The following is an 878,083-nucleotide window of genomic DNA, read 5'->3' as shown; positions in this document are numbered from 1 at the left end:
CCTGTCGCAATGTTATTTATAACAAAATTATAACATTTCATTTACGAGGTTATTGAGCCTTCTGGCTCAATACGCCGCAGTTTATGGCAGGAGCATAATCACAATGACAGAAAGCATGACATCACACGGGACGCTGGCTCACAGTGATACCCGAAGAAGGGTATGGGCAATCATCAGCGCCTCTTCAGGGAATCTGGTTGAATGGTTCGACTTTTACGTCTACTCATTCTGTTCACTCTACTTCGCACATATTTTCCCATCCGGCAACACCACGACACAGCTGCTACAAACGGCTGGGGTTTTGCCGCAGGGTTTTAATGCGACCCATCGGGGCTGGCGTTCGGCCGTATTGCGGATCGTCGAGGGCGTAAGGCCTCGATGCTGATCTCGGTGTGTATGATGTGCTTTGGCTCGCTGGTGATCGCCTGCTTACCGGGATATGAATCGATTGGCACCTGGGCACCGGCGCTACTTTTGCTGGCCCGCTTATTTCAGGGATTATCGGTGGGCGGTGAATACGGTACCAGTGCGACCTACATGAGCGAAATTGCCCTGGAAGGCCGTAAAGGTTTTTACGCCTCATTCCAGTACGTCACGCTGATTGGCGGTCAACTGCTGCCATTCTTGTGGTGGTGATCCTGCAGCAGATTTTGACGGACGAACAACTTCATGCCTGGGGATGGCGAATTCCTTTCGCAATGGGGGCCGTGCTGGCGATCGTCGCACTTTGGTTACGCCGTCAGTTAGATGAAACCTCTCAGAAAGAGGTCCGTATGCTGAAGGAGGCGGGAACATTCAAAGGGTTATGGCGTAACCGCAAAGCTTTCCTGATGGTGCTGGGCTTCACTGCGGGCGGCTCTCTCAGTTTTTATACGTTCACCACCTATATGCAAAAGTACCTGGTGAATACCACCGGCATGCACGCCAACGTCGCCAGTGTGGTCATGACCGCGGCGCTGTTTGTCTTTATGCTCATACAGCCGATCGTCGGTGCGCTCTCGGACAAAATTGGCCGACGTACCTCAATGCTCATTTTTGGCGGATTATCGGCATTATGTACCGTTCCCATTCTGACAGCGCTTCAGCATGTCTCTTCACCGTATGCCGCCTTTGCGCTGGTTATGGTGGCGATGGTGATTGTCAGTTTCTATACCTCCATCAGTGGGATACTGAAAGCCGAGATGTTCCCGGCGCAGGTCCGCGCGTTAGGGTAGGGCTCTCTTATGCGGTAGCCAACGCGGTGTTTGGCGGATCGGCGGAGTACGTCGCGCTGTCGCTTAAATCATGGGGAAGCGAAACGACATTCTTCTGGTACGTAACGGGAATGGGGGCACTGGCGTTTGTTGTCTCCCTGATGCTGCATCGCAAAGGGAAAGGCATTCGACTTTAATAGCGCGCCATCTGCCATACGGCATAGCCGGTCGTTGCGCCGGCGACATCCCAGGCGAAATCTTTCCAGCTCCAGCCGCTCCCTGCGGGGCGGCTATCCCACAGTTCTTTGATGCCCCAAGACCTACTGAGAACATCAACCCGATCGCCGCGCTACGATCCGGCTGTATCCCTGGTGCTGGGCATATTCATTACCGCTGCGGACAACATCGCGGAAGCGAGGAAATGCTGTGCTTTGTCCTGTCCGGACCAGCTATCGTTAGCCATATGGCTACAGCCACTCAGGAAGAGCACACTCAGTACCAGAGGAATACGCATCAACGGGCTCCATAAAAAAGCCCTGCGGGTGACAGGGCCTGGATATTACAGAATACGGCTGATAAGTCGGTCGATACGGATACGACGTAAGCGGCGAATAAGCTTGCGAACTTTTACCGGATAATCGGCAATGCTCTGCAGTTCGCGGTAGTGATTCACCACGGTCGTATGGGTGCGAATCAGCTCCAGCTCGCGTTCACGTTGGGCGGCTAACTCATGCTGCGGGTCATGAATCAGGATAGCGTTTTCCAGATCCAGTCGCCATGCGCGCGGGTTCAGGTTGTTACCTGTCAGCAGCATCCACTCATCGTCGACCCACATGCCTTTGAGATGGTAACTATTGTCTTCATCTTTCCAGAGACGCACAACCAGCTGGTCAGTGTTGACGTAATACTGTAAGCGGCTCAGGAAACGACGCAGGTTAATCTCATAGAGATAGGGCAGCGCACCAATGATTTTGAACGGCTGATCTTCGGGAATGAAGAAGTCATTTGCCGTTTTATCACCCACGATGATTTCCACTTTTTTACCCTCGCGCAGCAGCTGAATGATATTACGCACCAGCACGGCAGGAAGGTTGAAGTATGGCGTGCAGATAGTCAGCTTCTGCTCCGCACACGGCATCAGATGGAAGATCGTTTTGTTCAGCAGGCTTGATTTGCCGAGCCCTACCAGCGGGGTAACGGATAACTCTTCGTTGTTCGCATCGCCCTGGAAATGATAGACCGCATCGCGCAGCTCCTGGCGGAAGGCGCGAACATCGTTTTTGATCTCCGGGCTTTTCGGACGCTCGGGATCGTCAAGACGATTAACGCCGCGGCCATGAACCAGATTTTTATCAACCCAGTTGAACATGATATCGGCCATCTGCGGATTACGGATCAGATGGTAGCGGTCGTAGCGATATTTATCGAGCTGATGAAGGTAGACATCATTGAGGCTGGCGCCGCTGTATAGCACGCTGTCATCAATGATGAACCCCTTGAAATGAAGAACGCCGAGCGCTTCACGGGTATTCACCGGGACGCCATAAACAGGCACGTCAACGCCAGGATTTTCCTGCGCCGTGCGGCAATACCAGTCAGCATTGGTGTTTGATGCAGCAGCGCCAATACGGCCACGCTGAGCGCGATGCCAGTCTACCAGCACGCGAACATCCAGTTCCGGACGCTGACGTTTGGCTTCATAGAGCGCGTTCAGGATCGCGCGCCCGCCTTCATCCTGTTCAAGATACAGTGCCACAATGCAAATGCGTCGCGTGGCGCTGGCAATCTTTTCCAGAAGCGTCTCCCGAAAATGAGCGGGAGCGTAAAAGAACTCTACATCATCAACTGACTGAGAAATCTTCGGTAGTTGAGCAAGGTGTTGTTGATGTTTATTACGCTTAAATTTTGACAACATCACAGTGCGTTTCTTCTCTGTTCATTGAAGGGTTGTCTGTACTATGCAAACAACATAAGCGGACAATGATACCACCAGTCCCGTCCAAAGTGGGTAACATTTCCAGTAGCTTACTCGCGTTTGTCTGCTGATGTCAGACTGAGGGATAAGGCAACAATACCTTCGTCCAGCTGAATATCAACGTCAAACCCAAGTTTTCGCGCCAGGGTCACCATACCGCGATTGTTAGGCATAGTAATGCCATTAAGGCGTAACAATCCGTGATCTCGCGTATAACTGATGAGTTTTTCCAGCAGTCGTCTTCCCAGGCCCAGACCTTTAAGATCGGAGCGCACCAGCACGGCAAACTCCGCATCGACGTTATCCGGGTCAGAAATCGCACGCGTGACGCCGAGGATCTCATCACCCTTATCGGCGCGACGAACGGCAACAAACGCCATTTCTCGATCGTAGTCGATCTGGGTCATATTGGCTAAATCATCGTGGGTAAATTCGTTGATTTCGCTAAAATAGCGATAATAAAGATCCTCTTTCGTGACCTGAGAGATAAAGGCCCGCAGCTGGGGCTCATCTTCCGGCAGAATAGGGCGGAACAGGGCGCGTTCCCCATTTTTCATCTCAACCCACTCCTCCAGCTGCAGGGGATACGGGCGGATCGCCAGACGGCTCTCGCTGTCTCCTTCGAATGGCGCGATATCCAGGGTCACGTCCAGCGCCGTAAACTCATTGCCGGAGGCGAGCAGCGGATGAATGTCCAGCCGCTGGATCTCGGCACAATCCACAATCAGGTTAGAGACCTGTACCAGGAACTGACTTAGCCCGGCAATATCAAGCGGACGTAGCGCGCTCCGGCCGCGGATCTTTTTGCTTTTAATCGCCTGGATGATCAGATAACGCGCCAGGTTCATGTTCAGCGGCGGTAACGCCACCACGGCCTGCTCCTCCGGGCGCCACTCCACGCCGCCTTCACCCAGCATGATGAGCGGGCCGAAAACGGGATCGTGTTCGACCACCACGCGTAACTCCTGAGCGCCTGCGCGGTTAGCCATGCTTTGCACCAGCAAGCCGTGGATCCTTGCCTGCGGCCAGGCCATTTTGACCCGATCGAAGATGGCATCGGCTGCTTGCTGCACCTCTGCCGCCGTCCGCAGGTAGAGCATCACCCCCTGAACGTCAGACTTATGCGGAATATCCGGGGAGCGCAGCTTCAGGGCAACCGGATAGCCAATCTGCTCGGCAATATGCACGGCCTCAGCGCTGTCGCTGGCGATCCAGGTCGGCAGGGTCTGCATCCCGTAGCTGCCCAGAATGGGCTGGACCTCATGCGTATCCAGCGACGTCGCACCTTCTTCAATCGCCTGCTGCAACAGCCGGTGAACGTCAACGGTATTGGCCGTCAAATTCCCGGGCAACGCCGGCGTCTCGCGGAGCTGTTTCTGGTTGCGGCGATATTCCACCATATGCATAAACGCGGTTATGGTGCCTTCCGGCGTGCGGTAGGTTGGCAGTCCGGCTTCGCTGAACAGGCGTCGCGCCTCCTGCGAAGAAAACTCACCGCACCAGTTGGTGAGCAGGGTGACATATTTGCCTCGCGGATGGTTGCGCACGGCCTCAATGAGCGCGCGCGCGCTTTCGCTGCCCGGCGCGACCGCGCTGGGGGAGTGGATAATCATCAGCGCGTCGAAATCCTGGCTATCCAGCAAAATGGAAATGGCCTTGATATAGCGCTCGCTGCTGGCATCATCGCGTAAATCAAGAGGATTGCCGGGCGTCACGCTGGTCGGAAGCGCATCTTTCAGGCGCTGCAGCGTCTCTTCACTCAGCGTGGCCAGCTTGCCGAAGCGCCGCCACAGCTCATCCAGCGCGAGTGCGGCAGGAGCGGCGCCGTTACTGACAATCATTAACTTCTCGCCGCGCAACGGGCGCATATGGCTTAACGTCTCAACGGCGGAAAAAAGCTCGTGCGTATCCTGTACCCGCAGCAAACCCGCGCGCTGAATAGCGGCGTCCCAGGCGGGATCCATGCCGGAATGCGACTGCAGCAGACGCTGAGCCGCAGGGCTGCGCCCGCTTTTGATTACCAGGATCGGCTTATTGCGCGACGCGCTTCGCGACGCCGAGACAAAACGACGCGCGTCGCTGAGGTGCTCAAGATAAAGCAGGATCGCACTGGTTTTACCGTCGCGCGCCAGAAAATCCAGCAGCTCATCAACGTCGATATCCAGACTGTCGCCGAGAGCAATGAAGTAGGAGAATCCCATTTCACGCTGCTGCGCCCAGTCGAGGATGGTGTTCGATACCGCAGCCGACTGCGAGATAAACGCGAGCTTGCCTTTGCGGATCGGAACCGGAGAGAAGCTGGCATTTAAGCCCTGCCAGGGGGCGAGCAGGCCGAGACTGTTTGGTCCAAGAATGCGCATTTGATAGCGACTGGCGCAGGCCAGAAGCTCGGCTTTCTGTTCAGGCGGAGACGAGAGAATAATGCAGGTTTTACAGCCTTTCTTGCCGAGCGATTCCAGCAGCTCCGGATTCCGTTTCGCGTTTGTACACAGTACGGCCAGATCCGGTACGAAAGGCAGGCTCTGTACATCAGGCCATGCAAGCACTCCCTGAACCGCCTTATACGCTGGCGTGACGGGCATGACGGGGCCATTAAATCCCCCGGCCAGCAGGTTGCGCATCATCAGATAGCCAGCACGATCCGGTTTCATTGATGCGCCGATGACGGCAATGGATTTAGGACGAAGTAGCGCTTCTAACCCTCGCTGGCTCATGCAGGCCTCCTGTGAATGCAAGCGACCTGATGATTTTAAACGCTTTCCGTCTCGGCTGCTGTGACGCTGCCCTTATGAACGGTTTTTCCTGCCAGATAGCGTTCCCGGAAACAGGAGAAATGGTTGCCCAGGGCGCCAGCCGCAGCGGTATCACCCGCCAGATCCAGAAGCGCAATGGCCACTTCGGCGGTGCAGTATTGCCCGTCAGCATGCGCTTCACGCAGGCGGTAGGCGGAGACGCGGGACAGATCGACAGAAATCACCGGCAGTGCGTCGAGATAAGGGCTTTTGCGAAACATTTTTCGCGCTTCGGTCCAGGTGCCGTCCAGCATAATAAACAACGGCGGTTTACCGGATGGCGGCGTCGAAAGCACCTGGCGATCGACACCTGCATATGACGCGGGGAAAACGACCATCGGCTGATAGTCCGGGCTTGCCACTAAGTCGAGCAGGGCCTGAGGGGGCTCCGTGCGGGACCACTGAAACGCCGCGGTATCCGGCAGAATATCGGCAATCAGGCGACCAGTATTGCTGGGCTTCATCGGCTCGGTATCAAACATGACCAGACAAAAACGGCTCTGTGCCGAACTTGGGGTCAGCGTCTCGCACAGGCAAACCTTCAGCGGCAGCAGGCAACGCTGACAGCGGCGAATACGGTTTCCGCGCGCGAGGAACGGACGGGTGGCGCGCGCAAGGCGTTCGGCGCGTAATTGAAGAACAGCGTTATCAGTCATGGGCGAAATGCAGGAAAAACCCTATTTTCGCAGAGGCGGGAACGGGGCACAAGATGTGCCCCGTGAATGTTACAGTGATTCGTTAAGCCAGCTATCAAACGGGGCTTTAGGCACCGCACCGTTGAGCATGTCGACCACTTCACCCTTTTTGAAAATCATAATCGTCGGGATGCTGCGAATGCGAAAACGGGCGCTCAGTTCAGGTTCAGCTTCAGTATTGACCTTAACGAAACGTATTTTCCCGCTGCGTTCTTCGGCCACGTCTTCGAAGATCGGCGCGAAGCTTCGGCATGGGCCGCACCAGGGCGCCCAGAAATCCACTACGACAGGCAGATCGTCCTTGAGGAGTTTGTCCAGCGTAGCACCCGTCGCGTTAATGACATCGCCATCAAACAATTCATGGCCACAACGTCCGCATTTCGCACCATCTTCAATCCGATCGTCCGGAATGCGGTTAAGAGCCTGACAGTTGGCACATACGGTATTCATAACTAACCTCTGATAGAGCCGTGGGACAGCGGCAAGACGCCGATAATGTTTCTAATATGTTACATATTATCAATGAGCCTGTTTGAAACAACAATGCGTTTTATTCAATGAGAACAATAGTCACAGGCTTTTGTACGAAATTATGGCTATGCGCTGGCACATCGGGTAATCTGCGCGCTTCGCGCAGCGCTGGTGGAGAAAAGCATGAACGACGAAATGAAAAACAAAAGCGGCAAGGTCAAAGTGATGTATGTCCGCAGTGATGATGACTCTGATAAACGCACCCAAAATCCGCGTACCGGAAAAGGTGGCGGGCGTCCGGCGTCTTCTCGTGCAGACGGTGGCCGTCGCCCCGCCCGCGATGACAGAAACAACCGCGGTGATGACCGCAAACGTGATGACCGCAAGCGTGACGATCGCAAACGCGATGACCGTCCGCGGGATGACTTCTCACGTGATAACGCCTCCCCGTGGCGCACCGTTTCTCGTGCCCCTGGCGACGAAACGCCAGAAAAGGCCGATCACGGCGGTATCAGCGGTAAAAGCTTTATCGACCCGGAAGTGCTGCGCCGTCAGCGTGCGGAAGAGACCCGCGTGTATGGCGAGAACGCCTGCCAGGCGCTGTTCCAGAGCCGTCCTGAATGTATCGTCCGCGCCTGGTTTATTCAGAGCGTAACCCCGCGCTTTAAAGAAGCGCTGCGCTGGATGGCGGCAAACCGCAAAGCCTACCACGTGGTTGATGATGCCGAGCTGACCAAAGCATCCGGTACCGAACACCACGGCGGCGTCTGCTTCCTGATCAAAAAACGTAACGGCACCACCGTGCAGCAGTGGGTCAGCCAGGCGGATGCCGATGACTGCGTGCTGGCGCTGGAAGATGTGGGCAACCCGCATAACCTGGGTGCGATGATGCGTAGCTGCGCGCACTTTGGCGTGAAAGGCGTACTGTTGCAGGATGCCGCGCTGCTGGAATCCGGTGCCGCGATCCGTACTGCGGAAGGCGGAGCCGAGCACGTACAGCCGATCACCGGCGACAGCGTGCTGGATGCCCTTGAGCAGTTCCGTAAAGCGGGTTATTCCATCGTGACTACCTCGAGCCATGCCGGTACGCCGCTGTTTAAAGCGACGCTGCCACGCAAGATGGTGCTGGTGCTGGGTCAGGAACGCGATGGTCTGTCTGATGCAGCGCTCTCCAGTGCGGATCTGAGCGTCTCAATCGATGGGACAGGCAATGTGGAAAGTCTGAACGTATCCGTTGCAACCGGCGTACTGCTGGCCGAATGGTGGCGTCAGAATAAGGCATAAGCCTCTTCATGTGCCGGGCCTGACCCGGCACATTCAAATACTACTCGCTCTCTGCCGGTAACACAGGCATCCAGTCAATTGGCGTTTCGCCACGTTTTTCCAGCCATTCGTTCGCCAGAACAAAATGATTACTGCCAAAGAAACCGCGATGTGCAGACAGCGGTGACGGGTGCGGCGCTTTCAACACGTGATGACGCTGGCGGTCAATAATCGCCCCTTTCTTCTGCGCGTGCGATCCCCACAGTAAAAACACGACCCCTTCACGGTGTTCGTTGATCAGGCTGATGACTTTATCGGTGAACGTCTCCCAGCCCAGGCTGGCATGCGAGTGCGCCTGGCCGGCCCGCACGGTGAGTACCGTGTTCAATAACAGCACGCCCTGGCGCGCCCAGCTTTCCAGGTAGCCGTGGTTTGGTCGGGTAAACCCGGGCACGGTTCCTTCAAGCTCTTTATACATATTGAGCAGAGAAGGGGGGATCGCCACGCCCGGACGTACGGAAAACGCCAGCCCATGCGCCTGGCCCGGACCGTGATAGGGATCCTGGCCCAGAATGACCACTTTCACATCGCTCAGTTCGGTGTAGCGAAAGGCGTTGAACACATCTTTCTGCGGCGGGTAAATCGTCTGTCCGGACTGACGCTCAGCCGCAACGGTGTTGAGCGTATTGATAAAATAGGGCTGCTGCTTTTCTTCTGCCAGCACGTCATGCCAGGTTAAAGGTGTCGTCATCTCGCTCTCCTGCGAATCTCAATCTCTGACTAGCTTACCTGCTAAAGCCCGGTGAGCAAAATTCCACGCCGAAATGTGCGCTAAGTCGCTAAATTTATGTTGAAAATGTGCAGGTTAAATTGAATTGGTAAGGTCGTGAAATTGATCTAAAGCAATAAATTCAAACCACACTCTTTATGTGGTTGGTGTTTTTGTTGATTTAAATCAATAAATCACCGGGGTGTGAATGATATATATACACACAAGAAACAATGGTTTTACCAATTGGCCGCGAGAGGCCGACATCAGTTAATGTAGCCTAGGGAGGCAACACATGATTACAGGTATCCAGATTACTAAAGCTGCAAATGACGATCTGCTCAACTCTTTCTGGCTGCTGGACAGCGAGAAAAACGAAGCGCGCTGTGTCGTCGCGAAAGCGGGTTTTGCTGAAGATGAAATCGTGCCGGTGAGCAAACTGGGCGAAATCGAATACCGTGAAATTCCAATGGAAGTGAAGCCAGAAGTGCGCGTGGAAGGTGGTCAGCACCTGAACGTAAACGTACTGCGCCGCGAAACGCTGATGGACGCGGTTGAGCATCCAGAAAAATACCCGCAGCTGACCATTCGCGTGTCTGGTTATGCGGTACGCTTCAACTCTCTGACCCCAGAACAGCAGCGCGACGTTATCGCGCGTACCTTTACTGAAAGCCTGTAAGGCTTCAGCTACGGGGGGAATAAAAAAGCCGGGGATTTCCCCGGCTTTTTTTACTCTTCCGTTTTTGTCTCTGGCGCGGCAGAGCTTGGCTTACGGCGCTTACCAATATTTTTGGTGTCGCGGTGACGCTGCTTCACGCGCGGTTTCTCTTTTTCTTTCTCTTTTCTCTCAGCACGTTTCGCGAGCGCTTTCTTGGACGGTTTACCCGTCATTTTTTCACTCGGCGCACGTGTGGTTGGGCGCAAGCCATCAATAACCCGCGCTTTCAGCGGCTCGTCAACATAGCGGCCAATTTTCTGCAGCAGCAGGTAGTCATGCGCTTCGACCAGTGAAATCGCAATACCTTTGCGGCCCGCGCGGCCGGTACGGCCAATACGGTGCAGATAGGTATCGCCGCTGCGCGGCATATCGAAGTTAATGACGTGGCTGACGTCAGGGATGTCGATCCCACGAGCGGCAACGTCTGTGGCAACCAGCACGTTAACGCGACCGTCGGTCAGGCGCTTAATGCCTTCAGTACGCTTGATCTGCGCCATCTCGCCTTCAAGATAGCAGTTGTTGATCCCGGCGTTACGCAGCATTTCTGCCAGCTCGTGCACGCGCTCGCGCTTACGGACAAACACGATTGTGCGCAGCGCATCTTCCTGCTTCAGCAGGTGTTTCAGCAATTCGACCTTGTGCTCAAGGTTGTCCGCGCGGTAGTACCACTGGTGGATCTTCTTACGCTCACGGGTGGACGGCGTCGCCGACACTTCTACCGGATCTTCCAGCAGACGCTCTGCGAAGTCTTTAATCGCTTCCCCTTCAAGGGTGGCAGAGAACAGCATGGTCTGGTTACGCCAGCGCGTTTCCCCGGCAATGTGCTCGATATCCTGTGCGAAGCCCATGTCCAGCATACGGTCGGCTTCGTCGAGGATCAGCGTTTCAACCGCGCGGCAGTCGAAGTTCTCTTCTTTAATGTACTGCAGCAGGCGGCCTGTCGTCGCAACGACGATGTCCTGGTTTTCGCTGAACACTTCGGCGTGGTTCATATACGCAACGCCGCCGGTGATGGTAGCGATATCCAGATGGGTATTTGCCGCGAGTTCACGCGCGTGATCGGCCACCTGCATGGCCAGTTCGCGCGTCGGCGTCAGGATTAAAATACGAGGCGGGCCAGATTTTTTACGTGGAAAGTCGAGCAGATGCTGCAACACAGGCAGCAAATAGGCTGCAGTCTTCCCCGTACCGGTTGGCGCAGAACCGAGCACATCGCGGCCCTCAAGCGCAGGCGGAATGGCCGCTGCCTGAATGGCGGTCGGGCGTGTGAAGCCTTTGCTCTCAAGTGCATTGAGCAGGCTTTCATCGAGTTCAAGTTCGGAAAAAGTCGTTACAGTCATGTTCTACCTCTGTGTGGGGCGCTGATTATAGACGTTACGGCTGTAATCTTCATCTGTTTGTATGGATATCGCTTTTCGGCCACTTCGCTTTCCCCTATGCTACTCCAGTTTCACTTAGAAGGTTGCCCCGACATGTCTCAACTCAAAGCGCAACTGCGCCGCGATGGTTTTACGTTTAAACAATTTTTTGTCGCTCACGATCGCTGTGCCATGAAGGTCGGTACAGACGGTATTTTACTGGGAGCGTGGGCGCCTGTCGCAGGGGTTAAGCGTATTCTTGATATCGGCACCGGCAGCGGGCTGGTGGCATTGATGCTGGCGCAGCGCACGGAAGAGCATGTCACCATTGATGCCGTCGAACTGGACGCGCAGGCGGCAGAGCAGGCGAGTGACAATATGGCCGAATCGCCCTGGGCAGCCCGCATGAAAGTGGAATGTGCGGATGTGCTCGCCTGGGCGCCTGAACAAACCGCGCGTTACGATTTGATCGTCAGCAACCCTCCCTACTACGAGCCCGGCGTTGAGTGCGGGACACCCGAGCGTGAACAGGCGCGTTATACCGGTTCCCTCGATCATAAAGCGCTGCTCACCAGCGCGGCCGAACTCATCTCCGAAGAAGGATTTTTCTGCGTGGTCCTGCCAGAGAGTACCGGCAACACGTTCATCGGTATCGCGCAGGAGATTGGCTGGACGTTGCGTCTGCGTACCGATATTTCGGATACGGAAGGCCGACTGCCGCACCGCGTGCTGCTGGCGCTCTCGCCGAAAGAGGGTGAATGCTTTAACGATCGAATGGTGATCCGTGGGCCAGACCAGCGTTATTCCGAAGATTACACTGCCCTGACCCAGGCGTTTTATCTGTTTATGTAAACCTGCGGGGCGAGGATCGACGGGCCGGATTCAGTAAGCTGATCCGGGTAGTCCAGGGTATAGTGCAACCCGCGGCTCTCTTTACGCATCATCGCGCAGCGAACGATTAGCTCGGCAACCTGCACCAGGTTGCGCAGCTCCAGTAGATTATTCGATACGCGGAAATTGGCATAATACTCGTCAATTTCCTGCTGCAGCATAGTGATGCGGCGCAACGCGCGTTCAAGACGTTTCGTGGTGCGCACAATCCCCACGTAATCCCACATAAACAGCCGTAGCTCATGCCAGTTGTGCTGGATCACGACCAGCTCGTCCGGGTTATCCACGCGGCTTTCATCCCAGGCAGGCAGGCGCTCTGTTTCGCGGGCGTAGGGCATGCGTTTCGTGATGTCTTCTGCGGCAGACCAGCCGTAGACCAGGCACTCCAGCAGCGAGTTAGAGGCCATACGGTTCGCGCCGTGAAGTCCGGTATAGCTGACCTCACCAATAGCATAAAGACCATCCACATCGGTACGCCCATGATCGTCAACCATCACCCCACCGCAGGTGTAGTGGGCGGCTGGCACAATGGGTACCGGATCGCGGGTTAAATCGATGCCAAGGTTGAGCAGTTTTTCGTAAATCATCGGGAAGTGCTGACGAATAAACTCTGCTGGCTTGTGGCTGATATCAAGATACATGCAGTCCACGCCAAGACGCTTCATTTCATGGTCGATGGCGCGGGCAACGATATCGCGCGGGGCCAGTTCGCCACGGGCGTCAAAGTCCGGCATAAAGCGGGTGCCGTCAGGGCGTTTCAGATAGGCGCCTTCGCCGCGCAGGGCTTCCGTCAGCAGGAAGTTGCGCGCCTGAGGATGGAACAGGGCGGTTGGATGAAACTGATTGAACTCAAGGTTCGCCACCCGGCAGCCGGCGCGCCAGGCCATCGCGATACCGTCTCCGGAGGCAATGTCCGGGTTCGTGGTGTACTGATACACTTTAGAGGCGCCGCCCGTGGCCAGCACCACAGCCTTCGCCTGGCAGGTTTCCACCTTCTCTTTATTGCGGTTCCACACCCAGGCGCCCACCACACGACGCGTGCCCGGCAGGCCAATCTTGTCGGAGATAATCAGATCAACGGCATTGCTTCGTTCAAGCACCCGAATATTAGGATGGCTCAGCGCCTTGCCGACCAGCGTGGTCTCCACTTCTTTTCCGGTGGCATCCGCTGCGTGCAGGATGCGGCGGTGGCTATGGCCGCCTTCGCGCGTCAGGTGATAGCTCTCTTCACCGTTGGGTTGAACCTGCGTATCGAATAAGACGCCCTGGTCGATGAGCCACTGAACGCAATGGCGGGCATTGCTGGCGACAAACTCTGCGGCGTGCGCATCCACGATCCCGGCCCCGGCAATCAGCGTATCGTCGACGTGGGAGGCAATGCTGTCTGTCTCATCAAACACCGCGGCAATCCCGCCCTGGGCATAAAACGTGGAACCCTCGCTTATCGGCCCTTTACTCAGAACGATAACGTTTTGATGCTCCGCCAGGCGTAGCGCCAGAGAGAGACCGGCAGCACCGCTGCCGATGATCAGTACATCACAATGGAGTTCAGGTGTTGTGTTCATGATTGTTGTTTAATTTACTAAACAGTGTTGACTCAGAATAGCACCTGAATGCGATTTATCGCACGTTTTTTTTAACGGGTGTTGCAATGGCTAAACGCGTAAGCGGAGGTAAACGGAGGGTAAATGAGTGAAATTATTTTGCGAAGCAGATCGTTAGCGTCAGATTTTGTGATGAAATAAAGACTGGGTTGCGTTACTCTTCTGGCGGGAAAAAGATGTTTCTTGTCAGAAAGTGGTGCGTATCGTGAACAGACTTATAATGAGAGAAAATGAACAGTCTGCGGCGCGATGAACAAAAACAAAGGCGTTACGGAACTTATTGAAGATCAGACACTCTAATTCGGTGCTTGCTCAAAGTGCGGTATTTTTAGAGTGGCGTTTCGATAACGCGTGGAATTTAGGTTTGGGGAGACATTACCTCGGATGAGCGAGCAGTTAACGGACCAGGTCCTGGTTGAACGGGTCCAGAAGGGAGATCAGAAAGCCTTTAACTTACTGGTGGTGCGCTACCAGCATAAGGTGGCGAGCCTGGTTTCCCGCTATGTACCGTCAGGTGATGTGCCTGATGTGGTGCAAGAGTCTTTTATTAAGGCCTATCGCGCGCTGGATTCGTTCCGGGGAGATAGTGCTTTTTATACCTGGCTGTACCGTATTGCGGTCAATACGGCAAAGAATTATCTGGTCGCTCAGGGCCGTCGTCCGCCTTCTAGTGATGTGGACGCAATCGACGCCGAAAACTTCGAAAGTGGCGGCGCATTGAAAGAAATTTCGAACCCTGAGAACTTAATGTTGTCAGAAGAACTGAGACAAATCGTTTTTCGCACGATCGTGTCGCTCCCGGAAGATTTACGCATGGCAATTACGTTACGGGAGCTGGATGGTCTGAGCTATGAAGAGATAGCCGCTATCATGGATTGTCCGGTCGGCACGGTACGTTCACGAATTTTCCGTGCGCGAGAAGCTATTGATAATAAAGTTCAACCGCTTATCAGGCGTTGACGATAGCGGGATACTGGAAAAGGTATTAGGCATGCAGAAAGAAAAACTTTCCGCTTTAATGGATGGTGAAACGGTGGATAGTGAGCTGCTCAACGAGCTGTCTCATTCTCCCGAAATGCAAGAGACCTGGGAGAGTTACCATCTCATCCGTGACACCCTTCGCGGTGACACCGGCGAGGTTCTCCATTTCGATATCTCAGCCCGCGTCATGGCGGCGATTGAGAATGAGCCTGTTCATCAGACCACTCCGCTGATTCCTGAAGCTCAACCCGCACCTCACCAGTGGCAGAAAATGCCATTCTGGCAAAAGGTGCGTCCGTGGGCCAGCCAGCTTACCCAAATGGGTGTGGCTGCATGCGTATCGCTTGCAGTTATCGTTGGCGTCCAGCACTATAATACTCAGTCTGAAACTAATCAGCAGCCAGAAGCGCCAGTGTTTAACACACTGCCGATGATGGGCAAAGCCAGCCCGGTAAGCCTGGGCGTACCGGCTGATGCTTCCGCCAGCGGCGGCCAGCAACAGCAGGTTCAGGAGCAGCGCCGTCGCATTAATGCGATGTTGCAGGATTACGAGTTGCAGCGTCGTCTGCACTCTGAACAGCTTCAGTTTGAGCAGGCGCAGACACAGCAAGCTGCTGTGCAGGTGCCGGGAAACCAAACTTTAGGAACGCAATCGCAGTAATGAAGCAACTTTGGTTCGCCATATCTCTGATGGCGGGTAGCCTGTTCTTCTCTGCCAACGCCTCGGCTGATGTATCATCCGGGGCGTTGTTGCAGCAAATGAATCTGGCCAGCCAGTCACTCAATTACGAGTTGGCATTTATCAGCATCAATAAGCAGGGCGTCGAGTCGTTACGCTATCGCCATGCCCGTCTTGATAATCAGCCGCTCGCCCAGCTTTTACAGATGGATGGCCCGCGTCGGGAAGTTGTCCAGCGTGGTAACGAAATCAGCTATTTCGAACCCGGCCTGGAGCCTTTCACGCTCAATGGCGACTATATCGTTGATTCCCTGCCGTCACTCATTTACACCGACTTCAAACGGCTTGCCCCTTACTACGATTTTATTTCGGTAGGGCGTACGCGTATTGCGGACAGACTGTGTGAGGTGATCCGCGTTGTCGCCCGGGATGGAACGCGCTACAGCTATATTGTCTGGATTGACGCGGAAACCAAACTCCCCATGCGTGTAGACCTGCTTGACCGTGACGGTGAAACGCTGGAACAGTTCCGCGTTATCTCCTTTAGCGTGAATAACCAGGTTGGCAACAGCATGCAGAATCTGGCTAAGGCCAGCCTGCCGCCGCTGCTTTCCGTTCCGGCAGGCGATTCCGTTAATTTCAACTGGGTACCTGCCTGGATCCCGCAAGGATTTAGCGAAGTGTCCAGCAGCCGTCGCCAGCTGCCAACGATTGAAACGCCGGTGGAATCACGCCTCTATTCCGATGGTTTGTTCAGCTTCTCGGTGAATATCAATCGCGCAACGGCAAACAGCACTGAACAAATCCTGCGTACCGGGCGCCGTACGGTGAGCACAACGGTACGCGATAATGCAGAGATCACCATTGTGGGGGAACTTCCTCCGCAAACGGCGAAGCGCATCTCCGACAGCATTAAATTCAGGGCCGCACAATGATCAAAGAATGGGCGACGGTAGTCTCGTGGCAAAACGGCATTGCGCTGGTGAGCTGCGATGTAAAAGCCTCATGCAATAGCTGCGCATCCCGAGCCGGTTGCGGCAGCCGCGTGCTGAATAAGCTCGGGCCGCAAACCTCGCACACGATTTCTGTGCCGAGCGAACAGCCGCTGATGGCCGGGCAGAAAGTTGAACTCGGCATCGCGGAAGGCAGTCTGCTCAGCTCCGCCATGCTGGTCTATCTCTCTCCGCTGCTCGGGCTGTTTATCATGGGCGGCGTTTTCCAGATGCTGTTTGGCACCGACGGAGCCGCCATGTGCGGTGCCGCATTAGGTGGTCTGGGGGATTCTGGCTTGCCAAAGGCCTCTCCCCGACGCTTGCCGCGCGCGAGGAGTGGCAGCCTGTCATTCTCAGCGTTGGGCTGGCGCCAGACCAGCTTCGCGTTGAGACGCTCTCTTCTGAGGCCCGGTGATTCATCGGGCTTTGTCATTTTTACGTCTTAAAACAGAAAACGTCCTTTCTTCACGCTATACCTGGCGCTAAGTCCATTTCCAGGTAGCGGAGATGTAGTGTAGAATGCTGCGTTTTCGCACTGAAAAACGTCAGGCTAAGAACAGCGGCCTCCAGGAATTCGTAAGGCATAATTATTTAACTATATGAAGAACATACGTAACTTTTCGATCATTGCTCACATTGACCACGGTAAGTCGACGCTGTCTGACCGTATTATCCAGATTTGCGGTGGCCTGTCTGATCGTGAAATGGAAGCCCAGGTTCTGGACTCCATGGACCTGGAACGCGAACGCGGTATCACCATCAAGGCGCAGAGCGTCACGCTGGATTACAAGGCGGCTGATGGCGAAACCTATCAGCTGAACTTTATCGACACCCCAGGCCACGTTGACTTCTCCTATGAGGTTTCACGCTCGCTCGCGGCCTGTGAAGGCGCGCTGCTGGTCGTCGATGCCGGGCAGGGCGTTGAAGCCCAGACCCTGGCAAACTGCTACACCGCGATGGAAATGGATCTCGAAGTTGTGCCGGTTCTGAACAAGATTGACCTGCCAGCCGCCGATCCTGAGCGCGTCGCGGAAGAGATTGAAGATATTGTCGGCATTGACGCGACCGATGCCGTGCGCTGCTCTGCGAAAACCGGCGTCGGCGTGACCGACGTTCTGGAGCGTCTGGTACGTGATATTCCGGCCCCGGAAGGCGATCCGGATGCCCCGCTACAGGCGCTGATTATTGACTCCTGGTTCGATAACTATCTGGGCGTTGTCTCCCTGGTGCGTATTAAAAACGGCACCATGCGCAAAGGCGACAAAATCAAGGTTATGAGTACCGGACAGGTCTATAACGCCGACCGTCTGGGTATCTTCACGCCAAAACAGGTTGACCGTACCGAGCTGACATGCGGCGAGGTAGGCTGGCTGGTGTGCGCCATCAAAGACATCCTCGGTGCGCCGGTGGGCGATACCCTGACAGGTGCGCGTAACCCGGCAGAAAAAGCGCTGCCAGGCTTTAAAAAGGTGAAGCCGCAGGTTTACGCGGGCCTGTTCCCGGTCAGCTCTGACGACTACGAAAACTTCCGTGATGCGCTTGGCAAACTGAGCCTGAACGATGCCTCCCTGTTCTACGAGCCAGAAAGCTCAACGGCGCTGGGCTTCGGCTTCCGCTGCGGCTTCCTCGGCCTGCTGCACATGGAGATCATTCAGGAACGTCTGGAGCGTGAATACGATCTGGACCTGATCACCACCGCGCCGACGGTAGTGTATGAAGTTGAAACCACCTCGAAAGAAGTGATCTACGTCGACAGCCCGTCCAAGCTGCCGCCGCTGAACAATATTCACGAGCTGCGTGAGCCTATTGCCGAATGTCACATGCTGCTGCCGCAGGAATTCCTCGGTAACGTCATTACGCTGTGTATTGAGAAGCGCGGCGTGCAGACCAATATGGTTTACCACGGTAACCAGGTCGCACTGACCTACGAAATCCCGATGGCGGAAGTGGTACTCGACTTCTTCGACCGTCTGAAGTCCACCTCCCGTGGCTATGCGTCACTGGATTACAACTTCAAACGCTTCCAGGCCTCCAACATGGTGCGTGTGGACGTGCTGATCAACGGCGAGCGTGTGGATGCGCTGGCGCTGATCACCCACAACGACAATGCGCCATACCGTGGCCGCGAGCTGGTTGAGAAGATGAAAGATCTGATCCCGCGTCAGCAGTTCGATATCGCGATTCAGGCGGCCATTGGCAACCACATTATCGCGCGTTCTACCGTGAAACAGCTGCGTAAAAACGTTCTGGCGAAGTGCTATGGCGGTGACGTCAGCCGTAAGAAAAAGCTGCTGCAGAAGCAGAAAGAAGGTAAGAAGCGTATGAAGCAGGTCGGTAACGTCGAGCTGCCGCAGGAAGCATTCCTTGCCATCCTTCATGTTGGTAAAGACGGCAAATAACCCTAAGGAGTTGGCATGGCGAACATGTTTGCCCTGATCCTGGTCATTGCTACCCTGGTGACAGGTCTGCTGTGGTGTCTGGATAAGTTTATCTTCGCCCCAAAACGTCGTGAGCGTCAGGCTGCCGCACAGGCAGCCACTGGCGATGGTATTGACGCGAAAACCCTGAAGAAAGTCGGTCCGAAACCGGGCTGGCTGGAAACGGGCGCCTCGGTGTTTCCGGTGCTGGCGATTGTGCTGGTGGTACGTTCGTTTATTTACGAACCGTTCCAGATCCCATCAGGTTCAATGATGCCAACGCTGCTGATTGGTGATTTTATTCTGGTAGAGAAGTTTGCCTACGGCATTAAAGATCCGATCTACCAGAAAACGCTGATCGAGACCGGTCATCCGAAACGTGGCGACATCGTGGTGTTCAAATATCCGGAAGATCCGCGCCTGGACTACATCAAGCGCGCGGTAGGTCTGCCGGGTGACAAAGTGACTTACGATCCGGTTGCGAAAGAAGTCACCGTTCAGCCAGGCTGCAGCTCCGGTACTGCATGTGAAAACGCGCTGCCAATCACTTACTCGAACGTTGAGCCAAGTGATTTTGTGCAGACCTTTGCCCGTCACAACGGCGGCGAAGCGAGTAGCGGATTCTTCCAGGTACCGAAAGGCGAAACCAAAGATAACGGTATTCGTCTGGTTGAGCGCAAAGAGACGCTGGGTGACGTGACGCACCGTATCCTCACCGTGCCAATCGCGCAGGATCAAGTGGGTATGTACTATCGTCAGCCGGGCCAGCAGCTGGCAAGCTGGATTGTACCGCCAGGCCATTACTTCATGATGGGTGACAACCGCGATAATTCTGCGGACAGCCGTTACTGGGGCTTTGTGCCGGAAGCGAATCTGGTCGGTAAAGCGACCGCAATCTGGATGAGTTTTGAGAAGCAGGAAGGCGAATGGCCGACCGGCGTACGCCTGAATCGTATTGGCGGAATCCATTAATTCTCACTAAATGAACGTGTAGCCGCGAATTAACGCGGCTACATGAATTATTTCACCGATAAATCTCTTCGAACTAACGACATCCCCTGTCGTTGTGTATAGAATATTCCCCCGAAGTTTAAGGTTGGCCCTGCAAGGGTGCCACGGCACACGAAACCGCGTTGGTTTTCTCAGGTCGGTTTCGTGTGCTGCATTTTTGACGCATTCATTTATTGGTATCGCATGAACCCCATCGTAATTAATCGGCTTCAACGGAAGCTGGGCTACACTTTTCATCATCAGGAGTTGTTGCAACAGGCATTAACCCACCGCAGTGCCAGCAGCAAGCATAATGAGCGTCTCGAGTTTTTAGGCGACTCTATTTTAAGTTTCGTGATTGCGAATGCGCTTTATCATCGTTTCCCGCGCGTGGATGAAGGTGATATGAGCCGCATGCGTGCCACGCTGGTTCGGGGTAATACCCTTGCGGAAATCGCGCGCGAATTTGAGCTGGGCGAATGTCTGCGTCTTGGGCCGGGTGAGCTGAAAAGCGGCGGCTTCCGTCGTGAATCTATTCTTGCCGATACGGTCGAAGCATTAATTGGTGGTGTGTTCCTGGACAGCGATATCCAGACCGTCGAAAAGCTGATCCTGAACTGGTATCAGACCCGTCTGGACGAAATCAGCCCGGGCGATAAACAAAAAGATCCCAAAACGCGTCTGCAGGAATATTTGCAGGGCCGTCATCTGCCGCTGCCATCTTATCTGGTGGTGCAGGTTCGTGGCGAAGCGCACGATCAGGAATTTACCATCCATTGCCAGGTCAGTGGCCTGAGTGAACCGGTGGTGGGCACAGGTTCAAGCCGTCGTAAGGCTGAACAGGCTGCCGCCGAACAGGCGTTAAAAATGCTGGAGCTGGAATGAGCGAAGAAAAGACCTATTGCGGATTTATTGCCATCGTCGGACGTCCGAACGTCGGCAAATCCACCCTGTTGAATAATCTGCTTGGGCAGAAGATTTCTATCACCTCGCGTAAGGCGCAGACCACGCGTCACCGCATCGTCGGTATCCATACTGAAGGCGCGTATCAGGCGATCTACGTCGATACCCCGGGCCTGCACATGGAAGAGAAGCGTGCCATCAACCGTCTGATGAACAAGGCGGCGAGCAGCTCGATTGGCGACGTGGAGCTGGTGATTTTCGTTGTGGAAGGCACCCGCTGGACGCCGGACGACGAGATGGTGCTGAACAAGCTGCGTGACGGCAAAACGCCGGTCATCCTCGCCGTCAACAAAGTGGACAACGTGCAGGAAAAAGCCGATCTGCTGCCGCATCTGCAGTGGCTCGGTAGCCAGATGAACTTCCTCGACATCGTTCCGCTGTCTGCGGAGACGGGGCTGAACGTGGATACCATCGCGGGCATCGTGCGCAAACATCTGCCGGAAGCGATTCATCACTTCCCGGAAGAGTACATCACCGATCGCTCTCAGCGCTTTATGGCGTCTGAAATCATCCGTGAAAAGCTGATGCGTTTCCTGGGCGCTGAACTGCCGTACTCTGTGACGGTGGAGATCGAGCGTTTCCAGAGCAACGAGCGTGGCGGCTACGACATCAACGGCCTGATCCTCGTTGAGCGTGAAGGGCAGAAGAAGATGGTGATCGGCAATAAAGGCGCCAAGATCAAAACCATCGGCATCGAAGCCCGAAAGGACATGCAGGAGATGTTCGAAGCGCCGGTTCACCTTGAACTGTGGGTGAAAGTGAAATCTGGCTGGGCCGATGATGAGCGTGCTCTGCGCAGCCTCGGTTACGGCGAAGACCAGTAACACAAGACGACGAGCATATGGATGGATGGCAGCGCGCCTTTGTCCTGCATAGTCGTCCCTGGAGCGAAACCAGCTTGATGCTGGACGTCTTCACGGAAGAGTCGGGCCGCGTGCGCCTTGTTGCAAAAGGCGCACGTTCCAAACGTTCTAACCTGAAAGGTGCCTTACAGCCTTTCACGCCGTTGCTGGTCCGCTTTGGTGGGCGAGGGGAAGTCAAAACCCTGCGCAGCGCCGAAGCCGTCTCCCTGGCGCTTCCTCTCTCCGGCATCACGCTCTACAGCGGTCTGTATGTCAACGAACTCATCTCACGCGTTCTTGAACATGAGACCCGCTTCTCTGAACTTTTCTTTGATTATCTGCACTGTATCCAGGCGCTGGCTGGCGCAACCGGTACGCCCGAGCCTGCGCTGCGGCGTTTTGAGCTGGCGCTGCTGGGCCATCTTGGGTACGGGGTCGATTTTCTGCACTGTGCGGGCAGCGGTGACGAAGTGGAAGACACCATGACCTACCGCTACCGTGAAGAAAAAGGCTTCATTGCCAGCGTCGTGATCGACAACAGCACCTTTACCGGGCGTCAGCTCAGGGCGCTTTATGAGCGCGAGTTTCCCGATCAGGATACCCTGCGCGCAGCAAAACGCTTTACCCGGATTGCCCTCAAGCCGTATCTTGGCGGCAAGCCCTTAAAGAGCCGCGAATTATTCAGGCAGTTTGTGCCGAAACGTTAACGTTTTTCCCCCTCACCCCAGCCCTCTCCCGGAGGGAGAGGGGGAGGGAAATGAACCAAAATACCGAGGATTGTCATGGCTGAATTACTGTTAGGCGTCAACATCGATCATATCGCCACGCTGCGTAATGCGCGCGGCACGGCGTATCCCGATCCGGTTCAGGCGGCGTTTATCGCTGAACAGGCTGGCGCCGACGGCATTACCGTTCACCTGCGAGAAGACCGTCGCCACATCACTGACCGCGACGTTCGCATTCTGCGTCAGACGCTGGACACCCGTATGAATCTGGAGATGGCGGTCACCGAAGAGATGCTCGCCATTGCCTGTGAGACCCAGCCGCACTTCTGCTGCCTGGTGCCGGAAAAACGCCAGGAAGTCACGACCGAAGGCGGTCTGGACGTGGCCGGCCAGCTCGACAAAATGCGCGATGCCTGCAAGCGCCTGGCTGATGCCGGTATCCTGGTTTCGCTGTTTATTGACGCCGACTTCACCCAGATTAAAGCGGCAGCCGACGTGGGCGCGCCGTATATCGAAATTCACACCGGCTGCTATGCCGATGCCAAAAACGATGCCGAGCAGGCGAAAGAGCTGGAGCGTATTGCTAAAGCGGCCACCTACGCGGCGAGCCTGGGTCTGAAGGTCAATGCCGGTCACGGCCTGACCTACCATAACGTGAAGGCCATTGCCGCCATCCCGGAAATGCACGAGCTGAACATCGGTCACGCGATCATTGGGCGCGCGGTGATGAGCGGCCTGAAAGAGGCGGTCGCGGAAATGAAACGCCTGATGCTGGAAGCGCGTCAGTAATGGCCATTCTGGGCTTAGGCACCGATATCGTGGAAATAGCCCGCATTGAAGCGGTGATCGCCCGCAGCGGCGATCGCCTCGCAAGGCGCGTGCTGAGCGATAACGAATGGGCCATTTGGGAAGCGCATCAGCAGCCGGTGCGTTTTCTGGCGAAGCGTTTTGCGGTAAAAGAGGCGGCCGCCAAAGCCTTCGGGACCGGCATTCGTAACGGTCTGGCGTTCAACCAGTTTGAAGTGTTTAACGATGAGCTGGGTAAGCCAAGCCTGCGTTTATGGGGCGAGGCGCAAAAGCTGGCAGAGAAGCTCGGCGTGAATCACGTCCACGTGACGATCGCGGATGAACGCCACTATGCCAGCGCTACGGTGATCATCGAAAGTTAAAGTTTGTCCGCGTGGTGCATCAGGACAAACTTATCCCACAGCTGCTCTTCGCTCTCGACGTGTGCCGGATCCTTCAGGATGGTATTGGGGATCGGGCACACTTTCTGACAGGTCGGTGTCTCATAGTGGCCGATGCATTCGGTGCAGCGGTCGCTGTTAATCTCATAAATGCTGTCGCCCATCGAAATGGCCTGGTTCGGGCATTCGGGCTCGCACATATCGCAATTAATGCATTTTTTGGTAATTAACAGCGCCATCAGGAAATTCTCAGAAACAACACAAACTGGGCGGGCATTATACGCGTCAAACCAGTTTCTTTACCAGTTCTTCGCTGTGGCGAATGCGCTCGGGCGCACGCTCCAGATCCTGCTGCACCAGTGCCATAAACAGCAGGTCCGTCAGCATCATTTGTGCGCTGGTGGACGAGATAGCCGCGCTGCGCGTGGCCTGTTCCTCGGCAATGGTATATAAACAGCGCGTGGCCCGCTGCTGTAGGGCATTCGGCGTAAAACCGGTGATTGCCAGAATTTTACCGCCGACGCGCAGGACTTCGTCGGTGGCCATGTTGATCTCGCGGCGCTCGCCGGAATAGGAGATCGCCAGCAGCAGATCGTCAGGATCCATCGCCTGTACGGTCGCCAGCAGGGCGTGCATATCCTGCTCGACGATGGCGTTAAGGCCAATTTTTGTCAGCTTCCAGCCAAAGTTACGCGCCACAAGTCCGGACGCGCCGATGCCGGTCAGAACGATCCGCCGCGCGCCGCGCAGCATCGCCACGCTCTCCAGCAGCTTCTCTTCCGTATTCACATCGAGCGTCGCATGCATGGCCGCCACGTTCTCTTTGATCAGCTTTTCGCCGACCAGCCGCATCGGATCGTCTCCGCGGATCTGATTATGCACCGGCATGGACTGCGGGTTAGGGTTACTGACCAGCGCTTCACTGATCGCCAGCTTGAGGGCGGGGAATCCCTTAAAGCCAATCTTCTGCGCAAATTTCACCACGCTGGACTGGCTCACCCCGGCTTCACTCGCCAGCTGCTGCGAGCTGAGATGGCGCGCGTGGTCGGGTTGAGAAAGCAGAAAATCCGCCAGCTTCTTGTCGCTTTGGGCAAAGCCTGCGTAGCGCTGGCGAATGCGAATTAAACAGTTCATACGGTCTCCTGGCGAAAATGTGATTATCTGCGCAAATACGGATTTTGCTCGCCTGAATGAATTTTATATTCCATTATAGTGTGATTATTATGAATTAAAAATTCTTGAGGTACAAAAATGAATCTTGGCTCACTTGTTTCTGAAACACGTAACCCGCAAACCATGGATCTGGATGCGCTCTCCACCCTGGAGCTGGTTAACCGCTTTAATCAACAGGATACGCTGGTCGCGCAGGCAGTGAAAGAGACATTACCCGAGGTGGCGAAAGCGGTCGATGCGGCTGCGGAAGCCCTCAAGACCGGTGGACGCATTATTTACATGGGGGCGGGGACCAGCGGCCGTTTAGGGGTCCTGGACGCGTCAGAATGTCCGCCAACCTTTGGGGTCCCGCATGGTCTGGTAGTTGGGCTGATCGCCGGTGGCCCCGGTGCGCTGCTGAAAGCCGTTGAAGGGGCGGAAGACAACAAACAGCTGGGTGAGGATGACCTGAAGGATCTTAATCTGACCGCGAAGGATCTGGTGGTCGGGCTGGCGGCATCCGGGCGCACGCCGTACGTGATTGGCGGGCTGGAATACGCCAACCAGACCGGCTGTACGACGGTCGCCATCTCCTGCAACCCTGGCTCACCGATTGCGCAGGTGGCCGCTATTGCTATCTCGCCAGTTGTCGGGCCGGAAGCGCTCACCGGCTCCACGCGCCTGAAATCCGGGACCGCACAAAAGCTGGTGCTCAATATGATCTCCACCGGCGCGATGGTGAAGTTCGGCAAGGTGTATCAGAACCTGATGGTGGATATGCAGGCCACCAACGTCAAGCTGGTGGACAGAGCCTGCCGCATGGTGATGGAGGCGACGGGCGCAGGCCGCGAAGAGGCGGAAGCGGTACTCAAACAGACCGATCACGATGTTAAACCGGCCATTTTGATGATCTTAAGCGGGCTGGATGCGGCGGCCGCAAGAGCCAAACTCGATGCGCATAACGGTTTCTTACGGGCGGCATTAGAACACTAACAGAGGCGTGTATGGACAAAACAGCAGCGCTCGCCAGCGGTATCCTGCAGGGGATTGGTGGGGAACAAAATATTCAGCGTCTCGAAAACTGCATGACGCGCGTGCGCGTCGAGGTGCATGACGACGACCAGCTTGACGTGCCGCGTCTGAAGCAGCTTTCCGGCGTCAGCGGCTACGTGAAACAGGGGCAGCAGCACCAGCTGATCGTCGGCCCAGGGAAAGCGGCGCAGGTTGTCGATGCCATGCGCGCGCTGATGGGCGTGAGTGCGAGCGTATCGATTGACGATGCTGAACGCACCAAAGCCCAGGCAAAGGCGAAATACAAAGCCCCGATGAGCGACGCGCTGCGACAGCTGGCAAACGTCTTTATTCCGCTGATCCCGGCGTTTATTGCCTCAGGCCTGATCACCGGGATCATCAATATCCTCAAGCGGCCGGATATTGTGGGGGATTTCGCCACGCAGTATCCGAACCTGCTGGGGATTCTCGGGATTTTCGGCAGCGCGGTGTTCGCCATCATGAACATTCTGGTCGGGGTGAATACCGCGAAGGTGTTTGGCGGATCGCTGGCGATGGGCGGGGTGATGGCGGGCATCTTGTCCAGCCCGCAGCTGGCGCAGATCACGCTGTTTGGTGAGGCGCTTCAGCCGGGACGCGGCGGGGTGATCGCGGTGCTGCTGGTGGTCATCCTGATGTGCTGGATCGAGAAAAGGCTGCGCGCGGTTTTGCCCGGCTCGATTGAGCTTATCCTCAACCCGCTGCTGACCACGCTGATTACCGGTAGCGTAGCGATTGTCGCCCTCCAGCCGTTAGGCGGGTGGATCTCTGAGGCCATCGCCCACGGTGCCTCTCTGGCGATTGACCGCGGCGGCCTGTTAGTGGGCGCGGTGCTGTCGGGTACCTTCCTGCCGCTGGTGCTGACCGGCCTGCATCAGGGGCTGGTACCGATCCACGTCGAGCTGGTGCAGGCGCACGGCTATAACGCGCTGCTGCCTATCCTGTCGATGGCGGGTGTAGGGCAGGTCGGCGCGGCAATTGCGGTACTGATGAAAACCCGCAACGCGCGTCTGAAAAAAATGATTAAAGGCGCACTCCCGGTCGGACTGCTCGGCATTGGCGAGCCGCTGATTTTCGGCGTTACGCTGCCGCTGGGTAAACCGTTCCTCGCGGCCTGTCTGGGCGGCGCGGTAGGCGGGGCGCTGATCAGCTACTGGAAAGTTGCCACCGTCATCACCTTTGGTCTCTCGGGGTTACCGCTGGCATTAACCATCGTGACCGGAAAAGTGGTGCTCTATCTGTTAGGCTATTTAGTAGCGGTGATCGCCGGGTTCCTGTTTACCTGGCTGTTAGGTTTCAACGACCCAGAGGAGTAAGGTTTGGCAAATCACGGGCGTCGCGTTGTCTTTTTCGACCTGGATGGCACGCTGCATCAGCAGGATATGTTTGGTACGTTTATGCGTTACCTGCTGCGGCGTCAGCCTCTGAATGCGCTGCTCGTGCTACCGCTCTTACCTGTTATTGGGATCGCGCTGCTGGTGAAGGGCCGTGCGGCGCGATGGCCAATGAGCCTGCTGCTGTGGGGATGTACGTTTGGGCACAGCGAAGCGCGCCTCAAACAGCTCGAGCAGGATTTTGCGCACTGGTTCCGCGGCCACGTTGCCGCATTCCCGGTGGTGCAGGCGCGCCTGACCGGCTATCTCGACGCGAACGATGCCGACATCTGGCTGATTACCGGCTCCCCGCAGACGCTGGTGGAGCAGGTCTACTTTGATACCCCCTGGCTACCGCGCGTGAATCTTATCGCCACGCAAATTGCCCGCGGCTACGGCGGTTGGGTGCTGACGATGCGCTGCCTGGGGCATGAAAAAGTGGTCCAGCTGGAAAAACGTATCGGCACGCCACTGCGCCTGTACAGCGGCTACAGCGACAGCAAGCAGGACAACCCGCTGCTCTATTTTTGCCAGCACCGCTGGCGCGTCACGCCATCAGGTGAACTTCAGCAACTCGAATAGTCTTATCCATAAGGGGTGTGTATAATGCCGCCCGCTTTTCGACTGGAGTATCAACCGTTGTCCAACCCTGAATTCTCACATGAATACTGGATGCGCCACGCGCTAACGCTCGCTCAGCGTGCCTGGGACGAGGGCGAAGTGCCCGTGGGCGCCGTGCTGGTCCACAATAACCAGGTGATTGGTGAAGGGTGGAACCGTCCCATTGGCCGCCACGATCCGACGGCGCACGCCGAAATCATGGCGCTTCGTCAGGGCGGTCTGGTGCTGCAAAACTATCGCCTGCTTGATACCACGCTGTATGTGACGCTGGAGCCGTGCGTGATGTGCTCCGGGGCGATGGTGCACAGCCGGATCGGGACTCTGGTCTTCGGTGCGCGGGATGAAAAAACCGGCGCGGCCGGTTCGCTGATGGACGTGCTGGGTCACCCGGGGATGAACCACCAGGTGAAGACTATCGGCGGGGTGCTTGCACCAGAGTGTTCGGGGCTATTAAGCGATTTCTTTCGAATGCGCCGTCAGCAGAAAAAGCAGCAAAAGGCAGAATTGAAGCCGACGGACGGTTAAGCTCGTCCGGCGCCACGACAGGGTAGCTTTGGGCCAGCCGTTTGGCCTCTGTCGCCTCTTTCTCTTTCTCCAGCAGATAACCGACCAGGCTAATCTGATATTTACGGATATTTTCCACGTAGGCGTAGGCTTCATGCCCGCGCGCGTAGCCGTACGTCAGCTTGTTATACCATGGCTTCTGGCTCAGCAGCGGCAGGCGCTGCTTTACGTCTGACCAGCTGTCCGGGTTGCCTTTCGTTTTGGCCGTCAGCGCTCGCGCATCCAGCATATGCGCATAGCCCATATTGTAGGCCGCCAGCGCGAACCAGATCCGCTCCTCTTCCGGCACCGTTTCCGGGACTTTGGCCATCATATCCTGCAGGTAGCGCGCGCCGCCGCTGATGCTCTGCTCCGCATCGGTACGGTCATTGACGCCCAGGCTCAGCGCGGTATTTTTGGTTAACATCATCAAACCACGTACGCCAGTCGGAGACGTGGCCTGGGTATCCCAGTGGGATTCCTGATAAGAAATAGCCGCCAGCAGTTTCCAGTCAATTTCCTGGGCGTATTTTTCGAACAGCGGCTGCAGGTCCGGCAGGACGCTGTCTACCGCACGCAGGAAGCTGCGGGTGTCAACGTAGTCAAAGTCATCACCATGCCCGAGGTACTTCTCCTCCAGGCGCGCCAGCGTACCGTCTTCATTCATGGTGTTGAAGAAATCGAGCATCGCGGCAGAGAGGGTCTGATCGTCATCGAGCTGAGTAAACCAGGTCACAGGCTGCTCGTCGGTGACGTCCAGCGCCACGGCGATTTCAGGATGCACGCGCTGGAACAGGCTGATCGCGACCGAATCGGCGATGGTGTAGGGGACTTTCTGATCTTTTACCTGCTCCAGCAGCTCCGTCGTGCCGAGTTTCGCATCCACCGTCCAGCTCAGGTCCGGATATTTCTTCTCCTTGAGCTCGCGCAGATCGTCAATTACCACGTGACCGGGGGCAATCGTCAGCTGCCGATCGTTAATCGACGCCAGCGAGCGCGGGCGCAGGCTCCCGACGCGATAAACCAGCTGCTGCGAAACGGAGTAGTAGGTCGGGCCCGGCTGGTAGTTTTTGCTGCGCTCGCTGTTATACACCAGCCCGGCGGCCAGCATATCGGCATCGTCGTTATCGAGGTCGTCAAACAGCTGGTTGATATTCTGGCGGACGGTGATTTTTAGCTTCACGCCAAGATAATCGGCGAACTGTTGTGCCAGTTCATAATCCAGACCAATGATTTTGCCGTTGATGTCGCTGTAAATCAGCGGAGAGTTAAGGGTACTGACGCGCAATTCCCCCCGCTCCTGAATGGCGGCGATACGGTTTTCGGCTTTGCCGATCCAGGGGATGGAAGGCCAGAGGGCCACTGCCAACAGCAACGTTACAATGCCGATGAGCAGATAATTAATCTTTAATTTTTTCAATAAGTTAATTCTCTGCGACGCCGGTTGCCTCAGTCTGCTGTAGCCATGTTAACAATAAGGTTTGCCATTGAATGAGCGGCATTTTGCGTAAACTTGCGCCACTTGGCAACCAATTAGAGAGACAGGTCACATCTATTGTTAAATCTCTTCGTCAATTTTATTTCGACGCAAACGGTTTCGTCGGCGCTCAGGATTCTCTATAATGACGCCCGTTTTCCCCCCTTGCGCACACTGTAAGCGCCCCGGCGCTTCGAAGACGAGAGACTTATGATGGAAATTCTGCGTGGTTCGCCTGCACTGTCTGCCTTCCGTATTACCAAACTGCTGGCACGTTTTCAGGCGGCCGACCTTCCGGTAAGCAATATTTACGCTGAGTATGTCCATTTTGCTGACCTGAATGCCCCCCTGAATGCAGAGGAGCGCGTACAGCTGGAACGCCTGCTCAAGTATGGCCCAAGCCTCAGCAGCCATACGCCAACCGGCAAACTGATCCTTGCGACGCCGCGTCCGGGCACCATCTCCCCCTGGTCTTCCAAAGCCACCGACATCGCCCACAACTGTGGCCTGAGCCAGATTAACCGTCTGGAGCGCGGCGTAGCGTACTACGTGGAAGCCTCTACCCTGAGCGACGCGCAGTGGGAGGCGGTTGCGGCTGAACTGCACGACCGCATGATGGAGAGCGTATTTGCCTCTCTTGATGACGCGCAGAAGCTTTTCTCCCACCATCAGCCTGCGCCGGTACAGAGCGTGGACCTGCTGGGGCAGGGCCGTCAGGCGCTGATTGACGCCAACCTGCGTCTCGGCCTGGCGCTGGCAGAAGACGAAATCGACTACCTGCAGGATGCGTTCGTTAAGCTCAACCGTAACCCGAACGACATTGAACTCTACATGTTCGCGCAGGCGAACTCGGAGCACTGCCGCCACAAGATTTTCAATGCCGACTGGATTATTGACGGCGAACAGCAGCCAAAGTCGCTGTTCAAAATGATCAAAAATACCATGGAGCAAACCCCTGACCACGTGCTGTCTGCCTATAAAGACAACGCCGCGGTGATGGAAGGTTCTGAGGTGGGCCGCTTCTTCGCCGATCGCGAAGCAGGGCGCTATGACTTCCATCAGGAGCCCGCGCATATCCTGATGAAAGTGGAAACCCACAACCACCCGACGGCGATCTCCCCGTGGCCGGGTGCGGCGACCGGCTCCGGCGGTGAAATCCGTGACGAAGGGGCGACCGGTCGTGGTGCAAAACCCAAAGCGGGTCTGGTCGGTTTCTCCGTCTCCAACCTGCGTATCCCGGGCTTTGAACAGCCGTGGGAAGAAGATTTCGGCAAGCCAGAGCGCATCGTGACCGCGCTGGATATCATGACCGAAGGCCCGCTGGGCGGCGCGGCGTTTAACAACGAATTTGGTCGTCCGGCGCTGAACGGTTACTTCCGTACCTATGAAGAGAAAGTGGACAGCCACAACGGCGAAGAGCTGCGCGGCTACCACAAACCGATCATGCTGGCGGGCGGGATCGGCAACATCCGTGCCGATCACGTGCAGAAAGGCGAGATCGTCGTCGGCGCGAAGCTGATCGTGCTCGGCGGCCCGGCAATGAACATCGGTCTGGGCGGCGGCGCGGCCTCTTCGATGGCCTCCGGCCAGTCTGATGCGGATCTCGACTTCGCGTCCGTGCAGCGTGACAACCCGGAGATGGAGCGTCGCTGCCAGGAAGTGATCGACCGCTGCTGGCAGCTGGGCGATGCTAACCCGATCCTCTTCATCCATGACGTCGGCGCGGGCGGTCTGTCCAACGCCATGCCGGAGCTGGTGAGCGACGGCGGCCGCGGTGGTCGTTTCAACCTGCGCGACATCCTGAGCGATGAGCCGGGCATGAGCCCGCTGGAAATCTGGTGTAACGAATCCCAGGAGCGCTACGTGCTGGCCGTTGCGGCGGATCAGCTGCCGCTGTTTGACGAGCTGTGCCGCCGCGAGCGCGCGCCGTATGCCGTCATCGGTGAAGCGACCGAAGAGCAGCACCTGACTCTGAGTGACACCCATTTCGACAACCAGCCGATCGATCTGCCGCTCGACGTCCTGCTCGGAAAAACGCCGAAGATGACCCGCGACGTGCAGACCCGTAAGGCGGCGGGCAAAGCGCTGGATCGTCAGGGCATTACCGTAGCTGAAGCCGTTAATCGCGTGCTGCACCTGCCAGCTGTTGCTGAGAAAACCTTCCTGGTGACCATCGGCGACCGTACCGTGACCGGTATGGTATCCCGCGACCAGATGGTCGGCCCGTGGCAGATCCCGGTGGCGAACTGCGCCGTGACCACCGCGAGCCTCGACAGCTACTACGGCGAAGCGATGGCGCTGGGTGAACGCACCCCGGTCGCGCTGCTGGACTTCGCGGCCTCTGCCCGTCTGGCCGTCGGTGAAGCGCTGACCAACATCGCCGCGACGCAGATTGGCGATATCAAACGTATTAAGCTTTCCGCCAACTGGATGGCCGCTGCCGGCCACCCTGGCGAAGACGCGGGCCTGTATGAAGCCGTGAAGGCGGTGGGCGAGGAGCTGTGTCCTGCCCTCGGCCTGACCATTCCGGTGGGCAAAGACTCCATGTCGATGAAAACCCGCTGGCAGGAAGGCAGCGAGCAGCGCGAGATGACCTCTCCGCTGTCGCTGGTCATCACCGCGTTTGCGCGCGTGGAAGACGTGCGTCATACCGTTACGCCGCAGCTTTCCACTGAAGATAACGCCCTGCTGCTGATTGACCTCGGCAAAGGCCACAACGCGCTGGGCGCTACCGCGCTGGCGCAGGTTTACCGTCAGCTCGGCGATAAGCCAGCCGACGTGCGCGACGTGGCGCAGCTGAAAGGCTTCTACGACGCGATTCAGGCGCTGGTGGCGCAGCGTAAGCTGCTGGCCTACCACGACCGTTCCGACGGCGGCCTGCTGGTGACCCTGGCAGAGATGGCCTTCACCGGCCACTGTGGCGTGGAAGCGAACATCGCTACGCTTGGCGAAGACCGTCTGGCGGCGCTGTTCAACGAAGAGCTGGGCGCCGTGATTCAGGTGCGTGCGGCGGATCGCGATGCGGTTGAAGCGATTCTGGCGCAGCATGGCCTGGCTGACTGCGTGCACTATCTGGGTAAAGCCGTTCAGGGCGACCGCTTCGTCATTGAAGCTGACGGTCACGCCGTGTTCAGCGAAAGCCGCACCACGCTGCGCATGTGGTGGGCGGAAACCACCTGGCAGATGCAGCGCCTGCGTGATAACCCGGAATGTGCCGATCAGGAGCACAACGCGAAGGCCAATGACCAGGATCCAGGCCTGAACGTGAAGCTCTCCTTCGACATCAACGAAGACATCGCCGCGCCGTACATTGCGACCGGCGCGCGTCCGAAAGTGGCGGTGCTGCGCGAGCAGGGCGTTAACTCCCACGTTGAGATGGCGGCTGCCTTCCACCGCGCGGGCTTTGACGCTATCGACGTCCACATGAGCGATCTGCTGGCCGGACGTACCGGTCTGGAAGATTTCCAGGCGCTGGTGGCGTGCGGCGGCTTCTCCTACGGCGACGTGCTGGGCGCGGGCGAAGGCTGGGCGAAGTCCATTCTGTTCAACAGCCGCGTGCGCGACGAGTTCGAAACCTTCTTCCACCGTCCGCAGACGCTGGCGCTGGGCGTGTGTAACGGCTGCCAGATGATGTCTAACCTGCGCGAGCTGATCCCGGGCAGCGAAGCCTGGCCGCGCTTTGTGCGTAACCAGTCTGACCGCTTCGAAGCGCGCTTCAGCCTGGTGGAAGTGACCCAGAGCCCGTCTCTGCTGCTGCAGGGTATGGTCGGTTCACAGATGCCAATCGCCGTTTCCCACGGTGAAGGTCAGGTAGAGGTGCGTGATGCTGCGCATCTGGCTCAGCTGGAGAGCAAAGGTCTGGTGGCGCTGCGCTTTGTCGATAACTTCGGCAAGGTCACAGAAACCTATCCGGCTAACCCGAACGGCTCCGTCAACGGTATTACGGCGGTGACCAGCGAAAGCGGTCGTGCCACCATCATGATGCCGCACCCGGAACGCGTGTTCCGCACCGTGAGCAACTCCTGGCACCCGGAAAACTGGGGCGAGGACAGCCCGTGGATGCGCATCTTCCGCAACGCCCGTAAGCAGCTGGGTTAAGTTTCAGCATCCTGACTGTAGGCCCGGTAGGCGCGAGCGCCACCGGGCTTTTTTGTCTCTGTCGCAAAATCGCGACAACCCTTTGGTTTGAGTGTCTCCAAAAGGAGACATTTAACCTATTGATTTATATGTGGCAGAAAAGATTCCCGTTAAGGTGTTGCTGAACAGCGACACTTAGCCTGGAAATCATTCAACCGATAATGAACGGGTTAAGCCATTAAAAATCATAAATTTCAATGTGTTAATATTTTGTTTTGCATTCTGGCATGGGTGTTGCATAATATTAACCAGTGGCTCATTCACCTTCTTATGTCAGCCCCTTCGGGACGTGCTACATAAACTTCGAATGACGCACAAAAAGGTGCCTGCCGTCCAACTACTGATCATAGCGATGCTTTATCAGGCCAGGGCGAAACGTCGAGTTAGGCACCGCCTCATTCCATGACAAAGCCGGGTTTTTACCCGGCTTTGTTGTATCTGAAGGGCAGACTCAGTTACGCTCTGCGTATATCCCCATTAAGAGAGTAATGCGTTGAAACGCTGGCCCGTCTTTCCCCGTTCCCTGCGACAGCTCGTGATGATGGCCTTCCTGCTGATCCTGCTGCCGTTGCTGATCCTTGCCTGGCAGGCCTGGCAAAGCCTGAACGCGTTGAGTGCCCAGGCGGCACTGACGAACCGCACGACGCTTATTGACGCAAGACGCAGTGAAGCCATGACCAACGCCGCGCTTGAGATGGAGCGTAGCTATCGTCAGTACTGCGTGCTTGACGATCGCACGCTGGAAAAGGTGTACCAGAGTCAGCGCAAGCGCTACAGCGAGATGCTGGACGCCCACGCCGGCGTATTGCCTGACGACAAGCTGTATCAGGCGTTACGTCAGGATCTGAACGATCTTGCGCAGCTGCAGTGCCACAACAGTGGACCCGATGCCGCCGCCGCCGCGCGCCTGGAAGCCTTCGCCAACGCCAATACCGAGATGGTGCAGTCAACCCGCACGGTAATTTTCTCTCGTGGCCAGCAGCTTCAGCAGGAGATTGCCGAGCGCGGCCAGTTCTTCGGCTGGCAGGCGCTGGTGCTGTTCCTCGTGAGCCTCGGGCTGGTGCTGCTCTTTACCCGCATGATCATCGGCCCGGTGAAGGGTATCCAGCGGATGATCAACCGCCTGGGGGAGGGGAAATCGCTCGGGGATACGGTCGCTTTTAAAGGTCCCCGCGAATTGCGTTCCGTCGGTCAGCGTATCATCTGGCTGTCCGAGCGCCTGGCGTGGCTTGAATCACAGCGTCATCAGTTCCTGCGCCATATCTCCCATGAGCTTAAAACGCCGCTGGCCAGCATGCGCGAAGGGACGGAGCTGCTGGCGGACGAAGTGGCTGGGCCGCTTACGCCCGAACAGAAAGAAATTGTCGAGATCCTGGATAACAGCAGCCGCAATCTGCAGAAGCTGATTGAGCAGCTGCTGGATTACAACCGCAAGCTGGCTGACGGAGCGGTCGTACTGGAAAACGTCGACATTGAACCGCTGGTGGATATGGTGATCTCCGCCCATAGCCTGCCAGCAAGAGCTAAAATGATGCATACCGGTGTAGAGCTGAATGCGCCGACCTGTCTCGCTGAACCCATGCTGTTAATGAGCGTGCTGGATAATCTTTATTCCAATGCGGTGCACTATGGTACTGAATCCGGTAACATTTATATCCGAAGCTATACGAAGGGTTCCCGGGTGTTTATAGACGTCGCTAACACCGGCACCCCGATCCCCGATGACGAAAAAACCATGATCTTCGAGCCCTTTTTCCAGGGGAGTCATCAGCGGAAAGGTGCGGTGAAAGGCAGTGGTCTGGGCTTAAGCATCGCCCGGGACTGCATACGACGCATGCAGGGTGAGCTTAACATCGCCACGGACGAACGTTCGGATGTTTGCTTCCGTATTGAACTGCCCCTGAGCCGGAAAAATCAATAAAATGAATCTATGTCTGGTGAGTATGTCACACGTCTTTTCCCGCGCCGTACGCGCGGTGTTTTCCCGCAGCACGCTTCGCCTGAGCCTGCCCTGTGTATTTCTGGCAGGGTGTGTTTCCCATGTGCCGCAAAGTGCGATTAGCGATAAACAAGAAGATAAATGGCCCGATAACCAGCTGGCCGATTTCCTCTCAACCCGCTGCGACGACATCTGGAACCTCTCAGGCCATGACGTCGAAACTAACCCGCTGTTCTGGCTGCGCGGGATAGATTGCGCCCAGCGTCTGGCGCCGGTCGACGCCCGCGCGAAAGCGGCGATGCTGGATGATGATACCTGGCAGGACGCCTTCAAGCGTGGGATTTTACTCGCAGATGCGAAAATCACTCCCGTCGAACGCCGCACCAACGTGACCCGGCTGGACACCTTTGTCGTCAATCTTCCGGTACAGATCCGCCCGGTATACCAGCTCTGGCGCGAGGGACAGACGCTACAGCTTCAGCTTTCTGAAGAGCGCTCCCGCTACAGCAAGCTGCAACAGTCAACCGACAGCGAGCTGGATACGCTGCGTCAACAGCAGCAACATTTACGTACCCAGCTGGATACCACGACGCGCAAGCTGGAGAACCTGACCGATATCGAAAGACAGCTCTCGTCGCGTAAATATCAGCCGGGGAGTTCATCCGCTGCGCCGGACAGCGATACGCCGAAACAAGAGGATGTGAAGCATGACGATCCGTAAACCAGCCCATCTCTTACTGGTGGATGACGATCCCGGGCTGTTAAAGCTGCTGGGGATGCGTCTGGTGAGTGAAGGCTATAGCGTCGTGACCGCGGAAAGCGGGCTGGAGGGGCTGAAAATTCTCAGCCGCGAGAAAATCGATCTGGTGATAAGCGACCTGCGGATGGATGAAATGGACGGCCTGCAGTTGTTCGCGGAGATCCAGAAGCAGCAGCCGGGTATGCCCGTGATTATCCTGACCGCGCACGGGTCGATCCCGGATGCGGTTGCCGCGACGCAGCAGGGGGTGTTCAGCTTCCTGACCAAGCCGGTGGACAAAGACGCACTGTATAAGGCTATCGACAGCGCGCTGGAACATGCCGCTCCGGCGGGGGATGAAGCCTGGCGGGAATCTATCGTCACGCGCAGCCCCGTGATGCTGCGCCTGCTGGAACAGGCGCGAATGGTCGCACAGTCAGACGTTAGCGTGCTGATTAATGGTCAAAGTGGAACCGGGAAAGAGATCCTGGCGCAGGCGATCCACAACGCCAGCCCGCGCAGCAAGAACGCCTTTATTGCGATTAACTGCGGCGCGCTCCCGGAGCAGCTGCTTGAATCCGAACTGTTTGGCCATGCCCGCGGCGCATTCACCGGCGCGGTGAGCAGCCGGGAAGGGCTATTCCAGGCGGCGGAAGGCGGCACGCTGTTCCTGGACGAAATTGGCGACATGCCCGCGCCGCTGCAGGTCAAGCTGCTGCGCGTGCTGCAGGAGCGCAAAGTGCGCCCGCTGGGCAGCAACCGCGATATCGATATTAACGTGCGAATTATCTCCGCTACCCACCGCGATCTGCCAAAAGTGATGGCCCGCAACGAGTTCCGCGAAGATCTCTACTACCGCCTGAACGTGGTCAACCTGAAGATCCCGGCGCTGGCCGAACGTGCGGAAGACATCCCGCTGCTGGCGAACCATCTTTTACGCCAGGCGGCCGATCGCCATAAACCGTTCGTGCGCGCGTTTTCCACCGATGCGATGAAGCGGCTGATGGCCGCAAGCTGGCCGGGTAACGTCCGACAACTGGTCAACGTGATTGAGCAGTGCGTGGCGCTGACCTCCTCACCGGTCATCAGCGACGCGCTGGTGGAGCAGGCGCTGGAAGGGGAAAACACGGCGCTGCCGACGTTTGCCGAAGCGCGGAATCAGTTCGAGCTGAACTATCTGCGCAAGCTATTGCAGATCACCAAAGGCAACGTGACCCACGCGGCGCGCATGGCCGGACGCAACCGCACCGAGTTTTATAAGCTGCTCTCGCGCCACGAGCTCGAAGCAAACGATTTTAAAGAGTAGTACCGCAAAATTTGCCTGAATATGGTACTGTGAGCAATCGATTACGAGGCAGCTTACAGGCAAGAGTTTAAGGACCCACCATGAAAAAGATTGATGCGATTATTAAACCTTTCAAACTGGATGATGTGCGTGAAGCGCTGGCGGAAGTCGGCATCACCGGGATGACCGTGACGGAAGTGAAAGGTTTTGGTCGTCAGAAAGGTCACACCGAGCTTTACCGTGGCGCAGAGTACATGGTGGACTTTCTGCCGAAAGTGAAAATTGAAATCGTGGTCAGCGACGATATCGTCGATACCTGTGTGGACACCATTATCCGCACGGCGCAGACCGGCAAGATTGGCGATGGTAAAATCTTCGTCTTTGACGTGGCGCGCGTGATCCGTATCCGTACCGGCGAAGAAGACGACGCCGCGATTTAAACATTTTCCAGGCCGGGTAAGGCGCAGCCGCCACCCGACGAAAAAAAGCCCCTCAAACGAGGGGCTTTTTGCATTACAGCACCTTATGCGGCCCGAAACATTCGTAATGAATGTTGTCTTTGTTCACGCCCAGCTCAACCAGCTGCTTCGCGGCATACTGCATAAACGCCACCGGTCCACAGACGTAGAACTGCATCTCCGGTGCGCTGAACGCACCTTCATGCTGGCGTAAATCCATCAACCCTTCGCTGTCAAATTGCGCGGCAGCGCGATCCGCTTCCGTCGGCAGACGATACCAGGTATGCGCGGTGAAACGCGGCAGGGAGGCTCCGAGCGTTTTCACCTCATCCGCAAAGGCGTGCACGTCGCCGTTTTCGGCGGCATGGAACCAGTTAACCTGCGCACCGTGGTGTGATTTTGCCAGCGTATCGAGCATCGCCAGCATTGGCGTCTGGCCGACGCCCGCAGAGATCAGCGTCACCGGGGTATTCGCTTCAACGGCCATGAAGAAGTCGCCCGCTGGCGCGGCCAGATGGGCCACGTCGCCCACGTTAGCTTCGTTGTGCAGCCAGCTGGAAACCTGACCGCCGTCCTCACGCTTCACCGCAATGCGGTAGGCTTTGCCGTTTGGCTTGCGGGTAAGAGAATACTGGCGGATCTCCTGATGCGGGAAACCTTCAGGCTTCAGCCACACGCCCAGATACTGTCCTGGCTGGTAATCGGCCACCGGTTTACCGTCCACCGGCTCAAACTCGAAGCTGGTGATTAACGCGCTGCGCGGGGTTTTCTCAACGATGCGGAACGCGCGGGTGCCTTCCCAGCCGCCGTTCTTGCTGGCGTTTTCGCTGTAAATCTGCGCTTCACGGTTGATAAACACGTTTGCCAGCACCCCGTAGGCTTTACCCCACGCGTCCAGCACCTCCTGACCCGGGCTGAACATTTCGTCCAGCGTCGCCAGCAGGTGAGTGCCGACGATGTTGTACTGCTCGGGTTGGATCTGGAAGCTGGTATGTTTCTGCGCGATTTTTTCCACCGCGGGCAGCAGCGCAGCCAGGTTTTCAATATTGCTGGCGTAAGCCGCGATGGCGTTGAACAGCGCTTCACGCTGATCGCCGTTACGCTGGTTGCTCATGTTGAAAATCTCTTTGAGCTCCGGGTTGTGCGTGAACATGCGGTCGTAGAAATGGGCGGTGAGTTTAGGGCCGGTTTCCACCAGCAGGGGAATAGTGGCTTTTACGGTAGCGATGGTTTGAGCGTCGAGCATGAGCGCGTCCTTCTGATGTCATTTTAATGATGTATTTTAAATGCATCTTATAAAAAATACCCCTGCGTTGTAAATGGTTCTTTGCAAGATGAAAAATATGCATCACAAACCTGAAAAGAAATCCGCTGGAAAGGGCGAGCGCTTTATTCCTCAAACCCTTGCGTGGCGGGTAGGAAAACGTTTGCGTAAAATCGTTTGTCAAGACCTGTTATCACAGAACTAATCAGTTATACTGTTGCCCGTCGTCCAACAGGACTGCCTTTTCAGGCCAAAATTTACTTGTTAGCTGAGTCAGGAGATGCGGATGTTAAAGCGTGAAATGAACATTGCCGATTATGATGCCGAACTGTGGCAGGCTATGGAGCAGGAAAAAGTACGTCAGGAAGAGCACATCGAACTGATCGCCTCCGAAAACTACACCAGCCCGCGCGTGATGCAGGCGCAGGGTTCTCAGCTGACCAACAAATACGCTGAAGGTTACCCGGGCAAACGCTATTACGGCGGTTGCGAGTACGTTGATATCGTTGAGCAGCTGGCTATCGATCGTGCGAAAGAACTTTTTGGCGCTGACTATGCAAACGTCCAGCCGCACTCTGGCTCCCAGGCTAACTTCGCGGTCTACACCGCGCTGCTGCAGCCGGGCGATACCGTTCTGGGTATGAACCTGGCGCAGGGCGGCCACCTGACTCACGGCTCCCCGGTTAACTTCTCCGGCAAACTGTACAACATCATCCCTTACGGTATTGATGAGTCCGGTAAAATTGACTACGAAGACATGGCGAAGCAGGCTAAAGAGCACAAGCCGAAGATGATCATCGGTGGCTTCTCTGCTTACTCCGGTATCGTTGACTGGGCAAAAATGCGTGAAATCGCTGACAGCATCGGCGCGTACCTGTTCGTCGACATGGCGCACGTTGCCGGTCTGATTGCCGCTGGCGTTTACCCGAACCCGGTTCCGCATGCGCACGTTGTGACCACCACCACCCACAAAACCCTGGCGGGTCCACGCGGTGGCCTGATCCTGGCGAAAGGCGGTGACGAAGAGCTGTACAAAAAACTGAACTCCGCGGTGTTCCCAAGCGCGCAGGGTGGCCCACTGATGCACGTTATCGCGGCAAAAGCGGTCGCGCTGAAAGAAGCGATGGAGCCAGAGTTCAAGGTTTACCAGCAGCAGGTTGCTAAGAACGCCAAAGCGATGGTGGAAGTGTTCCTGAACCGTGGCTACAAAGTGGTATCCGGCGGGACTGAAAACCACCTGTTCCTGCTGGATCTGGTTGATAAGAACCTGACCGGTAAAGAAGCTGACGCTGCCCTGGGCCGCGCCAACATCACCGTGAACAAAAACAGCGTGCCAAACGATCCGAAGAGCCCGTTCGTGACCTCCGGTATCCGTATCGGTTCTCCGGCCGTGACTCGCCGCGGCTTCAAAGAAGCGGAAGTGAAAGAGCTGGCTGGCTGGATGTGTGACGTTCTGGACAACATCAATGACGAAGCGGTTATCGAGCGCGTCAAAGGTAAAGTTCTGGATATCTGCGCACGCTTCCCGGTATACGCATAATTCCTCTGCCCTGCAGAAATAAAAAAGGCCGCGCATGCGGCCTTTTTTTATGGCTTAACGCCGGTCCAGGGAGATGGCGCCTGGCCCCACAATCGCCAGCAAAATAAAGGCGCCAGCAATACTGACGTTTTTGTAGAAGTTAATCATATTCGGTACGACCGCATCACCGGTCATATCCCAGTAGTGGTGACCGATAATCGCCGTGCCCAGCGTATAGAAGACAAAGAGAACCGCGAGAGGACGGGTGAAAAAGCCCAGTACGATCAGGATCGCAGCAGGCACTTCCATCACCACCGCAATAATGGCCGCCAGCATGGGCATCGGCGTACCCAGCGAGGTCATATACTGTACGGTACCGCTAAACCCCGTCAGTTTCGGGTAACCAAAGATAATAAACAGCACGACAAGCGCGATGCGGCCAATGAGCAGCAGCAGATGACGCGACTGACCAAAATCGAGATAACGTAGTGAGTTCATGGCAGAAATACCTCTGCAAATGGAGTAATTTAAACGTAATACACATTTTCATTCCCTGCCATAAGCCAGACGACTGCACAAGATGTTAATTTTTCGTTAATTTATAGCAGGCTATCTACTTGCTTAATTTTTATATTGTCGCCAGACTATGGCCTCGATTTCGGGAGGGATTCATGGTCTTGCATTCCACGCGCTGGCTGGCGCTCAGTTATTTCACCTATTTCTTTAGCTACGGCATTTTTCTGCCTTTCTGGAGCGTCTGGCTTAAGGGTATCGGCCTGACGCCCGAGACCATCGGCGTTCTGCTGGGGGCCGGGCTGGTGGCGCGTTTCCTCGGCAGCCTGCTGATCGCCCCGCGCGTCAGCGATCCCTCCTTATTGATCAAGGCCGTACGCATTCTGGCTCTGCTGACCCTGGTCTTTGTGGCCTGCTTCTGGGTCAGCCATCAGTTTGCCTGGCTGATGGTGGTGATGGTTGGCTTTAACCTGTTCTTCTCACCGCTGGTGCCGCTGACGGATGCCCTGGCGAACACCTGGCAAAAGCAGATCACCATGGACTACGGTCGCGTGCGCCTGTGGGGTTCTATCGCCTTTGTGATTGGCTCGGCGCTGGTGGGGAAACTGGTCAGCCTCTACGATTACCGCGCCATTCTTGCCCTGCTGAGTATCGGTATTGCCTCGATGCTGCTGGGCATGCTTCTGCGACCGTCGGTGATGCCGCAAGGGGAAAGTCGCCATCAGGAGAGCGCGGGCTGGCCCGCATGGCAGAGCCTGGTCGCACAGAGCTGGCGTTTTCTGGCGTGCGTGTGCCTCCTTCAGGGGGCACATGCGGCGTACTATGGTTTCAGCGCCATCTACTGGCAGGGGGCGGGATATTCCGCTTCCGCCGTGGGCTATCTGTGGTCGCTGGGCGTGGTGGCCGAAGTCATTATCTTTGCCCTGAGCAAAAAACTGTTCCGCCGCTTTGGCGCGCGTGACCTGCTGCTGCTTTCCGCCGTGTGCGGCGTGGCGCGCTGGGGGATTATGGGCTGGACGACCGATCTGCCGTGGCTGATTGTGGCGCAAATTCTTCACTGCGGCACCTTTACCGTGTGCCATCTGGCGGCCATGCGCTATATCGCAGCGCGCGAGGGCGGGGACGTGATTCGCCTGCAGGCCGTCTATTCGGCAGTGGCAATGGGGGGCAGTATTGCGATCATGACGGTCTTTGCGGGGTTCCTTTACCAGCACCTGGGGCACGGCGTCTTCTGGGTAATGGCGCTCGTCGCCTTGCCCGCCATTGTTGTTCGACCTAAAGTGGCCGCCCGCGCGTCGCTATGATTCCAGCATGGCGCGAATATGTTCTTGCTGCTGCGCGTTCAGTGTCTCAACGGCATGGATCAGCGGTGGCGAGAACAGCGGCAGGGCCGTAGGGTAGGGGGTGATAACCAGCGCGGCTTCGCGCGGCGCTCCCTCTTTCTGAAAAGCCTGCAGCGTCAGGTAGCGAATGTTGAGCGGCAGCAGCGTCAGCTCGCGAAGCTGCTGTTCGATCTGTTCCTCACTGGCTTTATCGTCTCCCGTCAGCAGGATCACCTGTTTTTCATGCAGATCGGTCTCCTGCATCAGCCAGGCACCGAAAATTACCGCCACCAGGCTCATCTCTTCGTCGGAAAAACGCAGCCCGAATTCTGCCTCCAGCTCAAACAGCGCCTCTTTCGTGGTGCGTAACAGCCGGGGATAAAGGCGATGGATCTCCTCCGGCAGGCTGTTGTCGATGCCGATCTCAAACAGCGAACGGTCCAGCGCCTGAGCCAGATGGATATACAGCTGATCGGTCAGCCCCTGCTCATCGCTGAAGTTCATTCCGGTCTGCGAGCGAAAACGGGCCACCATGCGCACGATGGCCCGGCGTAGACGCTGATCCTGCTGGTGCTTATCGAGCACCGGATCGGGCGTCCGGAGCATCATAAACAGCAGCGCCAGAAACAGCTGTTCATCCACGTGCGCGCCCTGTGGCACGCGCCGCTTCCAGTGGCGGACAATCTCCTGCGCCGTAAAATACTCTCCCCGCGACTGGGTCCAGCTGCGCTGGGCATGCGAAAACTGCGGCGTATTCCCGAGCTGGTGCTGAATAAGACAATATTGCAGATAGAGCTGTAAAAACTGCACATCGCGGCATTCAAACTGGCGCTGCAGTTTGCGTGAGCAGAAGCCGATCAGCGCCCGCAGGTTCGCATCGTCGTAAAGCGGGCGCGCGATGCCGAGTTGTTTAAGCGCGGTTTTTAATGCGGGGGTAAACTGGTGCGAGACAAACTGCGGACAAAGCCGCAGCGCCCGGCGCAGCCAGTGCAGCAGGCATAAACGCTGATTCAGGGCTGTGCCTTCAATCCGGTAGCAGCCGTCGTGGTGCGTGACGATATCCAGCCGGTGATAGCGCTGGATTTCATCGCGCGTCTCGGCTATATCTTGCCGTGCCATCGCGTCGTCCACGCCGTTGGCAGCGATTATGCTCTGTGCGGTGACGGCAGCATCGGGCAGGTAAAGCATCAAAAGCACCTGGCAGCGGCGCTGCGAACTGGAAAGCACAGATGGAATTTCAAGCGTCGTCATCATCTGTCGGGTATCCAGTGTGAATGTTTGATAAGAATAGCTAAAGGATGAGCGCTGAAAAGCGCGCCGGCAGGCCTTTCACTCAGGATTGCTGGGGAACATCACAGAATTTTTGACGTGAGGAATTGATGCAGACAGTTAAACAAAATGCGATGGCGTTATTTTTGGCGGTTATCACCTTTACCGCCAGCGCGCATCCTCACAGTTTTATCAGCCTGAAAACCGAGCTGGTCACCGACGGCACACAACTGAGCGGCCTGAAAATGCGCTGGACGATGGATGAAATCACCTCGGCGGATCTGCTTTATGATGCGGGCAACGCGAAGCCCGGCGACGAAATCTGGAAAAAGCTGGCGGCGGAAGTGATGGCCAACGTGCTGGGTCAGCACTACTTCACCGAGTTCTGGCATAACGGACAAAAGGTGAAGTTCCTCAATCGCCCGACAGAATACGGCATGTCCCGCGACGGGCATCAGGCGGTGCTGACGTTCGTGCTCCCGCTGGCGCACCCGCAGCCGCTGGCAGGACAAACCTATACGTTTTCCACCTTTGACCCAACGTACTACGTCGACATGAGCTATGCCGAAGAGCGCGACGTTCAGCTTCCGGCATCGTTGCAAAAAACCTGCAAAATTGCGGTTCACACCCCGAAGCCCAGCGAAGAGACGCTGAACTTTGCGGTCTCTCTCGATAAGGAAGATGCGCCGCCGGAGGACATGGAACTGGGTAAACAGTTCGCACAGAAGGTAACGTTACAATGTCAGTGATCTCCTCTCCGGTACGAAAACCGCGCCGCTGGTTGCACCTCTGGCCGCTGGCGCTCTTTTTACTGTTTGCCTTCGGCGGTTCGCTCTGGCTGTGGCAGGCCTGGCCGCAGGTGATGATGAAAAGCATCATCTGGCAGCGTGAGGTCAACCAGCAGATGAGCGGGCTGCTGAAGGCGGTGGCGGAGAATCCGACTAGGGCGGGCGGTTCTCTGCTGGCGTTCAGCTTCATCTACGGTGTGCTGCACGCGCTGGGTCCGGGGCACGGTAAAATCGTTATCACCACCTGGCTCGCCACCCATCCGTCGAAGCTGAAATCGAGCATCGGCCTGACGCTGGCCTCTTCGCTGCTTCAGGGCGGCGTGGCGATTGCGCTGGTTGTTGTTGTGCTTTCGCTGTTACAGCTTCCGGCGCGCCAGCTGCACATGAGCAGCTTCTGGCTGGAGAAGGGCAGCTATGCGCTGGTGGGCGTGCTGGGGCTGATCCTCTGCTGGCGGGCGCTGAAAAAACTGCGCGCGCTGCTGAAAAAGCCCACGTTCAAATCCTTTACGCCGCACCACGTTCATGATGAATACTGCGGCTGCGGTCATCAGCATCTGCCCACGCAGGAACAATTACAGAACGGCGACGACTGGCGCGCCCGGCTGATGATTATTCTCTCGATGGGGATGCGCCCGTGCTCGGGTGCCATTATGGTGCTGCTGTTCAGTAAGATAATAGGTGTCTTTGGCTGGGGAATGCTCTCGGCGCTGGCGATGGCGGCAGGAACCTCTCTCACCATTTCGTCTTTAGCGCTGCTGGTTCACAGCTTCCGTCAGCTGGCGGTCAAACTCAGCGGCAGTAAAACGCCGGTGCTGTGGCGACAGATAGGGTGGACAACGCTTGCGCTGGCGGGGGGAGTGATTCTGCTAGCGGCGGCGGTGACGATGTGGATGAGCGCGGTGCCGGTGGGAAGGGGATTGCGGCCTTTCTAGCGTACTGAGGGATTTTGTAGGCCCGGTAAGCGTGGCGCCACCGGGCTTAACAAACTGGATTAACGCTTCAGCGCATCGCTCAGTTCATCACGCATGTTGGCCAGCATGGCTTTAACAACGCGTGGGTTACCCGCAACGATGTTGCCGGTAGACATATAGTTATGACCGCCGGTGAAGTCACACACAATGGCACCTGCTTCACGCGCGATCAGCTCGCCCGCTGCAAAATCCCATGGCTTCAGTGAGAGTTCGAAGTAACCGTCAACGCGGCCGGTGGCAACGTAGGCCAGATCCAGCGCAGCAGAACCGGTGCGACGGAAGTCCGCGCATTCGGTGAACAGTTTGCCGAGGATATTCATATAGGTGGTCGCGTGTTGTTTCGCCTTGAACGGGAAACCGGTCGCCAGGATGGTGCCGTCCAGATCGCGTGCGTTGCTGCAGCGCAGACGGTAGCCGTTCAGCTGTGCGCCCTGACCGCGGGTCGCGGTGAACAGTTCGTTACGCATTGGATCGTACACAACGGCGACTTCGGTACGGCCTTTAATGCGTACGGCGATAGACACAGAGAAGTGTGGCAGGCGTTTGACGAAGTTGGTGGTGCCATCCAGTGGATCGATAACCCATTGAACATCCTGATCGGTACCTTCATGTTCACCGCTTTCTTCGGTGATGATGGTGTGCTGTGGGTAAGATTTGCGGATCGTTTCGATAATAATCGCTTCTGCGGCTTTATCGACGTTCGTCACGAAATCATTGCTGCCTTTCTGGCTGGTTTCTACGGAGTCTGGCGTTTCGTAGTGTTTGGCAATTACATTACCCGCCTTGCGCGCTGCGCGCACGGCGATGGTCAGCATCGGATGCATCGGTCTCTCTCACTGGATGTTAAAGAACAGGAAAATCGGCGCAGAGTATAGCAGCGGGATCGGATTATGTCTCCCGTTTATGATAATATGCCCGAATATTCTTCAGACACTGAATCCAGACATTAAAAATTATGCTGCAAAACATTCGAATCGTGCTGGTCGAAACATCGCACACCGGCAACATGGGCTCCGTTGCCCGCGCTATGAAAACCATGGGCTTAACGAACCTGTGGCTGGTTAACCCGCTGGTGAAGCCAGACTCGCAGGCCATCGCCCTGGCGGCCGGAGCCAGCGACGTGATCGGCAACGCCCAGATCGTCGATACCCTTGACGAAGCGCTGGCCGGCTGCAGCCTCGTTGTCGGTACCAGCGCGCGTTCGCGCACGCTGCCGTGGCCAATGCTCGATCCGCGTGAATGCGGCCTGAAAAGTGTCTCTGAGGCTGAACAGGCACCGGTTGCGCTGGTGTTCGGCCGCGAGCGCGTTGGCCTGACCAACGACGAGCTGCAGAAGTGTCATTATCACGTGGCGATTGCGGCAAACCCGGAGTACAGCTCGCTGAACCTGGCGATGGCGGTGCAGGTTATCGCCTATGAAGTGCGTATGGCGTGGCTGGCAACGCAGGAAAAAGAGGTTGAGCCTAAAGAAGAGACGGCTTACCCGCTGGTGGACGACCTTGAGCGTTTCTACGGTCACCTGGAGCAGACGCTGCTCTCAACCGGTTTCATCCGCGAAGGCCACCCGGGTCAGGTAATGAATAAGCTGCGCCGTCTGTTCACCCGCGCGCGTCCGGAAAGCCAGGAGCTGAACATCCTGCGCGGGATCCTGGCGTCGATTGAGCAGAAGAATAAAGAGTAGTGTCGTCTGTTCGCCGGTTGGCGCTTCGCTTATCCGGCCTACAAAACCGCAGGTCGGGTAAGCGAAGCGCCACCCGACAAAAAACGGCACAGAAGGTTAAATACCTGACTAAAACAGTCAAGTAAATAGTTGACCATTTTAGTCAGGAATGTCAGACTTGGCCCTGCTATGCAATACCCCATTTTACAATAAAAAACCCCGGGCAGGGGCGAGTTTGAGGTTAAGTAAGACATGAGACTGACATCTAAAGGGCGTTATGCCGTGACCGCGATGCTGGACGTTGCGCTCAACTCCGAAGCGGGCCCGGTTCCGTTGGCTGATATTTCTGAACGACAAGGGATCTCCCTCTCTTATCTGGAACAGCTGTTCTCCAGACTGCGTAAAAATGGACTGGTTTCCAGCGTTCGTGGCCCAGGCGGCGGTTATCTGCTGGGTAAAGACGCGGGCAGTATTGCAGTTGGCGAAGTGATCAGCGCCGTTGACGAATCCGTTGACGCGACCCGTTGCCAGGGTAAAGGCGGCTGCCAGGGCGGCGATAAATGCCTGACCCACGCGCTGTGGCGCGATCTGAGCGACCGTCTGACCGGCTTCCTGAACAACATCACCCTCGGTGAGCTGGTGAATAACCAGGAAGTTCTGGATGTTTCGGGCCGTCAGCACAGCCATGATTCCCAACGCAGCACCCGCGCGCAGGACGCTATCGACGTCAAATTACGCGCGTAATAAAACGATAAGTATTTCAGAATCAGGCCGGGGCGTAGACTCGCCCCGTGTACTCGGTCGTACATCCAGCCGGTTGCCTGATTCCTTGCATTGAAGCGATGTACGGAGTTTAAAGAGCAATGAAATTACCGATTTATCTCGATTACTCCGCAACCACGCCGGTGGACCCGCGTGTTGCCGAGAAAATGATGCAGTGTCTGACCCTGGACGGAAACTTTGGTAACCCAGCTTCCCGTTCACACCGTTTTGGCTGGCATGCTGAAGAGGCGGTTGATATCGCCCGTAATCAGATTGCTGACCTGGTGGGTGCCGACCCGCGTGAGATTGTTTTCACCTCCGGTGCGACCGAATCCGACAACCTGGCGATCAAAGGTGCAGCCAACTTTTATCAGAAAAAAGGCAAGCACATTATCACCAGCAAAACCGAACACAAAGCCGTGCTGGACACCTGCCGCCAGCTGGAGCGTGAAGGGTACGAAGTCACCTATCTGGCGCCACAGAGCAACGGCATTATCGATCTGAAAGAGCTCGAAGCGGCCATGCGTGATGACACCATTCTGGTCTCCATCATGCACGTCAACAACGAAATCGGCGTGGTACAAGACATCGCGACCATCGGCGAAATGTGTCGCGCGCGCGGTATCATCTACCACGTGGACGCGACCCAGAGCGTGGGCAAACTGCCTATCGACCTGAGCCAGCTGAAAGTTGACCTGATGTCCTTCTCCGGCCACAAAATCTATGGCCCGAAAGGCATCGGCGCGCTGTACGTTCGTCGTAAACCGCGTATCCGCATCGAAGCACAGATGCACGGCGGTGGTCACGAGCGCGGCATGCGTTCCGGTACGCTGCCTGTTCACCAGATCGTGGGCATGGGCGAAGCCTACCGCATTGCAAAAGAAGAGATGGAAACCGAGATGGCACGCCTGCGCACGCTGCGTAACCGTCTGTGGGACGGCGTGAAAGATATGGAAGAAGTGTATCTGAACGGCGATCTCGAGCAGGGCGCACCAAACATCCTCAACGTAAGCTTCAACTATGTTGAAGGCGAGTCGCTGATCATGGCGCTGAAAGACCTGGCGGTTTCTTCCGGTTCTGCCTGTACGTCTGCAAGCCTTGAGCCATCCTACGTGCTGCGTGCGCTGGGTATGACTGACGAGCTGGCACATAGCTCTATCCGTTTCTCTTTAGGTCGTTTCACTACCGAAGAAGAGATTGACTACACCATCAAGCTGGTTCGCAACTCCATTGGCCGTCTGCGCGACCTTTCTCCACTGTGGGAAATGTTCAAGCAGGGCGTGGATCTGAACAGCATTGAATGGTCACATCACTAATCGGTACATAAGGAGAATTCAATCATGGCATACAGCGAAAAAGTCATCGATCATTACGAAAACCCGCGCAACGTTGGCTCTTTTGACAACAGCGACGAATCTGTTGGTAGCGGCATGGTCGGTGCGCCAGCGTGTGGCGACGTGATGAAGTTGCAGATTAAAGTCAACAATGAAGGTATCATTGAAGACGCGCGCTTCAAGACCTACGGCTGCGGTTCTGCTATCGCGTCCAGCTCCCTCGTCACCGAATGGGTGAAGGGCAAGTCTCTGGACGAAGCACAGGCAATCAAGAACACGGATATTGCTGAAGAACTCGAACTGCCACCGGTGAAAATTCACTGCTCAATTCTGGCAGAAGACGCGATCAAAGCCGCCATTGCGGATTACAAAAGCAAACGTGAAGCAAAATAATTGAGGTTTGAGTATGTCGATTACCCTTAGCGACAGCGCTGCCGCGCGAGTAAGCTCTTTTCTGGCGAACCGTGGTAAAGGCTTTGGCCTGCGACTGGGCGTACGTACCTCCGGCTGTTCTGGTATGGCTTACGTACTGGAGTTTGTTGACGAGCCGGCGTCTGATGACATCGTGTTTGAAGACAAGGGCGTGAAGGTGGTGGTCGATGGCAAAAGCCTGCAATTCCTCAACGGCACTCAGCTGGACTTCGTCAAAGAAGGGCTGAACGAAGGGTTCAAATTTACGAACCCGAACGTCAAAGACGAGTGTGGTTGCGGCGAAAGCTTCCACGTTTAACCGCGCGTCATCCGAAACCCCACCGTGGCGTTACCCGCTACGCGTGGGGTTTGTTCTAACAGGCTACCCCTGAGATTGTTATGGATTACTTCACTCTCTTCGGACTACCCGCTCAATACCCGATCGATCTCCAGGCGTTGACGATCCGTTTTCAGGATCTGCAGCGTCAGTACCATCCGGACAAATTCGCGAGCGGTACTCAGGCAGAGCAGCTGGCTGCGGTGTCGCAATCCGCGACCATCAACCAGGCCTGGCAGACGTTGCGCCATCCGCTGGCGCGCGCTGAGTATCTGCTCTCGCTCCACGGTTTTGATCTGGCGAGCGAACAGCACACCGTGCGCGACACGGCGTTTCTGATGGAGCAGCTGGAGCTGCGCGAAGAGCTGGATGAGATTGAACAGGCCAAAGACGAAGCGCGTCTGGAAAGCTTCATCACGCGCGTGAAGGGCATGTTCGATACCCGCCATCAGCAGATGGTGGAGCAACTGAACAACGAGACCTGGGACGTGGCGGCAGACACTGTGCGCAAACTCCGTTTTCTCGATAAACTGCGAAGCAGTGCTGAACAACTCGAAGAAAAGCTGCTCGATTTTTAATTTCGGAAGCAATTATGGCCTTATTACAAATTAGTGAGCCTGGCTTAAGTGCCGCACCGCACCAGCGTCGTCTGGCGGTGGGTATTGATCTGGGCACCACCAATTCCCTCGTGGCGACCGTGCGCAGCGGCCAGGCGGAAACGCTGGCTGACGAGCAGGGCCGCCATCTGCTGCCTTCCGTGGTCCACTACCAGCAGCAGGGTCACGCGGTCGGCTATGACGCCCGCGCTAACGCTGCGCGCGATCCGGCAAATACCATCAGCTCCGTCAAGCGCATGATGGGCCGCTCGCTGGCCGATATTCAGACCCGCTACCCGCATCTGCCGTATCAGCTGCAGGCCAGTGAAAACGGTCTGCCGATGATTGCGACCGCGGCCGGTCTGCTGAACCCGATTCGTGTTTCTGCTGACATCCTCAAAGCGCTGGCGGAGCGTGCCACGGCCACGCTCGGCGGCGATCTGGACGGCGTGGTGATCACCGTTCCTGCCTACTTTGATGATGCACAGCGTCAGGGCACCAAAGACGCCGCGCGTCTGGCGGGCCTGCACGTGCTGCGTCTGCTGAACGAACCGACGGCGGCGGCGATTGCCTACGGCCTCGATTCCGGTCAGGAAGGGGTGATCGCGGTTTACGATCTCGGCGGCGGGACGTTTGATATCTCTATCCTGCGCCTGAGCCGCGGGGTATTTGAAGTGCTGGCGACCGGCGGGGATTCCGCGCTGGGCGGCGATGACTTCGACCATCTGCTGGCGGACTACATCCGCGAGCAGGCAGGCATCAGCGATCGCAGCGATGCGCGCGTACAGCGTGAACTGCTGGATGCGGCCATCGACGCCAAAATTGCCCTGAGCGATGCGCAGAGCGTCACCGTCAATGTTGCGGGCTGGCAGGGTGACATCACCCGCGACCAGTTTAACGAACTGATTGCCCCGCTGGTGAAACGCACCTTACTGGCCTGCCGTCGCGCATTGAAAGATGCCGGCGTTGAGGCGAACGAGGTGCTGGAAGTGGTCATGGTGGGCGGTTCGACCCGCGTGCCGCTGGTGCGCGAGCGCGTGGGCGAATTCTTTGGTCGCACGCCGCTGACCTCCATCGACCCGGACAAAGTGGTTGCCGTGGGCGCCGCGATCCAGGCCGATATTCTGGTTGGCAACAAGCCGGACAGCGAAATGCTGCTGCTGGACGTCATCCCGCTGTCGCTGGGTTTAGAAACCATGGGCGGCCTGGTGGAGAAAGTGATCCCGCGTAACACCACCATTCCGGTGGCGCGCGCGCAGGAGTTCACCACCTTTAAAGACGGCCAGACCGCGATGTCCATCCACGTGATGCAGGGCGAACGCGAGCTGGTGCAGGACTGCCGTTCTCTGGCGCGCTTTGCGCTGCGCGGAATCCCGGCGCTGCCTGCGGGCGGGGCGCATATTCGCGTCACCTTCCAGGTGGATGCCGACGGCCTGCTGAGCGTCACGGCGATGGAAAAATCCACCGGTGTGGAATCGTCCATCCAGGTGAAGCCGTCGTACGGCCTGACCGATGGCGAAATCGCCTCCATGATTCAGGACTCAATGAGCTACGCCGAGCAGGATGTGAAGGCGCGTATGCTGGCCGAACAGAAAGTTGAAGCCGCACGCGTGCTGGAGAGCCTGAACGGCGCGCTCGCTGCCGATGCCGCGCTGTTAAGCGCCGCTGAGCGCCAGGTGATTGACGACGCTGCCGCGCGCTTAAGCGCCGTGGCCGAAGGTAATGACGCTGACGCAATAGAAGAAGCCATTAAAAACGTTGATAAACAAACCCAGGACTTTGCTGCTCGCCGCATGGACAAATCTGTCCGCGTCGCGCTGAAAGGCCAGTCCGTGGACGAGGTTTAATATGCCAAAGATTGTAATTTTGCCTCATGCGGACCTCTGTCCGGATGGCGCTGTTCTGGAAGCGAAGACCGGTGAAACCATTCTCGATGTAGCCCTGCGTGCAGGTATCGAAGTGGAACACGCCTGTGAAAAATCCTGTGCCTGCACCACCTGCCACTGCATCGTGCGTGAAGGTTTTGACTCTCTTGCCGAGAGCACCGAAGACGAAGACGACATGCTGGATAAAGCATGGGGTCTGGAGCCAGACAGCCGCTTAAGCTGCCAGGCAGCGGTGACCGATGAAGATCTGGTCGTGGAGTTCCCACGCTACACCATCAACCACGCACGCGAGCATTAATATGGGACTGAAGTGGACAGACAGCCGTGAAATCGGCGAAGCGCTCTACGACGCGAACCCGGATCTCGATCCGAAGACCGTACGATTCACCGATATGCATCAGTGGATCTGCGATTTAGAGGATTTCGACGACGATCCAAACGCATCCAATGAAAAAATTCTGGAGGCGATTCTGTTAGTCTGGTTAGATGAAGCAGAATAAATAACAAAACGGGCTGCCTTCAGGCGGCCCGTTTGCTAGTTGCTAATAAGGAAAAATAAAATGACCGAAGCGATGAAGATTACGCTCTCGAATCAGCCCGCCGACGCGCGCTGGGGCGAGAAAGCCACCTACAGCATTAATAACGACGGTATTACCCTGCACCTGACGGGCAATGATGATTTGGGCCTGATCCAGCGCGCCGCGCGTAAAATTGACGGTCTGGGCATTAAGCATGTCTCGCTGGAAGGCGAAGGGTGGGACACCGACCGCAGCTGGGCATTCTGGGCGGGCTATAAAGGGCCGAAAGGCACCCGCAAAATTGAGTGGGCGAACCTCGACGAAGCCGGTCAGAAAGAGCTGGAAAGCCGCCTGAAAATCATCGACTGGGTACGCGACACCATTAACGCTCCGGCGGAAGAATTAGGCCCTGAGCAGCTGGCGCAGCGCGCCGTTGATCTCCTGTGCGGCGTGGCGGGCGACAAGATGTCCTATCGCATCACCAAGGGAGAAGACCTGCGCGAGCAGAACTACATGGGTATCCACACCGTGGGCCGCGGCTCCGAGCGTCCTCCGGTGCTGCTGGCGCTGGACTACAACCCAACCGGCGATAAAGACGCCCCTGTCTTTGCCTGCCTGGTAGGTAAAGGTATCACCTTCGACACTGGCGGCTACAGCCTGAAGCAGAGCGCGTTCATGGACTCCATGAAGTCCGACATGGGCGGCGCGGCCACCATCACCGGCGCGCTGGCGTTTGCCATCACCCGCGGTCTGAAAAAGCGCGTGAAGCTGTACCTGTGCTGCGCGGACAACATGGTCAGCGGTAACGCCTTCAAGCTGGGCGACATCATTCGCTACCGTAACGGCAAAAACGTTGAGGTGATGAACACCGACGCCGAAGGCCGTCTGGTGCTGGCCGATGGCCTGATCGACGCATCTGCCCAGAAGCCTGAGCTGATCATCGACATGGCGACTCTGACCGGTGCGGCGAAAACCGCGCTGGGTAACGACTACCACGCGCTGTTCAGCTTCGACGACAAGCTGGCCGCTCGCCTGCTGGCAAGCGCCGCTGCTGAAAATGAACCGTTCTGGCGTCTGCCGCTGGCCGAGTTCCACCGCAGCCAGCTGCCGTCCAACTTTGCCGAGCTGAACAATACCGCCAGCGCGGCGTACCCGGCGGGCGCAAGCACCGCGGCAGGCTTCCTGTCTCACTTCGTTGAGAATTATCATGAAGGCTGGCTGCACATCGACTGCTCCGCAACCTACCGTAAAGCGGCGGTTGAGCAGTGGTCCGCAGGCGCGACCGGTCTGGGCGTGCGTACCGTGGCGAACCTGCTGACGGCTGAGTAATCTTTTTTGCCGGGTGGCGCTACGCTTACGCGCGTCTTCGGCGTCATCATATTGCCCGGCGGCGCTGCGCTTGCACGGGCCTACGGTTTTGTAGGCCGGATAAGCGAAGCGCCACCCGGCGTTTTTTGAAGTAGCCAAACTATGTCAGATACCAAAAACGAATTAGAAACCCTGCTGGAGCAGGCGGCGACCGAGCCCGCCCACCGTCCGGCCTTTTTCCGCACGCTGCTGGAATCCACCGTCTGGGTGCCGGGCACTGCGGCTGAAGGTGAACAGGTCGTAGAAGACAGCGCGCTGGATCTGCTGCACTGGGAGAAAGACGACGGCACGTCGGTGATCCCGTTCTTCACCTCGCTGGAAGCGCTGCAGAAAGCGGTAGAAGATGAACAGGCGTTCGTGGTGATGCCAGTGCGTACCCTGTTTGAAATGACGCTCGGCCAGACGCTGTTCCTGAACGCGAAGCTGCCGACCGGGAAAGAGTTTACGCCACGTGAAATCAGCCACCTGATTGGCGAAGAGGGCAACCCACTCAGCACGCAGGAAGTGCTGGAAGGGGGCGAAACGCTGCTGCTTTCTGAAGTGGCCGAGCCGCCCGCGCAGATGATTGATTCCCTGACGACGCTGTTCAAAACGCTCAAGCCCGTCAGGCGCGCCTTTCTCTGCTCCATTAAAGAGCGCGCGGACGAAAAGCCGGTGCTGTTGATCGGTATTGAAGCTGATGGCGATTTCGACGAGATCGTTCAGGCAGCGGGCAGCGTGGCGACCGACACGCTACCGGGCGATGAACCAATTGATATCTGCCAGGTGAAAAACGGTGAGAAGGGCATCAGCCACTTTATTACCGAGCACATTACGCCGTTCTACGAGCGTCGCTGGGGCGGCTTCCTGCGCGATCTCAAGACCAACCGCATTATCTGATGACAGCGGGGTGAATATCACCCCGTTGCTTCCAGCAGCAGTAAATCCATCAGCAGCACCAGATTCGACTCAAACGACGTCACCCCTGCGGCTTCGGCGGCGAAGTGTACCGCTTCGTCATAGAGCGCAAAATGCACGTCCGCCATCTCCGCCAGCGTGTTGGCCGAGGCGCGGGTAAACGCGACGATCGTCATGCCGACGTTTTTGGCTATCCGCGCTTTATCCAGCACCTGCTCCGTTTCGCCGCTGCGCGAGACGGCAATAAACACCTGATAGCGGGCGGCATTGCTGAGAAAAATGTTCCGGCTGTCGCCCGGTCCGGAGATAAACGCCGTTTTGCCCATTACCTGTAGCTTCTTGGTCAGGTACTCCGCAAACAGATAAGAAAACCCGGCCCCGTAGAGAAAGAAGCTCTCTTTCTGGCGCAGCAGGTCGGAAAACTGCTGGCGTTTGTCCTGGGTAACCCACTGAAAGGTGTGCTGATAGTTGGCGATAAACTGGTTAAACAGCACCGGGAGTTCAGGACGCGACTGCGCCTGAGCGGCAATATGCGGCGTGTCGGAGAGCAGCTGCTTGCAGTGCCAGATAAACTCGCTGAAGCCGCTGAACCCCAGCTTCTGGCACAGCCGCATGATGGTGGCGGTAGAAACGAACGTCGCCTGTGCCAGCTCGCGAACCGTGATATTGCCCACCAGCAGCGGATGCTCCGTAAGGTGGGCGAGGACGCGATACTCCGCGCGGGTCAATGACGCCCCGCGCGTTAACAGCGTGGCCAGGCGGTTATCCATTATTTCGCGGGTTCAACCGGCAGGTCGTCACGCGCGCCCCATTCACTCCAGGCACCGTCGTAGAGCGTGACGTCGCTTACGCCGAGCGTGGCGAGCGCCAGAATGACCACGCAGGCCGTTACGCCGGAACCGCAGCTGGCGATAATCGGACGATGCAAATCCACGCCCTGACGTTCAAAAATAGCGCGCAGCTCGTCGGTGGTTTTCAGCTCGCCCTCAAACACCAGGTCGCCCCACGGCACGTTCAGCGCGCCCGGAATATGTCCACGCTTCAGCCCCGGACGCGGTTCATCCGCTTCGGCATTAAAGCGCGGAGCAGGACGGGCATCGACGATTTGCGCCGTTTTTTCATGGCTCACGACCAGCACGTCGGTCAGGCGTTTTACCACGTGGGCGTCAAAGGTCGCATCGAATTCGCCTTCCGGCAGCGTGACGTCACCCTGCTGAAGCGGCAGCTCGTCACGTTTCCAGCCCGCGAGGCCGCCCGCCAGAATCGAGACTTTTTCCACGCCGAAGTTTTTCAGCATCCACCACGCGCGCGGCGCGGAAAAGAGGTTACCTTCATCATAGACAACGAGGTGTTTGTCTTTGCTGACGCCCAGCTCGCGCATCGCCACGGAAAACGCTTCCGGGCGCGACAGCATGTGCGGCAGGGGAGAGGTATGATCGGAGAGGGCTTCGATATCAAAAAATACCGCGCCAGGCAGATGCCCTGCGCGGTATTCACCGGGCACGTCACGATGCTCTTGTCCCGGAGGGGCCATACGCGCGTCAATAATCTGGACTTCCGGATCGTCGCCGTGCTCAATCAGCCAGTCGGCGGCGACAAAATATGAGGTGGACATGGGTTGCCTCCATTCTTTTCCGTAAAAAAGGATTGTCGGTGTTTTTTCTGACACCGACAAGCAAACCACGTTCAACTCGCGAGCAAGTCCCTATTTTTTCACCGGTTCGCCGTCCTGCCAGGCTTTTTGCAGCGCTGGCCAGTAGTCGCGGTTGGCCTCAATCATCTCATCCAGAATCGCTTTTGCATGTTCCATGGTCGGCACGGTGCGGTTCAGGGTAAATGCCTGCAACGCTTTTTCATAGCTGCCTTCGATAGTCGCCTCCACCAGCAGCTGTTCAGACGCGAGCTGCTGTTGCAAAAGGGTCTGATGGAACAGCGGCACCTGGCCGACGCGAATCGGTTCCGGGCCTTCGGCGGTGATATAAGCGGGAACTTCCACCACCGCATCGTACGGCAGGTTGGTAATCGCCCCGCGGTTTTCCACCATCACCAGATGGCGGCTTCGCAGGTTGAACGCCAGCGAACAGGCGACGTCAACGATAAATTCACCGTGGACGCCCACGTGGAAGGCATCCGGTAAAATTCCGGTGCGCTGATATTCTTCGGCGGCGGCGAACAGCTTTTTCTCACGCCCGTTCATCACTTCATTGGCGCGGGTATAGTCCGGGTTCTGATGCGCCACAATCTGGTTTGGCATCAGGTAATACTGCAGATACGGGTTCGGCAGATACTCGGGGAAGTTGTCCATGATCGGTTTGATATTGCGCCAGGTTTTCACCCACGACGGATCCGAGTGCTGCGGATCGGTTTTAGCCGCATCTTCCGTCAGCAGGCCAAACTTCGCGATATGCTTACGCAACTCCGGGAGCTTGTCTTCGCCGTCCACCAGCACGCGGGTAAACCAGCCGAAGTGGTTCAGGCCGAAGTAGTCCACTTCCAGTTTATGACGATCCACGCCCAGAATGGCGCCCATATTGCGCATCGCGGCAACCGGCATATCGCAGATGTTCAGCACCCTCGCGTTCGGGCGCAGGCGGCGCACGCCTTCCGCGACGATCGCCGCCGGGTTGGAGTAGTTCACGATCCAGGCTTTCTCGTGCGCGTAGCGATCGACCAGATCGATAAGCTCCACCATCGGCAGGATCGTGCGCAGGCCGTAGGCCAGCCCGCCGGGGCCGCAGGTTTCCTGGCCCACCACGCCGTGACGCAGCGGGATCTTCTCATCCTGTTCACGCATTTTGTACTGGCCGACGCGCATCTGGGCGAAGACAAAATGCGCGCCGCTAAAGGCCACTTCCGGGTCACTGGTGACGGTAAATGTGATGCGCTGACTGTGGTCGCGAATGACCTTCTCGACGACCGGCGCAATGGTGTTCTGGCGCGCCTCGTCGATATCGTACAGGCGAATTTCGGCCAGCGGGAAATCCTGCAGGCGCACCATCAGGCTTTTCACAATGCCCGGCGTGTAGGTGCTGCCGCCGCCGGCAATCGACAGAATGAATGGGGGTGTTAACATCTTTAGCTCCTTTCAGAGAAACGTCTCAACGGCTTCTCGCATTTTTTTGACATGCAGCCCGTAGACCACCTGAACGTTGTTACCTTGTTTGATAATCCCTTTCGCGCCAGTCGCCTTGAGGCGCGGCTCGTCGATGATGGCGACGTCCTTCACCGTGACGCGCAAGCGGGTGTAGCAGTTGTCCACCACTTCAATGTTTTCCCGACCGCCCAGCCCCACCACGATGGACTCGCCCAGACCGTCGTTATTGCCCTTCGCCTGGTACTCCTGCTTGCTGTAGAGGCGCGTCTCCTGGTCCTCATCTTCACGGCCCGGCGTTTTCATGTTGAAGCGCAGGATCAGGAAGCGGAATACCACAAAGTAGAGGGCGAACATGATCAGCCCGACAACGATGTACATCGGCCAGTTGGACTTGGCCGTGCCGAGCGGCAGGTTGTAAAGGATGAAGTCGATAATCCCGTTGGCGCCGATGGCGTGAACGCCCAGCAGCGAGAACAGCATCATGCCGATGCCGGTCAGCACCGCGTGCACCACGAACAGCAGCGGGGCGACAAACAGGAAGGAAAACTCAATCGGCTCGGTCACGCCGACCAGCAGCGAAGTCAGTGCCGCCGGGATCAGAATCGCTTTCGCCGCCGCTTTACGCTCTGGCCTGGCGGTCATATACATCGCCAGCGCCGCGGCAGGCAGGCCAAACATTTTGCTGATGCCGCGTGCGTCCCACACCACGGTGCTGCTGAGCTGCTTCACGTCCGGGCAGGCCATCTCGGCAAAGTAGATATTGCGCGCGCCCTGATAGGTTGCGCCGCATACCTCCTGCGTGCCGCCCAGCTCGGTATAGAGGAACGGCGTATAAACCAGATGGTGCAGGCCGGTGGGGACCAGAATGCGTTCCAGGAAACCGTAGATGGCCACGCCAAACGGCCCGGAGCCTTTGATGGCCAGCGCCAGGGCGCTAATGCCATGCTGGGCAAAGGGCCAAAGCTCACTCATCACCACGCCGAGCAGCATGGAGACGGGGAGCATGACGATGGCGACAAAACAGTGACCGGAGTAAATCGCCATCGCGCCGTTAAACTGTACGCCGGAGTATTTGTTGTACAGATAGCCGGAAAGCGCTCCGGTCAGTATCCCGGCAAAGACCCCCATCTCAAGCACCTGCACGCCCAGTACCATCGTCTGTCCGGCCGCTTTCATCTGCGCCGCTGGCGCCAGTGCGCCCTGCAGCTGCAGCGTGACGTTCATGGCGTTGATGAATACGACAAAGGTGACCAGGCCAATCAGCGCGGCATAGCCTTTATCGCGCGTTGCCAGGCCAATCGGAATACCGACGGCAAACACCAGCGCCAGGTTAACCAGCACCGACACGGCAGATTTTGCGATCAACTGACCAAGATGCTGAATCAGCGGATGACCGAGAAACGGCAGGTACTCGGCGAGATTACCGTTACCCAGCACGTTACCAAAGGCGATAAACAGACCGACGATCGGTAAGATAAGCACCGGTCCGTACAATGATTTTCCGAAATTTTGTAGGGCGTTCACGGCTCGTTTCATGGCTTTCTCTCTTTTTGAACCGCGCACTCGGGGTGCGTCATGGTTATAAAACTAGCAGCCTTCAGGGACGCTTATCCAGCTATCCTCTTGTTTTAAAAACAAATGACGTGAAAGGTAACATGTGACGTTATGCGCTGTGATCGCGGTTCCATCACGGCGTAGCGGCGTGATGCCATTCTGCGAGGCGCTTTCCAGATTCTAAAATTGGACTTTTTGAATTAATGAAACTTGCGGATAATACTTATCCGGACGACGACCAACAGGCCCCCTCTGGGCCAGGGACAAAGGATGAAACCGTTTCGCTTAGCCGCGCTCTCTCTTGCGCTGCTTACCACGTTTACGCTTGTCGGCTGTGATAACAGCGACGATAAACCTCAGGCTGCGGCTCCCGCGGCATCCACCGCATCCACACCAAAAGCCGCGGAAAAGCCAAATGCTGAAACGCTGGCTAAGCTAGCCGCCCAGAGTCAGGGAAAAGCGCTGACCCTGCTGGATGCTTCTGAAGTTCAGCTCGACGGTGCCGCCACGCTGGTGCTGACATTCTCGGTTCCGCTGAATCCCGATCAGGATTTCGCGAAAACCGTGCATGTCGTGGACAAAAAAAGCGGCAAAGTTGACGGAGCGTGGGAACTTGCGCCTAACCTGAAAGAGCTTCGCCTGCGTCATCTGGAGCCCAACCGCAACCTGGTCGTCACCGTTGAACGGGGCCTGCAGGCGCTGAACAAGGCGACGTTCGGCATTGATTATGAAAAAGCCCTCACCACCCGGGACGTCGAGCCTACCGTCGGGTTTGCCAGCCGCGGCTCGCTGCTGCCGGGCAAGGTGGTGGAAGGGTTGCCGGTGATGGCGCTTAACGTCAACAATGTTGACGTGAACTTCTACCGCGTGAAGCCGGAATCGCTGGCCTCTTTTGTCAGCCAGTGGGAATACCGCAACTCCCTCACCAACTGGGAATCCGACAACCTGCTAAAGATGGCGGAGCTGGTTTACACCGGTCGCTTCGATCTTAATCCGGCGCGCAACACGCGCGAAAAATTGTTGTTGCCCCTGAAGGATATTAAACCGCTCCAGCAGTCTGGGGTTTACATCGCGGTCATGAACCAGGCCGGGCACTATAACTACAGCAACGCCGCGACGCTCTTTACCTTAAGCGATATTGGCCTGTCCGCTCACCGTTATCATAATCGCCTGGACATCTTCACCCAGAGTCTGGAGAACGGTGCGGCGCAGTCCGGGGTTACCGTTACCCTGCTGAATGACAAAGGGCAGACCCTTGCCGAAGCGAAAAGCGACGGCGATGGCCACGCAAAGCTTGAGACCGACAAAGAGGCTGCCCTGATTCTGGCGAGTAAAGACGGCCAGACCACGCTGCTTGACCTCAAGCTACCGGCTCTTGATCTGGCGGAGTTTGATATTGCCGGGAGCCCGGGCTACAGCAAGCAGTTCTTCATGTTTGGTCCACGCGATCTCTATCGCCCGGGCGAAACGGTGATCCTCAACGGCCTGCTGCGCGACAGTGACGGTAAGCCGCTTCCCGATCAGCCCGTGAAGCTTGACGTGCTGCGCCCTGACGGTCAGGTGGCTCGCTCGATCGTTGTTCAGCCTGAAAACGGTCTCTACCGATTCAACTACCCGCTGGACAGCGGGGCGCAGACCGGCATGTGGCATATTCGCGCCAACACGGGCGATAACCTGCAGCGCCTGTGGGACTTCCACGTCGAAGACTTCATGCCAGAGCGCATGGCGCTCAACCTGAGCGGACAAAAAACGCCGGTTTCACCGCAGGATAACGTCGACTTTAACGTGGTCGGCTATTACCTGTATGGCGCACCGGCCAACGGTAACTCTCTGCAGGGCCAGCTCTTCCTGCGTCCGCTGCGTGACGCGGTGGCCGCGCTGCCGGGCTTCCAGTTTGGTGATATCGCCGAAGAGAACCTGAGCCGCAGCCTGGATGAAGTTCAGCTTACGCTGGACGAGCAGGGGCGTGGGCAGGTTTCTACCGAAAGCCAGTGGAAAGACGTGCACTCTCCGCTGCAGCTGATCCTGCAGGCCAGCCTGCTGGAATCAGGTGGTCGTCCGGTGACGCGTCGCGCTGAGCAGGCTATCTGGCCGGCGGCTGAGCTGCCGGGTATTCGCCCTCAGTTCGCCAGTAAAGCCGTTTACGACTACCGCACCGATACGACCGTCAACCAGCCGATTGTTGATGAGAACGGCAACGCCAGCTTCGACATCGTTTATGCCGATGCCAGCGGCGCGAAAAAGGCCGTTTCCGGATTACAGGTACGACTGATTCGCGAGCGTCGTGACTACTTCTGGAACTGGTCTGAGAGCGAAGGCTGGCAGTCTCAGTTCGATCAGAAAGACCTGGTCGAAGGCGAGCAGGAGCTGACGCTTAAGGCCGATGAAACGGGTAAAGTTACCTTCCCGGTAGAGTGGGGCTCTTATCGTCTGGAAGTCAAAGCGCCTGATGAAATGGTCAGCAGCGTGCGCTTCTGGGCAGGCTACAGCTGGCAGGATAACAGCGATGGCACTGGGGCCGCGCGCCCTGACCGTGTGACGCTGAAACTGGATAAGCCAGCCTATCAGCCGGGCGACACCATCCAACTGCACATCGCCGCGCCGGCCGCAGGCAAGGGCTATGCGATGATCGAATCCAGCGAAGGGCCGCTGTGGTGGAAAGAGATCGACGTGCCGGCAAACGGTCTCGATCTCTCCATTCCGGTGGATAAAGCCTGGAAACGTCACGATCTTTACCTCAGCACGCTGGTGGTGCGTCCGGGCGATAAATCCAAATCCGCCACGCCGAAACGCGCGGTAGGCCTGCTGCATCTGCCGATGGGCGACGAAAATCGGCGCCTGAATATTGCGCTCGATAACCCGCAGAAAATGCGTCCAAACCAGACGCTCTCGGTGAAGGTGAAAGCCAGCGTGAAAGAGGGGGCCGTGCCGCAGAAGGTGAACGTGCTGGTCTCGGCGGTGGACAGCGGCGTGCTGAACATTACCGATTACGTCACGCCGGATCCGTGGCAGGCTTTCTTTGGCCAGAAGCGCTACGGCGCGGATATCTACGATATATACGGCCAGGTCATTGAAGGGCAGGGCCGTCTGGCCGCGCTGCGCTTCGGTGGCGATGGGGATGAACTGAAGCGCGGCGGCAAACCGCCGGTGAACCACGTCACCATCATTGCCCAGCAGGCACAGCCGGTTACGCTGGATGCCAACGGGGAAGGCACGATTACGCTGCCGATTGGTGATTTCAACGGCGAACTGCGTCTGATGGCGCAGGCCTGGACAGAAGACGATTTCGGCAGCAGCGAAAGCAAGGTTGTGGTGGCCGCGCCGGTTATTACCGAGCTCAACACGCCGCGCTTCCTGGCAAGTGGAGACACCTCACGCCTGACGCTGGATCTCACCAACCTGACCGACCAGCCGCAAACGCTGAACGTTGCCCTGACCGCGACAGGCAAACTGTCGCTGGAAGGTGGACAGCCGCAGCCGGTGCAACTGCCTCCGGGGGCGCGGACCACCCTGTTTATTCCGGTGCGTGCGCTGGAGGGGTATGGTGACGGAGAGGTAACAGCACAGGTTACCGGCCTGCAGCTTCCGGGCGAGACCTTTGCACCACAGCAGAAGAGCTGGAAAATCGGCGTGCGTCCGGCATTCCCGGCACAGACGGTGAATACCGGTGCCATGCTCAACCCTGGCGAATCCTGGACCGCACCGGCGCAGCACAGTAACGGTTTCTCTCCTGCCACCCTGCAGGGACAACTGCTGCTGAGCGGCAAACCACCGCTCAACCTGGCGCGCTATATTCGCGAACTGCAGGCCTATCCGTATGGCTGCCTGGAGCAGACCACCAGCGGCCTGTTCCCGTCGCTCTACACCAACGCGGCGCAACTGACGGCGCTTGGCATTAAAGGTGATACGGACGATAAACGCCGTGCCGCCATTGATATCGGTATTTCCCGTCTGCTGCAGATGCAGCGTGAAGACGGCGGGTTCGCGCTGTGGGATAAAAACGGTCCGGAAGAGTACTGGCTTACGGCTTATGTGACCGACTTCCTGGTGCGGGCGGGCGAGCAGGGCTATAGCGTGCCTGCCGATGCGGTGAATAACGCCAATAGCCGGTTGCTGCGCTATCTGCAGGACCCGGGCATGATGTCCATCCGCTACAGCGACGATACTCAGGCCAGTAAATTCGCCGTTCAGGCCTATGCCGCGCTGGTGCTGGCTCGTCAGCAAAAAGCGCCGCTGGGCGCGCTGCGTGAAATCTGGGATCGTCACGCTCAGGCGGCGTCCGGTCTGCCGCTGATGCAGCTGGGCATGGCGCTCAGGCTGATGGGCGATGCCCCGCGCAGCCAGCAGGCGCTGGATCTGGCGCTCAAAACGCCGCGCAACGACAGCAAAACCTGGATGGCCGATTACGGCAGCCAGCTTCGCGATAACGCGCTGATGCTCTCCCTGCTGGAGGAGTACAAACTGCTGCCGGATGCGCAAAATACGCTGCTGAATGCTCTTTCTGAACAGGCCTTCAGCCAGCGCTGGTTGTCCACTCAGGAGAGCAACGCGCTGTTCCTGGCCGGACGTTCGCTGCAAACTCTGTCCGGTGCATGGCAGGCGAAAACCTCCCTGTCAGATTCCGCATCAGGTGGCGATAAAGCGCAGGTACAAAACGTGAGCGGCGACCAGCTTGGCGCGCTGCAGGTAACCAATACCGGAACGACACCGCTCTGGGTACGTTTGGACAGCACCGGCTATCCGGAATATGCCCCTCAGCCGAGCTCGAACGTGTTGCAGGTCGAACGTCATATCCTGGCAACCGACGGCAGTACGAAATCACTCTCTTCGCTGAAGAGCGGCGAGCTGGTGCTGGTGTGGCTGGAAGTTAAAGCCAGCCAGAACGTGCCGGACGCGCTGGTGGTAGATCTCCTGCCTGCGGGTCTGGAGCTGGAAAACCAGAACCTGGCAAGCAGCAGCGCCAGCCTGCAGGACAGCGGCAGTGAGGTGCAGAACCTGCTCAGCCAGATGCAGCAGGCGGACATTCAGCATATGGAATTCCGCGACGACCGCTTTGTGGCCGCCGTGCCGGTAAATGAAGGTCAGCCGGTCACGCTGGTTTATCTGGCGCGCGCCGTGACGCCGGGAACCTACCAGGTGCCGGTTCCGATGGTCGAGTCTATGTATGTGCCGCAGTGGCGGGCAACGGGTGCGGCCAGCGGCCCGCTGATTGTTGTTCCGTAATATGCGAATGGCACGTCTGACACGCTCCCGCTGGCTGTGGCTGGCGGGAGCGCTTCTCATTTTAGGGGGGCTGATTTTCGTCGCCGATCGCCTGTGGCCGTTGCCGCTGAAAGAGGTTAACCCTGCCCGGGTGGTGGTGGATGAGAAGGGCACGCCGCTCTGGCGTTTTGCCGATAGCGACGGGATCTGGCGCTATCCGGTGACGATCGAAGAGGTCTCTCCCCGTTATCTTGAGGCGCTGATCCAGTACGAAGATCGCTGGTTCTGGGATCACCCCGGCGTAAACCCGCTCTCTGTCCTGCGCGCCGCCTGGCAGGATCTCAGTTCCGGGAAAGTCATCTCTGGCGGAAGCACGCTCACCATGCAGGTCGCGCGACTGCTGGACCCGCATCCGCGCACCTTTGGCGGCAAAATTCGCCAGCTCTGGCGTGCCATGCAGCTGGAGTGGCATCTTTCCAAACGCGAAATCCTGACGCTCTATCTCAATCGCGCCCCTTTTGGCGGTACGCTGCAGGGCGTGGGAGCGGCAAGCTGGACGTATCTGGGCAAGCCGCCGTCGCAGCTCAGCTATTCCGACGCGGCGCTGCTGGCGGTGCTGCCGCAGGCGCCGAGTCGATTACGCCCGGACCGCTGGCCTGAACGGGCCGAAGCGGCGCGCAATAAAGTGCTCGACCGCATGGCGACGCAGGGCGTCTGGTCCGCAAAGCAGGTCAAAGAATCCCGTGAAGAATCAGTATGGCTGGCGCCCCGGCAGATGCCGCAGCTGGCGCCGCTCTTTGCTCGGATGATGCTCGGCAAAAGTCGCGACACGAAAATTGTCACCACGCTGGATGCCGGACTGCAGCGGCAGCTGGAAGAGCTGGCGATGAATTGGAAATCGCGTCTGCCGGCCCGCAGCTCGCTGGCGATGATCGTGGTCGATCATACCGATATGAAAGTGCGCGGTTGGGTTGGGTCGGTGGATATCAACGATGACACGCGTTTTAGCCATGTGGATATGGTCAATGCGATCCGATCCCCAGGATCGGTCTTAAAACCCTTTATCTACGGCATGGCGCTGGACGATGGCCTGATCCATCCCGCCTCGCTGCTTCAGGACGTTCCCAGAAAAACCGGTGATTATCGGCCCGGGAATTTTGACAGCGGGTTTCATGGACCGGTCAGCATGAGTGAAGCGCTGGTCCGCTCCCTCAACCTGCCGGCCGTTCAGGTGCTGGAAGCCTACGGACCAAAACGATTTGCCGGGATGCTGAGCAACGCAGGCTTGCCGCTGATCTTGCCTGCGGGGGCGCAGCCGAATCTGTCTCTGATCCTCGGCGGGGCGGGCGCGCGGCTGGCAGATATCACTGCGGCCTATAGCGCCTTTGCCCGACACGGTAAGGCGGGAAGGCTGCGGTTACAGCCGGGCGATCCGCTGACTGAACGCCCGCTGTTATCGCCAGGCTCGGCGTGGATTATTCGCCGTATTCTTGCCAATGAAGCGCAACCGCTGCCGGATAATGCGCTACCGCAGGTTGCGCCGCTGGCGTGGAAAACCGGCACCAGCTACGGGTACCGTGATGCCTGGGCCATCGGTCTGAATGCCCGTTATGTGATAGGCATCTGGACCGGACGACCGGACGGCACGCCCGTGGCAGGACAGTTTGGGTTTGCCAGCGCGGTTCCGCTGTTAAACCAGGTCAATAATCTGCTTCAGTCACGTTCAACGGTAGACGAAGCCCGCCTGCCGCGCGATCCGCGTCCGGAGAGCGTCGGGCGGGGCGTGATCTGCTGGCCGGGCGGCCAGTCGTTACCGGAAGGCAGTGAAAACTGTCGACGTCGCCTGTCGACCTGGCTGCTGGAAGGGAGTGAACCGCCCACGCTGCTTCTCCCTGAACAGGAGGGCATACGCGGCATTCGTTTCCCGGTCTGGCTGGATAAAACCGGCAAACGCGTGGCCGCAGATTGCCCTGATGCTACTGAAAAAGTCCTGGATGTCTGGCCGCTGCCGCTGGAGCCGTGGCTGCCCGCTGCGGAAAAAAGAGCGGCGCGTCTCCCGGCAGCATCAACAGTTTGCCCGCCTCTGGATAACAGCAATATCGCGCCGCTTATGCTGTCAGGGGTCAGAGAGGGGGCCGTCATCAAGCGTCTTCCGGGTGAGACAACTATAACGCTTTCTCTCTCAACCAGCGGTGGAGAAGGGCAGCGATGGTGGTTTTTAAATGGCGAGCCTTTAGAGGGGCATGAATATAAATATTCACTGAAATTATATTTGCCGGGTGAATATCAATTAATGGTAATGGATGAAACCGGCCAAATAGCGACGGTGAATTTCGAAATGGCTTATTAAAATAATCCAGAAGAGTTAGCTTGATAATTATCAATGTTCGGTTCTGCAAAAAAACGAGAATGCGTTTTTATTTGAAGGAACGAGCAATGAAAAAAAATAAGAAACTGAGAGAGAGTCTTAATCCCGCTCTCTCCCGGCGTCACTTTATTCAGGCCGGGTCCGCGCTTGCCGCTCTGCCGTTTGTGGTAAAAGGCGGAAAAGCGCAGGCGGCGACAATGCCTGCGGCAGTGAACGAACCCGAAGAAAAAGTCATTCAAACCTGCAGCACTTTTGACTGTGGCGGGAAATGCGATATTCGGGCGCACGTCAGCGACGGCGTGGTCACACGCATCTCTACGCGTCCGGATAATGAACTGGATCCTCAAATGCCGGTGATGCGCGCCTGCGTTCGTGGACGCGCGTATCGGAAATTTGTTTATCATCCCGATCGGCTAAAATATCCAATGAAACGCGTGGGTAAACGTGGCGAAGGAAAATTCGAACGTATTACCTGGGATGAAGCCACAACGCTTATTGCGAATCAATTAAAAACCATTACGCAAAAATACGGTGCTGCTTCGCGCTATGTGCATGTTGGCACCGCAGTTTCGGGAGGAACGTTCTCCGGCGATAAAATGGTTCGTCGTCTCCTCAACTTAACCGGCGGCTATCTCGAAAGCTATCACTCGGTCAGCATGGGCAACACCGCAGCGGCAACGCCCTATACCTACGGCACCGCCGCCAGCGGCAGCTCGCTGGACACGCTGCTGGACACCAAACTGGTCATCCTCTGGGGACATAACCCGACGGAAACGATTTTTGGTCACAGCAACTACTTCTTCCAGAAGATGAAGCAAAACGGCACCCGCTTCATCGTTGTCGATCCGCGCTATTCAGATACGGTGTCCTCCCTTGCTGATCAGTGGGTCCCGCTGCTGCCAACAACCGATAACGCCCTGATGGACGCCATGATGTACGTGATCGTCACGGAGAACTTGCACGATCGCGACTTTATTCAGCGCTATACCCTGGGCTTTGATGAAGACGCTATGCCGGAAGGCGTTCCGGCCAATGAATCCCTGATGGCTTACCTGAACGGGGCAAAAGATGGCGTAGCAAAAACGCCTGAGTGGGCAGAGAAGATCACCCACGTGCCTGCGCAAACCATTCGTCAGCTGGCGCGCGACTACGCAACCACCAAACCCGCCGCGCTGATCCAGGGCTGGGGACCGCAGCGCCATAACTGCGGCGAGCGCACCGCGCGCGGCTCGACGATACTGGCCACGCTGACGGGTAACGTTGGGGTGAAAGGCGGCTGGGCGGCAGGCTACGGCGGCTGTGCTAACCGTAAATTTGCCGCAGGCCCGGAGATGCCGGATAACCCGGTGAAAGCCAAAATATCGGTGATGAACTGGGTGCAGGCCGCCGACGATGCCTCTCAGGTCACTGCGGACGTCGGCCTGAAGGATGCCGAAAAGCTGGACAGCAATATCCGCATCCTCTTCTCGCTGGCGGGCAATTATCTGGCTAACCAGAACCCGGATCTTCATCAGGCAACCCGCGTGCTGGAAGACGAGTCGAAAATCCAGTTTATCGTCGCGAGCGATCTGTTTATGACGCCGAGCGCCCGATACGCCGATCTTCTCCTGCCGGAAACCAGCTTTATGGAACGCTGGAATATCGGCGAAACCTGGGGTACTGCAAGCTATCTGATCCTGTCCGAAAAGCTGATTGAGCCTGAATTTGAGCGCCGTTCAGACTACGACTGGCTGCGGGAGGTCGCTGCTAAGCTTGGCGTCGAACCGGCATTCAGCGAAGGGCGTGACGAAAAGGCGTGGATTGAGCACATCTGGGAGCAGACGCGGCTCTCCATGCCAGATGAAAACCTGCCGGACTTCGCGACGCTGCAAAAGACGCGTCAGCATCTCTTCAAAAGCGCGCCGTTTGTCGCCTTTGAAGACAACATTCGCGACCCGCAAAATCATCCGTTCCCGACGCCGTCCGGGAAAATTGAGATCTTCTCGAAGCGTCTATACGACATGCAGCACCCGGAGATTCCGGCGCTGTCGCACTACGTGCCTGCCCATGAAGGGCCGGAAGACGAACTGGCGAAAACCTTCCCGCTGCAGCTGATCACCTGGAAAGGGAAAAACCGTGCTAACTCAACCCAGTACGCCAACCCGTGGCTGATTGAGGCGCAGCAGCAAAAGCTGTGGATTAACCCTCAGGATGCGCAGAAGCGCGGCATTGCGCAGGGAGATACCGTGCGTATCCATAACGCACGCGGCATTTGTGAGATCCCGGCGGAGGTTACGCCGCGCATCATTCCTGGGGTGGTAGCCATGCAGGCAGGTGCCTGGTGGCAGCCGGATGAGAAGGGCATTGATAAAGGCGGCTGCGCGAACGTGCTCAGTTCGGCTCGTATTACCGCGCTTGCGAAAGGGAATTCACATCAAACCATGCTGGTGGAGGTGGCAAAAGCATGAGTCAGTTTAAACACTACGCGCCGGTGAGCGACAAACAGCTGGGCTTTTATATCGACTCTTCACGCTGCTCAGGGTGTAAAGCCTGCCAGGTGGCATGCAAAGATAAAAACAACCTTGAGGTCGGACGTCGTTTCCGTCGCGTGTACGAAGTCAACGGCGGGAATTTCATCCCCACCGGGCAGGGCGGCGTCAGCAACAATGTGTTTGCCTACACGCTCTCTATTTCCTGTAACCACTGTGCAGACCCCATCTGTACTAAAAACTGTCCGACCACGGCGATGCACAAGCGTCCGGGAGACGGCATTGTGCGCGTTGATACAGATAAGTGCGTCGGCTGCGGCTACTGTGCGTGGTCATGCCCTTACGGCGCGCCACAGCTCAACGAGCAGACTGGGCAAATGTCAAAATGCGATTTCTGCGTGGATCTTCAGGCGAAGGGGGAGCAGCCCGTCTGTGTGGCAACCTGTCCACTCGAAGCGATTAAATTCGGGCCGATTGATGAACTGCGGGCGAAGTATGGTGCGGTCTGTGACGTGAAAGGCTTGCCTGATTCTTCCATCACAAAACCGAATCTGGTGATCAAAGCGCATCAGGGTGCAGAGAAAGAGGGCAAACGCCATGCATGAGTTACCGCTGCTGATTTTTACACTGTTCCTGCAGGGCTCGGTAGGGGTGACGCTCTGGCTGGCGTTCGGGGGGGCGCATGTTTTGCAGCGTAGCGCGCTTCTGCCTGCTGCCGGGGCGTTTGTGCTCGCAAGCCTCGGGCTGCTCGCCTCGGCGCTGCACATGGGCTATCCGCTCAATGCTCTCAACGCGCTGCGCCATGTCTCCAGCTCCTGGCTGAGCCGTGAGATTATCTTTGCCAGCCTTTACCTGGCGGCGCTGGGGCTCGCGACGCTGCTGATGTTCGCCAAAAAGCCAGGCTGGAAGCTGCTTCTGGCGGCGGCGGGCCTTGTCGGGCTGGTGGATGTGTTCTGCATGGCGCAGATCTACATGCATGCGTCCGTGGTGACGTGGCAGCATATCAACACGCTGGTGCTGTTTATCGGCTCGGTGGGCATTATTGGTTCAGCCTGCATGGCGGTTGGGATGCGTTCCCGGGCTACTCTGCGTGCGGCGGTGGTCATTATCACGCTGCTGGTGCTTGTGCGTCTGGTGATGCAGCCCGTCTGGCTGGCCGACATCTCGGCTATGGACAACACCGTGGTGACGTTCCCTCATGCGCCGTTACAGATGCTGCAACAACTGCGCACCGTGCATCTGCTGAGCTGGTGTGTGTCTGTCGTGGGTATGCTGTGCTTTGCTGCAGGCGGGTTAAAAGCGGCGCGAGGCACAATGCTGCTGGGCAGCGCCTTGCTGATTGCGGGTGAGCTGATGCTGCGCTTCGTTTTCTTCAGTATTGGCTGATGGGCAGATTAACGTTTGGCCCGGCGATGGACGTGACGCATGCGTGCGTCCGTCGCCGTTTTCGCCATGCTTCCTGTTGCGCCTGCGCAGACGTTTGTCCCGTGCAGGCTTTTTCTTTTACGGACGCAGATATCTCGGTTGATGAGAACCGCTGTATTGAATGCGGTGACTGCCTGTTTGTTTGCCCCACTGAGGCCATCACCGGCATCACGCCGCGAAAACGCTTTTTGTGTGGCGATACGCTTGTCGGGCCTTTTACTGAACGTGCGCCGGATGTGAATGAGCTGCTGCTCTGGCATGCGCAGCACCATGTTCATTTTATCAGTATCGACGTGGAGCAGTATCCTGACTGGCTGCTGGCGATTGCCCGGCTTAATCTTGTGCTTCGTCGACGCGGTGAAGCGGCATGGGCGTTTAAACTTTTACCCGTCAAAGAGGTTAATATCGCCCGCCGTGCGCTGATGCACGTTCCCCGTGAGGATGTCCGGACCTGTAGCGTCGTGCCCGGTCAGCGTGAACTGCGCAGAGCGTTTTCTGGGGTTAGTGAGGCAGAGATAGCTCTCGACGCCGGAACGTGCGTATTGTGCGGCGCGTGCTGGCGGAGTTGTACGGAAAACGCGATTCGGTTTGAGAACGCTGAACTGGTCGTCGAAACCGGACGTTGTACCGGTTGCGGCGGCTGCGAAGCGGTATGCCAGCATGCGGCGATAAAAGTGACGCAAACAGAAGGAACAGCGAAAAACGTGGCCATACTGGCATATGAAGCCGTTTGCCTGACGTGCCACCGTCATTTCTGGTCATTTACGCCTGATGAAAAGCAGTGTCCGCTCTGTTTTCACCATCAACACGATATGCGAAACCCGGACTGTTGCTAATCTTCGTCTCATTTTAAAAAAATGTTATGCAGAACCATAGGCAATAGCGCTATAGCTCTTTATAATCCGCGCCACACCATACTCAGGTATGCAAAACAACAGAACATTGACAGAGGTTATCATGGCTATTGAACGTACTTTTTCCATCATCAAACCAAACGCGGTGGCAAAAAACGTTATTGGCAGCATCTTCGCTCGCTTTGAATCTGCAGGGTTCAAAATTGTTGGTACCAAAATGCTGCACCTGACCGTTGAGCAGGCTCGCGGCTTCTACGCTGAGCACGAAGGTCGCCCATTCTTTGACGGCCTGGTGGAGTTCATGACCTCCGGTCCAATCGTGGTATCCGTACTGGAAGGCGAAAACGCCGTACAGCGTCACCGCGACCTGCTGGGCGCAACCAACCCGGACAACGCGCTGGCAGGTACTCTGCGCGCTGACTACGCTGACAGCTTCACCGAGAACGGTACCCACGGTTCTGACTCTGTTGAATCTGCTGCACGCGAAATCGCTTTCTTCTTCGCAGAAGGCGAAGTGTGTCCACGTACCCGTTAATTTAACGGTTTCGTTTACACATTATTTTCGTAAATGCCGCGTCCAGACGTGGCATCCCTGCGCCAGACTTTGTACAATGCAACGCCCCGGACGAGCAGACCGCTTTCTGGGGCGTTTCTATTCAACCCTCCATGGGCCATAACGTGTAACAACGAGGCCGGTAAATATTATGTCTGAATTAGTGAATACCTCCGAAGTCGCCATTCCTGCGGTTCCCAATAAAAATGGAAAAATCAACCTGCTGGATCTGAACCGTCAGCAGATGCGCGAGTTCTTCAAAGAGATGGGCGAAAAGCCGTTTCGTGCCGATCAGGTCATGAAGTGGATGTACCATTACTGCAGCGACAATTTTGATGACATGACTGACATCAACAAGGTCCTGCGCAATAAGCTCAAAGAAGTGGCTGAAATCCGCGCCCCGGAAGTGGTGGAAGAGCAGCGCTCCGCAGATGGCACCATCAAATGGGCGATTGCGGTGGGCGATCAGCGCGTTGAAACCGTCTACATTCCGGAAGAAGACCGCGCGACGCTGTGTGTCTCCTCCCAGGTTGGCTGTGCGCTGGAGTGCAAATTCTGCTCAACCGCGCAGCAAGGCTTTAACCGTAACCTGCGTGTTTCAGAAATTATCGGCCAGGTCTGGCGTGCTGCGAAAATCGTCGGCGCGGCAAAAGTGACCGGCACTCGCCCAATCACCAACGTGGTGATGATGGGGATGGGTGAGCCGCTGCTGAACCTGACCAACGTCGTTCCGGCGATGGAAATCATGCTGGATGACTTCGGCTTTGGTCTGTCCAAGCGTCGCGTCACGCTGTCGACCTCAGGCGTTGTGCCTGCGCTGGACAAGCTCGGCGATATGATTGACGTTGCGCTGGCGATCTCCCTGCACGCGCCAAACGATGAAATTCGTGACGAAATTGTGCCAATCAACAAAAAGTACAATATCGAAACCTTCCTCGCTGCCGTACGTCGCTATCTGGAGAAATCCAACGCCAACCAGGGTCGCGTCACTATCGAGTACGTGATGCTGGACCACGTCAACGACGGTACCGAACATGCGCATCAGCTGGCTGAACTGCTGAAAGATACGCCATGTAAAATCAACCTGATCCCGTGGAACCCGTTCCCGGGCGCGCCGTATGGCCGTAGCTCGAACAGCCGTATCGACCGTTTCTCCAAGGTGCTGATGGAGTATGGTTTCACCACCATCGTGCGTAAAACGCGTGGTGATGATATTGATGCCGCATGTGGACAGCTGGCTGGTGATGTTATTGACCGTACCAAGCGTACCCTGCGTAAACGCATGCAGGGCGAGACGATCGCGGTTAAAGCTGTTTGATTATTATGCACTCACGGCGCATTATCTGCGCCGTGAGACATAACCTTACTGAATAATCAGTCAGATTCGTGAAGACTGATCAATAATTACGGTGCGTTTCATCCGACTTTCGGGCAGTATGTAACGACGTAACAACAGTTTAGCCGTACGGGCAGGGCTGTACTGTCATCTCCGGGCTGACAGTCTTATACTCTGTGTTCAAGGTTAACTGACCAGAAGTTTCGCGGTGCGGGTGGCATTGTGACTCACCGGCGCCTGAACCCTTTTTTTCACGTACCAGTAGTTGTAGCGAATGAATACTGAAGCCACTCACGACCAACATGAAGCACTCTCCACTGGCGTTCGTCTTCGCAACGCCCGTGAACAACTCGGACTCAGCCAGCAAGCCGTCGCAGAACGCTTGTGCCTGAAGGTTTCCACGGTTCGCGATATTGAAGAAGATAAGGCACCCGCCGATCTGGCTTCAACGTTCTTGCGCGGTTATATCCGCTCTTACGCAAAACTGGTGCACATCCCCGAAAACGAATTACTGCCAATGATGGAGAAGCAGGCGCCGGTCCGTGCAGCAAAAGTTGCGCCGATGCAGACCTTCTCCCTGGGGAAACGTCGTAAAAAACGTGATGGCTGGCTGATGAGCTTTACCTGGCTGGTGCTGTTTGTGGTGGTCGGTCTGACCGGTGCGTGGTGGTGGCAAAACCACAAGGCGCAGCAGGAAGAGATCACCACTATGGCCGATCAATCCTCCGCCGAACTCAACCAGGCCGGAACGGATAACGCCCAGAGCGTGCCGCTGAATACCGACGGTGCAGCGACTTCCAGCGAGCCACAGACCGCAGCGCCAGATGCGACAGCGACCAATGCTGCGCAGGCTCCGGCAGCAACGGCTAACACCGCTGCGCCTCAGGCTCAGGATCAAAACGCGGTGGTTGCCCCTTCTCAGGCGAATGTTGATACTGCGGCGAACGCGCCTGCGGCTACTCAGCCTGCAGACAATACCGCAGCGTCTCTGCCAACCAGCCCGGCGGGTACGGCGACACCCGCAGCCGATCCTAACGCGCTGGTAATGAACTTCAGCGCCGACTGCTGGCTGGAAGTGACTGACGCGACAGGTAAAAAACTGTTCAGCGGCCTGCAGCGCAAAGATGGCACGTTAAACCTAACGGGCCAGGCGCCTTATAAACTTAAAATCGGCGCTCCGGCAGCGGTACAGATCCAGTATCAAGGAAAACCTGTCGACCTGAGCCGCTTTATCAGAACTAACCAGGTTGCACGTCTTACCGTTAATGCCGAACAATCAGCAGCACAGTAACAGACGGGCAACGCGGGAGATTTTTCATGCATAACCAGGCTCCGATTCAACGTAGAAAATCGAAACGGATTTACGTTGGGAATGTGCCAATCGGCGATGGGGCACCTATCGCCGTTCAGTCGATGACCAATACGCGCACCACCGATGTGGAAGCGACGGTCAATCAAATCAAAGCATTAGAACGTGTCGGCGCGGATATTGTTCGCGTCTCCGTCCCGACCATGGATGCGGCTGAGGCGTTCAAACTGATCAAACAGCAGGTCAGCGTTCCGCTGGTGGCTGATATTCACTTCGACTACCGCATCGCACTGAAAGTGGCCGAGTACGGCGTCGATTGCCTGCGTATTAACCCGGGCAACATCGGTAACGAAGAGCGTATCCGCATGGTCGTGGACTGCGCCCGCGATAAAAATATTCCTATCCGTATCGGCGTTAACGCCGGTTCCCTGGAAAAAGATCTGCAGGAAAAATACGGTGAGCCTACGCCGCAGGCGCTGCTCGAATCCGCGATGCGTCACGTCGATCATCTCGATCGCCTTAACTTCGATCAGTTCAAAGTCAGCGTAAAAGCGTCCGACGTGTTCCTGGCCGTAGAATCTTATCGCCTGCTGGCAAAGCAGATCGATCAGCCTCTGCACCTCGGGATCACCGAAGCGGGCGGCCTGCGCAGCGGCTCGGTAAAATCCGCGATCGGTCTGGGGCTGCTGCTCTCTGAAGGGATCGGTGACACCCTGCGCGTCTCGCTGGCGGCGGATCCTGTCGAAGAGATCAAGGTCGGCTTCGATATCCTGAAATCACTGCGTATTCGCGCGCGTGGGATCAACTTCATTGCCTGCCCAACCTGTTCACGTCAGGAGTTCGATGTGATCGGTACGGTGAATGCCCTGGAGCAACGTCTGGAAGACATTATCACCCCGATGGACGTCTCCATCATCGGCTGCGTGGTGAACGGTCCGGGTGAAGCCCTGGTGTCAACCCTGGGCGTGACCGGCGGTAACAAGAAAAGTGGTCTCTATGAAGATGGCGTTCGAAAAGATCGTCTGGATAATAGCGACATGATCGACCAGCTTGAAGCCCGCATCCGCGCCAAAGCCGCCATGATGGACGAGACACAGCGTATCAACGTTCTGCAGGTTGAAAAATAACGTGATGGGAAGCCGTGAGCTTCCCATGTATGATTGAACCCATTCTTTGGGTTTTTTTTGTATATAGAAAGAGAATAAACGTGGCAAAAAACATTCAAGCCATCCGCGGCATGAACGATTATCTGCCTGGCGAAACCGCCATCTGGCAGCGCATTGAAGGCACGCTGAAGCAGGTGCTCGGCAGCTACGGTTACAGCGAAATTCGTTTGCCGATTGTAGAGCAGACCCCGTTATTCAAACGCGCGATCGGTGAAGTGACCGACGTGGTTGAAAAAGAGATGTACACCTTTGAGGACCGCAACGGCGACAGCCTGACCCTGCGTCCGGAAGGGACGGCGGGCTGCGTACGCGCCGGCATCGAACATGGTCTTCTGTACAATCAGGAGCAGCGTCTGTGGTATATCGGCCCGATGTTCCGCCACGAACGTCCGCAGAAAGGGCGTTATCGCCAGTTTAATCAGCTGGGTGTGGAAGTCTTTGGCCTGCAGGGCCCGGACATCGACGCTGAACTGATTATGCTGACCGCCCGCTGGTGGCGTGCGCTCGGTATCGCCGATCACGTTTCCCTTGAGCTGAACTCTATCGGTTCTCTGGAAGCGCGTGCGAACTACCGCGATGCGCTGGTGGCGTTCCTGGAACAGCATAAAGAGAAACTGGACGAAGACTGCAAACGTCGCATGTACAGCAACCCGCTGCGCGTTCTGGATTCCAAAAACGCCGATGTTCAGGCACTGCTGAACGATGCGCCTGCGCTGGGTGATTACCTGGACGACGAGTCGCGCGAACACTTCGCGGGCCTGTGTAAGCTGCTTGAAGCGGCGGGTATCGCCTATACCGTAAACCAGCGCCTGGTGCGCGGTCTGGACTACTACAACCGTACCGTGTTTGAGTGGGTGACCACCAGCCTCGGCTCTCAGGGCACCGTGTGCGCGGGCGGTCGTTACGACGGTCTGGTTGAGCAACTTGGCGGTCGCGCTGCGCCTGCGGTTGGCTTCGCGATGGGTCTTGAGCGACTTGTTTTGCTGGTTCAGGCAGTTAATCCGGAATTTAAAGCAGATTCCGTTGTCGATATATACCTGGTGGCCTCAGGCGCGGAAACGCAGTCTGCGGCAATGCAGCTTGCCGAACGCGTGCGCGATGCGCTGCCGGGCGTTAAGCTGATGACCAACCATGGCGGCGGCAACTTCAAAAAACAGTTTGCTCGTGCCGATAAGTGGGGCGCAAGTATCGCACTGGTGCTGGGTGAGTCCGAAGTGGCTAACGGCGAAGTGGTGGTGAAAGACCTGCGCTCTGGTGAGCAGACAACGGTAACGCAGGACGGCGTTGCGGCGCACTTGCGCACTCTATTGGGCTAAGGAGAAGGACTGCGTGGAAATTTACGAGAACGAACACGATCAGGTCGACGCGATTAAACGCTTCTTTGCTGAAAACGGCAAAGCGCTGGTTGTTGGGGTTATTTTAGGTGTCGGTGCGCTGGTAGGCTGGCGTTACTGGAACAATCATCAGGCGGATTCCGCGCGCGGCGCGTCCCTGTCCTATGAAAATACCGTGAGCGCAATTCGTGCCGATCAGCCGCAAACGCTGACGGCGGCAGAAAAATTTGCAGCTGACAACAAAAACACCTACGGTGCACTGGCTGCGCTGGAAGTGGCTCAGCAGTACGTTGATAAGAACGAACTGGATAAAGCCGTTGCTCAGCTGTCTCAGGGCCTTGCTGCCGCCAGTGATGAAAATCTGAAAGCGGTGATCAATCTGCGCCTGGCACGTATTCAGGTTCAGCAGAAGAAAGCTGACGATGCGCTGAAAACGCTCGATACCATCAAAGGCGAAGGTTTTGCTGCCATCGTTGCCGATCTGCGCGGTGAAGCACTGCTGAGCAAAGGTGACAAAGCGGGCGCGCGTAAAGCGTGGCAAGCTGGCGTAGAGAGCAATGCCTCACCTGCGCTGAGCGAAATGATGCAGATGAAAATAAATAATTTGTCCGTCTGAGAGGGACCCGATGCAATTGCGTAAATTACTTCTGCCAGGACTGCTTTCTGTTACGTTATTGAGTGGTTGTTCACTGTTCAGTGGCGAAGAAGACGTTGTGAAAATGTCCCCACTGCCGACGGTTGAAAACCAGTTTACCCCATCCACCGCGTGGGATGTCTCCGTGGGCAATGGGATTGGTGATTTCTATTCCAACCTTCATCCAGCGTATGCAGACAGCGTTGTCTATGCGGCCGATCGCAAAGGTACCGTGAAAGCGGTGAACGCGGATGACGGAAAAGAAGTGTGGTCCGTTAACCTGGCGGAAAAAGACGGCTGGTTCTCCCGTAAGCCTGCACTGCTGTCTGGCGGCCTGACCGTTGCCGGTGGCCACGTCTACGTGGGCAGCGAAAAAGCGCAGGTTTATGCCCTGAACAGCAGCGACGGTTCCATTGCCTGGCAAACGACCGTGGCGGGGGAATCCCTCTCTCGTCCGGTGGTGAGCGATGGCCTGGTGCTGATTCATACCAGCAACGGCCAGCTGCAGGCGCTGAACGAAGCGGACGGCCTGGTGAAATGGACCGTTAACCTGGATATGCCTGCGCTCTCTCTGCGCGGCGAATCTGCCCCGGCTACCGCATTTGGTGCTGCCATTGTCGGCGGCGACAACGGTCGCGTAAGCGCCGTGCTGATGCAGCAGGGCCAGATGATCTGGCAGCAGCGTATCTCTCAGGCCACTGGCTCAACGGAAATTGACCGTCTGAGCGACGTGGACACAACGCCGGTCATCGTTAACGGTGTGGTTTACGCGCTGGCCTACAACGGCAACCTGGCCGCGCTGGATCTGCGCAGCGGCCAGATCATGTGGAAACGTGAGCTGGGCTCGGTAAATGATTTCATCGTTGAGGGTAACCGCATCTATATGGTTGACCAGAACGACCGTCTGCTGGCCCTGAGTACCGAAGGCGGCGTGACGCTGTGGACGCAAAGCGATCTGCTGCACCGTCTGCTGACTGCGCCAGCGCTGTACAACGGTAGCCTGGTTGTCGGCGACAGCGAAGGGTATATGCACTGGATCGATCCGGATAATGGCCGCTTTGTTGCACAGCAAAAAGTCGACAGCTCTGGTTTCCTGACCGACCCGGTCGTGGCCGACGGCAAACTGCTGATTCAGGCAAAAGACGGCACGCTGTACGCGATCACGCGTTAATTACCCGGCGGTTGTAGTATACTAAACGGCTCCTGTTCACTCAGGAGCCGTTTTGACATTTTTAAAAACGCCGCGAAAGCGACGTTATTTTGAATTTTATGAGGCTTCAAACATGGTACCTGTGGTCGCGCTTGTCGGGCGCCCTAACGTTGGAAAATCCACTCTTTTTAACCGTTTAACACGCACCCGTGATGCGCTAGTTGCGGATTTCCCGGGGCTGACGCGTGACCGTAAGTACGGTCGTGCAGAGGTGGAAGGACGCGAGTTCATCTGTATTGATACCGGTGGTATTGACGGCACAGAAGACGGCGTGGAAACCCGCATGGCGGAACAGTCGCTGCTGGCGATTGAAGAAGCGGACGTGGTGCTGTTCATGGTGGACGCGCGCGCTGGCCTGATGCCGGCGGACTCCGCTATCGCTAAACACCTGCGTTCACGCGAAAAGCCAACCTTCCTGGTGGCGAACAAAACCGACGGCATCGATGCCGATCAGGCCATCGCAGATTTCTGGTCACTGGGTCTGGGTGAGATCTACCCTATCGCGGCATCGCATGGCCGTGGCGTCACCAGCCTGCTGGAAACCGTTCTGCTGCCGTGGGTTGACGAAGTGAACCCGCCGGAAGAGGTGGACGAAGACGCGGAATACTGGGCGCAGTTTGAAGACGGCGAAGCGGGCGAAGAAGAAGAGCCTGAAGACGACTTCAACCCGCAGGATCTGCCGATCAAGCTGGCCATCGTGGGCCGTCCAAACGTAGGTAAGTCTACACTTACTAACCGTATTCTGGGTGAAGAGCGCGTGGTCGTTTACGATATGCCGGGCACCACCCGCGACAGTATCTACATCCCGATGCAGCGCGATGAGCGTGAGTATGTCCTCATCGACACCGCCGGAGTGCGTAAGCGCGGGAAAATCACCGATGTGGTGGAAAAATTCTCCGTTATCAAAACCCTGCAGGCGATTGAAGATGCCAACGTCGTGCTGCTGGTTATCGACGCGCGCGAAGGGATCTCCGATCAGGACCTCTCTCTGCTCGGCTTTATCCTCAATAGTGGGCGCTCACTGGTTATCGTGGTCAACAAATGGGATGGCCTGAGCAATGAAGTGCGTGAGCAGGTGAAAGAGACCCTCGACTTCCGTCTGGGCTTTATCGACTTTGCTCGCGTACACTTCATCTCTGCGCTGCACGGCAGCGGCGTGGGTAACCTGTTCGAATCCGTGCGCGAAGCGTACGACAGCTCCACCCGTCGTCAGAGCACCGCCATGCTGACCCGTATCATGAATATGGCTGCGGAAGACCATCAGCCGCCGCTGGTGCGCGGCCGTCGCGTGAAGCTGAAATACGCCCACGCCGGTGGTTATAACCCGCCAATCGTGGTGATCCACGGCAACCAGGTGAAAGACCTGCCGGATTCCTACAAGCGCTATCTGATGAACTACTTCCGTAAATCGCTGGACGTGATGGGCACGCCTATCCGTATCCAGTTCAAGGAAGGGGAAAACCCGTTCGCCAACAAGCGCAACACCCTGACGCCGAACCAGATGCGCAAGCGTAAGCGTCTGATTAAGCACATTAAGAAAAGCAAATAAGCTTTGCTGAACGCACGAAAGCCCGCGACTCTCGCGGGCTTTTTTTTGCCCATTCATACCGCCGGTTTTCTCTGTGTGAAGTCAATCACTATTCACTTTTAACCAAGTTTAAATCTAAGAAAGTAGACAATCGTCGAATTTTCATCTTAAAGTCCAAGGTCCGGTACTAGACAAAACTAGCGCCTGGTTATCAAATGGTTAACCAACTTTTCGCCGCATGTGAAAAATCGGCCAGATACGTAACTGGCCGGCGTACCTGCTGGTGTTTACAAGCACGACGACATACCTTTCGGGAGAATTATGCAATCCTCTGTTAATCAAAAAGAGAGCCGAACGTTCTTCGGCCATCCGTATCCGCTCGGTTCGCTGTTCTTCACCGAGATGTGGGAGCGTTTCTCGTTTTACGGCATTCGTCCGTTACTGATCTTGTTTATGGCCGCCACCGTCTATGACGGCGGGATGGGCCTGGCGCGTGAAAACGCCTCGGCGATTGTCGGTATCTTTGCCGGCACCATGTACCTGGCCGCGCTGCCGGGCGGCTGGCTGGCGGATAACTGGCTCGGCCAGCAGAGAGCCGTCTGGTACGGTTCGATCCTGATTGCGCTCGGTCACCTGTCGATTGCGCTCTCGGCCATCATGGGCAATAACCTGTTCTTTATCGGCCTGATGTTCATCGTGCTCGGCTCCGGGCTGTTTAAGACCTGTATCTCGGTAATGGTCGGTACCCTTTATAAAAAAGGCGACGCGCGTCGCGACGGCGGCTTCTCGCTGTTCTATATGGGCATCAACATGGGCTCGTTCATTGCCCCGCTGATTTCCGGCTGGCTGATCAAAACCCACGGCTGGCACTGGGGCTTTGGTATTGGCGGTATCGGGATGCTGGTGGCGCTGATTATCTTCCGCGTGTTTGCCGTTCCGGCAATGAAACGCTATGACGGCGAAGTCGGCCTCGACTCCACCTGGAACAGCCCGGTGGTGAAGCGTAACGGCGTGGGCGCCTGGCTGCTGGCGCTGGCGGCAGGCGTGGCAACGATCGTGACGCTGATTGCGCAGGGCGTGATTGTGATTAACCCGGTCGCGGTAGCCAGCGTGCTGGTTTACGTGATTGCGGCATCCGTTGCCCTCTACTTTATTTATCTGTTTGTTTTTGCAGGACTGAACCGTAAAGAGCGCGCCAGACTGCTGGTCTGCTTTATTCTGCTGATCTCCGCGGCGTTCTTCTGGTCCGCGTTCGAGCAGAAGCCAACCTCGTTCAACCTGTTTGCCAACGACTACACTAACCGCATGATCGGCGATTTCGAAATCCCGGCGGTGTGGTTCCAGTCGATCAACGCCCTGTTCATCATCCTGCTGGCACCGGTGTTCAGCTGGGCGTGGCCGAAGCTGGCGAGCATGAACATTCGTCCGAGCAGCATCACCAAGTTTGTTATCGGTATCCTGTGTGCCGCAGCGGGCTTTGGCCTGATGATGCTGGCGGCACAGAACGTGCTGAGCAGCGGTGGGGCGGGCGTATCGCCGTTCTGGCTGGTGGGCAGTATCCTGATGCTGACGCTCGGCGAGCTGTGTCTCAGCCCGATTGGCCTGGCGACCATGACGCTGCTGGCGCCGGAGAGAATGCGCGGCCAGATGATGGGGCTGTGGTTCTGTGCGAGCGCGCTGGGTAACCTGGCGGCGGGTCTGATTGGCGGCCACGTGAAGGCCGACCAGCTGGATATGCTGCCGGATCTCTTTGCGCGCTGCTCCGTCGCGCTGCTGATTTGTGCCGCGGTACTGATCGTCCTCATTGTTCCGGTACGCCGCATGCTGGAAAATGCGCAGACTAAACCGGCAGCTAACGCCTCATAAACCTCAGCATGCCGGGGCGGCGTTATGCCCCGGCATCGATTCCCTGAGGTGAAACTATGCAGTTAGGATTTGTCGGTCTTGGTGCGGTCGTGGAAACCGCGTATCTGCCCGCCTTACGTCGCCTTTTTGGTCACACGGTTCATTGTTTTGGATTTGATGTTCTCCCCACCAGGCAGCCTGAAGGCGTCACGCGCTGCGCTTCGCTTACGGAACTTCTCGCCGTACCGCTTGATACTCTCTTTATTACCACCGCATCGCTGCACCACCTCGAGGTGCTGGAACAGGCCATAGCCTCGGCCGTTCCGCGGATTGTGATTGAAAAACCGATCGTCGCCACGCTTCCCCAAATCAAAATGCTCAACGCGCTGCTGGCAAACCCCGACGCTGCTTCCCGCGTGCTGGCGCTCGATCACTGGATGGCGCGCATCGAAACGGTAAAGCGGTCGCTGGTTGGCAGCGTCTCTGACATCGTCAAAATCGACGGCTTTTTGCAGGAGCCGAGCGGAGTTAACGCCGCAGGGGAACCCATCGCGCTTAACTTTGCTACCGGCGAGCCGGACGCGCGTACGCTTCGCCACCCGGACGGCGTAATCCTGGATATCGGTACGCACGTGCTGGCGATGCTGCGCGAAACGGTGCGTTATCTGGGCGGAAGTGATGAGATGACGTTGCAGGTGGTCACGGCTAAAGACCGCCTGGGCCGCGCTATCGCAAAAGGCGACCTGACCACGGCGGAGGGCGAGGCGCATCTTCAGGGTCGCATCAGCGGCGTGCCGGTGGATATCTGGCTGAACAAATACGCGGGACCCGCGGGCGGGCAAAAAGGATTACGGCTCTGTTTGCGCGACGGGCGCATCATCAGCCACGACCGGCGCGGCGCGGAGGATGTGCTTGAGCTGAGTGAGGGTAAGGATATTGAGCGCTGGCATATCCCCGGGACACTCTACGAGCACTGTCTTGCCGGGCACATTCTGGGCACCAACAGTCTTTTTGAACGGGATCCGCACGAGGTGAGCCGCACGACGCGTCGCCGAATCGAGGAAGTTGAGCTGCTGCTGACCTTGCAGCAACAGCTGCGTGGCCCGCACTGAACGCGACGTGGTAAAATGATCGCAGACCAGAATGCTTTTAAGGAGTCACCATGACGATTACCTGCCCGGATTGCCAGGCACCGCTTGAGCCCCTGAACGGGGTGGCACACTGCGAGAGCTGTAATAAGGATATTGCGCTTGAAGCCCGCTGCCCGGAGTGCCATCAGCCACTCCAGGTCTTAAAAGCCTGCGGGGCAGTGGATTATTTCTGCCAGAACGGCCACGGCCTTATCTCCAAAAAACGCGTGGAGTTTGTTCGGGCCGAAGGTTAATCGCACACGCAGCCTTCGCCTTTCTGCCACAGCTCGACCAGCGACTCGGGTGCTTCCTGCTCCGGCACCAGCACGATGATATCGGCATAGTGCGCCTGATTTTGCCCGGTCCAGATAATCTGGATGCGGAAATAGCGCTGGTCGCCGCTGCCGGGTGACGAGGCCTGTCCCGGCGGCTGACCGCGCGGAAAGGCCTGCTCCAGGATGCTGACCAGGCGCTGGCGCTGGGCCTCATTGAGCGAGGAGAGCGCGATGGTGCGCTGGCCGCTCAGCTTGGGAATATAAGCGACGCCGCCTTCCCGGGCCAGCTCAACCACGGCGTCATCCGTCAGTTCCGGAACCTGCATTTACAACACTCCCACCTGTTCCCAGGCTTGTTTTATGGCCGCCCCAACGTCGCCGCCGGAACGTTTCTCTCCGTGCGCGATCGTCAGTTTTGCGAAGGCCTCAAAATCCGCATCCTGCGCCAGATTGCGATCGCAAACCGTGTCGTACCAGGCATAACCCGCTTTTTCCCAGGCATAGCCGCCGATCGCCGTCGCGGCCAGATAAAATGCCCGGTTGGGAATACCGGAGTTCAAATGCACGCCGCCGTTATCCTCGCGCGTTTTAATGAAATCCTTCATGTGTGCAGGCTGCGGGTCTTTGCCGAGCAGCGGATCGTTGTAGGCGGTGCCCGGTTCAGACATCGAGCGCAGCCCTTTGCCGTTGATGCCTTTTGCCAGCAGCCCTTCACCAATCAGCCAGTCTGCTTTCTCGGCGGTTTGCTTCAGATGGTACTGTTTCACCAGCGAGCCAAACACGTCCGACAGCGACTCGTTCAGCGCGCCGGACTGCTCAAAGTAGATAAGCCCGGCTTCGGTCTCGGTCACGCCGTGGCTCAGCTCATGCGCCACGACGTCTATGGCGATGGTAAAGCGGTTAAATATTTCCCCGTCGCCGTCGCCAAATACCATCTGCTGACCGTTCCAGAAGGCGTTCTGATATTCCCGACCGTAGTGAACGGTGCCGGTTAAAATAAGCCCTTTGTTATCGAGCGAATCGCGCTGATATTCCTTCCAGAAGAAATCATGGGTAATACCCAAATACTCGTACGCTTCGTCCACCGCCACATCGCCGTTCGACGGCTGACCTTCATAACGCACCTGCGTACCCGGCAGCTCCTGGGTCTGTTTCGCATCGTAGATATCGCGCTCCAGCTGTCCGGCTTTATTCACGTGCGGCGCGGCGGGTTTGCCCGGCATATGGGCCATCAGCGTCTGGACGTGGGTTAAGGTCTGGCGGGCACAGCGCTGCTGCGGTTCGGAACCGCTTTCGATAATACGACGAAGAATATACGGGGGAATAACGCTATGAAGATGGGGCATGCTGCTCTCCTTATTAAAAAAGGGAATAGCAGCAGTATAGTAAGTAACCGGCGAAGAATTATCCGGTTTTACGCTGACGCGTCTTTTTCACCGGTTTAATTGATTTCACTTCGCTTTCTACCCAGCCGTCCGACAGACGCGTCGTCAGCACATCACCGGTACTCACCTGTTTGGTTTGCTTCAGCACCTTGCCGTCCGTTGCCGTCGTCACGCTATAGCCGCGCGCCAGCGTGGAAAGAGGGCTGACCGCTTCAAGGTGGGTCACCGCATTGCCAAAGCGTTCCCGGGTGGCGCTCAGTCGCGCGCGGAGAGTTTCCGCCAGACGGTACTCAAGCTGCTGAATCCGCGTTTGCGCACGATAAATTTTCGGCTGCGGATTCTGCTGGTTCAGACGCTGCGTCACGCGCTGCTGGCGCGACACCGCGCGCTTGATCTGCGTGTCCACCGCCACGTTCATGCGCTGGCGCAGGCGCTCCAGCACGGTCTGCTGACGCGCCAGGCGCAGCTGCGGGTGCTGCTGCTGTAGACGGTGATGAAGCTGGGTAAAGCGCCGGGTCCGGTTGGCGAGGTAGTAGTCCATCGCCATCTCCAGACGCTGCTGGCCGCTCTGGATCTGACGCAGCAGCTCCAGCTGGTTGCGGCTGACCACTTCCGCCGCCGCGGACGGCGTCGGCGCGCGGAGATCCGCGACAAAATCGGCAATCGTCACGTCCGTTTCGTGGCCGACGGCGCTCACCACGGGGATAAGGCTGGCAAAGATTGCCCGCGCCACGCGCTCGTCGTTAAAGCTCCATAAGTCTTCCAGCGAGCCGCCGCCGCGTCCGACGATTAAGACGTCGCACTCCTGACGCGCGTTCGCCAGCGCTATGGCGCGCACAATCTGCCCCGGCGCATCGTCACCCTGCACGGCGGTCGGGTAGATAATGACGGGCAGAGAAGGGTCGCGACGCTTCAGGACGTGCAAAATATCGTGCAGTGCCGCACCGGTTTTCGAGGTGATGACCCCCACGCAGTGGGCAGGCGAGGGCAGCGGCTTTTTGAACTGCTGGTCGAAAAGTCCCTCTTCCGAGAGCTTAGTCTTTAACTGTTCATACTTCTGCTGCAGCAGACCTTCGCCAGCAGGCTGCATGCTCTCGACGATAATCTGATAATCACCGCGCGGCTCATACAGGGTGATATTGGCGCGCACCAGAACCTGCTGGCCGTGCTGTGGACGGAACGTCACGCGGCGGTTGCTGTTGCGGAACATCGCACAGCGCACCTGGGCGGTATCGTCTTTTAGCGTAAAGTACCAGTGGCCGGAGGAGGGCTGCGTGAAGTTAGAGATCTCACCGCTGATCCAGACCTGCCCCATTTCCTGCTCAAGCAGCAAACGCACCGTCTGATTAAGGCGGCTGACGGTATAAATTGAGGGAGATTGAGAGGATAACATGTGAGCGGGATCAAATTCTAAATCAGCAAGTTATTCAGTCGATAGTAACCTGCTGAGAGGCAATCGCAAGCTTTTTTATAAAAAAGTGTAGATGCAATCGGTTACGCTCTGTATAATGCCACGGCAATATTTAACCACCCAGGTCAGAGATATTGCCCATGCTACGTATCGCTAAAGAAGCACTGACGTTTGACGACGTCCTCCTCGTTCCCGCTCATTCCACCGTTCTGCCGAATACTGCCGATCTCAGCACGCAGTTGACGAAAACCATTCGCCTGAACATTCCTATGCTCTCTGCGGCAATGGACACCGTGACTGAAGCGCGCCTGGCAATTGCCCTGGCACAGGAAGGTGGCATTGGCTTTATTCACAAAAACATGTCTATCGAACGTCAGGCGGAAGAAGTTCGCCGCGTGAAGAAACATGAATCCGGCATCGTGTCCGATCCACAGACCGTTCTGCCAACCACCACCCTGCACGAAGTGAAAGCCCTGACCGAGCGTAACGGCTTCGCCGGTTACCCGGTGGTGACCGAAGAGAACGAGCTGGTGGGCATCATCACCGGTCGTGACGTGCGTTTCGTGACTGACCTGAACCAGCCTGTCAGCGTGTACATGACGCCAAAAGAGCGTCTGGTTACCGTTCGCGAAGGTGAAACCCGCGACGTGGTGCTGGCAAAAATGCACGAAAAACGCGTTGAAAAAGCGCTGGTTGTTGACAGCAACTTCCACCTGCGCGGCATGATCACCGTTAAAGATTTCCAGAAAGCAGAACGTAAGCCTAACGCCTGTAAAGACGAGCATGGCCGTCTGCGCGTAGGCGCTGCGGTTGGCGCAGGTGCCGGTAACGAAGAGCGCGTTGACGCGCTGGTTGCCGCGGGCGTTGACGTCCTGCTGATTGACTCCTCTCACGGCCACTCCGAAGGCGTTCTGCAGCGTATCCGTGATACCCGTGCCAAATACCCTGACCTGCAGATCATCGGCGGTAACGTAGCTACTGGCGCAGGCGCTCGTGCGCTGGCTGACGCTGGCTGCAGCGCGGTGAAAGTGGGTATCGGTCCTGGCTCTATCTGTACCACGCGTATCGTGACCGGCGTGGGCGTTCCGCAGATCACCGCGGTGTCTGACGCGGTTGAAGCGCTGGAAGGCACCGGTATTCCGGTTATTGCTGACGGCGGTATCCGCTTCTCTGGCGACATCGCGAAAGCGATCGCTGCGGGCGCAGCGGCGGTGATGGTGGGCTCTATGCTGGCCGGTACCGAAGAATCTCCGGGTGAAATCGAACTCTACCAGGGCCGTTCTTACAAATCTTACCGCGGTATGGGTTCCCTGGGCGCGATGTCCAAAGGTTCCTCTGACCGTTACTTCCAGACCGATAACGCCGCTGACAAACTGGTGCCGGAAGGTATCGAAGGTCGCGTTGCCTATAAAGGCCGTCTGAAAGAGATCATTCACCAGCAGATGGGCGGCCTGCGCTCCTGTATGGGTCTGACCGGCTGTGGTACCATTGACTTGCTGCGTACTAAAGCGGAATTCGTACGCATCAGCGGTGCGGGTATCCAGGAGAGCCACGTTCACGACGTGACGATCACCAAAGAGTCCCCGAACTATCGTCTGGGCTCCTGATTAATTTCCGCGCCCGGCTTCTGCCGGGCGCTCTGTTTTTGTTTCACTTGCCTCGGAATTAGCGTCAATGACGGAAAACATTCATAAACATCGCATTCTCATCCTGGACTTTGGTTCTCAGTACACTCAACTGGTGGCGCGTCGCGTGCGTGAACTGGGCGTTTACTGTGAACTGTGGGCGTGGGATGTCACGGAAGCACAGATTCGCGAATTCAATCCAAGCGGCATCATCCTGTCCGGCGGCCCGGAAAGCACGACCGAAGAGAACAGCCCGCGCGCGCCGCAGTACGTATTCGAAGCTGGCGTGCCGGTATTCGGCGTTTGCTACGGTATGCAGACCATGGCAATGCAGCTGGGCGGCCACGTAGAAGGCTCCAGCGAGCGCGAGTTCGGCTATGCTCAGGTTGAAGTGGTTAACGACAGCGCGCTGGTGCGCGGTATCGAAGACTCCCTGACCGCAGACGGCAAACCGCTGCTGGACGTGTGGATGAGCCACGGCGACAAAGTCACCGCTATCCCGTCTGACTTCGTGACCGTTGCCAGCACCGAGAGCTGCCCGTTTGCCATCATGGCGAACGAAGAAAAACGCTTCTACGGCGTGCAGTTCCACCCGGAAGTGACCCACACCCGTCAGGGTATGCGCATGCTGGAGCGCTTCGTGCGCGACATCTGCCAGTGTGAAGCCCTGTGGACCCCGGCAAAAATCATCGACGACGCCGTTGAGCGTATCCGCCAGCAGGTTGGCGATGACAAAGTGATCCTTGGCCTCTCTGGCGGCGTGGACTCCTCCGTGACCGCGATGCTGCTGCACCGCGCCATCGGCAAAAACCTGACCTGCGTCTTCGTGGACAACGGCCTGCTGCGCCTGAACGAAGCCCAGCAGGTTATGGACATGTTCGGCGACCACTTCGGTCTGAACATCGTTCACGTGGAAGGCGAGCAGCGCTTCCTGGACGCGCTGAAAGGCGAGAACGATCCGGAAGCGAAACGTAAGATCATCGGCCGCGTGTTCGTTGAAGTGTTCGACGAAGAAGCGCTGAAGCTGGACGACGTGAAGTGGCTGGCGCAGGGTACCATCTACCCGGACGTGATCGAGTCTGCGGCCTCCGCAACCGGTAAAGCACACGTCATCAAATCTCACCACAACGTGGGCGGCCTGCCGAAAGAGATGAAGATGGGCCTGGTTGAACCGCTGCGCGAGCTGTTCAAAGACGAAGTGCGCAAGATCGGTCTGGAACTGGGTCTGCCGTACGACATGCTCTACCGTCACCCGTTCCCGGGTCCGGGTCTGGGCGTGCGCGTGCTGGGCGAAGTGAAGAAAGAGTACTGCGACCTGCTGCGTCGCGCGGACGCGATCTTCATCGAAGAGCTGCACAAAGCTGACCTGTACAACAAAGTGAGCCAGGCGTTTACCGTGTTCCTGCCGGTTCGCTCCGTTGGCGTAATGGGCGATGGCCGTAAGTACGACTGGGTTGTTTCCCTGCGTGCGGTGGAAACCATCGACTTCATGACCGCGCACTGGGCGCACCTGCCGTATGACTTCCTGGGCCGCGTGTCTAACCGCATCATCAACGAAGTGAACGGCATTTCCCGCGTGGTGTATGACATCAGCGGTAAGCCACCGGCTACGATTGAGTGGGAATGATCGAGCTTCCGATCTAGTCAGAATATTTAAAAGTCCGCAAAAAGCGGGCTTTTTTTTACTTGTGCTTTATAGTTTTGGTACTTCTTTATAACCTTCTTATAATCCATTAAACTGATTGGTCTTTGCTTCTATAATTTATTTAAAAGGACAATTTCATGAGTGCCTCAGCAATTGAAAATATTAAAGAGTCTATTTTAAAAGACGAATTAGTTGTCGTTATAGGTACTGGTTGCAGTATCGCGTTGACCGACAACTCAAATAAAATTCTTTCGTGGAAAGGATTAATAGAAAGTGGTTTTGATTATGCAACGGTAAAGGGTAAAATATCAAATGAACAAAAAGGATTTTGGAGTAATCAATTAGCATCTAATGATATTGATGATCTGCTTAGTGCTGCTGAATTCGTTGGGAGAAAATTAGATTCTCCATCCGGTGATCTGTATTCTAGGTGGCTATCAGAGTCATTTGATAAAATAAAACCTACTAATAAAAATATGATGGAAGTAGTAAGGAATATTTCTAATTCTGGCGTATTAATTTGCACGTTGAATTATGATTCTCTTTTGGAAAAAACGACTGGATTATCGACAGTATTACTTTCAGAAACTCGTAAAGCTACCGCATGGCTCAGAGGTGAAGAAAAAGGTATTCTACATTTGCATGGCCATTGGGAGCAGCCAAATTCATGTGTTCTAGGTATAAGAGATTACGAGAAAACTATTGATAACGAGTTACGTGATTTGTTCCAGAGAACATTAGGTGCTTTCAAACGTTTGTTATTTATAGGTTGTGGGGATACATTTTCAGATCCTAATTTTTCAGCACTTAGTGATTGGTTGCGAACTCAGTTGAGTTCTAATTCTTTACAGCACTATGCATTGGTAGATGAAAAACAAATATTAATGCGTCACGCAGATCCAAAATGGCAAGGTTTTGTTGAGCCAGTAAGTTATGGTGCTATTCACACTGAGTTACCTGTTTTTTTAAATAGTTTATTTATACAAGAATCACGCAAAAGAAAAACAAAGAAACAACCGATAGAAAAAAATAATAGAAATCAAAAAAACATAAAACTTTTATCTGTATATAAAGAATTCTTGGTTAAAGACTGTGGCCAGATGACGATTGAAGGTGTTCGTGCTGATATGGATACAGCACAGAGAAGATTCGATTTAGAACGGTTATTTGTACCTTTAGAACTTTTACCCTGCCCACCTGATATTTCTCTTGATGACCCAGAAAGAGAAAAAAAATTAAACAACTGGCTAGAAAAAAATAAAGAAGTTAAACAATTTGGTGATGTTTTCTCAAAAACGAAAGGTATTGCTCTTTTAGCCTTACCTGGCGGAGGGAAAAGTCTATTACTAAAACGGTTAGCTGTCGCCTATGCAAGCCCTGATAGACGTTCAAGTAGCGACGATAATTTACCAGATATTGATTTAATGCCTGTGTTAATTAGATGCCGCGAGTGGAGGGATTATATCACACTTCCTATTGCAACAATGTTGAGAAAACTACCCGATATAAGTGGCCAGTCTGTACTTGAAGGGGTTGGTACTGCGTTAATTTCGCAATTTAGTAAAGGTAATGTACTTCTTTTAGTTGATGGTTTGGACGAAATTCATGATGATGGCGAACGTACCATTTTTGCTGAAAATCTAAGAAATTTTATAGATCAATACCCGAAAACTAAACTTGTAATAACCAGTCGCGAAGCTGGGTTTAGTTTGGTAGCTCCATTTTTAGCTTCTTACTGTGAACAATGGAGAGTGGCACCTCTTAATCCTCAGACAATAAAAATACTTTGTAATTACTGGCATCAATTGATGGTAGGGCAGTCTCCTGAAGCCATATCTGATGCAGAAAGGTTAGGAGAAGTGCTTGTTTCTAATCAATCATTGAAAAGATTAGCAGAAAATCCGCTTCTATTGACAATGTTATTAGTTGTTAAGCATGGTGCGGGCCGATTGCCACCTGATAGAGTGAGTTTATATAGTAGAGCTGTAGAGGTATTATTAGATACTTGGAATATTAAAGGTCATGAGGCACTTAATACAAAAGAGGCTATTCCTCAATTGTCTTATGTAGCCTTCGAATTAATGAAGGCTGGCAAACAAACAGCGACTGAAACAGAATTACTAAATTTATTAGAGCAAGCAAGAGAAAATGTTCCTCAAATTAAAAGGTATGCAAAGGATACTCCTTATGAGTTCTTAAAGCGAGTCGAGTTAAGGTCCAGTTTGCTTCTTGAAGCGGGGCATCAGGTTGAGAATGGAAGAGCGGTTCCTTTCTATCAGTTCCGTCATTTAACTTTTCAAGAATATTTAACAGCCCTTGCCATTGTTGACGGAAATTATAATGGTTATGATTCTAAATCCCCGATGAAACCATTAAATTCTTATCTTGACTCAGAAGAATGGAAGGAAATTGTTCCAATGAGTGCCGTCCTTGCAGGAAAGCAGGGTGATATTATTTTGAGAGTGCTTGTTCAGAAAGGAAAGGCGCTTAAAAGAAAAGTTGATTTAGGTCATAACTTCAAAGAGAAAGCAAAATGGATATCTTTTCCCCGAGTATTACCAAATGTAATTGGAAGGTTGGTTCAAAGCCTAATAGAAGAGGCACAAGCTGAACCAGAGACACTTACTGAGGCACTAAATCTTGTAGCCTATTTTTCAAGGGGATGCGAAGCTGCTTTAGATTGGCGAGCACTATGTAGTGGGCCATATTCTGATGAGTTAATAAAACAAGCATGGATTTTGTATGAACCAATGAATTTACCTTTTGAAACATGGATAAGAAACAGTTATGCCAGTTTTGCGGTTTATCGTAAACAATCTAGCTATTGGTTTAGTGATGATGGATATAACGAAATTTCTGAGTTACTTAGTAGTTCTTCAGATGAGAAAAAATGTTTGGGATTAATGATTTGCGCAGGTATTAATTGGGCAATGTCTTTGCCTTCCAATTTAGTTAATGAGATTATATCGAAAGTGTTTCCTAGAGTTGAACAATTAGTACTTGATAAAAACAAGGCAATCTCCAATGTTGCCTTATGGGTATGGGGATTGAGATGTAATTCTTCAGATTTCAATTACACTCCACCTCTTAATATCCTTGATGAGATTTTGAAAGGATTGTTATCTGCTTGTGGAAAAATTCCTTTTGATATTTATTCATTTAGCATGGGAGCCTGCTTCGGATTAAAACGGGATTACTGGAGCCCAGTTTTAAATCAAGAAGAAATAGACCTATTGCGAAGTTGTTATGATGGTTTAATAGAAAATTCATATGAAAAGCATAGAATGGGAGGTGCAATAGTTGTAGTTGCATTTCATTCAAAAAGTATTTTAACTGATGAGCAGATAGTGTCGTATATTACTGAAGTACGTAATGGGCCTAAAGGTATAAGTGAATATAATCTTGAAAAATTGAATAAAACGATTTCGCAAATTAACCCTCAAGCTTTGGGTTTTTTGATTTCACAGGAGGAGGGTAATGACATCACATCCTGACTATGGAGATGATTTAAATTAAAGAGATTTCCTTGCCTTAATTTTTTTGGTTTTTAGAATAAGTTCTAAAAATCATTTGAAATGCACTTTCAAATATGATGGTTTTCTTAACCGGAGACTGTCATATTTGTTGGTGGGTTTGATGTTCTATCATTAAAAGTTTTATGAATAATTTTTATTTAATAGTTTTTTTATTTATTATGATTATATCCATGATAGACTAATGCAAAATATGCAGCAAACAAAATTAGTATTAAATTTATAAGTGTGAGTACAAAAAGTGATGTGACATGAATGATTAAAGCACAATTTTAATAGATGCTGAACAAGTTTTAGCTAATGCTTTCATAAATTTTTGATTGTATTTATCTAATACTTTTTGCTCTCTTGGGATTACAGTTTTTATCCAATCGTTGTATTAAAAAAAGCAAAAATAAATACGATCCTTTCTTAGCTTATTGATATTTGAGAGGAACTAAATAGTAAGCTATAGACATCGCATGATTCATCATTCGGTTAAGGTTGACCTGTGGAAATGACGGACTGAAAGATAATTTTATTCTTCGGTTTGATCGTTCCTGTTTAGTATACCAATGACTATAGACATAATGATAATTAATACTTCACCATGACCGAAACTCCAAGTCATCATATATGGGTGAAATGATTACTTCCCCTCACCCAACCGATACGCCAGCGCCACCACCAGCGATTGCACCAGGCACAGCGTCGCCGACTGAGACCGAAACGCATCCACCTGCGCCTCTTTCACCACAAAGCAGAGGTCGCTGAACGTCGCCAGGGGGCTTATCTGGCTGTCCGTAATCACGATCTGCCGCGCGCCGACGCTGGCGGCGGTTTCGCTGACCATCACCGTCTCTTCCGCGTACGGTGAGAAGCTGATCGACACCACAATGTCCCGCGCCTTAATGCGGCTGATCTGCTCGCGCAGCATGCCGCCCATGCCGTCGAGCAGGATAGGGCGGCACTCGAGGTGGCTCAGGGCATAGGTGAGATAGGCAGCGACGCTAAAGGAGCGGCGCAGTCCGGCAATGTAGATGGTATCGGCGTCGGCCAGCAGCTGTACCGCGCGCTCCAGCATCTCCGGCTCGGCGCGGGCGGCCAGCTGCTGCAGCGCCTGCGCGTTCGAGCGGGCAAACTCCTGCAGGATATCGAGCGGCGTTTCCGGCACGGCCTCGCTCTCCATCTCGCGGAACAGCCGGGCGCGGTCGCTGTAGCTGGCGGTCTCCTCCACCAGGTTCATGCGAAACAGCTGTTTCATTTCGTTGAAGCCGGTGAAGTCAAAGGCGTTGGCAAAGCGGATCAGCGTCGAGGGCGGCACGTCGGCGCGCTCGGCAATAACGGCAACCGTATCAAACGCCACGCTGTTGGTATTGTCCAGCACGTAGCGGGAGACCTGCTGCAGCCTCTTGCTCAGGCTATCGTAGCGATCGCGGATTTGCTGCTGCAGTTCGTTCAGGCTGGTTGCTGTCGTCATGTTATCCCCCAAATACAGTCATATGATTCTAAACGCAAAACCGCGTCTTTTAAATGTCGGCCATCCATCTGGCAGCAAAAATGAAACAGAAGATTCAGTCATTTCCTCGCCCGAAATCCCTTAATAGCGCACGCGGCGTCAGTGGTGCTGGCTGTTAACATAAAAATCCATCCTTGATCACAATAATCATCATTTATTTTATTTCAACTTAAAATGGAATATTTGTTTCATATATAGTGTTCAGTACACAGTGTTCAGGTCACAGTCACGTATCAACAGCGAGAGGTTAAGGATGGAGACGGTAGCGAATTTTATTCACGGCGAATGTGTCACCGGTTCAGGCCAGCGCGTTCAGGCGATCTTCAACCCGGCCACCGGCGAGCAGATCCGCCAGGTGGTGATGAGTACGGCACAGGAAACGGAGCAGGCGATTGCCGCCGCGCAGCAGGCGTTTCCGGCGTGGGCGCGTCATGCTCCGCTTAAGCGCGCGCGCGTGATGTTCCGCTTCAAAGCGCTGCTGGAAGAGAACATGGATCGCCTGGCCCGCCTCATCAGCGAAGAGCACGGCAAGGTCTTCTCCGACGCGGTGGGCGAACTGACCCGCGGCCTGGAAGTGGTGGAGTTTGCCTGCGGTATTCCGCATCTGCAAAAGGGCGAACACTCGGCGAACGTCGGGACCGGCGTCGACAGCCACTCGCTGATGCAGCCGCTCGGCGTCTGCGCCGGGATCACGCCGTTTAACTTCCCGGCGATGGTGCCGATGTGGATGTTCCCGATTGCGCTGGCGACCGGGAATACCTTCGTGCTGAAACCGTCGGAAAAAGACCCTTCTCTGGCGCTCGCGCTGGCGCAGCTGCTGAAAGAAGCCGGCCTGCCGGACGGCGTCTTCAACGTGGTGCAGGGCGATAAAGAGTCCGTTGACGTGCTCCTGACCGACCCGCGCGTGCAGGCGGTGAGCTTTGTCGGCTCCACGCCGATTGCGGAATACATTTACCAGACCGCGTCCGCCCACGGTAAGCGCTGCCAGGCGCTGGGCGGTGCGAAAAACCACTGCATTTTAATGCCGGATGCCGACATGGAGATGGCGACCAACGCCATCATGGGCGCGGCCTACGGCGCGGCGGGCGAGCGCTGCATGGCGCTCTCGGTGGTGCTGGCGGTGGGCGATAACACCGCCGATGGCCTCTGTGCCCGGCTGGAAAAACAGATTGCCGCGCTGCGCGTCGGGCCGGGGCTGGACCAGACGCCGGAAAACGAAATGGGGCCGCTCATCTCCTCCGCGCACCGCAGCAAGGTGCTGGGCTACATCGACAGCGGGGAAGCACAGGGGGCGACGCTTCGCGTGGACGGTCGCGGCTTCAGCGTGAAGGGCCACGAGCAGGGCTACTTCGTCGGGCCGACGCTGTTCGATAACGTCACCCCGGAGATGACCATCTATAAAGAAGAGATTTTTGGTCCGGTGCTTTCTGTGGTGCGCGTAGCAGATTACGCCAGCGCGGTGGACCTGATTAACCGCCATGAATATGGTAATGGCTCGGCAATCTTCACCCGCGACGGCGGCTGCGCGCGCCGCTTCTGCGAAGAGGTGCAGGCGGGCATGGCGGGGGTCAACGTGCCGATCCCGGTGCCGATGGCATTCCACAGCTTCGGCGGCTGGAAGCGTTCCATCTTCGGCGCGCTCAACGTCCACGGCAACGACGGCGTGCGCTTCTACACCCGAATGAAAACCATCACCGCGCGCTGGCCGGAAATGCAGCAGGAGACAGGCGCTGCGTTCTCCATGCCGACGCTGGGCTGACAGGAGATTTTATGCAAACCGAACGTATGACCATGGCCCAGGCGCTGGTCCGGTTCCTGAATCAACAGTACGTCAGCGTGGATGGCGATGAAACGCCCTTCGTGGAGGGCGTCGCCACCATCTTTGGACACGGCAACGTGCTGGGTATCGGCCAGGCGCTGGAGCAGGATCCGGGCCATCTGCAGGTGATGCAGGGCTGCAACGAGCAGGGCATTGCCCATATGGCGACGGGATTTGCCAAACAGCACCGCCGTCAGCGCATCTTTGCCGTCACCTCCTCCGTCGGGCCGGGCGCCGCCAATATGGTCACGGCGGCGGCAACCGCCACGGCGAACCGCATCCCGCTGCTGCTGCTTCCGGGCGATATCTACGCCAGCCGCCAGCCGGACCCGGTGCTGCAGCAGATCGAGCAGTATCACGACCTCAGCATCAGCACCAACGACTGCTTCCGTCCGGTCTCCCGCTACTGGGACCGCATTAACCGCCCGGAGCAGCTGATGAGCGCGATGCTCAGCGCGATGCGAACGCTTACTGACCCGGCAGATACCGGTGCGGTGACGATTTGCCTGCCGCAGGACGTGCAGGGGGAAGCGTGGGATTATCCGCTGAGCTTCTTCGCGCGTCGCGTGCACCACATCGAGCGTCGTCCGCCCGATCCGCAGCGTCTGGCGCAGGCGCGGGCGCTGATCGCCCGCAAGCGTCGCCCGCTGGTGGTGTGCGGCGGCGGCGTGCGCTATTCCGGCGCGCATGAGGCGTTTCGCGACTTTGTCGAGACGCTGCAGCTGCCGTTTGCCGAAACCCAGGCCGGAAAGGGGGCGCTGGTAAGTGACCACCCACTTAACCTCGGTGGCGTAGGGGTGACGGGCGGGATGGCGGCCAACCAGCTCGCCCCGCAGGCCGACCTGGTGATCGGCATCGGCACGCGCCTGACCGACTTTACCACCGGCTCCAAGGCGCTCTTTTCCCATCCGGACGTGGAATTCCTGCTGCTGAACGTGGCCGAGTTTGACGCCCTGAAGCTGGACGCCACGGCGCTGATTGCCGACGCTCAAACCGGGCTCGAGGCATTGACCCACGCGCTTGGTGATTACCGCAGCGGCTGGGGAGAGGCGATCGCTGAGGCGAAATCCGCCTGGCGCGACGAGTGCCGTCGCCTGTGGGATCGCCAGTGGCGTCCTGACGACGCGCCCGAAGTGGCGGGGCACCTGGACGCGCAGCTGGCGGAATACGGCGAGGCGCTCAATACCCGCCTGACCCAGACGCGGGTGCTGGGGCTCATCAACCAGCATGTGGAAGATAACGCCATCGTGGTGGGCGCGGCCGGTTCGCTGCCGGGCGATTTACAGCGCCTCTGGCAGGTCAAAACGCCGGACAGCTATCACCTGGAGTACGGCTACTCCTGCATGGGCTACGAGATTGCGGCAGCCATCGGCGCGAAGCTTGCCCGACCCGAGCAGCCGGTGTACGCCATGGTGGGGGATGGCTCCTACATGATGCTGCACTCCGAGCTGCAAACCGCCGTTCAGGAGGGCATTAAGGTCACCGTTCTGCTGTTTGATAACGCCAGCTTTGGCTGCATCAACAACCTGCAGATGGGGCACGGCATGGGCAGCTTTGGCACGGAAAACCGCCATCGCAACCCGGAAAGCGGGCGGCTTGACGGGCCGCTGGTGAAGGTCGATTTTGCGCAAAATGCGCAGAGCTACGGCTGCCGCGCGTGGCGGGTAAACGATGAGCAAAGCCTGCTGGCGGCGCTGGAGGCGTCCCGCGCGCATCCTGGCCCGACGCTGCTGGACATCAAGGTGCTGCCGAAGACCATGACCCACGACTACGCCTCCTGGTGGCGAACCGGCGATGCGCAGGTGGCGGAATCGTCTGCCGTGCGTGAGGCCGCGGAGCAAACGCAGTCGCAGGTGAAAAAAGCCCGTCAGTATTGAGTTTTCCCGAAGTAACGAAATTTTCATTTCATTTTTGTTTTCCCCTCATCCTAACCCTCTCCCTCAGGGAGAGGGGACGGCTCGGTGTGGTTTTTTACTCCCTCTCCCTGAGGGAGAGGGCCGGGGTGAGGGGAGTTGCCGCACGTTCACCTGTGTTGTGAGATTGATAACAAAATTTATCTCATTCATCTCAAAAGTGTTAACCCGCACTCAAAAACATAATTTTCACTATTTATAAAAATGAAATAAATGTTTTATTTATAGGGTCGTTAGTTCACAGCATTCACCAACACCGGGAGCCGTTATGTTTAACATTGCTTTACTGGGCGCTGGCCGAATTGGCCAGGTACATGCAGCTAACATCGCCAGCCACGCCGCGACCACGCTCTGGTCCGTGGTTGACCCGAATCAGGAATTTGCCACCCGCCTCGCCACGCAGTATCAGGCCCGCCAGCAGAGCCTGGATGAAGCGATGACCGACCCTAACGTTCACGCCGTGCTGATCGCCTCCGCCACCGATACCCACGCGGACCTGATTGAAATGGCCGCCCGCCACGGCAAGGCCATCTTCTGCGAAAAGCCGGTACACCTCGACCTCGCCCGCGTGCGCGACTGCCTGAAGGTGGTCAAAGAGTACGACGTGCCGCTGTTTATCGGCTTTAACCGCCGCTTTGACCCGCAGTTCCGCCGCGTGAAAACCGACGCGCAGGCCGGGCGAATCGGCAAGCCGGAATCGCTGCTCATCATCTCCCGCGATCCGTCTCCGCCGCCCGCGGAGTACGTGCGCGTCTCCGGCGGCATGTTCCGCGATATGACCATTCACGATTTTGACATGGCGCGCTTCATCATGGGCGAAGAGCCGGTGTCGGTGTATGCCCAGGGCAGCAACCTGGTCGATCCGGCGATTGGCGAGGCGGGGGACATCGATACCGCGTTTATCGTTCTGAAATATGCCTCCGGCGCGATGGCGACCATCGTTAACAGCCGCCGTTCATCTTACGGCTACGACCAGCGCCTGGAACTGCACGGCTCCGAAGGGCTGCTTTGCGCGGGCAACATTCTGGAAAACCAGGTGCAGCACTACGGCAAACAGGGCTGCACCAGCGCGCTGCCGGAACACTTCTTCCTGCAGCGCTACAAATCCGCTTACGCCGCGGAATGGGAACACTTTGTTGCGGTCCTGCGCGGCGAAGCGGTGCCTGACTGCAGCGGCGATGATGGTGAACGTGCGCTGTACCTCGCGGATAAAGCGCTGGAGTCGCTGCGCAGCCAGCGCGAGATCGTCCTCTAAACACAACAACCCTACACAGAGAGACATAATAATGAAAAAACTGATCGTAGCCGCCCTCATCGCCATGACGTCCGGGGCCGCCCTCGCCGAAAACGAGCAAATTGTGTTCAGTACGCCAAACCTGGCCATGCCGTTTGAAGTTCACATGCAGCGCACGGCGGTAAAAGCCGCAAAAGAGATGGGCGTGAAGCTTCAGGTGCTGGACGGGCAGGGCAGTTCACCGAAGCAGGTGGCTGACCTGGAAAACGCCATCACCCGCGGCGCGCAGGGCTTTATCGTCTCCCCTAACGACGTGAACGCGGTCTCCAGCGCGGTGGATGAAATTCAGGATGCGAAGCTGCCGGTGGTCACCCTTGACCGCTCCGTCGACAGCCAGAAGAAAGTGCCGCACTTTGGCGCCAACAACTACAAAGGCGGCCAGGCGATTGGCGACTTCGTCAAAACCAAATTCCCCGACGGGGCGGAGATCATTCTGCTGACCGGCCAGCCGGGCTCCTCCTCTAACATCGAACGCACTAAAGGGATCCGCGACAGCCTGAAGGCGGGTGGCGATAAGTACAAGATCGTCGCCGATCAGACCGGCAACTGGATGCGTTCTGAAGGGATGCGCATCGTGGAAAGCGTGCTGCCCTCGCTGCCGAAACGTCCTCAGGTGATCCTCTCCGCCAACGACGACATGGCGCTGGGGGCGATCGAAGCCCTGCAGAGCCAGGGCGTGAAGCCGGGCGAAATTCTGGTCACCGGCTTTGACGCGGTACCGGAAGCGCTGGCCCGCGTGCGCGACGGCTGGCTGGCGGTGACGGCGGACCAGCGTCCGGGCTTTGCGGTGCAGACGGCGATGAGCCAGCTGGTGGCCAACGTGCGCGAGAAGAAAGCCATCACCGGGGCCGACTACCCGCCAACGCTGATCACCAAAGAGAACCTGCAGCAGGCTGAGCGTATCGGTGAGGCCGGTAACTGATTTATCCGCAGCCGCCGCTGGCGCGGCGGCTCACTCTAAAGGAGGAGCAGACCGATGTCGCAACCCTTACTGAAAGTGACCGACCTGGCAAAAAGCTTTTCCGGCGTCTGGGCGTTAAGCTGCGCCCAGCTGACCGTCGGCGCGGGCGAGATCCACGCCCTGCTGGGGGAAAACGGGGCGGGTAAATCCACGCTGCTGAAGGCGCTCGCGGGGGCGCAGCCGCAAACCCGCGGGGAGATCTGGTTCAACGGCGAAACGCTGCCGGTGGACGACTCCCCGGTGGAGCGGCAGAACAAGGGCATTATCACCATTTATCAGGAATTCAACCTGCTGCCCAACATGACCGTCGCGGAAAACATGTTTCTCGGGCGCGAGCCGCGTAAACGTAACCTGATCGTCGACGAAAAGGCGGTAAACCAGGAGGCGCAGGTCATTCTCGACTATCTGCAGCTGAACGTTGCACCGACCACCCCGGTCGCCCGCCTGAGCGTTGCCCAGCAGCAGATGGTGGAGATCGCCCGGGCGCTGACCCTCAACGCCCGGCTCATCATTATGGACGAACCCTCCGCCGCGCTGAGCGACAGCGAGGTGGAAAGCCTGCACCGCGTGGTGCGCGAGCTTAAAAACCGTGGCGTGAGCATTATCTATGTCACCCACCGCCTGCACGAGGTTTTCCAGCTCTGCGATCGCTTCACCGTTTTCCAGGACGGCCGTTTCACCGGCACCGGCGCGGTGGCGGAGACCAACGTTGAACAGCTGATCCGCCTGATGGTCGGGCGCGACGTGGCGTTTAACCGCCGTCCCGCCAGCGAAACGCACCATGAGGATAAACCCGTCCGCCTGGCGGTGAAGGGGCTGAGCCGCGAAAAGCCGCCGCTGGATCCGCACGGCATCGCCCTGCACGACATCAGCTTCCACGTCCACGCCGGGGAGGTCTTAGGCATTGCCGGACTGGTGGGCGCCGGGCGCACCGAGGTGGCCCGCTGCCTGTTTGGCGCAGACGCGTTTACCTCGGGCAGCTTTGAGCTGGACGGCGTGCCCTACCAGCCGCGCGACCCGCTGTATGCCCTCGACCAGGGCGTGGCGCTGGTGCCGGAAGACCGCAAAAAAGAGGGGGCGGTGCTGGGGCTGTCCATTCGCGACAACCTGTCGCTCTCCTGCCTCTCCTCGCTGCTGCAGTGGCGCTGGTTCGTGAATACCCGCAAAGAGGACGACCTGATCGAGTCCTACCGCAAGGCGCTGCAGATCAAGATGGTCAACAGCGCGCAGGAGGTGCGCAAGCTCTCCGGCGGTAACCAGCAAAAAGTGATCCTCGCGCGCTGCATGGCGCTCAACCCGCGGGTGCTGATCGTCGATGAGCCGACGCGCGGCATCGACGTGGGGACCAAATCGGAAGTGCACCAGGTGCTGTTTGACATGGCAAAAAAGGGCGTGGCGGTGATCGTGATCTCCTCCGATCTGCCTGAAGTGATGGCGGTGTCAGACCGGATCATCACCCTCAGCGAAGGCCGGGTGACCGGCGAGATCCACGGTGACGACGCTAACGAAGAACGGCTGATGACGATGATGGCCATCAACCACAACGCCCTGAACGCGGCATAACGGAGTTTCTCATGACGCAGATGATTTCTAAAACGCAGGCCCCGGTCAAATGCGCCGGACGCATCGATCCCATCGCCTTCTTCGAGCGCTTCGGGGTGCTGATTTTCATGATCCTGCTGCTGATCTTCTTCCAGTCGCAGAACAGTAATTTTTTCTCTGAACGCAATATTTTCAACATCCTGACCGAAGTCTCCATCTACGGGATCATGGCCGTGGGGATGACCTTCGTCATCCTGACCGCCGGGATTGATCTCTCCGTGGGCTCCATTCTGGCGGTGTGCGCCATGACCGCGGCGTACGTGATTAAGGGCGACAACTTCACCACCGTCGACCCGAACGCCTGGGGCGGCATGAGCTGGCTGATTGGGCTCGGGATTTGCCTGGCGATGGGCACGGCGATTGGCTTCCTGCACGGCCTGGGCGTGACCCGCCTGCGCCTGCCGCCGTTCATCGTGACCCTCGGCGGGATGACCATCTGGCGCGGCCTGACGCTGGTGATCAACGACGGCGCGCCGATCGCCGGGTTCGATCAGGGCTACCGCTGGTGGGGGCGCGGGGAGCTGCTCGGCATCTCCATTCCGATCTGGATCTTCGCCATCGTCGCCCTCGGCGGCTATCTGGCGCTGCATAAAACCCGCTGGGGCCGCTTCGTCTACGCCATCGGCGGCAACCCGGAGGCGGCGCGCCTGGCGGGGGTGAACGTCAAGCGCGTGCTGGTCAGCGTCTACGTGCTGATTGGCTGCCTGGCGGGGCTGGCGGGCTTCATTCTGAGCGCGCGTCTGGGGAGCGCCGAGGCGGTGGCCGGGATCTCCTTTGAGCTGCGCGTCATCGCCTCGGTGGTGATTGGCGGCACCTCGCTGATGGGCGGCTACGGGCGCATCGGCGGCACCATTATCGGCTCCATCATCATGGGTATTCTGATTAACGGCCTGGTGCTGATGAACGTCTCGGCCTACTACCAGCAGATTATCACCGGGTTAATTATCGTTCTGGCGGTGGCGTTCGACACCTACGCCAAGAGCCGTCGCGGCGCACTGTGAGGATAGTGATGAAAGAGGTTCGTATTGGATTGATTGGCACCGGGTATATCGGCAAGGCGCACGCTATCGCCTATGCCCAGGCCCCGACGGTGTTCAACCTGCGCGGCAGGCTGGTGCGCGAGATGGTAGCGGAAGTCACGCCGGAGCTGGCGGCAGCGCGCGCGCAGGCGTTTGGCTTCAACCGCTCTACCGGCGACTGGCGGGCGCTGGTGGCCGACCCGGCGATTGACGTGGTGGATATTTGCTCACCCAACCACCTGCACAAAGAGATGGCGCTGGAGGCGATCCGCCACGGTAAGCACGTCTACTCGGAGAAGCCGCTGGCGCTGAACGCCCATGACGCGCGCGAGATGGTCGACGCCGCGAAGCGGGCCGGGGTGAAAACGCTGGTGGGGTTCAACTACATGAAGAACCCGACGGCGCAGCTGGCGAAGGAGATTATCGCCCGCGGCGAGATTGGCGAGGTGATCCACTTCTACGGCACCCACAACGAAGACTATATGGCCGACCCGCTCTCGCCCATTCACTGGCACTGCTTCAAAGAGACCGCCGGGCTGGGGGCGCTGGGCGACCTGGCGGCGCATATCGTCAACATGGCCCAGTACCTGGTCGGGGAGATCGAGCAGGTCTGCGGTGACCTGAAGATTGTGGTCCCGGCACGTCCGGCAAAGGCCGGGTCGTCAGACATGATTGCCGTCGAAAACGAGGATCAGGCCCACGCGATGGTGCGCTTCGCGGGCGGGGCGCAGGGCGTGATTGAAACCTCCCGCGTCGCCTGCGGCCGCAAGATGGGGCTGTCGTACGTCATCACCGGGACGAAAGGCGCCATCAGCTTTACCCAGGAGCGCATGGCGGAGCTGAAGCTCTATCTGCATGACGATCCGGTAAACCGTCAGGGGTTTCGCACCCTGCTCGTCGGTCCGGCACACCCGGACTACGCCGCGTTCTGCATGGGCGCAGGTCACGGGATTGGCTTTAACGATCAAAAAACGGTGGAGGTGCGCGATCTGGTGGACGGGATTGCCGCCGACGTGCCGATGTGGCCGGACTTCGAAGAGGGCTGGAAGGTGTCGCGCGTGCTGGACGCGATCGCGCTCTCGCACCGGGAAGGCCGCTGGCTGAACGTGAACGACATTGTCTGATGAGGTATCAACGTGGAAAAGCAGTTTGATGTGATATGCATGGGCCGCGTGGCGGTAGACCTCTACAGTCAGCAGATTGGTGCCCGTCTGGAGGATGTGTCGAGCTTCGCCAAATACCTCGGCGGCTCGTCCGGCAACGTGGCGTACGGCACCGCGCGCCAGGGGCTGCGCTCGTCGATGCTGGCGCGCGTCGGCGACGAGCATATGGGCCGCTTCCTGCGCGAAGAGCTCAGCCAGGTGGGCTGCGATACCAGCCATCTGATTACCGATAAAGACCGCCTCACGGCGCTGGTGCTACTCGGCATTAAAGACCGGGACACCTTTCCTCTGATTTTTTATCGCGATAACTGCGCGGATATGGCCATTACGGCCAGCGATGTGGACGAAAGCTACATTGCCTCCGCACGGTGTCTTGCCATCACCGGGACTCACCTTTCTCATCCTCAGACCCGCGAGGCGGTGCTGACGGCGCTGGGCTATGCCCGCCGTCACGGCGTGCGCACGGTGCTGGACATCGACTACCGTCCGGTGCTGTGGGGGCTGACCTCCTTAGGCGACGGCGAAACGCGCTTTATCGCCGCGGATAAGGTCACCCGCGAGCTGCAGGAGGTGCTGCACCTCTTCGACGTCATTGTCGGCACCGAGGAGGAGTTCCATATCGCGGGCGGCAGCACGGAGACCCTGCAGGCGCTGGGGCAGGTGCGTGCGGTGAGCCAGGCCACGCTGGTCTGCAAGCGCGGTGCGCTCGGCTGCTCGGTCTATACCGACGCCATTCCGCCCCGGCTGGACGACGGCCTGACGGTGACCGGCGTGCGCGTGGAGGTGCTGAACGTCCTCGGGGCGGGGGACGCGTTTATGTCCGGCCTGCTGCGCGGATACCTGAACGACGAGGGCTGGGAGCAGGCGTGTCGCTATGCCAACGCCTGCGGCGCGCTGGTGGTCTCGCGCCACGGCTGCGCCCCGGCGATGCCGAGCAAAATCGAGCTGGATGACTATCTCTCTCGCGCTGCGGATGTGCCGCGCCCGGATCTCGACCCGCGTCTGAACCATCTGCACCGGGTCACTACCCGTCGCCGCGAATGGCCGGAGCTGTGCGTGATGGCCTTCGACCACCGCAGCCAGCTTGAGGATATGGCGCTGCAGTGCGGCGCGTCGCTCAAACGTATTCCGGCGCTCAAGCAGCTGATCCTGCAGGCCAGCCGCGAGGCGGCGAGCCGGGCCGGGCTGGAGGGCAAAGCCGGCCTGCTGTGCGACGGCACCTTTGGACAGGACGCGCTCAACGCCATCACCGGCGAGGGGTGGTGGATTGGTCGCCCCATTGAGCTGCCTGGCTCGCGTCCGCTGGAGATGGAGCACGGCAACATCGGCACCCAGCTCATCAGCTGGCCGCAGGAGCACGTGGTGAAGTGCCTGGTCTTTTTCCATCCGGAAGATGCCCACGGCCTGCGCCTGGAGCAGGAGCAGAAAATCGCTGAGGTGTACCACGCCTGCTGTCAGTCCGGGCACGAGCTGCTGCTGGAGGTGATCCTGCCTGCGACCATGCCGCGCAGCGACGAGCTCTACCTGCGCGCCATCTCCCGCTTCTACAACCTCGGCATTTACCCCGACTGGTGGAAGCTGCCGCCGCTTTCCGCCGAGGGCTGGACGGCACTGAGCGAGATTATCGAACGCCGGGACCCGCACTGCCGCGGGGTGGTGATCCTCGGCCTGGATGCCCCGGCAGAACAGCTGCGCGCCGACTTCAGGGCCGCAGCGGGGCAGCCGCTGGTTAAAGGCTTCGCCGTAGGGCGCACGCTGTTCGGCGATGCCTCCCGCGCGTGGCTGAAGCACGATATTGACGATGCGCAGCTGGTGGCGCGCATCCGGGACAACTACCTGCAGCTTATCGCCTGGTGGCGCGAGCGCGGACACGCATAATGGAGACGACAATGAGTGTACAACTGGGCATTAACCCGCTGACGTGGACGAACGACGATCTGCCTTCTCTGGGCGCAGAGACGCCGCTGGAGACCTGCCTGAGCGAAGGTAAAGAGGCCGGTTTTGCAGGGTTCGAACTGGGCAATAAATTCCCGCGCGAAGCGCGGCTGCTTGGCCCCATCCTGCAGCGCCACGACCTGCAGCTGGTCTCCGGCTGGTACTCCGGCCGACTGCTGGAGCGCAGCGTGGAGGCGGAGATCGCCGCCGTGCAGTCCCACCTGACGCTGCTGCGCGAGCTGGGGGCAAAGGTGCTGGTCTTTGCGGAAGTGAGCGGCTGCATTCACGGCGAGCAGCAGACCCCGGTGCATCTGCGCCCGCGTTTCCCGCAGGCACGCTGGAAGGAGTATGGCGAGAAGCTCACGGAATTTGCCCGCTACACCCAGCAGCAGGGGGTGCAGATTGCCTATCACCACCATATGGGGACGGTGATTGAGTCCGCTGACGACGTGGACAACCTGATGACCCATACCGGCGAAGAGGTTGGACTGCTGCTGGACACCGGTCACCTGACTTTTGCCGGGGCCGATCCGCTGGCGGTGGCGCAGCGCTGGGCGTCGCGTATCAACCACGTTCACTGCAAAGACGTGCGTGCCGACGTGCTGGCGGATGTCAAAAACCGTAAAACCAGCTTCCTTGATGCGGTACTGAGCGGCGTGTTTACCGTGCCGGGCGACGGCTGCGTCGATTACCCGCCGATCATGCGGCTGTTGAAGGCGCAGGACTATCACGGCTGGCTGGTGGTGGAGGCGGAGCAGGACCCGGCGGTTGCCCATCCGCTGACCTACGCCCGTCTGGGGTATAACAACCTGAGCCGCCTGGCGCGCGACGCCGGACTGATTTGAGGAGGTGACATGTCACGTCTGTTATCACGCTGGCAACAGCCGAACGCGGAGGGGCGCACCCAGTCCGTCACGCCGGAACGCGCAGGGTGGGGATACGTCGGCTTTGAGGCGTATGAGCTGCAGGAGGGGCAGCAGCTGACGCTGCCCGCCGTCAGCGAAGAGCGCTGCCTGGTGCTGGTCGCCGGACGCGCCTCCATCAGCACGCCTTCCGCGCAGTTTAACGACATCGGCGAGCGGATGAGCCCGTTCGAGCGCATCAAGCCGTGGTCGGTGTACGTTACCCCGCAGGAGACGGTGCAGGTGAAGGCGCTGACGAGGCTCGAGCTGGCGGTCTGCGCCGCCCCCGGCAAGGGCACGTATCCGACGCGGCTGATTGCGCCGCAGGATATCGACGCTGAGGCGCGCGGCAAGGGCCATAACCAGCGCTACGTGCACAACATTCTGCCGGAAGATAAGCCCGCCGACAGCCTGCTGGTGGTGGAAGTCTGGACTAACGAGGGCTGCACGAGCTCGTACCCGAGCCACAAGCACGACACGGATAACCCGCCCCGGGAGACTTACCTGGAGGAGACCTACTACCATCGCCTCAACCCGGAGCAGGGGTTCTGCATGCAGCGGGTTTACACCGACGACAGAGCGCTGGATGAATGTATGGCGGTCTACAACCGTGACGTGGTCATGGTGCCGAAGGGCTACCACCCGGTGGCGACGATGGCCGGGTATGACAGCTACTACCTCAACGTGATGGCCGGGCCGGTGCGCAAATGGATGTTCACGTGGGAAGAGGACCACGCGTGGATTAATCGGGATTATCCCGCGGATGGCGGGCACTGAGGCTATTTTTTTGCCGGGTGGCGCTGCGCTTACCCGGCCTACAATTCGCAAAAAATTACTTTGCTTCAATCGCCTGCTCAATCGTCCGGGCGATAGCCTCCGGCTGGCTCACCATCGACACGTGGCTCGCGGAGACCTCGGTGGTTTTCGCATGGATCGTCTTCGCCATCGCCCGTTCAAGATCGGGGTTGATCATTCGGTCATTTTTGCTGACCACAAACCAGCTCGGCTTAACATGCCACGCCGCGTGGGTCACCTTTTCACCAAACGCATCGGCCTTAATTGGCCCCTGCGTGGCCGCGATTGCAGTTTGTTCCTCGGGCTTCACGTCCGGCGCGAAATCCTTCCTGACGGCGTCCGTTGGCAGATATAAATAGCCGTCCGCCGTTTTGGCGATGCCCGCGCTGCCCGGCGGCGGCGGGTAGCTTCCCGCGAGGTCCGCCGTCGACTGGCCGGCATCCGGCGCGAACGCCGCCACATACACCAGCGATTTCACCCGCGCATCGTGGCCCGCTTCGCTAATCACGGTGCCGCCCCAGGAGTGACCCACCAGCACGACATCCCCCTGGGCGCGGGCGATGGCCCGCTTTGTGGCGGCAACGTCATCGTTAAGCGACGTGAGCGGCAGCTGGACGGCAATGACCTCTGCGTGCTGTTTCTGCAACAGGGTAATCACCTTATTCCAGCTGCTGCCGTCGGCAAACGCGCCGTGCACCAGCACGACGCTGGTTTTGCTCTGCGCAAAGGCACTGGCGGAAAGCGCCAGCAGGCCTGCCGTCAGTACAGTCAGTGCTTTCATCTTCAGACTCCTTAAAAATGGTGGACCGCCGCATGAGGCGGTACGGTGAATTCAATGGTTTTGTGGTCGAGCGGCTTGTGCGTCGGGTCGGCCAGAATAATCGTCACCTTGTGTTTACCGGCGGGGAGTCCCACCAGAATCACCGGCTCTCCGCTGGCGTCAGCCCAGTGCCACGGCGCGTCATCCACCACCACGTGAATGTGCCCGATGCGCGGGGTGACCTTGAGCGCTTCAGGTCCGAATACCGGCTCGATGCGCAGGTTTTCGGCACGGTACTGGATAAACACCGCGCCTTTACTCAGCGGGCCGGAAAGCGGCGGATCGACGATCAGTTTTGCCGGCGGTTGCGGCCGCGCCAGCGGGGCAACGGCGGCGGGGCCGTTAACGTCCGCGGCGCTCAGGTTGTCCAGCGGCGTGGCCTGGGCATGTGTTACAGAGGCCAGGACGAGCAGGGGTAAAATTGCGTAACGACGAATCATGGTTCTCTCCTCATCGGTTCTGAATGACGACAGGGAAAGAAAACCATTTTTATGTATCGGAGATATTTGCCGGAGGGGGCGTTTTGTACCCGTTTGTCAGCGCGTCGCGCGGGATACAGTGCGATACAGTTTGCCTACCGGGACGGCGCACGATCGCTATCGCCAGCCCGGCAATCACCAGCGTTAACCCCGTCGACACTCCCATTGCACCCGCGATCCCCAGCGTTTTGTTCAGCCACGCATAGGCAAACGGTGCGGCTGCGGCCATCAGCTGGCCCGGGATAAGCAGCATGCCCGTGCGGCGGGCATAGCTTTCCGCGCTAAACAGCTCCAGTGGCAGCGTGGCTTTTACTATGGTGACCAGCCCGTTGATGGCGCCGTAGCCCAGCACAAACCCGGCCGCGCACCAGGCAAACAGGGCGCTGCTTATTCCCACAAGAAAACACAGCGGCATGGCAAGAGCGGTAAAGAGCGTAAGTTTGAAGGGGGTTAAGCGGCCACCTGCCAGCACCTCCAGCGAGCGCGCGCCCGTCTGGCCGATCCCCCACAGCATGCCGATGGCGACCGGCAGGCCAAAGTGGGCAATAAACTCCGGCAGATGGGTGGAGGTGCCGTTAGAAACAAAGGTGATAAGGGCGATGAAGGCCGCATAAAGCCAGGCGTTACGCCGCTCGTTGCGCAGGGGCGGCGCGATGGCCTTCGTGTTTTCCGTCAGCCGCTGCCGGGGAAGCGTGCGGATCAGCACTGCGCTCAGCAGGCCAAGCAGGGCATAAATGCGTAACGCGTCCTGCCAGCTCATGATGTGAAGCAGGCCATCGCCCAGCGGCCAGAAGACGGCGGAGGCCAGCCCGCCCGCCAGCGTGACGCGTGAGATCGTTCTTCGCGCCTGCTGCCCGTAGAGGTTGACCAGCGCGGCGAACAGCGCATCGTACAGCGACAGGCGCATCCCAGTGCCGGCGACAATCCAGGCGCCGTACCAGCCATAAAGCGTCCGGGTATACGCCATTTCTGCGCAGCTTGCGGCGATCAGCAGCGTTCCAACCATCACCACTTTTTGACCGCCAAAGCGAGCCAGCAGGCGGGCGACAAAAGGAGATACCGCCGCCATCACCAGCATCGCCAGCGTCAGGCCGAGGTAAATCTGCGGTGACGACCATCCCCGGTCGGCTGAAATGGCCCGCGCAAAGGTGCCGGGCATATAAAATGAAATCCCCCAGTTGATGAGTTGATTACACCCGGCGGTGAGGGCGAGGCGACGAGGAAGGGCAGAGGTTTCCATGAGTTTTCATTCCGTTATGCAGTTGTCCTGAGCATAACGGGCGCGGTATTGTGCTGGCAGGGCTGCAACCTTATGCACGGTATAAGAGAAACTTTGAATGACGACGCTTAATCTGGGCTATCTCGCCACCTTCCGCCTGGTTCACCAGCGCGGCAGCTTTTCAGCGGCAGCGGACGTTCTGGGCCTCTCCCAGCCCGCCGTCAGCCTGCAAATACGCCAGCTGGAGCAGTTTCTGCAAACGCGGCTGGTGGAGCGTACCGGGCGAGGGATTAAGGCGACGGCTGCCGGAGAAACCTTGCTGGCGCACGGGGAGCGTATTCAGCAGGTGGTGGATGACGCCATCCGGGCCGTGAATGCGTTTAGCCACGACGTGAGCGGCACCATTACCCTTGGCACGGGGGCGACGGCCTGCATTCATCTTCTGCCGCCGCTGCTGGAGCAGCTACGCCGCGACTATCCGCTCCTGAGCGTGGGAGTCACGACGGGCAACACCCTCGACATCGTCAGGGCCATTGAAGAGAACCGTCTCGATATGGGGCTGGTGACGCTGCCGGTGAGCGGCAGAGCGCTGGACGTCATGCAGGTGATGGACGAAGAGTTTGTCTTTATCGCCTCAAGGGAGCAGCAGGACGCTTTCAGGGAGTTAACCTCGGAGGCGCTCCATGCCCAGCCGCTGATCGCCTTTGAGACAGGCAGCGGGACCCGGGCGCTGATTGATGGCTGGTTTGCCGCCCATGGGGTAGCGATGGCGCCGGTGATGCAGCTTGGCAGCATCGAGGCGATCAAACGCATGGTTCGCGCGGGGCTGGGCTACAGCATCGTACCGAGAATGGCGGTAGAACAGGATGCCGATCGCGAGGGGCTGTGCGTGATGTCGCTGACGCCCATGCTGCAGCGGCAGCTGGCGGTGGTGATGCGGCAGGATAAAATCCTCAGCAAAGGGATCGCGGCCCTTATTCGGCTCGTACAACATCCTTCGGGGGGTTAGCGGTCAGCGGTGTCGACGGTCAGGCTGGATTGCTGTGATTGGGTTTTGTCCTGATGGTGGTACCAGGCGCCAATCGAAGAGTAAACGAAGCGGCCAAAGAAAAACAGGAAACTGATAAGCAGTATGATGCGGGTCATTCGGGTGTTAAATCGATGTCGTTTGCGCATACGCGTGACCTGACTCACTCTGTTTTTCCTGGATAAGCCCTCCCGGGCGATAAGGATATTAAGGCACAGCGGGAAGATGGGGTCAATTCTGTGATGTGTAAATAACCGTCAACGTTTGCATTAACTATTGTTATTGAAATTAATAATTGCATTTACCATATTGATAATATGAAGAAAATTATTTCACAAAATTCTTCTGCAAGGCTTATTTGCGTGAAATAGTTTGATTTAAGTCAACGGATTCCCGGCTCTGATATTTAAAATCCCTCCTCCACACTGTTCACTCTGCACGTCGCGGGGTGGCGCCAGGTCAGGTTGGATGCCTGTCTTTATCTTCCCTCTGGAGAAAAAGGGGTTTAACCGGGCATCTATGAAGATTTTCGCTTTTCTGAAAAACAATAAATACCGTTGGTGGGCATTGCCGCTACTATTACCGGTGGTTTTGCTTCCCGTGCTGAGCGTGGCAAATACGTTCACGCAGCTGGGGGACGGTATCGCGGCGCTTTATTATTTACCGCTCTCCTTTTTGCTCTCGCTGATGATGTTCTTTGGCCTGGAAGCCCTTCCCGGGATCGTGTTGTCGCTGTTTATCCGCTATTACCCGTCGGTCGGGATGTTCGAAACGGTTGCCGGGGTGCTCCATTTTATTGTCCCTTTAGTCCTCAGCTGGGGCGGCTACCGGGTGTTTGCGCCCAGACGCAATATGACGGCGTACGGCGACATCCGGCTGATGGCGCAGCGCATCTTCTGGCAGGTCATCTGCCCCGCGACGCTGTTTCTGGTGCTGTTTCAGTTTGCGGTGTATCTGGGCGTGTATGAGAGTCGCCAGAGCCTCGCGGGGTTGAACCCTCTTAACATTCGTACGCTCATTAACTACCAGGCGCTGCTGGTCAGCGGGCTGACGGGCGTGCCGTTGAGCTATCTGCTGATCCGCCTGATTCGTCATCCGCGGTATATCAAAAGTCTTCTCTCGCAGATCCGTTTCCAGATAGATAAAAAGGTGACGGCCGCGGAGTTTTTGCTGTGGGCGATTGCGCTTGGCGGGCTGCTGTCGCTGCTGCTGCTCCCGATAAATGAAAACAGCTCCATCTTCACCACTAACTATACCCTGTCGCTGCTGATGCCGGTGATGCTCTGGGGCGCGATGCGTTTTGGCTATAAGCTGATTTCGCTGATCTGGACCCCGATACTGCTGGTGTCCATTCACTATTTTTACCGCTATATCCCAGTGAACGCGGGGTACGATATTCAGCTGGCGATCACCTCTTCCAGTTACCTGGTCTTTTCGTTTGTGGTGATTTATATGTCGATGCTGGCGACCCGGCAGCGCGCGGTGAACAAACACGCCCGCAGGCTGGCACTGCTCGATCCGGTTGTCCATATGCCTAACCTGCGGGCGCTGTCGCGCGATCTGGCGAAGAATCCGTGGTCGGCGCTCTGCCTGCTGCGCATTCCGGAGCTGGAAATTTTGGGCAGAAATTACGGCGTGCAGCTGCGTATTCAGTACAAACAGCAGCTGGCGCAGTGGGTTAACGGTACGCTCCAGCCCAATGAGCAGGTGTATCACCTCACCGGATATGACATGGCGGTGCGGCTCAACGCGGAATCGCACCAGCAGCGGATTGACGCCCTGGACGAGCATATCAAGCAGTTCCGCTTTGTCTGGGACGGCATGCCGCTGCAGCCGCAGGTTGGCGTAAGCTACTGCTATGTCCGGTCCCCGGTTAACCATCTTTATCTGGTGCTGGGGGAGCTGGCGGTGGTGGCCGATCTGTCACTCTCCTCTAATCACCCGGAAAATCTTCAGCAGCGCGGTGCCGTCCATTTGCAGCGCAGCCTGAAGGATAAAGTCGCGATGATGAGCCGCCTGCAGAAGGCGCTCGACAACGACGAATTCATCCTGCTGGTTCAACCCGTTCGCGGCCTGCGTGGCGATTGCTATCACGAAGTCCTGCTGCGGATGCCGGACACCAATGGGATACTGATCTCCCCCGATCAGTTCCTGCCCGTCGCGCAGGAGTTTGGTTTGTCCTCCCGGGTGGATCTGTGGGTGCTTGAGCATACGCTGCGCTTCCTGGCCGCGCATCGGGAAAGACTGCCCGGCCAGCGCTTTGCTATTAATCTGGCGCCTTCAACAGTGTGCCGGGTACAGTTCCCGCTTGAGGTGAGCCGCGTGCTGGCGAAATACGCTATTGAGCCGTGGCAGCTGATCTTTGAAGTGACGGAGTGCAGCAACTTCTGCAACGCGGAGCAGGCGCTGCATATCCTCAGTCAGCTGCAGAAAATGGGGGTACGCATTGCGATTGATGATTTTGGTACCGGCTATGCAAGCTACGCGCGGCTAAAAAGCGTGGACGCAGATATTCTTAAAATCGACGGCGACTTCATCCGCAATATCGTCAACAACAGCCTGGATTATCAGATTGTGGCGTCTATCTGCCATCTGGCGCGCATGAAAAAGATGCTGGTGGTGGCGGAATATGTCGAGACCGAAGAGATACGTAGCGCGGTTCACGCGCTAGGTATCGATTATGTGCAAGGCTATCTGATTGGCAGACCGGCACCGCTTGAGTCACTGCTGGAAACAGAGGCGTCCTGCGCGGACGCCTGAACCGTTACGCGGCGACGTCGGCGCTCTCTTCCTCGATTTTGAGCAGCCAGCCGGTGACCGCTTCCCAGTACTGCTGCTCCTTTTCCAGGTCCAGCAGGACCAGCGCGTTCTGGCTGAACCAGTCGTGCGGGAAGCTCAACGTCCAGTGATGGTCGTCGGTTTTCAGCTTCAGCGTGGGCGGCGTGGTGGTCGCCTGACGCTGGTTATTGAGCAGCACGCCAAGACGCAGGAGCTGAATCAGCGGCAGGAACTGCTTTTTCTTAAACAGCGTGAAGCGCGGCAGGTCGTCGAGCTTGATGGCTTTGCGGTGATAGCGCACCAGGGTCGCCATCATGGTTTGCTGCTCCTGGTTGAAGCCAGGCAGATCGCTGTTTTGCAAAATATAGGCCGAATGGCGGTGCATCCCGCTATGGTTGATGTTCAGACCCACCTCGTGCAGCATCGCGGCCCATTTCAGCAGCGCGGCAAGCTGCGGGTGCGCGAGCTTCGGATTCTGCTCTTCCCACTGTTCATACATCTGCACCGTGGTGTCCAGCACGCGCTTCGCCTGCTCGCGGTCGATGTTGTACTGGTTGGCCAGGCTTTGCGCGGTGCGGCTGCGAATATCCTGATGGCGGAAGCGGCCTTCCATTTCGTACAGCACGCCTTCGCGCAGCGCGCCGTCGGACAGGCGCAGCTCTTTAATGGCCAGCGCATCAAACACGCCGCAGAGAATGGCCAGTCCCGGCACGAAGACCGCCTTACGCTCGTCGGAAAGCCCCGGCAGGCTTAAGGCGTCAAAACTTTTATGCTTCAGCACTTCGTCGGTCAGCAGCGTCAGGCGTTCGGGCGTGATGAACCCATCTTTTTCACCCATTGCCAGCAGCACTTCATGCGCCGCCTTGATGGTGCCCGACGCGCCCAGCGCCACGTTCCAGCCCTGAATGCGGTACTGCCAGGCCAGGTTTTCCAGCTTCTGGACAGCCGCCATACGTGCACGCTGGAAGTTCTCGCGGGTGATGGTGCCGCCCGGGAAATACATCTGCGCGAAGCTGACGCAGCCCATACGGCGGCTTTCCACCAGGCGAGGCTCAAAGTCTTCGCCGATCACAAGCTCCGTAGAACCGCCGCCGATGTCGATCACCAGCTTGCGCCCTTTTTCCGGCTGGGTGTGCTCGACGCCCATGAAGATCAGACGCGCTTCCTCGTTACCGGAGATGATCTCAATCGGGTAGGGGATCACCTTTTCGGCCCGCTTGAGAAACTCTGGCGCGTTCAGCGCCTGGCGCAGGGTGTGGGTGCCCACGATGCATACGCTGGAGGGCGAGAAGCCCTGCAGGCGTTCAGCAAACAGCGACAGGCAGTTTAACCCGCGCTCCATCGCCTCTTCGCTGAGCATGCTGCGTTCATCAAGGCCATCCGCCAGGTGTACGCGCTGCTTCAGACGACCGATGATCTGCAGCGCGCCATCCACCTCACGGGCGATGACCATGTGGAAACTGTTAGAGCCAAGATCGACCGCGGCGAATTCCTGCGGGCGTGGGGTCTTATCATTTATCGGCATAGGTTAATCGGGTTGCTCGAGTGATTTGATATAGTCGTAAATCGCCAGTTGCGACCGCACTTTACGGCGGTTGCCGCGCGGTACATAGCGGTTACTGAGTTCTTTGTCGATATAGCGCGCCTTCACCGTATCGCTGAACAGGATCTCGATAATGTCGAGAATACGCTGTTTCAGACGCGGATCCAGCAGCGGGGTTGCAACTTCAATCCGGTAGTCAATATTGCGCGTCATCCAGTCTGCCGAAGAGAGATAGACCTGTTTGTCGCCTGCATTATCGAAAATATAGACCCGATCGTGTTCCAGGTAACGGTCAACAATGCTGATCACCCGAATATTGTCGCTGATGCCTTCCAGTTCCGGGATCAGCGAGCACATGCCGCGGATCAGCAGGTTAACCGGTACGCCAGAGCTGGACGCGGCGTACAGCCTGTCCACCAGTCCTTTGTCGACCAGATTGTTAAGCTTCAGGGTGATGCCGGACGACAGCCCTTTCTGGGCATTGGCAATCTCTTTATCAATCATATCGTACAGCAGACGGCGCGAGTTCTGCGGCGAGACCAGCAGATAGTCGAAGCTGACAGGGCGGTACGGGTTCTCAATGAAGTTAAAGACCCGGCGTACCTCGTTGGTGATGCGCGCATCGGCGGTCAGCAGCGAGTAGTCGGTATAAATACGGGCGGTTTTTTCGTTGAAGTTACCGGTGCCGATGTGAGCATAGCGCACCACGTCGTCGCCCTCTTTACGGGAGATCAGGAACAGCTTGGCGTGAATTTTCAGACCCGGCGCGGAGAAGATCACGTGCACGCCCGCTTCCGTCAGACGGCGCGCCCAGTGAATGTTCGCCTCTTCGTCGAAGCGCGCCTGCAGCTCAACCACCACGGTCACTTTTTTGCCGTTGTGCGCGGCGTGGATCATCGCATCGATGATGCGGGAATCTTTAGCCACGCGGTAGATGTTGATTTTGATCGCGAGCACGCTCGGGTCGAACGAGGCCTGACGCAGCAGCTCCAGCACGTGTTCAAACGTGTGATACGGATAGTAGAGCAGAACATCGCGCTCGCGAATGGCGTCGAACCCGTTGCGGAATTTATCAAACCACAGATGGCGCAGGCGCGGCAGCGGCTTGTTCACCAGATTGGCCTTGCCGACGTTCGGGAAGCCAATGAAGTCTTTAAAGTTGTGGTAACGGCCGCCCGGCACGATGGAGTCATAGCGCGAAATGGTCAGCTTCTCGCGCAGCATTTCTACCATGGCGTCCGGCATATCGCGCTGATAAACAAAGCGCACCGGCTCGGCCGTCAGGCGTTGTTTCAGGCTGGAGGACATTAGCTCCATCAGGCTGGCCTCCATCTCGTGCACCAGGTCATATTCGGCGTCACGGGTCATCTTCATCGAGTAGGCGTTTAACGCATCGTAATCGAAGAAGCCTTTGAAAATGTCGTCGAGACAGTAGCGCAGGATGTTGTCCAGCAGGATCATCGGCTTGCGTCTGCGCGGGGTTTCCGGCGGCAGGTTCACGAAGCGCGGGACCTTGTCGGACGGGATCTCCAGCAGCGCGTAGCGAATGGATTCACCGCGAATAATTTCTACGGCCAGATAGGTGTAGTCATCTTTCAGGAACTGCACCAGATCGGTTTCGCGGTTGATGAGAATCGGGGTAATGTGCTGGCGCAGGTACTGTTTAAAATAGTGGCGCAGCCAGTTTTGTTGGTTAACGGAAAGCTGACGTTCGTTAATCAGGAAGATTTGATTGCGCGCCATCTCCAGCAGCAGTTCGTTATACAGGCCGTCAAATTCCTGATCGGCTTTCAACACGCGGGACTGGATTTTGCCCAGCAGATGCCGCGAGTGAGAGTTTAAGCCCTGTTCTTCACTGATGATGATCCGTCTTTTCAGCTCGGCAAAGCGAACCTTGTAGAACTCATCCAGGTTGTTGGAATAGATGCCCAAAAAACGCATGCGTTCGATCAGCGGGTTACTTTTGTCAGCCGCTTCCTGGAGTACACGTTCGTTAAATGCTAACCAGCTTAGCTCTTTCTCGATATATAACTTTTCCTGACCCATTACAGCTCACACTCCAGTTCAATCACAGGACGTGGTAAATCCGTCTCGTCCTTATTATGGCGAGCATTTCCACGATATGTCCAACAGTGCCAGAAAAGTATGACAGTTATTTTTTTTGTTGGGGAATTTAGAAGGTTGGAGAAGGGAATATCGGGTAATGCAAGGTAGATGTCGGGTAAGCGCGGCGCCACCCGACATAACAAACTACTCTTCCGCCGCATGGCCCTGCGGGGGTAACTTCACGCCATCCAGCCAGGCAGCGCCGTCGCGCATTTCGAGACGCCCATCGACAAACCAGCTTACCACCAGCGGGTAAATGGCGTGTTCCTGGGTCTGCACGCGTTCGGTCACGTCTTCTTCGCTGTCGCCGGCAAAGACAGGGACTTTGGCCTGCAGGATCACCGGACCGCCGTCCAGCTCGTCGGTAACGAAATGCACGGAGGTGCCGTGCTCCTCATCGCCGTTTTCCAGAACCTGACGATGGGTGTGCAGGCCGGGATATTTCGGCAGAAGAGAAGGGTGAATATTCAGCAGACGTCCGGCGTAGTGCGCAACAAAAGCCGGACTCAGAATGCGCATATAGCCCGCCAGCACCACGACGTCTGGTGCGTAGGCATCAATCTCCTGAACCAGCTCGCGGTCAAAGGCTTCACGCCCGGCGAACTGGCTGGCTTCCAGCGCGTGCGCGGGAATGTTCGCTTCCCGCGCGCGCTCAAGGCCGAACGCGTCGGCCTTGTTGCTGAATACTGCCCGAATGGTGCCGTTAATTTTCTTCTGTTTACAGGCGTCTATGATGGCCTGCAAATTGCTTCCGTTGCCGGAAATGAGCACCACGATGTTTTTCATTCAATGACCACACGCTGTTCGGAATCGGAGGCTTTAATCGTACCGATTTTCCACGCGTTTTCACCTTTTTCGGTCAGCAGTTTAACCGCTTTATCCGCTTCGCTTGCCGGCAGGGCGATAACCATGCCCACGCCGCAGTTAAAGGTGCGGTACATTTCGTGAGAGCTCACGTTGCCTGCGGTCTGCAGCCAGTTAAACACGGCTGGCCACTGCCATGAGGATTCGTCGATTACGGCCTGGGTGTTGTCCGGCAGCACGCGCGGGATGTTTTCCCAGAAGCCGCCGCCGGTCAGGTGGGCGATAGCGTGCACGTCAACGTTCTCAATCAGTTCCAGCACGTTTTTCACGTAGATGCGGGTTGGTGCCAGCAGGTGGTCTGCCAGCGGTTTACCGTCAAGCTCGGTGGTCAGCGGGTCGCAGCCGCTCACTTCGAGAATTTTACGCACCAGAGAGTAGCCGTTGGAGTGTGGGCCGCTGGAAGCCAGCGCGATCAGCACGTCACCATCCGCCACTTTGCTGCCGTCGATAATTTCTGATTTTTCTACTACGCCGACGCAGAAGCCCGCGACGTCATAATCTTCGCCGTGATACATACCCGGCATTTCAGCGGTTTCGCCGCCGACCAGCGCACAGCCGGACTGCAGACAGCCTTCGGCGATACCGTTAATGACGCTGGCCGCGGTATCCACGTCCAGTTTGCCGGTCGCGTAGTAATCGAGGAAGAACAGCGGCTCTGCGCCCTGAACCACCAGGTCATTCACACACATCGCGACCAGATCGATACCGATCGTGTCGTGACGTTTTAAATCCATCGCCAGGCGCAGCTTGGTGCCTACACCGTCAGTACCCGAGACCAGAACAGGTTCACGATATTTTTGCGGCAGCGCGCACAGTGCGCCGAATCCACCCAGACCACCCATCACTTCCGGGCGGCGGGTTTTTTTCACCACACCTTTGATTCGGTCAACCAGCGCATTACCTGCGTCAATATCAACACCGGCATCTTTGTAGCTGAGAGAAGTTTTGTTGGTCACGGCTCAAGTCCCCACGCGATTGCATAGCTAGTAAGAAAAATCGGCGCAATTCTAACAGTCCAGGCAAACGTTTGCGAGCCTATTCTCGGTGCGGGGATCTTTTTTTCTCTCTGGCTTATGCAGGGCGACAAACTTGACTCTGTTCACGAAAATGAAACCGGTTTCGGCGTTCTGCTTGCAACGGCTATCCCCTTTGCACATCATCGAACTGAAACCGGTTTCTGTAATTGTTTTTGCAGAAAATAACGCAGAATGAGGGAAAGCAAATGTCAGGATTTAAAGCAGATTTTCTGTGGGGTGGTGCCGTTGCGGCGCATCAGCTTGAGGGCGGCTGGAAAGAGGGCGGCAAGGGGGTTAGCGTTGCCGATGTGATGACGGCGGGTGCGCACGGCGTACCGCGCGAAATCACCAACGGCGTGCTTGAGGGGAAAAATTACCCTAACCATGAAGCCATCGATTTCTACCACCGCTATAAAGAAGACATCAAACTCTTTGCCGAGATGGGGTTCAAATGCTTCCGTACCTCCATCGCCTGGACGCGTATCTTCCCGAAAGGTGACGAGCTTGAGCCGAACGAGGCCGGTCTGAAATTCTATGACGATCTGTTCGACGAGTGCCTGAAGTACGGCATCGAACCGGTGATTACGCTTTCCCACTTCGAGATGCCTTTCCACCTGGTCACGGAATACGGCGGCTGGCGCAACCGTAAGCTGATCGACTTCTTCGTTCGTTTTGCGAAAGTGGTTTTCCAGCGCTATCAGCATAAAGTCAAATACTGGATGACCTTTAACGAGATCAACAACCAGGCCAACTTCCATGAAGATTTTGCGCCGTTTACCAACTCCGGGCTGAAGTACGCGCCGGGTGAAGATCGTGAGCCGGTGATGTTCCAGGCCGCGCACTATGAACTGGTGGCCAGCGCCCTGGCGGTGAAGGCGGGGCGCGAGATTAACCCGTCCCTGCAGATCGGCTGCATGATTGCCATGTGCCCCATCTACCCGCTGACCTGCGCGCCGGACGACATGATGATGGCGATGAACGCCATGCACCGCCGCTACTGGTTCACCGACGTCCACGTGCGCGGCAAGTATCCGCAGCATCTGCTCAACTACTTTGAACGTCGCGGCTTCGCGCTGGATATCACCGAAGAAGATAAAGTCGCGCTGACGCAGGGCTGCGTGGATTACATCGGGTTTAGCTATTATATGTCCTTCGCCACCAAGGCGACGGCGGACAACCCGCAGCTGGACTATGACGAGAGCAAGAGCCTGGTCTCTAACCCGTACGTGCAGAAATCTGACTGGGGCTGGCAGATTGACCCGGTGGGGCTGCGCTACTCCCTCAACTGGTTCTGGGATCACTACCAGCTGCCGCTGTTTATCGTTGAAAACGGCTTTGGCGCAATCGACGTGCAGGAGAGCGACGGCACCGTGAACGACCAGTACCGAATTGACTACCTGGCCGCCCACATCCGCGAGATGAAAAAAGCGGTGGTGGAAGATGGCGTAGACCTGATGGGCTATACCCCGTGGGGCTGTATCGACCTCGTATCTGCCGGTACCGGTGAAATGAAAAAACGCTACGGCTTTATCTTTGTCGATAAAGACAATGAAGGCAACGGCACGCTGAACCGCAGCAAGAAAAAGTCGTTCGACTGGTATAAGCAGGTGATTGCGAGCAACGGCGATAAGCTGTAATTGTCGGGTGGCGCTAACGCTTACCCGACCTACACTACACGTAGGCCCGCGTAAGCGTAGCGCCACCGGGCAGAACCTCGCACTTAAGCCGGAGACCTGTCTCCGGTTTTTTGTCTTTGCTTGATCCCTGTCAAGCAACATGGGTATGGCGCAATCCGAAAAAAGCGGTATAATCCCGCGATTTTTTTGCGGATGCCATTCAGAGGAGAAAGAGAATGAAGATTGTGGAAGTGAAACACCCACTCGTTAAACACAAGTTGGGCCTGATGCGTGAGCATGACATCAGCACGAAGCGTTTTCGCGAACTGGCCTCTGAAGTCGGCAGCCTGCTGACTTACGAAGCGACCTCAGATCTGGAGACAGAAAAAGTCACCATCGAAGGCTGGAACGGCCCGGTGCAGGTTGAGCAGATCAAAGGTAAGAAAATTACCGTTGTGCCAATCCTGCGTGCCGGTCTCGGCATGATGGAAGGCGTGCTGGAGCATGTGCCAAGCGCGCGCATCAGCGTGGTGGGGATCTACCGTAACGAAGAAACCCTCGAGCCGGTTCCTTACTTCCAGAAGCTGGTGTCCAACATCGACGAGCGTATGGCGCTGGTGGTTGACCCCATGCTGGCAACCGGCGGTTCAATGATTGCCACTATCGACCTGCTGAAAAAAGCGGGCTGCAGCAGCATTAAAGTGCTGGTGCTGGTTGCGGCACCGGAAGGGATCGCGGCACTGGAAAAAGCGCACCCGGACGTTGAGCTGTATACCGCCTCTATCGACCAGGGCCTGAACGAGCACGGGTACATCATCCCGGGGCTCGGCGATGCCGGCGATAAGATCTTTGGTACGAAATAATCGAATAACGATAAATAAGCCGACTTTGATAGTCGGCTTTTTTTTGAATAAAACACCAACAACGATACTACTCAGAGGAAAACACTATGACGCGCCGTGCTATCGGGGTGAGTGAAAGACCGCCGCTTTTACAGACTATCCCGCTTAGTTTGCAGCACCTGTTCGCCATGTTTGGCGCAACCGTGCTGGTGCCAATCCTGTTCCACATTAACCCGGCAACCGTGCTGCTGTTCAACGGCATTGGTACGCTGCTGTATCTCTTTATCTGTAAAGGCAAAATCCCGGCGTATCTCGGGTCGAGCTTCGCCTTTATCTCTCCGGTGTTATTGTTGCTGCCGCTGGGTTATGAGGTCGCGCTGGGCGGCTTTATCATGTGTGGCGTGCTGTTCTGCCTGGTTTCCTTCATCGTGAAGAAAGCCGGTACCGGCTGGCTGGACGTGATGTTCCCCCCTGCGGCGATGGGCGCCATCGTGGCCGTCATCGGTCTTGAGCTGGCGGGCGTGGCGGCGAACATGGCCGGCCTGCTGCCAGCAGACGGCCAGTCGCCGGATTCCAAAACCATTATCATCTCGCTGGTGACGCTGGGCGTAACGGTCTTTGGCTCCGTGCTGTTCCGCGGCTTTATGGCGATTATCCCGATCCTGATCGGCGTGCTGGCGGGCTATGCGCTCTCCTTTATGATGGGCGTGGTGGATACCACCCCGATTGCGCAGGCGCACTGGTTCGCGCTGCCTACCTTCTATACGCCGCGCTTCGAATGGTTTGCGATTTTCACCATTCTGCCTGCGGCGCTGGTGGTGATTGCGGAGCACGTCGGCCACCTGGTGGTGACGGCGAACATTGTCAAACGTGACCTGATCCGCGACCCGGGCCTGCACCGTTCCATGTTTGCGAACGGTTTCTCCACCATCATCTCCGGTTTCTTTGGATCTACGCCAAACACCACCTACGGTGAAAATATCGGCGTGATGGCGATTACCCGCGTCTACAGTACCTGGGTTATCGGCGGCGCGGCGATCATCGCCATTCTGCTCTCCTGCGTCGGCAAGCTGGCGGCAGCGATTCAGATCATCCCGGTGCCGGTGATGGGCGGCGTGTCTCTGTTGCTGTACGGGGTCATCGGTGCCTCCGGTATTCGCGTGCTGATTGAATCCAAAGTGGATTACAGCAAAGCGCAGAACCTGATCCTGACGTCGGTGATCCTGATTATCGGCGTGAGCGGCGCGAAGGTGCACATCGGGGCGGCCGAGCTGAAAGGCATGGCGCTGGCGACCATCGTCGGCGTGGGCCTGAGCCTCATTTTCAAGCTGATCTCCGTGATCCGCCCGGAAGAGGTGGTGCTGGACGCTGACGAAAGCGAAAAAGCGTCACAGTGATCCTTTAACCGGGCGGACGATCCGCCCGGTTCTCTCCTTGCAGGTTCCGTGTTAAACTCCATGCCGATTTTATGTCAGATCTGGTTGAGGTACTTCTGAACGGACCGGCACAGCTCTCTCTGCCACTCTATCTCCCTGACGACGAAACGTTTGCAAGTTTCTGGCCGGGTGATAACCCCTCTTTACTGGCTGCACTGCAAAACGTGCTGCGTCAGGAACACAGCGGATACATCTATATCTGGTCACGCGAAGGTGCGGGGCGCAGCCATCTGCTGCATGCCGCCTGTGCGGAGCTTTCGGCGCGCGGTGATGCGGTAGGCTACGTGCCGCTGGATAAACGAACCTGGTTCGTGCCTGAGGTGCTGGAGGGGATGGAACATCTCTCCCTGGTCTGCATCGATAACATCGAATGCGTGGCGGGGGATGAGCCGTGGGAAATGGCGATCTTTAACCTCTACAACCGCATTCTGGAATCGGGCAAAACCCGGCTGCTGATCACCGGCGATCGCCCACCTCGACAGCTGAATCTGGGCCTGCCGGATCTGGCGTCTCGCCTGGACTGGGGACAAATCTACAAGCTCCAGCCGCTGTCGGATGAAGATAAGCTTCAGGCGCTACAGCTGCGTGCAAAGCAGCGTGGGTTTGAGCTGCCGGAAGACGTGGGCCGTTTCCTGCTGAAGCGGCTGGACCGCGAAATGCGCACGCTGTTCGACACGCTGGATCAGCTCGATCGCGCCTCGATTACCGCCCAGCGCAAGCTGACCATTCCGTTTGTGAAAGATATTCTGAAGCTATAGTTGTGCCGGGTGGCGGCTGCGCCTTACCCGGCCTACATATGGCACCCGTAGGCCCGGTAAGCGCAGCGCCACCGGGCGAAACCATCAGAGGATCTCAAGCACGTCTTCCGGCGGGCGTCCAATGCGCGCCTGGCCGTTCGCCACCACAATCGGGCGCTCAATCAGCTTTGGATTTTCAACCATCGCCTGTATCAGCCGCTCCTCGGAGAGACGGTCGTCATTCAGGTTAAGCGACGTATACAGATCTTCTTTCTTGCGCATCAGATCCCGTGCACTGCCCATGCCCAGCATATGCAGCAGCTGGCGGAGGGTTTGCGCGTCCGGTGGGGTGTCGAGGTACAGCACCACCTCCGGCTCCACGCCGTTAGACTTCAACAGGCTCAGGGTATCGCGGCTCTTGGAGCAGCGCGGGTTGTGATAAATTTTTACGGCGTCTGTCATGACGTGAATTCTCCTTGATTACATCTTCTCGTACGGCTTGAAGCGCTGCTGCAGGCCGCGAAGCTGATCGATACGCGCGTCGTATCGGGCCTGCTGGAGGCTGCCGAGTTTGACCTGCGAGCTGGCGCTGCTGAGCGCGGAAATGGCCTGATCGAGGCGGCCCACCAGGGCAAAGCCTTCGGCACGGGCCGCGAGCTCCTGGTCGCGGTTGCCAAGCTGGGCTTCCGCCTGAGCGAGCAGATCCCAGCCGTTTTGATCGTCTTTATTGTTAAAGGTGTAACGGTTCAGGATGGTCGCCGCTTCACCCGGCTGGCCGCCCTGCAGGTAAGCGTTCGCCAGGTTAAGCTGCAGCACCGGGTTGGTACGGACGTCTTTCGCCCCTTTCAGGCGGTTAATCGCATCGGCAGGCTTCTTCTGCCCCAGATCGATATCCGTCGACAGATCGAGGTACCACGGGTTGTTCGGGTCGGCAGCCAGAAGCGGTTGCAGCGCTTTACGCGCCTCGTCGTATTTGCTGGCTTCCATCGCCTGGAGCGCCTGACCATACTGCGCGGCGTTTTTCTCACGCACGTTGCCTTTCGCCAGGGCATCCAGCAGGTCGCTGGTGAGCTGGTTACGCCCGGAATTGTACATCCCCAGCGTTCTCACTTTCGCCATGTAGAAATCCTGCGAAGACTGGACCACAACCGGGCGCATCTGGTTGGCACGGTTACGCGCGTCCGACAGACGGCTCTCAGGCAGCGGGTGTGTGAGCAAAATTTCCGGTGGGCGGGAAGAATAACGCGCCTGATCGAGCAGTTTTTCGAGGAAGCTCGGCATGGCCTGCGGGTCAAAGCCTGAGCGCTGTAACACCTGGATGCCGATGCGGTCTGCTTCCTGCTCGTTTTGTTGGGTAAAGCTGATCATCCCCTGGCGCGTCCCGGCCAGCGTACCGGTCAGCGCCGCCATCCCGGCCTGCGGGCTGGCCATCGCCAGCAGAATGGAACCCAGTGCGCCCACCCAGGTGAGGGGAGCGTTACGTTTCTGGTCTTCCATCGCACGCGCCAGGTGCCGCTGGGTGACGTGCGAAATTTCGTGCGCCATGACCGAGGCCAGCTGGCTTTCGTTGTCCGAATAACGGAATAACGCCGAATGCAGCACCACGTTACCGCCAAAGAAGGCGAAGGCGTTGATTTCGTCATTATTGATTAAATAGAAATGGAAGGGGGTTTTTACCGAGTCGGCGTGTGCTACCAGACGCATGCCCAGCCCGTTTATGTACTGTACCAGCAAAGGGTCGTTAATCAGCGGGGCGCTGCCGCGCAGCTGGCGGACATAGTAGTCGCCCATTTGCATCTCTTGCCCAATAGAGAGCGTGCTTCCTGCCGTGGTGCCCATGTCCGGCAATGTATCGGACGAGTCAGCAAAAGCGGGCAACACCTGACCGACCGTCACCGCGGCAATCAGTGTTGCAACCAGTGTTTTTCTCAACTGCCTGAACATAACCACTGTCCTGTATGTTAGATGTGCTAGTTTGACCGATGAACCGGCATATCGTTCATCTCTGCTGCCATGGGAGTGTAGCCGTGTTGTAGCATGAAGAAAATCCCATTCATCAGGCTTTTGCGGATTGCGATCGGGATACAAAAAGCGAAAGTCTTTTTTGTGACAGTTAGATACAATTCACCGTCTCACTCCCGCCATTCGATTCAGGGAAGGGTTGTATGCTCGAAATGTTAATGCAGTGGTACCGGCGTCGGTTCAGCGACCCGGAAGCCATTGCTTTGTTGGTTATTCTGGTCGCCGGGTTCGGTATCCTGTTCTTCTTCAGCGGCCTGCTCGCCCCTCTGCTGGTAGCGATTGTGCTGGCGTACCTGCTGGAGTGGCCAACGGCGCGCCTGGAAAATATTGGGTGTTCCCGCCGCTGGGCGACCAGCATCGTGCTGGTGCTGTTTGTCGGCATCCTGCTGCTGATGGCCTTTGTGGTGATGCCGGTTGCCTGGCAACAGGGAATTAACCTGATCCGCGATATGCCCGGCATGCTGAATAAGCTTTCTGATTTCGCCGCCACGCTGCCGCGCCGTTATCCTGCGCTGATGGATGCCGGGATTATCGACGCGATGGCCGAAAATATGCGCGCCCGCATCATGACGATGGGCGATTCGGTGGTGAAGTACTCTCTGGCGTCCCTGGTCGGACTGCTGACGCTGGCGGTCTACCTCGTGCTGGTGCCGCTGATGGTCTTCTTCCTGGTGAAAGATAAAGACCAGATGCTCAACGCCGTACGCCGTATTCTGCCGCGCAACCGCGGGCTGGCGGGGCAGGTCTGGGAAGAGATGAACCAGCAGATCACCAACTACATTCGCGGCAAGGTGCTGGAGATGATTGTGGTGGGGGTCGCCACCTGGATTGGCTTCCTGATTTTCGGCCTGAACTACTCGCTGCTGCTGGCCGTGCTGGTCGGATTTTCGGTTTTGATCCCCTACATCGGCGCGTTTGTGGTGACCATTCCGGTGGTTGGCGTGGCGTTGTTCCAGTTTGGGCTGGGTACCGAGTTCTGGAGCTGCTTCGCGGTGTATCTGATTATTCAGGGGCTGGACGGTAACCTGCTTGTACCGGTGCTGTTCTCCGAAGCGGTGAACCTGCATCCGCTGGTGATTATCTTATCGGTGGTGATTTTCGGCGGGCTGTGGGGATTCTGGGGCGTGTTCTTCGCCATTCCGCTGGCGACGCTGATTAAAGCGGTCGTCCACGCGTGGCCGGATGTGCCGGCGGTAGAAGAGCAGTAAGTTTTGCCGGGTGGCGCTGCGCTTACCCGGCCTATTTATCCTTGTAGGTCGGGTAAGGCGAAGCCGCCACCCGACACTCACTTTCAGGCACTTTCTTTCAGCCAGTTCAACACCACGTCGTGGTGGTTGCTGGTTTTGAAGTCGTCAAACACGTGTTCAACTTTACCGTCGGCGTCAATCAGGAAGCTGATGCGGTGAATACCGTCGTAGGTTTTACCCATAAACGTCTTCTCGCCCCAGACGCCGAACTGCTCGCATACCTGATGATCTTCGTCAGAAAGCAACGTGAAGTTCAGCAGCTCTTTTTCAGCAAATCGTGACAGCTTTTCTGGTTTATCGGTGCTGATACCCAGCACTTCCACGCCGACTTTTTTCAACTCATCCATGTTATCGCGTAAGCCGCAGGCCTGTACGGTGCAGCCGGGGGTCATGGCTTTCGGGTAGAAATAGACCAGAACACGCTGTCCCTGGAAGTCGGTCAAATTTACTTGCTCGCCGTCTTGATCCGGTAAGCTAAATTTCGGTGCGATGTCACCGGCTTTCAGTGGATTCATTACTCAACTCCATCCTGTTCGTGCTGCGAATAATTGACGACGCTTATACTGCCCTGCGCGTTTAATTCTGTACAGAGGGCTTTGAACGCTTGCTCGATATTTGACGCATCCTGTGACGCAGGACTGTGCGCGGTAATTTGAATAAAGAGCGTGGGAACCGTGCTTGCGTCGCCCGGCTGTGTGCGGGAAACGAGCTCGGCGATGTTCATCTGATGGCTGTCAAACAGCGCGGTGAAGCGCTCAATCAGATGCGGAGAATCAGGCACTTCAACCTGCACCCAGACGGTAGCGGGCATGGCCGGGCGAGGGCGCGCGGTGGTGCGCTTCATGACGATCAGCAAATCCAGCTCGGCGCCTTTCAGCGGCAGGGTCGATTCAATCAACGTGATGGCGTTCCATGTCCCTGAAAGCAACATAATGAATGTGAACTCTTCGCCGAGCATGGCCAAACGGCTGTCTTCAATATTACAGCCGCAGCTGCTTACGTGGCGGGTGATGGTGTTCACGATACCCGGCCTGTCGGCACCCAGCGCAGTGATAACCAGGTAATGTTGTGATGAGGTTGTCAAACCTGTTCTTCCTTTGCATGGTTAAGTCTTCCTAAGGAAAGCATAAAAAAAACATGCATACAACCGCCTGAGGGCCTCAGGTCGCTTGCTTTTATTACAGTTCCAAACGTACCATTGAGACTCTTGTTCGCACAGAGGATGGCTCATGTTCACGGGAAGTATTGTCGCGCTTGTAACACCGATGGATGAAAAAGGTAACGTCTGCCGGTCTAGCATGAAGAAGCTGATTGATTACCATGTCGCCAATGGAACCTCGGCGATCGTTTCGGTAGGGACTACCGGTGAATCTGCAACGCTGAGCCACGACGAGCACGGCGATGTGGTTATGCTGACCCTGGAACTGGCTGACGGACGTATTCCGGTCATCGCGGGCACAGGCGCGAATGCCACCGCAGAAGCGATCAGCCTGACTAAACGTTTTAACGACAGCGGCATTGTCGGCTGTCTGACGGTGACCCCTTACTACAACCGTCCTACTCAGGAAGGTTTGTTCCAGCACTTCAAAGCCATCGCTGAACATACTGACTTGCCACAAATTCTGTATAATGTGCCGTCCCGTACCGGTTGCGATATGCTGCCGGAAACCGTTGGTCGTCTCTCGGAAGTCAAAAATATTATCGGTATTAAAGAGGCGACAGGGAACTTAAGCCGCGTTCATCAGATCAAAGAGCTGGTTTCAGACGACTTTATCCTGTTGAGCGGTGATGATGCGACCGCGCTGGACTTTATGCAGCTCGGTGGCCATGGCGTGATCTCCGTAACGGCAAACGTTGCGGCGCGCGATATGGCTGAAATGTGCAAACTGGCCGCGGCCGGTCACTTTGATGAAGCGCGTGTCATAAATCAGCGTCTGATGCCGCTGCACAATAAATTATTTGTCGAACCCAATCCGATCCCAGTGAAATGGGCATGTAAGGAGTTGGGGCTTGTAGCAACCGACACGCTGCGTCTGCCAATGACACCGATTACCGACCACGGTCGTGATATCGTCAGGGCAGCGCTGAAACATGCCGGTTTGCTGTAAAGTTTAGGGAGATTTGATGGCTTATTCAGTACAGAAGTCGCGCCTGGCGAAGGTTGCGAGTGTTTCGCTTGTTATGCTGCTCGCTGCCTGTAGTTCAGACTCGCGCTACAAGCGCCAGGTGAGCGGTGATGAATCCTATCTGGATGCGACCCCGCTTGCTGAACTTCACGCACCGGCTGGTATGATCCTGCCGATTCAGAACGGCGATTATAATATTCCCGTGACCAACGGCAGCGGCCTGGTCGGTAAAGCGCTTGATATTCGTCCACCAGCACAGCCTCTGGCGCTGGTGAGCGGGGCGCGTACCCAGTTCACCGGTGATACGGCGTCTCTGATGGTTGAGAGCGCGCGCGGTAGCACCCTGTGGCCGCAGGTTGTCAGCGTCATTCAGGCGAAGAACTACACCATCGATAAACGCGATGATGCCAGCCAGACGTTAACCACCGACTGGATCGAATGGAACCGTCTGGATGAAGACCAGCAGTACCGCGGTCGTTATCAAGTCTCCGTTAAACCACAGGGTTATCAGCAGGCGGTTAACGTTAAGCTGTTGAACCTGGAGCAGGCGGGTAAACCGGTTGCGGATGCCGCATCCCTGCAGCGTTACAGCACCGAAATGCTGAACGTGATTGCCGCAGGTCTGGATAAAAACGCGACCGATGCTGCCAACGCCGCGCAGAGCCGCAACGGTGTGACCTTCGATGTCCAGAGCGGCGCGGATGACACCGGCCTGCCAATGCTGGTGGTGCGTGCACCGTTTAACCAGACCTGGCAGCGTCTGCCAGCGACGCTGGAAAAAGTGGGCATGAAAGTGACCGACAGCACCCGCTCAACCGGCAGCATAACGGCAACCTATAAGCCGCTCTCCGACAGCGCGTGGCAGGAACTGGGCGCGAAAGATCCTCAGCTTGCCTCCGGTGACTACAAGATTCAGGTCGGTGACCTTGATAACCGCAGTAGCCTGCAGTTTATCGATCCAAAAGGTCACACGCTGACCCAGTCGCAGAACGATGCGCTGGTCGCTGTCTTCCAGGCAGCATTCAGCAAATAAATACGAGGGCTGGTGAATCCAGCCCTTTTTATTTTCGTGCTACGCAAACGTGTGCGTGGCATAATATCCCCAGTTTTGAACACAAATCATCACACCAGGAGTAATGAAGATGCAGAAGCAAGCTGAGTTGTATCGTGGCAAAGCGAAGACCGTATACAGCACGGAAAACCCGGATCTGTTGGTGCTCGAGTTCCGCAATGATACGTCAGCAGGGGATGGCGCGCGCATTGAGCAGTTCGATCGTAAAGGCATGGTGAACAACAAGTTCAACCACTTCATTATGACCAAACTGGCCGAAGCGGGTATCCCGACTCAGATGGAAGCGTTGCTGTCCGATACGGAATGTCTGGTGAAAAAACTGGATATGGTTCCGGTTGAGTGCGTTATTCGTAACCGTGCTGCGGGCTCCCTGGTGAAGCGTCTGGGCATTGAAGAAGGTATCGAACTGAATCCACCGCTGTTCGATCTGTTCCTGAAAAACGACGCCATGCACGACCCGATGGTCAATGATTCCTACTGCGAAACCTTCGGCTGGGTGAACAAAGAGAACCTGGCGCGCATGAAAGAGCTGACCTACAAAGCCAACGACGTGCTGAAAAAATTGTTTGATGACGCGGGCCTGATCCTCGTCGACTTCAAGCTGGAGTTTGGTCTGTTCAAAGGCGAAGTGGTGCTGGGCGATGAGTTCTCACCGGACGGTAGCCGCCTGTGGGACAAAGAAACCCTGGATAAAATGGACAAAGACCGTTTCCGTCAGAGCCTGGGTGGCCTGATTGAAGCGTACGAAGCGGTTGCTCACCGTTTAGGCGTTAAGCTCGACTAACTCCCTCACTTGCCAAAGGATGTTCGCATCCTTTGGCGTCTTACCTTTGTTTCCTATGGTAATCTTGCCGTTAACCGCCTACGATCATAGCTATTATAAATGGAATAGTTAGAGGTGGTTATGCGCTGGCAAGGGCGTCGTGAAAGTGACAATGTAGAAGACAGACGCAGTGATGGCGGCGGCGGTCCTTCCATGGGCGGACCGGGCTTCCGCTTACCCAGCGGCAAGGGCGGTATCATTCTGCTGATTGTGGTGCTGGTCGCGGGCTATTACGGCGTCGATCTCACCGGGTTAATGACCGGTCAGCCGCTGCAACAGCAGCAGCATTCTCAGCGCTCCATCAGCCCGAATGAAGATGAAGCGGCCAAATTTACCTCCGTGATCCTCGCCACAACGGAAGACACATGGGGTCAGCTGTTTGAGAAGATGGGGCGTACCTACCAGCAGCCGAAGCTGGTGATGTACCGGGGCGCAACCCGCACCGGATGCGGCACCGGGCAGTCCGTGATGGGGCCGTTCTACTGCCCGGCGGACGGCACCGTCTATATCGATCTCTCCTTTTACGATGACATGAAACGCAAGCTTGGCGCTGACGGTGATTTTGCCCAGGGTTACGTTATCGCGCATGAAGTCGGCCATCACGTGCAAAAGCTGCTGGGAATTGAGCCAAAAGTGCGCCAGCTGCAGCAAAATGCTTCGCAGGCTGACGTGAATCGCCTGTCCGTTAAAATGGAGCTGCAGGCGGACTGCTTCGCGGGCGTCTGGGGCCACAGCATGCAGCAGCAGGGCGTGCTGGAATCCGGCGATCTTGAGGAGGCGCTGAATGCCGCTCAGGCAATCGGTGACGACCGTCTTCAGCAGCAGAGCCAGGGGCGCGTCGTGCCGGACAGCTTCACTCACGGTACCTCGCAGCAGCGCTACAGCTGGTTTAAACGCGGTTTCGACAGCGGCGACCCGGCGCAGTGTAATACCTTCGGTAAAGCGATGTAATGCTGGCGTTTGATCAGCAGATACGCGAGCTTGAGCGCACCGGTCATCGTCGGCTGGTGGTGCTCAGCGGTGAGACGCAGTGGACGTTGAGTCAGGCGGCTGACCTGCGTAATACCCTGCCGGGAGACTGGCTGTGGCTGGATGACATTCCCTCAAAAACCCTCAGCGGACTGCTGGGACGCGAATACCTTCACGCCGTTTTTGACGCGCGCGCCGGGTTTGACGTCTCAGCCTTCGCCGCGCTCAGCGGAACGCTGCGCGCCGGAAGCCTCCTGGTGCTGCTGGTTCCTCCGCTTGCTGACTGGGCCGACAGGCCAGACAGCGATTCTTTGCGCTGGAGCGACAGCGCGGAGCCGATCGCCACTCCATACTTTGTGCACCACTTCTGCCGGACGCTTGCCGCCGATTCGGATGCGATTGTCTGGCAGCAGCATCGTCCTTTGTCCGTTCCCGTTGCGCCGGATTTACCCGCCTGGCAGCCTGCCAGCGGCGCACCGCAGCGCGAGCAGGCGGAGATCCTCGACGCGCTTCTGACCATGCCTGCGGGCATCGCTGCCGTAACGGCACCGCGCGGGCGCGGAAAGTCAGCGCTGGCGGGGATGCTGCTCAATAGCATTCAGGGGAGTGCGGTGGTCACGGCACCGGCTAAAGGGGCAACGGATGTCATTGCGCGCTTTGCGTGCGAGCATTTCCACTTTATGGCCCCGGATGCGCTGCTGGCCTCCACGCTGCAGGCCGACTGGCTGATTGTCGATGAAGCGGCTGCCATCCCGGGCCCGCTGCTGGAGAAGCTGGTGACGCGCTTTACGCGCGTATTATTAACCACCACGGTGCAGGGCTATGAAGGGACGGGCAGGGGCTTCCTGCTGAAGTTCTGCGCGCGTTTCAGCGGACTGCGGCATTATGCCTTATCGACCCCCATTCGCTGGGCCGCCGGATGTCCGCTTGAGCGGTTCGTGGCAAATGCTCTGTTATTTGATGATGCGCTTATCGATCGCAAACCGGAAGGTGAGGTTCGTATAACGCCGCTGGCGCCGCGGATGTGGGAGAGCGACCCGGCACGCGCGGCAAGCGTTTATGAACTGCTGTGTGCTGCACACTACCGCACGTCACCACTCGATTTACGCCGGATGATGGACGCGCCCGGCCAGCACTTTGCTGTTGCAGAGACGGGGGCTGATATTGCAGGCGCGCTCTGGCTGGTGGAAGAGGGCGGGTTGTCACCGGAGCTTAGCCGCGCCGTGTGGGCGGGATACCGGCGTCCACGCGGGAATCTCGTGGCGCAGTCGCTGGCGGCGCACGGCGGCTCTCCGCTCGCGGCGACGCTGAAAGGGCGACGGGTTAGCCGCATTGCGGTTCACCCCCTGCGCCAGCGGGAAGGCATCGGGCAACGGCTTATCCTTAGCGCCAGCGGGGAAGATTATCTGTCGGTGAGTTTTGGTTATACCGACGAGCTGTGGCGTTTCTGGCAGCGGTGCGGGTTTGTGCTGGTGCGGATGGGGAGCCATCGGGAAGCCAGCAGCGGCTGCTACACGGCGATGGCGCTGCTGCCGCTGAGCGAGGCCGGGCGTCGGCTGTGCGCGCAGGAACATCACCGTTTATGCCGGGATATGCGCGTCCTGTCGGCCTGGAACGGTGAAAAGATCTCGGTGGACGACGGCTGGGAAGCTACCCTTAATAGTGATGACTGGCGGGAGCTGGCGGGGTTTGCTTTTGCCCATCGCGCGTTTTCAACCTCGGTTGCCGCGCTGACGCGGTTGTTGCTCAATGTTGATATGCCGCTTCCGGCCCTGCGGGGGAAACTAGCAGGGAAAACGGATGAGCTCGGGCGAAAAGCGTTGCTGGCAAAGCTGCGCTCTGAAACCGCGCAAGCGCTTGAAAGCCTTGATTATCCCCGCTGCCAGCAGTTGAAGGAAGCCATTTTGCAATGGCAATTTTTTCAATGACTTCTTCAGTAAAGTGGCATGGTCATTCCCGCCGGGAGGCGTAGAATCCAGGTCATCTATTAAGGAGACCACCATGAAACATGACCATTTTGTTGTTCAAAGCCCTGACAAACCGGCTAAACAGTTACTGCTTCTGTTTCATGGGGTTGGCGATAATGCCGTCAATATGGGGCAGATTGGCAGCTGGTTTGCGCCCGTTTTCCCGGAAGCGCTGATTGTCAGCATCGGCGGCGTAGAGCCATGCGGCCCGAATGGGCGCCAGTGGTTCTCGGTTCAGGGCGTGACGGAAGAGAACCGTCAGGCGCGTATCGACGCCATCATGCCGACCTTTATCGACGTCGTCCGCTACTGGCAGCAGCAGAGCGGCGTAGGAGCCGAAGCGACCGCGCTGATTGGCTTCTCGCAGGGGTCAATCATGTCGCTGGAAAGCGTAAAGGCACAGCCGGGTCTGGTTTCACGGGTGATCGCGTTTAACGGCCGTTTTGCGACGTTACCAACAAGCGCAACCACGCAGACCACGATCCACTTAATCCACGGCGGTGAAGACCGGGTGATTGAGCTCTCGCATGCGGTTGCTGCCCAGGAAGCGCTGATGCGTGAGGGTGGGGATGTGACGCTGGATATCGTTGACGATCTGGGCCACGCCATTGACGACCGCAGCATGCAGTTTGCGCTTGACCATCTGCGCTATACTGTACCGAAGCACTACTTTGATGAAGCGCTCAGCGGCGGCAAGCCGGATAATGATGATATTGTTGAGTTTATGTGAGGTTATCCCCTCTCCACAGGAGAGGGGATACAGACCGATTACTTCTTCTGATCCTTCTTCGGCCAGTCGTCGTCATCGTCCCACTTGTCGTTGAAATCACGGTGCGGGGGAAGATCCGGCTTGTTGGCGAGAAATTTTTTATGGTCCACGCGCTTAAGGTCTTTAATCACGTTAAGCAGTACGCCGACCAGAAAAACCAACACCAGAACCCACCAGTACTTTGAAAGCCAATCCATTCGCTATTCCTCTCAGAGCGTTCGTCAGGCGACGATTTGCTCCATAATACGTTGATACATACGGGCCAGCAGTTGTAAATCTGCCGCATTGACACACTCATTTATTTTATGAATGGTTGCGTTCACTGGCCCCAGTTCGACAACCTGAGCACCCATACGGGCGATAAAGCGTCCGTCTGAGGTGCCACCCGTTGTCAGCAGCTGTGGCTTAATTTCATTATAGTGCTCGATGGCGTTCACCACCGCATCCACCAGTTTACCGCGCTGCGTCAGGAACGGCTGGCCGGAAAGCCACCACTCCACGGTGTAACGCAGCTGATATTTTTCCAGCAGGGCGATAACGCGCGCCTTGATCATCTCATCGGTCAGCTCAGTGCTGAAGCGGAAGTTGAACTGGACGACGTAATCCCCCGGGATCACGTTATTGCTGCCGGTCCCGGCCTTGACGTTCGCAATCTGCATGCTGGTCGGCGGGAAGAACTCGTTGCCCTTATCCCACTCAATCGCCACCAGCTCGCTCAGCATTGGCGCGGCGCGGTGGACCGGGTTATCGGCCAGATGCGGATACGCAACGTGCCCCTGAACGCCGTGAATGGTCAGGTTACAGGTCAGCGAGCCACGGCGACCGTTTTTGACGACGTCACCCACCACTTCGGTACTGGACGGCTCACCGACCAGGCAGTAGTCGAGACGCTCGTTGCGTGCCATCAGCGCTTCGACGACCTTCACGGTGCCGTTGTGCGCGCTGGCTTCTTCGTCGGAGGTGATCAAAAACGCGAGACGGTTTTTGTGATTCGGATGCTGCGCCACAAAGCGCTCTGCCGCCACGACCATCGCCGCCAGAGAGCCTTTCATGTCTGCCGCGCCGCGACCAAACAGCATGCCATCGCGAATGGTCGGCTCAAACGGCGGGTTAATCCAGCGATCCGCGTCACCGGCGGGAACGACGTCAGTATGCCCGGCGAAGGCCAGCGTTTCGCCCTGTCCGCGCCACGCCCAGAAGTTCTGGGTATCGCCAAAGTCCATGCGTTCAACGGTAAAACCGATGGCACGCAGGCGTTCAATCATAAGAGCCTGACAACCTGCGTCGTCCGGGCTAAGGGAAGGACGGCGAATAAGCTGCTGAGTCAGCTCAATGACCGGGCATGACATAAACTACACCTCAACGAAAAAAGTCGGAATAAAGGGTTTCACTGAAACCCAGCAGCATAGGCTGCCCTGGCGCGCAGAGCAATGGGCGTTTGATAATTGCCGGCATCTCGAGCATCAGTTTTGCCGCGCTGTCGGCATCGGTGATGCTGGCGCGCAGAGAGTCGTCCAGTTTACGCCAGGTGGTGCCGCGGGTGTTCAGCAGGGCTTCCCAACCCAGTTCGTGGATAGCGCTATGCAGAAATTCTGCATCGAGCCCGTCGGCACGGTAATCGTGGAAGCGGTACTCCACGCTGTTAGCGTCCAGCCAGCGGCGGGCTTTTTTGATGGTGTCGCAATTTTTAATGCCGTACATCACAACCATGGTGAATCCTTTTGATGTTCTGATAATTAAATGTTCAGTAAATTCGAAGATATATCCTTAAGTGGAATATAACACATTCAGGAATTGTCTGGATTAATACGTCTTCTTAATTCGACTCACAACTGTACGCTGAATATTCTTTCATCATTTAAGCATAGATGTCCATTAACTTTAAAAATCCAATAAACTCAGCCAATAAAATAAAACTCACCCGTTCGTAGGGTTATTTCAAAATATTGCTGGCCGTCACAAAAAATTGAGGGCTCTCCGTTCATATTTATCATAAATCCCCGCAGGACGTAGGGTACAATCACAGCAATTGGTTAAATAGTCTTCACAATGATGGTACGTTTTTGTAGAATGCGCATAATAATAAGAGAGGTTGTTATGATTGAACGTGAACTGGGGAACTGGAAAGATTTTATCGAAGGCATGCTTCGTAAATGACATTCAGTAAGAATTGCAAGAGCACTAAAATAAGTAAAATAACCATAGTGTGAATTAATCACACAGTAAAAAGGCGGCCGATAAAGCCGCCTTTTTTATTTCACCCACTTACTCAGGACGTTCCTTTAGCGGGAAGCGGCGACGCACCAGCACAAAGAACAGCGGAACGAAGTAAATGGCCAGAACGGTGGCCGAAATCATGCCGCCCATCACTCCCGTTCCGACGGCATGCTGGCTGCTGGAACCTGCACCGGTGCTGGTCGCCATCGGCAGTACACCAAAAATAAACGCCAGCGAGGTCATCAGGATCGGACGCAGGCGCTGACGGCAGGCGTGCAGCGTGGCGGCCATCAGCTCGTGGCCTTTGGCATTCATCTCGTTGGCAAACTCAACGATCAGAATGGCGTTTTTCGCCGACAGCCCAATGACGGTGAGCAGGCCCACCTGGAAGTAGACATCGTTCTCCAGGCCGCGCATCCACGTTGCGAGCAGCGCACCGATAACCCCAAGGGGCACGACCAGCATGACCGAGAACGGGACCGACCAGCTCTCATACAGTGCGGCAAGGCAGAGGAAGACCACCAGCAGCGAGAGCGCGTAAAGGGCGGGGGCCTGCGCCCCTGAGAGACGCTCCTGGTAAGACATGGCCGTCCACTCGAGACCAAAACCGGCGGGCAGCTGTTGCACCAGTTTTTCCATGGTGTCCATGGCGGTACCGGTGCTGACGCCCGGTGCGGCTTCCCCGACGATTTCAACCGCAGAGTAGCCGTTATAGCGTTCCAGGCGTGGCGATCCGCTCTCCCAGTGCGAACTGGCAAAGGCGGAGAACGGCACCATGCCGCCAGCATTATTTCTGACAAACCAGCGGTTAATATCATCCGGCAGCATGCGGAACGGCGCGGCGGACTGGACATACACTTTTTTCACGCGGCCGCGATCCATAAAGTCATTCACATAGCTCGACCCCCACGCCGTTTGCAGGGTGTCGTTGATATCGTTGATCGACACACCCAGCGCCTGCGCCTTACGCTGATCGATATCCACCTGAAGCTGCGGGCTGTCGTCGAGGCCGTTATGGCGAACGCGGGTCAGGCCGGGATCGTTGCCTGCCAGCGCTAACAGCTTATCGCGTGCCGCCATCAGCGCCGTGTGGCCCGCCCCGGCGTGATCCTGCAGCTCCATATCAAACCCGGCTGAACTGCCCAGGCCGCTTATCGCCGGTGGGCTGCTGGCAAAGACGCGCGCTTCTTTGATGTGCGCAAAGGCTTTTGTCGCACGTTCAATGATGGCAAACGAGGTGCCCGTCCGGGTATCGCGTTCGTCCCAGTCCTTCAGGCGGACAAACATGCGGGCAACGTTCTGCCCGTTTCCGCCCGGGCCGGAACCGACGGTGGAGAAGACCGAGACAACGTTATCTTTCTCTTTGGTGAAGAAATACTGTTCCACTTTCTGCACCACTTTCAGCGTCTGCTGCTGCGTTGCGCCGCTCGGAAGCTGCACCGAGGTGGTGAACATCCCCCGGTCTTCCATCGGCAGGAACGAGGTGGGCAGGTGCAGGAACAGCCACACCATCCCGCCCAGCAGCACAACGTAAATCATCATCCAGCGCAGGCTGCGGTGCAGTACGCGACCCACGGCAGATTCATAGCGCGCGGCGTTGCGGTTGAACATCCGGTTAAACCAGCCGAAGAACCCTTTCTGCCCGTGATGCTCCCCTTTGTGCAGCGGTTTCAGAATGGTGGCGCACAGCGCGGGGGTGAGGATCAGCGCGACCAGCACGGAGAGCACCATCGCCGAGACGATGGTGATCGAGAACTGGCGATAAATCGCCCCGGTGGTGCCGCCAAAGAAGGCCATCGGGATAAAGACGGCCGACAGCACCATCGCAATCCCGACCAGCGCCCCCTGAATTTGCCCCATGGACTTGCGCGTCGCCTGGCGCGGAGAGAGCCCTTCTTCGCTCATGATGCGCTCGACGTTTTCAACCACCACGATGGCATCATCCACCAGAAGGCCGATCGCCAGCACCATCGCAAACATCGTCAGGGTATTAATGCTGTACCCGAACGCGTAAAGCACCGCAAAGGTCCCCAGCAGCACCACGGGGACGGCAATGGTGGGGATCAGCGTCGCGCGGAAGTTTTGCAGGAACAGGTACATGACCAGGAACACCAGCGCGATGGCTTCGAGCAGAGTCTTCACCACGTCCTCAATGGAGGCTTTAACGAAGGAGGTGGTTTCATAGGCGACTTTGTACTCCAGCCCGTGCGGGAAATACTGCGACAGCTCGTCCAGACGGTCTAACACCAGTTTTGCCGTCGCCATTTCGTTCGCGCCGGAGGCCAGCTTAATCCCCAGACCGGAGGCCTGCTTGCCGTTAAAGCGGCTCAGGTAGTCGTATTTCTCCGCCCCCATTTCCACCGCGGCGACATCGCCGAGACGCACTTCCGACCCGTCCTGATTCACGCGCAGGGTGATATTGCGGAACTGGTCCGGCGTCTGCAGCAGGGATTGCGAATTAATGGTGGCGTTCAGGGCTTGCTTATCAACGGAAGGCGTTCCCCCCAGTTGCCCCACGGCAATCTGGGCGTTCTGGGCTTTAATGGCATCCGTCACGTCGGTTGCCGTCATCTGGTAGCTGTTCAGCTTGTTGGGATCGAGCCAGATACGCATGGAGTACTGTGAGCCGTAGGCGTCGATATCCCCGACGCCGTTGATACGGCTGATGGGATCCTGAATATTACTGGCGACGTAGTCCGCGATGTCCTGTTTATCCATCGAGCCATCTGTCGAGACAAACGCGATGGTCAATATGTTGGTATCGCCGGTTTTACGCACGGTCACGCCCTGGTTTTGCACCGCCTGGGGCAGCTTGCGCATCGCCGACTGCAGCTGGTTTTGGACCTGCTGCACCGCTTCGTCTGGGTCGGTGCCCGCCTTAAAGCTCAGGGTGACCGTCGCCTGTCCCGTGGCGCTGCTTTGTGAGGACATGTACATCAGGTTATCCAGACCCGTCATGTTCTGCTCGATAACCTGCGTCACGGTATTTTCCAGCGTCTGTGCCGATGCGCCGGGGTAGTTTGCGGTGACGCGCACGTTCGGCGGTGCCAGGTCGGGGTATTGCTCAACGGGAAGTGACGTAATCGCCAGGACACCTGTCAGACACAACAGGATGGCAAGCACCCAGGCAAAAATGGGGCGATCGATGAAAAAATTCGCCATGAAAGTGTGACCTCGTTTTGCTACACGTCATTATTGTTTATTGCCCGCATAACTTTAGCGGTAAGGCCCAGGTCAAACGTGGAGAAATAAAGGAGATAGTGTAAATTATCATGCGCTTTTCCCTGCGCTTCCCTCTTTACCGTTATTTACCCGTTAACGGCGTGGGCGCCGGAAACGTCACGCTGACCAGCGTGCCGCCGTTTTGCGGCTGTGAAAAGTGCAGCACTCCTCCAAGCCGTTGCGCGCGTTCGCGCATAATGTTCAGACCGTAATGTCCCGGCGGCTCGCTGGCCTCGCCAATCCCGATGCCGTTGTCGCGAATGCTGACGCTGTGCGTACCGTCCGCTGCGGTCACGCAGCTCACGGTGATCTCGCTGGCCTGCGCGTGCTTAATGGCGTTCAACACCGCCTCACGCACGATCTGTAACAGGTGCACCTGCTTTTGCGCGTCGAGCGCCAGCGAGGAGAGGCGGCAGTCGAGATGCAGTTTCGCCTGCGTCTGGCTCTGCAGGACATCGAGTGACTCCTGCAGCGCCGCGGGTAAATTCGCGTGGTTCAACGTCAGGCGGAAGGTAGTCAGCAGCTCGCGCAGCTGCTGCCAGGCATTGTTCAGCTCGCGGGAGAAGTCGGTGATAATGGCCTGCGCTTGGGTATTTTCTTCCGGCACGGCGCGTTTGAGCAGCGCAAGCTGAATGCGCAGATACGACAGCACCTGCGCCAGCGAATCGTGCAGCTCGCGGGCAATAGTGGCGCGCTCTTCCATCAGCAGCAGCTGCTGGTAATGCTTTTGCGCCTGGTTAAAGTACAGCCCGCGCCCGAGCATGGTCGCCACGCTTCTCATCAGCGGAAGGGGGACGCTGTCCGCCTCGCTTTGCCAGCGCAGCTCGCCGTAGAGCGTGTCCTGCATCAGTACCGGCAGGTTTTGCAGAGGGATACCCTCAGCCTCCGTCCCTTCGCATAGCCGCCAGTCGTCGCTGGTGCGCAGTTCCAGATAATTCATCTGCGTATAGTCATGGACAATCTGCAGGATATGCCGGAAACAGTGGCTGTCAATCTGGCCGGTATTGAGCGCCTGCGAGCACTTGAACAGCATGTCGAGCTGCTGGTGGGCTTCGTGCAGGTGCCGCGTCTTTTCCGCAACCGAGGCTTCGAGCGAACGGTAGAGTGTATCAAGCTCGGCCGACATGTGGTTAAAGGCGCGCGAAAGCTGGCCCAGCTCGTTCGGCAGGGCGCTATCCGGCGCAGGGGTGGCAAACTCGCCGCGCTCAATGCGTTCGCTGGCCGCCACCAGGTTATTCAGCGGCAGCACCACCTGACGACGGATGCGTCGCAGGGTAAACAGCGTCAGCAGCAGGATCCCGAGTGCGCCAGCCAGCGAGAGCAGGGTGACCGTTTGAATTTTATGTTCGGTGTAGTGCTGGAGGGCGAGCACAAAGGCATCAATGCGGCCCACAAAATCCTCAATATTGCGTTGATACCACGCGCTGTCGCCGCGGGCGATATGCGCATCCATCTCCTGCCAGGCCACATGCAGTTGCTGATAGCGTGCTTTCACATTGTCCGGGACGTACCAGCGATCCAGCTTCTGCAGGGCAGGCGCGCCGAGCGTCTGTTGCCAGCTCTCGCGATGTGCCGCAAGGGAAGGGCTGTTTCGCTGCATCTCGTAGCCCAGACGATAGCTCTGCATGCGCAGTGAGCCAGCGATGTTGATGGCTTCGGCATCGCGCTGGCTGCTGGCCAGCGTCAGCAACGCGACGGTGCTGCTGAGTACGGATAGGGCAATGATCGAAAAGAAAGCCCAGGCAAGGCTTCCGGAAACGGGTCGTTTAACGGTCACAGAACGGCTCTCTGAATAAAATTGATCTGCCACAGGTTCACTGGAAATAATTGGGCGCTTCAGGCATTTGAACATTGCCCGAACGCACCGTGATGCGTAAATACCATACTCTTATAAAGAGAAAGGTTATTGAACCAAAAACAGGTGTGGTTATGAATCGTTTTATTATGGCTAACAGCCAGCAGTGCATTGGGTGTCGCGCCTGCGAAGTCGCCTGCGTGATGGCGCACAACGATGAGCAGCATGCCCTGAGCGAGCGCCATTTTCATCCCCGTATCACGGTCCTGAGATCCGGCGAGAAGAGCCACCCCGTGACCTGTCATCATTGCGAAAATGCACCCTGCGCGCAAAGCTGCCCGAACGGCGCCATCAGCAAATGCGATGACAGCGTACAGGTGAATCAACAAAAATGCATCGGCTGTAAGGCCTGCGCGGTGGCCTGCCCGTTTGGCACGATGGAGATTATCGTCACTCCGCTCGACAATGGCAGCGTGAAGGCCTCGGCGAATAAATGCGATCTCTGTCTGACGCGTCCACACGGCCCGGCCTGTATCGAAAATTGCCCGGCGGATGCCCTCTCCCTGGCGACGCCCGCCGCGCTGGAAAACCTGGCGAAATCGCGCCGACAGCGCACGGCCTGCCTGGAGGCACAGCCCTGGCATGGTGCCGAGGCCGTCAGCGTGGACGCGCCGCGTACCAAACTGCAGCAGATGCAAACGACCCCGCCCCGCGGCGAGCCCGACAAGCTGGCTGGCGCAGAGCGCGTGGGCCATTTTAACGAAATTTACCTGCCGTTCCGGGCCGAACAGGCCGCCCGCGAGGTGTCGCGCTGCCTGAAGTGCGGAGAGCACAGCATTTGCGAATGGACCTGCCCGCTGCACAACCACATCCCGCAGTGGATTGAGCGCCTCAACGCGGGGGATATCACCGGCGCGGCCGAGCTTTCTCATCAGACCAACTGTTTACCTGAAATTACCGGTCGCGTCTGCCCGCAGGACCGGTTATGCGAGGGAGCCTGCACGCTTCGTGACGCGGCGGGGGCCGTGACGATCGGCAACATCGAGCGCTACATCTCCGATCGGGCGCTGGCGATGGGCTGGCGGCCGGATATGTCCGCCGTCACGCCGTCAGGTAAACGTGTCGCGATTGTCGGCGCGGGGCCCGCCGGGCTGGCGTGCGCCGACGTGCTGGCGCGCCGCGGCGTGAGCGTGACGGTCTATGACCGGCATCCGGAGATCGGCGGTTTGCTGACCTTTGGCATCCCGGCATTTAAGCTCGATAAATCGCTGCTCGCGCGGCGCAGAGAGATCTTTACCGCGATGGGGATCCGCTTCGAGCTGAGCTGCGAGGTGGGCCAGGACGTGTCGATGTCGCAGCTCAAGAGCGATTACGACGCCCTGTTTATTGGCGTGGGTACCTATCGTTCGATGAAGGCGGGTATCCCGAACGAGGATGCGCCAGGGGTCTACGACGCGCTGCCTTTCCTGGTGGGCAACACGCGGCATGTTATGGGGCTGGAGGCGACGGCCAGCGAGCCGTTCATCGACACCCGTGGCCTGAACGTGGTGGTGCTGGGCGGAGGCGATACCGCGATGGACTGCGTCCGCACGGCGTTACGTCACGGCGCGGCGACGGTCACCTGCGCCTATCGTCGGGATGAGGCCAACATGCCGGGCTCGAAGAAAGAGGTGCAGAACGCCAGAGAAGAGGGGGCGTCATTTGAGTTTAACGTCCAGCCGGTTGAGCTGACGCTGGATCCGAACGGTAAGGTCAACGGTATCCGGATGCTGCGTACCGCGCTCGGTGAGCCGGATGCGCAGGGGCGTCGTCGGCCCGTTCCGGTGGCGGGCAGCGAGTTTGTGATGGCCGCGGATGCAGTCATCATGGCGTTTGGCTTTAATCCGCACGCGATGCCGTGGCTGCAGGCGCAGGGTGTCGAAACGGATGACTGGGGGCGGATCGTGGCCTCGGTCGAGAGCCGCTACCGTTATCAAACAACCAACCCGCAGATCTTCGCCGGGGGCGATGCGGTACGCGGCGCGGATCTGGTCGTCACCGCGATGGCGGAAGGGCGTCATGCCGCGCAGGGGATACTCGACTGGCTGGGAGTGGATGTACCACAACATCATTAATCCGGCGGACGACAAAGCGGGATTCACGGCGTAGTATAGGACGACTCATTGTGCCGTGGAGCCCGTATGACCCTGAAAATTGACGTTATCAAAGACAAAATTCTCTCTGAAAACTACTTTGTCCTGCGTAACATCACCTATGATCTTACACGTAACAACGGTGAAGTGATCCGCCACAAGCGCGAGGTCTATGACCGTGGTAACGGAGCAACCATTCTGCTCTATAACCGTGAAAAGCAGAGCGTGGTGCTGATCCGTCAGTTCAGGGTGGCAACATGGGTCAATGGCAATCCTGACGGACGTCTGATTGAAACCTGCGCGGGCCTGCTCGATGACGATGAGCCGGAAGTCTGCATCCGCAAAGAGGCCGTCGAAGAGACCGGCTTTGAAGTGGGCGAGGTCAAAAAGGTCTTCGAGCTGTACATGTCCCCGGGCGGCGTGACGGAAATTGTCCATTTCTTCATTGCTGAATACAGCGACGCACAGCGCACGCACCGGGGCGGTGGCGTAGAGGATGAAGATATCGACGTGCTGGAGCTTCCTTTTGCCCGAGCGCTGGAGATGGTGCGTTCAGGCGAAATCAGGGATGGTAAAGCGGTGATATTGCTGCAGTATTTACAGACAACCGGGCTGATGAACACCCCTTTCGAACGGATATAGCCTGTTTTTCAGGTATATCTGATAAATCCGATTGAGCAACCCCGGCGGGAACACGAAGATACTGCCCTGTTATGCGTTTTCGTTCCGGGATTGTGTCATTCATGCGCTACAGCGTCTTTTTATTTTCCCTGTTTTGTGTGCTCCTCGCGCCGCAGGTGCGGGCTGCACCCGCGCAGCAAGCCTTCTCTGACTGGCAGGTGACCTGCAATAACCAGAACTTTTGCCTTGCCCGCAACACGGGCGAACACCGCGGTCTGGTCATGACGCTCACCCGGAGCGCCGGGGCGAAAACGGATGCCACGCTGCGTATCGATCTCGGCGGTCTTGATACCCCCTCCGTGAAAGAGCCGGATATTGCCCCGCGGCTGCTGCTGGATAATGTTCCCCTGAAGCTCGACAAACAGCGCTGGCAGCTCACCCCCTGGCATCTGAAAACGGACGATGCGGCCACCATCACCGCCTTTCTGAAAAACATCCAGGAAGGAAAAGCCCTGACTCTGCGAGGCGGTAAGCAGGTGATTTCACTGGCCGGTCTGAAAGCCGCGCTGCTGTTCATTGATGCCCAGCAAAAGCGCGTTGGCAGCGAAACCGCGTGGATCAAGAAAGGTGACGATCCGCCGTTAAGCGTGCCGCCCGCACCTGCCCTGAAAAAGGTGGCGATCGTTAATCCTACCCCAACGCCGCTTTCCCATGCCGAACTGAACGATCTGCTGGATTATGGTACCGGCAGGATGAACAGCAGCCAGTGTTCGCTGGATCCTAACCGTCGCGAAGTGCGCGTCACCGCGTTAACCGATGACAAAGCGCTGCTGATCGTTAGCTGCGAGGCGGGGGCCTATAACACGGTCGATCTGGCGTGGCTGGTGTCACGTAAAAAACCGTTCTCTGCCCGCAGCGTGAGGCTGCGTCTGCCGTTTACGCCGTCAAGCGACAGCAGCGAAATCGAGCTGATGAACGCCAGCTTTGATGAAAAGACGCGCGAGCTGACCACGCTCTCGCTGGGGCGCGGTATGGGGGATTGTGGGATCCAGACGCGCTGGCGGTTTGACGGCCAGCGTTTCCGCCTGGTGCGCTATGCCGAGGAACCCAGCTGTGATAACTGGAATGGGCCAGACGCCTGGCCCACGCTGTGGATCACCCGGTAGCTTTTTGCCGGGTGGCGCTGTCGCTTACCCGGTCTACGGTTTGGTGGTTTTGTAGGCCGGGTAAGGCGTAGCCGCCACCCGGCAACGCAGACCGCACTAAATCACGCTCAGCGCCTTCTCTACCACGTTCTCAACGGTAAAGCCGAAGTACGGGAACAGCTTGTCGGCAGGGGCGGACTCGCCGTAGCCCCGCATGCCCACAATCGCTCCTTTGAGCCCGACATACTTGTACCAGTAGTCGGCAATACCGGCCTCCACCGCCACGCGCGCCGCGACGTTAGAGGGCAGCACCGATTCCCGGTACGCCTCGTCCTGGGCGTCAAAGATATCCGTTGAGGGCAGGGACACCACGCGCACCGCGTGGCCTTCGGCGGTCAGTTTTTCCGCCGCTTTCACCGTGATTTCCACCTCGGAACCGGTCGCAATCAGGATCACGTCCGGCTTGCCGCCGCTGTCTTTCAGGATATAGCCCCCGCGGGCAATGTTTTTCACCTGCTCCGGCGTGCGCTCAATCTGCGTCAGGTTCTGGCGTGACAGGATCAACGCCGTCGGGCCGTTATGGCGTTCTACCGCCAGCTTCCAGCCCACTGCCGCTTCGACCTGATCGCAGGGGCGCCAGGTGCTGAAGTTGGGCGTTAAACGCAGGCTCGCCAGCTGTTCCACCGCCTGGTGGGTGGGGCCGTCTTCTCCCAGACCGATGGAGTCGTGGGTATAGACCATAATCTGCCGCGCCTTCATCAGCGCTGCCATGCGCGCCGCGTTACGGGCGTACTCGACGAACATCAGGAAGGTGGCGGTGTAGGGTACGAAGCCGCCGTGGTGGGCGATGCCGTTGGCGATCGCGGTCATCCCGAACTCGCGCACGCCGTAGTGGATATAGTTCCCGGCAATATCCTCCTTCAGCGATTTCGAGCCCGACCAGATGGTCAGGTTACTCGGTGCCAGGTCCGCTGAGCCGCCCAGCAGCTCAGGAAGGAGAGGGCCAATCGCATTCAGGGTGTTTTGCGACGCCTTACGGGTGGCGATTTTTGCCGGGTTGGACTGCAGGTTTTCAATCAGCGCCTGGGTTTTATCGTCCCAGTCCTCCGGCAGACCGCCGCTCATGCGCCGGGAAAACTCGGCGGCCAGTTCCGGGTACGCTTTTTTGTAGGCGGCAAATTTCTCGTTCCAGGCCTGCTGGGCTTTCTCACCGTCTTCACGGGCATCCCACGCCCGGTAGATCTCTTTCGGGATTTCAAACGGCGGGTACTTCCAGCCCAGCTTCTGCCGGGTCAGCGCCACTTCTTCGTCACCCAGCGCCGCGCCGTGCGCCTCTTCTTTACCCGCCTTGTTCGGTGAGCCGAAGCCGATAACCGTGCGGCAGATAATCAGGGACGGTTTGTCCTTCACGCTCTGCGCTTCCTGAATCGCTTTTTTCACCGCCTCAGGATCGTGGCCGTCGATCTCGTGCACCACGTGCCAGTGGTAGGCCTCGAAGCGTTTTGCCGTGTCGTCGGTAAACCAGCCCTCGGTTTCACCGTCGATGGAGATGCCGTTGTGATCGTAGAAGCCAATCAGCTTGCCGAGCCCCAGGGTGCCCGCCAGGGAGCAGACCTCATGGGAAATCCCCTCCATCAGGCAGCCGTCACCCATAAACACGTAGGTGTAGTGATCGACAATCTCGTGGTCCGGCTGGTTGAACTGTGCCGCCAGCGTACGCTCGGCAATCGCCAGCCCGACCGCATTTGCCAGCCCCTGACCGAGCGGCCCGGTGGTGGTTTCCACGCCCGGCGTATAGCCAATCTCCGGGTGCCCCGGGGTTTTGGAGTGCAGCTGGCGGAAGTTTTTCAGCTCCTCAAGCGGCAGATCGTAACCGGACAGGTGCAGCAGGCTGTAAAGCAGCATCGAGGCGTGGCCGTTGGAGAGAATAAAGCGGTCACGATCGTACCAGGTGGGATCGTTAGGGTTGTGCTTCAGGAAGTCGTTCCACAGCACTTCGGCAATATCGGCCATGCCCATCGGTGCGCCGGGATGGCCAGAATTGGCTTTCTGCACGGCATCCATGCTGAGGGCGCGGATGGCATTGGCGAGCTCTTTACGGGACATAGTTCACTCCGTGGCAAGGTTAAAGTTTGGCAGCGAGAAGATCTTCAAGTTTGCGCTGGTCGACAGCGAACAGGCGGATACCTTCCGCCAGTTTTTCCACGGCCATGGCGTCCTGATTGTGCTCCCAGCGGAATTCGGCTTCGGTCATGGCTTTCGGTTTTGGCAGAACGGTAGAGGTGGGGATCAGCTTGCGGATGACCGTCTCTTCTTTGTCCTGTAGCTCCTGGAGCAGGTTAGGGGAGATGGTCAGGCGGTCGCAGCCCGCCAGGGCGAGGATCTGCTCGGTACGGCGGAAGCTGGCCCCCATCACGATGGTTTCGTAGCGATGCTGTTTGTAGTAGTCGTAGATATTGCGCACCGATTTCACGCCCGGGTCCTCATCCACCACGTACGGATCCATCGGCTGTTTCGCCTGGTACCAGTCGTAGATGCGGCCAACAAACGGTGACACCAGGAACACGCCCGCTTCGGCACAGGCGCGCGCCTGGGCAAAGGAGAACAGCAGCGTCAGGTTGCAGTGAATTCCCTCTTTTTCCAGCACCTCTGCCGCGCGGATGCCTTCCCACGTCGACGCCAGCTTGATCAGAATGCGTGATTTATCGATCCCCTGCTCCCGGTAGAGTTCCACCAGGCGGCGAGCCTTGTTGATGCTCTTTTCTTTATCGAACGAAAGGCGTGCGTCAACTTCGGTCGAGACGCGCCCCGGAATGCTTTTAAGAATTTCCGCACCAAAATTAACTGCCAGCTTGTCGCTGGCTTCGGCGACCTGCTGCTCCTGCGTCTTCCCGCGCTGTTTACCGTAGGCAATGGCGTCATCAATCAGATGACTAAAATGGGTAAGCCCGGCTGCCTTGAGCAGTAGCGAAGGATTGGTGGTCGCATCCTCCGGCTGATAGTGGCGAATCGACTCGATATCGCCGCTGTCTGCCACCACCGTGGTGAATTGTTTGATGCCGTCTAGCTGGTTCATAAATGATTACTCCTTGGAAATAAAAGCGTTAGCTGAGTGCGTTAGTTCACACTTCTGAGAAAATCATGATGGACTTAACAAAAAAGCATAGCAGACGGGGGAGGCATTGCTTTTGAGACGGGTAACATGGCTGTTATAAATTGATAACAATTTTTAATGTGTGATGGTGAGAGTTTGGCAGCCTTCAAAGTTTAGGAGGCGGCCAGAGGCGATACTAGGCGGCACACCAGGGTGTGCAACCGGATCGTTTTCGTCACCCTTTTGACCGATACGTGAAAGGAAAAATAAGATGGATGAGCAGTTGAAACAGAGTGCCCTCGATTTTCACGAGTTCCCTGTCCCGGGCAAAATTCAGGTCTCCCCAACCAAGCCGCTGGCGACACAGCGCGATCTGGCGCTGGCCTACTCGCCGGGCGTGGCGGCCCCGTGTCTGGAGATCGAAAAAGATCCGCTGGCGGCCTATAAATACACCGCTCGCGGCAACCTTGTTGCCGTGATCTCTAACGGCACGGCGGTACTGGGTCTCGGTAACATCGGCGCGCTGGCCGGTAAGCCGGTGATGGAAGGCAAGGGGGTGCTGTTCAAGAAATTCGCCGGTATCGACGTGTTTGATATCGAGGTGGACGAGCTCGATCCTGACAAATTCATCAACGTGGTGGCCGCGCTGGAGCCGACCTTCGGTGGGATCAACCTGGAAGACATCAAAGCGCCGGAATGTTTCTATATCGAGCAGAAGCTGCGCGAGCGTATGAACATTCCCGTGTTCCATGACGACCAGCACGGTACGGCCATTATCAGCACCGCCGCCATTCTCAACGGCCTGCGCGTGGTGGAGAAAAATCTCTCCGACGTGCGCATGGTGGTCTCCGGCGCTGGCGCCGCGGCCATCGCCTGTATGAACCTGCTGGTGGCGCTGGGTATGCAGAAACACAACATTGTGGTCTGCGACTCCAAGGGCGTGATTTACAAAGATCGCGAGCCGAACATGGCGGAAACCAAAGCCGCGTATGCGGTAGAAGACGACGGCAAGCGCACGCTTGAGGACGTGATCGACGGCGCGGATATCTTCCTGGGCTGCTCGGGTCCGAAAGTGCTGACCCAGGAGATGGTGAAGAAGATGGCGCGCGCGCCGATGATCCTGGCCCTGGCGAACCCTGAGCCGGAAATTCTGCCGCCGCTGGCGAAAGCGGTGCGTGAAGACGCCATTATCTGCACCGGGCGTTCCGACTACCCGAACCAGGTGAACAACGTGCTCTGCTTCCCGTTCATCTTCCGCGGCGCGCTGGACGTCGGCGCGACGGCGATCAACGAAGAGATGAAGCTGGCCGCGGTGCACGCCATTGCGGAGCTGGCCCACGCCGAGCAGAGTGAAGTGGTTGCCTCAGCCTATGGCGATCAGGATCTGAGCTTTGGCCCGGACTACATCATTCCAAAACCGTTCGACCCGCGCCTTATTGTCAAAATTGCCCCTGCGGTGGCAAAAGCGGCGATGGATTCCGGCGTGGCGACGCGTCCGATTGAAGACTTCGACGCTTACGTCGATAAGCTCACCGAGTTTGTCTATAAAACGAACCTGTTCATGAAGCCGATCTTCTCTCAGGCGCGCGCCGACGCGAAGCGCGTGGTGCTGGCGGAAGGGGAAGAGGCGCGCGTGCTGCACGCCACCCAGGAGCTGATCACCTTAGGCCTGGCGAAACCAATCCTGATTGGTCGTCCGAGCGTGATTGAAATGCGTATCCAGAAGCTGGGCCTGCAGATTAAGCCGGGCGTCGACTTCGAGATCGTCAACAACGAATCCGATCCGCGCTTCAAAGAGTACTGGAGCGAATACTACGCGATCATGAAACGCCGGGGGATCACCCAGGAGCAGGCGCAGAAAGCCGTCATCAGCAACACGACGGTGATCGGCGCGATCATGGTCCATCGCGGCGAGGCGGATGCGCTGATCTGCGGCACCATCGGCGACTACCACGAGCACTTTAGCGTGGTGCAGGAGATCTTCGGCTATCGCGACGGCGTCCATACCGCCGGGGCGATGAACGCCCTGCTGCTGCCGAGCGGGAACACCTTTATCGCTGACACCTATGTTAACGACGATCCGAGCCCGGACGAGCTGGCGGAGATCACCGTGATGGCCGCCGAGACCGTGCGCCGCTTCGGTATCGAGCCGAAGGTGGCGCTGCTGTCGCACTCGAACTTTGGTTCGTCTAAATCCGCGGCGGCGTGCAAAATGCGTGAGACGCTGGCGCTGGTGCGCGAGCGCGCGCCGGAGCTGATGATTGACGGGGAAATGCACGGTGATGCCGCGCTGGTAGAGAGCATCCGCAACGAACGTATGCCTGACAGCCCGCTGAAGGGATCGGCGAACATCCTGATTATGCCGAATGTGGAAGCGGCGCGTATCAGCTATAACCTGCTGCGCGTCTCCAGCTCTGAAGGGGTGACCGTAGGACCGGTGCTGATGGGCGTGGCGAAACCGGTGCATGTGTTAACGCCGATTGCCTCCGTGCGCCGTATCGTGAATATGGTGGCGCTGGCGGTGGTTGAGGCGCAGACGCAGCCGCTGTAAGCATTGTGAGTCGGGTGGCGCGTTCGCTTACCCGACCTACAGGTTGAGCAGGCCGGATAAGCGCAGCGCCATCCGGCAGTTAAACCCAGTCGCGTACTTTAAGGAACTCACTCAAGGCAGCCTCCGGGCTGCCTTCTTTTGGCTCGTAGCAGTACTCCCAGCGCACCAGCGGCGGCATCGACATCAGAATCGACTCCGTGCGCCCGCCGGTCTGCAGGCCAAACAGCGTCCCGCGATCCCATACCAGGTTGAACTCCACGTAGCGCCCGCGACGGTAGAGCTGGAACTCGCGCTCGCGCACGCCATAGCTGGTGTCTTTACGGCGTTCGACGATGGGCAGGTACGCGTCGGTATAGCCTTCGCCCACCGCGCGCATAAAGCTGAATGCGGTATCAAAATCAGGCGTGTTGAGATCGTCAAAGAACAGCCCGCCGATGCCGCGCTGCTCGTCGCGGTGCTTCAGGTAAAAGTAGTCATCGCACCACTTTTTAAATTTCGGGTAAATGTCTTCGCCAAACGGCAGGCAAAGATCCCGCGCGGTGGTGTGCCAGTGCACGGCATCCTCTTCGAAGCCGTAGTAGGGCGTCATGTCGAAACCGCCGCCAAACCACCAGACCGGATCGGCCCCCGCTTTTTCCGCAATGAAAAAGCGCACGTTGGCGTGGCTGGTCGGCACAAACGGATTGTGCGGATGCACCACCAGCGAAACGCCCATCGCTTCGAAGCTGCGGCCCGCAAGTTCAGGACGGTGTGCCGTCGCAGACGCGGGCATCGCGTCGCCATGAACGTGGGAAAAATTCACGCCCGCCTGTTCGAAGATGCCGCCGTTACGCAGCACGCGGCTACGCCCGCCGCCGCCGGCTTCGCGCTGCCAGTTGTCTTCCTGAAATTCTCCGCCGTCAGCGGCGGCCAGTTTCTGGCAAATCTCATCCTGTAACTGCAGCAGGAAGGTTTTGACCAGTTGAGCATTGGGTTTCATCAGCGTTTCCTGGAGTGCGCTTTTTGGTTATCAAACCAGTTGAAGTAACTGATAATGCCGGAGGCGATGGCGTTGGCGATCTTCTGACGAAACGCCGTAGTGCCGAGGAGTCGCTCCTCTTCCGGGTTGGTAATGAACGAGGTTTCCACCAGCACGGACGGGATAGACGGTGATTTCAACACCACAAACGCCGCCTGTTCGGTGCTCCTGCTGTGCAGGCGATGCACTGGCTTAATCTTCTTCAGGATGTGCGAGCCGAGCGTCAGGCTGTTTTTGATCGTATCCGTCTGCACGAGGTCGAACAGCACCTGCTGTAGCAGGTGGTCTTTGTCGGTGGCTTTTTTCCCGGCGACTTCATCCGCCCGGTTTTCGCGGTCGGAGAGGTATTTTGCCATGGCGCTACTGGCGCCGCGGTTGGACAGCGCAAACACCGAGGCACCGGCGGCAGACGGGTTGGTAAAGCCGTCCGCGTGAATCGACATAAACAGATCCGCCCCGTGCTGGTGGGCGATTTCTACGCGATCGTACAGCGGAATAAAGGTGTCGCCAGAGCGCGTCAGACGCGCGTCAATGCCGTTGCTGCGTAAAATCGCCCGCACATTTTTTGCAATCGCCAGCACGACGTGTTTTTCTTTCGACCCGTTTTTGCCGATGGCGCCGGTATCAATACCGCCGTGGCCCGGGTCGAGCATCACCAGGCGCTTTGCGCCCGGCTTTTTGGTTTTCGGTTTGCTGTGTCCGTTACTGGTTTTAAGCGTGCTCTCGTCTTTTGCCTGAGCCTGCTTTGCGATGCCCGTTAACGTTAAGGCCGCCAGCCCCGCTTTGAGAACCTGACGACGCGATGTGAGTGCTTTTAATGGTTTGAATGTGCTCATGCGGCCTGAATACTAAAAAAAGGGGTCCTGGTGTTATATCGTATCGCGTTTAGCGTTACGACAGTCCTTATTGAGAATTGTTTTACTTTTCATTTCAATACGTGACAAAGTGACATTATGCCAAATTTTGGCGAGATTTTCCCCGGTTATTGGCTAAAGGCGTGGTTCGCGCCATAATCACTGTTTTTAAACCCGAAAAGGCGGTTAATACCATGGAGATACGCGTTTTTCGCCAGGAAGATTTCGAAGAGGTGATCACCCTTTGGGAGCGCTGCGATCTGCTGCGTCCGTGGAACGATCCGGAAATGGATATCGAACGTAAGGTGAATCACGACGTCAGTCTGTTTCTGGTTGCGGAAGTCAATGGCGAGGTTGTGGGGACGGTGATGGGCGGTTATGACGGCCATCGCGGCTCGGCCTATTATCTGGGCGTTCATCCGGAATACCGTGGTCGCGGTATTGCCAATGCGCTGCTCAACCGGCTCGAGAAGAAGCTGATCGCCCGCGGCTGTCCGAAAATCCAGATCATGGTGCGGGAAGATAACGACGTGGTGCTGGGCATGTATGAACGCCTGGGCTACGTACACGCTGACGTGCTGAATTTAGGAAAGCGTCTCATCGAAGATGAAGAGTACTGAGATTCATCCGGCAGATTATGACGCGCAGGGTCGCGTCAGGCTGCCCTTTTTATTCTGGTGCGTTCTGCTGCTTCAGGCCCGCACCTGGGTGCTGTTTGTAATGGCCGCCGCGTCGCGCGGGCAGGGCGACACGCTGCTGACGCTCTTTTATCCCGATCACGATGCCTTCTGGCTCGGCTTGCTGCCGGGCGTACCGGCGGTGGTGGCTTTCTTGTGCAGCGGTCGGCGGCACGTAATCCCGCGCTTGTGGCGCGCGCTTCGCGGGCTGCTGATCCTTGCCCAAATTGCGCTGCTCTTCTGGCAGCCGGTACTCTGGTGGTACGGTGAACCGCTGACGGGCATCGGCGTTGCGCTGGTGGTTGCCGATATCGTGGCGCTGATGTGGCTGCTGACCAACCCACGTCTTCGCGCCTGTTTTGTGCCTCAGGATGATTAATCCGGCACTTTTTGCCGATGTCGCACTCCAACAAGCGTTGATTTAACACGTAAGGACGTTTCAATGAAATCGCTGCGTTTAGTTTTATGCGCTCTTCCGCTGGCATTGACCGGCTGTTCGACGCTCTCCTCCATTAACTGGTCTGCTGCGTATCCGTGGAACTGGTTTGGCTCATCAACGGAAGTGACCGAGCAGGGCGTGGGGAAAATTACCGCCGCGACGGCGCTGGATCAGAATGCTATTCAGGATGCGCTCAGCAGTGACTACCGCCTGCGCAGCGGCATGAAAACAGAGAATGGCAATATAGTGCGCTATTACGAGGCGCTGAAGGGCGACAAGCTGGCGCTGGCGATCAACGGTGACAAAGGCACGGTAAACCGGATCGCGGTGATGGATGAAGATATTCCGACCGCCAGCGGCGTGAAGGTCGGGACGCCGTTTAGCGATCTTTATAAGCAGGCCTTTGGCAACTGCACCAGCGTGCCATCCGACGATGAAGTGGCGGTGGAGTGTAAGGCGGAAGGCAGCCAGCACATCAGCTATGTTTTTACCGGCACCTGGAGCGGCCCGGAAGGGTTGATGCCGTCTGACGACACCCTGAAGAGCTGGAAGGTGAGCAAAATACTCTGGAAGCAGTAATTTGCGCCTGAACAAACCGCCTCGCTGAAATCCGGGTATAATAGCCGCCATCAATGCCACGCTGACGTGGCATCTTTATTTCAGGAGGAGCGATGTCTCAGGTTCAGAGTGGCATTTTGCCAGAACATTGCCGCGCGGCGATTTGGATTGAAGCCAATGTCAAAGGGGACGTGGATGCCCTGCGTGCGGCCAGCAAAGCGTTTATTGATAAACTGGCGACCTTCCAGGCCAAATTCCCGGAAGCCCACCTCGGCGCCGTTGTTGCATTTGGTAATAACGTCTGGCGTCAGCTGAGCGGCGGTGAAGGGGCAGAAGAGCTGAAGGACTTCATTCCTTACGGCAAAGGCCTTGCACCTGCGACCCAGTACGACGTGCTGATCCATATCCTTTCTCTGCGTCACGACGTGAACTTCTCGGTTGCGCAGGCGGCGGTGGCGGCCTTTGGCGACAGCATCGAGGTGCAGGAAGAAGTTCACGGTTTCCGCTGGGTAGAAGAGCGCGATCTGAGCGGCTTTGTCGACGGAACCGAAAACCCGGCGGGTGAAGAGACGCGTCGTGAAGTCGCGGTAATCAAAGACGGCGTGGACGCGGGCGGAAGCTACGTGTTCGTGCAGCGCTGGGAGCATAACCTCAAGCAGCTTAACCGCATGAGCGTGCATGACCAGGAGATGATGATTGGCCGCACCAAAGAAGCTAACGAAGAGATCGACGGCGATGACCGTCCGGTCACCTCGCACCTGACCCGCGTTGACCTCAAAGAAGACGGCAAAGGGCTGAAGATTGTCCGCCAGAGTCTGCCGTACGGTACCGCAAGCGGTACGCACGGCCTCTACTTCTGCGCCTACTGCGCGCGCCTGCATAACATTGAACAGCAGCTGCTGAGCATGTTCGGCGATACCGACGGCAAGCGCGACGCCATGCTGCGCTTCACCAAACCGGTGACCGGCGGCTACTACTTCGCGCCGTCCGTCGAGCGTCTGCTGGCGCTGTAAAACCGCTTTCCATACGTAGGCCGGGTAAGCTTTAGCGCCACCCGGCAATTTTCCCCGCCCCCTTATTCCCTTTTCTGCTTCTAAATCACCAAACGGTATATAAAACCGTTACTGCTTTCATCACCGTTATAAATATTATGACTATAAGATAGTCATCACATTTATAAGGGTGCGCAATGGCCGTTATTGTACTGAAAAAAGGAACTCTGGCGCTGGCAGGTTTACTGCTGGTGGCACAGGCGCAGGCGACTGAACTGTTGAACAGTTCGTATGACGTCTCCCGCGAGCTGTTTGCCGCCCTTAACCCCCCGTTCGAACAGCAGTGGGCGAAAGACAATAACGGCGACAAGCTGACCATCAAGCAGTCTCACGCCGGTTCGTCCAAGCAGGCGCTGGCCATTCTTCAGGGACTGAAAGCGGACGTCGTGACCTACAACCAGGTGACTGACGTGCAGATCCTGCACGACAAAGGCAAGCTCATCCCGGCGGACTGGCAGAGCCGTCTGCCGAACAACAGCTCGCCGTTCTACTCCACCATGGGTTTCCTGGTGCGCAAGGGCAATCCGAAGAATATCCACGACTGGAGCGACCTGGTGCGTTCCGACGTGAAGCTGATTTTCCCGAACCCAAAAACCTCCGGTAACGCGCGTTACACCTATTTAGCGGCGTGGGGCGCGGCGGACAAGGCTGACGGTAACGATAAAGCCAAAACCGAGCAGTTCATGACCCAGTTCCTGAAAAACGTCGAAGTGTTTGATACCGGCGGCCGCGGGGCGACCACGACCTTCGCAGAGCGCGGCCTGGGCGATGTGCTGATCAGCTTTGAATCGGAAGTGAACAACATCCGCAAGCAGTATGAAGCGCAGGGCTTTGAGGTGGTTATCCCGAAAACCAACATTCTGGCCGAGTTCCCGGTCGCATGGGTGGATAAAAACGTGCAGGCGAACGGTACCGAGAAAGCGGCAAAAGCCTATCTCAATTACCTGTACAGCCCTCAGGCGCAGACCATCATTACCGATTACTACTACCGCGTGAACAACCCGGACGTGATGAACAAGCTGAAAGATAAGTTCCCGCAGACCGCGCTGTTCCGCGTGGAAGACCATTTTGGCTCCTGGCCAGACGTGATGAAAACGCATTTTGCCAGCGGCGGTGAGTTAGACAAACTGCTGGCGGCGGGGCATAAGTAATGTTTGCAGTCTCGACCAAACGCGTGCTGCCGGGCTTTACCTTAAGCCTCGGGACCAGCCTGCTGTTCGTCTGCCTGATTCTGCTGTTGCCGCTCAGCGCGCTGGTGATGCAGCTTGCGCAGATGAGCTGGGCGCAGTACTGGGACGTGATCACCAACCCGCAGGTGGTGGCGGCCTATAAGGTGACGCTGCTGTCGGCGTTTGTCGCCTCCATTTTTAACGGCGTGTTTGGCCTGCTGATGGCGTGGATTTTGACCCGCTATCGCTTCCCGGGCCGCACGCTGCTTGACGCCCTGATGGATCTGCCGTTTGCGCTGCCGACGGCGGTCGCGGGCTTAACCCTCGCGTCGCTCTTCTCCGTGAACGGGCTGTACGGCGAGTGGCTGGCGAAATTTGACATCAAGGTGACCTACACCTGGCTTGGTATCGCGGTGGCGATGGCCTTTACCAGCATCCCGTTTGTGGTGCGTACCGTGCAGCCGGTGCTGGAAGAGTTAGGTCCGGAATACGAAGAAGCGGCGGAAACGCTGGGCGCCACGCGCTGGCAGAGCTTCCGCAAAGTGGTGCTGCCGGAGCTGTCTCCGGCGCTGATGGCGGGCGTCGCGCTGTCGTTTACCCGCAGCCTCGGCGAGTTCGGTGCGGTGATTTTTATCGCCGGGAACATCGCCTGGAAAACGGAAGTGACCTCGCTGATGATTTTCATTCGCCTGCAGGAGTTTGATTATCCGGCGGCGAGCGCGATCGCTTCGGTGATCCTCGCGGCCTCGCTGCTGCTGCTGTACTCGATTAACACTCTGCAAAGTCGCTTTGGTCGACGTGTGGTAGGTCACTGATGGCGGAAGTTACGCAATTGAAGCGATACGATGCGCCCCGCATCAACTGGGGTAAATGGTTTCTGATTGGGGCGGGCGTGCTGGTTTCCGCCCTCATTCTCGTCGTGCCGACGATTTATATCTTCGTTCAGGCGTTCAGCAAGGGCCTGATGCCCGCGCTGGAAAACCTGGCGAACCCGGATATGCTGCACGCCATCTGGCTGACCGTGCTGATTGCCCTGATCACCGTCCCGGTGAACCTGGTGTTCGGTACCCTGCTGGCGTGGCTGGTGACGCGCTTTAATTTCCCGGGACGTCAGCTGCTGCTGACCCTGCTGGATATTCCCTTCGCCGTGTCGCCGGTGGTGGCGGGCCTGGTGTATCTGCTCTTCTACGGCTCCAACGGCCCGCTGGGCGGCTGGCTGGATGCGCATAACCTGCAGATCATGTTCGCCTGGCCGGGCATGGTGCTGGTGACCATCTTCGTGACCTGTCCGTTTGTGGTGCGCGAGCTGGTGCCGGTGATGTTAAGCCAGGGGAGCAACGAAGACGAAGCGGCGGTGCTGCTGGGTGCGTCGGGCTGGCAGATGTTCCGCCGCGTGACCCTGCCGAACATCCGCTGGGCGCTGCTTTACGGCGTGGTATTGACCAACGCCCGCGCGATTGGTGAGTTCGGTGCCGTTTCCGTTGTTTCCGGCTCCATTCGCGGTGAAACGCTGTCGCTGCCGCTGCAGATTGAACTCCTGCAGCAGGACTACAACACCATCGGCGCCTTTACTGCCGCAGCGTTGCTGACGCTGATGGCGATTTTGACCCTGTTTTTGAAGAGTGTTGTGCAGTGGCGTTTAGAAAATCAGGAAAAACGTCAGCATCAGGAGGGAAATCATGAGCATTGAGATTGCCAATATTAAGAAGTCTTTTGGTCGCACCCAGGTGCTGAATGATATCTCGCTGGATATCCCTTCCGGACAAATGGTGGCGCTGCTGGGGCCGTCTGGCTCGGGCAAAACCACGCTGTTGCGCATTATCGCCGGGCTTGAGCACCAGACCAGCGGGCACATCCGCTTCCACGGCACCGACGTGAGCCGCCTGCACGCCCGCGATCGTAAGGTGGGCTTTGTGTTTCAGCATTACGCGCTGTTCCGCCACATGACCGTGTTCGACAACATTGCGTTTGGCCTGACCGTGCTGCCGCGTCGTGAGCGCCCGGATGCGGCAACCATTAAGGCGAAAGTGACCAAACTGCTGGAGATGGTGCAGCTGGCGCATCTGGCGGACCGTTTCCCGGCCCAGCTGTCCGGCGGGCAGAAACAGCGCGTGGCGCTGGCGCGCGCGCTGGCCGTTGAACCGCAAATTCTGCTGCTGGATGAACCCTTCGGCGCGCTGGATGCGCAGGTGCGTAAAGAGCTGCGCCGCTGGCTGCGTCAGCTTCATGAAGAGCTGAAATTCACCAGCGTCTTCGTGACCCACGACCAGGAAGAGGCGATGGAAGTCGCGGATCGCGTGGTGGTCATGAGTCAGGGCAACATTGAGCAGGTTGACGAGCCGGAGCAGCTCTGGCGTGAACCGGCGACCCGCTTCGTGCTGGAGTTTATGGGCGAGGTGAACCGCCTGCAGGGCACCATTCGCGGTGGTCAGTTCCACGTTGGCGCGCACCGCTGGCCGCTGGGCTATACCTCCGCGCATCAGGGCCAGGTCGATCTGTTCCTGCGTCCGTGGGAAGTGGACGTGAGCCGACGAACCAGCCTGGACTCACCGCTGCCGGTACAGGTGCTGGAAGCGAGCCCTAAAGGGCATTACACCCAACTGGTGGTTCAGCCGCTGGGCTGGTACACCGAGCCGCTGACCGTGGTCATGCGCGACGACGTCCCGCCGCATCGGGGAGAGCGACTGTTTGTCGGTCTTCAGCATGCCCGTATTTATCACGGCAAGGAACGCATCGAGACGCGCGAGGATATTGCTCTGGCGGAGTCAGCCTGATAGGTTATTAGGATGTTTATCGCCCGGTGGCGCTGCGCTGACCGGGCCTACAGCTAAAACTGCGTCTTGTAGGCCGGGATCGCTGCGCGCAACCCGGCTTTTTTATTGAGTAAAAATCGTGAATACACTCGAACACACCATCGGCAATACCCCTCTGGTCAAACTTCAGCGCATGGGGCCGGATAACGGCAGCGAAATCTGGGTCAAACTCGAAGGCAATAACCCGGCGGGGTCGGTGAAAGATCGGGCCGCACTGTCGATGATCGTCCAGGCTGAAAAGCGCGGCGAGATTAAGCCGGGCGACGTGCTGATTGAAGCCACCAGCGGCAACACCGGTATCGCCCTGGCGATGATTGCGGCGCTGAAAGGCTATCGCATGAAGCTGCTGATGCCGGACAATATGAGTCAGGAGCGTCGCGCCGCGATGCGTGCCTACGGAGCCGAGCTGATTCTGGTGACCAAAGAGCAGGGGATGGAAGGCGCGCGCGACCTGGCGTTAGAAATGGCCGAGCGCGGCGAAGGTAAACTGCTCGATCAGTTTAACAACCCGGACAACCCTTACGCGCACTACACCACCACCGGCCCGGAAATCTGGCAGCAAACCGACGGGCGCATTACCCATTTTGTCTCCAGCATGGGCACCACGGGAACCATTACCGGCGTATCCCGTTTTCTGCGCGAGCAGGCGAAAACCGTCACCGTCGTTGGCCTGCAGCCGGAAGAGGGGAGCAGCATTCCGGGCATTCGCCGCTGGCCTGCGGAGTATATGCCGGGCATTTTTAATGCACAGCTTGTGGACCAGGTGCTGGATCTTCACCAGCGCGAGGCGGAAAATACCATGCGTGAGCTGGCCGTGCGCGAAGGTATCTTCTGTGGCGTCAGCTCGGGCGGCGCGGTAGCGGGTGCGATTCGGGTGGCGCAGGCAAACCCGGGTGCAGTAGTGGTGGCGATTATTTGCGATCGCGGCGATCGCTATCTCTCTACCGGCGTCTTTGGAGAAGAGAGTTATTCGCAGGGGGCGGGGATTTAAGCGTCATGGAGATGATTCTATTCCGGGATAATACCCGGGCGCAGCAAACCGATATTGTCGCGGTGCAGTCTCAGGTGGTGTACGGCAGCGTGGGGAACAGCATTGCGGTACCGAATATTCGTACCCACAGGCTGAACGTTACCGCCGTGCCGACGGTACTGTTCAGCAACACGCCACACTATGACACCTTCTACGGCGGCGTGATCCCCGACGAGTGGTTCAGCGGCTACCTGAAGGCGCTGGAAGAGCGCGAAATCCTGCGCGAGCTTAAGGCGGTCACCACCGGCTATATGGGCAGCGCCAGCCAGATCGTCCTGCTGGCGCAGTGGCTGAAAGCGGTCAAAGCGCAGCATCCTGACCTGCTGGTGCTGGTCGATCCGGTTATCGGCGATATTGACAGCGGGATGTACGTGAAGCCTGAGATCCCCGAAGCGTATCGGGAGCACCTGCTGCCGCTGGCGCAGGGGATCACGCCCAATGTCTACGAGCTGGAAGTGTTAAGCGGCAAGCCGTGCCGCACGCCGGAAAGCGCCATCGCGGCGGCACAGGGACTGCTCTCCGACAGCCTGAAATGGGTGGCGATCACCAGTGCGCCGGTTGCCGACGATCCGCAAAACATCCACGTGGTGCTGGTTTCACGCGAGGGCGTCACTGTCAGCGCGCATCCGCGCGTAGAGACCGATCTGAAAGGGACGGGCGACCTGTTCTGTTCAGAGCTGGTGAGCGGCATTGTTGAGGGGAAAACCGTTGCCGATGCCATTCGCATGGCCGGCGATCGGGTGACTGACGTGATGCTGTATACCCAGTCGAAAGGCTACGACGAGCTTATCCTCCCGGCATAAACAAAAATGGCGCCCGAAGGCGCCATTTTTCTGTGCGGCAAGAATTACTTCTTGATGCGGATAACCGGGGTTTCACCCACGGTGACGCTGCCAGACAGTTTGATCAGTTCTTTGATTTCGTCCATGTTGGAGATAACAACCGGCGTCAGGGTAGACTTGGCTTTTTCTTCCAGCAGTGGCAGATCGAATTCAATCACCGGGTCGCCAACTTTCACACGCTGGCCTTCTTCCGCGATACGTTTGAAGCCTTCGCCTTTCAGTTCAACGGTGTCGATACCGAAGTGAACGAACAGTTCGATACCGCTATCAGATTCGATAGAGAACGCATGGTTGGTTTCAAAAATTTTACCGATGGTGCCGTCAACTGGAGCAACCATTTTGTTGCCAGTTGGTTTGATAGCAATGCCATCACCAACGATTTTCTCAGCAAACACTACATCCGGCACGTCTTCGATGTTGACGATCTCGCCGGAGAGCGGAGCAACAATCTCAATAGTTCCGGAGTCTTTCTTATCATCAGAAACCAGAGATTTCAGTTTATCGAACAAACCCATGATCTTCTCCTAAGCAGTAATTTGGGCCGCATCTCGTGGATTAGCAGATTGTTTTTTCTTCAATGAACTTGTTAACCAGCGTCATTAACTCGTCCGTTGTCGGTTGAGCAAGAGCCTGCTCTGCTAACACCTTCGCATCTTCGAAGTTCGTGTTACGGATAATCTTCTTAATGCGCGGGATGGAAATGGCGCTCATAGAGAATTCGTCCAGACCCATACCCAGCAACAGAAGTGTAGCACGTTCGTCGCCTGCAAGCTCACCACACATGCCAGTCCATTTACCTTCTGCATGAGAAGCATCAATAACTTGCTTGATCAAGTTCAGTACGGACGGTGACATTGGCTGGTAGAGATGTGAAATCATATCATTACCACGGTCAACTGCCAGGGTGTACTGCGTTAAATCATTGGTGCCGATACTAAAGAAATCAACTTCTTTGGCTAAATGACGCGCAATGGTCGCCGCCGCAGGTGTTTCCACCATCACGCCGATCTCGATTGACTCGTCAAATGCTTTACCTTCGTCGCGCAGTTCCTGCTTGTAGATTTCGATCTCTTTCTTCAGTGCACGCACTTCTTCAACAGAGATGATCATCGGGAACATGATGCGCAGCTTACCGAACGCAGAGGCACGCAGGATTGCGCGAACCTGGTCACGCAGGATCTCTTTACGATCCATCGCAATACGCACGGCACGCCAGCCCAGGAACGGGTTCTCTTCTTTCGGGAAGTTCATGTACGGCAGCTCTTTGTCGCCACCGATGTCCATGGTACGGACGATAACCGCCTGAGAGCCACAGGCTTCAGCAACGGCTTTATACGCAGCAAACTGCTCTTCTTCCGTTGGCAGCGCGTCGCGGTCCATGAACAGGAATTCTGTACGATAGAGACCAACACCTTCCGCACCGTTGCGCTCAGCGCCATCAACGTCGCGGACGGTACCGATGTTTGCGCACACTTCTACCTGATGGCCGTCCAGAGTGATGGCTGGCAGGTCTTTCAGCTTAGCGAGTTCCGCTTTTTCAGTCGCAACCTGCTCCTGAACCGCGCGCAGTTTTTCGATCTCTTCGTTAGTTGGGTTGACGTAAACCAGATTGTTTACGGCATCCAGAATCAGATAATCGCCGTTTTTCACCTGAGAGGTGACGCTACCGGTACCCACGATGGCAGGCAGTTCCAGAGAACGCGCCATGATAGAGGTGTGGGAGGTACGGCCGCCCGCATCGGTGATGAAACCGAGGACCTTTTTCAGGTTCAGCTGTGCGGTTTCAGATGGGGTGAGGTCAGCGGCAACCAGGATCACTTCATCCTGAATCGCGCTCAGGTCGATAATGGCCAGACCCAGGATGTTGCGCAGCAGGCGCTTACCGATGTCACGTACGTCAGCCGCACGCTCTTTCAGGTATTCATCATCCAGTTCTTCCAGGGCAGTTGCCTGACCTTCGATAACTTCATGCGCAGCCGCGTCGGCCGTCATGCCTTTATCTTTAATCAGGGCTATGATTTCCTGCTCCAGCTCCTCATCTTCGAGCAGCATGATGTGCCCTTCGAAGATGGCTTCTTTTTCTTCACCGAAAGTTTCGCCAGCTTTAGTTTTGATTGCTTCCAGTTGCGCAGATGCCTTGGCACGACCGCTCAGAAAACGTTCAACTTCCTGATCAACCTTGTCGGCAGAAATTTTTTTCCGGTCGATGACGATCTCGTCTTCTTTCAGCAGCAGTGCTTTGCCGAAAGCGATACCCGGGGATGCTAAAATGCCTGAAATCATAACCCTACCTTACTTGTGACTGATATTTAAAAGAACCCGGAAACTTACTCGAGCTCAGCCATCAGTTTTACCAGATGCTCAACTGCTTTCTGCTCGTCTTCACCTTCCGCAGAGATGGTGACTACGGTGCCCTGAGTCAGGCCCAGAGTCTGCAGTTTGAACAGGCTTTTTGCGCTGGCGCTTTTGCCGTTGGAAGTCACAGTGATTTCAGAAGTGAAGCCTTTCGCTTCTTTAACAAACTGAGCAGCAGGGCGGGTGTGCAGACCGTTCGGAGCGGTAATGGTAACTTCTTGCTGGAACATTGTATTTCCCCAACTTATAGGTTTAGTGTTGTGGAACTAAAGTCTAGCCTGGCGACTGAACTTTAGCCTGTATTGTTAGCGCTGACGTTTCGATCGTCATTAAACATTATGCAGCGAAAGCAAGACTTGAACCAAATCATAAAATCGATTCAGCAAGGCTATTTCGTTCGCTGATTAATTTCACGCATCAAAATAATTGCTGGTTTAAATACCAGACCCAACGGGGTGAAGCAATGCCAGGAGGGGCAAAAGTTTGAAGCAGGCCACAAAAAAGCACCTGAAAAGGTGCTTTTTTACGCGTTATTAACATAGTGGCACTACTGTTGCAGCTCTTTTTCAGTGAACAGATCGGCAAACAGTGCGGTGCTCAAGTAACGCTCACCCGAGGAAGGAAGGATAACCACAATATTCTTATTGGTAAAGGCCTCATCTTCCTGAAGTTTAAGCGCTGCCGCAACGGCCGCACCGGAAGAGATACCTGCCAGAATACCTTCTTCATCCATCAGGCGGCGCGCGGTAGAGATGGCTTCTTCGTTCGTGATAGTGACTACTTTATCAATCAGTTTCAGATCCAGGTTGCCCGGAATGAAGCCTGCGCCAATCCCCTGAATTTTGTGCGGGCCGGGTTTGAGCTCTTCCCCCGCCAGGGCCTGGGTGATAACCGGTGAATCAGTCGGCTCAACGGCAACGGTGATCAGCTCTTTTTTACCTTTGGTGCCTTTAATATAGCGTGACACGCCGGTCAGCGTGCCGCCGGTACCTACGCCGGAGATAAAGACGTCAACCTGGCCGTCGGTATCTTCCCAGATTTCCGGGCCGGTAGTCTTCTCGTGAATTTCCGGGTTAGCCGGGTTGCTGAATTGCTGCAGCAGCAGGTATTTCGCCGGATCGCTGGCCACAATCTCTTCGGCTTTCTGAATGGCACCCTTCATGCCCTTCGCGCCTTCGGTCAGCACCAGGTTCGCGCCCAGCGCTTTAAGCAGCTTACGACGCTCGATGCTCATGGTTTCAGGCATGGTCAGCGTCAGCTTGTAGCCGCGCGCGGCAGCAACATAGGCCAGAGCGATCCCAGTATTGCCGCTGGTCGGTTCCACCAGCTCAACGCCCGGCTTCAGTACGCCACGTTTTTCAGCATCCCAAATCATGTTTGCACCGATACGGCATTTTACGCTGAAGCTCGGGTTACGTGATTCGACCTTCGCCAGGATGCGTCCATTACCGATACGGTTCAGTCGAACCAGGGGCGTATGACCGATAGTCAGCGAGTTGTCTTCATAAATCTTACTCATGGCCTGTCCTTAACTGTATGAAATTGGGATACCGACCCAGCATACCTGCTAAGCAGGTAGGGGGAAGTAAGGAATTCGCATATCTATATACTGCAAGGAAATAATGGGGATCAGTATGGAATAAGGGGCGGCATAAGCCACCCCTGCTTTACACATTTTTGCATTATTTCCATAACGCGTGCTTAGCACGGTAGCAGTCGACCCACATGGCGGTCGCGCCGCAAACGGCAACCGGCATGATGAACAGATTCAGGAACGGAATCATAGTGAACAGGCTGGTCAGCGCGCCAAACTGCATATTGGCGATCTTCTGGCTGCGCAGGGCGGTGCGCATCTCTTTAAACGGCACCTTGTGGTTATCGAACGGATAGTCGCAGTACTGGATGGCTAGCATCCAGGCGCTGAACAGGAACCACAGCACCGGTGCCACCGTCTGGCCAATGCCGGGCACAAAATAGAGGATAAGCAGCACAACCGCGCGGGGCAGGTACCAGGCAAACTTCTGCCATTCACGCTTCATAATGCGAGGGAGGTCTTTCATGATCCCCAGGATGCCCGTGTCCGGCGGTGTTGCGTCGGTAAGGCGCGCTTCCAGCTGTTCCGCCAGCAAACCGTTAAACGGCGCGGCTATCCAGTTGGCAATCGTCGAGAAGAAGTAGCCAAATACCAGCAAAACGGAGATCACCGCCACCGGCCAGAGCAGGTAGTTAAGCCACTGCAGCCAGTCCGGCACGTAGCTCATCAGCGATGGGATCCAGCTTTCCAGTTTTGTGAACAGCCACCAGAACGCGCCGCCCATCAGAATAATGTTGATCAACAGCGGCAGAATGACGAAGCGTCGAATACCCGGCAGAGAGACCAGTTTCCAGCCCTGAGAAAAATACCAGACGCCGCTGCGCGGGGGAGAAGAAGATGTTGAAACCATAGCCAGGCTGTACTCCTTTTTACACAACCAGTGGAATTGCCCGCCTATATTATCCACTTACGGACCAATGACCAGTTCGGAAATGTTCGAAAAACCAGCAAAAAGCACGATTTCCTTCATCTTTATGCTGTGAATGCTCTGCACACACTTGCACTTGACGTAAACGGCAAATACTCTTAGTGAGTAAATGTTTGCCGTGGTGGCAAGGTGTTAGAACAACAGAGAATATAATGATGCAGGATTTGCGTCTGATATTAATCATTGTTGGCGCGATCGCCATAATCGCTTTACTGGTACATGGTTTCTGGACCAGCCGTAAAGAGCGTTCCTCGATGTTTCGCGATCGCCCACTGAAGCGCATGAAGTCCAGTCGTGACGACGATGACAGTGAAGATGACATCGATGGAAGCGACGATGACGGCGTGGGTGAAGTTCGTGTTCATCGGGTCAATACTGCGCCCGGCGTAGGCCATGGGGAGCATGAAGCACCTCGTCCTTCGCAGCACCAGTATCAACCGCCGTATGCTTCTGCACAGCCGCGCCAGCCAGCGCCACAGCCTGTGGAAGAACCGGTGCGCCAGCCGCCGCAACAGCCTGTGTATCAGCAGCCTGCTGCGCCACAGCCGGTTCAACAACAACCCGTGCAGCAGCCTGTGCAACAGCAGCCTGCGCAACCGGTACATCAACCGCAGCAGCCTGTTCATGTTCAACCTGCGCCGCAGCCCGCTCCTGCCCCGCACGTTGAGCCTGAGCCCGTTGTAGAGCCAGAGCCGGTTGTTGAAAAAACGCAGCGTAAAGAAGCGGTGATCATCATGAACGTGGCCGCCCATCACGGCAGCCATCTGAACGGTGACGTACTGCTGAACAGTATTCAACAGGCCGGCTTCAAGTTTGGTGATATGAATATCTTCCATCGTCACCTGAGCCCGGACGGTAGCGGCCCGGCGCTATTCAGCCTGGCCAATATGGTTAACCCTGGCACATTCGACCCAGAAATGACGGGCGATTTCGTGACGCCGGGTGTCACTATCTTTATGCAGGTGCCGTCCTACGGCGACGAACTGCAAAACTTTAAGCTGATGCTGCAATCCGCTCAGCACATCGCTGACGAAGTGGGTGGTGTGGTGCTCGACGATCAGCGTCGCATGATGACCCCGCAGAAGCTGCGTGAGTATCAGGACCGCATCCGCGAAGTTAAGGAAGCCAACGCGTAACCGACGCATTATCTTCAACTCCTCCTCAACCCCCGCATGTCGGGGGTTTTTTCTCATTGATGGTGTGATATGGACTCAATCGAACAACAACTCACTGAACTGCGAACCACGCTTCGCCATCATGAATATCTCTATCATGTTATGGACGCGCCGGAAGTCCCGGATGCGGAGTATGACCGCCTGATGCGCGAGCTGCGCGAATTAGAGGCGCAGCATCCTGAACTTATTACACCGGATTCCCCCACCCAGCGCGTCGGCGCTGAGCCGCTGGGCGCTTTCAGCCAGGTGCGTCATGAAGTACCGATGCTGTCGCTGGATAACGTCTTCGATGAAGAGAGCTTTCTCGCGTTTAACAAGCGCGTGCAGGATCGCCTGAAAACAACTGAGTCAATAGTTTACTGCTGTGAGCTCAAGTTTGATGGACTGGCGGTTAATATTTTATACGAGGATGGGATTTTAAAGCATGCGGCAACTAGGGGAGATGGTGCCCTCGGAGAAGATATTACGAATAATATTCGAACAATCAGATGCATACCTTTAAAACTACATGGTAAAGGAATTCCAAAGCGTATAGAGATACGAGGTGAAGTTTTCATTAACCAATCAGACTTCGAGGCGATGAATGAAAACGCCCGGCGAAAGGGGGGGAAAGTTTTTGCAAACCCTCGAAATGCAGCTGCTGGATCCTTAAGGCAACTTGATTCAAGTGTGACTGCGACCAGACCTCTTACATTCAAATGCTATGGCACAGGCCTTGTTGAGGATGCAAATATGGCTGACACACATATTGAACGGTTGGAACAATTGCACAGTTGGGGCTTGCCAATAAGTAAAGCGACTAAATTATGTAATGGCCCTTATAAAGTGATTGAATTCTATAAAAATATAGAAGCAGAGAGATCAACATTAGGTTTTGATATTGATGGTTTAGTTGTGAAGGTAAACTCTCTTAACCTACAGGAAAAACTGGGATTTGTCGCTAAGGCTCCGAGGTGGGCAACTGCCTTCAAATTTCCTGCTCAAGAACAAATCACCAGATTAAGAGATGTTGAGTATCAGGTTGGCAGAACTGGTGCTGTAACACCGGTAGCTCGTTTAGAGCCAGTACAAGTAGCAGGAGTTGTTGTCCAAAATGCGACTTTACACAATGCTGATGAAATAGAGCGCCTTGGTCTAAGAAGAAATGATCACGTAATCGTCCGTCGTGCAGGGGATGTCATCCCTCAAATCGTTGGGGTGGTTGAGTCTATGCGGACTGACGATGCGCCTTTATTCATTTTCCCTAAAACTTGCCCAGTATGTCATTCCTTGATTGAACGAGTGGAAGGCGAAGCTGTTGCTCGATGTACTGGTGGCTTAATCTGTAGGGCGCAGCGTAAGGAATCACTGAAGCATTTTGTCTCCCGTCGGGCAATGGACGTAGATGGTATGGGCGACAAAATCATCGAGCAGTTAGTAGAAAAAGAATATGTTCATACACCCGCAGATCTCTTTAAGCTTAGGACAGAAGAACTTTCCGGTCTGGACCGCATGGGGCCAAAGTCAGCCCAGAACGTTGTTAACGCGCTGGAAGCGGCAAAAGAGACCACCTTCGCCCGTTTCCTTTATGCGCTCGGCATTCGTGAAGTGGGTGAAGCGACGGCAGCAGGGCTGGCGGCGTACTTTGGTACGCTGGAGGCGCTGGAAAAGGCAAGCATTGAGGAGCTACAGAAAGTTCCGGATGTCGGCATCGTCGTCGCCACGCACGTCTTTAACTTCTTTGCTGAAGAGAGCAACCGTGAGGTCATCGGCCAACTGCTGGCAGAGGGCATCAAATGGCCTGCGCCGGTCGTCGTCAACGCCGAAGAGATCGACAGCCCGTTCGCCGGTAAAACGGTAGTGCTGACCGGCAGCCTGAGCCAGCTATCCCGTGATGATGCAAAGGCACGTCTGGTGGCGCTGGGAGCCAAAGTGGCGGGCAGCGTGTCGAAGAAAACCGACCTGGTGATCGCCGGGGAGGCCGCCGGTTCGAAGCTGGCGAAAGCCCAGGAGCTCGGCATTGAGGTTATCGACGAAGCAGAAATGATGCGTCTGTTAGGAGAGTAACGTGGAGAAAGAGCAGCTCGTTGAGATCGCCAATACGGAGATGCCGTTCGGTAAATACAAGGGCCGCAGGCTGATTGATTTGCCGGAGGAGTATCTGCTGTGGTTTGCCCGTAAGGATGAATTCCCGGCAGGGCGACTGGGCGAGCTGATGGCGATTGCGTTACTGATCAAAACCGAGGGGCTGACCCAGCTGGTGCAGCCCCTGAAACGTCCTTAAGCCTTTGCGGCGCGGGTCCCTTCCTGCGCCAGTTTTTCCGTCTGGCGCTTGTAGCGACGCGCCAGCACCGCGCAGACCATCAGCTGGATCTGATGGAAAATCATTAGCGGCAGTACCATCATTCCAATCACCGAGGTCGGGAACAGAATGTTGGCCATCGGGATACCGTTTGCCAGACTCTTCTTCGAACCGCAGAACACAATCGTAATTTCATCCGCTTTGTTGAAGCCGCACTTGCGTGCTACAAAGACGTTTACTGCAATGACAATTGCCAGCAGGATGAGGCTGACCACCACGATAAAGAGCAGCGAACCGGCGCCCACCTTATGCCAGATCCCGTTCACGACCGCTTCGCTGAAGGCGGAATAGACCACCAGCAGGATCGACGACTGGTCGGTTTTTGAGATCCATTTCTTGTGCTTTGCTACAAATGCGCCCGTCCACGGACGCGAGAGATGCCCCAGCACAAACGGCAGCAGCAGCTGCAAACAGATTTTGCCGACTTGCTCAAGGTTACCTTCCGCGCCGTGCATGTTCATCAGCAGGCCCACCAGCAGCGGGGAGACGAAAATCCCCAGCAGGCTGGATGCCGATGCCGAGCAGACGGCGGCCGCAACGTTCCCTCCCGCCAGAGAGGTAAAGGCAATGGCGGATTGCACGGTAGCCGGCAGAATACAGAGATACAGAAAACCGGTATAGAGCGCTGGGTCGACGTTAACCGGTGCCCACCAGGCAAACAGCACGCCGAGGATCGGGAAGAGAATGAACGTGCTGCACATCACCCAGAGGTGCAGTCGCCAGTGGCTCCCCCCTGCGATAATCGCTTCACGGGACAGCTTCGCGCCGTGCATAAAAAACAGCAGTGCGATGGCGGCCGTCGTCAGCCCTTCAAAGAACGGAACGAACCCGCCGCGAGCGGGAAAGAACGAGGCCAGTAAAACGGTAACGACCAGGGTGAGCGTAAACGGATCAACAATACGAAATAGTTTCATAATGACTCCTGAAAACAGATGTCGCTATTGTGCTTTTTTCCGTTTGAGAAATAAAATTGATTTATTGCATCCATTCATGAATTAAACAGATGAATTATTCTTTACGCCAGCTCCGCATTTTCGTTACCGTCGCCAATGCCCGCAGCTTTAGCCGGGCAGGGGAGATGATTGGCCTGAGCCAGTCGGCGGTCAGCCACAGCGTGAAAGAACTGGAAAATCAGACCGGCGTCCGGTTGCTTGACCGCACCACGCGCGAAGTGGTGTTGACCGAAGCCGGGCAGCAGCTTGCTCTGCGCCTTGAACGGCTGCTGGATGAGCTGAACAGCACGCTCAGAGACGTGGGGAGGCTGGGGCAGCAGCTTTCGGGTACCGTGCGGGTCGCGGCCAGCCAGACGATATCTGCACACCTTATCCCGCAGTGTATTGCCGAGGGGAACCATCGCTACCCGGACATTGACTTTGTGCTGCATGACCGGCCACAGCAGTGGGTACTGGAGAGCATCCGCCAGGGGGATGTCGATTTTGGTATTGTTATCGATCCCGGCCAGGTGAGCGATCTGGAGTGCGAAAGCGTACTTTCGGAGCCCTTTTTGCTGCTCTGCCGTGACGACGATCCGCTGGCCGCGTTGCCTGACGTCAGGTGGCAGTCACTGCAGGGCGCAAACCTGGTTTTACAAGATTATGCCTCGGGCAGCCGCCCGCTGATTGATTCCGCGCTGATGAATCAGGGGGTAAAGGCAGCGATCGTGCAGGAGATTGGCCACCCGGCAACGCTGTTTCCCATGGTGGAAGCCGGGATCGGCATCAGCGTGTTGCCCGCCCTGGCGCTTCCCCTGCCTCAGGGAAGTCGACTTGCCGTGAAGCGGTTGACGCCCGTTGTCGAACGAAAGCTAATGCTGGTGCGGCGAAAAAATCGTTCACTCTCGGGGGCGGCGCAGGCTATCTGGGAAGTGGTGCGTATCCAGGCACAGCGATTGACCGAGGCCCGCATACGCGATCCACTGTTTAACGCTTCAGAAGATTAGATGTAGATATCAATCTGATTACTGTCTGTTGGGCTATTCACACCTTCCACTTTGCCCAATTTTTGATCCTGCTTTTTCTGGGCCTCTTCGGCCTGCTGGCGCTGCAGTGCGGCGAGCTGCGCCTGCAGCACTTTGATCTGGGTCTGAATCAGTTCCTGCTGCTTTTTCTTATCTTCCGTACTGCCGGGACTGTTCGCCAGCTCGTTTAACTGCTGAGTCAGCTTTTGGATTTTGTCGAGAATGCGGGTGATTTGCGCAGAGATATCGTTACCGCCAGAAGCCCCATTCCCGCCACTGCTGGTTTGAATAGATTGGGTTGATGCCTGAATGGTCGTCATACTTTTTCCTCGCGTTATAAAACAGAGGTATCGGCACCGACGGGATTAGCTTGAGGAAAATGGGGCAGGTTCACATTTTTTATATCGCAGATAGCAAAAAAGCGCCTTTAGGGCGCTTTTTTACATTGGTGGGTCGTGCAGGATTCGAACCTGCGACCAATTGATTAAAAGTCAACTGCTCTACCAACTGAGCTAACGACCCGAAATGGTGGGCGATGACGGGCTCGAACCGCCGACCCCCTCCGTGTAAAGGAGATGCTCTACCAACTGAGCTAATCGCCCATTTCGGAACTGCTGCGATAAGATGAGAATGGTGGGCGATGACGGGCTCGAACCGCCGACCCCCTCCGTGTAAAGGAGATGCTCTACCAACTGAGCTAATCGCCCAATCTCAATCCTTATCTACACTGCGAGTCTACCGAAGTAGATGGTGGGTGATGACGGGCTCGAACCGCCGACCCCCTCCGTGTAAAGGAGATGCTCTACCAACTGAGCTAATCACCCCCGCTGTGTGGAGTCGCATTATAGGGAGAGTTGAAAATGAGTCAACGCATTTTCTAAAGTTTTTATTCGTTCGTCGTAAAATTAAGCAAAACGATCGCGAAACGGGCAGTGGCGCATGATTTCTAAACAAAAATCGCAAACTCGGGCCCGATTCAGGGAACAACATTGAGGAATCGCCGCACAGTGATAGAATATTGCCCATTGTTTTTTCCCCAGGATTTGCCGATTGCCGGCATCTTTATAACGTAAGGCCATTTCATGAAAATCAAAACTCGCTTCGCGCCGAGCCCGACAGGCTATCTGCACGTCGGTGGTGCACGTACCGCTCTCTATTCCTGGCTTTTCGCACGCCACAACAAAGGTGAGTTCGTGCTGCGTATTGAAGACACCGATCTTGAGCGCTCCACGCCAGAAGCAATTGAAGCCATTATGGATGGGATGAACTGGCTGAACCTGGAATGGGATGAAGGTCCCTACTTCCAGACCAAACGCTTTGACCGCTATAACGCCGTCATTGATGAGATGCTGGTCGCGGGCACGGCGTATAAGTGCTACTGCTCCAAAGAGCGTCTGGATGCGCTGCGTGAAGAGCAGATGGCGAACGGTGAAAAGCCGCGTTATGACGGCCGCTGCCGCCACGACCACAGCGAGCATGCTGCAGATGAGCCTTGCGTTGTGCGTTTTGCTAACCCGCAAGAGGGGTCTGTGATCTTTGACGATCAGATCCGTGGCCCGATCGAATTCAGCAACCAGGAGCTCGACGATCTGATCATCCGTCGTACCGATGGTTCTCCAACCTACAACTTCTGCGTCGTGGTTGACGACTGGGATATGGAAATTACCCACGTTGTGCGCGGTGAAGACCATATCAACAACACGCCACGTCAGATCAACATCCTGAAGGCGCTGAACGCCCCTGTGCCTGTTTATGCGCACGTCTCCATGATCAACGGCGACGACGGGAAAAAGCTGTCTAAACGTCACGGTGCGGTGAGCGTGATGCAGTATCGCGACGACGGCTATCTGCCAGAAGCGCTGCTGAACTATCTGGTGCGTCTGGGCTGGGCTCACGGTGACCAGGAGATCTTCAGCCGCGAAGAGATGATCGAACTGTTCTCTCTGAGCTCTGTCAGCAAATCCGCCAGCGCGTTCAACACCGACAAGCTCCTGTGGCTGAACCATCACTACATCAATACCATGCCGCCAGAATATGTGGCGACGTATCTGCAGTGGCACATTGAGCAGGCAAATATTGATACCCGCACAGGCCCTGAGCTGGCGGATCTGGTGAAACTGCTCGGCGAGCGCTGCAAAACGCTGAAAGAGATTGCTGAAAGCTGCCGCTACTTCTATGAAGAGTTTGATGCGTTTGATGCGGACGCCGCGAAGAAACACCTTCGCCCGGTTGCGCGTCAGCCGCTGGAAGTGGTGCGTGACAAGCTGGCTGCCATTACCGAGTGGACCGCAGAGAATGTGCATCACGCCATTCAGGCGACGGCGGACGAGCTGGAAGTCGGCATGGGTAAAGTCGGTATGCCACTGCGCGTTGCGGTGACCGGTGCGGGTCAGTCTCCGGCGCTGGACGTAACGGTTCATGCTATCGGCAAATCACGCAGCGTAGCGCGCATTAACAAGGCTCTGGACTTTATCGCTGAACGAGAAAATCAGCAGTAATAACGTCTCAGAGAAAACAAACGGCAGGGGAACCTGCCGTTTTTTATGCTTCTTCTTCTGCAATACCCAGACGCTTAAGAAAGCCGTGAATGCCTTCGCGCTTCAGGAAGGTGTCCAGACGCTTCTGCTCTGCTGCAGTCATACTCTCCAGCGTCTCAATTATGCCCGGAAACAGGTTTGCAGAGGGGGCATTGTAGGCGGAAGTGGCCTCCGCGAGATGGTAAACCGCCTGACGGTTGCGAATCGCCGGGAGACTCATGATATGTTCCTTCACGCGCGCATCGATATGAATGAGCCTCGCGCGACCGCCTTTCACGCCGTTGAGTCCTTCTGTTTTCCAGCCCTGCTGGCGAATCCAGCGATTAACCGTTTGCCTGGCAACGCCCAAACTCTCCGCCAGCTCTTCCGTGGTCATTTTGCTGCGTAATTTTTTCATATCAGTCCCGATCGCGAATCCCTAAACGTTGCAACAATCCGGTGATCCCTTCCCGCAGTAACAGCGATGTCATCTGTTTCTGCTCTTCCGGCGTCATTTCATCAGCCAGCGTCAGGAGTAGGGTGTGAAGCGAACTGTTATGGCTGGTACCTTCTGCCATATCGGACGTTTCGCTTGCCCGACGTGCGCTGCGGATAAAGTCGCGGACTTTTTCGTTAACATGTACCAGTCGCGCTTTCCCGCCCTGAACGCCAGGTTTTGGTGACGTAATCCAACCCTCTTTGCGTACCCATTTATTGATGGTCTGTCGGCTATAGCCAGTGAGCAGGGCTAACTCTTCTGGCGTCATTCGTTCCTTGATCATGCAATTTCCTGAATATCAGTGGGGTTAATTAACGGCTCATTTTATAGCACCGTTTTACATGAAAACGTGACAGGCTTAACTCCTGATTACGAGCACGCTCGCAAAGTGATTCATTTGCATGATTTTTCGGCGATCGAACGGCGGTCATTGATTTTGCCGTTGACACTCCGCAGCGGAATTCATATTATGCCGCCCGTCAACATGACAGCTTTACGATGGGGCTATAGCTCAGCTGGGAGAGCGCTTGCATGGCATGCAAGAGGTCAGCGGTTCGATCCCGCTTAGCTCCACCAAACTCTGAACCCAACAGAGTGCGGTCAGTAAAGTCACATGTGGGGCTATAGCTCAGCTGGGAGAGCGCTTGCATGGCATGCAAGAGGTCAGCGGTTCGATCCCGCTTAGCTCCACCAAAATTGTAAACCCTCGTCAAATGACGAGGGTTTTTTTTATCTGTTTGTAACGCCCGCCACTGGTTTTTGTTATCAAAAAGAAGGTATTCCCATACCTCACCTCAATCGAAATCAATAAACGTGTCTATAAATAGACTTGAACTTGATTCGTGCAATTAATAAACCTATTATCCATCCGGTCAATGATTCAGACGGATAATATACTCATCAGCTTAATGAATAGAAAAACGTACAATAATGTAAAGATATTTATAATTGCCCTGACACTTTGTCTGATTGCGGTACCTGTCTCCCGTTATCTCTCTCCACGCGCAATTGTTAATGGTCATGACGTTTATTTAGCATGGCTGCCGCTCAGCGTGATGCTGGCGGTAATTCTGCTATTTGGGCGCAGGGCTATTCTTCCCATTTTGTTAGGTTTTACTGTCACTAATTTATTCTATATTAATTTAGCGCCGCTACAATATTCAGTTTTGCTGTTCTGTCAGACCTTTGCGTTGTTCGCGGCCTGCGGTCTGCTACGCCTCATGCTGGGCAAGCGCTGGCGCCACTCCATCCCTAACAAGCACATCGGGCTACGTATATTCTGGCTCGGTTTTATTGTGCCATTTGGTATTAAGCTGTCGATGTATATGGCAGGCTATTTGTTTGATTTTCCGGTGACTATCTCAACCTATTTCGGCGAAGGAACGGTAATTTATAATGTTGTGGATATTCAAAGCCTGATATGCGCGGGGCTGATTTTTACCATGATGTTCTATTACCCATTAAGAATGATAATTAATCCTCGTTATGCCGTCACCTTCTGGCGGCGAAGCGTGAAGCCCGTGTTTTATCACAAGAATCCATTATATATTTTTGTCTGGCTGATGCTTTTAGGCGCCATTCTCATCATTTTATGTGGTCCTTTTGAATCACCGGTCATTGCGGGCTATTTGATGCCGCTGATTTTTATTCTTTTTACCCTGGCAATAAGCCGCCTGACCTATGCGTTGATTTCTCTGCTGTGGGCCACCTCAGCGCTGCTGCTGTTGACCTACAACTACAATTTCCTTAACGGGGTCGAATCGGGCCATTCACTCTCCTTTATCCTCTCCGTGCTGATCTCTTTCGCTATCTGTTTGCTTTACATGTCGCGCATTTACCAGCGCAGCGAGTGGCTGAAGCGGGGCTGGCAGGGCAGGGCGCTTACCGATCCCCTTACCGGTTTACCCAATATTCGTGCGCTGGAAGATTATCTTGAGATTCACCCGGATGCCAAAGTGTGCATTCTGCGTATGGATAACCTGGAGTTTTTGAGCCGCCACTACGGGATTATCATGCGGGTCCACTGCAAACGTACGATCGCCACGTCGCTACAGCCACTTTTGCAGAAAGATGAGACGCTCTTCCAGCTTCCGGGAAGCGAACTGGTGCTGGTATTACTGGGGCCGGGAACCGCCGAGCGTCTCCAGCATATGGTCGATCGGCTGAACAGCCGTAAGATTTTCTGGAACAACACCGGGCTGGATATTGAATTTGGCGCATCCTGGGGAATGGTTGAAAACGGCGAAAAGCTTCATCACACGCTGGGACAGCTGAGCTGGCTGGCAGAGCAGGCCTGCGGAGAGCAAAACGTTCTCGCGCTCACGAATAGCCTTGAGGCGGCATCAGGACAAACGACAGAGCGTGTCCTGATGCTGGCGCGGATTAAGCATGCCCTTGAGGCAGGGCAGTTCCATTTATACGCGCAACCGATCCAGAAGGCGGACGGGAGCGGGTATTACGAAATCCTGGCGCGTATGGAGAGCGAGGGCGAGATCTTCACCCCTGACCGCTTTATTCCGCTGATTGCCCAGTTCAACCTCAGCCATCGGTTTGATATGTGCATTATGGAGAAATTACTGCTGTGGCTGCGCGATCACCCTGCAACACAGGCTGGCGCCCGTTTCTCCGTCAATCTGATGCCGCTCACGCTGATGCAAAAAGAGGTGGCGACTGAGATTTGCGCGCTGTTTGAACGGTACGGCGTGGCACCTCAGGCCGTCGTGATTGAGATCACCGAGGAGCAGGCTTTTTCAAATTCAGGCACAAGTATCAACAATATTCAGCAGCTGCGGGATTACGGTTTCCGAATCGCCATAGATGATTTTGGTACTGGCTACGCCAACTACGAGCGCCTCAGACGCCTGCAGGCGGACATCATTAAAATTGACGGCTGCTTTGTGAAAGACATTTGTACAGACGACATGGATGCAATGATCGTCCAGTCGATGTGTAATCTGGCGAAGGCGAAATCGCTGTGCGTCGTCGCGGAATACGTCGAAACGCCGGCCCAGCGGGAGATGCTGCTTCGCTTTGGTGTGGATTACCTGCAGGGTTACCTGATAGGCAAACCCAAACCGCTGGAAGAATTGCGGGCATAAAAAAACCGGGAGCCAGGCTCCCGGTTTTTGTTTAACGGTAAACGTTACAGAACCAGTGCCGCGATAGATGCGGACAGGACGCTCACCAGCGTAGAGCCGTAAACCAGCTTCAGGCCAAAGCGAGAAACCACGTTACCCTGCTCTTCGTTCAGACCCTTAATCGCACCGGCGATGATACCGATAGACGAGAAGTTCGCGAAGGAGACCAGGAACACGGAGAGAATACCTTCCGCGCGTGGAGAAAGCGTGCTGGCAATTTTCTGCAGATCCATCATCGCAACGAATTCGTTAGAAACCAGTTTGGTTGCCATGATACTGCCCACCTGCAGCGCTTCGTGAGCCGGAACACCCATCACCCATGCAACAGGGTAGAAGATGTAGCCCAGAATACCCTGGAAGGAGATACCCAGCACCGCGGCGAACAGGGCATTCAGTGCAGAAATCAGCGCAATGAAGCCGATCAGCATGGCGGCAACGATAATCGCGACTTTGAAACCGGCCAGGATGTATTCACCCAGCATTTCGAAGAAGCTCTGGCCTTCGTGCAGGTTAGACATCTGGATGTTCTCTTCGCTGGCGTCAACGCGGTACGGGTTGATCAGCGACAGAACGATAAAGGTGCTGAACATGTTCAGTACCAGCGCAGCCACCACGTATTTTGGTTCCAGCATGGTCATATACGCGCCCACGATAGACATGGAAACGGTAGACATTGCGGTTGCCGCCATGGTGTACATGCGGTTGCGGGACATCTTGCCGAGAATATCTTTATACGCGATGAAGTTCTCAGACTGACCGAGGATCAGGGAACTGACGGCGTTGAAGGATTCCAGCTTACCCATGCCGTTCACTTTGGATAACAGGAAACCAATTCCACGAATCACGAACGGCAGAACGCGGATGTGCTGCAGAATACCGATCAGTGCGGAGATGAAGACGATAGGGCAGAGAACCTTCAGGAAGAAGAACGCCAGACCTTCGTCGTTCATTTTACCGAAGACAAAGTTGGTCCCTTCATTGGCGAATCCGAGCAGTTTTTCGAACATTTCGGAGAAGCCTTTCACGAAGCCGAGGCCTACGTTGGAGTTCAGGAAGAACCACGCAAGTAAAACTTCAATGACCAGCAGTTGGACAACATAACGAATACGAATTTTTTTGCGGTCTGTGCTGACCAGCAATGCGAGTGCAGTAACGACAACAAGTGCCAGGACAAAATGAAGGACGCGGTCCATATTTGCTCCAAATATGAGGCAGGTTTAATTTTCGTGCACATTCTATGTAACAAGCGAAAAGAAAACGAGATCGAGGACACACTATAGTTACATCCTGTGACGAGTCTCAAAAATAGTGATCCACAATACATTTTTGTTATGTTAGGTAAATGAGTGAAAAGTTAAGTTTGTGTGCTAGTCTTCACAAAAGCATGCGCGATTTCAGTTTCAGTTAGATCGCCCCACTTACCCGCCCGTCTATCGTTCAAAGCTATCAGAGAAATCACTGCAAACTTCATAAATGATCTTGATAATCATTCTCATTTTGATAGCATTAAACATAGCAAAGGCTATATTTCAGAGGCAGAAATGACAAACAGTCGCGTAGAGGGTAGCAGTGGCAGAGCAGCGCGCAAGTTGCGGTTCGCATTAATGGGACCTGCGTTCATCGCTGCCATTGGTTATATCGATCCAGGTAACTTTGCGACCAATATTCAGGCCGGGGCTAGCTTCGGCTATAAGCTGCTCTGGGTGGTCGTCTGGGCAAACCTGATGGCGATGCTGATTCAGATGCTCTCCGCAAAGCTGGGGATTGCGACGGGCAAAAACCTGGCGGAGCAAATTCGCGACCATTATCCGCGTCCCGCGGTCTGGCTCTACTGGGTTCAGGCTGAAATCATCGCCATGGCCACTGACCTTGCTGAATTTATTGGCGCAGCGATCGGCTTTAAGCTGATTTTGGGTGTGTCGCTGTTGCAGGGGGCGGTCCTCACCGGGATTGCCACGTTCCTGATCCTGATGCTGCAGCGTCGGGGTCAAAAGCCGCTGGAGAAGGTCATTGGCGGTCTGCTGCTGTTTGTAGCGGCGGCCTATATCGTTGAGCTAATCTTCTCACAGCCGAATCTGGCGCAGCTCGGTAAAGGGATGGCGATCCCAAGCCTGCCGACCTCCGAAGCGGTGTTCCTGGCCGCCGGGGTGCTGGGGGCGACCATCATGCCGCACGTGATCTATCTGCACTCCTCGCTGACTCAGCATCTCCACGGTGGGACGCGTAAAGAACGTTACTCCGCCACCAAGTGGGACGTGGCGATCGCCATGACCATCGCGGGGTTTGTTAATCTGGCGATGATGGCTACTGCAGCCGCAGCTTTCCACTTTAACGGTCATACCGGTATTGCCGATCTCGACCAGGCCTATCTCACGCTGGAGCCGTTGCTGAGCCATGCTGCCGCCACGATATTTGGCCTTAGCCTGGTGGCTGCTGGTCTCTCTTCTACGGTGGTGGGCACGCTGGCAGGCCAGGTGGTGATGCAGGGGTTTGTCCGGTTCCATATTCCGCTGTGGGTTCGTCGTTCCGTCACCATGCTGCCGTCATTTGTGGTGATTCTGATGGGACTCGACCCAACGCGAATTCTGGTCATGAGCCAGGTGCTGCTGAGTTTTGGTATTGCGCTGGCGCTGGTGCCGCTGCTGATCTTTACCAGCAACAAAACCCTGATGGGCGAGCTGGTCAACTCAACGCTGGTGAAACGAACCGGGTGGGCCATCGTGGTGGTGGTCGTTGCGCTGAACCTGTGGTTGTTAGTGGGAACCGCGCTGGGTCTTTAACAAAAAAAGGAGCCGTGGAGGCTCCTTTTTGATTAGTGATGATGGCCGTGACCATGACCTTTGCCGCGACCCCAGCCGCCGCGACGGTCGTCACGATCGTTCCAGCCTTCACGGTAACCGCGCTCATAGGCGCTGTCTTTATACCAGCCGCGGTGTCTGCCGTTATCATGTTTCCACCAGCGATCGCCGCGCCACTCATAGTGACGATGCCAGTAATCACGGTCGCGCCAGTAGCCGCCGTCCCAGTATCTGCCGTAGTCGTCACGATCGCCAATTTGTAATTTTACTGATGGCAACAGGGTGATTTCGCCCGCAGTGGCGATCAGCGGCGCCGAAGCCAGTAATACCGCTGCAAGAATCAGTGACCTGAACATACTCTTTCTCCTTCACGATCGGGGCCTTTGTTGGGCCTGTTAACGCAATTTTACGAGTTGGTAAAGCGTCGTATCATCGCCTAAACTCCGAATTCCTGGTTGAGAGCACTTTTTGCTAAAAGTGATGTTATATTGAGCTGCTCAGGATCGCGTCTATACGGGCCAACTCTTCTGCAGAGAAATGGCGGTTTGCCAGCATCCCCACGGCGTCATCAATCTGAGCCGCTTTACTTGCCCCAATCAGCACCGACGTCACTTCCTCATGGCGTAATACCCAGGCCAGCGCCATCTGGGACAGCTTCTGGCCGCGGCTTTCTGCCAGGGCATTCAGCTTCCTGACTTTCTCCAGCTTCTCTTCGGTGAGCTGATCGGGTTTAAGAAACTGACTGCCGCTTGCCGCGCGTGAGTCTGCGGGGATGCCGTTCAGATAGCGATTGGTCAGTTGCCCGCCGGCCAGCGGCGAGAAGGGAATACAGCCGACTCCCTTTTCCTGCAACACGTCCAGCAGCCCCGCTTCCGGCGCACGTTCAAAGAGGGAGTATTTCGGCTGGTGGATCAGGCAGGGCGTCCCGAGGTCATTAAGGATATCAATCGCCTGGCGAGCCAGAACAGCCGGGTAGTTGGATAATCCGACATACAAAGCCTTCCCCTGACGCACCACATGGTCAAGCGCTTTCATGGTTTCCTGCAGCGGCGTTTCCGGATCTGGCCGGTGATGATAGAAGATATCCACATACTCCAGCCCCGTGCGCTTCAGGCTTTGATCGAGGCTTGCCAGCAGATATTTACGTGACCCCCAGTCGCCGTAAGGCCCCTCCCACATGGTATAACCCGCTTTGGTGGAGATGATTAGCTCGTCGCGCCAGGGCAGGAAATCCTCCTGCAAAATACGTCCGAAATTACGTTCGGCCGATCCGGGGGGTGGGCCATAGTTGTTGGCAAGGTCGAAATGCGTAATGCCCAGATCGAACGCACGCTGTAAAAGTTGACGGCTGTTTTCGATAAGGGTGGTGTCACCAAAGTTATGCCACAGCCCAAGCGAGATGGCAGGCAACCTGAGTCCGCTTCGCCCGCAGCGGCGATACTCCATTGTCCTGTAACGATTTTTGTCCGGCTGATAACCCATTTTCGTGACCTCTGGCGCTGAAGTGAAAAATCAGTGTATGCGTTTACATTTTCGTGAAAAAAAGCAGCATAGCGCAGCCTTTTTTGTAAAGCATTCTTTCCATGCCCTTCTTATCACCAATTCTGGACAGCCATCACGCTTATTTAATACTCAAGGTGAGGTCAACATTAGAAGGATACCTGTTCATGCGTACCCCATACTGCGTCGCCGATTACCTGCTGGACCGTCTTACTGATTGTGGAGCCGATCATCTGTTTGGCGTGCCGGGCGACTATAACCTGCAGTTTCTCGACCATGTGATAGACAGCCCGGATATCTGCTGGGTGGGCTGTGCCAACGAGTTAAACGCTTCTTATGCCGCTGACGGATACGCCCGATGTAAGGGCTTTGCCGCGCTGCTGACGACATTTGGCGTAGGAGAGTTAAGCGCCATGAACGGCATTGCGGGCAGCTTCGCCGAGCACGTTCCGGTCTTGCATATTGTAGGGGCACCGGGTACGGCATCACAGCAAAGAGGGGAGCTGCTGCACCACACGCTTGGCGACGGTGAGTTTCGTCATTTTTATCATATGAGCGAACCGATCACTGCTGCACAGGCGATCCTGACCGAACAAAACGCCTGTTATGAAATCGACCGGGTGTTAACGACAATGCTCCGGGAGCGTCGCCCCGGCTATCTGATGTTGCCTGCCGATGTGGCAAAAAAGGCCGCCACTCCCCCTGTAAACGCTCTCACGCTCAGGCTTCCACATGCCGATAGTGCTTGCCTGAAAGCATTTCGGGACGCCGCAGAAAACAAGCTTGCCAGGAGCAAGCGTACTGCGCTGCTGGCCGATTTCCTTGTCCTGCGCCACGGCCTGAAGCATGCGCTACAAAAATGGGTCAAAGACGTGCCGATGGCACACGCCACCATGCTGATGGGCAAAGGGATATTTGACGAACGTCACGCCGGATTTTATGGCACCTACAGCGGTTCAGCGAGCGCCGGTGCGGTAAAAGAGGCGATTGAAGGGGCGGATACCGTACTGTGCATCGGCACGCGATTTACCGATACCCTGACCGCCGGCTTCACGCATCAGCTCACCCCGGCACAAACGATAGAAGTTCAGCCTCATGCCTCACGCGTGGGTGATCTCTGGTTTACCGGCATCCCTATGCTTCAGGCAATCGAAACGCTGGTAGAACTGTGCAAACAGCACGTGCACGAGACGCCCGCGCAGTCCTCTCAAAGCGCGATGGCTTACCCGCAGCCGGATGGCTCGCTGACGCAGGCGAATTTCTGGCAAACGTTGCAGACGTTTATTCGTCCGGGAGACATCATTCTTGCGGATCAGGGCACCTCGGCCTTCGGCGCGATCGACCTTCGTCTGCCGGCTGACGTGAATTTTATCGTCCAGCCGCTGTGGGGATCGATTGGCTATACGCTGGCGGCAGCATTTGGCGCGCAAACGGCCTGCCCGAACCGGCGCGTGATTGTCCTGACGGGGGATGGCGCGGCGCAACTTACTATCCAGGAGCTTGGCTCGATGCTGCGGGATAAACAACACCCCATCATTCTGGTCCTGAACAACGAAGGGTACACGGTGGAAAGAGCGATCCACGGGCCTGAGCAGCGTTACAACGACATTGCGCTATGGAACTGGACGCAAATCCCGCAGGCCCTGAGCCTTGATCCTCAGGCCCAGTGCTGGCGGGTCAGTGAAGCGGAGCAGCTGGCGGACGTCCTTGAGAAAGTGGCGCACCACGAGCGGCTCTCGCTGATTGAGGTGATGCTGCCGAAAGCCGATATCCCTCCGCTGCTGGGGGCGATCACCAAAGCGCTGGAAGCGCGCAACAGCGCCTGATTATTTGTCGTTTCGCCAGGCCATCATCATCGGTTTGCCCGCCAGCAGGAGCCAGGCGGGCAACATCACGATGCAAAGTAACGGGATGAGGGTGGTATCCGGTACCACCACGGCGGCCATGAAGAGGCTCAGCCAGGCATCGCGCGTGACCACCAGCACCAGCCCCAGAATCGAGCAGGAAACGGTAATCGCAGCCGGAACGGCATCGACATGCTCGTGCAGCATCAGCCCCAGCGCGACGCCGACAAAGACCGCCGGGAAGATGCGTCCACCGCGGAAACCGCAGGCGGCCGCCACCACCAGCGCTGCCAGCTTGATCACGGCAAACAGCAGATAGTCGGAGACGCTAAACACCTGGCTGAAGGCCAGCTGCTGCATCTCGTCCAGTCCTTTAAACAGCGTCACCGGCCCGCCGATCGTACCTAAAATACCCAGAATCAAACCGCCAGCCCCCAGAATCAGCACCGGGTGTTTGAGTCTGTGCATCAGCCGGTGCAGGCGTGGAAGACACCATACTGCCACCATGCCCAGCGCAATGGCGATGGCGGCGACGATGGCACCGCTGAAAATATCGGCGATTTGCATCTGGCCGTAGTGGGGGAGAGAGAGTGAAAAATGGGGATGGAAAAACAGGCTGGTCGTCAACGCTCCGGCGGCTGCGGCCATCAGTGGGGCAAAGAGCTTGTCCCAGAGTGGGACATCGTTGTTACTGCTGAGCGTCTGAGAAAAGATCAGTGCCGCCGCAACGGGCGTGCCGAAGAGCGCCCCGATGGTGCCTGCGGAGGCGAGAATGGTCCAGTCCAGCGCGCCAACGCGGGGCAAAATGCGTGAACCAAGAAAAACCGCCAGGCCAATGTTCACGGCCATAATCGGATGCTCAGGTCCCAGACTAACGCCGCCGGCCAGACCGATAATCAGCGCAATGATTAGCCCTGGCAACGCCGAGGGGGCTACCGGGGCACCAATCAACGGTTCCAGTGCCGGATCGGGGCCGGCATGGCCGGGACTAAAACGGATCACCAGGCCCACCGCAATACCGGTTAACGTCAGCATCCCAACGATCCAGGCAGGAGAGTCAGCGGTGACGCCCAGCCCTGCAGGAAGCGCGTTCCATAATAGTGTTTGCAGCACCGACGCGACTTTCATCACGACAATAAGGACCAGACTTGAAACCACGCCTATGATGAGCGCCGGAATTGCCAGCAACAGCATGGTTCTGGCTCGCGGGTGAAGCATGATGATTTCCTTGTACAAAACGGTATTACGTTACTTTGCACATTAAGCCTTATGGCAATAGTGCAAAAGGTGCTGAAACGGTAAAGTTATTCTGTGACGAAGATCGATAATCCATGGGCATTCACCTTCCGGTCGTTGTTGTTATCACGCCTTGAATTTACAGTGTCCCAAAGATTTATTCTGACTTTAGCGGAGCAGTAGAAGAATGACAAAGTATGCTTTGGTAGGCGATGTGGGCGGCACGAATGCGCGCCTTGCATTATGCGATGTAAATAGCGGTGAAATTTCCCGGGCGAAAACCTATTCCGGTCTCGATTATCCAAGCCTTGAGGCCGTTGTCCGCGTCTATCTGGAGGAGCATCAGATAAGCGTCGAAGATGGCTGCATCGCCATTGCCTGTCCGATAACCGGCGACTGGGTCGCCATGACCAACCATACCTGGGCATTCTCCATCGCCGAGATGAAAAAAAACCTCGGCTTTGCGCATCTTGAAATCATTAATGACTTTACCGCGGTGTCCATGGCGATCCCGATGCTGAAGCCTGAGCATCTGATCCAGTTTGGCGGCGCTGAACCGGTCGAAGGTAAGCCGATTGCGGTTTACGGGGCCGGTACCGGGCTGGGCGTTTCACATCTGGTGCATGTTGCCCAGCGCTGGGTGAGCCTGCCGGGTGAAGGTGGTCACGTGGACTTTGCGCCAAACAGCGAAGAAGAGGGCATTATCCTCGAAGAATTACGCGCGGAGATCGGCCACGTCTCCGCCGAGCGCGTGCTGTCAGGACCGGGGCTGGTGAACCTGTACCGGGCGATTGTGAAATCGGACGGTCGTCTGCCGGAAAATCTGCAGCCGAAAGACGTCACCGAACGCGCGCTGGCGGACAGCTGCATTGACTGCCGTCGTGCCCTGTCGCTGTTCTGCGTGATTATGGGACGCTTCGGCGGCAACCTGGCGCTGACGCTGGGTACCTTCGGAGGCGTTTATATTGCAGGTGGTATTGTGCCGCGCTTCCTGGAGTTCTTTAAAGCCTCCGGCTTCCGCGGCGGGTTTGAGGATAAAGGGCGCTTCAGAAGCTACGTGCAGGACATTCCGGTTTATCTGATCGTGCATGATAACCCTGGCCTGCTGGGGTCGGGGGCCCACCTGCGTCAGGTTCTTGGTCAAATCCTCTGACGCATAGCCCTCTCCCGCAGGAGAGGGCTTTTTTGTTACAGGTGCATGAGCTGGCGGAACTCTTTCACCTTGCTGCGGCTCACCGGCACCTGAAAATCCAGATCCTTCAGACGCAAAATATAGGTGTTGTTAAACCACGGTTCGATCTCGCGGATCTTGTTTAAATTGACGCAGAACGAGCGGTGGCAGCGGAAAAAGTGCGACGCAGGCAGCTTGCTGCAAAACTCGGTGATGTTCATCGCCATCACGTAAGATTCCCGCCGCGTATAGACAAACGTCATTTTTTCATGGGCTTCGGCATAGTAGATATCATTGACCGGCGTCACGATGATGCGCTCATCTTTGACCAAATTAATGGTGTCGTTTTCCCGTACCGTTGGGCTGGCGTTTGCAGGGGCGGTCTGCTGCTGCCACGCGGCCTCCAGCTTTTGCAGCATGCTGACAATCCGCGACTCCTGGTAAGGCTTAAGGATATAGTCAAACGCCTCCAGCTCGAAGGCCTCTACGGCGTGCTCTTTCCAGGCGGTAACGAAAACAATAAACGGCTTATGGGCAAACTGATTGATGTTTTGCGCCAGCAATACGCCATCCAGCGACGGAATATTGATGTCCAGGAAGATGGCATCGACCCGGTTATGCTGCAGAAACTTCAGCACGTCCAGACCGTCATCAAAGGTACCCACAATTTCCATCTGGCTGTGGGTGTTGATAAGCCAGGTTAGCTCCTGTTGAGCCAGAATTTCATCTTCTACGATGATGACTTTCATGGGTTACTCCACCTGGGGCAACAGTGATGTTGCCGAATGAACGGGAGAGCGCTCGTTCGGGACGTAAAACGCAATTTCGGTGCCCGGTTCAAGACGCTGAATATGCAGCCCGTCGCCGTAAAGCAGCTTGACCCGGTGGTGCACGTTCAGCAGGCCGATTTTATTTCCAGGCATCTCGTTAGACTCCACCCGCTCAATGACTTTTGGATCAATTCCGTGGCCGGTATCGCGCACGGCAATACGTACGCGGTTGCCGCTTTCGGTGACGCTGATGGTGACGACGCCTTTGCCTTTACACGGCTGAATGCCGTGAACAATCGCGTTTTCGACCAGCGGCTGGATAAGCAGGCTTGGGATCACGCAGTTGACCTCTTCATCAATATCGTAAATGACCGTGAGCTTGTCACCAAAGCGCGCCTGCTCAATCGCGATGTAGTCTTTAATCTGATACAGCTCTTTTTTGATGTCGATCTGCTCGTCATCTTTCAGCTCGATGTTGTAGCGCAGATAGCGCGACAGGTTAAAAATCAGCTGGCGCGCGGTGTCCGGATTAAGACGAATGGACGAGGAGATCGCGTTCAGCGCGTTAAACAGGAAATGGGGATTGATTTTGCTCTGCAGCGCGCGCAGCTCTGCCTTATTTGCCATCTCACGCAGTTGTTCCGCCCGGGATACTTCCAGCTGGGTGGAGATAATCTGCGACAGGCCGATGGCCATCTCCTGCAGCGTGGAGGTGATCTGATGCGCGTGGCAGTAATAAATTTTCAGCGTGCCCGTCACGACGCCTTTCTCCCACAGCGGAATCACCAGCATGGAGTGGATTTCCGGCGTTCGGTGGGCTTCATCATTGTTTTTAATAATGATTTTACCGTAGTTAATGGCCTGTCGGGTGGTTGGGCTGATGGTGTCATCATTATCGCGATAGTTGTGCTCCCCGACGCCAACGTAGGCCAGCACGTGGTCAATATTGGTGATGGCGACAGCGTCAGCGTGGATGTCATGGCGAATGATTTCGCAGACCTGACGCAACGACTCCGCGTTAACGTGGCGGAAGAGCGGTAGCGTTTTGTTGGCGATATCCAGCGCCAGCTTGGCCTGACGGGCGGCGCTGGCCTCTTTTTCCCCTTCAACGCTTTGCACCAGCAGCACGATAAAGCCGATGCACACGCTGCCCAGGATCATCGGAATACCGATTTTCGAGACGATATCCAGCCCAAGTTCGATGGTCGGGGCCCAGACGACGACCAGGATCATGGTCAGCGTTTCGCACACCATGCCCGCCACGATCCCTGCGCGCCAGCGCTGTTTTTTCGGGATTTTGCGGCTGATCCAGCCGGAGAGCACCCCGGCAATAATGCTGGTGATAAAGCAGGGCACCGCCGTGACGCCTCCGATGTCAATCAGGTAGCGATGGGTTCCGGCAATCACGCCGGTGATGACACCCACCCACGGGCCAAACAAAATTCCGCCTGACATCACGGCGATAATGCGCACGTTAACCAGCGAACCCTCTACCGGCACGCCAGACCAGGTGCTAAACAGGGCGAACAGCGAAAAGATGGCGGTAACGGCCAGCAGCTCTTTTGGCGAGTGTGCGGATTTGTGCAATAGCTCGCGAAACAGGCGAATGCGAATGAGGAAAAACAGGCAAATCAGCATTAATGCTGCACGGTCAAAAACCGCCAGCAGCATAGTGAATATTTCGTGCACGAGTAGACCTGGGAAAACGGGAAAGAACCATGATAAAAAACCTGACGCGTGTTGACCAGCTATCCGTCAGGTTTATCAAATGAGGAAAAACCATAATTTCTAAAGGGGATTGTCTGTCGGTAACGGACACGTCCTGATTTTTTATAGCCTGCGTATCGTCAGGTAACTGTTTTGATATCATCCTGTTAAATAACAGCTATCAGAAAGCCAACCCTGAAACAGGGGCTTCCGCTTTTCGGCACAGCCGGGTTCCGGTTTTCAGGCGATCGTTTTTTTTTCACTTCCCTCTCGACAGCGTGATTTTTTTCAGGTTATTTTCTAAGCACGCCACATCGGTGGCAGCGTCGCTCGGACGGTCCGGGCGCTAACGTTAATCTGAGGAATCTATGGCTGAATTCAGTCCTGAACGCCGTTTTACGCGTATCGATCGTCTCCCCCCTTATGTTTTCAATATCACCGCTGAACTGAAGATGGCTGCGCGTCGGCGCGGCGAAGATATTATTGATTTCAGCATGGGTAACCCTGACGGCCCAACGCCACCGCATATCGTTGAAAAACTCTGCACGGTTGCCCAGCGTCCGGATACGCACGGCTACTCGACCTCCCGCGGTATTCCCAGATTACGTCGCGCGATCTCGCGCTGGTATCAGGATCGCTATCAGGTTGATATCGATCCGGAAAGTGAAGCGATTGTCACCATCGGCTCGAAAGAGGGGCTGGCACACCTAATGCTGGCTACGCTGGATCATGGCGATACGGTGCTGGTACCGAATCCCAGCTACCCAATCCACATCTACGGTGCGGTGATTGCCGGGGCGCAGGTCCGTTCGGTTCCGCTGGTGGAAGGGGTCGATTTCTTTAACGAACTGGAACGTGCGATTCGCGAAAGCTATCCGAAACCGAAGATGATGATCCTCGGTTTCCCATCGAACCCAACGGCCCAGTGCGTGGAGCTCGATTTCTTCGAGAAAGTGGTCGCGCTGGCGAAGCGTTATGACGTGCTGGTGGTTCACGATTTAGCCTATGCCGACATCGTGTATGATGGCTGGAAAGCGCCATCTATTATGCAGGTCCCGGGCGCGCGTGACGTGGCGGTAGAGTTCTTCACCCTGTCGAAAAGCTACAACATGGCGGGCTGGCGTATTGGCTTTATGGTGGGTAACAAAACGCTGGTGAGCGCACTGGCGCGAATTAAGAGTTACCACGATTACGGCACTTTCACGCCGCTGCAGGTTGCGGCTATCGCTGCTCTTGAGGGCGACCAGCAGTGCGTCCACGAGATTGCCGCTCAGTATAAGCGCCGTCGCGACGTGCTGGTAAAAGGCTTGCATGAAGCGGGCTGGATGGTGGAAATGCCGAAGGCGTCCATGTACGTCTGGGCGAAAATTCCGGAACCGTACGCGGCGATGGGATCGCTGGAGTTTGCCAAAAAGCTGCTGCAGGATGCGAAGGTGTGCGTATCACCGGGCATTGGCTTTGGTGATTATGGCGACACCCATGTGCGGTTTGCCCTGATTGAAAATAGCGACCGCATTCGTCAGGCGGTGAGGGGCATCAAGAGTATGTTCCGGGCCGACGGGCTTCTCTCCTCGAAGAGCGTGGCTGAAAATCCCGCATCATCATGACATAAAAAAACAGGAGCCAATGGCTCCTGTTTTTTTGACTGCATGTTCTTCACTAGATCATCAGGGCAAAGGTTCCGGCCCAGACTAAAACAATCACCGAAATGCCCATAAAGAAATATTTCACGTTTCATCGCTCCGCGTATCTTGTGGTACGCATTTAAAAACAGAGTCCACCTGATTATAGAGAACTGAAATCCGGTCAAAGCGGAAATGAGAATTTTCCCGTTTCACCGCTAACTCCAGCTCAGAATTCTGTGCTTTCCTGTTGCCAGACGGCGCTAATGTACGCCTAAAAATGAGGGGTGACAAGAGGGATTTTTTTAAATAATTTCCGTCACTTACGAGTGTCGTGGAACGGCGACAGTTTGATTTCGCATCGCAATAAATTCACTTTGGGCGACGTAATGAAAAACGGTTTCTTAACGGATGAGAGGTGATTGAAAAGGTTAGTTTCTTAGCGAAACTAACCTTTCTGAAGAGCTTAAATATAGAGCGAGGCTTCGCCAATAGGGCGGGTTTTGAAACGACGATGCATCCACAGATACTGCTCTGGCGCACGCATGATTTCAGTTTCGATGACTTTATTGATAAACGCCGCGGCTTCGCACTCGTTTTCAGGATAGTTAGCCATCTCAGGAGAGATGTGCAGACGATAGCCTGATTTATCTGCTTTTCTCACCATCGTCACGGTCAGCATGGAAGCGCCCGACAAACGAGAAATGACAAAGGTGCCGTTGGTCGTCGCAACATCTTTAACCGCAAAGAAAGGCGCAAAGCTGCTGCCTTTACGTCCATAATCCTGATCGGGGGCAAACCAGACGGCTTCACCTTTCTTCAGAGCCCCGACCATACCGCGCAGGTTATTACGGCTGATCATCGCCTTATTCGAACGCATGCGGCCACGCGTTTGTACCCACTCCATCAGCGGACTGTTGTGCGGTCGATAGGTCGCCATCATTGGCTGGCACAGGCCCATCACGCGGCCACCCAGTTCCAGCGACATAAAGTGAACGCCGACGACCATCACGCCGCGTTTTTGCATCTGTGCGCGTTTAAGGTTATCCAGCCCTTCCACGTCAAACCACTTGCGGACGCGCTCATCCGGCCAGAACCAGGCCATGCCGGTTTCAAGCAGTGCCATGCCGATAGACTTGAAGTTTTCAGCGATGAGTTTCTCGCGCTCTTCGGCATTGTAATGCGGAAAGCAAAGCTCAATATTTTTACGCGCGATGGATTCGCGGCGTTTCAGGAAGAAGCGGGAAGCGCTGCCCAGTTTCGACCCCAGCAAACGCAGGACAGGGTACGGAAGTTGAACCAGCAGCCAGAGAACGCCAAGACCAAACCATGTTAACCAGTAACGCGGGTGTAAAAACGCGCGTTGAAATTTGGATTGAGACAAAATAGTAAAACCTATGTGAAGCCTGTAAAGGTAGCGCAGAGTTTGCGATACGACGTGCCGATAAGACCGTTCTTCAAGGTGATGGTTGCAGGCTTTACCGAACTTTACGGCGTTGCCTGGCCACTGCTGATTTGGGCGGGCGGCGTAATGTAGCACCGTTATACGATATGTGCTATTACTCGTTTTTGATTAAAAAAGCGGCAGTTAAGGAGGTGCTTGATTTTACAGATTTTATAGAAAGTCGCATTGAAAGCGTTTTTCCTGACTGAGCGGAGAGCAGAAGCCCTGGCGATCGGATGGAAGACGTAACGAAAAAGAATGGCATTGTTGAGTTACGGCAAATTAATTATTTCTCGTTTATTTCTTCCTTGCCTAATAAATAAGAATTTTCTTTGTGAAAAATCTTATTTATTATTCATATCCTCAATGGAATAGTCGTCTTTTATCACCCACTTTTCTCTTCTTTTAATCGTACTGCAATAAAATATTGCAGTTCTTTCTTGTTTTTTGACATAGTGCCGTGATGCAAATCAAAATAAGATGTTTTTATTAATATCTCTCTGGCTGCAATCCCTTCGGCGATACAAATATTCGATTTGTGAGAAAAGAGTAGTTTCTTTTTCTGAGTTGATTGAGCAATTTGCGATAATGTATTAGTGGAAAATTCTTAAGAAAATTCTTGTATCGGATAAATGATCTGTGTATTTGATTTTGTTCCGATCATTATTCTATTATTGCGCATCAAGAACGATACCGTGAAGTTGGCATAGCAAAACAAAGAGGGATGATTAGATGGCTGACAGTTTTCAGAACGAGGTGCCTAAGGCACGTATTAACCTGAAGCTTGACCTGCATACTGGCGGAGCAAGCAAGAAAATGGAATTACCCTTGAAATTGCTTGTTACGGGTGATTTCAGCAACGGGCAGGAATCTGCGACAATATCTGAGCGTGAAAAGATTAACATCACCAAAAATAATTTTGATAGCGTTCTTTCCGAATATTCCCCAAAAGTTAACCTGGCCGTAAAAAATACACTGTCTGACGATGGTGGTGAAGACAACATTCAGCTGACTTTCCAGAGCATGAAAGATTTCACGCCAGAGCAGGTGGCTGCCCAAATTCCGCAGCTGAAGGCGATGCTGGCGATGCGCAACTTGCTTCGCGATCTCAAAGCTAACCTGTTGGATAACCAGACTTTCCGAAAAGAGCTGGAAAAAATCGTTGTTGACCAGTCGCTTAGTGCTGAGTTGCGAAATGAACTGTCCGCACTGGCTTCAAAACAACCTTAACCATCATGCTGTTTTAACGGATTAATCAAGGAATGCTCATGTCTGTACAAAATAATATTGCTGGCGGGGAAAGCGTGGTGCTGGAACGTCCTGCTGTGGGTGGTGTATACGCCTCACTGTTTGAGAAAATCAATCTGAATCCTGTCTCCGAGCTGAGTGCGCTGGACATCTGGCAAGATGCACAGGCGATGTCCGATGCGACCGCTGACGAGCGTCTGACCGCGGGTATGCAGGTCTTTCTGGAATGCCTGACCAAGGCAGGCTCGAAAGTCGAAAAACTGGATAAAAGCCTGATCGATCATCACATCGCTGAGCTCGATTACCAGATAAGCCGCCAGCTCGACGCCGTTATGCACCATGAAGAGTTTCAGGCGGTTGAGAGCCTGTGGCGCGGCGTGAAGTCGCTGGTTGATAAAACGGATTTTCGCCAGAACGTGAAAATTGAGCTTCTGAGCATGTCTAAAGAAGAGCTGCGTCAGGACTTTGAAGACAGCCCGGAAATCATCCAGAGTGGCCTGTATAAACACGCCTATATTGATGAATATGATACCCCTGGCGGCGAGCCGATTGCGGCGCTGATTTCCGCTTATGAGTTCGATGCTTCAGCGCAGGATGTCGCTCTGCTGCGCAACATCTCAAAAGTATCCGCAGCTGCACATATGCCGTTTATCGGCTCAGCAGGCCCGAAATTCTTCCTCAAGGAGTCAATGGAAGACGTCGCTGCGATTAAAGATATTGGCAACTATTTTGATCGCGCCGAGTACATCAAGTGGAAATCGTTCCGCGATACGGACGACGCTCGCTACATTGGTCTGGTGATGCCCCGCGTACTGGGACGCCTGCCGTATGGCCCGGATACCGTTCCGGTTCGCAGCTTCAACTATGTCGAAGAAGTCAAAGGTCCGGATCACGACAAATACCTGTGGACGAATGCGTCGTTTGCCTTTGCGTCCAACATGGTGCGTAGTTTTATCAATAATGGCTGGTGTGTACAGATCCGTGGCCCGCAGGCCGGCGGTGCGGTTCAGGACCTGCCTATCCATCTGTATGACCTGGGTACCGGCAATCAGGTAAAAATCCCGAGTGAAGTGATGATCCCTGAAACGCGTGAATTCGAATTCGCGAATCTGGGCTTTATTCCGTTGTCCTACTACAAAAACCGCGACTACGCCTGCTTCTTCTCAGCCAACTCCGCCCAGAAACCGGCGCTGTATGACACCGCTGATGCGACCGCCAACAGCCGCATCAACGCGCGTCTGCCGTACATCTTCCTGCTGTCGCGTATCGCCCACTACCTGAAGCTGATTCAACGCGAGAACATCGGTACCACCAAGGATCGTCGACTGCTGGAACTGGAGCTAAACACCTGGGTGCGCACTCTGGTGACCGAAATGACCGATCCGGGCGACGAGCTTCAGGCATCTCATCCACTGCGTGATGCAAAAGTGGTGGTGGAAGATATTGAAGATAACCCGGGCTTCTTCCGCGTGAAACTGTATGCGATTCCGCACTTCCAGGTGGAAGGGATGGACGTCAACCTGTCGCTGGTTTCCCAGATGCCAAAAGCGAAATCGTAATAACAGGCAGGAAGCCGATGAAAACGGAACAACCGTTATGGGGTAGGGGCATTATGGTCGCTCCCCAGCATTTTCAGCAACAGGTCGCGTATGCGGCCTGGTCTGCCGAGTGTATTGCCCGGCTGGGCCTCTCCTGCCCGTGGGGGGTCATAAATGCTACCTTCGAGCCGGAAGCGCTCAGGCTTGGTCGTCTTCAGGCCCGTCATCTGCATGTCCGTTTTCAGGACGGTATGCTGATTGATACAGACAATGCTGATTCGCTGCCTCCGGTACTGTCGCTTGAAAGCGAATCGCAGGAGGTGACGGTGGTGCTGGCGCTCCCGCTACTGCGGGCGAACGGCGGCAACTGCCTGAAACCCGATGAGGTGGCCGAGCGTCCGGTGCGATATCGTCAGCGCTGGCGGGATGTACGCAATACCTTTGGGGAAGACACTCGTCAGATTGCCGTGATGCAGCCTGAACTGACGCTGCGTTTTGCCCATCAGAACAACAGCGATTATCTGACTTGTCCGGTCGCCCGCCTGCAGCAAGACTCGCAGGGTACATGGCTATTGGATGAAACATTTCTTCCTCCGCTGTTGACCCTCCAGGGCAGCCGTTGGCTGGTTACCCAACTGGAACAACTACTGACACAACTGCGGGCGCGACTGTGCCGTCTGATGGCAATGCGGCGTGAAAGCAATGAGCGCATGGCTGATTTCGCCGTGGCAGATGTATCACTGTTCTGGCTGCTCAACGCGCTGAACAGTGCCGAGCCCGTGCTGGGTCAGTTCCAGCGTAATCTTCAAAGCCCACCGGAACGTCTGTATCCGGAACTTTCTCGCCTTGCGGGGAGCCTGCTGACCTTTTCCCTGGAACATCAGGTGAGCGCCATACCGGCCTGGCATCACGAGCAACTCAATGCGGTATTTCCACCGCTGTTTGATTTGCTTGGCGATCTGCTTGAAGCCAGCCTGCCGTCACGCGTGGTGGCCCTGGCACTCGACTATGACCCACGGCTGCACTTCTGGCAGGCTCGCCTGCATGACCCGCGTCTGCGCGAAGGGGCTGATTACTATCTTTCTGTGCGCTCACCGATTCCGGTGGCGCAACTGCAGGAGCAGTTTCCGCGCCAGTGTAAGGTGGGCAGCCCTGACCATGTGCGGGGGATCGTCAACTCTTCCCGCGTGGGCGTGCCGCTGACGCCGCTACGCCATGTGCCTGCCGCCATTCCACTGCGCCTGGAAAATCAGTATTTCAGTCTCGATCTCTCCCATCCTCTGGCGACTGAAATGCTCCAGAGTGGGACATGTATGTTTTACGTCCCGGGCATGCTCGGCGAGCCTGAACTTGAACTCTTTGCGGTATTGAGAACATGAGTGAACGTAAACACGGCGCTGTCGTGTCTGTTGATATTGACGCACTGCTGCAGGATACCTGGCTTCAGGTCATCAGCCTTCGCTATGGCCCGCAGTTTCAGGAAGGCGAAGGTCGGATCTTGTGGGAACGCTGTATCGCTGATGTGGAACGCGTTCAGCGTGAACTAAAAGCGAGTGAACTCGATGAAGCCAGCTGTAAGCATATCCTCACTGCACAATGTGCATTGCTTGATGAGGCGGTCAAAGGGCGCGGTGTAGAGGATGATGCCTGTGTGCAGTGGTATGACATTCCTCTGCAGGGACACTTCCTCGGCACAATGGATGCGGGTGACACTTTATGTGACAGGATGCGCGATGTGCTGCGTGAACCTGCTCCAGATAATGCCGTACTGACCTGCTTCCAGCGGGTAATGATGCTCGGATTCCTGGGAAACTTTCGTGCGCTAAACGATCCGGAACGCCAGAAGCTGGTCAGCGCACTCAACGAGCGCGTTACACCGTTCAGCTACCCGCAGACCCATCCAGTTCTGGCAGAGAGCCGCAGCGGACGGGGAGCGGGAGGCTGGCTGGCGTCATGGCCCGCGCGTATCGGCCTGAGCGTGATTGTTCTTGCCGCACTCTGGTGGGGACTGGATCGCTGGCTCGATCAGATGCTGCTGACCCTGTTGCCGGGAGTCGTAAAATGAGTCCTGTACAACAGCGCGGGCTTGCGCTGTGGGCTGCCGTGCTGAGTGCTGTGGTCTGCCTGGCTTTTCTGCCGTTATCCCGGCTGGCTTCAGTGCTCGTTCTGCTGGCGATGATCGGGGTTATCGTCGCGTTCTGGTATATCGCCAGACCTCGTGCGGAGCATGACGTCAACCTGCGTCTGGATGACCTTCCTGAAACCACTTACCGTCAACCTGTGGTGCTGGTTTGTGGCGATATGCCTTTGACCTGGCCGCAGCAGTCACCAGTACTGATCGTCACGCAGGGATGCTGGATCCGCGTTGAGGACCATCAGGATCTGGAGCAGGTTGCCCGTCAGATTCTGTGGCAGCGCCCGGACTGGGGGCGTCAGCTGTCGGTGATGGTCAGTGTCTGCCCGCAGAAACATGTCGACAGCGAAGCCCTGACAAGTCGTCTGCTGGCTCTGCGCTGGCAAATCAGCCAGTTGCGTAAAGAAACGGGACAGTCTGTGCCACTCATTCTGAATGGTCAGATTGGCAGCGCGATGACGGATGACATGCTCTGGCAGGCCGCTATTCCGGGTGAAGGGTGGACTGTCTGGCGTGAGTCGAATGCGCCTTGTTCGATCGCCGCGTGGGTCACCACTGGCGGTGCGCCTGTGATGCAGCAGCAGGTGCTGATGAACAGCCTGATGAGCTGGTTCCATCAGCATGTCCAGGCGGTATTCATCGATGAGAATCCTGATGTTCCGGTCATTGCACCTGCAGCGCTGCTGTGGGGAATGGGACCGATTCTTGCCGGAAGCCTTGCGTCCTCTGCCTGGACGGCATGGTTATCGCGTCATACTGCCATGCAGCAGGTAGCCGGCTGGCAACCGGTAGGGACGGACAGCACGGTGATATCACCCTTCCCGGATTTCATCCTGCCGCTGTTACCGGAAGGAAGTGGACTTACTCCCCGCGCCCGCACCTGGCGCTGTGCCCTTGGTCTTTTCACCCTGGCGGCCATCGCCGCGCTGCTGAGCAGTGGCTGGAACAATCGCCAGTTGCTGCATCGCGTGAGCTTCGATATAGCCCGTTACGACAGTCTCTCCATGGATGACTACGGCCCGAAGGCTAGCGCCGTTGCGGCCCTTCGTGAGAATGCGGCGCTGCTGGATGACTATGCACGTAACGGTGTACCGATCCGGCTGGGCCTCGGGCTTTATCAGGGGGAACGTCTACGGATACCCCTACTGGAAGCGATCCGCTCGTATATGCCGCCACCTCCTAAACCGCAGCCAACCCCAAAACCAGTACCGAAAATAGTGAGGCTCGACAGCATGTCGCTGTTCGATTCCGGCAAGTCCGTGCTGAAAGCGGGTTCCACCAGGATGCTGGTGAATTCACTGGTTGGCATTAAAGCGAAACCGGGCTGGCTGATTGTCGTGTCTGGGCATACCGATAACACCGGCAATCCGCAACTTAACCAGACGCTGTCTCTGAAACGAGCCGAAGCGGTACGCAACTGGATGCGGGACACGGGCGACGTGCCCGAAAGCTGTTTTGCGGTGCAGGGCTATGGCGAAAGCCGTCCTGTCGCAACCAACGACACCCTGGAAGGGCGTGCGCTCAACCGCCGTGTCGAAATCAGTCTGGTACCGCAGGCGAATGCCTGTCAGATACCCGGCAAACACCCGGCGCCATCGCAGGATGATGGCGTCTCAGAAAATAAAACGGAGTAATTAACATGGCAATTCCTGTTTATCTTTGGCTGAAGGACGACGGCGGCGCGGACATCAAAGGGTCTGTTGACGTTCAGGATCGTGAAGGCAGCATCGAAGTGGTTGCACAGGAGCATAACCTGTACATCCCGACCGACAACAACACCGGCAAGCTGACTGGCACCCGCATCCACACGCCGTTCCTGTTCACGAAGGAAATCGATTCCTCCAGCCCGTACCTGTACAAGGCGGTGACTACCGGTCAGACCCTGAAATCCGCTGAGTTTAAGTGGTACAAAATCAACGACGCGGGCCAGGAAGTGGAGTACTTCAACACCAAACTGGAAAACGTGAAGGTAGTGAAGGTAAATCCTGAAATGTATGACATCAAGGATCCTTCTAAAGAGAAGCACAACCACCTTGAACGCGTTGAACTGCGTTACGAAAAAATCACCTGGACCTACAAAGACGGCAACATCATTCATTCCGATTCCTGGAACGAACGCGCCACGGCGTAATCCTGATGCGGGCAGGTTTTCCTGTCCGCAGTTTTTTGCTGAGTGCCTGAGATGCGGGCACTCAGCAAAGAAAAAACAATCTGCCTGCCTGACCTTATGCGCTTTGGTGAACAGCGAGGGGCGGTAGCGTGTCCAGGAACCGACAAAGAGAGAATCTCATGGAAAATCCAGCCATCCTGTTACGTCGTCTGAACCCTTACTGTGCCCGAGCGATGGAAGGCGCAGCTTCGCTCTGTCAGACCCGTGCCCATGCCGAAATTCTGCCGGAGCACTGGCTGCTGAAGCTGCTGGAGCAGGGGGAGGGTGACCTGACGGTGCTGGCGCGTCGCTATGAATGGGATATGGATAGCATCTGGCAGGATTTGCTTGGCTGGCTCGACAGACAACCTCGCTCCGTGCGCCATCGGCCCCAGCTCTCTGATGACATCCAGACTCTGATGCAGCAAGCCTGGCTACTTGCCTCACTCAATGGCGAAGAGCACATTCGCAGCATCCATCTGCTGATGGCCCTGGTGGAAAAACCAAAACTGGCACGTTGTGACGGCCTTTGGCCGTTGTTAACGCTTGCTCAGAGCCAGCTGGAGCGCCTGCGACCGTTGCTGGATGCGCAATCGGATGAACGTCCGGAAATGCAGCGAGAAGCCGAGCTGGCACAGAACCACGGTGGTGAGGTGGAATTTGTCGGGCGTCCGGCTGGTGTGGAAATGAAAGAGGGGGAACTGAGCCCTGCGCTGCAGAACACGCTGGATAAATTCACCCTCGATGTCACCGCCAAAGCGAAGGAAGGGAAGATCGATCCGGTGTTTGGCCGTGACACAGAAATCCGTCAGATGGTGGATATCCTCTCCCGTCGCCGCAAAAACAACCCGATCCTGGTCGGCGAGCCGGGCGTGGGGAAAACCGCACTGGTTGAAGGCCTGGCATTGCGTATTGCCGAGGGTAATGTGCCTGAATCCCTGAAAACGGTCACTCTGCGTACTCTTGACCTGGGCCTGCTGCAGGCCGGTGCAGGCGTGAAAGGCGAGTTCGAACAGCGGCTGAAAAACGTCATCGATGCGGTGCAGCAATCCCCGTCCCCGGTCCTGCTATTTATTGATGAAGCGCATACCATCATCGGCGCGGGCAACCAGGCGGGGGGCGCCGATGCAGCGAACCTGCTCAAACCGGCGCTGGCGCGTGGTGAACTGCGTACCATTGCGGCCACTACCTGGAGCGAGTACAAGCAGTACTTCGAACGCGACGCGGCCCTGGAGCGTCGTTTCCAGATGGTAAAAGTCGATGAGCCTGACGATGACACCGCCTGCCTGATGCTCCGTGGTTTGAAATCCCGTTACGCCGAGCACCATCACGTGCACATTACCGACGATGCGGTGCGCGCTGCTGTTACGCTTTCCCGCCGCTACCTCACGGGCCGCCAGTTGCCGGATAAGGCGGTTGATCTGCTCGACACCGCCGCAGCGCGCGTCCGAATGAGCCTCGACACGGTACCGGAACAGCTGACCTGCATTCGCTCGCAGATTACCTCTCTTGAAATGGAGAAGCAGGCGCTGCTGGAAGATATTGCTGTCGGCAATCAGGGCCATGGTGAACGCCTGATCGTCATTGAGCAGGAAGAGAACGCTCTTATCGTTGCTCTCGACGAGCTTGAAACGCAGTACGGGCAGGAACTGAAACTCACCGAACAACTGCTGGAAAGCCGCCAGGACCTCTCCCGTCAAAGCGAGACGCACGCGCTGCAGCAGGAACTGAACGGCATGCAGCACAGCAATCCGCTGCTCTCCCTGGATGTTGACGTACGCACCGTTGCCAACGTGATTGCTGACTGGACAGGCGTTCCGCTGTCATCGCTGATGAAAGATGAGCAGACCGAACTGCTGACCCTGGAAAATGAAATGGTTAAACGTGTGGTCGGGCAGGATGTGGCGCTTGAGGCCATCGCTCAGCGTCTGCGTGCGGCAAAAACGGGGCTCACCTCCGAGAATGGCCCGCAGGGCGTCTTTCTGCTGGTGGGACCGAGCGGAGTGGGGAAAACTGAAACCGCGCTTGCGCTGGCCGATGTCATGTACGGCGGTGAGAAGTCACTCATTACGATTAACCTCTCCGAATACCAGGAGCCGCATACGGTTTCCCAACTGAAGGGTTCCCCTCCGGGCTACGTCGGTTATGGCCAGGGCGGCATTCTCACCGAAGCGGTGCGCAAGCGACCGTACAGCGTGGTGCTGCTCGATGAAGTGGAAAAAGCCCACCGTGACGTGATGAATCTGTTCTATCAGGTGTTTGACCGCGGCTTTATGCGCGACGGCGAAGGGCGTGAAATCGACTTCCGTAACACCGTTATTCTGATGACCTCGAATCTCGGCAGCGACCACCTGATGCAGCTGCTTGACGAACAGCCGGAGGCCAGCGAAGGCGATCTCCACGAGCTGCTGCGTCCGATACTGCGCGATCACTTCCAGCCGGCGCTGCTGGCCCGCTTCCAGACCGTGATTTACCGTCCTCTGGCGGAAGCGGCCATGCGTACCATCGTGGAAATGAAGCTGTTACAGGTTAGCAAGCGCCTGCATCAACACTACGGCCTGACCACGCATATTGATGAGAGCCTGTATGACGCGCTGACCGCCGCCTGCCTGCTGCCGGACACCGGCGCGCGCAACGTCGACAGCCTGCTCAACCAGCAGATTCTGCCGGTGCTGAGTCAGCAACTGCTGACCCACATGGCCGCGAAACTGAAACCACAGTCATTACGCTTTAGCTGGAGTGAGGAAGAGGGGATCGGGCTGGAATTTGATGTGAAACAGGGAGTGGACGCATGAGTAATAATCCTCCATTAAGATACAGCCATAACCACCACCTGCTGGCGGTGAAGGGATGTGAAGCAGAACTCGATGTGCTGGCGTTTGAAGGCGATGAGGCCCTGAGCACGCCGTTCCGCTACCGTATTGAATTCACCAGCAGTGACCACGCTATCGCCAGAGAGGCGATGCTGATGAAGCCCGGTTCGCTGACGCTGCAGGCCCCGGTAGACCAGGGTTACGGCATTAAAGTGCAGCAGGCCGTGCGCACCCTTCAGGGCGTGGTGACCGGTTTTGAACGCCTCAGCACGTCAAAAGATGAAACCCGCTACGCCCTGACGCTCCGGCCACGTCTGGCGCTGCTCGACCGCTCGCACCAGAACGCCATTTACCAGGACATGTCGGTCCCGCAAATCGTGGAAAAAATCCTGCGCGAGCGCCACGGTATGCGCGGTCAGGATTTTCTGTTCTCGCTGTCAAAAGAATACCCGCGCCGTGAACAGGTGATGCAGTATGGTGAGGACGACCTGCACTTTATCACCCGCCTGCTGGGTGAGGTCGGCATCTGGTTTCGCTTCACCACCGACACGCGCCTGAACATCGACGTGGTGGAGTTTTACGACAGCCAGCAGGGGTATGAAAAAGGTCTGACGCTGCCGTCGGTGCCGCCGTCAGGGCAGCACTCGAAGGGTGTGGACTCGGTGTGGGAGATGGAGAGCCACCATAACGTGGTGCAGAAGCAGGTCAGCACCCGGGACTACAACTACCGTCAGGCCACGGAGGACATGAATACCCTGGTGGATGCGACCCGCGGGGATGCCACCACGTATGGTGATGCCTATCACTGGGCGGATAACTACCTGACCGCGGGGAATTCCCACGACCGCAACCCGGCGCCGGAGTCCGGGGCGTTTTATGCCCGCATCCGTCATGAGCGCTACCTGAATGGCCAGACGCAGACCCGGGCCGTCACCAGCTGTCCGACGCTCTCTCCGGGGATGCGGCTGAAAGTCACCGGCTGGTATGAAGTGGCGGACGTGTTTGCGCAGGGGGTGGTCGTCACGGCAATGCACAGCCATGCGCGGCGTGATAAGGACTTCGGCGTCAGGTTTGACGGTATCCCGGACAGCCCGGATTTCAGCTTCCGCCCGGAGCCTGGCTCGCGCCCGGTGATGGCCGGCACCTTACCGGCACGCATCACCAGTACCACCGAAAATGACACCTACGGGCATATCGATAAGGACGGGCGCTACCGCGTCAACATGCTGTTTGACCGGGATAACTGGGAAACCGGATTCGAAAGCCTGTGGGTGCGCCAGTCCCGCCCGTACGCAGGAGATACCTACGGCCTGCACCTGCCGCTGCTGGCGGGAACCGAAGTGGCGATTGGTTTTGAGGACGGCAACCCGGACCGGCCGTACATTGCCGGCGTGCTGCACGACTCGGCGCACGGCGACCACGTCACCATCCGCAACTACAAACGTAACGTCCTGCGCACCCCGGCGAATAACAAAATCCGCCTGGATGATGAGCGCGGGAAAGAGCATATCAAGGTCAGCACGGAGTACGGCGGCAAGAGCCAGCTGAACCTCGGGCATCTGGTCGACAGCGAGAAACAGCAGCGCGGTGAGGGTTTTGAGCTCAGGACGGACAGCTGGGGGGCCATCCGGGCACAGAAAGGGATTTTTATCAGCGCTGACGGGCAGATGAAGGCGCAGGGTCAGGTGCTGGAGATGCAGCCGGCAGTCAGCAACCTCGGCGATGCACGGGAGCAGATGACATCCATCTCAGATGATGCACAGAAGGCGACCGCAAACCCGGCCGATCTGCAGGCGCAGATTCAGCTGCTGGAACAGCAACTGACGGACCTTAAAAAGTCGGTGCTGTTGATGAGCGCACCGGAGGGGATGGCGCTGACCAGCGGACAGCACCTGCATGTATCGGCCGGTCAGAACCTGATTGCCACCGCCGGAAAAAATGCAGACGTCAGCGTGGTGAAAAATCTGTTTATCGGGGTGGGCAATGCCCTGAGCGTTTTTGTGCGTAAGCTGGGCATAAAGCTGATAGCAAACCAGGGACCGGTACAGGTACAGGCGCAGAACGATCTGATGGCATTGCTGGCACGAAAAGAAATCAGCATCGTAAGCACGGAAGATGAAATAAAAATCATCGCGAAGAAGAAGCTGACTCTGAATGGTGGTGGGAGCTATATCAGGATTGATGCAAGTGCGATTGAATCTGCTACTGCAGGTGAATATCGTACGAAAGCAGGACATTATGGGCGTAAGGCAAGCGCATCAGAAAAGGTCACGCTGCCTGTCTTTCCTGTAATGGAACCTGGCGAACAAAGCTTGCGTTTTGCTTTCCCTGGCGCCGATAGTGTCAGCCAAAGTATGGACTGGATGACAAATCAGCCATACAACATTACTGACAGCAATGGGAAAATCCTGTCGACCGGCACGGTAGACAGTTCAGGTCGCTTCCCAAAAATAGTGCTGCCTGAAAGCGATACATTAAACTTAATCATAGGGCGAGAGACTTGGCTCAAAGAAGAGCTTCCAACATCAGTCGAAGAGGCTGAGGTAGATAGTGCGGAAGATATAGAATCACTGGAGTCTGATACCGATTCGGATGATACCGAGACAGCAGAAGATCATACTTCTGCGCTAACAGAATCAATGATCGCAAAACTATTAAATTTAACTACAACAGGGTGATCTATGTTAAAGGAAATTTGGAAGTCTATTTTTTGCTTTATGATCGTGCTTTCTAGCTTTAGTGCATCTGCTACTTGCTTAAAGGAAGGGGATAAAGTAAGTCTGACAGGAGTTGTTAGCGAAAAATTATACTACGGCCCTCCTGGCTGGGGGGAGGATAAAGCGAATGATGAGAAGCTACATGAGTGGATATTGCATTTAAAACAGCCACTCACGTGTGTAACAGACGCAGATACTGACAACCAAAACTGGAATCAGGACGTTCAGTTGATAATGCGTGATAGTAATGACTATAAAGCAAATAAAAGACTTCTAGGAAAAAGTGTCAGTATTGATGGCGTAATATTTCTTGCAGAGACCGGATATCACATGACGCCTGTTTTATTAGATGATGCCAAGTTTGAAGTTGCAGGCAAATAGCAGAGAGGATTAATTAAAATGCGCTTTATAAATGCTATTTATCATGCATCGACAAAAACGGTAGAATATGAGTCATCAAATGGCACAAGATTGTTAAAAACTGGGGGCTCACTGAATTGGCGATTCAATAACCCAGGAAACCTTATTTCTGTAAAAAATCAGAAAGGAAGAATCGGTATTGGAGTTGTCTACAATCCAGACAAACATTCATTCGCAATATTTTCTAGCATAGAAGCTGGTGATAATGCCAAACGATCTCTGCTCAAAAGAAAATATAAGGATTTTACTATTCCAGAAATGATGAAAAAATATGCTCCGGGGAATGATGGTAATAACCCTGAAGCTTATGCCAATTTTATCATGTCTGAAAGTGGGGTCGCTCAGGGGGAGAAAGTAGGAGAACTTGACGATTCAAAATTCAGTAAGGTAATCAAGGCAATTAGCAAAAAGGAAGGTGGCTTGAAGCCGGGCACCGAAAAATGGGTGTATGTGACAAATGTGACTGTTTCAGACGGCTCCCGCCCAGTTGCTGATGTGCCATTTAAAGTGACGCTCGGAAGCACTAGCTACGAGTGGAAAACAGACGCTTACGGCAAGCTCAAGACAATCATTCATACGAAACAAGGAATGGCTATTGTCGTCAAATATACTAATTCTGCTGGAAAAGAGGATGTTGTTTATTCAGCAGTTGCTGGGGATGAAACGAAGAATATACTGCTCACGCGAAATTTTTCTCAATTCTCTGCAAAAACTCTTGCCGATACTCCCAAAGTTCCACGTGCGAAGAGTACTCAAAAACCGATTGAGTATACAGTCATGTCAGGCGACACTCTCTCGAAAATTGCCGAACGTTATAAGACAAGCACTGATGAGATTGCCAAAAACAATAATATAAAAGATGTGAGTAAGATCTTCCCTGGCCAGCATTTGACTATATATGGTGTCAATGCTAATGGGCCTTCGAACTATACCGTTGTTCCAGGGGACACGTTGGTGAAGATCGCAGAAAAAAATGGTGTGTATGTTGATGATATTGCGCGGCAGAATAATATATCAGATCCTAATAAAATATACCCGGGACAATCAATTTCTATAGACAAAAGTGGCAATGTTACGTCTGGTCAAACTGAAAAGCCAGTTGCAAATCCGATAGCCTCAAAACCAGCTATTAAAAAACCTGAAAAAAATAGTATAAACAATGAAAATAAAAAAACACTTGATTCAGTTGGAGGGAAAAATTCTGGTAATCCGATTGCGTTACTACCTCATGATCAGAGAGAGGCTCCGTGGATGGCGGTTGCATTCGAGGAGGGAGAGACTCGATGGAAATGGGGGCGTGTAAAGGAAGGCGATGGCGGAATAAACTACCATAAGAAGACTGGCATTAATATGTCTTCCATGGTTGGTAATTCTAATCCGTGGTGTGCTTCTTTTATAAATTATTGCCTTAAAGAGTCAGGGTATTCGACATCTGGTAGCGCCAGTTCTCAATCTTTCTCGAAAAACAAAAATTTTATAAAAATATCTCAACCTATATACGGTGCAATAGTTGTTTTGCGGAAAAAAGGATCTTGGACAGGACACGTTGCTTTTATATACTGTTTTTTTGAAGATGGTGAAATAGGTGTGCTTGGCGGAAATCAGGGAGATAGTGTTACTATAAATCCATTGTATCAAGTTTATATAAATGGGCGGTTACATTATGAATTGATAGGGTTCTATGTACCTAAGCCATATTATGCTTATGCACAAAAAACAATAAGTTCAGGTTTGAGGAAAACAACAATGTCTAATATTGCAGAGTTGCGTGAAAGCCTTGGAGCCAATCTACCCTCGAATGAAGATGAAAGAACAAGGTGATAAATAAAAAATTTAATACTGGAGATAATATGAAGTATCATTATGTTTTAGCGTTGTCACTTTGTTACAGTTCCTCTGTACTGGCAGTAGAGTGTATGGATAAATCAAATATAGATTCTCTAAGGGAAATTTTCAAAACAAATAACAAGAAATTGTTGATTGAAATGGCTTCAAAAGAAGTGAAGCAATATATTGAAAGTGACTTACTTATCAAAAATAAATACAGTACACTTGTTAATGTATCTGAGGTTTACTATGGTTGGGGAGTGGACAAAAAGTCTAAGTATCCTGTTAACACATCGGCAGTTTTCCCAAATGAAAAAGTGTGTGTATGGAATGTATCTTTTGCACTACCGGAGTCTATGAGAAAAAAATGTGATGATGATGGTGCCTATGGGTATTTTATTGAATTTAAGAAAGTTAATGGGGAAACAGTTCTATATAAGTTTACCTCTTTGTTTGACTCACTTCCTGACGGAACTTTAGCTTGCAAAACTGCAAATAAGTTTATGCTACAAAAATAGCTTGTGAGTTTTGAAGTTCGCATCTCATTTTAAATAAAGGGTATTATTGATGAATTGTTATTCGGCACTTTTGCTGCTGTTTAGGTTGAGTTGCATATTATTTTTGTACCCAGTGAGCTCTACTTTTGCTAAAGATCTAACCCCTAAAGTAAGGTGGAAAGACAATTCTGGTGAGCATTTACTGGTGATAAAAAAGGAGATTAACCAGAATAACATTGGAGAACATTTGTCAGTAAAACAGGTGACGAAGGGAAAGGATGATTGGATTCTAAATGATTATGTTAATGACTGTGAAGTGGATATTAATCTGAATTTGATAAAAGAATCAATTGAAGTAAACAATAGTTTTGCCGATGGCGAAGGCACTGTTTTATTTGCTTATAAAATTGGATGTATTGGTGGGATAGACCCAGTTACTGTAAAGTATTTCGCGTATAAAAATGGAGTAAAATATTCCCTACGAGGGGAAGAGCATATCATAGTTGAAAACGGTGGGTATGGTGGAGAAAGCCCTCCGGTTCCAGATTACAATCTAAAAAACGATAAGCAACTGCTAAATTACATGCTGAAGAAATGGAGGTCTATTTCAACGACCAAATTAAATTAACGTGTTTATCCTTCATTAAAATAATGAACCTTTTTTGATTGTGACCTTTCACGTGGTTTTAAGTAAATTATTCCCTCACCTCATATTTACCCAAAGCCAAATTAGTTAATCTGTAATATGAGAGAATGAATGTTATATACACTTAAACATTTGCCAGAATGCTACCCCAGACCTAAGCCTCTGAAATTTTCTCGTTGGATTATTGCTCTGATTGCCATGCTTTCGGTCAGTGTTATATTAATGCGTATATTTGGGCGTTATGTTGAAAACCTGTATTTTTGGAAAATTGCTTTAGGTGTGCCTATCGTTTTGTGGAGTGTTCCGTTTGCTTCTTGTCTGCTTCTGTGGGCATTGCAGGATAGCAAAGCAAATGCTTTCGACAAACAACGAGAACAATGGATTCTTCGCGAAACCCGTAAGGCACGTCGTGCACTGCAGGTGCTGAATGCAACATTCATTACCGGCCACTCATCAGTTGCTCAGAAAGATACAGCTATTGCGATGCAAAATAACGATAGCATTATTGTTTCGCAGGTCGACCGGGATGGTAATGAAAGCTCCAGGATGAGCCAAATTTCTTCTAGCCCGCAGGACTCGCTAAAATTTGTGATAACGAATATTTTTTCGAAGTTGATTGCTGGCATTCCTTTCGCACATATCCCTGACAAAGTACCACTGGTCATATTTTTTGATGTAACAACATCGCTGCCTCTGGAGAGTATTCGCCATTACTGGGATGAAACCTGGCAAAATAGCAATATTACTCTTCCTGTTGAATATGGTGAGGGGAGTGGGCTCAGTGTAATCGACCGTTGGTTGAATGAACGTATTAAAGATAAAGCAATGCTATTGATTGTGGGTCTCCAGTTAAAGCCTGCCGAATCTGACAACACAGCTGAAGCCGGTGTAGCACTACTTCTTGGCAACCGCCTGACGCAGGAGGCTCTCGAACCTCTCGCGCTGCTGCATCGGCCAGATGCTGCTCCAACCGGTGAGCTGAGGGAGGGGATGAACATGGCTGCCTATAACGCCCCGCTCAGAGAAAATATCGTGAAAAATATGTGGCTTGCCGGGCTGACGGGTGAGCAGCGTGCAGAAGTTATCGCGTGCCAGAATGCGCACCCTGCGCAATCTGTAGAGGACGAAGCCGTCATTTCGCTCGATACATCTATGGGACATGCCGGTGCCGCGGCCCCCTGGCTGGCTATCGCTGCCGCCACCGAAATCGCCCGACAAACTCAGTTACCACAGATGATTATCTGCGGTGATACCACACAGAATGTGCTGTGGAGCACGCTCATTACCCCGATTGCTTCCCGACAGGAGATGGATCCGTGAAGCTACCCTTAGCACCGAAGACTACGGAAGGCCGCTATCTTGCTGTCGCATTGATTTTCTTTTTGCTGTTGGCCGTTATGACGTTCATGGTCTGGAAGCACCCGGATATAGCCGGGATTGAAGACGGAAGTCAGCAGCAAATTCACTGGCTCATCGCCGGCGGATGTATTTCAGGATCTGCCCTTATCGTATCCGTAGTGCTTCTGGCGGCAGTTCGTAGTGCCGGTAAGCAGGAGTTTAATGCGCTTGTCGACAATACCAACGGTGATGATGAGAAAAAGAAACGGGAAAATGATAAAGCGCCTGTTCACCCTGCAGTGGCCATGTGTAACAAGATTCGGGGACATCTTCGCTCCCGTGTTGGCCTTTACTGGCGTCGTAAAACCCGTCTGCTGTTAATCACTGGCGATGAGGCAGCAATCGAACTGCTGGTACCTGGCCTGCAGGAAAACCAGTGGCTTGAAGGTAACCGTACCGTTCTGATTTACGGCGGCAGTCTGACTGCTGAGCCTGATAAAGAAAAATACGCCGCGCTGCGTAAACTGCGTCGCGGGCGCCCACTGGACGGTATTGTCCGCGTCATGCCGCAGTCGCTTAACCTGACCCCACAAATCAGCGACAACGATTTACGCGGGCTGGAAAAGCTCAGCGAGCTGCTGCATTACTCAGCCCCGGTCTGGCTGTGGCAGCTGTGCGACAGCGCCTGGCCGCAGGCGACGCGCCCTGAGCAGGCGGTGGGGGCCAGCTTCCCGCCACGCGCCAGGGAAGACGATATTACCCGCCAGCTTGAACTGATGCTGCCGGCCCTGCGGGCGCAGGGGGTGAGCCAGGTCGTTGAGAACACCCGCCATGACTTCCTGCTGCGCCTTGGCCAGTACCTCAGTGACGGCGGTATCGCCCGCCGGGCCCGGCAACTGGCGCCGTGGCTGTATAGCTCACAGCAGCGCATTCCGCTGCGTGGCCTGATGTTCAGCCTGCCGGACAATAAACACGCCGGTGCGTCACAGGAAAAAGACGAATATGTCCCGGAATCACAGCGCCATGCCCTGACTCTGCCGGTGATCTGGCAGGGGATTGTTGATGACTGTACCCGCGTGCGCGGTCGCCGGGTCGGTATGGCGTGGGAGCAGACGCTCGCCTGGACGCTGATGACTATCACCGGGGTCTGGGGAGCCGGGCTGTTGCTCTCTTTTGCCCTGAACTACAGTCAGATTTCCTCTGTGGCAGGTCAGGCCCGCAATCTGGTGGAGCATCCCTCGGTATCGGATTATCAGCTGACGGCCCTGCATACCCTGCGTAATGAAGCCGGTCGCCTGCAGCATCATATTCAGGACGGTGCGCCCTGGTATCAGCGCTTTGGTCTGGACCATAACCAGCAGCTGTTCGACGCGATGCTGCCCTGGTACGGCGTGGCGAACAACCGTCTGATACGCGACCCGGCAAATGAAGCGCTTAAGCAGAAGCTCACCGCGCTGACAAATTCTGCCCCCAACAGCGACCAGCGTGCACAGCTGGCGAAGCCGGGTTATGACCAGCTTAAAGCCTGGCTGATGATGTCTCGTCCGGATAAAGTCGACGGCGCGTTTTATGCGCAGACCCTGAAAACCGTGCAGCCGACACGAATGGGTATTTCTACCGGTCTGTGGCAAAGCCTGGCGCCGGATTTGTGGGCCTTCTACATCATCGAACTGCCTAAGCAGCCCCAGTGGAAAATCACACCGGATGCGCAGCTGGTCAGCCAGAGTCGCCAGCTGCTGTTGCAGCAAATTGGGCGTCGTAACGCTGAAAGCACACTGTATGAAAATATGCTCAAGTCAGTGCGTCGTAACTTCGCCGATGTCTCCCTGGAGGACATGACCAGCGGTACCGATGCGCGTCGACTTTTTACTACCGAGGAGGTCGTGCCGGGCATGTTCACCCGCCAGGCCTGGGAAGGTGGTATTCAGCAGGCTATCGAAAAGGCTGCAAATTCCCGCCGGGATGAAATTGACTGGGTGCTGAGTGATTCCCGTAAAGCCGTATCGGCGGATCTGTCGCCGGAAGCGCTCAAAGCACGCCTGACAGAGCGTTATTTCATTGACTTTGCCGGCAGCTGGTTGAATTTCCTCAACAGTCTGCACTGGAACCCGGCAAACAATATTGCGGACGTTACCGATCAGCTGACGCTGATGAGCGATGTCCGCCAGTCGCCACTGATTGCCCTGATGAATACCCTCGCCTGGCAGGGGCAGACAGGCCAGCAAAGCGAAGGTCTTTCGGACTCCCTCATCAAATCGGCTAAAGATCTCGTCGGTGGAAAAGATAAACCTGCCATTGATCAGTCTGCGTCAGGGCCGCAGGGGCCGCTGGACGAAACCTTTGGTCCGCTGCTGCAGCTTCTGGGTAAAAACAAAGGTGATAATGTCATGTCGGCGGACAACTCCCTGAGTCTGCAGACGTATCTGACCCGTATCACCCGCGTGCGTCTGCGACTGCAGCAGGTGGCCAGCGCTTCTGACCCGCAGGCAATGATGCAGACTCTGGCGCAGACCGTGTTCCAGGGCAAAAGCGTGGACCTCACCGACACTCAGCAATACGGTAGCCTGATTTCGGCAAGTCTTGGCGAGGAGTGGAGCGGATTTGGCAGCACAATGTTTGTGCAGCCGCTGACCCAGGCCTGGGAGACCGTACTTCAGCCGTCGGCAGCCAGTCTGAATGACAAATGGAGCCGCTCAGTTGTCGCGAACTGGCAAACTGCCTTTGACGGTCGTTTCCCGTTTGCTGCCAGCAAAAGCGATGCCTCTTTACCGATGCTGGCTGAATTTGTGCGTAAGGACAGTGGACGTATAGAGCGCTTCTTGTCGACAGAGCTCAACGGTGTGCTGCACAAAGAGGGTAGCCAGTGGGTGCCGGATAAGGTCAACAGCCAGGGACTGAATTTTAACCCGGCCTTCCTGCGGGCCATTAACCAGCTGAGCCAGCTGTCTGACATTCTGTTCACCGATGGTAGCCAGGGCATCAGCTTTGAGCTGCAGGCGCGTCCTGTGCCGCAGGTGGTGGAGACGCAGCTAACCATAGATGGACAAAAGCTGCACTACTTCAACCAGATGGCCGACTGGCAAAGCTTCCGCTGGCCGGGAGAGACTTACAGGCCGGGAACGATGCTGACATGGACCACGGTCAACGCCGGTGCGCGTCTGTTCGGGGATTACAGCGGGACCTGGGGCTTTATCCGCTGGCTGGACTTGAGCAAGCGTCAGCAGCTGGACCGCAGCCAGTGGATGATGAGCTTTACTGCACCGGATGGTCGCACCCTGCAGTGGGTGCTGCGCTCCCAGCTCGGAAAAGGCCCGCTGGCGCTGTTGGATCTGCGTGGTTTCACGCTGCCGGATCACATATTCAGTGTCGACAGCGCGGCCACCGCTCAGGCGCTGATGGCTAATACGGAAAACAATGACATGGAGGGCGTCGAATAATGAGCACATTGCAGAATTTGGTTATCGCCTGTCAGGCTGACGATGCTCAGCTGCGTGAACAGGCGCAGACGCGCACGGATAACTGGCAGCCCTGGCTTGCTCCGGTAAGCGTAGCCAGTCCGACCGGGGAAGACCCGGGATATGACGATGATTTTCAGCGTATCCGCGAAGAGGTTAACAAGCTCTCTGGTATTGATACCGAACTGATATGCACGCTTGCTGAAAAGTTACTGACCACCACAGCCAAAGACATCCGTATTGCGACCTATTACTGCTGGGCGCGATTGCACCAGGATGGCGAAGCCGGCTTTGCCGAAGGGCTTGAACTGCTTGCCGGATTATTGCAGCGCTACGGCATGCAGCTTCACCCGCAGCGGGACCGAAGCCGCAAGGCTGCACTGGAATGGCTTGCCGGTAGCCGTGTCCTGGACAGTCTGTCACTGTTTCCGGAGGTCATCCGCGAGGATGCACAGCGTACCGCCGGGGCCTTGCTGCTCATCAGTACCCGTCTGGAGACCGAGCCGGAAGCATCGCGGCCAGAGCTGAATGCCCTGTACAGCGGGCTGGAGTCTCGCCTGATGAAGGCCGAGGGTGTGGATGCCGTGGTACCGCAGAACGCAGGGAATAAGGCGCAGTCACAGCCCTTTACGCATGCGACCGAGTCAGATGCGCCGGTTCTGAACCGCATCACCTCCGGTCAGGATTTGCTGGCCCAGGCCCGTACCCTGACGGGATATCTGCGCGAGCAGCCAGATGGCTGGCTTGCCGCACACCGGCTGATGAAAAGCCTGCGCCATGACACGCTGAGAGCGATCCCTGCACCGGATGCCGAAGGGAAAACACGTATCGAACCACCGCGGGCTGACCAGCGGGCCATGCTTAAACGGTTGTACCTGCAGCAGAGCTGGCTGGAGATACTGGAGCAGGCGGACAGCACCTTCTCGCGTGGCGCTAATCACCTCTGGCTGGATTTGCAGTGGTATATCCATCAGGCTCTGATGAAATTGGGGCACGATGTGCTGGCCGATATCATCATCGCCGATCTGAAAGGGCTGCTGAGCCGTCTCACAGGACTTGAAACGCTGGCCTTTAATGACGGAACGCCGTTTGCCGATGAGGTCACGCTCAACTGGATAAATCAGAGCGTGCTGGACGATTTGTCCAACTGGCGGGATGAGCCGGTCAGTGCTGCTGGTAAGACAGATAACGATATCCTGCTCCTCGAGCCGGAAGCGCTGGATAAAGCGGACACTGACGGTCTGGATGCCACACTTCACTGGCTCCAGACCCATCCTGGTTGCGACTCTACAAAAGACAAATGGCTGCTGCGCCTGCTGATGGCCCGCATAGCCGAGCAAAAGGGTAAAAATGAGCTGGCCCTGCATCTGCTGGGTGAACTCGATAGCGCCGCACGGTCAATCACCCTCACGCAGTGGACACCGGCGCTGTTATTTGAAGTGAAATCACGTCGCCTCAGACTGCTGCGTATGAAAGCCGCTCGTAGTGAAACCGATAAATCACGCCTTCAGCCGGAGATGGACCAGCTTCTGGCAGGTTTGATTGCACTCGATCCGGCCAGCAGTGCAGTGCTTTGCGGATAACCCGGACAGAATTCAGCTAAAGGGAAAAATATGGCAGCAGAAGGCTTTTACCTGGTGCTGGGCGACAAGACGACCTGCGGCGGGAAAATCACCACGGGAGCAGAGGATCACACTCTGTTTGATAAACCGGTTGCCCGGGAACAGGACAGCGTGACCTGCGGTAAACATGCCGGGCTTTTCAAGATAGCCGGTGGCATCGACAACGATACCATTCATGACCGGCGAATGGCCGGAACCCTCGACAGCTACAGTACCTGCCCCTGCAAGGCGAAGTTTATTCCGTCGATGATGGATGATACGTACGAGAAAAGTTCAGCAGGAGCAGCAGCTTCTGCTGAGGAGCCTGGAAAGACATCGATAGCGAATGCCGTTTCTCAGGCTTTTCTGGCAGGCGCGCAAGCTGATACGATGTTAGCTCCGGGATATCCTACGTTGATTAACACCCACACCGTTCCGGATGATAATGTGCGAGGAATGCTAAGACGTAACAGGCATGATTTCCTCTTGCTGACGCTGGAGGAATGCCAGAGGATTATTGACGGCTGGGATTTCGTTAAAAAGAAATGGAAAGATGCCACAACAAATCCCGTCGGAAATACTGTCAAAACATATGCAACGAATATCGATGATGCAGCCAATGCTTCAGCGATGATTTACAAACTGGGAAGCATCGGTATTACCGCGACAGTGTTTGTTAACCACAAAGGAACACGTCTGATAAAAATCAGTGGTTATGCAGCAATCAGAAAAACACTGAAGGCTCCAGTTTTTGGTGAAATGAATCCAAATATCATCGAGGCAGGGGTAGGGAAGTTTGGTTTGCAGAAAGCCATCATCGACGGTGCGATTCTCGGTTTTGTCTATGTATCGGTAATAGATACAATTGATTTCATATTGAATGATGAAACCTCACTTGCAATGTTCCTTGGGACACTTGCTACTGACATTGTCAAAGTAGGGATTGCTTCGGCAGCACTTTATGCAGTTGGGTTATATACAATGTCTGCGTATGTTGTGCTGAATATTGCTGTTGTTCTTGTTTTTGGCGCAGGTATAGCTTGGGTCCTTAACACACTTGATAAAAAATATCATATTACAGATAGTTTGGTGGAGTTAATGGCACCTTACATTGAATCAGCGCAGCAAGAGTTTGTAGAAAAATCCAGAGAGATATCAAATGATGTGCTCGACCTGGGTGCTATGTATATTGATGGAATGCTCAGGAAAGGGCGGCATGTCATCGAGACTGAGATAAAGCAGTATCTTAAGAAGTATATTGGCGACCTAACATCGCAGGTGATTGATTTATGAGCCCTAAATATAGATTTATTGGTAACCTTATTATTTGGTGTGTTTCGTCAATAGGCTCTTTGTGGTTCGCAATTGATGCATATAGTGAGTTATTTGGGTTTGGAAGTGACATTATATTTTCACCGACAGTTTCCGCTTTGCTAATGATTCCGATTATTCTGATATTTCCGTGTATGTATTGGTATTTGGCTATGCGGTACGGCGAGGAACATGCGGTTATTAAATGTAAAAAAACAAGCAGAGTGTTTATTGGTCTGGTAGGTGTTTTTATCGTCAGTTCTGTCATCTTTTCGTTTGCGTACACTTCGACTCTTGAGAGTAAAGGCTATGTGAAATGCACCGGCCGTCCTGATGGATGGATGCCGGGGATGGCCACTGAGTATGTACTACCACCATCGGAATGTGGGCAGCGTGGTAATTAATAAGATGTTCCTGTCCTCAGGAACATCATCAGCACATTTTATTCAGATAATACTATTCATTCGGCAATTATTGAGCAGAAATAAATATGGATGATTTAACCCTGCGTTATTACGACGCTGAAATGCGCTACCTGCTGGAAGCCGGTGAAGAGTTTGCCCGTGCTCACCCCGAGCAGGCAGCAATGCTCAACCTTGATAAAGCCGGAGCGCGCGACCCGTATGTTGAACGCCTGTTCGAGGGCTTTGCCTTCCTGATGGGGCGCTTGCGTGAAAAGCTCGATGACGACCTGCCTGAACTGACCGAAGGGCTGGTCAGCCTGCTGTGGCCGCATTATCTTCGTACCATTCCGTCGATGTCAGTGGTGGAGTTCACGCCTGACTGGCGCGAAATGAAAGAGTCGATGCGTATCGTCAAAGGCTTTGAGGTGAACTCAAGGCCGATCGGTGAGAAGGGCACGCGCTGTCGGTACACCACCACCAAAGAGATCACCCTCCTGCCGTTATCGCTGGAGCAAGCCCGCCTCTCCACTGACCCTGACGGGCGTTCGGTTATCAGCCTGCGCTTTAACTGCAGCCATCTTGCCGACTGGAGTCGTATCGATCTCAGCCAGATCCCGCTCTACTTCAACGCTGATGCACCGCTGGCCTGCGCCATGCATGAAGCTTTTACCATGAATACAGCGCGCCTCTGGCTGCGGATGCCGGGCGACATGGACAGAAGACCGCTCGACGGGTATTTCACCGCGCTGGGCTTTGGCGATGATGACGTCCTGTGGCCGAAGGGAAGCAGCAGCTTTAGCGGATATCAGCTGCTGCTCGAGTACTTCACCTTTCGTGAAAAATTCATGTTCACGGGACTGTGTGGGCTGGAGACAGTGGCCTTTCCGGCTGAGCTCCCCTGGTTTGAAATCGACGTGGTGCTGGCAGAACGCTGGGAGCATGATTTCAGCTTTACCGAAAAGCATCTGCGCCTGAACTGTGTGCCGGTGATCAACCTGTTCCCGCTGGAATCTGACCCGCTGACGCTAAACTCCCTGCAGACCGAATACATGCTGCGCCCGATGCGCGTGCAGGATGGCCATACCGAGATATATGCGGTGGATTCGGTGATGTCATCGAGCCAGCATACCTACGTGCCATTTTCAAGCTTCCGCCACAAGGGCGGAATGATGCGCCATGAAGCCCCGGAATATTACTACCACACCCGCGTGCGCCGTGGCCCGTCGGGGTTGCATAACACCTGGCTTATCCTCGGCGGGGAAGCGTTTGATAACCACACGGTGCCGGAGGATGAAAGCCTGTCGCTGACGCTAACCGGCACCAATGGCCAGCTACCTCGCAGAGCGTTGCAAAGTACCGTGCTCGATACAGTGATGAAAACCACTTCAGCCAGTATCGCCGTGCGTAACCTGTGTGCGCCGACGCTGCCCTGTTATCCCCCGGCACAGGATCGCTTTCAATGGCGTGTGCTGAGCCATCTCGGCAGCGGTTTCCTGTCGATGATGGATAATGCCGACGTGCTGCGCGGCACGCTGGCGCTGTACGAGTGGACTGACAGCGAGATGAACCGCCGTCGTCTGGAGGCGATTATCGATGTGAAGCACAGTGAAACGGAACGCTTTGAGCAGGGATATCTGGTGCGCGGGGTGCAGATTGAGGTGACGCTTGAGAGCAACGGCTTTGCCGGGCGCGGCGATATCTGTCTGTTCGGCGAGATGCTGAGCCGCTTCTTTGCACTGTACACCGATATCTATCTGTTTAACCGCCTGATTATTATTCTGCAACCGACCGGAGAGCGCCTGGAATGGGAAGAGAAGCACAACCGCCGCATTCCCGGCTGACCCCGCGGCTGGAGGCCGATCTTCACCGCATCAACTTTTATCGTTTATGCCAGCTACTGGAGAAGCGCCATCCGGACAGGCCGCTGATGGGCTCTACCAGCCATCCGGCGGATGACCCGGTACGCTTTGCGCCGCACCCTGGAATGGGGTTCCCGGCCAGTGAACTGAAGGCTGTCGAGTATGACGAGGATGATGACAGCAGACCACCGCTTATCCGCACGACCTTTATGGGGATGTACGGTGTTGATTCGCCTCTACCGACCGCCTATCTCGATGACATTTCCCAGCGCCGGGAAGGACATGAGGCGCTGCAGGGGTTTCTGGATATTTTCAGTCATCGCATCCTGACGCAGTTTTACCGCGTCTGGCGTAAATACTCGTATCCGGCCACGTTTGAGCCAGGGGGAACTGACTCCATTTCGCAGTCGCTGCTGGGTCTGGTGGGGCTGGGCATACCGGGCACCGCGAACCATATAGCCACGCCAGTGTCCCGCTTTCTGGCGCTACTGGGTGTGCTGCAGCAGCCGGGCAAAACTCAGGAAGGGATGCAGGCACTGGTGCGCCTGCTGGCCCCCGATACGACGGTGCAGGTGAGTCCGTATTGTCTCCGGCCTGTAGAGATTGACAGGCCGCTGGGTTTTTACGGTGACGAAGAGTTTCTGCTTGATGGCAATACGCCTCTGGGTGACGAAGCGATGGATGCCAGCAGTCAACTGCTGATTGCGCTCACGACGGATAACGAACAGGAAGCGCAGGGCTGGAAACCGGACGGTCTGTTGTATCAGGACTTTCTGGTGATGCTGCGGGTTTATCTCGGGTGGCGTTTTAAGGCAAAAATTACTCTGACCACCCGGACCTGCCTGCTGGCTGCGCCGCCGCTCGGTGAAGGTCGCTTCTGGCTGGGGATGAATGGCGTGCTGGGCGCGGAAGACGAATATCTCCTGGACGATATCCCGCAGACCTTCACGACGGAACTGGGCTATTACACCGGCCTGCAGCCCTCAACACCACAACAAGGAAACCGACGTGTTACGTACAAATTCAATTAAGACTTCGCGCTGGCTGCTACCGCTGCTGACATTCAGCCTGGCAGGCTGCGGGGTGACGCAGAGCGTCACCGATGGCACTAAATCGGCGTTTAACGCCGTGTTCTACAAAAAAATCAAGGTGCTGCACCTCGATTTCACCGCACGTGAGGCGCTGAACACCGACACCCGTGAAAGTAACTCGCTGTCTCAGCCGGTGGTGATAAGGGTTTATCAGCTCAAAGACCGCAAAACCTTTGATAAGACGGTGTATCAGCAGTTGCTTCAGGATGATAGCACCATTCTGAAAGACGACATGCTGGCCAGTCGTGATGTCGTGGTGAAACCGGGTGGCGATGCAAACCTTGATATGCCAATGGAAGAAAAGGCGCAGTTTGTCGCGGTGGTAGGGCTCTTCCGCCATCCGGATATGGACAACAACGCCTGGAAGCAGGTTATCAAACGCAGTGACCTGGATCCGGATAAACCACGTATCCTGGAAGCAGGTGATAACTCTCTGACGCTACAGCCGCTTAAGGAAGACTGATGCCCTACGGACATAACGCGCCTTCGCTATATGAAATGTTAACGGGAAATTTTACAGGCGGACTCAACCTTAGTCAGGTCAGTGAAGAAAATCAGGTCATCCTCTCGGTGCTGGATAACATGCAGCGCGTTCTCAACTGTCGTGCCGGTACGCTGTCGCATCTGCCAGACTACGGGCTGCCGGATATGACCAAAATTCTGCAAGGCATGCCGGGAACGGCCCATGAGCTGATGGGCACATTATCTGCCGTCCTGCTCAAGTATGAACCCCGCCTGAAAAAAATAACCGTTGTCCTGCTGGAACAGAACGTCCCCGGCGAACTGCGTTATGCCATTGACGCTGAACTTAAAGGGATTGGTCTGGTGCGCTACGGGACTGAGTTTATGCCCGAAGGACGGGTCCTGTTAAGGCATCTCAGGCAACAACAATATCTCGATACGACCCTCCGTATATAAGGTTTGATAACATCATGTCAGTAAAATCACAGTTCCTGAAAAAGTTGCAGGCACGACAACCTGCACCAGTTCCTGCCATCAGCAAGAGTCAGGCTGATATTGCAGAGTTTCGCCAGCGGATGGCTCAGCTTCAGGAGCAAATGGACGCGTGGCTGACGGATACGGGACTGAATGTGGAGCCACTGACCGTATCCGTTCCGGATCTGCTGGTGGAGGGCGGGGCTTTTGAGATTTCCGGTATCGTTTTGCGCTATGACAGCCGGGCGGTCAACTTTATGCCGATCTTTCTGTATGGACAGGGCGTCGCTGGTTGTGTCGAGGTGACTTTCTGTTCTGGGGACAAGGTGATTTCTCAAGGACGCCTGTTCATGCGGGTGGGGAGCGCAAATGGCTGGATCTTTACTCCCCCTGATACCTCATCCCGATCCGGACAACTATTTGATGAAGGTGTGTTTTTCGGTCTGATTTTAGCGCTGCTGCCATAGCGATAACATTCATTCCTTTAATGCGTCATTGCATTTTAAATCGCCAAATAGCCCTACAGATCAACTAACGAAATTAACCGAAACGGATATGCAGGCCCTCCAGGATGACCACACATATAACGTTAAAAACCGGCGGCGACCCGCGCACGCTGCCAGATTACGCCGCCCTCCGCGATGAACTCAGTAAGCTGACGCATCCTGCTCGCCCGGATGTGAACTGGCAATATGTCGAAAAACGCTGTCTCTCTCTGTTCGAACAGAACGGTGTGGAGTTGCAGACTGCAGCCTGGTACACCCTTGCCCGTATTCACCTGTCTGGATTAGCAGGCCTGAACGAAGGGCTGGCGATTCTGGAGGCACTGATTAGCCACCAGTGGGACGTTTTCTGGCCGAAGACGCTACACGCTCGTATGGAAATCCTTAGCGGCTTGAGCCAGCGCCTGCAGCAGCACATGCGTATGCTTCCACTCAACAAAAGCCATCTTAGTGAGCTTTATCGTGCTGAAGAATTGCTTACTCGACTGAGTGCGGTGCTACAGCGTCTTGAGCTGAAACACCTAAGCCAGTTCGATACGTTACGAACAATGATACGTTCGAATGCTGAACGGCTGGAAAGCAGTAATGACGCATCAGATCTGAATGCACTCATGATGCCCGATCGCGAAGTACCTCAGGAGAGGGCAGAGCCGTTTGACGAAGTGAAAAGGGTCTATGTTGTGCAACCGGAAAACCAGCCTAATGCGGAGGGTCTTACGACAGCGCGCGGGGCGGTCAGACCATGGAAGCCTTTTGTCGCCGGGATGTGTTCTATGCTGGCGATCTGCGTCGCCATAGCGTGGGGAGAGGGCTTTCTGTCCAGACCCGATCCCTTAACGACTCAGGCTATTGCCTCGTTGGCGCCGTTACCTGAAGTGCTTACACCTGTTCAGCAAGACGCGTTAGCACAGCAAGGTACTTTGCCGTCCACATTTATCACAGAAACGCAGCAGCAGCTTGCCCGACTGGATAAGCTGCCTCCTGACTGGAATATTTCCTACAGCCTTCAGCTGTTAGCGCAACTCCAGACATTGTGGCCGGGGGAGGCGAAATCGCTCACCTCACAGTGGCAGCAAAAATTTTACGCGGCAGCGTTGCCTGTCGACGCTATGAACAGTTGGTATGAGGGAATGATGAAGCTTCAGCAACTGAGCCATCGGCTGAGCAGTCTGGATGAGCAAAAAGGAAAATATATCACGGTGAGTGAGCTTAAATCGGTGGTTTTTTCGACTATACAGTCATTTAACCAAACAATACCGGCTGAAGAACAACTCAGACGCCTGTCACAGCATCCAGATGGAGATGCGCTTCCTGAAGCCGAAAAGACCCAACTGGAGTTGCGCCTAAGACAGCTTGCTGCGCGTTACGCTCAAATAAAACAGGATTCCTCTGCTCAGTGAATTCTGGCGATAGACAGGTGAATGCGCGTGAAGGTCAAAGTGTCCCCTGCAGGAATCGAACCTGCAACTAGCCCTTAGGAGGGGCTCGTTATATCCATTTAACTAAGGGGACGAGGCGGCACGAGTATAGCGTCATTTACACTTTGCGTTAAGCGCATCGCCGCCTGACTGCTCAAAGAGTCACCATTCAGGACGATTTTTTTGTCGATTTATCATCATTTTCCCGCGCTTTAAGCTCCGCTTTGCGTTTGTTCGACATGTCGTTACGGATTTGGGCATGGCTTAACAGCGCGAAGATAAACGTTCCGCCGCAGATGTTTCCTGCTAGTGTCGGTAAGGCGAACGGCCAGAAAAAGTCGCTCCAGTGAAGCGTACCGTTAAAGACCAGATACAGTATTTCTACGGTACCGACCACAATATGCGTGGTGTCAGCCAGCGCAATCAGCCAGGTCATCAATATAATCACCACAATTTTGGCGCTCCCTGCTGAAGGAAACATCCAGACCATCGTGGCGATGATCCAGCCGGAGATGATGGCATTCGAGAACATCTCGATCGGGGTGTTTTTCATCACATCCATGCCGATTTTTACAAATGCATCCCGGGTGGGTTCATCAAAGATCGGCATGTACTCAAACGCCCAGGCCGCGATGCCCGTGCCGATGATATTACCCAGCAGGACGACGCTCCACAGACGCATCAATAAACCGAAATTGCCGAGGGTAGGGTTTTGCATCACCGGCAGAACGGCGGTCACCGTGTTTTCGGTAAACAGCTGCTGGCGGGCCATGATGACAATCACAAAGCCGAAGGTATAGCCGAGATTCTCGAGTAAAAAACCGCCCGGCACACCTTCCAGCTGAACATGAAATATCCCTTTGGCGAGCAGAGAGGCGCCCATTGAGAGCCCTGCGGCGATAGCTGACCAGAAGAGGGCCATGGCATCGCGCTCCATCTCTTTTTCACCGTCCTGGCGGATATGCTCATGGATGGCCATCGCGCGGGAAGGGAGGCGATCTTCATCAATTTCTATTTTCTCGCCACGCGCTTTCTCCTCGCTTTCAATTTCAAGTTCCTCATCGCTCTCGCCAATTTTTTCTTCGCCCATTTCTTTCATATCTGCTCCCGGAGGTTGATCTTTCTGTTAAGCGTAGCGGCTTTTATCGGGATGCCTGTGGGGATGCTCTTAAATTGGCGGCAATGACAACAAAGGTGATACATCTCTTTCAAAGACATTATAAAATTGCCAGCGAAACGAATTCCAAAAGCCAGGCTATGCTGAGATCAGAGTCACGGTGATTACTGCCCGTAATTGTGCTCATAGACATCGGTAAACGTGCTGTTACAATCGCTTGCACGTTTACAGACGGAGCATCAACGGCTCCGTTACGGATGGCAATCAACGATAGCCATACTGAACAGGGAGATATTTATGAAACTTCGGCTGTCGGCGCTTGCGCTTGGCGCGACGATGCTTGTGGGCTGCGCCAGCTCCGGGGAGCAAACGGGACGCTCCGATCCTCTCGAAGGATTTAACCGCTCCATGTATAACTTCAACTACAACGTGCTGGACCCGTATGTGGTTCGCCCGGTGGCAGTGGCATGGCGCGATTATGTTCCCCAGCCCGCGCGTAACGGGTTAAGTAACTTTACCAGCAACCTCGAAGAGCCTGCGGTAATGGTGAACTACTTCCTGCAGGGCGATCCGTATCAGGGGATGGTGCACTTTACCCGCTTCTTCCTGAACTCCATTCTGGGGATGGGCGGCTTTATTGACGTGGCAGGCATGGCGAACCCGAAACTGCAGCGTGAGCAGCCGCACCGTTTCGGCAGCACAATGGGACATTATGGCGTCGGGTACGGTCCGTACATGCAATTACCGTTCTACGGTAGTTTCACCCTTCGTGATGACGGCGGCGATATGGTTGATACGCTGTATCCGGTTCTGTCGTGGCTGACCTGGCCGCTGTCGGTGGGTAAATGGACGGTGGAAGGGATTGAAACTCGTGCGCAACTGCTCGACTCTGATGGCTTACTGCGCCAGTCTTCTGACCCGTATATTATGGTGCGAGAAGCGTACTTCCAGAATCATGACTTTATTGCCAACGGCGGTAAGCTGAAGCCGGAAGAGAATCCAAACGCGAAGGCGATCGAGAACGAACTAAAAGATATCGATTCGGAGTAAATAAAAAAGGTGAGCAATGCTCACCTTTTTCAATTCCTGCGCGATTAGAACGCGTAGTTGAAGTTCGTACCGAACAGCCAGGCTTTACCTTCAGAGGTAAACTCGTAAGGGCCTTCCTGGAACGTCACTTTCTGACCGTGCATATAAGATACGCCCGCATCGATAGATGCATTCTCGTTGAACGCATAAGTCGCGCCTGCACTTATCCAGAAGCGGTCCTGATCCGGAATGGAAATGGAACGCTTGTCTGCCGGAACCGGGCTGTCGTCAAATGCGATACCGGAGCGGAAAGTCCAGTTTTTATCGTAGTAGTAGGTGGTACCCAACGCAATACGATAAGCGTCGTGGAAGCTTTCTTCCTTATAGAATAGCGTTTGACCATTGCTTCCGGTCGCTTTCAGCTCCTGGAACTGGCTCCAGCTGGTATAGGCCAGGCTGTAGTGGATCGCCCATTGCGGTGCAACGCGGTTATAACCGGAGACTTCCCACATTTCTGGCAAATGCAGTGACAGCGAACCTGGAACGGTCTGGTTTGACGTTCCCCAAGGAATGGTGGTACCCGCACCAGGAACCACGTTGTTCACAGGCTTCAGGATGCCGCTCTTGTAATCGCCGTCGAAGTCAATTTTCACTTCGGAGCGATAGGTCAGGCCCCAACGGTTGTTTTTGTCCAGCTCGTACAGGATACCGGCGTTCCAGCCATAGCCCCACTCATCACCTTCAAGGCTGGCAATTTTATTGCTGTTTTTTGGCAGGCGAGCAGTTTGCTCCCCGGAGTAACGTTCAATTTTGGCATCGGCGTAGACGGCATCAAAGCCCAGACCAAAGCTCCAGTTGTCGTTCAGGCGATAAGCACCACTCAGGTTCAGGTTCAGCGTAGTAAGGTCTGTTTTACCGCCGTATTCACCAGCCGGATAGTTGCTATTGAACTCGGTAGCAAGGCCGTAGTTAGAGGTTACGGATGCTCCCCAGCCAAACTGTTCATTGATAGGCGCAACGAAGTGCAGGTTAGGGACCCATGCTGTTGGGGCAATATTGTCCGCTTTAAGGCTCGCACCCGTGTAAGGCGACTTGCCAGAAATGTTGACATCAGGATCGATATAAACAGCACCGGCAGAGAAGGTCGGGCGATCAAACATCATGATCAATGCGGGGTTACGACTTGCGTTACCCGCATCATCAGCAATAGCGCCTTCCCCTGAATACGCGCGGCCAAGGCCAGAGGAAGAAAATTCGTTTAACTGAAAGCCCGCTGACCATGCGGAAGTGGAGACGAGTGCCACTGCGACTGCCAGCGCAGTCTTGTTGAACAGGGTTTTCTGGCTCATGACCATAACCTCATTGAGTTATTTTTATTCAATAATTGTTACATACCGTAACAGGAGCGCGAAGTGTAGGGTCTGAGGTATGACAGACAAATCAGACCAGTGGCCAGAGTATAGGTCCGACCAGCCTGAATGTTGCAAGTTTGTTTATTAATATTTTCAAACATGTTTCGTGAAACGAGATCTGGTTGGCAAAATTGTGACCATCGCGACTCACCCAAAAGGGTGGTTTTTGTTTTAGATCATTTTTTAGTGTGATATTGGTCACTTATCCGATTTTGCGCCATTAACGGCTGGAGAGAGCCCGCGCAGGGGCGTAAAATATCAGCATCGTGTTTATCTCGCGCGCTGCGCGAATACAGAGGAAATTGAGCTATGAGTAAATGCAGTGCTGATGAAACCCCGGTTTGCTGCTGTATGGATGTTGGCACCATCATGGACAACTCCGATTGCACCGCGTCTTACAGCCGTGTGTTCACCAACCGCGCCGAAGCGGAAGAGACCCTGGCCGCGCTGAGCAAGCGTGCGCGTGATGTTGAATCCGAGCCGTGTGAAATCAAGTCGACCTTTACCGAAGTGGAAGGCGGCGTGAAGCTGGACATCGACTTTGTTTTTGCCTGTGAAGCTGAAACGCTGATTTTCCAGCTGGGTCTGCGTTAATTTCTGCGGCCTGATGCCCTCACCCCGACCCTCTCCCACGGGAGAGGGCGCAAGCATTAAAAACGGTAACCTACGGGTTACCGTTTTGCTTTTACCTTGCGCACCCGGCAACATACCGCACAAATGCCCCTGCCATGCAGGGGCATTTTCTTTTTCTTCTCTGTGTTTTAGCTCGCACTTTTTCGTTTCCCCGATTGGCTGAATGTAAAAAAATGGTTAAGACTATTATCAGGTCAGACCACTTAGTGTTTGCGAATATTTTTTTACAGGGGAGTGTTATGAGTCAGGCATTACCGCTTATTACCCGTCAGGGCGATCGCATTGCCATAGTCAGTGGATTGCGCACGCCATTTGCGCGTCAGGCAACGGCGTTTCATGGCATACCGGCCGTCGACCTGGGGAAAATGGTAGTGGGGGAGATGCTGGCTCGCAGCGAAATTCCGCCGGAGGTCATCGAACAGCTGGTATTCGGCCAGGTCGTGCAGATGCCTGAAGCCCCCAACATTGCGCGGGAAATCGTCCTCGGTACCGGGATGAATGTTCATACCGATGCCTACAGCGTCAGCCGCGCCTGCGCAACCAGCTTCCAGGCCGTGGCTAACGTCGCCGAAAGCCTGATGGCGGGCACCATTCGCGCCGGGATAGCGGGGGGAGCGGACTCCTCTTCGGTACTGCCAATTGGGGTCAGTAAAAAGCTGGCGCGCATCCTGGTGGATGCCAACAAAGCCCGTACGACGGGTCAGAAACTCAAACTCTTCTCGCGTTTACGTCTGCGCGACCTGATGCCTGTACCTCCTGCCGTCGCGGAATACTCCACCGGCCTGCGCATGGGCGACACCGCCGAGCAGATGGCCAAAACCTACGGCATTACTCGTGAACAGCAGGATGCGCTGGCGCATCGTTCACATCAGCTTGCGGCAAAAGCCTGGTCGGAAGGCAAGCTGACCGATGAGGTCATGACCGCCTATATTCCGCCCTATCGCGAACCGCTTGCGGAAGATAACAATATTCGTGGCACGTCAACGCTGGCGGATTACGCCAAACTGCGCCCGGCGTTTGACCGCAAGCACGGCACCGTGACGGCAGCGAACAGTACGCCGCTGACGGACGGGGCTGCCGCCGTGATCCTGATGACCGAATCCCGTGCAAAAGAGCTGGGCATTACTCCCCTGGGCTATTTACGCAGCTACGCCTTCACCGCCATTGACGTCTGGCAGGACATGCTGTTGGGTCCGGCATGGTCCACGCCGCTGGCGCTGGATCGCGCGGGGCTGACGCTGGCTGATTTAACCCTGATTGATATGCACGAAGCGTTTGCCGCGCAAACCCTGGCAAACGTCCAGCTGCTGGCAAGCGAGCGTTTCGCACGTGATGTGCTGGGCCGCGCGCATGCCACGGGTGAAGTGGATCAGAGTAAATTCAACGTGCTGGGTGGCTCTATCGCCTACGGTCATCCGTTTGCCGCTACAGGGGCGAGGATGATCACGCAAACATTACATGAACTCCGTCGCCGTGGCGGTGGGTTTGGCCTTGTTACCGCCTGTGCGGCGGGCGGCCTTGGCGCAGCAATGGTTCTGGAGGCTGAATAATGGATATGCCATCTGCATTTAATCTGACGGTTCGCCTCGATAACGTGGCCGTTATCACTATTGATGTGCCTGATGAAAAGATGAATACCCTGAAGGCCGAATTTGGCGTTCAGGTGCGCGCGATGCTAAAGCAGATCCGCGAGAACAAAGCCATTCGCGGCCTGGTGTTTATCTCTGCCAAACCCGACAACTTTATCGCCGGGGCGGATATCAACATGATTGCCCGGGCGCAAAGCGCGCTGGAAGCCGAAGAGCTGGCGCGTCAGGGCCAGCAGGTGATGTCGGAGATCAACAGTCTCCCAATCCCGGTCATCGCAGCGATCCACGGTGCGTGTCTGGGTGGTGGGCTGGAGCTGGCGCTGGCCTGCCACAGCCGCATCTGTACTGACGATGCGAAAACCATTCTGGGCCTGCCGGAAGTGCAGCTGGGCCTGCTGCCAGGTTCTGGCGGAACGCAGCGTCTGCCGCGGCTGGTGGGCGTCAGCACGGCGCTGGAGATGATCTTAACCGGTAAACAGCTGCGTGCCCGTCAGGCGCTGAAAGCCGGTCTGGTCGATGACGTCGTGCCGCAGTCCATTTTGCTGGAGGCCGCCGTTGAGCTTGCGCTGAAAGGGCGTCAGGCAAAACGTCCTCTGCCGGTTCGCGAGCGCGTGCTGGCCGGTCCGCTGGGGAGAACGCTCCTGTTCAATATGGTGGGCAAAAAGACCGAACAAAAAACCAAAGGCAATTACCCGGCGGCAAAGCGGATCCTCGACGTGATCGAAACCGGGCTGTCGCAGGGCAGCAGCAGCGGCTATGCCGCGGAGGCCAAAGCCTTTGGTGAACTGGCGATGACGCCGCAGTCACAGGCATTGCGCAGCATCTTCTTCGCCAGCACTGACGTCAAAAAAGATCCCGGCAGCAAGGCGGAGCCTGCGCCTCTGCGTGCCATTGGCGTACTGGGTGGGGGGCTCATGGGCGGCGGTATCGCTTTTGTTACCGCCAGCAAAGGCAAATTGCCGGTACGCATCAAAGACATTAACCCTAAGGGAATCAACCACGCGCTGCAGTACAGCTGGCAGAACCTTGATCAAAAGGTCAAACGCCGCCATATCAAGGCAAGCGAGCGTGATAAAACCCTGGCGACGATCTCCGGTACGACGGATTACAGCGGTTTTGCGCACCGCGATCTGGTGATTGAAGCCGTGTTTGAGGATCTGGCCCTTAAGCAGCAGATGGTGGCAGACGTTGAGCAACATTGCGCCCCGCATACCATTTTTGCCTCCAACACGTCGTCATTACCGATTGGCGATATCGCGGCGAAAGCCGCGCGTCCGGAGCAGGTGATCGGGCTGCACTTCTTTAGCCCGGTAGAAAAAATGCCGCTGGTGGAAGTTATTCCACACGCGACCACCAGTCCGCAAACCATCGCCACGGTAGTCAAACTTGCGAAGAAGCAGGGTAAAACGCCGATCGTGGTCGCAGATAAAGCCGGCTTCTACGTCAACCGTATTCTGGCGCCCTATATTAATGAAGCCATGCGGCTGCTGACGGAAGGCGAGAAGATCGAACACGTCGACGAGGCGCTGGTAAAGTTTGGTTTCCCCGTTGGCCCAATCCAACTTTTGGATGAGGTGGGAATAGACACCGGCACTAAAATTATACCTGTGCTGGAGGCAGCTTATGGCGATCGTTTTAGCCCGCCTGCAAACATTGTTTCTGCAATTTTGAAGGACGATCGCAAAGGCAGAAAAAATGAACGCGGTTTCTATCTTTACGGCGCGAAAGGGCGTAAAAGCAAGAAACAGGTCGACCCTTCGGTTTATGGGCTTATTTCGACCACCGGTCAGGGAAAACTGTCTGCCGTTCAGTGCGCTGAACGTTGCGTGATGATGATGCTCAATGAAGCGGCGCGCTGCTTTGGTGAGCAGGTGATCAAGAGCGCACGCGATGGCGACATCGGCGCGGTATTTGGTATTGGTTTTCCGCCGTTCCTTGGCGGCCCGTTCCGCTACATGGATACACTCGGCGCGGGTGAAGTGGTTGCCATTTTGCAACGTCTGGCCTCGCAATATGGCCCACGGTTTACACCGTGTGACGAATTATTGCAGATGGCGGAACGGGGCCAGACATTTTGGCCTGCACGGGAAACTGATTTCGTAAACTGAAGTCAAAGAAGGGTAAATCCTGAGGTGAATGAACCTGTTCTGGCGATTTTGTAAACAGAGATTGACTATACTTACGCCATTGAGGTAAAAAACAGCGTTTCATTCATCGAATGGATCAGGCACAATGCCCGGCCATCGGGTTTTCTACCTCTTAGCATTTATCGCGGGTAGTTAACGCCGGTGATTCTGGTTAACAAAAGCGGTGCAATATGCAAGTTTTCATCATGCGTCACGGCGACGCGGCACTCGATGCCGCCAGTGACTCAGTACGTCCTTTAACCGTCTGTGGCTGCGACGAATCCCGTCTGATGGCAACCTGGCTTAAAGGTCAAAAAGTGGACATTGAACGCGTTCTTGTGAGTCCGTTCCTGCGTGCAGAACAGACGCTGGATGTGGTAGGGGAGTGTATGAACCTGCCGTCCAGTGTGGATGTTCTCCCCGAACTGACACCATGCGGTGATGTCGGCCTTGTCAGCGCTTATCTTCAGGCGCTGTGCAATGAAGGTGTCGCTTCCGCACTGGTCATTTCCCACCTGCCGCTGGTCGGCTATCTGGTATCTGAGCTGTGCCCGGGCGAAACGCCGCCTATGTTCACCACTTCCGCGATTGCCAACGTCACCCTCGACGAAACCGGCAAAGGGGTCTTCAACTGGCAAATGAGCCCGTGCAACCTGAAGATGGCAAAAGCGATCTGACGTGACGTGTGACAGGGCGGGGTGCTATATCTTTCCCGCCCCTCTTTCAGGGCAACTCTGGCGGCTGCCACTCCTCAACTTCAATCAACACCAGCAAGGCGGCATCTCCGCCGTACTCTTTCGGTGCCTGATGAAACGCCATTACGTGTGGGTGCTGAGCCAGCCACAGCGGCGTCTGTTGCTTGAGGATATGTTTCCCGTGGCCATGCATCACGCAGGCGCAAAAAACATGTTCGCGGCGACAGGCGGCAATCAACGCCCCCAGCTCCTGTTTCGCCTGCATTTGCGTTAAGCCGTGCAGATCCAGAAACAGCTCCGGCGAATAATCTCCCCGGCGTAACTTTTTCAGTTCGAAATGGCTGACGTCCCCGCGCACGTATTTCACCGCGCCCTGGGTATTAAGCAGCGGCTGAAACTCGTCTGAAAAGTAGTGGCTGTTATCGGCCTGCTCCTGCAGCATCCGTTTGACCGGGACTTCGCTGATTTTTTTACGCTGCGGGCGATGAACAATCGTGTCCTGCGCGATTTTCCGCGTCCCGGTCATCAGCTGTCGGAAGAGCGCCTGATCCTCCTCGCTGAGCGATGTTTTCTTTTTCATTCGTCATTCTCATCTCGTATTTCCGATAGTGTACCCGACTAAACGCATTTTTTAACCTCAAGCGGTACGCGTCATTGCTGATTTATCGCCGTCTTCATGGCAAACTAGCCGCCGAAAATTATGCGAGCATGCCCTGGAGGAAAGAGTGGATAAAATATTTGTCGATGAAGCAGTAAACGAGCTGCATACCATACAGGACATGTTGCGCTGGTCGGTTAGCCGCTTCAGCGCCGCCAATATCTGGTACGGACACGGTACCGACAACCCGTGGGATGAAGCCGTGCAGCTGGTGCTGCCGTCCCTCTACCTGCCGCTGGATATTCCGGAAGACATGCGCACCGCGCGCCTGACCTCCAGCGAAAAACACCGCATCGTTGAGCGCGTGATCCGTCGCGTCAACGAACGCATTCCGGTCGCCTACCTGACCAACAAAGCCTGGTTCTGCGGCCACGAGTTCTATGTCGATGAACGCGTGCTGGTGCCGCGCTCGCCGATTGGTGAGCTGATTAACAACCACTTTGAAGGCCTGATCGGCCATCAGCCGCAGCACATTCTGGATATGTGTACCGGGAGCGGTTGTATCGCCATTGCCTGCGCTTACGCCTTCCCGGAAGCGGAAGTGGACGCGGTTGATATCTCCACCGACGCGCTGGCCGTGACCGAGCACAATATTGAAGAGCACGGTCTGATCCATCACGTTACGCCAATTCGCTCCGATCTGTTCCGCGATCTGCCGACGCTGCAGTACGATCTGATCGTCACTAACCCGCCGTACGTCGATGCGGAAGACATGTCCGATCTGCCGAACGAATACCGCCACGAGCCGGAGCTGGGTCTGGCGTCAGGCTCTGACGGCCTGAAGCTGACCCGCCGCATTCTGGCCTGCGCGCCGGATTATCTGACCGACGACGGCGTTCTGATTTGTGAAGTGGGCAACAGCATGGTACATCTGATAGAGCAGTATCCGGATGTGCCGTTCACCTGGCTTGAGTTCGACAACGGCGGTGACGGCGTCTTTATGCTGACCAAAGCGCAGCTGCTCGACGCGCGCGAACACTTCAGCATCTATAAAGATTAATCCAGCGGGCTTCGGCCCGTTTCACAACGCTCAAACACAAACAACAACATCGGAGCCGTGATGGCAGGAAACAGTATTGGACAGGTATTCCGCGTGACCACCTTTGGCGAGTCGCACGGGCTGGCGCTGGGCTGTATCGTTGATGGCGTACCGCCAGGCATCGAACTGACCGAAGCCGATTTGCAGCACGACCTCGACCGTCGTCGTCCGGGCACCTCTCGCTACACCACGCAGCGTCGCGAGCCGGACCAGGTCAAAATTCTCTCCGGCGTCTTTGAAGGACGCACTACAGGCACCAGCATTGGTCTGCTGATTGAAAACACCGATCAGCGCTCTCAGGACTACAGCGCCATCAAAGACGTGTTCCGTCCGGGCCATGCCGACTACACCTACGAACAAAAGTACGGCTTTCGCGACTATCGCGGCGGCGGGCGTTCTTCTGCGCGTGAAACCGCGATGCGCGTGGCGGCTGGCGCCATTGCTAAGAAATACCTGCAGCAAAAATTTGGCATCGTGATCCGCGGCTGTCTGACCCAGATGGGCGACATTCCGCTGGCGATCAAAGACTGGGATCAGGTCGAGCAAAACCCGTTCTTCTGTGCGGATGCCGACAAGCTGGATGCGCTGGACGAACTGATGCGCGGTCTGAAAAAAGAGGGAGACTCCATCGGGGCGAAAGTCACCGTCGTGGCCGACGGCGTCCCGCCAGGCTGGGGCGAGCCGGTATTTGACCGTCTCGATGCCGACATCGCGCACGCCCTGATGAGCATCAACGCGGTAAAGGGCGTTGAGATTGGCGACGGTTTTGACGTGGTATCCCTGCGCGGCAGCCAGAATCGCGACGAAATCACGAAAGCGGGCTTCCAGAGCAACCACGCGGGCGGCATTCTGGGCGGGATCAGCAGCGGGCAGCAGATTATTGCCAATATCGCGCTGAAACCAACTTCAAGCATTACCGTGCCGGGCCACACGATTAACCGCGATGGCGAAGAAGTTGAGATGATCACTAAAGGACGTCACGATCCGTGCGTAGGGATCCGCGCGGTGCCGATCGCAGAAGCGATGCTGGCGATCGTGCTGATGGATCACTTCCTGCGTCAGCGCGCGCAGAATGCGGATGTGACGACCACCATTCCACGCTGGTAAACATGAAAAAAACCGCAATTGCTCTGCTGGCGCTGCTTGCCAGTGGAGCCAGTCTGGCCGCCACGCCGTGGCAAAAAATCACCCATCCGGTGGCGGGGAGCGCGCAGTCCATCGGCGCCTTTTCTAACGGCTGTATCGTGGGGGCTCAGGAACTTCCGCTGCAATCGGATACCTATCAGGTGATGCGTACCGACCAGCGTCGTTACTTCGGCCACCCGGATCTGGTGCTGTTCATCCAGCGGCTGGGAAACCAGGTGCATAATCTGGGGCTGGGCACGATGCTGATCGGCGATATGGGGATGCCTGCGGGCGGGCGTTTTAACGGTGGACACGCCAGTCACCAGACCGGACTGGATGTCGATATCTTCCTGCAGCTGCCTAAAGCGCGCTGGAGTTCAGCCCAGTTGCTGAAACCGCAGGCGCTGGATCTGGTGTCGAGCGACGGTAAGCGCGTTGTGCCCTCACTGTGGACGCCGGATATCTTCAGCCTGATTAAGCTGGCGGCAAAAGATAACGACGTCACGCGGATCTTCGTCAACCCGGCTATCAAGCAACAGCTCTGCCTCGATGAGGGAACCGATCGCGACTGGTTGCGCAAAGTGCGCCCGTGGTTCCAGCATCATGCGCACATGCACGTTCGTCTGCGCTGCCCGGCGAACAGCCTGGAATGCGAAGATCAGCCGCTACCGCCGCCAGGCGATGGTTGTGGTGCGGAACTGCAAAGCTGGTTTGAACCGGCAAAACCTGGAACCTCTAAGCCTGAGAAGAAGACACCGCCTCCGTTGCCGCCTTCCTGCCAGGCGCTACTGGATGAGCATGTACTTTAATGGATAATTTCGTCGATCTGTTTATGGTGTCACCGCTGCTGCTGGTGGTGTTGTTCTTTGTGGCTATGCTGGCCGGTTTTATTGATGCCCTTGCGGGCGGCGGCGGGCTATTAACCGTACCCGCGCTGCTGGCGGCGGGCATGAGCCCGGCGCAGGCGCTTGCCACCAACAAGCTACAGGCCTGCGGCGGCTCGCTTTCGGCGTCGCTCTATTTTATCCGCCGCAAGGTGGTGAACCTGGCCGACCAGAAGCTCAATATCCTGATGACCTTTATCGGTTCCACGTCGGGCGCGCTGCTGGTTCAGCACGTGCAGTCGGATATTTTGCGCCAGATCCTGCCGGTTCTGGTCATCTGCATCGGGCTTTATTTCCTGCTGATGCCGAAGCTCGGCGAGGAAGACCGTCAGCGTCGTCTGCACGGCCTGCCGTTTGCGCTGATTGCCGGGGGCTGCGTCGGTTTTTACGACGGTTTCTTCGGCCCGGGGGCAGGCTCGTTTTACGCGCTGGCGTTCGTGACGCTGGCCGGGTTTAACCTCGCCAAGTCGACCGCCCATGCCAAAGTGCTCAACGCGACCTCGAACGTCGGCGGCCTGCTGCTGTTTATCATTGGCGGCAAGGTTATCTGGGCAACCGGGTTTGTGATGATGGCAGGGCAGTTCCTGGGCGCGCGCGCAGGCTCGCGTCTTGTATTAAGCAAAGGGCAAAAGCTGATCCGTCCGATGATCGTTATCGTCTCGGCGGTGATGAGCGCCAAACTTCTTTATGACAGCCATGGACAGGAGATCCTCACCTGGTTGGGGATGCACTAATGAACAGTACGCATAAATATGAACAGCTGATTGAGATCTTTGACGGCTGTTTTGCTGACGATTTTAATACCCGTCTGATTAAAGGCGACGACGAACCGATCTATCTTCCTGCTGATGACGAGGTTCCGTATAACCGCATCGTCTTTGCCCACGGCTTTTACGCCAGCGGTTTGCACGAAATTTCGCACTGGTGCATCGCCGGAAAAGCGCGTCGCGAACTGGTGGACTTCGGTTACTGGTATTGCCCGGACGGGCGAGACGCCGCGACGCAGGGGCAGTTTGAGGATGTGGAAGTGAAGCCGCAGGCGCTGGAATGGCTGTTCTGCGTGGCGGCGGGTTTCCCGTTCAACGTCAGCTGCGACAACCTCGAAGGCGACTTCGAGCCAGACCGTATTGTCTTCCAGCGCCGCGTGCATGCGCAGGTGATGGAATACCTTGAGAAAGGCATCCCGGCACGTCCGGCGCGCCTGATCGAGGCCTTACAGAATTATTACCACACGCCGGCGATTGCGGCGGAAAGCTTCCCTTGGCCGGAAGATCTTTAACAGAGGAAAGAAGATGATCGCAGAATTTGAATCACGCATTCTGGCGTTAATTGATGACATGGTGGAACACGCCAGCGATGATGAGCTGTTCGCCAGCGGTTATCTGCGTGGTCACCTGACGCTCGCTGTAGCCGAGCTGGAAGCAGGTGACGATCACTCTGCCGACGCTGTTCATGAGGAAGTGACCCGCAGTCTGGAGAAAGCCATTCAGGCCGGGGAGCTCTCTCCGCGCGACCAGTCACTGGTGCTGGGTATGTGGGACAACCTGTTCCAGCAGGCTAAACGCTAAGTCATTGTTTTTCGCCCGGTGGCACTGCGCTTACCGGGCCTACTAATTTTCCCTCTCCCTGTGGGAGAGGGTTAGGGTGAGGGCACCAGGCCGCATCTTACTTAACCATTTTCCCCTTCAGCAGTTTCCTTACCCACAAGCGATTCGGATTCAGTCCCGCAAGCGTAACCCTGTCCAGCGGAATTGGCTCGTCGCTCATTTGCGCGGCTAACGTTTCAGCCAGCAGCGGCGCGGAGCACAGCCCACGGGAACCCAGCCCGCCCAGCATAAACAGCTCCGGATACACCGGTGCGGCCACCGCCGTTTCCTTGTTTTCAGCCAGATCTTCATAGGCCGCAAGCGTCGCGTCATAGTCCGGCGCGTTGCCCGCCATCGGCAGATGATCGCGGGTGGCGCAGCGCACGCCGCAGCGCGCGTCACCCTCGCTGACGTCAACCTCTTTCGCCCACGCCGCATCCGGGAAACAGTCAATCAGGCGCTGGCGGTTTTGCGCCTGATCCGCTTCGCTATAGCGCATATCCGTTTCGCCACGATGATAGCTGGCCCCGATGCAGTGATGGCCGTTAGACGGATTTTGCGGTGTCAGATAGCCGTCATAGCACAGCACCTGGCGCAGTTTGCCGAGCGCAGGCGCGGTGGGGATATGGCTTACCTGGCCGCCGACCGGATAAACCGGCAACGCTGCTGTCTGGATAAACTGGCTGATGTGATGCCCGTTGGCCAGCACAACGCTGGCATGGCTCGCCTCCTTGCCATCAGCAAAACGCAGAGCCCAGCGTTCTGTCCGGGTGAGCGATTCCACCTTGTGGGCAAAGTGCAGCGTCAGCCCTTGCGACTGCGCCAGGGCAATGACCGCCGCGGTCAGTTCGGCCGGGCACAGCCAGCCGCCGAGCGGGTACTGAATGCCCCCACACCCGGTTTCCACGCCAGCGGTGTCCGCCACCTCTTGCGCGCTTACCGCGCGGGCAATTTCTTCCGGCAGGCCCAGCGACAGCATCTGCGCGATCTTCTGCTGGCTCTTCTCATCCCAGCCGAGCTGCGTCACGCCACACCAGTTGTGGTCGAATGCCACTGGCAGCGCGTCGTACAGGCGGCGGGCGAAGGTAAAGGCTGCCGGGAAAAACTGGAACAGGGCCGGATCGTGTGCGCTTAAAAGCGGGTAAAGCGCGCCCTGGCGGTTGCCGGACGCGCCGCTGGCGGGCGCCTCGTCAGCGCAGTAGAGCGTCACCTGCCAGCCCCGGTGCAGCAGCGCGAGAGAGAGCAGGGCGCTGGCGATCCCACCGCCAACGATCGCTACGTCGCGCGATGCGCTGGCGCGGCGCGCAAACCAGGGCGTCTGAGCGGGGATGTCCAGCGTCTGCTCCATCCTGCCGACAAGCATGTCGCGCTTGCGGCCAAAGCCTTTGGTCTTCTGCATGGTAAAGCCCGCCTCCTGCAGCCCACGGCGGACAAAGCCCGCCGAGGTGAAGGTGGCAAGGGTAGCCCCAGGGCGCGCCAGCCGCGCCATCGCGTTAAACAGATGCTGGCTCCACATGTCCGGGTTTTTGGCAGGGGCAAAACCGTCCAGAAACCACGCGTCGACATTCTGATTCATCGAATCATCGAGCCTGTCGGTCAGGTCGTTGATGTCGCCGAGCCATAAGTCCAGCGTGACGCGTCCACCGTCCAGAATCAGACGGTGACAGCCGCCGATGTGGGGCGGCCACTGCGCCTGAAGCTGTTCTGCCCAGGGCGCAAGCTCCGGCCAGCGCTGGTGGGCAAGCCGCAGATCGTGCGCGGTGAGCGGGAATTTTTCGAAACTGATGAAATGTAATCTTTGTAGCGTAGCCTCAGGGTGAGCAGCGTGGAACTGATTAAACGCCTGCCAGAGGGTTAAAAAATTCAGACCGGTGCCGAATCCACTCTCCGCGACCACAAACAGGCTCCGCGGGTGCGCCGGGAAGCGGGTGCTGAGCTGGTTTCCGTCGAGGAAAACATAGCGAGTTTCTTCGAGTCCGTTATCATTAGAAAAATAGACGTCATCAAAATCTCGGGAAACAGGTGTACCCTCAGCGTTGAATTCGAGGTTGGCGGGTTGTATAGCGTTTTGTTTCACGTAAGTTACTCGTCTGACAGGCAGTGGCACGATCTTAACGATGTGAGTCCATCGGTGCAAATTTCCGCAGAAAATGTCTGATCGGACTTGTTCGGCGTACAAGTGTACGCTATTGTGCGACTCGAAACTTACTATAGTGCGACTTACAGAGGTATTGAATGAAACGTGCAGTGATTACTGGCCTGGGCATTGTTTCCAGCATCGGTAATAACCAGCAGGAAGTCCTGGCATCTCTGCGTGAAGGACGCTCCGGGATCACTTTCTCTGAAGAGTTTAAAGATTCAGGTATGCGTAGCCACGTATGGGGTAACGTCAAACTGGACACCACCGGTTTGATCGACCGCAAAGTGGTTCGTTTCATGAACGATGCCTCTATTTATGCTTATCTCTCCATGCAGGAAGCGATCAAAGATTCTGGCCTGAGTGAAGAGGTTTATCAGAACAACCCGCGCGTGGGTCTGATCGCCGGTTCCGGCGGCTCATCTAAAGCGCAGGTATTCGGTGCTGACGCCATGCGTAGCCCGCGTGGTCTGAAAGCGGTAGGTCCGTACGTGGTCACGAAAGCCATGGGTTCTGCGGTTTCCGCGTGCCTGGCGACCCCGTTCAAAATCCACGGTGTGAACTACTCCATTAGCTCCGCGTGTGCGACCTCCGCACACTGTATCGGTAACGCTGTTGAGCAGATCCAGCTGGGTAAACAGGACATCGTATTTGCTGGCGGCGGCGAAGAGCTGGGCTGGGAAATGGCCTGTGAATTCGACGCGATGGGCGCATTGTCCACCAAGTACAATGAGACCCCGGACAAAGCTTCCCGTACCTATGATGCGCACCGTGACGGTTTTGTTATCGCGGGCGGCGGCGGTATGGTTGTGGTTGAAGAGCTGGAGCACGCTCTGGCACGTGGCGCGCACATCTATGCTGAGATCGTGGGCTACGGTGCAACGTCTGACGGCGCCGACATGGTTGCGCCATCCGGCGAAGGCGCGGTGCGCTGCATGAAGATGGCGATGCACGGCGTTGATACCCCAATCGACTACCTGAACTCTCACGGTACTTCTACGCCGGTAGGCGACGTGAAAGAGCTGGGTGCGATCCGTGAAGTCTTCGGCGACAACAGCCCGGCTATCTCTGCCACCAAAGCCATGACCGGTCACTCTCTGGGTGCGGCTGGCGTACAGGAAGCGATCTACTCTCTGCTGATGCTGGAAAACGGCTTTATCGCGCCAAGCATCAACATCGAAGAGATGGATGAGCAGGCTGCTGGCCTGAACATCGTGACCAAACCAACGGACGCGACGCTGACCACCGTCATGTCCAACAGCTTCGGTTTCGGCGGCACCAACGCCACGCTGGTCATGCGTAAGCTGAAAGCATAAGTTTTATGTTTGATTCGAAAGGGGAGCCATAAGGCTCCCTTTTTTATGCATTGACAAGCGGCTGATCTCACAGGCAAACTTCACCACTCAACATTATCCTCACGATAATGCGTAAGCCTTTAACGTCAACCAACGCACCTTAATCCTGATAATCAGGTAGAGGGGGCGTGGCATTTCCCCGCCTTACTCTTCATTTCGGAGTAAAGCATGACTGCAGTAACTCAAACAGAAACAACCCCTTCAGCGAACGTCTCGCTGTTCCGTATCGCCTTTGCGGTATTCCTGACCTATATGACCGTTGGCCTGCCGCTGCCGGTGATCCCGCTGTTCGTACACCAGGAGCTGGGCTATGGCAACACCATGGTCGGCATCGCCGTGGGTATCCAGTTTTTAGCGACGGTTTTAACCCGCGGCTACGCCGGACGGCTGGCGGACCAGCACGGTGCCAAACGTTCGGCGCTGCAGGGCATGTTTGCCTGCGGCCTGGCGGGCGGCGCATGGCTGCTGGCGGCTGTTCTGCCGGTCGACGCGGCGTATAAATTTGCGCTGCTGGTACTGGGCCGTTTAATCCTGGGCTTTGGTGAAAGCCAGCTGCTGACCGGCACCCTGACCTGGGGAATGGGGCTGGTAGGGCCAGCACGTTCCGGCAAGGTGATGTCCTGGAACGGCATGGCCATCTACGGCGCGCTGGCCGCCGGGGCACCGCTTGGTCTGCTGATCAACAGCCAGTTCGGTTTTGCGGCGCTGGCTGCCACCACCATGGCGCTGCCGCTGGTGGCATGGGCGTTTAACGGCTCGGTGCGTAAGGTGCCCGCGCACAAAGGCGAGCGTCCTTCCCTGTGGAGCGTGGTCGGCCAAATCTGGCAGCCGGGCCTGGGTCTGGCGCTGCAGGGCGTGGGTTTTGCGGTGATTGGGACGTTCGTCTCGCTCTATTTTATGAGCCGCGGCTGGGCGATGGCCGGTTTTACGCTTACCGCGTTTGGCGGCGCGTTTGTGCTGATGCGCGTCTTCTTCGGCTGGATGCCGGATCGCTTTGGCGGCGTGAAGGTGGCGGTGGCGTCGCTGGTCATTGAAACCATCGGTCTTCTGCTGTTGTGGAATGCACCCGTGGCATCCGTTGCGCTGCTTGGTGCGGCGCTGACCGGCTGCGGCTGTTCTCTGATCTTCCCGGCGCTGGGCGTTGAAGTGGTGAAGCGAGTGGCTCCGCAGGTGCGCGGGACGGCGCTCGGCGGCTATGCGGCGTTTCAGGATATCTCATACGGAGTAACCGGGCCGCTGGCCGGGGTGTTAGCCACCTCGTTTGGCTATCCGTCCGTCTTCCTGGCCGGTGCGGTTTCCGCGGGGGTGGGGATCGTGGTGACGCTGGTGGCGTTTCGCAGAACGTGAGTCGTTGTTGCCGGGTGGCGCTGCGCTTACCCGGCCTACGGTTCGAGCCGTTGTAGGCCCGGTAAGCGCAGCGCCACCGGGCAAAATATCAGGCAACCAGCCAGAAAATCGCCAGCGCAATCAGTAATGCAATAAACATCAATCCCGGACGCGCAGAAAATGTTCTGAAGGTCTCCACGACCGGCGCAAACAGCGGGCTGTAGATCGGCTGAATATTTCTCACCTCCGGTACGCCGCCTTCGCGCTCGGCGCGGCGAACGAAGATCTGGTTGAGCAGATCCTGCACCTGCGCGGTAGTCAGTACCGTCTGCGGCGTGGCCTGCCAGTTCTGCTGGGCATAATCCCGAATCACCTCGAACTCGTGCGGCTCAAGCGGCTGTTTCAGCGCGGCCTGCACAGTATGCAGGGTAGGGGCGCTCTGGGTGCTGAGCGTCTGGCGTGCCTGGAGCCAGGTCACCAGATGGGTAAACTGTTTGGCCGGGATCAGCTCGCCTGCCTTCACGCCCGACAGTTCCAGCATGGATTGCCAGATAAGCTTCGTCGGCTCGCCGGTGGCCGCGGCCAGCTTCGTCACCATCTGCTTGAGCGTATTGTGCTCGGCGGGCAGCAGCGGACGCTCGGTCGCCGGGCGCACCTGCGGCTGCGGAATCGACAGCTCATTGTTCTGCAGCAGCGTCAGCACGGTTTTGAGCTGGTCGGGCGTAAGCTGGCCCAGCGCGGTCTGACCATACTGCTGGCGAATAAAATCACTCACCGCCTGGCGGTTATTTCCCTGGCCCAGCAGCTCCGTCAGCTGAGAAACAATCTGGCGCGTGGTGTGGTTCTGCTGCGCGGTCGTAATACGCTGGTTCAGATTTTGCTCGGCAGCGGGGAAATGGCGCGACTGCAGCGGTGCGTCGTTCCTCACGCCTAAATCATGCTTCACCCCGGCCCAGACTTCCGCGTTTTGCTGTGAAGTCAGCGCAATCAGGCGCGTGATCAGTCGCTCCAGCACGGTGCGCTGTTGCGTGGATAGCGGTTGTTCACCGGCAACGTTTGGCGTGACGGGGCCTTCACCCGGAGGGCGTGGCGGCGTACCTGAAATGGGCTGCATCGTCAAAAATCCTTAAAGTCAAAACTCAGCGTAAACCTGGCAGACGTATATGCCTGGCGGCCAGATTATGGCACACTTGGCAGGTTTTCTTCCTCTCAAACAGGTACTCAGACGTGAAAATCCTCGTTGATGAAAATATGCCTTACGCCCGTGAGCTGTTTAGCCGCCTGGGTAACGTTAAGGCTGTTCCTGGTCGCCCGATCCCGGTCAACGAACTGGACGATGCCGACGCCCTGATGGTGCGCTCGGTGACCAAAGTAAATGAGGCGTTGCTCGCCGGTAAGGCGATTAAGTTCGTTGGGACCGCAACGGCAGGGACCGATCATGTGGATGATAAATGGCTGAAGCAGGCCGGAATCGGTTTCTCCGCCGCGCCGGGCTGTAACGCGATTGCCGTCGTGGAATACGTTTTCTCCTCGCTGCTGATGCTGGCCGAGCGCGACGGGTTTGCGCTGAAAGACCGCACCGTGGGGATTGTCGGCGTGGGTAACGTCGGCGGACGCCTGCAAAAGCGCCTGGAAGCGTTAGGGATCCGCACGTTGCTGTGCGATCCGCCGCGCAAAGACAACGGCGACGACGGGGATTTCCGTTCGCTGGACGAGCTGGTTGAACAGTGCGACGTGCTGACGTTCCACACGCCGCTGTTTAAAGAGGGGCCGTATAAGTCTCTGCATCTGGCCGATGAGGCGTTAATTCGCCGTCTGAAGGCTGGCACTATTCTGATAAATGCCTGCCGTGGTCCGGTAGTTGATAACGCCGCGCTGCTGACGTGTCTGAACGAAGGACAAAACCTCAGCGTGGTGCTGGACGTCTGGGAGCCGGAGCCGGACCTCAACGTTGAGCTGCTAAATAAGGTTGATGTGGGCACGGCGCATATCGCTGGTTATACCCTCGAAGGGAAAGCCCGCGGTACGACGCAGGTCTTCGAAGCCTACAGCGCCTTTATCGGCCATCCGCAGCAGGTGGCGCTGGATACCTTACTCCCCGCGCCTGAATTTGGCCGCATTACCCTTCACGGCCCGCTCGATCAGGCAACGCTGAAAAGGCTGGTGCATTTGGTGTATGATGTGCGCCGCGATGATGCGCTGCTGCGTAAAGTGGCGGGGATCCCGGGTGAGTTTGATAAGCTGCGCAAGAACTACGTTGAGCGCCGCGAGTGGTCTTCCCTCTATGTGATGTGCGACGACGCGTCGGCGGCGACGCTGCTGCACAAGCTGGGGTTTAACGCCGTTCATCACCCGGCGCATTAATGTCTTCTTAATGCTCCCTGTCGGATACTCCGACAGGGACGCTTTTTTATTTCTGGAGTAAACCACCATGTCTGAAGGCTGGAACATTGCCATTTTAGGTGCCACGGGTGCCGTGGGCGAAGCCCTGCTCGAAACGCTTGCTGAGCGTCAGTTCCCGGTGGGCGATATCTATGCGCTGGCGCGAACGGATAGCGCGGGTGAGCATCTGCGTTTTAACAATAAATCCGTCATGGTTCAGGATGCGGCGGCGTTCGACTGGACGCAGGCGCAGCTGGCGTTTTTCGCCGCGGGCGCTGAAGCCACTGCGGCGTACGTTGAAGAGGCGACCAACGCAGGCTGCCTGGTCATCGATCTGAGCGGTCTGTTCTCCATGGAGCCGGATGTGCCGCTGGTGGTGCCGGACGTGAACCCGTTTGTACTGGCTGACTACCGCAACCGTAACGTCATTGCGGTACCGAACAGCCTGACCAGCCAGCTGCTGACTGCACTGAAACCGCTGATCGACGACGGCGGCCTGTCGCGCATTACCGTGACCAGCCTGCTGTCCGCGTCCGCAAACGGCAAAAAGGCCGTTGACGCGCTGGCCGGGCAGAGCGCGAAGCTGCTGAACGGTATCCCGATTGACGAAGATGATTTCTTTGGCCGCCAGCTGGCGTTCAATATGCTGCCGCTGCTGCCGGACCGCGAGGGTTCCGTGCGCGAAGAGCGTCGTATCGTTGATGAGGTGCGTAAAATTCTGCAGGACGATGGCCTGATGATCTCCGCAAGCGTCGTGCAGTCCCCGGTCTTCTACGGTCACGCGCAGATGGTCGGCTTTGAAGCGCTGCGTCCCCTGGCGGCAGAAGAGGCGCGCGATGCGTTTGGTCGCGGGGAAGACATCGTTCTCTCTGAAGAGAGTGAGTTCCCGACGCAGGTAGGCGACGCCACCGGCAGCGCGCATCTTTCCGTTGGCTGCGTGCGTAACGACTACGGTATGCCGGAGCAGGTTCAGTTCTGGTCCGTTGCCGACAACGTTCGTTTCGGCGGCGCGCTGATGGCGGTCAAGATCGCTGAAAAACTGGTGCAGGAGTACCTGTACTGATGTCAGACGTGGAACAAAAGCCTGTTCATAAAATTGCCCTCGGTATTGAGTACGATGGCAGTAAATATTATGGCTGGCAGCGTCAGAATGAGGTGCGCAGCGTCCAGGAGAAACTGGAGAAAGCGCTCTCTCAGGTGGCAAACGAGCCGATTAACGTCCTGTGCGCAGGCCGTACGGACGCGGGCGTTCACGGCACGGGGCAGGTGGTGCACTTTGAGACCACCGCCGTGCGTAAGGATGCCGCCTGGACGCTGGGTGTAAATGCGAATTTGCCTGGTGACATTGCGGTGCGTTGGGTGAAAGCTGTGCCGGATGATTTTCATGCGCGTTTCAGCGCCACCGCGCGTCGTTACCGCTACGTCATCTACAACCAGCGTCTGCGTCCGGCGGTGTTAAGCCAGGGCGTGACGCATTTTTATGAACCGCTCGATGCGGAACGCATGCATCGCGCGGCGCAGTGTCTGATTGGTGAAAATGACTTTACCTCGTTTCGTGCGGTGCAGTGTCAGTCCCGCACGCCGTGGCGTAATGTCATGCACATTAACGTCAGCCGTTTTGGCGCGTATGTGGTGGTGGATATCAAAGCCAATGCCTTTGTACATCATATGGTGCGGAATATTGTGGGCAGCCTGATGGAAGTGGGTGCCGGACACCAGCCGGAGAGCTGGATTGCAGACCTGCTGGCAGCGAAGGACAGAACGCTTGCGGCAGCCACGGCGAAAGCGGAAGGGCTGTATCTGGTCTCGGTAGACTATCCGGATCGGTTTGACCTGCCGAAACCGCCAATGGGGCCGCTGTTTCTAGCGGACTAAACAAAGGTGCAATTAAGGCTTAGACAATATGGACGTAATTCGTTTTTTGATTGATTTCATCCTGCATATTGATGTTCACCTGGCAGAGCTGGTCGCGCAGTACGGCGTCTGGGTTTATGCCATTCTGTTCCTCATTCTGTTTTGTGAAACCGGGCTGGTTGTCACGCCGTTCCTGCCGGGCGATTCACTGCTGTTTGTCGCCGGGGCGTTATCGGCGCTGCCCACCAACGATCTGAATGTGCATCTTATGGTGGTGCTGATGGTGATTGCCGCCATCGTCGGTGATGCGGTCAACTACACGATTGGACGCGTATTCGGTGAACGGCTTTTCAGCAATCCGGATTCAAAAATTTTCCGCCGCAGCTATTTAGATAAAACTCATGCGTTTTATGAACGCCATGGCGGAAAAACCATTATCCTTGCGCGCTTTGTGCCTATTGTGCGCACATTTGCACCGTTTGTGGCGGGAATGGGACATATGTCCTATCGTCATTTTGCCATGTATAACGTCGTGGGGGCGCTGCTTTGGGTACTGCTGTTTACCTATGCAGGCTACCTGTTTGGCGATCTCCCTGTGGTTCAGGAAAATCTTAAGTTACTGATTGTAGCGATTATTGTGCTTTCCGTACTGCCGGGCGTTATCGAAATCATTCGTCATAAACGTGCGGCGGCAAAGCAAGCGAAGTAAATGCACACTGGCGGTTCGACCACTTTTTTATCCAAAGTTTCGGGCTGTTATGTTTTAATGTGCAACATTCATGGTCTGTTGGAGGCAAAAATGGCATTATTCGCCTCTTATAGCAAAACTGGCATACGACCAGGTTCAGGCAGAAAGGTTATCAATGAGCTGGATTGAACGAATTAAAAGCAACATTACCCCAACGCGTAAAGCGAGCATTCCTGAAGGGGTATGGACGAAGTGTGATAGCTGCGGCCAGGTTCTGTATCGCGCAGAGCTGGAGCGCAACCTTGAGGTGTGTCCGAAGTGTGACCACCATATGCGTATGTCGGCGCGCAACCGCCTGCATAGCCTGCTGGACGAAGGTTCTCTGGTAGAACTGGGCAGCGAGCTTGAGCCAAAAGACGTGCTGAAGTTCCGCGACTCCAAAAAATATAAAGATCGTCTGGCCTCCGCACAGAAAGAGACCGGCGAGAAAGACGCGCTGGTCGTCATGAAAGGCACCCTGCATGGGATGCCGGTTGTTGCCGCTGCGTTTGAGTTCTCCTTTATGGGCGGCTCAATGGGCTCCGTGGTCGGTGCGCGCTTCGTGCGTGCCGTTGAGCAGGCGCTGGAAGACAACTGTCCGCTGATCTGCTTCTCTGCCTCCGGCGGAGCACGTATGCAGGAAGCGCTGATGTCCCTGATGCAGATGGCTAAAACCTCTGCAGCGCTGGCGAAGATGCAGGAGCGCGGTCTGCCGTACATCTCCGTGCTGACCGACCCAACCATGGGCGGCGTCTCCGCGAGCTTCGCGATGCTGGGCGACCTGAACGTCGCTGAGCCAAAAGCGCTGATCGGCTTTGCGGGTCCTCGCGTTATCGAGCAGACCGTTCGTGAAAAACTGCCGCCGGGATTCCAGCGCAGTGAGTTCCTCATTGAGAAAGGCGCCATCGACATGATCGTCCGCCGTCCGGAAATGCGCCTGAAGCTGGCGCGCATCCTGGCGAAGCTGATGAATCTGCCAGCGCCGAACCCGGATGAGCCGCGTGAAGGCGTGGTGGTACCGGATCAGGAACCCGAGGCCTGATAACTGAAAAGGGCAGGGCCGGTTGGCGCTGCCCTTTTGCTTTCTAATCTGTTAATGACAACCGGGCATTATGGAAAATAAAAGCATTCCCCAAGCCACGTCGCCCCTGGCCGCGTGGCTTTCTTATCTGGAAAACCTGCACAGTAAAACCATCGATATGGGGCTTGAGCGCGTAAGCCAGGTTGCCGCGCGTCTTGATGTGCTGAAACCGGCGCCTTTCGTGTTCACCGTCGCAGGCACCAACGGCAAAGGTACCACCTGCCGCACGCTGGAATCCGTCCTGATGGCGGCGGGCTACAGGGTCGGCGTGTACAGCTCGCCACATCTGGTACGCTACACCGAGCGGGTTCGTGTGCAGAACCGCGAGCTGCCGGAGTCGGCGCATACGGCATCGTTCGCGGAAATTGAAGCCGCGCGCGGAGAGACCTCATTAACCTATTTTGAATACGGCACTCTGTCGGCCCTGTGGCTATTCAAACAGGCCCAGCTGGACGTGGTGATCCTTGAGGTTGGTCTCGGCGGACGTCTTGATGCGACCAATATCGTCGATGCAGACGTGGCGGTAGTGACCAGCATCGCGCTGGATCATATCGACTGGCTGGGGCCCGATCGTGAAAGCATTGGCCGCGAGAAGGCCGGTATTTTCCGGGCAAATAAACCTGCCGTGGTGGGCGAGCCGGATATGCCGCACACCATTGCTGACGTGGCGAACGAAAAGGGCGCACAGCTGCTGCGCCGCGGCGTTGACTGGCAGTATGAGGTTCAGGACAAAGGCTGGCGCTTTAGCGACGCGCAGGGGGCGCTGGATAACCTGCCGCTGCCGCAGGTCCCGCAGCCAAATGCGGCAACCGCGCTGGCGGCACTGCGCGCCAGCGGCCTCGTGGTCAGCGAACAGGCGATCCGCGAGGGTATACAAAACGCGATTCTGCCAGGGCGTTTCCAGATTGTGAGCGAGTCACCGCGCCTGATTCTGGATGTGGCGCACAACCCCCACGCGGCGGCGTATCTCGCGGGACGTCTCAAATCGTTACCAAAAACCGGGCGCGTGCTGGCGGTTATCGGTATGCTTCATGATAAAGATATCGGCGGGACGCTGGCCTGCATGGAGAGTGTGGTCGATAGCTGGTATTGTGCTCCTCTGGAGGGGCCACGCGGCGCGACGGCTGAGCAGCTGATGGAACATCTCGGCAAAGGCGCAATCTACAGTAGCGTGGCGCAGGCCTGGCATGCCGCGATGGCGGAGGCTAAACCAGAAGATACCGTGCTGGTGTGTGGTTCATTCCACACGGTGGCACATGTCATGGAAGTGATGGACGCGGGGAGAACCGGTGGCGAGTAAGTTTCAGAACCGTTTAACAGGAACCATTGTGCTGGTCGCGCTCGGGGTGATTATTCTTCCCGGGCTGCTCGACGGGCAGAAAAAGCATTATCAGGATGAGTTTGCCGCGATTCCGCTGGTGCCGAAACCGGGCGACCGCGATGAGCCGGATATGCTGCCCGCGGCGACGCAGGCGCTGCCTGCTCAGCCTCCGGAAGGGGCGGCGGAAGAGGTGCGCGCGGGGGATGCCGCCGCACCGTCGCTCGATCCGTCTCGCCTGGCGGCCACGAGCAACAGCGATATCGATCCTGTGCCGGTCGAGCAGCCTAAACCGGTTGAAAAACCGAAGCCGGTTGAGAAGCCGCAGCCGAAACCGCAGCGTGATAAAGCGGCAGAACAGCTCGCCGCAGCGTCAGAGACGCCTCCGCCAGCAAAACCGACGCAGCAGGACGCTGCTGCCCCAACGGGCAAAGCCTACGTGGTGCAGCTCGGTGCGCTGAAAAATGCGGACAAGGTGAATGAGGTGGTGGGTAAACTGCGCAGTGCGGGATATCGTGTTTACACTTCACCTTCCACGCCGGTGCAGGGTAAAATTACCCGTATCCTCGTGGGGCCAGAAGCGTCTAAAGACAAACTGAAAGGGTCGCTGGGTGAGCTGAAGCAGATCTCCGGCCTGAGCGGTGTGGTGATGGGCTACAGCGCAAACTAAGTACGACCTGCTCCTGTAAGAGAGAGGCGATAAGCCACGGCGTTGAACATTTTTTCAGCGCCTTTTTTATTTACGCGCGGGAAGGAAATCCCTACGCAAACGTTTTCTTTTTCTGTTAGAATTCGCCCCGAACTGGATGACAGGGCGTTTAATCGTGGGACACATATGGTCTGGATTGATTACGCCATCATTGCGGTGATTGGTTTTTCCTGTCTGGTTAGCCTGATCCGTGGCTTTGTTCGTGAAGCGTTATCGCTGGTGACCTGGGGTTGTGCTTTCTTTGTCGCCAGTCATTACTACACTTACCTGTCTGTCTGGTTCACGGGCTTTGAAGATGAACTGGTCCGAAATGGAATCGCCATCGCGGTGCTGTTTATCGCGACGCTGATTGTTGGCGCTATCGTCAATTACGTGATAGGTCAGCTGGTCGAGAAAACCGGTCTGTCAGGAACGGACAGGGTACTCGGGATCTGTTTCGGGGCGTTGAGAGGCGTGCTGATTGTGGCCGCGATCCTGTTCTTCCTGGATACCTTTACCGGGTTCTCCAAAAGTGAAGACTGGCAGAAATCGCAGCTCATTCCAGAGTTCAGCTTCATCATCAGATGGTTCTTTGACTATCTGCAAAGCTCGTCGAGTTTTTTGCCCAGGGCATAAACCCTGAGATGTGGCTTAACGAGGAAAAGACGAATGTGCGGTATTGTCGGTATCGCCGGTTTCATGCCGGTAAACCAGTCGATTTATGACGCGTTAACGGTGCTTCAGCACCGTGGGCAGGATGCTGCGGGTATCATCACCATTGATGCAAACAACTGCTTCCGTTTACGCAAGGCGAATGGCCTGGTAAACGATGTGTTTGAAGCCCGCCATATGCAGCGTCTGCAAGGTAATATGGGGATCGGTCACGTTCGTTATCCTACCGCTGGCAGTTCCAGCGCCTCTGAGGCACAGCCTTTCTACGTCAACTCACCGTATGGCATCACCCTTGCCCATAACGGCAACCTGACCAACGCGCATGAGCTGCGTAAAAAGCTGTTCGAAGAGAAACGTCGCCACATTAACACCACCTCTGATTCTGAAATCCTGCTCAACGTGTTCGCCAGCGAGCTGGATAACTTCCGTCACTATCCGCTGGAAGCGGACAACATTTTTGCCGCGATTGCCGCGACCAACCGTCAGATCCGCGGCGCGTACGCCTGCGTGGCGATGATCATCGGTCACGGCATGGTGGCCTTCCGCGATCCAAACGGCATTCGTCCGCTGGTACTCGGCAAGCGCGACCTCGGCGATGGCCGTACCGAATATATGGTTGCCTCGGAGAGCGTGGCGCTGGATACCCTGGGCTTCGAATTCCTGCGCGACGTTGCGCCGGGCGAAGCGGTGTATATCACCGAGAAGGGCCAGCTGTTTACCCGCCAGTGTGCCGACAACCCGGTCAGCAACCCGTGCCTGTTTGAATACGTTTACTTTGCCCGTCCGGACTCCTTCATCGACAAGATTTCCGTCTACAGCGCGCGCGTCAACATGGGCACCAAGCTTGGCGAGAAGATTGCCCGCGAGTGGGACGATCTCGACATCGACGTGGTGATTCCTATCCCGGAAACCTCCTGCGATATCGCGCTGGAGATCGCCCGCATTCTGGATAAGCCATACCGTCAGGGATTCGTGAAGAACCGCTACGTTGGCCGCACCTTTATCATGCCGGGGCAGCATCTGCGCCGTAAGTCCGTGCGCCGCAAGCTGAACGCTAACCGCGCGGAATTCCGCGACAAGAATGTTCTGCTGGTGGATGACTCCATCGTTCGCGGTACCACCTCTGAGCAGATTATCGAGATGGCACGCGAAGCGGGTGCGAAGAAAGTCTACCTGGCCTCTGCTGCGCCGGAGATTCGCTTCCCGAACGTGTACGGTATTGATATGCCAACCGCCAACGAGCTGATCGCTCATGGCCGTGAAGTGGATGAAATTCGCCAGATCATCGGCGCTGACGGCCTGATTTTCCAGGATCTGAACGATCTCATCGACGCGGTGCGTGCCGAGAATCCGGAAATTCAGCAGTTTGAATGCTCCGTGTTCAACGGCATTTACGTGACCAAAGACGTTGACCAGCAGTACCTAGACTATCTTGATTCGCTGCGCAACGACGATGCCAAAGCCGTTCAGCTGCAAAACGATCTCGAAAGCTTAGAGATGCACAACGAAGGTTGATGTTCCGGCAGGTGAGGGCGTATGCCCTCACTTGCAACTCCCCGCAAAATCCTGCACAGTCTGCCCTGAAATCAGTAAGGGCGAAAATCATGAAACGACTCATAGTTGGGCTCAGCGGTGCCAGCGGTGCGATTTACGGCGTACGTTTGCTACAGGTTCTGCGTAACGTGGCGGACGTCGAAACCCATCTGGTGATGAGCCAGGCGGCGCGGCAGACCCTCTCTCTGGAAACCGATCTCTCCCTGCGTGATGTTCAGGCGCTTGCGGATGTCGTTCACGATGCCCGTGATATCGCCGCCAGCATCTCCTCAGGCTCGTTTAAAACCGCCGGCATGGTGATCCTGCCCTGTTCAATCAAAACGCTCTCCGGCATTGTGAACAGCTATACCGACACCCTGGTGACGCGTGCGGCGGATGTGGTGCTGAAGGAGCGGCGTCCTCTGGTCCTGTGCGTGCGGGAAACGCCGCTGCACCTGGGCCATCTGCGCTTAATGACGCAGGCTGCTGAGCTGGGTGCTGTCATCATGCCGCCGGTGCCCGCGTTCTACCATCGTCCGCAAACGCTGGACGACATTATCAACCAGACCGTTAACCGCGTACTCGATCAGTTCGACATCGACCTGCCCGAGGATCTCTTCACCCGCTGGCAGGGTGCCTGAATCTGTGCACAAAGCAGGTGCATGAAAAGACACGTTGCCCTGTTTCAGGGCAATTATGCAACGGCGATCATATCCTCGACATTTAATTCGTTTTTTCCCTTTTTCTCTCTCCGGTTCGTTCGGCAGACCTGCTATCTTTCACCATTAAGGCAGTATCGCAACGTTTTATTAACATATTTAACGTCGAAGTTTTAACCAGACGGCAATGTGGCATAAGACCTGCAAGATGAAGCCTGCAACACAACACACAACACAATACATAATAAAATCACGGTACTTGAGGGTAAATGTATGAAGAAGACGGTTCTGGCTCTGTCTTTGCTGGTGGGGTTAAGTGCGGCAGCAGGTAGCTACGCAGCGCTTCCACAGACGGTTCGTATCGGTACAGACGCAACCTACGCGCCATTCTCTTCCAAGGATGCGAAAGGCGATTTCGTGGGGTTTGATATCGATCTGGGTAATGAAATGTGCAAACGCATTGCGGTGAAATGCACATGGGTGGGCAGCGACTTTGACGCGTTAATCCCGTCGCTGAAAGCCAAGAAAATCGACGCCATTATCTCTTCTCTTTCCATCACTGAAAAACGCCAGCAGGAGATTGCCTTCTCTGACAAGCTCTACGCCGCGGATTCTCGCCTGATTGCGCCTAAAGGCTCCCCGATTAAGCCCACCATCGACTCGCTGAAGGGCAAGCATGTCGGCGTGCTTCAGGGCTCGACGCAGGAAGGCTATGCCAATGCTAACTGGCGTGAGAAGGGCGTAGACGTGGTGGCTTACCAGAACCAGGATCTGATTTACTCTGACCTGGCGGCAGGCCGTCTGGATGCGGCATTCCAGGATGAAGTCGCCGCGAGCGAAGGCTTCCTGAAGCAGCCTGCGGGTAAAGACTACGCGTTTGCAGGCCCGTCGGTGAAAGATAAAAAGTACTTTGGCGATGGCACCGGGATTGGCCTGCGTAAGGATGATACCGAGCTGAAAGCCGCCTTCGACAAAGCCTTTGCAGAGCTGCGTAAAGACGGTACGTACGACAAACTGGCGAAGAAATACTTCGACTTCAACGTATACGGTGAATAACACCTGGCGGTGACGCACCGGAAAGGTGCGTTACGGGAGCGGTTGACCCAATACGGTGCATTTGATGCACTGTATTGGATCGCTGTGTGCATACTTACGCATTAATAATGCAAAAATTCCCGCTGGAAAGGCATTAATCTTTGCCTGACTGAGGGGATTAATGGCACATTAGCACCACCCCGTCGTCGTAAAAATCCCGTATGAAGACAGTTTGTTGAGGACAAATATGAAAAAACTCGTGTTGTCATTATCACTGGTACTGGCCTTTTCCAGCGCCACCGCGGCATTCGCAGCTATTCCGCAGAAAATTCGAATTGGTACCGACCCTACCTATGCGCCGTTCGAATCGAAGAATTCAAAGGGTGAACTGGTCGGTTTTGACATCGATCTGGCCAATGAGCTGTGCAAACGCATCAAAGCACAGTGTACCTACGTTGAGAACCCGCTGGATGCGCTGATCCCGTCCCTGAAAGCGAAAAAAATCGACGTAATCATGTCCTCCCTCTCCATCACTGAAAAACGCCAGCAGGAGATTGCCTTCACCGACAAACTCTACGCGGCCGATTCACGTCTGGTGGTGGCGAAATCGTCTGATATTCAGCCTACGCTGGAATCGCTGAAGGGCAAACGCGTGGGCGTGCTGCAGGGCACCACTCAGGAAACCTACGGCAACGAGCACTGGGCACCGAAGGGGATTGAAATTGTCTCCTATCAGGGCCAGGAAAATATCTACGCTGACCTGACGGCAGGCCGTATTGATGCCGCATTCCAGGATGAAGTCGCGGCTAGCGAAGGCTTCCTGAAAACGCCGGTAGGTAAAGATTACAAGTTTGGCGGCCCGTCTATTAAGGACGTTAAGCTGTTTGGTGTGGGCACCGGTATGGGCCTGCGCAAAGAAGACAACGAACTGCGTGAGGCGCTGAACAAGGCGTTCGCTGAAATGCGCGCAGACGGCACGTACGACAAGCTGGCGAAAAAGTACTTTGATTTTAATGTTTACGGCGGCTAATCGCCCCGTCATATAACGTGCGGCCCCTCCCACGGCGGGAGGGGAAAAGACACGGTTCCACCACTCACGATACGACAGGGCTCGCGGTATGCTGTACGGATTTTCTGGCGTTATTTTACAGGGCGCGCTTGTCACCCTTGAGCTGGCTATCAGCTCCGTGGTGCTGGCGGTGCTGATAGGTCTGGCAGGCGCAGGGGCGAAGCTTTCAGCTAACAAACCGCTGGCGCTAATCTTTGAAGGCTACACCACGCTCATTCGCGGCGTTCCCGATCTGGTGCTGATGCTGCTGATCTTTTACGGTCTGCAGATTGCGCTTAACGGCATAACTGACGCGATGGGCATGGGACAAATTGATATCGACCCGATGGTGGCCGGTATTATTACCCTCGGTTTTATCTACGGCGCCTACTTCACTGAAACCTTCCGCGGTGCTTACATGGCCGTGCCGAAAGGTCACATTGAGGCGGCAACCGCATTTGGTTTTACCTCATCACAAACGTTTCGTCGGATTATGTTCCCGGCCATGATGCGCTACGCGCTGCCGGGCATCGGGAACAACTGGCAGGTTATCCTCAAAGCAACAGCGCTGGTCTCGCTGCTCGGTCTGGAAGACGTCGTGAAAGCGACTCAGCTGGCGGGTAAGAGCACCTGGGAGCCGTTCTATTTTGCGGTGGTCTGTGGCGTGATTTATCTGGTCTTTACGACCGTCTCCAATGGTGTGCTGCTTCTGCTGGAGCGTCGCTACTCCGTGGGTGTGAAGAGGGCTGACCTGTGATTGAGATTATTCAGGAATACTGGAAATCGCTGCTGTGGACAGATGGCTACCGCTTTACCGGCGTGGCGATCACGCTCTGGCTGCTGATCTCCTCCGTGGTAATGGGCGGTATTCTGGCGGTGTTTCTCGCCATTGGCCGCGTCTCGAACAATAAATTAATCCAGTTCCCGATCTGGCTGTTCACCTACGTCTTTCGCGGTACGCCGCTGTACGTGCAGCTGCTGGTGTTCTACTCGGGAATGTATACGCTTGAGATCGTAAAAGGCACTGAGATGCTGAATGCGTTCTTCCGCAGCGGTCTGAACTGTACGGTGCTGGCGTTGACGCTTAACACCTGCGCCTACACCACGGAGATTTTTGCGGGGGCGATTCGTTCTGTTCCTTACGGTGAAATTGAAGCTGCCCGGGCCTACGGCTTCTCGTCGGTGAAACTCTACCGCTGCATCATTCTGCCATCGGCCCTGCGTATCGCGTTACCGGCCTACAGTAACGAAGTGATTTTGATGCTGCACTCGACTGCGCTCGCCTTTACCGCGACGGTGCCGGACCTGCTCAAAATCGCGCGCGATATTAACTCCGCAACCTATCAGCCGTTTACCGCGTTTGGCATTGCGGCGGTGCTCTATTTAATTATCTCTTATGTTCTGATTAGCCTGTTCCGTAAGGCTGAAAAACGCTGGTTGCAGCATATAAAACCTTCTTCGACGCACTGAGAAAGATGATGGCTGAGAACAAATTAAACGTAATTGATTTGCACAAACGCTACGGCGAACATGAAGTGCTGAAAGGGGTGTCGCTGCAGGCGAATGCGGGCGACGTGATCAGTATCATCGGCTCATCTGGCTCGGGAAAAAGTACCTTCCTGCGCTGCATCAACTTCCTCGAAAAGCCGAGTGAAGGCTCAATTGTGGTGAGCGGGCAGAATATCAACCTGGTGCGTGACAAAGACGGTCAGCTGAAGGTGGCAGACAAGAACCAGCTGCGCCTGCTGCGTACGCGCCTGACGATGGTATTCCAGCACTTTAACCTCTGGAGCCACATGACGGTGCTGGAGAACGTGATGGAAGCACCGGTTCAGGTGCTGGGCCTGAGCAAGCATGAAGCCCGCGAGCGCGCGGTGAAATACCTGGCGAAAGTGGGCATTGACGAACGCCAGCAGATGAAATACCCGGTGCATCTCTCCGGCGGTCAGCAGCAGCGTGTCTCTATCGCCCGCGCGCTGGCGATGGAGCCCGAGGTGCTGCTGTTCGACGAACCGACCTCCGCGCTGGACCCTGAACTCGTTGGCGAAGTGCTGCGCATCATGCAGAAGCTGGCCGAAGAGGGCAAAACGATGGTGGTCGTGACGCACGAGATGGGCTTCGCCCGTAACGTCTCGAACCACGTGATTTTCCTGCATCAGGGGAAAATTGAAGAGCAGGGCCACCCGGACGAGGTGCTGGCAAACCCGCAAAGCCCGCGTTTGCAGCAGTTCCTTAAAGGCTCTCTGAAGTAAGAGGGCATCAGACCGCAGTGCAGCCCAATCGCCCGGTGGCGCTTCGCTTACCGGGCCTACAAAACCGTAGGCCGGGCAAACGCAGTGCCGCCCGGCATTCAGGCCGCACTACACTCCAGCCGGTACACCCAGTCGTCATAGCGCACGCCGTCAATCTCATACGCCTTTTCCAGCACCTGCATACGCACAAACCCGGCTTTCTCCAGCACCCGTATCGACCCGCCGTTGTCCGCCAGTACGTACGCATTAATCGCCTTCACGCCGGTCTGGTTAAAGGCGTAATCATACACCGCGCGCAGCGCTTCGCTGGCGATACCTTTCCCCTGCGCGGCAGGCACAACCGTATAGCCGATGTCGGCCTCTTCACGATTCTCAGCGCTGATTTGCAGGCCGATATCGCCCAGCGGCGTATCATCATCCCGGGCGCGAATGACAAACACATGAGCAGCAGCGAGTCGCGCGGCAAACACGCGTCGGGTCTCTTTTTCCGGGGCGATGGCGGCCATATAGCGCATGATGCGGCGATCTTCACGCAGCGAGCGGAAGAAGGCCCAGTCAGTGGGTTCAAAAGGGGTGAGGTAAAGCCGGGGAGTGGTGATGGTTGCCATTGTTACGCCATTTCTTCGGAACATGGCCTGTCACTGTACCATATTCACCGCACCACATCCCCCAGCGCCTCTTCTAATTCATACCAGCGGAACGCAAACCCGGCCGCTTCCAGCCGTTTTGGCAGCGCTCTCTGTCCGCCCAGTACCAGAACAGACGCTTCACCCATCAGCAGCCGAATCGCCGTCGCAGGCACACGCAATATCGCCGGGCGGTGCAGGGCATGTCCCAGCGCGTGGGCAAACTGTTCATTTCGCACCGGATACGGCGCAACCATGTTAAACGGCCCGCGCAGATCGTTATTCAGCAGCCAGAGAATCCCGTTGACCATATCGTCGATATGGATCCACGCCATATACTGACGGCCGTTACCGATCGGGCCGCCAAGGCCGAGTCGGAATGGCGGGAGCATCTTCGCCAGAATGCCGCCTTTCGGCGCGAGGACGACACCGGTCCGCAGCAGGCAAACGCGGGTCCGATCGCTCTGCGCCGCGCAGGCGATACGCTCCCACTGGGCGCAGAGCTTATGGGTGAACTCGTTATGGGGAGGCTCTTCCTCGGTCACCACCACCTCGCCAAGATCGCCGTAATAGCCCACTGCGGAACCCGAAATCAGCACGGAAGGCGGCGTATGGCTGTTGCGGATCAGCTCGACCAGTTTTTCGGTAATGTTCCACCGGCTGCTGCATAACAGCTGTTTTTGCTCTTCCGTCCAGCGCTTATCGGCGATGGGTTCTCCCGCGAGGTTAATAACGGCGTCGAAACCGTCCAGATTTTGCTGCTCGGCCAGATTTTTCCAGATATCAACACCTGCCCCCAGCACCTGACGCGCTTTTTCCGGGCTGCGCGAGACCACGGTGATGTCGTGGTGCAAGGCCTGCAGACGCGCAATGAGGTGACGACCAATCAGGCCAGTACCGCCGGTCAGCAAAATCTTCATACAACCTCCAGGTTTACGCCTGGCGTTTCCAGCTTAACGTCATAGAGACGGAGTCGGCGTAACGCAGGGCGTGAAGTTTATCGATCTCAACTTCAGCATAAGTGACCCAGTGATGTTCGCGTGCGATATCGAGCACATCCTGAGTTAATTTTTCCAGCAGAGAGAAACGGTTATTCTCCACAAACTGGATAATGTTCTTGGTGATTGTGCGGTAGTTCAGCGCGTCATTGATGTCTTCGCTGGCGCGCGCTTTGTCTGCGGGGTAGTGAATCACCACGTTAATAACAATATCCTGACGGTTGGCGATCTCTTCCTCTTTGATACCGATGAAGGTACGCAGGCGTAAATTTTTTATACGAATAATGGCGTCTGGCTGTGACATTGCAGGTCTTCTCCGTGTCAGTATTTCCTGCCCATAATACATGAGAGCCTCACAGGCACCCAGCCTCATACCGGGTTAAATTTGCTGGATTTTTTGCATCGCTCGCTCGGTCGCCGGGCGGGTCCGGATGCGCTCAAACCAGTTGTTCACCGCTGGGTAAGCGGCCAGGTCAATTCGGTGTTTTTCATGCGTATTCACCCACGGCCAGCAGGCGATGTCGGCAATACTGTAATGATCGCCCCCGAGCCACGGCGTTTTCTCCAGCCGACGGTTCAGAACGTCATAGAGCCGCTGCGTCTCAACCTGATAGCGTTCTATCGCGTAAGGAATGGGTTGCGGGGCGTAAGCGGTAAAATGATGATTTTGTCCCAGCATGGGGCCCAGCCCGCTTGCCTGCCAGAAAAGCCATTGCAGCGTATGGTGGCGCTCGCGCAGTTCGCCGCTCAGCAGCTTGCCGGTTTTCTCCGCCAGGTAGAGCAAAATTTCACCGGATTCAAACAGGCTCAACGGTCTGCCCCCGTCCGCCGGCTGGTTATCAATGATGGCCGGGATTTTATTATTCGGCGAGATAGCCAGAAAGAGAGGGCTGAACTGCTCGCCTTTGCTGATATCCACGCGAATGATTCTGTAATCCAGCTCGGCTTCTTCAAGAAAGAGGGTGATCTTATGGCCGTTTGGGGTAGGGGCATAATAAAGGTCGATCATTCTCAACTCCTGTCCATGCGAATAGTGGTGCCATGACAAATGAGTATAGGTGGTTGTTGTAAATCGTGAGTTTTCAGCAAGTGACAGCGAGGCAAAGAGATTATATGTTGAGTAAAAACCGATCAGCCTATGAGGATGTTATGAACCAGCCCGTCATTACGTTGTGGTCCGATGCGAACTTCTTTTCTCCCTATGTCATGAGCGTTTACGTTGCGCTGGCCGAAAAAGGACTCGCTTTTACCCTGAAGACCGTTGATCTCGACGGCGGTGAACATCTCAAGCCGCAGTGGCAGGGTTACGACCTGACCCGTCGCGTGCCGGTGCTGGAGATTGATGGATTTGCCCTGAGCGAATCGTCAGCGATCGATGAGTATCTGGAAGATCGGTTCGCCCCGCCGGAGTGGGAGCGTATCTATCCTCACGATCTGCAAAAGCGCGCCCGGGCGCGGCAGATCCAGGCGTGGCTGCGCAGCGATCTGGTGCCGATTCGCGTCGAACGCTCCACGGATGTCGTGTTTGCCGGGGTGAAAAAGCCCGCCCTCAGCGCAGAAGGCCAGGAAAGCGCGCAGAAGCTGATTGAAACCGCCTCCTTACTGCTCGCCCATGGCAACCCAAACCTGTTCGGCGAGTGGTGCATTGCGGATGCCGATCTGGCGTTGATGCTAAACCGCCTGATCCTCAACGGTGACGAGGTGCCGCAGCTGCTGGTGGATTATGCCGCGTTCCAGTGGCAGCGTGCCTCCGTGCAGCGCTATGTGGCACTCTCGGCCAAGCGCGCGGGCTGATAAGCCCTGACGCTTCAGGTATGATGGGGGCAGTCTGTTTTCCCGAGGAGTGACTGATGAAACTGATGTTTGCGTCGGATATCCATGGATCGCTGCCCGCGACCGAGCGTGTCCTTTCTCTGTTTGAGCAAAGTGGTGCGAAGTGGCTGATTATTCTGGGTGACGTGTTGAATCACGGCCCACGCAACGCGCTGCCGGAAGGCTATGACCCTGCGCAGGTCGCGGAAAAACTCAACCCGTATGCCTCGCGCATCATCGCCGTTCGCGGCAACTGTGATAGCGAAGTGGACCAGATGCTGCTGCATTTTCCCATTACCGCGCCGTGGCAGCAGGTGCTGCTCGAACATCACCGTCTGTTTCTGACCCACGGGCATCTTTTCAGCCCGGATAATCTCCCGGCCCTCGCGGCTGGCGATGTCCTGGTTTACGGTCATACTCATATTCCGGTTGCGGAAAAACGCGGTGAGATTTATCACTTTAATCCGGGCTCGGTCAGCATCCCAAAAGGCGGGTATCCTGCAAGCTACGGCATGCTGGAAGGAAATACCCTGAGCGTTATCGCACTTAATGATCAGCAAGTTATTGCGCAGGTAGCGATTAATCCGTAAGTTACACCTCAACTGCAAACGCGCCGAAAGAGCGCTTAGAAAAGAAGGTTTCCCGATGGTGGAGCAGAGTCATTTGGCAAGTACAGAGTGGGTTGACATTGTCAACGAAGAGAATGAAGTGATCGCGCAGGCCAGCCGCGAGCAAATGCGTGCGGAGCGCCTGCGTCACCGTGCGACATATATCGTTGTGCATGACGGTATGGGTAAAATTCTGGTTCAGCGCCGCACGGACACCAAAGATTTTCTCCCGGGTATGCTGGATGCCACTGCAGGCGGCGTCGTCCAGGCGGATGAAGTGCTGCTGGATTCTGCGCGTCGTGAAGCGGAAGAGGAGTTAGGCATCGCCGGCGTGCCGTTTGCCGAGCACGGTCAGTTCTATTTCGAAGACGAGAACTGCCGCGTCTGGGGCGGGCTGTTTAGCTGCGTCTCCCACGGCCCGTTCGCCCTGCAGGAAGAAGAAGTGAGTGAAGTCAGCTGGATGACGCCGGAAGAGATCACCGCGCGCTGCGACGAGTTCACGCCGGATTCGTTAAAAGCGCTGGCGCTGTGGATGACCCGCAACGCCAAAAACGAATCGACCAAATCAGAAAAAGAGGAAGAGGCTGAGTAAGCGTCAGCAGCTCTCTCTCAGACACAGGCTGGACGCGATGGGCTTTTGATCGCGCCAGTCTCCGCCATTCAGGCGCTCCAGTAGCGCTTTCCCGGCTTCGATGCCAATCTTACGATGCGGCACCGCCATGGTCGTCAGCGGCGGCTGACAGACGCGGCTCACGTCGCTATCGCCAAACCCTACCACTGCCAGATCGTCCGGCACTTTGATTCGCCTGCGCTGGCACTCGTACAGCGCGCCGCAGGCCAGCTCGTCAGAGACGCACACCAGCGCATCCAGCTCAGGCCATGCCAGCAGGAATTCGGGCAGCTGCGCCGCGCCGGTCGAGAAGCTCGGCGGCATCGCCGCGTTAATGACCCGGTTAGGCGACATATGGTGGCGAAGCATGGCTTTATACCAGCCCTGCAGATGCTGCTGGAAAATCCACTGCTCCTGGTTGGCGCACAGCAGGCCAATGTTTTGATAGCCGCGCTTAATGACCATCTCCGTGAGCTCAAACATGGCCGCCACGTTATCAATCCCGATGTTCATGTCAATCGGATCGGCGCGCATGGCGCCCATCTCCATCACCGGAATCGAGGCGTTTTTCAGCCAGTGGCGAACGGTGTCGGTATGTTCAACGCTGAGCAAAATCGCTGCGGCGATATTTGACGCCAGCAGCGTCTCCAGCAACTTCTCCTCCTGCTCAAGACGATGCTGGGATTCTGCCAGCATGATCTGATATCCGGCAGGCTGCAGGACCTGCTGAAGCCCGGCGAACATCTCCGAGCAGCCGGCTTCGGAGAGGTTGGGCACCACCATGGCTATCGTCCATGACGACGCCGAGGCAAGGGCACTGGCGGCAAGATTAGGCATATAACCCAGCTCCTGCACGGCAGCTTCAATTTTTTCTCGTAGTTTATCGGAAACCTGTTCGGGCGTGCGAAGCGCACGGGACACGGTCATCGTGCCCACACCGGCAAGCTGTGCGACATCGGCGAGTGTCACTTTACCAGTACTGCGCCGTTTTCGGGTTAGAGACATACACCTTCCTGCTGACCAGACGCGTTCTTTTTTTCCTTCGTTTCACGTGACAGGCAGTATACGCCTTAAATCCCTTTTTTTGCTGTGATTTAGCAACGTGATTGCAATTTGATAGCGCTATCACATTTCTGCATGTTAACGATTGGTAGCGCTATCTTTGTGATCGCGATCGCAGTCAATCCGCGATGCGTTGAATAAAGTTTGCTCATCTTAAACGTGTGGCGGGAGTGAAAAGTGCTCAAAAAATGGATATATGATACAACCATCACGCTGCAGGAGAGCGTGGAAGACTGGCCGCAGGCGCTGAAGCTGTGCGCGAAGCCGCTGCTGGATTTGCAGGTGATTGAGCCTGACTACGTCACGGCCATCATCAAGCAGCACCACGCGTTAGGACCTTATTATGTGCTGGCACCAGGGCTGGCGATGCCGCATGCGCGGCCGGAGGAAGGCGCCAAAGGACTGGGGTTGTCGTTATTAAAACTAAAACAGGGCGTCTCGTTTGGTGCCGGTGAGTTTGACCCTGTCGATGTGATTATCATGCTCGCGGCACCGGACAAACATAGCCATATCGAAATGATATCCGCACTCGCAGAATTATTTTCCAGCGACGAGGAGATGGAGAAACTGCATCAGGCGAATACCCTGGAGGAAATTAAAACAATTATTAACCGCTTCTGATTTAATTCTGTAATCCGGTTTTTCACTACATTACGCGTCAGCGTGATGGGGCGTACTCTACTCAAAATAAGGGGACAACAATGAAAATCATGGCTATTTGCGGTTCTGGCCTGGGCAGCAGCTTTATGGTCGAAATGAATATTAAAAAGGTGCTCAAAAAGCTGGAGATCGAGGCTGAGGTTGAACACTCCGATCTCTCCTCGGCGACGCCGGGCGCGGCCGATCTGTTCGTGATGGCAAAAGACATTGCGGCCAGCGCCAGCGTGCCGGAGAGCCAGCTGGTGGTGATCAACAACATCATCGACATCAACGAACTTGAAGCGCAGCTGCGCGCCTGGTTCGAAAGACAATAACCCTGATAAGGCGAGGTGGATATGTTTATCCTTGAAACGCTGAATTTCGTTGTTGATATTTTAAAAGTCCCTTCGGTGCTGGTGGGCTTAATTGCGTTAATCGGTCTGGTTGCGCAAAAAAAAGCGTTTTCAGATGTGGTGAAAGGGACCATTAAAACTATTCTGGGCTTTATTGTACTGGGCGGCGGTGCCACCGTGCTGGTGGGATCATTAAATCCGTTAGGCGGCATGTTTGAACACGCCTTTACTATTCAGGGCATTATTCCAAACAATGAAGCCATTGTGTCCATTGCGCTCGAAAAATACGGTGCAGCGACCGCGCTGATTATGGCCTTCGGGATGGTGGCGAATATTATCGTCGCCCGCTTTACCCGCCTGAAGTATATCTTCCTGACAGGACACCATACGTTTTATATGGCGTGCATGATTGGCGTGATCCTGACGGTGGCGGGCTTTGACGGCGTAGGGCTGGTCTTTACCGGGTCGCTGATCCTCGGCCTGATCATGGCTTTCTTCCCGGCGATTGCGCAGCGCTACATGAAGCGCATTACCGGCAACGATGAGATTGCCTTCGGCCACTTCGGCACGCTGGGCTACGTGCTGTCCGGTTGGATTGGCAGCAAGGTTGGCAAAGGCTCCCGCTCAACCGAAGAGATGAACCTGCCGAAGAACCTGAGCTTCCTGCGCGACAGCTCAATCTCCATCTCCCTGACCATGATGATTATCTACCTGATCATGGCGGTGAGCGCCGGGCGTGAGTACGTCGAGGCGACCTTCAGCGCCGGTCAGAACTACCTGGTCTACGCCATCATCATGGCGATAACCTTTGCGGCAGGTGTGTTCATCATCCTGCAGGGCGTACGCCTGATTCTGGCGGAAATCGTCCCGGCCTTTACCGGCTTCTCGGAAAAACTGGTGCCGAACGCGCGTCCAGCGCTGGACTGCCCGGTGGTATATCCCTATGCACCTAACGCGGTGCTGATTGGCTTCCTGTTCAGCTTCCTCGGCGGGATTGTGGGGTTGTTCATCTGCGGTCAGTTTAGCTGGGTGCTGATCCTCCCGGGCGTGGTGCCGCACTTCTTTACTGGCGCAACCGCGGGCGTGTTCGGTAACGCCACCGGCGGACGTCGCGGGGCGATGATTGGCGCCTTTGCCAACGGCCTGCTGATTACCTTCCTGCCGGTCCTGCTGCTGCCGGTACTGGGCGCCATTGGCTTTGCCAACACCACCTTCTCTGACGCCGACTTCGGCGCGGTTGGGATTGTGCTCGGCAACCTGGCGCGCTTCCTGTCGCCGCTGGCCATCACCGGGCTGGTCGTGGCGCTGTTCGCGCTGCTGGTGGCGTACAACGTCTTCGCGAAAAACAAACCTGCGGGCGGTAACGCGCAGGAAAACACCGGAGCCAAATCATGAATGAGAAAGAGATAACCGAACTCGCGCGTCAGATCCGTCTTGAGACGCTGAAATCCCTGACGCAGCTGGGATTTGGCCACTACGGCGGTAGCATGTCGGTGGTTGAAACCCTGGCCGTGCTGTACGGCGCGGTGATGAAAATCGACCCGGCGGACCCGGACTGGCCGGAGCGAGACTACTTTGTGCTGTCAAAAGGCCATGCGGGCCCGGCGCTTTACAGCACCCTGGCGATCAAGGGCTACTTCCCGACAGAAGAGCTGAGCACGCTCAACCAAAACGGGACGCGCCTGCCCAGCCACCCGGACCGCCTGAAAACGCGCGGCGTAGATGCTACCACCGGTTCGCTGGGGCAGGGGATTTCCATCGCCGGCGGCATGGCGCTGTCGCACAGGCTGGCAGGGCGGCCGAATCGGGTCTTCTGCATCGTCGGCGACGGCGAGCTGAACGAAGGTCAGTGCTGGGAAGCGTTCCAGTTTATTGCCCACCATCGCCTGAACAACCTGACGGTGTTTGTCGACTGGAACAAACAGCAGCTCGACGGCGAGCTGGATGAGATCATCTGCGCGTTCGACCTCGAGGGCAAATTCCGCGCCTTTGGCTTTGACGTGGTGACGGTCAAGGGGGACGACATTCCGGCGCTGCTGGCGGTGACGTCGCGGGTCCCGGCTGCCGATGCGCGTCCGCTAGTCGTCATCCTCGATAGCATTAAGGGGCAGGGTGTGCCGTACCTGGAACAGCTCAGCAACTCGCACCACCTGCGATTGACCGCGGAGAGCAAAGCGGCCCTCAACGAGACGATTCGCCAACTGGAGGCTTCACATGATTAAGGTTGCACCGGCAGGACAGAAAGACGCCGTTGAGATGCGTAAAGTTTACGCGGGCTTCGTGGCAAAGCAGATTGAGGCCGGAAGCGACATCATTGCGCTTGAAGCCGACCTGATGAGCTCGATGGCGATGGACGGCGTGGCGCGCGATTATCCGCAGCACGTGATTAACTGCGGCATTATGGAAGCTAACGTCATCGGCACGGCAGCCGGGCTGTCGCTTACCGGCCGCAAGCCGTTCGTTCACACCTTCACCGCCTTTGCCAGCCGCCGCTGCTTTGACCAGCTGTTTATGTCCCTGGACTATCAGCGCAACAACGTGAAGGTGATTGCCTCAGACGCGGGCGTGACGGCCTGCCACAACGGCGGAACGCATATGTCGTTTGAGGATATGGGCATTGTGCGCGGGCTGGCGCATTCGGTGGTGCTGGAGGTGACCGACGCGGTGATGTTTGAGGACGTGCTGCGCCAGCTTATCGATCTCGACGGCTTCTACTGGGTGCGGACCATTCGTAAGCAGGCGCCGAGCGTGTATGCGCCGGGCTCCACCTTCACCATTGGAAAAGGTAACGTGCTGCGCGAGGGGAGCGATATTACGCTGATTGCCAACGGCATCATGGTTGCAGAAGCCCTTGAGGCGGCGCGGCAGCTTGAGCAGGAGGGCGTCAGCGCGGCGGTCATCGACATGTTTACCCTGAAGCCCATCGACCGGATGCTGGTGAAAAACTACGCCGAGAAAACCGGGCGCATCGTGACCTGTGAAAACCACAGCATTCACAACGGGCTGGGGTCGGCGGTAGCGGAAGTGCTGGTGGAAACCTGTCCGGTGCCGATGCGGCGGGTCGGGGTCAAGGAGCGTTACGGCCAGGTGGGAACGCAGGATTTCCTGCAGAAAGAGTATGGCCTGACGGCACATGACATTGTATCGGCGGCGAGAGAGCTGCTGTAAATAAAAAAGGCGACCAGTTAAGTGGTCGCCTTTTTGTTGCCCGGTGGCGCTAGCGCTTACCGGGCCTACGGTTTTGTAGGCCGGATAAGCGAAGGGTATGAACCGGAAACATGGGTAACACTTTAGACCGGATACATGGGTAACAGTTATAACTGGCATAGAAGAGGAGACTCGCTATGCCCTGGACTGAGACCCGACCTATGCAACGCCTTGATTTTATCCGTGCCTGCCATGCAGGTACGGACTCCTTCTCCGCTCTTTGCCGTCTTTTTGGTATCAGCCGCAAAACCGGCTACAAATGGCTTCAGCGTTTTGACCCTTCTGACCTGTCCTCTCTCTCTGACCGGTCGCGCGCACCATGCTCTCACTCCCGGACGGTTCCTGATGAGGTCGTCGGGCACCTGACTGCCCTGCGTCAGAAACACCCTGACTGGGGCCCGAAAAAACTGCGGATGTGGCTCCTCAATCATCACGTCGATTTTACCGTTCCTGCTGCCAGCACTGTCGGCGATATCCTCAAGCGCGAAGGCCTGGTACCTGACAGAAAGAGAAAGCGCAGAACGCCGGGGAATCGCCAGCCCCTGACCAGCATCAGTGAAAACAATCAGGTCTGGAGCGCTGATTTTAAAGGCAAGTTCAGGCTGCTGAGCAGAGAGTACTGTCATCCCTTTACCCTGACCGACAACCACAGCCGGTATCTGCTGAGCTGCCGTGGAACAGACCGTGAGAGCGAGCCCTTCGTCAGGCACTGTCTGACGGAGGCGTTCCTGGAGTACGGTCTGCCGGACGTTCTGAGAACCGATAATGGTCAGCCCTTCGCAGGGACGGGTATCGCCGGGTTAAGTCGCCTTGCCGTCTGGCTGATAAAGCTGGGCGTCAGACCGGAGCGTATCCGGCGGGGCCATCCCGAAGAGAACGGGCGGCACGAACGCATGCACCGTTCCCTGAAAAGTGCGCTGGCGCAGGGGAACACCTTCATGACGATGGAAGAACAACAGCGGTGGTTCAGTGACTACCGGGAAGAATTTAACTACGAAAGACCGCATGAAGCCCTGGCGGGTGCAACGCCCGGAACGGTGTGGCACCCCTCGAAGCGCCAGTGGGATGGCCGTGTTCCTGACTATGCCTATCCGTCAGGAGGAACGGTCTACAGGGTGAAATCGAGGGGGACACTCTATATGGGGAAAAAGGGGACGGTGTTCCTGAGTGAAGCGCTGACTGATGAGTACATCATGCTGGAAGAACAAGATGATGGCCTGGAGGCCATCATCTTCAACGGAATAACGCTTGCGTACTACGACCGAAAAACCCAGAGTGTGGTGCGGATAGACTAAAAGTGTTACCTATGTTCCCGGTCTGATCTGTCACCTATGTATCCGGTCATACAGAAGCGCCATCCGGCAATACATTACTGCTGCTGCGAAGACTGGATCGCTGTCAGCGCGATGGTGTAAACGATATCGTCTACCAGTGCGCCACGAGACAGGTCGTTCACAGGTTTGCGCATGCCCTGCAGCATTGGCCCGATGGAGATCAGGTCGGCAGAACGCTGTACCGCTTTGTAGGTGGTGTTACCGGTGTTCAGATCCGGGAAGATGAACACGGTAGCGCGACCTGCAACCGGAGAGTTCGGCGCTTTGGATTTTGCAACGTCAGCCATGACTGCGGCATCGTACTGCAGCGGGCCGTCGATCATCAGATCAGGGCGTTTTTCCTGCGCAATACGGGTCGCTTCACGCACTTTCTCTACGTCGCTACCTGCACCAGATGTGCCGGTGGAGTAGGAGAGCATCGCCACGCGCGGCTCGATACCGAAAGCGGTCGCGGAGTCTGCGGACTGGATAGCGATCTCAGCCAGCTGCTCTGCGGTTGGATCCGGGTTGATCGCGCAGTCGCCGTAAACGTAAACCTGTTCAGGCAGCAGCATGAAGAACACGGAAGACACCAGAGAGCTGCCTGGCGCGGTTTTGATCAGCTGCAGCGGTGGACGGATGGTGTTCGCCGTGGTGTGAACCGCACCGGAAACCAGGCCGTCAACTTCGTCCTGCTCCAGCATCAGCGTGCCCAGCACCACGTTGTCTTCCAGCTGCTCACGCGCAACGGCTTCGGTCATGCCCTTGCTCTTACGCAGCTCAACCAGACGGGCAACGTAGCTTTCGCGAACCACTTCCGGGTCAACGATTTCGATGCCAGCGCCCAGCTCAACGCCCTGAGAGGCCGCTACGCGGTTGATCTCATCCGGGTTACCCAGCAGCACACAGGTCGCGATGCCGCGCTCTGCACAGATAGCCGCCGCTTTAACGGTACGTGGTTCGTCGCCTTCTGGCAGAACAACGCGTTTGCCCGCTTTACGCGCCAGCTCGGTCAGCTGGTAACGGAAGGCTGGCGGAGACAGACGGCGGCTGCGCTCGGAGGTCGCGGTCAGGGATTCGATCCAGTCTGCGTTGATGTAGCCCGCAACGTATTCCTGAACTTTCTCGATACGCTCGTGGTCATCAACCGGCACTTCCAGGTTGAAGCTCTGCAGGCTCAGGGAGGTCTGCCAGGTGTTGGTGTTCACCATGAAGACCGGCAGGCCGGTAGCGAACGCGCGTTCGCACAGCTTGCTGACGCGTGGGTCCATCTCGTAGGCACCGGTCAGCAGGATCGCACCGATTTCCACGCCGTTCATTGCGGCCAGGCAGGCTGCAACCAGCACGTCAGGACGGTCTGCGGAGGTCACCAGCAGGGAACCTGCGCGGAAGTGTTCCAGCATGTGCGGAATGCTACGCGCACAGAAGGTCACGGACTTCACGCGACGGGTGTTAATGTCGCCTTCGTTAATCACGGTCGCGTTCAGGTGACGCGCCATGTCGATTGCACGGGTGGCAATCAGATCGAAGCTCCATGGCACCGCGCCCAGAACCGGAAGCGGGCTGGATTCCTGCAGCTTAGCCGGGTCAACTTTGATGACTTTCGCTTTGGACGAGTCGTCGAAGATCTCGGACAGGTCAGGGCGAGTACGGCCCTGCTCATCCACTGGCGCGTTCAGCTTGTTGACGATCACGCCGGTGATGTTGGTATTTTTCGCGCCGCCGAAGCTGCTGCGCGTCAGTTCGATACGCTCGTTCAGCTGTTCCGGGGTGTCAGTGCCCTGAGACATCACGAAAACGATCTCTGCGTTCAGGGTTTTCGCGATTTCGAAGTTCAGAGACTGGGCAAACTGGTGTTTGCGGGTTGGAACCAGACCTTCAACCAGCACCACTTCCGCGTCTTGCGCGTTAGCATGGTAGTTGGCGATGATCTCTTCCATCAGCACGTCTTTCTGGTTGCTGGAGAGCAGAGACTCAACGTGGCTCATCTTCAGCGGTTCAGCCGCCGGCAGATTGGAGTTCTTGCGAACGATGGTGGTGGTCTGGTCTGGTGCATCGCCACCGGCACGTGGCTGGGCGATTGGCTTAAAGACGCTCAGACGAACGCCTTTGCGTTCCATAGCACGGATAACGCCAAGGCTGACGCTGGTCAGGCCGACGCTGGTTCCGGTAGGGATCAGCATAATAGTACGGGACACGGTTTATCCTCTTTCGTTACCGCCCAAATCGGGCGGGTTACAAAACAGCACCGCCAGCATTGCTGGCGGTGTGGAATCAGGCAGTCAGGCGGTGCGCGTCTTGCGCGATAACCAGTTCTTCGTTAGTTGGGATAACGAGAGCAGGGCGGGTGCCTTCTTTGTTGATGAAGCCAGACTTGCCGAAGCGGGCAGCCAGGTTACGCTCGTGATCAACGTCGAAGCCCAGAACGCCCAGTTTGCCCAGGGACAGTTCACGAACCATTGCCGCGTTCTCACCGATACCACCGGTGAAGATAACCGCGTCCAGACGGCCTTCCATCAGCGCAGTGTAAGAGCCGATGTATTTCGCCAGACGGTGGCAGTAAACGTCCATTGCACGTTTAGCGTCTTCTTTCTCTGCGTAGTTGTCTTCAACGTAACGGCAGTCGCTGGTGACTTCGGTCAGACCCAGCAGGCCAGACTCTTTGGTCAGCATTTTGTTGATCTGGTCAACGCTCATGCCCAGGGTGTCGTGCAGGTGGAAGATGATCGCCGGGTCGATGTCACCGGAACGGGTACCCATCACCAGACCTTCCAGCGGGGTCAGACCCATGGACGTATCAACACATTTACCGTTGCGGATAGCAGAAACAGAACCACCGTTGCCCAGGTGGCAGGTGATGATGTTCAGTTCTTCAACCGGCTTGTTCAGCACTTTTGCCGCTTCCTGAGTCACATAGAAGTGGCTGGTGCCGTGCGCGCCGTAGCGACGTACGCCGTGCTCTTTGTACAGGCTGTATGGCAGGGCATAGAGGTAAGACTCTTCCGGCATGGTCTGATGGAACGCGGTGTCGAATACGGCCACGTTTTTGTCTTTCAGATTCGGGAAGGATTTCAGCGCTTCAGCGATACCGATCAGGTGAGCCGGGTTGTGCAGCGGTGCGAAAGAGGCTGAGTCTTTGATGCCCTGGATCACAGAGTCGTCGATCACCACGGAGCTGGTGTATTTTTCGCCGCCGTGGACGATACGGTGACCAATCGCAGTCAGCTGAGCAGACAGTTCTGGTTTTTGTGCCAGAATAGTGTTAACGATAAAGTTCAGCGCTTCACTGTGAGCGGCGCCTGCACCTAAAGCCGCTTCTTGTTTGCTGCCGTCCATCTTCCACTTGATACGTGCTTCAGGCAGATGGAAACATTCGGCCAAACCAGAGAGGTATTCGTCACCGTTGAGCGCATCGATGATGGCGAATTTCAGTGAGGAGCTACCGCAGTTCAGAACCAGTACTAACTTACTCGACATGGAAGTACCTATTATTGATACGTGGCTAAAAAAACGTCAGTGAGTCTAACAGCGTAACGCATGATGACCCGGACATTTATGATTAACATCATGCCAAACGAACATTGTGGCATGATGTAAGAAATAACTATGATTTTATGCCATTTTGCACAATTTTCAGCCAATGGCATAATATGCAATAATTTGACGAGCTAATGATTCTCGTCTAAGGCCCTATCAGGCTGGCACAGGATACCCGATACGGGGTAGTGATGACAAAATATTTTGAACGTTGTCATAGCTTGTTGTGGTTTTGCACGAAAATTTTAATTTTTATATGTGAAGTTGAGGTACAGCCATGTCGACACCAGAGAACCCGTCCGTTAATTTCTTTAGCCTGTTTCGTCGGGGACAGCATTACGCAAAGACGTGGCCGATGGAAAAGCGCCTTGCGCCGATGTTTATTGAGAATCGCACCATCCGCGCCACGCGCTATGCGATTCGCTTTATGCCGCCTGTCGCTATCTTTACGCTGTGCTGGCAGATTGCGTTGGGTGGACAGCTTGGTCCTGCCGTTGCCACGGCGCTCTTCGCATTAAGCCTGCCAATGCAGGGCCTGTGGTGGTTAGGTAAACGGTCCATCACGCCACTTCCCCCTTCTATTTTACACTGGTTTTATGAAGTGCGCGGTAAACTGGAAGAGGCCGGGCAGGCGCTCGCCCCGGTGGAAGGCAAGCCGGATTACCAGGCGCTGGCGGACACGTTAAAGCGTGCATTTAAGCAACTGGATAAAACATTCCTCGATGACTTGTGATTGATCATCGAAACGACCAAGAAAAGAGGGCACAGTAACAATCAGTTACCGTGTCTTTTTTTTAAGTGCAATGCGCTACAGGAGTCGAAAGATGGAAATGACCCATGCCCAACGTCTGATTTTGTCTAACCAGTACAAGATGATGACTATGCTTGATCCCGATAACGCTGCGCGCTACAGCCGCCTGCAAACCATCGTCGAACGCGGCTTTGGTCTACAAATGCGCGAACTGGACCGCGAGTTTGGCGAGCTGAAAGAAGAAACCTGTCGCATCGTGATCGACATTATGGAGATGTATCACGCCCTGCATGTGTCCTGGACGAATCTCAAAGATCAGCAGTCCATTGACGAGCGCCGCGTGACCTTCTTAGGTTTTGATGCCGCAACGGAAGCGCGTTATCTGAGCTATGTGCGCTTCATGGTGAATACGGAAGGACGTTATACCCACTTTGACGCGGGCACCCACGGCTTCAACGCGCAGACCCCGATGTGGGATAAATATCAGCGTATGCTGAGCGCGTGGCACGCCTGCCCGCGTCAGTACCATTTAAGCAGCAACGAAATTCAACAAATCATTAATGCCTGACGGAGGTGCGTGTGCAGTGTAGAGGTTTTCTGTTTGATCTGGACGGTACGCTGGTGGACTCGCTGCCGGTTGTGGAACGTTCCTGGTGCCATTGGGCTGACAGACATGGCATCGACCATCAGGACGTGCTGAATTTTATCCATGGCAAACAGGCCATCACCTCGCTACGGCACTTCCTGGCCGGACGCTCTGAGGACGACATTCAGGCGGAGTTCAAGTACCTGGAACACATTGAAGCCACCGATACGGACGGCATCACCGCGTTACCGGGCGCGCGCGAACTGCTTGAGCATCTGAACGAGGCGCAGATCCCGTGGGCTATCGTCACCTCCGGTTCCGTGCCGGTGGCCCACGCCCGGCACAAGGCTGCAGGGTTGCCAACGCCGGACGTGTTTATCACGGCGGAGCGCGTGAAGCGAGGTAAACCGGAGCCTGACGCATTTTTACTGGGCGCTGAACTGCTGGGCCTTGACCCCGCAGAGTGCGTGGTGGTCGAAGATGCGGCGGCTGGCGTACTGGCCGGGCTGAACGCAGGAAGCCACGTCATCGCCGTTAACGTTCCGGCGGAATCTCCCCGCCTGGACGAGGCAGACCTGGTGCTGGATTCACTGACGGCACTGTCTGTTTCAAAAGCCTCTGACGGAGTTGTAACCGTCTCGCTAAAAATGTAATCCCATGATATGGCCCCACATTGCTGGGGCTTTTTTATGGCAAAATTTCTCATCTTCCACTGACAAGGATAGGTTGTGAACGGTGAACTGATTTGGGTCCTGAGCCTGCTTTTAATCGCCATCATTCTTTTTGCCACGGGCAAGGTACGCATGGACGCCGTCGCCCTGTTTGTCATCGTCGCGTTTGTGCTGAGCGGAACGCTGACGCTGCCGGAAGCGTTCTCCGGATTTAGCGATCCCAACGTTATCCTGATTGCCGCCCTGTTTATCATCGGGGATGGTCTGGTGCGCACCGGCGTAGCGACCATCATGGGGGCGTGGCTGGTAAAAGTGGCGGGCAGCAGCGAAACCAAGATGCTGATCTACCTGATGGTGACCGTCGCCGGGCTGGGGGCGTTTATGAGCTCCACGGGCGTGGTCGCTATCTTTATCCCGGTGGTGCTGAGCGTCTCCATGCGGATGCAGAGCTCGCCGTCGCGCCTGATGATGCCCCTGAGCTTTGCCGGGCTTATCAGCGGCATGATGACCCTGGTGGCAACGCCGCCGAATCTGGTGGTCAACAGCGAACTGATCCGGGAAGGATTTGAGGGCTTTAGCTTTTTCAGCGTCACCCCGCTTGGGCTGGTCATTCTGGTCATGGGCGTGGTCTACATGCTGCTGACCCGTTTTGCCCTGAAAGGTGAAAAACAGGACAAAAATAAAGAAGGATGGAAGCGACGCACCTTCCGCGATCTGATTAAGGAGTACCGCCTTACCGGGCGCGCGCGCCGTCTGGCGATCCGGCCCGGCTCGCCGATGGTGGGGCAGCGGCTTGATGACCTGAAGCTGCGTGAGCGCTATGGCGCGAATGTGATCGGCGTAGAGCGCTGGCGACGCTTTCGCCGGGTGATCGTCAACGTCAACGGGGTGTCGGAATTCCGCGCGCGTGACGTCCTGCTGATTGATATGTCCACCGCGGATGTGGACCTGCGCGAGTTCTGCAGCGAACAGCTGCTGGAACCGATGGTGCTGCGCGGGGAGTATTTCTCCGATCAGGCGCTGGATGTCGGCATGGCCGAGGTGTCGCTGATCCCGGAGTCGGAACTGCTGGGTAAAACCGTGCGGGAGATGGGGTTCCGCACCCGCTATGGTCTGAACGTCGTGGGGCTGAAGCGCGATGGCGTAGCGATGGAAGGGGCGGTGGTGGATGAGCCGATCCTGCTGGGCGATATTTTTCTCGTCGTCGGTAACTGGAAGCTGATTAGCCAGCTCGGGCAAAAAGGGCGTGATTTTGTGGTGCTCAACATGCCCGTTGAGGAGAGCGACGCCTCCCCGGCCCACAGCCAGGCGCCCCATGCGATTTTTTGCCTGGTATTGATGGTGGCGCTGATGGTGACCGATGAGATCCCCAATCCGGTCGCCGCAATCATCGCCTGCCTGTTGATGGGTAAATTCCGCTGCATTGACGCCGAAAGCGCCTATAAAGCCATTCACTGGCCGAGCATCATTCTCATTGTCGGGATGATGCCTTTTGCCCTGGCGCTGCAAAAAACCGGCGGGGTAGATCTGATCGTTAAAGGCTTAATGGACGTGGGCGGCGGGTATGGGCCATACATGATGATGGTCTGCCTGTTTATCATGTGCGCCACCATCGGCCTGTTTATCTCGAACACCGCGACGGCGGTACTGATGGCACCTATCGCCCTGGCGATGGCGAAGTCCATGGGCGTATCGCCGTATCCGTTTGCGATGATGGTGGCGATGGCCGCTTCCGCGGCGTTTATGACGCCGGTCTCTTCACCGGTAAACACGCTGGTGCTGGGGCCGGGGAACTACCGGTTCAGCGATTTCGTGAAGCTGGGCGTGCCGTTCACCGTGCTGGTGATGGTGGTGTGCGTGGTATTGATACCGGTCCTGTTTCCGTTCTGAGCATTTTGCCGGGTGGCGGCTGCGCCTTACCCGGCCAACAAGCCAGCAGGCCCTGCAAGCGCAGCGCCGCTGGGCGTAAATCAGAGTGGCGAATCCTGGCTGATCTCATCCAGCGATAAATGGAAGCTCGGTACAAACACCTGCATAAAGTAATCCATCTCTTCGCTGCGGCGGGATTCCAGCGTTTTTTCCAGGCGCGTTTTCGCCAGCAAGAATTCGTTATTCCCTGCGGACAGCTCTTCGAGACACTTCAGATAGGCACACAGCGCGTCGGCCTGTTTAACCAGCGACTTTTCATCTTCCGTGTACTGATGCTCGTTGATAAGCGGCTCGAAAATATCACGAAGCTCTTCGGGCACCATCTCAATCAGCTTCTGCTGGGCAATTTTCTCAATGGCCTTATATTCCTGCGCAATTTGCGAGTTGAAATATTTCACCGGCGTAGGCAGATCGCCGGTCAGCACTTCTGACGCATCGTGGTACATCGCCAGTAGGGCGATGCGCTCTGGATTAACCTGACCGTTGAATTTGCGATTTTTAATCGCGGCCAGCGCGTGAGCGACCATCGCAACCTGCAGACTGTGCTCTGACACATTTTCCGTACGGACATTGCGCATCAGCGGCCAGCGGTTGATGAGTTTCAGGCGGGAGAGGTGGGCAAAGAAATGACTCTGACTCATAGGTTACCTTTTGTCTTCACTGCGACAGGCGTTCATTGTGCGGGGAGGGGAGGCAAGATGCAAATTTGCGGATTTTGTAGGCCGGGTAAGCGAAGCGCCACCCGGCAGAAAGGCAACGTTACTGATGGTATCCGGAGAGGAAGCGCCCGAAGCGGCTGATGGCCATTTCCAGGTCATCTTCGCGCGGCAGCGTCACGATACGCACGTGATCCGGCCACGGCCAGTTAAACGCCGTGCCCTGAACCAGCAGCACTTTTTCCTGCAGCAGGAAATCAAGCACCATTTTCTGGTCGTCGTGAATATTGAAGCGCTTCGCGTCAATTTTCGGGAACATATAGAGCGCCCCGTTCGGCTTCACGCAGGAGACGCCCGGGATATCGTTAATCAGTTCCCACGCGCGGTTACGCTGTTCGTACAGGCGACCACCGGGCACGATAAACTCGCTAATGCTCTGATAGCCGCCGAGCGCGGTCTGGATCGCGTGCTGTGCCGGAACGTTGGCGCATAAACGCATGGAGGCCAGCATCTCCAGCCCTTCAATATAGCCTTTGGCGTGTTTTTTAGGACCGTTTAACACCATCCAGCCCTGGCGGAAACCGGCCACGCGGTAGGTTTTGGACAGGCCGTTAAAGGTGACGGTCAGCAGGTCCGGGGCCAGCGCGGCGATGGAGTGGTGCTGCGCCGCGTCGTAGAGGATCTTGTCGTAAATTTCGTCTGCAAAGATGATCAGGTTGTGCTGGCGGGCCAGCTCGACGATCTCCATCAGCAGCTCTTTTGAGTAGACCGCGCCCGTCGGGTTGTTGGGGTTAATAATGACGATACCGCGCGTGCGGGGCGTAATTTTTGCGCGAATATCGTCCAGGTCCGGGAACCAGTCAGAGGATTCGTCGCACAGATAATGCACTGCTTTACCGCTGGACAGTGATACGGCAGCCGTCCACAGCGGATAGTCCGGCGCGGGTACAAGCATTTCATCCCCGCTGTTCAGCAGGGCCTGCATTGCCTGCACAATCAGTTCGGAGACGCCGTTGCCGATATAGATATCTTCAACGGTAACATCACGCATACCGCGTGCCTGGTAGTGCTGCATAATGGCTTTACGTGCGGAGTAAAGTCCTTTTGAATCGCAATAGCCTTGTGCAGTCGGAAGGTTGCGGATCACATCAACCAGAATTTCATCCGGCGCTTCAAAACCAAATGGCGCAGGGTTACCAATGTTGAGTTTCAGAACCTTGTTGCCTTCTTCTTCAAGGCGTTTTGCCTCTTTCAGAACCGGGCCGCGGATGTCATAACAGACGTTATCTAGCTTGCTGGATTTTTCGATAGGGGACATGAACCTTTAACCTTTTCGCTATTATTGCCGCTCCCTGCCGTGGAAGTCAGCACGGAATAATGTACTCCCCCCTCGCTTCGTTTTGAAGGGTGTGCAGGAGAAGATTTTGTGCCCGGAGCAAATTATTGATGAATCTTTTTCGCTGCGCGTGCGCTTTTTCACTGTCTTAAAGTTGCGCGCTTAGCGAGAGGTTAGGTTAAATGTGCTATCCATTTGCCAAAATACTGTATAATGTGCTGTTAAAAATAAGTGGTAAGCTGGACAGAGGTGGCAATCACCCTGAGTGACTTTTCGTAAAACCTGAATGCTTGATACCTGTTTCTGTAATAGCATACTGTGGATAAAAGTTACTCATGTGAAATTAATGTTAAGTGCCATTAATGAATAGTCTTAATCTAAATTAAAATTTATTTATTATTAACCTATAAAATGCAACTTTAGTTAATTTTAATAAAATTAGTTTAGAAGCTTAACATTCTTCTTTAATCCTTAATATTGCAATAAGACTTATAAATAAAGTGGATTTGGGTTAAGATGTCTTCAAGGAAAGCAGAGGAAAGATGCACGTTTTTTGTATATCTGACACTGGTTTTCTGAATTAATTGATTGTTATTGTTAGAGTTATCTCTGGCTGGAATGTGTCGCACATCTCCTGCTACGTTGACAGCGCTGCGATACAGATGGCAGAAAAGGTGTTATACCTTTAATGTAATTTACATAAACCTGCGAACATCTAAATATCCTGAACGTTTAAGAGAATAAAAATAACGTCATGAAACGTGCTTTCTGACTGTTGATATAAAGCAGCACAATAACTATCTGTCAGGCAGTCTGCCGGGCCGGGATGCGAGGGAAAATCTTCAGAGGGAATTGCCTAACTGTACACACACAGCTTCAACCCGGGCAGCTCCGCACGAGCAACCTGAAAGTGAATAGATATGATAAATGCAAATCGTCCGATAATGAATCTCGACCTCGATCTGCTGAGAACGTTTGTTGCGGTCGCCGATCTCAACACTTTTGCAGCAGCTGCTGCCGCCGTTTGCCGAACTCAGTCCGCCGTCAGCCAGCAAATGCAGCGGCTGGAGCAACTGGTTGGTAAAGAGCTATTTGCCCGTCACGGGCGTAATAAGCTCTTAACGGAACACGGTATTCAGCTTCTGGGTTATGCCAGGAAAATTCTTCGCTTTAATGATGAAGCATGTATGTCATTAATGTTTAGCAACCTTCAGGGCGTGCTAACGTTAGGTGCATCTGATGAGTCGGCGGATACTATATTGCCGTTTCTTCTCAATCGCATCAGTTCGGTTTATCCGAAGCTTGCGCTGGACGTTAGCGTAAAGCGTAATGCTTTTATGGTTGAGATGTTAAATGAGAATAAAGTCGACCTGGTGGTCACCACGCATCGTCCCGGGCAGTTTGATTGCCTGACGCTGCGTACATCACCTACGCACTGGTATTGCGCGGCCGAATACGTGCTGCAAAAAGGCGAGCCGGTGCCGCTGGTGTTACTGGATGACCCGAGCCCGTTCCGCGATATGGTGCTGACGGCGCTGAATGAGGCCAATATTCCGTGGCGTCTGGCGTATGTGGCGTCCACGCTGCCAGCGGTGCGTGCCGCCGTGAAAGCCGGTCTGGGTGTCACCGCCCGCCCGGTAGAAATGATGAGCCCCGATCTGCGCGTTCTGGGAAAATCTGATGGCCTGCCTGCGCTGCCGGATACGGAATATCTGCTCTGCCACAATTCGTCCAGCCATAACGAGCTGGCAAAGGTGGTGTTCGAGGCGATGGAAAACTACCATAACCCGTGGCAGTTCGAGCGCGTTACCTCCGAAGGGGGGGATGATTCCCTGATCGTTGAAGGGGATTTTGAGTGATCGCCAGCTCAAAATTCTGGTAACAAAATGTAAGTGTAAAAAAAAGCCACTCGTGTGATTTTCACATGCAGTGGCTTTTTTTTAGCAATAATACCCGCGTATGCCGCGTGGATTTCCGGGATACCCTCTATTTATCAATAAGCTAAATGCTTTTGATTAAAACTCATCCGTTTTCCGTTCTAACTTCATCCATATCCCCCCTATGTTAAAAAAACAGGAAATATGTTGCCGTTTTCCAGGTTGAATTAACAAAAGCGTGTCGCAGATCAAGAAAATACTCCTATTTGGGGGGAGGAATCGTTGGCAAATCCTGTCAAAATAGGAGGGTTATTTTTTTTACTTCCGAAACGGACACGATTCAACAACATACATTTGACGGAAAGTCATGTACCCACCAGGGTTAAAGGGCACCAAATGTTAATGAGAATCGCTCGATGTAATTTAATGTGAAGAAACCTTTGTTAAAGTTGACAATAGGTTATAGAAAGGAGTAAAAAACCCCATCATTTTGCTGTCTACGTCTCATTTCTGACAGTTAGTGTAAGGTTATTTGTTCCTCCCCATGAATCGATGTGATGCCCATCTGCCAGCAAGAGCAGTGTCGTTGGTATCACTTTTGATGAGTAAGCAATGAGTATGTCAACATCCACAGAAGTCATCGCTCATCACTGGGCATTCGCAATCTTTCTTATTGTAGCCATTGGCCTGTGCTGCCTGATGTTAGTCGGCGGCTGGTTCCTGGGCGGTCGCGCCCGTGCAAGGCACAAAAACACACCTTTCGAATCAGGTATTGATTCAGTAGGTACCGCTCGCTTACGCCTGTCTGCCAAGTTTTACCTGGTAGCCATGTTCTTCGTCATCTTCGACGTGGAAGCGCTTTACCTCTTCGCATGGTCTACCTCCATTCGCGAAAGTGGTTGGGTGGGCTTTGTCGAGGCCGCAATTTTCATTTTAGTGCTACTGGCCGGTCTGGTTTATCTGGTGCGTATTGGCGCGCTTGACTGGACGCCTGCGCGTTCACGTCGTGAACACATCAACCCGGAAAACAGTATCTCTAATCGTCAGCAGTAACAGCGAGGCAATAAGATGGATTATACGCTCACCCGCATAGATCCTAACGGTGAGAATGACCGTTACCCCCTGCAAAAACAGGAGATCGTAACCGACCCCCTGGAGCAAGAAGTCAATAAAAGCGTGTACATGGGCAAACTCGAACATGCCATGCACGATATGGTCAACTGGGGTCGTAAGAACTCCATCTGGCCTTACAACTTTGGCCTTTCTTGCTGCTACGTTGAAATGGTGACGTCATTCACTGCGGTGCATGACGTTGCGCGTTTTGGGGCAGAGGTACTGCGTGCTTCCCCACGTCAGGCTGACCTGATGGTGGTGGCCGGTACCTGCTTTACCAAGATGGCACCTGTTATTCAGCGTCTTTATGACCAGATGCTGGAGCCAAAATGGGTTATCTCCATGGGCGCATGTGCTAACTCTGGCGGTATGTACGACATCTATTCCGTCGTACAGGGCGTAGATAAATTTATCCCAGTGGATGTGTACATCCCGGGTTGTCCGCCTCGTCCGGAAGCCTACATGCAGGCGCTGATGCTGCTGCAGGAGTCCATCGGTAAAGAACGTCGCCCACTGTCGTGGGTCGTTGGCGATCAGGGTGTGTATCGCGCGAACATGCAGTCTGAGCGCGAGCGTAAACGTGGTGAACGTATTGCCGTCACCAATCTGCGTACGCCTGACGAAATTTAATTTGCGCCTGTAGGCCTGGTGAACACCTTCGCATATCACTACTCAAATAGCGCGAAGCCAGGCTCAACAGTCACCACGGACCATTTGCAATGGTGAACAATATGACCGACTTAACCGCGCAAGAAGCCGCCTGGCAGACCCGGGATCATCTGGATGACCCAGTCATTGGCGAACTGCGCAACCGTTTTGGGCCGGATGCCTTTACTGTTCAGGCTACCCGCACCGGGGTACCCGTTGTTTGGGTGAAGCGTGAACAATTGCTGGAAGTTGTCGATTTCCTCAAGAAATTGCCAAAACCATACGTCATGCTGTTTGACTTACACGGCATGGACGAACGTCTCAGAACGCACCGCCAGGGGCTCCCTGCTGCGGATTTTTCCGTTTTCTACCACCTGATCTCAATAGACCGTAATACGGATATCATGCTCAAGGTGGCATTGTCTGAAAACGACATGCATCTGCCGACGATCACCAAACTTTTCCCGAACGCCAACTGGTACGAGCGTGAGACATGGGAAATGTTCGGCATGACCTTCGACGGCCACCCACACCTGACGCGCATCATGATGCCGCAGACCTGGACCGGCCACCCGCTGCGTAAAGACTACCCGGCACGTGCTACCGAATTCGATCCGTTTGAGCTGACCAAAGCCAAGCAGGATCTGGAGATGGAGGCGCTGACCTTCAAACCGGAAGACTGGGGCATGAAGCGCGGTACCGACAACGAGGACTTCATGTTCCTCAACCTCGGTCCAAACCACCCGTCTGCGCACGGTGCTTTCCGTATTATCCTTCAGCTTGATGGCGAAGAGATTGTCGACTGCGTGCCAGACATCGGCTACCACCACCGTGGTGCTGAGAAGATGGGCGAGCGTCAGTCCTGGCACAGCTACATTCCGTATACTGACCGTATCGAGTACCTCGGCGGCTGCGTCAACGAAATGCCATACGTGCTGGCCGTTGAGAAACTGGCAGGCATTACCGTGCCGGATCGCGTTAACGTGATTCGCGTCATGCTGTCAGAACTGTTCCGTATCAACAGCCACCTGCTGTACATCTCCACGTTCATTCAGGACGTCGGCGCGATGACCCCGGTCTTCTTCGCCTTTACCGATCGTCAGAAAATCTACGATCTGGTAGAAGCCATTACCGGTTTCCGTATGCACCCGGCCTGGTTCCGTATCGGCGGTGTGGCACACGATCTGCCGCGCGGCTGGGACCGTCTGCTGCGTGAATTCCTCGACTGGATGCCGAAACGTCTGGCTTCCTACGAGAAAGCCGCGCTGCGCAACACCATCCTGAAAGGGCGTTCCCAGGGCGTTGCTGCCTACGGCGCGAAAGAAGCGCTGGAGTGGGGGACAACAGGTGCTGGCCTGCGCGCGACCGGTATTGATTTCGACGTGCGTAAAGCCCGTCCTTACTCTGGCTACGAGAACTTCGACTTTGAAGTCCCGGTGGGCGGCGGCGTTTCCGACTGCTACACCCGCGTGATGCTGAAAGTGGAAGAGCTGCGCCAGAGTCTGCGCATCCTTGAGCAGTGCCTCAACAACATGCCGGAAGGCCCGTTCAAGGCGGATCACCCGCTGACCACGCCGCCACCGAAAGAGCGCACGCTGCAACATATCGAAACCCTGATCACCCACTTCCTGCAGGTTTCCTGGGGTCCGGTCATGCCGGCGCAAGAATCCTTCCAGATGATTGAAGCGACCAAGGGTATTAACAGTTACTACCTGACCAGTGACGGCAGCACCATGAGCTACCGTACCCGCGTGCGTACGCCGAGCTTTGCGCACCTGCAGCAGATCCCGTCCGCCATCCGCGGCAGTCTGGTCTCCGACCTGATTGTGTATCTGGGTAGTATCGATTTTGTTATGTCAGATGTGGACCGCTAATTATGCACGAGAATCAACAACCACAAACCGAGGCTTTTGAGCTGAGTGAAGCAGAACGTGCCGCCATTGAGCACGAGATGCACCACTACGAAGACCCGCGTGCGGCGTCCATTGAAGCGCTGAAAATCGTACAGAAACAGCGTGGTTGGGTGCCGGACGGGGCGATCTATGCGATCGCGAAAGTGCTGGGTATTCCGGCAAGCGACGTAGAAGGCGTAGCCACGTTCTATAGCCAGATCTTCCGTCAGCCGGTAGGCCGCCATGTGATCCGCTACTGTGACAGCGTGGTCTGCCACATCACCGGTTACCAGGGCATTCAGGCTGCGATTGAGAAGAAGCTCAATATCAAGCCGGGCCAGACCACGTTCGATGGGCGCTTTACTCTGCTGCCAACCTGCTGCCTGGGTAACTGCGACAAGGGGCCGACCATGATGATTGATGAGGACACTCACAGCCATCTGACGCCGGAAGCGATTCCTGACCTGCTGGAGCAGTACAAATGAAAACTGTAATTCGTACTGCTGAGACGCATCCACTGACCTGGCGTCTGCGTGATGACAAACAGCCGGTATGGCTCGACGAATATCAGAGCAAAAACGGCTATGCCGGTGCGCGTAAAGCCCTTGGCGGCATGGCGCCGGACGACATCGTTAACGCGGTAAAAGAGTCGGGCCTGAAAGGCCGCGGCGGCGCGGGCTTCTCCACCGGTCTGAAGTGGAGCCTGATGCCAAAAGACGAATCCATGAACATCCGTTACCTGCTGTGTAACGCCGATGAAATGGAGCCGGGTACCTATAAAGACCGTCTGCTGATGGAGCAGCTGCCGCACCTGCTGGTGGAAGGCATGCTGATTTCCGCGTTTGCGCTGAAAGCGTACCGTGGCTACATCTTCCTGCGCGGTGAGTACATCGAAGCGGCAGAAAACCTGCGTCGCGCGATTGCCGAAGCCACCGAAGCAGGCCTGCTGGGCAAAAACATTCTGGGCACCGGGTTTGACTTCGAACTGTTCGTGCACACCGGTGCCGGGCGTTACATCTGCGGTGAAGAGACCGCGCTGATTAACTCCCTGGAAGGCCGCCGTGCGAACCCGCGTTCCAAGCCACCGTTCCCGGCAAGCTCCGGCGTGTGGGGTAAACCGACCTGCGTCAACAACGTCGAGACCCTGTGCAACGTTCCGGCTATCCTCGCGAACGGCGTGGAGTGGTATCAGGGCATCTCCTCAAGCAAAGATGCCGGTACCAAGCTGATGGGCTTCTCCGGTCGCGTGAAAAATCCTGGCGTCTGGGAACTGCCGTTCGGTACCACCGCGCGCGAAATTCTTGAAGACTACGCCGGCGGCATGCGCGATGGCCTGAAATTCAAAGCCTGGCAGCCGGGTGGGGCAGGGACTGACTTCCTGACCGAAGCCCACCTTGACCTGCCGATGGAATTCGAAAGCATTGGTAAAGCAGGTAGCCGTCTGGGTACGGCGCTGGCGATGGCCGTCGACCACGAGATCGGTATGGTCTCGCTGGTGCGTAACCTGGAAGAGTTCTTCGCCCGTGAGTCCTGCGGCTGGTGCACACCGTGCCGTGATGGTCTGCCGTGGAGCGTGAAGATCCTGCGTGCAATCGAACGTGGCGAAGGCCAGCCTGGCGATATCGAAACGCTTGAGCAACTGTGTCGATTCTTAGGCCCGGGTAAAACCTTCTGTGCCCACGCACCGGGTGCCGTCGAACCTCTGCAGAGCGCGATCAAATATTTCCGCGACGAGTTCGAAGCAGGCATCAAGCAGCCGTTCAGCAATACCCATGCGATTAATGGGATTCAGCCGAACCTGCTTAAAGCGCGCTGGTAACGACAAGAATTTTGATTAACGCTCGGTTTCGACCGAGCCAACTGGAAGCATGCTAATGGCTACGATTCATGTAGACGGCAAAGAATACGAAGTCAACGGGGCGGACAACCTGCTGGAAGCTTGTCTGTCTCTTGGCCTCGATATTCCGTACTTTTGCTGGCATCCGGCGCTGGGCAGCGTCGGTGCTTGCCGCCAGTGTGCGGTGAAGCAATATCAAAACGCGGAAGACACGCGTGGTCGCCTGGTGATGTCCTGTATGACGCCAGCCACCGAAGGCACCTTTATTTCGATTGATGACGAAGAAGCCAAACAGTTCCGTGAAAGCGTTGTGGAATGGTTGATGACCAACCACCCGCACGACTGCCCGGTCTGTGAAGAGGGCGGTAACTGCCACCTTCAGGATATGACCGTGATGACCGGTCACAGCTTCCGTCGCTATCGCTTTACCAAGCGTACTCACCGTAACCAGGACCTGGGGCCGTTCATCTCTCACGAAATGAACCGCTGCATCGCCTGCTACCGCTGCGTGCGTTACTACAAAGATTACGCAGACGGTCAGGATCTGGGCGTGTATGGCGCACATGACAACGTCTACTTCGGTCGTCCGGAAGACGGTACGCTTGAGAGCGAATTCTCCGGTAACCTGGTGGAAATCTGTCCGACCGGCGTATTCACCGATAAAACCCACTCCGAGCGTTACAACCGTAAGTGGGACATGCAGTTTGCGCCAAGCATCTGCCAGCAGTGTTCGCTGGGCTGTAACACCAGCCCGGGTGAGCGCTACGGCGAACTGCGTCGTATCGAAAACCGTTACAACGGTACCGTAAACCATTACTTCCTGTGCGACCGCGGTCGTTTCGGCTATGGCTATGTGAACCTGAAAGACCGTCCGCGTCAGCCGGTTCAGCGCCGTGGCGACGACTTCATCACCCTGAACGCTGAACAGGCGATGCAGGGTGCGGCAGATATTCTGCGTCAGTCGAAGAAAGTGATCGGTATCGGTTCCCCGCGCGCCAGCATCGAAAGCAACTTCGCGCTGCGTGAGCTGGTGGGGGCGGAAAACTTCTATACCGGCATCGCCCAGGGCGAGCAGGAACGTCTGCAGCTGGTACTGAAAGTGCTGCGTGAAGGCGGTATCCATACCCCTGCGCTGCGCGAAATTGAATCCTATGATGCGGTTCTGGTGCTGGGTGAAGACCTGACGCAGACCGGCGCACGCGCGGCTCTGGCGGTTCGTCAGGCGGTGAAGGGGAAAGCACGTGAAATGGCAGCGGCGCAGAAAGTGGCTGACTGGCAGATTGCGGCAATCCTGAACATCGGCCAGCGCGCGAAGCATCCTCTGTTTGTGACCAACGTCGACAATACCCGTCTGGACGATATCGCGGCGTGGACCTACTGCGCACCGGTTGAAGATCAGGCGCGTCTTGGCTTTGCCATTGCCCACGCGCTGGACAACAACTCACCGGCCGTTGAGCTGGATCGCGACCTGCAAAACAAGGTTGACGTGATTGTTCAGGCCCTGGCCGGTGCGAAGAAACCGCTGATTATTTCCGGTACCAATGCCGGTAGCGCAGAGATCATTCAGGCAGCAGCCAACGTGGCTAAAGCTCTGAAAGGCCGCGGTGCTGACGTTGGCGTGACCATGATTGCCCGTGCGGTGAACAGCATCGGTCTGGGCATGATTGGCGGCGGCTCGCTGGAAGCTGCGTTAAGCGAACTGGAGTCCGGTGCCGCTGACGCCGTGGTGGTGCTGGAAAACGACCTGCATCGTCATGCTTCTGCCGCTCGCGTAGACGCCGCGCTCTCCAAAGCCCCGCTGGTGATGGTCATTGACCATCAGCGCACCGCGATTATGGATAAAGCGCACCTGGTGCTCTCTGCGGCAAGCTTCGCAGAAAGCGACGGTACGGTTATCAACAACGAAGGCCGCGCACAGCGTTTCTTCCAGGTTTATGACCCGGCGTACTACGACAGCAACACCGTGATGCTGGAAAGCTGGCGCTGGCTGCATTCCCTGCACAGCACCGTGCAGAGCCGTGAAGTGGACTGGACGCAGCTCGACCACGTTATCGACGCGGTGGTGGAAAAACTGCCTCAGCTGGCAGGCATTAAAGATGCCGCGCCTGAAGCGAGCTTCCGCATTCGCGGCCAGAAACTGGCGCGTGAACCGCACCGTTACAGCGGCCGTACCGCGATGCGCGCCAATATCAGCGTGCACGAACCGCGCCAGCCGCAGGATAAAGACACCATGTTCGCCTTCTCCATGGAAGGGAACAACCAGCCGTCTGCGCCGCGTTCGCAAATCCCGTTCGCATGGGCACCGGGCTGGAACTCCCCGCAGGCATGGAACAAGTTCCAGGCTGAAGTGGGCGGCTCCCTGCGCCACGGCGATCCGGGCGTGCGTCTGATTGAAGCTTCCGAAACCGGTCTGGACTTCTTCACCACCGTACCGGCGAGCTTCCAGCCGCAGGACGGTAGCTGGCGTATTGCCCCGTACTACCACCTGTTCGGTAGCGACGAGCTGTCCCAGCGTTCACCGGTCTTCCAGACCCGCATGCCGCAGCCGTACATCAAGCTCAACCCGGCGGACGCCGCGAAGCTTGGCGTTAACGCGGGCGCGAACATTGCCTTTAGCTATGACGGCCAGACCATCAGCCTGCCGCTGATTATTTCTGAAAGCCTGACAGCAGGGCAGGTCGGTCTGCCGATGGGTATGCCTGGCATCGCGCCGGTTCTGGCGGGTGCGCGTCTTGATAATCTGCAGGAGGCAAAAGCATGAGTTGGTTAACGCCGGATCTTATCGACATCCTGCTGAGCATTCTGAAAGCGATTGTTATCCTGCTGGTGGTGGTCACCTGCGGCGCGTTCATGAGCTTTGGTGAACGTCGTCTGCTCGGTCTGTTCCAGAACCGTTACGGACCGAACCGCGTGGGCTGGGGTGGTTCACTCCAGCTGGTCGCGGACATGATCAAGATGTTCTTTAAAGAGGACTGGATCCCGCGCTTCTCCGATCGCGTGATCTTTACTCTGGCACCGATGATCGCCTTCACCTCGCTGCTGCTGGCGTTTGCTATCGTTCCGGTCAGCCCGACCTGGGTGGTCGCTGACCTGAACATCGGCATTCTGTTCTTCCTGATGATGGCAGGCCTCGCGGTTTACGCGGTCCTGTTCGCAGGCTGGTCCAGTAACAACAAATACTCGCTGCTGGGTGCGATGCGTGCGTCTGCGCAGACCCTGAGCTACGAAGTGTTCCTGGGGCTCTCCCTGATGGGCGTGGTGGCGCAGGCCGGTTCATTTAACATGACCGACATCGTCAACAACCAGGCCGACATCTGGAACGTGATTCCGCAGTTCTTTGGGTTTATTACCTTTGCTATCGCGGGTGTGGCGGTGTGTCACCGTCACCCGTTTGACCAGCCAGAAGCCGAACAGGAACTGGCCGACGGTTACCACATCGAATATTCCGGTATGAAATTCGGTCTGTTCTTCGTGGGCGAGTACATCGGTATCGTCACCATTTCCGCGTTGATGGTAACGCTGTTCTTCGGTGGCTGGCATGGCCCGTTCTTACCGCCGTTCATCTGGTTCGCGCTGAAAACCGCGTTCTTCATGATGATGTTCATTTTGATTCGCGCAGCGTTACCGCGTCCGCGTTATGACCAGGTAATGTCCTTCGGCTGGAAAGTGTGCCTGCCGCTGACGCTCGTCAACTTGTTGGTAACGGCCGCTGTCATTCTCTGGCAGCAGCCATAAGGGGCTATAGACCATGACCTTAAAAGAATTACTGGTAGGCTTCGGGACCCAGGTACGCAGTATCTGGATGATCGGCCTGCACGCGTTTGCCAAACGCGAAACCCGGATGTACCCGGAAGAGCCGGTATATCTGCCGCCGCGCTACCGTGGTCGTATCGTGCTGACGCGCGACCCGGACGGTTCCGAGCGCTGCGTTGCCTGTAACCTGTGTGCGGTTGCGTGTCCGGTTGGCTGTATCTCTCTGCAGAAAGCCGAGACGGTAGACGGCCGCTGGTACCCTGAGTTCTTCCGCATCAACTTCTCACGCTGCATTTTCTGCGGTCTGTGTGAAGAAGCGTGCCCAACCACGGCGATTCAGCTGACTCCAGACTTCGAGCTGGGTGAGTACAAGCGTCAGGACCTGGTGTACGAGAAAGAGGATCTGCTGATTTCCGGTCCGGGCAAATACCCGGAATATAACTTCTACCGGATGGCGGGTATGGCAATCGACGGCAAAGATAAGGGCGAAGCAGAGAACGAAGCCAAGCCTATCGACGTCAAGAGCCTGTTACCGTAAGGAGAGGGCAATGGAATTCGCTTTTTATATCTGTGGCCTTATCGCCATCCTGGCTACGCTGCGAGTGATCACGCACACCAATCCGGTGCATGCGCTGCTGTACTTAATCATCTCGCTGCTGGCCATTTCCGGGGTGTTCTTCGCACTGGGCGCGCACTTCGCCGGTGCGCTGGAAATCATCGTCTACGCCGGGGCCATCATGGTGCTATTCGTGTTCGTCGTGATGATGCTGAACCTGGGCGGCTCTGAAATCGAGCAGGAACGTCAGTGGTTAAAACCGCAGGTGTGGATCGGCCCGGCAATTTTGTCGGCCATCATGCTGGTGGTGATCGTGTACGCCATTCTGGGTGTTAATGATCAGGGCATCGACGGCACGCCGATCGGCGCTAAAGAGGTCGGTATTACGCTCTTTGGCCCATACGTTCTGGCGGTTGAACTGGCCTCCATGCTGCTGCTGGCAGGTCTGGTTGTGGCCTTCCACGTTGGCCGCGAAGAGCGTGCTGGCGAGGTGCTGAGCAACCGCACTGACGACCGCGCGAAAAGAAAAACGGAGGAGCGCGCATGATCCCCTTAACACATGGACTGATCCTCGCTGCGATTTTATTCGTTCTGGGTCTGACTGGTCTGGTTATCCGCCGCAATCTGCTGTTTATGCTGATCGGGCTGGAAATCATGATTAACGCCTCCGCGCTGGCCTTCGTTGTCGCCGGAAGCTACTGGGGCCAGACCGATGGTCAGGTGATGTACATTCTCGCCATCAGCCTTGCGGCTGCCGAAGCGAGTATTGGCCTGGCGCTGTTGCTGCAGCTCCATCGTCGCCGCCAGAATCTGAACATCGATTCAGTAAGTGAGTTGCGTGGATGAACATGCTTGCCTTAACCATTATTTTTCCGCTGATTGGCTTCGTGCTGCTGGCGTTTTCTCGCGGCCGCTGGTCTGAGAATCTGTCTGCAACCGTCGGCATGGGCTCTGTTGGCCTGGCTGCGCTGGTGACAGCGTATGCGGGTATCGACTTCTTTAACAACGGGCGTCAGCCTTTCAGCGTGCCGCTGTGGACCTGGATGTCGGTCGGTGATTTCAACATCGGTTTTAACCTTGTGCTGGATGGTCTCTCGCTGACCATGCTCTCCGTGGTGACCGGCGTGGGCTTCCTGATCCACATGTTCGCCTCCTGGTATATGCGCGGTGAAGAGGGTTACTCCCGCTTCTTCGCCTACACCAACCTGTTTATCGCCAGCATGGTCGTTCTGGTGCTGGCCGATAACCTGCTGCTGATGTATCTGGGCTGGGAAGGCGTGGGCCTGTGCTCTTACCTGCTGATCGGTTTCTACTATACCGATCCGAAGAATGGCGCAGCGGCCATGAAAGCGTTCGTCGTGACCCGCGTGGGTGACGTCTTCCTCGCGTTCGCGCTGTTCATTCTTTATAACGAACTGGGCACGCTGAATTTCCGCGAAATGGTGGAACTGGCGCCAGCGCACTTCGCCGCAGGCAACAACATGCTGTGGTGGGCAACGCTGATGCTGCTGGGTGGTGCCGTGGGTAAATCCGCGCAGCTGCCATTGCAGACATGGCTGGCAGACGCGATGGCGGGTCCAACCCCTGTCTCCGCGCTGATCCACGCTGCGACCATGGTCACCGCCGGTGTGTACCTGATTGCGCGTACCCATGGCCTGTTCCTGATGACCCCGGAAATTCTGCATCTGGTGGGTATCGTCGGTGCGGTCACACTGGTACTGGCAGGCTTTGCCGCGCTGGTTCAGACCGACATCAAACGCGTTCTTGCTTATTCCACCATGAGCCAGATTGGCTACATGTTCCTGGCGCTGGGCGTTCAGGCGTGGGACGCGGCCATTTTCCACCTGATGACGCACGCGTTCTTTAAAGCGCTGCTGTTCCTCTCATCCGGTTCGGTGATTCTGGCCTGCCATCACGAGCAGAACATCTTCAAAATGGGCGGACTGCGTAAGTCCATCCCGCTGGTCTATGTCTGCTTCCTGGTGGGCGGCGCGGCGCTGGCGGCACTGCCGTTGATCACCGCGGGCTTCTTCAGTAAGGACGAAATCCTTGCGGGTGCCATGGCGAATGGTCATATCAATCTGATGGTTGCGGGTCTGGTCGGCGCGTTCATGACCTCCCTGTATACCTTCCGTATGATTTTCATCGTATTCCACGGTAAAGAACAAATTCACGCTCACGCAGGGAAGGGGATTACCCATCACCTGCCGCTGATTGTGCTGCTGGTACTGTCCACCTTCGTTGGCGCGATGATTGTGCCTCCGCTGCAGGGCGTGCTGCCAGACACCACCGAGCTTGAGCACGGTCGCGTTCTGACGCTTGAAATCACCTCCGGTGTGGTCGCTATCGCGGGCATCCTGATCGCGGCATGGCTGTGGCTGGGCAAACGTACGCTGGTCACTGCCGTTGCCAACAGTGCGCCGGGCCGTCTGCTGGGCACCTGGTGGTACAACGCGTGGGGCTTCGACTGGCTGTACGACATGATCTTCGTTAAGCCGTTCCTTGGCATCGCGTGGCTGCTGAAGCGCGACCCGCTGAACAGCCTGATGAACATCCCGGCGATCCTTTCCCGCTTTGCAGGCAAAGGCCTGCTGTACAGCGAGAACGGTTACCTGCGCTGGTATGTGGCGTCCATGAGCATCGGTGCGGTTGTCGTGCTGGCGCTGCTGATGGTGTTGCGTTGATCGTTAAGTGAATTTTATTCGAATTCGTTGAAAATCAGGCCCCTGCTGGGGGCCTTAAAAAGGAATGTAAATCGCCATGTTACTACCCTGGCTAATATTAATTCCCTTCATCGGCGGCTTCCTGTGCTGGCAGACTGAACGCTTTGGCGTGAAGATGCCGCGCTGGATCGCGCTGATCACCATGGGATTGACGCTCGCGCTTGGCCTGCAACTGTGGTTGCAGGGCGGTTACTCACTGACCCAGTCTGCGGGCATTCCGCAGTGGCAGTCTGAGTTCATCCTGCCGTGGATCCCACGTTTCGGCATTACGATCCACCTGGCGATTGACGGTCTCTCACTGCTGATGGTGGTGTTGACCGGCCTGCTCGGCGTTCTGGCGGTACTCTGCTCCTGGCGTGAAATCGAAAAATACCAGGGCTTCTTCCACCTGAACCTGATGTGGATCCTGGGCGGCGTAATCGGCGTGTTCCTTGCCATCGACATGTTCCTGTTCTTCTTCTTCTGGGAGATGATGCTGGTGCCGATGTACTTCCTGATCGCGCTGTGGGGCCACAAGGCGTCCGACGGTAAAACGCGTATCACGGCGGCAACCAAGTTCTTCATCTATACCCAGGCGAGTGGTCTGGTGATGTTGATTGCCATTCTGGCGCTGGTGTTTGTTCACCACAACGCGACCGGTACCTGGACGTTCAACTACGAAGACCTGCTGAAGACCCCAATGTCGCACGGCGTAGAATACCTGCTGATGCTGGGCTTCTTCATCGCCTTCGCGGTGAAAATGCCGGTGGTTCCGCTGCACGGCTGGCTGCCAGACGCGCACTCTCAGGCGCCAACGGCGGGTTCCGTTGACCTGGCGGGCATCTTGCTGAAAACCGCGGCCTACGGTCTGCTGCGCTTTGCACTGCCGCTGTTCCCGAACGCCTCCGCAGAGTTCGCACCGATTGCCATGTGGCTGGGTGTGATCGGTATCTTCTACGGTGCCTGGATGGCCTTCACCCAGTACGACATCAAGCGTCTGATTGCCTACACCTCCGTTTCCCACATGGGCTTCGTGCTGATTGCTATCTACACCGGCAGCCAGCTGGCGTACCAGGGTGCGGTGATCCAGATGATTGCGCACGGTCTGTCCGCAGCCGGTCTCTTCATCTTGTGCGGCCAGCTGTACGAACGTCTGCACACCCGCGACATGCGTATGATGGGCGGTCTGTGGAGCAAAATTAAGTGGCTGCCAGCGCTCTCCATGTTCTTCGCGGTGGCGACTCTGGGGATGCCGGGCACCGGTAACTTCGTCGGCGAATTTATGATTCTGTTCGGCAGCTTCAAAGTGGTACCGGTGATTACCGTGATCTCCACCTTTGGTCTGGTGTTCGCTTCCGTCTACTCGCTGGCGATGCTGCACCGCGCTTACTTCGGTAAAGCGAAGAGCGAAATTGCTGCACAAGAACTGCCGGGGATGTCGCTGCGTGAGCTGTTCATCATCCTGCTGCTGGTCGTACTGCTGGTGCTGCTGGGCTTCTTCCCGCAGCCGATTCTGGATACCTCGCACAGCGCGATGGGCAATATCCAGCAGTGGTTTGTTAATTCTGTTTCTACTACAAGGCCGTAATTCGCCATGACAATAACTCCACAACAACTGATCGCGCTGCTACCGCTGCTGATCGTCGGATTGACGGTGGTGGTTGTGATGCTCTCCATTGCGTGGCGACGCAATCACTTCCTGAATGCCACGCTGTCGGTCATCGGCCTGAACGCCGCGTTAGTCTCACTCTGGTTTGTTGGCCAGGGTGGGGCGATGGACGTCACCCCGCTGATGCGCGTTGACGGTTACGCCATGCTGTACACCGGTCTGGTGCTGCTGGCGAGCCTGGCAACCTGTACCTTTGCTTACCCGTGGCTCGAAGGCTACAACGACAACAAAGAAGAGTTTTACCTGCTGGTTCTGATTGCCGCGCTGGGCGGCATTCTGCTGGCGAATGCTAACCACCTGGCCGCGCTGTTCCTCGGCATTGAGCTGATCTCTCTGCCGCTGTTCGGTCTGATTGGTTACGCCTTCCGCCAGAAGCGCTCGCTGGAAGCAAGCATCAAGTACACCATCCTGTCTGCGGCGGCGTCCTCGTTCCTGCTGTTTGGTATTGCGCTGGTGTACGCACAGTCCGGTAACCTCTCCTTTATGGCGCTCGGCAAGAGCCTCGGTGACGGCATGCTGCATGAGCCGCTGCTGCTGGCGGGTCTGGGCATGATGATTGTTGGCCTTGGCTTCAAACTCTCTCTGGTGCCGTTCCACCTGTGGACGCCAGACGTCTACCAGGGGGCACCGGCTCCGGTGTCGACCTTCCTGGCGACGGCGAGCAAAATCGCCATCTTCGGGGTGGTCATGCGTCTCTTCCTGTACGCGCCGGTGGGTGACAGCGAAGCGGTTCGCGTGGTGCTGGGCATCATCGCGTTCGTCTCCATCATCTTCGGTAACCTGATGGCGCTGAGCCAGACCAACATTAAGCGTCTGCTGGGCTACTCGTCTATCTCTCATCTGGGCTACCTGATGGTGGCGCTGATTGCGCTGCAGAGCGGTGAGATGTCGATGGAAGCCGTGGGCGTCTATCTGGCCGGCTACCTGTTCAGCAGCCTCGGCGCCTTCGGCGTGGTGAGCCTGATGTCCAGCCCGTACCGTGGTCCGGATGCCGATTCACTGTTCTCTTATCGTGGTCTGTTCTGGCACCGTCCGATCCTGTCCGCCGTAATGACCGTGATGATGCTCTCTCTGGCCGGTATTCCGATGACGCTTGGCTTTATCGGTAAGTTCTACGTGCTGGCCGTCGGTGTGCAGGCGCACCTGTGGTGGCTGACCGCGGGCGTGGTGATCGGCTCCGCGATTGGTCTGTACTACTACCTGCGCGTGGCCGTGAGCCTGTACCTGAGCGCACCTCAGCAGCTCAATCGTGATGCTCCAGGCAACTGGCAGTACAGCGCTGGTGGTATCGTGGTACTCATCTCCGCGCTGCTGGTGCTGATCTTCGGTATCTATCCGCAACCGCTGATTGATATCGTGCAGCGCGCGATGCCGCTGATGTAAAAACAAAAAACCCGCCTCGGCGGGTTTTTTATTGCCCAGCGTCGCTACGCTTGCAGGGCCTACGGGTTTTGTAGGTCGGGTAAGCGTAGCGCCACCCGACTAAGCCAGCTGTTTACGGCTAATCAACGGCCCGTCAATCTTCTTCATCGAGCGGTCCAGCACTTCCTCAATCACCGACGACAGCTCGTTCAGCTCAAACTTCGCGACGTAGCCATCCGCCTTCACCTTACGAATATGGTCTTCGTTGGCGTTGCCGGAAAGGGAAGAGTGGATCACCACCGGAATATCTTTCAGAACCGGGTCGGTTTTGATTTTGCGCGTCAGCGTAAAACCGTCCATCTCCGGCATTTCGAGGTCGGTCAGCACCAGCGCGATCTTATCGGTGATCGGCACGCCCTCAGCCTGCGCCTGTGCGGCCAGCACGCCAATTTTTTCCCACGCGTCTTTGCCGGTGATGTGCAGCTGCGCTGGGATCTCCATCGCCTGCAGACCTTTCTCCAGCATCGAACGCGCCACTTTGGAATCTTCCGCCACAATCGCGACCGCGCCCGGCTTAATATGGAATTTGGTGGTCTTCAGATTGGTGGCGTGCAGGTCGTGATTGGCCGGAGTGATGTCATACAGGATCTGCTCAACGTCCAGCACCATCGCCAGATCGTTGGTATCGCTCTTCTCGTCAAGACACGCAATGCTGGTGATGTAGCGACCGCTGACGGCGGTTTCCGCCGCGTGCACCTGCTTCCAGTCCAGACGCATGATGTTCTCAACCGACTCCACGGCAAACGCCTGAACGCTGCGCGCATATTCGGTGATCAGCAGGATGTTCAGCCCGGTGGTGGGCTTACAGCCCGCCACGGCGGCCAGGTCAATCACCGGGATCACCTGATCGCGGATATTCACCATTCCCATCAGCGGTGATTTCATCCCGGCGGGTTTCGTGAACTCCGGCATCGGCACAATTTCACGCAGCTTAAAGACGTTAATGCCAAACAGCTCAGATTTATTTTCGTTAAGAGAGGTGCCAAGACGGAACAGCAACAGTTCAAAACGGTTCGACAGGGTCAGATTCGCCCTGTCATCAATATCTTTCTGGAAATTATCCATTCTACCCTCGAGAGAAATGCTGACCTTTTAATCGTTATCGGCATCCTGAGGGAAAAATGAAGGACTAAACGCTGACCTGAGCGAAATCTTCGGCCAGCTCACATTCCGGGAACAGCGCGAGGCACTCTGCCAGCAGCTTTTCACAGCCCCGCGCGTCGTAGCGCGAGCTGACGTGGGTGATGATGAGCCTCCCGACGCCCGCGTCACGGGCTAGCTGCGCCGCCTGACGCGTGGAGCTATGGCCCCGGCCGTTGGCTTTCTCTTCCATCGCCGTTTCAAGCGTCGCTTCATGCACCATCACGTCCACGCCCTGGGCAAGCGTGAGCGCCGCCCGGCACGGGGCCGTGTCGCCAAAGATCGCCAGCTTCTTGCCGGGCTGCGGTGCGGCGAGATAATCCTGCCCATTGATGACGCGCCCGTCCTCCAGCGTGACGGTCTCGCCGTGCTTCAGGCGCTGGAACAGCGGCCCGGGTTTTACGCCATCGGCCATTAGCGCGGCGGCATCCAGCGCGCCGGGTTTGTCATGCGCTTCAACACGGTAGCCATAGCATTCCACAGGATGATTGAGCGGCTGAACGCTTACCTTATAATCGCCGTCATCGAAAACCAGGCCTTCGCTAATCTCAACCACCTCCAGCGGATAATCGGTCCACGACCCGCTCAGGCGCAGCGTGGTTTCAACAAATTCACGAATACCCGCAGGCCCATAAATCGTCAGCGGGTTGGCGTTACCGGCCATCGAGCGGCTGCACAGCAGGCCGGGAAGGCCAAACAGATGATCGCCATGCAGATGGGTGATAAAAATTTTATCCAGCTTGCCGGGGTGATAAGCGGTGTGTAGCAGCTGATGCTGCGTCCCTTCACCGCAGTCAAACAGCCACAGCCCGCCGCGGGTGGGATGCTTAAGATCCAGCAGAATTGCCGTCACGTTTCGTGAGCGGGTTGGCACGCCAGCGGACGTACCCAGAAAAATCAGTTCCATAACGCAATCAGCCCTTTGCCGAACGGGGAGGGGTTTAGTATAACGTGATGAACCCCAGGAAGGAGAAAGAGATGATCCAGTGGCAAGATTTACACCATAGTGACCTCACCGTTCATTCACTTTACGCCCTGCTGAAACTGCGCTGCGAAGTGTTTGTGGTTGAACAGACCTGCCCGTATCAGGACATCGACGGCGACGATCTCGTCGGCGAGAACCGCCATATCCTTGGCTGGCGGGATAACGAGCTGGTGGCGTATGCGAGGATTCTGAAAAGCGAGGACGAATTCGAGCCTGTCGTGATTGGTCGGGTCATCATCAGCGGCAAAGCGCGCGGTGAAAAACTGGGCTATCAGCTGATGAAGAAAACGCTGGAGGCATGCCAGAAACAGTGGCCGAACAAGGCGTTATACCTGGGCGCACAGGCGCACCTGCAGTCCTTCTACGGCCACTTTGGTTTCGTGCCGGTCACCGAGGTGTACGATGAAGACGGCATTCCCCACATCGGCATGGCGCGGGAAGCGAAGCAGGCGTAATGGCGAGTCGTTGGCTATAGTTAGCGAACTGGTGTACTAACATGGAGAAAAATATGTCATTTCAATCCTGGGATACCCGTATCGACGACGACCTGGCCTTACTGAGCGAAACGCTGGAAGAGGTGTTACGTTCCTCGGGCGACCCTGCCGATCAGAAATATATTGAGCTAAAAGCCCGTGCCGAACAGGCGCTGCATGAAGTGAAAAACCGTGTCAGCCATGCGTCTGATACCTACTACTACCGCGCCAAAAAAGCGGTGTACCGTGCCGATGATTACGTGCATGAAAAACCGTGGCAGGGTATTGGAGTAGGTGCTGCCGTAGGCCTGGTACTGGGGCTGTTGTTGGCCCGTCGTTAAGCCGCTTAACCACTCCCTACACGTGGGTACTGCTATTTATGGTCAGTACCCCGTATAATATGAGGTTTTAACAGGGAGAGGTTCGCGTGAATTCGATTTTCCTCGCGCTGGAGCAATTGCGTACCCAGCTTTCGCAAGCGTTACCCGCAACGCCCGGCATACGTCATTTCGACGTCTCTTTCCCGTTAAACGATGCCTTCGACCCTCTCGCCTGGCTTGGGGCGCAGCAGTGCTATCCGCAGTTTTACTGGCAGCAGCGTAACGGCGATGAAGAGCTGGCCGCGCTGGGGGCGGTTATCACCTTTTCCTCTCTGGCGTTAGCCACGCAGTTTTTACGCGAGCAAAACGCGGCAGGTGATACCCGCATCTGCGGCCTGAACGCCTTTAATCCGGAGCAGGGCAGCCTCTTTTTACCGCGACTGCTCTGGCGACGTACCGCCGGCACCGCTACGCTGCGCCTGCAGCTGTGGAGCGATTATTCACTTCAGGAAGATGCCCATGCCGCGCGGGATTTTTTACAGCAGCTCCAGCCAGCCAGGCCTATCCGTCCGCTGGCCGTTCAGGTTGAGCACGAAAACCATCAGCCTCAACGGGCCGAATGGCTGAGACTTGTCCGCAGGGCGACCGAAACCATCGCGCGCGGTGATTTTGAAAAGGTTGTCCTTGCGAGGGCCACCGATCTTCAGTTTACACAGCGCATTAACCCCGTCGCGCTGATGGCGGCCAGCCGCGCCCTCAATTTACATTGCTATCACTTCTGCATGGTATTCGACGCCAGCAACGCGTTTCTCGGCTCGACGCCCGAGCGTCTCTGGCGGCGACGCGGCACGCTGCTGCGCACCGAAGCGCTGGCGGGCACCGTCGCCAGCCATACCGATGATAAAAAGGCGCAGCGTCTGGGCGAGTGGCTGCTGAACGACGATAAAAACCAGCGCGAAAATATGCTGGTTGTGGAGGATATCTGCCAGCGTCTTCAGCACTACACGCGGACGCTTGAGGTACTGCCCCCCCAGGTGGTGCGCCTGCGTAAAGTGCAGCATTTGCGCCGCTGTATCTGGACCGAGCTCAAACAGGCCGACGACGAGCAGTGCCTGCATATGCTACAGCCGACGGCGGCCGTTGCCGGTTTGCCCCGACAGCCTGCGCGCGAGTTTATTCAGAAGGTTGAGCCCTTTAACCGCGAGTGGTACGCCGGTTCGGCCGGGTATTTATCGCCTGACCAGAGTGAGTTCTGCGTGGCGTTGCGTTCAGCCCGCGTCCATGAGGACTCGCTGCGGCTCTACGCCGGGGCCGGCATTGTCAGCGGATCTGACCCGGAGCAGGAGTGGCAGGAGATTGAAAACAAAGCGGCCGGATTGCGCTCTCTGCTCCTAAGGGATTAATACTGATTCGCGCAATCCCGATTCACATCAAAATTCCAATTTTTTCTATTATTTATACTGTGTCGCATTCTTGATACCGGACAATCTCATGTCAGTAAGTTCTTTTAACCGACGCTGGGCGGCGGTGATCCTTGAAGCCCTGACGCGCCATGGCGTCAGGCACGTGTGTATTGCACCGGGTTCTCGCTCAACGCCGCTGACGCTGGCGGCCGCCGAAAACCGGGCGTTGATTCACCACACCCACTTTGATGAGCGCGGCCTCGGTCATCTCGCGCTGGGTCTGGCGAAAGCCAGCAAAGAACCCGTGGCGGTGATCGTCACTTCCGGTACTGCCGTGGCGAACCTCTATCCGGCTCTGATTGAAGCCGGGTTAACCGGTGAAAAGCTGATTCTGCTGACGGCCGATCGTCCCCCTGAGCTTATCGACTGCGGCGCCAATCAGGCCATCCGTCAGCCGGGGCTCTTTTCTTCGCATCCTTCGCAGACGATTTCGCTGCCGCGTCCCACCCAGGATATTCCGGCGAGCTGGCTGGTCTCCACCGTCGATCACGCCATGGAGACGCTGCGCGGCGGGGCGCTGCATATCAACTGCCCGTTTGCCGAGCCGCTGTACGGCGAGCTGGACGACACGGGTCTTGACTGGCAGCAGTCTCTCGGTGACTGGTGGGGGAGTGAGAAACCGTGGCTGCGCGAGCAGACGCACCTTGAGAGCGCGAAACAGCGCGACTGGTTCTTCTGGCGGCAGAAGCGCGGCGTGGTTATCGCCGGGCGCATGAGCCCTGCCGAAGGCAAGCTGGTCGCCGAATGGGCGCAAACCCTGGGCTGGCCGCTGATCGGCGACGTGCTTTCCCAGACCGGTCAGCCGCTGCCGTGCGCGGATCTCTGGCTGGGTAATGCCAAAGCGGTCACCGAGCTGTCGCAGGCGCAGATTGTGGTCCAGCTTGGATCGAGTTTAACCGGCAAGCGGTTACTGCAGTGGCAGGCCACCTGCACACCGGACGAATACTGGCTGGTGGACGCGCTGGAAGGGCGTCTTGATCCGGCGCACCACCGCGGTCGTCGTCTGGTCAGCCGTATCGACGCCTGGCTGGCGCTCCATCCGGCTGAAAAACGCAAACCCTGGGCGGCTACCCTCCCGGACCTGTCGCGCCAGGCGTGGGAATTGACCCATGCGCGCTGTGAAGCGTTCAGCGAGGCCGGGCTGGCGCACCGTATTCGCCAGTACCTGCCCGAGCAGGGGCAGCTGTTTGTCGGCAACAGCCTGGTCGTGCGGCTGATTGACGCCTTTTCGCAGCTGCCCGCGGGCTACCCGGTGTACAGCAACCGTGGTGCCAGCGGCATCGACGGGCTGATCTCTACGGCGGCGGGCGTGCAGCGCGCCAGCGCAAAATCGACGCTGGCCATCGTGGGGGATCTCTCCGCGCTCTACGACCTCAACGCGCTGGCGCTGCTGCGTCAGGCGTCTGCCCCGTTCGTGCTGATTGTGGTTAACAACAACGGCGGGCAGATTTTCTCCCTGCTGCCCACGCCGCAGAGCGAGCGCGAGCGCTTCTATCTGATGCCGCAGAACGTGCAGTTCGAACACGCCGCGGCGATGTTCAGCCTGAAATATCATCGCCCGGAAAGCTGGGAACAGCTGGATGCGGCGCTAAGCTCCGCCTGGAAGCAGCCCGGCGCGACGCTGATTGAGCTGGTAGTTAACGAGGCTGACGGTGCGCAGGCCCTGCAAAGCCTGCTGGCGCAGGTGAGCCAGCTGTGATCCTCTCGGGCGTGCAGCAGGCTGGAAAACCAGGCTATCCCTGGCTGGTCTTTTTGCACGGTTTTTCCGGCGATTGCCGCGAGTGGCAGGGTGTTGGTGAGCGGCTTTGCGATTACCCCAGGCTGTATCTGGATCTGCCGGGACACGGCGGATCCCGGAATCTGGGCGTGACGGGCTTCGACGAGATGAGCGCGTTGCTTACCCGAACTCTGATTAGTTACAACATACTGAAATTCTGGCTCGTCGGGTACTCCCTCGGCGGCCGCATTGCGATGTTCCATGCCTGCCAGCAGCCGAAGGGGCTGCTGGGCGTGACGGTAGAAGGCGGCCATCCGGGCCTGCAGGATGCCGATGCGCGACAGGCGCGGCTGGCATCCGACCATCGCTGGGCGACGCGTTTTCGCAGCGAACCGCTGGAAAAGGTGTTCGCTGACTGGTACCAACAGCCCGTGTTTGCCTCCCTGACGGACGCCCAGCGCGACGCGCTGATTACCCTGCGCAGCCAGAACAACGGCGCGGCGCTGGCGATGATGCTCGAGGCGACGTCGCTGGCCGTGCAGCCCGACCTGCGTACCGCGTTAAGCGCACGTGATTTCACTTTTGATTATCTCTATGGCGAACGTGATGAGAAGTTTGCGGCCCTTGCTGCGGAGCTGAACGCCGTCTGCCATGCAATTCCCAACGCCGGACACAACGCCCACCGGGAAAACCCCGACGCGGTTGCCGCGAGTCTGGCTCAGATACTGCGTCTTCGAATAAAGGACACTCTATGATCTATCCTGATGAACACATGCTTTACGCCCCGGTTGAATGGCAGGACTGCTCCGAAGGCTACACCGACATTCGTTACCACAAATCCACCGACGGTATTGCCAAAATCACCATCAACCGCCCGCAGGTGCGTAACGCCTTCCGTCCGCTGACCGTGAAAGAGATGATTCAGGCCCTGGCGGATGCGCGCTATGACGACAACATCGGCGTGATTGTCCTGACCGGCGAAGGCGAGAAAGCGTTCTGCTCCGGTGGCGATCAGAAAGTGCGCGGCGACTACGGCGGATACCAGGACGATGCGGGTACGCACCACCTGAACGTCCTCGATTTCCAGCGTCAGATCCGCACCTGTCCAAAACCGGTGGTGGCGATGGTGGCGGGCTACTCCATCGGTGGCGGCCACGTGCTGCACATGATGTGCGACCTGACCATTGCCGCTGAAAACGCCATCTTCGGCCAGACCGGCCCGAAAGTGGGATCTTTCGACGGCGGCTGGGGTGCCTCCTACATGGCGCGCATCGTCGGGCAGAAAAAAGCCCGTGAAATCTGGTTCCTGTGCCGTCAGTACAACGCGCAGGAAGCGCTGGATATGGGCCTGGTGAATACCGTGGTGCCGCTTGCCGATCTCGAAAAAGAGACCGTGCGCTGGTGTCGCGAAATGCTGCAAAACAGCCCGATGGCGCTGCGCTGCCTGAAAGCGGCACTCAACGCCGACTGCGACGGTCAGGCGGGTCTGCAGGAGCTGGCGGGCAACGCCACCATGCTGTTCTACATGACCGAAGAGGGTCAGGAAGGGCGCAACGCGTTTAACGAAAAACGCCAGCCGGACTTCAGCAAATACAAACGGAATCCGTAATGCGTCGCGCGCAGGTTTACCGCTGGCAGATACCGATGGACGCGGGCGTGGTGCTGCGTGAACGGCGGTTAAAAACCCGTGACGGCTTCTTCGTGCATCTGCAGCAGGGCGAGCGGGAAGGCTGGGGCGAGATTTCGCCTCTGCCGGGCTTTAGCCTCGAGTCGCTGGATGACGCACGGGTGGCCTTGCTGGCGTGGACGGACGCGTGGCGCGAGGGGGCGGATCCGGCGCTGCCGGACGTCCCTTCCGCGGCCTTTGGTATCAGCTGCGCGCTGGCGGAGCTGGACGGCAGCTTGCCAGAAGCCGGGAATTACCGCGCGGCACCGCTCTGTACAGGGGATCCGGACGAGCTCTTCGCGCTGCTCTCTGCTATGCCGGGCGAGAAGGTCGCGAAAATCAAAGTCGGGCTTTATGAAGCGGTGCGTGACGGCATGGTCGCCAACCTGCTGCTGGAGGCGATCCCCGATCTGCATCTGCGTCTGGACGCCAACCGCGCCTGGACGCCGCTTAAGGCGCAGCAGTTTGCAAAGTACGTCAATCCGGCGTACCGCAGCCGCATTGCCTTCCTCGAAGAGCCGTGCAAAACCCGCGAGGATTCGCGCGCGTTCGCTCGCGAAACGGGGATTGCCATCGCCTGGGATGAAAGCCTGCGCGAGGCCGATTTTGAATTCGCTGCAGAGCCCGGCGTCAGCGCGGTGGTGATTAAACCGACGCTGACCGGCAGCCTGGCGAAAGTGCGCGAGCAGGTCGCGGCGGCGCACGCCTTAGGGCTGACGGCGGTCATCAGCTCGTCGATTGAGTCCAGCCTTGGGCTAACCCAGCTGGCGCGCATTGCCGCCTGGTTAACGCCTGACACGGTCCCCGGCCTCGACACGCTGAACCTGATGCAGGCTCAGCTTCTTCGCCCGTGGCCGGACAGCGCGCTGCCGTGCCTCGACGTCGCGGCGCTGGAGCCGTTGCGATGAGTTTTACCGACTGGCCGTGGCGGCACTGGCGTGCGCAATTTGCCGATAAACTGGCTCTGAGGCTGAACGACGAGGTGCTCAGCTGGCAACAGCTGTGCGCGCGCATCGACAGCCTTGCGGCGGGCTTTCACCGTCAGGGCGTGGAGGAGGGCGACGGCGTGCTGCTGCTGGCCCATAACCACCCGCTCACCCTGCTGGCGTGGCTGGCGCTACTCCAGTGCGGGGCGCGTATTCTTCCCGTTAATCCGCAGCTGCCGCGCCCGCTGCTGGACGTGCTGCTCCCGCAGATGACGCTGCGCTTTGCACTGGTGCTGGACGGCAGCTACGACGGCCTTCCTGCCCTGAGCATGCGCGAGACCGCCGATGCGTATTGCGCTGCGTGGCAACCGGCGCGGCTGGCCTCCATGACGCTGACCTCAGGCTCCACCGGACTGCCGAAAGCGGCGGTCCATACCTGCGAGGCCCATCTTGCCAGCGCGCGCGGCGTGTTGTCGCTGATGCCCTACGGTGAAGATGACGACTGGCTGCTTTCGCTGCCGCTGTTTCACGTTTCCGGCCAGGGGATTTTATGGCGCTGGCTGCAGGCCGGCGCGCGGTTAACCGTGCGCGAGAAACAGCCTCTGGAGCAGGCGCTGTGCGGCTGCACCCACGCCTCGCTGGTGCCAACCCAGCTCTGGCGTCTGCTTAATGCCCACCAGCCTGTCGCACTGAAAGCGGTGCTGCTGGGCGGGGCGGCCATCCCTGTGGAATTGACCGAACAGGCGCGAGAGCAGCATATACGCACCTTCTGCGGCTACGGTCTGACCGAGTTTGCCTCAACCGTCTGTGCGAAAGAGGCGGACGGCGAGCCGGACGTGGGCCGTGCGCTGCCTGGCAGAGAGGTGCAGGTCGTTAACGGTGAAGTCTGGATCAGAGCGCAAAGCATGGCCTCAGGCTACTGGCGGGATGGCGAACTGATTCCGCTGACCAACGCGCAGGGATGGTTCGCCACCCGCGATCGCGGCGAATGGCATGACGGCCGTCTGACGATCCTCGGCCGCATGGATAACCTCTTTTTTAGCGGCGGAGAAGGGATCCAGCCGGAATCGCTCGAGCGCGTTATCGCCACGCACCCGCAGGTTAACCAGGTGTTTATCGTTCCGCTGGACGACGCTGAGTTCGGGCAACGTCCGGTGGCGGTGGTGGAGTGCGAGCCGGGAACGGATATCACCACTTTACCCGACTGGGTCAGGGACAAGGTGGCGCGTTTTGAGCAACCCGTCCGCTGGCTGCTTTTGCCGACCGAACTCAAAAATGGCGGCATTAAAGTTTCGCGCCGCGCGCTGCAGGAGTGGGTGAACGCAACGCTGAAGGGATAATAGCCGTTTCAAATAGTTACAATCTACTGGCCTGCCGCACGCAGAGTGCTTGATCCCCGGAAGACCCAGGTTAAAATCTCGCGGTTTTGGGACTTCTCTATAAAAATTGTGCGGGATCACGACAATGAAAAAAGTGGCATTACTGGGCTTCGGCCTGATGGTTGTATCTGCGGCGGCGAACGCCATTAGCATTAACGGCTCGGCGGGTCAGGATTATACCCACCTGGGCTTTGGTATGGGTACCGAGACATCCGGTCTGGCGATGACCGGCGGCTGGACGCATAACGATGACGACGGCGACGCGGCAAGCCTCGGCCTGGGCCTCAACATTCCTCTGGGCCCGTTCCTGGCGACCGTCGGCGGTAAAGGTATCTATACCAACCCAAATGACGGTGACGAAGGATATGCGGCGGCAGTGGGCGGCGGCCTGCAGTGGAAAATTGGCGACAGCTTCGGCCTGTTTGGCGAGTACTACTACTCTCCGGACTCCCTCTCAAGCGGTATCGACAGCTATGAGGAAGCCAACGCCGGCGCGCGCTGGACCATCATGCGTCCAATCACCATCGAAGCAGGCTATCGCTATCTGAACCTGGCCGGTAAAGACGGCAACCGCGACAACGCGCTGGCCGACGGTCCGTACGTGGGCGTTAGCGCAGGCTTCTAATCTCTCCGGCGCGGCATGCTGTCGCGCCAGTTTCTCCTCTTCTCCACCCCGCGTTTGCGCTATAGTGTTTTGACCAAATAAGCGGGAGAACACAATGATTAACGTGGAGATGTTATCCACCGGCGACGAAGTGCTGCATGGACAAATTATTGATACCAATGCTGCCTGGCTGGCCGATCTTTTCTTTGAGCAAGGATTACCGTTAACGCGCCGCAATACGGTGGGCGACAATCTTGAGTCACTGGTCGCTGTTCTGCGCGAGCGCAGTGAACAGTGCGACGTGCTGATTGTGAACGGCGGGCTCGGCCCCACCAGTGACGATCTCAGTGCCCTGGCCGCCGCGACCGCAAAAGGCGAAGGGCTGGTGCTGCATGAGGCGTGGCTCTCGCAGATGGCGCGTTTTTTCTCCGAACGTGGCCGCGTCATGGCCCCCAGCAACCGCAAACAGGCTGAAATTCCCGCCAGTGCTGAACTGGTCGATAACCCGGTCGGTACCGCGTGCGGGTTTGCCATGCAGCTGAACCGCTGCCTGATGTTCTTCACGCCGGGCGTACCCTCAGAATTTAAAGTGATGGTCGAGCAGCAGATCCTGCCGCGCCTTCGCGATCGTTTTACCCTGCCTGAACCGCCGCTGTGCCTGCGTCTGACCACGTTTGGCCGCTCGGAAAGCGATCTGGCCCAGAGCCTCGATCACCTTCCGCTGCCGCCGGGCGTGTCTATGGGCTATCGCTCCTCCATGCCGATCATTGAGCTCAAGCTGACCGGACCGGCCGAGCAGAAAGAGGCGATGCTGGCCCTGTGGCCCGAGGTGCAGCGCGTCGCGGGTGAAAGCCTGATCTTCGAAGGCACGGAAGGGCTACCGGCGCAGATTGCGAAGCATCTGCAGTCGCGTCAGCTGAGCGTGACCTTAAGCGAGCAGTTCACCGGTGGCCTGTTGGCGCTGCAGCTGTCGCGCGTCAACGCGCCGCTGCTGGCCAGCGAAGTGGTGCCGTTCCAGCAGGAGACTCTCGCGCAAACCGCCCGCTGGGCGTCCGAGAGAAGGGTGAAGCATTTTGCCGGTCTGGCGCTGTTTGTCGGCGGGTTGGATGAGGAATACCTCAACTTCGCGCTGGCGACGCCCGAGGGCACCCATGCCCTGCGGGTAAAAATGAGCATTACCCGCCACAGCCTGGCGGTGCGTCAGGAGGTGTGCGCCATGATGGCGCTGAACATGCTGCGCCGCTGGCTGAATGGCAAAGAGGTGGCCAGCGAGCACGGCTGGATTAACGTGGTTGAGTCGCTGTTCGTGGAGTAACGCCTGTGCCGGGGCCTTTCGCCCCGGCCATGTTCACCCGAGCGCCTTTGCCAGCAGCGTAATCGGATGCTCGCAGCGCTTGCTGGTGGACATCTCAATCTGCCACTTGCAGGTTTCGCAGTCCGTCACCACGATATCCGCGCCGCTCTCCTCAATCTGACGGAACAGCGGAGCGCCGATCGCCTGCGACGTTTCGTAGTTTTCACGCTTAAAGCCGTAGGTTCCCGCAATCCCGCAGCAGCGTGAATCCAGCACCGTCAGCTCCAGCCCCGGAATTAACCGCAGCAGCTCAAGCGTATAGAGTGACCAGCCCATTTTCTCCATATGACACGGCGTGTGGTACACCACTTTCAGGGGTAATTTCCCCAGCGGCAACGTCTGTCCGCTGTCCAGCTTGCGCCACAGGAAGCGCGTCGCCAGCTCGATGTGCTCGCGCAGGCCGGTGTTGTCCACGTCCAGAAGATGCGGATACTCGTCGCGCAGGGTGAAGGTACAGGTGGATGAGGTCGCCAATACCGGTATGCCTTTCTCGACAATCGCCTCGCGCAGGGAGGTGACATTGCTTTGAGCCTGCCTGCGCGCTTTATCGGTAAACCCGTTGGCAATCAGCGGCACGCCGCAGCACTTTTCTTTATTCAGTAGCTGAACGCCCGTTCCCATGGCGTTCAGCACTTTCAGCAGATCTTTACCCAGCTGCGGGTGGTTGTAATTCACATAGCAGCCGTGGAAAAAAGCCACCTGCTCGGCGTACTGCGCCTGCTCCGCCGCCACGGATTTATACCAGCGGCGGAAGGTGCCGTGAGAATATTTCGGCAGGCTGCGGTGATGGTCTATCTTCAGCGTGGCATCCAGCAGCTGGCGCACCGGCTTGAGAGCGGTCGCGGCATTCACCAGCGGGGCAAACGGCGTCGAGACGCTGCCCATCAGATCGGTGTGGCTCAGAATCGCGTCCCGCAGCGACGGCTTTTGCGTGCTGTAGCGCGCCCGGGCGCGCTGGATAATATCGCCGATTTTCACATCCGACGGGCAGGCGACTTCGCAGCGTTTGCAGTTGATGCAGTATTTCAGCGCTTCATCGTACAGCTTGCCGTCCTTCAGGCGCAGACGCTCGCCGTCCGGCCCGGCCTGTTTAGGCCCGGGATAGCGTGGGTTCACGCCGCTGACCGGGCAGACGGTGGTACACACCGTGCATTTGATGCAGCTTTCAAAACGGGTATCGTTCATTGTTCAGCCTCCGTGCGCTGGCTAATCTGCTCTGCCACATACAGCGCCGTGACGGCGCAGACTCCGCCACCGCATCCCTGGGTAATGGGATCGTACCCGCCCAGCAGCGAGCCGATGGCAAAGAGATTACTGACGGGCTTACCGGCAAGCTGCGGATGCAGGTGGTTATCGACAATCACGCCGAACTGCTGCCAGGGCTGCGGCGAGAAGAAATCACTCTGATACCAGTCCGCGCGGGAGGCTCGCTGGCGAACATCCAGCCCCATAATGGCTTCCCGGATGCCCTCCCGGCTGCTCAGCAGCCCGTTGCTGAAGAAGCTGCCGCTTGCCAGCACCGTATAGCGTGCGCGAAGCGGAATATCGTCGTGGTTGCGCGTCCAGATTTCGCTCACCGCGCCGTCTGTCAGGGTGATTTTTTTCACTTCATCACCCGCCATCCAGACGCCACCCTGCGCAACAAACTGGCGCTGGAGCTGGGTATGCAGGCGAATACCCGGTACGGAAGGCGGCAGCGTTGGCAGCAGGCCGAGCGTGCTGGGCAGACGGTCTGAGAGCCAGCGCCAGAGTCGGTTGTCGTTCAGGCCAAAGCACGCGGGCATCAATAGCGCATCGCATCCTGCCGCAAGCGGGCTGAGCGCCTCATACAGCAGCGGCCATTTGTCCTCGTTATCCAGAAAACGGGCGATATTCACCGCGCGAAATTCGCTCGGGTTATCGCGCAGGACATCAAGCTCAGGCAGCTCTATCTCTGCCGTTTCGGCGTTAACGCCCTGGCGACAAAGTGACGCCGCCGCGAGATGGGGCTGAAAATCCAGAAAGCCGCTAATCCCTACCACCCGCACGCGTCCCGCGTGAATGGGGGCAACGGGCACTTCCTCCGGGCTGAGCCAGGCGGAACGCAGGGTGCCTAGCGGCGTAACGCGCTGGTGATTGAACCTGGCGCTGCCCTGCAGACGCGCGCCGCACTCCGCCAGCAGCGCTTCGGTTTCCAGCGCAAAGCGGTCAATATGCTGTGCACCAACCAGGTGATACGGGTGCTCCGGCGGCAGCTTATCGCGGTACGCTTCGTCCACCAGATCCAGCGAGCCCGACGAGAAGTGCAGGGCGCTCTGCCCCCGGGTGATAATGGCGCAGCGCAGCCCCTGCTTCGTGAGCTTAATGCCGCAGAGCAGGCCCGCCAGCCCGCCGCCGACAATCACGGTATCAAATTTCATCGTGTTGCTCCTTCTCCAGACCGCAAAGCCCCTGGTAGACCCAGCGGGTAAATTCACTTTCACGCAGGGCATCGCCCCAGGCGACAGGCTGAATGCCTTTCCAGCGCTCGTTTAAAAACGCGCTGAGCTGATCGAGCGACTGGGTGGCGGTGGTGGTATGAAAACGCTGCAACAGCCCCGCAGCTCGGCAGGCGCACAGTTCGCCCTGACAGGTCCCCATTCCGACGCGGGTGCGGCGGCGGAGATCGAGCAGGCTGTTGACCGTCAGGTTCTCCACCGCGTACTGCACTTCACCGGCCGTCACGGCTTCGCACTCGCACACCAGGCTGCGGCTCAATCTTCCTTCACCAAGCCACGGTGGCGTTCTGTCGCCGTGGCGGTATACCGCGGACCCGCGCAGCGGCGCGGGCAGGGAGATGATTTTCTGCAGCGTTTTTTCGGTGGACTGCCGCGATCCCGGCAGCGGCTGTTCTGCCGTGACGCACGGCTCGGTATTTCCGAGCTTGCGGCAGACGGCATCGGTCGCCCACTCGGCCATCAGGCGGTAGGTCATCAGCTTGCCGCCGGTGATGGTGATAAACCCGTCCATGCCGTCGCGCGCGGCGTGATCGAGCAGCACGATGCCCCGGCTGACGTTCCGTCCGCTCGGGTCGTTGTCGCTGGCGACCAGCGGACGCACGCCCGCGTAGGCGCGCAGAATGCGCGTCTGGGCCATTACCGGGGCCAGTTTTTCCCCTTCCCGCAGCAGGATATCCACCTCTTCAGCGGTGACGCGGTTGTAATCAATCTCGCTGTAGTCCACGTGCGTTGAAGTCGTCCCGATTAACGAAATGGTATCGCCCGGGACGAGGATATCGGCGTCAGACGGCTTGCGGCAGCGGTTAATCACGTGGTTGTTGATGCGGTGGTCGAGGATCAGCAGCGAGCCTTTCGCCGGGAACATGCGTACCGACAGGTCCGCATATTCCGCAATCCGCTGGCCCCAGATCCCCGCCGCGTTAACCACTACGGCGGCATACAGCTCGCCGTGCTCGTTGTACTGCGTATCAAACACCCGCACCCCACAGATGCGATGACCTTCGCGAATAAGCCCGGTCACTTCATGTCCGGTCAGAATGCGTGCGCCATGCTCACGGGCGTCCAGCATGTTGGCGGCGGTCAGGCGGAACGGATCGACGGTACCGTCAGGGACTTTCACCGCGCCGATAAGCGCCGGGTTAACCGACGGTTCCAGCCGCCGCGCCAGCGCCGGATCCATGGCCTCCGCCTGAATGCCCGCGGCAGTGCAGGCGGTAATAAAGGTGTCCTGAAAGGCGAGGTCATCTTCGGGAAGGGTAATAAAGAGGCCGTCGGTCGGCTCAATGCAGTGGCGTGCGATACGCTTGAGGATCTGGTTTTCAGCAATACATTCGCGCGCGGATTCCGCGTCGGTGACCGCATACCGGGCACCGCTGTGCAGCAGGCCGTGGTTCCGTCCGGTTGCGCCCGTGGCGATATCATGGCGTTCCAGAAGCGTAACGCTTAAGCCGCGAAGGGCGCAATCGCGCGCGATCCCGGCGCCGGTTGCGCCACCACCAATGATTATCACATCACTATAACGAGGATCGTGACTGGTCATTGTTTACCCTCTATGTTCGTTTTTTATCATTTAGCCATAGTAATTTTGTGGTTTGTTTGATTTCGAACATAAACGCGCGGAATTCGAAAGTGAAACGTGATTTCATGCGCTTTTTTGCGCATTCTGTCATATTTCTGTAACAATCTGTGCGTTGATTCACAGTAACAATCACCGTGATTTCTTAACATCCCCGCCTCTGGAATTCAGGTGCGAGCCACCTGCTCATTCATTTCAAGGCCACGGAGGCTGTTATGCTCAGTATCTTCAAACCTGCGCCCCACAGGGCGCGTCTGCCAGAGGCAGAAATAGATCCGCTCTATCGCCGTCTGCGTTGGCAAATCTTCCTGGGGATCTTCTTCGGGTACGCGGCGTACTACCTTGTACGTAAAAACTTCGCGCTCGCCATGCCGTATCTGGTAGAGCAGGGCTTCTCCCGCGGCGATCTGGGGTTCGCGCTGTCGGGGATATCCATCGCCTACGGTTTTTCCAAATTCATCATGGGTTCCGTGTCGGATCGCTCGAATCCGCGCGTGTTCCTGCCTGCCGGTCTGATCCTGGCGGCAGCGGTGATGCTGTTTATGGGCTTTGTGCCATGGGCAACCTCCAGCATTGCCATCATGTTCGTGCTGCTGTTCCTCTGCGGCTGGTTCCAGGGAATGGGGTGGCCGCCGTGCGGACGCACCATGGTGCACTGGTGGTCGCAGAAAGAGCGCGGCGGCATCGTGTCGGTGTGGAACTGCGCCCATAACGTGGGCGGCGGTATTCCGCCGCTGCTGTTCCTGCTGGGGATGGCCTGGTTCAACGACTGGCATGCGGCGCTCTACATGCCTGCCTTTGGTGCCATTCTGGTGGCGATTATTGCTTTCGCCCTGATGCGCGATACGCCGCAGTCCTGCGGCCTGCCGCCGATTGAAGAGTACAAAAATGACTATCCGGATGATTACAGCGAGAAGCACGAAGAAGAGCTGACCGCGAAGCAAATCTTCATGAAGTACGTCCTGCCGAACAAGCTGCTGTGGTACATCGCGGTCGCCAACGTGTTCGTTTATCTCCTGCGCTACGGCATCCTCGACTGGTCTCCGACCTACCTGAAAGAGGTGAAGCACTTCGCGCTGGATAAATCCTCCTGGGCGTACTTCCTGTATGAATACGCCGGTATCCCGGGCACCCTGATTTGCGGCTGGATGTCGGACAAGGTGTTTAAGGGCAACCGCGGTGCGACGGGCGTCTTCTTTATGACCCTGGTGACCATCGCGACGGTAGTGTACTGGCTCAACCCGCCGGGAAATCCGGGTGTGGATATGGCCTGTATGATCGTCATCGGCTTCCTGATTTACGGTCCGGTGATGCTGATCGGTCTGCACGCCCTGGAACTGGCGCCGAAGAAAGCGGCGGGAACGGCGGCGGGCTTTACCGGCCTGTTCGGCTACCTCGGCGGTTCGGTCGCGGCGAGCGCCATCGTGGGCTATACCGTTGACTTCTTCGGCTGGGACGGCGGCTTTATGGTGATGATCGGCGGAAGCGTGCTGGCGGTACTGCTGCTGGTTGTTGTGATGATCGGTGAAAAACGTCACCACGCGGAAGTGCTGGCGCGTCGTCAATAAGGAGCTTTGCGATGAAATTAACTCAGTTAGCAACCGGCCTGCTGCTGGCGGGCCTGATGACAGGCTCCGCGCTGGCGGCGGATAAAATCGTTATTGCCCACCGCGGTGCGAGCGGCTATCTGCCAGAGCATACGCTGCCGGCAAAAGCGATGGCCTATGCGCAGGGGGCGGATTACCTGGAGCAGGATCTGGTGATGACGAAGGACGACCAGCTGGTCGTCCTGCACGACCATTATCTTGACCGCGTGACGGACGTGGCAGAGCGTTTCCCGGATCGCGCCCGCAAAGATGGCCGCTTCTACGCCATTGACTTCACGCTGGCGGAGATCCGCTCCCTGAAGTTCACCGAAGGCTTCGAGATTGAAAACGGCAAGAAGGTGCAGGTCTATCCGGGACGTTTCCCGATGGGCAAATCTGACTTCCGGATCCATACCTTCCAGGAAGAGATTGAGTTTGTTCAGGGACTAAACCACTCCACCGGTAAAAACATCGGCATCTACCCGGAAATCAAAGCCCCATGGTTCCACCATCAGGAAGGGAAAGACATTGCCGCGAAGACGCTGGAGGTGCTCAAACAGTACGGCTACACCAGCAAGCAGGACAAAGTCTACCTGCAGTGTTTTGACGCCGCCGAGCTGAAGCGCATCAAAACCGAGCTGGAGCCGAAGATGGGGATGGATCTCAATCTGGTGCAGCTGATCGCCTATACCGACTGGAATGAAACCCAGGAGAAGCAGCCGGACGGCAAGTGGGTGAACTACAGCTACGACTGGATGTTTAAGCCGGGCGCGATGAAGCAGATTGCGCAGTACGCCGACGGCATCGGGCCGGATTACCACATGCTGGTAGCGGAAGGCTCAACGCCGGGCCACGTGAAGCTGACGGCGATGGTGAAAGAGGCGCATGCCAGCAAGATGCAGGTGCATCCGTACACCGTGCGTGCAGACCAGTTGCCGCCGTATGCCACGGATGTGAATCAGCTTTATGAGGTGTTATATAACCAGGCGGGCGTGGACGGACTGTTTACGGATTTCCCGGATAAAGCGGTGAGCTTCCTGAAGGATTAACGCTGAAATTGCCGGGTGGCTGCTGCGCCTTACCCGGCCTACGAACTGCGGTTTTGTAGGTCGGGTAAGCGAAGCGCCACCCGACACCATCACATCTCGATCTCGATATCGCCTTTTGCCCGGCAGCAGCAGGGCAAAATTTCCCCTTCGTTGATAAAGGCCAGCGGTTCGGTCAGCCAGTCCACCTGGCCGGCCACCAGACGGCAGCGGCAAGAGCCGCAGTAGCCGGAACGACACTGGTACTCTACTTCGACCTGATGTGCCTCAAGCGCCACCAGCAGAGAAGGGTGCTCTTCCCGACACAGTACCTCAGTGCCGGAAAGACTTAACGTGACGCGTGGCATCAGAGCTGGAAGTCGCTCAGGTCGTCGGTGTTGACTTCAGAATCAATTTGACCGACCAGATAAGAACTCACTTCCACTTCCTGCGGCGCAACCTGCACGTTATCGGACACCAGCCAGGTGTTGATCCACGGGATAGGGTTAGAGCGCGTCTGGAACGGCAGGTCGAGACCGACCGCCTGCATGCGGATGTTGGTGATGTACTCAACGTACTGGCACAGGATGTCTTTGTTCAGGCCAATCATGGAGCCGTCGCGGAACAGGTAGTCTGCCCACTCTTTCTCCTGCTGAGCCGCCAGCACGAACAGGTCGTAGCACTCCTGCTTGCACTCTTCGGCGATTTCCGCCATTTCCGGATCGTCCGTGCCGCTGCGCAGCAGGTTCAGCATGTGCTGGGTACCGGTGAGGTGCAGGGCTTCATCGCGGGCAATAAGACGGATGATTTTGGCGTTGCCTTCCATCAGCTTGCGCTCGGCAAAGGCGAAGGAGCAGGCGAAGCTGACGTAGAAGCGGATCGCTTCCAGCGCGTTAACGCTCATCAGGCACAGGTACAGCTGTTTTTTCAGCGCGCGCAGGTTCACGGTGATGGTTTTACCGTTCACATGGTGAGTGCCTTCGCCCAGCAGGTGCCAGTAGCTGGTCATCTCGATCAGCTCGTCGTAGTAATGGGCAATGCCTTCCGCGCGCTTCTGGATCTGCTCGTTGGTGACGATATCGTCAAACACCACTGCCGGATCGTTCACGATGTTGCGGATGATGTGGGTGTAAGAGCGGGAGTGGATCGTCTCGGAGAACGCCCAGGTTTCCACCCAGGTTTCCAGCTCAGGAATCGAGATCAGCGGCAGCAGTGCCACGTTCGGGCTACGGCCCTGGATGGAGTCCAGCAGCGTCTGGTACTTCAGGTTGCTGATGAAGATATGTTTTTCGTGATCCGGCAGAGACTGGTAGTCAATACGGTCGCGGGAGACGTCCACTTCTTCCGGACGCCAGAAGAAGGAGAGTTGCTTTTCAATCAGCTTTTCGAAGATGTCATATTTTTGCTGATCGTAGCGTGCCACGTTGACCGGCTGGCCGAAGAACATCGGCTCTTTGAGCTGGTCGTTTTTCGTCTGTGAAAAGGTGGTATATGCCATGAGTGTGTCCTAAAAACGTAGGCCGGGTAATCGTAGCGCCACCCGGCATTTACATTAGATCTTACATGCGCCGCTTTCGCAGCCATCGTCCTGAATTGACGGAACCAGGTCATCCTGCGCGTCTTCCGCACCGTCACGGGTGTTGTGATAGTACAGCGTTTTCACGCCAAACTTGTAGGCGGTAAGCAGGTCTTTCAGCAATTGCTGCATCGGAACCTTGCCGGACGGGAAGCGCGTCGGGTCATAGTTGGTATTGGCAGAGATCGACTGGTCGATAAACTTCTGCATGATACCCACCAGCTGCAGGTAGCCGTCGTTGTTTGGCATTTCCCACAGCAGCTCGTAGTTGTCACCCAGCGTCTCGTAATCCGGTACCACCTGACGCAGCACGCCGTCTTTCGAGGCTTTGATGCTGACGTGGCCGCGCGGCGGCTCAATACCGTTGGTGGCGTTAGAGATCTGCGAAGAGGTCTCGGACGGCATCAGGGCAGAGAGCGTGGAGTTACGCAGGCCGTGAGTCTTGATGGACTCGCGCAGGCCTTCCCAGTCGAGGTGCAGCGGCTCGCTGACAATCGCATCCAGGTCTTTCTTGTAAGTGTCGATTGGCAGAATGCCTTTCGCGTAGGTGGTTTCGTTGAACCACGGGCACGCGCCTTGCTCTTTCGCCAGCTCGTTGGACGCTTTCATCAGGTAGTACTGAATCGCTTCGAACGTCTGGTGCGTCAGGTTGTTGGCGCTGCCGTCGGAGTAACGCTTGCCGTTTTTCGCCAGCCAGTAGGCGAAGTTGATCACGCCGATACCCAGGGTACGACGCCCCATCGCACCGCGTTTCGCGGCCGGGATTGGGTAATCCTGGTAGTCCAGCAGGGCGTCGAGCGCACGAACCGCCAGCACGGCCAGCTCTTCCAGCTCGTCCAGGCTCTTGATGGCACCCAGGTTGAACGCGGACAGCGTACACAGCGCAATTTCACCGTTTTCGTCGTTCACGTCTTCCAGCGGTTTGGTCGGCAGGGCGATCTCCAGGCACAGGTTAGACTGGCGCACTGGTGCAACCACCGGATCAAACGGGCTGTGGGTGTTGCAGTGGTCAACGTTCTGGATGTAGATACGGCCGGTAGAGGCACGTTCCTGCATCATCAGGGAGAACAGGTCCACCGCCTTCACGCGCTGCTTGCGGATGCTGTCGTCCTTTTCGTATTTGGTGTACAGACGCTCGAATTCGTCCTGATCGGCGAAGAACGCGTCATACAGGCCCGGGACGTCGGACGGGCTGAACAGGGTGATCTCTTCGCCCTTCAGCAGACGGGTGTACATCAGCTTGTTGATCTGCACGCCGTAGTCCATGTGACGCACGCGGTTGCCTTCAACACCACGGTTGTTTTTCAGGACCAGCAGGCTTTCCACTTCCAGGTGCCACATAGGGTAGAACAGGGTCGCAGCACCGCCGCGCACGCCGCCCTGAGAGCAGGATTTTACTGCCGTCTGGAAGTGCTTATAGAACGGGATACAGCCGGTGTGGAACGCTTCACCGCCGCGAATCGGGCTGCCCAGCGCACGAATGCGGCCGGCGTTGATGCCGATACCGGCGCGCTGGGAAACGTATTTCACAATGGCGCTGGACGTGGCGTTGATGGAGTCCAGGCTATCACCGCACTCGATCAGTACGCAGGAGCTGAACTGACGGGTTGGGGTGCGCACGCCAGACATGATTGGCGTCGGCAGTGAAATCTTGAACGTCGATACCGCATCGTAGAAACGCTTCACGTAATCCAGACGGGTGTCACGCGGATAGTTAGAGAACAGGCAGGCGGCCACCAGAATATAGAGGAACTGGGCGCTTTCGTAGATCTCACCGGTTACACGGTTCTGAACCAGGTATTTGCCTTCGAGCTGCTTCACCGCCGCGTAGGAGAAGTTCATGTCGCGCCAGTGATCGATAAACCCGTTCATCTGCTCGAACTCTTCTTCCGTATAGTCTTCCAGCAGATGCGTGTCGTATTTGCCCAGCTCAACCATTTTCACCACGTGATCGTAAAGCTTCGGCGGCTCAAACTGGCCGTAGGCTTTTTTACGCAGGTGGAAAATCGCCAGACGTGCAGCGAGGTACTGATAATCCGGTGCTTCGCGGGAGATGAGGTCCGCCGCCGCTTTAATGATCGTTTCGTGGATATCAGACGTTTTGATGCCGTCGTAGAACTGGATGTGTGAACGCAGTTCAACCTGGGAGATAGATACGTTGTTCAGTCCTTCTGCTGCCCAGTCGAGAACTCGATGGATTTTGTCCAGATTGATACGCTCGGTAGTACCGTCGCGCTTTGTCACCAGCAGACTCTGATTCATGTGGGGTTTACCTGTCCGTGAAATAAAAAAATATCCCCCGCTTATCCACAGAACCGTCTTGTGACTAACTCTGTGGATAAATACTACATATAGGGGGTTTGCGATAAGAAAAACGCTATATGGTGAGTATTCTAGTAAGGATTCTTTTCAGTACAAGGGTTGATTTTGACGTTAAATTGAGGTTGTGAAAGGGTAAAAAAGGCTAAGTCCTCGTGCTGTAAGGCCTGGAAGACATGTCAATAATTAAGAAAAAAAATTCAAAATTTGATCGAGTGCTGATTTCTTCAACGGGCGGTCAGAATTGCGCAACATGATGTCGCGCAATCTTTATAAGAATAACGAATGACGTTAGTCGTTTTTGGCGGTTGTATGCAACATATAGTTAACATCAACGCCCGGTGCGAGTTTGAATTTATTGGTCAGCGGATTGTAGTGCAGACCGGTGATGTGCTGCTCCTTGAGCCACGTCTGGTCGACCCAGCCTAACAGTTCGGCAGGCTTGATGAATTTCTTCACGTCATGCGTGCCTTTCGGCACCATGCGCAGCACATACTCCGCGCCAACGACGGCCATCAGCCAGGCTTTACCGTTGCGGTTGATGGTCGAGAAGAAGACCTGTCCACCCGGTTTCACCAGTTTTGCACAGGCGTGCACCACGGACTGCGGATCGGGAACGTGCTCCAGCATCTCCATGCAGGTCACCACATCGTACTGATGGGCATGTTTTGCCGCGTGTTCTTCCACGGTTTCCTGCACGTAGTCCACCTGTATGCCAGACTCCAGCGCATGAAGACGAGCAACCTGCAGCGGTTCAAAGCCCATATCCAGGCCCGTGACGTTCGCCCCTTCGCGCGCCATGCTTTCCGCCAGGATACCGCCACCGCAGCCGACATCGAGCACTTTTTTACCGAACAGACCGCCGGAGCGCTCCGCGATATAGCCCAGACGCAGCGGGTTAATACGGTGCAGCGGTTTGAACTCGCCTTCGAGATCCCACCAGCGGGACGCCACCGCTTCAAATTTGGCAATCTCTTCGTGGTCAACGTTGTGAGCCACCGGGGATTTTTCGGCATTCATGGGCGCTTTTACTCCTTATTTAGCAAGACGAATGAGTATATCAGGCAATCCCTGTGAATAAAGCGTATAGGTTTACCTCAATCACCTCGGCTGTGTTATAATTTGCGACCTTTGAATCCGGGATACAGTAGAGGGATAGCGGTTAGATGAGCGACCTTGCGAGAGAAATTACACCGGTTAACATCGAGGAAGAGCTGAAGAGCTCCTATCTGGACTATGCGATGTCGGTCATTGTTGGCCGTGCGCTGCCGGACGTCCGCGATGGCCTTAAGCCGGTACACCGTCGCGTACTATACGCCATGAACGTATTGGGCAATGACTGGAATAAAGCCTATAAAAAATCTGCCCGCGTCGTCGGTGACGTCATCGGTAAATATCACCCGCATGGTGATATCGCCGTTTATGACACCATCGTTCGTATGGCGCAGCCATTCTCCTTGCGCTACATGCTGGTAGATGGTCAGGGTAACTTTGGTTCAGTCGACGGCGACTCCGCTGCGGCGATGCGTTATACGGAAATCCGTATGTCGAAAATCGCTCATGAGCTGATGGCCGACCTGGAAAAAGAGACCGTTGATTTCGTCGATAACTACGACGGCACCGAGCGCATCCCAGATGTGATGCCCACCAAGATCCCGAACCTGTTAGTGAACGGTTCGTCCGGTATCGCGGTCGGTATGGCAACCAACATTCCGCCGCACAATATCACCGAGGTGATCAACGGCTGTCTGGCTTATATCGACGATGAAGACATCAGCATTGAAGGGCTGATGGCACACATCCCGGGCCCGGACTTCCCGACGGCGGCGATCATCAACGGTCGTCGCGGCATTGAAGAAGCGTACCGTACCGGCCGCGGCAAGATTTACATCCGTGCCCGCGCTGAAGTAGAAGCGGACGCCAAAACCGGCCGTGAAACCATTATTGTTCACGAGATCCCGTATCAGGTGAACAAAGCGCGTCTGATTGAAAAAATCGCCGAGCTGGTAAAAGAAAAACGCGTTGAAGGCATCAGCGCGCTGCGTGACGAGTCTGATAAAGACGGTATGCGCATCGTGATTGAGATCAAACGCGACGCGGTGGGTGAGGTTGTCCTGAATAACCTGTACTCCCAGACGCAGCTTCAGGTCTCCTTCGGTATCAACATGGTTGCGCTGCACCATGGTCAGCCGAAGATCATGAACCTGAAAGAGATCCTGAGCGCGTTCGTCCGTCACCGCCGTGAAGTGGTGACCCGTCGTACCATCTTCGAACTGCGCAAAGCGCGCGACCGTGCGCACATCCTTGAAGCGCTGGCGGTTGCGCTGGCCAACATCGACCCGATCATCGAGCTGATCCGTCGTGCGCCAACCCCGGCGGAAGCGAAAACCGCGCTGGTTTCCCGTCCGTGGGATCTGGGCAACGTCGCCGCGATGCTGGAACGTGCGGGCGATGACGCGGCGCGTCCTGAATGGCTGGAACCTGAGTTCGGCGTGCGTGACGGTCAATACTACCTGACTGAACAGCAGGCCCAGGCGATTCTGGATCTGCGTCTGCAGAAACTGACCGGCCTTGAGCATGAAAAACTGCTCGACGAATACAAAGAGTTGCTGGAACAGATTGCTGAGCTGCTGCATATCCTGGGCAGCGCAGAGCGCCTGATGGAAGTGATCCGCGAAGAGCTGGAGCTGGTCCGCGATCAGTTCGGCGACGAGCGCCGCACCGAAATCACCGCCAACAGTGCGGACATCAACATCGAAGACCTGATCAACCAGGAAGACGTTGTGGTGACCCTGTCTCACCAGGGCTACGTGAAGTATCAGCCGTTAACGGACTACGAAGCACAGCGTCGTGGCGGTAAAGGTAAATCTGCAGCACGTATTAAAGAAGAAGACTTTATTGACCGCCTGCTGGTGGCGAACACCCATGACACGATCCTCTGCTTCTCCAGCCGCGGTCGTCTGTACTGGATGAAAGTCTATCAGCTGCCGGAAGCAAGCCGTGGCGCACGTGGTCGTCCAATCGTTAACCTGCTGCCGCTGGAAGCGAACGAACGTATCACCGCCATTCTGCCGGTACGCGAGTACGAAGAGGGCGTGAACGTCTTTATGGCGACCGCCAGCGGTACCGTGAAGAAAACCGCGCTGACCGAATTCAGCCGTCCGCGTTCTGCCGGTATTATCGCCGTGAACCTGAACGAAGGCGACGAGCTGATTGGCGTGGATCTGACCTCGGGCTCCGATGAAGTCATGCTCTTCTCTGCGGCCGGTAAAGTGGTGCGCTTCAAAGAAGACGCCGTCCGTGCAATGGGCCGTACCGCGACGGGCGTACGTGGTATCAAACTGGCTGGCGAAGACAGCGTTGTTTCTCTGATTATTCCGCGCGGTGAAGGGGCTATCCTGACCGTCACGCAGAATGGTTACGGTAAACGTACGGCGGAAGGGGAATACCCAACCAAGTCTCGCGGCACGCAGGGCGTAATCTCCATCAAGGTGACCGAGCGCAACGGTTCCGTTGTCGGCGCGGTGCAGGTAGACGATGCCGACCAGATCATGATGATCACCGATGCGGGTACGCTGGTGCGTACCCGCGTGTCTGAGATCAGCGTGGTGGGTCGTAACACCCAGGGCGTGATCCTCATCCGTACAGCGGAAGATGAAAACGTGGTGGGTCTGCAGCGCGTTGCCGAGCCGGTGGATGACGAAGAGCTCGACTCCATCGACGGTAGCGTCGCGGAAGGCGATGAGGACATCGCGCCAGAAGCCGACACCGACGATGACGTAGCGGATGACGCTGACGAGTAATGTCTCCTGATGTAAAAAAGGGCCGGATTCCGGCCCTTTTCTTTTGCAGAAGCAGATAAGTCAACGTTGCGACCTGGCGCGTTTACCGCTACCTTAACCACATTCTTTTGACCCCGACGGCGGAGCCTCGCCCCCTTGAAATACCTCGTCTCCTTTCGTACTACGCTGAAAGTCTCTCGCTATCTGTTTAGAGCGCTGGCGCTCCTGCTTTGGCTGCTGGTGGCCTTGTTCTCGGTGTTTTACATCGTTAATGCGCTGCATCAGAAAGAAGCGGAGATCCGCCAGGAGTTTAACTTAAGCTCCGACCAGGCCCAGCGCTACATTCAGCGAACGTCTGACGTCATGAAGGAGCTGAAGTATATTGCCGAGAATCGTCTGACGGCGGAAAACGGTATTCTTGCGCTCCGCGGGCGTAACGACAAAACCGAAGTTCCGGACTTCCAGCCGCTGTTCCCGGATTCCGATTGCTCCACCATGAGCAATACCTGGCGCGGGTCGCTGGAATCGCTAGCCTGGTTTATGCGCTACTGGCGCGACAACTTCTCCGCCGCCTATGACCTGAACCGCGTCTTCCTGATTGGCAGCGAAAATCTCTGCATGGCTGACTTTGGCCTGCGCGACGTGCCCGTTGAGCGTGACAATGCGTTGAAAAGCCTGCATGAACGTATTGTGAAATACCGCAATGCACCACAGGACGAGCGCGGGAATAACATCTTCTGGGTGAGCCAGGGCCCGCGCCCCGGTGTGGGCTATTTCTATGCCCTGACGCCGGTTTATCTCGGTAATCGCCTGCAGGCGCTGATGGGGATTGAGCAGACCATCCGCATGGAAAACTTCTTCACCCCTGGCAGCCTGCCCATGGGGGTGACCATTCTGGATGAAAACGGCCATCAGCTGATCTCGCTTGCCGGGCCCGATAACCGGCTGAACGTCGAACCGCACTGGATGCAGGAGCGGTCGTGGTTTGGCTATACCTCGGGCTTCCGCGAGCTGGTGCTGAAGAAGAGCCTGCCGCCTTCGTCGCTGAGTATCGTCTATTCGCTGCCGGTGGATATGGTACTTGAGCGGATACGCATTCTTATCATGAATGCGATTCTGCTCAACCTGCTGGCGGGGGGCGCGCTGTTTACGCTGGCGCGCATGTATGAGCGGAAAATCTTTATTCCCGCCGAAAGCGACGCCCAGCGCCTGGAGGAACACGAGCAGTTTAACCGCAAGATTGTTGCCTCGGCGCCGGTGGGGATCTGTATCCTGCGTACCCAGGACGGGACCAACATCCTGAGTAACGAACTGGCGCATAACTACCTGAACATGCTGACGCACGAAGACCGGCAGAGGCTGACGCAGATTATCTGCGGTCAGCAGGTTAACTTCGTTGACGTGCTCACCAGTACGCACACCAACCTGCAGATCAGCTTTGTCCATTCCCGCTATCGCAATGAAAACGTGGCGATTTGCGTGCTGGTGGATGTCTCCGCGCGCGTGAAGATGGAAGAGTCGTTGCAGGAGATGGCGCAGGCGGCGGAGCAGGCCAGCCAGTCAAAATCCATGTTCCTTGCGACCGTCAGCCACGAGCTGCGTACGCCGCTGTACGGGATTATCGGTAACCTCGACCTGCTGCAGACTAAAGAGCTGCCGAAAGGCGTCGACCGGCTGGTGACGGCGATGAACAACTCCTCCAGCCTGCTGCTGAAAATCATCAGCGATATTCTCGACTTCTCTAAAATTGAGTCCGAGCAGCTGAAAATCGAGCCGCGCGAGTTTTCACCGCGCGAGGTGATGAACCACATTAGCGCCAACTATCTGCCGCTGGTGGTGCGTAAACAGCTGGGGCTCTACTGCTTTATTGAACCGGACGTGCCGCTGACGCTGCACGGCGATCCGATGCGCCTGCAGCAGGTCATCTCTAACCTGCTCAGCAACGCCATCAAATTTACCGATACCGGCTGTATTGTGCTGCACGTCTGCCGGGCAGGGGATTACCTGAGCATTCGCGTGCGCGACACGGGGGTTGGCATCCCGGCGAAGGAGGTGGTTCGCCTGTTCGATCCGTTCTTCCAGGTCGGTACCGGCGTGCAGCGTAACTTCCAGGGCACCGGACTGGGGCTGGCGATTTGTGAGAAGCTCGTCAGCATGATGGACGGCGATATCTCCGTGGATACCGAGCCCGGCATGGGCAGCCAGTTCACCATCCGCATTCCGCTCTATTCGGCGCAATATCCGGCAAAAGCCACGGTAGACGGGCTGAGCGATAAGCGCTGCTGGCTGGCGGTGCATAACGCCTCGCTGAATGACTATCTGACGGCGCTGCTGACCCACTGCGGCGTGAGGGTGTGCCGCTATGAAGGTCAAACACCGGACGTTGACGATGTGCTGATCGCCGACGAGATGCAGGAGCAGCCGTGGCAGGGGAGAGGGTCGGTGCTCTTCTGCCGTCGCCACATCGGCATTCCCGTCGAGCGCGCGCCTGGGGAGTGGGTACACAGTGTTGCGACGCCGCACGAGCTGTTGAGCCTGCTGGCTCGCATTTACAAAGTGGAGCTGGAAGAGCGCGACGGCGCGGGCGGATTGCCGTCACCGGAGTCTCTGGCGTCGGTGAATGACGATATGATGATTCTGGTGGTGGATGACCATCCGATTAACCGCCGCCTGCTGGCTGACCAGCTTGGATCGCTGGGCTACCAGTGCAAAACCGCCAATGACGGCGTGGATGCGCTGAACGTGCTGAGTAAGAATCATATTGATATCGTGCTGAGCGACGTCAACATGCCTAACATGGACGGCTACCGTCTGACGCAGCGCATCCGGCAGCTTGGCCTGACGCTGCCGGTGGTGGGCGTAACGGCGAACGCGCTGGCGGAAGAGAAGCAGCGCTGTCTGGAGTCAGGCATGGACAGCTGTCTGTCGAAACCGGTGACGCTGGACGTGCTGAAGCAGACATTGTCGATTTACGCAGAGCGCGTGAGAAAAACGAGAATATAAAAAAGGCCCGGAAGGGCCTTTTCTGCGGGGTCTGTAGGCCGGGTAAGCGTGAGCGCCACCCGGCATAGACAGCGGAGATCAATCTTTGTCAGTTGCACTCAGCGTGACGGAGGAGAGATAGTTCAGCAGAGCAATATCGTTGTCCACACCCAGCTTCATCATCGCTGATTTCTTCTGGCTGCTGATGGTTTTAATACTGCGGTTCAGCTTCTTGGCAATCTCGGTCACCAGGAAACCTTCTGCGAACAGGCGCAGAACTTCACTCTCTTTCGGCGACAGACGTTTGTCACCGTAGCCACCCGCGCTGATTTTTTCCAGCAGACGAGAAACGCTTTCAGGCGTGAACTTCTTGCCTTTCTGCAGCGCCGCAAGCGCTTTAGGCAGATCGGTCGGTGCGCCCTGTTTCAGCACAATCCCTTCGATATCCAGATCCAGTACCGCGCTCAGGATCGCCGGGTTGTTGTTCATGGTCAGAACAATGATCGAGATATCCGGGAAGTGACGTTTAATATATTTGATGAGCGTGATCCCATCACCGTATTTGTCTCCGGGCATGGAGAGATCGGTAATGAGCACGTGTGCATCAAGCTTTGGGAGGTTATTGATCAGTGCTGTAGAGTCTTCAAATTCACCGACTACATTCACCCACTCGATCTGTTCAAGTGATTTGCGAATACCGAACAGTACAATCGGATGGTCATCGGCAATAATTACGTTCATATTGTTCATGTATAAGGCTACCTTGCTACAGCAAGCTTTTGACGTAGGCGTCAATGTCGCTGATGTATTTTTCAATGCCAGAGGCATCTTTCTCACGAATTAGATGTTCCAGCGTTTCACATAACTGCTTGCCGGGAACCAGATTAAGCATGGCAAACACCCCTTTAAGCCGGTGTGCTGTCTGTGCCAGCGCTGCAAAATCATTCGCAGCGGACTCAGTATACAACCGCTTAACATCATCTGGTACTGTATCAACAAAGAGTGAATAGTATCCGCTGGCGTGAAGCTCGGCATTTTCATTACCGCCAAGCGGGGATTCCGCTATCTCTTCCTGCGCCAGCTGCTCTTCTATTAGTTGTAGTACAGCTTCCTGCATCGCATTGCTTATATTAAAGTTGACGCGCAGCTGGCCAGGGCCGATTTTCCGCACGCCTGACTCATCATCGCTTAAAAGCAAGCCGGAGGCAGTAAGATTAGACGGATTATCAGTTAAAAACAGATCAAATTCTTGACTTGCAAGTCTTTCATCCGGCGTGATGCAGGCCGCTCCCCAGTTTTCTAACTGACGAACGACAATATTGCGGATCTCGTTCGAGGTCACATCGACCATCACCACGACATCATCCAGCAGACGTTCTTCATCTTCTTCCTGCGGGTTGGCCGCCATTTTCACGTGCAGAGAATAGCGGGTGCCGAGGGATTCACGGGCTTTGATATTCAGATGGCCGCCGAGCTTGCGCGCCAGCTGATCGCACAGCCAGAAGGTGAGGGCATTGGCCTTGCCGTAGCGATCGCTTTGCGTGTCGTTCAGGAACGGGAAGTGGAGATTATCAATTTCACTCGTGGTGACGCCTTCCCCGGTGTCGAGGATGCGGAACGTCAGGCGGTCTTCTGCCGATTCCTCCGTACTGACTTCGAGGGTGATCTTGCCGATCTGCGTGGTCGTCACCGCGTACTGAATAATCATCAACAGTATGCGGCGCAGCGCTTCACGATCGCCGTGGCGCTCGTCATTTGCCGGAAGATTGTTATTGATCAGCAGCTGCAACCCTTTACGCTTAATCACGGGCAGGACTTCCGGAACCACTTCATCGATCAGGTCCTGAATAGAGAAGAGGGTGGGTGTTCCTTTCCAGAAATCATTCTCCAGCATGTTCGCCAGCTGGATCTCGTCAACCATTCTGACCAGCGAGTCGGCCTGACAGGCAAGCTGGTGGCTTTCTGACGTATTTAACGCCGCCGCCTGGGTCGCCAGCGTTTTTAACGGCTGCTTGAAGGCATCGCCAATGTTCTGCATAAATGCGGCGCGCCCCTGCTGGTTTTTCTCATACAGTCTTTGTGCCTGCTTGAGCTTTTTATTCACCAGCACCTCGCGATCCTGATCGCGAATGATGAAAATTTGCGTGCGGGAGGCGACCTGGCTGCGGAACTGACGGATCTCGTACAGCTCATTGTTGATGGTGGCCTGGATCACCCCCTGGTGCTGATCCGCCATGGTGGTGATGTTCTGCAGGTTAAGATGCGGCAGCAGATGGTCGGCAATTTTATTGCTCATTACCGTACGATTCGCTTCCTGATCGTGAACTAAGACCCCAAGCGGCAGCACGGAAATAATCTCTTCATTTAGCGCACGTAACACGCGCAGTTCATTGCTGGTGCCTGCCGGGACCGCAGAGGCGTCGCTCTGACGCCCCGGCTGGAAACGGAAGGTGCTGTAGCCAAACAGCGCCAGCGCCAGCAGACCGATATTCAGCAGCAGAGGCAGCAGGATATTTTGCAGGGTATCGAGCAGCAGCGTGCCAAACGGCACCTGCCACACCAGACGCATACCGGTCGAGTTCAGGGATGAGGCGATTTCGATTTTTGAGCCGTTAAAGGAGATCGAGACGCTCTCTGCGGCCTCTTTGTCAGAAGCCGCACGCATGTTCTGGGTGCTGTTGTCGGGCTCCAGACGGAAGCTGTCGAGCGGCATGTCCGGCGGGATTAAATCGTTAATCGGTAAATCGAAGGCCACAACCGTCGCCAGATGTCCTGGCTGGTTGAAGGTGGTGCGCAGAGTAAAATAATGACCGTTTTGCCAGGCCAGACGACGCAGGGAAGAGAAGCTCTCACGTTCATCAAGGGCATTCGCCTGCTGCAGCATCTCTGCCCGGCGGGAGTCGACGATGCTGCCCACGGTAGTCTCTTTAAACCCGGAAGAGAGATCTTTTAACGGCAGGGTTGAGATCAGGATCATGCTGTTGTCCTGACCGTTCAGATAGTACATCGACCACGGCACCGTTTCGGCCCCCCAGAGAGTATCCAGATAGGTCGAAATACGCTGTGTCATCTCGAGCGTTGCGCTGTCGTGAGAGCCAAAAATGAGCGCCTCAGTCTTACGCTGCGGTTTTTCGAGGTAATAGACATCCTGCTTAAGCCGCGTCTCCTGAAGTCCATCTCCGGATGAGGAGGCCGGGGCGGCCGCAATATTGTCGTAAATCTGCCAGGTGGCGTAGCGCCAGGTATCGATGCGCTTATGCACGGCGTGGGTGATATCGACGACCTGATAGCTCTTATCCTTCAGCCAGGCGTTAACCGCGCTTTGTACCATCACCCCCATGGTCACTAACAGCACAACGATCAAAAGAAGAAAGAAACGGGTGATGCTCCCGGGGAGGAGGGAGAATTTGCTCGGGGCGGTGGTTTCAGTCTGACTCATTGATATCTTTAACCCGTCATGGTCATGCTCTGTGGCGATAGGGCAGTATAAAGGGTAATAACTGAATTTCCAGCGCCACCGTCCGGGAACAGGCGACTTTTTCAACGGACAATACCGGCGGCGGGTGGCGCGGTAAACATGTACAAACTCGTCCTGCGCGTACAAATAAAAAGTGCGCCTGGCCAGCAAATAGCACGAATTAACAAGAAATTAAGTTTTACATCAAGTGTGTGTTAGCGAACGATCGCCGGGGAGAATTTAGTTAATAGTCGTTACAATTTCGGTGCGGTAGCACAAAAAATGAGGCGTTGCGTAAAGAAAGGTAAAAAAAAACCGAATGCGAAGCATCCGGCTCAATTAGGGATAAACAGACATTCAAAACTGAATGACGGTAATAAATAAAGTTAATGATGATAGCGAGAGATATTTTAGAGATTAGCCGCGATCTTGTTTTGTCATTCAGTGCTGTAACGATTTTTATTATAACTTATTGATTACTATGTGTATGATTTTTCTTTTGATTATAAGTGCTAAATTTATAAGCTATTTGTGCTTTGTAAAAGTTCCTTGATATTTACATTTTGAAACATCTTGATGGACAAATGAAACATCTTCAAAGTTTTCGTATCATATTCGCATTGGATTATTCTGTAATTTTGCGGAGAATGAAATTGCCGACTGGTTAATGAGGGTTAACCAGTAAGCAGTGGCAATTATAAGGCATATAACAGAGGGTTAATAAAATGAAAGTTAAAGTACTGTCCCTCCTGGTACCAGCACTCCTGGTGGCAGGCGCAGCAAATGCGGCCGAAATTTATAACAAAGATGGCAACAAATTAGATCTGTACGGCAAAGTCGATGGTCTGCATTATTTCTCTGACGACAAGGGTAACGACGGCGACAAGACCTACATGCGTCTTGGCTTCAAAGGTGAAACTCAGGTTAACGATCAGCTGACCGGTTATGGCCAGTGGGAATACCAGATTCAGGGTAACAAAGACGAAGGCGACAACCAGTCCTGGACTCGTGTGGCCTTTGCAGGTCTGAAGTTCGCGGAAGCAGGTTCATTCGATTACGGTCGTAACTACGGCGTGATTTACGACGTGACCTCCTGGACCGACGTTCTGCCTGAATTCGGTGGAGACACCTATGGTGCCGACAACTTCCTCCAGTCTCGTGCTAACGGCGTGGCAACCTACCGTAACCAGGACTTCTTTGGTCTGGTTGATGGCCTGAACTTTGCTCTGCAGTATCAGGGCAAAAACGGCAGCGTAAGCGGTGAAAACACCGACGGTCGCAGCCTGCTGAACCAGAACGGCGATGGCTACGGTGCATCCGTGACCTATAACCTGGGCGAAGGTTTCAGCGTGGGTGGTGCGATGTCCTCCTCCAAACGTACCGCCGATCAGAACGCACTGGGCGTATACGGTAAAGGGGATCACGCAGAAGTCTATTCTGGTGGCCTGAAGTACGATGCCAACAACATCTATCTGGCAGCACAGTACTCTCAGACCTACAACGCAACCCGTTTTGGTACCTCTAACGGCAGCAACCCAACTACCGCTTACGGCTTTGCTAACAAAGCGCAGAACTTCGAAGTGGTTGCTCAGTACCAGTTCGACTTCGGCCTGCGTCCATCCGTGGCTTACCTGCAGTCTAAAGGCAAAGACATCGAAAACTTCGGCGATCAGGATCTGCTGAAATATGTTGATGTGGGTGCGACTTACTACTTCAACAAAAACATGTCCACCTACGTGGATTACAAAATCAACCTGGTTGATGAAAATGAATTCACCCGTCAGGCGGGTATCGGTACTGACGATATCGTCGCGCTGGGCCTGGTTTACCAGTTCTAATCGCGCCATCGTGTGACGTAAGGGGCCTGATGGCCCCTTTTTTGTGCCTTTCTGATTCTCACAACTCACCCGTTTTGGTGTACTCTTGCCGCCCTGGCATGAGGATAATAATGAATGGACATGACTTTTTTACGCGCCAGCTTTCTGGCTATGCTTTTTTTCCTGACCGCGTGTAACGATCCCGCGCCCGTGGCGAAAACCGACGCACCTGCCGCGACGGTGCTCGAAGGCAAAACGATGGGCACCTTCTGGCGCGTCAGCGTGATGAACCTCGATAAAACGCGCACGGATGAGCTTCGCGGCAAAATCCAGGCACAGCTGGACGCCGACGATCAGCTGCTGTCGACCTATAAAAATGACTCGGCGCTGATGCGCTTTAACCTCTCAACCAGCACCTCTCTGTGGCCGGTGAGCGAGGCGATGGCCGATATCGTGACCGAGGCAATGCGCGTAGGTTATAAAACCAACGGGGCGATGGATGTCACCGTCGGTCCTCTGGTGAACCTCTGGGGATTTGGCCCGAATAAACAGCCGGTGAAGACGCCCGAACAGGCGGCCATTGATGACGCCCGCGCCCGGACCGGGCTACAGCATCTGACCGTCATCAACCAGTACGGGCAGCAGTACCTGCAAAAAGATATCCCCGATCTGTTTGTCGATCTGTCGACGGTCGGGGAAGGCTACGCGGCGGATCATCTTGCTGCACTGATGGCGCAGGAGGGGATTTCCCGTTATCTGGTCTCCGTGGGCGGCGCGTTGGTCAGTCGGGGCATGAACGCCAGCGATAAACCGTGGCGCGTGGCGATTCAAAAACCGACGGATCGGCAAAATGCCGTGCAGGCGATAGTGGATATCAACGGACATGGCATCAGCACTTCCGGAAGCTATCGCAACTATTATGAGCTTGACGGGAAGCGTATTTCGCACGTGATTGATCCGCAGACCGGCCGCCCCATCACGCATAACCTGGTCTCGGTGACGGTCATTGCCCCCACCGCGCTCGAAGCGGATGCCTGGGATACCGGATTAATGGTTCTTGGCCCTGAGAAAGCCAAAGAGGTGGTCCGTCAGGAAGGGCTGGCGGTTTATATGATCACCAAAGAGGGCGACGGGTTTAAAACCTGGAGCTCGCCGCAGTTCAACAGTTTCCTGGTCAGCGACAAAAATTAAAAAGCAAGGTTGCGGGTTTTTTATCGGTGGCGCTCAGGCACGCTCTATGTATGCTTATACGAGGAGCCGATCATGAAAAACCCAACCTTCACTACCGATGAGGATCGCTGGCAGGCCGTGCTGGCCCGCGATCCGATCGCTGACGATCAGTTTGTCTTCGCCGTGCAGACGACCGGTATTTTCTGCCGTCCGTCATGCCGCGCCCGCCACGCGCTGCGTAAAAATGTCCGCTTTTATCCCGATGCCCGGCACGCCGCTCAGGCGGGCTTTCGTCCGTGCAAGCGCTGCATGCCGGACAAGCGCGATCCGCAGGCGCAAAAGCTGGCAAAAGTGGAACACGCCTGCCGGCTTCTGGAGCAGGATCCTGCGCTAACTCTGGAGAGGCTGGCGGAGCAGGTTGCCATGAGTCCTTTCCATTTCCACCGCCTGTTTAAATCCGTGACCGGCATGACGCCAAAAGCCTGGCAGCAGGCGGCGAGGGGTCAGCGTCTGCGCACCGCGCTTGCGCAGGGAGACAAAATTACCGATGCCGTGCTGGCAGCGGGATTTCCCGACAGCAGCAGCTATTATCGTAAAGCCAACGATGCGTTGGGCATGACGGCGAAGCAGTACCGTAAAGGAGAGGTGGCCGTTCGGTATGCCATCGATGACTGTTCGTTAGGACGCTGTCTGGTCGCCGAAAGCGAGCGGGGGATCTGCGCGATTCTGCTGGGTGACACCGATGCTGAATTAACCGCAGAGCTTGCCACGCAATTTCCAAAAGCGACGCACGCGCCGCGGGACGACGCCTTCGTACAGCGGATCCACCAGGTCATTGCCAGTATTGATAACCGCGACGTACCGCTTGCGCTGCCGCTGGATATTCGCGGTACCGCGTTCCAGCAGCGCGTCTGGCAGGCCCTTCGCGCAATTCCCTGCGGTGAAACGGCAAGTTACCAACAGGTGGCGCAGGCGATTGGTCAGCCCAGTGCGGTACGCGCCGTCGCCGGAGCCTGTGCGGCCAACACGCTGGCGATTGTGATCCCCTGTCATCGCGTGGTTCGCAACGACGGCGCGCTGTCGGGCTATCGCTGGGGGGCGGCGCGAAAAGCGCTATTGCTAAAACGTGAGGCGAAACGCCGGGAGGGATAATGCTCGATCTTTTTGCGGATGCTGAACCCTGGCAGGAGCCGCTTGCGCCGGGGGCAGCGATCCTGCGTCGCTTTGCTCTCTCCCGTGCGGAGGCGTTGCTTGCCGGTATTGAAGAGGTCACAGCGGCTTCACCGTTTCGCCATATGGTGACGCCGGGCGGCTACACCATGTCGGTGGCCATGACCAACTGCGGCGAACTGGGCTGGGCGACAAACGAACGTGGGTATGTGTATGCTCCGAACGATCCCACGACAGGTCGGCCGTGGCCTCCCATGCCTGCGGTTTTCCAGGCACTTTGTCACGAGGCTGCCGTGGCGGCGGATTATCCTGACTTCCGTCCTGACGCCTGTCTGATCAACCGCTACGCTGTCGGTGCGAAGCTCTCGCTGCATCAGGACAAGGATGAGCCCGATCTGCGCGCGCCTATCGTTTCGGTATCGTTAGGCCTGCCCGCCGTCTTTCAGTTTGGGGGATTACGCCGCAACGATCCGCTCAAACGTATCATGCTGGAACATGGCGATGTGGTGGTGTGGGGCAGGGAATCGCGGCTTTACTATCACGGCATTCAGCCGCTGAAACCCGGCGTTCACCCCCTCACGGGCGAGTACCGCTTTAATCTGACCTTCCGTCAGGCGGGGTACAGTAAACTAAAATAAGAATTATTCTTGATGTCCGCGCAGGGCAGTTTACACTGCTGGCTGATTTTTATTGTCCGGATTGCCTGCATGCAACTACTTCTCCTCGTCTGGCGTCAGTACCGCTGGCCCTTCGTCGCCGTCATGGCGTTAAGCCTGGCCAGCGCCGCGCTGGGTATTGGCCTGATCGCGTTTATTAACGTGCGGTTGATTGAAATGGTCGACACTTCGCTCTCCGTATTGCCGGAGTTTCTCGGCCTGCTGCTTCTGTTGATGGCGGTTACGCTCGGTTCCCAGCTGGCGCTGACCGCGCTCGGGCACCATTTCGTTTTTCGTTTGCGCAGCGAGTTTATCAAGCGCATCCTGGACACTCAGGTCGAGCGCGTCGAGCAGCTCGGCAGCGCCTCCCTGCTGGCGGGGCTGACCAGCGACGTTCGCGCCATTACTATCGCGTTCGTTCGTCTGCCGGAGCTGGTGCAGGGGATCATTCTGACCTTCGGCTCGGCGGCCTATCTCGCCTGGCTCTCCAGCAAAATGCTGGCGGTGACTGCGCTGTGGATTGCCATCACCATCTGGGGCGGTTTTGTGCTGGTGTCCCGCGTTTATAAACACATGGCGGTCCTGCGCGAAACCGAAGATAAGCTCTATAACGATTACCAGACGGTACTGGAAGGTCGCAAAGAGCTCACCCTGAACCGCGAGCGCGCCGAGTATATCTTTAACCATCTCTATATTCCGGACGCGCGCGAATACCGGCATCACATCATTCGCGCCGATACCTTCCACCTGAGCGCGGTGAACTGGTCAAACATTATGATGCTGGGCGCCATTGGCCTGGTGTTCTGGATGGCGAACAGCCTGGGCTGGGCGGATACCAACGTCGCGGCAACCTACTCACTGACGCTGCTGTTTTTGCGCACGCCGCTGCTCTCGGCGGTCGGCGCATTGCCCACCTTGCTGAGTGCGCAGGTGGCCTTTAATAAACTCAAAAAATTCGATCTCGCGCCGTTTAAGGCCGAATTCCCGCGCCCGCAGGCCTTCCCGAACTGGCAGACGCTCGAGCTGCGTAACGTCACGTTCCGTTATCAGGACAGCGCCTTCTCCGTGGGGCCGCTCAATCTGACGATCCGTCGCGGCGAGCTGCTGTTCCTGATTGGCGGCAACGGCAGCGGTAAATCGACGCTGGCGATGCTGCTCACTGGCCTTTACCAGCCTCAGTCGGGCGAGATTTTACTGGATGGCAGAGCGCTGAGCGCGGAGAAGCCCGAGGATTACCGCAAGCTTTTCTCAGCGGTGTTCACCGACGTCTGGCTGTTTGATCGGCTGCTGGGGCCGGAAGGGCAGCAGGCCAATCCTGCGCTGGTGGAAAAATGGCTGGCGCACCTGCAGATGTCGCACAAGCTGGAACTTCAGGACGGCAAGATCCTTAACCTCAAACTCTCCAAAGGGCAGAAAAAACGCGTGGCGCTGCTGCTGGCGCTGGCGGAAGAGCGTGACATCATTCTGCTCGACGAGTGGGCGGCGGATCAGGACCCGCACTTCCGCCGCGAGTTTTATCAGGTGCTGCTGCCGCTGATGCAGGAGATGGGCAAAACCATTTTCGCCATCAGCCACGACGATCATTACTTTATTCACGCTGACCGCTTGCTGGAGATGCGCGACGGCAGGCTGAGCGAGCTGACCGGTGAAGCGCGCGATGCGGCCTCGCGTGACGCGGTGGCGCGCACGGCCTGATGCCCGTGTGCCGGGTGGCGGCTTCGCCTTACCCGGCCTGGGATTTTGTAGGCCCGTGCAAGCGTAGCGCCGCCGGGCACGATGATTTGCACGATATGCCGCTTTTTTCTCCTTCCCGGCCCGTTGTTTATTCTTATTTACATATCCTCGCGCTATGCTTAATACCAACTTATTTCATGGATTTATGATTGATGTCGGTATTAAAGAAAAACAGCGCCAGGCAGCGTGACCAGGAACGTGCGCGACTGATCTGGCTTCTCACGACCGATAAAGCGGTCACGTCTACGCTATTAGGCAAACTGACCCTGGCTGAGCAATATGATGTCGGCACGTTAGCCGACGATATTGCTGAGGTAGGTGCGCTGGTTGCTCATCTCCCGCCGCCGGATCTGGCGGACACCCTGGAAGCGCTTCCCTCGGAAGAGCGTCACGCCCTGTGGCGGCTGGTGCAGGATCACGAGCGCGGACAGGTGCTGCTTGAGGCCTCGGAAAACGTCTGGGACGACCTGATCGACGAGATGAGCGATCGGGACATCCTCGACGCCCTGCAAACGCTGGATATCGACGAACAGATTTACCTGGTTCAACACCTGCCGCGAAACCTGACCGGCCGCCTGCTGGCGTCACTGCCTGCCGATGAACGCGCGCGCGTGCGTCAGGTGATGCATTACGAGAAAAACAGCGTCGGCGCGATTATGGAGTTCGGCGTTATCACGGTGCGCCCGGACGTGACGCTCGGCACCGTGCAGCGCTATTTGCGCCGCCTGGGCAAAATGCCGGATAACACCGATAAGCTGTTTGTCACCTCCCGGGATAAAACCCTCCTCGGCGAACTGGAGCTGAAAACCATCCTGCTCAACAGCACCCAGCGGAAGGTGAGCGAGGTGATGGAAAACGAGCCGATGGTCTTCTCCCCGGAGGACGATGCGGAAAAAGCGGCGCGTACCTTCGAACGTGATGACCTGGTGAGTGCCGCCGTCGTGGACTCCGTCGGCAAACTGATGGGGCGTCTGACCATCGACGAGATCCTTGACGTCGTTTATGAAGAAACCGATAACGATCTGCGTGCGCTGGGGGGGATCAGCGCGGAAGATGACGTCCATGCTTCCGTCGGCAAGGCGGTGAAAACGCGCTGGGCGTGGCTGGCCATTAACCTCTGTACCGCGTTCATCGCCTCCCGCGTGATTGACGGCTTTGAACACACCATTTCGCAGCTGGTGGCGCTGGCCTCGCTGATGCCGATTGTGGCCGGGATTGGCGGCAACACCGGAAACCAGACCATTACCATGATCGTCCGCGCGCTGGCGCTGGAAAATATTCAGCCCGGCAACTTCGCCTTTCTGATCTTCAGAGAGATGGGCGTGGCGCTGATCAACGGCCTGGTGTGGGGCGGCATTATGGGCGGCATCACCTGGTGGCTGTATGACGATATGGCGCTAGGCGGTGTGATGATGCTGGCGATGGTGCTGAATCTGCTCGTGGCATCGATGATGGGCGTTATTATCCCGTTGACCATGACCAAACTGGGGCGCGACCCCGCGGTGGGGTCGAGCGTGATGATCACCGCCATCACCGATACCGGCGGTTTCTTTATTTTTCTTGGGCTGGCGACGATTTTTCTGCTTTAAGCCGACGCTTAATGCGGGCGGGAAGCAGCACCATGACGATAATCCCGCCCAGCACGCCAATCGCCAGATTGCCGGTTGATACCGTGGCGGCAACGGTCACCAGCATGACGACCGTTTCTGCAATCGGGGCCGTTTTCAGCCTGGCCGGCTGAAGGCTGTGCCAGCTGAAGGTTTTAACGGCGACGATGGCCATAATGCCCGCCAGCACCGCCATCGGGATGTTGGCCATCACGTCGCTGAGCGCCGTCACCAGGATCAGCAGCACGATGCCCGCAGCGAAGGTTGAAATGCGGCTTCGGCCTTTCCCCATCTCCACGTTAACGATGGTTTGTCCGATCATCGCGCAGCCCGCAATACCACCGTAAAATCCGGCCAGGATATTGCCGACGCCTAATCCAATGCTTTCGCGGCGTTTACTTGACGGCGTCGCGGTCAGCTCATCCACCAGCTTTGCGGTCAGCAGAGATTCCAGCAGGCCGACAAACGCGATGCTCAACGCGCACGGCCAGATTATGCTCAGCGTCTGTAAATTGAGGGGGACCAGAAGTTCGCTAAGACCCGGCAAGCCGCCGCTCATGGCGCCTTCATCGCCCACGGTCGGCAGGTTTTGCCCGGTTGAAACGGTAAACAAGGTTAACAGCACAATCGCAATCAGCGGGGAAGGGATGCTTTTGATATAGCGCGGCACCCACAGCACGATCAGCACCGTCAGCACGAACAGGCCTACAATCAGCGGGCTTCGGCTCCAGAAATGCGGAACCTGAGCTAAGAAGATCAAAATGCCGAGGGCGTTAACAAACCCGGTCATGACCGACTGGGGAATAAAGCGCATCAGCCTTGCCATGCCCAGCACGCCAAACAGAATCTGAATTACGCCAGCCATGAGCACGGCGGGAAGAATGTACTGTACGCCGTGCTGATGCACCATGGGCCCAATAACCAGCGCCACGGAACCGGCCGCGGCCGTGACCATCGCCGGGCGACCGCCCAGTACAGACAGGGCAAGACACAGCACCACGGAAGCGATCAGGCTGACCTTCGGGTCAACGCCCGCCACAACGGAAAATGAGATGACCTCGGGGATCAGCGCCAGGGCGGTAATCACGCCAGCCAGCGTTTCACGCGTCAGCTGCTTAGGGGAACGCAGCACGCTGGCGACACGGTTTTCGGGAGAGACAGCAGAATGGGGTAGGGACATAACGTTTCGCTGGTTAGGGCAGGCTTCCGTGCGCGCGATCACAAAACGCAACATACTAGCCAGTTAAACCGCGCTTTACCAGACGCTTCGATAATTCCTCACAAACAATCCATCATTAAATTTCACAATTACAATAATTTCGTAACCTTTAAACAATATTTAAAAGTTGTTACCGTGCCCCCGCAGCTTGTTTCACCTGCAATTTCCACGCATCAAGCACTTTTACACGAAGGCATAAATTATGAAAAAAATGACTGCCATGCTCTTTTCTCTGGTCGTGGGGCTTAACACCGTCTCCATGGCGGCGAAAGCTGACGCACCAAAAGAGCAGGAAACGGACGTCCTTTTAATCGGTGGCGGTATCATGAGCGCCACGCTGGGAACCTATCTGCAAGAACTGCAGCCGGACTGGTCAATGACCATGGTCGAGCGCCTTGATGGCGTGGCGCAGGAGAGTTCGAACGGCTGGAACAACGCCGGTACCGGCCATTCGGCACTCATGGAACTGAACTATACGCCGCAGAAAAAGGACGGTTCCATTAGTATCGAGAAGGCGGTAGAGATCAACGAGGCGTTCCAGGTATCTCGCCAGTTCTGGTCTCACCAGGTCAACAGCGGCGTATTGCACGACCCGCACTCTTTCATCAACACCGTACCGCACATGAGCTTTGTGTGGGGCGAGCAGAACGTCAACTTCCTGCGCGCGCGCTACGCCGCACTGCAGCAGAGCACGCTGTTCCGCGGGATGAAATACTCTGAAGACCACGCGCAGATTAAAGAGTGGGCTCCGCTGGTCATGGAAGGTCGTGACCCGAACCAGAAAGTGGCGGCGACCCGTACCGAAATTGGTACCGACGTCAACTACGGTGAAATTACCCGTCAGCTGGTGACGTCACTGAAGAAAAAAGAGAACTTCAACCTGCAGCTCAGCACCGAAGTGCGCGGTTTCAAGCGCAACGCGGATAACAGCTGGAGCGTGACCGTTGCCGATCTGAAAAACAACGAAGCCGAGCACGTCATCAAGGCGAAGTTTGTCTTTATCGGTGCGGGCGGTGCCGCGCTGAAACTGCTGCAGGAGTCCGGCATTCCGGAGGCGGACGACTACGCGGGCTTCCCGGTGGGCGGTCAGTTCCTGGTGTCCGATAACCCGGAAGTGGTGAATCGTCATCTGGCAAAAGTGTACGGTCAGGCTTCCGTGGGCGCGCCGCCAATGTCTGTTCCGCACATCGATACCCGCATGCTTGACGGCAAACGCGTGGTGCTGTTTGGCCCGTTCGCGACCTTCTCCACTAAATTCCTGAAAAACGGCTCCCTGTGGGATCTGCTGAGCGCAACCACCACCTCTAACGTCAAGCCGATGATGGATGTGGGGCTGGATAACTTCGATCTGGTGAAATACCTGATTAGCCAGGTGATGCTCTCTGACGACGACCGTTTCGAAGCGCTGAAAGAGTACTATCCTGAGGCGAAGAAAGAAGACTGGCGTCTGTGGCAGGCGGGTCAGCGCGTGCAGATCATCAAGCGCGATCCGAAAGAGGGTGGCGTGCTGCGTCTGGGCACCGAAGTGGTGAGCGATAAGGACGGCACCATCGCCGCGCTGCTGGGTGCGTCACCGGGTGCGTCTACCGCTGCGCCAATCATGCTGCACCTGATGGAAAAAGTGTTTAAAGATAAAGTCGCCAGTCCGGAATGGCAGGCGAAGCTGAAGACCATTATTCCATCCTACGGCACGAAGCTGAACGGTAACGTGAGCGCGACGGAGCAGGAGCTGGAATACACCAGCCGCGTACTGCAGCTGCAGTACATCAAACCGCAGGCTGCGGATGCTGCGCCAAAAGCGGAGCTGAAGCCTCAGCCGGAAAACAAACCGGTTGCGGATATCGCGCTGTAAGGTAAAAAAGCCGGGTGGCGCTGACGCCTACCCGGCCTATGGTCGGTGTTGTTTTGTAGGTCGGGTAAGGCGAAGCCGCCACCCGACTTAATTTCAACGTACGACAGCCTGCTCAATCTTCTCTTCAGCCTTCCACACGCGATACTTCACTTCCACATTTTCAGGCGTATAAACCACGATCGGCAACTTGCTGTTGTAGCGCAGCAGGCTGTTGTCGCCCAGATAGGCGGTCACAAATTTCTTCTCTTTCTTGCCATCCGGGCAGGCCATCATGGTGGAGACTGGAGAGGTGACTTTATCAAAGACGTAGTAGTCGTAACCCCAGCCTTCCAGCGTTTTGCTTTCCAGCTGACCACCCAGACGATGCTGGTTGCAGTCCACTTCCAGCGTCTTGCCAATTAACAGCTCCACTTTGTAGTTCGCTTCATCCTGCTGAACCGGAAGCTGAATCACCTGACGCGTCATCCCTTTATCCGCTTTCGGATACGGGGCGACTTTTTCCAGCGGCTGCGCTTTAGGTGTTTCGCTGGCGAAAGCGCTGGTGCTGACACACGCGGCTGCGATGAGTGCGATGGCAAATTTAGGTGCGTTTTTCATTGTCATTCCTTTATGTCAAAACGATCTTGCACAGGTTAACATAGCGACCGTGAATGATTGGTGTTATTTACTTACATTTTCAATATATACAGCGTAATAAACCAGCTATTTGTTATTTATGCAGTTGTTTGTACTGGCGTGGAGTCTGACAGGCGTTTGTGTTATTTTAGACTCTATATAATGTTATTCATCTGTAAAAGGGAAGAGAGATGGTTCGTGCAAAACTGAAAACGCCTGAAGGCCGCAAGTTCCTCCTGGCGCTGCTGGTCGTGTTTATGATTGCTGCCGCGTGCGTGGGGCGTGCCACGATTGTTGGCGTCATCGAACAGTACAACATTCCTCTCTCTGCCTGGACAACCAGCATGTACGTCCTGCAGTCGGCGATGATCTTTGTCTACAGTCTGGTATTCACCGTTCTGCTGGCTATACCGCTGGGTATTTTTTTCCTGGGCGGACGTGAGAAGCACTAAGCACCGATTTGCGATAACTGAGCCATCCTGCGGGGTGGCTTTTTTTATGCCTGATAATTTTTATTCGCCTTTCCAGGATATTCTGTTGAGAGCACCTTTGTTTACAGAAAGCAGGAGAGGCTTAATGCAATCCCGGTTTGCCACGCTCCGCCAGATCCCAAAAGGTGTCTGGGTGGTCGGTGGAGTAAGTATGTTGATGGATATCTCTTCGGAGATCATTCACAGCCTGCTGCCATTGTTTATGGTCACGACGCTGGGCGCCAGCGTCATTTTCATTGGTTTGATTGAAGGCCTGGCTGAGGCCACTGCGCTGTTTATCAAGGTGTTTTCCGGCGCCATCAGTGACTATCTGGGCAAGCGTAAAGGGCTGGCGGTTCTGGGCTACGGTCTTGGCGCGTTGAGTAAACCGTTGTTCGCTATCGCCTCTTCTTCCGGCATGATTCTGGGAGCACGCTTAATCGACCGGGTCGGGAAGGGGATCCGGGGAGCGCCGCGCGATGCGCTGGTTGCTGACGTTACGCCGCCGGAACTTCGCGGCGCGGCCTTTGGGCTGCGTCAGTCGATGGACACCATCGGCGCATTTCTCGGGCCGCTGCTGGCCGTAGGATTGATGCTGCTGTGGAACGATGATTTCCGCACGATTTTCTGGATCGCGGTGATACCCGGCGTGCTCGCCGTGGCGCTGCTTTTCTTCGGCCTGCATGAGCCGAAAACGCCCGTCGAACATAAACGCACGAACCCCATCAAAAAAGAGAACCTCAGGCGTCTCGGGAAAGGCTGCTGGTGGGTGATTGGTCTGGGGGCCATCTTCACGCTCGCACGCTTCAGTGAAGCCTTTCTTGTCCTGCGCGCACAGCAGTCGGGGGTGCCGCTGGCGCTGATCCCGCTGGTGATGGTGGCCATGAATCTGCTCTATTTCCTCTCTGCCTATCCGTTTGGCAAGTTATCGGACCGGATGAGCCACACCCGGCTACTGCAGTGGGGTCTGGTGATGCTGATTGGAGCAGATATTGTGCTGGCGCTGAGCACCCACTGGGCTGGAATGCTTCTGGGCGTTGCGCTTTGGGGAGTGCATATGGGGATGACGCAGGGGCTGCTGGCGGCAATGATCGCAAAAACGGCGCCTGCGGATCTGCGCGGTACCGCCTACGGCATTTTTAGTCTGGTCAGCGGCGTGGGATTGTTAGTCGCCAGCCTGGGGGCAGGAGCCATCTGGGAAACGTTTGGGGCGGAATATACGTTTTATGCCGGGGCGGTGATTTGTCTGGTAACGCTTGTGTACCTGCGCAAAACGCCGGACGAGGCGAAATAAAAAACCAGCCATAAGAGGCTGGTTTTCAATGTGTTTTTGGTCGGCACGAGAGGATTTGAACCTCCGACCCCCGACACCCCATGACGGTGCGCTACCAGGCTGCGCTACGTGCCGACGCATAGAAAGAATACTACTCGATTCCGTTTTGAATGCAAGGAAATCCGTCGCTAACTGGTTTATTATTAATCAGTTAGCGACAAAACGCTTCTCATCCGTCAGGACCTGCAGCAGCAGGCTCAGCTGCGGTTTCTGGTCTTTTAGCCGCTCACCCTGCAGGTTATACGTCTGATAATTCCCGTTGCTGTTCAGCACCAGCGTCAGCTTCGGCGTGGTCACCACCAGCGTATTATTCCCTGCTGCCGTAACCCAGTTATGGCGGCGCGCGGCGCTGAAGAGATCCTGGCCCTGCGAATACTCGTTTGCTGGCGTGCTGACGTGCAGCAGGCGTTGCATCAGGGTGGTCATCACATCTTTATGCTCGGTAAGCATAGTGATGCGCTGCGCCGGGGTGCCCGGCCAGTGGATGACCAGCGGAACCTGCAGGTTAGGGCGTGACCAGCTCATGCTCTTCGTCTCGTCACCTAACGGGACGCCATGGCCTGCCGTCACGATCACCACGGTGTTGTCCAGCTTGCCGGACTCACGTAGCGCGTCAAGCACGCGGGCAATCTGCGCATCAACATCACCCGCCGCGCGGCCGTAGCGGCGCGCGAAATCACTCTTGTTGCTGTTAGCAAGCGTTGTGCCGTTAAAGGCAACCCATGAGAACCAGCGGTTATCTTCCTGGGCATAGCGCTGCAGCCAGTTTATCCATTGGCTGGCGGTCTGCGCATCGGACTGATTCTGTGCCGCCGGCAGTGAGAAATCAGACAGCAGCGCCTGGCGGTAGAGCGGGCTGTTAAAGCCATCGGATGAGAACAACCCTAACTGATAGCCCTGCTGATTCAGCCCGGTGATCAGCGCCGCAGGCGTGCGGGTAGAGAGTACGCCGTCCATGTATCCGGCTGAAATGCCATAGAAGAGGCCAAAGATGCCCGCGTCGGTTGTGTTACCGGAGCTCATGTGCTGAGTAAACGTGACGTTTTGACTCGCGAAATTGGCCAGGGCTGGCATCTGCTTCTCATAACGGGAATAGTTCAGGCCGTCGACGGTGATGAGCAGGACGTTTTGCCCGCGGCCCATATCGCGATAGCGCAGGTCGCTCAGCGGATACTGCACGCTGACGGCTTCTGGGTTACCCTGCTCGATAAGGCGGCGCTGGTACTCCTGCGCATCAAGCAGGCCATGTTTCTCGAGGAAGCGACGGGCCGTCATCGGGTACGAGAGCGGCAGGTTCGCGCGCTGCATGGTAATAGGACGATAGAAGTTCGCATCCGCCCAGATATACATGATGTGCGAACTGATAAAGGAGACGAAGAAGAGCGCGGCGACGGGCTTCGCGTAGTGGCGTCGGCGGGTCAGGCTACGCAGTTTTTGCCAGCTCCAGGTGGCAAACAGCATCTCAATCAACAGGATCACCGGGACGCTGATAAACATCAGCTGCCAGTCGCGGGCCGTTTCGTTCTGGTCGGGGTTAATCACCAGCTCCCAGACGATGGGGTTGAGATGCAGGTGGAAGCGGGTGAACACTTCACTGTCGATAAGCAGCAGCGTCATTCCCACCGTCGCAAGGATGGCGGACAAGAATCGCATCAGACGCTGCGACATGACGATAAACGTCAGGGGGAACAGGATCAGCAGATAGGTGGCGAAAACCAAAAAGCTAAAGTGACCGACAACGCTTATCCAGGAGTAGATACGCCCGGTGAGCGTTGTTGGCCAGTCTGCGACAAACAGATAACGACAGCCAATGACCGTCGCCAGCAGAATGTTGAACAGGGCAAACCAGTGCCCCCAGCTGACCATCTGGGAGACTTTTTCACGGTAGCGCTGACGATTCGTCACCATAAACTGTTGTTCGTATCCCTTAATGGGCCGGGTCGTTGCTGACGGACGACTGTAAAGCCTGGGCGAAAGATTTTGCGATCGCCTGACGCTGAGCCGGAGCAACGCTGGTGTTAATCAGGTTGGTGACCATATTTCCCAAAACCATCAGGGAGAGATCGGTCGGCGTTTTATGTTTTTCCAGTACGTTGACCAGCTCACTGAGCAGTTGTTCAACGTGTTCATCACTGTAGCGGGAATGTTGTGGCATAAATCAAAATCAGTTTGTTGATGAAAGGGCAACATATTACCGTAGCAACAGCTTTTTTTCCCCTTTTTTATCTGTTGTTGCACACATGTCCTGGTGGTGGTTGAATACCGCCCGGTCTAAAAGGAGAGTTTATCATGAGTCTGGAAATCAACCAGATTGCCCTGCACCAGCTTATCAAGCGCGATGAGCAAACCCTTGAAGTGGTGCTGCGCGATTCGTTACTGGAACCCACGGCGACCGTTGTGGAGATGATGGCAGAGCTGCATCGCGTCTACAGCGCCAAAAATAAAGCCTATGGGCTGTTCAGCGAAGAGAGTGAACTGGCCGATAGCCTGCGCCTGCAGCGCCAGGGTGAAGAGGATTTCCTGGCGTTTAGCCGTGCGGCAACCGGGCGTCTGCGCGATGAGCTGGCGAAATATCCGTTCGCCGACGGCGGGATCGTGCTGTTCTGCCACTACCGCTATCTGGCGGTCGAGTACCTGCTGGTTACCGTGCTGAATAACTTAAGCAGCATGCGCGTGAACGAGCAGCTGGATATCAGCTCGACGCACTATCTGGACATTAACCATGCGGATATCGTGGCGCGTATTGATTTGACCGAGTGGGAAACCAACCCGGAGTCGACCCGCTACCTGACTTTCCTGAAGGGACGCGTGGGCCGCAAAGTGGCGGATTTCTTCATGGACTTCCTCGGTGCCAGTGAAGGGCTTAACGCCAAAGCGCAGAACAAAGGGCTGCTCCAGGCGGTTGACGATTTCACAGCCGAAGCGCAGCTTGATAAATCTGAGCGCCAGACGGTGCGCCAGCAGGTTTACAGCTACTGCAACGAACAGCTGCAGGCTGGGGAAGAGATTGAGCTGGAGTCGCTGTCAAAAGAGCTGGCGGGCGTCAGCGAAGTCAGCTTCCAGGAATTTACCGCAGAGAAGGGCTATGAGCTTGAAGAGAGCTTCCCGGCGGATCGCAGCACGCTGCGTCAGTTAACCAAGTTTGCCGGCAGCGGCGGCGGGTTAACCATCAACTTTGATGCGATGCTGCTGGGGGAACGTATCTTCTGGGATCCGGCCACCGATACGCTGACCATTAAAGGTACGCCGCCGAATCTGCGCGATCAGCTTCAGCGCCGCACCTCGGGCGGTAAATAGCAGGCACAAAAAACCCCGCAGAAGCGGGGTTTTTTTCGACAGGTTTGCGATTACGCGCGAACGAAGTCGATGTGAGTCAGTTTTGGCTTGAACGCGTGACGCTGAACAGCCTGAACTTTCACTTTTTCTTCTTTACCGCCAACAACGATGGTCAGAACTTCGCTGTAGAATTCAGCTTTGGTCTGCAGGTTCCACAGTTTGTCGTGATCCAGTTCGATTGCAACTGGAGCAGCTTCGCCACCGTAAACGATAGCCGGGAACTTGTTAGCGGTACGCAGGCGGCGGCTCGCACCCTTACCCTGCACGTTACGTACTTCTGCTTCGATAGTGAACATTGATTTCTCTCTGTATTTAAAACCCTACTACAGGCGACCCAGCAGCAGGTGAGTGTTCTGCCTCACGGATGTGAAGCGGGCGGCATTTTATACTCAAATGCCCCTCACATCAATGAAAAGTCCCGCTAACCGCGCAATTCGTTGGCGCGACGGAAGCGACCTTCGTAGTCAAAGAGCTTCTCGCGCACCTGCCAGTACTGGCCTTTCTTACGGGCGACGACAAAATCCGGATAGCGCAACAACACCTGCTGGCGCACGATATCGGCCACGGTGATCCAGCGCAGGGGCACGCCCGGGGTGCGGGTGTGCGGGCGAATAAACAGCTGTTCGAAGGCCGTTCGCTGGGCAGGCGTCTGGACCCGGAAGCGCTCGCTGACGTCCGCCCCGTCCTCGTCGTAATAGGTGATTTTCAGCCATTCGCCTTTTTCATCGGCGCCGGGCTGCAGCGCCATGCCGGAACAGCGCAGCACCAGCGCATCTTTCAGCTTTAGCGCCGCTTTCAGCATGTCGTCCGGGTCAACCAGCACCGTGTCGCACTCCCGACAGCGGCGAGCGGCAATGTCATTTTCGGCGTTGCACTGCGGGCAGTTTTTGAAGCGGAAACGAAAATCGCACTGCTCGCGATGCCCTTCATCATCCTCAAACCAGCCCTGACAGCGGCGGCCAAAATGTTCGATCAGCGTGCCGTCGGCGGTGGTTTTGCCCCAGAAGGTGTTGGCAAACCCGCAGGCAGAGCAAAAGACCTGCACGGGCACGTTGTCGCTTTTTCCTTTTGGCGCGCCGACCTCAGGCGTATAGAGATCGTGCGGGTTACCGGCATAATCCAGAATCAGGCAGTCGGTTTTCCCCGGCGCCAGACGCAGACCGCGGCCAACAATTTGCTGATACAGACTGACCGATTCGGTCGGGCGCAAGATAGCGATCAGGTCGACGTGCGGGGCGTCAAAGCCGGTGGTCAACACCGACACGTTAACCAGATAGCGGAACCGCTGGGCTTTAAAGGCCTCAATCAGGCGGTCGCGCTCGGGGCCGGGCGTCTCGCCGGTGATGAGCGCCGCGTCGCCGGAGGGCAGTAACCCGGTGATTTCGCGCGCGTGCTCAACGGTGGCGGCAAAGATCATCACCCCTTTGCGCGTCGCGGCGAACTCCTCAATCTGGCTGATGATATGCGGCGTAATGCGCTTTTGCTTTTTCAGCTCCTGGTTAAGATCCGCTTCGCTGAATAACCCGTTGCTCTGCGCCTGCAGGCGGCTGAAATCGTACTGCACCACCGGCATATCCAGCCGTTCAGGTGGCGTCAGGTAGCCATGTTTAATCATGTAGCGCAGCGGAAGCTCGTAGATGCAGTCGCTAAACAGGGCCTTGTCATCGCCGCGCACCATGCCGTGATAATGGTAACGATAGATCCAGCCTTTACCCAGACGAAACGGGGTCGCCGTCAGGCCCAGCAGGCGCAGGTGAGGGTTCACGTCTTTCAGGTGCGTCAGGATTTGCTGATACTGGCTGTCGTCGTCATCGCTGATGCGGTGACACTCGTCGACAATCAGCAGCGAAAATTCGCTGCGAAACAGATCCAGATTGCGGGCCACCGACTGCACGCTGCCAAACACCACCTTGCCGTGGCTCTCTTTACGCTTTAGACCGGCGGCGAAAATGTCGGCTTCCAGTCCAAGTGCACAATACTTGGCATGGTTTTGCGCGACGAGCTCTTTAACGTGCGCCAGCACCAGCACGCGGCCACGGGCCAGACGCGCCAGTTCGGCAATGACCAGGCTTTTGCCTGCACCGGTCGGGAGCACAATCGCCGCCGGCTCGCGATGTTTACGGAACCAGGCGAGGGTGGCGTCAACGGCTTCCTGCTGATAGGGACGAAGTGTAAAAGTCATGGGGTCTCGGTTTTGTTATTCCGCACATATACCCGTCATACTTCAAGTTGCCTGTGCGTTGGCTGCACTCGTTCACCCCGGTCACTTACTTATGTAAGCTCCCGGGGATTCACTCCTTTGCCGCCTTCATGCAACTCGAATTATTTAGGGTATAGATAGTATGCCACGAAACTTTTTCCCTTGAGTGGCGCAACCAGACCATTATACTGAACCGTTCCAGACTGCTTCTATTTTCGGACCTGTTGTCCGACTTCCTGCACCATTAAGGCTAAAAAGATTTCATGCGACTTGATAAGTTTATCGCTCAGCAACTCGGCGTAAGCCGCGCTATTGCCGGGCGCGAAATTCGCGCCAGCCGCGTTACCGTGGATGGCGACATTGTGAGAGACAGCGCGTTCAAACTGCAACCTGACCATCAGGTGGAGTATGACGGCAATCCGCTGACCCAGCAGCACGGTCCTCGCTACTTCATGCTCAATAAGCCGGAAGGCTACGTCTGCTCAACGGACGATCCGGATCACCCGACGGTGCTCTATTTCCTCGACGAACCGGTGGCGCACAAGCTGCATGCCGCAGGCCGCCTCGATATCGACACCACCGGTCTGGTGCTGATGACCGACGACGGTCAGTGGTCGCACCGCATCACCTCTCCACGCCACCACTGCGAGAAAACCTATCTCGTGACGCTGGAGTCACCGGTGTCGGATGACACGGCAGAGCACTTCGCGAAAGGCGTGCAGCTGCATAATGAAAAAGATCTGACTAAACCGGCGGTGCTTGAAGTCATCACCCCGACGGTGGTCCGTCTGACCATCAGCGAAGGGCGCTACCATCAGGTGAAACGTATGTTTGCCGCGGTGGGGAACCACGTTGTAGGCCTGCATCGCGAACGGATTGGTGCGATTGAACTCGATCCCGACCTTGCGCCAGGCGAATACCGTCCGTTAACGGAAGAAGAGATCGCCAGCGTCGGTCTGCCTTCGCACTAATTTCAGGAGAACTCTGTGACCACCAGGCCACACTCGTCGTTCAAAATCGTCTTCATTCTTGGCCTGCTGGCCATGCTGATGCCGCTGTCTATTGATATGTACCTGCCCGCGCTGCCGGTCATTTCCGCGCAGTTTGGCGTCCCGGCGGGCAGCGCGCAGATGACGCTCAGCACCTATATTCTCGGCTTTGCCCTCGGCCAGCTGTTTTATGGCCCGATGGCGGACAGCCTTGGACGCAAGCCCGTCATTCTGGGCGGGACGCTGGTCTTTGCGGCCGCAGCGGTTGCCTGCGCGCTGGCCCAGACCATCGATCATCTGATCATCATGCGCTTCTTCCACGGTCTGGCGGCGGCAGCGGCAAGCGTGGTGATTAACGCCCTGATGCGCGATATCTACCCGAAGGAAGAGTTCTCCCGCATGATGTCGTTTGTCATGCTGGTGACGACGATTGCGCCGCTGGTGGCCCCAATGGCGGGTGGTGCGGTGCTGGTGTGGTTCAGCTGGCATGTGATTTTCTGGATCCTGGCCCTGGCCGCGCTGCTGGCCTCGGCAATGATCTTCTTCTTTATAGATGAAACGCTTCCCGTCGAGCGCCGCCAGAAGTTTCACATCCGTACCACCATCGGCAACTTTGCCTCGCTGTTTCGCCACAAGCGCGTGCTCAGCTATATGCTGGCAAGCGGGTTCAGCTTCGCCGGAATGTTCTCCTTCCTGAGCGCCGGGCCGTTTGTCTACATCGAGCTTAACCACGTGTCGCCGCAGCACTTCGGCTATTACTTTGCGATTAATATCGTCTTCCTGTTCATCATGACCATCATCAACAGCCGCTTTGTCCGGCGGGTGGGGGCGCTGAACATGTTTCGCGCGGGGCTGTGGATCCAGTTTGTGATGGCGATCTGGCTGGTGGTGAGCGCGTTTCTGGGCGTGGGCTTCTGGGCGCTGGTGGTCGGCGTAGCGGCCTTTGTCGGCTGCGTGTCGATGGTGTCGTCCAATGCGATGGCGGTGATTCTGGATGAGTTCCCGCACATGGCGGGGACCGCCTCTTCCCTGGCGGGGACGTTCCGCTTCGGCATCGGCGCTATCGTTGGCGCGTTGCTTTCGATGGCCACCTTTACGACGGCATGGCCCATGCTGTGGGCGATGGCGTTTTGCGCAACCAGCTCGATACTCTTCTATCTTTACGCCAGTCGACCGCGAAAAGCGGCCCACTAAAACACAGAGAAGGCCCGGCAGGGCCTTTTTTGTTGATGCATATCAACCAAACCCCCGTTCGTTTATGCCGTGTTTGTTTATTTTATGTAAAATCTATTTGTGTAAAAAGTCACATCATTGTATTCAAAAAGGTTGAGTTAGATCGCAGAAACGGGTACATATAGCGCCGACGCGAGCCTGAATACCGATAAAAAAGTGCTGAATAGTGCAGGCTGGCGATGATGTGTTACTATAAATGTAAATAAATTGTGAAGTAAATTTTGCTTCCGGGGAACGAACGTGAATACATTACAACTTTCTATTGTCCATCGCTTGCCCCAGAGCTATCGCTGGTCGGCGGGTTTTGCTGGTTCGAAAGTTGAACCGATTCCGCAAAACGTCGCGGGCTGTGAAAACTGCCTGGTGGCGCTCAAGCTGCTGAGCCCGAGCGATGAAAATGCATGGCGGGTGATGGAGCGTCTCAGTCAGGCCCTGACGGATATCGAAGTGGACAGCTCCGTGCTGGAATGCGAAGGGGAGCCGTGCCTGTTTGTGAAAAGCCAGGACGAGTTTGCTGCCACCTGCCGCCTGAAAAATTTTGGCGTTGCTATTGCAGAGCCTTTCTCCGGCCAGTATCCATTCTGAGCGCTAGTCTGACGACAACAGCTGGCGCGTGTAGCGCTGCGATGGCGCGCTAAATACGCGCTGGCACTCTCCCTGCTCGACCACCTCTCCCTGTCGCAACACAATCACCTGATGGCATAACGCCCGCACCACCTGCAAATCATGGCTGATAAAGATATAGGCCAGCCGGTGCTTTTCCTGTAGCCCTTTAAGCAGCGCCAGGATCTGCGCCTGTACGGTCCTATCCAGAGACGACGTCGGTTCATCCAGAATAATCAGCTCTGGTTTCAGGATCAGCGCGCGGGCAATGGCGATACGCTGGCGCTGCCCGCCGGAAAATTCCGCAGGATAGCGGTGGCGCGTCTCGGGATCTAAACCCACTTCAACCATTACCCGCATGACCTCCTGCTCGCGCTGCTGCGCGCTCAGGCCGGGCTGATGGACGCGCAGGCCCTCTTCGACAATCTGTAACACGCTGAGCCGCGGGTTAAGCGAGGAGTTGGGATCCTGAAAGACCACCTGCATGCGAGGACGTACGGGCAGCATCTGCCGCCGGTTCCAGCGGTGCAGCGGCATGCCGTCAAACAGGATTTCGCCCTGGGAGGCAATTAAGCGCAGCAGCGCCAGACCGGTGGTGCTTTTACCCGAGCCGGATTCGCCCACCAGCCCGAGGGATTCGCCCGGGCGCAGCGAGAAGCGGAGGTTTTTCAGCACCGGGTTGCGATCGACAATGCGGCGCAGAATACCTTTGCGGATCGGGAACGAGACGGACAGATCCTCAACGCGCAGCAGCGGCGTGCTGTCAGCGTCGAGGGGAACCGGGTCGCCGGAGGGTTCGCTGTCGAGCAGGCGCTGCGTATAGGGGTGTTGCGGCGCGCTCAACAGCGTGGACGCCGCATTCTGTTCAACACAGCGGCCGTTTTGCATCACCGCGACGCTGTCGGCCAGCTTTCTCACAATGCTCAGGTTGTGCGTGATAAACAGCAGGCTCATGTTCAGCTCGTCACGCAGGTCCCGCAGCAGCGTCAGTATTTGCGCCTGTACCGTCACGTCCAGCGCCGTTGTGGGTTCGTCGGCAATCAACAGCTCGGGGCGCGTCAGCAGCGCCATGGCGATCATCACGCGCTGGCGTTCGCCGCCGGAGAGCTGATGCGGAAAATCATTCAGCCGTTTGGCCGCATTGCGTATGCCTGTGCGTTCAAGACAATCCAGAATTTCTCCCCGCGCGGCCTCTTTGCGCATCCCACGGTGCAGGGAGAGCACTTCATAGAGCTGTTTTTCCAGGCTGTGCAGAGGGTTAAGCGACACCATCGGCTCCTGGAAGATCATCGCGATTTTGTTGCCGCGAATGCCGCGCAGGGTCTGTTCGTCGGCGTGCAGCAGCGAACGGCCGTGAAAAAGGATATCCCCTTGCGGGTAGCTTACCGGCGGAGAAGGCAGCAGCCGCAGGATGGAGAGCGCCGAAACGCTCTTGCCTGAACCCGACTCACCCACCAGGGCCAGCGTTTCACCGCGCTGGATCTGCAGCGTCAGGTCGCTGACCACGGTGCGCGTCTCGTCCTGCTTTGAAAAAGCAATCGACAGGTTATCAATACGGAGCAGAGGCTGGGTCATTTTAAACCGCCTTGTTAGGATCAAAGGCATCGCGCACGGCTTCGCCAATAAAAATCAGCAGCGACAGCAGCACGGCCACGGAAAGAAAGGCGGCGATGCCTAACCACGGCGCCTGCAGGTTGTTCTTGCCCTGCAGCAGCAGTTCGCCGAGCGACGGGGAACCCAACGGTAGCCCGAAACCGAGAAAATCCAGTGAGGTGAGGGTGGTGATGGAGCTGCACAGAATAAACGGCAGGAAGGTGAGCGTTGCCACCACGGCGTTGGGCAGCATATGGCGGAAGATGATCCCGCGGTCGCTCACGCCAAGCGCCTGCGCGGCGCGAATATAGTCGAAATTACGGGTGCGCAGAAACTCGGCCCTGACCACACCGACCAGCGCCATCCAGCCGAACAGGACGGTAATGCCTAATAGCCACCAGAAGTTGGGCTGTACGACGCTGGAAAGCAGGATGATCAGAAACAGCGTCGGCATGCCTGACCAGACTTCAATAATCCGCTGACACCACAGGTCAATCTTCCCGCCGTAGTAACCCTGAACGGCGCCCGCCACGACGCCCATCACGCTTGAGAAGAGCGTCAGCATCAGTCCAAAGAGAAGCGAGATTCGCGTGCCGTACAGGATGCGTGCCAGCACGTCGCCGCCGTTAGCATCCGTTCCCAGCCAGTTTTGCGCGGAGGGCGGGGAAGGGAAGGGGGTCGTGGTGGCGAAGTTAATGCTGTTTGCGCCAAAACGCACCGGCGCCCAGAGCGCCCAGCCGTGCTGCTCAATCTGCTGGCGAAGCCATGGATCCTGGTACTCCGCCGGCGTCGCAAACGGGCCGCCAAAGTCGCTTTCGCTGTAATTGGCGATGACCGGCACGTACCAGCGGTCGTTAAAATGCACCAGCAGCGGTTTATCGTTAGCGATCAGTTCTGAAAACAGGCTTAAGACAAACAGCACGGCAAAAATCCACAGCGACCAGTAGCCGCGGCGGTTGTGGCGAAAGCGGGCCCAGCGGGCCTGGTTGACGGGGCTTAAACGCGGCATCATCGGCCCTCAAAATCGATTCGGGGATCGACCAGCGTATAGCTGATATCGCTGATGATATTCAGCAGCAGGCCAATCAGGGTGAAAATATAGAGCGTGCCGAACATTACCGGATAATCACGCGACACGGTGGCCTCATAGCCCAGCAGGCCCAGACCGTTAAGCGAGAACATCACCTCTATCAGCAGCGAGCCGGTAAAAAACATACTGATGAACGTGGCCGGAAATCCGGCGATCACCAGCAGCATGGCGTTGCGGAACACGTGCTTCCACATGATCTGCTTCTCGCTCACGCCTTTAGCGCGGGCCGTGACGACGTACTGTTTACGAATTTCATCGAGAAAGGCGTTTTTGGTCAACATGGTCAGGGCCGCAAACCCGCCAATGACCGTGGCCAGAACCGGCAGCGTGATATGCCAGAGGTAGTCGGTGATTTTCTGGTACCACGGCAGGGAGCTGAAATCGGCGGAGACGAGCCCCCGCAGCGGGAAGAGATCAAAATAACTGCCCCCGGCAAAAAAGACGATCAGCAGAACGGCGAACAGAAACGCCGGGATGGCATAGCCGATAATGATGAACGTGCTGCTCCAGATATCGAACCGGCTGCCGTTGTACACCGCTTTGCGGATCCCAAGCGGTATAGAGACCAGATAGATGATCAGCGTACCCCACAGCCCGAGCGTGATCGAAACCGGCAGGCTTTGCTTGATCAGCGTCAGCACTGACGCACTGCGGAACAGGCTATCGCCAAAATCAAAGCGGATGTAATCCCAGAGCATTTTGAAATAGCGCTCGTGAATCGGTTTATCAAAGCCGTAGCGGTGGGTGATCTCGGCGATCACTTCCGGATCCAGCCCGCGTCCCCCGCGGTAATGGCTTTCGCTGATATTCCCTACGCCAGTTCGCGCATGGCTGGCGCCCATCCCTTCACCGCCGCCGCCCGGCATGCCGCCGCTGTTGCCAAATTCAATGGCGGCAATGGCCTGATCGACCGGCCCACCGGGAGCGATTTGCACGATAAAAAAGTTAATCGTGATAATGGCCCACAGGGTGGGGATGACCAGCAGCAGACGGCGGAGAAGATAGGCACCCATGATAATTCCTTATCGCCGCTCAGCGGGAAGTCTGGCGGCTTTGTTAACGTCATACCACCAGGTGTCAAAGCCCAGAGAATAGACCGGGCGCACGGCAGGCACGGAGAACTTATCCCAGCGCGCAAGGCGATCTTCGCCCATATACCACATCGGCAGCATGTAGTAGTTCCAGGTTAAGACCCTGTCGAGGGCGCGCCCGAGCGGCACGAGCTTGTCTTTTTCCCCCTGCGCCGCCACGATTTTCGCAATGAGCGCATCAATCGCCGGGCTTTTTACCCCCGGCGCATTGTACGAGGAGTCGATGTAGCTGGAGGCCCAGGAGATTTGCAGGTCCGAGCTAGGCCACGGCTGCGCGGGCCACAGGCGCTGCATCATGTCGTAATCACGGCTGCGCATGCGGCTGGTGATCTGCGCGTTATCGACCTGGCGAATGTTCATGGTCACGCCCAGCCGCTCAAGGTTGTGCTTAAACGGCAGCACCCACTGGTCGTTGCCCCCGGACGAGAGCAGCAGCTCAAAGCTGAGTGGCTTGCCCGTTTTGGCATCCACACGTTTTTGGTTCTTCAGGTGCCAGCCTGCGTCATCCAGCAGCTTGCTGGCTTTGAGCAGGTTGTCGCGGTCGTAACCGTCACCGTTTGAAGCAGGCGGCTGAAACACCGTTGTAAACACCTCTGGCGGTACCTCTGCTTTAAGGGGGGCCAGCAGTACCAGCTCGTCGGCTTTCGGATAATCGCGCGCGGCGTATTCGGTATTCTGAAAATAGCTGTTGGCGCGGCTATAAGCCCCGTAAAACAGCGCTTTGTTCATCCACTCAAAATCAAAGGCCAGGGAGATGGCTTCCCGCACCCGGCGGTCATTAAATACCGGACGCTGAATATTAAACGCCAGCCAGCGGGTGTCCTGGGCAGATTCATTTTTGTGTTCGTCTTTGACGATATAGCCTTTGGCGAAATTTTTGCCGATATAGCGGGTCGCCCAGTTTTTGGCGCTGCTCTCGACGCGCAAATCGAATGCCCCGGCTTTAAACGCTTCAAACGCCACGTTATCGTCGAGGTAGTAATCATAGCGAAGGGTGTCGAAGTTCCAGCGCCCGCGGTTGACCGGCAGATTGGCCGCCCAGTAGTCTTTGACGCGGGAATAGACGACATATTGCCCCATGCGCCAGTCGGTAATGCGGTAGGGGCCGCCAGCCAGTGGAGGCGTTGAAAGCGGGTCGCTCAGCTTATGATTTTTCCAGAACGATTCCGGCATCACCGGCAGCGAGAACAGGCTGAGCATATTCTCTTTGTTCGGTTCGCTCAGCTCAATGCGCACAGTGAGCGGCGCGATGGCTCTGACCGACGCGCCTTTATATACGATGCGGAACTGGGGGACGCCTTCGGTCATGAATTTATGGAAGGTGAACGCAACGTCGCTGGCCTTCACCGGTGTGCCATCGTGAAAACGTGCCCGCGGGTTCAGCGAGATTTCCGCCCAGGCGAAGTTATCGGCGTAACGCACGTTCTCGGCAATCAGCGGATAGTAGCTGCCGGGCTCGTCATCGGAGGTGACAAAGAGCGTATCGTAAAGCGATTCCGTTCGCGCGGCCGCCACGCCGCGCAGGGCGTAGCGGTTGAAGTTGTCGAAGGTTCCCGTGGCGGAAAGCGTGACCTTACCGCCTTTTGGCGCGGCTGGGTTGACGTAATCGAAGTGCGTAAAATTGACCGCGTATTTCGGCTCGCCAATCACCGCGAAGGCGATATTCTCTTTGATGGTTTGCGCCTGGCTGGACAGGCTCGTGAATGCCAACATCAGCAACATAAAGCGCATAAGCATCTCGCGGCAGCTCCCTCTCTACAGACCGGCTCGGTTAAGCTGAATAATAAGTGACGTCACGGGCAATGTGAAATTAATCGCCTTCGGGCGAAATATCAGGCCGCCATTCGCGGAACTGCGCCAGCGGCATCGGGCGGCTAATCCAGTATCCCTGCAGGAAGTTAACGCCGTGTTCGCGCAGCCAGGCCGCCTGTTCCGGCGTCTCTACCCCTTCGGCGACGGTCGACATATTCAGTCGTCTTGCCAGCGTCAGAACAGCATCCAGCACCGGCGACGTCACGGTCTCGGTACCGATCGCATTAACAAAACCACGGTCGATTTTGAGGTAGTCCATGGTGAAATGCTCAAGGTAAATCAGCGCGCTGTGGCCGGTACCAAAATCATCAATGGCGATTTCAAACCCTTCGTTATGCAGCCATTCGAAAAGGGTGTTGGCCTCCCGATGGTTGAGCATATCGCGCTCGGTAATTTCCAGCACGATCTGGAAGTAATCCGGCGGCAGCAGGGCTTTAAAGGTGCGCATATCGTCCTTGAAGCTTTCCGCATGCAGATGCCCCGGTGCAATGTTAATACCCACCTTTGCGCCCGGAGGTAACAGCGTTTGTAAAACGGGAGCATCGTGAATGATAAGGTCAAAGAGATGCAGCGTCAGCGGGACAATCAGCTTCTGTGCTTCGGCAAAATTGATAAACGCGTCCGGCGGAATTTCCCCCATTGTCGGGTGTTTCCAGCGCATCAGGACTTCAAGCCCGGTCATCCTGAGCGATTTGGCATCGACGACGGGCTGATAAACCACATAAAACTGACCGCGCTTGATAGCGCTTAAAATTTCTTTACCCGGGTTGAGCCGAATGCTGAGGATGTAGTAGTTAAGCGATCCGGCACAAATACCGCATACCAGCCCGAAGAACAGCGCGTAGAGAATTTCATCGCTGGTCCATGCGTCCGCATACAGGTTGATGGTCAGGGGGAGGTCTTTCAGCGTCGCCGTGCGGACCGGGATGTCATGCAAGTCGCGGGTATGAACCAGCGTGCTGGACCGCGTCGACAAGGCGTTATCGCCGATAATGATAGCGATACCCGCGAACTCGTCCTGGCGCTCAGTATAAAGCAGGTAAGGCGTCAGATTAATATTCACAGAAGTGAACACCCCGCCGTCCTTCACTAATGGGTTGCGGTACCAGATCGCAATCGCAGGTTCATCAGGCAGCATGGGGGTACCCGGAAGCAACGCCATATCGATCTGTTTATTGATGTTCAGCTCAGGTATGAGCGTCTCCATCGGGGCATTCATCGGGCCTGTTGCCGAGGAGCAGAATGCCATCTTGTCCCGGACCAGCAGGAAGGCGCGAACGTTAATGCTGAAGGCCGCGCGTGAGGTGAGTTCCTGGTTGACGTCCTGGCACGTGTTCAGCGTGAGAGGCTGGAGGACATTGACCGCTTTTTTTAGGTCTTCGAAATAGCTCCCCATGTAGGCGCTCACATCATTCACCAGGGTGTCGAATTTGACTTCCCGCTTGTGGTAACTCCACGAAAATTGCAGGGAACCCAGGAGCAGGGCGGTGATGAGACCCGTGATAATACTGAGGATCAGTATTTTACGATTACTGGAGAAGTAGCGGGTGAGCATAGACGTCGTGATTCCTGAAAAGCCGCTTGATGTATTCAGTGTAACGGGCAAAAAAAAACACTGCCGAAGCAGTGCTTTTTTTCATCATATCGCCAGCCAAGGGATAACCAACGATACAATAGTTATATTAACTGCGGGTCAGTACGCGGCGCGCTTCGTTATAACGCTTCTTCCAGTACGGTTCGTTCATGCTGGAAATGGTCACACCGCTACTGGTGGAGGCATGTACGAACTGGTCATTACCAATGTAGATGCCAACATGTCGACCTGTAGAACCGGCACGGAACAGAACTAAATCACCGGTGCGCAGTTTGGTACGTGAAATCGACTTGCCCATCTCCTGCTGTTCATAGGTTGAACGCGGAAGATCTAACCCAAATTGCTCGCGGAACGTACGCTGTACAAAACCGGAACAATCAATACCTGTTTTCGTGCTGCCGCCAAGACGATAACGCACGCCTTTCCAGTCAGCATACTGGTCCATAATGCGGGACTTCACGTCCAGATTACGTACCATATTTTCAAATTCATCCTGAGAGGCTTGCAGTGAAGAGGAATCTTCCATTCCCACAACACGCGTCTCAGGATGCATATTCTTCGCGGTGTTCGATGTACTACATGCAGATAACAGTACCGCGACTGCTATCGCCGGGATCCCCCGCAAGATATATCTCAGAAACGGTTGAGATTTGACCATTTTGTTTATTTTCCCTTGAAGTCCTTAACGACAAATATCGTTATAAAAATGCCAAACGTGACGAGACTAATTATCTGTTCACATCGAGACAATTCTTTCTGGTCACATTTGTGGCATAGCGCACAAAATTATTCACCATCGAAATAATTATCCCTATGGGGCAAAACGAGTTCGAGATTAACCGATTGCCAGGGGTATTGCGAGTAAAAAAAGCCTTTTTTTTATAAGAAAATGTGATACAGAAAGTAAAAATCCGTAATTGCTTAAAATGCGGTCAGATCCGACGCGTGATCGCGCAATTGCTTCATTTTTATCATGAATGTGATGACAAGAATATGACAGAGGGAAAAGATCGTGGCGGGAAGGCTATCGGGGATCATGTCGATCCCTGATAGCTCACGTTAATTTAGGTTAGTTATTTGTTTAATTGTTGTTGCGCTCTACCGGGAAGATAGCGATCGAACAACGCTATTATCCTGTCGCTCAGCGGGGTCATTAAACACCACGGCAGCGCAATCAGCGCAACGGAGAGCGAACCGACAGCAATATCGGTGAACCAGTGAGCGCCAATCATTACGCGCGGGAAGGCAAAAACCACAAAAATAATCAGGGCTATGGCAAACGCTTTTCGGCCGAAATAGCGAAGCATGACTGCGGAAAAAATGAGCAGCATCATGCCGTGATCGCCGGGGAAACTGTCCTTCGACGCATCTTTTGTTGGAATATGCAGCAGCTCACTGACGCGATAAATATCGGTGAAAAAGAGCGTAGGGCTGGAACGCTTAACCGGAATAATCGCGGTAGCCAGCTGATTAATGACGACAGCAAACAGCAGCATTACCAGACCGATAATCAGAATACGCCGACGTCCCGCTTTATCCTCTTTCAGCCAGAAAGAGAGCATCAGGCAGCCCATGGCCAGCAGCGAGAAGCCGTCGAAGGCGCGGTTGTTGGTGATGGCCACCAGCCACAGGAATGCGTCGCTCTTCACCAGCGCCTGGTTGAAGAAGTGAAAGATGCCAGAATCCAGGGGGAACCAGAAACCATGATTCGCCGGGATATACCAGGAGAAGAAAAGCGCCAGACCGGCGACATTAAGCAGTAATATCAGGGGAAATCGAGTTGTCATAACGTTCTGCATAGAGTGAAAACTGGGGCAACGTTAGCCGCCCGAACTTAAACGAATCCTCAACAGGCTGGACTGGAGGGCATTCCAGTCGGCGTTAACCGCACTAATTAACTCTATTCGGCTGTCAGGCGGCGCCACGTTCTGCGTTTCAATGAAGAAATCGTCGCCCTGGCGGTTGATCCGCACCAGTCCGTCCGGCGTGCGCATGATCCCTTTCACGCGATCGACGGGCGCAAGGCGGGCCCACTCCAGAATCCCGATAGTATCGAAAACGGTCTCAGCATCGAAAATCCATCCGCAGGCTTGGTATCCCTGGCCGCTGTTCAGGTTACGACGCCAGCGCTGGTGCTCCGGCAGGCTCAGGGCTGCCAGACCCTGCTTAACCGGATGGCTGTGCGCATGATCCGCGCTGGCAGGCAGCTCGGTGAGGTTCAGACGAGGCAGGTCAAGCAGGGTGCTATCAATATTCCCCTGGGTGGTCTGCACCAGCGTGCGATTGCCGCCAAAATGTTGCCACCACGCCTCCAGCGCGGCCTGGCTTTCAGGCGTGGCGCGATCTTCCTTGTTGGCGACGATAACGTCCGCCGAGGCGAGCTGATCGCGGAAGTTCTCGTTGGCCACCGCCTTGTCATCCAGAAGCTGACGCGGATCGAGCAGGCACAGTGTGGCGCGCAGATCGATCCACGGCTCGTAAACCGGGGCGGTCAGTAAATCGAGGATCTGCTTCGGGTGGCCCAGCCCGGTGGGCTCAATCAGCAGGCGGTCGGGTTTGCCCTGACGCAGCAGGGTATTGAGCCCCACCTGCATCGGCAGGCCATTGACGCAGCACATGCATCCGCCGGGGATCTCTTTAATCATCGCGCCGCTGGATGACAGTAACGCGCCGTCAATGCCCACCTCGCCAAATTCATTGACCAGCACGGCCCACTTCTCGGCCGGATCTTTATTCGCCAGCAGGTGGAGAATTGAGGTGGTTTTACCGCTGCCGAGAAAACCGGTGATGAGGTTGGTTTTGGTCACGTGCGCTCCGGATGAGAATGATGATGCGATAACACTGTTCTCTATCCTGGCGAAAAACGTGACCTGTGAGAAGGGGAAGGGCGAACGGAGGCTTTATCCGTTCGCGTTAAGCGCAACAATCGTTAAATATTTAACGTTTCGATAACAGCCTGACGTGCGCCGTGACGGGTGATGCGCTGATAGGCCTGGCTAACAGCCTCAACAAAAACACGATTGTGCGCGAGATCGTGACCAAACACTTCGCTCAGCCCCAGCAGCGCGGGGACGCGGTCGATGTCGCTGCTGGCGTTGACGATCGTGCGGATTTTATCGCTGAGGGGATCGCGAACGTCAATCGCGTTGCCGCGCTCGTCGGTGCCGCTGACGTAGCGTATCCAGCCGGCCACGCCCAGGGCCAGCAGCGACCACGGCGTGTTTCGCTCAAGATGAACGCGGATCCCGTCCAGCATTCTTTGCGGAAGCTTCTGGCTACCGTCCATCGCGATTTGCCAGGTCCGATGCTGGAGGGCCGGGTTGGCAAAGCGTTCGATTAGGCTATCGGCATACGCGGTGAGGTCGACATCCTTAATCCGTAAGGTGGGGGCCTGCTCGTTCAGCATCAGCCGACGGGCGGCTTCCCGGAACGCTGTGTCCTCCATGCATTCATTAATATGCGCGTAGCCGGCAAGATACCCGAGATACGCCAGGAAAGAGTGGCTGCCGTTGAGCATGCGTAATTTCATCTGCTCCCACGGCAGAACATCCTGCACCATCTGGACACCCGCCACTTCCCACTCGGGACGGCCGGCGACAAAATTATCTTCTATTACCCACTGAATGAACGGCTCGCATCTGATGGCGCACGGATCTTCCACGCCGAGCGCGTCGGTGATTTCCGCCAGCGAGGCCTCCGTCGCGGCGGGAACAATCCTGTCGACCATCGTTCCGGGGAAGCTTACGTGGCTATCGATCCATTCAGATAACCCTGCGGAACGTTTTTGCGCCATGCCCAGCACGGCGTTTTTCACCACGTGCCCGTTGTCCGGGATATTGTCGCAGGAGAGCACGGTAAAGGCGGGCAGGCCGCGCTCGCGGCGGCGGTGGAGGGCTTCGACCAGGATCCCAGGGGCGGAATGTGGCTCTGAGGGGTTTTCAAGGTCGTGGACGATCCGGGGGTTATTCAGGTCGAGCTTCCCGGTCGCGGGATCGATGCAATAGCCTTTCTCTGTGATGGTGAGCGAGACAATCGCGACCTGAGGCTCGCAAAATTTCTCAATAATGGCGGGCAGGGAGTCCAGCTTTGCGTTCAGGCATTCATGGACGGCACCGACGATAATGGCCTCATTTCCTTCAGCCCCTTTTTCCAGCACGGTGAACAGATGATCCTGCGCGCGCAGCTGGCTCATCAGCACGTCGCCGCTGAAGAGGCTAATCTCACAAATCCCCCAGTCGCCGCCTTTTTCATTCAGCACCCGATTTGTTAACAAGGCCTGGTGCGCACGGTGAAACGCGCCAAAGCCAAAGTGGACGATGCGGGAGCGCAGTTGCTGACGATCGTAGCGCGGTTGCTTAACCCGGGCAGGAAGGGGGGTGGAGGCAATTGTCTTCATGAGATACACCTGATTAACTATTAATTAACAATGTCAGTGTAAAGTTATATGACAGCAAATAAAATTGGTGAGCCGTAAATATCCCCGTTATGTGAGTTTGATCAATCAATGTGTGGCGGTGTATTGACCCTTAGCGGTAAGCATGTATGGTAGTCGTCATTGTAGTAACGCATATTGGTATAACAACTTAAGAGGGTGAGGCAATGGAACAAACCTGGCGTTGGTACGGGCCGAACGATCCGGTTTCTCTTGATGATGTGCGTCAGGCTGGCGCAACGGGTGTCGTCACGGCGCTGCATCATATTCCTAACGGTCAGGTCTGGCCGGTAGAGGAAATACAGACGCGTCAGGCGCTGCTGGCGGAGAAGGGATTAACCTGGTCTGTGGTGGAAAGCATTCCGGTTCACGAAGACATCAAAACCCATTCCGGCGAGTATCAGACCTGGATTGCCAACTATCAGCAGAGCATCCGTAACCTCGCGGTCTGCGGTATTGATACCGTTTGCTACAACTTCATGCCCATTCTGGACTGGACGCGTACAGACCTCGAATATCAAATGCCGGACGGCTCAAAAGCGCTGCGCTTCGATCAGATTGCCTTTGCGGCATTCGAACTGAACATTCTGAAACGCCCTGGCGCAGAAGCGGATTACACCGCTGAAGAGCAGCAGCAGGCGCTCCAATGGTTCAATGCCGCCAGCGACGCGGATATCGAAAAGCTGACCCGTAATATTATTGCGGGCCTGCCGGGTGCCGAAGAGGGGTATACGCTGGATCAGTTCCGCGCCCGCCTGGCGGAATACGGCGATATTGATAAGCACCAGCTGCGTGAAAACATGGCGTATTTCCTGCGCGCAATTGTGCCGGTCGCGGAAGAGGTGGGGGTTCGCCTGGCGGTACATCCGGACGATCCCCCGCGTCCTATCCTCGGCCTGCCGCGTATCGTGTCTACGATTGAAGATATGCAGTGGCTGAAAGAGACGGTCGACAGCATCCACAACGGCTTTACCATGTGTACCGGCTCCTACGGCGTGCGGGCCGATAACGATCTGGTGCGGATGATTGAAACCTTCGGCGATCGCATTCACTTTACGCATCTGCGTGCGACCTGCCGTGAAGAGAACCCAAAAACCTTCCACGAGGCGGCGCACCTGGGCGGCGATGTGAATATGGTCGCGGTGGTGGACGCTATTCTGGCGGAAGAGGCGCGTCGCAAGCAGGCTGGCGATGTGCGTCCTATCCCGTTCCGTCCGGATCACGGACACCAGATGCTGGACGATCTGCGTAAGAAAACCAACCCGGGCTATTCGGCGATTGGCCGTCTTAAAGGGATGGCGGAAGTGCGCGGCGTTGAGCTGGCGCTGAAGATGACGAAGTATCCGGAGCTGCTGTAACCGGAATCGCCGGGTGGCAGCTTCGCCTTACCCAGCCTACAAAAACACAAAAACCGGCTTCTGGGCCGGTTTTTTCGTAGGTCGGGTAAGCGTAGCGCCACCCGACAAACGCCGCAATCAGTCAGCGCGACCCATATAGCGTTTTTCTTCGATATGGATGCGGATTTTCTCGCCAGCAGAAAGGTATTCCGGCACCTGCACAACCAGGCCGGTGGTCAGGGTAGCCGGTTTGTTGCGGGCACTGGCGGATGCGCCTTTGATGCCTGGTGCGGTTTCAACGATTTCCAGATCGACGGTCTGAGGCAGTTCCAGCGCCAGCAGCACCCCGTCCCAGGTCAGAACCTGCATATCAGGCATACCGCCTTCCGGGATGAACAGCAGCTCTTCTTCAATCTGGTCTTTGGTGAAGATATACGGGGTGTAATCTTCTTTGTCCATGAACACATATTCGTTGCCGTCGATGTAGGAGAAATCAACATAGCGACGGGTCAGGGTCACGGTATCGACGATATCGTCACCTTTAAAGCGCTCTTCCACCTTCAGGCCGGTACGCACATCGGCGAAACGCATTTTGTACAGCGTAGCTGCACCACGGGCGCTTGGTGCCTGAATATCGATATCTTTCACAATCAGCAATTTGCCGTTGTAATTCAGTACCATACCTTTCTTAATTTCGTTCGCTCTTGGCATTGCAGTAATCCTGTTTACGGGAGGTAAAAAATATCGCGCCAAATTACTCGCGCGCGGCCTTTCAGGCAAGAGGAATTCGTGGCTTTTGCTATCAATACACAAAAGGTGTTACTGTGCGCGCGATGCCCGACCGTACGGGCATTCGCCAGCGGAAGAGAGCATTTATGGATTGTCGTCCCGATTGTGGCGCGTGTTGTACTGCACCGTCCATTTCAAGCCCCATTCCGGGAATGCCCGAGGGCAAACCTGCCAATACCCGCTGCGTTCAGCTCTCGGAAACGAACCTGTGCATGATCTTTGGCTCACCGTTGCGCCCGAAGGTCTGCTCCGGGCTTCAGCCCACGGTTGAAATGTGCGGCAGCACGCGAGAGCAGGCGATAACGTACCTTCTTGAGCTGGAAGCGCTCACCGCGCCTTAAACGTCTTTAATCCTCGCCAGGCAGCCCATCGTCAGCGTACACATCACCAGCGCAATCCAGAACACCGTGTGATAGTTCCAGATTTCGGCCACGACACCGGCCATTGAACCGGCAATAATCCAGCCCACGCGGGTGGTATTAGTATAAAGGGTGGTGGCAGAGCCTGCCTGGCCCGGCATCAGATCCTGGAAATAAAGCATGCCTATCCCGGCGAGAATACCAATATAGATAGCGTTCAGCAGCTGTAACGCCAGCAACAGCCCCGGCGTATGTACCGTCAGCATACCGATATAAAACAGCAGACCGGCGACGGCGGCGATGCGCATTAAAAAACGTTTCCCGAAGCGCTTTGCGTAATAGCCTGCGATCAGCATGGTCGGGATCTCAAGCCCGGCTGCGGTGCCCATCATGATGCCCGCCAGCTTCTCCGGCAGGTGCAGTTCATTAATGATAAACAGCGGCATATTGATGATATAGAGGCTATTGGTGCCCCACATCAGCGTGCAGATCGCGAACAGGAGCAGGGCATCGCGGCGGTTACGGCGCGGCGCTTCCAGCACGCCCGTTGCCACCTTGGGCTCTTTGCGCATGGACGGCAGGAAGAACCACACCAGCGCGCCGCACGCCACAAACGCGACTGCCGCGCTCAGGTACATCACCGTAAAGCCAAAACCCATCGCCAGCGCGTAGGCCAGCGGCGGGCCAATCACCCACGCCAGCGACACCTGTGCACGCAGGACAGAGCTGAACATCACCGCTTCACGTCCGGTATGGTCGGCGTGTTCGCGGGCAAGCGCAAACAGCTGTGGGTTAGCCGTCGAGCCAAAGCTGCTCAGGAATACCCCGACGAAAAGCAGAATGAAGTAGTTGCGGTTCCAGGCAAAAAGAACGCAGGCCATGACCCCCAGCAGGCAGCAGAAAACGATCAGGCTTTTACGATCGCCTTTTCTGTCGGATCGCCCCGCCAGAAACTGACTGACCAGGATGCCGATGATGGCGCTTCCGGTAAAAAAGAAGCCAACCAGCGCCGGACGAACATGAACCTCATTGGTCAGAAATAAGCTCAGCGTCGGCGTCTGTAACGCACCGGCAATACCCGTGAAAAAGGCAACAATCAGGAAGGCCGCTGAGGTCAAGTCAAAGGGCTTTGGCGAGGCAGCCGCAGGGGTGTTATGCATGTTTTATAATTAGCGAGTAGCAGAGAGGGGCGGAGTGTACGCCGTCAGCTAAAAAATAAACAGTGGGTGCGGTCAATGATGCCACGAAAAATCAAAATGGCATTTCAACTTGCCTCTCACGCTGCTGACCTTAGCTGAAACTGACTTGCTGAACTTCAGCAAAATTCAGCTCAATGAAGAAGAAATGTGCTGTATCTCTAAATTCTGATATCAGAAAGACGAGTTTACTTGCAAGGTACAGCAGAAAGCGCAAGACTTTTTGAAACGTTTCAGCGCTATCTTGTTTTAACAAACGGAGCAGGCTAGCGCATTTTTTCTCATTAAAGCTGAAACGATTCAAGTTCAGCAGGAGTGGAGAACCATGTTCCAGTTATCTGTTCAGGATATCCACCCGGGCGCTCAGGCCGGGGATAAAGAAGAGGCTATTCGCCAGGTTGCCGCTGCGCTTGTGCAGGCGGGTAACGTCGCGGACGGCTATGTCAACGGCATGCTGGCCCGCGAGCAGCAGACTTCAACCTTCCTCGGCAATGGCATTGCCATTCCGCACGGTACCACCGACACCCGCGATCAGGTGCTGAAAACCGGCGTTAAGGTGTATCAGTTCCCGCAGGGCGTGCTCTGGGGCGACGGTCAGGTGGCCTATGTGGCCATCGGTATCGCGGCCAGCAGCGATGAACATTTAGGTCTGTTGCGTCAGCTGACGCATGTCCTGAGCGATGACGCGGTGGCTGAACAGCTTAAATCCGCCACCACCGCGGAAGAGCTGCGCGCCTTGCTGATGGGCGAAAAACAGAGTGAAGCGCTGAAACTGGATAATGAAACGCTGACGCTGGATGTGGTTGCTTCCGATCTGGTGACGCTGCAGGCGCTGAACGCGGGTCGTCTGAAAGAAGCCGGCGCGGCGGATGCCACCTTTGTGACGCGCGTGATTAACGATAAGCCGTTGAATCTGGGTCAGGGCATCTGGCTGAACGACAGTGCTGAAGGCAACCTGCGCAGTGCGATTGCCGTGAGCCGTGCTGCCTCGGCGTTTGAGGTAGAAGGCGAGCGCGCAGCCATGCTGGTGACCGTCGCGATGGCTGATGAACAGCCGGTTTCCGTGCTGAAGCGTCTTGGCGATCTGCTGCTGAACAACAAAGCTGAAAAACTGCTGAACGCTGATGCGTCCACCGTGCTGGCACTGCTGACCAGTGATGATGCGCTGACGGATGACGTGCTAACCGCGGAGTTCGTGGTGCGTAACGAGCACGGCCTGCATGCCCGTCCGGGCACCATGCTGGTGAATACCATTAAACAATTCGAGAGTGAGATTACCGTGGCGAATCTTGACGGCACGGGCAAACCGGCCAACGGCCGTAGTCTGATGAAAGTGGTCGCGCTGGGCGTGAAGAAAGGCCACCGTCTGCGTTTCACCGCGCAGGGTGCCGATGCTGAACAGGCGCTGAAAGCGATTGGCGATGCCATCGCGGCGGGTCTGGGGGAGGGCGCATAATGAGCAGACGTGTTGCGACTATTACGCTGAACCCGGCTTATGACCTGGTGGGGTTTTGCCCGGAAATTGAGCGCGGCGAAGTTAACCTCGTGCGTACCACCGGCCTGCATGCTGCGGGCAAAGGGATTAACGTCGCGAAAGTGCTCAAGGATCTCGGTATCGATGTCACCGTGGGCGGATTCCTCGGTAAAGACAACCAGGATGGTTTCCAGCAGCTGTTCAGCGAGCTGGGCATTGCCAACCGTTTCCAGGTTGTTCAGGGCCGTACCCGTATCAACGTTAAGCTGACGGAGAAAGACGGTGAAGTGACTGATCTGAACTTCTCTGGCTTCGAAGTGACGCCGTCAGACTGGGAACGCTTTGTCAACGACTCGCTGACCTGGCTGGGCCAGTTCGACATGGTGTGCGTCAGCGGCAGCCTGCCGTCCGGCGTTAGCCCGGAAGCGTTTACCGACTGGATGACGCGCCTGCGCAGCCAGTGCCCATGCATTATTTTTGACAGCAGCCGTGACGCGCTGGTCGCGGGCCTGAAAGCCTCGCCGTGGCTGGTGAAGCCTAATCGCCGCGAGCTGGAGATCTGGGCGGGCCGTAAGCTGCCAGAATTAAAAGATGTGATTGACGCTGCCCATGCGCTGCGCGAGCAGGGTATCGCTCACGTGGTGATCTCGCTTGGTGCAGAAGGCGCGTTGTGGGTTAACGCGTCTGGCGAATGGATCGCCAAACCGCCGTCAATGGAGGTTGTGAGTACCGTTGGCGCAGGGGATTCCATGGTTGGCGGACTGATTTATGGTCTGCTGATGCGGGAATCCAGTGAACATACCTTACGTCTTGCCACTGCCGTTGCTGCCCTGGCCGTCAGCCAGAGCAATGTCGGTATTACCGATCGTACCCAGTTAGCCGCGATGATGGCGCGCGTTGACTTAAAACCTTTTAACTAACAGCAGGAGAGGAATAATGAAAACGCTGCTGATCATTGACTCCGGTCTCGGACAGGCACGCGCCTATATGGCGAAGACCTTGTTGGGCGCGGCGGCACAAAAAGCACACCTGGACATCATTGATAACCCAGGCGATGCCGAACTGGCGATTGTCCTGGGCGATAAAATTCCCGCTGACAGCGCGCTGAACGGCAAAAAAGTGTGGCTGGGCGATATTAATCGCGCGGTGGCACATCCGGAACTGTTCCTGAGCGAAGCGAAAGGTCACGCGTCTGTCTACAGCGCGCCTGTCGCGACGGCACCGGCTGCGGCCACGGGCCCGAAACGCATTGTGGCGGTGACGGCCTGCCCGACGGGGGTGGCTCACACCTTTATGGCGGCTGAAGCCATTGAAACCGAAGCGAAAAAACGCGGCTGGTGGGTAAAAGTTGAAACGCGCGGCTCCGTCGGTGCCGGCAATGCCATCACCCCAGAGGAAGTGGCTGAGGCCGATCTGGTGATTGTGGCGGCGGATATCGAAGTGGACCTGGCGAAATTTGCCGGTAAGCCAATGTACCGCACCTCCACCGGCCTGGCGCTGAAAAAGACCGCGCAGGAGTTTGATAAAGCGCTGGTGGAAGCGAAGCCGTACCAGGCAACCGGCGCGCGCCAGACCGCGACGGAAGGGAAGAAAGAGTCCGCAGGCGCCTATCGCCACCTGCTGACCGGCGTGTCTTACATGCTGCCGATGGTGGTCGCGGGCGGTCTGTGTATCGCGCTCTCGTTCGCGTTTGGTATCACCGCGTTTAAAGAACAAGGTACCCTGGCGGCTGCGCTGATGCAGATCGGCGGCGGCTCAGCCTTCGCCCTGATGGTGCCGGTACTGGCGGGCTTTATTGCCTTCTCCATCGCTGACCGCCCGGGTCTGACCCCGGGTCTTATCGGCGGTATGCTGGCCGTGAGCACCGGTTCTGGCTTTATCGGCGGTATCATCGCGGGCTTCCTCGCCGGTTACGTCGCGAAGCTGATTAGCTCGAAGCTGAAGCTGCCGCAGAGTATGGAAGCGCTGAAGCCGATCCTGATCATCCCGCTGATTTCCAGCCTGGTGGTCGGCCTGGCGATGATTTACCTGATTGGTAAGCCGGTTGCAGGCATCCTGGCGGGTCTGACCCACTGGCTACAGACCATGGGCACCGCGAACGCGGTTCTGCTGGGTGCAATCCTCGGCGGCATGATGTGTACCGACATGGGTGGTCCGGTGAACAAAGCGGCGTACGCCTTTGGTGTGGGCCTGCTGAGTACTCAGACCTACGCGCCAATGGCGGCGATCATGGCGGCAGGCATGGTGCCTCCGCTGGCGCTCGGCCTGGCGACGATTATTGCCCGTCGTAAGTTCGATAAAGCGCAGCAGGAAGGCGGTAAAGCGGCGCTGGTTCTGGGTCTGTGCTTCATCACCGAAGGCGCGATTCCGTTCGCGGCGCGTGACCCAATGCGTGTGCTGCCGTGCTGTATCGCAGGTGGTGCCGTGACGGGGGCGATCTCCATGGCGATTGGCGCAAAACTGATGGCACCACACGGCGGTCTGTTCGTGCTGCTGATCCCTGGCGCCATCACCCCGGTACTGGGCTACCTGCTGGCTATTGTTGCCGGTACGCTGGTGGCGGGCCTCTCTTACGCGGTGCTGAAACGTCCGGAAGCGGAAGTTGTGGCGAAAGCAGCGTAAGCGGTAAGCAATAAAAAAGCCGGGTGCTGATGCAACCCGGCTTTTTTTATGCCGCCTGTTCAGCGGTTTGCTGTGCCTTCAGCCAGGCAATCTCTTCTGCCCAGATGTCCGGATTAATGGTTTCCAGCACCATCGGAATACCGTCGAAGCGGGCGTCCTGCATAATAAAGCGAAACGCATCGTGGCCGATGTTGCCTTCGCCCAGGCTGTGGTGGCGGTCAACGCGGCTGCCAAAGGCGCTTTTCGCATCGTTTAAGTGCATTCCACGCAGGTATTTAAAGCCCACAATGCGCTCGAACTCATCAAACGTGTTTTTTGTTGCCTCGGTGGTGCGCAGGTCATAACCGGCGGCAAACGCGTGGCAGGTATCAATGCACACGCCGACGCGGGATTTGTCCTCCACGCCGTCGATAATCGCCGCCAGATGTTCGAACTTAAAGCCGAGGTTGCTGCCCTGACCAGCGGTGTTCTCAATCACCGCCGTCACGCCTTTGGTTTTATCCAGCGTGATGTTGATGGACTCCGCAATGCGCGCCAGGCAGGCATCTTCGTCGATCTGCATCAGATGGCTGCCCGGATGGAAGTTCAGCAGCGTCAGCCCCAGCTGTTCGCAGCGCTGCACTTCATCCAGAAACGCCTCGCGGGATTTTTCCAGCGCTTCCTGAACCGGGTGACCGAGGTTGATCAGGTAGCTGTCGTGGGGGAGGATCTGGCCGGGCCCGTAGCGGTATTTCTCACAGGCGGCTTTGAAATCATCAATCACCTCAGCGGTGAGCGGTGCGGCGCGCCACTGGCGCTGATTTTTGGTGAACAGGGCGAAAGCGGTCGCCTCAATTTCGGCGGCACGAATGGCGGCATTCGCAAGGCCACCTGCAGCGCTAACGTGCGCTCCAACATATTTCATAAAGGGACTCCTGTTAACCCGAAATGCCTATGATAGCGGGTTAACAGGAGAAGGATGTAGTGGTTTATGCCATCAGGCTATGGACCGCGAGGTTAATTGCGCCACCGCCGACAATCAGCCAGATGAAGAGCACCAGCGCCATCAGCAGCGGTTTCGCACCGGCTTTTTTCAGCGCGCTGACGTGCGTGGTCACCCCCAGCGCCGCCATGGCCATCGCCAGCAGTACGGTATCCAGCGTCACCAGCATATCCACCACCGCTTTCGGCAGCAGGTGGAAGGAGTTAAAGATAGCGACCACGATGAACAGGATCGCAAACCACGGAATGGTGATTTTGCTCTTCTCGCTGCCGCCCGCCGGAGCCAGCTGTTTAACCCGTGCGGCCAGGAAAATCAGGAACGGCGCCAGCATCATCACGCGCAGCATTTTGGCAATCACCGCCGCGTTTTCGGCGTCCGGGTTAATGGCGTGTCCTGCTGCGACCACCTGGGCCACTTCGTGCATGGTCGAGCCGATATAGATGCCGTAGGTTTCCGGGCTAAACCAGTGGGCGACCAGCGGATACATGGCCGGGTAGAGGAAAATCGCCAGCGTACCGAAGATCACCACCGTCGCGACGGCAACCGTTACCTTGCTGGCTTCGGCTTTCACGACCGGCTCCGTTGCCAGCACCGCCGCTGCGCCACAGATACTGCTCCCGGCACCGATCAGCCAGCTGGTTTGCCTGTCCAGGCCAAACACTTTCTGACCGATAAAGCAGGCCAGTAAAAAGGTGCTGGTCAGGGTCAGAACGTCGATGGCGATCCCGCTCGCACCCACATCCGCAATCTGCGAAAAGGTGAGACGAAAGCCATAAAGAATGATCCCAAGACGCAGCAGATGCTGCTTGGCAAAGATTACGCCGCCGTCGCAGGATTTCCAGATATGTGGATAAACGGTGTTACCCACGACCATGCCGAGCAAAATGGCGAGCGTCAGCGCGCTGAAACCTGCGCCTGCGATGGCCGGGATGCTGCCGCCCCATAGCGCGACGGCGGTCACTGCGGCGCTGAGCGCAAGACCCGGCACGAAGTGCCACACTGTACGATGATGTTGTAAGGTGATTTCTGACATAACCTTCTCCTTTGTCTGGCTAAAGGTTACGGCGGTCTGGCTTAAAAATAAAATTGATTATATACTTATAATCAATCTATATAAGTGGTAAGCAACCATGCACATTACTTTGCGTCAGCTGGAAGTGTTTGCCGAGGTGCTGAAAAGCGGCTCGACGACCCAGGCGTCACAAATGCTGGCGCTCTCTCAGTCTGCGGTCAGCGCGGCGTTGACCGATCTTGAAGGACAGCTGGGCGTTCAGCTTTTTGACAGGGTAGGGAAGCGTCTGGTGGTCAACGAACACGGTCGTCTTCTTTATCCACGCGCGCTGGCGCTGCTGGAGCAGGCTATCGAAATCGAACAGCTGTTCCGCGAAGATAACGGCGCGATCCGCGTCTACGCCAGCAGCACCATCGGGAACTACATTCTCCCGGAGGTGATCGCCCGCTACCGCCGGGATTTTCCCACCCTGCCGCTGGAGATGAGCGTGGGCAATAGCCAGGACGTCATCAACGCGGTGATCGACTTCCGCGTGGATATCGGCCTCATCGAAGGACCCTGCCACAACGTCGATATCATTGCCGAGCCCTGGCTGGAAGACGAGCTGGTGGTGTTTGCATCCCCGGCCTCGTCGTTATTGCAGGGCGAGGTGACGCTGGAGCGGCTGGCGCAGGCGCAGTGGATCCTGCGCGAGCAGGGCTCCGGCACGCGTGAAATTGTCGATTACCTGCTGCTGTCCCATCTGCCGCATTTCCAGCTGGGGATGGAATTGGGGAACTCAGAGGCGATTAAGCACGCGGTGCGCCACGGGCTGGGTATCAGCTGTCTTTCCCGGCGCGTTATTGCCGAACAGCTGGAAACCGGATCGCTGGTGGAGATTCCCGTTCCGCTTCCGAAACTGGTGCGCACGCTGTGGTGCATTCATCATCGCCAGAAACACCTTTCCAGCTCCCTGCAGCGTTTTCTGCGCTATTGCGAAATCTGACATCGTCCCTCACCCCAAAGGGAAGAGGGAAAAATTATGCTTTACTTATAATCCTGGCCGCGTCATGAAGCTCTCTTATAACTGAGTATTTCTGCCGGAAGGAACGCGGATCGTCTGCTACAATCGCGCCTCATTTATTAAATGGACAGCATTTTCATATGGTTTCAGAAATTAAAACCACAGAAGCGCCCACGCTACGTCGTGAACTCAAGGCGCGTCACCTGACGATGATCGCCATTGGCGGCTCCATCGGTACAGGTCTTTTCGTTGCCTCTGGCGCAACGATTTCGGCAGCCGGCCCGGGTGGGGCACTTTTCTCTTATATCCTGATTGGCCTGATGGTGTACTTCCTGATGACCAGTCTCGGCGAACTGGCCGCGTACATGCCGGTATCCGGTTCGTTCTCGACCTACGGTCAAAAATACGTTGAAGAAGGCTTCGGCTTCGCGCTGGGCTGGAACTACTGGTACAACTGGGCGGTCACCATCGCCGTTGACCTTGTCGCCGCACAGCTGGTGATGAACTGGTGGTTCCCGGATACGCCGGGCTGGATCTGGAGCGCCCTGTTCCTGGCCGTCATCTTCCTGCTGAACTACATCTCCGTGCGCGGTTTCGGCGAAGCGGAATACTGGTTCTCTTTGATCAAAGTGGCAACCGTCATCATCTTTATCGTCGTCGGTGTGGCGATGATCGTTGGTATTTTCAAAGGCGCTGAACCTGCGGGCTGGAGTAACTGGACAATAGGCGATGCGCCGTTTGCCGGTGGACTGTCGGCAATGATTGGCGTGGCAATGATTGTCGGCTTCTCCTTCCAGGGAACCGAGCTGATTGGCATTGCTGCCGGTGAGTCAGAGAACCCGGAGAAGAATATTCCGCGCGCGGTTCGTCAGGTCTTCTGGCGTATCCTGCTGTTCTATGTGTTCGCGATCCTGATTATCAGCCTGATCATTCCGTACACCGATCCAAGCCTGCTGCGTAATGATGTCAAAGACATTAGCGTCAGCCCGTTCACGCTGGTCTTCCAGCATGCCGGCCTGCTTTCAGCCGCAGCAGTGATGAACGCCGTTATCCTGACCGCCGTACTTTCTGCCGGTAATTCCGGAATGTACGCGTCCACACGTATGCTCTACACGCTGGCATGTGACGGTAAAGCGCCGCGTATCTTCGCGAAACTGTCCCGTGGCGGCGTACCGCGCAACGCACTGTACGCCACAACGGTGATTGCCGGCCTGTGCTTCCTGACCTCTATGTTTGGCAACCAGACGGTGTACCTGTGGCTGCTTAACACCTCCGGGATGACGGGCTTTATTGCCTGGCTGGGGATTGCCATTAGCCACTATCGTTTCCGCCGTGGCTACGTCAAACAGGGTTATGACGTTAACCAGCTGCCGTATCGCTCAGGGTTCTTCCCGCTGGGTCCCATTTTCGCCTTCATTCTGTGCCTGATTATTACGCTGGGACAGAACTATGAAGCGTTCCTGGCGGACACCATTGACTGGGGCGCCGTCACGGCAACCTACATTGGTATTCCGCTGTTCCTCGTCATCTGGTTTGGCTACAAGCTGACGAAAGGAACACACTTCGTTCGCTACAGTGAAATGGAATTCCCGGAACGATTTAAACAATAATCGCACTTCCTCTCTCTTTAGCCCGCTCGTTTGAGCGGGCTTTTTTATTTCCGCCCCCTGTCACAAAGATATATTTCTTAACAATTTAATTGATAATAATTATCGTTTGCTTTATCGTTATCAAAAATAAGCGTGTCACCGACCCACCGGAGATGTGGGCGGCAAGGAAGACGCTGTGAGCAATGATGATTTGATTGAGTTGTATTTACCTCATGGAGATATGGAATGTTTAGGTTGAATCCCTTCGTCAGGGGAGGACTTTGTGCGTCCGCAATGTCCCTGGCCCTGCCTGTTATCGCAGCGGAATCCGGCGACACAATGGTTGTCACGGCTTCCGCGACCGAGCAAAACCTGAAAGACGCACCGGCAAGCATCAGCGTGATTACCCAGGAAGATTTGCAGCGCAAACCCGTTCAGAACCTGAAAGATGTGTTACGGGATGTGCCGGGCGTGCAGCTCACGAGCGAAGGGGACAACCGTAAAGGGGTAAGTATTCGCGGGCTGGACAGCAGCTACACGCTGATCCTGATCGACGGCAAGCGCGTCAATTCCCGTAACGCAGTGTTCCGCCATAATGATTTCGACCTCAACTGGGTGCCGGTTGACGCCATCGAACGAATCGAAGTCGTGCGCGGGCCGATGTCCTCGCTTTATGGCTCCGATGCGCTGGGCGGCGTAGTGAACATTATCACCAAAAAAATCGGCCAGAAATGGACGGGCACCCTGAGCGCTGATTCCACAATTCAGGAACATCGCGATCGTGGTGATACGTACGACGGCCAGTTCTATACCAGCGGTCCGCTGGTGGACGGCCTGCTAGGGCTGAAAGCCTACGGTAGCCTCGCGAAGCGTGAGAAAGACGGTCAGCAGAAGTCCTCTACCACGGCGAGCGGTGAAACTCCGCGCATTGAAGGCTTCACCAGCCGCGATGCGAATGTGGAGTTCGCCTGGACGCCGTCTGAAAATCACGACTTTACGGCGGGCTACGGTTTCGACCGTCAGGATCGTGACTCGGATTCACTCGACAAAAACCGCCTTGAACGTCAGAACTACTCTCTCAGCCACAACGGCCGCTGGGGCGTCGGCAACAGCGAGCTGAAGGTTTACGGCGAGAAGGTGGATAACAAAAACCCGGGCAACAGCAATCCGATCACCTCCGAGAGCAACGCGGTAGACGGGAAATACGTGCTGCCGCTGGGCGACATCAACCAGCTGATGACCTTCGGCGGCGAATGGCGTCACGATAAGCTGAAGGATCCGGTCAACCTGACGGGCGGCTCCAGCAGCAGTACGTCGACAAGCCAGTATGCCCTGTTCCTGGAGGACGAGTGGCGTATTTTTGAACCTCTGGCGCTGACCACCGGCATCCGTATGGACGACCATGATACCTACGGCGACCACTGGAGCCCGCGCGCCTATCTGGTCTACAACGCGACCGATACCGTCACGGTGAAAGGGGGCTGGGCGACCGCGTTTAAAGCGCCGTCACTGCTGCAGCTGAGCCCGGACTGGGTCACCGGCTCGTGCCGCGGTGCCTGTGAGATTGTCGGTAACCCGGATCTGAAGCCGGAAACCAGCGAGAGCTTCGAATTCGGCCTGTACTACAGCGGGGAAGAGGGCTGGTTAGAGGGCGTGCAGGCCAGCGTGACCACCTTCCAGAATAACGTCGATGACCGCATCAGCATCAGCCGTACGGCCAATGCGAAGCAGGCGCAGAGCTACCCTAACTACGTTGGCCTGAATGCGGACGGTGAGCCGATATTCCGCTACTACAACGTCAACAAGGCGCGCATCCGCGGGGTGGAGACCGAGCTGAAATTCCCGCTGGCGGACGACTGGAAAGTGACGCTGAACTACACCTACAACGACGGTCGTGATATCAGCAACGGCGGCAACAAGCCGTTGTCCGATCTGCCGTTCCACACGGCCAACGGGACCGTTGACTGGAAGGCGACGCAGGACTGGTCGTTCTATGTTCAGGGCAACTACACCGGTGAGAAACGCGCGCTGACCAGCAGCGACCCAACGCCGGGTGGCTATGTTATCTGGAATACCGGCGCCGCATGGCAGGCAACCAAAAGCGTGAAGCTGCGCGCGGGCGTGCAGAACCTGCTGGACAAAGATCTGAGCCGCGACGATTACAGCTACACGGAAGATGGCCGTCGCTACTTTGTCGGCGTGGATTATAAGTTCTGATGTAGCCATGTGCCGGGTGGCGGCTGCGCCTTACCCGGCCTACATAAGGGCACAGGCCCGTAGGCCCGGTAAGCGAAGCGCCACCGGGCAAAACAGGCGGTGCTTATGCAAATAAATGCTCCGCATGGAAGCGGAGATGATCCTCAATAAAGGACGCGATGAAGTAATAGCTGTGATCGTATCCCGGCTGAATGCGCAGCGTCAGCGGCCAGTCTTTCTGGCGTGCCGCTTCTGCCAGCACCGCAGGCTGCAGCTGTCCGGCGAGGAACTGGTCCGCATCACCCTGATCGATAAGGGTAGGAATGGCTTCTTCAGCTTTGCTGGCCAGCATCAGCGCGCAGCTGTCCCATGCCTGCCATTTTTCAGCATCCTCACCCAGATAGTGTGTGAAGGCTTTCTGCCCCCACGGCACCTGCGTTGGGTTCACAATTGGCGCAAATGCCGACACGCTGACGTATTTCCCCGGATTTTTCAGCGCCATGATGAGCGCCCCGTGTCCGCCCATCGAGTGGCCGCTGATCGCGCAGCGCTCGCCAACCGCAAACTGCGACTGCACCAGCGCAGGAAGTTCATCGCGAAGGTAATCATACATGCGGTAGTGGCGCGCCCAGGGCTGCTCGGTCGCATTGAGATAAAATCCGGCGCCTTTGCCCAGGTCGTATCCGGCATCGTCGGCCACATCGTCGCCACGCGGGCTGGTGTCTGGCATCACCAGCGCAATGCCCAGCTCGGCGGCAATACGCTGCGCGCCCGCTTTGGTGGTGAAGTTTTCGTCGTTACAGGTCAGGCCGGAAAGCCAGAACAAAACCGGCGGGTTTTCCGTCGGCGGCAGGAAAATGCTGAACGTCATTGCACAGTTCAGAGAGGTGGAGTCGTGCCGCCAGCGCTGCTGTCGACCTTCAAAACAACGGTGCTCTTCGAGCAGTTCCATGCAGGGCTCCTTAATGAGAATGCGTATTCATAAAACCCATAATACAGCCTTTTCATTGACCTGTGAGTAACTTTCACTTTCGCCAGGCGGCGAGATGCTGCATCATAAATTTACTTTTCTTTAACAATTGGAGCGGTCATGGCGCTGCGTATTGCGCTCAGTGGGTTTGTCGTTCTGGTGGTGGCGATGGGGATAGGGCGCTTTGCCTTTACGCCTCAGGTACCGCTGATGATTGCTGCCGGACAGCTTACGCTGACCAGCGCGGGTCTGGTGGCGGCGATGAATTATCTGGGCTATCTGGTGGGTGCGTGGGATGCGATGCGTGCGCACCGCTTCGTTGAAACGCGCCTCTGGCTGGGCATCACCGGCGCGGTGGCGCTGACGCTGCTCTCCGCGGCAGCGGATAACGCCGTCGTGCACGGCCTGCTGCGCTTCGTGATTGGCTGCATGAGCGGCTGGTCGATGGTACTCATTGCCGCCTGGACCAACGAACGGCTGGGGCAGCTGGGTAAACCGGGCCTGAGCGCTGCGGTGTTTGCCGGACCGGGGGCGGGCATTGCCCTGAGCGGGCTGCTCGCCGTCTATATTCAGGCGAAGTCCCTGTCGGCCGGGGCGGCATGGCAAATCTACGGCGTGCTGGCGCTGGTGCTGATTGCCCTGGTGGCGCGCTACCTGCCGCGATCCGGGCAGCTCCATCGACCCGGCACCGCGCCGGAGCCGCTGGTGCTGACGGCGGATTTAACGCGTCTGGTCTGGAGCTACAGCCTGGCCGGGTTTGGCTATATCCTCCCGGCGACCTTCCTGTCGCAAATGGCGGCCGTGCGTTTTCCCGGCAGCCTGTTTGCCCAGTTTGTCTGGCCGATTTTTGGTCTCGCCGCCGTGGTGGGGATTGCGCTCAGTATTCTGTTACGCCATACCTCAACGGCTAACCGCAGGCTGGCGATCGTACTGTGGTTACAGGGCGCAGGCGTGCTGGCGGCCTGGCTGCTGCCGGGGATTGGCGGGTTGCTGACGGGCGGGCTGCTGGTGGGCGGCGGCTTTTTGTGTGCCGTGCAGCTCTCTCTTTTATACGGCCGCGAGCTGGCGCCAAACCACACGCGCTATACGGCAGGCCTGCTCACCACCGGGTATGCGATTGGGCAGTTGATTGGTCCGGTCACCTCGGCGTTATCAACCTGGCTCACCCACCGGCTGGAGCCCGCGCTGGGGCTGGCGGGCATTGCGCTGTTCGTTGGAGGAGCGCTTGTCTGGAATCGTCACGCTGAAAGGCAACAGCAATCGCAATAATTATCGTCGTGAATACTGGATTATGTGCGCCGCCTCACGCACAATGAACGCATACTTTTGCCACAACGAGGGCAAAAGACGCCACACCTGCAGGAGAACAAAATGTCATCACTCAGTAAAGAAGCTGCCCTAGTCCACGAAGCCCTGGTTGCGCGCGGTCTTGAAACGCCACTGCGTCCGCCCGTACAGGACTTGGACAATGAAACCCGCAAGCGTCTGATTGCCGGTCATATGACCGACATCATGGAGCTGCTGAATCTCGATCTGAGTGACGACAGTCTGATGGAGACGCCGCACCGCATCGCGAAAATGTACGTCGACGAAATTTTCTCCGGCCTGGATTACGCCAACTTCCCGAAAATCACCGTCATTGAAAACAAGATGAAAGTGGATGAGATGGTGACGGTCCGCGATATCACGCTGACCAGCACCTGCGAACACCATTTCGTGACCATCGACGGTAAAGCGACCGTGGCGTATATCCCCAAAGATACGGTGATTGGCCTGTCGAAGATCAACCGCATCGTGCAGTTCTTCGCTCAGCGTCCGCAGGTGCAGGAGCGCCTGACCCAGCAGATCCTGACCGCGCTGCAAACGCTGCTGGGCACTAATAACGTGGCCGTCTCTATCGACGCGGTTCACTACTGCGTGAAAGCGCGCGGCGTGCGCGATGCCACCAGTGCGACCACCACAACCTCGCTGGGCGGTCTGTTTAAATCGAGCCAGAATACCCGCCAGGAGTTCCTGCGCGCCGTACGTCACCACAACTAAGTCTGACAGGGCAGGGACCATGGAGCGAAACGTCACGCTCGATTTTGTTCGCGGCGTCGCCATTCTCGGTATCCTGCTGCTTAATATCACCGCCTTCGGTTTGCCGAAGGCGGCGTATCTCAATCCCGCGTGGTATGGCGACATCACCCGCAGTGATGCCTGGACCTGGGCAATCCTCGATCTCTTTGCGCAGGTCAAATTCCTTACGCTCTTCGCCCTGCTGTTTGGCGCAGGCCTGCAGCTTCTCCTCAAACGCGGCACGCGCTGGATCCAGTCGCGCCTGACGCTGCTGGTTATCCTCGGTTTTATCCATGGCCTGTTCTTCTGGGACGGCGATATTCTTCTCGCGTATGGGTTAGTCGGGCTCATCTGCTGGCGCCTCATTCGCGATGCGCACAGCGTTAAAAACCTGTTCAACACCGGCGTGATGCTCTATGTCATGGGGCTTGGGGTACTGCTGCTGCTGGGGATGATCTCCGGGGAGACGACGAATCGTGCCTGGATCCCGGATGCCGCTAACCTGCAGTACGAACAGTTCTGGAAGCTGAAGGGCGGTACGGAAGCGATAAGCAACCGCGCGGATATGCTGGGGGATAACCTCCTCGCGCTGGGCGCGCAATACGGCTGGCAGCTGGCGGGCATGATGCTGATGGGCGCGTCACTGATGCGCACCGGCTGGCTGAAAGGGGAATTCAGCCTGCGTCACTATCGTCGCACAGGCACCGGTCTGGTGCTGCTCGGCGTGCTGATTAACCTCCCGGCGGTGATAGCGCAGTGGCATATCCACTGGGATTACCGCTGGTGCGCGTTCCTGCTCCAGGTGCCGCGTGAACTGAGCGCACCGTTCCAGACCATCGGCTACGCGGCGCTGATCTACGGCTTCTGGCCCTCGCTTTCTCGTCTGTGGATGGTCAGCGCTATCGCCTGCGTGGGACGCATGGCGTTAAGCAATTACCTCCTGCAAACGCTGATCTGCACCACGCTTTTCTATCGCTTTGGCCTGTTTATGAAATTCGACCGCCTTACGCTGCTGGCGTTTGTTATTCCGGTCTGGGCAGTAAACCTGGCGTTTTCTGTTCTCTGGCTACGCTATTTCCGCCAGGGACCGCTGGAGTGGGTATGGCGTCAGTTAACCGCACGTGCTTCAGGGATATCATTGAAAAATACATCCAGATAACGATCTGGATCACAATCATTAACAAAACGGATGTAAGCGTTTTCATGACTGTGAGCTTCTTCACGTAGTCCCCTTTCTCTCGCTGCCAAAATAGCCACCTTGCTAAACACAGGGGGTGTCTGTGAGTTGCTGCAATCCTTTGAAGGATGGTGAATATGATCACCATTCGTGACGTCGCCCGTCAGGCGGGCGTTTCTGTGGCTACCGTCTCACGCGTGCTGAACAATAGCGCGCTGGTCAGCCCTGAAACCCGAGAAACCGTAATGAAAGCCGTGACCCAGCTCGGGTACCGGCCAAATGCCAATGCCCAGGCGCTTGCGACGCAGGTCAGCGACACCATCGGCGTGGTGGTGATGGATGTCTCGGATGCCTTTTTCGGCGCACTGGTGAAAGCGGTCGATATGGTCGCCCAGCAGCATGAGAAATATGTCCTGATCGGCAATAGCTATCATGAGGCGGAAAAAGAACGTCATGCCATTGAAGTGCTGATCCGCCAGCGCTGTAACGCCTTGATTGTCCACTCAAAAGCCTTGAACGATGAAGAGCTAACCGGATTGATGGAGCAGATCCCGGGCATGGTGCTGATCAACCGCATCGTCCCCGGCTATGCCCACCGCTGCGTCGGGCTGGATAACGTCAGCGGCGCCATGATGGCCACGAAAATGCTCATTAACAACGGGCATCAGCGGATCGGTTATCTGGCCTCCAGCCACGCGATTGAAGATGACGAACTGCGGCGCGAGGGGTGGCAAAACGCCCTGAAAGAGCATGGCATTACGCCATCCGAGGGCTGGGTGGGAACCGGCACGCCGGATATGCAGGGCGGTGAAGCGGCGATGGTAGAGCTGCTGGGCCGCAATCTGCAGCTGTCTGCGGTGTTTGCCTATAACGACAGCATGGCGGCAGGCGCCCTGACGGCGCTGAAGGATAACGGCATTGCGGTGCCACAGCATTTGTCACTCATTGGTTTCGATGATATCCCGATTGCTCGTTACACCGACCCGCAGCTGACAACGGTGCGCTACCCGATTGCCTCTATGGCGAAACTGGCGACTGAGCTGGCGTTACAGGGGGCAGCAGGCATGCTGGATCCGGGGGCAACACACTGTTTCATGCCGACTTTAGTGCGCCGCCACTCCGTCGCGGCCCGGCAAATTGTGGTTCCGATCACTAACTGATTACATGTGGTGATGTAACCGTTTTCAATCTGTGAGTAAATTCACAGTATCTTAACAAGGCGCTGACTATGATGTCAGCGTTTTAGGGGCTGAAACGCTATGTAACAGTAATTATTCACTTTCACTATAGCCAATGTGCCGCAAACAACGAATAAAACGCATTTCTGGAGCGTTACCGAACACGGAAGAGAGAAATTTTATAAGTGAACCTCGGCTGTCAGTAACGTTTTATTAACATCTGCCCGCCGCTCGTTATTCACAAGAACTACCCTGCATAAAAAAAACCGGAGATACCATGAATAAGAAGGTGTTGACCCTGTCTGCTGTAATGGCAAGCATGCTTTTTGGTGCAGCAGCGCACGCTGCGGATACCCGTATTGGTGTGACCATCTATAAATACGACGACAACTTCATGTCTGTTGTGCGTAAAGCGATTGAGAAAGATGCGAAAGCAGCGCCAGACGTTCAGCTGCTGATGAACGACTCCCAGAATGACCAGTCCAAACAGAACGACCAGATCGACGTTCTGCTGGCGAAAGGCGTGAAAGCCCTGGCCATCAACCTGGTTGACCCGGCTGCAGCAGGCACGGTTATTGAAAAAGCGCGCGGCCAGAACGTGCCGATCGTCTTCTTCAACAAAGAACCTTCCCGTAAGGCGCTGGATAGCTACGACAAAGCGTATTACGTCGGTACCGACTCCAAAGAGTCCGGTATTATTCAGGGCGATCTGATCGCGAAACACTGGGCGGCGAACCCGAACTGGGACCTGAACAAAGACGGTCAGATTCAGTTCGTGCTGCTGAAAGGCGAACCTGGCCACCCGGATGCTGAAGCGCGTACCACCTACGTTATCAAAGAGCTGAACGACAAGGGCCTGAAAACCCAGCAGCTGGCGTTAGATACCGCGATGTGGGATACCGCTCAGGCGAAAGATAAGATGGACGCGTGGCTGTCCGGCCCTAACGCCAACAAAATCGAAGTGGTTATCGCCAACAACGATGCGATGGCAATGGGTGCGGTAGAAGCGCTGAAAGCACACAACAAATCCTCTATCCCGGTATTCGGCGTAGATGCGCTGCCAGAAGCGCTGGCGCTGGTTAAATCCGGTGCGATGGCCGGTACCGTGCTGAACGATGCCAACAACCAGGCGAAAGCCACCTTCGATCTGGCGAAAAACCTGGCCGATGGCAAAGGTGCGGCAGATGGCACCAACTGGAAAATTGACAACAAAATCGTTCGCGTACCTTACGTGGGCGTAGACCAGTCCAACCTGGCTGAGTTTATCGGTAAATAAAAGAGTTAACTTGTCTTCACTGGGCGCAACGAGTTGCGCCCTTTTATAACGCGATATGCGAGGCCAACAAGGTATAATTATGGTCAGCACAACAACTCAGTCATCCGGTGAATACCTGTTGGAAATGAGCGGTATCAACAAGTCATTTCCCGGCGTTAAGGCACTCGATAATGTTAATTTAAAAGTGCGTCCTCACTCTATTCATGCCTTAATGGGGGAGAACGGTGCGGGTAAATCAACATTATTAAAATGTCTTTTTGGGATCTATCAAAAAGATTCTGGCAGCATTCTTTTTCAGGGGAAAGAGATCGATTTCCATTCAGCGAAAGAAGCACTGGAAAACGGTATCTCGATGGTTCACCAGGAATTAAACCTGGTGCTGCAGCGTTCAGTCATGGATAACATGTGGTTGGGGCGTTATCCCACCAAAGGTGTCTTTGTCGATCAGGATAAAATGTATCGCGACACCAAGGCAATTTTCGACGAGCTGGATATTGATATCGATCCGCGCGCCCGCGTGGGAACATTATCCGTCTCCCAGATGCAGATGATCGAAATTGCCAAAGCGTTCTCCTATGATGCGAAAATTGTCATCATGGACGAACCGACATCCTCATTAACGGAAAAAGAGGTTAACCACCTTTTTACCATTATTCGTAAGCTCAAAGATCGCGGCTGCGGCATTGTGTACATCTCCCACAAAATGGAAGAGATCTTCCAGCTGTGCGATGAGATCACTATCCTGCGCGACGGCCAGTGGATCGCCACGCAGCCGCTGGAAGGGCTGGACATGGACAAGATCATCGCCATGATGGTCGGCCGTTCCCTGAACCAGCGCTTCCCGGATAAAGAGAACAAGCCGGGCGAAGTGATCCTGGAAGTGCGCAACCTGACCTCGTTACGTCAGCCGTCTATCCGCGATGTCTCCTTCGACCTGCACAAGGGTGAAATCCTGGGGATTGCCGGCCTGGTGGGGGCAAAGCGTACCGATATCGTGGAAACCCTGTTTGGCATTCGTGAGAAAGCCGAAGGCACCATTACGCTGCACGGTAAGAAAATCAATAACCACAACGCCAACGAAGCCATTAATAATGGTTTTGCGCTGGTGACGGAAGAGCGTCGTTCGACCGGTATTTATGCTTATCTGGATATTAACTTTAACTCGTTAATTTCTAACATTCGCAATTACAAAAACAAAGTCGGGCTGCTGGATAATTCCCGCATGAAAAGCGATACCCAGTGGGTGATTGACTCCATGCGCGTGAAAACGCCAGGCCACCGCACCCAGATTGGTTCGCTGTCAGGCGGTAACCAGCAGAAAGTGATTATTGGCCGTTGGTTATTAACGCAGCCCGAAATCCTGATGCTGGATGAGCCGACCCGCGGTATTGACGTCGGCGCGAAGTTTGAAATTTATCAGCTGATTGCCGAGCTGGCGAAAAAGAATAAAGGGATCATTATTATTTCTTCCGAAATGCCGGAACTGTTAGGGATCACGGACCGTATTCTGGTTATGAGCAATGGTCTCGTCGCCGGTATTGTTGACACCAAAACGACAACGCAAAACGAAATTTTGCGTCTTGCGTCTTTGCACCTTTAAGATCAGGGGCTCCTCATGAGTGCGTTAAATAAAAAAAGTTTTCTCACTTACCTGAAAGAAGGCGGTATTTACGTTGTTCTTTTAGTCTTGCTGGCAATCATCATTTTCCAGGACCCTACGTTCTTAAGCCTGCTGAACCTGAGTAACATTCTGACCCAGTCCTCCGTGCGTATTATTATTGCGCTGGGCGTGGCGGGTCTGATCGTGACCCAGGGGACGGACCTTTCTGCCGGTCGTCAGGTGGGTCTGGCGGCGGTTATCGCGGCAACCCTGCTGCAGTCGATGGAAAACGCCAACAAGGTCTTCCCGGAAATGGCCACCATGCCGATTTTCGTGGTGATCCTGATTGTCTGCGCCATTGGTGCGGTGATTGGTCTGATCAACGGTATTATCATCGCCTACCTGAACGTGACGCCATTCATCACCACCCTGGGCACGATGATCATCGTTTACGGTATCAACTCCCTGTACTACGACTTCGTCGGTGCTTCGCCCATCTCGGGCTTTGACAGCGGCTTCTCGACCTTTACGCAAGGGTTTATCGCGCTGGGCAGCTTCCGCCTGTCGTATATCACCTTCTATGCGCTGATTGCGGTCGCCTTTGTCTGGATCCTGTGGAACAAAACGCGCTTTGGCAAAAACATCTTCGCTATCGGCGGTAACCCGGAAGCGGCGAAAGTGTCCGGCGTAAACGTCGCCCTGAACCTGCTTATCATCTATGCACTGTCCGGCGTGTTCTACGCCTTCGGCGGGATGCTGGAAGCGGGCCGCATCGGCTCTGCAACGAACAACCTTGGCTTCATGTACGAACTGGATGCGATCGCAGCCTGCGTGGTGGGCGGCGTCTCCTTCAGCGGCGGCGTGGGTACCGTACTCGGCGTGGTGACCGGTGTGATCATCTTCACCGTCATCAACTACGGGCTGACCTACATCGGCGTGAACCCGTACTGGCAGTACATCATCAAGGGCGCCATCATTATCTTCGCGGTTGCGCTGGATTCACTGAAGTACGCCCGTAAAAAGTAATCTTTACTCGCCATACCCGGCCCGCTCACCGAGCGGGCTTTTTTATGCCCTATGCCAGATGGGACTCCTCCTGCGTCACAATCCGCTCAAACCAGTCGAGTTCAGAAAGCTTGCAGGCGACCCACTGTTCGGAAAAGGCGTCGCCCAGGCTGTCGGTGAGATACTGACAGCGGGCAAAGACCTCAATCGCCTCCTGCTGGAACAGCGGCAGTTCGGGTTGGTCGTGCTCAGGGAGATCCCCCTCGTCGATATGTTCCAGCCCGTACAGCATGCCTGTCAGGATAGTGGCTATGACCAGATACGGATTCGCATCGGCCCCGGCCAGCCGGTACTCGATACGACGGTTGCTCTCATCCGAGCAGGGAATACGCAAGGCGGCGGAGCGGGTGTTATAGCCCCAGGAGTTAAAGACGGGTTCCGTCAGGTTTTTACGCAGGCGACGAAACGCGTTGACCCCCGGCGCAAGAATGGCGACGGAGGCGGGCATCAGCGCCAGCTGGCCCGCGATGCACAAGCGCATCATGCTGCTCAGCGCGTTCACCGGCGAGGCAAAAACGTTTTCGCCACGGCTATCGTTCAGGCTGAAATGGATGTGCAAACCGCTGCCGGAAAGCTCGCTGAACGGCTTAGCCATAAAGTTGGCCTGAAGACCGTGCTTTTCAGCGACATAGCGGGTCAGGCGGCGCAGGGCCAGCACGTTATCACAAACCTCTACGACGCGCTGGCTGTGCTTCAGGTTTAATTCGTACTGTCCGGACTCGGCTTCCGCTACCACCCCTGACAGCGGTATGCGCTGAAGGTGCGCCAGCTGTTCCAGCTCGTCAAACAGCGCCGCATGCGCCGACGAGGTATCCATGTGAAAACAGCCCTGATTTTGCGGATCGCGTTCGCCCTGTCCCGTCAGGTAAAACTCGATTTCCGGGGCAATCACCGGGAAAAGGCCGTGCTGGTGGAAGCGGGCCACGACGTTCTGCAGTATCGCGCGCGGCTCAAGCGGGCAGGGGTTACCGTCGCTGTCTTTCATCGTCAGCAGGATCTGCGCGGTGTGCTCCGGATCCTGCGGACAGGGGCGCAGAGAACCGGCGACCGGGACGCACAGCCGGTCGGGTTCATCATAAAGCGGGGCGGCGATGTTTCCCTTCTGGTCCATTGAGTAGACGGAAAGCGGAAAATAACAGCCTTTTTCCAGGCTCAGCATGCTCTCCACCGAGAGGCGCTTGCCGCGCATCGTGCCGTTGATATCGTTCAGGTAAACGTCAACATGTTTCGTTTGCGGGTAACGTTCCAGATAATCGGCCACTTCCACGGCAACGTTGTGCTGCAGGGCGTCAATTTTTTCATCCAGCCAGAGGCCAGAATTAAGTGCGCCAGGGAGTGATAAGCCGGGAAAGTTAAAGTACGGGCGGAGACTTTTGAGGAAAAACGCATTCATTATCGAGTTCATAGTCATTCTTCAATGAAGCCGTAGCGGCAGTGAACTCAGCTTAAAAGAGCCGACGTAAAGGGGAGATAAAAAGCGTCAGGCCCGGCGTAAAGAAAGTATAAAGGCGGCTCTGTTATTTCTCTTTTTTCTGCATATCCAGCAGCTGCTCGGGCGTGACGGCCGGATAACCCTGCGCGTCTTCCGGCACTTCGTGCATCGCCGGAATCGGCACCAGCGGGCCTAAAAAGCGCGGTTCGCGCTTAAAGATATACAGATCGGCCAGGGCACCAAAGCGGGCGCCGAACTCGCGGACGCGCACGCTCAGCATATCTTTTGGCGACGGCACCGCGTAGCACTGCGCCTGAATGCCCATGTGCAGGGCGATAAACAGCGCGCGCTCGCAGTGGAAGCGCTGGGTGATGATGATGAAGTCGTTGGTGTCGAAGACCTTGCGCGTGCGGACTATGGAGTCCAGGGTGCGGAAGCCCGCGTAGTCGAGCACGATATCGGCAGGATCCACGCCCGCGGCAATCAGGTCCTTACGCATCGTCACCGGCTCGTTATAGCTTTGCAGGGCGTTATCGCCGCTCAGCAGCAGGTAGTTCACCTTGCCGCTGTTGTAGGCGTTCAGCGCGCCCTGAATGCGGTAACGGTAATACTGGTTGATGACGCCGGTGCGGTAATACTTGGCGGTGCCGAGCACCACCCCAACCTGACGATAGGGCAGGTCCTGCAGGTCGTCAAAGATATAGGGGGCGGTTTTCCAGCTCATCCAGCGGTCGAGGCCGAGCACGATCAACAGCAGTATGCCGACCAGGACAGACAGGCTGTAAAAAACGCGCTTCAACATGCAGATGGCTCGTACCGAAGGTGAAATTTAACTCAGGCTACTTTACCCGCCTGGTTAGCGCAAGAAACAGCGACTCAACTGAGGGGTTTTTCAACAAACTGGCGGGCATTTCTGCCCGCCGGAAGGGTTACGCCAGCAGCACGCGGTCAATCGTTGTACAGCCCAGCGCTTTAAGCGTTGCGGCAGTGGCATCCCACTGAATCAGCGGCGCATCAGCAATTTCTGCCAGAATAGCGCGCTGAATGTCAGGATAATCATAGCCGTTCAGGCTCAGCAGGTTGAGTGCGCCCTGCAGCGGCGGCAGCGTTGGGTTAAACGCGGCGTTTTCCGCATAGCTGCCGGTGAAGATTCGGCCATCGCGACACTGCAGCGCCACGCCGCTCGGGGACGTGCTGTACGGCGTGTGGCTCTTGTTGGCGGCGGTAATCGCCGCCTGGCTCAGGTCATCGCCGGACAGGGCGAAACCGTGGTCCTGCTCGTCCATCAGCAGGGTTTTGATCTCCAGATCTTTCGGGCCAAACGCGTCAGGCAGGTAATCCGCCAGCGTGTGCGGCGCGCGGCCCGGCAGGTTGATGCGCAGCTGCAGCCCGCTGTTCAACTCGTTCATAAACTGACGGCAGTGGCCGCAGGGGGTGTAGTTCACGGTAATGGCGCTCAGCGCTTTTTCACCGCGCAGCCAGGCGTGGCTGATGGCGCTCTGCTCGGCGTGAACGGTTTGCTGCATGGTTGCGCCCAGGAACTCCATATTGCCGCCGAAGTACCAGGTGCCGCTGACGCCGCGCGCAATGGCCCCGACGTTGAAGTGGGAGAGATCGGCCCGCGCGCAGGCGGCAGCCAGAGGAAGCAGTGCGAAAGCCAGCGCGTCTTCGTCCAGTCCCGTTGCCTGTTTCAGCATCGTGACCTGCTCCGGGGTCAGCAGGGCGGGGAAGTGCGCATCTGCCAGAACGGGAGTAAGGGCTGACTGCAAATTCTCTGCAAGCTGGGCGAAAGCAGCTTGAAAACGTGGGTGCATGGCGTTTGCCTCATAAAGGTTAATGGATCGGTAGTTTACGGAGCCGTCAGGGCTTTATATGTGATCCACTTCTCATTATGTATGCAACTTATGAAATCAAAATGAAATTTGCGCGACGCATCGCAAATTTTAGCCCATCACTGCCAGAATCAGCGGGAAAATGAACGGGGCCAGCAGGGAGGTAATAATCCCGCAGATCACCAGCGCCAGGGAGCTAAACGCCCCTTCCTGATAATCCAGCTCCGCGCAGCGGGCAGTGCCCAGCGCGTGCGAGGCGGTGCCCATCGAGAGCCCCCGTGCCGCTTTAGTATGAATACGCATCGCGTTCAGCAGGGTGTGGCCAAACACCGCGCCGAGAATACCGACGAAAATGACGCACATCGCGCTGATGGCCGGAATGCCGCCGAGGCTGCCCCCAACCGCCATCGCGATAGGCGTGGTCACCGATTTAGGCAGGATTGACGCCGCAATCTGTGGGGAAGCGCCCATCAGCAGCGCCACCGACGTGCCGGTGATCATCGCCACCAGGCTACCCACAAAACAGATGGTAATGATGGATTTCCAGCGGGCGCGGATCTGGTGCAGCTGCTCATATAAAGGAAACGCCAGCGCCACGACGGCGGGCTGCAGCAGGTCGTTTAAGATTTTGCTGCCGGCAAAGTAGCGTTCGTAAGGAATGCCGGTGAGCAGCAGGAACGGAATTATCACCACCATCGCCACCAGCAGGGGGTTCAGCAAGGGCATTTTGAAACGCGCGGCAAGCTTACGTGCGGCGAAAAAGACTGCAAGGGTGAGCGGCAGGGACCACCAGATATTGTCCATCATTTTTTTGTTTTCTCCCCAATCACGTTACGTTCGCCATGCACCAGATGTGAACTCCAGCTCACCACCAGGAAAACCACCAGCGTACTCACCGCGCAGGAAACAACAATCGGGCCGAACTGGGCTTTGAGCAAATCAAAATACTGCATGACCCCGACGCCGATAGGCACGAAAAGCAGCGCCATATAGCGAATGAGGACGAAGCAGCCGGGATTGACCCACTTTGCAGGCAGGATTTGCAGCGCCAGCAACACGAAGAGGATCAGCATGCCGATAATGCTGCCGGGAATGGTGATGGGCAGCAGCGACGCGATGAAAATCCCGGCATACAGGCAGGCGTAAATCAGGACGAATGCGCGCAGATATTGCCAGATAATGTTCAATGATTTGCTCATGGTGATAGTCCTTGCTGAAACGCATTCATCATACAATTAAACCTAAAAATGTGCCACGGATCACATCATGAATTTTGAGCATACCAGACATTCCGGAATGGAACGTCCGGTATCACCTTACTGGTGCAGGCTACAGTTTAGAGGAAAGGGGTTGCGCTGGCGAAGTAACGCGCCAGAGAAGGCATCAGCGTCAGGCGGTCAGCTTATCGAGAAAAGAAAACAGCACCTCGTTCATTTCGCGATAATCATGCGAACGGAGTTTTTCCGCCGTTTCGACAAAACGGAATTCACCCGCGCGGCGAAGGTCATTCTGCGAATGCTCAATCAGCAACTCTACCACCTCCGGCGTTAGCTCCATATGGCACTGGAAACCGTAAACCCGTTCGCTGTATTGCACGATCTGGCGGGGACAGCCCTCGCTGTAAGCCAGAACCTTAGCCTGCGGCGTCAACCCAGGCATGTCGTTATGCCAGTGACCGACGTTCAGCACGCTGCCAAAGTCTTCAAACAGCGGGTTCGCCTTGCCTGCATCTGTGAGCCTGACGGGAAATTTGCCGATCTCTTTTTCCGGGCTGTGGCAAAACGCGGCGCCCAGCGCTTCGCCGATAAGCTGTGAGCCCAGACAAACGCCTATCACCGTTTTACCTGCCTCTATCGCGCGGCTGATGAGTGCCTTTTCCGCCTGCGCATCAAACCAGGGGCATTCCTCACGCGTGGTGGCGGGGGATTGCGGGCCTCCCATGATGATAAGCAGGTCTGTGTGCCCCAGTTCCTCAGGTAATGAATCGCCCTGATACACTCTGGTGTAGCTCAGACTGCAGCCGCGACTTTTCCCCCAGATTTCATAGGCGCCTGGCGCCTCGAAATGTTCATGAATAATAAAATGGATGTGCATTGCGTCTCTCTCCGGTTACGTGTACAAGCAGCATCATAAGAGGAAGGAGGGAATATGAAATGCCAACCGTTATCGATAAAACGCCAATTCACGACGATGCTATCGGATGGTCAAGAGGGGCAATACGCTATACGCGCGGCGAAGTCGATCCGCCTCACCAGCATTCGCAGGGACAACTTTTGTTTGCCATCAAAGGAGTCATGCTGGTCGAAACCGGCAGCCAACGCTGGGTCATACCGCCGCAGCGCGCGCTGTGGATCCCTCCCTTTCAGGAGCATACCTACAGCGTGTTATCCGCAACGGAGCTTCGCGCGGTCTGGTTTAGCCCGGCACTGATTTCGCAATGCGAACCTTTTAAGCGGAAAGACGAGGTTCACGTAATTATGGCCACAGCGTTGTTCAAAGAGCTGATTGCCGGGCTGTTCAGCGCGGAATACCGGCCGGCAAGCCAGCGCAGCATGGCCGTTTTGCTGCTCGACATCCTCAGCGAGACGCAGCAGATTTCTGCCGAACTGCCGATGCCCGTGGATGAGCGCTTACATCGCGTGGCCTGTGACCTCATTGCCAACAATCTCTGGGATCTCTCTCTGGAAAGGCTGGCGGAACGGGCCGCGATGTCTGAACGCACATTTTCACGTGCGTTTATCAACGATACCGGCTTTAGCTTCCGGGCCTGGCGACAGCGCGCAAGGATTTGTGCCTCGCTGGATCTCCTCGCCAACGGATACCCGGTTAAGCAGGTGGCCTGGATGCTGGGGTTTTCCGGCCCAGCGGCATTTGCGGCGGCGTTTCGCACCATTGTTGGGGCAACGCCGAGTGACTTTCTGCCTGAACAGAAGCGCTTCCCAGCGATATAGAGAGCGGCTACTATAGCGCGTCTTTTTTCACAGGAACTGCTATGCGTGTTTTACTGGCCCCAATGGAAGGCGTGCTCGACTCCCTCGTGCGCGAGCTTCTGACCGAGGTGAACGACTACGATCTCTGCGTGACGGAGTTTTTGCGCGTGGTGGATATGCTGTTGCCGGTAAAATCCTTCTTCCGGCTTTGCCCCGAGCTGCACAACCAGAGCCGAACCTCTTCCGGCACGCTGGTGCGGATTCAGCTGCTCGGCCAGTACCCGGAATGGCTGGCGGAAAACGCCGCCCGCGCGGTTGAGCTGGGCTCTTACGGGGTGGATCTCAACTGCGGCTGTCCGTCTAAGCTGGTGAACGGCAGCGGCGGCGGGGCGACGTTGCTGAAAGATCCTGAGCTGATTTACCGCGGCGCGAAAGCCATGCGCGAGGCCGTGCCCGCGCATTTGCCGGTGACGGTAAAGGTGCGCCTGGGGTGGGACAGCGATGCCCGACAGTTCGAGATCGCCGATGCGGTGCAGCAGGCCGGGGCCACCGAGCTGGTGGTGCATGGCCGCACTAAAGAAGATGGCTACAAAGCCGATCGCATAAACTGGCAGGCGATCGGTGAGATCCGCAAACGCCTCTCCATTCCGGTGATCGCCAACGGCGAAATCTGGGACTACGAGAGCGCGCAGGCCTGTCTGCAGGCCACCGGCTGCGATGCGGTAATGATCGGCCGCGGCGCGCTGAATGTGCCTAACCTCAGCCGGGTGGTGAAATATAACGAACCGCGTATGCCGTGGGCAGATGTCGTCACGCTGCTGCAAAAATACAGCCGTCTGGAAAAGCAGGGCGATACCGGTTTGTATCACGTCGCGCGTATTAAGCAGTGGCTGAGTTATTTACGCAAAGAGTACGAGGAAGCGCTGGAGTTATTTCAGGAGATTCGTACTTTACAGACGTCGGCTGATATTGCGCGGGTGATACAGTCCAAATAATAAGCGTTAAATTGCTCACACTTTTTTAAAACAGAAAACAGTTCAGGTTTTCAACGTGGCGCGACGGTGTTAAGGTGCCACTGTTTTCAACGCAGGATTGTGACTGGTTAACAGGCAAAACCTAAGCGTTCCACAGCATTTTCGCTGTGGGGCGCTTAGGTTTTTTTTTGCCTGTCATTTACGCAGGAGAGATATTTGGCTTAGCGCTTTTTACTGATTTTAAAAAAAATGAAATATCGACAGGAAATAGAAAAATTTCCTGCGGCCGGTTACGCACTCAATACTCAATCACAGGTTGTTATCATGGCATATAAAAATAAACTCTATGCGTTCGCCTTATTGGCGATATCCCCGCTGTCGATGGCGCAAGACTGGAACGGTACGGTATTAGGGTTTGAAGCTCCGCCGGAGCCTGTGCTGGGCGAAATGCTCGGCATACGTAAAATCCTTAACGATAACGGTTTTACCTATAACCTCGGATACCTGAATGAAATTGGCTGGAACGGCGGTGGCGGATATAACCACGACTCCCACGTGGCCTATATTGACCAGTTCGCGCTGACCTTCAACCAGGACCTGGAGCGCTGGACCGGTATCCCGGACGCGCGTATCGAGGGGAACATCGTCAACCGCAACCACAATGACGATCTCACCACCAAACGCGTGCAGGACCCGCGCGTCAACTTCAACGATCTGACCCAGGAGAGCTGGGGCGGGCAGTCGATTACCCGTCTGGGCTGGCTGACCTTTGCCCGCAGCTTTGACGACCGGCGTCTGACCTGGCGCATCGGGATGATGAACAAGGTGCAAACCTTCGATCAAATTATCCCCTGTGATTTTCAGCTGCTGTCCCAGTGCGGCGGAAAGTCAGCCAACTCGCTGACCTGGAACAACTGGAACGTCCACACCTGGGGCACCACGCTTGCGTATAAATTAACGCCGACGCTGACCTTAAAAGGCGGCGTGATGGAGCAGAATCCGCAGGCCGCCAGCCGCAGCCATGCCTGGAGCTGGTCGACGAAGGGCAGCAAAGGGGTCTTACTGCCGGTTGAAATCGAAGCGCGTCCGCTGATTAACGGCCTGCCGGGCGCGTACAACCTGGGCGTGGTGTTTACCAACGCGCCGCAAACCGATCTCTATCGCGGCAAATCCGGCGGGGCGGGCGCGACGGACCCGGACGGATTCGATACCCACAACCGGACCTGGTTCATGTACGCCGGGCTGAACCAGCAGCTTACGCAGCATCAGGATGACCCGAATCGCGGGTTGAGCACCTCGTTCAGCATGAGCCTTGCGGATCAGCGCACTAACTACATGCATCAGGTTTATGCCGCCTCGCTGCGCTACCGCGGGCTGTTTGATGCGCGACCGGAAGACTGGATTGGCTTTGGCTTAACCTGGATTGATATGAGCAGCCAGTACGCCCGCAACCAGCGTTACCTGAACAGCCTGAGCGGCGTGAGCGACTACAACAATCCGGCCTGGCACCCGGTGCCGGGCCATTCCCTGAACGGCGAGTTTTACTACCGCTTTCGTCCGGTGTCATGGCTTGAACTGCAGCCGGGCATTCAGTACTGGCACCATCCCGGCGGGGTCAGTCGCACCCAGGATGCCTGGGTCACCGAGCTGAAAACGGTGGTGACCTTCTGATATCACGGTAGCAAGTTCGATCCGCGTCACGTTTCTGACGCGTGACGCATTGAGGCTACGAATGAAACTGTTAGAGTGCCAGAACTGGATTGTTACTGCTTAGGCAGGCAAAACCTGATTTTCTGGCATCTGCCGGAGGTCAGGTTTTTTTGTTTCTGGGGTTCAGATGAAAATCGCCAAGATACTCAATAATAACGTGGTGGTTGTTCAGGATGAGCGCGGGCGCGAACAGGTGGTGATGGGCCGTGGGCTGGCCTTTCAGAAGCGCGTCGGTGAAGCGCTGGATACCGCGCGGGTTGAAAAGGTGTTTGCGTTACAAAGCGATGAACTGGTGCGTCGGCTCGGCGAGCTGCTGAGTCAGATTCCGCTGGAGGTGATGACCACCTGCGACCGCATCATCGGGCTGGCGGCGCAGCGGCTGGGCAAGCTGCAGGAGAGCTTGTATATCACCCTCACCGATCACTGCTACTTTGCGATTGAGCGGCAGAAGAACGGGTTGGCCATCAAAAACGTGCTGCTGTGGGATATTAAACGGCTGTATCCGAAGGAGTTCGAACTAGGGCAGGAGGCGCGGGCCATTATCGCCAGACGCCTTAACGTCGAACTGGAGGAAGATGAGGCCGGGTTTATCGCGCTGCATCTGGTTACCGCGCAGCTGAACAGCGAAATGCCGGAGGTGATGCACGTGACGCGGGTGATGCAGGAGATCCTCCAGCTGGTGAAGTATCAGCTGCAGCTTGAGTATGACGAAGAGTCGCTCAGCTATCAGCGTTTTGTCACCCACCTGAAGTTTTTTGCCCAGCGGATGCTCACCCGCACCGTGGTGGAAGATGACGATGTCTCGCTGCATACGGCAGTCAAAGACAACTACGCGAAGGCGTGGAAATGCGCCGAGAAAATTGCGCAGCACCTGAACAAAAGCTATCAGCGTGAGCTGACAACCGAAGAAATTATGTTCCTCGCCATTCATATCGAGCGGGTGAGAAAAGAGGGGCGTTAAGCCTCAAAACAGGATTGTTACTGCATCACGCAGGCAAAACCTGAGCGCGGCCTTCGTCAGAAGGTCGTTCTCGGGTTTTTTTATTTTTGTACTCAGTCAACAGGTGCCTGCGGGCATCGGATGTAAGGAAATCGAGATGGAATACCAGGCGTTAGCGAAGGATATTCTCGGCCACGTTGGCGGAAAAGAGAACATCGTCAGTCTTGTGCACTGCGCGACCCGGCTTCGCTTCAAACTGAAAGAGAATCAACGGGCGGATGCGGAAGGGCTCAAGAAAAATCCGGGCGTGATCATGGTGGTCGAAAGCGGCGGCCAGTTTCAGGTGGTGATTGGCAACCACGTTCACGATGTCTGGCAGGCTGTCCGCAATGAAGCAGGCCTGACCGACGACGCCCCTGTCGTGGAAGAGAAGGGCGAAAAGGGGAACCTGCTGGGCCGCCTGATTGACATTGTCTCCGGGATCTTTACCCCATTTATCGGCATTCTGGCCGCGTCCGGTATTTTGAAGGGGCTGCTGGCGCTGGCCGTGGTCTGCGGCTGGCTCACGACCGAGAGCGGCACGTATAAAATCTGGTTTGCCGCCAGCGATGCGCTGTTTTTCTTCTTCCCGCTGGTGCTGGGCTATACCGCCGGGAAAAAGTTCGGCGGCAACCCGTTTATTACCATGGTGATCGGCGGGGCGCTCACCCATCCGGTGATGATTGCGGCATTTAACGCCAGCCAGCAGCCGGGGGCGGTATCGGAAGCCTTTTTGGGCATCCCCGTCACGTGGTTCAACTACAGCTCGTCGGTGATCCCGATTATTCTCGCCGCGTGGTTCAGCTGCTGGCTGGAAAAACAGAGCACCAGGCTGCTGCCTTCCTCGATGAAAAACTTCTTCGCGCCGCTGATCTGTCTGGCCGTGACCGTGCCGCTGACTTTCCTCGTTATCGGGCCGCTGGCGACTTGGCTGAGCCAGATGCTGGCGAACGGCTATCAGACTATTTACGTTCTGGCACCGTGGCTGGCGGGCGCGGCGATGGGCGCGCTGTGGCAGGTCTGCGTTATTTTTGGCCTGCACTGGGGGCTGGTGCCGCTGATGATCAACAACCTGGCGGTGCTGGGGCATGACTCCATGCTGCCCATGCTTTTGCCTGCGGTGTTTGGCCAGGTGGGGGCGGCGCTGGGCATTTTTCTGCGTACCCGCGATGCGCGTCAGAAAATGCTGGCCGGTTCATCCGTGACGGCAGGTATTTTTGGTATCACCGAACCCGCAGTGTATGGCGTAAACCTGCCGCTGCGCCGTCCGTTTATCTTTGGCTGCGTGGCTGGCGCTATCGGTGGGGCGATTGTCGGCTTCAGCGACACCCACGTTTACTCCTTCGGCTTCGCCAATATCTTTACCATCGCTCAGATGATTCCGCCGGGCGGCGTGGACGCCACGCTGTGGGGAGGCATTATCGGCACGGTGGTGGCGCTGGTGCTGAGCTGCGGCCTGACGCTGCTCGCCGGTATGCCAGGAAACACCGCGCCAGAAGGTGTGGTCTCCGCGGGCGAAAACGATGTGCTATCGCCGATGACCGGTACCGTTCTTGCTCTCGACCAGGTGCCGGATACCACGTTTGCCAGCGGCCTGCTGGGCAGCGGCGCCGCGATTATTCCCTCCGATAACAAAGTGGTTGCCCCGTTTGCCGGTGTGGTGGCTTCGCTGTTCCAGACCAAACACGCCATCGGCCTGCTCAGTAACAGCGGGATTGAAGTGTTGATCCACGTGGGTATCGACACCGTGAAGCTCGACGGCAGGCCGTTTACCGCCCATGTGAAGGTCGGTGACAAGGTGCAGCCCGGCGATCTGCTGCTGGAGTTTGACCGACAGGCGATTATCGATGCCGGATACGACCTGGCGACCCCGATTATTATCAGTAACAGCGACGAGTATCGCGAGGTGGCGACCGTGGCGGCAACGTCCGTCAATGCCGGTGCGCCGTTACTCAGCGTCAGTCATCAATAACAGGAGAACGTGATGAAAACTTTCCCGGACGATTTTTTATGGGGTGGCGCGGTTGCCGCGAATCAGGTAGAGGGTGCGTATCTGGAAGAGGGGAAAGGGCTGTCCACCTCTGACGTTCAGCCGCAGGGTGTCTTCGGCCCGGTAGTTGAGCGCGTCCCTGGGGACAGCGGCATCAAGGATGTCGCCATCGACTTCTATCATCGCTACCCGGAAGACATCAAGCTGTTCGCCGAGATGGGCTTTAGCTGCCTGCGCGTCTCCATTGCCTGGACCCGCATTTTTCCGAACGGTGACGAGCAGCAGCCGAACGAGGCGGGGCTGGCGTTTTACGACCGGTTGTTTGACGAGCTGGCCGCGCACAACATCACGCCGCTGGTGACGCTGTCGCACTATGAAATGCCGTGGGGGCTGGTGAAGCAGTACGGCGGGTGGGGCAGCCGTCAGACTATCGGCTTCTTTGAGCGCTATGCCCGTACCGTGTTTGCGCGCTACAAAGAGAAGGTCAAGCTGTGGCTGACCTTCAACGAGATCAATATGTCTCTGCACGCGCCGATGACCGGCGTCGGTCTGCCGGAAACCAGCAGCAAAGGGGAGGTGTACCAGGCGATCCACCACCAGCTGGTGGCCAGCGCGCTGGCGGTGAAGGCCTGCCATGAGATTATCCCGGATGCCAGAATCGGCAACATGCTGCTGGGCGGCCTGGTGTATCCGCTGACCTGCAAGCCGGAAGATGTTCTGGAGACGCTGCAGGAAAACCGCGCCTGGCAATTCTTTGGCGACGTGCAGTGCCGCGGCGCCTACCCGGGGTATATGCAGCGTTTCTTCCGCGACAACGGTATTCAGCTTGAGGTCACGGACGCCGACCGCGAGGCGCTGAAATCTACCGTCGATTTTATCTCCTTCAGCTACTACATGACGGGCTGCGTCACCGCGGATGACGCCCTCAACCAGCAGGCGCGCGGCAATATCCTGAGCATGGTGCCAAACCCGCATCTGGCCAGTTCCGAATGGGGCTGGCAGATTGACCCCATCGGCCTGCGTACTCTGCTAAACGTGCTCTGGGATCGCTATCAGAAGCCGCTGTTTATCGTGGAAAATGGCCTCGGGGCGAAGGATAAACCGGACGCAGACGGCACGGTGCAGGATGACTACCGCATCAGCTATCTCAACGATCACCTGGTGCAGGTGCGGGAAGCGATCGAAGACGGCGTTGAGGTGATGGGCTACACCAGCTGGGGGCCCATCGACCTGGTGAGCGCATCAAAAGCTGAACTTTCTAAGCGCTACGGCTTTATTTACGTCGATCGCGATGACAGCGGGAAAGGCACGCTGGCGCGCAGCCGTAAGAAAAGTTTCTACTGGTATAAAGAGGTTATTGCGACAAAAGGCGCTTCGCTGAAAGTTTAATAAAGCGATCAACCTGACAGGGGATGTTCACCCTGTCGGGTTGATTATTTTTCATTTGCATAATTCAATTTAAATAATAATTTTGGTGAATACTTTTCCGTATATTTAAATCTATGACAATTTACGCATTGCCACGCATTACTAAAAAAATAAAGAGAATCAAGCGTAATTTGCGCCTTTATTTTTTGAGTTTATGGCGTCATGAAACGTTCTCTTATTTTATCTCTGAGTGCTCCCTTCGTTTTTATTCTGGCTGCCTGTGCGCCTGAACATGCCACGGTATCTCCCATTAAAACGCAAACCACGGCGGCGTCGGTGAATACGGTTCTGAATCATCAGGACTGGCCGAAAAATGAGTGGTGGAAAGCATATAACGATCCGGAACTTAACGGGCTTATTGCAAAAGCATTAAGCGATGCGCCGGATATGCAGATTGCCCGTCAGCGCATTACGCTTGCGGAAGCCCAGGCCAAAGCGGCTATGGCTGCCGACGGTCCGCAGATTGATTTTTCAGCGGATGCCGAACGTCAGAAAATGTCCGCCGAGGGGCTGATGGGGCCCTTTGCCATTACCGACCCGGCGGCAGGGACAACCGGGCCGTGGTACACCAACGGCACCTTTGGCCTGACGGCAGGCTGGGATCTCGATCTGTGGGGAAAAAATCGCGCGCAGGTCGAAGCCCGGATTGGCAAAGTGAATGCGCAAAAAGCGGAGCTGGAGCAGACCCGTCAGCTGCTGGCCAGCAGCGTGGCGCGGCTCTACTGGGAGTGGCAAACGCAGGCCGGCGTGGGGGAGGTCCTCGCGCAGATTAAACATGAGCAGGACAATATTATCGGTGCCGATCGCGAGCTGTATCAGCACGGGATCACCTCCTCCGTGGAGGGCGTTGAAACGGATATCAACGCCAGCAAAACCGAAGAGCAGCTGGCCGAAGTCAACGGGAAAATGAAAGCCATTGAGGCGCGTCTGGTTGCGCTGACGAACGCCTCCTCCGTGAAGCTGACGCGGCACGCCCTGCCGACGGTGGAAGCCTCGCTACCGTCGATGCTCGGCTATGAACTGCTGGCACGCCGTCCGGATCTGCAGGAGGCGCACTGGTATATCGAAGCCTCCATGAGCGAAGTGGAGGCCGCCAGAGCGGCGTTTTATCCTGACGTGAACCTGATGGCGTTCTTACAGCAGGATGCCCTCCATCTGAGCGATCTGTTCCGTTCGTCCGCGCAGCAGATGGGCGTGACCGCCGGGCTGACGCTGCCGATTTTCGACAGCGGCAGGCTTAACGCCGGGCTGGATATCGCTCAGGCGCAGAACAACCTTTCAGTAGCCAACTACAACAAAGCGGTGGTAGAGGCCGTCAATCAGGTGGCACACACGGCCAGTGAAGTCGAAACGCTCATGGCGAAAAACAGCCACCAGCAGCAGGTTGAAAAAGATGCGGCACGGGTTGTAGCGCTGGCGCAGGCGCGTTTCAGCGCGGGGATCGTTGCGGGCTCCTGGGTCAGTGAAGCCAGAATACCGGCCCTCAAAGAGCACCTCGAAGGACTGCTGCTGAAGGGGCAGTATGTAGACGCCACGCTGCAGCTGACCTCCGCGCTGGGCGGTGGCTATCATCATGGCTAAAAAAGGTCATTAACTATACTTACCTCTTTGCAGTTTTTCAGGAGGTGAGTATGACCAGAGTAGCGATTGTGACCGCATCGGATTCCGGGATCGGTAAAACCACGGCCCTGATGCTGGCAGAGCGCGGGTTTGATATTGGCGTCACCTGGCACTCGGATGAGAAAGGGGCGCTGGAAACCTGCCGTGAAGTCGAAGCGCAGGGGCAGCGCGCGGAGGCTGTCCATCTTGATCTAAGCACGCTGCCGGAAGGCGCTGAGGCAATAGAGACGCTGATTGCGCGCTTTGGCCGGCTGGACGTGCTGGTCAATAATGCAGGGGCGATGACCAAAGCGCCGTTCCTCGAGATGCCGTTTGACGACTGGCGGAATATTTTCACCGTCGACGTGGACGGGGCGTTTCTCTGTTCACAGATAGCCGCAAGGCAGATGGTGAAGCAGGGGGAAGGGGGACGGATTGTGAACATCACCTCGGTGCATGAACACACGCCTCTGCCGCAAGCGAGTGCCTACACGGCGGCTAAACACGCGCTCGGCGGGTTAACCAAATCCATGGCGATGGAGCTGGTGAAGCACAACATTCTGGTGAACGCCGTCGCGCCGGGTGCGATTGCCACGCCGATGAACGACATGGACGACAGCGAAGTGAAGGAAGGCTCCATGCCGGAAATCCCGCTGGCAAGGCCGGGCCACACGAAAGAGATTGCCAGCCTGGTGGCGTGGCTGTGTGACAGCGACGCCAGCTATACAACAGGGCAATCGTTTATCGTCGACGGGGGCTTTATGCTGGCGAACCCGCAGTTTAAGCCGGAGGGATAGATTCCCCTCTCCCTGTGAGAGAGGGTATTTTTAGTTCCCTCTCCCTGTGGGAGAGGGTTAGTGTGAGGGCATCAGGCCGCATTCACTCCTCATCCCGCGTCTTTTCACGGTGCTTCAGCCACAGTCGCACCGCAATCACCGCCACAACCACCAGAATCAACCACGCCCAGTGCTTCAGGTGCTGGTCGAGATTATGCAGCCAGGGCGCAATCACTTCGCCCCCTACATAGCCGAGCGTCGTAAAGATCAGCGCCCAGGCAATCGCGCCCACAATATTGAGCGGCAGAAAAATTTTGGGCGGCAGATGGCTGGCGCCAATCAGTATCGGCCCGATAATGCGAAAGCCATACATAAAGCGCGTGCCAATAACGAACAGGTAGGGATGACGTTGAATGAGCCGCTGAGCGCGGCGGATTTTCTTCTGATGCTTTGCGAAACGCTTGAGCAGCGTGGGCCCAAAGCGCAGCCCCAGAAAGTAGAGCAGCTGATCGCCTATCATCCCGCCCAGCGCGACCGCGGCAACAACCAGCGGGAACTTCAGTAACCCCTGATGCGCGGCGACGCCCCCTAACAGCGTGATGGTTTCACCTTCTGCCACGCTGCCGATGACCAGCGCGGCATAGCCATATTGCTCAATGAGTGCGTTAATATCCATTACGTAACGGTTTTCTCCCTCTGCGTGCCTCGTTTAATCATATACCCCTTGAATCAACGGCGGGGAAATCAACGGAAATTTCCCACTGTACATAAAATAATCTAAAGCCTGCATTATACTTAAGGTATCGCTGACGGGCCGACAACAAGGGGGCGCTATGAACCATGTCTGGGGACTTTTCTCCCATCCCGATCGTGAAATGCATGTCATTAAAAGTGAGAACGAAACGGTCTCGCATCATTACACGCACCACGTGCTGCTGATGGCCGCGGTGCCGGTAATATGCGCTTTTATCGGAACGACACAAATCGGCTGGAACTTCGGTGACGGCACCGTGGTTCAGCTTTCCTGGTTTACGGGACTCTATCTTGCCATCATCTTTTATGGCCTGATGCTGGCGGGGGTGGCGGTCATGGGGCGCGTCATTCACTGGATGGCGCGTAACTATCCGCAGCGTCCATCGCTGGCGCACTGTATGGTCTTTGCCGGGTATGTCGCGACCCCGCTGTTCTTAAGCGGTATTGTTGCGCTTTATCCACTGGTCTGGCTGTGCGCGCTGATCGGTACCATTGCCCTCTTTTACACCGGTTATCTGCTGTATCTGGGGGTTCCTACCTTCCTGAATATCAATAAAGAAGAGGGGCTGAGCTTCTCGAGCTCAACGCTCGCCATCGGGGTGCTGGTGCTGGAGGCATTACTGGCGCTGACGGTGATTCTTTGGGGTTATGGATACCGTCTCTTCTGAGTTCACTGCATTGCTGGCGTAAATGCCAGCAATGCAGCATCCGTTCACGATTATCCTCTGGCGACAACGCCCGCTGACGGCTATGATGCCGAGGCCAGCCTGTGTTTATCCAACAACCCAGGCGGTGTACGTCATAACGTGCGTGAATAATTATCAGAAGTCTCACCATGCTGAAATTCCGAGTCTCTTTACTTAGCCTGGCGCTGTTGCTGGGTGCGTCCGCAGTCGTACCGGCCGTCGCCAAAACGCCCGCGGTGACCACCGCTGCTGCTCAGCCGCAAATTGCGTCCGGCAGCGCGATGATTGTCGATCTCAACACCAATAAGGTGATTTACGCCAGCCATCCGGACCTGGTGCGACCGATCGCCTCAATTACCAAATTAATGACCGCGATGGTGGTGCTTGATGCCCATCTGCCGCTGGACGAAAAACTGAAAGTGGATATTAGCCACACGCCGGAGATGAAAGGGATCTACTCCCGCGTGCGGCTGAACAGTGAGATCAGCCGTAAAAATATGCTGCTGCTGGCGCTAATGTCGTCTGAAAACCGCGCGGCGGCGAGCCTGGCGCACCACTATCCGGGCGGCTACGACGCGTTTATCCGCGCGATGAACGCGAAAGCCAAAGCGCTGGGGATGAACAATACGCACTATGTTGAACCGACGGGTCTGTCGATCAACAACGTCTCCACGGCGCGCGATCTGACGAAACTGCTGATTGCCAGCAAACAGTACCCGCTGATTGGTCAGCTCAGTACCACCCGTGAAGAGATGGCGACCTTTGCGAACCCGGCCTATACGCTGCCGTTCCGCAATACTAACCATCTGGTATACCGGGATAACTGGAATATTCAGCTAACGAAAACCGGCTTTACCAACGCGGCCGGACACTGTCTGGTGATGCGCACCGTATTTAACGGTAAGCCGGTGGCGCTGGTAGTGATGGATGCCTTCGGCAAATACACGCACTTCGCCGACGCGAGCCGCCTGCGGACCTGGATTGAAACAGGAAAAGTGCAGCCTGTCCCGGCCGCGGCATTGACGTATAAAAAGCAAAAAGCGGAGCAGATGGCGACGGCGCAGAACGACTGAGCCGTCTGTCAGCGCCGGGTGGCGGCTTTGCCTTACCCGGCCTACAAACACTAAAAACGGTAACCCAGGTTACCGTTTTGCGTTTATTCCGGCAGCGTCCAGTCACCATCGTTGAGCGGGCGCTGCATAATCACCGTATCCCGCCAGTCGCCTTTCTTGTAGCCTACGCTGCGCAGCTGACCGACAATCACGAAGCCATGTTTTTTATGCAGGCGTAACGAGCCGGCATTGTTATTGCCATCTCCTACCACGGCAATCATCTGCCGCCACGGCCCTTGCTCGCAGCGTGCGATCAGCGCATCCATCAGTGCCGTGCCAAAACCGCGCCCGGTGATGCTGGCATCCACGTAAATCGACTCTTCCAGGGTATAGCGGTAGGCGTGTCGCGGTCGGTAAGGGGTGGCATAGCAGTAGCCCACCACAATGCCGCGGTACAGCGCGATAAGCCACGGTAAACCGTTCTCCGCCACGCTTTTCATGCGATGACGCATTTCGTCAATAGTCGGGGGGACTTCTTCAAATGACGCGCGCCCGTGAAGCACATGCCAGGCATAGATCGCGGCAATGGCATGCACATCATCGGGACGGGCGTCGCGCACTTCCAGCTCGGTCTCGGATAAAACATCAATAGCCGACATGATGTGCCTGCTCCTCGTTATCGAAGGCCGGAGAAACGTTTCTCCGGCGATAAGCCGTTACTCTATTACGATTAAGGAGCGCTTAACAATCTCTCAAATTTGGCTGTAGGAATTAATCAGACGTTTGCGTTATGTGCTGCTCCGCGTCTGCGCTCTCTTTCCAGTATTTCTTCCGCGTTGTTTTACCGATGCCGGGATTCATGCTGTTTGTAGGGTCATTCTCGCGATAAAACTGCTTAAGTGCGTCAGGGGCTTTATAAAGATGTCCGACGTTGTGTTCCGCAGGATATTGTGCGCCGCGTTCACGCAGAAGGGCGAGCATCTGCTCCTTCAGTTCATGTGCATCGACCCCTTTCTTGACGATGTAATCCTGATGGAAGACATAGCACATAAAGTGGCCGTAATAGAGCTTGTGCACCAGCTTGCTGTCGATTTCCGGCGGCAGGTGTTCAAACCACTCGGTGTCGTTACGCCGCAGGGCGATATCGAGCGCCAGAATATCTTCCACCTCTTCGGAATGTACCGCCTGATATCGGATGGCGGCCCCTGCGGCGGCAAAGCGGTGCAGGAACGCTTTGCTGCCCTCTTCAGGCGTACAGGCAAAGAAATCCCCTTCGGCGGTTTTAAAGAATTCGGTCAGCCAGCTCTGCGCTTCGGCAATTCCGTCTCCGGCCATTTTCAGCAGCAGGTGATGTTCGTACCTGTCGCGCCAGGTTTTCATCCTCTCCGGCAGATGCGCCGGGAAAACGTTGCCCAGCTTCTGCATAAAGCGGTCGGTGAAGTGGGGTTTGAACAGCGACACTTTCTCCAGCATCGCGTCGGTACGGCCCTTCATGGTGAAGAAGAACGGCATTTTGTCGGTGCCGAGCTTGTCGATCATCAGGAACGTGTCTTTGCCGTAGCGCTCGGCGATGTCGTAAATGTCCCGGTGCATGTATTCGCCCGCCACCGGCAGATGGGTGAATTCGCCCAGAATATGACGGCGGATCTCCGTCAGAACCTCAGGCTGGTTGGTGCCGATGTAGAATACCTGCTGCTTTTTCTCGGCCGGGAAGGTGTCCAGACGTACCGCAAAAACGGCCAGCTTGCCCGCGCAGCCGGAGGATTCAAACAGGCGATCCGGGTCGGCGTTGTAGCGCGCCGGCGTATCGGCATTGATATCCCGCACGCGGGTCACGTAGTCATGATCGTGCGCATGGCGACCGTCGTGCTGAACGTCTTCATCCTTCACGCGATCGTCGTCGAGCTTGCTGAGGATCTGTTCTGGCGTGACGCCGAGATCGATTCCCAGGTGGTTCACCAGCGTCAGCTTGCCGTTTTCGTCAATACGGGCAAACAGGGACATCTCGGTATAGGCGGGGCCGCGCTGCACCAGCGAGCCACCGGAGTTATTGCAGATCCCACCGACCACCGAGGCGCCAATGCAGGAGGAGCCGATCACCGAGTGCGGTTCGCGGCCCAGCGGCTTAAGCGCTTTCTCGAGGGAGTAGAGCGTCGTGCCGGGGAACGCGAGCACCTGCTCGCCCTTGTCCAGCAGGTGCAGCTTGTCGAGGCGCAGGGTGCTGATAATCACGATGTCACGATCGTAATCGTTGCCGTTCGGCGTGGAGCCTTCGGTCAGGCCGGTGTTGGCCGCCTGCATTAAAATAATCTTGTCGGCGGCGACGCAGGCGCTCAGAACGCGCCACAGCTCCAGCAGCGTGCCGGGGAAAACCACCGCCAGCGCCTCGCCCTGACCGGAGCGGAAGCCCTTGCGGTAGCGGGCGGTTTTAGCCGGGTCGGTAAGCAGGTGAGAGGAGCCAACCAGGCGCGACAGTTCGTTAATAAAGGTTTTGTTATCGTCAGTTCGAACAGAAGACATCTTCCACTCCTTGTGGTGGGGCAAATTTCTCGCTGTAAAGCATAGCGCGATTAACTGTTAAGCGGTCGAGTATTCACGAGAAAAATCAGAGAATAACCCTGCAACGATCGGAGGGTTTGTGGCACACTGCGCTTTTCGCACGGTATGGCCGAGATCGTCCGGCGGTTATTGATGAGAGAGTAAAACGACATGAAATGGCTATGTTCTGTAGGTGTCGCCGTCAGCCTGGCGCTGCAACCTGCGCTGGCAGAGGATTTGTTTGGCAATCACCCGCTCACGCCTGAAGCGCGGGACGCGTTTGTCACGGAATTGCTCAAGAAAATGACGGTCGATGAGAAAATCGGCCAGCTGCGTCTGATCAGCGTCGGCCCGGATAACCCGAAAGAGGCCATCCGCGAGATGATCAAAGACGGGCAGGTAGGCGCCATCTTTAATACCGTCACCCGCCAGGATATCCGCAAGATGCAGGACCAGGTGATGGATCTCAGCCGCCTGAAAATTCCCCTGTTCTTTGCCTACGACGTGGTGCACGGCCAGCGTACCGTCTTCCCCATCAGCCTCGGCTTAGCGTCTTCCTTTAACCTCGACGCGGTGAAAACCGTCGGGCGCGTGTCGGCTTATGAAGCGGCGGACGATGGCCTGAACATGACATGGGCGCCCATGGTGGACGTCTCGCGCGATCCGCGCTGGGGCCGCGGCTCGGAAGGCTTTGGTGAAGATACGTATTTAACCTCCACGATGGGTAAAACCATGGTGGAAGCGATGCAGGGCAAAAGCCCGGCGGACCGCTACTCGGTAATGACCAGCGTCAAGCACTTTGCGGCCTACGGCGCGGTGGAGGGCGGTAAAGAGTACAACACCGTCGACATGAGCCCGCAGCGCCTGTTCAACGACTACATGCCGCCGTACAAGGCAGGGCTGGATGCGGGCAGCGGCGCGGTGATGGTGGCGCTGAACTCGCTGAACGGCACGCCTGCAACCTCTGATTCCTGGCTGCTGAAAGACGTGCTGCGCGACCAGTGGGGCTTTAAGGGCATCACCGTTTCCGACCACGGTGCGATTAAAGAGCTGATCAAACACGGTACCGCCTCCGATCCGGAAGATGCGGTGCGCGTGGCGCTCAAGTCCGGCATCAACATGAGCATGAGCGACGAGTATTACAGCAAGTATCTGCCGGGGCTGGTGAAGAGCGGCAAGGTGACGATGGCGGAGCTGGACGATGCCACCCGTCACGTGCTGAACGTGAAATACGACATGGGGCTGTTTAACGATCCGTACAGCCACCTGGGTCCGAAAGACTCCGACCCGGCAGATACCAATGCCGAAAGCCGCCTGCACCGCAAAGAGGCGCGTGACGTCGCGCGCGAAAGCCTGGTGCTGCTGAAGAACCGCCTCGACACGCTGCCGCTGAAAAAATCCGGCACCATTGCCGTGGTGGGTCCGCTGGCCGACAGCAAGCGCGACGTCATGGGGAGCTGGTCTGCGGCGGGCGTGGCTGACCAGTCCGTGACCGTGCTGACCGGTATCAAAAGTGCCGTCGGTGAAAACGCCAAAGTGGTTTACGCCAAAGGGGCGAACGTCACCAACGATAAAGACATCGTGACCTTCCTCAACCAGTACGAGGAAGCGGTGAAGGTCGATCCGCGCACGCCGAAGGAGATGATTGACGAAGCGGTGAACGCCGCGAAGCAGTCTGACGTCGTTGTTGCGGTCGTGGGGGAAGCGCAGGGTATGGCGCACGAAGCCTCCAGCCGTACCGATATCACCATTCCACAGAGCCAGCGCGATCTGATTGCCGCCCTGAAAGCCACCGGCAAGCCGCTGGTGCTGGTGCTGATGAACGGTCGTCCGCTGGCGCTGGTGAAAGAGGACCAGCAGGCTGACGCCATCCTGGAAACCTGGTTCGCCGGTACCGAAGGCGGTAACGCCATCGCCGACGTGCTGTTTGGCGATTACAACCCGTCCGGCAAGCTGCCGATGTCCTTCCCGCGCTCCGTCGGGCAGATCCCGGTTTACTACAGCCACCTGAATACCGGTCGCCCGTACAACGCCGACAAGCCGAACAAGTACACCTCTCGCTACTTCGACGAAGCTAACGGCCCGCTCTATCCGTTTGGTTACGGCCTGAGCTACACCACCTTCAAGGTCTCCGACGTGAAAATGTCGGCGCCGACCCTGAAGCGTGACGGCAAGGTCACCGCCAGCGTTGAGGTGACCAACACCGGCAAGCGCGAAGGGGCTACGGTGATCCAGATGTACGTGCAGGATGTCACCGCGTCGATGAGCCGTCCGGTGAAACAGCTGCGCGGCTTCGAGAAGGTCACGCTGAAGCCGGGGGAAACCAAAACCATCAGCTTCCCGATCGACGTGGATGCGCTGAAGTTCTGGAACCAGCAGATGAAATACGATGCGGAACCGGGCAAATTTAACGTCTTTATCGGCGTGGACTCCGCCCGCGTGAATAAAGGCGAGTTCGAGCTGCTGTAACCTTTCCCTCCTTTGCCTCCCCCCGTCCTGCGGGGGAGGCGTCTTACCTTATGCTAAAAAGGCATTTTGACGGTTAATTCCGCCGTTTTAAGCTACGCTTTTCTCTCAAGCCTCTGAAAAAGGCAGCAAAAAAATGAGGATAGCGGAATGACGATTGCAAAGGGGATGTTGGGATCTGCGGTGTTACTGGCGGCGCTGAGCCTGCCGTTACAGGCGGCGGAGCCGGTTAAAGTGGGTTCGAAGATCGATACCGAGGGCGCGCTGCTCGGTAATATTATCTTGCAGGTGCTGGAAAGCCACGGCGTGAAAACGGTCAATAAAGTCCAGCTCGGCACCACGCCCGTCGTGCGCGGCGCGATTACCTCCGGCGAGCTGGATATCTACCCGGAATACACCGGCAACGGCGCATTCTTCTTCAAAGATGAAAACGATCCGGCATGGAAAAACGCCAAAGCCGGGTATGAGAAAGTCAAAAAACTCGACGCGGAACAGAACAAACTGGTTTGGCTGACCCCGGCGCCGGCCAACAATACCTGGACTATCGCCGTGCGCAAGGACGTGGCGGAGAAAGGGAAGCTGACTACCCTGGCGGATCTCAGCCGCTACCTGAAAGAGAAGGGCGACTTTAAGCTTGCGGCGTCGGCGGAGTTCATCGAGCGTCCTGACGCGCTGCCCGCGTTTGAAAAAGCCTACGACTTCAAGCTCGACCAGGCTCAGCTGCTCTCGCTGGCGGGTGGGGATACCGCGGTGACCATCAAAGCGGCGGCACAGCAAACTTCCGGCGTTAACGCGGCCATGGCCTACGGTACCGACGGCCCGGTGGCGGCGCTTGGCCTGCAGACCCTGACCGATCCAAAAGGTGTACAGCCAATTTACGCGCCGACCCCGGTGGTGCGTGAGGCGGTGCTGAAAGCGTACCCGGACATTGCAGAATGGCTCAAACCGGTCTTCGAAAAGCTGGATGAAAAAACGCTGCAGCAGCTGAATGCCAGCATTGCCGTCGAGGGGCTGGATGCCAAAAAAGTGGCCGCCGACTTCCTGAAACAACAAGAGCTTGTGAAGTAACGGGAAAAGGCTGTGCCAATAAAATGTCATAACCGCGTCCTGCTGCTGCTGGCCTGCGTGGCCATCGCGGCGGTCGCGTTACCGTTTGTTAACGTTGCCCCAAACCGCCTGATGTCGGGTGAGGGCAAAGCGCTCTGGCAGGTCTGGTCGTTTACGCCGGGGTGGCTGGCGGCGGCGCTGGGCGCGTGGGTGATCCTGTCGCTCTGGCAGGGACGCCCGGCCCAGTGGCTGACGCTGCTTCTCTCTGAAGGGCTGTTTATTCTCCTGTTCTGGAGCGCCGGGCTGGCGGCGACGCATATGGCCTCGGCGGAAAGTCCGCTGGCGAGAACCACTATCGGCAGCGGCCTGTGGCTGTGGCTGGCGCTCTGCCTGCTGGCCTGCAGCGATGCGATTCGTCGACTCATCCCCAGCGCCGTCTGGCGATGGGTGCTCAATGCGCAGATATGGTGTATTCCTTTACTCCTGCTGTTCAGCGGTGAGCTGAACAACCTCTCGCTGTTAAAAGAGTACGCCAACCGTCAGGAGGTGTTTGATGATGCCCTCGCGCAGCACCTGACGATCCTCTTCGGTACGCTCTTTCCGGCACTTCTGGTTGGGATCCCCCTTGGTATGTGGTGCTATCGCCATCCTTCACGCCAGGGCGGGGTTTTTACCGTGCTCAATGTTATCCAGACCATTCCTTCCGTCGCGCTGTTTGGCCTGCTGATTGCGCCGCTGGCCGGGCTGGTGAAGTCGTTTCCGGCGCTGGGAATGCTGGGAATAGCCGGAACGGGATTAACGCCCGCGCTTATCGCGCTGGTGCTGTATGCCCTGCTGCCGCTGGTACGCGGCGTGGTCGCGGGCTTAGGTCAGGTCGCACCTGACGTGCTGGAAAGCGCCCATGCGATGGGAATGAGCGCGCGGCAGTGTTTCTGGAAAATTCAGCTGCCGCTGGCGCTGCCCCTGCTGTTGCGCAGCCTGCGGGTGGTGGCAGTCCAGACCGTCGGCATGGCGGTGATTGCGGCGCTGATTGGCGCGGGCGGCTTTGGCGCGCTGGTCTTCCAGGGGCTGCTGAGCAGTGCCCTGGATCTGGTGTTATTGGGCGTGGTGCCCACGATTGCGCTGGCGGTTGTCGTCGACGCACTGTTTGCCTTATGGCTCGCGCTGCTCGGGAGAAGAGCCAATGATTGAATTTCATGATGTCAGTAAAATCTTTGCCGGTCGCCCGGCGGCGAGCCACCTGAACCTGAACTTTGCCGAGGGGCGTTTTCCGTGCTGATAGGCACCTCGGGGTCGGGCAAGTCCACCACCCTGAAGATGATCAACCGGCTGGTGGAGCATGACAGCGGGCTGATCCGCTTTGCCGGGGAAGAGATCCGCAGCCTGCCGGTGCTGGAGCTGCGCCGTCGGATGGGCTATGCCATTCAGTCCATCGGCCTGTTTCCGCACTGGACGGTGGCGCAGAACATCGCCACCGTGCTGCAGCTGGAAAAATGGTCGCGGACGAAAATCGCCGAACGCGTTGATGAATTGATGTCTCTGCTGGGGCTAGAGCCCGCGCTGCGCGACCGCTATCCGCACCAGCTTTCCGGCGGGCAGCAGCAGCGCGTGGGCGTGGCGCGCGCGCTGGCGGCCAACCCGCAGGTGCTGCTGATGGATGAACCCTTCGGCGCGCTGGATCCGGTCACGCGCGGGGCGCTGCAGGCGGAGATGACCCGCATTCACCGCATTCTCGGACGCACGATCGTGCTCGTGACGCACGATATTGATGAAGCCCTGCGCCTGGCTGACCATCTGGTGCTGATGGATCATGGCGAAGTGGTGCAGCAGGGCTCGCCGCTTGAGCTGTTAACCTGGCCGAAGAACGACTTTGTGCGCGAGTTTTTTGGCCGCAGCGAATTGGGCGTCAGGCTGCTCTCCCTGCGAACGGTGAGCGACTATATGCGTCGGGAGGCGGCGCCGGTGAGCGGCGAACCGCTGCAGGCGCAGATGAGCCTGCGGGATGCGCTCTCCGCGTTTGTCGCGCGCCAGTGCGAAGTATTGCCCGTTTCGGATGCCCGGGGCGCGCCGTGCGGCACCTTACACTTTCGCGATCTGCTGGCCGGGGAGGTGACGCGTGAAGGCACTGCGTGATCCGCTTCTCTGGCTGGTAGCGCTCTTTGTCGGCTTACTGTTTCTGATGCCCCACAGCGCGGCGCTGTTTAACAGTCTCTTTCCCGGGCTGCCGCGGCCGGTGTATCAGCAGGAGAGCTTCATTAATCTCGCCCTGGCGCATCTCTGGCTGGTGGCGCTCTCAAGCGCCATCGCGGTTGTGCTGGGCGTGGGGGCGGGCATCGCGGTCACGCGGCCCGCGGGCCGGGAGTTTCGCCCGCTGGTGGAGACGATTGCGGCCATCGGACAGACGTTTCCCCCGGTGGCGGTGCTGGCGATAGCGGTGCCGGTGATGGGCTTTGGCCAACAGCCTGCCATCATTGCGCTGATTCTGTACGGCGTATTGCCGGTGCTGCAGGGCACGCTGGCGGGCCTCGCGGCGGTACCTGCGTCCGTGCTGAGCGTGGCGGAAGGGATGGGGATGAGTCGCGGTCAGCGGCTGCGCAAGGTTGAACTGCCGCTAGCGGCACCGGTTATCATTGCCGGGATCCGCACGTCGGTCATCATTAACATCGGGACGGCGACCATTGCGTCGACGGTCGGCGCTAATACGCTGGGCACGCCGATTATTATCGGCTTAAGCGGGTTTAATACGGCGTATATTGTGCAGGGAGCGCTGCTGGTTGCGCTGGCGGCAATCGTCGTCGATCGCGCTTTTGAGCGGCTGGCGCTGTACCTCAGCCGACACCGCCGCGAACAATAAACGAGTACCCTGCCAGCATCACGCCGCCGATACCGCTTACGGCCATCAGGACAAAAAGGGTAATAATGGCCAGTTTGGTTGCCTTCATCATCTGCTCCTGTTGTTAACGGAACAATTATACGGTGAAGCGCAGCTGTTAATGAACCATTAAATGCCGTTATGGCTCATCCGGACCAAGGGAATAGACCGGGTAACCATTTTCACGCCATTCCGTCAGCAGCTGTTGCTGCGAGGCGGACGGCACTTCGCCACACCAGACCAGCAGGGTCTGGCCGTCGAAAAACTCAGGTCTGAGCTGCGCCAGCGAGTGCGCCAGAACATCCACGCGCCAGCCCTTCTGGGTGGCAATCCACGCTTCCAGCCACAGGCGGGTGGTATCGTGTACGTTCCAGCCGACAACCAGTGCATCTTTTCCGGCTTTGTTCTTCGCTGAGGCAAGGCAGACGGCAATGTAGTTGATCAGCACGCCGTCGAGCATGCTGAGCAGCGCCTGCAGGGTGGACTGCTGGCACTGCAGGCGTCGCCGGAGCGGAATGAAAAGATGGGAGATCAACGTCTGCGCCGGATAATCGCGACCCTGCTCTTTTATCCATCCACGCAGGCGCTGCAGGTTGCCCGCCTGCAGGAGCCGCAGCAGGGTTTCCTGTTGTTCGCGCCAGAGATGTTGCGTATCCGGGTCGTCGTGGCTCAGCAGGGACTTCACTTTCCCAACCTGCACGCCGTTGTCGATCCAGCTTTTGATTTCGCGAATGCGGTCGATATCGTCATCATTAAAAAGGCGATGCCCACCGTCGGTCCTCTGCGGTTTGAGTAATCCATACCGTCGCTGCCACGCCCGTAGGGTAACGGGATTGATATCACAAAGGAGTGCCACTTCACCGATCGTGTAAAGCGCCATATTCGCCCCCTGGCTTACGCGTCCCCAGCTTAACTGTAGACCCACTTTGCCGAACCAGGAAGAATTGATTGTTTTTTGCACAAAGAATGCGAAGCGTATGCGATATTCTGAAAAAGGTGTGATAACGGGCACGATTTTGCGCTTTTTTGGGATGCTTCAAAGAAAGTTGAGCCGCATCCGTGTATGTTACGCGTTTTTTAGCGTGTGCGGTTTTGAGTATGTACGAGTTTAACCTGGTGCTGCTGTTGCTTCAGCAGATGTGCGTGTTTCTGGTCATTGCCTGGCTGATGAGCAAAACGCGCCTGTTTATCCCGCTGATGCAGGTCACCGTCCGTCTGCCGCACAAATTTCTCTGCTACGTCGTATTTTCCATATTCTGCATTATGGGGACCTGGTTTGGTCTTCATATCGAAGACTCTATTGCCAATACGCGCGCTATCGGCGCGGTGATGGGCGGGCTGCTCGGCGGTCCCGTCGTCGGGGGGCTTGTTGGCTTAACCGGGGGGCTGCATCGCTATTCCATGGGCGGGATGACGGCGCTGAGCTGTATGATCTCCACGATCGTTGAAGGGCTTCTCGGCGGTCTGGTGCACAGCTATATGATTAAGCGCGGTCGCCCGGACAAGGTATTTAGTCCGCTGACCGCCGGTGCCATTACCTTTGTGGCCGAAATGGCGCAGATGGCGATCATTCTGCTGATTGCCCGTCCGTTTGAGGATGCGCTGCACCTGGTCAGCAGCATTGCCGCTCCGATGATGGTGACCAATACCGTGGGCGCGGCGCTGTTTATGCGCATTCTGCTCGACAAGCGCGCCATGTTTGAGAAGTACACCTCGGCCTTTTCCGCCACGGCGCTGAAGGTTGCCGCCTCGACGGAAGGGATCCTGCGCCAGGGGTTCAACGAAGAGAACAGCATGAAGGTGGCCCAGGTGCTCTACAAGGAGCTGGATATCGGCGCGGTGGCGATAACCGATCGGGAAAAGCTGCTGGCCTTTACCGGTACGGGCGACGATCACCATCTGCCGGGCAAGCCGATCTCCTCAGCCTATACGCTGCGCGCCATCGAAACCGGCGAGGTGGTGTATGCCGACGGTAACGAAGTGCCTTACCGCTGTTCGCTGCATCCCCAGTGCAAGCTGGGCTCCACGCTGGTGATTCCGCTGCGCGGCGAGAATCAGCGGGTGATGGGCACCATCAAGCTGTATGAGGCGAAAAACCGTCTGTTCAGCTCCATCAACCGCACGCTGGGGGAGGGGATCGCCCAGCTGCTGTCCGCGCAAATCCTCGCCGGGCAGTATGAGCGGCAGAAAGCCCTGCTGACGCAGTCGGAGATTAAGCTGCTACATGCGCAGGTCAATCCGCATTTCCTGTTCAACGCCCTCAATACGCTTAAAGCGGTGATCCGCCGCGACAGCGATCAGGCCGCGCAGCTGGTGCAGTTTCTGTCGACCTTTTTCCGCAAGAACCTGAAGCGGCCGTCGGAGATCGTGACCCTCGCCGATGAGATTGAGCACGTGAATGCCTATCTGCAGATTGAGCAGGCGCGTTTCCAGTCGCGTCTGCAGGTGTCGCTCTCCGTGCCGGACGAGCTGGCGTATCAGCATCTTCCGGCCTTTACCCTGCAGCCGATTGTCGAAAACGCCATTAAGCACGGTACATCACAGCTGCTGGGAAGGGGGGAGATAACCATTGCCGCCAGCCGATTCAACCATCACCTGGTGCTGGATATTGAAGATAATGCCGGGCTTTATCAGCCTTCCGCCTCCGGCGGATTAGGGATGAGCCTGGTGGATAAACGCCTGCGCGCCCATTTTGGCGATGACTGTGGCATTACCGTCGCCTGCGAGCCCGACCGATTTACCCGTATTACCCTACGACTGCCGCTGGAGGAAAACGCATGTTAAAAGTGCTGATTGTGGATGACGAGCCGCTGGCACGGGAAAACCTGCGCGTTCTGCTGCAGGAGCAGCCGGATATTGAGATTGTGGGGGAGTGCGCCAACGCCATTGAGGCTATCGGCGCGGTGCACAAGCTGCGCCCGGACGTGCTGTTCCTTGATATTCAGATGCCCCGCATCAGCGGGCTGGAGATGGTCGGCATGCTTGACCCGGACCATCGTCCCTACATCGTGTTTCTGACGGCGTTCGACGAATATGCCGTTAAGGCCTTTGAGGAGCATGCGTTTGATTATTTACTCAAGCCGATTGAAGAGAAGCGTCTGGATAAAACGCTCAACCGTTTACGCCAGGAGCGCACCGTGCAGGACGTCACGCTGCTGGCGGAGAACCAGCAGCCGCTGAAGTTTATCCCCTGCACCGGGCACAGCCGGATCTATCTCCTGCAGATGGATGATGTGGCCTTTGTCAGCAGCCGCCTGAGCGGGGTATTTGTTACCAGCGCTGAAGGGAACGAAGGGTTTACCGAGCTGACCCTGCGCACGCTGGAGAGCCGCACGCCGCTGATTCGCTGTCACCGCCAGTACCTGGTGAATATGGCGCATCTGAAGGAGATCCGCCTGGAAGATAACGGCCAGGCCGAGCTGGTTCTGCGCGCCGGGCAAACCGTCCCGGTCAGCCGCCGCTACCTGAAGAGTTTGAAAGAGGCGATTGGGCTGTAAAGCTGGTACACTGCGCGCCATTGCATCATCGACATTCGAAGGCACTATGCTAAGTAACGATATTCTTCGTAGCCTGCGCTACACCCTGAAAGTGAACAATAACGACATGGTGCGCATTCTTGCGCTGTCCGACATGGAATCCACGTCTGCGAGTTTTGACACGTGGATGACCAAAGAAGACGAAGAGGGGTTTGTCCGCTGTCCTGATATCATTCTGTCGGGCTTCCTGAACGGCCTGATTTACGATAAGCGCGGCAAAGATCCGGCCGCGCCAGAGCTGGCGCTGGAGCGTCGGGTGAACAACAACACGGTGCTGAAAAAGCTGCGTATCGCGTTCTCGCTGAAAACGGACGATATCGTGGCGATCATGACCGAGCAAAAATTCCGCGTATCCGTGCCGGAAGTGACCGCCATGATGCGCGCACCGGATCATAAAAACTACCGCGAGTGCGGCGACCAGTTCCTGCGTAATTTCCTGCGCGGGCTGACCCACCGGGTGCATCACCCGAAGGCGTGATGTTTAGCCGGGTGGCGGCTTCGCCTTACCCGGCCTACAAAACCCGTAGGCCCGTGCAGGCGTAGCGCCGCTGGGTAAAAAAAAGCCGGAGATAATCTCCGGCTTTTTTGTTATTTCACCTGCTGGCCAGGCTTCGCGCCTTCGTCAGGGCTTAACAGGAAGATATCTTTCCCGCCAGGTCCTGCGGCCATCACCATCCCCTCAGAGATGCCGAAGCGCATTTTGCGCGGCGCCAGGTTGGCGACCATCACGGTCTGACGGCCGATCAGCACCTGCGGGTCCGGATAGGCAGAACGGATGCCGGAGAAGACGTTGCGCTTCTCGCCGCCCAGATCCAGCGTCAGGCGCAGCAGCTTGTCAGAGCCGTCCACAAACTCCGCGTTCTCGATCAGCGCCACGCGCAGGTCGACTTTGGCGAAATCATCGAAGGTAATGGTTTCCTGAATCGGATCGTCCGCCAGCGGGCCGGTGACCGGTGCCGCAGCTGCCTTCACCTCTTCTTTAGAGGCTTCCACCAGGGCGTCAACCTGCTTCATCTCGATGCGGTTGTACAGCGCCTTGAAGGTGTTCACCTTGTGGCCGAGCAGCGGCTGCTGGATTGCATCCCAGGTCAGTTCGGTGTTCAGGAACGCTTCAGCACGGGCAGCCAGCTGCGGCAGAACCGGCTTCAGCCAGGTCATCAGCACGCGGAACATGTTCAGACCCATGGTGCAGATCGCCTGCAGGTCGGCGTCACGGCCTTCCTGTTTCGCGACCACCCACGGGGCCTGCTCGTCCACATAGCGGTTGGCAACGTCGGCCAGCGCCATGATTTCACGAATCGCTTTACCGAATTCACGGCTTTCCCAGGCTTCGCCAACCGCAGCGGCGGCATCGGTGAAGGTTTTATACAGCACCGGATCGGCCAGTTCGGCAGAAAGCACGCCGTCAAAGCGCTTGGCGATAAAGCCCGCGTTACGGGACGCCAGGTTCACCACCTTGTTCACGATGTCCGCGTTCACGCGCTGCACGAAATCTTCCAGGTTCAGGTCGATATCGTCGATGCGGGAAGAGAGCTTCGCGGTGTAGTAGTAGCGCAGGCTGTCCGCGTCGAAGTGGTTCAGCCAGGTGCTGGCCTTGATGAACGTCCCGCGGGACTTGGACATCTTGGCGCCGTTCACCGTCACGTAGCCGTGAACAAACAGGTTGGTTGGCTTGCGGAAGTTACTGCCTTCCAGCATGGCCGGCCAGAACAGGCTGTGGAAGTAAACGATGTCTTTACCGATGAAGTGGTACAGCTCGGCAGTGGAGTCTTTCTTCCAGTATTCGTCGAAGCTGACGGTGTCGCCACGCTTGTCGCACAGGTTCTTGAAGGAGCCCATGTAGCCGATTGGCGCGTCCAGCCAGACGTAGAAGTATTTGCCCGGCGCGTTCGGGATTTCGAAGCCAAAGTACGGCGCATCGCGGGAGATATCCCACTGCTGCAGGCCGGATTCGAACCACTCCTGCATCTTGTTCGCCACCTGCTCCTGCAGCGCGCCGCTGCGGGTCCACGCCTGCAGCATTTCGCTGAAGGACGGCAGGTCAAAGAAGAAGTGCTCGGAGTCACGCATCACAGGCGTGGCGCCGGAAACCACGGATTTCGGCTCGATAAGCTCGGTTGGGCTGTAGGTCGCGCCGCACACTTCGCAGTTATCGCCGTACTGGTCCGGGGATTTACATTTCGGACAGGTGCCTTTGACGAAGCGGTCCGGCAGGAACATGCCTTTTTCCGGATCGTACAGCTGAGAGATGGTGCGGTTTTTGATAAAACCGTTCTCTTTCAGACGGGTGTAGATCAGCTCCGACAGCTCGCGGTTTTCGTCGCTGTGCGTGGAGTGATAGTTGTCATAGCTGATGTCAAAGCCAGCAAAATCGGTCTGATGCTCCTGACTCATTTCGGCAATCATCTGCTCCGGGGAGATCCCCAGCTGCTGCGCTTTCAGCATGATCGGCGTGCCGTGGGCATCGTCCGCACAGATGAAGTTAACCTCGTGGCCGCGCATTCGCTGGTAACGGACCCAGACATCAGCCTGGATATGCTCCAGCATGTGGCCGAGGTGGATTGAGCCGTTGGCGTACGGCAGTGCGCACGTTACCAGAATTTTCTTCGCGACTTGAGTCATAGTAGGCATTACTTCTTTTAACTGTGAAAAGGGTTTTTGATATTACCAAAAGGGGCATTATTAAGTAAGCACAAACCACGGCCTTTCAGGTAAACTTGTTCATCTAAGGTCTTATTCACAAGAACAAAGGAGTCGGGATGAGTTCTCAATCCCAGGCCAAATCACCGGAAGCCTTACGAGCAATGGTCGCCGGGACGCTGGCTAACTTTCAGCATCCAACCCTGAAGCACAATCTCACTACGCTGAAAGCGTTACACCACGTTGCCTGGCTGGACGACACGCTGCACGTTGAGCTGCAGATGCCGTTCGTCTGGACCAGCGCCTTTGACGCGCTGAAAGAGCAGACCAGCGCCGAGCTGCTGCGCATTACCGGCGCGAAGGCGATCGACTGGAAGCTGAGCCACAGCATCGCCACGCTGAAGCGCGTGAAAAACCAGCCTGGCGTCAACGGCGTGAAAAACATCATTGCCGTCAGCTCGGGCAAGGGCGGGGTGGGGAAATCCTCTACCGCCGTAAACCTGGCGCTGGCGCTGGCAGCGGAAGGGGCAAAGGTCGGTATTCTGGATGCCGATATCTACGGCCCGTCTATTCCAAACATGCTGGGCGCGGAAAACCAGCGTCCAACCTCGCCCGATGGGACCCACATGGCGCCGATCATGGCGCACGGTCTGGCGACCAACTCCATCGGTTACCTGGTGACTGACGATAACGCCATGGTCTGGCGCGGCCCGATGGCCAGCAAAGCGCTGCTGCAGATGCTGCAGGAGACGATGTGGCCGGATCTGGATTATCTGGTGCTGGACATGCCGCCGGGGACCGGTGACATCCAGCTCACGCTGGCGCAGAACATTCCGGTGACGGGTGCCGTTGTGGTGACCACGCCGCAGGATATCGCGCTGATCGACGCCAAAAAAGGCATCGTGATGTTCGAGAAGGTGGAAGTGCCGGTGCTCGGTATCGTGGAGAACATGAGCATGCACATCTGCAGCAACTGCGGTCACCACGAACCTATCTTCGGTACGGGTGGGGCAGAAAAACTGGCTGCGAAGTATCACACCCAACTGCTGGGACAGATGCCGCTGCACATTACCCTGCGTGAAGATCTGGACAGCGGAAAGCCGACGGTCGTCAGCCGTCCGGACAGCGAATTTGCAGAGATTTATCGTCAGCTGGCGGGTCGCGTTGCGGCGCAGCTTTACTGGCAGGGCGAAGTCATCCCGGGCGAAATCGCGTTCCGCGCGGTGTAATACCTCTTCGCTTAGTGCCGGGTGGCAGCTTCGCCTTACCCGGCCTACGAAATACGGTTTTGTAGGTCAGGTAAGCGAAGCGCCACCTGACTTTACCCAAGCCGATAGTGCATCAAATAATACTCTCCCTCCGGAGAATCCCCCGTCGCCTCAATGTGCCAGCCGTGCCGCTGGTAAAACGCGACAGCCCGCGCATTCTTCACCAGACACTTAAGCGAACCTGTACTGGTAAACGTCTTCTGCACCTGTTCCAGAAGCATTTTCCCGACGCCGTGGCTTTGATACTGCGGGTCAACAAAGAGGTTGTGCAGAAAATTATCGTTCGCCCAGACGGAGGCAAAGCCCAGGCGATGGCCGTTCTGCGTGGCAACCCAAATCACTTCGTCACGGGTGGCCGCGTCAAAGTCTTCCAGCTGCCAGTCTGAACTGTCCAGCCATGGCCAGGCCTCACGCCGGGCGTGGAGAAAGAGCGTGCGCAGGAAAGGACGATCGCTTTCCTGCCAGGGGCGGATCAGAATGGTCTTAGCGGTGATAGAAAATATCTCCGTTATAGGCTTTGTAGATTTTGCCGTCCGCATCGCCGATCAGCACGTAGTTCTCGCCCATGTAGGTCCAGTGGGTTCCGGCATCCGGAGCCGGCAGGTTACGCAGCTGGTACTGTTTGATGGTGTACTCCGGCGTTTGATACTGCGCCGGCGCCGTGTCGCCAATCTTGAATTTCGTGAAGTCAGCGATGAACTCTTGTTCTTCATAGGCCTTGATGCCGGAGGGTGCAGCGGCCGTTTGCGGGGCAGAGAATGCGGATCCCGCCAGAGACAGTAATACACCCAGAAGCAGCAGTTTACGCTTAGCCATTTTTTCTCCAGTGATATCGTTACAGATACTTTTCGTCTGCGGGACGTCGAAAGCGAAGCAGACACTCCATTTTAAGTATCAACGCAGGGTATGTTTGAAAAAAAATGTAACAAAAGTGGACGGTTTTGTGTAGCCCAATTGCGTGATGTTTATCAGTGTCGGGAATATTGTTGATGCATTATATTTTTAATATTTATCATTTCATTAATTAATTCTGAAAATAACTTTCCATATCAAAGTTAGAAAGCGAGGCGAATGCTTTCTCTCTGAAGAGCATTTAATATTGCCTCCGGATGAAGCGTGCTGACATCCGTTTTTTTAACCAGGTCGAGTATAGGATCTGTTTTTTAAAGCGCGGGTGAGGTGTGTTTTATAAGGGCAGGAAGTTCATCTCTCATAAGCATAATTGATTACATTTCATGGGGTTGGATTGGGTCTTTTTACAGGCTTAACGATAAACGCAACGTTAAAAAGAAATATTTATATTAATGAAAAGTACAACTGCATTTTCGCTGTTATTTCTCAGTATTAGTCAGTTAACAGGGTGTGTTTTTTCACCTGGTCAGAACTTAAGTGTGTCAGGTAAGAAAGTTATTTCGGCGGAAGAGGCAAATTATCAGCTTGATAAGCGCGTGGAAATTTTTCCGCTGACCCCGGAGTGGATTGAAAAACTGCGCCCGCCCGTGTCGAAATCTCAGGCAAATCCTAATCTGGACAAGCAGATCAAAAACTGGGAATACCGTATTGGCGCAGGCGACATCCTGACGGTCACCGTCTGGGATCATCCTGAATTAACAACGCCCGCAGGACAATATCGTAGCGCGAGCGATACAGGCAACTGGGTCAACGCTGACGGTACGCTCTTTTATCCCTATGTCGGTAAACTGCGGGTGGCAGGAAAAACGGTTTCACAGGTACGTGAAGAGATTACGGCTCGACTGGATAGCGTCATTGAGAGTCCGCAGGTGGACGTCAGCGTAGCCTCCTTCCGTTCACAAAAAGCCTACGTCACCGGAGAGGTGGAAAAATCGGGTCAACAGCCGATAACCAATATTCCGCTGACGGTGATGGATGCGATTAACGCCGCGGGTGGGCTCTCGGCGGATGCCGACTGGCGTAACGTCGTGCTCACACACAATGGACAGGACGCCCACCTCTCACTCTATGCCCTGATGCAGCATGGCGATTTGACCCAAAATAAGCTGCTTTATCCTGGCGATATCCTGTTTGTTCCCCGGAACGACGCGCTGAAAGTGTTCGTAATGGGCGAGGTGGTGAAACAGAGCACTCTTAAGATGGATCGTAGCGGCATGACGTTGGCCGAGGCCCTGGGCAATGCCGGGGGGCTTAACCAAAATATGGCCGATGCAACCGGCATTTTTGTTATTCGCCAGGTATCGAAAAAAGGTGACACCGACAAAATCGCCAATATCTATCAGCTGAATGCGGAAGATGCTTCAGCCATGGTGCTGGGTACGGAATTCCAGCTTGAGCCGTATGACATTGTCTACGTCACCACGGCACCGCTATCGCGCTGGAATCGCGTGATCTCCCAACTGGTGCCCACCATCAGCGGCGTACATGACCTGACCGAAACCGTTCGTAACATCCGATCGTGGCCGTAGTCATGTTCCATTCGATCTTAGTGGTCTGCACCGGCAATATTTGCCGCTCACCCATTGGTGAGCGGCTATTGCGTCAGCTATTACCCGGCAGGCAGGTCACCTCTGCAGGTATTTTCGGACTTGAAGGACGCCCGGCGGATGCGAGTGCGCAGGCTGTGGCCTTGCGTCACGGCCTTTCGCTGGAGGGGCACGTTGCCCGCAGGGTGACGTGCAGTCTGTTGCAACAGTCCGACTTGATTCTGGTGATGGAGCCGGAACACTTTCGTTTTATTGCCACAATGGCCCCGGAGAACCGGGGAAAATCGCTGCTATTTGGACAATGGCTGGAAACCCAGGACATTCCCGACCCGTATCGCAAAAGCCGTGAAGCCTTTGAATATGTTTTCGGGCAATTGGGGAAAGCCAGTCAGGAATGGGCTCGTCGTTTGAGTTAACAAGGAATGAAGCCGTAATGTCGTCTTCTAAATCAGACAAATATAGTGCTGCGACACCGCAGAATAACGAAATGGATCTCATTCAGTTGCTTGCTGAGATGTTCGATCACCGGGTAATGATCGCGTGTGTTACGCTTCTGTTCACGGTATGTGCGGGGATCTACGCCTTCAGCGTCACGCCGGTTTATCAGGCTGATGCCCTGGTGCAGGTCGAAGCGAAGCAGGGCAACGCGCTGCTCAAGAACCTGACCTCGCTCAGATCCGATCTCTCACCCGATGTCGCTCCAGAACTTTTACTCCTTAAATCACGGATGGTCCTCGGACAGACCGTTGATCGGTTAGGGCTGACCTACGAGGTTAATAGGCGCTTGTTCCCCGTCATTGGGGCTTTCTGGGAGCACGTTCACGGGCGCAACCCCGCTGAAATCACGATTGGCTCGCTGAATATTCCGTCTGTGGAGGGGGATCCACAAACGCTTTTACTCACTGTTCTCGAGCAAGGGCGATATCGTCTTGAGGGACAAACGCTTGAGGCAGAAGGCATTGTTGGAAAAGCGCTGCTTAAAGAGGGCGTCTCTCTTCTGGTGACCTCCCTCAATGCGGCACCGGGAACCCAGTTTACCCTCAACATCGTTACCAGGCTTGAGGCGATCAACGCCATTCAGAGCAGACTGACGGTTGTGGAGTCGTCGAAACAGAGTGGAATGATCGCCTTAACGTTAACGGGTGACGATCCCGGCAAGACCGCTACGGTACTTAATACGATTGCCGAAAATTTTCTCAGCCAGAACATTGCGCGCCAGGAAGCTAAAGATTCCCGTAGCCTCACGTTCTTACAGGATCAGTTACCTAAAATCAGTCGCGAACTGGATGAAGCCGAGGCGCGACTGAATGCTTATCGAGAGCAAAGCGATTCGGTCGATTTATCTCTTGAGGCAAAGTCGGTTCTTGATCAGGTGGTTAACGTGGAAAATCAGCTTAACGAGCTGACGTTTCGCGAGGCAGAGGTCTCTCAGCTGTTCAAAAAGGACCATCCAACCTACCGTGCTTTACTGGAGAAAAAACAAACGCTTGAGCGGGAACGCGCGCGCCTGTATAGCCGCGTCTCCTCCATGCCATCCACGCAGCAGGAAATATTACGCCTGAGTCGTGATGTTGAATCCGGGCGCGCCGTATACATGCAGTTACTGACGCGTCAGCAAGAGCTGAGCATCTCGCGCTCCAGCGCTATCGGGAATGTGCGGATCATAGACCCGGCGGTGACGCAGCCGGCCCCTGTCAAACCGCGCAAAGCCCTCATCATTCTGTTTGGTATGATGATAGGGCTGCTCCTCTCTGCCGGAACGGTTTTAGTGCGTTCCGCCTTCAAGCGGGGCATTACCTCGTCAGAACAACTTGAAGAATTCGGGATGCCGCTGCTGGTAACGCTTCCGCGCTCGGTATGGTTATGGAAAAAAACGCACCTGCGCAGGAGAAACCTGTTTACTTCCCACTGGAAGCACAGGATATCCAACGTGCCTTTCCTGCCCATTGACCGTCCGGCTGATACGTTTGTCGAGGCGATGCGTGGGCTGCGCACCAGTTTGCATTTTACCATGATGGATACCGCAAACCGGGTTGTCGTGGTGTCTGGCCCCACGCAGGACTGCGGAAAGACGTTGGTCAGTACTTCACTGGCGTCGATTGTGGCACAGGCCGGACAGCGGGTGCTGTTTGTTGATGCGGATATGCGCAAAGGGTATGTCCACAATGTGTTCAGGCTGAACAATCATCGGGGGTTGTCCTGCGTGCTCGACGGAACCGTTGGGTGGCAGGAGGCGGTTCAACGCTTTGAGAAAGGCGGTTTTGATGTACTGACCTGCGGACCTCAACCTACGCATCCCGTTGACCTGCTCATGAGTGAACGCTTCCAGGATGTGATGGCGCAGATTGAAAAGCGGTATGACATCGTGATTATCGACACTCCACCTGTGCTTGCCGTGACGGATGCTTTGCTGATCGCCAGAGCAGCAGCCACAACGCTGCTGGTCGCCCGCTTTGGTAAAACCAGCGTGAAAGAGATCGAGACCAGCCTTAAGCGTATGGTACGGATGAACGTAAAGGTAAATGGCGTGATCCTCAATGACATTGTGAAATCGGCGGCGCTCTATTACAACTCGGGGTATAGCGCTTACGACTATGGCTATACCCGGGAGTAACCCTGGCGCGACATTTCTTTACAGCGTGATGGTGTATTGCCCGTTAAGATGACCTTCGTTAAAACACGAGGTCACAATGGATAACCGCAAAATCAATCGACTGCGCCGCTGGGCGCGGGAAGGAGTCATACTCGTTCTGCTGACGCTGGCCGTGGCGTGGGGAGTTGATCAATACCGAAAACCGACACTCCCCGCCAGTTTTAGTGCAACGCCGATGACGAGCATCGACGGAAAAATGCATGATATTGCGGCGCTCAGCCAGGAGCGTCCGCTGCTGATCTACGTCTGGGCGACCTGGTGCAGCATTTGCCGTTACACCACGCCTGCGGTTAATCAGCTGGCAGAAGAGGGCGGGAACGTGGTGAGTATCGCCATGCGCTCTGGTGATAACGCAAAGCTTGCACGCTGGGTTGACAAGAAACAGCTTAAAATGCCGGTGATAAACGATGAAAACGGTGCGCTGTCGCAGGCGTGGCAGGTGAGCGTGACGCCGACGTTAGTCATTGTATCGAAGGGGAACGTGGTCAGTACCACAACGGGCTGGACGAGCTACTGGGGATTAAAAATCAGGATGTGGTGGGCGGGCTTATAAGAATAACCCCTCTCCCGGCGGGAGAGGGGTTTTGTATTACTTAGCCAGAACTTCCTGCGCGGTGCGCTCAACCAGAGACAGCAGGGTTTTGATATCTTCCAGCGTCACGGTTGGGTTCAGCAGCGTCAGCTTCAGGCAGGTCACGCCGTTATGCTCGGTCACGCCGACGTTTGCACGGCCGGATTCCAGCAGCGCATCACCAATTTTCTGGTTCAGCAGGGCGATACCGGCATCATCTGCCTGCACCTCGCCACGGAAGCGGAACAGCACGCTTGCCAGCTGCGGCTGCATAACCAGTTCCAGCGCAGGCTGCGCTTTCACGTACGCCGCAACCTGCTGTGCCAGGGTCACGCCGTGATCGATGATCGCCGCGTATTGCTCCTGACCCAGCGCTTCCAGGCTCATCCATAGCTTCAGCGCGTCGAAACGACGGGTGGTCTGCAGAGATTTGGAGACCAGGTTCGGCACGCCGGCTTCTTCGTCGAACTCAGAGTTCAGGTAAGCCGCCTGATAGCGCATCAGCTCATAGTGGCGCGCTTCTTTCAGCAGGAAGGCGCCGCAGCTGATGGTCTGGAAGAACTGCTTGTGGAAGTCCAGGGTGACGGAATCCACCAGCTCAATGCCGTCCAGGTAGTGACGATACTGCTCAGACATCAGCAGCGCGCCGCCCCAGGCCGCATCAACGTGTACCCAGATGTTCTGCTTCGCCGCCAGTTCAGCAATGGCGCGCAGCGGATCGATAGCACCGGCATCGGTGGTACCTGCCGTTGCGACGATCGCCAGAATCTGCTCGCCGTTCGCATTGCACTGTTCGATTTTCGCCGCCAGATCGGTCAGATCCATGCGGGAGAATTCGTCCGTTTTCACCTGCACCACGGACTGGTAGCCCAGACCCATCAGCGCCATGTTTTTCTGCACGGAGAAGTGCGCGTTTTCAGAGCACAGTACGCGGATCTTACGCAGATCGCCCACCAGACCGTTCTGCTGAACGGAGTGACCCTGACGCGCAAAGAACGCATCGCGCGCCAGCATCAGGCCCATCAGGTTGCTCTGGGTTCCGCCGCTGGTGAAGACACCGGCGTCGCCAGCCTGATAACCCACGCGGGTACGCAGCCACTCGATCAGTTTGATCTCGATGATGGTTGCGGACGGGCTTTGATCCCAGGAGTCCATACTCTGGTTAGTAGCGTTGATTAGCACTTCCGCCGCCTGGCTTACGACCAGGCTTGGGCAGTGCAGGTGCGCCACACACTGCGGGTGATGAACGGACAGGCTGTCTTTCAGGAAGAACTCCACGGCGCGTTCAATCGCCGCTTCGTTGCCCAGCCCTTTCGGGTTGAAATCCAGCTTAATACGGTCGCGCAGTTCCGCGACCGTTTTGCCCTGGTACATCTCAGGCTGTTTCAGCCACTGCATCACAGCCTGAGTGCTTTGTTCAATCGCCTGCTGGTAAGCTTCAATGCTCTGCGCAGAGGAGAACAAAATTGGGTTTGAATCAGACATCGTAATCAATAACTCCGGTTACGCCGGGCGAACGCCCGCAGCAAGCAGTGCCTGCTCAAATTTATCCAGGAAGATCTTCAGCTCTTCATCGCTGATCAGCAGAGAAGGCAGCAGACGCAGAACGATACCGTTACGACCACCGCGCTCCAGAATCAGACCGGCTTCGAAGCACTTCTTCTGAATCAGTGCAGACAGCTCGCCGTCGCCCGGGAAGCAGCCCATGTGGTCAGCGGCTTCGTGCGGCTTAACGATCTCAATACCGATCATCATGCCCAGGCCGCGAACGTGACCGATAACCGGATAACGTTTCGCCATCTCTTTCAGCTGGCCTTTCAGCCATTCGCCCTGTGCCGCCACTTTGCCTGCGATGTTCTGGTCTTTCAGGATTTTCAGCGTCGTCAGACCGGTTGCCATCGCCAGCTGGTTGCCGCGGAAGGTACCGGTGTGGTGACCTGGCGCCCATGCGTCGAACTGCTTTTTGATACCGAGTACGGCCAGCGGCAGACCGCCACCGACTGCTTTAGACATCACGATGATGTCTGGCTCGATGCCCGCGTGTTCGAAGGCGAAGAATTTACCGGTACGGGCAAAGCCAGCCTGAACTTCGTCGAGGATCAGCAGAATGCCGTGTTCCTGAGTCACTTTACGGATGCGCTGCAGCCACTCAGCCGGAGCCGGGTTCACGCCGCCTTCGCCCTGAACCGCTTCCAGGATCACCGCAGCAGGTTTACGCACGCCGCTTTCAACGTCGTTGATCAGGTTATCGAAGTAGTAAGTCAGCGCTTTCACGCCCGCTTCACCACCGATACCCAGCGGGCAGCGGTATTCGTGCGGGTAAGGCATGAACTGCACTTCTGGCATCATACCGTCTACCGCTTCTTTCGGTGACAGGTTGCCGGTCACGGACAGTGCGCCGTGGGTCATGCCGTGGTAACCACCAGAGAAGCTGATGATACCGCTACGGCCGGTCACTTTTTTCGCCAGCTTCAGCGCTGCTTCAACGGCGTCAGCACCGGATGGACCGGTGAACTGCAGGCAGTACTCTTTGCCCTGACCAGGCAGCAGAGAGAGCAGGTATTCGGAAAACGCGTCTTTCAGAGGCGTAGTCAGATCCAGAGTATGTAACGGCAAGCCGCTGGTAATGACATTTTGGATGCTTTTCAGCACATCAGGATGGTTATGGCCAAGCGCAAGGGTCCCTGCACCTGCTAAACAGTCAAGGTATTCTTTATTATCTGCATCGGTGATCCACACGCCTTCTGCTTTAGTGATGGCTAAAGGCAGTTTGCGCGGATAACTCCTGACGTTAGATTCAAACTCGGCCTGACGGGCCAGATAGGTTTCGTTGCTTTTGTGGGCATCTACGGTGTCAATACGGACTTTATCCGTCATCATATCACTCCTACAACCGCCGCTTCGTTATGAGCCACGATTGAATAAAAAGTTAAAAAACAGAAGGGGCCTGAAAAAAACGCCGCCAATATAGAGCCTTTTGCCACGGGGCTCAATGGTTAATTTGTTTACTGTTTTGTGACACGTGTGTATAGCGAGGAAATATCCCCTTTTTTAAAATGAAAATTGTATTTTATGCCAAATAAAAACAGCTAGTTACAGGCTATTTGCCCGGTGTGTAAAGTCGCAGAAAAGAGTGTGACAAATCGTGCCATTGAACGGCATAAAAGGAGGGAAGCTTTCCCTGTTTATCCGGCAGGTGCAGAAAACGGTGCTCACGTTGCCTGTGCAACGGAATCACGCAGTAAAAATGGACTTTCTACGCGCGTGGTTTCCTGATGTTCTTCACCGTTAATAATATGCAGGGCGCTCAGGCGACCAATTTCATAGTGCGGCAGTTGTACCGTCGTGAGAGGAGGAAGGAACAACTCCCCAATGCCCACCATATTGTCATAGCCGATCACCGCGACGTCGTCCGGTATACGAAGCCCTTGTCCCAGTAGCGTTTGGTACACCATAAACGCGATACGATCGTTACCGCAGATAACGGCGTCGAACCTGGGAATGCCATTCTGCATGTGCGCCAGCAACACGGCCGGAATGTCGCGATAGTGCTCATCGCCGAGTCCCATATAGCAGTGCTCCAGGCTGTCCGGATCGAGCCCCGCTTCACGGCATGCACGCTCTAGCCCCTGACGACGGCGGGTTGTGGCCAGATGCCCCTCAGGTAAATGCAGGCAGAGAGGGCATCGATAACCCTCCGCGAGTAACGCCCGCACGGCGGTATATTGCCCCTGCTCATCATCGGGAATATAGCTGGCGACCTTTTCGCCGTCGCTTTCGCAGTTGGCCAGCACGCAGGGAAGGGTGAGGAGTTTGGCCGGGAGAGGAACCTGACGTAACCCCATGGTGGTGTAGATAATTCCGTCGGGCCGATGAGAGAGGAGAAGGTCGACAATGGCGTCCGGATTGTCATCGGTAAACATATTCATCACGAAGCTGTTCCAGCCGTGCATTCTGGCCGTTTCTTCAATAGACAACGTGATCTCCACCGAGAACGGCGTCGTCACCGTATCGAGCGCCAGTACCCCTATGGTTTTAGGCGAGGCATGCGCGCCGCGTATTTTCTTGGCGGACAGATCGGGCACGTAGCTGGTCTGCTCGATAGCCAGCTGAACGCGCGCCAGCGTTTCCGGCTTAAGGCGCTCCGGGCTGTTCAGCGCGCGGGAGACCGTCATCAGCGATACGTTAGCCAGCTTTGCGACGTCCTTCAGGGAAGCCATTGTCTTACTCCGTGAATGCTCTGCGTGAAAGGGTATACAACTAAGTCGCTGATGTAAAAGAAAGGCTGATGCCCAGGCCGGGTCATGTTTACCTCAGTGATGAATATTTGATCGCGATCTCATTCTCTTAATGTTAACGTTAACTTTCGTGATTAACATCTTAAATTTCAGCCAAACAGCATGAGAAAGCGTAAATGTTAACGTTACCATTGCGTCATTACTCCAACATGAGAATGTCATGATGAAAACGCATCACTCTCACAGCTACCCTTTATTAAGCGCATTACTGTTTTTCTTTTTTGTCACGTGGTCATCTTCCGGCTCGTTGCTCTCTATATGGCTTCACCAGGAGGTGGGGTTAAAGGCAGGGGATACGGGGGTCATCTATGCCGTGCTGTCTGTCTCCGCGCTGTGCGCGCAAATCTGCTACGGCTTCATGCAGGACAAACTCGGCCTGCGAAAAAACCTGCTCTGGTTTCTGACCAGCCTGCTCATTCTTTCCGGTCCGGCCTTCCTGCTGTTTGGTTATCTGCTGCAGATTAACGTGTTACTCGGCAGTATTTTCGGCGGGATTTATATCGGGCTGACGTTTAACGGCGGGATTGGTGTACTGGAATCCTATACCGAGCGCGTGGCCCGCCAGAGTCAGTTTGAGTTTGGCAAGGCGAGGATGTGGGGATCCCTTGGCTGGGCGGTGGCAACCTTTTTTGCCGGTCTGCTGTTCAACATCAATCCGAAGCTGAACTTCGCGGTGGCGAGCTGCGCCGGGCTGGTGTTTTTTGTGTTGCTGGCGCGCCTAAGAGTCTCTTCCGCGCCGCACGCCATGCAGGAGGCGGTATCCGGTGGTAAGGTCACGCTGGAGGATGCCTTACGCCTGTTGACGCTGCCGCGCTTCTGGGCGCTGGTGTTTTTCGTTATTGGCACCTGTATTTACGGCGTTTACGACCAGCAGTTCCCGGTCTATTTCTCCTCACAGTTCCCGACGCTGCAGGAAGGAAACGCCATGTACGGCTATCTCAACTCCTTCCAGGTTTTCCTGGAGGCGGCGGGCATGTTCTGCGCCCCGTGGCTGGTGAATCGCCTCGGTGCGAAAAACGGCCTGATTTTCGCCGGAATGGTGATGGCGATGCGTATGGTGGCATCGGGTCTGGTTGAGGGACCGGTATTGATCTCCATTACCAAGCTATTGCACGCGGTTGAACTACCCGTTTTGCTGGTCTCCATCTTTAAATACAACAGCCTGCATTTTGATAAACGGCTCTCTTCCACCCTCTATCTTGTGGGCTTTGCCTGTACAAGCTCGGTGATTGCCTCGGTTCTGTCACCGCTCGCAGGCTACAGCTATGAGAAATACGGCTTTGCCCAGTCCTATCTCATCATGGGGCTACTGGTCTTCAGCACCACGTTTATCTCCATCTTCCTGTTGCGCTCGGGCAAGTCCTCATCTGACCCGCTCATGCCGCAACCTTCCACCATCTGATCGAAAGAGTAGAGAAATGACCTATTCCATTACGAAAGCAGAACAGGAACTGCAGTCCAGGCGCGAAAGGCTTAACCTGCGCTGGTACCCCCGTTACCACCTCGCCGCGCGCGCTGGCTGGATGAACGACCCGAACGGCCTGGTCTGGTTTGACGGCTGGTATCACGCCTTTTATCAGCACCATCCGTATTCGACCCAGTGGGGGCCAATGCACTGGGGCCATGCGCGCAGCAAAGATTTAGTCCGCTGGGAGCACCTCCCGGTTGCGCTGGCCCCGGAAGGGCCAGACGATAAGGACGGCTGTTTTTCCGGCTCAGCGGTGGTGGATGGCGACACGCTGGCGCTGATTTACACCGGCCACAAATTCCACGGCGATCCTGGCGATGAGGCTAATCTCTACCAGGTTCAGTGCCTGGCAACCAGCCGTGACGGCATCCAGTTTGTGCGGCACGGGACAGTCATTGATACACCGCCCGGGCTGCATCACTTCCGCGATCCGAAGGTATGGCGTGAAGGGGCGTGGTGGTACATGGTCGTTGGCGCGCGCGAGGGGGATACGGGCCAGGTGCGTGTGTACCGGTCTGCCGATCTGCGCGAGTGGCAGGACAGGGGCGTGCTCGCGGTGGCTGAAAAAGAGCTGGGTTATATGTGGGAATGCCCGGACTTTTTCACTCTCAATGGTAAACGCGTGCTGATGTTTTCGCCTCAGGGACTGGCGGCAGACGGATTTAAACATCGCAATCTCTTCCAGAGTGGCTATCTGGTAGGCGAATGGCAGCCTGGTCAGCCTTTTGTGCGTGAAGGTGAATTTGTGGAGATGGACTACGGGCATGATTTCTATGCGCCGCAAAGTTTCCTGACGCCGGATGGCAGACGCCTCGTTATCGGCTGGCTGGACATGTGGGAATCCCCGCAGCCGGAACAGGAGGATGGCTGGGCAGGTATGCTCTCCTTACCTCGCGAGCTGACGCTGAGTGCCGATAACCATCTGCAAATGCAGCCAGCCAGAGAAGTTGAAAGCCTGCGCGGGGCGTGGTTCCCCTGGCCGATAAGTACGCTTAATAACCAGCAGATGACGCTGGTGGAACACTGCGATGCGATGGAGGTCATTCTGCAATGGGATTGCGCCAACAGCAGCGCGGAGCAGTACGGCATTCGTCTTGGCGACGGGTTACGCCTTTATGTTGATGCGCAGATGCAGCGCCTGGTGCTGGAGCGAGACTATCCGCAGTATGGCCTGTGCGGGACCCGAAGCGTCGCGCTTAACCTGAGCAACGCGCTTAATCTTCGTTTGTTCTTTGATAGCTCCTCCGTGGAAGTGTTTGTTAACGAGGGTGAGGCGTGCCTCAGCAGCCGTATATATCCTGATGCCGACTGCCGCGAGCTGGCGTTATTTGCCTGGACGGGAGGCGCGTCGCTTATTCATGGCGGGGCGTGGCAGTTGGAGTAAATCTATTAACGAGCTAAAACAAAGCCCCATACAAATGGGGCTACGTAAATCTTATCAGATGGTAGCGTCCTGCAAAGGTCACATTTTTGATAATTGTGCGTTTACAACTCTCTCTTTTTCGACAACCAGCTGCATAATATAGCTACCCTTGTGCCATGAACCTTTATTTGGCTTCCAGCCTTTCGAAAGCAGATATTCAGCAGCATCAGAGACAGGCTTATTCATAACGTGATCCGCATCACCTGATAACTTTTTTAAATCACCGCTTACTTTGGCTGGCTTGCTATCACAATGACCCGCAGCATCCATAACCTGAGTGCAGCCTTCAGGAAGGCGCCTGTGCGCTGACTGTGCAAGTTGAGCAGCATTCTCTAAAGCCTGTTTTTCAGCCGCAGCGTTAATGGCTGTGGTGCGGTTTTGCTCTGCAATATAACAAGCATCTTTACTCACTCCTTTGCTTTGACAATCAGCCATCCGTTGAGCTGGTGAGGAACACGCAGCAAGAGATAATATAGCCGCTACCATCATTAACTTTTTCATTATTGCCTCAGTAATTACAATTATAAATATAGGTGCCTAACATCAAGCCGATCCATATCCCTAATAAAATAAAAGTGAGATACAAAACAGCGGAAATAAAAATGTACTTTGTCATTTTTGTGCTAGCAGCAATGTATTGAGTTATAGCCAGCTAATTAAACTCAATGGTGAGTTTTTTAGCTGATTGGCGGTTTGCTGGCATTTTAATTTAATATTGTTAAATCACCATCCGTAAGATGCGGACGCCGCAACAATTTCATCACCGTTGGATGTACCTGATGTCGAGAGGGTAGCTGACCTGCCCCCACGATTAGATACAACACTCAGTTAGTAACGTCGGAATCTTCATTCTCAGAATGACCCTTTCTCCAGCCCGCTGCAAATTCAGACGGTGTCTGATAATTCAGCGTGGAGTGCGGGCGGCATTCGTTATAATCCTGCCGCCAGTCATTAATAATTTTCCTGGCATGAACGATATCGCTGAACCAGTGCTCATTCAAACATTCATCGCGAAATCGTCCGTTAAAGCTCTCAATAAATCCGTTCTGCGTTGGCTTGCCCGGCTGGATTAAGCGCAACTCAACACCATGCTCAAAGGCCCATTGATCCAGTGCACGGCAAGTGAACTCCGGCCCCTGGTCAGTTCTTATCGTCGCCGGATAGCCTCGAAACAGTGCAATGCTGTCCAGAATACGCGTGACCTGAACGCCTGAAATCCCAAAGGCAACAGTGACCGTCAGGCATTCCTTTGTGAAATCATCGACGCAGGTAAGACACTTGATCCTGCGACCGGTGGAAAGTGCGTCCATGACGAAATCCATCGACCAGGTCAGATTGGGCGCCGCCGGACGGAGCAGCGGCAGACGTTCTGTTGCCAGCCCTTTACGACGTCTTCTGCGTTTTACGCCCAGGCCACTGAGGTGATAAAGCCGGTACACGCGCTTATGATTAACATGAAGCCCTTCACGGCGCAGCAACTGCCAAATACGACGGTAGCCAAAACGCCTGCGCTCCAGTGCCAGCTCAGTGATGCGCCCTGATAAATGCGCATCAGCAGCCGGACGGTGAGCCTCATAGCGGCAGGTCGACAGGGATAAACCTGTAAGCCTGCAGGCACGACGTTGCGACAGACCGGTCGCATCACACATCAACATCACGGCTTCCCGCTTCTGGTCTGTCGTCAGTACTTTCGCCCAAGAGCCACCTGAAGCGCCTCTTTATCCAGCATGGCTTCGGCAAGCAGCTTCTTGAGTCTGGTGTTCTCTTCCTCAAGCGACTTCAGGCGCTTAACTTCAGGCACCTCCATACCGCCATACTTCTTACGCCAGGTGTAAAACGTGGCATCGGAAATGGCATGCTTGCGGCAGAGTTCACGGGCGGGTACCCCAGCTTCGGCTTCGCGGAGAATACTGATGATCTGTTCGTCGGAAAAACGCTTCTTCATGGGGATGTCCTCATGTGGCTTATGAAGACATTACTAACATCGGGGTGTACTAATCAACGGGGAGCAGGTCACTTCCAATACTTGGGGCGCATGGTCACTGTTTACCCTACATACATCATTATTGACGGCATCAAGATCAGCCGTTCCCGTCTGTCCTTTGCATTCCAATTGGAATTGGCAAAAGCAATCCGACTGCATGAAGAAAACTAATGCAGAAAATAGATTTCATTTAAATCATCACGACTGAATAATTTCCTTAAGCCGCCTTATGGGCGGTTTTTTTGTGCCTGCCATTTATCTGTGGGACACAACGTGAGACACAAACTGGGACACAAAGGATTTTTTAGGGTTGAGTCTTTGGCTTCCCGCTGGCATGATCCAGAACAGGGATTAACGGGACGTTAATCGCAAGCTTTTGATTTTGTTTTATTTGACTCGGGGTGCCCTTCTTAAATGAAGGCTGAGAAATACCCGTATTACCTGATCTGGATAATGCCAGCGTAGGGAAGTCAGATGCCTTCCCGGTCATCGCTTCTTCACGCAAGGCAGGAGCGAACCCATGCAGCCTGACCTGCTCGATTTACACGTTTTACACCACTTCCGAACCCGTTCTCCGCTGACCCATTGTATGACCAATGACGTCGTACAAACCTTTACGGCCAACGTTTTGCTGGCGCTTGGCGCATCTCCGGCGATGGTGATCGAGGCCGAAGAGGCCGAGCAGTTTGCCGCGATAGCCGATGCGCTGCTGGTTAACGTTGGCACGCTGACCGCGCTGCGCGCCCAGTCGATGCGTCGTGCTATTGAAAGTGCGGTAGCGGCAGGCAAACCCTGGACGCTGGACCCGGTTGCCGTGGGCGCCCTGGCGTTCCGCACTCGGTTTTGCCATCAAATCCTTGCCCTGAAACCGGCCGCCATTCGCGGCAATGCTTCCGAAATCCTTGCCCTCGCGGGGATGAGCGCGGGCGGGCGCGGCGTCGATACGACCGATACCGCCGCCAGCGCGGTGCCTGCTGCCCAGGCGCTGGCCCGGCAGATCAATACGATTGTTGTGGTCACCGGCGAGGTGGACTACATCACGGACGGGCAACGTACCCGAGCGGTAACCGGCGGTGACCCGCTGATGACGCGCGTGGTGGGAACTGGGTGCGCGCTCTCTGCCGTTGTGGCGGCGAGCTGCTCGCTGCCGGGTGACCGGCTGGATAACATCGCCGCCGCCTGCGGATGGATGAAGCGGGCCGGAACGGTGGCCGTTGCGCACTCGCGCGGCCCCGGCAGTTTTGCCAGCGCGTTCCTCGACGCGCTCTACACGCTGGAGGAGCAGGCATGAAGCGGATTAACGCCCTGACCATTGCCGGCACCGATCCCAGCGGCGGCGCGGGTATCCAGGCAGACCTGAAAACCTTCTCGGCGCTGGGCGCGTACGGCTGCTCGGTCATCACCGCGCTGGTGGCGCAAAACACGTGCGGCGTGCAGTCGGTCTACCGCATCGAGCCAGATTTTGTTGCCGCGCAGCTGGATTCGGTGTTCAGCGACGTGCGTATTGATACCACCAAGATCGGCATGCTGGCCGAAACGGACATTGTGGAAGCGGTGGCCGAACGGCTTAAGCGCTATCAGGTGCAAAACGTGGTGCTGGATACCGTCATGCTGGCAAAAAGCGGCGATCCGCTGCTCTCCGCCTCCGCCGTCGAGACGCTGCGCAATAAGCTGCTGCCGCAGGTAGCGCTCATCACGCCCAATCTTCCGGAAGCCGCCGCGCTGCTGGGCGCGCCGCACGCGCAAACTGAACGGGAAATGAAAGCGCAGGGCAATGCGCTGCTGGCGATGGGCTGCGGGGCGGTGCTGATGAAGGGCGGGCATCTTGATGATCCGGAAAGTCCGGACTGGCTCTTCACCCGCGACGGCGAAGTACGCTTTACCGCGCCGCGCGTGCAGACCAAAAATACCCACGGCACGGGTTGTACGCTCTCGGCCGCGCTGGCGGCGCTGCGTCCACGTCATGAAAGCTGGGCCGATACGGTTAGCGAAGCAAAAGCCTGGCTCTCGGCGGCACTGGCAAAAGCCGATACTCTGGAAGTCGGTCACGGTATTGGGCCGGTACACCATTTTCATGCATGGTGGTAAGCCAGTATACTGGCAGAATACATCACGCCTGAGAAAACAGAGATGGAACAAGCGCATACCCGGTTAATCGCTCAACTGAATGAACGGATCGCCGCGCCCGATAACACGCCGCTGTACCTGAAGTTTGCCGAAACGGTAAAAAACGCGGTGCGCAGCGGGGTGCTGGAGCACGGGAATATTTTGCCCGGCGAGCGCGATCTGAGCCAGTTGACCGGGGTGTCGCGCATTACCGTGCGTAAAGCGATGCAGGCGCTGGAAGAAGAGGGCGTGGTGACGCGCGCCCGTGGCTATGGCACGCAAATCAACAATATCTTCGAATATTCGCTTAAAGAGGCGCGCGGTTTTTCCCAGCAGGTGGTGCTGCGCGGCAAGAAGCCGAATACGCTCTGGGTCAACAAGCGGGTGGTGAAGTGTCCGGAAGAGGTGGCCAACCACCTGTCGATCTCCCCGGACAGCGAGGTCTTTTTGCTCAAGCGCATTCGCTATGTCGATGACGATGCGGTGTCGATTGAAGAGTCCTGGGTCCCCGTCGGGTTAATTCCCGACCCGGATGCGATTGGCATTTCGCTCTATGACTACTTCCGCAGTCAGAATATCTTCCCGCAGCGCACCCGCTCAAGGGTGAGCGCACGCATGCCCGACAGCGAGTTTCAGGCGCACATTAAGATGGACGAAAAAATACCGGTGCTGGTGATCAAGCAGGTCGCACTTGACCAGCAGCACCGGCCGATTGAGTACAGCATCAGCTACTGTCGCAGCGATCTATACGTCTTTGTGTGCGAGGAGTAGTGCCTCGCGCGTCGGGGCGCAATCGCCGCCGCGGTGGCTGACCACCCATGACGCCACGGCATTCCCCAGCAGAACGGCATCTGCCAGTGACCATCCCGCAGCCAGCCCGGCCAGCGTGCCGCCCGCGTGGCTGTCGCCTGCACCAATGGTATCCACAACCGTAGCCGGAAACGCCGGAACAACGCCCGAGGCGTCACCGTCATAACACGTAGCGCCGTCTTTATCATGGCGCACAATCAGCGCGGCGCCGAAGCGCTGCTGCCACACTTCACCCAGGTTTTCAGCCTCCACACCCAGTCTTTCAGCCGCGAGCCCCGCTTCCTGACGATTGAGCGACACGATTGGCCTGCAGGCCATGATTCTCTCCATCAGCGCATCAGGAACATCCGCGATGCGTGGGCCGAAATCGATAAAGGCCGTCACGTCACGTAACCCTTCCAGCCAGCCTGTCAGCAGTTCGCCGCACGGCGAGGCCAGCTGGTAGCCGGAGAGATAAACCAGGCTGTTTTGCGGAACGTGAAGCGCATCCAGCCAGCGCTGCTGCCACTGGTTTTCCACGCCGCTAAAGGACATAAAGGTGCGCTCGCCGTCAGGCTCCACCAGCGCCAGACACCAGCCGTTGTCGCCGGTTTCAGCCTCTACGGCGCTGTGCAGATCCTGCTTCGCCATGGCGTTGCGGATAATATCCGCCCACACGCCATGGCCGACGGGAAGGGCATTTTGCGCGGCGATCCCGAGGCGTTTCAGGGCGATGGCAATGTTCAGCGCGCAGCCGCCAATATTTACGCCCTGCTGCTTAAGTTCGATATCGCACCCGCGCCAGGGTAGGGCGTAGGCGTCGGCGATGACGTCAATCACCGCGGCGCCCAGCACCGTCACCGGGCGCGTGGCGTGCAGGTTTTCGAGACGTTGGGCAAATGCCTTCATACGCCCTCCCTTTGCTCCCTGAAGTGCAGCAGTTTTTCGCAATAATGGCCGAAGTTGAGCTGGTTGACGGCGTCGAGTTCGGCTTTGAGCGCCGGATCAATCGCCTGCACGCCGTGGAGCGCGCCGCAGATGGCCGTCGCCATGGCGCCAATAGTGTCCGTATCACCGCCCAGATTGGCGCATAAGATGGCGCAGCGGTTCGGGTCGGTTCCTGCCAGTTCCACCATCGCAATGGCCGCCGGAACGGACTCAATGGTGCTGGTTCCCGCGCCAATCAGCTGATAAACCTGCTCGCTGGCGGACTCAATACCGTTGGCTTCCCGTACGGTCTTAAGCGCCAGCTCAATACGCGCCGCCAGCGACGCGCTGAAGGTGGTGGTTTTCATCTCCTGCGCATAGCGGGCGATCCCCGGTAGGGCATCAACGATGTTCTGCCAGCTTTCGCCGTCGATGGCGCGGGAAACCGCCCAGGCCATCACCGCCGCGCCGGCAATCGCGAGGTCCGATTTATGGGTCGGGCTGGAGGCCTGCGCCACCTGTTCAACAAAGTGTTCCAGCCGCGTCGCCGGAAGGAGACAGCCCAGCGGGGAGGCGCGCATCGCCGCCCCGTTGGTCACGCCGTTGTTTTCCAGCTCGCTGACCGGCTTCCCGTCACGAATCGCATTCAGTGCGATTTTGGAAGTGGGGCCAAGCACGTTCTTGTTGAACGCGTCGAAATCGAGCGCCCAGTTAAGGATATGCTTGCCGATAACGTCTGCGTTAATCTCCCCGTCGCACTCGATGATCGCATCGGCCAGGCACAGCGCCATTGAGGTATCGTCTGTAAACTCTGCCTGCCTGAAATAGCAGGCCGCGTTATTTTCTGCCGGGCCGGGTAAAAAGCGGTCGATCCAGCCGAAGTGCGCCTTGACGCGCTTTCTCGGCCACAGCTCCGACGGCATGCCCATCGCATCCCCTAACGCCTGCCCGTAAAGGGCACCGAGAATACGTTCTTGTTTCATTTAACTTCCCCTTGTGTCAGCGCGGCATCGCCATCAACCACCGCAATTGCAGCGATCTCTTTGTCCGATTCGCGGAAAAACAGCATAAACAGCACGGCAATCACGGCAATCATGATTGCGCCAAATGTCCACATTCCGGCCCAGTTGAAGGTCAGCCCATTCACCGGCTCTTTGTAGGCGAACATTTTTTCCATCATCACGCCGCCCAGGCGGTAACCCAGCAGGCTACCAAAGCCCTGACAGCAGAGCGTAATCAGGCCCTGCGCGGCGGTGCGCATATGCACCGGCGCTTTTTTATCCACGTAGATATACGCGGTGACGTAGTAGAAGTCGTAGCTCACGCCGTGCAGCAGAATGCCGAGGAACAGCAGGGCGTAGGTGAAGTATTGTTCCGCACCGCCGTAAACGAAGAACCCGTAGCGGATGGCGGCGGTAATCAGACCCAGCAGCAAGACCTTCTTAATACCAAAGCGTTTGGTAAAGAACGGCAGCGCCAGCATAAAGAAGATTTCAGAGAACTGGCCGAGCGTCATCCAGCCGGTGGCGTTTTTCATTCCCACTTCAGTGAGATAGCCGTTGGCGAAAATGTAGTAGAAGGCCAGCGGCATGGCGAACAGGAACGAGCAGAAGAAGAACACGAGGAAGTTTCTGTCGCGCAGCAGGATCAGCGCGTCCAGCCCCAGCATCACTTTGAAGTCCAGCTTGCCAGTGCTCTTCGGCGGCGTGTTCGGCAGGAAGAGGGCAAAGACGCCGAGCAGCGCGGAGCTGGCGGCTGTCATCAGCAGGGGAATATTGGTATCGGAGATATCGCTATAGCCCAGCATCTGCGGCAGGAATCCGCACGCCAGCCCGGAGGCGATCCAGCCGATCGTACCCATCACGCGGATGCGCGGAAAATCGGCCTCGACGTCGTCCACGTTCGCGAAGGCAATGCTGTTGGTCAGCGCGATGGTGGGCATGTAGGTCAGGGAGTAAACCAGCAGCAGCGGGAAGAAGGTGCTGAACTGGGTTTGCTGTGCCGCGAAGTACATCAGAATCGCGCCGGCAAACATCAGCACCGCCAGTACTTTCTGCGCGGCGAAGAAGCGGTCCGTCAGCACCGCCAGTACTTTCTGCGCGGCGAAGAAGCGGTCCGTCAGCGAGCCGACCAGAATTGGGGAGAGGATAGCGGCAATGGCGGTACAGGCATAAGACCAGCCGATTTCCCCGGCGGTAAAACCGCTTTTGCTCAGCCACAGCCACAGCGGCACAAACCACGCGCCCCAGATAAACCATTCAACAAACATCATGAATGACAGTTGGACTTTCGTTTTCATTTTTGAATCCTGCATGTCAGAGAGGGTACGCCTTTAACATACTATTCAATAATACCTTTTAAATACCTTTGTGGCGATTGTTTGATCAATGTAACAGTTTTGTTATACACGAATCGAGCCAGCAGATTGTGCTGAAAAAAATTGCAAAGGGTGGAAAATCTGTTAAGTCGGTACCAGGCTTAGTCTGCCCATAAAAGATGGGACTGGATAAACGCACACCGACATGACGTCGAACTTACGGGAGTATCACATGACTGATATTGCGCAGTTGCTTGGCAAAGACGCCGACAGCCTTTTACAGCATCGTTGTATGACCATTCCAGCCGACCAGCTTTACCTGCCTGGTCATGACTACGTTGACCGCGTGATGGTCGATAACAACCGTCCGCCTGCCGTGCTAAGAAATATGCAGACGCTCTATAACACCGGGCGGCTCGGCGGCACCGGATATCTCTCTATTCTGCCGGTAGACCAGGGCGTTGAGCACTCGGCGGGCGCCTCCTTCGCGGCGAATCCGCTCTATTTCGATCCCAAGAACATTGTTGAGCTGGCGATTGAAGCGGGCTGTAACTGCGTGGCGTCCACCTACGGCGTGCTGGCCTCCGTCTCGCGTCGCTATGCCCACCGCATTCCGTTCCTCGTGAAGCTGAACCACAATGAAACCCTGAGCTACCCCACCGAATATGACCAGACGCTCTATGCCAGCGTCGAGCAGGCGTTCAATATGGGGGCGGTTGCCGTTGGGGCGACCATCTATTTCGGCTCAGAACAGTCTCGTCGTCAAATTGAAGAGATCTCTGCGGCGTTTGAGCGCGCGCACGAGCTGGGTATGGTGACCGTGCTGTGGGCGTACCTGCGCAACTCGGCGTTCAAAAAAGATGGCGTGGATTACCACGTGTCGGCCGATCTTACCGGCCAGGCGAACCATCTGGCGGCGACCATCGGCGCGGATATCGTGAAGCAGAAAATGGCCGAGAATAACGGCGGCTATAAGGCGGTGAACTTCGGTTATACCGATGACCGTGTCTACAGCAAACTGACCAGCGATAACCCGATCGACCTGGTGCGCTACCAGCTGGCGAACTGCTACATGGGCCGCGCAGGGCTGATTAACTCCGGTGGCGCGGCGGGCGGCGATACTGACCTGTCAGACGCGGTGCGTACGGCGGTGATCAACAAACGCGCGGGCGGCATGGGGCTGATCCTTGGCCGTAAGGCGTTTAAGAAATCGATGGCTGACGGCGTGAAGCTGATCAATGCAGTACAGGACGTTTATCTGGACAGCAAAGTCACGATTGCCTGACCTGGGGGCTAAGCGTAGGCCGGGTAAGGCGTAGCCGCCACCCGGCAATACCATCAGCGCAAAAGCACACAGTCTGGCGGCAACCGACACTGCAGCGCGCCGGGCAACACCTCAATGCGGAACTGCGTCCCGCTGAGCGGTTCCCCGTCGAGGTTAAAGGTCATACCGTGCGGGGCATTTACCTCAAACCATGCGGATTTCCCGTCAATGATATTCGGACTCTCTTCCGGCTGCGTCAGCGTGGTAAACAGCGCGGGCAGCAGGCCGTCACCCGTGAAAATCCGCAGCTGTAGCTGACCGTCATTGATCAGCGCCTCCGGGCACAGCTGCTGCCCGCCGCCGGCCTGACGACCATTACCGATGCCAATCACCAGCGCGTCGCCCTGCCACTGGAAATCTTCGCCGCGAATTTCGCAGCGGTCAGGCTTGAGGGTATCCATGCGCATCAGACCGTGGATCAGATACGACACGCCGCCCAGCGCAGCCTTGAGTTTTTCCGGCGTTTCGCTGGTGATGCGCGTGCCGAACCCGCCGGTGGCCATATTGATAAAGCAGGTTTTGTCATTCACCTGCGCAATATCTACCGCGGTCGCTTTACCGAGGATCGCCAGCTGAAGCGCTTTCTCTAACGCCTCGGGGATCCCGGCGCTGGTGGCAAAATCATTGGCGGTGCCGAGCGGTAAAATACCCATCACCGGGCGGTCTGCCGGGGGCAGGTCGATCAGCGCTGATGCGATCTCATTGATGGTGCCATCGCCGCCGCCGGAAATGATGGTCTCAATGCCAAGCCCGAGGGCTTCATTGATATAACGTGCCGCGTCGCCTTTTTCCCATGTTACTCTGACGTGGATGCGCGCGCCGTCGTCACGCAAACCCTGAATGGCCTGACGCAGCAGATCGTTGCCCGCACTTTTGCCGTTGAGAATCAATAAACTGTCTGGATAGGTTGCCATCCTCGCTGCTCCCTTTTTTAGCGTTAGTAAGAGTGTATAGCAGAGAGGAAAAAAGCGGGTAAGAACAGGATGAAAGGAACAAAACAGGCACAAAAGCGCGTTACACTTCAGCGATGAGATTAATGTAATCACAGGAAAGTGATGATGAATAAAATTTTGGTAAGCGCGTGCCTGATGGGCTTCAGGGTCCGTTATAACGGAAGTGAAAAAGCGCGAATGAACGAGCAACTCGCTCGCTGGCAACAGGAACAACGTCTGGTTATCCACTGCCCAGAGCTTGCAGCCGGGTTGCCTGTGCCTCGTCCACCGGCAGAGATTATGTCTGCTGATGGGAAAAACGTGATGCTCGGGCAAGCCAGAATTATGGAAAATACCGGGCAGGATGTGACCGAACATTATCAGCTTGCAGCCTGGCTCGCGCTACGCGCTGCTCAGGCGTCGGGGTGTAGCGCTGCATTGTTAACCGATGGCAGCCCAACGTGCGGCAGTGAGTTTATTTATGACGGATCGTTTCGCGGTATACAGAAAGCGGGGATGGGGGTTGCTGCGTCGTTGCTCGCTGAGAATGGGATCGCCGTGTTCTCAGAGAAGCAAATCGACGAACTCATTGCCTGGGTTGAGGAGAGAGAAGGCAAAAAATAAGCCCGCGTAAGGGAGATTACGCAGGCTAAGGAGGTGGTTCCTGGTACAGCTAGCATTTATGGGTTATGTTTTTCAGCGGGGGGATAATACCCGTATTGAACGAAGCGGTATGTGATCCGATTCTAAGAATTATCCCAGCGCGAAAAAATTTCCCTGATTGACTATTTGCCGTGTGGGTTTCGGGTGCTTTCACCGTTGAAGTTACGCATCAGCAGTGCGAACTTCAGCTCCACCTCTTCCGGAACCGGCAGCCAGACGGTGTGCCCGTCGCCTGGCGCGACCTCAATCGCTTCGCCTTTGCCGTTTTCCAGATGCTCCAGCGTGAAGTTCATGTTGCCCTGCGGGGTCATCAGCTCCAGGCTGTCGCCTTTGGTGAATTTGTTTTTCACCGCCACGGCCGCCAGCGCGCCTTTGCGCTCGCCGGTGAAGTCACCGACAAACTGCTGGCGCTCGGAAACGGAGTAGCCGTGCTCGTAGTTCTGGTAGTCGTCGTGGGTATGACGGCGCAGGAAACCTTCGGTATAGCCGCGGTGCGCCAGGCCTTCCAGCGTTTCCAGCAGGCTGGTATCGAACGGTTTACCGGCGGCCGCATCGTCGATGGCTTTGCGGTACACCTGTGCGGTACGCGCGCAGTAGTAATAGGATTTGGTGCGCCCTTCAATCTTCAGGGAGTGCACGCCCATCTGGGTCAGGCGCTCAACGTGGGCGATGGCGCGCAGATCTTTCGAGTTCATGATGTAGGTGCCGTGCTCGTCTTCAAAGGCGGTCATGTACTCGCCCGGACGCTTGGCTTCTTCAATCATAAACACGCTGTCGGTTGGCGCGCCGATGCCCAGCGTAGGCTCGACGTTAGTCACCGGGATCGGCTCATGCTTGTGGACGATGTTGCCGATGTCGTCCTCTTTGCCTTCCTGGACGTTATATTCCCAGCGGCAGGCGTTGGTGCAGGTGCCCTGGTTCGGGTCGCGCTTGTTGATATAGCCGGAGAGCAGGCAGCGGCCGGAGTAGGCCATGCACAGCGCGCCGTGAACGAAGATTTCGATTTCCATATCCGGCACCTGGGTGCGGATCTCTTCGATCTCTTCCAGCGAAAGCTCGCGGGACAGGATGACGCGGGTCAGCCCCATCTGCTTCCAGAACTTCACCGTCGCCCAGTTGACGGCGTTAGCCTGTACGGAGAGGTGGATATCCATCTCCGGGAAGTTCTCCCGAACCAGCATGATTAAACCCGGGTCCGACATGATCAGCGCGTCCGGCCCCATATCCACCACCGGCTTCAGGTCACGGATGAACGTTTTCAGCTTGGCGTTGTGCGGCGCGATGTTGACTACCACGTAGAATTTTTTACCCAGAGCGTGCGCCTCGTTGATGCCGAGCTGCAGGTTCTCGTGGTTGAATTCGTTGTTACGCACGCGCAGCGAGTAGCGCGGCTGGCCCGCATACACGGCGTCGGCGCCATAGGCGAAAGCGTAACGCATATTTTGCAGCGTTCCCGCCGGGGAAAGGAGTTCCGGTTTAAACATGTTTGTTCTCGTTCTGATGACAGGTCAGATCCGCGTGCACCTGGTGCAGCGGTAAGGGGAGATCCCCCACATTAAGGGCGGGCATTGTAGCGCTGCGGTGCAGGGAGGTAAAGTTATTGTGCCGGGTGGCGGTTTCGCCTTACCCGGCCTGGATTGACCAGCGGCTCACTAGGCAATCCTGCACGCATCCGCTTCCCAGCGATACCCCACGCCATACACCGCGCGAATAAACGACTGTTCGGCGTCCAGCGACTCCAGCTTGCGGCGCAGGTTTTTGATGTGGCTGTCGATGGTGCGGTCGGTCACCACGCGGTAATCGTCGTACAGGTGGTTCAGCAACTGTTCACGGGAGAAGACTTTTCCCGGCTCGTGGGAGAGGGTTTTCAGCAGGCGGAACTCAGCAGGCGTCAGGTCCAGCAGCTTGCCGCGCCAGCTCGCCTGGAAGCGGCTTTCATCCACAATCAGCGGGCTTTCGGCGTCCAGCACCTGAAGCTCGCGCTGCGGCCTGCAGCGGCGCAGAATGGTTTTCACGCGGGCGACCACTTCACGCGGGCTGTAGGGTTTGCAGATATAATCGTCAGCGCCGATTTCGAGCCCCAGCAGGCGGTCAATCTCTTCAATTTTGGCGGTGACCATGACGATCGGTACGTCGGAGAAGCGGCGAATTTCCCGGCACAGGGTCAGGCCATCAACGCCAGGCAGCATTAAATCCAGCAGGATCAGATCCGGCGGAGTCTGGCGCACGTAGGGCAGCACCTGGTCGCCGTGGCCGATCAGAGACGGGGCATAGCTGGCCGCGCGTAAATAGTCGATCAGCAGCTGTCCCAGCTTGGGTTCGTCTTCGACGATCAAAATGCGCGGCGTGTTTTCGTCAATCGGTAACTCGGTCATACTTCTCTCGATAAATCCCGTTCCAGAGGTAACTCTACTGTAATGCTAACCCCGCCAAAAGGCGAATGGGCGGCGCGGATCGTGCCATTATGCGCCTCGACGATGTTAACGCAAATCGCCAGCCCCAGGCCGGAGCCGCCGCTGGCGCGGTTGCGGGAGCCTTCGGTACGGTAAAAGCGCTCGAACAGTTTTTCCAGCTGCGCGTCCTGCACGCCGGGGGCGGAATCCGCGAAGGTGAGGGCGAAGCGCCCGTTGTCCTGCCTGCCGGAGATATGCAGCCCGCCACCGCTGTCGGTGTAGCGCAGGCTGTTTTCCAGCAGGTTGTTGAACAGCTGCATCAGCCGATCTTTGTCGCCAAACACCACCGCGCTGTCCGGCAGGGAGAGGTCGATTTTCAGGTTGCGGCTGGCAAAGCGTTCACGGAAGGCGCCGCTCGCCACTTCCAACACGTTAATGACGTCTACGGGCGCCTTCTGGTAGGCCAGCGCGCCTTCGTCGGACATGGAGAGCTGGTGGAGATCGTCCACCAGCTTGGTGAGCGTGCCCACCTCCGCCTGCAGGGAAGCCACCGATTCCGGCGTAAACTGGCGCACGCCGTCCTGAATGGCCTCCAGTTCGCCGCGCAGCACCGCCAGCGGGGTGCGCAGCTCGTGAGAAATATCGGCCATAAAGTCGCGGCGCATCTGCTGGTTCTTCTCCAGGGTGCTGGCGAGCTGGTTAAAGTCCTGCGCCAGCTTGCCCAGTTCGTCCTGGCTGCGGGTATCGACGCGGGTGGTGAAATCCCCGGCGGCCAGCTTGTGCGTGCCCTCCACCAGGCGTTTCACCGGGGCGAGCAGACCGCGCGCCAGCGGGAAGGTGGCGAGCGCGGCGAGCAGCGTGGAGAGGGCGACAATCAGCCAGCTGGTCCGGCGCTGCTGGCGGTCAAAGTTGATGTCGGTGTTGCGCGTCAGGCGCTCCACCGGCGAGGCGATAACCCAGCCGACGGTCGCGTTATTCACTTTAATCGCCCGACGGGTGCCGTCCGGCGGTATCGGCGCGCGCGGGCCAACCAGGGGGCGCATGTCCTGGTCGATCACCCAGAACTGGGTGCGCCAGCCGTGCGGCGGCATGCCCGGGCCCGGACGGTCATCACCGGTATCGTGCTCCAGCGAGCGCAGGATCTGGAAAATAAAGCGGTCGTTATTGCGCAGAAAACGCCAGTTGCCGTGCTGGGCGTACTGTTCACTCAGCGCATCGCTTAAGCCCTGCAAACGCTGCTCATTGCCATGCTTGATGTAATCAATAAAGCCGCGCTCAAAGCTGACCCGCACCGCCCAGTGCATGGTGATCAGCAGGACAATACAGGTGGCAAAAATCGCCAGAAAGAGCTTGCCGGTAATACCCGGACGCCAGAATTTCATGAGCCACTCCTTTTGCCGCGCCTAATCACGACGTTCTTGCTGGTATCATCCGGCACGCGGGCGAAGATGAACGCGGGCAGGGCGATGATGACCGCCATGCTGAGGTAGGTATACATAAAGACCTGATGCGCCACCGGCGTGTCGACGCTGAGATGGTGCTGGCCGTACATGCCGAGCAGCAACCCCGCGATCGTCACGCCCACGCTCATGGAGAGCTGCATAATCATCGACAGCAGGCTGTTGCCGCTGCTCGCCAGATCGTCCGGCAGGTCCTTCAGCGTCAGGGTATTCATCGACGAGAAGCGCATGGAGTTGATGACCCCCTGGCAGAACAGCACCAGCGGCAGGACGTAGTACCAGCCCATCAGCGCCACGGCCATAAACAGCAGGCTGACCAGCGCCAGCCCCAGCGTGGCTGCCACCAGCACGTGACGGTAGCCAAAGCGGTTCACCACCTGCACCACCATCCGCTTCATCCCCATGCTGCCGAGCACCATTGGGATCATCATCAGGCCCGCGTGGAATGGCGAAAAGCCCATGCCAATTTGCAGAAAAACGGGCGTCATAAACGGCAGCATGCCGCTGCCGACGCGTCCGGCAAAGCTGCCGAACAGCCCGAGACGGTAGGTTGGGTTTTTAAACAAGTTCAGGCTGAACAGCGCCTGGTCATTGCCGCGAGCATGCCACAAATACCCTGCAATGGTGGAAATGCCGATAACCACCAGCAACCCGAGCATCAGGGTGGAAATCCCCAGCCCCTTTTGCCCGTCGAGTGCCAGGGTAAGCGTGGCCATGCCTGCCGCCAGCAGAATAAAGCCGAAGAAATCAAAGCGCCGGGTCTGCATTTTGTAGTTCGGCATCAGCGTCAGGGTGGCCATCGCGCCGATGATGCCTACCGGGAGATTGATTAAGAAGATCCAGTGCCAGGAGGCGTACTCCACCAGCATACCGCCCAGCGCAGGCCCAAGCAGCGGCCCCACCTGACCGGGCAGGGTGACAAAGGTCATCGCCGCCATGTACTGCTCGCGCGGCACAATCTTCATCACCGTTAGTCGCCCGACGGGCACCATCATCGCCCCGCCGATGCCCTGCAGCACGCGCGCCATGACCAGCTGGTCGAGGGTGTTGGCCTGCGCGCAAAATAGCGAGCCGGAGGTAAACAGCACGATGGCGGTAAAGAAGATATTCCGCACGCCGACCTTATCGGCCAGCCAGCCGCTGGCGGGCAGCATCACGGCAACCGTCAGCACGTAGGAGACAATCACCATGTGCATATGCAGCGGGCTCTCCCCGAGGCTTTTCGCCATGGAGGGGAGGGCGGTGTTGACGATGGTCGTATCCAGCGACTGCATAAAGAAGCCGAAGGCGACTATCCATAATTGCCAGCGAACGTTGCTGGGAAGCTCTGTCATTTATCCTGTCACCGTAGTTCTGTTTTTACGCGAAAAGCGCAGCCGCAGGCGGTCGAAGAACAGATAGACCACCGGCGTGGTGTACAGCGTCAGCAGCTGGCTCATCACCAGGCCGCCGACAATGGTGATCCCCAGCGGCTGGCGCAGTTCGGAACCGTCGCCGCCCGAGATCACCAGCGGCAGCGCGCCAAACAGCGCCGCCAGGGTGGTCATCATGATCGGACGAAAGCGCAGCAGGCAGGCCTGGAAGATGGCCTCTTCCGGCGAGAGGTTGCCGTTGCGCTGGGCGTCCAGCGCGAAGTCCACCATCATGATGGCGTTTTTCTTCACGATGCCGATCAGCAGCATGATCCCGATGAGCGCGATAAGGCTGAACGGCGCGCCGAACAGCTCCAGGGCCAGCAGTGCCCCCACGCCCGCCGACGGCAGCGTCGAAAGGATGGTCAGCGGGTGCACGTAGCTTTCATACAGCACGCCCAGCACAATATAGACCGTAGCGATGGCGGCCAGAATTAAAATCACCTGCGAGTTCATCGTCTCCTGGAATACCTGCGCGGTCCCGGCAAAGCTGCCGCGCACGGTGGACGGTACGCCAAGCTGCGTCATCGCGCGGTTGATTGCGTCGCTGGCCTCGGAAAGTGACGAACCGGCGGGCAGGTTAAAGGAGATGGTCGACGCCGCCGACAGCCCCTGGTGGTTCACCGACAGCGGCGCGTTGGCGGGCTGCCAGCTGGCAAAGTACGAGAGCGGAATCGCCTTGCCGTCGTTGTTAATCACAAACATTTTGTCCAGGGCGCTGATGTCCTGGGTGTAGCGCGGGTCAACCTCCATCACCACCTTGTACTGGTTCATCGGCTGGTAGATGGTGGAGATCTCGCGCTGGCCGAAGGCGTTGTTCAGCAGGCTGTTGGCGGCTTCTACGTTGATGCCCAGCCGCGACATGGTTTCACGGTCGTAGGTCAGGGCCATCTCGGCGCCGTTGTCCTGCTGATCGGAGTTTACGTCCGCCAGTTGGGGCAGGGCGGCCAGCGCCTTGCGGATCTTCGGCTCCCACTCGCGCAGGGCGGCTAAGTCGTCCGAGAGCAACGTGTACTGATAGCTGGCGTTCGCCTGTCGCCCGCCGACGCGGATATCCTGAACGGCCATCAAAAACAGGTTGGCTCCGGGCTCTTTGGCGAGCTTCACCCGCAGGCGGTCAATCACCTGCTGGGCGGTTTCGTTGCGCTCGCCGCGCGGTTTCAGGGTAATAAACATCATCCCGCTGTTGACGCGCGACCCGCCGGTAAAGCCAGTGACGTTATCCACGGCTTTGTCTTCCCGAATGATCTTCATAAAGTCCTGCAGCTTGCCGCGCATCGCCTGGAAGGAAATGCTCTGGTCCGCCTGAATGCCGCCCATCAGCACGCCGGTATCCTGCTCCGGGAAGAAAGTTTTCGGGATGGTAATATACAGCCACACGTTGAGCACGATGGTGCCGATCAGCACCAGGCCGACCAGCCTTGTGTGGTTCAGCACCCACTTCAGCGATTTGCCGTAGCCCTCCTGCATCGCCATCAGCACGCGGCCAAAGCCTTTGCGGCGCGGCTGCGAGTGCGGCTTGCTGCGCTTGAGCATCCAGCCGCACATCATTGGCGTCAGCGTCAGCGAGATAATCAGCGAGATGCCGATAGCCACCGAAAGGGTGACGGCAAATTCGCGCAGCAGCCTGCCCGGCAGCCCGCCCATCAGCAGCAGCGGCAGAAAGACCGCCACCAGCGACAGGCTCATGGAGAGCACCGTAAAGCCCACCTCGCGCGTGCCCTGCAGCGCGGCCTGCAGCGGTTTCACGCCCGCTTCCAGATGGCGGGAAATGTTTTCCAGCACCACGATGGCGTCATCCACCACGAAGCCGGTGGCAATCGTCAGGGCCATCAGCGACAGGTTGTTGAGGCTAAACCCGCACAGGTACATGGCGGCAAAGGTGCCGATCAGCGAGACCGGCACGGCCACCGCCGGGATCAGCGTCGCGCGGCCGGATCGCAGGAACAGGAAGACCACCAGGATCACCAGCGCGACGGAGATCACCAGCGTTTGCTCCACCTCTTCCAGCGAGGCGCGAATCGTCGGGGAGCGATCCTGAGCAATTTGCAGATCGATTGCTGCCGGGATGGTCTCCTGCAGCTCCGGGAGACGGGCGCGAATGCTGTTCACCGTCTCAATAATGTTGGCCTCCGGCAGCTTGCGGATCATCAGCAGAATCGCCGGCTTGGCGTTGGTCATCCCGGCGTTGCGTACGTCCTGCACCGAGTCGGTAACGCTGGCCACGTCGCTTAAGCGCACCGCCGCGCCGTTGTTATAGTGGATGATGAGCGGCTGATATTCCGCCGCGGTTTTCAGCTCGTCGTTGGTGTGGATCTGCCAGCGGTGGCTGTTGTCCTCAATCGCCCCCTGCGGTTTGCGCACGTTGGCGTTGCTGATGGCGGAGCGCACGTCATCCAGCGACACGCCCTGGTTAAACAGCGCCTGCGGGTTTAACCCCACGCGTACCGCGGGCAGGGAACTCCCGCCGACGCTCACGTCCCCGACGCCGTTAATTTGTGAGATGGTCTGCGCCAGCTGGGTAGACGCAAAATCGTACAGCTGCCCCTGCGAATACGTATCCGAGGTCAGCGTCAGGATCATGATCGGCGCGTCGGACGGGTTGGCCTTGCGGTAGGTCGGACGGCTCGGCATCCCGCTCGGCAGCAGGCTCTGTGCGGCATTGATGGCCGCCTGCACGTCGCGCGCCGCGCCGTTGATATCCCGGTCGAAGCTGAACTCCAGAATAATGCGCGTGCTGCCCAGCGAGCTGCTGGAGGTCATCTCGTTGACCCCCGCAATTCGCCCGAGCGAACGCTCCAGCGGCGTGGCAACGGACGAGGCCATGGTTTCCGGCGAGGCGCCCGGCAGCGAGGCGCTGACCATGATCACCGGGAAATCCACCTGCGGCAGGGGGGCCACCGGCAGCAGCCGGAAGCCCAGCACGCCGCAGAGGGTAATGGCGAGCGAGATTAAAATCGTCGCCACCGGGCGATAAATGAAGAGGGCGAAAAACTTCACTTATGCCTCCTCTTCACGTTTCGGGAAGCGGCTTTTGGTCCACAGCGCCAGGCGGTCAAACAGCAGGTAGATCACCGGCGTGGTGAACAGCGTCAGCACCTGGCTCACCAGCAGACCGCCGACCATGCCGATACCCAGCGGACGGCGCAGCTCCGCGCCGACGCCCGTGCTGAGCATCAGCGGCAGCGCGCCCAGCAGGGCGGCCAGCGTGGTCATCAGGATGGGGCGAAAACGCAGCAGGCAGGCCTGGAAAATCGCATCGCGCGGCGACATGCCCTGCTCGCGCTCGGCGGCCAGGGCGAAGTCGATCATCATGATGGCGTTTTTCTTCACGATCCCGATGAGCAGGATGATACCGATGATGGCAATCACGTCCAGCTCGCTGCCCGCCAGCATTAATGCCAGCAGTGCCCCCACGCCCGCCGTCGGCAGGGTAGAAAGGATGGTGATCGGGTGGATAAAGCTCTCGTACAGCACGCCGAGCACGATGTACATCGCCACGACCGCCGCCACGATCAGCCAGATGGTGTTGCCCAGCGCGGCCTGGAACGCCAGGGTGCTGCCCTGGAACTGGGTCTGAATATCAGCCGGGAAGCTTACCGCTTTTTCCGCCGCCTGAATGGCCTCCACCGCTTCGCCCAGAGAGTAATTGTCCGGCACGTTAAAGGAGATGGTGGTGGACGGGAACTGATCCAGATGGTTAATCGACAGCGGGGTATAGCGTTCTTCCACCGTGGCGATAGCGCTCAGCGGCACAATGCCGCCGTCTTTGCTGGTCAGGCGCACCGAGTCCAGCCCCGCCAGGCCGGGCGTGTTGTCGGTGTTGTGCTCCAGCACCACGCGGTACTGGTTCGCCTGGGTGTAGATGGTGGAGATCAGACGCTGACCGAAGGCGTTGTACAGGGCGTTATCCACGTCCGCCATGGTGATGCCCAGACGGCTGGCGGCGTCGCGGTTGACGTTCACATACGCGGCCAGCCCTTTGTCCTGCCAGTCGCTGCTGACGTCGGCGAGCTGCGGCAGGGTTTTGAGTTTATCCACCAGCTGCGGCACCCAGGTGCTGAGCGCGTCCAGCGAGGTGGCCTGCAGCGTGAACTGGTACTGCGTGCGGCTGACCTGGGTATCGATGGTCAAATCCTGAATCGGCTGCAGGTAAAGCTCAACGCCCGGCACGCGGGCGACGGCGTTTTGCAGCCGCTCAATGACGGCGTTGACGCGATCGTCGCGCTCATCCAGCGGCTTGAGGTTGATCTGCAGACGCGCGCTGTTGAGCGACGGATTGGTGCCGTCCACGCCGACGTAAGCGGTCAGGCTCTCTACCGCCGGATCCTTCATGATGATGTCAGATACCTGCTGCTGGCGCTGCGCCATATTGGCAAAAGAGACCGACTGTGGGGCCTGAAGCGTGCCCTGAATAATGCCGTTGTCCTGGATGGGGAAGAAGCCTTTCGGAATGAAAATCCACAGCATCACGCTGAGCGCCAGCGTGCCGAGCGCCACGCCGAGCGTGGCCCACGGGTGGTTGAGGACTTTCGCCAGCACGCGACCGTAGGCGGCAATAATGCGCTCGAACATGCGCTCGGAGGCGCGCGAGAAGCGGTTTTGCTTGCGCAGGGACTCATGGCTCAGCATGCGGGCGCACATCATCGGCGTCAGGGTCAGCGACACCACGGCGGAGATCAGAATGGCAACCGCCAGCGTCACGGCAAATTCGCGGAACAGCCGCCCGACAATATCGCCCATAAACAGCAGCGGGATCAGCACCGCAATCAGCGAGAAGGTCAGCGAGATAATGGTAAAGCCGATTTCACCTGCGCCTTTCAGCGCGGCGGCCAGCGGTTTCTCACCTTTCTCGATATAGCGCGAGATGTTCTCGATGACGACGATGGCATCATCCACCACGAACCCGGTGGCGATGGTGAGCGCCATCAGCGTCAGGTTGTTGATCGAAAAATCGAGGAACACCATCACCGCAAAGGTGCCGACCAGCGAGAGCGGTACGGCGACGGCGGGAATAATGGTCGCCGGGACGTTACGCAGGAACAGGTAAATGATCATCACCACCAGCGCAATCGCCAGCATCAGCTCGAACTGGGTGTCGGTGACCGACGCGCGAATGTTGGTGGTACGGTCGGAAAGCACCTTCACGCTGACCGACTTCGGCAGGCTTTCGATCAGCTGCGGCAGCATGGTGCGGATGCTGTCGGCGGTTTCGATGATGTTTGCGCCCGGCTGGCGCTGCACGTTCATCACGATCGCCTGCTGCCTGTTGGCCCAGGCCCCCAGCCAGCTGTTTTCCGCGCCTTGTTCTACGGTCGCCACGTCGCCCAGACGCACCGGCGCGCCGTTCTGGTAGGCGATAATCAGCTGACGATATTCGTCGGCGGACTGCATCTGGTCGTTCGCCGAGAGCGTCACGGCGCGGGTTGGGCCGTCCAGCGAGCCCTTCGCCGAGTTGACGTTGGCATTGCTGATGGCGCTGCGGATGGTTTCGCTGGTGAGCCCCAGCGCGGCGATGGCCTGCGCGTTAAGCTTGACGCGCACCGCCGGGCGCTGTCCGCCCGCCAGGGTGACGAGGCCGACGCCGGAGACCTGAGAAATTTTCTGCGCCACGCGCGTTTCGACCATGTCTTCGACCTGGGTCATTGGCATGGCGGAGGAGGTGACGGCCAGCGTCATGATCGGCGGATCGGCCGGGTTCACTTTGCTGTAGACCGGCGGGTTAGGCAGGTCTGACGGCAGCAGGTTTGTGGCGGCGTTGATGGCGGCCTGCACCTCCTGCTCGGCGACGTCCAGCGACAGCGTCAGCTGGAACTGCAGCGTCACCACGGATGCCCCGCCGGAGCTCTGGGAGGACATCTGTTTTAGCCCCGACATCTGGCCGAACTGGCGCTCCAGCGGGGCGGTGATGGCGGACGTCACGACATCCGGGCTGGCGCCGGGATAGAGCGTCACCACCTGAATGGTGGGATAGTCCACCTCCGGCAGCGCCGAGACCGGCAGGAAGCGATAGCCGATAATCCCGGCGAGCAGGATCGCCACCATCAGCAGCGTGGTGGCGACAGGACGGAGGATAAACAGGCGTGACGGCCCACCTGTGGAGCCCGGCGGCAGCACCTGCATCAGGAGGTCGCTCCCTGTTTCGCCGGTTCCACCACTTCCACTTTGGCCCCTTCGGTCAGACGGTCAATGCCGTCGGTGACCACGCGGTCGCCTGCGGAAAGCCCGGCGCTGATGACCACCGTCTGGCTGTCCTGAATCCCGGTTTTCACCAGATGCTTGCTGACCTTATTGTCGCTGTTAAGCACCCAGACGAAGTTACCTTCGTTACCCATCTGCAGCGCAGCGGTGGGGATCACCACCGCGTTTTCTTCGGTCGCCACCAGCATGCGCGCATTGACGAACTGGTTCGGGAAGAGGGCATCGTCCTGGTTATTAAAGCGCGCCTTCAGCTTGATGGTGCCGGTGGTGGTGTCGATCTGGTTATCCAGACTGAGCAGAGACCCTTCACTCAGCTTCTGCTTGTTGGTGCGGTCCCAGGCTTCCACCACCAGGCCTTTACCGGCTTTTTGCGCCTGCGTGACGGTCGCGATATCGCTTTCCGGCAGGGTAAAGACTAAATCAATCGGGTGGGTCTGGGTGATCACCACGATGCCCGTGGTGTCGCCGCTGGAGATTTGGTTGCCAATATCGACCTGCTTCAGGCCGACGCGTCCGTCAATCGGCGCGGTGATGCGGCTCCAGTCCAGCTGCAGCTGGGCGCTGGCCACGGCGGCTTCGTCCGCTTTGATCGTGCCCTGCGTTTCACTGACCAGCGACTGCTGGGTATCCAGCTCCTGACGGGACACCAGGTTTGTTTTCACCAGCTGCTGGTAGCGGGCTAAATCGCGCCGGGCGTTGGCGAGGGTCGCGTTGTCTTTCGCGAGCTGTCCCTGCGCCTGGGCAAGGGCGACCTTAAACTGGCTCGGGTCGATTTCCGCCAGCAGATCGCCCGCTTTGACCTGCTGACCTTCCTGGAAGTGGATCGCGATGAGCTGGCCGTCGACGCGGCTGCGCACCGTGGCGGTGTTGGCAGCGGTGATGGTCCCGAGACCGGTGAGATAGCGAGGAACGGCTCTATTCACCGCCGTCGCCGCCTGAACCGGCGCCAGCGCGCCACCGCGCATGCCGTGACGACCTCCACCCGTGGGGCGCTGGGTCTGGCTGGTGGCGCCGGCCGGTGCGGCGGTGTTCGCGGATTGACTGTGCCAGTACCAGGCGGCGGCAAGGGCCACCACAATGATGCCAGCGGCGATTGCCCAGCGGGATTTGTTACTGCCTTTCATCGTTATACGTTCTCATCCTGAATACTTCGGGGAATGATACTAGTTTAGTCAGGCAACACAGCGGAAAAATGGAGGAAATATGGAAGACTGTCGGGAATTGTCTGAGTGTTGCCGGGTGACGCTTCGCTTACCCGGCCTACAAGGTAAATGCGAACGGCAACGGATGTTGCCGTTTTTGGTGTTTTGTGGGAGAGGGCACCAGACCGCACTACAACAACACACGTTTTGTAGGCCGGGTAGGCGAAGCCGCCACCCGGCACAACCGCACTAGCTAAACATCACCTGCGCCCAGCGCGCCAGCCCTGCGGTAACGGAGCCAAAGTCATCGCCGCCCGCGATAGGTATTCCCGGCAGCTGTTCGGCCAGCGCTTTCTTGATCAGCGGTGAACGAGCGCTACCGCCGGTCAGGTAAATCACGTCCGGCTTCTCTTTGCCGTTCTCCAGCGCGAGCTGCACCTGTTCCAGAATGCGCTGCAGCGGCTGGGCAAGCGCCGTCTCCAGCCCGTCCTGCGAAATGGCAGTGGCCAGTTCGTCACTGATAAACGGCAGGGAGACCGCATGTTCAGCGCGGTCGGACAGGGCGATTTTGCTCTCTTCCGCCGTACGCACCACGCGGTAGCTCAGACGCTGACGCCACACTTTATAGAGCAGGGCGACCTTTTCGCCGTCCTGGGCATCGCGCACCAGATCGTTAAGGAAGCGGCCGTTGGCGGTGCTGTAAAAATCGCTCTGCGCCGGCACGTCGTTGATGGCTATCGCGTTCCACCACGGCAGGATCGGCAGGGCGATGCCTTTTTCGGTTTGCTCCCCCATGCCGAGCAGCGGCATCAGGCTCTTGAAGGCCAGGGCGATATCCAGATCGTTACCGCCCACGCGGCAGCCGCTGTGCCCGAGCAGGCTGTTTTCACGATCGCGACGGCGATGCCACTGCGGCCCCATCAGCAGCAGCGAGCAGTCCGTCGTGCCCCCGCCGATGTCCACGACCAGCACGCGCTTCTCTTCCGTCAGCGTGGCTTCGAAGTCCAGCCCTGCGGCAACCGGTTCATACTGGAATACCACGTCGCGGAAGCCGGCGCGGTGCGCCGCGCGCTCCAGGATCCCCTGCGCCTGCTGGTTGGCCTCGTCGCCACCCAACCCCTGGAAGTTGATCGGGCGGCCAATCACCGCCTGGGTAATCGCATCGGAGACCTGCGTCTGCGCCTGCTGGCGAATATGCAGCATCATCGCGCACACCAGGTCTTCGAACAGCGCGACCTGCTGCGGCTTCAGGCCGCTGGCGCCGAGGAAGGATTTTGGCGACTTAACGAAGTAGACCTCTTCGGGGTCTTCAATGTAGTGCCCGAGCGAGGCGAGGCCGAACTGCACGCTGGAGGGCGTAACGTCGATGTCCTCCTCGCGGTTAAAGCTGACCGCCCGGCGCAGCAGCGCCTGGGTCTCCGCCGCCGTGGCCGGAACCTGATGGTGGCGGAACAGCCACTCGCTCACCGCTTCACGCGTCGGTGCGCAGAGCATAGACGGCAGCAGCGTGCTCTCTTTTTCCATCTTCAGGAGCCGTGGCTGCCCGTCTTGCATAATCGCAACCGAGCAGTTTGCCGTACCGTAGTCAAATCCAATAAACACGATGAATCCCCATGCCGGTGAGAAGGGGCGAGACTTTAACGAAATGTCTGCATGGCGACAACAGGAATATGAAAGCAAGGCAAAACAGGGTCTTTACGTTTATGCTGATAACACTAAAAAAGGAGCAACGATGTATACCCTCACCTGGCTTCCCCCTTATGACTGGCAGTGGATGTTTGGTTTTCTTGGCGCGCGCGCGGTAACGGGCATTGAAACCGTCACCAACGATTACTATGAGCGCAGTTTTGCCTGCGAGGGGCATCAGGGGATTTTCCGCGTGACGCCGGATCTCGCAACACATACGCTGACCGTGACGCTCAGCCCGGGGTTAATTCCGGTTGCGCAGGCGTGTCTTGAACGCATCGAACGCCTGTTCGATCTCCGCTGTAACCCGCAGCAAATAGCAGAAACGCTGGGCGAACTCGGTGCTGCAAGGCCAGGCTTGCGTTTACCGGGGGCGATGGATGCGTACGAGCAGGGCGTCCGGGCGATCCTCGGGCAGCTGGTGAGCGTGGCGATGGCGGCGAAGCTGGCGTCACGCGTGGTGGCGCTCTGTGGCGAACCGGTGGCGGATTGTCCGGGCTATCTCTGCTTCCCCACGCCCCAGGCGCTGGCGGCAGCGGACCCGCTGGCGCTGAAGGCGTTGGGTATGCCGCTAAAGCGCGCGGAGTCGCTGATTCATCTGGCGCAGTCGGTTATCGACGGAACGTTTCCGCTTTCCCCGCCCGCGAATACAGAAGAGGGGATGAAGGCGTTACAGCAGCGGCCGGGGATAGGGCGCTGGACGGCAAATTATCTGGCCCTGCGCGGCTGGCAGGCGAAAGATGTGTTTCTGCCGGATGATTACCTGATTAAACAGCGCTTCGCCGGAATGACGCCCGCGCAAATTCGTCGTTATGCCGAACGCTGGAAGCCGTGGCGCTCCTACGCGCTGCTGCACATCTGGTATACCGACGGCTGGGCACCGTCAGTTGATGGCGAAATAGCTGGTGTTGAGCAGAAGATCTAATGGCTGCGGCTCGGCGATGGTGTCACCAAAGATAAAATCGATGCCGATGCCGGAGAGCGTATCCATCATGATGGGCTGGTTACAGGGGCCCGCGATAGTTTTCATTCCCACACGCTGGGCGTGGCCCTGAACAATGGTCACCATCATCTCATCCATCAGATTGCCATACACGTTGGTTACCACCTCTGCATCCAGCATCAGATAGTCGGCCATATTCGCGGTCAGGTGGGTAAAGACGTTCATGTCGCGTCCCACCTGGCTGAAGATCACGCGGCAGCCCGCCTGGCGAAGCTTTTGCAGACCCCTATGCAGGTTTTTATCGGGGTTGCACACCACATCGGCAGAGATAACCAGATGCAGCAGACGGCCCGGCATCGGGCTTTTATCCAGCAGATCGAGCAGTTCATCGACCAGCGTCACGCTGGCTAAACCGGCCTCCGAGAGCGGCAGCGCCACGCCCATGCCTTTACTGGCGATCTGGGTGGCATAGGTGCGGAAAAACTCGCTAAAGATCCGTCTGTCGAGGGCGTGCAGAAGCTCAGGCTCCGCCAGACCCGAGCGGAAGGCATGCTCTTCCTGAACTTCGCCCTGGCTGGTCCACAGGCGTAACGACAGCAGCCAGAAATTACTGCTCTCCGGGATGCGCGGGGAGGCGACGCTGCGGGCAATCATCATCAGATGATTGTCTTTAATCATGTGCCACTGTTCATCAAGCGACATCATGCTGCGCGTGTGATGATCCCGCTCCTGCTGGGGTTCATACACCGTCACCATGCCGCGCCCGCTGTTTTTTGAGGCGTAACAGGCAATGTCCGCCTGCGACATGATCTCCGACGCCTGGTGGTTATTTTCATCAATCAGCGTGATGCCGGCGCTGGCGCCGATCCGGTGCAGGCGGCCTTCCCACATAAAGTGATAGTCGTTGATGGCATGAATCAGGCGACCGGCGATATAGCGCGCGCTTTCCAGGTTGCAGTCCGGTAACAGTAACCCGAACTCGTCCCCGCCCAGACGCGCCAGCACGTCGCTGGAGCGGAGCATGGTCAACATCAGGGAAGCCAGTTCCCGCAGCAGGGCATCACCCGCGGCGTGGCCAGCCGTGTCGTTGACGGCTTTGAAGCGATCGAGGTCGATAAACACCAGGGCATGGCGCTGGCGCGTTTCGCGAACGGTCTGCAAGAGCCGTTTGAGATGGTTTTCGAAGCTGACCCGGTTTGCCAGATGGGTCAGGGCATCGTGGGAGGCGCTGTAGCTTAGCTGGCGCAGCATTTTGCGCGACTCGGTGACGTCCTGAATGACGATCACCGAGCCAATATTCTGTCCATCCAGCGTGCTGAGCGGCGTAATGCTGTAGTGGATATCATAATTGCCGCCAGTACGGCAGTTCAGCACCACATCCTGATCGATATCGGAACGGGACATATCGCCGCTGTGAATATTCTCCATCAGCGGCCCTTTTTCACCGAAGGTAATGTGTAACACCTTCAGGATCGGCTGGCCGATAGCCTCGGTCTGCAGCCAGCCGCTCATTTTCTCCGCGACCGGGTTCATAAAGGTGACGTTCATGTTGATATCGGTGCACAGCACCGCTTCACCGATGGAGTCGAGGGTAATGTGCAGACGCTCTTTTTCCTGGAAGAGGGCCTCGTTAAGCTGCTTAACCTCGGTCATGTCCATGTTGATGCCGAGCAGCCGTTCAACTTCCCCCTGCTTATTGAGCACCCGGTTCGCCAGGGAGCGAATATGACGCACGCCTTCCTTCACGCGGATGCGGAATTCCAGCTTAAACGGCAGACGGGAAATCAGGGAGTCCCGCAGCACCTGCTCAGCGTGGACGCGATCCTCCGGCAGCATCGTGTCGTGCCAGAGCTGCCAGGTGGGCTTGATGTGCGGCGGTATTTCATAAAGCTCAAACATCCGCTTATCCCAGCTGATAATGTCGGGTTCCAGATCCCACTCCCAGATGCCGATGCCCCCGGCTTCGTTAGCCAGCGTAATGCGCTCCATCAGGCGCTTATTGACCCACTCGGTCTGCTTCAGATCGTTAATGTCTTCAATCTGGGCAATAAAATAGAGCGGCGAGCCGTCGGCATGACGCACCACGGAGACGGCAAGAAGCGCCCAGACCACTTCCCCGTCGCGGGTGTAATAGCGCTTTTCGAGGGAGTAGGTATTGATCTCGCCGTTGACCAGCTGTTCGAGCTGCTCGAGGTCGGTATTCAGATCTTCTGGCCAGGTGAGCTGCTGGAAGGTCAGTGACTGAAGCTCCGTCTGGCTGTAGCCGAGGAAATTGCACAGCGCCTTGTTAGCCTGAAGCCATTTGCCTTCAATGCTGACCAGCGCCATACCGATGGCGGAATATTCCATCGCGTTACGAAAGCGCTCTTCGCTTTCGGTGATATGTTTGCGTTCGGCGCGGAAGGCGTACATCACCATGGTCATGACGTTAGCGGGCAGGAGCAGCATCAGGAACGGCAGCCAGGGAGCGTTCAGCATCGGCCCGGCGTGCTGGGTGGTCAGCGCCAGAGGATTGCGGGCAATCATCAGCGACACCACCATCACGGTGACCAGAAACACCATGAACGCTTCCATCCGCGGCAGGCGCACGGCGCTCCACATCAGCAGAACGATCACGCAGGTGAAGGGCCACGGCAGCCAGGTGATGGCTGCCCAACTGAGGGCTAACGTCACGGCCAGCGTGGTCAGCGTTTCCAGCAGCAATCGCGGGTCACGGTGGCGCAGCAGATAATGCGGCTTAAATAACAGCCCCAGTGGCACCAGCGCCAGTGCGCCAATGGCTTCTGACAACACCCAGACGAAGAAATTACGCAGGGGCTCAGAGCCGGGTGCCAGCAGAGACACCAGAATGCCGCCCATCAGTGGCGGCACCAGCGCGCTGCCGATGGCCACGCGGATCCAGTCGTTCAGATTCTGCAGCGGGTTGTACCACGGGAGCCATTTACGCAGGAACAGCGCGCCGATAACGGCCTCAATGACGTTGACTGCAGGGTAGATGAGGCTGACCGACCCCCAGGAGAACAGCATCCATGAGGCCAGAATATTGCCGAACGAACAGGCCAGGGCAATGCCCGGCCACATTTTTCCGGCATGGCGGTAAAACGCCACCATAATAATGGCGGTGGGAAACCAGAGCGGGGCCAGCAGGGTGCCGAAGCGGGTGAGCTCCAGCGAAAATAAGGTAAAGATAAAGGTGACCAGGCCCAGACAGACAAGTCGTAATAAAGGATGTGGGGTGGTCACCAAAACCCGCTGGTATTGTTTATTCATTACCGCTTTATCCAGAGACGCCATGCCGTCAGGGAAGAAGATGTCCGAACGCGTGAATTTGATAATTTGGTTTATGCTAGTACAAACAATTTACAATTCATATGGTGACCGCTCAGAATTTGACAACACAGACTTATTAAATACTTACTCGGTGAAAAAAAACGGGTAAGCGGCGAAAAAATGCGCATTTAAATTTCATTCAGGGAATAACTCGTCACTTTTCGGTCAGTCTCGCAGAACCTGAGTATTCGACTGGTATCACGCCCGCGAAATCCCTATAATTGCCGCGTTTGACGCTCCGGCGTCGTCCTTCCTTTACATCCAGGTTAATCAGGTCGCTAAATTTATGACTGATAAGTCTCATCAGTGCGTCATTATAGGCATCGCCGGCGCATCGGCTTCAGGTAAAAGTCTAATTGCCAGTACGCTTTATCGCGAACTGCGTGAACAAGTAGGTGATGAGCATATCGGCGTCATTCCCGAAGACAGCTATTACAAAGATCAATCCCATCTGTCGATGGAAGAGCGCGTTAAAACGAACTATGACCACCCAAATGCGATGGATCACAGCCTGCTGTTCCAGCATTTAGAAGCGCTTAAGAGCGGCCAGGCGATCGAACTGCCCGTTTACAGTTACGTAGAACATACCCGCACCCAGGAAACGATCCGCATCGAGCCGAAAAAGGTCATTATCCTTGAAGGCATCCTGCTGCTGACCGACGCCCGCCTGCGTGAATCCATGAACTTCTCGATTTTCGTCGATACCCCGCTGGATATTTGCCTGATGCGCCGCATCAAGCGTGACGTTAATGAACGCGGCCGCTCAATGGACTCCGTGATGGCGCAATACCAGAAAACGGTCCGCCCGATGTTCCTGCAGTTTATTGAGCCCTCCAAACAATACGCCGATATCATCGTGCCGCGCGGGGGTAAAAACCGCATCGCGATCGATATCTTAAAAGCGAAAATCAGCCAGTTTTTTGAATAAGCCGCGTGAATTGTGTACCGTTCAGAGATAACCTGGTTTTACCCTGAGCGCTTACCGGCTCAGGGTACGATGCATGAAAGGAGAAAAAGGCATGCGTCTTTGTGATCGCGATATTGAAGCCTGGCTGGATGAAGGCCGTTTGTCTATTACCCCACGTCCACCTGTTGAGCGTATCAATGGGGTGACCGTCGATGTCCGGTTGGGGAATAAATTCCGCACCTTTAGCGGCCATACCGCACCGTTCATTGACCTCAGCGGACCGAAGGACGAAGTCAGCGCCGCGCTCGATCGCGTGATGAGTGACGAAATCGTAATCGAAGATGGCGAAGCCTTTTATCTGCATCCGGGTGAACTGGCGCTGGCGGTAACGTTTGAATCCGTCACCCTGCCTGCGGACCTCGTCGGCTGGCTTGACGGCCGTTCTTCGCTGGCGCGACTGGGACTGATGGTACACGTGACCGCGCACCGTATCGATCCAGGCTGGTCGGGCCGTATTGTGCTGGAATTCTTCAATGCCGGTAAATTGCCGCTGGCGCTTCGTCCGGGGATGATGATCGGCGCGTTAAGTTTTGAACCGCTGTCAGGCCCGGCAGACAGGCCGTATAACCGCCGTCAGGACGCAAAATATCGCGACCAGCAGGGTGCGGTTGCCAGCCGTATTGATAAAGACTGATCGTTAGTCCATTGAGGATGCCATGAGAAGAGTTCTGACAACGCTGATGATTTTGCTGGTGGTGCTGGTGGCTGGCCTTTCGGCGTTGGTTCTGCTGGTTAACCCTAACGACTTCCGCGCGTACATGGTGCGGCAGGTTGAGGCACGCAGTGGTTATCAACTGAAGCTGGACGGGCCGCTGCGCTGGCACGTCTGGCCGCAGCTCAGCATTCTCTCTGGCCGCATGTCGCTCACGGCGCCGGGGGCGTCCCAGCCGCTGGTGTCCGCAGACAACATGCGACTTGATGTGGCGCTGATCCCGCTCATTTCCCATCAGCTGCAGGTGAATCAGGTGATGCTGAAAGGCGCGGTGATTCAGCTCACCCCGCAAACTGAAGCTGTCCGTGATGCCAACGCGCCGGTGGCACCGCGTGAAAATACCCTGCCTGATGAACCGTCTGATACTGGCTGGTCCTTTGATATTGGCAAACTGAAAGTGGCCGATAGCGTGCTGGTTTTCCAGCATGAGCACGAAGAGCTGGTCACCGTTCGCAACATTAATCTGCAGATGGAACAGGATGAGCACCATCTTGCATCGGTGGAATTCAGCGGGCGCGTGAACCGCGATCAGCGGGATTTGACGCTGTCGTTGAAGGCTAAAGTGAATGCGTCAGACTATCCGCATCAGCTCACGGCGAACATCCAGCAGCTCAACTGGCAGCTGACGGGGGCCAATCTGCCCACCCAGGGGATCGCCGGTCAGGGGACGCTGCAGGCCGTGTGGCGTGAGGAACAAAAACAGCTGGAGCTGGATAATCTCAACCTGCAGGCAAACGACAGTAGCCTGAAGGGGCAGGCGAGCGTCACCTTTGCAGAGAAGCCGAAGTGGGTGCTGAATCTGCAATTTGACAAACTCAACCTGGAAAACCTGTTGCCACCTCTGCCAGCCAGCGCCACGGACAGCGAGGCGACGCAGACGGGGCAAAGCCAGGCACCGGTATCACGTCCGGTTATTTCGTCGAATCTCGATCAACCTGACTATAACGCTCTGCGCGGATTCACGGCGGATATTCTGCTGAAAGCCACCAGCCTGCGCTGGCGCGGCATGGACTTTACCGACGTGAGCAGCCAGATGTTTAACCATAACGGTTTGCTGGTGATCTCCGAACTGAGCGGCAAGATGGGCGCAGGACACCTCTCACTGCCCGGCACGCTGGATGTCCGTAAAGACGTTGCCAGCGCCGAATTCCAGCCGCGTCTCGATAACGTTGAGATAGGGACCATCCTGACCGCGTTTAACTACCCGATCTCTCTGACGGGGCAGTTGACCCTCGCGGGTGATTTCTCCGGCACGAAAATTGATGCCGATGCTTTCCGCCGCGAGTGGCAGGGGCAGGCGCATCTTGATCTGAAAAACTCCCGTATGGAAGGGCTTAACTTCCAGCAGCTGGTACAGCAGGCGGTGGAGCGCAGCAGCGATGTGAAAGCCCAGGAGAGCTACGACAGTGCCACGCGCCTCGACAGCTTCACCACGGACCTGACGCTGAACAACGGACAACTCTCTCTCGACGGAATGCAGGGTACCTCTTCACTCTTATCCTTAACGGGCGAGGGTAAGCTGGATCTGGTCAAAGAGACGGCGGACACGCGCTTTAACGTGCGGGTACTTTCCGGCTGGCAGGGGGAAAGCAAGCTCATCGACTTCCTGAAAGAGACGCCGGTCCCATTGAGCGTATACGGCAAATGGCAGGCCCTGAATTACAGTCTGCAGGTGGATCAGATCCTGCGTAAGCATCTGCAGGATGAAGCGAAACGTCGACTCAGCGGCTGGGCGGATCGTAATAAAGATTCACAGGACGGCAAGGATGTGAAGAAGCTGCTGGATAAGCTGTGATGCCTGTTGCGCCGGGGGGCGGCTTCGCCTTACCCGGCCTACAAAAACCGAACACCGCAGGCCGGGTGAGCGAAACGCCACCCGGCTTTTTTACACCTCAAAATCCAGTTCTTCCTCTTCCCGCAGCGGTATTAGCTGAACCTTCTGCACGCGATGGTTTTCAATCTGGAGCGTTTTAAGCCGATAGTCGCCGACCTGAACCTCTTCCCCCGGCTGTGGGATACGCTGCAAATACTCCATCAGCAGACCGGCAATGGTGTGGTATTCCCGTTTATCATCCAGCGGCAGCGGCACATACTGCACCAGGTCTTCCAGCGGCATATGGCCGTTAGCCGTCCACGAGCCGTCGGCGTTTTTCTGAATGTCGTGGCGGGCGTCAATCTCATCCACCTCGTTTGGCAGATTACCGGCAATGGTTTCCATCACGTCGCTGAGCGTGACCAGCCCTTCCACCGAACCAAACTCATCCACCACAAAGGCAAAGTGGGTGCGCGCGTTACGGAATTGCTCAAGGGCGGAAAGCAACGGCAGCCCCTCCGGGAAGACCAGCGGCTGGCGAACCAGGGCGCGGAGATTGAGCGGCTCACCGTGGAGCTGCTGCTGGAGCAGATCAATGACGTGTACCACGCCCAATAGCTCCTCTTCCGCTTCCCCGCCGGTCACCACCACGCGGGTGTGCTGGTTTTTATCCAGCAGGGCGCGAATGTGCGCTTCCGGGGCCGTCAGGTCAATATGCTCAATGTCATGCCGCGACGTCATAATGCTGCTGACCGTACGCTGGTTCAGATTGAGCACTCGCTCAATCATCCGTCGTTCCTGCGGGTCAAAGATCTGCCCGTCGCTGTGGTCGGCCAGCATGGCGGAGGATTCGGCGTCCAGCTCCGCATCCTCTTTCTTGCCGCTTAACAGACGCATGACCGTGTCGGCTGTGCGCTGACGCAGAGTCTGATTGGCGGAAAGGAAGCGACGGCGGTTGAATATCGCCAGCTGGTTAAGCGCTTCAATCATGACGGAGAACCCGATGGCGGCATACAGGTAGCCTTTCGGAATATGGAAGCCAAAACCGTCGGCCACCAGGCTGAAGCCAATCATCAGCAGGAAGCTCAGGCAAAGGATAACGATGGTCGGGTGACTGTTCACGAAGCGGGTCAGTGCCTTGCTGGCCATGACCATCAGCGTGATGGCAATAATGACCGCGGCCATCATCACCGCAAGGTGGTCCACCATCCCGACGGCGGTGATCACCGAGTCCAGGGAGAAGACCGCATCCAGCACCACGATTTGCGCGACCACCGGCCAGAATTTTGCTCCGCGGCGCTGGGTCGGGTTCTCGCTGTCTTTGCCTTCCAGCCGCTCGTTGAGCTCCACGGTGGCTTTGAACAGCAGGAATAGCCCGCCGAAAAGCATGATCAGATCGCGGGCACTAAAGCTCAGACCGTGAATGGAGAACAGAGGCTGAGTGAGCGTGACCAGCCAGGAAATAGAGGCCAGCAGCAGTAAGCGCATCACCATCGCCAGCAGCAGCCCCGTTACGCGCGCGCGATCGCGCTGGGAAGGGGGCAGTTTTTCAGCGAGGATGGCGATAAAAACCAGATTATCAATCCCGAGCACCAGCTCGATGACAACCAGCGTAACCAGCCCGGCCCAGATTGAGGGATCGGCAATCCATTCCATAGTAGTAGCAATACCTTCTGTAATATGACTAATGACACAATTCGATCATGGATAAAGCTGTGGGAAAATGCAATGTCAGTATGAGATTTCTCTCAATAATCATTAAATTAAAACTGGCGGGTATAATAGTTTTAATTTATCCAGAAAATCTGTATTTATCCGAAATAACAAAATTAAGAAATATCGCATTAAAAGATGGTCAATCATAACGCTGTCAACATAAAGAAATTCTTAAAAATAAAGTGCATTTCTAAATAAATTCTTAAAAATTGACGTTCGGAACCCGTTTTCTTGCCTGTTTTGGGATTAACTGTTACAAGATTATTAGCCTAAAAAAGGATATCTCCCGTTACGGATTGATGTTTTTTTTGGGCGATTAACGAAATAGTGCCTGCGTATTTTGAATGCTTCATTTATTTCACCAGCAAAAAATTCTTGAGGTTTTTTGCCTGTAATTCATTGTGTTATAGCGTATTGGTAGCTGGAAGCCAAGGGCGGTAGCGTGCCTGAATGTGTGTGGGTGGGCCATGATTACGTTGTCAACAGTGACTGGCCAAATAGCGTTTTTTTTAGGAATGATGCCACTTATATTTTTATTTAATTAGCTACATTCTTAATGCATTTTAGATTCACACGTATTTAAATTGCACAGGATAATTACTCTGCCAAAGTGATAAATAATCAATGATGAACTCCAAAATGAAATTGATGCCATTATTGGTGTCTGTGACCTTGATGAGCGGTTGCACGGTCTTTCCCGGAAGCAATATGTCTACAATGGGCAAGGATGTGATCAAGCAACAGGATGCCGATTTTGATCTCGACAAAATGGTGAATGTTTATCCACTTACGCCTCGTCTGGTCGAACAATTACGCCCACGTCCAAACGTTGCCCAGCCAAATATGTCACTGGACCAGGAAATTGCTTCCTACCAGTATCGCGTAGGGCCTGGAGACGTCATTAACGTGACCGTCTGGGATCACCCCGAACTGACCACGCCAGCGGGCCAGTACCGTAGCTCAAGCGACACCGGTAACTGGGTGCAGTCAGATGGCACCATGTTCTATCCCTACATTGGTAAAGTCCATGTAGCAGGGAAAACGCTTGCCGAGATCCGCAGTGATATTACCGGCCGCTTAGCGCAGTACATCGCCGATCCGCAGGTGGACGTTAATATCGCCGCATTCCGCTCGCAAAAAGCCTATATCTCCGGCCAGGTGAACAAATCTGGTCAGCAGGCCATCACCAACGTTCCTCTGACCGTGCTGGACGCCATTAACGCCGCAGGCGGGTTAACCGACGGCGCCGACTGGCGCAACGTGGTACTGACCCACAACGGGAAAGAGCAGCGCATTTCGCTGCAGGCGCTGATGCAAAACGGCGATCTGACCCAGAACCGCCTGCTTTATCCGGGCGACATCCTCTATGTACCACGCAATGACGATCTTAAAGTCTTCGTGATGGGTGAAGTGAAGAAACAGAGCACCCTCAAGATGGACTTCAGCGGTATGACGCTGACCGAAGCGCTGGGCAATGCTGAGGGTATCGATCTGACGACCTCTAACGCGACCGGTATCTTTGTGATCCGTCCGCTGAAAGGTGAGGGCAGCGCGAAAGGCAAGATTGCCAACATCTACCAGCTGGATATGTCCGATGCGACCTCTCTGGTGATGGCGACGGAGTTCCGTCTCCAGCCATACGACGTGGTGTATGTCACTACCGCACCGGTTGCCCGCTGGAACCGTCTGATCAACCAGTTGCTGCCAACCATCAGTGGCGTTCGCTACATGACGGATACGGCGCGCGACATTCATACCTGGTAATCCGCGATGTTTAACAAAATTCTGGTGGTATGCGTGGGGAACATTTGCCGTTCCCCTACGGCTGAACGGTTGTTGAAACACTACCAGCCCGAACTGACCGTTGATTCGGCAGGGCTGGGTGCACTGGTCGGTAAAGGTGCCGATGAGCGCGCAATGAGCGTGGCGCGGGACCATCACCTCTCTCTCGACGGGCATGTTGCCCGCCAGGTCACTGGTCGCATGTGCCGTGAGTATGACCTGATTCTGGCGATGGAAAAACGCCATATTCAAGCGCTGTGCGATATCGCTCCGGAGATGCGCGGTAAGGTGATGCTGTTTGGACACTGGGACAATGAGCGTGAAATTCCCGATCCATATCGCAAAAGCCATGAGGCTTTCGAGGCGGTTTACACCTTACTTGACCAGTCTGCCCAACAGTGGGCGCAGGCACTGAAAGCTCAGCAGGGATAACAATGACAGAAAAAACAAAACCTTCTGCCGCCCCGACTTCGGGCAGTGATGAAATTGATATTGGGCGCCTGGTTGGCACGGTTATCGAGGCAAAGTGGTGGGTGCTGGGCATTACCGCCGTGTTTGCCGCGGCGGCCGTCGTCTATACGCTGTTCGCCACCCCTATCTACAGCGCCGATGCGCTGGTGCAGATCGAGCAGAATACCGGTAACTCGCTGGTGCAGGACATTGGCTCCGCGCTGGCGAACAAGCCGCCGGCCTCTGACGCTGAAATCCAGCTCATCCAGTCACGTCTGGTGCTGGGTAAAACGGTTCACGACCTTGGGCTCGATATCTCCGTCACCAAAAATACCTTCCCAATCTTTGGGGCGGGCTGGGATCGGCTGATGGGCAGAAGCAACGACACGGTGAAGGTCACTGACTTCGTGCTGCCAAAAGGGGCAGCCGATCAGACCTTTACCCTGACGGTGCTTGGCCCGAAACAGTATCAGTTGACCAGCGACGCGGGCTTTAGCGCGCGCGGTGAAGTCGGACAGATGCTGAGCAAAGACGGCGTCAGCATGATGGTCAGTGCGATCAACGCCCAGGAGGGCGGGGAGTTTACCGTCACCAAATTCTCCACGCTGGGGATGATCAACAACCTGCAAAACAACCTGACCGTTACCGAAAACGGTAAGGACACCGGCGTGCTGAGCATGACCTTTACCGGGGAAGATAAGGATCAGATCCGCGACATCCTGAACAGCATTACCCGCAACTACCTTGAGCAGAACGTTGAGCGTAAGTCGGCTGAAGCGGCGAAAAGCCTGGCGTTCCTGTCGAAACAGCTCCCGGAAGTGCGCGCCCGCCTGGATGATGCCGAGAACAAGCTGAACGCCTACCGCCAGGATAAAGACTCTGTCGACCTGCCGCTGGAGGCGAAATCGGTCCTCGATTCGATGGTCAACATTGACGCTCAGCTCAACGAGCTGACCTTCAAAGAGGCGGAGATCTCCAAGCTTTACACCAAACGTCACCCGGCTTACCGCACGCTGCTGGAGAAACGCCGCACGCTGGAAGAGGAGAAGGCGAAGCTCAATGACCGTGTGACCGCGATGCCGAAAACGCAGCAGGAGATCGTGCGTCTGACCCGCGACGTGGAGTCAGGACAGCAGGTTTACATGCAGCTGCTGAACAAGCAGCAGGAGCTGAAAATCACCGAGGCAAGCACCGTGGGTGACGTGCGCATCGTCGACCCGGCGATTACCCAGCCAGGTGTGCTGAAGCCGAAGAAAGCGCTGATCATTCTCGGCAGCATTATTCTCGGCCTGATGCTCTCCATCGTTGGCGTGCTGCTGCGTTCGCTGTTCAACCGCGGTATCGAAAGCCCGCAGGTGCTGGAAGAGAACGGTATCAACGTCTATGCCAGCATTCCGCTGTCTGAGTGGCAAAAATCCCGTGACAGCGTGAAAACCATCAAAGGCGTTAAGCGTTACAAACAGAGCCAGCTGCTGGCGGTGGGTAACCCAACCGACCTGGCGATTGAAGCGATACGCAGCCTGCGTACCAGTCTGCACTTCGCCATGATGCAGGCTAAAAACAACGTCCTGATGCTGACCGGTGTTAGCCCGTCAATCGGTAAAACCTTCGTCTGCGCCAACCTGGCGGCTGTCGTTAGCCAGACCAACAAGCGCGTGCTGCTGATCGACTGCGATATGCGTAAGGGCTACACCCACGAGCTGCTGGGCACCAACAACGTCAACGGTCTGTCGGAGATCCTGCTTGGCAAAGGTGACATCAGCCAGAGCGCAAAACCGACTACCGTGCCGAAATTTGACCTGATCCCACGTGGGCAGGTGCCGCCTAACCCGTCCGAGCTGCTGATGAGCGAACGCTTTACCGAGCTGGTGGAGTGGGCGAGCAAAAACTACGACCTGGTGCTGATCGATACGCCGCCGATTCTGGCCGTGACCGACGCTGCCGTTGTGGGTCGCCATGCGGGTACGACGCTGATGGTGGCGCGTTACGCGGTGAACACCCTGAAAGAGGTGGAAACCAGCCTGAGCCGCTTCGAGCAGAACGGGATTGAGGTGAAAGGGGTGATCCTGAACTCCATCTTCCGCCGTGCGACCGGGTACCAGGATTACGGGTATTACGAGTACGAATATAAGTCTGACAGCAAATAACAATCCCCCTCACCCTAACCCTCTCCCGAGGGGAGAGGGGCGGGGTGAGGGATCAGGGGAAGATCATGACCACACAACGCCCTTTAGTTTCAATCTATATGCCGACATGGAATCGTCAGCAGCTGGCGATCCGCGCAATCAAGTCGGTGTTACGTCAGGATTACGATAACTGGGAGCTGATCATCGTTGATGACTGCTCTTCCTCGTATGAACAGCTGCAAAAATTCGTGACTGACCTCAACGACCCGCGGGTGGTCTATACCCACAACGAGATTAACTCTGGCGCCTGTGCTGTACGTAATCAGGCGATTATGCAGGCCAAAGGGCAGTATCTGACCGGCATCGACGACGATGACGAATGGACGCCGAACCGCCTGTCTATTTTCCTGTCGCATAAAGAGCAGCTGGTCACGCACGCGTTCCTGTATGCCAACGACTATGTCTGTCAGGGCGAGGTGTACTCGCAGCCTGCCAGCCTGCCGCTCTATCCGAAATCACCGTACTCTCGACGCCTGTTCTACAAGCGCAACATCATTGGTAACCAGGTCTTCACCTGGGCGTGGCGCTTCAAGGAGTGCCTGTTCGATACCGAACTGAAGGCCGCGCAGGATTACGACATCTTCCTGCGGATGGTGGTGGAGTATGGCGAGCCGTGGAAAGTGGAAGAGGCCACACAGATCCTGCACATCAACCACGGGGAGATGCAGATCACCTCGTCGCCGAAGAAGTTCTCGGGCTACTTCCATTTTTACCGCAAGCACAAGGACAAGTTTGACCGTGCCAGCCGTAAATATCAGCTCTTTACCCTCTATCAGATCCGCAATAAGCGCATGAACTGGCGCACGCTGCTGACGCTGTTGTCCATACGTAACGGCAAGCGCCTGGCTGATGGACTTCGGGGGAAATAATGTTTCTGGAAGATTGCCGCGCTAACAGCTGGAGCCTGCGCCCTTGCTGCATGGTTCTGGCGTACCGCATCGCGCATTTTTGCTCGGTGTGGCGTAAGAAAAATATCCTGAACAACATCTGGGCGGCCCCCGTGCTGGTGCTGTACCGCATCATTACCGAATGCTTTTTTGGCTATGAAATTCAGGCCGCTGCCACCATTGGCCGTCGCTTTACCATCCATCACGGCTATGCGGTGGTGATCAACAAGTTCGTGGTCGCCGGGGATGATTTCACCATCCGCCATGGGGTGACCATTGGCAACCGTGGGCCAGACAGCCTGGCCTGCCCGGTCATTGGCAATAACGTCGAGCTGGGCGCGAACGTGGTGATCATTGGCGACATTACGATTGGTAACAACGTCACGATTGGTGCGGGCAGCGTGGTGCTGGACACCATTCCGGATAACGCGCTGGTGGTGGGAGAAAAAGCCCGCGTGAAGGTGATTAAATGAATATTCTGCAATTTAACGTACGCCTCGCAGAAGGCGGAGCGGCAGGGGTGGCGCTGGATCTGCACCAGCGCGCGTTGCAAAAAGGACTTCAGTCTCGTTTTATTTATGGCTATGGCAAGGGCGGCAAGAAAAGCGTCAGTCACGATAACTTCCCGCAGGTGCATAAGCACACGCCGCGCCTGACCTCGATTGCCAACATTGCGTTGTTCCGTCTGTTTAACCGCGATCTGTTTGGCAACCTGAATACGCTTTATCGCACGGTGACCCGCACTACCGGCCCGGTTGTGCTGCATTTTCACGTGCTGCACAGCTACTGGCTCAATCTGGAAGAGGTGGTGGCGTTTTGCCAGAAGGTGCAGGCCCACAAGCCCGACACCCGCTTCGTCTGGACGCTGCACGATCACTGGAGCGTAACCGGCCGTTGCGCGTTTACCGACGGCTGCGAAGGCTGGAAAAACAACTGCCAGAAATGCCCGACGCTGAGTAACTATCCGCCGGTGAAGGTGGATCGCGCGCACAAGCTGGTGGCCGGAAAGCGTCAGCTTTTCCGCGACATGCTCTCGCTCGGCTGTACGTTTATCTCCCCGAGCCAGCACGTGGCCGATGCCTTCAACAGTCTGTATGGGGCAGGGCGCTGCCAGATTATTAACAACGGCATCGACGTGGCGACGGAAGCCATTCTCGCCGACCTGACGCCGGTGGCGCAAACCACGGGCAAACCGAAAATCGCTATCGTTGCGCATGACCTGCGTTACGACGGGAAAACCAACCAGCAGCTGGTGCGCGACATGATGGCGCTGGGTGACAAAATTGAGCTTCACACCTTCGGCAAATTTTCACCGTTTGAAGGGACTAACGTGGTCAACCACGGGTTTGAAACCGATAAGCGCAAGCTGATGAGCGCGCTGAATGAAATGGATGCGCTGGTGTTCAGCTCCCGCGTGGATAACTACCCGCTGATCCTCTGTGAAGCGCTCTCCATCGGCGTGCCGGTGATTGCCACCCACAGCGATGCGGCACGTGAGGTGCTGGAAAAATCCGGCGGGAAAACTTTTGCGGAGCAGGAGGTTCTGCCGCTGGTGCAATTGCCGAAGGCGCAGATCGCTCAGGCCGTTTTTGGCACCGACCTGGAATCGTTCCGCAACCGCAGCCGCAAGGCCTACAGTGGACAACAGATGCTGGAGGAGTATGTCTCGTTCTATCAGAATCTGTAGTTATCTGCTGCTGCCGCTGATTTACCTGCTGGTCAACGTTAAGATTGCCCAGCTCGGCGAAAGCTTCCCGATAACCATCGTCACCTTCTTGCCCGTTCTGCTTCTGCTGTATGTCGATAAAATCAACCTGAAGAAGCTGATGATTGCCTTAGGGTTGGGTACGGGCCTGACGCTGTTTAACTATATCTTCGGCCAGTCGCTGGATGCCAGTAAATACGTCACCTCGACCATGCTGTTTGTTTATATTGTCATTATTATCGGCATGGTCTGGAGTATTCGCTTTAAAACGATTTCTCCGCACAATTATCGGAAAATCCTCAGGTTCTTTTATATTGCCGTTGCGTTAATTGTTATGCTTGCTGCTATGGAGATGGCGCAAATTATTCTTACCGGCGGCAGCAGCCTGATGGAGATAATTTCGAAATATCTCATTTACAGCAACAGCTATGTATTGAACTTCATCAAGTTCGGCGGGAAGCGTACCACGGCACTCTATTTTGAACCGGCGTTTTTCGCTTTGGCGTTAATCTCAATTTGGCTCAGCATCAAACAGTTTGGTATCAAAACGCCTAAGACCGATGCTATGATTCTTGCAGGAATCGTTCTGTCTGGATCGTTCTCAGGGGTAATGACATTTATCCTGTTTTACCTGCTGGAATGGGCGTTTCAGTACCTGAACAAAGATGCGATTAAGAAAAAACTGCCGCTGGCGATTATCTCCCTGACGGTATTTATGGTGGGCGTGATATTTGCTTTCCCCTACATCTCAGAACGTCTGGGTGATTTGGGAACGGAAGGATCCTCGTCCTATTATCGCATCATTGGACCACTGGTGATGGTGGGTTATTCCTTAACCCATATTGATGGTGTAGTAAGATTCGGCTCACTTTACGAATATGTTGCATCATTCGGAATCTTTAACGGTGCGGATGTCGGTAAAACCATAGACAATGGTCTGTATCTGTTAATTATTTATTTTTCGTGGTTCGCCGTACTGTTGACGCTGTGGTATCTGTTTAAAGTTTTCAAAATGATGATTAACGCGTTTGGTGATAACCAGAACTTTCGCGTGCAACTTTATCTGTTTACGCCGGTGTCGCTGTTTTTTACCGGGTCAATATTTAGCCCGGAATATGCTTTCTTGATTGTCTGTCCGTTTATTCTGCGCAAAGCGCTTAATATTACGCACGTATGACGAAATGAGGTGATTTATGTTTCTTAGCGTCATTACTGTCGCTTTTCGTAATTACGAAGGGGTGGTAAAAACCTGGCGCTCGCTGCGCAACCTGGCGCGCGATCCAAGCCTCACCTTTGAGTGGATTGTGGTCGACGGCGGCTCGAACGATGGCACGGCAGAGTTTCTGGAAAAACTCAACGGTGAGTTCAACTTACGCTACATCAGCGAGAAAGATAAAGGCATCTACGATGCAATGAACAAAGGCATTAACATGGCGCAAGGCCGTTATGCCATCTTCCTGAATTCAGGTGATATCTTCCATGACGACGTGGCGCTGTTTGCCCGCCAGCTGGCGCGCCAGAAAGAGGACGCCATGTATATTGGCGATGCGCTGCTTGATTTTGGCGACGGACATAAAGTGTGCCGCAGCGCGAAGCCGGGCTGGTATATCTACCACAGCTTACCGGCCAGCCATCAGGCCATTTTCTTCCCGGTAAAAGGTCTGAAAAAACAGCCTTACGATTTGCAGTATAAAGTGTCATCCGATTATGCACTGGCCGCCAGTCTGTATAAGTCAGGTTACCCGTTCCGCCGAATTAAAGGGCTGGTATCTGAGTTTTCAATGGGGGGTGTGTCAACCTCGAATAATCTGGAGTTGTGCCAGGATGCCAAAAACGTGCAGCGTAAAATATTACGCGTGCCGGGATTCTGGGCGGAATTATCTTATTTTTTACGCGTGCGCACCACGAGTAAAACGAAAGCCTTATATAACAAAGCCTGAATATAAGGAAACGTAATGCAGGATCTGAACGGTTTCTCCGTACCGAAAGGTTTTCGGGGGGCGGGCGGTATTAAAGTGCAGCTATGGTGGGCCGTTCAGGCCACCTTATTTGCCTGGTCACCGCAAATACTGTACCGCTGGCGAGCATTTTTATTGCGTCTGTTTGGCGCAAAAATAGGAAAAAACGTAGTCATTCGTCCTTCGGTGAAAATTACCTATCCCTGGAAATTAACGCTTGGGGATTACGCCTGGGTAGGGGATGACGCGGTGTTATATACCCTGGGCGAGATTACGATTGGCGCGAATTCGGTGGTTTCACAGAAATGTTATTTGTGCACCGGCAGCCACGACTTTATGAGTCAGCATTTTGATATTACCGCTTCGCCTATTGTGATCGGTGAAAAATGCTGGCTGGCAACGGATGTTTTTGTTGCACCGGGTGTTTCTGTTGGCGATGGCACGGTAGTCGGTGCCCGCAGCAGCGTTTTTAAATCGCTACCGGCAAATAAAATTTGTCGTGGCAACCCCGCAGTGGTGATACGCGAACGCGTTGAAACTGATTAAATTCATAAGTAGAGGAATATAAACATGTCTAAAGTCGCTCTCATCACCGGCGTTACCGGGCAGGATGGTTCTTACCTGGCAGAGTTACTGCTGGAAAAAGGTTATGAAGTACACGGTATTAAACGTCGTGCGTCTTCATTTAACACCGAACGTGTCGATCATATTTATCAGGATCCTCACGCGGCGAACCCGAAATTCCACCTGCACTACGGCGACCTGACCGATACCTCCAACCTGACCCGTATCCTGCAGGAAGTGCAGCCGGATGAAGTGTACAACCTGGGCGCGATGAGCCACGTTGCGGTCTCCTTCGAGTCTCCGGAATACACCGCTGACGTGGACGCCATGGGTACCCTGCGTCTGCTGGAGGCGATCCGCTTCCTGGGTCTTGAGAAGAAAACCCGTTTCTACCAGGCATCCACCTCTGAGCTGTACGGCCTGGTGCAGGAAATCCCACAGAAAGAGACCACGCCGTTTTACCCACGTTCTCCGTATGCGGTAGCGAAACTGTACGCCTACTGGATCACCGTGAACTACCGTGAATCCTACGGCATGTACGCCTGTAATGGCATTCTGTTCAACCACGAATCTCCACGTCGAGGCGAAACCTTCGTGACCCGCAAAATCACCCGCGCTATCGCCAACATTGCGCAGGGTCTGGAATCGTGCCTGCACCTTGGCAACATGGATTCCCTGCGTGACTGGGGCCATGCCAAAGACTACGTGAAAATGCAGTGGATGATGCTGCAGCAGGAACAGCCAGAAGACTTCGTGATTGCGACCGGCGTGCAGTACTCCGTTCGTCAGTTCGTTGAAATGGCTGCCGCTCAATTGGGCATCAAGCTGCGCTTCGAAGGCACCGGCGTGGAAGAGAAGGGCATCGTGGTTTCCGTGACCGGCCATGACGCACCGGGCGTGAAGCCAGGCGACGTGATTGTGCAGGTTGACCCACGCTACTTCCGTCCTGCTGAAGTGGAAACCCTGCTGGGCGACCCAACCAAAGCGCACGAGAAGCTGGGCTGGAAACCAGAAACCACTCTGCAGGAGATGGTTTCCGAGATGGTAGCCAAAGATCTTGAAGCAGCGAAAAAACACTCCCTGCTCAAATCTCATGGCTACGAGGTTGCCATCGCGCTGGAGTCCTGAGAATGACAAAACAACGTATTTTTGTCGCCGGTCATCGCGGAATGGTGGGTTCCGCGATTGTTCGCCAGCTCGAACAGCGCGGTGACGTCGAAGTGGTTGTCCGCACGCGCGACGAGCTGAACCTGCTCGACAGCCGTGCGGTACAGGACTTCTTTGCGAACGAACGTATTGACCAGGTGTATCTGGCGGCGGCGAAGGTGGGCGGCATTGTTGCCAACAACACCTACCCGGCGGATTTCATCTACGAAAACATGATGATTGAGAGCAACATCATTCACGCGGCGCATCTGCACAACGTGAACAAGCTGCTGTTCCTCGGCTCATCCTGTATTTACCCGAAAATGGCAAAACAGCCGATCGCTGAAAGCGAGTTGCTGCAGGGCACGCTTGAAGCCACCAACGAGCCGTACGCGATTGCCAAAATTGCCGGGATCAAGCTGTGCGAGTCCTACAACCGTCAGTACAACCGCGACTATCGCTCGGTAATGCCGACCAACCTGTACGGACCGCACGATAACTTCCACCCGAGCAATTCGCACGTGATCCCGGCGCTGCTGCGCCGCTTCCACGAGGCGACCGCCGAGAACGCGCCGGATGTGGTGGTGTGGGGCAGCGGTACGCCGATGCGCGAATTCCTGCACGTGGACGACATGGCTGCGGCCAGCATTCACGTGATGGAGCTGGATCGCGAGGTGTGGCAGGAGAACACCGAGCCGATGCTGTCGCACATCAACGTGGGCACCGGCGAGGACTGCACCATTCGCGAGCTGGCGCAGACCATCGCGCAGGTGGTGGGCTACAAAGGCCGCGTGGTGTTTGACGCCACGAAACCGGACGGCACGCCGCGCAAACTGCTGGACGTGACCCGTCTGCATCAGCTGGGCTGGTATCACGAGGTGTCACTGGAGCAGGGGCTGGCCAGCACCTATCAGTGGTTCCTGGAAAACCAGCACCGCTTCCGGGGGTAACGATGTTTTTAAGTCAGGAAGATTTTGCCACGGTAGTGCGTTCCACTCCGCTCATCTCAATTGATTTGATCGTGGAGAACGAACGCGGCGAGTTCTTGCTGGGGAAACGAACCAACCGTCCTGCACAGGGCTTCTGGTTCGTGCCCGGCGGGCGCGTGCAAAAGGATGAGACGCTGACCGATGCGTTTGAGCGTCTCACTCTGGCGGAACTGGGCCTGCAGTTGCCGATGGCAGCGGGCCAGTTTTACGGGGTCTGGCAGCACTTCTATGACGATAACTTTTCGGGCACCGGGTTCTCCACGCACTACATCGTGCTGGGGTTCCGCCTGAAGGTGAGTGAGGCAGACCTGCGTCTGCCTGATTCTCAGCATGACGACTACCGCTGGCAGACGCCAGAGGCGCTGCTGGCGAGCGACAATGTGCATGACAACAGCCGTGCCTATTTCCTCGCTGAACGTCAGTCCGGGGTGCCGGGCTTATGAAGATCCTCGTATACGGAATCAACTACTCGCCGGAATTAACCGGTATCGGGAAATACACCGGCGAGATGGTCGAGTGGATGGCGAGCCAGGGACATGACGTGCGGGTCATTACCGCGCCGCCGTACTACCCGGAGTGGAAAGTAGGGGAGCGCTACTCCAGCTGGCGCTACCGTCGCGAAGAGGGTGCAGCGACCGTCTGGCGCTGCCCGCTGTATGTGCCTAAGCAGCCCTCGACGCTGAAGCGCTTGATTCATCTCGGCAGCTTTGCCCTGAGCAGCTTCTTCCCGCTGATGGCGCAGCGTCGCTGGAAGCCGGATCGCATTATCGGCGTGGTGCCGACGCTGTTTTGCACGCCGGGCATGCGCCTGCTGGGCAAACTCTCCGGCGCGCGCACCCTGCTGCACATTCAGGATTATGAAGTGGACGCCATGCTGGGCCTGGGGATGGCAGGTAAAAGCAAAGGCGGCAAGGTGGCGAAGCTCGCCAGCGCGTTTGAGCGCAGTGGCTTACACAACGTGGACTACGTCTCAACGATCTCGCGCTCCATGATGAACAAAGCGCAGGAGAAAGGCGTCCCGGCGGAGAAGGTGATCTTCTTCCCGAACTGGTCCGAAGTGGCGCGCTTTCGCGACGTGACTGAGCAAGACGCTCAGGCGCTGCGCGCGCAGCTCGGTTTGCCTGAAGATCAAAAAATCATTCTTTACTCAGGCAATATCGGCGAAAAGCAGGGGCTGGAGAGCGTGATCGAGGCGGCTCAACTGCTGAACGAACATCCATGGATTTTTGTGATTGTCGGGCAGGGCGGTGGAAAAGCGCGGCTGGAAAAAATGGTAAGCGTTCGCGGCCTGACCAACGTGAAATTCTTCCCGCTTCAGTCTTACGAGGCATTGCCTGCGCTGCTGAAGATGGGCGACTGCCATCTGGTGGTGCAAAAGCGCGGCGCGGCGGATGCGGTGCTGCCGTCCAAGCTGACCAACATTCTGGCCGTGGGCGGTAACGCGGTGATTACGGCCGAAGCCGAAACTGAATTAGGCCAGCTGTGTGACAGCTATCCAGGGATTGCGGTGTGCGTAGAGCCGGAATCGGTTCCGGCGCTGGTCACCGGCATTGAACAGGCACTTGCCATGCCAAAAGTGAACACGGTGGCACGTGAATATGCCGAACGCACGCTCGAGAAAGAGAACGTGCTGAGCCAATTTATTGCAGATATACGGGGATAAATCATGAGTCAAACCACTTTGTATCCGGTTGTGATGGCTGGTGGCTCTGGTAGCCGGTTGTGGCCGCTGTCCCGCGTGCTCTATCCAAAACAGTTCCTCTGCCTGAAAGGGGATCTCACCATGCTGCAGACGACGGTAAACCGTCTCCACGGCGTGGAGTGTGAAAGCCCGGTGGTGATCTGTAACGAACAGCACCGCTTTATTGTTGCCGAGCAGCTGCGCCAGCTGAATAAACTCACAGAAAATATCATCCTGGAGCCTGCCGGACGCAATACCGCACCGGCTATCGCCCTGGCGGCGCTGGCGGCAAAACGCAGTAGCCCGGACTGTGACCCGCTGATGCTGGTGCTGGCGGCAGACCACGTGATCCAGCAGGAAGAGGCCTTCCGCGACGCGGTGCGTGCGGCCATTCCTTACGCTGAGCGCGGCAAGCTGGTGACCTTCGGCATCGTGCCGGATCTGCCGGAAACCGGCTACGGCTACATCCGTCGCGGCAACGTGACGCCGGGTGAAGGCGACAGCGTGGCGTTTGACGTGGCGCAGTTCGTTGAAAAACCGAATCTGGAAACCGCGCAGGCGTATGTCGCCAGCGGGGAATATTACTGGAACAGCGGGATGTTCCTGTTCCGCGCCGGACGCTATCTGGAAGAGCTGCGCAAATATCGCCCGGATATTCTGAGCGCCTGCGAGAAAGCGATGGCGGTGGTGGATCCGGATCTCGACTTCATCCGCGTGGATGAAGAGGCCTTCCTCGCCTGTCCGGAAGAGTCCATTGACTATGCGGTAATGGAACGCACGGCTGACGCCGTCGTGGTACCGATGGATGCGGGCTGGAGCGATGTTGGATCCTGGTCCTCCCTGTGGGAGATCAGCGCCCATACCCCGGAGGGTAACGTCCATCACGGCGATGTCATTAGCCACAAAACGGAAAACAGCTACGTCTACGCCGAGTCCGGCCTGGTCACCACGGTTGGGGTAAAAGATCTTGTTGTGGTCCAGACCAAAGACGCCGTGCTGATTGCCGACCGTAACGCCGTGCAGGACGTTAAAAAAGTGGTGGAGAAGATCAAGGCGGATGGCCGTCACGAGCACCACATTCATCGCGAAGTCTACCGTCCGTGGGGCAAATATGACTCCATTGACGCCGGTGACCGCTATCAGGTGAAACGCATCACCGTGAAGCCAGGCGAGGGGCTGTCGGTGCAGATGCACCATCACCGCGCCGAGCACTGGGTGGTGGTCGCGGGTACCGCCAAAGTCACCATCGACGGTGAAGTGAAACTGCTGGGCGAAAACGAGTCCATCTATATTCCGCTGGGGGCGACGCACTGTCTGGAGAACCCGGGGAAAATTCCTCTCGACTTAATTGAGGTGCGCTCCGGCTCGTATCTGGAAGAGGACGATATCGTGCGCTTCCAGGACCGCTACGGGCGAGTGTAGCTCTCTGCATCATGCCCGGTGGCGCTGTGCTTACCGGGCCTACGAATGACAAAAAAATTAATTTGGCCATTTAGTGGTCAGGACCGACTGTTGCCTGAAAAAGGGGTCATCATGGATAAATTAACCTGTTTTAAAGCCTACGATATTCGCGGCAAGCTGGGCGAAGAGCTGAATGAAGACATTGCGTGGCGCATTGGCCGCGCGTACGGCGAATACTTAAAACCGCAGACCATCGTGCTGGGCGGCGACGTGCGTCTGACCAGTGAATCCCTCAAGCTGGCGCTGGCGAAAGGGCTGCAGGACGCGGGCGTAGACGTGCTGGACATCGGCCTGTCCGGAACCGAAGAGATTTACTTTGCCACCTTCCACCTGGGCGTGGACGGCGGTATTGAAGTGACGGCCAGCCACAATCCGATGGATTACAACGGCATGAAGCTGGTGCGCAAGGGCGCCCGTCCTATCAGCGGCGACACCGGCCTGCGCGACGTGCAGCGTCTGGCGGAAGCCAACGATTTCCCGCCGGTGAACGAGGCGAAGCGCGGCAGTTACAAAAAAATCAACCTGCAGAAAGAGTACATCGACCACCTGCTGGGCTACATCAACGTGGCAAACCTGAAGCCGCTGAAGCTGGTGATTAACTCCGGCAACGGTGCGGCTGGCCCGGTGGTCGATGCCCTTGAAGCGCGCTTTAAAGCGCTGAACGTGCCGGTGACCTTCGTCAAAGTGCACAACACCCCGGACGGCAACTTCCCGAACGGCATTCCTAACCCGCTGCTGCCGGAGTGCCGCGACGACACCCGCAACGCGGTGATTGAACACGGCGCGGACATGGGTATCGCCTTTGACGGCGATTTTGACCGCTGCTTCCTGTTCGACGAGAAAGGGCAGTTCATCGAGGGCTACTACATTGTCGGCCTGCTGGCGGAAGCGTTCCTCGAGAAAAAACCTGGCGCGAAGATCATTCATGACCCGCGCCTCTCCTGGAACACCGTCGACGTGGTTTCTGCCGCAGGCGGCACGCCGGTGATGTCCAAAACCGGTCACGCCTTCATCAAAGAGCGCATGCGCGAAGAAGACGCCATCTACGGCGGCGAGATGAGCGCCCACCACTACTTCCGTGACTTTGCCTACTGCGACAGCGGGATGATCCCGTGGCTGCTGGTGACTGAACTGCTGTGCCTGAAGGGGAAAACCCTGGGCGAGCTGGTGCGCGACCGTATGGCGGCGTTCCCGGCGAGCGGAGAGATCAACAGCAAGCTGGCACAGCCTGCCGAGGCGATTGCCCGCGTGGAGCAGCACTTTGCCATCCACGCGCTGGAAATTGACCGTACCGACGGTATCAGCATGGCGTTCCCGCAGTGGCGCTTTAACCTGCGCTCGTCCAATACCGAGCCGGTGGTGCGCCTGAACGTGGAGTCCCGCGCTGACACCGCGCTGATGGAAGCCCGAACGAAGGACATTCTGGCGCTGTTGAATCAGTAATAACTGCCCCTCCCGGTGGGAGGGGAAACCGAATACAGGAACAACGATGACGAATCTAAAAAAACGCGAACGAGCGAGAACGAATGCATCGTTAATCTCTATGGTGCAGCGTTTTTCTGATATCACCATCATGGTCGGTGGATTGTGGGCGGTGTGTCGGATCAGCGGGCTGCCGTTCTTATATATGCATCTGCTGATGGCCCTGATTGCGCTGGTCGTGTTTCAAATGATCGGCGGTATGACCGATTTCTACCGCTCGTGGCGCGGCGTCAAAATGACCACTGAACTGATGCTGCTGCTGCAGAACTGGACCCTGAGCCTGATCTTCAGCGCAGGCCTGGTGGCATTTAGCCATGATTTTGATAATCGCCTCGTGACCTATCTGAGCTGGTATCTGTTGACCAGCGTCGGCATGGTGGTGTGCCGTTCCCTGATCCGCTTTGGCGCGGGTTGGCTGCGCAACCGGGGCTATAACCGTCGCTTCGTGGCGGTGGCAGGCGATCTGCCGGTTGGGAAAGTGCTGCTCGACAGCTTCCGCAAAGAGCCGTGGTTAGGCTTTGAAGTGGTCGGGATTTATCACGACGCAAAGCCTGGCGGCGTGCCTGCCGACTGGGCGGGCAACTACGATCAGCTGATTGACGATGCCAAAGCCGGCAAAATTCACAACGTCTACATCGCCATGCAGATGAAAGACGAATCCCGCATTAAGCAGCTGATGCGCGAGCTGGCGGATACCACCTGTTCAGTGATCCTGATCCCGGATGTGTTTACCTTCAACATTCTTCACTCCCGTATTGAAGAGGTGAACGGGGTGCCGGTCGTACCGCTGTACGACACGCCGCTGTCCGGTATTAACCGCGTGCTGAAGCGTCTGGAAGATATCGTGCTCTCTTCGCTGATTTTGCTGCTCATCTCCCCGGTGCTGTGCTGCATTGCCCTCGCGGTGAAGCTGAGCTCGCCAGGACCGGTTATCTTCCGTCAGACCCGCTACGGCATGGACGGTAAGCCGATTATGGTGTGGAAATTCCGCTCCATGAAGGTGATGGAGAACGACAAGGTGGTGACCCAGGCCACGCAGAACGATCCGCGCGTCACCCGCGTGGGGAACTTCCTGCGCCGCACCTCGCTGGACGAGCTGCCGCAGTTTATCAACGTCTTTACCGGCGGGATGTCGATTGTTGGCCCGCGTCCGCACGCGGTGGCGCATAACGAGCAGTACCGCTCGCTGATTGAAGGCTACATGCTGCGCCATAAGGTGAAGCCGGGCATCACCGGCTGGGCGCAAATCAACGGCTGGCGCGGCGAAACCGACACGCTGGAAAAAATGGAAAAACGCATCGAGTTCGATCTGGAGTACATCCGCGAGTGGAGCCTCTGGTTCGATATCAAGATTGTTTTTCTGACCATTTTCAAAGGTTTCGTGAACAAAGCGGCGTACTAAGATGAGCTTACGTGAAAAAACCATCAGCGGCGCCAAGTGGTCAGCGATGGCGACCATCGTCATCATTGGCCTCGGTCTGGTGCAGATGACGGTGCTGGCGCGCATTATCGATAATCACCAGTTCGGCCTGCTGACCGTCTCGCTGGTGATCATTGCGCTGGCCGATACGCTGTCTGACTTTGGTATCGCCAACTCGATTATCCAGCGCAAAGAGATCAGCCATCTTGAGCTGACCACGCTTTACTGGCTGAACGTGGGGCTGGGGATTTTCGTGTTTGTGCTGGTGTTCCTGCTGAGCGATACCATCGCCAGCGTGCTGCACAACCCGGATCTCGCCCCGCTGATGCGTACGCTGTCGTTTGCGTTCGTGGTGATCCCCCACGGGCAGCAGTTCCGCGCGCTGATGCAGAAAGAGCTGGAGTTCAACAAGATCGGCATGATCGAGACCAGCGCCGTGCTGGCGGGCTTTACCTTTACCGTCGTGAGCGCCCATTTCTGGCCGCTGGCGATGACCGCCATCCTCGGTTACCTGGTGAACTCTGCCGTGCGTACGCTGCTGTTCGGCTACTTTGGGCGTAAAATTTACCGCCCGGGACTGCATTTCTCTCTTGCGTCCGTCTCGTCCAACCTGCGCTTTGGCGCGTGGCTGACGGCGGACAGCATTATCAACTACGTGAACACTAACCTCTCGACGCTGGTGCTGGCACGTATTCTCGGCGCGAGCGTGGCGGGGGGCTACAACCTGGCCTACAACGTCGCGGTGGTGCCGCCGATGAAGCTGAACCCAATAATCACCCGCGTGCTGTTCCCGGCGTTTGCCAAGATTCAGGACGACACCGAAAAGCTGTGCGTCAACTTCTACAAGCTGCTTTCGGTGGTGGGGATCATCAACTTCCCGGTGCTGCTGGGGTTGATGGTGGTGTCCAGCAACGTCGTACCGCTGGTGTTTGGCGAGAAGTGGAACGGCATCATCCCGATCCTGCAGCTGCTGTGCGTGGTGGGGCTGCTGCGCTCCGTGGGAAACCCGATTGGGTCCCTGCTGATGGCAAAAGCGCGCGTGGACATCAGCTTTAAGTTCAACGTATTCAAAACCTTCCTGTTTATTCCGGCAATTATCGTCGGCGGGCACATGGCGGGCGCTATTGGCGTGACGCTGGGCTTCCTGCTGGTGCAGATCGTCAATACCGTCCTGAGCTACTTCATCATGATTAAACCGGTGCTGGGCTCCAGCTACCGTCAGTACATCCTGAGCCTGTGGCTGCCGTTCTATCTCTCATTGCCGACCCTGGCGGTGAGCTACGGCCTGGGCATTATCCTCAGCGGGCATCTGCCGCTGGCCGCGCTGCTGGCGGTGCAGGTTGCCGCGGGGGCGCTGGCCTTCGTCGTGATGATCGTGCTGTCGCGCAATGCGCTGGTCGTTGAGATGAAGCGCCAGTTTTGCCGTAACGAAAAAATGAAAACGCTGCTTCGCGCAGGCTAGTTATTTAAGAGGCCATTATGAAATTATTAATTCTTGGCAACCATACCTGCGGCAACCGTGGCGACAGCGCCATCCTGCGCGGTTTACTGGATGCAATTAACACCCTTAAGCCTGAGACCGAAGTGGACGTGATGAGCCGTTATCCTGTCAGCTCATCCTGGTTACTGAACCGCCCGGTGATGGGCGATCCGCTTTACAGCCAGATGAAACAGCATAACAACGCCGCGGGCGTGATGGGCCGCGTGAAGAAAGTACTGCGTCGTCGCTACCAGCATCAGGTGCTGCTTTCCCGGGTGACCGATACCGGCAAGCTGCGCAACATCGCCATCGCTCAGGGCTTTACCGACTTTGTTCGTCTGCTGTCCGGCTATGACGCCATTATCCAGGTCGGCGGTTCGTTCTTCGTCGATCTCTACGGCGTGCCGCAGTTTGAGCATGCGCTTTGTACGTTCATGGCGAAAAAGCCGCTATTTATGATTGGCCACAGCGTGGGGCCTTTCCAGGATCCGCAGTTTAACCAGCTGGCGAACTATGTGTTTGGCCACTGCGATGCCCTGATCCTGCGTGAGTCGGTCAGCCTTGACATGATGAAGCGCAGCGAGATTGATACGTCAAAAGTTGAGCACGGCGTGGACACCGCCTGGCTGGTGGATCACCAGGACGACAGCTTCCAGCCGAGCTACGCGGTGCAGCACTGGCTCGACGTGACGGCGAAACAGAAAACCGTCGCGATCACCCTGCGCGAGCTGGCGCCATTCGATAAACGTTTAGGCACGACGCAGGCGGCGTATGAGCAAGCATTCGCCGACGTGGTGAACCGCGTGCTGGACAGCGGCTATCAGGTGCTGGCGCTGTCCACCTGTACCGGTATTGACAGCTACAACAAAGATGACCGCATGGTGGCGTTGAACCTGCGCAACCTGGTCAATGACCCGTCACGCTATCACGTGGTGATGGACGAGCTGAACGACCTGGAGATGGGCAAGCTGCTCTCCGCCTGCGACCTGACGGTGGGCACCCGACTGCACTCGGCCATTATCTCCATGAACTTTGGCACGCCAGCCATCGCCATTAACTACGAGCACAAGTCCGCGGGCATTATGCAGCAGCTCGGTATGCCGGAAATGGCGGTGGATATCCGTCATCTGCTGGACGGATCGCTCGGTGCGATGGTCGGGGACACGCTCGGCCAGCTGCCTGCGATCAATGAACGTCTGGCGGTGGCGGTGAAAGCCGAGCGCGAGAAGGGCATTGGGATGGTGAAATCGGTACTTGACCGCGTGCGGGAGGGGAAATGAAGGTTGGTTTCTTCTTACTGAAATTTCCGCTGTCGTCCGAAACGTTTGTTCTGAACCAAATCACCGCGTTTATCGATATGGGATATGACGTGGAGATTATCGCCCTGCAAAAGGGCGATACCCAAAACACCCATGCGGCGTATACCCAGTATGGGCTGGAGGCAAAAACCCGCTGGCTGCAGGACGAGCCGTCCGGGAAGCTGAGCAAGCTGCGCCACCGTGCCAGCCAGACCTTACGTGGGATCCATCGCGCGTCGACGTGGCGGGCGTTGAATGTTTCCCGCTATGGGTCGGAATCACGCAATTTAATTCTCTCGGCCATCTGCGGGCAAACGGCGCAGCCGTATCGTGCTGACGTGTTTATCGCACACTTTGGCCCGGCAGGCGTGACCGCCGCGAAGTTACGCGAACTGGGCGTGATTGACGGTAAAATTGCGACCATTTTCCACGGTATCGACATCTCCAGCCGTGAAGTGCTGAACCATTATACGCCGGAGTACCAGCAGCTTTTCCGCCGCGGCGACATGATGCTGCCCATCAGCGAACTGTGGGCCGGACGCCTGAAAAGCATGGGCTGCCCGGGAGAGAAAATTGCCGTGTCGCGCATGGGCGTGGATTTAACGCGCTTTACCCGCCGTCCGGTGAAGGTGCCGGGCAAGCCGCTGCAGATCATCTCCGTCGCGCGTCTGACCGAGAAGAAAGGCCTGCATGTGGCGATTGAAGCCTGCCGCCAGCTGAAAGCGCGCGGGGTGGATTTCCACTACCGCATTCTCGGGATTGGGCCGTGGGAGCGTCGTCTGCGCACGCTGATCGAACAGTATCAGCTGGAAGATGTCGTAGAGATGCCGGGCTTCAAGCCGAGCCACGAGGTCAAGGCGATGCTCGATGAGGCAGATGTGTTCCTGCTGCCTTCCGTAACGGGAGCCGATGGCGATATGGAGGGCATTCCGGTGGCGCTGATGGAGGCGATGGCCGTCGGGATACCTGTGGTCTCGACCATTCACAGCGGGATCCCGGAGCTGATTAAGTCTGACCATTCCGGCTGGCTGGTGCCGGAGAATAACGCCATGGCGCTCGCCGATCGCTTAGCTGCCTTCAGCGATATCGACCAGCAGGCGCTGGAGCCCGTGCTCCATAATGCCCGACAAAAAGTTGAAGCCGATTTTAACCAGCAGGTGATTAACCGTCAGTTAGCCAGCCTGCTGCAAACGTTGTAACGCCGAGGATGTATGCTGAAAAAGATTACCCGACGCACCTTTGTCTCGTCTCTGTCCGTTCTGGCGGCTACGCCGCTGCTGTCGTCCCGCATTGCGCGGGCGGCGAGCGGAAGAACGGTCTCTGTTAATCAGTACAATAACAACGACTGGATCGCGGCCTTTAAGCAGGCGTTTAATGACGGGGACACGGTCGTTGTCCCTGCCGGGCTGACCTGTGAAAACATCAACACGGGTATTTTCATTCCCGACGGTAAAACGCTGCTGATTCGCGGGGCGTTAACCGGCAATGGCCGCGGCCGCTTTGTTCTGCAGGAAGGCAGCAAAGTGATAGGGGAAGGCGAGGGACGGACAGAGAATATCACTCTCGATGTACGTGGCTCCGACTGCGTCATCAAAGGGCTGGCCATGAGCGGTTTTGGTCCTGTGACGCAAATCTACATCGGCGGTAAGAAACCGAGCGTGATGCGCAATCTGGTGATTGATAACATCAGCGTGAGTCAGGCCAATTACGCCATCCTGCGCCAGGGTTTCCACAACCAGGTGGACGGCGCCCGCATCACCAACAGCAAATTTAGCCATCTGCAGGGCGATGCGATCGAATGGAACGTTGCCATCAACGATCGCAATATCCTGATCTCCGACCATGTCATCGACAACATCAACTGCACTAACGGCAAGATCAACTGGGGCATCGGCATTGGCCTTGCCGGGAGCACCTACGACAACGACTACCCGGAAAAGCAAACCGTTAAGAACTTCGTGGTGGCCAACATCACCGGCAGCAACTGTCGCCAGCTGGTGCACGTGGAAAACGGGAAACACTTTGTTATCCGCAATATTAAGGCCAAAAATATCACCCCAGACTTCAGTAAAAAGGCGGGAATAGACAACGCCACGGTGGCGGTTTATGGCTGTGATAATTTCATTATTGATAATGTCGACATGGTCAACAGCGCGGGAATGTTAATCGGCTATGGGGTCATAAAAGGCGATTATTTGTCCATCCCGCAGAACTTCAAGCTCAATAATATTCATCTCGATAACCGCCAGCTCGCCTATAAATTGCGCGGAATACAGATTTCATCCGGTAATGCGACGTCGTTTGTGGCGATTACCAATGTGGAAATGCAGCGCGCAACGCTGGAACTGCACAACAAGCCGCAGCATCTTTTCTTACGTAATATCAATGTGATGCAGGAAGCCGCCGTGGGTCCTGCCCTGAAGATCAACTTCGATCTGCGCAAGGATGTACGAGGTAAATTTATGGCGAAAGACGAGACGCTGCTTTCGCTGGCGAACATCAAAGCTGTGAACGAGAAGGGGCAAAGCTCGGTGGATATTGACCGGGTCGACCAGCAGGTGGTGAATGTGGAAAGGCTGAACTTTGCGCTGCCGCACAGATAATCGACAATAATCTGTTTTAAGACGATTCCTGGCACATAAGCGCGATCGAATCAGATTACAACTACAGAAATATGTGATGCTAAGGCGTAACATTGCTTCAGGATTACGGCAAATCATGCTGGCGAAAACAGGTTTAAGAGCTATAATTCGTCAACCATTTTAAGGTGGAAGAAATAATGATTAATTTGAAAGCAGTCATTCCGGTAGCAGGCTTGGGCATGCATATGCTGCCCGCCACAAAAGCCATTCCTAAAGAGATGCTGCCGATCGTCGATAAGCCAATGATTCAGTACATTGTCGACGAGATAGTTGCTGCAGGGATCAAAGAAATCGTCCTGGTTACGCACTCGTCCAAGAATGCGGTAGAAAACCACTTCGACACCTCTTACGAACTCGAAGCGTTGCTTGAGCAGCGCGTTAAGCGTCAGCTGCTGGCGGAAGTGCAGTCTATTTGTCCGCCGGGCGTGACCATCATGAACGTGCGTCAGGCGCAGCCGCTGGGTCTGGGTCACTCTATTCTGTGTGCCCGTCCGGTGGTGGGTGATAACCCGTTCATCGTTGTGCTGCCGGATATCATTATTGATAACGCGTCTGCCGATCCGCTGCGATACAACCTGGCGGCAATGGTGGCACGTTTCAACGAAACGGGCCGTAGCCAGGTGCTGGCGAAGCGCATGAAAGGCGATCTCTCCGAGTACTCCGTAATTCAGACCAAAGAAGCGCTGGAAACGGAAGGGCAGGTGAGCCGCATCGTTGAGTTCATCGAAAAACCGGATCAGCCGCAGACGCTGGATTCGGACCTGATGGCAGTGGGGCGTTATGTTCTGAATGCCGATATCTGGGCGGAACTGGAAAAAACCGAGCCAGGCGCTTGGGATCGTATCCAGCTCACCGATGCGATTGCCGAGCTGGCGAAGAAGCAGTCTGTCGATGCGATGCTGATGACCGGTGAGAGCTATGACTGCGGTAAGAAAATGGGTTATATGCAGGCGTTCGTGAACTATGGACTGCGCAACCTGAAGGAAGGGGCGAAGTTCCGAAAGAGAATTGAGAAACTTCTGGAACAGTAAGTCAAATCCTTAACAAATGAACCGGGTAGCAACGAGTACAAGGGGGCTGTTCCAGCTTCTGTAATTACTCTTGCTACCTTTTTTATTGTAATAGAATCAATGCCTAAGGCACTTTTTGCTGAGTGTAGACACGATGGTTTAGTCTGAGATTTTCCCTTGTCTTCAAACCTATTTAAGTGGAGAATATCAGATTAGCATTCTGTGCCTATTTGATAACAACAGGCACTGGTTCTCATTGCATAGTAGCTAACATTTTTATTGTTTTCAGTGCACTGGTAGCTGGAGAGCCAGGGGCGGTAGCGTGTTTTAAATTTGGCGCGTTGCAAGGTAACCACTCAAAAATAATGTTCGCGATTTAACATGGCGATGCAATACGGAATAGTCTCGTGAAAATACTTGTTACTGGTGGTGCAGGTTTTATTGGATCTGCAGTAGTTCGTCATATTATTAATAACACTCAGGATTCTGTCGTTAACGTAGATAAATTAACCTACGCAGGGAACCTGGAATCTCTGTCAGAAATCGAAAATGATCCCCGTTATGCCTTTGAGCGGGCTGACATCTGTGACGGCAGTGCTATGTCGCGCATTTTCGCTGAGCATCAGCCTGATGTTGTAATGCATCTTGCCGCCGAGAGCCATGTAGACCGTTCAATCACAGGCCCTGCAGCCTTTATCGAAACCAACATTATCGGTACCTATGTATTGCTGGAGGCTTCGCGTCAGTATTGGTCTCAACTGGACGAAGGCCGCAAATCGGCGTTTCGTTTCCATCACATCTCCACCGATGAAGTGTATGGCGACTTGCCGCATCCCGATGAAGTACCTGCCGGTAGCGATCTTCCGCTGTTCACCGAGACCACGCCATATTCGCCAAGCAGTCCTTACTCCTCTTCTAAAGCATCCAGCGATCATTTAGTGCGCGCGTGGCGTCGTACCTACGGTCTTCCAACGCTGGTGACGAACTGTTCGAATAACTACGGTCCATACCACTTCCCGGAAAAACTGATTCCGCTTATTATCCTGAACGCTCTGGCAGGTAAACCGCTTCCTGTGTACGGGAACGGTGAGCAGATTCGCGACTGGCTGTTTGTCGAAGATCATGCACGCGCGTTATACAAAGTGGTAACTGAAGGTACTGTGGGCGAAACCTACAATATCGGTGGTCACAATGAGCGTAAAAATATTGAAGTCGTGAAGACAATTTGCACCATTCTGGATGAAATTATTGCCGATAAGCCTGCAGGCATTACTCACTTCGCCGATCTTATTACCTATGTAACCGACCGTCCGGGACACGACCTGCGCTACGCCATTGATGCCAGCAAAATTAAAAACGATCTGGGATGGGTGCCTCAGGAAACCTTCGAGTCAGGTATCCGTAAAACGGTTGAGTGGTATTTGAGCAACGAAAGCTGGTGGAAGCGGGTAATGGATGGCTCCTATGCGGGCGAACGTCTGGGACTGGCGGAATAATAAAGGAAAATATGATGAAAGGTATTGTACTTGCTGGTGGTTCCGGAACCCGTCTCTATCCGATTACGCAAGGTGTATCTAAACAGTTGCTTCCTGTTTATGATAAGCCAATGATTTTCTACCCAATTTCTGTACTGATGCTGGCAGGTATCCGTGAGATTTTGGTCATTACTACCCCGGAAGATATGCCTTCGTTCAAACGCCTGTTAGGCGATGGCTCGCAATTTGGGATTAGCTTATCTTACGCGGTTCAGCCATCCCCGGATGGCCTGGCGCAGGCATTTATTATTGGTGAAGAGTTTATCAATAATGAACCTTGTGCTCTGGTGCTGGGTGATAATATTTACTTTGGTCAGAGCTTCGGTAAGAAACTGGAAGCGGCTTCACAAATGACCAGCGGAGCAATGGTCTTTGGTTATCAGGTGCAGGATCCTGAGCGGTTTGGCGTGGTTGAATTCGATGAGAACTACAAAGCGCTGTCCATCGAAGAGAAACCGTTAAAACCAAAATCAAACTGGGCGGTGACCGGTCTCTATTTCTACGATAAGCATGTAGTCGAAATGGCCAAACAGGTTAAACCTTCCGCCCGTGGTGAACTTGAAATTACGACCCTTAACCAGATGTATCTCGAGCAGGGGAAATTGCAGGTTGAATTGCTGGGGCGTGGTTTTGCATGGCTGGATACGGGTACTCACGACAGCCTGGTCGAGGCTTCCCAATTTATTCATACCATTGAAAAACGTCAGGGGATGAAAGTGGCTTGCCTTGAGGAAATTTCTTATCGTAATGGATGGATGAGCAAGGACCAGGTTGAGGAACAAGCTAAGAAGCTTGCTAAAACTGAATATGGCCGTTATCTCAAAGTATTAATTAGCGAATAAATAATATTTGGCTCCCTGCTGTTAAAGTTATCGTTTAATTTACTCAGGGAGATATATTATTTGGCAATTTCGATATGTTATATCAATAGATATATTGATATTAGAATTGAAAGAAATACATATGAAACCTGCCAAAATTGAATTCACTAAGGAAAGAAAACATCTGCAGGGATTGTGTCTAAACGCAACAATCAAGTGTTATAAATAATTTCTTATGAAGGGGCAGTTTCGTGAAAGTCATTGATACAATTATACACGACGTGAAAATTATTGAGCCAAGAGTTTTTGGGGATGAACGTGGTTTTTTCCTGGAAACCTTTGAGAAGAAACGTTACCAAGAAATGCTCAATATAGATCTCGACTTCGTGCAGGATAATCATTCACGTTCAACTAAAGATGTCCTTCGTGGTCTACATTTTCAAAAAAATAATCCACAGGGTAAATTAGTTCGTGTTGTAAGTGGTGCAGTATTTGATGTTGCTGTTGATATTCGCCCGGATTCAAAAACTTATGGCCGATGGGTTGGCGTTGAACTCTCAGCCGAGAATAAAAATCAACTTTGGATCCCACCTGGACTCGCGCATGGTTTTTGCGTTCTCACGGATACCGCCGACTTTGAATATAAGTGTACTGATTATTATTATCCGGAACATGAAGGATGTTTGCTTTGGAATGATGAAGAGGTCGGTATTGAATGGCCCGTGACCAATCCAAAACTTTCTGAAAAGGATAAAAAAGGTCTTACTTTGGCGAATCTTTATAAATGAGAGTACTGCTAACCGGAGCGCAAGGTCAGTTAGGACAAAGTCTTAGCAGACGTATCCCGCAAGACTGGATTTTACTAGCGGCAGATAAAATATTTCTCGATATTGCTAACGAACGCAATGTTTATAATGTCATTTCTGATTTTAAGCCTGATGTCGTAATAAATACTGCTGCTTTCACTTCCGTTGATGATGCTGAAACTAATGTTGATTTTTCTGAAAACGTGAATAATTTAGGCGCTAAATATGTCGCTCAGGCATCATCAAAGTATGGTGCTAAACTTATCCATGTTTCCACAGATTATGTTTTCGATGGTAACAGCAGTGAACCGTATACCGAGAAAGACCCCGTAAAATCACTTAACGTATACGGCAGTACAAAACACAAGGGGGAACTGGAGGTTCTTAAAAATCATGCTGGTGCTATTATAATAAGAACATCTTGGGTATATAGTGAATATGGGAAGAATTTTTTAAAAACCATATTTAATTTGGTTGAGAAAAATAAAGATATTAAAGTTGTATACGATCAGGTTGGCGCGCCTACATATGCGCCGGATATTGCAAATTTAATTATTGATATAATCAAAGAAGGAACACTCCAACCTGGTCTCTATCATTACAGCGGTGATACTGTAATGAGTTGGTATGATTTTGCCAATAAAATCGCTGCAGCTATAACATTTTCACAATCTAAAGTTGAACCAATTAGTACTGCAGAATATAAAGCCATCGCCAGGAGACCCAAATATAGTGTTTTAAATTGCGATAAAATTGAAAAGTTTGGTTACAAACGTTCCTGTTTTTCACAAGGCTTTGAACAAAGTGTTCGTGCTCTAATTGATGAAAGTAAAAAATTATGAATTCGTTTATTAATGAGATAGTTGAGTATCGACAAGTTTTAAGACAACTAATTCATCAACAGATTACTATGAGGTACAGAAGGACTTTCTTTGGATTTCTCTGGACCTTACTGAATCCATTACTAAATATGGCGATTATCGCAGTGGTATTTTCGCTGGTAATGAAGTTTCAGGTTAATGAATACGCTATATTTTTATTTGCCGCGATGATACCCTGGTCAGTTTTTTCTAACTCTCTTAACCAGGGGGGGGGAGCATTACTGGCGAATGAATCTTTGTTTAAAAAAATATATCTACCAAAACAATTGTTTGTAATATCCGTAGTTATCTCAACATTGGTGGATTCATTGCTTAGCACTGCTTGCTTGTTTATTATAGCTTTGATCTTGGGTGCTAAAATATCGTCTGCTCTATTTTTCCTGCCCGTTGCATTTCTGCTTTTGGTTATGTTTTCCCTTGGTGTCACGTTTATACTTTCAATTGTGACTGTTTATTATAGGGACGTACAATATCTTATTGGGGTTGTATTACAAGCATTATATTTTGCCACACCAATCATTTATCCGATAACTGCTATACCAGAAAAGTTCCATGTGATATTTACATGGAATCCACTTGTATATTATATTGACCTCTTCCGTTCGCCAATTTATTCAGGAACCTTACCTGAAACTCAATCGCTAATAATATGCTCTGTTTGTTCGTTGCTGAGTATTGTCTTCGGTATCATCTATTTTAGACGCAATGACGCAAAAGTTATATTTAGGTTGTAAATATGAATTCTGAAATAGTTCTTAAAAATGTTGGATTGCAGTTTGCACTGCATCACAATAAAAATTCAAGTTTAAAAGAGTTGTTCGCTGATTTATTCTCCGGAACTCATCAGAAAAAAAATGATACCTTTTTAGCTCTAAATAATATAAATTTGGAAATTAACCACGGTGATAGATTAGGCATTATTGGACACAATGGAGCAGGTAAGAGCTCTTTATTGAAGATTTTGTGCAAAATTTATACGCCAACGAGTGGTACGATTGATATAAAAGGTAAAGTAGCACCACTACTTGAGATCGGTGCAGGTTTTAATCCGGAGTTGAGTGGTAGAGAAAATATTTACCTCAATGGAACGATTCTTGGTTATAATTTAAAAAGATTGAAAGAAATTGAGCCAGACATCATTAACTTCTCTGAGCTTGAACAATTTATTGACACGCCGGTAAAATATTATTCGACTGGTATGTATATGAAGCTGGCGTTCTCAATCGCTACCGCGACTCAGCCTGATATTCTAATTCTTGATGAACTTTTCGCTGGCGGTGATGCCGATTTTATCAAAAAAGCACAGGCAAGAATGAAAGCGATGATAGAAGATTCCAATATTATGGTGTTTGTTTCTCACCAAATGGATCTTTTGCTTGAACTTTGCAATCGAGTTATTTGGGTTGACCATGGTAATATCATTGCTGATGGCAAGCCTGATGAAATTATTAATCAATATTTGAAAAAATGAGTGGTAATGTTTAATGCGCAGGATTGCCTTTTATCTTTTTTATGACGAATTTGGTGAAGTTGATGATTATATCCCAACCAAGCTAACTGCATTAAAGGAATTTGTCGAAGATATTGTTGTTGTTTCGAATTCGAAAATGACCGTCGCAGGAAGGGCAAAGCTTGAAAAGATTGGGGCTACTGTTTTCTGCCGAGAAAATGTGGGCTTCGATGTTTGGGGTTACAAAGAAGGAATGGAAACTATTGGCTATGATGAATTAGCCAGTAAATACGATGAGGTTATTTTACTCAATTACACCTTCTTTGCCCCTATTTTCCCGTTTTCCGAACTTTTCAATGAAATGGATAGCAGGGCGTGTGATTTCTGGGGGATTAGCGAACATAACGAAATGGTTCCAAATCCGTTTACAGGAACTGGAGTCTTGCCTCGTCATATACAATCTCATTTTATTGCAATTCGCAAGAAAATGTTAAACTCCATTGAGTTTAAAAAATATTGGCAAGATATGCCAATGATTAATAGTTATACTGATTCTGTTTTAAGTCATGAATCACGCTTTACGTCTCATTTCCAGGCAATGGGCTTCACATCATCTGTTTATATAAGCAATGATAACTACCCATCAGATTACCCAACATTCATTGATGTTAAGCGAACTATTGAAAATAGATGTCCAATTCTTAAACGTCGTTTATTTTTCCATGATCCAATGTGGCTTGACATTAACTGTGTAGATCTACGCGGAGCAGTGGAGACCATCGAGAAGACAAGTGATTACGATATTGGTCTTATCAATCAAAATATTAATCGCACAGTAAAACCACGCATTCTTTACACAAATCTGGAACAGTTAAGGATCTTGCCTGATAATTATCCTTCTCCAGAGTATAACAACGTAGAGAATCCGGAACCAAAAATTGCTGTTCTTGCTCATGTATTTTATTCAGATATGTGGGAAGAAATTTATTCTTATATAAAAAATATTCCTTATAAATATGATTTGTATATTTCAACCTCAAGCGAAAAAGATGCATCCATACTAAGAGAAAAAACGAAAGGTATCGGGCAGTATGTTGAGATTCGTGTCGTTGAGGAAAACAGAGGACGTGATATGTCCTCATTATTTATCACATTTAAGGACATTGGTACCAGTGATAAATATGATTATATCTGTCGCTTACACTCGAAAAAATCCCCGCAGAATGGATTTGCACGTGCTGATTCGTTTAAAAAACATCTCTATGAGAACCTTCTCGGGTCACCAGAATATATCACCAACGTTATTGGTTTGATGAACAAGCGTAATGATATAGGAGTAATTTGTCCACCGCTTGTTCACATCGGTTTCCCTACAATGGGTCATGCCTGGTTTGCAAACTATTGGCCAACAAGTGAATTATGTAAGAAGCTTGGCGTTGTTGTTCCATTGGATGATGACACTCCTGTTGCAGTATATGGGACGATGTTCTGGTTTAGGCCCGCTGCTTTACGTCCTTTATTTGAACATAACTGGAAATGGACAGATTTTAATGCTGAGCCAGCGCATGTCGATGGTAGTTTATCACATGTTCTTGAGCGCATTATTAGTTATGTAGCAAAAAATGAAGGATTTAGTGTTTATAGTGTAATGACACCTACTCAAGCAGAAAAGAATTATGCTAAGTTAGAATTTAAGCATCAGAAAATTATGTCTGCCCTGCCTAATGGTGACGTTTACTGGCAATATTCAAGCTTGCTTAGGTTGTTTACCGAAACTAAATCGGGTAAACCGGATTTCCTTGCTGTATTAAGCGGATGTTCAAGACTGCTGTTTAGTTCGTTCAGACGTACGGTTTGGGATAAATATCCTCGTATGGCTAAAACGCTATATGGTCCATATCGTTTAACGAAAAAAGCCTATAAACTTGTAAAATTTAAGAAGAATAACTGATTATGAAAATTGCTGTTACTGGTGCTGGTGGTTACATAGGTAAACATGTCGTGAAAGCATTGACTTCAATGCATCACGATGTTGTCGCAATAACATATCCCGGTTCAAGAAATACGATTACATCGGAAGTTATTGAAATGGATATTTTAGATGCGAGTGATGACAAAATCATTGAAGTTTTCTCTGACTTTGATGCTGTGCTTCATCTAGCCTGGAGTGCTGGTTTTAACCATCACGACCAGGGTCATATCGCTAATGTTATGAACCACTATCGATTTTTAAAAGCCTTGATTAGCGCTGGTGTACAAAATATTTCAGTGGCCGGAACCATGCATGAAATAGGTTATCATGTTGGGGAGATTACTGAAAAGACGGCTTGTAATCCTAGTAACCCTTATGGAATCGCGAAAAATTTCTTACGTCAGATCTGCACTTATGAAATGGAAAAGGCCGGAATTTCATTAAAATGGCTGCGTATGTATTACATAACTGGTGATGACAGAAACAGTAATTCAATTTTCTCAAAAATAATGGCTGCAGAAGATGCCGGTAAAGAAACTTTCCCACTTAATAGTGGAGAAATGCTGTATGATTTTATCGACGTTGAATGCCTTGCAAAACAAATCGCGACAGCGACTATCCAGACAGAGGTTGCTGGAGTGATTAACTGCAGTAGCGGCAAACCGAAAAGTTTACGTACAGCAGTAGAAGAGTTTATAGAACAGCATAGACTCAAAATTAAACCAGTTTATAATGTATTCCCAGCTCGTGCCTATGACTCTCCAGCTATCTGGGGTAATAGTAATAAAATTGAGCAAATCATGGCAAATGGTTGCACTGATGACAAGCAGGGATAATTCTCAGCCACACAAGGTTATAGCAATTGTTGTAACCTTTAATCCTGTAACAACCAATCTATCGTCACTGGTCTCTCAGTTAGAGACACAATCCTATCGAACTATTATCGTCGACAATGGTAGTGAAAATATTGAGGATATTTCCAGGCTACAGGCTTCCTGCTCTAACGTTGAGCTTTTGTCCCTTTCTGATAATATTGGTATTGCCGCTGCTCAAAACAAAGGTATCCGCCATGCTCTAACTCTTGGCGGAGATTTTACATTATTCTTTGATCAAGATAGCAGTATAGCTGAAGATTTTGTCAGCAAAATGGTCGAAGATTTTGTATCTCTTAAGCAGAGTTACAAAATTGCTGCTCTCGGACCAACACTGCAGGATAGCCGCTATAAAAAAATATATCCTGTAATTAGAATGTCCAGGCATGGCTTACGCACTAAAATCATTCCCGATATAACATCATCTAAACCTGTTGAAGTGTCATGTATTATTGCCTCAGGATGTCTTGTCGATAATAAGGTTTTATTGTTAGACAACCTTATGGACGATTCACTTTTCATTGATTATGTTGATACTGAATGGTGTTTAAGAGTTATTAGCCATGGTTTTAAAATCTTTATTACTCCAAATGTCATTATGCAGCATGAAATAGGTGATGCTCATATTGAAATGTTGGGGTTTGTTATTCCTGTTCACTCTGCATGGCGTCGTTATTATCGAGTCAGGAATGGTGTTTTTATGTTGAAAATGCCTCACATTCCAAAGCTATTAGCTATTCGGGAAATTGTTTTTTCTTTTGTGCATCAAATGATTTTACTTTTTAAAAGTAAAAACATTGAATACCTGAAGGTATATTTCCGTGCAATGTCAGATGCAGTCAGAAAATTATTATGATACACATAATAGTAGTAAGTCATTTTCATGATGATTATATCAAGTCATTAATTAATAAAATTAATGAATCTGAGTTTGATGCGAGCTCTCTATTTAGAATATACATAAAAGATAATGTAAATAGCCTGGGGTTGCGAGAGTTTTGCGCGAGCGAAAAGATTTGTTATATTCCATCTCTTGAGCGTTCGGGGTTTTCACGCAATAACAATCATGCTGTTGCAAAGATAATTGAAGATTATTGCGTTGACGTTCAGGAAGATTATTTCTTATTTCTCAATCCAGACGTATTGGTCGATGCTGACACGCTTAAACAATTAAGTGGAATACTTGCATGCCAAAAATATGATCTCTTTACAGCTGATCTCTACAAAGATCAGAATTTGACTGTACGAGATCCCTCAGTCAGACATTTTCCCAAATTAGTTAACTTCTTTACTTCGTATTTTCTTGGTTATAATAAAAGTATAATAGATCGCTCTGATATTAACACTCATCAGGTTGTTGACTGGTGCGCCGGTTCTTTTTTAGGGATGAAATGCTCGGTTTTTAATCAAATCAATGGGTTCGATGAGCAATTTTTTATGTACTGTGAAGATATTGACATTTGCATCAGAGCAAAAAATGCAGGTTATAAATTAGTCTACCTTCCTGAATTAAAAGTAGTACATTTTAGTCAAAATGATAATAGAACATTGTTTAGCAAACATTTTCTATGGCATCTGAAAAGCGTTATGTACATGTTTCGTAAACATGTTTTAAAAGTTTGCTGAAATTGAAGGCGATCGGAGAACGTGTAAATTGCAATTAATTCAGATGGTAATTCAGTATGCCCCGCTGCGTAACATTTTTTGGTCTGAAATGTTTTCCGAAATGTGCACTTAAGGTTAAACAGATGGGACAAGAAGTTTACATGGCTACTGTTCATCGCAATAAATTTTAAGTTAACATGTTTACACTTTGTATCGCCGGGAAGAATCCGCTGGCGTATCCACACCTGACAGGAGTACGTAATGTCCAAACAACAAATCGGTGTTGTCGGTATGGCTGTTATGGGGCGCAATCTGGCGCTCAACATCGAAAGCCGTGGCTATACCGTTTCCGTTTTCAACCGTTCCCGTGATAAGACCGAAGAAGTGATTGCCGAGAACCCAGGCAAGAAACTGGTTCCTTTCTATACGGTGAAAGAGTTCGTTGAGTCTCTGGAAACGCCTCGTCGTATCCTGTTAATGGTGAAAGCAGGTGCAGGTACCGATGCTGCTATCGACTCCCTGAAGCCTTACCTCGAAAAAGGCGACATCATCATTGATGGCGGTAACACCTTCTTCCAGGACACCATTCGTCGTAATCGTGAACTGTCTGCTGAAGGCTTCAACTTCATCGGCACCGGTGTTTCCGGTGGTGAAGAGGGCGCGCTGAAAGGCCCATCTATCATGCCTGGCGGCCAGAAAGATGCATACGAACTGGTTGCACCTATCCTGACCAAAATCGCAGCCGTGGCTGAAGATGGTGAGCCTTGCGTAACCTATATCGGTGCGGACGGTGCAGGTCACTATGTGAAAATGGTGCACAACGGCATCGAATACGGCGATATGCAGCTGATCGCGGAAGCATACTCTCTGCTGAAAGGCGGCCTGAACCTCACCAATGAAGAGCTGGCGGAAACCTTCACCGAGTGGAACAAAGGCGAGCTGAACAGCTACCTGATCGACATCACCAAAGATATCTTCACGAAGAAAGATGAAGAGGGTAAATACCTGGTTGATGTGATTCTGGATGAAGCAGCGAACAAAGGCACCGGCAAATGGACCAGCCAGAGTTCTCTGGATCTGGGCGAACCGCTGTCTCTGATCACCGAATCTGTCTTCGCGCGTTACATCTCTTCTCTGAAAGAGCAGCGCGTTGCGGCATCTAAAGTGTTGTCAGGCCCGCAGGCTAAACCAGCAGGTGATAAAGCGGAGTTCGTTGAGAAAGTGCGTCGTGCACTGTACCTGGGGAAAATCGTTTCTTACGCGCAAGGCTTCTCTCAGCTGCGTGCGGCATCAGACGAGAATAACTGGGATCTGAACTATGGTGAAATCGCGAAGATCTTCCGCGCGGGCTGCATCATTCGTGCGCAGTTCCTGCAGAAAATCACCGATGCCTATGCTGAAAACGCCGGTATCGCCAACCTGCTGCTGGCACCGTACTTTAAGAAAATTGCGGACGAATACCAGCAGGCGCTGCGTGACGTGGTTGCCTACGCTGTGCAGAACGGTATCCCGGTTCCGACCTTCTCTGCTGCAGTAGCCTACTACGACAGCTACCGTGCGGCCGTACTGCCTGCTAACCTGATTCAGGCACAGCGTGACTACTTCGGCGCACATACTTACAAGCGTACTGATAAAGAAGGTGTGTTCCACACGGAATGGCTGGATTAATCTGATTTAACCTCAGGTTGTATGCAAGCCCGGAGATATTCTCCGGGTTTTTTTTACATCAAAATAATCACCAAATGTTCGAAGTAGTCTGAATGTTGTCTCGAGACGTGCTAATCCTCTGGCTTCGCCTTGACAGTCCCACAAGGCAGGAGGTAAAAAGCCCAACAGTCATTGGTTATCATGATGGTCCTCGGGTCATCTTATCAGTTCACTTACAGAAGTTACTCGCAAATGAAAATAACTATTTCCGGTACAGGTTATGTAGGTCTCTCCAACGGTATTCTTATTGCTCAGAATCACGAAGTGGTCGCGCTAGATATCGTTCAGGCCAAAGTGGACATGCTCAATAAGAAGCAGTCCCCGATTGTAGATAAAGAGATTGAAGAGTATCTGGCAACGAAGCCGTTAAACTTCCGCGCAACGACTGACAAGCGTGATGCTTACGTGGGGGCAGAATATGTGATTATCGCCACCCCTACAGATTACGATCCCAAAACCAACTATTTTAATACCTCAAGCGTTGAGTCGGTCATCCGTGATGTCATTGAGTTCAATCCAGATGCGGTCATGATCATTAAATCCACCATTCCGGTTGGTTTTACCCAGTCGGTTAAAGAGAAGTACGGTATCGATAACGTTATTTTCTCGCCAGAATTCTTGCGTGAAGGTCGCGCACTTTACGATAACCTGCATCCATCACGAATCGTGATTGGCGAACGCTCTGAGCGTGCAGAGCGCTTTGCGGCACTGTTGCAGGAGGGGGCGACGAAAAAAGATATTCCGACGCTCTTTACCGACTCAACAGAAGCGGAAGCCATCAAGCTCTTTGCCAACACCTATCTGGCAATGCGTGTTGCTTACTTCAATGAACTGGACAGCTATGCTGAGAGCCTTGGACTTAACAGTCGTCAGATCATCGAAGGTGTTTGCCTCGATCCACGAATTGGTAACCATTATAACAATCCCTCTTTTGGCTACGGCGGTTACTGTCTGCCTAAAGATACTAAGCAGCTACTGGCAAACTATCACTCCGTTCCAAACAATATTATCTCGGCGATTGTGGACGCCAACCGCACACGTAAAGATTTCGTGGCGGACTCCATTCTTTCCCGTCAGCCAAAAGTGGTGGGCGTCTATCGTCTGATTATGAAAAGTGGATCCGACAACTTCCGCGCTTCATCCATTCAGGGGATCATGAAGCGTATCAAGGCCAAGGGTGTACAGGTCATTATTTATGAACCTGTCATGCAGGAGGACGAGTTCTTCCATTCGCGCGTTGTGCGGGATCTGGATGCATTCAAGCAAGAAGCCGATGTAATCATTTCTAACCGCATGGCTGAAGAACTGGCGGATGTTGCAGATAAAGTCTACACGCGCGATTTATTTGGTAGCGACTGATTGAACATTCTGGCACCCCAACCTATGGTGGTGCCAGTTTGAGCTGTCTATTTATAATTATGCGCATCGTTCCTACCTAAGTGATTTCTCATATCGAATGTCCATTGAATTGCTGATATTTATTCAATAGTATTACATTCGCTATCTATATTTCTGTTTTTGAAATGACCACTGGAATATGATAAATGAACAATAATAATGTAACATCTTCAAATATGCGTCTATTTGCGCCAGATTTCATAAGAGTGATATCTTTTTTTATGATCGTATTGTTCCATTATAATGTGGAAATATATTATAACTACCCCGGTTTTTTAAAGCTCGGTGAATTGTCCTATTTCGGACAGACAATGGGTGATGTTGGTATTTCTATGTTTATCATTATTTCCGGGTTGTCTTTGGTTATCAGCACCAAAGACAATAATGACTATGTTCTTTTTCTGAAAAAAAGAGTGCTTGCAATATTCCCATCGTTTTGGATAAGTTATTTAATTGTTGCCGCACTTATGCTAACTATCAAAGGCAGTTTTGTTGGAGATGGGCATTATTGGAAATTCATTCTCTCAATAATTGGTCTTGATGGCTTTTTTCTTTATCGGATGCAGAACTATTATCTGGTGGGGGAATGGTATACAGGTTATATGATTATCACATATCTATTCTTTCCTGTGCTGTATGAAGCTATCAAGAAAACGCCAGTAATGGCATGGGGAGTCGTGTCAGCTATATTTTTTGCTGTTGGACTTAACTATCAAAAACTGTTCTCTGTTTATATTAATTGTAATCCTCTTATGCGGTTGCCAGATTTTTTATTTGGCATGAGCTATGCTTATTTTATTTTAAAGAACAAAAAAAATCGTCTCTATGCAATGTTAGCAGGAATGTTAGCCTTAGCTATTGCAGTTCCTGCTCGTGAAAGCATAATGCCGCAACTGTACATGTTAATTTTTGGTGTTTCTTTATTTTCAATAGCTGTTTATTTGATTGAGTTTTTGGGAAGTATAGACTGGCTCAGAATCATTACCAGTTATTTTGCAAAACATGCATTCGTTGCATTTTTATTTCATCATCAGATTCTCTATTTTGCCATGAGTAAAATTGGCGGGCGTATTTCTTCAGAGCTTGAGTCTTTGTGTGTGTTTTTATTTATACTTTTCTCAAGTGTTGTTATGGCAATATTGACGGAGCCCTTAGTCAGGATCTTAACTAAAAAAATGAGAGCTATCTTGTTACCTTCTGTTTCGACTTCCAGTCGGTAATTATACTCATGAAGACGCATCCGGGGAAACGGATGCGTCTTCTACGTTGTTTATTAGAATTTTGATAGTAAGTTGTCTTATTTTTAAATACCCAGAAATAAAAATACTGCAACCGCGACAAAGCTATCAGGAATGACTTCTGATATATAATTAAAACATGCTGATGCTGGCTGTGTTATATTATTAACCCAAAATGAAAAAATCCACCTTTAAAAAGGTGGATAGAGGGGGGGTTTAAATATTATGCCTGTGTATAGTTTTAAAGCTTATAAAAAGCCCGATACCAGTCCACAAAATTCTTCACGCCTTCCTTCACCGACGTCTGCGGCTTAAAGCCAATGACGTCATACAGCGCCGTGGTATCCGCGCTCGTTTCCAGCACGTCACCAGGTTGAACAGGCATCATATTTTTCTCTGCTTCTTTGCCTAACGCCTCTTCCAGCGCGGTGATGTAATCCATCAGCTCCACGGGCGCACTGTTGCCAATGTTGTAAACGCGATACGGGGCAGAGCTGGTCGCCGGGGACCCTGTTTCAACGGTCCAGTTCGCATCGGCCTGAGGGATAACGTCCTGCAGACGGATTATGGCTTCGGCAATATCATCGATATAGGTAAAATCGCGCTTCATCTTGCCGTAGTTGTAAACGTCGATGCTTTTACCTTCGATCATCGCCTTGGTAAATTTGAACAGCGCCATATCAGGTCGGCCCCATGGCCCATACACGGTGAAAAAGCGCAGGCCGGTTGTCGGCAGATTGTACAAATGAGAGTAGGTGTGCGACATCAGTTCGTTGGATTTTTTCGTCGCGGCATACAAGGAAACCGGGTGATCAACCGAGTCATCGGTGGAGAACGGCATCTTCCGGTTCAGGCCGTAAACAGAGCTGGAAGAAGCATACAGTAAATGCTGCACCTTATTGTGTCGGCAGCCTTCCAGTACGTTGAGATGGCCAATAAGGTTTGATTGCGCGTAAGCGTGCGGATTTTCAAGAGAGTAACGTACGCCAGCCTGCGCGGCGAGGTGGATCACGCGGTCAAATTTCTCAGTAGCAAACAGCGAGGCCATCCCTTCGCGATCCGCCAGATCCAGCTTATGGAAAGTGAAATTGTCGGACGTAAGCAGATCCAGTCGTGCTTGCTTCAGATTGACATCGTAATAGTCATTAAGGTTATCAATTCCTACAACCTGATGTCCTGCCTGCAACAGGCGCTCGCTGACGTGGAAACCGATAAAGCCGGCAGCGCCGGTGACCAGAAATTTCATCTTCAACCTCAATGTTAAATGAGTAACTCTTAACGCATAAATCGTGCGTTACACTATCGGCTGATGATACCCGCTCGCGGAAGGAATGATAACTGCTTTATTACAGGAAAAGGGGAGGCGAGTGCTCCCCCGGTAGGGTGTTTATTTATGTCTTTTACGTAAATTCTCAATCACCGCCGTCAAATCCAGCGCCTGATCCTGCAGCAGCACCAGCAGGTGATACATCAAGTCAGACGCTTCGTTCGTCAGCTCCTCGCGGTCATGCACGGTCGCGGCCAGCGCTGTCTCAACGCCTTCTTCACCCACCTTCTGTGCAATACGCTTGGTTCCGCTGGCGTACAGCTTCGCGGTATAAGAACTCTCCGGATCCGCCGTTTTACGCTCCGCCAGCAGCTGCTCCAGTTGGTACAGGAACAGCCACTGGTGACTCGCCTCTCCAAAGCAGCTGCTGGTGCCCTTATGGCAGGTCGGACCGATGGGGTTTGCCAGTACCAGCAGGGTGTCGTTATCGCAGTCCGGCGTAATGCTTACTACATTCAGGAAATGGCCCGAGGTTTCGCCTTTGGTCCACAGGCGCTCTTTCGTGCGGGAGTAAAACGTCACTTTGCCACTGTCGATCGTTTTCGCCAGCGCGTCCTGGTTCATATAGCCCAGCATCAGCACTTCGCCTGAGACGGCATGCTGGACAACCACCGGCAGTAATCCGTCCGTTTTTTTCCAGTCCAGCTGCGCCTGTTGTTGCTCTGTTAACATACCCTGATCTCCACGCCCTGGTCGGCCAGGTACGTTTTTAACTCACCAATATTAATAATCTGTTTGTGGAACACGGAAGCGGCCAGCGCGCCGTCCACGTTCGCATCGCGGAAGGCTTCGAGGAAATGTTCCATGGTGCCCGCGCCGCCGGAGGCAATCAGCGGAACGTGGCAGACCTCACGAACTTTTTTCAGCTGTTCGAGGTCATACCCGTTACGCACGCCGTCCTGGTTCATCATGTTGAGGACAATCTCGCCCGCGCCACGCTTCTGCACTTCCTGCACCCAGTCGAGCGTTTCCCACTGCGTCACGCGCGTGCGGCTTTCATCCCCCGTGTACTGGTTGACGTGATACTTGCCCGTTGCGGCGTCATACCAGGTGTCGATCCCAACCACAATACACTGCACGCCAAAACGATCGGCGAGGCGGGTAATGAGCTCCGGGTCGGCCAGGGCAGGGGAGTTGATGGAAATCTTGTCGGCACCAAACGAGAGAATTTTGGCGGCGTCGTCGGCGGATTTAATCCCACCCGCCACGCAGAACGGAATATCGATCACTTCCGCCACGCGCGCCACCCAGCTTTTGTCCACCACGCGTCCATCGCTGGAGGCGGTAATATCGTAGAACACCAACTCGTCTGCGCCTTCATCGGCATAGCGTTTTGCCAGCGGAACGATGTCGCCAATGATCTCGTGGTTGCGGAACTGCACGCCTTTCACGACCTGGCCGTCACGCACGTCCAGGCAAGGGATTATCCGTTTTGCCAGCATTGAATCGCCTCCGTCACCGTAAATTTACCTTCCAGCAGGGCCCGGCCCACAATCACGCCCTTCACGCCGGTTCCGCGCAGCGCAGCGATATCGGCTAAGTCACCGATGCCGCCAGATGACTGGAACGCCACCTGTGGATAACGGGCGCAAACTTCTTCATATAAAGAAACGTTGGAACCCGCCAGCGTGCCGTCACGGGAGATATCCGTGCACAGCACGTGCTTAAGGCCAACGGGCAGATACATCTCGACCAGCGCCTCCAGCGTCACGCCGGAGTTTTCCTGCCAGCCGCTGACCGCCACCTGCTTATTACCCTGTTCGTCAATGCGCACGTCCAGCGCCAGTACCAGCGCGTCGGCGCCAAAGCGGCGCAACCAGCCCTTAACCGTCTCAGGATCTTTGACGGCGGTTGAACCGACCACCACGCGCGCCACGCCCGCATCCAGCAGCGCGGCAACGTCATCTTCCGTACGCACGCCGCCGCCAACCTGTACCGGCACATCAATACCGGCAACCAGATTTTTAAGCAGAGGGATCTGGCGTTTTGCCGGGTCTTTCGCGCCCGTTAAATCCACCAGATGCAGCACCTGTGCACCCTGAGCGGCATAATCCTGCAGACGTGGCAGCGGGTCGTTTCCGTAGTCTCGCTGCTGTCCGTAATCGCCCTGATGAAGACGGACAACCGTGCCGTCAATTAAATCTAACGCGGGAATAATCATCACATCTCCAGGAAGTTTTTCAGCAGTTGCGCGCCCGCGGCGCCCGAGCGCTCCGGTGAAACTGTACGCCGAAGAAATTGTCTTTCTGTACGGCCGCGGTAAACGCCTCGCCGTAAGTGCACTGGGCGATGGTATTGACGTTCACCGGCATGGCGTAGCTGTGCACAAAGTAAAAGTACGCGCCGTCTTCAATGCCGCGAAATAGCCGGTCGCCCGCTTTGGCGTACACGCGGTTCCAGCCCATATGCGGCAGAGGCAGACCGTGGTCGGTCATCTTCGGCACGTCTTCGTCGATAATGCCCAGCAGGTCAACGCCGTTGCTCTCTTCGCTTCGACGGCCCAGGATCTGCATACCCAGGCAAATGCCCAGCACCGGTTGGGTACAGGCTTTGATCAGATCGACCAGCTCGCGCTCGCGAATCTGATCCATCGCCGCCTGCGCAGTGCCCACGCCCGGCAGAAATAACTTGTCGGCACGCAGCACCACGTCCGGGTCACGGCTGACCACCGGTTCGTAGCCGTGGCGGGTGATGGCCGACTTTACGGAGTTCAGGTTGGCGCATCCGGTATCCAGAATCACCACGTTCATTACAGCACTCCTTTTGATGAGGGCAGGGCGTCGCCTTCCACGCGAATTGCCTGGCGCAGCGTGCGGCCGAAGGCCTTGAAGAGACTCTCCACGCGGTGGTGGTCGTTCTTGCCTTTGGTCTTGAGGTGCAGCGTCAGGCCCATGGTGTAGGACAATGAACGGAAGAAGTGCTCCACCATTTCGGTGCTCAGATCGCCCACGCGCTGGTAATTGAAGTCTGCTTTGTATTCCAGGTGCGGACGACCGGAGATATCCATCGCGCAGCGCGCCAGACACTCGTCCATCGGCAGGACAAAGCCAAAACGGTTGATACCGCGTTTATCACCGAGCGCCAGCTTAAGGGCTTCACCCAGCGCCAGGCCGGTATCTTCCACGGTGTGGTGATCGTCAATATAGAGGTCGCCTTTTACCGCGATCTCCATGCGGAAACCGCCGTGGGTGGCAATCTGGTCCAGCATGTGGTCGAAGAAACCCACGCCGGTGTGGATCTTGCTGCCGCCTTCGCGGTCCAGCCAGACCTTCACATCAATTTGCGTCTCTTTGGTGTTGCGTTCAACGTGCGAGTAGCGGTCACGTTTTGTCAGCTGTTCGCCAATCATCGCCCAGTTAAGGTTGTTGCGGTCGTAGCGCAGCCCCGCGATGCCCATGTTCTCCGCCAGCGTAATATCGGTGATGCGATCGCCGATGACATAGCTGTTGGTCTTATCCAGCACATCCTCCGCCAGATAGCGCTCGACCAGCTTCACCTTTGGCTTCCGGCAGTCGCACTCGTCGGCTGGCATGTGCGGGCAAATCAGCACTTCATCGAACACCACGCCCTGCGAGGTCAGCACCTGCATCATCAGATTATGCGGGCCGTCAAAGTCTGCCTGCGGGAAGCTGTCGGTACCCAGACCGTCCTGGTTGGTGATCATCACCAGCTTGTACCCGGCTTTTTGCAGCTTAAGCAGCACCGGGATCACGTCAGGTTCAAACGCCAGCTTGTCGAATCGGTCGACCTGAAAATCAGCTGGTGGCTCCGAAATAAGGGTGCCGTCACGATCGATGAAAAGGATCTTCTGGGTCATACTTTCTCCGCTTTCAGGGCGTCAATCACGCGCTGGCTCTCTGCACGGGTGCCGACGGTAATGCGCAGGCATCCGCTCAGAGAAGGTTGTTTATTCTGGTCTCGTAAGATAATGCCCTGATCCCATAAAGATTTAAATACGGCACTGGAAGCGGTAAAGCGCACCAGGATGTAGTTGGTTTCCGAGTCGAACACCTGCTCCACGCACGGGATATCCTTCAGGGCGGTCACCAGGTACTGACGTTCCTCCAGGATTTGCGCCACGCGCTCGCGCATCGCGTTAATCCCCTGAGGCGTCAGCGCCTGTGCCGCAATATCGGCAACCGGCGTCGAGAGGGGGTACGGGGCGATCACCTTCAGCAGCAGGTCGATGACCTCTTTATTTGCCAGCGTGAATCCGCAGCGCAGACCCGCGAGAGCAAAGGCTTTTGACAGCGTACGCAGTACCACCAGGTGCGGGTACTCTTCCAGCCAGCCAGCCAGCGTCGCCTGCGGGCAGAACTCGATGTAGGCTTCGTCCGCGACCACCAGGGCTTTTCCGCGCGTCATCTCCAGTAGGGTACGGATATCCTGCGGGTTAATAATCTGCCCGGTCGGGTTGTTCGGGCTGCAAACAAACACCACTTTTACGCCTTCGAGATTGTCGGCAATCCCCTGCAGATCCAGCTGCCAGTTCTCCAGTGAGAGCACGTTGCGGCACGCCACCCCGAAGGTTTCCGCGCTGACGCTGTACATGCCGTAGGTCGGCTGGCAGTACATCACCGCGTCTTTGCCCGGCTCGCAGAAGGCGCGGATCAGCAGTTCAATGCCCTCATCTGCGCCGCGACTGACCAGCACCTGCTCTGGCTTCACGCCAGCGTACTGCGCGTAGTTCTCAATAACCGCCTTCGGCTGACACTCCGGATAGCGGTTCAGCGTTTGCTGCGACAGCTCAAACTGCACCGCCGTGGGATATTCGTTGGCGTTCAGCCAGACATCCCCTTTACCGCCCAGACGACGCGCAGACTGATAGGGCGTCAGGCGACGGACATTTTCGCGGGCTAATTCTTCAATGTTCATGCTTGCTCCTTCAGGGCTGCAACGCGCAGCGTAACGGCGTTTTTGTGAGCGGTCAGGCGCTCGGCGGCGGCCAGGGTTTCAATGGTGGACGCCAGCGAGGCAAACCCTTCACGGGAGAGCTCCTGCACGGTCATGCGTTTCTGGAAATCCGCCAGCCCCAGGCTGGAACAGGTTGAGGTATAGCCATACGTTGGCAGCACGTGGTTGGTGCCGGAGGCGTAATCGCCCGCGGATTCCGGTGACCAGTCGCCGAGGAACACCGAGCCCGCGCTGGTAATGCTGTCGACCAGATCGCGCGCATTTCGGGTCTGAATAATCAGGTGCTCCGGACCGTACTGGTTAGAAATGGTAATGCACTGCTCGAGATCGCGCGCTACAATCAGTCGGCTGGCCGCTAACGCCTGGCGTGCTGTGTCGGCGCGGGGCAGGTCGGCAAGCTGACGCTCCACGGCTTCACCCACGCGTTTCGCCATATCGGCATCCGGCGTCAGCAGGATGACCTGCGAGTCCGGGCCGTGTTCCGCCTGAGAAAGCAGGTCGGACGCGACGAAATCCGGCGTGGCGCCGCTGTCGGCAATCACCAGCACCTCAGACGGGCCGGCAGGCATATCGATGGCCGCGCCGTCCAGACGCTGGCTGACCTGACGCTTAGCCTCGGTCACATACGCATTGCCCGGGCCAAAGATTTTGTCGACCTTGGGAATGGATTCCGTGCCGAATGCCAGGGCGGATATCGCCTGCGCGCCGCCCACTTTATAGACCGCCTGCACGCCGCACAGCTTCGCCGCGTAAAGGATCTCGTCGGCAATCGGGGGCGGTGAGCACAGCACCACTTTCTGACACCCGGCAATGCGTGCGGGAGTCGCCAGCATTAGCACGGTGGAGAAAAGCGGGGCAGAGCCGCCGGGAATATAGAGGCCGACGGACGCAACCGGGCGCGTGACCTGCTGGCAACGCACGCCGGGCAGGGTTTCGACATCCACGGTCTGCAGCTTTTGCGCGGTGTGGAAGGTATCAATGTTTTTCACCGCGACGGCCATCGCCTGCTTGATGTCATCCCCCAGGCGATTGCTGGCATCGATGATTTCCTGCTCGGTAACCTCTAATGCGCCGACGTCCGTCTTATCAAACTTCGCGCTGTATTCACGCAACGCGTCATCGCCGCGGGCTTTGACGTTATCCAGGATCTCCGCCACGGTGCGCGAGATGCTTTCAGAGGCGGAAATCGCCGGGCGCATCAGCAGCTCGCGCTGCTGTGCGTCGCTACAGGTATTCCAGTCGATGATTGTGTTAAAGCTCATGGCCATTACTCCATCATCTTCTCAATCGGCAGCACCAGGATGGAGCTTGCGCCCAGCGCCTTCAGTTTTTCCATGGTTTCCCAGAACAGGGTTTCGCTGCTCACCATGTGCATCGCCACGCGCTGCTGATCGCCTGCCAGCGGCAGGATGGTTGGGCGCTCGGCGCCCGGCAGCAGGGCAATCACTTCATCCAGACGCTCGGTTGGGGCATGCATCATGATGTATTTGGATTCACGCGCCTGAATCACGCCCTGAATACGGGTCAGCAGCTTGTCGATCAGCTGCTGCTTAGCGTCGGCCATCTCTCCGTCACGCTGGATCAGGCACGCTTTGGAGCGGTAGATCACCTCCACTTCGCGCAGACCGTTCGCTTCCAGCGTCGCGCCGGTAGAGACCAGGTCACAGATGGCGTCCGCCAGACCCGCACGCGGCGCCACTTCAACAGAACCGTTCAGCAGACAGGATTTAAACTGCACGCCTTTCTGATCCAGATAGCGCTTTAACAGGTGAGGGTAGGAAGTGGCGATACGTTTGCCGTTCAGCGCGGCCGGGCCGTCCCACGCTTCATCAACCGGCGTTGCCAGCGACAGGCGGCAGCCGCCGAAGTCCAGACGACGCAGGGTGAAGTAACGCGGGTCTTCGCCCTGCGCGCGGCGGGTCAGCAGCTCTTCTTCCAGCACGTTTTCACCGATGATGCCGAGGTCAACGACGCCATCCATGACCAGGCCGGGAATATCGTCATCACGCACGCGCAGAATGTCGATGGGCATGTTTTCAGCCAGAGCAATCAGGCGCTGGGTGTGCAGGTTAATTTTAATCCCGCAGCGGGCCAGCAGTTCGCGTGAATCGTCACTTAAACGGCCTGATTTTTGAATAGCTATGCGTAAACGTGAGTTATCTAACATTCTTTATTCCTCGTTAACCTGTTTTAACCTGTCTGAATTCGGTCCAAAAAAAAGCCCCCGGAAGAAGATCTTCCGGGGGCTTTTTCATGCGTTCATGCACCACTGGAAGATCCAAACGTCTTCCAGCACACATCGCCTGAAAGACTAGTCAGGATGATGGTGATGGTGTTTAAATTGAACGCGTGTCATATAAATTCTCGATGAATGCTTATTCATTTGATGTCTTTTAACCTAAACCAGTTGTGCGACATATTGCAAGGGCTTTTTTTGATCATTAATTCATTTCATATTGATGCTATGAATTGTGTGTTCTGCCGGGCTGGCGTAGCCTTATGAAAGACGAGTGAGAGTCAGGAGAATTCGCATGAAAAAGGTCGCGATTGTCGGTTTAGGATGGCTGGGAATGCCGCTGGCGATGTCATTAGCCGCGAAAGGCTGGCAGGTGACCGGGAGCAAGACCACCCGAGATGGGGTCGAAGCGGCGCGCATGTGCGGTATTGAGGGCGTTGAACTGCGTCTGGAGCCGGAACTGGTGTGTGATGCGGACGATCTGGACACGCTGATGAACGTCGATGCGCTGGTGATTACGCTACCCGCGCGGCGCAGCGGCCCGGGTGAATCATTTTATCTGCAGGCGATGCAGGAGATAGTCGACAGCGCGCTGGCGCATCACGTACCGCGCATTGTTTTCACCAGCTCGACGTCGGTCTATGGCGATGCTGAAGGCGTAGTGAAAGAGACCTCCGAGCGCCGTCCCGTTACCGCGAGCGGTCAGGTCCTGAAAGAGCTGGAAGACTGGCTACACAATCTTCCCGGCACGCAGGTCGATATCGTTCGTCTGGCGGGGCTGGTGGGCCCTGGCCGCCATCCGGGACGCTTCTTTGCCGGAAAGACTGCGCCAGACGGCCAGCATGGCGTGAATCTTGTCCATCTTGAGGATGTTATTGGCGCAATTGAGCTACTCTTACAGGCTCCGAAAGGCGGACACATCTATAATATATGTGCACCGACTCATCCGGCGCGCAGCACCTTTTACCCGCTGATGGCACGTCAGCTGGGCCTGGCTCCGCCGGTCTTTGGTGAGGCAAAAGATGGCAGTAAAGGCAAAATTGTTGATGGCAATCGCATTTGTCATGAGCTGGGGTTTGAGTATCAGTATCCCGATCCGCTGGTGATGCCCATGGAATAAGTCCCGCAGCGGAGACGATCGCACACCAGAAGGGGGCGAGCATGAAACCGCTGCTGGATGTTCTTATTATTCTGGATGCACTGGAAAAAGAGGGGAGCTTTGCGGCAGCCTCGGCGAAGCTCTACAAAACCCCATCTGCCTTGAGCTATACCGTTCAAAAACTGGAAAGCGATCTCAATATTCAGATCCTCGATCGCTCCGGGCACCGCGCACGCTTTACCCGCACCGGACAGATGCTGCTGGAAAAAGGCCGCGAAGTCCTCCATACCGTTCGTGAACTCGAAAAACAGGCCGTCAAACTGCATCAGGGATGGGAAAACGAGCTGGTGATTGGGGTGGATGACACCTTTCCGTTTTCTCTCCTGACGCCGCTGATTGAAATGTTTTACCAACATCACAGCGTCACCCGGCTTATTTTCATCAACGGCGTGCTGGGCGGTTCCTGGGATGCCTTAACCCAGGGCAGGGCGGACATTTTTGTCGGTGCATTGCATGAGCCTCCCCAACTCAGTGAATTTGGTTTTGCCCGCCTTGGCGTGCTGGAGCAGGTATTTGCCGTGGCGCCTCATCATCCGCTGGCTCAGGAGCCCGAGCCGCTTAACCGCCGCGTGATTAAAGGCTACCGCGCGATTGTAGTGGGTGACAGCTCTCGCCCGGAATGTGCGGTCTCCTCGCAACTGCTTGATGAGCAGGAAGCGATTACCGTTTTCGACTTTAAAACCAAGCTTGAGCTGCAAATTAGCGGTCTTGGCTGCGGCTATTTACCCCGCTATCTGGCGCAGCGCTTTATTGACAGCGGTGCGCTTGTTGAAAAACAGGTACTTGCTCAAAACAGCCATGAATCGGTGTGGGTGGGCTGGAATGAACAGACCGCCGGGCTGGCGAGTGCCTGGTGGCGGGACGAAATTTTAGCAAATAGTGCTATCGCTGCTGTATATGCTCAGGGCAGCGTCGAGAAATCAGCCAGTTAGAAAAAAGAAAATTACCCGGTGCGTTGCAAAGTATTGCCTTTTGTATCCGATGTGGGGCAAAATGCCGCCGCTGCAACCAAATGAATAATCGACGATATAAAAGGCGTCGGTTATTTTTTTTTGCATGTACGAAACGAAACTAAAAACCAAGAGGCCGGGCTTCGTACCGGATAGATATTTACTAAAATCCGACAGTTGTTGTCGCTGAGGAAGAAAGAAATGGGGCAATTTTTCGCTTACGTGGCGGTTATCACCGTAAAGGAGAATAACTATGTCGCATAACGCAACTCCAAACACCTCTCGCGTGGAATTACGTAAAACGCTTACGTTGATTCCGGTTGTTATGATGGGCCTGGCCTATATGCAACCGATGACGCTGTTTGATACATTCGGTATCGTATCAGGCCTCACAGACGGTCATGTGCCAACGGCATATGGCTTCGCGCTGATTGCGATCCTCTTTACCGCGCTGAGCTACGGTAAACTGGTGCGTCGCTACCCGTCTGCGGGTTCCGCCTACACGTATGCCCAGAAATCCATCAGCCCGACGGTTGGCTTTATGGTGGGCTGGTCTTCGCTGCTCGACTATCTGTTCGCGCCGATGATCAACATTCTGCTGGCAAAAATCTATTTTGAAGCGCTGGTGCCGTCGATTCCCTCGTGGATGTTCGTCGTGGCGCTGGTCGCCTTTATGACGGCCTTTAACCTGCGCAGCATCAAGTCTGTCGCCAACTTTAACTCCGTTATCGTTGTGCTTCAGGTTGTCCTGATTGCGGTTATTCTTGGCATGGTGATTTACGGCGTATTCCACGGCGAAGGCGCGGGCACCCTGGCGAGCAGCAAGCCGTTCTGGTCTGGTGATGCGCATGTGATCCCGATGATTACCGGGGCAACCATTCTGTGCTTCTCCTTTACCGGTTTTGACGGGATCAGCAACCTGTCTGAAGAAACCAAAGATGCAGAGCGCGTGATTCCTCGTGCCATCTTCCTGACGGCGCTGATTGGCGGTCTGATCTTTATTTTCTCGACCTATTTCCTGCAGCTCTACTTCCCGGATATCTCTCGCTTCAAGGATCCGGATGCGTCTCAGCCGGAAATTATGCTGTACGTGGCGGGTAAAGCGTTCCAGGTCGGCGCGCTGATCTTCTCCACCATCACCGTACTGGCGTCCGGTATGGCCGCGCATGCAGGCGTTGCGCGTCTGATGTACGTAATGGGCCGCGATGGCGTATTCCCGAAAAGCTTCTTCGGCTACGTGCATCCAACCTGGCGTACCCCGGCGATGAACATTATCCTGGTCGGTGCGATCGCGCTTCTGGCGATTAACTTTGACCTGGTGATGGCAACGGCGCTGATTAACTTCGGTGCGCTGGTGGCGTTCACCTTTGTTAACCTGTCGGTTATCTCTCAGTTCTGGATCCGTGAAAAGCGTAACAAGACGCTGAAAGATCACTTCCAGTATCTGTTCCTGCCGATGTGCGGTGCCCTGACCGTGGGCGCGCTGTGGGTTAACCTGGAAGAGAGCTCAATGGTGCTTGGCCTGATTTGGGCGGGTATCGGTCTGGTTTACCTGGCCTGCGTCACGAAGAGCTTCCGTAACCCGGTTCCGCAGTACGAAGACGTCGCGTAAGACTGTGTCGGGTGGCGGCTATGCCTTACCCGACCTCCATAACCCATAGGCCCGCGTAAGCGCCGCGCCAACGGGCAAAAAAAAGCCGGAGACATCGCCTCCGGCTTTTTTATACCTATCGATCAAACTATCTCTTGCGCGTACTGGAACAGGGATTTCAGCAGCGCCTGTTTTTCAGCATTCCCTTCATACTGGCCGTAGAGCATCTCCAGCTCCTGTGCATAGCTGTGCAGGTACTCTGGCGTAAACACGTTGCGACGATGCTGCAGCCAGCGTTCCTGCTCGGCTTCATCCAGCGTGCCGGGGTAATTACGCGCGCGGTAGTTAAACATCAGCTTTTCGATGCGCTTATCGGCGAAGGTGATATCCAGCGCCGGTAAGTTACGCGGCTCTGTTTGCAGAACGATATTCATGGCCGCGCGATCGGCATCGCTGAAGAAACCGTTATAGAGTTGGGCGTCGACGTTTTCAGACGGCACGAACGGCTCGGCTTCAGCAAAAATGGCCACGACTTTCTCGCGCACCTGCGGATTTTCACGCAGCACTTTGAGATTATCGAGGCAGTGCTGGCGGTTAATGCCCAGCCTGTCAGCATCTTCCGGGCGCAGCGTATTCGCCTGCGCCAGGACCGGACATTTATTGATATGCACCAGTTTGACCGGCACCGCCGGCAGATCGCCGAGCTCGTTTTTCGGGGTATAAAGCCGTTCGCGCAGGGTATCGCTGTCGAGTTCGAGCAGCGGTGAAATATCGCCCGCCAGGTCCACCATGATGACCGCATTACGGTTGTCCGGATGCCAGGCCAGCGGCGCAACCCAGCTGGTATTGCCGCGCCAGGCGCCAAACATGCCGGAAATATGCACCAGGGGTTTCATCTGCGGTACGTCGATAAGGGTCATAAGCTTCTGCTTGCTGCGATGGCTCAGCAGATACTCAAACAGCCGGGGCTGTGCGCTTTTCACCAGCTTTGCCATGGCAATGGTGGCATAGACGTCCGCCATCGCGTCGTGGGCATTGCTGTGCTCGATACCGTTGGCGCGCGTCAGGTGTTCCAGCCGGAAGCTTGTCAGACCTTCCTCATTTTCCGGCCAGTGAATGCCCTCAGGACGCAGGGCGTAGCAGGCGCGCATGATGTCGAGTAAATCCCAGCGTGAATTGCGGTTCTGCCAGCTCCAGGCGTAGGGATCGTAGAAGTTGCGATAGAAGATGTTGCGCGTCACTTCGTCATCGAAGCGGATGTTGTTGTAACCGACCACGCAGGTATTGGGAACGGTAAACAGGTCGTGGATGCGTCGGGCGAATTCTGCCTCGTTAACGCCTTTTTCACGCGCTTCCTGCGGGGTGATCCCGGTGACCATCACCGCGCCGGGCTGCGGCAGGTAATCATCCGCCGGCTTGCAGTAAAAGACCTCTGGCTCGCCGATGATGTTGAATTCGTCGTCGGTACGGATGGCGGCAAACTGCGCCGGTCGGTCCAGCGCCGGATGCGTGCCAAAGGTTTCGTAGTCGTGGAACAAAAAAGTCGGGCGAGCGGCAGAGTCAGACACCAGTAATACCATCCTGTTAAAAAATGACGTCACTATGGTAAACGATCGTGCGGGTCAGACCGAATAAAAAGCACCGCCGCGTCGCAAATTTGCGCGCCAGCTTCAGAGAAAAATCTGCGTTCTGTCACATTTTTTTGCAATTAAGCCAGGTAACGACATCAGAACTCCCGTAAAAAGGTCATCGATTTTTAATGACCTGAGGATATACCGTTGAAACGCCGTCTGTTTATTGCTGTTTCTTTACTCGCTTCGAGTGTCTCATCTGCTTTTGCGGCCGAACCTCTGGATTTTTCGCCGCAGCCTCCGGCCATTCAGGCTGGCTCCTGGGTGCTGATGGATTACACGACTGGTCAGATTTTAACGGCGGGCAACGAACATCAACAACGTAATCCGGCGAGCCTGACCAAGCTGATGACGGGTTATGTGGTGGATCGGGCCATTGATAGCCACCGCATTACCCCGGATGACATCGTCACCGTAGGGCGCGATGCGTGGGCAAAAGGGAACCCGGTGTTTGACGGTTCATCGCTGATGTTCCTGAAGGAGGGCGATCGCGTCACCGTGCGCGATCTGAGCCGCGGCCTGATTGTCGATTCCGGCAACGACGCCTGCGTGGCGCTGGCCGATCACGTGGCGGGCGGGCAGCCGCAGTTCGTGAAGATGATGAACGACTATGTGCAGAAGCTGAACCTGCGTGATACCCACTTCGAAACCGTCCACGGGCTGGACGCGCCGGGCCAGCATAGCTCGGCGTATGACCTGGCCGTTCTCTCCCGGGCCATTATCCACGGTGAGCCCGAGTTTTATCATATGTACAGCGAAAAGAGTCTGACCTGGAACGGGATCACCCAGCAGAACCGTAACGGCCTGCTGTGGGATAAGACCATGAACGTAGACGGGCTGAAAACGGGGCATACCTCGGGGGCCGGCTTTAACCTGATTGCGTCCGCCGTTGACGGTCAGCGTCGTTTGATAGCCGTTGTAATGGGAGCGGACAGCCCGAAAGGGCGTGAGGACCAGGCCCGAAAACTGCTGCACTGGGGGCAGCAGAATTTCGATACGGTGCAGATCCTGCATAACGGAAAAAAAGTGGGAACGGAGCGCATCTGGTACGGCGACAAGGAGCAGGTAAAACTGGGCACCGACCAGGACTTCTGGCTGGCCTTGCCGAAAGCGGAGGTGCCCAATATCAAAGCCAAATACGTGCTGGATAAAAAAGAGCTGGAAGCGCCGATTGCCGCGCATCAGCGTGTCGGGGAGATCCAGCTTTACGATCGCGACAAGGTGGTAGCCCACTGGCCGCTGGTAACGCTGGAAGCCGTTGATAAAGGCGGCCTGTTCTCTCGTCTGAGCGATTATCTGCATCACACGCTTTAACCGCCGATGAGCAGACTGGCAGGGTTGCGAGTCTGCTCACATAATAAACACTCCTCGTTTGCTGATAATGATAATCCAGTTTTATAGTGTATAAATATACAGTGATAAGCGGAGGCAGCATGGACTACAGCATTACGCAGCAACAGAAACGTAAGATTGCCGGTTTTCATTTGGTCGGTCCGTGGGAACACACGGTAAAACAGGGCTTTGAACAGCTGGTCATGTGGGTCGACGGGCGTCACATTGAGCCGCTGGAGTGGGTGGCGGTCTACTACGATAACCCGGATGAAGTCCCGGCCGAAAAACTGCGCTGCGATACGGCCGTTACCGTACCGGACGATTTTGTGATCCCGGAAAACAGCGAAGGCGTCATGATGACGGAAATCGCGGGCGGTGATTATGCCGTGGCGACGGCGCGTGTGGAAAACTACGACTTTGCCACGCCGTGGTATCAGTTCTTCAATTCCCTGCTGCAGGACAATAAGTATCAGATGGCGCTCAAACCCTGCTTCGAGCGCTACCTGAATGATGGCAACGCGGACGGCTACTGGGATATTGAAATGTATATCGCGGTAGAGCACAAACCGGTTTAGGCCTGCTGAATAAAGGGTTTTTCAGCCGGGACCGTTCCGCCCGGCTGAAAACACAGTACAATTGTGATTTGCCGTGTAGCTGGAGAGCGGGTGTGCGTCCCGACAAATCATTAACCCCTTTTGAAATTCGGTTGTATAAACACTACCGTGTGGTGCACGGGTGTCGCATCGCGCTGGCATTCGTATTGACGTTTGTACTGGTCCGCTTGCTGGAGGTTCCGGAAGGGACGTGGCCGCTGATCACGCTGGTGGTGGTGATGGGGCCCATCTCGTTTTGGGGCAACGTTGTCCCGCGCGCCTTCGAGCGTATTGGCGGGACCGTGTTAGGTTCGGCCCTGGGGCTAATCGCCCTGAAGCTGGAGCTTATCTCGTTCCCGGTCATGCTGATATGGTGCGGTGCCGCCATGTTCCTGTGCGGCTGGCTGGCGTTGGGCAAGCGTCCTTATCAGGCGCTGCTGATTGGTATCACGCTTGCGGTGGTGGTCGGCGCACCCGCCGGCGATATGACCACGGCGCTGTGGCGAAGCGGGGATGTCATTCTGGGTTCACTGCTCGCCATGCTGTTTACCGGCATCTGGCCGCAGCGGGCTTTTCTGCACTGGCGTATCCAGATGGCCAACTATGTCACCGCGTTTAACCGCGTCTATCAGGCCGGTTTTTCCCCTAATCTGGTTGAACGCCCCCGGCTGGAAAAGCATCTGCAAACCATCCTCAACGACGTGGTCAAAATGCGCGGCCTGATCACGCCCGCCAGCAAAGAGACCCATATTCAGAAAGCGATTTTCGAAGCCATCCAGACGGTAAGCCGCAACCTGGTCTGCATGCTTGAACTGCAAATCAACGCGCACTGGGCCTCTCGCCCGAGCCATCTGTTGATGCTTAACGCGCAGACCCTCAAAGAGACCCAGCAGATGACGCAGCAAACGCTGTTGACCATCGCTCATGCGCTCTACGAAGGTAACCCGCAGCCGATACTGGCAAACAGCGAGCGGCTGAATGAGATCGTTGCGGAGCTGAAGCAGTTAATCAATGAGCGGCAGGGCGATAACGTGGCGGAAACGCCCATTCATGGCTATGTCTGGCTGAGTATGGAACTGGCGCGACAGCTTGAGCTGCTATCGCATCTGATTTGTCGAGCGCTGCGCAAATAAAACGCGGATGTGACGCCTGCTGCTTCGATTCAGCAGCAATTGGGGTTATGATAGGTTTAAACGATATACTCATTGTCATTCGCAGCCGCTGTCAGTAAGGTTATTGTTACAACGGTTGCTTTAACGAATCCGAATCTCACATTATCAGGGGTGTAAAAATGGAAACTACCAAGCCTTCGTTCCAGGATGTTCTGGAATTCGTCCGCCTGTTCCGCCGCAAAAACAAGCTGCAGCGTGAAATCCAGGACGTTGAGAAGAAGATCCGTGACAACCAGAAACGTGTTCTGCTGCTCGACAACCTGAGCGACTATATCAAGCCAGGCATGAGCGTTGAAGCTATTCAGGGCATCATCGCCAGCATGAAGAGCGACTATGAAGACCGTGTTGATGATTACATCATCAAAAATGCTGAACTGTCCAAAGAGCGTCGCGACATCTCTAAGAAGCTGAAAGTGATGGGCGAAATCAAAAACGGCGAAGCAAAAAGCGAGTAATCGCAGCGAATCGTGAAAAAGGCTCTCTGGTGACAGAGAGCCTTTTTTTATGACTCAGAATGTGGCTGTAGCTGATAAATCCAGGCTTGAACCTGCTTGCTTTCAGTGGTGGTCACCGTGACCTCAACCCGGTCATAGCCGTCTTCAAACTCATCCAGCATTTGCCAGTGTGCGGAAAGGTTATCAGAGATAAACAGATAGCCTTCGACGCGCGGTCCATCGGAGTGGAGGACAATCCCGGGAAAGTCCGCCGCCGCACCCCAGCCGCGCTCGTAGAACGTACCGGAGACGAAACCGGCCAGCCATTCACCGCCGATGTTTTCAAGGATATGCGCATTAGAATGGCCCGGGCGCAGCGTGCCGTAGACAAACAGAGCGTTCATTTTCCCTCATCCGCAAAGCAAAAAGCCTGCTTTAAAAGCAGGCTTTTTAAATTTGGCTCCTCTGACTGGACTCGAACCAGTGACATACGGATTAACAGTCCGCCGTTCTACCGACTGAACTACAGAGGAATCGTTGTGGAGGCTTATCTTAGCGGCGAAAAAACTTTTGTCAAACCTGATCTTAGGGAAAATCGACTGATTGCTGATTCTGTCGTCAGTTTGTTGTAATTCCACACATCTTTTTTCAGGAAAATACTTTGCAGGATTAGCATTTCTCCCCCATCATTTGAAATGGAGTTTCAACTTTTCTCGCTAAGGTCCATTTTGAACGTCACTGCCTCCTTACGCCAGGCGATCGCGCGCACGCCATGGTATGCAAAACGTAAAAGCTATCGTGTCCTGTTCTGGCGTGAAATCACCCCTCTTGCTGTGCCTATCTTCCTGGAAAATACCTGCGTTCTGCTGATGGGGGTACTGAGCACCTTCCTGGTGAGCTGGCTGGGGAAAGAGGCGATGGCGGGGGTCGGGCTGGCGGACAGCTTTAACATGGTGGTGATGTCATTTTTTGCTGCCATCGATCTCGGGACGACGGTGGTGGTGGCTTTTAGCCTCGGCAAGCTCGATCCCAAACGTGCGCGCGAGGCAGCCCGCCAGTCGCTGATGATCATGACTGTCTTTTCGATTGTTCTGGCGGCGGTGATTCACTATTTCGGTAAAGAGATTATCGATTTTGTCGCCGGGGAAGCCACGAACGAGGTTAAAGACCTGGCGCTGACCTATCTGGAGATGACCGTCATCAGCTATCCGGCGGCGGCTATCGCCCTGATTGGCAGCGGCGCGCTGCGCGGGGCAGGTAACACCAAAATTCCGCTCCTGATCAACGGCGGAATGAATATCCTGAATATCATCATCAGCAGCGTGCTGATCTACGGCGTGTTCTCGTGGGACGGGCTGGGGTTCGTCGGCGCCGGACTGGGGCTAACCATTTCACGCTATATCGGTGCAGCAGCGATTATCGGCGTGCTGATGACGGGGATCACCCCCTCGCTGCGCCTCACGCTGAAGAGCTATTTCCGCCCCTTTAACTTCGCCATTATCTGGGAAGTGATGGGGATCGGCATTCCCGCCAGTATTGAGTCGGTGCTGTTTAACGGCGGGAAGCTGCTGACGCAGATGTTTGTCGCCGGGATGGGCACCGACGTGATCGCCGGTAACTTCATCGCCTTTTCTATCGCCTCGCTGATTAACCTGCCGGGTAACGCGCTGGGTTCGGCCTCGACTATCATTACCGGGAAACGGCTCGGGAAAGGACAGATTGGCCAGGCTGAGCGGCAGCTGCGCCACGTTTTCTGGCTGTCGACCATTGGACTGACCGTGATTGCCTGGGGAACGGCGCCGTTTGCCGGGCTGATGGCCTCGTTCTATACCCACGAAGAGGACGTTAAAGAGGTCGTTAAAATCCTCATCTGGCTCAATGCGGCCTTTATGCCCATCTGGGCGGCCTCATGGGTACTGCCAGCCGGGCTAAAGGGCGCGCGTGACGCCCGCTTTGCGATGTGGGTGTCGATGCTCGGCATGTGGGGATGTCGCGTTGTGGCGGGGTATACGCTCGGGGTGATGCTCGGATGGGGCGTGGTTGGCGTCTGGCTGGGTATGTTCCTGGACTGGGCCGTACGGGGCGCGCTGTTCTACTGGCGCATGGTCAGCGGGCGCTGGCTGTGGAAATACCCGCGGAAAAATGCCTGACAATTGCGCGAAGTGGAGAATAAATCGGCAAACGATCGGAAATATGCATTCTGCCTTTGACATCATGGGGGAGCATCGATAATATGCGCCCCGTTCACACGATTCCTCTGTAGTTCAGTCGGTAGAACGGCGGACTGTTAATCCGTATGTCACTGGTTCGAGTCCAGTCAGAGGAGCCAAATTTGAAAAGCCTGCTTTTAAAGCAGGCTTTTTGCTTTTCTGCGTCGGGTAAAATTGTCGGGTGGCGGCTTCGCCTTACCCGACCGACAAAAACCTCGAATCGTAGGCCGGGTAAGGCGAAGCCGCCACCCGGCAAAAGCCGCACTATCCGTTCACACGAACCGGTGCCGTCGCCTCTTCCAGCCACGAACGCGCATCGCTGTTCACCAGTGGTGACAGCGCCTCACGCACCTGCTGGTGATACGCATCCAGCCACGCTTTTTCCTGTTCGCTCAACAGATCCAGCTCGACCTGGCTTAAATCAATCGGGATCAGCGTCAGCGAGGCAAATTTACAGAATCCCGGACGGCTCTCCACAATCTCCACCTGGTTTTCAATACGAATCCCGTGGCTATCGCCCAGATAGTAGCCAGGTTCAATCGTCATGATATTGCCCGCCACCAGCGGCCACGGGTTGACCTTTTTGGCAATGCGATGCGGGTTCTCATGGATCAGAAGCTGATGCCCCACGCCATGCCCTGTGCCGTGATCGTAATCCAGCCCCATCTCCCACAGCGGACGACGCGCGAAGGCATCCAGCTGATGCCCCTGAGTGCCAGAGGGGAACTGCAGGGTAATGAGCGACAGAAAGCCTCTCAGCACGGCGGTGTAGTGCAGGCGCTGCTGCGGGTCGACCTTACCCCATGCCAGCGTGCGCGTGGCGTCGGTGGTGCCATTAACGTACTGACCGCCGGAATCGTTCAGGTAAAAATGATCATGGCCGATGGGCTTGTTGCTGGCCTCGCTCGAATGATAGTGGCACATCGCCGCATTGCTCGAAGAGGCGGAGATGGTCGCAAAGCTTTGCTCGATAAACCCGGGCTGCTGTTTACGGAACGCGAGCTGCTGCGCCTGCACTTCCAGCTCGGTGAGCGGATTTCCTGCCGCCTTGCGCAGCGGCACTTCGCGGCTCAGCCAGGCCAGGAAGTTGACCCAGGCGGCACCGTCTTGGTGATGGCACGCGCGATACCCAGCCAGCTCGATCGGGTTTTTGGTGGCCTTCATCAGGGTGATGGGATCGGTTCGCCAGACAATCTCTCCCCGTGGTTCAATGGCAAAGCGCAGGGCGACCGGAGCGGAATCGGCATCAACCATCACCCGTTTGCCTGCAGCAATCTGCTGACAGCGTTCGATGAAGGCGTCCTGCGGCGCAATGGTAAACGCATTGCGCACCTCTTCAGGCAGGGCGCCGAGCTTGTTGTCGTTTACAAACCACTCAACGTGGCCGTCACGACTCAGCAGGGCAAATGAGAGCGGTACCGGACTGGTTGGGATATCTGAGCCCCTTACGTTGAGCAGCCATGCAATGTTATCCGGCAGCGTAACGGCCAGATAATCAGCATTGTTCGCGGCCAGCACGGCGGCAACGCGCTGACGTTTGTCCTCGCTGCTTTCACCGCTTACTTCAACCGGCATTTCACGAATAAGCCCCGCCGGTGCGGCAGGGCGATCGGTCCATAAGGCGTCAAACGGCGAAGCCTTCAGCGGTACCAGCCTGCACGGCGTGGCGGACAGTTGCTCAAACTCCGTATTGGTCATCAGCAGTGCGTCAAAACCGATGCGCATGCCAGCCTCCACGTTTTCTGCCAGCCATTCAGCCAGCGGCTCGTTGTGCAGGTGGTGAATTTCAATCTCGTCCAGATTCACCTGAACGCGGGCCTGCACCTGATAGCGCCCGTCGACGAACAGCAGCGCTTTATCCTTCAGTACCAGCGCGACGCCGGCAGAACCGTCAAAGCCCGTCAGCCAGGCCAGCTTTTCGTCACAGGGCGCGCAGTATTCGCTCTGCCACGCATCCGCACGCGGGACGATCATCCCGTCGAGATGGCAGGCCTCAAGCCAGTGGCGCAGGGCAGAGAGCGGAGATGTGCTGGACATGGTTATTCCTTATCGTTATTAGCGGAACGGCGGCTCGTTGAAAGTGCGCAGCTTGCGGGAATGCAGTCTGTCACCTTCCGCCCGAAGCAGGTCGATGGCGCGAATGCCAATTTGCAGATGCTCTGAGATGGCCCCTTCATAGAAACGGTTGGCCTGGCCCGGCAGCTTAATTTCGCCGTGCAGCGGCTTATCTGAGACGCACAGCAGCGTGCCGTACGGGACGCGGAAGCGATAGCCCTGTGCGGCGATGGTGGCGCTCTCCATATCAATGGCCACCGCGCGGCTCAGGTTGAACCGCAGCGCGGAGGCTGAGTAACGCAGCTCCCAGTTGCGGTCATCCGTCGTGACGACCGTACCGGTGCGCAGGCGCTGCTTAACTTCTTCACCCGGCATGCCGCTGACCTCTTTGGTGGCGTCATACAGCGCGCGCTGCACTTCGGCGATGCTCGGGATTGGGATATCCGGCGGCAGCACCGCATCAAGCACATGGTCATCGCGCAGATAGGCGTGGGCGAGCACGTAGTCGCCAATCAGCTGGCTTTCACGCAGGCCGCCGCAGTGACCAATCATCAGCCACACGTCAGGGCGCAGTACCGCCAGATGGTCGCAGATGGTTTTGGCGTTCGAGGGGCCGACGCCGATGTTGATCAGGGTGATCCCCTGACCGTCGGCGGTGATCAGGTGCCAGGCCGGCATCTGATGCTTTTTCCATGCCAGATCGGAGATGGCCTGCTCGGGGGCTTCGGTCTCTGCGGTGATCCAGATCCCGCCCGCGCAGGAGAGCGCAATATACGGGCTTTCCGGGTCGAGGATCTGGCTGCAGCCCCAGCGGACAAACTCGTCGACGTAGCGGGTGTAGTTGGTAAAGAGCACGAACGGCTGAAAATGTTCAGCGGGCGTACCGGTGTAGTGGCGCAGTCGCGCCAGGGAGAAATCGACCCGGCGGGCGTCAAAGTGCGACAGAGGAGAAAATTCTGCCGGGTGATAAATCCCGTCGGCGGTCTCATCGCCAATCTGCGACAGTTCCGTCGTCGGGAAGTGGCGGGTCAGCCCCGCGCTCATGGAGCGGTCAAGGGTTAACGCCGAACCGTCAATTACGTACGGATAGGGGATCTCATGCTGCGAGGGCTCCACGGCAATGCGCGCGCCGTAATCCTGGTACAACAGCGTAAGTTGTTCTTCAAGATACGGGCGGAACAGGGCCGGGCGGGTCACGGTGGTGCTGTAGCAGCCGGAGTGGGTAAAACGGGCGTAGGCGCGGGTTTTTGGCGTCGTGCTGGCGCTGCCGTCCCAGGTCACAGAGATCGATGGATAAACAAAAAGGCCCTCGTTTCTGGCCTTTTGGTCGGGAAGTTTCCCTGTTTCGATATATTCGCTGATGGCGCTGCGCAGCGCATTGACGGACTGTTCATACAGCGCGTCGAGTTTTTCCAGCGCCTGAGCCGGGGTCAGGCTGGAGCCCTTATTATTCATCTCTGTCTCCTTGTTCCACAGGTGTGCGACTCTACCCGATAGTATGTCACACGCCTGTGAAACAAAAGGGCGATCAGGTGTGGCGGGGCTCTTTCATCACCAGGGCCGTCGCAGCAGAGAGCAGGCAACCGGCCAGCAGATAAATCGCCACGCTGTGCCAGTTTCCGCCGGAGAAGGTCACCAGCGCGGCGGCAATAAATGGCGTAAACCCGCCGCCGACCACGCTTGCAACCTGGTAACCCACGCCCGCGCCGCTGTAGCGATAGCTGGCGCCGAACAGTTCGGTAAACATCGGCTGCTGGACGCAGACCACCATGTCGTGAGCGACGTTGGCGAGCATGATGGCGAAGAAGACAATCCAGAAGATCGACTGCGCCTCCAGCGCCATAAAGAATGGCCAGGCGCTGAGGGTTCCCACCAGCGCCCCGGTGATATAGACGCGACGGCGGCCAAAGCGGTCCGCCAGCCAGGCGAAGCAGGGATGGTCAGGCAGCTGATCCCGCCAACCACCAGGCCGATATTCAGGAACAGTTCACGCGGCAGGCCGAGATTCTGCGTCGAGTAGTTCAGGGCAAACGCGGTGACGATATACATCGTCAGCAGTTCACACAGGCGCAGGGCAATAATTTTCAGAAAAGCGCCAGGATGCCGGACGAGTGCCTCCATGACCGGCAGCCTTTTTTTGACGGCCGGTTTTTCCTGCTGCTTTGCGAACTCTGCCGACTCCTCCATGCCGTTACGGATCCACAGCGCGGCGATGACCAGCACGATGCTGAAGATGAACGGAATGCGCCAGCCCCAGCTCAGGAACTGCTCGTCGGTGGTGAGCTGGCTGATCAAGGAGACCAGCCCGGTAGAAAGGAGCAGACCCACGCCGTATCCGACCTGCACGCCGCTGCTGTAAAACGCTTTCTTATTTTTGGGCGCGCTCTCAACGGATAGCAGCGCCGCGCCGCCCCATTCACCGCCCACGGCGAAGCCCTGAATCGCCCGTAATGTCACCAGCAATACCGGTGCCCACCAGCCAATCGCGGAAAACGACGGGAGAATGCCAATCAGCGCCGTGGCGATCCCCATCATCCAGACGGTAAGCATCAGCATGCGCTTGCGGCCGAGGCGGTCGCCAAAGTGGCCGAAGATCACCCCGCCCAGCGGGCGAAACAGAAAACCGACGCCGAAGGTGGCAAACGCGGCGAGGGTGCCCATCGCGGGGCTGACCTGCGGAAAAAACTCGCGGTTAAACACCAGCGCGGCGGTAATGCCGTAGAGCAGAAAATCATACCAGTCGACGACGGCACCCGCGAAGCTGCCGAGTGCGGCGCGGCGGGCACGATTGAGCGAAGGTGTCTCCTCGTTGGGATGTGTGGAGGTGAGAGTGGAGTCCATAGTTGTCCTGTCTGCACTTATTTTTAATTATTGGTATAAGAAAAGGTCACTCACATAGCGGCCGTCATATAAACGGAACCTATGAGACTACCGCGACAGGGGGTCTGTGCAAACTGATTTTATTTCCTGATGGGTAATGCAAAACGGCTACGCTATGCTTACTAAAGAGCGAAGCGACTGAGGAAGGGAATATGTGTCGTAAAAAGGCGTTGGGCTGTCTTGCTGCGTTACTTATCAGCCAGAGCGTGCAGGCGGTGAGCTATCCTTTACCGCCGGCGGGCAGTCGCCTGGTGGGGAGCTCGCAGGTCATTACCGTGCCGGATCATAATACGTTACCGCTTGAGGCGTTTGCCGCGCAGTACGGGCAGGGGTTGAGCAATATGCTGGAAGCGAACCCGGGCGTGGATCCTTTTTTGCCCAAATCCGGCACCCGGCTGGTCATTCCCCAGCAGCTGATTTTGCCCGACACCGTTCGCGAGGGGATTGTCGTTAACGTGGCGGAAATGCGTCTCTACTATTACCCGCCGGGCAGCAATACCGTTGAAGTGCTGCCCATCGGCATCGGTCAGGCCGGGCGCGAAACCCCGCGTAACTGGGTAACGGCGGTTGAACGTAAGCAGGTGGGACCCACCTGGTCTCCGACGCCCAATACGCGCCGTGCCTATGCGGCAGAGGGAAAAACGCTGCCTGCCTTCGTGCCCGCCGGGCCGGATAACCCGATGGGGCTGTATGCGATCTATATCGGCAGGCTGTATGCCATACACGGTACCAACTCGAATTTTGGCATCGGGCTGCGGGTGAGCCAGGGCTGTATTCGTCTGCGGAATAACGACATCAAATATCTGTTCGATAATGTTCCCGTCGGCACCCGCGTACAGCTTATCGATCGGCCCGTTAAAGTCACCACGGAACCGGACGGCAGCCGCTGGGTGGAGGTTCACGAGCCGTTATCGCGTAACCGTGCGGAATTTGAATCGACCCGGAAAGTGCCGCTGCCGATATCGGCCGCGCTGCGGACAGAGTTGATCAACGAGGGTGCAGGTGCTGAGCTGGAACGGCGGTCAGGGATGCCGGTGAAGCTCGGCAATTGAGGACATTTTCGCCGGGTGGCGGCGTTGCCTTACCCGGCCTACGATTCGAGGTTTTTGTCGGTCGGGTAAGGCGCAGCCGCCACCCGAAATTTTACCCGACGCAGAAAAGCAAAAAGCCTGCTTTAAAAGCAGGCTTTTCAAATTTGGCTCCTCTGACTGGACTCGAACCAGTGACATACGGATTAACAGTCCGCCGTTCTACCGACTGAACTACAGAGGAATCGTGTGAACGGGGCGCATATTATCGACCTGCGTTCACCTTGTCAAAGGGTGGATCGCCGCCTTTTGATCGTTTGCTGACAAAATCGGCAAAGTGCTGTTTTTGCCAGCGGAATGCACCGCTTTGGTGCGGATATACCTCTAATGGGGCAGATCATAAACTGCTGTTTCGGTAATAAAACCCCCCTCCATGATTAGGTTTCCTTATTTTCAGGCGCTTAGCGCCCAATTCAGACCGTCTGGTAAAAGTGGCATTCATATTGCAAAACCTGTTCAACAACGACAGCCGGTTCCGGCACAGCATTTCGAACAGGGGGCAAAATGAACTTAAGACGACTGAAATACTTCGTAAAAATCGTCGATATCGGCAGCCTGACTCAAGCAGCAGAAGTGCTGCATATCGCGCAGCCTGCGCTGAGCCAGCAGGTGGCTACTCTGGAAGGCGAGATGGATCAGCAGCTGTTGATCCGCACCAAACGCGGCGTCACGCCAACGGAAGCCGGAAAAATTCTCTATACCCATGCGCGCACGATTCTGCGCCAGTGCGAGCAGGCACAGCTGGCGGTGAATAACGTGGGTCAGACCCTGAGCGGACACGTTTCTATTGGCCTGGCGCCGGGAACGGCCGCGTCCTCTATTACCATGCCGCTGCTGCAGGCCGTTCGCGCTGAGCTGCCTGAAGTGCTGGTGTACCTGCACGAAAACAGCGGGTCCGTACTGAATGACAAACTGCTCAACGGCCAGCTGGACATGGCGGTCCTTTACGATCGCTCCCCGGTGGCCGGGATCACCAGCCAGCCGCTGCTGAAAGAAGATCTCTACCTCGTGGGCACCCGCGACTGTCCGGGCCAGAGTGTCGACCTTACCGCCGTGGCAGAGATGAACCTCTATCTGCCGCGCGACTACAGCGCCGTGCGCGTGCGCGTGGACGAAGCGTTCTCCCTGCGCCGCCTGACGGCCAAAATCATCGGCGAAATTGACTCGATCTCCACGCTGACCGCAGCCATTGCCAGCGGCATGGGCGTCACCGTGCTGCCGGAATCCGCCGCGCGTTCGCTGTGCAGCGCGGCGAACGGCTGGATGGCGCGGATCACCACGCCTTCCATGAGCCTGCCGCTCTCGCTGAACATGTCTGCACGCGGTTCGCTGTCGCCGCAGGCGCAGGCGGTAAAAGAGATTCTGATGTCGCTGGTCAGCAAGCCATCGCTTGAGAACCGTGAACTCCAGCTCGTGAGCTGATATTCCATAAAAGCATAAGATGCTGGTTTTTATTATTTGTTCTGCAGCTCGGCTGACTCTAACAATAGAGCTATGTCAGATGCGCCGGAGTGAATCGTGAATTTCCAGCAACTTAAAATTATCCGTGAGGCGGCCAGGCGGGACTACAACCTGACCGAGGTCGCCAATATGCTTTATACCTCTCAGTCAGGCGTCAGCCGCCATATCCGCGAGCTGGAAGAGGAGCTGGGCATAGAGATCTTTATCCGTCGCGGCAAGCGGCTGCTCGGCATGACGGAGCCGGGTAAAGCATTGCTCACCATCGCTGAGCGGATCCTCAACGAGGCCAGCAACGTGCGTCGCCTGGCGGATCTCTTCACCAATGATGCCTCCGGCGTGCTCACCATTGCCACCACCCATACCCAGGCGCGCTACAGCCTGCCGCCGGTGATTAAGGCGTTCCGCGAACTTTTTCCGGAGGTGCGTCTTGAGCTTATCCAGGGCACGCCGCAGGAAATTGAAGTGCTGCTGCAAAACGGTGGGGCGGATATCGGTATCGCCAGCGAACGCCTGAGCAACGACCCGCTGCTGGTGGCGTTCCCCTGGTTCCGCTGGTATCACAGCTTACTGCTCCCGGTCGATCACCCGCTGAATCAGGTCTCTCCCCTGACGCTGGAAGACGTTGCGAAATGGCCGCTCATTACTTATCGCCAGGGGATCACGGGACGCTCGCGTATAGATGAAGCCTTCAATCGTAAAGGGTTAACGCCCGACATCGTGCTGAGCGCGCAGGACTCTGACGTCATCAAAACCTACGTCGAGCTGGGTCTGGGTATTGGCCTGGTGGCGGAACAGTCCAGCGGAGAACGCGAGGACGGGAACCTGGTGCGTCTTGACACGCGTCATCTGTTTGACGCCAACACCGTATGGCTTGGCCTGAAGCGCGGACAGCTGCAGCGTAACTATGTGTGGCGCTTTATCGAGCTCTGCAATGCCGGGCTGTCGGTGGATGAGATTAAACGCCAGGTGATGGAGCCGGAAGAAGTGGCGATTGATTATCAGATTTAGGTGCGGGTTTGCCCGGTGGCGAGTGCTTACCGGGCTCTGGATTTAATTGAACGGATATTTTTTGAAGGCCGACTGCGATTCGAATGATTCGGCAAACGCCTGGATCGTTCTAAAATCCGCTGCGTTAACGACCTGCGGGATCATCGACTGAATAAAAGTCCAGACAACCGTGCTCGTGACGGCAACCTGATCGGGAACGGCGGTGGCGGGACGCCCCTTCAGTAAGGTATTCCATTCCCTGCAGGCCGCCAGCAACTGGATTGTAATGCGTTCGACCCATGAAACGTGCTGCTTTTCCACCGGGCGCAGGTTGTGTTCATACACATTTTGCACCGCTTTTTCAGCGGCGGCGAGAATAAAGCCCAGCGTCTGAAGATCGTTTGCCTGCGCATCCGGCGCGACGGGCAGGAGTCTGTATGACCGGATACATAGGTGACAGATCAGACCGGGAACATAGGTAACACTTTTAGTCTATCCGCACCACACTCTGGGTTTTTCGGTCGTAGTACGCAAGCGTTATTCCGTTGAAGATGATGGCCTCCAGGCCATCATCTTGTTCTTCCAGCATGATGTACTCATCAGTCAGCGCTTCACTCAGGAACACCGTCCCCTTTTTCCCCATATAGAGTGTCCCCCTCGATTTCACCCTGTAGACCGTTCCTCCTGACGGATAGGCATAGTCAGGAACACGGCCATCCCACTGGCGCTTCGAGGGGTGCCACACCGTTCCGGGCGTTGCACCCGCCAGGGCTTCATGCGGTCTTTCGTAGTTAAATTCTTCCCGGTAGTCACTGAACCACCGCTGTTGTTCTTCCATCGTCATGAAGGTGTTCCCCTGCGCCAGCGCACTTTTCAGGGAACGGTGCATGCGTTCGTGCCGCCCGTTCTCTTCGGGATGGCCCCGCCGGATACGCTCCGGTCTGACGCCCAGCTTTATCAGCCAGACGGCAAGGCGACTTAACCCGGCGATACCCGTCCCTGCGAAGGGCTGACCATTATCGGTTCTCAGAACGTCCGGCAGACCGTACTCCAGGAACGCCTCCGTCAGACAGTGCCTGACGAAGGGCTCGCTCTCACGGTCTGTTCCACGGCAGCTCAGCAGATACCGGCTGTGGTTGTCGGTCAGGGTAAAGGGATGACAGTACTCTCTGCTCAGCAGCCTGAACTTGCCTTTAAAATCAGCGCTCCAGACCTGATTGTTTTCACTGATGCTGGTCAGGGGCTGGCGATTCCCCGGCGTTCTGCGCTTTCTCTTTCTGTCAGGTACCAGGCCTTCGCGCTTGAGGATATCGCCGACAGTGCTGGCAGCAGGAACGGTAAAATCGACGTGATGATTGAGGAGCCACATCCGCAGTTTTTTCGGGCCCCAGTCAGGGTGTTTCTGACGCAGGGCAGTCAGGTGCCCGACGACCTCATCAGGAACCGTCCGGGAGTGAGAGCATGGTGCGCGCGACCGGTCAGAGAGAGAGGACAGGTCAGAAGGGTCAAAACGCTGAAGCCATTTGTAGCCGGTTTTGCGGCTGATACCAAAAAGACGGCAAAGAGCGGAGAAGGAGTCCGTACCTGCATGGCAGGCACGGATAAAATCAAGGCGTTGCATAGGTCGGGTCTCAGTCCAGGGCATAGCGAGTCTCCTCTTCTATGCCAGTTATAACTGTTACCCATGTATCCGGTCTAAAGTGTTACCCATGTTTCCGGTTCATACCAGTCTCCGCTCGGGGTCGGCCTGAGCCTCAAAATAATTCAGAATCAGCGAGGAATCCATCAGACGTATTCCGTTATCCAGAACCAGCGTCGGGGCTTTTACCGCGGGGTTGATCCGGGAGAATGCGTCGAAGGTGCTAAAGACTGACAGCGGCTGGCTTTCAAACTCAACGCCATAAAGCTCAAGGGAGATCGCCACGCGCCGTACATAAGGTGAATCCATCATGCCAACAAGCTTAATCATCTTTCCCGTTTTCCTGTCTCTGTGAAAGAACGCGTCATTGAAAAGGATGACCCGACATTACAATACAATTTGCATGGCGAATATCTTCAGTATCTTACCGTAAGGGTTAGTATTACTGACATATGGTCAGGTTGCCGCTGTATATCCAGCGCAGATAAGGAAGTACTTTCATGTCGGATTTTCCACCCATTGCCAGTTTGCGAAGCTTTGAAGCCGTCGCCCGTCTTGGCAGCGTGACGCTGGCGGCGAAAGAACTCCACGTTACCCATTCCGCTATCAGCCAGCAGATCAAAACGCTGGAGGAGATGGTGGGCGTAAAGCTGTTTATCCGTCAGGGGCGAGGAGTGCAGATCAACGAAGAAGGGCGGCTCTATGCCTTACAGGTACGCGAGGCGTTGAACCACATCGCGGATGCCACCCGGCTCGTACAGGTGAAGCCGAGAAAGCAGGAGCTGACGCTGGCGATGGTGCCGTCATTTGGATGCCACTGGCTTTTGCCGCGCCTGGAACGCTTTCGGACGAAGTATCCGCTTATCACCCTGCGGATCCAGGCCAGTCTGACGGTCACCAGCCTGCAGCAGGAAGGGATAGATATCGCGATACGGATGGGGCAGGGAAACTGGGAAGGGAGTGAAAGCCATTACCTTTTTTCCGATGAGCTTATTGTGGTGGCCGCACCTGGCTATAACGGGGGCGTGCTGCCCGCTACGCCGTCTGACATTGCAAAGAGTCATATTATTTTCTCCATGGAGTCGTGGAAAACGTGGTGCGTGAATGCGGGGCTGGAGAAAGAGATCGTGCCTGGCGGTTTATGTATTAACGACTCCAATATCATTATCGAAGCCGTTAGGTTCGGGAAAGGCATCGCGCTGGAGCGCCGCTCTCTGGTCCAGGATGCCATCACCCGAGGTGAACTGGTCCAGCTAACCTCCATCACTGCGCCATATCCCTGGCCTTACTGGCTGGTGACAGCGCAGCCAAAGGAGGAGAAGCCGGAGGTGGGGCTTTTTGTGGCGTGGCTGTATGAGGAGGTGGCGGCCTGGCGGCGAGCGGTGAGTGCTGTGGAAAGTAACCAACCCTAATGAGCGAATCAGGGTCTGGGAGGGAGTGACTTATTATTGGAATTAGGGACATGCTGCTGCATCAATTCAACGATCCAATCAATAAAAACGCGCAGTCTGGCGTTGACGTGGCGGTTAGGCGGAAATGCCAGGTACAGGGGCATTGGCTTAATACGCCAATGTTCGAATAGCCGAATCAAGGAACCACAAGCCTGATGCGCTTCTGCCATATAGACCGGCAGCGCAATCACGCCTAACCCGGCTAACCCAGCTTCGAGGTAAGCATTGCCATCATCCACGGCAAGGACATAGCTGCCCGTGATGTCAATATGTTCACTCTCACTGCGCAGTACCAGAGGATCAATCTTACCGGTGCGCGAGGACAAGAACCCTACAATGCGATGGTCGGTGTTTTCCAGCTCTCGCGGGTGCGCCGGGGCGCCGAGGCGTTCCACATAGCTCGGTGCGACGTAAACGCCGATGTGCAAATCGCCGACATGGCGTGCGATCAGGGACTGGTCGTTGATTTCGCCACCGCGCAGGACGCAATCCACGTTGTCGCCGATCAGATCCACCACCCGGTCGCTCACGCCCATATCGAACTGGATATCCGGGTAGCGTGCATGGAAAGCCGGTAGCGCCGGCACCAGGATGAGGCGGGCCAGCGGACTGGGCACATCAACCCGTAGCCGTCCCCTGGGCGTCATCGTCGCGCTGGACAGGCTGTTTTCAGCATCTTCCATGTCCGCCAGCAGGCGGATGACGCGTTCGTAGTAGACCGCGCCATCGGGGGTCACACCGAGCCTGCGGGTGGTGCGATGGAGCAATTTGACGCGCAGGCGCGCTTCCAGCTGCTGAATGAGCTGCGTCACCGTGGTTTTGCTCATATGAAGCGTTTGGGCAGCCTTTGTGAAACTACCTGCCTCCACCACGCGAGCAAAGGCGCGCATCGCGTCGAAACGATCCATTCCTTATCCTCTCTTTTCACCGATTGTTTGGATATTACAAACAATGATGGACAAAGTCGCTTGTTTATCCGCCCGAATCTGCACCTGTAAAGTGTCTTTATGTTCAACGGGCTGATTTTGCCCTATTACAAAGGTACAAACATGACAGCACGCGAAGCAGTTTTCCCCTCCGGTCGGCAGGCGCTCTATGAGCGCAATCGCTATTCACCGGCCATCAAATCCAACGGTTTCTTGTTCGTTTCGGGGCAGGTGGGTAGTCGCGAGGATGGTTCGCCTGAACCCGATCTGAAAGCGCAGGTCAGGCTGGCCTTCGATAATCTTAATGCTGTCCTCGCGGCTGCGGGCTGCACGTTCGCTGACGTGGTTGACGTGACCCTCTTTGTCGTCGATCCCGAGTCAAACCTCGACGCTATCTGGAGTATCCTGCCAGAATATTGGGGGGACGCGCCTTATCCTACCTTGACCGGGATCGGCGTGACGTGGCTGTACGGATTTAAGTTTGAGATTAAGGTGATTGCCAGGCTGGATGCGATTCAGAGTTAACTTCAGAGATGCAGTCCCGTAGGTCGGGTAAGGCGAAGCCGCCACCCGACAATTTTACCCGACGCAGAAAAGCAAAAAGCCTGCTTCAAAAGCAGGCTTTTCAAATTTGGCTCCTCTGACTGGACTCGAACCAGTGACATACGGATTAACAGTCCGCCGTTCTACCGACTGAACTACAGAGGAATCGTGTGAACGAGGCGCATAGTAGCGACCTCAGTTCGCCTTGTCAAAGGGTGAAATCGCGCTTTTTGTTCGTTTGCCGACAATTTCAGCAAATCGCTGATTTTATAGTAAATTTGCTTCGAAATTACACAGCAAAATGCGCCGCCCGCAGGCGGCGCTGAGGATTAGAACAGAACGGAGTAGTTCAGACCAAACGTCCGTCCGCGGCCTTTATAGGTGTACAGGCCCGGTGCACCGTAGGTTGGGCTATACAGCCCCGGCGCGCGCTGGCCCCAGGCGGTGGTGTAGTCTTTGTCCAGCAGGTTCTCCACGCTGAAGCTGACTTTACCCACCGGCAGGGCGTAGCTGCCCAGGAAGTCGACCGTGTTATAGCCATCGATCTTCTTGCCGTCGGCGTCAGAGACGTCAAAGGTCTGCGTGCTCTGCACGCGCAGGGTCCAGTCGCCCGGCGCCCAGTTGACCCACGCGCTGGCTTTCGACGGGCTGGCGCTGTCTACCGTCAGCTTCTCCCATTTCCCGTTTTCGCGGGTTTCCGACTTAATGGCGTTAAAGTTCGCGCCCGTGCTCCAGTCGCTGTCGGTGAAGAAATAGTCCACCTGACCTTCTACCCCGTAGATACGACGCTTGTCGTCTTCCAGGTTGATGGTCATGTCCGTCTTGTTGATGGTGATGGTTTTATCAGAGAGCGAGTAATACGCCGCAACCTGGGTGCGCAGGTTATCCCCGGTGTAGCGCCAGCCCAGCTCATAAGCGTTGACCTTGATACCGTCCAGCTTCGAGTCGTTGACGTTGACGCTGTTCAGCAGGCGATAGTGACCGTTGCTGAGCTGATAGGTACCGGAGCCGTAGTACTTCGCCAGGTCCGGGATTTCGAAGCCCTGGGAGAAGTTAAACCACACCTGCTGCTGTTCGGTCAGGCGACCGAGGATCCCGGCGTTAAACAGGAAGTTGTTATAATCGGTTTTCCCACCCGGCACCGCGTCGGCGGAGGTGGCTTTCCCGGTAGCGATGGCCTGCTGCTGGGTGTAACCGACAAAGTCGTCCACCTTGTTCTCGGTGTACTGGTAGCGCACGCCGCCGCTCAGGGTGATTGCGTCAATGTCATAGCTGGCCTGCAGGAACGGGGCGAGGTTGGTGATGCTATAACCCGGGTAGCGGCCCACGTTGTAGGCGTTATCCAGCTCCATGCCGCCGCTCGCCGCAGCTTTTTTCAGGTTGAAGAACTGCTGGTTGGCGTCGAAGGTTTCGTGGTCGGCATCCATACCCCAGGTCAGCGTCAAATCGTCCACCGGCTTGCTGTTCAGCGTCAGCTTGCCGCCGTAGAAATCGGTTTTCTGCTGCGACGCGCCGATGCTGGTGACCACGCCTTTGGTCAGGGTCGGGAACGGATAGTAGGTCAGGCTCTCGTCGCGATAGTAAATCTGCGCGACCAGATCCTGGCCCCAGAAGTCGGTATTGGAGTACTGCAGGTTGATCAGATGGCGCTCGGTACCCGGCACGCGGTCAGAATCGAGGTTACCTTTGTTGTAGGCGGTCGCATCCCCCGTTACCGCCGAGAAGTTCTTTCCGAGATACAGCCCATGCTTGCCGTCGGACTCGCTCTTGTAGTACTGGGTCGTCAGCTGCAGCTGTTGATGATCGTCAATATTGAGGGTGCCTGTGCCCATCACGTCGATACGGTCAGAATACTGTAAGCCGGTCTGGGTGTTATCAATGATCACCTCGTCGCCGTTGCCGTCATACCAGCCGCCGTAGCGCTGATACGACACCGACAGACGACCGGACGCGTTATCGTTGCCGCCGCTGACCGCTGCCGACACGTTCTCATCGTGGTCGTTGTGGCTGTTGAACCCGCTTTTAGCCCCGGTCTGGAACTCGACTTCGGTCTCAGGCTGGCCTTTTTTGGTGACGATGTTCACCAGACCGCCGGTACTGCCGCCGCCGTAGAGTGACGTGGCGCCGGAGATAACCTCGATACGGTCAATGTTGAACGGATCGATAGAGTCCAGCTGGCGGCTGTCGCTGCGGGACGAGTTCAGGCGCACGCCGTCCACCATTACCATCATGGAGCGACCGCGCAGGTTCATGCCGTAGTTGGTACGCCCCTGGCTGCTGACGTCCATGCCCGGAATCAGCTGCGCCAGCACTTCTTTAATCTCTTTCCCGCCCTGAACCTGCTGCTCAATTTCAGCCCGCTCGATGACCCAGGTGGTCTGCGCCATCTCCGCCACGCTGCGGTGCGCGCGGCTGGCGGAGACAACGATATTTTCTTCCTTTTGTTCTTCCGCCCACGCAGAGGTAGAAAGCATTGCAAGCAAGCAAGGATTTAAAACCCAAAGATGAGAACGTTTCATTGTTATGTTGACCCTGATTGTGTGTGTCAGTACTCGGTGGTTTTTGCTAATGATTTAAAAACCTGGCTGTTCTCCGGGCTGGTGGTGCTTCGCCAGTGGATAACGCCGGGGGTGGTAGCCAGCTCAAACGGCTCGTCGGCGTGCGCGCGATTCAGAATTCGCGCCGCGCGCCAGGCCATCAGGCTGAGCTGGGGTTCGGCAATGCCGAGACGGTGCATCCCGGCATTCACGGCAAACAGGCGGTTACTCTGCGGGCCGTCCCATTCGAGGGTGAAATCGTTGTTGATGCAGAAGGCTTCGTCCGTATCCAGATGCAGGCGGTGAGACAGCGGCGCCAGGAACGCAGGCTGCACGGCGCGATAGCCGGTGGCGAAGATCACAACGTCACTCTCCAGCTGCTCACGGCCGCCGTCGAGATGGTGCTGTATGCTCAGACGCTGTCCGTTTTCCAGGCGCGTCAGGGACGTCACCGAGCGGGACGGCATCAGGTGCGCCCAGGGTTTTTCACGCAGCACTTCAAAGCGGTGGTACATGGCGCGGTAAATCGCCAGCAGGGACTCGGTGGTGATCCCGTCGGAGGTCATCTTCTGCTCGTGCAGCATCTGACGACGCGCCTCTTCACCGAGCGTGGAGAAGCTGTCCACGTACTCCGGCGTGAAATACTCGTTAGCAAAGGCGGCTTCATCCAGCGCGTTGTAGTTGTTGCGGCGCGAGACCCAGTTCAGGCTCAGCGGCTGGCCCCATTCGCCGCGGAAAATATTCAGGAACAGGTCGGCACCGCTCTGGCCGCCGCCGACGACGGTAACGCGCTTGCCCGCGAGATCCGGCGTGCGCAGCATCATCTCGCTGGCATGGAAACAGCTATCGTCCTGCGTCGTGACGCAGTCCGGCAGGTTGATCTGCTTACCGATCCCCACGCAGACGTGGCGCGCCAGGAAGCGATCGCGTTGGGTCACTACCTCAAACAGGCCGCTTTTCTCATCAAAGCTCACCTGCTGTACCTGCTGGCTGAAGGCGAGGTTGGTGAGGTTGTCCGCCGCCCAGCACAGGTAGTCGGCAAACTCTTCCCGTGAAACGGTGCGCTGCTCGGTGGTCAGGAAGCGGTAGAACTTTTTACGCTGCACCAGGTAGTTCAGGAAGCTGTGGCGGTTGGTCGGCTCGACGGCACTGACCAGATCCTTCAGGAAGCTGGTCTGCATGTGGCAGTCCGGCACCATCATCCCCGGGTGCCAGGAAAAGTGCGGTTTGCGCTCAAGAAACAGCGAGCTAAAGCCGTCCAGCCCTTCTGCGAGGGCGGCGATGCTAAGGTTAAACGGGCCGATACCAATGCCGATGAAATCATAGGTTTTCATTGCGCGGACTCCCGGGAGGCCAGAAAAAGAGGGTTATCAAGGTCGGTGACGTAGTTCGGCAGCATGCGGCTGCCGCCGTCGTGTTCGGAGAAGGTCAGTTTGACCGGGTTGAGGATCACGCGAATAATTTGCGGCTTAAACAGATCGAATTTCGCAAAGCGCTCCGCAAGCTCCGGATGCGCGGCCATGTAGCGGTGCAGCACCCGGCGAGGATCTGATAGAAACGCGTTTCGCTGACGCCGCTTTGCAGCGTGAGGCGTGAAATAAAGCGCAGCACCGTCACGAAGTTGCCGGTTTGCAAGTCGTGGATGATGTAATCCGCGCTCAGGCGCGCCGTCACCGCTTTTACCTGCTCCGGCAGGCTTTCCGCCTGCGGGAAATTTTCATCCACCAGGCGCATATCGCCCTGGAAATCCTTCAGCAGGATGCGCTGCGGGACGTAGTCCTTCATCACCAGCGTCACGTTCTGGCCGTGGGCAATCAGCGCCACGCCGTAGCGGCAGAGCAGGTGATAGAACGGGATCACCGTTGCCTCAAACAGCTTTTCCAGCCACGCGTCGGCGCTTAGCCCGGAACGGCTGATCCACGCGTCAATCAGCGGGCGTCCGGCGTTATCGGTTTCCATCAGCGCCGCCAGCAGCACCGCCTGTTCGCCCTCCTGCAAATAGCAGGACGGGTTCTCGCGCCAGATCACCCCAGCATCTCCTGATAGCGATACGGCGCTTTCGGCAGCGCCGCATAGCCCGGATGCGACAGATATCCGGCGGCGGGTTCGCCAAGCACCTGTGCGCCAGAGCGGGCAAGCGTAGCGTCGGCGACAAACTGCTGCTGCAGCCAGCGCGAGGCCAGCGGCCCGGCGGCAATGTATTTGCCCGGAATACCGCGATAGCAGGAGGTGTTGTAGATCGTCAGCGGAAGCTTGATGTCAAACGGCGCGCGACGGCTGGCGTTGGTGAGCGTGCGCAGGGACTGCTGCGCCAGGTACTCATCGCCAAACTCGCCCAGCTCAACCATCTGACCGCGTGCCAGGTGAGGCAGGAAATGAATGGCAATCTTCTGCTGCCACTGCCACGGATGCAGCGGCACCGGCAGCCAGCTCTCGTCGAGGCCCAGCGCCTGCCAGCGGGCGTCAAAGCGGGCGCGCTCGGCGTTGTCCATGGCGCTCGCCAGCAGGGCGCTGATATCGCAATCGGCGTCGCTGCTCCAGACCAGATGCTCTCGCTGAACGGCAACCCAGTGCAGACGAAAACGTCCGTGGTACTCCGGTGCGTACTGGCGCAGCGCGTCCAGCCCCCAGCCGCGGCGACCTTTGTTGAAAATAAACTTCGGGTGACCGCGCATCAGGCACTGTAATTCGTCCGGATCGAGGTGGATCAGCGCGTCCGCATCCAGCGCGTCACGCGCCTGCAGCAGCTGCATGTCGCCGCGCAGCGTGGCGTAGAGGTCCTCCATGTGCTCTGCCGTTTGCGCGTCGCTCATCTCCAGCACCGTCGCCAGCTGCAGCAGCGCGCTTTCCGCTTCGACGGCATCGCCGCTGGCGGTGGTCAGGCTGTCCGGGTCGATATGCAGCCAGCCCCAGATCCCGCGCGTGGCGAAAAACTGCCAGGACGCGTTGCCCATGGCGATGCGCCAGCCGTCCGACGAAACCGGCTCGGCGCGCAGGGTGCGCTCGTATTCCAGCTCGGCGAGGATCTTCGCCACCATCTCGCGGTTCACTTTTTCCCAGAGCGCGTTCACAGGCCCACCTCGCTGAAGAAGCGGTGACGCTGGCTCATAATGAGGCGCGAGCGTTTATGCGGGAAGTCGAACTCTTTCACCGTGTCAAAACCGGCAGAGGAAAGGTGACGGAACAGGCGCTGGTTGTCGAAGCGCGGCTCGGCCACGATGCGCGCGGTGCGCGGTTCATCGAGATACAGGTAGTGGCTCAGGCCGCGCAGCCAGCTGCGGATGTACTGCGCGCCGCGCCAGTTCTCTTCCCCCACCAGCATGTGTAGCCCGCGGTCAAACGGCTGCCAGCGGTAGTGGCGGCCAATGCGGTCTTCCGGTGCCCAGTAGAGTTCAAAATAGCCAAACGGTTGATCGTCGAAGCAGCCAATAACCGGGTAGCAGTAGGTCGAGTCGAGCTGACGGCGCAGGTAGTTTTCCTGCTCGGCCTGCGGGCCCGCCATCTCCCAGAAGGCGTTCACGCGCGGGTTGTTCATCCAGCGGGTAAAACGCTCGCCGTCCAGCGCCACGTCGGCCACGCGGAAGCTGAGGGTACGCTTAATTTGCGGATCGTAACGGCGATACACCTCACCCTGCGGGCGGCGAGGGCGCAGCGGGAAGTACAGTTGACGGCTCTCGTCAAACTGCATTCCGCCGCTCGCCTGCGGGCGTTCGCCCTTCAGCCACAGCGGCAGCTGCCAGAAGGCGTCGCGGGCCAGATAATCACCGTGGGCCAGGCCAAACAGCGCCTGCGCCTGGGGTTCATCCTGCCAGTCCGCCCACGGCAACGTAATGCCGGTCAGCGCGGGGGCGGCCACAAACAGCTGATCCAGGGCTTCCACCAGCCAGCCGTCCGGGATCCCCTTCAGACGCTCCAGCACCGCGCTGCCGTCGAGACCCAACGCCAGCGGCAGGGCGCGATCCGTTGCGGTGCAGTGAAAGCCGTAGCCGGAATGGACGATATTCGCGATAGCCATCACGTCTTCTCCTTGTAGAACGGGTTGCTAAAGTCGAAATAGATCACAGCCGGATCGGCGATGGTGTTTTCATTGCGATCGTGCAGGTAGCAGAAGAAGTTGCCTTTGCAGTTCCAGGTCGGGCTGTCGAGCACGTAGTCGAGGCAGCGGGTCTGCTTCGCCGTGCGGCGCAGTTCTGCCAGCGCGTCGCGCACCCGGGACATCAGGCTCTCTTCGCTGTCAAAACCGGCGGCGGCAAGGGCGGCGGTGACGGCAAGGGTAGAGTTCAGCAGCAGGTAGTAAGGGAAGTAGCGCAGCAGCTGGCTCTCGCCAAAGCGGTTTTCCACCTCAGTTTCGCCCGCCTCTTTCAGCCACGCGTCGGCGCCTTCGGTCCACGCGCTGCCCTGGCAGTCGCGGTAGATCAGCCCGACCGGGAAATCCTGCTGCATCTCAACGAGGATATTTTGCTGGTGCGCCAGCAGGACCAGACCGTAGTCCGCCTCGGCGCTGAACAGCGGAAGCAATACGCGGTCGCAGTAGGCGTTCAGCCAGCAGCGGGCGGCCTGGGCGAGCGGGAGATCAAGACGCTGGCTCAGACGGCGCACCGCCGCGGCGAGCAGGCTGTCACCGCCGTCCGGCGCGGCCTGCGTCAGGCTCACCAGCACGTTGGTCTGGGTGTCTGGCGTATCGAACAGCAGATTGACGCGCAGGGCCATCAGGCTCTCTTCCTGAACGACACCGCTGTCATCGCGCAGTCCCGCCCAGCCGTCTTCCTGCATCACGCGCATGGTCGGGTAGCGTGCCTGTAAATCCTGCCAGCGTTCCGTTTTTGCCAGACGCGCCAGGCGCATGCCGCGCTTCACCTCTTTCACCGACAGCGTGCGCACGGAGTTGGTCAGGCGCACGCTGAGGGAGAACTTAATCATGTCGCTGTTGGTCTCGCTGTACAGCGAGCGGGAGGAGCTGGTGGGCAGCCACTGTGCGCCCGCTTCACCCAGGTCCTGCAACGAACCGTTTTCCACCAGACGCTGGCACCAGTCCTGCTCCAGCAGATAGTCGGCCTGCCACGGGTGCATCGGCAGCAGCCAGCGGGTGTCGGTAAAGTGGCCGAGCAGCACGGGCGCGCTCTGGGCCGCAAAGCGCAGCAGACGCTCACGCAGGGAGACGTTCAGGCTGTCGCCGGCAACGAGCGTGCTCTCAACGGCAAACCAGCGCAGCGGGAAGCGGGAGGCGAAATCAGGCAGGTAGCGACGCGCCTCGGCTTCGTTGAACGGCTCGTGGGACTTCGGTGCCGGGTGAAACGCATGGCCGACCAGTAGCGCCTGTTCCGCTTCGGCAAACGTCAGCGGCTTATCGCGCAGGGTTGCCCAGCAGTGGCGTAAATCAATCGCCTGCCAGGTGTGGGCATGGCTTTCGAGAACGCGCTGCTTAAAACGCGCCAGCGTATCGGCATCCAGCGAGCCTTTTACGGACGGTTTTTCAAGAATTAAATCAACCAGTTGAGGGAAAGTGACGGCGTCACCCCTGTCGCTGTTGCTCTGAATCCGCGTTGCCGGGAAACGGTACTGATGATGCTGGGTGGGTGAGAAATAGCGTACCGGCACCCGAAGCGCCTGGGTTTGGGAAAGCGGGATATGGATCTCATATAGCGCATCCGCATCGGTAGCGGGGAGATAGCGCCAGTCCTTCGTTTCACGCAACAGGGCGTTTAAAAAGCACTGGGCTGCAACGTCTGTACCGGCGGCGCGGAGCAGAGCACGCATAGATGTACCTCATTCCATGATTGATAATAATTCTCGTTATGATATTCATTCTGTTTACACTCGCAACCATTTTTGCAATATTTGTTTTCATAAACTTCATAATTTCCACACATTTATTGACACTATGTTCACATTCTCATGCGCGCTGACTCTGAAACCTTGACGGAAAACGTCACCTCAAAAGCTAACTGGCCCCTGGCGCTATCTGCGGGTTTACTGGGCATCGGGCAAAACGGCTTGCTGGTGATGCTCCCGCAGCTGGTCACCCTGACCGGGCTGTCGCTCTCGGTCTGGGCCGGGCTGTTGATGTTCGGATCGATGCTCTTTTTACCGGCCTCGCCCTGGTGGGGGCGTCAGAGCGAGCGGAAGGGGTGTAAGTCCGTCATGCTGGCCTCACTAAGCGGCTATCTGGCCAGTTTTGTTGTGATGGCGCTGGTGGTCTGGGCGATGGCGGCCGGAAGGCTGGATACGGTCTGGGGGCTGGCGGGGCTTATATTCTCGCGCCTGCTCTATGGACTGACGGTCTCGGGGCTGGTGCCTGCGGCCCAGACATGGGCGATTCAGCGGGCGGGACTGGAGAAAAGAATGGCGGCGCTGGCGACAATAAGCTCCGGCCTCAGCTGCGGGCGTTTGCTCGGCCCGCCGCTGGCGGCGCTGATGCTCAGCGTTAATCCGGTAGCACCGCTCTGGCTGATGGCGGTTGCGCCGCTTCTCGCTCTGCTGCTGGTGCTTCGCGAAGTCGCTGACCCGCCGCTGCCGCCGGTAGCCCATCAGGCAACCCGCCTGCAGGCCTCTATGCTGCCGTTCCTGCTGCTGGCGCTGCTGCTGGCGGCGCTGGTGAGCCTGATGCAGATTGGCCTGTCACCGCATCTTAGCCCGTTGCTGGACGGTAACGCCCGGGAGATCAGCCATCATGTCGCGTTTCTGCTGAGCCTGGCCGCGCTGGCCACGCTCGCGGCACAGTTTCTGGTGGTCCGCCCTCAGCATTTCAGCCCGGTGACATTGCTTTGCATCGCGGCGGTGCTGATGGTGGCCGGGCTTGGGCTGATGTCTGTCGCCGGTTTAGCGCTGTTCTACGTGGGGATTGTTATCACGTCACTCGGGGCGGCGATGGCCACGCCGGGCTACCAGCTGCTGCTGAACGATCGGCTGACCACGGGGAAAGGGGCGGGCGTCATCGCCACCAGCCACACGTTAGGCTACGGCGTCAGCGCGCTGATGGTGCCGGTCGTGACGCGCTTTTACGGGGAGCAGTCTTTAACGGTGGCCGCGTGGGGAATGGCATTGCTGTTTTTAGCCCTGAGCATAGGGGTATGGTCAACCGAGCGTACCCCTGCTGAAAAAGCTTAATGGACCTGGCGGGACGAATGCCCGCCGGACGCCTCATTCTGCCGCAGGCGCTGTAGCGGATCCTGCTGATAAAACTGGCAGAAACGTTGCCAGAGGGCCGGGAAACGGGGCGCGAAGAGCTCGGGCGCGCTGAAGAAGTACTCGGAGAGCACCGCAAAGCACTCAGCCGGGTCGGTTGCCGCATAGGCGTCAATGCTGGCCGCGCTTTCGCCGACCAGGTCTATTTCATCCTGGATGTTATCCATCGCCGCGTGCAGGTCGTGCTCCCAGCCCGCGACCTCGCGAAGCGGGATCCGCGGGACGCCGCTGGCGCGATCGCCGTTGCGGGTATCCAGCTTGTGCGCCACTTCATGGATAATCAGATTAAAACCGGAGGCGTCGAACGAGTCCTGAATATCGAGCCAGTTGAGGATAATCGGCCCTTGCTGCCAGCTTTGTCCTGACTGCACCACGCGCTGATTATGCACCAGCCCAATATCGTCCTGCCATTCGTCATCCACCACGAACGGCGCGGGATAGATAAGCACTTCGTGGAAACCGTCCAGCCACTCAATGCCGAGTTCAAGCACCGGCAGACAGAAAAGCAGCGCGATGCGGGCGTTTTTCAGGGGATCGAGTTCAAACCCCTGCAGCGGCACCAGGCGCTTTTGCTGTAAAAAACGATCCGCCAGCTGAACCAGTTTCGATTGTTCATCCGGGTTTAGATTAGCCAGAACAGGGATCGTCAGCGCGTCATCCCATGGCAGCGCCACATCCCGGCCAGCCTCATTCGTTTTCCAGGGCCACTTTATCATCGCTTTGCTCGCAAACTCGTCACTTGAACAAAAATGGGAAAGTCAGATTCGGTTAAGATGCCAGAATATCGCCTGCTGCGACAAATCCAGCCTGAATAAACTATCATTTCGTACGTAGCGGTGGGTAGCGGTTTGCGGGCATCACCTTCATTTTGTGAAGTCTGTCGTAGCCTTTATCCGCAGGTGGGGTGAATAAATCAGTACGGTATTGAAAAGATGAGCGATTTCAAAGGTAACAAGCAGGACCTGCCCAGTCGACTGTGCGTGCACTGCCAGCGGCCCATGACGTGGCGCAAGAAATGGGCGAAATGCTGGAATGAGGTTAAATACTGTTCTGAGCGCTGTCGCAGGAGCCACCGTTGACCGAGCTACGTCTGATCCTGGGCGATCAGCTTAATCCGCATCACAGCTGGTTTGATACCTGCAGTCCGAACATCATTTACGTGATGCTGGAACTCCAGGCAGAAACCGCCTATGTGCTTCATCACGCCCAGAAAGTTATCGCTATCTTCGCCGCCATGCGCGCGTTTTCCTCTGCGTTAAAGGAGAAGGGGCATCGGGTGAGGTATGTCCGGCTCTCTGATGACTCAAACCGCGGCGCGCTGGAAGACAATCTCAACGCGCTTGTCGCGCATTACGGCGCGGGCAGAGTGATATGGCAGGAGCCCGACGAATGGCGTCTTGATGCGCAGCTGCAGGCGTGGGCGAAGACGATCTCCGTTGAAACGGCCTGCGTCAGCAGCGAGCATTTTTTCACCGCACGGGAACAGGTCAGCGCGTTTTTTGCGTCGCGCAAAAGCTGGCGAATGGAATACTTTTACCGGGAGATGCGTCGTCAGCATGGCGTACTGTTGACGTCAGCAGGCGAGCCGGAAGGGGGGAAATGGAATTTCGATGCTGAAAACCGCAAGCGCTGGTCCGGCGAGCCTCCCGCGCCGGGGGACGCGCGTCCTTGCCACGATCGTTCCGCCTTATGGGCGGAGATCCAACGCTGCGGCGTAAAGACCTTCGGCGAACCGCAGGCCGACAATTTTCGCTGGCCGCTCAACCGTGCGGAAGCCAAAGCCAGGCTGGATGAATTTATCACGCACGTGCTCCCGCAGTTTGGAAACTGGCAGGACGCGATGCACACAGAGGAACCTTTTCTTTTCCATTCGTTAATTTCGTTTGCGCTGAATACAAAGATGCTTAATCCGCGGGAAGTGGTTGCCGCCGCCCAGCAGGCGTGGCGTTTGGGCCACGCGCCGCTGCCTGCCGTCGAAGGGTTTATCCGGCAAATTCTCGGCTGGCGGGAGTATGTGCGCGGGATCTACTGGTCGCAGATGCCCGGCTATCGGGAACTGAATGCCTTAGACCAGCACGCCCCGCTGCCGGACTGGTTCTGGACGGGCAAGACGCAGATGCGCTGCCTGGCGCATGCCGTTGGGCAGTCGCTCACCGAGGCTTACGCCCACCATATCCAGCGCCTGATGGTCATTGGAAACTTTAGCCTGCTCAGCGGCCTGTCGCCGCAGGCGGTTCATGAATGGTATCTGGGCGTCTATATTGACGCCTTTGAGTGGGTGGAACTGCCCAATACCCTCGGCATGAGCCAGTTTGGCGATGGCGGGTTGCTGGCCAGTAAACCCTACGTCTCAAGCGCGTCATATATTCATAAGATGAGTAATTACTGTCAGGGGTGCCGGTATCAGCACAACCAGCGTACCGGAGAGCAGGCCTGCCCCTTCAATGCCCTTTACTGGGACTTCTTTGCGCGCAATCAGGCGCGTCTCGGTAACAATCCCCGCCTGGGCATTGTCTTTAAACAGCTAGCGGACATGACGGAAGAGGATCGGCAGGCCATTGCAGACCGCGCCGGGTACGTCCGCCTGCATCTCAACGACCTCTGATCGGTATTTCAACGCCTGGCCGGTTGCGGCAGGTCAATAAGACGCTATTATTTTTGACTTTGTTGCGTATTCCCTGACAGGACATCCAGACGCCATGCCCGTGAATTTTGACCTTAACGATCTTTATGCTTTCAGAGCGTTAGTGGAATACGGTAACTTCCGTGTCGCCGCTGAATCTATCTGCTTATCCCAGTCGGCGCTGAGCCGCAGGATTGAAAAGCTGGAAGCCGCGCTGGGAAACAGGCTGTTCGATCGCACCACCCGCCGCGTGGCGCTGACGCTCTACGGACAAAACTTTGCCGAGCGCTCCGCGCAGCTGCTCGACAGCGTGGAGTCAATGCTGGCGGATGTCGATAAGGCCAGCGAAGAGCGGACGGGGCTGATCGCGGTTGCCGCGGTCCCTTCCGCAGCCTGTTACTTTATGCCCGACGTGATCCGGCGTTTTCAATCTCGGTATCCGCGCGTTCGCATCAAGCTCATCGACAGCAGCGCGGGGAATGTGATTGACGCCGTGGCCCGCAGCCAGGCGGATTTTGGTATCTGCTTTGCAGGAAATCTGCCGTCAGAAATCGAGTTTTTCCCGCTGGTGGAGGATGTCTACGTCGCGGCGTGCCGAAAGGATCACCCCGTGGCGCAGAAGAGTCACCTGACGTGGCAGGCGTTTTACCAGCAGGATTATATCTCCCTCGATAAAACGTCAGGTAACCGTAACCTGCTCGATCGGATGCTGGGGGATATAGTTCCCGGGCGCCCCAGCGTCTGCGAAACGCGTCACGTCACCACGATGCTCGGTATGGTAGAGGCGGGGATTGGCATCGCTGCCGTTCCCGCCATGTCAATGCCGACCTCTGAGCACACGCTGTTGACGCATCTGCCGCTGGTGGCGCCGGAAGTGAAACGCACCGTTGGGCTTATCCGGCGCCGGGGGCGCATCCAGTCTTACATTGCGGCTGAACTGGAAAAGCAGATCACCGAGCAGTATCGCCGGACGTAACGGGGATCATCCCCGTCTTCTCGATGACGGCGCGTGAGGGCGGTGAGGCGAGATAGGTCAACAGCGCTTTCCCCTCGTCAGGGTGTTCAGCGTGACGAGTGACCGCACCCGCGAAGCGCGTGATGTATTGCACATTGTCAGGGATTTTCCCGACAAAGGTGACGCCCTGAACCGGCAGAAGCTCGCTAACCTGCTGGAAACCGACGGCGTATTTTCCTTTAGCCACTTCCGACGCGACCGGAATGCGCTCGACCATTGTCGCTTTATCGGCGACCTCCTTTTCAATGCCCAGCTTTTTGAACAGCCCCTGGCTGACGTACCTGCCGCTGGCGCTGTCAGAGTAGGCGATGGAGCTGGCCTGCAGCAGCGTTTCACGCAGTTTCGCGTCGCTGCTGATGTCCGGTATATCCGCTCCTTTTTTTACCACCATGCCGACGGGAGAGTCCGCAAGTTCCGTTCGCGAACCCGGCCGGGTCTGGCTCGCCTTTTCGAGCTTCTCCAGCGCATCGCCCACCATAATCACCACGTCGGCCTTCTCGCCGCGCGCGAGCCGGTTTGGGATCGCCTGCGGCGTATTGCCCATTGAGGGGCCGGGGATGACCACAATTTTATCCCCGGTCTGGCGTTCATACTCCGGCGCCAGCTTTTCCAGGGCGGCTTTGAAGCCGCCGGAAATCATGACCTTCACGTCCTGCGCGCAGGCGCTCGCGCTCAGGAACATCAGCACCAGCGCGCTGGCGGTATAGCGAGACGTGCGTTTCATGCGGCCCCCTGTGACTTGACGGTATTTTGCAGCGACATCGCACGACGGCGGTAGAGGTAGAGCGTTGCCAGCAGGGCACATACCGCAGCGAAGCTCATCCAGTAGCCCGGCGAGGCTTTGTCACCGGTGTATTCAATCAGCGCGGTGGACATCACCGGGGTAAAGCCACCGAACACCGCCGTTGCCAGGCTGTAAGCCAGAGAGAACCCTGCTACGCGGACTTCAGCAGGCATAATTTCCGTCAGCGCCGGGATCATCGCGCCGTTATAGAGGCCGTAGAGGAAGGAGAGCCACAGCAGCACGCTCAGCATCATCGAGAAGCTGGGCGCGTTCGCCAGCAGCGTCAGGGCCGGGTAGCTGGTCGCCAGCGCCAGCAGGGTCATGGCAATCAGCACCGGCTTGCGGCCAAAACGGTCCGACAGGGCACCGCCCACCGGCAGCCAGATGAAGTTAGAGATCGCCACCAGCAGCGTGACCAGCAGGCTGTCTGACGCGCTCAGCATCAGCACCTTTTTACCAAAGGTGGGCGCATAAACGGTGATCAGATAAAAGGCCGTGGTGGTCATCGCCACCATCAGCATGCCCGCGACCACCACCTGCCAGTTCGCGAGCAGCGTTTTAAAGACCTGGCGCATCTCCAGATGATGGCGGCGCGCGCTGAACTCTTCCGTCTCCTCCAGCTTGCGGCGCAGGAAAAAGATAAACGGCACGATTAAACAGCCGAACAGGAACGGAATGCGCCAGCCCCATTCGCGAATGGCGCTCTCTTCCAGCACCGCGTTCAGCGCAAAGCCCATTGCGGCGGCGACCATAATGGCGACCTGCTGGCTACCGGACTGCCAGCTGGTGTAAAAGCCCTTGCGGCCCGGCGTGGCGATTTCCGCGAGATAGACCGACACGCCCCCAAGCTCCGCGCCGGCGGAAAAGCCCTGTAGCAGACGGCCCGTCAGCACCAGCAGCGGCGCCCAAAGCCCAATACTTTGATAAGACGGGATCAGCACGATCAGGAAGGTGCCTGCCGCCATAATGGAAAGCGTCACTATTAGCCCTTTGCGGCGGCCAACCTTGTCAATATAAGCCCCCAGCACAATGGCGCCGATTGGACGCATCAAAAAGCCCGCGCCGAAGACGGCGAAGGTCATCATCAGCGACGCAAATTCACTGCTCGCCGGGAAGAACGTGTGGGCGATGTAGGTGGCATAGAAGCCGAACAGAAAGAAATCGAATTGCTCAAGAAAGTTGCCGGACGTGACGCGAAGTATCGCGCCCGCCTTCGACCGTACGGTTGCAGGTGAGGTTGAGGAAAACATGGTTATCTCCAGTTTATTGTTGACGTTTTACGCGTCTGTTTCTGAAAACTGGATCAGGATGAGGAATTAGATAAGCGCAAATGCCGCATCGACTGATGCATTTCTTGCATGAATATAATCCGGCGAATAAATACAATTAATGGCAACAATAACTTAACAAAATGTTGGCTTTTTATTCACCATCATTCTGTAAGTCTCTGATATTGCGATTTTGTGATGTAGCGCAGAGGCGCGTTTCAGAATGAGCCGGGTAACCGCGTCGTTACCCGGCGGAGGCCATTTAGCGCAGCGCCCTGGCAATCGCGCTAAACATCAGAGAGGCTTCCAGCGGCTGGGCGCTGAAGGACGGTTCCGCCTGCGGCCAGGTAGACCACTGGACGATGACCAGATTTTCCTTCGGGTTCACCATAATCATCTGCCCGAAAATGCCCAGCGCCCAGAGTGAACCTTTCAGCGAATCCTGGGCCGTCGGCTCTACGCCCGTGGCGTTGGCGGGCACTTCGTTGTTCCACCACTGATAGCCGTAAAGCCCTTCGGGATGGGCGTCAGAGACCGAGCCTTTGGCCTTCGTCCAGTCTGACGACTGCCGAATCCAGTTTTCCGGCAGGATGGTCTTACCGTTCGGCAGCGTACCGTTGTTCAGGATAAATTGCCCGAAGCGTCCCCAGTCCTCCAGCGTGGCGTTAAAGCCGTGCGCGCCGACGTCGTGCTGGCCTTTGCTGTAGGCATGCCACACGCCGTCGCTCGCCATGCCGTAAGGCTGCCAGATGCTTTTCTCCAGATAGGCCGCAAGAGTCATGCCGGTGGCCCGCTCCAGCACGTCACCCAGCAGCCAGGCGCCGCCCGAAGAGTAAGACCAGCTCTCTCCGGCCGGGTGCGCCCTGCGCAGCCCCTTCACCAGCTTGCGCACGCAGTCATAGGTACCCGGCTTCGCCTCGCACTCGGTGAGCTGCGCGAAGTCGGATTTAGGGTTGGTGTAATCCTCGTTCCAGGCCACGCCGGAGGTATGGGTGATCAGCTGCTTAAGCGTCACGCCGTCCCACGCGGTGCCTTTCAGGTCGGGTTCATACCGCGTGACCAGGTCGTCGAGCGAGTGAATTTTTCCCTCTTTGAGGGCCACGCCCACCAGCGCCGATACCACCGATTTCCCAACCGAGCGCGAGGTCCAGAGCGTCGAGTCGGTATTGCCCTCTCCAAGATACTTCCAGACGATTTTGCCGTCCTTCAGCACCAGCATGCCGCTGACGTTCTGCCGCTGGAGGTAGTCCTTAAGGCCGTAGCGCCTGCCGTTGACCTGATAGTGTGCGTCCGTGAGCGGCTTGTCCGACATTTCCAGCGGCACAGCGTTACCGTGGTGGAAAACATCCCCGGTGTAGTTGCGGTAGTCATTGCGAAAGCCCACCACGCGATCGGCCTGACTCCAGGTAAGCATCTTATGGGTGTCAGGCAGCGTGGTGTCGAAGGGGGCAGGGCAGGCGCTGAGGTCGGTGCCTTTACAGGCCGCCACTGCCGCAGGGGAGAGCAGGGTGCTGAAGACAAGGCCCGCCAGCAGGGCATGGTTTACTTTTCTGTTTTTCATATCCGTCTCTTACAGGTTAAGAACGGCTTCAGTTTAAAAACCCTGGGGCTATAATAAAAAACGCGTAGTGGGGGAAAATCCCCCTAAAAAACAGAGGGAGCGTAGCGTGGCGGGACTGATTTACTCTTTTGCACAGCTCGAGGCTTTTACCGCCGTGGCCGAGAATGGGAGCCTCAGTAAAGCCGCGGTGGCGCTGAAGAAGGACCGCACGACGCTTCGCGATCTGGTTGATTTTCTTGAGGATGGGTTGGGCTACGCGCTGTTTATTCGCGACGGCCGCACCCTGCGGCTCACGCCCGAAGGGGAACAGCTTCAGCGCCAGGCGCACCTCCTGATGCGGCAGGTAAAAGCCTTTGAGGCGTTTGCCAGAGAGGTGCCGCACGGTGCCACGCAGGACCTGACGCTGGTCTACGATCCTTTTACGCCCAGAGCCTTTCTGCACGGGGTGATTGCTGAAATGGCGGTGCGAAAAATCCGCCTGAGCCTTATCTGCGCCTCGCGGGATGAATCGGAACGGCTGCTGGCGAATAACGACGCGGATCTGGCCATCTGCCAGGCGCGCAACCGCAGCGTGGGCAACGACATGGAGTGGCGTGCCCTGGGGGCCATCGAGATGGATTTTTATGCCGCCAGCGGGCTGTTTGCGGACAGTGCTTCCCCTCTGTCGCTGCTCGATCTCTCCCTGGTACCTCAGGTCATCATGCACCCCGCCTCGGACGAGCCGGTGGCGCGCCGCCTGCAGATTTCCGGGCATACCCTCTTTACCAATGAGCCGGAGATGCTGCGCGGTCTGCTGGAGCGCGGCTGCGGCTGGGGATTCTTACCGACGCATTTTCACGCCGGGCAGTGGCAAAACGTAAAAAGGCTGCACACCGAAGTGGGCAGCCAGGGGATTGGTCAGACGATGGTCACCATCTGGAAGCCGGGGAGCGACAAGCGCAGCACAATCGCTGAAACGCTGTCGCTCTTGCCGGACGTATGGAAGCAATCAGCGCTGTGAACAGCCTTTACACTGCGGGTTCTGGATCTGCTGGAAGAAATCGTTGCCTTTGTCATCCACCAGGATAAACGCCGGGAAGTTCTCGACCTCGATCTTCCAGATAGCTTCCATGCCCAGCTCAGGATACGCCACGCACTCAAGGCTCTTGATGCTGTTTTGCGCCAGCACCGCCGCCGGGCCGCCGATGCTGCCCAGGTAGAAGCCGCCGTGCTTATGGCAGGCGTCCGTCACCTGCTGGCTGCGGTTGCCTTTCGCCAGCATGATCATGCTCGCGCCGTGGGACTGCAGTAGGTCTACGTACGAATCCATGCGCCCTGCCGTGGTTGGGCCGAGGGAGCCAGACGCGTAGCCTTCCGGCGTTTTGGCCGGGCCCGCGTAGTAAATCGGATGATCTTTGACGTACTGCGGCAGTTCCTCACCGTTGTCGATTAGCTCTTTCAGCTTCGCGTGGGCGATGTCGCGCGCCACGATGATGGTCCCGTTCAGCGACAGGCGGGTAGAGACCGGGTGCGCGGAAAGCTGCGCCAGGATCTCATTCATCGGCTTGTTCAGATCGATGCTGACCACGTCGCCTTCACCCTGCTGGCGCAGTGATTCAGGAATGTACTGGCCCGGGTTGTGCTCCAGCTTCTCAATCCAGATCCCGTCGCGGTTGATTTTCGCTTTGATGTTGCGGTCCGCGGAGCAGGAGACCCCCATGCCGATAGGGCAGGAGGCGCCGTGGCGCGGCAGGCGGATCACGCGGATGTCGTGGGCAAAATATTTCCCGCCAAACTGCGCGCCGAGGCCGAGGTTCTGGGCTTCCTGGAGCAGCTCCTGTTCGAGCTGAACGTCGCGGAACGCCTGGCCGTGTTCGTTACCTTCCGTTGGCAGGGCGTCGTAGTAGCGCGTGGAGGCCAGCTTCACGGTTTTCAACGTCGCTTCCGCCGAGGTGCCGCCGATCACGAACGCGATATGGTACGGCGGGCAGGCCGCGGTACCGAGAGTGCGCATCTTCTCAACCAGATAGTTTTTCAGCTTCGCCGGGGTGATCAGCGCTTTGGTTTCCTGGTAGAGATAGGTTTTGTTGGCAGAACCGCCGCCTTTTGCCATGCACAGGAATTTGTACTCATCGCCGTCAACGCTGTAGAGGTCAATCTGCGCCGGCAGGTTGGTGCCGGTGTTCACCTCTTTATACATATCCAGCGCCGCGTTCTGGGAGTAGCGCAGGTTGTCTTCAATGTAGGTGTTGTACACCCCCTGACTCAGGGCCGCTTCGTCACCGCCGCCGGTCCAGACGCGCTGGCCTTTTTTACCCATGATGATCGCCGTGCCGGTATCCTGGCAGGTCGGCAGCACGCCTTTAGCGGCGATTTCAGAGTTACGCAGGAACTGCAGGGCAACGTACTTATCGTTCTGGCTCGCTTCCGGGTCGTTAAGAATGGCGGCGACCTGCTTCTGATGGGAAGGACGCAGCATAAATGCGGCGTCGTGGAACGCCTGCTGTGCCAGCAGCGTCAGCGCCTCTGGCTCGACTTTCAGGACTTCCTGACCGTCGAACTCGGCAACGGAAACGTGCTCTTTGGTCAGCAGATAGTATTCGGTGTCGTCGTGCGCCAGTGGGAAGGGGTTTTGATAAAAAAACGGTTTGTTTGACATAGCTTGCTCCAAAAAAATAAAACCGCCGGAGGAGAAGTCCGGCGGTCAGGAATCAGAACATCATGGACATCCACGGATAGCCAATCAGCAGCAGGGCCGCCAGGAAGATGGCACCGAAGATGGTGCCGAGGCGCCAGTAGTCTTTGGTTGGCAGGTAGCCGCTACCGTAGTAGATCGGGCTTGGGCCAGTACCGTACGGGGTGATGATCCCCATCACGCCCAGCGAGGTCACCATCAGCAGAACAAACACTTCCATATTCATGCCCGGAATGGTGGAGGCGATGGTCAGCATCGCTGGCAGCAGCGCCGTGGTGTGCGCGGTGGTGCTGGCAAACAGGTAGTGCAGCAGGTAGAACGCCAGCAGCAGGACGATGGTCGCTACGCCCGGAGAGATACCGCTCATCAGCAAACCGCCTTCTTTACCTAACCAGCTGATAAAGCCGGTAGAGGAGAGGCCGTCCGCCAGCGCAACCAGGGTGGCGAACCAGACGAAGGTGTTCCACGCGGCTTTGTTACCGGTGATATCGTTCCACTCCAGCACGCCGGTCCACAGCATCAGGCCGACGATGAGCAGGGCAGCCATAGCGGGTTCAATCCACGCGGCGGCGAAGATCCACATCAGCAGCGCACAGCACACGAACACCAGCAGCAGGATTTCATTGCGGGACAGTTTGCCCAGTTTTTCCAGCTCACGGGTCGCCCACAGCGGCACTTCGTTGTTCACCTTCACTTCTGGCGGGTAGAACCAGTAGGCCAGCAGCGGCATGGCCAGAATCAACAGGATACCCAGAGGCAGGAAGGCGAGGAACCAGGTGCCCCAGGAGATATCGATCCCAACCGTACTTTTCACCAGCGCCAGCGCCAGCAGGTTCGGCGCGAGGGCGGAGAGGAACATCGAACTGGTGATACAGGCCGCGGTGATCGCCACCCACATCAGGTACGAACCAATCTTACGCGCGCTTGGGTCGTTCGGTTTAGAACCGTACAGCGGCGGCAGGTTAGCGATGATCGGGTAGATGGTCCCGCCGCTGCGCGCGGTGTTGGACGGGGTGAACGGTGCCAGCAGCAGGTCAGCAAACGTAATCGCGTAACCGAGCGTCAGGCTGCGACGGCCGAGGTATTTCACCAGAATCAGCGCCAGACGGCGGCCGAAGCGGGTTTTGTCATAGCCTGCGGCGAACATAAAGGCACCGAAAATTAGCCAGACGGTAGAGTTACCAAACCCGCTCACCGCCCATTTAAAGGAGGCGCCCGCCAGCTTGAATTTCGGATCAGCCAGCTGTTCAGGGCTAAACAGCACCCACTGGCTGCACAGCGCAATGGCGACCACGCCGGTGAGACCGATCACCGCGCCCGGCAGCGGTTCGAAGATCAAACCGACGATCACGCCAACGAAGATAGCGAAATAGTGCCACGCGTAAGGAGGCAGGCCTTCCGGTACCGGAACAAACAGCAGCAGTACGGCGACGATGACGGGCAGTGCCATCATCAGCAGACGTTTTGCGTTTCCATTTGATGCCTGGTTCGCCACAGGGGGCGTTACAGCAGTTTTTGTATTCATAGTTTCACGTCTTAAGTTGTCAAAGATTCGGTCGTACTGAAAAACAAAATTACTTTCTTAAGTTTCTTTGCTTTTTTTAGTTATTAAAGGTGTGATTTTGTATTTTCAGTAATAGCAATTTAACGCTTTTATGGAGGCGCTAAATTAAAAATTGATGATGTTTTTATATTGCGCTTTTGGATGCCATAACTATTGATCGCGATCAAAAAAATAGAATTGCAGCGTTATTTTTATGCTTTTATTAATAACCACTCTGGTGTATGTGGGTATTCCCTTTTTTATTAGTTTATTTTATCATTTCTGTAACATTTTTATTTTCTGTGATTTTGTACGTGTTTGTTTTGTTTGGTGTTTTTGGTTTTTTGGGGAAGTGGTTTTACCAATCATTATTTAACGAATTTTAAATTATTGTGAATGGCTAAATGACATTCTCTAACACCAATGTGTTAATTGTGTTATTGCAGGGATTAAATAGTTTTTTAACTAACGTAATAACTTTAGAAACTAAAAAAATCATTATATTAATATCATGACATCGGCAAATAACGACGAACTAAAAAATTAATCCGATAACGAATTCTTAATTTTAAAAAGTTTGGAGTTTCAATTATGAGCACTAACGAACGTATTCTTAGCCCCTTCACATTACCGAATGGCACTGAACTGAAAAACCGTTTGTTAATGGCCCCTATGACCACCTGCACCGGCTATTACGACGGCACCGTCACCAGCGAACTGGTAGAGTACTATCGTGCCCGTTCCGGAAGCATCGGCACCATCATTGTGGAGTGCTGCTTCGTCGACGATCTCGGTCTCGCCTTCCCGGGCGCGATCGGGATTGATAATGACGAGAAAATTGCCGGGCTGGCGAAAATCGCGGAGGCGATCAAATCCAAAGGATCTAAAGCCCTGCTGCAGATCTACCACGGCGGCCGCATGGTCGACCCGAAACTGATCGGTGGCCGTACGCCGGTTGGTCCAAGCGCTGTTGCCGCGCCGCGTGAGGGCGCAGCAACGCCAGTGGCGCTGACTGGCGAAGAAGTGGAAGGCATGATCGGCAAGTTTGGTGAAGCGGTGCGCCGCGCCATCCAGGCCGGGTTCGACGGCGTGGAAATCCACGGGGCAAACACCTATCTGATTCAGCAGTTCTATTCGCCAAACTCTAACCAGCGCGATGACGAGTGGGGCGGCAGCCGCGACAACCGCGCGAAGTTCCCGCTGGCAGTACTGGATATCACCCACAAAATGGTGCGCCAGTACGCGGACGACGCCTTTATTATTGGCTACCGCTTCTCTCCTGAAGAGCTTGAAGTGCCGGGCATCCGCTTTGAAGACACCATGTACCTGCTGGAAAAACTGGCGGCTCGCGGCGTGGACTACCTCCACTTCTCCGTCGGCGCGACCCTGCGTCCTTCCATTGTTGACACCCAGGACCCGACGCCGCTGATCGAAAAATACTGCGCGATGCGTTCTGAAACGCTGGCTCAGGTACCGGTGATGGGCGTGGGCGGCGTGGTGAATGCCGCCGATGCCAATGAAGCGCTGGACCACGGTTACGACCTGATTGCCGTTGGCCGTGCCACCATCGCTTACCCGGACTGGACCGACCGCATCGCGGCCGGGGAAAACCTGGAGCTGTTTATGGACAGCACCCAGCGCGAGGCGCTGAACATTCCTGAGCCGCTGTGGCGCTTCTCGCTGGTGGAAGCGATGATCCGCGACATGAGCATGGGCGAATCGAAATTCAAACCGGGCATGTTCACCGAGAAGGTGCAGGACGACGCGAACGAGCTGGTGATTAACGTCAGTCTGGAAACTGACCGCATTGCAGACATCGAGCTGGCCTCTGGCCCGAGCGAAGACGTTGAGTTTGTCACCAGCTTTGAAGAGATCCGTACCCGCATTCTGGATGCCAACACCCCGCACGTGGATGCCATCACCGGCGCAACCAGCCAGAGCGAGGCGGTGAAGAAAGCGGTCTCTAAAGCGATGCTGAAATCCAGCAAAGCGCTGGCCGCGGAAGAGGGCGTTGACCCGAACGAAACCCGCAGCGTGGACGTGGTGGTTGTCGGCAGCGGCGGCGCCGGTCTGGCGGCGGCGATTCAGGCGCACGACGAAGGCGCGAGTGTGCTGATTGTTGAGAAAATGCCAACCATCGGTGGGAACACCATTAAAGCCTCTGCCGGGATGAACGCCGCAGAAACCCGCTTCCAGCGCGTGAAGGGCATTCAGGACAGCAAAGAGCTGTTCTACCAGGAAAGCCTGAAAGGTGGCGGCAACAAGAACAACCCGGAACTGCTGCACCGCTTCGTGGAGAACGCGCCGCAGGCGATTGAATGGCTGGCAACCCGCGGCATCATGCTGAACGATATCACCACCACCGGCGGGATGAGCATTGACCGTACCCACCGTCCAAAAGACGGCTCAGCGGTCGGCGGCTACCTGATCAGCGGCCTGGTGCGTAACGTCAACAAACGCAACATCGAGGTGATGCTGGATACCTCCGTCAGCGACATCCTCTTCGAAAACGGCGAAGTGACCGGCGTGCGCCTGACCACCGAAGAGAACGAAACCCTCACCGTGGCAGCGAAAAGCGTGATTGTCGCTACCGGCGGCTTCAGCGCTAACAGCCAGATGGTGGTGAAATACCGCCCTGACCTGGAAGGGTTCGTTACCACCAACCACAAAGGGGCGACCGGCGGCGGCATCGCGCTGCTGGAGCGTATCGGGGCAGGTACGGTTGATATGGGCGAGATCCAGATCCACCCAACCGTTGAGCAGAAAACCTCGTACCTGATTTCCGAATCCATCCGCGGCGGCGGGGCGATTCTGGTCAATCAGAAAGGGGAACGCTTCTACAACGAAATGTCGACCCGCGATAAAGTCTCGGCGTCAATCATCGCCCTGCCGGAGAAATACGCGTACATCGTCTTTGACGAGCATGTTCGCGCCAAAAACAAAGCCGCGGATGAGTACATCGCTAAAGGCTTCGTGACCAGCGCCAGCTCGCCAAAAGCGCTGGCGGAAGCGCTCGGCATGGATTACCACGCTTTCCTGGCGACCCTGGAACGTTACAACGGTTTCGTTGAAAAACAGCACGATGACGACTTTGGACGTACCACCGCGCTGCGTGCGCCAATCAATGAAGGGCCATTCTACGCCATTCAGATTGCACCGGGCGTGCACCACACCATGGGCGGCGTGACCATCAACACCGAAACCTGCGTGCTGGACAGCAACCACAACGTGCTGCCAGGTGCGTTTGCGGCCGGTGAAGTGGTCGGCGGGATCCACGGCGGCAACCGTATCGGCGGTAACGCAGTGGCAGATATCATCATTTTTGGTACCCTTGCAGGACATCAGGCGGCTCTGCGTTCGAAAAAGATGTAAGGCACCTGCTTCCCAGGCCGGATACGCACAGCGCTATCCGGCATTTTCCCCGGCGGCGCGGAGCTTGCCGGGGCTACTTCTGAGGACTCCTGCCATGCCTGATAGCCATCGCGTTTACAGCTACTCCGCCGTTCTGATGGGCTCGCCCATCCTCCTGAAGCTCTTCTCCCATGACGAAGCCCTCGCGTCCCGCGTGTTTCGCCTGATCAAACAGTATGAAGACCTGCTCACCGTCAACCGCGCGCACTCGCAGGTGATGGACATTAACCATGCGGCGGGCCAGCATCCGGTCACCGTCAGTCGGCCGGTGTTTGATCTGATCCGCTGTGCAAAAGCGGCAAGCTTGCTCAAGGACAGCGCCTTTAATCTGGCGATCGGTCCGCTGGTGAAGCGCTGGAAGATTGGCTTTCAGGGGGACAGCGTTCCGCCTGCCGATGAAATCGCGTCGCTGCTGGCGATTACCCGACCCGAGGATGTTCTCCTTGACGAGGCCAGCAGCAGCGTGTTTCTGACCAGAGCGGGGATGGAGATCGATCTGGGAGCGATTGCCAAAGGCTATATCGCCGACCGGGTGCGGGATTACCTGCATAAAGAGGGCGCGGAGCTGGGGCTGATTAACCTCGGCGGCAACATTCAGACGTTAGGCTCGCCGGAAGGGGGCTGGAGCGTCGGGCTGAAAAAACCGTTCGCCGGAGATGCGCTGATCGGCACGATGATCGTTGAGAACGTCTCCGTCGTCACGTCGGGAACCTACGAGCGCTATTTTGAACAAGACGGCAAACGCTATCACCACATCCTCGATCCGCGCACCGGTTACCCGCTCGATAACGAACTGGACAGCGTCACCATCATTTCGAAAGATTCCATCGACGGCGATATCTGGACCACGCTGATGTACGGCATGGGCGTGGAGAAGGGCTGTGCCGCGCTGCGTGCGCGCCCCGACATTGAGGCCATCTTTGTGACCAAAACAAAAGAAGTGGTGTTCTCTTCAGCACACCACTTCCGCTTTACCCTGCTGGATGATACCTACCGCGTTACTGACAGTATTGCTTGAGCAGGCCCGTTTGCTCCGGCTGGAGACGGTAGCGATACACCGGACGCCCGGTGGCGCCGTAGTGAATGCTGGTGAACAGAATATTGATTTGCGCCAGCCAGATCAGGTATTTGCGGCAGGACACGCGGGAAATATTGACCGCGTTTGCCAGATCGTCGGTGGAAAACTCCGTCTCCGGGTGAGCGTCAATCCACTGGCAAATCGTGCGCAGCGTTTGCGGCGTTAACCCTTTCGGCAGCTTTTTGCTGTCCGCCAGTTCCGGCGCCCCGCCGTGGATCAGCCGGTCGACGTCCGCCTGCTCGTAATACTGGTGCGACCCCATCAGGCTGTGCTTGGCCTTCCAGCCGTTCAGCGCCTCTTCAAAGCGCGGGAACTGGAACGGCTTTATCAGATAATCCACCACGCCGTAATGGATGGAGGTCTGGATCGTCGCGGCGTCGGCGGCCGAGGAGATCATGATCACGTCGATTGGGCGGCCGGATGCGCGAATCACGGGCAGCAGATCCAGCCCGTTATCCTGCTGCATATAGACATCCAGCAGCACCAGATCGACGGGCTGGCTGGGGTTATTAATGATGGCCTCGGCCTGGCTTAGCGTGGAGGCGACGCCGCAGCAGCTAAAGCCTTCAACACGGTTGACATACAGACGGTTGAGGTCGGCTACCATGGCGTCATCATCGACAATTAACACATTTATCACGCGATTTTCCTCTCGCTATCCCAGGGGATGTGAACAAAAAATTGGGTAAATACGCCGGGCTCAGACTCGACGGAGATATCGCCGCCAAGGTTCTGAATCTGCTGGCGAGCAAGGAACAGCCCAACGCCGCGGTTTTCACCTTTTGTTGAGAAGCCCTTTGTAAAAATAGACTCCAGCTGAGTGGGATCAATGCCGGGGCCATCGTCGCTGACTTCACAGCTGAGCCAGCCATTCTGATAATGCAGCAGCAGGCCGATCTCGCCCTCCTGCTGTCCTTCCATCGCGTCGAGCGCGTTTTCAATGAGGTTGCCCAGCGCGGTGATCAGCACCGCGACCTGCTCTTCACTTGCGGTATCCGGTATCTGGCTTTCATCCGCCAGCGTCAGGGTGACGCCCGCTTCTTTCGCCCGGTTGATTTTACCCAGCAGGAACCCGGCAACCACCGGGGATTTTACCTTGCTCTGTATCGTACCGATATCCGTCTGGTAATGATGTGCCGTCTGGAGAATGTACTCTTCCAGCTTGTCGTAGCGCTTAATATTCAGCAGGCCGAGTATCACATGCAGTTTATTCATAAACTCGTGGGTGTGAGCGCGCAGGGCATCAACGTAGTTAACCATGCCGTCCAGACGCTGCATCAGCTGGCTGACTTCCGTTTTATCACGGAAGGTGGTGATGGCGCCGATCACCCGATCCTGACTTTTCACGGGGACCATGTTGCACAGCAATAGCCGACCGTTGCAGCTGATCTCCTGATCCTGGCGTGCGACGCCCGTCTTCGAGACGTCACGCAGGCTGGCCAGCAGGGGCGCGCTGGTGTTTTCGGTCTGCTTGCCGGAGGGGAGAAGCAATATTTCTCTGGCGGTCTGATTAATCATCGTCACGCGGCCGTGTATATCAACGGCCAGAACACCCTCGCGAAGCGACTGCAGCATCGCCTGGCGCTGTTCGAACAGGGCGGAGATTTCGTAGGGTTCGAGCCCGAACAGAATGCGCTTCAGAACCCGCACCAGACCCCAAATCGCCATAGAACTCATAAAAATACTGAACAAAATGGTCCAGACGGCGTTGAGCCGCCCGCGAGCGATCTGCTCTTCAACCTTATTCAGGGAGATTCCGACGACCACCACGCCAATCTGCTCGTGCTGCGCGTCGTAGACGGGCGTAAAAACGCGCAGCGCTTCGGCGAGCGCGCCCCGGTTAACCGAAACGTTCTCTTTGCCTTCCAGCGCGGGGGTTAAATCGTCACCGATAAAATGCAGCCCGAGCAGCGCCTCATTCGGATGAGAGTAGCGGATCCCGCGCATATCAGTGACCACGGTGAACAGCAGATCGTTTCGCTTCGTCACCGCCTGGGCGATGGGCTGAATAATGTTCTCCTGCGGTGCCTGCATCAGGCCGCGCTGGATCTCGGGGCTGTCGGCGAGGGTGCGGGCAATGCCGAGCGCGGTGTCTTTGACATCATCGCGCGTTGCGCGGGTGATCTGCACCGAATAGAGCGCAAAAACCACCAGCAGAACTGAACCGATAATCGCGCACACCATCAGCGTGACCAGCGTATTGAGTTTCATGGGGCGCTTGCGCGTCAAAAGGAAAGGCTGCAAATCGCTCATCAACACTCCGCGATGATTAAGTAAGAGGGTAATTATCGCCGATGACGCGCTTTTCTTAAAGCCATGTAAAAGCGTGGATTTGGTCCTCTTTTCGTGACCCTCCTCGCAGGTCATCTATATAAAACACTTTATAGTGTGTGGGTACTCATAATAAGGAGGCTGTTTATGAGCATTATGCTTACCGGTTCGGTCAAGGAAAGACGGCACGCCAGCACGATGAATATCGATAGATTGTCCACGCTGGACATGCTGAAAGTCATTCACCAGGATGATGCACTCATTTCTGCTGCTATCACCCCTTGTTTACAGACGATTGCCCGTGCGGTGGATAACGCTGCCGCGACCCTCAATCACGGTGGTCGCCTGGTCATTGTCGGGGCGGGGCCGTCTGGCCGTGTCGCGCAACAGGTTGCCGATGACTATGCGCCGGGCAAAACCCCTGTGATGGCCGTAACGGCACAAGAGGGGGAAGGGAGCTACGAGCGCGGCGTTTCCGACCTGCAGGCCATTAAATTTGGTGAACACGATATGATGCTGGCCGTGACCGTCAGCGGAAAAACGCCGTGGGTCTGGGGAGCGATGCGGCATGCATGGTCGCTGGGTTCGCCGGTCGCCGTGATTACCGGTGATGCGCAAAGTGAAGCCGCGCAGCTGGCGAGTATGGTTATAGCCCCCGAACTGGGTGCCGATGTGGTGGCCGGCTATCTCAACACCAAAGCGGGGATCGCGCAAAAAATGATCCTCTCGATGATCGCTACCGGGCTGGCCGTTCGAACCGGGCGCGTATACAGCAACCTGCGGGTGGATCTTGAGGCAAGCAACACCAAATGGGCCGAACGTCAAATCGCCATTGTAATGGAAGCGGGGGGATGCTCCCGGGCGGAGGCAAAAGCGGCGCTGGAGAGCTGTAACCATCACTGTAAAACAGCGGTATTGATGGTGCTGACAGGGCTGGATGCGTGGAAAGCTCATGAGCTGCTGGCGCAGAATAACGGGTTTATCCGCGTGGCGCTGCAGGAAGCGCCGTAATATGTACCGTTAAGAAATAAAAAAGGCCGCAGATGCGGCCTTTGATATTTTAGAGGTTAGAACTGGTAGGTCATACCCACACCAACGATGTCGTCGGTGGAAATACCGTATGCGTCATACAGCGCTTCATCGTTGTCCAGCATGTTGATTTTATAATCAACATAAGTGGAGAAGTTTTTGTTGAAGCTGTAGGTCATGCCCAGGTCGATGTAGTTAACCAGATCCTGATTGAATCCTTTACCGTCCAGATCTTTACCTTTTGAGTAAACCCATGCCAGGGAAGGACGCAGACCGAAGTCGAACTGGTACTGTGCAACCGCTTCAAAGTTCTGAGTCTGGTTGGCGATACCAACGTTGCCGATTGGCGTCATGTTGCGGGTCTCCGCATACATCATCGCCAGGTAAACGCTGTTTGCGTCGTATTTCGCGCCAACGGTCCAGGCTTCAGCTTTTTCGCCACCCGCAAAACCGATGCTTTCTGCGGCTTTGCCGTAGGCAACCTGATCGTTGGTACGGTCAGAAGAAGAGTACGCCGCACCCAGGCTCAGGCCGGACAGATCGCCAGAGAAGTCATAGGAGGTGGACATACCGAAGCCGTCGCCGTTCTGGAAGCGTACGTCTTTATGACCGTTTTTAGTGCCTTCCTGATCTTCGTTAGCGTTAGCACCTTCGTTAGCACCCTGATACTGCAGCGCAAAGTTCAGGCCATCAACCAGACCAAAGAAATCATTATTACGATAGGTCGCAACACCGTTGGTACGGCCAACCATAAAGTTATCAGTCCAGGTGTAGGAATCACCGCCAAATACAGGCAGCATATCGGTCCACGCTTCAACGTCGTACACGACGCCGTAATTACGGCCATAATCAAATGAACCGTATTCGCCAAATTTCAGGCCAGCGTATGCCAGACGGTTAAAGGATTTATCACCCGCGCCTTCGGTATCGTTAGCGTAGGTTTTATATTCCCACTGGCCGTAACCGGTCAGGTCGTTAGTGATCTGGGTTTCGCCTTTGAAACCAATCTGTACATAGGTTTCATCGCCATCGTCGCCAGGGTTGTCAGAGAAGGTATGACGCGCGTCGACCTTGCCGTACAGGTCAACTTTGTTGCCGTCTTTGTTGTACATTTCAGCCGCATTTGCTGCGCCTGCCATTAATAATGCGGGTACAAGAATTGCCAGAACTTTTCTTTTCATTATATATTCCCTTTAAAGATAATTTATATGAATATATGTAATTACCCTCCGTAATTACAGGGTTGATACTATTCCAGGAGATGTGATTTAGTTTCAAAAATAAATGTAATAAAATTCTATGAAATATTTCAAATTATTTCTATAAATCTCTTTATTTTCCCTGTGAATTAATTAATTGAATTTATATGGTGTAATTATTATTAAATATTTCGCATTTCTATTTTTAAATTTATTTAATTTGGCTATGTTATAATTCATCCTCTTTTTAACAACAGGACATGACGATGGAACTGGCCCGGTGGCAGCATGGCTTTGAGCGCTGGCTCAAGGAAAATCATCAGAACGACGATACCGCACATGATATTTCGCATTTTCGACGGGTCTGGATGACGGCGCAAAAAATCATGGTTCACCACACGGTCGAACCGCGGGTGATTCTGGCCGCATGCTATTTTCACGATATTGTCAGCCTGCCGAAAAATCATCCCGAACGCAGTCAGTCGTCAAGGCTCGCCGCGCGTAAGACGAGCGACATTCTGCGCCGCGACTTTCCGGACTTTCCGCCAGAGCATATTGCCGCCGTCGCGCACGCGATTGAGGCGCACAGCTTTAGCGCCGAAATCGCGCCGCAGAGTATGGAAGCCAAAATAGTGCAGGACGCTGACCGGCTGGAAGCGTTAGGTGCTATCGGCCTGGCGCGCGTTTTTGCCGTCTCGGGCGCGCTGGGCGTGCCGCTATTTGACGCGGACGATCCCTTTGCCGATGCGCGCTCTCTCGACGATAGGGCATTTGCCCTCGACCATTTTCAGACCAAGCTGCTGCGTTTGCCTGATACAATGCAGACGGAAATGGGCCGCGAACTGGCACGTCACAATGCCGATTTCCTGATCCAGTTTATGGCGAAACTCAGCGCCGAATTACACGGCGACTGCCTCGGGCTGGATAGCCAGGTGCTGAGCCGCTTCCGTCGCAGTTTGCGCAACTGAACTGTGGTAATCTGTTCCCAGTCTTTACTCTCCGGTTAAAAGAATGCAGGAAAATCGAGCAGTGAAAGAGCCCGCGCCCGCGCAGGCTGAGAAATCAACGGCAACGGTGCAGGCCTTACTGCGCCAGCTGTTGGATATCTATGATGCTAAAACGCTGGCCAGTCTGCTGGTGGCGCACGGCGAAAGCCACTGGAGCCCGGCGATCCTTAAACGTCTGCTGACCAGCGAGCGAGCAGGGCGTCGCCTGAGTGAAGGCGAGTTTCGTTATCTGCAAAACCTGCTTCCGCGACCTTCTGCCGCGCACCCGAACTATGCCTTCCGGTTTATCGATCTGTTTGCCGGTATCGGTGGTATTCGGCACGGTTTTGAAGCTATCGGCGGACAGTGCGTATTTACCAGCGAGTGGAACAAGCACGCCGTGCGGACCTATAAGGCCAACTGGTACTGCGACCCGCACGAGCATCATTTCAACGCCGATATTCGCGATGTCACCCTGAGCCATAAAAGCGGCGTGAGCGATGAGCAGGCCGCCGAGCATATTCGTCAGACGATCCCCGCGCATGACGTGCTGCTGGCCGGCTTCCCGTGCCAGCCTTTTTCGCTGGCCGGCGTCTCCAAGAAGAATGCCCTCGGACGCGCCCACGGTTTCGCCTGCGATACGCAGGGAACGCTGTTTTTTGACGTGGCGCGCATTATTGACGCCCGTCGTCCAGCCATTTTCGTACTGGAAAACGTCAAAAACTTAAAAAGCCACGACGGCGGGAAAACCTTCCGCATTATCATGCAAACGCTGGATGAGCTGGGTTATGACGTGGCCGATTCAGAGGACATGGGCGCGGACGATCCTAAAATCATTGATGGGAAACATTTCCTGCCCCAGCATCGCGAACGTATCGTGCTGGTGGGCTTCCGCCGCGATCTCAATCTGAAGGGGGATTTCACCCTGCGGGATATTCCTTCTCTGTATCCCGAGCGCCGTCCTACCGTGGCCGACCTGCTGGAACCGGCCGTCGACGCGAAATTTATCCTGACCCCGGTGCTGTGGAAATACCTCTACCGCTATGCCAAGAAGCATCAGGCGAAAGGCAACGGCTTCGGTTTTGGGATGGTCAACCCGAACGATCCGCACAGCGTCACCCGCACGCTGTCTGCTCGCTACTATAAAGACGGTGCGGAAATCCTGATCGACAGAGGCTGGGACAAAGCGCTGGGTGAAAAAGATTTCGACGATCCGCACAATCAGCGTCATCGCCCACGGCGCTTAACGCCGCGGGAATGCGCCCGGTTGATGGGCTTTGAAACGCCGCAAGGCTACGGTTTCCGCATTCCGGTTTCAGACACCCAGGCGTACCGCCAGTTTGGTAACTCGGTCGTCGTTCCCGCGTTTGCGGCTGTCGCAAAACTGCTGGCTCCGCGCATCAGACAGGCGGTGGCGCTACGCCAGAGTGAGGCCGTCAATGACGGACGTTCACGATAAGGCCACGCGCAGTAAAAACATGCGTGCCATCGGCACGCGTGACACCGCCATTGAAAAGCGCCTGGCCGCGCTGCTGACGCAGGCGGGCTTTGACTTTCGCGTGCAGGATCCCGCCCTGGCGGGGCGTCCCGATTTCGTCCTCGACGCCTGGCAGTGCATCATCTTTACTCACGGCTGCTTCTGGCACCATCACGACTGCTACCTGTTTAAAGTCCCCGCGACGCGCACCGATTTCTGGCTGGATAAGATTGGCAAGAACGTCGAGCGTGACAAACGGGATCTCTCAATGCTTATTGCGCAGGGCTGGCGGGTGCTGATCGTCTGGGAGTGTGCGCTGAGAGGCAGACTAAAGCTGAACGATACCGATCTGCGCGAACGGCTGGAAGAGTGGATCTGCGGCGGCGGTCAGACCGCGCAGATCGACACGCAGGGTATTCACCTGCTTACGGTTTCTCCACCTCACAAGGCGTGACTACCGGTTTTGCCGGCAGCAAATATTTGCCCAGCGTGACCAGCACGACGGCAAACACGATGATCCCTAAAGCAATCCATTCCACAGGCGAGAGCGTTTCTCCTCCCAGTCCTGTCCCGAGCAGCACGGCCACGACCGGGTTAACGTAGGCGTAGCTGGTGGCGACCGCAGGGGAGACGTTGCGGATCAGGAACATATAGGCGTTAATGGCGATGATAGAGCCAAACAGCGCCAGGTAGCCCACCGCGAGAAAGCCCGACAGGTCCGGCAGCGCGGTCAGCTTTTCTCCCGTCAGGGTGGAGGCCAGAAGCAGGACAATCCCCGCGGCGAGCATCTCAATCGCACCGGCCATCATGCCGGTCGGCAGTTCGATACGCGACCCGTAGACGGAGCCGAACGCCCAGCTCATCGAGCCGATCAGGATTATCACCGCGCCCCACGGATTCCCGCTCAGGTTGCCGCCGATGTTGAGCAGAACAATGCCGGCCAGCCCAATCCCAATCCCCAGCCATTCCAGCTTGCGGGTGCGGATGCCGAAAAGACGGCTGAAGCAGAGGGTAAACAGCGGTACGGTGGCAACGACCACGGCGGCGATCCCGGACGGGACGTTCTGGTGCTCGGCAATCGTCACAAACCCGTTCCCCACTGCCAGCAGCAGCAGACCGATCAGGGCGGCATTCAGCATCGGGCGCAGCGGGGAAGCTTATGCCCGCGCAGCATCAGGAAGGCCAGCAGCAGGATACCCGCCGAAAGGAAGCGGATGCCCGCCATCATCAGCGGCGGCCAGCTTTCCACGCCGATGCGAATGACAAAGTAGGTTGAGCCCCAGATGATGTACAGCGAAAAGAGTGCCCCGATGAGCGGTAGCAATTGCCGGAAACGCATAATCCCTCACGTCGAAATAAAAAGGTCGCTGATAGTAAACGCGAAAACTATCGCGCTGGCGAGCCCTTTAATTGTGTAGCTGATGTGAATTTTTTGTTGACGTAAGGTGCCTGTTTCCGGGTTTGCGCTTTTGCTCCATACTATTCACTTAATTACCAAAAAATGAAGGATTAAGATTTTGGCAGGAAGTAGCTTATTAACATTGCTGGATGATATAGCCACCCTACTGGACGACATTTCAGTGATGGGGAAACTGGCGGCGAAGAAAACCGCAGGCGTGCTGGGCGATGATTTATCGCTTAACGCGCAGCAGGTGAGTGGGGTGAGGGCAAACCGTGAACTGCCGGTGGTGTGGGGCGTGGCGAAAGGCTCCTTCCTGAATAAGGTGATCCTGGTGCCGCTGGCGCTGCTGATCAGCGCCTTTATCCCCTGGGCCATCACGCCGTTACTGATGATCGGTGGGGCATTTCTCTGCTTCGAGGGCGTGGAGAAAGTGCTGCATTCCTTTAGCGCGCGCAAGCAGAGCGATACGCCGGAGGTGCGCCAGCAGCGTCTTGAAGCGCTGGCCGCGCAGGATCCAAAAACCTTCGAGCGCGATAAGGTCAAAGGCGCCATTCGTACCGACTTTATTCTGTCTGCAGAAATCGTCGCGATTACGCTGGGGATTGTCTCTGACGCGCCGCTCCTGAATCAGGTCCTGATTCTCTCCGGCATCGCGATTCTGGTCACCGTGGGCGTGTACGGTCTGGTGGGACTGATCGTCAAGCTGGACGATATTGGCTACTGGCTGGAAGAAAAGTCGAGCGCGGTGGCAAGAGGCATCGGCAAAAGCCTGCTGGTGCTGGCGCCCTGGCTGATGAAGAGCTTGTCGGTGGTGGGAACGCTGGCGATGTTCCTCGTAGGCGGCGGAATTGTGGTTCACGGCATTGCGCCGCTGCACCATGCCATCGAACATTTCTCCTCCACGCAGGGGGCCGTTATCGCGGCGATTCTGCCCACGCTGCTGAACCTGGTGCTGGGCTTTATCATTGGCGCTATCGTCGTTGCGGCGGTGAAGCTGGTTGAGAAAATTCGCGGCACGTCGCACTAATTGTTACCGTCGGCAGGATGCAAAAAGACCATTCCTCGTCTAAATTGAAACAGTTTCACCCTGATACAGGAGGCAGGTATGGTCTTTTTGGTCAGTGATGAAGTTAAGCCTAAAAAGGGCGGCCCACGTATGATCGTCACCGGGTATTCCAGCGGAATGGTGGAATGCCGGTGGCACGATGGCTATAGCATCAAGCGGGAAGCATTCCGTGAAGATGAGCTTCAGCCGGGGGACGGGCAGCACCAGCGGGACAAGGCTTAATCACATAACGCCCGGCTTTGCCGGGCGTTTTTATCTCAGGTTTCGGGTATAGAGCAGTAATCAGGGAGTGTGTGTGCAGCGCGATACCTTTGTTGTAAGACAAACTTTTTTGCAATGGCTGCATAAGCGTAGCAATCCGGGGCGGATTGTTAATCTCTGTTTTCTGATCGTTCTGGTGTTTTCCACGCTCCTGACCTGGCGTGAGGTGGTGGTGCTGGAAGAGGCGTACATCTCCAGCCAGCGCAATCATCTGGATACGGTGGCCAGTTCGCTGGACAGGCAGTTACAGAACAGCGTCGACAGGATGCTGTTATTTCGCCAGGGCATGCATGATGCAATCGAGACGCCGCTGGCCTTTGATGTCCTACAGGATGCGGTGTCACGCTTTAACACCGTCCGCATGCTCCCCACCTGGCAGCTCGCCGTTGATAAAAAGCGCACCCTTCCCATCAACGGGGTCTCGGATGCGTTCGTGGATAAAACCACGCTTCTGAACCGGGACGCTGAGCGCATCAGTCATGAAATTTCTGCCGCGCTCGAAGTGGGGTATCTGCTCAGGCTGGCGTCATCGAGAGCGCAAACGGAAGCGCGGGTGAACTACGTCTCCCGCGCCGGATTTTTCCTTTCCACGGATACGCCGGATCGGGCGGGTGATATTACCGCCCGCTATTATAATCTGGTCACGCAGTCCTGGTTTACCCAGCAGTCAGAGCGTAACAACCGCGCCCGCGCCGTGCGCTGGTTTATCTCCACGCCTTCATCCTGGACCGGGGATGAACGCACGATCACCGCCAGCGTCCCCATCTATTTCGATCATTACTGGTACGGCGTCGTGGCGATGGATTTTACATTAGACACGATGCAGCGTTTGCTGACCGACGCGACGGAAGACCGGACGGAGGGGGAGTATCAGCTGTACGATACCCGGCTTAATATGATTGCCACCTCGGCCCACGCGGGAAGTCCGGTTAACCAGTTTGACGAACGCGAAACGGCGCAGATTGCCCAGGCGATTGAACATGATACCGGCGGCGGTATCCGCCTTGGGAGCCGGTTTATCACCTGGGAGCGGCTCGATCATTTCGATGGCGTCGTCCTGCGGATCCACACCCTGCACGAAGGGGTGCAGGACGACTTCGGCAGTATCAGCATTGTGCTGGCGCTGCTGTGGGCGCTCTTTACCGCCATGCTGTTGATCTCGTGGCTGGTGATCCGTCGGATGGTGAGTAACATGTATACGCTTCAGCACTCGCTCCAGTGGCAGGCCTGGCACGATCCGCTGACCCGTTTGAATAATCGCGGCGCGCTGTTCGACCGCGCAAAATTGCTGGCGGAAACCTGTCGTCAGCAGTCGCTGCCGTTCTCGGTGATTCAGATCGATCTCGACTATTTTAAAAACATCAACGACCGTTTCGGCCATCAGGCCGGTGATAAGGTGCTTTCCCATACGGCAGGCGTGATTGCCAGCGCGTTACGCAAGAATGACGTGGCCGGACGCGTCGGTGGCGAAGAGTTTTGTGTTGTCCTTCCCGGTCTTGGTCTGGAGGAGGCGAGAGGCGTCGCCGAACGCATTCGTTGCCGAATCAACAGTAAGGAGATCCTGGTGAAGAAGAGCACAACCCTGCGCATCAGCGCGTCACTGGGCGTCAGCAGCGCGGATGAAACGGGCAATTACGATTTTGAACAGCTGCAGTCCGTGGCGGACGCCCGGCTGTATCAGGCCAAGCAGAGCGGGCGTAACCGGGTCGTGTGGCGGGATCAGGACAGGAAATGATCCAGCCCCTCCTGCCAGCCCGCAGGCCCGGGCTGTTGGGTGTGATAGACCCGCGCGGGGTTATCGTCCCGTAGCGTGATGCCCTGGCGGTTAATCCCCTTGATCACCACCGCGAAGTCCATGCTGTCGAGCAGCGGCGCATCGTTGGGACCGTCGCCGAGCCCCAGCGTGGTGGGTTCAATGTCTTCCTGCTCGCGATACCGTTCAATCAGCCAGTTAACCGCCACGTCTTTACCGCAGCGGGCGTCCAGAATATGCCAGAAGCGCGCCCCCTGCAGGCATTGCAGGCCGCTGTGCGCCAGTTCCTCTTCAAACTGAAGCAAGTTCTCGTCGGTATCGCGCCAGATCAGCGTGACGGAGGCTTCGTGCTTGCGGGCAAGCGTCGAACGGTAGCGCGTCAGTCCGGTCCACTCGCTAATAACGTGCTCATCCACATCGTCAAAGGTGGTGAATTTAAAGCCTGTCTGCAGGCGAATCTGCTCGATCCGCGGACGAATATCCCGGTGCGTCATCCCTCTAATCTGACGCTGGATAGTGTCCCAGCGCACGTCAGGCTGAATCACCGCGCCGTTCTCGGCAATAAACGGCAGGCCTTCCAGCCCCAGATCCTGCTGAATATCCAGCATCTCTGCCGCGGTTTTGCTGCTGCAGAGAATGATCGGAATCTGGTTATCCTGCAGCCTGTCCAGCCAGGGCATGGCGGGTTGCCAGTCATAGGTATGAATATCCAGCAACGAGCCATCCAGGTCGGAAAAAATCAGCAAGGTATCCCGCAGTGAAGGCATAGTGACTCCCGGTGACGGATGCGTTTCTCTCTAAGAAAATTCCTAAAAAATATCCGAATTGTTAACCGGAGAAATGAGAGTATTCCCTGGCAAACCCGCATTCGGCGTATGTTATTGCTCATAACCAAAAGCATTATGTTAAAAATATTATATTCACCCTAAGAATATATGCTTGTCAGACAAATTCGTTGGGGATAGTGTGGCATGTACATCAGATTTCCTGGTGTAACGAATTTTCAAGTGCTTCTTGCATAAGCAAGTTTTGATCCCGGTCATCCCCATGACCGGGATTTTTTTCGCCCTAACGATTGGCTTCCGACACGCTAAAGTCGTGAATATCGAGCTCGAAGGCCTCGGCCAGCTCGCGATAGGTGTGATAATCCCTTCCGTTGACAATGACGCGGTCCGAATTGTCGTCCGAGCGGCGGACTTCTGACTCGCTGATCTCATTGATGGCGGCCAGCAGGGCATCGACATCCACCTCGACTTCGCGCTTGATGGTATCGCTGTACTCTTTATCGGTCTTCATTGCGGGACTCCTCTTTCAACCTGCAAACGTGTCCAGGGTTAAGTATAGCCTGTGCATAAAAACGCCATTCACGCCGGGCGGCGATGTGCGTTTTTGCGTTTTGTTCTACACTGGCTCAAAACCAGAGGAGGAATGTATGAAGGTCAACGATCGGGTAACCGTTAAAACGGACGGTGGGCCGCGCCGCCCGGGTGTGGTGCTGGCAATTGAAGAGTTTAGCGAAGGTACAATGTACCTGGTATCACTGGAAGACTACCCGCTCGGCATTTGGTTTTTTAACGAACTGGGGCATCCGGACGGGATTTTTGTAGAGAAAGCAGACTAGCACGGCGTCGGGTAGCACATTGCGTGCCCGACACCCGCTGTAAAAGCAAAAATCTCTGGCCAGGCCAGAGATCAAAGGTAGGGTGCACAGGGTCTTTTCTTAAGCGACTAACGCATGTTGACGAAAATCCCGTTCGTCACATTATCGGTCAGGCGTACCACGTGGTAGATCACTTGCTTATTATGCGTTTTAATTTTCCGTTTAATATTTCCTTTGTGTGATGAAACGGTTTTCGCTTTAATATTCATCTGGTCGGAGATCTGAATAGTTCCTTGTCCCGCCATCCACATTCGCAGCATACTTGATTCAGTCCTGCTTAATGATAGGGTAGGTAAGTTAACCGCTCCTACATTTTTAACTTCTTTATTCAAATAATCACCCAAAATGTCATCCAGCGACTCGGGTTTAATCGATTTAGAACTGATCAATAAATTTTTACGGACCAACAAATACTCATCGAAATGGATATTCGCGATCGCCATAAAAACAATAAACAGGGTTTTTGGATGCTGATTAATGATTTGCTTAATGTGCTGACTGTTGGCTGGATCGTGAATGAAACAGTCCTCATTAATAAACACCACGCCTGGTTTTAGTTCGTCACAAGCGGCTGCGAGTTCGTCAACGGTGTGTGCATCGTTGATGTCTCTCTTTCTTACCCCTCTGCTTGCCAGGTACCCGGTTAACCCTAGCCGGGTGTAGCTGCATAAATCCATAATGATCGTTGACATGGCATACCCTCACTCAATGCGTAACGATAATTCACCATCTGCCTGAGAGCTCAAAACAGCCATACGGGATGGAAAAAAATAATAAACCTGTGAGCATGACAAAGACTTTCAGGCGGACTCACTATCCCGTAAAGTTACGTATAATTTGCCAGGAATCTTCTTAAAGTAAAGTAAATATTAAGTATTGTGAGGTGGTTAGAAACAATTAAACCGCGTCAGATATATCCTGGAAGATGTTTTTCGCGTTTTATTTTAGGAATATCCTCAGAAAGACAGTAACAACAGTGCGGGCTATTATTTACGTGGCAGTTCGCTGACAATATCCGCTAACAGGTTGAATATCTCGCCGAATAAATGTTCACAGAAGGGAGCGATAAGTGGCATCAGTAATGACATTAATAAAATTCCGACCGTCAGCGTCAGCGGAAAACCAATGACAAACACCGAAAGCTGCGGTGCCATTCGGTTGAGTAAACCTAACGCCAGGTTGACGGTCAGCAGCAGGGTGATGATCGGCAGCGCCAGCATCAGCCCGTTGAGGAAGATCAGCCCCGCCGCGCGGGTGAGCGCCAGAAACGCATTGCTGTTCACCGGATTTTCGCCAATCGGCAGCGTATGGAACGTGTCCACCAGCATGGAGATAAGCCACAGATGGCCGTTGAACGACAGGAACAGCAGCATGGCGAGCAGATCGATAATGCGCGCCAACACGGGCATGTTGAGATGACTGCCAGGATCAACAAACGTGGCGAACGATAGCCCCATCTGCAGGCCAATCAGTTCCCCCGCGGTACGCACCGCGGCAAAGGCAAGCTGCATGGTAAAGCCAACGGCGACGCCAATCATCACCTGCTGCAGGGCCACCCATACCGCATTCGCCGAGAAGATCGGAATATCCACCGGCGGAAGAGACGGGGCGACGATAATGGAGATGATGATGCCCAGCCCCACTTTGACACGCTTAGGGATCGATTTCTCGCTGAGAATGGGGGCGGTAGAGATCAGCGCCATGATGCGCAGCATCGGCCAAAAATAGACGCCGAGCCACTGAACCCACTGGTCGCTGGTGAAGTGCAGCATCGTCAGGTCAGCCGATGATGTACGGCAGGTTGGTAAACAGGTTGCGCATATAGTCCAGCAGCAGGTTCAGCATCCACGGCCCGGCCACGATAATCGCCACGAACACGGCGATAATTTTCGGGATGAATGACAGCGTCATTTCGTTAATCTGCGTGGCGGCCTGGAGAATACTGATAATCAGACCGGTAACCAGCGCGACAAGCAGCAGCGGCGCGGCAACGGCAATCGCGATTTTCATCGCCTCCGTGCCCATCATCATGACCGATTCGGGTGTCATTGCCGTTCCTTAACTGTAGAAACTCTGCGCCAGCGAGCTGACCAGCAGCTGCCAGCCGTCGACCAGCACAAAGAGCATGATCTTAAAGGGCAGGGCGATGGTCGCGGGCGGCACCATCATCATCCCGAGCGCCATCAGGACGCTGGCGATCACCAGGTCAATAATCAGGAACGGAATAAAGATGGTAAAGCCAATCTGGAATGCGGTTTTCAGCTCGCTGGTCACATACGCGGGCAGCAGAATACGCATGGGTACCGCTTCCGGTCCCTGCAGCTCGCCGGTGTTGGACAGGCGGGCAAAGAGGGCCAGGTCGGCTTCACGCGTCTGACGCAGCATAAATTCCCGCAGCGGCTGCGCGCCTTTATCCAGCGCTTCCTGCATGGAGATTTTATCTTCGCTGAACGGCTGGTAGGCGTCGGTGTAAATCTTATCGATCACCGGCGACATAATGAAAAAGGTCAAAAACAGCGCCAGCCCGAGCAGAACCTGGTTTGGCGGAGCGGAAGGGGTGCCGAGCGCGTTTCGCAGCAGACCAAAAACGATGATGATGCGGGTGAAGCTGGTCATCATCAGCAGGATGGCCGGAATAAACGTCAGCGAGGTGATGAACACCAGCGTCTGAACCGGAAGCGACCAGCTTTGGCCGCCGCCCGCGAGCGGGGTAGAAACCAGACCGGGCAGTTGCGCATAGACCGCGGGAGCAAACAGGCCAACGCCCGCAAGCGTCAGGGATAACAAACGGCGCATCAGGATCTCCCGGAACGCTTAAGCAAACTCTTCATCACGGACTGGAAATCCGCAGGGGCCTCTGCACGCTCGTCCACCACAGCAGGGGCGGGCGGCAGTTTATGTAACACGCTGATGTTTGACGCCGTGACGCCCAGGACCAGGCGCGCATCGTCCACCTCGACGATGACCACGCGTTCACGCGGCCCCAGCGTGGTGCTGGCGCTGACCTTCAGCCCGCGGGCACCGGCGGTTTTCCCCGCCAGGCCAAAGCGCTTCGCCAGCCAGGCGGCGATAAGAATAAAGGCAATAATACCGAACAACGCCCCGCTCACCTGGAGCAGAGGCGAGCCGGGAACGGCAGAAGGTTGCGATACTGTTGCCTGGGTTTTCATGCTTAACGGCTCAGACGACGCATACGTTCAGACGGGGTAATGATGTCGGTGATGCGTACGCCGTATTTATCGGCCACCACCACCACTTCACCCTGAGCAATCAGATAGCCGTTGATCAGGATATCCAGCGGCTCGCCGGCCAGGCCGTCAAGCGCCACCACGGAGCCCTGCGTCAGGCGCAGCAGCTCTTTAATGGTCATGCGGGTGCGTCCCAGCTCAACGGTCAGCTTAACCGGGATATCCATAATCAGGTCGATATCCTGCAGCGTGCCGCTGACGTCACCGCCGCCAAGCTGCTGGAATACGGCATCCGCTGCGCTTTTGGCCGGGGTCGCTTTTTGCTCGTTTAACGCGTCAGCCCACAGATCGTCCAGTGCTCCGCTGTTTTCATCGGACGGATTGTTCATGTCACTCATTTGGGCTGTTCCTCATTCAGCGAATTCAAAATCGGGTTGATCAAGTGCTCAACGCGTAACGCATACTGACCGTTAATCGTGCCGTACTGGCTTGTCAGCACGGGGACACCATCCACATGGGCAATAATGCGGTCGGGTTTTTCTATCGGCAAAACATCACCGGGTTGTAATTTCAGGATCTGAGATAACCGCAGCGGGATATCGGCGAAGCTCGCCACCAGCTCAAGCTGCGAATGCTGGACCTGGCGGACCAGGTTTTCACGCCAGTTCTGGTCTTCGTTGCGGGAGTTCTCCAGCGGCGGGTTAACCAGCAGCTCGCGCAGCGGTTCGATCATGCTGAACGGCAGGCAGATGTTGAACTCGCCGGTCAGGTTACCGATCTCCACGTGGAACGGCGTGTTCACGACGATATCGTTCGGGGAGGTGGTGATGTTGGTAAATTTCACCTGCATCTCAGAACGGACGTACTCCACTTCCAGCGGGTTAATCGCTTTCCACGCGTCGCTGTAAGACTCCAGCGCCAGCTTCAGCATGCGGTTAATGACGCGCTGTTCGGTGTGGGTGAATTCGCGACCTTCTACTTTGGTCGGGAAACGCCCGTCGCCGCCGAACAGGTTATCCACCGCGATGAACACCAGGCTTGGCGAAAACACCACCAGACCGGTGCCGCGCAGCGGCTTCAGATGAATCAGGTTAAGGTTGGTTGGCACCGGCAGGTTGCGGGCAAACTCGTGATACGGCTGAATGCGGATCGCACCGACCGTAATATCCGGGCTACGACGCAGCAGGTTAAACAGCCCCATACGGAACTGACGTGCAAAACGTTCGTTAATGATCTCCAGCGCCTGCAGACGTTCACGTACCACGCGACGCTGTGTATTCGGGTCATAGGGACGAATATCGCTATCGCCGCCAATACCCGGTTGCGGATCATCACTTTTATCGCTGTCGCCGTTGAGCAGCGCATCGATTTCTGCCTGAGAAAGAATACTGTCGCCCATGTCGTTACCGCAGAATGAAGGCTGTATACAGAACGTCAGTGACTTCCTGCTTAGGTTGGCCGTTTACCAGCGGGGTCGCCAGCGTTTGTTTAATGGCGTCGACCAGCTTTTGCTTACCCACATCGGTGGCCAGCGCCGAAGCGTCCTGACGAGAGAACAGCAGCAGAAGGCGGCTACGCACCTCCGGAAGATAATCATTCAGACGCGCGCGCGTGGCTTCATCCTTCAGGCGCAGCGTAATACCGACATACAGCACACGATCCGCGTCACCGAGGTTCACGGTGAAGGTGTCCAGAGGGAAAAATACCGGCGCCGGCGGTGGTGCAGGTTCGGCTTTGGCCGCAGCGGTCGAAGGTTCTTGCTGCATACGCCAGTAACTATAGCCCGCGGTAGCGCAGGCGGCGAGCGTGATCAACACCAGCAGCGGGATCCAGATGGAACGCTTACTTTTTTTGGTGATAGCGGAGTCAGTCATCTGATACGAGCTTCCTGTTTCGGTACAGCTTAATAAGGTGATTATCCCGTGTCCTGCTGTCGTCAAAGCGTGGAAAAGACGGGGATAATCACGCTACCTCTGGCGTTTAGGCGAAGATGTCTACGGCACCGTTACCGCGCGCGGCGGATTGCAGAGCGGCAGGGACAGGCAGTAACTCATCGCTCTCGTCATTAAAGCCGCCGGTGTTGCCGGAACGCGAAGCCTGGTGCTGCTGCTGGGATGAGGACTGCTGCTGCCCGGCAAAGCTCTCGCTGCTGACGCTGCTTTGCGCAAGCTGAATGCCGTTCTCCGCCAGTGAGGTTCGCAGGACCGGCAGCGCGGCTTCCAGCGCCGCACGGACATGGCTGTGCGCAGAAACCATCTGCAGCTGCGCCTGGTTATCATCCAGCTTAAGCGAAATTTGCACCTGACCCAGATCTTCCGGGTGCAGACGCAGCTCGGCCGTCTGCTGGCCCTGTTTAGTGAACAGGGTGATGTGCTGGCTCAGGGACTGCTGCCATTCATGCGTACCCAGAGGCTGGCTTAACACCGGCGCGGTGGCGACGGTGGCGGCTGTCTGACTGGTCGCATGGCTGGACATAATCGGTGCCAGGGTCGCCGTCGGTGAGGCTGAGGAGGAGGAACTGGCAAGCTCCTGCTTCTCTGCCGTTGCGGCCACGGCCGGCGTGGCCGGCGCGTTACCCGACAGGGCCGGGTCGCTGTTTTTCGCCTGGCTCTGATAAGGCGCAGCACTCTGGGCTTTATCATGGCTTCCCGGAAGCGCGTTCAGGGACGGCTGGCCCGCGCCGTTTTGCGTCAGCGCCGCTGAACTCAGCGTTGCGGTGGCGGGCACACCGTCACTGCCTGCCGCACGTGAGGTGCTGGTCTGCTGGTGCGGCAGCATGGCCATCAGCGCGCTTAACCCGGCCAGTTCCTCTTCGCTCAGCTCGCTTTTGCCGTCATCTTTGCTGTTGACCGCATTAAGCGTTTTCAGGGCATCACCCTTTGACAGCGGCACCAGCCCGGATACCAGCGTATCAAGCGACGTAACGGGCGACGTTTCATCGCCATTCAGCGCAGTTTGACGCGAGAGCAGGTCGGCAATTTTTGCCTGCAGGGTGGTATCCCCTTTGGCGTCCTGAGCAACGTGGGACAGCTTGCTGCCGGCGGCTTTCAGGTCAGCCAGCGTCAGGGGCGCATCGTTGCCCTTGCCCGTCGCGTCCGACAGGGCGCCCGCGAGCAGCGCGAGAAAGTCCTGTGCACCGTCGGTGCCTTTTCCTGTCTGCGTACCGCCTGACAGGTCGCTGTCGCTCATCAGCAGTTGTTGCAGTGTGATCATTCCGGTTTCCTCATTGATGCGCGCTGGGCAAACTCATCCATTTTTTTCTGATCCAGGCGGTTTTCCGCCAGGGTCGTTGCCGCAATCTGTCGGTCCTGTAAGGTCTGCCAGGCCTGCAGTCGCTGCTTCTTCTCGCGCCAGAAATTCAGCGCGGTATCGACTTTCTGGGTCCACTGGTGAAGCTGCTGGCGATGCTGATCTATCGCCTTCTCCAGCGTCTGGATAAACTGCTGATAGTTAATCCAGCGCTGGCTTCCAATGCCCTGTGTCATATCGGTATTGAGGTTGGTGCGATATTCATGCTGATAGTCGATTAACATCTTCAACTGTTCTTCAGCCTGCTGGCACCCGCGTCGCATTGCGCCAAGCTGCAATGCGGCATCATCAACTTCTTTTTCAGCCAGATCTTTCAGCGTTGATAACGCGCTGTTTTGCGCCATGACCTTCGCCCTCCACCTGTGTTACACCTGCGGGAAAATCAGCTCCAGAGCCTGAATTGAATCTTCCCAGTCGGCACGTTCAAAAATGCCTTGTTGCAAAAATGCCTCCAGCTGCGGCCACAGGGTAATCGCTTTGTCGAGCATCGGGTCGCTGCCTTTGGCATACGCCCCCACGCTGACCAGATCGCGGTTGCGCTGGAAGCTGGAGAGGAGTTGTTTAAAGTTACGCACGCGGGCGTAGTGTTTCTCGGTTATCAGCGCCGTCATCGCGCGGCTGATAGAGGCTTCAATATCTATCGCCGGATAGTGTCCGGCTTCGGCCAGACGACGAGACAGCACGATATGACCGTCAAGGATCGCGCGCGCGGAGTCGGCAATCGGATCCTGCTGGTCATCGCCTTCGGTCAGCACCGTATAGAACGCAGTGATGGAGCCGCCGCCGCTGATGCCGTTCCCCGCACGTTCCACCAGGGCAGGGAGTTTGGCGAAGACCGAAGGCGGGTAGCCTTTGGTCGCCGGTGGCTCACCGATAGCCAACGCGATTTCACGCTGCGCCATCGCGTAGCGGGTCAGCGAATCCATAATCAGCAGCACGTGCTTGCCGCGGTCACGAAAATCTTCGGCGATGCGGGTGGCATAGGCTGCCCCCTGCATACGCAGTAACGGCGACACGTCCGCCGGTGCGGCAATGACCACCGAGCGGGCACGGCCTTCCGCGCCCAGAATGTTTTCAATAAAGTCTTTTACTTCACGACCGCGCTCGCCGATCAGGCCCACGACGATCACATCGGCCTGCGTATAGCGCGCCATCATGCCGAGCAGGACGGATTTACCCACGCCTGACCCGGCGAAGAGGCCCATACGTTGCCCGCGTCCCACGGTCAGCAGGGCGTTGATCGGGCGCACGCCGGTGTCGAGCACATGCTCGATAGGGGTTCGCTGCAGGGGGTTAAACGGCTGGGTAATTAATGCGCCGGTTTCGGTGGTGTCCGGGGAGGGCAGCCCGTCGAGCGGCTTCCCGCTGCCGTCCAGCACGCGACCCAGCAGGGCAGGACCAAGCGGCAGCTGTTTCCCGCTTTGCAGCCCATCGCCGGACGTGTTTTTGGCATACACGCGCGCGCCGGGCAGAATACCTTCCACCTCTTCAAGCGGCATCAGGAACAGGCGCTGGCCGTTGAACCCGACCACTTCGCTTTCTACTTCACGCGTTTCCAGACCGTCCTGACGCTCAATCACGCAGGTCGCGCCCAGCGGAAGCTGCAGGCCGGTGGCCTCCAGGACCAGACCGGTGGCGCGCGTCAGCCGCCCATAACGACGAACAGAGGGCAGTTGCGCCATCTTCGTCTCAAAGTTGTCGAGCGTGGTGAGCCAGCGGGTGAGGCGTGCGGTCATCAGACGACTCCCGGTGCCGCCAGGCGACACAGTTCCTGCCAGCGGGTGGCGACGCTGGCATCCAGATCGCCTTCATCGGCTGAGACTTTGCAGCCGCCGTGATGTAAAGACGGATCGCCGCGAAGACGCCAGCCGTGCAGGTTTAGCGTCGCGCCCAGGCTCTCTTCCACGCGCTGCAGGTCGTCCGGGTGGACGCGCAGCTGCGGCTTCCCGCTGAACAGCGGCTCCTGCTGCAGCAGACCCTGAATTTGTTTGATTAGCGCGGTGTTATCCACCACGGGCGTCTGGCCGATCACCTGACGCGCGGCTTCCAGCGCCATCTGCATCAGTCGCGAGGCAATCACGCTGTCCAGCGCGTCCAGCGTGTGCTGAAACTCGCTGACCAGCTGCTGCATGCGGGCATGGATCGGCGCCTGCTGCTGGCGCGCCTGATCGATACCGTGCTCTAACCCTTTCGCCAGGCCTTCCTGATACCCCAGCTCGTGGCCTTTCTGCCGGCCTTCGTTCAGACCGGCATTGTAGCCCTGCTCGTGCGCCTGCATTTGCAGCTGAGCCAGCATTTGCGCCTGCTGCTCCTCTTCGCTCAGCTTGGGCTGCTCGACGTCCGGGTCAAGCGACTCGGTCGGGATCGCGGCTGGCGTGAACTCGGAGAGGGGAGGGGCCAGATCGTCCGGCGTCCAGCGCTTCCACGGCAGCTCATTAGACATAGGTGTCGTCTCCGCTGCCAATCACCATCTCGCCGGTTTCCGCCAGACGACGAACAATAAGCAGAATGGCTTTCTGTTCGTTTTCCACCTGAGACAGACGAACCGGACCACGGTTGGCAAGGTCGTCGCGCAGGATATCGGCCGCACGCTGAGACATGTTGCGCAGGAACTTCTCGCGCAGCGGCTGCTCGGCGCCTTTGAGGGCGATAAGCAGCGACTCGGAATCCACTTCCTGGAGCAGGCGCTGGATGCTGCGGTCGTCCACTTCGACGAGGTTTTCGAACAGGAACATCTCGTCGATGATTTTCTGTGCCAGCTCGCCGTCGAATTCGCGAACCGCCGTAATGACGGCCTCTTCCTGCTGCGTTTTCATCAGGTTGATGATTTCCGCCGCCGTTCTCACGCCGCCCATTTTGCTGCGCTTGAGGTTCTGACCGTCGAGCAGGTTGTTCAGCACCTCGGTCAGCTCCGCCAGCGCGGCAGGCTGGACGCCGCCGAAGGTGGCGATACGCAGCATCACATCGTGACGCAGGCGCTCTTCGAACAGCGCCAGAATATCGGCCGCCTGACCGCGTTTGAGGTGAACAAGGATGGTAGCGATAATCTGCGGGTGCTCGTCGCGAATAAGGTCGGCGGCACTCTGCGGTTCCATAAAGTTGAGCGTTTCGATACCGCTGGCGGTATCGCGCGTTTCCAGAATGTCTTCCAGCAGGCTGGCGGCACGCTCTTCGCCCAGCGCCTTGACCAGCACGGAACGCAGGTAGTCGTTGGCGTTGACGTTCAGCGCGGCAAACTGTTCGGCTTCCTGCTCAAACTCCGACAGCACTTCGGTCAGCTGCTTGTTGGAGATTTGACGCACGTTGGCCATCGCCGCACTGAGAATTTGCACTTCCCGCTGGGAGAGGTGTTTAAACACCTCCGCCGCGCGATCTTCGCCAATGGTCATCAGCAGGATGACGCTTTTATCGGTGCCCGTAAGCGTATTACTCATGTTCGTTACCCATCCACTGACGGATGACCAGCGCCACGACGCGCGGATCGTTATCTGACATTTCGCGAATGCGCTGGCTCATCACCTCGGCACCCATGCGCTGGTTAGCGCGGCGCTGCTGCATCTGTTCATCTTTGCTGAGGCGCACTTCAACCGCTTCTTCCGTTTCCTGACGCGCATTCATCTGCTCGCGAGCCGCTTTTTCAGCTTCAGCACGGCGCTGGAGCTGTGGACGAACGCCCTTGCGCCACAGCAGCCACGCGACAATCAGCACCAGCAGCCAGCGTCCTGCGGACATCAGCTGGTCGATAAACGCCTGCTGTTGCCAGAACGGCAGTTCACCGCCGGTCTCTTCCACCGAGTTGAACGGTGAGTTCACCACGTTGAGGGTATCGCCGCGCTTCTCGGAGTAACCCATCGCTTCACGGGTCAGGTTTTCAATCTGCTTCATCTGCTCGGCGGTCAACGGCAACGGTTTGCCATCCGCCAGCGTTTTGTAGTTCACCACTACCGCAACGGAGAGACGCTGAATATCGCCCACGTTCAGTTTAGTGTGGCGAATCGTCCTATCCACTTCGTAGTTCGTGGTTTCGTTACGGCTGCTGTTTCGTGGACCGCTGTTCGTCGCCGTTGAGGTGGTCTGCTGGTTATTCTGCTGGCCGTTCTGCTGATTGGCCGGCGGCGTAGAGATCGGCGCCGCGTTAGCCGGGGCAGGCTGGTTAGACAGCGCGCCCGGCACGCCGCCCGGGTTTGCGCCGCCAATCTGCTCGCTGGTGTTGATCTGGCGCGAACGCATAACCGCCTGCGCCGCATCGCCGTTCGGGCTGTACTGCTCTTCGGTTTGTTCTTTATTCGAGAAGTCGATCTGCGCGGTGACCTGCGCGTGCACGTTGCTGTTGCCCACCACCGGACCCAGGATCGCTTCGATACGGCGCTGGAGACGGCTTTCCACATCGGCGGCATATTTCAGCTGCGCGTCATTCAGATCGCGACCGGCGGTATTGGATTGCGTCAGCAGGTGACCGCTCTGGTCAACCAGCGTCACGTTACCCGGCGGCAGACCGGCCACGGCGCTGGAGACGAGATGCGTCACCGCGCTGATTTGCCCTTCGTCCAGCGCGCGGCCTGGCTCAAGGTTCACGGTCACGGAAGCCGAAGGTGATTTCTGTTCGCGGACAAATAAGGAAGGTTTTGGCATCGCCAGGTGCACGCGGGCACTCTTCACCGGGCCTAATGTTTCAATGGTGCGGGCCAGCTCACCTTCCAGCGCACGCTGGTAGTTCACCTGCTCGCTGAACTGGCTGATACCGAATTTTTCCTGATCCAGCAGCTCAAAGCCTACCGCGCCGCCCTTCGGCAGCCCCTGCTGGGCCAGACGCAGACGCAGTTCGTGCACCTTATCTGCCGGGACCTCCAGCGCACCGCCATTATCGGCAAAGCGATAAGGGATGTTCATCTGGGTCAGCTGGGTGACGATGGCGCCGCCATCCTGATCGGAAAGGTTACTGTAGAGCGTCCGGTAATCAGGGCTTTTCGCCCACAGGACCATCGCTACAAGGATCGCAATTGCGGCAGCGCCTGCCACGATCAACGGGATTTTAGGATTCGCGCGAAGGCGGTTCATCCACTCGAGTGATTTATTCTGCGGCGCTGTCGATGCTGTTGCACTCATTGCGCACCTCTTAAATCCTGGTGGTTTACGTTATTCGTGTAGAGAAACAAAACTGACTCCCGGGTCGGCAAACACGACAAATGTTCCATATTGATGGCCCTGCCATTATTTGATGATTCGTGATTTTCTATGCGTCAAATAACCTGGTTTTTTCATGCTATTTACCGCCATTATCTTATTGACAAGCTGTTAGTCTTGACCGCGTAAAAAACCATCCAGGGGAGAGTCATGGCTATACAGGGCATTGAAGGGGTAATCAGTCAGCTGCAGGCAACGGCGATGACGGCCCGTAATCAGAATGTGGCAGATCAGCAGCCGAGCATCAGCTTTGCAGGGCAACTGCATGCCGCTCTTGACCGTATCAGTGATACCCAGACCGCAGCGCGCACGCAGGCAGAGAAGTTCACCCTCGGCGAGCCGGGCGTGGCGCTGAATGATGTGATGACCGATTTGCAAAAAGCCTCGGTTTCCCTGCAGATGGGGATCCAGGTGCGTAACAAGCTGGTGTCGGCTTATCAGGAAGTGATGGGCATGCAAGTTTAGGTTATATAACCTAATGATATTTATAATTAATAACCATCCGATCCCACAGCGTGGGGCATGGATGGGGCAAACTCACTCAATTTCTGGTTGAGGATGAGTACCTGGTCCTGGTTATTTTCAGCCATCCAGGATCCGTACACCCGGTAAACCATTTGCGCGTCGGTGTGGCCCATTTGCTTCGCGATGAAGTTCGGGTTAGCACCGGCAGCCAACGACCAGCATGCATACGTGTGTCGGGACTGGTATGCTCTGCGATAGCGAATCCCGGCGCGTCGCATTGCCGCTTCCCACGACTGGTTAATCGACCCCACTGCGTAATGATGCCCGGCACGGCCATTACGTGATGCGATCTGCGGGTTGAAAACGAACGTGCACGGATGCACATCAGTACGGCCATACTCGCGCAGTTTCACCTCAACCTGATACTGCTTACCCAGGCGTGTTAATTCTGCCTGGCTCTTCAGCACGTCGATAGCTGGCTGAATAAGGTTGATGATGCGGTCCGTCCCGGCCTCCGTCTTCGGGAGGGTGAACTCCTTCGTTAACGTGTGGTTCCGGCGGATCATCATTGTGCCCGCTTTCAGGTCAATATCTTCCCAGGCCAGCGAAACGAGTTCGCCGTGGCGCACACCGGTGTAGACGGCCAGCGACCACATGTTTTTCAGCTGCTGGTGGGCGCAGGCATTAATCATCCTGACGAACTCCTCACGCGTCAGCGGGTCGGGCTCGCATCGAGAACGCTTAAGCATGGCGATCCCGGTAAACGGATTCACCCGGACATACCCGCTGTCGGCGGCAAACTTAAACATCCCGCCCATGATCTTCATGTAGTTGTTGACCGTTCTTACAGAGCGGCCTTTAACCGGCGTTTTCTGACCTGCCTTCAGGGTGTGATAACCGGTCAGCAATTCCTTTCTGATAAACAGCAGATCTTCCTGCGTTACCGCAGATACCAGCCTGTCCCCACCAATCCTGGGCACCATGTTGCGCGCTATAGACGCATAGCGTGACATCGCGTTGGTGCTGATCTCCATACGCTTCAGTTCAAGCCACTTGTTCGCCAGCTCCAGCACGGTGATTTCCTTGCTCTCCACTCCAAACCTTTTCAGGTTAGGCGAGTCTGGGAATTGCGCTGCATAGTTGAAGTTGCCGGTCTTAATCGAAAAGCACACCGACGCGCGCAGCTCGCCAGCGACCTTTCTGTTTTTTGGTGTATCCGGCACGCCGAGGCTTTCACGCACCCGGCTGCCTTTATAGATGAACCATATGCGGAGCGTCCCGCCGTGGTTCTCCACGCCTGTTGGGTATGCTGACTTAGCCATTATTCCCTCCTGACGTCCAAGAGCCCGCTAAGCATAAACGGATCCTCATTGGCGCGCACCTGGCTGTTTCTTTTTGAGGCTCTCAACCCATTGGTCGATCGCTTTATGGTTATACAAGCACTCGCTGTTTTCCTTAGGGACGCTATCCGGCGACATGTGCACGTACTCTCTGCCGCAGAGCCAGCTTTTTTTTCTGGCCCGCGCTATCGTTCCCGGGCGGAGCCCTGTCATTTTCACAAGCAGGTCTTCTGTCACCCACTCGCTGGGCACGATTTGAATAATTTCGCTCATGATCGCTCCTATGACATCGTTTTATAAAACTGCGGACCGTCTGGCGTGGCCGCGCGTAATTCGTTTTCCGGATGCACTGAATAATTTCGGTCGTCCCACCGCACCCAGAACTGTGGATGGTCACCGTCAGGATCCTGCAGGCTATCCACCACGCCATGAATGCCGCCTGTCTTCTTCTGGACTAATGCGCCCACATTAAAAGCAGCCATTGCACACCTTCCGGTTCGTGAAGAAATGAGATGAGAGCGCCCAGCGCCATAAGTGCAGCGATGAGCCAGGTCATGGGGTTTGATTGCATAGTGAACTCCCAAAAAGAATGCCCTCACAGTGGAGGGCAAAAGGGATGACGTGGCAGTGCTTTCGCACCCAATAGCCAGCTCATAACTGGCTATCAGTTTCGTCAGTCGTCATCATCGTAGTTGTACTGGTCATTCATGCCGTGCTGCTGCGGCGTGTCGCCTGGGTAGCGAACCTGAAAAGCAAACTTTCGCCATTTGAAATGCTCTTCTTCGGTCTGTTCACTCCAGCGCGGAGCAATGTCATCTGCTGACCATGCACCATCTTTCAGCAGGACTGTTCCACAGTTGCTGCCCATGTCTTCATCCGCATAACGGATATGAAACTCGAGGTGCGGGAATCTGCTGGCGAGTTCATGGTAAACAGGCTCTGGGCAACTCCATGCCGTCTCAAAACGAATCACCAGAGGGGCACCGCTTGCTGCATGACGTGCCAGCTTCTTTTTGAAAACGCGTTTATCGTATGCCCGCACGTGCGTTGGTCGATGCTGGTAGCCTCGCTTAACTCGTTCATGCGGCCTGTCGACCGGCATTTCTACACTGTAGGCATTCCACTTTGTTCCCCATTTGGCGCATGACCAGTCATACCAGGAATAAAACCCGTAACGGCGCTTATTTTCGATGCGCATCATTGCGTGTTGCTTAACCTTTTTTATGAATTGGTCCGTACTTCCGTGCTTTCGCATCATTTCTATTACTGCGGATGGGCTTTCAATTTCCTCGAATGCGAAGCGGCCCACGTGCTCGCCAGCGATAGCGCTGGCAAGTTTTTCCACCCAGGAACTTTCGTCAATCATCAGGCTCTTCGGCATGCGAGAAATATTGTTGAAATCAATATTCCCGCGCTTATTGGTTATTGATCGGATAAACGCGAGGCGCTGTTTATTAGTTCCGCCGATGACGCGGATTTCGTTTGTTACGTGGTTAGGCATTCTGTCTCCTCATGCCGCACGCTGGGCGCGCAGCGATTTAATGTGCTCGCTCGTCTCCAGTTCTACGATCCCGCCGCGCACTGCGTCGATGATGCGTTCAAGGTATTGATAATTGTGATTTGGCACTGCCGGCCATTTGGCATACCACGGATCATCACCAAGTAGTTCCAGCAACTTCTCACCGACTCGGCAATCGCAACAGTTAGCCTTCACATCCTCAGCACCCTCTGCCTCCTCCCACATTTCCCTGGCATCATCAGCATCGATTTCCTGCTGGCGCCGGAGCTTGATGATCTCACCTTTGACGAATTCAAGGTTGGCGTCGTTGTCATCATCCACCGTGCTTTGCAGTTGCGGGTCGAAATAGCCTATAAGGTACTCATTGCTGACGCGCTTAATGAAGTCCTGCACGGTATCACCGCCCATAGCAAACCAGGCACCGGTCCAGGCCTTACCGAAGCAGGTGATGGTGATGCGCCCCTTACCGGGCTCATAGTTTTCAATCATCACCCTTACCGGGTCGAGGCGTTCAACATCTGAAATGGTAAACGCCAGAACATCGCTTTTTTCAACCTTCACGAATCAACTCCGAAGCGGCGATTAAGCCGCCCTGTGTATACGACTAACTCCAGGAGGCTAACTCCCAGAGCTTCAATTTTCTTGTGATGCTTGTTGATGATGGGGGGAACCGTTTCGTTCCAGTTAGGCTTTGGCTTCTTGCGCATGGCCTGCTGGATTTCCTCGGTGCAGCGGCGGCAGGCGGCGCGGATGGCATTGTCTGTTTCAGGCGTCATGGTTAAACCCCCAAAGTGGCGACGATGTCCTTCGCAGTCTCACGTGTGCTGCCCTTGCTGGATATCGCCCGCCGGGCATCAACATGGTGAAGGATGAATCCGTGTTGCTCATAAAGTTCAAGCACTCGCGGCGCGGTTGAGTTACTGATGAGAACTTTCGCGCCTCGCTGGTGGGCTGCTACACAGCTTTCCGCAAGAGAAATCTGATCAGCCCATGAGAAACCGCCTGCAGCGTAATTTGTGAAACCTGCGGTACCAGGCAACGGCTCATACGGCGGGTCGCAGTAAACAACATCATCCTCACCGGCCAGCGCCAGAGTCCTTCGATATCCAGCATTCATAAAAACGCATTTATGCGACTTCTGCTTGAATGCCTTTATCTCAATTTCGGGAAAATATGGCGCTTCGTACTTGCCCCACCCAACGTTAAAGAAACCTTCACGGTTATAGCGAATCAAGCCGTTAAAGCAGTGTCTATTGAGGAAGAGAAAGGCTGCTGCACGCTCCGGCGCGCCCATGCGCTGGTTATTAAACTCATCCCGAAGCTCTTTGTACGCAACCTCACTGTTGGCGCGCTCAAACAGCATTCTGGCAAGCGAACATACTCTGATGTGGTCCACTTCAAGCATCTGATAGAGGTTAATCAGATCTGCATTGACGTCAGCAAGCAGGAAATATTCGTGCTTTTCGGAGTTGAGAAATACCGAACCGCCACCAACGAATGGCTCAACGAGGCGTTTACCGGCTGGTATAAGTCGGTCCAGATCCGGAAGCAGCGAATATTTCCCGCCAGCCCATTTCAGGAATGGGCGCTGCCAGTTTCGCGGAGTAGGTTCATCAATCGGCAGCGCTGCGGCGATGCGCTCACCTATCCAACGCATTACCGGCACCGCCATGCTGTTACCGATCGCCTTATAGCGCGGCGCATCATCAGCAGGTTTTCCCTCATATGGGATCAGCGTGTGCCCATCAGGGAATCCCTGAAGCCTTTCATATTCGAGTGGGGTGAGGGTTCTTACGCGATTATCGGCCATAACAACAAGCTCTCGACGGTCCTTATAATCTCTGGCCGAAAGCGTGCTGCTTACTCCGTCATCGATGTATGAGTCTGTTCTTCTGAAGCGATAGAGAGTGCAGTTATCAACTGTGCTGGAGCATCCTTTGCCCCCAACATTATTCGCCTCAGTCGACCCGCCGCCGACGTCTTGCTCAAAAAGTACCGCTGCGGGATCGAATCCTTTTCGAGCACTTGCGACAACGAACACACGGCGGCGTCGTTGGGCCACTCCGAAAAATTGAGCATCAAGGACGCGCCAGGCGATAACCCTTTCTGGTCCAGACACACAACCTGCGTGCGTCCATTTTCCCCCTGCTGGCTGCAGCTCACTGCTTTCTCCGGCAAGTCCTGCCAGAAAGCACCCGAAGGCATTGTCTTTGCTGCTGAGCACGCCGGGGACGTTTTCCCAGACGATGATTGCTTCTGGCTCACCGCGTTCGCGGCGCTTTGCGTCGATTGCATTGGCTAATTCCACGTAAGAGAGGGTTAACTGGCCGCGGTCATCAGACAGGCCTTCTCGTAAGCCGGCGATGCTGAATGCCTGGCAAGGCGTACCACCTACAAGAACATCAGGTGCTTCGACACCACCAGTGCGAACCGCATCGGCGATTTTGGTCATGTCGCCGAGGTTGGTTACTTCCGGCCAGTGATGGGCGAGGACTGCGGAAGGGAATGGTTCGATTTCAGAGAACCAGGCAGGTTTCCAGCCGAGAGGTTCCCACGCTTTACTGGCAGCTTCGATACCGCTGCACACGCTTCCGTATTTCATGCCGCCTCCTGCCTTTCCCGATATTCCTCAGCGAGCCGCTGCGCCTTTAATGGATTGCTGACCACTTCGCCCCATGGCATTAGCCAGCCTTCACCAATGAAGGGAAGGCACAGTGTGCCAACCCTGATGTCGTCGTGAGCGTGAGTCATAGAATGGACTCCATTTCGTCGATGTAGAGGCCCTGGGCAATCAGCCGGCTACGGCGTGCGGCACGAGCTATGCACTCCTGCCGTCGGCCTTCCTGCGATTGCTCTATGGCGCGCCGGGTGAATAGCCGCGATTTACCCTGTGGCGTTACGACCTTTGGCTTTGTTACCAGGTCGAATGACCGGTCGCAGATTCCGTCCTTGTTGAGCCATTTCCCCGACTCAACAATCTGCGCTATCTGTCCGGAGCCTCGGGTAATGCCGTTGGCGACCCGGTTGAACTCGATGAGCGTTACGCCGAACTTCTCGGCGATTTCACTACCGGTTACCGGGCGGCCGCGCGTCTGAATCATCCAGATAACGCGCTCACGTAGTCCAGAGAATTGCCCGGTTCGCCCGGGCCTGCGGTAGAAGGGTGTGCGTTTCATTCGAGCTCCAGAATGCGGCGCTTAGTGTCCGCAACAAGTTCGAGGAAGTCTTTTCGGCGCGCGCGAAGCCGGGCTATTTCTGTTTCACATTCAGCAGCTGTAAGGCGATAGACAATGAGCTGTTTACCGTCCGGGAAATCAGAGCAGTAGCTGATGAAGTCCACCCAATCCCTGCCAGAGCAATCAAGGTGTCCGACCAGTTGCCATCTGTATGCCGGATCGAAGGAGCCGCGGGTGAGGGTGGAGTAGTGAGTGGAGGCAATGACAGACTTAATTTCAACTAGCCCATCCTGGCCAACGAGTCCGTCGGGGCTGTCACCGTACGTTTCGTGATCAAAGAACCCGCCGTTGTCCACGTCGACGAAGTTCATCTCTTCGTACAGCATGCGGGCAATTGGCTCCTGTTCGTGCCCGCGCTCCATGTGTTCGTTTGAGAAGCCAAACTCAGACTTGCACCCCTTAATCTGCTCCAGAGCCAACTGAAGCGCATAACGCCTGGCAGGTTCGCCAAAAGCCTTCCCATCGTTAGCCATGATCAGGCCGAAGTTTGACGCGGTGGCCTTACCCAGGCGAAGAGCATCCCACTCTTCACCATTTTGCTCGACGTCGTGCCAGATCATGATGAACACTCCTGCTCAAGCTGGCGGCGATGTTCTGGAGAAATGTCCATTCTCGCCAGCACTGCATCAAGGTTGCCATCGCGTTTGAAGGCTGCCTTGGCGTTATTCCAAGCCTGCGTTTTTTCCGGCGAAAGCACCGGCTTTGTGACTCGCGCCGGGCTTAAGCGGAGACCTTCAACCGATTCCTTTCCGAACCGGACATTCTTATCGACGTAGACCGTGACCTTCACGCCAACCCAATCTTCAAGGAATGGCGATCCAGTAATGCTTTTCAGCATCTTGCTGTTGGTGGCATTCAGAATCATCGGCTTGAGCTTTTCGCCGGGGCGCAGCTCGCGCTCTTCAAAATAAGCGGTGTTAAAAACGTCTTTGGATTTTTTTGTTTTGTCGTTTTCTAACGTTGCCCGGGCGATCGTCAGCACCGTTGGCTCAACGATATCGGCGCTGCTCAGGTAAGGGGAGTCAAAAGCTTTTCGGTAGTGAGTTTTAGTTTCAGACATTTCATGCATCCTTAAAACGGGCAGCCGGTACGGTGTTCCCAGTCGTATTCCGCCTGGGCGTAAGCAACTGCCGAAATGAAATCGTTGTAGGCCTCGCCAGCTTTATCGCTGCGAAGTCCTTCGTATGGGCTGGAGTCAATCGGGACCGTGAAGTGGAAGAGGCCGGACGGCTCTTTCGGCATCATGTCGATGATTTCCCGGGCCCGGTCACCGATCCACTTCTCTTTCTCGTCGGTGAGCTGCTGTTCAGCCCGGCGTCGATCTTCGATTCGGTCGTAAGTGAGGTATGCGTTCATGGTTGCCTCAATATTTGATGTGCGCGTCCTGCACTTTGCCGCCAGCGATCGCCAGCAGTGCTTTCTGCGCGAATTCTTCTGGGATGCCCTGATTAATCAGGTCGGCGATGACGCGACGGTTGACGGTGCGGCGGTGCTCTTTGTCTGCGGCTCGGCGCGCTTCTTCTTCAGCTTTGCGCTGCTCTTCGGCAAGACGGGCTTTCTCTTTCGCTTCAGCTTCACGCTTGATGCGATCCGCTTCTTCCTGTGCTTTCCGTTTTTCTTCTGCGATGGCGTCCTGCTTCTCACGTTCTGCACGGTCAGCGTCTTCTTTGCGTTTACGCTCTGCGGCATCAGCGCGTGCTTTCTCTTCAGCTTCGCGACGCGCTGCAGCATCAAGTTCCGCTTTATGTCTCTCTTCGGCTTCGCGCTTGGCTTTCTCAGCCGCTTCCTGCTTCAGTCGCTCGTCACGTTCACGCTGAGCCTGTTCCGCTAGGCGGCGCTGCTCTTCGCGGTCACGGTCAAACTTGTCATTCATCAGCAGAGCCATTTCGTGGTCTGCTTCGAATTTGGCCGCCAACTCCTGATCGAACTTGATGTTCATTTCCAGCGCTTCGGCGTGTAGCGCGTTCATGGCTTCTTCAGCCTTGATGCGCTCCTGCTCGGCTTCCCATTCGGTGAGTGGTCGGCGGGTCGCATCACGCAGCTCGTCACAGGCATCAACGAAACGCTTAATTTCGGCCTCAGCAGGGCGCACAGCCTCTTTAAGGCGCTTCAGGTACTCGCGGCCCGGCTTTTCGATTGCCGTCTTGCTGCGGGACACCTGCGCTGCCAGAGAGGCGACACGGTCACGGCCTTTCTTCGTGGACAGGTCCGGTACTTCGTTTACTGCCTGGCGTATCTGTTCGAGATAAGCGTCAAGGCCGCCCGCTACGTAAAGCACTGGCGCCTGCTCCGGCTTGATTTCGATGACAGTTAAGTCCGTTACTTCGCTCATGGTTTCTCCTGAAATTTGGATGTGCAGATGCCGCCCGCAGAAAGCCAGGCCGATCGGTTGAATAGGTGGTTAGTGCTGGATAGGGTTGCCGTGACCGTCCAGAAGGACGTCAATCACGCAGTCACTGAGGCGGATAATTTCTGCATCGGTGTGCAGGTAAACCCATTTGCGCTCCTGAATGACTGCTGAGACGCGGTAGGTTCGGCCTTCATGCATTGCCATCATGCCAGGAGTGACGCACTGACGAATGAGCGGGGTGGTGCCGTAGTGGTTGATCATACCTTCACCTCAACCTGTTTCAGGAGGCCAGCGATATGCATCTGCCAGCGGTTCAGCGTCAACTTGTCGCGCGGTGCCGATAGCGACGTCAGTTGCCACTCGTTATCGTTGAGCTTTTTGGCGGTGTACAGCTTTCCGTTGTGGGTGACTGTCATCATTGCAGGACAACCTTATGCCCATGCTGGACAAGCTCACCCGCTTCCATGCCCACATTCAGCCAGAAGCTTAATGCCAGAAGAACGTCATCTTCGTTTTGGCAGTGGCAGGCATTAACAAATTCCTGAACCGTCTTAACTGCGAGTTTTGCCATTTCTGGCTCAGTCAGGCGTGATATTGGCTGTTCTTTTCTCATAAACCCTCTTGGCCTTATCGCGGCGAACGGAACGGTTAAACAAGACTTCTGCGCATTTCATCACTGTTTCAATGGGCGGTGGATGGCCGCCGGTTGTCATAACGAAACAGGCTCTTTGAACCCGTTTGGGTATGAAAAAAGCCGCTGGTTAGGCGGCTTGTTTTGATTGTTTGGCTCTCATCTTTTTCATCACTCGGCGGTGATTTCGGGAAGATTGGTTTCTCAATCCTTCCCAAATGTTGTCTAACTGCCACTGCTTTAGGCCTTTATCATTCATCGTCTAATCCTCTGTCGTTACCCGCTGATGCGGGAGAAATGCTTTGGTCGGTGTGGTGGCTGGAGTCGAACCAGCTTCCATCGGTGCGCTGCCGATTGGGTTACGCGCGCCTTGCGGATTTCATCGCGAATTTTTTCCGCAAGCCTATTCCCTAGCTCGCCGTTGAGCTTCACCACACCCCAAAACATTCCAGTTAGTGCCGGGGTATTTATCCGCGCCCGGCGCGCGCCCTCTCGCTATTCCCCAACAGCAAGAAATCGCTTACTCTTTAATCTCCCCAACAGTAGAAAGGATATATTCATGCAAACCATGCGGACCGTGTGCCCTGACTGCGGAAGTGAGATGTTCAACCAGCCCGATGATTTTGACTTTGAGACAAATTTCACCGGCGTCAGTTGTGCTGACTGTGGTCGAGAAATCACTAAGGACGATGTTGTCAATCAGGCCACGGACACGGTCAAAAAACAGCTCGACGACATGCTCAGGAATTCCCTCAAAGGAACTGGCTGGAAGTTCAACTAATTTCAAAAGCTCCCCGAACTGAGTAAGAACCTCACTGGCGTCTACGTTAAGCAGTAGTGGCGCCGTTTTTTTATCTGCCATACACACCCCTCTGTTTGTTTACCGTCAGCCCCTCGCAAAGAGCTGCTGGTAAAGATTCCCCGATGTTCGGGAACTGAGCAGCAAACCATTCCGGTGCGGCAAGGTGGCGTTAACCACCCCAGCGATCGCCCCTCTGAATTCTGCCAATATGTGATTTGCTGACGTTGAACATATCGGCAATCTGTTTTTGCGTTTTCTTTCCCTTAAGCCGTTTTATTTCATCAACGTCAGAACTACTTAATTTCGCTCTTGGGTTTAACTCGCCGTGACGGTGACAACTTCTACCCTTAAGTGCCATATCACTCATATTGTCCTGATGGGTGCCAATTCGTAGGTGAGAAGGATTGATACACTTTGGGTTGTCACACTCGTGCATAACAATTAAGCCGCGAATGTCATCCAATGTGAGTCCGTTTGCCTCGCAATAAGCCTTCCTGTGAAGCTTTATTGATACCGTTTTACCGTTAACCTTAGTCGTGGTAATTCCGTATTTTCTGTTCTGTTTGTGTTCGACACATGCACTTAACATATCGACCTCTTTTGATAAAAATCATTAGGTTAAGTATTCGTGTGTAGTCAGCGCCAACTCTCTGCCAGTGTTGCCCGTTCTCACGCCGTTCTCGCTCTCGCGCGGGGATACTCTCTCACCGACCGGATCGCACCCGGTGATACAGCACGTTTACGTGTAGGGGTCTTAACAGGTCATTGACGCTGTAAATCTGCATGTTGTTAAAAAGCAGGCGACTTGCTGTCCGCCGCTGGCTAACTTCGCTCAGCTGTCGATGTTTCGTTTCGATGGACTGATAATGTACCAATAGTTCATTCGTGTAAAGTACCAAAAGTACATTTTATTTGAATGGAAAGTTCATATGCGATTATCTTTATGAACTTTAAGGAGAAATATTTTTGAGTTTTTTATTGATTGCGGCGAGGTGGGGTGGGGGTGGTTTTATTTATTAGAGGTTCGTCACATCAACAAGCCTTGTGTGACCATTGAAAGTTGCGAAAAGTCCGCCGTCTGGCTCAACTACTGAAAGTTCAGCATATTGAAGGAAGTCTGTTTTGATAACTGACATCAAGACCTCTCCGGTATCAATGTTTATGACCTCAAGCCGGTGCGCGTAAAAATCATCTTTGTTTTTGCTACCGGCAAACGATAGGGCGATGTAGCGCCCAAACTCAGATATGGCCGAACTGATGAGGTGAGTGGAAGTTTCTATCTTGAATAACTCTTTCCCGGTGTTATCCATGACTATGGCTGCAGCCATGTTGTTGTCTTTGCCGGTATGGACAGAAAATAAAAATCGCCCGTTAACAGCTATGCATTGAGGCTTAGGAGAAAGCTGCCCGCCGAGCTTAACCATAAACATGAATTTTTCATTCTTCAAAACCGCCAGAGTGTCATCTCTGAGATTGCTTTCATCACGTTTGAAAGCACCCATCTGCCAACTTTTATCGTGGCTTAATTTGCAGGTGATGATGTGGTCGCCAAGCTCGTATAAGGCGCTTCTATCACTCAGATCTGTAACCTTAATTGCTTCCATGCTTAACTTCCTCAGCTATGAAATCTGTATGCCCTTGACTGGCTTACCAGCACTTTCGCGCAGATGCGGAGAGAAGAAAAATCACCATCTTCGATGTACCAGGTTTCATATTTTTTATTGTCTGAAATCACAGCTAATTTTTTGTGCTGCTTTTGAAGTCGCTTTATGTAGAGATCATTATCCAGAACGAAAATGTATATGCCGTCACCGTCAAAGCAGTCGATGCTGACATCGACAAAGATCTGGTCTCTCGGCTCGAATGTGCCAGACATCGAATCGCCATTAACGGCAATCATTTTTATGTGGTCAGCCGGGCGCCCACCAAAGACGGCGCGTGCCTCCTCGGTTGAATATTCAATGGATCTGATGGTTTCAATGAATTCATCTCGCACGAGAACTCCCTGCCCAGCACTAGCCTGAATGTCAAAAACGTCCACACGGAAAGAATCGTCCCTCATCGCCATATGCCCTTCAGATATGCCATCTGCTGCACTATCGCCTAATAGATAAGACGAGGATGTGCCAATTATAGCCGCCAGTTCCTGCAGCTTCCCACGTCTTGGAATAGCTTCCCCATTGAACCACTTGCTTACTGCTTTTGGCGTTAGCTTCATTCGCTTGGCAATTTCAGCCTGACGTCCATGAGCAGGTAAACCAGCTTTATCACAGGCCAGCGCTAGCCGTTGGGAAAACTCTGTACGCGCTTTTTCTTCTTGAACCATAGGTTCAATCATAATATCACTTGCGTGAACTATCAGTTCCGACATAATATGTACTTACAGTTCAATTTGAGGGTTAAAAAATGCAACCTAAAAACCTTGGCGACATCATCAAGCAGATCCGTGTTCCGGTGGTGGCGAAGGCATGCGGTAGAACTCCACGAGCAATTTATAAGTGGATTAACAGTGGATCACTTCCACGAACCGACTACACCGGCGAAACGGGGTATGCATCAAAAATCGCAGCTGCTTCTGGCGGTCAGTTCACAGAGCGCCAGATCCTTGAAATCAGTAAACCAAAAGCCGCCTGACCGGCGGCCATAACCAATTACATCAGAGGAAGTATCGCAAATGGAAACCTTAACGACACGCAACAAAGCGGAGGCACGACGAATTGAGAGTTGGGTGCAGCGTCAAATCGCTGATCTGGGTACCGCCCGGATAGCCGAAGTAGCTGGCATCAACAAATCCACAGTCAGCCGGTGGCGCGAGAACCTAGTACCGAACATGTCGCTGCTGCTGGCCATCCTGATTTCTAACCGGGATGGAGTGAAGGGAGATTTTGAAGCATGAACGCAGAAAGGGCGAAAGCCGCGGTGCTGTAACACCAACGGCTTTCAGGTGGAATTAACTGGATCAATTCACAGGAGCAATTATGGCAAACACTGCCGAAGTAATCAATTTCCCTGTGCCTGACGTGGCACCTAAGGAGCCGCGCGTGGCAGATCTTGATGATGGCTATACGCGCATCGCCAATGAACTTCTGGAGGCTGTCATGCTGGCTGGATTGTCTCAGCATCAGCTGCTGGTCTTCATGGCAGTAATGCGCAAAACATACGGTTTCAACAAAAAGGCAGACTGGGTCAGCAATGATCAGTTATCTGCCCTGACCGGCATCCTCCCGCACAAATGCTCTGCGGCTAAAAGTGCGTTAGTTAAGCGTGGGGTATTTACCCAAATCGGGCGAACTGTGGGGATTAACAAAGCGGTAAGCGAATGGGTGAAATTACCCAAATCAGGTAACGAAAATAAAGTTTACCTGAAAGAGGTAAATTTACCCGAATCAGGTAAGAAAAGTTTACCCGAATCAGGTAAGAAAAGTTTACCCGAATCAGGTAAGAAAAGTTTACCCGAATCAGGTAACGACACTTACCCAAATCAGGTAAACACAAAAGACAAACATACAAAAGACAATAAAGACAATATTAATAAACCCCCTAAATCCCCCAAACCGGCTTCGTTCGATCCGGCTGGTGTTGAGCTTCCTGAATGGCTGTCAGTTTCAGTCTGGAAGTCATGGGTTGAGTACCGTCGTGACCTGAAGAAACCGATCAAGTCTCAGCAGACGGTTACCCAGGCCATCAACCTGCTCGAGCGTTGCAAGTGCAGCGGATATCAGCCTGAAGAAATCATCAACCAGAGCATTGCTAACGGCTGGCAGGGATTGTTTGAGCCTAAGGGCGCCAAGCAGCCTTCCCGTGCTCCGTCTCGCGTATCTGAGAACTTCGCTGGCAAAGACTACGGCCAGACTGAAATCCCATCATGGGCGAGGGACTAAGTATGGAACTGCTCGAAAAAATCGACGCTATCGAAAAAATGCTGGAAGTTCTCGGCAGGCCGCCAGAGCAACTCCCTAACTGCGAGATCGTCTGTGAAACGGTGCTTTGCGAGAAACACGGCGAATACGAACAGCGTAAACGAGTCCTTGCCAGCAGCCTCATCAAGTTGCCGTCACCGCCGACTCGTTGTCCGGGCTGCCTGCGCGATGAGTTGACCTTCCTGTATGACGAGAAAAAGCGTTGGGAAGACCGCACGCGCCAGCAGAACATCGATCGCCTGCTGCGCCAGCTCGAAATCCCTGAGCGCTTTGTGACGTGCACGCTGGAAAACTATCAGCCGGTTGGCAAGGAGTCAGAACGTGCGCTGCGGGTTTGCCAGGCGTATGCCGCGAAGTGGCCTGAGCGCCTGAAGCAGGGTGGCGGCCTGGTGATGTGCGGCAAGCCGGGAACCGGTAAAAACCACCTTGCCCTGGCGATCGCCCGTGATGTCATCGAGAAACACCAGAGCCCGGTAATTTTTACCACCGCGCTGAAAATTGCCCGTGAGTTCAAATCAACGTGGTCGAAAACAGCGACGCGCTGCGAGAACGACGTGATTTCGCACTTCACAACCCCGGACCTGTTGATCATCGATGAGGTAGGCGTCCAGTTCGGCAGCGAAGCCGAGAAGCTGATCATGTTCGAAATCATCAACACCCGGTACGAGCGGATGAAGCCGACCATCCTGATCAGCAACCAGACCAAAGAAGAACTGGCGGCGTTCATCGGCGAGCGCGTTCTTGATCGCATGAGCGATGGCGGCGGGTGCACGCTGTCATTCACCTGGGATTCTTACCGTTCCAAGGGGGCAGCGTGAAAGCATGCAGCGATGACTATGTCGTTATCAACCAGTATTCGAAAGGGAATGCAGCCTGGATAGAGCGCGTTGATACCGATGAAAAGCGAAAAGCACTTTACAAATCGAGTTGGGAAATAGCCGTAATCTCGCTCGCAATCGTTCGTGAATATGGGATCCGGAGGGTAGGCAATGACCATAACAATCCGTGAGCAGGTGCTGGCAGCCCTGCGCAACAACCCAGGTTTGAACAACGCCAAGCTGGCAGGGCTTATCGGCATGGACACCAGAAAGATATCCGGGACGGTGAGCACGCTGCTGGCCGACGGGCTGATCAGCTGCGAAGGCAAATACGGCCAGCGCCTGTACAGCCTGACCAGTTACGGCATGCGCTTCGCCCCTGACACGATACCGGGCATGAAGCAGGGCAAGTCGAAGTTAATTCAGCGGACGGACACCAACGTGATCTGCCAGGAGTGCCGCAACAGCGCGGCTATGAAGCGAGTATTGATGGTTTGGGGGAGGGTAGGGGTATGAAAATTTTAAAACTGAGTCAGCAGGCAACAGTTTCTCGTCCGGTCGATTCGATTATCGGTTGGGAAGAGAAAACAATCTACGAGCCAGTTTTTGTTGTGGCTGAGCATATTGAGTCGTTTTTGTTTGCTGGTGTAAGCCACATCAAAATGACCTCGGGCGAAAAGATAGTTGTACGAGAAACACCTGAAGAAATTCTCGCGCTGCTTGGCGTCGATGTTCAAACGGATAGCCTGAAAACATGGGGTGAAATTGCGCAGAAGGAGGCCGCCAAATGAGCAACATCGACAAACGCGCATTACGGGAATCAGCGGAGAAGGCCAGCACAGATAACCATACCCAGGATGAATGGTTCCACTATCTGCGCAGCTCAACTCCAGCCACCGTGCTGTCGCTTCTGGATGAGCTGGAAGCCAAAGACAGGCGTAATGCGGAGCTGGAAGACCTTCTTGAAGCTGAAATTAAGCCATGGATGCAACGGTACGATAGTGCAAATAACCGAAGAGAGGCCGCAGAAAAGCGGATTGCTGAGCTGGAGGCGCGGGAGGTGAAATTGCCCAATCCTCACGCTCACCTCATCTGGATTCAGGCAGGCCATGCCCCTGATGACTATTGGGATGATGTTGCCGTTTCTCATAGCGAAAATGATAAGTGCTGCGATGGTTCAAATCGCTACCCGGTTTATGCTCTGTGGGAAATTAAAGAGGCACTATCTGCTATTGGCATCAACATCGCCGCAGCCGGTAAAGGAGATTGAAATGAAAAACCAAAATTACGATCAGCGTAAAGATTTGCATCTGTGGTTCGGTCTTTCATATGCCGCGTTTCTGGTAATGCCTCGCGTAGCAATGATGCAAATGCCGAAGGAATGGCAAGAGAGTATGGCTGAACTGCTAAACCAATACGACGAAACCATTGATACATCTGCGTTTGGGGTGAAAGGTTGCCGAGTTCAAGCCCTAAATAGTGAGGGTAAGTTAATGAAGATGCCTGATGAGTTACTTAACTACCGCCATCCTCAACCCGAAGTTGTGGCGCAGTTAATGCTCAAGCATGAGGACTAACCCATGAGAACTATTACCAAAGAATGGCTGGAGAGTCAGATTTCTGCAATCAAGGCGGTTGGCATCACTGATAGCAATACGCTGCAGGCGTTCGAAATCGCGCTGGCATCACTCGAAGCGGATCCTGTTGGTTTCATCGACGCTGAATACGCTGAGCTCCTAAAGTCAGGACATATCGAATCATGCTCTGCGTATGCCGAGCCGGGAGAGGGGTGCATTACGTTATACACCGCCCCTCCATCTCCAGCCAATTCCGAGCCCGTAGCGTGGATGTGGGAGCGTGACGGTAAGCGAGATGTTGACATGGATAATCCAGATGAAGAAATCAATCTCATTGGGGCAAAAAAAGCGATGGATGCAGGCTGGAAGTGTAATCCTCTCTACACCGCCCCGCCAGCGCCGGTGTCTGTGCCTGACTTGAAAGAGCTTGAAGCGGTTCTCAACTGGATTTTGATGCTTCCATGCCCAACTCCAAAGGCAACGTATTTCGCGAAGAAGTTGGCAGTGGTGATCGACACATGCCGCAACGCCATGCTTCAGGGTGCCGACAACGAACTTCAGCGCAAAGCCGAAATCCACGACGCTCTCTGCGAAAAGTACAACGTCGAATCCCTGACTGATTTCGTCGACTGGCAAAGGAATCACATTGCTGAACTTGAAGCAGCACCACCGGCTCCGGTTGGTCCTGGCGAGACTGCAGTAATGCCGGATTATCCAGGGTACACGATGACGCAGCGCGAGTGTTATCAGGCTGGAAAGAAGGCTGGGATGGATGAGGCTGGCAACTCTCCGGCGATTCCGGATGGTTGGGTGGCTTGCAGTGAGCGGATGCCTCCTTTAAAGACTGGTGTAATCGTTGGTAAGTGGATTGGTCGCTCGTGGGCTACTAAGTGGGCAACTTATATCCCATCGCATCCTGAAGCTAACTCACACGGCTTCATAATGCCTGGAGGCTCTTGGGAACCAACTCACTGGATGCCAATTCCAGCAGCGCCGCAGCAGGAGGCGTGATGGTTACCGGTGGATATACGCTCGACTTAACATGCGACTGCTTGGACTGCCAACAATACATGGGAAATCCAGATTATCGTACTGAGGCGCAGGGATATAAGCAGTTTGTTGGTAGCAACTCAACGATGTGTTTTAGGGCAGCGAAAAAAAGAGGCTGGAAATTTAACGCCAACAAAACTCACTGCTTAGCACCTGGTCATGCATACCGTAAAGATGGTGGCAGCGATGCCTAACCCATTCGACGCATAACTAAACGTCAAGCAACGTTTGATTATTCATTATCACCCAGCCATAATTAAGTCATCGGAGCCTGAACAACTCCGGTGACTTCTGCGCATTTAAGGGGACTTAAATGCGACCACAATCTGAACTCCTCACCTTGTCACAGATGCAGAAATGCACCTGCGATTTTCTGCATTCTGCGGTTTCCGTCAAGGAGGCCGTATGATTATCCCCAAAGACGGCATCAAGCTACACCGTGGAAACCTTGGTGCTATCACTCAGCATCTGAAGCCTCTCCTCGAAAGTGGCAAGTGCTTCCGCCTGCAACTCAAAGACTGGCACGAGAAGAGAAGCCTTTCTCAAAATAGCTTGAGCCATGTCTGGTACGAGGAAATCAGCGATTACCTGATCAAGTCTGGGCGCACTGACGCCACGCCTGCATGGGTAAAGCGCAACCTCAAAAAGACCTATCTCGGTTATGAAGAGGTTGAATACACCGACTTCGTGACCGGAATTAAGACGATTGAATTAGAACTGCGCCACACGTCCGATCTGGACACTGGCGACATGCATCATTTCATGTGCCAGGTGGAAGGTTGGTGCGCTCAGTTTGGCCTGGTGCTAACCATACCTCAAAGCAGCGAATTTCAGGTGCTGCGCGATAAGCAGGAGGCCTGATGTCTACTCCACTTTCCCGCGTCATCACAAACGAAATCTTCCGCGTTCCGGCGCGCCGCAAATGCAAGCCAGCGGCTAAGCCGTCCGACATCCCAACTCTGAAAGACTACACCGCCCGCCTGGTGGATCAGAAATGGCTGCGTCTCGCAGCGAGGAGAAAATCAGCATGAGCATGTATCAACGAATTAATGGCGCTGACTGGCGCAATATCTTCGTCGTCGGCGATCTGCATGGGTGCTACACGCTGCTGATGAATGAGCTCGAAAAGGTTTCGTTCGACCCTGCGCGTGATTTGCTGATCTCGGTTGGTGACCTTGTTGACCGCGGCGCGGAAAACGTCGAGTGCCTGGATCTGATTACTATGTCGTGGTTCAGGGCAGTGCGCGGTAACCATGAGCAGATGATGGTTGATGGGCTTTCAGAGCATGGAAACGTCAATCACTGGCTGGTAAACGGTGGCGGTTGGTTCTTCAATCTCGACTATGACAAAGAGGTGCTGGCTAAGGCTCTGGTTCACAAGGCAGCTGAGTTACCACTCATCATCGAGCTGGTTACCTCCGATCGGAAAATCGTAATTTGCCACGCTGACTACCCGCATAACGAATATGCGTTCGACAAGCCGGTCCCGAAAGACATGGTCATCTGGAATCGTGAGCGGGTTAGCGACGCTCAGGGCGGCATTGTCTCGCCGATAGCCGGTGCTGATCTGTTTATCTTCGGCCACACCCCTGCGCGCCATCCCCTGAAGTATGCCAACCAGATGTACATCGACACAGGAGCGGTGTTTTGCGGAAACCTCACGCTGGTTCAGGTGCAAGGTGGTGACCATGAGTAAAACCTACCGCAGCAAGAAGTGGCTCGCCGCAGTCGGCCAGATTGAGCAATGCGTCCTTTGCGGAGCGTGGGGCGTACAGGTAGCACACCGCAATGAAGGTAAGGGAATTGGCATGAAGACAGACGACTGCGCCACCGCCGCTATCTGTGTCACCTGCCATTCAGAGATTGATAACGGGAAGGGGCTTAGCCGTGACGAGCGCCGCCAGTTAATGGATCGCGCCATCGTCCTGACCATTATTCAGATTGCCCGTCGTGGCTTGGTGGTGCCTGCATGAAAATCTACGACATCACACCAATCGGCAAGCCTCGCATGACCCGCGCGGATAAGTGGAAGCAGCGTCCACCTGTAATGCGTTACCGCGCTTTTTGCGATGAGGTCCGCCTGCGCAAGTTGACCATGCCTGAATCCGGATCACATGTGACATTCGTCCTACCAATGCCACCAAGCTGGAGTAAGAAGAAACGAGCGGAGTTCGCCGGGAAGCCCCACCAGGCCAAGCCAGACTGCGACAACATGCTGAAAGCCCTGATGGATGCGCTTTATGAGGATGATGCTCACATCTGGGATTGCCGCATCACAAAGGTCTGGGGAGAGAAGGGGCAGATCATTATTGGGGAGTGCGCGCCGTGACCAGAGACGAGATAACCCGATACCAGGCAGAAAGCGTTAAGCGCGCCAGCATGCCGCCAGTAGCAAAGCACAGCCAGACCAAAACCAACCAGCCACAGAAGGAAGCCGCATAATGAAACTGGAATTAACCAACGACCAGCATCAATGGGTAGACCAGTGGCTCCAGTTGTGGGGCGCATGGTGCCAGACCGGCAAGATTGATAAAGCGATGATCAACATGATTGCCAGATTCATGGCTACCGTCGAGCCCCAGCAAGCATCACGGCCGGTATGTAGTGATGATGACGGGATGCTCATTGATGCTGTCATTCGCCACTACCTGAAGAATGTGGATGAAAATGCCTGGCGGGTTATCTTCGCCTACTACGTCTGCAACTCCAGCGAGATCCGAATTGCATCATGGCAGCATGCAGTAAGTAAGCCTCGCCTTATGAAGACGCGTGGCGGCAATCAGTACAAACACCCAAGCATCTCGACAATCCGTAGAGAGGTGAAGCAAATCATCAATGCTTCATTGTTCTGTTTATACCAACCGCTTCAAAATGCGTTTAACGATCGCGAAAATGTGAGGAAAATTGCAAATAAATCACACAACGTGCTTGCAATTTAATGAACAAATGAGCAAACTAATTCGTATATGTTGCCATTGTTGTGTGTGACATGAATGAATACCAAGCCTCGCCATCGTGCGGGGCTTTTTCATTTCAGGGTCAGAAGCACAGCGGTTGTGCGTTCGGCTGTTAACCGAATGGTCGAAGGTTCGAATCCTTCCTGTCCCGCCAAATTCGCCGGTCTAGTTCAGTGGCAGAACGGCAGCCTTGTAAGCTGCGCGTCAGAGGTTCGATTCCTTTGCCCGGCACCAGAACCAACTACCTGGGACCCTTAGGCCGAAGAGCCGACATTGCCACACCCTCACATTGCCAGCCTGTCGCTGGCTTTTTTATTTTCAGGCTCCGGGAACCATCATCGACACGCCTACTTGTTAAATCGTCCCGAGGGCCTGATCCCTTTTCAAACACACAGCACCCGCTAACTACGCGAGGTGAGAGCATGTATCGCATGGAAAAAATAACCACTGGTGCTGCCTATGGCGCTTCAGCCGGGAGCATCCTCAACGGCATGCTTAATGCCTACAGCCCCGAGCAGTGGAACGCTATCGGCGTGCTGGTGGGTATCATCATTGCCGTACTGACGTATCTGACAAATCTCTATTTTAAGATCCGCGAAGACAACCGCCGCAGCAGGAGCCGAGATGAACCCGACACTCAGGAATAAGCTAGTGGGTGCCATTGTTGGCGGATCCGGAGCAATCACCATTGCTGCAGTAATGCTGGGCAATGCGGATGGGCTGGAAGGGCGGCGCTATTACGCCTATCAGGATGTCGTCGGTGTCTGGACTGTTTGCGATGGGCACACCGGTGCCGACATTCGCCGCGGTCACCGCTACACCGACAAAGAGTGCGACAACCTCCTGAAGGCGGATCTGCGAAAAGTGGCAAATTCCATCGACCCGCTGATCAAGGTTCGCATTCCTGAGCCTACGCGTGCCGCGCTTTATTCTTTCGCCTATAACGTTGGATCTGGTGCTTTTGCCAGCTCAACGCTGCTGAAGAAGTTGAACGCCGGTGATGTGCCGGGGGCATGCAAAGAACTACAGCGCTGGACATATTCCGGTGGCAAGCAGTGGAAGGGGCTTATCACCCGGCGCGAGATTGAGCGTGAAGTTTGCGAGTGGGGCCAGAAATGAGCCGATTAACCGCAATCATCTGCGCTGTCGTTATCTGCCTGCTCGTTTCCATGGCTTGGGCGATTAACCACTACCGCGATAACGCCATCACCTACAAAGACCAGCGCGACAAAGCGACGGTAAGGGCAGACACATCGGAGGCGATCACCAGCAACGTGATCACCACGATGAACATCATCCGTGACATCTCACAGGCTACCCAGAATGCAAAGAACGAACTGGCCAAAAAAGGCGAGACGCGCATTGTATACATCAGGCAGGCGCTTGAAGGCGATCCGTGCGCTAACCAGCTTGTTCCTGCTGCCGCTGCTGACAGCCTGCGGGAACACGAAAACAGTTTACGTTCCGGCCCCAGTGGTGCCGATAAGCGCTGACCTGACAGCAGACACGCCGATCCCCGGAATGGTGGTTCCGTTCACGTGGCAGGCAAGTCTGGAGTTAAACGCTCAGCTCTATACGGCGCTGGGGCAGTGCAATCTGGATAAGGCGGCAATTCGCAAAATCGAATCCTCCCGACAAGGACAGATTGCTCAACCCCAATAAGGCGGTGGTCACAATCTTGCTGACGGGTAAGCCGTAAGTGGCTAAGCACTTCTGAGAAGCAGGGCAACAGCTGCGAAACGTGGAGAACGAAATGGCTACCGTCTACCGAATCACAATCACCAAAAAATCCAAAGAGTCCTTCGCCGGGCTCATGACCAGAAGCCAGCCAGAAATCGTCAATGGTTTTGTCGCGCTGGCAATGGATGACGGCAAATGGCGCTACTTCAGCCAGGACAGCATTGAGGACTTCCTGTTTGAGCCTGTAGAGCAGCCAGCAGAACAAGCAACGGAGTAGCTCATGAGCAAAACAGTCACGTTCACATCAAAAGTATCTCTCCGTCCATACATGAAGCCGATCCTGATGCTGTCAGCCTTACTTCGCTGGGACTGGTTGACTAACAAGTGCTTCAAAATCGAAACCGTAACCAGCGATACGGTGCAGCTTTAAATGGAGTAACGAATGAGCAAACCGGACTGGGAGGCCATCGAGACGGCGTACCGGGCCGGAGTGATGTCCCTCCGAGAAATAGCATCACAACACGGTATAAGCGAAGGCGCTATCCGTAAGCGTGCCAAGCGTGACGACTGGTCGCGCGACCTGAATGCGAAGATTCAGCAGAGGGCTGACGATCTGGTACGCAAACAGGAGGTACGCAAACAGGTACGCAACGAAAGCACTTTGACCGAACGCGTACTGATAGAGGCGACTGCCGAGGTGATTGCCACGGTACGCATGGAGCACCGGGGAGACATCCGCCGGGCTCGTGAACTGACAAACATGCTATTCGATGAGCTGGCCGGTGAGTGTGGCGATGTGGCTGCGCTTGAGATGCTCGGTGACCTGATGCGCCGTGAGGATGATAAAGGTCAGGATAAGCTCAACGATCTTTACCGCAAAATAATCAGCCTACCTTCCCGCGTTAAATCCATGAAAGACCTTAGCGACAGCCTGAAGACACTGATCGGCCTCGAACGTGAGGCGTACAGCATCGAGAATAAGGCTGAAACGAAAGAGGTTACGCATAACGTCATGCTGGTACCAACCAGTGACAGCGTGGATGACTGGGAAGCGGCAGCGCAGAAACAACAGGGCGGGGTGCTCGGTGGATGAATTACAAAGCTGTATGGAAGCCACTGCCTGGATCACAGTCTCTGGCTCTGAGTTGCCCGTGCAACGAAATCCTGTTCGAAGGCACTCGCGGCCCGGGAAAGACCGCTGCGCAGTTAGCCAGATTCCGGCGTAATGTCGGCGTGGGCTATGGCTCGTTCTGGCGAGGCGTTATCTTCGACACCGAATATAAAAACCTTGCCGACATCATCACTCAGTCGAAGCGCATGTTTCGCCTGTTTAACGATGGAGCGCGATATCTGTCATCTGCGAGCGAATTGCGATGGGTGTGGCCTACTGGCGAGGAGCTGCTCTTCCGCTTCGGCAAAGAGGCAGACGACTACTGGGATTTCCACGGTCAGGAATTCCCGTTTATCGGCTTTAACGAGCTGACGAAACAGCAGTCTCCAGAGTTCTACGAAATGATGTTCTCCTGCCGCCGCTCATCGTTCAGGCCGGAAAACTACCCGCTGGAGAATGGCAAGTTACTGAGGCCGATCCCGCTGGAGACGTTCAGCACGACCAACCCGTTTGGCATCGGACATACCTGGGTGAAGAAACGCTTCATTGAGCCAGCGCCGCGCGGAACCGTGCAGCGTGACCGGCAAATGGTGTTTAACCCTCAGACAGAACGAGAAGAGGAAATCACGCTGACCCGCGTGGCAATCCACGGATCGTTCAAAGAGAACCCGTACCTCGACCCGCAGTACATCGCTACCCTGATCGCTATTAAAGACCCTAACCGACGCAAAGCGTGGGTAGAGGGCTCCTGGGATGTGACCAGTGGCGGGCGATTCGACCACCTGTGGAATGAATCGCTGCACGTCATTAAGCCGTTCCGCATACCGGATAGTTGGACAGTTGACCGCTCCCATGACTGGGGTGAGTCGAAGCCGTTCTCTAACCTCTGGTGGGCGCAGGCTGATGGTACTGCCGCCGAGCTGCCAGATGGTCGACAGTTCTGCCCGCCGGCAGGTTCGATAATCCTGATCGGCGAGTGGTACGGCTGCCCGCCTGACGAGCTGAACAAAGGCCTGAATATGTCATCCACCAACGTCGCTAAAGGCGTGGCGTGGATTGACAGGCGGCTGGTGGGCGAAGAAGCCGACGAGCCGGAAGAGATTCAAATCGACGGTGTCACGCAGGGCCAGCTTCACATTATGCCGGGCATCTGTAGCGAAGTGATCCCCGGACCAGCTGACGGGGCGATATTCAACACCGGAGATAACGAGTTATCGATCGCTCAGAAGATGGAAGCGCAGGGCGTTACCTGGTTGCCAGCTGATAAGAAGCCTGGCTCCCGTATCAACGGCGCATCTCTTTTTGCGGATATGCTCGAAGCGGTGGTTGAAGGCGTGAAGCTGGAATCAGGTATGCCTGAGAAGCCAGCATTCTACGTTTTTGACTATTGCCGTGGCTGGATAAGCCGAATTCCGGTGCTCGTTCGTGACGATAAAAACCCCGATGACGTCGACACCCAGCAAGAAGACCACGACTGGGATGGAACACGCTATCGCGTACTGCATTCACCACAAAAAATCACCGGCATGTTGGTGCGATCGCGCTGACGGAGGACATCGTGACCGAAAGCGAAATGAAACAACAGCGCGCCAGTAACTCCAGTGTTGAGAGGGAGCGGAATAAAAACCTCTCAATGCTGTTTAACGGCACCAGTAATACCAAACGCCAGCGGCTCTATCAGGAGTTCGGTTACCCACTGCACCTCACTTTTGATGACTTCTACCGGGCGTACCGGAGAAATGCGGTGGCTGGTGCCGCCGTGACGCGCATGCTCGACGGCTGCTGGGAAGACTACCCTGATGTTTACGAAGGCGACCAGACAAAGGACGCATCGAAGCAAACGGCGTGGGATAAGCGTGTCAACAAGCTACTGAAACGCTGCTGGGAGCAGATTAAAGGCGCAGACCGCCGTAACCTGGTAGGGCGCTACTCTGCGATCCTTCTTCAGATTAAAGACAGCAAGAAGTGGTCCGAACCTGTTGACACCACCATTGTGGGAAGGCTTCAGGAAAAGGCACTCGTTAAGCTGGTTCCTGCATGGGAAGCGCAAATCGACCCGGTTAACTGGGACGATAATCCGGACAGTGAAACGTTCGGCGAAGTGACGATGTACTCGTTCACCGAATTGCCGGTTGACGGAAACTTCGACGCCCGCCCGGGCAGAATCATCAACGTCCACCCGGATCGCGTAATCATCCTGGCCGAGGGCTCAGATGATGGCGTTATGACGTCGGGCAAGTCGCTGCTTGAGGCTGGTTTCAACAAGCTGCTTGATATCGAGAAGGTTAGCGGTGGCGCGTCTGAGGGCTTCCTGAAGAACGCCAGTCGCCAGCTCAACTACTCGTTCAGTGAGAAGACGAACTTCTCAGCACTTGCCAAAGCCCTTGGGGTTGCTGAGGGGCAGCTTGCTGAAGCGCTTGATCAGCAGGTCCGTCGCCTTAACGACAGCACCGACAGCGCCAGCTTTATGCAGGCAGGTACCGCCGAGGTGTTGAGTGTGGCAGCAGCTGACCCAGAGCCGACCTGGCGTACCGCGCTGAGCGAGTTCTGCGCGACCGTTCCTATCCCTGTGAAAGAGCTCGTTGGGATGCAGACTGGTGAGCGCGCCAGCACTGAGGACGCCAAAGGTTGGGGGCGCACCAGGATGAGCCGCCGGAAAGGCTTCCTGACCGACGTTATCACCGATGTGGTTTCGCGATTCTGGACGCTTGGCATTATTCCACCGGCTAAGAATGAAGAAATCACCGTGGGATGGTCAGATCTGCTGGCTCCGAGCCAGGCAGAGAAGATTGCCAACATGGACAAGCTAGCCGATGTGGCCGTGAAGTCGACAAACGCGTTTGGACGCTCAGCTATCAGCGAAAACGAAATACGCGCTGCTGGCGAACTGCAACCACTGCCTGAGCTTGATGATGAGGTTCCGCCTGATGGCAACAAACCAAAGCCTGATCCTCTGGCCGACCCTCAGTCAGAAGCCGAAAAGTCCGGTAATACCACGGTCGAAAGTTGACCCCACAATGTCGCGCAAGTCCGTAAGCAGGATGGAGCGCGACATTGAGGATCGGTATTACGCGATAAAGGTGGAGCTGAAAGCCCTCTTCGACCAGCGCCTTATCGGGCGAGAGCGAGAGGCTAACAGCCATAACTGGAGCTTCCTCTGCCACGATAACGGCGCGGATATTCGGCTCTACCAGGTCAACGCCGGCAAGTTCATCTACGACATGTCGGCGCAGGAACTGGCTGATCTGCTAGAGGCGGTGCAGGCTATTCTCGATGACCATCTGCTGGAGGGGGGCGAGCAAAACCTATGGGCGATGGATTACGTCGTTGCAGAAGCGCAGCGCGGCACGCTGGAGGCCTTCAACAACCTCTCGCAGCAGTCGCAGGTGTACGCCAGTCAGACAACGCTACAGCAACTGTTAAGCAGCCCCGGTTATCAAAACCAGATCGCCTCTGCCAGGCTGACAACTTTCAGTGACTGGAAGGCGATCAGCGATGCCGCCAGGGCAGACCTGACAAGCATCATCACCGACGCGGTTGCGCGCGGGGTTAATCCGAGAGAAACGGCCAGCGTCATAAGCAAGCGCCTCGATGTCAGCATGTCGAATGCCAAGACCATAGCTCAGACCGAGCAGGTCGGCGCGCTGCGGCAGGCGCAATGGAACGAAACGGATTGGGCTGCCGACAGGCTGGGGCTGAATACTGGCCTGCTGTGGCTGTCAGCGCTCAAGCCTACGACGCGAACCTGGCACGCCAGCCGCCACGGCAAGGTCTACACCACGGAAGAGGTGCGGGACTTCTACGCTGAGAACGGCAACCGGTACAACTGCTACTGCAGCCAGATTCCGGTGTTGCTCAACGACGACGGCAGCATCTTCAATGAGGGGCTGGCGGATAAGCTTGCAAAAGAGAGAAAAGACTGGGGTAAATAATCAATAAAGTTCATGTTATTTTTGCCGTTATTAATTAACGACTCCTTAATTAAATGGAAAATGACATGCAATCAAAATTTAAAGATATTCGCTTTGATAGAGTGCAGCCAGTCACTAAAGCTAAGCACCGAACGCACATAGCTTTTATGACGATTAACGGTGACACCGAATCAGCATTAATTTCCGAATTAAAGAAACGATACCCCAAGGATGGTATAGAACTAGTAAGCTATAAAAAATAATAACAAGGTCGCCACGGCGGCCTTTTTTTATTGCCTGAAATCCACCAATGAGGACGCTATGTGGCAATTATCCTATGACCTTAACTTCCCAATCCGTGGCTGGGTTTATTCAAAACCTTTAGAAGTGCGCTGGGATAATGGAAGCGTTGAGAATGTGCGTTTATGCCATTTCTTCCCAGTAAAGCCAACTAAGAAGCAACTCCGCCAGGTTCGCAAAAACAAAATCCATTAAGAGGACGCAACGTGAAGCTATCCAGCATCCACGTTGTGGTACAATTGACGTGCGGCTAGACCGGCCAGTCGAAGAGGGTGAACGTAGACACCCCTGCCGCACCCATCATCTACGAAGCCTGCTACGAGGTTTATATGAATAAACAAGAATCATTGATTGATCGCTTCCGTGAAAGTCTCTATTACGATGAATCGTCGCCAAGCTTTCTTAGGTGGCGACACGACAAAATAAACGGCAACGGAAGAGTATTTTCACGGGCAGGAGATTGCGCTGGTTCGCTTAAAAATTCCGGTTACTGGGAAGTTAACTTCGAAGGTCGACTTCGAATGGTGCATAGGGTGATTTTTGCTCTTCACCATGGTGTTTTACCGAGTCAAGTCGATCATAAAGACAGAAACAGAAGCAATAACAACATAGCCAATCTTAGACCTGCCGGCACATCTCAAAACAGGTGGAATGCATCTGTCAGGTCAGACAACACGAGCGGAATTAAAGGCGTTAGCCTGCATAAGCAAAGTGGTAAATGGCGAGCCCAGATATACAAAGACGGCAAGGCTATCCACCTCGGTACATTCCTGACGATGGAGGAGGCAGAGTCGGCTGTCGTGACAGCAAGAAAAACTCTCCATGGTGAGTACAGTTGCAACGGATAGTGAAAAATAGAATTAAATCCTTGAAACCCGCTTAGGCGGGTTTTTTGTTGCCATAACAAAATCAGGAGAGGAGATGAAGCTCTCAAGTATTCACGTAAAAAGCCTCGCCATCAACGCCTCCAACATCTCAACGACCACCATCAACGGCCAGGAACACTACGTCATTCGTGGTGCGGTCCCGATCGTCGATGACATCGTGATGAATGGTGGCCTGTACCCGGCGGAGGAGATTAACAACAGCTACCAGACGATGGAGCGCAAGTTAATGCCGATCGGCCACCCGATGGTGAACGGCAAATACGTCAGCGCCAACGACCCGCAGGCGGTCAACGATTACTACGCCGGGGCATGGGCTCAAAACGTCAGCAAGGCCAACGACAAGGTCGTGATGGACGTTTACGTCAATAAGGCTGTGGCAGACACCAAGCCTGACGGTAAGCGCCTTATTCAGCGCCTGGACGACATGATTTCCGGCAATAACGCCGACCCGATTCATGTCTCTACGGGTCTGCTGCTGAACAAAGAGCAAAAGGCAGGTGAATCGAAACAGAAGAAATACTCCTGGGTCGCTCACAACATGCAGTTCGACCACATCGCGATCCTGCTCGACGAGCCCGGTGCCGGCACGCCGGATGAAGGTGTCGGCATGTTCGTCAACTCTGACGGGCAAGAGGCTGATGTTGAATCGACGAACCTCATCGATGCCGCCAACAGCATGAAAGACGGCTGGTGGAACAAAACCAAGTTTTATTTGAGCAACGCCTCGAATTACTCATTTGATGAAATCTGCGCGGCGCTGCGAAACAAAATGAGCGAGGGTAAGCCTGAAACATATTACTTCTGGCCGGAAGCCGTCTGGCCTGATCGCTTCATTTACGAGGAAAACGGCAAATACCTCCAGCAAAAGTACCTCATTGACGACGATGGCAAGGCTGAACTCGTCGGTGATCCAGTAGAAGTCGTGCGCAAACCAACTGAGTACGAAGTCAAAACCAACGGAGAAACAAACCCGATGAAAGAGAAGATGATCGCCGCGCTCAATGCCGCAGGCGTTAAAACCGAGGGGCTGACCGACGATCAGGTCTGGGATGCCTACAACCAGCAGATGCAGAAGAAAGAGGGGGGCGGCGACCAGGGCCAGGCTCAGATCAACTCTGACGCTATTACTGCCGCAGTGAATCTGGCACTGAAGCCGCTTACCGATGAAATCAGCACGCTGAAATCTCAATTGCAGGCGAACGCAGAAAGCGACCTGAAAACCAAGCGCGATGCGGTTAAAGCGAAATTCTCGTTCATGACTGAAGCAGCGATCAACTCGCTTTCCGGTGAAGCGCTGAACGACATGTACTCACAGTGCCAGACCAGCACTCCGCTGAACCCATCATTCCAACTGGTCAATTCTGAAAATGACCAGTGGAAAGACTACGACCTTAACGCAGGTATGGAAGAGGGGACTAAATAATGGTCGCTAACGTCATCTATCGTGGCCCGGTCGAGCGTGAGCCGGAAACCATCAACCTGCCTGTGGCTTCGGCGCTTAATCCCGGCGTGGCAGTGAAGGTTGCATCAGGCAAGTTGGCAGCCTCCGCTGATACCACCGGCCGCTGGTTCATCCTCGGCAACCGTCGTTTCATCGGTCAGGCAATCACCACCGCATACGCAGCCAATGAAACCGGCGTGGCGTACCGCGTTGAAGGTGAGCAGGAATACAACGTTCGCCTGGCTGCTGCGGCCTATACGGTGGGTCAGGAGCTGACTATCGGTACCGGCGGCGTATTCAAAGCGGCCGCAACCGGCAACCAGGTCGTCGCTACGTTCGACGAAAAAGCAGGGCGCACTCTGGCGGCGGAAGGTTTCGCCGACGTGGTGATCCTCTCCACTCCGTACGCCAAGGCATAAGGAAAACAAGAATGTTAAAGTTTACTCCACAACAGCAGGGACTGATCATCAACGCGCGCCGTCGCTGGGACATGATGCAGCGCAATATGGCTGCACAGCATGGCTTTGCAGTCAACGAAGCTGGCGGTCAGTTCATTGCGTTTGATGATCTCGTCGGTAACGCCTCTGTGCTGCCGAAAGATGTCTGGGGCGAATGGGACCGCTCTGCGATTACCGTTCAGCGCGACGTGCTGTCAGTGTTTAACGACCTGGCCGCCAGCGTTTCCCGCCCGATGGCACTCGGTAAGATCGTTCACTACTTCATGACTCTGTCAGATTCCGGTGATGTAAACATCAGCCTGGATGGCCGCGGCAAGGCGAAGGGCGATCAGCCTGTCATGGATTACGAAGGCACGCCGCTGCCTATCATCGACAGTGAGCTGACTTTCGGCTGGCGCCAGATGCTGGCAGCGCAGACTGAAGGCTACTCTCTGGACAGCGACGCCATCTCCAACCATCAGCGTAAAGTGGCTGAGAAGCTGGAAGACATGGTGCTTAACGGCGATCCAAACATCAACGTCGGGGGCGCGACCATTTACGGCCTGCGCACTGCGCCAAACCGCGCAACCGGCACGCATGGTCTTGACCTGAACGGCGCAACCGGCGCTCAGTGGGTCGGGGCCATCTCCGCGCTGATTGGGCTGCTGCAGTCCAAGAATTTCTACGGCCCGGTAACCATCTACGTGAACTACAAAGACTGGTTCTACGCGTCTGTGAACGACTACGCGGCAAACTATCCGAAGACCATCCTGTCCCGCATCATGGAAATCCCCGGTGTTGCGGCGCTGGTTCCGGCTTCGAAGGTACCGCAAAACGAACTGCTGGGTGTAGTTAAGCGTCCTGACGTTGTGCAGATCCTCAACGGCATGCCGATGACCATGCGCCCGAAAGCTCGCCAGAATCCGGAAGACGATTATGTCTTCTCCGTGCTGGCTGCTGCGGCGCCGCAGTTCAAACACGACGCGAATGGCCAGGCCGGTTACGCCCAGCTGACCAAAGCATAATTCATGGGGCTCAGGCCCCATCTTTTTTACGGAGGCCGTATGGCTGGTAAAGAACAAAAATGGTTGCTCACCCACGACAGCCACGAACTGAAAAAGGGTGAAGTCTACAAAGGCGAGACTCTCCCGCTGTGGCTGGCAGGTAAAGCTATCCCGGTAAGCGACCAGGTCCTGGAAGTGGCGACACCTGCCGACGTGCAAAAGCTGCAGGCTGACCTCGACGAGGCCAATGGCAAAGTTGAGTCGCTGACCGCTGACAACGCAAAGCTGCAGGCTGACCTCGACGAGGCTCAGAAACAAATCGACGAGCTGAAGAAAAAGGCGAAATAACCATGGCTGACCCAATCACAGCGGCAGACGTGCAGGCGTTCCTCGGTGAATTGGGTTACTCAGGCGAGGATAAAATATGGCTGTATTGCAGATAACGGCGGCGCAGGTAAAACAGCAGTTGTCTGCGCTCGGCTATACCACCGTCCCTGACTTCATGATCGACGCCTACCTGTGCAAGATGGCGAAGATCGAACCCTGTCTGATTGCGGCCGGTTACGACGATTGCGATCTGGTGCTGATTCAGGTCTACGCTGTCACGCTGATGGCCCTGACGGCCTATACGCAGCGGATTAAGTCGCAGGGCGCTCCGTCCGGTGCCTCTCGCTCGTTTGACTACAGCGACAGCGTACTCAACATGCGTGACGCTCTGCTGGAGCTGGATACGTCTGGCTGCACGTCAGATTTACCAATCGATGTCGGGCAGAAAGTTGGGTTGTTCCTCGTTGTTGGTGGGTGCTGAAAGCGGTAAAATGAGTAAGCGGCTAGACCGGCCAGTCGAAAAGGAGGAACACAGACCTCCCTGCCGCACCACATCATCTGTGAAGCCTACTGTGAGGTTTACATGAATTCATCAAAACAAATTGATGTCAATTTTCTCCGTGAATGCTTCTCCTATGACGCCGACACGGGGAATATATATTGGAAGTCCCGCCCAAGCAGTCATTTCAAAAATGAGTCATCCCGTCAAAACTGGAATAATCGGCACGCGGGTAAAAAGGCTGGTGCTGTTGATGCGAAAGGGTATCGAGTTATTAAGCTTCTAGGAACGCCACATAAGGCCCATAGAATAATTTGGGCATTATCGCGCGGCCAGTACCCTGAAGGTTTCATCGATCACATCAACGGAATCACTGATGACAATCGGCTTGGCAACCTCCGCGTAGTAGATTTTGTCACCAATGCGCAAAACTCGAAAACCGCAAAAAACAACACAAGCGGCTCTCAAGGTGTTTGGCTGGACAAAGAAACTGGTAAGTGGAGAGCTTCCATTGTCCACTTAGGTCAAAGAGTCAGCCTTGGGTCGCATTTGACGCGCGAAGATGCCAATGAGGCGAGGAAGAGGGCTGAGCGAGATTATTGTTACCATCCAAATCACGGCAGAATGTAAGCCGTCGCATTAGCAATCAGGCCACCTCAGGGTGGCTTTTTTATTGGGCGCAATTCATGAACTGGAAATCCGTCAAGCATGGCCTACCGCGTTCATTCACCCGCGTCTGGGTGATGACCGACACCGGGCGGGAGACTACCGGCTACGTTAAATCGGACGGCGAGTGGTTCATTAACTGCCCGCGCATCCGGGCGACTGGCGCGAAAGTGCTGCGCTGGAAGGAGGGCTGATGTCATCGGTAGCGAACTGGTCATACACAGCCACGGCGACCATCTGGCGCAAGCTGGAAGGTAATGACGAATACGGTGACCCGCTGGGCTATGCCGAACCTGAGCAAATCCTCTGTGATTACGAGGGCGGGCTCAGTAAGAAGTTAGCCAGCCTGGGCGCTGAAATCGTCGTCAAGAACACCGTTTGGACAGAGTTCGCGCTGGCGGCCGCTGGTGATTATCTGCTGATTGGCGTTTCGACCGAGGCTGACCCGGTTGTGGCGGGCGCTGACGAGGTGCGGCAGGTTATCCGTTATGCCGATACGTTCGAGCGCCTGACGGATGATTACGCCATCCTGACCGGAGTGTAGCCATGGGTATCAAAGTGAAGGGCATCAGCCAGGCGAAGAAGCATCTGAACGATGTCATCAACGACGTTAAGGGACGAAAGGTAATCCGCGCGCTGCAGTCGGCGATGATTCTCATCGGTGCGCGGGCGGCCTATTACACCCCGATCGACACCTCCACGCTGATTAATAGCCAATTTCGGGAGATCGACGCTGGCGGAGTATTCATTACCGGGCGCATCGGCTACTCAGCGAACTATGCCGCGTATGTTCATGAGGCGTCAGGTAAGCTGAAAGGCCAGCCGCGCGCACACTTCGGCGTGACCAGCAACCGATCTGAGTTCGGTCCGCAGAAACCGAAAGAGTTCGGCGGCGGCACCGGAAAGGGCAACTACTGGGATCCGCATGGTGAACCGCAATTCCTGACCAAAGGCGCGAATGACGAGCGCGATAACGTTGACGCGGTGATGCGCAAGGAGCTTTCGCTATGACACCCATGATGTACGAGCGGGTGCGCAACATGTTCGGCGACGCCGGGCTAACTAACGGATTCACGGTGCAGCAGCTGATGTACGACGACCCGGGAGACTTGTCGAAGGCGATCATGGTGTTCAGGCCTAACGGCGGGTCGAATATTCGGACTGACCTCGGCTCTGAGTATCACGTCCTGGTTGATGTCGTAGGCGCGAAGGACAAGCGCAAAGACGCTCTTAGCGCCGTGCAGCGCATCGTCGATTATGTCCAGGCTAACCCCATGGCTGACGAGTGTGTCGGCTACATCCAGAACATGGGCGCAATTCCAGCGCCAGTGCTCACAGAAGAAGGGCGAATAGTCTTCCGACTCCAATTCGCCTGCACTTACGGCGAATAGCCATCCCAACCAAATAACCCGCTCCGGCGGGTTTTCTTTTATACGTCAAAGAGGAGTTTCACATGGCTAATTGCCAGAACTCGAACGAGCGCCTGTTCGGCGGTGCGGTCGTGCTGGAAGTCGCCGATGGCTGCCCGGATGTCAAACCACTTGAGTCTGAGTGGAAGTCTCTGGCTGCAGGAACGTCTAAAGGCTTCGACTTCAACCCTAACACGGTTACCTCTGATGCGGATGACGGCGGCGGTTATGTCGAAACCATCATCACCAACAGTGATCTCACCTTCAGCTTTGAAGGTGAAGTGCGCAAAAAAGATAAGCTGGATCAGTACGGTGTCGGCAAGTTCATCAAGTATTTCTCAGGTGAGCTGAAGGCCAAGCGTCAGACAGGTATCTGGGTGCGAATGGAATATGGCCCCGTCGAATTTATCGGCTACATGAACATCACTGCACTGAGCTCTGACGGTGGTACCAACGATATCGTCACGTTCTCTACTGAGTTCAAAGTCGGTGATGCCAGCACCATCGAGGTGAACGAGATCAGCGATGTAGCAGTGACTGGCGTGACGGTAACCCCGACAACCAGCACTGGCGCTGCGGGCGGAACCAGCACCTTCACGGTGAACATCGCTCCAACCGGCGCTACCAACAAAGACTTCACTGTAGCGACTACCGACGCGACCAAAGCAACTGCCACCGCCTCCGGCAACACCGTTACCGTGACGCGTGTTGCCACCGGCAGCGCGCAGATCATCATCAACACCGAAGACGGCAACTTTGTGGCCGTGCATACGGTTACCGTTACCTAACGGACATTCCAAAGGGCGGCGTGCTGCCCTTGATAATGACCGTTTACTGGAAGGCTTATGACCGCTTTAACCGATATTGGCGAACTCTCGATCAGCGACAGCCGCGAAGGTGGTAAAGATTACCTGCTGCGGCCTTCATTCGAGGCTATGACGAGGATCGGCACTCCGGAAGAGATTGTGCAGGCGTACGCCACCATACACGGCAATGATGTCGCTCAGCTGATTGAGGTGTGCGCAGGCGCGCTGGGACGATTTCCTGAATGGCTGGCCCCATCATTCAACCGCGCCGCTGAGAAGCTGTTATCAACGTGCATGCTGGTGCTGCAGGCGTGCTGCGATGACGATCTGACGCCAATGATTGGCGAGTGGAAGGGTTGGCGACACTGCGTTGTATATCGACCCGGCCAGATGCCGAAGAACGACATCATCGTGCTGGCGCAGCATCTCATGCAGCACGGTGTCGTCGGCAAAGCTAAGGTCCGCCAACTGCAGCGCCACGAGACAGGCGAACGCACCACAGAGTTTAAAGCCTTCGACTATATCAGCGCGGCACGTAGTCACTTCGGCATGAACCGCGACGAAGCCTCTCAGTTAACGATGACCGAATTCCAGATGCTGCTGGCGGCGAAATACCCTGACCAGAAAGGCTTCACTCGCGAAGAGTACGACAGTATCGCCGACGAATACCTTGCTAAACAGGCCGCACGCAGGGCAAAAGCAAAGCAATAACCGGAGAATGACATGGCAGGTGAGAAGAACGCCGGTAGCATCGTTTATGAAATCAGCGCCGACGTTGAGCCGCTGCTGCAGGGCGGGAAACAGGCCATTGATGCTCTGGATAAACTGGATGCTGCAGCCCAGCAGTCCGGCAAGGGAATGGATAACCTCGACCAGAGTACGTCTCAAACTGGATCCGCGTTTACTGAACTGGCCGGTTATGCCAACTCCATGGACAACCAGCTGCGCAAGCTGAACACCAACGTGAGCGGCATAGCCCGCGCTATGGAAGAGGCCCGCAGCGGTACCGGCGGTGCGAGCAACGAATTCAGCCGTGCAGAATCAATCATCGAGGCGCTGGGTAACCAGTTGGCGGTGCTGGACGAAGCGCAAGAAAATGGCGCGCGTAGTGCCGCAGTTCTGGCTGCGCAGTTGCGTGCCGGGTCGAAAGCGACAGACGAAGAAAAGCAGAAGATCGGCGAGCTTACTGGTCGCCTGTATGACATGAAGACTGGCGTTGAAAATGGCGCAAAAGGCACTGGCAGCTGGAAGTCCAGTATGCAGCAGGCAGGGTACCAGGTTCAGGACTTCATTATCCAGGTGCAGGGTGGACAATCCGCTCTGGTGGCTTTCGCGCAGCAGGGGTCACAGCTTGCTGGTGCGTTCGGCCCTGGTGGTGCGATTGTCGGTTCAATCATTGCGCTGAGCTCGGTTCTTGCTGGTGTTCTTATCACCTCGCTTAATGGCGGTAAAAACGCCATGGAAGCTCTGAAAGATGCAGCTGAAGCGATGGATAAGGTCATTACCGTCTCTCAGAATGGTGTGGCCGCCCTGTCAGATAAGTACGCCAACCTGGCAAGAACCAACGCAGAGGCAGCAACCATCCTGAGAAATCAGGCAATGATTGAGTACAACGCTGCTATAGCGAAGATCCCTAAATCAATTAACGATGCCTCCAGCTCCATTGTTGGCTTTACCGACAAGCTGAGAACCTCTTTCGTTGGTGGCATTGCGTCGATTGATGAATTCAACAAAAACCTTTCGACAGTCGGTGTAACAGCTGACACCTACTCTGCAGCAATGGAGCAGGCAAGGAACGCCGGGGCGAAATTCACCGTTAACGCTAACGCGATCCAGAACACTGTTACCACACTTGCGGATAAATTTGGTATATCGGAGCAGCGAGCATTCGAGTTAAGCAAGCAGCTTTCTGATGTAGCCAATAATCCATCACCTCAGGCACTTCAAAAGCTCGTTCTTGAACTTCAGAACACAGAAAGTTCGACAAAGTCGGGAACGGAAGCTGTTATTGCATTTTTGAGACCGCTGACGGAGTTGGTTGCTGTTGCTGGACAGGCCGCAATCAGCACGGCCAGCATGAGAAAGGAGATCGATAACCTTACCGCTGGCCAGAAGAACCTGATCAAGCAATCCGAGCGAAACCTTGCCCTTTCGAAACTGCAAGGTGAGGCCCGCGCGAGGCTGCAGGCGCAATACGCTGCCGAAGATGCCGGGTTTGCGAAAGATGATCCGCACACCAAGCAGATGGAAGATGACGCTGCTGCTACGTATAAAAATACGCAGGCGCAGAAGACACTTAAAACAGAGCAGAGTAAGGGCGCTTCACAGGCGGAGAGAAACGCAAAGGTTCTGGAGGAATATCGGCAAAAGGCAAACCTCTCAGCTGACTCGACTGCGGATCTCTCTCGGGAACAGGCCATTCTTGCCGCTCGACAGAAGCTTACCAATCCGACACCTCAACAGATCGCTCAGGTAGAGCGTGATGCGGCGGCTGCGTGGGATAAGGCTGCAGCTCTAAAAGCACAGAATGCAGTGCCCACTCTCAAGGAGAGTGCCAATTACGCAGCGCAGAAGAAAGCTCTTGAGAGTTTGAAGGGTCAGAAGGATGCTAACGGTCAGCTAATCCTATCTCAAGAGCAATACAACCAGGCATCTGAAAAGCTTGAGCAAGACCATCAGGTCGCGCTTGCCAAAATCAGAGCTCAACAGGTTGTAACCCCGCAGCAGTCAGCTCAAGGTGAGGTAGATCCGGTTCAGAGGCTTGCTAACCAGCACGCTCAGGAGTTGGCGTTAATCCAGCAGTTTGAAACGCAAAAGGGCCAGATTACTCAGCGTGGTCTCGAACTGATGAATGCTGCCAATACTGAATATGAGCAGGCGCGAATCGCTGCCCAGTGGGAGATTTTCCGAAACCAGAGCATGGGTAATGAGTTGCTGGCCGCCAGCTTTGACTCTCTCGCAGGGAATGCATCCAACGCCTTAACCGGCATCATCACCGGGAGCATGTCGGCGCAGGAGGCTATGCAATCTCTCGCCAGCAACGCCCTGAATAGCCTGATTAACGGCTTCGTTCAGATGGGCGTTGAGTGGGTGAAATCTGCCGTCATGGGTGCTGCTGCACAAACCTCTGCGATTGCAACCACTACTGCGGCGCAAACGGCCAGCCTTGCCACTACTACCGCCGCCAGCACAGCTTCAGCCGCCACAACTACTGCTGCATGGACGCCAGCAGCGCTTGTAGCCTCTATCGGCTCATTCGGCGGTGCTGTGGCGATAGGTCTTGGGGCCCTGGTGGCCGCCATGGCTGTTGGAAAGGGACTGTCTGGGAAGCGCAAGAATGGCGGACCGGTATCTGCAGGATCAATGTACCAGGTCGGAGAGGGCGGTATGCCGGAGATTTACCGGGCGAGTACCGGTAAGCAGTACATGATTCCAGGGGATAATGGACGGGTCATCAGCAATAAGGATATGTCTTCAGCTGGACCTGGAAGCGGTGGCGTCGTGGTTAACGTGAATAACTACACCGGCGCTGACGTTCAGGCCAGGACAAGGAATGATAATGGAAATCAGGTGGTCGATCTTTTCATTCAGGACGTAGAGACTGGCGGGCCCATGTCATCAACGCTGGAATCAACATACGGACTTTCACGCCAGGCAAACGGAGACTACTAATGGCAGATGTAAAATACCCGCCATTCCTGCCGCTTCCTCAGCGTGCAAACATGAACATGACACAGGATACCAGCTTCAGGCAAAGCAATCCTGCAGTTGGTCCTGCGGTATTCACCCCGTTAACCACTGACCTGAAAACAACCTGGAATCTTAACTGGATTTTCACCCTTGCTGAAGCCGAGCGTTTCAAGTCATGGCTCCGGTCGCCAACATATTGTAATCGTGGGCAGGTATGGTTCGACATCCCTGTTGATTTGGGCGATACCCAGGGCGTGCAGGTACAGGAGGTTCACTTCATCACAATGCCGGTGCAGACCAGCAAGAATGGAAACACTGTCACTTGGACGGCGGACATCATCTGTAATTTCATGAATGATATTACTGAAGACTACGACGACTGGATTGTTGGAGCCCAGCCAGGCGCGGGTTACTGGTATGACTTAATCGTTACGGAGATCCTTCCAGATGCCAACACTCCGTGAATGGAAAGAGCGCAGGCCGGCGTCAGACCTTAAGCAAACTGTTGTCTTTTCACATTCTGCATTCGGTACTGACAGGCTGGTAAATAACCTGTTCGAACCCGCCACATTTAACGGTCAGGTATACCAGCCAACCCGGTTCGATTTCTCCGAACCTGCACAGGATGGAACAACCACGCTCAATGCAACGATTACTTTCGCTTCGCTATCTCAGGACATAAAGCAACGATTAAAATTGTGGCGCGGCCCAGCCCGCATGGAGCCGATCCTTTTCCGCTACGACATCTGGGAAAACATAGGCGACACAGCACCCCTTAAGACGTATTCAATGTATGTACGTGATGTGGCAGCCGCCGCTGAAAACGTCTCTGTCACGGTGGGAATGACAAACCCCCTTACCGTGGCCACAAGCATTATCTATACCGTCGAACTGTATCCCGGTCTGAGTAATATCTGATGAATAAACTTGAATTTATCCGGAAGGTTAATTCACTTCCGTGGGCTGAGCGTGCGTGTAGTTTTGATGCTGTGGACTGCTGGGGATTAGTCGTTCTTTACTTTCGCCATGTATCAGGAATCGAAATACATCAGACGCCGGATTACGAGGCTGGTGAAGATTTCATCACATGCTACGAAGGCGATCGAATTTTCTGGAGAGCTGGTTCTCGTGAGGAGGGGAACATTGCTGTGTTCTATCGAGGAGAGTTGCCAGATCATGTCGGTATCGTGATCGGGAGTAATCGCTGTCTACATTCCCGCGGGAAAGGTGAGGGCGTTCGGATTGACCCTCTTCCTGTACTTGAAAGAGCATTCACGAAAACGGAGTTCCTGCAGTATGGCGACATTTGAAATCCAGCGTCTACCAGGCGCTCAAAAACAACGCGGGCTAATTGAGCCTGGTCAGCGTATGGTTGACTGGCTGAATGGTCAGAAGCTGCATAATTCGGTAATCGTGAAGCTCAACGGCAAAGAGTTAGGTGACGATTTTGATATTAGTTACCGATTCAAGGCAGATGATCACCTTTCAGTGTTTGACCAGCCTCAGAACATGGGTGGCATTAAAGACCTGATTAAGCTTTCTGCACCATGGGAAGCACTCAATCCTATTAAGCTGACCAAGAAGGCCATGGCAGCGCTGCAGAAGACACTTGTAGGAGACATTAAGAAAACCCCATCAGTCGCAACTGGCGAGTCTCCAAACAACGATTTAACCGGACAGACAAACGTTGCCAGGCTGTATAAGGGGCGCCCTAATATTTACGGGCAAGTGCGCTCTTACCCAGACCTTATCCAGGAATCACTTTTCGAGTACATCGATAACAAGAAATTCGTTACTGAATTCATGGAAGTTGGCTATGGACGCTATGACATCTCATCTGTCAGATACTCTGAGTCATCTTTCACTGCAATGGCTGGCGCCAGTTATCAGATTTACCAACCTGGACAGTTGATCGGCACGATTAACGAAGGATATGCGTTTGATGATGTCGACGGGCAAGAACTTCCCGGTCTGAATGAAGATACCGGCGCTATCAAACAGCAGGCCACGACAAACAGCATCGTCCAGGGCACGTATGCCGGTGGGCAGATTTCAGTAAAAATCGTCAAAAACTCCGCATTCGATTATTTCTTCGATGCAGTAAAGCCTCTGTCAGTAACATTCGTAATCAACGTCACCTACGCCACTGCATCAGGTTCAGTTACGAAAAATATTACCGTTACTGGCCAACTCATTAGTGCCACCCTGACCAATGATGGCGCGGTGATAAACCCTGTTCAGTGGTATACGTTTGTCTTTAGCGATCTGGGTGGCAATGACATCATCGAGACGCCAGCAAACGCCACTATTAACACGACATACTTCCAGATTACAGAATATGAAGGGACTATCGTCGGCCCGTTCTTCTCTGCTGTTGAATCAACTTACCTCTGGTTCCATCTGTCCGGGAACATCGGGGGAGGGAAAAATAACCCGGTTATCATAACCTGGTGGAAAGTCGACGACGACAACAACATCGTACCGGGTACACAGGAGACAATGCGGGTAATTATCAGTAATACCAGCAGCAGTCAGGATTATGTCTACTACACGTTTAAAGTCACGCCAGCGGCAGGCAAGGCTCGTTATGCATTCACGTTGAAGCGTGACAATAACTCAAACTCCAGTTCAGCACTGTATGTCCTGGCTGCTCACGCAATTAACGTCAGGACGAATGTTGTCTATCCCGATGACACGCTGGTTAAGCTGACCGTGCAGGAAACTGAGTTCGCTTCAGGAAGCAAAGACAGGAAATACAACCTTCTTGCCCAGCGCCAGGTCATCTCATACAACCGAACTACTGGTGCAGTTGACTCCACGCTGCGGTCATCGCGTTCGTTTGCCGATGCTGTTCTGCATGAGTGGGTTGTTGTCGCTAAACAGGACGTGAATCGCCTGGACCTTCCAACGCTATATGCCATCGCTGACAGCATTTCAGATCCGCAGCTAAGTTTCTTCGATTACACCTTCTCAGACTCGAAACAGTCTCTCGGTGAGCGTATTCAGGTCATCTGTAACGCTGCTCGCGTAGACATCAACTGGATCGGCGACATGCTGACGTTCTGGCGTGACGAGAAGGTGGACGTGCCGGCCGCTGTTTTTGGACGCAGCAACATGTTCTGGGATGGGTTCAAAATTGGCTATTCCATGAGCCTGCCAAACGGATATGACGGCATCACTCTGGATTATGTCGATCCACGCACGAATAAGAAGGCATATATCTACCTGCAGGTTAGTAGCTCCGGAATTAGCGAGGTAACTACTCAGACCGAAAATTCCATGACTGTAAGCTTGTCTGGCTGTCGTAATATTATTCAAGCGCGCAATCGAGCATGGCTGGAAGCCAACAGGCTGGTTCAGTCACGCATGAGCATGACGGTAAAAGTTTTCGAAACGACACAGGTTGTACGTGGCGCGGTGGTGCAGTGCCCAGATATGTACGACAACGACCAACAGACAGGATATCTTACCGGACGCTCCGGAGATGTTTTTTCCACCTCTGAACGGCTGGAGTTTTCCGGCGATATGTGGGTCGTTATGACTGACAGTCTCGGCAACTTCCATGGGCGTTACCGTGCTTATGCAGTCAATGGCAATCAAAAAGCATTCACAGCTGCTGCTGAAGCATTCGACCTGAATATCTACGATGGGAGGACTGTACAAACACCATCGCGGTATTTCATGTCCAGCAGTGAAGAACTCAATTCCACACTCTGGCGCGTGGAGTCATCGAAACCAAACGGGGATGATACGCAAACGCTTTCTCTCGTTGAATATACCGACTACATCTACATGAACGACTAACCAGCATATTAACAACCGGCTTCGGGTATATCCCGAGGCGTCTTCACGTCTAAAAGAGAGAAAAATGGCCGATTCATACGCAAACATCCCGGTTCCAACGCCGACGCAAAACCCTGTACCAAGCTCTGATATTCGTGATCATGTATTCGGTGGCGCGAAAATTGACGAGTTTGTCACCTCTATGGGTTGGACTTATACCGACAGATTCGGTGTACAGCATTACACCATAGAGGGACTTCGCTGGCTTGCGCAGCAAGCGATAGCGGGATTCGGTTATATCACGATCGACAGCTTCGAAGATGGCAACACGCTTACTCTTCCTAACCAAGTTCTGCGCCTGGAGGCTACTGGTGAATATTACCGATGGGATGGCCTGCTTCCAAAGAATGTACCGGCATCATCCACTCCAGAATCAACGGGCGGTATTGGTCCTGGTGCCTGGCTGAGCGTTGGGTATGCTGCACTGAAGCAACAATTAGCCAGCGCTGCAGATGGAATGGGTGACAACTTAGTAACAGTTAAGCAACCATTCACAGGCTCAAAAGCGACAACGGTTCACCAAAAAATGCGAGAAATCATTGCGATCAATGATGGCTCGTCTTCCGGTGCTGAGCCTGATGGCGTCACTGATTGCTCATCTGCATTGTTAGGGCTTGTAGCCACTGTAAACCCTGTTGTGCGTCTGCCCTTCATCCCAGGTACGGCAAATGTTTACTACTTTTCAACCTTTGATCCTGATGCATTGCAGGGCGTGACATTCGATGTGGACAGAGGCGTGAAGTTATCCGTGCCAAACGACTGGTTGGCAGGAAAGGCTTCAGCATTAAACATAAAGTTTTCAAGAGCAACACAGTTCATCTTCCGCAGCCTTAAAACTGAATATACGGTTTCTCCGGGAAACAATGAGCCCTACGTATCAAAGACTACGTTCTTAGAAGAACCAAGCTTTGACGTTTCATCTGTTACCAATATCAACGTACTGACAGACACCACCCCAGTTAAGGTAGCTTGGCCCACCGGTGACGTATGGACATCTGACTCTTATATTGCGAGCGCTGCGGACTATGGACAGCTTGCGGTTGGCTCTGGAGATGATGGTTTTCATATTGGTGCTATCAGTATTTCCCCGGGCGACGAAATCAGCACCACGATGTATATAACAAACACACCGCAATTATGTGCAATTGTGAGACATACCGGAGGTTACTCTGGCGTGTACGCATCTTCTGCACAGTCTGGAGCCACAATATTTGCATTCGAAAAAAGGCAGGGATTGACAGGAACCTCATCTGCTGTGCCTTTCCCAATGCTGACAGACCACGCATCCTATAGCCCGGTAAATTGTGAGTGGAAAATTCGCATCAATAGCTTCTCTAGCTTTGATGTCATGCTTAATGGCTTCGTTGTTACAACTATAACAACCAATGGATATATCATTGACGCTGGTTTTGGAGGTTATTTCAATTCCTGGACATCAAACCCAGCTGTCAGATTCATTAACCCTGTAAAAATAAAAAATAATAGCTATAGCAGAAACTCGTTTATGGCCATAAAAGTCTTTGGTGACTCAATATCCGCCAACCGAGTTGATTGTTGGCCTCACTACCTTAAAAGAGAGCTTGAATTTGCGGAAGGGGTGAGAGCATGGAGCATTATAAACAAAGCTGTACCTGGCGACACATCTGCCGGCCAGTTGTCGATCATGCAAACTGATGGGGTTGCAGACGCCAATATTGTTGTCATTGCTGTTGGCACCAACGACGCTCAAGGGATGATTGATATAGACCAATATAAGTCAAACCTTGCTGCAATGGTCAACATCTGCCAATCCGCTGGCAAGCCAGTCATACTTGTTAAGTTTGGATTGTGGTATCCGCAGGCTCTAGCAGGCGCAGGTGTAGGGCAAAACACAGGGAACTATCAGTTCGCAGCAAGGTATCGATCTGTCGTTTCGCGTGTGGCAGCAGAGAAAGGCGTGAAGCTTGTAGAGCTCACAGATTGCGAGGGGCCATTAACCGCTTACTATGTAAATCCATCGCTTGCGGTAAATATGGTTGGTAAAGGCGACGGCGTAGTCCATGACAACATTCATCCGACAAGCATGGCAACCATGCTGATCGCGAGGAAAATCGCCCGCGCAATCATGGGTTTTTTTGTAGTAAACAGAGGAAAGAATTCAAGCGGAATGTCGCCAATTGTCAGCGTAAACAACTGGCTAATTAATACTACTGACCGACCTGTCCGCATGGATGTTTCAAAGTCTGGCTCTGTAAGCCTGTCGGGGATTATATTCAAGTCAACCGGCAGCGTTGCTGCAGGAACCCAGATAGCGCAGATACCAAAAAACATGGCGCCGCCGTTTGAGATGCAGTTCCCTGTTTACTCTGATACGACTGGAGTGAGCTTACAGGTACTCCCCACAGGAGAAATAAAGGTATATGGCGCAACAACATCAACAAACTTCGTTGGCGTGTCTGGTTTGACTTGGGTTATCAAGCAATGATATGAAAAAGGCCGCTACAGCGGCCTTTTCTATTACGCAACCTTTTCATCAACAGGCAGCTGTATAGTTTTAGGTTTTAAAATTCCATTGATGAATTTAATTGAAGGCTTTTCAATTAAAACATAGCTCGTGTAACCAACAGCTATTCCGCATAATGCCCAAATCGCAAGACTTAATGCGTGAGGTAGTTGCTGTAAAAGCCCTGAGTGCTCGAACCATGCTAGCATAGTCTGGAACGTAAGTTGATGCCATAGATATAAGGAGAAGGAAATATTACCAAGGAAAAGAAGTGGTTTGCCAAAGTTAAATCTTTTTTCCCTCTCAGAAACTACTGCACCATAAATCATCATGGCTGAAGGCAAGGTAAGGGTAAGCGTTCTGTTCCATGGATCCCAGTTTGCAAGATTTATGTTTACACAGCACATAACAGCAAAAAGAATTCCACCGGCAATAAGAATTTCTTTACCAAATCTTGTTTCAAATTTTGTGCAGATAAAAGCAACGACGCAACCAGAGCAGAACTGCAAAATTTGTGGGCTAAGCGGGACATATCCAGCCAAATTTTTATTATAAGTATTTGAAACAGCTATCAATACAATCTCAATAAAGATCCAGATAAACAAACAATGCCAAAACTTTTTCCCTGACAATACCAATATGGCGAGAACTACATAGAAAAACATCTCATATACCAGCGTCCACGCCACCATCACTTTATAATTATATGTATATGTGAGCGTAAGCAGAGAGAGTTCTGATGCTTTTGGCAGCCAGTCAGGCGCTAGCCATACATACGGAAGGAGTAAAGATGCAAAGGCAAATACTATCCAGTAAGCTGGGTAGATTCTAAATATCCTCTTAAGCATAAAAGTTAAAGATGAGCTTTTAGTGTTAGCTGAACCTGCGGATTTTGCAGCAGCAAGCGTGACAACGAAACCTGATATGACAAAGAATATGTCTACGCCACCGGGACCAAAAACATAAACTCCTTTCTCAAGCCAACCCGGAGCCATTCCTGGTTTTGTGCTTAAAAGATGAACTATAAAAACAATAAGAGATGCTATGCCTCGCATTGCTTGGATGTTATTAAAGAACATTAATGATCCTTCCGTGAAATTTTGCTAACAATCATATTAATTGTTTTTTTTGTATCAGGCATATATTCATACTCAGCCTGAAGCCAGATACCTAGATATACAATATCTAAAATAACTCCTGTCATAGAAAATCCAGGCTGCCTAAATGCCGACACAAAAACCACGACGGCTCCTATTCTCAATAACGTAAGTACAAAAAGTTTATTAAACATTCGTCTAAACCAAGCATAACGTAAAAAATATAAGATTATTCTCATCTTAGCATGAACGCGACAGCCTGCATAAGCTTAATGGTACTTTTGCCATTAAAACTTGATGCATTTCAAGAATTGATATACTGTATATGCATGGGTCTTCCCCGATCATGGTGGGAAGGCTCAGAACGCCATATTCAGCTTTCCGTAGTGGAACATCACCCCCAGTTTAAAGCGCTCCCGGTTTCGGTATCCCCTGGCTTTTATCCTCAGCAGCCTGATCTTGCTGTTAAGTGCCTCCGCATTTCCGTTTGAGACACTGTGTCGCATCGCATTCAGGATCCCGTACAGCCTTTTTCCTATCGTTTTCGCGGCATTTTTCATCATGGGAACGTCACTGTTAGCCGCCAGCGCCAACCATCTCTGCCAGTCACTCCGTCTTTCCTCGCTCCATGGCCTGTTCCAGATATCCTTTGCCAGCTCTTTCAGCGCCCAGCACTGGCTCGTCAGCTTCATCTGTGCACGCAGCCACATCAGCTTTTCCTGCCGGGATTCGGTCATCCACTTATCGCTGTACTGCCACAGGAAGCGGGTTCCTTTTGCCTGGTGTCGGCTTTCAACAGGGAGGTGCGGATGTTCATTCTGACGGGTTTTATCAACTACCTCGCCCAGTTGCTTCGCCACATGGAAGCGGTCAAAGGCGATTTTCTCAACCGCACTGGGTAAGTGGATACGCGCTGCTCTTATATAGCCCGCGTTCATGTCCATTGAGAGCGTTTTGATAGCCAGCAACTGCCCATCAGTGAGCGTGCGAAGATAGCCGGCAAGACTCTCTGTGCCGCGATCATCCGTTAAGGCCAGCGCCCGACCATCGCGATCGGAGATCACCGTTATGTAACGATGTCCTTTTTTAAAGGCGACCTCATCCACATTCATATGACGGGCGGATAATGGCTTTTTTATCCGGGCAAGACCTCGCTTAACTGCCCGGGTCATAATGCCGTCAACCGCATTCCAACTGAGCTTAAGTTGCTTCCTGACAGCATCAACGGTGCTGATTTTCAGCCATGAGAGAACGAACGATTCGAATAGCAACGTATACCGACTTCCGGGGCCAGCCCACGGAACAGGCAACGTCAGGCAGCCATGCTCCGGACACATAATTCGTGGAACATCGGCTTCAACAATAGTGGTGAACTGGCAGGTATCAAGATGGCGCCATTTACGATGACGGTGATCGTGAACAGAACAGGATTTACCGCAGGTCGGACAGGCTAGCCGGGTGTTTTCAGCGATCTCAATAGTGACAGTAACAGAACCGGCATTTTCATCGAGAGAAAGGGACTTTACCTGCCACGGATCGGACAGGTTGAGAATATGAGCGTAGAGGGACTTTTCGTCCATGGCGGTGACCTCTGGCGATTAAATACACCATTATCATGCCTTCAGCCACCACAACAAGGGAAGACCCATATGCATACAGTGTTTATGTGAGGTGCATCATGGGATTCCCGAGTCCTGCAGCGGACTATGTTGAAGAACGCATATCACTTGACAAGCGTCTTATCGCTCATCCATCGGCCACATACATGATGATAGCTGGTGCAACATACCTGAGAGCTGGGATCATGAAGGGCGCTATGCTTATCGTCGACTCGTCGCTGACGCCGAAGGATGGTTCTCTGCTTGTCTGTGCTGTTGATGGTGAGTTCAGGATCATGCGCTACAGAACGCTGCCGCATCCTTGTCTGGAAAACCCTGAAAATGGAAGGAGGGAGCCATTACCCTCGAAGGATGAGGTATCGGATACTTCACGGCCGGTGTTTGGTGTGATCACCTACAGCATCAACGATGCTCGCTCTGGCGAGTTCGACGACTGCCCGGTGATGTGATGGGGCATATATGGGGCATGAAACAGCACTCGCTCTAAGTCGAACTTAGACGACTGATGTTTTCGACTGGCCTAACCATCTGTTATGTAGTGCGCTCTTGGACGGTCTTTGTCGATTTTAAAAATTATGGGTTCATATGATGGGGATGCAGGTCTAGGTTTTCTAACCTGATGCTATTAATAGTTGATTAACAACCTTACCCCCGATGCGGGGCATGAGCGGGACAAATCCGCTTACGTTTTGGTTCTGGAAAGGTGCTTTACCTGTTCATTTTCCGCCTTCCAGAACCGAACTCTCTGATTCATATCACGCGAAATGTTGCGTCTTCATGATGCAGACATAGGTTTTAACAGGACTGCCCTGATAAAATGTAACTTCTTTATTTTACAGGGATAGAAAAGTGAACAGAGTATTTCTGGTTTTTTCTGCAATTTTCCTGGCAGGTTGTTCTGCCAAATACAGCACAAATAATATTCAGGAGCGTACAGAGGACCTGATAAAAGATGTCCCGGTTGTGATATCCCAGCCAACTGATGGCGTTTATGAGACACACACCTATTCAGGTTCTGGCAAAGCAACGGCAGATGCAGCAAAAGCAGCATTTTTACGGCATTCCGATAATGTTATTGTTTTTGCTGACTGCGATGATGTTGCATGTCTTAAAACTAACCATTCAATCAATCGCGGGTATTATGTGGTACCGCAGATACTGCATTGGGAAGATCGCGCAACTGAGTGGTCTGGAATACCTGACAAGATTGAAGTAAAAATCACAGTTTATAATGCTGAATCCAATAATCGGGTTGCATCAACCATTATCAATGGCAAAAGCAAGTGGGCTACCTTCGGTGGCGATCACCCGCAGGATCTGTTGCCGGAGCCGATAAACACCTTCGTCTCAAGCCTCTATTAATTATCTATCAGACCTCTTGCAAAAATCCCGTACAACCGCGTTTTTGTCTGCACGTTGTAGAACGGGGCATTAGAAGAATGCTTGATAGTTATAGTTTCAGACCTGTCGATCTTCGCTGGCAGCCGCAGCGCTTTAATGCCACAATATTTTTTTCTTCGAATGCAGGAAAGATGATGAAAAAAATAGCAATTGCTGGCGCGCTGCTGGCACTGACCGGGTGCGTTCAAGTCGATAATTATAAAGAGGTGATCAAGCATCCTGTCCCGGCGCATCTGGCGGGATACTGGCAGTCAAAGGGGCCGCAGAGCAAAATGGTCAGCCCTGAAGCGATTGCCACGCTGGTGGTGACGGAAGAGGGCGATACGCTGGACTGCCGTCAGTGGCAGCGCGTGATTGCCGTGCCGGGTAAAATCATGCTGCGTTCAGACAGTTATTACAACGTGACGCGCAAGCTGGATATCTATCCGCTGGAGCGCGATGGCTCGACGCTTGAGTACGACGGGCTGGAGCTGCAGAAGGTCGATCGCCCAACGGTTGAGTGTGCCGATTACCTGAGCAAGCATCCGCTGGAGAGTAAACTACCTTAGCCGTTTGTTGCCGGGTGGCGCTGACGCTTACCCGGCCTACAAAAGTGCCTTCCCGTAGGCCGGGTAAGGCGAAGCCGCCACCCGGCATGGTTTCTACAGCGCATCCTCAATTACCCACACGCTCACGCTTCCGCCTTTGCAGGTAAAAGTCCCTTCGCCATCCGCCGCCGTGGTGACCGTTTCTTCGCGATTGCCGAGAAAATCCCGCCACGTTTTGTTGCCGTAGTTTTCCCCCAGGCAAATTACCTTCTCGCCGTCGTCCCCGTTTGACATCACCACCACGCAGCCAGGATCGTCTTCCGTGCCGCTGCGGCTGAAGGCGATGCAGTTAGGATGGTCAAAAAAGAGCGTCTGCACGCCGTGGGCAAAACGCTGGCGCGCGAGGATCAGCTCGTGGAGCTGCTCAATCACAGGCATATCAATATGGTACGTTTCACCGTCTCCACCCGTATCGTCATAGCTGGCGCCAAAGAGGTCCGGATAAAAGACGCTCGGCACGCCATTTTCCCGCAGCAGGATCAGCGCATACGCCAGCGGTTTAAACCAGGCTTCGACCGGGGCTTCCAGCGCCTGCAAAGGCTGGGTGTCATGGTTTGCGACGAGGGTGACCGCATGAAACGGATCGGCTTCCACCAGCGTGCCGGTAAAGATTTGGCTCATGTCGTAATCCCGGCCCTGACGTGACGCCTCGTGGAATTTCATCTGCAGGGGGGCATCAAACAGCATGGTTTTGCCTTCGACCTGGTCGATATAGGCCTGAAGTTTATCCACCTCATGGGACCAGTATTCCGCCACGATAAAAAGCGGCTGGTCGGCGACCTCCTGGACGTGCTCAATCCACTCTTTGTAAAACCAGGCGGGAATATGCTTGACGGCGTCCAGACGAAAACCGTCGCAGCGCGTCTGTTCCATGACCCAGCGGGCCCAGTATTTGATCTCCTCGGTGACGGCGTGATTGCGAAAGTCGATATTTTCGCCCATCAGATAATCGAAGTTACCCATCTCATCATCAACCTGATCGTTCCAGCCTTCGCCGGTGTAGTCGTTGACGATTTTAAAAATGCCGTCTTCATCGGGGTTTTCAATGTGGTCGACGCCGCTGAAGCATTTGTAGTCCCAGATAAACTGAGAATATTGCCCGGCGCGGGCAGGGAAGGTATAGCGGGTCCAGGCTTCACACTCGATGACCTCGTCATCGATTTGCGTGCGATCCTGCTCGTTCACGCGCTGAACGCGGACAAGCTCTTTCTCATCTGCCCCCATTTTGTGGTTCACCACCACGTCCAGCAGCACGGCAATGTCGTTGCGCTTGAGGGCGTCGATGGCTTCCAGCAGCTGCGCTTTGTCACCGTATTTCGTGGCGATACTGCCTTTCTGGTCAAACTCGCCCAGATCGAACAGGTCATAGGAGTCATAGCCGACAGAATACCCGCCTGACGCGCCTTTATAGGCGGGCGGGAGCCAGATCATGTTAATGCTGATTTCGTTAAGATTGGGGGCTAACGCCGTGACCTCTCGCCACAATTCACCGCCAGCAGGGTAGTACCAGTGAAAACATTGTAACAGGGTGGGGTTTTTCATCATCCTTGCTCCAGAAGCCATTGGCAGACTTCTGGAGTATGGTTGATGAATCGCTAATGTGTATTATTGATTCATCTCTCCGGGAAATAAAATGTTGCCAGAAAGCCTACCGTAGGTGACGTTTACGTTTTTTTGCTTGTTGGTTTGCGCAATAAGGCCGCTCAGCTCACTCATCCTTTCCTGTAGCAACTCTTTAAGAATGATTTCATTCTGAAGCACCTGATTCAGTATCACCATTGCCTGGTCCTGAACAGACTTACTGTTGGGCGGAAAAGGCGTCGTGCTGATCTCTTCTACCAGCGAAACGTATGCCACCTCCTGGTCAATTAGCTCATCCCATTTCCCGGATTGAGCAAGGCCTAGCATGGTATTGCTAAGCGCATTAAGGGCATGCCACTTTTTTAGGGATAAGCTGAAGTCGTTCATTACAGTTAATCCTGCTTGGGAGAATAACCCGGGCCGATTTGCTTCCAGGCGTCGGAAATATTGAGCAGCAGAGCCTCGACTTCGGTAATGGCCTCGATGTCATTGCGCAGGTTGGCATGTAACAAACGGCGTACCATATAGTCGTAAAGTGCAGAAAGATTGCGGGGGAGTTCTCCTCCCACATCCATATTTAAACCAGCCTTAAGGCCATTTTCGATAATATTAATGGCCTTAGACAGGGCCTCTCCTTTTGCCGGGATGTCCCCTTGCTCAAGGAAAAGGCGCGCCCTAATAAGCGCGCTATGGATACCGTCGAACAACATGACAACCAACTGGTGCGGGCTGGCACTCAAGACAGCAGATTCAAGACCTACCTGCTGATAGGCTTGTACACCAGATTTGCTATACATATCGGTTCCTTTCTTACTTACTGCTGAACTGTTGGGTCAAATAAGTGGCCGTACCATTGAATTTAGTGACCAGCTTATCCAAATCGTTAAATTGCTTTTTATAACGCGCCATCGTGGCTTCAATGGTCAACTCCATCGCGTCGTAACGTTTGCCGATGGATTTGAGCGTGGCGTTAATACCGTCCTTCGCATTCTGAATCACACCTTCTTTACCGATAGAGGTGCTCAGCATATCGGTCAAGGTGTTATTCATCTGTGTGGCGAAACCGGTTTTTTTTCCGTCACCCACAAAATAGGCCTGAACGCCAGCCGGATCGTCGGTGAGAATCTTGGTTAATTTTTTATCATCAATTTTTAGGTTGCCAATCGCGCCGTCTGCGCCTTTGACCGGGTCCTGGGTGATGCCAAGTTGAGCCATAATGGCATAGGAGCCACTCTGTACATTGGTCAATAAAGCACGAAGATCGGATTGTACTCCACGGATAGTACTGTCACCCATTAACACGCCGTTGTTCGAGGACTGGGCGGTTGCACCCACTGCTGGCGGCTCGTATTTGGTCAGCGCAGCAATGGTAGACTGCAGAGAGTTATAGGCATTGACCCATTCCGTAATGGCTTTTTTGTTATCGTCGGTTGAGCGGGCTATCGTCAGCGTTTCATCTGCTGTGCTCGGGGCTTTCAGGGTTAATGTTACGCCAGGCAGCGCGTCAGTGATGGTATTGCTCTGGCGAACTATTTGAATACCGTTCACGTTAATGACGGCATTTTGCGACTTAACCTGCACATTTAGCGCGGCGCTTCCGATAACCGCGTTTAGCGTATCGTCTCCCGCCACCGTCACCGTCATATCGGAATCGGTACCCGTGGTTTTTGAGGTCAGCATCAGACGGTAGTCGCCGTTATCGGCTTTCACCACGCTTGCTGATACGTTGCCGTTGGCCGCATTGATAGCTTTCGCTATTCCGTTCAGTGAAGTATCGCCATCGGCGAGCGTTACCGTCAGCGGTTTGCTGTCGGCTCCTGCCTGGGTGATGGTAATGGTTCGGCTATTGGAGCCCGTTGTCCCGCCTAACTGCTTTGTATTGCTGTCAATGGTGCCGGGAGCTGTCGTCAGAACCTGGCCTTTCGCGATCTTACTGACATTAATAGTAACGTCGCCAACGTTAGCGCTGGAGGTACTGATAGCGGAGAATGCTGTGTTGGTGCTTGAAACGGACGTAGAGTTCCAGGTATCCGTCTTTGCCAGCTTTGCTGCTGCGGTTTGCAGGGTAGTCAGGGCGCTTTGTAATTTTCCGTAACCGGTGATTTGCGCGTCGTAAGTGGTCTTTTGTTTGGCAATCGCTGTTAATTTAGTCTCTTCTGCTGCCTGCAGCTTATCGTACAGATCCGACAGGCCGGGCACGCCCACCCCGAGATTACTGATAGTCGCCATGTAATGTTCCTTTTCAATGGATGTTTCAGTCGTTTATCGGCCCATCTTGCAAAAAGTTTACGGCGAGTTTTAAAAAATAATCGCGTAATAAGCGTTCATTTTCTCGCTTTTAACGTCTGACATGACGTTATTGAGGAGGGTAAAAAAGAAGTAATTGGCCTTATAATTTTACAACTCTTGGGTATTCTTTGTGCCATTTCGCTAAATAAATATATATAAAACAAAGTGTTAATTTTTTTCTTCGATATTTTCTAAAGTCTGCTGCAAGGGCGTCGATAACCTTGTTGACGGTGAGAGACGCCGTGAGTGTTAGGCACCGACCCTAGAAACCATTTTTGAAGGAATTAAAATTATGGCAGTTATCAATACTAACCTGTTGTCCCTGACCACTCAGAACAACCTGAACAAATCTCAGTCTTCTCTGGGCACCGCTATCGAGCGTCTGTCTTCCGGTCTGCGTATCAACAGCTCTAAAGATGACGCTGCTGGTCAGGCAATTGCAAACCGTATGAACTCTCAGATCAAAGGGATGACTCAGGCTGCACGTAACGCTAACGACGGTATCTCTCTGGTTCAGACCGCTGAAGGTAACCTGAACGAGATCAACTCCAACTTACAGCGTATCCGTGAGCTGGCTGTTCAGGCTGCGAACGACACTAACGGTACTACTGACTACACCTCAATCAGCACTGAAATCACTCAGCGCCTGGGTGAAATCGATCGTATCGCTGGCGCTGCTAACTTCAACGGCAAAAAACTGCTGGACGGTAGCCAGACAGCTTCCCTGAACATCCAGGTTGGCGCAGGTACTGGCGCAACTGATAGCATCGCTATCACCACTGGCGCACTGATCAACGCAAAAGCAACCAGCCTCGACTCTGGACTGACCGGTACTATCACTGATAACAGCACTGCAAAAGCGTTCATCACTGCTGCAGACAACGCTATCTCCAAAATTGATACCGCGCGTTCAAACATGGGTGCGATTCAGAACCGTTTCGAATCTACCATCAACAACCTGAACAACTCTATCACTAACCTGTCTGCTGCTCAGTCCCGTATCCAGGACGCTGACTACGCAACTGAAGTTTCTAACATGTCTCGCGCGCAGATCCTGCAGCAGGCTGGTACTTCTGTGCTGTCTCAGGCAAACCAGGTTCCGCAGGCTATGCTGTCCCTGCTGCGTTAATAGACGCCAAATATTTAAAAAAGGTTGCTGGAAACAGCAGCCTTTTTTTTCACTTTTTATCCTGAAATAAACCCACCTTTAATCTTCAAAATAAGGCTGCATTTAGCAGCGTTTTCCTGCCATCACCCGCCGTAACGCAGTGCTATTCTGCCTAAAATGTCCTTTTCCGGTCGTCTGACGACGGTTTATCGATGAGTTATAAGATGAGTGAATTCGCACGTAGCCGGGCCATGCGTCAGTTTTATCGGAATGTCTTTACCCGATTCATTGATCTCCCCGAAGCAGATGTTATGCCCGCTAACATCGTGGCGGAAATCTTCAGCTTTAAGAGCGCCAATATTACCACCCTCGAACCCATGATACGTGCGGTTGAAACGGGGCTGGATGCTGAAAAAGATGCGGCATTAAAAGACATGCTATGTGCTATCGTGCTGGCAAACACCGCACTGGATGAGTCCATTATTGGCGAAAAACAGACTCTTTCTGCAGAGATGAATACCCAACTGACAGAATATGTTGTGTCGGCGTTAAAAGCCGATGACAACATTCACTATCTTGTCGCCGCCATTCAGCTTCTGTTCCGCGTCAATGAAATCAGCTCAGCGTTATTTTTAATTAACAACAACCTTTCGCTGGTCAGCAATTCGGCACCTGTGCTGAAAATCCTGCTGTTAATCTGTTTAATGGAAAATGATTTCAACCAGGCGATGGTTGTTATCCAGGCTCTGACGGCAGACGCTGCATTAATCGGCGAAGACCCTATAGCCCTGTTGATGATAACTTGTGGCATCTACAGGCTGGGGGGCATACCCGATTCGTACATCGATTTTAGATCGCTTAACGTGAGCGAGCATACGGTGGAAAATCAATCCTATGATTATTGGATAGCAAAAAGCACAGCTGCCAAAACAACGGTGCTTGTAACGTGCGACAACGAGGATTATTTCGAGCACGCTGTGCCGATGCTCTATTCACTCTATGAGATCAATCGCGACGTCCTTGATGTGCACGTGCATCTAATTAACGGCAATGATGATGTTAAACATAGCCTGATGACCCTTAGCGAACAGCTACCTGAGCTCAACCTCTCTGCCAGCCATGAACAAATAACCCGTAATGAAGGCATGTCAGTAGTCCGTGCTGCACGTCGCATCGTTTTCCTGCACCACGCACTCCAGGTTTTTAACACTCCCATTATTGCCATTAACCCTAATGTGCTGGTGCGTAAGCCGTGGTGTGAGCCAGAAACGGCGCTGTTGCTCCTGCAAACCGAATCCTCACCTTTCTGGGAAGAGGTTTTTGCCGGTTTTATTTACGCAAAACCCGGGGGCGTAGCGCAACGGTATTTCGACCGCGTTGTGCCGTTCATCCATACCAACCTCGCCAGGGGCAATCATGCGCCTGGTCTGGAGCAAGTCGCACTCTTTTCATGTCTGGACACGCTTTCACCAGAAGACCGTCTGGCGATCGCGCGTGTCGAGCGTAGCGGAATACTCGATAGCCAGGCGGGTGATGAGGCGTTCTGTTGGGTGGCAAGGAACACAGCAGGCCCATACCAGGAATATAAATCGTCGCTTATTCGCACGTATCAACGCTGAAACATTTGCCCTGTGACCGTAAGAAGAGAATCTGGAAAAAACGTGACGACACAGTATCCCTATTATCGGATCAGCCCCGTGACCATTCATGCCGCTGCGGTGCTTAATCACCTGACCACGCCACTGCCTGCCTTTGCCCGTGTAATGGAGATTGGCTGTGGTTCAGCGACGCGTCTGATTATGCATGCGTGGGCGTATCCCGAGAGTATCGCTCTGGGTATCGATATTGATGAAGAGGCGATCGTGAAGGGGCAGAAGTTTGCTGCCGAACTGGGATGTCATAACGTTGAACTGTTTGCTGCAGGATTAGGGGATTTGCTCGCCGCGGATCCTGGCGAGTTAGATTACATCATTATTCATCAGACCTTTGCTTTTCTTGGAAAAAGCGAACGGGAAGCGTTGCTGACATGGTGTCAGGCGCATTTATCTGCCAACGGCGTTATCGCCATTAAGTGGTCGGTACTGCCTGGTAGCATACCGCGCATAACGTTGGGTGAAGCGTTGCGTCTCCATCTTGATCGCGCAGAAGAGGGCAGCGATCTGCTGGCGTCAGCCCGCGCCATGCTGAGCTTTATGTTGCTCACGCTGGAAGAGGGGGCGCTGAAAAATGAAGCCCTTCTCGCTGAAGAAATGGACGATAATACACTGATTCTGGCCTACTTAAGCCCTTCTGACGGGGCGTGTACCCTCGGACATTTTAACGTACAGGCTGAACAAATTGGGCTGCACTACCTGGGGGAAGTGCTGCCACAATTGGAACTCGGAAACTACTTTAATCCGACAATCGAACAGCTTCTGGGGGCCGTCAGCAATGGCGCAAGCCGAACCATGTCGCAGCAGTATCTTGACTATGCCGTTCAACGAGACGAACGCTTTACGTTGTTCTGTCACGCAAATCTCACCTCTCCTCCGGTTAACCCTGATCTTGAACAGCTCAAAAATCTGCATTGGGCAGGAAGCTTTGTGCCGGTAGAGCTGGATTCTGCAAAAGCGCCTAACGCATTTAGAAATAATAACGGCCAGATTATTCGTAGTGATAATGCCATTATTATCAGAATTATGGAGCTGCTGGGGAATGCCTGGCCTATGTCTTTAAGTTTTGAACAGCTCGTGCTCAATTGCCGCGCACCCGAAACTGATAAGGATTACAACGAGACGGTGTGGGAGGCGTTAAAGACGCTGTTTATGACCTGTGCAGAAGGTCTTTTCTGGAGTGGCTCTGCTGGGGCATACAACACAGCACAAAACGATGAATTAGCTCTGGTAGGTTTACTACCTTCGGAATGTCCTGAACAAAATTTAAGCATGATGAATCTCTGGGGAGAGTGGGTTGCATTGACCCCCGCCGAGTGGAATTATCTGCGTTATGATATGGGTAATGCCAGTCAAACGAGTTGGGAACATTACTCCTCATTAAAAATAAAAGGCTTGTTGACAGGATCTCCCGAGGCCTGGAAAAAGCAGCTGCAGGTATTTCTACGTGCTGGCATGCTCGACGTACTAAAATCACAGCTTTCTCTGTTGTTATTATTGAGTGTCGATCGAGAACAGGGTGGTATATTTCTGAAAGGTAATGCCGAACCCGAATTAGCCGACCCGGACGTGGACGACATCTACGAGCGCGCAAATAGCCTTATCCAAAAAGGCCGTTCTGAAGAGGCTCGCGAGTATACTCGTGGATTAATGAAAAAAAATCCAGACAATATTCACGTCCTTCGCTGCTTTTCAAAAACTTGCGTGCTGACCTCCGCCTGGGATGACGCGCTGGAATCGCTTTGTAAACTGATGGGCTATTATTTCTCGAGTCTTGATATTTATTATGATCTTGCCACTGTGTTGCAGCGTAAACGCGAATTCTATGGCTCGCGACAGATTATTCGTACTTTGCTACGTTTGAATAAAAAAAATATCGATTACTGGCTTAGCCTTGCTTCGCTACATCATGCCTATGGTGATATGGCCTTAGCTGAAAAATGCTGCAGAGAAATTATGCGTTTTCAGCATCCGGGGGCAAGTTCTCTTGGACTCACCGGCATTGTACTTAGTGATAACCATAAAATGGCTGAAGCGCGCTATTTTATGGAAAAAGCCGTTGAGCTGAGTAATTACAATTTCGGTTACTTCAGTAACTTACTGTTTGTCATGAGCCATGATGCTACGGTATCCCCTGAAGAATTGCTGAGAAAACATCTTGAGTTTGGTTATCGGGTTGAAGAATGGGCGAAAGGGTGCGAGTTTAAACCCGTATTAAAAAATACTAAAGAGCCAGACAGAAAGCTCAAAATAGGGTTCGTTTCAGGAGATTTACGCCAACATCCCGTAGCTAATTTTTTACTGCCGACCTGGAACGCACTGGATCGTGAAAAATTTGATCTAGTGGCATATAGTACTCTTTTCATGAATGAAGACAGTGTTTATCGGCATTTTCGTGATACCGCGACGTTATGGCGTCAGGTTGATGCCCTCAGTGATATAGAACTGGCCAATGTCATTGCCGAAGATGAAATTGATATACTCTTCGATTTATCCGGGCATACGGCGTATAATCGTCTACCGGCATTTGCGCTGCGCCCAGCTCCAATCCAATTAACCTGGATAGGTTATCCTGGAACGACTGGCATCAGTCAAATGGACTATATTTTATTGCCGACGACCCTGATTAAGTCACAGGTTCTCAGAGAGCAGCTATCTGAAAAGATCATGTTTGTCGAGACGCGTAAGCACTTTGAGCCACATCCTCAAAGCCCGGAAATAAATGAACTGCCTGCGCTACGTAATGGGTATATCACCTTTGGTAGTTTCAACCGGGCTAAAAAGATTAATGACCATGTGCTTGGCGTATGGGCGAAAATCATGCTGGCCAATCCTGAATCAAAACTGCTGATGGGGTTTATGACGGATGCGGATATGATTGCTGCAATGACAAAGCGCATGCAGAAACTAGGAGTTTCCCAGGATAAACTGATTTTCAGAGGCTTAGTTGAACTGGATGACTATCTCGCTTATCATCATGAAATCGATATTTTACTGGATACTTTCCCTTATACCGGTGGGACAACGACTCATCATGGTGCATGGATGGGAGTGCCGACCCTTACTCTGAGTGGGCCAACAATCCCTTGCCTACAGGGTGTGGATATTATGGGGGGCTATCAACTTGAACAGTTTATTGCTGTTGATGAACAGGATTACATCAATAAAGCCGTTGCCTGGTGTGACAATATTGCTGAGCTTGCAATCATTCGCCAGGGAATGCGTGCCAGAATCCCGAGAGAAAATGATTCAGGTAATAAAATTGCTGTCAATTTAGAAAAAGCGCTTAGGGAAGCATGGCATATATATTGTCGTGGAGAACCACCCCACGAGTTGATTATTACAAGTCAGACCTTTAACGGATGATAATGAACCTGTTGACTAAATAATACGTTTCTAGTGAAAAGGCAGGTGGCAAATGCATGCTACCTGCCTTTTAGAACGCAAAAACTATTTCCAGTAATCGAGAAATCCATCTTTACCGAAAAGCCAGGTCGTTTGAAGCTCTTGGTTGATGCGTTCAATTATGGGCTTCACTTCCTTGTAAGGTTGTCGCAGGAAAACCCACGATTTGCTCTTAGGGCTATAGACGGAAGATCGATATCCCCACTGTTCCATCAAAATGCTCATACTTTTATTGGTATGCACACATGTGTGCACCGGGACGTCGATATAAAACCAGTTTGGATCTTCAGGTACTTTCTCAACAACGACGGTATGAATAAACAAACTGCCAGCATCATCGACCAAACGGTTGACGTTATCCAGATCGTTACGTGTTATCACGTGCTCAAACATGGCGGAGTTGACGACTAACGACCAGCTTTTTTCATCGGGATCGTCTATGTAGGTAAAGTCCGGGTTCTGGACATATTTATCGTAGCAAAAGGTGTTGCGCTTGAAATACTTCTGGATGAGATGGCTAAGCGTACCGTAGCCTGCCGCGTAATCAAGAATTCGGCTGTCGTCGATAATATTATTGCGCGCCAACAACTCAATCATCAGCGCCTGTTCAGCATAAGGAGGCTGATTGAAGCCCAGCGTTTCGCGCCCGCCATTTTCATTGTAATGGTGAAAATCAGTATTGAATTTTTCCCATTCCTCAAGGGAAAGTTCCTGATGGGTTTTTGAACTAAAAAAACCGCATTCAGGACATTGGTAATATTGTACTGGCATCAGTTTTTGCGTGAATTTTTCCGCTGAAGGTGCATGATACTTGGGTTTTTCGAAATAGAACTTCATTTCGCTGTTACAGATGAGGCATGTGATCGTCATGATGCTCCACGTTATAGAATTTGCTGCCAGTCAGCACAGGTGTGAATGAGAGTGAAAGATCGTCTTGATAAATGTCGCATATATTTTAGAGGATCAGGCGCAAAACAGATGCCTTTTTCTGTCCTTGTTTCCACGATGGCAGGGAATCTGCATGGAGTCAGTTCAAATAGACTGTAAAATGTCGGTTATTTTACCGATAAACTGGTGATGATGCTCGCTATGATGAATCACTTCTTCATTACATTCAGGTTTGCACATGGGCGATAAAATTTTCGTCACAAGTCCTTTAATGCCTCCTTTAGAGGAGTTCATGCCATATCTTCAAAAAATCTGGCAGAATCGAATTCTGACTAACGGCGGTGAATTTCATCAGGAACTGGAAGAAGCCCTGGCACGCTATCTGGGTGTCAAATACGTATGCCTTTTTGCAAATGGTACGCTTGCATTGCTGACCGCGCTTCAGGCGCTGCGTGTAACGGGAGAAGTGATCACTACGCCGTATTCATTCGTGGCGACATCGCACACGCTCTTATGGAATGGTTTAACCCCTGTATTTGTCGATATTGACCCGCACACATTTAATATCGATCCTGAACGCATTGAAGAATTAATCACGCCTCAAACCACAGCAATTATGCCAGTCCATTGCTATGGTATCCCTTGCAATGTAGATAAGATTCAGCAGATTGCTGATATTTATGGTTTAAAAGTTATCTACGATGCGGCCCATGCTTTTGGCGTTCGCCAGAGCGGGACCAGTATACTCAACCATGGCGATCTGTCGGTATTAAGCTTTCATGCGACCAAAGTGTTTAACACCTTTGAGGGCGGGGCTATAATTTGTCACGACAGCCGTACCAAGCAACGTATTGATTATCTGAAAAACTTTGGTTTCGCCGGTGAAACGCGTGTTGTCGCTCCGGGTATTAATGCCAAAATGAACGAGATGGAAGCGGCATTTGGTCTGCTTCAGTTGCAATATATTGATAATGCACTACTTGAAAGGGCATCGATTTCAAAGCGTTACAGTGAAGCGCTGAAGGATATTCCCGGCGTAACGTTCTTTGATGCGGCAGACCGATTTGAATGGAATCACTCCTATTATCCGATTCTTATTGACAGTAGTTTTCCGCTGAGTCGGGATGCGCTCTACGAGGCGTTGAAAACAGAGAATGTCTACTGCCGACGTTACTTCTATCCGCTCATTAGCTCGTTTGCGATGTACAGTCACCTGCCTTCAGCGGCGTCCGATAAATTGCCTGTCGCCAGTCGACTTGCCGAGCAGATACTTTGCCTACCCATTTATCCTGACCTGCAAATAGAGGAGCAAATGCGAGTTATCGATATCCTGCGACGCTACGCCACGATTCCTTTAATAAATCATCAGGTTGCATAATTTAAAAAGGCTTTGTATATCAAAGCCTTTTTCTATTAATGGGTGGGTAATCTGTGTGGAGGAATGGCGTAAAGCACTAATTCACATGCAAGCCTGGGATGATGAGCACGCAGATAAAAATGATAGCCAGGCTGTATCTGGTGAATAAATTGTGGAATGGTGATGAGATCGACTGGCTTGTGGTAAAGACTAATTGCCAGTATCGGATAATGTTTTTCTATCGTCGCCTGCGCACCTTTTAATGCCTCAAGTTCTGAGCCTTCAATATCCATCTTTATAAAAGTAACTTTCTCGCCAGCAACGATGTTATCAATACTTTTAAGCGAAATTTCATCGGCGTCAGGTGCATCAGTTATGGCAGAAGACAGGGCTTGGCCGGCATTAAAACGCAGCGTGGTGTTTGTATTCCATATTCCCGCATTGATGCAAACGCACTGGGGCAAATTAGCCGTATTTTGTTCCAGTAACGCGAACGTCGTTTTGTCCGGTTCAAATGCGAAAATTTTAGCCGCAGGGGCAACATTTTGCTGCTCAAGGGCATTTACAAAAGCGGCGATACTATCGCCATTATACGCCCCGCCATCGATAAAGATCTCTTCAGCACCGAAGCGTATCAACTCATGTGGGAAGTAATGTTCCGGGTGAAAGACACTTTGGTAGTAGATTGCGCGCGCGCTTATCCGCTGGTTCAGATACGCAATTAACGTGGTTTTCGACGCCTCGTCGGTAAGGTTTGCATAAAATTCATTAAGCTTGTCCTGGTGGGTTTCACACCACGCCGTAGTAAAGTGTTCACCCGCATTAATTCCCACAAAGGTGGGATCATAAAAGAGGATCACGCCGGCATTACGTTCAAGCTCTACGCGTAATGGCTCATCGATAAACTGCATAGCGATAATGTAGTTATATTGCGATTCCTGAGCCGTGAGGGACTCTAAACTGACAATGCGTTTGCCATTGAATTCATCCCCGGGTTTAAGCCACGCTTCACTTATCGCAACATAATCAACGGACATTCCCTGACGCTGCATAAAATCCCAGGTGATTTGCGAGACATAACCTGCACCACAAAGCACGATGGGGTGACCGTTTGTCTGCATCCTCGCCAGCGTATCGATGAAGTGATTGCGGGTTTCACTGAGCATATCAAGTATAGCTTTCAACATTTTCTCCAGCATTATGCGCAAGGTGAGGAAAAGAGGAGGGACGAGCAATAACACGCGTCAACATGGCGACCAAATCATATCCGTCCCATTGCAGAGAAAAATCAAGCGTCTGGCCAAGGGAGACAATACGGTCTACCCCTCTGAGACCTGAAGCAAGCCAATTATTCAGCTCATCAGACGAGACGCCAAAGGTGGCCATTGTCTGGCAACGTGAGTGACAAACCGGACTGATTTCATCAAGCGACCGCGCCACGTACTCCATGAAAAAACCACCATTGCCGCGCCAGTCGAGTGTCTCTTTTTCGAGGGCAGAGAGTTCCACGCGCACGACGATATTTTGTGCCCCGGACACTTTTCTCACGCCAGCAAAACGAGCACTAAGCAAGTACAATTGCGTCAGTTTATTCACTGCAGAGATGGGCTCAGGCGTATAACGAGCAGCGGCAAGCGCCTCAAAATTTTGCCAGAACAAGGCTCGCCCCTCCGGTTGATTTTCACCCAACCAGACGATAAGAGACGGAGAAGAACATGCATTCTGATCGTTTAAGAGCGTGTCATTGTAAAATGCCCGCGCAAGTTTTTCCTTTTCAGGATGCGCCAGATAAGCATCTGCGTTAATCACCGCGATGGAGTAACGGTCGGCGAAGGCAATGTCCAGAGCCCGGGGGGAAAGTGAAGATTGACGTAAATCAGCTATGGTCTTGTCGCCACCCCAGATAATGCGTGTGTCGCATATTGCCGATAGCGCATCATTGATGTGCCGTTGTCGATCATAACGCACAAGAATAATTCTTGGCCGCATCATTGGGTGGCTTTGGAGCGCACTATTAAATAACCGTACCACTATCGCCGTCTGGGGGTGAACGCGTCCGGGTAAACGGACAATATTGGAGTTACCGGTTAGTAGCCCAACAATAAGCGAATAGGCAAAATTCACAGCTACATTGCCCGGAGCAATATGAAATGCCACTCCACGTCCATAGCGGTGAGCAACTGAACGGTTTTCAGACTGCATACGAGCGATAGATGAGGGGCGACACCAGAAACCCAGGCCGATCACATCTGGCCAGTTTTTCGCTTCATTATCGGCTAACGTGAGGCGGGAAAAAGTGTCCAGAAACTCGATAATATCCGGGGCAAAAAGTGGTAGCGCTTTTTGCTCAGGCATACTGTGCAGGAGTGTTTCATCCCCCAGAATAAAGTCCAGACCGCTAAGATTGTGCTGCATACGTATCGCTACACCCCCGTAATTCGGCTTTCTTCAACCGTCCTAAAATACGCATGTATTTGCCTTTTCGTCCGCAATCACAGTCATCTTCACCCAGAATGACGCCTTCATCTTCGGTTAGCAAAGCGTGTCCGGGATAGGATTCGGGTAACAGGGATATTACCTGGATAATGCCTGAATGGCCGTTGGGGAGAACGGAAAAATCGTGCGGATCGCGGACAATGACATCCGAGAAAATCGACGTGTGCAGATGTCCATGCTCACATTGCATGTAAATACAGCCGGTCTGTTCGACCATGCCATAATAATCATGTACCGCCGGTAGGGCAAAAAGTTCATTTAAACTTTCAGCAAAGACCTCGGGTGTCACCGCTTCACTTTGCAGCTTCTTCCAGCCGCCGCCGTGAATTAACAGGGCATTACTGAGATCAATCTGATGAGAGCTTGTTTTTAATTCCTGATAGAAATGCTGCCAGACCATAAAGGTGAAACCGAACAGCAGGATCCGCTTACCTTGATGCTTCTCTAAAAAGGCTTCAATTACTGGCAAATTCAGCGTCATGCTCTCGTCTAATGCCCAGGCACGATCGCTACCAAATAACGAGAAGCCTAAAATCCCGGCGCCGCGGGCAGAGAATTGCTGCCGATCTTTTAACACTTCAGGAGAGTCAATAATCAGCATGGGCAAACGACCAGAGCCAGTAAATTGACTGACAATTTTTACCAGCGTTTTTTGCTGGTAGGATGCAGTTACCTTGTCCAGATAAATTCGCGAGACCTGCTGTCCGGTTGTGCCGGATGAGGTCATTGTCTTTACAATGTCACTATCCGGTACGCTTTGTAATTTCAGTGTCTTAAACAGAGAAACCGGAAGAAAAGGCAATGAGGTTACATCGCTAAGCGTAGCGGGGTCAAAGGATTGTGCATCCAGCATACGACGATAAGGTTCGCAATGCGCATAATGGTGCGCGGTGAGCTCGCGCAGCCTGGCCAGTTGGAGCGCGTGCTTTTCTTCCCGTGCAAGCGAGTAGGGCGCCTGCGCTAATATTGCTTCAAACGGAAGGGACATAATCTTTCAGCTTAGGATAAATCGTCTTACCCGCGGCGTTTTTGGGTATCTCATCCAGTGTGATAACGCGAAACGCGGAATGATGGAGCTGGCTTTTAGCCGCTGCATAGTGTTTTACTGCGCTTTCATAAGCGGCATCTGTAATGAAAATACAGACTAAATCATCGCGCCCATCGCATGCGCAGTTAAGATCCGGGAATGCTGTTTTCAGTAGCGTTTCCATCTCATCCATGCCGAGGCGGTTGCCAAAAATTTTAAGGAAACGCTTTTTACGGCCAACGATAGAGTAAAACCCGTCGGTATCTACGCGGGCAATATCGCCGGTGTGCAGAATACCTTGGAATGTATCTCCTAATGCCAGATCGCAACCACGCTCTGCGTAGCCAAGCGCCACATTCTCACCCTTATAGACCAACTCTCCGTCAACATCGGGGGTAGTGATAATGTCACCGTTTTCGTCAAGCAATATAAATTCGCCGCCGGGGATGGGAGTACCAATGGTGCTACTTTTGCGTTGCGCCAGTTCTGGGGCAAGCCAGGCCATGCGAGATGTTGCTTCAGCTGCGCCATACATCACCACAAAACGTTTTCCGTGTTGATCGGCATAATCAGTGAACTCTTTGACCAGCGCAGGAGCCAATTTTCCGCCAGCCTGGGTCAGCGTTCGCATATCAGGAAGATCCATGCGCATAAAACGCAATTTCTTGAGCATTTCCCAGGTGTAGGGCACTCCAGCAAGCGAGGTGGCACGTTCATCACGCACAAATGTCCAGAACTCACGCTGCATGACACTTGCGCTTGTCAGAAGCAACGTCGCGCCAGCTTTCAGATGGCTATTGACGATTGATAACCCATAAACGTAATTCAGCGGCAGGCTGGCCAGCCCGCGCTCTTTAGAGTCGATAGCAAGATAATTAGCAATGCTTGTGGCATTACTTTCCAGGTTGCGTTGACTTAATCGCACCAGTTTGCTACTTCCAGTGGATCCTGAGGTAGTCATCAATAGGGCAAGATCATCATGCAACTGGAATGGTGTAAGACCGGTAGCATTCAGGCGGAAAGTACCGTGCTCTTCGCGCCATAAATACGAGGGATGATAGGTGTCGATGAGTGACTTAACCATTGCGTCGTTAAGCTCGCTATCAAGCATCAGTGCAACTGCATTTTGCTTAAGGCAAGCCAGATAACCAATTATGGTGTCACACTGATTTTTGCAAAAAATAAAGACCAATGTACGAGGCGGAATAGTTTCAGCCAGCTTCTGAACGCGGTCTGTGAGTTCACCCCAGCGAAGAGTCTGTCCTCGATCGTCCACTAGAGCGAGATGGTCAGGTGAAACCTTATCAGTATGCCAGAACGCCATGATTTATAATGCACCTAATATCTGGGCTGTCAGTTGTGCTGCAGTGAGCCCACTTTGCTCAAGCATCCAAGAATAGTCTCCTGCGTGTGGATAACCCTGAGGAATACCAACGATGATCAGTTTCGGCCGACACTCTTCCCCGGCAAGAAATTCTGCAACTGCACTTCCCAAACCACCCGTCACGCTGTGCTCTTCTACCGTTACGAGCAGTTTTTTATCCAGATGCTGTTGAAGTGTCGCCACATCCAGAGGTTTGATTGTGTGCATGTCAATCACCGTAGCCTGCACGCCCCGGTCCGCGAGATGCCCGGCTGCGGTGAGCGAAGTGTGGACCATGCTGCCGGTGGCGATGATGGCAATATCCACACCCTCGCGCAACGTATTGGCTTTGCCTGGCACCAGTTCGAAGTCCTCTTTATAGACGATTGGCGCACGCATCCCACCCGTTAACCTCAGGTAGACCGGTCCTTTATGTTCAAAGGCGGCATGGGTCATTTTCACCGTGGTCGTACAGTCCGCAGGGGAGAAAATAGTGATGTTAGAAACGGATCGCAGCATCGCCAGTTCTTCAATGCCGTGATGAGTTGCGCCAAACATGCCTGTTGCTAATCCTGAAGCCAGACCGACCAGCTTAACGTTTTCCTGCATATAGCCCAGGTTTAAACGTACCTGTTCGGCTGCACGCAGGGTCAGGAAGTTGGGGAACGAAGTGACAAAGGGGATAAAGCCGCTGGCCGCAAGACCCGCAGCCACACCGACCATATTCTGCTCGGCAATTCCGGCGTTAAAAAAGCGTTCAGGCCAGGTGGTACTAAAGCGGTCAAGACCGGAGGACTTACACAGATCGCCGGAAAGCGCCACGATATTTTCGTGTTCGCGTGCCAGTTCCAACAGCGCCATGCCAAAGGTACCGCGTGAGCCGAGCATTGACCATGAACGGATGGTGGCGGGTTTAAACTCAAGCATGATGTTCCCCATTAAGTTCGACTAGCGCATCGTTGAGCTGTTGTGCAGAAATGCGATTGCGATGAAACTCTTTGTTATTCTCCATGAAGGACACGCCCTTACCCTTGATGGTATTGGCGATAATAACTTTGGGTTTGCCGTTGTGCGGCTGTGCAAAAGCGTTAACCAGCGCCCCCACATCGTGTCCGTCACAGACAATGGTTTCCCAGTGGCAAGCACGCCAGAGGGCTTCGAGATCCATGCGCATGACATCTTCAGTGTGTCCATCAGACTGTAAACCATTACGATCGACAATCAGCGTCAGGTTATCCACTTTATGATGTGCGGCCATGAACGCACATTCCCAAATGGCACCTTCATTGCATTCTCCATCCCCCACTAACGCATAAGTATGCCACGTTTCGCCCTTAAGACGGCGTCCCAATGCCAGCCCTGTAGCAAAGGAAAGTCCCTGAGCTAGACTACCTCCAGAGAAATCGATGCCGTATTCAGGATGCTTAGTGGGATGCACTTGCAGGACAGAGCCATTCAACTCGAAAGTGTTAAGCTGCTCAGGGGTCATGATGCCAAACTCACACAGAGTGGCATAAAGCCCCAACGCTGCATGACCTTTACTCAGAATAAAAACATCGCGATGTGAGCTGGTAATGTCGTTTGCCTCATACCGCATTACATTCCCGTAAAGAACGCTGAGGATATCCACCATCGAAAGAGCAGGCGAGATATGAACACCATCGCTTGGGGCGTGATGAGCCACGCGCACAATTTGTTTTCTAATACGACGAGAGGCGTTTTCTGTTTCTGAGTGCGTGTGTATCATTTCAAACCGCCATCAATACGAATCGTTTGGCCGGTAATGTAGGAAGAGAGATCGCTTGCGAGGAACAGTGCCGCCTCTGCAATTTCTGCCGGGATACCTGCGCGTCGCAGATCGGCACTATTTTTTGCTTCTTTTACGACGTGAGCGGGCATCGTCAGCAGCATATCCGTATCCGTAATGCCGGGTGCGATACAGTTGGCGCGAATACCTTTTTCACCCAACTCCGCCGCGATGGATTTTGTCATCGCAATGAGCGCTGCTTTTGATGCGCCGTAGGCAGATTTTCCCGGGTTCCCATCTTCTCCTGCAGTCGAGGCAATATTAACAATGCTGCCGCGCTGATTGCGAACCATGATTCTGACGATGTACTGGTTGAAAAGATAAACGGAAAAGAAGTTCACCTCGAACTGCTCACGAAGCTGCGCTTCACTGGTCATCTGAAACAAACCATTTAACGTGATGCCGGCGTTATTGATCACCGCATCCAGCGGACGCTTGTCGGACATGATGTTTTTTATGGCCAGTTTCATTGCGCCATAATCTGTCATATCGAAACTGACGGGCCAGATCGCAACCTGATGGCGGTCGGCTATGACAGCCATTTTCTCTATGAACGCATCATCGGCTTCCCGCGCATGGGCGTAAATGTTTGCACCATTGGCAGCAAATACCTCTACCATAGAGAGACCCATGCCACGGCGGCAGCCAGTAATTAAAACGGTTTTACCTTGCATCAACATTTCTGCTTTCCTCAACCCATTCCGCCATCGATGCGGATAACCTGCCCGGTGGTATAACTGGAGGCATCGGACGCCAACCACAGCAACGTATTTGCCACTTCTTCAGGCAAACCCGGGCGTTTTAATTCGCAACGCGCCATTTGTCGTGCCATAACTTCTTCTGAGAGCGCGGCTGTCATTGCTGTACGAATAACGCCTGGTGCGATAGCGTTAACACGCACGCCCTGTGGGCCGAGTTCAGCAGATAGTGTTTTCGTGGCTGCAATCCACGCTGCTTTTGCGCTGGCATAGGCAAGTTGACCCGGGTTTCCGTCAAGGGCAGAAATACTGGAAATATTGATAATGCTGCCCTTTTTCTGGCGAAGCATGATACGGGCGATATATTGCGTGAAAGCGATTTGCGAGAAGAAATTGATAGTAAATGTTTTTTGCAATTGTTCGAGCGTTACCATCTGAAAATTGGCATCAAAATTAGCACCAGCCACATTGACCAAAATATCAATCTTTTTTTTAGTCTTCTGAATCGTCATTGCGGCATGTTTTATTGCATCATTATCCTGCAGGTCGAAATACAGTGGAATTATTTCCGCTTGATATTTCTCTCTAATTTCTGTGATGAAATCATTAAAGGCTGGTTCGGGAACCTGGCAGCAAGCAAAAACTGTCGCACCCGAACGGGCGAACGTTTCCAGCGTAGCCTTACCGATACCTTGTAAGCATCCTGTGATCACAGCCGTTTTTTCATGAAGCATCATCACTTAGCCCTAAATTTCTACATCGTATTTTTTCAGGATCTCTTTGCCTTTTTCCCAGGATGCGAATTCAATAATGTCATCCGTGTCCATCATGATGTCAAATGCATCTTCAAGTGATGCAATCATGGTCATATGACCAACTGAGTCCCAGGATGGTGTATCCTGATATTTATAGTCAGACAAAATATCTTCTGAAACTTCAAAGGTTTCAGTGAAGATGCGGTTGTAAGTTTCCAGGTTTGACATCATTTTTCTCCAATATGCGAGTAAATTTCTTAATACTTAAAAATGTATTAGGTGCCCAGATTATGTCCAAAAGTACATGCTTTTTTGAGCGTCCAAAACTGGGTCTACTTAAATACTTTATTATCTATATTCGGACGAATCGCCCGCGCTGGATTACCCATCACAATCATTGTGGGTGCGATATCGTTAAAAACGGCGGCCCCCATACTGATAATAGTGTCATCACCAATGGCTGTGGCTTCACGGATAACGGCGTTCATACCAATAAAGACGCGTTCGCCGATCCTGCATTTACCAGCAAGATTGGCATAAGAAGAGATAATTGAGTCCTGCCCTATATGGCAATCATGTCCCAAACTAGCATTAGGCTGAAGATGCACATTGCGACTAATGACGGTGTCGCAAGAGATGAATGCACCATAGCTAATAACGCATCCTTCTCCGAGGGTACAGGATCGGCTCAGGCGCGCACTGGGATGGACAAGCGTGGCCAGCCGAAACCCGCCCTCAAAGGCCCTCTGTCCGAGGGTACGGCGCAGTGAAGGTTCGCCAACAGCAATAACTATTTCACATTCGTCGGGTATGAGAGCGTTTAGGGGAACAATGGGATAACTGTTTAATTGATCAAATTGGGGATTATCATCGACCAAACACAAAGCATCCCAGCGCGATTCCGTAGCGTTTATCTCTTGTGCGAGTTCGAGCACTTCTCTGCCAAGGCCACCTGCGCCATAAATTGCTAGTTTCATCTTATCCCCAACGCTCTAAAGGCTGACTGAGTCTCGCCGCAACCTTGCTTTCTTAACTGCCAGGATGCCTGAATTAATACTTTGGGCCTAATATAAACCATGAGCGAGACCTCTCAGGGAACGAATAGCCGTCATTTTTTCTCGTTAATTAGCGGATTGGAAAAAGCGGGTCTTTCTTCAATAAAATGTGTGTTGGCATTAGGGTTGTAACAGATATATTAAAGCAAGACGTAACGAAAGAGCCTTTTTATTGGGGGGGGAATCCCGCGTCAGCTACAATTGCTGCCAGGATTGATACTAAAAAATAACAACTTCAATATAAAACAAAGGGTTACTATCTGTTGGTGTCTTTATTACCCCAAATAACCCCCCATTTCACCCACTATTCTCCCGATTAAAACCCCTCCAGAATCGGATAATCATGCCGATAACTCAACTAACGCAGGGCTGTTTATCGTGAATTCACTCTATACCGCTGAAGGTGTAATGGATAAACACTCGCTGTGGCAGCGTTATGTCCCGCTGGTGCGTCACGAAGCATTGCGCCTCCAGGTGCGCTTGCCGGCGAGCGTGGAACTCGACGATCTGCTACAGGCGGGCGGTATCGGGTTATTGAATGCAGTTGACCGATACGACGCTCTGCAAGGAACGGCATTTACGACTTACGCAGTTCAGCGTATTCGTGGTGCGATGCTGGACGAGCTGCGCAGCCGTGACTGGGTACCGCGCAGTGTTCGCCGCAACGCACGCGAAGTGGCGCATGCGATGGGGCAGCTGGAACAGGAACTGGGACGCAACGCAACGGAAACCGAAGTGGCGGATCGTCTTGGCATTGCTGTTGAAGAGTATCGTCAGATGTTGCTCGATACCAATAATAGCCAACTCTTCTCTTATGACGAGTGGCGAGAAGAGCATGGCGATAGCATCGAGCTGGTGACGGATGAGCACCAGCAAGAAAACCCGTTACACCATTTAATGGAAGGGAATTTACGCCAGCGCGTCATGGAAGCTATTGAAGCTCTGCCTGAACGCGAACAGCTGGTATTGACCCTTTATTACCAGGAAGAGCTTAACCTCAAAGAGATTGGCGCTGTTCTGGAGGTGGGAGAGTCGCGGGTGAGCCAGCTGCACAGCCAGGCCATTAAACGCTTACGAACCAAGCTGGGTAAGTTATAGGTGATTGATTCACCTTAAAAATGCCGCACAACGTATTGACAACCAGGAGTTATCATGACGGTGCAGCAATCTAAAAGACGGCCTTTAAGCCGCTACCTGAAAGACTTTAAACACAGCCAGACGCATTGCGCCCACTGTAACAAGTTACTCGATCGTATCACGCTGGTTCGCCGCGGCGAAATCGTCAATAAGATCGCGATTTCGCGCCTCGACACGTTGATGGACGAAGCAGCATGGCTCGAAGAGCAAAAAGAGTGGGTGGCGCTTTGCCGTTTCTGTGGCGATCTCCATTGCAAAGAGCAAAGCGACTTCTTCGACATTATCGGCTTCAAGCAGTTCCTGTTTGAACAAACGGAGATGAGCCACGGCACCGTTCGCGAATACGTGGTTCGCCTGCGCCGCCTCGGGCAGCATCTGACCGTGAACAACATTTCCCGCGATCTGCTCAAAACCGGTTATCTCGACGAGAACCTGGAGCCGTGGCTGCCTGCGACCAGCACCAACAACTACCGGATTGCGCTGCGCAAGTACGCACAATATAAGGTACAAATGCCGGGTGCCATAAAGCAGAAAGCCCACGCCGGAACAACTTCTGATATATATTAAAAAAGAATAAGATGTAGCGCAGTCGCCTTTGACGTTGCAGGCGATTTCTCTACACTACGTAAAAATTCCACTATATCGGGGTATTTATGAAATTTGCACTTCTGGGTCGTCAGGCGCTGATGGGTGTTATGGCCGTTGCGCTGGTTGCGGGCATGAGCGTGAAAACGTTCGCCGCAGAAAACCTGCTGAATAAAGTAAAAGAGCGCGGTACGCTGCTGGTCGGGCTGGAAGGAACCTATCCTCCGTTCAGCTTCCAGGGCGATGACGGCAAGCTGACCGGTTTTGAAGTGGAGTTTGCTGAAGAGCTGGCGAAACACCTCGGCGTGAAAGCGTCCCTGAAACCGACCAAATGGGACGGTATGCTGGCGTCGCTGGATTCGAAACGCATTGACGTGGTCATCAACCAGGTCACCATCTCTGACGAGCGTAAGAAGAAGTATGACTTCTCCACCCCGTATACCGTGTCCGGTATTCAGGCGCTGGTGAAGAAAGGCAACGAAGGCACCATCAAAACGGCTGCGGACCTGAAAGGGAAGAAAGTCGGTGTCGGTCTGGGAACCAACTACGAAGAGTGGCTGCGCCAGAACGTTCAGGGCGTGGATATCCGCACCTATGATGATGACCCGACGAAATACCAGGATCTGCGCGTGGGCCGTACCGACGCCATTCTGGTTGATCGCCTGGCAGCACTGGATCTGGTGAAGAAAACCAACAACACCCTGGCGGTAGCGGGTGATGCGTTCTCTCGTCAGGAATCCGGCGTGGCCGTTCGTAAAGGTAACGAAGACCTGGTGAAAGCGATTGATTCCGCGATTGCTGACATGCAAAAAGACGGTAGCCTGAAGGCGCTTTCCGAGAAGTGGTTCGGGGCAGACGTCACGAAATAAGTTTCTGACGTAAAAAAAGGCGCTTTTAAAAGCGCCTTTTTTATTTCTTACGCGTCTGCGTGCATAATGAAAAATATCACATTTTGTCTGAGTTACCGGAGCATCCATGTCACTACAGAATTTAACGCGCTTTCCCCGCCTGGAGTTCATCGGCGCGCCGACGCCGCTGGAGTATCTCCCGCGATTTTCTGATTATTTAGGGCGCGATATTTTTATTAAGCGTGATGACGTGACGCCCATGGCGATGGGGGGCAACAAGCTGCGCAAGCTGGAGTTTCTGGCGGCGGACGCCCTGCGCGAAGGCGCGGATACGCTCATCACTGCCGGGGCCATCCAGTCCAACCACGTTCGCCAGACGGCGGCCGTGGCGGCGAAGCTTGGGCTTCACTGCGTGGCATTGCTGGAAAACCCGATTGGCACGCGGGCTGAAAACTATCTCACCAACGGTAACCGCCTGCTGTTAGACCTGTTTAACGTGCAGGTTGAGATGGTTGACGCGCTGACCGACCCGACCGTCCAGCTCGATGAGCTGGCGACGCGTCTGGAAGCGCAGGGTTTTCGCCCCTACGTTATTCCCGTCGGCGGTTCGAATGCGCTGGGCGCGCTGGGGTACGTGGAAAGTGCGCTGGAAATCGCGCAGCAGTGCGAGGGGGCGGTGAGTCTCTCCTCCGTCGTGGTCGCGTCCGGCAGTGCGGGCACCCATGCCGGGCTGGCGGTGGGGCTGGAGCAACTGCTTCCGGAGGTCGAACTGATTGGCGTGACGGTGTCCCGCAGCGTGGCGGATCAGAAGCCGAAAGTGGTTACGCTACAGCAGGCGGTTGCAGAGCAGCTGGAGCTGAAGGCCAAGGCCGATATTCTGCTCTGGGATGACTATTTTGCGCCGGGTTACGGCACGCCGAACGAAGAGGGAATGGAAGCGGTGAAACTGCTGGCGCGCCTCGAGGGCATACTGCTCGATCCGGTCTATACCGGCAAAGCGATGGCCGGACTGATCGACGGCATTGCGCAAAAACGCTTTAAGGATGAAGGGCCGATTTTATTTGTCCATACCGGCGGAGCGCCTGCGCTGTTTGCCTATCATCCTCATGTCTAAAAATCAGGTCGAAAAATAATAATGCAAGAAAGTATTCAACTGGTTATTGATTCTCTGCCGTATCTGCTGAAAGGTGCGGTATTTACGTTGCAGCTCAGTATCGGCGGGATGTTCTTTGGGCTGGTACTGGGGTTTATACTGGCCTTAATGCGCTTGTCGCCTGTCCTGCCGGTGCGCTGGCTGGCGCGCTTTTATATCTCCGTGTTTCGCGGCACGCCGCTTATTGCGCAGCTCTTTATGATCTACTACGGCTTACCGCAGTTCGGAATCGAGCTGGATCCGATCCCGGCGGCGATGATTGGCCTGTCGCTCAATACCGCGGCGTACACCTCCGAAACCCTGCGTGCGGCCATCTCCTCCATTGACAAAGGGCAGTGGGAAGCGGCGGCCAGTATCGGGATGACGCCCTGGCAGACGCTGCGCCGGGCCATTCTGCCGCAGGCGGCGCGCGTGGCGCTTCCGCCGCTCAGCAACAGCTTTATCAGCCTGGTGAAAGATACCTCCCTGGCGGCAACGATTCAGGTTCCGGAGCTTTTCCGTCAGGCACAGCTCATTACCTCCCGTACGCTTGAGGTCTTTACCATGTATCTGGCCGCCTCGCTGATTTACTGGGTGATGGCGACGGTGCTGTCTGCTCTGCAAAACTATTTCGAAAACCAGCTTAACCGCCAGGAGCGTGATCCAAAATGAGTGCAATTGACGTCAAAAACCTGGTGAAAAAATTCCACGGTCAAACGGTGCTCCACGGGATCGATCTGGAAGTCGAGCAGGGCGAAGTGGTGGCGATTATTGGACCGAGCGGTTCGGGAAAGACGACGCTGCTGCGCAGCATTAACCTGCTTGAACAGCCGGAAGGTGGTACCATCCGGGTCGGGGAGATCACGATTGATACCGGGAAATCCATCAGCCAACAGAAAGGGTTGATTCGCCGCCTGCGCCAGCATGTCGGCTTTGTTTTCCAGAACTTCAACCTTTTCCCGCATCGTACTGTGCTGGAGAACATCATCGAAGGGCCGGTGATCGTTAAAGGTGAGCCAAAAGAAGAAGCGACGGCGCGGGCTCGCGAACTGCTCGCCAAAGTAGGGCTGGCGGGGAAAGAGACCAGCTATCCGCGTCGCCTGTCGGGCGGGCAGCAGCAGCGCGTGGCGATTGCGCGCGCGCTGGCGATGCGCCCGGACGTGATCCTGTTTGATGAACCGACCTCTGCGCTCGATCCGGAACTGGTGGGCGAGGTGCTGAACACCATTCGCCAGCTGGCACAGGAGAAACGTACGATGGTGATCGTGACCCATGAAATGAGCTTTGCGCGCGATGTTGCTGACAGAGCCATCTTTATGGATCAGGGACGGATTGTGGAGCAGGGGCCAGCGAAAAGCCTGTTCGCTAACCCTCAACAGCCGCGAACCCGTCAATTCCTTGAAAAATTCCTTATGCAGTAGCATTTTTGCACGCATTTGCTCCAGAAAATGACTCTGGAGCAAATTATTCTCCCTCTGCGCGAGGGCTTCTGTTTTTTTATTCCATCCAGATCGGATAAACCTTATCGATAGTAAAGTTAATTGTGCTATTGCCGATATTTTGTGGCTAGAAAAAAGTTTTATGTGTTAGCTTATATTCACCATAATAATGATTATCTGTTCAGAGGCTTCATTTAGTAAGTATGAAGGATTTAGACTTTTTCACCTGGCGACGGGATTGCTCCCTCCGGTTTCAGGAATTGACCTGTGCCGCCGAGGTATATCAGGAGCTGGAGCGACAAACTCAGGCGCTGGAATTCGATTATTACGCGCTCTGCGTGCGCCATCCCGTGCCATTTACCCGCCCTAAGATCTCCCTGCAAACCACTTACCCAAAGTTGTGGATGGCGCAATATCAATCCGCGAACTATTTCGCGATTGATCCGGTTTTAAAACCGGAGAATTTCATTCAGGGCCATCTCCCCTGGACAGATGCATTATTCGCCGAGGCGCAGGAATTATGGCACAGCGCCCAGGATCACGGTTTACGCTCGGGAATAACGCAGTGCCTGATGCTGCCAAATCATGCGCTTGGTTTCCTGTCCGTGTCTCGTACGCGTGTACAGGAAGGGCCATTAGCCCATGAAGAAATAGAGCTGCGGTTGCAAATGCTGGTGCAAATGGCCTTAACCTCGCTGATGCGTTTTGACGATGAGATGGTCATGCCGCCGGAAATGAAATTCAGCAAGCGCGAGCGTGAAATTCTGAAATGGACTGCGGAAGGGAAGACGTCAGCGGAAATAGCTATCATTCTGTCGATCTCAGAGAATACCGTTAACTTCCATCAGAAGAATATGCAGAAGAAATTCAACGCGCCCAACAAGACGCAGATCGCGTGCTATGCGGCGGCAACGGGACTGATTTGACGCAGTAAAACGTTCTGCGTGACAGACGAGCGAACGGCTGAATGCACTGCATCCAGCCGTTTTTTGTTACTGACGGTACGCTTGCTTGATTTGCTTAACGGTGTTAGCAAATACCGCTGATTCAGCCTGGTCTTCCATCTCCGCGATTTGTTTTTCCATTTTAATGATCACACGACCGGCATCAGCCTGGCCCATCGCCTGCAGCATCAGCGTTAGCAGCGCTTTCAGGCAGTTTACTTCCTGTGCCAGTTCCTGGTTATTCTCCGCAGTGGCAAATTCAGGTGTGCTCATTTATTTTCCTCATTATTAAACGGCGCTAAAGCGCGACGACGAAAGTCAAGGCGGCGGAGTATACCACAAGCTGAAGCAAAAAATGCAGCGGTTGTTTTTCGTACTTTTACGCTGATGTTTAATTGCGTAAACAGATCGTACCGGTAAACTCAACCCGCTTAATGATTATTAATTGTTTAGGTCGGGTTCGCTTGCCGTTAATTATTGTTACAAAAAGTTGAACCCTGTTTTTGCGCAGGTTAAGCCAGTCCGTTTTTTGTAACTTTTTGAATACAGATGGTTAAAAAAAGCTGCAAGAGCCCTGAATGCACGGGCTCTCTTTCCACCGCCTGTACAGCCTAATTTCCAAAAACGAGAGCAAAATCGAATAGCCGGTTTTTTAACGTTTTAATCTTGTCAGGAAAACCGTTAATATAAACCAAATTATCACACAGTAGCGTTATCCCTATTCTGGAGACATTTCCTTTGATCAACGTCCTTCTTGTTGATGACCACGAACTGGTGCGCGCAGGGATACGACGCATTCTTGAAGATATTAAAGGTATTAAAGTTGCCGGTGAGGCATGCTGTGGCGAAGATGCGGTAAAATGGTGCCGTACCCACTCCGCCGATGTGGTGCTGATGGATATGAACATGCCCGGTATTGGTGGTCTTGAAGCAACACGCAAAATCGCGCGTACCTTTGTAGACACTAAAGTCATCATGCTGACGGTGCATACCGAAAATCCACTGCCCGCGAAAGTGATGCAGGCGGGCGCGGCGGGTTACCTGAGTAAAGGTGCTGCACCGCAGGAGGTTGTCAATGCTATCCGTTCTGTGTATGCCGGACAGCGTTATATTGCGTCCGACATCGCTCAGCAGATGGCGCTGAGTCAGATCGAGCCCGAGAAAACCGAATCACCCTTTGCCAGTTTGTCCGAGCGTGAATTGCAGATTATGCTGATGATCACCAAAGGTCAGAAGGTGAATGAGATCTCGGAACAGCTGAATCTCAGCCCGAAAACGGTAAACAGCTATCGTTATCGGATGTTCAGTAAACTGAACATTCATGGTGACGTCGAACTGACGCATCTGGCCATCCGACATGGTTTGTGTAATGCGGAGACGTTGTTAAGTCAGTGAGTGATGTGTTCGATTCAAAAGCATTTCTGAAAACCGTAACCAGCCAGCCTGGCGTCTATCGCATGTATGACGCTGGCGGTACGGTTATCTATGTGGGGAAGGCAAAAGATCTTAAAAAACGCCTTTCCAGCTATTTTCGCAGCAACCTGGCCTCCCGTAAGACCGAAGCGCTGGTCTCACTCATTCAGAATATTGATGTTACCGTCACGCACACGGAGACAGAAGCGCTGCTGCTTGAGCACAACTATATTAAGCTCTACCAGCCGCGCTATAACGTCCTGTTGCGTGATGATAAATCCTATCCGTTCATCTTTCTGAGCGGCGACACCCATCCGCGCCTCGCCATGCACCGTGGTGCAAAACATGCGAAGGGTGAATATTTCGGGCCGTTCCCCAACGGCTATGCCGTGCGAGAAACGCTGGCGCTGCTGCAAAAAATCTTCCCGATCCGCCAGTGTGAAAACAGCGTTTACCGTAACCGTTCGCGGCCATGCCTGCAGTACCAGATTGGGCGCTGCCTGGGGCCGTGCGTGGCCGGGCTGGTCAGTGAAGACGAGTATGCCCAGCAGGTGGAGTATGTGCGCCTGTTCTTAGCCGGCAAGGACGATCAGGTCTTAACCCAGCTGATTGCGCGGATGGAAAAAGCCAGCGCCGCACTCGAGTTCGAAGAGGCCGCGCGTATCCGCGATCAAATCCAGGCGGTGCGCAGAGTGACTGAGAAACAGTTTGTCTCAAATACCGGTGACGATCTCGACGTCATCGGCGTGGCCTTTGACGCCGGAATGGCCTGCGTGCACGTGCTGTTTATTCGCCAGGGCAAAGTGCTCGGCAGCCGCAGCTATTTCCCGAAAGTGCCTGGCGGTACCGAACTGGGCGAAGTGGTGGAAACCTTTGTCGGCCAGTTCTATCTGCAGGGGAGCCAGATGCGCACGCTGCCTTCTGAAATCCTGCTCGATTTTAATCTTGACGATAAAACCCTGCTGGCCGATTCGCTCTCTGAACTGGCGGGGCGCCGGGTCAATGTTCAAACCAAACCGCGCGGCGATCGCGCGCGTTATCTGAAGCTGGCGCGGACCAACGCGGCAACGGCGCTGAGCACCAAGCTGTCGCAGCAGTCGACGGTGCACCAGCGTTTAACGGCCCTGGCGGCGCTGCTGAAGCTGCCGGAAGTGAAGCGGATGGAGTGTTTCGACATCAGCCATACGATGGGGGAACAGACGGTCGCGTCCTGCGTGGTGTTTGATGCTAACGGCCCGCTGCGCGCCGAGTATCGCCGCTATAACATCACCGGCATCACGCCGGGCGATGACTATGCGGCGATGAATCAGGTGCTGCGTCGTCGCTATGGTAAAGCCATTGAAGAGAGCAAGATCCCCGATGTGATCCTGATTGACGGCGGGAAAGGGCAGCTCGGCCAGGCGAAAGCGGTATTTGAATCGCTTGATGTCAGCTGGGATAAAAACCATCCGCTGCTGCTGGGCGTCGCAAAAGGGGCCGATCGTAAGGCCGGTCTGGAGACACTGTTCTTCGAACCGGAAGGCGAGGGCTTCAGCCTGCCACCGGACTCCCCGGCGCTGCACGTTATCCAGCATATTCGCGATGAGTCGCACGATCACGCCATCAGCGGTCACCGCAAAAAACGGGCAAAGGTCAAAAACACGAGCACGCTTGAGACCATTGAGGGCGTGGGGCCAAAACGCCGCCAGATGCTGCTGAAATATATGGGCGGATTGCAAGGATTACTCAACGCCAGCATGGAGGAAATTGCAAAAGTGCCGGGTATTTCGCAAGGGCTGGCAGAAAAGATCTACTACTCGTTGAAACATTGAGGGCTCTGTAGCAACATAGAGCTAAATTTTACTGACAACAAATAGTTACCGTCACTATGCAATATAACATCCCTACGTTGCTCACTCTTTTTCGTGTCGTACTCATCCCGTTCTTTGTGCTGGCGTTTTACCTGCCGGTTGTCTGGGCACCCTTTGCCTGCGCATTGATCTTCCTTATTGCAGCGGTAACAGACTGGTTTGATGGCTACCTGGCGCGCCGCTGGAATCAAAGCACCCGTTTCGGTGCCTTCCTCGATCCGGTGGCGGATAAAGTGATGGTCGCGATTGCGATGGTGCTGGTGGCTGAGCACTATCATACCTGGTGGGTGACGCTGCCTGCGGCAACCATGATCGGCCGTGAGATTATTATCTCTGCGCTGCGCGAGTGGATGGCTGAACTGGGGAAACGCAGCAGCGTGGCGGTCTCGTGGATTGGTAAAGTGAAAACGACGGCGCAGATGGCGGCGCTGGTCTGGATGCTGTGGCGTCCGAACGCCTGGGTTGAGTGGGCTGGGATTGGCCTCCTGTGGGTGGCGGCAGTGCTGACGCTGTGGTCAATGCTGCAATATTTGAACGCTGCGCGCGGGGATTTGCTTGATCAGTGATCGTTTCGCCGTAATTTTCAGCAAACGATCCAGGGATGCAAAAAATAACGTTGACTCATAACGTCATATCAGTAGAATGCAACGCATCGAACGGCGGCACAGCAAGCCGGACGATAATGAAATCAAGTGGTTAGACATTTACTTGATGACATGCGGGAATAGCTCAGTTGGTAGAGCACGACCTTGCCAAGGTCGGGGTCGCGAGTTCGAGTCTCGTTTCCCGCTCCAGATTAAAGACATGCGCAACAGCGGGTGTCAGTTTGAAAAGTTTTACGGCGCGTTAGCAAAGCGGTTATGTAGCGGATTGCAAATCCGTCTAGTCCGGTTCGACTCCGGAACGCGCCTCCACTTTCTTCCCTGGCCGGATGGTGGAATCGGTAGACACAAGGGATTTAAAATCCCTCGGCGTTCGCGCTGTGTGGGTTCAAGTCCCACTCCGGCTACCATGGGAAACAAAGAATAATCAAAGCAATAAGCAGTGTCGTGAAACCACCGAAAGGTGGTTTTTTTGTGCCTCCAGTTTAGCGCGAAGTGAGCGTATCTCATCGTCATCACGATCGTGCTGTGCCCGGAAATTTGCTGCCATACCAGAACGTTAAGCCTAACTCTCTAATATCAAGCCCGGGAAGCAGGGCGATTTTCAGCTAACCTGCAACCAATCTTAAACAAACATTTCACTCACCAGACACAGGTTGCCGCTGCTGATAAGCTGGTTGGTATCCACCCTGGAGAGCGGAAGGTTATTGTCATGCAATATGAAGAACAGCAGCTTATCAACGGCCTTTTCGAGCGTCTTAAACAGGCCGGACAACAAAACAGCCAACGGGATGCAGATGCGGAGCGTCAGATCGCTGAATTTGTCAGACAGCAGCCTGCGGCCCCCTACTATATGGCGCAGTCGATTTTGATTCAGGAAGCGGCGCTGAAACGTCTGCAGGCCCGGGTTCAGGAGCTTGAAAGCGAATTAGCCGCGCAAAAAAGCAAACCCTCGACGGGCGGCAGCTTCCTCGGCGGCCTGTTTGGTGGCGGGAAAAGTAACCCGCAGCCTGACAACAGCTGGAATGCCCAGCCGCAACAGCCACCGGCGCAGGATTACTCTCGGGCGCCAGCGTCGGCTACTCGCGGTGGTGGTTTTATGGCTGGCGCGCTCCAGACAGCGGCTGGCGTGGCCGGTGGCATCGCGCTTGCTGAGATGCTTACCAGCATGTTCCATCAGTCGCGGCCGGAAGAGATCGTGAACATCATCGAAGAGCCGACAATGCCCGTCGGTGGTGAACCGTTTGTCAGTAATCAATACGGCGATGTTAATAACGTCTCTGGCACCCGTTTCCTCAACCAGAACGATCCGTTCGGCAGTAATAACGAGATCTGGCAGAACGACGATGTAGATGACGACTACAGCAATGACGACGACAGTTTTATTTAACGACATTATCGTGTCACCATCGAAATGAAGTTAACCCCGAAAGTTGGGTATCCAACTTTCGGGGTTTTGCTTTTCCGGGTCAAAAAAGCCTTCGAGGCTAAGCCTGAAGGCTCATAAATCACATTCTTTTTACTGCTTTTCTTACTAACAAACCTGTAAGAATTGCCGGAAGCAATCCAAACAAAGAGGCGATATCGACTAACGTATCCTCCAGTTCTTCTATCCCGTATGTCCCGAAATGGTCCATCACGGCATAAGCCCATTCGACAGGTATCAAAATAAAAAGCCAGCGCGTATATAAAAGAAAACTGATAAGACCGATTGCAAGGCTGAAGGTGATTTCAATAAAAGTCCTCATGTTACTGTTATTGTCCCGTAAGCTTTAAAGCTCGTGCAAGGTACCGGCATCATAGTTGTTTTCATAAGAGCTTCGTACAAGTAATCAAAGTCACTCAGATGAAGAAGGGTTATACAGCCTTCGCTTAACCCTCTTGGTCCTATCGGATGGAGGCGGAAATGGCCACGCCGGACACCTTGAACAAATACTTGATCATCTATCTGCCAGTCATCTTTGTATAAGGCAAACCATTTTGAGCGATCGGTGCCATAAATATTTTTCAGGGCAAAATCACTTAGTCCTCCGAGCCTGCCTCCGCTCTGTCGGTTCACGATGAAGTAACGTCCTGGCGGGATAGGTCCGATTTCTGGTTTGCTTGCCATAGTCGGATTGTTTCTGCCATAGAGCTGGCCTGAGAATGCCGGAAAGTTTCCTATACCCGGAACGGTAAGAATAGATGACGGTAAGCCATTCAATGCATAGCGAGCAATAATCATGCTGTAACCCGAATATTCCAGCCGTCAGTAAACTGGATATTCCCGTCGCAGTGCTTCCATGTGATTCTCTCATAACGCAGTTCTATCGCCTCAAGGTGATTGTGTTTTTCCATTGAGGGATTTTTTACGTTATGCATTACAGGCGTTATCCCTACGATTTTCACATTTTCTAAAAGCATGTTGAAATACTCAACTTCCTGCCCTGCATCGTTGATACGGTACCATTTGATTTCAGCTGACTTTAGGGTCTGGCCAGTTGCTACAGCCCGGTAAAGGTAAGGCGAGGATGAATCAAACTCTTTTTCGATTGTTAGTGGGGAGTGGACGCGGGTACCGGTTAGTTTCCCTGTATTGCCATCGGTTGGAATGTGTAAACCATGGCCAAACGATAAAACCTCAATGCTACCTTCACGGTGCTGAACATCTACAGAACCTGTAATATTCGCACCTCCGTCATCTTTGAGCCATAAATATGCGGGTATAGCCATTCTGAACGCTCCTTTTCAGTGAGTTTGACGTGATTGTCAAAGACTAATAAATCAACAAACTCAGGCCTTCTCAAGGCATTGCGTGCTATACTTTTCGTGAATATCTCATTGTTATTTATATGAAAATATTTCTAATGGTTCCTTAGGTATCAAATCACACCCCGCCCAAATACGCCTTCCTCACCTCCTGATTCCCCAGCAATTCCTCACCGCTGCCGCTCAGCCGGATCTGTCCGTTCACCATCACATACCCGCGGTCAGAGAGTTTCAACGCATGGTGCGCATTCTGCTCCACCAGAAAAATGGTCATACCGCTGCGGGCCAGCTCGCGCAGCGTCTGGAAGATCTGCTTCACCACAATCGGGGCTAAGCCCAGGCTGGGCTCATCCAGCAGCAGCAGCTTTGGACGGCTCATCAGCGCCCGGGCGATCGCCAGCATCTGCTGTTCTCCGCCGGACATGGTCATCGCGCGCTGTTTACGTCGCTCTTTAAGGCGAGGGAAAAGGTCGAACATGGTTTGCATATCTTCAGCCGCAAACTGATTGCCGATGGGAATGGCCCCCATCAGCAGGTTCTCTTCCACAGTCATATCCGGGAAGATACGTCTGCCTTCCGGTGCCTGCGCAATGCCGCCGGACGCAACGTAGTGGGTGGATTGATGGCTGATGTCTTCACCACAGAACAGGATCTGCCCGCTGCGGATACGGGGTTGACCAAAGATGGACATCAGCAATGTCGATTTACCCGCACCGTTTGCGCCAATCAGCGCCACGGTTTCCCCCTTATTCACCTCAAGAGAGACCTGCTTCAGCGCCTGAATGACGCCGTAAAACACATCCACCTCGCGAAAAGCCAGCAGCGGTTCGCTCATAGGGAGACCTCGCTTTCATCCGTGCCCAGGTAGGCTGCAATGACCTTTTCATCATGCTGGATCTGCTCGGGTTTCCCCCTGGCAATCACATCGCCGTGGTCGAGCACGATAATGTCGTCCGAAATGTCCATCACCATCCCCATATCATGCTCAATCAGCAATACCGTGATGTCATGATGATCCCGCAGAAAGCGAATAATGCCGCTCAGCTTGTGCGTTTCAACCGGGTTAAGCCCGGCGGCGGGTTCATCCAGACAGATCATTTCCGGCCCGGTACACATTGCCCGCGCGATTTCCAGTCGCCGCTGCTGGCCATATGACATCTCTCCCGCCAGGCGATTGGCGCACTCCACCAGATCCACCACTTCCAGCCAGTAGAAGGCTCTGTCCAGGGCGTCGCTTTCCGCCCGCCGGTAGGACGGCGTATTCAGGATCCCGGCGAGCAGATTACGGTTAACGCGCATATGCTGCGCGACCAGCAGGTTTTCCACGACCGACATCTCGCGAAAAAGACGGATATTTTGAAACGTGCGCGCCAGCCCGGCACGGTTGACCAGGTGGGTTCCGCCGAACATTTTGTAGAAAAGACGCTGCCCGAACTGCGCGGGGTTAATCCAGTCGCCGGGCTGGAATTTTTGCCCGAGGACCTTAATCACGTTGGTCGTTTTATGGCGGGTATTAAACAAAATGTTGCCGCCGGAGGCTCTGTAGAACCCCGTCAGGCAGTTAAACACGGTTGTTTTTCCCGCCCCGTTGGGGCCAATCAGGGCGGTAATGGAGCCGCGCTGCACCTCCAGGTTGACGTCGTTTAGCGCCTTAATCCCGCCAAAATGCATCATCAGATGCTCAACGCGTAATATCGTTTCGTTCATGGTGCGACGCCCTTACGCACGGCAAACCCGCTGCGGTTAATGCGGATCAAACCGCGTGGACGCCAGATCATCATCACCACCATGAGCATGCCAAACAGCAGGACGCGGTACTCGGCAAAGCTGCGCAGCAGTTCCGGCGTTACCGTGAGCACAAAGGCGGCCAGCACCACGCCTAGCGTAGAGCCCATCCCGCCCAGCACCACAATGGCGAGGATCAGCGCCGATTCAAAGAAGGTAAAGGAGGTCGGATTCACGAACCCCTGATAGGTGGCGAAGAACACCCCGGCAATGCCTGCGGTGGACGCGCCCAGCGTAAAGGCGGAAAGCTTAACCAGAACATGATTCAACCCCATTGAACGGCAGGCAATTTCGTCTTCGCGCAGGGCTTCCCACGCCCGACCAATCGGCATGCGCGTCAGGCGGTGCTTGATGTAAAGCACCAGCATCACCACCAGAAACAGCACCGCGTAGATAAAGATAAACTTCATGTTCGGGTTGTAGGTCAGGTGGAAAAATTCGTGGAAGGGCACGCCGCCTTCTTTCGCGCGTCGCCCAAATTCCAGACCGAAAAAGGTGGGGGGAGGGGCCGACACGCCGTTGGGGCCGCCGGTGAAGGTCAGCCAGTTGTTCAGTATCAGGCGAATAATCTCCCCGAAGCCGAGGGTGACGATGGCCAGATAGTCACCGTGCATGCGCAGTACCGGGAAGCCGAGCAGGGCGCCTGCGGCGGCGGCCATGATTGCCGCCAGCGGCAGCATGCTCCAGAAGCCTAAGCCGAGATACTGGTATCCCAGCGCCAGACCGTACGCCCCAATCGCATAGAACGCGACATACCCCAGATCCAGCAGACCGGCCAGGCCCACGACGATGTTCAGCCCCAGACCGAGAAGCACGTAGATCAGCCCGAGGATGGCGACGGTCAGCACATATTTAGTGGCGACAAACGGAAAGCAAATCGCAAGGGTAATCACCAGGGGAATGATCCAGCGCATGCGGCTTTTGTAATCCGGTGGCCGGACATAAACGCCCGCGCTGTCGGCCTCGAAGCGCGCCTGGAAGCGGGCCCCGGCAGCGGTACCTAAAAAAGCGCTCAACAGAAAACGCCCCGCCATGACAATGCCCACCATCCAGGCCAGGCGCTGCCCGGCGAAGGTAAAGCTGTACCCGTCCAGCACCACGCCTGCAATGGGGCCGAAGATAATCAGCGCAATCAGCCCGGAGAAAATCGCGTCCAGAATGCAGCGTTTAAGTGAAAAACCGTGTGACGTCATCATTGTCTCCCTCACACTTTGGCCACAATCGGGCGCCCGAGCAGCCCCTGAGGGCGGAAAATCAGGATCATCACCAGCAGGCCAAACGAGAAGACATCTTTATAGTCCGAGTTCACCATGCCCGAGAACTGCGCTTCCGCCACGCCCAGGATAAGGCCACCGAGCATGGCGCCGGGGAGGGAACCGATGCCGCCCAGTACCGCCGCCGTGAAAGCTTTAATGCCGATCACGAACCCGACGTAGAAATCAAAGGTGCCGTAATTCATGGTGATCAGCACCCCCGCCAGGCCCGCCATCGCCGCGCCGATGACGAAGACCAGCGAAATAATCCGGTCGGTGTTAATCCCCAGAATGGAGGCCATTTTGCGATCCTGCTGCACCGCACGGCACATCCGCCCCAGCCGGGTACGGTTGATTATCCAGGTGAGCACCAGCATGCCGGCAAACGAGGCCACCAGAATAAACACTTTGGTGTAGGTTATCTGCACGAACCCTTCGCCCAGATGCAGGCGAATCACGCCGTCCAGCATGGTCGGTACCCCTTGCTGGCGCGGGCCCTGGCTCAGCTGCGCGTAGTTTTGCAGGATAAGCGATATCCCGATGGCGGAGATCAGCGGTGCCAGGCGCGTGGAGTTGCGCAGCGGCTTATAGGCGATACGCTCGATGGTCCAGCCGTACACCCCGGTGACCACAATGGTGAACACCAGCGTGCCGAGGATCAGCAGCGGGAAGGACTGCAGGCCGAAGAACGAGAGCAGCGCCAGGCCAATGGCGCAGAGATAGGCGGAAATCATATACACTTCGCCGTGGGCGAAATTAATCATGCCGATAATGCCGTACACCATGGTGTAGCCGATGGCGATCAGGCCGTAGACGGAACCCAGCGTTAAGCCATTGATTAACTGTTGCAGGAAGAATGTACTCATTTTAGCGCGCTCGTTTTATAGGCTGCGCGAGCCGCGCAGCCTGATGTTTATTACGCGCCGACGGGCGAGCCCATCGACGTTGAGCGTGACTCCGTCCCGTTACTCCACTTCCTTATATTTTCCTTTGTCGTCCCACTGGTAAACCACGTAGTCAGAGACTTTCAGATCGCCTTTGCTGTCCCAGGCTTTTTTGCCCATCACCGTGTCGACGGAATTGGCCTTCAGCCACTCGCTGGCTTTGGCAGAGTCCTTGCCGCCGGTGGCCTTGAAGGCCGCGGCAATCGCCTGTACCGAGGCGTAGGAGTAGAGGGTGTAACCTTCCGGCTCGAATTTACCGGCGCGGAATTTCTCGATTACCGCTTTGCCGTCCGGGATCAGGCGCGGATCTTTACCGAAGGTCATGTAAATGCCATTGGTATATTGCGGGCCGCCCGCCGCGGTCACCATCTCTTCGTTGACGATACAGTCCCCGGAGAAGAATTTCGCCTGCACGCCCTGCTCACGCATCTGGCGAACCAGCGGGCCGGCTTCCGGATGACAGCCCCCGAAGAACACGACGTCCGGTTTTTGCGCGCCGATCTTAGTGACCAGCGCGTTAAAGTCTTTTTCACCGCGGGATAACCCCTCGTACATCACATCCTGAACCCCGCGTTTCGCCAGCGCCGCTTTGGTGGCGTCAGCCAGGCCCTGACCATAGGTGTCTTTATCGTGAATAATCACCACCCGTTTGGCTTTCAGCTTGTCGATGATGAAGTCGCTGGCCACCTGGCCCTGCTGGTCATCGCGGCCGCACATGCGGAACATGTCGTTCATGCCGCGTTCGGTAATCAGCGGGTTGGTTGAACCGGGGGTAATAGCGATGATCCCCGCATCGCTGTAAACCTCGGAGGCGGGCATGGTGGAAGAGGAACAGAAATGACCGACCACGGCGTTGACTTTATCCTGGTCGACTAAGCGGTTGGCCACCGCCACCGCCTGCTTAGGCTCGCAGGCGTCATCCCCCTGAACCAGTTTGATCTTCTCGCCGTTAATGCCGCCGGCGGCGTTAATGTCTTCAGCGGCCTGCGTTGCGCCGTGCCAGTACTGATCGCCATAGGTGGCATTAGGACCCGTGAACGGCCCGGCCACGCCAATCACGATATCTGCCCTGGCGGAAAACGCCGTCACCAGGCAACCGGCCAACACGAGAGAAAGCGGAGTTCTGATAAATTTCAGCGACATTATTATGTTCCTTAGCAAAGAGGTTTTTGCACCACGGCGTAAACCCGAACGCCCGACGGCGCAGCCAATCCGAAACACGAGCAAGAACAAAATGCACTAAACGAACAAGATACAGACGGCATCCTGCATATACGGCGAGGTTTCCTTGCGCAGCGTCGCGCGAAGAACATTAAGCAAAAACGTTGCCAGAATGGTTAACCCATTGACGGGCCTGTGACATGTTTGAGTATAGAGCGCCGCGTTATGCCGCCTTGCGGGAGAAGAAGAAATTACAGCGGAGATCACATATCGTTAACAATAAAGCCCATAAGTTGTGCAAAGGTCACGATTTGCACGTTTTTGCAGCAATAAAGACCTAAACTTCAGCCCGGAAAGGCGTGAGATATGTGTTAGGATCGTTTCCTTTTTATCAGGAGTGTCAGCGATGACTGAAGGCCCATTAAATGAAAGCGAAATGGCGTGGCTTGAAGAGACGTTAATCTCTTACGGTCATGACGATGCGTCCGTGCTTGACGTGTCTGAACTGGACGGCATGTTTACCGCGGTGCTTTCCGGTCCTGTTGTCGTTGAGCCAGATACCTGGCTGGTGGCGGTGTGGGGTGGCGAGAAATACATTCCGCGCTGGAAAAACGATCGCGAGATGAACCGTTTTATCGATCTTTGCTTTAAGCATATGAACGATATTGCCGAGCGCCTGAGCGAATATCCGGACCAGTTTGAACCGATGTTTGGCTATAACGACATTGACGGTGAGAGCTATACCGTGGTGGAAGAGTGGTGCTACGGCTACATGCGCGGCGTGGCGCTGACGGACTGGTCAGCCTTGCCGAACGAGCTGAAGGCCGATCTGGATGTGATTGCGCTGCACGGTAGCGAAGAGATCGGCGACCAGCTGGATGAATTGACCGAAGAAGAATATACCGCCAGCATTGAACGCATTCAGCCTGCGGCGCTGCGCTTGTATAACTACTGGGTGAACAATCCGCAGCAGCCGGAGGTGAAGAAGCCGATGGTGAACGGCACGAAGGTTGGGCGTAACGATCCGTGTCCTTGCGGCAGCGGGAAGAAGTTCAAGAGCTGCTGTTTGCACTGATAAAAAAAGGGGCTGATGACAGCCCCTTTTTTCATTAACCCACTTCCGGCAGCATTCCCGCCGCAATCAGTACCTGCACCAGAATAATCACCACGCCACAGCCAAACACAATGCACAGCAGCGGTTTTCCTCCCGCCACGCGGTAACCCTGTTGCGGATGCTGCTGGCGGCTCTTCCACGCCAGCAGGGAGGGGAGGAGCAGGGCAAGGACCGAGAGCGCCACCCCCGCATACCCCAGCGCCATCACAAACCCGCGTGGATAAAACAGCGCAAAGGCCAGCGGCGGCAGGAAGGTGATGGCCCCGGTCTGTAATCGTCCTGCGGCGGTATTGCGGCGCTGGAACAGGTCGGCCAGATAGTCAAACAGGCCAAGCGCCACGCCCAGAAACGAGGTTGCCAGCGCCAGGTCGGCAAAGAGGTGTACCGCCAGCTCCACGTGCGGGGAGGTGACGACCTCGCGCAGCGCCAGCAGAAAACCGTTCAGGCCTGCGTGCTGTGCCATCAGGCCAATAAAGGTTGAAGAGTCGATGCTGCCCAGGGTCACCAGCTGCCAGAAAATGTAGGCAATCAGCGGGATCGCGCTGCCGATAACAAAGACGCGGCGCAGCTTGCGAATATCGCCGTTCATATAGCTGACGATGCTCGGCACGCTGCCGTGGAAGCCAAACGAGGTGAAAATGACCGGGATGGCGGAAAGCGCCAGCCCTTTTTCCAGCGGCAGCGACAGCAGATTGACCTGATGAACATGCGGTGCCAGCAGGACCAGCATGACAATCAGGAACAGAATTTTGGCGCTGAACAGGAAACGGTTAAACAGATCCACCAGCGACGTTCCCACGCAGACCACGCCGCCGCCGATGAGCGCAAAGAAGATGGCGCCCGTCGCCGGGGTAATGTCAGACCCAAACCAGTCGTTAACGCTGGAAGCGATCAACTCCCCGGCCCCGCTGATGTAGGCGGCGGTCAGGGCGTACATCAGGAACATCATGCTGAAGCCGGTTATCCACTGGCCGTAGCGTCCCAGGTAGCGCGCCGCGAGGGAACCCAGACCGGTATCGGCGGGCACATGCTGGTAAACCTCAAGCAACAGCAGGGCGGTGTAGCACATCAGCGCCCAGAGCGTCCCCAGCAGCAGCAGGGTCATGCCAAATCCCACGCCCGCGGCTGCCAGAGGCATTGCCAGCATTCCTGCGCCAATCGTCGTTCCGGCGACGATAAAAATACTTCCCAGAGTTCTGTTTTTCACGCTTTCCTCTACAACGCTTCTTAACCGCGACAAAATCTGCGGCGCAGAGTAAGGGAAAAGCTGTAACTCGTCAAATCACCGTTACAATAAGTGTAATGAATGTTTTACACATTAATATTCCTCTGACCCTTTATAGGCTTCCGCCTACTACATGAGGGCAATGTTGCTGAGCAACATTTCGGCGTAACGTAAACAATAAATATAAATTATCAAATAAAGTGAGGGTTTTATGGCGGGGGAGAATCCTTTTACCGCGGCATGGAGCCGTGGAGGCAACCTGTTGTGCCATGGCCACTGGATAATCCACTGGCAGAACCAGCCCCTGATACTTCCGGAGTCCCGCCGCGAAAAAGATATGGGCACCTGGGGAATCTATTCGGTTATTGATCCTGAGGATGAGACCTTTGCACAAGGCTTACAGGAAGATGAGTGGATCATAGCGAATGTCGACTGGTTGACGGATATGTTTTTCGAGATGGGTATTGCGCTGGAGACGGCCAGCTACCGCTATTTTTACCAGGCCGTGAATCCTCACGACTGGCGCTGCACCAGCTGCGCTGGGTGTATGTAAATTAACGCGGTGCAGGGAACCCGCACCGCGTTGAAATTAATTCTGCGTATCCAGCGTGGAAAGTTCTTTATCAATAAAGTAAAGACCTTCGCCTGATTTCCCCACCAGAGATAATTTATCCAGCACGGATTTAAACAGCTTCTCTTCTTCATGCTGTTCGGCGACATACCACTGCAGGAAATTGAAGGTTGGATAATCCTGGCTGGTCATCGCGGCATGAACCAGTTCGTTAATTTTCTGGGTGATCAGCTGCTCGTGCTCGTAGGTGGCGCGGAACAGTTCATCGAGAGAATTATATTCAGCAAATGGTGATGCCACGGTTTCAATGCGCGGCAGGCTGCCGGTATCCGTCAGATAATCAAACAGACGCTGCATGTGGGTCATCTCTTCCTGCGCGTGACGACGCAGAAACGCGGCAGCGCCTTCGAAGCTGTGATAGCTGCACCAGGCGCTCATCTGCTGGTAGAGAAGGGATGAATACAGCTCAAGATTCATTTGTGCGTTGAGCTTGTCGAACATTTCAGTTTTCAGCATGGTGGCGCTCCGGGTTATTATTTCTGGTTCACAATGAGCGACACTATAATTTGTTATTTAATTATTTGCAAAAAGTAAAATATTTATTTTATTTATTTAAAATACGAATGGGAATAAAACGCATTGGCGATTTTATCATTTATTAATGAGAATTGTTTTTGTTCGTAATGAAATAAACTGCCAGCCTGCGCTGGCAGTCTGGATTAATACCACGGATTGTTTGACTTAGGGTTCACGGCATAACCCATACATTTATACTGGATAGTCACGCTCTCGTTCAGACACAACGAGCCGCTAATGAGGGTGCAGGTTTTAATGGGCTGACCATAGGCTGAGGCAGTGGCGTACCCCATGCTCTGACACGCTTTTGCCGCCGTACCGTTATTCACATACTCATCGGAATACGCATTTTGCAGCGCTGCCTGACCGTAGTTAAGGCGGACGATGCCGTTCGGCGCATCGAGGCTGCTGACTTCAGCCTGGCGGTTAATGCTGCACCCCGCGAGCAGGAGGAGTGTGCCGGCTACAATGACTCTTTTCATGGTTCGCTCTGAGTGGATGGAAATACGTTATCGTACCCGCAGATGCCCGCCGCAATGGCTGGAATAGCCGGACAATCTGCCCTCACTCTTCGCAACGGGTCGATGGTGAACGCGATCAGACCCCATTCTGATTAAATTGTGATTTCTATCACAAAAGCATTGATTTTTGTGATGATGGTCATATTATAGGCGCATTGACGATAAAGTTGTATAACAAGTTGATGGAGCATCACTGTGAAACTGCGCAAAATCCTGAAAAGTATGTGGGCCAATTACTGCCGCACGTTCAAAGACGTGCCGCCGGGCGCCATGTTCTGATAAAAAAAACCTGCTTCGGCAGGTTTTTTTATACCTGCAGACGTTGAAGGGAAGATGTCAGGGGGCGTGTTTTGATACTATGGCGGCCTTTAAATAAGGAGAAACCCCATGTCACAAAACCTGAGCGCCGATCAGGAACTGGTCTCTGACGTTGTCGCCTGCCAGCTGGTTATCAAACAAATCCTGGATGTTCTGGACGTGATTGCGCCGGTTGAAGTGCGCGAGAAGATGTCTACCCAGCTGAAAAACATCGATTTTGCCAGCCATCCTGCTGCCGCTGACCCGGTAACGCTTCGTGCGATCCAGAAAGCCATCGCGCTGATCGAGCTGCGATTCACGCCGCAGGGTGAGTCCCACTGACGCAGGGAAATGGGCGACGGCATGCGTCGCCCTTTGATGTTATCAGAAGAACGTCTGGATCAGCAGGTAGCTCGCGGCACACGCGCAGCTTACCCCAATCAGCCCTGGCAAAATAAAGCTGTGGTTGATGATAAATTTACCGATGCGGGTCGTGCCTGACCGGTCAAAGCCGATGCAGGCCAAATCGCTGGGATAGGTCGGCAGGACAAAATAGCCGTAGGACGCCGGGAAAAAGGCGATCAGCATTTTCGGGTCGATGCCCAACATCAACCCCATCGGCGCAACCGCCGTCAGCGCCGCCGCCTGGCTGTTCACCAGTTTTGACACCAGAAACAGCACAATCGCATATGTCCACGGGTGGCTTTTCACCACGCCTTCCAGGGCCAGCTTTAACTCGTCGAGATGCGCCTGGAAAAAGGTATCGCTCATCCACGCCACGCCGAATACCGAGAAGATCGCAACCATACCGGCCTTGAACACCGCGCCGTTGGAAATCGCGGAGGCATTGACCTTACAGGCCATCAGCATCACGGCACCCGCAATTAGCATCATCATCTGGATGACAAGGTTCATCGACAGCGCCGTCATTTTGCCTTTCAGTTCAAAGGCGGGGCGCAGCTCAGGGAAGGCCCCCAGCAGAACGACCACGGCAATGCCGGCAAAGAAAATCCACGTGGACCAGTAGGCCTGTTTTGGGAAATGCTGATTCATCAACGTCTCTGTTCCGCCGTAGATAAACTCGCGCTGCTTAGGATCTTTTAGCTTTTCCTGAAACTCCATGTCGTCCGCCAAATCTTTCCCGCGGCGTAAACTCCACAGTGCAGCAATAGCCACGCCGAAAAGTGAAGCAGGAACCGACACGGCGAGAATTTCCAGAATTCCCCACGCGTGGCCGAACCCATGCTGGGCTGCCAGGATGGACACCAGCGACACGACGGCAACGGAAACGGGGGAGGCCGTGATCGCCATCTGCGACGCGACCGACGCCACGGCCATAGGGCGCTCCGGGCGGATCCCTTTTTTCAGGGCGATATCCGCAATAATCGGGAACATGGTGTAGACCACATGGCCGGTGCCGCACAGAAAGGTCAGCATCCAGGTGGTAAACGGAGCGAGCAGGGTGATGTGCTGCGGGTGTTTGCGCAGCAGACGTTCCGCAAACTGCATCATGACGTTGAGACCGCCCGCCGTTTGCAGGGTAGCGGCACAGCCAATCACCGCGAGGATGGTCAACATGACGTCAACCGGGGGTTTACCCGGCTGCAGACCAAAGACGAAACATAAAATAAAAAGACCAATACCGCTGATTAACCCAAGCCCCATACCGCCGAAACGCGTACCCGTCAGCAGGCAGAGGAGAATGACAACAAACTCAATGGTGATCATGATGCTCCCTCGTCAATGATTATGTAATTAAATAAATCATCACACGTTGTGTGGTTAATCATTGGGAGCCAGATCTGATTTGTTAAATTTCAGCAAAAGCAGAAGGTTGGAGAGGGGAAGGGGACCTGCTCCCCGGGACGGAAGCAGGCCAGAAACTCAGTGGTGCTGCACCGCCACAATGTCGAGCAGGTGACGGTCGGTTTGCTCAGGACATAAGCCTGCCTGCTGCGCGTTATGCAGCTCATCCGCCAGCGTCTTCAGCAGCAGGCCATCCTGCTGCTGCTCTTTATCCATATCGCGTAAGAATCTCAGCGTCGTAATGTCCTGCTGCGCTTTGGCTTCATCGGCCAGTTTGTTGAGGGTGCTGCAGCGTTGTTCATACTCTTCAAGCGTTTTCTGAAACAGTTCTTCCAGACAAGAGTAGCTCTCGTTTATCCCATCAAGGGCTTTAACGACAGGGTTTGCCCCGGCAGCTTTCAGGAAGTTAAAAACGCGCATCATATGGGTGACGTTACTTTGTGCCTGAGAGCGAAAGAAGGTGGCAGAGCCCGTGAGGCTATTCTCAGCGCACCAGGCACTTAAGTGAAGGTGCAGGTTGGAGGCGTAGAACTCAAGGTTCATCTGCGCGTTAAGTTTTTGCATCATCGTTTGGGTAGCCATACTCATATCCTTATTGACGGTGGGACGTGATGTCCGTTGCTTAACCTGAGCACCAGGCAAGTACGAAGAAAAAGAGCAGAAATACGCTTTCTGCAGTAAACGAAGTCGACCGAAATTCACTTCCTGTGTTCGATATAAATAAGCATACCCTTGTCTTTGGTCTAAGAAAACTCTTAAATTGGCTGTGTTTACCATACATTACAAACTTTAATATAGTACAGAAATACAATTAGCTCGCCATAGATCGGTGTTTAGGTAATCCTCTGATAATCAACATTTTTTATCGAAGAGATATGCTGTTACTCTTTCGGGAATATTAAACCGGAATAATGCTCTGTAAAAAAATGAATCACGGATTAATTATTCCGTATATCAGGTGCATTAATAAAATTGCGCTAAATCAAATTCTGTGGAGTAAATAATTTTCAGTGCGTGTGGCATTTTTGATGAAAAACATACTGCACTTTTCTGACGTCCGGCGTTCTCGTGCCCGATCCGGGGCATCAGGGATATCTTAGCTAATCTTATGGATAATCCTGCTTACCCTCATTTCATTTGTCTGACAAATACTGCCTTTTTTATGTCATTTTTCGCTGAATTTATGTACGCAATTACTGTAATTCTGCGGTGTGATGGGGCTCTCTTATGGATGATTAATTTCCCGCTAAAACTATCACCAGCAATAACGCTTATAACGAGGTAAGCGCTAATGCCTTGTTTTAAGTCCGATTAAATAAGAAGCACGCACATATTCCCTACAGAAAAGAAAGCTAAAGCTGGAGTTTACCATGCACAAATTTACTAAAGCGTTGGCGGCCATCGGACTGGCTGCCGTTATGTCACAATCCGCTATTGCTGAGAATTTAAAACTCGGTTTTTTGGTAAAACAGCCCGAAGAGCCCTGGTTCCAGACGGAGTGGAAATTCGCCGATAAGGCCGGGAAAGATTTAGGTTTTGAAGTGATTAAAATCGCCGTGCCTGACGGTGAGAAAACCCTGAACGCCATCGACAGCCTGGCGGCCAGCGGTGCGAAAGGTTTCGTTATCTGTACGCCGGATCCAAAGCTGGGCTCGGCCATCGCGGCAAAAGCCCGCGGTTACGACATGAAGGTCATTGCCGTTGACGATCAGTTCGTGAACGCCAAAGGCAAGCCGATGGACAGCGTCCCGCTGGTAATGATGGCCGCGACAAAAATCGGCGAACGTCAGGGCCAGGAACTCTATAAAGAGATGCAAAAACGCGGCTGGGACGTCAAAGAGACCGCAGTGATGGCTATTACAGCGGATGAGCTGGACACGGCGCGTCGTCGTACAACCGGGTCAATGGACGCGCTGAAGGCGGCCGGTTTCCCGGAAAAACAAATCTACAAAGTCCCCACCAAATCTAACGATATCCCGGGCGCTTTCGACGCCGCCAACTCCATGCTGGTTCAGCATCCGGAGGTCAAACACTGGCTGGTGGTCGGCATGAACGACAACACCGTGCTGGGTGGGGTACGCGCGACGGAAGGCCAGGGCTTTAAAGCGCCTGACGTGATCGGGATTGGCATCAACGGCGTTGACGCCGTCAGCGAGCTGTCCAAAGCGCAGGCCACCGGCTTCTACGGCTCACTGCTGCCAAGCCCGGACGTTCACGGCTATAAATCCAGCGAGATGCTTTACAACTGGGTCACCAAAGGGGCTGAACCGCCGAAATTTACCGAAGTGACCGACGTGGTGCTCATCACCCGCGACAACTTCAAAGAGGAGCTGGCAAAAAAAGGACTGGGCGGGAAGTAATACGCGGTGATTGTGCCCCTCATCCTGCGTGAGGGGCCTGACGTACACACTACAGGAATCACGGAGACGTTATGCGACAGTCTGATCCGTATCTCTCTTTTCGCGGCATCGGGAAAACCTTCCCCGGTGTGAACGCGCTGACCGATATCAGCTTCGACTGCTATGCCGGCCAGGTTCACGCCCTGATGGGGGAAAACGGTGCGGGAAAATCCACGCTGTTGAAAATCCTCAGCGGCAACTACTCGCCAACAACCGGCACGCTGGCGATCCGCGGCGAAGAGGTCTCTTTTGCCGATACCACGGCGGCGCTCAATGCCGGGGTGGCCATTATCTATCAGGAGCTGCACCTCATCCCTGAGATGACCGTGGCGGAAAACATCTATTTAGGACAGCTCCCGCACAAAGGCGGCGTGGTGAATCGTTCGCTACTTAATTATGAAGCGGGGCTGCAGCTAAAACACCTGGGGCTGGACGTCGATCCCCAGACGCCGCTGAAATATCTCTCCATCGGCCAGTGGCAGATGGTTGAAATTGCCAAGGCACTGGCGCGTAACGCCAGAATAATTGCCTTCGATGAACCCACCAGTTCGCTCTCTAAGCGTGAAATCGAAAATCTGTTCCGCGTGATCCGCGAATTGCGTCAGGAAGGCCGGACGATTTTGTACGTTTCGCACCGCATGGAAGAGATTTTTGCTCTCAGCGATGCCATCACCGTGTTTAAAGATGGACGCTATGTGCGCACCTTTACCGACATGGCGCAGGTGAACCATGACCAGCTTGTTCAGGCGATGGTCGGACGCGATCTGGGTGATATCTATCACTGGCAGCCTCGCCAGTACGGCCCTGAGCGTCTGCGCCTCGATAGCGTAAAAGCGCCGGGCGTCAGAACGCCGATTTCGTTATCCGTACGCAGCGGTGAAATCGTCGGCCTGTTTGGTCTGGTAGGCGCGGGGCGTAGCGAATTGATGAAAGGGCTGTTCGGCGGTACCCGTATTACCGATGGGCAGGTCTCCATTGACGGCGAGCGGGTAGACATTCAGAAACCGGCTCACGCAATCGGGGCAGGGATGATGCTCTGTCCGGAAGACCGGAAAGCAGAGGGTATTATTCCGGTGCACTCGGTACGCGACAACATCAATATTTCCGCCCGCCGTAAGTTTATTCGCGCAGGTTGCCTGATAAACGATAGCTGGGAGTCGAGCAATGCCGACCACCATATTCGTTCACTGAATATCAAAACGCCGGGTCCGGAACAGCTGATCATGAATCTGTCAGGCGGAAACCAGCAGAAGGCCATTCTGGGCCGCTGGCTGTCGGAGGATATGAAGGTCATCTTGCTGGATGAGCCGACGCGCGGTATCGACGTGGGGGCAAAACACGAGATTTATAACGTGATCTATGAGCTGGCAAAACGCGGCGTGGCGGTGCTCTTCGCCTCCAGCGATCTGCCGGAGGTGCTGGGCGTGGCCGACCGCATTGTGGTGATGCGTGAAGGCGAAATTGCCGGCGAATTACTTCATGAACAGGCGAATGAACAACAGGCGTTGAACCTCGCCATGCCTAAAGTTAGCCAGGCCGTCGCCTGAGTAAGGAGTTAATGATGTCCTCTGTTACTACATCCGGAGTGCCGAAGTCGAAGTCGGCGTTGAGCGTTGGGCGTATCTGGGATCAGTACGGCATGCTGGTGGTGTTTGCCGCACTGTTCGTCGCCTGCGCGATCTTTGTCCCCAACTTTGCCACCTTCATTAATATGAAGGGGCTGGGTCTCGCCATCTCCATGTCCGGGATGGTGGCCTGCGGGATGCTGTTCTGTCTGGCCTCCGGCGATTTTGACCTGTCGGTGGCGTCGGTGATTGCCTGTGCAGGCGTTACGACGGCCGTGGTGATCAACATGACGGAGAGCCTGTGGATTGGCGTTTTTGCCGGTCTGTTACTCGGCGTCATCAGCGGCCTGGTGAACGGTTTTGTTATCGCGCGCCTGAAGATTAACGCCCTGATCACGACGCTTGCGACAATGCAAATTGTCCGCGGGCTGGCCTATATCATCTCCGACGGTAAAGCGGTGGGGATTGAAGACGAGCGTTTCTTTACGCTGGGTTACGCCAACTGGCTGGGTCTGCCTGCGCCTATCTGGCTGACCGTGGCCTGCCTGATCCTGTTCGGCTTCCTGCTTAACCGGACCACCTTTGGCCGTAATACGCTGGCGATTGGCGGTAACGAAGAGGCCGCCCGTCTGGCCGGGGTGCCGGTGGTGCGCACCAAGATTATTATCTTTGTGCTCTCGGGGCTGGTTTCTGCCGCGGCGGGGATTATTCTGGCGTCGCGTATGACCAGCGGCCAGCCAATGACCTCTATTGGTTATGAGCTGATCGTTATTTCGGCCTGCGTGTTAGGGGGCGTTTCCCTCAAGGGAGGCATCGGAAAAATCTCATATGTGGTGGCCGGTATCCTGATTTTGGGCACGGTAGAGAACGCCATGAACCTGCTGAATATTTCGCCGTTCTCGCAGTACGTGGTGCGTGGTCTGATCCTGCTGGCAGCGGTGATTTTCGACCGTTACAAGCAAAAAGCGAAGCGTACCGTGTAACCGTTTTGCACCTCTTTTATTGCTCAACTTATAACCATAGTTGACCCCTTCACCGCCCCGCCAGTAAAACTGGCGGGGCGGTTGTCAAATGGCGAGCGACGTCACACTGTCTATACTTACATGGCTATGAAAGAGGTAAAGGCGTTTACCTCTCGTCAACCGTAAGGAGGAAAAGGGTGGCTGACTTGTTAACCGCACCGCCTGTACTGCCCGGACATTATGCTTTCTTTTTTGATCTCGACGGCACGCTCGCCGGGATAAAACCGCACCCCGATCAGGTGTCTATTCCGGAGGCGGTGTTACAGGATTTGCATCAGCTCTCGCTCATGAATGAGGGAGCACTGGCATTGATATCAGGGCGCTCAATGGCCGAGCTGGATCTGCTCGCCAGTCCATACCACTTTCCGCTGGCCGGTGTACACGGAGCGGAGCGCCGCGACATCCATGATCAAACGCATATCGTTTCACTCCCCGACGCACTTACGCAAACGCTCCAGAAGCGGCTCTCTGCTGCGCTGGCCGACCTGCCTGGCACCGAGCTGGAAGCCAAAGGCATGGCCTTTGCCCTGCATTATCGCCAGGCACCGCAGCACGGAGATGCCGTGCTCGCGCTTGCTCAGACGGTTGCGGATGCGCATCCACAGCTGGCGCTGCAACCGGGTAAATGCGTGGTGGAGTTAAAACCAAAGGGGATTAATAAAGGCGCTGCCATCGCCGCATTTATGGCGGAGGCGCCATTTAAGGGCCGGACGCCTGTTTTCTTAGGGGATGACCTGACCGACGAGGCCGGGTTCCGTGTGGTTAATCAGGCCGGAGGGATCGCCGTTAAGGTAGGGCCTGGTGACACTGTCGCCGAATGGCGGCTGGCGGATGTCGCCAGCGTCTGGCAGTGGGTATCTGATATCGCTAACCAGCAACAACAACAAATAGCGCAAAACAAAGGGGGAAACCATTATGGGTCGCTTAGTCGTCGTCTCTAACCGAATCGCACCGCCTGATGATAAAAAAGCCAGTGCGGGTGGCCTGGCGGTAGGGGTGTTAGGTGCCTTGAAAGCCGCTGGTGGGCTGTGGTTTGGCTGGAGCGGAGAAATCAGTGAAGAAGAGAAACCGCTCAAAAAAGTGACGCGCGGGAACATCACGTGGGCGTCGTTTGCACTGAAAGAGAAAGACTACGACGAGTATTACTCGCAGTTCTCGAATGCCGTCCTGTGGCCGGCGTTTCACTATCGTCTTGACCTGGTCAAATTCCAGCGTGAATCCTTCGAAGGCTACGCGCGCGTGAATGCGCTGCTGGCGGATAAACTGCTGCCATTGATAGAGGAAGACGATATTTTATGGATCCACGATTATCACCTGCTGCCGTTCGCCAGAGAGCTGCGAAAGAGGGGAGTGAATAACCGGATTGGCTTCTTCCTGCACATCCCGTTCCCGACGCCGGAAATTTTTACCGCGCTCCCGCCGCATGAAGAGTTGCTGGAAGCGCTGTGTGACTACGATTTGCTGGGCTTCCAGACGGAAAATGACCGCCTGGCATTCCTTGACTCCGTGTCAGGGAAAGCGCGTCTGGTGACCAAAGGCGGGAAAACCCATACGGCGTGGGGAAAAACGTTCCACACCGAAGTGTATCCAATAGGGATTGAACCTGACGAAATCGCGGAGCAGGCCTCCGGCCCGCTGCCGCCGAAGCTGGCGCAGCTTAAGAATGAACTCAAGCACGTGAAAAATATCTTCTCGGTCGAGCGTCTTGATTATTCTAAAGGGCTGCCGGAACGCTTCCTGGCGTATGAAACGCTGCTGGATAAATATCCGGAGCATCACGGTAAAATCCGTTATACCCAGATTGCGCCGACGTCGCGCGGTGAGGTTCAGGCCTATCAGGATATTCGCCATCAGCTGGAGACAGAAGCCGGGCGCATTAATGGCCGTTACGGGCAGCTGGGCTGGACGCCGCTGTTTTATCTGAATCAGCACTTCGACCGCAAGATCCTGATGAAGGTCTTCCGCTATGCGGACGTTGGCCTGGTGACGCCGCTGCGCGACGGGATGAACCTGGTCGCGAAAGAGTATGTGGCAGCGCAGGACCCCGCCGATCCGGGTGTTCTGGTGCTATCCCAGTTTGCCGGGGCCGCAAATGAGCTTACCTCGGCGCTGATTGTGAACCCTTACGATCGCGATGACGTGGCGAATGCCCTGAACCGCGCGCTGACCATGCCGCTCACGGAACGTATTTCCCGCCATGCTGAAATGATGGAGACGATCCGGAAGAACGATATTAACCACTGGCAGGCGCGTTTTATTCAGGATCTCCGCGATATCGCCCCACAAAGCCATGAAGGCGATTTACAAAAAAAGATCGCAACTTTCCCTAAACTTGCCTGATATTTCCCTGGGGGGTTAACGCCCCCCAAGCGGCACTAATAACACGTCAACCTGACTTGATGCGACAATGGATTTCGCCGCGCAGGCCGCGCGCGATAAAAAGCTGTGGTTATGATTCCCGCATATCACTAAATCAATATTCTGTTTACGACACATGTCGAGAACATGGGCATTAAGTTCTCCTGTCGCAATTACAGTTTCATAGACAGGATAGTGTGCCTTTTCGACCAGCTCGCGCAGAAATTGCTGCGTTTCCTCCTGAAGTACCTCACGAATATCCTCCAGCATGGGGGCAGCCAGCTGATTATACATCTCGGGTTCGGCCGCAAGCGTGATGAGGCTGATGCGGGCATTGTGAGGTCTGGCAATGGAAACTGCCCGGGCGACGAGTTGATGGCTTTCTGGGGAAACGGCAACAGAAACAAGTAGATGGGAGTAACTCATGGCGCACTCCTTGGGTGTCTGACTGACAGCGTTTGATCACCTTTACCGCGATTTTCCGGGTTCTGCAAGGGCTGATTACGACATTAGTGTGAAGCTTATCATAATTATTCATTAATTATTCTTATAAGAAGAATAACTGAAAAATGCGCCTAAATGAAAAAAATTAACAACTTAACGTAAATCACACAATTTTATGCCTTGACTGTTGAATCGTTTTGATGCGTTACAAAATCATTTCGAATGATCACGCTCTGAAACATCTTTTTTGGGCTGCCTGCATAACTCTATGTTTTTTCACAGTAAGAAAAATGTTTCCCGGAGGGGTGAATGATGTAAATGTTTCCGCGCGACGCCCACCCGAGGAAAAGCACGTTGCATGCCAGTTCTGATCCCCCTTCTGCATGAGTATTCGTCAATTAAGAATACAAAACAGTGTCGATTGGTTAATAATTGAACAAATTACAAGTCATACTGATGGATTTATGGGTCATATTCACTTAAATTGTGTGACGTAGATCACATTTTTTTTAAATTTGAGGATGGCTGGATTGTATGTGTCAAAACTGACGAGTAGAGTTTGCGTCGAATTAGGAAAAATCTTAGTTATTTGTAAGAAATGATAAAACATGTAAGAGACGCATTCGCGTTTCCTCTCTTACGCGTTTCGATGAATACAAACCTAAATTCAACTATGCATTTAGCCTTTTCTTTTTTATACCGGGTGATTTCCCGGCGACATCACGGGGTGCGGTCTTTCCGCATAAAAATAATAGTTGGTTATTCGGGATGGGAACAATGCATACATCCGAGTTGCTAAAACATATCTATGACATCAATTTGTCGTATTTACTGCTCGCGCAGCGTTTGATTAGTCAGGACAAGGCGTCCGCGATGTTTCGTCTGGGTATTAACGAAGAGATGGCAACCATGCTGGGTGGTTTAACCCTCCCGCAGATGGTTAAACTGGCTGAAACGAATCAACTGGTTTGCCAGTTCCGTTTCGATGACTCTCAGACTATAACGCGTCTGACGCAGGAGTCCCGTGTAGACGATCTTCAACAGATCCATACCGGTATTCTTCTCTCTACTCGCTTGCTTAACGAAATCAGCCAGCCTGATGACGTAGCCCGTAAGAAAAGGGCCTAGCAATGAGCGAGAAAAGCATTGTTCAGGAAGCGCGTGACATACAGTTGGCCATGGAGCTGATTACGCTGGGTGCTCGTTTACAAATGCTGGAAAGCGAGACGCAGTTGAGCCGTGGTCGTCTCATCAAACTGTACAAAGAGTTACGTGGTAGTCCCCCGCCGAAAGGCATGCTGCCGTTTTCTACCGACTGGTTTATGACGTGGGAGCAGAATATTCACGCTTCCATGTTCTGTAATGCCTGGCAGTATCTTCTCAAAACCGGTTTGTGTAGCGGCGTTGACGCCGTGATCAAAGCCTACAAACTTTACCTTGAACAATGCCCACAGCAGGAAGAAGGTCCTCTGCTGGCGCTGACCCGCGCATGGACGCTGGTGCGTTTTGTTGAGAGCGGAATGCTTGAGCTGTCGCGCTGCAACTGCTGCAACGGCAATTTCATTACCCATGCTCACCAACCTGCAGGCAGCTTCGCCTGTAGTTTATGTCAGCCTCCTTCCCGAGCAGTAAAAAGACGTAAACTTTCCCGGGATGCTGCCGATATTATTCCACAACTGCTGGATGAACAGATCGAACAAGCTGTTTAACCCGAACGTGTGGGAAAGATTCCAGCAGCGGTAAGCGATTACCGCTGCTTTTTTTTACCCCGCGAACGGTCAACGCTGCGAGCTGGACGTCCTTGCCATAGTCACTAGCGGAAGGATGATGTCGTGCTTATCTTATTAGGTTACCTGGTAGTTCTCGGTACAGTTTTCGGCGGTTACATGATGACCGGCGGGCACCTTGGAGCACTCTATCAACCGGCTGAACTTATTATCATCGGCGGCGCAGGGGTAGGGGCTTTTATCGTTGGCAACAACGGTAAATCGATCAAGGGCACGCTGAAAGCAATTCCGTTGCTGTTCCGTCGCTCAAAATACACCAAAAGCATGTATATGGATCTGCTGGCACTGCTCTATCGCCTGATGGCGAAGTCGCGTCAGCAGGGCATGTTCTCGCTTGAGCGGGATATTGAAAACCCGAAAGAGAGCGAAATTTTTGCCAGCTATCCGCGCATTCTCGCTGATGCCATGATGCTGGATTTCATCGTCGACTATCTGCGACTGATCATCAGCGGCAACATGAATACCTTCGAAATCGAAGCGCTGATGGATGAAGAGATTGAAACCCATGAAAGCGAATCGGAAGTGCCGGCTAACAGCCTGGCGCTGGTCGGCGACTCGCTTCCGGCATTCGGTATCGTTGCTGCGGTCATGGGGGTGGTTCACGCCCTGGCCTCGGCAGACCGTCCGGCAGCGGAGCTCGGTGCGCTGATTGCCCATGCGATGGTGGGAACCTTCCTCGGTATTTTGCTGGCGTACGGCTTTATCTCTCCGCTGGCCAGCGTGCTGCGCCAGAAGAGCGCGGAAACCACCAAAATGATGCAGTGCGTGAAGATCACGCTGCTCTCTAACCTCAACGGTTATGCGCCACCGATCGCGGTTGAGTTTGGCCGTAAAACGCTTTACTCCAGCGAGCGTCCGTCGTTTATCGAGCTTGAAGAACACGTGCGTGCGGTGAAAAACCCAAACCAACAGACGACAACTGAGGACGCATGAAAAACCAGTCCCATCCGATCGTCATCGTAAAAAAACGCAAGCACAAGGGCGGTGGGCATGGTGCGCACGGCTCGTGGAAAATCGCGTACGCCGATTTTATGACCGCAATGATGGCGTTCTTTCTGGTGATGTGGCTGATCTCCATCTCCAGCCCAAAAGAACTGATCCAGATTGCCGAATATTTCCGCACGCCGCTGGCAACGGCGGTGGCCGGCGGGCCGCGTATCTCTAACAGCGAAAGCCCGATCCCGGGCGGCGGCGATGATTACACCCAGCAGAAGGGTGAGGTGAAAAAAGAGCCGAACATCGACGAGCTGAAACGAAAGATGGAACAGGCGCGCCTGAAAAAACTGCGTGGCGATCTCGATCAGCTGATTGAAGCGGATCCGAAGCTGCGCGCGCTGCGACCGCATCTGAAGATTGACCTGGTGCAGGAAGGGCTGCGTATCCAGATTATCGACAGCCAGAACCGCCCGATGTTTAAAACCGGGAGTGCGGAAGTCGAACCGTACATGCGCGATATTCTGCGTGCCATTGCACCGGTGCTGAACGGCATTCCTAACCGAATCAGCCTGTCAGGCCACACGGATGATTTCCCGTACGCCAGTGGGGAGAAGGGATACAGCAACTGGGAACTTTCTGCCGACCGTGCCAACGCCTCGCGCCGCGAGCTGGTGGCAGGTGGGCTTGATGATGGCAAGGTACTGCGCGTAGTCGGCATGGCCGCAACCATGCGCGTTTCCGACCGCGGGCCGGATGATGCCATCAACCGTCGTATCAGTCTTTTAGTGCTGAACCAGCAGGCGGAGCAGGCCATCCTGCATGAAAACGCCGAAAGTCAGAATGAGTCACTGGACGATTTAAAACAGCCTGGGGCCGTTCCTTCGGCTGCCGTTCCAACATCGCCACCAGCCAATCCGAGGTGATAGCGTGAGCATGGATATTAGCGATTTTTACCAGACATTCTTTGATGAAGCCGACGAATTGTTGGCCGATATGGAGCAACACTTGCTCGATTTGGTGCCCGAAGCACCGGATTCCGAGCAGCTCAATGCCATCTTCCGTGCGGCGCATTCCATTAAAGGCGGAGCCGGAACGTTTGGATTTACCATCCTGCAGGAAACGACCCATTTAATGGAAAACCTGCTTGATGAAGCACGACGCGGTGAGATGCAGCTCAATACCGACATTATCAACCTGTTTTTGGAAACCAAAGATATTATGCAGGAACAGCTCGACGCCTATAAAAGTTCGGCAGAGCCTGATGCCGCCAGCTTTGAATACATCTGCAATGCGCTGCGCCAGCTCGCGCTGGAAGCCAAAGGTGAGGTTGCCGCAGCCGTGGTTCCTGCCGCAAAACTGAGCGTTGTGGATACGGTTGCCGCGCAGGCGTCTGCCCCTGCCGACGCACCGGCGGGCAAACTGCGCGTGGTGCTGTCTCGCCTGAAAGAGAATGAAGTTAACCTGCTGGAAGAAGAGCTGGGTAACCTGGCGAAATTAAGCAACGTGGTTAAAGGCAAAGACAGCCTGGCCGCGACGCTTGATGACGGTATTGGCCAGGACGATATCGTGGCGGTGCTGTGCTTTGTGATTGAAGCCGATCAAATCGCCTTCGAAACCGAAACGGTCGCGGTTGATGCCCCTGCGGCTGTGGAAGAGGCGGCTGTTGTCGCTCAGGCTGCCGCACCGGCTGTGGCGCCTGCGGCTCCGGCGCTGAAGGCGGTGCCAAAAGAGGCTGCTGCACCGGGCCGTGGTGAAAAACCTGCCGCGCGCTCCAGCGAGTCGACCAGCATCCGTGTCGCCGTTGAGAAGGTTGATCAGCTGATTAACCTGGTGGGCGAACTGGTGATCACCCAGTCGATGCTGGCGCAACGTTCAAACGAACTCGACCCGGTCACCCACGGGGATTTGATTACCAGCATGGGCCAGCTGCAGCGTAACGCCCGCGATCTGCAGGAATCGGTCATGTCCATCCGTATGATGCCGATGGAATATGTCTTCAGCCGCTTCCCGCGTCTGGTTCGCGATCTCGCCAGCAAGCTGAACAAGCAGATTGAACTGACCCTGATGGGCAGCTCAACCGAACTGGATAAAAGCCTGATCGAGCGCATCATTGACCCGTTAACGCACCTGGTGCGTAACAGCCTCGACCACGGTATTGAACTGCCGGAAAACCGCATTGCCGCCGGGAAATCCCCGGTCGGGAATCTGATCCTGTCTGCGGAACATCAGGGCGGAAACATCTGCATTGAAGTGACCGATGACGGCGCAGGTCTGAACCGCGAGCGCATCCTGGCAAAAGCGATTTCGCAGGGAATGGCGGTCAATGAAAACATGACCGACGAAGAAGTGGGCATGCTGATCTTCGCACCGGGCTTCTCTACCGCAGAGCAGGTGACCGACGTCTCCGGGCGCGGCGTGGGCATGGACGTGGTGAAACGTAACATCCAGGAGATGGGCGGCCACGTTGAGATCCAGTCCAAACAGGGTTCCGGCACGACCATTCGCATCCTGCTGCCGCTGACGCTGGCGATCCTCGACGGCATGTCCGTCAAAGTGGCGGACGAAGTCTTTATCCTCCCGCTGAACGCCGTGATGGAATCCCTCCAGCCGCGTGAGGAAGATCTGCATCCGCTGGCGGGCGGGGAGCGCGTGCTCGAGGTTCGCGGTGAGTACCTGCCGCTGGTGGAATTGTGGAAAGTGTTCGAAGTGGACGGGGCGAAGACCGAGGCCACGCAGGGTATCGTGGTGATCCTGCAAAGCGCGGGCCGCCGCTACGCATTGCTGGTCGATCAGCTGATCGGTCAGCACCAGGTGGTGGTGAAGAACCTCGAAAGCAACTACCGCAAAGTGCCGGGTATTTCTGCCGCCACCATTCTGGGTGATGGTAGCGTGGCGCTGATCGTCGACGTGTCGGCGCTTCAGGGATTAAATCGTGAACAACGTGTGGCGTACACAGCCGCCTGATTAAGTAGAAGGTAATAACATGACCGGTATGAGTAATGTAACGAAACTGGCGGGCGAGCCATCAGGACAGGAATTTCTGGTATTCACTTTAGGCGATGAAGAGTACGGCATCGATATCCTGAAAGTGCAGGAAATCCGTGGTTACGACCAGGTTACCCGCATCGCTAACACGCCTGCGTTTATTAAAGGTGTCACTAACCTGCGTGGCGTCATTGTGCCCATCGTGGATCTGCGCGTGAAGTTCAGCCAGGGCGACGTTGACTACAACGACAACACCGTGGTGATCGTCCTGAATCTGGGGCAGCGCGTGGTGGGGATCGTGGTGGATGGCGTGTCTGACGTGCTTTCCCTGACCTCTGATCAGATTCGTCCTGCGCCAGAGTTTGCGGTCACGCTGTCGACCGAATACCTGACCGGTCTGGGCGCGCTCGGCGAGCGTATGCTGATTCTGGTGAACATTGAGAAGCTGCTGAACAGCGATGAGATGGCGCTGCTGGATATCGCCGCGAGTCACGTAGCCTAAAACAAAGCCGGGTGGCGCTGACGCTTACCCGGCCTACGTGTTCGAGCTATTTGTAGGCCGGGTAAGGCGAAGCCGTCACCCGGCTTTTTCATGCCATTACGCTTCCTGCTTTACCAGCTCAGCTTCAGCGTCCGCTTCCCGCGCACCTTCATTCTGCGACAGCATCGCGGTCGCAATACCATTACCCAACACGTTAATTGCGGAACGGCCCATATCCAGGAAGTGGTCGATCCCCATCAACAGCAGAATACCGGCCACCGGAATGTTAAAGCTTGGGATCGTCGCGGCCAGCACCACCAGCGAGGAGCGCGGTACGCCCGCAATCCCTTTTGAGGCCAGCATCAGGGTCAGCATCAGCACCGTCACCTCAGAGAAGCTCAGATGAATGTTGTACGCCTGCGCAATAAACATCGAGGCGAAAGAGCAGTACACCATCGACCCCACCAGATTGAAGGAGTAGCCAATCGGCAGTACGAAAGAGGCGATGTTGCGCGAGCAGCCAAAACGCTCCAGCTGCTCCAGCGTTTTAGGGTAGGCCGCTTCAGAACTGCTGGTGGTAAACGCCACCAGAACCGGATCTTTCAGCATGCTGACCAGGCGGAACACCTCTTTTTTCAGCACCATGTAACCCACGGCCAGCAGCACCATGCAGGTGAGAAGAATGGCAACATAGTAGCCGCCAATAAAGGAGGCATAGTTCAACAGAATGCCCAGGCCCTGCGTGGCGATGACGGAGGAGATTGCCGCGAAAATGGCCAGCGGCGCAACGTACATTACGTAGCCTGTGACCTTCAGCATAATATGAGAAACCACGTCCAGCGCGGCCACCAGCGGGGCGTTGAACTTCTGCCCCAGCGACGCGCCGCCAATGCCGAAGAACATTGAGAACACCACAATCTGCAGGATCTCATTGTTCGACATCGCCCCCGCGATGCTGGTCGGAATGGTGTGAGACAGGAACGCTTTCAGCGTCATGCCCCCAACGGCCAGACCGGTATCCACCGCCTCGGTCGGGACGGTCAGGTTCAGTCCGCTGCCCGGATGCTCCAGCGTGACGATAAACAGGCCGACCAGAATTGAGAGCACGGATGAGCTGATAAACCATACCATCGCTTTGCCGCCCACGCGGCCAATGGTGGAGGTTTCGCCCAGCTTCATAATGCCGACGGTGAGCGTACTGAAGACCAGCGGCGCAATGACCATTTTGATCAGTCGCAGGAAAATATCGGTCAGAAGGGTAATATTATCCGACCAGGCTTTGATGGCATCCGCAGATGCATATTCATGAATTGCTGCCCCTGAAAGAATACCCGCCAGCATGAATATCACGATGAAGAGTGTGAGTTTGTTTGCACTTGCCACGAAAAAAGACCCTCTATGCGCTTCAGATGTAGCCCGCACCGATACATATAAATTTTTTATTACGACGCGGGAAATTATTCGGCACATAAATTGACGCAAAGCGTAGGGGGATACAACTCCTTTTTAAGTTTTATTAATTTTGTTGTTATTGCTCTGACGATATATTGTGATCTGCATCACACTTTAATGGATATATTCTCTCCTGATAGCATGAAAATGCTGAAAAAAATAATTTAACTCTCTGTTATTTAAGGCAATAAGAAGTCAATAAGACAAAGTGCTTATGCGTTAAGGGGCAGGTGGTCGAAGCGATATCCGTAAACTAAATTCTCAATAACCCCCCTCAGAGGAACATTAAGCGGGGCTAACATCTTGAACGACAAAAATAAAACGTGGCAAGGGAACGGAGACGTCTTCTGGAGGGTGGTAAATGAAAAGAAAACTCCTTTTGATCTGCGCAGGCACCTTACTGACTGCGACAACGGCCCATCAGGCGCTGGCCGTCACCAGTAGCGGCACCATCGGCGCGACGCTGACGCTCACGAACGGTTGTCTGATAAACGGATCGCCCACGCAAAACGGCATTAACTTCGGGACACTGGATTTCGGCACCCATCCCGCAACGTTTTCCACTCTGACCACGCAGCTCACCGGCGCCAGCGGCGGAAACACCTTCACTATTCAGTGTACGACCGCCAGCTATACGGTGGCGATCACCGGCAACACCAACTCCACCGCACCCGGCACCGTTGTCGGCACCCCGGGAACCCCTGCGCGCTATCTGGTTAACACCGCCAACGCGGCACAGGGCGTGGCATACAGCCTGTACAGCGACAGCGGGTTTAACAGCGTGATTGCCAATAACACCGCGCTGCCGATCGCCTCTACGGCCGGAGGGGTGGACAGTTACACCCTCTACGGGCGTATTACCGGCGGCGGTAACAGCGTGACGGTCGTCCCGGGCACCTACACCGACACGATTAACGTCAGCGTCACCTATTAGTCCTGCACCGCCATGAAGGCAACTCTTACTGGTCTGCGCATATGCGCAGAGGGACACGTGCAGCCTTTTTTCGCGCTGATCGTCGGATTGCTGATGGCGCCCGCGGCGGAGGCGGTGACGTCACAGTCCTTTAAGGTGAGCGCGACGATTGTTCCGGGATGCGCGGTGGCCACCGGCAGCGGAGGGGTTCTCGGGACGCTGGATTTTGGCACCCATAACGGCGTCGAGAGCGCACCGGTAAGCACCAGCTTTGTGCCAAACGGGGCGTTGTCTATCGCCTGCACGCCGGGCGTGGCGCTGAGCATGAGCATTAATGGCGGACAGAATTATTCAACCGTTCGCCGCATGAAGCGCTCGAACGGCGCCGACGTGGTGGGATACCGGCTTTACAGCAGCAGCTCGCTGGCCGCGAACAGCGAAATTGGCGTCAACCAGGCGATACCGGTGACCTATAGCAACAGCAATAACATCGCGCTGCCGCTTTTTGGCGTGGCGCTACTGACCGGATTTAGCCCGGCAGGAACGTATTCCGATCAGCTCACCGTGACCTTGTCATGGTAATAAAGGGAGAGTGTTGATGAAGCCAGTTTTCAGACCTGTTTGTCTGGCGGGCGCGTTGGGAATGGCTGTGGCAATCGGTCAGGCGCAGGCGGCAGCCACCATTCTGCTCTGGCCGATCGACCCGTGGCTTGCGGCAGACGCCAACGCCACGGAGCTGTGGATCCAGAACCAGGGAAACAGCGCCACCACGATGCAGGTGCGTATTGTGCGCTGGAAGCAGGAGGACGGACACGAGCGCTACACCGCGCAGCAGGATGTGGTCGCCAGCCCGCCCATCGTCACGATTGGCACAGGCAGCAAGCAGCTTATCCGTCTTATTAAGCAGGCCCCCGTTCCCGCAGGCGTCGAACAAGCCTACCGCATTATCGTGGATGAAATTCCTCAGCCTGATGCTAAAGCAGAACCCGCCATCGGCCTCAAGTTGCAGATGCGTTACTCCATTCCGCTGTTTGTGTATGGCCAGGGGATCCCGACAATAAAAGAGGGGGCGCATCACGCGCTGGTGGAGACCCGGAACCTGAGCTGGCGGGTGACGCGAGCGGATGGGCAGCCGGTACTGGAGGTTCGGAATCGGGGGGATGTCCATGTCAGGCTGAGCCAGGTGGCGCTGGAGCAGGGAGGGCAGAAACGCACGGTCGCGGAGGGATTGCTGGGTTACGTACTTCCCGGCAGCACCCGCAGCTGGCCGATACCCGCAGGCGTTCGTCAGCCAGAGCGGATGAGCGCGCAGATTAATGCCAGGGAAGCACAATGGCAGTCGACGCCCGTCAACTGAAGCCGGCGATGATGATACTGCTTTGCGTCAGTTCCGCGACCTGGGCTGAGCCCGGCGATGACAGCCTTCCGCCGCCGCCCCAGGCACAGGCGATACATGATGAAGCGGTCTTCCAGCTTGCCCTCGTGCTCAACCACTACGATACCGGTCTGGTCGTGCCCGTGACGCAGCGCAAAGGCGCTTTCTTTATCTCCAGCGCTGACCTGCTGCGCGCGGGGCTGCCCCCGGAACATGTTCCTGCCGGAGAGGTGAATCTCTCATCGCTTTCTCAGGTTCGGGTGGAGTACGACAGCGCCGGGCAACGTCTGCTGCTGACCGTTCCCCGGGACTGGGTTGCATCCCGCGTGACGCCGTTCGGCGCGCAAACGGCGCAGGCCAAACCGCACTTCGGGCGCGGCGCGCTGCTCAATTACGATCTCTACACCAACCACACGGAGCATATCGGCGGACAGGCGTCCCTCTGGCATGAATTCCGCTATTTCAATGAGAACGGCTCGTTTTCCTCCACGGGCTATGCCCGGGAAAATTTCACCGGTAACGACGGTCAGCAGGAAGGGTATGTTCGCTATGACACGACCCTGCTGTTCACTAACGAGGATGACGTAATGAGCTGGAGCGTCGGGGACGTGATCAGCGATGCCCTGAGCTGGAGCTCCAGCGTGCGGATGGGAGGGATCAGCGTCGGGCGAGATTTCTCCCTGCGCCCTGACCTGGTGACGTGGCCGCTGCCCGAATTCGCGGGGGAAGCGGCGGTACCCACCTCGGTGGATCTCTTTATTAACGGGTATCGGTCCGGCTCAACCCAGCTTCAGCCGGGCCCCTTCACCCTGACCAATCTGCCCTATATCAACGGCGCCGGGGATGCGGTACTGGTCACGACGGATGCATTAGGGCGCCAGGTCAGCACCACGCTGCCGTTTTACGTCTCCAGCGACCTGCTCAAAAAAGGGCTGAGCGACGGCGCCGTGACGCTGGGCAGCCTGCGGCGTAATTACGGTATCAAGAATTTTGACTACGGCCCGGCGGCAGGCAGCGGTTCGTATCGCTACGGGGTGACGGACTGGCTGACCCTGGAAGGGCATGCGGAAGGGGCGCAGGAGCTGGCGCTGGGCGGGGCTGGGACGGTGATTAAACTCGGCCAGTTTGGCGTGGTGAATACCTCTTACTCGCAAAGCCGCATGCGCGGGGAGGCGGGCGGGCAAATCAACTGGGGTTACCAGTACAGCACCAGCGAGTTCAGCGTGGCCACCCAGCACACGCGTCGGGACCGCGGCTTTGGCAATCTGGCCCTGTACGACCAGCCTACGGTGTATGACGAGAACGATAAACCCATCGCCAGCTTCAGCCGCAATACGGACCAGTATTCTCTGACCTTCAACCTGGGACAGTACGGCAACATCGGCGCAGCCTGGATTGGCGTGGAGAGTTTTGACAGTCAAAAAACCGAGCTGCTTAATCTCTCATGGAGCCGTAATTTGTGGGGCGCGAGCAGTATTTACCTCGCCGGGAGCCGGGACCAGCGGCGGGGAGACTGGACGGTCGCGCTGTCGCTACAGGTGCCGCTGGGGGCACGCGACAGCGCCGCGTTCACCGTCGAAAACACCCCGGATGCGGGCAATACCCAGCGCATTAACTACAACCATTCCATGCCGTCTGACGGCGGCTTTAGCTGGAACATGGCCTGGGCCAACCAGTCAAAATCCAGTGACTATCAGCAGGGCACGCTGGGCTGGCGTAATAACAATATTGAACTGCAGGGCGGCGGCTACGGCGAAAGGGACATGATGACCTGGTGGGGCGAGGCGATGGGTGCGATTGTTCTGATGGACGGCGAGCTGTTCGCGGCGAATAAGATCAACGATGCGTTTGTGGTCATCAGTACCGACGGCCATCCGGACGTGCCCGTCAGCTATGAGAACCAGCCCGTTGGCAAAACGAATAACAACGGTTACCTGCTGGTCAGCGGGGTGTCGGCGTATTACCCGGCAAGCTACCGCATTGATACCCTGAACCTGCCGGCGGACACCCGTCTGAAAGAGACCGAGCGGCGAATTGCGATTCGGCGTCACAGCGGCTATCTGGTCGATTTCCCGATGGAGCAGGAGAGGGTGGCAAGCGTCATCCTCCACGATGCGCGCGGCCAGGCGCTGCCGGTGGGAAGCCAGGTCCGGCGTGCCTCGCGCAGCAATGCGGTGGTGGGGTATGACGGTATTGCCTGGCTGGAAAACCTTAGCGATGTGAATCCGCTGGAGGTGATCGCGCCTGACGGAAAACGCTGCAAGGTCACCCTGACCGTGGGAGCCAACCCGGAGCACAAGCTGCAAACCTACGGTCCGCTGGTGTGTCGGGAGGCGCCATGACGCGCCTGCTGTTTATGCTTCTGCTGCTGGTGGCCAGCGGCAGTTGGGCTGACTGTCGAGTCAGTACGGTCAACGCCGCGTTTGGGAGTGTAACCTCATTCGCGCTGAGTGGTTCTGGCGAAGTGGCAACCACCGGAACACTGGTCGTAGCCTGTGATGCGCTGGTGAACTTGCTGACCGGGGACACCATCACGCTGAATTTTGTCTCAGCTACCGTTTCGGCCAATGGTCGTGCGACCATGAAGCGCACCGACAACGCGGCCATCACCGATGTGATCCCGACGCGCCTGTGCGGGCAGTCGGGCTGCGCTAACAACAGCGAAGTGCAGACCAGTAAAACCTATACTTGGGACAGCAGTACCTTGTTAAATCTGATCGGCGGCAAACAATACAATATCCCTCTCTATTTCCGCACGGTACCGGGGCAAAATGTGACCGCGGGTCCTTATCAGGTGACGCTAAACTTCGATATCACCTATAGAGTCTGCTCGGTGGGCGTGCTCAACGCGTGTTTGTCGGGACTGCAAACCGGAACGAAAGGAACCAGCATCACGTTGGATATGACCGTCACCAACGACTGTAGCGCCATGACCACGCCGGACGTCAACTTCAACAGCGCGCCGCTGGTACAAAGTTTCCCCACCGTCTCACAGGCGATTGCCGTCACCTGTACCAAAGGCAGTACCTATACCATCGGCATTAACAACGGTGCTAACGCGCTGAATAACGTGCGCCGGATGGTAAGCGGCAGTAACTACCTCAGTTATGACATCTATAAAGAAGCCACGGGTAACCGCTGGGGCGGCAGCGGCAGCGAACGCTGGACCAGCGCGACGTCGTCGCAGGTCAGTACCGACGGTTTACTGCGTACCTACAACTACACCGCGAAAGTGCTGACTAATCAGGCCACGCCACCCGCCGGAACCTACACCGATACGCTGATTGTCGACGTGGCTTTCTAACCCCGCGCTTTTCCCTTTCTCAAATGTAAAGTTCCTGTTGGCTGTGCCGATAACACCGTTAATAAATCTATGAGAAGGTGTTGTATGTTGAACCGTATCCGCGTTGTCACAATGCTTATGATGGTGCTGGTCATTTTCGCACTACTTCAGCTTATCTCCGGCGGGCTTTTTTTCTCGTCATTAAAACAGAACCAGGACAGCTTTGCGGCCTCGAACGATCTCCGCCTGCAGCAGAGTGAACTCACCTCAACGTGGGATCTGATGCTGCAAACGCGTATCAACCTGAGCCGCTCGTCCGCGCGCATGATGATGGATCCCAACAATCAGCAGAGCAGCGCGAAAACCGATCTGCTGAATAATGCCCGGGCGACACTTGCGGATGCCGCAAAGCATTACGAGGCCTTTAAGAAAATCACCCCGCAGCCTGCGATGGAGCAGGTGAGCCAGAATATCGACGAAAAATACAACGCCTACCATGCCGGTCTGGCAGAGCTGATTCAGTTCCTGGAGAGCGGCAACATGGACGCCTATTTCGCGCAGCCGACGCAGGGGATGCAAAACGCCCTCGGCGCGGCGCTGGGGGAATATGCAAAGGTCAGTGGCGATCTGTATCACTCCGCGTTTGCTGAAAGCCAGAATGACTACCGCTTTGCGAAATGGCAGATGGCGGTGCTGGCGCTGGCGCTGGTCATTGTGCTGATCGCGGTCTGGTACGGCATTCGCCATATCCTGCTGAACCCTCTCGGTCGCGTCATCGCCCATATTCGTGACATTGCCGGCGGTGACCTGACCAAAACGTTGACCGTGTCCGGGCGCAATGAGATCACCGAGCTGGCAAACAGCGTTGACCATATGCAGCGTTCGCTTATCGATACCGTCGCCAACGTGCGTAGCGGCACGGATGCCATCTATACCGGCACCAGCGAAATTGCGATGGGCAATAACGACCTCTCATCGCGCACTGAACAGCAGGCGTCCGCCCTGGAAGAGACGGCGGCCAGCATGGAGCAGCTCACCGCGACCGTGAAGCAGAACGCCGATAACGCCCGCCAGGCGTCTCAGCTGGCGGAAAGCGCCTCCGAGACGGCGCAGCGCGGCGGTCGCGTGGTGGATGGCGTAGTGAAAACCATGCACGACATCGCCGAGAGCTCGAAGAAAATCGCCGACATCATCAGCGTCATCGACGGCATTGCCTTTCAGACCAACATTCTGGCGCTGAACGCCGCCGTGGAAGCGGCGCGCGCGGGCGAACAGGGACGCGGGTTTGCCGTGGTGGCCGGGGAAGTGCGCAACCTGGCCAGCCGCAGCGCCAACGCGGCAAAAGAGATCAAATCGCTGATTGAAGATTCCGTCTCCCGCGTCGATACCGGCTCCGTGCTGGTGGAAAGCGCCGGGGAGACCATGAATGACATCGTGAATGCCGTCACCCGCGTGACGGACATCATGGGTGAAATCGCCTCTGCGTCTGATGAGCAGAGTCGTGGTATCGACCAGGTTGCCCTGGCGGTATCGGAAATGGATCGCGTGACACAGCAAAACGCCGCCCTGGTGCAGGAGTCCGCTGCGGCGGCCGCTGCGCTGGAAGACCAGGCGAGCCGTCTGAAGATGGCCGTCTCGGCGTTTCGTCTCGCTTCACTCGCTGGAAACACGGTCACCCCGCAGGCGACGTACCGCGCGCCAGCCGCTGAAACGGCTGCAAACCGTACGCGTACCGCGGCGACCGGACAAGATGAAAACTGGGAAACATTTTGACTGACAATTAAACCGCGGCTGCTTGCCGCTTGATGGGAGCGTGGATGTTAAATCGTATTCGTATCTCGACCACACTGTTTTTGATTCTGATCCTTTGCGGTGTGTTGCAGGTTGGCAGTAACGGGTTGTCTTTTTGGGCGTTTCGCGATGGCTATCAGAATTTGCAGGACGTTGAGGCGAGTAATCAGCAGCGCTCCGCACTGGCACAAACCCGTGCCGTGCTGTTGCAGGCAAGCACTGCGCTGAACAAGGCGGGAACCTTAACCGCGCTAAGTTATCCGCCGGATGACATTAAGGCGCTGATGACCACCGCACGCGACAGTCTGAAACAGGCTGACGCACAGTTTAAGGCCTTTGCGGCACAGGCCACCGGCAGCGAGAAAGAGAAAGCGCTGAAGGCCGCCATGAAGACCCATTTTGAACAGTGGTACAGCGATCTGGACCATCAGGCGACGTGGCTTGAGAACAACCAGCTGTCGGACTTTATGACCGCGCCGGTTCAGGCCTCACAGGCGGCGTTTGACGGCAGCTTTGACGCATGGCAGCAGGATATCAATCAGTCTGTTCTGCGCGCCGGTGAAGCAAGCCGCACCAGCTATCACATGTCGGGCGTCATCTTCGGCGTGATGGTGATTCTGGCGGGCTTGCTGACCGGTGCCGCGCTGCTCTGGTCACGCAAAATGATTGTGCAGCCGCTGGCGATTATCAGCAGCCACTTCGACAGCATTGCGAAAGGCGACCTGGCGCGTCCGGTGGCGGTGTTCGGCAAAAACGAAATTTCGGCGATTTTTGCCAGCCTGAAGGCGATGCAGGGATCGCTGCGGGAAACGGTATCCGACGTGCGTCAGGGCAGTTATGCCATGCACACCGGGATCTCAGAGATTGCGGCGGGTAACAACGATCTCTCATCCCGCACCGAGCAGCAGGCGGCCTCGCTGGCGCAGACGGCAGCCAGCATGGAGCAGCTGACCGCGACGGTTAGCCAGAACGCCGATAACGCGCGTCAGGCGTCTGACCTGTCAAAACAGGCGGCGATGACGGCGAAGAAGGGCGGCGACCAGGCGTCCCACGTCGCCAGCACCATGCAGGAGATCGCCACCAGTTCACAGAAAATTGGTGACATCATCAGCGTGATTGACGGTATCGCATTCCAGACCAACATTCTGGCGCTGAATGCCGCAGTAGAAGCCGCGCGTGCCGGGGAGCAGGGGCGCGGATTTGCGGTGGTAGCGGGTGAGGTGCGTAACCTGGCGAGCCGCAGCGCCAACGCGGCGAAAGAAATTAAGGTGCTGATTGAAGAATCGGTGTCACGGGTTCAGCAAGGCTCTGTCCTGGTGGATACGGCGGCACAAACCATGCACGAAATCGTCACCTCCGTGACGCGGGTGAACGACATCATGGGCGAGATTGCCTCGGCGTCGGATGAACAGCGTCGCGGGATTGAGCAGGTTGCTCAGGCGGTCACCCAGATGGATCAGGTGACGCAACAGAACGCCTCGTTAGTTGAGGAAGCGGCAGCGGCAACCGATCAGCTGGCCAGCCAGGCGGATCGTCTGACCGGGCTGGTCGCGGTATTTAATGTGAAAGAGCACGTTGAAGCAGTAACAGAAGTCGGGCGGTCGCAGGCCGTGCCAGTTGTATCCTGAATGTAATTAAGAAGGCGCTATGACATCACCAATGCCCCCTGGGCAAACGTCATTATTGTTGCAGATGACACAGCGCCTCGCGCTGTCCGACGCGCATTTTCGTCGGATATGTCAGTTAATCTACCAGCGTGCGGGGATCGTGCTTGCGGATCATAAGCGGGACATGGTCTACAACCGTCTGGTGCGGCGCTTGCGTACGCTGGGGCTGGATGATTTTGGTCGCTATCTGAGCATGCTCGAGGCGAACCAGAACAGCGCCGAGTGGCAGGCTTTTATTAACTCGTTAACCACCAACCTGACGGCGTTTTTCCGGGAGGCTCACCACTTCCCGGTCCTGGCCGAGCATGCGCGCCGTCGCACCGGGGAGTATCGCGTCTGGAGTGCGGCCGCCTCGACGGGTGAAGAGCCGTACTCGCTGGCGATCACCCTTGCCGATACGCTGGGGATGGCGCCGGGACGCTGGAAGGTCTACGCCAGCGATATCGATACCGAAGTGCTGGAGAAGGCGCGTAACGGTGTTTATCGCCAGGATGAACTGAAAACGCTGTCGCCGCAGCAGCTGCAGCGTTATTTCATGCGCGGCACGGGCCCGCATGAAGGCCTGGTACGCGTACGCCAGGAGCTGGCGAACTGCGTCGAATTCGCGCCCGTTAACCTGCTGGATAAGCAGTACAACGTGCCGGGGCCGTTCGACGCCATTTTTTGCCGTAACGTCATGATCTATTTTGATAAAACGACGCAACAGGACATTTTGCGTCGGTTTGTTCCGTTGCTCAAGCCTGACGGTTTACTGTTTGCCGGGCACTCGGAAAACTTCAGCAACCTCGTGCGTGAGTTTAGCCTGCGTGGGCAAACGGTATATGCGCTGAGTAAGGAAAAAGCATGAGTAAAATCAGGGTATTGTCCGTCGATGATTCAGCGCTGATGCGTCAGATCATGACTGAAATTATCAATAGCCACAGCGACATGGAGATGGTGGCAACCGCCCCCGATCCGCTCGTAGCGCGGGATTTAATTAAAAAATATAACCCCGACGTGCTAACGCTGGATGTCGAGATGCCGCGCATGGATGGCATAGATTTCCTCGAAAAATTAATGCGGCTGCGGCCCATGCCGGTGGTGATGGTCTCCTCCCTGACCGGGAAAGGATCGGAAATCACCCTGCGCGCGCTGGAGCTGGGGGCGGTGGATTTTGTCACCAAGCCGCAGCTCGGCATTCGCGAGGGGATGCTGGCGTACAGCGAGATGATCGCCGAGAAGATCCGCACCGCGTCGCGGGCGAAGCTTGCCGCCCACACGCCGATGGCCGCGCCTGCGACCCTGAAGGCAGGTCCCTTACTCAGCTCGGAAAAACTGCTGGTCATTGGGGCGTCAACCGGAGGAACAGAGGCAATTCGTCATGTACTCCAGCCATTGCCGCTCTCAAGTCCGGGTATTCTGATCACGCAGCATATGCCGCCAGGCTTTACCCGTTCGTTCGCCGAACGCCTGAACAAGCTGTGCCAGATCAGCGTGAAAGAGGCGGAAGACGGCGAGCGCGTGCTGCCGGGACATGCCTATATCGCCCCTGGCGACAAGCATATGGAACTGGCGCGCAGCGGCGCTAACTATCAAATCAAAATTCATGACGGACCGCCGGTCAACCGGCACCGTCCGTCGGTGGATGTGCTGTTTCATTCGGTGGCGAAACATGCGGGGCGCAACGCCGTTGGGGTGATCCTGACGGGGATGGGCAACGACGGGGCCGCCGGAATGCTTGCAATGCACCAGGCTGGCGCCTGGACGATTGCGCAGAATGAAGCAAGTTGTGTGGTGTTCGGCATGCCGCGCGAGGCCATCAATATGGGTGGCGTGAGCGAAGTGGTCGATCTTAGCCAGGTAAGCCAGCAGATGCTGGCGAAAATCAGTGCCGGACAGGCAATACGTATTTGACTCAGGAGTATTATTTTATGGCGGATAAAGAGCTTAAGTTTTTGGTTGTGGATGACTTTTCCACCATGCGTCGCATTGTGCGCAACCTGCTGAAAGAGCTGGGCTTCAATAACGTTGAAGAAGCAGAAGACGGCGTGGATGCGCTGAACAAACTGCAGGCGGGCGGGTTTGGTTTTGTGATCTCCGACTGGAACATGCCAAACATGGACGGTCTGGAACTGCTGAAAACCATTCGTGCTGATGCGGGAATGGCGTCCATGCCGGTGCTGATGGTCACGGCAGAAGCGAAAAAAGAGAACATCATTGCCGCTGCACAGGCGGGCGCAAGCGGCTACGTGGTGAAGCCATTCACGGCGGCGACCCTGGAAGAGAAGCTCGGTAAGATCTTCGAGAAACTCGGCATGTGAGGTGTTGGTTATGATGCAACCTGCTATGAAACCCGTTGAAGAACACTCGCCGAGCGACATTATCGTCCGCATCGGCAGCCTGACGCGCATGTTGCGTGACAGCCTGCGTGAGCTGGGTCTGGATCAGGCAATTGCCGAAGCGGCGGAAGCGATTCCTGATGCACGCGATCGTCTGGACTACGTCGTGCAGATGACCGCTCAGGCCGCGGAACGTGCGCTGAACAGCGTTGAAGCGTCACAACCGCACCAGGATGCGATGGAAAAGGGTGCGAAAGCGCTGACCAAACGCTGGGACGAGTGGTTTGAGAACCCAATCGAGCTGGCGGATGCCCGCGAACTGGTGACCGACACCCGTCAGTTCCTGGGGGATGTGCCGGGTCACACCAGCTTCACCAATGCTCAACTGCTGGACATCATGATGGCGCAGGATTTCCAGGACCTGACCGGTCAGGTGATTAAGCGCATGATGGATGTGATCCAGGAGATTGAGCGCCAGCTGCTGATGGTGCTGCTGGAGAACATCCCGGAACCGGCAGCCCGTCCAAAACGCGAGAACGAAAGCCTGCTCAATGGTCCACAGCTCGACGCCAGCAAGGCGGGCGTGGTGGCAAGCCAGGATCAGGTGGACGACCTGCTGGACAGCCTCGGCTTCTGATGGTCCATTCCGCTTCAGGGGGTTAACGCCGCCTGGGGCGGTTTGCGACAAAATCACCGAAAAGAGCCCGAATAAACGGGCTTTTCCCGCCATTGGATTTCCGCTGCGCTGGCATGATACCCGTGACGTAATGGGCTGAGCGTGCACAGTGGCAGAAGAGAACGACGACAAAACGGAAGCCCCACACCCCACCGACTAGAAAAGGCGCGTGAGGAAGGGCAGATCCCCCGATCCCGAGAATTGACCTCCCTGCTGATCCTTATCGTAGGGGTGTGCATTATCTGGTGGGGCGGGGAGTCGCTCGCCCGCAAGCTGGCGGGCATGCTCTCAACCGGCTTACGTTTTGACCACAGTATGGTCAACGATCCGAATCTGATCCTCAGCCAGATTATTCAGCTGATTAAAGGGGCCATGGTTGCGCTGCTGCCCCTCATTACCGGGGTTGTGCTGGTCGCGCTGGTCTCGCCGGTGATGCTCGGCGGTCTGGTCTTCAGCGCCAAATCGCTGCAGCCGAAATTTTCCAAACTCAACCCGCTGCCGGGTATTGCGAAAATGTTCTCTGCCCAGACCGGGGCCGAATTGCTCAAAGCCATTCTCAAATCGGTGCTGATGGGCAGCTCCGCGGGGTTTTACCTCTGGTACCACTGGCCGGAAATGATGCGTCTTATCAGCGAATCGCCGCTCACCGCGATGAGCAACGCGCTGAATCTGGTCGGGCTCTGCGCGCTGCTGGTGGTGCTCAGCATTATCCCGATGGTGGGTTTTGACGTGATCTTCCAGCTCTATACCCACTTCAAGAAGCTGCGGATGTCGCGTCAGGATATCCGTGACGAATATAAGCAGATGGAAGGTGACCCGCACGTGAAGGGGCGCATCCGCCAGATGCAACGTGCCGCCGCCCGTCGCCGCATGATGGACGATGTGCCAAAGGCCGACGTCATCGTTACCAACCCGACACACTATTCCGTTGCGCTGCGCTATGACGAAAACAAAATGAGCGCGCCGAAAGTGGTGGCGAAAGGGGCGGGACTGATCGCGCTGCGTATCCGTGAAATTGGCACCGAACACCGCGTGCCGATCCTCGAAGCCCCTCCGCTGGCGCGTGCCTTGTACCGCCATGCGGATATTGGACAACAGATCCCCGGACAACTCTACGCCGCCGTGGCGGAAGTGCTGGCCTGGGTATGGCAGTTGAAGCGCTGGCGTCTGGCCGGCGGTCAACGGCCTGTGAAACCTGAGAACCTTCCGGTGCCTGCCGCGCTGGATTTTATGAACGAGAAGGACACTGATGGCTAATCTGGTGGCAATGTTGCGCCTGCCCGGCAACCTGAAATCGACCCAATGGCAGATCCTGGCCGGGCCGATTCTGATCCTGCTAATTCTGTCGATGATGGTACTGCCGCTCCCGGCGTTCATCCTCGACCTGCTTTTCACTTTCAATATCGCGCTGTCCATTATGGTGCTGCTGGTGGCGATGTTCACCCAGCGTACCCTGGAGTTCGCCGCGTTCCCGACCATTCTGCTGTTTACCACCCTGCTGCGACTGGCGCTGAACGTGGCGTCCACGCGTATCATCCTGATGGAAGGCCACACCGGGGCGGCAGCGGCAGGTAAAGTGGTGGAAGCGTTCGGCCACTTCCTGGTGGGCGGTAATTTCGCTATCGGTATCGTGGTGTTCGTCATCCTCGTGATCATCAACTTTATGGTCATCACCAAGGGTGCAGGGCGTATTGCGGAAGTGGGCGCGCGCTTTGTGCTGGACGGGATGCCGGGCAAGCAGATGGCGATCGACGCCGACCTGAACGCCGGGCTAATCGCCGAAGATGAAGCCAAAAAGCGCCGTGCGGAAGTGACGCAGGAGGCGGACTTCTACGGCTCCATGGACGGTGCGAGTAAGTTTGTGCGCGGTGACGCCATCGCGGGCATTCTGATCATGGTGATTAACGTGGTCGGCGGCCTGCTGGTGGGCGTATTGCAGCACGGGATGGACATGGGCCACGCGGCGGAAAGCTATACGCTGCTGACCATCGGTGACGGTCTGGTCGCGCAGATCCCGGCGCTGGTGATCTCCACTGCGGCGGGTGTCATCGTGACCCGCGTGAGCACCGATCAGGACGTTGGCGAGCAGATGGTGGGCCAGCTGTTCAGTAACCCGCGCGTGATGCTGCTGGCCGCGGCGGTGCTCGGGTTGCTCGGCCTGGTGCCGGGTATGCCAAACCTCGTCTTCCTGCTGTTTACGGCGGCGCTGCTGGGCCTTGCCTGGTGGATGCGTGGCCGTGAAACCAAACCGGCAGCGGAACCTGTTCCGGTCAAAATGCCGGAGAATAATCAGGCCGTCGAAGCGACCTGGAACGACGTTCAGCTGGAGGATTCTCTGGGAATGGAAGTCGGGTATCGCCTGATCCCGATGGTCGATTTCCAGCAGGACGGCGAGCTGCTCGGCCGTATCCGCAGTATCCGTAAAAAATTCGCCCAGGACATGGGCTTCCTGCCGCCGGTGGTACACATCCGCGACAATATGGACCTGCCGCCCGCGCGCTATCGCATCCTGATGAAAGGCGTTGAAATTGGCAGCGGTGATGCCTATCCGGGCCGCTGGCTGGCGATTAACCCCGGCACCGCCGCAGGCACGCTGCCGGGCGAGCAAACCATCGATCCGGCCTTTGGTCTGGCCGCGATCTGGATTGAAAGCGCGCTGAAAGAGCAGGCGCAGATCCAGGGTTATACGGTTGTGGAAGCCAGTACCGTGGTGGCAACCCACCTTAACCACCTGATTGGGCAATTCTCGGCAGAGCTGTTTGGCCGTCAGGAAGCGCAGCAGCTTCTGGACCGCGTCACGCAGGAGATGCCGAAGCTGACGGAAGATCTGGTTCCGGGGGTGCTGACCTTAACCACGCTGCACAAGGTGCTGCAAAACCTGCTCGACGAGAAGGTGCCGATCCGCGATATGCGCACCATTCTGGAAACGCTGGCAGAGCACGCGCCAATCCAGAGCGATCCGCACGAGCTGACGGCGGTGGTGCGCGTGGCGCTGGGACGCGCAATCACCCAGCAGTGGTTCCCGGGAACCGGAGAGGTGCAGGTTATTGGCCTCGATACGCCGCTTGAGCGTCTGCTGCTGCAGGCTCTGCAGGGCGGCGGCGGCCTGGAGCCGGGCCTGGCGGATCGCCTGCTGGCGCAAACCCAGGAGGCGCTGGCGCGTCAGGAGATGCTCGGCGCGCCGCCGGTGCTGCTGGTGAACCACGCGCTGCGTCCGCTGCTGTCCCGCTTCCTGCGCCGCAGCCTGAGCCAGCTGGTCGTGCTGTCGAATCTCGAGCTGTCGGATAACCGTCATATCCGCATGACCGCGACGATTGGAGGAAAATAATGCGTAAATGGCTTTGGATGCTGTTCTTCCCGCTGGTGGCACAGGCTGCCGGGGGAGGCGCCTGGCAGGCGAGCAGCATGGGGGTAACCCTCAGCAACCGCGGTGTTGCCATGTCATCTAACCCGCTGGCGCCTGCTGAAGAGGTTTCCGGTCTGATGGGTCTGGTGGTCTGGAACTACCGGCTGATTGGCCCAACGCCAGCGGGCCTGCGGGTGCGCCTCTGCTCTCAGACGCGCTGCACGGAAATTGACGGCGAAAATGGGACAACGCAGGCGTTCAACGGCGTGCCGGCTATTGAACCTTTGCGTTTCATCTGGGAAGTGCCGGGCGGGGGACGTTTGATCCCGGCGCTGAAGGTGCAGAGTAATTCTGTCATCGTGAACTACCGCTGACGGTTGAATTGTCGGGACTGCAAAAAAACAAAACCCGGCGATTGCCGGGTTTTTGGTATTACATACGTTCTACGGTTTCGATACCCAGGGTATCCAGACCCAGCTTCAGGGTCTTCGCCGTCAGCTGCGCCAGCTTCAGGCGGCTGTTGCGGACCGATTCATTCTCCGCAGAGAGAATAGGGCAGTGCTCGTAGAAGCCGGAGAACAGACCCGCCAGATCGTACAGGTAAGCACACATCACGTGCGGCGTGCCGTCACGCGCGACCACGGTCAGCGTCTCTTCGAACTGCAGCAGACGCGCCGCCAGCTGCGCTTCACGATCTTCCGTGATGGTCACGGTGGCATTCGCCAGCACGCTTTCGTCGATATTGGCTTTGCGGAAGACCGACAGCACGCGGGTGTAAGCGTACTGCATGTATGGCGCGGTGTTGCCTTCAAACGCCAGCATGTTATCCCAGTCGAAGATGTAGTCGGTGGTACGGTTCTTGGACAGGTCCGCGTATTTCACCGCGCCGATACCTACGGCGTTCGCCAGTTTTTCCAGCTCGTCGGCCGGCATGTCCGGATTCTTCTCAGCCACCAGACGACGGGCGCGTTCCAGCGCTTCGTCCAGCAGGTCGGAGAGCTTCACGGTCCCACCCGCGCGGGTTTTGAACGGCTTGCCGTCTTTACCCAGCATCATGCCGAACATGTGGTGTTCCAGCGGAACGCTGTCCGGTACGTAACCGGCTTTACGCACGATGGTCCACGCCTGCATCAGGTGCTGGTGCTGACGGGAGTCGATGTAGTACAGCACGCGGTCGGCGTGCAGCGTTTCATAACGGTATTTCGCACAGGCAATGTCGGTCGTGGTGTAGAGGTAGCCGCCATCCTTTTTCTGGATGATCACGCCCATCGGTTCGCCTTCCTTGTTTTTGTACTCATCAAGGAACACCACCGTTGCGCCTTCGCTCTCAACCGCCAGGTTTTTCGCTTTCAGGTCCGCCACAATGCCGGGCAGCATTGGGTTATACAGGCTTTCACCCATCACGTCGTCACGGGTCAGGGTGACGTTCAGACGGTTATAGGTCAGCTGGTTCTGAGACATGGTGATGTCAACCAGCTTGCGCCACATCTCGAGGAAGTATTGATCGCCGCCCTGCAGTTTTACCACGTAGCTGCGCGCGCGCTCGGCAAAGGCTTCATCTTCGTCATAGTGCTTTTTGGCTTCGCGATAAAACCCTTCCAGGTCCGCCAGCGCCATTTCGCCCGCGTTTTCCTGCTGCTGTTTTTCCAGGTAAGCAATCAGCATCCCGAACTGGGTACCCCAGTCGCCCACGTGGTTCGCGCGGATCACCTTGTGACCGAGGAACTCGAGCGTACGCACCGCGGCATCACCGATGATGGTGGAGCGCAGGTGGCCAACGTGCATCTCTTTCGCCACGTTCGGGGCAGAGTAGTCGATCACGACGGTCTGCGCTTCCGGCTGGGAAACACCCAGACGATCGGATTTCAGCGCCGCGTCAACGTGGCTTGCCAGGAAGGCAGGCTCAAGGAAGATGTTGATAAAGCCCGGGCCGGCGATTTCGGTTTTGCTGGCAATGCCAGCGAGATCCAGATGCGTCAGTACCTGCTCAGCGAGCTGTCGCGGCGGCATACCCAGTTTTTTAGCCACTGCCATCACGCCATTAGCCTGATAGTCGCCAAACTGTACTTTTGCTGACTGACGAACCTGCGGTTCGCAATCCGCAGGCGCGCCTGCGGCAATCAGTGCCTGACTGACTTTTTCGGAGAGAAGAGCCTGAATATTCACCTGGATACCTTACTTTTTTGATGCGGGCTCACAACCACCCGCGCCAGTTAGAGAATTTAGGGCGGGAGTATACTGCAAATGCCTTCTGCCGTCAGCATCGCGGGGCCTGAAGATTGCTCAGAATCCAGGCTAAGAAGGTGTGCATAAACATGCAGTCGTAAAAAGCCGGATTCTGCGGTTGGTCAAAACAGAGCAACAGAGTAAATTAGCGGCTTTGCGACACGAAAAGAGAGTGACTTATGGCGAACTGGCAATCCATCGACGAACTGCATGATATTTCCGCAGATTTACCGCGCTTCACCCAGGCGTTCACAGAACTTGCCACCCGTCTCGGCCTGGATATCGCGCCGCTCGAGGCCGATCACATCTCTTTGCGCTGCCATCAGAATGCTACCGCAGAGCGCTGGCGTCGCGGATTTGAACAGTGCGGCGAGTTACTGTCCGAGAATATCATTAACGGTCGCCCCATCTGCCTGTTCAGGCTGCGTGAGCCGGTGAACGTGGCCCACTGGCAATTCACCGTGGTTGAACTGCCGTGGCCGGGCGAGAAGCGCTATCCGCACGAAGGGTGGGAGCACATTGAAATTGTCCTGCCGGGTGAGCCGGAGACATTAAACGCGCGCGCGCTGGCCCTGTTAGCTGACGAAGGCTTAAGCCAGCCGGGGATTTTTGTGAAGACCAGTTCGCCCAAAGGCGAACGTGAGCGGTTACCCAACCCGACGCTGGCCGTCACGGACGGGCAGGTCACGGTGAAGTTTCATCCCTGGACCATTGAGCAGATCGTTGCCAGTGAGGCGCAAGAGATGTGAGTTCCCGCCGGGACTGAAAACAGACGGCGTGTCATGATGGTGCGTTTGGTGGAATTTAAGGAGGATTACATGGCGCTGCTGGAGATTTGCTGTTACAGCGTGGAGTGTGCCGTCACCGCGCAAAATTACGGGGCTGATCGCATTGAACTGTGTGCGGCACCCAAAGAGGGCGGGCTGACGCCTTCTTACGGCGTGCTGAAGGCTGCCCGTCAGGCCGTCACGATTCCCGTTCACCCGATTATTCGTCCACGCGGCGGTGATTTTTGTTACACGGCGGGCGAGTTCGGTGCCATGCTTGATGATATCGCCCTCGTGCGCGACCTGGGGTTCCCCGGGCTGGTCACCGGCCTGCTGGATGAAGACGGCAATATCGACCTCCCGCGCATGCGTCAGGTCATGAGCGCCGCGCAGGGGCTCGCCGTCACTTTTCATCGCGCATTTGATATGTGTAAAGATCCGCTTCAGGCCTTTGAAACGCTTGGAGAACTTGGCGTGGCGCGCATTCTGACATCGGGTCAACAGCCGTCGGCTGAAAAAGGACTGCAATTAATTACGGAACTAAAAGCACATTCCGGTGTTCCAATAATAATGGCGGGTGCGGGAGTCCGCGCCAGCAATCTGGAACAGTTTTTAAACGCCGGGGTAGAAGAGCTGCACAGCTCGGCAGGCAAATGGATGCCGTCACCCATGCGTTATCGCAATACAGGATTGTCAATGTCGACGGATGCTGAAGCGGATGAGTATTCACGCTACGGTGTCGAGGGAGAGTCGGTTGCGGAAATGAAGTCGCTGATTGAGCGCCATCACGTGTAGCAACGTACCGATTTTTACCGCGCATCATGTCGCCCAATATGATGCTTGCTTGTACCAGGCCCCTGCAAATTACACAGGGGCCTTTTTTTCTCCTGCGCCCGGTAGCGCTTCGCTTACCGGACCTGGAAAATCGGGAGTAGGCCGGGTAAGGCGCAGCCGCCACCCGGCTAACAGGCTACGGCTTCGTCGCAATCAACACCGCTCGCATCGGGGCCGGATAGCCTTCAATGGTTTTGCTGTGATCGGCCGGGTCGAGGAACTGCTCCAGCGATTCGGTGATCATCCACTCGGTCCGGCGCTGCTCTTCGATAGAGGTCACGCTGACATCGGCAATTCGCACATCCACAAATCCGCATTTCTCCAGCCAGTTCTTCAGCGCCAGCGCGGAAGGGATGAAGTAAACGTTGCGCATCTGCGCGTAGCGATCGCCCGGTACCAGAACGGCATGTTCATCGCCTTCGATCACCAGCGTTTCCAGCACCAGCTCGCCGCCGCTGACCAGCTGATCTTTCAGTTGCCACAGGTGCTCCAGTGGGGAACGGCGGTGATACAGCACGCCCATGGAGAACACGGTATCAAAGGCTTTCAGTGCAGGCAGCTGCTCAATACCCAGCGGCAGCAGGTGCGCGCGCTGGTCGTTACCCAGCAGCTTACGTACCGCTTCAAACTGACACAGGAACAGCTGCATCGGGTCGATACCAACCACCAGATGCGCGCCCGCGCCAATCATGCGCCACATGTGATAGCCGCTACCGCAGCCCACGTCCAGAATGGTGCGCCCGGTCAGGTCGGAAAGGTGCGGCAGAACGCGATCCCATTTCCAGTCTGAGCGCCATTCGGTATTGATGTTCACGCCGTACAGCGAGAACGGCCCTTTACGCCACGGCATCAGGTTGCGCATCAGCGTTTCGATACGGTTGATCTGCCCTGGCGGAAGCGGTTCTTCACTCTCTGCAGTGACGCTGTGCAGGAGATCCAGACGATGCGGGGTCAGTTCCGGCAGAAACTCCACCGCATTTGCCCACTGCTTTAACAGGCCGTGCTGCTGATCCCGCTGCCAGGCGGCAATCTGCGCAGGCAGCGTCTCCAGCCAGTGGGAGAGGTGATTTTTGGCAATCAGCTGATAGAAGTTGCTGAACTCGATCATGCGGGTTTCCCCGCTTTCAGCGCCACCAGAGACCCAAAGTTGAAGCACTGGAACCACAGTTCGCTATGCTCAAATCCGGCCTGACGCAGGCGCGCCTTATGGGTTTCTACGGAGTCCGTCAGCATCACGTTTTCGAGCATGCTGCGCTTCTGGCTGATCTCCAGCTCGCTGTAGCCGTTCGCCCGTTTGAAATCGTGGTGCATATTAAACAGCAGCTCGCCAACCTCGGCATCTTCGAAGCTGAATTTCTCCGAGAGCACCAGCGCGCCGCCAGGATTCAGCCCCTGATAGATTTTGTCCAGCAGCAGCTGGCGGTCTTCCGGCACCAGGAACTGCAGGGTGAAATTCAGCACCACCATCGAGGCGTTTTGGATCTCGATCTCACGGATATCGCCTTCCACCACATCAACCGGAACAGGGGCTTTGTAGGCGTCAATATGGCGACGGCAGCGTTCCACCATGGCCGGAGAGTTATCCACGGCAATGATTCGGCAGCCTTCGTGATGAACGTTACGACGTACCGACAGCGTTGCCGCGCCGAGCGAGCAGCCCAGGTCATAGACCTGCGTGCCGGGTTGAACGAAGCGCTCAGCCAGCATGCCGATCATAGAGATAATATTGGAATAACCGGGAACAGAGCGCTGGATCATATCCGGGAAGACTTCGGCTACCCGTTCATCGAAGGTCCAGTCGCCCAGGCTGGCGATAGGCGCGGAAAAAAGCGTGTCGCGATCTGACATAACGTAAAAATCCGGGAAAAATAAAGTGGCGTATTGTGCGCTAATGGAGGGAGAAAACCAACTCCCACGGCATATACCACAGGTTAGCCAGCACCATCAGCAAAAGCGAACACCAGGTTGCACTCATGCCGGAACGACGCCAGCGGATTAAGCGGTGGTGAAAGCCGTAATAATGCATCAGGCGGCCAGCGATAAGCAGCAGGCCACAGATGTGCACCATCCAGGTTTCTGCGCCATTCATCTCCATAAACAGCAGCAGGATGAGGGCCGCGGGGATGTATTCGACCGCATTGCCGTGAATGCGGATAGCGCTTTGCAGCTCGGAAAAGCCGCCGTCACCGTAAGAAACGCGGTAAAGCGTTCTGAGGCGCACAACGTCAAATGAAAACTTAATCAGCAGTAATGCACCTAACACCGCGTACAGCGCGCTGACCATACAAACTCCCTGTTTTTGGCAGATGGCACTTCCCTATGATAGGGGGTGATATCAGAAAAGAGAAGATTGTTGTGGGATAGAAGGGGCGCTGCCCACGGACGGCACCGCAGCCTGCAAGGCCTGCCACAGAGCATCGACCAGTTCGGGGGCCTGGGCAATATCCGGCGTGTGCAAAAAGAGATACGGCGTGGTGGTGTGTTCCCACGAGGCCAGTTTTTCCAGCCAGACGGCGAACATCGCCTGGTTTTGCAGCATGTTATCGCTGCCGATAAACCTGACCATTGGGTTCTGTGCGGTCACGATGGCGTGGACCGGCACTTTCGGTTTTTTACGCTGAGCTTCAACGATGGCCTCGTTATGCGGTATCGCGCTGTGCACCGGACGGCTATCGAGGATCACGCGGTTAACGGAACGCTCAAGCAGGCCGCGGTTGAGCGCTTTTTCCGCTTCGCCTTTCGCAAAGAAGTCCTGGTGTCGAACCTCCACGCCGTAGGTAAATTCCCGGGGCAGGGCATCCAGGAACTGCCAGAGCGCAGGCAGGTCGCGCGGAGCAAACGTGGCCGGAAGCTGCAGCCAGTACTGCCCGATGCGGTTTGCCAGAGGCGCCATCCGGCCAAAGAATTCGTCGGTCAACTCACCGCAGTTTCGCAGCGCGGCCTGGTGAGAAATGGTCGCCGGAAACTTGAAGCAGAAGCGGAAGTCGTCGGTTGTTTGCTCCCGCCAGCGCGCAACAATCTCCGCTTTGGGGAGCGCATACAGGGTGGTGTTACCCTCGACGCAGTTGAAGTGTCGGGCATACTCCTCAAGGCTGGTGATGCCCAGACGCACCCATTTCGGGTGCGACCACTGGGGCAAGCCCACATACATCATAACGCGCTAAGGATCTCGTCCGTGCTGCGCACGCGACCGATGCGCGGGAAGATGTGCGTCATGCTGCCCTGGTGCTGTTCCGCTGAGGCCGCGCTACACGCATCTTCGGCAATCACCAGATTAAAGCCCAGCTCCCACGCGTTGCGGGCAGTCGACTCCACGCCGATGTTGGTGGAAATGCCGCACAGGATGATCGTGTCAATGCCGCGACGGCGGAGCTGCAGCTCGAGATCGGTCCCGTAGAAGGCGCCCCACTGACGTTTGGTCACTTCGATGTCGCCGTCGCGTTTGCCGAGTGAGACCGGGTACGTCCACCAGTTTTCCGGCAGGGCGCGGGCGGGAGTTTGCGCATCAACGGGCTGTTTTAACGCTTCTGCGTAATCCGCAGACCAGCCGACGCGCACCATGACAACCGGGGCACCGCTGGCACGGCATTTTTCCGCCAGGCGGGCGGCGCGGCTGACCACATCGTCCGCGGTATGCGGGCCACCGGCGAAGGGCAAAATGCCTTCCTGTAAATCAATCACAATAAGCGCGGTTTTGCTGGCATCAAGGGTTAACATCGTTACTCCCGTTAAATGAATCACTTCCACACACCATACGACGCGATGGCCTGTTATTGGTCGCATAATTTTGTTAATTTTTGTGAGAATGCGCAATAAGAGTGCAGCAAACGACCGCCTGGCCGTGGTTCGCTCTTATCGTCCGGCGGAATTTCCAGTATAATAGCCGCCTTTTTTCATCCAGTTGTGACATACAGAAAGCTGCGACATAGTAGCCTGCATACCAGGCGACATTTAGCCTGCGGCTAATTAAGGGATATCTCATGCGTACAGAATATTGCGGGCAGCTGCGTCAGTCCCACGTCGGACAGCAGGTCACCCTGTGTGGTTGGGTCAATCGTCGTCGTGATCTTGGTAGCCTTATCTTCATCGATATGCGCGACCGCGAAGGTATCGTTCAGGTGTTCTTCGATCCGGATCGCGCAGATGCGTTGAAGCTGGCCTCTGAGCTGCGTAATGAGTTCTGCATTCAGGTCACCGGCACCGTGCGTGCGCGTGACGAGAAAAACGTTAACGCCGACATGGCGACGGGTGCCATTGAAGTGCTGGCGTCCGATCTGACGATCATCAACCGTGCTGAAGCGCTGCCGCTGGACTCCAACCACGTCAACACTGAAGAAGCGCGTCTGAAATACCGCTACCTGGATCTGCGTCGTCCGGAGATGGCCCAGCGCCTGAAAACCCGTGCGAAAATCACCAGCCTGGTGCGTCGCTTTATGGATGACCACGGTTTCCTCGATATCGAAACCCCGATGCTGACCAAAGCCACGCCGGAAGGCGCGCGCGATTACCTGGTGCCATCCCGCGTCCATAAAGGCAAATTCTACGCGCTGCCACAGTCTCCACAGCTGTTCAAACAGCTGCTGATGATGTCCGGCTTCGATCGCTACTATCAGATCGTGAAATGCTTCCGCGACGAAGACCTGCGTGCTGACCGCCAGCCTGAATTTACCCAGATCGATGTGGAAACCTCCTTCATGACCGCCGAGCAGGTGCGTGAAGTGATGGAAGCCCTGGTACGTAGCCTGTGGAATGACGTGAAAGGCGTTGAGCTGGGCGATTTCCCAATCATGACCTTCGCGGAAGCCGAGCGTCGCTACGGCTCTGACAAACCAGACCTGCGTAACCCGATGGAACTGGTGGACGTAGCTGATCTGGTTAAAAACGTGGAGTTCGCGGTCTTCGCGGGTCCGGCTAACGACGCCAAAGGCCGCGTAGCCGCGCTGCGTGTGCCGGGCGGAGCGGCTCTGAGCCGTAAGCAGATCGACGACTACGGCAACTTCATCAAGATCTACGGCGCGAAAGGTCTGGCCTATATTAAAGTGACCGAGCGTGCGAAAGGTCTGGAAGGTATCACCAGCCCGGTGGCGAAATTCCTGAACGCGGACATCGTGGAAGCGATCCTGGAGCGCACCGGCGCGCAGGACGGCGACATGATCTTCTTCGGTGCAGATAACAAGAAAGTCGTTGCGGATGCGATGGGCGCGCTGCGTCTGAAGCTCGGTAAAGACCTGAATCTGACCGACGAGAGCAAATGGGCGCCGCTGTGGGTTATCGACTTCCCAATGTTTGAAGACGACGGTGAAGGCGGCCTGACCGCGATGCACCACCCGTTCACCTCGCCGAAAGACATGACGGCAGCAGAGCTGAAAGCGGCACCGGAAGAGGCCGTCGCCAACGCCTACGATATGGTCATCAACGGCTACGAAGTGGGCGGTGGTTCCGTGCGTATTCACAGCGGTGAAATGCAGCAGACCGTGTTCGGCATCCTGGGCATCAACGAGCAGGAGCAGCGCGAGAAATTCGGCTTCCTGCTGGACGCGCTGAAATACGGTACGCCTCCGCACGCGGGTCTGGCCTTCGGTCTTGACCGTCTGACCATGCTGCTGACCGGCACCGATAACATCCGTGATGTTATCGCTTTCCCGAAAACCACTGCTGCAGCGTGTCTGATGACCGAAGCGCCAAGCTTTGCCAACCCGGCCGCACTGGCTGAGCTGGGCATTGAGGTGGTGAAGAAGGAAGAGAAAAACTGATATGACATATAAGCTCCCCGTTTCGGTCCTGGTGGTCATTTATGCAGAAGACACGAAGCGGGTGCTGATGTTGCAGCGGCGCGATGACCCTGAATTCTGGCAGTCGGTTACCGGCAGTCTGGAAGAGGGGGAAACCGCGCCGCAGGCCGCCGCGCGTGAAGTAAAGGAAGAGGTCGCCATTGACGTTGCCCGCGAGCAACTGACCCTGAAGGACTGTCAGCGCACGGTGGAGTTCGAAATTTTTAGCCATTTACGTCATCGCTACGCGCCGGGTACCGAGCGCAATACGGAATCGTGGTTCTGTCTCGCGCTCCCCCATGAACGGGAGATCGTGTTTACCGAACACCTGACCTACCGCTGGGTGAATGCGGCGGATGCCGCCGCACTGACCAAGTCGTGGAGCAACCGGCAGGCGATTGAAGAATTTGTAATTAACGCTGCCTGAAAAGGCGCGCTCTTTGAGGATATTTTTATGGCAGGTCATAGTAAGTGGGCCAACACCAAACACCGCAAAGCGGCACAGGATGCCAAGCGCGGTAAGATCTTTACCAAAATCATTCGCGAGCTGGTAACCGCAGCGCGTCTGGGCGGCGGCGATACGGCCTCTAACCCACGTCTGCGCGCGGCGGTGGATAAAGCGCTGTCTAACAACATGACGCGTGACACCCTGAACCGTGCAATCGCACGTGGCGTGGGCGGTGATGAAGACGCGAACATGGAAACCATCATTTATGAAGGTTACGGTCCTGGCGGTACGGCGGTGATGGTTGAATGCCTGTCCGACAACCGTAACCGTACCGTTGCGGAAGTGCGCCACGCGTTCACCAAAACCGGTGGCAACCTGGGCACTGACGGTTCTGTTGCTTACCTGTTCAGCAAAAAAGGCGTCATCTCCTTCGAGAAAGGCGACGAAGATGCGATCATGGAAGCGGCGCTGGAAGCCGGTGCGGAAGACGTAGTGACCTTCGACGACGGCGCTATCGACGTTTATACCGCCTGGGAAGAGATGGGTGCCGTGCGCGATGCGCTGGAAGCGGCGGGCCTGAAGGCGGACAACGCTGAAGTCTCCATGATCCCGTCCACCAAAGCGGATATGGATGCAGAAACGGCACCAAAACTGCTGCGTCTGATCGACATGCTCGAAGACTGCGACGACGTGCAGGAAGTGTATCACAACGGTGAAATCTCTGATGAGGTTGCAGCGACTCTCTGATGAGAGCGTGTAAACCCGTTACAGGAGACGCGTGATGTCGATTATTCTCGGGATTGACCCAGGCTCACGCGTCACCGGTTATGGCGTTATCCGTCAGGTGGGACGCCAGTTAACCTACCTGGGCAGTGGCTGTATTCGCACCAAAGTGGACGATCTGCCGTCACGCCTGAAGCTTATCTATGCAGGCGTAACGGAGATCATCACCCAGTTTCAGCCGGACTATTTCGCCATCGAGCAGGTCTTTATGGCGAAAAATGCCGATTCGGCGCTAAAGCTCGGTCAGGCGCGCGGGGTGGCCATTGTCGCTGCGGTGAACCAGGATTTGCCGGTATTCGAATACGCGGCAAGGCAGGTTAAGCAGACGGTGGTGGGCATCGGTAGCGCGGAGAAAAGTCAGGTGCAGCACATGGTGCGGACCCTGCTCAAGCTCCCTGCTAACCCGCAGGCCGACGCCGCCGATGCGCTGGCGATTGCGATTACCCACTGTCACGTCAGCCAGAACGCGATGCAAATGAGCGAATCGCGGCTCAATCTGGCGCGAGGCAGGTTACGATAATGACAAATCAGGCTGGATGTTTATCCAGCCTTTTTTTATTATGTCGGCAGTTAATTTCTTCCAGAACGCAGGAGCGTCACGTGATAGGCAGACTCAGAGGCATCATCATTGAAAAACAACCCCCGTTAGTGCTGCTGGAAGTGGGTGGCGTGGGCTATGAAGTCCATATGCCGATGACCTGCTTCTACGAGCTGCCGGACGCGGGCAAAGAGGCGATTGTCTTTACCCAGTTTGTGGTGCGTGAAGATGCTCAGCTGCTGTACGGCTTCAACAACAAACAGGAACGCACCCTGTTCCGCGAGCTGATTAAAACCAACGGCGTCGGGCCGAAGCTGGCGCTGGCGATCTTATCCGGCATGTCTGCACCACAGTTTGTGAATGCCGTTGAGCGTGAAGATCCTGCGGCGCTGATTAAGCTTCCTGGCATCGGTAAGAAAACGGCAGAACGCCTGATTGTCGAGATGAAAGACCGATTCAAAGGCCTGCATGGCGATCTCTTCACGCCGGCGGCCGATCTGGTACTGACCTCGCCAGGTGCGCCTGCGGCGGATGATGACGCGGAGCAGGAAGCGGTTGCCGCGCTGGTGGCGCTGGGCTATAAACCTCAGGAGGCCAGCCGCATGGTAAGTAAAATTGCCAAACCGGACGCCAGCAGTGAAACCCTGATTCGTGAAGCGCTGCGCGCTGCATTGTGAGGTAAAGGATGATTGAAGCAGACCGCCTGGTTTCGGCAGGCACTGTTCAGGCAGAGGATGTGGTGGATCGCGCGATTCGCCCAAAACTGCTTGATGAGTACATTGGCCAGCCGCAGGTTCGTTCCCAGATGGAGATTTTTATCCAGGCGGCAAAGCTGCGCGGCGATGCGCTCGATCACCTGCTGATTTTTGGCCCGCCGGGTTTAGGCAAAACCACGCTGGCGAATATCGTCGCTAATGAAATGGGCGTTAACCTGCGCACCACCTCAGGCCCGGTGCTGGAGAAGGCGGGCGATTTGGCGGCCATGCTGACCAACCTCGAACCGCATGACGTGCTGTTTATCGATGAGATCCACCGCCTGTCACCGGTGGTGGAAGAGGTGCTCTATCCGGCGATGGAAGATTATCAGCTGGATATCATGATTGGTGAAGGTCCGGCGGCACGCTCCATCAAAATCGATCTGCCGCCGTTTACCCTGATTGGCGCAACAACGCGAGCCGGGTCGTTGACCTCTCCACTGCGCGACCGCTTCGGTATCGTGCAGCGTCTGGAGTTTTACCAGGTGGCCGACCTTCAGCACATCGTTGGCCGCAGCGCCCGCTATATGGGGCTGGAGATGAGCGAAGAGGGGGCGTTTGAAGTGGCGAAGCGTTCCCGCGGTACGCCGCGTATTGCCAACCGCCTGCTGCGCCGCGTGCGTGACTTTGCTGAGGTGAAGCACAACGGTTCGATCTCCGCTGAGATCGCCGCGCAGGCGCTGGATATGCTGAACGTCGATGCCGAAGGTTTTGACTACATGGACCGCAAGCTGCTGCTGGCGGTGCTGGACAAGTTCTTTGGTGGCCCGGTCGGGCTGGATAACCTGGCGGCGGCAATCGGGGAAGAGCGTGAAACCATTGAGGACGTGCTTGAACCGTATCTGATCCAGCAGGGCTTCCTGCAGCGTACCCCGCGTGGGCGTATGGCCACGGTGCGGGCGTGGAATCATTTCGGCATTACGCCACCGGCAATGCCGTAAGCAGCGATAATTTATAGCCCCGGTAAGCGAAGCGCCACCGGGGACATACCCGCTACTGCGCGGTCTTCTTCATCATACTGAAGATAAACAGCACCGCCGCACTCAGCACCACGGACGGCCCCGCAGGCGTGTCATAGAACGCCGAGAAGGTTAGCCCACCCGTTACCGCAATCATCCCGATAATTACGGCGACACCGGCCATCTGCTCCGGCGTACGGGCAAAACGACGCGCCGTAGCCGCAGGGATGATCAGCAGCGACGTAATAATCAGCGCGCCGACAAACTTCATCGCCACGCCAATGGTTAACGCCGTTACCAGCATCAGCAGCAGCTTAACGCGCTGCAGCTTCACGCCATCGACGAACGCCAGATCGGGGCTGACGGTCATCGCCAGCAGGTTACGCCACTGCCAGAGCAGAATCCCGAGCACCACCACAACGCCAATGGCGATAGCGATGAGATCGTCAGGCGTGACGGCCAGCAGGTCACCGAAGAGGTAGGCCATCAGATCCACGCGGATATTGGACATCAGGCTGACCACCACCAGACCCAGCGACAGGGCGCTGTGCGCCATGATGCCAAGCAGCGTATCAATGGCGAGGTGAGGGCGTTTTTCCAGCCAGACCAGACCGGCCGCCAGCAGCAGCGTGACAACAATCACCGCGTAGAACGGGTTGACGTTCAGCAGCAGGCCAAAAGCCACGCCCAGCAGGGACGCGTGCGCCAGGGTATCGCCGAAGTAAGACATTCTGCGCCACACCACAAACGAGCCGAGCGGGCCCGCGGCGCAGGCAAGCATAATCCCGGCCAGCCAGCCGGGCAGTAACAGTTCAATCATGAGTGTCCATTTCCCCGACGCAGAACGATTCGTCCCTGCAAATCATGGCGATGATTATGATGATGGCGATAGATGCCGAGCTGTTCAGCGCCGCGAGGGCCGAACATGGAGATAAATTCCGGGTGCATGGAGACCACTTCAGGCGTGCCGGAGCAGCAGATATGGTGGTTAAGACACAGCACTTCGTCAGTCTTTGCCATCACCAGATGCAGGTCGTGGGATACCATCAGCACCGCGCAGTTCAGTTCCCGGCGCAGCTGGTCAATGAGGTCGTATAGCGCGACCTGGCCGTTGACGTCGACCCCCTGCGTCGGCTCATCCAGTACCAGCAGCTGCGGGCTGCTGAGCAACGCGCGGGCAAGTAAAACGCGCTGCGTTTCTCCACCGGACAGTTTTTGCAGCGGCGCATCGACAAGATGGCCCGCCTGCACGCGCTTCAGCGCCGGGAGAATATCGGCTTTACGCGTGCCGGGGCGCAGGCGCAGGAAACGGCTCACCGTCAGCGGCAGCGTGGCGTCGAGGTGCAGTTTTTGCGGCACATAGCCGATACGCAATTTTTCCTCACGCTTGATCACGCCTTCATCGGGTGCGACCAGACCCAGCACCACGCGAACCAGGGTGGATTTGCCTGCGCCATTGGGGCCGAGCAGCGTCAGAATTTTGCCGGGCTTCAGATCGAGCGACACGTCAGAGAGGACGCGGCGCTGGCCAAATGAGACCGAAATATTTTCAAGAGAAACCAATGTCGTCATGTCATTTTAAGCTTGAAGAAGTCAACGAATGTTATAATATCACATTCCACGCATTCACTACGATGATTAGTCGCATTATGTTACATAAAAATACGCTTCTTTTCGCAGCATTATCCGCTGCCCTTTGGGGCACAACCGCACAAGATGTTAACGCTGCGGTTGTCGCTTCACTTAAACCACTCGGGTTTATCGCGTCAGCCATTGCTGACGGGGTAACAGAAACTCAGGTTCTGCTCCCGGATGGTGCATCCGAGCATGACTACTCCCTGCGCCCTTCAGACGTAAAACGCTTACAAAACGCGGACTTAGTTGTCTGGATTGGTCCGGAAATGGAAGCGTTTATGCAGAAGTCAGCAAAACAGGTGGCGGGCGAAAAACAGGTCGCGATTGCCGCCCTCCCAGGCGTGAAACCGTTACTCATGAAAGGGACGGATGACGACGGCGATGAACATGACCATCATACTGCCGACGCTGAAAAAGGTGATGGAGATCACCATCACGGCGAGTACAACATGCATCTTTGGTTATCCCCAGAGATAGCGCGGCTTTCAGCGGTTGCAATCCATGACAAATTAGTGGAACTTATGCCGCAAAGTCGAGCCAAACTAGACGCCAACCTGAAAGATTTTGAGGCACAATTAGCCGCAACCGATAAGCAGGTAGGTAATGAGCTCGCACCGTTGAAAGGAAAAGGGTATTTCGTTTTTCATGACGCCTACGGCTATTACGAAAAACACTACGGTTTGACCCCGCTGGGGCACTTTACCGTCAACCCTGAAATTCAACCTGGTGCGCAGCGTTTACATGAAATCAGAACACAGCTGGTTGAGCAAAAAGCGACATGCGTTTTTGCTGAGCCACAGTTCAGGCCAGCGGTCGTAGAAGCCGTGGCCAGGGGGACATCCGTGCGCATGGGGACCCTTGACCCGCTAGGAACGAATATCCAGTTGAGCAAAGCGAGCTATTCGCAGTTCCTCAGCCAACTGGCGAACCAGTATGCGAGCTGCCTGAAAGGAGATTAACGAGGAAGTGAATACGTGCAACAGATAGCCCGCTCTGTCGCCCTGGCATTTAACAATCTGCCTCGACCCCACCGCGTCATGCTGGGGTCGCTTACAGTACTCACCTTAGCGGTCGCCGTCTGGCGGCCCTATGTTTACCACCCGAGTTCTGCCCCTATCATCAAAACCATCGAGCTTGAAAAGAGCGAAATCCGCTCTTTGCTGCCTGAAGCCAGTGAGCCTATCGACCAGTCGGCTCAGGAAGATGAAGCCATTCCACAGGATGAACTGGACGATAAAACCGAGAACGAAGCGGGTATCCACGAATATGTAGTTTCTACCGGGGACACGCTGAGCAGCGTGCTGAACCAGTACGGCATCGACATGGGCAATATCAGCCAGCTGGCGGCGGCAGATAAAGATCTTCGCAACCTGAAAATTGGGCAACAGCTCTCCTGGACGTTAACGGCCGATGGTGATCTCCAGCGTCTGACCTGGGAAATGTCCCGCCGTGAAACCCGCACCTACGATCGCACGGCAACCGGTTTCAAAATGACCAGCGAAATGCAGAAGGGCGACTGGGTCAACAGCGTTCTCAAAGGCACCGTGGGCGCAAGCTTTGTCTCCAGCGCGCGCGACGCAGGGTTGACCAGCGCTGAAATCAGTTCGGTGATCAAAGCCATGCAGTGGCAGATGGATTTCCGCAAGCTGAAAAAAGGCGATGAGTTTTCCGTCCTGATGTCCCGCGAAATGCTGGACGGCAAGCGCGAGCAAAGCCAGCTGCTGGGCGTGCGTCTGCGCTCCGAGGGCAAAGATTACTACGCGATCCGTGCCGAAGACGGTAAGTTCTACGACCGCACCGGTACGGGACTTGCGAAAGGCTTCCTGCGCTTCCCGACGGCGAAACAGTTCCGCGTCTCCTCCAACTTTAACCCGCGTCGTCTGAACCCGGTCACCGGACGCGTCGCACCGCACCGTGGCGTTGACTTTGCTATGCCGCAGGGCACACCGGTACTCGCGGTTGGGGATGGCGAAGTGGTGGTGGCCAAACGTAGCGGCGCAGCCGGATATTATGTTGCGGTACGACATGGTCGCACGTATACGACCCGCTATATGCACCTGCGTAAGCTGCTGGTTAAACCAGGACAGAAGGTGAAGCGGGGTGACCGCATTGCGATCTCCGGTAATACCGGTCGCTCTACCGGCCCGCACCTGCACTACGAAGTGTGGATCAACCAGCAGGCCGTGAACCCGCTGACGGCGAAACTGCCGCGCACCGAAGGCCTGACGGGTAAAGATCGTACGGATTACCTGGCGCAGGTGAAAGAGGTGTTGCCGCAGCTGAGCTTAGACTAAGCCCTCTGTTTTTGTTAAAAAAGCCGGCGCACCCTGACGCCGGCTTTTTCTTTTGTGCGCGGACGACTGCCTCGCTACACTATCTGAATTAATTTTGCGTCATCAGACCCTGGATCCAGCATGGAAACCCAAAAAAACAATATTGAATACATTCCTGAGTTTGAAAAATCCTTCCGCCATCCGCGCAACTGGGGCGCCTGGCTCGGTGTCTACGCCTTTGCGGGGATAGCGTTGCTGCCGGCTTCCGTCCGCGATCCTGTCCTGGGTAAAATTGGCCGTCTTGCCGGGCGCTTAGGCAAGAGTGCCCGCCGTCGCGCGCAGATCAATCTCTATTACTGTTTTCCTGAAAAGAGCGACGCCGAGCGCGAGGCAATCATTGATGAGATGTATACCACCGCACCGCAGGCCATGGCGATGATGGCGGAGCTGGCGCTGAAAGGGCCGGAGAAAATTGTCGATCGCGTTGACTGGAAAGGGCTGGATATCATTGAGGAGATGCGCCGCAATGACGAGAAAGTCATTTTCCTTGTCCCACACGGCTGGGGCGTTGATATTCCGGCGATGCTGATGGCCTCTCAGGGCCAGAAGATGGCGGCAATGTTCCATAACCAGGGCAATAAAATCTTCGACTTTGTCTGGAATACGGTGCGTCGTCGTTTTGGCGGACGCCTGCATGCGCGCAACGATGGCATTAAGCCGTTCATTCAGTCGGTACGCCAGGGGTACTGGGGCTACTATCTGCCGGATCAGGACCACGGCCCCGAGCACAGCGAGTTTGTCGATTTCTTTGCGACCTATAAAGCGACGCTCCCTGCGATTGGCCGCCTGATGAAAGTGTGTCGTGCCCGCGTGATTCCGCTATTCCCGGTCTATGACGGCAAAACGCATCGCCTGAGCATTGAGGTTCGTCCGCCGATGGACGATCTGCTGACCGCTGACGACCACACCATTGCCCGTCGGATGAACGAAGAGGTGGAGATCCTGGTAGGGCCGCATGCCGAGCAGTACACGTGGATCCTGAAGCTGCTTAAAACGCGTAAGCCGGGTGAAAAAGAGCCGTATAAACGCAAAGAGCTTTATCCAACGAAATAAAAAAAGCCCTCTCCATCTGGAGAGGGCTTTTTAACAGAGACGTTATTACTCGACGGTCATAACGCGCGTGGTGTTGGTTGAGCCGATGGTGCTCATCACATCGCCCTGGGTCACAATGACGATATCACCAGAGACCAGATAGCCTTTATCGCGCAGCAGGTTTACGGCATCGTGCGCCGCGGCCACGCCGTCATTGGTGCTGTCGAAGTGTACCGGCGTCACGCCGCGGTACAGCGCCGTCAGGTTCAGCGTACGTTCGTGACGGGACATGGCGAAGATCGGCAGACCCGAGCTGATACGAGAGGTCATTAGCGCGGTGCGGCCAGATTCGGTCATGGTGATGATCGCGGTAACGCCCTTCAGATGGTTTGCCGCATACATTGCAGACATCGCAATCGCTTCTTCAACGTTGTCGAACTGCACGTCCAGACGGTGTTTAGAGACGTTGATGCTTGGGATCTTTTCAGCACCCAGGCAAACACGTGCCATGGCGGCCACGGTTTCAGCCGGATACTGGCCCGCAGCGGTTTCCGCAGAGAGCATTACCGCATCGGTACCGTCCAGCACGGCGTTGGCCACGTCCATCACTTCTGCACGGGTTGGCATCGGGTTGGTGATCATCGATTCCATCATCTGAGTGGCGGTAATCACCGCGCGGTTCAGCTGACGTGCGCGACGAATCAGGGCTTTCTGAATACCCACCAGCTCAGGGTCGCCGATTTCCACACCCAGGTCGCCACGCGCAACCATCACCACGTCAGAGGCAAGGATCACGTCGTCCATAGCATCCTGATCGCAAACGGCTTCCGCACGCTCAACTTTGGCGACGATTTTGGCATCGCAGCCTGCATCACGCGCCAGACGACGCGCATAGTTCAGATCTTCGCCGCAGCGCGGGAAGGAGACGGCCAGGTAGTCAACACCGATCAGCGCAGCAGTCACAATATCCGCTTTATCTTTATCAGTAAGCGCTTCCGCAGAGAGGCCGCCGCCCAGCTTGTTGATGCCTTTATTGTTGGAGAGTGGGCCGCCGACGGTGACTTCGGTGAACACTTTCATGCCCTGAACTTCCAGCACTTTCAGCTGCACGCGACCGTCGTCAAGCAGCAGGATATCGCCAGGTACGACGTCAGCCGGGAGGCCTTTATAGTCGATACCGACTTTCTCTTTATCGCCTTCGCCTTTGCCCAGGTTGGCATCCAGCAGGAATTTGTCGCCGATATTGAGGAAAACTTTACCCTCTTTAAAGGTCGAAACACGGATTTTAGGACCCTGCAAATCGCCGAGGATCGCAACGTGACGGCCCAGTTTAGCTGCGATTTCACGCACTTTATCGGCACGTAATTTATGGTCTTCTGGCGTACCGTGAGAGAAGTTCATACGCACCACGTTGGCGCCAGCGGCGATAATTTTCTCGAGATTATTATCGCGATCGGTGGCCGGGCCTAAGGTGGTTACGATCTTGGTTCTGCGAAGCCTTCTGGACATGTAATACTCCGTTGACTGAAACAACTTTGGTGTTGCGTGAACATTGAATCGGCCTTCATCTGCTGCAAGGCAGTGGAGAGGGGACCGAATGCCGTAAATCGTTACTTCGTCATTATTCGTGACGTCTTCGTTATCAACTATCGAACATCGCTCTTTATAAGCAATTCTTTATCAAAACGCGATTCCTTCAGCGCTTCCTTGACCCGCTTCAAGTTATCCCGGAATTTTGCCCCCCGGCGTAAGGTAAAACCGGTCGCCAGCACGTCAATCACGGTGAGCTGGGCCAGTCGGGAGACCATTGGCATATAAATGTCGGTGTCTTCCGGCACGTCGAGAGTGATCGCCAGCGTCGCCTCACGGGCCAGCGGTGTGCCCGCCGTGGTCAGCGCAATCACCATGGCATCGTTTTCACGGGCCAGCTGCGCCAGTTCTACCTGACTCTTAGTGCGGCCAGTATGCGAAATCAGTACCACGACGTCATCTTCACTGCAATTCATACAGCTCATGCGTTGCAGGACAATGTCATCGGAATAAATCACCGGGACGTTAAAGCGGAAAAATTTGTTCATGGCGTCATGCGCGACGGCCGCCGACGACCCGAGCCCAAAGAAGGCAATTCGCTTGGCCTGGGTGAGTAAATCCACTGCGCGATTCACGGAACTCATGTCCAGAGACTGACGGACGTGGTCAAGCGAAGCCATGGCCGACTCAAAAATTTTCGCGGTATAGGCATCAACGCTGTCGTCTTCATCCACATTACGATTAACATAAGGGGTGCCGTTAGCCAGACTTTGTGCCAGATGCAGTTTAAAATCAGGAAAGCCGCGCGTTTCCAGGCTGCGGCAGAAGCGATTGACCGTGGGTTCGCTAACACCCGCTTCCTGTGCCAGAGCGGCGATGCTTGAATGAATCGCCTGAGCGGGAGAGGCGAGAATGACCTCGGCCACTTTTCGCTCGGATTTGCTAAGGTGTTCCAGTTGAAACTGGATTTTTTCCAGCATGTTCATGTTAACAGGACGCTCATGGGTGTAAACGATTTCATTAATTGATGAAATCGTGATTCGATTTAGCCGATATTACCCCTGTGGCTTCCATTAAGGGTAACAATCGACGAGATAATGTTGTTGTTTTTTTTCATTACTTGATCGATGTCGGGTTTTGCTATGACCCTGTTGCGCAAAGAAACGACGGTTGTTGCGTCATTAAGCCGTCGAAATCATCCGAAGGGTGAAAAATCGCGGTATCGCACGCGACGATAAGCGCTAATGGTTTCGGGAATGACGTAAAAGCAGTACAGTGCATTGTAATAAAATTACAACGATACCTGGCAGAAGCACCAGGTGATCCAACTGAGGAGAATGACATGGCGGTAACGCAAACAGCCCAGGCATGTGACCTGGTCATTTTCGGCGCGAAAGGCGATCTTGCACGCCGAAAATTGCTGCCTTCCCTGTATCAACTGGAGAAAGCGGGCCAAATTCATCCGGATACCCGTATCCTGGGTGTTGGGCGCGCCGACTGGGACAAGGACGCTTATACCAAAGTCGTCCGCGAGGCGCTCGAAACTTTCATGAAGGAAAAAATTGATGAAAGTTTGTGGGATACCCTGAGCGGTCGTCTCGATTTCTGCAACCTTGACGTGAATGACGTCAGCGCGTTCGCTCGCTTGGGCGCGATGCTGGATCAGAAAAACCGTGTCACCATTAACTATTTCGCCATGCCGCCAAGCACCTTCGGCGCCATCTGCAAGGGCCTGGGCGAAGCCAAACTGAACGCCAAACCGGCGCGCGTCGTGATGGAGAAGCCGCTGGGTACGTCCCTGGCAACCTCTCGTGAAATCAACGACCAGGTGGGCGAGTTCTTTGAAGAGTGCCAGGTCTACCGTATCGACCACTATCTCGGTAAAGAGACGGTGCTGAACCTGCTGGCGCTGCGTTTTGCTAACTCCCTGTTTGTAAATAACTGGGACAACCGCACTATCGACCACGTGGAAATCACCGTGGCGGAAGAGGTGGGGATTGAAGGTCGCTGGGGTTACTTTGACCAGGCCGGTCAGATGCGCGACATGATCCAGAACCACCTGCTGCAGATTTTGTGCATGATTGCCATGTCTCCTCCGTCTGATCTGACGGCGGACAGCATCCGTGACGCCAAAGTGAAAGTGCTGAAGTCGCTGCGCCGCATCGACCGCTCCAACGTGCGCGAGAAGACCGTTCGCGGCCAGTACACCGCCGGGTTTGCGCAAGGTAAAAAAGTGCCTGGCTACCTGGAAGAAGAGGGCGCGAACAAGTCCAGCAACACCGAGACGTTCGTGGCCATCCGCGTGGACATCGACGACTGGCGCTGGGCGGGGGTTCCGTTCTACCTGCGCACCGGTAAGCGTCTGCCTGCGAAATGTTCCGAAGTGGTAGTCTACTTTAAGAACCCGGAACTGAACCTGTTCAAAGAGTCCTGGCAGGAGCTGCCGCAGAACAAGCTGACCATTCGTCTGCAGCCGGACGAGGGCGTGGATATCCAGATCCTGAACAAAGTGCCGGGCCTGGATCATAAACACAACCTGCAGACCACCAAGCTGGATCTGAGCTACTCCGAAACCTTTAACCAGACGCACCTGGCCGATGCGTACGAGCGTCTGCTGCTGGAAACCATGCGCGGTATCCAGGCGCTGTTCGTGCGTCGCGATGAGGTGGAAGAGGCGTGGAAATGGGTCGACTCCATCACCGAAGCCTGGGCTGCCGATCAGGATGCGCCAAAACCGTATCAGGCGGGCACATGGGGACCTGTCGCGTCGGTGGCAATGATCACCCGTGATGGCCGCTCCTGGAACGAGTTTGAGTAAGATAATCCGCTAGCCCGAAAGTGTTATTTTACCGGTAACATGAACTAACACAGCTCGTGGCACAATTTTCAACTTTTAAGCTCCGCGTGGATTCACCCGCGGAGCTTTTTTTATTACACTGCCGGAAGTGATTTTGCCCCTGAGCTCCGGACAGCAAGCGTTTCAGCGTTGTTAACAACTGCCAGCGACTTTGTAAACTCCCGAGCCCGGACAGATAAATGAGAGGAGCTTTTATGAATCCGACATTGTTACGCGTAACACAGCGCATTATTGAGCGCTCGAAAGAGACCCGTTCGGCCTACCTCGCCCGGATTGAACAGGCGAAGAGCAACACCGTTCACCGTTCCCAGCTGGCCTGCGGTAACCTGGCGCACGGCTTCGCCGCCTGCCAGCCTGACGATAAAGCGTCGCTGAAAAGCATGTTGCGTAACAATATCGCCATCATTACCGCTTATAACGATATGCTTTCCGCGCACCAGCCCTATGAGGTCTACCCGGATATCATCCGTAAAGCGCTGCACAGCGTGAATGCGGTCGGCCAGGTGGCGGGTGGGGTACCCGCCATGTGCGACGGCGTGACGCAGGGTCAGGACGGTATGGAACTCTCCCTGCTGAGCCGTGAAGTCATTGCCATGTCCGCGGCGGTGGGCCTGTCACACAACATGTTTGATGGCGCGCTCTATCTCGGCGTGTGCGACAAGATTGTTCCGGGCCTGGTGATGGCCGCGCTGTCGTTTGGTCATCTGCCTGCGATCTTCGTGCCGTCGGGCCCAATGGCAAGCGGCCTGCCGAACAAAGAAAAAGTGCGCATTCGCCAGCTGTACGCGGAAGGAAAAGCAGATCGTCAGGCGCTGCTGGAAGCGGAAGCTGCATCCTACCACGCGCCGGGCACCTGTACGTTCTACGGTACCGCGAACACGAACCAGATGGTGGTGGAGTTTATGGGGATGCAGCTTCCGGGCTCGTCCTTTATCCAGCCGGATGCACCGCTGCGCAAGGCGCTGACCGAGGCCGCGGCCCGTCAGGTCACGCGTCTGACCGGAAACGGCAACGAATGGATGCCGATGGGCAAAATGGTCGACGAAAAAGTTATCGTCAACGGGATTGTTGCGCTGCTGGCCACCGGCGGTTCGACCAACCACACCATGCACCTGGTGGCCATGGCGCGTGCGGCGGGCATTCTGATTAACTGGGATGACTTCTCCGAGATCTCTTCCGTGGTGCCGTTGATGGCGCGCCTGTATCCAAACGGTCCGGCGGACATCAACCACTTCCAGGCCGCAGGCGGCGTACCGCTGCTCATGCGCGAGCTGCTGAAGGGCGGTCTGCTGCATGAAGATGTTAACACCGTAGCGGGCTTTGGCCTGCAGCGCTACACCCAGGAGCCATGGCTGAACAACGGCGAGCTGGACTGGCGCGAAGGGGCGACCGCATCTCTTGATGCGCAGGTTATCGCCACCATCGACAAACCGTTCTCACCTCACGGTGGCACAAAGGTGCTGAGCGGTAACCTCGGTCGCGCGGTAATGAAGACCTCTGCCGTACCGGAAGAGAACCAGATTATCGAAGCGCCAGCGGTGGTATTTGAAAGCCAGCACGACGTATTACCTGCCTTTGACGCCGGTCTGCTCGACAAAGACTGCGTGGTAGTGGTGCGTCATCAGGGGCCTAAAGCCAACGGGATGCCAGAATTACATAAACTTATGCCACCACTTGGTGTATTATTGGACCGCCGTTTCAAAATTGCACTGGTGACCGATGGACGCCTCTCTGGCGCCTCAGGTAAAGTGCCATCAGCTATCCACGTGACGCCGGAAGCGTACGACGGCGGCCTGCTGGCGAAAGTGCGTGACGGTGACATGATCCGCGTTAACGGTCAGACAGGCGAGTTAACCCTGCTGGTGGATGACGCCGAGCTGGCGGCACGTCAGCCCCATATTCCTGACCTGAGCGCGTCGCGCGTGGGAACAGGACGCGAAATGTTTGGCGCACTGCGTGAGAACCTCTCCGGTGCTGAGCAGGGCGCAACCTGTATTACGTTTTAAGACGACTTGATTTTAACGATCTGGCGAGAGAAGACTCTGATGAAAAACTGGAAAACAAGTGCAGAAGCAATCCTGACCACTGGCCCTGTCGTGCCGGTTATCGTGGTAAACAAGCTGGAGCACGCTGTACCGATGGCGAAAGCGCTGGTTGCGGGCGGCGTTCGCGTTCTGGAAGTGACCCTGCGTACCGCCTGCGCGATGGATGCCATTCGCGCGATTGCTAAAGAAGTGCCGGACGCCATTATCGGTGCGGGTACCGTAACGAACGCAAAACAGCTGGCTGAAGTAACCGAAGCGGGCGCACAGTTTGCCATCAGCCCGGGCCTGACCGAGTCGCTGCTGAAAGCCGCCACCGAAGGTACCATTCCGCTGATCCCGGGCATCAGCACCGTTTCTGAACTGATGCTGGGCATGGACTACGGTCTGAAAGAGTTTAAATTCTTCCCGGCGGAAGCGAACGGGGGCACCAAAGCGCTGCAGGCCATTGCCGGTCCATTCTCTCAGGTACGCTTCTGCCCGACGGGCGGTATCTCTCCTGCCAACTACCGTGACTACCTGGCGCTGAAAAGCGTGCTGTGCATCGGTGGCTCATGGCTGGTTCCGGCGGATGCGCTGGAAGCGGGCGACTGGGATCGCATCACCAAACTGGCTCGCGAAGCGGTAGAAGGCGCGAAGCAGTAAGTCATTCGCCGCATGAAAAACGGGCCTTTCGGCCCGTTTTTTTATCCCGTTACCTTAACGCTTGCTGCGGCCGCTTTCGCTCTCGCCACGGCGTCGTCAACGTTATCTCCGGTGGCTAACGCCACGCCAAGACGACGGGTACCGTCGATCTCCGGCTTACCGAACAAACGGACCTGCAACCCGGCACCCACCGCCGCGTCGACGTTATCAAACGTAACGTTCTGGCTGGTTAACTGCGGCAGGATCACCGCCGAGGCTGCCGGGCCGTACTGACGGATACCGCCGACGGGCAGGCCGAGGAAGGCGCGCACGTGCAGGGCGAACTCGGAGAGATCCTGCGAAATCAGCGTGACCATGCCGGTGTCATGCGGGCGAGGGGAGACTTCGCTGAAGGTCACCTCATCGCCGCACACAAACAGCTCCACGCCAAACAGGCCATAGCCGCCCAGCGCCAGGACGGTTTTACGGGCGATCGCCTGCGCACGCTCAAGCGCCAGGGCGCTCATCTGCTGCGGCTGCCAGGATTCGCGGTAATCGCCATCTTCCTGGCGGTGGCCAATCGGGTCGCAGAAATGGACGCCGTCAACGGCGCTGACGGTCAGCAGGGTGATCTCGAAATCAAACTTCACCACCCCTTCAACGATCACGCGACCGGCGCCTGCGCGGCCACCCTGTTGGGCGTACTCCCACGCCTTGTCCAGCGTGCTGCTGTCGCGGATAAAGCTCTGTCCTTTACCGGAGGAGCTCATCACCGGCTTAACGATGCTCGGGTACCCAATCTCCTCAACGGCCTGCAGGAATGCGGCCTTATCGCCAGCAAAACGATAGCTCGACGTGGGCAACCCGAGCTCTTCTGCCGCCAGACGACGAATGCCTTCGCGGTTCATGGTCAGCTTTGCGGCTTTCGCGCAGGGCACCACGCGCTGGCCTTCCTGCTCAAGCGCAATCAGCGTGTCGGTGGCGATGGCTTCAATTTCCGGTACAACGAAATCAGGCTTCTCGCGTGAAATCAGCTCACGAAGGGCATCGCCGTCCAGCATGTTAATCACATAAGAACGATGGGCGACGTGCATGGCGGGTGCATCGGCGTAGCGGTCTACGGCAATGACTTCCACGCCTAAACGCTGGCACTCAATGGCGACCTCTTTTCCCAGCTCGCCCGATCCCAACAGCATCACTCGCGTCGCCGCAGGTCGCAGCGCGGTTCCTAAACGAATCATAACAATCCCCCTGAAAAAGTTGCGGGCAGTATAAACGAAAACGTTTGCGTCTGTCTTGTGCACGGCCAGGTGAGGGGAGAAGAAATTTGCGCTTCTTTAGCCCGCCCAGACATTTCCTGACGCCTGCTCGCTTACGCTGTGGAACATGTTCACCGTTAAGTGAGGGAAACCATGTCTGGCTGGCTAAATCAATTGCAATCACTGTTAGGGCAGAAAACGTCGTCTTCCGGCGAGCGGGATCTCAGCAAACTGCTGGTGCCCGGGGCGCTCGGCGGGCTGGCAGGCCTGCTGGTCGCGAATAAATCCTCGCGCAAGCTGCTGGCAAAGTATGGGACAGGCGCGCTGCTGGCCGGTGGGGGCGCCATTGCGGGCACCGTCCTGTGGAATAAATACAAGGACAGGGTCCGGACCGCGCACAGTGATGAACCGCACTACGGCGAGCACACCTCGCCGCTGGATCTGCGTACCGAAAGGCTCATTCTTGCGCTGGTTTTTGCCGCGAAAAGTGACGGACATATCGACGATAAGGAACGGCTGGCGATCGAACAGCAGCTGCGCGAAGCCGGCGTCGAAGAGAAGGGCAGAGCGCTGGTGGCGCAGGCCATCGAACAGCCCCTTGATCCGCAGCGTCTGGCGCAAAGCGTGAAAAATGAGGAAGAGGCGCTTGAACTCTATTTCCTCAGCTGTGCCGCCATCGATATCGATCACTTTATGGAGCGGAGCTACCTGAATGCGCTTGGCGACGCGCTGAAGATCCCGCAGGACGTGCGTGAGGGCATTGAGCGGGATATTCGGGAACAAAAACAGGCGTTACAGGGATAGTTCTCGCCGTTGCGACCCTGTTTCGCTTGCATCATGCGTGGGTTTTGCCAACCTTATAGGGTGTAAAACGAAAAAGAATGACGACATGCCACCGAAAGCCCGACGTATACCTTATGCGATCACCACGCATGGCGATACGCGTATAGACAACTATTACTGGCTACGGGACGATTCGCGCTCCCGGCCAGAGGTGCTCGACTACCTGCACGAGGAAAACGACTATGGCCGCAAGGTCATGTCCAGCCAGCAGACGCTTCAGGACCAGCTGCTGAATGAAATGGTGCAGCGTATTCCCCAGCGCGATATCTCCGCGCCCTGGACCAAAAATGGCTATCGCTATCGCCATATTTATGAGCCCGGCAACGAGTATCCCATCTACCAGCGTCAGTCGGTCCTGAGCGCCGAATGGGATGCGTGGGATATTCTGCTGGATGCCAATCAGCGCGCGGCCCACAGCGAGTTTTATACTCTGGGCGGCATGTCCATTTCGCCGGATAACGCGGTGATGGCGCTGGCGGAGGATTATCTCTCCCGTCGCCAGTACGGCCTGCGTTTTCGCAACCTGGACACCGGCAACTGGTATCCGGAAATGCTGGAAAACGTCTCCCCGGATTTTGTCTGGGCGAATGATTCCGAGACGGTGTACTACGTCAAAAAGCACGCCTCTACGCTGCTGCCCTATCAGGTATGGCGGCATACCATCGGAACGGACTCCGCAGACGACGAGCTGGTCTATGAAGAGAAAGACGAAACGTTTTATGTCAGCCTGCATAAAACCTCTTCGCGCCACTATGTCATTATCTTCCTGGCCAGCGCCACGACGTCGGAAGTCCTGCTGCTGGATGCCGAACTGCCCGACGCCCAGCCGCTCTGTTTCCTGCCGCGCCGAAAGGATCATGAATACAGCCTGGATCACTTCCAGCACAGCTTTTATCTGCGCTCGAATCGCGAGGGTAAAAACTTTGGCCTCTATAAAACCAAAGTGCGCGATGAGCGCAAGTGGGAGGTGCTTATCCCCGCGCGGGATCAGGTGATGCTGGAAGGGTTTACCCTGTTCACCGACTGGCTGGTGGTGGAGGAGCGCCAGCGCGGGCTGACCAGCATCCGGCAAATCAACCGCAAAACGCGGGAAGTGGTGGGGATCGCGTTCGACGACCCGGCCTATGTGACGTGGATTGGGTTCAATCCCGAACCCGAATCATCGCGGCTGCGCTACGGCTACTCATCCATGACCACACCGGACACCCTGTTTGAGCTGGACATGGATACCGGGCAGCGTCAGGTGATAAAGCAGACCGAGGTTAAAGGGTTTGAGTCCGAAAACTACCGCAGCGAGCACCTGTGGGTCACCGCCCGGGATGGCGTCGAGGTCCCCGTCTCGCTTGTCTATCACAAAGCCCATTTCCAGAAAGGCAAAAACCCGATCCTGGTGTACGGCTACGGCTCCTACGGCTCCAGCATGGATGCTGATTTCAGCAGCAGCCGTTTAAGCCTGCTCGACCGCGGCTTTGTTTTCGCCATCGCCCATATTCGCGGCGGCGGTGAGCTGGGGCAGCACTGGTATGAGGACGGGAAATTCCTGAAAAAGAAAAACACCTTCAATGACTACCTCGACGTCTGCGATGCGCTGATTGATCAGGGCTATGGCGATCCGAAACTCTGCTTTGGCATGGGCGGCAGCGCGGGCGGCATGCTGATGGGAGCGGTTATCAACCAGCGTCCCGAACGCTTTAAGGGGATTGTCGCGCAGGTGCCGTTTGTCGATGTGGTGACGACCATGCTCGATGAATCCATTCCGCTGACGACCGGGGAGTTTGAAGAGTGGGGGAATCCGCAGGATGAGATTTACTACCGCTATATGAAAACGTACAGCCCTTACGATAACGTCGAGGCGAAAGCCTATCCCCACATGCTGGTCACCACCGGTCTGCATGATTCTCAGGTGCAGTACTGGGAGCCGGCAAAATGGGTGGCGAAACTGCGGGAGCTGAAAACCGACGACAACCTGCTGCTGCTGTGTACCGACATGGATTCCGGACACGGCGGGAAATCGGGACGATTTAAATCGTATGAAGGGGTGGCGCTGGAGTATGCCTTCCTGATTGGCCTGGCGCAGGAGACGCTGCCAGGCCGTGCAGAGCGTTAAGCTTCGCCCAGATAGTGCTTTAGCGTCAGGCGCAGTTCCGGGCTCATTTTGTCAAGGTTGTTATACAGCCAGCGCAAATAGCCCGGGTCTTTATCCGCAATATCCGACACCGCTCTGCCCCGGTATTTACCAAAGGTAAACGTGGTCAGAAGCGCGGGACGGCCGGTGATGGTCGCCATATCATCCGGCGTCCAGCCCGAGGTGTTCATAATATCGATGAGTAGCGCTGCGGTGATATAGCAGTCGTACAGGGCGCGGTGATGATGAAGCCCCTCAGGCGTGCGGACGCTGAGCTTACGGGACTTGTACAGCGCCATGTTACTGTACTTGATCCCCGGCCAGAGGCGACGCGCCAGCTTCATGGTACAAATCCACTCCCCGGGCATCTCCGGCAGCACGCGGCGGTCAAAGCTGGCGTTATGCGCGACGTACCACGGGCTACCGTAATAGTGGGGAATAACGTCTTCGATCCACGGTTTATCGGCCACCATCGATTCGGTAATGCGATGGATAGCCATCGCCTGAGGGCTGATGGGGCGATCGGGACGCACCAGATGGCTCATTGGGTTGACGATTTTTCCGTCAATCACGTCGACAGAGGCCACTTCCACTATTCCGCCCTGAAGATCGCAAGTTTCGGTATCGATGACGCGCAGCATTGAACACTCCTGAGCTTAAAACGCCTAGCCTAAAGGAATGATATCGCCTTGCCAACCCTCTCCGCCGAGCGTGCCGGTCAACAGCAGCTCGCCCTTATCCGCGCGAACGATCAGCTGGCCTTTTTCATCCCATAGCGCGCTACCGCCGCAGGCGTTCGCCATCAGCACCGCTATGGCATATTTATGCGCGAAGCGCTGCAGGGTACTGATGGACTGCCGCCAGCGGTGATCCTCCACTGACTGACAGCTGGTAAACAGCGACGCTCTGGGATCGAGATTGGGGGAATCGGCATGCGCATCAATAATGCTGAGCTGTTTCTCTCTCGGCACCAGGCTGGCTCCGCCACCTTGCGGGTAGCGAAGGATGCGTTGACGAGCGGGGGTGAAGAGCGCGAGACCTTTCTGGCGCTGACCATCCCGCTCCACGGGGAGCCCGGCAATCACGGTTATCCGGTAACGATGCGCCGCGTCGAGCAGCGGTTCCAGCTGGGCGTCGCCGGGTGGGAGAGGTAACGTCGTCGTACCCGAGCCTGTTAATGACAGTTCAGGAAACACCAGCAGATCGCACCCCTGACGTGCTGCTTCGGCGATGAAGCGCAGGTGGTGCGTGATATGGTCATCGACACTCTGATGCTGCCCGCTATACTGGGCCGCCGCTATATTCCAATGTGACATCGTGACTTCCTTATACACTGAGTCGCAGGGATTTAAGAATACACCTAAATTTATCAGGGTTTTCTTATCCTGCCAGATTCAGCGTAAGGAAGTGTAACGGCTCGTTAAGCTTATTTAACTTTAGGTTCGTACGGTAAACGGGAGAGGTTGACCGAGGCGAGACGGTGGGCGATGAGTCTTTCGCGAAACCAGTCGCGCAGATGGGCGGGCTGTTCCCGTTCAACGACTTCAGCCACGACAGGCATGTTGTAACGCTCTTTAAACGCGACGCCAGCGGCAGCGAGATCGACATTCACTTTATCCATCTCGTCCTGTGGAAGGGCGGCCAGATTGATCTTCATTACCTTCTCCTTTTTATGCGGCGGCAACGTTACCGCGATTGCACGACGATGACAAGCGGAGGCAGGATGATCCTCGACTCGTTTATTATACAGCGTTATTCTTTAGCATACAGACATAACAAAAAGGAATGATTGCGATGGGTTTCTCCGCTTCCCGCGCGGTATGCGCACTGGTTTTTCTGGCCTCTACAATGATGACCCCCTCCGTGCTGGCGCATGCGCACCTTAAGCAGCCGATCCCGGCAGCGGACAGCGTGGTGAGCGCTCCGCAGGCACTGACGCTGAATTTTTCAGAAGGCATCGAACCGGAATTTAGCGGTGTGGTGGTGACGGATGCGCAAAAGCAGGTCATCAAAACGGGAACCGCCACGCGCGACGAAAAGAACAAGGCGCAGCTCACCGTTCCGCTGGACCAGACGCTGACGCCAGGGACGTACCAGGTAGACTGGCATGTCGTCTCGGTAGACGGTCATAAAACCAAAGGTAGCTATCAATTTAGCGTGAAATAGCATGCTGGCGCTGTGTTATATCGGGTTGCGCTTTATCCATTTCGGGGCGCTGATGCTGATTTTTGGCAACGCGCTTTACAGCGTCTGGTTTGCGCCTTCCTCTCTCCAGCGGCTGATGTCCCGACGTTTCCAGCTGCAGCAGAAAGTGGCGGCTTTTATGAGCCTGGCGGCTGCACTCCTGATGTTTATGCTTCAGGGCGGGCAGATGGGTAACGGTTGGGGCGATGTATTTGCCCCACAGGTCTGGTCCGGCGTAATGAGGACACAGTTTGGCGGCGTCTGGCTGTGGCAAATGATTCTCGCTGCGATGACGGTCGCTGCAGCATGGCTCGCGCCGCTGAAGGGTTCGCGGCTGCTGCTGCTCGCCATGGGGCAGCTTATCCTGCTGGCGGGGGTAGGGCACGCGGCGATGAACGACGGTCCGATGGGGGCGCTGCAGCGCCTTAATCACGCTTTTCACCTGATCTGTGCTGCTACCTGGCTTGGCGGATTACTGCCCCTGCTGTTCTGCATGCGTCTGGCGAAAGGGCGCTGGCAGAATGCCGCCATCTATACCATGATGCGCTTCTCGCGCGTGGGCCATTATGCGGTCGCGGGCGTGCTGCTCAGCGGAGCGATCAATGCGCTCATGATACTGGGCGTCCATATTCCCTGGCAGGCTGACTACGTGCAGTTTTTGTTGTTCAAATGTGCGCTGGTGGCGTTGATGGTGGTAATTGCGCTGGCAAATCGGTATTTTCTGGTGCCACGGTTTCGTCCGGAGACCGGGCGAGCACAACAGATTTTTATCAGGATGACACAGGCAGAAGTGGTGCTGGGGGCGCTGGTACTGGCAACGGTCAGTCTGTTCGCCACCTGGGAACCCTTCTGACAAGGTTAAATATCATATGAAAAAGACAGTACTTTCTCTCATATTGCTGGCCTGCACGGGGAGCGCGTTTGCCGCACCGCAGGTTATCACCGTCAGCCGTTTTGAAGTGGGTAAGGATAAATGGGCGTTCAACCGCGAAGAGGTGATGCTGACCTGCCGTCCGGGCCATGCGCTGTATGCCATCAACCCGAGCACGCTGGTGCAATACCCGTTAAATGAAACCGCCGAGCAGCAGGTGGCCAGCGGAAAGAGCAGCGGCCAGCCGATTAGCATCATTCAGATCGATGACCCGGCGAATCCGGGACAGAAAATGAGCCTGGCCCCGTTTATCGAGCGCGCCGACAAGCTCTGCTAACGTTCAGGTTTCCAATAAAAAACCGCAGATGCTTGCGAAAGCACTGCGGTTTTTCACATTTTATGATGCTCTGGCGCTTTTTTTCCGACCGCTTTAGCTGTGGACTGGAAAACCTGGCGTCGTCATCTATTCTTAAAAGGCAAGGCGACTTAGCCTGCATTAATGCCAACTTTTAGCGCACGGCTCTCTCCCAAGAGCCATTTCCCTGGACCGAATACAGGAATCGTATTCGGTCTCTTTTTATCTGCATGAAAGTAAAAGACTAATCCTTTCGTTGTCTCACTTCTGCAGCGCACGTCCTGTACGTCTGGTTAAAACATAACACACTACGGCATGCTGTAGTCCAGCCCTTTTTGCCTGTTTTGTTAAATTTTCGTGTGCAATTCAAGAAAGCGCGTGCGGGGTCTAAAAGTGCGATTTAACCGACGCCTCAATTTCATCAAGCAGCTCAAAGCGACGGCGGTATTCAGCGCGTTTTTTACTGGCAATCTCTTCAAGCGATTTACGCGCCATCTGTAGCGGCAGCTGCCAGCAGAAGGCTGAGAGCTTTTTACCGTCCAGAGAGGCCCAAAATTCATCATAGCTGGCGTGGAAATGGCGGCCTTTGCTGAGGCGATAGCGCAGCGCACGGAATACGTGGCCCTCATCGCTGACGGCAAAAATCGCCCGGACGGAGGACTGTGCAGCCAGCTGGAAAAGCACCTCCATCAACACGCGCTTAGGGAACAAACCGTGGCAGGCGCGGGTGGCCTGTTTAATCACGTCACGCGTTACGCTGCGGCGGGGGCCCTGAAGCCCACCGATGACCATGACCTGTTGCCCATTGCTGCGCGCGACGCTAAAGGTCAGGCTGGCCAGCAGCGTATCCTCGTTGTCGCGAAGCCAAAGCGTGCTTTCGCCTTCACGCTCGGCTTTCCCCGCAGAGGACGCATTAACCGTATAGATAACTCCGTCTTTTGCATGGAACTGCGCAACGGGCTTCTCCTGTGGGCTGGTCAGTGCCAGGGCGAGGCCGCTCTCTTTCAGGCTATCAATCCAGTAATAATGGCTAACGATCGCGTCGGCGCGATCGTTAGCCGTCAAACCGCGCATCAGGTACTGCCGGTGGGTTTTGCTCGGCAATGTAATTTGAGAGGCCAGAAGTCTGTCGAAATCGTCGCGACCAGAAAGCGCCTCCAGCATGCGATGGGTAGAAGACCAGAACACCAGCGAACGTAACAGGAACTTCAGGCGATATTCGCGCTTGCGCCAGATCGGCCCCGGCACGCGTTTGCCGTTCACCAGCTCAGAAATAATATTTGTGCGATGCGGATAGAAAACATCGTTATGCAGGTGCGTATTAGACACGTGAAGACCCCTCTTTTTTTATACCCTTATTCTAAAGAGCCAGGAAAAAGGGATTAATAGCGCGAGGATCTTTATTTCTGTTTGGTTTACCGTTTGTTTCATTTCGTGAGGACCACGCCCGGCTGTTGCCCTTTCTGTGGCGGCTATACTGTTAACAGGAGGGGCTATGTATCAGCGAATTGAAGGTGGAATGTGGCGTCACGTCTGGGTGGTCAGCGATATACATGGCTGTTATCAGCGGCTTATGGATGAGCTTAAACGCCGTCATTTTAATCCGTATGAGGATTTGCTTATTTCCGTTGGGGATATGATCGATCGCGGTCCGGACAGCGTTAAATCATTACAGCTTATCAATGAAAAATGGTTTCGTGCCGTCCGGGGCAACCATGAGCAAATGGCGCTCGACAGTCTGGATAATAACGATTTTTCACTCTGGACAATGAATGGCGGAATATGGTTCAGGCAACTTGAACGGGACCAGCAACAGCTTGCGCTATCGTTGCTCGAGGCCTGTCACGATTTACCGCATATCATCGAGATAACCTGTGCGAACGGTCTGAACGTGATTGCCCATGCGGATTATCCGGCAGCGGAATACCGCTGGCAAAAACCGGTGAGCGCCCAGCGCGTTTTATGGGATCGCGATCGGTTGACGGGGTTTATGGTGGGTAAAGGGCAGGGCATCAGCGGTGCGGATCATTTCTGGTTCGGACATACGCCCGTCGACAGAAGGTATGATTTTGACAATCTCCACTACATTGATACGGGCGCCGTATTTGACGGTTACTTTACGCTGGCGCAGCTGCAGTAATAAATAACCCGCCTTCGGGCGGGTTCTCTTTAGGTCAGGCAAGACGCATGACCCAGGCATCGGTTTTACTATCGTAATGCTCACGGTAAAGGACAGAATGTTCGCCATCAAGTATTGCCGGGACGCTGGTGTCTGCATCCCATGCATCGAGCTGCATGCACAAATCCGGGTCGGATTTGCAGGGAATACTTAACGTTCGATCGCCTTGCGCTTCGCCGCGCAGTTCTGCGTCGTCGATCTCAAAAGCGCCAATACGCACGCTGGTTTTCGTCATAGTGCTCTCCGGGTCGGTTGTCAAAATCTGGTATGACCAGTACGGCCACCCATTTTTGATCGTAGACAAGGAGAGCAAAATCGCCAGTAAAAAAATGCGCTTTTTTCAGGCCGTGCGATCGTTACCGGTAAACAGTCGTCCATCCCGGACCAGCTCGCGCGGATAGCTGTTTTTCAGTCGTGAACCGACTTTTTTTGCCAGCCCGAGCGGGTATCCCTGATACGTCACGATCACTTCATCGCCTGATGGCGTGCTGTCAGGATAGACATCGCGACCACGGTACCACTCTTCGGCTTCCTGATGCGTCAGGGCAAAGGCATTCTCATGCCCGGCAAGGGCGATGACGGCCTCATGCTGCCAGCGATAGCCTTTATTATGCACTTCCGCCAGGCGGATCCCGATTCGGGAAAAACGGACCTTTCCGATGAGCGGTTCGATCTCAGCCGGGAACAGCCATACCTCTTTATCACGCATCCAGAGGTGCAGGCTCTCATCCCAGACCAGGCCAATTTTTTCGGCGGCGGCGACAAGCTGTGCTGCATCGCGACCTTTGAGGGGGGCAAACGGGAAGTTGCCGACCTTGAATTTGGGGGTGGGCAGGGGAGCAACCGCCTGCGTTTTACGCAGACGTGCCACAAAGAAGCCTTCGCAGTCGTAAATCTGCGGGAATACGTGGAGGAAACCCTCCGGCGTAATCGCCTCCTGTGCCGAGGCGAACAGATCGTTAAGCGGCAGGAATTCGACCGCATCCGGGTATTGCGCTTTCAGCCACAGGCAGACGTCTTCGTTTTCATCGCGGTTTAAGGTGCACGTTGAATAGACCAGCGTGCCGCCTGGGCGAAGGGCATGGAATGCGCTCTCGATCAGCTCCCGCTGCGTGGCGGCGATCTCAATGTTGCTTTCCACGGACCAGTTCTTTAACGCATCGGGATCTTTACGCACCACCCCTTCGCCGGAGCAGGGGGCGTCCAGCAGAATGGCGTCGAAGGCTTCCGGCAGGGCAGCGCCAAACACGCGGCCGTCGAAGTGCGTCAGGGCAACGTTATGAATACCGCAGCGGCTGATGTTGGCATGCAATACCTTCACGCGGCTGGCGGAAAACTCGTTGGCGAGGATCGCGCCCCGGTTACCCATACGGGCGGCAATCTGCGTGGTTTTTGAGCCAGGCGCCGCGGCCACATCCATTACGCGTTCAGGCGAATTGCCATCGGCGAACAGGGCTGCCACCGGCAGCATCGAGCTGGCTTCCTGGATATAGAACAGGCCGCTCAGATGTTCAGCGGTGCTTCCCAGCGGCACGGCGTCTTCGTCATCGCGCTCGATCCAGAACCCCTCAGCGCACCACGGTACCGGCGTAAGCAGCCAGCTGTAGGGCGCGACCAGCGCCAGAAAATCCTCGACGCTGATTTTCAGCGTGTTGACGCGAATACTGCGGCGTAACGGACGCTGGCAGGCGGCGATAAAATCGTCTAACGACAGGTGAGAAGGAAGCGCCTCGCGCATCTGCGCCAGGAATTGTTCAGGAAGAAATACGGAGTTTTGAGCCACGGGCACACCACAGGGAAAAGTTCAGGTGCGCAGTGTAACATAAAGGCTCCGGTGCGTTGACACCGGAGCCTTGCAGATTAACGCGGCAGGGCGGTTCCCCATTCGCGCCACTCTTTCGGTTCGCTTTCGAGCAGCAGGAAATGTTTACCCGGCTGCGCTTTCGGCGCCAGCGGCGTCCCCGGCGGTGTGGCAAACGCAATACCACCGCGAATGAACTGGTTGAAGGTCCCGGTTTTCACCACGCCTCCCGTCAGGCCGAAGTCCAGCGAGTAGCCGGATGCCAGCCAGAACACCGAGTTATTACGCACCAGGTGCTGGTAGCGTTCGCTGATGCGTAGCGCCACCATCACGCGGTCGGAGAGCGTCCCGAGCGTCAGGCCCGTGACCGTACCGACCTCAATGCCGCGGAACAGGACCGGCGTGCCGATGCTCAGCGAGCCGGCTTCCGGCACTTCCACCACGATGCTCAGGCCACCAAGGTAGCGCGAGTCGGTGATCGTGGCTTCCTGCAGCTCGAAATCACGACGGGCATTGCCCTGGCTGGGCTCAACGTTGATGTACGGCTGCAAAATGGTGTCAAGATGCTCAACGCCTGCGGCCGAGATCTGCGGTGTCACCACCGAGAAGCGCGAACCCGCGCGCGCAAAGGTCTGCACATATTCCGGGTAGAGCACGGCGGTAGCTTGCACCTCGTTGCGTGAGGTGATCAGCGTCAGCTTCTGGATCTGCCCGATATCAATGCCCAGGTAGCGGATGGGCATGCCTTCCGCCAGCTTACCGGCATCAAACGCGTGCAGGGTAATTTGCCCGCCCACGGCGCGTGCGGCGGTCTCGGACGGGAAGAGAATTCGCTTATCGCCTTTACGCAGGTTCGCGCCCGCTCCGCTGAGGTTATCGAAGCTAATCGCCCCGCGTAGCGCGCGTGACAGCGGATAGGCCTGTACGGTCAGTCCGTTACCGTTCAGCTGCACTTTCGCGCCACCTTCGGCCCAGAAGACGCTGTTCGGCGTCAGCAGCTTACGGTACTCCGGCTTGATGTGCAGTTCGATATCAAAGGCGTCGGCACGCGGGCGAACGGTGATCACTTCCCCGACTTCAAACTTGCGATACAGCACCACGGAGCCCGCCTGAACGTCCGGCAGGGTCTCGGCGCTTAATGTCAGCGTGGTGGTAGGCAGATCGCTCAGGCTGTTTTCAATCGCTTTCTCCAGGTTGGCATACAGCGGGTAGCTCTCGCGCACGGGGCCTTTATTCCCCGGCAAAATGCGGATGCCGCCATTCACCCATTCGCTGGCGCTGGCGCCGAGAAACTCCACGCCATCCAGACCTACCTTCACGTCGACGCGACTGTTCACCACGAATTTACTGTCGCCATGTACCAGGTCTCTGTATTGCGGGTCGATGGCAACGGAGAATTGCACCCCATCCGCGGAGAGCTTGCGCTCCAGCACCTGTCCCACCTGCACGCCGTGTAAAATCAACGGCTGACCGGCTTCAATCCCATAGCTTTCTGGCGCATTGAGCGTAACCGTCACGACGCCCGGCTTTTGCAGCAGGGCTTTATCCGCCGGGGCAATCACGAAGCTATTGCTGGGCTGACCTTCCCCGGGGATCAGCTCAAAGGTATTGCCGGTCAGCAGCGTGCTGAGGCTGGCATCGTTAAGAGAGAGCTTTGGACTGCGCATTTCGATGCGTGTTTTCTCACGCAGGAGATCGACCACGCTCGGATCGACCGTCATTTCGCCGGTGACCGATCCGCCCGGGTTGAGCGTCATTTTGGTGAGCTGGCCGACCTGCAGACCCTGATACATCAGCGGCGTTGAACCCGCTTTTAGTCCTTTAGCATCGGGAAGGGCGAGTTTGACGATCACGCCGCGCTGGCTGTGCGCCAGATCGGCGTATAATCCGAACGTGTCATCAGCGGTGGCAGGGCTTGAGTTTTCCGGGGAGTCAAAGGCGATGGCGCCGTTCACCAGTGCGGCCAGACTCTCCAGCTTCACTTTTGCACCGCTCAGGCTGAGGTCAGCATCCACGCCGGACACGTTCCAGAAGCGGCTGCCCTTTTTCACCAGATTGGTGAAGCGGCGCTCGATCAGCACATCAATCGTGACGCCCTGTTTATTCGGGTTAATCGCGTAGTCATACACGCGGCCAACCGGGATCTTACGAAAATAGACCAGGGAGCCGCTGTTCAGGGAACCGAGGTCCGGCGCCTGGAGATGAATCATCAAATCGCCGTTATTGAGGCGGTATTTGGGCTGCGTATCCAGAGCAACAAAGTGATCCTGCGGCTCACCTTTGCCGGGCATCATGCCGATATAGTTACCGCCGACGAGCGCATCCAGACCGGAAACACCGGCCAGAGAGGCTTTTGGCGTCACCAGCCAGAACTGCGTTTCGCTGCGCAGGGCATCCTGCATGTCAGATTTAATGCTGACCCGCACCTGAATCTTGTTCAGCCCTTTTCCAAGGGAGATATCCTGAACCGTACCCACTTCAACCCCCTGGAAGCGAACGGGGGTTCGCCCGGCGACGATGCCGTCGGCGGTCTGGAAATCAATGGTGACGGTACTGCCGCGATCCTCATAGCTTGTCCAGATAAGCCAGCCTGCAATCATCAGGGCGATGACGGGCAGCAACCAGAATGGCGAAATGCGGCGTTTTGTTTTAATTCTCGCTTCAGTCGGCGAAGCGGGGGTTTCCTGACTCATGTGCATCCCAAAGTAAGCGGCTATCCAGCCATTCCACAGCAAGAATAGTCAATATCACCGCAGAGCCGAAATAAAAAGCCGCGGGTCCCATTGTAAAAGCAAGTAACTGATCGCGATTGATGAGCGACATCATCAGCGAAATCACGAACAGATCTAACATTGACCAGCGGCCAATCCAGGTGACGAATCGCAGAAGCAAAATGCGGGTCCGTAAACCTTGTTCACACTTTAAATGAATGCTGATGAGCAGGGTAATCATCACCACCACTTTGGTAAAGGGAACCAGGATACTGGCAATAAAGACGATTGCCGCCACCCCGACATTGCTGTGCGCAAGGGAGATAATCCCGGAGAGGATAGTATCCTCCTGACGTCCACCATTCACGTAAATGATGGAAATCGGCAGCATATTGGCGGGGATCAGAAACACCAGGGAGGCGATCAGCGCCGCCCAGCATTTTTGCAGGCTGTTATTGCGCCGCAGTCTCAACGGAATGTGGCACCGCGGGCAGCGTCCGCGCGTGTCGGGTAACCCGGTATAGTGGCAACCCAGACAGACGCGCAGATTTTCATCGGGACGCGTGGCGGGGCGCTGAGGGTAGAATCGCTCCCAGAGCTGCTCAACGTTCAGGTGGATCAGCGTCAGGATGCTCAGCAATACCAGACAGATGAAGGCAAAGAGTCCGACGCCGGGCTGCAAAAAGGCGTAGTCCTGCACCTTTATTGACGCAACCCCCACGCCTACCAGATAAATATCCAGCATCACCCACTCTTTGAGCTTGTCCAGCATCAGCAGCACCGGGCGAAGGTTCATGCCAAGAATGTTGCCAAACCAGAGATAGGCAATGGCGGCAACCAGCACCAGGGGTGCGCCGACGGTGCAGAACAGCACCATCGCGGCGGTGATGGGATCGCCCTGACGGGTCATCTGCCAGATACCCTGCAGCACGTTGGCGTCAATGCGCACGCCGAGCAGGTAGAGTTTTAGCAGCGGCTCACTCCAGGCGAAGGGCATCAGCAGCAGCATGGTAACGGCCATGGCGGCGAGGCGGGTCAACGACCAGTCGCGGCCATCGCGAATTTTGGCGTCACAGCGGGGACAGAAGGCACTTTGGTGCGATTTCATCTTCGGCAACATAAAAAGCGTATCGCACTGGGGGCAACGCTGATAATGTGCACGAGGCAAAGCTTCGCTTACCGTATGGACAGTTATCTTTCTCGTCGGCGTAATTTTGGTTGTTTTTAAGGCCATCAGCTGCGCACAAATAAGTATTGTTGAAAGTTATAATAACTCATGAACGGATTCATCTTGAGCATGAGCGCATTTAATGCTTATTTTAATAGGCTATGCGGTAATTTTGTAAGACAACTAAGTGATTGAATAATGAACAAAACAGAATTCTACGCGGATCTGAACCGCGATTTTAAGGCATTGATGGCGGGTGAGACCAGCTTCTTAGCCACTCTGGCAAATACTAGCGCATTGCTGTTTGAACGTCTCTCTGACGTGAACTGGGCGGGCTTTTACCTTCTGGAAGGTGAAACGCTGGTGCTCGGTCCGTTCCAGGGCAAACTAGCCTGCGTGCGTATTCCGGTAGGGCGTGGCGTATGCGGCACGGCGGTGGCCGAGAATCAGGTCCAGCGTGTGGAAGACGTTCATGCGTTTGACGGACACATTGCCTGTGATGCCGCCAGTAATTCTGAAATCGTTCTGCCGCTGGTGGTCAAAAATCAGATTATTGGCGTTCTGGACATCGACAGTACGGTCTTCAGTCGCTTTACAACCGAGGACGAACAGGGGCTGCGCGAGCTGGTGGCGAATCTGGAAAACGTACTCGCAGCAACCGATTATCAAAAATTCTTTGCGAGCGTCGCAGGATAATCAACGGATAACGTAGCATTTACTGATAGCGTCATTATAATGACGCCTGTTCATGCCTGCGCTTGTTGGCAACGTCCGTTGTAATCAGGAAATTTCATGGAAAATCAACCTAAGTTGAATAGCAGTAAAGAAGTTATCGCATTTCTGGCCGAGCGTTTCCCGCAGTGCTTCAGCGCGGAAGGCGAAGCTCGTCCCCTGAAAGTCGGTATTTTTCAGGATCTGGTGGCGCGTGTTGAAGGGGAAATGAACCTCAGCAAAACTCAGCTGCGTTCCGCCTTACGTCTTTATACTTCGAGCTGGCGTTACCTGTACGGTATCAAACCTGGCGCGACCCGCGTGGATCTCGACGGCAACCCTTGCGGTGAGCTGGACGAGCAGCACGTTGAGCACGCGCGCAAGCAGCTGGAAGAAGCCAAAGCACGCGTTCAGGCACAACGTGCAGAACAGCAAGCGAAAAAACGCGAAGCCGCCGCGGCAAACGGCCAGGAAGAAGCGCCTCGTCGTGAGCGTAAACCACGCCCTGCGCCGCGTCGTCACGATAATAACGATCGCAAACCGCGTGCAGACAAACCAGCAGCAAAAGCCCCGCGTGCGCCTCGTGAAGAGCCGCGCCATACGCCGGTTTCTGACATCAACGCCCTGAGCGTGGGTCAGGCACTGAAGGTAAAAGCGGGTAACAATGCTATGGACGCCACCGTACTGGAAATCACCAAAGATGGCGTTCGTGTACAGCTGACTTCTGGTATGTCAATGATTGTACGCGCAGAACACTTGTTGTTCTGAAACGGAGGCCAAGCCTGGCATGAACACTTTTTTTAAGCTCACCGCGCTGGCGGGCCTGTTTGCTATAACAGGTCACGCCTTTGCAGTGGACGATATCACGCGTGTTGATCAAATTCCGGTACTCAAGGAAGAGACGCAGCACGCGACGGTGAGCGAGCGCGTGACCTCACGTTTCACCCGTTCGCACTATCGTCAGTTCGATCTCGATCAGGCCTTTTCGGCCAAAATCTTTGACCGCTATCTGAACTTGCTGGATTACAGCCATAACGTTTTGCTCGCCAGCGATGTCGAGCAGTTCGCTAAGCGGAAATCCGAGGTGGGTGACGAGTTGCGTTCAGGCAAGCTGGATCTCTTCTACGATCTCTACAACCTGTCGCAAAAGCGCCGCTTCGAACGCTATCAGTACGCGCTGAAAGTGCTGGAACGTCCGATGGACTTCACCGGCAACGACACCTTCAATCTGGACCGCAGCAAAGCGCCCTGGCCAAAAGATGAAGCCGAGCTGAATGCGCTGTGGGACGGCAAAGTGAAATACGACGAGCTGAGCCTTAAGCTCACCGGCAAAGACGAAAAAGAGATCCGTGACACGCTGACGCGTCGTTACAAATTTGCCATTCGTCGCCTGGCACAGACCAACAGTGAGGATGTTTTCTCACTGGCCATGACGGCCTTTGCGCACGAAATCGATCCGCACACCAACTATCTCTCACCTCGCAACACCGAGCAGTTTAATACCGAAATGAGCCTGTCTCTGGAAGGTATCGGCGCGGTGCTGCAGATGGACGATGATTATACGGTGATCAATTCGATGGTCGCGGGTGGCCCGGCATCCAAAAGCAAAGCCATTAGCGTAGGCGATCGCATTGTGGGTGTGGGACAAACCGGCCAGAACATGGTCGATGTGATCGGCTGGCGTCTTGATGACGTGGTTGCGCTGATCAAAGGTCCGAAGGGCAGCAAGGTTCGTCTGGAAATTCTGCCAGCCGGAAAAGGCACCAAAACCCGTATCGTTACCCTGACCCGTGAGCGTATCCGTCTGGAAGATCGCGCGGTGAAAATGTCGGTGAAAACCGTGGGTAAAGAGAAGGTGGGCGTCCTGGATATTCCTGGCTTCTACGTCGGGTTGACTGACGATGTGAAAGTTCAGCTGCAGAAACTTGAAAAGCAGAACGTCAGCAGCATCATCATCGACCTGCGCAGTAACGGCGGCGGGGCGCTGACGGAAGCGGTTTCACTCTCTGGCCTGTTCATCCCATCTGGCCCGGTGGTGCAGGTGCGCGATAACAACGGTAAAGTGCGCGAAGATGCGGACAATGACGGTGTGGTCTACTACAAAGGCCCGCTGGTGGTTCTGGTTGACCGCTTCAGTGCATCTGCATCTGAGATCTTCGCCGCTGCCATGCAGGACTACGGCCGCGCGCTGATCGTCGGTGAGCCAACCTTCGGTAAAGGCACCGTTCAGCAGTACCGCTCTCTGAATCGGATTTACGATCAAATGCTGCGTCCGGAATGGCCTGCACTGGGCTCGGTTCAGTACACCATTCAGAAATTCTACCGCGTAAACGGCGGCAGTACGCAGCGTAAGGGTGTCACGCCGGACATCATCATGCCGACAGGCACCCAGGAGACGGAAACTGGCGAGAAGTTTGAAGATAACGCGTTGCCGTGGGACAGCATCAATGCCGCGACCTACGTGAAAGCGGGTGATATGACGCAATTTGGCCCTGAGCTGCTGAAGGCGCATAACGACCGCATCGCGAAAGATCCGGAGTTCCAGTACATCCTGAAGGATATTGCCCGATTCAATGCCCTGAAAGATAAGCGGAATATCGTTTCTCTGAACTACGCTCAGCGTGAAAAAGAGAACAACGAAGACGATGCAACCCGCCTGGCGCGTATCAACGATCGCTTCAAGCGTGAAGGTAAACCTCTGCTCAAGAAACTGGACGATCTGCCAAAAGATTACCAGGAGCCGGATCCGTATCTCGACGAGACGGTGCATATCGCGCTCGACCTGGCGAATCAGGAAAAAGAGAAACCTGCCGTACAGCCCGCTCCGGCAAAATAACCTCCCAACAGGCACAAGACATTGTGCCTGTTTCTTTTTGTTCTTCATCCTTCCGTCAGCCAGATTTTCAATTGTGTAAAGTTGTGTCTTTCTGGTGACTTACGCCCGCCGGATGCTTGAAAATAGCCGCAATACCCATACGATGTGGGTAATCGCATAGTGCGTTTTGTTAAACTGAGGTAAAAAGAAAATTATGATGCGAATCGCGCTCTTCCTGCTCACCAACCTGGCGGTGATGGTGGTTTTCGGGCTCGTGCTAAGCCTGACAGGAATTCAGTCGAGCAGCGTTCAGGGTCTGTTGATTATGGCGCTGCTGTTTGGTTTTGGTGGCTCGTTCATCTCCCTGCTGATGTCGAAGTGGATGGCATTGAAATCGGTAGGGGGTGAGGTTATTGAACAGCCGCGTAACGATATGGAACAGTGGCTGATGAATACGGTGGCTCAGCAGTCCCGTCAGGCCGGGATCGCCATGCCGCAGGTGGCCATTTACCATGCTCCGGACATCAACGCGTTCGCCACGGGTGCCCGCCGCGATGCGTCACTGGTCGCTGTTAGCACCGGACTGCTGCAGAACATGAGCCGTGACGAAGCCGAAGCGGTTATCGCCCACGAAATCAGCCATATCGCAAACGGTGATATGGTGACCATGACCCTCATTCAGGGCGTGGTAAACACCTTCGTGATCTTTATCTCCCGTATTCTGGCGCAGATTGCCGCTGGCTTCATGGGCGGCAACCGTGACGAAGGCGAAGAGAGCAACGGCAACCCGCTGATCTATTTTGCCGTGTCGATGGTGCTGGAACTGGTATTCGGTATTCTGGCGAGCATCATCACGATGTGGTTCTCCCGCCACCGTGAATTCCACGCGGATGCCGGTTCTGCGAAGCTGGTTGGTCGCGAGAAGATGATTGCCGCGCTGCAGCGTCTGAAAACCTCCTACGAGCCGCAGGAAGCGAACAGCATGATGGCCTTCTGCATTAACGGTAAATCCAAATCGCTGAGCGAGCTGTTTATGTCTCACCCGCCGCTGGATAAACGTATTGAAGCGCTGCGCAGTGGGGAATACCTGAAGTAACGCAACAAAACACAATAAGCCGGGCAGGAGAACACTCCGCCCGGCTTTTTTTATGCCTGAACCCTGGGCTGGGTCACCCGCAGGCCGCTGACGATAGCCGCGAGGGTGGCAAGTACACCGGCGGTGAGGAGGGCAACATGGTTGCCGTTCTGGCCTGCGAGGTTAAACATCAGGGCTACCAGCGCCGCACCGATGCTTTGCCCAAGGAGACGCGCGGTTCCCAACATGCCGCTGGCCCCTCCGCTGCGATGTCGCGGCGCTGAGGTGATAATGGTGTGGTTATTGGGGGACTGGAACAGCCCAAACCCCGCGCCGCAGAGGATCATGCGCCAGATAATGTCCAGATCGGAAGGCGACGAGGGCAGCAATGCCAGTGCGAAAAGGCCTGTCGCCATCACCGCCAGCCCCAGCGCCCCGAGTAAACCGGCATGAACGCGTTCAATTAAGTAACCTGCCAGCGGGGCCATCACCATGGTCGCCAGCGGCCAGGGGGTGAGCAGCAGTCCGGTCTCCACTTCTGACCGGCCTACCACGCTCTGCAGAAAGAAGGGCAGAGAAACCAGAGCCAGCATCTGGGCGCAAAACGAGCAGACGGACGTGCAAATGGAGAGTGAAAAGAGAGGAATACGCAGCAGATCAACGGGCAGCAAAGGCGCGGGGAGGGTGAGCTGGCGGCGAACAAAGAAGAAGCCGATCGCCAGCAGGGCGATGAGCTCAGCGCCGGTAAGCATCAGCGATTGTCCCTGCGCAAAGCCGCTCAGCGCCGTAATCAGCAGGCCGAAGGTCAGGGCATTCATCACCGCGCTCGCCACGTCGAAGCGCGGCATGCTGCTTTTGGGGCCGTTAGCGGGAAGAAAGCGCAGGGCAAAGAAGATGGCGACGATACCCAGCGGCACGTTAATGGCGAACAGCCATTGCCATGACGCGACGGAAAGGATCGCCGCCGCAATGGTTGGCCCGGCGGCTGAAGAGACGGCCACAATAAACGAGTTTATACCCATCCCGCGCCCCAGATGGCGCTGGGGATAAATCAAGCGGATCAGCGCCGTGTTTACGCTCATCAACGCCGCGCCGCCAAAACCCTGGGCGATGCGCGCCAGCGTCAGGGTATGCAGTGAATCTGAAAGGGCGCAGAACAGGGAGGTAAACGTGAAAACCACCAGGCCACACTGATACACCCGGCGGTAACCGAACATATCGCCCAGGAAAGAGAACGAGAGCAGTGAAACCACAATCGCAATCTGGTAGGCGTTAACAATCCAAATCGAACTGGCGGGTGAGGCATGCAGGTCGCTGGCGATGGTTGGCAGGGCAACGTTCGCAATCGCGCCGTCAAGGACGGCCATGGAGATACCGATAATGATGGTCGCTATTGCGCCATACCGCTGGGGTAATGGCAGGCCATCGGAAAGATTCTTGTCCATCAGGAGTAAAAAGCTCAGCGTGAAATTATTCTCAGGGTAACTATTTTAGCATTGTTACAGCCGCGATATGTCGCAGATTTGTAACGAAGTAAACGCGGATTGATTGCAGCTGACATGACGGGAACTTATAATAAAAACCAGTTCTGATTTTTATAAAACACTCGCTATGAGGTGGTAAATGGCTATTGCGGATTTGGATAAACAACCAGATTCTGTTTCTTCCGTGCTGAAGGTGTTTGGCATCTTACAGGCGCTTGGAGAAGAGCGTGAAATAGGTATTACAGAGCTGTCACAGCGCGTGATGATGTCAAAAAGCACCGTTTATCGCTTTTTGCAAACCATGAAGTCATTGGGTTACGTTGCGCAGGAAGGCGAATCTGAAAAATATTCTCTGACGCTGAAGCTGTTTGAATTAGGTGCGCGTGCGCTACAAAATGTTGACCTGATCCGCAGCGCGGACATTCAGATGCGTGAAATCTCTCGCCTGACCAAAGAGACCATTCATCTCGGTGCGCTGGATGAAGACAGCATCGTTTACATCCATAAAATCGACTCCATGTACAATCTGCGCATGTATTCGCGCATTGGGCGCCGCAACCCGCTCTACAGTACCGCGATTGGTAAGGTTCTGCTGGCGTGGCGCGATCGCGAGGAAGTGGAGCAGATCCTCGAAGGCGTGGAATACAAGCGCAGCACGGAACGAACCATTACCAGTACGGAAGCGCTGCTGACGGTGCTCGACCGCGTGCGCGAGCAAGGATATGGCGAAGATAACGAAGAGCAGGAAGAGGGGCTGCGCTGTATCGGCGTCCCGGTATTTGACCGCTTTGGGGTGGTGATTGCGGGCTTAAGCATCTCTTTCCCAACCTTACGCTTCTCCGAAGAGCGTCTGCATGAGTATGTGACTATTCTGCACACTGCCGCACGTAAAATTTCTGAACAGATGGGCTATCACGACTACCCGTTTTAATCCCTGCTGAAATGAAAAAACGCCGCATCTGATGCGGCGTTTTTTATGCCTCATGAACCTGGCTGATTAGCCGTTATCAATCACGACGGATGTTTTACGCAGTACAGGACATTGGGTTAAGCCAATGATCCCGCTGTCAGTATGCAGATACTGGGCGGTGCTCATTCCTTGTGCGGTTAGGTATTTACACTGAATGCCTAACCCTGCTGCGTTTTCGGTGCTCCCCACAAGCACACCATAGCCCGTTAACAGGAGGCCAATCCAGACAAGGGCCAGTGCAATAATTGTTCGAATGATGAATCGCATTATTACCTCTTTTATCGTTGTTATCGTAATGCTAGCGTAACGTGTTTACGCAATGAAACAAGTGCAGCATTCTTAAAAACCGCGATGGAGGCGCAGTTAGCCCTTGTTTAAGATAAGCGTGATAATCTCGTTACATCAGGTCCTTAGACGGAGTGTGGAGTGAAAAAAATACGCTGGGTAATTCTGATTATCGTACTGATAGCGTGCGTGGTGTTATGGACGCAGACGATCAATGTGATGTGCGATCAGGATGTACAGTTTTTTAGCGGCGTTTGCGCAATCAACAAATTTATTCCGTGGTAATACACATTTTTTCTCAACGTGATTTCCTTCCTTCACGCCAGTGGTAAAATAGACGTTTTTATTGAGGTGGTGAAATGGGTGAGTTACTGAATTCAGGGCTGCTGAATATGGCATCCCTGATGATTTCTTTGGTGGTTCTGCTTGTGGGGCTGGTCATCTGGTTTTTCGTGAATCGGGCCAGTTCGCGTACAAATGAGCAGATCGAACTGCTGGAAGCGCTGCTCGATCAGCAAAAACGCCAGAATGCATTGCTACGCCGTCTTTGCGAGGCTAACGAACCGGAAGAGAAAGACGCGCCGAAAGACGCGGTCGCTGAAGATAACAAAGACGAAGACGACTTTATCCGCCTGGTGGCTGAGCGTTAATCTTTTTTGTCCTGGGAGGTGGCTGTGGTCTGGAAAAATCCCTGGTATGACCCCTCCCTGAAACATCATACCCCGAACGGTTTTCGTAATACCCTTCCTGTCGGACATCAACCCGGTGACCTTGACCGTTGGCGTAAAGCGCGCAAAGAGGCCGGTTTACCGAAGCCGCCCGCGCTGGGTTATGACGATTTCATCCGCCAGTGGTGGCAACCGGTTGAGCTTACGCAACCTCAAGAAGATGGGGTATGGTGGCTCGGACACGCGAGCGTGTTGCTGCAGCTGGACGGCAATATCATCCTTACCGATCCGGTGTTTTCTCGACGCGCTTCTCCGCTGCCTTTCCTGGGACCCCGGCGCAAAACGCCTCCCGTACTGTCTGTCGAGCAACTTCATCAGCTTGATGCGGTTGTTATCTCCCATAATCATTACGATCATCTTGATGACGCAACCATTCGCAGAATCCTCAAGCGCTTTCCCGACGTCTGTTGTTTCGTTCCGTTGGGCCTGGCCGACTGGTTTCGTCGCCGGGGAGCAAAACGCGTGGTCGAACTCGACTGGTGGCAGAGTTTCACCTGGCAGGGGATGACGCTGACCGCCGTGCCGACACAGCACTGGAGCATGCGCACGCCATGGAACCTCAATCGTTCCTTATGGTGCGGCTGGGTGATGGAAGGACGGCATCACCGTTTCTGGTTCAGCGGTGATACCGGCTATTCGCCTGAGCTGTTGTTGATTCCTGAACGCCTGGGCCAAATAGATACCGCCGCGTTGCCGATTGGTGCCTATGCCCCACGATGGTTCATGGCTGTTCATCATATGGATCCGCAATCAGCGGTGGCATTGTGGCAGCAGTTGGGTTGCCCTCTGGCGTTTCCCATTCACTGGGGCGTGTTTGAACTGGCAGATGAAGCTTTAGATGAACCTGTGCAGGAGTTAACTGACGCGCTCGATAATTTAGCACCAGTTAATCTTTCTTTCAGGATACTGAAAATTGGTGAATATTTATCCTTCTAAACGAAGCGATAAATTGTTGCATATATTCTTGATGTAAACGCGCCTGGGAATGTTTTATTTTTATCGAAACGTTTTGCTTGCCTTCTTTTGATGCAGAGTCATAAAAATTTCATTATTTTGGTGCATAACGCTGTTTATTCGCTGGTGCATTTTAATACAGATGGAAGCGGGTTTTTAACAGTGTTTTTTCTCTGAAACAATTTGGTCGCGTTACAATGATTTAAGCATAACTTTTCACAAATTGTTCTAACTCAATCAGGACGAAAGATTTCTTTTCCTGGTTGCTGGACGGTTCGTAATGAATGAGCTATGTTAAAAAAGTCTTAGATTACAGCGGTTGTGCAAGCAATGCTGGGTCTTTGTTACGCAGCAGGGCTGTCTGTACGCGATGCGCATAATTGTGCAAAACCTGACAGGCACTGTTCGAATTTGTGCGGCGGATCGAGACATGTTTAAAAATGGCTTGCCATATTAAACATAGTGTGTGATAACACGTTTTGGGTCAAACGAGGTACAGTTCTGTTTATGTGTGGCATTTTCAGTAAAGAAGTCCTGAGTAAACACGTTGTCGTTGAATACCGCTTCTCTGCCGAACCTTATATTAGTGCCTCATGCAGTAATGTCTCAGTTTTATCTCAGTTAATGCCTGCGGGCTAAGAAAACACTCTAAGGAATTTTGCAAAATGGCAAAGATTAAAGGTCAAGTTAAGTGGTTCAACGAGTCTAAAGGTTTTGGTTTCATTACTCCTGCTGACGGCAGCAAAGACGTGTTCGTACACTTCTCTGCAATCCAGGGTAACGGCTTCAAAACTCTGGCTGAAGGCCAGAACGTTGAGTTCGAAATTCAGGACGGCCAGAAAGGCCCAGCTGCAGTTAACGTAACTGCTATCTGATCGAACCGCTGCTGACTGAAGTGCCCGGCACTTCACTCTCAGACATAAAGCCTCGCCTGTCGCGGGGCTTTTTTATGTCCCTTATCTTTCAAAATATTACCATCCACGGTCTTGTTAGTAACTTGTTGCAAAGCTGCGAGGTTAGTAGCACTGTTTTGCCACCCTAAACCCATCTTTTCCCGTTAAATCAGTGCGTTGTTTTACAGTCCTGGGGTTCAGGTGAAGAAGAAATCGATAGCGACCGTCGGAAATTTCACGCCGGCGCGTTTTGTGCTGCTCTGTTTAGCTATTTTTTGTAGTCTGGCTTTTCTGCTGGGCCGCGTTGCCTGGCTGCAAATCATTAAGCCTGACAATCTGGTGAAGCAGGAAGATATGCGATCCCTCCGCCAGCTGGCGATTGATGCGCCGCGCGGCATGATAATGGATCGCGAGGGTCGCCCTCTGGCGGTGAGCGTGCCTGTCCAGGCCGTCTGGGCCGATCCTAAGACGGTGCTGGCAAAAGGGGGCGTCAGCCTTGATGAGCGCTGGCAGGCGCTGGCCAGCGCGCTGCATCTCTCCCTCGGCACGCTCTCGGCACGCATCAACGCCAACCCGCAGGGTCGTTTTATTTACCTTGCCCGCCAGGTCGATCCGGCACAGGCAAAGTGGATCGATAAACTGAATCTGCCCGGCATCAATTTACGCGACGAGTCCCGCCGTTTTTATCCTGCTGGCCATGTGGCAGCGAACCTGATTGGTTTCACCAATATTGACGGGCAGGGCATTGAAGGTGTGGAAAAGAGCTTCAACGCCCAACTCACCGGCAAGCCGGGCGTGCGTCAGGTGAGGGAAGATCGCTACGGGCGCGTGGTTGAAAACCTGACAGAAATTGCGCCCTCACCGGCGCATAACATTCAGTTAAGTATTGACGAGCGGCTGCAAACCATCACCGAAGATGCGCTCGACAATGCTGTGGCCTGGAACAAGGCCGAGTCGGGGGCATCGGTATTAATTAATATCCCAACCGGGGAAATACTCGCGATGGCGAGCTATCCGGATTTCAATCCCAATAATCGGGAAGGCGCGACGATAAATGATTTCCGCAACCGCGCGATCAGCGATACGTTCGAACCCGGTTCGACCGTCAAGCCGCTGGTGCTGATGACGGCCCTGCAGCAGGGCCTGGTCCAGCCGGACAGCGTGATTGACACCCATCCGTATACCCTTGACGGGCATCGCATTCGCGACGTGGGCTATTACCCTGAGCTGACGATGACTGGGATCCTGCAAAAATCGAGCGACACCGGCGTTTCCCGGCTTTCTCTGGCGATGCCCGTTCAGCACCTTATTGATACCTATCGAAACTTTGGTTTTGGCACCAATACGGGGCTTGGCTTAACGGGGGAAAGTTCAGGGCTGTTGCCACAGCGTAAATACTGGAGCCAGCTCGATCGCGCGACCTTTGCCTTCGGCTACGGGCTGATGGTCACGCCGCTCCAGCTGGCCCACGTCTACGCCACGATTGGCGGGTTCGGGCTTGAGCGTCCTCTCTCCATCACCCGCATCGATCCCCCCGTTATCGGGCACCGCGTCATGCCGGAAGAGATTGCGCACGAAGTGGAGCACATGATGGAGAGCGTTGCGCTGCCGGGCGGCGGTGGCGTCAAGGCTGCCGTGCGTGATTACCGGGTGGCGGTGAAAACCGGCACGGCGAAGAAAATTGACGATAGCGGGAAGTATGTCGATAAATACGTCGCCTACACTGCGGGCGTTGCGCCTGCCAGCAATCCGCGTTTTGCTCTGGTGGTGGTGATTAACGATCCGCAAAACGGGGCCTACTACGGCGGTGCCGTCTCCGCGCCTGTCTTCAGCGAGATTATGGGTAACGTGCTGCGTCTGGAGAATATCAAACCTGACGGATTACCAGCGGGGTCCGATCACCTTATCCTCATGCGCTAACCGGGCGTTTATAACAGGGGCGAATAGCGGTACACTTCGCCCTTTGATTATGCTCCGGAGTTGCCATGTCCTTCAGCTGTCCCCTTTGCCACGCCCCCCTGACGTACTCAGATAAACGTTATACCTGTCCGCAGGGGCATCAGTTTGACCGGGCAAAAGAAGGCTACGTGAATCTTCTGCCTGTGCAGCATAAGCGCTCGCGCGATCCTGGCGACAGTGCAGAGATGATGCGGGCGCGCCGCGCGTTTCTCGATGCCGGGCACTATCTGCCGCTGCGGGAGACCGTCGCGCAGAGGCTGAATGACATTCTGCCTGCTTCCGCCACCGCCATGCTCGATATCGGCTGTGGGGAAGGGTACTACACCGCACGGTTTGCGGAGGTTGCTCGAGAGAAGGGCGCACAGACATTCGGTCTGGACGTGTCGAAAGTGGCCATTCGCGCGGCGGCAAAACGTTATACCGACGTGACGTTCTGCGTGGCGTCCAGCCACCGGCTGCCGTTTGACGATGCCAGCATGGACGCGGTTATCCGCATCTACGCGCCGTGTAAGGCGGAGGAGCTGGCGCGCGTCGTGAAACCGGGCGGATGGGTGGTCACCGTGACGCCTGGCCCGCGTCATCTGATGGAGCTGAAAGGGCTGATCTACGACGAAGTGCGTCTCCATGCCCCTCATTCTGAACAGCTGGCCGGTTTTACCCTGAAGCAGGCGGAATCGGTGGCGTACGAAATGACGCTGAAAGGGGAAGAGGCCGTCGCGTTATTGCAGATGACGCCGTTCGCGTGGCGGGCAAAACCTGAGGTATGGGAAACGTTAGCGGCACACTCAACATTTCGCTGCCAGACGGACTTCAGCATCCACGTCTGGCAGCGCGAAGATTAACCGGCAAAGTGTGCCCAGAGGATCTGGGCACCAATGCCAATCAGCACAATCCCCCCGAGGATCTCGGCGCGTTTACCCAGCAGCGGGCCGATAAACCGTCCGACCATCATGCCCAGCGTGGACATAATCAGGGTTGCACAGCCAATAGCCAGCGCGGTGGCGATAATATTGACCTGCAAAAATGCCAGACCGACGCCGACGGCCATCGCATCAAGGCTGGTGGCAATGGCCGTGGTGACCAGCAGCCAGAAGCCGTGGCGGTGCTGCGGCTCCTCGTTTTCATCATCGCCGCCGCGAAAACCTTCAATGACCATTCGGCCACCGAGAAACACCAGCAGGACGAAGGCAATCCAGTGGTTCCACTCCAGCACGAACTGGCTGGCGAGCATGCCAAGTCCCCAGCCGAGAAGCGGGGTCAGCGTTTCGATAGCGCCAAAAATCAGGCCGGTACGCAGAGCTTCTGAGAATTTAGGTTTGTGGAGCGTGGCGCCTTTTCCGATGGAAGCAGCGAATGCGTCCATGGACATGCCAAAAGCGAGAAGGATCGTAGCGGAGATATTCATAACAGCGTCCAGACCGGGGATATCCATATGACACATCACTGCCCCCAGTAAACAGCAGTTGATGTATCTATGGTCTCGCCTGATCGCAACGCACATAAGACATGCGGTAAGCGATCCGTACGTGCCACGTTTTTCAACGAGTATGTTGACACGTACATTTCCTGCGAACAGGAAATCGGCTACTCCCCAACGACGGGCGCAACCTTAACATATTTTGAGAATATAAAACAACAATGAAAAGGCATTATTTAAATCGTTTATTGATAACGATTTTCATTTGTCTTTAATCGTGAAAATATCGTTAACAAATAGCGTTCAAATTAGCGGTGGGGATATAGCTTTGGCTATATTTCTTGCGCAAAATAAACACAAGTTATAGCCATTGCTATATAGCTAAGTCATTGAGTTTTAACAAGTAACTTGTATATCTTTTCCAGGTCATCAATATTCTTCACCCGAATAAGCAGGCGGCGTTGTTCTAATTGCATCACCAGTACGCCGTCCTCGGATAAATTCATCTCTTTAATACGGTTATATTCTATCCATACATTGGCGAAGAAGAATCCGTGGGATTTAAAAATGATTTTCGGCGTGCGGATCCAGAACAGATAAATCGCCATTAATGCCAGCGCACATAATAACCATGTGGTTAATAATGCACCATGGCTGGTGACGTTATTGTAAATAAGAATGGCGATGAGGCCCACGAAGATAAAGGCATCCACGCGCCCGCGTCGTAGCAGGGGAAGGGAGAGCAGCGTCTCGCCGTGACGGCGCGGCATGATGAACTCGTCATAGATCGCATAAGCCAGAAGGGCAATAATAAATAAAACCAGTACGATGTCCGTGGCAGTCATTCATCCTCCAGATAAAAAAAACCGGGGGCAAGCCCCCGGCCTATAGCATTGATACTTACAGACCCAGCAGGCCGACGGCGTAACCCGCGATACCGATGACGAAGAAGCCAACGATAATCCACAGCGGGTTCACTTTCTTACGCAGCAGCCACATACAGGCGAAGGTCAACAGCAGCGGGACCAGGCCCGGCATCAGCTGGTCCAGAATCGTCTGCACGGTGGTGACGCGAGTCTGACCATCCTGTCCGGTGATGGTCGATACCACCAGCGGGATGTTCACGTGCGTCCACTTGTTAACCAGTGCCCCCATGACAAACAGGCCGAGGATTGACGCCCCCTCAGTCAGTTTCTGCAGGAAGCCGCCGCCCATGTCCTTAACGATGTCCACCCCTTTACGGTAGCCGTAGGCCACGCCGTAGTAACGGGTCAGCAGACGCACGGCGTTGAACAGGATGAAGAACAGCAGAGGGCCAAGCAGGCTGCCGCTCATCGCGATACCGGCACCCAGCGCCGCGAAGACCGGACGCACGGTACCCCAGAAGATCGGGTCACCGACACCGGCCAGCGGGCCCATCAGGCCGACTTTGATACCGTTGATGGCACCATCGTCAATCTCTGCACCGTTCGCACGCTGCTCTTCCATCGCCAGCGTTACGCCCAGAACGGGCGCCGCAACGTAAGGATGGGTATTGAAGAATTCCAGGTGACGCTTGATGGCCTGACGGCGCGCTTCGTTATTTTCCGGATACAGGCGTTTGATTGCCGGTACCATGGAGAAGCAGAAACCCAGCGCCTGCATACGTTCGAAGTTCCATGAACCCTGAAACAGGTTAGAACGGATGAACACGCCACGAATATCACCCGGAGTGAGTTTTTTCTCGGTGGTAGTTTTTGTCATATCAACCATGTCGCTCACCTGTTAGTCCAGTTCGTTATCGAGATCGTTGTTACCAGCAGCCTGCGCTGGGGCACCCGCGACGCGGTTATATTTCGGGCTGAGCTGGATGTAGAGAATCGCCATTACCGCACCAATCACACCCAGTGCAACCAGGTTGAAGTTGGTGAATGCCGCGGTCACGAAGCCGAGGTAGAAGAACGGCATCAGGTAGCCTGCGCGCATCATGTTGATGACCATCGCATAACCAACGACCACGATCATGCCGCCCGCGATGTTCAGACCGCCGGTGACCACTTCAGGAATGGCGTTCAGCATGCTCTGGACTTCACTGGTACCGACGGAGATCGCAACGATAACCGCCGGGATCGCGATACGCATCGCCTGCAGGAACAGGGAAGAAACGTGGATCCACGACAGTGCCGTGAGATTGCCGTTTTCGGCGGCCTTATCCGCTGCGTGCTGGAAGGCTACGGTGATAGTACGAACAATGATGGTCAGAACCTGGCCTGCGGCTGCCAGCGGGATCGCCAGGGCGATACCTGCACCAATACTCTGGTGACCGGCAATAACCAGAACGGTCGAAATGATAGAGGCCAGCGCGGCATCAGGCGCAACTGCCGCACCGATGTTCATCCAGCCCAGGGCGATCATTTCAAGGGTACCACCGATGATGATACCGGTTTTCATGTCACCCAGAACGGCCCCAATCAGCGTACAGGCCACCAGAGGGCGGTGGAACTGAAATTCATCAAGTACGGATTCCATACCCGCAATACATGCGACGACGAACACCAGTACAATCTGAAGAGTGGTAATCTCCATTGCACTTCTCCTATTACATAAACTTTATGTGAGAACCGGCGCGGGCTTATTTCCCAACTTTGCCGATCAAATCCATCATTTTCAGTTTTTGATCCGTGGAAACCTTACGGGCTTCCAGCTCAATACCGCGCGCATTCAGCTTGTTAAATGCCTCGATATCTTTCGCATCAACTGAAATGGCGTTGTTGACCTGCGTTTTGCCCTGACGGAAGGCCATACCACCAATGTTAACGGAGGTGATTTTCACGCCGCCTTCAACAATGCGCTCAACGTCTGTCGGGTTAGTGAACAGGAGCATTACGCGTTCGCCCGCATATTTCGGGTTGTTGTAAACGCGGATCATCTTGGCGACATCCACGACGTGCGCGGTAACGCCAGGCGGAGCAACCTGTGTCAGAAGGGTTTTACGAACGGTGTCGGCGGCCACTTCGTCGCTGACCACGATAATACGTTGAACGTTGGTCTCTTTGGTCCAGCGCGTGGCAACCTGACCGTGGATGAGGCGGTCATCAATACGCGCAAGGCCAATCACCATGTAATCATTCGGACCCATGGGTTTTGCCGGCGCTGCCGCTTTCGGTGCCGCTGCGGTCGCAGGGGCAGGTTTTTCCACCGGCTGTGCTTTCAGGGCTTTCACCCCTTCACGGCCCGTTTCAACGGCCAGGGCCACCAGCTCGTCGAAAGACGGATTGTCGTCGCGCGCCATGAAGGTTTCCACCAGCATGGGGATATTGACCCCGGCGACAACTTCATAGTGCTCTTTATCGACGACAATGCGGCTGGCAGCATTGAACGGGCTGCCGCCCCATGTATCAACGAGAAACAGCACGCCCTTGCTGGTATCCAGCTTCGCGAGTTGAGCGTTGTACTTCTCAATCAGCGTCTCGGCGTTTTCACCGGGAACGAAATCGATCCAGCCGACGTTTTCCTGCTCGCCCAACAGCATCTCTGCCGTTTTGAGTAGCTGCTCAGCAGCCCAACCATGTGTGCCTATGACAATAGCAATGGTCACTTGCTACCTCCTTTTATTATCATTAATACGCCTGCCGGGCAGTCGTACTGAGAATCGTATTGGCGAAACGAATCGATTCAGATAAGGGTTAGAGTTCAAAAACTAAGACTTCCGCGAATTATTTTAGATAGTGAAAAAATAATTTATGTGATGAAGATCCGTAATTTAGCCACGCGCGACAGATTTATCTTAAGGGTACAGCCACTGTGTTACAGATCTTTGCAAAGGAACGTAAATCTTTGCTAAAAATGCATTGTGTCTGATATGTTTAGCCTCCGTTTAATTGTTCAGGAGTATAGGGCTACAGCCCACTATATGGACCGTCACCGACGTCAGTCATCTTTCAGGCCATTTCGCGCCTTTTTCACCGGCGATCCTCGCCACGTATCGACTCTGTCTGCCTCTGTTTTGCCCACGTTGAGTGGGGCACCGTTTCGTCATTCCTTTAGCAGGAGCTTGTCATGGAATTCTTAATGGACCCGTCAATCTGGGTGGGATTGCTCACGCTGGTCGTGCTGGAGATCGTTCTCGGCATTGATAACCTGGTGTTTATCGCCATCCTTGCGGATAAGCTGCCGCCAAAACAGCGTGATAAAGCGCGTCTGATTGGTCTCTCGCTGGCGCTGGTCATGCGACTGGGTCTGCTCTCCGTTATCTCGTGGATGGTCACGCTGACCAAACCGTTGTTCTCCGTCATGGATTACACCTTCTCCGGCCGTGATTTGATCATGCTGATCGGGGGGATATTCCTGCTCTTCAAAGCGACGACAGAGCTCCATGAGCGGCTGGAAAACCGGCAGCACGATGATGGTCACGGTAAAGGGTATGCCAGCTTCTGGGTAGTGGTGCTGCAGATCGTGGTGCTGGATGCGGTCTTCTCGCTGGATGCGGTGATCACGGCGGTCGGCATGGTGAACCACCTGCCGGTCATGATGGCGGCGGTGGTTATTGCGATGGCGGTCATGCTGCTGGCGTCGAAACCGCTGACGCGTTTCGTGAACCAGCATCCGACGGTGGTGGTGCTGTGTCTGAGCTTCCTGCTGATGATTGGTCTGAGCCTGGTGGCGGAAGGCTTTGGCTTCCATATTCCGAAAGGCTACCTGTACGCTGCGATTGGCTTCTCGATCCTGATCGAGCTGTTCAACCAGATTGCGCGTCGTAACTTTATTAAGCAGCAGTCAAATCAGCCGCTGCGCGCCCGTACCGCGGATGCCATTCTTCGCCTGATGGGCGGTCGTCGTCAGGTGAACGTTCAGTCTGATTCCGAAAACCACAACCCGGTTCCGGTGCCGGAAGGGGCGTTTGTGGAACAGGAACGCTACATGATTAACGGCGTGCTCTCTCTGGCCTCCCGTTCGCTGCGCGGCATCATGACGCCGCGCGGGGAGATCAGCTGGGTCGATGCTAACCTGAGCGTGGATGAAATTCGCCAGCAGCTGCTCTCTTCACCGCACAGCCTGTTCCCGGTGTGTCGCGGCGAGCTGGATGAGATCATCGGCGTGGTCAGGGCAAAAGAGATGCTGGTCGCTCTGGAAGAAGGCGTTAACGTCGAAGCCGTTGCTGCCGCATCGCCTGCGATTGTGGTGCCGGAAACGCTGGATCCGATCAACCTGCTCGGTGTGCTGCGCCGCGCGCGCGGTAGCTTTGTTATCGTCACCAACGAGTTTGGCGTGGTGCAGGGGCTGGTGACGCCGCTGGACGTGCTGGAAGCGATTGCCGGTGAATTCCCGGATGAAGACGAAACGCCGGAAATTGTTGCCGACGGCGAAGGCTGGCTGGTTAAAGGTACGACCGACCTGCACGCGCTCTCGCACACGCTGGGGCTGGAAAACGTGGTCAACGATGAAGAAGACATCGCGACCGTTGCCGGTCTGGTTATCGCCGTGAACGGGCAGATCCCGCGCGTTGGCGATGTGATTGAGCTGCCGCCGCTGCACATTACCATTGTCGAAGCCAACGACTATCGCGTTGATATGGTCCGCATTGTTAAAGAACAATCTGCCCACGATGAAGATGAGTAAGTCTGCTTAACGCAGCGGCATTAAGGGCACGATGTGCCCGTTATGACGCGCTGGCGGGGGAGCACTTCCCGCCAGCCAGTCTGGAAAGTCCCGCAGCGGCATCGGCCGCGCATAGAAAAATCCCTGCAGCACAGGTACGCCGTGACGGCGTAAATAGCGCGCCTGCTCCTCTGTCTCAACCCCTTCCGCCACCAGTTCGATATTCAGCCGCTGGCCCAGCGCAATAATCATATCCGTCACCGTTGAATTCACGGCATCGGTGCCGATGGCGGTCGTAAAAGACTGGTCAATCTTCAGGACGTCCGGATGCAGCTTTTCAAGCCAGGAGAGGGAGCTGTTCCCGGTGCCGAAATCGTCGATAGCAAGCTTCACGCCTTTGCGATGCAGTTCGCGCACGATGCGATAATCCGCGTCCAGCAGCGCATCCCGTTCCGTGAGTTCAATTACCAGCTGTTGGCGCGGACAGGCGCTGAACCAGAGACGGTTCAGATCCTGTATCAATACTGCGTGGCGGAAATGGCTGGCGGCAACGTTAATGCCGATGTGAAAACCGGGGCTGGACGGGAAGTAGCCTATCTGACGCACCGTTTCGGCGATGACGTAGCGGGTCAGGGGGACAATCTGGTTATGTTCTTCTGCCAGAGGGATAAACACCTCCGGGGTGATCCAACCCTGACGGGGGTTATTCCAGCGCAGCAGGATCTCCACGCCAGTGCACGCCTGGGTGCGGGCATTCACCAGCGGCTGGCAGAAAAGCTCAAATTCCCGCGCCGCAATGCCCATATCGATCTCCCACGTAAAGCTCATCCGGTTTGCCGTCGCCAGCCAGGCGAGATAGCCCAGCAGCAGGCTGAGCATAAGCCCCAGCGGCAGCTGGGCGGGCAGGCTTTTTAAGGCTAACTCTCCGGGGCCAGGTCCGCCGACCGTAATCGTGAAAGGATTTTGGGTTGAAGACTGCTGGAAAAGGGCGCTCTCCTCATCAAACGTCAGGCTGTCGGTGACGCGTTGACCGTAGCGTAAAAAGCGATTGCCGACTGTCAGCACCACGTCATTGATGAGCGGACGCTGGGGCTCAAGGATCATTCTGGCGATCAGGTCGATATTGATAATCTCGACGACGCCATCTTCACCGTCCTGAGAGACGGGATACCACTGGATCAAAACAGGGCTGCCCTTAAGCAGCCACTGGTCGGTCGATAAAATCAGCTTCGCCGTGCTGGCAGGGAGCTCCTGAAGGACGTCACGCACAGGCTCGCTGCGGCTGCCGAAAATACTCGAACAGTACAGTATACCGTCTTCGATCAGGGCAATGGAGCGTACCGTCTGCAAAATGGCTGCCTGCTGCCGCAGCGCCAGTTGCACCTGCAGGCAGGGCTGCCCCACCAGCGGCTGCAGCACGTTGCGGTGGTTTTCCAGGGAAAGCAGAACGTTATCAAGGGCGCGAACGGTATGGCTGGTAAAATCGAGGATCCGCTGTTGGTTAACGTTGCGCTGGGAAATAAAGCGAATGCCTAGCGTCAGGATGAGCGTGAGGAGCGCAACCGTCACGCAGACGAGAACGCGTTTTCGGCGATAGTTTTTAATGATCGTTTGTGCAGTTTGCATGAACGGTCGCCTGATAAGCCACCAGCCACAAAAGCCGGACGCAACAGTGAAAGTGTAGTGGGGAAAGCAGAAGGAGACGAGGAAGAAGAGGGAAATTCGCCCATCCGTTGCAGATGGGCGAAAGGCAGTATTAGTCGCACTGCACCTTAATGGCCAGGCCACCACGGGACGTCTCGCGGTATTTCGCGTTCATGTCTTTGCCCGTTTCGTACATGGTTTCAATCACCTTATCCAGCGATACGCGAGGTTCGCTGGTACGGCGCATCGCCATACGAGAGGCGTTGATGGCTTTCACCGAGGCAATCGCGTTACGCTCAATGCACGGCACCTGCACCTGGCCCGCGACCGGATCGCAGGTCAGACCGAGGTTATGTTCCATACCGATTTCAGCCGCCACGCAGACCTGCTCAGGGCTTGCACCCAACAGCTCTGCCAGACCCGCCGCCGCCATGGAGCAGGCCACGCCGACTTCACCCTGACAGCCCACTTCCGCACCGGAGATGGAGGCATTCATCTTGTACAGCGCGCCGATGGCACCTGCCGCCAGGAAATAACGGATATAGATGTCCGGCGTCACGGGCTCAATAAAGTGGTCGTAATACGCCAGCACCGCAGGAACAATGCCGCACGCGCCGTTGGTTGGCGCCGTCACGACGCGGCCCCCGGCGGCGTTCTCTTCGTTAACCGCAAGCGCAAACATATTCACCCAGTCGACCACGTTCATCGGGTCGTTGGAGAATTTGTCCGTGGTTACCAGCATACGGCGCAGAGCAGAGGCACGACGCGGCACGCGCAGTGGGCCCGGCAGAACGCCTTCGGTGTTCATCCCGCGATCGATACAGGCGCGCATGGTTTGCCAGACGTTGGCAAAATAGTCTTCAATCTCTTGTTTGCTGTGCAGGGCCAGTTCGTTCTGCATCACCATGCCGGAGAGGGAAAGACCGGTCTGTTTGCAGTAGCCCAGCATCTCGGTCGCCGATTTGAACGGGTACGGCACGCTGACGTCGCCGACGCTGTCTTTGCCAAAATGCTCTTCATCCACGATGAAACCACCGCCGATGGAGTAGTACGTTTTGCTGTAGATCTCTTTTTCACCGCTATAAGCGTGAATGGTCATGCCGTTTTCATGCAGCGGCAGGTTGTCGCTGCGAAAACGCATGCCGTCATCCTGCGGGAAATCGACTTCCTGCTGGCCGTTTGCCAGCAGCAGGCGGCCGCGTGTTTCCACGTCGCGGATGAATGCCGGAATGGCATCAATATCAACGGTATCCGGCATATTGCCTGCCAGACCCATAATAATGGCGATATCGGTGTGGTGGCCTTTACCCGTTAATGACAGCGAGCCGTAAACATCCACGGCGACACGGGTAACGCTTTCCAGTAATCCTTTTTCGACCAGATCATCGACGAACTGTTTACCGGCCTTCATCGGGCCAACAGTATGGGAAGACGAAGGGCCAATTCCCACTTTGAACATGTCGAATATACTAATCACTTTCACACTCCTGACAGGGTTACCGGGGTTCCAGTAACGATGTTATAACTGCGCATAGTGTAAGAGGGAACACCGACCTCGGCTTAACTATTCACATGAATTAAACTAATGGTTAACGATGGGTTTTGCTAATAGCGCGACGCAGATCGCAAACCTGGCAGAAGAGGGCGGAATGTAAAGTATAGTCAAGGTTTCAGGCCGATCTGCAGCGCCAGTTCACGAATGATGCCCGCCGTCATGCCCCAGACAAAATAATGCTGATACCAGGACAACCAGACCCGATGGTCATGCCCACGACGCTGAATATCCAGCGGGTGGTAACGACTCAGTCGAAGGGCTTCATCCAGCGGCATTTCAAACACCGCAGAGACTTCATCAACGCTGGCGTGATACTGCAGACCCGGCGGGATAATGCCCACCACCGGCGTGACCTGGAAACCGGTAACGCTGTCGACGGGCGGCAGCACGCCGATGATCTCAACGGCCTCCGGCGGAATGGCCACCTCTTCCTGCGCTTCGCGCAGCGCGGCGGCAATCAGCGAGGCGTCGGAGCTGTCTACCGCGCCCCCCGGAAAAGCGACCTGACCGGCATGCTTACGTAAATGGGCGGAACGCTGGGTGAGCAGCAGGCCCGGCTTCGCGCGACGCACGACCGGGATCAGCACGGCCGCCTGACGCTGATTCAGCGCTTCGCGATTGACCTGCGGTCTTAGTAGCTGAAAACGCGATAAAAAGTCATCCAGCGTCAGGTTCTCTTTTTCCACCCGTGATTACTCCAGTAGTTTCAGGATACGGTTAACTTTATCAAAGGTTTCCTGATATTCCGCCTCGACCTCACTATCGGCAACAATGCCGCCCCCGGCCGAACAGTAAAGGTTTCCGTTGCAGGCGGTCAGCGTGCGGATGGTAATGCTGGTATCCAGCGTGCCGCACAGGCTGATATAGCCGATACTGCCGCACCAGGCATTGCGGCGGTGGGGCTCCAGTTCATCGATGATCTCCATTGCCCGCACCTTCGGCGCGCCGGTGATGGAGCCGCCCGGGAACGCGGCGCGCAGCAGGTCGCAGGCCGTGCGCGAGTCAGGCAGCCGCGCGGTAATGGTGCTGACCAGATGATGCACCGCCGGGAAAGGCTCAACGACAAACAGTTCCGGCACGCGGACGCTGCCCGGCACGGCCACCCGGCCAATGTCGTTACGCATCAGATCGACAATCATCAGGTTTTCAGCGCGGTCTTTCGGCGAGGCGGCCAGCTTTTCCGCCTGCCGACGGTCGGCGTCGGGATCGGCAAGACGCGGCAAGGTGCCTTTAATCGGACGGGTTTGAATGGTCCCCTCCGCCAGATGAATAAAGCGCTCGGGCGACAGGCTGAGGATCGCCCCCTGGTCCAGACGAACAAATGCGCTGAACGGCGCCTTGTTGCTGGCATTAAGACGGGTAAACGCCTGCCACTCATCTCCACGATAGGTCGCCTGGAAGCGCTGGGCGAGGTTAACCTGGTAGCAGTCGCCGCTTTGCAGATACGCCTGAACGCGCGAGAATTTTTCGCCATACTCCGCGGCGCTCATGTTGGAGCGCCAGCCGGAGGTCAGTGTGAACGTCTCTGCGGGTGCAGCCTGTTGCGCCTCAAGCCAGGCCAGACGCGCCTGCACGTCACGATGGCTCAGCAGGGAAACCGTTTTTTTCTGGTGATCGACAATTAACGCCCAGTCATACAGCCCCACGGCCATGTCGGGCAGGGGAATATCGACCTGCGCATGCTTGGGCAGCGTTTCGAAACGGCGGCCCAGGTCGTAACCAAACAGGCCCAGCGCGCCTCCCTGAAAAGGGAGGTCCGGGTTCGGGGTGGCAGACAAGCCCAGCGCGTTAATGGCCTGCTGAAGCTGCACCAGCGGATCGTCTGTTAACGACAGGTCATCGGTTGTCAGCGTCTTCAGCGGATCGGCCACCAGAATATCGAAGCGGCTATAGGGATGGTCCGCATGGCCGGAGTGCAACAGCATCGCAAACGGAAGATGGCTCAGGCGGGCAAACCAGTATTCAGCGGCGTCTGTCCGCCAGGGCAGGGTAATAACAGTGGGGAAGCGCATGTTCATGTGTGGCATACTACCGGGCAGCGTGAAATAATTAGCGCGAATAATTTAGCAGGAGTTGACGATGTTTGCAGGTTTACCTTCTCTGAGCCATGAACAGCAGCAGAAAGCGGTTGAGCGAATTCAGGAGCTGATGTCCCAGGGGATGAGCAGCGGACAGGCGATTTCCCAGGTGGCGGAAGAACTGCGCGCCACGCATACCGGCGAGCGGATCGTGGCGCGTTTTGAGGATGAAGATGAAGAGTGATCGGGCTTAAACCGCCGCGATAATCTTAATCTCAACCTTGTATTCCGGCTTCATCAGCGTGGCCTGTACGGTGCAGCGTACAGGCGCGTGACCCGCCACCACCCACGCATCCCAGGCTTTGTTCATTGCCGCGAAGTCATCTTTGTTCGCCAGGAAAATCGTCGCATCCAGAATGCGGGATTTGTCGCTGCCCTGTTTTTCCAGCACCGCGTCGATCTGCGCGAGGGTATTGGCCGTCTGCTCGAACGCATCCGCGTCAAGGTTCGCCGGGACGCCGGTGTAGTAGAGCGTCTGGTTGTGGATCACCACATCAGACCAGCGGGCTTCGGCATCAATGCGCACAATTGTCATAAACGTTTCCTCGTTATTTTTCGTCGTCAGGTGGCAAGACTGCCATATTGTTCTCGTGTCGTCACTATTTGGGGTGGCACAGGAGAGGATGGGCTGACATAATCCCTGTGCAAAAATACAGTGAGAGAGCACCGTGGCAGACGATTTTTCCCCTGAAGGTCAATTAGCGCAGGCTATCCCCGGCTTCAAACCCCGTGAGCCTCAGCGACAGATGGCGCACGCCGTTGCACGCGCCATCGATAAGGCTCAGCCGCTGGTGGTCGAAGCGGGTACCGGCACGGGTAAAACCTATGCTTACCTTGCGCCGGCGCTGCGGGCGAAAAAAAGGTGATTATCTCCACCGGTTCGAAAGCCCTGCAAGACCAGCTCTACAGCCGCGATTTGCCCACGGTGGCAAAGGCGCTGAAATACAAAGGCCGTCTGGCCCTGCTGAAGGGGCGCTCCAACTATCTCTGCCTGGAACGCCTTGAGCAGCAGGCGCTGGCGGGCGGCGACCTGCCGGTGCAAACCCTGAGCGACGTCATTATCCTTCGCGCCTGGGCGAACCAGACCGAAGAGGGCGATATCAGCACCTGCGCGAGCGTGCCGGAAGACTCTCCCGCCTGGCCGCTGGTGACCAGCACCAACGACAACTGCCTCGGCAGCGACTGCCCGCTGTATAAAGACTGCTTCGTGGTGAAAGCGCGCAAAACGGCGATGGATGCGGATGTGGTGGTGGTGAACCACCATCTGTACCTCGCGGATATGGTCGTCAAGGACAGCGGCTTTGGTGAGCTGATCCCGGAAGCGGACGTGATGATCTTCGACGAAGCCCACCAGCTGCCGGATATCGCCAGCCAGTATTTCGGCCAGTCGCTCTCCAGCCGCCAGCTGCAGGATCTGGCGAAAGATTTCACCATTGCGTACCGGACCGAACTCAAAGATACCCAGCAGCTGCAGAAGTGCGCCGATCGTCTGGCGCAGAGCGCGCAGGATTTTCGTTTACAGCTCGGCGAGCCGGGCTATCGTGGTAACCTGCGCGAGCTGCTGGCGGACAAAAACATCCAGCGCGCGCTGCTGCTGCTCGATGATGCGCTTGAGCTCTGCTACGACGTGGCGAAACTGTCGCTCGGCCGTTCCGCGCTGCTGGACGCGGCCTTCGAACGCGCCACGCTCTATCGCGGGCGGCTCAAACGGCTGAAAGAGATTAACCAGCCGGGTTACAGCTACTGGTACGAGTGCACTTCGCGCCACTTTACCCTGGCGCTCACGCCGCTGACGGTGGCGGATAAATTTAAAGAGGTGATGGCGCAAAAGCCGGGCAGCTGGATCTTCACGTCGGCAACCCTGTCGGTGAATGACGACCTGCGCCACTTCACCGAGCGCCTCGGCATCGAGCAGGCGGAATCGCTGCTTCTGCCCAGCCCGTTCAATTACGAAAAGCAGGCGCTGCTCTGCGTGCCGCGCAATCTGCCGCTTCCCAACCAGCCGGGTGCGGCCCGGCTGTTGGCGGCGATGCTGAAGCCGATGATCGAGGCCAATAACGGCCGCTGCTTTATGCTCTGCACCTCCCACGCCATGATGCGCGACCTCGCCGAGCAGTTCCGCGCCACCATGACGCTACCGGTGCTGCTGCAGGGCGAAACCAGCAAAGGCCAGCTGCTGCAGCAGTTCGTCAGCGCCGGTAACGCCCTGCTGGTCGCAACCAGCAGCTTCTGGGAAGGGGTGGACGTGCGCGGCGACACGCTTTCGCTGGTGATCATTGATAAGCTGCCGTTTACCTCCCCGGACGATCCGCTGCTGAAGGCACGGATGGAAGACTGCCGCCTGCGCGGCGGCGATCCGTTTGACGAGGTTCAGCTGCCGGATGCGGTCATTACGCTTAAGCAAGGGGTAGGGCGCTTAATCCGTGACGTCACCGATCGCGGCGTGCTGGTCATCTGCGATAACCGGCTGGTGATGCGTCCTTACGGGGCAACCTTCCTTGCAAGCCTGCCGCCCGCACCGCGGACGCGGGACATAAAACGCGCAGTGCGTTTCCTGGCAAACCCAACGGCGGAGTAATTTACCCCGGAGTGTGCTAAGATGCGCGCCATTTTGTGACTGACCCTTGCGAGAGCGCGACGACTGATGCGAATTCTGGCTATTGATACCGCGACAGAGGCTTGCTCTGTTGCTCTGTTGAACAACGGTGCTGTTTCTGCCCATTTCGAAGAGTGCCCACGGGAACACACCCAACGCATTCTCCCCCTGGTAAAAGCCATTTTAACCCAGGGCAACACCTCCTTAACCGACCTCGACGCGCTGGCCTTTGGCCGCGGCCCCGGCAGCTTTACGGGCGTACGCATCGGGATTGGCATTGCGCAAGGGCTGGCGCTGGGCGCCGAACTGCCGATGATCGGCGTCTCTACCCTCGCCACCATGGCACAGGGCGCATGGCGCATGACCGGGGCAACGCGCGTCCTGGCAGCGATTGATGCCCGCATGGGCGAAGTCTACTGGGCCGAATACACCCGCGACGAGCAGGGCGTGTGGCACGGTGAAGAGACGGAAGCCGTGCTTAAGCCGGAAGCGGTGACGGAACGGCTGAAGCAGCTGTCCGGCGAGTGGGCGACCGTCGGTACGGGCTGGCCAGCGTGGCCTGAGATGGCGAACGGCACCGGGCTGACGCTGGTGGACGGCAACATGCTTCTGCCGGCTGCGGAAGATATGCTTCCGATTGCCAGCCAGCTGCTCGCAGCAGGCAAAACCGTGGCCGTTGAACACGCGGAACCGGTTTATTTGCGAAACACCGTCGCGTGGAAGAAACTTCCGGGCCGCGAGTGAATCTCAGTAACAGGAACTGAGAAAAAGGAGTCGCATCATGGCGGTTCAGACTAAAGTAGTACGCCTTATTATGGCAGGCGCGGTTGCCATAGCACTGAGCGGATGCGTTTCCGTTCCTGATGCGATTAAGGGCAGCAGCCCGACGCCACAGCAGGATCTGGTTCGGGTGATGAATGCTCCTGAGCTGTACGTCGGCCAGGAAGCGCGCTTCGGCGGTAAGGTCATCGATGTACAAAACCAGCAGGGGAAAACCCGTCTGGAGATCGCGACCGTTCCGCTGGACAGCGGCGCGCGGCCTGTGCTGGGCGAGGCCTCCCGCGGGCGCATCTATGCGGACGTCAGCGGGTTCCTCGATCCGGTTGATTTTCGCGGACAGCTGGTGACCGTCGTCGGGCCGATTACCGGCGCCGTACAGGGCAAAATCGGCAGCACGCCGTATAAATTTATGACCATGCAGGTCAACGGCTACAAGCGCTGGCGGCTGGCACAGCAGGTGATCATGCCGCCTCAGCCGATCGATCCGTGGATGTGGGGTCCACATCCTTATCGTTACGGCTACCCGGGCTGGGGCTGGTATAACCCGGGACCTGCACAGGTACAGACGATCGTTACTGAGTAACTTACTGTTATTGCTAGAAAAGAGACAGCGGCTCAGCCGCTGTCTCTGTTTTTTTACGGATAAAACGAAAAAAAAGAGTGACGCGCTTCGCAACCTTAAATCTGAACAATTAATAAACTGGTACGCTGAGTTAATATAATGTTAACAAACTGTTTATTATCGGGGTTGTGATGACGACGAACACTCATTTCAGAGGTGATGCATTGAAGAAGGTTTGGCTTAACCGTTATCCTGCAGACGTTCCTGCTGAGATCAATCCTGACCGTTATCAATCCCTGGTGGAATTATTTGAACACTCGGTAAGGCGCTACGCGGACCAGCCCGCATTTGTGAATATGGGCGAGGTGATGACGTTCCGTAAGCTGGAGGAGCGCAGCCGGGCGTTTGCGGCGTACCTGCAGGAAGGGCTGGGGCTGCAAAAAGGGGATCGCGTCGCGCTGATGATGCCGAACCTGCTGCAATACCCGGTGGCGCTGTTCGGTATCCTGCGTGCCGGGATGATTGTCGTCAACGTTAACCCGCTGTACACCCCGCGCGAGCTGGAGCATCAGCTTAACGACAGCGGCGCGGTTGCGATTGTCATTGTGTCCAACTTTGCCCATACGCTGGAAAAAGTGGTCGACAAAACCCTGGTGAAACACGTCATCCTGACGCGCATGGGGGATCAACTCTCCACCGCCAAAGGCACGCTGGTTAACTTTATCGTCAAATACGTCAAACGTCTGGTGCCAAAATATCACCTGCCGGACGCTATCTCCTTCCGCAGGGCGCTGCATGCGGGCTATCGTATGCAGTACGTTAAGCCGGAAGTGGTCTCAGAAGATCTCGCGTTCCTGCAGTATACCGGCGGTACCACCGGCGTGGCGAAAGGCGCAATGCTGACCCACCGCAACATGCTGGCGAACCTTGAGCAGGTCAATGCAACCTACGGGCCGCTGCTGCATCCCGGCAAAGAGCTGGTCATTACGGCGCTGCCGCTGTACCACATTTTCGCACTGACCATGAACTGCCTGCTGTTTATTGAGCTGGGCGGTCAAAACGTGCTGATTACCAACCCGCGTGATATACCGGGGCTGGTGAAAGAGCTGGCAAAATACCCGTTCACCGCCATGACCGGGGTAAATACCCTGTTTAACGCGCTGCTTAATAACAAAGAGTTCCAGCAGCTGGACTTCTCCACGCTCCATCTCTCTGCGGGCGGCGGCATGCCGGTTCAGCAGGCGGTGGCCGAGCGCTGGGTGAAGCTTACCGGCCAGTATCTGCTGGAGGGCTATGGCCTGACGGAGTGCGCGCCGCTGGTCAGCGTTAACCCGCATGACATCGACTACCACAGCGGAAGCATTGGACTGCCCGTTCCTTCTACTGAAGCGAAACTGGTCGATGATAACGATAATGAAGTCGCGCCGGGTGAGCCGGGTGAGCTTTGCGTCAAAGGTCCACAGGTCATGCTGGGCTACTGGCAGCGTCCCGATGCGACCGACGAAATCATCAAAGACGGCTGGCTGCATACCGGTGACATCGCGGTGATGGATGACGAGGGCTTCCTGCGCATTGTCGATCGCAAGAAAGATATGATCCTGGTCTCCGGCTTCAACGTCTATCCGAATGAGATCGAAGACGTGGTCATGCAGCACAGCGGCGTACTCGAAGTGGCAGCGGTCGGCGTGCCTTCCGGCAGCAGCGGTGAAGCGGTGAAGATATTTGTGGTCAAGAAAGATCCTTCTCTCACCGAGGAAGCGCTGATAACGTTTTGTCGTCGTCAGCTGACGGGCTATAAAGTGCCGAAGCTGGTGGAATTCCGCGACGAGCTGCCGAAATCCAACGTCGGGAAGATATTACGACGAGAATTACGTGACGAAGCCCGTGCCAAAGTAGACAATAAGGCCTGAGCTTCACGTTAATCGTCCAGACGCCGGTTAAGCCGGCGTTTTTTATGGGCGCAAACAAAAGAGAATCCGATTTGAATTACCAGATGATCACGACCAACGACGAGCTGGCTTCGCTGTGCGAAGTGACGCGCGACTTTCCTGCCATTGCCCTGGATACCGAGTTTGTCCGTACCCGGACGTACTATCCGCAGCTGGGGTTGATTCAGATGTACGACGGTAAACACGTGTCGCTGATCGACCCTCTCGGCATTACCGACTGGACGCCGATGCGCGATCTGCTGCTCGATACCGCCGTCACGAAATACCTGCACGCAGGCAGTGAAGATCTGGAAGTCTTTCTGAACACCTTTGGCATCATGCCTCAGCCGCTGATTGATACGCAGATCCTTGCGGCGTTCAGCGGGCGACCGCTCTCCTGGGGCTTTGCCGCCATGGTGGAGGAGTATACGGGCCTGACGCTGGATAAAAGCGAATCCCGTACCGACTGGCTGGCGCGTCCGCTTACCGAGCGCCAGCTGGAGTATGCGGCGGCTGACGTGTTTTACCTGCTGCCGATCGCCGGACAGCTGATGAAAGAAGCCGAGGCATCCGGCTGGCTGTCCGCCGCGCTGGACGAGTGCCGTATGACCCAGCTGCGTCGTCAGGAAGTGGTGGATCCGAAAGAGGCCTGGCGCGACATCAGCAACGCCTGGCAGCTGCGTACGCGTCAGCTGGCGTGCCTGCAGCTGCTGGCAGACTGGCGCTTGCGTAAAGCGCGCGAGCGCGATCTGGCCGTTAACTTTGTGGTTCGCGAAGAGCATCTCTGGGCGGTTGCGCGCTATATGCCGGGCAGCCTCGGCGAGCTGGACAGCATTGGACTTTCGGGCAGCGAAATCCGTTTCCACGGCAAAACCCTGCTGGCGCTGGTCGCAAAAGCGCAGGCGTTGCCGGAAGAGGCGCTGCCGGAACCGCTGCTGAACCTGATGGATATGCCGGGCTATCGCAAAGCGTTTAAGGACATCAAAGCGCTGGTGCAGGCGGTGGCTACGGAAAGCAAGCTGAGCGCGGAGCTGCTCGCTTCACGCCGTCAGATTAACCAGCTGCTTAACTGGCACTGGAAGCTGAAGCCGCAGAATGGCATGCCGGAAATGATGGCGGGATGGCGCGGGGAATTGATGGCCGATCGCCTGAATACGCTGCTGGAAGGTTATCCGCGATAAAAATATGCCGGGTGATAAACCCGGCATATTTCCCCGGTGGCGCTGCGCTTACCGGGGCGACGAAATCACAAACCTACGGACGCGACTCTTCCGCTTCCGGGAGCGTCACGTTCAGCTCCAGAATCGAAATATCCCCGTCTTTTTGTTCCAGCTGCACCGTCACCATCTCCGGGTCAATCTGCACGTACTTACAGATCACTTCCAGGATGTCCTTGCGCAGCTGCGGCAGGTAGTGAGGCTCGGCGTCGCTACGACGACGCTCCGCAACGATAATTTGCAGACGTTCTTTTGCGATGTTGGCGGTGTTCTTTTTCCGCGAGAGAAAAAAGTCCAGTAATGCCATAACTTATCCTCCGAACAGGCGTTTGAGGAAACCTTTCTTCTCTTCTTCTATGAAGCGGAAAGGACGTTCTTCTCCCAGCAGACGGTCAACGGTATCGGCGTAAGCTTTACCTGCATCTGCCATTGTATCAAGGATCACTGGCTCGCCCTGGTTAGAGGCGCGTAACACGGACTGATCTTCCGGGATAACGCCCACCAGCTTAATGCGCAGGATCTCCAGCACGTCTTCCATGCTCAGCATGTCACCTTTGTTCACGCGGCCCGGGTTGTAGCGGGTGAGCAGCAGGTGTTCTTTAATCGGGTCTTCGCCATTTTCCGCACGACGGGATTTAGAGGCGAGGATCCCGAGAATGCGGTCTGAGTCACGCACGGATGAAACTTCAGGGTTGGTGGTGATGATTGCTTCATCAGCGAAGTAGAGCGCCATCAGGGCACCGGTTTCGATACCGGCAGGGGAGTCACAGACGATGAAGTCGAACTCCATTTTTTTCAGCTCGTCGAGCACCTTTTCTACCCCTTCACGGGTCAGGGCGTCTTTGTCACGCGTCTGAGAAGCCGGGAGAATGTAGAGGTTCTCGGTGCGCTTGTCTTTAATCAGCGCCTGGTTCAGCGTGGCATCGCCCTGAATGACGTTCACAAAGTCATACACGACGCGACGCTCACATCCCATGATGAGGTCGAGGTTACGCAGGCCGATATCGAAGTCGATAACGACGGTTTTCTTTCCCTTCTGGGCCAAACCAGTAGCGATGGCCGCGCTGGAGGTGGTCTTGCCAACGCCTCCTTTACCCGAAGTAACAACAATAATGCGTGCCATAGAAATTCCTTGTTAAAAAGGGATCAATTCAACGGTTGAACGGTCAACGCGTCGTCTGCCAGAAGCAGGCGAGCCGCTTTGCCATAAAATTCGGCTGGGATCTTGTCGCTCAGCCAATATTCACCTGCGATGGACACCAGTTCCGCCGTCAGGTGAGTACAAAATATTTGCGCGTCCCGATCGCCACTTGCACCTGCGAGCGCACGTCCACGCATCATACCGTAAACGTGAATATTGCCATCTGCAATCAGCTCAGCGCCAGCACTGACGTGGCTTGTAACAATCAGATCACAGTTTGGTGCATAAATGCGCTGACCGGAACGAACCGGCACATCAATCATTCGCGTTTTTGTGATGTTTGTAACGTTTTGCGCCGCAGGAGGGGGCGTTTCGACGGCAACGGGTGCCGCACGCGGGGCTTTTTCTTTGCCTTCATTCAGAAGCGGCAGCCCCGCACGGTCAATTTCCGCTTTCAGTTCAGTATCTTTGCAGCCGCTGATGCCGACAATACGCAGTCCGGTCGAGGAGACGGCCTGCTGGAGACGTTTCCAGTTAACCGGCGCTTCAAGACCGCTGACGTTGATAACAACAGGGGCGTGCTTCAGGAAGGCGGGAGCCTGGGCGATTTTGTCTTCTAACGCCTGACGAATAACCTCGGGTTTTGCATCATGCAAATGTACCACTGATAAGGTGAAGCTACTGCCTTTAAGCTCGATGGGCGTGTTTGACATCCTGGCCTTACTCAATTTGCTATTAACCGCAACCACTCGCTGCGATATTCCGAAGAGTATCAGGCATGTTATAGTCAGGAGTATATTGAGGCAAGCAACCACCCATTAATTCAGAGTAAAAACATGTTTTGTGTGATCTACAGAAGTACAACCCGTGACCAGACCTATCTTTATGTCGAAAAGAAAGACGATTTTTCACGCGTGCCTGAAGAATTAATGAAGAGCTTTGGCCGACCGCAGATGGCGATGCTGCTGCCGCTTGATGGTCGCAAGAAACTGGTGAATGCCGATCTGGAGAAAGTGAAAACGGCATTAGCCGAGCAGGGCTATTATTTACAGCTTCCGCCGCCACCCGAGAATTTATTAAAACAGCATCTTGAGGCGAACGGTAAAAAATAGTCTCAACTGTTTTTGAGCACAACACATCAACCGTTTAGGGGTCGACCATGTATCAACATCATAACTGGCAAGGTGCATTACTGGATTATCCCGTCAGCAAAGTGGTTTGCGTGGGCAGCAACTATGCAAAACATATTCAGGAGATGGGCAGTGCGACGCCAGAAGAGCCGGTTCTGTTCATTAAGCCTGAAACGGCGCTTTGCGATATTCGCCAGCCGCTGGCCCTGCCGCAGGGGCTCGGCTCGGTGCACCACGAAGTGGAACTCGCCGTGCTGATCGGCGAAACGCTGCGTCAGGCCTCCGAAGAGCATGTGCAAAAAGCGATCGCCGGATACGGCGTGGCGCTGGATCTGACGCTACGCGACGTGCAGGGCAAAATGAAGAAAGCGGGGCAGCCGTGGGAAAAAGCCAAAGGGTTTGATAATTCCTGCCCGATTTCGGCGTTTGTGCCGGTGAGCGAATTTACCGGCGATCCGCAGGATACGCCGCTCAGCCTGAAGGTTAACGGTGAAATCCGCCAGCAGGGCACCACGGCAGACATGATCCATAAGATTGTGCCGCTGATCGCCTACATGAGCCGCTTCTTTACCCTCAAGCCGGGTGATGTGATCCTGACTGGCACGCCGGAAGGCGTTGGTCCGCTCGCGAGCGGTGATGAACTTGAAGTTGGTTTTAACGGCCTGTCGCTGAAAACCCGCGTGCTGTAACCTCCTCTTGCCGCCTGAAAAGGGCGGCAAAACTTGCAACGACGTGCCAGACTCGTTATAAGGTGCGCTTTCTTTTGACGTGTGGACATCCTGATGAACGACATCCCTTTCTGGCAAAGCAAAACTCTCGACGACATGACCGACGCGGAATGGGAATCCTTATGCGACGGCTGTGGTCAGTGCTGCCTGCACAAGCTGATGGATGAAGACACGGACGAAATCTACTTCACCAACGTGGCCTGCAAGCAGCTGAACATCAAAACCTGCCAGTGCCGCAACTACGAGCGCCGCTTCGAGTTCGAGCCAGACTGCATTAAATTAACCCGTGAGAATCTGCCCACCTTTGAATGGCTGCCGCATACCTGCGCGTATCGCCTGCTGGCGGAGGGGAAAGGTCTGCCTGACTGGCACCCCCTGCTGACCGGTTCAAAAGCGGCGATGCACGGCGAACGTATCTCCGTGCGCCACATTGCGGTGAAAGAGTCCGAGGTGCGGGACTGGGAAGATCACATCATGAACCACCCGACCCGTTGAGATTAAAAAACCCGCCGAAGCGGGTTTTTTATTGTGCGCTGTTGTGCCGGGTGGCGCTGCGCTTACCCGACCTACAAAACCGTAGGCCCGCGCAAGCGAAGCGCCGCCGGGCGAATTAGCGTCCGAACAAATCGCGCTTCTTCGGTTTGAACGGCTGAGCGATCAACACCAGCAGCGCCACGACGAAGTAGGCGGCAAAAATGCCTACCAGCCACTGCGGCATCTCCAGCGTCAGGAATTCCCACTGGCGAACGGAGCAGTCACCGGAGGCAACGAACACCTGCGGCAGCCATTTGTCCAGCGGCAGCCAGCTCGGGAAGCGGGCGGCAAAATCGCAGGTCATAAACGGTGACGGATGCAGCTGCATCATCGTGTGCTGCCAGGAGAGTTCAATGCCTTTCCAGGCGCTGTAGAGCCAGATTGCGATCCCGGCATAGCGAAGCGGCGACTTCGGCGCAATCGCGCCGACCAGGCCAGCCCCCATAATGCCGAACAGCGCGCAGCGTTCGTAAATACAGAGCACGCAAGGTTTGAGTCCCATTACGTGCTGGAACCACAGCGCGACCATTTCCAGCGCAAAGGCGGTCAGGGCCATTAACAACCATGCTCCGCGACCGCGGGAGCACTGGTTTAAAAATCTCAACATAATCATTTCCCTGGAACATGCTTAGAAAGCGCAGTGTAAACGAATTCGTTTTTCGCGCCACCTGTACCTGGCGAAATAAAACGTAATTGGATGTTTATCGTGCGAAAAGGCAAACGGGCAGCGAACTGCCCGAGTTGCAGCGTTTACTGCGCCGCAAGTATACCCGCTTGTATCAACCATTGCGTACAGGGAATAAGGGTAATTTTGACGCAAAGCAATCCCACGATCGTAAGCACCAGCGTATAGGGCAGGGCCATCCAGACCATTCTTCCATAAGAAAGACGTATGAGTGGCGCAAGAGCGGAGGTCAGCAGGAACAGGAAGGCGGCCTGGCCATTGGGTGTCGCCACCGACGGCAGGTTGGTACCGGTGTTGATCGCCACGGCCAGCAGTTCAAACTGTCCGGCGCTGATCACGCCTTGCTCCATCGCGGTCTTAGCCTCGTTAATGTAAACCGTCCCGACAAAGACGTTATCTGAGATCGATGAGAGCAGGCCGTTAAACAGGTAAAACAGCGACAGCTGAGCATCCGGCGATGCCCGTAAGACAAAGGCAATAATCGGCGCGAACAGGTGCTGGTCGATTATCACCGCCACGACCGCAAAGAACACCGCCAGCAGGGCGGTAAACGGCAGCGCTTCGGTGAAGGCTTTGCCGATGGCATGCTCATCCGTCACGCCGGTAAAGGTCGTGGCGAGAATAATCACGGACAGACCAATCAGCCCCACTTCAGCCAGATGGAACGCCAGCGCGGCGATAAGCCAGACGCCGATGATCCCCTGTGCAATCAGGCGCAGCGTCTCCTGGCGCGTCCGCTGGCGTCGGCTCTGCAGATCGAATTTATGCAGTTCCTGACGTACCGGCTCCGGGAGTTGTGCCCCGTAACCAAAGAGGCGAAACTTCTCCACCAGCAAACAGGTCGCCAGACCGCAGATCAGCACCGGCACGCTCACCGGGGCCATTCTCAGGAAGAAATCACCGAAGTGCCAGCCCGCCGCTTTCGCAATGATCAGGTTTTGCGGCTCGCCCACCATCGTCATCACGCCCCCCAGGGCGGTACCCACCCCGGCATGCATCATCAGGCTGCGCAGGAAGGCGCGAAACTGCTCCAGTACCTCGCGGTTATGCGCATCGACATGGCTGTCATCCTGCAGATCCTCACCCGGACGAGAGGAGGCCACGCGGTGATAAATACCGTAAAACCCCACCGCGACGCTTATCACCACCGCGACGACCGTCAGCGCGTCCAGGAAGGCTGACAGGAAGGCCGCCGCAAGGCAAAACGCCAGCGAGAGAACCATTTTCGACGGAATGCTGAGCAGCAGGCGCGTAAAGATAAACAGCAGCAGCTGTTTCATAAAGTAGATGCCCGCCACCATAAACATCAGCAGCAGAAGCACTTCAAGATTTGAAGCCAGCTCTGCTTTGACATGCTCGGCTGAGGTCATGCCAATCACTACCGCTTCAAACGCCAGCAATCCGCCCGGCAACAGGGGATAGCATTTCAGCGCCATCGCCAGGGTGAAGATAAACTCCGCGACCAGCAGCCACCCGGCAACGAACGGGTTCACGTAAAAGAGGAGAGGGTTAACGACCAGGAACACCAGCAGTATCAGTTTGTACCAGTCAGGAGACTGGCCTAAAAAATTGCGCCACAGAGCGCGCCCAAAAGAAATTTCCACGACAGACGTCCTTCCCCGTCAAGTAAGACAAAACATCAGTATACGCAAAATTCACGGTCCAGACGCGGATAAGACTGCATTGTAAATTTCATAAAAATGAAACGGCGATCCCTCTTTTCTCTCTTTGCCGCGCTACCTGCCACTGCACGCCTCTGGTATGATGAGTCCAATTTGCTAAAGCTGTGTAATGGAAATCTCACTATGGTCATTAAGGCGCAGAGCCCGGCGGGTTTCGCGGAAGAGTACATCATTGAAAGCATCTGGAATAATCGTTTCCCTGCGGGGTCCATTCTTCCGGCTGAACGCGAACTCTCTGAACTGATTGGCGTCACTCGCACCACGCTGCGTGAAGTGCTTCAGCGACTGGCGCGCGATGGCTGGTTGACGATCCAGCACGGCAAGCCAACAAAAGTGAACAACTTCTGGGAAACCTCCGGGCTGAACATTCTTGAAACGCTGGCGCGTCTCGATCATGAAAGCGTGCCGCAGCTCATTGATAATCTGCTCTCCGTTCGCACCAACATCGCGACGATCTTTATTCGTACGGCTTTCCGCCAGCATCCGGAAGATGCGCTTGCGGTGCTGGCCAGTGCCAACGAGGTGGAAGATCATGCCGACGCGTTTGCCACCCTCGATTACAACGTCTTCCGTGGCCTGGCGTTTGCCTCCGGCAACCCGGTGTACGGTCTGATCCTCAACGGTATGAAGGGACTCTACACCCGCATTGGCCGTCACTACTTTGCCAATCCCGAAGCCCGCAGCCTGGCGCTGGGCTTTTACCATAAGCTGAGCAAGCTGTGCTCCGAAGGTCTGCACGATCAGGTGTATGAGACAGTGCGCCGCTACGGTCACGATTCCGGTGAAATCTGGCACCGTATGCAGAAAACGCTGCCGGGTGATTTGGCGATTCAGAGCCGCTGAAATAAAAAACCTCTCGTGTGAGAGGTTTTTTTTCGCCCGGTGGCGCTTCGCTTACCGGGCCTACAAAACCCGTAGGCCGGGTAAGGCGTAGCCGCCACCCGGCAAAAAACTACAGCGTATTCAACCGCGCCGGGCAGCGTTCAAGCAGCTCGACGCTCCCGTCTTCATTCTGCTGCTCCAGCTGAACATCAAAGCCCCACAGGCGATGCACGTGCTTCAGCACCTCTTTACGCCCTTTATCCAGCGGCGCGCGATTGTGCGGGATATAGCGCAGCGTCAGGGAGCGGTCACCGCGCAAATCCACATTCCACACCTGAATGTTGGGTTCAAGATTGCTCAGGTTGTACTGGGAAGAGAGGCGAGAGCGGATCTCACGGTAACCCTCCTCGTTGTGGATTGCGGAGATCTCCAGATAGTTGTTGCGGTCGTCGTCCAGCACGGTGAAGAAGCGGAAATCACGCATGATCTTCGGCGACATAAACTGGCTGATGAAGCTCTCATCCTTAAAGTCGCGCATCGCAAAGTGCAGCGTTTCCAGCCAGTCAGATCCGGCGATATCCGGGAACCAGTACTTGTCTTCTTCCGTCGGCGACTGACAGATACGCTTAATGTCCTGGAACATGGCGAAGCCAAGGGCATACGGGTTAATCCCGCTGTACCACGGGCTGTTATAGGGCGGCTGGAACACCACGTTGGTATGGCTGTGGAGGAACTCCATCATGAACCGCTCGGTGACTTTCCCCTCGTCGTACAGGTGGTTGAGGATGGTGTAGTGCCAGAAGGTCGCCCAGCCTTCGTTCATCACCTGCGTCTGTTTTTGCGGGTAGAAATACTGGCTCACCTTGCGCACGATGCGCAGGATCTCACGCTGCCACGGCTCCAGCAGCGGGGCGTTCTTCTCCATAAAATAGAGCAGGTTTTCCTGTGGCTCGGACGGATAGCGACGCGCTTCGGCGATCGTTTTTTCCTCCTCACGCTTCGGCAGGGTGCGCCACAGCATGTTCACCTGGCTCTGGAGATACTCTTCGCGGCTTTTCTGCCGTGCTTTCTCCTCCTGCAGGGAGATTTTCTGCGGACGTTTATAGCGGTCTACGCCGTAGTTCATCAGCGCGTGGCAGGAGTCGAGCAGTTTTTCCACTTCGTCCACGCCGTAGCGCTCTTCGCAGTCGGTAATGTATTTACGGGCGAAGATCAGGTAATCGACGATGGAGCTGGCATCCGTCCAGCTGCGGAACAGATAGTTATTCTTGAAAAAGGAGTTGTGCCCGTAGCAGGCGTGCGCCATCACCAGCGCCTGCATGGTAATGGTGTTCTCTTCCATTAAATAGGCGATACACGGATTGGAGTTGATGACGATTTCATACGCCAGACCCTGCTGGCCGTGCTTATACAGCCGCTCCGTTTCAATAAATTTCTTACCAAACGACCAGTGCGGATAGTTGATCGGCATCCCGACGCTGGAGTAGGCGTCCATCATCTGTTCGGACGTAATGACTTCAATCTGATGGGGGTAGGTATCCAGGCGATACAGTTTTGCGACCCGGTCGATCTCGGCGAGGTAAACATCCAGCAGCTCGAAGGTCCAGTCGGGTCCATCGCTCAGACGTGTGTTGTCCTTGTTCAGGGAATCAATAGTAGCCATTAGCGCGCCCTCGTTGTGGGTGCTCTCTCTGTCTGGAGAGCCTCCTTTCAAGCATAGATCAACGTGTTAAAAAGCGTGCTGAGGCAGAAATTTTTTCTTTGCGATTTCGCGTTTTTGATACGGCAAAAAAAGGGCGTCTCTCAGCATTTTATGCTGGTTAAAAATAACGCGCAGCAGGAGATCCCAAATTAGCACTATCCCCTGATGCTGGGGGATGTGTGAGGTAAGTCACCATAAAAAAGTCGTATGTTGAATAATATTTTCAACTAGGTTATCAATCTGTAATTAGAAGATTGTTCTTTTGCACATAATGGAGTGGCTATGCGTGTTGTCATACTGGGAAGTGGTGTCGTTGGGGTAACCAGCGCCTGGTATTTAAGTCAGGCGGGACATGACGTCACCGTTATCGATCGTGAGTCAGGCCCCGCGCTGGAAACCAGCGCGGCGAACGCCGGGCAAATCTCTCCGGGCTATGCGGCACCGTGGGCAGCGCCGGGCGTTCCGCTGAAAGCGATTAAATGGATGTTCCAGCGCCACGCGCCGCTGGCCATCAGCCTTGACGGCACGCAGTTCCAGCTGAAGTGGATGTGGCAGATGCTGCGCAACTGCGACACACGCCACTACATGGAGAACAAAGGGCGCATGGTGCGCCTGGCGGAATACAGCCGCGACTGTCTGAAAGCGCTGCGCGCCTCAACCGGGATTGAGTACGAAGGCCGTCAGGGCGGAACGCTCCAGCTGTTCCGCACCGAACAACAGTATGAAAACGCCACCCGCGATATCGCCGTGCTGGAAGATGCTGGCGTACCGTATCAGCTGCTGGAAGCCAGCCAGCTTGGTCAGGTTGAACCTGCGCTGGCGGAAGTGGCGCATAAGCTGACGGGCGGCCTGCGCCTGCCGAATGACGAAACCGGCGACTGCCAGCTCTTTACGCAGCGTCTGGCGCAGATGTGCGAGCAGGCGGGGGTGAAATTCCGGTACAACACCGCTGTCGACAAGCTGCTGTCGGAAGGGGAAAAAATTTACGGCGTGAAGTGTGGCGAAGAGGTGATCAAAGCGGATGCCTACGTCATGGCGTTTGGTTCGTACTCCACCGCCATGCTGAAAGGCATTCTCGACATTCCGGTCTACCCGCTAAAAGGCTACTCGCTGACCATTCCGGTAAAAGAGGAGAGCGGCGCACCGGTTTCTACCATTCTGGATGAAACCTATAAAATCGCCATTACCCGCTTCGATAACCGCATCCGCGTAGGCGGCATGGCGGAGATTGTCGGCTTCAACACCGAACTGCTGAAACCGCGTCGTGAAACGCTGGAGATGGTGGTGGGGGACCTCTTCCCGCGCGGTGGCTTTGTCGAGCAGGCGACCTTCTGGACCGGCCTGCGTCCGATGACGCCGGACGGCACGCCGATTGTCGGGCGCACGCCGTTCAAAAACCTGTGGACCAATACCGGACACGGTACGCTTGGCTGGACGATGGCCTGCGGCTCCGGGCAGCTGCTGAGCGACCTGATTTCCGGACGCACGCCGGCCATTCCGTTTGACGATCTCAGTGTCGCGCGCTATCAATCGGGGTTTACGCCGTCGCGTCCACAGCACCTGCACGGCGCACATAACTAAGGAGTTGTCATGTCCCGTCCTGTTCTCGCTCAGCTGAACCTGCAGGCCCTGAAGGATAACCTGCAGATTGTTCGTCGGGCAGCACCTGGCGCACGCGTGTGGTCGGTGGTGAAAGCGAATGCCTACGGCCACGGCATTGACCGTATCTGGAGCGCGCTGAGCGCCACCGATGGCTTTGCGTTACTCAATCTTGAAGAGGCCATTCTGCTGCGCGAGCGCGGCTGGAAAGGGCCCATACTGCTGCTGGAGGGCTTCTTCCACGCCGACGATCTGCCGCTGCTGGATAAGTACCGGCTGACCACCAGCGTTCATAGCAACTGGCAGATCAAAGCGATTCAGGATGCGAAGCTCCACGCGCCGCTGGATATCTATCTCAAGGTCAACAGCGGCATGAACCGCCTGGGCTTCCAGCCTGAGCGGGTGCATACGGTCTGGCAGCAGCTGCGCGCCCTGAAGAACGTGGGTGAAATGACGCTGATGGCACACTTTGCCGACGCGGAAAAACCGGACGGTATCGCCGATGCCATGGTCCGCATCGAGCAGGCGGCAGAAGGGCTGGACTGCCCGCGCTCGCTGTCCAACTCGGCGGCCACGCTGTGGCATCCCGAGGCGCATTACAACTGGGTGCGTCCGGGGATCGTTCTGTACGGCGCGTCGCCCTCGGGGCAGTGGCAGGATATCGCCAACAGCGGCCTGAAGCCGGTTATGACCCTGCGCAGTGAAATCATTGGCGTGCAGACCCTGAAAGCTGGCGACACGGTGGGCTACGGTAGCCGCTATCGGGCAAAGGGCGAGCAGCGGATTGGTATCGTGGCGGGCGGCTATGCCGACGGCTACCCGCGCATTGCACCGACCGGTACGCCTGTGTGGGTCGATGGGGTCCGCACGGGAACGGTAGGCACCGTTTCTATGGATATGCTGGCCGTTGACCTGACGCCCTGCCCGCAGGCGGGTATCGGTTCGCCGGTCGAGCTGTGGGGTAACGAAATCAAAATTGATGACGTGGCTGCCGCGGCGGGCACGGTAGGGTATGAACTGATGTGTGCCCTGGCACCGAGGGTGCCGGTTGTGACGGTGTAACGTATGTTCGCCGGGTGGCGCTAACGCTTACCCGGCCTACGTTCGAGGGTTTTGTAGGCCGGGTAAGGCGAAGCCCCCACCCGGCAAAAAAACCGCTACTCCGCTTCCTCTTCCATCGGCCTCAAACCGACTTTCCTTACCGCGTTATCTTCTTTCTCTGCTACCGTCCAGATCATCCCGGCAAACTCTACCTGATCGCCCACGACCGGGGCAGCGCCAAGCCGCTGCTGGATGATTTCGCCCAGCGTTTGCTGGCTATCTCCGTCTTCAGCACCTTCATCCAGGCCGTAAATCAGCGCCACATCGGCAAACCTGGCGCTGGCTTCCAGAATAAAATCGCCGAAGAAACGCTGGTCCAGCGCCACCGGCGGCGACTGGCTGAACAGCTTGCCCAGCGCGGGCAGGTCACGCTCGCGGCCAATCACGCAAAGAATATCCCCTTCGCGCAGGCGGGTGCTGCCGGTAGGGTGCAACAGGACATTGTCGCGGAACAGGGCGGCAATGCGCGTTTCGGCCGGCATGTGCAAATCGCGCAGCGAAGCGCCCACGCACCATTTGTCGGCGCTCAGCTGATAGACGAACTGCTCCCACGGGTTTTCCGGATGAATGTCGAGCCCCACCCGCGACACCGGCCAGCCCACGGGAGGGACCACGACTTTGGCTTTTTTCGCCGCCCACCCGAGGGACGTTCCCTGGAACAGCAGCGAAATCAGCACCACGAAGAAAGCCACGTTAAAGAACAGCCGGGCGTTATCCAGACCGGCCATCATCGGAAAGACCGCAAGAATAATCGGAACCGCGCCGCGCAGACCCACCCAGCTGATAAAGACGCGCTCGCGCAGGTTGAAGCCGCGAAACGGCAGCAGGCCAGCAAATACCGACAGCGGACGGGCGAAGAAGATCATCCACGCAGACAACAGCAGCGCCGGAACGGCGATGGGCAGCAGGTCCGATGGGGTAACCAGAAGACCGAGCACCAGGAACATGCCGATCTGCGCCAGCCATGCCAGGCCGTCGAAGTTCTGCAAAATGGCATGGCGGTTGCGAATAGGGCGGTTGCCCATCAGGAACCCGCAGAGGTAGACGGCGAGAATGCCGCTGCCGTCCAGCGCCGTGGTAACGGCAAAAATGAGAATGCCGCCGCTCAAGGCCAGCAGCGGGTAAAGCCCCGCGGGCAGCGAGATGCGGTTGATCATCTGCTGTAAGAGGTATCCCCCCGCCAGGCCAATAACAATCCCCAGCCCGAACTGCTGCAGGATATGCCACGCAAACATCCAGCTGAGCCCCGTCTCGTGCTGCTGGATCATCTCAATCAGCGTGATGGTGAGAAACACCGCCATCGGGTCGTTGCTGCCGGATTCAATCTCAAGCGTGGAGCCAACGCGTTCGTTAAGCCCTTTACCGCCGAGCAGGGAAAACACCGCAGCCGCATCGGTTGAGCCCACGATAGCGCCTATCAGCAACCCTTCCATGATATTCAGATGGAAAAGCCACGCGGCCATCATTCCGGTGAGGCCGGAGGTAATCAACACGCCGACCGTGGCGAGCGACAGCGCGGGCCCTAAGGCCACGCGGAAGGAGCTCGCCTGGGTGCGCATCCCGCCGTCCAGCAGGATCACCGCCAGCGCCAGGTTACTCACCATGTAGGCGAAAGGGTAGTTATCGAATGGGATACCGCCAATGCCATCAATGCCGGCCAGCATGCCGATGGCGAGGAAAATAACAAGAATAGGTATGCCGAGACGCGATGAAAATGAACTTAATAAAATACTGCTGGTTACAAGGACCGAACCCAGAATGAAAAGGCTGATTATCGCTGCGGCATCCAATGTTCTCTTACTCCCACCTCAATGTTAACGCTGTTACTAAAACCCTAACATATTAACGACGGCAACAGCGTTTTATTAAGGGGGTATAACGGCTTTTTTATGCCTTTATGACAGGATGGCCGCTGATGGTCAGCCGGGAGCCGGAATCATTATGGAGCAGGGAGGCGTGCGCCCCCAGCGCCAGGGTCACGGTGCGCTGCTCATGACCGAAGTCCAGACCGGCGATCACCGGAATATCCAGCCGCGAGCGAATGAACTCAACCATGGTTTCCAGGGAGTAACCCGCGTCATAGTCATTCGGGGCAGCGCCGCTGAAGCTGCCCAGCACAATCGCGGACTGGCGCTCAAGAATACCGGCATGATAGAGCTGCAACAGCATGCGCTCGACGCGGAACGGATGTTCGTTGATATCTTCCAGCACTAGAATGCCGTCCTCGATTTGCGGCATCCACGGCGTACCGATGAGCGAAACCAGCATCGCCAGGTTGCCGCCCCAGAGCTGACCTTCGCATTCCCAGTGCGGTCCATTCCCCTGCCACTCCACGCTGTAGGTGGGATTACGCAGCGCGCGCCAGAAATGTTCCACGGTGAAGGCTTCCAGCTCCGGCGCGCCGAAGTTACCGGCCAGCATCGGGCCGCTGAAGGTGATGACGTTATGCAGCGCCAGCAGCCCAAGCTGGATGACGGTGAAATCGCTGTGGCCGCATATCAGCAGCGGATCCTGCTGCTGACGCTCCGCCAGGCCCTGCCAGTCAATGCTCTCCAGCAGCCGGCTCGCGCCATATCCGCCGCGCACCGCCAGCACTATCCGGTTTTCACCCTTCAGGTTCACCAGGCTGTTGATATCATTCAGCCGCTGCGCTTCGGTACCGGCAAAACGCTGCTGGCGGCGGGGGATAATCGTCTGATTTTCTACCTGGTGGCCCGATTCCAGCAAACGCTGAACGCCCCGCTGCGCCGCGTCCTGGTTAATGCAGTAGCCCGACGGCGCGATGAGATGAATCTGAGACATGGCAATTCCTTGCTGAATGAGAAACTAATTGTCTATATCATGCCGCGTATACGCCGCCTGCTTCAAGGGGCGGCGCACCGCGATGACCGGCTATAAGGATAGATGACGTGAAATTGAGATGGTTTGCTTTTTTGATTGTGTTGCTCGCTGGCTGTAGTTCAAAACATGATTATCAAAACCCGCCCTGGAATCCGGAAGTGCCGGTGAAGCGGGCGATGCAGTGGATGCCGATCAGTGAACAAGCCGGGAAAGCCTGGGGCGTCAGTCCGCGCCTCATCACGGCGATCATTGCGGTGGAATCCGGCGGTAACCCCACGCTTGTCAGCAAGTCGAACGCGGTGGGGCTGATGCAGCTTAAAGCGTCAACGGCGGGGAGAGAGGTATACCGCTACATGGGCTGGAGCGGCCAGCCGTCGACCAGCGAGCTGAAGAACCCGGAACGCAACATTTCAATGGGCACGGCCTATCTGAGCATCATGGAGCATGGCGTGCTGAAGGGGATTCAGGATCCGGAGGTCATGCAGTACGCGCTGGTGGTGTCTTACGTTAACGGCGCCGGCGCGTTGCTGAGAACCTTCTCCTCTGACCGCAAAGAGGCGATAGAAGAGATTAACGGCATGGACAAAGACGAATTCTTTGAGCATGTGGTGAAAAATCACCCGGCACCACAGGCGCCTCGTTATATCTGGAAAGTGCAGAAAGCGATGGATGCCATGTAATGCCGCAGACGGGCGGCGGTCACGCTGCCCGATGTTTTTTACAGAACTTTATTTGCGCGTTCGCGCGCCTCCCGCTCCAGGGAGTAGATAATGCGCTGCAGTTCGCGCTCTGCGCCAGGACCGACGTTGAGGAAACGGAAGCTCAGACGCGGCGTGGTGATCGTTTCATTTTTGCTGTCCACGACGGTGCGTTCGCTGATGGCAATCAGCTGTGCATCGAAATAAAAGCGCCCCCAGCCCCCCATATCCAGCTCGATTTGCGTGAACCGCATGCCCTCTACCAGTCCGTCAGGCTTCGGCGTATCCATCAGCGCGCCCATACCGCCCAGCGACAGATCGAAGAGACGGAAGCGAATCTCTTTTTTGTCCGGCATTTTGGCTTTGCAGAAGTAGGCAGGGTGAAGCGGGGCGCTGATGCGGAAATATTCACGACGCTGGACAAACCAAAGATTAGTGGGAAGCGGGGTCACAAAGGCCGGCAGCCCCTGGTATTCGCTCAGTTCCAGTCGCGACAGGACAAACTCCACTTTGGCGCCCTGCGTTTCGGCCATCACGGCGATATTCTCCGCCTTCAGCGCCGCGCGGTTTTCATACTCCTGGCTGCCTAAATCAATCACCAGCCGCTCCTGTGAGGCGTCAAGGATCTTACTGATGAACTGATTATTCGACCAGCTGATGCGCAGCGGCACTTCACCTTTTTGCAGGTCGCGTAATACCCCTAATACAGCCAGCGGATTTTGCTTGAGGAACTGCTCACTGTAATGACTCACGCCGGATGGCTCCTTGATAGATGACAGACTGTCTTAGCGTTATCGGCAATCTGCAATGAAACTTAATACAAACCGGTGAGTTTTTTTTGCCTGTTCAGGCAAAGATAAGTCGGTGACAAGAAAATGATTTTCCGGCGATGACCTATACTTAAGTTAGCTGTGCAGAAGGTTTTCTGCACATGCGTTAAACCTGCAAGAGGGCATCGCTATGGGTATCATCGCCTGGATTATCTTTGGTCTTATTGCTGGCGCTATCGCGAAATTGATCATGCCGGGAAACGATGGCGGCGGCTTTATTTTGACCTGTGTACTCGGGGTCGTTGGTGCGGTTGTGGGCGGCTGGCTGGCGACGATGTTTGGCTTCGGAGGCAACATAAGTGGTTTTGACCTGCACAGTTTTCTGGTCGCTGTCGTGGGCGCCATTGTGGTGCTGGGCATATTCAGGTTACTGCGACGAGCATAAGATAACGTAAACGGCTCTCTGCGGAGGGCCGTTTTTTTACCTGAGTATTGATTTGTTAATGTAAATGATAATAATTGTCGTTCCGTATTGCATCTGACAACAAGACGACATTATGACTCCCTCACGTTTTATGCTTTGCGCCCTGGCAGGCGCCATCACGCTCGCACTGCACGCTCCGGCATTCGCCGAAGAATCCACTATCGTCGTCACGGGCGCAGAGCAGGGCAGCGCGCTGCCGGCCTGGACGAACAGCGCCACGAAATCGGCCGTAGCTGAAAGTAAAACGCCGCAGGTCATCACGACCCTCTCTGCGCCGGAAATTGACAAGCGCCATGCGAATTCCGTGAATGAAATCCTCCGCTATGCGCCGGGCGTTTCAACCGAAGTGCGGGGAAATACCTCCTACATGAGCGAATATAAAATTCGTGGCTTTACCGTCGACCAGGAGTTCTACAACGGGCTGCAGTTACCCTATAACGTCACCGGCAATACCAAAGCGCGCATCGATCCGCTGTTGATTGACAGCGTTGATATCCTGAAAGGCCCCTCATCGGTTCTCTACGGCGGCGGCTCGCCGGGCGGGCTGGTGAATATCCAGAGTAAAAAGCCGCAGCGGGAAGCGCGAACCGAATTCGGTTTTAACACCGGCAACCGCAACCTGAAAGAGGGCTATCTCGACTCAACCGGGCAGATTGCCAACAGCGACTGGAACTACCGCCTGCTGGGGAAAGCGACGGAAAATGACGATCAGCCGCACACCACCCGGTATGAAAACTACCTGGTTGCCCCGTCCGTCACCTGGCAACCCGACAGCAAAACCCGCCTCACCCTGGATGCGCTGGCGCAGAACTCCCCGAGCCTGACGCCGTCTAACCCGCTTCCGATCGCCTACCTGCGCTCGACATACGCGGGCAAGCGCGATTACGCCGGTGATGAGTGGAGCGGGTTTAAGCAGCGTCAGTGGATGCTGGGCTACAGCTTTGAGCATGAGTTTGACAGCGGCTGGGGCTTTAACCAGAAGGCGCGCTATTTCGACGTCGACACGCACCAGCGCAGCGTCTATGCAACGGGCACGGGAAGCGAGGTTTATCAGCTCAACCGTTTTGCCTACACCACCGATGAAGATCTGCAGAGCTTCAACATCGATAACCAGGTGACCAAAACCGTGGCGCTCGGTGACTGGCAACACCATCTGCTGGCCGGGTTTGACTATCAGAAGCTGAACTCCCATTTCCACTACCGTTACGCGTCGACCACGCCGGGCATGGATATGCGCAATCCTGACTATTCGCAAATCAGCGAAAGCGCATTAGGGCTGTATACCGCTCAGAAAAACCGTCTGAGCTATCAGCAGAACGGCTATTACCTGCAGGATCAGGTGGAGTTTGGCGGGTTAAATCTGCTGGCCAGCCTGCGTTACGATGATTATCGCTCCGTCACCACCAATTATCTGCAAAACGGTGATAAGGACTGGGTCTCTCAGGATCGCGTCACCAAACGTCTGGGCGCGCTTTACGCCTTTGATAACGGGATTTCGCCGTTTATCAGCTATTCCGAAGGTTTTGCGCCGGTGTCGCCGCAGGGCACGCTCGTGGCGAAAGACGTCAAACCGACCACCAGCAAGCAGGTGGAGGGCGGCGTGAAATATCTGCTGGCCGACTACGCCACTACCTTTACCGCCTCGGTGTTCAACATCCGTCAGAAAAATGTCGTCACCTCCGATCCGGGCTTCCTGAACTATCGTCAGACCGGGGAAGTGGAATCCAAAGGGGCGGAACTGTCTGCCATCAGCCGCCCGACGGACAACCTGACGCTGATTGCCAACTACGCCTACACCCACGCGATCAATACGGAAGATGACAAGTACAAAGGTAAACGTCCAACGCAGGTGCCGGAGAATGCCTTCAACCTTTGGGGGGATTACACCTTTGAAAACACGCCGCTGAAAGGGCTGATGCTGGGCGCGGGCGCACGCTACACCGGGCCAATGGAAATCTCACCGGCTAACGATGCGGGTAAACTGGGCGGCAGCACGCAGTACGATATGTCGGCATCCTACCGGATGGGCGAAATTCTGCCTTCGCTGGCCGGGCTAACGCTTAAAGCCAGCGCGCAGAACATCACCAACAAAGAGACGCTGACCTGCTACGACGCGACCAACTGCTGGATTGGGCGCGACAGAACGTATCAGCTTGGGGCAAGTTACAGTTTCTGAACAAGGCCCTGTGAGGGCAAAAAGTAGGCCGGGTAAGGCGTAGCCGCCACCCGGCAATACTCCCTTACTGCGCCGAGGCTTTCACCGGCGCCACCTCATCATTCGCCGCAGGCCGATTCTCCGGCACGCTGTCGCACGGTTTCTCTTTCGGGCAGACCCGGTCCAGCATCTTCAGGGTCACGCCGTTGCTCCAGCCGAAGCCGTCCTGCAGCGGATACTCGCCGCCGCCGCCCGTACCGGTGGTCGACACGTCATACTTCTCGACCAGTTTCTTTTCCCGGTCATAGGTATGCTGAACGTTTTTCAGGAAGCGCCAGGTCACATCCATTGAGACCTTCTCTTGCCCGTAATTCTGTAACCCTTCCGCGGCCACCCATTGCAGCGGAGCCCAGCCGTTTGGCGCATCCCACTGCTGGCCGCTGTTGACGGTGGTGGTCGCTATCCCGCCCGGCTTCAACAGACGAGAGGAGGTTGCCGCGGCGACTTTTTCGGCACGATCCTGCGCCGCCGCCTTGACGTAAAGCGGGAACAGGGCCGCCGCCGTGAGCTGATTGCGTACCTTCTTGCTCTTCAGGTCGTAATCGGCGTACCAGCCCTCTTTATCATTCCACAGGTGGCTCTCGATGGCTTTCTGGCGCGCGGTGGCCAGCGTCTCATACTTGCTTGCGCTGGCGGCATCGCCGCTCTCCTGGCTTGCCCGGGCCAGCAGTTTTTCCATCTTGAACATCAGGGCGTTCAGGTCCACGGGCACAATGCTGGTGGTCCGGATGGTGCCGAGTTTTTGCGGATCGTCCATCCAGCGGGAGCTAAAGTCCCATCCCGAGGCCGCGGCGGAACGCAAATCACGGTAGATCTCGGTTGCCGGTCGGTTAGGGTTACTTTTCGCGGTATTCACATCGTCAAGCCAGGACTCCGGGCGCGGCGTATCGCGGTCGTCCCAGTAGCGGTTGAGGACAGCGCCGTCATCCAGCTTCACCACGCGTTTGTTGGCCTGGCCCGGTTGAAGGGCGTCGACGCCGTCCATCCAGTAGGCATACTCTTTCTCCATCTGCGGACGATACTTCTTCAGCGCGTCGCTGTCATGGGTCGCCAGCAGTTCAACCATCAGTGAGAAAAACGGCGGCTGGGAGCGGCTCAGGTAATAGCTGCGGTTGCCGTTGGGAATGTGGCCGAAGGTGTCGATCTCATACGCAAAGTTATCCACCATGTCGCTGATTTTGTCCCAATGATCGCTCTCTGCCAGTCCCAGCATGGTGAAATAGCTGTCCCAGTAGTAGACCTCGCGGAAACGTCCGCCGGGCACAACGTAGGGCTTCGGTAACGGGAGAAGGGAATCCCATTTGTTGCTGGCTTTATCGGTAGTGCGCGTCAGTACGGGCCAGAGATCGTCAATGTGCTCACGTAAACTTTGTCCAGCAGGCGGAACGTATTTTTCCCCTTCCGCAGGGAGCGTAAAGTTCATCTCGACAAAGTGGCGTAAGTCAAAGCTGGACTGCGTGTGCTGCATGCGGTAGTCCGCCAGAATCATCAGCGGGTCGCTTTTGGGGACGGCATCCGCAAAGGTTTTCTGATCGGGAAACAGTTTGGCGCTCTGCACGTCGTTAAACAGAGGGCCAAGTAAAATATCGGGTGAGGTTGTCTGGGTTGCGGGGTTATCGTCGGCATAGCCCAGTGTCGTTAGGCCGAGCAGCGCGCCGCCTAACGCAAGGGGCAAAAACGCGGGGCGTAGTGTACGAGGTCTTATCATCAGTTCGTCTCCTGTCTTCACTAAACAGCGTGACCGCTGTTGTCAATCACCTGAAAACCTTAGACGAATATTGCCCGCTTCGCGTTAAATATTGCCGCGCTTTCAGACCTCTTCCGCGGTCTGGCTGGCTTCCCGCAGCGTGCCCGGCGCATGGCCAATGATGCGCTTAAACGCCCGGCTAAATGCCGCCAGAGAGCCATATCCCAGCCGCAGCGCGACCGTTTCAATGGGCTGGTTTTCATGACGAATATACTGAATGGCCAGCCGCATTCTCAGCTCGCTGAGATATTTTGCCGGGGTCGTTCCCGTCGCCGCGAGAAACCGTTCCGCGAAAACGGAGCGGGAAGTCCCGGCTTCTTTTGCCAGATCCGCCACGCTCCAGTTCAGGCCTGGCTGCTGGTGCATGGCGTAAATGGCCCGGCTCAGGCGCGGGTCGCGCAACACCTGCACCCAGCCGGTGGCTTTGCCACAGCCGCCTTCAACCCAGCCCCGCACAATTAACGCCGCCACCACGTCGGCCAGCCGCGCAAGGATCCCGGCATACCCGGCCTGACGCGCCGCGGATTCCCGCTCCATCGCCGCCAGCAGCGGATGAATTTCCGGCCAGGTGGACATCAGCCGGCTAACCATCATCACTTCCGGCATCGCCTTGATCAGCGGCTGCATCCCGCCCAGCTCAAAATCCATGCACCCGCTAAAAATAAGGGTGTTCTCGCTCTCAGGGCAGGGCTCGCAGGTAATGGCGCAGACCGAGCTGCAGATAGGCTCGCTCGGGAAGGCGTTGACCGGGGTAAGGGTGGCCTGCTCGTCAGAGAGCAAAGCGTGGGAATTCCCGCCGGGAATAAAGAGGGCGTCGCCGCCGCTCAGTTCGAACGTTGCGCCGCTCTCCATGCGCAGCAGGGCGCTACCGTGGCTCACAAAATGGAACTGTGCCCGGCCGGGAGCCTGATGAAACGCGACGCCAAAGGGCGCACTGGCTTCAATCCGCCGGTATTTCACGCCTGACAGGCGCATGCCCCGTAAAAGTTCGCTGATCAAATCGGGTGACTGTACGGTCATGGCGCAACTCCGGACGAATAATCAATAAGTGGAGATTATATGTCATAGATCGTCCAGGGTGAACCTTCTATTCTTTTGCGACAGTAGTCACATTTTTATAACGGGAGATCAACAGATGAGTTCATGTGTCGCGGCGAGCGAGGCGGTAGCGCCTGCAAAACCCGCCTGGCGGGCCGTCTATTCACTGGGGCTGGGGGTATTTGGTTTGATTACGGCAGAATTTCTGCCCGCCAGCTTGTTAACACCCATGGCCGCGAGCCTGGGCGTGACCGAGGGGATGGCCGGACAGGCTGTCACCGCCACCGCGCTGGTGGCGCTGGTCACCGGGTTGTTGATCACCCCGGCGACCAGGCGTATCGACCGCCGCTGGGTACTGATGTTTTTCTCGGTGCTGCAAATTATCTCCAGCCTGCTGGTGGCCTTTGCGCCCAACCTGCACGTCCTGCTCATGGGGCGTCTGCTGCTGGGGATAGCCATCGGGGGATTCTGGGCCATGTCGACGGCGACAACGATGCGTCTGGTTCCGGCAGATAAAGTGCCAAAAGCGCTGGCGGTGATCTTCTCCAGCGTGTCGATTGCCACGGTAGTCGCGGCCCGCTGGGCAGCTATCTGGGCAGCCTGATCGGCTGGCGCAACGTCTTTGTGCTCTGCATTCTGCCGAGCATGCTGGCGCTGCTGTGGCAGCTGTGGGTGCTTCCGTCCATGAAGCCGGAGAGCAGCGGTAGCCTGAGTACGCTGTTCCGCGTGCTGCGCCGTCCGGGGATGATCGGCGGCATGCTGGCGACCATCCTGATCTTCAGCGGCCATTTCGCCTTCTTTACCTACCTGCGTCCGTTCCTGGAGACGGTAGGACAGGCGAGCGTGGAAACCATTTCATTGATCCTGCTGGGCTTTGGTATCGCCAACTTTGTGGGCACCTCCGTGGCCGGACATCTGCTGGCACGCAATCTGCGCCTGACGCTGGCGCTGGTGCCGTTTGCGATGGGCGTTCTCGCGCTCATGATGGTCGCCTTTGGTCATCTGGCGATGCTGGACGGGCTGCTGGTCGCGCTGTGGGGCTTTGCATTTGACCTGGTTCCGGTGGGCTGGTCAACCTGGCTTGCGACCACCGTTCCGGATGAAGCCGAAAGTGCAGGGGGGCTGCTGGTGGCCTCAATCCAGCTGGCGATAAGCGCCGGTGCGGCCGGAGGTGGGGCGGTATTTGATCTTAACGGTGCCAGCGGCGTGTTCGCGGGCAGCGGTTTGCTGCTGGTGACGGCGATGGTGATTGTGTTTATGGGTGTGAAAGTGAAAGCGGAGTGATTTTTTAGCCGGGTGAGCGTTCGTGCCACCCGGCCTCAGGTTTACAGCCCTTTCTTATCCATCAATACCGCCAGATCCACCAGGCGGTTAGAGAAGCCCCATTCGTTGTCATACCACGCCAGGATCTTCACCATATTCCCGCCAATCACCAGCGTGGAAAGCCCGTCGATAATCGAGGATCGCGGGTCACCCTGGTAATCGCTGGAGACCAGCGGTTCATCGCTATACCCCAGAATGCCTTTCAGAGGCCCGCTGGCGGCCGCGTTGCGGAACGCGTCATTCACCTCTTCGGCGGTCACGTTGCGGCTCAGCGTCACGGTTAAATCGACAATCGACACCACCGGCACCGGCACGCGCAGGGAGTACCCGGTCAGCTTGCCGTCCAGGGAGGGGATCACTTTCCCCAGCGCTTTCGCCGCGCCGCTGGAGTAGGGCACAATCGACAGCGCCGCCGCGCGGGCGCCGCGCAGATCTTTCTCTGGCTGATCGTGCAGCGCCTGGCTGTTGGTGTAGGCGTGCGTCGTGTTCATCAGGCCATGCTCAATTCCGAACTGCTGATGCAGCACCTGAGCGGCCGGTGCCAGACCGTTCGTGGTGCAGCTCCCGTTGCTCACCACCGCGTGCCGGGCGGGATCGTACTGGTCATGGTTGACGCCCATCACAATCGTCAGGTCGTCGTTCTTCCCGGGGGCGGAAATGATGACGCGCTTAGCGCCGCCGTGGGTGATATGCACCGCCGCTTTCTCCCGCTCGGTGAAGAAGCCGGTGGCCTCAATCACCACGTCTACCCCGGCATCACGCCACGGGATATTCGCCGGGTCGCGTTCGCTAAATACCACGATCCGCTGGCCGTCTACCTGCAACGCACCGTCACCCGCTTCAACGGGCGCGGGCAGTTTGCCCAGAAGGGAATCATGCTTCAGCAGATGGGCGAGAGTTTTACTGTCCGTCAGATCGTTAATCGCCACAATCTGCAGATCCGGGTTGCCCAGCGCCGCGCGCAGGACATTACGTCCGATACGGCCGAAACCGTTAATACCGACCTTAACCATGGTGCACTCCTTATCTCTGTTGTCTGGAGTCACTGTAGGCGTCGGGCCGGCTGGCGTAAATGACAAAAAAGGATCAGATTACGCCATCTTGCGGCAGTGAAAGCGCTGGCGGTATTCGCCGGGCGTGAGGTGAAGCTGTTTCTCAAAGATGCGGCGTAAATTAATGCTGGTGCCAAATCCGCTTTGCTCCGCAACGCGCTCAAGGGGATCGCGGGTTTGCTCAAGCAGCTGGCGGGCGGCGGCCAGTCGCGCTTCGGTCACGTAGCGGGCAGGCGAGACCCCGGCCTCGCGGGTAAACACGCGGGTGAAGTTACGCGGGCTCATCGCCGCTTTCTCGGCCAGGTTCTCCACGCACAGATCGGCGGTGAGGTTCTGCAGGATCCAGCTTTGCACTTCGCCTATCGGCCCTGCGGTGCCCGGCTGCTGCAGGCTGTAGCGGCTGAACTGCAGCTGTCCGCCGGGACGTCGCAGGTACATCACCATATCCTGCGCCACGTCGCGGGCGAGGGTAAATCCGTAGTCGTCCTCCACCAGCGCCAGGGTCAGGTCGAATCCGGAACTCACGCCGCCGGAGGTCCAGATGGGGCCATCCTGAATGTACAGCGGGCCGCCTTCGACCTGGATTGACGGGTACTGGGCTTGCAGGGTCTCCAGCAGCCGCCAGTGGGTGGTGGCGCGCCGACCGTCCAGCAAGCCGGTCTGGGCCAACAGCATCGCGCCGCCGCAGATAGAGGCTACCCGCCGGGCGTGCGGCGCTGCGAGGTGCAGCCAGTCCACAACGGCTATGCTCTCCTGCTCGTTCATACCGCGTCCGGTGATGATAATGGTGTCCAGCGGTTCGCGCGGATCCAGCTCCGGCAGGCGATAGTCCGCCAGCAGATTCAGGCCGGACTGGCCGTGGATCACCTGGTGAGGCTGCGTGGTGGCGATGATAATCCGGTAGCGGGGATGCGCCAGCCCTTCCGGATGCAGCTGGTTGGCCTGCATCAGAATGTCGGCGATACCGGCGGCTTCAAACAGCATGCCGCCGTCGGGAACGATAATCAGGATCTTCTTCATGTCCTGAAAAGTACCTTTAATACAGAATAAGTCAAGCGTGCCCTCACTTCACGTTTCTGGCAAAGCAAAGCGATTTAAGTTGTTTGTGATTTCAGGCGTAATCCCCGATCGTCAGGGCTCTGTCTCTGGCGAAACGGCGTCTGAAGGAATGGGTAAACGAAGCTCCCTCTATTTACATCCGCAACAACGCAATCAAATTCACCGCCTCGCGTCGGGTTTCTTATGGCGAAGCGAACTGCCCACCTGGCTGGTAATGTTCACGATTTATGCGGGCTGGTTTGCCACGCTGGCGTTCTGGCAAACGCTCGGCCTGCTGCCCGCCACGCTGCTGCTGATCGGGTTTACCGCCTGGTATATGTCCCTACAGCATGAGCTTATCCACGGGCATCCCACCCGTTTTGCCTGGCTTAACCAGCTGTTCGGCACGCTCCCGCTGGCGGTCTGGTATCCGTATGGCCTCTACCGGGATTCCCATCTGGCCCACCATCGGTACGATAGCCTGACCCATCCGGTGGATGACCCGGAGTCGTACTATTTTACCGAGGCGAGCTGGGCGCGCTTTTCCCCCTGGCAGAAGCGCCTGATCCGGGCCCGAAATACCTTTGCCGGGCGGCTTCTGCTGGCGCCGCTGCTGGATATCGTCCAGACGCTGGGCAGCGCCGGGGCGGCGTTTCGTCATCTTCACCTGCGGGCGATGACGATGTGGCTGGTTCACATCACGCTGCTGGTGGCGCTTTTCGCCTGGATGACGCACGTCGGTTTTTCCCCCGTCTGGTTCGTGCTGGCGGTCAGCTATCCGGCGCTGGCGCTGACCAAGGTGCGATCGTTTTTCGAACATCGCGCGGCGGACGATCCGCTGGCGCGCTCCGTCATTAACGAGGCCGGGCTGTTCTGGCGGATACTGTTTTTAAATCTCAACTACCATTCAGTACACCATGATTTACCGGGCGTGCCGTGGTACGGGCTGAAGGCGATCTACCAGCAAAACCGGGAGGCGTACCGGGAGCGAAACCGCGGTTTTCTCGTCAGGGGCTACGGTGAATGGCTGCGCCAGTTCTGGGCCAGGCCCGTCGACGTCACCGTTCACCCCGGAAAACAACAGGAGGAGGGATATGAGTAACCTGCTGGCGTTTCCCATGTATGCGGTGGATCGCGCCGACACCCGCGCGCTCTGGCTGGCGGTAAAGGGGCTGCTTGCCGCTCGCGGTGTGCCCGTCGATGATGTCCCCGACGGACCGGAGTCCGATCTGCTCACCCACTGGCAACAGCCCGGGCTTATCCTCAGCCAGGCCTGCGGTTATCCGCTCGTCACGCTGCTTCCGGACGTGCAGGTCGTCGGCTGTTTTCACTACGCGGCCCCGGGCTGCGAAGGGAGCCACTACCGCAGCTTTCTGGTGGTGCGCGAGGAGGATCGGCACCTCACGCTGGCGGATTTTCGCGGCCGACGGGCGGTCTGTAACACTGCGGACTCGCAGTCCGGCTACAATGCGCTGCGAAAAAAAGTGGCGTCTCTGGTGGCTCAGGAGCCGTTTTTCGCGCAAACGTTCTTTAGCGGCAGCCATCGCCAGTCGCTGATTGATGTCAAACGCGGGGCAGGGGATATCGCGGCCATCGACTGTGTCACCTGGGCACTGCTGCAGCGTCACGAACCGGAAAGCCTGACGGGTCTGGCGGTCATTGACCGTACCCCGCTGACGCCGGGGCTGCCGCTCATTACCTCGCCCCGCACCTCGCCTGAGACCCTGAACGCCCTTCGCGATGCGCTCCACGCGCTGGTGAGTTCGCCGGAGCACCGGGCCGTTTGCGACGCGGTGCTGATCCGCGGTTTTAGCGTGGTGACGCGTCAGGCCTACGCCTCATTGCTGGCGTGATAGATCTCCTGCGCGTCGGTAAAACAGCGCAGCGCCAGCGAGGAGACGGGTTTCTGTCGGCGCATAATCAGGCCGACAGGAGCCTCAATGTTGGCGTCGGCGATGGGGACAATCCTGAAATGACCGTTCAGATCTTCCAGCCCGTTGTTCAGCGGCATCACGGCGCAGCATACGCCGCTTTGCACCGCCTGAATGATCTGGAACGTGGAGTCGCTCTCGAAAACGGACCTCGGTTCAATGCCAGCAGACTTAAAGCTGGCCTCCATATGCGCCCGGTAATGCATCCCTTTGGTCAGGAACCCCAGCGGAAAATCCGTCAGATTGCGCCAGGTCAATGTCTCCTGGCCGAGCTGGAAATGGCGGACGTCGTGCAGCAGGCCCATCTTCGTTTTGGGAAGCTGGATAATATCGAACAGGCTGGCGTCGATGCTGTTGAGATAGCAAATCCCCAGCTCAAGCTGATTGCGGCTGACGCCGTCGGCAATCTGCGCGGAGGACATGGAATAGAGGCTGTAGGTCAGCTCCGGGTATTTTTCCGTCAGCAGGCGAATAAAGATCATCGGATCCACGCTCGCCAGCGGCACCATCCCCAGACGAAGTTCGCCCACCACCTGACCTTTGCACAGCGCGGCTTCCGCCTGTAGCCCGTCATGTGCAGCCAGCAGCGCGCGGGCCCACGCGAGGATGCGTTCACCCTCCGGCGTAAACCCTTCAAAGCGCTGCCCGCGCACAATCAGTACCAGCCCGAGCTCCTCTTCCAGGCTGCGGATGCGCATGGAAAGAGTCGGCTGGGTGATGTTGCACTGCGAGGCCGCCTTGCCAAAATGGCGGGTCTCGTCGAGCGCGATTAAATATTTTAACTGTTTAATATCCATCTTTTTCTCTGCGCGATCGGCTTACAGCATGCGGATCTCTTTTGAGCGCAGGGTGATGCGAACCGGAACGGATTTATACGACGGCGTACCGCTGTCCTTATCCAGATAATCAAGCGGTACCAGCACGTTGGCCTCCGGATAATAGGCCCCGACGGTCCCCGGCGCGATGTTGTACGCCACCACGGTAATGTCTTCCAGACGCTGTCCGTTGCCGGGCAGGGCGGTTTCGATATCCACGCGGTCGCCGTGTTCCAGCCCTGACTGCGCCATATCCTCTTCGTTCATAAACAGCACGTCGCGGCGGCCAAACACGCCGCGGTAGCGGTCGTCCAGCGCGTAAATGGTGGTGTTGTACTGGTCGTGGCTGCGCAGCGTGATCAGGCGCAGGACGTGCTCACCTTCACCGCTGGCGTTCTCGTGTACGCCGACGAAGACCGAGAACATCGCTTTTCCCGTCGCCGTTGGCCAGAGACGTTGCGTTGGCGGCAGCGGCATACGGAAGCCGCCGGGAACGCGGATCCGCGCGTTGTAGTTCTCAAACCCCGGAATGGTCTGCTCGATCAGATCGCGGATACGATCGTAATCCTCAACCAGCGTCATCCAGTCCACGCGGGTATCCGGCAGGGTGGCTTTCGCCATGCCCGCGACGATAGCGGGTTCTGACCGAAGCAACGGGGAGGCGGGTTTTAGCTTGCCGGATGAGGCATGGACCATCGACATCGAGTCTTCAACGGTAATGGACTGGCGGCCGGTGGCCTGAACATCCAGCTCGGTACGGCCAAGACATGGGAAAATAAAGGTCTCTTTGCCCACCAGCAGATGGGTACGGTTGAGCTTGGTGCCGACGTGGACGCTCAAATCCAGGGATCCCATCGCCGGAAAGCCGCGTTCATGATCGGGCATCGCCACCGCAAAATTACCGCCGAGGCAGATGAGCGCCTTCGCGCGGCCGTCGATCATCGCCTGGGTGGCCTGCACCGCGTCATGGCCGTGGTGAGACGGTGGCTCAAAGCCGAAAACCTCCTTCAGACGGTTCAGGAAGGCCGGCGTGGGTTTCTCGCTAATCCCGACGGTACGGTTCCCCTGCACGTTTGAGTGGCCGCGCAGCGGGCATATTCCCGCGCCGGGCTTGCCGATATTCCCGCGCATCAGCAGCAGGTCCGCAATCAGGCGGACGTTGGCCGTCCCTTTATTATGCTGGGTAATGCCCATCCCGTAAGTAATGATGGTGGCATTCGATTTCGCATAGGCCTCGGCCACCTTTTTGAGCGCCGCCTGGCTGAGACCCGACTCGCGTTCGATCTCGTCCCAGCGGGTTTGCGCGATATCGGCGGCAAAGTCCTCAAAGCCCTGAGTATGTTCGACAATAAACGCGCGATCGAGCACGTCACCGCGTGCGGCCTCCATTTCCAGCAGGTGTTTGGCAATCCCTTTCAGCGCGGCGGCATCACCTCCGGCCTTCACCTGGAAATAGGTCGAAGCGATATCCGTGGAGCCGTAGGTCGCCATTTCAATCACGCTTTGCGGGTCCGCAAAACGTTCCAGCGCGCGCTCGCGCAGCGGGTTAAAGACGATAATCGGCACGTTGCGACGGGCCAGCTCATGGAGGGTCCCCATCATTCGCGGATGGTTCGTACCGGGGTTATGGCCGATGGAGATCACCAGCTCCGTCTTGTCGAAATCGTCCAGCGAGACGGTCCCTTTCCCGATGCCAATCGAACGGGGCAAACCGACGCTGGTGGCCTCGTGACACATATTTGAGCAGTCGGGGAAGTTGTTGGTGCCGTATTCGCGGGCGAACAGCTGGAACAGATACGCCGCTTCGTTAGAGGCGCGTCCGGAGGTATAGAACTCGACCTGGTCCGGTTCGAGCCCGCGCAGTACTTCGCCGATGCGTTGAAACGCCTCGTCCCAGTCGACGGGGCGGAAGGTGTCGCTCGCACGGTCATAGCGCAGGGGATGCGTCAGCCGCCCGTAGCCTTCCAGCTCAAAGTCCGATTTTGCCAGCAGCGAGGAGACGCTGTTTTCCGCCAGAAACGCGGGGGTGACGCGTTTGCTGGTCGCTTCCCAGGTCACCGCTTTGGCGCCGTTCTCGCAGAACTGGAACGTCGATTTGTGTTCTTTATCAGGCCACGCGCAGCCCGGGCAGTCAAAGCCGTCAGGCTGGTTGGTGCGCAGCAGCGTCGCCGGGGCGTCAAAGGTATCCATTTGGGTGCGTACCGCAATGGCCGTCGCTTTCAATGCGCCCCAGCCGCCGGCAGGGCCGTCATAGTGTCTGATGCCTGGCACCGAGCGTCTTTTCTTGTTCATACCCACTCCTGATTTGTTCGATCACACAACGCCTGAGCCAATAAATCACTGACGAGAGCAATAGGTGAAAGCAATGACGACCGGATGGCAACGCACATACGGAACGGGAAAATGCCTTAACGCAAACTCTTTTTATTACAGTAATTTATCTGGACTGGTGTTTAAATATTTAAAGAAATTATAACGAATATTGATCATTTTAATAATAAATCTTATCTATCGTCCGGTAGGCGAGATAGATGGCAGTGAGCAGGAAAGTATGTAGCGCCAGTAAAATATCGAATGAAGCTGTTGCGCTGGAGATATCGCCACGATTCGCGGCTGGCGGGCTGCCGGAGGCATTTTTCATTTGAGGAAATGACAGGAAGGTTTACTCAGGCTTAATGAATAATAGATATAAGGTATACCTGGCAGTGGAATTATTACGGCCTAAATATACGCTTTTTTTGTGGCATGAAATTAACATTTTTCTGCATAAGTGAAATATTCTCACCCAGGCGATGAAGCGTCTTCAATATTAAAGATACCCTGTTAGTGCAACAAATAATTCATCAGGGATATATTCCTTTGACATCAAAAAAACGCGAATTCTACTAATTATGGTAGTGGCGATAATAGCGTGATTGCGTTAATGAAAGTGGTTCTCTTTTGTGTTTTTTAATAGATAAAACATGATGTTATGTAGTTTTGTGGTGGGGGAATAAGAAAGGGTGGGCCATATCGTTTTTTATCATAGGATTAATCCTATAATTTTCCGACTGCTTCATTTACCAACAGTTACGCGGCGGTAAATATTGAATTGATACGAAGCTCATGTAAACTTGTTTACCGTTTGTCAAAATATGTCAGGAAGACACTGGGCCTTATTCTGAAAGGCTCGTGCGGTAGCTATGCCCTTAAAGTAGTAACGCCCTGAAAATATCCTGGCTATTTTAACAATAGCACTTAAGTCAAACTTCATCCCCTTATCTCCATCATCGAAATATCGCTACGGAAAAGCATATGAAAATGCGCGTACTGTTTTCACTTCTGTTTGTAATGGCGGTGGCGGGCTGTAAAGCACCGCAGAAACCTGTGATTAACGACGATACGATCGAGACCAGCCAGGTCAACGGCGTCACCTTAACCCACCGTCACGCTGTGACGCCGCCGACGGAGTTCACGCCGGTTAACGAGCCGTATCGTGCCATGTATCCGGCCTCTCTGATGAGCCGTCCTGACTTCGGCGGTAAAGTTATCCGCACTCTTGATACCGGAAAAACGTACGTGGTGCTGGGTCAGGTTGAACACTACTGGATGGCGCTTGCCGATGAAGGTAACGAGCAGCTGATTGGTTACGTTCCGATGCGCGCCGTTATCAAGGCCGACCAGTACGATGCCGCCGTGCGTAAACAGGCCATTCGCCATAAGACGCGTAAAAAAGCGACCTGTGTCGATGTCGACGGCAACAGCAAAGCCTGCAAAGACAGCGCTAACGGTACCTGGATCCTGAACTAAACGGCTTTCATGAGCGCATTTTTATGAATAATAAAAATTTTCATAGGCTGTGGTTATTCTTTTACGCGATGATTTTCGCGCTGATCGGTGGTTGTTCGTCGTCTTCACACAGCGACCCCTCCCGCTACAATCTGCAGTTTCAGGCTCATCCACAAATCAATGAATCTGCGCCGCTTAAGGTTCGGGTGCTGTTGCTGAAATCCGATGCGGATTTCATGTCCAGCGACTTCTACTCCCTGCAGAACAACGCGTCAGCCACGCTTGGCGCGAATCTGCTGAACAGCGATGTGTTCTTCCTGATGCCGGGACAGCTGTCAAAAACTCTCAGCGGGCAAAGCTCGCCGGAGGCTCGCTACATCGGCGTGATGGCGGAGTACCAGGTGCTGGATGGCAAAAAATGGCGCGTTTCACTCCCTCTGCCCGTGCCTGGCGAAAATCATATCTACCAGTTCTGGAAATGGTCCGCCGATGAACTTCAGGCCAACGTTTTTCTCGACGTGAACGGCATTCGGGTCATCAGCCAGTAACGCGCTTCTAAACAGGAAACACATCATCATGACGAAAGCAGAAAAGGTCGTCTGGACCGAAGGCATGTTCCTGCGTCCACACCATTTTCAGCGGACTGAAAGCTATCTGCTCAACCATGTTCGTGAATGGGGCGCGCTGCAGCGATCGTATCTCTGGGGCTTTCTCGACGTTGAACTGGATGAAGCGATGCTTCGTCAGGGATGCATTGCCCTGAGCTACTGCAGTGGGCTGCTGCCGGACGGCACCTTTTTCCAGGTGCGCAACGGGCGCAACGGTCCTGTACCGCTGAAAATTCCTGACAATCTCACCAACGAAAAGGTGGTGCTCGCACTGCCGGTTCGTCGTGGCGAGAGAGAAGAGGTGATTTTCAGCGAAGAGCCAGCCTCGCTGGCGCGCTTTATCGCGTTCGAGCAGGAGGTGGAGGACGATAACGCCATGTCGGTGGGGGATGCTACCGTCCAGTTTGGCCGCCTGCGTCTGACCCTGATGCTCGAAAAAGACCTCACGGCGGAGTGGACCGCCATCGGCGTGGCGTTTGTGACTGAGAAGCGTAACGACAACCACGTGCGGCTCGACAACAGCTACATCCCGCCGATGCTCAATGCCAATAACAGCCCGCAGATCTACAGCATGATCAACGATCTGCACGGCTTACTGGTGCAGCGCAGCCAGCAGATTGGCGGCCGTTTGCGCCAGCCCGGCCGCTTTAACACCTCTGAAATGATCGAGTTTACGCTGCTGTCGCTGGTTAACCGTCATCTGGGCGAGGTGTCTCATTTAAAAACCCTCCCGCTGCTGCACCCGGAAACCCTCTGGCGCAGCTGGCTGCCGTTTGCCACCGAGCTCGCCACCTGGACGTCGCAGCGTACCGCCGAAAGCGTGCAGCCGATTTACGATCATGACGATCTGGCGAACTGCTTCAGCAAGCTGATGCTGATGCTGCGTCAGGGGCTGTCGCTGGTGATGGAAGACCACGCTATCCAGCTGCCGCTTAACGAGCGCTCTCACGGCCTCAACATCGCCACGGTGCCTGAAACCAGCATGGTGCGTGAGTTCGGCTTCGTGCTGGCGGTCAAAGCCAACGTGCCGGGCGAACACCTGCAAACCCATTTCCCGGCGCAGATGAAGGTCGCACCGGTGTCGAAAATCCGCGATCTGGTTCAGCTTCAGCTGCCGGGCATTATGCTGCGCGCCATGCCGGTTGCACCGCCGCAGATCCCGTGGCATGCCGGCTACAGCTACTTTGAACTCGAAAAGGGCAGCGAGCTGTGGCACGAGATGGATAAGTCCGGCGCATTCGCCCTGCACCTTGCGGGGGAGTTCCCGGGGCTGGATATGGAGTTTTGGGCCATCCGTAGCCCGACAGAATAATAAAGCGAGCGCTTAATATGCAGGAACGACAGGATACCGGCAGCGATGCCGCGTTCACCGGGGCCAGTAGCAACAATCAGCTGGTGGCGGCCGCCAATCCGCTGCTCAATGCGATTCCGCAGATCCGTCATTCGGTATCGCACGACGATCAGGTGGCGTTACGCCAGCGCCTGATCGATGAAATTCGCCGTTTCGAAGTCCGCTGTCAGCAGGCGGGGCTGCCCTACGAAGTGATCGTCGGGGCACGCTACTGCCTCTGTACGGCGCTTGATGAAGCCGCCGCGCTCACCCCCTGGGGCAGCAGCGGGGTCTGGTCGAGCAACGGCCTGCTGGTGACGTTCCATAACGAAACCTGGGGCGGCGAGAAGTTCTTCCAGCTGCTGGCGCGCCTGTCGCAAAATCCGCGCGAGCACATTCTGCTGCTGGAGATGATCAACTACTGCCTGCTGCTCGGCTTCGAAGGACGCTATCGGGTGCTGGACAATGGCCGCACCCAGCTTGAGACCATCAAGCAGCGGCTGTGGCAGATGATCCGCGGCGTGCGCGGCAGCTATCCGGCGCCGCTTTCTCCCCATCCGGAAGATCGCCCGGTGCTGCGCAAGCTCTGGCGGCCGATGGTTCCTCTCTGGGCCTGCGTGGCGCTGGCCGGGTTTATCGCCTGTCTGTTTTATATCGTGCTCAACTGGCGTCTTGGCGACAGCACCAACCCGGTGCTGGCGAAGATTTACCAGTCCCAGCTTCCGGAAACCACTATTCAGCAACCGGCGCGTCAGCTTCCGGCAGTGCTGAACCTGCGCGGCTTCCTGAAACCGGAGATCGAGGCTGGCCTCGTCGCGGTGAAAGACGAAGCGGATCGCAGCGTGGTTATCCTGAAAGGCGACGGGCTGTTTGCCTCTGCCTCGACCGTCGTGCGCGACCGCTATGAACCGGTCATCCACCGCATCGCGCAGGCAATGAATAACGTGAGCGGCAAAATTCTGGTGGTGGGCTACAGCGACAACGTGCCGATCCGCAGCGCGCGCTTTGCCTCTAACTATGAACTCTCTCTGGAACGCGCCCGCTCGGTACAGAAAATGCTGCAGGGAAGCCTCTCACAGCCTGGCCGCGTGAAAGCGGAAGGGCGGGGAGAGATTAACCCGGTGGCGCCGAACACGACGCCTGAAAACCGCGCCCGTAACCGCCGTGTGGAAATTACTCTGCTGGTGTCGCCTGAAAATACCCAGGCCGAGCTGAACGGATTGCCGCAAGGAAACTAAGGAATGCTGACGACTCTTCTTTCCATACTGACTAACCGCATTCTGTGGAGCTTCCTCGGCGTCACGGCGCTGGCGGCGGTGATCTGGATGATTGGCCCGCTGTTGTCCATCGTGGACACCCGGCCGCTTGAATCTGAACAGAACCGCATCATCAGTATCGCCGTGGTCTATCTGCTGTGGGCGCAGGGCCACATTCTGCCGCGTCTTTATAACGCCTGGCTGAACCGCAAGCTGATGGACAAGCTCAATGAGAACACCACCAGCCCGGAAGCGGCGGATCCGCAGAAGCGACTGAACAACGAGGAGCAGATCCTCGCCAGCCGTTTTGATGAAGCCGCGCAGATGCTGAAAAAAGCGCACTTCAGCAAGGCGGGGCAGGGCGCTCAGTGGACGCAGCGCTTCAGCACGCAATACCTCTATCAGCTGCCGTGGTACGTCATTATCGGCGCGCCGGGTTCCGGTAAAACCACGGCGCTGGTCAACTCCGGGCTGCAGTTCCCGCTGGCCGACCGCTTCGGTAAGACCGCCCTGCGCGGCATTGGCGGCACGCGTAACTGCGACTGGTGGTTTACCAACGAGGCCGTGCTGCTGGACACCGCGGGTCGCTATACCACCCAGGAGAGCGAGCAGGTGCAGGACGCCGGGGAATGGCTGCAGTTCATGGGGTTACTGCGCAAGTATCGCCGCCGCCAGCCGATCAACGGTGTGATCGTCACCATCAGCATTTCTGACCTGCTCACCCAGTCAGCCGAGGCGTCTCGCCAGCAGGCGGTGAACCTGCGTCAGCGTCTGTCCGAGCTGCATGAACAGCTGGGGATTCGCTTCCCGGTCTACGTGATGGTGACCAAGGCCGACCTGCTCAAAGGCTTCCGCGCCTGGTTTGCCGACTACGATAAAGCGCAGCGCGACCAGATTTGGGGCTTCACGCTGCCGTGGGAACAAACCAAACACGCCGATTACGACCTGATGGGCAACTTCCAGCAGGAGTTTTCTCTGCTGCAGCAGCGCCTCGACGCCGGGCTGCCGGAAACCATGCTCAAAGAGCATGACGCGAAGACCCGCGCCGAAGCGTATCTTTTCCCGCAGGAGTTCGCCGCGCTGCGTCCGCTGCTGGCGGATTACCTCAGCACGGTCTTCGCCCGCTCGAACTTCGAAACCGAGTTCTCTCCGCGCGGGATCTACTTCGCCAGCGGGACGCAGGAAGGCATGCCGTTCGACCGCGTGATGGGCGAACTGAACCGCGCGCTGTCGCTGCCGGAAGGGGCAGAGAGCGATAACTGGGATTCGGTCAGCAAAGAATCGCCAATCCCGGGCGCAAAAGGCCAGAGTTTCTTCATCAAGAACCTGCTGCAAAACGTCATCTTCCAGGAAGCCGGGATCGCCGGAGAAAACCGCTGGTGGGAGCTGCGCAACCGGGCCGTGATCTGGTCTGGCTATGCGGCGCTGCTGGCCCTGCTGGTGATCCTGGGTGGACTGTGGCTCACCAGCTATGCCAAAAACAAGGCCTACCTGGAAGAAGTGGATGCGAAGGTTCCGCTGCTCGACCAGCAGAGCAAGGCCTTACAGAACCAGACCCAGCGTGACCTGTTCGAACTGCTGCCGCTGCTGAATAGCCTGGTGGATCTGCCGAAAAGCGACGCGTTTGACGTGAACGATCCGCCGGTCTCCCGCCGTATGGGGCTTTATCGCGGGGATGACGTCAGCGACGCCTCTCAGTCCCTGTATCAGAAAGCGCTGGATCAGATGCTGCTCCCTGCCGTCGCCATGCACATCACCACCTGGCTTCGCAACGACAACGGCAGCGATGTGGAATACAGCTACGAAGCGCTGAAAGCCTATCAGATGCTCTATCAGCCGAAGCACTACGACGGCAAATTCCTGCATTCGTGGGTAATGCTCAACCTGCAGCGTAACCTGCCGCAGAACGTCACGAAGGCGCAGCTGCAGCAGCTTGAATGGCACCTGACGCAGCTGCTGGAGCCGAAAATTCAGGCCTCGCCGTACGCGCAGGACGAGTCCCTGGTGGCGCGCGAAAGAGCGATGATCGGCCAGCAGCCGCTTTCAACCCGCGTCTACGGCCGCCTGAAGCGCCTGCTGGAACATGACGACAACCTGAAGCCGGTCTCCCTTTCCGACCTGGGCGGACCGCAGAGCGAGCTGGTATTTTCCCGCAAAAGCGGCAAGCCGGTGAGCGAAGGCGTTCCGGGTCTGTATACGCCGGACGGCTACTGGAAAAGCTTTAACGGCCAGATTGACAGCGTTACCACCGCCCTGCACGAGGACGACGCCTGGGTGCTGGGGGCCGCCACGGCGCAGGAAGATAAACAGCAGATCGATAACGCCGTGCGCCAGCTCTATATGCGCGACTTTATCGCTAACTGGGATCGCTTTCTCGCTGACATTCAGCTGAATAACAGCGCCGACCTTTCCCAGCGCATCAACACCGCGCGCCTGCTTTCCGGCGCCAACTCGCCGCTGCGCCGCCTGGTGCAGAACCTGAGCCAGGTCCTGACGCTCTCCCGCGATACGCCAGCGCCGGAAGATGCGGGTAAAGCGCAGGCGCAAAGCAGCCGCGCCACCCGCACGCTGGAAGCGCTGTTCAGCAATAATGACAACGCGCCAACGCAGGCCGCCGCGGTTACCCAGGCGCCGGAGCAGCTGGTGACCGACCATTACGCGCCGATGATTGAGCTGGCTCAGCCGCTGGAGAAGGGCGGGAAGACCATCGTGTTTGACGATTTTCTCAAGCAGGTGGATGAGCTGTATCGCTACCTGACCGCCGTGCAGGATGCTGCCAACAGCGGCATGCCGGCGCCGGGCGGGGAGGCGATCAGCCGCCTGCAGGCCAGCGCCGGTCGTCTGCCGGGCGGGCTGCAAACCATGTTCAGCAACATGGCGGTAGGCGCCAGCAGCGATACCCAGCGTCGTGACCTGGAAAACGTTCGTAAGCGCATTAACGTTGAAGTGGGTGGTTTCTGCCGTCAGGCAATTGCCGGTCGCTACCCGCTGGTGCGCAGCGCCAGCACCGAGGTGACGCCGGACGATCTCGCGCGCATGTTTGCGCCGGGGACCGGGCTGATGGATACCTTCTTTCGCGATAACCTGACCAGCAAAGTGGACACCACCCAGGCCAACTGGCGCTTTATGCCGGGCATTGACGGGAAAACGCTGCCGGGAAGTGAAGGGCTGCTGAGACCGTTCCAGCAGGCCCAGTCGATTCGCGACGCCTTCTTTGCTAACGGCGCAACCACGCCGTCTTTCAAGGTGACGGTTCGCACCGTGCGAATGGATAACACCATTCTGAACCTGACCCTGGACGTTGACGGTCAGCTGCTGCGCTACAGCCACGGGCCGCAGGCGGTGCAGATCATGAACTGGCCGGGGCCGGGCGGCACCAACCAGGTCCGCATGCAGCTGGGTCTGGCGAACGGCAGCACGGCGACGCTGGTGACCAACGGTTCCTGGGCGCTGAACCGCTTTTTCGATAAAGCGACCACCAGCCCGGGCACGGGTAGCCTGAGCCGTCAGGCCACCTTCAACGTCGACGGACATCAGGTCACGCTGGAGTTTGCGCCGAACAGCATTCGTAACCCGTTCCAGCTTCCTCGTTTCTCATGCCCATAACCGCAAGGACAGCCGTATGACGAATACCCCTGCGATGAACCGCTACAGCTGGTATGGCAAGTTACCCAGCGCCGGAGATTTTTTGCAGCGCCGCTTTCCTGACACCTTACAGCGCCAGTGGTCGCACTGGTTCCAGGTCGGTCTGCTGGCCTGGCAGCAGGAAGAGCAGCGCAGCGGCGAGCGCCCGTTTCAGAAAGCACCCGTCTGGAATTTTGTGGTACCGCCCATGCTGGGCAGCCAGATGATCCAGATGGGCTGTCTGCTGCCCGGGCGCGACAGCGTCGGCCGACAATACCCGGTTTGCATTCAGCTGAGCTTCGCCCCGTCAGAGTGGTCGACCAGCCTGCTCAGCCAGGCCGAAAGCTGGTATCAGCAGATTGGACGCCTGGGGCTGCACGCGGTGCGCAACAGTTTTTCCGCCTCGCAGCTCGACGAGATGCTGATGTCCATTCCGGCGCCGCAGCCGGTCGAGCCGCAAAAGCGCTCCGACATCCTGGATGTGATTGGCTACGACGAGGACGGCCAGAGCACGCTGGGCTGGCCTCAGGCGGCAGAGTGCTTTGACCCGCTGCGTCAGACCAGCTACTGGTGGACCAACCGCTGCGACGGATACCCGCTCTACACCCACGTGCACAGCGGTAACTTTACCGGGCAGCTTTTCACCCTGCTGTTCGATCCGGCAGGGGGCGCCCGTCCGGGCCGTCACGGTCTCTATCCGCCTATGTTTGAATAAGCAGGGATCTCATGAATATCGAAGAATTTCTCGCGCCCATAAGCCCTGACAACCCCTGCGGCGAAAACCTGGAGTACGACGCTGACTTCCAGGCGATGAACCAGGCAAGCCTTGGGAAAGCGGAACAGCAGTTTGGCGACACCATCATCCCGGCGGAGCCTGCTGACTGGAACACGGTCGAAAAATACGCCACCAGCCTGCTGACCCGCACCAAAGATCTTCGCGTCCTGCTGGCGTTAACCCATGCCTGGACCCGCCATCGCGGGCTGGCAGGCTACGCGGACGGATTACTGCTGGTGCAGGAGGCGATCGCCCGCTACTGGGAGCCGCTCTATCCGCTGCTGGAAGAGTATGGCGAAACCGACCCGTTCTACCGCATCAACGCTCTCGCCGGGCTGAGTGATAAATCCGACCTGACGGTCGCGGTACGCAACGCCTCGCTGCTGCGTTCAAACGGCGATGAAATTTCGCTGCGGGATGCCCAGGCGCTGCTGGACGGCAGTAAAACCGAATGCCCGGACTATCCCGGCGGGCGCCCGCGGCTGATTGACGAGCTGGCTCGCGGCGACCAGCCGGGGACCGCCGCGGTCATCGTCATTAACGAACGTCTGCTGGCCATTCGCGAGCTGCTCATCGGGCATCTCGGTGAAAGCGGCGTACCTGAGATGGAGCAGCTGCTGAAAACCGTGGGGCTGGTGGCCAGCGCCTGTCAGGTGACCGACATCAGCAAGCTGCTGCCGAACCGTGATGCGCAGGCTGAACCCCAGGCTGAGCAGCAGCCGACGGCTACGCAGCCCGTTCAGCCGGTGACCGACTGGCGCAGCGTGCAGGTCACCAGCCGCGCCGACGCCCAGCTGATGCTGGAAAAAGCGAAGCAGTATTTTGCGCAGTACGAACCGAGCCACCCCGCACCGCTGATGATTGAACGGGTGCAGCGGCTGTCAGAACTTAACTTTATGGACATTATTCGCGACCTGGCGCCAGACGGCGTTAACCAACTGGAAAACATCTTTGGGCGCCGCGAATAGCGCGTCCAGGCATTATGACGTCAGGCATGGAGCCTGGCGTTTCACCTTCACCGCGCATCTTTGATGGAGAACATCATGGCAATGAGTAACAGTGGGCAGAAATTCATCGCACGTAACCGTGCCCCCCGCGTGCAGATCGAGTATGACGTAGAGATCTACGGTGCAGAACGTAAAATTCAGCTGCCGTTTGTGATGGGCGTTATGGCCGATCTGGTCGGCAAACCGGTGGAAAACCTGCCGGCCGTCGACGAGCGTAAATTCCTCGAAATTGACATCGACAACTTTGACGAACGCATGAAGGCGCTGAAGCCGCGTGTGGCGTTCCAGGTGGATAACACCCTGACCGGCGAAGGTAAGCTCAACGTGGATCTGACCTTCGACAGCATGGACGACTTCCTGCCGGACGCGGTGGCCCGCAAGGTTGAGCCGCTGAACAAGCTGCTGGAAGCGCGTACCCAGCTCTCCAACCTGCTGACCTATATGGACGGTAAAAACGGTGCGGAAGAGCTGATCGCAAAAATTCTGCAGGATCCGACGCTGCTCAAATCCCTGAGCCAGTTGCCGAAAAATGACGAAAGTGCGAAAGGTAGCGAGGAATAATCGATGAGCAACCAGACTCAACAACACGAGCAGCAGGCGGGTCAGGCGTTCAGCCAGGATGAATTCAGCGCGCTGCTGAACAAAGAGTTCCGCCCGAAAACCGACCAGGCGCGTTCCGCCGTCGAAAGCGCGGTCAAAACCCTGGCGCAGCAGGCGCTGGAAAATACCGTCACCTTCTCGAACGATACCTACCGCACCATTCAGAACCTGATTGCGGGTATCGATGAGCAGCTGTCGCAGCAGGTGAACCAGATCATTCACCACGAAGAGTTTCAGAAGCTGGAGAGCGCCTGGCGCGGTCTGAGCTACCTGGTGAACAACACTGAAACCGACGAGATGCTGAAGATCCGCTTTATGAGCATCTCCAAGCAGGAGCTGGGCCGCACCCTGAAGCGCTACAAGGGCGTGGGCTGGGACCAGAGCCCGATCTTCAAGAAAATTTACGAGCAGGAGTACGGTCAGTTCGGCGGCGAGCCGTTTGGCTGCATCGTCGGCGACTACTACTTCGACCACAGCCCGCAGGACGTTGAGCTGCTGGGCGAAATGGCGCGCATCGGTTCTGCGGCACACTGTCCGTTTATTACCGGTACCGCACCGGGCGTGATGCAGATGGAGTCCTGGCAGGAGCTGGCCAACCCGCGCGACCTGACCAAGATCTTCCAGAACACCGAATACGCCGCCTGGCGTTCACTGCGTGAATCCGAAGATGCCCGCTATCTGGGCCTGGTGATGCCGCGCTTCCTGTCGCGCCTGCCGTACGGCATTCGCACCAACCCGGTGGACAGCTTTGACTTTGAAGAGCAGACCGACGGCGCGAACCACAACAGCTACTCCTGGGCGAACGCGGCCTATGCGATGGCAGCCAACATCAACCGCTCCTTCAAAGAGTACGGCTGGTGCACCTCGATTCGCGGCGTGGAGTCCGGCGGGGCGGTGGAAAACCTGCCGTGCCACACCTTCCCGAGCGATGACGGCGGCGTGGACATGAAGTGCCCGACCGAGATCGCTATCAGCGATCGTCGTGAAGCCGAGCTGGCGAAAAACGGCTTTATGCCGCTGGTTCACCGCAAAAACTCCGACTTTGCTGCCTTCATCGGCGCGCAGTCCCTGCAAAAACCGGCCGAGTACCACGACCCGGATGCCACCGCCAACGCGCGTCTGGCCTCTCGCCTGCCGTACCTGTTCGCCTGCTGCCGTTTTGCCCACTACCTGAAGTGCATCGTGCGCGACAAAATCGGCTCCTTCCGCGAGCGCGAAGAGATGGAGCGCTGGCTGAACGACTGGGTCATGAACTACGTCGACGGTGACCCGGCGAACTCCTCCCAGGAGACCAAGTCCCGCAAACCGCTGGCGGCTGCGGAAGTGCAGGTGCAGGAGATTGAGGACAACCCGGGCTACTACGCCGCGAAGTTCTTCCTGCGTCCGCACTACCAGCTGGAAGGTCTGACCGTTTCTCTGCGTCTGGTATCTAAACTGCCGTCGCTGAAGACGAAAGACGCGTGATGATGAGTGCCGGCCCTGGAGGGCCGGCAAAGTAAACTACATTGGCAAAATTCATCTAGAAAGCCATCGACATTCATGAACCTCAGGAGGAATCAACTTTGGGAACGAGTTCACCAAAAGAAATTGCAGATGGCATGCTGAAAATTTTTGATACGCGTAAACAAAGTGGCCCAGAAATTTTCGCTCGCAGCGCGGTCGATGGTTTTATGTCAATTCCAGAAGACTTATGGATGTTAACAAAAGATTTTCTGGATACAGACCATCGGTGGCGAAATGAAACAGATAAAATTAGATTGTTAACTTTAATAAAAAAAGGGCTTACATCAGAAGATGTGCGTCGGTTAATCAATACAGTGGTCAAACGATATCTGTCTGGTTTATCTGAAGAACAATCTAAGGAACTCCTCCTAAAAGTCGGTGGGTCGCAAGTAGGTGGTATAGCCTTTAAAATGGTTTTCGTAAATGAATTAATTACGCTATTCGTTTCAAAAATTGTGCCGCGATTTCTTGTTTCTGCAGGGCTTACTGGTGTATTAAGTGTGGGGGCTTCAATTTCTCGCTCAGTTTATGCCTCATACGATCTATTAAAATTAAACAAAAATGTTTACTATGAGTTGCGTAGTGCGGGCGATTTAGATTTGTTATATTTTCTCGTTGAAGATAATGTTAAGCCATTTATTGAAGCTATAAATTTCCAACAGAGTCATGGTGCCATAGATAAAGAGATTTTTAGTCAGTTTTTAGCAGGAGCTACTCGTGTTTGAAAGAGCATCAAAGTACGTTATAGTCTATCTCATGCTTATTGTTTCATTTATGCTTTTTTTCTCAACTCTTGGCTATTATATTTTTGTTTTTGATTGGTCGGTAACCATCTTGGAAATAACGATAAATGCCGCTCTATTAATCATTCTCTTAGTTGCATCTATCGCTATTTACTATTTTGCGGAAAAATTAAAATCAAGGCTTTAATTTGCGCAAAAATCTTAGCGAGAAGTAAAATGCTAAAAGTATGACCAGCAGGAAAAGTAATTTTCCAAAAAGTAAACCTGCAGAAGTTGTAGTGGCTTTTTCTAATGAAAATACATACCAGGCGGACTGAAAAAGATCTACAGTTGTGAAAATTGCGATAATTAAAAATACAATGGTAAGTATTAATAACAATATTTTCTTCATGTTATGTTGCCTTTGATGAATGATAGACGATTGAAAATATTCTAGATGATACAGTGAATGATTGTCTAGCGCTTAGTTACCATGAAGTGTAACTAACAAAATTTAGGGTGGTTGCAATTGCAGGCACTCTGAAGAGTCTGTACGAAGTACGAATTCGTCAGGCTAGAGGCAGAGGTAAAATATGGACGGTTTTATTCAGCCCCATGCTTTCCTGTTTGCCATATAAGTGCTTTTTCGAAAGCAATAATTTTCATCCACGAAGAGTAGATATTATGGCTATTGATATGTTTCTGAAGGTCGAGGGTGTTACGGGCGAATCTAAAGATTCTAACCACACCGGCTGGACTGATATTACCTCCTTCTCCTGGGGCGCTTCCCAGCCTGGTAATATGAGCGTTGGCGGTGGCGGCGGTGCCGGTAAAGTTAACTTTAACGATCTGCACGTTAATGCCTTGATCGACAAATCCACTACAGCAATCCTGAAACACTGCGCCAGCGGTAAACACCTGACTAAGGTTGAGCTGTCCGTGTGTAAAGCGGGCGGCCAGCAGGTGGAATATTCCCGCATTACGCTGGAAGATGTGCTGGTGACCTCTGTTCAGTACACCGGTGCTGACAACGGCGACACCGTTGGTGTGACCTACGCATTCCAGGCTGCGAAAGTGAAACAGCAGTACTGGGAGCAGACCACTTCTGGTGGTAAAGGTGCTGAAAGTAGCGCTGGCTGGAACATCAAAGAGAACAAAGAAGCGTAATTGCGCATGTGGCCGGGGAATTTTCCCCGGTCTTTATCAGCGTCAAGAACCCTTGGTATCGGCGGGCATGGTTATAAAAAAGTTATTCGGTGTGTTTGCAGTCACGTTAATGGCGAACGCCTGTGTGTCTCATCCTGCACAATATCAGCCACTTTCGGTTACGCTAAAGAACAACGAGCCCTGCTTTGCTATACCTGCTAACTCTGGGGTAGACGCGCCTGTCACCAGTCATTCACCCACCATAATGAAACGCGCGGGAAATGAATGGAAGGCGATATCGCCGCCGTCAACGTTTAGCCCTGAGGTGACGTTAACGACCCAACAATGTCATCAGTGGACGGGGATTACGTGGCAAGCGGGAGAATATGATATTGCTCTGAAAGTGTCAGGGAAAAACGGTTCTATTCGTTATGCGGCTCGTTTCATTTTAGAAGAAGGTCCCTCAGGCCAGTTTAAGTTATTCCTACCAACGCAACTTTCTGGAGCCTGAAATGAAACGTTTATTGCTGCTTGTATTGGTTTTAAATGCCTCCGTTGCTTGTTCCCAAACACTTCCTGATGTGAGTGCTTTTTCTCAGCAACAAATCTTTGAAAACTGGGTGCAAAATCGATGCATCAGTAAGATTGCGGACAGTAAAAGTCTCAAAGATGATGCAGAGGCCAGTGCGGCCGCATGGCTGGAAGCAAGCAATCTCCCTGCTGAGAATTTTGAAAAAGCTGACAAGGTGATTGTTTCTTTACTGAAAGAGAAAGTAGGTGGTACCGAACCGGGTCAATATCAGGTTTTAAAGTGCAGCTTAATCGCCAACAGCGACGCGATTCGTCCGCTCAAAACCGCAAAATAGAACCAATGGAATCGCCCCCAAACGCCGCCGTTCTCGCTCCGAGAGCGGCAGCGTTTGAGCGCTAATCATACCAGCAGGAATACGCCATGCGATTCACGATTATTTCTACGAAACCCGGTCATCAGCCGCCGCAAAGCAGCTGTGATTTTTACGCCCCGGGCGGCACCATTGGGCGCGGTACGGATAACAATCTGGTATTGCCGGACAATGACCGCACCATCTCTCGTCTGCAGGCCATTGTTCACGTTGACGCTCAGGGCGAATGCCGCGTCACCAACCGCGGCAGCGTTACCCGCGTGGTATTAAATGACATTCCGCTGGAGCGAGGACGTCAGGTTGAACTGCAGGATGGCGACATTCTCGGCATTGATGACTACCGCATTGAAGTGACCGAGCTTATCCACGATACGCAGCCGGTAAGCCGCATGGCGGCCAGCCTGCACCAGCAGGCGCGTCCGACCGTGGCTCCTGCGCCTGCGCAGCAGCCGAAACCGGCGAGTGCCGCACCCCGTGGGAAAGCCGAGCCGACCGCCGTGCCAACGGAGATCTGGGATAGCCTGATGCAGGAGTTTTCCATCTCCGACAGCATCTCCAGCAACCGTACAAAACCGCAGCCTGCGGCATCGCACGATCCGTTCTCCCAGCCTGCGGCCCCGGAGCGTAACGCCGAAGATCCGCTGGCGATGTTCAACGACAGCGATCCCACGCTCGAACGTAAGCATGTCGATCCGGACTCGCTGTTCAGCGACGAAGCGCTGTTTAAAAAAGAGAGCATTTTTGACGACGTTACGCCTTCCACGCTGGTGCCACCGGTTGAGACCCAGCCAGCCCCGAACGAAGAGGGGACGGATGAGCTCGATCCGCTGGCCCTGTTTGGCGGTAAGTCCAGCGCGCCAGCCGCGCGTAATGACGACCCGCTCGGGCTGATGGGCGGCGCGCCGTTAACCCATCCGGATGACGTGATTAACGAGAAGCCAGCCCCCGTGCCGGAACCTGAGCAGGAAGAGGACGCGCTGGCCGATTCTCCGCTGTTCGCCCCTGAGCCGCAGGAAGAACCGCGTGCTGAAGAGGAACCCGCGCGACCGGATTACGCTGGCTTCACCATGCCGACGCCACAGGCCGTTGCGCGCAGCAGCGCTCAGGCACCGAAGGGCCGCCTGCGCATCGATCCGGTCAATAACGCCGCCGCCCCAACCGCCACGGCAAACAGCGGTGAGAAGGGCGAAGTGCTGCAGGGCGAGCTGCTGGAGGCGCTGCTGGAGGGGATGGGGCTCAGCGAAATGCAGCCCGTCCCGCAGTTTGACCGTGAAAATATGCGTCAGCTGGGGCAGATCCTCGGCATGTTCTCCCAGGGGACCGTGGCGCTGCTCTCCTCGCGCTCCATTCTCAAGCGCGGCGTAAAAGCCGACATGACCATGGTGCTGGACGATGCCAACAACCCGTTCAAGCTGTTGCCGACCGGCAAAACCGTGTTAATCCAGATGTTCGGCACCCCGATGCCGGGCTTTATGCCGCCGACCAAATCCGTGCGCGACGCGCTGATCGACCTGCAGGCGCACCAGCTGGGCATGATCTCCGGCATCCGCGCCATTATTGCCGCGATGCTGCAGTCCTTTAACCCGGAACAGCTGGAAGAGCAGGCGAAGCAGAACGGCATGACCTCGCGTCTGGCGCTGCCGGGCAGCCGCAAAGCCGCCCTGTGGGACTACTTTGTTCGCAGCTATGGCGAGACGGCGGGCGAGATTGAGGACGACTTCCACACCCTGTTCGGCGAGGCCTTCCTTCATGCGTATGACATGGAGGTCAATCAGTACAAAGACTCACAGAGCGGATCGGAAGACAAATGAATATCGCAACGGCTTCTCTCTCCCGCCAGGGGACGCGCGCCAGCAACCAGGATCAGACGGGAGAAACCATTGGGGAACGTTCAGCCTGCTTTGTCGTCTGCGACGGCATCGCGGGGCTGCCGGGCGGCGAAGTGGCCGCCGCGCTGGCCCGCAACAGCATTATCTCCCGCTTTGATGGCGACAAACATCTTAATGCGCAGCATATTCGCGACTACGTGCAGACGGCGAATCGCACTATTCTCAGCGAACAGCAGGCCGTTCAGGACTATCGCCGGATGGGCACGACGCTGGTTAGCCTGTTCATTGACCGTGATTACGGGCTGGCCTACTGGGCCCATGCCGGAGACAGCCGCCTGTACCTGTTCCGCCGGGGATGGCTGTGGCATGTGACCACCGACCACAGCCTGGTGCAGCAGATGAAAGATGCCGGGCACCAGACCGACAACCTGAACAGCAATCTGCTCTATCTGGCGCTGGGAATTGAAAACGGCGGGCCGGAAGCGAGCTACAGCGACGTGGTGCAGGTTGAAGACGGCGATGCCTTTTTACTCTGCACCGACGGGTTCTGGCACGGCGTCAGCGAAGAGCAAATGAAGCAGTCGCTGCATATGGTGAATACGCCGCAGGAGTGGCTGACCTTAATGAACCAAATCATTCAAAAGAATGGCGAACAGGAGGGGAATGCCCAGGATAACTATACTGCCCTGGCGGTATGGATGGGCAACCCTCAGGACACCACTTTGCTGCACACCCTCTCTGACGCAGCACAATTTCTTCCCTGCGGAACTGATTAGACACACAAGGAACGATATGAAACTTTGGCTATCGGGTTTGGCACTTCTGGCGGCGACCTCCACCGCGCAGGCTGAAAATTTCCGCATCGTGCAGTCTCCTGCGCAGAAGCTGGATATCTGGATCGACAACATCAAAGACAACACGCCGCAGAGCTGGTGTAAGCCTGAGGTGGCGCTGCGCATTGTGGCGAACGGCAAGAAAGACGTCTCCGTGCTGGAGAACTTTGTGCCGCGTCTTGGCGCACTGCTGGAACACCAGTGCAGCAAAGTCAATAAACTCAGCTGGACGCTCAACGATCCGGCGGGTACCACGCTGGCGCAGGGCACGGCTGGCAAAGCGCAGGACTGGGCGCTGGTGGTGAAACAGGAGCAGGCCGCGCCTGCTGCGACCGTCACCGCCACCCCAGCCAGCGGCGCGTTACTGCCGCCCGATCAGAACGTGGCTTCCCGTACCGTTGCCGCCGACCGTACGCCGTGGCAGGAGTTTACCCTGCAGGACGGCTGCCACCTGCGCACCTTCTGGGAAGGGGGCGCCTCTGCACCGGCGCTCTTCATTCCGGATTCTGACACCACCCGCTGCGGCAACGGCAGCTGGCTGAGCGGACACACCGTTGTGTCGCAGTCCCGCAACGGCGGGCAGAAAGAGATGGCGGTAACGTACATTCATGGCTTCCCGGTAACCGGGCTGAATCAAAGCGCCGACCCGGAAAACGCGCTGATCACCTCCGTCAACAAAGAGCGCATGGTATTCAGCACCCCAAACAGCGACCAGAGCTGGATGATCCTGCCTTACGACAGCACCCTGAACAGCTGGAAGAGCAACGGCACCGTCGCGGTGGAGATCTCCCGTGAAACCGCCAGCGACGATGCAAAACTGCAGGCGCGTATCGCGGCGGTGAAAAAAACCTGGAGCGCCTGGGTGGCACCCGGCACCCCGCTGAATATCGTTCTGATTGACACCCTGCGTCCTCAGCTGCGCGATCCGGCCGTCGGCGCATGGCGCGCGGCAAATTAAGGAATGGCAATGAATACGCTCTATCAACACCTGGCGGGTGAGTCGCTTAACGATGCGCTCGCGCGTCTGGAAGCAGAAATCAAAGCCCGTCCGGCGGATGCCGACCTCCGCGCCGCGTTCGTGCAGTTTTTAACCCTGAGCGGCAACTGGACGCGTGCCCTGACCCAGCTGAAAAGCTGGCTGGCGCTGAAGCCGCAGGCGAAACCCACCGTCACGCTGCTGGAGCAGTCCATTCAGGGCGAGCTGCAGCGAGCGCAGGTGATGGCGGGACAGGCGCGTCCGGCCATGCCTGAAACCCAGTGGCCGTGGCTAACCACCCTTGCGGCGGCGCTGAGCGAGGAGGGCGAGCGCGCGCAGGCGCTGCGTCTGGAAGCCCTTGAGCAGGCGCAGGCAAATCCTGGTAGTGTCACCCTTGAAAACGAGGAGACGCAGGCCTTTGACTGGCTGATGGACGGCGATGCCCGTCTCGGCCCGGTGTGCGAAACCATCGTCAACGGCCGCTATTTCTGGCTGCCGTTTAACGCTATCGCGGAGATCCGTTTCCAGGCGCCTGCCAGCGTGACCGATCTGGTCTGGCGTCACGCGCTGGTGCGCCTGACGGACGGGACGGAGCAGGTGTGCCAGATCCCGGCGCGTTACCCGTTTGCGGCCGATGCCTCTGACGCGGTCAAACTGGGGCGGACCACCGACTGGCACCCGCTCGATACTGACGGCACGCTGTATGAAGGCCAGGGCCAGAAGGCCTGGCTGAGCGAGCAAAGCGAAAGCCCGCTGCTGTCCTTAAGCCTCGTGACGTTTGCGACGGATGGAGCCGATGAGTAATCCCGCTGGCGAAGGCGATCTGCTGCGCAGCGGCTGGCAAGCCCGCAGCAGGCAGGAGAAGGTGGGGGCGCGCGACAAAATGCAGCCCTCGCTGCTCGATCGCCTCACTGATAACGACCCGGAAAAAAAGCGTGAGTCGGCCAACAGCAATTTGATCACCCACGCCGCCCTGCGCCGCAATGTGCTGCGCGATTTGCAGTGGCTGTTTAATACCATCAACCACGATGCCTCCGGCGATTTAAGCGCGCTACCGCACGTGAGCCGCTCGGTGGTTAACTTCGGCGTCGCGCCCCTGGCCGGGAAAAGAATGTCGGACATCGAATGGCACGACATTCAGCGCAAGCTCACCGAGGCCATCATCAATTTTGAACCACGCATTTTGCCGCAGGGGCTGCAGGTCCGCTGCGTGTCGGATACCTCCTCGCTGGATCTGCACAACGTGCTCTCCATCGAGATCAAAGGGCGTTTATGGTGCGTGCCGTACCCGCTGGAGTTTCTTTTTCGCACCGATGTCGATCTGGAAAACGGCCATTTTGAACTGAAAGATGCGGGGTAATCATGGAAAGTAAACTGCTCGAATACTACAACCGTGAGCTGGCCTACCTGCGCGAAATGGGGGCCGAGTTTGCCGAACGCTACCCGAAAGTCGCCGGACGGCTGGGCATGCGCGGCATCGACGTGGCGGACCCGTATACCGAACGTCTGATGGAAGGGTTCGCCTTCCTGACCTCCCGCGTGCAGATGAAAATGGACGCGGAGTTTCCGCGCTTCTCCCAGCGTCTGCTGGAGATGATTGCGCCAAACTATCTTGCGCCCACGCCGTCGATGGCGATTGCGGAGATTCAGCCCGACAGCAGCCGGGGCGACCTGAGCAAGGGCTTCATGGTGCCGCGCGGCACCATGATGGACAGCCTGGCGCTGAAAAAAACCGGCGTGACCTGCAGCTATACCACGGCGCATGAGGTCAACCTGCTGCCGCTGAAAATCGACAAGGTCGAGCTGGGCGGAGTTCCCGCCGATTTGCCGCTCGCACAGCTGGGTCTGAGCCAGCGGGGGATCGGCAGCGCCCTGCGGATCCGCATCGCCTGCGACGGCCCGCAACATCTCGGTCACCTGGACTTCGACCGTCTGGAATTTTTCCTCGCCGGTCCGGATATCGAGGCGCTGAAGCTGCTGGAACTGGTGATGGAGCACCACGCCGGGATCGTCTGTCAGACGGTCAGCCCGCAGCCGCAGCGGCAGCTGCTGGCGACGGACGCGCTGCGCCAGGAGGGATTTGAGCCTGACCAGGCGCTGCTGCCGGACGATCTGCGTAACTTTGACGGCTATCGCCTGCTGCAGGAGTATTTCGCGTTTCCGGCCCGTTTCCGCTTCATTAGCCTCAGCGGCCTGAGCACGCTCATCCAGCGCTGTGAAGGTGAAAAAGCCTTCGACATCTTCATCCTGCTGGATAAGTCGGATGAACAGCTGGAGCGCGTGGTCGATGCCAGCCATCTGGCGCTGCACTGCACTCCCGTCATCAACCTGTTCCCGAAAGTTGCGGCGCGGCAGAAGCTAAATGACGGTCAGCATGAATACCATCTGGTGGTCGATAACATCCGTCCGCTGGATTATGAAATCTACGCGGTGAAAAAAATCTATGGCAGCGCGGACGGCCAGCGTGATGACCAGACGTTTCGCCCGTTCTGGAGCACCTGGAGCGGCGATGCGGGCAACTACGGGGCCTATTTTTCCCTGCGACGCGAGCAGCGCGTGCTGTCCGAGCACGCCCTGCGCTACGGCACCCGTACCGGCTATATCGGCTCGGAGGTCTTTGTCTCGCTGGTGGATCAACAGCACGCACCCTGGCAGGAAAACCTGCGCTATATCTCTGCCGAGGTGCTCTGCACCAGCCGCGACCTGCCGCTGATGCTGCAGCAGGAGCTCGGGCAGTTCATTATGGCGGACTCCATGCCGGTGAAATCCCTCACCCTGCGTAAAGGCCCGACGCCACCGCGTCCGGCGCTGGCAGAAGGGTTCAGCACCTGGCGGCTTATCAGCCAGTTGCAGATGAATTACCTCAGCCTGATGGACAGCGACAATGAGGAGGGGGCTGCCGCGCTGCGCCAGCTGTTAGGGCTGTACGCCAACCTGGCCGAAACGCCCGTGGCGCGTCAGGTGGAAGGCGTTCGTCACTGCGTGCTGGAGCCGGTTCACCGCCGCGTGCCTGAACCCGGCCCGGTGGTGTTCGCCCGCGGGATCGGCATTACCCTGACGGTGGATGAGCGAGCCTTTTCGGGGGCCAGTCCGTGGCTCTTCGGCAGCGTGATGGAGCGTCTTTTTGCCCGCCTGGTCTCCATCAACAGCTTCACTGAGTTCACCCTGAAGAGTCAGCAGCGCGGCGAGATTGGCTACTGGGCGCCGCGCATGGGTAAAAGGGCGCTGATATGAGTGACGCTGCCACTGCACCGCTGCGCGTGCATCGCCTGACGAAGCTGCCGGACGCGTTCTGGCACGGCGTCCGTGAGACGCCCTGGCGCTACGATCTGTTTCAGCTGTTAAGGCGCATTGATGCCCAGGGCGGCGAGCGCTACCCGCTGGGCCGCGCGCCGCTGCCAAAATTTGAACCGCTGCGCATTGGCCAGCAGCCGTCGATGAGTTTTGCTCCGTCGACGCTGGCCAGGGTGCGTCAGCGGGAAGAGAGCGGGCTGCATGAGGTGTCTATCCTCAGCTTCGGCCTGTTTGGCCCGAACGGCCCGCTGCCTGTCCACATGACCGAGTACGCCCGCGAGCGTATTTATCATCATCAGGACACCAGCCTGAGCGCGTTTGCCGATCTGTTCCACCATCGTCTGGCGCTGCTGTTTTACCGCGCCTGGGCGGATGCGCAGCCCACCGTCTCGCTGGACCGCGCCGATAACAAGCGCTTTGAGGGCTACCTGGCGTCGCTGATTGGTATGGGCCAGCCGGGTCAAATGGAAAACGGCAGCCTGAGCGCACACGCGCGCTTTACCCACGCCGGGCACTTGACCCGTCACGGGCGGGATCCGGAGGGGCTGGAGAAGATCCTGCGCAGCTATTTTAGGGCGCCGGTCAAACTGGTCAGCAACGTGCCGCAGTGGATGCCGCTCTCCACGCGCGAGCAGGCGCAGCTTGGGGAAGGACGCCGCATGCCGCGCCTGGGTGAGTCCGCGTTTCTCGGCGTTGCCGTCCGCGACGTGCAGCATAAGTTTCGCATCGAGATTGGCCCGCTGAGCGCGGAGGAGTACAACCGCTTTCTGCCGGGTGAAGCGTGGGTCACCGAGCTGCGCGACTGGGTGCGTCAGTACGCTGGAGTGGAGTTTGAATGGGAAACGCGGGTGATCCTGCGCAAAGACGCGGTGCAGGGCGCCACGCTCGGCAGTCATGGGCGATTAGGCTATAACACCTGGCTGGGCCTTCAGCCGCAGCCTGTCCCGCGCGGCGATCTGGTGTATCGCGCAGAGCGGTAATCCTTCCGTATACCGAATCATTGTTAATGGAAACTAACATGTCAGAAATTAGCCGTGCCGTGCTTTTCGGCAAACTGGATACGCTGTTATTTACCTCTCTGGAAAGCGCCACTGCGTTCTGCAAGCTGCGCGGCAACCCCTATGTTGAGCTGGTGCACTGGCTGCATCAGCTGATGCAGCAGCAGGATGGCGATCTGCAGCAGGTCATCCGCCACTTTGCCCTCGACGAGCAGCAGCTGACGCGCGATATCGTTGCCGCGCTGGATGTGCTTCCGCGCGGGGCGAGTTCCGTTTCCGATCTCTCCGAGCATATCGACAGCGCCGTGGAGCGCGCCTGGGTCTTCGGCTCGCTGAAGTTTGGCGTCAGCCGCATTCGCGGCGGCCATTTGCTGATCGGCATGCTGAAAACCTGGAACCTGGCCAACGTGCTGAAAGCATTTCGGCGCAGTTCACCCGCCTTAACGTCGAGGTATTGATTGAGCAGTTCGATACCATCTGCGCCAACAGCAAAGAGACGCAGCAGGCCGCTGCCGCCGTCGACGCACCGGCGGGTGCAGTACCGGCTGCTCAGGGACGCTGGCCCAGTACGGTCAGGACCTGACCGCCCGCGCCCGCGAAGGGAAGATTGACCCGGTCGTCGGGCGCGACGAGGAGATCCGCCAGATGGTCGATATCCTGATGCGCCGTCGTCAGAACAACCCGCTGCTGACCGGGGAAGCCGGAGTCGGGAAAACGGCGGTGGTGGAAGGGCTGGCGCTGCGTATCGCCGACGGCGACGTGCCGGAGCCGCTGCAGAACATTCAGCTGTGGCTGCTGGATATCGGTATGCTGCAGGCCGGTGCAGGCATGAAAGGCGAGTTTGAAGCCCGTCTGCAGGCGCTCATTAACGAAGTCCAGTCCAGCGCCACGCCGATCATTTTGTTTATCGATGAGATCCACACCCTGATTGGCGCAGGCGGCCAGCAGGGGACCGGCGATGCGGCGAACCTGCTGAAGCCAGCCCTGGCGCGCGGCCAGCTGCGCACCATCGGCGCCACCACCTGGGCAGAATACAAAAAGTACATTGAGAAAGACCCGGCGCTGACCCGTCGTTTCCAGACGGTGCAGGTTCACGAGCCGGACGAAGCGAAAGCCATTCTGATGCTGCGCAGCACCGTGTCGCCGCTGGAGACGCACCACCAGGTGTTGCTGCTCGACGAAGCGGTCAGCGCGGCGGTGAAGCTGTCCCACCGCTACATCCCGGCGCGTCAGCTGCCGGACAAAGCCGTTGCGCTGCTCGATACCGCCTGCGCCCGCGTCGCGGTCAGCCAGAGCGCGCCGCCTGCGCAGCTGGAAGACTGCCTGCGCCACCTTGCCGCGCTGGACGTGGAAATTGAGATCGCAGAACGCGAAGCGCGCGTGGGGGCCGGTGATGCCGAGCGCGTCACGGCATTACGCGCCGAACGCGACGCGTATGAGACAAAACGCGAAGCCCTGGCCCGGCGCTGGGAAGAAGAGCGCAGCCTGGTGCAGGAGATTATCCGCCTGCGCGCCGCGCTGTTCGCGGCGGGCGAAGAAGATACCGCCGAGCTGCGCGGCCAGCTGGCGGAGCAGCAGCAGGCGCTGAACGCCTTACAGGGAGACGAGCCGCTGCTGTTTGCCGCGGTGGATGAAAACGTGGTCGCCGCGGTCGTCTCTGACTGGACCGGGATCCCGCTGGGCCGGATGGTGAAAAACGAGATCGACGCGGTACTCAACCTTGCCGACACGCTGAACCAGCGCGTTATCGGCCAGCGTCACGGTCTGGACCTGATTGCCCGCCGCGTGAAAACCTCCCGGGCGAAGCTGGACGACCCGAACAAGCCGGTGGGCGTCTTTATGCTGTGCGGTCCGTCCGGCGTCGGTAAAACCGAAACCGCGCTGGCGCTCGCCGAATCCCTGTACGGCGGCGAGCAGAACGTCATCACAATCAACATGAGCGAGTTCCAGGAAGCGCACACCGTCTCCACCTTAAAAGGTGCGCCTCCGGGGTACGTAGGGTATGGTGAAGGCGGGGTATTAACCGAGGCCGTCCGCCGCCGTCCATACAGCGTCGTGCTGCTGGACGAAATTGAGAAAGCGCACCCGGACGTCCACGAGATCTTCTTCCAGGTCTTCGACAAAGGCTGGATGGAAGACGGCGAGGGGCGCCACATTGATTTCCGCAACACCATTATTATTCTGACCTCCAACGTCGGCACCGAGCTGATTAGCGCCATGTGCGCCGATCCGGACCTCATGCCGGAGCCTGAGGCCTTAAGCGGCGCGCTGCGCCAGCCGCTGCTGGAGGTGTTCCCACCGGCGCTGCTGGGCCGTCTGCTGGTGGTGCCGTACTACCCGCTCAGCGACGAGATGCTGGGGCAGATTGTTCGCCTGCAGCTTAAGCGTATTCAGCGTCGTCTGGAGGAGAATCACAGCATTATTTCTGAGTTTGACGACAGCGTGGTGGAACAGATTGTTCAGCGCTGCACCGAGGTGGAGTCCGGCGGCCGCATGGTGGATGCTATTCTGACCAACACCCTGCTGCCTCAGATGAGCCAGATCTTACTTACCGCCAGCCGCAGCGACGAACAGTACCGACGTCTGCACGTCACCTGCGAGCAGGGCGAGTTTCACTGTCAGTTTGCCGCGTAATAATCATCAAGAGAACTGTAAAAGATGACGGATAATGATAACAATCGGACTGTCCCAAACGCGCTCCCGGTCGGGTACCGCTTCAACGAGTTTGAAATCAAAGAGGTGATCGGCGGCGGCGGTTTTGGCATTGTCTATCGCGCGTGGGATCACCAGCTCGAACGCACTATCGCTATCAAAGAATTTATGCCTTCCTCGCTCGCCGTACGCGGCGACGACATGACCCTGGTGCTGCGCAGCGAGCGCTTTGGCAAAGCGTTTTCCGCAGGCCTGAACAGCTTTATCCAGGAAGCCCGTCTGCTGGCGCGCTTTAACCACCCGAACCTGCTGCACGTTCTGCGCTTCTGGGTACAAAACGACACGGCCTACATGGGGACGCTGTTTTACAGCGGCACCACGCTTTCGCGCCTGCGCGAGGAAAAGCCGGAGCTGATCAACGAAGCCTGGATCCGCCGCACGCTGCCGATGCTGTTCGGTGCAATCAAGACCATCCACGACGAAGGCTACCTGCACCGCGACATCTCTCTGGATAACATCCAAATCCAGGATAATGGCCTGCCGGTGCTGCTTGATTTCGGCTCCGCGCGCCGCACCATCGGTAACCTTTCCGATGAAACGGAAACCATGCTGCGCCCGGGCTTTGCGCCGATCGAGCAATACACCGACGACAACGAAAGCGAGCAGGGCCCGTGGACGGACATTTACGCCCTCGGCGCCGTGCTGCGTACCCTGATTGTGGGTTCTCCGCCGCCGGTCAGCGTGGTGCGCTCGATTCAGGATACCTGCAAACCGCTGGTGGAAATCATGCCGCAGGGCTATTCCATTCCGCTGCTGCAGGCCATTGACCGCGCGCTGGCGCTGCACATGGAAGACCGTCCGCAGTCCATCGACGAGTTCGCCGCGCTGATAGAGATGCCGGTCGCGGGTATCAACGATGTGCTGACGGCGAAAAAGCCCGGCACCATGCTGGTACCGGTGGAGGAAGAACAGCCGGCGTCGCTGCTCGACTGGCGTCGCTACAGGATCCCGGGCATGGTTGCCGCAGGCGTGCTGGTCGGCGTTGTCGCTGGCGCGATGCTGTTTAGCGGCGGCAAAGATGCGCCAGAGCAGGCTGCGCAGGCACCGGCAGAGACGCGTCCAACCGAAACCGCCGCGAACGCCCCAGACGTGAAGCCAGAAACGGCGAAGGTGAGCGAACCGGCGACGGCACAGCAGACGCCACCGCCTGCCGCGAGCCCTGTTGCGTTGGTCTATATCCGCATCCTCGACGGCGAAACGCTGAAAGTGAACGGCGAGCCAAAAGCGCTGCGCCCGGGAACCAACGGCTATGCATCGCTCAAGCTGCCGGCCGGTGAGGCGAAGATTGAACTGCAGGGCAACGGAAGAACGCGTGGTCAGACGCTGGATATTACCAAGCCGGGCACCTGGCTGGTGAATCCGTAGGAATATAAACAGGGGAGACTATGGAAGTGTGCGATCTTCGAAGTCTTAGGCTTCATTCAAAGGAGTACGAGAAGATTGTCTCTCCTGTTTGTGCGTTTTGAATTTATTCCAAACCCGGAGGGTTGAGTTGAAGCCAATATGTGCTCCCCCATTTTTTTAAATAACAATAACGGGCGTACACAAAACAACCTCGCTCATTTAAATAGCCATCTATGGTATTTCTGGGGAAGTATGGATCTTCTCGCAATATTGCTTTATTGCGTGAATTCAGTTCGCCAGCACAGAATTCCATTCATTTCTGACGCAAAAGCGTTTAGTGATTCGTTGCATTATTATGCAGGTGATGGTTTCAGCATTTTGGTCATGCTTTTTTTTGTGCTTGACTTACTTTTATTACTCTCTTTGTGTACTTCGGCCTTTTTATTCTTCAAGCGAAAGATCGGAGCGGTTAAACTTGCACTCGCTCAGGAATTATTTCGCTTGATTTCATTCAGATGTTCGGTCTCATTGTTCCCTCTTTTAGTAAGTATGTTTGATTTTTCAAACATCTGGTTGAATGTAGGTTTATTTGTCACATCAGAGTCACTGAAAATCTACTCTCTTGTTTTTTGGATGATCAAGAGGGAAAAGCCCCTTTCTTGAATGACGCTTTATCACAGATGCAGAACCTCTTATCTGCATCGCATAAGCTAGATGGAATAAAGATTATGCTCAACCGAATTACCGTTCAGCTCCCGGTGGAGGGGCTTCTGTTCTGGAAACTGACGGGCCGCGAGGCGATGTCCGAGTCGTTCGCGCTGACGCTGACCGTGCTCGGCACGGACGCGCGCATTGACCGCAGTAAGCTGCTGGGCCAGCCGGTCACGGTGACCATCCCGACGCAGAGCCTGCTGACGCCCCGCTATATAAACGGCAAGATTACCCGGGTGGCGGTCAGCGCCGTTGAGCTGACGGGGACCCGCTATGCGGTGTACCAGCTTACGGTGGAGCCGGACCTGTGGCCGATGAAGCGCGACCGCAACCTGCGTATCTTCCAGGGCCAGACGGTGCCGCAGATTGTGAAAACCCTGCTGGGTGAGCATCAGGTCAACGTTGAGGACAAACTCACCGGCAGCTACCGGGTGTGGGACTACTGCGTGCAGTATCAGGAGTCGAGCCTGGACTTCATTAGCCGTCTGATGGAGCTGGAGGGGATTGCGTATCACTTCCGCCATGAGGCGGACAAGCACACCCTGGTGCTGACCGATGCCGCCACGCAGTACCAGCCGTTCAGCGGCTATGAGGTTATTCCTTACCACCAGACGCCGTCCGGCGGCAGTACGGACGAAGAGGGCATCAGCCAGTGGGCGCTGGAGGACAGCGTGACGCCGGGGATATACAGCCTCGACGACTATGACTTCCGCAAGCCGAACGCGTGGCTGTTCCAGGCCCAGCAGAACCCGGCGTCGCCGACGCCGGGCAGCATTGACGTGTACGACTGGCCGGGGCGCTTTGTGGACAAGGGGCACGGGGAGTTCTATGCCCGTATCCGTCAGGAGCGCTGGCAGGTTGAGCACCAGCAGATTCAGGCCACCGCCACGGCGGCGGGGATTGCGCCCGGGCACACCTTCACCTTAACCAACGCGCCGTTCTTCAGCGACAACGGAGAGTATCTGGTCACTGCCGCGGGTTACCACCTCGAAGAGAACCGCTATGCCAGCGGCGAGGGGGAGACCATTCACCGGACCGATTTCACGGTCATTCCCGCGTCGGTGGCCTACCGTCCGGCGCAGACCACGGCGTGGCCGCGCACCTACGGCCCGCAGACGGCGAAAGTGGTGGGGCCGAAGGGCGAGAGTATCTGGACGGACAAATACGGTCGCGTGAAGGTGAAGTTCCACTGGGACCGTCTGGCGAAGGGCGATGACACCAGCTCCTGCTGGGTGCGCGTGTCGAGCGCGTGGGCGGGCCAGGGCTACGGCGGGGTGCAGATCCCGCGCGTCGGCGATGAGGTGGTGGTGGACTTTATCAACGGCGACCCGGATCGGCCGATTATTACCGGGCGCGTGTACAACGACGCGAGCATGCCGCCGTGGGCGCTGCCGGCTGCGGCGACGCAGATGGGCTTTTATAGCCGCAGCAAAGATGGCCATAAAGACAATGCCAATATTCTCCGTTTTGAAGATAAAGCCGGGCACGAGCAGATCTGGATCCATGCAGAAAAAAATATGGATACGGATATTGAAAATTCTGAAACTCATGATGTCGGTGTCGATCGTAGAAAAACCATCGGACAGGATGAGAATATTACGATTAAGCGGAACCTGAAATCAGATGTAGGTAATAATGAAACGCATAATATTGGTAACAAGCACGTTATAAACGTTGGGAAAGATCAAACCGTCTTGACCATGGATAAAGAAGGTAACGCGCTGCTGGAATCTGTGACCACGATTAAACTCAAAGTTAAAGACAACTATATTCTGATCGCCCCGGATACCATTGAGATTCACGTAGGCCAGGGCAACCTCAAAGCAGAGGCTGTGGAACAAGCCATCTTCAAAGGTGATGAGCTTACAAAACTAGGTGATGGGATCAATACCGAGCTCAAGGCAAATGATACGGTGAGTATAACGGGAACTAACCTTACCGATATTAAGGGCGCGATTGTAAAAGTTAACAGTTAATCTGCGTACAGAGAACGCTATTATGGGAAAACCAGCCGCCAGAGCGCGCATTGATTCCAGCGCACATACTGGCCCAATTCAAAGCGGAAGTCCCAACGTAATTATTGGCGGATTTCCGGCAGCACGAAAAGGCGACCCGCTTTCATGCTCCCAACATGGTCAGGGAAGTATTCTCAGTGGTTCAACAACGGTATTTGTGAACGGTTTGCCTCTCGCCAGGGAAGGTGACAAGACGGGTTGCAATACCTCAGCGACCCCTGCGGTCGCATCCACTCAACCCGCACCTCCGCAATACTGGGGCGGAACGGCGGCGAAGGATGCGGGTAAAGATGGTGCTATACATGGTGATGTTTACGACGCCCGTGTGCTTGGCGCCTATGCAAGCCTTGAAGATAAATCCGGCTTTGGAAAACCCGATACGGCTTCAGCCGGATTCGCACTTGCCGATATCACGGTCGGGAATACAAAAAGTCAGGATAAATATAAAGGCGAGGTACGTACTAAAGTAGGGGTGGCGACTGCCAGCGGCACGTTAGTGACCGATCGAGCTGATTACGGGGCGATTAATCTCAATGCAAACGCCACCGCGATACAATATGGCGCCTCGGGAAGCATTGGAAAAGAAGGGCAACAATACGGCGGCGTCGGTGGGGATGTATACCTGGCAACCGCTGAAGCGAAGGCCGTCAGTGAACTATATGACGGAAATAAAGGGCGTTATGGTTTTAATGTTGAACTTGGCGCAGAAGCCGCGGCGGTCAAAGGAGAGGCGACGGCTAAAGCCGATTTTTATGGCGTAGTCGTTGCCGATGGCAAACTTTCAGGGAGTGCAGGGAGCGCTGGCGCTTCTGCAGGCGTGGGAACCTGGATTGATAGCACTGATTATTCATTTAACCTTAAAGTGTCCGGTGAGCTTGCAGCGGCGCTCGGTCTGGGAGGGGATGCCAGTATCAAATTTGCTCTCAAACCGATCCTTGACTGGATTTATGACGATGATGAAAGTAAGCCGTCCCCAGCGGCGGGCAGTGGCGATGGTACGATTAAGACTGGCTGTGTTACAGTCCTGATAGGAGATTAAAATGTGTAAATGGGGAACGTTGTGATGCATTGGTTTTTCTTTATAGTCTTTATGATTTGGACGCTAGCGCTTATCTGGAATGGAAAAGATTTATTTAACAAAAAGCAGTGGCTCCTTGCGGGGTTAATGTTCGTTCTGGTGTTAGTGGCTACGGTCGTCATTGGCTTTACGTTGAAATGGCTTGCTCAGTCAATGTCATTATTTTCCGTCGCAACGGCCAAGCATTATTCGATCATCTTATCCATGTCTTTCCTGTGTGTTTGGGGATTAAAGATCACAGTAGTGCTGCTCTGCACGTTATTTTCCGGGATTATGGGGGGGCACAAAAGATACAACGCGGAAAATTATGAAAAATTATCGTCTATGACACGTGCCGTGGCGCCTGGCTTACTTATCTTTGCTAAAAGCTTAATTACCCTCGGAAGCTTCCTTATGTTTTCGGGTTTATGGCTTAAGTAAGCGCGACGAGTGAGGTTGCATTATGGTTGCTGAAAAACAATATTTTTTTCCTCTTGAGATGAAGGATCAGGAAAAAGAGATTCGGGAAAATTTCTGGAAATGTCTCTATACCTCTGCAGAAAAAGAGATGCTTCATTACTGGCTATTGTTACCCCAGAATGTTAAGCCAGCAGAGTTAAAGCCGATCACGTTTCAGGAGGTTGGGCTGACGAATATCGGACGATACATTGCCGATGACACCGGCCCCTATATTGAAGTCTGGGCTGCATATGAACACTGTCAGTGGGAAATGAATGCGTCAGACTGGCTTATCAATAAGCTCGATTTAATGGGTGAGAAAGTACTGAGCCAAAGGATAATTACGCATCCTTCAGGAAGCGGGAAGTTTGCGGATATCCTGTCCATTAAAACGATGCCATCGGGTGATGAGGTCGTTTCACGATATACGGTGCAGAAGGATTATAATCCCGTAAATGGTGGGGGAAATTACTTCCTTTTGAAAACGGCTTGTGCGTCAAAAGATTACAACACGATTGCCGATACTATTTTCCTGATTGCTATCAACTGGGATTTACTGCATCGCAGCAATTTGATGCTTTCAGAACTGTTGAAAACAGTCAGTCTTAGCAACAAAAATGACAGTGGATTTAAAATTCCGGATTCATGGCTGGTGAATACGCTGGATGATAATCGTCTGGTAATTGAACACACAGTAGGTAACGTCAACCATGGAGTGATTAATTTCTGTCTTTTCCGTCAGGCTGATTATCCCGCTGCGCAGGCTATTTTCGATGAAGCAACTGCGCGCTTTAACCGCCACGATAGTGCGGTCTCTCTTACCACATCGGACATTGCCAGCATCCCAAATGATATCAATCCCACGTTTACAGGCGATCTTTATAGCTGTACGGGAGAGGTAGTCAGTGCTGCTGAGAATATCAGGGCTTATTACGATATGCGTATCTTTAAAATGAATGATTTGTGGTGTTACGTTGAGGTGGTTGGGCCTCATCGTAATCATCAGGATTATTATTACGAAGCCAATAAACGATGCATGGAAATCATTCTTTCTACGTTTCGCATAGAAAAACGATGAGCTGACAAAGTTAATTCATGGCCATCTAAATAAAACCACAGAAATGTGGTTTTATTTTTTGTTTCACAGAAACAATATTATAACCGCCCTCGTTCTGAGGATTAGTTAACTTCAGGCACTGAGATCAGTTCATCGTGGAATAAAAAATCATGCTCAGCTGAACTATCGTTCAGCTCGCGGGAGTGGATATTCTGTTCTGAAAACTGACATCCCGCTATGTTAACGGCAAGATTATCCACGTGGCGAACGGTGCCGTTGAGAGAACGGGCACGCACTATGCTGTGTAACAGGTAGAAGTGGAGCATCCGCAGGTTCAGGCCACCGCCAGGGCAGTATTTGAGGTGAGTCATGAGTAAAGAAAATTACACCGCGCTGGATTATATCAATGATGCTATTGATGCAATTAATCATCGATTAGAAGAAAATCCAACATTTTCTTTATATGTTATGGCGAAGAATCAGTTGGACTATATTAAGTCTATTCTAATGGGGTCTGAGAAAGATAAAAGTAAATTGCACAAATTAAATCTTGGAGTGCTTGCGTCAAAAGAATTTGATACAACCGATGCAGAACTTGCTCAGCATTTGTCCAATGTTAATTATATAGCTTCGCAAATGGGAAAAGGATTGAAGTTTATTCTCCCTCATGAGCAAGACGTTGAGTATTTGAAAAGGCAAAAACGGTATCGCAAGTGGTAAACAACGTTTGATTAAAGGGTGCGGGATGATAGATCTTTACAGCGAAGACTCAGTAATTAATCATTATGCCGATCGTTATCGTAACTACATGCCAGTTAATGTTCGTAAGGTAATAAGAAGCAGTATTGATGATTCAAATTCCTCTCATGTATGGGATGAAGTATTACCTTTAATCACAAATGAAGATGTTTCACGCGATAAAGCACTTGGGGCGTTAGTGGGTTTGGCTGTTGGAGATGCGGTTGGCACTACTCTTGAATTTAAACGCAGAGACAGTGAACATGTGGCGGATATGATTGGTGGGGGACCTTTTCAATTAAAACCTGGTGAATGGACAGATGATACGTCCATGGCATTATGTCTGGCAGAGACTTATCTTTCAGAAAACAGAATGCACACCGATGTGCTTAGAAAATATCTCCTGAAATGGTATCTCAATGGGGAGAACAGCAGTAATGGTCGTTGTTTTGATATAGGTAAAACGACGCGATTCGCACTTGAACAATATATGCGTGTCGGACCTTCCTGGTATGGTAATACAGAGAAACACACTGCTGGTAATGCTGGGGTTATTCGTCAAGCACCGGTGTCTATCTTTCGTCGAAAATCGCTGCGTGCGATTTACTTCGAATCCCAGGCTCAGAGTCGAGCAACGCATGGCGCGGTTGAATCAATTAACGCATGCCAATTTCTCGGATTGGTATTGCACTATTTAATTAACGGTTATCAAAAAAAAGAAGCTTTTTCCCCTCATGTTTTCCCACTGTGCTCGCGTGTAATGATCATAAATGCGGGTGAGTATAAGCAAAAAACTCGCGATCAGATTCGTTCAAGTGGTTACGTTATCGATACGCTTGAGGCCGCGATGTGGTCCGTATGGAATACTGACAACTTCCGGGATGCAATTCTGCTGGCCGCCAATCTTGCCGATGATGCTGACAGTGTTGCGGCGACGGCGGGACAATTAGCGGGAGCATTATATGGTTACTCCGGTATCCCGCAGGAGTGGAAAGATAAACTCGTGCAACACGAACGTATCGCCACAATGGCAGGTGAGTTATTCGATAGAGCACCTGAGGATAATTTTTTATAGTTAGAATTAATATGGGGAAGCGAGGCGATAAAACAACTAGTACTAAGGTGTCGTATTTCAAGTTAACTGAATCTACTGCAATGAATGAAATGACAACCTTTGGTTATGTTGATAAAGCATTAACTTTAGCACAAAAGAGATATGCAGACGTCACGAATCGTCATTCTCACGCCCCGATTTTACAAATGTACGACTCTATTGTACAACAATTAATATTTCTACGGGACTTAATCGAAGGCAAGGAAAAGGATAAAGCAAAATTATGGAAAATGACTTTCGGTATGTATGCAGCGAAGGAGTTTGATAATTCTGATGAGTTGTTTTTTGAAAGATTGTCGGATGCCTGGTTTATTGTGGATCAAATACGTCGAGGGTTAAAGGTTAGGCTACCGCACGAGGTTGACGCCAATTACATAATAAAGCAACAAAACCTAAAGATGAAATATCCTGATGAATTTTAGGTTGCGATATAGAATGTAACTATATTTTAGGTGATGGATGATAGATTTACATGCTAATTTGAATGCCCTGATAAAATATGTGGATAAATATCGCGAATACTTACCGATTAGTAATCCTTCCGTCCAGCGTAGGCTTCAGTATACTTATGATAATAAACACTTAGAATCATCCTTAAATAGTGATGTACAAAAACAATGGGACTTAACACCTTCATGTAATATCTCAGTAGCGGAATCACGGGATCGTGCTGTCGGTGCGCTTATTGGTCTTGCTGTTGGAGATGCCGTAGGTACAACGCTCGAATTTTTACCTCGCGACAAAGCACACGTCAAAGGTATGACAGGTGGTGGCCCGTTTCGACTTCGCGCAGGCGAATGGACAGATGATACATCCATGGCACTTTGTCTTGCGGAAACCCTTCTTGAGAAGGGTGATGCTGATACTATATGCTTCAGGAATAAGCTTCTGGGCTGGTATCAGCATGGTTATAACAGTTCAAATGGCATCTGTTTTGATATAGGTAATACAACTCGATTTGCTTTAGAGCAATATTTAACTGTTGGTCCTGGGTGGAGCGGTAATACTGCGCCAGAAACTGCAGGTAATGCATCCATTATCAGACAAGCACCTGTCTCAATTTTTTTTAGAAAATCATTAAACAAAGCGTTTTATGAAGCTAAAAAACAAAGTATCGCAACACACGGTGCCGCGGAAGCAATAAATAGCACTCAGTATTTAAGTTATTTGCTTGTGCATATGATTAATGGTAGCAACAAAGATTTTATTTTTTCTCCGCATGTCATGCCGCTTCAGCCACGTGTAATGATCATTAACGCGGGTGAGTATAAGCAAAAAACTCGCGATCAGATTCGTTCAAGTGGTTATGTTATCGATACGCTTGAGGCCGCGATGTGGTCCGTATGGAATACTGATAATTTCCGGGATGCAATTCTGCTGGCCGCCAATCTTGCCGATGACGCTGACAGCGTTGCGGCAACGGCGGGACAAATAGCGGGAGCATTATATGGTTATTCCGCTATTCCGCAGGAGTGGAAAAATAAACTCGTACAACATGAACGTATCGCCAAAATGGCTGGTGAATTGTTCGATAGAGCCCCTGAAGACACTTTCTTGTAACTGTTTATCTCGATGAAAATTCAGGAAAAGTGGTTTTTTTGGCATGAGAAGTCAATCTTACAGCTACTCATTATCAAACCAGCAGCGTTTACGCTTTGCGTATTGAAATGAGTTAACTTCTGGCACTGAGATTAGTCCATAGTGGAATAAAGATTATGCTCAACCGAATTACCGTTCAGCTCCCGGTGGAGGGGCTTCTGTTCTGGAAACTGACGGGCCGCGAGGCGATGTCCGAGTCGTTCGCGCTGACGCTGACCGTGCTCGGCACGGACGCGCGCATTGACCGCAGTAAGCTGCTGGGCCAGCCGGTCACGGTGACCATCCCGACGCAGAGCCTGCTGACGTCCCGCTATATTAACGGCAAGATTACCCGCGTGGCGGTCAGCGCCGTTGAGCTGACGGGGACCCGCTATGCGGTGTACCAGCTTACGGTGGAGCCGGACCTGTGGCCAATGAAGCGCGACCGTAACCTGCGTATTTTCCAGGGCCAGACGGTGCCGCAGATTGTGAAAACCCTGCTGGGTGAGCATCAGGTCAACGTTGAGGATAAACTCACCGGCAGCTACCGGGTGTGGGACTACTGCGTGCAGTATCAGGAGTCGAGCCTGGACTTCATCAGCCGTCTGATGGAGCTGGAGGGGATTGCGTATCACTTCCGCCATGAGGCGGACAAGCACACCCTGGTGCTCACCGACGCCGCCACGCAGTACCAGCCGTTCAGCGGCTATGAGGTTATTCCTTACCACCAGACGCCGTCCGGCGGCAGTACGGATGAAGAGGGCATCAGCCAGTGGGCGCTGGAGGACAGCGTGACGCCGGGGATTTACAGCCTCGACGACTATGACTTCCGCAAGCCGAACGCGTGGTTGTTCCAGGCCCAGCAGAACCCGGCGTCGCCGACGCCGGGCAGCATTGACGTGTACGACTGGCCGGGGCGCTTTGTGGACAAGGGGCACGGGGAGTTCTATGCCCGTATCCGTCAGGAGCGCTGGCAGGTTGAGCACCAGCAGATTCAGGCCACCGCCACGGCGGCGGGGATTGCGCCCGGGCACACCTTCACCTTAACCAACGCGCCGTTCTTCAGCGACAACGGAGAGTATCTGGTCACTGCCGCGGGTTACCACCTCGAAGAGAACCGCTATGCCAGCGGCGAGGGGGAGACCATTCACCGGACCGATTTTACGGTCATCCCGTCGGCGGTGGCCTACCGTCCGGCGCAGACCACGGCGTGGCCGCGCACCTACGGCCCGCAGACGGCGAAAGTGGTGGGGCCGAAGGGCGAGAGTATCTGGACGGACAAATACGGTCGCGTGAAGGTGAAGTTCCACTGGGACCGTCTGGCGAAAGGCGATGACACCAGCTCCTGCTGGGTGCGCGTGTCGAGCGCGTGGGCGGGCCAGGGCTACGGCGGGGTGCAGATCCCGCGCGTGGGCGATGAGGTGGTGGTGGACTTTATCAACGGCGACCCGGACCGGCCGATTATTACCGGGCGCGTGTACAACGACGCGAGCATGCCGCCGTGGGCGCTGCCGGCTGCGGCGACGCAGATGGGCTTTATGAGCCGCACAAAAGACGGTTCCGTGGACAATGCCAACGCCCTGCGGTTTGAGGATAAAGCGGGTGCAGAGCAGGTGTGGATCCAGGCCGAGCGTAACATGGACACCAGCGTTAAAAATGATGAAACGCACAGCGTCGGCGGAGCGCGCAGCCATTACGTGAAGAAAAATGAACTGCATCGCGTGGAAGCGAATCAGACCCAGGCCGTGAAAGGTGGCACCGAGATCCTGACGGGGAAAGGTAAGCTGGATGCGGCGGTGGAGCAGTATGTTATCGCTTCCGGGACGAAGCTGCGGTTGGTCTCTGGTGAGAGCGCCATTGAACTCAACGCGAACGGCAAGATTAACCTGATCGGCAAAGAGTTTAACTTCTTTGTCGAGGGGGATGGGTATATCACCACGGGCGGTAAGCTGCATCTGAACACGTCGGGAACCAAGCCGGGCACGACGGCGCCGGGATCGGGGCATAAAGGGGATATTGATGCGGCGGTGCAGGCGAAATTTACGCCAAAAGATGAGTAAGGCCGGTGCGGTACTTATCGCATTATTAACGACGGGAATGGCTGAAGGAGACGCTCAGAAAAAGGATCTTTGGATGTTCATTTCCGGGATGAGCGCATCGCTTAAGACGTTATCCGTTACAACCCTTAGTAATGCGCCGTTATCGTTTAAGATGACCAGGCAAAATGAATATATCAATTTCTACAATGCCGACGATATCAAACTCGCTGATGGGACGAACATAACCGCAATTGAGTTACGTTTAAGCAAAGATAACGACGGCATGGCGCCTTTACTGAATTTTTCACCCTCCTCAGGTCAATGCATAACGCTTGATACCGTTAAAAAGCGCTATCCGCAGTTGAGGTTAACTGATTATCCGCGCGGCCGTTCGGAGAACGAAGTGACCAGCTATACAGCCCGAAAAGATATGAATGGACAAAAGGTGAGCTTCAGTTTCACCGTGAAAAATCCTCACTGTCTGGGTTCAGTCGTCATTAGCGCAGACTAAGAAATACTGCACTCATGTCCTGGCGGTTTCTTCTGGATGATAATTGCAATACACATTCAATAAATGACGATTAACGTGAAAAAACACACGCCGACATTTCTTTTTTCTGCCCTGATGTTTACCTGTCTCGGCAGCAATGTGGTTTTGGCTCAGGTGATGCCTCCCGTTCTGACAAAACGGGATTTTTCTGTGCAGATCAAAGACCAGCCTGTCGCATTGGGCGACCGATGGTCTCCTGATAGTGCCGGTAAAATTGATGTGCCGTGGGAAGGCAACTTTGTCGGTGAGGTTCCTTTTGACGGAACGAACTATAAATTCTACCAGCATCAAAGGGCTGGGTTAGAAATATTCAGTTCCAATCTCTGGTGGGATAAAGCTGAACGAAGCGTTGATGATTATATCGTGTCGCAGATTACGCTGACTGCCGAAGACTTCGCAACGCCGCGGGGTGTCCATGTGGGTTCAACAACCAGAGAGCTGAACAACGCATACGGCAATGGCCTTGTTGAAAATGATTCAGGGACCCAGTGGGTTTCCTATGCGTTGGGTAAAAAAGTACTCTCTTTTGAGATGAAGGGCGGCAACGTTGTGAAAATAACAATGAATTACGATAATGGTTCTTCAGAGTAAATTATGTCCAATAAATTTTTAGCATCCGCATTGTGCGCGGCTTTATTGGCTGGCGTCGTTGAAACCTCTACGGCACTTGAATTATCGCAATACAATAAGCTCGATACGGTAAGTCGCATCGTTAATGATAGCGAAGTGACAGACATTCTCAGGAAAACGCTGGGAAATCATTACCAGGCCTTTATTGATAACTTTGATGTCTTTGGCGAACCGCATACCACTCCAGGTGGAGGATTGTTTGTTGAGGGCTGGCTAAAGGATCTCTACCAGGAAAATGCCTCAGCGCTGGTTATCAATCCTGACGGCAGAATCTTCGCGGCCTGGGTGGTTCCAGAATCAAACGTTATCCATTACCAGTCCTCTGATAATAGTCAGCCGATTAATGCCGATATTCAGCAATGGGCCGCCAGGTTCAATACGATGCAGTTTGCAGCGAACAGCCAATCGAGACCTGCGTTTGACGGGGTTTGGGCAGGCGGGGTTGGCAACGACTCGACGTTAACCCTGCAGTTAGCTGAATCAGGCAACCGTATCACCGGGTCTTATTGCTATATCTCCCAGAGAGGAAACCGCATCGACTGCCCGGAAGATGATGAGCGAAATCTTAGCGGTACGATCGCGGGAAACCGTGTGAACGTTGAGTTCAACTCATCGTTTGGCGGCGCAGGCGGACGGGCTGTTCTGGAAATAAAGGGGAGTGAGATGGAATGGCGTTTAGTTACTCCTCCTCAAAAAGGAAATTATTATGCTCCGCAGCGTTATACGTTACGTAAAGCCGCTTCGGTTCAAAACGCTGAAACCAGAAAACTGGACACCGAAAGGTTCGCTATTTCTCTTATAAATAAGTGCGGTCATTTTGATAGCGAATGTGATCAGATGGTCTATCTCGGCGTGCGCAAAAGCGATAACAGTACGATCTCCTTAAGGGGAAAAACGTTGCACGACTCCGCAGGTAAAATAATCGGCTCAACCTACAAGAATGGCGAGATCTCTTATACCGTGACGTATGCACCCGTGAAATTGGTTGTCAGCAAAGGCAGCCATGTTTTAGTCGAACAATCAGGTCAATGGCGTAAATAATAAAACAGCCAGCCAAAGGGCCAACATGGATTGGCCTTTTTGTTTCTCTCAATATTAATCATCCCGAGTTCACTTATGAAATACACCCTCCAGGAAGGTTCATTTTCCCTTTTTCCTGCTGCCTGGCAGGATAACAGCATGAACATTATTCGCGATGACGAAAGCGGGCTGTCCGTGGTGGTCAGCCGCGGCGTGATTCCCGATGGCAGCGACTACGAACAAGAGTTTCACCGCCAGTGGGATGTGTTGCGTCCTCAGATGGGTGAGATCGCCCAGAGCGAATTCCGGAACGTAAACGCCGGGCCTGACGGAAAAATTAGCGGGCTGGAAGTTGAGACCACCTTTGACCGTAACGGACAGCGCCTGTGGCAAAAACAGCTGGCCGTGCAGACGCCGGGCAAACCGATATTGATGATTTTTACCCTCTCGGCATTAAGAGCCTTTACCGAAGAGGACGAGGTGCGCTGGAGCGCGCTTAAGCAGAGTCTGACGCTAAACGACAACCGGAATGTGTAAGGCATGAGCGATAACAACGCGGCCCGTAAGGGCGACGAGATTATTCACTCCAGCATTTTTGCTGATATCACCAGCATTGTGGCGGAAGGTGCCGCCTATGCGGTGATCGGTGCGGCAGTGGGGCTGGCGGCTACGGCCGCCGCGCCACTCCTCGGTGCCGGAGCCGCCGCAGCGGGCGTGGCGGCGATTGGGTCCAGCTGTCTGTTAAGCGGGATTATCGGTGGCGTGCTGGCGAACGTGGCGGGGATCACCGACGATATCAGCAACGTCGCGGAAGGGTTAGGCAATGCGCTTTTCCCGCCGTCGCCTGCGGGTAAAATTACCACCGGTTCGAACAACGTACTGACCAACGCAATCCCTGCCGCGCGCGCGGCAGGCACGCTCACGCCCGCCGATACACCGTCCCCTGAGCCGCAGTCGCCGGGCAGCTTTGCCGATTACGCGGGCATGCTGCTTTCCGCCGCCGGACAGTTTGGCAGCGAAATGTGGCAGCCGAGCGTTGCCTCAGCCGCCGCGGGAACCTCGCCGCTGGAAGAGGACAAGGTGGCGTGTGAAAAGCACTCCGGGCCACAGTATCTGGCGGAAGGCTCCAAAAGCGTCTTTATCAACGGGCAGCCCGCGGTGCGTGCGAAAGATCGCACCACCTGCGAAGGCACCGTTTCCGACGACGTCTCCCCGAACGTGATCATCGGCGGGGACACGCTCACGGTCCGCGATATTAAAAGCGGTAAAACGCCGGGTCTGGCGCTGGGGATGATTGCGCTCTCCCTGCTGCGCGGGCGTCCGGGCAAGATCCTCAAAAACATGCCCTGCGCGCTGGCCGCGGCCGGCGGCGGGATGCTGGCGGATATGGCGGTCAACGCCGTGTTTGGCTCCTCGCATCCGGTCCATGCCGCCACCGGCGTGAAGGTGCTGAACGACGACGACGAGCTCGACTTCTCGCTGCCGGGGCGCTTCCCGCTTCGCTGGCAGCGCAGCTACAACAGCCTGACCACCCGCGAAGGGCTGTTCGGCCTGGGCTGGGCAACGACCTTTGACAGCTATCTCTCGCTGGAAGATAACAATGCCACCTGGTTCGACGAAACCGGGCGCGAGCTGAGCTTTGAACTGCCGCCTGTCGACCGCGCGTTTTACAGCATCAGCGAAGGCATCATTATCCGCCGCAATGAGAACGGCGACGTGGCGATTGCCGACGATGACGGCGCGGTGTGGCGTCTGTATAAACCGACCCGCGCGAATCCCTCCATCCTGCGTCTGGCCTCCCTCAGCGACGAATACGACAACGCGTTGCTGACGGAGTGGGACGAGCACGGCAGGCTGGTTGGTATCCATGATGAGCCGCGGGCCATCGACGTCACCCTGCGCTATGAAGATGAGCGCTTCCCGCTGCGCGTGACCGCAGCCAGCCATTTCGACGGCAACCAAACCTGGCCGCTGATGCAGTGGGGCTACGATGCGCGCGGCCAGTTGGCGAGCGCGACGGACGCCTCCGGCGTGGTGACGCGTGAATACCGTTACAACGACCACGGCCTGATGGTCTGGCACCGGATGCCGGGCGGGCTGGAGAGCGAATACCGCTGGCAAAAATTCGACCACTGGCGCGTGGTGGAAAACCGCACCAGCACCGGCGACGGCTGCCGCTTTAGCTACGATTTGGCCGCCGGGCTGACGACCGTCGAGCACTACGATGGTCAGACGCGCCGCCACTACTGGAACGCGCAGAATCTGATTGTCCGCTACGTTGACGAGCGCGGTGAAAACTGGCGCTACGAGTGGGATGATAACGAGCTTCTGACGCGTCGCATCGATCCGCTCGGCAACGCCGTCACCTTCGTCTACGACGAGATGGGCAACCGGGTGGAGGAGACCGATGCCGACGGCAATACACGCACCACCACCTGGCTGGAGCACCGCGCGCTTCCCGCGGCCATTATCGAAGCCGACGGCAGCGCCACCCGGTTCTGGTACGACGAACATCACGGGCTGAAGCGCGTGGTGGACCCGATGGGGCAGACAACGCAGCTGCGCCGGGACGCGTTCGGCCAGGTCGTGGAAGAGGTCGATGCCGCAGGCAACAGCCGCTACCAGGAGTACAACGAGGCCGGGCAGATTGTCCGTTCGACGGACTGTTCCGGGCGTATTACCCGCTATCGCTATCATCCGCTGGGCTGGCTGGTGGCTGAGACTGGCGCCGACGGTGAAGAGACGCGCTACCGCTACGACGCCGCAGGGCGTCCGGTGCAGCTCGATCGCCCGGAAGGCTGGACGGAATCGCTCAAATGGAACGAACGTGGCCTGCCGGTGAAGCATGCGGGTGCTGACGGGAAAGAAAGTGAGTTCAGATACGACGAGGCGGGGCGCTTAACCGCCACCCGTAATACGCAGGGTGAAGAAGTGCGACGCCGCTGGGACAGCCGCGGGCGTCTGATTGCCCTGGAAAACGAGAACGGCGAAGCGTATCAGTTCCGCTGGGGGCCAGACTCGCTGCTGCTGGAAGAGGTGGGGCTCGATGGCGTAGCCTCGCAGTATCGCTATGATGCCTGCGGGCGCACGATTGCGCGCACCTTTGCCGCCGGTCATCCGGAGGCTATTACCCACGCCTTCGCCTGGAGCGCGAGCGGCCAGCTGGTCGCCCGCACCACGCCGGAAGGGCAGACCCGCTACCATTACACGCCGTCCGGGCTATTAAGCCGGATTGGTCTGCATCCTGCGCTTTCAGCCGACGCGTGGACCACCGAGGCAGAGCAGGAGCTCGCCTTTGAGTATGACGCGCTCGGTCGCGTGACGCGCGAAGCGGGCGAGCACGGTGAGCTGGCGTGGGAGTATGACGCGCTGGGCAACCGCACCTCCGTCACGCTGCCCGATGGTCGCGAGCTGAAGCAGTTCTACTACGGCAGCGGGCATTTGCTCAGCATTGCTCTCGATAAGCTGTCGGTCTCCGATTTTACTCGCGACGAACTCCACCGTGAGACCAGCCGCACCCAGGGGCTGTTGACCACCCGCAGCGAGTACGACCGCCTCGGCCGACTGCACCGCCGGGACGTCTTTACCGGCAATGCGCAACGCCCGTCGCCGCGCCGCTGGTCCCGCCGCTGGGATTACGACTACCGCAATAATCTGGTGCGCGAAGAGCGGGACGATAACCCGTTCAGCTGGTACCGCTGGCAGTACGACAGCGCCGGGCGCCTGCTCGTTCAGGACGGCACGCTGCCGGGTCAGGAGCAGTGGCGCTGGGATGCAGCCGGTAACCCGCTCTACGGATCTGCTGAGAAGGTTACACACAACCGCCTGACGCAGCTGAACGGCATTCGCTGGCGTTATGACATCCACGGCCGCACCGTTGAAAAGGATAACGGCCAGACCCGCTGGCACTACCGCTACGACGGCGAACATCGCCTGACGGAAGTCATCAGCCAGCCGCGGGATCGCAACAAACCGCAGACGCAGGTCAGCTTCCGCTACGATCCGCTCGGTCGCCGCATCAGCAAAACGCGCCGCCAGATGCTGGGCGGACAGCCAACCGGCAAGCCGGTCACCACCCGGTTTGTCTGGGAAGGGTTCCGCCTGCTGCAGGAGGTGCACGGGGATGTGCCGCTGACCTACGTTTACAGCGATCAGGACAGTTACGACCCGCTGGCGCGTATTGACGGCGTTGATGCCCCGGAGATTTTCTGGTTCCACTGCCAGCCCAACGGCACGCCGGAGCGGATGACGGATATCGAAGGGCAGGTACGCTGGGAAGGTGTGAACGGCGCCTGGGGCAAGCTGCTGCGGGAAAGCGAGACGCAGATATCAGGATATTCTCAGAACCTGCGCATGCAGGGGCAATACCTGGACCGTGAGACAGGGCTGCACTACAATCTGTTCCGGTATTATGACCCGGACTGCGGAAGGTTTACGCAGCAGGACCCGATAGGGCTGGCGGGGGGAATAAACCTTTACCAGTATGCGCCGAATGCGCTGGGGTGGGTGGATCCGTGGGGGCTATCTAATAGCGGTATATTAGATAAAGCTATGGCTGGTAAAGTTGGTGATAGACTTTCTGCTCACCATGTTATACCCGTTGAGGTGTGGAAAGAGAACCAATCATTCTTCAATAATATTGGTATCGGAAAAGACATGAACTCTGCATTTAATGGTATTCATGTTCCAGGTAGTGCATCAGCGATGAAACAAGATGCAGGGAAAGGTATGGATGTTTTCCATAGTAGTAATCATCATAACTATAGTGACATTGTCCGTCAGCGCATTGCTCGTGTTGAGCAACGATATAATTCTGGAAGATTGGATGCTAAAGGGGCGAGGATAGCTATAAGGCGGATCCAGATTGATATGAAGAATAAAATTTGGATGGGACATGTTCCCACAACAAAATGCAGGAGAATGAATTAATGTCCTATTATGTGATCATGAATGACTTTGAATCATCACTCATGCCAAGAAATTTACAGGGCATGGTTGATGAAAGATTACAGATCAATGAAAACTGGGAAATAGAAGGCTCTGCATTTTCCTTCCCTTATCGAATAACAGACGATGCATGCCCAGACCGTATTTATTTGTTGTGCAATAAAAATGTTGGGGCTTTGAAATTTGACTATTATAAAAAAGACTTTGGACACTTGATGGGTAAGTCTTTATTTTCAATTTTTGAAAATTATAAGCACAATGTTTTTTTGGCCGAGATATAACACCAGTTTCGATTGGGAATGGTCAAGTTCTTCGGGATGATTTTAAATATGTATATTTTCCAGGCGGCGATGTTATAGATGAGGATAAATCTATTCTCGAAGAGGATAAGTTCGGAGATATCATACCTTTTAAAATTGAATTCAATGATGATGCGCTTGAATATGATATACTTTCGTTGAACGACACATTGTTAGGTGGTTTTATTATTGTTAAACAAGAGGTCAAGGAAGTTATAGAAAGTAAAGGATTCCGGGGGGTGAAACTTGTTCCACTGGAAAATGCTTTAGACGTTTTCTGTGAAGATTATTTCTACGAAATAGACTCAAATCGTAAAAGAAAGGGCAATAAACTACCTTAATATTGAAGGGTGTCGTGCCATTATTGATTCTTTGTTTTTCTTTTTTAATGGCGCGAAGAAGTTCTTTGGATTATGGGTACATTTTTCAACTATGGGTCATAGTAATTTTAAGAGTAGCCAATAATGTTAACTCTTAAAGAGGAATAATGCATATAAAAAATACTATCCAAGACTTTGTTAACAAATTCAAAATGAATGATTTAAATATGGGAGAGATAGTATATACAGACGATGAGAATGAAATTTCTTTTCCTGTAAATTTAAATGGTGAAATTCGATTTTTTATAGCCATTTGATTTTAAATGACCACCCAACATTTGATGGTGCCTTCTTTATACAGATTGTTGAGTCCCAAGAGCTAAAAGAAATGTTATCAGGCTGGAGAGTTCAAAATGATACGGCTTGGCACGATGATTATGTAATCTTTGCTGAAAGAAATGGAGATGTTCTTTTTTGTGATACCAAAAATATAACCTCTCCAGTTTATGGTAGTATCCAAAAAAGAAATTTCATCATTTCCAGTTCCTTAGCTGACTTTTTGGATTCTTTTTGTTCTGCCATTGAGATAGAACAAAGTAAATATGATGGTGATGTTACAGCTGATGATTTTAATTTTAGAGAGGACTTTCTGAAAGATATCGATTTAATGCTAAAAAACAAGCTAAAGGATGTTGAGGCAGAAGGCTTTAAGCAATTCTTTTTTGACTAGGTTAATAATAAAAACTAACACTTTTAGAACCCTCCTTGCTTCTGACAACATTTTTCGCTTAAATCCACTTTTATATAGGCAAGGAGGTCTCTTTTCGATTGATAATGAATAAAAATATGAAAAACGGTTTCGATAAATTTGATGAAAAAGTTACATCTCTTGTACAAAAAGGAAACGAGTTTCACGGCAACCAAAAATACGCCGAGGCTTTAGAGCAATACCAAAAAGCCTGGCAAGCTCTTCCTGGACCAAAGCTCGAATCTGAATTTGCCAACTGGATCTCTGCCTGCATGTACGGCGCATATTTTGATCTCGCGGATTACGCTGAGGCAAAGAAATGGGGAGAGACGACATTACGGACACGTGGATCGGATATAGACACTGCACCCTTAATCGATCTCGGCATGGTCTGTTATGAGTTGAATCAATTCGAGGAAGCGTATAAATATTTTAACGATGCTTATAACTACGGCAAAGAGCGTGCGTTTCAGGATAGACCTAAAAAATATCTAGAGTTCTATCTGCGCAAGAGGGGATAAGTTCGTTACGCTATAAAAAAATCCACGCCAAAGCGTGGATTTTTTTTCATTCAAAACCAATCAAACGTTAAACAGGAAGTTCATCACGTCGCCATCTTTAACGATGTAATCTTTCCCTTCCGCACGCATCTTGCCTGCTTCTTTCGCGCCTTGCTCACCCTTGTAGGTGATGAAGTCTTCAAACGCGATAGTCTGCGCACGAATAAAGCCTTTCTCGAAGTCGGTGTGGATCTTACCGGCCGCCTGAGGCGCAGTCGCACCCACAGGAATCGTCCACGCACGCACTTCCTTCACGCCAGCGGTGAAGTAGGTCTGCAGGTTCAGCAGCTCATAGCCTGCGCGGATCACGCGGTTCAGGCCCGGCTCTTCCAGACCCAGCTCGGCCATGAACTCTTCACGGTCGGCATCGTCCAGCTCGGCGATATCGGATTCAACGGCCGCGCACACGGCAACAACCACAGAACCTTCTGCCGCCGCGATTTCACGCACTTTGTCGAGGTACGGGTTGTTCTCGAAACCGTCTTCGTTAACGTTGGCGATGTACATGGTTGGCTTCAGGGTCAGGAAGCTCAGGTATTTGATCGCCGCCTTGTCTTCGTCAGTCAGGTTTTTCAGCGCGCGCAGCATGCCGGCGTTTTCCAGCTGTGGCAGACATTTTTCCAGCGCAGCCAGTTCCGCTTTCGCGTCCTTGTCACCGCCTTTGGCTTTCTTCTGCACGCGGTGAATTGCACGTTCGCAGGTGTCGAGGTCAGAGAGCGCCAGCTCGGTGTTGATGACGTCGATGTCGTCAGCCGGATCCACTTTGTTGTTGACGTGGATGATGTTGTCGTTCTCGAAGCAGCGCACAACGTGGCCGATCGCTTCGGTTTCACGAATGTTGGTCAGGAACTGGTTACCCAGACCTTCACCTTTGGATGCGCCTTTTACCAGGCCCGCGATGTCCACGAATTCCATGGTGGTTGGCAGAATGCGCTGCGGCTTCACGATTTCCGCGAGCTGGTCCAGACGCGGATCAGGCATTGGCACAACGCCGGTGTTCGGTTCGATGGTACAGAACGGGAAGTTCGCCGCTTCGATACCCGCTTTGGTAAGCGCGTTAAACAGGGTGGATTTGCCCACGTTTGGCAGACCGACGATACCGCATTTGAATCCCATTTCTAAATCACCTTAATATCTTGATAATCAATCCGTTAAGGATAACCGATTGATGAAAAGTAAATAACTACGCCTATTATACACGTAACCCGCATGACGCGCGGTAAAAAAGCCGTATTGGGCGGATTATTGCGCTTTGAAAGCGTGTAAGCGGTTTGTCGCTTTGGTTAAGCCGTCTTTCAGCCAGATTTCCGTGCAGCGCGCCGCTTCGTCTACCGCCTCGTCAATCAGTTTCTGTTCGGAAACCGGGGGCTTACCGAGCACGAAACCGACAACTTTGTTTTTATCGCCCGGATGGCCGATTCCCACGCGCAAACGGTGGAAATTCGGGTTATTGCCCAGCTTGCTGATGATGTCTTTAAGACCGTTGTGACCACCGTGCCCGCCGCCCAGCTTGAATTTTGCCACGCCAGGGGGAAGATCCAGCTCATCGTGGGCGACCAGAATTTCATCCGGATTAATGCGATAAAACGTTGCCATCGCCGCCACGGCTTTACCACTCAGATTCATAAACGTGGTGGGGACCAGCAGGCGAACATCCGCGCCAGCAAGGTTGATACGTGAGGTATACCCGAAGAATTTAGGTTCTTCACGCAGGGGAGCACGTAACCGCTCGGCCAGCAGATCGACGTACCATGCCCCGGCATTGTGGCGGGTAGCCGCATATTCTGCGCCCGGGTTGGCGAGGCCGACAATCAGTTTAATCGTCACGATTCAATTCCTAATGGGTTCCAGATCTGGCGCGTAGTTTACTGTCTGGCGCGCCGCTTGACAAAATTCTGCGATCGTCTCAGCGAAATACGAATAATTACTTACCTGAACAATTAGAATTTCAAGCTGTTCAACGTGTTATTTGTAAACTTTTGTCTGGGCGTTATCTGTAATTGTGATCATTCACGCAACTCATAAAAGGAGCGTTGTCTATACTTTACACACAAGGATTAGGGGCTTTTCCCCTGACAACCCAAAGTTCCGGAGGTGACACATGAAACGCAAAAACGCTTCGCTACTCGGTAACGTGCTGATGGGTTTGGGGCTGTTTGTGATGGTCGTCGGCGTAGGTTATTCCATATTAAACCAGCTGCCGCAGCTTGATCTTCCGCAATACTTCGCGCATGGCGCGGTACTGAGCATCTTCCTCGGTGCGGTATTGTGGCTCGCCGGCGCGCGCGTGAGCGGACATGAGGAAGTCTGCGATAAATACTGGTGGGTGCGCCACTACGACAAACGCTGCCGTCGAGATCAGCATAAGCACAGCTAGTGCCATGACGAAAGAATACCGAAACGACTCCCTGGGAGTCGTTTTTTTTTGCATCAAGGGTTGACCCTCACGTAACGTAAGGCGCCAGAGTGGCGGCACTGGCAAAGAAAAGGAGCAGTTATGTTGATTCAGGTGGGGGAACTGGCGAAACGGGCCGGTATCACCGTACGCACATTGCATCACTATGAGCAAACAGGAGTGTTGCTGCCTTCTGCCAGAAGCGCGGCAGGTTACCGGCTTTACAACCTGGCGGATGTCCAGCGTCTGCACATGATCCAGGCGCTGGCAAAAGCGGGGCTGGAACTTGCTGAAATCAGGGATTTTCTTGAACAGGAGTCGCTGTCGTTAACCGAGTTACTCGATGCGCAAATCACGCTGCTGGATAAACAGCTGCGCAGCATACATACGCTGCGCGACCGGCTGGTCGAACTGCGTAACGGGCTTCTCGACGATGCGACGCCGGACCTGGAATCCTGGCTACAGACTCTGGAGTTGATGAATATGTACGATCGCTGGTTTAGCAAAGAAGAGTTACAGCAGCTGCCGTTTGCGGTGCAGAAGGACGCGCTGTCGGCTATCTGGTCAGGGCTGGTGGCAGAGGCCAACGCGCTGCTGGAGCACCATATACCCGTTACGGACGAGAGGGCGAAGGACCTGGCGACGCGCTGGATGGAGCGCCTGGAGCAGGACACGGCGGGCAAACCGGAGTTTCTTACCCGGCTGAACGAGATGCACAGCGTAGAGCCACAGATGCAGGTGCAGACCGGCATCACGCCGGAGATGACGGATTACATTACGCGCGCGTTTGCGGAATCCAAGCTCAGCATATGGGAGAAGTACCTTACTCCCGAAGAGATGGCCTTTACGCGGAAGCACTACTTTGATCGCATGATGGAGTGGCCGCCGCTGGTGGCGAAGCTGCATCAGGCGCAGCGGGAAAATCTCGACCCCGCCTCTGACGATGCCCAAAAGCTTGCCGAAAACTGGCTGGCGCTGTTCCAGTCGTACGCGGGCACCAACCCGGAGACCCAGCAAAAGTTTCGCACGGCCATGCAGCAGGAGCCGCATCTGATGAAGGGAACCTGGATGACGCCTGCCGTGCTTGCATGGCTCCAGCAGGCGATCGGGGTGATGATGCAGAGACGTTTCTCTGCATCAGGCGGCTCACAGATCCGCTAACGCGGCTTCACGGTTAGGATAAAAGGCAAGGCGGCCAGGGATCGGCTGCACGCCCGCACGCGCCATGGTGCGCAGGGGCTGGAATTCGAGGTTACTCACCCGCAGCTCACAGCCTTCAGGCAGACGTTTCACAAAGCGCTGGAAGGCGTCCAGGCCGCCAGCATCCAGCACCGGTACGGCATCCCATTTTAGCACCACAACCCGTTTACCCGCGATGCGAGACTCCAGATCGCTGAACAGACCTTCCGCCGCGGCGAAGAACAGCGGGCCAATCACGCGCAGAACCAGCACATCGTCAGGCACCTCCACGTTAACCGGGGAGAGGCGCGTCATTTGCGCAATACGGCGCATAAACAGCAGGGAAGCCAGCACGATTCCGACGCTGATGGCGATAACCATATCGAACAGCACGGTCAGCGACATGCAGATCAGCATCACGATGATGTCGTCTTTCGGCGCCCGACGCAGCAGGTTTACCACCTTGTGCGCCTCACTCATGTTCCAGGCCACCATCAGCAGCAGGGCGGCCATGGCGGAAAGCGGTAGCCAGGAGAGCAGTGGGGCGAGGATCAGCAGGGCGAGGATCACCAGCAGGGAGTGGATAACTGCCGAAACGGGTGACGTTGCACCCGCGCGCACGTTGGCCGCAGAACGGGCGATGGCTGCCGTGGCGGTAATACCACCAAAGAACGGTGCGATGAGGTTCCCTAACCCCTGACCAACCAGCTCGCTGTTGGCTTTGTGCTTGGTGCCGGTCATCCCGTCCAGAACGACGGCGCAGAGCAGGGATTCAATCGCCCCCAGCATCGCCATCGAGAACGCGGCGGGAAGCAGGGCGCGCAGGGAATCCCAGCTTAAGGTAAAGCTGGATCCGGGCATATCCCACGGCAGCACCAGCTGCGGCAGCAGCTGCGGAATGCCGCTCCCCTGCGAACCGTCCGCCAGAACATAGTGGAACTGCGAGCCGATAGTGGCGACATGGCCGCCGAACATATTGACGACAGCCATCACCGCGCAGCCCAGCAGCAGCGCGGGAAGATGGCCGGGCAGACGGATACCCAGACGAGGCCAGACGATCAGTGTTCCGAGCGTCACAATCCCGATGGCGGCGTCGCCCAGGTTGGCCGTCGGAAGCGCCATAAACAGCGCACCCACTTTCTGTAAATAGTGCTCCGGAACATGGGGCATTTGCAGGCCGAGGAAATCCTTGATCTGCATGGTTCCGATGGTGATCCCAATCCCCGAGGTGAACCCCAGCGTGACGGAAAGGGGGATGTACTCAATCAGCCGCCCAAAGCGGGCCAGACCAAACAGAATCAAAAAGACGCCGGACATCAGGGTGGCGACCAGCAGGCCAGCCAGACCAAACTGCTGCGAAACGGGGTAGAGGATCACCACAAAGGCGGCGGTCGGGCCGGAGACGCTGAAGCGTGAGCCGCCGGTCAGAGCGATGACGATCCCGGCCACGGCCGAGGTGTACAGGCCGTACTGCGGCGCAACGCCGCTGCCAATCGCCAGCGCCATCGCCAGCGGGATGGCAATAATGCCGACGGTGATCCCGGCAATCAGGTCACGGATAAAACGTGACGAGGTGTACTTCTCTTTCCAGCAGGCGTCGATGAGGGCGCGAAAGGGCAGAACATGTGAGGAGGTTACGTTTTTCACAATTATCTATCATCCGTATGCGCATCATCTGTCATGTGAATGGCAGGTGAAGGAGGCATTAATCATACAAATAAAACCCAGAGACAAAAAAACCCGCCGCAGCGGGTTTTTCGGCCGTGTTCGATTAGTGTTCGAACATTGCAGAGATGGATTCTTCGTTGCTGATACGACGAATCGCTTCGGCCAGCATCCCGGACAGGGTCAGGGTACGCACGTTTGGCAGTGCCTTGATCTCGTCGCTCAGTGGGATGGTATCGCATACTACAACTTCGTCAATGACGGAGTTGCGCAGGTTGTTTACGGCATTGCCGGAGAAGATCGGGTGGGTCGCGTAAGCGAATACGCGCTTGGCACCACGCTCTTTCAGCGCTTCAGCCGCTTTACACAGCGTACCGCCGGTATCGATCATATCGTCAACCAGCACGCAGTCGCGGCCAGCCACGTCACCGATGATGTGCATCACCTGAGAAACGTTAGCGCGCGGACGACGTTTGTCGATGATCGCCATGTCGGTATCGTTCAGCAGCTTAGCGATAGCACGGGCACGTACCACGCCGCCGATGTCCGGAGAAACCACGATTGGGTTATCCAGGTTCAGCTGCAGCATGTCTTCCAGCAGGATTGGGCTGCCGAATACGTTATCAACCGGGACGTCGAAGAATCCCTGGATCTGCTCTGCGTGCAGGTCAACGGTCAGTACGCGGTCAACGCCAACGCTGGACAGGAAGTCAGCGACAACTTTCGCGGTAATTGGCACACGCGCGGAACGGACGCGACGGTCCTGGCGGGCATAGCCGAAGTAAGGGATTACAGCAGTGATACGGCCTGCGGAAGCGCGACGCAGGGCGTCGACCATAACAACCAGTTCCATCAGGTTGTCGTTCGTTGGAGCACAGGTGGACTGGATGATGAAAATATCACCACCGCGTACATTTTCGTTAATTTGTACGCTGACTTCGCCGTCGCTAAAGCGACCTACAGCGGCGTCGCCGAGGGAAGTGTACAGGCGGTTGGCAATACGTTGTGCTAGTTCCGGGGTGGCGTTACCAGCAAAAAGCTTCATATCAGGCACGAGAAGAACCTCAGGCATGCGTCCAGTGGTGGATAGCGTTCGCCGTAAACTGTGCGGGCCAGGCAAAGGCTATCCAGGCGGTGTATTAAAGAGCGCGATGCAACGTCTGGAACAGGGTGACGTTGTCACCGAAACTCAGTCTGCGCCAGAATGGCCTGCTGTAGGGGGGAAATGTTCATCCCACGCGCTACAAAACCATGCAGCCAAACCGGCGCTTGCTCAAGCACCTGACGAGCGGCGGATTCGGTGTCAAATTCAGCAAAGACACAGGCCCCTGTACCAGTCAGGCGCGACGGCGCGTATTCTAACAGCCAGGAAAGCACCGCATCAACCTCGCGAAAACGTTTTCTTGCGATATCCTCGCAATCGTTGCTGAATTCACAATTTAATAACGTTTCTATTGACCGAATCGGGGTATTTCTTTTCAGGTCAGGATCTTTAAAGATGACCGGGGTCGGAATGCTCACGCCGGGGTGAGCAACTAGATACCATTTTTCCGGCGGGTTGACCGGGGAGAGGATTTCACCCACGCCCTCAGCAAAGGCCGCATGACCGCGAACAAACACTGGGACATCCGCACCCAGCCTCAAGCCTAAGGCGGCCAGTTCGTCCTGCGACAGCCCGCAGCCCCAAAGGTGGTTCAGTGCAACCAGCACGGTAGCGGCGTTGGATGAGCCTCCGCCCAGGCCGCCGCCCATCGGCAGACGTTTCTCGATACGGATGTCCGCACCGCTTCCCGCAGGCAGACGACCCGATTCCGCAGCGGCGTTCATCAGCAGACGCGCGGCGCGCACAATCAGGTTGTCCTCATGCGCCACGCCGTCGACCGGCGTCAGGAGGCAAATCTGCCCGTCCTGGCGCAGTTCGATAGAAATTGTGTCGCCATAGTCAATAAACTGAAACAGCGTCTGCAGGGTGTGATAGCCGTCAGCGCGCTGGCCGGTAATGTATAAAAACAGATTCAGTTTTGCCGGAGAGGGCCAGTGGGTCATCATTTAACGATCCAGTTGTCCATTTTGAGCTTGATGCGCTGGCTGCCCTGGGTCAGTTCCATGTTGGATGGCAGCGACGGTTTACTCTTGATGTCATAGGCGCTGTACACCACTTTCCAGGTTTTGCCGTTCTGGGTGTAGTTCACCTGGCTCAGACGATACTGATCGTCAAGCGTGTAGTCGGTGGCGTCACCCGGCAGGCCAAGGATCCACTGGCGCAGGCTGTTCAGCGGGATAGGCATTCCGGTCAGCTTGCCAATCATCTCTTCGGCATCGGTTGCGGTGTAGTGCTGGCCTTTGTTATCGGTGATCTGCGCTTCGCCCGGTTTCGCGATAAGCTCCAGCTCGGTGCTGCCCAGCGGGTTCAGCAGCAGCAGGCGATAGTTGTCCTGCCCCGTTTGCTGCCAGAAGAAGCGGGCATAAACCTTTTGTTCGTCAGAGAGATAAGCGAAGGCGCCCCGCGTCTGGTACTGCTTCAAATTAAGGACGTCCTGCTGGTGCTGACGCCACTGCGGTGAATCAGGGCTTTTGCCCGGGCCTTTTGGTTGGGTGACGGTACACGCGGTCAGAACCAGTGCCGCCAGGGGCAGCAGGCGAATCAGTCGGGTCATAATGAGGACAAATCCTTGAGATACGTTGCAGTTATAACTGTTAATGCTAGCGTCGAAGGGGGCTACCGTCTACGTTCAAATTATCTCAAAGCGTTGTGTAACCTATTACTCCGAAAGGGGGCTGTCTCTTTTATTGATCTCGCGCATCCTGTATGATGCGTTCTGCTAACCTTATTAACGCTGGTACTACTCCCGCTCAACATGACCCTATTAGCACTCGGTATCAACCACAAAACAGCCCCGGTTTCGCTGCGAGAACGCGTAACGTTTTCGCCAGATACGCTCGACCTGGCGCTGGATAGCCTGCTTGCACAGCCGATGGTGCAGGGTGGCGTGGTGCTCTCGACGTGCAACCGTACCGAGCTCTACCTAAGCGTGGAAGAGCAGGACAACCTGCACGAAGCGCTGATCCGCTGGCTATGCGACTACCACAATCTCAATGAAGACGAGCTGCGCAACAGCCTGTACTGGCATCAGGACAATGATGCCGTCAGCCATCTGATGCGCGTGGCCAGCGGGCTGGATTCGCTGGTTCTGGGCGAGCCGCAAATTCTGGGTCAGGTGAAAAAAGCCTTTGCGGATTCGCAAAAAGGGCATCTGAAGGCCAGCGAGCTGGAGCGTATGTTCCAGAAGTCCTTCTCCGTGGCGAAGCGTGTGCGAACCGAAACCGACATTGGTGCCAGTGCGGTTTCTGTTGCTTTCGCGGCCTGCACCCTTGCACGCCAAATCTTTGAATCCCTTTCTACCGTCACCGTGATGCTGGTGGGCGCGGGCGAAACCATCGAACTTGTGGCGCGCCATCTGCGCGAGCATAAAGTGAAAAAGATGATTATCGCTAACCGCACCCGCGAACGCGCGCAGGTGCTGGCGGATGAAGTGGGGGCAGAGGTGGTTGCCCTGAGCGACATCGATGAACGCCTGAAAGAGGCGGACATTATTATCAGTTCGACCGCCAGCCCGCTGCCGATTATCGGCAAAGGGATGGTGGAGCGCGCGCTGAAGTCCCGCCGTAATCAGCCGATGCTGCTGGTGGATATTGCCGTCCCGCGCGATGTGGAGCCAGAAGTCGGCAAGCTGGCTAACGCCTATCTTTACAGCGTAGATGACCTGCAAAGCATCATTTCGCACAACCTCGCGCAGCGTAAAGCGGCGGCAGTGCAGGCGGAAACCATTGTCGAGCAGGAAACCAGTGAGTTTATGGCCTGGCTGCGCGCGCAAAGCGTCAGCGAGACCATCCGCGAGTACCGCGGGCAGGCGGAGCAGGTGCGTGATGACCTGACTGCCAAAGCGTTAGCGGCCCTGGAGCAGGGCGGCGACGCGCAGGCGATTATGCAGGATCTGGCGTGGAAACTGACCAACCGCCTGATCCATGCCCCAACCAAATCTCTTCAGCAGGCTGCCCGTGACGGGGATGATGAACGCCTGACTATTCTGCGCAACAGCCTCGGGCTGGAATAGCGCCCTATACCCATTTTCTAAGACAAGGTGCACTTACGCCTATGAAGCCTTCTATCGTCGCTAAACTGGAAGCTCTGCACGAGCGCCATGAAGAAGTCCAGGCGCTGCTCGGGGATGCCGGGACCATTGCGGACCAGGAACGTTTTCGCGCACTTTCACGTGAATACGCGCAGTTAAGTGATGTTTCTAAATGCTTTACCGACTGGCGACAGGTTCAGGAAGATATCGAAACCGCGCAGATGATGCTCGACGATCCTGAAATGCGCGAGATGGCGCAGGAAGAGTTGCAGGATGCGAAAGCGCGTTCTGAGGAGATGGAGCAGCAGCTTCAGGTGCTGTTGCTGCCAAAAGATCCGGACGACGAACGCAACGCGTTCGTGGAAGTCCGCGCCGGGACCGGCGGGGACGAAGCGGCGCTGTTTGCCGGGGATCTGTTCCGCATGTACAGCCGCTACGCCGAGTCGCGTCGCTGGCGCGTGGAGATCATGAGCGCCAACGAAGGCGAACACGGTGGCTACAAAGAGGTTATCGCCAAGATCAGCGGCGACGGCGTGTATGGTCGTCTCAAGTTTGAATCCGGCGGTCACCGCGTGCAGCGCGTACCGGCCACCGAATCTCAGGGCCGAATCCACACCTCCGCCTGTACGGTGGCGGTGATGCCGGAGCTGCCGGAAGCTGAACTGCCGGACATCAACCCTGCTGACCTGCGTATTGATACCTTCCGCTCCTCCGGGGCGGGTGGTCAGCACGTTAACACCACCGACTCCGCTATCCGTATTACCCACCTGCCGACCGGCATCGTGGTGGAGTGTCAGGACGAGCGTTCCCAGCACAAAAACAAAGCCAAAGCGCTCTCCGTGCTGGGCGCACGTATCCACGCGGCCGAAATGGCGAAACGCCAGCAGGCGGAAGCGTCTACGCGTCGTAACCTGCTGGGCAGCGGCGATCGCAGCGACCGTAACCGCACCTACAACTTCCCGCAGGGGCGCGTGACTGACCACCGCATCAACCTGACGCTGTACCGTCTGGACGAAGTAATGGAAGGCAAGCTGGATATGCTGATTGAGCCTATCGTGCAGGAATACCAGGCCGACCAGCTGGCGGCACTGTCCGAGCAGGAATAATGGATTTTCAGCGCTGGTTACGTGAGGCTGCCGGTGAGCTTTCCGAAAGCGAAAGCCCGAAACGCGATGCCGAAATTTTGCTTGAGCATGTGACGGGTAAAGCCCGCACGTACCTGCTGGCCTTCGGCGAAACCGAACTGACTGCTGAACAGGAAGCCCGGCTCGCCGCGCTGCTTGCCCGACGTAAAACCGGCGAGCCGGTGGCGCACCTGGTCGGCGAGCGCGAGTTCTGGTCGTTACCGCTTTACGTCTCGGCGGCGACGCTGATCCCGCGCCCCGACACCGAGTGTCTGGTTGAACAGGCGCTGGCGCGCTTACCCGCATCGTCCTGCCGCATTCTCGATCTCGGAACGGGGACCGGGGCCATCGCCCTGGCGCTCGCTACTGAACGGCCCGACTGCGCGGTCACGGCGGTGGATGTGATGCCCGACGCGGTGGCGCTGGCGCAGCGTAACGTGGAACGTCTTGGACTGACCAACGTGACGGTGCTGCAAAGCAGCTGGTTCAGCGCGCTGGAGAAGCAGACGTTCGGAGTGATTGTCAGTAACCCGCCCTATATTGACGAGCGTGACCCGCACCTTGCGCAGGGGGATGTGCGCTTCGAACCGCTGACGGCGCTGGTCGCCGCCAGGGAGGGTTTAGCCGACCTTGATCACATTGTGACAACGTCACGACAACATTTGCTTTCCGGCGGCTGGCTGCTGGTGGAGCATGGCTGGACGCAGGGGGAAGCCGTGCGGGCGCTCTTTACCGAGGCGGGCTACGCCGCCGTCAAAACCTGCCGCGACTACGGCGGCAACGAACGCCTGACGCTGGGGCAGTGGTTATGAGCGCAGGTACTGATAAAGGCGTAAGGCTGACTGAAAGGCGGTTTGGCGTTATCATCTACATCGTTTTGAGTTTTATCTCGCCCGGGCGTCGCTGTACGCTCGGTCGTTACTGGGGTAAGTCATGAAGTCCTTAGCCGATTTCGAATTTAATAAAGTGCCGCTTTGCGATGGCATGATCCTGATTTCTGAGATGATCCGCGACGATTTTACGTCGCAGTACGTCTACGATGAGCTGGAGAATCTGGTCTGCCTGGCGCGTGAAGAGATCAATCAGGCGCGCCCGCAGGACTGGCAATTAGAGAAGCTGCTTGAGCTTTTCTACGGCGAATGGGGTTTCTGCGACACGCGGGGCGTGTATCGCCTGTCTGACGCATTATGGCTGGACCAGGTCTTAAAAAATCGTCAGGGGAGCGCCGTTGCGCTGGGTTCTATTTTGCTTTGGGTTGCGCATCGCCTGGATATTCCACTGGTGCCGGTCATTTTTCCGACGCAGATGATCCTGCGTGCGGAGTGGCTGGACGGTGAGATGTGGCTCATTAATCCCTTCAACGGCGATACGCTGGATGAACATACGCTGGACGTGTGGCTGAAAGGCAATATCAGCCCGGTGGCTGAGCTCTTCAACGAAGATCTCGACGAGGCGGATAACGCAGAAGTGATCCGCAAGCTGCTGGATACGCTGAAGTCTGCGTTAATGGAAGAGCGTCAGATGGAGCTGGCCCTGCGCGCCAGCGAAGTGCTGCTGCAGTTTAATCCGGAAGACCCGTACGAAATTCGCGACCGTGGGTTGATCTATGCCCAGCTCGATTGTGAGCACGTGGCGCTGAACGATCTGAGCTATTTCGTCGAGCAGTGTCCGGAAGATCCTATTAGCGAAATGATTCGTGCGCAGATCAACGCGATCTCGCACAAGCAAATTACACTGCATTAATCTTAATTCCGATTCACACCTGAATAAGGCGATCCTATGAAACAAAAAGTGGTTAGCATTGGTGATATCAAGGTAGCAAACGACCTGCCGTTCGTGCTGTTTGGCGGCATGAACGTGCTGGAATCCCGCGACCTCGCCATGCGTATCTGCGAGCACTACGTGACCGTGACCCAGAAGCTGGGCATCCCGTACGTGTTTAAAGCCTCTTTTGACAAAGCCAACCGCTCCTCCATCAACTCTTACCGTGGCCCGGGCCTGGAAGAAGGGATGAAGATTTTCCAGGAGCTGAAGCAGACCTTTGGCGTGAAAGTGATCACCGACGTGCATGAAGCCGCTCAGGCGCAGCCGGTGGCAGACGTGGTTGATGTGATTCAGCTCCCGGCGTTCCTGGCTCGCCAGACCGACCTGGTTGCCGCGATGGCGAAAACCGGTGCCGTGATCAACGTGAAAAAACCACAGTTCGTGAGCCCGGGTCAGATGGGCAACATCGTCGATAAGTTTATCGAAGGTGGCAACGACAAGGTTATCCTGTGCGACCGTGGTTCCAACTTCGGTTATGACAATCTGGTTGTGGATATGCTGGGCTTCAGCGTGATGAAAAACGTCTCTAATCAGTCTCCGGTGATTTTCGACGTGACCCACGCGCTGCAGTGCCGCGACCCGTTTGGCGCTGCGTCCGGCGGCCGTCGTGCTCAGGTGACCGAACTGGCGCGCGCCGGTATGGCAACCGGCCTGGCGGGCCTGTTCATTGAAGCGCACCCGGATCCGGATAACGCAAAATGCGACGGCCCATCTGCGCTGCCGCTGGATAAGCTGGAGCCGTTCCTGAAACAGATCAAAGCAATTGACGATCTGGTCAAGAGCTTCGATGAGCTGGATACCAGCAAATAATAAAAAAACCCGCTTCGGCGGGTTTTTTTATGGGGCATATTGCCGGGTGGCGCTTTGCTTACCCGGCCTACAAAACCC

800 protein-coding genes, 18 tRNA genes, 19 pseudogenes, 2 riboswitches and 1 other annotated feature are annotated in these 878,083 nt (G+C 55.7%); of the genes and pseudogenes, 527 read left to right on the top strand and 310 right to left on the bottom strand.

The window, feature by feature from the left end; genetic code table 11:
- Positions 1–103: 103 nt before the first annotated feature.
- Positions 104–1,390: pseudogene (locus PI91_RS19750) on the top strand (MFS transporter).
- Here PI91_RS19750 and PI91_RS19745 read toward each other — a convergent pair.
- The 5 genes and pseudogenes from PI91_RS19745 to trxC all read right to left on the bottom strand — a co-directional run bounded on the left by PI91_RS19745 (position 1,387) and on the right by trxC (position 7,105).
- Positions 1,387–1,707, bottom strand: a pseudogene (locus tag PI91_RS19745) (YfiM family lipoprotein). The pseudogenes PI91_RS19750 and PI91_RS19745 sit on opposite strands and share 4 nt — an antisense overlap.
- Positions 1,708–1,752: 45 nt before the next feature.
- Complete coding sequence (pssA, locus tag PI91_RS19740) at positions 1,753–3,108, bottom strand: CDP-diacylglycerol--serine O-phosphatidyltransferase (RefSeq protein ID WP_023294337.1); 1,356 nt, start codon at positions 3,106–3,108, stop codon at positions 1,753–1,755.
- Between the two features lie 110 nt (positions 3,109–3,218).
- A complete protein-coding gene (gene pat / locus PI91_RS19735; protein WP_023344705.1) occupies positions 3,219–5,882 on the bottom strand; it encodes a protein lysine acetyltransferase in 2,664 nt (887 codons plus the stop codon).
- A 35-nt stretch (positions 5,883–5,917) separates the two neighbouring features.
- The gene (gene tapT / locus PI91_RS19730) at positions 5,918–6,616 is read right to left on the bottom strand and encodes a tRNA-uridine aminocarboxypropyltransferase (RefSeq protein WP_008502194.1); all 699 of its coding nucleotides are present in this window, start codon (positions 6,614–6,616) and stop codon (positions 5,918–5,920) included.
- Positions 6,617–6,685: 69 nt separating this feature from the next.
- Positions 6,686–7,105, bottom strand: coding sequence for a thioredoxin TrxC (gene trxC / locus PI91_RS19725; protein ID WP_021241886.1), 420 nt, complete (start codon positions 7,103–7,105; stop codon positions 6,686–6,688).
- 204 nt (positions 7,106–7,309) lie between these two features.
- Here trxC and PI91_RS19720 point away from each other — a divergent pair, with 204 nt between their 5' ends.
- Positions 7,310–8,410 (top strand): tRNA/rRNA methyltransferase, encoded by a 1,101-nt coding sequence (locus tag PI91_RS19720; protein WP_008502192.1) that lies wholly within the window; start codon positions 7,310–7,312, stop codon positions 8,408–8,410.
- A 40-nt stretch (positions 8,411–8,450) separates the two neighbouring features.
- On the opposite strand, the gene ung is transcribed toward PI91_RS19720, so the two are convergent.
- Positions 8,451–9,140 (bottom strand): uracil-DNA glycosylase, encoded by a 690-nt coding sequence (ung, locus tag PI91_RS19715; RefSeq protein WP_023294333.1) that lies wholly within the window; start codon positions 9,138–9,140, stop codon positions 8,451–8,453.
- Between the two features lie 313 nt (positions 9,141–9,453).
- On the opposite strand from ung, the gene grcA reads away from it, so the two are divergent.
- Positions 9,454–9,837 (top strand): autonomous glycyl radical cofactor GrcA, encoded by a 384-nt coding sequence (grcA, locus tag PI91_RS19710; protein WP_008502190.1) that lies wholly within the window; start codon positions 9,454–9,456, stop codon positions 9,835–9,837.
- Between the two features lie 50 nt (positions 9,838–9,887).
- On the opposite strand, the gene srmB is transcribed toward grcA, so the two are convergent.
- Complete coding sequence (gene srmB, locus PI91_RS19705; RefSeq protein WP_023344704.1) at positions 9,888–11,216, bottom strand: ATP-dependent RNA helicase SrmB; 1,329 nt, start codon at positions 11,214–11,216, stop codon at positions 9,888–9,890.
- Between the two features lie 132 nt (positions 11,217–11,348).
- Here srmB and PI91_RS19700 point away from each other — a divergent pair, with 132 nt between their 5' ends.
- Positions 11,349–12,086: a tRNA1(Val) (adenine(37)-N6)-methyltransferase gene (locus PI91_RS19700; RefSeq protein WP_023344703.1), complete on the top strand. Its 738-nt coding sequence runs from the start codon at positions 11,349–11,351 to the stop codon at positions 12,084–12,086.
- On the opposite strand, the gene nadB is transcribed toward PI91_RS19700, so the two are convergent.
- On the bottom strand, positions 12,071–13,690 hold the full coding sequence (gene nadB / locus PI91_RS19695) for an L-aspartate oxidase (protein WP_039266871.1): 1,620 nt from the start codon (positions 13,688–13,690) through the stop codon (positions 12,071–12,073). The two genes, PI91_RS19700 and nadB, sit on opposite strands and share 16 nt — an antisense overlap.
- A 343-nt stretch (positions 13,691–14,033) precedes the next feature.
- Between nadB and rseD the strand changes: the two genes are divergently transcribed.
- The 12 genes and pseudogenes from rseD to acpS all read left to right on the top strand — a co-directional run bounded on the left by rseD (position 14,034) and on the right by acpS (position 23,487).
- Positions 14,034–14,117 (top strand): rpoE leader peptide RseD, encoded by an 84-nt coding sequence (rseD, locus tag PI91_RS26645; protein ID WP_223605340.1) that lies wholly within the window; start codon positions 14,034–14,036, stop codon positions 14,115–14,117.
- The gene (rpoE, locus tag PI91_RS19690) at positions 14,114–14,689 is read left to right on the top strand and encodes an RNA polymerase sigma factor RpoE (RefSeq protein WP_039266870.1); all 576 of its coding nucleotides are present in this window, start codon (positions 14,114–14,116) and stop codon (positions 14,687–14,689) included. Before rseD ends, rpoE begins: the two co-directional genes overlap by 4 nt.
- A 31-nt stretch (positions 14,690–14,720) precedes the next feature.
- A complete protein-coding gene (gene rseA, locus PI91_RS19685; protein WP_008502186.1) occupies positions 14,721–15,371 on the top strand; it encodes an anti-sigma-E factor RseA in 651 nt (216 codons plus the stop codon).
- Positions 15,371–16,324 carry a sigma-E factor regulatory protein RseB gene (gene rseB, locus PI91_RS19680; protein ID WP_039266869.1) on the top strand — a complete coding sequence of 318 codons (954 nt, stop codon included), beginning with the start codon at positions 15,371–15,373 and terminating at the stop codon, positions 16,322–16,324. The genes rseA and rseB overlap by 1 nt, the downstream gene beginning before the upstream one ends.
- A pseudogene (rseC, locus tag PI91_RS19675) lies at positions 16,321–16,796 on the top strand (SoxR-reducing system protein RseC). Before rseB ends, rseC begins: the two are co-directional and overlap by 4 nt.
- A gap of 184 nt (positions 16,797–16,980) precedes the next feature.
- On the top strand, positions 16,981–18,780 hold the full coding sequence (gene lepA, locus PI91_RS19670; protein ID WP_008502183.1) for a translation elongation factor 4: 1,800 nt from the start codon (positions 16,981–16,983) through the stop codon (positions 18,778–18,780).
- A 15-nt stretch (positions 18,781–18,795) separates the two neighbouring features.
- Positions 18,796–19,770: a signal peptidase I gene (gene lepB / locus PI91_RS19665; protein WP_008502182.1), complete on the top strand. Its 975-nt coding sequence runs from the start codon at positions 18,796–18,798 to the stop codon at positions 19,768–19,770.
- A gap of 222 nt (positions 19,771–19,992) precedes the next feature.
- Complete coding sequence (gene rnc, locus PI91_RS19660) at positions 19,993–20,673, top strand: ribonuclease III (protein ID WP_003860711.1); 681 nt, start codon at positions 19,993–19,995, stop codon at positions 20,671–20,673.
- Positions 20,670–21,575, top strand: a complete 906-nt coding sequence (era, locus tag PI91_RS19655; RefSeq protein ID WP_008502181.1) for a GTPase Era — start codon at positions 20,670–20,672, stop codon at positions 21,573–21,575. The genes rnc and era overlap by 4 nt, the downstream gene beginning before the upstream one ends.
- Positions 21,576–21,592: 17 nt before the next feature.
- A complete protein-coding gene (recO, locus tag PI91_RS19650; protein WP_008502180.1) occupies positions 21,593–22,300 on the top strand; it encodes a DNA repair protein RecO in 708 nt (235 codons plus the stop codon).
- Positions 22,301–22,375: 75 nt separating this feature from the next.
- Positions 22,376–23,107 carry a pyridoxine 5'-phosphate synthase gene (pdxJ, locus tag PI91_RS19645; protein ID WP_008502179.1) on the top strand — a complete coding sequence of 244 codons (732 nt, stop codon included), beginning with the start codon at positions 22,376–22,378 and terminating at the stop codon, positions 23,105–23,107.
- On the top strand, positions 23,107–23,487 hold the full coding sequence (gene acpS / locus PI91_RS19640) for a holo-ACP synthase (protein ID WP_008502178.1): 381 nt from the start codon (positions 23,107–23,109) through the stop codon (positions 23,485–23,487). Before pdxJ ends, acpS begins: the two co-directional genes overlap by 1 nt.
- Here acpS and PI91_RS19635 read toward each other — a convergent pair.
- Both PI91_RS19635 and PI91_RS19630 read right to left on the bottom strand, forming a co-directional pair.
- Positions 23,484–23,744 (bottom strand): YfhL family 4Fe-4S dicluster ferredoxin, encoded by a 261-nt coding sequence (locus PI91_RS19635; protein ID WP_008502177.1) that lies wholly within the window; start codon positions 23,742–23,744, stop codon positions 23,484–23,486. The two genes, acpS and PI91_RS19635, sit on opposite strands and share 4 nt — an antisense overlap.
- Before the next feature lie 46 nt (positions 23,745–23,790).
- On the bottom strand, positions 23,791–24,639 hold the full coding sequence (locus PI91_RS19630; RefSeq protein ID WP_023294330.1) for a MurR/RpiR family transcriptional regulator: 849 nt from the start codon (positions 24,637–24,639) through the stop codon (positions 23,791–23,793).
- A gap of 117 nt (positions 24,640–24,756) precedes the next feature.
- On the opposite strand from PI91_RS19630, the gene murQ reads away from it, so the two are divergent.
- Genes murQ through tadA form a run of 4 tightly spaced genes read left to right on the top strand, consistent with a single transcriptional unit; the run spans position 24,757 to position 28,226 of the window.
- Entirely contained in the window at positions 24,757–25,650 is an 894-nt protein-coding gene (gene murQ, locus PI91_RS19625; protein WP_039266868.1) for an N-acetylmuramic acid 6-phosphate etherase, read from the top strand.
- 11 nt (positions 25,651–25,661) lie between these two features.
- On the top strand, positions 25,662–27,023 hold the full coding sequence (locus tag PI91_RS19620) for a PTS transporter subunit EIIC (protein ID WP_008502174.1): 1,362 nt from the start codon (positions 25,662–25,664) through the stop codon (positions 27,021–27,023).
- A gap of 3 nt (positions 27,024–27,026) precedes the next feature.
- Positions 27,027–27,662, top strand: coding sequence for a phosphatidylglycerophosphatase C (yfhb, locus tag PI91_RS19615; RefSeq protein ID WP_032653055.1), 636 nt, complete (start codon positions 27,027–27,029; stop codon positions 27,660–27,662).
- A 24-nt stretch (positions 27,663–27,686) separates the two neighbouring features.
- On the top strand, positions 27,687–28,226 hold the full coding sequence (tadA, locus tag PI91_RS19610) for a tRNA adenosine(34) deaminase TadA (protein ID WP_008502172.1): 540 nt from the start codon (positions 27,687–27,689) through the stop codon (positions 28,224–28,226).
- Here the strand turns inward: tadA and mltF are convergent.
- The gene (mltF, locus tag PI91_RS19605; protein WP_021241875.1) at positions 28,114–29,664 is read right to left on the bottom strand and encodes a membrane-bound lytic murein transglycosylase MltF; all 1,551 of its coding nucleotides are present in this window, start codon (positions 29,662–29,664) and stop codon (positions 28,114–28,116) included. The genes tadA and mltF overlap by 113 nt on opposite strands.
- Positions 29,665–29,931: 267 nt before the next feature.
- Between mltF and purL the strand changes: the two genes are divergently transcribed.
- From purL to glnB, 5 genes are all read left to right on the top strand, one after another.
- On the top strand, positions 29,932–33,819 hold the full coding sequence (gene purL, locus PI91_RS19600; RefSeq protein ID WP_039266867.1) for a phosphoribosylformylglycinamidine synthase: 3,888 nt from the start codon (positions 29,932–29,934) through the stop codon (positions 33,817–33,819).
- Positions 33,820–34,351: 532 nt separating this feature from the next.
- Complete coding sequence (gene qseE, locus PI91_RS19595) at positions 34,352–35,779, top strand: two component system sensor histidine kinase QseE/GlrK (RefSeq protein WP_021241873.1); 1,428 nt, start codon at positions 34,352–34,354, stop codon at positions 35,777–35,779.
- A 1-nt stretch (position 35,780) separates the two neighbouring features.
- The gene (gene qseG, locus PI91_RS19590) at positions 35,781–36,518 is read left to right on the top strand and encodes a two-component system QseEF-associated lipoprotein QseG (RefSeq protein WP_039266865.1); all 738 of its coding nucleotides are present in this window, start codon (positions 35,781–35,783) and stop codon (positions 36,516–36,518) included.
- Positions 36,505–37,842, top strand: coding sequence for a two-component system response regulator GlrR (gene glrR, locus PI91_RS19585; protein WP_039266864.1), 1,338 nt, complete (start codon positions 36,505–36,507; stop codon positions 37,840–37,842). Before qseG ends, glrR begins: the two co-directional genes overlap by 14 nt.
- A gap of 80 nt (positions 37,843–37,922) precedes the next feature.
- Entirely contained in the window at positions 37,923–38,261 is a 339-nt protein-coding gene (glnB, locus tag PI91_RS19580) for a nitrogen regulatory protein P-II (RefSeq protein ID WP_003860685.1), read from the top strand.
- A 73-nt stretch (positions 38,262–38,334) separates the two neighbouring features.
- Here the strand turns inward: glnB and hmpA are convergent, their stop codons facing one another.
- A complete protein-coding gene (gene hmpA / locus PI91_RS19575) occupies positions 38,335–39,525 on the bottom strand; it encodes an NO-inducible flavohemoprotein (protein ID WP_039266863.1) in 1,191 nt (396 codons plus the stop codon).
- Positions 39,526–39,829: 304 nt separating this feature from the next.
- Here hmpA and glyA point away from each other — a divergent pair, with 304 nt between their 5' ends.
- Positions 39,830–41,083: a serine hydroxymethyltransferase gene (gene glyA, locus PI91_RS19570; protein ID WP_008502165.1), complete on the top strand. Its 1,254-nt coding sequence runs from the start codon at positions 39,830–39,832 to the stop codon at positions 41,081–41,083.
- Between the two features lie 54 nt (positions 41,084–41,137).
- Here glyA and PI91_RS19565 read toward each other — a convergent pair whose 3' ends face one another.
- Positions 41,138–41,560 carry a DoxX family protein gene (locus PI91_RS19565; protein ID WP_023615984.1) on the bottom strand — a complete coding sequence of 141 codons (423 nt, stop codon included), beginning with the start codon at positions 41,558–41,560 and terminating at the stop codon, positions 41,138–41,140.
- A 173-nt stretch (positions 41,561–41,733) separates the two neighbouring features.
- On the opposite strand from PI91_RS19565, the gene PI91_RS19560 reads away from it, so the two are divergent.
- Positions 41,734–42,879 carry a 3-phenylpropionate MFS transporter gene (locus PI91_RS19560; RefSeq protein WP_039266861.1) on the top strand — a complete coding sequence of 382 codons (1,146 nt, stop codon included), beginning with the start codon at positions 41,734–41,736 and terminating at the stop codon, positions 42,877–42,879.
- On the opposite strand, the gene csiE is transcribed toward PI91_RS19560, so the two are convergent.
- The gene (gene csiE, locus PI91_RS19555; protein WP_008502162.1) at positions 42,874–44,151 is read right to left on the bottom strand and encodes a stationary phase inducible protein CsiE; all 1,278 of its coding nucleotides are present in this window, start codon (positions 44,149–44,151) and stop codon (positions 42,874–42,876) included. The genes PI91_RS19560 and csiE overlap by 6 nt on opposite strands.
- Before the next feature lie 125 nt (positions 44,152–44,276).
- Here csiE and PI91_RS19550 point away from each other — a divergent pair, with 125 nt between their 5' ends.
- Both PI91_RS19550 and PI91_RS19545 read left to right on the top strand, forming a co-directional pair.
- Positions 44,277–44,915 (top strand): DUF1007 family protein, encoded by a 639-nt coding sequence (locus PI91_RS19550; RefSeq protein ID WP_039266860.1) that lies wholly within the window; start codon positions 44,277–44,279, stop codon positions 44,913–44,915.
- The gene (locus PI91_RS19545; RefSeq protein ID WP_039266859.1) at positions 44,906–45,886 is read left to right on the top strand and encodes a nickel/cobalt transporter; all 981 of its coding nucleotides are present in this window, start codon (positions 44,906–44,908) and stop codon (positions 45,884–45,886) included. Before PI91_RS19550 ends, PI91_RS19545 begins: the two co-directional genes overlap by 10 nt.
- Positions 45,887–45,945: 59 nt before the next feature.
- On the opposite strand, the gene suhB is transcribed toward PI91_RS19545, so the two are convergent.
- A complete protein-coding gene (suhB, locus tag PI91_RS19540; protein ID WP_003860668.1) occupies positions 45,946–46,749 on the bottom strand; it encodes an inositol-1-monophosphatase in 804 nt (267 codons plus the stop codon).
- 131 nt (positions 46,750–46,880) lie between these two features.
- Here suhB and trmJ point away from each other — a divergent pair, with 131 nt between their 5' ends.
- The 11 genes from trmJ to sseB all read left to right on the top strand — a co-directional run bounded on the left by trmJ (position 46,881) and on the right by sseB (position 55,676).
- Positions 46,881–47,606 (top strand): tRNA (cytosine(32)/uridine(32)-2'-O)-methyltransferase TrmJ, encoded by a 726-nt coding sequence (gene trmJ, locus PI91_RS19535; protein ID WP_008502159.1) that lies wholly within the window; start codon positions 46,881–46,883, stop codon positions 47,604–47,606.
- Between the two features lie 231 nt (positions 47,607–47,837).
- Positions 47,838–48,329: a Fe-S cluster assembly transcriptional regulator IscR gene (gene iscR, locus PI91_RS19530; RefSeq protein WP_008502158.1), complete on the top strand. Its 492-nt coding sequence runs from the start codon at positions 47,838–47,840 to the stop codon at positions 48,327–48,329.
- A 119-nt stretch (positions 48,330–48,448) separates the two neighbouring features.
- The gene (gene iscS, locus PI91_RS19525) at positions 48,449–49,663 is read left to right on the top strand and encodes a cysteine desulfurase (protein ID WP_008502157.1); all 1,215 of its coding nucleotides are present in this window, start codon (positions 48,449–48,451) and stop codon (positions 49,661–49,663) included.
- 24 nt (positions 49,664–49,687) lie between these two features.
- The gene (gene iscU / locus PI91_RS19520) at positions 49,688–50,074 is read left to right on the top strand and encodes a Fe-S cluster assembly scaffold IscU (RefSeq protein WP_003860661.1); all 387 of its coding nucleotides are present in this window, start codon (positions 49,688–49,690) and stop codon (positions 50,072–50,074) included.
- Between the two features lie 13 nt (positions 50,075–50,087).
- Positions 50,088–50,411: an iron-sulfur cluster assembly protein IscA gene (iscA, locus tag PI91_RS19515; protein WP_008502156.1), complete on the top strand. Its 324-nt coding sequence runs from the start codon at positions 50,088–50,090 to the stop codon at positions 50,409–50,411.
- Between the two features lie 80 nt (positions 50,412–50,491).
- A complete protein-coding gene (gene hscB / locus PI91_RS19510) occupies positions 50,492–51,007 on the top strand; it encodes a co-chaperone HscB (protein ID WP_008502155.1) in 516 nt (171 codons plus the stop codon).
- Positions 51,008–51,021: 14 nt separating this feature from the next.
- Positions 51,022–52,872, top strand: a complete 1,851-nt coding sequence (hscA, locus tag PI91_RS19505; protein ID WP_039266858.1) for a Fe-S protein assembly chaperone HscA — start codon at positions 51,022–51,024, stop codon at positions 52,870–52,872.
- Position 52,873: 1 nt separating this feature from the next.
- Positions 52,874–53,209, top strand: coding sequence for an ISC system 2Fe-2S type ferredoxin (gene fdx, locus PI91_RS19500; protein ID WP_003860652.1), 336 nt, complete (start codon positions 52,874–52,876; stop codon positions 53,207–53,209).
- 1 nt (position 53,210) lies between these two features.
- Positions 53,211–53,411: a Fe-S cluster assembly protein IscX gene (gene iscX / locus PI91_RS19495; protein ID WP_003860650.1), complete on the top strand. Its 201-nt coding sequence runs from the start codon at positions 53,211–53,213 to the stop codon at positions 53,409–53,411.
- 60 nt (positions 53,412–53,471) lie between these two features.
- Positions 53,472–54,758 (top strand): aminopeptidase PepB, encoded by a 1,287-nt coding sequence (gene pepB / locus PI91_RS19490; RefSeq protein WP_021241865.1) that lies wholly within the window; start codon positions 53,472–53,474, stop codon positions 54,756–54,758.
- A 141-nt stretch (positions 54,759–54,899) separates the two neighbouring features.
- Complete coding sequence (gene sseB, locus PI91_RS19485) at positions 54,900–55,676, top strand: enhanced serine sensitivity protein SseB (protein WP_008502151.1); 777 nt, start codon at positions 54,900–54,902, stop codon at positions 55,674–55,676.
- 17 nt (positions 55,677–55,693) lie between these two features.
- Here the strand turns inward: sseB and PI91_RS19480 are convergent, their stop codons facing one another.
- From PI91_RS19480 to PI91_RS19465, 4 genes are all read right to left on the bottom strand, one after another.
- Positions 55,694–56,464: a MurR/RpiR family transcriptional regulator gene (locus PI91_RS19480; protein ID WP_021241864.1), complete on the bottom strand. Its 771-nt coding sequence runs from the start codon at positions 56,462–56,464 to the stop codon at positions 55,694–55,696.
- On the bottom strand, positions 56,464–57,309 hold the full coding sequence (gene sseA, locus PI91_RS19475) for a 3-mercaptopyruvate sulfurtransferase (RefSeq protein WP_039266857.1): 846 nt from the start codon (positions 57,307–57,309) through the stop codon (positions 56,464–56,466). The genes PI91_RS19480 and sseA overlap by 1 nt, the downstream gene beginning before the upstream one ends.
- Positions 57,310–57,399: 90 nt before the next feature.
- Positions 57,400–58,767: a 6-phospho-alpha-glucosidase gene (locus PI91_RS19470; RefSeq protein WP_039266856.1), complete on the bottom strand. Its 1,368-nt coding sequence runs from the start codon at positions 58,765–58,767 to the stop codon at positions 57,400–57,402.
- A gap of 12 nt (positions 58,768–58,779) precedes the next feature.
- Positions 58,780–60,324, bottom strand: a complete 1,545-nt coding sequence (locus PI91_RS19465) for a PTS transporter subunit EIIC (RefSeq protein WP_039266855.1) — start codon at positions 60,322–60,324, stop codon at positions 58,780–58,782.
- 288 nt (positions 60,325–60,612) lie between these two features.
- Between PI91_RS19465 and PI91_RS19460 the strand changes: the two genes are divergently transcribed.
- From PI91_RS19460 to PI91_RS19380, 17 genes are all read left to right on the top strand, one after another.
- Positions 60,613–65,565 (top strand): alpha-2-macroglobulin, encoded by a 4,953-nt coding sequence (locus tag PI91_RS19460; protein WP_039266854.1) that lies wholly within the window; start codon positions 60,613–60,615, stop codon positions 65,563–65,565.
- A gap of 1 nt (position 65,566) precedes the next feature.
- Positions 65,567–67,894, top strand: coding sequence for a peptidoglycan glycosyltransferase PbpC (gene pbpC, locus PI91_RS19455; protein ID WP_039266853.1), 2,328 nt, complete (start codon positions 65,567–65,569; stop codon positions 67,892–67,894).
- A gap of 86 nt (positions 67,895–67,980) precedes the next feature.
- Positions 67,981–70,359 carry a DMSO/selenate family reductase complex A subunit gene (locus tag PI91_RS19450; RefSeq protein ID WP_039266852.1) on the top strand — a complete coding sequence of 793 codons (2,379 nt, stop codon included), beginning with the start codon at positions 67,981–67,983 and terminating at the stop codon, positions 70,357–70,359.
- Positions 70,356–70,985: a DMSO/selenate family reductase complex B subunit gene (locus tag PI91_RS19445; RefSeq protein WP_003860631.1), complete on the top strand. Its 630-nt coding sequence runs from the start codon at positions 70,356–70,358 to the stop codon at positions 70,983–70,985. Before PI91_RS19450 ends, PI91_RS19445 begins: the two co-directional genes overlap by 4 nt.
- Positions 70,978–71,766, top strand: coding sequence for a DmsC/YnfH family molybdoenzyme membrane anchor subunit (locus PI91_RS19440; RefSeq protein ID WP_039266850.1), 789 nt, complete (start codon positions 70,978–70,980; stop codon positions 71,764–71,766). Before PI91_RS19445 ends, PI91_RS19440 begins: the two co-directional genes overlap by 8 nt.
- Complete coding sequence (locus PI91_RS19435) at positions 71,766–72,641, top strand: 4Fe-4S binding protein (RefSeq protein ID WP_039266849.1); 876 nt, start codon at positions 71,766–71,768, stop codon at positions 72,639–72,641. The genes PI91_RS19440 and PI91_RS19435 overlap by 1 nt, the downstream gene beginning before the upstream one ends.
- Before the next feature lie 121 nt (positions 72,642–72,762).
- On the top strand, positions 72,763–73,194 hold the full coding sequence (ndk, locus tag PI91_RS19430; protein WP_003860625.1) for a nucleoside-diphosphate kinase: 432 nt from the start codon (positions 72,763–72,765) through the stop codon (positions 73,192–73,194).
- A gap of 169 nt (positions 73,195–73,363) precedes the next feature.
- A complete protein-coding gene (locus tag PI91_RS19425) occupies positions 73,364–74,530 on the top strand; it encodes a bifunctional tRNA (adenosine(37)-C2)-methyltransferase TrmG/ribosomal RNA large subunit methyltransferase RlmN (protein WP_014171168.1) in 1,167 nt (388 codons plus the stop codon).
- 292 nt (positions 74,531–74,822) lie between these two features.
- The gene (rodZ, locus tag PI91_RS19420) at positions 74,823–75,839 is read left to right on the top strand and encodes a cytoskeleton protein RodZ (RefSeq protein WP_023325867.1); all 1,017 of its coding nucleotides are present in this window, start codon (positions 74,823–74,825) and stop codon (positions 75,837–75,839) included.
- Between the two features lie 26 nt (positions 75,840–75,865).
- Positions 75,866–76,984, top strand: coding sequence for a flavodoxin-dependent (E)-4-hydroxy-3-methylbut-2-enyl-diphosphate synthase (gene ispG, locus PI91_RS19415; protein ID WP_039266848.1), 1,119 nt, complete (start codon positions 75,866–75,868; stop codon positions 76,982–76,984).
- A gap of 80 nt (positions 76,985–77,064) precedes the next feature.
- Positions 77,065–78,339, top strand: coding sequence for a histidine--tRNA ligase (gene hisS, locus PI91_RS19410; RefSeq protein ID WP_039024584.1), 1,275 nt, complete (start codon positions 77,065–77,067; stop codon positions 78,337–78,339).
- Between the two features lie 13 nt (positions 78,340–78,352).
- Positions 78,353–78,973, top strand: a complete 621-nt coding sequence (locus PI91_RS19405; RefSeq protein ID WP_008502136.1) for a YfgM family protein — start codon at positions 78,353–78,355, stop codon at positions 78,971–78,973.
- Positions 78,974–78,983: 10 nt separating this feature from the next.
- Positions 78,984–80,162 carry an outer membrane protein assembly factor BamB gene (bamB, locus tag PI91_RS19400; RefSeq protein WP_039266847.1) on the top strand — a complete coding sequence of 393 codons (1,179 nt, stop codon included), beginning with the start codon at positions 78,984–78,986 and terminating at the stop codon, positions 80,160–80,162.
- A gap of 112 nt (positions 80,163–80,274) precedes the next feature.
- Positions 80,275–81,750 carry a ribosome biogenesis GTPase Der gene (der, locus tag PI91_RS19395; RefSeq protein WP_008502134.1) on the top strand — a complete coding sequence of 492 codons (1,476 nt, stop codon included), beginning with the start codon at positions 80,275–80,277 and terminating at the stop codon, positions 81,748–81,750.
- Between the two features lie 300 nt (positions 81,751–82,050).
- On the top strand, positions 82,051–83,595 hold the full coding sequence (locus PI91_RS19390) for a peptide MFS transporter (RefSeq protein ID WP_008502133.1): 1,545 nt from the start codon (positions 82,051–82,053) through the stop codon (positions 83,593–83,595).
- A 56-nt stretch (positions 83,596–83,651) separates the two neighbouring features.
- On the top strand, positions 83,652–84,686 hold the full coding sequence (locus tag PI91_RS19385) for an oxidoreductase (protein ID WP_039266846.1): 1,035 nt from the start codon (positions 83,652–83,654) through the stop codon (positions 84,684–84,686).
- Between the two features lie 50 nt (positions 84,687–84,736).
- Complete coding sequence (locus PI91_RS19380) at positions 84,737–84,958, top strand: zinc ribbon domain-containing protein (protein ID WP_023294288.1); 222 nt, start codon at positions 84,737–84,739, stop codon at positions 84,956–84,958.
- Here the strand turns inward: PI91_RS19380 and PI91_RS19375 are convergent.
- The 3 genes from PI91_RS19375 to xseA are packed head-to-tail and all read right to left on the bottom strand — an operon-like array spanning position 84,955 to position 87,757.
- Complete coding sequence (locus tag PI91_RS19375) at positions 84,955–85,305, bottom strand: protealysin inhibitor emfourin (RefSeq protein ID WP_023617312.1); 351 nt, start codon at positions 85,303–85,305, stop codon at positions 84,955–84,957. The two genes, PI91_RS19380 and PI91_RS19375, sit on opposite strands and share 4 nt — an antisense overlap.
- Positions 85,306–86,325: a M4 family metallopeptidase gene (locus tag PI91_RS19370; RefSeq protein ID WP_039266845.1), complete on the bottom strand. Its 1,020-nt coding sequence runs from the start codon at positions 86,323–86,325 to the stop codon at positions 85,306–85,308. It abuts the gene before it with no gap.
- A 58-nt stretch (positions 86,326–86,383) separates the two neighbouring features.
- Positions 86,384–87,757, bottom strand: a complete 1,374-nt coding sequence (xseA, locus tag PI91_RS19365) for an exodeoxyribonuclease VII large subunit (RefSeq protein ID WP_039266844.1) — start codon at positions 87,755–87,757, stop codon at positions 86,384–86,386.
- Positions 87,758–87,915: 158 nt separating this feature from the next.
- Between xseA and guaB the strand changes: the two genes are divergently transcribed.
- The 3 genes from guaB to PI91_RS24940 all read left to right on the top strand — a co-directional run bounded on the left by guaB (position 87,916) and on the right by PI91_RS24940 (position 94,539).
- Complete coding sequence (gene guaB / locus PI91_RS19360) at positions 87,916–89,382, top strand: IMP dehydrogenase (RefSeq protein ID WP_008502128.1); 1,467 nt, start codon at positions 87,916–87,918, stop codon at positions 89,380–89,382.
- 67 nt (positions 89,383–89,449) lie between these two features.
- A complete protein-coding gene (gene guaA / locus PI91_RS19355; protein ID WP_008502126.1) occupies positions 89,450–91,027 on the top strand; it encodes a glutamine-hydrolyzing GMP synthase in 1,578 nt (525 codons plus the stop codon).
- A 155-nt stretch (positions 91,028–91,182) separates the two neighbouring features.
- A complete protein-coding gene (locus PI91_RS24940) occupies positions 91,183–94,539 on the top strand; it encodes an SIR2 family protein (protein ID WP_071580372.1) in 3,357 nt (1,118 codons plus the stop codon).
- 667 nt (positions 94,540–95,206) lie between these two features.
- Here the strand turns inward: PI91_RS24940 and PI91_RS19350 are convergent.
- On the bottom strand, positions 95,207–96,037 hold the full coding sequence (locus PI91_RS19350; protein WP_008502123.1) for a MurR/RpiR family transcriptional regulator: 831 nt from the start codon (positions 96,035–96,037) through the stop codon (positions 95,207–95,209).
- 292 nt (positions 96,038–96,329) lie between these two features.
- Here PI91_RS19350 and PI91_RS19345 point away from each other — a divergent pair, with 292 nt between their 5' ends.
- The 10 genes from PI91_RS19345 to iolB all read left to right on the top strand — a co-directional run bounded on the left by PI91_RS19345 (position 96,330) and on the right by iolB (position 109,461).
- Positions 96,330–97,835, top strand: coding sequence for a CoA-acylating methylmalonate-semialdehyde dehydrogenase (locus tag PI91_RS19345; protein WP_039266843.1), 1,506 nt, complete (start codon positions 96,330–96,332; stop codon positions 97,833–97,835).
- Between the two features lie 11 nt (positions 97,836–97,846).
- Positions 97,847–99,772: a 3D-(3,5/4)-trihydroxycyclohexane-1,2-dione acylhydrolase (decyclizing) gene (iolD, locus tag PI91_RS19340; protein WP_039266842.1), complete on the top strand. Its 1,926-nt coding sequence runs from the start codon at positions 97,847–97,849 to the stop codon at positions 99,770–99,772.
- Between the two features lie 304 nt (positions 99,773–100,076).
- Positions 100,077–101,063: an inositol 2-dehydrogenase gene (iolG, locus tag PI91_RS19335; protein ID WP_021241825.1), complete on the top strand. Its 987-nt coding sequence runs from the start codon at positions 100,077–100,079 to the stop codon at positions 101,061–101,063.
- Between the two features lie 31 nt (positions 101,064–101,094).
- Entirely contained in the window at positions 101,095–102,024 is a 930-nt protein-coding gene (locus PI91_RS19330; RefSeq protein WP_008502118.1) for a sugar ABC transporter substrate-binding protein, read from the top strand.
- A 54-nt stretch (positions 102,025–102,078) separates the two neighbouring features.
- Entirely contained in the window at positions 102,079–103,626 is a 1,548-nt protein-coding gene (locus PI91_RS19325; protein WP_039266841.1) for a sugar ABC transporter ATP-binding protein, read from the top strand.
- Positions 103,627–103,637: 11 nt separating this feature from the next.
- The gene (locus tag PI91_RS19320) at positions 103,638–104,666 is read left to right on the top strand and encodes an ABC transporter permease (RefSeq protein WP_039266840.1); all 1,029 of its coding nucleotides are present in this window, start codon (positions 103,638–103,640) and stop codon (positions 104,664–104,666) included.
- 8 nt (positions 104,667–104,674) lie between these two features.
- Entirely contained in the window at positions 104,675–105,808 is a 1,134-nt protein-coding gene (locus tag PI91_RS19315; RefSeq protein WP_039024754.1) for a Gfo/Idh/MocA family protein, read from the top strand.
- 12 nt (positions 105,809–105,820) lie between these two features.
- On the top strand, positions 105,821–107,725 hold the full coding sequence (gene iolC, locus PI91_RS19310) for a 5-dehydro-2-deoxygluconokinase (RefSeq protein ID WP_039266839.1): 1,905 nt from the start codon (positions 105,821–105,823) through the stop codon (positions 107,723–107,725).
- Between the two features lie 11 nt (positions 107,726–107,736).
- Positions 107,737–108,627 (top strand): myo-inosose-2 dehydratase, encoded by an 891-nt coding sequence (iolE, locus tag PI91_RS19305; RefSeq protein WP_023325854.1) that lies wholly within the window; start codon positions 107,737–107,739, stop codon positions 108,625–108,627.
- A gap of 9 nt (positions 108,628–108,636) precedes the next feature.
- On the top strand, positions 108,637–109,461 hold the full coding sequence (gene iolB, locus PI91_RS19300; protein WP_039266837.1) for a 5-deoxy-glucuronate isomerase: 825 nt from the start codon (positions 108,637–108,639) through the stop codon (positions 109,459–109,461).
- Positions 109,462–109,516: 55 nt separating this feature from the next.
- Here the strand turns inward: iolB and PI91_RS19295 are convergent, their stop codons facing one another.
- The 3 genes from PI91_RS19295 to PI91_RS19285 are packed head-to-tail and all read right to left on the bottom strand — an operon-like array spanning position 109,517 to position 112,018.
- A complete protein-coding gene (locus PI91_RS19295; protein WP_039266836.1) occupies positions 109,517–110,260 on the bottom strand; it encodes an alpha/beta fold hydrolase in 744 nt (247 codons plus the stop codon).
- Positions 110,261–110,271: 11 nt separating this feature from the next.
- Positions 110,272–110,739, bottom strand: a complete 468-nt coding sequence (locus PI91_RS19290) for a DUF6130 family protein (RefSeq protein WP_032663078.1) — start codon at positions 110,737–110,739, stop codon at positions 110,272–110,274.
- Between the two features lie 49 nt (positions 110,740–110,788).
- Positions 110,789–112,018, bottom strand: coding sequence for an MFS transporter (locus PI91_RS19285; protein WP_039266835.1), 1,230 nt, complete (start codon positions 112,016–112,018; stop codon positions 110,789–110,791).
- A 97-nt stretch (positions 112,019–112,115) separates the two neighbouring features.
- Here PI91_RS19285 and PI91_RS19280 point away from each other — a divergent pair, with 97 nt between their 5' ends.
- Positions 112,116–113,006: a LysR family transcriptional regulator gene (locus PI91_RS19280; RefSeq protein ID WP_039266834.1), complete on the top strand. Its 891-nt coding sequence runs from the start codon at positions 112,116–112,118 to the stop codon at positions 113,004–113,006.
- On the opposite strand, the gene PI91_RS19275 is transcribed toward PI91_RS19280, so the two are convergent.
- Entirely contained in the window at positions 113,003–113,173 is a 171-nt protein-coding gene (locus tag PI91_RS19275; protein WP_008501648.1) for a YfgG family protein, read from the bottom strand. The two genes, PI91_RS19280 and PI91_RS19275, sit on opposite strands and share 4 nt — an antisense overlap.
- 370 nt (positions 113,174–113,543) lie before the next feature.
- On the opposite strand from PI91_RS19275, the gene PI91_RS19270 reads away from it, so the two are divergent.
- Positions 113,544–115,784: an EAL domain-containing protein gene (locus tag PI91_RS19270; RefSeq protein WP_032652955.1), complete on the top strand. Its 2,241-nt coding sequence runs from the start codon at positions 113,544–113,546 to the stop codon at positions 115,782–115,784.
- 4 nt (positions 115,785–115,788) lie between these two features.
- Here the strand turns inward: PI91_RS19270 and ppx are convergent, their stop codons facing one another.
- The 4 genes from ppx to purM all read right to left on the bottom strand — a co-directional run bounded on the left by ppx (position 115,789) and on the right by purM (position 121,271).
- Positions 115,789–117,327 carry an exopolyphosphatase gene (gene ppx, locus PI91_RS19265; protein WP_008501646.1) on the bottom strand — a complete coding sequence of 513 codons (1,539 nt, stop codon included), beginning with the start codon at positions 117,325–117,327 and terminating at the stop codon, positions 115,789–115,791.
- 3 nt (positions 117,328–117,330) lie between these two features.
- A complete protein-coding gene (gene ppk1 / locus PI91_RS19260; RefSeq protein ID WP_008501645.1) occupies positions 117,331–119,391 on the bottom strand; it encodes a polyphosphate kinase 1 in 2,061 nt (686 codons plus the stop codon).
- A gap of 204 nt (positions 119,392–119,595) precedes the next feature.
- The gene (purN, locus tag PI91_RS19255) at positions 119,596–120,237 is read right to left on the bottom strand and encodes a phosphoribosylglycinamide formyltransferase (RefSeq protein ID WP_023344654.1); all 642 of its coding nucleotides are present in this window, start codon (positions 120,235–120,237) and stop codon (positions 119,596–119,598) included.
- Complete coding sequence (gene purM, locus PI91_RS19250) at positions 120,234–121,271, bottom strand: phosphoribosylformylglycinamidine cyclo-ligase (RefSeq protein ID WP_008501643.1); 1,038 nt, start codon at positions 121,269–121,271, stop codon at positions 120,234–120,236. The genes purN and purM overlap by 4 nt, the downstream gene beginning before the upstream one ends.
- Before the next feature lie 266 nt (positions 121,272–121,537).
- On the opposite strand from purM, the gene PI91_RS19245 reads away from it, so the two are divergent.
- The 4 genes from PI91_RS19245 to PI91_RS19230 all read left to right on the top strand — a co-directional run bounded on the left by PI91_RS19245 (position 121,538) and on the right by PI91_RS19230 (position 125,983).
- Positions 121,538–122,968, top strand: a complete 1,431-nt coding sequence (locus PI91_RS19245; protein ID WP_039266833.1) for a 6-phospho-beta-glucosidase — start codon at positions 121,538–121,540, stop codon at positions 122,966–122,968.
- 215 nt (positions 122,969–123,183) lie between these two features.
- Positions 123,184–123,810 carry a uracil phosphoribosyltransferase gene (gene upp / locus PI91_RS19240; RefSeq protein WP_008501641.1) on the top strand — a complete coding sequence of 209 codons (627 nt, stop codon included), beginning with the start codon at positions 123,184–123,186 and terminating at the stop codon, positions 123,808–123,810.
- Between the two features lie 86 nt (positions 123,811–123,896).
- A complete protein-coding gene (uraA, locus tag PI91_RS19235; protein WP_023294266.1) occupies positions 123,897–125,186 on the top strand; it encodes a uracil permease in 1,290 nt (429 codons plus the stop codon).
- Between the two features lie 95 nt (positions 125,187–125,281).
- Complete coding sequence (locus tag PI91_RS19230; protein ID WP_166792068.1) at positions 125,282–125,983, top strand: DnaA inactivator Hda; 702 nt, start codon at positions 125,282–125,284, stop codon at positions 125,981–125,983.
- 84 nt (positions 125,984–126,067) lie between these two features.
- Here PI91_RS19230 and arsC read toward each other — a convergent pair whose 3' ends face one another.
- Positions 126,068–126,424 (bottom strand): arsenate reductase (glutaredoxin), encoded by a 357-nt coding sequence (gene arsC, locus PI91_RS19225; RefSeq protein ID WP_032652948.1) that lies wholly within the window; start codon positions 126,422–126,424, stop codon positions 126,068–126,070.
- Positions 126,425–126,442: 18 nt separating this feature from the next.
- The gene (gene bepA / locus PI91_RS19220; protein ID WP_021241809.1) at positions 126,443–127,906 is read right to left on the bottom strand and encodes a beta-barrel assembly-enhancing protease; all 1,464 of its coding nucleotides are present in this window, start codon (positions 127,904–127,906) and stop codon (positions 126,443–126,445) included.
- Positions 127,907–128,127: 221 nt separating this feature from the next.
- Between bepA and PI91_RS19215 the strand changes: the two genes are divergently transcribed.
- Entirely contained in the window at positions 128,128–129,192 is a 1,065-nt protein-coding gene (locus tag PI91_RS19215; RefSeq protein ID WP_008501636.1) for an AI-2E family transporter, read from the top strand.
- 83 nt (positions 129,193–129,275) lie between these two features.
- Here PI91_RS19215 and bcp read toward each other — a convergent pair whose 3' ends face one another.
- Both bcp and PI91_RS19205 read right to left on the bottom strand, forming a co-directional pair.
- A complete protein-coding gene (gene bcp / locus PI91_RS19210) occupies positions 129,276–129,746 on the bottom strand; it encodes a thioredoxin-dependent thiol peroxidase (protein ID WP_008501635.1) in 471 nt (156 codons plus the stop codon).
- Positions 129,746–130,315, bottom strand: coding sequence for a glycine cleavage system transcriptional repressor (locus tag PI91_RS19205; protein WP_008501634.1), 570 nt, complete (start codon positions 130,313–130,315; stop codon positions 129,746–129,748). The genes bcp and PI91_RS19205 overlap by 1 nt, the downstream gene beginning before the upstream one ends.
- Before the next feature lie 145 nt (positions 130,316–130,460).
- Here PI91_RS19205 and dapA point away from each other — a divergent pair, with 145 nt between their 5' ends.
- From dapA to ypfH, 6 genes are all read left to right on the top strand, one after another.
- Positions 130,461–131,339: a 4-hydroxy-tetrahydrodipicolinate synthase gene (gene dapA / locus PI91_RS19200; protein ID WP_008501633.1), complete on the top strand. Its 879-nt coding sequence runs from the start codon at positions 130,461–130,463 to the stop codon at positions 131,337–131,339.
- A 16-nt stretch (positions 131,340–131,355) separates the two neighbouring features.
- Positions 131,356–132,390, top strand: a complete 1,035-nt coding sequence (gene bamC, locus PI91_RS19195) for an outer membrane protein assembly factor BamC (RefSeq protein ID WP_021241807.1) — start codon at positions 131,356–131,358, stop codon at positions 132,388–132,390.
- Positions 132,391–132,499: 109 nt separating this feature from the next.
- Complete coding sequence (gene purC, locus PI91_RS19190) at positions 132,500–133,213, top strand: phosphoribosylaminoimidazolesuccinocarboxamide synthase (RefSeq protein ID WP_008501631.1); 714 nt, start codon at positions 132,500–132,502, stop codon at positions 133,211–133,213.
- A gap of 120 nt (positions 133,214–133,333) precedes the next feature.
- Positions 133,334–134,203: a neutral zinc metallopeptidase gene (locus PI91_RS19185; protein ID WP_008501630.1), complete on the top strand. Its 870-nt coding sequence runs from the start codon at positions 133,334–133,336 to the stop codon at positions 134,201–134,203.
- On the top strand, positions 134,203–136,149 hold the full coding sequence (locus PI91_RS19180; protein WP_039266832.1) for a tRNA(Met) cytidine acetyltransferase TmcA: 1,947 nt from the start codon (positions 134,203–134,205) through the stop codon (positions 136,147–136,149). The genes PI91_RS19185 and PI91_RS19180 overlap by 1 nt, the downstream gene beginning before the upstream one ends.
- Before the next feature lie 73 nt (positions 136,150–136,222).
- Positions 136,223–136,918, top strand: a complete 696-nt coding sequence (gene ypfH / locus PI91_RS19175; protein ID WP_039266831.1) for an esterase — start codon at positions 136,223–136,225, stop codon at positions 136,916–136,918.
- A gap of 38 nt (positions 136,919–136,956) precedes the next feature.
- On the opposite strand, the gene PI91_RS19170 is transcribed toward ypfH, so the two are convergent.
- The 3 genes from PI91_RS19170 to PI91_RS19160 are packed head-to-tail and all read right to left on the bottom strand — an operon-like array spanning position 136,957 to position 138,667.
- Positions 136,957–137,154 carry a YpfN family protein gene (locus PI91_RS19170; RefSeq protein WP_008501627.1) on the bottom strand — a complete coding sequence of 66 codons (198 nt, stop codon included), beginning with the start codon at positions 137,152–137,154 and terminating at the stop codon, positions 136,957–136,959.
- A 24-nt stretch (positions 137,155–137,178) separates the two neighbouring features.
- On the bottom strand, positions 137,179–138,306 hold the full coding sequence (dapE, locus tag PI91_RS19165; RefSeq protein WP_008501626.1) for a succinyl-diaminopimelate desuccinylase: 1,128 nt from the start codon (positions 138,304–138,306) through the stop codon (positions 137,179–137,181).
- A 10-nt stretch (positions 138,307–138,316) separates the two neighbouring features.
- Positions 138,317–138,667, bottom strand: a complete 351-nt coding sequence (locus PI91_RS19160) for an ArsC family reductase (protein ID WP_025912785.1) — start codon at positions 138,665–138,667, stop codon at positions 138,317–138,319.
- Between the two features lie 387 nt (positions 138,668–139,054).
- Between PI91_RS19160 and ypfM the strand changes: the two genes are divergently transcribed.
- Positions 139,055–139,114: a protein YpfM gene (ypfM, locus tag PI91_RS25845; RefSeq protein WP_015572204.1), complete on the top strand. Its 60-nt coding sequence runs from the start codon at positions 139,055–139,057 to the stop codon at positions 139,112–139,114.
- Positions 139,115–139,222: 108 nt separating this feature from the next.
- On the opposite strand, the gene acrD is transcribed toward ypfM, so the two are convergent.
- Complete coding sequence (gene acrD, locus PI91_RS19155; protein WP_039266829.1) at positions 139,223–142,336, bottom strand: multidrug efflux RND transporter permease AcrD; 3,114 nt, start codon at positions 142,334–142,336, stop codon at positions 139,223–139,225.
- Between the two features lie 142 nt (positions 142,337–142,478).
- Positions 142,479–144,173: a nitrate/nitrite two-component system sensor histidine kinase NarQ gene (narQ, locus tag PI91_RS19150; protein WP_039266957.1), complete on the bottom strand. Its 1,695-nt coding sequence runs from the start codon at positions 144,171–144,173 to the stop codon at positions 142,479–142,481.
- Positions 144,174–144,325: 152 nt separating this feature from the next.
- Here narQ and aegA point away from each other — a divergent pair, with 152 nt between their 5' ends.
- The 3 genes from aegA (at position 144,326) to PI91_RS19135 (ending at position 148,110) form a co-directional block, all read left to right on the top strand.
- The gene (gene aegA / locus PI91_RS19145) at positions 144,326–146,305 is read left to right on the top strand and encodes a formate-dependent uric acid utilization protein AegA (RefSeq protein ID WP_039266828.1); all 1,980 of its coding nucleotides are present in this window, start codon (positions 144,326–144,328) and stop codon (positions 146,303–146,305) included.
- A 66-nt stretch (positions 146,306–146,371) separates the two neighbouring features.
- Positions 146,372–146,965, top strand: coding sequence for a GDP-mannose pyrophosphatase NudK (gene nudK, locus PI91_RS19140; protein ID WP_025912781.1), 594 nt, complete (start codon positions 146,372–146,374; stop codon positions 146,963–146,965).
- Between the two features lie 101 nt (positions 146,966–147,066).
- On the top strand, positions 147,067–148,110 hold the full coding sequence (locus PI91_RS19135) for a DUF1176 domain-containing protein (protein ID WP_008501620.1): 1,044 nt from the start codon (positions 147,067–147,069) through the stop codon (positions 148,108–148,110).
- A gap of 96 nt (positions 148,111–148,206) precedes the next feature.
- Here the strand turns inward: PI91_RS19135 and tkt are convergent, their stop codons facing one another.
- Both tkt and tal read right to left on the bottom strand, forming a co-directional pair.
- Entirely contained in the window at positions 148,207–150,195 is a 1,989-nt protein-coding gene (gene tkt, locus PI91_RS19130; protein WP_008501619.1) for a transketolase, read from the bottom strand.
- 19 nt (positions 150,196–150,214) lie between these two features.
- On the bottom strand, positions 150,215–151,165 hold the full coding sequence (tal, locus tag PI91_RS19125) for a transaldolase (RefSeq protein WP_039266826.1): 951 nt from the start codon (positions 151,163–151,165) through the stop codon (positions 150,215–150,217).
- 289 nt (positions 151,166–151,454) lie between these two features.
- Here tal and maeB point away from each other — a divergent pair, with 289 nt between their 5' ends.
- Positions 151,455–153,734, top strand: coding sequence for an NADP-dependent oxaloacetate-decarboxylating malate dehydrogenase (maeB, locus tag PI91_RS19120; protein ID WP_008501617.1), 2,280 nt, complete (start codon positions 151,455–151,457; stop codon positions 153,732–153,734).
- Between the two features lie 79 nt (positions 153,735–153,813).
- Here maeB and hemF read toward each other — a convergent pair whose 3' ends face one another.
- The gene (gene hemF / locus PI91_RS19115; RefSeq protein ID WP_023344644.1) at positions 153,814–154,713 is read right to left on the bottom strand and encodes an oxygen-dependent coproporphyrinogen oxidase; all 900 of its coding nucleotides are present in this window, start codon (positions 154,711–154,713) and stop codon (positions 153,814–153,816) included.
- A complete protein-coding gene (gene amiA / locus PI91_RS19110) occupies positions 154,713–155,588 on the bottom strand; it encodes an N-acetylmuramoyl-L-alanine amidase AmiA (protein ID WP_008501615.1) in 876 nt (291 codons plus the stop codon). The genes hemF and amiA overlap by 1 nt, the downstream gene beginning before the upstream one ends.
- A gap of 212 nt (positions 155,589–155,800) precedes the next feature.
- On the opposite strand from amiA, the gene PI91_RS19105 reads away from it, so the two are divergent.
- The 10 genes from PI91_RS19105 to pdxK all read left to right on the top strand — a co-directional run bounded on the left by PI91_RS19105 (position 155,801) and on the right by pdxK (position 164,147).
- Entirely contained in the window at positions 155,801–156,226 is a 426-nt protein-coding gene (locus PI91_RS19105; protein WP_008501614.1) for a GNAT family acetyltransferase, read from the top strand.
- Positions 156,213–156,662, top strand: a complete 450-nt coding sequence (locus PI91_RS19100; protein ID WP_025912779.1) for a DUF2919 domain-containing protein — start codon at positions 156,213–156,215, stop codon at positions 156,660–156,662. Before PI91_RS19105 ends, PI91_RS19100 begins: the two co-directional genes overlap by 14 nt.
- Before the next feature lie 63 nt (positions 156,663–156,725).
- Positions 156,726–157,301 carry an RpoE-regulated lipoprotein gene (locus PI91_RS19095; RefSeq protein ID WP_021241797.1) on the top strand — a complete coding sequence of 192 codons (576 nt, stop codon included), beginning with the start codon at positions 156,726–156,728 and terminating at the stop codon, positions 157,299–157,301.
- Positions 157,302–157,393: 92 nt separating this feature from the next.
- Entirely contained in the window at positions 157,394–158,293 is a 900-nt protein-coding gene (locus PI91_RS19090) for a Dyp-type peroxidase (RefSeq protein WP_023294250.1), read from the top strand.
- 176 nt (positions 158,294–158,469) lie between these two features.
- A complete protein-coding gene (locus PI91_RS19085; protein ID WP_039266825.1) occupies positions 158,470–159,483 on the top strand; it encodes a sulfate ABC transporter substrate-binding protein in 1,014 nt (337 codons plus the stop codon).
- Positions 159,483–160,316 (top strand): sulfate/thiosulfate ABC transporter permease CysT, encoded by an 834-nt coding sequence (gene cysT, locus PI91_RS19080; protein ID WP_008501609.1) that lies wholly within the window; start codon positions 159,483–159,485, stop codon positions 160,314–160,316. The genes PI91_RS19085 and cysT overlap by 1 nt, the downstream gene beginning before the upstream one ends.
- Positions 160,316–161,191: a sulfate/thiosulfate ABC transporter permease CysW gene (cysW, locus tag PI91_RS19075; protein ID WP_008501608.1), complete on the top strand. Its 876-nt coding sequence runs from the start codon at positions 160,316–160,318 to the stop codon at positions 161,189–161,191. Before cysT ends, cysW begins: the two co-directional genes overlap by 1 nt.
- On the top strand, positions 161,181–162,275 hold the full coding sequence (gene cysA, locus PI91_RS19070) for a sulfate/thiosulfate ABC transporter ATP-binding protein CysA (RefSeq protein WP_039266824.1): 1,095 nt from the start codon (positions 161,181–161,183) through the stop codon (positions 162,273–162,275). The genes cysW and cysA overlap by 11 nt, the downstream gene beginning before the upstream one ends.
- Positions 162,276–162,393: 118 nt before the next feature.
- A complete protein-coding gene (gene cysM / locus PI91_RS19065; RefSeq protein ID WP_039266822.1) occupies positions 162,394–163,305 on the top strand; it encodes a cysteine synthase CysM in 912 nt (303 codons plus the stop codon).
- 5 nt (positions 163,306–163,310) lie between these two features.
- Positions 163,311–164,147: a pyridoxine/pyridoxal/pyridoxamine kinase gene (gene pdxK, locus PI91_RS19060; protein WP_008501605.1), complete on the top strand. Its 837-nt coding sequence runs from the start codon at positions 163,311–163,313 to the stop codon at positions 164,145–164,147.
- A gap of 44 nt (positions 164,148–164,191) precedes the next feature.
- Here the strand turns inward: pdxK and crr are convergent, their stop codons facing one another.
- The 5 genes from crr to cysZ all read right to left on the bottom strand — a co-directional run bounded on the left by crr (position 164,192) and on the right by cysZ (position 168,985).
- Positions 164,192–164,701 carry a PTS glucose transporter subunit IIA gene (crr, locus tag PI91_RS19055; protein WP_003861316.1) on the bottom strand — a complete coding sequence of 170 codons (510 nt, stop codon included), beginning with the start codon at positions 164,699–164,701 and terminating at the stop codon, positions 164,192–164,194.
- 40 nt (positions 164,702–164,741) lie between these two features.
- Positions 164,742–166,469: a phosphoenolpyruvate-protein phosphotransferase PtsI gene (gene ptsI, locus PI91_RS19050; RefSeq protein WP_008501604.1), complete on the bottom strand. Its 1,728-nt coding sequence runs from the start codon at positions 166,467–166,469 to the stop codon at positions 164,742–164,744.
- 44 nt (positions 166,470–166,513) lie between these two features.
- Complete coding sequence (ptsH, locus tag PI91_RS19045) at positions 166,514–166,771, bottom strand: phosphocarrier protein Hpr (RefSeq protein ID WP_000487600.1); 258 nt, start codon at positions 166,769–166,771, stop codon at positions 166,514–166,516.
- Positions 166,772–167,088: 317 nt separating this feature from the next.
- Positions 167,089–168,060 (bottom strand): cysteine synthase A, encoded by a 972-nt coding sequence (gene cysK, locus PI91_RS19040; protein ID WP_008501603.1) that lies wholly within the window; start codon positions 168,058–168,060, stop codon positions 167,089–167,091.
- A 163-nt stretch (positions 168,061–168,223) separates the two neighbouring features.
- Positions 168,224–168,985: a sulfate transporter CysZ gene (cysZ, locus tag PI91_RS19035; protein ID WP_039266821.1), complete on the bottom strand. Its 762-nt coding sequence runs from the start codon at positions 168,983–168,985 to the stop codon at positions 168,224–168,226.
- Between the two features lie 230 nt (positions 168,986–169,215).
- Between cysZ and zipA the strand changes: the two genes are divergently transcribed.
- The 3 genes from zipA (at position 169,216) to PI91_RS19020 (ending at position 172,501) form a co-directional block, all read left to right on the top strand.
- Positions 169,216–170,199 carry a cell division protein ZipA gene (gene zipA, locus PI91_RS19030; RefSeq protein WP_039266820.1) on the top strand — a complete coding sequence of 328 codons (984 nt, stop codon included), beginning with the start codon at positions 169,216–169,218 and terminating at the stop codon, positions 170,197–170,199.
- A gap of 69 nt (positions 170,200–170,268) precedes the next feature.
- Positions 170,269–172,284 (top strand): NAD-dependent DNA ligase LigA, encoded by a 2,016-nt coding sequence (ligA, locus tag PI91_RS19025; RefSeq protein ID WP_039266819.1) that lies wholly within the window; start codon positions 170,269–170,271, stop codon positions 172,282–172,284.
- Position 172,285: 1 nt separating this feature from the next.
- Positions 172,286–172,501, top strand: a complete 216-nt coding sequence (locus PI91_RS19020; protein ID WP_008501599.1) for a DUF3820 family protein — start codon at positions 172,286–172,288, stop codon at positions 172,499–172,501.
- Here the strand turns inward: PI91_RS19020 and PI91_RS19015 are convergent.
- Complete coding sequence (locus PI91_RS19015; protein ID WP_008501598.1) at positions 172,498–173,493, bottom strand: bile acid:sodium symporter family protein; 996 nt, start codon at positions 173,491–173,493, stop codon at positions 172,498–172,500. The two genes, PI91_RS19020 and PI91_RS19015, sit on opposite strands and share 4 nt — an antisense overlap.
- 89 nt (positions 173,494–173,582) lie before the next feature.
- Here PI91_RS19015 and PI91_RS19010 point away from each other — a divergent pair, with 89 nt between their 5' ends.
- The gene (locus tag PI91_RS19010) at positions 173,583–174,518 is read left to right on the top strand and encodes a LysR family transcriptional regulator (RefSeq protein ID WP_023294241.1); all 936 of its coding nucleotides are present in this window, start codon (positions 173,583–173,585) and stop codon (positions 174,516–174,518) included.
- Here the strand turns inward: PI91_RS19010 and PI91_RS19005 are convergent.
- From PI91_RS19005 to PI91_RS18985, 5 genes are all read right to left on the bottom strand, one after another.
- The gene (locus PI91_RS19005) at positions 174,515–174,856 is read right to left on the bottom strand and encodes a FlxA-like family protein (RefSeq protein WP_021241788.1); all 342 of its coding nucleotides are present in this window, start codon (positions 174,854–174,856) and stop codon (positions 174,515–174,517) included. The two genes, PI91_RS19010 and PI91_RS19005, sit on opposite strands and share 4 nt — an antisense overlap.
- 126 nt (positions 174,857–174,982) lie before the next feature.
- Positions 174,983–175,058 (bottom strand) — tRNA-Lys (locus PI91_RS19000).
- Positions 175,059–175,062: 4 nt separating this feature from the next.
- A tRNA-Val gene (locus PI91_RS18995) sits at positions 175,063–175,138 on the bottom strand.
- 29 nt (positions 175,139–175,167) lie between these two features.
- A tRNA-Val gene (locus tag PI91_RS18990) sits at positions 175,168–175,243 on the bottom strand.
- A gap of 41 nt (positions 175,244–175,284) precedes the next feature.
- Positions 175,285–175,360 (bottom strand) — tRNA-Val (locus PI91_RS18985).
- A 258-nt stretch (positions 175,361–175,618) separates the two neighbouring features.
- On the opposite strand from PI91_RS18985, the gene gltX reads away from it, so the two are divergent.
- Complete coding sequence (gene gltX, locus PI91_RS18980) at positions 175,619–177,034, top strand: glutamate--tRNA ligase (protein WP_023294239.1); 1,416 nt, start codon at positions 175,619–175,621, stop codon at positions 177,032–177,034.
- A gap of 43 nt (positions 177,035–177,077) precedes the next feature.
- On the opposite strand, the gene PI91_RS18975 is transcribed toward gltX, so the two are convergent.
- Together PI91_RS18975 and PI91_RS18970 are read right to left on the bottom strand one after the other, a co-directional pair.
- Positions 177,078–177,470 (bottom strand): YfeC-like transcriptional regulator, encoded by a 393-nt coding sequence (locus tag PI91_RS18975; RefSeq protein ID WP_008501594.1) that lies wholly within the window; start codon positions 177,468–177,470, stop codon positions 177,078–177,080.
- 1 nt (position 177,471) lies between these two features.
- On the bottom strand, positions 177,472–177,834 hold the full coding sequence (locus PI91_RS18970; RefSeq protein WP_008501593.1) for a YfeC-like transcriptional regulator: 363 nt from the start codon (positions 177,832–177,834) through the stop codon (positions 177,472–177,474).
- A 217-nt stretch (positions 177,835–178,051) separates the two neighbouring features.
- Between PI91_RS18970 and PI91_RS18965 the strand changes: the two genes are divergently transcribed.
- From PI91_RS18965 to PI91_RS18955, 3 genes are all read left to right on the top strand, one after another.
- A tRNA-Ala gene (locus PI91_RS18965) sits at positions 178,052–178,127 on the top strand.
- Between the two features lie 41 nt (positions 178,128–178,168).
- A tRNA-Ala gene (locus PI91_RS18960) sits at positions 178,169–178,244 on the top strand.
- Positions 178,245–178,459: 215 nt separating this feature from the next.
- Positions 178,460–180,649: an EAL domain-containing protein gene (locus PI91_RS18955; protein WP_032652906.1), complete on the top strand. Its 2,190-nt coding sequence runs from the start codon at positions 178,460–178,462 to the stop codon at positions 180,647–180,649.
- 44 nt (positions 180,650–180,693) lie between these two features.
- Here the strand turns inward: PI91_RS18955 and PI91_RS18950 are convergent, their stop codons facing one another.
- From PI91_RS18950 to PI91_RS26075, 4 genes are all read right to left on the bottom strand, one after another.
- Entirely contained in the window at positions 180,694–181,881 is a 1,188-nt protein-coding gene (locus tag PI91_RS18950) for a NupC/NupG family nucleoside CNT transporter (protein ID WP_008501591.1), read from the bottom strand.
- A 408-nt stretch (positions 181,882–182,289) separates the two neighbouring features.
- On the bottom strand, positions 182,290–182,679 hold the full coding sequence (locus PI91_RS26085; protein ID WP_157841595.1) for a hypothetical protein: 390 nt from the start codon (positions 182,677–182,679) through the stop codon (positions 182,290–182,292).
- Between the two features lie 72 nt (positions 182,680–182,751).
- Positions 182,752–183,084, bottom strand: coding sequence for a hypothetical protein (locus PI91_RS26080; RefSeq protein ID WP_157841594.1), 333 nt, complete (start codon positions 183,082–183,084; stop codon positions 182,752–182,754).
- Between the two features lie 154 nt (positions 183,085–183,238).
- Positions 183,239–183,354 (bottom strand) — tRNA-Met (locus PI91_RS26075).
- Between PI91_RS26075 and PI91_RS26070 the strand changes: the two genes are divergently transcribed.
- Positions 183,322–183,468 (top strand): manganese transporter, encoded by a 147-nt coding sequence (locus PI91_RS26070; protein WP_148639726.1) that lies wholly within the window; start codon positions 183,322–183,324, stop codon positions 183,466–183,468. The genes PI91_RS26075 and PI91_RS26070 overlap by 33 nt on opposite strands.
- 32 nt (positions 183,469–183,500) lie before the next feature.
- Here the strand turns inward: PI91_RS26070 and PI91_RS18940 are convergent, their stop codons facing one another.
- Entirely contained in the window at positions 183,501–183,842 is a 342-nt protein-coding gene (locus PI91_RS18940; RefSeq protein ID WP_008501589.1) for a DUF2502 domain-containing protein, read from the bottom strand.
- Between the two features lie 127 nt (positions 183,843–183,969).
- Positions 183,970–184,968: an L-glyceraldehyde 3-phosphate reductase gene (gene mgrA, locus PI91_RS18935; RefSeq protein WP_032663121.1), complete on the bottom strand. Its 999-nt coding sequence runs from the start codon at positions 184,966–184,968 to the stop codon at positions 183,970–183,972.
- Positions 184,969–185,153: 185 nt separating this feature from the next.
- Here mgrA and ipdC point away from each other — a divergent pair, with 185 nt between their 5' ends.
- Positions 185,154–186,812 carry an indolepyruvate decarboxylase gene (gene ipdC, locus PI91_RS18930; protein WP_039266818.1) on the top strand — a complete coding sequence of 553 codons (1,659 nt, stop codon included), beginning with the start codon at positions 185,154–185,156 and terminating at the stop codon, positions 186,810–186,812.
- Here ipdC and PI91_RS18925 read toward each other — a convergent pair whose 3' ends face one another.
- On the bottom strand, positions 186,813–188,048 hold the full coding sequence (locus PI91_RS18925) for an ion channel protein (RefSeq protein WP_008501586.1): 1,236 nt from the start codon (positions 188,046–188,048) through the stop codon (positions 186,813–186,815). It lies immediately after the preceding gene.
- Positions 188,049–188,253: 205 nt separating this feature from the next.
- Between PI91_RS18925 and glk the strand changes: the two genes are divergently transcribed.
- Positions 188,254–189,219: a glucokinase gene (glk, locus tag PI91_RS18920; RefSeq protein ID WP_008501585.1), complete on the top strand. Its 966-nt coding sequence runs from the start codon at positions 188,254–188,256 to the stop codon at positions 189,217–189,219.
- Between the two features lie 35 nt (positions 189,220–189,254).
- Here the strand turns inward: glk and PI91_RS18915 are convergent, their stop codons facing one another.
- Together PI91_RS18915 and PI91_RS18910 are read right to left on the bottom strand one after the other, a co-directional pair.
- Positions 189,255–189,986 (bottom strand): LytTR family DNA-binding domain-containing protein, encoded by a 732-nt coding sequence (locus PI91_RS18915; RefSeq protein WP_021241782.1) that lies wholly within the window; start codon positions 189,984–189,986, stop codon positions 189,255–189,257.
- A gap of 3 nt (positions 189,987–189,989) precedes the next feature.
- A complete protein-coding gene (locus tag PI91_RS18910; protein ID WP_023344633.1) occupies positions 189,990–191,696 on the bottom strand; it encodes a sensor histidine kinase in 1,707 nt (568 codons plus the stop codon).
- A gap of 386 nt (positions 191,697–192,082) precedes the next feature.
- On the opposite strand from PI91_RS18910, the gene alaC reads away from it, so the two are divergent.
- Complete coding sequence (gene alaC / locus PI91_RS18905; protein ID WP_008501582.1) at positions 192,083–193,321, top strand: alanine transaminase; 1,239 nt, start codon at positions 192,083–192,085, stop codon at positions 193,319–193,321.
- 52 nt (positions 193,322–193,373) lie between these two features.
- Here alaC and ypdK read toward each other — a convergent pair whose 3' ends face one another.
- On the bottom strand, positions 193,374–193,445 hold the full coding sequence (gene ypdK / locus PI91_RS25835) for a membrane protein YpdK (protein ID WP_099458937.1): 72 nt from the start codon (positions 193,443–193,445) through the stop codon (positions 193,374–193,376).
- A 357-nt stretch (positions 193,446–193,802) separates the two neighbouring features.
- Entirely contained in the window at positions 193,803–194,723 is a 921-nt protein-coding gene (lpxP, locus tag PI91_RS18900) for a kdo(2)-lipid IV(A) palmitoleoyltransferase (protein WP_113771514.1), read from the bottom strand.
- Between the two features lie 789 nt (positions 194,724–195,512).
- Here lpxP and tssB (PI91_RS18895) point away from each other — a divergent pair.
- The 22 genes from tssB (PI91_RS18895) (at position 195,513) to PI91_RS18790 (ending at position 224,667) form a co-directional block, all read left to right on the top strand.
- Complete coding sequence (gene tssB / locus PI91_RS18895; protein ID WP_008501580.1) at positions 195,513–196,010, top strand: type VI secretion system contractile sheath small subunit; 498 nt, start codon at positions 195,513–195,515, stop codon at positions 196,008–196,010.
- A gap of 32 nt (positions 196,011–196,042) precedes the next feature.
- On the top strand, positions 196,043–197,587 hold the full coding sequence (gene tssC, locus PI91_RS18890) for a type VI secretion system contractile sheath large subunit (protein ID WP_032635313.1): 1,545 nt from the start codon (positions 196,043–196,045) through the stop codon (positions 197,585–197,587).
- Positions 197,588–197,604: 17 nt separating this feature from the next.
- Positions 197,605–198,945 (top strand): type VI secretion system baseplate subunit TssK, encoded by a 1,341-nt coding sequence (tssK, locus tag PI91_RS18885; RefSeq protein ID WP_039266817.1) that lies wholly within the window; start codon positions 197,605–197,607, stop codon positions 198,943–198,945.
- Complete coding sequence (gene tssL / locus PI91_RS18880) at positions 198,942–199,631, top strand: type VI secretion system protein TssL, short form (protein ID WP_025912765.1); 690 nt, start codon at positions 198,942–198,944, stop codon at positions 199,629–199,631. The genes tssK (PI91_RS18885) and tssL overlap by 4 nt, the downstream gene beginning before the upstream one ends.
- Entirely contained in the window at positions 199,628–201,334 is a 1,707-nt protein-coding gene (locus PI91_RS18875; protein WP_039266816.1) for an OmpA family protein, read from the top strand. The genes tssL and PI91_RS18875 overlap by 4 nt, the downstream gene beginning before the upstream one ends.
- 5 nt (positions 201,335–201,339) lie before the next feature.
- A complete protein-coding gene (hcp, locus tag PI91_RS18870) occupies positions 201,340–201,831 on the top strand; it encodes a type VI secretion system effector Hcp (protein WP_023325816.1) in 492 nt (163 codons plus the stop codon).
- Positions 201,832–201,989: 158 nt separating this feature from the next.
- Positions 201,990–204,644, top strand: a complete 2,655-nt coding sequence (tssH, locus tag PI91_RS18865) for a type VI secretion system ATPase TssH (RefSeq protein ID WP_039266815.1) — start codon at positions 201,990–201,992, stop codon at positions 204,642–204,644.
- Positions 204,641–207,340, top strand: coding sequence for a type VI secretion system Vgr family protein (locus PI91_RS18860; RefSeq protein ID WP_039266814.1), 2,700 nt, complete (start codon positions 204,641–204,643; stop codon positions 207,338–207,340). The genes tssH (PI91_RS18865) and PI91_RS18860 overlap by 4 nt, the downstream gene beginning before the upstream one ends.
- 3 nt (positions 207,341–207,343) lie before the next feature.
- Positions 207,344–207,760: a DUF4431 domain-containing protein gene (locus tag PI91_RS18855; RefSeq protein WP_039266813.1), complete on the top strand. Its 417-nt coding sequence runs from the start codon at positions 207,344–207,346 to the stop codon at positions 207,758–207,760.
- 18 nt (positions 207,761–207,778) lie between these two features.
- Complete coding sequence (locus PI91_RS18850; protein WP_039266812.1) at positions 207,779–209,620, top strand: TIGR02594 family protein; 1,842 nt, start codon at positions 207,779–207,781, stop codon at positions 209,618–209,620.
- A 29-nt stretch (positions 209,621–209,649) separates the two neighbouring features.
- The gene (locus tag PI91_RS18845; protein ID WP_072205015.1) at positions 209,650–210,144 is read left to right on the top strand and encodes a sugar ABC transporter permease; all 495 of its coding nucleotides are present in this window, start codon (positions 209,650–209,652) and stop codon (positions 210,142–210,144) included.
- 49 nt (positions 210,145–210,193) lie between these two features.
- Positions 210,194–210,751, top strand: a complete 558-nt coding sequence (locus PI91_RS18840) for a M949_RS01915 family surface polysaccharide biosynthesis protein (RefSeq protein WP_039266811.1) — start codon at positions 210,194–210,196, stop codon at positions 210,749–210,751.
- Positions 210,752–210,880: 129 nt separating this feature from the next.
- Positions 210,881–212,089: a hypothetical protein gene (locus PI91_RS18835; protein WP_039266810.1), complete on the top strand. Its 1,209-nt coding sequence runs from the start codon at positions 210,881–210,883 to the stop codon at positions 212,087–212,089.
- A complete protein-coding gene (locus tag PI91_RS18830) occupies positions 212,086–215,544 on the top strand; it encodes an ImcF-related family protein (RefSeq protein ID WP_039266808.1) in 3,459 nt (1,152 codons plus the stop codon). Before PI91_RS18835 ends, PI91_RS18830 begins: the two co-directional genes overlap by 4 nt.
- Entirely contained in the window at positions 215,544–217,145 is a 1,602-nt protein-coding gene (tssA, locus tag PI91_RS18825) for a type VI secretion system protein TssA (protein ID WP_039266807.1), read from the top strand. Before PI91_RS18830 ends, tssA (PI91_RS18825) begins: the two co-directional genes overlap by 1 nt.
- A gap of 30 nt (positions 217,146–217,175) precedes the next feature.
- Positions 217,176–218,456, top strand: coding sequence for a PAAR domain-containing protein (locus PI91_RS18820; RefSeq protein WP_039266806.1), 1,281 nt, complete (start codon positions 217,176–217,178; stop codon positions 218,454–218,456).
- Between the two features lie 508 nt (positions 218,457–218,964).
- A complete protein-coding gene (tssF, locus tag PI91_RS18815) occupies positions 218,965–220,719 on the top strand; it encodes a type VI secretion system baseplate subunit TssF (protein WP_039266804.1) in 1,755 nt (584 codons plus the stop codon).
- Positions 220,683–221,768 carry a type VI secretion system baseplate subunit TssG gene (tssG, locus tag PI91_RS18810; RefSeq protein WP_039266803.1) on the top strand — a complete coding sequence of 362 codons (1,086 nt, stop codon included), beginning with the start codon at positions 220,683–220,685 and terminating at the stop codon, positions 221,766–221,768. Before tssF (PI91_RS18815) ends, tssG (PI91_RS18810) begins: the two co-directional genes overlap by 37 nt.
- Positions 221,746–222,291, top strand: a complete 546-nt coding sequence (tssJ, locus tag PI91_RS18805; protein ID WP_039266802.1) for a type VI secretion system lipoprotein TssJ — start codon at positions 221,746–221,748, stop codon at positions 222,289–222,291. Before tssG (PI91_RS18810) ends, tssJ (PI91_RS18805) begins: the two co-directional genes overlap by 23 nt.
- Complete coding sequence (tssE, locus tag PI91_RS18800) at positions 222,291–222,746, top strand: type VI secretion system baseplate subunit TssE (RefSeq protein ID WP_025912749.1); 456 nt, start codon at positions 222,291–222,293, stop codon at positions 222,744–222,746. Before tssJ (PI91_RS18805) ends, tssE (PI91_RS18800) begins: the two co-directional genes overlap by 1 nt.
- 14 nt (positions 222,747–222,760) lie before the next feature.
- Complete coding sequence (locus tag PI91_RS18795) at positions 222,761–223,231, top strand: hypothetical protein (RefSeq protein WP_025912748.1); 471 nt, start codon at positions 222,761–222,763, stop codon at positions 223,229–223,231.
- Positions 223,232–223,335: 104 nt separating this feature from the next.
- Positions 223,336–224,667 (top strand): VasL domain-containing protein, encoded by a 1,332-nt coding sequence (locus tag PI91_RS18790; protein ID WP_039266800.1) that lies wholly within the window; start codon positions 223,336–223,338, stop codon positions 224,665–224,667.
- Positions 224,668–224,707: 40 nt separating this feature from the next.
- Here PI91_RS18790 and PI91_RS18785 read toward each other — a convergent pair.
- A tRNA-Arg gene (locus tag PI91_RS18785) sits at positions 224,708–224,779 on the bottom strand.
- Between the two features lie 75 nt (positions 224,780–224,854).
- Positions 224,855–225,784 carry a formate/nitrite transporter family protein gene (locus PI91_RS18780; RefSeq protein WP_039266798.1) on the bottom strand — a complete coding sequence of 310 codons (930 nt, stop codon included), beginning with the start codon at positions 225,782–225,784 and terminating at the stop codon, positions 224,855–224,857.
- Between the two features lie 315 nt (positions 225,785–226,099).
- Between PI91_RS18780 and mlaA the strand changes: the two genes are divergently transcribed.
- Positions 226,100–226,852 (top strand): phospholipid-binding lipoprotein MlaA, encoded by a 753-nt coding sequence (gene mlaA / locus PI91_RS18775; protein ID WP_008502619.1) that lies wholly within the window; start codon positions 226,100–226,102, stop codon positions 226,850–226,852.
- Positions 226,853–226,896: 44 nt separating this feature from the next.
- Here mlaA and fadL read toward each other — a convergent pair whose 3' ends face one another.
- Positions 226,897–228,180, bottom strand: a complete 1,284-nt coding sequence (gene fadL / locus PI91_RS18770) for a long-chain fatty acid transporter FadL (RefSeq protein WP_039266797.1) — start codon at positions 228,178–228,180, stop codon at positions 226,897–226,899.
- Positions 228,181–228,552: 372 nt separating this feature from the next.
- On the opposite strand from fadL, the gene PI91_RS18765 reads away from it, so the two are divergent.
- The 4 genes from PI91_RS18765 to sixA all read left to right on the top strand — a co-directional run bounded on the left by PI91_RS18765 (position 228,553) and on the right by sixA (position 233,268).
- Positions 228,553–228,837 carry a YfcZ/YiiS family protein gene (locus tag PI91_RS18765; RefSeq protein ID WP_008502617.1) on the top strand — a complete coding sequence of 95 codons (285 nt, stop codon included), beginning with the start codon at positions 228,553–228,555 and terminating at the stop codon, positions 228,835–228,837.
- Between the two features lie 278 nt (positions 228,838–229,115).
- Positions 229,116–230,426 (top strand): acetyl-CoA C-acyltransferase FadI, encoded by a 1,311-nt coding sequence (fadI, locus tag PI91_RS18760; protein ID WP_021241580.1) that lies wholly within the window; start codon positions 229,116–229,118, stop codon positions 230,424–230,426.
- Positions 230,426–232,573 (top strand): fatty acid oxidation complex subunit alpha FadJ, encoded by a 2,148-nt coding sequence (gene fadJ / locus PI91_RS18755; protein WP_039266796.1) that lies wholly within the window; start codon positions 230,426–230,428, stop codon positions 232,571–232,573. The genes fadI and fadJ overlap by 1 nt, the downstream gene beginning before the upstream one ends.
- 209 nt (positions 232,574–232,782) lie before the next feature.
- Positions 232,783–233,268, top strand: coding sequence for a phosphohistidine phosphatase SixA (gene sixA, locus PI91_RS18750; protein ID WP_014884683.1), 486 nt, complete (start codon positions 232,783–232,785; stop codon positions 233,266–233,268).
- A 46-nt stretch (positions 233,269–233,314) separates the two neighbouring features.
- On the opposite strand, the gene smrB is transcribed toward sixA, so the two are convergent.
- On the bottom strand, positions 233,315–233,866 hold the full coding sequence (gene smrB / locus PI91_RS18745) for an endonuclease SmrB (RefSeq protein ID WP_039266795.1): 552 nt from the start codon (positions 233,864–233,866) through the stop codon (positions 233,315–233,317).
- Between the two features lie 145 nt (positions 233,867–234,011).
- Here smrB and prmB point away from each other — a divergent pair, with 145 nt between their 5' ends.
- The 6 genes from prmB to PI91_RS18715 are packed head-to-tail and all read left to right on the top strand — an operon-like array spanning position 234,012 to position 238,560.
- The gene (gene prmB / locus PI91_RS18740) at positions 234,012–234,944 is read left to right on the top strand and encodes a 50S ribosomal protein L3 N(5)-glutamine methyltransferase (protein WP_008502612.1); all 933 of its coding nucleotides are present in this window, start codon (positions 234,012–234,014) and stop codon (positions 234,942–234,944) included.
- A 60-nt stretch (positions 234,945–235,004) separates the two neighbouring features.
- Positions 235,005–236,090, top strand: a complete 1,086-nt coding sequence (aroC, locus tag PI91_RS18735) for a chorismate synthase (protein ID WP_039266794.1) — start codon at positions 235,005–235,007, stop codon at positions 236,088–236,090.
- A gap of 2 nt (positions 236,091–236,092) precedes the next feature.
- Entirely contained in the window at positions 236,093–236,917 is an 825-nt protein-coding gene (mepA, locus tag PI91_RS18730; RefSeq protein ID WP_039266793.1) for a penicillin-insensitive murein endopeptidase, read from the top strand.
- On the top strand, positions 236,917–237,726 hold the full coding sequence (locus PI91_RS18725; RefSeq protein WP_021241577.1) for a sulfite exporter TauE/SafE family protein: 810 nt from the start codon (positions 236,917–236,919) through the stop codon (positions 237,724–237,726). The genes mepA and PI91_RS18725 overlap by 1 nt, the downstream gene beginning before the upstream one ends.
- The gene (locus PI91_RS18720; protein WP_008502608.1) at positions 237,726–238,271 is read left to right on the top strand and encodes an elongation factor P hydroxylase; all 546 of its coding nucleotides are present in this window, start codon (positions 237,726–237,728) and stop codon (positions 238,269–238,271) included. Before PI91_RS18725 ends, PI91_RS18720 begins: the two co-directional genes overlap by 1 nt.
- A gap of 13 nt (positions 238,272–238,284) precedes the next feature.
- Positions 238,285–238,560 carry a YfcL family protein gene (locus PI91_RS18715; protein WP_008502607.1) on the top strand — a complete coding sequence of 92 codons (276 nt, stop codon included), beginning with the start codon at positions 238,285–238,287 and terminating at the stop codon, positions 238,558–238,560.
- A gap of 97 nt (positions 238,561–238,657) precedes the next feature.
- On the opposite strand, the gene mnmC is transcribed toward PI91_RS18715, so the two are convergent.
- Positions 238,658–240,655, bottom strand: a complete 1,998-nt coding sequence (gene mnmC, locus PI91_RS18710; protein WP_039266792.1) for a bifunctional tRNA (5-methylaminomethyl-2-thiouridine)(34)-methyltransferase MnmD/FAD-dependent 5-carboxymethylaminomethyl-2-thiouridine(34) oxidoreductase MnmC — start codon at positions 240,653–240,655, stop codon at positions 238,658–238,660.
- Positions 240,656–240,813: 158 nt separating this feature from the next.
- Here mnmC and fabB point away from each other — a divergent pair, with 158 nt between their 5' ends.
- Together fabB and PI91_RS18700 are read left to right on the top strand one after the other, a co-directional pair.
- Positions 240,814–242,031, top strand: a complete 1,218-nt coding sequence (gene fabB, locus PI91_RS18705) for a beta-ketoacyl-ACP synthase I (RefSeq protein WP_008502605.1) — start codon at positions 240,814–240,816, stop codon at positions 242,029–242,031.
- A gap of 207 nt (positions 242,032–242,238) precedes the next feature.
- Positions 242,239–243,417, top strand: a complete 1,179-nt coding sequence (locus PI91_RS18700; RefSeq protein WP_039266791.1) for an MFS transporter — start codon at positions 242,239–242,241, stop codon at positions 243,415–243,417.
- A gap of 88 nt (positions 243,418–243,505) precedes the next feature.
- Here PI91_RS18700 and flk read toward each other — a convergent pair whose 3' ends face one another.
- Complete coding sequence (flk, locus tag PI91_RS18695) at positions 243,506–244,510, bottom strand: flagella biosynthesis regulator Flk (protein ID WP_039266789.1); 1,005 nt, start codon at positions 244,508–244,510, stop codon at positions 243,506–243,508.
- Positions 244,511–244,623: 113 nt separating this feature from the next.
- Here flk and pdxB point away from each other — a divergent pair, with 113 nt between their 5' ends.
- From pdxB to hisP, 15 genes are all read left to right on the top strand, one after another.
- Positions 244,624–245,760, top strand: a complete 1,137-nt coding sequence (gene pdxB, locus PI91_RS18690) for a 4-phosphoerythronate dehydrogenase PdxB (RefSeq protein ID WP_025912740.1) — start codon at positions 244,624–244,626, stop codon at positions 245,758–245,760.
- Between the two features lie 67 nt (positions 245,761–245,827).
- Positions 245,828–246,841, top strand: coding sequence for an aspartate-semialdehyde dehydrogenase (locus tag PI91_RS18685; RefSeq protein WP_023325776.1), 1,014 nt, complete (start codon positions 245,828–245,830; stop codon positions 246,839–246,841).
- The gene (gene truA / locus PI91_RS18680; RefSeq protein WP_008502600.1) at positions 246,841–247,653 is read left to right on the top strand and encodes a tRNA pseudouridine(38-40) synthase TruA; all 813 of its coding nucleotides are present in this window, start codon (positions 246,841–246,843) and stop codon (positions 247,651–247,653) included. Before PI91_RS18685 ends, truA begins: the two co-directional genes overlap by 1 nt.
- A gap of 28 nt (positions 247,654–247,681) precedes the next feature.
- A complete protein-coding gene (locus PI91_RS18675; protein ID WP_008502599.1) occupies positions 247,682–248,341 on the top strand; it encodes a DedA family protein in 660 nt (219 codons plus the stop codon).
- A 154-nt stretch (positions 248,342–248,495) separates the two neighbouring features.
- Positions 248,496–249,401 (top strand): acetyl-CoA carboxylase, carboxyltransferase subunit beta, encoded by a 906-nt coding sequence (accD, locus tag PI91_RS18670; protein ID WP_008502598.1) that lies wholly within the window; start codon positions 248,496–248,498, stop codon positions 249,399–249,401.
- 70 nt (positions 249,402–249,471) lie between these two features.
- Positions 249,472–250,740 (top strand): bifunctional tetrahydrofolate synthase/dihydrofolate synthase, encoded by a 1,269-nt coding sequence (gene folC / locus PI91_RS18665; RefSeq protein WP_039266788.1) that lies wholly within the window; start codon positions 249,472–249,474, stop codon positions 250,738–250,740.
- Positions 250,730–251,428, top strand: a complete 699-nt coding sequence (gene dedD, locus PI91_RS18660; protein ID WP_008502596.1) for a cell division protein DedD — start codon at positions 250,730–250,732, stop codon at positions 251,426–251,428. Before folC ends, dedD begins: the two co-directional genes overlap by 11 nt.
- Positions 251,429–251,593: 165 nt before the next feature.
- Positions 251,594–252,082, top strand: a complete 489-nt coding sequence (gene cvpA, locus PI91_RS18655; RefSeq protein WP_000262116.1) for a colicin V production protein — start codon at positions 251,594–251,596, stop codon at positions 252,080–252,082.
- A gap of 33 nt (positions 252,083–252,115) precedes the next feature.
- Positions 252,116–253,633 carry an amidophosphoribosyltransferase gene (gene purF / locus PI91_RS18650; RefSeq protein ID WP_021241570.1) on the top strand — a complete coding sequence of 506 codons (1,518 nt, stop codon included), beginning with the start codon at positions 252,116–252,118 and terminating at the stop codon, positions 253,631–253,633.
- Positions 253,634–253,722: 89 nt separating this feature from the next.
- Entirely contained in the window at positions 253,723–254,292 is a 570-nt protein-coding gene (locus tag PI91_RS18645) for a UbiX family flavin prenyltransferase (RefSeq protein ID WP_023344598.1), read from the top strand.
- Positions 254,293–254,583: 291 nt separating this feature from the next.
- Positions 254,584–255,366 carry a lysine/arginine/ornithine ABC transporter substrate-binding protein ArgT gene (argT, locus tag PI91_RS18640; RefSeq protein ID WP_008502593.1) on the top strand — a complete coding sequence of 261 codons (783 nt, stop codon included), beginning with the start codon at positions 254,584–254,586 and terminating at the stop codon, positions 255,364–255,366.
- 226 nt (positions 255,367–255,592) lie between these two features.
- Positions 255,593–256,375: a histidine ABC transporter substrate-binding protein HisJ gene (gene hisJ / locus PI91_RS18635; protein WP_008502592.1), complete on the top strand. Its 783-nt coding sequence runs from the start codon at positions 255,593–255,595 to the stop codon at positions 256,373–256,375.
- 88 nt (positions 256,376–256,463) lie between these two features.
- A complete protein-coding gene (locus PI91_RS18630) occupies positions 256,464–257,150 on the top strand; it encodes a histidine ABC transporter permease HisQ (protein WP_008502591.1) in 687 nt (228 codons plus the stop codon).
- A complete protein-coding gene (locus PI91_RS18625) occupies positions 257,147–257,863 on the top strand; it encodes an ABC transporter permease (RefSeq protein ID WP_032642002.1) in 717 nt (238 codons plus the stop codon). Before PI91_RS18630 ends, PI91_RS18625 begins: the two co-directional genes overlap by 4 nt.
- An 8-nt stretch (positions 257,864–257,871) precedes the next feature.
- Entirely contained in the window at positions 257,872–258,645 is a 774-nt protein-coding gene (hisP, locus tag PI91_RS18620) for a histidine ABC transporter ATP-binding protein HisP (RefSeq protein ID WP_014832781.1), read from the top strand.
- 98 nt (positions 258,646–258,743) lie between these two features.
- On the opposite strand, the gene PI91_RS18615 is transcribed toward hisP, so the two are convergent.
- From PI91_RS18615 to yfcG, 4 genes are all read right to left on the bottom strand, one after another.
- Positions 258,744–259,253 carry a GNAT family N-acetyltransferase gene (locus PI91_RS18615; RefSeq protein WP_039266787.1) on the bottom strand — a complete coding sequence of 170 codons (510 nt, stop codon included), beginning with the start codon at positions 259,251–259,253 and terminating at the stop codon, positions 258,744–258,746.
- Positions 259,254–259,297: 44 nt separating this feature from the next.
- On the bottom strand, positions 259,298–260,191 hold the full coding sequence (locus PI91_RS18610) for a TIGR01777 family oxidoreductase (RefSeq protein ID WP_039023982.1): 894 nt from the start codon (positions 260,189–260,191) through the stop codon (positions 259,298–259,300).
- 13 nt (positions 260,192–260,204) lie between these two features.
- Positions 260,205–260,573, bottom strand: coding sequence for a dihydroneopterin triphosphate 2'-epimerase (gene folX, locus PI91_RS18605; RefSeq protein ID WP_008502586.1), 369 nt, complete (start codon positions 260,571–260,573; stop codon positions 260,205–260,207).
- 75 nt (positions 260,574–260,648) lie between these two features.
- Entirely contained in the window at positions 260,649–261,278 is a 630-nt protein-coding gene (yfcG, locus tag PI91_RS18600) for a GSH-dependent disulfide bond oxidoreductase (protein ID WP_008502585.1), read from the bottom strand.
- A 140-nt stretch (positions 261,279–261,418) separates the two neighbouring features.
- On the opposite strand from yfcG, the gene yfcF reads away from it, so the two are divergent.
- The 3 genes from yfcF to yfcD are packed head-to-tail and all read left to right on the top strand — an operon-like array spanning position 261,419 to position 263,281.
- Positions 261,419–262,063 carry a glutathione transferase gene (gene yfcF, locus PI91_RS18595; RefSeq protein ID WP_008502584.1) on the top strand — a complete coding sequence of 215 codons (645 nt, stop codon included), beginning with the start codon at positions 261,419–261,421 and terminating at the stop codon, positions 262,061–262,063.
- Between the two features lie 56 nt (positions 262,064–262,119).
- Positions 262,120–262,671 (top strand): phosphodiesterase, encoded by a 552-nt coding sequence (gene yfcE / locus PI91_RS18590; protein WP_021241566.1) that lies wholly within the window; start codon positions 262,120–262,122, stop codon positions 262,669–262,671.
- A gap of 55 nt (positions 262,672–262,726) precedes the next feature.
- A complete protein-coding gene (gene yfcD / locus PI91_RS18585; protein WP_008502582.1) occupies positions 262,727–263,281 on the top strand; it encodes an NUDIX hydrolase YfcD in 555 nt (184 codons plus the stop codon).
- Between the two features lie 3 nt (positions 263,282–263,284).
- On the opposite strand, the gene PI91_RS18580 is transcribed toward yfcD, so the two are convergent.
- A complete protein-coding gene (locus tag PI91_RS18580) occupies positions 263,285–264,304 on the bottom strand; it encodes a LacI family DNA-binding transcriptional regulator (protein ID WP_021241565.1) in 1,020 nt (339 codons plus the stop codon).
- A gap of 234 nt (positions 264,305–264,538) precedes the next feature.
- Here PI91_RS18580 and PI91_RS18575 point away from each other — a divergent pair, with 234 nt between their 5' ends.
- The 6 genes from PI91_RS18575 (at position 264,539) to PI91_RS18550 (ending at position 269,855) form a co-directional block, all read left to right on the top strand.
- Positions 264,539–264,982, top strand: coding sequence for a PTS sugar transporter subunit IIA (locus PI91_RS18575; protein ID WP_008502882.1), 444 nt, complete (start codon positions 264,539–264,541; stop codon positions 264,980–264,982).
- Positions 264,983–265,062: 80 nt separating this feature from the next.
- Positions 265,063–265,335, top strand: a complete 273-nt coding sequence (locus PI91_RS18570; RefSeq protein ID WP_003861447.1) for a PTS sugar transporter subunit IIB — start codon at positions 265,063–265,065, stop codon at positions 265,333–265,335.
- Positions 265,336–265,356: 21 nt separating this feature from the next.
- Positions 265,357–266,748 carry a PTS ascorbate transporter subunit IIC gene (locus PI91_RS18565; protein ID WP_039266786.1) on the top strand — a complete coding sequence of 464 codons (1,392 nt, stop codon included), beginning with the start codon at positions 265,357–265,359 and terminating at the stop codon, positions 266,746–266,748.
- On the top strand, positions 266,745–267,575 hold the full coding sequence (locus PI91_RS18560) for a transketolase (protein WP_039266785.1): 831 nt from the start codon (positions 266,745–266,747) through the stop codon (positions 267,573–267,575). The genes PI91_RS18565 and PI91_RS18560 overlap by 4 nt, the downstream gene beginning before the upstream one ends.
- Complete coding sequence (locus PI91_RS18555) at positions 267,568–268,521, top strand: transketolase family protein (RefSeq protein ID WP_023294123.1); 954 nt, start codon at positions 267,568–267,570, stop codon at positions 268,519–268,521. Before PI91_RS18560 ends, PI91_RS18555 begins: the two co-directional genes overlap by 8 nt.
- 176 nt (positions 268,522–268,697) lie before the next feature.
- Positions 268,698–269,855 carry an integrase core domain-containing protein gene (locus PI91_RS18550; RefSeq protein WP_039265406.1) on the top strand — a complete coding sequence of 386 codons (1,158 nt, stop codon included), beginning with the start codon at positions 268,698–268,700 and terminating at the stop codon, positions 269,853–269,855.
- 74 nt (positions 269,856–269,929) lie between these two features.
- Here the strand turns inward: PI91_RS18550 and pta are convergent, their stop codons facing one another.
- The gene (gene pta / locus PI91_RS18545; RefSeq protein ID WP_008502877.1) at positions 269,930–272,071 is read right to left on the bottom strand and encodes a phosphate acetyltransferase; all 2,142 of its coding nucleotides are present in this window, start codon (positions 272,069–272,071) and stop codon (positions 269,930–269,932) included.
- Between the two features lie 76 nt (positions 272,072–272,147).
- A complete protein-coding gene (gene ackA / locus PI91_RS18540; protein ID WP_008502876.1) occupies positions 272,148–273,350 on the bottom strand; it encodes an acetate kinase in 1,203 nt (400 codons plus the stop codon).
- Positions 273,351–273,687: 337 nt separating this feature from the next.
- Between ackA and yfbV the strand changes: the two genes are divergently transcribed.
- The 4 genes from yfbV (at position 273,688) to PI91_RS18520 (ending at position 277,308) form a co-directional block, all read left to right on the top strand.
- Positions 273,688–274,143, top strand: a complete 456-nt coding sequence (gene yfbV, locus PI91_RS18535; protein WP_008502875.1) for a terminus macrodomain insulation protein YfbV — start codon at positions 273,688–273,690, stop codon at positions 274,141–274,143.
- Between the two features lie 91 nt (positions 274,144–274,234).
- Complete coding sequence (locus PI91_RS18530; RefSeq protein WP_008502874.1) at positions 274,235–274,729, top strand: YfbU family protein; 495 nt, start codon at positions 274,235–274,237, stop codon at positions 274,727–274,729.
- Between the two features lie 11 nt (positions 274,730–274,740).
- Entirely contained in the window at positions 274,741–275,400 is a 660-nt protein-coding gene (locus tag PI91_RS18525; RefSeq protein ID WP_039266783.1) for a sugar phosphatase, read from the top strand.
- Between the two features lie 75 nt (positions 275,401–275,475).
- On the top strand, positions 275,476–277,308 hold the full coding sequence (locus PI91_RS18520; protein WP_039266782.1) for an SLC13 family permease: 1,833 nt from the start codon (positions 275,476–275,478) through the stop codon (positions 277,306–277,308).
- Positions 277,309–277,388: 80 nt separating this feature from the next.
- Here the strand turns inward: PI91_RS18520 and yfbR are convergent, their stop codons facing one another.
- Positions 277,389–277,988 carry a 5'-deoxynucleotidase gene (gene yfbR / locus PI91_RS18515; protein WP_008503531.1) on the bottom strand — a complete coding sequence of 200 codons (600 nt, stop codon included), beginning with the start codon at positions 277,986–277,988 and terminating at the stop codon, positions 277,389–277,391.
- Positions 277,989–278,106: 118 nt separating this feature from the next.
- Complete coding sequence (alaA, locus tag PI91_RS18510; RefSeq protein WP_008500204.1) at positions 278,107–279,321, bottom strand: alanine transaminase AlaA; 1,215 nt, start codon at positions 279,319–279,321, stop codon at positions 278,107–278,109.
- A gap of 938 nt (positions 279,322–280,259) precedes the next feature.
- Here alaA and lrhA point away from each other — a divergent pair.
- The 14 genes from lrhA to nuoN all read left to right on the top strand — a co-directional run bounded on the left by lrhA (position 280,260) and on the right by nuoN (position 296,769).
- Entirely contained in the window at positions 280,260–281,198 is a 939-nt protein-coding gene (gene lrhA / locus PI91_RS18505; RefSeq protein WP_021241557.1) for a transcriptional regulator LrhA, read from the top strand.
- Between the two features lie 630 nt (positions 281,199–281,828).
- Positions 281,829–282,269, top strand: coding sequence for an NADH-quinone oxidoreductase subunit NuoA (gene nuoA / locus PI91_RS18500; protein ID WP_006176516.1), 441 nt, complete (start codon positions 281,829–281,831; stop codon positions 282,267–282,269).
- Positions 282,270–282,284: 15 nt separating this feature from the next.
- Positions 282,285–282,959 carry an NADH-quinone oxidoreductase subunit NuoB gene (gene nuoB / locus PI91_RS18495; RefSeq protein ID WP_003861482.1) on the top strand — a complete coding sequence of 225 codons (675 nt, stop codon included), beginning with the start codon at positions 282,285–282,287 and terminating at the stop codon, positions 282,957–282,959.
- 89 nt (positions 282,960–283,048) lie between these two features.
- A complete protein-coding gene (gene nuoC, locus PI91_RS18490) occupies positions 283,049–284,851 on the top strand; it encodes an NADH-quinone oxidoreductase subunit C/D (RefSeq protein ID WP_008500207.1) in 1,803 nt (600 codons plus the stop codon).
- Between the two features lie 2 nt (positions 284,852–284,853).
- On the top strand, positions 284,854–285,354 hold the full coding sequence (gene nuoE, locus PI91_RS18485) for an NADH-quinone oxidoreductase subunit NuoE (RefSeq protein WP_008500208.1): 501 nt from the start codon (positions 284,854–284,856) through the stop codon (positions 285,352–285,354).
- The gene (gene nuoF, locus PI91_RS18480; RefSeq protein ID WP_008500209.1) at positions 285,351–286,688 is read left to right on the top strand and encodes an NADH-quinone oxidoreductase subunit NuoF; all 1,338 of its coding nucleotides are present in this window, start codon (positions 285,351–285,353) and stop codon (positions 286,686–286,688) included. Before nuoE ends, nuoF begins: the two co-directional genes overlap by 4 nt.
- Positions 286,689–286,743: 55 nt before the next feature.
- Complete coding sequence (gene nuoG, locus PI91_RS18475; protein ID WP_039266781.1) at positions 286,744–289,467, top strand: NADH-quinone oxidoreductase subunit NuoG; 2,724 nt, start codon at positions 286,744–286,746, stop codon at positions 289,465–289,467.
- Positions 289,464–290,441 carry an NADH-quinone oxidoreductase subunit NuoH gene (gene nuoH, locus PI91_RS18470; RefSeq protein WP_008500211.1) on the top strand — a complete coding sequence of 326 codons (978 nt, stop codon included), beginning with the start codon at positions 289,464–289,466 and terminating at the stop codon, positions 290,439–290,441. Before nuoG ends, nuoH begins: the two co-directional genes overlap by 4 nt.
- 13 nt (positions 290,442–290,454) lie before the next feature.
- Entirely contained in the window at positions 290,455–290,997 is a 543-nt protein-coding gene (gene nuoI, locus PI91_RS18465) for an NADH-quinone oxidoreductase subunit NuoI (RefSeq protein WP_003861491.1), read from the top strand.
- Between the two features lie 10 nt (positions 290,998–291,007).
- Positions 291,008–291,562 (top strand): NADH-quinone oxidoreductase subunit J, encoded by a 555-nt coding sequence (nuoJ, locus tag PI91_RS18460; protein WP_008500212.1) that lies wholly within the window; start codon positions 291,008–291,010, stop codon positions 291,560–291,562.
- On the top strand, positions 291,559–291,861 hold the full coding sequence (gene nuoK / locus PI91_RS18455) for an NADH-quinone oxidoreductase subunit NuoK (RefSeq protein ID WP_003861496.1): 303 nt from the start codon (positions 291,559–291,561) through the stop codon (positions 291,859–291,861). Before nuoJ ends, nuoK begins: the two co-directional genes overlap by 4 nt.
- Entirely contained in the window at positions 291,858–293,699 is a 1,842-nt protein-coding gene (gene nuoL, locus PI91_RS18450; RefSeq protein ID WP_023325763.1) for an NADH-quinone oxidoreductase subunit L, read from the top strand. The genes nuoK and nuoL overlap by 4 nt, the downstream gene beginning before the upstream one ends.
- A gap of 76 nt (positions 293,700–293,775) precedes the next feature.
- Positions 293,776–295,305, top strand: a complete 1,530-nt coding sequence (gene nuoM / locus PI91_RS18445) for an NADH-quinone oxidoreductase subunit M (protein WP_008500214.1) — start codon at positions 293,776–293,778, stop codon at positions 295,303–295,305.
- Between the two features lie 6 nt (positions 295,306–295,311).
- Positions 295,312–296,769, top strand: a complete 1,458-nt coding sequence (nuoN, locus tag PI91_RS18440; protein ID WP_008500215.1) for an NADH-quinone oxidoreductase subunit NuoN — start codon at positions 295,312–295,314, stop codon at positions 296,767–296,769.
- 99 nt (positions 296,770–296,868) lie between these two features.
- Here the strand turns inward: nuoN and PI91_RS18435 are convergent, their stop codons facing one another.
- The gene (locus tag PI91_RS18435) at positions 296,869–297,873 is read right to left on the bottom strand and encodes a chemotaxis protein (RefSeq protein WP_039266780.1); all 1,005 of its coding nucleotides are present in this window, start codon (positions 297,871–297,873) and stop codon (positions 296,869–296,871) included.
- A gap of 64 nt (positions 297,874–297,937) precedes the next feature.
- Positions 297,938–298,855 carry a ribonuclease BN gene (gene rbn / locus PI91_RS18430; RefSeq protein WP_039266779.1) on the bottom strand — a complete coding sequence of 306 codons (918 nt, stop codon included), beginning with the start codon at positions 298,853–298,855 and terminating at the stop codon, positions 297,938–297,940.
- Between the two features lie 71 nt (positions 298,856–298,926).
- Between rbn and PI91_RS18425 the strand changes: the two genes are divergently transcribed.
- From PI91_RS18425 to PI91_RS18380, 10 genes are all read left to right on the top strand, one after another.
- A complete protein-coding gene (locus PI91_RS18425) occupies positions 298,927–299,388 on the top strand; it encodes a GNAT family N-acetyltransferase (RefSeq protein WP_039266778.1) in 462 nt (153 codons plus the stop codon).
- A gap of 53 nt (positions 299,389–299,441) precedes the next feature.
- On the top strand, positions 299,442–299,747 hold the full coding sequence (gene elaB / locus PI91_RS18420; protein ID WP_008500219.1) for a stress response protein ElaB: 306 nt from the start codon (positions 299,442–299,444) through the stop codon (positions 299,745–299,747).
- Between the two features lie 86 nt (positions 299,748–299,833).
- Complete coding sequence (gene menF, locus PI91_RS18415; RefSeq protein WP_032663164.1) at positions 299,834–301,129, top strand: isochorismate synthase MenF; 1,296 nt, start codon at positions 299,834–299,836, stop codon at positions 301,127–301,129.
- An 88-nt stretch (positions 301,130–301,217) separates the two neighbouring features.
- Positions 301,218–302,888, top strand: coding sequence for a 2-succinyl-5-enolpyruvyl-6-hydroxy-3-cyclohexene-1-carboxylic-acid synthase (gene menD, locus PI91_RS18410; RefSeq protein WP_032652800.1), 1,671 nt, complete (start codon positions 301,218–301,220; stop codon positions 302,886–302,888).
- The gene (gene menH / locus PI91_RS18405) at positions 302,885–303,661 is read left to right on the top strand and encodes a 2-succinyl-6-hydroxy-2,4-cyclohexadiene-1-carboxylate synthase (protein ID WP_023294113.1); all 777 of its coding nucleotides are present in this window, start codon (positions 302,885–302,887) and stop codon (positions 303,659–303,661) included. Before menD ends, menH begins: the two co-directional genes overlap by 4 nt.
- Positions 303,658–304,515, top strand: a complete 858-nt coding sequence (gene menB / locus PI91_RS18400) for a 1,4-dihydroxy-2-naphthoyl-CoA synthase (RefSeq protein ID WP_008500223.1) — start codon at positions 303,658–303,660, stop codon at positions 304,513–304,515. Before menH ends, menB begins: the two co-directional genes overlap by 4 nt.
- Positions 304,515–305,480, top strand: coding sequence for an o-succinylbenzoate synthase (gene menC / locus PI91_RS18395; RefSeq protein WP_039266777.1), 966 nt, complete (start codon positions 304,515–304,517; stop codon positions 305,478–305,480). Before menB ends, menC begins: the two co-directional genes overlap by 1 nt.
- Positions 305,477–306,838, top strand: a complete 1,362-nt coding sequence (gene menE / locus PI91_RS18390; protein ID WP_039266776.1) for an o-succinylbenzoate--CoA ligase — start codon at positions 305,477–305,479, stop codon at positions 306,836–306,838. The genes menC and menE overlap by 4 nt, the downstream gene beginning before the upstream one ends.
- Before the next feature lie 124 nt (positions 306,839–306,962).
- Positions 306,963–307,502, top strand: a complete 540-nt coding sequence (locus PI91_RS18385; protein WP_023294110.1) for a YfaZ family outer membrane protein — start codon at positions 306,963–306,965, stop codon at positions 307,500–307,502.
- Between the two features lie 94 nt (positions 307,503–307,596).
- A complete protein-coding gene (locus tag PI91_RS18380) occupies positions 307,597–308,796 on the top strand; it encodes a nicotinamide mononucleotide deamidase-related protein YfaY (protein WP_039266775.1) in 1,200 nt (399 codons plus the stop codon).
- Between the two features lie 33 nt (positions 308,797–308,829).
- Here PI91_RS18380 and glpC read toward each other — a convergent pair whose 3' ends face one another.
- From glpC to glpA, 3 genes are read right to left on the bottom strand one after another with little or no spacing between them, the layout of a single operon-like run.
- On the bottom strand, positions 308,830–310,020 hold the full coding sequence (gene glpC / locus PI91_RS18375) for an anaerobic glycerol-3-phosphate dehydrogenase subunit GlpC (RefSeq protein WP_023325753.1): 1,191 nt from the start codon (positions 310,018–310,020) through the stop codon (positions 308,830–308,832).
- Positions 310,017–311,234, bottom strand: a complete 1,218-nt coding sequence (glpB, locus tag PI91_RS18370) for a glycerol-3-phosphate dehydrogenase subunit GlpB (protein WP_039266774.1) — start codon at positions 311,232–311,234, stop codon at positions 310,017–310,019. Before glpB ends, glpC begins: the two co-directional genes overlap by 4 nt.
- Positions 311,224–312,852, bottom strand: coding sequence for an anaerobic glycerol-3-phosphate dehydrogenase subunit A (gene glpA / locus PI91_RS18365; RefSeq protein ID WP_039266773.1), 1,629 nt, complete (start codon positions 312,850–312,852; stop codon positions 311,224–311,226). Before glpA ends, glpB begins: the two co-directional genes overlap by 11 nt.
- Before the next feature lie 251 nt (positions 312,853–313,103).
- Here glpA and glpT point away from each other — a divergent pair, with 251 nt between their 5' ends.
- Positions 313,104–314,456 carry a glycerol-3-phosphate transporter gene (glpT, locus tag PI91_RS18360; RefSeq protein ID WP_021241541.1) on the top strand — a complete coding sequence of 451 codons (1,353 nt, stop codon included), beginning with the start codon at positions 313,104–313,106 and terminating at the stop codon, positions 314,454–314,456.
- Between the two features lie 11 nt (positions 314,457–314,467).
- Positions 314,468–315,523 carry a glycerophosphodiester phosphodiesterase gene (gene glpQ, locus PI91_RS18355; RefSeq protein ID WP_008500233.1) on the top strand — a complete coding sequence of 352 codons (1,056 nt, stop codon included), beginning with the start codon at positions 314,468–314,470 and terminating at the stop codon, positions 315,521–315,523.
- An 89-nt stretch (positions 315,524–315,612) separates the two neighbouring features.
- Here glpQ and yfaE read toward each other — a convergent pair whose 3' ends face one another.
- The 4 genes from yfaE to ubiG form a co-directional block, all read right to left on the bottom strand.
- The gene (yfaE, locus tag PI91_RS18350) at positions 315,613–315,867 is read right to left on the bottom strand and encodes a class I ribonucleotide reductase maintenance protein YfaE (RefSeq protein ID WP_023325749.1); all 255 of its coding nucleotides are present in this window, start codon (positions 315,865–315,867) and stop codon (positions 315,613–315,615) included.
- On the bottom strand, positions 315,867–316,997 hold the full coding sequence (gene nrdB / locus PI91_RS18345) for a class Ia ribonucleoside-diphosphate reductase subunit beta (protein WP_008500235.1): 1,131 nt from the start codon (positions 316,995–316,997) through the stop codon (positions 315,867–315,869). Before nrdB ends, yfaE begins: the two co-directional genes overlap by 1 nt.
- Before the next feature lie 54 nt (positions 316,998–317,051).
- Positions 317,052–319,337, bottom strand: coding sequence for a class 1a ribonucleoside-diphosphate reductase subunit alpha (gene nrdA / locus PI91_RS18340; RefSeq protein WP_008500237.1), 2,286 nt, complete (start codon positions 319,335–319,337; stop codon positions 317,052–317,054).
- Between the two features lie 348 nt (positions 319,338–319,685).
- Positions 319,686–320,414 (bottom strand): bifunctional 2-polyprenyl-6-hydroxyphenol methylase/3-demethylubiquinol 3-O-methyltransferase UbiG, encoded by a 729-nt coding sequence (gene ubiG, locus PI91_RS18335; protein ID WP_025913163.1) that lies wholly within the window; start codon positions 320,412–320,414, stop codon positions 319,686–319,688.
- A gap of 146 nt (positions 320,415–320,560) precedes the next feature.
- On the opposite strand from ubiG, the gene gyrA reads away from it, so the two are divergent.
- Both gyrA and rcsC read left to right on the top strand, forming a co-directional pair.
- Positions 320,561–323,197, top strand: coding sequence for a DNA topoisomerase (ATP-hydrolyzing) subunit A (gene gyrA / locus PI91_RS18330; RefSeq protein ID WP_021241538.1), 2,637 nt, complete (start codon positions 320,561–320,563; stop codon positions 323,195–323,197).
- Positions 323,198–323,332: 135 nt separating this feature from the next.
- Complete coding sequence (gene rcsC / locus PI91_RS18325) at positions 323,333–326,179, top strand: two-component system sensor histidine kinase RcsC (protein ID WP_008500240.1); 2,847 nt, start codon at positions 323,333–323,335, stop codon at positions 326,177–326,179.
- A gap of 78 nt (positions 326,180–326,257) precedes the next feature.
- On the opposite strand, the gene rcsB is transcribed toward rcsC, so the two are convergent.
- Positions 326,258–326,908, bottom strand: a complete 651-nt coding sequence (gene rcsB, locus PI91_RS18320) for a response regulator transcription factor RcsB (RefSeq protein WP_003859405.1) — start codon at positions 326,906–326,908, stop codon at positions 326,258–326,260.
- A 16-nt stretch (positions 326,909–326,924) separates the two neighbouring features.
- Positions 326,925–329,597 (bottom strand): phosphotransferase RcsD, encoded by a 2,673-nt coding sequence (gene rcsD, locus PI91_RS18315; RefSeq protein WP_021241536.1) that lies wholly within the window; start codon positions 329,595–329,597, stop codon positions 326,925–326,927.
- A gap of 743 nt (positions 329,598–330,340) precedes the next feature.
- Here rcsD and PI91_RS18310 point away from each other — a divergent pair.
- The 6 genes from PI91_RS18310 (at position 330,341) to mgtE (ending at position 337,751) form a co-directional block, all read left to right on the top strand.
- Complete coding sequence (locus PI91_RS18310) at positions 330,341–331,453, top strand: porin OmpC (RefSeq protein ID WP_008500242.1); 1,113 nt, start codon at positions 330,341–330,343, stop codon at positions 331,451–331,453.
- Positions 331,454–331,567: 114 nt separating this feature from the next.
- Positions 331,568–332,623 carry an FAD:protein FMN transferase ApbE gene (gene apbE / locus PI91_RS18305; protein ID WP_008500243.1) on the top strand — a complete coding sequence of 352 codons (1,056 nt, stop codon included), beginning with the start codon at positions 331,568–331,570 and terminating at the stop codon, positions 332,621–332,623.
- 72 nt (positions 332,624–332,695) lie between these two features.
- Positions 332,696–333,754 (top strand): bifunctional DNA-binding transcriptional regulator/O6-methylguanine-DNA methyltransferase Ada, encoded by a 1,059-nt coding sequence (gene ada, locus PI91_RS18300; RefSeq protein WP_039266772.1) that lies wholly within the window; start codon positions 332,696–332,698, stop codon positions 333,752–333,754.
- Complete coding sequence (alkB, locus tag PI91_RS18295) at positions 333,754–334,410, top strand: DNA oxidative demethylase AlkB (protein WP_032675219.1); 657 nt, start codon at positions 333,754–333,756, stop codon at positions 334,408–334,410. Before ada ends, alkB begins: the two co-directional genes overlap by 1 nt.
- A gap of 69 nt (positions 334,411–334,479) precedes the next feature.
- Positions 334,480–336,123 (top strand): multidrug ABC transporter permease/ATP-binding protein, encoded by a 1,644-nt coding sequence (locus PI91_RS18290; RefSeq protein WP_039266955.1) that lies wholly within the window; start codon positions 334,480–334,482, stop codon positions 336,121–336,123.
- Positions 336,124–336,314: 191 nt separating this feature from the next.
- Complete coding sequence (gene mgtE / locus PI91_RS18285; protein WP_039266771.1) at positions 336,315–337,751, top strand: magnesium transporter; 1,437 nt, start codon at positions 336,315–336,317, stop codon at positions 337,749–337,751.
- On the opposite strand, the gene PI91_RS18280 is transcribed toward mgtE, so the two are convergent.
- Positions 337,714–339,003: a SulP family inorganic anion transporter gene (locus PI91_RS18280; RefSeq protein WP_052232740.1), complete on the bottom strand. Its 1,290-nt coding sequence runs from the start codon at positions 339,001–339,003 to the stop codon at positions 337,714–337,716. The genes mgtE and PI91_RS18280 overlap by 38 nt on opposite strands.
- Before the next feature lie 187 nt (positions 339,004–339,190).
- Between PI91_RS18280 and mqo the strand changes: the two genes are divergently transcribed.
- Positions 339,191–340,840, top strand: a complete 1,650-nt coding sequence (gene mqo, locus PI91_RS18275) for a malate dehydrogenase (quinone) (RefSeq protein WP_039266770.1) — start codon at positions 339,191–339,193, stop codon at positions 340,838–340,840.
- A 93-nt stretch (positions 340,841–340,933) separates the two neighbouring features.
- Here the strand turns inward: mqo and eco are convergent, their stop codons facing one another.
- The gene (gene eco / locus PI91_RS18270; RefSeq protein WP_032652775.1) at positions 340,934–341,437 is read right to left on the bottom strand and encodes a serine protease inhibitor ecotin; all 504 of its coding nucleotides are present in this window, start codon (positions 341,435–341,437) and stop codon (positions 340,934–340,936) included.
- Positions 341,438–341,646: 209 nt separating this feature from the next.
- Between eco and PI91_RS18265 the strand changes: the two genes are divergently transcribed.
- Both PI91_RS18265 and PI91_RS18260 read left to right on the top strand, forming a co-directional pair.
- A complete protein-coding gene (locus PI91_RS18265; protein WP_008500962.1) occupies positions 341,647–341,907 on the top strand; it encodes a DUF2534 family protein in 261 nt (86 codons plus the stop codon).
- 124 nt (positions 341,908–342,031) lie between these two features.
- Positions 342,032–343,219 (top strand): MFS transporter, encoded by a 1,188-nt coding sequence (locus PI91_RS18260; protein ID WP_023294093.1) that lies wholly within the window; start codon positions 342,032–342,034, stop codon positions 343,217–343,219.
- A gap of 37 nt (positions 343,220–343,256) precedes the next feature.
- On the opposite strand, the gene PI91_RS18255 is transcribed toward PI91_RS18260, so the two are convergent.
- The 3 genes from PI91_RS18255 to PI91_RS18245 all read right to left on the bottom strand — a co-directional run bounded on the left by PI91_RS18255 (position 343,257) and on the right by PI91_RS18245 (position 345,413).
- A tRNA-Pro gene (locus PI91_RS18255) sits at positions 343,257–343,333 on the bottom strand.
- Positions 343,334–343,405: 72 nt separating this feature from the next.
- Entirely contained in the window at positions 343,406–345,166 is a 1,761-nt protein-coding gene (gene yejM, locus PI91_RS18250; RefSeq protein ID WP_023294051.1) for an LPS biosynthesis-modulating metalloenzyme YejM, read from the bottom strand.
- Between the two features lie 19 nt (positions 345,167–345,185).
- Positions 345,186–345,413: a YejL family protein gene (locus tag PI91_RS18245; protein ID WP_008500958.1), complete on the bottom strand. Its 228-nt coding sequence runs from the start codon at positions 345,411–345,413 to the stop codon at positions 345,186–345,188.
- Positions 345,414–345,547: 134 nt separating this feature from the next.
- Here PI91_RS18245 and yejK point away from each other — a divergent pair, with 134 nt between their 5' ends.
- Entirely contained in the window at positions 345,548–346,555 is a 1,008-nt protein-coding gene (gene yejK, locus PI91_RS18240; protein ID WP_008500957.1) for a nucleoid-associated protein YejK, read from the top strand.
- 50 nt (positions 346,556–346,605) lie between these two features.
- On the opposite strand, the gene rplY is transcribed toward yejK, so the two are convergent.
- Both rplY and PI91_RS18230 read right to left on the bottom strand, forming a co-directional pair.
- On the bottom strand, positions 346,606–346,890 hold the full coding sequence (gene rplY / locus PI91_RS18235) for a 50S ribosomal protein L25 (RefSeq protein ID WP_008500956.1): 285 nt from the start codon (positions 346,888–346,890) through the stop codon (positions 346,606–346,608).
- A gap of 125 nt (positions 346,891–347,015) precedes the next feature.
- Positions 347,016–348,776 (bottom strand): DEAD/DEAH box helicase, encoded by a 1,761-nt coding sequence (locus PI91_RS18230; protein ID WP_039266769.1) that lies wholly within the window; start codon positions 348,774–348,776, stop codon positions 347,016–347,018.
- Positions 348,777–349,057: 281 nt separating this feature from the next.
- Between PI91_RS18230 and rsuA the strand changes: the two genes are divergently transcribed.
- The 3 genes from rsuA to PI91_RS18215 all read left to right on the top strand — a co-directional run bounded on the left by rsuA (position 349,058) and on the right by PI91_RS18215 (position 351,601).
- Complete coding sequence (gene rsuA / locus PI91_RS18225; protein ID WP_008500954.1) at positions 349,058–349,765, top strand: 16S rRNA pseudouridine(516) synthase RsuA; 708 nt, start codon at positions 349,058–349,060, stop codon at positions 349,763–349,765.
- Between the two features lie 15 nt (positions 349,766–349,780).
- On the top strand, positions 349,781–350,977 hold the full coding sequence (locus PI91_RS18220; protein WP_039266768.1) for a Bcr/CflA family multidrug efflux MFS transporter: 1,197 nt from the start codon (positions 349,781–349,783) through the stop codon (positions 350,975–350,977).
- A gap of 279 nt (positions 350,978–351,256) precedes the next feature.
- Positions 351,257–351,601: a YejG family protein gene (locus PI91_RS18215; RefSeq protein ID WP_008500952.1), complete on the top strand. Its 345-nt coding sequence runs from the start codon at positions 351,257–351,259 to the stop codon at positions 351,599–351,601.
- A 3-nt stretch (positions 351,602–351,604) separates the two neighbouring features.
- On the opposite strand, the gene yejF is transcribed toward PI91_RS18215, so the two are convergent.
- The 9 genes from yejF to PI91_RS18170 all read right to left on the bottom strand — a co-directional run bounded on the left by yejF (position 351,605) and on the right by PI91_RS18170 (position 363,195).
- Positions 351,605–353,194, bottom strand: a complete 1,590-nt coding sequence (gene yejF / locus PI91_RS18210; protein WP_039266765.1) for a microcin C ABC transporter ATP-binding protein YejF — start codon at positions 353,192–353,194, stop codon at positions 351,605–351,607.
- Position 353,195: 1 nt separating this feature from the next.
- Positions 353,196–354,221, bottom strand: coding sequence for an ABC transporter permease (locus tag PI91_RS18205; RefSeq protein ID WP_039266764.1), 1,026 nt, complete (start codon positions 354,219–354,221; stop codon positions 353,196–353,198).
- Positions 354,221–355,315: a microcin C ABC transporter permease YejB gene (locus PI91_RS18200; protein WP_008500949.1), complete on the bottom strand. Its 1,095-nt coding sequence runs from the start codon at positions 355,313–355,315 to the stop codon at positions 354,221–354,223. The genes PI91_RS18205 and PI91_RS18200 overlap by 1 nt, the downstream gene beginning before the upstream one ends.
- Before the next feature lie 9 nt (positions 355,316–355,324).
- Positions 355,325–357,130, bottom strand: a complete 1,806-nt coding sequence (locus PI91_RS18195) for an extracellular solute-binding protein (protein ID WP_039266763.1) — start codon at positions 357,128–357,130, stop codon at positions 355,325–355,327.
- A 73-nt stretch (positions 357,131–357,203) separates the two neighbouring features.
- Positions 357,204–358,760 carry a cyclic di-GMP phosphodiesterase gene (locus tag PI91_RS18190; protein ID WP_008500947.1) on the bottom strand — a complete coding sequence of 519 codons (1,557 nt, stop codon included), beginning with the start codon at positions 358,758–358,760 and terminating at the stop codon, positions 357,204–357,206.
- A 127-nt stretch (positions 358,761–358,887) separates the two neighbouring features.
- Positions 358,888–359,457: a bifunctional murein DD-endopeptidase/murein LD-carboxypeptidase gene (gene mepS / locus PI91_RS18185; RefSeq protein WP_008500946.1), complete on the bottom strand. Its 570-nt coding sequence runs from the start codon at positions 359,455–359,457 to the stop codon at positions 358,888–358,890.
- A gap of 415 nt (positions 359,458–359,872) precedes the next feature.
- On the bottom strand, positions 359,873–360,586 hold the full coding sequence (locus tag PI91_RS18180) for a phosphatase PAP2 family protein (protein ID WP_023618663.1): 714 nt from the start codon (positions 360,584–360,586) through the stop codon (positions 359,873–359,875).
- A gap of 33 nt (positions 360,587–360,619) precedes the next feature.
- Complete coding sequence (locus PI91_RS18175) at positions 360,620–361,606, bottom strand: GTP-binding protein (RefSeq protein WP_039266762.1); 987 nt, start codon at positions 361,604–361,606, stop codon at positions 360,620–360,622.
- A 122-nt stretch (positions 361,607–361,728) separates the two neighbouring features.
- A complete protein-coding gene (locus PI91_RS18170) occupies positions 361,729–363,195 on the bottom strand; it encodes a mannitol dehydrogenase family protein (protein WP_039266761.1) in 1,467 nt (488 codons plus the stop codon).
- A gap of 203 nt (positions 363,196–363,398) precedes the next feature.
- Between PI91_RS18170 and uxuA the strand changes: the two genes are divergently transcribed.
- Positions 363,399–364,589 (top strand): mannonate dehydratase, encoded by a 1,191-nt coding sequence (uxuA, locus tag PI91_RS18165; protein ID WP_039266760.1) that lies wholly within the window; start codon positions 363,399–363,401, stop codon positions 364,587–364,589.
- A gap of 117 nt (positions 364,590–364,706) precedes the next feature.
- Here the strand turns inward: uxuA and yeiP are convergent, their stop codons facing one another.
- Positions 364,707–365,279, bottom strand: coding sequence for an elongation factor P-like protein YeiP (gene yeiP, locus PI91_RS18160; RefSeq protein WP_008500940.1), 573 nt, complete (start codon positions 365,277–365,279; stop codon positions 364,707–364,709).
- A 164-nt stretch (positions 365,280–365,443) separates the two neighbouring features.
- Between yeiP and PI91_RS18155 the strand changes: the two genes are divergently transcribed.
- Entirely contained in the window at positions 365,444–365,698 is a 255-nt protein-coding gene (locus tag PI91_RS18155; RefSeq protein ID WP_039266953.1) for a YkgJ family cysteine cluster protein, read from the top strand.
- Here PI91_RS18155 and setB read toward each other — a convergent pair.
- Positions 365,695–366,876: a sugar efflux transporter SetB gene (gene setB / locus PI91_RS18150; RefSeq protein ID WP_032652758.1), complete on the bottom strand. Its 1,182-nt coding sequence runs from the start codon at positions 366,874–366,876 to the stop codon at positions 365,695–365,697. The two genes, PI91_RS18155 and setB, sit on opposite strands and share 4 nt — an antisense overlap.
- 361 nt (positions 366,877–367,237) lie before the next feature.
- Here setB and fruB point away from each other — a divergent pair, with 361 nt between their 5' ends.
- The 3 genes from fruB to fruA are packed head-to-tail and all read left to right on the top strand — an operon-like array spanning position 367,238 to position 371,008.
- Entirely contained in the window at positions 367,238–368,368 is a 1,131-nt protein-coding gene (gene fruB / locus PI91_RS18140) for a fused PTS fructose transporter subunit IIA/HPr protein (protein WP_008500937.1), read from the top strand.
- Complete coding sequence (gene fruK / locus PI91_RS18135) at positions 368,368–369,306, top strand: 1-phosphofructokinase (RefSeq protein ID WP_008500936.1); 939 nt, start codon at positions 368,368–368,370, stop codon at positions 369,304–369,306. Before fruB ends, fruK begins: the two co-directional genes overlap by 1 nt.
- Before the next feature lie 16 nt (positions 369,307–369,322).
- Complete coding sequence (fruA, locus tag PI91_RS18130) at positions 369,323–371,008, top strand: PTS fructose transporter subunit IIBC (RefSeq protein ID WP_023312479.1); 1,686 nt, start codon at positions 369,323–369,325, stop codon at positions 371,006–371,008.
- A gap of 46 nt (positions 371,009–371,054) precedes the next feature.
- Here fruA and nfo read toward each other — a convergent pair whose 3' ends face one another.
- Positions 371,055–371,912, bottom strand: coding sequence for a deoxyribonuclease IV (gene nfo / locus PI91_RS18125; RefSeq protein ID WP_039266759.1), 858 nt, complete (start codon positions 371,910–371,912; stop codon positions 371,055–371,057).
- Positions 371,913–371,976: 64 nt separating this feature from the next.
- Positions 371,977–373,023, bottom strand: coding sequence for a YeiH family protein (locus tag PI91_RS18120; protein WP_023294037.1), 1,047 nt, complete (start codon positions 373,021–373,023; stop codon positions 371,977–371,979).
- Between the two features lie 97 nt (positions 373,024–373,120).
- Here PI91_RS18120 and yieE point away from each other — a divergent pair, with 97 nt between their 5' ends.
- The 3 genes from yieE to cirA all read left to right on the top strand — a co-directional run bounded on the left by yieE (position 373,121) and on the right by cirA (position 377,811).
- Complete coding sequence (gene yieE / locus PI91_RS18115; protein WP_008500932.1) at positions 373,121–373,987, top strand: DNA-binding transcriptional regulator YeiE; 867 nt, start codon at positions 373,121–373,123, stop codon at positions 373,985–373,987.
- A gap of 158 nt (positions 373,988–374,145) precedes the next feature.
- On the top strand, positions 374,146–375,615 hold the full coding sequence (locus tag PI91_RS18110; RefSeq protein WP_008500931.1) for an amino acid permease: 1,470 nt from the start codon (positions 374,146–374,148) through the stop codon (positions 375,613–375,615).
- Positions 375,616–375,840: 225 nt separating this feature from the next.
- Positions 375,841–377,811 carry a catecholate siderophore receptor CirA gene (cirA, locus tag PI91_RS18105; protein WP_025913183.1) on the top strand — a complete coding sequence of 657 codons (1,971 nt, stop codon included), beginning with the start codon at positions 375,841–375,843 and terminating at the stop codon, positions 377,809–377,811.
- 103 nt (positions 377,812–377,914) lie between these two features.
- Here the strand turns inward: cirA and fghA are convergent, their stop codons facing one another.
- Positions 377,915–378,742, bottom strand: coding sequence for an S-formylglutathione hydrolase (fghA, locus tag PI91_RS18100; RefSeq protein ID WP_021241508.1), 828 nt, complete (start codon positions 378,740–378,742; stop codon positions 377,915–377,917).
- 138 nt (positions 378,743–378,880) lie between these two features.
- Here fghA and PI91_RS18095 point away from each other — a divergent pair, with 138 nt between their 5' ends.
- The 7 genes from PI91_RS18095 (at position 378,881) to mglC (ending at position 387,075) form a co-directional block, all read left to right on the top strand.
- A complete protein-coding gene (locus PI91_RS18095; RefSeq protein ID WP_039266758.1) occupies positions 378,881–380,029 on the top strand; it encodes a YbfB/YjiJ family MFS transporter in 1,149 nt (382 codons plus the stop codon).
- Between the two features lie 102 nt (positions 380,030–380,131).
- The gene (gene folE / locus PI91_RS18090) at positions 380,132–380,800 is read left to right on the top strand and encodes a GTP cyclohydrolase I FolE (RefSeq protein ID WP_008500927.1); all 669 of its coding nucleotides are present in this window, start codon (positions 380,132–380,134) and stop codon (positions 380,798–380,800) included.
- A gap of 19 nt (positions 380,801–380,819) precedes the next feature.
- A complete protein-coding gene (gene yeiB, locus PI91_RS18085) occupies positions 380,820–381,977 on the top strand; it encodes a DUF418 domain-containing protein YeiB (protein ID WP_039266757.1) in 1,158 nt (385 codons plus the stop codon).
- Between the two features lie 155 nt (positions 381,978–382,132).
- Positions 382,133–383,155: an HTH-type transcriptional regulator GalS gene (galS, locus tag PI91_RS18080; RefSeq protein ID WP_039266756.1), complete on the top strand. Its 1,023-nt coding sequence runs from the start codon at positions 382,133–382,135 to the stop codon at positions 383,153–383,155.
- A gap of 295 nt (positions 383,156–383,450) precedes the next feature.
- The gene (mglB, locus tag PI91_RS18075) at positions 383,451–384,449 is read left to right on the top strand and encodes a galactose/glucose ABC transporter substrate-binding protein MglB (RefSeq protein WP_008500923.1); all 999 of its coding nucleotides are present in this window, start codon (positions 383,451–383,453) and stop codon (positions 384,447–384,449) included.
- 79 nt (positions 384,450–384,528) lie between these two features.
- The gene (mglA, locus tag PI91_RS18070) at positions 384,529–386,049 is read left to right on the top strand and encodes a galactose/methyl galactoside ABC transporter ATP-binding protein MglA (RefSeq protein ID WP_008500922.1); all 1,521 of its coding nucleotides are present in this window, start codon (positions 384,529–384,531) and stop codon (positions 386,047–386,049) included.
- A 15-nt stretch (positions 386,050–386,064) separates the two neighbouring features.
- Entirely contained in the window at positions 386,065–387,075 is a 1,011-nt protein-coding gene (gene mglC / locus PI91_RS18065) for a galactose/methyl galactoside ABC transporter permease MglC (protein ID WP_008500921.1), read from the top strand.
- A gap of 49 nt (positions 387,076–387,124) precedes the next feature.
- Here the strand turns inward: mglC and PI91_RS18060 are convergent, their stop codons facing one another.
- The 6 genes from PI91_RS18060 to PI91_RS18035 form a co-directional block, all read right to left on the bottom strand.
- A complete protein-coding gene (locus tag PI91_RS18060; RefSeq protein WP_039266952.1) occupies positions 387,125–388,507 on the bottom strand; it encodes a glutamine synthetase family protein in 1,383 nt (460 codons plus the stop codon).
- A 124-nt stretch (positions 388,508–388,631) separates the two neighbouring features.
- Positions 388,632–389,348, bottom strand: coding sequence for an outer membrane permeability protein SanA (gene sanA / locus PI91_RS18055; protein ID WP_008500918.1), 717 nt, complete (start codon positions 389,346–389,348; stop codon positions 388,632–388,634).
- Positions 389,349–389,475: 127 nt separating this feature from the next.
- Positions 389,476–390,360, bottom strand: coding sequence for a cytidine deaminase (gene cdd, locus PI91_RS18050; protein ID WP_039266755.1), 885 nt, complete (start codon positions 390,358–390,360; stop codon positions 389,476–389,478).
- A 129-nt stretch (positions 390,361–390,489) separates the two neighbouring features.
- A complete protein-coding gene (locus tag PI91_RS18045; protein WP_008500916.1) occupies positions 390,490–391,185 on the bottom strand; it encodes a CidB/LrgB family autolysis modulator in 696 nt (231 codons plus the stop codon).
- The gene (locus PI91_RS18040; RefSeq protein WP_014884558.1) at positions 391,182–391,577 is read right to left on the bottom strand and encodes a CidA/LrgA family protein; all 396 of its coding nucleotides are present in this window, start codon (positions 391,575–391,577) and stop codon (positions 391,182–391,184) included. Before PI91_RS18040 ends, PI91_RS18045 begins: the two co-directional genes overlap by 4 nt.
- 190 nt (positions 391,578–391,767) lie before the next feature.
- Entirely contained in the window at positions 391,768–392,472 is a 705-nt protein-coding gene (locus PI91_RS18035) for a type 1 glutamine amidotransferase (RefSeq protein WP_039266754.1), read from the bottom strand.
- 59 nt (positions 392,473–392,531) lie between these two features.
- Here PI91_RS18035 and PI91_RS18030 point away from each other — a divergent pair, with 59 nt between their 5' ends.
- From PI91_RS18030 to PI91_RS17995, 8 genes and pseudogenes are all read left to right on the top strand, one after another.
- Complete coding sequence (locus tag PI91_RS18030; RefSeq protein ID WP_039266753.1) at positions 392,532–393,329, top strand: helix-turn-helix domain-containing protein; 798 nt, start codon at positions 392,532–392,534, stop codon at positions 393,327–393,329.
- Positions 393,330–393,370: 41 nt separating this feature from the next.
- Positions 393,371–394,303, top strand: a complete 933-nt coding sequence (dusC, locus tag PI91_RS18025) for a tRNA dihydrouridine(16) synthase DusC (RefSeq protein WP_008500912.1) — start codon at positions 393,371–393,373, stop codon at positions 394,301–394,303.
- Positions 394,304–394,663: 360 nt separating this feature from the next.
- Entirely contained in the window at positions 394,664–395,953 is a 1,290-nt protein-coding gene (locus PI91_RS18020) for a carbohydrate porin (RefSeq protein WP_369804044.1), read from the top strand.
- A gap of 166 nt (positions 395,954–396,119) precedes the next feature.
- Positions 396,120–396,953, top strand: coding sequence for a BglG family transcription antiterminator LicT (gene licT, locus PI91_RS18015; RefSeq protein ID WP_023293816.1), 834 nt, complete (start codon positions 396,120–396,122; stop codon positions 396,951–396,953).
- Between the two features lie 24 nt (positions 396,954–396,977).
- Positions 396,978–398,943: pseudogene (bglF, locus tag PI91_RS18010) on the top strand (PTS beta-glucoside transporter subunit IIABC).
- Between the two features lie 12 nt (positions 398,944–398,955).
- Positions 398,956–400,350, top strand: a complete 1,395-nt coding sequence (locus PI91_RS18005; RefSeq protein WP_039266751.1) for a glycoside hydrolase family 1 protein — start codon at positions 398,956–398,958, stop codon at positions 400,348–400,350.
- 201 nt (positions 400,351–400,551) lie between these two features.
- The gene (gene mdtQ, locus PI91_RS18000) at positions 400,552–401,970 is read left to right on the top strand and encodes a multidrug resistance outer membrane protein MdtQ (RefSeq protein ID WP_039266750.1); all 1,419 of its coding nucleotides are present in this window, start codon (positions 400,552–400,554) and stop codon (positions 401,968–401,970) included.
- 50 nt (positions 401,971–402,020) lie between these two features.
- The gene (locus PI91_RS17995; protein WP_008500906.1) at positions 402,021–402,785 is read left to right on the top strand and encodes an SDR family oxidoreductase; all 765 of its coding nucleotides are present in this window, start codon (positions 402,021–402,023) and stop codon (positions 402,783–402,785) included.
- 82 nt (positions 402,786–402,867) lie between these two features.
- Here the strand turns inward: PI91_RS17995 and PI91_RS17990 are convergent, their stop codons facing one another.
- Positions 402,868–403,440: a DedA family protein gene (locus PI91_RS17990; RefSeq protein WP_008500905.1), complete on the bottom strand. Its 573-nt coding sequence runs from the start codon at positions 403,438–403,440 to the stop codon at positions 402,868–402,870.
- A 157-nt stretch (positions 403,441–403,597) separates the two neighbouring features.
- Between PI91_RS17990 and PI91_RS17985 the strand changes: the two genes are divergently transcribed.
- Together PI91_RS17985 and pbpG are read left to right on the top strand one after the other, a co-directional pair.
- Positions 403,598–404,185: a Yip1 family protein gene (locus PI91_RS17985; RefSeq protein ID WP_008500904.1), complete on the top strand. Its 588-nt coding sequence runs from the start codon at positions 403,598–403,600 to the stop codon at positions 404,183–404,185.
- Between the two features lie 167 nt (positions 404,186–404,352).
- Positions 404,353–405,276, top strand: coding sequence for a D-alanyl-D-alanine endopeptidase (gene pbpG / locus PI91_RS17980; RefSeq protein ID WP_023293820.1), 924 nt, complete (start codon positions 404,353–404,355; stop codon positions 405,274–405,276).
- Positions 405,277–405,359: 83 nt separating this feature from the next.
- Here the strand turns inward: pbpG and PI91_RS17975 are convergent, their stop codons facing one another.
- Positions 405,360–405,914: a GNAT family N-acetyltransferase gene (locus PI91_RS17975; protein WP_008500902.1), complete on the bottom strand. Its 555-nt coding sequence runs from the start codon at positions 405,912–405,914 to the stop codon at positions 405,360–405,362.
- Positions 405,915–406,026: 112 nt separating this feature from the next.
- On the bottom strand, positions 406,027–407,775 hold the full coding sequence (dld, locus tag PI91_RS17970; protein WP_039266749.1) for a D-lactate dehydrogenase: 1,749 nt from the start codon (positions 407,773–407,775) through the stop codon (positions 406,027–406,029).
- Between the two features lie 189 nt (positions 407,776–407,964).
- Between dld and bglX the strand changes: the two genes are divergently transcribed.
- The 5 genes and pseudogenes from bglX to PI91_RS17945 all read left to right on the top strand — a co-directional run bounded on the left by bglX (position 407,965) and on the right by PI91_RS17945 (position 414,160).
- Positions 407,965–410,262 carry a beta-glucosidase BglX gene (gene bglX, locus PI91_RS17965; protein WP_039266748.1) on the top strand — a complete coding sequence of 766 codons (2,298 nt, stop codon included), beginning with the start codon at positions 407,965–407,967 and terminating at the stop codon, positions 410,260–410,262.
- Positions 410,263–410,409: 147 nt separating this feature from the next.
- The gene (locus PI91_RS17960; RefSeq protein WP_039266747.1) at positions 410,410–411,327 is read left to right on the top strand and encodes an ABC transporter substrate-binding protein; all 918 of its coding nucleotides are present in this window, start codon (positions 410,410–410,412) and stop codon (positions 411,325–411,327) included.
- A gap of 12 nt (positions 411,328–411,339) precedes the next feature.
- Positions 411,340–412,497: an ABC transporter permease gene (locus tag PI91_RS17955; protein ID WP_008500898.1), complete on the top strand. Its 1,158-nt coding sequence runs from the start codon at positions 411,340–411,342 to the stop codon at positions 412,495–412,497.
- A pseudogene (locus PI91_RS17950) lies at positions 412,490–413,439 on the top strand (ABC transporter ATP-binding protein). Before PI91_RS17955 ends, PI91_RS17950 begins: the two are co-directional and overlap by 8 nt.
- Entirely contained in the window at positions 413,423–414,160 is a 738-nt protein-coding gene (locus PI91_RS17945; RefSeq protein ID WP_008500896.1) for an ABC transporter permease, read from the top strand. The pseudogene PI91_RS17950 and the gene PI91_RS17945 overlap by 17 nt, the downstream one beginning before the upstream one ends.
- On the opposite strand, the gene PI91_RS25355 is transcribed toward PI91_RS17945, so the two are convergent.
- Positions 414,135–414,248 carry a protein YohO gene (locus tag PI91_RS25355; protein ID WP_008500895.1) on the bottom strand — a complete coding sequence of 38 codons (114 nt, stop codon included), beginning with the start codon at positions 414,246–414,248 and terminating at the stop codon, positions 414,135–414,137. The genes PI91_RS17945 and PI91_RS25355 overlap by 26 nt on opposite strands.
- 69 nt (positions 414,249–414,317) lie before the next feature.
- Positions 414,318–415,058, bottom strand: coding sequence for an HTH-type transcriptional regulator MlrA (mlrA, locus tag PI91_RS17940; protein ID WP_008500894.1), 741 nt, complete (start codon positions 415,056–415,058; stop codon positions 414,318–414,320).
- Positions 415,059–415,276: 218 nt separating this feature from the next.
- On the opposite strand from mlrA, the gene PI91_RS17935 reads away from it, so the two are divergent.
- Genes PI91_RS17935 through PI91_RS17925 form a run of 3 tightly spaced genes read left to right on the top strand, consistent with a single transcriptional unit; the run spans position 415,277 to position 418,192 of the window.
- On the top strand, positions 415,277–416,962 hold the full coding sequence (locus tag PI91_RS17935; RefSeq protein ID WP_032622865.1) for a sensor histidine kinase: 1,686 nt from the start codon (positions 415,277–415,279) through the stop codon (positions 416,960–416,962).
- Positions 416,956–417,675, top strand: a complete 720-nt coding sequence (gene btsR, locus PI91_RS17930) for a two-component system response regulator BtsR (protein ID WP_039266746.1) — start codon at positions 416,956–416,958, stop codon at positions 417,673–417,675. The genes PI91_RS17935 and btsR overlap by 7 nt, the downstream gene beginning before the upstream one ends.
- 46 nt (positions 417,676–417,721) lie before the next feature.
- Positions 417,722–418,192, top strand: coding sequence for a DUF1456 family protein (locus PI91_RS17925; RefSeq protein ID WP_039266744.1), 471 nt, complete (start codon positions 417,722–417,724; stop codon positions 418,190–418,192).
- A gap of 110 nt (positions 418,193–418,302) precedes the next feature.
- Here the strand turns inward: PI91_RS17925 and metG are convergent, their stop codons facing one another.
- Positions 418,303–420,336 (bottom strand): methionine--tRNA ligase, encoded by a 2,034-nt coding sequence (gene metG, locus PI91_RS17920; protein ID WP_032652724.1) that lies wholly within the window; start codon positions 420,334–420,336, stop codon positions 418,303–418,305.
- 137 nt (positions 420,337–420,473) lie between these two features.
- Between metG and apbC the strand changes: the two genes are divergently transcribed.
- Positions 420,474–421,583, top strand: coding sequence for an iron-sulfur cluster carrier protein ApbC (apbC, locus tag PI91_RS17915; RefSeq protein ID WP_032652722.1), 1,110 nt, complete (start codon positions 420,474–420,476; stop codon positions 421,581–421,583).
- Between the two features lie 92 nt (positions 421,584–421,675).
- Here the strand turns inward: apbC and PI91_RS17910 are convergent, their stop codons facing one another.
- The gene (locus PI91_RS17910) at positions 421,676–422,161 is read right to left on the bottom strand and encodes a GNAT family N-acetyltransferase (RefSeq protein WP_008500888.1); all 486 of its coding nucleotides are present in this window, start codon (positions 422,159–422,161) and stop codon (positions 421,676–421,678) included.
- Positions 422,106–422,438 carry an RcnB family protein gene (locus PI91_RS17905; RefSeq protein WP_008500887.1) on the bottom strand — a complete coding sequence of 111 codons (333 nt, stop codon included), beginning with the start codon at positions 422,436–422,438 and terminating at the stop codon, positions 422,106–422,108. The genes PI91_RS17910 and PI91_RS17905 overlap by 56 nt, the downstream gene beginning before the upstream one ends.
- A gap of 488 nt (positions 422,439–422,926) precedes the next feature.
- Between PI91_RS17905 and PI91_RS17900 the strand changes: the two genes are divergently transcribed.
- The 4 genes from PI91_RS17900 (at position 422,927) to PI91_RS17885 (ending at position 427,287) form a co-directional block, all read left to right on the top strand.
- On the top strand, positions 422,927–424,063 hold the full coding sequence (locus PI91_RS17900) for a polysaccharide export protein (RefSeq protein WP_008500886.1): 1,137 nt from the start codon (positions 422,927–422,929) through the stop codon (positions 424,061–424,063).
- A 2-nt stretch (positions 424,064–424,065) separates the two neighbouring features.
- The gene (locus PI91_RS17895) at positions 424,066–424,497 is read left to right on the top strand and encodes a protein-tyrosine-phosphatase (protein WP_039266743.1); all 432 of its coding nucleotides are present in this window, start codon (positions 424,066–424,068) and stop codon (positions 424,495–424,497) included.
- A gap of 17 nt (positions 424,498–424,514) precedes the next feature.
- Positions 424,515–426,695 (top strand): polysaccharide biosynthesis tyrosine autokinase, encoded by a 2,181-nt coding sequence (locus PI91_RS17890; protein WP_039266742.1) that lies wholly within the window; start codon positions 424,515–424,517, stop codon positions 426,693–426,695.
- 76 nt (positions 426,696–426,771) lie between these two features.
- Positions 426,772–427,287 (top strand): protein disulfide oxidoreductase, encoded by a 516-nt coding sequence (locus PI91_RS17885; RefSeq protein ID WP_023325651.1) that lies wholly within the window; start codon positions 426,772–426,774, stop codon positions 427,285–427,287.
- Positions 427,288–427,323: 36 nt separating this feature from the next.
- On the opposite strand, the gene PI91_RS17880 is transcribed toward PI91_RS17885, so the two are convergent.
- The 3 genes from PI91_RS17880 to PI91_RS17870 all read right to left on the bottom strand — a co-directional run bounded on the left by PI91_RS17880 (position 427,324) and on the right by PI91_RS17870 (position 431,525).
- Entirely contained in the window at positions 427,324–428,790 is a 1,467-nt protein-coding gene (locus PI91_RS17880; protein ID WP_039266741.1) for an aspartate aminotransferase family protein, read from the bottom strand.
- 18 nt (positions 428,791–428,808) lie between these two features.
- Positions 428,809–430,185 carry a diaminobutyrate--2-oxoglutarate transaminase gene (locus tag PI91_RS17875; protein WP_014884533.1) on the bottom strand — a complete coding sequence of 459 codons (1,377 nt, stop codon included), beginning with the start codon at positions 430,183–430,185 and terminating at the stop codon, positions 428,809–428,811.
- 332 nt (positions 430,186–430,517) lie between these two features.
- The gene (locus PI91_RS17870) at positions 430,518–431,525 is read right to left on the bottom strand and encodes a LacI family DNA-binding transcriptional regulator (protein ID WP_039266740.1); all 1,008 of its coding nucleotides are present in this window, start codon (positions 431,523–431,525) and stop codon (positions 430,518–430,520) included.
- 238 nt (positions 431,526–431,763) lie between these two features.
- Here PI91_RS17870 and PI91_RS17865 point away from each other — a divergent pair, with 238 nt between their 5' ends.
- Positions 431,764–433,005: an MFS transporter gene (locus PI91_RS17865; RefSeq protein ID WP_039266739.1), complete on the top strand. Its 1,242-nt coding sequence runs from the start codon at positions 431,764–431,766 to the stop codon at positions 433,003–433,005.
- 16 nt (positions 433,006–433,021) lie between these two features.
- Positions 433,022–434,455, top strand: coding sequence for a glycoside hydrolase family 32 protein (locus PI91_RS17860; protein WP_039266738.1), 1,434 nt, complete (start codon positions 433,022–433,024; stop codon positions 434,453–434,455).
- A 78-nt stretch (positions 434,456–434,533) separates the two neighbouring features.
- Here PI91_RS17860 and PI91_RS24915 read toward each other — a convergent pair whose 3' ends face one another.
- Together PI91_RS24915 and PI91_RS17850 are read right to left on the bottom strand one after the other, a co-directional pair.
- Positions 434,534–434,995 carry a hypothetical protein gene (locus PI91_RS24915; protein WP_069598541.1) on the bottom strand — a complete coding sequence of 154 codons (462 nt, stop codon included), beginning with the start codon at positions 434,993–434,995 and terminating at the stop codon, positions 434,534–434,536.
- Positions 434,996–435,318: 323 nt separating this feature from the next.
- A protein-coding gene (locus PI91_RS17850; protein ID WP_085950818.1) for an IS3-like element ISSen4 family transposase occupies positions 435,319–436,439 on the bottom strand; the annotation gives its coding sequence in 2 pieces (ribosomal slippage) (positions 435,319–436,181 and positions 436,181–436,439; 1,122 coding nt in all).
- Positions 436,440–436,865: 426 nt separating this feature from the next.
- Positions 436,866–436,963, top strand: a riboswitch (TPP riboswitch).
- Positions 436,964–436,998: 35 nt separating this feature from the next.
- Here PI91_RS17850 and thiM point away from each other — a divergent pair.
- The 3 genes from thiM to PI91_RS17830 are packed head-to-tail and all read left to right on the top strand — an operon-like array spanning position 436,999 to position 439,355.
- Entirely contained in the window at positions 436,999–437,769 is a 771-nt protein-coding gene (gene thiM, locus PI91_RS17840; protein WP_039266737.1) for a hydroxyethylthiazole kinase, read from the top strand.
- Positions 437,766–438,566, top strand: coding sequence for a bifunctional hydroxymethylpyrimidine kinase/phosphomethylpyrimidine kinase (gene thiD / locus PI91_RS17835; RefSeq protein WP_039266736.1), 801 nt, complete (start codon positions 437,766–437,768; stop codon positions 438,564–438,566). Before thiM ends, thiD begins: the two co-directional genes overlap by 4 nt.
- Positions 438,567–438,608: 42 nt before the next feature.
- The gene (locus tag PI91_RS17830; protein WP_008500873.1) at positions 438,609–439,355 is read left to right on the top strand and encodes a GntR family transcriptional regulator; all 747 of its coding nucleotides are present in this window, start codon (positions 438,609–438,611) and stop codon (positions 439,353–439,355) included.
- Here PI91_RS17830 and PI91_RS17825 read toward each other — a convergent pair.
- The 3 genes from PI91_RS17825 to PI91_RS17815 are packed head-to-tail and all read right to left on the bottom strand — an operon-like array spanning position 439,329 to position 442,599.
- The gene (locus PI91_RS17825; protein ID WP_039266734.1) at positions 439,329–440,282 is read right to left on the bottom strand and encodes a PfkB family carbohydrate kinase; all 954 of its coding nucleotides are present in this window, start codon (positions 440,280–440,282) and stop codon (positions 439,329–439,331) included. The genes PI91_RS17830 and PI91_RS17825 overlap by 27 nt on opposite strands.
- On the bottom strand, positions 440,279–441,283 hold the full coding sequence (locus tag PI91_RS17820; RefSeq protein ID WP_021241473.1) for an ADP-ribosylglycohydrolase family protein: 1,005 nt from the start codon (positions 441,281–441,283) through the stop codon (positions 440,279–440,281). The genes PI91_RS17825 and PI91_RS17820 overlap by 4 nt, the downstream gene beginning before the upstream one ends.
- The gene (locus tag PI91_RS17815) at positions 441,280–442,599 is read right to left on the bottom strand and encodes a nucleoside permease (RefSeq protein WP_039266733.1); all 1,320 of its coding nucleotides are present in this window, start codon (positions 442,597–442,599) and stop codon (positions 441,280–441,282) included. The genes PI91_RS17820 and PI91_RS17815 overlap by 4 nt, the downstream gene beginning before the upstream one ends.
- A gap of 250 nt (positions 442,600–442,849) precedes the next feature.
- Here PI91_RS17815 and fbaB point away from each other — a divergent pair, with 250 nt between their 5' ends.
- Entirely contained in the window at positions 442,850–443,902 is a 1,053-nt protein-coding gene (fbaB, locus tag PI91_RS17810; RefSeq protein WP_008500869.1) for a class I fructose-bisphosphate aldolase, read from the top strand.
- Positions 443,903–443,955: 53 nt separating this feature from the next.
- Here the strand turns inward: fbaB and yegS are convergent, their stop codons facing one another.
- Entirely contained in the window at positions 443,956–444,855 is a 900-nt protein-coding gene (gene yegS, locus PI91_RS17805; protein ID WP_039266732.1) for a lipid kinase YegS, read from the bottom strand.
- A 141-nt stretch (positions 444,856–444,996) separates the two neighbouring features.
- On the opposite strand from yegS, the gene PI91_RS17800 reads away from it, so the two are divergent.
- Positions 444,997–445,497: a DUF523 domain-containing protein gene (locus tag PI91_RS17800; protein WP_039266731.1), complete on the top strand. Its 501-nt coding sequence runs from the start codon at positions 444,997–444,999 to the stop codon at positions 445,495–445,497.
- Positions 445,498–445,658: 161 nt separating this feature from the next.
- Here PI91_RS17800 and yegQ read toward each other — a convergent pair whose 3' ends face one another.
- From yegQ to yegD, 8 genes are all read right to left on the bottom strand, one after another.
- Complete coding sequence (yegQ, locus tag PI91_RS17795; protein ID WP_008500866.1) at positions 445,659–447,020, bottom strand: tRNA 5-hydroxyuridine modification protein YegQ; 1,362 nt, start codon at positions 447,018–447,020, stop codon at positions 445,659–445,661.
- Between the two features lie 168 nt (positions 447,021–447,188).
- On the bottom strand, positions 447,189–447,911 hold the full coding sequence (gene baeR / locus PI91_RS17790; RefSeq protein WP_039266730.1) for a two-component system response regulator BaeR: 723 nt from the start codon (positions 447,909–447,911) through the stop codon (positions 447,189–447,191).
- Positions 447,908–449,311: a two-component system sensor histidine kinase BaeS gene (gene baeS / locus PI91_RS17785; RefSeq protein WP_021241469.1), complete on the bottom strand. Its 1,404-nt coding sequence runs from the start codon at positions 449,309–449,311 to the stop codon at positions 447,908–447,910. The genes baeR and baeS overlap by 4 nt, the downstream gene beginning before the upstream one ends.
- Complete coding sequence (locus tag PI91_RS17780; RefSeq protein WP_039266729.1) at positions 449,308–450,723, bottom strand: MFS transporter; 1,416 nt, start codon at positions 450,721–450,723, stop codon at positions 449,308–449,310. Before PI91_RS17780 ends, baeS begins: the two co-directional genes overlap by 4 nt.
- Entirely contained in the window at positions 450,724–453,801 is a 3,078-nt protein-coding gene (gene mdtC, locus PI91_RS17775) for a multidrug efflux RND transporter permease subunit MdtC (RefSeq protein WP_039266728.1), read from the bottom strand.
- On the bottom strand, positions 453,802–456,924 hold the full coding sequence (locus PI91_RS17770; RefSeq protein ID WP_039266727.1) for an MdtB/MuxB family multidrug efflux RND transporter permease subunit: 3,123 nt from the start codon (positions 456,922–456,924) through the stop codon (positions 453,802–453,804). It abuts the gene before it with no gap.
- Positions 456,924–458,126: an MdtA/MuxA family multidrug efflux RND transporter periplasmic adaptor subunit gene (locus tag PI91_RS17765; protein ID WP_039266726.1), complete on the bottom strand. Its 1,203-nt coding sequence runs from the start codon at positions 458,124–458,126 to the stop codon at positions 456,924–456,926. The genes PI91_RS17770 and PI91_RS17765 overlap by 1 nt, the downstream gene beginning before the upstream one ends.
- 267 nt (positions 458,127–458,393) lie before the next feature.
- Positions 458,394–459,746, bottom strand: coding sequence for a molecular chaperone (gene yegD, locus PI91_RS17760; RefSeq protein ID WP_039266725.1), 1,353 nt, complete (start codon positions 459,744–459,746; stop codon positions 458,394–458,396).
- A 130-nt stretch (positions 459,747–459,876) separates the two neighbouring features.
- Between yegD and alkA the strand changes: the two genes are divergently transcribed.
- A complete protein-coding gene (alkA, locus tag PI91_RS17755) occupies positions 459,877–460,755 on the top strand; it encodes a DNA-3-methyladenine glycosylase 2 (protein ID WP_032675171.1) in 879 nt (292 codons plus the stop codon).
- Here alkA and PI91_RS17750 read toward each other — a convergent pair.
- A complete protein-coding gene (locus tag PI91_RS17750; protein WP_039266724.1) occupies positions 460,714–464,043 on the bottom strand; it encodes a diguanylate cyclase in 3,330 nt (1,109 codons plus the stop codon). The genes alkA and PI91_RS17750 overlap by 42 nt on opposite strands.
- A 346-nt stretch (positions 464,044–464,389) precedes the next feature.
- Here PI91_RS17750 and udk point away from each other — a divergent pair, with 346 nt between their 5' ends.
- The 3 genes from udk to asmA all read left to right on the top strand — a co-directional run bounded on the left by udk (position 464,390) and on the right by asmA (position 467,577).
- A complete protein-coding gene (gene udk, locus PI91_RS17745) occupies positions 464,390–465,031 on the top strand; it encodes a uridine kinase (protein WP_008500855.1) in 642 nt (213 codons plus the stop codon).
- A 91-nt stretch (positions 465,032–465,122) separates the two neighbouring features.
- Positions 465,123–465,704, top strand: a complete 582-nt coding sequence (gene dcd, locus PI91_RS17740; protein ID WP_008500854.1) for a dCTP deaminase — start codon at positions 465,123–465,125, stop codon at positions 465,702–465,704.
- 22 nt (positions 465,705–465,726) lie between these two features.
- Positions 465,727–467,577, top strand: coding sequence for an outer membrane assembly protein AsmA (gene asmA, locus PI91_RS17735; RefSeq protein ID WP_039266723.1), 1,851 nt, complete (start codon positions 465,727–465,729; stop codon positions 467,575–467,577).
- A gap of 90 nt (positions 467,578–467,667) precedes the next feature.
- Here asmA and PI91_RS17730 read toward each other — a convergent pair whose 3' ends face one another.
- Complete coding sequence (locus PI91_RS17730) at positions 467,668–469,251, bottom strand: TerC family protein (RefSeq protein ID WP_008499412.1); 1,584 nt, start codon at positions 469,249–469,251, stop codon at positions 467,668–467,670.
- Between the two features lie 684 nt (positions 469,252–469,935).
- Between PI91_RS17730 and PI91_RS17725 the strand changes: the two genes are divergently transcribed.
- The 34 genes from PI91_RS17725 (at position 469,936) to PI91_RS17560 (ending at position 507,719) form a co-directional block, all read left to right on the top strand.
- Positions 469,936–471,075 (top strand): polysaccharide export protein, encoded by a 1,140-nt coding sequence (locus tag PI91_RS17725; protein WP_008499413.1) that lies wholly within the window; start codon positions 469,936–469,938, stop codon positions 471,073–471,075.
- Between the two features lie 6 nt (positions 471,076–471,081).
- The gene (gene wzb / locus PI91_RS17720; RefSeq protein ID WP_021241460.1) at positions 471,082–471,525 is read left to right on the top strand and encodes a low molecular weight protein-tyrosine-phosphatase Wzb; all 444 of its coding nucleotides are present in this window, start codon (positions 471,082–471,084) and stop codon (positions 471,523–471,525) included.
- 2 nt (positions 471,526–471,527) lie between these two features.
- Positions 471,528–473,690 (top strand): tyrosine-protein kinase Wzc, encoded by a 2,163-nt coding sequence (gene wzc / locus PI91_RS17715; RefSeq protein WP_008499415.1) that lies wholly within the window; start codon positions 471,528–471,530, stop codon positions 473,688–473,690.
- Positions 473,691–473,755: 65 nt separating this feature from the next.
- Complete coding sequence (wcaA, locus tag PI91_RS17710) at positions 473,756–474,598, top strand: colanic acid biosynthesis glycosyltransferase WcaA (protein ID WP_021241458.1); 843 nt, start codon at positions 473,756–473,758, stop codon at positions 474,596–474,598.
- Positions 474,598–475,089 carry a colanic acid biosynthesis acetyltransferase WcaB gene (gene wcaB, locus PI91_RS17705; protein ID WP_008499417.1) on the top strand — a complete coding sequence of 164 codons (492 nt, stop codon included), beginning with the start codon at positions 474,598–474,600 and terminating at the stop codon, positions 475,087–475,089. Before wcaA ends, wcaB begins: the two co-directional genes overlap by 1 nt.
- A complete protein-coding gene (gene wcaC, locus PI91_RS17700) occupies positions 475,086–476,303 on the top strand; it encodes a colanic acid biosynthesis glycosyltransferase WcaC (RefSeq protein ID WP_008499418.1) in 1,218 nt (405 codons plus the stop codon). Before wcaB ends, wcaC begins: the two co-directional genes overlap by 4 nt.
- Complete coding sequence (wcaD, locus tag PI91_RS17695; protein ID WP_008499419.1) at positions 476,278–477,498, top strand: colanic acid polymerase WcaD; 1,221 nt, start codon at positions 476,278–476,280, stop codon at positions 477,496–477,498. The genes wcaC and wcaD overlap by 26 nt, the downstream gene beginning before the upstream one ends.
- 16 nt (positions 477,499–477,514) lie before the next feature.
- Positions 477,515–478,261 (top strand): colanic acid biosynthesis glycosyltransferase WcaE, encoded by a 747-nt coding sequence (gene wcaE / locus PI91_RS17690; protein WP_008499420.1) that lies wholly within the window; start codon positions 477,515–477,517, stop codon positions 478,259–478,261.
- Positions 478,262–478,276: 15 nt separating this feature from the next.
- Entirely contained in the window at positions 478,277–478,825 is a 549-nt protein-coding gene (wcaF, locus tag PI91_RS17685) for a colanic acid biosynthesis acetyltransferase WcaF (protein ID WP_008499422.1), read from the top strand.
- Positions 478,826–478,849: 24 nt separating this feature from the next.
- On the top strand, positions 478,850–479,971 hold the full coding sequence (gene gmd, locus PI91_RS17680; protein WP_003863514.1) for a GDP-mannose 4,6-dehydratase: 1,122 nt from the start codon (positions 478,850–478,852) through the stop codon (positions 479,969–479,971).
- A 2-nt stretch (positions 479,972–479,973) separates the two neighbouring features.
- The gene (locus PI91_RS17675) at positions 479,974–480,939 is read left to right on the top strand and encodes a GDP-L-fucose synthase (RefSeq protein WP_039266722.1); all 966 of its coding nucleotides are present in this window, start codon (positions 479,974–479,976) and stop codon (positions 480,937–480,939) included.
- A gap of 2 nt (positions 480,940–480,941) precedes the next feature.
- Positions 480,942–481,421, top strand: coding sequence for a GDP-mannose mannosyl hydrolase (locus PI91_RS17670; RefSeq protein ID WP_008499425.1), 480 nt, complete (start codon positions 480,942–480,944; stop codon positions 481,419–481,421).
- Positions 481,418–482,641: a colanic acid biosynthesis fucosyltransferase WcaI gene (wcaI, locus tag PI91_RS17665; protein ID WP_039266721.1), complete on the top strand. Its 1,224-nt coding sequence runs from the start codon at positions 481,418–481,420 to the stop codon at positions 482,639–482,641. The genes PI91_RS17670 and wcaI overlap by 4 nt, the downstream gene beginning before the upstream one ends.
- 3 nt (positions 482,642–482,644) lie before the next feature.
- Positions 482,645–484,081 carry a mannose-1-phosphate guanyltransferase gene (gene cpsB, locus PI91_RS17660; protein WP_008499427.1) on the top strand — a complete coding sequence of 479 codons (1,437 nt, stop codon included), beginning with the start codon at positions 482,645–482,647 and terminating at the stop codon, positions 484,079–484,081.
- Between the two features lie 111 nt (positions 484,082–484,192).
- Positions 484,193–485,563, top strand: a complete 1,371-nt coding sequence (cpsG, locus tag PI91_RS17655) for a colanic acid biosynthesis phosphomannomutase CpsG (protein WP_023616786.1) — start codon at positions 484,193–484,195, stop codon at positions 485,561–485,563.
- Between the two features lie 46 nt (positions 485,564–485,609).
- On the top strand, positions 485,610–487,004 hold the full coding sequence (wcaJ, locus tag PI91_RS17650) for an undecaprenyl-phosphate glucose phosphotransferase (protein ID WP_008499429.1): 1,395 nt from the start codon (positions 485,610–485,612) through the stop codon (positions 487,002–487,004).
- Position 487,005: 1 nt separating this feature from the next.
- Complete coding sequence (gene wzxC / locus PI91_RS17645) at positions 487,006–488,484, top strand: colanic acid undecaprenyl disphosphate flippase WzxC (protein ID WP_039266720.1); 1,479 nt, start codon at positions 487,006–487,008, stop codon at positions 488,482–488,484.
- A 17-nt stretch (positions 488,485–488,501) separates the two neighbouring features.
- Positions 488,502–489,782: a colanic acid biosynthesis pyruvyl transferase WcaK gene (gene wcaK / locus PI91_RS17640; protein ID WP_021241452.1), complete on the top strand. Its 1,281-nt coding sequence runs from the start codon at positions 488,502–488,504 to the stop codon at positions 489,780–489,782.
- Positions 489,779–490,999, top strand: a complete 1,221-nt coding sequence (gene wcaL, locus PI91_RS17635; RefSeq protein ID WP_008499432.1) for a colanic acid biosynthesis glycosyltransferase WcaL — start codon at positions 489,779–489,781, stop codon at positions 490,997–490,999. Before wcaK ends, wcaL begins: the two co-directional genes overlap by 4 nt.
- 12 nt (positions 491,000–491,011) lie before the next feature.
- Positions 491,012–492,403, top strand: coding sequence for a colanic acid biosynthesis protein WcaM (wcaM, locus tag PI91_RS17630; protein ID WP_039266718.1), 1,392 nt, complete (start codon positions 491,012–491,014; stop codon positions 492,401–492,403).
- A gap of 176 nt (positions 492,404–492,579) precedes the next feature.
- Positions 492,580–493,473 (top strand): GalU regulator GalF, encoded by an 894-nt coding sequence (galF, locus tag PI91_RS17625; RefSeq protein ID WP_039266717.1) that lies wholly within the window; start codon positions 492,580–492,582, stop codon positions 493,471–493,473.
- 386 nt (positions 493,474–493,859) lie between these two features.
- On the top strand, positions 493,860–494,948 hold the full coding sequence (gene rfbB / locus PI91_RS17620; protein WP_039266716.1) for a dTDP-glucose 4,6-dehydratase: 1,089 nt from the start codon (positions 493,860–493,862) through the stop codon (positions 494,946–494,948).
- A gap of 14 nt (positions 494,949–494,962) precedes the next feature.
- Positions 494,963–495,829, top strand: a complete 867-nt coding sequence (gene rfbA, locus PI91_RS17615) for a glucose-1-phosphate thymidylyltransferase RfbA (protein ID WP_039266715.1) — start codon at positions 494,963–494,965, stop codon at positions 495,827–495,829.
- A 230-nt stretch (positions 495,830–496,059) separates the two neighbouring features.
- On the top strand, positions 496,060–496,596 hold the full coding sequence (rfbC, locus tag PI91_RS24905) for a dTDP-4-dehydrorhamnose 3,5-epimerase (RefSeq protein ID WP_039266714.1): 537 nt from the start codon (positions 496,060–496,062) through the stop codon (positions 496,594–496,596).
- On the top strand, positions 496,593–497,456 hold the full coding sequence (gene rfbD, locus PI91_RS17605) for a dTDP-4-dehydrorhamnose reductase (RefSeq protein ID WP_039266713.1): 864 nt from the start codon (positions 496,593–496,595) through the stop codon (positions 497,454–497,456). Before rfbC ends, rfbD begins: the two co-directional genes overlap by 4 nt.
- Complete coding sequence (locus PI91_RS17600; protein WP_039266712.1) at positions 497,453–498,229, top strand: ABC transporter permease; 777 nt, start codon at positions 497,453–497,455, stop codon at positions 498,227–498,229. Before rfbD ends, PI91_RS17600 begins: the two co-directional genes overlap by 4 nt.
- A gap of 2 nt (positions 498,230–498,231) precedes the next feature.
- Complete coding sequence (locus tag PI91_RS17595; protein ID WP_039266711.1) at positions 498,232–498,966, top strand: ABC transporter ATP-binding protein; 735 nt, start codon at positions 498,232–498,234, stop codon at positions 498,964–498,966.
- Positions 498,967–498,979: 13 nt separating this feature from the next.
- On the top strand, positions 498,980–500,896 hold the full coding sequence (locus PI91_RS17590) for a rhamnan synthesis F family protein (RefSeq protein ID WP_039266710.1): 1,917 nt from the start codon (positions 498,980–498,982) through the stop codon (positions 500,894–500,896).
- A gap of 2 nt (positions 500,897–500,898) precedes the next feature.
- On the top strand, positions 500,899–501,753 hold the full coding sequence (locus PI91_RS17585) for an NAD(P)-dependent oxidoreductase (RefSeq protein WP_039266709.1): 855 nt from the start codon (positions 500,899–500,901) through the stop codon (positions 501,751–501,753).
- Positions 501,725–502,645 carry a glycosyltransferase family 2 protein gene (locus tag PI91_RS17580; protein ID WP_157841593.1) on the top strand — a complete coding sequence of 307 codons (921 nt, stop codon included), beginning with the start codon at positions 501,725–501,727 and terminating at the stop codon, positions 502,643–502,645. Before PI91_RS17585 ends, PI91_RS17580 begins: the two co-directional genes overlap by 29 nt.
- Positions 502,642–503,415, top strand: coding sequence for a glycosyltransferase family 2 protein (locus PI91_RS17575; protein ID WP_039266707.1), 774 nt, complete (start codon positions 502,642–502,644; stop codon positions 503,413–503,415). Before PI91_RS17580 ends, PI91_RS17575 begins: the two co-directional genes overlap by 4 nt.
- Before the next feature lie 240 nt (positions 503,416–503,655).
- Positions 503,656–505,062 carry an NADP-dependent phosphogluconate dehydrogenase gene (gene gndA, locus PI91_RS17570; protein ID WP_039266706.1) on the top strand — a complete coding sequence of 469 codons (1,407 nt, stop codon included), beginning with the start codon at positions 503,656–503,658 and terminating at the stop codon, positions 505,060–505,062.
- A gap of 231 nt (positions 505,063–505,293) precedes the next feature.
- Positions 505,294–506,460, top strand: a complete 1,167-nt coding sequence (ugd, locus tag PI91_RS17565) for a UDP-glucose 6-dehydrogenase (RefSeq protein WP_039266705.1) — start codon at positions 505,294–505,296, stop codon at positions 506,458–506,460.
- A 185-nt stretch (positions 506,461–506,645) separates the two neighbouring features.
- The gene (locus PI91_RS17560) at positions 506,646–507,719 is read left to right on the top strand and encodes an acyltransferase (protein WP_039266704.1); all 1,074 of its coding nucleotides are present in this window, start codon (positions 506,646–506,648) and stop codon (positions 507,717–507,719) included.
- Positions 507,720–507,978: 259 nt separating this feature from the next.
- Here PI91_RS17560 and PI91_RS17555 read toward each other — a convergent pair whose 3' ends face one another.
- From PI91_RS17555 to hisL, 10 genes and pseudogenes are all read right to left on the bottom strand, one after another.
- Positions 507,979–508,983, bottom strand: a complete 1,005-nt coding sequence (locus tag PI91_RS17555; protein ID WP_039266703.1) for an NAD-dependent epimerase — start codon at positions 508,981–508,983, stop codon at positions 507,979–507,981.
- 141 nt (positions 508,984–509,124) lie between these two features.
- Complete coding sequence (gene hisIE / locus PI91_RS17550) at positions 509,125–509,736, bottom strand: bifunctional phosphoribosyl-AMP cyclohydrolase/phosphoribosyl-ATP diphosphatase HisIE (RefSeq protein WP_039266702.1); 612 nt, start codon at positions 509,734–509,736, stop codon at positions 509,125–509,127.
- Positions 509,730–510,506 carry an imidazole glycerol phosphate synthase subunit HisF gene (gene hisF, locus PI91_RS17545; RefSeq protein WP_021241435.1) on the bottom strand — a complete coding sequence of 259 codons (777 nt, stop codon included), beginning with the start codon at positions 510,504–510,506 and terminating at the stop codon, positions 509,730–509,732. The genes hisIE and hisF overlap by 7 nt, the downstream gene beginning before the upstream one ends.
- A complete protein-coding gene (hisA, locus tag PI91_RS17540) occupies positions 510,488–511,225 on the bottom strand; it encodes a 1-(5-phosphoribosyl)-5-[(5-phosphoribosylamino)methylideneamino]imidazole-4-carboxamide isomerase (protein ID WP_039266701.1) in 738 nt (245 codons plus the stop codon). The genes hisF and hisA overlap by 19 nt, the downstream gene beginning before the upstream one ends.
- Positions 511,225–511,814 (bottom strand): annotated as a pseudogene (hisH, locus tag PI91_RS17535) (imidazole glycerol phosphate synthase subunit HisH). Before hisH ends, hisA begins: the two are co-directional and overlap by 1 nt.
- Positions 511,814–512,881: a bifunctional histidinol-phosphatase/imidazoleglycerol-phosphate dehydratase HisB gene (hisB, locus tag PI91_RS17530; protein ID WP_023344483.1), complete on the bottom strand. Its 1,068-nt coding sequence runs from the start codon at positions 512,879–512,881 to the stop codon at positions 511,814–511,816. Before hisB ends, hisH begins: the two are co-directional and overlap by 1 nt.
- On the bottom strand, positions 512,878–513,939 hold the full coding sequence (gene hisC, locus PI91_RS17525; protein ID WP_023325608.1) for a histidinol-phosphate transaminase: 1,062 nt from the start codon (positions 513,937–513,939) through the stop codon (positions 512,878–512,880). The genes hisB and hisC overlap by 4 nt, the downstream gene beginning before the upstream one ends.
- Positions 513,936–515,240 carry a histidinol dehydrogenase gene (gene hisD / locus PI91_RS17520; protein WP_039266951.1) on the bottom strand — a complete coding sequence of 435 codons (1,305 nt, stop codon included), beginning with the start codon at positions 515,238–515,240 and terminating at the stop codon, positions 513,936–513,938. Before hisD ends, hisC begins: the two co-directional genes overlap by 4 nt.
- A 5-nt stretch (positions 515,241–515,245) precedes the next feature.
- A complete protein-coding gene (hisG, locus tag PI91_RS17515; protein ID WP_000886595.1) occupies positions 515,246–516,145 on the bottom strand; it encodes an ATP phosphoribosyltransferase in 900 nt (299 codons plus the stop codon).
- A gap of 45 nt (positions 516,146–516,190) precedes the next feature.
- Positions 516,191–516,314, bottom strand: a sequence feature (His leader region).
- A complete protein-coding gene (gene hisL, locus PI91_RS25820; RefSeq protein WP_106367020.1) occupies positions 516,290–516,334 on the bottom strand; it encodes a his operon leader peptide in 45 nt (14 codons plus the stop codon). It overlaps the preceding feature by 25 nt.
- Before the next feature lie 175 nt (positions 516,335–516,509).
- Here hisL and PI91_RS17510 point away from each other — a divergent pair, with 175 nt between their 5' ends.
- The 4 genes from PI91_RS17510 to plaP all read left to right on the top strand — a co-directional run bounded on the left by PI91_RS17510 (position 516,510) and on the right by plaP (position 519,935).
- A complete protein-coding gene (locus PI91_RS17510) occupies positions 516,510–517,334 on the top strand; it encodes an SDR family oxidoreductase (protein ID WP_023344481.1) in 825 nt (274 codons plus the stop codon).
- A 41-nt stretch (positions 517,335–517,375) separates the two neighbouring features.
- Positions 517,376–518,305: a LysR substrate-binding domain-containing protein gene (locus tag PI91_RS17505; RefSeq protein WP_021241428.1), complete on the top strand. Its 930-nt coding sequence runs from the start codon at positions 517,376–517,378 to the stop codon at positions 518,303–518,305.
- 219 nt (positions 518,306–518,524) lie between these two features.
- Entirely contained in the window at positions 518,525–518,587 is a 63-nt protein-coding gene (gene yoeI / locus PI91_RS25815) for a membrane protein YoeI (protein ID WP_099458931.1), read from the top strand.
- Positions 518,577–519,935: a putrescine/proton symporter PlaP gene (gene plaP, locus PI91_RS17500; RefSeq protein WP_008499462.1), complete on the top strand. Its 1,359-nt coding sequence runs from the start codon at positions 518,577–518,579 to the stop codon at positions 519,933–519,935. Before yoeI ends, plaP begins: the two co-directional genes overlap by 11 nt.
- A 122-nt stretch (positions 519,936–520,057) precedes the next feature.
- On the opposite strand, the gene sbcB is transcribed toward plaP, so the two are convergent.
- A complete protein-coding gene (sbcB, locus tag PI91_RS17495) occupies positions 520,058–521,494 on the bottom strand; it encodes an exodeoxyribonuclease I (RefSeq protein ID WP_369750702.1) in 1,437 nt (478 codons plus the stop codon).
- A 198-nt stretch (positions 521,495–521,692) separates the two neighbouring features.
- Here sbcB and dacD point away from each other — a divergent pair, with 198 nt between their 5' ends.
- The 4 genes from dacD to PI91_RS17475 all read left to right on the top strand — a co-directional run bounded on the left by dacD (position 521,693) and on the right by PI91_RS17475 (position 525,097).
- On the top strand, positions 521,693–522,859 hold the full coding sequence (gene dacD, locus PI91_RS17490) for a serine-type D-Ala-D-Ala carboxypeptidase DacD (RefSeq protein WP_008499464.1): 1,167 nt from the start codon (positions 521,693–521,695) through the stop codon (positions 522,857–522,859).
- A 119-nt stretch (positions 522,860–522,978) separates the two neighbouring features.
- Positions 522,979–523,452, top strand: coding sequence for a DNA gyrase inhibitor SbmC (sbmC, locus tag PI91_RS17485; RefSeq protein WP_008499465.1), 474 nt, complete (start codon positions 522,979–522,981; stop codon positions 523,450–523,452).
- Between the two features lie 92 nt (positions 523,453–523,544).
- Complete coding sequence (locus tag PI91_RS17480) at positions 523,545–524,603, top strand: FUSC family protein (RefSeq protein ID WP_008499466.1); 1,059 nt, start codon at positions 523,545–523,547, stop codon at positions 524,601–524,603.
- Between the two features lie 158 nt (positions 524,604–524,761).
- Positions 524,762–525,097 (top strand): DUF496 family protein, encoded by a 336-nt coding sequence (locus PI91_RS17475; protein WP_008499467.1) that lies wholly within the window; start codon positions 524,762–524,764, stop codon positions 525,095–525,097.
- A 47-nt stretch (positions 525,098–525,144) separates the two neighbouring features.
- Here the strand turns inward: PI91_RS17475 and PI91_RS17470 are convergent, their stop codons facing one another.
- The gene (locus tag PI91_RS17470) at positions 525,145–525,480 is read right to left on the bottom strand and encodes a gamma-glutamylcyclotransferase family protein (RefSeq protein WP_039266700.1); all 336 of its coding nucleotides are present in this window, start codon (positions 525,478–525,480) and stop codon (positions 525,145–525,147) included.
- Between the two features lie 53 nt (positions 525,481–525,533).
- Positions 525,534–525,609 (bottom strand) — tRNA-Asn (locus PI91_RS17465).
- A 162-nt stretch (positions 525,610–525,771) separates the two neighbouring features.
- Here PI91_RS17465 and emmdR point away from each other — a divergent pair.
- Entirely contained in the window at positions 525,772–527,226 is a 1,455-nt protein-coding gene (gene emmdR / locus PI91_RS17460) for a multidrug efflux MATE transporter EmmdR (protein WP_157841592.1), read from the top strand.
- Positions 527,227–527,329: 103 nt separating this feature from the next.
- Positions 527,330–527,405, top strand: a tRNA-Asn gene (locus PI91_RS17455).
- Between the two features lie 145 nt (positions 527,406–527,550).
- Here PI91_RS17455 and PI91_RS17450 read toward each other — a convergent pair.
- The 3 genes and pseudogenes from PI91_RS17450 to shiA all read right to left on the bottom strand — a co-directional run bounded on the left by PI91_RS17450 (position 527,551) and on the right by shiA (position 532,182).
- On the bottom strand, positions 527,551–529,323 hold the full coding sequence (locus tag PI91_RS17450; protein ID WP_039266698.1) for an aminopeptidase P family protein: 1,773 nt from the start codon (positions 529,321–529,323) through the stop codon (positions 527,551–527,553).
- An 18-nt stretch (positions 529,324–529,341) separates the two neighbouring features.
- The gene (locus PI91_RS17445; protein ID WP_039266697.1) at positions 529,342–530,796 is read right to left on the bottom strand and encodes an AMP nucleosidase; all 1,455 of its coding nucleotides are present in this window, start codon (positions 530,794–530,796) and stop codon (positions 529,342–529,344) included.
- Between the two features lie 73 nt (positions 530,797–530,869).
- A pseudogene (shiA, locus tag PI91_RS17440) lies at positions 530,870–532,182 on the bottom strand (shikimate transporter).
- A 191-nt stretch (positions 532,183–532,373) separates the two neighbouring features.
- Between shiA and ldtA the strand changes: the two are divergent.
- Entirely contained in the window at positions 532,374–533,273 is a 900-nt protein-coding gene (gene ldtA, locus PI91_RS17435; RefSeq protein WP_039266695.1) for a L,D-transpeptidase, read from the top strand.
- 144 nt (positions 533,274–533,417) lie between these two features.
- On the opposite strand, the gene PI91_RS17430 is transcribed toward ldtA, so the two are convergent.
- Positions 533,418–533,493 (bottom strand) — tRNA-Asn (locus PI91_RS17430).
- A gap of 320 nt (positions 533,494–533,813) precedes the next feature.
- Between PI91_RS17430 and nac the strand changes: the two genes are divergently transcribed.
- Both nac and cbl read left to right on the top strand, forming a co-directional pair.
- Positions 533,814–534,731 carry a nitrogen assimilation transcriptional regulator NAC gene (gene nac, locus PI91_RS17425; RefSeq protein ID WP_008499475.1) on the top strand — a complete coding sequence of 306 codons (918 nt, stop codon included), beginning with the start codon at positions 533,814–533,816 and terminating at the stop codon, positions 534,729–534,731.
- Positions 534,732–534,827: 96 nt separating this feature from the next.
- Positions 534,828–535,778, top strand: coding sequence for an HTH-type transcriptional regulator Cbl (cbl, locus tag PI91_RS17420; protein ID WP_008499476.1), 951 nt, complete (start codon positions 534,828–534,830; stop codon positions 535,776–535,778).
- Between the two features lie 42 nt (positions 535,779–535,820).
- On the opposite strand, the pseudogene PI91_RS17415 reads toward cbl, so the two are convergent.
- The 3 genes and pseudogenes from PI91_RS17415 to PI91_RS17405 all read right to left on the bottom strand — a co-directional run.
- Positions 535,821–536,192, bottom strand: a pseudogene (locus PI91_RS17415) (glutathione S-transferase); the annotation flags it as partial.
- A gap of 52 nt (positions 536,193–536,244) precedes the next feature.
- Positions 536,245–537,402 carry an integrase core domain-containing protein gene (locus PI91_RS17410; RefSeq protein ID WP_039265406.1) on the bottom strand — a complete coding sequence of 386 codons (1,158 nt, stop codon included), beginning with the start codon at positions 537,400–537,402 and terminating at the stop codon, positions 536,245–536,247.
- A 78-nt stretch (positions 537,403–537,480) separates the two neighbouring features.
- Positions 537,481–537,723, bottom strand: a pseudogene (locus PI91_RS17405) (glutathione S-transferase N-terminal domain-containing protein); the annotation flags it as partial.
- Between the two features lie 173 nt (positions 537,724–537,896).
- Between PI91_RS17405 and gcvA the strand changes: the two are divergent.
- Positions 537,897–538,808 carry a transcriptional regulator GcvA gene (gene gcvA / locus PI91_RS17400; protein ID WP_039266694.1) on the top strand — a complete coding sequence of 304 codons (912 nt, stop codon included), beginning with the start codon at positions 537,897–537,899 and terminating at the stop codon, positions 538,806–538,808.
- A gap of 8 nt (positions 538,809–538,816) precedes the next feature.
- On the opposite strand, the gene PI91_RS17395 is transcribed toward gcvA, so the two are convergent.
- The gene (locus PI91_RS17395; RefSeq protein ID WP_032652614.1) at positions 538,817–539,755 is read right to left on the bottom strand and encodes a LysR family transcriptional regulator; all 939 of its coding nucleotides are present in this window, start codon (positions 539,753–539,755) and stop codon (positions 538,817–538,819) included.
- 141 nt (positions 539,756–539,896) lie between these two features.
- Here PI91_RS17395 and PI91_RS17390 point away from each other — a divergent pair, with 141 nt between their 5' ends.
- Complete coding sequence (locus PI91_RS17390; protein WP_039266693.1) at positions 539,897–540,298, top strand: RidA family protein; 402 nt, start codon at positions 539,897–539,899, stop codon at positions 540,296–540,298.
- A gap of 107 nt (positions 540,299–540,405) precedes the next feature.
- Here PI91_RS17390 and PI91_RS17385 read toward each other — a convergent pair.
- The 8 genes and pseudogenes from PI91_RS17385 to PI91_RS17360 all read right to left on the bottom strand — a co-directional run bounded on the left by PI91_RS17385 (position 540,406) and on the right by PI91_RS17360 (position 548,610).
- A tRNA-Asn gene (locus tag PI91_RS17385) sits at positions 540,406–540,481 on the bottom strand.
- 164 nt (positions 540,482–540,645) lie between these two features.
- On the bottom strand, positions 540,646–542,835 hold the full coding sequence (locus tag PI91_RS17380) for a TonB-dependent siderophore receptor (RefSeq protein WP_023325592.1): 2,190 nt from the start codon (positions 542,833–542,835) through the stop codon (positions 540,646–540,648).
- Between the two features lie 26 nt (positions 542,836–542,861).
- Positions 542,862–544,187 (bottom strand): lysine N(6)-hydroxylase/L-ornithine N(5)-oxygenase family protein, encoded by a 1,326-nt coding sequence (locus PI91_RS17375; protein WP_039266692.1) that lies wholly within the window; start codon positions 544,185–544,187, stop codon positions 542,862–542,864.
- Positions 544,184–544,306 carry a hypothetical protein gene (locus PI91_RS26560; protein ID WP_255355292.1) on the bottom strand — a complete coding sequence of 41 codons (123 nt, stop codon included), beginning with the start codon at positions 544,304–544,306 and terminating at the stop codon, positions 544,184–544,186. Before PI91_RS26560 ends, PI91_RS17375 begins: the two co-directional genes overlap by 4 nt.
- Before the next feature lie 33 nt (positions 544,307–544,339).
- Positions 544,340–544,812 (bottom strand): annotated as a pseudogene (locus PI91_RS26500) (IucA/IucC family C-terminal-domain containing protein); the annotation flags it as partial.
- A gap of 65 nt (positions 544,813–544,877) precedes the next feature.
- The gene (locus PI91_RS26495) at positions 544,878–545,924 is read right to left on the bottom strand and encodes an IucA/IucC family siderophore biosynthesis protein (protein ID WP_232764421.1); all 1,047 of its coding nucleotides are present in this window, start codon (positions 545,922–545,924) and stop codon (positions 544,878–544,880) included.
- Positions 545,921–546,868: a GNAT family N-acetyltransferase gene (locus PI91_RS17365; RefSeq protein ID WP_039266691.1), complete on the bottom strand. Its 948-nt coding sequence runs from the start codon at positions 546,866–546,868 to the stop codon at positions 545,921–545,923. Before PI91_RS17365 ends, PI91_RS26495 begins: the two co-directional genes overlap by 4 nt.
- A complete protein-coding gene (locus PI91_RS17360) occupies positions 546,868–548,610 on the bottom strand; it encodes an IucA/IucC family siderophore biosynthesis protein (RefSeq protein WP_039266690.1) in 1,743 nt (580 codons plus the stop codon). The genes PI91_RS17365 and PI91_RS17360 overlap by 1 nt, the downstream gene beginning before the upstream one ends.
- A 138-nt stretch (positions 548,611–548,748) precedes the next feature.
- On the opposite strand from PI91_RS17360, the gene PI91_RS17355 reads away from it, so the two are divergent.
- Entirely contained in the window at positions 548,749–549,960 is a 1,212-nt protein-coding gene (locus PI91_RS17355; protein WP_039266689.1) for an MFS transporter, read from the top strand.
- Here the strand turns inward: PI91_RS17355 and mtfA are convergent.
- A complete protein-coding gene (gene mtfA / locus PI91_RS17350) occupies positions 549,957–550,754 on the bottom strand; it encodes a DgsA anti-repressor MtfA (RefSeq protein WP_023325586.1) in 798 nt (265 codons plus the stop codon). The two genes, PI91_RS17355 and mtfA, sit on opposite strands and share 4 nt — an antisense overlap.
- Before the next feature lie 216 nt (positions 550,755–550,970).
- On the opposite strand from mtfA, the gene PI91_RS24900 reads away from it, so the two are divergent.
- From PI91_RS24900 to PI91_RS17340, 3 genes are all read left to right on the top strand, one after another.
- Entirely contained in the window at positions 550,971–551,117 is a 147-nt protein-coding gene (locus PI91_RS24900) for a DUF2256 domain-containing protein (protein WP_071530926.1), read from the top strand.
- The gene (locus PI91_RS17345; protein WP_113771502.1) at positions 551,114–552,643 is read left to right on the top strand and encodes a cryptochrome/photolyase family protein; all 1,530 of its coding nucleotides are present in this window, start codon (positions 551,114–551,116) and stop codon (positions 552,641–552,643) included. The genes PI91_RS24900 and PI91_RS17345 overlap by 4 nt, the downstream gene beginning before the upstream one ends.
- A 94-nt stretch (positions 552,644–552,737) precedes the next feature.
- Positions 552,738–553,637, top strand: coding sequence for a LysR family transcriptional regulator (locus PI91_RS17340; protein WP_025913330.1), 900 nt, complete (start codon positions 552,738–552,740; stop codon positions 553,635–553,637).
- Here the strand turns inward: PI91_RS17340 and PI91_RS17335 are convergent.
- From PI91_RS17335 to PI91_RS17325, 3 genes are all read right to left on the bottom strand, one after another.
- Positions 553,612–554,400 (bottom strand): substrate-binding domain-containing protein, encoded by a 789-nt coding sequence (locus tag PI91_RS17335; protein ID WP_023344462.1) that lies wholly within the window; start codon positions 554,398–554,400, stop codon positions 553,612–553,614. The two genes, PI91_RS17340 and PI91_RS17335, sit on opposite strands and share 26 nt — an antisense overlap.
- Positions 554,397–555,710, bottom strand: a complete 1,314-nt coding sequence (locus PI91_RS17330) for an MFS transporter (RefSeq protein WP_008500288.1) — start codon at positions 555,708–555,710, stop codon at positions 554,397–554,399. Before PI91_RS17330 ends, PI91_RS17335 begins: the two co-directional genes overlap by 4 nt.
- Before the next feature lie 280 nt (positions 555,711–555,990).
- Positions 555,991–557,289, bottom strand: a complete 1,299-nt coding sequence (locus PI91_RS17325; RefSeq protein ID WP_023344461.1) for a serine hydrolase — start codon at positions 557,287–557,289, stop codon at positions 555,991–555,993.
- A 106-nt stretch (positions 557,290–557,395) separates the two neighbouring features.
- On the opposite strand from PI91_RS17325, the gene PI91_RS17320 reads away from it, so the two are divergent.
- Complete coding sequence (locus PI91_RS17320; protein WP_039266687.1) at positions 557,396–558,289, top strand: LysR family transcriptional regulator; 894 nt, start codon at positions 557,396–557,398, stop codon at positions 558,287–558,289.
- On the opposite strand, the gene fumA is transcribed toward PI91_RS17320, so the two are convergent.
- Entirely contained in the window at positions 558,278–559,927 is a 1,650-nt protein-coding gene (fumA, locus tag PI91_RS17315) for a class I fumarate hydratase FumA (RefSeq protein WP_039266686.1), read from the bottom strand. The two genes, PI91_RS17320 and fumA, sit on opposite strands and share 12 nt — an antisense overlap.
- 52 nt (positions 559,928–559,979) lie before the next feature.
- Positions 559,980–561,488 carry an anion permease gene (locus PI91_RS17310; protein ID WP_008500292.1) on the bottom strand — a complete coding sequence of 503 codons (1,509 nt, stop codon included), beginning with the start codon at positions 561,486–561,488 and terminating at the stop codon, positions 559,980–559,982.
- 609 nt (positions 561,489–562,097) lie between these two features.
- Here PI91_RS17310 and PI91_RS17305 point away from each other — a divergent pair.
- Entirely contained in the window at positions 562,098–564,878 is a 2,781-nt protein-coding gene (locus tag PI91_RS17305) for a flavocytochrome c (protein WP_023325579.1), read from the top strand.
- Positions 564,879–564,972: 94 nt separating this feature from the next.
- Positions 564,973–565,935, top strand: coding sequence for an FAD:protein FMN transferase (locus tag PI91_RS17300; RefSeq protein WP_008500295.1), 963 nt, complete (start codon positions 564,973–564,975; stop codon positions 565,933–565,935).
- On the opposite strand, the gene dcuR is transcribed toward PI91_RS17300, so the two are convergent.
- A complete protein-coding gene (gene dcuR, locus PI91_RS17295; RefSeq protein ID WP_008500296.1) occupies positions 565,916–566,635 on the bottom strand; it encodes a two-component system response regulator DcuR in 720 nt (239 codons plus the stop codon). The two genes, PI91_RS17300 and dcuR, sit on opposite strands and share 20 nt — an antisense overlap.
- Positions 566,632–568,248, bottom strand: coding sequence for a sensor histidine kinase (locus PI91_RS17290; RefSeq protein ID WP_039266685.1), 1,617 nt, complete (start codon positions 568,246–568,248; stop codon positions 566,632–566,634). Before PI91_RS17290 ends, dcuR begins: the two co-directional genes overlap by 4 nt.
- Before the next feature lie 165 nt (positions 568,249–568,413).
- Here PI91_RS17290 and PI91_RS17285 point away from each other — a divergent pair, with 165 nt between their 5' ends.
- Complete coding sequence (locus tag PI91_RS17285; protein ID WP_008500299.1) at positions 568,414–569,277, top strand: N-acetylmuramic acid 6-phosphate etherase; 864 nt, start codon at positions 568,414–568,416, stop codon at positions 569,275–569,277.
- 56 nt (positions 569,278–569,333) lie between these two features.
- Here PI91_RS17285 and ompC read toward each other — a convergent pair whose 3' ends face one another.
- Positions 569,334–570,476 (bottom strand): porin OmpC, encoded by a 1,143-nt coding sequence (ompC, locus tag PI91_RS17280; RefSeq protein WP_023325575.1) that lies wholly within the window; start codon positions 570,474–570,476, stop codon positions 569,334–569,336.
- 284 nt (positions 570,477–570,760) lie between these two features.
- Here ompC and PI91_RS17275 point away from each other — a divergent pair, with 284 nt between their 5' ends.
- The 3 genes from PI91_RS17275 to PI91_RS17265 all read left to right on the top strand — a co-directional run bounded on the left by PI91_RS17275 (position 570,761) and on the right by PI91_RS17265 (position 573,411).
- Complete coding sequence (locus tag PI91_RS17275) at positions 570,761–571,462, top strand: phosphohydrolase (RefSeq protein ID WP_025913343.1); 702 nt, start codon at positions 570,761–570,763, stop codon at positions 571,460–571,462.
- Positions 571,463–571,523: 61 nt separating this feature from the next.
- Positions 571,524–572,939, top strand: a complete 1,416-nt coding sequence (locus tag PI91_RS17270) for a DNA cytosine methyltransferase (RefSeq protein WP_039266684.1) — start codon at positions 571,524–571,526, stop codon at positions 572,937–572,939.
- Positions 572,920–573,411 carry a very short patch repair endonuclease gene (locus PI91_RS17265; RefSeq protein ID WP_008500303.1) on the top strand — a complete coding sequence of 164 codons (492 nt, stop codon included), beginning with the start codon at positions 572,920–572,922 and terminating at the stop codon, positions 573,409–573,411. Before PI91_RS17270 ends, PI91_RS17265 begins: the two co-directional genes overlap by 20 nt.
- Here the strand turns inward: PI91_RS17265 and yedA are convergent.
- Positions 573,383–574,296: pseudogene (yedA, locus tag PI91_RS17260) on the bottom strand (drug/metabolite exporter YedA). The gene PI91_RS17265 and the pseudogene yedA overlap by 29 nt on opposite strands.
- Positions 574,297–574,474: 178 nt before the next feature.
- On the opposite strand from yedA, the gene PI91_RS17255 reads away from it, so the two are divergent.
- From PI91_RS17255 to dgcQ, 3 genes are all read left to right on the top strand, one after another.
- The gene (locus PI91_RS17255; RefSeq protein ID WP_008500306.1) at positions 574,475–575,386 is read left to right on the top strand and encodes a DUF808 domain-containing protein; all 912 of its coding nucleotides are present in this window, start codon (positions 574,475–574,477) and stop codon (positions 575,384–575,386) included.
- A 78-nt stretch (positions 575,387–575,464) separates the two neighbouring features.
- Positions 575,465–575,647, top strand: coding sequence for a YodC family protein (locus PI91_RS17250; protein WP_023618677.1), 183 nt, complete (start codon positions 575,465–575,467; stop codon positions 575,645–575,647).
- A 73-nt stretch (positions 575,648–575,720) separates the two neighbouring features.
- Positions 575,721–577,421: a cellulose biosynthesis regulator diguanylate cyclase DgcQ gene (gene dgcQ / locus PI91_RS17245; RefSeq protein ID WP_039266683.1), complete on the top strand. Its 1,701-nt coding sequence runs from the start codon at positions 575,721–575,723 to the stop codon at positions 577,419–577,421.
- Here dgcQ and PI91_RS17240 read toward each other — a convergent pair.
- Entirely contained in the window at positions 577,406–578,206 is an 801-nt protein-coding gene (locus PI91_RS17240) for a mannosyl-3-phosphoglycerate phosphatase-related protein (protein ID WP_039266682.1), read from the bottom strand. The two genes, dgcQ and PI91_RS17240, sit on opposite strands and share 16 nt — an antisense overlap.
- A 301-nt stretch (positions 578,207–578,507) precedes the next feature.
- Entirely contained in the window at positions 578,508–578,735 is a 228-nt protein-coding gene (gene yodD / locus PI91_RS17235; RefSeq protein ID WP_008500310.1) for a YodD family peroxide/acid resistance protein, read from the bottom strand.
- A gap of 136 nt (positions 578,736–578,871) precedes the next feature.
- Here yodD and dsrB point away from each other — a divergent pair, with 136 nt between their 5' ends.
- The gene (gene dsrB, locus PI91_RS26220) at positions 578,872–579,060 is read left to right on the top strand and encodes a protein DsrB (RefSeq protein WP_008500312.1); all 189 of its coding nucleotides are present in this window, start codon (positions 578,872–578,874) and stop codon (positions 579,058–579,060) included.
- A 107-nt stretch (positions 579,061–579,167) separates the two neighbouring features.
- On the opposite strand, the gene rcsA is transcribed toward dsrB, so the two are convergent.
- From rcsA to fliF, 14 genes and pseudogenes are all read right to left on the bottom strand, one after another.
- Positions 579,168–579,791: a transcriptional regulator RcsA gene (gene rcsA / locus PI91_RS17225; RefSeq protein WP_008500313.1), complete on the bottom strand. Its 624-nt coding sequence runs from the start codon at positions 579,789–579,791 to the stop codon at positions 579,168–579,170.
- 287 nt (positions 579,792–580,078) lie between these two features.
- Positions 580,079–580,871, bottom strand: a pseudogene (gene fliR, locus PI91_RS17220) (flagellar biosynthetic protein FliR); the annotation flags it as partial.
- Between the two features lie 7 nt (positions 580,872–580,878).
- On the bottom strand, positions 580,879–581,148 hold the full coding sequence (gene fliQ / locus PI91_RS17215) for a flagellar biosynthesis protein FliQ (protein ID WP_008500315.1): 270 nt from the start codon (positions 581,146–581,148) through the stop codon (positions 580,879–580,881).
- A 9-nt stretch (positions 581,149–581,157) separates the two neighbouring features.
- On the bottom strand, positions 581,158–581,895 hold the full coding sequence (gene fliP, locus PI91_RS17210; protein ID WP_008500316.1) for a flagellar type III secretion system pore protein FliP: 738 nt from the start codon (positions 581,893–581,895) through the stop codon (positions 581,158–581,160).
- A complete protein-coding gene (gene fliO, locus PI91_RS17205; RefSeq protein WP_021241389.1) occupies positions 581,895–582,269 on the bottom strand; it encodes a flagellar biosynthetic protein FliO in 375 nt (124 codons plus the stop codon). The genes fliP and fliO overlap by 1 nt, the downstream gene beginning before the upstream one ends.
- Positions 582,270–582,271: 2 nt before the next feature.
- Positions 582,272–582,685, bottom strand: a complete 414-nt coding sequence (gene fliN / locus PI91_RS17200) for a flagellar motor switch protein FliN (protein ID WP_008500318.1) — start codon at positions 582,683–582,685, stop codon at positions 582,272–582,274.
- On the bottom strand, positions 582,682–583,686 hold the full coding sequence (gene fliM / locus PI91_RS17195; RefSeq protein ID WP_008500320.1) for a flagellar motor switch protein FliM: 1,005 nt from the start codon (positions 583,684–583,686) through the stop codon (positions 582,682–582,684). Before fliM ends, fliN begins: the two co-directional genes overlap by 4 nt.
- 4 nt (positions 583,687–583,690) lie before the next feature.
- Positions 583,691–584,161, bottom strand: coding sequence for a flagellar basal body-associated protein FliL (fliL, locus tag PI91_RS17190; RefSeq protein ID WP_021241388.1), 471 nt, complete (start codon positions 584,159–584,161; stop codon positions 583,691–583,693).
- 106 nt (positions 584,162–584,267) lie between these two features.
- Positions 584,268–585,500 carry a flagellar hook length control protein FliK gene (fliK, locus tag PI91_RS17185; RefSeq protein WP_039266681.1) on the bottom strand — a complete coding sequence of 411 codons (1,233 nt, stop codon included), beginning with the start codon at positions 585,498–585,500 and terminating at the stop codon, positions 584,268–584,270.
- Positions 585,497–585,940: a flagellar export protein FliJ gene (gene fliJ / locus PI91_RS17180; protein ID WP_021241386.1), complete on the bottom strand. Its 444-nt coding sequence runs from the start codon at positions 585,938–585,940 to the stop codon at positions 585,497–585,499. The genes fliK and fliJ overlap by 4 nt, the downstream gene beginning before the upstream one ends.
- A gap of 21 nt (positions 585,941–585,961) precedes the next feature.
- On the bottom strand, positions 585,962–587,332 hold the full coding sequence (gene fliI / locus PI91_RS17175) for a flagellar protein export ATPase FliI (protein ID WP_008500325.1): 1,371 nt from the start codon (positions 587,330–587,332) through the stop codon (positions 585,962–585,964).
- Positions 587,332–588,039 (bottom strand): flagellar assembly protein FliH, encoded by a 708-nt coding sequence (gene fliH, locus PI91_RS17170; protein ID WP_039266680.1) that lies wholly within the window; start codon positions 588,037–588,039, stop codon positions 587,332–587,334. Before fliH ends, fliI begins: the two co-directional genes overlap by 1 nt.
- Positions 588,032–589,030 (bottom strand): flagellar motor switch protein FliG, encoded by a 999-nt coding sequence (gene fliG / locus PI91_RS17165; RefSeq protein WP_008500327.1) that lies wholly within the window; start codon positions 589,028–589,030, stop codon positions 588,032–588,034. Before fliG ends, fliH begins: the two co-directional genes overlap by 8 nt.
- Positions 589,023–590,702 (bottom strand): flagellar basal-body MS-ring/collar protein FliF, encoded by a 1,680-nt coding sequence (fliF, locus tag PI91_RS17160; protein WP_021241384.1) that lies wholly within the window; start codon positions 590,700–590,702, stop codon positions 589,023–589,025. The genes fliG and fliF overlap by 8 nt, the downstream gene beginning before the upstream one ends.
- 228 nt (positions 590,703–590,930) lie before the next feature.
- On the opposite strand from fliF, the gene fliE reads away from it, so the two are divergent.
- Positions 590,931–591,245 carry a flagellar hook-basal body complex protein FliE gene (gene fliE, locus PI91_RS17155; RefSeq protein ID WP_008500329.1) on the top strand — a complete coding sequence of 105 codons (315 nt, stop codon included), beginning with the start codon at positions 590,931–590,933 and terminating at the stop codon, positions 591,243–591,245.
- A gap of 26 nt (positions 591,246–591,271) precedes the next feature.
- On the opposite strand, the gene PI91_RS17150 is transcribed toward fliE, so the two are convergent.
- From PI91_RS17150 to PI91_RS17060, 22 genes and pseudogenes are all read right to left on the bottom strand, one after another.
- Entirely contained in the window at positions 591,272–592,567 is a 1,296-nt protein-coding gene (locus PI91_RS17150) for a site-specific integrase (RefSeq protein ID WP_039266678.1), read from the bottom strand.
- Between the two features lie 45 nt (positions 592,568–592,612).
- On the bottom strand, positions 592,613–592,858 hold the full coding sequence (locus tag PI91_RS17145) for an excisionase family protein (RefSeq protein WP_039266677.1): 246 nt from the start codon (positions 592,856–592,858) through the stop codon (positions 592,613–592,615).
- Between the two features lie 8 nt (positions 592,859–592,866).
- A complete protein-coding gene (locus PI91_RS17140) occupies positions 592,867–593,067 on the bottom strand; it encodes a hypothetical protein (protein ID WP_039266676.1) in 201 nt (66 codons plus the stop codon).
- 191 nt (positions 593,068–593,258) lie between these two features.
- On the bottom strand, positions 593,259–594,086 hold the full coding sequence (locus PI91_RS17135; protein WP_039266675.1) for a hypothetical protein: 828 nt from the start codon (positions 594,084–594,086) through the stop codon (positions 593,259–593,261).
- Between the two features lie 9 nt (positions 594,087–594,095).
- On the bottom strand, positions 594,096–594,665 hold the full coding sequence (locus PI91_RS17130) for a hypothetical protein (protein ID WP_039266674.1): 570 nt from the start codon (positions 594,663–594,665) through the stop codon (positions 594,096–594,098).
- Complete coding sequence (locus PI91_RS17125; RefSeq protein ID WP_039266673.1) at positions 594,662–594,880, bottom strand: hypothetical protein; 219 nt, start codon at positions 594,878–594,880, stop codon at positions 594,662–594,664. The genes PI91_RS17130 and PI91_RS17125 overlap by 4 nt, the downstream gene beginning before the upstream one ends.
- 2 nt (positions 594,881–594,882) lie before the next feature.
- Positions 594,883–596,706 carry a Dam family site-specific DNA-(adenine-N6)-methyltransferase gene (locus PI91_RS17120; RefSeq protein ID WP_039266672.1) on the bottom strand — a complete coding sequence of 608 codons (1,824 nt, stop codon included), beginning with the start codon at positions 596,704–596,706 and terminating at the stop codon, positions 594,883–594,885.
- Positions 596,703–596,855: a DUF1317 family protein gene (locus tag PI91_RS17115; RefSeq protein WP_039266671.1), complete on the bottom strand. Its 153-nt coding sequence runs from the start codon at positions 596,853–596,855 to the stop codon at positions 596,703–596,705. Before PI91_RS17115 ends, PI91_RS17120 begins: the two co-directional genes overlap by 4 nt.
- Entirely contained in the window at positions 596,852–597,280 is a 429-nt protein-coding gene (locus PI91_RS17110; RefSeq protein ID WP_039266670.1) for a hypothetical protein, read from the bottom strand. Before PI91_RS17110 ends, PI91_RS17115 begins: the two co-directional genes overlap by 4 nt.
- Positions 597,277–597,900, bottom strand: coding sequence for a lambda exonuclease family protein (locus tag PI91_RS17105; protein ID WP_039266669.1), 624 nt, complete (start codon positions 597,898–597,900; stop codon positions 597,277–597,279). Before PI91_RS17105 ends, PI91_RS17110 begins: the two co-directional genes overlap by 4 nt.
- The gene (locus PI91_RS26215) at positions 597,897–598,205 is read right to left on the bottom strand and encodes a hypothetical protein (RefSeq protein ID WP_162184608.1); all 309 of its coding nucleotides are present in this window, start codon (positions 598,203–598,205) and stop codon (positions 597,897–597,899) included. Before PI91_RS26215 ends, PI91_RS17105 begins: the two co-directional genes overlap by 4 nt.
- A pseudogene (locus tag PI91_RS26210) lies at positions 598,202–598,400 on the bottom strand (hypothetical protein). Before PI91_RS26210 ends, PI91_RS26215 begins: the two are co-directional and overlap by 4 nt.
- A gap of 11 nt (positions 598,401–598,411) precedes the next feature.
- Complete coding sequence (gene gamL / locus PI91_RS17095) at positions 598,412–598,696, bottom strand: host nuclease inhibitor GamL (RefSeq protein WP_039266668.1); 285 nt, start codon at positions 598,694–598,696, stop codon at positions 598,412–598,414.
- Positions 598,697–598,703: 7 nt separating this feature from the next.
- Positions 598,704–599,672: a hypothetical protein gene (locus PI91_RS17090; RefSeq protein ID WP_039266667.1), complete on the bottom strand. Its 969-nt coding sequence runs from the start codon at positions 599,670–599,672 to the stop codon at positions 598,704–598,706.
- 69 nt (positions 599,673–599,741) lie between these two features.
- A complete protein-coding gene (locus tag PI91_RS17085) occupies positions 599,742–599,951 on the bottom strand; it encodes a cell division protein FtsZ (RefSeq protein WP_006809788.1) in 210 nt (69 codons plus the stop codon).
- The gene (locus PI91_RS26065) at positions 599,948–600,109 is read right to left on the bottom strand and encodes a hypothetical protein (RefSeq protein WP_157841591.1); all 162 of its coding nucleotides are present in this window, start codon (positions 600,107–600,109) and stop codon (positions 599,948–599,950) included. Before PI91_RS26065 ends, PI91_RS17085 begins: the two co-directional genes overlap by 4 nt.
- A complete protein-coding gene (locus PI91_RS26060) occupies positions 600,106–600,303 on the bottom strand; it encodes a hypothetical protein (RefSeq protein ID WP_045328631.1) in 198 nt (65 codons plus the stop codon). The genes PI91_RS26065 and PI91_RS26060 overlap by 4 nt, the downstream gene beginning before the upstream one ends.
- A 538-nt stretch (positions 600,304–600,841) precedes the next feature.
- Positions 600,842–601,183 carry a hypothetical protein gene (locus PI91_RS17075; protein ID WP_039266666.1) on the bottom strand — a complete coding sequence of 114 codons (342 nt, stop codon included), beginning with the start codon at positions 601,181–601,183 and terminating at the stop codon, positions 600,842–600,844.
- Positions 601,184–601,292: 109 nt separating this feature from the next.
- The gene (locus tag PI91_RS26490; protein ID WP_230201750.1) at positions 601,293–601,490 is read right to left on the bottom strand and encodes a helix-turn-helix transcriptional regulator; all 198 of its coding nucleotides are present in this window, start codon (positions 601,488–601,490) and stop codon (positions 601,293–601,295) included.
- Between the two features lie 9 nt (positions 601,491–601,499).
- A pseudogene (locus PI91_RS26640) lies at positions 601,500–601,712 on the bottom strand (HNH endonuclease); the annotation flags it as partial.
- Positions 601,713–602,139: 427 nt separating this feature from the next.
- Positions 602,140–602,727 (bottom strand): hypothetical protein, encoded by a 588-nt coding sequence (locus PI91_RS17065; protein ID WP_039266664.1) that lies wholly within the window; start codon positions 602,725–602,727, stop codon positions 602,140–602,142.
- Between the two features lie 11 nt (positions 602,728–602,738).
- Entirely contained in the window at positions 602,739–603,494 is a 756-nt protein-coding gene (locus PI91_RS17060; RefSeq protein ID WP_039266663.1) for an XRE family transcriptional regulator, read from the bottom strand.
- 35 nt (positions 603,495–603,529) lie between these two features.
- Here PI91_RS17060 and PI91_RS17055 point away from each other — a divergent pair, with 35 nt between their 5' ends.
- The 50 genes from PI91_RS17055 to PI91_RS16820 all read left to right on the top strand — a co-directional run bounded on the left by PI91_RS17055 (position 603,530) and on the right by PI91_RS16820 (position 635,920).
- On the top strand, positions 603,530–603,757 hold the full coding sequence (locus PI91_RS17055; protein ID WP_039266662.1) for a hypothetical protein: 228 nt from the start codon (positions 603,530–603,532) through the stop codon (positions 603,755–603,757).
- 40 nt (positions 603,758–603,797) lie between these two features.
- Entirely contained in the window at positions 603,798–604,019 is a 222-nt protein-coding gene (locus PI91_RS17050) for a CII family transcriptional regulator (protein WP_000449472.1), read from the top strand.
- Positions 604,020–604,101: 82 nt separating this feature from the next.
- Positions 604,102–605,004 (top strand): replication protein, encoded by a 903-nt coding sequence (locus PI91_RS17045; RefSeq protein WP_039266661.1) that lies wholly within the window; start codon positions 604,102–604,104, stop codon positions 605,002–605,004.
- Positions 605,005–605,006: 2 nt separating this feature from the next.
- Positions 605,007–605,861 (top strand): ATP-binding protein, encoded by an 855-nt coding sequence (locus PI91_RS17040; RefSeq protein ID WP_232764419.1) that lies wholly within the window; start codon positions 605,007–605,009, stop codon positions 605,859–605,861.
- Positions 605,862–606,032: 171 nt separating this feature from the next.
- The gene (locus PI91_RS17035; protein ID WP_039266659.1) at positions 606,033–606,377 is read left to right on the top strand and encodes a winged helix-turn-helix transcriptional regulator; all 345 of its coding nucleotides are present in this window, start codon (positions 606,033–606,035) and stop codon (positions 606,375–606,377) included.
- Positions 606,374–606,652, top strand: a complete 279-nt coding sequence (locus PI91_RS17030) for a hypothetical protein (protein WP_052232738.1) — start codon at positions 606,374–606,376, stop codon at positions 606,650–606,652. Before PI91_RS17035 ends, PI91_RS17030 begins: the two co-directional genes overlap by 4 nt.
- Complete coding sequence (locus PI91_RS26205; protein ID WP_071580370.1) at positions 606,649–607,131, top strand: ead/Ea22-like family protein; 483 nt, start codon at positions 606,649–606,651, stop codon at positions 607,129–607,131. The genes PI91_RS17030 and PI91_RS26205 overlap by 4 nt, the downstream gene beginning before the upstream one ends.
- A gap of 1 nt (position 607,132) precedes the next feature.
- Complete coding sequence (locus PI91_RS17010) at positions 607,133–607,438, top strand: hypothetical protein (RefSeq protein WP_039266658.1); 306 nt, start codon at positions 607,133–607,135, stop codon at positions 607,436–607,438.
- A 3-nt stretch (positions 607,439–607,441) separates the two neighbouring features.
- Positions 607,442–608,449, top strand: a complete 1,008-nt coding sequence (locus tag PI91_RS26485; RefSeq protein WP_232764418.1) for a DUF551 domain-containing protein — start codon at positions 607,442–607,444, stop codon at positions 608,447–608,449.
- On the top strand, positions 608,449–608,682 hold the full coding sequence (locus tag PI91_RS16995; protein WP_039266251.1) for a hypothetical protein: 234 nt from the start codon (positions 608,449–608,451) through the stop codon (positions 608,680–608,682). The genes PI91_RS26485 and PI91_RS16995 overlap by 1 nt, the downstream gene beginning before the upstream one ends.
- Positions 608,683–608,893: 211 nt before the next feature.
- Positions 608,894–609,349 carry a YbcN family protein gene (locus PI91_RS16990; RefSeq protein ID WP_039024849.1) on the top strand — a complete coding sequence of 152 codons (456 nt, stop codon included), beginning with the start codon at positions 608,894–608,896 and terminating at the stop codon, positions 609,347–609,349.
- Entirely contained in the window at positions 609,349–609,519 is a 171-nt protein-coding gene (locus PI91_RS16985) for a NinE family protein (RefSeq protein WP_039266657.1), read from the top strand. The genes PI91_RS16990 and PI91_RS16985 overlap by 1 nt, the downstream gene beginning before the upstream one ends.
- Positions 609,516–610,184 carry a metallophosphoesterase gene (locus PI91_RS16980; protein WP_039266656.1) on the top strand — a complete coding sequence of 223 codons (669 nt, stop codon included), beginning with the start codon at positions 609,516–609,518 and terminating at the stop codon, positions 610,182–610,184. Before PI91_RS16985 ends, PI91_RS16980 begins: the two co-directional genes overlap by 4 nt.
- Positions 610,177–610,461 carry a hypothetical protein gene (locus PI91_RS16975; protein WP_000048136.1) on the top strand — a complete coding sequence of 95 codons (285 nt, stop codon included), beginning with the start codon at positions 610,177–610,179 and terminating at the stop codon, positions 610,459–610,461. The genes PI91_RS16980 and PI91_RS16975 overlap by 8 nt, the downstream gene beginning before the upstream one ends.
- The gene (locus PI91_RS16970) at positions 610,458–610,817 is read left to right on the top strand and encodes a RusA family crossover junction endodeoxyribonuclease (protein WP_021571188.1); all 360 of its coding nucleotides are present in this window, start codon (positions 610,458–610,460) and stop codon (positions 610,815–610,817) included. The genes PI91_RS16975 and PI91_RS16970 overlap by 4 nt, the downstream gene beginning before the upstream one ends.
- Positions 610,814–610,930 carry a hypothetical protein gene (locus PI91_RS25795; RefSeq protein WP_112778584.1) on the top strand — a complete coding sequence of 39 codons (117 nt, stop codon included), beginning with the start codon at positions 610,814–610,816 and terminating at the stop codon, positions 610,928–610,930. Before PI91_RS16970 ends, PI91_RS25795 begins: the two co-directional genes overlap by 4 nt.
- Positions 610,930–611,427, top strand: coding sequence for an antiterminator Q family protein (locus PI91_RS16965; protein ID WP_032180574.1), 498 nt, complete (start codon positions 610,930–610,932; stop codon positions 611,425–611,427). The genes PI91_RS25795 and PI91_RS16965 overlap by 1 nt, the downstream gene beginning before the upstream one ends.
- 97 nt (positions 611,428–611,524) lie before the next feature.
- Positions 611,525–611,599 (top strand) — tRNA-Asn (locus PI91_RS16960).
- A gap of 5 nt (positions 611,600–611,604) precedes the next feature.
- Positions 611,605–611,679, top strand: a tRNA-Thr gene (locus tag PI91_RS16955).
- A 188-nt stretch (positions 611,680–611,867) separates the two neighbouring features.
- Positions 611,868–612,092 carry a class II holin family protein gene (locus PI91_RS16950; protein ID WP_001752682.1) on the top strand — a complete coding sequence of 75 codons (225 nt, stop codon included), beginning with the start codon at positions 611,868–611,870 and terminating at the stop codon, positions 612,090–612,092.
- On the top strand, positions 612,070–612,564 hold the full coding sequence (locus tag PI91_RS16945; protein ID WP_039266655.1) for a lysozyme: 495 nt from the start codon (positions 612,070–612,072) through the stop codon (positions 612,562–612,564). Before PI91_RS16950 ends, PI91_RS16945 begins: the two co-directional genes overlap by 23 nt.
- Positions 612,561–612,938, top strand: coding sequence for a DUF2570 domain-containing protein (locus tag PI91_RS16940; protein WP_039266654.1), 378 nt, complete (start codon positions 612,561–612,563; stop codon positions 612,936–612,938). Before PI91_RS16945 ends, PI91_RS16940 begins: the two co-directional genes overlap by 4 nt.
- Positions 612,922–613,107 carry a rz1 lytic protein gene (locus PI91_RS24885; RefSeq protein WP_369804017.1) on the top strand — a complete coding sequence of 62 codons (186 nt, stop codon included), beginning with the start codon at positions 612,922–612,924 and terminating at the stop codon, positions 613,105–613,107. Before PI91_RS16940 ends, PI91_RS24885 begins: the two co-directional genes overlap by 17 nt.
- 91 nt (positions 613,108–613,198) lie before the next feature.
- Entirely contained in the window at positions 613,199–613,402 is a 204-nt protein-coding gene (locus tag PI91_RS16935) for a hypothetical protein (protein WP_039266653.1), read from the top strand.
- Between the two features lie 3 nt (positions 613,403–613,405).
- Positions 613,406–613,555, top strand: coding sequence for a hypothetical protein (locus PI91_RS26200; RefSeq protein ID WP_165472857.1), 150 nt, complete (start codon positions 613,406–613,408; stop codon positions 613,553–613,555).
- A gap of 12 nt (positions 613,556–613,567) precedes the next feature.
- Positions 613,568–614,218, top strand: a complete 651-nt coding sequence (locus PI91_RS16930) for a hypothetical protein (RefSeq protein WP_039266652.1) — start codon at positions 613,568–613,570, stop codon at positions 614,216–614,218.
- Entirely contained in the window at positions 614,215–615,783 is a 1,569-nt protein-coding gene (locus PI91_RS16925) for a terminase (protein ID WP_039266651.1), read from the top strand. The genes PI91_RS16930 and PI91_RS16925 overlap by 4 nt, the downstream gene beginning before the upstream one ends.
- A gap of 11 nt (positions 615,784–615,794) precedes the next feature.
- Complete coding sequence (locus tag PI91_RS16920; protein ID WP_039266650.1) at positions 615,795–617,246, top strand: anti-CBASS protein Acb1 family protein; 1,452 nt, start codon at positions 615,795–615,797, stop codon at positions 617,244–617,246.
- Positions 617,182–618,168 (top strand): phage minor head protein, encoded by a 987-nt coding sequence (locus PI91_RS16915; protein ID WP_113771512.1) that lies wholly within the window; start codon positions 617,182–617,184, stop codon positions 618,166–618,168. Before PI91_RS16920 ends, PI91_RS16915 begins: the two co-directional genes overlap by 65 nt.
- A 65-nt stretch (positions 618,169–618,233) precedes the next feature.
- Positions 618,234–618,410: a hypothetical protein gene (locus PI91_RS26195; RefSeq protein ID WP_198527865.1), complete on the top strand. Its 177-nt coding sequence runs from the start codon at positions 618,234–618,236 to the stop codon at positions 618,408–618,410.
- 58 nt (positions 618,411–618,468) lie between these two features.
- On the top strand, positions 618,469–618,642 hold the full coding sequence (locus PI91_RS26190; RefSeq protein WP_198527864.1) for a hypothetical protein: 174 nt from the start codon (positions 618,469–618,471) through the stop codon (positions 618,640–618,642).
- 134 nt (positions 618,643–618,776) lie between these two features.
- The gene (locus PI91_RS24880; protein WP_071580379.1) at positions 618,777–619,295 is read left to right on the top strand and encodes an HNH endonuclease; all 519 of its coding nucleotides are present in this window, start codon (positions 618,777–618,779) and stop codon (positions 619,293–619,295) included.
- Between the two features lie 73 nt (positions 619,296–619,368).
- The gene (locus tag PI91_RS16905; RefSeq protein ID WP_039266648.1) at positions 619,369–620,757 is read left to right on the top strand and encodes a hypothetical protein; all 1,389 of its coding nucleotides are present in this window, start codon (positions 619,369–619,371) and stop codon (positions 620,755–620,757) included.
- Complete coding sequence (locus PI91_RS16900; protein WP_039266647.1) at positions 620,757–621,194, top strand: hypothetical protein; 438 nt, start codon at positions 620,757–620,759, stop codon at positions 621,192–621,194. The genes PI91_RS16905 and PI91_RS16900 overlap by 1 nt, the downstream gene beginning before the upstream one ends.
- Positions 621,195–621,205: 11 nt before the next feature.
- Positions 621,206–622,237, top strand: coding sequence for a major capsid protein (locus PI91_RS16895; protein ID WP_039266646.1), 1,032 nt, complete (start codon positions 621,206–621,208; stop codon positions 622,235–622,237).
- A 39-nt stretch (positions 622,238–622,276) separates the two neighbouring features.
- Entirely contained in the window at positions 622,277–622,564 is a 288-nt protein-coding gene (locus PI91_RS16890; RefSeq protein WP_039266645.1) for a hypothetical protein, read from the top strand.
- A 76-nt stretch (positions 622,565–622,640) separates the two neighbouring features.
- Complete coding sequence (locus PI91_RS16885; protein ID WP_039266644.1) at positions 622,641–623,024, top strand: hypothetical protein; 384 nt, start codon at positions 622,641–622,643, stop codon at positions 623,022–623,024.
- Between the two features lie 102 nt (positions 623,025–623,126).
- Complete coding sequence (locus PI91_RS24875) at positions 623,127–623,672, top strand: HNH endonuclease signature motif containing protein (RefSeq protein ID WP_071580367.1); 546 nt, start codon at positions 623,127–623,129, stop codon at positions 623,670–623,672.
- Positions 623,673–623,728: 56 nt separating this feature from the next.
- Positions 623,729–623,902, top strand: a complete 174-nt coding sequence (locus tag PI91_RS16875; RefSeq protein WP_039266643.1) for a hypothetical protein — start codon at positions 623,729–623,731, stop codon at positions 623,900–623,902.
- Positions 623,902–624,252, top strand: a complete 351-nt coding sequence (locus PI91_RS16870) for a hypothetical protein (protein WP_039266642.1) — start codon at positions 623,902–623,904, stop codon at positions 624,250–624,252. Before PI91_RS16875 ends, PI91_RS16870 begins: the two co-directional genes overlap by 1 nt.
- 2 nt (positions 624,253–624,254) lie before the next feature.
- Positions 624,255–624,719, top strand: a complete 465-nt coding sequence (locus PI91_RS16865) for a hypothetical protein (protein WP_039266641.1) — start codon at positions 624,255–624,257, stop codon at positions 624,717–624,719.
- Positions 624,716–625,099 (top strand): hypothetical protein, encoded by a 384-nt coding sequence (locus PI91_RS16860; RefSeq protein WP_039266640.1) that lies wholly within the window; start codon positions 624,716–624,718, stop codon positions 625,097–625,099. Before PI91_RS16865 ends, PI91_RS16860 begins: the two co-directional genes overlap by 4 nt.
- A 62-nt stretch (positions 625,100–625,161) precedes the next feature.
- Positions 625,162–625,905, top strand: a complete 744-nt coding sequence (locus PI91_RS16855; protein WP_025913425.1) for an Ig-like domain-containing protein — start codon at positions 625,162–625,164, stop codon at positions 625,903–625,905.
- 57 nt (positions 625,906–625,962) lie between these two features.
- On the top strand, positions 625,963–626,634 hold the full coding sequence (locus tag PI91_RS16850) for a DUF6246 family protein (RefSeq protein ID WP_039266639.1): 672 nt from the start codon (positions 625,963–625,965) through the stop codon (positions 626,632–626,634).
- 12 nt (positions 626,635–626,646) lie between these two features.
- A complete protein-coding gene (locus PI91_RS16845) occupies positions 626,647–629,595 on the top strand; it encodes a tail protein (tape measure) (RefSeq protein WP_039266638.1) in 2,949 nt (982 codons plus the stop codon).
- Positions 629,595–630,077 (top strand): hypothetical protein, encoded by a 483-nt coding sequence (locus tag PI91_RS16840; protein WP_039266637.1) that lies wholly within the window; start codon positions 629,595–629,597, stop codon positions 630,075–630,077. The genes PI91_RS16845 and PI91_RS16840 overlap by 1 nt, the downstream gene beginning before the upstream one ends.
- Entirely contained in the window at positions 630,061–630,531 is a 471-nt protein-coding gene (locus tag PI91_RS16835) for a hypothetical protein (RefSeq protein ID WP_039266636.1), read from the top strand. The genes PI91_RS16840 and PI91_RS16835 overlap by 17 nt, the downstream gene beginning before the upstream one ends.
- On the top strand, positions 630,531–630,923 hold the full coding sequence (locus PI91_RS16830; RefSeq protein WP_045908912.1) for an NlpC/P60 family protein: 393 nt from the start codon (positions 630,531–630,533) through the stop codon (positions 630,921–630,923). Before PI91_RS16835 ends, PI91_RS16830 begins: the two co-directional genes overlap by 1 nt.
- Complete coding sequence (locus PI91_RS16825) at positions 630,910–633,417, top strand: host specificity factor TipJ family phage tail protein (RefSeq protein ID WP_039266635.1); 2,508 nt, start codon at positions 630,910–630,912, stop codon at positions 633,415–633,417. Before PI91_RS16830 ends, PI91_RS16825 begins: the two co-directional genes overlap by 14 nt.
- A 64-nt stretch (positions 633,418–633,481) precedes the next feature.
- Complete coding sequence (locus PI91_RS16820; protein WP_039266634.1) at positions 633,482–635,920, top strand: GDSL-type esterase/lipase family protein; 2,439 nt, start codon at positions 633,482–633,484, stop codon at positions 635,918–635,920.
- Between the two features lie 32 nt (positions 635,921–635,952).
- On the opposite strand, the gene PI91_RS16815 is transcribed toward PI91_RS16820, so the two are convergent.
- Positions 635,953–637,017 carry an acyltransferase gene (locus PI91_RS16815; protein ID WP_052232737.1) on the bottom strand — a complete coding sequence of 355 codons (1,065 nt, stop codon included), beginning with the start codon at positions 637,015–637,017 and terminating at the stop codon, positions 635,953–635,955.
- Positions 637,018–637,394: 377 nt separating this feature from the next.
- Positions 637,395–638,615 (bottom strand): ISL3-like element ISKox3 family transposase, encoded by a 1,221-nt coding sequence (locus PI91_RS16810; RefSeq protein WP_000343760.1) that lies wholly within the window; start codon positions 638,613–638,615, stop codon positions 637,395–637,397.
- Between the two features lie 98 nt (positions 638,616–638,713).
- Here PI91_RS16810 and PI91_RS16805 point away from each other — a divergent pair, with 98 nt between their 5' ends.
- The 3 genes from PI91_RS16805 (at position 638,714) to yedD (ending at position 640,603) form a co-directional block, all read left to right on the top strand.
- Positions 638,714–639,103, top strand: coding sequence for a S24 family peptidase (locus PI91_RS16805; protein WP_039266633.1), 390 nt, complete (start codon positions 638,714–638,716; stop codon positions 639,101–639,103).
- A 400-nt stretch (positions 639,104–639,503) separates the two neighbouring features.
- A complete protein-coding gene (locus PI91_RS24870) occupies positions 639,504–640,016 on the top strand; it encodes a DUF4823 domain-containing protein (RefSeq protein ID WP_071580366.1) in 513 nt (170 codons plus the stop codon).
- Between the two features lie 173 nt (positions 640,017–640,189).
- Positions 640,190–640,603 (top strand): lipoprotein YedD, encoded by a 414-nt coding sequence (gene yedD, locus PI91_RS16795; protein WP_023293875.1) that lies wholly within the window; start codon positions 640,190–640,192, stop codon positions 640,601–640,603.
- Positions 640,604–640,696: 93 nt separating this feature from the next.
- On the opposite strand, the gene amyA is transcribed toward yedD, so the two are convergent.
- From amyA to fliD, 4 genes are all read right to left on the bottom strand, one after another.
- Entirely contained in the window at positions 640,697–642,184 is a 1,488-nt protein-coding gene (amyA, locus tag PI91_RS16790; RefSeq protein WP_039266938.1) for an alpha-amylase, read from the bottom strand.
- Positions 642,185–642,247: 63 nt separating this feature from the next.
- A complete protein-coding gene (gene fliT, locus PI91_RS16785; RefSeq protein ID WP_023325566.1) occupies positions 642,248–642,610 on the bottom strand; it encodes a flagella biosynthesis regulatory protein FliT in 363 nt (120 codons plus the stop codon).
- A gap of 5 nt (positions 642,611–642,615) precedes the next feature.
- Positions 642,616–643,020 (bottom strand): flagellar export chaperone FliS, encoded by a 405-nt coding sequence (gene fliS, locus PI91_RS16780; protein WP_023325565.1) that lies wholly within the window; start codon positions 643,018–643,020, stop codon positions 642,616–642,618.
- Between the two features lie 13 nt (positions 643,021–643,033).
- Positions 643,034–644,452, bottom strand: a complete 1,419-nt coding sequence (gene fliD, locus PI91_RS16775; protein ID WP_023325564.1) for a flagellar filament capping protein FliD — start codon at positions 644,450–644,452, stop codon at positions 643,034–643,036.
- A 352-nt stretch (positions 644,453–644,804) separates the two neighbouring features.
- On the opposite strand from fliD, the gene PI91_RS16770 reads away from it, so the two are divergent.
- From PI91_RS16770 to PI91_RS16760, 3 genes are all read left to right on the top strand, one after another.
- Entirely contained in the window at positions 644,805–645,641 is an 837-nt protein-coding gene (locus tag PI91_RS16770) for a flagellin (protein WP_023618406.1), read from the top strand.
- A 203-nt stretch (positions 645,642–645,844) separates the two neighbouring features.
- Positions 645,845–647,239, top strand: coding sequence for a hypothetical protein (locus PI91_RS16765; protein ID WP_023325562.1), 1,395 nt, complete (start codon positions 645,845–645,847; stop codon positions 647,237–647,239).
- A gap of 42 nt (positions 647,240–647,281) precedes the next feature.
- Positions 647,282–650,638 carry a bifunctional class I SAM-dependent methyltransferase/glycosyltransferase gene (locus PI91_RS16760; RefSeq protein ID WP_039266631.1) on the top strand — a complete coding sequence of 1,119 codons (3,357 nt, stop codon included), beginning with the start codon at positions 647,282–647,284 and terminating at the stop codon, positions 650,636–650,638.
- Positions 650,639–650,722: 84 nt separating this feature from the next.
- On the opposite strand, the gene PI91_RS16755 is transcribed toward PI91_RS16760, so the two are convergent.
- On the bottom strand, positions 650,723–651,547 hold the full coding sequence (locus PI91_RS16755) for a methyltransferase domain-containing protein (protein ID WP_023325560.1): 825 nt from the start codon (positions 651,545–651,547) through the stop codon (positions 650,723–650,725).
- A 256-nt stretch (positions 651,548–651,803) separates the two neighbouring features.
- Between PI91_RS16755 and PI91_RS16750 the strand changes: the two genes are divergently transcribed.
- Entirely contained in the window at positions 651,804–652,943 is a 1,140-nt protein-coding gene (locus PI91_RS16750; RefSeq protein ID WP_032635240.1) for a DegT/DnrJ/EryC1/StrS aminotransferase family protein, read from the top strand.
- 35 nt (positions 652,944–652,978) lie between these two features.
- Here the strand turns inward: PI91_RS16750 and PI91_RS16745 are convergent, their stop codons facing one another.
- From PI91_RS16745 to PI91_RS16700, 10 genes are all read right to left on the bottom strand, one after another.
- The gene (locus PI91_RS16745) at positions 652,979–654,109 is read right to left on the bottom strand and encodes an FkbM family methyltransferase (RefSeq protein WP_039266630.1); all 1,131 of its coding nucleotides are present in this window, start codon (positions 654,107–654,109) and stop codon (positions 652,979–652,981) included.
- Positions 654,090–655,337 carry an acyl-CoA reductase gene (locus tag PI91_RS16740; protein WP_023325557.1) on the bottom strand — a complete coding sequence of 416 codons (1,248 nt, stop codon included), beginning with the start codon at positions 655,335–655,337 and terminating at the stop codon, positions 654,090–654,092. The genes PI91_RS16745 and PI91_RS16740 overlap by 20 nt, the downstream gene beginning before the upstream one ends.
- The gene (locus tag PI91_RS16735) at positions 655,321–656,406 is read right to left on the bottom strand and encodes a hypothetical protein (protein ID WP_023325556.1); all 1,086 of its coding nucleotides are present in this window, start codon (positions 656,404–656,406) and stop codon (positions 655,321–655,323) included. The genes PI91_RS16740 and PI91_RS16735 overlap by 17 nt, the downstream gene beginning before the upstream one ends.
- On the bottom strand, positions 656,390–657,769 hold the full coding sequence (locus PI91_RS16730; RefSeq protein WP_039266629.1) for an AMP-binding protein: 1,380 nt from the start codon (positions 657,767–657,769) through the stop codon (positions 656,390–656,392). The genes PI91_RS16735 and PI91_RS16730 overlap by 17 nt, the downstream gene beginning before the upstream one ends.
- Positions 657,770–657,772: 3 nt before the next feature.
- Entirely contained in the window at positions 657,773–658,735 is a 963-nt protein-coding gene (locus PI91_RS16725) for a transketolase family protein (RefSeq protein ID WP_023325554.1), read from the bottom strand.
- Positions 658,728–659,555 carry a transketolase gene (locus tag PI91_RS16720; protein ID WP_023325553.1) on the bottom strand — a complete coding sequence of 276 codons (828 nt, stop codon included), beginning with the start codon at positions 659,553–659,555 and terminating at the stop codon, positions 658,728–658,730. Before PI91_RS16720 ends, PI91_RS16725 begins: the two co-directional genes overlap by 8 nt.
- A complete protein-coding gene (locus tag PI91_RS16715; RefSeq protein WP_023325552.1) occupies positions 659,552–660,295 on the bottom strand; it encodes an SDR family NAD(P)-dependent oxidoreductase in 744 nt (247 codons plus the stop codon). Before PI91_RS16715 ends, PI91_RS16720 begins: the two co-directional genes overlap by 4 nt.
- An 11-nt stretch (positions 660,296–660,306) precedes the next feature.
- Entirely contained in the window at positions 660,307–661,050 is a 744-nt protein-coding gene (locus tag PI91_RS16710; RefSeq protein WP_039266628.1) for an SDR family NAD(P)-dependent oxidoreductase, read from the bottom strand.
- Positions 661,051–661,059: 9 nt separating this feature from the next.
- Positions 661,060–661,296 (bottom strand): hypothetical protein, encoded by a 237-nt coding sequence (locus PI91_RS16705; protein ID WP_032676038.1) that lies wholly within the window; start codon positions 661,294–661,296, stop codon positions 661,060–661,062.
- 104 nt (positions 661,297–661,400) lie between these two features.
- Positions 661,401–662,045 (bottom strand): acetyltransferase, encoded by a 645-nt coding sequence (locus tag PI91_RS16700; RefSeq protein ID WP_023325549.1) that lies wholly within the window; start codon positions 662,043–662,045, stop codon positions 661,401–661,403.
- A 456-nt stretch (positions 662,046–662,501) separates the two neighbouring features.
- Between PI91_RS16700 and PI91_RS16695 the strand changes: the two genes are divergently transcribed.
- The 7 genes from PI91_RS16695 to sdiA all read left to right on the top strand — a co-directional run bounded on the left by PI91_RS16695 (position 662,502) and on the right by sdiA (position 668,190).
- Positions 662,502–663,221: an RNA polymerase sigma factor FliA gene (locus PI91_RS16695; RefSeq protein WP_008500338.1), complete on the top strand. Its 720-nt coding sequence runs from the start codon at positions 662,502–662,504 to the stop codon at positions 663,219–663,221.
- A gap of 54 nt (positions 663,222–663,275) precedes the next feature.
- Positions 663,276–663,827, top strand: coding sequence for a flagella biosynthesis regulatory protein FliZ (gene fliZ / locus PI91_RS16690; RefSeq protein ID WP_008500339.1), 552 nt, complete (start codon positions 663,276–663,278; stop codon positions 663,825–663,827).
- Between the two features lie 86 nt (positions 663,828–663,913).
- Positions 663,914–664,714 (top strand): cystine ABC transporter substrate-binding protein, encoded by an 801-nt coding sequence (tcyJ, locus tag PI91_RS16685; RefSeq protein WP_021240470.1) that lies wholly within the window; start codon positions 663,914–663,916, stop codon positions 664,712–664,714.
- A gap of 106 nt (positions 664,715–664,820) precedes the next feature.
- Positions 664,821–665,807 carry a D-cysteine desulfhydrase gene (dcyD, locus tag PI91_RS16680; RefSeq protein WP_039266627.1) on the top strand — a complete coding sequence of 329 codons (987 nt, stop codon included), beginning with the start codon at positions 664,821–664,823 and terminating at the stop codon, positions 665,805–665,807.
- A gap of 21 nt (positions 665,808–665,828) precedes the next feature.
- On the top strand, positions 665,829–666,497 hold the full coding sequence (gene tcyL, locus PI91_RS16675; protein ID WP_008500342.1) for a cystine ABC transporter permease: 669 nt from the start codon (positions 665,829–665,831) through the stop codon (positions 666,495–666,497).
- Complete coding sequence (gene tcyN / locus PI91_RS16670; RefSeq protein ID WP_008500343.1) at positions 666,494–667,246, top strand: L-cystine ABC transporter ATP-binding protein TcyN; 753 nt, start codon at positions 666,494–666,496, stop codon at positions 667,244–667,246. The genes tcyL and tcyN overlap by 4 nt, the downstream gene beginning before the upstream one ends.
- A 221-nt stretch (positions 667,247–667,467) precedes the next feature.
- Positions 667,468–668,190 (top strand): transcriptional regulator SdiA, encoded by a 723-nt coding sequence (gene sdiA, locus PI91_RS16665; RefSeq protein WP_008500344.1) that lies wholly within the window; start codon positions 667,468–667,470, stop codon positions 668,188–668,190.
- 66 nt (positions 668,191–668,256) lie between these two features.
- On the opposite strand, the gene PI91_RS16660 is transcribed toward sdiA, so the two are convergent.
- Positions 668,257–668,481 (bottom strand): DUF2594 family protein, encoded by a 225-nt coding sequence (locus PI91_RS16660; RefSeq protein ID WP_008500345.1) that lies wholly within the window; start codon positions 668,479–668,481, stop codon positions 668,257–668,259.
- A gap of 465 nt (positions 668,482–668,946) precedes the next feature.
- Here PI91_RS16660 and uvrY point away from each other — a divergent pair, with 465 nt between their 5' ends.
- The 7 genes from uvrY to PI91_RS16625 all read left to right on the top strand — a co-directional run bounded on the left by uvrY (position 668,947) and on the right by PI91_RS16625 (position 673,463).
- The gene (uvrY, locus tag PI91_RS16655) at positions 668,947–669,603 is read left to right on the top strand and encodes a UvrY/SirA/GacA family response regulator transcription factor (RefSeq protein WP_023293888.1); all 657 of its coding nucleotides are present in this window, start codon (positions 668,947–668,949) and stop codon (positions 669,601–669,603) included.
- A complete protein-coding gene (gene uvrC / locus PI91_RS16650) occupies positions 669,600–671,432 on the top strand; it encodes an excinuclease ABC subunit UvrC (protein ID WP_039266626.1) in 1,833 nt (610 codons plus the stop codon). Before uvrY ends, uvrC begins: the two co-directional genes overlap by 4 nt.
- Before the next feature lie 56 nt (positions 671,433–671,488).
- Positions 671,489–672,037 carry a CDP-diacylglycerol--glycerol-3-phosphate 3-phosphatidyltransferase gene (pgsA, locus tag PI91_RS16645; protein ID WP_008500348.1) on the top strand — a complete coding sequence of 183 codons (549 nt, stop codon included), beginning with the start codon at positions 671,489–671,491 and terminating at the stop codon, positions 672,035–672,037.
- Between the two features lie 152 nt (positions 672,038–672,189).
- Positions 672,190–672,265 (top strand) — tRNA-Gly (locus PI91_RS16640).
- 46 nt (positions 672,266–672,311) lie between these two features.
- Positions 672,312–672,385, top strand: a tRNA-Cys gene (locus PI91_RS16635).
- An 11-nt stretch (positions 672,386–672,396) separates the two neighbouring features.
- Positions 672,397–672,483, top strand: a tRNA-Leu gene (locus tag PI91_RS16630).
- 302 nt (positions 672,484–672,785) lie between these two features.
- Positions 672,786–673,463, top strand: coding sequence for a DUF2076 domain-containing protein (locus tag PI91_RS16625; protein WP_039266625.1), 678 nt, complete (start codon positions 672,786–672,788; stop codon positions 673,461–673,463).
- A 118-nt stretch (positions 673,464–673,581) separates the two neighbouring features.
- Here the strand turns inward: PI91_RS16625 and PI91_RS16620 are convergent, their stop codons facing one another.
- The 8 genes from PI91_RS16620 to PI91_RS16590 all read right to left on the bottom strand — a co-directional run bounded on the left by PI91_RS16620 (position 673,582) and on the right by PI91_RS16590 (position 679,946).
- Positions 673,582–673,821 carry a hypothetical protein gene (locus PI91_RS16620; protein WP_023325544.1) on the bottom strand — a complete coding sequence of 80 codons (240 nt, stop codon included), beginning with the start codon at positions 673,819–673,821 and terminating at the stop codon, positions 673,582–673,584.
- On the bottom strand, positions 673,818–674,297 hold the full coding sequence (locus PI91_RS24865) for a DUF2778 domain-containing protein (RefSeq protein WP_071580365.1): 480 nt from the start codon (positions 674,295–674,297) through the stop codon (positions 673,818–673,820). Before PI91_RS24865 ends, PI91_RS16620 begins: the two co-directional genes overlap by 4 nt.
- Complete coding sequence (locus PI91_RS16615; protein WP_008500392.1) at positions 674,294–674,785, bottom strand: Hcp family type VI secretion system effector; 492 nt, start codon at positions 674,783–674,785, stop codon at positions 674,294–674,296. The genes PI91_RS24865 and PI91_RS16615 overlap by 4 nt, the downstream gene beginning before the upstream one ends.
- A 154-nt stretch (positions 674,786–674,939) precedes the next feature.
- The gene (locus PI91_RS16610) at positions 674,940–675,656 is read right to left on the bottom strand and encodes an ABC transporter ATP-binding protein (protein ID WP_039266624.1); all 717 of its coding nucleotides are present in this window, start codon (positions 675,654–675,656) and stop codon (positions 674,940–674,942) included.
- Complete coding sequence (locus PI91_RS16605) at positions 675,653–676,528, bottom strand: ATP-binding cassette domain-containing protein (RefSeq protein WP_039266623.1); 876 nt, start codon at positions 676,526–676,528, stop codon at positions 675,653–675,655. Before PI91_RS16605 ends, PI91_RS16610 begins: the two co-directional genes overlap by 4 nt.
- Positions 676,525–677,799, bottom strand: a complete 1,275-nt coding sequence (gene livM, locus PI91_RS16600) for a high-affinity branched-chain amino acid ABC transporter permease LivM (protein ID WP_021240463.1) — start codon at positions 677,797–677,799, stop codon at positions 676,525–676,527. Before livM ends, PI91_RS16605 begins: the two co-directional genes overlap by 4 nt.
- An 11-nt stretch (positions 677,800–677,810) precedes the next feature.
- A complete protein-coding gene (locus PI91_RS16595; RefSeq protein ID WP_008500397.1) occupies positions 677,811–678,725 on the bottom strand; it encodes a branched-chain amino acid ABC transporter permease in 915 nt (304 codons plus the stop codon).
- A gap of 99 nt (positions 678,726–678,824) precedes the next feature.
- Positions 678,825–679,946, bottom strand: coding sequence for a branched-chain amino acid ABC transporter substrate-binding protein (locus PI91_RS16590; RefSeq protein ID WP_039266622.1), 1,122 nt, complete (start codon positions 679,944–679,946; stop codon positions 678,825–678,827).
- A 424-nt stretch (positions 679,947–680,370) separates the two neighbouring features.
- On the opposite strand from PI91_RS16590, the gene PI91_RS16585 reads away from it, so the two are divergent.
- A complete protein-coding gene (locus PI91_RS16585; RefSeq protein ID WP_039266620.1) occupies positions 680,371–681,039 on the top strand; it encodes a YecA family protein in 669 nt (222 codons plus the stop codon).
- Between the two features lie 34 nt (positions 681,040–681,073).
- Here PI91_RS16585 and tyrP read toward each other — a convergent pair whose 3' ends face one another.
- Complete coding sequence (gene tyrP / locus PI91_RS16580) at positions 681,074–682,285, bottom strand: tyrosine transporter TyrP (RefSeq protein WP_039266619.1); 1,212 nt, start codon at positions 682,283–682,285, stop codon at positions 681,074–681,076.
- A 229-nt stretch (positions 682,286–682,514) separates the two neighbouring features.
- Between tyrP and PI91_RS16575 the strand changes: the two genes are divergently transcribed.
- Positions 682,515–682,856, top strand: a complete 342-nt coding sequence (locus PI91_RS16575) for a hypothetical protein (RefSeq protein ID WP_023293975.1) — start codon at positions 682,515–682,517, stop codon at positions 682,854–682,856.
- Between the two features lie 36 nt (positions 682,857–682,892).
- On the opposite strand, the gene ftnA is transcribed toward PI91_RS16575, so the two are convergent.
- Positions 682,893–683,390, bottom strand: a complete 498-nt coding sequence (ftnA, locus tag PI91_RS16570; protein ID WP_039266618.1) for a non-heme ferritin — start codon at positions 683,388–683,390, stop codon at positions 682,893–682,895.
- 203 nt (positions 683,391–683,593) lie between these two features.
- Positions 683,594–683,932, bottom strand: coding sequence for a YecR family lipoprotein (yecR, locus tag PI91_RS16565; protein WP_021240460.1), 339 nt, complete (start codon positions 683,930–683,932; stop codon positions 683,594–683,596).
- A 234-nt stretch (positions 683,933–684,166) separates the two neighbouring features.
- Between yecR and azuC the strand changes: the two genes are divergently transcribed.
- Together azuC and PI91_RS16560 are read left to right on the top strand one after the other, a co-directional pair.
- Positions 684,167–684,250 carry a stress response protein AzuC gene (azuC, locus tag PI91_RS25790; RefSeq protein WP_014884364.1) on the top strand — a complete coding sequence of 28 codons (84 nt, stop codon included), beginning with the start codon at positions 684,167–684,169 and terminating at the stop codon, positions 684,248–684,250.
- Between the two features lie 108 nt (positions 684,251–684,358).
- Complete coding sequence (locus tag PI91_RS16560) at positions 684,359–684,610, top strand: DUF2766 family protein (protein WP_008500405.1); 252 nt, start codon at positions 684,359–684,361, stop codon at positions 684,608–684,610.
- Between the two features lie 42 nt (positions 684,611–684,652).
- Here the strand turns inward: PI91_RS16560 and PI91_RS16555 are convergent, their stop codons facing one another.
- Both PI91_RS16555 and PI91_RS16550 read right to left on the bottom strand, forming a co-directional pair.
- On the bottom strand, positions 684,653–685,996 hold the full coding sequence (locus tag PI91_RS16555; RefSeq protein ID WP_039266617.1) for an anaerobic C4-dicarboxylate transporter: 1,344 nt from the start codon (positions 685,994–685,996) through the stop codon (positions 684,653–684,655).
- Positions 685,997–686,152: 156 nt separating this feature from the next.
- Positions 686,153–686,656, bottom strand: a complete 504-nt coding sequence (locus tag PI91_RS16550; RefSeq protein WP_008500408.1) for a non-heme ferritin-like protein — start codon at positions 686,654–686,656, stop codon at positions 686,153–686,155.
- 788 nt (positions 686,657–687,444) lie between these two features.
- Here PI91_RS16550 and araF point away from each other — a divergent pair.
- The 5 genes from araF to otsA all read left to right on the top strand — a co-directional run bounded on the left by araF (position 687,445) and on the right by otsA (position 693,400).
- Positions 687,445–688,434 (top strand): arabinose ABC transporter substrate-binding protein AraF, encoded by a 990-nt coding sequence (araF, locus tag PI91_RS16545; RefSeq protein WP_008500409.1) that lies wholly within the window; start codon positions 687,445–687,447, stop codon positions 688,432–688,434.
- Positions 688,435–688,505: 71 nt separating this feature from the next.
- Positions 688,506–690,020 carry an L-arabinose ABC transporter ATP-binding protein AraG gene (gene araG, locus PI91_RS16540; protein ID WP_008500410.1) on the top strand — a complete coding sequence of 505 codons (1,515 nt, stop codon included), beginning with the start codon at positions 688,506–688,508 and terminating at the stop codon, positions 690,018–690,020.
- A gap of 11 nt (positions 690,021–690,031) precedes the next feature.
- Positions 690,032–691,021, top strand: a complete 990-nt coding sequence (gene araH, locus PI91_RS16535) for an L-arabinose ABC transporter permease AraH (protein WP_171843394.1) — start codon at positions 690,032–690,034, stop codon at positions 691,019–691,021.
- A 176-nt stretch (positions 691,022–691,197) separates the two neighbouring features.
- A complete protein-coding gene (otsB, locus tag PI91_RS16530) occupies positions 691,198–692,001 on the top strand; it encodes a trehalose-phosphatase (protein WP_032652519.1) in 804 nt (267 codons plus the stop codon).
- Positions 691,976–693,400: an alpha,alpha-trehalose-phosphate synthase gene (gene otsA / locus PI91_RS16525; RefSeq protein ID WP_021240457.1), complete on the top strand. Its 1,425-nt coding sequence runs from the start codon at positions 691,976–691,978 to the stop codon at positions 693,398–693,400. The genes otsB and otsA overlap by 26 nt, the downstream gene beginning before the upstream one ends.
- 15 nt (positions 693,401–693,415) lie before the next feature.
- Here the strand turns inward: otsA and uspC are convergent, their stop codons facing one another.
- Complete coding sequence (uspC, locus tag PI91_RS16520) at positions 693,416–693,844, bottom strand: universal stress protein UspC (protein WP_039266616.1); 429 nt, start codon at positions 693,842–693,844, stop codon at positions 693,416–693,418.
- 795 nt (positions 693,845–694,639) lie between these two features.
- Here uspC and flhD point away from each other — a divergent pair.
- The 6 genes from flhD to cheW all read left to right on the top strand — a co-directional run bounded on the left by flhD (position 694,640) and on the right by cheW (position 700,072).
- The gene (gene flhD, locus PI91_RS16515; RefSeq protein ID WP_008500415.1) at positions 694,640–694,990 is read left to right on the top strand and encodes a flagellar transcriptional regulator FlhD; all 351 of its coding nucleotides are present in this window, start codon (positions 694,640–694,642) and stop codon (positions 694,988–694,990) included.
- Between the two features lie 2 nt (positions 694,991–694,992).
- Entirely contained in the window at positions 694,993–695,571 is a 579-nt protein-coding gene (flhC, locus tag PI91_RS16510) for a flagellar transcriptional regulator FlhC (protein WP_008500416.1), read from the top strand.
- Between the two features lie 123 nt (positions 695,572–695,694).
- Positions 695,695–696,582 (top strand): flagellar motor stator protein MotA, encoded by an 888-nt coding sequence (motA, locus tag PI91_RS16505; protein WP_008500417.1) that lies wholly within the window; start codon positions 695,695–695,697, stop codon positions 696,580–696,582.
- Positions 696,579–697,508, top strand: coding sequence for a flagellar motor protein MotB (gene motB, locus PI91_RS16500; protein WP_008500418.1), 930 nt, complete (start codon positions 696,579–696,581; stop codon positions 697,506–697,508). Before motA ends, motB begins: the two co-directional genes overlap by 4 nt.
- A 4-nt stretch (positions 697,509–697,512) precedes the next feature.
- Complete coding sequence (cheA, locus tag PI91_RS16495) at positions 697,513–699,549, top strand: chemotaxis protein CheA (RefSeq protein ID WP_008500419.1); 2,037 nt, start codon at positions 697,513–697,515, stop codon at positions 699,547–699,549.
- A gap of 19 nt (positions 699,550–699,568) precedes the next feature.
- On the top strand, positions 699,569–700,072 hold the full coding sequence (gene cheW, locus PI91_RS16490) for a chemotaxis protein CheW (protein WP_008500420.1): 504 nt from the start codon (positions 699,569–699,571) through the stop codon (positions 700,070–700,072).
- A 96-nt stretch (positions 700,073–700,168) separates the two neighbouring features.
- On the opposite strand, the gene PI91_RS16485 is transcribed toward cheW, so the two are convergent.
- Complete coding sequence (locus tag PI91_RS16485) at positions 700,169–701,434, bottom strand: dicarboxylate/amino acid:cation symporter (RefSeq protein WP_039266615.1); 1,266 nt, start codon at positions 701,432–701,434, stop codon at positions 700,169–700,171.
- A 430-nt stretch (positions 701,435–701,864) separates the two neighbouring features.
- Between PI91_RS16485 and PI91_RS16480 the strand changes: the two genes are divergently transcribed.
- The 14 genes and pseudogenes from PI91_RS16480 (at position 701,865) to PI91_RS16415 (ending at position 717,246) form a co-directional block, all read left to right on the top strand.
- Entirely contained in the window at positions 701,865–702,437 is a 573-nt protein-coding gene (locus PI91_RS16480; protein ID WP_032675048.1) for a spore coat protein U domain-containing protein, read from the top strand.
- A gap of 12 nt (positions 702,438–702,449) precedes the next feature.
- A complete protein-coding gene (locus tag PI91_RS16475; protein ID WP_032635222.1) occupies positions 702,450–702,998 on the top strand; it encodes a spore coat U domain-containing protein in 549 nt (182 codons plus the stop codon).
- 16 nt (positions 702,999–703,014) lie between these two features.
- Positions 703,015–703,773: a molecular chaperone gene (locus PI91_RS16470; protein ID WP_039266614.1), complete on the top strand. Its 759-nt coding sequence runs from the start codon at positions 703,015–703,017 to the stop codon at positions 703,771–703,773.
- Positions 703,749–706,133 (top strand): fimbria/pilus outer membrane usher protein, encoded by a 2,385-nt coding sequence (locus tag PI91_RS16465; protein WP_039266613.1) that lies wholly within the window; start codon positions 703,749–703,751, stop codon positions 706,131–706,133. Before PI91_RS16470 ends, PI91_RS16465 begins: the two co-directional genes overlap by 25 nt.
- Positions 706,130–707,095, top strand: a complete 966-nt coding sequence (locus PI91_RS16460) for a spore coat U domain-containing protein (protein WP_039266612.1) — start codon at positions 706,130–706,132, stop codon at positions 707,093–707,095. The genes PI91_RS16465 and PI91_RS16460 overlap by 4 nt, the downstream gene beginning before the upstream one ends.
- 84 nt (positions 707,096–707,179) lie before the next feature.
- Positions 707,180–708,847 (top strand): methyl-accepting chemotaxis protein II, encoded by a 1,668-nt coding sequence (gene tar, locus PI91_RS16455; RefSeq protein ID WP_039266611.1) that lies wholly within the window; start codon positions 707,180–707,182, stop codon positions 708,845–708,847.
- Between the two features lie 44 nt (positions 708,848–708,891).
- Complete coding sequence (gene tap / locus PI91_RS16450) at positions 708,892–710,493, top strand: methyl-accepting chemotaxis protein IV (RefSeq protein ID WP_039266610.1); 1,602 nt, start codon at positions 708,892–708,894, stop codon at positions 710,491–710,493.
- Positions 710,494–710,512: 19 nt separating this feature from the next.
- Entirely contained in the window at positions 710,513–711,379 is an 867-nt protein-coding gene (gene cheR / locus PI91_RS16445) for a protein-glutamate O-methyltransferase CheR (protein WP_008500429.1), read from the top strand.
- Entirely contained in the window at positions 711,376–712,425 is a 1,050-nt protein-coding gene (locus PI91_RS16440; RefSeq protein WP_008500430.1) for a chemotaxis response regulator protein-glutamate methylesterase, read from the top strand. Before cheR ends, PI91_RS16440 begins: the two co-directional genes overlap by 4 nt.
- 17 nt (positions 712,426–712,442) lie before the next feature.
- On the top strand, positions 712,443–712,832 hold the full coding sequence (gene cheY / locus PI91_RS16435) for a chemotaxis response regulator CheY (RefSeq protein WP_008500431.1): 390 nt from the start codon (positions 712,443–712,445) through the stop codon (positions 712,830–712,832).
- A gap of 10 nt (positions 712,833–712,842) precedes the next feature.
- A complete protein-coding gene (gene cheZ / locus PI91_RS16430; RefSeq protein WP_008500432.1) occupies positions 712,843–713,487 on the top strand; it encodes a protein phosphatase CheZ in 645 nt (214 codons plus the stop codon).
- 148 nt (positions 713,488–713,635) lie between these two features.
- Positions 713,636–714,783 (top strand): annotated as a pseudogene (gene flhB, locus PI91_RS16425) (flagellar biosynthesis protein FlhB).
- Positions 714,776–716,854, top strand: coding sequence for a flagellar biosynthesis protein FlhA (flhA, locus tag PI91_RS16420; RefSeq protein WP_008500434.1), 2,079 nt, complete (start codon positions 714,776–714,778; stop codon positions 716,852–716,854). The pseudogene flhB and the gene flhA overlap by 8 nt, the downstream one beginning before the upstream one ends.
- Positions 716,854–717,246, top strand: coding sequence for a flagellar protein FlhE (locus PI91_RS16415; protein ID WP_039266609.1), 393 nt, complete (start codon positions 716,854–716,856; stop codon positions 717,244–717,246). Before flhA ends, PI91_RS16415 begins: the two co-directional genes overlap by 1 nt.
- 58 nt (positions 717,247–717,304) lie before the next feature.
- Here the strand turns inward: PI91_RS16415 and argS are convergent, their stop codons facing one another.
- Positions 717,305–719,038, bottom strand: a complete 1,734-nt coding sequence (argS, locus tag PI91_RS16410; protein WP_008500436.1) for an arginine--tRNA ligase — start codon at positions 719,036–719,038, stop codon at positions 717,305–717,307.
- A 239-nt stretch (positions 719,039–719,277) separates the two neighbouring features.
- On the opposite strand from argS, the gene PI91_RS16405 reads away from it, so the two are divergent.
- Both PI91_RS16405 and cutC read left to right on the top strand, forming a co-directional pair.
- Entirely contained in the window at positions 719,278–719,847 is a 570-nt protein-coding gene (locus PI91_RS16405; protein WP_039266608.1) for a VOC family protein, read from the top strand.
- Between the two features lie 69 nt (positions 719,848–719,916).
- Positions 719,917–720,660: a copper homeostasis protein CutC gene (gene cutC / locus PI91_RS16400; RefSeq protein ID WP_039266937.1), complete on the top strand. Its 744-nt coding sequence runs from the start codon at positions 719,917–719,919 to the stop codon at positions 720,658–720,660.
- A 175-nt stretch (positions 720,661–720,835) separates the two neighbouring features.
- Here the strand turns inward: cutC and cmoB are convergent, their stop codons facing one another.
- The 5 genes from cmoB to PI91_RS16375 are packed head-to-tail and all read right to left on the bottom strand — an operon-like array spanning position 720,836 to position 724,416.
- Positions 720,836–721,807, bottom strand: a complete 972-nt coding sequence (cmoB, locus tag PI91_RS16395) for a tRNA 5-methoxyuridine(34)/uridine 5-oxyacetic acid(34) synthase CmoB (protein ID WP_008500440.1) — start codon at positions 721,805–721,807, stop codon at positions 720,836–720,838.
- Positions 721,804–722,547, bottom strand: coding sequence for a carboxy-S-adenosyl-L-methionine synthase CmoA (gene cmoA / locus PI91_RS16390; RefSeq protein ID WP_023325522.1), 744 nt, complete (start codon positions 722,545–722,547; stop codon positions 721,804–721,806). The genes cmoB and cmoA overlap by 4 nt, the downstream gene beginning before the upstream one ends.
- A 40-nt stretch (positions 722,548–722,587) precedes the next feature.
- Positions 722,588–722,983, bottom strand: a complete 396-nt coding sequence (locus PI91_RS16385; RefSeq protein WP_021240443.1) for an MAPEG family protein — start codon at positions 722,981–722,983, stop codon at positions 722,588–722,590.
- A 51-nt stretch (positions 722,984–723,034) separates the two neighbouring features.
- A complete protein-coding gene (locus tag PI91_RS16380; RefSeq protein WP_039266607.1) occupies positions 723,035–723,853 on the bottom strand; it encodes a DUF72 domain-containing protein in 819 nt (272 codons plus the stop codon).
- Positions 723,850–724,416 (bottom strand): hydrolase, encoded by a 567-nt coding sequence (locus tag PI91_RS16375; protein ID WP_021240441.1) that lies wholly within the window; start codon positions 724,414–724,416, stop codon positions 723,850–723,852. The genes PI91_RS16380 and PI91_RS16375 overlap by 4 nt, the downstream gene beginning before the upstream one ends.
- A gap of 263 nt (positions 724,417–724,679) precedes the next feature.
- Between PI91_RS16375 and aspS the strand changes: the two genes are divergently transcribed.
- From aspS to ruvB, 6 genes are all read left to right on the top strand, one after another.
- Positions 724,680–726,452: an aspartate--tRNA ligase gene (gene aspS / locus PI91_RS16370; protein ID WP_008500445.1), complete on the top strand. Its 1,773-nt coding sequence runs from the start codon at positions 724,680–724,682 to the stop codon at positions 726,450–726,452.
- Between the two features lies 1 nt (position 726,453).
- Entirely contained in the window at positions 726,454–726,897 is a 444-nt protein-coding gene (gene nudB, locus PI91_RS16365; RefSeq protein WP_008500446.1) for a dihydroneopterin triphosphate diphosphatase, read from the top strand.
- Positions 726,898–726,924: 27 nt separating this feature from the next.
- Positions 726,925–727,665 carry a YebC/PmpR family DNA-binding transcriptional regulator gene (locus PI91_RS16360; protein ID WP_023344426.1) on the top strand — a complete coding sequence of 247 codons (741 nt, stop codon included), beginning with the start codon at positions 726,925–726,927 and terminating at the stop codon, positions 727,663–727,665.
- Between the two features lie 34 nt (positions 727,666–727,699).
- A complete protein-coding gene (ruvC, locus tag PI91_RS16355; RefSeq protein WP_014832404.1) occupies positions 727,700–728,221 on the top strand; it encodes a crossover junction endodeoxyribonuclease RuvC in 522 nt (173 codons plus the stop codon).
- Between the two features lie 80 nt (positions 728,222–728,301).
- Positions 728,302–728,916 (top strand): Holliday junction branch migration protein RuvA, encoded by a 615-nt coding sequence (gene ruvA / locus PI91_RS16350; RefSeq protein ID WP_008500448.1) that lies wholly within the window; start codon positions 728,302–728,304, stop codon positions 728,914–728,916.
- A gap of 8 nt (positions 728,917–728,924) precedes the next feature.
- Positions 728,925–729,935, top strand: coding sequence for a Holliday junction branch migration DNA helicase RuvB (gene ruvB, locus PI91_RS16345; protein WP_008500449.1), 1,011 nt, complete (start codon positions 728,925–728,927; stop codon positions 729,933–729,935).
- A 52-nt stretch (positions 729,936–729,987) separates the two neighbouring features.
- Here the strand turns inward: ruvB and znuB are convergent, their stop codons facing one another.
- Both znuB and znuC read right to left on the bottom strand, forming a co-directional pair.
- A complete protein-coding gene (gene znuB, locus PI91_RS16340) occupies positions 729,988–730,773 on the bottom strand; it encodes a zinc ABC transporter permease subunit ZnuB (protein ID WP_021240439.1) in 786 nt (261 codons plus the stop codon).
- The gene (gene znuC / locus PI91_RS16335) at positions 730,770–731,525 is read right to left on the bottom strand and encodes a zinc ABC transporter ATP-binding protein ZnuC (RefSeq protein ID WP_023344425.1); all 756 of its coding nucleotides are present in this window, start codon (positions 731,523–731,525) and stop codon (positions 730,770–730,772) included. The genes znuB and znuC overlap by 4 nt, the downstream gene beginning before the upstream one ends.
- Positions 731,526–731,602: 77 nt before the next feature.
- Between znuC and znuA the strand changes: the two genes are divergently transcribed.
- The 3 genes from znuA (at position 731,603) to lpxM (ending at position 734,974) form a co-directional block, all read left to right on the top strand.
- Positions 731,603–732,547 carry a zinc ABC transporter substrate-binding protein ZnuA gene (gene znuA / locus PI91_RS16330; RefSeq protein ID WP_032638012.1) on the top strand — a complete coding sequence of 315 codons (945 nt, stop codon included), beginning with the start codon at positions 731,603–731,605 and terminating at the stop codon, positions 732,545–732,547.
- 15 nt (positions 732,548–732,562) lie between these two features.
- Positions 732,563–733,882, top strand: a complete 1,320-nt coding sequence (gene mepM / locus PI91_RS16325) for a murein DD-endopeptidase MepM (RefSeq protein WP_008500453.1) — start codon at positions 732,563–732,565, stop codon at positions 733,880–733,882.
- Between the two features lie 120 nt (positions 733,883–734,002).
- Positions 734,003–734,974 (top strand): lauroyl-Kdo(2)-lipid IV(A) myristoyltransferase, encoded by a 972-nt coding sequence (gene lpxM, locus PI91_RS16320; RefSeq protein WP_008500454.1) that lies wholly within the window; start codon positions 734,003–734,005, stop codon positions 734,972–734,974.
- A gap of 45 nt (positions 734,975–735,019) precedes the next feature.
- Here lpxM and pyk read toward each other — a convergent pair whose 3' ends face one another.
- Both pyk and PI91_RS16310 read right to left on the bottom strand, forming a co-directional pair.
- Positions 735,020–736,462, bottom strand: a complete 1,443-nt coding sequence (pyk, locus tag PI91_RS16315) for a pyruvate kinase (protein WP_008500455.1) — start codon at positions 736,460–736,462, stop codon at positions 735,020–735,022.
- A gap of 137 nt (positions 736,463–736,599) precedes the next feature.
- The gene (locus PI91_RS16310) at positions 736,600–737,469 is read right to left on the bottom strand and encodes a MurR/RpiR family transcriptional regulator (protein ID WP_008500456.1); all 870 of its coding nucleotides are present in this window, start codon (positions 737,467–737,469) and stop codon (positions 736,600–736,602) included.
- 356 nt (positions 737,470–737,825) lie between these two features.
- Here PI91_RS16310 and zwf point away from each other — a divergent pair, with 356 nt between their 5' ends.
- The 3 genes from zwf (at position 737,826) to kdgA (ending at position 742,027) form a co-directional block, all read left to right on the top strand.
- Entirely contained in the window at positions 737,826–739,301 is a 1,476-nt protein-coding gene (gene zwf, locus PI91_RS16305) for a glucose-6-phosphate dehydrogenase (RefSeq protein ID WP_008500457.1), read from the top strand.
- Between the two features lie 233 nt (positions 739,302–739,534).
- Positions 739,535–741,346 (top strand): phosphogluconate dehydratase, encoded by a 1,812-nt coding sequence (gene edd, locus PI91_RS16300; RefSeq protein ID WP_023325516.1) that lies wholly within the window; start codon positions 739,535–739,537, stop codon positions 741,344–741,346.
- A gap of 39 nt (positions 741,347–741,385) precedes the next feature.
- Positions 741,386–742,027, top strand: coding sequence for a bifunctional 4-hydroxy-2-oxoglutarate aldolase/2-dehydro-3-deoxy-phosphogluconate aldolase (gene kdgA, locus PI91_RS16295; protein WP_008500459.1), 642 nt, complete (start codon positions 741,386–741,388; stop codon positions 742,025–742,027).
- Positions 742,028–742,068: 41 nt separating this feature from the next.
- Here the strand turns inward: kdgA and purT are convergent, their stop codons facing one another.
- Positions 742,069–743,247 (bottom strand): formate-dependent phosphoribosylglycinamide formyltransferase, encoded by a 1,179-nt coding sequence (purT, locus tag PI91_RS16290; protein ID WP_023344423.1) that lies wholly within the window; start codon positions 743,245–743,247, stop codon positions 742,069–742,071.
- Positions 743,248–743,418: 171 nt separating this feature from the next.
- Between purT and PI91_RS16285 the strand changes: the two genes are divergently transcribed.
- Together PI91_RS16285 and ptrB are read left to right on the top strand one after the other, a co-directional pair.
- Entirely contained in the window at positions 743,419–744,069 is a 651-nt protein-coding gene (locus PI91_RS16285; RefSeq protein ID WP_021240435.1) for a tellurite resistance TerB family protein, read from the top strand.
- A gap of 85 nt (positions 744,070–744,154) precedes the next feature.
- Positions 744,155–746,215, top strand: coding sequence for an oligopeptidase B (gene ptrB, locus PI91_RS16280; RefSeq protein WP_023293953.1), 2,061 nt, complete (start codon positions 744,155–744,157; stop codon positions 746,213–746,215).
- Here the strand turns inward: ptrB and exoX are convergent.
- The 3 genes from exoX to PI91_RS16265 all read right to left on the bottom strand — a co-directional run bounded on the left by exoX (position 746,212) and on the right by PI91_RS16265 (position 747,890).
- The gene (gene exoX / locus PI91_RS16275; RefSeq protein WP_039266606.1) at positions 746,212–746,874 is read right to left on the bottom strand and encodes an exodeoxyribonuclease X; all 663 of its coding nucleotides are present in this window, start codon (positions 746,872–746,874) and stop codon (positions 746,212–746,214) included. The two genes, ptrB and exoX, sit on opposite strands and share 4 nt — an antisense overlap.
- 24 nt (positions 746,875–746,898) lie before the next feature.
- Positions 746,899–747,549: a carbon-nitrogen hydrolase family protein gene (locus tag PI91_RS16270; RefSeq protein WP_039266605.1), complete on the bottom strand. Its 651-nt coding sequence runs from the start codon at positions 747,547–747,549 to the stop codon at positions 746,899–746,901.
- Between the two features lie 110 nt (positions 747,550–747,659).
- Positions 747,660–747,890, bottom strand: a complete 231-nt coding sequence (locus PI91_RS16265; protein ID WP_008500465.1) for a DNA polymerase III subunit theta — start codon at positions 747,888–747,890, stop codon at positions 747,660–747,662.
- Between the two features lie 137 nt (positions 747,891–748,027).
- Here PI91_RS16265 and yobA point away from each other — a divergent pair, with 137 nt between their 5' ends.
- The 3 genes from yobA to PI91_RS16250 are packed head-to-tail and all read left to right on the top strand — an operon-like array spanning position 748,028 to position 749,625.
- The gene (yobA, locus tag PI91_RS16260) at positions 748,028–748,399 is read left to right on the top strand and encodes a CopC domain-containing protein YobA (RefSeq protein WP_039266604.1); all 372 of its coding nucleotides are present in this window, start codon (positions 748,028–748,030) and stop codon (positions 748,397–748,399) included.
- A 1-nt stretch (position 748,400) separates the two neighbouring features.
- Positions 748,401–749,270 (top strand): copper homeostasis membrane protein CopD, encoded by an 870-nt coding sequence (gene copD / locus PI91_RS16255; RefSeq protein WP_032675032.1) that lies wholly within the window; start codon positions 748,401–748,403, stop codon positions 749,268–749,270.
- A gap of 16 nt (positions 749,271–749,286) precedes the next feature.
- A complete protein-coding gene (locus tag PI91_RS16250; RefSeq protein ID WP_008500468.1) occupies positions 749,287–749,625 on the top strand; it encodes a YebY family protein in 339 nt (112 codons plus the stop codon).
- Between the two features lie 405 nt (positions 749,626–750,030).
- On the opposite strand, the gene PI91_RS16245 is transcribed toward PI91_RS16250, so the two are convergent.
- Entirely contained in the window at positions 750,031–750,972 is a 942-nt protein-coding gene (locus PI91_RS16245; protein WP_021240429.1) for a VirK/YbjX family protein, read from the bottom strand.
- Between the two features lie 166 nt (positions 750,973–751,138).
- On the opposite strand from PI91_RS16245, the gene pphA reads away from it, so the two are divergent.
- A complete protein-coding gene (gene pphA, locus PI91_RS16240; protein WP_039266603.1) occupies positions 751,139–751,783 on the top strand; it encodes a protein-serine/threonine phosphatase in 645 nt (214 codons plus the stop codon).
- Positions 751,784–751,817: 34 nt separating this feature from the next.
- Here the strand turns inward: pphA and PI91_RS16235 are convergent, their stop codons facing one another.
- The 4 genes from PI91_RS16235 to yebS all read right to left on the bottom strand — a co-directional run bounded on the left by PI91_RS16235 (position 751,818) and on the right by yebS (position 757,568).
- Entirely contained in the window at positions 751,818–752,057 is a 240-nt protein-coding gene (locus tag PI91_RS16235; RefSeq protein ID WP_008500472.1) for a YebV family protein, read from the bottom strand.
- A 105-nt stretch (positions 752,058–752,162) separates the two neighbouring features.
- Entirely contained in the window at positions 752,163–753,605 is a 1,443-nt protein-coding gene (rsmF, locus tag PI91_RS16230; RefSeq protein WP_039266602.1) for a 16S rRNA (cytosine(1407)-C(5))-methyltransferase RsmF, read from the bottom strand.
- 77 nt (positions 753,606–753,682) lie between these two features.
- A complete protein-coding gene (locus PI91_RS16225; protein ID WP_039266601.1) occupies positions 753,683–756,316 on the bottom strand; it encodes a PqiB family protein in 2,634 nt (877 codons plus the stop codon).
- Positions 756,285–757,568 carry a membrane integrity lipid transport subunit YebS gene (gene yebS, locus PI91_RS16220; RefSeq protein ID WP_021240425.1) on the bottom strand — a complete coding sequence of 428 codons (1,284 nt, stop codon included), beginning with the start codon at positions 757,566–757,568 and terminating at the stop codon, positions 756,285–756,287. The genes PI91_RS16225 and yebS overlap by 32 nt, the downstream gene beginning before the upstream one ends.
- A 132-nt stretch (positions 757,569–757,700) precedes the next feature.
- On the opposite strand from yebS, the gene PI91_RS16215 reads away from it, so the two are divergent.
- The 4 genes from PI91_RS16215 (at position 757,701) to htpX (ending at position 762,124) form a co-directional block, all read left to right on the top strand.
- Positions 757,701–758,198 (top strand): GAF domain-containing protein, encoded by a 498-nt coding sequence (locus PI91_RS16215; RefSeq protein WP_008500476.1) that lies wholly within the window; start codon positions 757,701–757,703, stop codon positions 758,196–758,198.
- Between the two features lie 96 nt (positions 758,199–758,294).
- Positions 758,295–758,981 carry an RNA chaperone ProQ gene (proQ, locus tag PI91_RS16210; RefSeq protein ID WP_014884292.1) on the top strand — a complete coding sequence of 229 codons (687 nt, stop codon included), beginning with the start codon at positions 758,295–758,297 and terminating at the stop codon, positions 758,979–758,981.
- Between the two features lie 19 nt (positions 758,982–759,000).
- The gene (gene prc, locus PI91_RS16205) at positions 759,001–761,049 is read left to right on the top strand and encodes a carboxy terminal-processing peptidase (RefSeq protein ID WP_008500478.1); all 2,049 of its coding nucleotides are present in this window, start codon (positions 759,001–759,003) and stop codon (positions 761,047–761,049) included.
- A gap of 193 nt (positions 761,050–761,242) precedes the next feature.
- Complete coding sequence (gene htpX / locus PI91_RS16200) at positions 761,243–762,124, top strand: protease HtpX (protein ID WP_014884290.1); 882 nt, start codon at positions 761,243–761,245, stop codon at positions 762,122–762,124.
- Between the two features lie 50 nt (positions 762,125–762,174).
- Here the strand turns inward: htpX and PI91_RS16195 are convergent, their stop codons facing one another.
- Complete coding sequence (locus PI91_RS16195) at positions 762,175–763,548, bottom strand: MFS transporter (protein WP_039266600.1); 1,374 nt, start codon at positions 763,546–763,548, stop codon at positions 762,175–762,177.
- A 178-nt stretch (positions 763,549–763,726) separates the two neighbouring features.
- Between PI91_RS16195 and kdgR the strand changes: the two genes are divergently transcribed.
- Positions 763,727–764,518: a DNA-binding transcriptional regulator KdgR gene (kdgR, locus tag PI91_RS16190; RefSeq protein ID WP_008500482.1), complete on the top strand. Its 792-nt coding sequence runs from the start codon at positions 763,727–763,729 to the stop codon at positions 764,516–764,518.
- Between the two features lie 66 nt (positions 764,519–764,584).
- Here the strand turns inward: kdgR and PI91_RS16185 are convergent, their stop codons facing one another.
- Complete coding sequence (locus tag PI91_RS16185) at positions 764,585–764,824, bottom strand: YobH family protein (protein ID WP_008500483.1); 240 nt, start codon at positions 764,822–764,824, stop codon at positions 764,585–764,587.
- 159 nt (positions 764,825–764,983) lie between these two features.
- On the opposite strand from PI91_RS16185, the gene mgrB reads away from it, so the two are divergent.
- The 7 genes and pseudogenes from mgrB (at position 764,984) to rlmA (ending at position 770,218) form a co-directional block, all read left to right on the top strand.
- Complete coding sequence (gene mgrB / locus PI91_RS16180) at positions 764,984–765,127, top strand: PhoP/PhoQ regulator MgrB (RefSeq protein ID WP_006175995.1); 144 nt, start codon at positions 764,984–764,986, stop codon at positions 765,125–765,127.
- Between the two features lie 74 nt (positions 765,128–765,201).
- Positions 765,202–765,492 (top strand): YebO family protein, encoded by a 291-nt coding sequence (locus PI91_RS16175; RefSeq protein ID WP_008500484.1) that lies wholly within the window; start codon positions 765,202–765,204, stop codon positions 765,490–765,492.
- A gap of 24 nt (positions 765,493–765,516) precedes the next feature.
- A complete protein-coding gene (locus tag PI91_RS16170) occupies positions 765,517–766,506 on the top strand; it encodes an MBL fold metallo-hydrolase (RefSeq protein ID WP_084635635.1) in 990 nt (329 codons plus the stop codon).
- Positions 766,507–767,031: 525 nt separating this feature from the next.
- A pseudogene (locus tag PI91_RS16165) lies at positions 767,032–767,176 on the top strand (DUF2627 domain-containing protein).
- A 13-nt stretch (positions 767,177–767,189) separates the two neighbouring features.
- A complete protein-coding gene (cspE, locus tag PI91_RS16160) occupies positions 767,190–767,399 on the top strand; it encodes a transcription antiterminator/RNA stability regulator CspE (RefSeq protein WP_001062678.1) in 210 nt (69 codons plus the stop codon).
- 219 nt (positions 767,400–767,618) lie between these two features.
- Positions 767,619–769,337: a peptidoglycan glycosyltransferase FtsI gene (gene ftsI, locus PI91_RS16155; protein WP_039266598.1), complete on the top strand. Its 1,719-nt coding sequence runs from the start codon at positions 767,619–767,621 to the stop codon at positions 769,335–769,337.
- Positions 769,338–769,402: 65 nt separating this feature from the next.
- Positions 769,403–770,218, top strand: a complete 816-nt coding sequence (gene rlmA, locus PI91_RS16150; protein WP_039266597.1) for a 23S rRNA (guanine(745)-N(1))-methyltransferase — start codon at positions 769,403–769,405, stop codon at positions 770,216–770,218.
- Here rlmA and mntP read toward each other — a convergent pair.
- The 5 genes from mntP to manX all read right to left on the bottom strand — a co-directional run bounded on the left by mntP (position 770,215) and on the right by manX (position 774,370).
- The gene (gene mntP, locus PI91_RS16145; RefSeq protein WP_039266936.1) at positions 770,215–770,781 is read right to left on the bottom strand and encodes a manganese efflux pump MntP; all 567 of its coding nucleotides are present in this window, start codon (positions 770,779–770,781) and stop codon (positions 770,215–770,217) included. The two genes, rlmA and mntP, sit on opposite strands and share 4 nt — an antisense overlap.
- Before the next feature lie 10 nt (positions 770,782–770,791).
- A riboswitch (yybP-ykoY riboswitch) is annotated at positions 770,792–770,981 on the bottom strand.
- 198 nt (positions 770,982–771,179) lie between these two features.
- A complete protein-coding gene (locus tag PI91_RS16140; protein WP_021240416.1) occupies positions 771,180–771,638 on the bottom strand; it encodes a DUF986 family protein in 459 nt (152 codons plus the stop codon).
- Between the two features lie 55 nt (positions 771,639–771,693).
- On the bottom strand, positions 771,694–772,545 hold the full coding sequence (locus PI91_RS16135) for a PTS mannose transporter subunit IID (protein WP_006810994.1): 852 nt from the start codon (positions 772,543–772,545) through the stop codon (positions 771,694–771,696).
- Between the two features lie 12 nt (positions 772,546–772,557).
- Positions 772,558–773,358: a PTS mannose transporter subunit IIC gene (manY, locus tag PI91_RS16130; RefSeq protein ID WP_008500490.1), complete on the bottom strand. Its 801-nt coding sequence runs from the start codon at positions 773,356–773,358 to the stop codon at positions 772,558–772,560.
- A 46-nt stretch (positions 773,359–773,404) separates the two neighbouring features.
- The gene (gene manX, locus PI91_RS16125; RefSeq protein WP_039266596.1) at positions 773,405–774,370 is read right to left on the bottom strand and encodes a PTS mannose transporter subunit IIAB; all 966 of its coding nucleotides are present in this window, start codon (positions 774,368–774,370) and stop codon (positions 773,405–773,407) included.
- Between the two features lie 461 nt (positions 774,371–774,831).
- Here manX and yoaE point away from each other — a divergent pair, with 461 nt between their 5' ends.
- Complete coding sequence (gene yoaE, locus PI91_RS16120; RefSeq protein WP_008500492.1) at positions 774,832–776,391, top strand: CNNM family cation transport protein YoaE; 1,560 nt, start codon at positions 774,832–774,834, stop codon at positions 776,389–776,391.
- Positions 776,392–776,397: 6 nt separating this feature from the next.
- Here the strand turns inward: yoaE and PI91_RS16115 are convergent, their stop codons facing one another.
- The 4 genes from PI91_RS16115 to pabB all read right to left on the bottom strand — a co-directional run bounded on the left by PI91_RS16115 (position 776,398) and on the right by pabB (position 781,587).
- Positions 776,398–777,996 carry a cyclic diguanylate phosphodiesterase gene (locus PI91_RS16115; RefSeq protein WP_039266595.1) on the bottom strand — a complete coding sequence of 533 codons (1,599 nt, stop codon included), beginning with the start codon at positions 777,994–777,996 and terminating at the stop codon, positions 776,398–776,400.
- A 130-nt stretch (positions 777,997–778,126) separates the two neighbouring features.
- Complete coding sequence (sdaA, locus tag PI91_RS16110; protein WP_008500494.1) at positions 778,127–779,491, bottom strand: L-serine ammonia-lyase; 1,365 nt, start codon at positions 779,489–779,491, stop codon at positions 778,127–778,129.
- A gap of 185 nt (positions 779,492–779,676) precedes the next feature.
- Positions 779,677–780,255 carry a CoA pyrophosphatase gene (locus tag PI91_RS16105; protein WP_008500495.1) on the bottom strand — a complete coding sequence of 193 codons (579 nt, stop codon included), beginning with the start codon at positions 780,253–780,255 and terminating at the stop codon, positions 779,677–779,679.
- A 6-nt stretch (positions 780,256–780,261) separates the two neighbouring features.
- Entirely contained in the window at positions 780,262–781,587 is a 1,326-nt protein-coding gene (gene pabB / locus PI91_RS16100; protein WP_039266594.1) for an aminodeoxychorismate synthase component 1, read from the bottom strand.
- 61 nt (positions 781,588–781,648) lie between these two features.
- Here pabB and PI91_RS16095 point away from each other — a divergent pair, with 61 nt between their 5' ends.
- Positions 781,649–781,831 carry a YoaH family protein gene (locus PI91_RS16095; RefSeq protein ID WP_008500497.1) on the top strand — a complete coding sequence of 61 codons (183 nt, stop codon included), beginning with the start codon at positions 781,649–781,651 and terminating at the stop codon, positions 781,829–781,831.
- 6 nt (positions 781,832–781,837) lie between these two features.
- On the opposite strand, the gene PI91_RS16090 is transcribed toward PI91_RS16095, so the two are convergent.
- Positions 781,838–782,182 (bottom strand): RidA family protein, encoded by a 345-nt coding sequence (locus PI91_RS16090; RefSeq protein ID WP_008500498.1) that lies wholly within the window; start codon positions 782,180–782,182, stop codon positions 781,838–781,840.
- A gap of 133 nt (positions 782,183–782,315) precedes the next feature.
- Here PI91_RS16090 and PI91_RS16085 point away from each other — a divergent pair.
- The 5 genes and pseudogenes from PI91_RS16085 (at position 782,316) to rnd (ending at position 788,694) form a co-directional block, all read left to right on the top strand.
- A pseudogene (locus PI91_RS16085) lies at positions 782,316–784,225 on the top strand (ATP-dependent DNA helicase).
- Positions 784,226–784,291: 66 nt separating this feature from the next.
- Entirely contained in the window at positions 784,292–784,987 is a 696-nt protein-coding gene (gene tsaB / locus PI91_RS16080; RefSeq protein WP_039266593.1) for a tRNA (adenosine(37)-N6)-threonylcarbamoyltransferase complex dimerization subunit type 1 TsaB, read from the top strand.
- A gap of 37 nt (positions 784,988–785,024) precedes the next feature.
- Positions 785,025–785,606 (top strand): Slp family lipoprotein, encoded by a 582-nt coding sequence (locus PI91_RS16075; RefSeq protein WP_023293933.1) that lies wholly within the window; start codon positions 785,025–785,027, stop codon positions 785,604–785,606.
- 203 nt (positions 785,607–785,809) lie between these two features.
- On the top strand, positions 785,810–787,495 hold the full coding sequence (fadD, locus tag PI91_RS16070) for a long-chain-fatty-acid--CoA ligase FadD (protein WP_122984304.1): 1,686 nt from the start codon (positions 785,810–785,812) through the stop codon (positions 787,493–787,495).
- A gap of 83 nt (positions 787,496–787,578) precedes the next feature.
- Complete coding sequence (gene rnd, locus PI91_RS16065) at positions 787,579–788,694, top strand: ribonuclease D (protein WP_157841597.1); 1,116 nt, start codon at positions 787,579–787,581, stop codon at positions 788,692–788,694.
- Between the two features lie 73 nt (positions 788,695–788,767).
- Here rnd and minE read toward each other — a convergent pair whose 3' ends face one another.
- Genes minE through minC form a run of 3 tightly spaced genes read right to left on the bottom strand, consistent with a single transcriptional unit; the run spans position 788,768 to position 790,584 of the window.
- Positions 788,768–789,037 (bottom strand): cell division topological specificity factor MinE, encoded by a 270-nt coding sequence (gene minE, locus PI91_RS16060; protein WP_008500504.1) that lies wholly within the window; start codon positions 789,035–789,037, stop codon positions 788,768–788,770.
- A gap of 3 nt (positions 789,038–789,040) precedes the next feature.
- Positions 789,041–789,853 carry a septum site-determining protein MinD gene (minD, locus tag PI91_RS16055; protein WP_008500505.1) on the bottom strand — a complete coding sequence of 271 codons (813 nt, stop codon included), beginning with the start codon at positions 789,851–789,853 and terminating at the stop codon, positions 789,041–789,043.
- 23 nt (positions 789,854–789,876) lie between these two features.
- Positions 789,877–790,584: a septum site-determining protein MinC gene (minC, locus tag PI91_RS16050; RefSeq protein ID WP_008500506.1), complete on the bottom strand. Its 708-nt coding sequence runs from the start codon at positions 790,582–790,584 to the stop codon at positions 789,877–789,879.
- Between the two features lie 123 nt (positions 790,585–790,707).
- On the opposite strand from minC, the gene PI91_RS16045 reads away from it, so the two are divergent.
- From PI91_RS16045 to PI91_RS16035, 3 genes are all read left to right on the top strand, one after another.
- Entirely contained in the window at positions 790,708–790,983 is a 276-nt protein-coding gene (locus PI91_RS16045) for a YcgL domain-containing protein (protein ID WP_008500507.1), read from the top strand.
- A 47-nt stretch (positions 790,984–791,030) separates the two neighbouring features.
- The gene (locus PI91_RS16040; protein WP_039266590.1) at positions 791,031–791,690 is read left to right on the top strand and encodes a fumarylacetoacetate hydrolase family protein; all 660 of its coding nucleotides are present in this window, start codon (positions 791,031–791,033) and stop codon (positions 791,688–791,690) included.
- Between the two features lie 93 nt (positions 791,691–791,783).
- Positions 791,784–792,224: a YcgN family cysteine cluster protein gene (locus tag PI91_RS16035; RefSeq protein WP_008500509.1), complete on the top strand. Its 441-nt coding sequence runs from the start codon at positions 791,784–791,786 to the stop codon at positions 792,222–792,224.
- Positions 792,225–792,339: 115 nt separating this feature from the next.
- On the opposite strand, the gene dsbB is transcribed toward PI91_RS16035, so the two are convergent.
- Both dsbB and nhaB read right to left on the bottom strand, forming a co-directional pair.
- Complete coding sequence (dsbB, locus tag PI91_RS16030; RefSeq protein WP_028015880.1) at positions 792,340–792,870, bottom strand: disulfide bond formation protein DsbB; 531 nt, start codon at positions 792,868–792,870, stop codon at positions 792,340–792,342.
- 143 nt (positions 792,871–793,013) lie between these two features.
- Positions 793,014–794,552, bottom strand: a complete 1,539-nt coding sequence (gene nhaB, locus PI91_RS16025; protein ID WP_023293930.1) for a Na(+)/H(+) antiporter NhaB — start codon at positions 794,550–794,552, stop codon at positions 793,014–793,016.
- Between the two features lie 201 nt (positions 794,553–794,753).
- Between nhaB and fadR the strand changes: the two genes are divergently transcribed.
- Positions 794,754–795,473, top strand: a complete 720-nt coding sequence (gene fadR, locus PI91_RS16020; RefSeq protein WP_008500512.1) for a fatty acid metabolism transcriptional regulator FadR — start codon at positions 794,754–794,756, stop codon at positions 795,471–795,473.
- Positions 795,474–795,582: 109 nt separating this feature from the next.
- Here fadR and PI91_RS16015 read toward each other — a convergent pair whose 3' ends face one another.
- Positions 795,583–797,115: a SpoVR family protein gene (locus PI91_RS16015; protein WP_023293929.1), complete on the bottom strand. Its 1,533-nt coding sequence runs from the start codon at positions 797,113–797,115 to the stop codon at positions 795,583–795,585.
- 321 nt (positions 797,116–797,436) lie between these two features.
- Here PI91_RS16015 and PI91_RS16005 point away from each other — a divergent pair, with 321 nt between their 5' ends.
- Positions 797,437–798,735: a D-amino acid dehydrogenase gene (locus PI91_RS16005; protein ID WP_039266588.1), complete on the top strand. Its 1,299-nt coding sequence runs from the start codon at positions 797,437–797,439 to the stop codon at positions 798,733–798,735.
- 9 nt (positions 798,736–798,744) lie between these two features.
- Positions 798,745–799,815, top strand: coding sequence for a catabolic alanine racemase DadX (gene dadX / locus PI91_RS16000; RefSeq protein ID WP_008500515.1), 1,071 nt, complete (start codon positions 798,745–798,747; stop codon positions 799,813–799,815).
- 95 nt (positions 799,816–799,910) lie between these two features.
- On the opposite strand, the gene PI91_RS15995 is transcribed toward dadX, so the two are convergent.
- Together PI91_RS15995 and ldcA are read right to left on the bottom strand one after the other, a co-directional pair.
- On the bottom strand, positions 799,911–801,644 hold the full coding sequence (locus PI91_RS15995; RefSeq protein ID WP_021240401.1) for a potassium/proton antiporter: 1,734 nt from the start codon (positions 801,642–801,644) through the stop codon (positions 799,911–799,913).
- Between the two features lie 97 nt (positions 801,645–801,741).
- Positions 801,742–802,656, bottom strand: a complete 915-nt coding sequence (gene ldcA, locus PI91_RS15990; RefSeq protein WP_039266587.1) for a muramoyltetrapeptide carboxypeptidase — start codon at positions 802,654–802,656, stop codon at positions 801,742–801,744.
- Positions 802,657–802,763: 107 nt separating this feature from the next.
- On the opposite strand from ldcA, the gene emtA reads away from it, so the two are divergent.
- Positions 802,764–803,375: a membrane-bound lytic murein transglycosylase EmtA gene (emtA, locus tag PI91_RS15985; RefSeq protein WP_008502664.1), complete on the top strand. Its 612-nt coding sequence runs from the start codon at positions 802,764–802,766 to the stop codon at positions 803,373–803,375.
- A 38-nt stretch (positions 803,376–803,413) separates the two neighbouring features.
- Here emtA and PI91_RS15980 read toward each other — a convergent pair whose 3' ends face one another.
- Positions 803,414–804,145, bottom strand: a complete 732-nt coding sequence (locus PI91_RS15980; protein ID WP_008502663.1) for a flagellar brake protein — start codon at positions 804,143–804,145, stop codon at positions 803,414–803,416.
- Positions 804,146–804,353: 208 nt separating this feature from the next.
- Between PI91_RS15980 and PI91_RS15975 the strand changes: the two genes are divergently transcribed.
- Together PI91_RS15975 and PI91_RS15970 are read left to right on the top strand one after the other, a co-directional pair.
- A complete protein-coding gene (locus PI91_RS15975; protein WP_008502662.1) occupies positions 804,354–804,608 on the top strand; it encodes a GlsB/YeaQ/YmgE family stress response membrane protein in 255 nt (84 codons plus the stop codon).
- A 112-nt stretch (positions 804,609–804,720) separates the two neighbouring features.
- Complete coding sequence (locus tag PI91_RS15970; protein ID WP_039266586.1) at positions 804,721–806,823, top strand: TonB-dependent siderophore receptor; 2,103 nt, start codon at positions 804,721–804,723, stop codon at positions 806,821–806,823.
- A gap of 64 nt (positions 806,824–806,887) precedes the next feature.
- Here the strand turns inward: PI91_RS15970 and PI91_RS15965 are convergent, their stop codons facing one another.
- Together PI91_RS15965 and PI91_RS15960 are read right to left on the bottom strand one after the other, a co-directional pair.
- Positions 806,888–808,570, bottom strand: a complete 1,683-nt coding sequence (locus PI91_RS15965; protein ID WP_039266585.1) for an alpha,alpha-trehalase — start codon at positions 808,568–808,570, stop codon at positions 806,888–806,890.
- A gap of 102 nt (positions 808,571–808,672) precedes the next feature.
- Positions 808,673–809,629, bottom strand: a complete 957-nt coding sequence (locus PI91_RS15960) for an AraC family transcriptional regulator (protein ID WP_008502659.1) — start codon at positions 809,627–809,629, stop codon at positions 808,673–808,675.
- A 115-nt stretch (positions 809,630–809,744) separates the two neighbouring features.
- Here PI91_RS15960 and PI91_RS15955 point away from each other — a divergent pair.
- Positions 809,745–810,931 (top strand): annotated as a pseudogene (locus PI91_RS15955) (MFS transporter).
- Positions 810,932–810,972: 41 nt separating this feature from the next.
- On the opposite strand, the gene gap reads toward PI91_RS15955, so the two are convergent.
- Entirely contained in the window at positions 810,973–811,983 is a 1,011-nt protein-coding gene (gene gap / locus PI91_RS15950; protein ID WP_021240396.1) for a type I glyceraldehyde-3-phosphate dehydrogenase, read from the bottom strand.
- 78 nt (positions 811,984–812,061) lie between these two features.
- Positions 812,062–813,042 carry a GlxA family transcriptional regulator gene (locus PI91_RS15945; RefSeq protein WP_039266584.1) on the bottom strand — a complete coding sequence of 327 codons (981 nt, stop codon included), beginning with the start codon at positions 813,040–813,042 and terminating at the stop codon, positions 812,062–812,064.
- 148 nt (positions 813,043–813,190) lie between these two features.
- On the opposite strand from PI91_RS15945, the gene PI91_RS15940 reads away from it, so the two are divergent.
- Both PI91_RS15940 and PI91_RS15935 read left to right on the top strand, forming a co-directional pair.
- Entirely contained in the window at positions 813,191–814,162 is a 972-nt protein-coding gene (locus tag PI91_RS15940; RefSeq protein WP_032638010.1) for a fatty acid desaturase, read from the top strand.
- Positions 814,155–814,913, top strand: a complete 759-nt coding sequence (locus PI91_RS15935; RefSeq protein WP_039266583.1) for a phosphate/phosphite/phosphonate ABC transporter substrate-binding protein — start codon at positions 814,155–814,157, stop codon at positions 814,911–814,913. Before PI91_RS15940 ends, PI91_RS15935 begins: the two co-directional genes overlap by 8 nt.
- Here PI91_RS15935 and PI91_RS15930 read toward each other — a convergent pair.
- Entirely contained in the window at positions 814,892–815,788 is an 897-nt protein-coding gene (locus PI91_RS15930; RefSeq protein WP_023344392.1) for a LysR family transcriptional regulator, read from the bottom strand. The genes PI91_RS15935 and PI91_RS15930 overlap by 22 nt on opposite strands.
- Positions 815,789–815,809: 21 nt before the next feature.
- The gene (locus tag PI91_RS15925) at positions 815,810–818,098 is read right to left on the bottom strand and encodes an FdhF/YdeP family oxidoreductase (protein ID WP_039266582.1); all 2,289 of its coding nucleotides are present in this window, start codon (positions 818,096–818,098) and stop codon (positions 815,810–815,812) included.
- A gap of 1,002 nt (positions 818,099–819,100) precedes the next feature.
- On the opposite strand from PI91_RS15925, the gene PI91_RS15920 reads away from it, so the two are divergent.
- The 41 genes and pseudogenes from PI91_RS15920 (at position 819,101) to PI91_RS15715 (ending at position 864,836) form a co-directional block, all read left to right on the top strand.
- A complete protein-coding gene (locus tag PI91_RS15920; RefSeq protein ID WP_039266581.1) occupies positions 819,101–819,595 on the top strand; it encodes a hypothetical protein in 495 nt (164 codons plus the stop codon).
- Between the two features lie 23 nt (positions 819,596–819,618).
- Positions 819,619–820,122 (top strand): type VI secretion system lipoprotein TssJ, encoded by a 504-nt coding sequence (tssJ, locus tag PI91_RS15915; RefSeq protein WP_023344389.1) that lies wholly within the window; start codon positions 819,619–819,621, stop codon positions 820,120–820,122.
- 28 nt (positions 820,123–820,150) lie between these two features.
- Positions 820,151–821,494, top strand: a complete 1,344-nt coding sequence (gene tssK / locus PI91_RS15910; RefSeq protein WP_039266580.1) for a type VI secretion system baseplate subunit TssK — start codon at positions 820,151–820,153, stop codon at positions 821,492–821,494.
- Positions 821,495–821,511: 17 nt separating this feature from the next.
- Positions 821,512–822,750, top strand: a complete 1,239-nt coding sequence (locus tag PI91_RS15905; RefSeq protein ID WP_008502648.1) for a DotU family type VI secretion system protein — start codon at positions 821,512–821,514, stop codon at positions 822,748–822,750.
- A 3-nt stretch (positions 822,751–822,753) separates the two neighbouring features.
- Positions 822,754–826,374, top strand: a complete 3,621-nt coding sequence (tssM, locus tag PI91_RS15900; RefSeq protein ID WP_039266579.1) for a type VI secretion system membrane subunit TssM — start codon at positions 822,754–822,756, stop codon at positions 826,372–826,374.
- 16 nt (positions 826,375–826,390) lie between these two features.
- Positions 826,391–827,107, top strand: coding sequence for a type VI secretion system-associated protein TagF (gene tagF, locus PI91_RS15895; protein ID WP_008502646.1), 717 nt, complete (start codon positions 826,391–826,393; stop codon positions 827,105–827,107).
- Between the two features lie 11 nt (positions 827,108–827,118).
- Positions 827,119–828,135, top strand: a complete 1,017-nt coding sequence (gene tssA, locus PI91_RS15890; protein WP_039266578.1) for a type VI secretion system protein TssA — start codon at positions 827,119–827,121, stop codon at positions 828,133–828,135.
- Positions 828,136–828,210: 75 nt separating this feature from the next.
- Positions 828,211–828,735 carry a type VI secretion system contractile sheath small subunit gene (gene tssB / locus PI91_RS15885; RefSeq protein WP_008502644.1) on the top strand — a complete coding sequence of 175 codons (525 nt, stop codon included), beginning with the start codon at positions 828,211–828,213 and terminating at the stop codon, positions 828,733–828,735.
- A 3-nt stretch (positions 828,736–828,738) separates the two neighbouring features.
- Positions 828,739–830,238, top strand: coding sequence for a type VI secretion system contractile sheath large subunit (tssC, locus tag PI91_RS15880; protein WP_021240385.1), 1,500 nt, complete (start codon positions 828,739–828,741; stop codon positions 830,236–830,238).
- A 98-nt stretch (positions 830,239–830,336) separates the two neighbouring features.
- Positions 830,337–831,002 carry a hypothetical protein gene (locus PI91_RS15875; RefSeq protein ID WP_232764417.1) on the top strand — a complete coding sequence of 222 codons (666 nt, stop codon included), beginning with the start codon at positions 830,337–830,339 and terminating at the stop codon, positions 831,000–831,002.
- Positions 831,003–831,683: 681 nt separating this feature from the next.
- On the top strand, positions 831,684–832,166 hold the full coding sequence (locus tag PI91_RS15860; RefSeq protein WP_008502640.1) for a type VI secretion system tube protein Hcp: 483 nt from the start codon (positions 831,684–831,686) through the stop codon (positions 832,164–832,166).
- A gap of 67 nt (positions 832,167–832,233) precedes the next feature.
- Positions 832,234–832,656 (top strand): putative T6SS immunity periplasmic lipoprotein, encoded by a 423-nt coding sequence (locus PI91_RS24840; protein WP_071580364.1) that lies wholly within the window; start codon positions 832,234–832,236, stop codon positions 832,654–832,656.
- Between the two features lies 1 nt (position 832,657).
- Positions 832,658–833,011 (top strand): T6SS amidase immunity protein Tai4 family protein, encoded by a 354-nt coding sequence (locus tag PI91_RS15855; RefSeq protein WP_025913120.1) that lies wholly within the window; start codon positions 832,658–832,660, stop codon positions 833,009–833,011.
- A gap of 86 nt (positions 833,012–833,097) precedes the next feature.
- Positions 833,098–834,858 carry a type VI secretion system-associated FHA domain protein TagH gene (gene tagH / locus PI91_RS15850; RefSeq protein WP_021240379.1) on the top strand — a complete coding sequence of 587 codons (1,761 nt, stop codon included), beginning with the start codon at positions 833,098–833,100 and terminating at the stop codon, positions 834,856–834,858.
- Positions 834,855–835,652 (top strand): PP2C family serine/threonine-protein phosphatase, encoded by a 798-nt coding sequence (locus tag PI91_RS15845; RefSeq protein ID WP_008502637.1) that lies wholly within the window; start codon positions 834,855–834,857, stop codon positions 835,650–835,652. Before tagH ends, PI91_RS15845 begins: the two co-directional genes overlap by 4 nt.
- 16 nt (positions 835,653–835,668) lie before the next feature.
- On the top strand, positions 835,669–836,667 hold the full coding sequence (locus PI91_RS15840) for a hypothetical protein (protein ID WP_008502636.1): 999 nt from the start codon (positions 835,669–835,671) through the stop codon (positions 836,665–836,667).
- Positions 836,668–836,676: 9 nt separating this feature from the next.
- Positions 836,677–837,489, top strand: coding sequence for a type VI secretion system accessory protein TagJ (locus tag PI91_RS15835; RefSeq protein WP_039266575.1), 813 nt, complete (start codon positions 836,677–836,679; stop codon positions 837,487–837,489).
- Positions 837,482–838,045, top strand: coding sequence for a type VI secretion system baseplate subunit TssE (gene tssE, locus PI91_RS15830; protein ID WP_008502634.1), 564 nt, complete (start codon positions 837,482–837,484; stop codon positions 838,043–838,045). Before PI91_RS15835 ends, tssE (PI91_RS15830) begins: the two co-directional genes overlap by 8 nt.
- A gap of 2 nt (positions 838,046–838,047) precedes the next feature.
- The gene (gene tssF / locus PI91_RS15825) at positions 838,048–839,919 is read left to right on the top strand and encodes a type VI secretion system baseplate subunit TssF (RefSeq protein ID WP_039266574.1); all 1,872 of its coding nucleotides are present in this window, start codon (positions 838,048–838,050) and stop codon (positions 839,917–839,919) included.
- Positions 839,916–840,959, top strand: a complete 1,044-nt coding sequence (tssG, locus tag PI91_RS15820; protein WP_039266573.1) for a type VI secretion system baseplate subunit TssG — start codon at positions 839,916–839,918, stop codon at positions 840,957–840,959. Before tssF (PI91_RS15825) ends, tssG (PI91_RS15820) begins: the two co-directional genes overlap by 4 nt.
- A 38-nt stretch (positions 840,960–840,997) precedes the next feature.
- Positions 840,998–843,611, top strand: a pseudogene (tssH, locus tag PI91_RS15815) (type VI secretion system ATPase TssH).
- A gap of 24 nt (positions 843,612–843,635) precedes the next feature.
- The gene (locus PI91_RS15810; protein WP_023325467.1) at positions 843,636–845,054 is read left to right on the top strand and encodes a serine/threonine-protein kinase; all 1,419 of its coding nucleotides are present in this window, start codon (positions 843,636–843,638) and stop codon (positions 845,052–845,054) included.
- 231 nt (positions 845,055–845,285) lie between these two features.
- Positions 845,286–845,696 (top strand): hypothetical protein, encoded by a 411-nt coding sequence (locus PI91_RS15805; RefSeq protein WP_232764415.1) that lies wholly within the window; start codon positions 845,286–845,288, stop codon positions 845,694–845,696.
- Between the two features lie 65 nt (positions 845,697–845,761).
- The gene (locus PI91_RS15800; protein ID WP_039266571.1) at positions 845,762–847,720 is read left to right on the top strand and encodes a type VI secretion system Vgr family protein; all 1,959 of its coding nucleotides are present in this window, start codon (positions 845,762–845,764) and stop codon (positions 847,718–847,720) included.
- 22 nt (positions 847,721–847,742) lie between these two features.
- Positions 847,743–848,798, top strand: coding sequence for a PAAR domain-containing protein (locus PI91_RS15795; protein ID WP_039266570.1), 1,056 nt, complete (start codon positions 847,743–847,745; stop codon positions 848,796–848,798).
- 24 nt (positions 848,799–848,822) lie between these two features.
- Positions 848,823–849,257, top strand: coding sequence for a hypothetical protein (locus PI91_RS15790; RefSeq protein WP_028013479.1), 435 nt, complete (start codon positions 848,823–848,825; stop codon positions 849,255–849,257).
- A 22-nt stretch (positions 849,258–849,279) separates the two neighbouring features.
- Positions 849,280–850,353 (top strand): hypothetical protein, encoded by a 1,074-nt coding sequence (locus PI91_RS15785; RefSeq protein WP_039266569.1) that lies wholly within the window; start codon positions 849,280–849,282, stop codon positions 850,351–850,353.
- Between the two features lie 348 nt (positions 850,354–850,701).
- Positions 850,702–851,052, top strand: coding sequence for an immunity protein Tsi6 family protein (locus tag PI91_RS15775; RefSeq protein ID WP_039266567.1), 351 nt, complete (start codon positions 850,702–850,704; stop codon positions 851,050–851,052).
- Positions 851,053–851,077: 25 nt separating this feature from the next.
- Positions 851,078–852,145, top strand: a complete 1,068-nt coding sequence (gene tri1 / locus PI91_RS15770; RefSeq protein WP_039266566.1) for an ADP-ribosylarginine hydrolase Tri1 — start codon at positions 851,078–851,080, stop codon at positions 852,143–852,145.
- 80 nt (positions 852,146–852,225) lie between these two features.
- Entirely contained in the window at positions 852,226–852,606 is a 381-nt protein-coding gene (locus PI91_RS15765; protein ID WP_039266935.1) for an immunity protein Tsi6 family protein, read from the top strand.
- Between the two features lie 37 nt (positions 852,607–852,643).
- A complete protein-coding gene (gene tri1 / locus PI91_RS15760; protein WP_039266565.1) occupies positions 852,644–853,744 on the top strand; it encodes an ADP-ribosylarginine hydrolase Tri1 in 1,101 nt (366 codons plus the stop codon).
- A 155-nt stretch (positions 853,745–853,899) separates the two neighbouring features.
- The gene (locus tag PI91_RS15755) at positions 853,900–855,822 is read left to right on the top strand and encodes a type VI secretion system Vgr family protein (protein ID WP_039266564.1); all 1,923 of its coding nucleotides are present in this window, start codon (positions 853,900–853,902) and stop codon (positions 855,820–855,822) included.
- A complete protein-coding gene (locus tag PI91_RS15750) occupies positions 855,815–856,312 on the top strand; it encodes a hypothetical protein (protein ID WP_072204174.1) in 498 nt (165 codons plus the stop codon). Before PI91_RS15755 ends, PI91_RS15750 begins: the two co-directional genes overlap by 8 nt.
- Before the next feature lie 75 nt (positions 856,313–856,387).
- Positions 856,388–856,942 (top strand): hypothetical protein, encoded by a 555-nt coding sequence (locus PI91_RS15745; RefSeq protein WP_224162624.1) that lies wholly within the window; start codon positions 856,388–856,390, stop codon positions 856,940–856,942.
- Positions 856,943–856,945: 3 nt separating this feature from the next.
- Positions 856,946–858,022 (top strand): hypothetical protein, encoded by a 1,077-nt coding sequence (locus PI91_RS15740; protein WP_039266562.1) that lies wholly within the window; start codon positions 856,946–856,948, stop codon positions 858,020–858,022.
- 75 nt (positions 858,023–858,097) lie between these two features.
- Positions 858,098–858,538, top strand: a complete 441-nt coding sequence (locus PI91_RS15735; protein ID WP_032652285.1) for a DcrB-related protein — start codon at positions 858,098–858,100, stop codon at positions 858,536–858,538.
- Positions 858,539–858,541: 3 nt separating this feature from the next.
- Positions 858,542–862,930, top strand: a complete 4,389-nt coding sequence (locus PI91_RS15730) for an RHS repeat-associated core domain-containing protein (protein ID WP_039266561.1) — start codon at positions 858,542–858,544, stop codon at positions 862,928–862,930.
- Entirely contained in the window at positions 862,930–863,229 is a 300-nt protein-coding gene (locus PI91_RS26555) for an Imm43 family immunity protein (protein ID WP_255355291.1), read from the top strand. The genes PI91_RS15730 and PI91_RS26555 overlap by 1 nt, the downstream gene beginning before the upstream one ends.
- On the top strand, positions 863,226–863,588 hold the full coding sequence (locus PI91_RS26550; RefSeq protein WP_369804041.1) for an Imm43 family immunity protein: 363 nt from the start codon (positions 863,226–863,228) through the stop codon (positions 863,586–863,588). Before PI91_RS26555 ends, PI91_RS26550 begins: the two co-directional genes overlap by 4 nt.
- A gap of 367 nt (positions 863,589–863,955) precedes the next feature.
- The gene (locus PI91_RS26480) at positions 863,956–864,297 is read left to right on the top strand and encodes a hypothetical protein (protein ID WP_230469168.1); all 342 of its coding nucleotides are present in this window, start codon (positions 863,956–863,958) and stop codon (positions 864,295–864,297) included.
- A gap of 116 nt (positions 864,298–864,413) precedes the next feature.
- On the top strand, positions 864,414–864,836 hold the full coding sequence (locus PI91_RS15715; RefSeq protein ID WP_032638008.1) for a hypothetical protein: 423 nt from the start codon (positions 864,414–864,416) through the stop codon (positions 864,834–864,836).
- Between the two features lie 60 nt (positions 864,837–864,896).
- Here the strand turns inward: PI91_RS15715 and ychF are convergent, their stop codons facing one another.
- Together ychF and pth are read right to left on the bottom strand one after the other, a co-directional pair.
- Positions 864,897–865,991, bottom strand: coding sequence for a redox-regulated ATPase YchF (gene ychF, locus PI91_RS15710; RefSeq protein ID WP_003856650.1), 1,095 nt, complete (start codon positions 865,989–865,991; stop codon positions 864,897–864,899).
- 126 nt (positions 865,992–866,117) lie between these two features.
- Complete coding sequence (gene pth, locus PI91_RS15705; RefSeq protein ID WP_023336005.1) at positions 866,118–866,702, bottom strand: aminoacyl-tRNA hydrolase; 585 nt, start codon at positions 866,700–866,702, stop codon at positions 866,118–866,120.
- A 274-nt stretch (positions 866,703–866,976) separates the two neighbouring features.
- On the opposite strand from pth, the gene ychH reads away from it, so the two are divergent.
- Complete coding sequence (gene ychH, locus PI91_RS15700) at positions 866,977–867,252, top strand: stress-induced protein YchH (protein WP_008499505.1); 276 nt, start codon at positions 866,977–866,979, stop codon at positions 867,250–867,252.
- A 120-nt stretch (positions 867,253–867,372) separates the two neighbouring features.
- Positions 867,373–868,431 (top strand): MerR family transcriptional regulator, encoded by a 1,059-nt coding sequence (locus PI91_RS15695; protein WP_021240364.1) that lies wholly within the window; start codon positions 867,373–867,375, stop codon positions 868,429–868,431.
- Here PI91_RS15695 and dauA read toward each other — a convergent pair.
- The 4 genes from dauA to lolB form a co-directional block, all read right to left on the bottom strand.
- Positions 868,417–870,096, bottom strand: a complete 1,680-nt coding sequence (dauA, locus tag PI91_RS15690) for a C4-dicarboxylic acid transporter DauA (protein WP_021240363.1) — start codon at positions 870,094–870,096, stop codon at positions 868,417–868,419. The two genes, PI91_RS15695 and dauA, sit on opposite strands and share 15 nt — an antisense overlap.
- Positions 870,097–870,220: 124 nt before the next feature.
- Positions 870,221–871,168 (bottom strand): ribose-phosphate diphosphokinase, encoded by a 948-nt coding sequence (gene prs, locus PI91_RS15685; protein WP_003856663.1) that lies wholly within the window; start codon positions 871,166–871,168, stop codon positions 870,221–870,223.
- A gap of 125 nt (positions 871,169–871,293) precedes the next feature.
- Entirely contained in the window at positions 871,294–872,163 is an 870-nt protein-coding gene (gene ispE, locus PI91_RS15680; RefSeq protein ID WP_008499510.1) for a 4-(cytidine 5'-diphospho)-2-C-methyl-D-erythritol kinase, read from the bottom strand.
- Positions 872,160–872,771, bottom strand: coding sequence for a lipoprotein insertase outer membrane protein LolB (lolB, locus tag PI91_RS15675; protein WP_039266560.1), 612 nt, complete (start codon positions 872,769–872,771; stop codon positions 872,160–872,162). The genes ispE and lolB overlap by 4 nt, the downstream gene beginning before the upstream one ends.
- Positions 872,772–872,972: 201 nt before the next feature.
- Between lolB and hemA the strand changes: the two genes are divergently transcribed.
- The 5 genes from hemA (at position 872,973) to kdsA (ending at position 878,005) form a co-directional block, all read left to right on the top strand.
- On the top strand, positions 872,973–874,229 hold the full coding sequence (gene hemA, locus PI91_RS15670) for a glutamyl-tRNA reductase (RefSeq protein WP_008499512.1): 1,257 nt from the start codon (positions 872,973–872,975) through the stop codon (positions 874,227–874,229).
- 41 nt (positions 874,230–874,270) lie between these two features.
- Complete coding sequence (gene prfA, locus PI91_RS15665) at positions 874,271–875,353, top strand: peptide chain release factor 1 (RefSeq protein ID WP_021240360.1); 1,083 nt, start codon at positions 874,271–874,273, stop codon at positions 875,351–875,353.
- Entirely contained in the window at positions 875,353–876,183 is an 831-nt protein-coding gene (gene prmC / locus PI91_RS15660; protein ID WP_039266559.1) for a peptide chain release factor N(5)-glutamine methyltransferase, read from the top strand. Before prfA ends, prmC begins: the two co-directional genes overlap by 1 nt.
- A gap of 121 nt (positions 876,184–876,304) precedes the next feature.
- Positions 876,305–877,114, top strand: a complete 810-nt coding sequence (gene sirB1, locus PI91_RS15655; RefSeq protein ID WP_023292212.1) for an invasion regulator SirB1 — start codon at positions 876,305–876,307, stop codon at positions 877,112–877,114.
- A gap of 36 nt (positions 877,115–877,150) precedes the next feature.
- Positions 877,151–878,005, top strand: a complete 855-nt coding sequence (gene kdsA / locus PI91_RS15650; protein ID WP_008499516.1) for a 3-deoxy-8-phosphooctulonate synthase — start codon at positions 877,151–877,153, stop codon at positions 878,003–878,005.
- The last annotated feature ends 78 nt before the right edge of the window (positions 878,006–878,083 follow it).

Origin of the sequence: Enterobacter sp. FB, from assembly GCF_000805795.1 — a bacterium.
GTDB classification, from domain to species: Bacteria; Pseudomonadota; Gammaproteobacteria; order Enterobacterales; family Enterobacteriaceae; genus Enterobacter; species Enterobacter roggenkampii.
Note: the sequence above shows the minus strand (reverse complement) of the source record. Positions and strands in the feature narration are given on the sequence as shown.

Coding starts and splice junctions, on each gene's coding strand:
- nuoH (WP_008500211.1), top strand. CDS start 289,464: ATGAGTTGGTTAACGCCGGATCTTATCGACATCCTGCTGAGCATTCTG.
- mtfA (WP_023325586.1), bottom strand. CDS start 550,754: ATGATAAAGTGGCCCTGGAAAACGAATGAGGCTGGCCGGGATGTGGCG.
- PI91_RS16830 (WP_045908912.1), top strand. CDS start 630,531: ATGAATAAACTTGAATTTATCCGGAAGGTTAATTCACTTCCGTGGGCT.
- recO (WP_008502180.1), top strand. CDS start 21,593: ATGGATGGATGGCAGCGCGCCTTTGTCCTGCATAGTCGTCCCTGGAGC.
- PI91_RS18715 (WP_008502607.1), top strand. CDS start 238,285: ATGATCGCAGAATTTGAATCACGCATTCTGGCGTTAATTGATGACATG.
- purN (WP_023344654.1), bottom strand. CDS start 120,237: ATGAAAAACATCGTGGTGCTCATTTCCGGCAACGGAAGCAATTTGCAG.
- PI91_RS24865 (WP_071580365.1), bottom strand. CDS start 674,297: ATGATTATTGCTCGCTATGCATTGAATGGCTTACCGTCATCTATTCTT.
- PI91_RS16885 (WP_039266644.1), top strand. CDS start 622,641: ATGGCTGTATTGCAGATAACGGCGGCGCAGGTAAAACAGCAGTTGTCT.
- alaA (WP_008500204.1), bottom strand. CDS start 279,321: ATGTCCCCTATCGAAAAATCCAGCAAGCTAGATAACGTCTGTTATGAC.
- PI91_RS16595 (WP_008500397.1), bottom strand. CDS start 678,725: ATGAGTACATTCTTCCTGCAACAGTTAATCAATGGCTTAACGCTGGGT.
- nudK (WP_025912781.1), top strand. CDS start 146,372: ATGACCCTGAAAATTGACGTTATCAAAGACAAAATTCTCTCTGAAAAC.
- purL (WP_039266867.1), top strand. CDS start 29,932: ATGATGGAAATTCTGCGTGGTTCGCCTGCACTGTCTGCCTTCCGTATT.
- tssF (WP_039266804.1), top strand. CDS start 218,965: ATGGATGATTTAACCCTGCGTTATTACGACGCTGAAATGCGCTACCTG.
- wzxC (WP_039266720.1), top strand. CDS start 487,006: ATGAGCTTACGTGAAAAAACCATCAGCGGCGCCAAGTGGTCAGCGATG.
- PI91_RS18570 (WP_003861447.1), top strand. CDS start 265,063: ATGAAAATCATGGCTATTTGCGGTTCTGGCCTGGGCAGCAGCTTTATG.
- tar (WP_039266611.1), top strand. CDS start 707,180: ATGTTGAACCGTATCCGCGTTGTCACAATGCTTATGATGGTGCTGGTC.
- nfo (WP_039266759.1), bottom strand. CDS start 371,912: ATGAAATATGTTGGAGCGCACGTTAGCGCTGCAGGTGGCCTTGCGAAT.
- yfbR (WP_008503531.1), bottom strand. CDS start 277,988: ATGAGTCAGAGTCATTTCTTTGCCCACCTCTCCCGCCTGAAACTCATC.
- PI91_RS18120 (WP_023294037.1), bottom strand. CDS start 373,023: ATGTCAGAAATCACCTTACAACATCATCGTACAGTGTGGCACTTCGTG.
- guaB (WP_008502128.1), top strand. CDS start 87,916: ATGCTACGTATCGCTAAAGAAGCACTGACGTTTGACGACGTCCTCCTC.
- gndA (WP_039266706.1), top strand. CDS start 503,656: ATGTCCAAACAACAAATCGGTGTTGTCGGTATGGCTGTTATGGGGCGC.
- PI91_RS19390 (WP_008502133.1), top strand. CDS start 82,051: ATGCAATCCTCTGTTAATCAAAAAGAGAGCCGAACGTTCTTCGGCCAT.
- nadB (WP_039266871.1), bottom strand. CDS start 13,690: ATGAACACAACACCTGAACTCCATTGTGATGTACTGATCATCGGCAGC.
- hemF (WP_023344644.1), bottom strand. CDS start 154,713: ATGAAACCCAATGCTCAACTGGTCAAAACCTTCCTGCTGCAGTTACAG.
- PI91_RS16620 (WP_023325544.1), bottom strand. CDS start 673,821: ATGAGGACTTTTATTGAAATCACCTTCAGCCTTGCAATCGGTCTTATC.
- nuoF (WP_008500209.1), top strand. CDS start 285,351: ATGAAAACTGTAATTCGTACTGCTGAGACGCATCCACTGACCTGGCGT.
- PI91_RS17825 (WP_039266734.1), bottom strand. CDS start 440,282: ATGAAGGCATTTGCCCAACGTCTCGAAAACCTGCACGCCACGCGCCCG.
- PI91_RS16995 (WP_039266251.1), top strand. CDS start 608,449: ATGGTTACCGGTGGATATACGCTCGACTTAACATGCGACTGCTTGGAC.
- tssK (WP_039266817.1), top strand. CDS start 197,605: ATGAAAACGGAACAACCGTTATGGGGTAGGGGCATTATGGTCGCTCCC.
- PI91_RS18645 (WP_023344598.1), top strand. CDS start 253,723: ATGAAACGACTCATAGTTGGGCTCAGCGGTGCCAGCGGTGCGATTTAC.
- yeiB (WP_039266757.1), top strand. CDS start 380,820: ATGGAGCGAAACGTCACGCTCGATTTTGTTCGCGGCGTCGCCATTCTC.
- PI91_RS18205 (WP_039266764.1), bottom strand. CDS start 354,221: ATGCCGCGTTTAAGCCCCGTCAACCAGGCCCGCTGGGCCCGCTTTCGC.
- PI91_RS15975 (WP_008502662.1), top strand. CDS start 804,354: ATGGGTATCATCGCCTGGATTATCTTTGGTCTTATTGCTGGCGCTATC.
- folC (WP_039266788.1), top strand. CDS start 249,472: ATGGAAAATAAAAGCATTCCCCAAGCCACGTCGCCCCTGGCCGCGTGG.
- PI91_RS16265 (WP_008500465.1), bottom strand. CDS start 747,890: ATGAAGATCAATCTGGCCGCCCTTCCACAGGACGAGATGGATAAAGTG.
- PI91_RS16185 (WP_008500483.1), bottom strand. CDS start 764,824: ATGCGATTCATCATTCGAACAATTATTGCACTGGCCCTTGTCTGGATT.
- PI91_RS18385 (WP_023294110.1), top strand. CDS start 306,963: ATGAAAAAAGTGGCATTACTGGGCTTCGGCCTGATGGTTGTATCTGCG.
- PI91_RS24915 (WP_069598541.1), bottom strand. CDS start 434,995: ATGAAAAAGTTAATGATGGTAGCGGCTATATTATCTCTTGCTGCGTGT.
- PI91_RS18820 (WP_039266806.1), top strand. CDS start 217,176: ATGGCAGCAGAAGGCTTTTACCTGGTGCTGGGCGACAAGACGACCTGC.
- PI91_RS17935 (WP_032622865.1), top strand. CDS start 415,277: ATGTACGAGTTTAACCTGGTGCTGCTGTTGCTTCAGCAGATGTGCGTG.
- nuoA (WP_006176516.1), top strand. CDS start 281,829: ATGAGTATGTCAACATCCACAGAAGTCATCGCTCATCACTGGGCATTC.
- nuoI (WP_003861491.1), top strand. CDS start 290,455: ATGACCTTAAAAGAATTACTGGTAGGCTTCGGGACCCAGGTACGCAGT.
- PI91_RS16805 (WP_039266633.1), top strand. CDS start 638,714: ATGGGATTCCCGAGTCCTGCAGCGGACTATGTTGAAGAACGCATATCA.
- yegQ (WP_008500866.1), bottom strand. CDS start 447,020: ATGTTTAAACCGGAACTCCTTTCCCCGGCGGGAACGCTGCAAAATATG.
- PI91_RS16850 (WP_039266639.1), top strand. CDS start 625,963: ATGACCGCTTTAACCGATATTGGCGAACTCTCGATCAGCGACAGCCGC.
- PI91_RS16660 (WP_008500345.1), bottom strand. CDS start 668,481: ATGAGCACACCTGAATTTGCCACTGCGGAGAATAACCAGGAACTGGCA.
- motB (WP_008500418.1), top strand. CDS start 696,579: ATGAAAAACCAGTCCCATCCGATCGTCATCGTAAAAAAACGCAAGCAC.
- PI91_RS15965 (WP_039266585.1), bottom strand. CDS start 808,570: ATGATAAGACCTCGTACACTACGCCCCGCGTTTTTGCCCCTTGCGTTA.
- PI91_RS15785 (WP_039266569.1), top strand. CDS start 849,280: ATGGTTGCTGAAAAACAATATTTTTTTCCTCTTGAGATGAAGGATCAG.
- ptrB (WP_023293953.1), top strand. CDS start 744,155: ATGCCACCGAAAGCCCGACGTATACCTTATGCGATCACCACGCATGGC.
- pphA (WP_039266603.1), top strand. CDS start 751,139: ATGTATCAGCGAATTGAAGGTGGAATGTGGCGTCACGTCTGGGTGGTC.
- PI91_RS16375 (WP_021240441.1), bottom strand. CDS start 724,416: ATGTTAACCCTTGATGCCAGCAAAACCGCGCTTATTGTGATTGATTTA.
- PI91_RS15810 (WP_023325467.1), top strand. CDS start 843,636: ATGACGGATAATGATAACAATCGGACTGTCCCAAACGCGCTCCCGGTC.
- PI91_RS18915 (WP_021241782.1), bottom strand. CDS start 189,986: ATGAAAGTCATCATCGTAGAAGATGAAATTCTGGCTCAACAGGAGCTA.
- PI91_RS19015 (WP_008501598.1), bottom strand. CDS start 173,493: ATGAAACTATTTCGTATTGTTGATCCGTTTACGCTCACCCTGGTCGTT.
- nuoM (WP_008500214.1), top strand. CDS start 293,776: ATGTTACTACCCTGGCTAATATTAATTCCCTTCATCGGCGGCTTCCTG.
- ppx (WP_008501646.1), bottom strand. CDS start 117,327: ATGCCGATAAATGATAAGACCCCACGCCCGCAGGAATTCGCCGCGGTC.
- PI91_RS17110 (WP_039266670.1), bottom strand. CDS start 597,280: ATGAAACGCACACCCTTCTACCGCAGGCCCGGGCGAACCGGGCAATTC.
- PI91_RS18290 (WP_039266955.1), top strand. CDS start 334,480: ATGCAACTACTTCTCCTCGTCTGGCGTCAGTACCGCTGGCCCTTCGTC.
- PI91_RS18550 (WP_039265406.1), top strand. CDS start 268,698: ATGCCCTGGACTGAGACCCGACCTATGCAACGCCTTGATTTTATCCGT.
- tssA (WP_039266807.1), top strand. CDS start 215,544: ATGAGCACATTGCAGAATTTGGTTATCGCCTGTCAGGCTGACGATGCT.
- PI91_RS18170 (WP_039266761.1), bottom strand. CDS start 363,195: ATGAAGACAATTGCCTCCACCCCCCTTCCTGCCCGGGTTAAGCAACCG.
- PI91_RS17120 (WP_039266672.1), bottom strand. CDS start 596,706: ATGAAATACGGAAGCGTGTGCAGCGGTATCGAAGCTGCCAGTAAAGCG.
- yejK (WP_008500957.1), top strand. CDS start 345,548: ATGAGTCTGGAAATCAACCAGATTGCCCTGCACCAGCTTATCAAGCGC.
- xseA (WP_039266844.1), bottom strand. CDS start 87,757: ATGTTATCCTCTCAATCTCCCTCAATTTATACCGTCAGCCGCCTTAAT.
- PI91_RS16990 (WP_039024849.1), top strand. CDS start 608,894: ATGATTATCCCCAAAGACGGCATCAAGCTACACCGTGGAAACCTTGGT.
- PI91_RS18195 (WP_039266763.1), bottom strand. CDS start 357,130: ATGCTTATGCGCTTTATGTTGCTGATGTTGGCATTCACGAGCCTGTCC.
- PI91_RS16965 (WP_032180574.1), top strand. CDS start 610,930: ATGAAACTGGAATTAACCAACGACCAGCATCAATGGGTAGACCAGTGG.
- uraA (WP_023294266.1), top strand. CDS start 123,897: ATGACGCGCCGTGCTATCGGGGTGAGTGAAAGACCGCCGCTTTTACAG.
- PI91_RS16810 (WP_000343760.1), bottom strand. CDS start 638,615: ATGGACGAAAAGTCCCTCTACGCTCATATTCTCAACCTGTCCGATCCG.
- PI91_RS17355 (WP_039266689.1), top strand. CDS start 548,749: ATGCGCGCTGACTCTGAAACCTTGACGGAAAACGTCACCTCAAAAGCT.
- PI91_RS17310 (WP_008500292.1), bottom strand. CDS start 561,488: ATGAATACAAAAACTGCTGTAACGCCCCCTGTGGCGAACCAGGCATCA.
- cmoA (WP_023325522.1), bottom strand. CDS start 722,547: ATGTCAGATCGCGACACGCTTTTTTCCGCGCCTATCGCCAGCCTGGGC.
- fumA (WP_039266686.1), bottom strand. CDS start 559,927: ATGTCAAACAAACCGTTTTTTTATCAAAACCCCTTCCCACTGGCGCAC.
- PI91_RS18955 (WP_032652906.1), top strand. CDS start 178,460: ATGAATAGAAAAACGTACAATAATGTAAAGATATTTATAATTGCCCTG.
- iscA (WP_008502156.1), top strand. CDS start 50,088: ATGTCGATTACCCTTAGCGACAGCGCTGCCGCGCGAGTAAGCTCTTTT.
- pdxK (WP_008501605.1), top strand. CDS start 163,311: ATGGAGATGATTCTATTCCGGGATAATACCCGGGCGCAGCAAACCGAT.
- menB (WP_008500223.1), top strand. CDS start 303,658: ATGATCTATCCTGATGAACACATGCTTTACGCCCCGGTTGAATGGCAG.
- glpQ (WP_008500233.1), top strand. CDS start 314,468: ATGAAATTAACTCAGTTAGCAACCGGCCTGCTGCTGGCGGGCCTGATG.
- PI91_RS19385 (WP_039266846.1), top strand. CDS start 83,652: ATGCAGTTAGGATTTGTCGGTCTTGGTGCGGTCGTGGAAACCGCGTAT.
- hisJ (WP_008502592.1), top strand. CDS start 255,593: ATGAAAAAACTCGTGTTGTCATTATCACTGGTACTGGCCTTTTCCAGC.
- PI91_RS17330 (WP_008500288.1), bottom strand. CDS start 555,710: ATGTTTTCCTCAACCTCACCTGCAACCGTACGGTCGAAGGCGGGCGCG.
- PI91_RS15840 (WP_008502636.1), top strand. CDS start 835,669: ATGAAACTTTGGCTATCGGGTTTGGCACTTCTGGCGGCGACCTCCACC.
- PI91_RS19350 (WP_008502123.1), bottom strand. CDS start 96,037: ATGACGACAGCAACCAGCCTGAACGAACTGCAGCAGCAAATCCGCGAT.
- gyrA (WP_021241538.1), top strand. CDS start 320,561: ATGAGCGACCTTGCGAGAGAAATTACACCGGTTAACATCGAGGAAGAG.
- pgsA (WP_008500348.1), top strand. CDS start 671,489: ATGCAATATAACATCCCTACGTTGCTCACTCTTTTTCGTGTCGTACTC.
- PI91_RS15845 (WP_008502637.1), top strand. CDS start 834,855: ATGAATATCGCAACGGCTTCTCTCTCCCGCCAGGGGACGCGCGCCAGC.
- PI91_RS19185 (WP_008501630.1), top strand. CDS start 133,334: ATGCGCTGGCAAGGGCGTCGTGAAAGTGACAATGTAGAAGACAGACGC.
- PI91_RS16890 (WP_039266645.1), top strand. CDS start 622,277: ATGGCTGGTAAAGAACAAAAATGGTTGCTCACCCACGACAGCCACGAA.
- copD (WP_032675032.1), top strand. CDS start 748,401: ATGCTGGCGCTGTGTTATATCGGGTTGCGCTTTATCCATTTCGGGGCG.
- PI91_RS18110 (WP_008500931.1), top strand. CDS start 374,146: ATGGTTTCAGAAATTAAAACCACAGAAGCGCCCACGCTACGTCGTGAA.
- PI91_RS16005 (WP_039266588.1), top strand. CDS start 797,437: ATGCGTGTTGTCATACTGGGAAGTGGTGTCGTTGGGGTAACCAGCGCC.
- murQ (WP_039266868.1), top strand. CDS start 24,757: ATGAATCTTGGCTCACTTGTTTCTGAAACACGTAACCCGCAAACCATG.
- dcyD (WP_039266627.1), top strand. CDS start 664,821: ATGTCACTACAGAATTTAACGCGCTTTCCCCGCCTGGAGTTCATCGGC.
- yfcD (WP_008502582.1), top strand. CDS start 262,727: ATGGTGGAGCAGAGTCATTTGGCAAGTACAGAGTGGGTTGACATTGTC.
- PI91_RS17555 (WP_039266703.1), bottom strand. CDS start 508,983: ATGAAATTTCTGGTCACCGGCGCTGCCGGCTTTATCGGTTTCCACGTC.
- pdxJ (WP_008502179.1), top strand. CDS start 22,376: ATGGCTGAATTACTGTTAGGCGTCAACATCGATCATATCGCCACGCTG.
- tssB (WP_008501580.1), top strand. CDS start 195,513: ATGGCTGACAGTTTTCAGAACGAGGTGCCTAAGGCACGTATTAACCTG.
- wcaF (WP_008499422.1), top strand. CDS start 478,277: ATGCAGGATCTGAACGGTTTCTCCGTACCGAAAGGTTTTCGGGGGGCG.
- PI91_RS18675 (WP_008502599.1), top strand. CDS start 247,682: ATGGACGTAATTCGTTTTTTGATTGATTTCATCCTGCATATTGATGTT.
- minD (WP_008500505.1), bottom strand. CDS start 789,853: ATGGCACGCATTATTGTTGTTACTTCGGGTAAAGGAGGCGTTGGCAAG.
- cheR (WP_008500429.1), top strand. CDS start 710,513: ATGACATCACCAATGCCCCCTGGGCAAACGTCATTATTGTTGCAGATG.
- PI91_RS15805 (WP_232764415.1), top strand. CDS start 845,286: ATGGATCTTCTCGCAATATTGCTTTATTGCGTGAATTCAGTTCGCCAG.
- PI91_RS19160 (WP_025912785.1), bottom strand. CDS start 138,667: ATGGTTGTGATGTACGGCATTAAAAATTGCGACACCATCAAAAAAGCC.
- rfbA (WP_039266715.1), top strand. CDS start 494,963: ATGAAAGGTATTGTACTTGCTGGTGGTTCCGGAACCCGTCTCTATCCG.
- glnB (WP_003860685.1), top strand. CDS start 37,923: ATGAAAAAGATTGATGCGATTATTAAACCTTTCAAACTGGATGATGTG.
- PI91_RS18200 (WP_008500949.1), bottom strand. CDS start 355,315: ATGGGTGCCTATCTTCTCCGCCGTCTGCTGCTGGTCATCCCCACCCTG.
- ppk1 (WP_008501645.1), bottom strand. CDS start 119,391: ATGGGTCAGGAAAAGTTATATATCGAGAAAGAGCTAAGCTGGTTAGCA.
- wcaK (WP_021241452.1), top strand. CDS start 488,502: ATGAAATTATTAATTCTTGGCAACCATACCTGCGGCAACCGTGGCGAC.
- PI91_RS16710 (WP_039266628.1), bottom strand. CDS start 661,050: ATGATGCTTCATGAAAAAACGGCTGTGATCACAGGATGCTTACAAGGT.
- hisA (WP_039266701.1), bottom strand. CDS start 511,225: ATGATTATTCCCGCGTTAGATTTAATTGACGGCACGGTTGTCCGTCTT.
- PI91_RS17750 (WP_039266724.1), bottom strand. CDS start 464,043: ATGAATAAACAATACCAGCGGGTTTTGGTGACCACCCCACATCCTTTA.
- wcaJ (WP_008499429.1), top strand. CDS start 485,610: ATGACGAATCTAAAAAAACGCGAACGAGCGAGAACGAATGCATCGTTA.
- PI91_RS18230 (WP_039266769.1), bottom strand. CDS start 348,776: ATGACTTTTACACTTCGTCCCTATCAGCAGGAAGCCGTTGACGCCACC.
- exoX (WP_039266606.1), bottom strand. CDS start 746,874: ATGCTGCGCGTCATCGATACCGAAACTTGCGATCTTCAGGGCGGAATA.
- thiM (WP_039266737.1), top strand. CDS start 436,999: ATGCAGCCTGACCTGCTCGATTTACACGTTTTACACCACTTCCGAACC.
- PI91_RS16755 (WP_023325560.1), bottom strand. CDS start 651,547: ATGACGATCACATGCCTCATCTGTAACAGCGAAATGAAGTTCTATTTC.
- iolD (WP_039266842.1), top strand. CDS start 97,847: ATGCAAACCGAACGTATGACCATGGCCCAGGCGCTGGTCCGGTTCCTG.
- zipA (WP_039266820.1), top strand. CDS start 169,216: ATGATGCAGGATTTGCGTCTGATATTAATCATTGTTGGCGCGATCGCC.
- PI91_RS17890 (WP_039266742.1), top strand. CDS start 424,515: ATGTCGTCTTCTAAATCAGACAAATATAGTGCTGCGACACCGCAGAAT.
- cpsB (WP_008499427.1), top strand. CDS start 482,645: ATGAGTCAAACCACTTTGTATCCGGTTGTGATGGCTGGTGGCTCTGGT.
- PI91_RS15800 (WP_039266571.1), top strand. CDS start 845,762: ATGCTCAACCGAATTACCGTTCAGCTCCCGGTGGAGGGGCTTCTGTTC.
- purF (WP_021241570.1), top strand. CDS start 252,116: ATGTGCGGTATTGTCGGTATCGCCGGTTTCATGCCGGTAAACCAGTCG.
- PI91_RS16250 (WP_008500468.1), top strand. CDS start 749,287: ATGAAAAAGACAGTACTTTCTCTCATATTGCTGGCCTGCACGGGGAGC.
- PI91_RS19545 (WP_039266859.1), top strand. CDS start 44,906: ATGTCAGTGATCTCCTCTCCGGTACGAAAACCGCGCCGCTGGTTGCAC.
- PI91_RS17585 (WP_039266709.1), top strand. CDS start 500,899: ATGAAAATTGCTGTTACTGGTGCTGGTGGTTACATAGGTAAACATGTC.
- PI91_RS16270 (WP_039266605.1), bottom strand. CDS start 747,549: ATGTCACATTGGAATATAGCGGCGGCCCAGTATAGCGGGCAGCATCAG.
- PI91_RS26480 (WP_230469168.1), top strand. CDS start 863,956: ATGTTATCAGGCTGGAGAGTTCAAAATGATACGGCTTGGCACGATGAT.
- PI91_RS17105 (WP_039266669.1), bottom strand. CDS start 597,900: ATGATCTGGCACGACGTCGAGCAAAATGGTGAAGAGTGGGATGCTCTT.
- yegS (WP_039266732.1), bottom strand. CDS start 444,855: ATGGCAACCTATCCAGACAGTTTATTGATTCTCAACGGCAAAAGTGCG.
- PI91_RS16075 (WP_023293933.1), top strand. CDS start 785,025: ATGGCGGTTCAGACTAAAGTAGTACGCCTTATTATGGCAGGCGCGGTT.
- maeB (WP_008501617.1), top strand. CDS start 151,455: ATGGATGAGCAGTTGAAACAGAGTGCCCTCGATTTTCACGAGTTCCCT.
- PI91_RS15925 (WP_039266582.1), bottom strand. CDS start 818,098: ATGAACAAGAAAAGACGCTCGGTGCCAGGCATCAGACACTATGACGGC.
- hmpA (WP_039266863.1), bottom strand. CDS start 39,525: ATGCTCGACGCTCAAACCATCGCTACCGTAAAAGCCACTATTCCCCTG.
- apbE (WP_008500243.1), top strand. CDS start 331,568: ATGGACATGACTTTTTTACGCGCCAGCTTTCTGGCTATGCTTTTTTTC.
- rbn (WP_039266779.1), bottom strand. CDS start 298,855: ATGGAACTGATTTTTCTGGGTACGTCCGCTGGCGTGCCAACCCGCTCA.
- lpxM (WP_008500454.1), top strand. CDS start 734,003: ATGGAAACCCAAAAAAACAATATTGAATACATTCCTGAGTTTGAAAAA.
- tssH (WP_039266815.1), top strand. CDS start 201,990: ATGGAAAATCCAGCCATCCTGTTACGTCGTCTGAACCCTTACTGTGCC.
- emmdR (WP_157841592.1), top strand. CDS start 525,772: ATGGAGTTTCAACTTTTCTCGCTAAGGTCCATTTTGAACGTCACTGCC.
- PI91_RS18260 (WP_023294093.1), top strand. CDS start 342,032: ATGCAATCCCGGTTTGCCACGCTCCGCCAGATCCCAAAAGGTGTCTGG.
- purT (WP_023344423.1), bottom strand. CDS start 743,247: ATGATTCGTTTAGGAACCGCGCTGCGACCTGCGGCGACGCGAGTGATG.
- PI91_RS17065 (WP_039266664.1), bottom strand. CDS start 602,727: ATGGAAGCAATTAAGGTTACAGATCTGAGTGATAGAAGCGCCTTATAC.
- minC (WP_008500506.1), bottom strand. CDS start 790,584: ATGTCAAACACGCCCATCGAGCTTAAAGGCAGTAGCTTCACCTTATCA.
- PI91_RS19560 (WP_039266861.1), top strand. CDS start 41,734: ATGGTCTTGCATTCCACGCGCTGGCTGGCGCTCAGTTATTTCACCTAT.
- PI91_RS17510 (WP_023344481.1), top strand. CDS start 516,510: ATGAAAAAGGTCGCGATTGTCGGTTTAGGATGGCTGGGAATGCCGCTG.
- tssG (WP_039266573.1), top strand. CDS start 839,916: ATGAGTGACGCTGCCACTGCACCGCTGCGCGTGCATCGCCTGACGAAG.
- PI91_RS17675 (WP_039266722.1), top strand. CDS start 479,974: ATGACAAAACAACGTATTTTTGTCGCCGGTCATCGCGGAATGGTGGGT.
- PI91_RS15905 (WP_008502648.1), top strand. CDS start 821,512: ATGCAGGAACGACAGGATACCGGCAGCGATGCCGCGTTCACCGGGGCC.
- PI91_RS15945 (WP_039266584.1), bottom strand. CDS start 813,042: ATGAAGAAGATCCTGATTATCGTTCCCGACGGCGGCATGCTGTTTGAA.
- PI91_RS24900 (WP_071530926.1), top strand. CDS start 550,971: ATGAGCGATTTCAAAGGTAACAAGCAGGACCTGCCCAGTCGACTGTGC.
- wcaE (WP_008499420.1), top strand. CDS start 477,515: ATGTTTCTTAGCGTCATTACTGTCGCTTTTCGTAATTACGAAGGGGTG.
- yejM (WP_023294051.1), bottom strand. CDS start 345,166: ATGGTGACGAATCGTCAGCGCTACCGTGAAAAAGTCTCCCAGATGGTC.
- flhC (WP_008500416.1), top strand. CDS start 694,993: ATGAGCGAGAAAAGCATTGTTCAGGAAGCGCGTGACATACAGTTGGCC.
- mlrA (WP_008500894.1), bottom strand. CDS start 415,058: ATGGCGCTTTACACGATCGGTGAAGTGGCACTCCTTTGTGATATCAAT.
- PI91_RS19180 (WP_039266832.1), top strand. CDS start 134,203: ATGCTGGCGTTTGATCAGCAGATACGCGAGCTTGAGCGCACCGGTCAT.
- tssJ (WP_023344389.1), top strand. CDS start 819,619: ATGAATAATAAAAATTTTCATAGGCTGTGGTTATTCTTTTACGCGATG.
- PI91_RS18875 (WP_039266816.1), top strand. CDS start 199,628: ATGAGTCCTGTACAACAGCGCGGGCTTGCGCTGTGGGCTGCCGTGCTG.
- sseB (WP_008502151.1), top strand. CDS start 54,900: ATGTCAGATACCAAAAACGAATTAGAAACCCTGCTGGAGCAGGCGGCG.
- metG (WP_032652724.1), bottom strand. CDS start 420,336: ATGACTCAAGTCGCGAAGAAAATTCTGGTAACGTGCGCACTGCCGTAC.
- PI91_RS17275 (WP_025913343.1), top strand. CDS start 570,761: ATGGAACTGGCCCGGTGGCAGCATGGCTTTGAGCGCTGGCTCAAGGAA.
- hscA (WP_039266858.1), top strand. CDS start 51,022: ATGGCCTTATTACAAATTAGTGAGCCTGGCTTAAGTGCCGCACCGCAC.
- PI91_RS17150 (WP_039266678.1), bottom strand. CDS start 592,567: ATGGCTAAGTCAGCATACCCAACAGGCGTGGAGAACCACGGCGGGACG.
- PI91_RS16895 (WP_039266646.1), top strand. CDS start 621,206: ATGTTAAAGTTTACTCCACAACAGCAGGGACTGATCATCAACGCGCGC.
- wcaA (WP_021241458.1), top strand. CDS start 473,756: ATGACCACACAACGCCCTTTAGTTTCAATCTATATGCCGACATGGAAT.
- mqo (WP_039266770.1), top strand. CDS start 339,191: ATGAAAAAAATGACTGCCATGCTCTTTTCTCTGGTCGTGGGGCTTAAC.
- cvpA (WP_000262116.1), top strand. CDS start 251,594: ATGGTCTGGATTGATTACGCCATCATTGCGGTGATTGGTTTTTCCTGT.
- PI91_RS18940 (WP_008501589.1), bottom strand. CDS start 183,842: ATGTTCAGGTCACTGATTCTTGCAGCGGTATTACTGGCTTCGGCGCCG.
- PI91_RS19440 (WP_039266850.1), top strand. CDS start 70,978: ATGCATGAGTTACCGCTGCTGATTTTTACACTGTTCCTGCAGGGCTCG.
- PI91_RS17670 (WP_008499425.1), top strand. CDS start 480,942: ATGTTTTTAAGTCAGGAAGATTTTGCCACGGTAGTGCGTTCCACTCCG.
- cysK (WP_008501603.1), bottom strand. CDS start 168,060: ATGAGTAAGATTTATGAAGACAACTCGCTGACTATCGGTCATACGCCC.
- PI91_RS16740 (WP_023325557.1), bottom strand. CDS start 655,337: ATGCAGCACAATCTTAGCGGTCTGGACTTTATTCTGGGGGATGAAACA.
- cheZ (WP_008500432.1), top strand. CDS start 712,843: ATGATGCAACCTGCTATGAAACCCGTTGAAGAACACTCGCCGAGCGAC.
- glpC (WP_023325753.1), bottom strand. CDS start 310,020: ATGAACGATACCCGTTTTGAAAGCTGCATCAAATGCACGGTGTGTACC.
- ipdC (WP_039266818.1), top strand. CDS start 185,154: ATGCGTACCCCATACTGCGTCGCCGATTACCTGCTGGACCGTCTTACT.
- baeR (WP_039266730.1), bottom strand. CDS start 447,911: ATGACCGAGTTACCGATTGACGAAAACACGCCGCGCATTTTGATCGTC.
- PI91_RS24840 (WP_071580364.1), top strand. CDS start 832,234: ATGGTTATAAAAAAGTTATTCGGTGTGTTTGCAGTCACGTTAATGGCG.
- acrD (WP_039266829.1), bottom strand. CDS start 142,336: ATGGCGAATTTTTTCATCGATCGCCCCATTTTTGCCTGGGTGCTTGCC.
- nac (WP_008499475.1), top strand. CDS start 533,814: ATGAACTTAAGACGACTGAAATACTTCGTAAAAATCGTCGATATCGGC.
- tagF (WP_008502646.1), top strand. CDS start 826,391: ATGACGAATACCCCTGCGATGAACCGCTACAGCTGGTATGGCAAGTTA.
- PI91_RS19550 (WP_039266860.1), top strand. CDS start 44,277: ATGCAGACAGTTAAACAAAATGCGATGGCGTTATTTTTGGCGGTTATC.
- grcA (WP_008502190.1), top strand. CDS start 9,454: ATGATTACAGGTATCCAGATTACTAAAGCTGCAAATGACGATCTGCTC.
- PI91_RS18190 (WP_008500947.1), bottom strand. CDS start 358,760: ATGCTCACCCGCTACTTCTCCAGTAATCGTAAAATACTGATCCTCAGT.
- PI91_RS19280 (WP_039266834.1), top strand. CDS start 112,116: ATGACGACGCTTAATCTGGGCTATCTCGCCACCTTCCGCCTGGTTCAC.
- gap (WP_021240396.1), bottom strand. CDS start 811,983: ATGGTTAAGGTCGGTATTAACGGTTTCGGCCGTATCGGACGTAATGTC.
- wzb (WP_021241460.1), top strand. CDS start 471,082: ATGTTTAACAAAATTCTGGTGGTATGCGTGGGGAACATTTGCCGTTCC.
- uspC (WP_039266616.1), bottom strand. CDS start 693,844: ATGAGTTACTCCCATCTACTTGTTTCTGTTGCCGTTTCCCCAGAAAGC.
- PI91_RS19565 (WP_023615984.1), bottom strand. CDS start 41,560: ATGAACTCACTACGTTATCTCGATTTTGGTCAGTCGCGTCATCTGCTG.
- nuoC (WP_008500207.1), top strand. CDS start 283,049: ATGGTGAACAATATGACCGACTTAACCGCGCAAGAAGCCGCCTGGCAG.
- PI91_RS16725 (WP_023325554.1), bottom strand. CDS start 658,735: ATGCTTGAGTTTAAACCCGCCACCATCCGTTCATGGTCAATGCTCGGC.
- PI91_RS16980 (WP_039266656.1), top strand. CDS start 609,516: ATGAGCATGTATCAACGAATTAATGGCGCTGACTGGCGCAATATCTTC.
- PI91_RS19470 (WP_039266856.1), bottom strand. CDS start 58,767: ATGTTAACACCCCCATTCATTCTGTCGATTGCCGGCGGCGGCAGCACC.
- PI91_RS17040 (WP_232764419.1), top strand. CDS start 605,007: ATGGAACTGCTCGAAAAAATCGACGCTATCGAAAAAATGCTGGAAGTT.
- pbpG (WP_023293820.1), top strand. CDS start 404,353: ATGCTGAAATTCCGAGTCTCTTTACTTAGCCTGGCGCTGTTGCTGGGT.
- nuoK (WP_003861496.1), top strand. CDS start 291,559: ATGATCCCCTTAACACATGGACTGATCCTCGCTGCGATTTTATTCGTT.
- wcaB (WP_008499417.1), top strand. CDS start 474,598: ATGTTTCTGGAAGATTGCCGCGCTAACAGCTGGAGCCTGCGCCCTTGC.
- kdgR (WP_008500482.1), top strand. CDS start 763,727: ATGGCTATTGCGGATTTGGATAAACAACCAGATTCTGTTTCTTCCGTG.
- ugd (WP_039266705.1), top strand. CDS start 505,294: ATGAAAATAACTATTTCCGGTACAGGTTATGTAGGTCTCTCCAACGGT.
- PI91_RS17830 (WP_008500873.1), top strand. CDS start 438,609: ATGGAACAAGCGCATACCCGGTTAATCGCTCAACTGAATGAACGGATC.
- flhD (WP_008500415.1), top strand. CDS start 694,640: ATGCATACATCCGAGTTGCTAAAACATATCTATGACATCAATTTGTCG.
- PI91_RS16175 (WP_008500484.1), top strand. CDS start 765,202: ATGGGTGAGTTACTGAATTCAGGGCTGCTGAATATGGCATCCCTGATG.
- tadA (WP_008502172.1), top strand. CDS start 27,687: ATGCCGCCCGCTTTTCGACTGGAGTATCAACCGTTGTCCAACCCTGAA.
- gcvA (WP_039266694.1), top strand. CDS start 537,897: ATGTCGGATTTTCCACCCATTGCCAGTTTGCGAAGCTTTGAAGCCGTC.
- setB (WP_032652758.1), bottom strand. CDS start 366,876: ATGCATAACACCCCTGCGGCTGCCTCGCCAAAGCCCTTTGACTTGACC.
- PI91_RS19285 (WP_039266835.1), bottom strand. CDS start 112,018: ATGGAAACCTCTGCCCTTCCTCGTCGCCTCGCCCTCACCGCCGGGTGT.
- PI91_RS16820 (WP_039266634.1), top strand. CDS start 633,482: ATGGCCGATTCATACGCAAACATCCCGGTTCCAACGCCGACGCAAAAC.
- glpA (WP_039266773.1), bottom strand. CDS start 312,852: ATGACCAGTCACGATCCTCGTTATAGTGATGTGATAATCATTGGTGGT.
- PI91_RS16045 (WP_008500507.1), top strand. CDS start 790,708: ATGTTTTGTGTGATCTACAGAAGTACAACCCGTGACCAGACCTATCTT.
- PI91_RS18835 (WP_039266810.1), top strand. CDS start 210,881: ATGTTATATACACTTAAACATTTGCCAGAATGCTACCCCAGACCTAAG.
- fghA (WP_021241508.1), bottom strand. CDS start 378,742: ATGGAACTGCTCGAAGAGCACCGTTGTTTTGAAGGTCGACAGCAGCGC.
- gmd (WP_003863514.1), top strand. CDS start 478,850: ATGTCTAAAGTCGCTCTCATCACCGGCGTTACCGGGCAGGATGGTTCT.
- cpsG (WP_023616786.1), top strand. CDS start 484,193: ATGGATAAATTAACCTGTTTTAAAGCCTACGATATTCGCGGCAAGCTG.
- PI91_RS26190 (WP_198527864.1), top strand. CDS start 618,469: ATGTGGCAATTATCCTATGACCTTAACTTCCCAATCCGTGGCTGGGTT.
- PI91_RS19465 (WP_039266855.1), bottom strand. CDS start 60,324: ATGAAACGAGCCGTGAACGCCCTACAAAATTTCGGAAAATCATTGTAC.
- edd (WP_023325516.1), top strand. CDS start 739,535: ATGAATCCGACATTGTTACGCGTAACACAGCGCATTATTGAGCGCTCG.
- PI91_RS16825 (WP_039266635.1), top strand. CDS start 630,910: ATGGCGACATTTGAAATCCAGCGTCTACCAGGCGCTCAAAAACAACGC.
- PI91_RS15935 (WP_039266583.1), top strand. CDS start 814,155: ATGAGTAACCTGCTGGCGTTTCCCATGTATGCGGTGGATCGCGCCGAC.
- PI91_RS19435 (WP_039266849.1), top strand. CDS start 71,766: ATGGGCAGATTAACGTTTGGCCCGGCGATGGACGTGACGCATGCGTGC.
- PI91_RS19095 (WP_021241797.1), top strand. CDS start 156,726: ATGAAATCGCTGCGTTTAGTTTTATGCGCTCTTCCGCTGGCATTGACC.
- PI91_RS18435 (WP_039266780.1), bottom strand. CDS start 297,873: ATGGATAATTTCCAGAAAGATATTGATGACAGGGCGAATCTGACCCTG.
- accD (WP_008502598.1), top strand. CDS start 248,496: ATGAGCTGGATTGAACGAATTAAAAGCAACATTACCCCAACGCGTAAA.
- PI91_RS17290 (WP_039266685.1), bottom strand. CDS start 568,248: ATGAGCGATTTGCAGCCTTTCCTTTTGACGCGCAAGCGCCCCATGAAA.
- PI91_RS17055 (WP_039266662.1), top strand. CDS start 603,530: ATGCAACCTAAAAACCTTGGCGACATCATCAAGCAGATCCGTGTTCCG.
- PI91_RS24880 (WP_071580379.1), top strand. CDS start 618,777: ATGAATAAACAAGAATCATTGATTGATCGCTTCCGTGAAAGTCTCTAT.
- aroC (WP_039266794.1), top strand. CDS start 235,005: ATGGCAGGAAACAGTATTGGACAGGTATTCCGCGTGACCACCTTTGGC.
- PI91_RS17050 (WP_000449472.1), top strand. CDS start 603,798: ATGGAAACCTTAACGACACGCAACAAAGCGGAGGCACGACGAATTGAG.
- ubiG (WP_025913163.1), bottom strand. CDS start 320,414: ATGAATGCCGAAAAATCCCCGGTGGCTCACAACGTTGACCACGAAGAG.
- aspS (WP_008500445.1), top strand. CDS start 724,680: ATGCGTACAGAATATTGCGGGCAGCTGCGTCAGTCCCACGTCGGACAG.
- PI91_RS15835 (WP_039266575.1), top strand. CDS start 836,677: ATGAATACGCTCTATCAACACCTGGCGGGTGAGTCGCTTAACGATGCG.
- PI91_RS15960 (WP_008502659.1), bottom strand. CDS start 809,629: ATGACCGTACAGTCACCCGATTTGATCAGCGAACTTTTACGGGGCATG.
- PI91_RS18095 (WP_039266758.1), top strand. CDS start 378,881: ATGGCGCTGCGTATTGCGCTCAGTGGGTTTGTCGTTCTGGTGGTGGCG.
- PI91_RS16900 (WP_039266647.1), top strand. CDS start 620,757: ATGGTCGCTAACGTCATCTATCGTGGCCCGGTCGAGCGTGAGCCGGAA.
- PI91_RS18610 (WP_039023982.1), bottom strand. CDS start 260,191: ATGAAGATTTTGCTGACCGGCGGTACTGGCCTGATTGGTCGTCACCTC.
- yejF (WP_039266765.1), bottom strand. CDS start 353,194: ATGACCCAGCCTCTGCTCCGTATTGATAACCTGTCGATTGCTTTTTCA.
- PI91_RS16625 (WP_039266625.1), top strand. CDS start 672,786: ATGCAATATGAAGAACAGCAGCTTATCAACGGCCTTTTCGAGCGTCTT.
- PI91_RS17145 (WP_039266677.1), bottom strand. CDS start 592,858: ATGAGCGAAATTATTCAAATCGTGCCCAGCGAGTGGGTGACAGAAGAC.
- livM (WP_021240463.1), bottom strand. CDS start 677,799: ATGACGTCACACGGTTTTTCACTTAAACGCTGCATTCTGGACGCGATT.
- guaA (WP_008502126.1), top strand. CDS start 89,450: ATGACGGAAAACATTCATAAACATCGCATTCTCATCCTGGACTTTGGT.
- sbcB (WP_369750702.1), bottom strand. CDS start 521,494: ATGGTATTACTGGTGTCTGACTCTGCCGCTCGCCCGACTTTTTTGTTC.
- dadX (WP_008500515.1), top strand. CDS start 798,745: ATGTCCCGTCCTGTTCTCGCTCAGCTGAACCTGCAGGCCCTGAAGGAT.
- PI91_RS16750 (WP_032635240.1), top strand. CDS start 651,804: ATGGGCGATAAAATTTTCGTCACAAGTCCTTTAATGCCTCCTTTAGAG.
- PI91_RS15940 (WP_032638010.1), top strand. CDS start 813,191: ATGGGTAAACGAAGCTCCCTCTATTTACATCCGCAACAACGCAATCAA.
- aegA (WP_039266828.1), top strand. CDS start 144,326: ATGAATCGTTTTATTATGGCTAACAGCCAGCAGTGCATTGGGTGTCGC.
- PI91_RS16925 (WP_039266651.1), top strand. CDS start 614,215: ATGAATTACAAAGCTGTATGGAAGCCACTGCCTGGATCACAGTCTCTG.
- PI91_RS16215 (WP_008500476.1), top strand. CDS start 757,701: ATGAACAAAACAGAATTCTACGCGGATCTGAACCGCGATTTTAAGGCA.
- PI91_RS18925 (WP_008501586.1), bottom strand. CDS start 188,048: ATGCTTCACCCGCGAGCCAGAACCATGCTGTTGCTGGCAATTCCGGCG.
- PI91_RS19085 (WP_039266825.1), top strand. CDS start 158,470: ATGGCCGTTATTGTACTGAAAAAAGGAACTCTGGCGCTGGCAGGTTTA.
- alkB (WP_032675219.1), top strand. CDS start 333,754: ATGCTCGATCTTTTTGCGGATGCTGAACCCTGGCAGGAGCCGCTTGCG.
- PI91_RS16575 (WP_023293975.1), top strand. CDS start 682,515: ATGGCGGGGGAGAATCCTTTTACCGCGGCATGGAGCCGTGGAGGCAAC.
- galF (WP_039266717.1), top strand. CDS start 492,580: ATGATTAATTTGAAAGCAGTCATTCCGGTAGCAGGCTTGGGCATGCAT.
- PI91_RS25355 (WP_008500895.1), bottom strand. CDS start 414,248: ATGAAGGCAACCAAACTGGCCATTATTACCCTTTTTGTCCTGATGGCC.
- PI91_RS17865 (WP_039266739.1), top strand. CDS start 431,764: ATGATGAAAACGCATCACTCTCACAGCTACCCTTTATTAAGCGCATTA.
- hisG (WP_000886595.1), bottom strand. CDS start 516,145: ATGTTAGATAACTCACGTTTACGCATAGCTATTCAAAAATCAGGCCGT.
- ptsI (WP_008501604.1), bottom strand. CDS start 166,469: ATGATTTCAGGCATTTTAGCATCCCCGGGTATCGCTTTCGGCAAAGCA.
- tri1 (WP_039266566.1), top strand. CDS start 851,078: ATGATAGATCTTTACAGCGAAGACTCAGTAATTAATCATTATGCCGAT.
- arsC (WP_032652948.1), bottom strand. CDS start 126,424: ATGACAGACGCCGTAAAAATTTATCACAACCCGCGCTGCTCCAAGAGC.
- araH (WP_171843394.1), top strand. CDS start 690,032: ATGATGTCCTCTGTTACTACATCCGGAGTGCCGAAGTCGAAGTCGGCG.
- PI91_RS17875 (WP_014884533.1), bottom strand. CDS start 430,185: ATGATGACGGATAAAGTCCGTATTGACACCGTAGATGCCCACAAAAGC.
- yoaE (WP_008500492.1), top strand. CDS start 774,832: ATGGAATTCTTAATGGACCCGTCAATCTGGGTGGGATTGCTCACGCTG.
- PI91_RS16935 (WP_039266653.1), top strand. CDS start 613,199: ATGGCTACCGTCTACCGAATCACAATCACCAAAAAATCCAAAGAGTCC.
- rpoE (WP_039266870.1), top strand. CDS start 14,114: ATGAGCGAGCAGTTAACGGACCAGGTCCTGGTTGAACGGGTCCAGAAG.
- fliP (WP_008500316.1), bottom strand. CDS start 581,895: ATGCGCCGTTTGTTATCCCTGACGCTTGCGGGCGTTGGCCTGTTTGCT.
- rsuA (WP_008500954.1), top strand. CDS start 349,058: ATGCGACTTGATAAGTTTATCGCTCAGCAACTCGGCGTAAGCCGCGCT.
- yfbV (WP_008502875.1), top strand. CDS start 273,688: ATGTCGACACCAGAGAACCCGTCCGTTAATTTCTTTAGCCTGTTTCGT.
- folX (WP_008502586.1), bottom strand. CDS start 260,573: ATGTCACAGCCAGACGCCATTATTCGTATAAAAAATTTACGCCTGCGT.
- fliO (WP_021241389.1), bottom strand. CDS start 582,269: ATGAAAACCCAGGCAACAGTATCGCAACCTTCTGCCGTTCCCGGCTCG.
- hisD (WP_039266951.1), bottom strand. CDS start 515,240: ATGAGCTTTAACACAATCATCGACTGGAATACCTGTAGCGACGCACAG.
- smrB (WP_039266795.1), bottom strand. CDS start 233,866: ATGAAAAAGAAAACATCGCTCAGCGAGGAGGATCAGGCGCTCTTCCGA.
- PI91_RS18565 (WP_039266786.1), top strand. CDS start 265,357: ATGTTTATCCTTGAAACGCTGAATTTCGTTGTTGATATTTTAAAAGTC.
- fadI (WP_021241580.1), top strand. CDS start 229,116: ATGAGTCAGGCATTACCGCTTATTACCCGTCAGGGCGATCGCATTGCC.
- purC (WP_008501631.1), top strand. CDS start 132,500: ATGCAGAAGCAAGCTGAGTTGTATCGTGGCAAAGCGAAGACCGTATAC.
- rcsD (WP_021241536.1), bottom strand. CDS start 329,597: ATGAGTCAGACTGAAACCACCGCCCCGAGCAAATTCTCCCTCCTCCCC.
- PI91_RS26065 (WP_157841591.1), bottom strand. CDS start 600,109: ATGATGACAGTCACCCACAACGGAAAGCTGTACACCGCCAAAAAGCTC.
- fruA (WP_023312479.1), top strand. CDS start 369,323: ATGAAAACGCTGCTGATCATTGACTCCGGTCTCGGACAGGCACGCGCC.
- PI91_RS19345 (WP_039266843.1), top strand. CDS start 96,330: ATGGAGACGGTAGCGAATTTTATTCACGGCGAATGTGTCACCGGTTCA.
- rnd (WP_157841597.1), top strand. CDS start 787,579: ATGATCACGACCAACGACGAGCTGGCTTCGCTGTGCGAAGTGACGCGC.
- PI91_RS19635 (WP_008502177.1), bottom strand. CDS start 23,744: ATGGCGCTGTTAATTACCAAAAAATGCATTAATTGCGATATGTGCGAG.
- apbC (WP_032652722.1), top strand. CDS start 420,474: ATGAGTTCTCAATCCCAGGCCAAATCACCGGAAGCCTTACGAGCAATG.
- PI91_RS16970 (WP_021571188.1), top strand. CDS start 610,458: ATGAAAATCTACGACATCACACCAATCGGCAAGCCTCGCATGACCCGC.
- tal (WP_039266826.1), bottom strand. CDS start 151,165: ATGAACCAGCTAGACGGCATCAAACAATTCACCACGGTGGTGGCAGAC.
- znuA (WP_032638012.1), top strand. CDS start 731,603: ATGTTACATAAAAATACGCTTCTTTTCGCAGCATTATCCGCTGCCCTT.
- PI91_RS17730 (WP_008499412.1), bottom strand. CDS start 469,251: ATGGAATGGATTGCCGATCCCTCAATCTGGGCCGGGCTGGTTACGCTG.
- PI91_RS16615 (WP_008500392.1), bottom strand. CDS start 674,785: ATGGCTATACCCGCATATTTATGGCTCAAAGATGACGGAGGTGCGAAT.
- PI91_RS18310 (WP_008500242.1), top strand. CDS start 330,341: ATGAAAGTTAAAGTACTGTCCCTCCTGGTACCAGCACTCCTGGTGGCA.
- PI91_RS19375 (WP_023617312.1), bottom strand. CDS start 85,305: ATGCAGGTTCCGGAACTGACGGATGACGCCGTGGTTGAGCTGGCCCGG.
- PI91_RS16835 (WP_039266636.1), top strand. CDS start 630,061: ATGCCAACACTCCGTGAATGGAAAGAGCGCAGGCCGGCGTCAGACCTT.
- PI91_RS26195 (WP_198527865.1), top strand. CDS start 618,234: ATGCAATCAAAATTTAAAGATATTCGCTTTGATAGAGTGCAGCCAGTC.
- PI91_RS26205 (WP_071580370.1), top strand. CDS start 606,649: ATGAGCAACATCGACAAACGCGCATTACGGGAATCAGCGGAGAAGGCC.
- PI91_RS16730 (WP_039266629.1), bottom strand. CDS start 657,769: ATGGCGTTCTGGCATACTGATAAGGTTTCACCTGACCATCTCGCTCTA.
- PI91_RS18765 (WP_008502617.1), top strand. CDS start 228,553: ATGAGTAAATGCAGTGCTGATGAAACCCCGGTTTGCTGCTGTATGGAT.
- PI91_RS16040 (WP_039266590.1), top strand. CDS start 791,031: ATGTATCAACATCATAACTGGCAAGGTGCATTACTGGATTATCCCGTC.
- PI91_RS16460 (WP_039266612.1), top strand. CDS start 706,130: ATGACGCGCCTGCTGTTTATGCTTCTGCTGCTGGTGGCCAGCGGCAGT.
- fadL (WP_039266797.1), bottom strand. CDS start 228,180: ATGAGCCAGAAAACCCTGTTCAACAAGACTGCGCTGGCAGTCGCAGTG.
- PI91_RS16480 (WP_032675048.1), top strand. CDS start 701,865: ATGAAAAGAAAACTCCTTTTGATCTGCGCAGGCACCTTACTGACTGCG.
- rcsA (WP_008500313.1), bottom strand. CDS start 579,791: ATGTCAACGATCATTATGGATTTATGCAGCTACACCCGGCTAGGGTTA.
- kdsA (WP_008499516.1), top strand. CDS start 877,151: ATGAAACAAAAAGTGGTTAGCATTGGTGATATCAAGGTAGCAAACGAC.
- rnc (WP_003860711.1), top strand. CDS start 19,993: ATGAACCCCATCGTAATTAATCGGCTTCAACGGAAGCTGGGCTACACT.
- fliN (WP_008500318.1), bottom strand. CDS start 582,685: ATGAGTGACATGAACAATCCGTCCGATGAAAACAGCGGAGCACTGGAC.
- PI91_RS17300 (WP_008500295.1), top strand. CDS start 564,973: ATGCCTGATAGCCATCGCGTTTACAGCTACTCCGCCGTTCTGATGGGC.
- znuB (WP_021240439.1), bottom strand. CDS start 730,773: ATGATTGAACTGTTACTGCCCGGCTGGCTGGCCGGGATTATGCTTGCC.
- asmA (WP_039266723.1), top strand. CDS start 465,727: ATGAGAAGAGTTCTGACAACGCTGATGATTTTGCTGGTGGTGCTGGTG.
- tssB (WP_008502644.1), top strand. CDS start 828,211: ATGGCAATGAGTAACAGTGGGCAGAAATTCATCGCACGTAACCGTGCC.
- PI91_RS17390 (WP_039266693.1), top strand. CDS start 539,897: ATGACAGCACGCGAAGCAGTTTTCCCCTCCGGTCGGCAGGCGCTCTAT.
- PI91_RS18720 (WP_008502608.1), top strand. CDS start 237,726: ATGAACAGTACGCATAAATATGAACAGCTGATTGAGATCTTTGACGGC.
- PI91_RS17340 (WP_025913330.1), top strand. CDS start 552,738: ATGCCCGTGAATTTTGACCTTAACGATCTTTATGCTTTCAGAGCGTTA.
- PI91_RS18790 (WP_039266800.1), top strand. CDS start 223,336: ATGACCACACATATAACGTTAAAAACCGGCGGCGACCCGCGCACGCTG.
- rplY (WP_008500956.1), bottom strand. CDS start 346,890: ATGTTCACTATCGAAGCAGAAGTACGTAACGTGCAGGGTAAGGGTGCG.
- PI91_RS17905 (WP_008500887.1), bottom strand. CDS start 422,438: ATGGCTAAGCGTAAACTGCTGCTTCTGGGTGTATTACTGTCTCTGGCG.
- PI91_RS16440 (WP_008500430.1), top strand. CDS start 711,376: ATGAGTAAAATCAGGGTATTGTCCGTCGATGATTCAGCGCTGATGCGT.
- bamC (WP_021241807.1), top strand. CDS start 131,356: ATGGCTTATTCAGTACAGAAGTCGCGCCTGGCGAAGGTTGCGAGTGTT.
- nudB (WP_008500446.1), top strand. CDS start 726,454: ATGACATATAAGCTCCCCGTTTCGGTCCTGGTGGTCATTTATGCAGAA.
- PI91_RS15920 (WP_039266581.1), top strand. CDS start 819,101: ATGAAAATGCGCGTACTGTTTTCACTTCTGTTTGTAATGGCGGTGGCG.
- PI91_RS16310 (WP_008500456.1), bottom strand. CDS start 737,469: ATGAACATGCTGGAAAAAATCCAGTTTCAACTGGAACACCTTAGCAAA.
- PI91_RS19135 (WP_008501620.1), top strand. CDS start 147,067: ATGCGCTACAGCGTCTTTTTATTTTCCCTGTTTTGTGTGCTCCTCGCG.
- yieE (WP_008500932.1), top strand. CDS start 373,121: ATGCACATTACTTTGCGTCAGCTGGAAGTGTTTGCCGAGGTGCTGAAA.
- cysW (WP_008501608.1), top strand. CDS start 160,316: ATGGCGGAAGTTACGCAATTGAAGCGATACGATGCGCCCCGCATCAAC.
- cheW (WP_008500420.1), top strand. CDS start 699,569: ATGACCGGTATGAGTAATGTAACGAAACTGGCGGGCGAGCCATCAGGA.
- tri1 (WP_039266565.1), top strand. CDS start 852,644: ATGATAGATTTACATGCTAATTTGAATGCCCTGATAAAATATGTGGAT.
- glrR (WP_039266864.1), top strand. CDS start 36,505: ATGACGATCCGTAAACCAGCCCATCTCTTACTGGTGGATGACGATCCC.
- PI91_RS18265 (WP_008500962.1), top strand. CDS start 341,647: ATGGTTCGTGCAAAACTGAAAACGCCTGAAGGCCGCAAGTTCCTCCTG.
- PI91_RS18180 (WP_023618663.1), bottom strand. CDS start 360,586: ATGACAACTCGATTTCCCCTGATATTACTGCTTAATGTCGCCGGTCTG.
- ligA (WP_039266819.1), top strand. CDS start 170,269: ATGGACTCAATCGAACAACAACTCACTGAACTGCGAACCACGCTTCGC.
- PI91_RS17985 (WP_008500904.1), top strand. CDS start 403,598: ATGAACCATGTCTGGGGACTTTTCTCCCATCCCGATCGTGAAATGCAT.
- PI91_RS18855 (WP_039266813.1), top strand. CDS start 207,344: ATGTTAAAGGAAATTTGGAAGTCTATTTTTTGCTTTATGATCGTGCTT.
- PI91_RS17925 (WP_039266744.1), top strand. CDS start 417,722: ATGCTAAGTAACGATATTCTTCGTAGCCTGCGCTACACCCTGAAAGTG.
- PI91_RS17860 (WP_039266738.1), top strand. CDS start 433,022: ATGACCTATTCCATTACGAAAGCAGAACAGGAACTGCAGTCCAGGCGC.
- nuoL (WP_023325763.1), top strand. CDS start 291,858: ATGAACATGCTTGCCTTAACCATTATTTTTCCGCTGATTGGCTTCGTG.
- PI91_RS16865 (WP_039266641.1), top strand. CDS start 624,255: ATGGGTATCAAAGTGAAGGGCATCAGCCAGGCGAAGAAGCATCTGAAC.
- PI91_RS15775 (WP_039266567.1), top strand. CDS start 850,702: ATGAGTAAAGAAAATTACACCGCGCTGGATTATATCAATGATGCTATT.
- PI91_RS15930 (WP_023344392.1), bottom strand. CDS start 815,788: ATGGATATTAAACAGTTAAAATATTTAATCGCGCTCGACGAGACCCGC.
- PI91_RS15730 (WP_039266561.1), top strand. CDS start 858,542: ATGAGCGATAACAACGCGGCCCGTAAGGGCGACGAGATTATTCACTCC.
- yodD (WP_008500310.1), bottom strand. CDS start 578,735: ATGAAGACCGATAAAGAGTACAGCGATACCATCAAGCGCGAAGTCGAG.
- dcd (WP_008500854.1), top strand. CDS start 465,123: ATGCGTCTTTGTGATCGCGATATTGAAGCCTGGCTGGATGAAGGCCGT.
- yebS (WP_021240425.1), bottom strand. CDS start 757,568: ATGGCCTTAAAAACAACCAAAATTACGCCGACGAGAAAGATAACTGTC.
- PI91_RS16860 (WP_039266640.1), top strand. CDS start 624,716: ATGACACCCATGATGTACGAGCGGGTGCGCAACATGTTCGGCGACGCC.
- amyA (WP_039266938.1), bottom strand. CDS start 642,184: ATGAAAAACCCCACCCTGTTACAATGTTTTCACTGGTACTACCCTGCT.
- PI91_RS19380 (WP_023294288.1), top strand. CDS start 84,737: ATGACGATTACCTGCCCGGATTGCCAGGCACCGCTTGAGCCCCTGAAC.
- uxuA (WP_039266760.1), top strand. CDS start 363,399: ATGGAACAAACCTGGCGTTGGTACGGGCCGAACGATCCGGTTTCTCTT.
- PI91_RS17900 (WP_008500886.1), top strand. CDS start 422,927: ATGAAAAGTACAACTGCATTTTCGCTGTTATTTCTCAGTATTAGTCAG.
- fbaB (WP_008500869.1), top strand. CDS start 442,850: ATGACTGATATTGCGCAGTTGCTTGGCAAAGACGCCGACAGCCTTTTA.
- menD (WP_032652800.1), top strand. CDS start 301,218: ATGTCAGTAAGTTCTTTTAACCGACGCTGGGCGGCGGTGATCCTTGAA.
- argT (WP_008502593.1), top strand. CDS start 254,584: ATGAAGAAGACGGTTCTGGCTCTGTCTTTGCTGGTGGGGTTAAGTGCG.
- PI91_RS15755 (WP_039266564.1), top strand. CDS start 853,900: ATGCTCAACCGAATTACCGTTCAGCTCCCGGTGGAGGGGCTTCTGTTC.
- araG (WP_008500410.1), top strand. CDS start 688,506: ATGCGACAGTCTGATCCGTATCTCTCTTTTCGCGGCATCGGGAAAACC.
- PI91_RS17895 (WP_039266743.1), top strand. CDS start 424,066: ATGTTCCATTCGATCTTAGTGGTCTGCACCGGCAATATTTGCCGCTCA.
- fliJ (WP_021241386.1), bottom strand. CDS start 585,940: ATGGCGCAAAACAGCGCGTTATCAACGCTGAAAGATCTGGCTGAAAAA.
- PI91_RS16610 (WP_039266624.1), bottom strand. CDS start 675,656: ATGAGCGAACCGCTGCTGGCTTTTCGCGAGGTGGATGTGTTTTACGGC.
- PI91_RS16225 (WP_039266601.1), bottom strand. CDS start 756,316: ATGAGTCAGGAAACCCCCGCTTCGCCGACTGAAGCGAGAATTAAAACA.
- rlmA (WP_039266597.1), top strand. CDS start 769,403: ATGTCCTTCAGCTGTCCCCTTTGCCACGCCCCCCTGACGTACTCAGAT.
- PI91_RS16815 (WP_052232737.1), bottom strand. CDS start 637,017: ATGTTCTTTAATAACATCCAAGCAATGCGAGGCATAGCATCTCTTATT.
- PI91_RS26080 (WP_157841594.1), bottom strand. CDS start 183,084: ATGGCTCAGCAACGGCTCCAGCGTGAGATAGGCCTGGTCGAGATCGGC.
- pbpC (WP_039266853.1), top strand. CDS start 65,567: ATGCGAATGGCACGTCTGACACGCTCCCGCTGGCTGTGGCTGGCGGGA.
- iscS (WP_008502157.1), top strand. CDS start 48,449: ATGAAATTACCGATTTATCTCGATTACTCCGCAACCACGCCGGTGGAC.
- sseA (WP_039266857.1), bottom strand. CDS start 57,309: ATGTCCACCTCATATTTTGTCGCCGCCGACTGGCTGATTGAGCACGGC.
- fliE (WP_008500329.1), top strand. CDS start 590,931: ATGGCTATACAGGGCATTGAAGGGGTAATCAGTCAGCTGCAGGCAACG.
- PI91_RS16235 (WP_008500472.1), bottom strand. CDS start 752,057: ATGACGAAAACCAGCGTGCGTATTGGCGCTTTTGAGATCGACGACGCA.
- PI91_RS16405 (WP_039266608.1), top strand. CDS start 719,278: ATGGCGAACTGGCAATCCATCGACGAACTGCATGATATTTCCGCAGAT.
- minE (WP_008500504.1), bottom strand. CDS start 789,037: ATGGCATTACTGGACTTTTTTCTCTCGCGGAAAAAGAACACCGCCAAC.
- rseB (WP_039266869.1), top strand. CDS start 15,371: ATGAAGCAACTTTGGTTCGCCATATCTCTGATGGCGGGTAGCCTGTTC.
- PI91_RS19425 (WP_014171168.1), top strand. CDS start 73,364: ATGTCTGAATTAGTGAATACCTCCGAAGTCGCCATTCCTGCGGTTCCC.
- PI91_RS16975 (WP_000048136.1), top strand. CDS start 610,177: ATGAGTAAAACCTACCGCAGCAAGAAGTGGCTCGCCGCAGTCGGCCAG.
- upp (WP_008501641.1), top strand. CDS start 123,184: ATGAAGATTGTGGAAGTGAAACACCCACTCGTTAAACACAAGTTGGGC.
- PI91_RS26215 (WP_162184608.1), bottom strand. CDS start 598,205: ATGATTCTGAATGCCACCAACAGCAAGATGCTGAAAAGCATTACTGGA.
- PI91_RS17325 (WP_023344461.1), bottom strand. CDS start 557,289: ATGAAAAACAGAAAAGTAAACCATGCCCTGCTGGCGGGCCTTGTCTTC.
- PI91_RS19320 (WP_039266840.1), top strand. CDS start 103,638: ATGACGCAGATGATTTCTAAAACGCAGGCCCCGGTCAAATGCGCCGGA.
- PI91_RS18685 (WP_023325776.1), top strand. CDS start 245,828: ATGTCTGAAGGCTGGAACATTGCCATTTTAGGTGCCACGGGTGCCGTG.
- cysA (WP_039266824.1), top strand. CDS start 161,181: ATGAGCATTGAGATTGCCAATATTAAGAAGTCTTTTGGTCGCACCCAG.
- PI91_RS16845 (WP_039266638.1), top strand. CDS start 626,647: ATGGCAGGTGAGAAGAACGCCGGTAGCATCGTTTATGAAATCAGCGCC.
- PI91_RS19005 (WP_021241788.1), bottom strand. CDS start 174,856: ATGACGACCATTCAGGCATCAACCCAATCTATTCAAACCAGCAGTGGC.
- PI91_RS19105 (WP_008501614.1), top strand. CDS start 155,801: ATGGAGATACGCGTTTTTCGCCAGGAAGATTTCGAAGAGGTGATCACC.
- PI91_RS19480 (WP_021241864.1), bottom strand. CDS start 56,464: ATGGATAACCGCCTGGCCACGCTGTTAACGCGCGGGGCGTCATTGACC.
- pssA (WP_023294337.1), bottom strand. CDS start 3,108: ATGTTGTCAAAATTTAAGCGTAATAAACATCAACAACACCTTGCTCAA.
- PI91_RS17380 (WP_023325592.1), bottom strand. CDS start 542,835: ATGAAACGTTCTCATCTTTGGGTTTTAAATCCTTGCTTGCTTGCAATG.
- PI91_RS17575 (WP_039266707.1), top strand. CDS start 502,642: ATGATACACATAATAGTAGTAAGTCATTTTCATGATGATTATATCAAG.
- lolB (WP_039266560.1), bottom strand. CDS start 872,771: ATGACCCGACTGATTCGCCTGCTGCCCCTGGCGGCACTGGTTCTGACC.
- PI91_RS18795 (WP_025912748.1), top strand. CDS start 222,761: ATGTCAGTAAAATCACAGTTCCTGAAAAAGTTGCAGGCACGACAACCT.
- PI91_RS18245 (WP_008500958.1), bottom strand. CDS start 345,413: ATGCCACAACATTCCCGCTACAGTGATGAACACGTTGAACAACTGCTC.
- btsR (WP_039266746.1), top strand. CDS start 416,956: ATGTTAAAAGTGCTGATTGTGGATGACGAGCCGCTGGCACGGGAAAAC.
- crr (WP_003861316.1), bottom strand. CDS start 164,701: ATGGGTTTGTTCGATAAACTGAAATCTCTGGTTTCTGATGATAAGAAA.
- PI91_RS16035 (WP_008500509.1), top strand. CDS start 791,784: ATGAACGACATCCCTTTCTGGCAAAGCAAAACTCTCGACGACATGACC.
- cspE (WP_001062678.1), top strand. CDS start 767,190: ATGGCAAAGATTAAAGGTCAAGTTAAGTGGTTCAACGAGTCTAAAGGT.
- cysZ (WP_039266821.1), bottom strand. CDS start 168,985: ATGGTTTCAACATCTTCTTCTCCCCCGCGCAGCGGCGTCTGGTATTTT.
- ruvC (WP_014832404.1), top strand. CDS start 727,700: ATGTCGATTATTCTCGGGATTGACCCAGGCTCACGCGTCACCGGTTAT.
- cdd (WP_039266755.1), bottom strand. CDS start 390,360: ATGCACCCACGTTTTCAAGCTGCTTTCGCCCAGCTTGCAGAGAATTTG.
- srmB (WP_023344704.1), bottom strand. CDS start 11,216: ATGACTGTAACGACTTTTTCCGAACTTGAACTCGATGAAAGCCTGCTC.
- PI91_RS17140 (WP_039266676.1), bottom strand. CDS start 593,067: ATGGCTGCTTTTAATGTGGGCGCATTAGTCCAGAAGAAGACAGGCGGC.
- rseA (WP_008502186.1), top strand. CDS start 14,721: ATGCAGAAAGAAAAACTTTCCGCTTTAATGGATGGTGAAACGGTGGAT.
- mglA (WP_008500922.1), top strand. CDS start 384,529: ATGGTCAGCACAACAACTCAGTCATCCGGTGAATACCTGTTGGAAATG.
- PI91_RS19010 (WP_023294241.1), top strand. CDS start 173,583: ATGAATTATTCTTTACGCCAGCTCCGCATTTTCGTTACCGTCGCCAAT.
- prmC (WP_039266559.1), top strand. CDS start 875,353: ATGGATTTTCAGCGCTGGTTACGTGAGGCTGCCGGTGAGCTTTCCGAA.
- PI91_RS16765 (WP_023325562.1), top strand. CDS start 645,845: ATGAGTGAATTCGCACGTAGCCGGGCCATGCGTCAGTTTTATCGGAAT.
- PI91_RS19290 (WP_032663078.1), bottom strand. CDS start 110,739: ATGATTCGTCGTTACGCAATTTTACCCCTGCTCGTCCTGGCCTCTGTA.
- PI91_RS17090 (WP_039266667.1), bottom strand. CDS start 599,672: ATGAGCGAAGTAACGGACTTAACTGTCATCGAAATCAAGCCGGAGCAG.
- gamL (WP_039266668.1), bottom strand. CDS start 598,696: ATGAACGCATACCTCACTTACGACCGAATCGAAGATCGACGCCGGGCT.
- fliQ (WP_008500315.1), bottom strand. CDS start 581,148: ATGACACCCGAATCGGTCATGATGATGGGCACGGAGGCGATGAAAATC.
- hisC (WP_023325608.1), bottom strand. CDS start 513,939: ATGAACATTGAAGAATTAGCCCGCGAAAATGTCCGTCGCCTGACGCCC.
- amiA (WP_008501615.1), bottom strand. CDS start 155,588: ATGAGCACATTCAAACCATTAAAAGCACTCACATCGCGTCGTCAGGTT.
- PI91_RS19700 (WP_023344703.1), top strand. CDS start 11,349: ATGTCTCAACTCAAAGCGCAACTGCGCCGCGATGGTTTTACGTTTAAA.
- mepS (WP_008500946.1), bottom strand. CDS start 359,457: ATGGTCAAATCTCAACCGTTTCTGAGATATATCTTGCGGGGGATCCCG.
- PI91_RS17885 (WP_023325651.1), top strand. CDS start 426,772: ATGGATAACCGCAAAATCAATCGACTGCGCCGCTGGGCGCGGGAAGGA.
- PI91_RS18560 (WP_039266785.1), top strand. CDS start 266,745: ATGAATGAGAAAGAGATAACCGAACTCGCGCGTCAGATCCGTCTTGAG.
- PI91_RS17375 (WP_039266692.1), bottom strand. CDS start 544,187: ATGAAAACCTATGATTTCATCGGCATTGGTATCGGCCCGTTTAACCTT.
- cirA (WP_025913183.1), top strand. CDS start 375,841: ATGTTTAGGTTGAATCCCTTCGTCAGGGGAGGACTTTGTGCGTCCGCA.
- nuoG (WP_039266781.1), top strand. CDS start 286,744: ATGGCTACGATTCATGTAGACGGCAAAGAATACGAAGTCAACGGGGCG.
- iscU (WP_003860661.1), top strand. CDS start 49,688: ATGGCATACAGCGAAAAAGTCATCGATCATTACGAAAACCCGCGCAAC.
- PI91_RS24940 (WP_071580372.1), top strand. CDS start 91,183: ATGAGTGCCTCAGCAATTGAAAATATTAAAGAGTCTATTTTAAAAGAC.
- PI91_RS17125 (WP_039266673.1), bottom strand. CDS start 594,880: ATGACGCCTGAAACAGACAATGCCATCCGCGCCGCCTGCCGCCGCTGC.
- PI91_RS15970 (WP_039266586.1), top strand. CDS start 804,721: ATGACTCCCTCACGTTTTATGCTTTGCGCCCTGGCAGGCGCCATCACG.
- tap (WP_039266610.1), top strand. CDS start 708,892: ATGTTAAATCGTATTCGTATCTCGACCACACTGTTTTTGATTCTGATC.
- ung (WP_023294333.1), bottom strand. CDS start 9,140: ATGACGACACCTTTAACCTGGCATGACGTGCTGGCAGAAGAAAAGCAG.
- PI91_RS17870 (WP_039266740.1), bottom strand. CDS start 431,525: ATGGCTTCCCTGAAGGACGTCGCAAAGCTGGCTAACGTATCGCTGATG.
- PI91_RS17800 (WP_039266731.1), top strand. CDS start 444,997: ATGATGAATAAAATTTTGGTAAGCGCGTGCCTGATGGGCTTCAGGGTC.
- PI91_RS17770 (WP_039266727.1), bottom strand. CDS start 456,924: ATGCAGGTGCTGCCGCCGGGCTCCACAGGTGGGCCGTCACGCCTGTTT.
- mntP (WP_039266936.1), bottom strand. CDS start 770,781: ATGAATATCTCCGCTACGATCCTTCTCGCTTTTGGCATGTCCATGGAC.
- tkt (WP_008501619.1), bottom strand. CDS start 150,195: ATGTCCCGTAAAGAGCTCGCCAATGCCATCCGCGCCCTCAGCATGGAT.
- araF (WP_008500409.1), top strand. CDS start 687,445: ATGCACAAATTTACTAAAGCGTTGGCGGCCATCGGACTGGCTGCCGTT.
- PI91_RS17505 (WP_021241428.1), top strand. CDS start 517,376: ATGAAACCGCTGCTGGATGTTCTTATTATTCTGGATGCACTGGAAAAA.
- hisF (WP_021241435.1), bottom strand. CDS start 510,506: ATGCTGGCAAAACGGATAATCCCTTGCCTGGACGTGCGTGACGGCCAG.
- PI91_RS16985 (WP_039266657.1), top strand. CDS start 609,349: ATGTCTACTCCACTTTCCCGCGTCATCACAAACGAAATCTTCCGCGTT.
- lepA (WP_008502183.1), top strand. CDS start 16,981: ATGAAGAACATACGTAACTTTTCGATCATTGCTCACATTGACCACGGT.
- der (WP_008502134.1), top strand. CDS start 80,275: ATGGTACCTGTGGTCGCGCTTGTCGGGCGCCCTAACGTTGGAAAATCC.
- PI91_RS17135 (WP_039266675.1), bottom strand. CDS start 594,086: ATGCCTAACCACGTAACAAACGAAATCCGCGTCATCGGCGGAACTAAT.
- thiD (WP_039266736.1), top strand. CDS start 437,766: ATGAAGCGGATTAACGCCCTGACCATTGCCGGCACCGATCCCAGCGGC.
- tsaB (WP_039266593.1), top strand. CDS start 784,292: ATGCGAATTCTGGCTATTGATACCGCGACAGAGGCTTGCTCTGTTGCT.
- PI91_RS17045 (WP_039266661.1), top strand. CDS start 604,102: ATGGCAAACACTGCCGAAGTAATCAATTTCCCTGTGCCTGACGTGGCA.
- zwf (WP_008500457.1), top strand. CDS start 737,826: ATGGCGGTAACGCAAACAGCCCAGGCATGTGACCTGGTCATTTTCGGC.
- PI91_RS19630 (WP_023294330.1), bottom strand. CDS start 24,639: ATGAACTGTTTAATTCGCATTCGCCAGCGCTACGCAGGCTTTGCCCAA.
- hemA (WP_008499512.1), top strand. CDS start 872,973: ATGACCCTATTAGCACTCGGTATCAACCACAAAACAGCCCCGGTTTCG.
- yfcG (WP_008502585.1), bottom strand. CDS start 261,278: ATGATCGACCTTTATTATGCCCCTACCCCAAACGGCCATAAGATCACC.
- PI91_RS16855 (WP_025913425.1), top strand. CDS start 625,162: ATGGCTAATTGCCAGAACTCGAACGAGCGCCTGTTCGGCGGTGCGGTC.
- PI91_RS16555 (WP_039266617.1), bottom strand. CDS start 685,996: ATGATCACCATTGAGTTTGTTGTCATTCTCCTCTGCCTGCTGACGGGT.
- tssA (WP_039266578.1), top strand. CDS start 827,119: ATGAATATCGAAGAATTTCTCGCGCCCATAAGCCCTGACAACCCCTGC.
- cheY (WP_008500431.1), top strand. CDS start 712,443: ATGGCGGATAAAGAGCTTAAGTTTTTGGTTGTGGATGACTTTTCCACC.
- PI91_RS19460 (WP_039266854.1), top strand. CDS start 60,613: ATGAAACCGTTTCGCTTAGCCGCGCTCTCTCTTGCGCTGCTTACCACG.
- galS (WP_039266756.1), top strand. CDS start 382,133: ATGATCACCATTCGTGACGTCGCCCGTCAGGCGGGCGTTTCTGTGGCT.
- mgtE (WP_039266771.1), top strand. CDS start 336,315: ATGTCGGTATTAAAGAAAAACAGCGCCAGGCAGCGTGACCAGGAACGT.
- PI91_RS19445 (WP_003860631.1), top strand. CDS start 70,356: ATGAGTCAGTTTAAACACTACGCGCCGGTGAGCGACAAACAGCTGGGC.
- PI91_RS19620 (WP_008502174.1), top strand. CDS start 25,662: ATGGACAAAACAGCAGCGCTCGCCAGCGGTATCCTGCAGGGGATTGGT.
- PI91_RS16745 (WP_039266630.1), bottom strand. CDS start 654,109: ATGTTGAAAGCTATACTTGATATGCTCAGTGAAACCCGCAATCACTTC.
- PI91_RS17335 (WP_023344462.1), bottom strand. CDS start 554,400: ATGAAACGCACGTCTCGCTATACCGCCAGCGCGCTGGTGCTGATGTTC.
- PI91_RS18950 (WP_008501591.1), bottom strand. CDS start 181,881: ATGGACCGCGTCCTTCATTTTGTCCTGGCACTTGTTGTCGTTACTGCA.
- yobA (WP_039266604.1), top strand. CDS start 748,028: ATGGGTTTCTCCGCTTCCCGCGCGGTATGCGCACTGGTTTTTCTGGCC.
- PI91_RS15740 (WP_039266562.1), top strand. CDS start 856,946: ATGTCCAATAAATTTTTAGCATCCGCATTGTGCGCGGCTTTATTGGCT.
- dsrB (WP_008500312.1), top strand. CDS start 578,872: ATGAAGGTCAACGATCGGGTAACCGTTAAAACGGACGGTGGGCCGCGC.
- lepB (WP_008502182.1), top strand. CDS start 18,796: ATGGCGAACATGTTTGCCCTGATCCTGGTCATTGCTACCCTGGTGACA.
- fliT (WP_023325566.1), bottom strand. CDS start 642,610: ATGAACGACTTCAGCTTATCCCTAAAAAAGTGGCATGCCCTTAATGCG.
- PI91_RS19215 (WP_008501636.1), top strand. CDS start 128,128: ATGCTCGAAATGTTAATGCAGTGGTACCGGCGTCGGTTCAGCGACCCG.
- tapT (WP_008502194.1), bottom strand. CDS start 6,616: ATGACTGATAACGCTGTTCTTCAATTACGCGCCGAACGCCTTGCGCGC.
- PI91_RS17990 (WP_008500905.1), bottom strand. CDS start 403,440: ATGGATATTAACGCACTCATTGAGCAATATGGCTATGCCGCGCTGGTC.
- PI91_RS17115 (WP_039266671.1), bottom strand. CDS start 596,855: ATGACTCACGCTCACGACGACATCAGGGTTGGCACACTGTGCCTTCCC.
- fliZ (WP_008500339.1), top strand. CDS start 663,276: ATGACGGTGCAGCAATCTAAAAGACGGCCTTTAAGCCGCTACCTGAAA.
- PI91_RS17060 (WP_039266663.1), bottom strand. CDS start 603,494: ATGTCGGAACTGATAGTTCACGCAAGTGATATTATGATTGAACCTATG.
- PI91_RS16585 (WP_039266620.1), top strand. CDS start 680,371: ATGACTGAAGGCCCATTAAATGAAAGCGAAATGGCGTGGCTTGAAGAG.
- mepA (WP_039266793.1), top strand. CDS start 236,093: ATGAAAAAAACCGCAATTGCTCTGCTGGCGCTGCTTGCCAGTGGAGCC.
- PI91_RS16735 (WP_023325556.1), bottom strand. CDS start 656,406: ATGTCCCTTCCGTTTGAAGCAATATTAGCGCAGGCGCCCTACTCGCTT.
- PI91_RS17475 (WP_008499467.1), top strand. CDS start 524,762: ATGGAAACTACCAAGCCTTCGTTCCAGGATGTTCTGGAATTCGTCCGC.
- pepB (WP_021241865.1), top strand. CDS start 53,472: ATGACCGAAGCGATGAAGATTACGCTCTCGAATCAGCCCGCCGACGCG.
- sdiA (WP_008500344.1), top strand. CDS start 667,468: ATGAAGGATTTAGACTTTTTCACCTGGCGACGGGATTGCTCCCTCCGG.
- PI91_RS19330 (WP_008502118.1), top strand. CDS start 101,095: ATGAAAAAACTGATCGTAGCCGCCCTCATCGCCATGACGTCCGGGGCC.
- csiE (WP_008502162.1), bottom strand. CDS start 44,151: ATGATGACGACGCTTGAAATTCCATCTGTGCTTTCCAGTTCGCAGCGC.
- PI91_RS15735 (WP_032652285.1), top strand. CDS start 858,098: ATGAAATACACCCTCCAGGAAGGTTCATTTTCCCTTTTTCCTGCTGCC.
- tssE (WP_025912749.1), top strand. CDS start 222,291: ATGCCCTACGGACATAACGCGCCTTCGCTATATGAAATGTTAACGGGA.
- rfbD (WP_039266713.1), top strand. CDS start 496,593: ATGAGAGTACTGCTAACCGGAGCGCAAGGTCAGTTAGGACAAAGTCTT.
- PI91_RS19275 (WP_008501648.1), bottom strand. CDS start 113,173: ATGCGCAAACGACATCGATTTAACACCCGAATGACCCGCATCATACTG.
- PI91_RS19245 (WP_039266833.1), top strand. CDS start 121,538: ATGTCAGGATTTAAAGCAGATTTTCTGTGGGGTGGTGCCGTTGCGGCG.
- PI91_RS16840 (WP_039266637.1), top strand. CDS start 629,595: ATGGCAGATGTAAAATACCCGCCATTCCTGCCGCTTCCTCAGCGTGCA.
- mlaA (WP_008502619.1), top strand. CDS start 226,100: ATGAAACTTCGGCTGTCGGCGCTTGCGCTTGGCGCGACGATGCTTGTG.
- tssE (WP_008502634.1), top strand. CDS start 837,482: ATGAGTAATCCCGCTGGCGAAGGCGATCTGCTGCGCAGCGGCTGGCAA.
- cmoB (WP_008500440.1), bottom strand. CDS start 721,807: ATGATCGAGTTCAGCAACTTCTATCAGCTGATTGCCAAAAATCACCTC.
- PI91_RS19315 (WP_039024754.1), top strand. CDS start 104,675: ATGAAAGAGGTTCGTATTGGATTGATTGGCACCGGGTATATCGGCAAG.
- PI91_RS16195 (WP_039266600.1), bottom strand. CDS start 763,548: ATGGACAAGAATCTTTCCGATGGCCTGCCATTACCCCAGCGGTATGGC.
- ychF (WP_003856650.1), bottom strand. CDS start 865,991: ATGGGATTCAAATGCGGTATCGTCGGTCTGCCAAACGTGGGCAAATCC.
- fliK (WP_039266681.1), bottom strand. CDS start 585,500: ATGATCACACTGCAACAACTGCTGATGAGCGACAGCGACCTGTCAGGC.
- PI91_RS16115 (WP_039266595.1), bottom strand. CDS start 777,996: ATGCAAACTGCACAAACGATCATTAAAAACTATCGCCGAAAACGCGTT.
- PI91_RS26490 (WP_230201750.1), bottom strand. CDS start 601,490: ATGAGTGATATGGCACTTAAGGGTAGAAGTTGTCACCGTCACGGCGAG.
- PI91_RS18850 (WP_039266812.1), top strand. CDS start 207,779: ATGCGCTTTATAAATGCTATTTATCATGCATCGACAAAAACGGTAGAA.
- PI91_RS18700 (WP_039266791.1), top strand. CDS start 242,239: ATGACTGCAGTAACTCAAACAGAAACAACCCCTTCAGCGAACGTCTCG.
- yfcF (WP_008502584.1), top strand. CDS start 261,419: ATGAACCAGCCCGTCATTACGTTGTGGTCCGATGCGAACTTCTTTTCT.
- PI91_RS17910 (WP_008500888.1), bottom strand. CDS start 422,161: ATGCGGACGGCAAAATCTACAAAGCCTATAACGGAGATATTTTCTATC.
- PI91_RS16870 (WP_039266642.1), top strand. CDS start 623,902: ATGTCATCGGTAGCGAACTGGTCATACACAGCCACGGCGACCATCTGG.
- PI91_RS16875 (WP_039266643.1), top strand. CDS start 623,729: ATGAACTGGAAATCCGTCAAGCATGGCCTACCGCGTTCATTCACCCGC.
- trxC (WP_021241886.1), bottom strand. CDS start 7,105: ATGAATACCGTATGTGCCAACTGTCAGGCTCTTAACCGCATTCCGGAC.
- hisP (WP_014832781.1), top strand. CDS start 257,872: ATGGCTGAGAACAAATTAAACGTAATTGATTTGCACAAACGCTACGGC.
- fliD (WP_023325564.1), bottom strand. CDS start 644,452: ATGGCGACTATCAGTAATCTCGGGGTGGGCGTGCCCGGCCTGTCGGAT.
- hisB (WP_023344483.1), bottom strand. CDS start 512,881: ATGACCCAGAAGATCCTTTTCATCGATCGTGACGGCACCCTTATTTCG.
- PI91_RS17470 (WP_039266700.1), bottom strand. CDS start 525,480: ATGAACGCTCTGTTTGTCTACGGCACGCTGCGCCCGGGCCATTCTAAT.
- kdgA (WP_008500459.1), top strand. CDS start 741,386: ATGAAAAACTGGAAAACAAGTGCAGAAGCAATCCTGACCACTGGCCCT.
- fabB (WP_008502605.1), top strand. CDS start 240,814: ATGAAACGTGCAGTGATTACTGGCCTGGGCATTGTTTCCAGCATCGGT.
- lrhA (WP_021241557.1), top strand. CDS start 280,260: ATGATAAATGCAAATCGTCCGATAATGAATCTCGACCTCGATCTGCTG.
- hscB (WP_008502155.1), top strand. CDS start 50,492: ATGGATTACTTCACTCTCTTCGGACTACCCGCTCAATACCCGATCGAT.
- fliF (WP_021241384.1), bottom strand. CDS start 590,702: ATGAGTGCAACAGCATCGACAGCGCCGCAGAATAAATCACTCGAGTGG.
- PI91_RS17595 (WP_039266711.1), top strand. CDS start 498,232: ATGAATTCTGAAATAGTTCTTAAAAATGTTGGATTGCAGTTTGCACTG.
- nrdB (WP_008500235.1), bottom strand. CDS start 316,997: ATGGCATATACCACCTTTTCACAGACGAAAAACGACCAGCTCAAAGAG.
- PI91_RS17035 (WP_039266659.1), top strand. CDS start 606,033: ATGACCATAACAATCCGTGAGCAGGTGCTGGCAGCCCTGCGCAACAAC.
- nuoB (WP_003861482.1), top strand. CDS start 282,285: ATGGATTATACGCTCACCCGCATAGATCCTAACGGTGAGAATGACCGT.
- PI91_RS16090 (WP_008500498.1), bottom strand. CDS start 782,182: ATGACAATTGTGCGCATTGATGCCGAAGCCCGCTGGTCTGATGTGGTG.
- wzc (WP_008499415.1), top strand. CDS start 471,528: ATGACAGAAAAAACAAAACCTTCTGCCGCCCCGACTTCGGGCAGTGAT.
- PI91_RS18380 (WP_039266775.1), top strand. CDS start 307,597: ATGATTAACGTGGAGATGTTATCCACCGGCGACGAAGTGCTGCATGGA.
- yecR (WP_021240460.1), bottom strand. CDS start 683,932: ATGAAAAGAGTCATTGTAGCCGGCACACTCCTCCTGCTCGCGGGGTGC.
- sixA (WP_014884683.1), top strand. CDS start 232,783: ATGCAAGTTTTCATCATGCGTCACGGCGACGCGGCACTCGATGCCGCC.
- PI91_RS16015 (WP_023293929.1), bottom strand. CDS start 797,115: ATGGCTACTATTGATTCCCTGAACAAGGACAACACACGTCTGAGCGAT.
- PI91_RS16095 (WP_008500497.1), top strand. CDS start 781,649: ATGTTTGCAGGTTTACCTTCTCTGAGCCATGAACAGCAGCAGAAAGCG.
- mglC (WP_008500921.1), top strand. CDS start 386,065: ATGAGTGCGTTAAATAAAAAAAGTTTTCTCACTTACCTGAAAGAAGGC.
- PI91_RS18725 (WP_021241577.1), top strand. CDS start 236,917: ATGGATAATTTCGTCGATCTGTTTATGGTGTCACCGCTGCTGCTGGTG.
- tssL (WP_025912765.1), top strand. CDS start 198,942: ATGAGTGAACGTAAACACGGCGCTGTCGTGTCTGTTGATATTGACGCA.
- wcaM (WP_039266718.1), top strand. CDS start 491,012: ATGCTGAAAAAGATTACCCGACGCACCTTTGTCTCGTCTCTGTCCGTT.
- PI91_RS16550 (WP_008500408.1), bottom strand. CDS start 686,656: ATGGCTACCCAAACGATGATGCAAAAACTTAACGCGCAGATGAACCTT.
- dapA (WP_008501633.1), top strand. CDS start 130,461: ATGTTCACGGGAAGTATTGTCGCGCTTGTAACACCGATGGATGAAAAA.
- wcaC (WP_008499418.1), top strand. CDS start 475,086: ATGAATATTCTGCAATTTAACGTACGCCTCGCAGAAGGCGGAGCGGCA.
- rodZ (WP_023325867.1), top strand. CDS start 74,823: ATGAATACTGAAGCCACTCACGACCAACATGAAGCACTCTCCACTGGC.
- PI91_RS18970 (WP_008501593.1), bottom strand. CDS start 177,834: ATGATCAAGGAACGAATGACGCCAGAAGAGTTAGCCCTGCTCACTGGC.
- eco (WP_032652775.1), bottom strand. CDS start 341,437: ATGAAAAACGCACCTAAATTTGCCATCGCACTCATCGCAGCCGCGTGT.
- PI91_RS18030 (WP_039266753.1), top strand. CDS start 392,532: ATGCCAACCGTTATCGATAAAACGCCAATTCACGACGATGCTATCGGA.
- PI91_RS18580 (WP_021241565.1), bottom strand. CDS start 264,304: ATGTCTCTAACCCGAAAACGGCGCAGTACTGGTAAAGTGACACTCGCC.
- PI91_RS17395 (WP_032652614.1), bottom strand. CDS start 539,755: ATGGATCGTTTCGACGCGATGCGCGCCTTTGCTCGCGTGGTGGAGGCA.
- ada (WP_039266772.1), top strand. CDS start 332,696: ATGAAAAACCCAACCTTCACTACCGATGAGGATCGCTGGCAGGCCGTG.
- trmJ (WP_008502159.1), top strand. CDS start 46,881: ATGCTGCAAAACATTCGAATCGTGCTGGTCGAAACATCGCACACCGGC.
- prc (WP_008500478.1), top strand. CDS start 759,001: ATGAACACTTTTTTTAAGCTCACCGCGCTGGCGGGCCTGTTTGCTATA.
- iolG (WP_021241825.1), top strand. CDS start 100,077: ATGTTTAACATTGCTTTACTGGGCGCTGGCCGAATTGGCCAGGTACAT.
- PI91_RS19325 (WP_039266841.1), top strand. CDS start 102,079: ATGTCGCAACCCTTACTGAAAGTGACCGACCTGGCAAAAAGCTTTTCC.
- ompC (WP_023325575.1), bottom strand. CDS start 570,476: ATGAAAAGAAAAGTTCTGGCAATTCTTGTACCCGCATTATTAATGGCA.
- PI91_RS17265 (WP_008500303.1), top strand. CDS start 572,920: ATGACGGACGTTCACGATAAGGCCACGCGCAGTAAAAACATGCGTGCC.
- PI91_RS17030 (WP_052232738.1), top strand. CDS start 606,374: ATGAAAATTTTAAAACTGAGTCAGCAGGCAACAGTTTCTCGTCCGGTC.
- PI91_RS15855 (WP_025913120.1), top strand. CDS start 832,658: ATGAAACGTTTATTGCTGCTTGTATTGGTTTTAAATGCCTCCGTTGCT.
- fdx (WP_003860652.1), top strand. CDS start 52,874: ATGCCAAAGATTGTAATTTTGCCTCATGCGGACCTCTGTCCGGATGGC.
- sirB1 (WP_023292212.1), top strand. CDS start 876,305: ATGAAGTCCTTAGCCGATTTCGAATTTAATAAAGTGCCGCTTTGCGAT.
- plaP (WP_008499462.1), top strand. CDS start 518,577: ATGTCGCATAACGCAACTCCAAACACCTCTCGCGTGGAATTACGTAAA.
- pat (WP_023344705.1), bottom strand. CDS start 5,882: ATGAGCCAGCGAGGGTTAGAAGCGCTACTTCGTCCTAAATCCATTGCC.
- fliG (WP_008500327.1), bottom strand. CDS start 589,030: ATGAGTAATACGCTTACGGGCACCGATAAAAGCGTCATCCTGCTGATG.
- acpS (WP_008502178.1), top strand. CDS start 23,107: ATGGCCATTCTGGGCTTAGGCACCGATATCGTGGAAATAGCCCGCATT.
- nuoN (WP_008500215.1), top strand. CDS start 295,312: ATGACAATAACTCCACAACAACTGATCGCGCTGCTACCGCTGCTGATC.
- prfA (WP_021240360.1), top strand. CDS start 874,271: ATGAAGCCTTCTATCGTCGCTAAACTGGAAGCTCTGCACGAGCGCCAT.
- elaB (WP_008500219.1), top strand. CDS start 299,442: ATGTCATTTCAATCCTGGGATACCCGTATCGACGACGACCTGGCCTTA.
- PI91_RS17960 (WP_039266747.1), top strand. CDS start 410,410: ATGACGATTGCAAAGGGGATGTTGGGATCTGCGGTGTTACTGGCGGCG.
- PI91_RS17250 (WP_023618677.1), top strand. CDS start 575,465: ATGGTCTTTTTGGTCAGTGATGAAGTTAAGCCTAAAAAGGGCGGCCCA.
- PI91_RS17450 (WP_039266698.1), bottom strand. CDS start 529,323: ATGTCCAGCACATCTCCGCTCTCTGCCCTGCGCCACTGGCTTGAGGCC.
- udk (WP_008500855.1), top strand. CDS start 464,390: ATGACTGATAAGTCTCATCAGTGCGTCATTATAGGCATCGCCGGCGCA.
- PI91_RS18530 (WP_008502874.1), top strand. CDS start 274,235: ATGGAAATGACCCATGCCCAACGTCTGATTTTGTCTAACCAGTACAAG.
- PI91_RS18845 (WP_072205015.1), top strand. CDS start 209,650: ATGAAGTATCATTATGTTTTAGCGTTGTCACTTTGTTACAGTTCCTCT.
- PI91_RS15695 (WP_021240364.1), top strand. CDS start 867,373: ATGTTGATTCAGGTGGGGGAACTGGCGAAACGGGCCGGTATCACCGTA.
- PI91_RS17880 (WP_039266741.1), bottom strand. CDS start 428,790: ATGTCTGATTCAAACCCAATTTTGTTCTCCTCTGCGCAGAGCATTGAA.
- PI91_RS16475 (WP_032635222.1), top strand. CDS start 702,450: ATGAAGGCAACTCTTACTGGTCTGCGCATATGCGCAGAGGGACACGTG.
- nrdA (WP_008500237.1), bottom strand. CDS start 319,337: ATGAATCAGAGTCTGCTGGTGACAAAGCGCGACGGTACTACCGAGCGT.
- PI91_RS18045 (WP_008500916.1), bottom strand. CDS start 391,185: ATGATGGACAATATCTGGTGGTCCCTGCCGCTCACCCTTGCAGTCTTT.
- PI91_RS18005 (WP_039266751.1), top strand. CDS start 398,956: ATGAAAACTTTCCCGGACGATTTTTTATGGGGTGGCGCGGTTGCCGCG.
- PI91_RS18155 (WP_039266953.1), top strand. CDS start 365,444: ATGGATTGTCGTCCCGATTGTGGCGCGTGTTGTACTGCACCGTCCATT.
- PI91_RS18060 (WP_039266952.1), bottom strand. CDS start 388,507: ATGAATGCGTTTTTCCTCAAAAGTCTCCGCCCGTACTTTAACTTTCCC.
- PI91_RS26555 (WP_255355291.1), top strand. CDS start 862,930: ATGTCCTATTATGTGATCATGAATGACTTTGAATCATCACTCATGCCA.
- fliS (WP_023325565.1), bottom strand. CDS start 643,020: ATGTATAGCAAATCTGGTGTACAAGCCTATCAGCAGGTAGGTCTTGAA.
- fruB (WP_008500937.1), top strand. CDS start 367,238: ATGTTCCAGTTATCTGTTCAGGATATCCACCCGGGCGCTCAGGCCGGG.
- PI91_RS18975 (WP_008501594.1), bottom strand. CDS start 177,470: ATGAAAAAATTACGCAGCAAAATGACCACGGAAGAGCTGGCGGAGAGT.
- PI91_RS16720 (WP_023325553.1), bottom strand. CDS start 659,555: ATGATACACACGCACTCAGAAACAGAAAACGCCTCTCGTCGTATTAGA.
- PI91_RS16465 (WP_039266613.1), top strand. CDS start 703,749: ATGGCAGTCGACGCCCGTCAACTGAAGCCGGCGATGATGATACTGCTT.
- PI91_RS18860 (WP_039266814.1), top strand. CDS start 204,641: ATGAGTAATAATCCTCCATTAAGATACAGCCATAACCACCACCTGCTG.
- baeS (WP_021241469.1), bottom strand. CDS start 449,311: ATGAAATTCTGGCGTCCGGGTATTACCGGCAAGCTCTTTCTGGCGATT.
- PI91_RS17815 (WP_039266733.1), bottom strand. CDS start 442,599: ATGAAAACGAAAGTCCAACTGTCATTCATGATGTTTGTTGAATGGTTT.
- PI91_RS17240 (WP_039266682.1), bottom strand. CDS start 578,206: ATGCCTTCACTGCGGGATACCTTGCTGATTTTTTCCGACCTGGATGGC.
- sbmC (WP_008499465.1), top strand. CDS start 522,979: ATGGACTACAGCATTACGCAGCAACAGAAACGTAAGATTGCCGGTTTT.
- fliH (WP_039266680.1), bottom strand. CDS start 588,039: ATGTCTAATGAGCTGCCGTGGAAGCGCTGGACGCCGGACGATCTGGCC.
- PI91_RS19270 (WP_032652955.1), top strand. CDS start 113,544: ATGAAGATTTTCGCTTTTCTGAAAAACAATAAATACCGTTGGTGGGCA.
- PI91_RS16415 (WP_039266609.1), top strand. CDS start 716,854: ATGCGTAAATGGCTTTGGATGCTGTTCTTCCCGCTGGTGGCACAGGCT.
- PI91_RS18780 (WP_039266798.1), bottom strand. CDS start 225,784: ATGAAAGAAATGGGCGAAGAAAAAATTGGCGAGAGCGATGAGGAACTT.
- ypfH (WP_039266831.1), top strand. CDS start 136,223: ATGAAACATGACCATTTTGTTGTTCAAAGCCCTGACAAACCGGCTAAA.
- PI91_RS17360 (WP_039266690.1), bottom strand. CDS start 548,610: ATGCGTGCTCTGCTCCGCGCCGCCGGTACAGACGTTGCAGCCCAGTGC.
- PI91_RS19090 (WP_023294250.1), top strand. CDS start 157,394: ATGTCTCAGGTTCAGAGTGGCATTTTGCCAGAACATTGCCGCGCGGCG.
- yfcE (WP_021241566.1), top strand. CDS start 262,120: ATGAAACTGATGTTTGCGTCGGATATCCATGGATCGCTGCCCGCGACC.
- mdtQ (WP_039266750.1), top strand. CDS start 400,552: ATGAAACGTTCTCTTATTTTATCTCTGAGTGCTCCCTTCGTTTTTATT.
- ftnA (WP_039266618.1), bottom strand. CDS start 683,390: ATGCTGAAAACTGAAATGTTCGACAAGCTCAACGCACAAATGAATCTT.
- tagH (WP_021240379.1), top strand. CDS start 833,098: ATGCGATTCACGATTATTTCTACGAAACCCGGTCATCAGCCGCCGCAA.
- truA (WP_008502600.1), top strand. CDS start 246,841: ATGTCAGACGTGGAACAAAAGCCTGTTCATAAAATTGCCCTCGGTATT.
- bepA (WP_021241809.1), bottom strand. CDS start 127,906: ATGTTCAGGCAGTTGAGAAAAACACTGGTTGCAACACTGATTGCCGCG.
- PI91_RS18630 (WP_008502591.1), top strand. CDS start 256,464: ATGCTGTACGGATTTTCTGGCGTTATTTTACAGGGCGCGCTTGTCACC.
- PI91_RS19295 (WP_039266836.1), bottom strand. CDS start 110,260: ATGAAAGCACTGACTGTACTGACGGCAGGCCTGCTGGCGCTTTCCGCC.
- dapE (WP_008501626.1), bottom strand. CDS start 138,306: ATGTCATGCCCGGTCATTGAGCTGACTCAGCAGCTTATTCGCCGTCCT.
- PI91_RS15860 (WP_008502640.1), top strand. CDS start 831,684: ATGGCTATTGATATGTTTCTGAAGGTCGAGGGTGTTACGGGCGAATCT.
- PI91_RS16360 (WP_023344426.1), top strand. CDS start 726,925: ATGGCAGGTCATAGTAAGTGGGCCAACACCAAACACCGCAAAGCGGCA.
- suhB (WP_003860668.1), bottom strand. CDS start 46,749: ATGCATCCGATGCTGACCATCGCCGTGCGCGCAGCGCGCAAGGCGGGT.
- hcp (WP_023325816.1), top strand. CDS start 201,340: ATGGCAATTCCTGTTTATCTTTGGCTGAAGGACGACGGCGGCGCGGAC.
- PI91_RS24875 (WP_071580367.1), top strand. CDS start 623,127: ATGAATTCATCAAAACAAATTGATGTCAATTTTCTCCGTGAATGCTTC.
- tcyJ (WP_021240470.1), top strand. CDS start 663,914: ATGAAATTTGCACTTCTGGGTCGTCAGGCGCTGATGGGTGTTATGGCC.
- rcsB (WP_003859405.1), bottom strand. CDS start 326,908: ATGAACAATATGAACGTAATTATTGCCGATGACCATCCGATTGTACTG.
- PI91_RS16385 (WP_021240443.1), bottom strand. CDS start 722,983: ATGGTCAGCGCGCTGTACGCGGTGTTAGGTGCATTACTGCTGATTAAG.
- PI91_RS18020 (WP_369804044.1), top strand. CDS start 394,664: ATGGCGCAAGACTGGAACGGTACGGTATTAGGGTTTGAAGCTCCGCCG.
- era (WP_008502181.1), top strand. CDS start 20,670: ATGAGCGAAGAAAAGACCTATTGCGGATTTATTGCCATCGTCGGACGT.
- tssG (WP_039266803.1), top strand. CDS start 220,683: ATGGGAAGAGAAGCACAACCGCCGCATTCCCGGCTGACCCCGCGGCTG.
- htpX (WP_014884290.1), top strand. CDS start 761,243: ATGATGCGAATCGCGCTCTTCCTGCTCACCAACCTGGCGGTGATGGTG.
- PI91_RS16940 (WP_039266654.1), top strand. CDS start 612,561: ATGAGCCGATTAACCGCAATCATCTGCGCTGTCGTTATCTGCCTGCTC.
- PI91_RS15765 (WP_039266935.1), top strand. CDS start 852,226: ATGAATGAAATGACAACCTTTGGTTATGTTGATAAAGCATTAACTTTA.
- menC (WP_039266777.1), top strand. CDS start 304,515: ATGCGTCGCGCGCAGGTTTACCGCTGGCAGATACCGATGGACGCGGGC.
- tssF (WP_039266574.1), top strand. CDS start 838,048: ATGGAAAGTAAACTGCTCGAATACTACAACCGTGAGCTGGCCTACCTG.
- fliL (WP_021241388.1), bottom strand. CDS start 584,161: ATGACTGACTCCGCTATCACCAAAAAAAGTAAGCGTTCCATCTGGATC.
- mglB (WP_008500923.1), top strand. CDS start 383,451: ATGAATAAGAAGGTGTTGACCCTGTCTGCTGTAATGGCAAGCATGCTT.
- manY (WP_008500490.1), bottom strand. CDS start 773,358: ATGGAGATTACCACTCTTCAGATTGTACTGGTGTTCGTCGTCGCATGT.
- PI91_RS17010 (WP_039266658.1), top strand. CDS start 607,133: ATGAAAAACCAAAATTACGATCAGCGTAAAGATTTGCATCTGTGGTTC.
- cysT (WP_008501609.1), top strand. CDS start 159,483: ATGTTTGCAGTCTCGACCAAACGCGTGCTGCCGGGCTTTACCTTAAGC.
- PI91_RS17820 (WP_021241473.1), bottom strand. CDS start 441,283: ATGAAACAAGAACGTATTCTCGGTGCCCTTTACGGGCAGGCGTTAGGG.
- PI91_RS18555 (WP_023294123.1), top strand. CDS start 267,568: ATGATTAAGGTTGCACCGGCAGGACAGAAAGACGCCGTTGAGATGCGT.
- bcp (WP_008501635.1), bottom strand. CDS start 129,746: ATGAATCCACTGAAAGCCGGTGACATCGCACCGAAATTTAGCTTACCG.
- gltX (WP_023294239.1), top strand. CDS start 175,619: ATGAAAATCAAAACTCGCTTCGCGCCGAGCCCGACAGGCTATCTGCAC.
- fruK (WP_008500936.1), top strand. CDS start 368,368: ATGAGCAGACGTGTTGCGACTATTACGCTGAACCCGGCTTATGACCTG.
- menE (WP_039266776.1), top strand. CDS start 305,477: ATGAGTTTTACCGACTGGCCGTGGCGGCACTGGCGTGCGCAATTTGCC.
- PI91_RS16950 (WP_001752682.1), top strand. CDS start 611,868: ATGTATCGCATGGAAAAAATAACCACTGGTGCTGCCTATGGCGCTTCA.
- PI91_RS19170 (WP_008501627.1), bottom strand. CDS start 137,154: ATGGATTGGCTTTCAAAGTACTGGTGGGTTCTGGTGTTGGTTTTTCTG.
- ackA (WP_008502876.1), bottom strand. CDS start 273,350: ATGTCGAGTAAGTTAGTACTGGTTCTGAACTGCGGTAGCTCCTCACTG.
- nuoJ (WP_008500212.1), top strand. CDS start 291,008: ATGGAATTCGCTTTTTATATCTGTGGCCTTATCGCCATCCTGGCTACG.
- dsbB (WP_028015880.1), bottom strand. CDS start 792,870: ATGTTGAGATTTTTAAACCAGTGCTCCCGCGGTCGCGGAGCATGGTTG.
- flhA (WP_008500434.1), top strand. CDS start 714,776: ATGGCTAATCTGGTGGCAATGTTGCGCCTGCCCGGCAACCTGAAATCG.
- ldtA (WP_039266695.1), top strand. CDS start 532,374: ATGTGTCGTAAAAAGGCGTTGGGCTGTCTTGCTGCGTTACTTATCAGC.
- alkA (WP_032675171.1), top strand. CDS start 459,877: ATGTATACCCTCACCTGGCTTCCCCCTTATGACTGGCAGTGGATGTTT.
- otsA (WP_021240457.1), top strand. CDS start 691,976: ATGGGTCGCTTAGTCGTCGTCTCTAACCGAATCGCACCGCCTGATGAT.
- PI91_RS19370 (WP_039266845.1), bottom strand. CDS start 86,325: ATGCCCCATCTTCATAGCGTTATTCCCCCGTATATTCTTCGTCGTATT.
- PI91_RS17305 (WP_023325579.1), top strand. CDS start 562,098: ATGAGCACTAACGAACGTATTCTTAGCCCCTTCACATTACCGAATGGC.
- wcaD (WP_008499419.1), top strand. CDS start 476,278: ATGTCTCGTTCTATCAGAATCTGTAGTTATCTGCTGCTGCCGCTGATT.
- yedD (WP_023293875.1), top strand. CDS start 640,190: ATGAAAAAAATAGCAATTGCTGGCGCGCTGCTGGCACTGACCGGGTGC.
- PI91_RS16905 (WP_039266648.1), top strand. CDS start 619,369: ATGAAGCTCTCAAGTATTCACGTAAAAAGCCTCGCCATCAACGCCTCC.
- PI91_RS15750 (WP_072204174.1), top strand. CDS start 855,815: ATGAGTAAGGCCGGTGCGGTACTTATCGCATTATTAACGACGGGAATG.
- glk (WP_008501585.1), top strand. CDS start 188,254: ATGACAAAGTATGCTTTGGTAGGCGATGTGGGCGGCACGAATGCGCGC.
- PI91_RS16470 (WP_039266614.1), top strand. CDS start 703,015: ATGAAGCCAGTTTTCAGACCTGTTTGTCTGGCGGGCGCGTTGGGAATG.
- PI91_RS16135 (WP_006810994.1), bottom strand. CDS start 772,545: ATGGTTGATATGACAAAAACTACCACCGAGAAAAAACTCACTCCGGGT.
- PI91_RS16945 (WP_039266655.1), top strand. CDS start 612,070: ATGAACCCGACACTCAGGAATAAGCTAGTGGGTGCCATTGTTGGCGGA.
- flk (WP_039266789.1), bottom strand. CDS start 244,510: ATGCAGCCCATTTCAGGTACGCCGCCACGCCCTCCGGGTGAAGGCCCC.
- dld (WP_039266749.1), bottom strand. CDS start 407,775: ATGTCTTCTGTTCGAACTGACGATAACAAAACCTTTATTAACGAACTG.
- glpB (WP_039266774.1), bottom strand. CDS start 311,234: ATGAAATTTGATACCGTGATTGTCGGCGGCGGGCTGGCGGGCCTGCTC.
- iolE (WP_023325854.1), top strand. CDS start 107,737: ATGAGTGTACAACTGGGCATTAACCCGCTGACGTGGACGAACGACGAT.
- PI91_RS17995 (WP_008500906.1), top strand. CDS start 402,021: ATGACCAGAGTAGCGATTGTGACCGCATCGGATTCCGGGATCGGTAAA.
- tssC (WP_032635313.1), top strand. CDS start 196,043: ATGCTCATGTCTGTACAAAATAATATTGCTGGCGGGGAAAGCGTGGTG.
- ispE (WP_008499510.1), bottom strand. CDS start 872,163: ATGATGACCCACTGGCCCTCTCCGGCAAAACTGAATCTGTTTTTATAC.
- PI91_RS16715 (WP_023325552.1), bottom strand. CDS start 660,295: ATGTTGATGCAAGGTAAAACCGTTTTAATTACTGGCTGCCGCCGTGGC.
- PI91_RS18615 (WP_039266787.1), bottom strand. CDS start 259,253: ATGGCAACCATCACCACTCCCCGGCTTTACCTCACCCCTTTTGAACCC.
- PI91_RS19720 (WP_008502192.1), top strand. CDS start 7,310: ATGAACGACGAAATGAAAAACAAAAGCGGCAAGGTCAAAGTGATGTAT.
- tcyL (WP_008500342.1), top strand. CDS start 665,829: ATGCAAGAAAGTATTCAACTGGTTATTGATTCTCTGCCGTATCTGCTG.
- PI91_RS17075 (WP_039266666.1), bottom strand. CDS start 601,183: ATGGCAGATAAAAAAACGGCGCCACTACTGCTTAACGTAGACGCCAGT.
- qseG (WP_039266865.1), top strand. CDS start 35,781: ATGAATCTATGTCTGGTGAGTATGTCACACGTCTTTTCCCGCGCCGTA.
- PI91_RS18280 (WP_052232740.1), bottom strand. CDS start 339,003: ATGTTGCGTTTTGTGATCGCGCGCACGGAAGCCTGCCCTAACCAGCGA.
- ispG (WP_039266848.1), top strand. CDS start 75,866: ATGCATAACCAGGCTCCGATTCAACGTAGAAAATCGAAACGGATTTAC.
- PI91_RS17085 (WP_006809788.1), bottom strand. CDS start 599,951: ATGATCAACCACTACGGCACCACCCCGCTCATTCGTCAGTGCGTCACT.
- PI91_RS17410 (WP_039265406.1), bottom strand. CDS start 537,402: ATGCCCTGGACTGAGACCCGACCTATGCAACGCCTTGATTTTATCCGT.
- znuC (WP_023344425.1), bottom strand. CDS start 731,525: ATGACGACATTGGTTTCTCTTGAAAATATTTCGGTCTCATTTGGCCAG.
- PI91_RS18425 (WP_039266778.1), top strand. CDS start 298,927: ATGATCCAGTGGCAAGATTTACACCATAGTGACCTCACCGTTCATTCA.
- yeiP (WP_008500940.1), bottom strand. CDS start 365,279: ATGCCAAGAGCGAACGAAATTAAGAAAGGTATGGTACTGAATTACAAC.
- PI91_RS16285 (WP_021240435.1), top strand. CDS start 743,419: ATGTCTGGCTGGCTAAATCAATTGCAATCACTGTTAGGGCAGAAAACG.
- PI91_RS18840 (WP_039266811.1), top strand. CDS start 210,194: ATGAATTGTTATTCGGCACTTTTGCTGCTGTTTAGGTTGAGTTGCATA.
- cutC (WP_039266937.1), top strand. CDS start 719,917: ATGGCGCTGCTGGAGATTTGCTGTTACAGCGTGGAGTGTGCCGTCACC.
- PI91_RS16140 (WP_021240416.1), bottom strand. CDS start 771,638: ATGACTGCCACGGACATCGTACTGGTTTTATTTATTATTGCCCTTCTG.
- tssK (WP_039266580.1), top strand. CDS start 820,151: ATGACGAAAGCAGAAAAGGTCGTCTGGACCGAAGGCATGTTCCTGCGT.
- wcaL (WP_008499432.1), top strand. CDS start 489,779: ATGAAGGTTGGTTTCTTCTTACTGAAATTTCCGCTGTCGTCCGAAACG.
- PI91_RS16700 (WP_023325549.1), bottom strand. CDS start 662,045: ATGAAACTAGCAATTTATGGCGCAGGTGGCCTTGGCAGAGAAGTGCTC.
- ptsH (WP_000487600.1), bottom strand. CDS start 166,771: ATGTTCCAGCAAGAAGTTACCATTACCGCTCCGAACGGTCTGCACACC.
- dusC (WP_008500912.1), top strand. CDS start 393,371: ATGCGTGTTTTACTGGCCCCAATGGAAGGCGTGCTCGACTCCCTCGTG.
- PI91_RS17590 (WP_039266710.1), top strand. CDS start 498,980: ATGCGCAGGATTGCCTTTTATCTTTTTTATGACGAATTTGGTGAAGTT.
- pabB (WP_039266594.1), bottom strand. CDS start 781,587: ATGAACATGCGCTTCCCCACTGTTATTACCCTGCCCTGGCGGACAGAC.
- PI91_RS17445 (WP_039266697.1), bottom strand. CDS start 530,796: ATGAATAATAAGGGCTCCAGCCTGACCCCGGCTCAGGCGCTGGAAAAA.
- tssC (WP_021240385.1), top strand. CDS start 828,739: ATGAGCAACCAGACTCAACAACACGAGCAGCAGGCGGGTCAGGCGTTC.
- ndk (WP_003860625.1), top strand. CDS start 72,763: ATGGCTATTGAACGTACTTTTTCCATCATCAAACCAAACGCGGTGGCA.
- licT (WP_023293816.1), top strand. CDS start 396,120: ATGAAAATCGCCAAGATACTCAATAATAACGTGGTGGTTGTTCAGGAT.
- fadR (WP_008500512.1), top strand. CDS start 794,754: ATGGTCATTAAGGCGCAGAGCCCGGCGGGTTTCGCGGAAGAGTACATC.
- yfaE (WP_023325749.1), bottom strand. CDS start 315,867: ATGCCACGCGTCACGTTAAGTCTTTCCGGCACTGAGGTACTGTGTCGG.
- PI91_RS17600 (WP_039266712.1), top strand. CDS start 497,453: ATGAATTCGTTTATTAATGAGATAGTTGAGTATCGACAAGTTTTAAGA.
- PI91_RS16705 (WP_032676038.1), bottom strand. CDS start 661,296: ATGTCAAACCTGGAAACTTACAACCGCATCTTCACTGAAACCTTTGAA.
- wcaI (WP_039266721.1), top strand. CDS start 481,418: ATGAAGATCCTCGTATACGGAATCAACTACTCGCCGGAATTAACCGGT.
- fliM (WP_008500320.1), bottom strand. CDS start 583,686: ATGGGCGACAGTATTCTTTCTCAGGCAGAAATCGATGCGCTGCTCAAC.
- fliI (WP_008500325.1), bottom strand. CDS start 587,332: ATGACCGCACGCCTCACCCGCTGGCTCACCACGCTCGACAACTTTGAG.
- PI91_RS17365 (WP_039266691.1), bottom strand. CDS start 546,868: ATGGCTATCGCGAATATCGTCCATTCCGGCTACGGCTTTCACTGCACC.
- PI91_RS16590 (WP_039266622.1), bottom strand. CDS start 679,946: ATGTCGCTGAAATTTATCAGAACTCCGCTTTCTCTCGTGTTGGCCGGT.
- PI91_RS16605 (WP_039266623.1), bottom strand. CDS start 676,528: ATGAACGAAACGATATTACGCGTTGAGCATCTGATGATGCATTTTGGC.
- bamB (WP_039266847.1), top strand. CDS start 78,984: ATGCAATTGCGTAAATTACTTCTGCCAGGACTGCTTTCTGTTACGTTA.
- PI91_RS19450 (WP_039266852.1), top strand. CDS start 67,981: ATGAAAAAAAATAAGAAACTGAGAGAGAGTCTTAATCCCGCTCTCTCC.
- folE (WP_008500927.1), top strand. CDS start 380,132: ATGTCATCACTCAGTAAAGAAGCTGCCCTAGTCCACGAAGCCCTGGTT.
- PI91_RS17725 (WP_008499413.1), top strand. CDS start 469,936: ATGATGAACTCCAAAATGAAATTGATGCCATTATTGGTGTCTGTGACC.
- mgrA (WP_032663121.1), bottom strand. CDS start 184,968: ATGGGTTATCAGCCGGACAAAAATCGTTACAGGACAATGGAGTATCGC.
- PI91_RS17780 (WP_039266729.1), bottom strand. CDS start 450,723: ATGACAGAGCTTCCCAGCAACGTTCGCTGGCAATTATGGATAGTCGCC.
- PI91_RS17580 (WP_157841593.1), top strand. CDS start 501,725: ATGGTTGCACTGATGACAAGCAGGGATAATTCTCAGCCACACAAGGTT.
- PI91_RS17765 (WP_039266726.1), bottom strand. CDS start 458,126: ATGAAAGGCAGTAACAAATCCCGCTGGGCAATCGCCGCTGGCATCATT.
- PI91_RS16560 (WP_008500405.1), top strand. CDS start 684,359: ATGTCACAAAACCTGAGCGCCGATCAGGAACTGGTCTCTGACGTTGTC.
- iscX (WP_003860650.1), top strand. CDS start 53,211: ATGGGACTGAAGTGGACAGACAGCCGTGAAATCGGCGAAGCGCTCTAC.
- iolB (WP_039266837.1), top strand. CDS start 108,637: ATGTCACGTCTGTTATCACGCTGGCAACAGCCGAACGCGGAGGGGCGC.
- PI91_RS17975 (WP_008500902.1), bottom strand. CDS start 405,914: ATGTCGGCTATTGATGTTTTATCCGAGACCGAGCTGGAAGTGCGCGAC.
- iscR (WP_008502158.1), top strand. CDS start 47,838: ATGAGACTGACATCTAAAGGGCGTTATGCCGTGACCGCGATGCTGGAC.
- PI91_RS15790 (WP_028013479.1), top strand. CDS start 848,823: ATGCATTGGTTTTTCTTTATAGTCTTTATGATTTGGACGCTAGCGCTT.
- nuoE (WP_008500208.1), top strand. CDS start 284,854: ATGCACGAGAATCAACAACCACAAACCGAGGCTTTTGAGCTGAGTGAA.
- PI91_RS26060 (WP_045328631.1), bottom strand. CDS start 600,303: ATGAGAAAAGAACAGCCAATATCACGCCTGACTGAGCCAGAAATGGCA.
- tssM (WP_039266579.1), top strand. CDS start 822,754: ATGCTGACGACTCTTCTTTCCATACTGACTAACCGCATTCTGTGGAGC.
- PI91_RS16930 (WP_039266652.1), top strand. CDS start 613,568: ATGAGCAAACCGGACTGGGAGGCCATCGAGACGGCGTACCGGGCCGGA.
- ldcA (WP_039266587.1), bottom strand. CDS start 802,656: ATGTCTCAGATTCATCTCATCGCGCCGTCGGGCTACTGCATTAACCAG.
- pyk (WP_008500455.1), bottom strand. CDS start 736,462: ATGTCCAGAAGGCTTCGCAGAACCAAGATCGTAACCACCTTAGGCCCG.
- PI91_RS18035 (WP_039266754.1), bottom strand. CDS start 392,472: ATGCACATCCATTTTATTATTCATGAACATTTCGAGGCGCCAGGCGCC.
- ruvB (WP_008500449.1), top strand. CDS start 728,925: ATGATTGAAGCAGACCGCCTGGTTTCGGCAGGCACTGTTCAGGCAGAG.
- proQ (WP_014884292.1), top strand. CDS start 758,295: ATGGAAAATCAACCTAAGTTGAATAGCAGTAAAGAAGTTATCGCATTT.
- sanA (WP_008500918.1), bottom strand. CDS start 389,348: ATGTTGAAGCGCGTTTTTTACAGCCTGTCTGTCCTGGTCGGCATACTG.
- PI91_RS15715 (WP_032638008.1), top strand. CDS start 864,414: ATGAAAAACGGTTTCGATAAATTTGATGAAAAAGTTACATCTCTTGTA.
- PI91_RS26200 (WP_165472857.1), top strand. CDS start 613,406: ATGAGCAAAACAGTCACGTTCACATCAAAAGTATCTCTCCGTCCATAC.
- bglX (WP_039266748.1), top strand. CDS start 407,965: ATGAAATGGCTATGTTCTGTAGGTGTCGCCGTCAGCCTGGCGCTGCAA.
- PI91_RS18040 (WP_014884558.1), bottom strand. CDS start 391,577: ATGAGCAAATCATTGAACATTATCTGGCAATATCTGCGCGCATTCGTC.
- PI91_RS17560 (WP_039266704.1), top strand. CDS start 506,646: ATGAACAATAATAATGTAACATCTTCAAATATGCGTCTATTTGCGCCA.
- hisIE (WP_039266702.1), bottom strand. CDS start 509,736: ATGTTAACAGAGCAACAACAGGCGCAGCTGGACTGGAAAAAAACGGAC.
- glpT (WP_021241541.1), top strand. CDS start 313,104: ATGCTCAGTATCTTCAAACCTGCGCCCCACAGGGCGCGTCTGCCAGAG.
- tcyN (WP_008500343.1), top strand. CDS start 666,494: ATGAGTGCAATTGACGTCAAAAACCTGGTGAAAAAATTCCACGGTCAA.
- PI91_RS26485 (WP_232764418.1), top strand. CDS start 607,442: ATGAGAACTATTACCAAAGAATGGCTGGAGAGTCAGATTTCTGCAATC.
- PI91_RS16770 (WP_023618406.1), top strand. CDS start 644,805: ATGGCAGTTATCAATACTAACCTGTTGTCCCTGACCACTCAGAACAAC.
- ychH (WP_008499505.1), top strand. CDS start 866,977: ATGAAACGCAAAAACGCTTCGCTACTCGGTAACGTGCTGATGGGTTTG.
- PI91_RS17285 (WP_008500299.1), top strand. CDS start 568,414: ATGAGCATTATGCTTACCGGTTCGGTCAAGGAAAGACGGCACGCCAGC.
- PI91_RS19100 (WP_025912779.1), top strand. CDS start 156,213: ATGAAGAGTACTGAGATTCATCCGGCAGATTATGACGCGCAGGGTCGC.
- PI91_RS16380 (WP_039266607.1), bottom strand. CDS start 723,853: ATGATGTATGTGGGCTTGCCCCAGTGGTCGCACCCGAAATGGGTGCGT.
- glyA (WP_008502165.1), top strand. CDS start 39,830: ATGTTAAAGCGTGAAATGAACATTGCCGATTATGATGCCGAACTGTGG.
- PI91_RS15795 (WP_039266570.1), top strand. CDS start 847,743: ATGGGAAAACCAGCCGCCAGAGCGCGCATTGATTCCAGCGCACATACT.
- fadJ (WP_039266796.1), top strand. CDS start 230,426: ATGGATATGCCATCTGCATTTAATCTGACGGTTCGCCTCGATAACGTG.
- alaC (WP_008501582.1), top strand. CDS start 192,083: ATGGCTGAATTCAGTCCTGAACGCCGTTTTACGCGTATCGATCGTCTC.